Raw genomic sequence first — 681,677 nt, 5'->3', positions numbered from 1 at the left:
GCCAATACCAAGGTGTTCCATTTCAACGCCTTCAGATTCTTCGTTTAACTCAATGTTATCAGCAAAGAGTTTTACCACTGGGGAAGCGGCTTTTAAGTTGCCGTTTGAGTCTTTAGTGGTGTTTGATGTGCCATATAATCTATTAATTCTGTACTGGCTTTCTGGGTTCCCTTGTGACAACCCTGCTGTAATTATTACATTCCCTGATGAGTGTTGAACGCTCATATTCCAAAATGTATCTGATGCTTTGATTAGAAGATTTGGAGCATATTGATATGCATACTTCCCCGCATTGACAGATGAGTTGTTTCTCCATGTCTGTGTAGCTTGAGTCTTAATTTTAGACTCAATTTGAGTATCATTTAAAACCTCTGGTGCAATGATGCCACCCCAGCCATAATCACCAGCTAACATAACATCTGTGCCATTGAATTTCAGTGACTTATTACTCCCTAGTGTAAGTGATGTGCCTTCTTTCTGATTTGATAGTGATATGATATTTTGTGAAGAACCGAAACCAACATAACCTAAGTTTGTGTCATCTGAGTCTAGAAATTTGATAAATGCGCCAAATTGTGCACTTTCGCGTTTGAATTTGACAGGGTCACCGCGGCAAATAATTACGCCCCCCGTCTTATCAAACTTCCCATCTAGCAGCCTATCCCTTTCTTTCTCCGTTCTCAGTTGCATTTCAGTGCCATCAGGTAACACCACTTTAATCACACCGGATTCGGTCATGAGTCGGTTCAATATCATCATCAGTTGATAGCTTTCAGTAACCATCGCTGTTGCTTTGTTAACGCCGTCTGATACCGAACCAATCATCGTGATTGAAATAACGTATTTCACATCTGTTAGCGCCACTGGAACAGGAAAGCTTAACGTCATTTGTGTATCACTTTCCACCGAGCGAATAGCCGTCTTTATTAAATGAAGAGCAATGAGTTTGAGCACCTCATTGAATCCCTTCGATTCACTGTTGCAAACCGATTGTCTTGGCTGTGAGTTGCTCATAATTGCCATCCAGACTTAGCTGATTGAATATCGGCATGAACTCGCTCTAGGGAAGCTGCAAATGCTCTATCTGAATCAGCTATGGTCTGTTGTATTGATGTCATAGATGACTGCAATAGGCTAAATTTAGTTTCCAACCCTTTGATTCTACGCTGTTCGTCTGTTTCTGTTTTAGTTGTAGCCGTTAAAAATCCGCCTTCAGCGCCCTCCTTTGCTGCCTGTCGCATAGCACTATCTATTGCTATGCCTTTTATCTTTAAGCTCGGAATGGGTGCCGGTGTTATATAAGAGCTATCAATAAATACCTGACCATTTGTAATAAAGAACTTATCAGCGCTAAATCCAACACTTGCTGGCTGCTTCAGTCCCGTGCTAATCATCAGCCCTTCAATACGTTTTAATTGTGCTTCCAGCTTATCTAAGTCAGCGCTATCAACTGATATCTTTATAGATAGGGTGGCTATTTCTTTTTTATCTGACATGTCTGTCTCCATAAATGAAAAAGCCACCAGTGATTAGCTGATGGCTATGGATATTTTATTTAAGTATACTCACATCGCTTCACAATAAATTTCTTTACTTACTTTTTTCAAATCAATTAAGGGTATCAAAATGCAAAGAAAAATAATTGTTGCCGCACTCGTAGCGTTCGTTGCTCCAGTGATTGCAAATGCTTCATGCGACAGTGTTGTTGAAGAGATTACACAAAAGATTATTAATAATGGTGTGCCTGAAGAGGGTTTTACCATTACTGTCGTTTCCAATGAAGAAGCTGCATCACAGCAAGGTACTGTTGTTGGTAACTGTTCAAATGAAACACAGCAAATTATTTATACAAAAAAATAATTGCTGCTATGCAGAGGGCTTTATTCAAAGCCCTCTCACTTTTTATTCGAGTTGTAGAACGCCGTGTTCGATTGAATCTGAATAAGCCACTAGACCTTCATAAACAACATTATCACCATCAAAGGCTTTGCCCACTTCAATAGTGTAAGACAGTTACCCTTCCTCCCGCGCTAACTCATGAAGAGACTTGATTTGTTCTGGTATTAATACGATTTTGCTCATCAATAAATACTCCGATTTGGATTAAGCAATAAGTAGTGATAATATCCTGCCGCTGGTTAAGGATGACTGGTCCTACAACAATAATGATAAAGATGCATTTCCATTAGATATGCCCTTCTATAGAGGGGCTTTTTTTTATTTGCATACGCGTTTTTCAATATTCTTTTCCGTATTTCGTAACAATTTATACATAGATTATTTAACCTATGTTGGTACCATTCGCACACCCATTTGACATTTGGGTATTCATAAACAAAAAATTGGTTCTATTAATCGAATATTTCGCCCCGCGCCAACGAGGGGCTTTTTTTTATTCTTTCGGAATGCTTTTATCCAACTCTTCACGGAATTGAGATGGTTTATCGAAGTCTTGTGTTGCCATCTTATTTCTCCATTAAAAAACCCCGCAATTGCTAGGCTGACATATTTAGTTAAGATTTTTTACACTTATTCATCAGTCAATGTATTAATCTTAAAAATAGACATATATAACAATAAACCTACTAGGCAGTGTATATAGTTAGCCCATATTCCACTAGGCGGTGGTATGGGCTATTTTTTTTACCCTTTTCCCTTCAATTTTCCGTGCTGCTTTCCTACATAATAAAACCACCAATAACTAGTTGATAGCTATTAATATTTAACTTATGTACAACTAGTTGCAATTAACCAAGTAAAGAGTGCTAATTATGAATGAATATCACATGACAGGGATTGTAATTGAATTTATGTTAATCATGTGCACATACTATTGCTTCAAAGATATAAAAGAAGCATCCCCATCGGGAGCAGCATTTAGAACGCTAATTGGTGTCGTTCTTTTTCTTGCCTCAGCATATGGTGCAATGCTACTTTTTATTACTCTTATTATTTGACCTCAATAACTCATGTTGTTTTATTGTCTAAAATATCCACTTATAGAGATAAATCAGACCTTCAATTACTCCCCATCCAAGCGCTGTGCATACGAAACCAAGTAAAAGGAATGCTCCTGATCCAGGTAAGTTATTAAACATAATTACCACCTTGTTATTTACTATGCCTAGCCGCTTCAATCTCTCTAATGGCTTTTTTATCTAAATTACATTGCTCGATAACTGTTAGTAGCGACTCATTTATCAATAGAGAGTCACCCCAAGGAAATGTCTCAGGGATGTATTCAGGTAAACAATCATTGAGTAGATGAGCTGGAATGGACACTGATGGCGTTTGAACGTATTCTATTCGCGTGGTTGTGCAACTCGACAGTAGCATTACGAGGAGCATCAATAGCAGCACACTTATCATCCACAATAACGGTTTTGATAATGGTTTTAACCGTTTTAGAAGCCACTGCCGCCGCGTCACGTTCCCTAAGGTTATTTCGTGAGATTTCATTAAACGTTACCGAAAGTTCTAAAACGGTGGATAATATGAATTGACTTGTAGCCGCTTCATTTTCTAATCGCTCAATATCTTTTTTTACCAAAATATTGCTGTCATAAAGCGTTACAGCCCACCAGCTCACAGCAAACAGCGCTAAAAATAACCAGAATGAATTATCTATTTTCATAAATTCACCTGCTTACCTCGGTAGTGATCTAGGGCTTTTTGACATCGTTTTTCTAAACTTACCTTGTCAATACCGCAGGTATCATCTCTGAGTACATATACGCCAGTTGCCAAGTAGATAGGGAATCCGATAATGAAAGCGGATATGCATAAGCGAACTCGCCAAGGCATACGGCTTTTTCTACTTCTCGTCTTGTCATTAACCCTTTCCATTTGACGCCCCCAGCATATATCCAGCGTTTAAGTTCATTACATGCGCCAGCTTGGTCACCAGCGTTAAGCTTTTTAAGTAGCGTAGAACGTGAGAATGCCCCTGTTCCGACGTTATAAGTGAAAGAGTAAAGTGCAGCCCTTGTGTAATCAGGGATATTAACCTTAATTAAAGGGTTCACAGCCTTAGCGACAATTGCCAAGTCTTTTTCTAACAGCGCATAACACTCGGCTTTTGTATAGGTTTTTGTGGGGATAATGTCGGGGCCCGTGTGCCCATAACATACAGTAAGAACTCCCACTACATCACGGTAAGGCTTGGACTCATACCCTTCAAACTCTGCAATCATCGCAACAGTTAAGGTCACCAGCCCACCAGCTGCAGCGGCCATTTTTATTTTATTTGGTATTTTTGCCACTGTTAGCCTCTCTTAATTTGAATTCTTTCCGTTTGTAGTACCAATTCACTAAGAAGGTAGCGACAGTACAAATAATCCCGATGAGCACCGCCCATTGGTCTAAAGATAACGCCCCTGCCGCAGTGGTTATTACTCCTAATGCATAAGAAAAGGGGCTTGAGTATTTTTCGTGCATACGCATATCCACCCCCTGCGGAGTGTTCCGATGTTTAGTTAATAGAAAGCCACCAGTAATAGCAGCTAAATTTAGATTCATGAATTTAATCAGTATTTGAGATAAGTTAGAGGTTCAGCCCTATGTGACTTACCGAAGGGATGGCTGATTAACTTCGGAGTGAGGATTTTATGTCTAAATTTATTGTTAATGGCGTTTATGATTTATCTCATGCTTATGTAGTAGACCCAATTCCCAATGTTAAATATTTGGTAAATGTAAGCTTAAACGTCAATGGTATGAATGCAATGATTGGTATTGATGCTGTTTCTAACGATTTAAAAAATAAAACAATAGATGAAATTGGAAGATTAGCCTATCAGCAATTTTTAGCTAGCACGAGATGTGACTAATAGTCTTAGTTCGTTCATTGCCACTGCGTTGGTTTCTTGTATGTAGTTAACAGCTTGATTGGCACTTTCAAGCTGTTTTTCTAATGCTGTTACTCGTTCATCTAAACTACGATCCGCTTTTACCTTAGAAATACGGGTAATTCGTGCTTTTTTGATATTTCGACTCATAACTACCTCTCTTAAATAGAAAAAGGCCACGCAATGCGCAGCCCTTGATTGATTCTCACCTACTGAATTAATACCTTCTGTTATATGCCTTCTGGTCTATTATTGCTCTCTGGCTATCCTTAACACTGTTTAATGTGCTATCAGCATAAGGGTCATCTTTAGGTCTTTCCTTGCTAAAATCTTGCTCAGAAGATACGCACGCAGAAAGCATTACCGCAAAAACGATTATCAATAGCCTCATTTAATACCTCACATTAATATTTGTGTAAGATTTTAGACTAATTGAGGGCGGTAAGTTCAGTTCCCCAATTAAACATTATTGAAACGATAAGACAGTTATAGGTATTGTGGAGGGATGCACTAAGAGTATATGGTGTTCAGGTTCCCCAAGGCGTGTACGTTTCTATCCTGATAAGTACAGATACCCCATGCGAGTTAACCAATCAGCCTTGCCATTCTCCACAATGAAAATCCTACTTACTTTAAAATCACTATGCGCAAGATAGATGCCGATAAATAGAGTTTCCATTGTGTAAATCGAGTTGCTTTTGTATATTTACCTTAAGTAACGTTAGTGATATAAATTAATCTGCAAACATTTAGAGAGCTTTTTTTCTGGTTTTTCCCAATGGTATGTATACCGCCACCTCTTGCTGTAGGTGGTTTTTTTTACTTGCTGAGCGTGGGTGATATACAATAACTATTCCACAGTTTGTCAATTTGCGATTTATCAAAAACTTCCCCAACGCCATCTATCGCTGGTATTGATATATTAATTTCCCCATCAGGCTTTATATATACTTTAACCACAAAGCGCTTAAATTCAACTTCACTGACAAAGTCATAGTGTCGAGATACATAGCCACAAACATAGCCAACCTCTCCACCATTATGAGATATTTTATTGAAGTTGTATTCCACGTCTTTAAAAGACTCTAATTTAGGGCTGTTCAAGTATCCGAGTACTGTACGCTTGGTTCTTTCAACAACGCTTATTTCATCTTTATAGGAAAGGGAGAGGCCTAGCACAAAGCCAGCACCTAGTAAAAATAACGCAATAATAAAATTAAATATTTTACTCATAACAAAAACAGTCTCTTAAATAGAAAACCCGCCATTACTGGCGGGTCTACACCGTAATCCTAATTTACCTAGTATGGGACGCCACGATTAAGTGAAATACGGTGTATCTCCTATATCGGGATGATATTTATTCTTTTCAAGTACCCGCATTATATCCCAAAACCTACTTGAAATTTTATCATCAATATCTATATTTTACTTGCTGGTTGTATTTATGTTTAACAAACAAAGTGAGGCAATTAAATGAAGAAAACACTGTTTGCTACTGCAATTGCAATGTCTTTGATATCTGCATCAGCTTTCGCTGCAACAGATGCAAAACCTGTATCTAAATGGACGTGCGAAGATTTTTTAGCAATCGATGATGCATTTTATCCAACAGCAATTGGTGCTGCTGAGATTATCACCCAGAAAGGTAAGGTAGAAGACCCTACTTTAGATATTAGTGGTATCGAAACATCCACTCCGTTAATCGTTGAAGCTTGCGAAAAAGCTCCCAAAGAATCATTTATTCAAAAAGTCGAAGCCCATTTGAAAAAAATGTAATCTAAAGACCCCATCTGCTTAGGTGGGGTTTTCTTTTATTATGCATAACTACACATGTAACTCTGACCAATCGTAACAGCAAGTCTTATGTTTATTTCAGGCATAAAAAAACCCCATATTGCGAGGTTATAAACAATTTTGGCAATTTACCAAATTAGCCTTAAATATGGCTCATTTTGTTAACTTTTGCAAGTTTTACAGTTCATTTTTACTTTTCTGTTCTTGCCTTTTATTTCTCATTAAAAAAAGTGAGTTCTCATCCAGATTGCTACAAATATATAACATTTTGACCCAGTGGGAATGATAGGTTTTATTCCAGTTATATCGACTTACCCCAGCCAATTCAGCAAGTTTTGTTTGTGAGTAATTATCTGCCTCATATTGCTGTACTGACAACCAAATCAACGCCCTTAGTCGCCCCTTAACTTTACTACTTAAATTATACGCTGCTGCATATTCATTAAATTCACACCAGATGTATTTACAGATATTCACCTGATGTTCGAAGTTTAAGTCATTACCATATCTATACATAATCCATGATCGGTGCTCATCACTTAGTGCATTTATAGCTCTTCTCCATGAACTCATTTCAAATGTATGAGGATCAATCATTGGCCTTGGTGTTCTATTGCTTCTGGTTTCTAATGCATAAACGGGGTCTGTATCTCGGCAAACAAGACGGCCGTTTAATTCTAGGTTTCTTGCTCTAACTCTTGGTGTCGTTTTAGTATCAGTCAAACCAAACCCCTCAAATGCTTCTAGTTGCCCTTTCGTTGTACCAGCGCAACTATTTACTGCATCATAAGCTTTGATACTTAAATATTCTAAATCATGTGAATAAATAGCCATGTAATCCTCCACTGCGTTCCGCACAACGCATTAACCGAAAACACCCAGACCGATTGACCGATCTAGAAATCGAAATAACAAAATTAACTGGCTACCGTGCTCCCTTTCCCATCCGTTTGGATCCTTATGCAACTCACTGTGGTGAATACGACACAATGGAATAGTGAACAAGTCATGGGCTTTAGTGCCTGTTCCACCCTGACCATGGCCTATTAGATGATGTGCATCATGCGCGATAGAGTTACAGACACAACATGGCTGTGATTTTACCCACTGCAGGTATTTATCATTAGTCCAGCGCTGCAGCTTCGGCTTTAACATCAAGCTAGCTGGTGGCTCGGGATCTACAGTTAATTTTAATACCTGTTTTATTTCTTCAACATCATTAAACTCGTCGCTGAGGAATGATGAAGAAAGAGAGATAGGCCCTATTGATTTATCGCTTAGTGAATTCGGTACTGGGATAATGAGCATGCGACCATTAAAATTTGATAGCTCGCTCACTCCTGGTCTAAATATCACAGCACCAAGCTCAGGAACGGGAATTGGAGTTAATATCCATGATTTGCTCATTTCGATACCATTTCATTCCAAATTGTTATTGCTGATGGCTTATCATTTACTGCTGGGCCTTTCGCCCCACAGCCGTGGCAATAAACGTAAAACCAAGTGCGATATTCAAGCGTTTGTATATGCAAATCTTCACTACCGCATTTGCATTGATTGATTTCTGGCATTTTGTTTTTCACTGTCTAACCTCCGCCAGTAATGTATTGAATTTTAATATCAATGGGTTATGCGTTTTCATTAACTCTTTAACATCACACTTAACATGCCGATTTGTTTTTGCTCTATATCTCTTGCTTTTATTGTCTAGTTCGACTGTTTTCTCATATGCATCTTGCTGAAGCACATAAATACTAAAAGCTCCTTCTTTTCTTCCTGTTTTATTTATCGCTTTAGCTCTGAGCAAAAAATCTACCGTGATTTTTGTATGATTATTAGATGATGCATATATACTTCTGATTTTCTTGGTTGTTATTTCGTTACCTGCTTTGAATTCGCTCGCGATTCTTAGATACAAAGGAGTCATACCACCTCCCCTAAGATTGCTTTGCCTATCTCCATCAAACGATTTTTTGAGACGTGTGTCCCAATTGCCTTTGGCTCTACAAATGGACGCCAGATAAGAAGAATTGAGCCTTTACTATTGCCCTTTTTCTCTTTTCCAGTATTGGGATCAACAAAATTAATACGGCCATCGATAATAGTTCGAACTTCATCAACGCTTTTTAGCGCCAATGAGTACCAAGATGTTGATTTATCCGCTGGCAATAACATCACTATTGGTTGGTTTTGCTTTGTGCATTGTTCCGCAGCTTTAACGATCCACGGTTTTATCTTACTGTAAGGCGGGTTACACCATATGGCGCCACGACTTACCCAATCACTTTGTAATGCATTCTGTTCTATAGTTAAGAAATATGAGCACAAAGCATTTTGCTCACTTGCAGCAGCATCTAACCAAAAACCAAACTCAAGCGTTAAAGCTTCAAATAACCACTGAGGTGTTTGCCAGCAATCTTTATCTTCTGGAGCAGTATTACTTGAATAAACAGCCATTAGATAACGCCTCGCTGCTGGTGGGATTTAACATACTCGCGCATATGCTTATAACGCTGCTGAACTTGAAAATGGTCAGCATGATGGTTTAAGTGGCGAAACTTCCTGCAAGTCACTAAATCACAACGGGATTGATTCCATCTGTTACGAAGCTTGCAAATAGTGCGCCATTTACGTAGCTGTTTGAACATGGCAATCATGCCTAGAACGTCAACACAATAGATTGTTTTAGTTTCACTACGCATCATGCTGTCACCTCTTTCGCTGCTTGCTCTGCTGCTTGTTGCCAAATACCTGCCCCCATGCCTTGCGGCCTACAAAGTCCGTCATGCGACGAACGCCTGATTTCCCAGCCAGTTCACTTGCAATTTCCTCAATACGATTTTGAGGTTTTGAACGGGAACCAATAATTCTTGTGAATGCTTCATCACGCTCAACAGCATCGACCTTAACTTTTTGCTCACCAGCAAGGCGCAATGTGAGGTCATCCCACTGGTTGCGTAGTGTTCTTGGGCACTGAACGTTTTTCTTCCAGAAATCATCTTGAATAACGCGTTTGTAGAATTGGCAAATTTCTTTGTGGCTATGCCCGTCAACGCTGACCATCAAGCGAACTTCGTTAGCCCAATCAGTAAGATTTGGGGCTTTAGGTTCTTTCAGGCCAAGTTCTTTGAATACCTCGCACTTGCGCTCAAATAACCATTCCGCGCATTTGAGGTCATTGGCTGAGCCCCATTTTTGAAAGTTAGTGCTGTAAATCACCGCCTCTGGGTAACGATTTAAAAAATCAATTTTTGACTGGTCGCTGGATTCGCAAGAATTCTGCGACAAAGAGTTAGTTACTAATGGATCATGTTTTGAAGTTACTGACGGATCGCCCCCAGATTCTGGCGGGTCAAAACGATTATTTTTGCTTGATTCTGACGGGACAGATTTTGATGCAACAGATTTTGATGCGTCAGAATTTGACGTATCAGAAACTGGCGGTTGAGAAAGTGCGGCCATTGCCGCTGAAGCTAATTTATCAACGTTCAATTGATAGATATTACTTGCGTTACGATTACCTTTACGGCGCTTTTCGCTTGATAACCAACCGGCTTTTTCTAAGTTTTTAATAGCGGTACGTACAGTACTTTCACCCGCACCTATTTGACGAGCAATTGTCGGTACCGATGGCCAACAGACACCATCATCATTTGAAAAGTCGGCGAGACGGGCCATTATCGCAACAGAGGTTATTTTCAAACCTGCACTTGCGCAGCCATCCCATACATAACTTGATAGTTTTACGCTCATGCTGTTACCTACTTAACTTCTGTGTAATATTTTTTGAATTGTTCGAGGGGCTCAAAACAGGGGTGCTCATAGTCATCGAGCATGAAAACAACCCGTTGCCTTGGTTTGTCCCACTCAACAACATGGACAATACGGCCTCGCTTATCTCGGAAGTAACGATTAAGGTTTTTATGCTTTTCATTGCTCACTAACCTCTCTCCCACTGCGGAAATAGTATTTAGCCCAGCTATCTCTTAGGACTTTGCTATCTACCAATTGTTGTTCGGTCTGGTAGTTGCCCGACTCGTCAGCTGAGGTTATGATCTCTACATATTGAAACGGACCACATTTCGATACAGGCAAGCATCTAAATTGCTTTTTTGATTGAAATTGGTTTACACTGCTCATGCTAGTTACTCCACACAAGTTGTTATTAGCACCCGACGCCTCGGACCGCATATCTGGGGCGTCAACCTTTCTTATGTAATTTGATGAGCGCATTGATAGCTCCTCTAGTGCTTGCGATTGCCCTATCCAACATGGTCATAATTTGCTTTTCTTCATGCCTATCAACAACACCGTCTTCCAATGCCTTTCCAATGAATACAACTAACTCACCGCGAGTTGTTGATGCTCGAGTTTGTAATTTAAATAATTCTGGTTCGTCCAAATCCTCTGGGCTTATCTTTTCCACCAGCAATAAATTTCTTCTGTTTGCGTAATACCCAGCAAGAAATGAGGTATTAGATAAATCTTCCATTGCCTCAAGCTCTTCACGTTCAAAAAAACGACATCCGTTTTTCTCATACAAGTTGTTATTGAACGTTGTTTCTGTCATACCCAATGCACCCGCCATCGCTGAACGTCCACCGGGATACGCCTTACACATCTCTTTCACGACTTCTTTTAATGTTTGTTTGCACATATCTACAATTCCGTTGTTTTGTTGGTAGTTAACTCAGTTAGTTCGATTTGCTATTGTTTGCCTGTTCCAATTAGTTCATACAAATCTGGTCTTATTTCATGAGGTAAAACAGCATTTTTGGTGGCTTTCACAATTGACATAACCAACCTAGCGTCTACACCACCTCCATGAAGCCAGCGCCAAACTGTTGGTTGGCTAACGCCGCATAAGTCAGCTAGTTTTTTTTGCCCTCCAGCAATATCAATTGCTTTTTGAATTGCTTTGTTTTTCATTTTTTAACCCTTTTAGTATTGTCGTGAGATAAATAATAGCAATGAGTATTAAATTATACAATAGCAATGAGAATTTGATTTTTAATACGCATGACTATAAATTCGCATTCATGAAAACGACACTGTCTGAACGCCTTCAAAAGGCTATGAAATATAGGGGCAATATGACTCAGGGTGCTTTAGCTGAAGCATCAGGCGTTGCTCAACCTACGATCTGGCGTTTAGTTAATGGAAAAGCCAAAGGCTCTGTTAAATTAGTTGATATCGCTAATGCGCTTGGCGTGAATGTTGATTGGTTGGCGAACGGTATTGGGGAAATGGAAGGGCCTAATAACGAGCATAGATTTAGGTTAGACAAATCTCTTAACATTTCAGTTTGGGATGAGACTGGTGAGACTGACGATTTCGTTTTATCCCCTATGGGCAAGCCATTACCGTCTTATCGTGCATATGTTCTTAGTCGCAATACTGGGTGCGCCGAGGCACCTAACGGGAGCATTGCTATAGTAGACACTGAGATAACACCAGGAACGGGGGATCTGGTGATAGCGCAGGTCAACAATTCTATTTCTGTATATAAATTTTTAGATGGCGGCAGTCACGGCTTCCTGTCAGTTGATGATAATAGAGTGCCATTGATTGATTTATCCTCTGCACTATTTATCGGTGTAGTTGTCTTTCTTGTTCGTGATTTCAGGAGGTAGCTTGTTTTCTTTTTTTTACTAACAAGCACCTCTCTATACTCACCAACCCCATCTCTCACCAAAACTATCACCATCGTCTCATTCCTCTCGAATATAACATTGTAGCTTTTGGTTGTTTACTGTGTATTTATACAGTAAATTGTTTTATACTTTATATTCTCAAGTAAAATTTGCAAGAATTATTCCATATAAATTCTGATAGCCTTTCGTATTATTATAAAAATAAAAAAATAACCCTTTTAATTTCAATATAATACAATCCATCTTAAAATAAACAAAATATACTTATTGCTATATTTAATAGCCATTGCTATATTTATTCCATCAAGACAATGACTAGGTGGATATCATGCAAACCAATTCAAATGAACCAATCGTCACTTTTAGCGTTGCTATGTCGCAAGAAGATGCTGCAGCATGGATTATGGAAAAAGCCGCTGAACTTCAAAAGCTGGCGGCACTTAAAGCTAAGCAATCAGACTTGCAGCGCCAATTAGAAAAGCTCGATGAAGATATTTTCGATCAGTCTGAACGTTGCCAAGTCATTATTAGTGCTTAACTGAATTCAATTGTGTGGAGTTCTAGCTATGTCGAATAAAGCAGATAAAACAACAGGAAATATTATTGAGTTGAAAATCAATGGCGCCACGGTTTGTTATTTGAGAACGGATGGCTCGGTAGCTGCGGATTACTTGTCATTTATCGCAAAAACCACTGAAGTCTTAATGCTGGATAGAGACTCGCTAGAACTAGAGGCTAATGCGTTCGGGAAAACTATCCAACATGGTTACAGTGCTTTTTCGACTATTAAAGATCCCAAAGGTCTTGAATAAAGGAATCAACATGAATAGTTGAGCTACCTTTTGATGCTTCTAGAAAGTGATTTACAACATTGTCAGATAGTTTAGTGTTCCATTTTTCAAATGAATGTTTTGGAAAATACTCAACAAAAATACTTTGTACTGCATGCTCACCCCCTTTTACATCAGTGATCATGTTGCATTGGTAAAGGCATTTAGCAATTAGCGTAGATTTAAGCATTAAAAAATTCTCTTGGTTGTGTAGGGCTTCCAAGAATACCACAGCCGCCTGATGTGGATAAGTTAGTTCAGGCAATCTTATTAACTATGTGGAGTGCTTAGTATGGGAATACTTATTCTTACTCGAAAACCAACCGAAGTTGTGGTTATTGGTGATGATATTAAAGTTACAATTTTAGGAGTAAAGGGTAACCAAGTGCGGATTGGTATTGATGCCCCAAAAGATATTAGTGTCCATCGTGAAGAAATTTATAAACTAATTTTTGCTGATAATAATAAGTCCGAGTGATAGTTATTTATTGTATTTAAATTAAAACCAAATCAATAAATAAAAAAATACCGCCAATAAATTCAGCGGTAAATAATTAACACACAGGGATCAGCTCATTCTATAGGAATATAAGTAACTGTAGAATTACTTAAGCTTAGTCCAAAGATATAAATAAACAAGAAATTAGCAAAAAAAAAACCGACATATAATATGCCGGCAAATAATAGCAAGTATCGCGTGTTACTTAATAAGTATAGTCAAAAATTAAAAGTCTGTATGCGGCAGAATGTGGAGGTAATTATGCAAATGCTAACTTTGGAGGAATGGGCGAGCGAACGTTATAGAAGTCGCCCTCCTCGCCTGGGGACATTACAACGCTATGCTAGGAATGGCTTGTTCTATCCACCAGCACAAAAAGAAGGTGGTATTTGGCGTGTGAGAGAAGATGCCGACTTAGTCGGTAATTTGACATCACCGGTTATCAATAAGAGTGATAACCCAAAATTACAAAGGATTTTAAACGATGGCTGCCCAACCACGTAAAAATAACGTCAACATCCCTAATCTCTACCCACTATTTAGCAGAAAAGCTAACAAGGTTTATTGGCGTTATCGTCACCCTATAACTGGAAAATATCATGCCCTCGGTGACAATGAGGCTGAAGCTCGTGAAATTGCGATTGAAGCTAATAACCGGTTAGCTGAGCAACGCAGCCGACAAGTTATGGCGATCAGCGATAGAGTAGCAAGAATTAAAGGAAAAGAGATCACCGTAAATACTTGGCTGGATCGCTACTGGGTAATACAAGAAGAGCGCCTTGCTGACGGTGATATAAAACAAAATACATACAAACAAAAAAGAAAACCTGTAGACCTAATGCGCCACTCTCTCGCAATGAAGCCTTTACCCGCTGTTGATGCGAGAGATATCGCATCAATACTTGATGAGTATAAATCTAATGGCCAACATCGCATGGCTCAGGTTATTCGATCTGTATTAATCGATGTGTTCAAAGAGGCGCAGCATGCCGGTGAAGTCCCACCAGGATATAACCCTGCACTCGCAACTAAACAACCAAAAAGACGAATTACCCGCCAGCGCCTTAATTTAGAGGAGTGGCAAAAAATATTTGATATCGCGGATAAACAACATAAGTACTTAGGCAATGCAATGTTATTGGCAGTCATTACAGGGCAACGACTCGGCGATATTTCAGCAATGAAATTTAGTGATATTTGGGATGACCATTTGCATGTAACACAAGAAAAGACAGGAAGTAAACTGGCCATTCCACTAGCGTTAAGATCTGATGCATTAAACATGTCTTTACGTGATGTTGTTACTAGATGTCGTGACCGTGTTCTCAGTCCTTATCTGATCCACTATTTTAGAACAACCTCTCAAGCAAATAGAGGCGAACAAGTTACAGCAAATACAATAACAACAAATTTCAAGAAGGCACGAAATAAAACTGATATTGATTGGGGTGAAGGAACGCCAGCTTCATTTCATGAACAACGATCTTTATCAGAAAGACTCTATCGAGAACAAGGAATTAACACTAAAGATTTACTGGGTCATAAATCGCAAAAAATGACTGATAAATATAATGATGATCGGGGTAAAGATTGGGTAAAAGTAGTTATTTGATAGTCTATATTGGGATAGGTTTTGATAATTCGTTTTGATAACTTTTTGATAACCATTTCAAATGTGACAATAAAAAACGGGAACTATTAAGCTCCCGTTATTAATTACACAATATAATAAATTACATGTGTTTAATGATTGCGTCACCGAATTCGCTACATTTCAGTAATTTAGCGCCTTCTAATTGACGTTCGAAGTCATAGGTTACAGTCTTAGCTTCGATTGCGCCTTCCATACCTTTAACGATTAAGTCAGCCGCTTCAGTCCAGCCCATGTGGCGCAGCACCATAATTAGATAAAACAAGCAACATATTGATTTATATATACATACCCATAATAAAGCATATTGGTAAATCCATAATTATCTATTTATAAAATACTTAAAGATCAATGCATAACAAATAGTTTTGCAGAAAGGCTTTTAAGCTCAATCATGCCTTAGAAAGTATTGATATCAATTTAGATAAAGTTTCTATTTTTTTAGCCGCTGAAAAAATTACTTCTTCAGTAAAAATTTGCCTATATACTTTTTTATCAGTTAGGTTATCACCTAACATCTTTTGAACCTTATTTTTACACTCAGCGCTTTTATCGAATTTTTTCTGCTGTAAAATATCCAATAAAAGCCCTTCCAAGCATGGTGTTGAGCCTATAAGTAGTATCTTCCTACTTTCAGCCTCTCTAACTTTCTGCGCTGGCCATGTCAGATCGGTATCAAGCAAAACGGCAACCATATCGTACCCTGAGTTTTTTTTACATGACACCGCATGAGAAATAACATTAGATGGCCCTTTTCCTTTTGCAGTAGTTATTGAAATTTTATACCCCCCCTTAGAAAACAAAGAGACTAAATGACTCAAAAAAGCCTTTTCTGAAAACCCTTCTCCTACCAAAAGTAATGTTTTCTTTACTTTTCGAATACTTTTCTTTTGTGCCATTTGATGGGTCCCTACAAGCAAATATCAGGAACACCGCCTAATGCACCTGTTATATATTTATTATAAAGATTATCTTGACTTCTGAGACCCTGGATATCATCCATTCTCCATGCTGTACTTTCACAGCTATCCTTTTCCACCAAATAAACATTATGCTTTTTCAAATGTTTTAAAACTTCAGGTGTATGACAACTAAATATTAACTGAGCATTACTTGTATTAATTTGTTCGTTTTCAAACATACTCAAAATCTCAGAGACCATCAAAGGATGAAGATCGCTATCTAGCTCATCAATAACTGCTACTCCACCATTCTCTAAAGAAACTAATAAATTAAATAAATGAGTGTAGCATGCTTGGGTTCCAGCAGATTCCATTATAAATGGAAGCTTAAATTCCTTTCCGTTATTATTATGAATTCCTATTGGAACTGTTCTTTCATACTCTTCGCCGCTATCCGAATCTATAAATTTTTCTTTTTTTAATTTTATATCGCTTAGTCCAAAATCCATTTTTTTCATTATATCTACAGCCTTTTTAAACACCTCCTTTTCATTACTATAATTTTCCGTTATTGCCAATACATCACTATAACTAAATTGATGCTTACCATAGACGCTTAAATTAGAAGCGAAAGCTAATAATCCAACTAAAAAATTCGCCATTTCATTATCTTTTCTATGATAATAAGAGATAATTGAAGCGTTGGATGGCACTGTTTCAATTTCTTTAATTGTAAACATTTCATGCTCATCAAAGCTTAGCTTATTAACTTTAATCTTTTGCTCGCCATTTTGGTCAATACTTCTCGAAAATGCCGTTGAATATTGACGACTTTTTGAATGTTTATATTTTACTTCCTCATGCACCACTCTATCTCTTGTAAATTTACACAAATACTTTGTATAAAAAATTTGACTTTCTTCATTGAGATAAGTGAAGCAAACCTCTATTTCAGATGCTCCTTTCTTATTTAGTGCATGTGGAAATAGTGGGAGCTTCTCTTTAGGCTCCAAGTCTTTAAAAGAAAAGCGACTAAACCAATGTAAAAATGCTAGCGGCTTTAGCAAATTAGATTTGCCAGAACCGTTAGCGCCCATAACGGCAAGAACTTTCGTTACCTTTTCTCCATTAAAAACAACATCATAGTCTGTTTCAGATGAGTTCTTTTTAAGTCTTAAGTCGACTTCAACTTCATCTTTAAAGGAATAAAAATTTTTAAATCGGTACCATAGAAGCATATCTTATCTCACTTAAACATATTTTTGTCTAACTTCATTGAGTTTACTAAAGTTACTCAAGATGTCTATGTATTTATGACTTTAGTTACACAAATATTGCTCATATATATAAATAATCATGTAATTATTGATTGTTTATGCATGTTGGATGGCATGTTTACACGCACGTCAATCCAGTGACCATTCGGAATGTCGCAATAGTCGTAATCTTCACGCTCTTCGTTATTTTCTAGAAGAATCATACTTAATTGACATAAGTTAATATAAATCAATGAAATAAATGACGCCAATTTTAATTATATGATTACTATGCACACATGTATGTACACATTAATTATGACAACAAATGATTGTTCCTGAATGACTCCTTGCCAAAAATAAAAATACTGGCTATAAATACACTGTATATAAATACAGTTAATTACCCTACGAAGGAGTGTTTTATGGTTACTATCAAGATCCGCTTTAATAACAATAAAGAAGGTCAGTTACCTACAGGTACTTTTGAAGCATTAAGAAATGAGATTACCAAAAGATTAAGCGCCAAATATCCCGACATCAATATCGATATAAACTGGAGTACTCAAGATAATGTGTCTATTGACGGTCTTGGGAAGAATGAGAAGAAAACGTATAATGAGAAGAAAACGTATATTGAAGAAACATTGGAAGAGATATTTAACGATGGTGATTGGCTTCCTGAAACCCAAGAAGCCGAAGTAGAATATTTTGATAAGTGATCTAAGTGCGCCAACTACTCGATCTGGCGCATTAGTTTTTATTGCCTATCTATTTCTTCAGAGCCTACCCCATTTTCAATATAATCCCGACTAAAATTGATATAACCCTATCGGCTGCTCACATATCATGCACTTCTTGATTCGGAGGTTACATGAACAACAATCAGCTACTTTTGCTTGCATTAAATTGCATCAACAAAAATAGAGAGCCATCTCACACTGAGCTATCAAAAATTTACGTTTTTTATAGAACTGAGATAGATTACAAAGGTATTTCAATTGACGAGTTTATGCTTAATCAAAACTGGCAACTCATTGATGATAAAAGTATTCATAAAGTGATTGGCTTTATTGAAACGCATCTTCATCTGTCATTAAAAAAGGCTAAAGATAGAAAAAATGTCGAACAAAACTCTTGGTGAATTTATTAAGCATTTGCGCTTATCAAAAAATATATCAACCTCAGAAATAGCAAAGAATCTCACGATTTCCGAAGCTGAATATATAAAGTGTGAAGCTGGAGAAGTATCTATCTACGTAGATGATTTGAAGAGCATTGCTGATATGTTATCAGTTAAAGAATCCACTTTGATAGAAAAATACAATGATTAGGCCTCGTTTTGGCCTTCCTGCTCTACCCTTTCCGCCTCCTCTGCTGCACGTTTAGCTTCTTCTTGCGCTAATCGCTCTGCTTCTAGCTTAGCGACTCTCTCAGCTTCAGCTTGCTTTTGATTGTAGGTGGAGTTAGGTGGCATTTCGACACGCATGTCTATCCAGCGCGATTCAGGTACGTCACAAGGTTCGTAGTTTTGGAAGTAAACAGGCACGCCTTCTTCATCAAAGTGCTTAATGCGCTTATTCTGGAAACGTTCTGGCATATCTGCGTTCTGTTGGTGGAAAACAAAAACTTCAATATCACCATCAGGTCTCACCTCGTAATCAATGAGGACCATGTTTTTACCGTTATGGTCTTGAGGAATGACAAAGCCGTTATTGATACCCCATGCACCATCTGCATTAAAACCCACAACACCTTTAATGAGGTAATGGCCAATACCAAGATGCTCCATTTCAACGCCTTCAGATTCGTCGTTTAACTCAATGTCATCAGCGAAAAGTTTTACCACCGGGGAAGCGGCTTTTAAGTTGCCGTTTGAGTCTTTAGTTGTGTTTTTGTCTGAGTAAAAAATACATCTCTCTGGTTTTGAACCAGTACTGCCCTTTCGTATCATTTGAAGCCAGCTATTACTATAATTTGGCAACAGCAATACTTGTGAATTACTCCCTGCTGAATATTTTGCAATAATACTTGAGCCATAAAAATCAGTTATACCAAGCTCTGCCATACCTTCAATTGTGTGTGCAAGGCTATAGAACCCAACTTTATTTTTACTAAAATCACTAACACTTGGTAAAAAACCGCCATTTTCAGCACCGCCTAGCCCAAAATTACCAACTTGCATTGCTGTTCCCATGGACTTAGGAAACGAAGTGCTGTACTTAATTTTCCCATCGGGCCCACGTTCATATAGTTGAGCCATGACGGATTGTTCGTCAGGCTTAGCTTCTAAGTAAAGAGTTGAGCCATCATCTTTTTTCAGTCTTAAAGTAGGATAATTCATCCCTTTTTTATATACCGTTATTGACTCCATTTCCCCTGTAGTTTTATCAACCTTTCCATCTAGCTGCTTATCCATTTCTTTTGTGGTGCGTAACTGTTGAGTCGTTTGGTCTGGCAATGTCACAGTGATAATGCCCTGCTCGGTCATCCAGCGCGTTAATATGTCGCTGAACTGCACGTTCGCACCATTCATGGACACAATTTTATTCATCGCATCCGAAACAGAATGAACCATTGTTGTGAGGATGACGTACTTCGCCCCTGTTGCTGCAGTTGGTAATGGGAAATTTAATGTGAGTTCAGTATCTGATTGAATCGACTGAATACTGTTATTGTAAACAGTGTTATTAATTTGAATCTGTATTGCCTGCTCCGCTGAAACACGATTAATGTTATTGAGCCATTTAGTGCCGGTACCGACTAATTTAGTACTGTTTGCAGTTGTTGTGACTGTGCCTGTGTTGTACATAGGATTCTCCGAAATTTAGATACAAAAAAACCGCAATTAAGCGGTTTGTTTGTGATTAGGTGTTTTTATAAGCTAAAAATAATCATTGAAATCGATGCAATAGGAACTGGAATACACGACTTGGTTATACATATAGTTGGCGTAACTTGGGTAAAAATCGATGGTCCACATTCGGTTTGCAATTAGCTTGTTATTTTCAACTCTAAACCCTGATAAATAACAGTTAACGTTTACCCTTTCATTTTCTAACCATGTATTGGGCATATCCATGCTGAACATCGGTTTTTCAAATGAGCTTGTGGCGACATTCCCACTCATTTTGATGGTGTGCCCATTATTAAAGAATGGAATGTAATCTGAATTGAAAACCACTTTACCCTGTTTGTTCCAAATCGTTAATCCATCGGCGGGTTGTAGATTTAAACCGTACGAAAAAACGACGACATACACCCAACCCGCCCCCCAAGATATAATTCGGTTGTTAGGCCGGTCATAGCGAAGTACTTGGCTTGTGCTTTCTGGTCGCAGGAAAACTAATGCAGAACTACGATTCGGTATATCGTTCGGTAAGCTCCAGTACCCTCGATTGTTATTGACGTCGATATAAATCTTCTTACGATAAACACAATAAGCCACTTCATTTTCTTGGGTGATACTTCGAAAGTTATCAATTGCTGCAGACGCACCTGCATTCAAAAATAAACCATAAGTATCAGGTGGATTATCTTTTAGCGTGCCGTATAAGAAAAAATGCGACTCACCATCACTTCCCGGCAACCAACCATCAGGGCCACCGAACTCATCATAATAGCAGTGGAAAGTATCTCCTGAAGTCCAATAGCTACCGACTCTTACCATTTGTACCGAGCCATAGGCTAGAAAATGACAAAGTGCTGAGGGAATAATCACCACGTTATACCGAGAGAGCCCGGGCACATTAACGGACTTGTTTCTGTTGTCTTTTTGTGGATATCTGGGATGGGTGGTAATTTTAGTGATGAATGTGAGTGGGTAATTATCTTTTGTTAACTCAATGGGCTTACCTCCATCTTTAGGGTTGATAAATAAGCCTAACTCACTCATGGTTTCCTCCCAACTTTAACCGCCCATCGCCCTGATTGGTCATAAATCATCAGTCCCGTTGCATCTAAAATGACACGACCTGCATCACCACTCACTTTAAAATCACCATAAACTTCCAATTTATTAAACTCCGCGCTACCTGTTTCCGCATCAAGCCGATAACCAGCCTTTCCTTTTTCATAACGTTTAGACTTAATTTCTACACCGATCAATAGCTTTTCAATTGTGGCCTTGTTGATAAACACTTCATTGATAAACACCTGACCGTTTTCAACAAAAAATACGGGCTCTAACTTGCCACTTGTTGGATTGAAAATACCAAAGGTATCCGCGCTGAAACCAATTTGCGTGACGACTTTACCGTTTTTAACACTAGCCCCAACTAACATGGCTGCATCATAGGATTGGCCGTTGTACATAACTGCAGCTTTAAATGAAATAATAGAAGACGCATTTCCCTGGTGATCAACTTCTACTTTTGACATTTTTTCAATTGCTGCATAGGTTTCATCAAATTGAGCATCAAGACGCTCTATCGACTGTGCAAACGCATGATTGTTATCAGCAACAACTTTATCAATACGAGTGATTGACGCTTTAGCACGTAAGATTTCCGTACCCTGAACATTCTGCTGGGCTGTTAACTGCCCGATAGCTTCAACTTGTGAGCCCTCAGTGTTTGCCATCGTTTGTTCGATATGATTGATTGATGCCTCATTGTCTTCAAAACGTGCTTTTGACTGTTCTTTTGCCTCCGTTAATGCTTTATCAGTATTTGCAGTCGTTTCAGTTAACTTACCAATACTTGCTTGAGTCTCTTCGTGCTGACTCTGTTGCGTCTGTTTAATCTGAGTTGTCGTTTCATCTAATGTCGCAATAGACTCTGTGTGCTGAGTCACTACAGCATTGATGTTAGATAACTCTTCTTTGTTAGCATTGATATCTTTACCAAGCTCTGCACGCACTTGCTCTGTGCGCTCAGATTGGGCCTTATCTTTCTCAGCAATCGATTTGCGCACATCAACAAATTCAGCTTCAGATTGCTCATGCTGCGCTTTTACATTCTCAGCTAATTCCGCTGTCGCTTGCTCATTTGTTGCTGTTGCCGTTGCTAATCGAGTCACTTCTGCTTTCGTTTTCAATAGCTCTGAATTCGTTTCATTCACTTGTGCATTTGTTTGCATCAGTGCTTCAGAGAAAGAAAATTCAAGATTAGTGATAGTTTGATTGATATTCGTGATATAGCCGGTCATTTCACCGAACTGGGCTGTCGTCGATTGTTCAAACTTCGCTTGCGCTTGTTTTAAATCAGCTGTTGCCGTTTCGACTGTAGTGACACGGCCTTTGATGTTGCCGACTTCTTTGTTTGTTTCCCCTAGATCTGCTTTGACTTGACTGATTTGCTGTGCTGTCGCTTTCTCATAAGTCGCCTGTGCATCTTTAATATTCAGAATTTCAGATGCGTTGAAGTCAACTTTTGCTGTGATTTGCTCTTGCCAGCGAGCAGCAGCTTCTCTGTCAGTAACCTGCACTTGTTCGATGCGGAATATCTCAGCTCTGCGATCTGCAACTTCTTCTTTTAAGCTAAAGTGAACTTCAGTCGTAAACTTGGTGTTCATCATTACAGCTTCGTTAACAGCTTCTATCTCGTGATCAATACTGATAACTTTTTGCTTGAAGTCGTCATTGTCGATTTGTAAGTCTGATAGATTGTCTTTGTTGAAGTCGATTTGCTCCTGCAGTTTCTGACCAGCTTCGTTGCTGAGGAATTTATCACCGATAACTTCCAATATTTCATCAGCCCGATCTTCTGGCTTACCATTGGCTTCAACAAACTGCGACTTGCCTACGGGGTTCACGGTTCTGACATAAACGTAATATGTCTGACCAGCTTTAAGTTTCCTTCCTTGAATCACCCACATTGTGCCATTGCCAAGGTATTCAGCTAATAGCTCAACCTCATTGATATTAGCAATCTGCTTTTCAGAAAACCAAAACTCATACTGCAGGCGCAGCGCATTTTGTCCACCCACATGTGGGATAATACCCAAACTGAAAAAGCCCGGATCAATATCAATATAAGACGGCGGGGGCGGTGGGTTAATATCAAATGAGACTGAGGCTTGTTCGCCTTTTTGCCCATCTTTATTTTGCGGTGCGACAGAGAGCAAGTAATTCCCTTGCGGTAAATTACCAATGCGATAACGGTTTTCTTGGGTTTTCGCGGTACCAACAATTCGCCCCGCTTGAGTTAGTTTGAGGACAAAATCAACACCTCGAACCGCCGTTGCGGTTGTCCAGTTGGCTTCCACTTGCCAGTTGTCACTATCTGCACTGACTTCAACAGAAAGGTTTTCAACTGGAGGAATGTAGCCGCCCAATGGCGTATCGGGCAACGGTTCAAATTTCACCCCCTGGTCAACCATAGCCTCTTTTTCGGGAACGTGCTGAACTGCAATAACACCGTAGGTGCCATCGCCTTTATCAGAAATCGTAATCGCCCTAAATAAGCGACGAGCCAAATCAGGCTGGCTAATACCCCATACCGATTTTGTGGCGACACCTTTTGGTACCGATTCAACTTTAATTTGATTGTTGCCTAAGTATCCTGTCACTTTTACGCGTTCATAACGCCCAGTGGCATTCATTAACGAAATAAATGCGGTACCGGATTTAGGTTTTGTTACTTCTCTATCAAGCGTTAAAATCTTTTGAGTGGCATCGATGGCTATGAGTCTACCACCAATAGGATCCTCACCCCCCACCCAGTCGTTATCCATAATTTCGATAATATCACCAGGAGTATGCCGCAGCCCTTCCGCGCCTACTTCAAACTCAACAGTTTGGGTCTCTAATTTTTCTGTCAATAATATCCACAGACCATAACGCCGAGCTTGTCCACGGCTTGTGCAGCCAAATGCATCAACTCGAAGCACGTTAAGGCCAAACTGAGCAACCAATGCATCATCAGAGACTTGCTCAACACTGGTTTTCCAGCCGTTTTGCGGATCAATAAAACGTACTTCAATAACGGTATGACGGGCTTTTAATGGACTGAAGCTGTAGTGGAAACGACCATTAACCACATTTGCATTTGTGTAAGGCCAAACAACATCACTAGGACGATCTTGAACAAATGTCATTTGTAGCCCGTTCCACACAGGCATGATGCGCATTATTGAGCACAGGTCACTGAAGTAATCATAAGCTTTTCGAATATCAGTAATATAAGCATTGCAGGTGACTCGAGGCTCTTTATTGCCGAAGCCATCAGGCACCAGTTGATCACAATATTGACCAATAACGTAAAGCGCAAACTTATCAACCTCAGCTATTTTCAGTCTTTTACCTAACCCAAATCGCTTCGTTGTTAATAAGCTATACAATACCCACGCAGGATTATTGGTATACGCAGGCTTAAACGTTCCATCCCAAATGCCACTGTATACGCGAGTTTCAGGATTATAATTGTTCGGCACTTGAACAATCAGCCCCCGAACTAAATAGTTACGTGTAGGATATTGATTACCAAACTGTTCACTTTCAAACGTTAGACCCGCTACTGCTGATCCCGGATAGGTTTGATTAATATCGGTGATTTCGGTGTAACTTGACCAAATAGTATTATTTTGTAATTTATCGCTATTGCTATCTGGCGTTAGACGAACCATGCGAATGCTAAAAGGTGGTGGTGGTAACTTATCGATAATCACAGCCATTAGGTATGGGGAATTACTCCTTTTACCACGGATAGTGATATTTTTTTCAGTTACCCACGCTCCGTTACGCTGCACCTGCACTTGCAGCTCAACCGATGTGCCAACACGATCCCCATTATCCTTCACTTCAACCAATGCTTGGGTACCAAATGTTAACCGTAAGCGGTCAATATTTCGTGACGTTATTGTGCGAGTTACAGGTGTGCTTTTTTTGATTTCAATGCTGACAGGCGTTTCACTTGATGAAGATGAAAAACCTTCTAGTGCCGGTTGTTCTAACGTACCTGCCACCCACTGAGCGGTCATACCGTTTACATTGCTGTTACCTGAGGAGTCAATAACGGGAGTATTATTAAGATAAACCCCCTTTAAATCGCCAACCGGCCCCTCAATTGGACCTTCACTCACTAAATCAATAATTGATAATTTCTGCCGTGATGTTAAATCGTTTGGCGCCTCATAAGGAGTATGTTGTTTACCGCCGCCTTTACCCATGATTACGTCTCCCCACTACCACCATGTTTGCCCACATCAATATCTTTTGCATCACCGTCATCAATAATTTCAACCGCTTGTGAAATCACCCTTGAACCACACATAATCTCACCGTATGCAATTGGTACCGCCATACCCTGCGCGACTGCGTTTTCAAGGTTGCTAAAGTATGTATTTCCCTTTTCTTCTTCAGAACGCGATAAATTAGCTGGCTTAGGCATTGGCGTTAACATTTGCGCGACCCCACCAATCATCATTGCACCGCCTGCCAGCATCATCGACGCGCCAAAACTCCAGCCTGCAGGGTTCCACCACCCAATCGCCAAAACGGCTGCGCCGGCAATAAATTGAAAAGCTCCACCTGTTTTTGCACCCTCGATACGCGGAACGATGTGAATTACCGCATTTGCCATCAGAGGTTCATGGACACGCTGGTGTAATTCGCTGGGGTCAATATCGGAACCGCTAATGCGAATTTGGTACCAGCCATCACGGAATTGTTGTTTTAGATTGGGAATTTGAAGAAATAAGGCATGAAGCCCTTCAGCTGCGGTTTTAATATTTAAATCGAATCGACGGCCAAATCGTTGCAGATCCCCATAAAAGCGGATGGTTGCCAATCGCGGTAGCGCCAAATCGAGTGAGTCATTCGTTGCCATCTTTCGTTATAAACCTCTCGCTTGCTCAATTGATTAGGAACGTGATGCAAAATAGTTTGGTCGCCCAAGTAGATTGCGGCGTGATTCGCCCGAGAACTGGCATAGCAACACAAAATGATATCGCCGGGCTGAATGTCTCTTTTGACTTGCTTAAAGCCATTTTCCGCTAAGTTATCTAAATAAAGCTCCTTCCCTTGCCGCCACCAATTGTCTTCACGGTCAAAATCTGGCAATGAGCAACCGGCTAAATGGTAAGCGTCACGAAATAGGCCATAACAATCTGTAGAGCCATGAATAAACTCACGGCCTAATAACTTAGGTACGCACTCAAATTTGATAATTTTTTCATCGCAAACCAGCCACCAGGGGAGATTTGTTTTTAACTGGTGCGCTCTATCTGCTGTACTTAAATAGGGATTGCCACCGGGGTGACTATGAGCAATAGCGATGACTTCGCCGATCTGGCTAGCTTGAATATAGTCCTCGGCAGCAATTGAAAAATGATTTTCAGGATCGGTATGTTGGTTTTCACAAGGAATATAAATCTCGGTACCGTCTTGAATAATCACAAGGCCACACGATTCCTGTGGCGCCATGCGTTTTGCATGTTCCAAAATAGTTTGTTCTAACATGAGGATCCTTATTGACTGAGGCGAGACGAAGAGAGGAAGCAACCTATTCGATGTGTGTTATTTCTTAATTTACAATCAGATAAACGCTTACCACATTTATCTTTAGTTGGGTCTTGAGTTGGGTTGCCGAGCTCATCAGCAACCGGCCCTCCTTTATACCCGCACTCTTCAGACCGATAGCCAAAATTACATACATCCGAAAGAATGACTCGAGCTGGAAAAGTTGCACCATCTGTTTCCGTTGGGGCGGCAAGTTCCCATGTTGCAGTTTCAGCATTAAGACGGGTTAGTTGCTCAATCACCCATCGGCTAACTTGCTCTTGCGTTGGATCCGCATTGTCATTGCCACCAGCAAAATTCGCGGCATCGAGGAATTGTGCCGTTGTCTTACGACGAATAACAGTACCTCCTAATCCTGAGTTTAGGCGGCTAGCGATACCAAAAATTAGGCCAAACAAATTAGACAGTGAAATGGTTGGGCGTGTCGATGGGCCTTTGCCATTTAAATCAAAACCATCTCCCATGATAGGGTAAGGTTCATATTCTTGGCCTTGCCAAATAACCGGTCCTGATGATTCATTGGTACCGTTGTGGAATCGATACCGAATTCCACCTATATTTGTTAGGTCTATTTCATAGAGTATAATTTCTGCTTCTGCCTCAAGCTTAGTTGTCGCGATCAGTAATTCCGGTGGGATGTTATGCATTTATTTTGCCCATAAAAAAACCACCCGAGGGTGGTTTATAAAGTATCTAGCTATTACTCCGATTTGATTTCAGCCATGTTCTTATCATATTGACCTTGAATATAATCAAACATTTCTACGGAGTCGTCACATTCCTTTCCTTTTTCACTGTTAAGTTTACATCTGTAGTATGTCAGCGTGCTGATGCTAGTCATAGCACTTAGATTTTCTATTTGCCACTTACAGAATTTAGGATCTTTATGGTCAGAGCAAGCCTCTTTCACCATTTTAATAAAAAAATCCTTTCCTGATTCATTATCTGATGCAATTGCAATAAACGGCAATAACATTATTAGAAATACAAATCTATTCATTACCCAACAGCTCCTTTGTTATTTTTTTATAAATTAGCTCATGATTTTAACTCGTTAGATTGCAGTGTAATCACTAACTGTCAATGGTAGCTTATGAGTTATGATATTTAAAGAATGCAAATAAATCACAAAGTGATCATCTCAACTATCAGAGCACTTCTTCAAATTCGGCACTTATTGTTTTGCGGATATTGCCGCTGTCTGAAGACCATTTTTTACAAACCACTACAACTGCAGGCTTATTTTTAGTCGGTTGAAATAAAAATGATTTTACCCCTCCATGGCGCTTTAAAAAATCTAACGCCTGATTAGCCTTTTCTGGTGTGAGAGATAGGTTCACATTGAATTTTTCAAGCTGTGAGTTTAGCCCATCAGGTTTACGTTGTTCATACCCATCACCAAAACTAACAGTTCTGACTCGGGGAGAGGATTCTGTTCCCATCCCCGGTTTAATAGGCCAGTTAAATGCTTCCATTACCCCTCCATTATTCAGCCCTCAAAGGAGGGCTTTATGCTATGGTTACGCTGAAAATGAACCACCATCACGGCGCTGAGATCTCAAATAATCCTCAGCTCCTTTTTTACCCACTTCATAAACTGCTTTAAGTGCTTGAGGTCCAATCTCACCATTTGATCCGTCATTCTGAATGGTGACATGATTGGTTTGATAAAAATCACCAGAATTCGACTTAGCATTCCCAGCAATAACTCCTAGCTTCCCATCGATTCCCCTACGTAAAGGTAATATCGCCTCTGGTCCTGCTTCACCCATTAATCCAGCGCCCCGAGCAAACGGGAATAAAGTTGGCTGTGATACAATTTGTCCACTGTACGCACTAAGACCAGGAGAGTTGTATACGCCCCCTTTTGCGTTAGCAGTAACACCACCAAAGCCAAAGGCTTCAAATCCTTTAACAATACTCATTTTGATAGCAATTTCCGCTAGCATTTTCAAAATTGATTTAGTGAAGTCTTTAAAGTTGGCTTGTCCATCCACTAGCACGCTAGACAGTGTGGAACTAAATCCATTTAATGTCGCTGATGTAACGCTTTGAATTTGCGCATTAGCATCTAAGGCTGCATCCCGATAATCACCCCAAGCTGTTTTCATGCCAGCCATCCAATCTTGCTTTGCAGCATCTTCTTGGGCAAACGTGGATAGTTTTGCACCCTCAACTTTCCCCCACTGCGGAGTATTGCCATAGGTTGAGCGTAACTGCTCTATTTCGAGTGCCCGTTGAAGTTCTAAGGATGATTTACCTAGTGAATCAGCAATAGCTTTTTGTCGTGCTTCTTGCTGTTTGACGTATTTATCAGCCTGATCTTGCAATTTATTAAGATGTTCTTGTTTGGAAATTTGGTCGCCCAAATCAGCTAATTTCATCTTATTGGCTAAAATACTTTCTTTATTTTTTAATAAAGATTGTTCATCAAAGGATAATTTACGAGTTTTGCTTGCCTCCTCTAAAACATTAAATTTGGCTTGTTCTAGCTGTAAATTTTTACGCTGCTGACTAATAAAGTCAGTGGTCGAGGAGTGCTGTTCAAGCAGCTTTAACTGAGCCTGAAGAGAGGTAACTTCAGCTTGTGCTGATTCATCGTTACGCGTTCCCATATCAGGGCGAAATACCTTACCTTTCGGTGTATTCGGCACTTTTCGATCTGCATACTTTCGCTCAATGTCTGCCTTGTATTCCTGATATTTTTCCTCTCCCAACGCTTTTCTGTCAAACTCTAATTTTTCTAACTCTTTCTTCCTTTGGGTTTCTCTTGAAGAAAATTTGTTTGCATATTCATTTTGAATTTGGATCTTGCGCTTTTGGCTCTCTTCCTCTCTTCTTTCTGACAGCTTTCTTGCATTTTCCATGTCTTGCTGATATTTTTTTTCCTTCAGCTCAAGAAGCTCATATCTTAGATCATCAGCTGTTTGCCCTGTTTTGTTGAAGTGAAGACCTTTGGATACAGGATTTATTTGGAAATCAACAAGCTTTTCTTCATATTCCCTTATTTGTTGGTTAAGCGTTTTGGCTCTTCCTAAGTCAAGCATTGCATCCCATGCGCCTACAGCCATATCTTTAACGCCAGCCCAAGCAGATTCTAAGAAACCTAAGTTTTCAACAATTTGAGACGTTCTGTCTCTCATTGAATTAGCATAAGATTCCATGGCGATTTTAGCGGCATCAGATGTACGCCCTTGTTCCTCAAGCGTAGTTATTTGCTCAAGTTGCGTTGCCGTTAAAAAGTGGAGAGACTTATCCAATTCCATAACAGCTTGAACCGGCTGATCTTTGAGTCGCTGAAATTGCTTGATAGTTTCATCGATAGATTGGCCTGTGGCCTTTTCCATTTTTGCCGCAACGCCAGCAACCATGTCTACCTGTGAGCCAGTGAACGAACCCGAACCAACGACTTGTGCCAGCGCATCAGCCATTTTGTACTGCGTGATACCGTCACCCGAAAGTGACCTTGCTAATTCATTAAGTTGGCCTTTGGTTTTAGCGGCATAGTTGCCCGTTAAAATAAGCTGTTTATTGTACTCGCTGAGCTCTTTAGACCCTTGATAAGCAGCAACGCCAAATGCCGTTAATGCACCAGCACCACCAAACATGGCCACTTTCCATGGTGTGATTAAAGATGTGATCGCTTTCAGTGAATTACCAAACCCACCAAACGAGTCTTTAATTTGCCCTCCCTGCTGAACGGCTACTAACCACGGTGGCATGCCGGAAGCCAAAGAAGTGACAATATCGGTCATTTGCATTGGCAACTGTCGCATTGCTTGGCGATACTGGCCAGAGCTAATCGTTACACCTTTTAACGCTACGTTTTGTTTTTCAAGTTTGCGAATGTAAACATCAGCTGAACTTGAAACACCAAGCTGTGCTGCTTGAATACGTAACATTTCAGTGCGAGACAAGTTCTGTTGAGTCACTTGTTCTTTTAACTTGTTAATAAAACGCTGCTTGGCCTGCGTCTGCTCTTCTTCGGCTCTTGTGGTTGTTTTAATTATCCCACCGATTCGATTTTGAAGTGTCGCATACTCTTTACCAACCAGGAGCCCGTTTTGTAAGTCTCTGTTAAGACGCTGGCGTATTGCTTGGGCTTCTTCAAGTCCTTTATTGTACTTTTGCAATGCATCCATTTGCGCATCATACTGTGCAACAAGTCCAGTATTTGATTCGGGGCGCTTTCCTTTACGCATCTCTTCTTCAAAAATGCGCTTCACATCTATGTGATTCTTTTCAACGGCCCGTGCTTCTGCTTCAAGCTCTGAAATTTTTTGTTGATGCGCTGCTGCGGACGCATCACTAAATTGTTTGAGTTGGGATTGCCGCTTCCTCTGCCTTTCACTTTCCTTTGCTGCAATTCGGTCCAATGCATCTTGACGCATTTTCGCAAATCGCTGGTCATCACGCTCCTGCTTATTTAATTCACGCTCAACACGTCCAGCTTTCTCAAGGAATTCGGTTGTATTCGCGCCAATCTTAATCTCAAGATCCGCTATTTGGTTGCTCATATCGCACCCCTCCGACAATTCCCTCGCAGATTGTCTGCAGTGTTTCGTCTGACATTTCTGTATCACTCGCCTCTACATCGGTCAGTAACATAAAATCGGTTAACTCAGTATCACCACCAAACATGGTCTGAAATACGGTTTTCTGTAATGCAGCAAATTCGGTATCAATAAGCTGAGGCGTGAACGGTACTTTGCTGAAATGGTCGGTCCAATCGCTATACTCGGTTGCACTGATTTCATCTAGCATTCGTCGCCAGTCAGGTCGCCCAAATTCACGCGCCAGTCGCAAAGCAAACACACGTTCACGTGCGACTACTTTTCCAGTGATTCAGGCTCCTGCGCTTCTTGCCCTTCTTTTTCACTAGGGTCGCTGTCATTGCTCATGCCGCTTAGTTTAGAGGCGGTATCAAATGCGGCTTTTAAGGCTGAATCACCCCAGTTATCGAGTATTTCCTGATAGATGGTTTCAATGTCGCGATTTCTATCTGTGTTCCAAATCGAGCGAGAGACAATCCATGTAAGTTGCTCAACGCCATGTCGATTTGCTTTAGCTCCCAGCGCGTGACCTTTGAGGTTTTCAAGTTCACTCTCTTGATGGACTAATAATTCAAAATACTCAGCACGCTGCAGGGCAGTTAATTCAGAAAGAATGATAACTTCTTCACCAATTTTGATTTCTTTTTTCTTTAAAAACATATCGATACCTTTTCGTTAATAATAAAAAAGGCCGCTTAGCGACCTATTCAATATCAGTGTGTAATGAGATAGATTTAAGTGACTCAATGTCTGTATTACTTAAAGAAAACCATTCACCATGTTTCCTTTTGTCAGCATATTTCTTATGAAGCATACCTTCTGTTTCAGAACCCCCTTTTATCAGGCATTCTAGTACTAGGTCGTCAGGACCTGAGTTTTGCAGCGACTTAATTCTTTGCTTAACATTAGACGAGTAGCCAATTTTTGTGAGTTTTGTTTTTTTTGAGCTTAAGATATAAACAAAGCAATCTTCCGCTGCATGTTTTCTCTCTGACTCTCTGTCGAACATGCTTACAATTCCATTGTGTGCTAATAGCTTCAAAAACCAAACTGACTCAATCCCGTTACGCTTTAATAATTCACCTATAACGTCCAAGTCATTAAGCATGCCCATCATGCATTCGCTCATGTCGTACCCACACTCCTTGTATGTCGCGATCATTTTCTTTAATTTCTGCTCCAATAAATTATTCATGGTGCTTACCTTATTTAGTAATGAACCCTTGCCGAAATAGGAAACCAGCCCATCGAAGCGACACCAGCTATAACTGATCCCCTCAAAGGCTCATTACCTAAATTTTGGCTCGATGTTTAACATGTGAATGTGCTTTCGGTGCACAGGGTGAAATGCATATAAAAAAGCCACATTTCTGTGGCTATATAATTGATTTAAAAGTTTTATTACTCTTTTGGTTGAGGTGCCGCTTTACCCTCTGTCTTTGGGGGGATCTCTTCTGCCATGGTTGGGCGCCCCGTATTCTTAATCTTCACTGTTCGAGTCATGGTTTCTTTGATTGGAATAGATTTACCTAGGCCGCTAATCCAGCCCTTAAATAAATCCAGCGTACCATTTGGGTATCGGATTTTGTAAAAGCGCGGGAGGCCTTCATCAAACCATTTAACAAGGTCTTTTTGCCCTTCTTCGCCCGGCAACCATGCAAGAGTGACACTGGTTTCACCCGAGGATTTTTCGCCCTGAGTGGTGTTTTCCCAGTCGCCATTGGGGTCGTCTAGATAGCTATCGTCTTCACTTGCCGCCGTAATTTCGCCCGGCTCTAGTGATTTGATTCTGGCCAATCGAGTAAAACCCGTATCAAGATACGGATCCTTGGTAGGGTCATCTGTTCCGGTGTATACCCAGAGTGTCGTGCCAGCCCCTTTTGTGGGCTCCAGTGGATTTGGTACTTTTGCCATCTTAAAATTCCTTACATTTCATATTCAATTTGGTAAGTAATATCAACCGATGCCCATAGTGCCATTTCATCATCACGATCATAATCAAACCCTTTTGGCGTCATATCGGTTAATACGTCACCTAAATTGGTTATGTTTTTGATTGCTGGATACAGTTTTTCTTCTACCCATTTATCTAAATCAGAATCGGTTTTGGCCGCTTTTAGAAAAAGCTCGATATGAAGAATGGCAGTCCATTGGTTGCTATCAAGGTACTTTGGATCTGGATGAGGTTCAGTTAAATAAACAGCAACAACAGGCAGTTCATTTTCATCGAAGTTAACGGGTCGCCCGTCATAAGTTGATAATTTTGGGATGCTAGCCTTGAGGCCTTCAATCACTAGTTCGCGGATCTTGGTGTGCTTAATCACTACCCCCCCTTAAAATACAGCCGCAATTGGTTGTTTAAAGCGTCACGCATTTCTTTACTCATGTCCTCCTCGCGGACTTTAATGGCATGCTCTTCAAAGGCTTCCGTTAGCGGTTTAGAAACAGGTATTTTGACAACATCAATCGGGTAGCGACTTAAGCTTAGCCGTTGCATGACGTGCCATTTGCCATTTTTTAACTGTTGAATAAACGCGCCTTTAAAGGTGAATTTACCCACTTTCAAAACGCTACCATGCCGCCGCTCAATCCCTCGACTTCGGGATAATTGAACACGCGCAGTGCCAAGTACAATCGCAGGCAAGTTTCCCCTGTTTACTGTGATGCGCGCTTTAGGGTTAGCATGCTTTGCACTGGCTTTTTGCAGCTTCACTCGCTTGCGAATGATCTTCTGTTGAATTTTGACTTCTTTAGATGTTTGCTTAACGCTACGACTCACCGCTCGAGCGGCAATACGATTAATCGCCTGTGCCGTTGCAATAGGTGTGACTTTCTCAACAATAATGTTAAGGTTTCGAATGGCTTCATCCTTCCCCTTCATCGTCATTATCCTCTAGAAAAATCATCCACTTGCCATTAAATCGCTGATAGCGAGTGACCAGATAAGAGCAACCACCAGCAGCCACTTTGTCGTTTTTTCTAGGTTGATAACCCGCTGAAAAAATGACATAAGAAAGCCCATCCCCTGTGACGGGGCCGAATTCAGGTAGAAAGTGAGAATCCACCCCGATGTGGTCTATACCGTTAATAGATATAGGCTTTCCCATTCGTTTAGTGGTGAGTGCGTCCAGTCGATCTGTTAACCTCTCAAACGCACTCATAAATTAACCGCCTGCTGCCGCTGTCGCTGGGAAAATATTCAGTTTAACGGGAACCATTTCCGCACTCGCTTCAGCAGCTTCCCATGTGATACCCACAGGAACGCCACCTTTGTCAGCAACAACCCCTTTATCACCTGTCACCGCTTGACCTGCCGTTAATGCAACGCCCGCCTTTTTCTTTAGTAAAAAGACACCTTCAGCAAATCCATCACCAGTTTCCCCTGGTTCAATATTTGTTGCAGCGATACAAGCTAATGCACCCACCATGACCAAATCGCCACTGATAATAGCGGTTGCACCTGTATTTTTAATTTCAACAGTTAACCCTTGTTGTTGATAATTCTTAGCCATAACTTCTCCTTCTGGCCCCGAGGAGCCAGATTTTAGGTATAAAAAAAGCCCGTTAGGGCGAGGGTTTTAACCTGTAATAAGGTTATTTCGTATCAACACGAACCATGCCGCGATAATCTACTGGGGCAACCCCTGCATCGATACGAACTTTAGTGGTTACACCGTCAGAGCTGAATCCTTCTTCTTGGTCAATGTAAGGCGTATCAACACCATCAAGGTAAGCAACTTCAATGGTATCTGTACCTTGCGCCGAGGTCAGGAACCACGTTGGTTTATCTTTACTCGCGCCACGAGATAAACGAGATTCACGGATAACTTCAACAATATCTTTGACTGGGTTAATGATCCCCGCGTTGATATCCGCACCTTTAACGCTGCTAGAACCAATAACTTGTTTGGCAGAAGTTGCTAAGGCCGTTGGAACCAGCATAAATGCAGGTTCAATATTTAACTCACGCTCACCTTCTTTTTGCTCTTGCATTAACGCACAAGCAGCCGCAATCGTATCAACATCCATACCGCCACTGGTTAAGTTTGCGTGTTTTGTATCAAACATTTTAATGTTATCACCGCTGAAGATTGCGTTATCCATCAGGATAGCGTAAACCAAGTCACCAATGGTCGCTTTGGCTGCGCGGCCTAGTTTCATCGGGGTATCAGTGAGCATTGACATATCATCGTTAATGATAGCTTGGCGAGTAATGCTGAATAACTCACCGTAGGTTGCCAGTGCGATAGTTGCCTTTTTATCACCCGTAGTGACGTACTTATATTCTGCCCCTTCGCGAACTTCACGAATGGAGTTAAACCCGCCCATTCCAACACGGGTAGCCGGTTTAAAGTCGCCTAAGTGTCCTTTTTTCGTCCATTTTTCAAACGTTTCTGGCGCTTCATTCCAACCTTGCAAAATAGATTTATTTGCTACATCTAACAAAATATTACCGAAGTCAGATGTGCCATGAGTAAAGGCCATGCCAACCATTTGCATTGAGTTACGAGTCGCAATACCAACGCCACGATCCGTTAATGACATGCGAGCCAATTCACGTAATGTCATGCAGTTATAAGGGTTATCAGCATGTGCTTCATCATATCCTGCACGCGCCATTAATGATGCTCGGACGCTATCCCCGACAAGATTACCGTTATTCGCATAAATATGAGCACCGTAATTATTTTTATTTGTTGGTGTCGCCTCTTTGGCTACCAAATCTAAAATTTTGTCTTTTGCTTGCTCGACGGTGCAGTTGATATCTGTCAGGCACTCAACCATGATGCTGTCATGCTTACCGCCGAACATCGCAAACAAATCTTTAATCCCATTCATGCGCGTTTGCTCGGCTTGTCGTGCTTGCGCCTGAATGCTTGCCGTATCTGGCTGTTGCGTATTAGTTGGATTTTGTGATTGTGGTGCAGGCTCTGTCGCCGGTGCGTTTGATGCTGTTGTGTTTCGTGGGTTAGCTAAGCTATTTTTCAAGGTGTTTTGTAATGATTTCGGCATGGATTTAAATTCCTCAATGCGTTTAGATGAAAGGCTGGCCATCGCTTTGACTGGCTCAATAACAGAGTTAGCAAAACCGTGCTCCACGCACTCTTCTGCCGTTAACCATGTCTCTTCGCCGAGCATGGCTTCAATTTCTTCTTTGGTTTTTCTTGTTTTCTCCATGTAGGCAGGAATCAAAACGTTTTCGACTTTATCGAGCAGATCGGCATAATCGCGCATATCATTGGCATCACCCCACGATACGCCCCAAGGTTTATGGATCATCATCATGGCATTTTTTGGCATTTTGACTTCATCGCCCACCATGGCAATAACTGACGCCATTGAAGCTGCTAGCCCATCGATATAAACCGTAATGGTGGCATTGTGATTTTTGAGTTGGTTATAAATGGCGATACCCTCAAAAACTTCACCGCCGGGCGAATGAATATGGAGGTTGATATGGTTGATATTACCGAGGGAAATTAAATCTTCGGTAAATCGCCGGGCGCTTATCCCCCACATGCCAATTTCGTCATAAATATAAATGTCAGCTGAAGTTTCACTGGTCGCTTTCATTTGAAACCAGCTTTTCTCCGGTGCCGACATTAGCGGTTTACTCATCGTCGTGCTGTTTTTTGGTAGCATGAGATGTGTGTTTCTCGTCTGCATTGTCGTTACCTTTGTCGTTGGCGGGATCTGTGTCATAAACCAATCCAAGCCGTTCATTTTCATCAATTTCCGCTTTGCGGCGGCGTTTAACTTCTGCGGGGTTACCACCTCTAGCGCGAACCCAATCACTCTCTGTTGCCGCCCCTCCTCGAATTTGTGTTTTCCATGCCGCTGACTCTTTAAGTGGATCTATCCACGGCATAACAGGCCCGCTGTAAGTCGCGTTGTACAGTGAATCACGGTCAACATCAGCTGGAACCACAATGACGCCAGCAGCAATAGCCATCTGTAACCATTGTCGATAAACAGGTCGGCTAACTGAGCCGCAGAAGGTATCTTGCAAGATGTAATACCCTTCAAATGATTCCACCAGCTCTTGCCGCTGCGCGCTGTATGTCCCGTTATAATCCCGTGCAATACTGGAATAACTACCGCGACTTCCCGCTGCAACCGCTCTAAGTTGACCATTCCGAAAGTTTTCAAGGTTTGGATTAGGCCTATCAGACTTGATCATGCCAACATCTTCACCCGGTCGTAATTCATCAAAAATAATCCCGGGAACAATATCGATAGTGCGGTCCTCATATTCCCGCTCATCATCGTAAGTCCCTGCATCACCTTTCTTGATGTACATCCCTAGAGAGGCCGCGATACGTGCGGCCGTCAACTCTGCATCTTCGTAGTCTTTTAGAGCACTTAAACGCATTAAGATGCCGGAAAATAAACTATTACCACGCAACTGATGTAATCGACGCACATATTTCAAGTGCAGCATGTTTTCCGTCAGGATAGATTTAAGTTCCCCCATCTGCTGGCCTGCGGTTAACAAGTTTTTATAAACAAAGTAAGTTTGTGGGCGACCCCAATCATTTAATTGGATCCCCTGTCGGATATTTTTCCCGGTATCATCCAAGTGAATCGGAACAAAATCTGGCTCAAGTGCTTCAAGCCAGAATGGAATACCCGCTTGCTTATCAAGCCCTTTCTGATTTCCTCTGACTAATTGAGCAAAAACTTCACCATCACGGATCCATGTTCGAACCAAAAGACGCTCAAGCATTGGACGGGTAAATTGCCCTGTAACCTCTGGACGAATGGACCATTCAGACCATGCAGTTCTGATTTGCTTGGCGAGGTCATCATGGATCTGCCCTGTAAGTGATAGTGGCTGCGGCTCAACAATAATCCCTTTGCTACCAACAATGCGCTCTTCCATTTTGTCGAGAATACCAATCACAAGGTCGTGGTTATTATCTAGCCATCGCGCTTGCTCACGTAAGGATTTACCACCAACTTGTGTTAATTGGTTCGCATTTCGATTCTCTCGACGCGCCTTATGAAGCCGAGAGGGGTTTGCAGCTTCATAAGCATGAATGGCATAGCGTGACTTGGCTCGTTGACTCGCCCATGACGGTGAAAATACCGCAATCGCCTTCTCCAGCATATTCATGAGAGCCTCGCTAATTTATAACCAGATGACTTGCGATTAGCGGCGCTACTTTGTGAATATCGACGCTCCCAATATTCCCGCCCCTTGCAGATCTCGCTAAGATTTTCCATTGTCATTGACTGCCCATTAAATGTAATACTCTTCCCCTGCAGTATTTCCATTTCTGCTTTTAAATACGCATCTAGCATTTCTTTAATTTGCTCACGGGTCATACCCATCCCCCTGAAGTTGCAGACACAGGAGCCCATGCCGAGCTTGTGCTAGGTGTGGTTTCTTGTGTTTCTGTTTGAATTTGTGTTGATTTTTGAGGAGGTTGATTAGGCGCTGGACGAGATGGTTTAACATCACTGATATCCGGCAACCGAGCCCATTTAGGCGGGTTCTCCCATTTGATTTTTTCGTAACCAAGCAAAATTACCAACGCATGCGCATAGACCATTAAGTCAAATGCTTCGTTAGCCCCTTTACCCGGTTTACTCCATTTCCCGTTACTGTCGCGCTCTTCATACGTCAATTCATCGTAGAAAGAATCATCAAGCCAATCTGGGAAATGAATATAGTTAGGGCCAACAGTGTCTCGCCCAAGATGAGCAGAAATGCGATCCTTAAGCTCATTAGTTTGTAATAAATGAATAGGTACATCACCCCGCGCTTTTGCTCGGCGATCTGAACGGTTAGTGTTATCAGGGTAAGATTTAGTAATGAGCTTGCTTTTCGCTTTACCATCCCCCTTAAATAAATAAACTCGCCTCGCTAACCCCTCCTTCTTACATTGTCGCCAAAATTTATACGCATTATCAGTTACCCCTTCTTCCCCACCGGTATCTATTGCCATGCAATGGACGCCCATTTCAACGTTGTCATGATCGTGAATTGGGTAAGTTTTATCGAGCACATCCGTAATGAGAACATCCCAGTCCTCCGCGTAAGATGAAGGATTAATGGGCAGCGATTCACCATCTTCATTTGTTCTTAGTGAATGAGTGATATCAAATCGGTCAATTATCCAACGCTCACCTCTGGTGCCATAGCCTGTGACCTGAACGACAAAACGCCGCTTTTTACCGCCCTGAACGTCAATAGTTGCAACAAGAAAACGAACGCCATTAGGCACTGAACCATAGTCCCAATACTCTGCTCGGGCTTTAAGATCATCGCCGCTTCGCTGTTCTTGACTGATTTTTGGTAAATAAGGTTGTCCCCAGTCGGTATTAATAACGGACTTTAGTGTTTCCTCACTACCGGTTCGCTCGTATTCCTGCTCCGCATTAAGTAAGTTATAAACTAACTTTTCCCATGTTTGATAAGCTGCTGCGGGGCCTTCCATCCAAAATGAAGCAATGCGCGACTCTCTTGGCTCACCCGTTACAACACCATTTTGGTCAATAGACTGCCCCTCTCTAAGCCAAACCCCTTTATTGTTTAGTTCTCTTTTCTGCTCAGGTTCGATAATTCCCATGCAGTGTGGGCACTGTAATCGAGCGGCTTTGCTGCCCATTGTTGGGTCATCGCCCTCACTAAAACCCACCATGTTTTCTCGAATAGGCAAGAAATACTCCGAACAATGCGGGCATGGCCAATACCACCGACGACGATCACCCCTATTATAAAGTGACAAAATCCCCGTTGTAGGTGGGGCTTCATGAGGTGTATTTCGTCGCCATTTACTGTCTGTTATTTCTCGACCTGGGGAGCTTTCAACAAGTGTTTTCCCTGCAGACATAAATGTGGTTGTACGCTTTGCGGCTAGTGTGTAGGCATCGCCCTCACCGTCAATATCTTCGGGAAATCGGTCATAATCCGTTAATGCCACAAATCGATAATCCGAAGAGGACATGATATTGACGGATGGCCAACCAATTTTTAAGTAATTTCCTGCCCTAAATGTTTTGTCATGGACGTTATTATCATTACGGTGTGGACTTAGTCTTTTAGCCACTTCACGACTAGAGCGAAAGGTTCTGTCTAATCGTTTTTTAGAATGCTCTCGCGCTTTTTCTTCCGTCATTTGGATAAGAAGAAAATCCGCGGGGTCACACACAATGACATAAACAATCCAGCCATCAATTAACCCCAGTGATTTACCTGTACGAGCTGGACCAACAAATATCACCGAATCATAGCGGCGATCTGAAAGGCAGTTCATGGGTTCAATAATGTAGGGGGTTAATGAATCATCCCACGGTATTGATGAACCTTCACCCATGGGAACACGCATATATTTTTTTACAGCCTGAGCAATTGGCATTCTACGGGGCGCCTTCAATAAGGATGCAACATCCTTTCTTACCGTTGATGCTGAAGCGTAATTTACTGTCATTCGTCAAAATCCTCCGCATCCATCACGCGAGAAGCGAGAATATCCCGTAATTCATCAACAATGATTTGCACCTCTGTGAGCTGTTCTGCATTCCAGCCCTTATCTCGCTCTAATTTATCGGGCCATGTATCTAAAACTTGGGTTATTGCTTTAACTAATACCGCCATTTCCAAATGCACATCGGCAACAGGAACCAATTGTTTAAGTGTGGTTTCTAGTTTTATCCGTTCGTTTTCAGACTGGAACCAATCTTTCCTATCTTTGGGTGGCATTAATGATGGATCTTGCAGACTGTTCGTATTGGCATCAGGGTCAGCGCCGAAAAGTATCGGGCCAATATCTCGTAAAGCGTAAACGGGATTTCCCCGAACCATATTTGCTATCGGGGTGTTTGCATCGAGCAATCGCTTTTTAACTGTTCCGCGATTCAAGCCGAATGCTTCAGCAATCTTAGCCACGCTCCAGTTGTAGGCGTCCCCCAGATTGCTGATGTTGGACATTGACACCTCACTCTGTCAGGTGAAAACTGATATTTTTATTTATTATCAGATAGATATAACACATTGAGGTGACAACTCATTTTGAAAATTGTCACCTCAATATTGATATTTACAAACTAAATCAAAAGGTTAGCCCACCTGCTGCTGACAGCATGAAAAATTGAAAATGAGCCGTTTCCCGCGCGCGCGCCGCCTCGTGGTAAGGGTACCCCCTCGGGAGTACCTTTTGAATTTTCCATAAAATTAATTATTTTCATTGAGTTAAGGTTTCTTTGAGCACAAAAAAACCACCCTTAGGTGGTTAGTCAATTACTACATAAATCCATAAGCTGAATTTTAATTGTCATATCTTTATAAAGAACTATCAGAACATCTGTAAGATAATTAAAAATGGATAACTCGCGAGAGTTAATAAACCTTTTCTTTCAAATAAACAAGCACTGACTTAAGCGTAACCCTCTGATCAAAGTACCATTTTGTATAATTCTTTTCAATATCCTCTAAGATATTCATTTTCATATCTTTCAAATCACTATCTATTTTATTTGTATTAGAAATTAACTCTATTGGTTTTGATCTTAGCTCAGCTAACTCGCTAGCTGAAACTAACTCCAAACCACTTTTCTTTTTCAAATGCCTCAAATGCAATTCTATTATAGAGAGCTTTTCTGTTATTAAGTCATCCACAGTAGCTTCTGTAACTCCTCGCTCCCCTGTTTTTTCAATTAACGATTGGAAAAAATCATCAAAAAGTGAAGATAATTTATCTTTTAATTTGGAAATTTCAGCTCGATTAAAGGCTCTATTATTTATGTAGGAAGACACTCCCCACCCGAGAACTGCAATACAAGTCGATATAAGTGCTATAATGTATCTATCCATTGAATTCATTTGAATCACACCGATGCAGCAGCGTTTATACGCTCATCAATTAACAGGATAATGCTAGGCAAATCATTATGCTTATACGTTAGCTTTTCCTCTAGCTGTTTTTTTGTGAACCCTTCATACCTTATAAGACCACCAAAAGACTCATCAATAAATGAACGACCATATCTATTATAACCAGTCAAATCAACAATAACATGGTCAAACTCCCTCAACGCAGGAGCTAGCAGCTTTTTCCGGAAGCGCTCACCATTCCCATCGCCATCAATCTCATAACGACCATATGGTTTTTTGGAAAAATCATTTACGATTGTAATCGTTTTCTGGCTCATCATACTCAACCTTTATATTCCACTGGATAAGTGTACCTTCAATGCTAGAAGGTAAATCAAATACTTCTGCTTTGCCATCTTTAATAATGTATAAACCATTTCCACTGAATATCCATAATTTACCATGTTCATTCTTATTAACTAGCGCTTTTATGCTTTTACTACCTTGTCCATGCTTAGTTTCACCGGTGCCTGACACATCATCTACCATTGATACAGCTATCTTAATAGCATCAGAAACTTTACCTAGTGCTATTTTAAGCCTTAACCCATTTACATCAAGTTGATCTTTCTGTAGCTCAGTATGAATTTTTCTAACTAAATCAGGTTGTGATAGCACCAACGTATCCCAATACCAGCTTTTATCAATAACAGTCTCAGGAATACCTACCCCTTTATCATAAATAGCTAAATAAAGCTGATCCTTAGCTAAATCACACTTGACCCACCATTTTTTATTGCTGGGCTCAAGCTTTGGATAGGCGTGATATGATACATTATTAATTGTCTCATGAACCGCCCCTCCATAGATATTCTCAGTATCAGGAGACATCCTACGTTTATAGATTTTTTCTTGTATAAAATCAACGATATCATCTCTATACTGTCCGCCGACTCCAGAAACAACAGGCATATAATCACGATCAAAAAAAGGTTTCAACTCATTATTTCTGCATAAAGTTAAAAAACCTGAGTTTTTCAATATACGATTAACCTTATTTTCTCTTGATAATGAGTAGACTTTAAATGATATGCCCCTGTGAATAGCTTTCTCAACAGCAGCATACAAAATAAGCATTGCAGCAACTTTCAAATAACGCACTTTTGAAAAATCTAACGTTACTTTAGTCTTTATTTCACGATCAATATCATCAATTATCTCTATAATATTTTTAAAATTTTTTTTATCTTCAATCTCGTAAATAGAGAATTTTTCTGGAAATTGTATGTAGGCAGATTCTCTCTTGCTATTACCTTTTTTGTTAGGTCTATAGCGTGAGTACTCGAGTCCCTCTCTTTTTAGCTTAATCAGCCACCTTTTCTCTGCGATCCCCTGCTTAATAGCATTTTTATCTTTTTTCATGCTGTTAGTTCACTTGGCTATTAGTAAGTTAGAAATTCATAAACAATCTTTATCATATTATGCTGTATTATTAATCATTTAACCAACTGAATTTAAGCGATATTCAGCTCATCTGAATATTTAGAGTAAATAACTGTATTTTTATAAATAAATGCTCTTATTACTCTTTTGGTTAAAATATTCACTTACAAAGATAAATCAGGCCTTCAATCCCGCCTCCACCCGAGCACTGCTTACACAAATGTAAGGTAGATAGAATTCATCGAGCCAAGTAAATGATTAAACATAGTTGCCTCTGGTTATTTAGTATTTCTAACAGCTTCAATCTCTCTGATACCTTCTAGTTGCCCATTAGCCTGATCTAGCACTGATAACAAAGGGCCAATCCATAGCACCGCTTGGCAATAAGTTAAGGTGCTGGTGGTAGTGGTACTAATACTGGCTCGGTTAATGTTTTGGGGATCGGCGTACATTGACCGTAATTCGTAGGTGTACTTGAGCAACCCATCAGCAATAGGCTGAGGCACAGGCAAATCACAAGTAGGCTCTTTTTTAAGAATCGTTCTGTATTCAATTACTCTCTCCTGTGACTTAACTTCTGCCTGAATGCCATAGCGATAAGCCGTGGTTGCCATTTGATTAAACCGATTGAATTGAAGCGACTGAGTGGCAATGATTTTGCTTTTCTTAAAGTTGTCATCTTTCAACAGTGAATTACTCTCATACTCACTTACAGCCCACCAGCCTAGACCGACAATCATAAGAAATAACCAAGTGGAGCTATCTATTTTCATAAGTTCACCTGCTTACCTCGGTAATGATCTAGGGCTTTTTGACATCGCTTTTCTAAACTTACCTTGTCAGTACTGCAGGTATCGTCTCTGAGTGCATATACGCCAGTTGCCAAGTAGATGGGGAATCCGATAATGAAAGCGGATATGCATAGGCGAACTCGCCAAGGCATACGGCTTTTTCCACTTCCCGTCTTGTCATTAACCCTTTCCATTTTACGCCCCCAGCATATATCCAGCGTTTAAGTTCATTACATGCGCCAGCTTGGTCACCAGCATTAAGTTTTTTAAGTAGCGTAGAACGTGAGAAAGCACCGGTTCCGACGTTATAAGTAAATGAATAAAGTGCCGCTCTGGTGTAATCAGGAATGTTGACTTTAATTAGCGGATTTACCGCTTTAGCGACAATAGCCAAGTCCTTTTCTAACAGCGCTTCACACTCGGCTTTCGTATAAGTTTTTGTGGGAATAATGTCAGAGCCTGTGTGCCCATAACACACCGTGAGTACTCCAATGGGGTCAAGATAAGGGTTAGGGTCATACCCCTCAAACTCAGTAACCATTGCAACAGTTAATGTCATCAACCCACCAGCTGCAGCGGCCATTTTTATTTTATTTGGTATCTTTGGCATGAGCCGCCTCTTTGCGCTTATCTTCTTTTCGTTTGAAATATAAATTTGTCAAAAATGTCGCTACACCTAAAAGCAGGCTTCCCAACACCCCAATCGCTGCCCACTGCTCAGATGAGAAACCATCTAACAATTGTTTTAGCCAATAGAATGTTGAACCCGTAGAGGCAGCATAGGAGGCGCCAGTTGTTAATTTATCCATACGCATATACCACCCCCTACGGAGTGCCCGAAATTAGTTAATAGAAAGCCACCAGCAATAGCAGCTAGATTTAGATTAATGAATTTAATCAGTATTTGAGATAAGTTAGAGGTTCAGCCCTATGTGACTTACCGAAGGGATGGCTGATGAACTTCGGTGGAGAATATAAATGGCGCAAGCTGAATATTTAGCTATTCAACAAACAGTTTCTATATTGTTACATCTATTGCCTGATGATAAAAAACAATTAGCGTATGCTGTTATTGAGAGTATTGGAGCTCAAAATTATGAGTCTTACCTCTTGGAGGCAGATCCTGATTTATCTGTAGAAACTGCCAAAGAGTTTGCTAAAAAAATCACATCTACATACTCTCAGATTTTGGCAACTGCTCAGGGATTCGATGAAAACTATCGTTTAAGTGACGTCGAATAGCGATTTTAAATCCATTCAATGCGGCGTTCGAGGCCGCATTTTTCAGCGCATTAGGTATTTTATCTTTTACTTTGTCATCTTGAATAGTCATAACTACCTCTCTTAAATAGAAAAAGGCCACCCGATATGTGACCTTAAATGATTTTACCCTTCTTTGTTAGGAGCTTTTAATGATACTATTAGTTTAGCTAATTGCTCCATTCCATCATATGCTGCTGGTATATTTTTACTATCTGAGACTATGTTTGAAAAGATAATATTTTCAAACTGCTTAAGCGATTCTGGCGAATTTTTGTTTCTTTGAGCAAAATCGCTATAACCATTAATAAATGCACATAAATTTCGCCTTAATGAAATTTGTGTCAGCTCAGTTTTTATTGAATTGTAGCTAAGGTAAGAAACTCTAAAATAATATAATAAAATAAAAGTAACTGTAGCAGAACCAATATACCCGTATATATTGTAGGCGGGTATGGAAATCCACCCCATAACTCCTAGTGCTTTTACTATTGCAGGCAATAAAACTGCCCCCCCTAACCCAAGAGTCCATCTAAAAGCACTCTTAAGCTCAATGCTTTTAGAACGGAAAAAACTTTTATATCCCTTATCTAAAGATACAAAAATTGCCGAGTCATTATTTTCATTTATTCTTTTCTCTAGAGCGCCTAGTTCTACTATTTTTTCTTGTAACTGAGTTTCTAATCTATTAATGCCTTTGTCTGTTTCCTTTTCAATTTCAAGAAATTCACTTTTAACTTTCGAGTAAAGCTCGCTCTTAATATCATCATATGATTTAATTTTATTTGAAATATCATTTAGCTTAAGCGCATGCACCTCATTAACATAAATAAATTTATAGTAGTAGTAATTATTCATTCTTGATGATTCATTATTTAAACTATTTAACAAGATACTTGAATTAAAATAAAGCAAAATTTCTTCAAATCGATATTTTTCACTCCTACTCAATGGGTGAGTATTCGCCTCTATTATAAGTGCTATTAATTTAAAGTAATTATTAATTAAATCCTTCGTTTCAAACTTACCTATTATTCTTTCATTTGTGTATTTACATTCATTAACAATATATTCAATGGCTTCATCGATAAAGTCTGCAACACTCTTTACCTCATGAATAAATTCTTCAAATAACTCGGAAACTTTTTTAGTCTCATGTGAAACAACTGCTGACTCATTTTCAAATTTTATCAAAGAGTTGATTTTTTCTATATTAAATACACGTTTTATATAAGTAGCGTCATCTTCATGATTAAATGAATTTATTACTGAAGTTACTTTCTCTATCTCACCAATTTTATTTTCTTTTGTTTCTTTTGTTTCTTTACTATCCATTTTAAGCTCTCAGACTAACTATTATTTAAATAAAGACCTATTATGCAGTCTATTAATTAACAGACACACTCCGTTACTCCGCATTATCTTATAATAACATTTTAAATAATAGCATAGCATAAGAATTACATCAGCTTTGAAACGCTCCCCGCACAAATGACGAGGTTTCATTCTATAAGTTCGGTTACAACGTATTCACTCTTATCACAATAGCACCGAATTCGCGTAGCGCACTAATGTTTTTAAAGCAAATTAACGCCAATTTTACATTTCCATCCCATATTGAGCAATGTTCCATCACTTAAAGTGATTCCCATGGAAACATCACCTGTATTTCTATTTAATGCAATGCTGGAATCTATTGCAAACTCAGAAATTATTATTACGGCTCCATCATCAATAGTTTCACCTGTGTTACTAGTTGGGGGGCCACCTCTAATAACCCACCCGTCGATTTCAATTGATGAAAACCCCGTATATGGTGATATGGATTCGACTTTTCGTAACCACCCTGCAGACTGAGACCCAATAGGCTTGCTATCTATATGCATCAAATTACGGCTCAATAAAACACAGTCTAATTTTCTCTTTTCATCGTACTTAACTGTGTCAACCTCAGCTTTAGATACAGCACTAATAAATAATAAAGGGAAAAATAAGAATCCAATTAAAACTTTGTCCACGAAATATATACCAGTCTAAAAGAACATAAGGACTACTATGAAAAAGCCCCGCAATTGCGAGGCTTTAAATTCGTTTCCTGCCTTGCGTGTAAAGCTTCGCGCAGCATATACGAAAACTATAACTTTTTTGCTCAAAAAGTCAATAAATCATTTGTCATAATGATAGTTCCTGCCAAATTCATCACACATTCGTCGATAAAGCATGAATTCAGCAACCGATAGCCATGCATCAACTCTACGCCTACAAGTAGATAAAGATATGTGAGGGTGTCTATCATTCATTTCATTGGCGATGCAGAAGTTTGATTTTTTATAAACATACCGTTCCTTCAGCACATCCAACAAGCCAGCATCAGTTTTCATAACCTCACAAATGACCTTGTCCATTTTGCCGCCTTCAGCATCCGAACAGAACCACATGCTACTGAGTGTCTTTTTATCCTTAAACTCTTCCAAGAACATTAATAACGTTTCTTTGGATAGTCCTGATGTGCGCATTCTCTTCATTGCATCTTTTAAGGCTTTTTTGGTAATTGTTGGTTCTTCTAATAACAGGTTAAACATGCCTGCAGCATCTGGTACCTTGCTAAATGCCGCCCATCTTCCCCACATTTTTAAACGCCCACGGATCCACACGCTTTCCAGTGTACGTAATTTAAAATGCTCTTCACCTTTACCTGTTGTTAATGGATAAATCACTTAATACCTCTTTAGTAGGCCGCACCCTACGTTAACCGAAAACACCCAGACCGATAGACCGATCTAGAAATCGAAATAATAAAACTAACTGGCTTCCGTGCTCACGTTCCCAGCCATTTGGATCTTGATGTAATGCATCATGATGTACTCGACATAACGGGATAGTGAACAAATCATGGGCCTTAGTGCCCATTCCACCCTGTCCATGACCAATTAGATGATGTGCATCATGCGCGATAGAGTTACAGACACAACATGGCTGTGATTTAACCCACTGCAGGTATTTATCATTAGTCCAGCGCTGCAACTTCGGCTTTAACATCAAACTAGCTGGTGGCTCAGGATCTACGGTTAGTTTTAATACCTGCTTTATCTCTTCAACGTCATTAAACTCGTCGCTGAGGAATGATGAAAAAAGGGATATAGGCCCTATTGATTTATCGCTTAGTGAATTCGGTACTGGGATAATGAGCATGCGACCATTAAAATTTGATAGCTCGCTCACTCCTGGTCTAAATATCACCGAACCAAGCTCAGGGACGGGAATTGGAGTTAATATCCATGAGTTGCTCATTTCGATACCATCTCATTCCAAATTGCTACTGCTGATGGCTTATCATTTACTGCAGGGCCTTTCGCCCCACAGCTATGGCAATAAACGTAAAACCAAGTGCGATATTCAAGCGTTTGTATATGCAAATCTTCACTACCGCATTTGCATTGATTGATTTCTGGCATTTTGTTTTTCACGCTCTCACCCCCGCCAGCAATGCATTGAATTTCAGTACCAATGGATTGTGAGTTTTAGCCAATTCGCTTACATCACACTTCGTATAATGATATGTTCTCTTCCTAAACTTACTTGCCTCGATATCCTTCTTTATTGTTTTTTCATAGCTGTTATGCGCAATGATATAAATAATGTATTTCCCGTCTTTTCTTCCTGATTTCTTTACTGCACCACATCTGTATAAAAACTTAATTGTGTTGCTTGAGTGATTGTCTGTTGATGCGTAAACATCTTTTATAGTTTTTGTTGTGATTTCATGACCCACTTTAAAATCTTCAACAATACGAATGTGCAAAGGTTTCACGCTGCCACCCCCATTTTTTTAGCTAGCCACTGCGCTTGCTCTATAAATACCTTACCGCGTTGTTCTAATTCTTCTCTGCTGATGTAATCAAATGCTTTTCCATTCCATGTTTTATCGAATACAACAATTGCCCCGGCAAAAAATGCACCGGTTGGTTTCTGTTTTTCATCAGCGGGGATAAACCACTTCGGAACATCAAAACCAATACGCCCACGGATAAAACAGATGTGATCTGCATTTTCTGGCCACCACACCTCACTCGTTGCCACTTTCAATAAAAAGACATAACGGCCACCAAGTTCCCGCATCGCTGAAGCATGGGACACAATGTGACGAACGCCTGTTATTGCTTGCTTTCCATGATATGATCTACGTGAGTACGGAGGGTTACCAAAGGCAACACCGCCAATTTCTTTTAACTTCGCTGACCAATCTTGAGTGAGGGCGTTATCTTCAGCTGTATAGAAATGAGGAGCCTTACTATTTTCACCATCGGTAAATAGGTCTAGTGTGAAAGGTCCATAAATTGAATTAATGCCACATACGAGGTTTTCGGGTGATTGCCACTGATCGCCAATTTCATTTAATTTATGGGTAGGCTGTAACTTCAACGAATTGAGCTTTTTAACGTAATCACTTTGCGGAATGGCCTGCGCTACAGCATTGCAAATACGCTCACCAATCCAACGCATGACCGGCACAGCCATTGAATTACCTAGGGCGCGATAGCGGTGACCATCTGGACAATCCTCAATGGATTTATTATTGAAAGGTACTTTGGTGTGATTATCGGGAAAGCCCTGTAGGCGTTCGCATTCAATTGGGGTTAATCTGCGTACGATGTTGTTAATACTAACGCCATGACGATCTACTTTCGTTAATGTGTATGAGATATCGCTTTCGTTATAACCATTTCCATTACCGCCATTTTCAGGCTTGTGACCAATTGTATTTCCAGCTAATGCAATAGCCGGTTGCTGAGAGGCTTGTAAACAACCTACCGTTTCAGAACTAGCACCCAGTGTTGATGATGTTTTGCCGCCAGCTTGTGGATTAAAAACAATTAAATCAGTCGTGCTCTTATCGTCACGGCTTCTTAACGTTGACGCTGAATCATCTGGGGTATATTGACCAAATGACTGTAAACGGAACGTATCAACCACATGAAAATCGCCAGTGAATGCTTCTTGGTTGCCTAACCAGTGTTTAGCACCGCAATTTGCTAAGATTGTACCTGTTGTTTGATTACCGCTTGCAAGGCATTCTCCAGTATCGCTGGTAATTGCTTCTGCCTGCGTTCTGCTCGTCGCAATATCCCCTCGCATGCCTGCTTGCTCAAATAATATTTCTGGGACACTGATGTCTTTTCTAGCAGTTGCGACAACGAAGACACGACGACGGCGTTGGGGCACTCCGAAATATTGAGCGTCGAGGATCCGCCAGCTAATATTTCTTTGTGGTCCAGACACATAACCAGCGTTTGACCATTTTTCCCCTGTTGGCTTAAGTTCTTCACTTTCCCCGGCAAGTCCAGCAAGAAAGCATCCAAAGGCATTGTCTTTGCTGCTGAGGACGCCGGGGACATTTTCCCAGACGATGACTGACGGCTCTTTGCCGTCTTTTTCTCTGATTTCATCAATACAATCCGCTAATTCAACAAATGATAAAGTTAATTGCCCGCGTTCATCACTTAAACCACCACGTAAACCCGCTACGCTAAACGCTTGGCATGGAGTGCCACCCACTAGCACGTCAGGCGCAGTTACTTCACCTGCTTTCAATTTGTCGGTAATAGTGGTCATGTCGCCTAGGTTTTTAACGTCTGGCCAGTGGTGATTTAATACCGCGCAAGGGAATGGCTCTATCTCACTAAACCACTCAGGTTTCATTTTTAATGATTCCCACGCAACGCTTGCAGCTTCAATGCCAGAGCACACCGAACCGTATGTTAATTTCATTAGATAGTACCCCGCTGCTGGTGGGGTTTCACAAACATACGAATACGTTTATAACGTTGCTGAACATTGAAATGCTCTGATACAGAATTTAAGTGGTTGAATTTTCTGCATGCAACCAAACCACGGCGGGAATCGTTCCAACAGCCACGCAATTCACGAATAGTCCACCAGCGGCGCAGTTGATGAAGCATGGCCACTAAACCAAAAACGTTAGCCCCGTAAATTTCTTTAGACTCACTACGCATCATGCTGTCACCTCTCTCGCTGCTTGCTCTGCTGCTTGTTGCCAAATGCCTGCCCATGCCTTGCGGCCTACAAAGTCCGTCATGCGACGAACGCCTGATTTCCCAGCCAGTTCACTTGCAATTTCCTCAATACGATTTTGAGGTTTTGAACGGGAGCCAATGATTCTTGTGAATGCTTCATCACGCTCAACAGCATCGACCTTAACTTTTTGCTCACCAGCAAGGCGCAATGCGAGGTCATCCCACTGGTTGCGTAGTGTTCTTGGGCACTGAATGTTTTTCTTCCAGAAATCATCTTGAATAACGCGTTTGTAGAATTGGCAAATTTCTTTGTGGCTATGCCCGTCAACGCTGACCATCAAGCGAACTTCGTTAGCCCAATCAGTGAAGTTAGGCTCCTTAGGTGCTTTAAGCCCTAAGTCTTTGAACACCTCGCACTTGCGCTCAAACAACCATTCCGCGCATTTGAGGTCATTGGCTGAGCCCCATTTTTGAAAGTTAGTGCTGTAAATCACCGCCTCTGGGTAACGATTTAAAAAATCAATTTTTGACTGGTCGCTGGATTCGTTAGAATTCTGCGACGAAGAGTTAGTTACTGATGGATCATGTATTGAAGTTACTGACGGATCGCCCCCAGATTCTGGCAGGTCAAAACGATTATTTTTGCTTGATTCTGACGGGACAGATTTTGATACAACAGATTTTGATGCGTCAGAATTTGACGTATCAGAAACTGGCGGTTGAGAAAGTGCAGCCATTGCCGCTGAAGCTAATTTATCAACATTTAATTGATAGATATTGCTCGCATTGCGGTTACCTTTACGACGCTTTTCGCTTGATAACCAACCGGCTTTTTCTAAGTTTTTAATAGCGGTACGTACCGTGCTTTCACCCGCACCTATTTGCCGGGCAATTGTCGGTACCGATGGCCAACAAACACCATCATCATTTGAAAAATCAGCGAGACGGGCCATTATCGCAACAGAGGTTATTTTTAAACCTGCACTTGCGCAGCCATCCCATACATAACTTGATAGTTTTACGCTCATGCTGTTACCTATTCGACTTCTGTGTAATATTTTTTAAATTGTTCGAGGGGCTCAAAGCAAGGGTGCTCATAGTCATCGAGCATGAAAACAACCCGTTGCCTTGATTTGTCCCACTCAACAACATGGACAATACGGCCTCGCTTATCTCGGAAGTAACGATTAAGGTTTTTATGCTTTTCACTGCTCACTAACCTCTCTCCCACTGCGGAAATAGTATTTAGCCCAGCTATCTCTTAGGACTTTACTATCTACCAATTGTTGTTCGGTCTGGTAGTTGCCCGACTCGTCAGCTGAGGTTATGATCTCTACATATTGAAACGGACCACATTTCGATACAGGCAAGCATCTAAATTGCTTTTTTGATTGAAATTGGTTTACACTGCTCATGCTAGTTACTCCACACAAGTTGTTATTAGCACCCGACGCCTCGGACCGCATATCTGGGGCGTCAACCTTTCTTATGTAATTTGATGAGCGCATTGATTGCTCCTCTAGTGCTTGCGATTGCCCTATCCAACATTGTCATGATTTGCTTTTCTTCATGCCCATCAACAACGCCGTCTTCCAATGCTTTCCCAATGAATACAACTAACTCACCGCGAGTTGTTGATGCTCGAGTTTGTAATTTGAATAATTCTGGTTCGTCCAAATCCTCCGGGCTTATCTTTTCCACCAGCAATAAATTTCTTCTGTTTGCGTAATACCCTGCAAGAAATGAGGTATTAGATAAATCTTCCATCGCTTCAAGCTCTTCACGCTCAAAAAAACGACAGCCGTTCTTTTCATACAAATTGTTATTGAACGTGGTTTCTGTCATACCCAATGCGCCAGCCATCGCTGAACGTCCACCGGGATACGCCTTACACATCTCTTTCACGACTTCTTTTAATGTTTGTTTGCACATATCTACAATTCCGTTGTTTTGTTGGTAGTTAACTCAGTTAGTTGGATTTGGTACTTTATTGATAAAGTGCAGGGTCAAACCTCAATTCACCTTTCGTTCTGTAATCAGCCTCAATGGCGCGATTTTTCGGAATTAATTGATTGGGCCGTTTTTTCCACTGGTAAAAAGCTTCGGGGCTTATCCGAAAAAACTCAGCAATTTTATTAGTGGTTCCGAAGTATTTTTCGATCTGCTCTGTGGTCATAACACCTCCTGATTTCTAAGTTAAGTTAGATATTAATTGTTAATTTATATTTGGTCAATAAAAACTAAGATAACTTAGGTTTATATGAAATGGACTTAGGAATGAGTAAAACTGAAAACACCATCGGAAGCAGAATAAAGGCCTTGAGGGATATCACTAAAACCACCCAAAAAGAACTTGGGCGGTACTGTGGCGTATCTGATGTTACTGTCGGGTATTGGGAGAGAGACCTAAATGCACCACGGAGTGATGCTCTATTGAAATTAGCTAGGTATTTCAATACAACTGAAGCATATATATTGTATGGTATTCCATCTAAGCAAACATCTAACATAATCACGAGCGCACAAAAGGTGCCGATTTTATCTTATGTCCAAGCTGGCAACTTCACTGACTATGCGCCAAATCAGATTTACGATGATGATTTAGAGTTCATAGAGACAACCCTTAAAGTATCGCCTCTATCATTCGCATTGCGCGTCATTGGCGACTCCATGACAAATCCTTATGGCTTACCGTCAATCCCAGAAGGCTCAACAGTTATTGTTGATCCTAAAGCTGAAGTTGTTAGTGGTAAATTTGTTGTCGCTAGATTGCAAGGCTCTGATGAAGTTACCGTGAAACGTTATGTTGTTGATGGCCCCAATAAATTTTTAATGCCACTAAACCCACGATATGACAACATTCCAATCAATGGTAACTGTGAAATAGTTGGTCTCGTTCGTGGTGTTCAATACGAGCTATAACCTCCCTTCTTAATTTAAATCTAAATTTTCTTAGATTTTGCATTGACATAGATCCTAAGTTGAATTAGTTTATATCTAAGACAACTTAGGAGGCGTTCAATGCAAACCAATTCAAATGAACCAATCGTTACTTTTAGTGTGCCAATGTCGCAGGATGATGTGCGCGAGTGGATACTAGAAAAAGCCAAACAAATTAACAACCTGCAAAAATTGCGCAACGAGCGTGATGAGCTGCAATCTAAACTCGAAAAACTCGACGAAGAAATTGCAGAGTGCTTGGATATGTGTGCAGTTACTGTTAGTGCCTAACTGAATTCAATTGTGTGGAGTGCTTAGTATGGGAATGCTTATTTTAACCCGTAGAGTCAGTGAAGAAGTCATGATCGGCGATGATATTAAAATAAAAATCTTAGGGGTCAAAGGAAACCAAGTGCGGATTGGTGTTGCTGCCCCCGAAGATGTATCAGTACATCGTGAAGAAATTTATCAACGTGTTTTAGCTGAAAGAAATAATGCCAGTGCTAGTGATTGACCCTTGTAGTTTTTGGCGGTGCTGTACCGCCCTTTTTCATAATACATAAGGCCACTGATATTCAGTGTTCATACTAGGTAAATATATTCATTATTTGTCAGTGGTCTTATTTATTATTTAATTAAATTTTTATCTATATTTAGCCAACACCAAGGAATTTAATTCTCTTTATTAAGAGACGGAATCTTATTATCTAAATTTTGTGTGGAGTATTAATTATGTCTAATGAAAGAAACACTATTGCCGATAGCTTGGCAAATGATATCGCTAAACATTGTTCTGAATTTGAAAAATCACCTGAGTATGCAGAAATGATCCGCACTCATGTTAAAAGTCTTTATGAAAAAGCAATTAAAGATACTTTTAGCTGGGGAAATTTTCCTGACCGAGTTAGAAAAGCCCTTGAATCAGCACTTCCTGAAAATATTAGTGAAGTGGTCGACCTACCTAAATATAACTTATTAATGGCTAAAGAGCTTTCTAGCTAATGGGAAATGAATGGCGTCAGCGAGCAGACGGTTAACGGCATGAAAGATTTGGTGTTGAAATTTATCAAATCACATGAAATTCCAAAATACATCAAAGCATCTGACCTTTGGAAGGCATACGTAGATCAATATCAAGAAGAAGCGGCTCATGAGGGCTGGGGAAGACCATTGGTGGTTATTTCCGATGGAGAATATACATGGGAAAAAGGAGTTTTTCATATCGGCTTGGATAAAGAACCAGCTAGCGACTCTCCATACAGCCATAGAAGCAAAGAAAAATATTACCAGTGCGAAACCCACCTTAGCTTCCGTCAAGAAACTATTAGAGAAATGCGTGAAGACGTAACAGTTATGCATGATGGGTATCCAGTTTACAGTTTATATGCTGGCGAGCTTGAGTACTCAGACACCCTTGGTAAGAAAGTTGTTCAGTTCCGCTCTGAGTTTGAGCGCCTTGTTAGTGCGCTTCACTACGGCGGTAGCCTGTTAGTTTTAGATGAATCTGACGCAGATGAAATTTATTACAACAACGATTATTAATGGCGAGGGGGTTAATCATGTCCAATGAAATTAAATTTGATGCAGATATATTGCTCGAATCAGTTAACGCCCATGGTGCTGATGGCCATATTTACAATGACACAAAAAAGCGCTTCTTTAATGGTGCTCAAATACATACATCACCAGTAATCAATATTGATACCTATCTTGCTGATGGATATATCCAAACAGTTAACTCAGTTTACAGAATTATTGTGTGAGGCGCGTCATGACTAATAAATATAATTTCCCTGAATGTGGTTCAGTGGTTAACGCATGGGCTGATTTAGACGCAACACTAATATTTCAAATCAATAAAAATGGAAAATTAGTAAAGCGTAAAATTAAAAATGCACATCAATCAGATTGTCGCTGTGGCGTTGAATGTACTGAATGTGATTGGATTTTATATGCTGACAGTGATTATTCAGAATATCCTCATTTTGAAGAGTTAGCATCACAGGCTCTTGCTCATCAAGAGGAAATAGAAACCTTAAACATAAAATCTAAATATAGTGACTGACTCGCTGGGATGAATATGAGTGATAACCAGAAATACACAGCAATTAAAATACGCACACTTTGCACAGCCTGTAGCAATGATTGCGGTGAGCATTTAATTACTGTCGGTGACAATATTATTCTTTGTTTTACATGTATAGATAAAACTAAAGAAAAGATTGATTTGTATCGAAAGGAAATGGCTGAAAAGGAAATTCAACAGATGTATGAGGATATGATTAAATCTGATGACCCACCATACAGCGTATTACCAAATTCAAAAACTTATGCCGAACGCTTATATAAAGCTGGATATAGAAAGGTGGAGTGATGAATAAAATAAAACACCCTGTTATTCGCTACCACGGCGGCAAGTTTCGACTTGCCCCTTGGGTGATAGGCCACTTTCCAGATCATCGTTGTTATGTTGAGCCGTTTGGAGGTGCCGCCAGCGTTCTTATGCGTAAAGAGCGTAGTTATGCTGAGGTATACAATGATTTAGATAGTGAGGTAGTTAATTTATTCGCTGTATTACGCGATGCTGAACTGAATGAAAAACTTCAATTAGCTTGTAAATTGACACCCTATTCACGTGATGAATTCAAACTGGCCAGCGAACCCGCTACCGATCCAGTAGAAAAAGCCAGAAGAATGGTCGTTCGTGCCTGTATGGGATTTGGCTCTGCTTCTGGTCTTGGTGGTACATCGGGCTTTCGCTCAGATAGCAAAAGAAAATATGCCCTGTCCTCTCACTTATGGGCCAAATACCCTGAAAATCTTAGTGCTGTTTGCCAGCGCCTGCAGGGTGTGATTATTGAAAATAAAACAGCTGTGGAATTGATAAAGCAACACGATTCAAATGACACTCTGTTTTATTTAGATCCACCTTACGTTTCTGATACTCGAGTAAAAGGAAATCGATACTACAACTTTGAAATGACCAATGAACAACACCAGGAGCTAATTAATACAGTAAAACAAATTAACGGCAAAGTTTTAATTAGCGGTTACAACTCTGATTTATACAACAGTGAATTATCAACGTGGAGGAAAGTAACTAAAGACTCAAGAATATCTGCAGGTAGAGGTACTGGTATTCGAACTGAATGCCTATGGTTGAATTTTTAAATCTGTATGCGGCAGATGTGTGGAGGTATTTACTGTGACACGTACAAAAACATTGAAAACTTGGGCTCTGGAAGAATTTGAAGCGCCAGTGCCTAGTTATCAAACACTAATACGTTACGCAAAAAACGGCATGATATCACCCCAGCCATTTAAAGCTGGCCGTTGTTGGCGAGTCGACACAAATGCAAGATTTATTGGAATGAATAGCAAACCGACAATCAAGCAAAATGACGATCCGCGATTACTGAGGATATTAGAGGATGGCTCGTCCACGTAAATACAATATCAACATACCAGGATTATCTTGCTACATTGACGCCAGAACAAAGAAAGTGTACTGGCGTTATAAGCACCCTATTACTGGCAAGTTTCACGGACTAGGAACAGATGAAAGCGCAGCAAAAGCAATTGCGATTGAAGCAAACTCTCGACTAGCTGAAGCGAAAATGAACCAGTTAATTAAAGCCAAGGATGAAATTAGCAGAAAGCTAAAAAAAGGAATTACGGTCCATACATGGCTAGATCAGTTTTTAAAAATACAAAAAGAACGCATGGAATATGGCGAAATAAGGCTCAATACATATAAGCAAAAAATCGCGCCCGTTGAGGCTTTTCGGCAAGCATGTGGTAACCAAATTATTTCAGAAATAGATGTTAGAGACATTGCCTCTATCGTTGATGAATATAAAGAGCGCGGGCAAACAAGAATGGCCCAAGTTGTTAGAATGGTTTTGGTTGATGTCTTTAAAGAAGCGCAGCATGCTGGCGAAGTTCCACCAGGATACAACCCCGCGCAAGCAACAAAATTGCCGATGAACAGAATTAAGCGCCAGCGATTAGACTTTGATGAATGGCTTGTGATCTTTAATGAAGCTGAAAAAACGCAACGTTACTTGCAAAATGCAATGCTACTAGCGGTCATCACTGGCCAGCGTTTGGGTGATATTGCAAAAATGCGGTTTGATGATATTTGGGATGACCATTTACATGTTATTCAAGAAAAGACAGGCTCTAAAATTGCCATCCCCCTTTCATTGTATTGTGAAAAACTGGGGTATTCATTAAGTGATGTTATTGCTCGATGTCGAGATCTAATAGTTAGTCCTTATATACTTCATTATCACCACACGACATCACAAGCAAAGCGTGGCGGGCAAGTTTCAAGCAATGCAATCACAACATTATTTCAGCGAATTAGGGATCAGACTGATTTGAAGTGGGAAGATGGAACCCCGCCAAGCTTTCATGAGCAGCGTTCTTTATCCGAGAGATTATATAGAGAACAAGGCATCGATACTAAAACTTTATTGGGGCATAAGAGCCAAGCGATGACCGATAAATATCATGATGACAGAGGTAAGAATTGGCAGGTTTTAGCTATAAAATAACGCTTATTTTGTAGTCTATTTTGCAGAAGAGTTTTGCAGGAGTTTTGCAGAAGAAATTTTCTAGGCAAAATAAAACGGGAGTTTTTAGGCTCCCGTTATTAATTACACAATATAATAAATTACATGTGTTTAATGATTGCGTCACCGAATTCACTACATTTCAGTAATTTAGCGCCTTCTAATTGACGTTCGAAGTCATAGGTTACAGTCTTAGCTTCGATTGCGCCTTCCATACCTTTAACGATTAGGTCAGCCGCTTCAGTCCAGCCCATGTGGCGCAGCATCATCTCAGCAGAAAGGATAATAGAGCCTGGGTTAACTTTATCTTGGCCTGCATATTTTGGTGCAGTACCGTGAGTTGCTTCGAATAATGCGCACTCAGAACCAATATTTGCACCAGGAGCGATACCAATACCACCGACCTGCGCTGCTAATGCATCAGAAATGTAGTCACCATTTAGGTTCATACAAGCGATAACATCGTATTCTGCTGGGCGTAGCAGGATTTGTTGTAAGAAAGCATCTGCGATAACATCTTTAACGATAATATCTTTACCAGTTTTAGGGTTTTTAATTTTAACCCATGGGCCGCCATCTAATAATTCGCCGCCAAATTCCTCTTGTGCTAATTGGTATCCCCAATCTTTAAATGCACCTTCAGTGAATTTCATAATGTTACCTTTATGAACTAAAGTCACTGAATCACGGCCGTTATCAATAGCATATTCAATAGCAGCACGAACTAAACGTTTTGTGCCCTCTTCTGAACAAGGCTTAATACCAATACCACAGTCTTGTGGGAAACGGATTTTAGTCACACCCATTTCATCTTTCAGGAATTTAATAACTTTATCTGCTTCTGCACTACCCGCTTTCCACTCGATACCCGCATAGATATCTTCAGAGTTTTCACGGAAAATAACCATATCAGTCAGTTCAGGTTGTTTAACTGGGCTTGGAGTGCCTTTGTAGTAGCGAACAGGACGTAAACAGATATACAGGTCAAGTTGTTGACGCAATGCAACGTTCAGAGAACGAATACCACCACCAACAGGAGTTGTTAAAGGGCCTTTAATTGAAACACGGTAATCACGGATTAAATCGAGAGTTTCTTCTGGTAACCAAACATCTTTACCATAAATTTGTGTAGATTTTTCACCGGTGTAAACTTCCATCCAAGAAATTTTGCGCTCACCGTTGTAGGCTTTTTTCACTGCCGCATCAACCACTTTCAACATTGCTGGTGTGACATCGATACCAATGCCGTCACCTTCGATAAAAGGGATAATTGGGTTGTTCGGAACGTTTAGTTTGCCTTTTGCATCAATGGTAATTTTAGCGCCTTCTGCCGGAACTACTACTTTGCTTTCCATTAACCTCTCCTTTCACTTGCGTATTTTGCTTGTTAATTTTTTGTAAGAGACGTGTCAATACTACTTCAATCTGCGTCGAACGCCAATGATTACTCATCTAAGCTTCAATGCCGATCGCATTTAACGTACTGTTTTACCTTGTAAGTTAATCGAATATCTATTTATAAATACTGTTAAATCAATAAATTAATTTAAGCATTCCATTATTAGAAATAAATCAAACCGCGATGAAAAGTTGTCAATAACCCATTTGAGGGAACGACACAACTTTTGTTAAAATACTTCCCTCACAAAAAATAATATTAGCAAGTTAACTCAAATTAAAAATACGTTTTGCTCACACTATCACCATCCAAACAAATCCATATGTACTTATTTTTAAATGGAAAATTGTTTTTATTGATTTAAATGTTTTTAAAGTTGTTAATTAAATATTACATCGCCATGAAAAATACGTTCTAGGATCAAACCGTTAAATCTCCTACACTAGATGAAATAAGTCGCCGCAAATTAAAACCAATAAATTCTCATTGAATGACCATGAACAGACCGAACAAAAAATCAGTTCCGAAGAAAAATCGTTACTCGCCACCCTCGACTGCTTTAAAGCATAACGCTAAGCGTGTTTCGGTAAGACAGCAAATATCAACTAAAATCATTTTATTTAACAAACCCTTTGATGTTCTTCCTCAATTTACTGATGAACAAGGTCGCGACACACTAAAAAAATATATTCCAATCAACGATGTATACGCCGCAGGACGTCTTGATAGGGACAGTGAAGGGCTATTAATTTTAACCAATGATGGAAAACTACAGGCACGTTTAACTCAACCACAGAAAAAAACAGGGAAAATATACTATGCTCAGGTAGAAGGTATTCCCGATGAAGATGCACTACTAAAATTTCGGCAAGGGTTAATATTAAATGATGGTCCAACACTCCCTGCGGGAATCGAGTTAGTTGGCGAACCTGAATGGCTATGGCAAAGAACTCCGCCAATACGGGAACGCAAAAATATCCCGACTAGCTGGTTAAAAATTACATTATATGAAGGACGTAATCGGCAAGTCCGTCGTATGACGGCAAATATAGGTTTTCCAACGCTTAGGCTAATTCGTTATCAAATTGGTGAATTTAATTTGGGAAATCTTTCAGTTGGCGAATGGAAGGAGGTAACTGTTGTTTAAACCTAATGTGACTGTAGCAACTGTTGTGCATGCTCAAGGCAAATTTTTAGTCGTGGAAGAGTGGATAAATGATAAACCCACTTGGAATCAACCAGCTGGGCATTTAGAAGCTAATGAAACTATTTTGCAAGCCGCCGAACGTGAATTACTAGAAGAAACTGGAATCAAAGCCACACCAACACAATTAATTAAAATTCATCAATGGATTGCCCCAGATAAAACTCAGTTTATCCGTTTTTTATTTGCCGTAGAACTTGAATCCATTTGTGAGACACAGCCACAAGACAGTGATATTAGCAAATGCCATTGGCTGACTGCCCAAGAAATTCTAAATAGCAACTGCCTGCGTTCACCATTAGTGGCGGAAAGTTTGCGCTGTTTTCTCACAGGAAAGCATTATCCTCTCGATATTTTAACCGCTTACGGCGACCATTATCTTTAAGTACTTAACTTCTGCTTGGTGAATATTTCACCAAGCAATAATATTCCCTGCTAACTCTGGTGTAATGCGGGAACAACATGCTAAAGTATGGGGCTTGATTTTTCCGCAGTGAGATATTTCCATGTCAAATAATAGTACCATGTCAGATAACAGCCAAAAAAAAGTCATCGTCGGGATGTCCGGTGGTGTTGACTCCTCTGTATCCGCTTACTTGCTACAGCAACAAGGGTATCAGGTTGCTGGTCTGTTTATGAAGAACTGGGAAGAAGATGACGACACAGAATATTGTTCAGCTGCTACTGACCTTGCCGATGCACAAGCTGTGTGTGACAAACTGGGTATTGAACTTCATACCATTAATTTCGCTGCTGAATATTGGGACAATGTTTTCGAACATTTCTTAACTGAATACAAAGCAGGCCGCACACCGAACCCAGATATTCTCTGCAACAAAGAAATCAAGTTTAAAGCTTTCTTAGAATTTGCGGCTGAAGATTTAGGCGCAGATTACATTGCTACTGGTCACTATGTGCGCCGCCGTGATGTCAATGGTAAAAGCCAATTATTACGTGGTTTAGATAACAACAAAGACCAAAGCTATTTTTTATATACTCTGAGCCACGAACAAGTAGCTAAAAGCCTTTTCCCCGTTGGTGAACTCGAAAAACCTGAAGTACGCCGTATTGCGGAAGAAATTGGCTTAGTTACTGCAAAGAAAAAAGACTCCACGGGGATCTGTTTCATTGGTGAGCGTAAGTTTCGCGACTTTTTAGGCCGCTACTTACCCGCTCAGCCTGGCCCTATCGTCACTGTTGATGGCGAAACAATTGGTCAGCATGAAGGCTTGATGTACCACACCTTAGGTCAACGAAAAGGTCTCGGTATCGGTGGTACAAAAGAGGGTTCCGAAGAACCTTGGTATGTTGTCGATAAAGACGTCGAAAACAACATTCTTATCGTAGCTCAAGGCCATGAACACCCTCGTTTGATGTCTGTTGGGTTAATTGCTCAGCAATTACATTGGGTTGACCGGAAAACCATGACTGAGCCGCTACGTTGCGTAGTAAAAACACGTTATCGTCAAGCGGATATCCCTTGTACGATCACCCCATTAAGTGATGATCGCATTGAAGTGGCTTTTGACTACCCTGTCGCGGCTGTCACTCCAGGTCAATCCGCTGTATTTTATATCGATGAAGTTTGTCTCGGTGGCGGTATTATTGAAACCCGTATTCAGGAGTAAATGTGGCAAAAAACTATTATGACATTACGCTTGCTTTAGCGGGTATCTGCCAAGCAAGCGCGATGGTTCAAAAACTCGCACATGAAGGTGTTTGTCTTGAGAAAGACACTGAAACCATGGTCAATAGCCTCACCAATATGAATCCAAAATCCACTTTGGATGTATTTGGTAATGATGCCGAAAATTTAAAGACGGGCCTCAGTGCCATGTTAGGTATGCTGACTGGCGGTAACAGTGGTTTATCGGCTGAAATGACGCGATATATGTTAAGCATTATGACGCTTGAACGTCGCCTCAATAAAAACCAAGAAGCGATGAACCAGCTGGGCCAACGTATTGAGCAATTTGAACGCCAAGCGGGTTATTTTGAACCACTTTCTGAAGGCGTGTTTAACGCACTTGCGGGTATTTATGTAGATGTAGTCAGCCCAGCTGGACCGCGAATTCAGGTCACTGGTTCCCCTGATATCCTAAAAAACACACTCGTTCAAGCAAAAGTTAGAGCCACCTTGCTCGCTGGCATTCGTTGCGCAGTGCTTTGGCAACAAGTTGGTGGAAGTCGCATTCAACTCATGTTCTCTCGCAATCGTCTGGCTAATCAGGCGAAAGATATTTTGTCTCACCTTTAAATCTGGAGTTGCTACCAATGGAATTATCCTCACTGACCGCTGTATCCCCGATTGACGGCCGTTACGGTGATAAAGTCAGCACGTTACGCACTATTTTTAGTGAGTTTGGTTTACTGAAATTTCGCGTACAAGTTGAAGTTCGCTGGCTACAAAAACTGGCTGCAACCGCTCAAATCAAAGAAGTTCCTGCATTTGACGCTGACGCAATCGCTTACTTGGATGAAATTGTCGCGAACTTCTGTGAAAAAGACGCAATGCGTATCAAAGAAATTGAACGCACAACTAACCATGATGTGAAAGCTGTAGAATACTTTCTAAAAGAAAAGGTAGCGGACATCCCTGCTCTTCATGCAGTTTCTGAATTTATTCACTTTGCTTGTACTTCAGAAGATATCAATAACCTCTCTCACGCATTAATGCTGAAAACCGCTCGTGAAGAAGTCTTGCTGCCACAATGGCGTCAAATCATTGATAAAATCAAAACAATGGCTCATGAGTACCGCAATTTACCGTTACTTTCACGTACTCACGGTCAACCTGCAACCCCGTCCACCATTGGTAAAGAGTTTGCGAACGTTGCTTATCGTTTAGAGCGCCAATTCCGCCAGCTACAACAAGTTGAAATTCTAGGTAAAATCAATGGCGCAGTCGGTAACTATAATGCACATATGGTCGCTTATCCTGAAGTTAACTGGCACGAATTCAGCGAAACCTTTGTTACCTCTTTAGGCATTCAATGGAACCCATTCACTACGCAAATTGAACCTCATGACTATATTGCTGAGTTATTTGATTGCGTCGCTCGCTTTAACACTATCGTGTTAGACTTCGACCGTGATATTTGGGGCTACATCGCATTAAATCACTTCAAACAAAAAACAATCGCAGGTGAAATTGGTTCCTCTACCATGCCACACAAAGTCAACCCGATTGATTTCGAAAACTCTGAAGGTAATTTAGGCTTAGCCAATGCCGTCTTAGGTCATTTAGCTAGCAAACTCCCTGTTTCTCGCTGGCAGCGCGACTTAACTGACTCGACAGTATTACGTAATCTCGGTGTCGGCTTAGGTTATGCATTGATTGCTTATCAATCAACCATGAAAGGTTTGAACAAATTAGAAGTGAATGAGCAACATTTACTGGATGAATTAGACCAAAACTGGGAAGTATTGGCCGAGCCAATTCAAACAGTAATGCGCCGTTATGGTATTGAAAAGCCATATGAAAAGCTCAAAGAATTGACCCGTGGTAAACGTGTTACCGCTGAAGGTATGAAACAATTTATTGATAGTTTAGACCTGCCAGAGCACGAAAAAGCACGTTTGAAAGAAATGACGCCAGCTAACTACATTGGTTACGCTGTCACTTTTATCGACGAACTAAAATAGCTTTTATGTTTTCAAATTAGGCGGCTTATAAGTCGCCTTTTTTAATTATCATTTTGAATTCCCTGCTCTATCTATCATACTAAGCTATTCAAAGCTAAATATAGATAAATTATATTTCCGCTTCGTTTGATTTATATTTACTTAATCCCTTGTCGTTATTCAGAACTCTTTTTACCATAGCGTATCTAGTGCTACTATCTGATAAGTTGTAGCTATATCTTTTCAATATGAGGGTTTCCGATGCGTATTCTTATTGTCGAAGACAATGCGTTACTTCGTCACCATTTAACCGTCCAGCTTAAAGAGCTTGGCCATCAGGTTGATTCAGCTGAAGACGCAAAAGAAGCTGATTACTTTTTGCACGAAAGCTGTCCAGATATCGCAGTTGTCGATTTGGGCTTACCTGATGAAGACGGGCTTTCTATGATCAAACGCTGGCGTAGCGAGCACGTCAATATTCCACTATTAGTATTAACTGCTCGGGAAAGTTGGCAAGAAAAAGTACAAGCGCTAAACAGTGGTGCTGATGACTACGTGACTAAACCTTTCCAGTTAGAAGAACTGGTTGCCCGTATGCAAGCTTTGATGCGCAGAAATAGTGGTCTTGCTTCACAAGTACTCGAATTAGGCAATTTCGTGATTGACCTATCACGCAAAGAATTTACCGTTAATGGCGAAACCGTCAAATTAACCGCTTTTGAATACACTATCATTGAAACGCTACTACGCAACAATGGGAAAGTGGTTAGCAAAGACTCGTTAATGCGCCAGCTTTACCCAGATGCTGAGCTCAGAGAAAGTCATACCATTGATGTTTTAATGGGCCGTTTACGAAAAAAAATCCAACAATTTCATAGTGATGATGTAATTGTCACAGTGCGTGGTCAAGGCTACCGTTTTGATGTGAATGGCTAACATGAAGCTACGTAAATTTAAGTTCAAACCCCTTTCGCTACGAGCACGTTTTCTCTGTGCAACATCCGCGGTGATCTTGGCACTCACCTTATCCTACGGCATCGTCGCGATTTTGGGGTATTTGATTAGTTTCGATAAAACCACTTACACCCTATTACGTAGCCAAAGTAATTTAATTTATAGCCTAGCCCAATGGCAAAACCATAAAATTGACATTCGCGTCCCCCCAAATTTCACGTTAAACAACCCGACTTTGGTCATTATTTATGATGAACAAGGGCTCGTGTTATGGCGCCAACGTGATGTACCTAGCGTTGAACGGCTGATCCGTAATGACTGGCTTAAAAAAGAAGGCTTATATGAAATTGATACAGACATTCGCGAAACTCGCCAACTTCTAGATGACAACCCCGAATTCAATACAAAATTAGATGACATGGATAACGACGATGAACCGCTTACTCACTCCGTGTCCGTCAACCAATATGCAGCTAGTGAAAACCTGCCTCCGCTCACCATTGTCGTTGTTGATACACTACCACAAGACTTACAAAATACGGGTTTAGTTTGGGAGTGGTTCGGTTATGTGTTACTAGCTAACTTAATCTTAGTTATCCCACTATTATGGTTAGCGGCCTATTGGAGCCTACGGCCAATTAAATCATTAGTATCACAACTAAGTAGCTTAGAAAAAGGTGAACGAGATACACTGGATGAGAACCCTCCGTATGAGCTTCGTGGGCTAGTACGTAATCTTAATATTTTATTAACGAATGAACGTAAGCGTTACAGCAAATACCGCACGACACTTTCTGATTTAACACACAGTTTAAAGACGCCTTTAGCCGTTTTACAGTCAACACTGCGGCTTCTTCGTTCAGGTAAGCAAATGAATATTGAGCAGGCTGAACCCATCATGCTCGAACAAATTGGCCGTATATCTCAACAGGTGGGTTATTATTTGCACCGCGCATCAACGCAAGGTGATGAAAATATGATGCTGCGCGAAATTTCATCTGTTCCATCAATATTAGACAGCCTTGCGAGTGCCCTCCATAAAGTTTACCAACACAAAGGTGTTTCTATTACGGTTAATGTTTCTCCTGAAACAACTTGGCTGGGTCAACCAAATGACTTTATGGAAGTGATGGGTAATATCATGGAAAACGCGTGTAAATATTGCCTTGAATTCGTCGAAGTTAGTGCTATTGCCGGAACTGATAGCTTAACATTGGTTGTTGATGATGATGGCCCAGGCGTGCCCGAAAGCAAACGTAGTTTGATTTTCCTTCGTGGGCAACGTGCAGACACCCTTCGTCCAGGTCAAGGTTTAGGTTTGTCCATTGCAGTGGATATTATCGACCAATACGAGGGAGATATCACAATTAGTGACAGCCCGCTTGGTGGTGCTCGTTTATCCGTCACATTTAGGCAGCAATCTATGATTGAAGATAGTTAATCTGTGATATGCGTCCACTTGTCCCCTATTTTACAAACCATTTCCGGTATACTATTTATGAAGTGTTTTATAAATAGTAATTTAGGGTAATGTACTTGGTTCACTCTCAAGATAAACCTTTAATACCCGTTTCTCAGAAAGTTTATTTAACAGCATACCATTACACACATATAGGTCATTTTGCAGTATTGGAACCGGGTATATTGTAAATAAACTGATTAGCAATACTTAGCAGCTCCAAGGGACAATAAGATGGATTACAAACTAAATCTCGACTGGCAGAGTTTCCTCGACAGTCACTGGCAGAAGCGCCCACTGCTTATCAAAAAAGGGTTTGCAAATTTTATTGATCCTATCTCGCCTGATGAACTTGCAGGTTTGGCGATGGAAGATGAGGTTGATAGCCGTTTGGTTAGCCATAAAGAAGGGATTTGGCAGGTTGGTCACGGACCATTTGAAAGCTATGACCACCTTGGCGAAGAGAATTGGTCTATTTTAGTTCAAGCAGTTGACCACTGGCATCATCCAAGCTCTGCATTAATGAAACCATTTCGCGTCCTTTCGGACTGGCGGATGGACGACTTAATGATTTCCTACTCAGTCCCCGGCGGTGGTGTAGGTCCTCACCTAGACCAATACGATGTGTTTATTATTCAAGGTGAAGGCCGTCGTCATTGGCGAGTGGGTGAAAAAATCCCAATGAAACAACATTGCCCGCACCCTGACTTACTACAAGTTCAACCTTTTGACGCCATCATCGACGAAGAAATGGAACCCGGCGATATTTTATATATTCCACCTGGGTTTCCACATGAAGGTTACGCCATTGAGCCTTCATTAAATTACTCAGTTGGTTTCCGTGCCCCAAATACTCGTGAGCTGCTCAGTAGTTTTGCCGATCACCTAATTTCTAATGACTTAGGCAGTTATCGTTATAGCGATCCTGATTTATCATTCCGTGATAACCCTGCTGAGATCTTGCAAGGTGAACAAATTAAACTGCGCGAAATGATGGAATCACTGATTAATGACCCTGAGCTATTTCGTAAATGGCTAGGTGAGTTTATCTCACAATCACGTCATGAATTAGACATTGCTCCACCTGAACCACCTTATGAGCAAGAAGAAATTTATGATTTACTGAAAACTCAGCAAGAAACCTTATACAAATTAAATGGTCTCAGAGCATTGCGCGTTGGCGACCAATTTTTTGTTAATGGAGAATGCTTAGAAACCGAGTGTTATGAGGCTGCTGATAGCTTATGTCGTTATGATGCCGTTAATAGCCAAATTTTAGCTGATGCCATTGATGACGTTAATTTTATCGCACTGCTTACCGCACTCGTCAATAATGGTTATTGGTATTTTGATGATTAATCAATACCTTTAATATTAAATTTGTATTTTGTGTAAGGGCTCATTAATTATGGGCCTTTTATTAAAAATAATATTCTCAGTATAATATGACAAGGCTCTCCTCCCTATTGATGAAAACCGCTAATTGCCAATTACCCCCCCTTATTAATAACTAACTTATTTATTTTTTTATATATTTTATTTCCCAATTACATACTCATATTATGATCCTTACGTGCCCGTAAGCACGCAAAGATAAAGCACATTCTTTAATTCAACCCTAAACTGTTTTTACTTCACTATTATCATTCTCACGCAGCATTAATTATCCATTTTAAAGATGATAACAATATGAACTTAGAAACACTTTTAGCTTTATCATTGTTTTCCTTTGTAACATCCATAACGCCAGGTCCAAATAATATTATGTTACTTGCTTCAGGCATTAATTTTGGATTTAGCAAGACATTACCGCATTCATTTGGGGTATCAATTGGTTTTCTTATTATGCTGTTTGCTGTCGGGCTAGGAGTCGGGGCATTGATCCAATCATCCCCTATAACTTATTCAGTATTAAAATATTTTGGAATTATTTATTTGTTCTGGCTTGCATGGAAAACGACTATTAGCCATTCAGTTGCACAATCAAATAACCAGGAAATTAAGCCGCTAACTTTCTTAGAAGCAGCATTATTTCAATGGATAAACCCTAAAGCATGGATGATGGCTATTTCAGGAATGGCGATGTATACCAATATAAACGCCCCCTATTTATCAATGGTACAGGTTGCCGTTATATTTGCGGCCATCAACTGGCCATGTGTTGCTATTTGGGCGATGTTTGGCAGTAAATTAAGAGAAAAGCTAAAACAACCTAAGACATTAAAACGCTTTAATTTAGTCATGGGTGTTTTACTGGCGCTTAGTGGCGTTTCTGTATTATTTCAATAGCAAATTTACGCGTGCTTATTGTTATAAGCACGCTTGTTTATCATGAAATATCATGATTGCCTTGCGTGAATAGCCGTTAATTCCGCAATACGCATGATCACACTAACTGCCTGCTCCATACCCTCTTGTGTTATAAATTCATGTTTACTATGGAAGTTATAGCCACCTGTGAAAATATTTGGGCACGGTAAACCACGATGTGAAAGCTGCGCACCGTCAGTACCACCCCGGACGGGTTGGATAATTGGCTCAATACCACAATCAAGCATTGCTTGCTTTGCTAATTCAATAACATGTGGGTACTTCATGACCTCTTTATGCATATTATAATAGGTATCATCAAGTGTCAGTTCGATATAGCAGCTTGGATGTAACCCTTCCCCAACTTTTTCAGCAATTCGAATGATATTTTTCTTCCTAGCTTCAAAGCCCGCTAAGTCAAAATCACGAATAATATAATTCAATTCTGCCTTTTCTACTGTCCCTTTTAACGATGTTAAATGATAAAAGCCTTCATAACCTTCGGTGTTTTCAGGTGTTTCATCAGGTGGTAACATCGAATGAATACGGTTCGCTAGCCCTAATGCATTCACCATTACGCCTTTAGCTGTACCGGGATGCGTGTTATTGCCAACAATTTTAATAGAAACGTTAGCTGCATTAAAATTTTCATACTCTAACTCACCAACACCACCACCATCGACGGTATAGGCCCACAATGCATCAAATTGTTTAAAATCGATATGACGAGCCCCACGCCCTATCTCTTCATCAGGGGTAAATGCAAGACAGATTTTACCATGAGGAATGTTCTTACCCTTTAAACGTACTAGAGCTGTAATTATTTCTGCGATACCCGCTTTATCATCGGCACCGAGTAAGGTTTTGCCATCGGTCATGATGAGGGTTTTGCCAATCATTTCATGCAGCACTGGAAACATCACTGGGGATAGCACTTCATCACCTATACCTAACGCGATATCTCCCCCTCGATAATTTTCGAGTACTTGTGGACTCACATTTTTACCTGAAAAATCAGGTGCTGTGTCTAAATGTGAAATAAACCCAATAGTAGGAACATCCCAATCAACGTTTGACGGTAAATAAGCCATCACACAACCTTGATCGCTAAGCGTTATTTTTTCAAAACCTAATTCATTCAGCTCGTTAACTAATGCACGAGCAAACTTTAGCTGTCCTGCGCTGCTAGGCACTGTTTTGGCATTTAGTTTTGATTGTGTATCGAAAGCGGTATATTCAAAAAACCGCTCTAAGAGTTTGTCCATACCCTTCCCCCTAAAATATCAATGTCCATATTATGGGAAAGATCACAGATTCAATTATTGTTTCAAATCAGCTTTCCTGTTAATGCTCTCTATTTTTTGCAGGAAATCGTTAGTGAAATTTATTTTTTAGCGTAATTTTTGTAAGCTACCTATTACACTGGCAATCAATACCTATAATAAATAAGGGTAATAATCAAATTGTATTAATTAGTAGGTTATTATTTATTTGTTACCTAATTACCTCTCATTTGGTTAAATATCACTCATCCACTACACGAATCATCAATCATTAAATTGAAATAGTATGCTATATATGAAGTCTTATTATTTTATTTATTAGCTAATTAATAAACAAAACGAAATTTTACTCGTTAACAGGAAAATTCATGTCAAAAACATGTTTAATTTATGGTGTTAGTAAAGGCTTAGGTAAAGCATTGGTCGAAGGATTTCCTGAAAAAGCAGACCATATTTATGGAGTGTCTCGCTCAAAGCCTCCTTTTGAACACATTAACTTTACGTGGATCCCTGCTGATTTAAATGATATTCATAGCGCGAATGCCATTAAGCGGATTATTCAGGATCAACCTATTCATACCTTAATTTATAATGTGGGTATTTGGGAGAAACTGGCTTTTAGTGAAGAATACCAATTTGAATCGACTGATGACATTGAGCTGCTCAATATGATTCAAACCAATATCAGTGCTTGTTTATTAAATTTAAAAGCACTATTACCCAATTTACGTTTAGCGAAAAATAGCAAGATTATATTGATCGGTTCCACATGGGGCCTAGATAACCATAATGGCAAAGAAGTCGCCTTTTCCGCCACGAAATATGCCCTCAGAGGCATAGCACAGTCATTAAGAGAAACACTGCGTGAAGATAAAATAGCAATATCAGTCATAAACTTAGGTTATCTAGCAACTGAATACCCATTAACGGTTCCTGCCGACGAAGTCATTGAAAAAAGTAATGGACAGCTAATCCCATTACAAGATGTTGTCAATGCCGTACGCTTTATCACCAGTACGAGCAATGCAACCTGCGTCAAAGAGATTACGATGCCGGCCATGATGGATACAAATGTCTAACCTATAAGAGAAAACAATACGTTTCCCCTTATATTATTATGTATTGAAAGCTTATTGCGCTGTATTTTTAACCTGTAACTCTGTAATAAGCTTATTGATATATTCAACAACGACTTTGCTGGCTAAACCATAGTGTTTCTCATCAAACTCACTTTCCACTTGGCTAGGCTCTAAATTAAGTTCGACCGTATGTGCCCCATGTAATTTAGCCTCATGAACAAAACCTGCCGCAGGGTATACATGACCAGATGTCCCAATTGAAATAAAAATAGTCGCAGATTCAAGGGATTGATAAATATAATCCATTCCAATTGGCATTTCACCAAACCAAACAATGTGGGGTCTGAGCGGCTGAGGAAACTGGCAACAATGACAGCGGTCATCGGCAGATAAATCCCCTTTCCATTCCAATACTTGATTTGACCAGTTGCAGCGAACTTTTAATAGTTCACCATGCATATGGATAACTCGCTGACTTCCCGCTCTTTCATGCAAGTTGTCTATATTTTGCGTAATTAACAAAAAGCGGTCACCAAAAAGCTCTTCAAGCTGAGCAAGTGCATAGTGAGCGGCGTTAGGCTTAATATTTTCTTGCTGTAACTGCCGACGCCGTTCATTATAAAAACGTTGTACTAATTCAGGGTTACGTTCGAAACCTTCAGGTGTTGCCACATCTTCAACGCGATGCTCTTCCCATAATCCATCCGCAGAACGGAATGTTTGGATCCCAGATTCAGCTGAAATACCCGCTCCTGTTAAAACGACAATATTGACCTTTTTCATGTTATCCAATCTATTATCTATATAAAAAGACCGATTGCGAAGTCGCTGGCGGCGTATACATTTATTCTTGCGAGCTTTTTTTAACCTATAACGAAATCGCAACATCAAAGCTTCCTTTCATCCATATAACCAATAAATTTATATCATATTAAATATTAACTGCTTTTTACCATGTCATTATGACATGAATTTAGAAATGCTGATTGTGTGAAATTATTAAAATAATCAAGCTCCAAGTACTTATTTTATTGGCAGACTAACTATTTCCTTACCATAACTGATGACATTATCTAAATGTTAACATACTAAAACGCATCATCTTGCTGAATGCAAATAAAAATATCGAAGGTATCGATTTTGTCACTTTTTATTCATAAAAATGACATCTTTATTTCATAAATACGCCATAAAACTTCCACAATGATAAAACAATAAAAAAACCTTTCTTCTTCACTCGCGCTACCGCTAAAATATGCCTCGCAGATTTTACTGTGTTATTAACTCACCACTACAAGGGATTTCATGGAAAAGTTTTTTGAAAGAGCAATGTATGCTTCACGTTGGATTTTAGCGCCTATCTATTTTGGGCTTTCACTGACACTATTGGCTTTAACCATTAAGTTCTTTCAAGAGCTATACCATATTTTGCCAAATATCCTTTCAATTCCTGAAGCAGACTTAATTTTGACGCTATTATCATTGATTGATATGGCATTAGTCGGTGGTTTATTGGTGATGGTAATGTTTTCAGGTTATGAGAACTTTGTCTCCCAAATGGATATCCCTGACAGCAGTGAAAAACTAGGCTGGCTAGGTAAAATGGACGCATCATCATTAAAAAATAAAGTCGCGGCCTCCATTGTGGCAATTTCCTCTATTCACCTATTAAAAATCTTCATGGACTTAAAAAGCGTCTCAAATGACAAACTGATGTGGTATGTCATCATCCATTTAACCTTTGTATTATCTGCATTTGTGATGGGCTATCTAGATAAAATGACCAAGAAATAAACGGTAAAATTTACACTCAAAGTGCCTAATTTAAACATCTAGGCACTTATCTATTCACTAATTTCATCTTTATCTCCCTCGTCGATTTCTGCTTTGTGTTACCATCAATAGTCTAAAAGACTAGTACCAAGGAACTCTACATGAGCCAACATTTTGTCGGTAAATATGAAGCTGAAATTAAATTTCAATTATCGGATCCCGACACCTTCTTACACAAAATAAGAGCCGATTTAGCTGAGCCATTTACGGAAAATAATACAGAGACAGATTATTTCTATGAAAACCTACATTCACCACTGGCTGACAAGAACGTCAGTATGTGCGTACGTGAAATGGTGCCATCAGGCATAAAGTTGTGGATAGTCAAAGGCCCTGGAGCTTCTGAATGCAAAGCCATTAATATTGATGACTGCAACCATGTGCAAAACATGTTAACGACATTGGGATATCATTGCTACTTAACCACAACTAAAATAAGAAGCATTTATTTTCTGAATGATATCCACATCACAATTGATCACTTGAGTGGGATCGGCTGGTTTGCTGAGTTTGCCATTATGACTGATGAGCAGGACTTACTGGATAGTTTATATCAAACGTTGATGGCGACCGCCAAACAGTATGGTTTTACAGAAGCGATGGTAGAAACTCGTAGTTATAAACAAATGTTTTTAACAGCACAGTGATTATATAAAGAGCCAATAAATTTTTGGATTTATACCCTAAAAATCATTGGCTCTCTAACCCTAATAACTATTGCCCACTGAGAATACGTGCAGGGTCTAACTTACTCGCTCGGCGAGCAGGATACCAACTGGCTAGTAAGCTTAATACAATGGTTGTAATTAAAACATAAACCACATCCATGACATGCAATTCAGAAGGTAAAAAGTCAATAAAATAGACATCACCCGATAAAATTGGATGACCAACAATAGCCTCTATAACCTTAATCATTGGTGTTAAATTTAAAGATATGACGACCCCAAGTACAGCACCAATCAGAGAACCAACCAGCCCACCCAACAAACCATACCATAAGAAAATAGCACGAATCTGCCTATCTTTTGCCCCTAAGGTGCGCAATACCGCGATATCACTACTTTTATCTTTAACCGCCATAACAAGAGTAGAAACAATATTAAAACACGCAACGCCAATCACCAATATCATAGCTAAGTACATGATACTTCTAACCATTTGGATATCATTGTACATATAACCATAATCACCTATCCAACTTTTTACAATAACATGATGCATAGTTTTCAAGCCTGCATCATAAACGACTTGATCGGCAATAAATGGGTCTGTGGCTTTGATTTCAAATCCCGTCACACCATCACCATAGTCGAGATATTCTTGTGCATCAGCGAGAGGAACGAGTGCTAGCTGGTGATCAAGCAAGCCACTAAGCTTAAAAATACCCGTCACTTGTACACGAATACGCTTAGGCTGCTGAATCTTTAAGCTGGCATCGGTATTTGGGATCATGATTGTCACCCAATCCCCAACTTTCACATTTAATGCATCAGCCACACCTTGGCCTAAAATAATCGATTGTTTGCCCGCTTCAAAATGCTGCCAAGCATCATTAAGAATGAATTGTGGTAATGCACTGACTTGTGGCTGAGTTTCTCGTGAAACCCCCATCACTTGGATTGCTTTTAAATTTGCACCACGCTCAAGTAACCCTGTAAAGTTAATGTAAGGGCTAACGCCTTCAACCCCTGGCGTTTTCCGGATAACTTGTTCAGCAAAATCCAAATCCTTATAGGGTGGTTTAACAGCATAAATTTGCCCATGGGGAACAACAGATAACACACGGTTATTTAATTCGCGTTCAAAGCCATTCATCGCGCTCAAACCAATAATTAACACCGCAACCCCAAGAACAATACCCAACGTTGAAACTATCGAAACTAACGAAACCATCCCTGTTCGGCGGCGACCACGGCTGAAACGCAGCGCTGTGAGTAGTGAAAGAGGCAACTTAGACATTACCGCGCCCCCAAGGTAATATCCTGCTGCAAATGCCCATCACGCATTTCCAATTGGCGAGATAACCGGCGAGCCAGTGTCATATCATGGGTGACCACTAAAAATGCAGTCCGCTGTGTTCGGTTTAATTCCCCCAACAATTCAAAAATGGCATCTGCATTACGTAAATCAAGGTTACCTGTAGGCTCATCCGCTAAAACCAGTGCAGGCTCATTCACTAACGCCCTTGCAATAGCAACACGCTGGCGCTCCCCTCCTGATAATTCAGAAGGACGATGCCCCGCCCGATGCGCTAGTCCAACTGCTTCTAGCATTTCAGTGGCTTTCGAAAATGCAGTTTCTTTCGCAATACCACCAATTAATAAAGGCATCGCCACATTTTCAAGGGCGGTAAAATCCGGTAAAAGGTGATGAAATTGATAAATAAAACCTAAATCTTTATTACGAATAGCAGCTCGCTCATCTGAAGATAATTGATTAATATGCTGGCCACGAAAGATAACATTCCCTTCTGAAGGAGTATCTAACCCACCCAGTAAATGTAATAAGGTACTTTTACCCGAACCAGAACTTCCCACGATGGCCATCATTTCCCCCAGCCCCATGGAAAAACTGACATTTTTCAACACTTGCGTCGACAATGTCCCTTCCTGATATGTTTTACTTAAATTTTCACAGACCAGAAGTGGTTGTTTATTCATAACGTAACGCCTCAGCAGGTTGAACCGCTGCTGCACGCCAAGAAGGATAAAGCGTTGCCAGCAGAGAAATCAGCATTGCACTAAGTGCAATAATTAAAATACCAGAGTAATCAAGCACAATCGGTAAAGAGACACCTTTTGGTAATAAACCAATCAGCGGCATAATGACATTCAGTTGGCTAGAAAGTATCGTACCTAATATTGTGCCAATGAGTGAACCAATCACCCCCGCTCCAGCGCCTTGGATCATAAAAATCATTAAAATTCGCCAACGTTTGAGGCCAAGGGTTTTTAAAATAGCGACTTCACCTTGTTTTTCCATCACTAACAATGATAGTGAAGTAATAATGTTGAATGCCGCCACCGCAATAATTAAACTGAGCAATAAGCCCATCATATTTTTTTCCATGCGAACGGCTTGGAAAAACTCCCCTTTACGCTCTCGCCAATCTTTCCATACTAAGCCATTCGGCAACGCTTGCTGACTTAGAACATCAACCTTTAGGGGCTCATCCAAATATAAACGCCACCCAGTAATATGCCCTGTAGGATAACGTAACATGCGTGCGGCATCTTGTTGTGCTACGACAAGTTCACTTGTATCCGCTTCCCCATTTGTTTGGAAAATACCCGCCACAGTAAATAGGCGCTGGCTAGGAATGCGCCCCATTGGTGTTAGTTGACTCACCCCAGGTATAATTAAGCGAACTTCATCACCACGTTTTACCCCGAGCGTTTCTGCAAGTTTATTCCCCAGAAAAACATTATAACTGCCTTCTTTAAGGTCACTGCGTTGCCCAACAACCAGTTTATCCAATAACAGAGAAGGTTCTTCAGGTTCAATCCCTCCCATGACGCCAACGCCAACATTGGTTCGGCTTTGTAATACCACGTCAGATTGCACAATAGGTGCGATATGGCTGACACCGTTTAAATGTTGTAGACCAGTTATTGGATACTTTGCTGGGTCTATATTTCCAGAGGCAGATGTTAAAATTGCCTGCGGCATATAAGCAAGTATGCTATCTTGTAAAGATCGCTCGAACCCATTCATCACTGAAGTGACGGTTATCAATGCCGCCACCCCCAGTGTGATACCAATAGCAGATAAACTGGAAACGAAACGCCCAAATTTATCCGCAGCACGCCCACGTAAATAACGTAGGCCTATAAATAATGAGACAGATTGGTGCATGAAATCTATGATGCCCCTGTTGCCAAAGCGAAGTGTTCAGCGATAATAAAGGGTACGATTGATGAATGGAACCACTCGATGGTTTTTTTTCTGTTTTGAATGCCTTTTTGTCTGACTTTCAGACGAATTACGAGTTAAAACTGATTGTTTTGTTACGAATTTTGTAGTTTAACTATCCATTAATTAACTTAACTATTTTTCGTACAAAAATTGGCTATATTTGTGCTAACTCTTGTTTAACTGCTTACTAACCGCTGTGAGATACCGAAGATTTCTATGTTGTCAAAATTTCGTTATGAACTCCCTAGTCGTAGTGGCGATGTTCGCCATTTAGGTTGCCTTATCGGGGCGGCTGGTGCACTTGAATGTGGAGAAATAATACAACGTCATCAAGGGCCTGTTATCATCGTGACACGTGATATGCAAAATGCATTACGTTTAAGAGATGAAATTCAACAGTTTACAAAACACCCTATAGAGACACTTTCTGACTGGGAAACATTGCCATATGACAATTTCTCTCCCCATCAGGAAATTATTTCTCATCGTTTATCGACACTGTACCGCTTATCCAGTTTACAAAAAGGCGCGTTAATTCTTCCCGTCAATACACTGATGCAAAAAGTCTGTCCTGCTGACTTTTTAACCAGCCATGCCTTAGTGATGGCAAAAGGTGACAAACTTTCCCGAGATAACTTACGTAATGAACTCGATAACGCTGGTTATCGCCATGTAGAACAAGTTTTAGAACATGGTGAATATGCCACACGTGGCGCTTTACTCGATTTATATCCTATGGGAAGTTCATTGCCATTTCGTATTGATTTCTTCGATGATGAAATTGATAGCTTGCGAACTTTTGACGTTGACTCGCAAAGAACACTCGAAGAAGTAGAACAAATTAATTTACTGCCAGCTCATGAATTTCCGACCGATAAAGACGCTATTGAACGTTTTCGCAGCCAATGGCGCGAGCGCTTTGAAGTTCGCCGTGATCCAGAACATATTTACCAGCAGGTCAGTAAGAATACCTTACCAACAGGTATAGAGTATTGGCAGCCTTTATTCTTCGCGCAGCCACTGCCATCGTTATTTGAGTATTTACCACCATCAAGTTTAATTGTTTCGCAGAGCTTACAAGAAGCGGCTGAACGCTTTCAGGTTGATACTCAGCAGCGGTATGAAAGCCGTGGTGTCGACCCAATGCGCCCATTGCTCCCACCTTCAGAGCTATGGCTAACTGTTGAACAACTGAATCAATCGTTAAAAAAATGGCCTCGTATTCAATTATCACCCGAGTCTCTGCCCAAAAAAGCGGCAAATACCAATTTAGATTACCTGCCATTACCGGATATCAGCACACAGGGGCAAAGTAAAACACCGCTCGAAAAATTGCGGCAGTTTACTGAACAGTTTGATGGAACTATCGTCTTTTCTGTGGAAAGTGAAGGCCGGCGTGAAACTGTTACCGAGCTCTTAGCACGTTTAAAAATTCGGCCTGATATTATTCAAAGCTATACTCACCCTACTGACAGCCGATTTGCCATCACGATTGGGGCCGCTGAGCATGGCTTTATTCAATCCGATATCCATAGGGCATTAATTTGCGAAAGTGATTTACTTGGGGAGCGAATTGTTCGCCGCCGAACAGATAATCGCCGCACCATAAATACAGATACCCTCATTCGCAATTTAGCTGAATTGCGCCCTGGGCAACCCGTTGTTCATATTGAACACGGTGTAGGTCGTTACCAAGGTTTGATTACCTTAGAAGCGGGTGGTATTAAAGCTGAATATTTAATTTTAACCTATGCAGGCAATGATAAACTGTATGTTCCAGTTTCTTCACTCCATTTAATTAGCCGTTATGCGGGTGGCGCTGATGAAAACGCCCCATTGCATAAATTAGGTAGTGATAGCTGGGGGCGAGCCCGTCAAAAAGCCGCAGAAAAAGTGCGCGATGTTGCGGCTGAACTTCTTGATATCTATGCACAACGTGCAGCTAAAGCGGGCTTTGCTTTCAAGCATGATAAACAACAATACCAAGAATTTTGCCAAGGCTTTCCTTTCGAAACGACACCTGACCAAGAAGTCGCTATCAATGCCGTTCTCAGCGATATGTGCCAACCCTTAGCCATGGACCGATTGGTTTGTGGCGATGTAGGCTTTGGTAAAACCGAAGTGGCAATGCGAGCCGCATTCTTGGCGATTAATAATAACAAGCAAGTTGCCGTTTTAGTGCCCACGACACTACTTGCCCAACAGCATTACGATAATTTTAAAGATAGGTTTGCTAACTGGCCTGTCCGCATCGAAATGTTATCACGCTTTAAAACAGCGAAAGAGCAACAACAAATTATTGCACAAACTGCTGAAGGTAAAGTTGATATTCTAATTGGTACCCATAAGTTACTGCAAAGTGACTTAGTATGGAAAGATTTAGGCTTACTCGTCGTCGATGAAGAGCACCGCTTTGGTGTCCGCCATAAAGAACGCATCAAAGCTATGCGTGCAGACGTTGATATCCTAACACTGACAGCCACACCGATCCCTCGTACTCTTAACATGGCCATGAGTGGCATGCGTGATTTATCGATTATCGCCACACCACCAGCTCGCCGTTTGGCTGTGAAAACCTTTGTTCGCCAATATGATGACTTAGTTGTCCGTGAAGCAATTTTACGAGAAACTTTACGTGGCGGCCAAGTTTATTACCTTTACAATGATGTTGAAAATATTGAAAAGGCAAAGGCACGCCTTGAAGAGTTAGTTCCTGAGGCACGCTTTGTTGTTGGCCATGGTCAAATGCGCGAACGTGAATTAGAGCGCGTTATGACGGATTTCCACCATCAACGTTTTAATGTATTGATATGCACTACAATTATTGAAACGGGTATTGATATACCAACAGCGAATACTATTATTATTGAGCGTGCTGACCATTTCGGGTTAGCTCAACTCCATCAACTGCGTGGCCGAGTAGGACGTTCTCACCACCAAGCTTATGCATACTTGCTCACACCACATCCAAAAGCGATGACCACTGATGCTCATAAACGCCTTGAAGCCCTTTCTTCACTGGAGGATTTAGGTGCGGGGTTTGCTCTAGCAACTCACGATTTAGAAATTCGCGGTGCAGGTGAATTACTTGGTGAAGATCAAAGTGGCCAAATGACCACGATTGGTTTTACCCTCTATATGGAACTGCTAGAAAGTGCTGTTGATGCGCTAAAAGAGGGGCGCGAGCCTTCATTGGAAGATTTAACTAGCCAACAAACCGAAGTTGAATTACGCATGCCTGTTCTGCTGCCAGACGACTATATTCACGATGTGAACATTCGCTTATCTTTCTATAAACGAATAGCCAGTGCTAAAAATAGTCAGGAGCTCGATGAATTGCGTACAGAGCTAATCGACCGCTTTGGCAGCTTACCTGACGCAGGTAAATTCCTGTTAGCTAACGCAGCTATTCGATTACAAGCGCAATCCCTTGGTATTAAACGTATTGAAGCCCATGAAAAAGGTGGTTTTATTGAATTTGGTGATAAAAATAAAGTCGATCCAAGTTTCTTAATCAGCTTATTACAAAACCAGCCACAAACTTATCGGTTAGATGGCCCTGTTCGACTAAAATTTTTCCACGATTTAACAGAACGAGCCTCTCGACTAGAATTTATTAAGCAGTTACTTATCGGATTTGAAGAACACCAAATTATCTAGGTTTAAAGCTATAAAATGATAAAAGGCTACTTTCGTGTAGCCTTTTATCTCTATAATTTTTGTATAATTATTATTCCATAAAGCCAAATGTATTTTTGTTCGGTTGCAGTTCTAAGATTGTTGATGAGTTTCTGGTGATTGGCAATTCATTTTGTTGCAAACAATAAAATGGTAATAATTCTTTTATATCACTGCGCATGGTTTCACACACTGAATTAGATGATGTTAGCACTAAGCGCCCTTTGTCATCCAAAGGAATAAACATTGATGGTTCATAGGATGTTCTAACTTTCCCAATGCTTTTATCAATTTGGTAAACGACGTCATATCCAACAATAACTAATTCCATTTTTTGTGTGTTAACACAGGTTTGATTTTGCATATCAAACAGAGATGGAAAGCCTTTCCCTTGTAACGCTTCAATCATGAAAATCATTTTGCATTCGCTTTGTGCAGGATGAAACCGAGAAAGGGATTGTTGGTTAAACGTGCCTAAGACTCCTGTTACTGTACAATTTTGGTACTCAACAAGGCGATTAGCTTTGATCGGCTCGACAGATAACACTGTCGCCAATTTCGTTTCAGGTTCTTGGTTGAATAAAGTCACGAGCAATACAATAACGAATGCCACTACAGTTGCTAATAACAACTTAAATTTTAGCTTCATTGTATTAACCCTTATTAAAATATGCCGCATCTATTGTAACCACAATCTAAAATAATTCGATAATTACGTACTATTTGTATTGTTTTTTGGAATTATCTTAATTTATCATCAAAACAAGTATTTATTATAACTGTATTAGAAACCATAAGTTTCACCATTAGTGCAACTTCACATATCACCTCAATTGAATGCGTTATTTTATAATTAATAATCAATAAGATAGATGGAGTGATTTCCATGATAACTTTTCGTTATATAAATACATTTATACTTAAATTATTTTAAACTTAAGGTAAGCTAAATTATATTGACTCAATATATATTAATTTGTAGGTTTTAATTTCATTTAAATAGAATATATAAGTAATAGTGGCAATATAATCGATATTCAATCTCTTAAATTTGATCTAAATAGTTTTTCCAAGTAATATTTAACATAAATAAACCTTGACAGATTCAGTTAATATACTTTATTAGCATACCTATTTATCATTATAAAATACAAAAAAACATGCACCTGTTATATAAATACACAGGTGCATGGCGATCATCAAACCAAATTAAACCAGTAACTACTCGTAGATTAATGCAGTTTTAACTTTGGTCGAATAATTCTGTTAATACTGCCAACAAGCATCATTAGCCCTGTCTTAATGTAACCATGTAATGCAATTTGGTGCATACGATATAAAGAAATGTATACAAAACGCGCAATTCGCCCTTCTACCATCATATCCCCACGCATTAAATTCCCCATTAAGCTACCAACTGTACTAAATCGAGATAGTGAAACTAATGAGCCATGGTCTTTATATACATACTCTTTTAAAGGTTTGCCTTTCATTAAAGCAACAATATTGTCATAACAAAGGCTGGCCATTTGGTGGGCTGACTGTGCTCTTGGAGGAACAAAGCCCCCTTCTGGCTTAGCACAAGATGCGCAATCGCCAATAGCAAAAATCATATCATCACGAGACGTTTGCAATGTCGGCTTTACTACCAATTGGTTAATACGGTTTGTTTCTAATCCAGCGATATCTTTCATGAAATCAGGTGCTTTAATCCCCGCTGCCCAAACCATTAGGTCTGCATGAATTTTACCATCTTCTTTCGTATTCAAACCATCTGCATCAGCACTGGTTACCATAGTTTTCGTCAATACATTTACACCTAGCTTATTAAGTTCTTGGTGCGCAGCACTTGAAATTCGCGGAGGTAAAGCGGGTAGGATACGCTCGCCTGCTTCAACTAATGTGACATTCAGTGCATCTGTGTCTAACCCTTTAAAACCATAACTGGTTAATTGCTCAACCGCATTATAGAGTTCAGCAGATAACTCAACCCCCGTAGCTCCCCCCCCAACAATGGCAATATTAACGCTCTCTTCTGCGTTATCGCGTACTGAATAACGTAAAAATAGATTTAACATTTCATCGTGAAAACGGTGCGCTTGGTGTGGGTTATCTAGGAAAATACAATGTTCTTTAACACCCGGTGTACCAAAATCATTCGAAGTACTGCCTAATGCCATGACTAAAATATCGTACTCAAGCTCACGCAAAGGAACTAATAATTCACCATGCTTATCATAAAGTTCACCGAGAACGACTGTTTTATTTTCACGGTCAATATTCGTTAGTGAACCCAGTTGGAAATTGAACGCATTATGGCGAGCATGAGCCAGATAGCTTATCGCATCGACGCCATCATCTAAAGAACCTGTCGCAACTTCATGCAATAGCGGTTTCCATAAATGACTCGGGTTGCGGTCAACCAACGTAATTTGTGCACGTTTCTTACGGCCCAACTTACGGCCTAAACGTGTTGCCAGTTCTAATCCACCAGCACCGCCGCCTACAACGATGATTTTGGGTTGAGATAAGGTCATAAATCCCTCGAAACAAAATATATTAATGTTATTTAAGGCTTCTCATCTAGAAAAGCCTTATATAACAATAATTAGCCACAGCTCCTTCCATACCAACTAGAATATCATGAGTGGTCTATTGGTAATACCAAATATTGATTCACATCAATTTAGTTGATTATTATGACTACGATCACATTCGTCAAATCATTTTTTCCACCAAATGAATCGAGTCAGCTTTTTGGTATTTATATCAATCAATTGTTTAATTCCACAGATAGAATGGTGATAATGAGAATCATTATTCTATCATTTTTTATTTGTTGCGCATAATCAATTACCCTCTTCTCATTTTCAACATACCTCTAAATAAAGCACAAAAAAAACTCCAAGGATGATAAACACCCTCAGAGTTTTTCATGAAATATTAAATTTTATTATTTAATTTTCTTGATACGCACATCAGTTGGAACTGAAACTGGCGAGTTATCTTTAAAGTATTGCATTAATGCTTCGTTGTCTGGAAGGCTATAAACACGGTCTTTACCTTGATTAAAGGCAGAGAAACGGCTACCACCAGTTGCTAAGAATTCATTTGCAGCAACACGATAGCTTTTATTCATGTCTAAGGGCTTACCGTTTAATTTCATTGATTTTTGAATAACTTTGTCACCCACTGGGCGGCTGTCATCCCACTCGTAGTAAAAACCTTTAGAAACAGGCATAACTTGCGGACGAGCACGATCCCATTGTTGCTCAAGTGCTTGCTTGATTTGAGCACCTGTCAGTGACTGTGTGACAACCACATTAGAGAACGGTTGCACCGTGAAAATGTCACCATAAGTCAATTCCCCTGCTTTCATGTCAGCGCGAATACCGCCACTGTTCATAAATGCAATTTGTGCACCGCCTGCTTCTTTACTGGAGGCTGCATATAATTGACCATCTGCAATAATCTTACCTAAGGTAGAATCCCCTGCTGGTAATAATTTTTTATCCACATTAGCCGTCAAAGACCCCATCACTTGCTGTGAAATAGGTAAGGCAATTTTTTCGTATTTTTGTACGAAGGTGGTTAACTCAGGGTTTTTCTCATAACGGCTGGTTTCAACGGGGATATTTTTTGCATTGATGCTAACAATATCTTTCGTATTTCTATCAATCTCAATATTTAATTGAGACAATAAAGTCCCATTAGATTGAGCAGAAATTACTGTCATTCCATTGATTTCACAATTATATGCTTGGTGCGTATGGCCACTAACAACAAAGTCTACATTAGTATCTAACTGTTTAACGATATCAACAATTGGGCCTTTGATATTATCACAACGGTTAATATCTTTAACTTTAGTGTCAACTTGTTGTGTTGCGCCTTCATGGATCAAAACACCGATACTATTAATACCCTGTGCTTTTAATAACTTAACTTGGTTATTGATAGTTTCAACTTCATTTTTGAATTCTAACCCTGCCGTTCCACTTGGCGTTACGATAGCAGGTGTACCTTCTAACGTTAAACCAATAAATGCCATTGGAATGCCATCAAACTCTTTAATAAAGTAAGATGGGAACAGAGTTTCACCTGTTTCTTTAACAATAACGTTAGCTGCTAAGTAGTTAAAATCAGCACCCGCAAAGGAATCTTTACCCACGCAACCTGCGGTTGGGTGACAGCCACCGTTTTGTTTTCTCAGCAGCTCTTCTTTACCTTTATCAAACTCATGGTTACCAACTGCGCTGGTTTCCATACCAATCGCGCTTAGCGCTTCAATTGTGGGTTCGTCATAGAACATTGATGACAGTAATGGGCTAGCCCCTACTAAGTCACCAGCGCCAACCACGATAGTTTTATCGTTTTGTGCTCTTAATTGATTAACCAGTGTTGCAATTGACTCAATTCCGCCTAATTTACCATCACCCGGAGCTTGTAAAGCACCATGGAAATCATTAATACCTATGACTTGTACTTTTACAGTATCTGTATTTTTGGGAGCACAACCCGCCAAGAGTGCACCAGAGATAAGCAGTGTGAGTAATCCAATTTTATGTTTCATTTATCCTACCTTTTTTTAATCTTTTTCAATTATCGACTACATTTTAAAACGGTAAGTCGTTGTCATTGATCCAGATAACGAATGTGCACGACGTGAGTGCCCATCATATAATTTTGGCGTTGTGTAGTCGTTTTCTTGCTGGTGGTGCCAACCCAAACCACCACTTAATGACACGGATAGATTCTCAGTTGGTTTCCAATAGCTAAACAGACCAAATTGGCCTTGCTTTAATCTTTCACCTTCATATTTAAATTCTGAATAGTTGGTACGGGCACCAACAGACAGTTCTTTGCTGATACGATATTCAGCCGCCATTGCAATCATGGTTTCGCCATCACGTACGTAGTCGATATCTGCATAAGCTGGAGAGTTAAAACGGCCACGCGTGTTACCAATTGGGTTACGCGCAAATTGTCCGACACCGTTCGCTTTTTTCGCTTGGGTGTAAGTTAAGCCTGTGCTTAGCGTCCAAGGCGATTCAGGGATACGCCATTCTGCCGTTCCTGCATAGTGCCAAGCACGCTTGTCAAAATTACGCTTACCTTTTTGTTTATCGGTCTCAGTACGCTTACCGTCACTACCATATTCATGGTTATAGATCTGCGTACCTAAAGTGACATCTGAAGTTAGTTTATATTTCGCTTCTAAACCTTGCTGACGGAATAAATCATCGGCTTGACCATAGAAATAGTAAACTTTCAATAGTTTAGTATTGTAGTTAATTCCACCCGTGATGACATGATTAACATTGTGTCGAACGCCGTTAGCATCAGTAAAATACATGGCATCAATATTTGGGCTATCACGACGCATAACTTTTTTATCGAGATATAATAAATCCAAACTCCAATCACTGATCGCAGTATTCGTGTAGTAACCGCTATAGCTGTTCAATGATAAACGCTGTGAATTCGTGAAAATACCCGTATTTTTCAGTGTAAACCAACCTGCTTTGGCATTAAATTTCACTGGCTCAAGGTCTAGTTTCACTTTTGCATAACGTTGACCAATTTTGTTGTACCCTTTCGCATGGCCATCATCATTATATAAAATTGCACGGGAGGCGAAGTCTTTACTTGCGCCTAACTTGATACCACCATAATAGGAAGCGTCAAAACCAATGATGTCAGCGAAATAACCTGATTTGAAATCCGCTTGAAAGTTTTGACCCCAAGCATTCGCTACTTGTTTTCTATAACGGTTTTCGTCTTTATCAAAACGGTTTTCTGTTTTTAAGTATTTCCACATGTTACGGGTTGACAGCTCTAGCTCCGAATCCGCAATGAATGAATTTTCCTTGATAGAATCTTCCCAGTTACTGGCATTTGCCATTGCTACAGCTAAATAGCAAGGAGAAAGCATTAATAACGCAATATTTTTAACTTTCATTGGAATTAACCTAGTTAATGATTATTTGAATTAATTTTATGCTGTACCATGTTTCCATGAACAACAAAACACCATTTTTATTTTTAGCTTAATAAAATAATTTCACTTAAAGACAAACAGATACATCCATTTCAAACACATAAGTCATTTTTAAAAAAATTTAATACAGTATTCGTCTGCATTTGTGTTTACTTATTTCTATGAATAGAGGTATCCCTTATAGGGATTACATAAATATATTATTTAATCGATAATGACACACTACTCACATTGCGCGTTTATTTAACTTAAAATTCAAGCAATGACGCTACACTTACCCATTAAAAAATAATTACCACTCTATTACTTATCTATTTTTTATGACAAAAGATGCCCCTGAGAAATAATCATCTCAAACAAATTTGAATATTTAACTTAAAATACAACTTCTAAATTGCTGTTTTTTTTAATTGATTACTTATCACTCTAAATTGTCATAAATCTTTAATAATACGAATGCTATCGTAATTTTATGTCAATTAAAACGATCGCTGTCACAACACGTTACATCGGTTGCATTAAACTACCCACTAATAGTGATATTGATCACGTTTTATCTTAAGGGATTCTTAATGTGTAAATCTTTCATTTGGATAGGATTTAATAAGTAATTCATTTATATCTGGTTAAAACACAGATTTAAATGGATATTTGTAATCAGCTTGATACATATAAAGACTTATGAATAAAATATAACCTAATAAAATTTCACATATAAATGCATATTGCTGATAGGTGTATAACCAATCTATGAATGTTTTATTTAATTCCTCATAGAAGAAAGCATTATTCCCTAGCGTTCAATTTCAATTAAGTAACATTTGAGTAAATGATAAGCATGACTTAGTGATTCCCTCCCCCTTTAACTCATCTTATGTTTCATTAATTTAAAATTATCTTAACTTTTGAAGATAATCGATTTCATGATTAAAAGTATCATAATCATATTTAATAATTCCAACCAAATGAAAAAACAGACCATAATCCAAATTTCCAGTTATTTATTTTAAATAAACTCAAAATACAATTAACAATAAATATAATTATTAATATTTTTATTTCAATAAAAAATCATCTAATTATTTTTAATAGTGAAATAAGTATTGATTCATTTTATCTAAAGCAATTTCAAATAACATTGAGATTAACTGTGCAATTATTAATGAAGTTACGGGTAACTTTTACTGTGGGCAATAATTTTATTATTTTATTTATGCATAATCATGGACTTTATGATGTGTATTGATACAAAAAAGGCCAGTAAATAAAATACTGGCCCTTTAGATATCATTGAAATTATTAGCGATGTTCTTGCCAACGTGAATGCAAGTCAACCAGTTGACGATGACTTTCTTTCCAACGCCCAACGGCTTGTAATTCTGTTAAGCTATATTGTCGACCACTATGATATAGCTTAGAAGCTTGGCTATCATGTTGTTTTGGTAAATTATCTAAAATACTGACAGCACCTTCACGATTATTACAGACTAAAATCATGTCACACCCAGCATTCAATGAAGCCTGTGCTCTCTCGGGATAACTTCCCATAACCGCCGCACCTTCCATCGATAAATCATCAGAGAAGATAACCCCCTGAAACCCAAGTTGTTCTCTCAATACTGATTTTAACCAAAATGGCGATCCACTCGCCGGACGGTCATCAGCTTGAGTATAAATAACATGGGCAGGCATAACCGCATCGAGTAGCTCTCGTTGAATAAAATCTTTAAATATCAACATATCTTTACCACGGATCTTCTCTAAAGTGCGGTCATCGCGTGGTGTTTCTTTGTGTGAGTCAGCTTTCACAGCGCCATGACCAGGAAAGTGTTTTCCTGTTGTTTTCATTCCCGCACTGCGCATGCCTTTAATAAAACGCTCCGCCATAACCATGGCAATTTCAGGATCTTCGTGGAATGAGCGTTCGCCTATCGCAATACTTTGATGGCCAAGGTCCAGAACAGGTGCGAAACTAATATCAATATCCATGGCTATCATCTCTGATGCCATTAACCAGCCCGCCTCTTCAGCAAGCTTGGCGCCATCCATTTCACTATTGAGCGCGGCAAATGCCTGAGCAGAAGGCAATGCGGTGAAACCATCACGAAAACGCTGTACTCGACCACCTTCTTGGTCAACGGCTATCAATAACCGGTGTCTTGATGCGTCACGAATTTGGCGAACAAGCTCTCGTAATTGCGCTGCATCATGAAAGTTACGGGTAAATAATATTAAGCCGCCCACGGATGGGTGTGCTAATATTTCGCGCTCTTCATTGTCCAATTCATAACCCTGAACATCTAGCATTATAGGGCCCATAACATGCCTCACTTATTAAACAAATTATCTCAATTCGATACTGTTTTCTGATAGCTTTCAGCCATCAACCTAATAAACCAAAATATTGTCTTAAAGACTGTGAGTGTAACAAAAAGTCAGATGACTGGCTTTCATTCCACTGCACTTCATACCACATTAATGTCATATATTTTACCCAAGGTGCCCATGATTGACAGCTTTTCGCCAATTGCTGTTTGTCACGATAAGCACCGTGAATATCACAATATTGCGTTAAGAAAAAATCTCGCTGAATGTCAGTCAGACCATTAAATTGAAAATAGGTTTCTAAAGAAAAAGCGATATCTGTATTGGCTGCATATTCCCAATCCAATAGCATTAACTGCCCTGTTGATGTACGAACAATATTTTTTGCATGAATATCCATATGGGCAGGAGCCAGTTTCAGCGTTTTGGGAAATGCATCAGAGGTAAAATGACGATGTAATTTTTTCCAGCGAGGCGAAAACCTTTTTTTATCAATTAAATAGCCATAATGTGATATTTCATCGCGTAGTTGTAAATGATACCCCAGCAGTGGAGCGCGATGTAATTGTGTGACTATATTTGCAAGCTCGCACTGAAAACTAGGTAACAGAAAAGTATTATTATCAGGGTGTTGTCCTTCACACCACCCTAATAATAACCATTGCGCATTTCGGCCAATCACTTTAGGTGTAAATGAATAAGCGCGTAATTGCTGCAATATCCGCGCTTCTTTCTTTCGGTCAACATACAAAGCAGTTTGTGCATTTCCATCAGCGCGCGCGATAAGCTTTATTTCACTACCAGATAAGGAACATTGCAACAAAAAGCTTCCACCTGATAGCCCTGTTAGCGAAGATATTTTCCAATCATGGACAGAGATTGTTGGAAAACACAACGCTAACAGCCGAAAAAGCGACTGCGGGTTACTCAATATTGTGCTTTCCAGTCCAAATAATTTCACCTGTTTGCACTTCCATCAATTGCATTTCAAGGCTTCTTTCTTTGTTGGAGCCTGACATCACGCTGTAGATCACATACTCTGCTTGAACATAGCGGCCTAACCCTATCGCTTTGCTACGGGTTACTAAGCTGTCTTCTTGTGATAAACCGAGTGTTTTACGTGCAGAACTCACCACACTGGCAGGAACAACTTTAAAGCGATTCGTATTTTCAACCGCGGTTGTCATAACTGATGTCACAGCCTGCACAGGCAGTGAGCCATTCGTATTATTTTTCACTGAGTCAACTAACAATACTTTGCCACTTTCTACCCCATCCGCACTCACCATTTGATTAACTAAAGGCGTAATGGAAGCTGACCAATCTATAGTTTGTTGTTTTGGTGGAGTTGGCACAACATCAACGGGTGGCGGAGTCACTTCCGGTTGTTTTTCAGGCTCGACGGGCACTATCGGGGGTTGTGTACCTGGTTGTTGAGGTGGATATGAAGGGCAGCCAGCCAAAATTAATGTCGCGGCAGCAACCATTAAAATGCGTTTCATTATTATTCTCCGGCCTTTGGCGATAAAAATACATGAACACGTACATTTGTTGCACGTGGAGAGGAAGTCACGGCACGAACTTTCGCAACAGAATTCGCCGCAATTTGCTGATGCATAATATTTGAAGTGTCTACTTTTAACCCTTGCTTATCATACCAATATAAACGATAAGCAATATTGACCACTTCAGATTGCGAATTACTCATATTGATCGTGGCGATAGTTTGGTGATTTTCATTACCTATCACTGGGTTTTCGACAATGACCCCTTGTGCAAGTACTGCTGGCTCCATAATGATGCGCTGTTGCTCATTAAAAACCAGTCCTTGTGTCTTTTTAAATACGCAACCACTTAGCAACACGGTTACCAAAGCAAGTAATGCAATACGGTTCATCGTCGACCCCTATACCTTATTATTTCGCCAATAGAGGGCCTAATGGGCGACCACCCACTAGATGCATGTGGATATGAAACACTTCTTGGCCTGAATGTTCATTACAGTTCATGATTAAACGGTAACCATTCTCTGCAATACCTTCTTCTTTGGCAATTTTAGCCGCTACAGTAAACAAACGACCTAACGCTAGTTCGTCGTCCGCAGTAACATCATTCACAGTCGGAATTAATTTATTAGGGATGATAAGAATATGTGATGGTGCTTGTGGTGAAATGTCACGAAATGCCGTGACAAGTTCGTCTTGGTAAACCACATCTGCCGGGATCTCGCGACGGATAATTTTACTGAAAATCGTTTCTTCTGCCATTTCAATTTCCTTAGTCATTTAATCGTTCTTGTGAACTAATTTATACGTTATTTGTACCAACATTTAAATGAAACAAACGATTGAAGTTTTGCGTCGTAATTTCAGCAAGCTGCTCAACACTAACGCCCTTCAGCACGGCCATGTACTCAATAACATCCCGAACGTACGCAGGTTGGTTTTCCCTACCACGATGAGGAACTGGTGCCAAGTATGGCGAGTCGGTTTCGACTAAAATGCGATCTAAAGGAACAACTCGGGCGGCTTCTCTAATTTGTTCCGCATTGCGAAATGTGACGATCCCTGAAAATGAGATATACATGCCCAAATCGAGTAGTTCCACTGCCGTATCTTTATCTTCAGTAAAGCAGTGTAATACCCCGCCACAATCCATCACGTTTTCTTCGCGTAAAATAGATAACGTATCTTCTCGTGCCGCACGAGTATGTACAATAACCGGTTTATTCACTTCACGACCGATACGAATGTGCTGACGAAAAGACTCTTGTTGTAGTGCAGCATTTTCTTGCTGGTAATAGTAATCCAGCCCAGTTTCTCCTAGCGCAACGACTTCGTTTCCTGCCGCTAATTGTGCTAGTCGTGCAAAATCATATCCCTCGTCTAAATTAAGGGGATGAATACCACATGAAAAAGCGATATTGTCACGCAGGCCAATCATTTTCTTCATGCTTTCAAAACCGTGCAACGTCGTTGCAACCGCTAACATGAAGCGAACATCACGAGCCGAGGCCTTTGCGATAACATCATCGACATTCGTGTGTAACTTTTCATAATCTAAACAGTCGAGATGACAGTGTGAATCAACAACAAACATATTTAACTCTTTTTAAAATGTAGGGACAGCCAATGAAGCTTCCCATTGTAATAATTGATTTGTCAGAATCAGTTCCTGATTCAATGCAGGAACTGTCAGTAATTGATGACGGCAATATAACCACTTATCATACATATTTATTAACTGAGTACGATTCATAGCACCGGCTAATTGTAGGACTTGAGACTGCTGATCTTGGTTGATGCAAAAAGCCCCCGCACCTTGTTGAATTTTAATGGCATCCGCAAATAAGCTGAGTAGCCAATTTAAGGCATCAGGCACCTCATCGATATTCAAACTAGGCAGCAAACTCAACATATCACCCGTTTGCAATGCATGGCTTAAACTATGACATAGTGCATTACGTTTTTGCCAACGTTGTTCGTCCAATAAAGCTAGCGCAGAAACCGGTGCACCTTGGCATATTTTTAATGCCGTTATCGCATTTTCAGTAGCAATACCTGGTTTTTGCTTTTGCAGCCAATAGAGTGCTATTTGTAAATCGGGTGCAGGTAAGAAATGACTTAGACAACGGCTGCGAATAGTTGCAAGCAAATCCTCTTGTTTATCACTTCCTAATAAAAAATAAGTGTCTTTTGCTGGCTCTTCCAATGTTTTCAATAACGCATTAGCTGCCGCATCCGTCAATGCCTCAACTTGTGGAATATACACCACTTTATTACCACTTTGTTGGGCATGGCGACTCAAGGTTTCAATTAATTTCCTAACCGCATCGACACTAACAGTCGACTTTCCTTTCTCTACCTCAAGAATATGATAATCAGGATGATTGCCTGCAAGCATCAAACGGCAACTGTGGCATTGTCCACAGCTTTTTAGCCCGTCTCTTTCTTGGCAAATAAGCCAACGACTAATTCCATAGCATAGCGCTTGCGCACCATTTCCCGGCATTGAATGAAGCAGTAACGCGTGGTGGCCTCGACCGCTTTGGTACGCAGTAATGATTTGTCGGTAAGGTTCATTTAACCAAGGATACCAATTCATGGGATTAATACCTTATGTGGTTTATCAAGCACGCGCTAACCATTCGGTCAGCGTTTGGCGAATATCATGCTGTACTTGCTCAATGTTTTGGCTTGCATCAATAGTGAGTATCGTTTCATCACCCGCGGCCAACTCAAGATAACGGCGGCGTGTTCTTTCGAAAAATGCTAACGACTCTTTTTCAATTCTATCTAATTCACCTCTAGACCTTGCTCGCTGCAAACCTAATTCAGGTGGTAAATCAAGGTATAACGTTAATGAAGGTTTGAAATCCCCCAACACTAAGTCACGTAATGATTGCATCAAATGACGGTCAATTTCACGTCCACCACCCTGATACGCTTGGGAAGATAAATCATGACGGTCACCGACCACCCATTTGCCCGCCGCTAATGCAGGACGAATCACTGTTTCAACCAGTTGTACACGGGCAGCATAAAGCATGAGCAACTCAGCCTTATCAGTGACCTTATCACCCGCAATGCCTTGCTTTACTAGCTCGCGTAATTTTTCTGCCAGTGGGGTGCCCCCAGGCTCACGAGTGAATACAATATCTGTGATCCCGGCTTGGTTCAACGTATCGACAACCGTGTTGATTGCTGTCGTTTTACCAGCGCCTTCAAGACCTTCAATAACAATAAATTGGTTTTTCATTTTTATCAGTTTTGCTGTTCAAATTGGCGGTAAACTTTAACGGCACGATTGTGGTCGTTTAAATTACGACTAAAAGTATGCCCACCTTTACCATCTGCGACAAAGAATATGTAATCCGTTTTAGCTGGATGTGCTGCAGCTTTTAACGATGCAAGGCTTGGCATCGCAATCGGTGTGGGTGGCAAACCATCAATCTTATAAGTATTGTACGGAGTATAATTATCTAAATCACTACGATAAATTTTACCGCGATACTTGTCGCCTAACCCATAGATGACGGTTGGGTCGGTTTGCAAACGCATATTTTTCTTTAGGCGGTTAACAAACACGGAAGCAACTTGGGCCCTTTCACTATCAACACCGGTTTCTTTTTCAATAATCGAAGCCATAATAAGCATTTCATAGGCATTTTTATAGGGTAAATCCCTATCTCGCCCTTTCCACTCTTCATCAAGGCTGTTTTGCATACGTTTATAAGCACGTTTCAGGATTTCAGCATCTGTTGTTCCCGCTGTGTATAAATAGGTATCAGGATACAACCATCCTTCTAAAGTACCTTCCTCGTTAAACCCAATAAGCGCATGCAGTTCTGTCGGGGTTAAGTTGGTGGTTTTATGCTCTAAATAAGGCGCATCTCGTAAAATATTACCCCAATCACTCAAGCGATTACCTTCAATAAAACGGATTGAAAACTGTGCTTCTTTACCACTCACAATTAATTGTAGGAGCTGTTCAACGTTCATTCCCGGTTGCAGGCGGTAAGTTCCCGCTTTTAGCTGAGCCAGTTCAGGACGTAGCTTGAGCAACCATTGGAATTCATTCCCTTTTTCAAGAATTTTATCTTCAATAAGTAACCCTTCAAATGCAACACGCCCAGTTCCTGCAGGAACTGTGAAGATTTTTTCTTGTGTGATACTGATAGGCGTTTTGGTATAGTTCAATACCTGACGGTATTGCCAATAGACAGCGACTGCAACAATAGCAGCCAAGGTAACGGCGATGAGAATGATTTTTTGGGCTAATTTCATTTATTGACCATTTCAATGCGTGTGTTGGTAATAATTAATTCATTTATAAAAACTAAATTTTGCAACGCAAAAATAAATACTCAAACAACTCACGAGACGCAAATTGCAATGGCGGACACTGTTGACTCATTTGAATGCTTTGTACTGGTAAAACTGGCATCAACGTATTACAAATAATCACTTCATCACAATGAGTTAACACGTTAGCAAAGCGTTCGACCTGCTGAAGATGGTACTGGCTATCCTCTAGTAGTGATATGATCTTTTGTCTCATTAATCCATTTACCCCACTATGAGATAAAACTGGGGTGTATACTGCTTGCCCAACTCGCCAGAAAACATTCGCACTACAACATTCAACAATAATACCGTCGGTGTCTAGCACAATCGCTTCATCTGCATCAAGTTCATCAACCTCTTGTTTGATAAGAACTTGCTCCAGACGGTTGAGGTGTTTCATTCCTGCTAGTAATGGGTTACGAGCTAACGGAATTTGGCTGAGAACGAGGCGTGCCCCTTTACACTGTAGCTGAACATAATTATTTGGGAAGGGAGAAACACTGACTATCACCGTCGGCGAGGTAAAACCTTTCGCGCTATATCCTCTACCGCCTGCACCACGACTTAGGATAACTTTAATCACAAACTCATCTTGAGTTTGCTCTGCACAAATCTGCTTTAGATGGTCTACTAAGCTTTTCCAATCTGGCTGTGCAATTTTTAATCTTTGGCTATCATGCTGTAACCGGGCAATATGCTCATTTAACATTTTAGCTTGCTGATTAACGCCATGTATGGTCGTAAAACAGCCGTCCCCAAAAGAGACTGCGCGATCAGTAACACTTATTTGCTGGCAAAGTTGCCCATTAACCCAATATGACATTGATAATACTTATAATAAAAGCTGATAAATCAGACATTAATCAAGTGGGATTATCATAAACTAAAGCGAAGAACTGTGCAAAGAACTGGACAAAATAAAGCCCCAGCCACATTACGTGACTAGGGCTAATTAATAACGGTAATAGATTAATTATTCGCCGTGATAACGACGGAAAATTAATGAACCGTTGGTGCCACCAAAACCAAATGAATTACACAGAGCGAACTCCATGTTCTCAACTTTACGTGCTTCACCTGGAACAAAGTCCAGTTTGCACGCTTCATCTGGGTTATCCAGATTAATGGTTGGCGGTACAATTTGATCGCACAATGACAAAATGGTAAAAATTGACTCAATAGCACCCGCAGCACCCAGTAAGTGACCTGTCATTGATTTGGTTGAGCTAACTAATACCTCTGTGCCTTCACCAAATACATTAACAACCGCTTGTGCTTCTGCCAAATCACCGGCAGGAGTTGAAGTACCGTGAGCATTGATATACCCCACGTCACTGGCTTTAATGCCTGCATCTTTCAGTGCATTTTCCATCGCAAGTGCAGCACCCGCACCATTTTCAGGTGGTGATGTCATATGATAAGCATCACTGCTCATCCCAAACCCTGCAATTTCAGCATAAATTTTTGCACCGCGCGCTTTCGCATGTTCATATTCTTCAAGAATAATAATACCTGCGCCATCTCCCAGAACAAAACCATCACGGTCTTTATCCCATGGGCGACTTGCCGCTTGCGGGTCATCGTTGCGAGTCGATAATGCACGCGCTGCACCAAAACCGGCCACACCGAGTGGTGTAGTCGCTTTTTCAGCACCGCCTGCAACCATTACATCGGCGTCACCGTAAGCAATCATACGTGCTGCATGGCCAATATTATGCACACCTGATGTACAGGCTGTTGCAATTGAAATACTTGGGCCACGGAAACCGTACATAATGCTTAAATGACCAGCCACCATATTAATGATGGTCGATGGTACGAAGAATGGGCTTACCTTGCGAGGTCCACCGTGCAGTAATGACTCACAGTTGTCCTGAATTAAGCCTAACCCACCAATACCAGAACCAATCGCTGCACCAATTCGAGTAGCATTGGCTTCTGTTACTTCCAATCCAGCATCTTTAAAGGCTTGAAAGCCCGCGGCGATACCATATTGGATAAATGGGTCCATTTTCTTAGCATCTTTACGGGAGATGCCAAATTCTTCGTAATTGAAATCTTTTACTAAGCCAGCAAATTTAGTTGCGTGGTTAGTAGTATCAAAATGATCGATTAGGCTGATACCACTCTGTCCGTCACAAACAGCTTTCCATGATGACTCAACTGTGTTGCCGACAGGAGATAACATGCCCAGTCCGGTTACGACTACACGACGCTTAGACACGTATTTCCTCCAAGGAGGGAAAAGTTACAAAAGGAACATAGGCGATCGAGTGATCGCCTAGATAAGTTTTTCGTACAATTATTTAGATGCGTTCTCGACGTAGTCAATCGCAGCCTGTACTGTTGTGATCTTTTCAGCTTCTTCGTCAGGGATTTCGCAATCGAACTCTTCTTCCAGAGCCATAACCAGCTCAACTGTGTCAAGAGAATCAGCGCCCAAGTCATCAACAAATGAAGCTGTATTTACAACTTCTTCCTCTTTAACACCCAGTTGTTCAACGATGATTTTCTTAACGCGTTCTTCGATAGTGCTCATACTATTAAAATTCCTATCAAAACTCGCTTTCGCGATGGTTTTCGTAGTTTATGAAATACAGGAAAAGATACAACCCAATCCCGGCTGTTGGAACTATTATTTTGCATTATTTAGCGTTAGATAACACTAATAATGCAAATAGTTCCATCATTTCTTTAGATCATGTACATGCCACCATTGACATGCAATGTTTCACCTGTGATGTAAGCAGCTTCATCAGAAGCTAAAAACGCTACAGCACTGGCAATTTCTTGTGCATCACCCAGTCTATCCGCAGGAACCTGAGATAAAATGCCTGCACGCTGTTCATCTGTCAATGCTTTAGTCATATCAGTTTCGATAAAACCAGGTGCAACGACGTTGACAGTGATACCACGAGAAGCGACTTCACGAGCCAATGATTTACTAAAACCAATTAACCCTGCTTTCGCTGCTGCATAGTTAGTTTGCCCCGCATTTCCCATCACACCGACAACGGATGCAATTGAAATAATACGTCCACAACGTTTTTTCATCATGGCACGCAAAACGGATTTAGACAAACGGTAAACGGATGAAAGATTGGTGTCAATAATATCTTGCCATTCATCTTCTTTCATACGCATCAATAGGTTATCACGAGTGATACCTGCATTATTAATCAAAATATCAATTTCACCAAATTCTTCACGGATTTTGGTCAAAGTTTCTTCGATTGATGCTGCATCAGTCACGTTTAACGCTAAACCTTTACCTTTACCATCAAGATAAGCGGTAATGGCTTCTGCGCCTTTTTCGCTGGTTGCTGTTCCGATAACGGTAGCACCACGAGCAATTAATGTTAAAGCAATAGCTTTACCAATTCCACGACTCGCGCCTGTTACCAGTGCAATTTTTCCTTCAAAGCCCATGTCGTCCTCAGCTATTTTCTAAAGCAGTGCTTAATGATACAGGATCATTGACTGCGACGGCAGTTAAATTAGAGACAATTCGCTTGGTAAGACCAGTCAATACTTTTCCTGGGCCTACTTCAATAAGATGTTCAACACCTTGATCTGCCATTAATTCTACTGTTTCCGTCCAGCGTACTGGATTATACAGTTGACGGACTAAAGCATCACGAATATTTTGTGCCGATTTCTCAATTTTAACATCAACATTGTTAATAACTGGATAGTCTGGCTCACAAAAATCAATTTTTTCTAACGCTTCGGCTAATTTATCAGCAGCTGGCTTCATTAATGCACAATGAGACGGGACGCTAACAGATAATGGCAACGCACGTTTAGCCCCCGATTCTTTACATGCGATACCCGCACGTTCAACTGCTGCTTTTTCACCCGCAATCACGACTTGGCCCGGTGAGTTAAAATTAACCGGTGAAACAACTTGGCCTTGAGAAGCTTCTTGGCAAGCTTTTTCAATTGATTCGTTATCCAAACCAATAATGGCATACATCGCACCAGTGCCTTCAGGAACGGCTTCTTGCATGAGTTTTCCGCGCAATTCAACCAGTTTAATCGCTTGTTTAAAGTCGATAACACCCGCGCAAACTAAAGCAGAATATTCACCAAGGCTGTGACCCGCCATGATCGTAGGCATCGCGCCATTTTTGTCTTTCCAAACACGGAAAATAGCCACAGAAGCTGCCAATAAAGCAGGCTGTGTTTGCCATGTTTTGTTTAATTCTTCTTCTGGCCCATTTTGTACTAACGCCCAGAGATCGTAACCCAATGCTTCCGATGCTTCAGCGAATGTTTGCTCAACAAGCTGATTTTCTTCAGCCAATGCCGCTAACATCCCTAAAGACTGAGAACCCTGTCCGGGAAATACCATAGCAAATTGTGTCATGTCTATTTTCTCAGTTAATTAAAAACGAACCAATGCAGAGCCCCAAGTGAAACCGCCACCGAAGGCTTCTAAAAGCACAAATTGACCACGCTGAATACGACCATCACGCACCGCTTCATCCAACGCTGTAGGAACTGATGCTGCTGAAGTATTACCGTGACGGTCTAATGTGACAACGACTTTATCCATTGTCATATCTAATTTTTTCGCCGTCGCAGAGATAATTCTTAAATTTGCTTGATGTGGGACCAACCAATCAAGTTCTTCTTTGGCTATACCGCTTTGTGCCAGTGTCTCATCAACAATATGTGCTAATTCGCGCACTGCAACTTTAAAGACTTCATTACCTGTCATGGTCAAATAGGCAGGGTCTTCAGAGCAACGGCTACGATTAGGTAATGTGAGTAAATCCCCATAACGGCCATCGGCATGTAAATGCGTCGAAATAATACCCGGCTCTTCAGATTCGCCGATAACAACAGCCCCTGCCGCATCACCAAATAAAATAATCGTGCCACGATCTGCTGGGTCTAATGTTTTAGATAAAGCATCAGCACCAATAACTAATGCTTTTTTGGTCATACCTGTTTTGACGAATTGATCAGCAATACTAATCGCATAGGTAAAACCTGCACATGCTGCTGCGACATCGAATGCCGCACAATCTTGAATACCTAGCATCTGTTGAATTTGGCAAGCAGCGCTAGGAAAAGCGTGAGTTGCTGATGTGGTTGCAACGATAATCAAACCAATGTCAGTTGCATCGACTTGCGCCATGTCTAACGCATTTTTGGCAGCTTGAAAACCCATCACTGAGACACTTTCATCTTCGTTGGCAATTCTTCTTTCATGTATGCCAGTGCGTGTCACAATCCACTCATCAGAAGTATCAACCATTTTTTCCAGATCAGCATTGGTACGTACTTGTGCTGGTAAGTAGCTGCCTGTTCCTAAGATTTTACTGTACATAGCCATAGGTTATTGATCACTCCTGGGTAAAACAATATTTAGTCGCGCTGTTATTCTTTCTGGGACTTGTTTTTCAACAGCTTGTACTGCGCGGTCAATAGCCGCTTTGAAAGCGCCTTCATTCGCTGCACCATGACTCTTGATGACAATACCTTTTAATCCTAACAGAGTCGCACCGTTATACTGGTCGGGGTTCATGTCCCCAAAACGTTTCATTAAACGTTTTTTTAACCATTTTTTCGCCAGTTGCATAAACCAACTGCTTTTTTTATGTTGATCACCGGTCGATTTTATCAATGAAAGGATGACGCGTATTACGCCTTCCATGGTCTTCAATGAGACATTACCTGCGAAGCCGTCACACACTAACACATCGGTTTTACCTGTCAGTAATTCGTTACCTTCTACATAACCAATGTAATTAATTGATGATGTTTCTTTTAATACTGAGGCGGCTTCGCGGATATTATCCAGACCTTTACTCTCTTCTTCGCCAATATTCAGTAACGCGACTCTCGGTTTAGAAATGTTAACCACTTCTTCTGCCATCACGGAACCCATTACGGCAAATTGGACTAGCATATCACTACTACAGTTAACATTAGCGCCTAAATCTAGCACAACTGTTTGGCTTTTTTGCTGATTAGGTAAGATGGTCATTAGCGCTGGGCGCTCAATCCCCTCTATAGACTTTAGCATTAATTTTGCTAGCCCCATCAGCGCACCCGTATTCCCCGCACTCACGCACGCTTGTGCCTGCCCTGTCTTTACTAACTCTAAGGCCACTCGCATCGAGGTTCCTTTGCTTTGTCTTATCGCATTTGATGGTTTTGCATCGTTTGCGATAATACCGTCCGCAGGAATAATTTCGACACGCGAAATTTGCTCAGCACTTTGGTGTGCAAGCAAAGGTTGAATGGCTTCGGGTTGACCGACAAGCAGTAATTTGAGTGCTGGATTAGATGCCAGTGCCTGCAATGCAGCAGGCACCGTGACGCGGGGACCAACATCCCCGCCCATAGCATCTAACGCAATGGTTAGATTAGCCAAGGTAACAACAAATTACTTGTTGATAACCTTACGGCCACGGTAGTAACCATCTGCAGTCACATGGTGACGCAGGTGAGTTTCACCGGAAGTTTTATCTACAGAAACTAGGGTAGCAGTCAGTGCATCATGTGAACGACGCATACCGCGTTTTGAACGAGTTGGTTTATTCTGTTGTACGGCCATTGACCTTACTCCTTAAGTACTTTTCTTTAAACTGGCTAATACGGCAAATGGGTTTGGTTTTTCTGCCTCGGGAGGCAGTTCACCATACACCATGTCCGCTTCGGACACTTCACAGTGTTCAGAATCATGAACCGGAACAACTGGTAAGGATAGAATTATTTCATCTTCTATCATTCCCAGCAAATCTATTTCACCAAATTCATCAATTTGAATCGGTTCGTAGAGCTCCGGTAATGCTTCGGCCTTTTCGTCATTGACGACAGGACTAAAACAATACGATACGTAGGCATGATGCTTGAAATTTTTTCCGCAACGTTGGCATTGGAGGGTGAGATCCACATCGGATTTCCCTTCGATAACCGTGAGACGTTGTTTATCAATATTAAATGATAATTCGGTTTCTACATCACTGTCTACACTGACTACTGATTCTGCAAGACGTGCAACTTGCTCAGGTGTATAACTCCCGACATAGTCGAGGTTTTTCTGAGCTGCACGCTGCGCATCGATAGTCAGGGGTAATTTTACCTTTTGCATAAGGCGCGCATATTAACTTTGTAATGAGCTATAGTCAAAGAAAAAGGCGGGGTAAACTCGCCTTTTCACCAAAAAACCGTAGGTTTTACGTTTTATAGTTTAAAATGAGTTAACCCTTTTGGCTACGAGTTTCGAGAAAAATCATGAAATCGATTATTTTGGCGTCAACTTCAACCTACCGACAAGCCCTACTAAAAAAACTGGGATTACCTTTTTTAGCAGTGGCCCCCAATATTGATGAGTCCCCCATTTTGAATGAGTCGGCTCAGGCTTTAGTTATGCGTTTATCTCATGCAAAGGCTAACGCACTCTCAGCTCAATACTCTCAGCACTTGATTATTGGCTCTGATCAAGTTTGTGTTATTGATAATAAAATTATGGGGAAACCGCATAATTTTGAAAACGCTTTTCAGCAGCTTAAATCCGCGTCAGGTAATAAGGTCACTTTTTATACTGGACTATGCCTGCTTGATACTGAAACAGATAAATTTAATGTGCAGTGTGAATTGTTTCACGTTCATTTCAGGCAACTATCTGATGCAGAAATAACGAATTACCTACTTAAAGATGAACCTTATCAATGCGCAGGGAGCTTTAAATCAGAAGGACTAGGAATTAGTTTATTTGAGCGTTTAGAAGGGCGTGACCCCAATACGTTAGTTGGGCTTCCGCTTATTTTATTACTCGAAATGTTACGTCCACACCAAGTTAGCCCATTATTTGATAATTAATCCTTTATACTGGCAGGGAAAACCTGCCAGTTAATCAAATGACTTACTTTTCTGCTTTACGGCTACGTAATATTTTTAGGCAGTGATTCAATTGGTTATCTAAAGGGGCTTGCAAACGCATCTCTTCACCCGTTTTAGGGTGCGTAAATTTCAATGCACTCGCATGCAAAAATAAGCGATTTAAACCTGTCCCTGCCAGTTGGCTATCAAATTGCTTGTCACCGTACCGGTCATCAAATGCAATAGGATGCCCTGCATAAAGTGTATGAACACGTATTTGATGTGTCCGCCCCGTGACAGGGCTCGCTTTTACCAAAGTTGCATTATCAAACCGTTCTTCCACTTTAAAACGCGTCTCTGACGGTTTTCCTTCACTGCTCACTTTAACGACTCGCTCGCCACTTTGTAGAATGTTTTTAAGTAAAGGGGCTTGAATAACTTTCATGTGCGACTGCCAGTTGCCTCTTACGAGTGCTAAATAATCCTTTTGCATTTGTTTCAAACGCAATTGTTCGTGTAACGCTCGAAGTGCTGAGCGCTTTTTAGCCACCAATAAAATACCTGAGGTGTCTCTATCAAGACGATGAACTAACTCAAGGAAACGCGCTTCTGGACGTAACGCTCTTAAACCTTCAATAACACCAAAGCTTAAACCACTCCCACCATGAACAGCAGTTCCCGATGGTTTATTCAGCACTAAAAGAACGTCATCTTCAAATAAAATGCAATTCGCTAATGCAGCGACTTTATCCAGTTTCGCCGAAACCGGTGCGGTTTCACGCTCAGCAACCCTAACGGGAGGAACGCGCACTTGGTCCCCTTCGACTAATTTATATTCAGGCTTTATCCGCCCCTTGTTAACACGCACTTCCCCTTTGCGGATAATGCGATAAATCATACTCTTTGGCACACCTTTAAGTTTAGTGAGCAAAAAGTTATCGATACGTTGCCCAGCTTCGTCATCGCTGATGTCAATAAATTGAACTTGATTTTGTGTATTCATTCGGGAATGCGTTAACTCTAATTGATTAAAATATGCGCTTATTTGCTTTCCCTATCATACCGACTCCACAAAATTTTTTATGTTTTTTTTTAATTTGGTTATTTTCTGCATGATTTATCCTATTTCTAAATAAAATTTCCATATAACTTCCGTATCGACTTGCTATAATAGCTATGGCAATGGAATAATATGAAGTTGCTGAGATGTTTAAAAAACGAAAGTTAACGTTTTATAGGATTTCTTATTTGATGGCGTAACAATGCAGCAATGGCGTAAGACATTTAGCAACATCAAATAAATTAGCGAGCAACGAATTTTGGCTTATTGGGTTAGGAACTTCCGTTTTCTTTAATAACTTACGGCATCCTGATTAAGAACGCTGAATTTTTAATCTAAAAATCAGGTTCACCGAATACTGCGCGTCTCTATACGAACGACTGCCGCGAGGCAGACGGTTTTGTAAAAATCACGAGGCCATCGGTTTACAGTAGCTCTTTCTTTCGCTGCTCTTTATTTAAAAGAAAATAATGAGTAAGTAATAACATGAAAAGAATGCTAATAAACGCAACTCAACAGGAAGAGTTGCGTGTTGCCCTTGTTGACGGGCAACGTCTCTATGATTTGGATATTGAAAGTCCCGGTCATGAGCAAAAAAAGGCCAACATCTATAAAGGTAAAATCACTCGTATCGAACCTAGTCTTGAAGCTGCTTTTGTTGACTACGGCGCTGAAAGACACGGTTTCCTTCCTATCAAAGAAATCGCTCGTGAATATTTCCCAAGCAACTATCACTCTCAAGGCCGTCCTAACATCAAAGATGTGTTAAAAGAAGGCCAAGAAGTTATCGTTCAAGTGGATAAAGAAGAGCGTGGCAATAAAGGTGCGGCGCTAACCACCTTCATTAGCTTGGCAGGAAGTTACCTCGTTTTAATGCCAAATAACCCACGTGCGGGGGGCATTTCACGTCGTATCGAAGGCGAAGATCGAACTGAACTAAAAGAAGCACTGTCTTCTTTACAAATTCCAGACGGCATGGGCTTAATCGTTCGTACCGCAGGTGTGGGTAAATCTGCAGAATCGCTGCAACAAGATTTACTCTACCGTTTACGTCACTGGGAAGCGATCCAAAAAGCCGCTGAAAATCGCCCTGCACCGTTCTTGATTCACCAAGAAAGTAACGTTATTGTCCGCGCATTCCGCGATTATCTGCGCCCAGATATCGGCGAAATTTTGATTGACAACCCAAAAGTTGTCGAAATGGCACGCAACCATATCGAAGCTATCGGCCGTGGTGATTTTGCAAGCAAAATCAAACACTACAGTGGTGATGTTCCACTCTTTAGCCACTACCAAATTGAATCACAAATCGAATCTGCGTTCCAACGTGAAGTTCGCTTGCCATCAGGCGGTGCATTAGTAATTGATACCACTGAAGCATTGACCGCTATCGATATCAACTCTTCACGTTCAACACGTGGTGGCGATATCGAAGAAACTGCGTTCAACACTAACTTAGAAGCGGCTGATGAAATTGCACGCCAATTGCGTCTACGCGATCTGGGTGGTTTGATTGTTATCGACTTTATCGATATGACACCCGTTAGGCATCAACGTGAAGTTGAAAACCGCCTACGTGAAGCGGTACGTCAAGACCGTGCACGCATTCAAATTGCACGCATCTCACGCTTTGGGTTATTGGAGATGTCTCGTCAACGTTTGAGCCCTTCTTTAGGTGAGTCAAGCCACCATGTGTGTCCTCGCTGTTCAGGAACCGGAACCATTCGTGACAACGAATCACTTTCTCTGTCCGTTCTTCGTCTTATTGAAGAAGAAGCACTGAAAGAAAATACCCATGAAGTGCATGCCATTGTCCCCGTACAAATCGCCTCTTACCTGCTGAACGAAAAACGCAAAGCGGTCAGTGATATCGAACAACGTCAAAGCCATGTCCGTGTTGTTGTTGTTCCTAATGACCAAATGCAAACGCCTCACTTCCATGTGATCCGCATTCGTAAAGGTGAAGAAGTCAATACGTTAAGCTATAACTTAGCGCAATATCACGAAACAGAGACGTTAAATCAGATTGATGAAACGACATCTGAACGTAAAACACCTGAGCAACCTGCAATTTCTGCTTTTGCACTGCAAGAGCCTGTAGACATGTCTACAGTGAAACCAAAAGAAACTGTAACAAAAGCACCTGTTAAATCAGCGGCGGCTGAACCTGCATCCCCTAGTTTGTTCAGCAAAATTGCGGCATTCTTTAAAGGCCTGTTTGGCGAAGAAGAAAAAGTGGTTGAGAAACCAGCGCCGAAAAACCGCAATAATAATGATCGCCGCCGGAATAATGATCGTCGCAACAATAACCGTCGTAATAATAATCGTCGTGACCGCGATGATACTGACAATCGTGATAACCGTGATAATCGCGACAACCGTAATGATCGCAATAATCGTAATGCATCAACGGATGAAACGAATAATCGCAATAAAGGTCGCAACAATAAGAATACGAACACGCAAGACGAGCAAACAACTGACAATGCGAATCGTGATAATCAGCAACAACGTCGTGAACAACGCGCTGAACGTCGCCGTCGTCAAGATGAAAAACGTCAACAGCAAGTTGCTAAATCACAACAAGATGTTCAGCAAGACAATGTAGAGAATGCGGCTGAAAAGGAAGAAGAACAACGTCCTGTTACGCCACGTCGCCAACGTCGTCAATTGACACAAAAAATCCGTGTAACAGACAACGAACAAGTGGCTGAAGTGACTGAAGTCGCGGAGGCAATGCCTGTTGCTGCATTACCAGCACTCGTTGCCCCTACTACCCCAGTTGAAAGTGACGCACAAACTGACGACCTGCAAGAGTTAAACACTCAAGCAGAAGGCGAAGAAAAGCAAGACACCATCATTCCACGACGCTCACGTCGTTCACCACGTCACTTACGTGTCAGTGGGCAACGTCGCCGTCGTTATCGTGATGAACGCCATCTAACTAAATCACCAATGCCATTAATCGCTGCCGTTGCCTCACCTGAGCTGGCGTCTGGCAAAGTATTTATTCATTACCCAATTGCCCAGCCTCAACAAGAAAGCATGGCAATCATCACTAATGAAGAAATGCTTGAACAACAAAGTATTAATAATGCTCCTGTAGCAGAAACGACAAATGTTACCCCGTCACAAAGTAGCGTGGCCGTCACTCCTGTCGTGGCTGAGGAAGTTAAGCAAGAGTCGCATGACACTCCAGTGGAAACCGTTAATACTGAAGAAACATCTTTAGTTAACGAAGCAACCACTGTCGATCACATGGTTGAATCAGCACCAATTGCCATCGATGAAACTAACGGTACACAGGAAGTTGAAACCGTCGAAGTAATAAAAGAGACTGTAGAAATAGCGGCTGAGATTATTGAACCGCAAGTTGAAATAGCTCAAACAGAAACGGTTGAAAGCGTTACTATCGTAGACGAACAAACGGCGCCTGTTATTGTCAATGAAGAGGTTAATGACGTCGTTGAAGAAACGCAGCTTCCTCAAGTTACTATCACGGCTTCAACTGAAGTAGTCAGTGTCGAGGAAGTTATCGAACCTGTTGCCGTAGCTGAACCAGCAACGGTAGCAAGCAGCCCAGCGGTCAGCTTACATAAACGTCATGCTTATTCTCCAATGACAAAAGCACCAGCCCCTGCAGTTGCTGCTGCACCATTTGAGATAACAGAATTCCAGCGTGAAGCCTCTACCTTTGAAGGTAAAGGTGGCGCAGGTGGCCACGTTGCTTCAAACGTCGCAACCTCTGAAATGGCAAAACCTGCTGATTTCTAACAACTCGCTAGCTGTAAACATAAAAGCCTTGATAGGAAACTATCAGGGCTTTTTTATTACAATACATTTCATGAATAATAAATTTTTTAATTAAAAAAAACTCATCATCTCGCCAGTTTTTTACATTGAGCTCTCAACGAATTTGTGTTTGTATTGCTGTGTTTATACACAGTTATTTTATAAAGAAAAGGGAAATATATGTTAAAAGTCATTGCGGAAGATTTTATTCAAAGCGAAGCGATTGAGATTGTTATGCCGCTATACCGTGAATTGGTCGCTGCAACTAAACAAGAACCATTGTGTATCAGTTATGACCTTTACGTTGACCAAAAAGATCCTGGGCACTTTATTTTTATCGAGGAGTGGCCGAATCAAGAAGCGCTCGATATTCACTGTGCCAGCGAACATTTCAAACGCCTCGTTCCTCTAATCAACAGCTATAAGCGTTCGGACCCTATTATCAAACTGATGAATGGTGCTTTTGAATAAGCACATTAACTAAACGTGCCCCCAAGCATATAACTAGTACCCATACACAACACTACAGGCCGAATTCTGATATCGACAAAAAAACCTACATAATCCTCTAAATATTTCTGCCTGTCGCTAGGCGGCAAGCTAAACAAGACCCTAGGAGCATACACGAGTATGTGACTAGGGCGAGTGTGCGACGCCCGCAACACGACAGACTGAAATATGATGAATACATAATCCTCTAAATAGTTCGGCCTGTCGCTAGGCGGCGAGCTAAACAAGACCCTAGGAGCATACACGAGTATGTGACTAGGGCGAGTGTGCGATGCCAACAACGCGACAGGGCGAAATATGACGAGGATTTTTAGAACCAAGGAGCTTGGATCATAACCGCCCCATAAAACAATGCACGACCGGCCAACTCTCCGCTAAACATCGCCAACATTATCAATACAAGTAAGACGGCGGATGGTCGTTCCTTGTATACTTTTACCGCCATAATGCAAGGCAATATCATACTCATCACTACTTGCCACCATAGCAAGTAGCTCCCGCCTTGGCTTGCAGGTAATTGTAAGCGAATAATCTGTGCAATTAATACCAATGCAACGCCTATCAGCACGCCAACTTTAATGGTCGAGGGTAATAACTTGCCTTGCCCAATAACAAATAAGGCTACTAGACTAAAACCAAGGACAATTGCACTGCCTATAAACGCGATTTGGGTTGCCGGTGTATGCCATAATGGGTGAGCAACCATTTGATAATAGACTTGTGCTGTGACAAGTATAGCGGCTAATCCACCAATCCCACTGATCCAGCCTAATATCGTATTGCGCGTGTTTACTGTGGGTTGCAACCAGCAAGATAGAGCCCACAAAGTGATAACACCATTTAATAATACAAATGTCACAGCCTCGCGACTTAGCCATGAATGACTTAGCCCCAGAACGGAACGGTATGCTTCGAGAGGCACACCTAAATGCCCCATTGACATAGATGAACCAATAACTTCAATCAGCCATATCAATAGCACTGCGCGACGTAATACAGAGCCTGATAATAAGGAGCCCTGACAGGCTTTCATTTGGTAAATGGTTAATGCGAGAACAGCACCAATCCCCCATTGGCTCATCACTGTAAAAAATACTAGTGGGAGTTCCATATGTTTAATATCCATAATTAATCCTCCATCCCAATGATCACAATATTTGGATGACTGATTGTGTGATCGGGCATGTTGTAACGCTGTTCTAGTACCGCCCAGTTCGTCGTGTGCTTTTTACGTAGTTCAGTGATATCACCAAACTCAATGGCACCCGTAGGGCAAGACTCCACACACCTTGGCAGTAGGCCTTCATCTAACCGTTCCGCACACATATTACACTTGCTGGTTTTCCCTTCTGCTGGGTCAAAGACAGGAGCATGATATGGACAAGCCATAATACACATCTGGCAACCAATACATTTCTCATGATCTTGAACGACAATACCGTCCGCCCGTTTGGTATAGGTGTCTGCTGGGCAAACTTTTAAACACTGTGGGTCATCACAATGGTTACAAGACATCGTAATAAATGCTTGAGTATTCGGTGAATCATCATTGAATTCACGAACTCGACGCCACAAGACGCCCGGCGGGGTCACATTCTCAGATTTACAAGCCATTGAACAAGTGCGGCAACCATAGCAATCTTTTGTATTTATTAAGAAACCATATTGCTTGACCATGATTAAGCCTCCCTTCTTACATCAACTAACGTACTATTACAGCAGTGTCCCGTTCCCAAATGTTCAACTTGGTCATTCGTGACATGACTGCTGCTCCCCCCCTGTTGTTCCCACCAGCCGTTATCCAGTGAAATTACGCCTTTTTTAATATGCGTTGTCACGACAGCAATGGCTCGGTGTTCTCCTCGGTCATTAAAGGTGATTGCCCATTCCCCATTCTTAATACCTCTGGATTTAGCATCTTCAGGGTGAATCAAGACATTCGGCTGGTTTCGTTGTACTTCAAGGATCCATTCATTCATTCCATGACTTGAATGCACACTACGCGCTAACTTGCGCTGAACCGCCATCAAAGGATACTTTTTGGCTAATTCAGGTGAACCTTTAACAGACTCGGTCACTTGGTAGTAAGCGACGACAGGTGAAAAATTTTTCTTTTGCCAATCTTCAACAAATAAGTGTGCTTTTTTGGTTGATGTCCTAAACACACCATCTTTGAACGGTATCCAATCCCCTTCGACTGGGCGTACTGGCCCTTTTTCTAACATTTGGCGAGTGATACCAGAGCCGACTAAACAGGCATCAATATAGTGCTCTATTGGCTTATTAAATACGTCGCCAAACCCGAAACGTTCTGCTAATCGGGCGAAAATCCAATAGTCGGGTTTTGCTTCACCTGCTGGCTCAACCGCCTTTTCCATTAATTGGACATATTGGCTACGAACGCCCGCCATCAAACTGGTATCTTCAAAAATAGTGGTCACCGGTAAAACTAAATCAGCATATAAGGCTGTTGAGCTCATGAGGTTATCGGCTACCACAACAAATGGAACTTTCTTTAGTGCTTCGCGAACCTTGTTGGTATTCGGCAATTGGGTCATAACCCCCATCGTCATAATCCACCAGAAATTAATCGGATGTGGCTTTTCATTGACGATAAAATCGCCAACTTTCGCTACAGGAATGGGAGGAATGTTTTTCACATTCGGCGCCGGTGGCACTATTGGACTAAAATTAGCCATTTGCCGAGCTCCGCCAGCATCACAAACACCCGCCCCTCGTTTACCTATATTTCCAGTCAATAAGGCGAGATAGAACTGGCTTCCTGCGACATAAGCGCCATGTTCGGTTCGTTGTGCTCCTGACATGTTTTGCACAATCATTGAAGGAGTTATTGATGAGTAATCCCGAGCAAGACGTACAATAGTTTCCGTTGGAACATCCGTTTCTTCACTGACCCGGGCAATATCCCAACCTTTTGCTTGCTGGTAAATTTGTTCAAAAACAGTGGTGTAATTCAAATCCTCTGGAAGTTCATGTTGAAAAAGTGCCGGTTTAATGCCCGATGAATCATGACGAACTAATTGTCTGCTTAATGTGTCGAAAACTAAATAGCTGTCCTTATCATCTTTGTTTTGCCTGACTTGTTTTTGATTCGCATCGACCAAATAAACCGCGCCAGTATGAGCCCTCAAGAAATTTTCATCTATCCGGTTTTCTTCAATAATAATTTTAATCATACCTAAAGCAAGCGCGGTATCTGTCCCTGGAATAATAGGTATCCACTCGTCCGCTTTTGCAGCTGTTTCACTAAAACGCGGATCAATCACCACTAATCGAGCGCCATTTCTTCTCGCTTGGTTATAATTTTTAAAATAGGCTTGCATCGTAACAGCTGGGTTATTGCCCCAACACAGGATATAACGGCTATCCGCTATCGTATCGCGGGTATCTGCATACCTCAGGCCGAGCATCGGGATCATCGCAGCTGTTACAGCAGAGCAACAAAGTGAACCCGCTTGTTTCGTTGACCCGCCTAAATAATCAAAGAAAGCCTTCCCCATATCATTTTTAATCGAGTCCATATTTCCGGCATGAGTGGAAATAAACAACCCTTCATTACCATATTTATCAATGGTCTCTCTAATATTTTTTTCAATAAGATCCAGCGCCTCATCCCAACTTATCGGTTTGAATTCAGCTTTACCTTTTTCGCCTACTCGTAGTAACGGTGTTTTGATGCGTTGATCATGATAGACCCATTTAGTTCGGCTCATACCTCGCAAGCAACATTTGACATTAAACCCTTCCGTCGCCTGAATTTTCATCAGCTTACCTTGGTAGGTATATGCGGTTAGGTTGCAATGTAAACACTCCATTGCACAAGTTGACCGAAATGTTTTGTAGTCCGACAGTTTGAGTCGCACCTTCGGTAAGGGTTGATTGCTGTTTCCTTGTGCATAAGAACAGGGGGCGATACTCGCCAACCCTACAACGCCAAGCCCTTTGAGTAGAGTTCGGCGTTTCAAACGTAGTGAATTTATCGTTTTCATTATAGTAAACCTCGACATTGCCTTTATAAGTACACTATATATATACGCCATTCACTAAAGATGAACTTGAGTAGCATCAATAATTCTATCTATTTATAGGTAATAAGGTGCTACCGCTTTCGGATTATTCTTCTGCGTTATTGGTTCGTTAGCAGCGCAAGGCAACTCATGGTAAAATTTCAGGACTTGTTAAACTGAGGTTTATGTATGTCTACTCTGCAAGGTGTTAATTCTGTTGATATAGCCGTAAGCATTTTAAATTATATTGCTCAAAATGGGGGCATTGCTCGTGCAGCGGATATTTCAAAAGGTTGTGAGATATCAAAAAGCCGTCTACATAAATATTTGGTTTCACTGTGCCGTACACAAATGCTGTACCAAGATACTCAAACTAGCCGTTATGGTTTAGGCCGCAATTTAACCTTCTTAGCTAATTTTGTTAAACCTGAAGACTCATACATCGACGCCATTAACAATAATTTGATTCAATTTCGCGATGAACAAAACGTTTCAACAGGCATAGCCACGCGTCTAGGAAAGGCACTGTCTTTAGTGAAATATAATCGTAGCTTCAAAAATATTGAAATTGACTTTTTACCTAACACGCCATTGCCTGTCGTAAAAAGTGCTGCTGGGCTGATTTATTCTGCATTTGATAACCAATTTGGTTCGAATTCCTATTCGCAGGACGAAATTAATAAAGTTATCCAACAAGGCTATGCCATCCGTTACCAACCAACTGAAGGAATTCCCGGAGCGCAATCTATTGCTTGTCCTGTATTTAATGGCGAAGGCCAGCTTGTCGCAGCAGCAGTGACGATGGGATTTATTGCAGAAAATGAAATGGAAAGGTTAGCAACCGCATTAATCAAACAAGTTAATAGGTTAAATTTATAATCACTACGTGCGGTCGATGCTATCTATCAACTCAAGTCAAAAACAATAAAGCCGAGATGACCTCGGCTTTACGTGGTAATTATTTCACATCAATACGCGGTAATTCACCCATCTCTTTGAGCTTTTTCGATATTTCACGACGTTCTTTGGAGAGTTCAGCGTTCTTGATAATATAATCATCAACACGATCATCATAATCACTACGCATATTCGCAATAATTGCCTGAATATCTTCAATCGACATACCTGGTTTTATATATTCACTCAAGTTATCCAGCAGCAAAACACGCTTCTGGTTATCACGAATTTTTTTCTCATTGTCGGTTATTTCACGACGAATTTTATTTTTGCGACGAAACATACGCACAAATTCCAGAACATTTTGGAAAGACGGCTTGTTAGCGTTGTCCATGTTTAAAACCCTCTAGTCAATATTCAAAACGCATTATCTATTAACACAATACAATCTAATCCTATTGAGTTACAAGCCCGTTTCGCATATTTATCAAATTATTCCGCTGAAAATTGATTTCACTTTATACTTTAACGACCAAATTTTCGGAGTGATCTTGATTACATTTATTTGTTTGATCTTTTTCTCTGATTTCTTGATGACCTGCCCCATCACCTCTGAGACAAAATGCAGATAATATCGTCGTAATAATAACAAATATCCCCATGACCAGATAGGTATCAGCAAAACCAATTTTATCATACCCCCAACCCGCTAATGGCGATAAAATACTTGCAACGACAGAGCTCATGCAACTAAAGCCAACCAAATAAAGTGTCGATGACAAACGTTTATCGAAATGAAGACTGTTATATTTAAAAATCGCGACTAACAGAATCGGGAGCTCAACGGCATGCAGTAATTTCATTATCGATATCATAATCGCGCCATCAACTAGGCCTGAACCAATAATGCGTAGCGCCATGACAGAACTCGCAAACAGCAATCCATTTTTAGCACCAATTCGGTTGACGATAAATGGCGCTAAAAACATTCCTCCTGCCTCCAAGAAAACCTGCAATGAATTTAGATAACCGTACATCTCATTACCTAATTGCTCACTTTGAAACTGATGGGCAAAATACACCATAAATTGCTGGTCATACACACTGTATATACAGGTACCTAATACAAACAATATCAAAGCCCAAAAATGGGGCTGTACAAACAATTGCAAAGCATCTTTCACAGTGATGGCTGAAGGTTTACCATGTTCAAGGCTATTATAGGCATCTGCGTTTGCCGTTTTTAAATTCAATAAAATAACTAAAAATAATAAGCCTGAAACGGTTGCCATAATAAAATTGTAATCAGGGTTCAGGTTAATATTACGCCCAGCAAAAAACGTTGCAGTCGCCCAACCCAATGAGCCCCACATCCTCGCTTTTCCATATTCAAAATTACGTAATCGGCTAACTCGCTCTGTATAAGATTCAAGTACACCAATGCCCGCATGAAAAGTCATGCCAATAAACAAACCACCAATAACACTACCCAAAAACACATTCCATCTTAGCAACGTACCGAAAACCATAAAAAATGGCCCAGATGAAATCAGTAGAACTGCAATAAATAACAGTAAATTTTTTCGTAATCCTAATTTATCTTGCATAAACCCATAGAGTGGCTGTGCGCAAAGTGCCACAATCGAAATACAAGAGAAAATAAATCCTGTATCCGCCCCATCCAAGCCAACATATTTACGCAGCCAGATTGCGACGACAGAAAACGTTGATGACCACGTGAAAAAGAAAAAAAACAATAATGCACTCAAAGAGGCATAATACTTTCTTGAGCCACGATTCATATTTCATCACCTATCAAAAATTATCTTGATGAAATGTTAAGGTTAACATTAATTTCAAACCACAAAATAGCCTGTTAATTGTGATGTTAATCACTAATGTTAACGTTAACAATTGATATATGTGATATCAATCACGATATACTCTCGCAAATTAATGACGAATGTCTGCTGGGTAAAAGATTTCATCAAATCATCCAAGTTATGCGGCTCTCAATCTCACCCACTCAATATCAGATAGCCTTAGTTTAGCTTTTACGGTAGATAAGGTATCATTAATCAACAAGGTATAGTGAATAGCAATAAATTAACCACTATCAATCTACTATATAATCATCAAAATGGTGAAAACGTTGCAAGATAATAAAAAACAACCGACCTTTTTTATTCATGACTATGAAACCTTTGGTAAGCGCCCTGCTCTCGATAGGCCTGCGCAGTTTGCAGGCGTTCGCACTGACCTTGATTTTAATATCATTGAAGAACCCGAAGTTTTTTATTGTGCTCCGGCTGATGACTATTTACCGCAACCTGAAGCCGTCATGATCACTGGGATCACCCCGCAAGTCGCATTATCTCAAGGCATAAATGAAGCCGAGTTTGCTAAACGAATTCATGCGGCTTTTAGTGTCCCTAATACCTGTATTATGGGCTACAACAATATTCGTTTCGATGATGAAGTTACGCGTAATATTTTTTACCGAAATTTTTACGACCCATATGCATATAGTTGGCAACAAGGAAATTCGCGTTGGGATTTACTCGACACTTTGCGTGCCTGTTTTGCGCTTCGCCCTGAAGGTATTCAATGGCCAGAAAATGAAGATGGTTTACCGAGTATGCGTTTAGAACATTTGACCAAAGCAAATGGGGTTGCTCATGAAAATGCACATGATGCAATGTCTGACGTTTTAGCGACTATAAATATGGCAAAACTGTTGAAAGCCGCTCAACCGCGAATGTTCGATTACTTTTATCAGTTAAGAAATAAAAATAAAATAAGTCAACTTATTGATATTGTAGAAATAACACCATTAGTTCATGTCTCTGGTATGTTTGGCGCATTGCGCTCTTATGTCAGTTTAGTCGCTCCACTTGCTTGGCATCCCGATAACAAAAATGCCGTTATTATGTGCGATTTATCTGCCGATATCTCACCATTAATTGAGTTAGACGTTCAACAATTACGTACCCGATTATATACGCCTAAAGCTGAATTGGCGGGCGCTTCTCCCGTTCCTGTAAAATTAGTTCATATTAATAAATGCCCAATTTTAGCGCCAGAAAAGACACTGCGCCCAGAAGATGCACAGCGAACAGGTGTTGACCGTGACTTATGTATGCGCAATCTGGAAACCTTACGCAAGCACCCTGAAATTCGTAATAAACTAATTGAGTTATTTAGCGAGCCTCAAATATTTGCAGAGTCAGATGATGTCGATACACAAATTTATAATGGTTTTTTCAGTCCTTCTGACCGCTCAACGATGGATATTATTCGTGAAACTTCCCCACAGAACTTACCTGCATTGGAATTAAGTTTTGAAGATAAGCGCATGAAAGAACTTTTCTTTCGCTATAAAGCACGTAATTACCCTGCAACCTTATCTTATGATGAGCAGCAGCGCTGGTTACAGCACCGTAGAGACTACTTTAATGAAGAGCGTTTAACAGAATATATGCAACAAATACAGCTATTACTTGTAGAGCATCAACATGATGAAAAGCGTTGCCAGCAATTAAAAGCATTGATTAATTATGCGAGAGACCTCGCCAGCTAATTTAGTCATAAAAAAGCAGATATTGAAATGCTTACCAATACCTGCTTTTTTTCATTTATATGACACGTGCCTTAATGGTCATGAGAATGACCGCAACCACAATCCCCTTCCCAATTTTTTCGTTTAGTTGTTTTACCTAAACCGGGGTTCATTGTATTTGTTGGGTCAGATTGCTTATAGAACGATTTCAACTGTTCAGGGGCTTTATATAAATGACCTACGTTATGCTCTGCAGGATATTGAGCGCCTCGTTCATCTAACAAAGCTAACATTTTTTCTTTTAGCTCTTTCGGGTCTACGCCTTTTTTCAATACATAATCCTGATGCATAACATGGCACATAAAGTGGCCACAGTATAATTTATGCACCAATAACTTTTCAATTTCTGGTGGTAACGTTTCAAACCAATTTCTATCATTGCGGCGTAATGCGATATCAAGAGGTAAAACATCTTCCACATCTTTGTTGTGGACAGCATGATAACGAACCGCAGAACCCGCAGCAGCAAAACGATGTAAAAATGCTTTTGTTCCCTCCTCGGGTGTACATTCAAAATAGCCGCCATCTGCGCTTGAAAAATAAGATTTTAGCCAAACTTTAGCTTCATCAATGCCGTCTCCAGCCATTTTTAACATTAAGTGGTGTTCGTAACGATCACGGAACTCTTTCATACGAGGCGGCAAATGGGAGGGCCATAATTTACTGAGAGCCTGCATAGTACGGTCAATCAGATTTGATGGCAGGAATGGGACTTTATTTAATACCGCATCAATTCGCCCTTTAATGGTGAAAAACATTGGCATTTTGTCAGTGCCGAATTTATCAATCATTAAAAAGGTATCTTTGCCATAAACTTCTGCAATATCGAAGCAACCGCGATGCATATATTCACCTGCTACTGGCAGGTTTTTAAATTCACTCAAAATATAACGACGGATATCTTCCAAAACATCTGGATTATTAGAACCGATATAAAATACCTGTGTTTTTTTATCTGCAGGGAAAGTATCTAAGCGAACAGCAAATACGGCTAATTTTCCAGCGCACCCTGATGCTTCAAATAGACGGCGTTCATCAGCATTAAAGCGTGATGGTGTATCGGCATCGACATCACGAACGCGTTCTGCATATTCGTGATCAGAGGCTAATTTATCGCTAACTTGTACGTCTTCACTGCTATAACCGCGATTTTGCAGATTTGTCAGAATTTCTTCTGGGGTGTCCCCTAAATCGATACCAAGATGATTTACCAATTCTACTTTGCCATCATCATTGACTCGACCATAGAGAGCCAGCTCCGTATAAGCAGGACCTCGGCGTACTAGCGACCCACCAGAACTATTACAAATCCCCCCAACTACAGAAGCACCAATACACGAAGACCCAATCAAAGAGTGCGGTTCGCGCCCTAATGGTTTTAAGATTTTTTCCAGATCGTACAAAGTGCTTCCCGGCATCGCAACCACTTGGTTAAATTCTGGTAAAACTTGAATTTGGTTTAATTTCAATGTACTAATGATGACGATATCGCGATCATAATCATAACCGCTCGGTGTTGACCCTTCGGTTAACCCTGTATTCGCTGCTTGCATCAGGACAATTTTGTCCGCTTCAACACACGCCTTGAAAACATACCATTGTTCGAGCAATGTTGTTGGAAATACAACCGCGATTGCATCCCCCATACCAGAGCGAAAGCCTTTGCGATAACGTTCTGTTTTATGCGGCTCTGTTAAAATATTTTTTTTGCCAACAATATTCCTAAGCGTCAGTAATAACCGTTGATTCTCAGGTTTCTTTGCATCATTCATTTGTGTGCCTTATTAATCGAATTCGTAATTATCATAGTTATGCATTATGTGTTGTAACAACAATATCACATAATATTATGATGTTAATAGGCTACACGCTTTATCTTAAATAATTCTTAACGGGTAAAAAAATAGCGCCTCAAGGACGCTATTTGATCAATTCTAATTCTGAGTATATTCAAAATAGTTCGTGTTGTAGCAAGGCGCCGAGCAAAACGAGCATGGGGAGCATACATAAGTATGTGACCCATGTCGTTTTGAGAACGCAACGCAGCTACAGCGCGAAATATGAAGAATATAGTTAGATGTCGCTCATTTGCGGCATAGGACGCTTAAACATACGCGTTAAAATAGCCATATAAACTAAACCAACCGCAGTCCAGACTAAACCATATACCATTGAATCTTCTTCAATATTTAGCCATAACACACAGACTGTTAATGTCCCTATGACAGGCAAAATCAAATAGTTAATGATATTTTTAGCCCCAGTCATACGGCGTTCACGAATAAAGAATTGGCTGATAACCGAGATATTCACGAAGGTAAACGCGATTAGTGCACCAAAGTTAATTAATGCAGTCGCAAAATCCATTTCAAACCAGATAGCGCCTAGTGCTAAGAAACCAACCATTAATACGTTATATGCAGGAGTGCGCCACGTTGGGCTAACATAACCAAATACTTTTTCTGGGAATACCCCATCACGCCCCATTACATACATCAAACGCGCACTACCCGCATGAGCCGCCATACCTGACGCTAATACCGTAACACATGAGAACACCAGAATGATTGACTGGAAGAATGTTCCAGCAACAAAACGCATAATATCTGGTTGTGTTTCATTAATATTCTTAAAGCGTGATACATCAGGGAAGTATTGCTGTAAGAAGAAAGAAACGGTAATAAAGATAACCCCACCAATTAACGCAGTTAAGAAAATAGCACGCGGGATAACTTTACCTGCATTTGGCGTTTCTTCTGACAGTGAGCTTAATCCGTCGAAACCTAAGAATGAAAAACAAAGAATTGTCGCCCCAGCTATCAGCGGAATCACTTCGGTTTTTTCATTAGCAAATGGGTTAAAGGTCCAAATTTCTCCTGTACCTTCACCGTTAGTGACACCGTGGATAACAAGCCCAGTAAACACAGCCATGACACCAACTTGGATAATCGCAATCACGGTACTTAAGTTCGCTATTACGTTGATACCGCGTAAGTTTGCTGCCGTCATCAATATGACTAGACCCACAACAAAAATCGCTGGTTCAACATTAGGGAAAATATCTTGTAAATAAATTTTAGCCAATAAGATGTTGATCATTGGCATAAAAATATAGGACAGCAAGGATGTCCAACCCACCAAAAAGCCAATATGAGGGCTCATTGATTTTTGGGCATAAGTGTACGCTGAACCGGCTGATGGGAAACGCTTCACCAATTTACCGTAGCTCAGAGCAGTAAACAGTATCGCAGCAAGTGCAATAATGTATGAAGTTGGAACATGTCCACCGGTTTTATCTGACACCATTCCGAAGGTATCAAATATCGTCATTGGCTGGATATACGCAATACCGATCATCACTACTTGCACCAATGTTAAGGTTTTTGCAAGTTGTACGCGGTTATTCGCACCCGTTTGATTGTGACCGATGTCTAATGGAATTGGAGTATTATTTTGCACGTCTAAGCCCTCCCATAACTTTCGATTGCATACTACTTCGGCTTAATCGACAGTTACTGGGAAGACTTTGCATCTGCCTATAGGCAGAGAAAAACGAAGAAAGGGAGAAAGGCGTGTGAGCGAAGCCACCGAGAGCCCCGTAGTCATCGATACGGCAGCCGCCAGCGCCTGGCCCTGCTGCGAATGCGAAAAAGTAAGCCATAAAAGCATTCCTCAAATCGGTAGCGAAAAATGTTTGCTACACGTAAATATTAAAATTATCTCTCCGGCTCTATGTCCGGCCCCGCTAGAATGAACGTTCCTAAAAACAAAAAAACCGATGCTTCATTTGATTAAGCATCAGTTATTTTTTAGTTCGCGCATTTTGCACGCCATAACTCGAAATAGCAAGTTAAATTGTTAACAAATCACCCTATTTTCCATGAGAAATTTTGATTATTTCTGACTTTTTGCCATATCTGCTTATAACCTCTTTTTCTTATGATTTTTATCAGGTTTTAATCAACAAAAAAACCCTTTGGTAGAAGCCAAAGGGTTTGGATTAATCGAAATTATTTTTTCGATTAGAAGTTGTAGTTGATACCGATATTGTAGCGACGGCCTTCTAATTCAGCACCGTAAGTCGCATTATCGATTCGGCGATCTAATACGTTATATACGCCACCAACAATGTTCGCATTCTTGTTAAGCTGATAACTTGCACCTAAATCAAACAAAGCATAAGATGCTGTACCACTTGACATTTTTTGTCCGCGACCTTGGTATTCAGAGGTTTTTCCACGGAAATTCATACGTGTCCATGTTTCTAAATCTTCAGTTGTTTGCCATGTCAGTGTGGAGTTAGCCATATGTTTAGGCTGCTTATTTAATGGCTTACCTTTATTTACACCACTTTTCTGTTCAGTATCAGTATAGGTGTAGTTAGCTGCAAAACTTAAGTCATCCACAATACGCCAGTTGAAAGTTAGTTCAACACCGCGCATTCTTGCTTTATCAACGTTCGCTTTATCGCTAATGAAACGATACGGTTGGTTAGGTTTGTCACCTTCACCATCTTGAGCTACTGTACATGCTCTTACTGTGCTACTATTTTCTTCACAACGCCTAACTTCAGTAATTTTATCTTTAAAGTCAGTGTTATAGATAGTTATCCCCGCAGTAATATTATCTTGATTGTTCCAGATAACACCAATTTCTTCGGTCACACTTTTCTCTGGTTTTAAGTCAGGATTACCATAAATAACGGCATTACCTGCATTACCACCTGTTGCTTGTCCCCAGTTTGCAGACGATTCACGCAAGCTTGGTGCTTTGTAACCTGTAGTTACCCCACCTTTAATTGTCCATTGTTCATCAGCATGCCATACACCATACAAACGTGGCGTCCAGTGTGAACCGTAGTTTTCGTCTTTATCCATACGAATACCACCCGTTAACGCAAAGTCATTGGTCATTAACCATTCATCTTCTGCGAATAACGCCCAGCTATATCGTTCAAGCTGATTATACTGTTTAAATTTATTACCTTCGTCTTTCAATTTCTCTTTACGATATTGACCGCCAATACTTAAACTATGGTCACCCAGTAAAAAGACACTTTGATTACGGAAAACAAGGTCTTCTGCCGTCATTTTACGGCCTGGGTTTTTTGTCTCATCATATTGAACATAGGTATCTGTTGATGCAATATCATAAATACCCGTATGGGTTAATGCCATATGAGTCAACTCATATTTGCTAAAACCGCTACCGTCGCCTCTTTTGCTTGTATAACCTTCACGGTCATCACGGTGTTGGTTATCACGTTTAAATTCTGCGTCGAAGGTATTTTTGTCATCTGGGGTCAACGATACTGTTGCTCCACCACTCGCCATGATTTGGCGGTTAAAACCATTAATGATTTTATCTTCACCACGATGAGAATATTGCCCTTGTAGTTTTACACCCAATAACCCATCAATTAATGGCCCAGATGTATAGAAACTGCCTTGGCCTGTATTACCTGAATTTTTACGTTCTGTTAATGTTGTATCAGCACGTAAACTGGTCGTCCACTCTTGTTGTACGCGACGAGTGATAATATTAATTACCCCTCCCATCGCATCTGAACCATACAGCGATGACATTGGGCCACGTACCACTTCAATACGTTCAATAGCTGGTAATGGTGGTAACCAACCTTGTTCAATACCAGAGCCATCACTATTTGGGCGAGTTGTACGTGTGTCAACACGTTTACCATCGATTAAAATCATGGTGTATTTAGCATCCATACCACGGATGCTGATATCTGAGCTACTGCCGCCACCGGTCACTAAAACACCCGGTACATCTTTTAATGCGTCAGTCACATCACGGTAAGCTTTAGTTTCGAGTTGTTCGCGCGTCACAACAGAAATAGACGCAGGTGCATCTTCAATTTTCTGTTGGTAGCCTGATGCCGTTGTCACATAGATTTTATCATTACTATCATCAGCAAATGCAGGCGCCGCAGCAATAGCCGCAATAATGCTAATTGCCACTTTTCTTTTATTAAAAACAACCATTCCCAACTCTCCAAGAGATATTTTGTTTTATATATGAATTGATTTGCTCACATTGATTTCATTGAATCAAAAAATATTTTTTATTATTGGGGTATTTAAATACCCATAGGAAATTCATGGTAAAAACCATTATATAATTCAATTAAATTTCCTGTGGGTAATTACTATTAATTAAGATTTGATTTTTTTAATATTGCGCCCTCTATATTTTATTTAATGTGCTTGCCAAGTGCTGCAAGCACACTATTCTATTACTATATTAACTTGCTAATTTATCAACCAGCCCATCTATTAGGACTTGTGGCACACCTTGCGAACAACGTTCAATACGACCCCGCACGCCATAAACCTCAGCAAGGCTTTCGGGGGTAATAACCTCAGCGGGTTCGCCTTGAGCAATTAAATTACCTTGTTTCAACATTAATACATGCTCCGCATGTTTGAGCGCAATATTAATATCATGAACCACCACAACCGTGATTATATTTCGACGTTTCGTCTCTTTTGCGACTAAATCCATCACATGATATTGGTAATTTAAATCCAGCGCACTTAACGGTTCATCTAATAACAATAAGTTGGGTTGACGAATTAAAGATTGTGCCAAACCCACTAATTGTTTTTGACCACCTGAGAGTTGGTCTAAATAACTTAACGCCAAATGCTCAATACCTAATTGACGTAATAACCCCATTACTTCGTCTTTACTATTCTCATTGCTCAAACCGCCTGAAGCACGTTGAGCAACAATCACTGACTCTAAAACATACAGGTGCACACCAGCAGGTAATGTTTGCGGTAAATACACCACATTTTGTGCTCGCTGGGCAAAACTCTGTTGGGTTAAGTCTTGACCATCCAGTAATAACTGCCCTGTTGCCTTATTTAACCCCGCCAACGAACGCAATAATGTGGATTTGCCACTACCATTTGGCCCAAGTAATACCGTGATCTTGCCGCGAGGCAAGATATCCGTCGATAGGTTCTCAATTACGGGACGTTTAGGGTAACCTGCATTAAATTGGTTAATAATCAGGCCACTCATGATACGTTCCCTCTATGACGCAAAATAATACTTAGGAAGAACGGTACACCAACCAACGAGGTCACGATCCCAACAGGGATAATCACACCCGGAATAATATTCTTCGACGCTATTGAGGCCATGGATAAAATTAACGCCCCAATTAATGCACTTGCAGGCAGATAAAAACGGTGATCTTCACCAAAAATCAACCTTGCTATATGTGGCGCAACTAAACCAATAAAGGCAATAGGACCGACAAATGCCACTGCTAGCGCCGATAAAATACTAATGCGTAATAACGTTGTTAACCTTAAACGGCGCACATCAATACCGAAACTGATCGCCCTATCCTCACCCAATCTTAAAGCCGTTAGCTTCCATGAACTCATCATGGCAATTGGGAAAATAAGTGCGAAAACTAATGCCATCACCCCAAGTTTCACCCAAGTCGCTTTTGATAAACTGCCCATCGTCCAAAAGACTAAACCCTGCAAGGTATCTTCTGTTGCGATGAATTGCATCATGGAAACCAATGCATTAAAGGTGAACACAAGCGCAATACCAAACAGTACGACACCTGAAGTTGCTACACGCGTCCAACGAGTGACTGCGTCTAACATCAGTGCGGCTAACAGGGCAAAAATAAAGGCATTGGCTGATATCACCCATTGATCAGGCACGCCTGGAATTGCAATACCAGAAACAATCGCTAATGCGGCACCGAATGCTGCTGCATTAGATACCCCTAATGTAAATGGGCTCGCTAACGGGTTATTGAGGATTGTCTGCATCTCAGCACCCGCAAGCCCTAATGACATGCCAATCACCACGGCCATCAATGCGTAAGGCAAGCGAATGTCCCAGACAATGACACGCGTTCCTGCATCAACCGACTCTGGGGTCATCAACGTTTGCCATAAGCGCTCAAGAGATAACCCTGAAGGCCCCAAGGTAAAATCTATAACCAGTGATAATAAAATTGCCGCGATGATAACAACTATCCATGTCAATCGACGGCGTAACATAGTTTGATAATGCTGTTTTACATTATTGTCAGCCTGAATAGCCGCTTTTTCAGCCGTAATCATTGGCTCGCTCGTAATACTCATCAACTCTTACCCGTTTTCATTACTTTTCGCTGACCCAATATACACCGGTTGGTTCGATGGCGAGAAACTCTCGATGCAATTCTTCTAGTGTTTTTTGCGGTTCTAGATCGGCAAATTGTTCTGGGTAGAACCATTTGGCGAAAACTTGCGTCGCAATCACATTGTATGGAGAGTTATAGTAATTGTGCCAGATAGCATAATCTTGCTTATCTTTTACGGCTGATAACGAGCTAATCCCTTTACGTTCAGTAATTTTTTTCAGGCTTTCTTGTGCATCAGCTAATGTGCTTTGTGCGCCTAATTGAACGCCTGCATCTTTACTACCTGGCGCTTTTGCACCAGATGCAATGTAAATATTTGGGTCTGCAGCAATGATTTTCTCTAAGTTCATCGTACCAAGCGCGCCCGGCAAAACGTCTTTAGCGATATTTTTACCACCAGCTAAATCAATAAAGTTCCCCATATTTCCATCACCAGCGGTACCACAGCAATCTTCAAAAGCACCAGCGCGTAATTCAATAAAAACACTTGGTTTTTTATCTTCTGGTATTTTCGAAGTAATATCAGTGACTAATTTTTGGTTTCTTTCATAAAAATCGACATATTTATTTGCCGCCTGTTCGCGGTTCAATGCTTTACCAAGTAAACGCATGCTTGGTAAAGTGTTTTCCAGTGGTTTATCACGGAAATCCACAAATACGACAGGTACACCAGCTTTTTCGAGCTGGCTAACTAATTCACTATTTTTACCCGGCCCATGGCCTGACAAACCAAAAATCGCAATATCTGGATTTAGAGTTAATACTTTTTCTGAACTGACGCTATCTGCACTGGTATTACCAATTAATGGAATGTTATCAATTTCAGGAAATTTCGCTTTATAAACAGCATATGTTTGCGGGTCTAGTTTTCGAAGGTCACCTTGCCAACCTACAATTCGCTCAATGGGTTTATCACCTTCTAGCAGAGCTATTGCACTAAATAGGCGCCCTTCGCCTAATAAAATGCGATTAACATTATCAGGAACCTCAACGGTACGACCTGCAATATCAGTCACTGTTACAGCCCAAGCGCTCATACTGGCACTTGCTAATAACGCTAAACTTATTCCTTTTACTACCGACCTAGCTACAGACTTCTTGGCTACCGACGACATAGTATTAAGCTCCACTCTTAACCTCATTGACTTACTTTTTTTTATGCGGTAACAATAAAGCAAATAAGAATACTTATCAATACGATTATTAGTTTAATCATGGCTTTCATCAATAGAATTCTGTGACCATCATCGTAAACCTAAACATTCAGCCTATTTTACCGCCAAAATGCAGGTTTATTGCGCTATATATAAAAAAACAGCACCCTATTAAGAGTGCTGTTATTGATGATAGATATTTAAAAAAACTATTTATCTAAATTTTCGCGGTAACTTGGAAAGCTCATGTCTTTATAACGGATAAACGTCGTTTTCTTCGCTATCTTATAACCAAACCAAATTGCTAAAAATAACGGAATTCCAATATAAGTTGCGGTAACCCCTACCCAATCAATTTTATCTTCTAAAAAAGCTTGGTAGTTTTGACCCAACGTGATTGTTAAGCACAAAATAAAGGCAAAAATAGGACCGATTGGGAAAAAGCCTGAACGATAAGGTAAGTCATTAAGATCTCTCCCTTGTGCAATATAGCCCCTACGGAAACGATAATGGCTAATGGCAATACCTAACCAAGCAATAAACCCTGTCATCCCCGATGTATTTAACAACCACAAGTACACCGTTTGGTTGCCAAACATGGAACTTAGGAAACATAACCCTGCAACAACCGTCGTTGCTAACAATGCATAACGAGGTACGCCACCTTTAGATAAACGGGCGAAAATACGTGGAGCCTTACCTTCACGGGCTAAGGTATACAACATACGCGTTGATGCGTACATACCGGAGTTACCTGCCGATAATACCGCTGTTAAAATAACCGCATTCATTACTGCTGCCGCAGATAATAAGCCTGCATTTTCAAATACTAAAGTGAATGGGCTTACACTAATATCTTTGACATCATTACGCAGTAAGTTTGGATCAGTGTAAGGAATGATCAAACTAATAATTAAGATTGCAAAGATATAGAATAACAAGATACGCCAAAATACTTTGCGCACGGCTTTTGGAATATTTTTAGCGGGGTCTTTCGATTCACCCGCAGCAATACCGATTAATTCAGTTCCTTGGAATGAGAACCCAACTATCATTGCCACACCAATCATGGCTGAAAAACCACCAGCAAAAGGCGCATCACCAATTTCCCAATTATGCCACCCGGCATTTTCCGCACCGCTCATGATGCCAAAAATCATTAATACGCCGACAACAATAAAAATGATGACCGTGGTGACTTTTATTAATGAGAACCAGTATTCAGCCTCACCAAACCCTTTAACCGAGATGAAATTCAGTAAGAAAATAATGGCAAGGAAAATGGCGCTCCAAATCCAACCGGGGGTATCTGGGAACCAGTAAGTCATCACTAATTGAGCGGCAACTAAGTCAACCGCAATGGTCACAGCCCAGTTGTACCAGTAGTTCCACCCAAGCGCAAAGCCAAAGCCTTCATCGACATATTTTGCACCATAGGTTGCAAATGAACCTGAAACGGGCATATATGCGGCTAACTCACCTAAACTGGTCATCAAAAAATAGACCATTAAGCCAATGATAGCATAAGAAAGGAGTGCTCCACCGGGGCCTGCTTGTGCAACCGTTGCCCCAGAGGCAACAAATAAACCTGTACCGATGGACCCACCGATAGCAATCATCGCAAGATGGCGTGCCTTTAACTCACGGCGTAGTCTTTGTGGGCCGCCCTGCGAGATAGTATTGGTATGTTGTTCTGACATTTGTTCCCTGCATTTTATTATTCAGCTAATATCGCAGGGATTCTAGCAAAATAGACTGTGAGAACTAAGCAACTCTTCACTGTTATAAGATACCTTCATAATTCACACAAAATTATAAGTAAAATGCGTTATCTCAAAAAATTCAGTATACCCTCTTAATAAGAGGACGACGTCTTATTTTCTTTATCGTGTCAGTAGCGGCAAATGTGACTGTTCAAGGCACATAAAAAGTGCAGCCAACAACGCGATAGCCTATCACAAGTGCAACACATTCACTGCAATCCTCTATAGCTTTTAGCGTGTCGCTAGGCGGCAATTGAGACTATCCAAGGAGCATACATTAGTATGTGACTTGGGTCGTCGATTGCAGCCAACAACGCGACAGGTTAAAAGATGACGAGGATTTTTAATTACAGTAAGACAGAAGGTTAGTAATCGCATTCGAAAGATGCTTTTGGCGGTGATAAATCAAATATAGCGTTCTTTCTAAATGAAGTTCATCTATTTTTAGTTCAACTAGAGAGCCATTTTCTAATTGCTCTTCGATCACCCGACGAGATAAACAACTTATACCTATTCCATAACGAACTGCATGTTTGATAGCTTCTGAATTCCCTAGCTCCATTAAAATATGAAAGCCAGGAAGATGTGCAAATAATAATTGGTCGAGCACGTCCCGCGTACCTGAACCTCTTTCACGCAAAATCCAAGGCGCATCACGCAAATCTTTTAAAGAAACTTTTTTATTCGCCAATGGATTTTGGGGTGAAACAAAAATAACGAGTTCATCTTTTAACCATGCTTTTGAAATTAACTCAGGGCTATGACAAACGCCTTCGATTAACCCAACATCGGCTCTAAATTCCATGACTGCTTTAATAATTTCTTCTGTGTTACTGATAAAAAGCTCTAAAGGAATATCCGGGTGGTCATGACGGTAACCCGCTAAGACTTCTGGTAAAATATAATTACCAATCGTTGTACTTGCTGCAAGACGCACTGCGCCCATCTCTTTTTTAAATAATTGCTCGACTTCTAACCCTTGCTCTAATAACGCTAAAGCTTTGGGATATAGCAGCCTTCCGTGCTCATTCGTAACAAGTCGTTTACCCACACGGTCAAATAATTGAACGCCTAATTGACCTTCTAAATCCGTTAGCGACGCGCTGACAGCCGATTGTGAAAGTGCTAATAACTGAGATGCCTGCGTCGTGGAGCCACTTTTTAATACTTCCGTAAAAACCTCAAGTTGCCTAAGTGTAATTCGCATAAAGGTAAGCCCCAACGTGATTTTTAGTATTTGTAATAATAATGTTAATATTAACGATTTATTCGCAATATTCCAGAAGAAACTTATAATCTATTTTGGTGGTAGATTATATAAAGATAATCAATTTAAATTATTATTACTTTTGTTATATCCTTATTACTAAATCTTATAAGCGGTAATAAAGAGTATTATCATGAATAAAAGTGACACCAACACCCTTGAGCAGAATAGCCTAAACCCTATATTTAAACTCATACCAGGTATTATTCTAGCGGGTATTCTAACTGCTATTGCAATTTACCTCGGTGACCAACCCTGGTTTATGGATATTGGTTTAGGTGCATTAACTCTCGCAATATTATTAGGAATTATTGTCGGGAATACTTTTTACCCCGTAGCCAGTCAATCTTGTGATGCTGGCATTAAATTTGCCAAACACTATTTTTTACGTGCCGGGATTATTTTGTATGGCTTTCGCCTTACTTTTCAACAGATCACTGACGTAGGCGCTACTGGTGTAATTATTGATGCTTTAACATTAACATCGACATTTTTATTAGCGTATTGGCTAGGTAAAAAAGTGTTCGGTCTTGATGAAGAAACAACATTATTAATTGGCGCAGGTAGTAGTATCTGTGGTGCAGCCGCGGTCATGGCAACTGAGCCTGTCGTTAAAGCTTCTGCGAGTAAAGTCGCTGTTGCCGTTTCAACCGTTGTTATTTTTGGTACGATTTGTATTTTTGTTTACCCTTGGATTTACCAATTAAACGCACACTTTGGTTGGTTTCCGGCAACAGAAGAAACCTTTGGAATTTACATTGGTTCAACAGTACATGAAGTTGCACAGGTTGTTGCAGCAGGCCATACAATTGGTACAGATGCAGAAAATGCCTCTGTTATTGCCAAAATGATCCGTGTCATGATGCTTGCGCCATTTTTAATTATTTTATCTGCGTTTTTAAGCCGTAAAACGGCCGCTAACCAAACAACAAAGACCCAAAAAAGTAAAATTACTATTCCTTGGTTTGCTGTATTTTTTATTGTTGTCGCAGGTTTTAACTCACTCAATTTACTGCCTCAGGCATTAGTACAGCAAGTTATTGCTTTGGATACCATTTTACTTGCTATGGCAATGGTTGCTTTAGGGTTGACTACCCATGTTAGCGCTATTCGCCAAGCGGGCATTAAACCATTGCTAATGGCGTTGATACTGTTTGTTTGGTTGATAGTTGGCGGGCTATTAATTAACTTACTGATTCAAAACATTTTTTAATCTACATTTTCCTCGTTTTTAGCCACCTTAACTGGTGGCTTTTTTGTTGATTTCATTTATTCACTTATTAATGGCATACTCCAATAAAAAGGAGTCAAAAATGAAATATATTGGAGCACATGTCAGCGCCTCTGGTGGCGTTGACCAAGCCGTTATTCGTGCACATGAAATCAACGCAACCGCTTTTGCATTGTTCACAAAAAATCAGCGTCAGTGGAAAGCTGCGCCACTGAGCGAAGAAGTGATTAAAAAATTTAAAGATAACTGCAAAAAATATGGATACGGTAAACACCAGATCCTGCCCCATGACAGCTATTTAATCAATTTAGGTCATCCTGAATTTGAAGCTCTAGAAAAATCTCGGGTCGCTTTTATCGATGAAATGCAGCGCTGTGAGCAATTAGGTATTGATTTACTTAATTTCCACCCAGGTAGTCATTTAAACAAAATTGAAATTGACGACTGTTTAGCGCGGATTGCTGAATCTATTAATATCGCGCTTGCTGAAACCGAGGGAGTGACTGCTGTCATTGAAAATACGGCAGGGCAAGGTACTAACTTAGGTTTTGACTTTACACATCTCGCAAAAATTATTGATGGGGTAAAAGATAAAAGCCGTGTAGGTGTGTGTATCGATACTTGTCATGCTTTTGCCGCAGGTTATGACCTACGCACTGCCGAAGATTGTGATAAAACATTTGACCAGTTTGCAGAAATTGTCGGATTTGAATTTCTAAAAGGAATGCACCTTAATGATGCGAAAAGTGAATTTGCCAGCCGTGTCGACCGCCACCATAGTTTAGGTGAAGGGAATATTGGTTTTGCACCATTTACTTACATTATGCAAGATAACCGCTTCGATGGTATCCCTTTGATTTTAGAAACCGTAAACCCCGATATTTGGCCACAAGAAATTGCGTGGTTAAAAGCACAACAAAATAATTAGCGATTTAGCCTACTTTCTAATAACAAAAACCCCCGCATTTATCATATGGGGGTTTTATTTGAACTGAATGACCTATAACGATTTCATTTCAATTTTTGCCATCATATCCGCTAATTTATTTCTATTTTTTAAGCCGACATCTGGCTGGGAAACTGAGAGTGCAGAAATTGCAGTCGCCATACGTAAGGTATGCTCACTGGACTCACCATTGAGTAGCCCGTAAGCTAGCCCTGCCACCATCGAGTCACCAGCCCCAACCGTGCTTATCACTTCACAATGTGGTGGTTTAGCTAACCAAGAACCCGAAGCATTAACCCACAGAGCCCCTTCTTCCCCTAGCGATATGACAACATGGGAAATGCCTTTATCTCTTAATTCATGGGCTGCAGCTACGACATCTTGTAAGTCTGGTAGTTTTCGACCAACCCAACTTTCTAGCTCATGACGATTAGGTTTTACTAGCCATGGTGACGCTTTTAAACCCGCCTTTAAGGCTTCTCGACTGCTATCAAAAATAATACATGGGCATAATTGGCGAAGGCGAGTCATCCACCGAGTAAATTCTTCTGGATCAATACCACTTGGCAAACTTCCGCTAACCACAACCATATCAAAATGGCCAAGCCAATTGAGTGATTCTGTCGAGAAACGGTTCCAGTCTTCTTTGCTGACCTCAAAACCTGAAAAGTTGAAATCAGTCGATTCCCCATTGTTTTCCGTGAGTTTTACGTTAATTCGTGTCCGTCCTGGCACCATACTAAAGCGGTTAGCCATGCCATTTTCACTGAAAAAATGTTGGAATTCTTCTTGGTTATCCTTTCCCATAAAACCACTAACAGTGATATCAATACCTAAGTCACGGAGTACTTTTGCGACATTGACCCCTTTACCACCCGCATTGAGGCTAGCGGTTTTGACTAAATTGACTTCCCCCACTTCGATAGTAGAGCATAAGCCCACAAGGTCGTAAGCAGGATTTAATGTAATTGTAGCAACCCGGCGAGTCATAACCACTAATCTCCCTTATCATGATTATCGTGTCTTTAAATTTAAGTATAGTTATAACATTAAAGCATATTGTTTTCAGTGATATTTGTACTTTTTCCTGCTTGTTTTTCTACAAGATTATGTCAGGATCAGCGCGCTGAAAAATAAAATAATAAGGAGAATATATGTCTGAGCCTGCTTACGTCGTCGTTGGTGTCGGTGTGCTAATCACTAACAAGTATGGGCAAATTTTGATAGGTAAACGCAGTAGTAAACATGCGCCCTATTGGTCCATTTTCGGCGGACATGTCGACCCCGGTGAATCTTTTGAAACCTGTGCAATTCGCGAAATAAAAGAAGAGATAGGTATTGATATCCAAGCCCCCACTGTTTTTGGCATCAGCAATAATTTACAAACTCACCAACAAGAAGGTAAACACACCGTTTCTGTTTGCATGCATGTTGAATATGACGGTGATGTTGAGCCTCAAATTATGGAACCAGATAAATGTGAAAGCTTAATGTGGGTTTCACCAGACAAACTCCCAGAACCGCATTTTGAGGCTAGTCGCAACGCGGTTGACCTCTGGCTAACACAACGTTTCTATCGCCAAAACGCCTAATTAATCGTAAGCGTACAAACATTCTCGCGTTGTACGTTTATTATCCATCCCTTTCTAATTACTCATTTTTCCCTGTTTTATTCTATTTACTATATTTACAATACTTCATGCTTGCCGTATCATTTAGCTAGTACAGTGAAACAATATATTTAGGAGCCACCATGGCTATTGATGGAACAACACAACAAAAAAATCCTTCTATATTAGGAGGTGCTATGATCATTGCCGGTACCGCAGTGGGTGCTGGTATGTTTTCTATTCCTATGGTGACTTCTGGCGTATGGTTCACAGGCTCCGTCATACTGTTGATTTATACCTTTATTTGCATGTTACTTTCTGGGTTAATGATTTTAGAAGCCAATATGAATTACCCTGCGGGCGCTAGTTTCCATACGATGGTTAAAGATTTGTTGGGTTCGACATGGAATTCAATTAATAGTTTATCCGTCACCTTTGTGCTTTACATACTTACTTATGCCTATATTTCTGCGGGTAGCTCTATCATCGCAGCGAATTTGTCAGAAAAAATACAGATACCTCAAGCAGGTGCTGGCTTTATTTTTGCCTTCATAGTGGCTTTTTTTGTGTGGCTTTCTACGCGTGCTGTCGATAGGTTAAGCACTATTTTAATTGGTGGAATGGTAATCACCTTTATTATGTCAATCGGTGGAATGGTTTCAACTGCATCTCCAGCTATCTTATTTAACCAAACTGAACAAGGTGAAAGCCAGTATCTTCCATATGCCTTAGCCGCATTACCTTATTTATTAACTTCATTTGGTTATCACGGTAATGTGCCAGGATTAGTAAAATATTATAATAAAGATAGCCGCAGTGTTGTTAAGAGCCTCGTCTATGGCGCAACCATTACCGTGGTTATCTATATTTTGTGGCAGTATGCGATTCAAGGAAATATTCCAAGAACTTCATTTATTGAAATCAGAGAAAATGGTAATAATATTGATGCATTACTGACCCAAATGAATATTTCCACCCAAAGCAGTTTTATTTCTCAGTTTTTGAACCTGTTCTCCTATATGGCTTTAGCGAGTTCTTTCTTAGGTGTATCTTTAGGGCTATTTGATTTTATCGCTGATTTTTTCAAATTTGAAGATAACAAATTTGGCCGCCTTAAATCCATATTAGTCACCTTTTTACCACCAACAGTACTCGCTTTAATTTTTCCTAATGGGTTTATTTATGCGATTGGTTTTGCAGGGTTAGCAGCGACTATTTGGGCTGTTATTGTCCCTGCCCTGATGGCGAAAGCAAGTCGTAAACGCTACCCTAACAACAGTTATAAAGCACCAGGAGGGAGCTTTATCATTGGCTTCGTGATCCTCTTTGGATTAATTAATGCGGTCGCTCATTTATTATCGCTATCTGGTTTACTTCCTATCTATTAACCATTCGAGTATGAATATAACCTACGGGTTATATTCATACTGATATTTATCTAAAAATTTTTCACTGAAAATTGACTTCAGCATCTTGCCTAATTCCTTATCTGCGAGTAATTTTGTCGCACTCTTTTTGACAACCCTAAAGAAGGTTATTTATGGCCAAGGCCAACGAAATTAAACGTGGTTTAGCAATTAACTACAATGGCAAACTATTACTTGTAAAAGACATTGATATTCAAGCACCTAGCGCTCGTGGTGCAAGTACGCTATATAAAATGCGCTTTACTGATATCAAAACTGGCCAGAAAGTTGAAGAGCGTTTCAAAGGCGATGATATTTTAGAAACCATTTCGCTAACACGCCGTGGAGTGAGTTTTTCTTATATTGATGGTGATGAATATGTCTTCATGGACAATGAAGATTACACTCCTTACATTTTCAAAAAAGCGGATATTGAAGAAGAATTACTTTTTATTCCTGAAGAAGGGTTACCAGGAATGCAAGTATTAACAATGGATGGACAAGTTCTTGCATTAGAGCTACCACAAACGGTTGATATGGTGATTGTTGAAACAACACCTGCAATTAAAGGCGCATCAGCAAGCGCACGGACTAAACCCGCAACCATGGCTACAGGACTAACAGTCCAAGTCCCTGAATATTTAACCAGCGGAGAAAAAATTCGTATTCATATCGCCGAGCGTCGTTATATGGGCCGTTGTGACTAATTTTTGTTTTTAATTTGATAGAAACAATTTTTTATATGCCTATGAAGTTACTGTTCATAGGCATATGTCATTAAAATTAAACATTGCATACCCTTCTCATATTAGTTTGCTACATTCAATTCTTATTCAACTCAAGATTAATCGTATTTTATTGTATAAATACCTAAGGTTTTATCTTTATTAATCCAATTAAATTGTTGAGTACCTTTTTGATTCGGAAGCAACATTTCTTTATTTTTTAATTTACGAATATCTGCAGATGCAGTTTCCAATTTACCATTATCATTCCAGCATTTAGTTTCAACTTTATTAGCATTCGCTTCGACAACACAAGGTGATGCAACTATGGCACCAGTAAATCGAATAACGCCTGTACTACTGCGTTTCGTCTCACTATTTTCTGACGCAACGATTGAAAAACTTGTGCTTAATGCTGTTACTGCCAGAAAAGTCATGACCATTTTTTTTACTGAGCTATTCATAATGAAATCCCCTTTTAAAATTATGTTATCGTCACTTTCTGTAATTTATTTACAGTTAAAGTATTTAATTTGGCTGAATTGCCTGAGGACGACATACTAATTCCAAAGGGATATTAATAATTTCATTTATGGTCGTAGTTTTTTATTTTTTGTTTTAATTATTTATCAAAACAAAATAAAGGACTTACATCACACTTAATTAACCACACAAAATGCAACACTTTATAAATAATATCTATTAGCATTAGCCCTATAATTTATGAAAATCGTCGCAACGCCACTTAAGGCTCATCTATACATCAAAAACTTTAGAATCGTTAAAGATAGTGTTAATCATCATGCATAAGAATTTAAATAAAAAAATCGCATTACCCTCTATCAATTTGATCGCATCAGGCCGACAGCGTGCTTGTTATCAGCATCCTGAATATGATGACCTATGTGTAAAAGTTCATTTAAGTGGAAGAGATGATAAAGAAACATTAAGAGAGGTTCGCTATTATAAGCGTCTATATAAAAAAAACTTCACAATAAAAACAATTTCTCATTACTATGGAACCCAGCAAACTGATCGCGGATTAGGATATGTATTCCAATTAATCAAAGATAAAACTGGAAATGTTTCACATACTTTAGATTACTACCTAAAAAACAAACAACTTTTTTTAAAACATAAAAAAAATATGAAAATTGCTTATGAGCAATTTAAAAAGAATATTTATAAAGAGGCTATCGCCACGATGGCACTTAAGACTTACAACATTGTTTACCAATTAGGTTATAAACCTCACGGCCAATTTCTGATTATTGATAACCTTGGGTCATCTAACTTCATTCCCATGGATTATTTTTCAGCTAGAATTGCTCGTGCTACCCTCAATCGCCGGTTTAATGATTTCGAGCAACGGCTTTATCGTGACTACAATATCAAGATATAGCACATACACTGATGGTTCACCTACATTATTACCGTTTGGTGGTCGACATAAATTACCTCTCACTCGCCAGTATCTATTTCATAAAGAAAATCCGAACAACAAAACACCCTGATAAACATACAGTGAATTGACTTTCTTCATTATTCTTTGTTTGACTTTTATTCTAATCATCCTTTTTAAAGTCTACTAAGCTATTCGTTTTACTCACAAATAAGCCGTCATTAGATATAAATTTAAACTTCTTTACATTTCAAACTTAAAAAGCACATATTTATGTAATTACACTGAGATAATAACCAAGAAAATGTGATTTAGATCATATTTCATTGACTGCAATTACCCGTGTTATAAGTAAAGATCCTTCATTGTAGACAGTTATCACATAAACCAATGGCAAATAGGCACTTTTATCTAATGTTTTGTAAATTTCACCTCTATTAACTCGCCATTTTGCTTTTGTTTATGTATGCTCTTAAAGGTTTGATTTGGGATTATTGCGATACCAAATCTTTTATGTAAAAAATGTAAAGAATGTCTTAGTAAATTTAGTCGATATTGATATATATCCTATACTCAATAAGTCATTAAATATGACTAGTACATTCGAAATTTAGTAGTGCTGCGATAAACACTTTCTGCGAAAAACACAGTTTTGGCATCTATAATGCGTTTTTCACAGGGATAAGTTTAGTTTTTTGTGTCTTTTTACACAATAAAGTACTAAAAAATGGTAAGGGATATATATAAGAATGCTAACTCCTGAAAAACTTAAGCGCTATGCTTGGCGCATTGTTCCGGCAATTGCAATCGCCGTAACTCTCACAGCATGTACCAACCCAAAGTCTGCTAAAAACACACAATATACTGCCAAATCAGATGCACGTATGCTAAATGGTTCTGCTGGCGACTCCTTGACGATGGCATCTCAAGATGAATTCGAAGAATTAGTACAAAGTGTTGATACTAAATCTAAAATAATGGATCAATACGCAAGCTGGAAAGGCGTGGCTTATCGTCTTGGCGGTACAACAAAGAAAGGTGTTGATTGTTCAAGTTTCGTACAGCGCACATTCTTTGAACAATTTGGTGTTGAACTCCCTCGTACCACTTCTGAACAAGAATCCTCAGGCAAAAGCGTAAAACGTAATAACCTAAAAGTCGGTGATATTGTTTTATTTAAAACAGGCCGAACTATGAAGCATGTTGGTATCTATATTGGCGACCAAAAATTTGTTCATGCGTCAACCAGTAGTGGTGTTATCGTTTCTGAAATGACTAACTCCTACTGGAGCAAAAGATATTATGCCGGTAGACGTATTATTAATGGCTCATAAGTTTTTTTAACATTCTATATCCCCCTTCCAATAAAAAAGCTTCCATACAATGGAAGCTTTTTTATTGGAAATCTTTATTAACTAAATTTAGTATAGCTATTTGATTCTTTTTGATAAAAATAGCTTAAATACCAAACCCACCTCACGATAACGCTCATTCAAAAACAAGTTATAAAACATAGCTGAACTAAACTTGTAACTAAAATAATAATGAATCATCGAGCCAATATAACCAAGCAAATATACTCAAAACTAAGCACTATAAAAGCCAGAAGACAGTTCTGCAATCGCGACGCCAGAAGCTTTTAAGCGACACATAGCAGCTAGCTCATCATTAGCATGAATGAATAGGCAAATTTCTTTTTGCCACTCTAAGATTGCGTTAGCGATCTGCATATCTGACAATGATTCAGACAATTGCTGCATTGCAATACAATCTGTCGCACAGTCATGGCTAAGTAGCTTCAGCCCCACAAGCTTATCGCTATCGGCATCATTCATAGGCACGACTTCAACATCCGTACCTATTTTGCCTGATAACCAGCGGTAGCTTTGCGGTAGCCTGTGCACCACCGAAAGACCTAATTTTTCCACAAAGATATCCTATTGAAACATTTTAGTATTTTGCCAAGTACTGATACTTACATTCTTACTTGACCTAACACGGGCTTAAGCCAATCATTCATCGTTCAAACCGAACTTTTAGTCATCCAAAAAGTAACATGAATGTTAAATGTCGAACTTTAAATATAACATTAAAAAAACAAAATGTCGTTAAATTTTTGTGACACAAATCATTGCACATTCATTTTAGTAGTAAATATATTAAAATTTAAACTAATTTTGATCTCTAAGCTCAACATCTCACTCAAAACACTTAACTTTTTTTTACATTTATGAAATGAAAATAGTAAAAAACAGTTTGTTTTTGAAGTTAAACCAAATTTTTATTAATGAATAATGTTGCAATAAGCATTAATTCATAAAACATAAATTTAACAAATTTAGCTCGAATGATAATTGATTTAGATCATTTTTCATTAAGGATTTTAATACCTCTACATTACTACTCGCTTTTATCGAGCAATGTTACTTTATCTCTAATAGATAAAATGAATGATCTAGGGAAGTAACTAGAAAATATTCTATTTAAAGAAAGGGGAATTGTGTGTTCTCAGTTTCATCCATGAAACTTGAAAACATATGGTTTACTTTGCTTTTTTCGCTAATAGAACAAATAACATTGATAATGCTACACAAGCAACCATAGAACCAACCATTGGCCATGCGCTCTGAGCGGGTATGAGTGATAATAAAGTCCCAACGAGTGCGCCAATTGAAAACCTTATTGTTCCTGCCAATGAAGAGACGGTTCCGGCAATATGTGGATAATTATCCAAGATCACTGCCATTGCATTAGAAGTAATCATCGCTATGCCACTAACATAGATTGCAACACCGATAACCAATGTCCAAAAATCTAATGCAAATGCCGTTGTAACAAGCAACCACACGCCCATCACAAATTGGATAATGATGCCAAAGTAAAGCATTTTTTCTGCGCCAAAATGCCTTACATAGCGGCTATTTATTGTCGTCATAATAAACAGGAAGATAATGTTGATACCAAAATAGTAGCCAAAATTCTGTGGAGACACCCCATTCAAATCGATATAGACAAAAGCACCTGCATTTAAGAACGAAAACATCCCGGCAAAAGAGAATGAACTCGCTAATATGTAGAACAGAACCTGTCTTGCTCTAAATAAAGTCGCAAATTGCCTTAATGTTGTACCAATATGAAACTTTTGCCTTTTAGCAACGGGCAATGTTTCCCGCACAAAACAGCTCACTAAAATAACGGCAACAACCGCAGCAATGGCGATACTCCAGAAAATGGCATGCCATGAAAACCAACGCATTAGTTCTCCCCCTAAAATAGGGGCTAATAACGGTGCCACCGTCATCACTAATACAACAAAAGACATACTTCTTGAGAATTCATCACGAGTAAACATATCTCGCATAAGTGCGTTAATCACAACACTTGCAGCTGCAGCGGCAAAACCATGTAAAAAACGTAACCAAATCAGTGAATCAATCGATTCAGTGATAGCGCAAGCCGCTGAAGCGATGGCAAAAACGACAACTCCACCCAAAATAACAGGTTTACGCCCAATGCTATCAGCCATAGGACCATAAAATAATTGCCCTATAGCAAAACCAAAAATGTAGCTATTGAGCGTCATTTGAATGCGCCCTTCATCTACATTAAAATAATGCATCATCGTCGGAAAGCTTGGTAGGTACATGTCGATAGCCAATGGCATTAGCATCGATAATAAACCTAGAATTAATATCAGCCCCAAATAGGATGAACGCTGCTGTTGCACTCTTTAAACTCCTGCTGTTTTTTTACGTGGTACATTAATGCTGTTGATTTCTTCTTCCGTCAGTGGGCGGTATTCTCCTGGCTCAAGAGCATCATCGAGCCAAATTTCCCCAACACGTTCACGGTGTAACCCACAAACGTGGTTTCCTACCGCTGCAAACATACGTTTTACTTGATGATAACGCCCTTCGCTAATCGTCAGCCTGACATCTCTAGGGCTAATAATTTCCAGTTTCGCTGGTTTAGTTGGATGTTTTTCCCCATTGAGCATAACGCCCTGAGCAAACTTCTCAGCAACATCTTGAGCAATATCATCACTCAATTGAACTCGGTACGTTTTTTCACAATGATGCTTGGGTGAAGTAATGCGATGTGACCATTGGCCATCGTCCGTCAATAATACAAGGCCGGTTGTATCGATATCTAAACGCCCTGCTGAATGCAGTTTTTGTGCAAGAGGCTCATCAATAAAAAAAAGAATTGTTGGATGTGTTGGGTCATCTGTTGAGCAAATATAGCCTTGTGGTTTATGTAACATAAAATAACGCGGCCCAGTAACTTGTACGAGGACATTGCCATCATAAGCGACTTCATGGTCAATCGTAACTTGAAAAGCCCCTGATTTAACGATTTCATCATCAACCGTTACAAGCCCTGCGCGCAGTTCTCGCGCTACCAAACTTCGGCTTATCCCTAATTGCTGGGACAAAAATTTATCCAGTCGCATAGATTCTCTTAACTTGATGGAATGCCAGTGAAGCGTACAATAACGCTCAACTGTCAGAATATAGAGTGAAAGGTTGTTGTGATTGTTATCACATAATTCATTATAACAATAACCCTTGTGAAGTGATAGTTTCACCGAAACAACTCACATCTTTAGACAGAGTCATCGTTTTAAATTAAATTTAACGTCATTCACCTGATTTAATTACATAATGCTGAATAATATGCCTTTTGTTTTACGCCCATACCAACAAGAAGCTGTCGATGCGACGGTTGATTATTTCCGTAAACAGACTCACCCTGCCGTAATTGTCTTGCCAACTGGAGCAGGTAAAAGCTTAGTGATCGCTGAATTGGCGCGGCTTGCTCGTGGCCGAGTGCTGGTATTAGCACATGTAAAAGAATTAGTTGAGCAGAATCATGCTAAGTACCTCACATATGGCCTACAAGCCGATATATTTGCCGCAGGTCTAAATCGAAAAGAATCTCAAAGCAAAGTCGTGTTTGGTAGCGTGCAATCTGTTGCTCGAAACCTTAAAGCCTTTGATGCACATTTTTCGTTAGTGATTATTGATGAGTGTCACCGTATAAGTTTGAATGATAAAAGCCAATACCAACAAATCATCCAGGCTTTACAGTCCAATAACCCTTCATTACGTATTTTAGGATTAACCGCCACGCCCTACCGTCTCAACAGTGGTTGGATTTACCAATACCATTACCATGGTATGGTACGTGGCGATGAAAATTGTTTTTTCCGTGAGTGTATTTATGAACTACCTCTACATTATATGATTAAAAACAAATTCTTAGTACCACCTGAACGCTTAGATATGCCTGTTCTCCAATATGATTTTAGCCAAGTTTCACTGACATCATCAGGTATTTTTAATGAACAAGAGCTTAATCTGTCATTAAAAAAGCAGCAACGCATTACCCCTAAAATTATTGAGCAAGTTATTGAATATGCAGCACCATTACAAGGCTGTATGATTTTTGCAGCAACGGTTGAGCACGCAAAAGAAATTTTGGGCTATTTACCCCAAAACAGTGCGGCATTAGTGACAGCTGAAACCCCTGCCGCTGATAGGCAAGCAATTATTAACCAATTTAAAAACAAAGAATTACACTATCTCGTTAACGTTTCAGTATTAACAACTGGGTTTGATGCGCCTCATGTTGATGTGATTGCGATTTTACGACCCACAGAGTCAGTCAGCTTATACCAACAAATTGTTGGCCGAGGATTACGCCTATCCGAAGGAAAAACCCGCTGTTTAATCTTAGATTATGCCGGTAATCCACATGATTTGTTTCGGCCTGAAGTGGGTTCTAGTAGACCCAACTCAACCAGTGTTCCCGTGCAAGTTTTCTGTCCATTGTGCCAATTTGCGAATATTTTTTGGGGTAAATGTACCTCTGATGGGCAAATTATTGAACATTACGGCCGGCGCTGCCAAGGCTGGGAAGAGGATGAAAATAGGCAGAAAAAACAATGTGAATTTCGTTTTCGCTTCAAGCAATGTCCACATTGCGGTGCAGAAAATGATATTGCTGCTCGTCGCTGCCAAAAATGCCAAGAGGTGCTTACCGACCCTGACGATATGCTAAAAGCCGCATTAAAACTTAAAGATGCATTAATCATTCGTTGCGGTGGTATGCAATTCATTACTGGAAGTGATTCCAAAGGTGAATGGATTAAAATAAATTATTTTGATGAAGACGGAACTAGCGTTTCTGAACGTTTTCGCTTAGCGACGCCCGCACAAAAACGCGTATTCGAATATCGTTTTTTACGAGAGCATCAGCGTGCTCCGGGTGTTCCATTTAAATGGAATAGTGCAAATGATATATTATTGCAGCAATCTTTATTACGTTATCCTCAATTTATTGTTGCACGCAAAAAAGAGCGTTTTTGGGAAATTAGAGAGAAAATCTTCGATTATCAAGGGCGTTTTCGCGTTGCAGATTCTCTATCATAAAGCGAAAACGATCATAATGATTGCTGGATGATGAATTTTTCGTTAAAATGCCGCCCGCCTTCCGATATCTTGTTCGCTGAATGAAGTATCCATAGGCCAAATCTCGAACCTGCTGCTGGGTCGCCTGTAGCAGGAATTTATATTTTCTTTTTATAGAGAAATAGTAATGTTAACTATCAATGCAATTGAACGTAAAGAGCAGGGTAAGGGTGCGAGCCGCCGCCTGCGCAGAGATAACCAGCTTCCAGCTATCGTTTACGGTGGCAACCAAGAAGCTATCTCTGTAACTCTTAACCACGATGAAATCATCAACCAAGAAAGCAAAGCAGAATTTTACGAAGTTCTGAACCTGGTTATCGATGGTAAAGAAACAAAAGTAAAAGTTCAGGCTGTTCAACGTCACCCATTTAAGCCAAAAGTGACGCACATTGACTTCCTGCGCGCTTAATTAAAGCCCACAGCCGAGCTTTAGAATTTTCGGGACGCCGAGTAAATAACGCCGCAATTGCGGCGTTATTTATTTCTACCGATTCAACGCCACAGCCTATTTAGCCCCCCGGCGTTGTAACTGGTCACGCAAATTAGGTGGTGTACCGCGAATGGTCAACGTATCAGTGACAGGGTCCCAAAAGATACGCTCTCCCATAAGCATCGCATCAAAGCTAATCGTGATCCCTCCGCCACTCCCTGAGAACTTCGTTAATTGCTTCAACGTTCCTCTATCGGCAGGGAAACTTTCTTCGAGTTGATAATCATTTTGGCGAGCGAAATCATCGAAGCTTTGTTCTTCAACCATTGGCAGCTCTTTTGCCAGCGCCTGTAACTCAATTTCCTCTCCAGACTGTAATTGTTCTGTACAATAACTATGCACTTGCTGGCGATAAGCTTGACGTGTGTTTTTGTCCATTTGTGCATTATCACAAAAATCGTCAAGTGCCTGTACCAAGCCTTTATTCTGAACTTTTGCATTTAATCCCTCTGATGCAGCCAAAAAGTCCATAAAGAAATCAGATACTTTTCGCCCTACTCTACCTTTTAAGAAAGTTAAATAGCGTTTTGATTCAGGATTGGTCTCCCATTCCGTTAAATCAATACGAGCGACAATATCTGCATGAGGAATATCTAAATAATGTGTGGTGCCTAAATCCAATGATTCCGTGACAAACATGCTGTCACAACTATTGAGCACCGCAATTAATAAATATTCGACCGCGAGGTAACGGTATTGACAAAAGAGAACCACGCCCCCTTCAGCAAAAGGATATTTGGCTAATTCATCTTTCAAGCGAACGGTCATCGCACGGCTGAACCCTAAAAACTCTTCCTCGCCTTTACGCAATAACTTTAACGCATCGGCAAGTTCACTTTCTTCGTTAAATTCGCCAAATGCTTTACTTTTTGCACTATAGACGCGGTGTAACTCTGCCATCATGTCTTGTACGACACCATCTGCTGTCAATAAAGAATCCCGCAACATCACCTCTAGGGTTTGCTCATCTCTTTTAATTAACTGGTGTAAAGCTATCTGGTTAATTTCCAGACTCATTGTTGGCTCCTTCGTTATAGCGAAAATAATGTTGCGCGTATTCAAACATTGATATTATTCCTCTGCAACAGAAACCATCATTTGTTCTATTTTCAGCCTAATTACGCTGAACTAATACGCACTTTACGAATCTGAATTAGCATTATTATCACTTAAACAAAAATTTGTTGCGAAGAAAGAAGAAAAACCAGCTGTGATACGCTATGATATGTAGCTTTCATTAATTTAGGATGTCTCAATTTATGCCACAATCATCTCGCTATAGTGATGAAAAAGTTGAAGGTTTACTTTCTGACCTCGTGAGCGTGTTAGAAAAAAACCACACCCCTGTTGACCTTTCCCTCATGGTGTTAGGTAATATGGTAACGAATCTGCTGAATACGTCGGTTGCGCCTGCGCAACGTAAAATGATTGCAGAATCATTCGCAAATGCATTACTTTCTTCTGTTAAAGAAGATCAATCACACTAATTGATTAATGAAATAAACAGTATGGTCACCCACCTGCGCTACCGTGACAAAGTCTCTAACATGATTGGTTGGGGGCACTGGTTTGCACTATTCAATATACTGCTTAGCCTCGTGTTAAGTAGTAGCTATCTGTTTATTTTTGATTGGCCAGATACCCTAACTGGCCGAATTTATGCTTTCGTCAGTTGGATTGGTCACTTTAGTTTTGTGGTCTTTGCGACTTACTTACTAATTGTTTTTCCACTGACCTTTATTGTTATGTCTCAGCGGCTGCTGAGGGTACTTTGTGTTGCCCTTGCAACGGCTGGTACAACGCTATTAATTTTTGATATCCGTGTTTTTAGCCAATTTGGTTTGCATTTAACACCACAAGTTTGGGACTTGGTCATCAACCCAACTAAGGGTGAGATGGCTCGTGAATGGCAACTGATGTTTATCAGCATTCCGATTATCTTTCTTGTTGAAATGTTATTTGCGACTTGGAGTTGGCAAAAATTACGTAGTTTAAATCGCCAAACATTTGGCAAACCGCTTGCGGGTATTTTTATTGTGACCTTTATTATGTCACACCTGATGTATGCATGGGCCGATGCTAATTTTTATCGCCCTATCACCATGCAACGCTACAATTATCCATTGTCACAACCCATGACAGCCCGCAAGCTGCTTGATAGATATGGCCTGTTAGACTTAACTGAACATCAAAACCGCGTATTCCAGCAAGGTAGCCCAACAGCACTTAAATTAAACTACCCATTGAAACCTTTAAGTTATTATGACCAAGGCGCCGATTACAACTTATTATTGTTGGTCATTGATGATCTTGGAGACAAATCTCAACAAGATTCTATGGGTGCGTTAAACGAATTTAAAGAAATCAGTACACAGTTTACGAATCACTACACTGCCGGTCTACGTAACGATACCGCGCTATTTGGCTTATTCTATGGTATTTCATCAACTTATTTCGATAATATTCTCAATGGTCGCCATCCATCAGCGCTAATCGAAGCCTTACAGCATCAAGGATATCAGTTTGGTTTATTCTCAACAGATGGCTTTAATTCTCCATTATTCAGGCAAGCTATTTTAGCGGATTACTCATTACCTGCAAAAACTGCAGATAATGACAACTTAACAGTGACACAATGGAGTAACTGGCTAGATAGCCTTAAGAATGACTCTCCTTGGTTCTCTTTCCTCAATATTAAAGGAACACCTGGAAGCGCGAAAACCAATGAACAAATCAATCGCGTGATGTCTGTATTACAGCGTGATAATCGCTTGCAAAACACCATTGTTGTTGTGACCGCAAATTACAATAACCAAGGAAAAGCAGAAAACGAGTGGTTAGATGGCAAACGCTTCAATCGTAATAATATGCAAGTGCCACTATTCATTTATTGGCCAAACACACCAGCGCAGCAAATAGATAAGCTAACTAGTCATCAAGATGTCATGACAACATTGATGCAGCGTTTACTACATGTCAGTAATCCACCCGATGATTACAGCCAAGGTGAGGATTTATTTAGTGTTAAACGTACTTACCCATGGGTGATCACCGGTGATAACGACGATGTTGTCATTACCACAGATAATGCCACCCTCTACATGGATCAAAATGGTCAGTTTAATATCTATGATAAACAAGGTGCTATAGAACGAAATGAAAAACCTGACTTGGCTGAGTTGTTGAAGATCTTTACTGAGTTAAAACGCTTTAATGAAAATTAGTGTTTAAATATCAACCAGTCGCATCTTCAGTCTATTGCTTTTAGAAGTAAAATGAGTAGTATTAATCAAAGTTCGGCATGTAGCGCAGCTTGGTAGCGCACCGTCATGGGGTGTCGGGGGTCGTAGGTTCAAATCCTATCATGCCGACCAAAATTCCCTAAGAAAACCAACCTATTACGGTTGGTTTTTTTGTATGTGTGATTTTAAAAAGGTAAAATGGCGGTAAAACTGGTGTAAAACCCCGACATGGTTATACTAGCTTTAACCAACTGCTTATACAGTCCAAAATACTCTCAATTCAATTGATAGATAGGTATACATGCCTATTTAAGCGCTACTTATTCATATTAATCTTTTACCTAAACCAATCCTATGCTGTAATATTTTCAAATTAAGACATTTAGCATTGATAAACAACTGATTGATAATGAAAACTAACTTTAGAGCCACAACACTAATTGATATAAATGCTATATTTTCCATAGATACCATTGCGACGACAGAACGCTATGAAGACATTACCCAATGGCTCGAACAAGAAATATGTTATGTACTGGAAGCCAACAACGAAATATTGGCGTATGGTGTTCTACATTATTATTTCTATTCCCATGCTTTTATAGAGTTATTAATGGTAAATAAAAACCATCGTCGGCAAGGCCTTGGACTCACCTTAATTAATAAACTAAAAATGCAGAGTAAAACCCCAAAAATTTTTACATCTACAAACCAATCGAATACAGCCACTCAACAACTCTTAATAAAAGCTGGCTTTATTCCTAGTGGATACATTGAAAATTTAGATGATAATGATCCCGAACTTATCTATTGCTATATATCTGATTAAAACCATCTAAATGGTGAACTATAATAGCGCTTTATTCATCACAACCGTTTGCAAGGTGTGATTAAATTGCTGATACACCTCTTGAGCTATCACTTCTGGATAGCTTAATACCCTAAGCTCATGCGGCTTATTTTCTGGGTAATAACTTGGATGTGCGTGAGCGTATTCAGTTTGTTGAAAACCGCAATGTTGATAAAAAGACCAACGTTTTTGGCTAACTTCATCAATAATGGGGTCTATTTCTAGAATCACTTTACCAACATCATGACAAAACAGTTTTAATACCTTTTGCCCATAACCTTGCCCTCTTAATATGGGGGAAATAGCAAGATGCTCAATGTAATAATAATCTTCGATTTTCCAACAACCAATGAAACCAATAAAAGTGTCATTCTCTTTGAAATTGAGCAAATAATAATCGCTATGATTTAATATTGCCTCTCTTCCTTGGTAGCTTCTTTGTTCATATAATGGAAAAGCTGTGTCATACAACTGGTTAATCATTGCTATCGCTTCGCTATCTTCACTTGAAACTCTTAAAGCATGTAACATTTAATCAAAACTCACCTTATAAAAAATATTTTCTAGCATACCTATTTTAAATTTTCTGACAATTATTTATCGTGCACTCATAATATTAACCTGTTGTTTTATCTTGCTATTATTTTTTCACTCCATTCGCTGATAAAAATATTTGTAGCTCTATATTGACTTTTTTACCTAATAGTTCTAAAAATACTGTATATTAATACAGTCTTTGCTAGAGGCTATCATGTTACGTATCGAAGTATTATTTGATAAGAACGCTCCACAAAAACCGAGTTCAATTGTTTTGCAAGCACTTGAAACTGAGATTTTACGCAAACTTCAAAACCAATATCCAGATATGATAACGCGGGTTGGGTTTAGCTCACAACAACGCGTTAACATCTCTGGAACTAAAATAACGGAAGATAAAATTCGTATTGAAGAGATACTGGAAGAAATATGGATGGATGATGGTTGGATCCCAGAAGAAACAACGGTGGATTAACCTAATACTTAAAGGAATGTTTACCCATTGTGTAACATTCCTTTTTCTTTTACTAAAAGTCGTAATTAAACCCAGCCTCATCAACAAAAACACTTCTACTTGCAGGAGAATAAAAGCAAGACAATACGTTGATTATTAAAGAAACTACTTATTTAATAATTTCTCATATCTAAATTTTACTCGTTGTTAATTAATAGATTTTATGCCTAAGAAAAGCTTTAATTTCTTTCACTGGATTTAATTTTTTATTTCCTTCACGAGTTATTCTAACTTGTGAAATACAGCTATCAACATTCACGCAAGTAGAAACTTCATTTAGCGTTAGAGTTGATAAGCTTACTGAGGGTGAATTATTGAAATCTTTCCCCATAAAGATTAAAGCAAATACGATTGCTACTATAAATAATGGCACCTCATAAAATACTTGTTTCATTATCAATGCTCTTATTGTTTGAGTGATGAAATGATAATAAACAATCTATTTCTTTGTACCTTAAAAATGAGTTAAACCAACCTTAAGATATGCTTAAATCTGATTCAAACTTGAACTATGCATATTGTCTGACACTCACTGCCTGCTTATACTTGTTCATAGAGGTGATAATATGAATATCCTATTAGTCGAAGATGATCTTCAGTTGGGAAAGGCACTATGTCGAGGGCTGGAATTGGCAGGCTTTAGTCCTTGTTGGGTAAGGCTACTTGCAGACGCAAAATTACAACTTGCATCCCGTAATTTTGACTTAATGCTCTTAGATTTAGGCTTGCCTGATGGCGATGGCCATGAAGAGCTCATTACTTGGCGTAATATGGGGGAAACTATCCCAATAATTATTCTTACAGCAAGAAACCAAATGGATAACCTAGTCTCTAGTTTAGACTCAGGTGCAGATGATTTTTTAACGAAGCCATTCGCTATGCCTGAGCTTATTTCTCGAGTAAAAGCAGTTAGCCGCCGTATGGCTGGTTTTTCATCTGAAATATGGCAACTAGGTAACCTGCAATTAAATCCTCTTAATCACCAAGTGACCCTTAATGAACAATTGCTATTGCTCTCCGGGAAAGAATATTTATTACTCTATGAATTAATAAGAAATGCGGATAATGTTGTCAGAAAAACAGATTTAGAGCAGCGTCTATTCGGGTTAGACGATGTGGAAAGTAACTCTTTAGAGGTTCATATTCATAATTTACGCCGAAAAATAGGTAAAGAGCGTATAATTACTATCCGTGGTATTGGTTATTTATTAAAAAAAGAAGCACCACTAAGTGAAAGTTAAATCATTTTTTATTTATACATTCGGACTACAAATTAGTTCAGTTATTTTTCTTTGGCTGTTATTAGTTGGTTGGCTACAATTTTTTTATTGGCCTTCAATTCATGATGAATTAAATGAACAACAGAACGTCATCACTCAAGGGTTTGCTAAAACACTTGATGTGGTTGCTGATAAGCCAGAATATTTCAATAAAATTGCTGATAATCTACAAGAACTTTATTCTACGGCGATGGAAAGTGGCGACGATATTAGTTATCGACCGTTTATGATTGTTAGAGATAAAGAAGGAAATGTCTATTATCGAAACAGTGACAAGCTACACGTTCCATCGCTGAAATCCGTTTCTGAGCTCGCTGTATTACATAAAGACTGGCACTTTACGTCTGCATGGAATGACAAAAATACCTTTGAAGTTGTGATTGCCGAATCTTATAGTGACCGTAAATCTTTATTAGGTAGCCCAGCCGAAGGCACCGCCATCCCCCTCGCTTTTATTTTGGCTATTATGCTGTTAGCGATTTTAATTACTGCTTACTTTAGCCTACGGCCTTTAAGGCAATCTGCAAAACTAATTTCTAGCCGCCAGCCGGGTAATTTAACGCCAATAGAAACGAAAGAACAATATAAAGAAATTAGACCTATCATTGCGGCAATCAATAACCTTATGTCTCGTGTTGATGCTGCAAATCAACGCGAAAAGCGTTTCATGGCAGATGCCGCACATGAATTACGAACACCGATTGCAGCTGTCATAGCTCAATTACATTTATTAATGCAAATTGATAATCCCAAAGAAAAAGAAGAAATTATTAATGATATGCAAGAGACTTTAAATCGAGCAGCTTCTCTATCACATCAATTAATTGACTTAGCACGCTTAGAAACTGAAGATTTTTTATTAAATAAAGAGCAAATTGATCTTCCTGTATTAATCAGTCACTTAATATCCTCACATATACCTTACGCCATTAACAAAGACATTGATGTCGAACTACAAAGCCCAAAATCTTTTTATATCCTCACTGATAAACTTGCACTGAGTAATATTTTTACCAATTTGATAGAAAACGCGATTAAATACTGCCCAGAAAAAGGGAAAATAAAAGTTATTTTAAAAGACCTGACTCCATTTGGTGGAACTATTTCCGTTCAAGATAATGGCCGAGGAATTCCAGAAGAAAGCCGTCAACTTATATTTTCTCGTTTTTATCGAGTACCTGGAACAATGGAAACCGGAAGCGGTTTAGGTTTATCTATCGCCCAAAATTTAGCCCATAAAATCGGTGCTGTAATTAGAGTTACTGATGGATTAGACAATCGAGGCATTGGTTTTATTATTGACTTACCCTAAATCTAATTATGTTATTGAGTTAACAGCATTCACTATTTTTTCTAGCTAGAATACACCTTTTATAAGTTATTATACGTACACTTAAAAGAGGCAATAATGTCCAAGGCATTAGTTATTATTGATCTCATTGAAGAGATAATTGGTAAAAATGGCTTATCTAATTCAAGCTATCAACAGACTTGCTCTCGCAAAATTGTTGAAAAAGCCAATCAAGCAGCACAATATGCAAGAAGTCATCATATCCCAGTTATTTGGGTTAAAGTTGGGTTTTCAGACAATTACCACGATGTTCCTGCTGGCTCCCCAATGTTTCAGCAAGCCAAAAGCCTTGGTGCCTTAAAATTAAGTGGTAATGGGTGTAATTGGGCTCATGACCTTGAAGTGGCATTTCGTGACCCTGTTATGATTAAAAAAGGGGTTTCTGCATTTGCAGGAAACCATTTCCATAAATGGCTTACCGAAAATGGCATTACAGAATTGTTTATTGGCGGAGTTAGTACCGTAAAAGCCATTGAAAGTACGGCTCGGCAGGCTCATGACTTAGGGTATTATGTCACTGTACTTGAAGATTTATGTGCCGCTCCAACGCCAGAACTCCACCAGCAAAGTATTCAGGCATTGGATGGAATGGTAACGGTTTCTTCCGTTAAAGAATTTATGCAATTAAAATAACACTTAGGTATCTGATGAGATTATTTTAATTTTTGCAAGTATATCTCCCGTAGCCGGGTAGCAAGTTTCCCCGGCTTACCTTCCCCAATTAATTGGTTATTCACCATAATAACTGACCAAACTAATGTCGTTGCAGAAGTAATAAAAACTTCTTTTGCTTCTAACATTTCATCAATGCTAAATGACTTTTCAACAATGTCTATTTCTTGCTCCCGAGCAAGCTGTAAAATTGCTTGGCGAGTAATACCTGGCAATATCTTATTACTTAGTCCTCGTGTTTGTATTTGGTTCTGAGGGTTAATAATAAAACAATTACTGGAACTTCCTTCCGTAACATAGCCATTTTTAACAAAAATAGCGTCATCTGCACCTTGTTGCTTAGCGTATTCTTTCGCCATAGAAGCCGCTAATAAGGCGACTGTTTTAATATCACAACGTTGCCAACGAATATCATCGACAGTGATGACTTTTATTCCATATTTAGACTTTTCATTTTCAACAATCTTCGTCTTTTGTGTAAATAAGACCAATGTTGGCTTCGTTTTATTATCAGGATATAAAAAATTGCGTTGTTTTGCATTACCACGAGTCAATTGTAAATATACAAGCCCTTCCTCTATATTATTTTGTAGAACTAATTGAAGATGAATTTGCTTTAATTCTGCTAAATCGTAAGGTAATGATAGCTGTAATTCAGCACAAGAACGCTGCAAACGAGCCATATGATGTTCAAAGTCAACTAGCTTACCGTTAATTACTGCTGTCACTTCATATACTGCATCAGCAAATAAAAAACCACGGTCAAAAACAGATACTGATGCTTCTTCTGCAGGTAAAAACTGGCCATTCACATAAGCAATCATGCGCTGTATTCCTTTATCAATCAAATCATTACCTAACCTCTAATTAACCATACACCATATTATAAAAATTACCTTTCAATTCTTCACATTTTTGTAGTCATTTATAGATTTTCATCCGTCTTATCGGAGTATCTTTCAACCAAAAAGAATTCCAGCAAAGAGATTAAAATATAGTTTAATATTTAAAATTATTTTTAATATTAACTTGACATTAACATGCTAATTGCTAAAATGTTCTCACGTGATCTGGATCACATTTTAATTTGGGGTTACCGATGAACAGCATCAAAGAATTTATCAGCAGTGTGCAAGAAGTTATTGAATTACTCTCTAAACGTTTTATGTAAGCAAGTTAATCATTTTTCAGTCAATCAAACCTTTTAGTTACCTAATCATTAGCGTTAATTGCATTTATTTTGCACAACGACCTTGCAATCAAGGTCGTTTTTTTTATTCAAAAACATTTTCAATAATTTCAGCTACAACCATTGTCCCTATCGCAACTAAAATAAGATCCTGACCACTTACTTTCCATTCATAGCCGACATAAACAGGTAATTGTGCCAAAAATGGTGAAGGTAACGTTTTTTTTGCAATACCTGGAGGAAGCGGTTTTCCCCTACTCACTTGCTTTGCAATACCTGGCGGCAAGCCTCGATATCCCGTCAAACCATATTCAATAGCCAAAGGCCTTACATGACCAAAACTCACATTAAAACTCACATTCGAACCCCGTTGTTTATCGTAATACTTGTTCGATTTGGCATGTTTTAGCTGTTGATTGCCATTCTCTTTATTTGGTTTATCTTTGTTCTGATTTCCTTTATTTCCATGAATTTTTTGATTCCCCTTACCATTTTCTTGACCTTGATTGCCATTAGAAGATGAATTTGCAAATAATGGCGTACAAGCAATAACAGGCAATAAGATATACTGCAAAAGAACTGAACAAATCGGTTTTTTAAATATGTTCATAATAAATTCCTGCAAAGTTAATATAATATTAGGAGTATTTTTAAGAACATTATGCTTAGTTATAGAGACTCACAATCAGAAAATACTTATCACACGTAATGTTATGTAAATGTTACTTAACCCATCAAATTAACGAATGTCCTCCTTTATAATAACCTTTATTATCATTAGTATTGCTTTCATATACTAAGCAATACTTAGAACTAACAATAAGAATTAGGACGGAGTTTAATATTGTTCGCCATGAATTTTCATTACTAATATGATAAGGTCGTTTGACTATCTAATATTTTTATAAGTAATCGTTCCTAACCCCTAAAGAAGGAGAAACCATGCAGCAGCAACTGCTAGACTGGGTACGTCAGTTCAACCAAGATTACGCTAACCTTGCCTCTTTACTGATAGTGCTCGGTTTAATTCTGATCGTCGCCTGCGTATTACATTTAATTCTACATAAAATATTACTTCCACAACTCGAAAAGCGCGGGCAAAAAAGTGCAGGAACTTGGGTTCATTTAATCACTCAACATAATCTTTTTAATCGCTTTGCTTTTGTTATTCAAGGTGTTGTTGTCAATATCCAAGCAACGCTATGGTTGCATTCAGGTTCGACAGCACAAGCCGTTCTAAAGGTCGGTTCACAAGCATGGTGCCTATTATTTGGCTTACTCACCCTCTATTCTGTTCTTGATATTATACTCGGTGTGCTCCAGCGTGCCGCCAAAACTGCGCATTTACCGCTTAGAGGAATATTCCAAAGCCTTAAGCTGATTGCCACAATTTTAATTGGCATCATGATAATTGCGCTATTAATTGGTAAATCCCCACTAATTATTCTCAGCGGTCTTGGCGCAATGACCGCCGTCATGATGTTAGTTTTTAAAGACCCCATTATGGGCTTAGTTGCAGGAATTCAACTTTCAGCCAATAACATGGTTAATATTGGTGATTGGTTAGAAATGCCTAAATACGGCGCTGATGGCGCTGTTGTAGATATTGGTTTAACCACAGTAAAAGTGCGTAACTGGGATAACACAGTTACAACCATTCCTACTTATGCCCTTATTTCTGATTCCTTCAAAAATTGGAAAGGAATGACAGAATCAGGTGGCCGCAGAATTAAGCGTAGTGTCCGCTTAGATGCCAGCAGTGTACATTTTTTAACACCTGAAGAAATAGAGCAATGCATTAAAGCAAATTTACTTGAACCCTATATCGAACAAAAAATATCGGAGATTCAAGTCTTTAATTCTAGTCTACCTGATGATAAAGCGGTTCCTTTAAATCAACGCCGTTTGACGAATATAGGGACTTTCCGAGCTTATATTGAAGCTTATTTAAAATCACACCCTAATATTCACAAAAATATGACGATCATGGTCAGGCAGCTAGAATCTGACACAAATGGTATCCCAATCGAAATATATGCATTTACCAATACAACTGTATGGGTGGAATATGAAAGAATACAGTCAGACATTTTTGACCATATTTTTTCCATCCTTCCGCAATTTAATCTGATGGTACATCAATCACCTACCGGAAATGATGTTAGAATGATAGGCAATTCCCCAGAAAAATAATTAATACTAAGTGATTAGTTAAATTTTCTTATTCATCTACATCTAAAGTGGTATTTAAAAGAGGGATATATCCCTCTTTTTCCTTAGTTCTTGCCCATCGCTATATAAAAATCAATATTTCGATAGTTAATAAAAATAAAACTAATTTATGTTCTGATGAATAAAAAACCCTTATAAATTAAATAAATACATTCACCTTATCAGGGATAACATTGATGTAAGTCATGTAACTCAACAGAAACTTTTTTTAACATATAAAACAAGAAAGTAATGTTGTTATTTACATATAGGCAATGTCAATGCATAAAAATAAAATAAATACTCAATTTGGAGAACTGAGCAGGAGGGAGTTTATACAAACCTCTGCAACCGTTGCGGGTGTCGCTGCTGTTGCTGGCTCAATCACTCTTCCTTTTGCTGTTCAAGCAAAAACACCAGCAATCATGCCTGACGAAGTCAGTGAAAAAATTAGCTATAGCGCATGCTTAGTAAACTGTGGTAGCCGTTGTCCGTTAAAAGTTCATGTGAAAGATGGTGTTATCAGCCGTATTTCCAATGAAACGATGTATGACGACTCAACATTAGGTGAACACCAAATCCGTCCATGCTTACGTGGTCGTTCAGTGCGTTGGAAAACCTACAACCCAGATCGTTTAAAATACCCAATGGTTCGCGTTGGTAAACGTGGTGAAGGTAAATTTAAAAAGATTTCATGGGATGAGGCGACAACCATTATCGCCGAAAAACTGAAGTATACCATTGATAAATATGGAAGTGATGCCATTTATTACCAATATGGCTCGGGTTCAACAGGCGCAAACTTACACGGCCGTGCCGCTTGTAAACGTTTATTAAGCTTAACCGGTGGTTTCTTGGGTGATTATGGCACATATTCATATGCTCAATTAATGGAAATCACGCCTTACGTATATGGTAGCGTAGAAGAATCCTATTTATCTGAAATCCAAAATTCTGACTTAGTTGTCATGTTTGGCCACAACCTTGCTGAAACACGTATGTCTGGTGGCGGTCAATTTTACGAAACTCTCAATGCGTTAGATAAAAGCAAAGCAAAAGTTATTATCATTGACCCGCGCCGCACCGATAGCGTCACAACCCTTGGTGCAGAATGGATCCCAATTTATCCAGGTACTGATGCAGCATTAGTTGCGGCTCTCGGCTATGTCATGATCGAAGAACAGCTGACTGATGAAGAATTTCTGAAAAATTATTGTGTCGGCTGGGATGAATCGACCTTACCTGCTTCTGCACCGCGCAATGCATCATATAAAGATTATATTTTAGGAAATGGCCCTGATGGTATCGCTAAAACACCGGAGTGGGCAAGCAAATTAACGGGTATCTCAGTCGCACGTATTAAGCAACTTGCACGTGAAATCGGCAATGCAAATAGAGCATGGATCTCACAAGGCTGGGGCTTACAACGCACAGAAAATGGCGAGCAAGCTTGTCGCTCCATTATGATGTTACCTCTGATGTCCGGCAACATTGGTCGTGCTGGAACAAATACTGGGCTGTGGGGGAATAGCTATGCTTACCCTGTTGCAGGTTTTGCTTTACCTAACCCAGTAAAAGCCTTGATTCCGACTTATATGTGGTCAGAAGCGATTGTTCGCGGGAAAGAATTAACTGCAGAAAATGGTGGCATTAAAGGTGTTGATAAACTAAACAACGACATCAAGTTTATGTGGTGTTACTCCAGTAATGTCATTGGTAACCAACATGGCGATTTAAATAAAACGCATGAAATACTGGCGGATGAATCAAAATGTGAATTTATTTTAGTATGGGATAACCATGATACCCCATCCGCAAAATATGCAGATTTATTATTACCGGATGTCACAACGGTTGAAACCAACGATTTAATCAATAACTCCTATGCAAGTGGTGCGTATCACTATTTAGTTCGCCTACAAAATGCGATTGAGCCACTGTGGGAAAACCGCCCTAACTATGATGTTTTAGCCGAAATTGCTGAAAAAATGGGTGTAAAAGAGCAATTTACCGAAGGCCGTACCTACGCTGAATGGATTGAGTTCTGTTATAACAAAACACGTGAAAAAATGCCTCATTTACCTGAGTTCAGCGAAACCGACGGAGCGGGTATTATCGATCGTAAGTTCCTGAACAGCTCAGAAAATATTGCATTGAAGAAATTCCGTGATGACCCAATCAATAACCCATTAAAGACGCCGTCAGGTAAAGTGGAAATCTATTCAGAACAACTGGCTGAGCGTGTCAAAAATTGGGAGTTACCCGAAGGCCAGCGTATTCCTGCAATTCCTGAGTATTGCGTCAATAAAGAAGGCGTTGAAGCCCAAGCAAGCCAGCAAAAGCATCCGCTATTAATGACGGGCTTTCATGATAAAGGCCATGTGCATTCATCATATTACAATGTTGCGATGCTCCGTGAAGCCATTCCACATCAGTTTTGGCTCAACCCAATCGATGCTCAGCAACGCGGCTTGAACAATGGTGATATGGCGGAAATATTTAATGACCGTGGGCGTATTCAAATTAAAGTGAAAGTAACAGAGCGTGTATTACCTGGTGTTATCGCCGTTCCACAAGGTGCATGGCGTACTCTCAATGATGATGGGCTAGATGTCGGTGGTTGTATCAATACACTAACCTCACATGTCCCTTCGCCATTGGCTAAAGGTACCCCACAACATACTAACCTTGTTGAAGTTAAACGCGCTTAAGGAGTTGAATGATGAAACAATATGGCTTTTACTTTGACTCCACAAAATGCACTGGCTGTAAAACGTGTCAAGTCAGTTGTAAGGATGAAAAAGATTTAGATTTAGGTCCAAAATTCCGTCGCGTCTACGAATTTGGCGGCGGTAGTTGGCAAAAGCAAGATGGTATCTGGCAACAAAACGTCTTTAATTACTATCTTTCTATTTCATGTAACCATTGCTCAAACCCGACTTGTGTCGCGGGTTGCCCAACTGGTGCAATGCATAAACGTGAAGAAGATGGGTTAGTCGTGGTTGACCAATCCATTTGTGTTGGTTGTCGTTATTGTGAGTTGCGCTGCCCGTATGGCGCACCACAATTTGATGAGAAGAAAAAACTGATGAGTAAATGCGACGGCTGTTATGAGCGTGTCGCAAAAGGGATGAAACCTGTTTGCGTTGAATCTTGCCCGCAGCGTGCTTTAGATTTTGATGATATTAATGTTCTTCGTGAATTACACGGCACGGAGTGTGGTATTGCGCCAATGCCAGACCCAAGCCTGACGAACCCGAATATTGTTATCAAACCACATAAAGATGCGAAGCCATTTGGCGATAAAAGTGGCGAATTAAAAAACCCTGCGGAGGTATAAGATGCATGAATTACCACTCGTTTTTTTCACCGTCTTAGGACAGTCAGCTGCTGGGCTTTTCTTACTCGCTTATATCAGCCGTAGAATGGGTTCTATTGACGATAAACAGTTAAAAACTGCCAATATCGTGGCCTTTATTATTATGATAATAGGCTTAGGTATCGGTGGATTACACGTTGGCCAACCACTACGCTTCTTTAATATGCTGCTGGGTGTAGGCCGTTCACCAATGAGTAATGAAGCGTTCTTGAGTGGCGTATTTGTTGGATGCGCTGCTGCAACGTTGTTTTTTACTTTGTTTTTCAAACATACGTTATTACGTGAACTGGCTAATATTGCCGCGGTAGTGTCAGGACTTGCATTTGTTTGGTCAATACCTCAGGTATACAACATCGCCACTATTGCTAACTGGAATACCGGTTACACCACACTACAAATGTGGATGACGATGTTAGTCGGAGGCGGTGCACTCGCCATTGCAATCGGTGCTCGTGGCCTAGGTATTGCTTCATTCTTAATAGGTACTTTCGCTATTTTTGCTAGCCGTGCTGGTTACCAAGCTTTCTTAACCGAAACTGGTCCAGCTCTTAGCAACGAACAAACTGGCTTCTGGGGTTTCCAAGTCGTTGTCTTAGCCATTGCTTTAGCCGCATTCGTTGGTATGGCGTTAAAGCACCGCGCACCAAAAGCGACATTAGCGACTTGTGCTGCTGCAGTATTATTAGCTGAACTTGCTGGCCGCATCGCATTCTATAACTTGTGGCAAATAACCATGTAAGACGTTGTTATTACTATGTTATAGTGTTTCATAAAAGAACCCCACTTGGGGTTCTTTGTTTAGAAATCCAACACCATCCTGCATCAATATAACTGCAGGAAATCAGATAATGATGTCAGCCTTTAGCACGAAATAAGACGGATAAAATAATATGATTGACACGACAATGATCCGCATCCTTGGTGCGTTTTTCTACTACCCTCCGCAATCGGACACTTTACGCAATGTCTACCCTGTCTTGGGTGAAATACCACAATTACATTCTTGGGAAAACCCAGAGCAAATTCAGGCTATTTGTACTTTGTTGTCACAAATACAACCTGATGATATTGCGTATGATTATTCAATTTTATTCGAAGGACAAGGTAGTATGCCCGCTCCGCCTTGGGGCTCAGTGTATTTAGAACATGATAATACGGTTATGGGAGAGTCAACAACGGCTTATCGCGACTTCTTGCAAACGAAAGGTCTAGTCACTGATACAGGGCTACGAGAACCAGAAGACCAATTTGGCTTAATGATGATGGCCGTTTCTGCTTTAGCGGAACAAGAGGACGACAGCGCCATTATTACTTTATTTGAGCAATATTTATTGCCTTGGGCATATCGCTATTTAAAGTTAGTGCAGCAAAGCAAAACAGAGACTGCTTTTTACCCTACCCTTGCACAACTCACTGAAATTTACCTTAAATCACTACAATTGGAATTAGCGTTATCTCCAGTCAATACTGAATTATTCCGCTAAATAAAATACTAAACCAAATGAGCTTATTAAACAAAACATGGGCTCATTTGGTTGCAACCTAAAAAGAAGAGTTTGGCTCTTGTAAAAATGAAATTTCTTCTTGTGTTGATGCACGGCCTAAAATTTCATTACGGTGCGGATAACGGCCAAATTTATCAATAATCGCTTTATGTCGCATTTCAAAATCTAATGTGCCGTCGTCACCCAGCATGCGAAATAGCTCAACTGCCTGTAAATGAATAAAACTCGATTCAGAGTGCATAAATGGCATTAGAACAAACTTGCGCTGTGATAATGTCAGGAGATTATAATCATGTTGCTTAATCGCCTCTTGCGCTAATGCTAAAGCCATTGCGTCTTGAGCAAAAGACCTTGGCGTATCACGCCATAAATTACGAGAAAACTGGTCTAGAACAATAATTTCCGCTAAGCGCCCACGAATAGATGCCCGCCAATAAGCTAATTCTCCCTTAGCTGCACGTTCGCAAATATGCGCAAACCGTTGTGCTATCGTCAAATCAAATTTAGCGCTTTTTTCAAACCATTGTTTTGGTGTCGATTCCTCAAACCAAAATGAAAGCACTTCTTCCATGGCATTCATGATTTATTCCTATCTATTTTCTTATTAGTGGTTGTCATAATCCTAGTTAAAAAGAGCCTTAATTGACAGGCTTGAGCTCTAATATCGGTTAATTGCAGATAATTATTTTGTTTTTTGCGATCTAACACAAAAAAACACTCATTATCAACAAGGTAATTTTAACAATATTCCGCGTTATTTATTATTAAATCATTTATTTTCTATTTATAATAATTCGCAACTTTTTAATTTATAAAGATTTGCTTTTTAGTGTGCATGAGAGAATTCATCATGCCTAAATACATACATTTGGTTAACTCAATGTTAGAATTTAACCTATAATGCGTATGTGAATTAGATAGTTACTTACAGTCATTACTTTCAGCGGTTCATATTGGTTCTTATTAAGGAAGGCAATGTAAATGGCAGGACATATGGTACTCATTGGTTGGGCGTTATGGGTTAGCCCTTGTGGCACAGATTCATGTGATGCGTTACCGGTGACTGAAACTATTTTTACACAAGAACAATGTATTAGCCGAAAAAATTACCTAGAATCTAAGCGACCGAACCTCTATTTTCTCTGTGGTGAGGTCTATCGTGATAGCAATGAAATGACCGCTGAAGAGAAACATACCATACCCGCACCGCATCTCCCTCTCAGAACATTGCCAGAACGGCTTTCCCGTTAGTTTGAGCTAACTCCTTTAGCTCAAACTAAACAGGCACCAAATTAAATAATTTCAGCTATTGGGCTCTCTGCTTCAACAAAATCCCCTTTAATAGCCCCGTGTTTCAATGTTCCGGCTCGGTGTGCAACAATTTGCACTTCCATTTTCATTGCTTCCATTACACCGATTACATCCCCTTTTGAAACATTATTTCCCTGAGGGATCAGCCAATTAAACAATATCCCAGAGATGGGGGCATTGACCGCATCAGGATTGTGGACCTTCTGAGGCGCAGAATGCGCTGCTACGGAGTTATTACCTGAAAAACGAGAAAACAATTGAGTGGGTAAACCTAACTCGCAACGCTTTCCATCGATTTCAATGAAAGTACGTGTTATCTCAGGGTCCGATAATGGAATTTGCCGTTTTGCCGGTGGAATTTCCACATTAAATTCGGTCTCTATCCAACGCGTATGTACACTAAAATTATCACAAAAATCAGTTTGTTCCATTACTGCACGGTGGAATGGTAAAACTGATGCAACACCTTCAATAGTAAATTCAGCCAATGCACGGCGTGCACGCGAAATAGCTTGCTCTCGAGTACGACCCACTACAATTAATTTCGCCATTAACGAATCAAAGGTGCCCGGTATTGTTGTTCCAGCCATTACGCCACTGTCAACACGCACTCCAGGCCCCGATGGTGCATCAAAAACGGTAATGGTGCCAGGGGTCGGTAAAAACCCGTTTCCAGCATCTTCAGCATTAATACGAAATTCAAAAGCATGCCCTCGTGGGATCGGCATCTCCTTAATACTTAAAGGTAAGCCTTCTGCAATTCGTAACTGCTCAATCACCAAGTCAATACCTGCGGTTTCCTCTGTGACTGGGTGCTCAACTTGTAAGCGCGTATTCACTTCTAGAAATGACAGCGTTCCATCTTGGCTTAACAAAAATTCAACGGTTCCTGCTCCAACATAACCTGCTTTACGGCAAATATCGGTAGAGGCTTGAATAATTTGTTGTTGTTGACTTTCGGATAAAAAAGGTGCTGGCGACTCTTCAACCAGTTTCTGATTACGACGCTGCAGTGAACAGTCACGGGTTCCCACCACCAGCACGTTGCCATGCGTATCCGCAATAACTTGTGCTTCAATGTGCCGAGGGTTATGCAAAAACTGTTCAATAAAGCATTCACCACGACCAAATGCCGCGGTCGCTTCACGTACAGCCGAATGATAAAGCTCTTCAACTTCATGGAGTTGCCAAGCGACTTTGAGCCCTCTACCTCCACCACCAAACGCAGCCTTAATGGCAATAGGCAAACCATGTTGATGGGCAAATTCGAGGACTTCTTGTGCGCTATTCACCGGGTCTTTTGTGCCAACCACTAGCGGTGCGCCGACCTGTATTGCAATATGACGAGCCTGAACCTTATCGCCTAATATATCAATACTGTTTGCGCTAGGCCCAATCCAGATTAACCCTGCGGCTTCAACTGCACGCGCAAACTCAGCCCGTTCAGATAAAAAACCATATCCTGGATGCACCATCGTCGCACCTGATTGCTGAGCGAGACTAATCAGCTTTTCAATATTCAAATAACTCTCTGTGGGGGAATTTCCTCCAAGCCCGTAGGCTTCATCCGCCATTTTGACGTGGAGTGCATCAATATCGCTATCCGCATAAACGGCAACAGACTGAAAACCATAATCACGACATGCACGGATAATACGAACTGCGATTTCGCCTCGATTAGCAATCAATACTTTATGGTTTTTGTTATTATTCATGTTCATAAGCACAATGGCTCCCTTACAATGCTTTAAATTCACCGAGTGGATTAAAACGTATTTTGGCATTCACCGGGATTTGTCCTGCTAAATCCAAATGGTATTCACATACCGCGCCAATAACGGGATAACCGCCAGTTAAAGGGTGGTCGTTGAGAAACAAAACGGGCTGGCCATTTGCTGGCACTTGAATAGCCCCAATGCAAGTCCCTTCACTCGGTAGCTCCTGTAATTGTTCGCGTTCTAACGGTTTTTCACTCAATAAGCGCAGACCTATACGGTTTGATGACGCAGTGACTTGCCATAATTGATTCGTTAGTTGCTCAACGGCTTGTTTTGTAAACCAATCCGTTCGAGGTCCCAATACCACATCCAAAACCACTATGTCGCTTTCAGCGGGATAATCAAAAATAGGTGTTTCATACAATGAAACGGCTAATGAAGACGAATTGGTGTTAACCGTTAATGTTTGGCCTGCTGTAATTGGGGCTGGACCAACTTGCGCTAACGTATCAAACGAACAACTCGATAAAATAGGTTCTATGTTAAAACCACCCCGCACAGCAAAATAGCTACGTACACCTTTGTTCGGCCGGCTTAGTTTAATGGTGTCGCCTTTTGCTAAATGAATTGGTTGATAAGTATTAACTTGATATTGTTCGTGTTCTGCCGTGATAACGTCAATAACACAAGGCGCTCCAGTCACTGCAACAATAAGGTCTTTGTGTACCTGAGCCTTAAACCCACCTTGTGTTATCTCTAAAGCGGGTGAGTCTGATTCATTCCCCACAATACGGTTTGCACTACGCAATGCCGATTTATCCATACTGCCTGATTCTGAAATACCTAATGCCGATTGGCCAATACGCCCTAAATCTTGAAATAAAACCTGTAACCCCGTCGTTAAAACGGTTAAATCAGCAGTGGTACTCTCAGGTTTAGTTTCACTTTCTACTTTAGTTGGCAAGCTATAGCTAATCTGACTTTTCGTTGCATCAACAAAGTTGACCCGCGTTCCTGCCTGAACTAACGCAGGTTCAGGTCGATTGATATCCCACATTAATAGCTCAGTCACACCAATCAACTGCCATCCGCCAGGGCTAGCTTGTGGATAGACACTGCTAAACTCTCCCGCTAATGCAACAGAACCCGCAGGAATGCGCACCCTTGGTGATTGACGCCTTGGAACATTCAAATTAGCGCCTTTCGAAACCATGTAACCAAAACCTGGGGCAAAACCGCTAAATGCAACCTGAAATTCATTTTCTGTATGACGACGTATAACTTCAGCGGTGGATATACCTAAATGCAATGCAACATCGGATAAATCCTCCCCATTATAATGAACAGGGATAGTGACCAATTTGCTGGCCTTGCCGACGACACTTGACACATCCCTAAGCGAAATCTTTTCAACCAAATCATTTACATCAATCTTGATCGGGTTATAGCGAATTAAAATCGTCCTTGCTGCTGGCGTAATTTCGTCAATCCCATAAATTGGCATTTCTGTTAATGAATCAGTCAATGCCATTGTTTGTTCAAGACTTTCTAACTCCACCATAAAGGCACTTAAATTGACGGGTAAAAATCTCAATTGGCACCTCTATATATGATATGCGGCATCGGGTACATCCGTAATAAACATGTAACCAGGTGCATGGCTTAATGCGAAAGGAACCCCTGATTTCATCACTGCCGCTTGAGGCGTTACGCCGCAAGCCCAAAAAACGGGGATTTCCCCCTCTTCGATACGAACCGCATCACCGAAGTCAGGTTGCATAATGTCAACAATACCTAATTGTTCTGGTGCACCAATATGAACAGGCGTGCCATGCACTGCAGGAAACCTGCCAGTAATACTCACAGCATCCGCTACTCGATTTGCAGGTATTGGTCGCATTGAAACCACTAGCTCCCCTTGTAAACGCCCAGCTGGGCGACAAAGGTGATTAGTTTTATACATCGGAACATTGGATTTATCGGTGATATGCCGTACATCAATACCGGCTTCAATCATTGGTGTTTCGAAAGTAAAACTGCAACCAATTAAAAAAGTCACTAAATCAGGATATTGTTGGTAAATCGATGTCGCATCCGTAATTTCAGCGGTTAACTGACCATTTTCCCACACACGGTAACGTGGAATATCAGTACGTAAATCAGCACCTTCAGCTAAAACAGTTTGCCAACTCCCTGCTTCGCATACGTCCAAAACAGGGCAGCTCTTTGGATTACGCTGAGCATATAATAAAAAATCAAATGCCCAATCGCGTGGCAATGCAATCATGTTGGCTTGAGTCATGCCCGGAGCAAGGCCAGCTGTTGGTTTGTCATATCCTTCGCGGATAGCAAGGCGTGCAAGACGAGCGGCTTCAATGGCCTGCTGTGATGCCTTCATTAGCGGTGTCATTCGCGGTCTCCTTTATGAGCAAAACCATAAATTTCAATACCTTGTTTCTCTAGAATAGCGCGTACCTGTTTTGCCATTTCAAGAGCGCCAGGACTATCGCCATGAACACAAATTGACCCCGCGTCAACCGGTGTAAATTTTCCATCAATTGACATCACACCGTCCTCCATGACCAATTGCAACATGCGGTCTGCGACTATCTGTGGGTCATGTAATACAGAGCCGGCTAATTTTCGAGATACTAATGTACCATCGCTGTTATAAGCTCTATCAGCAAAAGCTTCTGCGACGACATTTAAGCCACATTCTCTCGCCCACTCAATTAATGGCGATCCTGCTAATGCGACTAATATCAGCTGCTTATCAATGGCTAATATCGCATCAATCACCGCCATAGCTTGACGTTTATCATGAGCAATCGTGTTATACAATGCTCCATGGGGTTTAACATATAAAACTTGTGTTCCTGCTGCGGTTGCTAACCCTTGTAATGCACCAATTTGATAAATCACGTCCGCAGTTAATTCATTTGATGCAATATCCATATTACGTCGACCAAATCCCACTAAGTCGGGATAACCAACATGAGCACCAACAGCAACACCATTTTCCTTCGCTGCTTTAAGGGTTTTTAATATCCCTTCTGGCGAACCCGCATGAAAACCGCAGGCAATATTGGCACTACTAACAACAGGAAGAATGGCGGTATCGTTCCCCATTTCCCATTGCCCAAAACTCTCCCCAAGGTCGCTATTTAAATCAATTTGCTTTCTCATGGCTTCTCCTTGAGTTATTTCAGATAATTAAAGATTGCACCGACAGACATTGCGCCCATATACCAAGTGAGTGCACACGTCACAACACCAGACCATAATAGCCAACGTGGATAATGGTAACCTGACATTAAATCTGAGCGTTTCCAGCCGATATAAACAAATAAAGTTAAACCAATAGGTAAAATTAGCCCATTGAAACCACCGGCAAAAACCAATAATGCCGCAGGGGCTGTTCCCATAAATAAATAGACAATCAGAGAGACTGCAATAAATATGATAGTTGCGACATTACGTTGCCTTTCTGTGATAGAAGACTTAAATGCCGTTAAGAAGCTCATTGAGGTATACGCTGCACCAATCACACTGGTAAGTGCTGCAGCCCATAGAATTAAACCGAAGATACGTAAACCAAAATTACCCGCAGCTGCCTGAAATGCTTGCGATGCTGGGTTAGCCGCATGTCCAGAAATATCAATAGTCACACCACTTGCAACTACACCTAAGATAGCCAAAAATAAAATGTAACGCATCAACCCAACAACTAAGATACCTTTTGTCGCAGCGCTAGAAACAACTTTAATGTTTTCAATACCTACTGCGCCTTTATCCAATAAGCGATGAGCGCCTGCATAACAGATATACCCCCCAACAGTGCCCCCAACAATGGTGGTTATCATGGCAAAATCAACCGTGTCCGGTAGTACGCTTTGGCGTAATGCCTCACCAACAGGCGGATTTGATGCAATAGCGACAAATAACGTTAAGCCAATCATCACTACACCTAATCCAATAATTAACCTATCAATAAATGTGCTGGCCTTACGGGAAGAAAAAATATAAATGGCTAATAGTGCGCTAATCAAACCACCCCATTTCGGGTCTAAGCCAACTAAGGCATTAAGCCCTAACCCTGCACCTGCAATATTGCCAATATTAAAAATTAGCCCGCCAAAAATAACTAATATAGCAAGTAAATAACCACTCCCAGGAATTGTGGCATTCGCAATTTCGGATGAGTGCATTTTAGTCAGGGTAACAACTCGCCATATGTTCTGCTGAACAATGAAGTCAATCACAATAGACGCTAATATCCCGAAGGCAAAAGCGGCTCCTAATGTCACGGTAAAAGTAGCCGTTTGTGTGATAAACCCAGGCCCAATGGCAGACGTTGCCATTAAAAAAATTGCGCTTATCAGTGATGAACGGCGGCTTTTCACATATTCAGCCGTAGTTGGTGCACTTTCTTGAGCGGCCATGTGCATACTCCTCTAATAGTTATTGTTTTAATTATTGATGTAGTTGTTGATGTCACAATCACTAAGGCAATTATCGTGCCATTGTTCTACTTGTTACCTATATTGTTAATTCATTTTTAATGAATTGTTGAACAATTAGTATTAAATGATGAATAAACAATCAATAAAAATCGTAATTGCTCGTTTAAAAATCAAGACGAGATCACTTTTTTAACAATTTTCACTGCACATGCATATTGCTTATCGACTAGTTCGCACCAAGTTGGTGCGATAAATTTATAATTTCACTATTTTTGTGCAAATACATGAAATGGGATGATGAGTAAAAAAGAAAGGAAACTTGCTGCCATAACTTGAATATGTGAATATAACGAATTATTACCCCTGAGACTAAAATTAGCCTTTATTATGAAAAAACAATCTGTTGCACAAACTTTATCTGTCACTATTGCAGAAGTTATACGTTATAAGATAACAGTTGGGGAGATCACGCCGGGTCAGCGCTTATCTGAAGCAACATTAAGTGAAGAACTCGATATCTCTCGCAACACATTGCGAGAAGTATTTCGCGTACTTACGCAGGAAGGTTTGTTAACTTATGCTCCAAATAAGGGTGTATTTGTCTCAGTCCCTGATATGGCCGCCATTATCGATATCTACCAAGTTCGCCGGCTTATTGAGTGTGATGCGTTAACTCATGCATATGCCTTGCATCCATCAGTTCATAAAATGAAAGAGGCTGTTCAAAAAGCTCGTGAACATGAAAAGACCGAGAACTGGGTCGGTGTAGGTACTGCAAATATGAAATTTCATACTGCCATTGTCGAGTTATCCGACAGCGAGCGTTTAATTAAATTATACCGTAATGTGTCAGCTGAATTACGACTGGCCTTTGGTCACCTCAATGACCCTAAAATTTTGTATGCTCCCTATATTGATAAAAACCACTCTATTCTTAACTTATTAGATTCTGGCCAAAATTTAGATGCGGCTAATATGTTGCGTAATTACTTAGACCTTTCTGAACGCACATTACTCGCTGCACTTAAACGGAAACAATCTGCTCTTTGAATTATTTAAAGTTTAATTTGTCTATTATTAAATTTCTCTATTCTTCACTAATTTCATTACATAAATTTTAGTGATAAATCATTTATCGCAATAACTTTTATATTTTAATAATGCTTCATTATCTAGCCATAATTTTATTAGATTAAATTCTATTTTTTGTTAACTAATTAAATAGAATGATTTAAACATAAAATCACATTCAGAAACCTTTCCAATGAAAATAATACTTTTAGTGGCTATTTTTCACTCTATTTAGTTTTATCGGCGAAAAACAAGCACTACAACAAACCATTTCATTAACAAATTTAAAACATTTACTCCATTTACTTTAAATATTAATTTACCTTCAAAACTCACCTAAAATTCACATTCATATATAATATTTAACATAAAACGTTATTATCATATAATAATTTAACAAAACAAACAAATTGATATAAATTACACATTGGAATTACTCAAATTTATCGAGTTAATAGTTGTAGTTTTCTCGAATATTCGATATAAAATTTATGATAATAAAAAGACATACATAAGAATTATTAATATAAAATGAGATTTCATTATGACATTAAACCAAGTGACTAAAAAAAAACCGTTTAAATTTGGCCTAGGATGGCAAATATTGGTTGCTCTTATTTTGGGCGTTATTGCTGGTGCGCTTTTACATGATAATACAGAGTACAAAGATTGGTTGATTTTAAATATTCTATCCCCGGCTGGTAAAATATTTATTCAGTTAATCAAGATGATTGTTGTTCCTATTGTAATATCAACCCTAATTGTTGGAATAGCAGGCGTTGGTAATACCAAGCAACTAGGCTCTCTCGGTTTTAAAACTATTCTTTATTTTGAAATTATTACTACAATTGCCATTATCGTCGGTATCTCTTTTGCCAATATATTCCAACCAGGTGTTGGTATTGACATGTCGCAATTAACTCAAGTCGATATTTCACAATATGAAAAAACTACCCAAGAAGTTGAAAGCCACCCTTCCGGGATCATTAATACGATCCTCACTTTAGTTCCAAGTAATATTTTTGCAGCGATGGCGAGTGGTGATATGCTCCCCGTCATCTTTTTTGCTGTATTATTTGGCTTAGGGCTTTCTTCTTTACCATTAGAGAAAAAACAACCATTACTCAATGTATTACAGACTTTCTCTGAAACAATGTTCCGCGTAACAAATATGATTATGATGTATGCTCCAATCGGGGTTTTCGCATTAATATCCGTTACCGTTGCTAACTTTGGTTTCTCATCATTAGTTCCTTTATTGAAACTGGTTATACTCGTCCACTGTGCAATTATATTTTTTGCGGTTGTTGTATTAGGATTAGTTGCCCGTTATTGTCGAATTAATATTTTCACTTTGATGAAAATATTAAAAGATGAATTGTTACTCGCTTATTCGACGGCCAGCTCTGAAACCGTACTTCCTCGTATTATGGATAAAATGGAAAAATACGGAGCGCCTAAGTCTGTAACAAGCTTTGTTATTCCAATTGGTTATTCATTTAACTTAGATGGCTCGACACTATACCAAAGTATTGCCGCTATTTTTATAGCCCAACTTTATGGTATAGAACTCTCCATTGGGCAAGAACTTATCTTAGTATTTACTCTTATGATCACTTCTAAAGGTATTGCTGGTGTCCCAGGTGTTTCATTTGTTGTTCTTCTTGCCACGCTAGGAAGTGTAGGGATTCCATTAGAAGGGTTAGCATTCATCGCAGGTGTTGACAGAATTCTAGATATGGCACGTACGGCACTTAATGTGGTAGGTAATGCCCTAGCCGCTCTGGTTATTGCCAAATGGGAACATAATTATGACGATAAAAAAGCTCGAGAATATGAAAATAGTTTTTAGTTTATTCTAAAGTAACTCTATAATAGAATTGCCTTCGATTAATATCGTTATTGAAGGTAGTTCTATTTTTACGCAATAAATGATCAGTTATTTGTTAAATATTTTTAAATTAGATATTTTTACTTATTAAGCGTAATATATTTCACATTTTTGTAATATTTTATATACAAACTGGTATTTTATAATTAGCGTTACTACACAGAATAAAACTTTTTAATTAACTACTCTTTTTGTTAGCCAAAGCAGGAAACAATGAATCAAATAAGAAGATTTCTTTTGTTTTTAAAGGTACTCCAACACCTAATGGTAATTTTTATATTTTCATTATCATACTTTATGCTACACAGCTGGTTCTAACAAAAAAATCCGTACTAAACAAGACTATAACTTATGATTAAAACGAGATAAAAGGTTTATTTATCTCGTTTTATATTATGAGTCTAAAAAAACTATAATACAAAAAGGGTTATCAGTAAAAAGCCAACTAATTCCTTTTAATCACGATTGCCTTTACTGCTATAGATAAATATAAAGCTAACTATAAAGTGACACTTCCCCTTCCGGCCTAGTTTTAAACCGTCGATGAGCCCAAAGATATTGTTCTGGCGCTTTCATAATTTCCATCTCTAAAACCGAGTTAATTGCTGTTGCATCCTGTAATGCATTACAACTTGGGTACTTAGGTATTTCTTTTCCCAGTATCAAATCATAATTAGCACCACTCTTATTTCTCAATAATGTTACTGTGAGTGTTGGTGATTTAGATAATTGAGCAAGTATTGATGTTCCCTTTGAGGTGGAACTATTTTTAACAGAAAAAAATGGCGCAAATATCGTCCCTTTTCGTCCAAAATCTTGGTCGGGTGCAAACCATATGGACTTACCATTTTTTAACTCTTGAACCATAAATTTCAAATTTTTACGGTCAATCATTCCTTTACCTGAACGGCACCGTCCCTTTGTTTGAATATATTCCATCGCTTTATTATTATGCGGCCGATACATTGCATTAACAGGGAAACAAAGGCCCATAATCCGACCACCTAACTCAAGTGACATAAAATGAACCCCAACAATTATTACACCTTTGTTTTTCGCAATCGCATCTAAATAATTAGACATTCCTTTTACTTGAAAGAGCTTTTTAACTCTTTTATCGCTCCAAAACCAGGCAATTCCAGTTTCAAATAATGCGATCCCCAAAGATTTTAGGTTATCATTTACCAGAATATCTATTTCATTTTTATTTTTGTCCGGAAAACACAACTCTAAGTTTCGTTTAATTATTGATACTCTTCTTTTAATAAAATACCGCGAATTGATACCTAAAAAAGCACCTAACGATATCTGCCATTTATAAGGTAATTGAACCAATAAAAATAAGATAAAAACCCCCATCCATGTTACTAAGTACTTCGGATGGACCAATTTCAGTGAAAATGGGTTTTTGGCGTACATTATATCTCCCAATACTTCGCCTTTGCAGAATGCACGCTATTTTAGACAATATTTAGTCTTTTAAATTCAACATGATTACTACAACAAAATGGGTTTTCACCCACAACTAGCTGAATATCCTTAAAATTCATCTTCTACTTAAGTAGATAACGGTCGGATAACCTTTTCAAAACTATTAAGCAATATTTGATTTTTAGTATGCCAATTAATCAGCAGCTCTGCCGGATTCCTTTTTCCTCTTCAGAACGATACGCCGATTAAACTAAAAACGTAATCACTTAAACAGTAGTGAACTGACAAAATTATCACATATATGGGTTAATTAATCTCATTATTAATATGCATTTTTGTCATTTTACGGATTATTTTGCTTATATTTGTCAATTTAGTCGCTATTTTTAGCAACTTGATGCCATCAACCATAGACTACTATGAGAAAAAATAAGATCAGTAAATTCGCCTAAGATTGTAGCCACTTATAGAGTGGATAGCTCCTCCTATTATAGGAATACCCTAACCACCCTTCACTATTCTCATCACCAGTTCTGTCGTTAACCCGAATATCCATCTGAGATTTTAATTTCATCTCAGCCATATCTACTCTCTCATTGTTTTAAAATCATTTGAGTGGTGATGTTCTTGATGTACTTATCAGCAACTAGAAGGGGTAAAATGACATGAATTACAAACAAGAAAAAACCCGTTATCTGGTTGAGAGATAACGGGTTCTTATTTGGTGCCGGCTACCGGAGTCGAACTGGTGACCTACTGATTACAAGTCAGTAAGTTAATCATTAACCATATGATTTAAAAGCATTTCACCATTCGCAAACGTGCCATGCTTGCAATCTTTGACATTCAATGTCGGATCCTTTCCTTTTTATGTGTCACAAATATGGCACGCACATCAAATCCCCTCTCATTTTTGTGTCACAATTTCGGCACAGCTCGTCACAACAACTCTCGCATCTATACAATGCTAGCTCTGACGATAACTCTAGACTCAATAGCCTTGGCGTCTGGTGTGTAACTACCGCCAGATAGGCTCCAAAAACGAATTAAGGCTTTTCTCGTTGAGGGTTCATAGCTGACAACTCTAGGCTCATAATGAGTGTTGGGAGTGAAAACATTATGCGCTGTAATTAGTGGGAGAATTCCATTGTGTGTTGATTCTACTCTTGATAGTAATAATACATTATCAAACTCAATCTCTAATCCTTGAGTTGTCAAATTCATTGATGCTATACCAGAGTTTGCAAATGAATTGTTTAACTCGACAGTCCCGTTATTCAGTGTTATGTATCCGTACGCAACATCACGCAAAGAACCAACCGATGATTTTTCAATATCAACTTTACACCACAGAACATCTGCATCAGCAGTGTCAGCGCCTGTGCACCCAATCTTAATAAAGATGTATTTCCCTGCGTTAGAATCTAGCTTTACAGTATGAGCAATAGATATCTCATGAAGTCCGTGTCTGCTTGTTCTTTGCTGATTGAAGTCAGATGCTCCCCAGTACATTTCGCTCGTAATAATAGATAAAGAACCGGAGTTTACATTAACCAGCGCAGAAACAGTGATAGTATCTCCGGCTGACACTTGCACGCATTTATAGATGTACGCTGTGCTTGTTGTGTCATTGTCGGTGATTTTTACTGACCCATCTGTGTTTTTATTCACAGCGCCAGTGCCTGTAGTCAATACATCCCATTTATTTGGAAGTGGCGATATTGCTAAGTTCATTATTTATTCTCCCAACCGCGGTCTGAAATTATATTTCTTACTCCTGCTTCGAGTGCTTTTTTGATATCTAGCTCCATGTCCCTCGACGTGTAGCAGATAACATCACCACCAAGCGCTCTGATTAGCTTAACGGTTTCTTTATATTGTGGGGTTATCCCGTTTGTGTTTGTCTGAATAATTACATTTTCGAAGTCCTTGTATATCCACACCACATCCGATGGAGTGTTTAAGTTTGCGAATGAATAACTGATTACAATCTGCTTGCTTACTTCACGAATAAGTAAAGCTTCTTTTAGTGTAGTGACTTGAACGTGTGCAAACGACTCACATCCTGCATCAACAATCATTTGCACGCCAGTGAGAAAATCTTCCACCTCCTTCCCTGTTCGCTTGTATTTAAGTTCAACCGTAAAGTTAACGCCATTCTCAGCAGCCCATTTCAAGAACTCAGAGAAACGAGGTATGCGCACTGAGTTTTCAAATCGAGTGCCAATCAGTCTTTTTAGTTTCAAACTATCCATATAGCTTGAGGTTAAATCACGTACATACCCTGTTCCGTTTGTTAAATCCGATACGAACGCATCGTGAAATACATACCAAACTCCATCAGCTGACATACACCCATCAAGTTCAACTCCGTGTGCTCCGTTCTCGATTGCTTGACTAAATGCATACATAGTATTTTCAGCTACGCCTCGCTGACCACCACGGTGAGCCCATATACGTAATTCATCAGGGGTTTCAACTGGACTAAGGCGTATTGCAATATTACCGTTTGCAAGCTCTAAATCTCCAAATTCAGTAGGGTATGATGTTATTTTATAACCTTTGGTTTCAGGTCTTACCCCAGCAGTAGAAACTATTCGATATTCAGCGCCTCCCCCATCTCCTTTAAATCTCAGACCTAACGTTTTAACTAAAACCCCGGAATCAATTGGCTCTGTGATTAAATGATTCACGGTATCAAAATACAAAGGGATTCTTTCTACTGTACTATTCAGCACATTTACTAATGGCCTTAGTGCAGCATCACCAACACTAACCCAAGCACCTTTACCTATACCGCCTGTAGATTCAGGGGTCGAACCAGCTAGAACTTGCTTAGGCAAATCACCATCCCAGCGGTAATATTCACCTGTAGTTTCATCACGAAGAATTTGATTACGTTGAGTTAATTCATTATTCGGTAAATCAGCGCCTTGTTGGAAGCTATCGATAGTAATATAACCAGCCGCGACAATAGCTGTATTCATATCGACTTTAAATTTCTCGACCAACTCTTTGAATAACCACTCCATACCCGCAGCTGTTAAATGGCAATTACCAAAGCGGTCAATGTACTTATGTTCTAATGATGTGGCCCATATATCTAATAATCCTGAGTTAAAGAAAAGGTTTTTGATATCACTACTTGGAACTGGCTCTTGTGTTGGCTTTACATTTTGTCTCATGCTTATTTTTTCCAATAAAAAAGCCAGCTCTAATGGCTGGCTTGTTGGTTAATGATTGCTGTTATGCGTTATAGTCGGCTTTTGCGTCGAAATATTCGGTTGCAGTTATTGTGTAGCGTTCGCCACCAAGTGGGCGCTTATCTGTAATGACCCACTTGATGTTTTCGAGTTCAACTGATGCTGCTATCACATATCTAGAAGGGGATTGTTTCTGATATCCATCGTATAGATTGAGTTCTATATCTTCTGGTACACTTGCAATAAAGCCGAACTCGGTATCATTCCGAGGCTCCGCTTTAAACTTCTGCGTTGTGTAGCCCATAGAATCAGTGAGATACACCCACATTTCATCATCAAATTTAATCTTTTCACTGGTTGTGAACACCTCTCCTTTTCGTTCCGTGATATATCCTGCTTGCTGGTTTGAATCGTAAGTATCCGCTATCAGTACCATGTCTGATGGGTACACATTCCCACCATCTGCAAGGGTTGTCAGGCTGATACTTGTTCGCTGATGAATAAGTCGGTTAGCTTCTAACAGCACCCTATCCATTGCTTGGTAACGATTTCGGCAACCTTGCAAAACAATCTTATTCGGCGTGCGTGATAGCCCTTCCGTAATTCCGTTTTCATCAACTCGAAAACGGATATAGTCTTTCTTATTGCGAACAGGTTCGACATATTCCAACTCAATCCCGTCATAACCACTTGGCATCGACATGTCATACGATATCTTCATGTCGTTACCTGTGATGTTTGAACGGTTAAAAGTAGTCATCGGGAATTCACTGGACTGTTCACGCGAGAATGTGAGGACTGCATTGTCGAAATAAGCTGTCACTCGTGCAGCATTACAGATAGTTTCGATGCGTTGTCCAAGAGAAATATCCTCGTCATCAAATGTGTAATCAAAGTATCCTAGGCGTTCATCAGGCAAGCTATCGTAAATTCGATACAGCCCGTCAATGTCGATATTCTTCTCGCTTTCACCTGCGGTAATTAGCCAAGCGTGCAGCACTGCATCTGCAAAGCTTCGTGATGGCCTGAGCGTATAATCAACTTGCTTTGATACTCGGTCATACGAAATAACCATACGCGTGGCCAATAAGTTATATTTACGCTCTCTGGCTCCTGTGGGTGCTTCAGTGGCTCTCACAGACACATTAACTATTGTGTCATTCTCAAAAACGACATTCTCACGCACTCTGACAATATGAGCGTTTTCGATTTTCATGATACTCTGGTCGCTGCTGTTATTGCGTCGAGTTAGCTGCACAGCGTAACGTCCACGGCCTGAATTAAGCGGCACCTTGTCTGTTTTGTAATAAACTCGCGCGCCGTTGTTGGCGCTTAGCGCAGTATTGAAGCTTTGACGAGTGCCAACTATTTCCTCGTTATCCGTGTTTATCTTCCAGATTTCAACAGTTGCATTGCAATTATCACCCCCACCAAGTTGTGCCTGTAAGTGAATCCACATCTGGTCGCCGTCAACAGGCGAAAAGAACGGGCCCACTGTTAAAAACTGATTGTCATACAGAATGAATTTTGTCGTATTCACTACTGCATTCGGTGGAAGTTGAGCTAAATCAGTACCACTTAGGTTAGTAAAGAAGAATTCGTAATATTCAACTGGGTTAATCAATGAACCGTCATCACTCTCTTTTGCATCAACTAACTGAGCGTCTATTTTTACATCTTTAGTTACCGAACCCTGTGGCGTGTCGTAACTTACATTCACTGTCATTGAAATAGAGCGAGGCTTTGTCAGCTCGTAGAAGTATTCAAACTCATCTTGCTTAACGATTTTTATCGCCGCTTCACCACCTTTTATCTCGCCAGAAACGACCTCGTTTGCTGTTGCTGTTTGCTGCGGGATATCCTTACTTTCGTTGGGGCCCGGCAATTCTTGTCCGTCGATATCGGGGAACTCGAAACCTTCGTTAATCAGCGGGATAACTTCTTTTGGCCTATATATCTTGTAGCTAGCCCCTGCCATTGCTGTAAAATCAGACTCAGCAAATCGGATACTTTCAGTTTTATATTCTCCAATGCCGATGTTTAGCCACTCGGTAACCGTTTTGAGGTTGTTGTTGTACTCAAACATTGACTGCTGAATGAGGTCAGGAAATGCCCTTACTTGACCGTGTATCTCTGGTCTTGCCTGATATGCCCTTGCAACGTTTGTTTGCCCTGTGAGTCGGTTATTCGGGCTGTCTTTAACATTCGACTCCGCAGCAGAAAATGACGGCGTTTTTGGCGCGAGAAACGAGAATACTTTTGTAACCAAATTAAAAACTGGATTCAGAATATCGCCAATGACACTTTTTGGTTGGTCGAACACTTGAATAAAGTGAGTCGGTGTTATCTCAAAATCTAACTCGTCATCTTCTTGCAGCTCACGCCCGTTAACGAGAATGACAATGTCACTATGCAACTGCTGATGCACTAGGAAATCGCTATAAAAAAAAGAGCCGACTTTTAAATCGACTCTTTCTTTCGGTATTCCAGCCACTCGCTGAATTTCAACTATCGGCATATTTCATAAACTCCAATTTCGTGAATTTCTTCTCAAGCACAATGAGCCTGTCCATTCTTACGGCACCATTCTCGCCGCGACTATGAAATGCATTGCCATCGATGATTAAGCCAATGTGGGATGGCTGAGAGCCGCGATAGCCAATGAATATCCCGTCACCTACTGGATGCTCAGTGTGCTGCCAAAACTCGACCTCATTCTCATAGCAAGTTACAAAGTCATGGTCCGATTCGTAGCCAGCATCATGATGAATTTCTGTACCTAGTACGTACCTAAAATATAAGACCACCAATCCCCAGCAATCACACGCTTCAAACGTACACGCACGATTCTTCCACGGCTTGCCTATCATCTTGTTTATGAATTCATTTCTCGTCATTAAACAGTCTCCAAGCCTGTGAACTCTTCCATCGTGTATATTCTGCCAACGTTCTTATTCAGCGGGTTATTCATTGACAGCGTGACAGTGACCGATTCGGCATCAAGTGAGCAGTCTTTCACGTACAGCGACCATTCGCTTATCGAGTTATCTTTGTCGGCTGAATCAAACAATCTAAACGTTGCGATAATTGGCTTCATTCGAGTGTTTGACCGCCATAACTTGAGCTGCTGCTTAAAGTCCTGCGCTACTCGACTGAACTTAACCGAAGCATCGATAATCGGCGTTTTGCTCTGCTGGCTTTCAGCGAGTTCAAAGTTACACGGCTGATACTCAACACCGCCCAATACTTTAGGCTCTATCTGCAAGCTGACTAAATGAATGTTTCCGAATGAATCATGGGAGAACTGGATGGTTTCGTAGAATGTACGCATCGGTCGTTGCGCTCTGTACTCTCTTAACTTCATTTATCCCCCTTACATCTCGGTAGGCGTTCGGTGACGACGATATCGAGCAGGCCCCATTCTTCAGGCAATAACTCGACAATCAAGTCTCCGAACTCATCATCTGTATTGTTCAGTTTTCGGCAAATAATGCTTCCTGTCCATGTCACCACGCCAGCAACTATCGAGGTCTGCACTGGCATTTGAACGAAGTGAACTATTTGCTCTTGCAGTCCACTGCCGCCCAAATCAATCTCCATGCGAAACCAACGCTTACCGTTATCAAGATAGTTAGGGCTTCGCAACCATTGAGCAAAGCGCCTTTCCTGCTCTCGCCTCAATACCCACCGCACACTCCAAACGGTTTTTAAATCATCCGTCAAAGGTTGGAAGATAGGAGCGCCAACCTGTGGCTGGTCAGTCCTAAATCCCGTGTCGATGGTCATGTTTTTGTCTGCCCTAATCGGCAATGGCATACCGCGAGGGTAATCAATAATTTCGTCCATCGTTACCTCTATCCGAGTCTGGTTGTTGCTGTGGTATTTTGAATTATCGAGCGATGCATAGGCCCCTTCTCATGCATGTCAGTTAGAAACGCTTGGACGGTCAATGTGTCGCCATTTTGCGTTGCTTCGGCTTCAAATCGGTGATTACCTGATGAATGGTCGTTAAATATAATATTCAAATTGATATTTTTGTTACCGCCCGCCTTATCCGCAGGAATAACCTTCCCTGACTTATTAGGAATGAAAGCCTGTTTTCCGTCGTAAGTCTGGAATATCTCAGATTCACCCGATTCATTAATACGGTAAGTATTGCCGCCTGATACGTTACCGCCGTAGCGACGACCGCCGTAATTAACACCTCTTACAGCATTAACCAGTTGGGAGCCTGCCGCCATTGCTTGCGCTATTGCTGGGATATTTGCAGGCCAAGGCATTGCAAGAGCATTACCGATTGCCGTTTGAAGGTTTAACGATGCTTGAGCAATTGCAAACGCTTTACTAACAGCAAACAACGCTTTATACGCTGCATTTGACTCGCCTACCGCATCACCGAACGCTCCAGCAAGTGAACTCGCAAACTCAGACGTGGAACCAAGAAGACCAGCCATATTGTTTTTGTATTCATCTTGCTCTTGCTTGAGTATTCTTTCGCGATCATATGTTGCTTGCTGCATGATTGCGGTTTTAGCATCCTCATACAGTTGAGCGTTTTCAGTATCAATAAGCCGATACTTTTCTAAAGCTTCTAACTTTTGCTGTTCCTGTAGGTTTATCTGAGCGAGTGGGTCTTCTGCTGTATCGGTGTAAGGATTTTCAGCAACCTTGGCAGCGGCTATCTCTTGATTGGCGTACTTTCTTCCCTGTTCAGCTTGAGCTAGGTTTCTTACCGCTTCCTCCATCTTCCAGATAGCTTCTGCTTTTTTCTCCGCTAATGCTATTTGTTCTGGAGTAGCCTTTGCGCCTAGTGACTGTACTGCATCGTATTTAGCCATTTGCAAGGAGTTTTCTTCGTAACCCTGACTTAGTCTGGCAAGCCTTTCCTGTAAGCGTTGAAGTGAATCACCTGCTTCATCTGTGGTTTTTGCAGATGATTTCGCGCTGCTAGTTCTTTCCCTTTCAGCTTGAGTTAAGTCATAATTAGCTGTTGCCTCAGCAATCAATAATTTCCTTTGTTTTGGGTTACTGGTGACTTTATCGGCTTCCATTTCAGCTTTTCTGATTGCACGTAAGCGCCCATCTTTTATCCTAAGCAGCTCATTTTGTTCTTGTAAATTCAAAATGGCTTTTTTCCCGTCATCAGTTTCGGGGTTGTCACGCATTTCGCTGTTCAGTCTAGCTTTCTCATCAGCAGCAGCTTTTATTTTTTTCTGCAACGCGCCAATCGCCGCCCCCATTTTACCAGCAACGCCAGATGCACTATTCATGGCATCATATAGGTCTTTATTTCTATCTGTTAGCTCTTGGGTTGCATCTGATACATATTTAGTAGTTCTAGCTAGCTTATTTTGAGCCTCTTCTAATTCCTTAGTTTTGATAGCTATATCACGCTGAATTTTTTCTAGGTTTTTTGACCTATTTTGATATTCGGCTGTATTTCTCGCTGTATAACTGTAGTTATCTTGTAGTATTTCCAGCTCATCTTTAAGGCTTTGTATTGACACTTTTTGAGCATCAATGGACTTACTTGCCTCGGCAATATTACCCATCAAGGCAACATCAGACATATCTTTCATCTTATTTTTCAATTCTTCGATTGAATCAGCGAAAGCTAATGCCTCTTGTTTGGCTTCTTGACTTTTTTGATAGAAGTAAAATACTGCACTAGCGGCTAGAATTGCCGCACCTGCTGGCCCACCTATTAAGCCTAAAGCTGATTTAGCAGCCATTGACGCGGCAGCCATTTTCCCTTGTGCTGCTGCGTTTGCATATGTTGCCGCAGTATTCTTAATGATATTTTGTGTGGCTAAATACATTGCTCCAGCAAATCTACCCCCCATAATTGCGGCTACAGAAATTAAGACACCAGAAACTACATTCATATTTTCACTAATGGTGATAATTGCTGAGTTAAATACTGAAATTCCAGTTTGAACAGTGGTTGATTCACCAAAGAATTTTGTAAGGTTGTTGCCCGCAGTTTGAATTGATTGAGACATCGTTGCTGTTGTATTGGCAAATTCTTTACCAATGGAGTTGCCTTGTGAAAGTAACCCATTAACAACAACATCGGTTGTTAACTTTCCTTGCGCAGCCATAGCCCTAAGCTCTCCAATCCCAACCCCAAGAGAATCAGCTAAAGCGACCATTAATCGGCTACCTTGCTCAGCAACAGAGTTAAATTCTTCGCCGCGAAGAACGCCAGATGCAATACCTTGTGATAGCTGGATTATGGCGTTTTCAGCCTCTTGCGCTGTGGCTCCAGAAACAACAAACCCTTGGTTTATAATTGTTGTTAGCTTGATTAAATCAGCCGCTGACGTGTTGTATTCTCTTGTACCCCTTTCTAACCTTGCATACAAAGTAGCGGTACCATTCAAACTAGATCTTGTTTTTTGCGATATATCAAAAACTCGCTCCGTTACATCTGCAAGCTTTTCATTTTGTCGTATAGAGTTAGCTAATTTATTACTTAAATCAGTCCAAGCGTCTGCGTAATTGGCAACCGTACTAGCCGATAGCACAGAGCTAACCGCGATTGCAGCCTTTGAGAATGATAGTATTGACTTTTCTGTCGTATTAACCGACTTTGTTGTTTTGTTAAATCCTCTATCTAGTTCATCTAAGCTCTTTTCCGCCTTCTTATTTGAGACCAATAAGGCATCAGTATCGGCCTTGATTATGATTTCAATGTTACCTGCATTAATTGTCATAGCGACCTCTTTAAAAAAAGAAAGCCCATACAAATGTATGAGCCTTTAGCTAAAATAAAAAACCCCGCCATTTGGCAGGGTTATGGATTTGTTAATTTAAATTAATTTGCTTTCTCTACGTCATCAACAAATCTTTTTAACGCATAGTAAGCCTTGCTATCTTTTCCATTTGATACAATCACATCACTTATTTGCCCTTTTGATGTGTATACTCTTAACCTTGCATCAGATGCAGCAGTTATTGCCTTAATTAGACTAAAATCAACCAAAAAAGCTTGACTTGATTTTCGAACTGACGGAGAAAATGAATCAAAGTCAGAGTAGCCATCTTTTTTTGCTATCTTAAACTCTTTTCCATCAATCTTAATTTCAGCCGCGTTAATGGTTGTTATTTCATTAAATACACTAACGTACAAAATGGCTTTATCTTTATTTTTTGAATTCCATTGAGCGCCAAGACCGGTGCAGACGAATGATTGACAGTCATTACCATGCTCTTCAATCGATATCACAGTATTTCCATCATAGCTATCTTTACTTATGTTAGTTCCTAACCCTGTTTTATTAGAGCACCCACTTAATACTAGCAGCGCGGCAACAATAAATACCTTTTTCATGCATCCTCACATTAATTTAATAAACCAGATTTAGTTTCGATAGCTGAATCAGATAACATATACTTATCAACAACACCATCTTTGAATATTACTATCAATTGCTTAATCTGAGAATCAGCCCCACCATCAAACAATCCGTAAAATGGAATAAGGGTTGTCCCTTTAATTTGTGTATTTGCTAACGTATAAATCCACTGCTCACCAGTTTCACTGCTAAATGTCGTCGCACTTGGTTTGCCAAAAATTAGCTTTACCTCTTCTTTAGTTGTTTTACCTTTCACCAGCTTTGAATTAATGCTTTCTTGCGTCTCATTTTTTATTGAATGATTACCTGATGATGCGCACCCAGCCATTAACGATACCGCCAAGCCAACCAACCCAGCTAAAAATAACTTTTTCATCCCTTGCCTCAATATTAGATTAATTTGCCTTATATTAGCTTAGCGGGAGTGCAAATTGAAGCAAACAAAAAACCTGCCGAAGCAGGTTTATCGTCAACCAAAATATTCTCCAAATAAAGTGTTTTCTGGTTTGTCATCAAAGAGTCTTAGCACTGTACCTTTCTTTAACTCGTCTTTATCATTGCCGCTCAAAATATCGTCTTTCTTACTTGATGTTATCTCATCATAGATATCTTTATTAAGATTTACAAAATACTGAAGCCCATTTTCTTCGCACATTTCAAGAGATATTTTGAACATTGTTTTTATCTGTCGAATATCTATTCCAGAAAATAGAGCACTATCATGGGCAAGAAAACCCAGTAAATTCATGTTTAATTGATATAGCAATATGTCATAACAGAATATTTTAACTTCACCTACACCTTGAGATGAATCTTTCTGAATATGTATAGCTATATCGTAAAGGTACTTTGCGACCCCTTCATTTTTAGTTATTCGGATTGACCCGCCTTGGTGTGTGTAGAACCGTCTAACTAATGCTCTAAATTTAGATTGAATATTATCAAGATGCTCTTGTTTTGCCTCAATGTATTCCATTGCATCAACACTGATTTCAGCTCTCTGCTTTTCTAAGATGGCCTTGTTTTTTCTAACTTTAGCTAACGTCTGCTGATGACTTGATATTTCTGCAATCTCTGACTCTAAAGCCCTAACTCTATCGATGATAGAATTATATTCATCTAGAGCCCCCATAGAGCTGAGACCGCTGAGTAAGCTGTCTCTTTTGTTTTCTAGTCTATACAGAGTATCTTTTAACAAAATATTCTCTAAATTTATTTCATTTATGCTTTTCTCTATCCTCTCCCTTCTGCTCTCCTGAATTTTTATATGGAATTCTGTGGCATCTTCTAACCGTTTCTGTACCTTGTCAGAGAAATGAAATTTAGCTTCATTAAAAATTTGCTCAACCTTTTTAAAATCCACTTTTACGACATCCTTGGAAGAGCTTAGTATCCTTCTTTTGTTTCTCAGTTCGCGTAATTGAGAAAATACTTTATCTCTGATCTTGTTAATTTCATCAGTTAGCTCATCAGCTTGTAATTTTAATGCGTCGTAATTACTTGCTATGATGAAGTTATCTTTATCTTGTAATAACTGTTCTAACTTATCCTTTAAATCCAATAACTCTGACTCATCTTCTAGTACATTAGCTTTCTCCAGAGAGTTACTGGTTTTTGTTAAATCATCTATTTTGCTAGCTGTCTTTTTATAAGCGTTAGGAAGAGATAGATCTATACCCAACAAGTAAAGGTTAACCATTCTTTGATAAAAATCGTTAATTGGCTGCCCTTGTTGCATTAAGGTGCCATTATAGTAGTTTCTTTCTGGCAAAAATCTTCTAGCAAAACAATTAAAAACTTGTTTAAAAGTTACAGTCCCATTCAGGTTAATAAAGACCTTTTCAGAAAGATATTTACCAAATGTTTCTGATTTACCTATTTTTACCCCATTAAGATAATACACTTCATCTTCAAAATTTAATTTGATAGTGTACTCTGTGGAGCCAACAAGCATGTCTAGATAAAAATCACCATAACCTGATAAAAATGACTTTAGTTTGATGTCACTGGTATTTTTTTTGTCTAGTTTTCCACCAAGCATTAAATGCACTAAATTTAATGAACTACTTTTACCTATGCCATTGGAGCTATCTGTAGATGACTTGCTGGCTTGTAGGCCTACAACAATATTCATACCACTCTTAAAGGTGATAGTTTTAAATCTAGGATTACTTGAATATAATTTTAAAAGCTTCACCATCGAACTCCAATTGGCCAATTATAAATAAAAAATCTAGACAAAGCTGTAACTTATCAGCCTTTATAGGTTCAGGGTAAGTGTCATTAACGATATCGAGGATTTCATCAAAGCCAACGCATTCATTGCACTTTATCGCATCTAATACATATGCTGAAATGCAATACAACGAGCTAACTGGAGCGATTACTTTTGTCGGTAATATCACTATTTAATTCCTATATCGCACTCTTCAAAAAAGTAAGAGACAATAACCCAAGCCATTGATGTTTCCTGATAACTAGCTTTGAATGTTTCATTTTCTATCCTATGGCATAAGTCCCCTAATACCTTGGAGTAATCTATTCTATATTTTTCTACTGTTAGGCTGTGTAACTCACTAATACTTTTCTTTGCCACATCCCTATGCCTTGCACCACAAGATAACAAGCTATTTTTCAGAGCCTCTGCATAGAAACAATTAACTACCAAGTCCCTTATCTCCGTTAATGCCTCATCGTCTATATTTTCATAAATTGGCAGTGATGCTTCGCTGCCATTATGTAACTCGCACGACACCTTAAGGTTCAAATTGTTTAGCTTTATTTTTTCATCCAGCTCTTTATTGTTAAAATCCACACTATAGTCACGATCTTTTGATCTATTATTCTTTGCTAATAATTCAAACACTATCTGCAGCGATATTATATCTGTATACTTATCATTTAGTTGCTTAAAAAAACGATTGAAAATCTCAATCAGACGCAAATCAGATAATGACTTAATATCATTAACAAGGTCAGTAAAGTCCTTTAAATGATCTCTTATGTCCGTAATGCCATTATTTTTACTGTATTCTTCTATAGTTTTTCTCTTTAAATTTTTTGGTTTATTAAGTAAATAGAATACATCGAAGGTATATCCAGAATATTTTTCACATCCTTCTGAAAATAACTTTAATGTATTATCTATCTTTTCTTTGCTTGTAGTTGTCGTGACTTGAATTACGTGTTTTGATTTTTCATCAATTAGGTCAATATACTCTTGGTTTGAACCTGCAGCATTGGCATTTTTAAAGTTTTTTCCTTCATAAAGAAAATTAAAAACATCACAGTAATAGTCTTCGGCGTGAATATTGAGAGCATATACATTCATAGATTGATTTAATTCAATTTCACACATCATAATAGCTATTGTATGTGTTATTTTTCCTACCAATTCAACACGTTCATTAAGCGTCATGATTTACCCTCGTACATCTTCTTGACGGTTTCCATGAATAGCTCTTTGAACTTATCTGATTCTAAGTTGGCTAGCTCATCTATGTTCTTCGGTTTTCTTTCTTCGTCTACAGCTTCCTGTAGAATCATTATTATTTCCGAGTTCATAGAGCGTCCATTTTTTAGTGCTCTCTTTTGAATTTTTTCTTTTAAATCATCAGGTATTCTAACGCCCATTGGCGTTAAGCCTCTCATGCCTTTCATTATAGCCACCCTCTGCAACATTTAGCATCACAGTGTAGCTAAAATAATATTGACGAAATACTTTTAAATTGATAGCTTTATAGCTACACTTTAGCTACACAAAGGACAAAAAAATGAGGATGAGAGAAGTTTCCCCATTGGGGTTAAGAATAGACCCCGAAATCAAAGAAATATTGAAGCTTATTGCAAAAAAAGAAGGAAGGTCTCTGAATTCAGAGATGGTTCAGAGATTAAAGCGAACGCTCATACAAGATGGTTTATTGAGTGCTTAAAACAGCGAAGCCCCGACTGCGCGAACAGTCGAGGCTTCTAATTTAGTCCGAAACTTGTAGGAAACGAACTATGAATACTATATCAACAATTAATGTCCCTTTCCACGGCGATAACCTTTATCTGGTTAATTATGAAGGTCAGCCATTCGTAGCTATGCGACCATTCATTGAAGGAATGGGGTTAGATTGGGCCTCTCAATATACTAAGATAAAACAAAGATTTAAAACCTGTGTTGTGAATATCACAATGCAGCTTCCATGCGATAACCAACGCCGTAGTGTAGTTTGCTTAGCCCTTAAAAAATTAACAGGCTGGCTTCATACGATAAACATAAACAAAGTAAAATCTGAAATCAGAGAGAAAGTTGCTGCATACCAAGATAGAAGCGACGACGTACTCTATGAGTATTGGACTACTGGCGAAGTTAAGGCTAAAGCGAATGCTCGTCAATCAACAGCAAAAGAACTTACTCCGCTACGTCAAACAGCCGAGCGTTTAATTGCTACTGGTGTCGGTAATATTTATCCTGATATCTGGAAGTATGTTCACAAAGAGTTCGGCGTTGAGCATATCAACGAGCTACTACCTGAGCAGATACCGCAAGCCATTTCATTTCTTGATGCGCTTGAAGGTGAGTACATACCTAAACAGCAGTTACCACAGGTTGGACTTGAAAGCCTTGCAATGCCAATGTCATTCTTTGATGGGTTCGATTGGCTGTTTGACCTTGAGGGTGTTGATAAAGCAGAATCACTATCTGAATTCTATAGATACCCTCAAAAGATGCTTAAGAATATGGCTGAATACCCGAACCCACTAATTGAAATGCTGACTAAACTTAGAAGCACGGGCGTAAATATAGATGCAGCCTATTTTTGGTTAAAAGCTCTACAACATCATTACGAAGTTAATACTAGCAGTTTAAATCGAAAAGAAAGGCAGCTCTCAGACATTTTGCTAAGCAATACTTCTGTGGCTCACAATATTATCAAGTCAATCATAGATGAATGGCGAAACACACTAGCGCCAGCAATTAAAAAGTTAAATCCTAACTTAGAATCTGAAGTATCCAAGCAGTTATCTGAACTCAACGGCGTTGTTTATTGCAATTTATTAACCCTTAAAGGAAAGCCAGAGGCTAAACTCTTAGCCTAATCCACCCCAGCCCAAGGATGGGCTATCAATTCTCGCGAATCGCTATAATTAAACAATATCAAATACCTACTGTTGAATAAAACGGCGCACTACCTCTTTCAAACATAGCAAATGCGCTAAGACCAGCAATACCACGGTTAACAATCAACTTAGCTAAGTCATCATTTAACTCGCTAATAACGTAAGCATCATTTGCCTCTACCTGAAAAACCACACAGTTATATCCGTGTTCCTGACTGCATTCAATGTGCCGATTAAAAGCCAATATACCTTTATCTCGCATTACATCAGCAGCGCAATCAGAAAGTATCTCTACAACTCCATGGCTTATTTTATCTCTAGGCCAAGATAGCATGGCGGGATGACGCTCATAAATATCTGATGACGGAACAGGCTTCACAGTTGGATTAAAGCTCATTTTACCTTCTTCAAATGGCTTGAATGTTTCTTTCATAACCTACCTAGCATTATCACGCATAATAATTTTATCAGCCCAATCCATAGCTTCTTCATACCGCTTATTGGATGGGATTTTATCTTTCTCGCTACGGGGAAATTTAGCTTCCATTGCAGCTCGGAAACCTGTCATTGTCATTCCCCACGCTTCCTGTTCGCTGATACCCAAATGGGCTACCGCAAGGTAGACATAAACACGCGGGTCGAACTCGTTTGTGAATTTTCCTTGTGGCTCTTCGTCTTCATCAGGCTTTTGGTCGCCCATGATACCGTGTCGCATTAGGTGACGGGCTAGCTTAATAATATCCTCAAGCTCAATATACCCCGCTCGATAACTTAACCACCCCTTTCCATTGATACTAAGTGAGCCGATTAGATTGCTGATATTTTCGTTACAGCACACCTCCATCACTTCCTTGCATGCCATAGCCATTCTTGCAAAGCAGACTGGCTCCACTTGCTTAGCGATATCAGGATTGTTTATTTTTGGGAATTTACCGCCATGAATTGTAACGAAAACATCAGTCAATCTTGTTAGTGAGTCCTTCGCTAGTCTGGACATCGCAGAAAATGAAGGTGTAAAACAATACGATTTGCCATCTACTACTGCTGTAAATTGCCCTACATCAGTTAATACTTGCATGAGACCTCAATAGAGGGGCTTACGCCCCTTAGATTAAGAAATGGTGACTGTTGCTTGACTAGAAGTAACACTACCCGCAGAAGTTGAAGTAATGACGCAAGTATATTCCCCTGCATCACCCGCAACCGTTGCCTGCTTGGTGAATGTCGCAGCAGTACCGCCAGATACATTACTGTTACCTTTCTTCCATTGGTAAGTTAGCGCTGAGCCATCGGTGGATTTAGCCTCCACTGATAAAGTTAGCGTTTGGCCTACAGTTAAAGTCTGGTCTACTGGCTGTTTGGTGATTACGATTTCTTCTGGAATGTCACGGATATCGACACCACCTGCGCTATTGGCTTCTAAAGACCATGTAGCAACGTCATCATGAGGATTTTCATCGCTCCACGTAGGAACTAAGAAGCAGCCTTCTGTTATATCTATAGGGCTGACTATTTTAAACCAAACATAAGGTTGTCCAGATGTTTCAACTGGGTTGTATTGATGTCGCTTTAATTCACGCTGACCATAGATGGCCTCTTTTCTAGAGACACCATCACCAGAGAATGTGACATTTTTATATGTAACCAAGCTCTCTTGTGTGTTTTGCGGTGACTGGTCGGCAGTAGCATCTACTGTTTCCCATTCGCTAGATGTTGATTTGCCTCTCATCATACCTAAGCGTTTGTAATCACTAGGTGATGGCTTGTTCTCAGGGCATGCAATTGCATAATATACAACTACGTCGCGCCCTGTGAATGCACCTGATTCACATCCTGCCATGTTTATTTACTCCGTTATCGTGAGATTATTGTGTTGAAATTGATTTCGAAAAAGATGCGGTTTTCACTCATATGGTCTGAGATACCGCCGATTGGACGCATTGAAATAATGCAACCTGTTTGGTAGTCATCAAGCATGGCGCTTCGAATCCTTGAGGCCAAATCATCAACCTCATCAATATTCGTATCACCAATCGCTGAAATAAGAAGTATTCTATAGCTATCGCGAGTAACGGCTTCTTCTGAATTAGCGCCGCCCATCCGTTGAATAACCATAAATCTATCTATCTGGCTGCCTTCTGTCTCCTTCCAGAACCGCTTTTGTAACTTATATCCTGTGCTGAAATTATGCGAAACAAGCCAATCTCCAATCGCATCATATATTTCACTTGAGGTCATATTTTGTAACCTCGTCTAATAACTTCCTGTATTTCCTGCGCTCCATCTACTTCAAAACCTTTGCGTAAGAAATCAGGCTCTGCGTTAGGGTCCCAATAATTACCACTGCCATCCGGTCTAGGTTTGCCTTTCAGCGTTCCTTTTGCCGCGTTGACTGCTGCTGCATAGTTTGCCGAATAGCCCACTCTAGCCTCATAGCCATCAGATAGTTTATGAAGCTGTCGATACTGGCTATTAATTAGTGTCGATGATTTTATAGGGGTAAGTAAGGCGGCATACTTAGCGCCAGTTATAGCAACTTCTGTTAATACTCTGGCGGTACGATTATTAGCTATATCTTGCAACTCTAGACTAATGTTAGACTTAACTCGCCTGATACCTTTGACTTTTACACCCATATCACGTCCTTATCTCATAATCTGGCTCTTCACCGAAAAAGCTCATATCATCTTCTTTAACTGTGATGATAATGTCAGCTCCTGCGACTCTCGGGTCAGATTGAGAAGTGGTATCGCCTTTGGCAATGTAAAAGCCGCGCTCTGGCCTTTGAACATCTACACCGTTACGCTTTAACTCAGTGTAAAAAACGTTATTGGTAACAAACTCCTTTCCCAAATCGTCTTTCACAACTTCATTGCTAGATTGCCATGTGCAGTCGATAAGATAAGGCGTGCCATAGGTGATTGTGTCATCCCATTTACCACCGCCACGAATGACAGGGTAAATTGTTGCTAGTGCGGTATATGACCAGTTAGCAGTTGCGCTCATCGACCACCTCCACACATACACCCACCTTTCGCAATCCACAATCCAGCATGAGCTGTTTGAGTCGGGTCAGAAGGGATTAGCCCATTAGCGCATCCGTACTTATCTAAGCCACGTAGAAGCGATGTAGCTGCTTTCCATCTATCACCAAATGATTGATACCGAAATGACCGTGACGCACCGTTGGGGGCTGATTGTGAGCTGATATACTTATCACCCTGACCAAGTGCCATGAGTGCAAGCAAATACATCTGAATCAATAGCGCTGTTGCCGCTGGGTAATGCTTATCAAGGCATTCCTGAATACTACCGACCTGCTCAATCAATGCGTCGAGAATAAAATCAGGTAACTCTATTCCCTGCCCCGTCAGGTATTCTTTGGCTTGCTCTTTTGTGATCATGATTACCTCACAAAGCAAAGCCCCCTTTCGAGGGCATAAAAAAACCGCTTTCGCGGCTATTCTTCTGGAAGCAGAGCAATTAGCTCATCGACCTTGGCTTTCTCGTCAAACTCAATGCCTAACTCGGTGAGCTTTTCGATTACCTCTTTCTTGGTTGGCTTTTTAGTCTGCTCAACTGATGGTGTTAATGCCGCAGCGGCTTCATCTGACAGCAAGCGCACATTTGGTTTTAACACTGGATGCAATTCTTCAAACTCAACTACCTGCCCCTTAATAACTCCATGCCAAGGGATAATAACTTCATACTTAGCCATTTTATCTCCTTAGCTCAGTTTCGCGCCGTAAACTACACCAGATTTACCTTCACCATCACGAGTGATTTGCAGACCTGCCGCGCTCATGATTTGGAAGTTGTAGTTGTCCTGTGGTATAAAGCGAGGCTTAGGAACAACACCTGTTGCCATGCCAACTAATGGAGTTACTACATCTTTGCGGCGCTGATACGCGATGAACTCAGTACCTTTAAGCGCATAAGTCGGGCGAATTTCTTTCACGCCAGCATATGGCAACAAGGTATCGATAATGCGACCATTTACCACACTGTTAGCTGCACCAGCACCAACAGAAACAACCACAGGCTTGATTAAGTTACCCCATGCTTCATAACTTACCCACATAACATCGTAAGCATCTACTTTGTTATTGTATGCTGTCTGACCAAACGCACCATTGAAACCGAAGAATGCTAGCAGTGCCGGTAAATCAGCTGTGGTTAAATCGATATCTGCACCTGAAGTGCCTAAATCAATCTTCGCTGTGTTGCGGTGGTTCTTCATGCCTTGGCCTTTGTAACCATCAACGCTGATTTTGTCGTCACCATTCAGGAAGTAATTAACAATTTTCTTGTTGAATTGGCGCATCTTCGCGGTTTGAGAATCCAACACTAAGTCAATCCCCACTGTGCTTAAACCTGCCGCATGACGCCAGTTAACGCCATAACCAGCAGTAAACACTGGAATTGGGTCACCGTCTGAGCCATATTCAGTATGGTCGTGTGAATATGGTGCTTGACCATCGATACTGATCGATACATCGTCAGCAATATCACCAACCACATTGTACAACTTGGCAGTTTTACCAATCGGCAACACAGTTTGCAGGACCATTAAATCATTAACGATTTCCATTCCTGTTTCTTGGTCGCGGAGTTGGATAATGTTACGGTCAATCTCAGCCCAAAATTCACGAGTGAAGCCGCCAACTTGGTTTGCCGCTAACGTTTCACCGTCCATCACGTTCTGATACTGGTTAATCATCAGATTGTGTTGCGTGTTGTAAATATTACGTGTCGCCCACAATCCTTCCCACTGACGTTGCAGTCGGCTATTTGTTGCTAAAGTTTCAGCAGTATAAAACATAGTTTTTCCTTTTAATTATGCAGCGGCAACAGTGCCAACACGGAAGCGAACTCGAATGAAATCCGCGCTAGACAGAGTTACTTCATCTTGGCTGTAGCCAATAACCGAGTCGGTATCAGCAGTTGCCAAAGCACCTTGACCATCCACACCAAATTTAATCGGCGAGTCTTTTTTGTAAGTGCCAGCAGGAACCAACAAAGCGAGCTCTCGACCTTCTTCCACATACTCACCGACAGCAGAGTCGCCAGCAGGAATAGCATCACGAATTGTCAGGCCTTGGTGATACGCAGGATTGGTGATGTAGATACGACCTGTTAATGCTGTAGCTTGTGCAAACTCATCATTTGCATCAATAACCACGAAAGTACCGGGCAACACATTAGCCTTTGCTGCGCGAGTTTCTGTGATTGATTTGCCGTCAAGATTTACACGGCGGTAACGACTAGTAGCCATTATTGAGCTCCTTTAAAGTATTCCGCTGGGTTTGGTGCGCCAACTTGCTCCTGCTGTGCGCCTGAGTTGCCAGCTAATGATGCTGCTTCACCGAGTTGCTTATGCATATCGATTAACGCTTGGCCTTGCAGTGAATTTGCAACCACTTCGCCATATTTAGCCGCTACTTCTTTGCGCATTTCTGTTTCTTCAGCGCGTTGGTTAGCGGTTAAGCTTTCAGATAATTGTGATTGGTTCGTTTTAATTTCACTTAGCGTTTCTTTGATTGGGTTAATTACGCTCTCATTGTTTGCGGCAATCGCGTTGCCAATGATAGTGCTTAGTTGGTCTAAATCTTCTTTAGTTAAAGGCATGTCGCCCTCCGTGCTATTGTTGATTGCAGGGCTTGCCTGCGGTTTACTGAATACCGATTTAAGTTTATTTGTTACCACTTTCACCCACGACTCTTGGCGCTCTACTTCTTCGCCTTGAATGTCAAATGTGATAACGCCATCTTCGTTAGTGTAGGAATGTAATTTAGCCGTGCCGTTATCTACCATGATGACTGCGTGTGTATCAGTGAAATCAGATACCCATACATATTCGTCACCAGTAGCAAACTGCTTGCGAGCCGCCATTGTTAACTTGTGCTCTTTCTCGCGATAAGTTTCGCCAGTAAGCGCACCATTGTTGATTTTCATCTCAGTTGCTTGGTCAGCGTTGACCATCATCCCAACGCCTTGAGTCGGTGTTGCTGCGCCAGACTCATGAAGTAATATTGCGTCATGGTCCATGCTGTGGATTTTTGCAATCCAGTTATAGCCTTGTGCTTTCTGCTCTTCGTTGGCTTCAAGTTGCTCCAAGAAAACAGCCACACTGGTATGAATTGGCTCTGAGCTTTCGCCGCTTTCCAGCGCTTCCACTCTTGCCAACACTTCGCGACCACCTTCAGATTCTTTTGCCTTGTTTACATCAATCCACTTTTCGACATAAATCCGATTGCCAACTTTCGCAACATTACGATTCCATGCGCCTATATGCCCCTGATTGATACCCTCAGCGGATAATGCTGATACGAACTCACCATTTACCGTTGGGTGACCAAGTGGCGCTAGAGTGCCTTCTAGACCTCTGTAGTGAGCATTGATTTCTGTGCTTGGATATAAGCCACCATTCATGATGACGTTAGCTGGTAGTGTGTAGCTTGGTATGATGATGTGCTCACGTCCGTTATAGGTTTCACGCCTGATTGATGCGCTGTTAACCTTGGTCGTGACGTTTACTTGAATCGGCATCGTTATTCCTCCGCCCATTGGTAACCACGTTCTTTCATGGCTTCTTTTTCCTCTTTCAGTTTATTGAGTAACGTATCGTTATACGGTCTGCCTTCTTTATCGGTCAGAATCGTCACCGTCGAGCACTTGCAGTTGATTGAATTACCATCTACAGCCCACCAATCGCGTTGCTCGTCAGTGGTAAATATTTTGCCGTGACGTGATGCATGATTAGGTCGAGTTGTTGGGCTCAGTGCTGATATGTGGACCTGTCGAGTCTCAAGGTTGAGAACTTCGCTAGCTTCGTCAGCTTCATCCATTCTAGCTCTACGCAATGCTGTGGTAATTTCCGTTCTAGCTACTCGATTAGCGCGACGAATTTCGATACCTGATTGCTCATTCAGATTTCTAGCTACCTCACGAGGATTTAGCCCTCTCGCTATGCCATCGGTAAGAATGCGCGCCATATCTGCTTTGACTTGTGCTGATAGTCCTTTCATTTCCTCAAACACACGAGCGCGAACTAACGCCATCCGAAGTTGATAGGGCTCACTGAGCAATATCGTTGCTACGCTTTGCTGTGTTGCTGCGTATGCTGTCGATTGCTGAGCTAAGTTTGCATATTCCTGCGCTGTTCCTCGCTCATATGCTGTGCTGACGTACTCATTGAAAAAGAAGTTATTGAATTCACCACCCTGCAATAACACCTCATCGACCATGAGCTCGCCGTCTCTCAAGATGATTGAAAGATAGTTAGGGTCTAGGTCGAATTGGTATTTTTTATTAACTACAGGTTCGGATGGTATTCTATTGAGTAGCTGTATGTAGCCTTGTGATACTTTTTTAATGCGCTTGGCAAAGGCTTTCATTGCTCCGCGCTCTAATTTATCAACCGCTGTCGGATCTGCTTTCGTTCCTGACCTTATCGCGGTTCGTATCTTCTGGATTTTCATCGAATTCACCTAACGGGTCATCACTGTCGTTTTCATGCCCTGCCGCCGTCCTGATTTCCTCAACAGTAAATACAGGTTCGCCAGTTGCTAGTGATGTCTGATTAATACGGCTCATCTTCTCAGCACTATCGAGTTTTTCAGTAGCTGATTGCTCGTTCAGGTCATCCCAAATAACCGTTTTCTCAGCAATAGGCTCTAGAACCTTGATTCGTGTTAAGTGGTCAATAAAGTCTTCCACCTCGAATGAAAGCTCGCTCTCCCTACGTGACTGACAACGTGAATTAAAATACTTTTGGTCTTCGGTGCTGGCTCTTTCTCCTGTTTGCATGCCGACGAGTATTTTCGATGGGATATCCATTGCTGCGGCGGCAGTTTGAAGATTGACGTTATATGTAGGCGTTGGGTCTGATACAGCAGTAACTAACGGGTTAACGTTAGCTCCCTGAGTGATCATAACTGCGTCATTGCCTATGTTGATTTCCCTAGCAACATCGTTATAAATCTCCTGCAACTCTGACATTTCAACGCCGTAGGCTCTTGCTAAATCATCAAGCTTGGCCTCTTTGTCAAAGTTCACTGACAGCTGTCTGGCTGCATTTTTTAGGAATGACTCACCAGAACCGCCTTCGACTTTTTCAAGGCTCACAAATGCGTTGTAGGCTGGCTCAAGGAAGCCAATCGCATCAATGGAGTAGTCACCTAGAATGAACACGCGGTCAGGATGAATATTGATGTTTCTAGTGCCGCCATTGGGTAGTGACTCGGTGTATTGCCACATCTTCGGCTGACCGTAGTCAGGCGAGTTAATATCAGTAACCCACTCAGTAGGTTTGATAGCACTAGCCCATGCAGGAGTGACCTTTCTCAAAAGTTTGGAGGCTTTAACCGGTTCGTGCCATTTACCATTGTCATTGATGTGAAGGATTAGGCCAGAATAGCGACCTACAAGACGGCGCTGATCTGCCTCTTTAAACTCTTTCCATATGCGTTTGTTAATTGCTTTTTTGAAAGACTTTTCCCACGCCGTTTCATCTTTCGACTCATCGGCACTATCTCCTTCAATGACTTGCGGAGATGTTTTCCAGCACGTGCCACTTAATTTAGTTACCCCGCCGTATGCAATCCCACCACGGCGAAATAGTTTGTATAAATCATCAAAGGTTAAATCTTGTTTGAATCCGTATTCGCACCAAGCAGATGATCGCTTAGCGTCAAGCCCCATGGTTGGATTGACCAAAGCCATACGGGCACGAGCTATCGCATCATTCACTAAGTGATTGACGGCTAGTTTCATGTTTTCTTGCATTATCGCCTCAGTAATCTTTTTGGAACCAATAGGCCTGCGTTAGATTTTTGTGTGATATACCCATCAAGCCCATATCTAACAGCATCCCAACAGTGGTTATTAGCATCCAAAATCACAGGCAATACTTCACCAGTGATCCGGTCTGTTTTATATGAGTAGAGACGGGCTTCCTTTGCTGTTTCTTTACAGCGAGGATGAATGATGATTTGTTTGAATCCGCGTAAATGCGTAATACCATCCTCAACACTACCCTGCCACTTTTTAGCGGCTGAGATATTGAATCCCTGCCGCTTTAAATAGCTGATAGTTTCAGGTCGTGCGGAATCAGCTTTAATAGGCCACTTACGCGCCTCTGGTATTTTGTCGTAAAACTCTGGCATGTGGTCAAGTTCAACGCCTACGCCATAAGCCTCATATTCGATATACAAACAGTCATTTAGAATGAATTGTCGCAATAATGTGTTAGGGTCTTTAGCGAAACCGAAGTCAGCACCGAAAAGCAACCTATCTGCTTTCTGCCACAGGTCATCAGGGAATGATTGAACGACATATTTATTGGCTAATACTTGCTTATCGGAGTTTTCAAGATAAGCGCCTTCCCATATCCACGCATAAGTAGCTTCATCTAGTCTGGCTCGGTCATTCAGCCGCTCATCTTCCAATACTGACGGGAACCACGGGTTATCATCGTAGTTCATCTCGACAACGACAGCGTTATCAGGTGGGTTCTTCCTAAAGCGTTTATCTGTTGCGCTACCGTCTCGCTCAGGGTTCCATGTCACCCATATTTCAGAGCCAGCCTCACGAACCGTAGGAGCAAGTTTTGTCCATGCTATTTCTGATACTGATTCAGCCTCATCGACCCATGCGATTAATATTCTTGCCTTAGATTTGATGCTATCTAAGTTATGCCGTAACCCTGCGAACACATAGCTAACTGAGCGGCACTTAGTGCGAATGTATTTCTCACCTAGTTCGTAGAAGTCATTTAACCAAGGCACAGACCTAATCGCCTGTTTAACTTCCTCCATTGATGATTCTTCAAGGGAGTTCATGTACTCTCGAGCGCAAAGTATTACTCCCGATTGACCATTCATCGCAGCCATGTAACCACGAATAGCCGTCATTAACGCGAATGTTCTCGTCTTTGCTGAACCGCGCCCACCATGTGAGCAGCGATAGCGATAGTTACCTTCGAATGCTGGAATTAATTTAGGCGGTATTTCAATCCTCGCTACCGTCATTGTTACCTCCGGCAACCAGAACTATTTTTGTTGGCTGTGGCGTCATTGACCCATCAGACGACTTAACATCAATATCTTGACTAATTTTATCGCCATACTTTTTAGGGCTCATTCTTGCCAAAGCCCACTTTCTCGTATCAATTCTTAACTTAGCCTTGGCTACTGCCGCCGACTCCTCGGCAACATCATCAGCAATATCAAATAGCTCCTCAAAAACAGCGTCAGCCCTAGACTCCATTGCTTTCGCGTACTGTTCACGAAAGTCTGGATTTTCCCGTAACCAGCGCATGACTTTTGTAGTATTTGGCATGCCTTTTCGTTTACATACCGAGCGCAAACTTTCACCATCGGCGATAAGAGCACATATATCGTCCGCCACCTCTGGTAAATAATCAGAAGGGCGACCCATTTTTGTTTTAGTCGCCATTAATTAACCTCAATCAGAACAATTAACTGGTTATGTTTATATACCATCGGCAACCAGTGATACCTTTGCCGTCATAAACTTATATAAAGCTCTATTAACGCCACTCAGTGAATGACGTTTGTAGAATTTTATAAATCAGTTATTCTGCTACTTCATCGTTGAATAACGTTTTCTTTGTTTCCTGCACTCGCTGATAGACGGAATCAACCTTAGTTAGCATGTCTACGCTTCCATTATCAAAGTTGCCGTTGTTGCTATTCCACAGTTGGACAAATAGCTCATATTCAAGTTGATCGTCGTTGATGAGCTTAATTGCCTTTGCGGTTGCTGCGGTGTTATTGCCTGTTAGCTTAAGTAAGCCTAAGCGGATTTTCTCTTTTGCTGTTAGTTCAGTAGTCATAAATTGCCTTTCTTTAGGTAATAAAAAACCACCCGAAGGTGGCTTGGTTTGGTGCTTAACTTATTATCTGTAAGTAGTTAGTGGGTAGTTGCATTCCATGCTCTTTGGCTAGTCGCTCCAACCTTTCGATAATTGCCCTCTTCCCTTCGTCGCTAGCATTTTTGTAATTGGCCTTTGCTGACTCTAGTATTGCATTCACCGTTGCAGAGGAACCTATCCCACCATTAAATTCAGCTTTATTTAGTATTTCATGTAAATCGTTTTTGAATCCTGACATTTCAATTCACCTTATATAGTTAGCCATGAATGATATTACTACATCTTAGTTGCAATTCATTATTGATAGCTTTCCATGATTGAGACCATATCAGGATCCATTTGAGCAACAATATTAGCTCTAGTGTCAGATAGAGATTTCTTACGACCTCCGACACCCCAGCGATTCATCTTGCGAGCACAGTGACTTATTTCTTGTTTTTCAGTTGCAATAAGCAAGTCCAAGCGATTTAGCATTGTCATATTAGATATCCCGTTAAGTGTTGCCTCACGGAATGTTTCATATACGCTAATTTCAAATTCAGGCTTAATCCATGCAGCATAGCGGATGGCTAAAAGCTCTGCCGCCCATACCCCTTGCTCATTACCACCCTTTATAACTTTAAGTGACTGATTTTCTTTCAAAGGACTTTTTTGTCCTCTGGAATCAAGAGCGGATACAAAGCGTTTTACAGAAGCACTTCGAATAAACTTACTTGGTTTTTGCGATTCGTTAGCCTCGCCCTTTAGCACTGCCGCTGAATGCAAATCATTTAGACTGTAGCGACCAGCGCTATCAACTCGAACTGATACGCCATTAACGATTACTTTTGGATAATTCATACGTATTACCTACATTTGAAATGAACCCTCGTTCACATAGAAAATCAGCCCGTCGAAGCTCGCCAGCTATAACTGACTTCCTCGAAGGCTCATATCAAAGTGATTGGATTCGACGTTTTAGAATTGCTCTGTGAATGAGCGGTGAAATGCGTAGAGGTCGCAGCCTAGCGATACTATGCTAGGCCACTTCTAGTCTGTTCCTAGCAGCCAAGATATTTGGATCACCTCTTTACTGGTTTAACAAATTATCTAACCTTGTCGGGGTTATGCATTAAAAAGCCCCCTAATTGGAGGCTCGTTGTTTCTCAATTTCCCGTATTGCTTTCTTGTCCAAGTTGCACTTTGCTATTGAGTTCATCGCATCAACCAACAGTTGAGGCATATCACCCCAATCAACATTCTCAGGGATATCAGGTTGAGGACAATCAGCGGTTAGGTGTGCTGGTATCGGTACTGGCTGAACGGGAATCAATACCTCTTTTGTAGTTCCGCAGCTCACTAACAACATCATCGGGCACAGCAGTATTAGCGCACTCATTGTCTTTGAGTACTGTTTTGATAACAGTCTTAACTGTGACATGTTCTGAGTCCTCTAATTGCTTTGCTTTGATGTTGGCTTGTGAAATTCGGTCAAATATAGAAAGCGTCCGGTAGGCATTAAATATAATGAGGTTACTCTCTATAATCTTTTGGTCTTTCTGGTCGCTTAGCTCTTTTTCGTGAGCTAATGCAGATAGAATCCAGAGGGAAAAAAATAGAAACGCAGCAAGCCAACCAGTTATTGGGCTAGTTATCCATTTCATGCCGGAATCTCAACATGCGGGCAATCAATGAACTTAGTTTCAATTGGTAGTGATGGGTCATTCTTCCAGTTGATACCGAAGCGCAATTTAACGCCTAACTCATCAGCGGCTTGCTTAACCGCTTTCAATAGTGGCTTAAATTCATCAATCTGCCACTTAGTATTCACAGGGATGATATCTACTGCATGACCTGTTAAGTGACGACTGTGCATTGTTTGTGATTTCTTTTCTGCAACCAGTTGCTTTTGTCGCTCTTGAGTTCGCAAGCCTTCAATAACAATGAAATCGACAGGGGTTATTTCCAGCGTGCGACGAATGACTTTCACTAAGTCAGGATTGACGTCTTTAAGGTTATTTTCGCTTCGCTGACTGAATTTGAAGTTGCTCATTCTTCACCTTTTTAAATACCTGCATGATGTTTCCTTTAGCTGCAAAAACCAAAACGCAGATGAACACATCACCGAGTAAGTTAGATAAGCTCGCATCGAAATCATTAGGCTTTATTAGTTGGTAGCTTTGCCATATACAAAGCCAGATAAGCACCATGCCGATAAATGAATCTCTATGACGAGCGTAATTACATAGAAACACACGAATGGCCATGAGAATTAACACGACGACATTCGTATAGTTGATAATCTCTTGATAACTCATTTTTTGCCCCTCCACTTTTCAGTTAAGGTGCTCATCAATACGGAGAAATTATTCTCAATGAGTCTTGGTAGCCATCTAATGGCCTTTGTTAGTGTCTCACTACTTGCGATAATGAGAAGCAATGAAATGAATAACGCTGAAACCAGAATGGCTGTTAATGTTTTACCTATCTCATAACCCGTCTCAGCTACAATTATTCGCTCTACTGATTCAGAGATAAGAACACCAGTTAAAAACGATAAGATAAATAACAGAACCTTTTTCTTGTTGTTATCTTTTGATGCTATGACCGCAACAGTTGCACCAATAATCGCACCTGTAATTACTCCGTAGTCAAAGCTTCCTGTCATTAATCCGATTGCACCACCGCCTGCCGCGCCGACGATAGCACCAGCTGCGGTACTTGGCATATATAACACCTGTGTTTTTAGTTAATAGATAGCCGCGCACAATCTCTATGCGTCAATTAAGTGTGTGTGATTAGAATTCTGTGGCGGCGTATTTGGAGCATCTGGTCGGAATCGAACCGACATATTTTGGTTGGAAGCCAAATGTGTTTACCAAATCACTACAGATGCAAATAATGAAGCTCCCCTCGGGACTCGAACCCAAACCGTCCATCTGTAGATAGCCGTTCTGCCGTGTTGAAACTAAAGGAGCGTAAAACAAAAAAGGCCGCACTAGGCGACCTCTTGAAATTTGACTTAAGAAATTTACGTACGATAACGTTTTCAAATAGTTACGTTATGCTACCCTCATTGATGAGGGAAACAAATTAAACGTTACCGCAAAATTTAAAAATTGAGGTAAGAGTCAACCCCCTCGAATTAGGGGGAATTAAAGTTTGAGATACCCATTACCAAAAAGCAGGGCAGCATTGAATTTTCGGCTTCGCTCCACCTGCTCTTCTTCTGACAACTTGTCACGCTCAGTATAAGGCGGCGCTTTGGCTGCGTCTGCTCTGGTTGGATATTTAGAATCCGTCGAATTCATCATACATATAAACCTCTATAACGCGAAAAGCCCCACCGAAGTGAGGCTCTATTTTCTTCGACCTCTCAGCCGATGCGGTTGGAGTTCCAGTCCAAATAGACGAAGTGACCAACTAGGCGGGATCGATAACAAGTGCCGCCTCTTTTACCTTGTTACCTGCTCTTTGCCTTTCACGACCGAGCATACACTAAATATACAGATTCATAACTTAATTTCAAGTGATTTCTGAAATATTTTTCATTTCAACTCCATACTGTGAGCGCTCTATCGCTATTTCATCCTGCATCACCATATATAGCTTCGCATTAAATAAACTAATACACCAACGCACACGGTCGATGCATTGTTTGATAGTCAGCCAAGGTGCTATTTGTTCCTGCATATAATTTGCGAGAGTTTGCAGAGTATTTCTGCCAAGATAGTAATCAGTAGCGACAACATAAATAGGATTGGACTTGTCGAACGCTTTCAATATTGCTTTCTCAACAAAATCAGCTTCATCTACATCGTTGGCGCGCTGAAACATGTCGCTGAGAGATTGTTTGGGAAATAATATTGCTCTGGCTTTTTCTTCAAGTTCCTGTCCTGTGTAGCCTTCTTTGCTTAATTGGTCGAATACCTTAGTGAAGCGTTCGATGTTTTCACCAGACCATCCTGTCATAAATCGCCATATACCATCACCACCGCCGCCATAGCCAAGATAATCACCGCCTTTCATTTCATCAGCCCATATAGATATGATCGCCCTTGTCCATCTTTCTTGGGGTGGGGTTAATCGTCTTGCTTTGCCTAAATATGACTTCCTTGGCGATTTTGCCAGTTGAAGATAAACATCAGGGTTACGCTCTCTCATCTTACCTCCGGCAATACTGTGTGATACCTATCTGAATGAGTGGTGTACGCTACGTGCTGCCGACCTTTGGTTGCTCTGCTATGCGGTACAACTTTTAAGATATTTCCTTCACTCTGGATAACGGCATAATGAAACCCGTGATCTGAATGCCAGCCTCTGGCCTTTTGTATTGCGTCACATAGGTTAAGTGTTAGCATCGTCTATCTCCCATATTGTGATATCCAGTGAGCCGCCCTTAACTCTCTCGCCACGCTTAATGCGAAAATCATCTATCTGTTCGTCGTCGTACCAAAAATTGGCGTGAGTAAGCGAATCGAAAACAGCTTTAGGCAAGTTATCGAGGTCTCTTTTTCGTTTATCTGGGGGATTTGCAGTGATGATTATTTTGATGCGGGAAGTGGTTTTGATATCTAGGTTTTGCTGCTCTATGTAATCTGTTACTTGTTTTCGGTAGCTTGTGCCTTTAGGTGATATGTAGTGCCTGCCTCTACAGTGTCGCCAGTAGGTATTGTTACTGGGTGGCCACGGTAATTTAAGGTGATATTCATTCATGCCTTAATCTTCCCCTCACTTTGCAATATAGCCTGAGTTCGAATAACTCCCTCTAGATGACATTGTTTTGCGTATTCAGCGTCCGTGATTCGCGTCCTGCGGTCTATTTCGTCATGACACCCACTACACGCCCAAGCTATAAATAAATCGCTAGACTTGCATCCTGTGCCACATAAACCAGCCATTCGATAATGAGCACCTACCACAGTTTCAGAATTTCCGTTACACACTCCTGGTATTCTGACTTGGCACTCTCTGCCCTTTGCTTCTTTGCGTAAGTTAGCCATACATAAACCCCATCGCTAAAGTGACAATCGAAAAAAATAGAATGACGTGTCTGGTTCGTATCTTGGATGGCTTATCTAGCCCTAAATATCGTTTTACCCATTCAGGGTTTTCTTTAAGTGCTTTGCGTAATGATTCCTTGCTCACTTTCTCGCCCTCCGCTTCTTAGCTGCTCGGTTTATCTTTGCGTGACCTGTAATGCGCTTAGTTGATGTGGGGTAGCTGTACCAACTCCGACTATGGTTGATAGACCATAAGGCGTTCTGTGATGCTAGTGATGCCATAGCGATTGCCATTTTTGATATGATATTCATCTCTCTTGCTGCTCCTTGTCGATTTCCTGTTGGCATATTTCTTGCGCCCTATCACCCGCGATAAGTTCTTTTGCTTTTGCAAATAGGTGCTTGTGCTTTGGAAGTGAGGATGTGTCATACCAAACACAGGCAACCAAATATCGACTGCTGATATACGCTATTTTCTGAATATGATTCATCTCTCTATCCTTAAAAGAATGTCAGCAACCGATTCTCAGTGATTTCATTGCATCCTCTGAAAATGTGTTTTATTGCTGCGTTAATCATGGCCTTGTAACAGCGTTCGAATTCATCTGGTTCCATGTTTGCAAATGACAGGCTCTTAGCCTCTGTACGCACATCACCGTTTAGCCTTACCGTTTGCTCATAAAATCCTGCAAGTATCGTCAAATCCTTCCTGAAGCGGTTAAATTGGCTATACTCGTCCATACAGTCGAGCCCTGCTTTATTTGCGCACCAGTGGTCGAAACAGAATTTGAAGAATACGAACATCTTTCGATGGAAAGCGGGGTTTCTTGTGAGCTTGGCGCTGAAGGTGTACATCTCGCCATTTTTGAATTTTGTTAAACGTGGTAGGTCGTGTTCGAATGCTGGTGCAAATATGCCATTGGCGCATTTGACCATTTCTATTTCCAAGTTAACCTCCTATTTTTTCCTGTCGAACTTCCTCATTTTCAATAATGTAACTCCGATTAATTTTATTCCTGTGTCATATCTATCAAACATGAAGTTTGCTAATTTCATGTTCAATATCAGCAAGTTTCTAATCATTGATAGCAGAAATAGTACGGGCAAGAGGATAAATACAACGACTGTAGCTATAGGGTTTCCCTTGTAACTCTCAATGAATTCTGCGAGTGGGCTTCTTTTCTTATCACTCACTGTTAGCTCTCCTGTTCCATCTATTATTTATTTAGGCCTTCCCAAGTCCATACCCATCCAAGTAAAATGTCGTGTCTTATCAGGCCTTTCATTTCGAGTGACTTTAATGTTCTAAGTGAGACATCTGGTTTTTTATTTCCCTTGCGAACTTCGCTTAATGCTATTTTCTGCTTTGTTGTTAGTCTCATCATTCACCCTCTTGCATTGGTGGGAGTGGGATGCTGTCTACATACATCCAGTGAGTTACGTTGAACTTTGATACCCATGCATCTTCATCAGCAAGCTGAAAAAACCTGTATGACTCCGCACAATCAACAATATCCAAGTAGTAAGTAAATTTTCTCAGCTTCCCGCTAGCAATAATTAGTAACGGCTTGCCTAGCTCGGGCATTTTGTCGGAACACTTAACCCAATTAGTTCCCTGCATTAGATGCCTCCCTCTGGCGAATTTTTTCTTGCAACGCTTTAAACTTCATCGTGTTAGCCAAATTCTCGATTTCCATTAATCGCAAATATGCTTTGCCGCGTGGTCTGTGCTTATCGGCTGCTAGCTCATGCTTAAAAAATATTGCATCTGTTCTTTGCCTGAAGTATTTAACGTTCGCATGGATGTATCGACCCGCTATAAATCTACCTTGGCGAAGGTACGCTTTGTTCAGCTCTGTTAACGTTGTTCCTTTCATCAATCAAACCTCCATATTTCCATTCGGTTGTAAAGTTCTCTGGAGTAAACTTCGTTATATGCTTTGCCTCTCGGCAAACATTTTTTTAGCTTTCTCTCTAAATGTTTTAGATTTGGGTTGCTCAATGGCTGCTTACTGCCTTCAAGTAAGTCATAGGCAATACCGCAATTATCTAAATCATTAAGCTCATAATCCTTGTGAAATAGAATGCCTTTCATCACTCAACACCTCGCTTAATTAATCGCTTTAAACTGGTAAAAATCATCGGCTGTTATTGCTGGAACCATGCAATTACCGAAAAGAATTTTTCCCTCTAGTGACTTGATAAATCTGAAATCCTTATACTCAGGTTTAGGCTGAATATTCACATCCATATCACTAGGAAATTCGTCATACTTTCCTAGCAAGTAGCACATAGCATCAGTCCATTCGTGCTTGTCTTTGTCAGTAAACATGTATTCTTGAAGAATTGCGTATCCGCTCATCTAGAAGTCCTTATGATTTGGTGTGTTACACGTCCGCGCCTTGGAATCGGCGTTGTTGAGGTTTGCTACTTTGTAGGCAGGCGTTAGCGGCTTCCATCTGGTCCACATCCATAAAGTGACCATTTTTGAATCTCTGGTATACGGTCCCTGTTTTCCCGAATCGGTTTTTGGTCACGATAATTTCAGCATATGGGGCCGCTGATGAGTTCTCGTTATAAACCGCATCACGGTAAAGCATGATGATAGAGTCGGCATCCTGCTCAATGCTGCCTGAGTCGCGCAAATCCCCATTAACAGGTCGTTTGTTTGGTCGCCTCTCAACATCGCGTGAAAGTTGGCTGAGTGAGATAACTGGGGTTAGTAACTCTTTAGCCATTCCCTTGAGATTTGATGAGATATAACCAATCGCCAAGTCGTTACGCTCTGCTTTCGGTTTCTCTATCAGGCCCAAGTAATCGACCAGAATTAATGCCAGTGATGGATATTGTTGTTTGTGGCGTTTTGCTATGGCCCTGATTTGGTCCACGTCGAGTTTACTTGCATCGACAACCCATACATCCAAATCTTGGACCCTACCGATACCATTTGAAACTCTGGCCCATCCTTCATCATCCATTTTTGCAGGGTTTCTCAGTGATGAAACTGATAGGCCCGATGCCCCAGCAATTTGACGCTCCATGATTTGGCGTGAACTCATTTCCATTGAGAAAATCAGAACGCCCTTCTTATGGCCCGTTTTTTTATCGACTTGTGAAGCTACTCCCTCAGTTACCCGTAATGCAAACTCGGTTTTACCCGTTGCAGGACGGGCCGCAACGATAACGAGATCCACTGCGTTGATACCGCCAGTAATTTCATCGAGTTCAGGAATTCCAGTTTTCAGCGTGTCTGACTCATCTCCATTAGTTAGGCGTTGCTCTAACACCTCTGTAAAATCGGCTATCAGGTCCTTGGTGTGTACTGGTTTAATTTCATCGTTAGCGGCCCGTAGTTCGTTGGCCTTTTTGATGAGTTGGTCCATTGCTTCGGCGGCTGCGTCAATCGTTCCTGATTCGATAATGTGACGGTGTTGGTCCATCAAGCTAATCATTTCACGTCGATTGTGATTATCGGTCACCATCGTAGCGTAGCCTTTCAAGTTTGCTGCGCTAGGGCAGTTCTTTGCGGCTTCCATGATGTCAGCGAAATGCTTATCACCCATTGCCTCGGCAACCATCATTAAATCAATCATGCCGCGAGTTTTGGCTTGTTTCTGAATAACTTTGTAGGTTTCTCGGTAGAAATGAGATCCGAATGCTTCTGGTTTTAAAGTGGCGAGTACATCTGATGCGTTGAGTGTTAGTCCGTCTTTCAGCAAGCCACCAATCACGCTTGCTTCGATTTGGTTATTGACCATTGTTATCTCCCTGTCAGTTTCGGGCTTCCCTCACGGACTGCCGTTAGTGTTGCCTCTCGCATTAAATAATCGATGTCTGCGGTCCATCCTGAGTCGCTATCACCAAAATAAAACGGCTTAGCCAGTCTAACGAATGCCTTGACGTATGAGCGCCATCCATCAACGTTCTGAGTTGCCAGTTTAGGGATTATTTTCTTCAGGCCACGTTTACGCTTTTCAGTCACGTCGATAGCGTGAGGCAATCTGTCTCCCACCACTTCGTTGTAGGCGTTTAAATATTCCTGATAGTTGATTCTGACTGGTGAACGCTTTTTAGGTTTATCAGCGCTCTCACCATTCCCCTCTTGAGGGGTAAGGGGAGTATTTATATCTTGTTCTTTAACTTCTAATTCTAATAACTTCTTATTCTGTTTCACCTCGTTTATCACGAAGTTTGTCACCTTATCACCACTTGAAGCGTTGGTATCACTAGGTTTGATTGTCACCTCTTTAGTTACCTGCTTTGTCACCTCAAAATTAGCCTGATATTGACTATAATTTGTAATGGTAATTACTGTCCCGTGGCGGGTTCCAGAGCGAGAAATCATGCCTTCACTTTCAAAAAAATCTAGCATATCACGGACCTGTTTTTCCGTTTTCTCTTTCCCTTTGGGATCCTTTAACTTTCTAGCTAATACACCCGCCTTTGTGACTAACTGGCCCTCGCGAAGATCCCAAGAAATACCACTAAATTCGACTCTCTTCGGCTTGTGTCTGGCTTGGCCTAATAACCTAATCCAAAGGGATAACTTCGCTGTATCTTCTGCCCAGCTTGCATTTAGTAGACTTCTGAATATCGCAACATGACCCAGTTTAGAGTTATCCATGCGCGAACTCCCAGTATGGTTCTTGTTGCCAAAATCAGCGTATGCAACGTTACTCATGCCGTTTCCCTCCAGTGACTTCCTGACGATGCTCAAGCCGTAATTTTGCATCTTCCAATGCTGACCTGAGTGCCTTAGCTCCCTGCTCAGTGACCGAGCGATTAGCCCGATCACGCATGACGTTTTTATGCACAGCGCTGTAATTAAATTTGTTTTTCATGTATAATTACTCCTGCTTACGAAAATTAAATTAGCTCCATCTGAGCCTCATCGGTTGCCGCCTTTGAGGTTTTTCTTTTTAGCTTCCCGTTATACTCAAGCACTTTGATAATCTGCTCTGCATAGTCACCTTCAATCACTACGCTTCTAGACTTCTCAGGCATTGATACAGCTTCAGTAGGTAAGCCATAACGAGCTATAGCCTTACAAGCCAAGCTGAATATGCGACTCTTCTCTCTACTAGCTGAACTCGGGTGAATACCCATTGCTTTAGCGAACCCGTCATTTCCATCTTTAAACATCATTTGAAAGAAATAGGTTTCGAGTGTTTCTGGTTTACATGTGATTTTGATATTTTTTGCTGTGTCCATTTGTTAAATTCCTTTTGACGTAGTTAGTCCGTTGCTCACGATCCTGTGAGTTAAGTTTGCACACGATGCATGTGCGGATTGATTATTAAAGAGCGAGTGAATTACTTTTTACTGCTAGGGAATGGTTTAATTTCAATTGCCTGAACACCATTCTCTGTTGATGTTAATAAAATATTTCTACCCTCTCTTAGGGCTTTGCTAATTGCGGTCTGATGAACCCCAATTAAAGATGCTGCTTTTTCCTGACTGTTTTCTTTTACAAACTCAGATAAGGGAATTCTTTCCATGGTTAATCTCCTTTCTATTCCACAACGCAATAATACTGAAAGTATTAATAAAGGTCAATACATATGGTATTAACACTTTTAATAGCATTGGTATTAGAATTGACGCTATGAGTTCTAAAAATAAATTGACGACAGAACAGCTTGCCGATGCTAATCGACTAAAAGCTTTGTATGAGTCCAAGAAAAAAACACTAGGCATTACTCAACAGCAAATTGCTGATATGTTGGATATTAGCCAGGGTGGTGTTGGTCATTATCTGAATGGAAGAAACCCACTTAATGTTCAGATTGCCTCTGTTTTCTCTAATATACTTCAAGTCCCTATCAGTGACTTTAGTCCGGTTTTAGCTAAAGAAGCAGAGATGATCACAAATGCGCTATCGCCTAACGTGTCAAACCCTAGACCATATAGACCTGCACCTAAATACCCTGTAATTAGCTGGGTGCAAGCTGGGTCATGGAACGAAGCATGTGAGCCTTACACGTTAGATCAGATTGATGAGTGGTATGAATCAGAAGTGCACGTGCAAGGCGCTGCGTTTTGGCTGAGAGTTGAAGGTGACTCAATGACGGCATCATCAGGACAAAGTGTGCCAGAGGGATCGCTAGTATTGGTTGATACAGGTAGAGAGCCAATAAATAATAGTTTGGTAATAGCGAAACTGACTGATTCAAACGAAGCCACATTCAAAAAACTGGTTATTGATGGCGGTCAGAAATTCTTAAAAGGCTTAAATCCAGCGTGGCCTATAACGCCAATCAATGGCAATTGTAAGATCATCGGAGTGGCTGTTCAGATGATGATGAAGTTAGTTTAGTGACCTGACGAAACGTTTTAAATGAAGAAACTGCTAGAGCTGATATCCAACGCTAACATAATGATACTGCTAGTTATTATTGCTGTTCTGGATATCATTCTATTGTTACTGATTGCTTTTGATGCCTGACGACACGTTTTAGGGTGTGGGAAAAATAACATTTCCCATTTTGGGAAAAACCATATAAGATTGAATAAAGGCTTGAGTTAGGTGCTATGAGAATAATAGGAAAAGAAAAGATCATTGCCTTTTACACAAAGCATAATCAAGCTAGGGCTCCTTTAGAATCATGGCATGATGAAGCTGTAAGATCTAAATGGAAAACCTCGCATGATATTAAAACCAAGTACTCATCTGCAAGTTTTTTAGCCAAAAACCGTGTTGTTTTCAATATAAAAGGCAATGATTTTAGGCTCGTAGTTCAAATTATCTACGCAAATGATATGGTAATAATTGAAAAAGTTGGAACTCATGCAGAATATGATAAATGGGGGCTAAAATGAATGAATTTACACCTCGACTAATAAAGAATGATGATGATCTTCAGTTATTTATGATGAGGATTATTGATCTTGCGGAGAGCAACCCAGTAGAGGGCACGAAAGAATTCGATGAGCTTGAATTGCTTGGTATTCTTATAGAGCACTATGAAAACAAGAACTACCCCATTTCAAAACCAGATCCTATTGATGCAATAAAATTCAGAATGGAGCAGCAAGGATTAACAAATAAAGATATGACGCAATTCATAGGTTCTTTATCTAAAGTATCTGAAGTGTTAAATAGAAAAAGACCACTAAGCTTATCGATGATAAGGCGTCTACATGATGGTCTTGGCATACCTGCTGATATACTAATTCAGGACATAAATGACGTTGAATGGCTTGAAATAGATGCAAAGTTAACATCTGAAAAATTTAATTGCTCTATTAATTCTGAAACCTATAGCCAATATATCAATGGAAACTCATTATCTCTAATGAAAAAACTCGGCACATCGATAAAAAAACATGTAACGGATTACATTTCTGACGTACGCCATGAAAAATTAAAATTCAATGAAAGTGATAAACTTGTGATACAAAATTATCGTCAGGCTAGCGTGCCAGAATTAAAAGAAGATGAATCTACCAGTTATAACTACTGCCTTATTGGATAAGAACATGAAGATAAAACTTACTAATAAGAGAGTGCACAAACTCTCTATAGAACCTATCGAGAAAGAAAAAAAAACGAAGAAAGATAAAAAAGAAAATCTACAACAAGAATTTTCTTTCGAAGACCAGCTTTTTATAAATAAAAATGACAATAAAAAGGTAAGAATCAGATACATAGTTAACCTAATCGTTGAAAATATTTTTTCTTTGTACTTAGAATATGATTTTGACTTTGATACAGATACTGAAGTGGATAATACCTTTAAGGATTCGCCAGAATTAAAAACTTCGATTCCTAGTTACACATATCCTTATATTAAATCTTTTATAGAAACAGTGGTTGCTAGTTGCGACTATCCAAAAATACAAATACCCACGATTAATTTTTATGATCTAGATGATGATGTTAAAGTAGAAGGTTGATTTTCATTTAACACTCTAGCCCATAAGCCCTCCCCGCGAGGGCTTTTTTGTGCCCGCAATTCCCCGTAAGTGTGATTTTCCTCGCAAGATAAATAATTTTTGAAAATAAATTCCGTTTAAATTCAATCAAGTAATACTTTTGGTATTTATTTTAATATCATTAGTATTGACCGTGATTAATACCTTTAGTATTATTAATTTCATCAAAGGCAAGCAGCATGAAATATACGCCGAGTTCTTTAACAATTTGGATATCACACCTGATGCTGAGCAGAGAGATCTGCGTAACTCAGTTCCCTGACAATCCCCAGCCTTCAAGGGGGCATGGCATTCTCTGGCAAGCGGCGGACAGTGTCGGGTGTGAGCTAACTTTGGGATTGGTGGTTACTGGTGATACCAGTTAGTAAATGGAGAGGCGGTCATGATGTCAGTGGCAGCAAGCTAAAAGTCTCTAGCGAAAATATCCATTCAGCTGAAAGCAGCGAGCGGGACAATAATCACCCGCCACCAATCACCAAAGTTAACTCGGAGGAAATATGAACTCTAAGAAACGACAGGAAAGACGACGCAAGGCATGGATTGCTGAGCGTAGAAATAATCCACACACGGCATATAACGGCACGGACTGCCCGATAGCAAACTTGGTACTGGAACTCAAATCAGCACCAGACACACGCAAACAACAACGGCTACGCAAGCCGATTATGAGTGATGGAAGCATCACAGCAAGGGGATAGATATGGAAGACGATATCGAAGAATTCGACGAGCATCCAGACGATGACATGAGTCAATATCAGGATTATCCGTATGAATACGACTATTGACACTAGCAAATGGTGTAGCCAGTTCAAAAAATGCAAAGGCTGCAAACTTGATGCTGAGTGCATGGTTAAACCAGAGGAAATGGCTCTAGTGAAGGAAAACGGAGTAATTATTGATAAATGGGCAATACGCACTACCAAAATGATAGCAAGAGAGCTTGAGAATCAGAAAAGCATGCACAGTTAACTAATTACAGTCCATTAGGGTGGGCTGTGGTGAGATAGCTCTTTTGACAGCACGACAATAAACCAAAGGCGATAAATCGGTCTCGCCATAGATGTAAGTACCGTTTGAATCGGAGGATTTATGTAGTGATTAAATTTAACGTATCTGAATAAATTAAAGTGATCGGTGCCATGGTCTGTGAGACCCGCAGCCTAGAGCGATATCTAGGCAACTAACCAGAGTTCATCACTTAGTGGGCTGTGGTGAGTAACTAGGGGGGAATATGAACTCCAAACAAAGATGGAATTTAAAACGACGTGAAGCATGGATCTCCGAGCGTAGAAATAATCCACACACGGCATATAACGGCACGGACTGCCCGATAGCAAACTTGGTACTGGAACTCAAATCAGCACCAGACACACGCAAGCAACCACGGCTTCGCAAGCCGATTATGAGTGATGGAAGCATCACAGCAAGGGGATGAATATGTCAACTTTCGAGTTACTTTCTAAAAACTGCAAGAAGAGGCAGTTGGAGTACATGGAGCTAGCTAAGAGATATAGAGAATACAAAAAAATTCGCAACGATTTAGTGAAAATAGCATTAATGATGCGCCGCCACGCTCGTGAATGGGCAGCTATGAGTTAACTAATTACAGTCCATCGTGGTGGGCTGTGGTGAGTTGATTAATAGATAGGAGATAGAGATATGACTCGTTTAACAAATAGCTTGAAAGAAGTTATCACGCAAAACGCATTAGAGAAATCAGGCGTTATCCAGCAACAAAAAGAGTTAGACCTAGAATATAACAAATTAGCTTTAGAAGTGCGTATTGAAGCGCTTGGTGGCAAGGAAAAAGCCGACAAAGCAGAATCTCTCCACCAAGAGCTAGTGAAAAAGTCAGATGAACTCAATCAGCTTACTGATGGTTGTGTTTATATCTACAATGATACTGATTACAAAATATTTCCATCATTTGGCGGCATGAGAAAAAGGCTTAACTACGGAATCAATACCAGCACTCAACTCCTGACTCCAGATGAATCAAAATGCAGATTTGCCGCTGACCATCTGCTAAGTATTAAATTTTTAGAACTGGAAGAAAAGAAATCCAAGTTAGATAAAAAATACTGCGAAGTTAAAGTGAATGTTAGCACCGCATTAAAATCATGCACCACCGTAAAACGTCTATTAGCCATCTGGCCTGAAGCTAAAGAGTTATTACCGAAAGATGTTGAAAAAGCATCGGTTCAATTACCCGCACTTAAAGTTGAAAAGCTAAATGAAATTATCGGATTGCCAACTGAAAAAGCAGCTTAACTAGCATCGTGTTTAGTTAATAACGGAGGGAGTATGACAGATAAGTATTTGTGCTTTTCTTGCGATAAGGAATTAAGTGATTCAAGTAAAGCGTTCGTTTTTGATGTTGATTATAGCGAAAACCCGTGCGCTGAAAATTCGGAACATTGTAGTGAAGAATGCTTTTATCGTTCAACTGGCAGGGCTAGTGAGTATCGCAAGATTCTAGAAAGAAGAGAGTTACGAGATAATTTCGCAATGGCAGCTATGCAGGGAGACTGGTCAGCTCAGGATGGCGAAGTTGGATATTATGTAGACAATATCCCTGATGATGGTTTAATTAAGAGAGCTGAACTTTACTACCGCATGGCAGATGCAATGTTAAAGGCTAGGGGGTGATATGGAGTTTAAGCATAGTCCAGCACCGTGGATGGCTACAAAAAGAGAGTTTTTCATAGAGTTATATGATGACAACGGAAGTTATGTTGGATTGACTAACTCTACAGCCAACGCCCGCCTAATCTCGGCAGCACCAGAGTTATTAGAGACTTTGATTGAGGTTGTTGAAATGCAATCAAAAAACTACGGAAACGGCATGGTTACTCACATGCAGTTAGCTAATCTAGCTAAAAAAGCAAAAATTGTAATAGAAAAAGCCCTCGGTCAGCAGTAACCCACCACTTAATCATTCATATCGCTATTAATAGTGAGGAATACGCACATAAGGAATTAATTATGAGTAACTTCGGATATTGCGAAGGAGACACCTGTTTGCGTAATAGGTGCCAAGGAACCATAGAACGACATCCAGTGAATAATTGCTCTTGTCATTTAAGTGCGCCTTGCAACGCATGTACAGCACCTAGCGGATACTGCGATGAGTGCGGATGGGAAGAATCAGAAGATGAAATCATTAATGACTATGTTGTCAGTACAGACAAAGTTACTGGAGCTTATCGCTCATGGGAGCCTAGAAAATTAGACCCGACAAAATTGGATTACTACAGCAAGCCACACTCAAGCTGCTCAATGATTAAAGAAGGTGTTTATCCAGAGGGAATGGATAAAGAAGAAGTTAGGAAAGAAGTCATTGGCACGTTTGGCGGTAGGTTTGAGCACTTTGGTAATGGAAAATTTAAATTTATAGCCTACACGGATTAACGCACATAAGGAACATAGGAAATGGCAAATGAATTAGTCGTAATTGAGAAATCAAAGGCGCTTGATGTTTTCAAGTCATCAAATAGCGTCGAAGATATTATTAGCAAAATTGAGAGCGATGTTAACTCATTTGTTAATGATGTTAATACTGACAAGGGTCGAAAAGAAATCAAGTCTCTTGCGTACAGGGTTGCACAGTCGAAAACTTATCTCGATGGACTTGGCAAAGACTTAGTCGCAGAGCTGAAGGAAATCCCTAAGCTTATAGATGCCAACCGAAAGACAGTACGTGACCGACTTGACGCTCTACGCGATAAAGTTCGTCAGCCACTTACTGAGTGGGAGACTTAGCAAGATAGAATAAAAGCAGAACAGCAAATGTTAGCGTGGCACGAAGAAGCGCTAGAAATGAATGCCGCATTCGATAAAGCACTTGCTGAGCGTATCGAGTCAGACCATGAAATCGCCCTGCTCATGAATGAGAAATTCGACCGTGATATAGCAGAGGCTAAAGCCGAAGCTGAACGCCAGCGCATTGCTCACGAAGAAGAGTTGAAGCGACAAGCAGCAGAGCAAGCAAGATTAGAAGCCGAACGAAAAGCGAAGCAAGAAATCGAAGCAGCAGCACAGCGCGAACGCGAAGCAAAAGAAGCCGCCGAACGCGCAGAGCGTGAAAAGCAGGAAGCTATTCAACGTGCCGAGCGCGATAAACAAGCCGCTATAGAAGCTGAGCGTAAGAAAGCGCAAGAAGCTGAACAAGCGCGATTAGCAGAAGAAGAACGTAAGCGTCAGGAAGATGCTAAACGCCAGGAAGATAAAGAACATCGCCGTGTATTTAATCAAGAGGCATTGAAAGCCTTAGTCAGTAACGGATTTGATGAAAAATTAGCGACTGAATTTATTAAGCTAGTTGCAAGTAACCAAATCCCCCACATGACAATGAATTACTAATACCCACCGCACCAACACCAGAACACTTTCAATAACAATCGCTATCGCAAGATACGTGAGGATTTCGCTCATCCAGAGGTAAGCATGAATATTGATAAATACAAACTTTGTTTAGCTCAACAGCAAGCTGGAATTGCACGTTATCTCAAGGATGAGAACGGATGGAGCGAAGCAAACGAAACATTAAAAACAGCATACGGAGTACAGCATGAACGCAAAGCAGAAACACGCAAAACAGCAGATATTCACCCTACTTCGCGAATCTGAAATGACTGAGAAGCAAATCGAATTGTTATTTGCTGATTGGAAATTTAAACAGCAATGCGAAAAGACAAATCGCATTTTACATCAAGTTAATACTCGTGGAACGTATGCATTCACGTAAGGACGCAGCATGAGAATTTCAGAGTATGAAAACTTCGTCACCATTCCAGACCGTGAGCACATAGCAAATCAGGATGATGAGCTAACTAATGAAATGGCTCAGCGGTTTTATGATGCGGTCATGGATGAAACTCCGCATCTAATACAAAAACTTAATGAATCTGAACTTAATGGCATTTGGAATGGATTATTTAAAGCCGCTAAGTCTGAAAACTTACTGAGATAATCAAAGGGAAAAATATGAGTAACTCACTAGTTTCAATGGCTGGCTCACTTGCCAAAAAGTTAGAGTTGGCTATTGATGAGAAAGACCTAATTCAAACATTGAAATCCACGGCATTTAAAGCCGAAGCAACAGACCAGCAGTTTCTATCACTTCTCATCGTCGCCAATCAATACAACTTAAACCCTTGGACTAAAGAAATTTACGCATTCCCAGACAGAACGGGAATAGTTCCAGTTGTTGGTGTTGATGGTTGGTCACGCATTATTAATGAGAATAAAAATTTCGATGGCATGGAGTTCGTTATGGATGGCGACTCATGCACCTGTAAAATTTATCGAAAAGATAGAAACCACCCTACTTCGGTTACTGAGTATATGGATGAGTGTAATAGAAACACTCAGCCTTGGAAGTCACACCCAAAACGGATGTTACGGCATAAGGCAATGATTCAATGTGCTCGATTAGCTTTTGGTTTTGCAGGTATTTATGACCAAGACGAAGCCGAGAGAATCACCGAAAACACGCCAACTGGCGTTATTAACGGGCAAGAAAGCCACGAAAAAAGAGCTGAACTAATCGCTAAGTGCGAAGCGGCAGCAGCCAAAGGAATGGACGCATTTAAACAATTATGGATGGAGTTATCAGGGGATGAGCGAACCATTATCGGATCCGCTGAAAAGGAACGAATTAAAAACTCTATAGCCATCGATGCTGAATTTACCGAGGTGACAAGTGGAGCAGAGAACTGACGAATGGTATGCGGCAAGACTAGGATGTGTTACCGCCAGTAACCTATCAAAAGTAATGGCAAAAGGAAGCGGAGTAACTCGTAGAAATTATATGGCTCAACTAATTTGCGAAACGCTAACAGGACAAAAGGAAGAGTCCTTTAAATCAGCAAGTATGGAGCGTGGAAACGAGCTTGAGGCAGTTGCAAGGGAAATGTATTGCCTCAATGAGTTCGACGCCACAGTGACAGAAACAGGCTTTGTTCCCCACCCATCTATCGAAGGATTCGGAGCTAGCCCTGATGGGTTGGTAGATGAAGATGGACTTATTGAAATCAAATGCCCAAACACTGCAACTCACCTAGAAACGCTTAGGACAGGAAAGCCTAAGACTGAATATTTATTACAAATGCACGGGCAAATGATGTGCACGGGACGCAAATGGTGTGACTTTGTCAGCTACGACAATCGCCTTCCAGTAAACCTCGCCTATTTCAAAACACGGATTGTTTTTAATGACGAGCTAGCACAAGAAATCGAACAAGAAGTTCGTAAATTCTTAAATGAACTCAAGGAAGAAATAGAAAAGTTAACTAAATATGCGGAGGCTTCTTAATGGCTAGTCGCGGAGTGAATAAGGTAATTCTCATTGGTCATTTAGGCCAAGACCCTGAAATTCGGCACATGCCAAATGGGGGCGCAGTAGCAAATCTTACACTAGCCACATCGGAATCGTGGCGTGATAAGCAATCAGGAGAAATGCGCGAAAAAGCCGAATGGCATCGAGTGTGCATCTTCGGCAAGTTAGCTGAAGTTGCAGGTGAATACCTGAAAAAAGGCTCACAAGTCTATATCGAAGGTTCTTTGCAAACTCGTAAATGGCAAGACCAAAGCGGTCAAGACCGATACACAACAGAAGTGGTCGTAAATATCGGCGGCTCTATGCAAATGCTAGGTGGTAACGGTGGTAATCAGGCAGGAAGCCAGCAACCAGCGCGACAACCTCAGCAGTCACAGCAACAAGCGCAGCAGAATGAGCCGCCTATGGATTGGGATGACAATATTCCCTTCGCTCCTATCGGGCTGCCCTACCCACGCCACGCTATTTATGTGATTTAACCAAAGGATATATTTGCAAGGATGCAAACAGGAGATAGATATGACTATTGAGCGGAAGATACAAAAAATTGAATTGGCTACGCAGATAGGCCAACTGAAAGAAGAAAACGCGAAATTGAAACAAGCGATTATCAGCATCTACACCAATACGGAAGAAATAACGCTCAATGGTGAAGATGGTTATTACGCAGTTAAGCAAAGTGTTATTGATGATGTTATTGATTTAACAGAAGATTAATTTAACTCGCAGGGATGCAATGAATAAAAAATGCCGCCACGGCGCGGACGGCAAGGGATTGTCTAGATATGTTTATAGTTTCTCTGTGTAAGCAATTTAAGAATAGTTAAGCCATGGAATTTAGCAAGGAAGCTAGATAAAAAAATGCCGACACAGGGAGTTCGGCGAAAGTTGCACAGCTTGTTATTAATCTTTCGGGGTTAAGTGTAGAAGGTAAATAAGTGTTTGCCATGAAACGTTTTAATCCTAGCGATTAAATGGATGCAATGAAGAGGAATGAATAATGGCAATAATTCAGTTTTACATAGCTGACAGCAAAGATGAAGACCCATCAGAAATTACCAACAACCTCCGTTATGAATTACCAGATGACCATAATTTCAGTGCTGATGATGACCTCGATTCATGCATTGAAGAGTGCGCAGGATATTATCACCATGACTGTGATGGATGGGAGAGCAGATTTCCATGCTTATTTATGCTCTGGATTGACGATGAATACCTAGGGATATTTGAGGTTGAGCGTGAATTTGAGCCAGTATTTTCAGCTAAAAAGGTGGAGTGATGGATAAATCAAGGCAGCAATTTGAAGCGGAAATAAAGTCACTTAGCGACCCGTCAGAATTTGAATTAAAACTTAAACGTGCAAATAACGGATCAAATTACGCTGACCGTGAAATTGATTTAATGTGGATTAGCTGGCAAGCATCACGCGAGAGTTTAATTAATAGCTTACCAGAAAGCATTAATTGCCCTACAGCACCAGAATTAATATGGCTACAAGTTGACCCCGAACCAGAGGAGGAAAATAAACCTGTATATCCAGTTAATTTATATAGCGGCGATGTAACTTGGAGCGCTGACAGAGAATTTCCAACTGACACGTTATATATTCGTGCTGATTTAATTAAAAAATAAATAACCATGCAAATAATCGGATATGTATTACTCATGCTAATACAGGGTTCTGCTGTGCCTGTATCTGAGCAAATATACACACAGCAAGAATGCGAGAGCCGTGCCATGCAAATAATGCAGGTGCGGGATGTTGAAATTAAATGCGGAGAAATATGGAATGAAAATTAAATTATTAAATGATGGCGGTTATCAAGTGTTAAGCGATATTCAATTCCCAGTTAATGTTGAGGCTGAACAGCTTAATGGGTCAACTAGGGTTTACGTAAAAGCAAATGCTCTGGGGATTAAAAGTAAAAATGAATTCATATTTATTGCTGGTGAGTATGAGGTAATCAATGAATAAATACACCGGACTATCTGACTTCGAGATTAATAAAAAGGTATTCATCCTTAACTGCAAAGATGACTGTATTCAGTATAAAGATATCAAGCAGCGAACTGGAAGTTTAAAGTTATTTAAGCGCCAACTAAAAGCCAGTATTAAATATGATAATGAAGAAACATGGGAAGAAACAGAATGGATTGATTTCTTTGGTCACGATATGGCAATGAGCCTAGTAGAGACGAATAAAATTGCCATTAGATATGTAGATGAAATTTGGCAATGTGGCTCTGGTTGGAATGTAGCTGAAGATAAAAAACTAACTCGTGCGATATGCCTAGCATATTTATTAATGAAGGATGCGGAGAATGAAGGCTGATTATGGAGGTAGCCACACACCAAAGGAATTGCGTGATAGATGGCAAACTCCCCTACCTTTATTCACAGCATTGGACGCTGAATTCGGCTTCTATTTAGATGCAGCCGCCGATAAAAATAACCACCTTTGTTCTCATTACCTTACCGAAAAAGACGACTCGCTAAATTGCGATTGGGAAAGTTACGGAGCTATATTCTGCAATCCCCCTTACAGCGAAATTCAGCCTTGGATTAATAAAGCCGCTGAGCAATGTAAAAAGCAATTGCAACCTGTCGTAATGTTAATTCCGTCGGATACTTCAGTCGGTTGGTTTAATTCTGCACTGGAAACAGTTGATGAAGTGAGATTAATTACAGGAGGAAGAATATCTTTTATTAACGCTGGAACAAATAAGCCAGTTAACGGAAATAATAAAGGCTCAATGCTTTTAATATGGCGACCGTATATTAAACCACGACCGATAATTAGCACTGTCGATAGAGACGAATTAATGAATATCGGCAATCGAATATTAAATGAATGGAAAATAGTATAGGTGAATTATGAAATTAATAATTCGCGGCGAAGTCACGCCAACAGAAAGGATTGCTATTAATGCGGCTTTGGAAGCCCACAAAAAGAATCACAATCGAACAGGAATAATCGTTAATCACAAAATAAAGATAGGAAAGAATATCTACCCTGTCGAAATTCAAAACTGTCAAAAGTCTTATATGGTAACAATGAGAAATAAAAGGCAGAGAATATGACACCACAAGAGCATGAAAACGGATTACGAGCAGTTGCAAGGAAATGCCACAAAGAACTGAAGAATTACGACAAAATAACCAACGAAATATCAACCAAAACTCTACTCAAACACCTTCCAGAATTCACTAAATATTTACCATCCGATAAGAAACAAAAGTACACACCTAACATGTGGCTCAATCACTATGTTATGACGATAGATAAGGAGATTAACAGTGGATCTTAATGACGAGGTATTCGATGTAAAAAAAGCCGCTGATTTCCTTTGTAAGTCAGAAAGAACGATTTACGCATTGCTTAAGTCAGGACGAATTAGAGCAGCTAGAAGTAACGGAAAGAGCGGAAACTGGGAAATTCTAAAATCTTCATGCCTTGAATATGTACACAATAACCATCAAAATCAGCAAGCGAATGGTGACAATGCTGATAAATCTACGGAGGGATTTAAAGGATGTCCATCAAACAAAGGAACGGAATTTGGCACTGTGATTTCGTTTCGCCAAACGGCAAGCGCATTAGACGTAGCCTTGAAACGTCAGACAAGCGTCAAGCGCAAGAGTTGCATGACCAACTAAAAGCAGAGGCATGGAGGGTGGAAAAGCTAGGCGACTACCCTTCTGTAACTTTTGATGATGCATGCTTACGGTGGTTACAAGAGAAAGAACACAAGAAATCAATTGATGATGACAAAACAAAAATTGAATATTTCTTGAAGTTCTTTTCAGGAAAGCAACTATCGTCAATTACTGAAAACGATATCTTGAATTCAACATCAGGGATGATTAATAGGAAGCACAAGGAAGTTTGGGATATAAAAACAGCAGCTGCAAAGAGGAACGGAACTAAGATAGAGAAGTATCAACCAAAGGCAGCCTCGCAAGCAACAAAGGCAAGATACTTGGCATTTCTTAGGTCGCTATTTAAAGCCGCAGTTGAAGAATGGAAATGGATAGGAAAGTCACCAACAATAAAGATTAGGCAGAAAAGTGAAATTAGAGTTCGCTGGCTTACAAAGGAAGAAGCGGCAACACTAATTAAATGTATGCCTGAAATATTTAAACCGGTTGTTATCTTCGCATTGGCTACTGGGTTAAGGCGTTCAAATATACTAAATCTTGAATGGTCGCAAGTCGACCTTCAAAGAAAAGTAGCTTGGATCCACCCTGAAGATGCAAAAGGAGGAAAAGCGATAGGTGTTGCCCTAAATAATACCGCCTGCAAGGTATTGAAAGACCAAATAGGTAAACACCAGCGCTTTGTATTTGTTCATACTGAAGCATGGCATAGGTCAGATGGAACGCCAACAGCTAAAGTTAGAAAAATGAGAGTTGATGATAATACGGCTTGGAAAACAGGATTGCGCAGAGCCGGTATAGAAAACTTTCGATTTCATGACTTGAGGCATACTTGGGCTAGTTGGCTTGTTCAGTCCGGAGTTCCATTATCTGCACTTCAAGAAATGGGAGGATGGGAATCAATAGAAATGGTGAGAAGGTATGCTCATTTAGCGCCAAATCATCTAACTGAACATGCTATGAAGATCGACGAGCTAATGTCACACGATGACACAAATATGGCACAACCACTACTTAGAGCATTGTAATTATGCACACAAATAAAAAGAAAAAACCCGCTACATCTATGAAATGTAACGGGTTCTTATTTGGTGCCGGCTACCGGAGTCGAACTGGTGACCTACTGATTACAAGTCAGTTGCTCTACCAACTGAGCTAAGCCGGCGAATATGGCGGAGAGATAGAGATTCGAACTCTAGGATGGTTTCCCATCGGCGGTTTTCAAGACCGCTGCCTTCGACCGCTCGGCCATCTCTCCATGGGGCGCGATTATGGAGGAATCCCTGCAACTTGTCTACCCCTGAAAGTAAAAAAATTGATTTTTTTACTTCGTTTGGCTAATCTTCACTCAATCACTCTCTCTTTCCCAAGAAAAATGGTAGTATCTGTGCAAAATCGGTGTCTATCCTTTCTCTAGGCGTATGATTTTTAATCTAATAATATTTTAGCCGACGGGACGACTTGCTACAGTATGTACAAACAATCATTATTAAAGCCAAACACTCTTTTTCGTATTTTCGCAGCATTTATTCTGTTGCTAATAGTAATGCTTTTTTTATCGCTATTTAACTACTATCAAGCATTAGTTCAAAGCCGTCAGACTAGTTTGAACAGTATGGCGAGTCGGTTAGCCTATCAAATCGAAGATTATCGTTATCAAGCGAGCCATATCTACAAAATTGCCAATGAAAAGACATCAGTACCTCCCGCCGATAATCTCACTGTGACAGGAATGCGCCATGATATTTTTTGGTTAAGTAGCGCCAACCAATCAATCGATGCAATTGTATTTGGTAATAATAAGCAAAGTAGTAATGTTTTAGCCTCTAAGCTTGCAAATTATATGGAGATTGTCTGGGGTGCCCGTAATGAATATAACTCGATGTATTATCTCAATGGTTTAGACAATACACTAGTCTTAGTAACCACCCATTCAATTCTTAAACCTGAGCTACGATTTAAAGAAAGTTATCTCACCTTAACGGCAGAAGAAAAGCGCGCTGATATGTTGACACAATCAACATTGTTAGATCGACGGGAAATAATTTCAAATATTCAAAAATACTCCCCTGATGACCTTTATTACTATACTTATCGGCTGATGTTTAATTCTCCAGGGCAGTTAACGAGTGTCATATCTTTTGATATTTCGATCAATTCACTGATCCCCCCAAATTTAAATGGGGATTTTTTTACGATAAATACACGCCCTGCAAGCACAGGAAGCAATGAGTCTCATACAACTTGGGTTGGAACTAACCTCATCTTCTCCCACCCTATTGACGGTACCAGTTATCAACTTTATTACCATATTTCATTAAAAAGCATTATTTTTAATGTCATTAGCTATAACTTATGGCTAATGACTGGCATGCTTATCATGATCTTTTTTGCTTTGCTGATTATGCTCTTTATCCGTAAACGCCTGATTTCTCCCAATACAAATATGCTGCAAGAACTGAATTTTAATGAAGCACTGACTAGCGATATTATCAGTCATATTTCGTACGGCATTTTAGTTTACGACTTTAACACTAACAAAAAAATTCTGAGCAATGATATTGCTAATCAACTATTACCTTCCATGGATCTGGTTCACATTAAAGAAATGGCCATGGAAAATCATGATGTTATTCAAGTTTCTATCGAAAATATTGTCTATGAAGTTGTTCTTGTCGATAACATATCAAAATCCAATACAGTTCTCTTCATTATTACGGATAAAGATAAAGAAGCATTAACCCAAAAACGCCAAGAATTAGCGAATCGCGAATACAAAAAAAATATTTATATGCGTAAAGCTGTATTTGAGAATATGTGTAGTGAAATATTGCCTTCACTAATTAAAGTTGATAATCAATTAACCAAACTATCCGAAATTGCCAATATAAATAATCGTGCATTTATTTTAGAAATTGAAAATCAGCTTTTTCATATTAATCGCTGGTTTAAAAATATTAACTTATTAAATCAACTTGAGTCTCAAACTGACCCCGTAAAAACAGAGAACGTTTCTATCAGTAACCTTGTGAGTCAATTTTTAAAACAAAACTTATCGCAGTGTAATAACAAAGGGTTAGCGCTTTATTTTCATAATAATCTCAATCCAGATTCGCTTATCGTGGCTAATCTGGATTATTTAAAGCAATTAATACAGCTAATTTGGGATTATTCTATTGCAACAACCTCTTTTGGAAAAATTTCATTCACGTTATCTTATAATGCTAGTAAAAATATCATCTTACTGAATATTAGAGACAGTGGGACTGGCGTAAGTAATCAAGAACTGAGTAATTTGCAAAGTCCTTTTACTGGACAGATTTTAAATTCCTCTAACTTTACACGTTCAGGTATAACATTTTATTTATGCAAACTACTGGTAAAAAAAATGAATGGTGCTTTTTCTATTCGTTCTAGTGATGCAATCGGCACTCATTATGAAATTACGCTACCTGCAGCTAAAGAGTTACTAGTTAAAGACTACCCGGCTTTATTGGAAGATGTTTGTATACGCTTAAACATACATAATGCAGATATTTCACGGATTGTTAGGAATATATTAACTAATTATGGAGCAGAATATTTGGACTTAAGTGAGAGTTCCCCTCATACCAACTGGGATCTCTTGATAACTGATAATAATGAGGAATATTTTGAAAATATTGTTAAAGTAAATGGTACTCTTTCAGGAATAAACCAATTACAACCTCATTACATCGAAGCTAACTATAATTTTGCTGATGAATTAATTGATGCCATCTCATTACTGATCGAAAACACGGATCATGAACATGAGCATTCTAATAATCTGATTTTTCACAATGTTGATGACCAAACGGTTTCACGAACCTCGAATGAATCAATAGAAGATGCAATTGCAAGTTATCAATTAATACTAGCAAATAGTGGATATCGAGATTTGTTTATCACAACAGTACCGATAGATATTAATAAACTGTATAATAGTGAAAGTGTTGAGGATTTGACCGAATTGAAAAACACTGCACATCGTTTAAAAGGAGTTTTTGCTATGCTCGAATTTACTTTTCTTCATAAGCTTTGTGAAGATTTGGAGCGTTACATAGCAGATGAAAACGGATTGGAAATAAAAAATTGCATTAGCATGCTGGATAATTCAGTCAAAAAACTAATGCCAGAAGGTAACCAATAATATGAATAACCTAAATGTCATTGTTGCCGATGATCACCCTATCGTTCTTTTCGGCATCAGAAAATCACTTGAACAAATTGAATGGGTGAATATCGTAGGGGAATTTGAGGACTCAACCTCTTTGATTAATAACTTAGCACGCTTAAATGCAGACGTGCTAGTTACTGATTTATCAATGCCAGGTGATAAATATGGCGATGGTATTACTTTAATCAAATACATCAAACGGCATTATCCTGATCTATCAATCATTGTTCTCACAATGAACAATAACCCAGCCATTCTTAGCGCAATATTAGAGCTGGATATTGAAGGGATTGTGTTAAAACAAGGCGCACCAGCTGATTTACCTAAAGCTTTAGCCGCTTTACAGAAAGGCAAAAAATTCACGCCAGAAAGTGTGAGTAAGCTACTGGAAAAAGTCAATGCAAGTGGCTACGGCGATAAACGCTTATCACCAAAAGAAAGTGAAGTACTACGTTTATTTGCTGAAGGCTTTTTAGTCACTGAAATTGCGAAAAAACTTAACCGTAGCATAAAAACGATCAGTAGCCAAAAAAAATCAGCCATGCTGAAATTAGGCGTTGAAAATGATATTGCGCTGCTAAATTACCTTTCTTCTGTAAGTATTGATAACTCGCCTTCAGAGTGAGTTTCATTTCAATGATAAGACTACACCAATAAAAACCCAGTTATGGGTTTTTATTTTTGCATTCATCTTTAAGTATATTTAACAGTAGCGCGTCAGGGTCTCTCGTAAAATTGCAATTGTTGTTGGTTTTGACAAACAATCATTCATTCCTGCATTAATACAGCGTTGCTTTTCTTCTGCCATTGCATTAGCAGTTAATGCGATAACGGGTAAGCTAAACTCTAAGCGCCGCAGTTCTTTTGCCAGCTGATAACCATCCATATTTGGCATATTTACATCCGTTAAAACAATATCAACGTGATGATTATTTAGATATTTTAGTGCATCTAATCCATCTATTGCAGTGCCTGTAGTAAAACCGATAGACGCTAATTGTTCACTCAATAATGCTCGGTTAATTGGGTGGTCATCGACAATTAACACATGGTATTCACCAAACGAATTATCAGCAACCAATGGTTGATTTGCTATATTATTTTTCTGCGATTGCTCAATCGTTTTCATGATGACTTTATCAATTAAAACAGGCAACTTATCTAATTGATATGTATTATAAATCCATTGGTGTGATTTTATTTCGTGAAGTTCACCGGCATAAAAACTTGATAACTGGATATGATCTTCACAGGTTATACCTCCGGTATACTCATAATCGGTTATTAGCAGGTCATAATTTTGTGTTTTATCAATCGAGTGATGACCCACAACCGTAAATTGCTCATGACTTAACAAGCGTAAAAGAAAATTCATTAAAAATTCATTTCGGCACGAGATAGCAATACGATAATGTGCACGATATTCTGGAATGTTTTTCTTAATATATTCTTGACCATATAAAGGAATACGAATAGTAAATGAGCTACCAAGCCCAATTTGGGAATTGACCTCAATATCACCATCCATGAGGTTAATCAGTTTTTCACAAATCGCTAATCCTAACCCTGTTCCTTTATGACCGATATTATTTTGGTCATGAACTTGAAAAAATGGGTCAAACAACTGCATGACCACTGCATGGGTCATTCCAATTCCTGAATCACGTATTTCAATCTTTAAATAATTCTCATCTTTCCAAACATACAGCAATACAAAGCCTGATTCTGTAAATTTAATACTGTTATTAACAATATTAGAAACCACTTGTTGTAAACGCACAGAATCGTTCAAAATGAGATCAGGAATGTTAGGTTCAATATAAGAATATAATGATATTTTTTTCTTAGACACTAATGGCAAGTAGTTCGCTAATACGAACTCAAAAACTTCACGACAATTAAACAGTTTGCTTTCTATTTTCAACTGCTTAGATTCAATTTTTGAAAAGTCCAAAATATCACTAATAATCTGTAATAAAAGCGACGATGAGTTATCCATAGTGGAAACCAAACGTGTCGCTTTCTCAGATAACTCATAACGTTGTAGCAATTCTATGTTACCAATAATGCCATATAACGGTGTTCTTAATTCATGGCTTACTGTCGCTAAGAACATCGACTTAGCATGGTTCGCTTGTTCCGCTGCATCGGCTACATCTTGCAACGATTTTTCCATTTGAACACGAATACTGATGTCCACTAATACACAAATAGCGACATCTTCATTCTGATAACGAGAGTTTACAAAGCTAATTTGTAAATGTGTGCCATTGGTTGTCACCACATCAATATAATTGCTCGTTTTTTGGCGAATGATTGTTAATATTCGCTGTTTATCATCTTCATTTAATAGCCGGAAATAGTCATGAGCTAATTCATTACTAAGGATATTACCTCCATCGGTTAATCTTAAAATGATGATACCGACAGGTGCTGATGCCACTATTTTGTGATTGAATTGTTCATGCTCTTCAAGCCGTATCGCGGTGTTCTCTGCAGGTTCTAGCATTTTCCTTTCAAGTAACCAAATTAAAAAGAAAATTAGCCCACCCGTAAAAATATTAAGGACAATACCGTAAAAAATAGTATTTTCTAAACTAGTTAATATTTCAGACGTCGCAATGGAGAAAATGACCGTAATTTGAGAGGGCAGTAAGCGTTTTTTGAAGATTAATTTTGAATAATCTGAGTTAAAACCAAAGAATGAAGGCTCTGAAATATTGAGTAACGCTGAGCTCTTAGGGTTGATATCGATAGGAGAATATAAAACAGGCTGGTTATAGTCGTTAATTATTAGTATTTCGATAGCTTTATTTCGGCGTATATTGAATTGATTCAAGTTAATTGAACGTTCTAACCCAATAAACGCAGGCAGCATGTTATCGTGCTTGATTGCCTGAATTAAGTAAACTTGCCCATAATCTGGCTGTGCACCATGCATAATTGTAAATAAATTGCGCTCTTTTCCTTGTAACCTCAAGCCTTGGTAAGTCCGCACACTTTCATAGCTGACTTTTTTGAGTATTTCGATATCAGATATTGTTGAGCGGATCGGATAATCCACCATACAATAACTTCTTGAACCAACTAAAAAGACATGGTTTAAAGCTTGAGGTGCAGCAATACTCTCTTTCCAAAAGTAATTCAGTTGTTCAAAAGCCTGCAAGTAATTCTCTGCTCTATCCCTAAAATAATCACAATCCGTATTCGGCGTTAATTTATAGAAAGAGTAATTAGATGCGTTCGGTAATTCGAGAAATTTACTTGGAAGATTCTTTACTTCTGTCGATTCTTGTAGCTTTACTCGATATAGCTCAGTCATTGACTGGATAGAATTAAGTGTCGCTCCGGTTTGTTGAATATAGGCTTGCAGGTTTTCATAACCCGAATAGAACTGTTGACGAATGTCCGATTTGTATTCATTAAATTGCGAATAAAGGAAGAATAAAGTAATAAAAACGCCCATACCCCACAACATCAAGCCGAGGATACGAAATAAATCCCGAGAAAGTCTAAGTGATGTTTTAAACGAGGGTAAATATCTCAAGCGCTTTCCTGTATATTCGATACTATGACCGCTAATTATACTCGATTACATGATAAAAAAGCGACTAACATGAAAAGTATTAAAATTAAGACATTAAGGTTAGAAACTAAAACGGGCAGCTAATTACGCTACCCGTTCATTAAATTAAACGCGATGATTACTCTTGATCGTCGATATTTGCATCATCAACACCATTTTCTTCAGTGTTTTCATTTGCAATCTCATCATCATTGTTTTCATCGTCATCTGTTTCAGCAACGCGCTGCAAACCAACAACTTTTTCATCTTCAGCGGTTCTAATCAAGGTAACACCTTGAGTATTACGGCCAACGACGCTCACTTCAGACACCCGTGTACGAACTAATGTGCCGGCATCCGTGATCATCATGATTTGGTCTGTTTCATCAACCTGAATCGCGCCAACTACATTCCCGTTTCGCTCACTCACTTTAATGGAGATAACACCTTGAGTTGCACGAGATTTAGTTGGGTATTCAGCTTCTTCAGTACGTTTACCGTAACCATTTTCTGTCACAGTTAAGATATGCCCTTCTCCACGTGGAATAATCAAAGAAACGACTTTGTCGTTATCCATTAATTTAATACCACGTACACCTGTTGCGGTACGTCCCATAGGACGAACGGCATCTTCAGCGAAGCGCACAACTTTACCCTGAGCTGAAAACAGCATGACTTCGTTTGAACCATCTGTTAAATCAACACCAATCAGTTCATCACCGTCATTCAAGTTCACCGCAATAATACCGGCACTTCTTGGGCGACTAAACTCTTGTAAAGGCGTTTTCTTCACAGTACCACTCGCCGTTGCCATGAAGACGTTGTAACCCTCTTCATATTCACGTACAGGTAAGATGGCCGTAATACGCTCATCTTGTTCTAGTGGTAATAAGTTAACAATTGGGCGACCACGAGCGCCACGGCTCGCTTCTGGTAATTGGTAAACTTTCATCCAATATAACCGACCACGGCTTGAGAAACACAAGATGGTATCATGTGTATTGGCGACCAATAATCGTTCAATGAAGTCTTCGTCTTTAGTTCTTGCCGCAGACTTACCTTTACCACCACGGCGCTGTGCTTCGTAATCAGACAGAGGCTGATATTTCACATAACCTTGATGAGATAATGTCACCACTACATCTTCTTGGTTGATCAAATCTTCAATATTGATGTCTGCGGTATTTTCTGTAATTTCTGTACGACGAGGGTCGTTGTAGGTATCACGAATAATTTCTAACTCTTCGCGAATCACTTCCATCAAACGTTCAGGGCTGCGTAAAATAAACAGTAAAGCTTCAATTTGCACTAGAAGTTCACGGTACTCTTCCAGTAATTTTTCGTGCTCAAGGCCCGTTAATTTTTGGAGGCGTAAGTCCAAAATAGCTTGGGCTTGTTGTTCAGTCAGGAAATATTGCCCTTCATGCACACCAAACTGAGGCTCTAACCACTCAGGACGAGCGGCGTCATCACCCGCGCGTTCTAGCATCGCAGCAACATTACCCAGATCCCAAGAGCGTGCAATTAGCCCTGCTTTTGCTTCGGCAGGCGTTGGTGCTTTACGGATCAGTTCAATAATTGGGTCAATATTAGCCAGAGCGATTGCTAGTGCTTCAAGGATATGAGCACGGTCACGCGCTTTGCGTAATTCAAAAATCGTACGACGAGTGACAACTTCACGACGGTGACGCACAAAAGCAGCAATGATATCTTTTAAATTCAGTATTTTGGGTTGCCCTTGATGTAGAGCTACCATATTGATACCAAAAGAAACTTGCAATTGGGTCAATGAATATAAGTTGTTTAGTACAACTTCACCCACCGCATCGCGTTTAACTTCAATAACAATGCGCATACCGTCTTTATCCGACTCGTCACGCAGTGCACTGATACCCTCAACGCGTTTGTCTTTAACTAATTCTGCAATTTTTTCAATCAAGCGAGCTTTATTCACTTGATAAGGGATTTCGCTGACAATAATGGTTTCACGACCATTTTTCTCATCGACTTCCACTTCAGCGCTTGCACGGATATAGACCTTACCACGCCCTGTACGATATGCATCAATAATCCCACGACGGCCGTTGATAATCGCCGCTGTAGGGAAGTCAGGCCCTGGAATGTGTTCCATTAAGCCTTCAATACTGATGTCTTCATCTTCTATATAGGCAAGACAACCATTAATCACTTCCCCTAAATTGTGAGGTGGAATATTGGTTGCCATCCCAACAGCAATACCTGACGACCCATTAACCAAAAGGTTGGGGATTTTCGTCGGCATAACTTCAGGAATTTGCTCTGTTCCATCATAGTTTGGAACAAAATCAACGGTTTCTTTTTCAAGGTCAGCCAGTAGCTCATGGGCAATTTTCGCCATACGGATTTCCGTATAACGCATTGCCGCTGCGGAGTCTCCGTCAACTGAACCGAAGTTTCCCTGACCATCAACCAGCATGTAACGCATTGAGAAAGGCTGTGCTAGACGAACGATTGTCTCGTAAACAGCGATATCACCATGTGGATGGTATTTACCGATGACGTCCCCAACAATACGGGCAGATTTTTTATAGGGTTTATTCCAATCATTTCCCAATACATTCATCGCAAACAGTACTCTGCGGTGTACTGGCTTCAGTCCATCTCGAACATCTGGAAGTGCACGGCCGACAATAACGGACATTGCATAATCCAAATACGAACTTTTAAGCTCTTCTTCGATATTAACTGGTGTGATTTCTCTGGCAATCTCGCTCATGGAACCACTGTCCCTCATAACTTCGGATTCAAAGAGTAGAACTATACCACAATTCGCCAATTTAATAAAAATAAGAGACGGGTATTTGTCTTCCAAGCTATGTATAATAGCAGAAAATTAAGTTTATGTGTCCGAAACTTGAGGGTTTATCAATTAATAACTGCAATAATTGCATTGTTGTTTATATTTTAGCCATCAATTCTTATCGGACCGCTATCTCCCCCTACTGAACATAGTTTAAATATAATTATCGTTAATAGGCTTTAGGGAATAGGTTAAAAATAGGAGCTTCTTTGTATGAATGACACCCAAACCCCAACGTACCTTAACGTCGATAAGCAAGAGATCGAGAAATTTGAGTCCATCGCTTCGCGTTGGTGGGACTTAGAAGGTGAATTTGCCCCACTACACCGCATCAACCCTTTACGTTTAGGTTATATTATGCAGCGTGTAGACGGTGTTTTCGGTAAAAAAATTCTTGATGTTGGTTGTGGCGGTGGCATTTTATCCGAAAGTATGGCGCGTGAAGGTGCAGAAGTCACCGGCCTTGATATGGGGGCTGAACCCTTAATGGTCGCACGCTTACATTCTCTTGAGTCAGGTATTCCGGTTGAATATGTCCAAGAAACCGTCGAACAGCACGCAGACAAGCACCCTCAAGCCTATGATGTTGTCACATGTATGGAGATGCTTGAACATGTTCCGGACCCTCAGTCTGTCGTTAGAGCTTGCGCTAAATTAGTGAAACCGGGTGGACACGTGATTTTTTCAACCATTAACCGTAACAAAAAAGCATGGTTAATGGCTGTTGTCGCAGCTGAATATATTATGAAAATCGTGCCTAAAGGGACTCATGATGCCAACAAATTTATTCGCCCTTCTGAGTTAATTGGCTGGATTGACGGAACACCACTGAAAGATAAACATATCATAGGGTTACACTTCAACCCATTAACGGATAAATTCTGGCTAGGGCCAAATGTTGATGTAAATTATATGCTGCATACTGTGAGCGAATAGTCATTTAGTCGTGAAAAGAATAAATCACAAGCAGTACGTTTAAGAAAGCAGCAAACGATCGCAGTTTACAAAATTTATTTTAGTCCTCATGTCGGAAGCATTTTTTTTATTAATGCCTTTTACCATGCAGCTTACCGACATGATCTGTTTTCTTATCCAACCAGTTATCCACAAGATCCCTCTAATTTGTTCACTTGATAAAATCACATATTAACATTATCTTGTTATGGTATTCTAAACAAACTACTACATATAGTGGTACAAGCAAACATAACACTACTAGCCTCATGGCATTACACCATGAGCTTTTTTATGTTTTTTTAACCCATTTGTAGTTCAACCAAGGTGTACTTGCTCATGAACCAGAGTCTGTTAGTCACAAAGCGTGATGGACATAAAGAACGCATTGATCTCGACAAAATCCACAAGGTAATAACCTGGGCCGCGGAAGGCCTAAGTAACGTATCCGTTTCTCAAGTGGAGTTACGTTCACAGATTCAGTTTTATGATGGGATCAGAACTTCTGACATTCACGAAACGATGATCAAAGCAGCAGCAGATTTAATTACGGGTGATACACCTGATTACCAATACTTAGCTGCACGTCTTGCTATTTTTAACTTACGCAAGAAAGCCTATGGCCAGTTTGAACCGCCTGCATTATATAAGCATGTTAAACACCTCGTCGAAATGGGGAAATATGACAAGCATTTGCTGGAAGACTACTCTGAAGCAGAGTTCGAGCAAATGGATAGCTTTATAGACCATTGGCGTGATATGAATTTTTCCTATGCTGCGGTAAAACAGCTTGAAGGAAAATATTTAGTTCAAAACCGTGTTACCGGTGAAATTTATGAAAGCGCACAGTTTTTATACATTTTAGTTGCTGCTTGCCTGTTTTCACATTACCCAAAAGAGACGCGTCTCGATTATATTCGCCGTTTCTATGACGCCGTTTCAACATTCAAAATTTCATTACCTACGCCAATTATGGCGGGGGTACGTACTCCTACACGTCAATTCAGCTCTTGTGTACTGATTGAGTGTGGTGACAGCTTAGATTCCATCAATGCCACTTCAAGCGCAATTGTGAAATATGTCTCACAGCGTGCAGGTATTGGGGTAAATGCAGGCCGCATTCGTGCATTAGGCAGCCCAATTCGTGGTGGTGAAGCGTTCCACACTGGTTGTATTCCGTTCTATAAACACTTCCAAACTGCGGTGAAATCTTGTTCGCAAGGTGGCGTTCGTGGTGGTGCTGCAACCTTGTTCTACCCTATTTGGCACCTTGAAGTTGAAAGTTTATTGGTACTGAAAAATAATCGTGGGGTTGAAGGTAACCGTGTTCGCCATATGGATTACGGTGTGCAACTCAACAAGTTAATGTATGAGCGTTTGATTAAAAACCAAGATATTACATTATTCAGTCCATCAGACGTTCCAGGTCTTTATGATGCATTTTTCGCTGATCAAGACGAATTTGAACGTTTATATGTGAAATACGAACAAGATGAAAATATTCGCAAATCCAGTGTTAAAGCGGTTGAGCTATTTTCATTAATGATGCAAGAACGTGCGTCTACTGGCCGAATCTATATTCAAAACGTTGACCACTGTAATACACATAGCCCATTTGACCCACAGGTTGCCCCTGTTCGTCAGTCAAACTTATGTTTAGAAATTGCACTGCCAACTAAGCCATTAAATAACATTAATGACGAGAACGGTGAAATTGCGCTGTGTACATTATCGGCATTTAACTTAGGGGCGATTGATAGCCTAGATGAATTAGAAGAGCTGGCAATATTAGCTGTTCGTGCTCTTGATGCACTGCTTGACTACCAAGATTACCCAATCATTGCGGCGAAGCAAGGCTCAATGGGGCGTCGTACACTCGGTATTGGGGTGATTAACTACGCTTATTATCTCGCGAAGCACGGTGTTCGTTATTCTGACGGTAGTGCGAACAACTTAACGCACAAAACATTCGAAGCCATTCAGTATTATCTATTAAAAGCCTCGAATGAGTTAGCAAAAGAGCAAGGTGCTTGCCCATGGTTCAATGAAACAACTTATGCACAAGGCGTTTTACCTATCGATACCTATAAAAAAGAGCTCGATAAGTTAACTAATGAACCATTGCATTACGATTGGGAAGCTTTACGCCAAGATATTAAACAACATGGTCTGCGTAACTCGACTCTGTCTGCATTGATGCCTTCAGAGACATCATCACAGATTTCTAACGCAACCAATGGTATTGAACCACCACGTGGTTATATCAGTATTAAAGCCTCTAAAGATGGTATTTTGCGTCAAGTAGTGCCAGATTACGAAAATCTGAAAGGCGCATACGAGCTACTATGGCAAATGCCTTCAAACAGTGGCTATTTACAACTCGTTGGTATCATGCAGAAATTTATCGACCAGTCGATTTCTGCTAACACAAACTATGACCCGACTCGTTTTGAGAGCGGCAAAGTACCAATGAACCAATTGCTAAAAGATTTATTGCTCGCCTATAAGTTTGGTGTGAAAACACTTTACTACCACAACACCCGCGATGGGGCGGAAGATGTTCAGGGCGATCTGGAAGAAGTTGTTGAGTCAGCGGATTCCGATTGCGAAGGCGGCGCGTGTAAAATTTAATAGGAATTGTTATGTCACATACATATACAACATTTTCACAGAAAAAAAATGACCAAATGCTGGAGCCGATGTTTTTCGGCCAACCAGTTAACGTGGCACGCTATGATCAGCAAAAGTACCCTATTTTTGAAAAGCTGATTGAAAAACAATTGTCGTTTTTCTGGCGCCCTGAAGAAGTTGACGTATCTCGCGACCGTATTGACTATAACGCGTTGCCAGACCACGAAAAACATATTTTTATCAGTAATCTGAAATACCAAACGCTGCTGGACTCTATTCAGGGCCGCAGCCCTAATGTGGCATTATTGCCGCTGATTTCGATTCCTGAACTGGAAACTTGGGTTGAAACGTGGGCGTTTTCTGAAACTATCCACTCACGTTCATATACACACATTATTCGTAATATTGTAAATGACCCAGCCATTATTTTTGACGATATCGTTGAAAATGAAGAAATTTTAAAACGTGCTAAAGATATTTCTGGTTTTTACGATGACCTGATCGAAATGACCAATTACTATCATATGTTTGGTGAAGGCACGCATACTTGTAACGGCAAACAAGTCACTGTTTCTCTACGTCAATTGAAGAAACAGCTGTATCTGTGCCTAATGAGCGTCAATGCGCTCGAAGCCATCCGTTTCTATGTTAGCTTTGCCTGTTCATTTGCGTTTGCTGAACGCGAACTGATGGAAGGAAATGCTAAAATCATCAAGCTAATCGCACGTGATGAAGCGCTGCACTTAACTGGAACACAACACATGTTGAACCTGTTGCGCTCAGGGCAAGATGACCCAGAAATGGCCGAAATCGCGGCAGAGTGCGAACAAGAGTGTTATGACCTGTTCGTTCAAGCAGCAGAGCAAGAAAAAGAGTGGGCTGACTATTTATTCAGCGAAGGCTCTATGATTGGTTTAAATAAAGATATTTTATGCCAATATGTTGAATATATTACTAACATTCGCATGCAAGCTGTTGGCCTGAAATTGCCATTTGAAGCACGTTCAAACCCAATTCCATGGATCAACGCATGGTTGGTGTCTGATAACGTACAAGTTGCGCCTCAAGAGGTTGAAGTGAGTTCTTATTTAGTCGGCCAAATTGACTCTCAAGTCGATACCGACGATTTGAGCGACTTCGAACTGTAAGTATGGCAAGCCATAAAATCACCCTGCGGTTAACGCAGGGTGTTCAAGTCCCCTACCATACCGAAGTTCACTCCTGTTTGCTGGAAGCCTTAGAAGACAGCCGTATTCCTGTAGAATATCAATGTCGTGAAGGTTACTGCGGTTCGTGCCGAGTGACATTATTGCATGGTAAAGTGGGTTATAAACAAAAACCCATCGCATTTGTACAAGATGGCGAGATCCTTCCCTGCTGCTGCCATCCGCTATCGGATATTGAAATCGGTTAATCTAAAATAGGTGATTGCACAGCGGTTTATCCGTTACCTGTGCAATCACTTTTTATTCACTTACTTTATTGATTATAAATAACCATACAAACCTGCAAATACCCAGCCAAACACACAAGACACACCCACCCCAATTAACCCCGGTAGAATGAAACTGTGGTTGATAACAAATTTACCAATACGCGTTGTTCCAGAACGGTCAAATTGAATTGCCGCAAGATCACTTGGATAAGTCGGTAAAATGTAGTAACCATAACACGCAGGCGCAGAAGCGATAATATAGGCAGGGTCAACACCAATACCTAATGCAATTGGCACAACAGCGGCTAGTGCAGCGGCTTGAGAGTTAACAAACTTAGAAACTAATAACAAGATGACAGCATAAGCCCAAGGGAAATCTTTCACTAAAGAACCTAACGTTCCTTTAATTTCATCCATGTGTGCGCCGAACATGGTTTCCGCCATCCAAGCGATACCATACACCGCCACGATAGCAATCATCCCTGAACGGAATACTTCATTCTTTGAAATTTGCCCAGGATTGGTCTTACAGATAATGATAATTAGCGCACCCGCTAATAACATAAACATCTGGATGACTAAAACCATAGATAACGGCTTACCATTAACTAACGGCCTTAGTTCAGAGAATGCGCCAAGTAGTGCAACAACTGCGATAGAGGCTAAAAAAATCCACATCGCGACCCAGTTAATTTTCGGTAACTTTGTATTTAGCAGTGTCACACTGTCACCATAAACATAATCATGGTTTTCAGGGACTGAGATAAACTCTTGGAATACAGGGTCTTTATCGAGATCTTTACCTCTAAACCAACTGAAAATACCAATAGCTAAAATACCAATTAACGTTGATGGGATAGTAATTGCTAATAAATCCAAAAATTCGAGTGACTTACCATTGATTGTCACACCATTTAGCATTGCTACTAGTGAAACAACCGCGACTGAAACCGGACTGGCGATAATCCCCATTTGCGCGCCAATACTACTCGCGGCCATCGGTCTTTCTGGACGGATATTATTTTTAATCGCCGCATCGTAGATGATAGGTAAAATCGTATATACCACATGCCCTGTACCACACAAAATGGTTAAGATACATGTCACAAAAGGTGCCACAATAGAAATGTACTTAGGGTTTTTCCGCAGTAGTCGTTCTGCAATTTGCAGCATGACATCTAAACCGCCTGATGCTTGTAACGTCGCTGATGCGGCAACAACAGCAATGATAACAAGCATAACATCAACAGGCGGTTTTCCAGGCGGTAAACCAAAACCAAAAACTAAGATAACTAGGCCAACACCACCTAATAGCCCGAGTGCCATTCCCCCTTTTTTTGCTCCATAGAATAAGCAAACAAGGATAATGGCGAGTTGAATCATAAAGTCCATAGTTCCATCCTTTATATATATGTTTGCATATATTATCGGGATGATTTTCAAGCATTAATTTGATTTATGATAACTTCAAAATCAATTTAGTTTTATTTTTTATGCTTTTATTTTGACCTCATCACATAATTTACATTAAGTAACTGACATACTGTACAGTTAGCTGTCATTTTAATAAAAATCAACTAATTACCACACCTTTTTTAACAAATCACCCCATTTAAATTTACCTTTAGTCACTATAAATCATCATTTTTTCTTCACTTAATTAACCCTGATTATTGTCTTTAGTTTCGCTATCTACTTGATTATCAGTGTAAACTTATAATTACACCAGCTGTAATTTACATTTGACAGCGAACTTTCGATCGCATAATCTGCATCACTTGTTAATTATTGAAATTCAATCAGAGGAACTTGTGAAGAATCGTACGCTTGGCAGTGTGTTAATCGTTGCAGGGACAACAATAGGTGCAGGGATGTTGGCAATGCCACTTGCCGCTGCAGGAGTCGGTTTCACAGGCATCGTTTGCTTGCTTGTTGGATTATGGATGTTAATGAGTTATACCTCATTACTATTAGTCGAAGTGTATCAGCATAACCCTGCAAATATGGGCCTAGGCTCCGTCGCTAAAAAATATCTGGGTCCTGTTGGCCAAATAGTGACTGGGCTCAGTATGCTGCTATTAATGTACGCATTAACAACCGCTTACATAGGTGGTGCAGGCGTATTAATTTCAGATAGCCTGTCTTCTTGGTGGGGAATTAACATTTCAACCAACACTGCCATTATCGCATTTACTATTATTGGTGGTGCAGTCGTGTGCATTGGCACACATTCAGTCGATTTTATTAACCGTATTTTATTTACAGCAAAAACGATTTTTTTGGTCATCATGCTCGTTGTGATGATGCCACATGCTGAAGCGGTAAACTTAAGCACTATGCCGATTGAAAAAGGCCTTGTTTTGGCCGCAGTGCCCGTTATTTTTACCTCTTTTGGTTTCCATGGTAGCGTACCGAGTTTAGTTAACTATATGAATGGAGATGTACGTAAATTACGTATGATTTTCATTACCGGAAGCGCAATTCCTTTAGTAGCTTATATTCTATGGCAAATCGCTACGTTAGGTTCTATTCCATCACACACCTTTATCGGGATCCTAGCGCAGGAGTCTGGCCTTAATGGGTTACTCACCGCAATTCGCGATGTTGTTGCTACACCTCGAGTCAATATTGCCGTCAGCCTATTTATGGATTTAGCGTTAGCCACGTCTTTCTTAGGTGTTGCATTGGGCTTATTTGATTACCTCGCAGATTTGTTCAAGCGTAGCAACCATTTTATCGGTCGTGCACAAACAGGCTTGCTTACCTTTGTTCCGCCATTATTGGCCGCCCTATTCTTTAGTAGTTTCGTACAAGCATTAACTTATGCCGCTGTCGCGCTCTCAGTCTTAGCACTGATTATTCCTGCACTGTTAACCCTACGTGTACGTAAATTAGAAACTCAAGGTGGGTATCAAGTTAAAGGCGGTACACCTATTTTAGCCTTAGTGTTGGCATGTGGTGTGGCAGTAATCGCTATCCAATTTTCGATTGTTGCCGGATTTTTACCAAACGTTGGCTAAACTATTCGCTTATTAATAATATTCTAAAGATATAAAAAAACCGCCAAACGTAGTATTTGGCGGTTTTTTCGAGATTCAAACGGTTAAATCTAATAAATGATAAATTTAACAATCTTAGAATGAAAGGCCAGCCCCTACATACCAGCCATCGGCAACTTTATCGCTACTATTGCCATGAGTCCCTTTCATTTCAATCAAGCGATAACCTGCATCAATAGATAAAGGTTTAAATACGGTATAACGTGCACCCGCTTTCGCTTCGACATAAGACTTGCTACCTGAGGTCAATGACTCAGGAGCACCATAGGCTTCACCATAAATATTTAATGAAGGCATAGCCTGCCAATTTAACCCACCACCAACCGCTAATGCAGCACCACTACTATTGTGATCCGGTGATAAATATAACCCTTTACCCCCGACAAATGCAGAGAAAGGCCCAACAGGTAAACCAAATGTGGCACCAATACTACCCGTTTGCCCATCATGGTCACTACGAACCCAAGAACCATTAAATGCTAACCCTGCATTTTGGTTACCTAACCCTGCAGACAGCTCAGTAAAATGTTCACCCGCTTGTGCACTGACTGAAACTGCATGGGCAGTACCTACGAACAATGGTGACATCGCTGCTGCTAATAATAATAGTTTGCGCATTATTTTATCCTCTTGATATTATTACCTATGGATACTACGCGAATTTCACCCTATTTTCAGCCATTCTTACCTAGATTTACGCTATAGCCTTTATAAAAGCCGACTTTATTCATTACAAAATTTCACAAATCAAAAATTTTAGTGCGAAAAAGTGCGATGAATACCGTTTTTTTCACGGGTAATCACAGTAATTGGTTATATTAATTAGATAATCAATTCCATAATAACTATACTGAATTACAAGTTTATTGTAGTCCTGTTTTTTATTTTTTACAAAATATTAACTTATTAGTTAGGTTTGTGTAGTCCATTAATCCAAACAAAGGAGCATTGTGATGAAAAAGAAAGGCCTTACTACCGCCTCAGGCGCCCCGGTCGCCAATAATAATAATGTGATGACAGCAGGTAAACGTGGCCCAATGTTATTACAGGATGTTTGGTTTTTAGAGAAACTTGCCCATTTTGACCGTGAAGTGATCCCTGAAAGACGCATGCACGCAAAAGGTTCTGGCGCTTTTGGTACGTTTACTGTAACTCATGATATTAGCCGCTATACTCGCGCAAAAATTTTCTCTGAAATAGGGAAAAAAACTGAAATGTTTGCTCGCTTCTCTACCGTTGCAGGTGAGCGCGGGGCTGCCGACGCAGAACGTGATATTCGTGGTTTCGCATTAAAATTTTATACTGAAGAAGGCAACTGGGATATGGTGGGTAACAACACCCCTGTGTTCTATTTCCGCGACCCATTAAAATTCCCTGATTTAAACCACGTAGTTAAGCGCGACCCTCGCTCTAACCTGCGTACAATGGAACATAAATGGGCCTTTTTCTCTCAGTTACCAGAATCTTTACACCAGTTAACCATTGATGCTAGTGACCGTGGTATACCACAAAGTTACCGTCATATGCACGGGTTTGGTAGCCACACTTATAGTTTCATCAACAGTAATAATGAACGCTTCTGGGTTAAATTCCATTTCCGTTGCCAACAAGGTATTCAGAATCTGTCTGATGAACAAGCAGAGCAATTAGTCGGTAAAGATAGAGAAAGTTCACAACGCGATCTGTTTGAATCCATTGAGAAAGGGGATTTCCCACGCTGGAATTTGCAAGTGCAAATTATGCCAGAGAAAGAAGCCTCTCAAGTTCCTTATAACCCATTTGACTTAACCAAAGTTTGGCCGCACAAAGATTATCCATTAATTGATGTCGGTTATTTTGAACTTAATCGTAACCCAGACAACTACTTTGCTGACGTAGAACAAGCGGCGTTTAGCCCAGCTAACGTGGTTCCGGGTATCGGTTTCTCACCTGATAGAATGTTACAAGGCCGTTTATTCTCCTATGGAGATGCCCATCGTTATCGCCTTGGGGTTAACCACCACCAAATCCCAGTGAACGCCCCACGTTGCCCATTCCATAATTACCACCGTGATGGCGCAATGCGCGTTGACGGTAATAGCGGCAACCATGTGACCTATGAGCCAAATGAAGCCGGCTTATTCCAAGAGCAACCTGACTTTAGCGAACCGCCATTATCTATTGAAGGTGCCGCTGACCATTGGGATCACCGCGAAGACCAAGATTACTTCAGCCAACCACGTGCATTATATGAGTTATTAGATGATGCCGAGCACCAACGTATGTTTAAACGTATTGCGGGCGAACTGATTGACGCGACAGAAGCCACTCAAGTGCGCCAAATCGAGTTATTTAAACAAGTTCACCCAGAATACGGTGCTGGTGTTGAAAAAGCATTAAAAGCACTAAAATAGTGTAATTTATTAAGTGGTGGGGATAACCCCACCACTATTTCACCCTATTCCTGCATTCTAGCTAACAACCACTTTTTCACTTGTTGTCTCGACACTTTTATTCCCCCAGCTTTCAATTCAGGGTCTAAATAATAAAAGGCCATAGGATATTGGTATGGTGCGAGTTTATCTTTTAGCCAATCCGCCAGCTGATGTAAACCTACGGACTCATTTGCTTCAATAACCGCGACAGGGCGTTGCCCAAATTGCACATCATCAATGGGGATAATAAAACTTTGGCTGATATCAGGGTATGAATTGATGACTGACTCGATATCTTCTGGTTGAACACATTCCCCACCACTGATAAATAAATTATCTAAACGACCAAGGATCTGATACTCGCCATCAATAAATGCTCCTTTATCGTTGGTTTTAAACCAGTTATCTAGGCAATTTAAAGGGTGAATTTGCCCATCAAACCAATAACCAAGCGCTTGGCTGTCTGATTGGATTTGAATTTCACCACCCACAAGACGAATTTGCTTACCTTTTAAGGGTAAACCAACGCCTTTCTTGCCATCTGCCCGTTTAGCACAAACTGTAGAAGCCATTTCTGTCATCCCATAGCCACTCCAACACGCAATTCCATGTTGTTGTGCCAAGTCCGTGAGTGTTGAAGGGATACTGGCTCCGCCCAATAAAACAGCTTTCAACGCGATATTCGCCATTGAGTTATCATTCAATAAACGCCATAGCTGGGTCGGCACCAAAGAGGCATGAGTCACCCCATGTAATGCCTGGGCTAAAGGGATATTTTTTACCGCAAGTGCGCCGCCTTGCAAAAGCCAACGCCAAACAATACCCTGACCAGATACATGGAATAACGGCAGCGAGAGTAACCAACAATCATCTTGCTGGTAATTCATCATATTAACAACACCGGCAGCGCTATTGAGGTGAGCTGCAACACTGTGAACGGCGGCTTTAGGTAGACCTGTCGACCCCGATGTTAAAATCAGAGTAGCAGGCTGCTGAATAGCCTCTTGAAAAACAACCGGAGCAACCTTTTCATCACCAATAAAATGATAATAGAGTTGATAATCTAAATGGCGATAATTAGCTAATAAATTTGATTCATCAGTAAAATCAATGGCTGCGCTAACATTAAGATGAGGCAGTAATTCTGCTAATAACCGTTCTGGGAGGCGGGGATTTAACGGTAAGACACGAGCGCCACACGCAATAAGTGCCAGTTGACTCAATAATAATTCAACTGAATTTTTCCCACGCAAAACGATACACTGCCCTTGTGTTACACCTTGCATTAAAAAGTAAGTTTTAAGGTCAGTAACTTGTTGGCTTACACTTTCCCAAGTCATACTTTGGGACTCAGTTACAAGGGCGATCGCATTGGGACGAAGATTGGCCCAGTGTTGCCAAGGCCAATCTTTAAAGTTATCTAGTTCTGCCATACAAGCGTTAAATCATCTAACTGCTGGAGCGGAATATCACATTGAGGCCAAGGCCGTATCAATTGAGATTGAATAAGTGATACCGTATCTAAGCCTGGAATGGTATTTGGCGTTAGCCAATGTGCTACACGAGCAAGTTGCGTTAAACCAAAGCTACTTTCAATGGATGAACTGATCACGGCTTGTAATCCTAAGCGATGCGCTTCTTCTACTAAGTAGCGGCAATAAGATAAGCTGCCTGTCAGTGTTGGTTTAATTACAATCGCAGAAACGCCTTCCTGCGCCTCAACCATAAAGCCTTCTTCTCGTACACTTTCATCCCAAGCGATACTAATGCCGGTATCCGCTGCAAATTGCAGTGACTCTTCACGGGTTTTGCACGGCTCTTCTAAGAATGCGATACGGTCACGGTAGTCTGGGTTAACATATTTAGCAAAACCGTCAGCTTTTGTTCGAGTCCAACTGCGATTCGCATCCAAGCGCAGTTTCAGTTCTGGAACGGCCTCTAGTAATAAGTTAACCACCATGCCATCACGCACAGCTTCATATAGCCCAACTTTTACCTTTGCAACCTTTTCGCCTTCCATTGCATCAAGGCTCAAAATGAGGTCATCTGGGTCACCACTGCACAGTGGTGCTTTGCGATAGTCAGCCTCTTTTGGTAGCTCCCCTGTTAACTCCGCTAGAGCACAGCTACAGCCAAAAGCAACAGAGGGTAGTAGACTATTAGAAATTTTGCCTTCTTTCACCCATTCATTCATTCGCTTAATAGTTTCGGCGGTTGCTTCTTCTAATGTTTCACGACTGAATTCAGGTAGAGGCGAAATTTCTCCCCAACCTTCATTATCCCCATCTTGTAAACACACTAAAAGCCCATCACGAGTTTTTAGTCGCTGATAACGAAGGATAACGCCTGCCTCCATTGGCAGGCTGAACGAATAAATACGGGCTTTACGCATTATGGATTACGCTTATATTTAGAGAAGTCTGGAGCACGTTTTTCATTAAAGGCATTACGACCTTCTTGCCCTTCATCTGTCATATAGAACAGCATAGTGGCATTACCGGCTAATTCTTGCAGGCCAGCCTGACCATCACAATCCGCATTTAATGCCGCTTTTAAGCAACGTAATGCCATTGGGCTATTTTCTAGCATTTCACGGCACCAACGCACGGTTTCTTTTTCAAGATCTGCGTATGGGACAACTGTGTTAACCAAGCCCATATCTAATGCTTCTTGTGCATTGTATTGGCGGCATAAAAACCAGATTTCACGCGCCTTTTTCTGTCCAACGATACGCGCCATATAGGATGCGCCCCAGCCGCCATCAAATGAACCGACTTTTGGCCCAGTTTGACCAAATATTGCGTTATCCGCAGCAATAGTCAGGTCACACATCATATGTAACACATGGCCACCACCAATTGAGAAACCTGCGACCATCGCAACCACAGGTTTTGGGCAAGTCCGAATTTGGCGTTGAAAATCTAATACGTTAAGGTGATGCGTACCGCTTTCATCACGGTACCCGCCGTAGTCACCACGGATTTTTTGGTCGCCGCCTGCACAGAAAGCTTTTTCGCCCTCACCCGTTAGAATGATAGTACCAATGTGGTCATCATAACGTGCATCTGACAGTGCTTGGATCATTTCTTTCACGGTTTGTGGACGAAAAGCATTACGCACTTCTGGACGGTTAATCGTAATTTTAGCAATTCCTTCAGGAGATTTATGATAGCGAATATCTTCAAACCCTGTAGAGCAATCTTGCCATTCAATTGGTGCGTATAATTTTTCTTCGCTTGGATAAATCATTATCAGATTCCTTTAACCACAGTGTGATAAAAAATGGTGTAGTGCAGTTGCAAAGCCCATGGGGTTTTCCCGATGTGCATTATGCCCTGCATTTTCAATCAGCGTTAACGGCAAAACATATTGTTGCGAAACGCTTCGAAACTTTTGATCCTTTTCGCCACAAAAATAACGATAAGGACAGATTAATTGATGCAATTTGTCCGCCAAAAAAGGTTGCTTTGCTAATGATGTGTTTTCTAGCATAGCAGCAATGCTGTGCGGGTTATTTTGTCCACGTAACTGAATTAACTGTTGGCGCTGAGTGGCCGACAAATCAGCAAATACAGTTTGTTGATACCAGTCATCTAACACTTTTTCAATGGGTTCTGAACGAAAACGTTGCGCCCATGCCTCATCATTAGCAGCTCGAGCAACACGTTCTTGTTCATTGGCTAACCCCACATTCCCGCCTTCAATTACTAAACCTAATAGCCCGTTAGGCTGATAGTGACAGGCAAAATGCATTGCGAGCCGAGCACCGAGTGAATAGCCAACCAAGTAGTATTCATTAATTTGATGATACTGTAAAAGCTCGCTGAGTTGTTGATCAAAATGTGAAAAACTCTGGCATGGCTCTGAATGAGAACCGCCATGACCTGGCAAATCCACAGCTAATGATGGAAAAGTCCGTGTTTGATCAATCACGGGTGACCAGTCATCCGCACTGCCTAACAAACCATGCAACCAAATGATCCAAGGAGCCGATGAGGTAGAATGATGTCGATGAGCGGATAACATTACAATTCCACAACTTCATTAAGCAGCTGTTTTAAAGTACGCGCGCCTTCATCGCTTGCCACCTGTAATTCCACCAGCAATGTTCCTTGCTGACTATGCCAAAATTGTTGAACAGTATTTTTTAGTGTTCCCCAATCTGTCGGCGCACAATATTGTAAGCCAAACATTTTCGCAGCAGGCTCGAAACTGACATTTTGCGGCATACAGTAATAATTTTGCCTTGCTTCGTCTGGTGTGGGGAGCATAGAGAAAATTTGCCCGCCATTGTTATTCACGATGATTAGGACTGTCGGTGCTGAAGGTTCTCGCAACAGCGCCAAACTATTCAAATCGTATAAGGCAGAAATATCCCCAACAATAGCTAATGTTGGACGAGCTGTTGCTCGTTGCACTCCCGCCATGGTAGAAATCAGACCATCAATACCACTTGCGCCGCGGTTGCTATATACCGGATAGCCTAATGGAAGTTGTGCGAGTGCATCCACCAAACGAACAATTAAGCTATTTCCAACAAATAGTTGACCTCGTGGTGAGAGTAGTTCTGGCAATTGAAATGCAACCGCCGCTTCGGAAAACTGGTCATGTAACTGTTGGTGTACATGGTGTTGGGCTTTTTGCGCTAACGTCTGCAGAGATTCACACCACAAACTTCTCGGCTGTGCAGGATGGTTGTCCAGCCAACCTTTAATTGAACAGGTTAACTTTCTTCCCCTATGATTAGCTGGGTCTAGCCGTTGAGGTATCGAGTCGATAATCCAATACTCTTGCGGTTCACAATTGGCTTGCCATTGTAATAGCCGTTTTCCTGTTAAGCTTGAACCAAACTGGACAACTAATTCTGCATGTTTTAAAACCTGTTGAGCATCGGGATGCTGAAGCCATAAATCTGCGCAAGGGTATGGCTGCCCTGTTTGAGATAACACATCACCTATAACTGGCCATCCGAGTTCTTGAGCCCATTTAGCAACGAGCTCCCCTTCACTCGCACTCATTCTACCGGCAAGCACAACGCCTTTTTTTTGCCGCCAAAAATACCAATCTGCCACTAGAGCGACAGAATGAGTTAACGGTTCAGTGAGCCACGGGTGGCTCGAATTCCACCATTCCCCAAGGGTTTTCTGCCATTCATGTTCCCCATCCATATCACCATATAGTGGCTCAGCAAATGGGCAGTTGATATGAAATGCACCATGGCGTAACTGGTTCATGCCATTATCAATAGCGGTTACCAACCATTTAGCTGAAATATCTTGTGTCGGCCTTGGCAACATTAATGATTGAGCAGGATGAGATGCAAAAATATGCGTCTGCCGAATAGCCTGATTAGCACCGCAATCAATCAATTCAGGGGGCCTATCTGCGGTGAGAAAAATAACTTTTTCTCCAGTTAGTCCAGCTTCTATCAATGATGGATAAAGGTTTGCAACCGCAGTCCCTGACGTCACAATGACACCTACTGGCTCATTGCTGGCTTTTGCCAATCCAAGTGCCAGATGACCCAAACCACGCTCATCGAAATGGGTGTGACAATGTAATTTGGCGTTATTGATGGCAGCCAGAGTCAAAGGCGTCGAACGAGAGCCTGGCGCAATACAGATATGTTTCATTCCGTGGCGAGATAGTGCTTCAATAATCACTTCAGCCCAACGGAGATTAAAAGCAGAATTCGACATAATATGCTCAGCAAATTATTAGTTATCAACTAGTTTAGACTGGCTGAAATAAATTTCTTGATCTCAGAACAATTTTTGGTGAACTAATTGAAATAAAAGAAAATAACCATTTTAACTTTATGGTTTTTCGTTATTTCCAAACAAAGATTTAAGCCCCGCCGCTTTATTTTCAATTTCTATCCACTCTTGCTCTGGGTCTGAGCCACTGACAATGCCCGCACCTGAATATAATGAGACATGCGCACCTTCTATTTGTGCACAACGTAGAGATACCGCAAATTCACTTTTATTTAAGCTAATAAACCCGCCAGTTCCTGCATACCAGCCACGAGAAAAGGGTTCATTACTTGCTAAAAATTGCCGTGCAACTTTGCGAGGTAAACCACATACGGCAGCGGTAGGTTGAAGACGTTGTAAGCAATCGCTATCAGAAGGATTGATTAATGTCGCAACAATAGAGCGATAAAGGTGTTGGATTTTTCTCAAGCGGATCACTTTTGCTGATGATACGTCAACTCCCGTCACTGCACCTTGTAATTGTTGGCAAATATCATCCACAACGACTAAATTTTCGTGTTGGTTCTTTTTATCTTCCATCAACCACTTAGCATACTCCGCAGCGACGGCGTCATCAGGGTCATTAGCGACAGTTCCCGCTAAGGCCTCAGAATTCAGTTGTTCATTTTGCCGTAAATATAAACGTTCCGGAGTCGAAGAGATGAACCCTGACTGTGCGTTGAAGGCCATCATAAAATGGTAACAATGATGATTCACCTGCTGGCTTTGGGCTAAAAACTCAGCAACCGCAATGGGTTTAGACAGGGTGAGTTTTGTTTCCCTTGCCATCACCACTTTTTCCATCTTCCCTGACTTCATGTCATCAATAGCGCAATTTAATAAACGACACCATTCATCATGCGTAGGAATATGTTCTTGTGCAGTAATATTGGCATTCAATGTCAATCTCACATGAGAAGCCGGCTTCAATTGCTGTAAAAGATGAATAGCATTCAAGCGGTCTTCTTCCCCCTCAATATTGACGCTAACACTAATTGTCGAACGTAATCGATGAATTTCAATGCGGGGCAAAAAACAAAAAGTTGCTTGGCGTTTTATCTCTTCAGGAATGCCCGTTCCAACCGCATTCCAGCCATTAAGCCCCCATAGGCGCATCTCTGGCATATCAGGATACTGGGATAAAAAAACTTGTGCCGTATCTATCGAATCAAAGGATTTCACCATACCAAGAGCACTGCATTCCTCGGCGCCAGTGCGTTGATACCAATAAAATTGAGGATAACTTTGCTGTGCCGACAGCCATGAAAGACCAGGAAAAGAGGTTTGTGCATCTAATTGCCAAACTAAACGAGTAAACTCTTGATTTTTTAGTGTCAATGTAGACAAATGGTCCAAAATTTCAGTTATCAATTGATCAATTTTTTTATAGTTCACTTTAGATTCCCACTGCTACATCACACAAATTCACTACGGTTATTATATAGCGCAATACAATTTTTTAATACATTGATGACTAACAGTAAATGCTATACCGCCCATTCAGCACTAAAAGTAGATTACCTGCAATTAAGAGATTGCTTTTAGTACTTCGCTATAATTATTTTTTATGGCTCAAATGACGATAGCCAAGAGCAGCTGTGTCAAAATAAACCTGTTATCACTCACTAATAGTGACCTTCAGGCTGTTGATAGTATAGCTTATTATGTATATTACATAGCACTCCATTCATTTAATTAATAGAAAATGTGATTTTATCCCCTTTAATCTTTGCTTCTTTCTCGAAACTGCATCATTTTTACCCAATGAAAATTTCATTTTGAAACATAGTGATATGTCAGCTTTAAACCCATGTTCCATTGCAAGCCTTTTTAATTCAAAACAAAAAAATTATCGTATATTTTAATTAATATCATATTCTTATTAGTTATTTTATTTAGCACCACTATAGATAATTTTCAAATAAAAATAATAGAGAATAATATTTAAAACACATATTAAATTATTCAAAATGCTATTTTTAGCTCTGATTTTCATTTTTTAATATAAAACTTTCAGTCAATTTCTAGTAGGTTAACAAATATGAACTTTATATTTTTATTTGCAATAAATAGGTAATTTAACCATACAACAGTACTAAGAAAAATAAGCATTCAATCTTTAACTTAATCAATGTGGAATTTAAAATGAATACAAAAGATAATTACGATAGAATTATTGAAAAAGAACATATAGGCCATACAACCTTAGCTTTATTAACTAATCAAGACACACTTTCAGCCCGTGAAGTCGGTATTTTCACATTAGATGATTTAATTAGCATACATCGCCACGTTTACTTTTCTCTTTCTTTGCCTTGGAAAAAAAATGATATTCTAAAATGGTTTGGTATTACCTCATCAACAACCTTGCCAATCGATACAAATGAACTAATTGGTACCATTATCAATATTCGTGAACATGCCAATAGCTGGGATAACGTTGAACAACATGTTAAAGAACAATCTGTCAATCTATCTCTAGTTAGCCGAAACATTATACAAACAGGTGGGCAAATTATTGAATATATAAACCATATGCCTATTTTGAAAAAAGTGTCTGAGAGTTTGAATGATATTAGTGAACATGAACTAGATGAAATATATTATCAAAATGATGACCAGCAAATAGCTACCGAGCTAACTAATATCTTACAATTAATTAGGGATGATATTAAAGACCAATCTATTAAGACAAGTAATATTAAAAATATCATTTCTGATTTCCGCGTACATATTACAGGTGGTTATTTATCTAATTATCAACATGTTGAATCATTGCTATTCAATGTTAAAGGGTTATATAAACAACTTGATCCCACTAATAATGAAACAACCGATTCCTATTTACAAGAATCACTTAAAATGAAAAAACAAGAACTCCAGCAATTAGAACTCGAGTATTCACACTTTGTGAAACTCAGTTTTACGGGTTTAGTTGGTGGTGTCATCGGCCTCATTATCACTGGAGGGATTTTTGGCTCAAAGGCTGAAAAAATTCGGGCAAAAAAGAATGAAACATTAACAGAAATACAATCAATTAGTGACCAAATCAACAAAGAAAAATTTGCCCAAAAAGTTATTTTTGATATTCAAATCAATCTCCATAAAATTGATAGTTTATTTAAAGATGCCCGGTTAGCCGTTGACCACTTAGATTATATGTGGCTAGTCCTCCTAACCGAAATAACTCAATCAATCGAGGTTTTCAAAAAAATCAATAACGCTGAAAAACTTATTCAGTTCATTACTCATTTTAAACGTGCTATTACATCTTGGTATACCATTCAAGAATACTCGACACATTTAATAAAGTTATTTGATGAAATTCAACCAAATAACACTCCCCCTCAATAAAAGGTACTAATATGCAAGATAAGCTTGATTTACCCATACTCCCCCCTATTGATATTTATCAATTGAGGCATATGTCAAACGAAATTTCCGCATTTAATAAAAACATAATACATTATGATTTTATTATCCATGGAAAAATACAAAAAATAGCCAGTAAATCTTTTAATATCAATGAAATAATCAGAAACTCAATACCGAAACTTAAAATAAAATTAAATTAAATTTTAAAAAGCGAATTAAATAATGAAAATATCAACATACCTGATGAAATCTTAGTTAAAAGCTTCATTGAAGATTTAATTGATTTCAAGTTAGAATTAGAAAGAATAATTACCAAATTCAGTTATACCACTGATTCTTTATCACTCATTCATTTAGAAGAAAGCAATCAGCACAAACTACATCAATATACTGAGCAGAAAGAACTTCTAGTCACATCCAAAAATAGCAAAACTCTAAAAATAGATGAAATCAATCAACAGCACTCCGTTATCATCGCAGCAGAAGATATTATATTAAAATCTAAAATTACCGATTTCTTAAAGAAACATTTGTTAAATGACGAATTAATTGACTCAATTGATATGCCAACAAATAAAAAACAAATATTAAAATCAGCCGTTGCCTTTATTAAAAATTTATTATCAATCATTGATGATGGTTTGGAATTTGCGCAACTTGTCGAGGTCAGATTAGATTTAGGCAATCAAATTTTAGAATTAAAAGAAGAAGTTAACCATATTGATAAAACAATATTTAAGCTTTCTCAGCTCATGCTATTAGCTGACCAAATAACCACTATAGATTCGCATAAATTGTCAATTATTACTCAGATAAGCTTAATTAAAGATTATTGGTTGCAATGGTGTCATTTTATTAATGAAAAATCGTCTGAAAAAATGTTGAATATTCAAAAAATTAACTTAGCAAGTCAGGTACTCATGTCTTTCTTAGACGATATGGAATATCAATATCAACGCCAGTTACCCGATTAAAAAAAACCGGCTACTTAGAAGTAACCGGTTTATTAGCAATAGGAAATTTTGGCCTATTAGTTAATCACAGCAAGCGCTGTTGATGTCATATCAATAAGTGGTTGTGGCCATACACCAAAGACGATAACAGCAATGGCGCAAATAACAGCAACAACAGTTCCTAACGTTGCTTTTTCAGGGCCTGTATAACGTTCTGCATGTTCTGCATCACGACTATATAGGCTAGCCATAAAGCTTAGGTAGTAATATAAACCAATAGCACTACCTACCACTACAGCCCCCGTTAGCCACCATAACTCTGCATTCACTGCGGATGCAATCACATAGAATTTACCAATAAACCCTAATGTAATTGGAATACCAGCTAATGAAAGCATCATTACCGTCATTACCGTTGCAAGAATTGGCTTATGCCAAAATAGCCCGCGGAATGCACTAAAGTCATCCTGATCATCACCACGGTAAGGGCTTGAAACGATACTCACAACACCAAATGCCCCTAAACTCGCAAACAAGTAACCCACTAAGTAGATTGCGATAGTGACTTGTGACGCAACAGGGTCGATACGTAACGCAACAAGAGCGACCAGTAAATAACCCATATGTGAGATAGATGAGTAACCCAGTAAGCGTTTTGCACTTTTTTGTGTGATAGCCAGTAAGTTACCAAACAGGATAGATGCAATAGCAATCACAGAAATCACAATCGCTAACGTATTGCTATTGGCGATTGGTGCTTCCAGAAAAATACGCACTAATACTGCGAAGATAGCGATTTTACTACCGGTTGCTAAGAAGGCTGACACTGGTGCTGGCGCACCTTGGTAAACGTCTGGTGTCCACAGTTGGAATGGAAACAGTGACAGTTTAAAGCCAAAACCTACAATCAGCATACCGAAACCAATCATCACCAATGGTGCGTGAATTTGGCTATCGGAAAGGCTTTGACCAACAGCAGCAAAGCTTAAACTACCCGATTCTGCATACAGTAACGCAATCCCGAATAACAGGAATGAAGACGCGGCTGCAGATAACAGCATGTACTTGATCCCGGCTTCTAATGTGCGACTGCGCTCAAAGGTATAGGCAACTAGACCAAACAGAGGCAATGAAATCAGCTCAATACCGATAAACATTGATGCCATATGGTTTGACATAGATAACAGCACACCGCCCGCTACTGCGATAGCAACAAGTAAATGGAACTCATCTCTATTATCACCAAAACCTTCTAACCAGTGGTAAGCAAAGATAGACGTTCCAATACCTGCAATCAGGACTAATGCGCTATAGAACAGTGCAAAGCCATCAACACGAATAAGCGAAGTCACATCCATTAGGTAGCCATCGGCTACCCAAATGAGTGAAAGCAACGCAATAATAAAGCCTGATACTGTCAGCGCGGCACTAGTCAGGTGATCGCGTCGCCACGCAATGGACAGCATCACAACCACCGCCGTCAACCCGACGATCATCAGTGGTAGTATTGCGATCAGTTCTTGAGGAGTTATTGTCATGGCGAATTACAGCCCTAATGTTGTAAGTGAAGCAGAATACAGGTTATGCAATGTTTCCATCGAACCAATTGAGGTATCTAAAATTGGTTGTGGGTAGAAACCGATAATAACCAGTAAAGCAGCCAGAGCCAGCAGCACACCAAATTCACGTGCCGTTAACCCTTTCATTTCTTTTTCAGACTTAGGTGTACCGTAGTAGGTCTGTTGCATCATCCACAGTGAATAGATAGACGCAAACACCACACCAAAGACCATAATGCAGGTCACTAACGCGAATTGGCTGAAGCTACCGAACAGGATCATGAATTCACCAATGAAGTTACCTGTACCTGGCATTCCTAACGTTGCCGCAGCAAAGAACAGGGACATTCCTGGTAACCATTTAATGCGTTTCCATAATCCACCCATCATGCGCATATCACGAGTTTGTGTACGTTCATACAGTTGACCACTGATGATAATCAGTGCCGCACCGGACAAACCGTTGGTGATCATTTGAATCACCGCACCTTGGTAAGCCAAGGTTGAACCCGCGTAAATAGCGACTGTCACAAACCCCATGTGGGATAAGCTACTGTACGCCGCCAGACGTTTGATATCCGTTTGTTTGAACGCTAACCATGCCCCGTAGAAAATACTGATCACACCCAGTGTCATCGCTATTGGAGTGAACTGGATAGACGCTTCTGGGAACAGAGGTAAGGTAAAGCGTAACAGACCGTATGCTGCGGTTTTTAGCATGATACCGGAGATATCCACTGAACCCGCTGTTGGCGATTGCTCTTGGGTATCTGCCATCCAACCATGGAAAGGGACCAGTGGCATTTTAACGGCAAAGGCGATAAAGAAGCCTAACATCAACATAAACGCGACATTGCTAGAGAGTTCTGCACCTAGCAGTTGGTTATAGTCGAATGTTAATACACCTGAAGTATTGTAGTTCGCCAACGCTAGGCCAATGATGGACACTAGCATGATCAAACCACTTGCTTGCGTGTAGATGAAGAACTTAGTCGCGGCTTTGATATGTTGTCTGTTTTCTGACCCTTTGTGTCCCCAATTGGCAATTAGGAAATACATTGGGATCAGCATCATCTCCCAGAAGAAGAAGAATAAGAACAGGTCAACCGCGGTAAAAATCCCCATCACACCTGTGATAATCCACAACAGGTTAAAGTGATACGCACCTTGGTTTTTCTGGTTTTCACTCCAAGAGCTCAGAATTGAGAAGCCCCCCATGATAGCCGTTAACACGACCATCAGCAGTGATAAACCGTCAATTGCTAAATGAAAGTCAATTCCCAGTGACGGGATCCACGGCATAAAGAAAACAGATTGCCATTGTGGAATACCTTGTGGATTGACAAGGGAGTAGCTCCCTTGTAACCACAATTGTACGGAAAGTATCAATGTTATTCCCATCGTTGCCAGTGCAATCCAACGCGGTGCGCGATGACTGAACCGGTCAGCCTGCCAGCTTAGCAGGCCTCCGATGAAGGGAATGAGTATTAGCCAGGGTAATAGCATGGCGCAATGTGTCCCTTAATTAAACCAAAAGCAGCAGAGCAAGAATCAGCACTGCACCCAGCCCCAACGAGGCAACATACCAACGAATTTGGCCGTTTTCACTCACTGCAAGCCCTTTATTTGCCCAACGTGAAAGATGTGCAGGGATATTCATCAGAGAGTTAATCGGATCGCTTTCTAGTAGCCATGCTATACCTTTAAATGGCTTAACAAAGACTACATCGTACAGCCAATCGAATCCCCACGCTTGGTACCACCATGCGCTGAAGAAACGACCCACTGCAGTTTTCGCGATAGCATCGACTATTGAACGTCTGAACAGATAGAGGAATACCGCAATTAATAGACCTGCGATAGCAAACCCGCCAGAAATCGCTTCGAGTAAGACTTTACCGTCTTCACTGCCTGCGGCTTCGGCTGGGAAAACCCCTTCGAGTGGTTGGTGGATTAATGCACCAACAAACGTTGCAAGAATAGCCAAAATGCCCAGTGGTAATGTGTGAGTGATGCCTTTAACCTTGTGCGCTTTGATTTTCGCTTCACCGTGGAACACGATGAAAATCATACGGAAGGTATAAATTGCGGTCATTAATGCACCGAGGATACCTGCCCACAACAACACAGTTTGTCCATCAAGCTGTGCACCCCACAAAATTGCATCTTTACTGTAGAAACCTGCGGTAAACAGTGGCAATGCTGCCAGCGCGCTTCCGCCGATTAACATCACAGCGTAGATGAATGGAATTTGCTTACGCAGCCCACCCATTTTGAAGATATTTTGTTCGTGGTGGCATGCCAAAATGACTGAACCTGCTGACAGGAACAACAACGCTTTAAAGAAAGCATGTGTCATCAGGTGGAAAATGGCTGCATCCCATGCTTGTACACCTAGTGCCAAGAACATATAACCGATTTGGCTCATCGTGGAGTATGCAAGCACACGTTTGATATCGGTTTGCACCAGTGCAGCAAACCCAGCCAGTACTAATGTCACAGCCCCCACAACGCCGACTAAATGTAATACTTCAGGTGCTAACAGGAACAGAACATGGGTACGAGCAATTAAGTACACACCCGCGGTTACCATGGTTGCGGCGTGGATCAGTGCAGAAACTGGCGTTGGACCCGCCATCGCATCTGCCAACCACGTTTGCAATGGTAACTGTGCTGATTTACCGACTGCACCACCTAATAACATCAAGGTTGCCCAGTTGATCGCACTTGAACCTTCCGCAAATTTTTGAGGTGCTAACACCGCCATTTCGCTGAAATTCAGTGTGCCAAGCTCATTCCACAGAATAAACATACCAATTGCGAGGAACACATCACCGATACGCGTTACAAAGAACGCTTTCATCGCCGCTTTGCCGTTTTCTGGATTGGTATAATAGAAACCAATCAACAGGTAACTGCACAGCCCTACCCCTTCCCAACCGAGATACATCAGCATCATGTTGTCAGCGAGGACTAAAACCACCATGCTTGCGATAAACAAGTTAGTGTAAGCGAAGAAACGTGAGTAACCTTCCTCGCCACGCATATACCAAGATGCATATACGTGGATAAGGAAGCCCACACCCGTTACCACACCTAACATGGTCAATGACAGGCCATCTAACATTAGAGTGAATGGGATATTAAAGGTACCGACAGACATCCAAGTCCAAAGTGGCTGGATGAATACGCTACCTGCGTCTTGAGCTAAAAATTCATTGCCAGCATAGAATGCGACGACGGCCGCTAAGCCAACCGACCCCGCACCAATAATGGCCGAAACGTTTTCTGACCAGCGTCCACGAGAGAAGGCTAACAGCACCGACCCCAGTAAAGGCAACAGAATAGTTAAATAGAGTAGGTTCATCCGCGCATCTCACTGACTTTATCAATATTCAGGTTCTGACGATGACGATGGAGTTGCAGTAACAACGCCAATCCAATACTCGCCTCCGCTGCAGCCAATGCGATTGCCAAAATATACATAATTTGGCCGTCTGGCTGCCCCCAAAAACTCCCTGCAACCACAAATGCCAGTGCAGTTGAGTTAATCATGATTTCCAGTCCGATCAGCATGAAAAGCAGATTACGGCGAATAACAAGGCAACTGAGCCCCATCACAAATAAAATCGCCGCTAAAATCAGACCGTGTTCTAGAGGTATCATTTTTGTTCCTCCGCCTTCTCGATGCTGACAAGGTCAGCACCGTTTTCTTTACGGTCACGTCCAACGTGGAATGCTACCACTAAACCTGCGAGTAATAACAAAGATGCCAATTCGACAGCCAGAACATACGGCCCAAATAGGCTAATTCCCACTTCTTTCGCCCCAATGATGGTTCCCTCAATGCCTTCTTGATAAGACAACGAGGTAATGCCGTAAACTAAGATAGCCAATAAAACCGCGGATAACACCGCAGGGCCAATCCAGTTTTTCGGCGTCAACCAAGCGCGCTCTTGTTCTTGAACAGAACGCCCTAAGTTGAGCATCATCACGACGAACACGAACAGGACCATAATGGCACCTGCATATACGATGATTTCCAACGCCCCAGCAAAATACGCGCCGAGGGAGAAAAACACCATTGACAGAGCCAGCAGAGAAACAACCAGATACAACAGTGCATGCACCGGATTTGTATTCGTTATCACCCTTAAAGTTGCTAAAATGGCAACTAGACCGGCGATATAAAATGTAAATTCCATGAATATCGCTCCTTATGGCAACAGGTCTTTGACGTTAATCGGTTTCGCTTCGTTATCCGCTTCACCTTTGTCTTTACCTGCAATCGCCATACCCGATTTACGGTAAAAGTTATAATCAGGATATTTACCCGGACCTGAAATCAACAGGTCATTTTTCTCGTAAACCAGATCCTGACGTCTCCAATCGGCCATTTCAAAATCAGGTGTTAATTGGATTGCCGTGGTTGGGCAAGCCTCTTCACACAGACCACAGAAAATACAGCGCGAAAAGTTAACGCGGAAAAATTCAGGGTACCAGCGGCCGTCTTCATGTTCAGCTTTTTGCAGTGAGATACATCCCACAGGGCAAGCAACCGCACATAAGTTACACGCAACACAACGCTCTTCACCGTCAGGGTCGCGTGTTAACACGATACGCCCACGATAACGGGGTGGCAGATAAACCGGCTCTTCTGGATACATTTGCGTTTCGCGTTTATCGAACGCATGCAGGCCGACCATCCAAATACTACGTACTTGGGTGGCGAAACCGACCAATAACTCTTTCAATGTCATGGTTCAATCACCCCTTACTGAGCGTTGTATAAAATCACTGCTGCAGTACCCAGCAGATTAAGCAGTGTCAACGGCAGACAAATTTTCCAACCGAAAGACATCACTTGGTCATAACGTGGACGCGGTAAAGAGGCACGGATCAAGATAAACATCATCATGAAGAAGCCAGTTTTGATAGCAAACCACAAGAATGACGGCAGGAATGGACCATGCCAGCCACCAAAGAACAGCGTCACAATCAGTGCAGAAACCGTTACGATACCGATATACTCACCGACGAAGAACAAACCAAACTTCATACCTGAGTATTCAACGTGGTAACCATCCGCAATCTCTTGTTCTGCTTCCGGTTGGTCAAACGGATGACGGTGACATACCGCAACGCCCGCTATCGCAAAAGTCACAAAACCAAAGAACTGCGGAATAATATTCCACATGCCTTCTTGGGAGTTCACAATATCAATCAGGTTGAATGAACCTGCTTGTGCAACCACACCCATTAAAGAAAGGCCTAAGAACACTTCGTAACTCACGGTTTGTGCTGACGCACGCATCGCACCTAATAATGAGTATTTGTTGTTACTTGACCAACCTGCGAATAACACCGCATAGACAGCGAGACCCGCCATCATCAGGAAGAATAAAATCCCGATATTGAGGTCTGCAACATGCCAAGTCGGGCTAACAGGGACGATGGCAAATGCTAAGAACAGTGAACAAAACGCAATCACTGGTGCAAGCGTAAAGATTTTCTTGTCAGCAAACTGCGGGATCCAGTCTTCTTTAAACAGCATTTTGAACATATCTGCGATTAACTGGCCCATCCCAAACGGACCCACGCGGTTAGGGCCATAACGGTTCTGGAACAGACCGAGAATACGGCGCTCTCCCAGACTCATGTATGCCCCACAAGTCACAACAACCAATAATATGACGACAGATTTAAGGATGGAAATTAACACTTCCATCACTTCAGGAGAAATCCAATCCATCATGCTCCCCTCCGCAGATTATTGACTGACACGCCAGCCATTGAAGGTGCGATACCTGGCATTCCTAACGGTAAGCCAATTTGACCTGTAGACAGGTGATTACTTAGGCGGACAGTCAAGTTAAACACTTGACCTGCATGGCTAAACTCCGCTTTAGTTCCTGCTGACAGGCCGAGTGACGCAGCATCTTGCGTGTTCAGCATGATATAAGGCTCAGGCATACGCTCTTGAATTACTTCTGAACGCTGTGACATTTCATCACTGCCGAACAGGTGGTAATAAGGTGCGACAACCCACTGAGCTTCATTGGCTTGATAAGCCGCTGGAATTTCAGTGAAGTAAGCCAATTTGCTCTGTGTTGAATTGAACAAACGGATACCCGGGTCACCAAATAACAGGTGCCCCCCCACTTCGGCTTGGAATTTGTTCCAGGCTTGTGGTGAGTTCCAACCCGGCGCCCATGCAAATGGAATTTGCTGGCGTGGCGCGGTTGGGCTGTTGTTCCCTTCCATTGAGAAAGCAAATGGAGAGTCAATATCTTGCGGTTGACGAGGTTCATGAACAGATTGATTTGCTAGCATCGCTGTACGACCACTGTAACGATGTGGTTCACGCGCCAGTTTTTGACCACGAATACGGAAAGACGCTTTTGGTGCAGCATCTACCATACCCGAGAATTGTGGCATTGCGGCAACACAATCTGCGATAACGTGATCAAGTTGCGACCAATCCGCATCACGCTCTTGCGCTTCAGTTTGCAGTGAATGCATCCAGCGCCAGCTTTCGTTCATCACGATAGCTTTGTCGTAATAAGTTGGGTCAAAGACTTGGAAGAAACGCTGCGCACGACCTTCTTGGTTAATCAACGTACCGTCTGCTTCAGCAAAGCTTGCTGCTGGCAGAACCAATGTTGCTTTATCCATGATGTCGGTTTGCTGATGATCTGCAACAATCAAGTGGCTCAATTTCGCTAATGCGCTATTGACGGCATCCACGCTGCTGTGACGGTACAGGTCATTTTCGATAACGATAGCCACATCCGCTTCGTTCGCTTCAATGCGAGCTAAAGCGCTGTCTAATGGCTGTGCGTTCATCATTGCCAGACCGAAGCTATTGGCATGAGATGCTAAGTAAGATAACCCAACATTCGCGCCTTTGGCTTTTAACGCAAATGCCACGTTAGCGGCCGCTTGGATCATTGCCTCGCTGGCACTATGGCTACCACTAATAATTAATGGTTTTTTCGCACCAGCTAATGCCTGAGCAATGGTTTCAACTTTGGCTTTTAAGTCTGCGGGTAAATCATTCACCGCAGGGGCTTCGCCGTTAATCATATTGGCGATAGCAAAACCGAAACGTGCTTGGTCAGCTACTGGTGCACGATAATTAAAGGCAGCCACATCGTCTAAACGCGTATCATCAACGTTGGTAATAAACAGCGGATATTTTGCATGTTGACCAATATTCATGATTGCGGCGATTTGCCAGTCAGCGACTTTTTGCGCTGCGGCCATTTCACGTGCTTTACCTTTCACCGCTTGGCGAACAGATAACGCCATACGTGCACCTGTCTGAGTTAAATCTTCACCCAGTACCAGTACCGCATCATAGCCTTCTACTTCACGCAATGTTGGCGTATAGATACCGCCGTTTTGCAGGATGTTTTGCATCAGCGCTAAGCGGCGTTGCTCTCCCGCAGAAATACCTGAATAGAAGTTATCTGCTCCGACTAATGCGCGCAATGCATAGTTGCTTTCAACGCTCGCGCGTGGAGAGCCGATACCAATCACTTTTTTCGCTTGATTGATAATTTGCGCACCACTTTGCATTGCTTCGATAGCCGAAATGACTTGTTTGACGCCATTTTTATTGAGTACCGCTTGACGAGGACGATCTTTACGGTTGACATATCCGTAACCAAAACGACCACGGTCGCACAGGAAATAGTGGTTTACCGAACCGTTATAACGGTTTTCGATACGACGGATTTCACCATAACGCTCACCCGGACTCGTGTTACAACCGATACTGCACTGTTGGCAGATACCGGGTGCAAACTGCATATCCCACTTACGGTTATAGCGCTCTGAATGTGTTTTATCAGTGAATACCCCAGTAGGACAAACTTCAACTAAGTTACCGGAGAACTCACTTTCCAGTGTACCGTCTTCAGTACGACCGAAATACACATAGTTATGTGCACCATACACACCCAAGTCTGTGCCATCTGCGTAATCTTTGTAGTAACGAACACAACGATAACACGCGATACAACGGTTCATTTCATGACTAATAAATGGACCGAGATCTTGGTTAATGTGAGTACGTTTCGTAAAACGATATTTACGCATGTTATGACCGGTCATCACCGTCATATCTTGTAGGTGACAGTTTCCCCCTTCCTCACAGACTGGACAGTCATGAGGATGGTTGGTCATCAGCCATTCCACAACACTTTCACGGAATTGTTTGGCTTCTTCATCATCAATAGAGATGTAAGTCCCTTCCGTTGCGGGTGTCATACAAGACATTACTAGGCGACCGCGTGTGTCATCTGCGTTCTGATACTGCTTAACCGCACACTGGCGGCAAGCGCCAACGCTTCCCAGCGCCGGATGCCAGCAAAAATAAGGAATATCTAGCCCTAGAGAAAGACAGGCTTGTAACAGGTTTTCAGACCCGTTTACGTCATATTCTTTGCCGTCTACATATATTGTAGCCATAGTCAGCATGCTTCCCAAAGGCCCGCATAAAGCAGGCGTTAATCAAAAATACGTTCTTCGTGAAAAATCTATTTAGCGGTTGCTCAATCGCTAAACAATTACCAGCGCTGCTTCAGCAGGTTGGGTTGGATACCCGCAATCTGCACAATGTTACGCAGATCTTTTTGCGAGATACCCGCTTCGAATTCATCACGGAAATATTTGATGGCACTTTGTAGCGGTTCGACCGCACCCGGTGCGTGAGCGCAGAAAGTTTTACCCGGCCCTAAGAAACGGCACAGCTGCTCTAGGGTTTCAATATCCCCCGGTTGCCCTTCGCCTTTTTCCAGCGCTTGTAAAATTTTCACACTCCATGGCAGACCATCGCGGCACGGCGTACACCAACCACAGGATTCACGGGCAAAGAAGGTTTCTAAGTTACGCACTAAAGAAACCATGTTGATTTCATGATCAACCGCCATCGCTAATGCAGTACCAAGACGGCTACCTGCTTTAGCAATATTTTCGAAATCCATCGGTAAGTCGAGGTGGTCGTTGGTCAGGAAATCTGTCCCTGCCCCACCTGGCTGCCATGCTTTTAATTTCAGTCCATCACGCATACCACCTGCGTAATCTTCCAACACTTCACGTGCCGTGGTACCAAATGGCAATTCCCATAAACCCGGATTTTTCACGCGGCCAGAGAAGCCCATCAATTTCGTGCCCGCGTCTTTACTCTTACCTGCGCTTAAATCGATATACCATTGGTCGCCGTGCTCTAAAATTGCTGGCACGTTACAAATAGTTTCGACGTTATTGACACAAGTTGGTTTACCCCAAGCACCTGATGTTGCAGGGAATGGTGGCTTAGAACGTGGGTTAGCGCGACGGCCTTCTAAGGAGTTAATCAGTGCAGTTTCTTCACCGCAGATATAACGCCCAGCGCCGGTGTGAACAAATAGTTCGAAATCAAAACCTGAACCGAGGATATTTTTGCCTAACAGGCCCGCCGCTTTGGCTTCTTCGATGGCACGGCGCAGATTTTGCGCAGCTTCAACATACTCGCCCCGTAAGAAGATATAACCACGATAAGCTTTAAGTGCATAAGCGCCTGTGATCATCCCTTCAACTAACAAGTGAGGGAGTTGCTCCATCAATAAACGGTCTTTATAGGTGCCCGGTTCCATTTCATCCGCATTACATAAGAAGTAACGCAGTTTCATGTTTTCGTCTTTTGGCATCAGGCTCCATTTCAGACCCGTTGAGAAACCCGCACCGCCGCGCCCTTTCAGGCCAGCGTCTTTTACAAGATTCACAACTTCATCGGGAGCCATGCCTTTGAGCGCACGCTCAAGACCTTTGTATCCGTTCTTACTGCGATACTCATCTAACCAAACAGGCTGATTGTCATCACGCAAACGCCATGTTAGAGGATGAGTTTCAGCAGTACGGATCACTGGATTAACAGAATTTGTCATGGATACTGCTCCAGTAATTTTTGAATATTTTCAGGCTGCACGTAGCTGTGAGTGTCCTCATCGATCATCATCGTAGGACCTTTGTCACAGTTACCCAAGCAACAGGTTGGCAGCAACGTAAAGCGACCATCGGCTGTTGTTTGGCCCGGGCGAATATTCAGCTGTTTAATGATTTCAGCTTCTAAGCCCTGATAACCTGTAATATGGCAAACAACACTGTCGCAATAGCGAATAATGTGGCGACCCACTGGCTGGCGGAAGATTTGGCTATAGAATGTCGCCACACCTTCAACATCACTGGCTGGGATGCCTAAGACGTCAGCGATAGCATGGATCGCACCATCTTCAACCCAACCGCGGTTTTTTTGCACAATTTTCAGTGCTTCAATTGAGGCAGCACGTGCATCTTCGTAATGGTGTTTCTCACCTTCAATCTCTTCACGCTCTTTCTCTGTTAAGACAAAGCCATGATTGACTTGCGGTTCAAACACATTCACGACATTGAGCTCATTGTGCTTCTCATTTTCGTTATGTTCATTATGCATGGTTAGCGATCCACATCCGACATTACAAAATCGATACTACCCAGATAGACGATTAAGTCTGAAACTAAACTACCTCTGATCACCGCAGGAATTTGCTGTAAGTGCTCATAGCTCGGGGTACGAATACGCGTACGGTAGCTCATGGTGCTACCATCACTGGTTAAGTAGTAGCTGTTGATACCCTTCGTAGCTTCAACCATCTGGAATGACTCATTTGCTGGCATCACCGGCCCCCAAGACACTTGCAAGAAGTGGTTGATCAAGGTTTCGATGTGCTGCAACGTGCGTTCTTTTGGTGGCGGAGTTGTCAGTGGATGGTCAGCTTTGAATGGGCCTTCTGGCATATTCTTATAGCATTGCTCAAGAATACGGATACTCTGACGCATCTCTTCCACTTTGATCATCACGCGGTCATAACAGTCACCGTTATGAGCGATAGGAATATCAAACTCGAAGTTTTCATAGCCTGAATATGGACGCCATTTACGTACGTCAAAATCAACGCCTGTTGCACGTAATCCAGCTCCTGTCACACCCCATGCCAACGCCTCTTCTTTTGAGTACATTGCAGTACCGATAGAGCGACCTTTTAAGATGGAGTTTTTCAGTGCAGAAGTCACATAAGACTCTAAACGTTTTGGCAACCAGTCTAATAATTCGCGAAGCAGTTTTTCCCAACCACGCGGTAAGTCGTGCGCAACACCACCGATACGGAACCATGCGGGGTGCATACGGAAACCGGTAATTGCTTCAATGACGTTGTAGACTTTTTGACGGTCGGTAAACGCAAAGAAGACAGGGGTCATCGCACCAACGTCTTGGATATAGGTACTGATATACAGTAAGTGGCTGTTGATACGGAATAACTCAGACAACATGACACGAATGGTTTTCACGCGATCCGGCACTTCAATGCCAGCCAGTTTTTCAACGGCCAACACATATGGCATTTCATTCACACAACCGCCGAGGTACTCGATACGGTCAGTGTAAGGAATGTAGCTATGCCACGACTGGCGTTCACCCATTTTTTCAGCGCCACGGTGGTGGTAGCCGATATCGGGCACACAGTCGATAATTTCTTCACCATCCAATTGCAGCACGATACGGAACGCACCGTGTGAGGATGGGTGGTTTGGCCCCAAGTTCAGGAACATGAAATCTTCGTTTTCATTTCCACGTGCCATGCCCCACTCTTCTGGTTTGAAAGTCAAAGCTTCCATTTCCAGATCTTGTTTCTGCTTAGTCAGCACAAAAGGGTCAAACTCAGTCGCACGCGCAGGATAATCCTTACGCAGCGGATGACCTTCCCAGCTTGGAGACATTAAAAGGCGGCGTAAATTTGGGTGACCTTGGAAGGTGATACCGAACATATCCCACACTTCACGTTCATGCCAATTCGCATTCGGGAACAGTGAAACGATCGAAGGCACGTTTAAGTCTTTCTCATTAAGAGCGACTTTTAACATGATATCGCGGTTACGATCGATAGAGATGAAGTGGTAGAAAACACTAAAGTCTGCTTCTGGCAGACCTTGACGGTGAATTCGTTGACGCTCATCTACCCCATGTAAGTCAAATAACATGACATACGGTTTTGGTAATTTCTTTAGGAAATCGACCACTTCCAGTAACTGTTCACGACGCACCCAAACCACTGGCATGCCAGTACGAGTTGCTTGAACAGAAAAGGCATCCGGCCCAAATTGATTGCGCAGTTCCAGAAGCACAGGGTCGTTTAAATGATCCTGTGTCTGCCATCCTGGCTGGGTACTACTCGCTTGCGCTATCTGATCTGTCATCATTCTTCACCATAACGCTTGATCAGGTTTATTATTTCGCAACAACATTGCTCTGTTACGCTGTATGGCTTTAAGCCTTAAATTTCGTCTGGTGTACGCAGGTTAGTCACTGCAATACGTTCACCGTGCTTTCTTTCTCTTTCTGATTGCATATTGGCACGGTAAACCCCTTGGTCTCCAACAACCCAAGACAGCGGTCGACGCTCTTTACCGATAGATTCTTGCAACAGAAGCAGAGCCTGCATATAGGCTTCTGGACGCGGTGGGCAACCTGGAATATACACATCCACAGGAATAAATTTATCGACGCCTTGTACAACAGAATAAATGTCATACATGCCACCAGAGTTGGCACATGAACCCATGGAGATTACCCATTTTGGTTCAAGCATTTGGTCATACAGACGTTGAATAACAGGCGCCATTTTAGTGAAACAGGTACCTGCTACTACCATGAAATCGGCTTGACGAGGTGAAGCACGCAGTACTTCTGCACCAAAGCGGGCGACGTCATGAACAGCCGTGAACGAAGTCACCATTTCTACATAGCAACATGAAAGACCAAAGTTATATGGCCAGAGAGAGTTTTTGCGCCCCCAGTTAACCACATCGTGAAGTGCATGAGAAAGTTTCCCCATGTAAACACTGTTTTCAACTTGCTGCTCCAGTGGATCAGTGACGATTTCCTGGGTTTGCAGTGGGTAACGGTCGTTCTCACCGTTCGGATCTATGCGGGTGAGCGTATAATCCATTGTATAATGCCTCGCTTTTTACTGCGGATGACGATTGCTGATTTTAATAACTTCACTAGGATGCTTAACTTTTCCGCGGGAACGGACTGGAGTCCAATCCAATGCTCCTACGCGAACGAGATAAAACAGTCCCGCCAACAATACCAAAATAAAGATCGCGGCTTCGATGAAACCTACCCAACCGGCTTCGCGGATGGCAACTGACCATGCAAATAAGAACATGGCTTCAACATCGAAGATAACGAAAAACATGGCGACTAAGTAAAACTTAGCAGACATGCGGAGACGTGCACTACCGACCGAGTCGATACCGGACTCATAAGGAACATGTTTTGTTCTGGCTTTGGCGCGGCTACCTAAAAAGTGACCTGCGACCAACATGAAAGCACAAAGACCGATAGTGCCGATAAGGAATATCGCAAACGCCCAGTTATGGGCTAACGCTAGGATTGATGTAGACATACTCGTTGCTTACTCATTACTTATGGTGTGTTAACTGCTCTTTTTTACATCACGGCAGAGTTGCACCACAATTGCCCAGTTAATCGAGAAGAAAGACCAAAATTGATCACAAACTAAAATATCCCCAAACTTAAATCAGTCTGTTGACTGCGTTTGGTTTGTCCTCTCTCATTACAATTTATTTTACTTAAATTAAGTAAAATAACCCGTATTTGTTACAAAAACTTCACACTTTGAAAACAACAGAACAACAAAAAGTAACCATAATCTGCTAAAACGTGTCAGTGTAATGATACTCAAGTAAACACGCAAACTAGTTTAACTGATTATTCGTTTTTACTACACCATTATCTCAGGAAAAACCTGTCTTAACAGATGAAAAATTGCGCTTTTTATTTGATCTAACGCACACTTTTATTGAAAAAGTACTCAATTTGTTTACATAGCATTCAATTTCACTTTAAGTCTTTGTAACTCTTTTTAACGCATAACTTCAAGTAACTAACTGACATTCAAGCGCTATTTTATCTCTTCAATAAAAAAACATTGTTAATAACATAACAAACTGTTAACTAAACAATGAAATTCAGGTTATGCCAGCTACATCACAATTATTTCATGGTCTTTCACATTTAACCATACTTATTAAGTGGTTAATTGCTTTTTTTATGAGCGGATATTGATAAAAAATCGATAAATTTGAATTTGATAACCGATTAAAAATATCACTGAGCATTATTTAAACATGTATAAAAACCAATTTCTCGATACCGATCCCCAATATTGAAAAAAGAGTTCCATACTTTGAAATAATCGTTTCAGTCATCCATATCAATTCACATTATCTGTTATCTAACCGCTCAATTAGTCTGTACGTTAGCCATTTAATTGAGATAACCACCTCAACCGCTGCTCACGTCTTATTTAGACTGCGATTAACATGTTGATTTTATTTGTACATAGCCAATAACGCATTGATCACAAACAAGTGATCCCGTAATAGATTGGCAAAAATGACATAAAAAAACGGTAATCCCAAACGTATTGGGATTACCGTCATTACAATAAATTAATTAAGTATTGGCGTTAAGATAACCAGATGAATCGATTAACTTAATTACCTTCCTCGCTGCTATCCATCAACTCACTTGCTGAGGCTGCAACATAAGGGATTTTTTTGTTTTCAATCGCACTGAATACTGTCAGAACAAAATCTTTTTGCTCGTCTGCATTCTTATACAACCAATACTGAATATCTGGTAAGCGTGGTAGCCCATCTGATTCATTCAAAATACGTAAATCTGCATTTTGCATTTCCATTGGTCTAGCGGTTACCCCAACCTCTGCATTGACTGCCGCACGAACAGCAGGTAAAGAAGCTGCTTCATACGCAACATGCCATGACAAACCTGCATCATCAAGAGCACTAGTACAAAGTTTACGATATGGATTGGTTTCATCCATAACAACTAATGGAACTGGCTCATTGGGACGCAATTGAAAATCAGGTGCACTGTGCCACAAAACAGGCACTGTTCTTAACGCTGTTTTAGGGTGGTGACTAATTCTTGCTGTTGTTAAAGCAAGGTCTATCTCATGATTATCAAGCATTGACTCAATAAATTGTGCTCGTTTAATGCGCACTTCTACGGCAATTCTTGGATAAACAGACGCGATACGATTAAGTAAGAAAGGTAATAAGATATCGACGGTGTCATCGGATGCGCCAATACGCAATTCACCATCAGCGTCATTATAAGTTAATGACGCTGTAGCATCATCATTGGCGCGAAGTATTTGCCTTGCGTAGCCAAGTAATTGTAATCCGTGCGCGGTGAGCAGTTTATTTCGCCCATGGCGAGCGAAAAGCTCACGGCCGACTAATTGCTCTAAACGTTGCATTTGCTGGCTCACAGCAGATTGTGTTCGACAAACGGCTGCAGCTGCGGCTGCAAATGTGTTAAGATCTGCGACAGCGACGAAAGTACGTAGCAAATCAAGATCTAGGTTCATGATGGGACGATTGGAATTTATCATCGTTCATTCTCTTATATAATTTTATGTTACCTGGTGTTTCTGCTCTCCTCCATGAGAATCAGCGAGTTTATAGCGACTACTAAGACTACTAAGTGAGTGCATTTCTAATCCATAGATCTGCAATGACTTCTCATTATTTTACTTTTTTGCATCCAGCTCATTAATCGCTAACGATAGAGCAGGGTACAAATAGCATACTTCCAAAAATCAAATAATTTTAATAAAAGTGGGATGATTTCCTAAAAAACACGCTAAAACGCGCTTGATAGGTTACGCTTAAATAGTAACATATTTAATGTAATCACAATTATTTTAATGTAAGCACATTATAAAATTCGTTTCACTATTTTTATATAGTCAAAAATATCAAATGGTTATAATTTTAATCAGCACTTTTGGTTAAAGAAAGCAGCTTGAAACAATCAATATTACTAACAAAATCGCCCTGATTATTATAAAAAAAGGCTATTACAGCAAAAAAAATCATGTCTGATTTAATGATTCAATGCTTAATATTACATTTTGATACAATTTTCTTTTTTTCCGCTATTTTTATGCTTTTTTACTTTTTATACTCCAAAACATCAAAGAATGTCGATATTATAATTCAACCAGTTCAATATTATAAGAATATACAGCTAGCCTAAAATAAATAATAAGATACCAAACATTACATTTAAGCGTAAACCAACCTTTTACACCAAAAATAACCTTGCATCTTCAAAAGCTTCTGAGGGAGGAGTACAGTAAAGGAATAACGTCGGCCCGACCAATGCAACCCTTAGGGTAATGAGAGAACTATGAATAATCTAACTAAATCCAGTAAGCTCGATAATGTTTGCTATGACATTCGTGGGCCCGTATTAAAAGAAGCGAAGCGCCTAGAAGAAGAAGGCAACAAAGTCCTCAAACTCAATATTGGTAATCCGGCCCCGTTTGGTTTTGAAGCTCCAGATGAAATCCTTGTGGATGTCTTGCGTAATCTGCCAAGTTCTCAAGGTTATTGCGACTCAAAAGGCTTGTATTCTGCCCGTAAAGCGATTGTGCAGCATTACCAAGCTCGTGGCATTCATGAAATGACAGTAGAAGATGTCTACATTGGTAATGGTGTTTCCGAATTAATCGTACAAGCCATGCAAGCACTGCTTAATAATGGTGATGAAATGTTAGTACCAGCGCCTGATTATCCATTATGGACTGCTGCAGTTTCCCTTTCGGGAGGAAAAGCAGTTCATTATATGTGTGATGAACAGCAAGGTTGGATGCCTGATATTGAAGATATTCGCAAAAAAATCACACCAAGAACACGTGGTATTGTGGTCATTAACCCCAATAACCCAACGGGTGCGGTCTACAGCAAAGACCTATTAATGGAAATTGTCGAATTGGCTCGCCAGCACAATCTTATTATTTATGCTGATGAGATTTACGATAAAATTCTTTATGATGATGCAGTGCACCACTCTATTGCCGCCCTCGCCCCTGATTTATTAACCATTACATTTAATGGATTATCTAAAACGTATCGCGTCGCTGGCTTCCGCCAAGGTTGGATGGTATTAAACGGCCCGAAAAAACATGCGAAAAGCTATATTGAAGGTTTAGAAATGCTAGCCTCTATGCGCCTATGCGCAAACGTGCCGATGCAGCATGCCATTCAAACTGCACTGGGTGGCTACCAAAGTATTAGTGAATTCATTCAACCAGGCGGCCGTTTATATGAGCAACGTAATCGTGCATGGGAATTGATCAACCAAATACCCGGCGTTTCATGTGTAAAACCACAAGGTGCCCTGTATATGTTCCCGAAAATAGATATTAAACGATTTAATATCTATGATGACCAAAAAATGATTTTAGACCTGTTACTACAAGAAAAAGTGTTGTTAGTTCAAGGTACCGCATTTAACTGGCCTGAACCTGACCATTTCCGCATCGTTACGCTACCTTATGCGGATGACCTTGAAATGGCGATTAATAAATTCGGCCGCTTCCTTGAAGGCTATCGCCAATAAAAATTTATTCAAAATAATAAAAAGCCTCCTAATTCCGGAGGCTTTTTTTATTCTAAATTTAGCCATCATTAATAGACTGTATTATTTTGATAATCAAAGAATAGAAATAAAATAAATTGCCACAAGGAAAAAGCCCAATAATATAAATGGAAAATATTTCATATTGCCTCTTTATTTCCGGATTGAACATCCATTATATTTTTTTGATTACATAATTCAACACAATTAAAATAGCAGTCAAGTTATAATCTAAAATTGATTATATTATTATGATTATCTTAATATGCAAAATAGATATTAGAACATAATTACTAGAGAGTAACTTATTAAAAAACAATAAAATTATATCGCTGCTACATTATTTCCGTTATAATTTTTTTCGTTTGCAGACACTAAAGAAGAGGACTTATGAGCTACTTTTTCGCCCATCTTGCTAGAATGAAGTTAATCCACCGCTGGCCGTTAATGCGTAATGTCCGAACAGAGAATGTCTCTGAACATAGTCTCCAAGTAGCTATGGTTGCCCATGCGCTCGCTATCATTAAAAACCGTAAGTTCGCAGGGAACGTCAACGCAGAAAAAATTGCTTTGTATGCGATGTACCATGATGCTAGTGAAGTGATTACAGGGGATTTACCAACCCCAATTAAGTATCACAACCAGCAAATTGCTCATGAATACAAAAAAATAGAAAAATTTGCTCAGCAAAAACTACTCGATATGCTCCCAGAAGAACTACAAGCGGATTTTAAAGCGCTACTAATTGAAGATATACAATCAGAAGAAGAGCATTTTATTGTTAAACAAGCCGATACACTGTGTGCCTACTTAAAATGTTTAGAAGAACTGTCCGCGGGCAATAGTGAATTTAAATTAGCCAAAAGACGGTTAGAAAAAATGCTTGCGGAAAGAAATAGTCCAGAAATGGAGTATTTTATGAAAACGTTTGTGCCAAGTTTTACCCTATCATTAGATGAAATTAGTAATTAATTTAAAATAAGGAATGAGCGTATCGTTCCTTATTTTAACACTCGATAACTTTATATTTTGATGTAATTATTCAGTTTTTTATGCCGAACTGATACCCGTCGAACAATCTGAAGATGAAGAAAAATGTGCGTATAGTTTTCTAGACTCACCATTAATTCCTAATATAACTCCACCACCATCCCCAGATGTTATATTACAACTAACATCATGTTTACATTCATAAACCTCACGTTCGTAAGTCCAAAATTTAATATGCCAAATATCAGACCCTACACCTATATAGTATTTGAACCCAAAACAATTTTCTAAAATACCTTTATTCGGTACATGTTCAATATGTTACTGATCTTTCGTATTCATCCAAAGAACAGACGCGAGATGTGTTAGAATCATATTTTTATATCTTTTCCCCAAAAATTCTCAAATGTTGCATAACCATAATAATACCTTTTTTGTATATTTTTGACTTGAACCATAAATTCACCTCTTAATAATTGAATTAATATTATGTATTTTGATTCGAAATTAATGGTAAGTTAAAATACAGGAGAGTAAATTATAATTAATATCGTTTAATTGATAAATAAAAGAGGAATGGTTAATTAAAAATATCAATTAACCATTAATGTAATTTCTTAGAATGGAAATAAAATAGGCACAACTGCAATACTAATAAACATCACAATAATAGTGAATGGCACACCCACTTTCAAAAAGTCCGAAAATTTATAACCTCCAGGCCCTAAAACTAAGGTATTAACTGGTGATGAAACGGGGGTCATAAAGGCTGCGGATGCGGCAATGCCAACAATCATCGCAAAAGGCAACGGTGAGACATCCATTTGGCGAGCCGCAGCAATGGCAATCGGAGCCATTAGCACTGCAGTTGCGGTATTGGAAATAAATAACCCAATCGTGGCACACAGAATAAACAGGCACAATAGCATCACATGTGGCCCTAACCCACCAGCAACTTTCATTAACGCATCAACGGCAAGGGCAATCCCTCCCGTTTCTTGCAGTGCTAGTGCAAAAGGCATCATCCCAACAATTAATATAATACTCGGCCAGTGAATTGACTTATAGGCACTTTCCATATCAATACAGCGAAATTTCCCCATTAACAAGCAGGCAATAAGTGCTGCAATAAAGTTAGGAATTTCATTGGTCACCATCATTGCGACCATTAATGCCAAACAAAATAAGGCATGAGGAGCCTGAGATGCAGCAGGTGCCACCGCCTCTACTTCAGCAGCCAGATTCAATACAATGAAGTTCCGTGGCTTAGTCGATAAAATGCGAATTAATTTCCAATCCCCAATGACTAATAAAATATCACCCAATCGAAGCGGTTCATCTACCAACTTGCCGTCCAACGCTTTGCCATCTCGACGAATACCAACCACATTCAAGCCATAACGAGTACGAAATTTAATGTCTCTTAAAGATTTACCCAAGAGTTCAGAATCTGGATTCATCGATACTTCAGCCATTCCCACATCACGTGATTGGTCTGAAAAATAATCTCCCCGTAAAATCATCGGTTCAAGGAGTTGTTCGCTACAAAATTGACGTAAATCGTCATCACTCACCGAAATATCGACTAATAAGACATCTCGCTCGCGTAACTCTGTTCCCCCAGTTGCACTCACCATCACTCGACGAAATTTACGCCAACGCTCAATCCCTACCACGTTGGCCTCATAACGGGAACGCAAGTGCAGTTCGTCAAGTGTATGGCCAATGAGTGGTGACCCCTTGCGGATAGCAAGACGGCGAGCTCTACCTGTCAATTTATAATCACGAATTAAGTCACGGAAAGTGCGTCGATAGCGCTCAGGGAGTTTGTCTGGTTCGTTACTGCCTAGCCAACGCCTTGTCAGCCACATGTAGGCAATACCTGCGAATAAAATTAAAATACCAATCGGGGTAATAGAGAAAAATTGGAAGCCTTTGATCCCTTCACGTACCAATTCACTGTTCACCACCATATTAGGTGGCGTGGCCACTAGTGTCATCATCCCACTGATAAGCCCCGCGAAGCCTAGTGGCATCATTAACCGACTAGGCGATGTTTTCATGCGTGATGCGACACTTAAAACGACGGGAATAAAAATAGCCACCACGCCAGTGGAGCTCATAAAAGCGCCTAACCCAGCGACGGTAAGCATTAGGAAAACCAGCATTTTGCTTTCGCTGCTTCCTGCAACGCGAACAAGCCAGTCTCCCATTTGGTAAGCGATGCCTGTGCGAACAAGCCCATCACCAATAACAAATAATGCTGCAATTAGCAGAACGTTAGGATCTGCAAAACCTGCGGTAGCTTGCTCTAATGTTAAGGTATCACTCAACACAAACGCGACAATGACAAGCAATGCGACCACATCCATGCGAATCTTATTTGTGGTAAACAGAACTATCGCAATTAATAGGAGGGTTAAGACCCACAGCAATTCTCCGTTCAAAATATCCCCTTTCGACGAAAAAAAACATTGCTAAGAATTTTATTCAGTTAAGCATGTTTTACGGAGAATTTCTTTGATTAAATCACCATTAAGTCAAATTAGACACGAAAAGTTCATAATCACCATTATTGTCAGGCCGCATAACAGAAATTTGAGCCAATGAACTTACAATTACTTGAATTTCATCACGACGTGGCATGCCTTCTGGTGCATGGACTGCGACCACTTGGCAACCTGCCGTTAATGCAGAATGGATACCTGCCTGCGCATCTTCAAAGGCAATACAGGATTTTGCAGGAAGCGAAAGTGCTTGGGCTCCAAGCAAGAACGGTTCTGGGTCCGGCTTTCCTTTCGTAACTTTTTCAAATGTCACCCAATGTTTAGGTTCTGGTAAACCCGCCGCTTGCTGGCGTCCATGGGCAATCGGTACGGTGCCAGAAGTGACAATTGCCCACGGTGCCCCAATTTCATTTAAACGTGACAGCAAGGCAATCGCGCCAGGCAGGGCAACCACGCCCTCCACATCTTCGCTTTCCATTTTTTCTAACCAGCGAAAATACCCCATAATTTCTTCATCACTCGCCTCGGGTAAAAAGTGACGCAAACTGGTTAACGCGGGTTTTCCATGAATAAAATTAATGACTTCGGCTGAGTCTACACCAATTCGTTCGCCAAACTTACACCAACAGCGCTCAACCACAGCCAAGGAATCTGCCAATGTGCCATCTAAATCAAATAGAAACCCTTTTGCCTTTAATTTCACGTCTACCCCTTTATTTGCTATTCACGTAATAATTGAATCGATTCTGGCCCACTAGTTAACGCTAAACAGACGCCAATGCGCAACCTCAATAACAAAAATAATCAAGATTTGCGTTAATAACTTAGATTTGAATGCACTTGAGAGTTAAAACAGGAAAGGAATGTTGATTTGAAATTGGGATTTTTTAAAACTTTATTTACTTTTTATACTCTATTTGCTCTAAATAATTCGCGTTGTCGCTAAGCGACTAGAGAGGATATCTCGGGGAGCATACAAAAGTATGTGACCCGAGTAGCCGAACGCAGCCAACAACGAGACAAGGTGAAGTATGACGAGCAAACTTGCTCTAAATTATTCGCGTTGTCGCTAGGCGACTAGAGAGGATATCTCGGGGAGCATACAAAAGTATGTGACCCGAGTAGCCGAACGCAGTCAACAACGCGACAGCGCGAAGAATGACGAGCATTAGGCGTTTAAGATCTGGGAAATCTCCACCGCTGATAAATGATACTGACGCGGGCACGCATGCCAAATCGCTAACATACGATTGTATTTTTCCCACATCGGTGTTTGCGAATTAAAGCCATGCGTTCCACTGTCGAAGTGGGTATAACGCCCTTCTGTGTTAACCATAAAGCGAACGTAGCTCAAATAACGTGCTTCTGTTGCAGCATCAAAACCTAAAAATTGCACGCGTCGGCCATCAATGTCTTCCTTGTTAGCCATGTTACTGTAGGAGACTTGCAGTGCATGGTACATTTCCATGATATCAATAACAGTACGGCAGGTGTCTTCACTTAAATGACCGAAGTCTCTGTCTAACTCACGCATTTGTAAACCAAAGCCACGTTCAATAATGGTTTGTAGGCGGCGATAACGTTCTGCATTATCGGGGTCAAGCATGGTCATCATTTTATATTGATTAGATAAGATCAAGCGTTGTGCGTTAGTCATTTCCATCATGGTTCTCCCACTAAAAAGTATGGCTTATCTTCGCATTCAACACCAATCATAGACAGTGAAAACATCGCTTTTATTGATCTAAACATGCTTTTTGCATTACTTATTGTTAAATCTACCTTTTAGTGGAAATCATCCCTTAGATATCTTCCATAAAAGAGCGGTCTAACTGGTTAAATGCACGTTTTAGCAAGTCAGCTAACGCCATATAATCGGGTTGGTGCTCAACCGGCGCCATAGCGATCCCCGCCTCTGTAAACTTATCACGGATCTCATAAAACCAGCTCAATAAGCTAGATGGCAGAGGCGTCGAAGCACGCTTTCCTAACCACCATAGACCTTGCATTGGCAAACTACAGGCAAAAAGTGCCGTAGCAATGGCGGGTCCCAATTGCCCACCTAACGCGATTTGCCATGCTAATGTGAAAATTGCAATCGGTGGCATAAAACGAATACCAAAGCGGACAGCTTTGTTGATGCGAATTTCGGGGAAGATTGGCGACAGTTTTTTTTCCATAGGAAAGGTCTTCAGATAGCGGTTACCTAATCTAAAGCGTTTAAAAAAACCGGGCGGTGTACTTTGTAATGTACTCATGAAACGTTTCCTATCGACTTCTTAAAAACTGAGGCAATAATTTATAGATTGCGCCATAGTAAAATGATAGCACATTTAAGATAACGAAATTATTTCATTACATTTACCTTAAGTTAAGTCACTTTACTAAATATCAGCTATTCTAATAGCAATGTAACCCTGTGCTATAACACCACTTTATACGTCACTTATGATTTTAATCAATCAAAGTCCCTATTTTTAAAAAAAACGTATAAAATATAAAATATTTTTAGTAGAATCTGCCACATTTAGAATTGCTGTTGCATTTGTTACTTTGTAGCTTTATCCATTTTCGAAACTGAAGATAGACAACAGTTATATATATTGGGGTTTTTGGTCGTTATTTCAACACTAGGTGCGAAGGTTTACTTTTATATACCTTGGCAAAAAAGATAGCGCCTGTTTTATCAAACCCCTAGAGGTCTCACGATCTTTAACTTTTTCGCCTTTAACATGATATCAATCATGATGTTTCAGGTCATAAATACGCTAGGCTCTAGCAGTATATTTTTAATCTGAGTCTTTTCATGTTGTTTAAAAGGCTTCACAACAACAATTAACGATAGGTATTTCCATGTCAAGTAAGCTGGTACTGGTTCTAAACTGCGGTAGCTCCTCACTGAAATTCGCCATCATCGACCCAACTAATGGCGATGAATTTTTATCTGGATTAGCTGAGTGCTTTAACCTCCCGGAAGCCCGTATTAAGTGGAAAATGGATGGTGCTAAGAAAGAAGCGCCTTTAGGTGCTGGTGCAGCGCATAGCGAAGCATTGGATTTCATTGTTAACACTATTCTTGCTGAAAAACCTGAGCTATCAGAGCAAATCACCTCCATTGGTCACCGTATTGTTCATGGTGGTGAGAAGTTTACCTCCTCTGTATTAATTACAGACGAAGTGATCGAAGGCATTGAAGCGGCTATTCCATTCGCGCCATTGCATAACCCTGCTCATCTCATCGGTATTGAAGAAGCAAGAAAATCCTTCCCGCATCTGGTCAACAAAAATGTCGCTGTCTTTGATACCGCATTCCATCAGACCATGCCTCAGGAAGCTTATCTGTATGCACTGCCATACGAATTATATTCAGAGCATAGTATCCGTCGCTATGGTGCGCATGGTACAAGCCATTACTATGTTTCCCGTGAAGCTGCGAAAAAGCTTAACAAACCTGTTGATGAGCTCAATGTTATCACTTGCCACTTAGGCAACGGTGGTTCTGTTACTGCCATTGTTAACGGTAAATGTGTTGATACTTCAATGGGCTTAACGCCATTAGAAGGCCTGGTAATGGGAACACGTAGCGGTGATATCGACCCTGCAATTATTTTCCATTTACATGATTCTTTAGGTATGAGCGTTGATCAAATCAACAAAATGCTAACCAAAGAATCGGGGTTATTAGGCTTAACTGGTGTAACAAGCGACTGCCGTTATGTTGAAGATAACTACGGCGCTAAAGAAGACGCAACTCGCGCAATGGATGTTTTCTGCCATCGTTTAGCGAAATACGTTGGTGCATATAGTGCACTGATGGAAGGCCGTCTTGATGCTATCATCTTCACCGGTGGTATTGGTGAAAACTCAGCACAAGTTCGTGAAATCACCTTGAAGAAACTGGCTATCCTTGGTTTCGAATATGACCACGAACGTAACTTAGCGGCACGCTTCGGTAAAGAAGGTTTAATCACTACCGATAATAGCCGTCCAGCGCTGGTTATCGCAACCAATGAAGAGTTGGTTATCGCCCAAGATACTGCGCGCTTAACCGCATAAGTAACTTCTACCGCCAGCAACTTGCTGGCGGTATCGTTTTGTCATTAGAGTAACCGAAAGAAAGAGGTTCCCGTGTCCCGTACAATTATGTTAATACCTACTGGCACCAGCGTTGGCTTAACTAGCGTTAGCCTAGGTGTCGTTCGCTCAATGGAACAAAAAGGTGTTCAATTAAGCGTTTTCAAACCTATCGCACAGCCACGCGTCTCTGGCAATAAAGACCAAACCACTGAAGTCCTGCGTTCTCATTCAAGTATTACCACCATTGTTGAACCACTGACAATGGAATACGTTGAATCGCTACTGACCTCTTCTAAAAAAGATGTGTTAATGGAAGAAATCGTAGCTCGCTATCATGACCACACAAAAAATGCGGAAGTAATTTTAATTGAAGGTTTAGTGCCAACGCGTAAACACTCATTTGCTCAATCATTAAACTATGAAATTGCCAAAACATTAGGTGCAGAAATTGTTTTCGTCACTGCACCAGGCAACAGCTCTATCCCACAAATGCAAGAGCGTTTAGAGTTAGTACGTAACGAATTTGGTGGCCAACGTAATAAAAATATTATTGGTGTGATCATCAACAAGGTGAATGCACCCGTTGATGAACAAGGTCGTACTCGCCCTGACCTATCTGAAATTTTTGACGATTCAACTAAGGCGACTGTAGCTAACCTTGATACTAAGCAACTTTCCGCGCTGAATCTGCCTGTACTGGCATCGATTCCATGGAACTTCGATTTAATTGCCACCCGTGCAATTGACATGGCAAAACACTTAGGTGCAGAGATTGTTAATGAAGGCGAAATCAAAACTCGTCGCGTTAAATCTGTGACTTTCTGCGCACGTAGCATCCCGCACATGCTTGAACACTTCCGTCCAGGCTCATTATTAGTGACCTCAGCGGATCGTCCTGATGTATTAGTTTCTGCATCACTGGCGGCAATGAACGGAGTTGAAATCGGTGCAGTTCTACTAACTGGTGGCTATAACATCGATGCGCCTATTCGCCAACTTTGTGAACAAGCCTTCGAAACTGGCTTGCCTGTTTTCATGGTGAAAAGCAATACATGGCAAACATCGCTGAATTTACAAAGCTTTAGCTTAGAAGTTCCAGCGGATGACCATGAGCGTATTGAAAAAATTCAAAACTATGTCGCTCGTCATATTAGTAGCGACTGGATTGAATCATTGGTTGCAGACTCTGAACGCCCTAACCGCTTATCACCTCCTGCATTCCGTTATCAGTTAACAGAGTTAGCTCGTAAAGCGGGCAAGCGTATTGTTCTTCCTGAAGGCGATGAACCACGCACAGTTAAAGCTGCATCTATCTGTGCAGAGCGCGGCATTGCAACTTGCGTACTGTTAGGTAACCCAGAAGATATTCGTCGTGTTGCTTCCGCACAAGGTATTGAACTCGGTACCGGCATTGAAATTGTTGACCCAGTTAAAGTACGCGAAGAATACGTTGCTCGCCTTGTTGAATTACGTAAGAGCAAAGGAATGACAGAGGTTGTTGCTCGTGAGCAGTTAGAAGATAACGTCGTATTAGGGACATTAATGCTGGAAAAAGGCGAAGTTGATGGCCTAGTTTCTGGTGCTGTTCATACGACAGCAAATACCATCCGTCCACCGCTGCAATTAATTAAAACAGCGCCGGGCAGCTCATTAGTTTCTTCCGTCTTCTTTATGCTATTACCTGAACAAGTATTTGTTTATGGTGACTGTGCTATCAATCCAGACCCAACTGCAGAGCAATTATCAGAAATCGCTATCCAATCTGCTGATTCTGCAAAAGCATTCGGTATTGACCCACGCGTTGCGATGATTTCTTACTCTACAGGTGATTCAGGTGCTGGTAGTGATGTTGAGAAAGTGCGTGAAGCAACCCGTTTAGCGCAAGAAAAACGCCCAGATCTGATGATTGATGGCCCATTACAGTACGATGCCGCGGTAATGGCTGATGTGGCTAAATCCAAAGCGCCTAATTCGCCAGTTGCAGGTAAAGCGACCGTATTTATCTTCCCAGACTTAAATACTGGTAACACCACGTATAAAGCCGTACAACGTTCTGCTGACCTTGTCTCCATCGGTCCAATGTTGCAAGGTATGCGTAAACCAGTCAATGACTTGTCTCGTGGTGCGTTAGTTGATGACATCGTTTATACCGTTGCGTTAACCGCTATCCAAGCAGTACAAAACGAAAACGCTTAACTAAAATTTCATTTATCTTTTATAAGTAAAAAATGCCAACCAGTTCAAACTGATTGGCATTTTTTTTATGATGATAAAGACTGAATTACCACTTAAAAATATTATCCTATTTGTCGAAGGTGCAAGTCATAGATGTACTCATTCACCTTTGCCTGCTCAAGATAAACTACCTGTATTTGCAATGGAAGTTCAATACCCGGGTCGATAGTATGTCCACTCGTATTACCTAAAATAACATTTCCACCCACTTCTTCCTTCGTCAACCAGTTTTTTTGGCTTTCATACCAGTTTTCAGAAACTTTAGCGCCAGCTGGTAATTGGAATGTGAGTTGCCATTTATTAACGCGTGTATTTTGTGATTTTAATGTCAACATGTAGCTGTAAAGATAACCACCTTCCCCAGCCCAACTAGCTTGATACTGTTGTAAAACTTCTAATTCTCTTTCTGCTGTCACCGTAATCGCAGAAATTGCATTATTATTACCTTCATTTTCATAGCCTTTCGGTAGTGTCAGGCTACAGGCTAATTGCGTATCACCTACTGTCGTTAAGCTTGCATTTAATGGAATATTAACAACCTTTGAACTATTTCGGTCTATATCAACCGTTGAGCCAAATTCACCCACTATAACAAGAGAGCTATTCCCTGAATTCGCATTTATAATCGCACTACGAACCAATGTATCACTGTTATTCGTGATCTTAAGTGGGACTGACTTTGACTCTCCGGTTAATAACGTAACTTGTGTATCTATCGTTAAATTTAATTCAACCCTAGCTTTTACCTCGACTTTTACATCATAAGTATTACTTCCCTGATTAATAACACCAATCGGAGTGTGGATCCGAACACTTAATAGTGTTTCACCCGTATTCTTCCCTTCAAGAGATACAGGGATTGTGGTGATCATATTTGAGTGAAGATCAATTAATTCAGGGTATGAAATGACATTGGCTACATCACTATTTTTTGTGGTTATCTCTAATGTGACACCATAAACAGCAACATTGCCTTTATTAACTATATCAATTTCAATATTATTAACTTTACCTAATGTACTTTGGAGAGGGCTTTCAGAAGATATTTCTAAAGTAACTAACTCAACGGGGGCAGCAACAACAGAACGTGTTAGATCATTCCAACCTAAACCAACCAGTGACGCGATTGAAGACAATGCAGGGACTCGTAATATTTCACCATCAAGATTAAGACCTGCGACAAGCGTAGCTGCTTTAGACATATTGTTGACAACACAGGAAACGCCATCATGATGCCCCACATCAAATCCATATGATTCAAGTTCCTTCTGATCAAGTTGAATATCTGGAGATATTAAAAGAATATCGCCAATTTCTGAATTGTTATAATCAATATTTGTATAGAGTGCTAATTTATTAGGTGGGCATTTATCTTTTCCTTTCTGATTTTTCAATAATTCAACTGACTCATTTTTTTTCATAATAAGAATCCTTCATATCAAATAATATTTAAGCGTGTAAAAACTTAAGAAATCCACCTTTTAAAACAGTAAGAAATTAGCCTAAAGGAAGATTCATATAAGTAGCTTAAATTACTATAAGGTTAAATTTATTGCTGACAAGATAAATAAGATAATAATATTCATCAATTGATTGTTAATTATTAAATGAATTTAAATTCAAACTAATCAAATAAAAAAATACACCCTGCGATATAATCACAAGGTGCAATATTAATAAAAAATTAAAATATCACTTGTTACTTTGTTTTGCTAAATAATGAAATTATTACCGCCACAATAATATTCAGAATAAATGCAGCAATACCGATATTCATGAAACTTAAACTTTCCCCTAACCAAGGGAACAATTGCGCTAAAGAAATTTTCTCGATATAGGTTACCGCGAGAAATAAAACCCCCGCGGAAATCCCACAAATAGCGCCCGCAGGGGTCATTGGATTTTTCTGTTTAAAACTCATCAACAAAGCTGGGAAAAACTGCGCAACAATATTGACCCCGAGTAACATAATAGCCACCAAGGTATCGTTACTGTGGAAAATAAAATACAAGCTGACTAACGCAACGACAGGCACCATAAAGCGTGCATAAACACCAGACTGGCGTTTTTCTTCACTCACCCCCATCGCTTTTTGTACAACTCCCGCTAACATATTAGAGGTGGTTAGTAGCAACATTGAACCAGGGACGAGTGCCGTTAACATTCCAGCAGCACCAATAAAACCGACCACAATAGGTGAGAAGGTGCTTTTAGATATCTCAAACAACGATAAATCCACAGCTGAACCTTCAAGATGCGGAATTTGTAATATAGACGCATAACCCACAAAAAATGCAAATAACATAATTAAGCTATAGGCAGGAATTAAAATACTATTGCGTTTTAAGGATTTTTCATCTTTAGCCGTAAATACCGCAGCCATATAATGTGGCCAACAGAAATAGGCAACCACAGATAAGAATATTGTGGAAATATACCAAGGGATATTTAGACCCGTTTCGGAGAATGTTAAAAAGCTTGGCATCGCCGTATCTATCGCTTTAAACATCTCCCCAAAGCTACCGTAATAATGAAGTGGGATATAAATACCAATAAATACGACCACAATTAAAATCATTAAATCTTTCAGTGCTGATGTCCAAGCTGACCCATGAATACCGGAGATCATCACAAACAACGTCACTGCAATAATTCCAATCCATATGGCAATATCTGCAGGAATTGCGCCATAAGACGCTTGTGAAACAATAATGCCTAATCCTTTAAGCTGCAAAACAAATAAAGGCACCATCGCAGCAATAGAAATCAAGCTAATTAATAACCCTAACCCCGGGCTTTGGTATTTCTTGGTAAATAACTCAGAAATCGTTCTGACATCATTATCTTTTGCAAAGCGCCATACTCTTGGGTGTACCCAGTATAAAAAGATCCCCATAAAAGCATTGACCGCTAAGGTATATAAAATTGCAGGTCCTTTACCGTAAGCCCAGCCGCTTCCACCAAGAAAAGTAAACGTGGTATATATTTCCCCTGCACTTAGAAGGAAAACTAGCAATGCACCATAGCTGCGCCCACCGACAGACCACCCTTCGTGATCCATCGTTTTGCCCTTTTTAGCACGGATAGCAAGATAAATGCTAAATAGGAAAAAAATTGTAATAATAATTAATGCGGAACTCATGATGTTTCCTTCGTATTTTTATTATCTAATACATTGATTAATAACATAACTAAGGCTGTAACAATCACCCATGAGACAATCCAGAACATTAAAAATGGCAAGCCCATAACAAAAGGCTCTACTTGATTGGCATAATAGATACCTATGGTTAATGCGAGGATTGGAAAAATAACTAAATAATGATACCACTTCATATACCACCCCTTATTCCACTGGCCCGAAAGAAATTAATTCACGAGGCAAATGACTTAACATTTCTACTCCGTCTTCAGTAATAAGCAGCATATCTTCAATCATAATGCCACCAACACCAATCCCGTAATACGGCGTTTCTAAACTCATCACCATCCCAGCTCTAAATATTTCTGTCGTCGCAGCGCTCACAAAAGGAGCTTCTTCTAACCCAACGAACACCCCATCACCATGGCCTAGGTGCCCACGATTATAATGAGGCAAACCTGAAGAACGAATGAGAGCCATTGTTTCATTAAAAACATCACTTAATGCAACGCCAGGTGCAACTCGGCTTAACATATATTGATGACCTTTTAAGATAGTTTGATAAATATCAGCGACTTTTTCATTCGGTTGACCAACCACAAATGTCCTTGCAATATCTGCACCGTAACCAGCCACATCAACACCACAATCAAATTTAATTAAGTCACCTTCTTTTGCTGGTTGATCATCTGGGATCATTTTGGGTGAAAAATTACTGCCCACTGAAATTAAATTGAAGCGACTATAGTTCGTTTCAGGGAATTCCATCACTTTAGCTTTAAAAGCAGCGGTTAATTCCGCTGAAGTACAGCCAACCCTGATTAATTTACTCGCAGCAGCGATACCGGCTTCTGTAATTTGTGCGGATTTTCTGAGATGAGCAATTTCCCACGCACTTTTAATCATGCGTAATTCATTAAATAACGGCGAAGAATCAACCAAATTTAAACCAGGAATAACCTTATCCAACCATACCTTACCGGTATGTGTAATTTGGTTTAATTCAATCGCAACCGGTTTTCCATAAACCCCCGCTTCAGACAACGCTTCTTTGAGTAAATTGAAAATTGTTTCTATTGGGCTATTAATTGGCCTTGGTTTTACCACTTTGCCATTTTCCGGGTTGTAAGGGTCGTCTACATCCACCCAAATTGGAAATGTTTTAATCTTTGCATTAGGCATTTGAAGTGACAAGTTTGCTGCTTCAAATTCATTCATAATAACCAATGATTCTATGGAAGGATCGCGAAAAATAACCGCAATCGCAGAGCCTGTTTGCCTGAAAGTATACATAAAGAAGCTCGCAAAACCGGTTAGGTGATAGAAGTTATCACCCACGGTTGCGATTAATGCTTCAATTCCTTCACGCTCCATAATCTCGCGAGCTTTATTGGTTACGTTCTCAAGGTGTTGTTGTTTCAAAAAAGTATTCTGTTTATCAATTGTCATTTTTATTCTCTCGAAGCGTTATATATACATCAAGCAGTGCATCATATCGCAAACGATAAATGTTAAGTTCTGTCACATTATATCTAGTGTGGAAATGAATACATCGTTTAGCATGCAAGTTGGTTATAACTAATCGTTATATATTAGCCAGAAATTAACTTTGCTAGAGATTTGATTTTGGGAGAAAAAAATTAAAGGGCTAAATAAAACAGCCCTTTAATAATTTAAATCTGATCGGTTATGAATTTTCAGCACAAGTGATGGTTTTTTCTAACTCATTATTGCGAGTTAACCATAAGGAAAGTGCTTTGAGTGAATCTGGCGTAAATTCATCACAGCGCGCGCTGATCTCTTTAGGGGTCAACCAACTGACTTCAACAACTTCAGATTCTTGTAAAGCAAATGGACCATGACTCACACAGCTAAACAACCCACCCCATACACGACAATGCGCATCTTCAAAATAAAAATGGCCATGTTCCGCAAAAGGAACGCCTGCAATACCCAGCTCTTCTTCAGCTTCGCGCTTTGCAGAATCAAGGATGTTTTCCCCTTTTGTCACGACTCCACCTGCTGTTGCGTCGAGGAAACCGGGGTGAAAATCTTTAATATCAGTGCGTCGTTGAACCAATATTTTGCCCATTCCGTCATGAACAACAATGTAAGTTGCACGGTGGCGTAGGTTTTCTGCCCGCATTTGGCTACGTGTTGCCTGAGCAATCACCGTATTGTCTTCATCAACAATATCGACCCATTCAACGACTTCGGTTGGTTGTTCCATCCTGTAAACCTTTTATTTTTAAGCTAAAAATGCTTATATCATTAGACTGATTATTATTGTATGCCAGACAATACCAATCCGCATTGATCCGCACCTATGGAGATGATCCTAGCTGAATTTGTGATTAGTTGCCATCATAAAAAGCACTTCTTTATTGCAATGATAATGAAGCCAGGTTTCTTTATGATACTCCAAGCAAATCATACAAATTGTATTCACAAATGCTATAGTTAAATCATAATGCTGTAGTTTGTTACTGATCTCAGGGATATCCCCTAAATAGTTCAAATTGCAGCTAGGCGCTAAGAGATGGCATCTTTAGGAGCATACACAAGTATGTGACTAAGGTGATAGAACGCAAGCAACAACGCTGCGGTTTGAAATATGACGGGGATGGCGATGAAAATACTCATAACAGGCGGCACCGGGCTAATCGGAACACCACTTATCCAAAAACTGATTTCTCTTGGGCATCAGGTTACTGTGTTAAGCCGTTCTCCGCAAAAAGTTTATAGCCATTTTTGTAAGGCTGTTGAGTGCTGGACGTCTCTTAATGAGCAAACTCACCTGAATGACTTTGATGCTGTTATTAATCTTGCTGGCGAACCGATCGCTGATAAGCGCTGGACCGAAGAACAAAAAAAGTTATTGTGTGATAGTCGTTGGAAATTGACACAAAAGCTAAGCGAATTAATCCTCGCCAGTGAAACGCCACCACAGGTATTTTTATCGGGTTCTGCTGTTGGTTATTATGGTAACCAAGGCCAGTCAGTCGTAACTGAAGACGAACAACCCCACGATGAATTTACTCACCAACTCACACAGCATTGGGAAGCATTAGCCGTTAATGCACAATCGGAAAAAACTCGCGTTTGTTTACTACGCACTGGCCTAGTGCTATCGGCGAATGGCGGTTTACTGGCTAAAATTCTCCCCATTTTCAAAATGGGAGCGGGAGGTCCAATAGGTGACGGAAAACAATACATGCCATGGATACATATCAACGATATGGTTCGGGCAATTTGTTTTCTATTGAATAGCCCTACTCTTTCTGGGCCCTTTAATATGACCTCACCTTATCCAGTCCATAACGACTTATTTTCTGCCACGTTAGGTGATGTTCTCAATCGCCCTTCATTTGTGCGAACACCCGCTTTTGTGATTAAGGCCATCATGGGGGAATCTGCAGCGTTGGTATTGGGTGGTCAACAGGCAATTCCCAAAAGGTTGGAAGAAGCAGGATTCCAGTTTGAACATATAGAATTAAAAGAAGCACTTACTGACTTGCTTATTCCACATACAGATGAATAAGGGTTATTTCACCCCTTGCCAGCGGTGAAATAGATCTTGTTCCAGTTCGATATCAAACTGATCAAGGATGCGATTCACCGTTTGGTCTACAATATCTTGGATTGTTTCAGGTTGGTGATAAAACGCTGGCATCGGAGGCATGATCACGGCTCCCATCTCTGCCGCTTGTACCATTAAACGCAAATGGCCAACATGCAAAGGCGTTTCACGCACACCCAGCACTAGCTTTTTGCCTTCTTTGAGGACCACATCGGCAGCTCTTGTGACTAATGTATCCGTGTAGCTATGAACAATGCCAGACAGTGTCTTCATGGTGCAGGGCATGATCACCATTCCAGCAGTGCGAAACGAACCTGAAGAAATTGCAGCGGCGATATCGCGACTATCATAGTTATGGTCAGCTAACTGCTGAACCTCTTTTACACTGTAGTCAGTTTCTAATGCTAATGTTTGGCGGGCAGCTGCACTCATCACCAAATGGGTTTCTACCTCTTTGACAGGCTTCAACACTTCAAGCAAACGGACGCCATAAATAGCCCCACTCGCCCCTGTTAACCCAATGATCAGTTTTTTCATTTCGCTGCCCTATTCACGATAACTCAGCGCATTATATACAATATTCACTAAAATTGCAGATACCAACAATGCTGCAATCCTACCTATAACGAAAATTTAAGCCATCAGCCACAATCCCAATTATACACGACTCGACTAAAATCTCTTTTCTTCAGGTCATCGGGGTGAATAAAGAAATTACCCACTCCCATATCTCCCCACATAATCCCTATTTCATAATCGGTATTTATTTGGAGAAGTAATTCATATTGTTGAATATCTTTTTCGTATTCTCTTGGGTCCGTTTGAGTGAAGAACGGATAACCGCCTATGCAATGTGCCCCTGATTCAAAAGTATCACTGTAAGGCTCAACCCATTCGTCGTAAAAGTCTTCACCGTCAAATTGGTCCTCATAATCATAGAGGTTATCAACCCCTAATATTTTCTGACCAAATTGGAAATCATCGATGCTGATGAACTGTTCCGCAGGCGTATATTCAATACTGTATTGGTGATCTATAGGGGTATAGTAATCATCGGAATGAGCCGCAATCACGGCAGAAAAATCTTGAGTTAATTGGCTGGCATCTTCAATAATATCTTCCCAATAAATAATGCGGAAATCTTCCTGTTTTTGCCTTTGTTCAAAGTCAGCTCCATATAAGTCATCACCACCAATAAAAAACTGTAAAATACCCTTTTCAGGGTAATTTTCTAATTTAGGCATTTGTGCAAAGTTAATTTGGGCAAGTAACTTGAGCGGCGTTCCTGCGCTATTCGTCGGATACTTTTCATTTATTGGCAAATACGGCATTCCCCCGACACGACTATCCCATAAAATATAGTCTTCAACTGGGGTTAACGTCATTTCAACAAGGGATTTTTTAGTGGATTTGATTTTATCTACAAAAGGTTTAATCACATCAGGAAGGGAGTTGAAATCAGCCATATATCGCTCCAAATAGGCAGTTAATGTCCCTCTAGCTTACTCGATTTTTACGTATTTTAAATCAGATATAACTGTAACTTAGGCCTTCATTTGACGTCATAGTTTTCTTGATATTTTAGGCTACAGATTAAAGATGGGAAAAATCAGAATCACTGTGGATTTTCTATATAGTTAGGGTTACAGCTAGGCGGCTAGCAAAGAGACCCTAGGAGCGTAGAAAACTACGTGACTAGGGCGAATTTGTGAAGCCAACAACGCTGTAGCCCAAACTATGACGAAAATTGACGAAAATTTAGCCTTCGTTATAAATCTCTAGGTCTTCAACCTCACTCTGATCCTTCAATTTTAACTCATCGTCTTTTCGTAAGTTTTCTAGGTAGTCTAAATAACTTTGGTCGATATCTTTGGTCACATATATGCCATCAAATACGGAGCACTCAAATTCGGTGATTTCAGGGTTTTCTTCACGGACGGCAGCGACTAAATCGGTTAAATCTTGGAAAATTAGCCCGTCTGCACCGATAAGTTTGCGAATTTCATCCACTTCGCGACCGTGTGCTATTAACTCATTTGCATTTGGCATATCAATGCCATATACGTTCGGAAAACGCACTTCCGGTGCCGCTGAAGCAAAGTAAACATTTTTTGCTCCCGCTTCCCGCGCGAGTTCAACGATTTGCTCAGATGTTGTGCCGCGAACAATGGAGTCATCAATGAGTAAAACGTTTTTATCACGAAACTCTGCACGGTTCGCATTGAGCTTACGACGGACTGATTTGCGACGCTCTTGTTGACCCGGCATGATAAACGTACGACCAACATAACGATTTTTCACAAAACCTTGGCGGTAAGGTTTATCCAGAATATGTGCGATTTCTAGTGCGATATCACACGATGTTTCTGGAATAGGAATTACCACATCGATGTTTAAATCTTCCCATTCTCGAGCAATTTTGGCGCCCAATTTTTGCCCCATGCGTAATCTTGCGTTATACACAGACACTTTATCAATAAAGGAGTCTTGGCGAGCAAAATATACATATTCAAAGATACATGGGGTCAATTGCGGGTTATCAGAACATTGGCGTGTAAATAATTGCCCTTTTTCTGTCACATAGACCGCTTCACCTGGAGCAACATCGCGTAAAAATTCGAACCCTAAAGTATCAAGCGCAACACTTTCTGAAGCGACCATATATTCATGCTCACCGCTTTCAGTAATGCGGCGCCCTAGTACTAATGGGCGAATACCATGAGGGTCACGGAAAGCTAACATTCCATGACCGATAATTAGTGCCACACAAGCATATGCGCCACGTAGTTTTTTGTGCATGGCTGACACCGCACTGAAAACATTGTCTGGCTCAAGAGGGAAATGATCAAACCTATCAAGCTCATGCGCTAATACGTTCAGTAATATCTCAGAATCAGAAGTAGTATTCACATGGCGACGCGCTGTTTCAAATAAACTCCGAGTGAGCTCATGAGCGTTTGTCAGATTACCATTATGTGCAAGTGTAATACCAAAAGGTGAGTTTACGTAGAAAGGCTGCGCCTCAGAAGCGCTCGAGCTACCGGCTGTTGGATAACGGACATGCCCTAACCCCATGCAGCCTTGTAATCTCAACATATGACGTGTTTCAAACACATCTTTAACAAGACCATTTGCTTTGCGTAAACGAATGTTGTTTTTGCCATCAATCGTGGCAATACCTGCTGCATCTTGCCCACGATGCTGAAGCACCGTGAGAGCATCATAAATTGATTGGTTTACCGGTGTAACACCGGCGATACCGACAATACCGCACATTTAGTCTTTCCTCATCAGCCAGACGGAGAAATGTTCTCCGGTAGGAAACTTGACGCATTTTGCAGGTAGTCAAAAAACCACCTGATTATATGACTGAACTGCGGAATAAGTTCCGAACGCTGCCAATCCTCACTTTGAGGTAATGGTGTAAATGTGTCGAGAAAAAACAGTAATGCCGAAACTATTAACACACCACGCAGCGCACCGAAGCAGATCCCCAGAACTCGATCTGTACCTGATAACCCGGTTTTTTGTACTAACGAGCTAATCACATAGTTCACCACCGCGCCAACAATTAATGTGGCAATAAACAGTGCAGCGATAGCAATGCCATTTCTAACCAGCACATCCTCAAAACGAGTAAAGTAGCCCGCTAAGTAAGGATAAAACGTACTCGCAACAAAAAAAGCACAGCCCCATGTAACCAGAGAGAGCGCCTCTCGTACAAAACCACGGATCAAGCTAACTAGTGCCGAGAAGCCAATAATGGCGATAATTGTGTAATCTATCCAGACCATATTTCATTCCAAAATTCGCACTCACGACATCAGCGAAGTGCATTCTAACAGAAAACGAAAACGTTTGCGTAACCATTTTTCTATCAAATTTAAAAAAATAGCGGCGAAAATAAAAAATCATAATCGCCGCAGTAAGTTACTAAATCCCCTTACCTTTTAGGGATTATTTAAATTCTATTTTAAGGTTTATAGCTTTGGATTATCCCTTTCGTCCCCGTAATCTTATTCAGTTCTGGTAAAGCTGCTTCTAGCCTCTGCCTTGAAGCCTCAGGCCCAACGTAGATCCGTGTAAGTTTATTATTCACTGGTTTGGCAGGAACCGTATAAACTTGGTAACCGGACAACCTTAGTTTAGCGACAATCTCTTCAACTTTACTTGCATTGTTCAATGCAATCACTTGCACAACAAACGCTTTGCCCTGTGGTTGAGGCTTAGGTTCTGGCTTAGGCTCGGGTTTTGGTTGTGGTTTCGGCTCAACTTTAGGTTCAGGCTTAGGCTCCGGCTTGACGGGTTCAACTACGCTCGGCGCAGGAGTTGTCGTCGATGGCTGAGTTTCAACCTGCTCATTCTGTTGCTGCGTAATGGCTTCTGACAACATGGCTTCAGAAGCACCTTCTGAAGAAGCGGTGGTAGTCGTACTCACAATAGGCGCTATTGCTTCAATATCTTCTTCATCACCCGGTTTAGGGATAATAGGAATGGCCGCAAATTCATTTTCATTGTATTTCTTATCGCCATCAAGCAGAGCAGGAAGCACAATAACTCCCACTGCAACAAGCACAATGGCGCCAGCAAGTCGATTCTGAAATTTACTAGCCACCGGCACTATCCTTCTTGATTTTCCAATAACATCATGACGTGAGCAACGGTATGAAATGACCCGCACACCACAATCACATCTTGCTCGTTTGCATCGATGCAAGCTTGCTGCCACGCTTTTTCTACGCTGTCAAACTGGTTAGCTGTCGGTAAATGTTGACTCAGTTGAGCCACATCAGCCCCCCTAAACTCAGTTAATGGCGCAAGGTACCAATTGGTGACTTGTTGTGATAAACACTCAAGCGTACCTTTGATGTCTTTATCACCTAGCATCCCGACAACCGCACGAATATGACGACCTTTAGTTTCAGGCAAGGCAGCCAATTTACTAACTAAGTACCCTGCTGCATGAGGGTTATGCGCCACATCCAAGATCATCAACGGTTTTTCACCGACAATTTGGAAGCGCCCCGGTAATTGAGCTGATTTCAAACCTTGATGAATAGTGGACTCAGTCACTTTTTGGGCAAAATCAGCATCAATTTCCAATAAGCAACTCACCACACCTAGCGCTGTTGCTGCGTTCGCTAAAGGCACATTCGGTAACGGTAAATTATGCCATTCACGCTGTGAACTTTGCCATGACCAACTATTTGCTTGCTCACTGTATTGCCAATCCGTCCCACGACGAAATAGCTTCGTACCTAAATGCTCAGCCACTTGACTGATTGAAGCTGGCATATCCGGCTCACCAACCACACCATAATGGCCAGCACGGAAGATACCAGCTTTTTCATAACCAATATGTTCACGGTCTGAACCAAGCCAATCAGTGTGATCAAGTGCGATACTGGTGATTGCGGCTATATCTGCATCAACGACATTTGTCGCGTCTAACCGCCCACCTAAACCGACTTCTAAAATCACAATATCGAGTTTAGCTTGTTTAAATAGCTGTAACGCCGCCAAAGTGCCATATTCAAAATAGGTGAGAGAAATATCTGCTCGCTGAGCTTCAATTATGGCAAATGCCTCGCAGAAATCAGACTCGGGAAGTTCTTGGCCTTGAATACGAACGCGTTCGGTATAACGGATAAGATGCGGTGAACTGTATACCCCAACTTTTAACCCAGACGCCATAAATATGGACTCTAGTGTATGACAAGTTGTCCCTTTCCCGTTGGTTCCCGTCACAGTGATAACTTTGGGAGCAGGCTGCGTTAGGTTCATTTTCCTAGCAACTTGACCGACTCGCTCCAACCCCATATCAATATTTTGGCTATGTAAGTCGGTAAGATAAGAAAGCCAAGCCTCCAATGGAGACTTGGCATTAGGAATGATTAGATTACTCATCATCTTTTTTATGCTTTTCAGAATCCTTTTTTGGCTCTTGGGCATCAAGTTCATCAACGGCATCGATGTCGATTTCAACCGTTTCCGCTACGATGATTGGTGTCTCATTAAAGCTTGGTTTATTGGTTAACATCGCCAATATTTCAGCTAAACGGTCACGCATCTCAGGGCGGCGAACTATCATGTCAATCGCGCCTTTCTCAAGTAAGAATTCACTGCGTTGGAAGCCTTGCGGTAATTTTTCGCGAACAGTTTGCTCGATAACACGTGGCCCTGCGAAACCAATTAACGCTTTCGGCTCTGCCACGTTAATATCACCTAACATTGCTAAACTTGCAGACACCCCACCCATGGTTGGGTCAGTTAATACTGAAATGTAAGGTAAGCCACGCTCTTGCAATTTTGCTAATGCGGCACTGGTTTTAGCCATCTGCATTAATGATAACAGTGCTTCTTGCATACGCGCACCGCCACTTGAAGAGAAACATACCAACGGGCAGTTATCTTCCAAAGCTTGTTCGACAGCACGGACAAAACGTGCACCGACAACTGAAGCCATTGAACCGCCCATAAAGGCGAATTCAAACGCTGCAGCCACTACTGGCATGCCTTTCAACGTGCCTTTCATCACGACGATCGCGTCTTTTTCACCCGTTTCTTTTTGTGCTGCAACAATACGATCTTTATATTTTTTTGAATCTTTGAACTTCAGAATATCTTTAGGCTCAAGTTCGCTGCCTAATTCTGTTGTTGAGTTTTCATCAAGGAAGGTTTCTAAGCGCTGACGGGCGTGAATTCGCATATGGTGGTCACATTTTGGACACACGGATAAATTACGCTCTAATTCAGCACCATATAATACTTGCCCGCAGCTATCGCATTTAGTCCAAACTCCCTCTGGGATGTTGGCTTTGTGTGATTGGGTCAAGTTACCTTTCTTTAAAATTTTTTCAATCCAGCTCATTAATGGACCTTTTTGTCTGATTCACTCTGGTTATCACCAGTATGTAATTTTTTGCCATTAAACCACAATGATATCTCACTGTGGATAAAAACTTGTTAAACCATCTAGTGGTTATCGATTTTTTGCGCTGCCGCACGCTTTTCTTTCGCAGCTATTCGGCGATGACGAATAATTTCAACAACGCCCGGCAAAATTGAAACAAAGATAATCGCGACTATCAGTAATTTCAAATTCTTTTGTACGAACGGTAATTCACCAAAGAAATAACCCGCATAAGTGAATAATAATACCCAAATAAACGCGCCCGTCACATTATAAAAAGCAAAGTGACGATAAGACATTTTACCCATTCCTGCAACGAATGGTGCAAAAGTTCTGACGATCGGCACGAAGCGCGCCAGTATAATCGCTTTACCGCCATGTTTTTCATAAAAAGCATGGGTTTTATCTAAATAAACGCGACGAAAAATCTTCGAGTCCGGATTTTTGAATAATTTTTCACCAAAAATACGCCCAATGGTGTAGTTTACCGCATCACCAATAATCGCCGCCGTAATCATCAACGCGACCATTAAATGAACATTCAGGTCATTGCTGTCTAATGACGAAATCGCGCCAGCAACGAATAATAACGAATCTCCCGGTAAAAATGGTGTGACCACTAACCCTGTTTCACAAAATAGGATCAGAAACAGGATACCATAGACCCACGTACCATAATCTCTGACCAGTTCAGCAAGGTGCACATCGATGTGTAAAATAAAGTCGATAATAAAAGTGATAAATTCCATATAATCCTCATCAATAATAGCATCCATGCTATTTGCAATAATTATGATATAAATAAAAATTCGCTTTACATCAGTTCATCTGCCAGAAAAAGCGGCCCCATCACATTCTGAGGTAGCTCAAACTTCTCTGGGTAATCGACACTCACCAAATACAACCCTTCAGCTCTCGCAGTTGCAGCTGCCTTTGTACGGTCTTTTAATTCAAGAAGATGTGCCATCCAATCAATGCTTTGGTTGCCACAACCAATCTCCAACAGACTTCCGACAATATTTCTCACCATATGGTGAACAAATGCATTGGCTTTGATGTCTACCACCACATAATTACCGTGGCGGCTGACATTCACATGCATCACATTACGCCATGGCGACTTCGACTGACACTGGACTGCTCTGAATGAGGTAAAATCACGTTCACCCAATAGTGCCTGTGCCGCTTCATGCATTCTTTTTTCATCGAGTGGGTAATGAAAGTGCGTTACACCACTCGATAAAATCGCTGGCCGATAACGATGATTAAAAATCACGTAACGATATCGACGCGCTGTTGCACTAAAACGTGCATGAAACTCTTCAGCCACCGGTTTACACCAGCGAACAGCGATATCCGCGGGTAAATGGGTATTCGCCCCCATGGTCCAAGCCGCTTCTTTACGAATGGCAGAGGTTTCGAAATGCACCACTTGCCCCGTAGCATGGACACCAGCATCAGTACGCCCTGCACAAAACACGCTAATTGGCTCCGCGGCAATTTTTGACAAAGCGTCCTCTAAACAGCCTTGAACACTTTTAACTTCTTGCTGACGTTGCCAACCGAAATAACGACTGCCGTTGTATTCAATACCTAATGCGATTCGATACAACTGTGTAGACTCAGACATTAGTAAAACAGCTCCTGAGCCAGTTTTTCTGCTGTTTCTACCGCCATCAATGCGCCACCGAAACGCACGTTATCAGCCACTGACCAAAATTGTAAAATTTCGGGTATACCGTAGTCATTACGTACACAACCAATGCTTAATTGGTCATGACCTGACGCTTCAGTCACTTGGGTAGGATAATCACCCTCTTCTGAGACCTGAATATCTTCAAAACGTTCAAGTTCTTCGTTAGCTTCTTCTGCGCTCATTGGGCGCAACGTTTCTAAATGAACGACTTGCGCATTCCCATAAAAAACAGGGGATTGAATAAAGCTAACGGCCACTGGTAAGCCATCATCTTGCAGTACCTTACGCACTTGCTCAACCAAGCGACGTTCATGAACGACACTGCCTTCCATGTCAGCCAATAATGGCAACATATTAAAGGCTAATTGCTTACTAAAACGGCCTTCTTCCGCAGGGATACCATTTAATAAACGTGCGCTTTGCCCTGCTAGCTCATCGACAGCGGCTTTACCATAACTGGAAACCGACAACATATTGGTTAAAGTAATACGCCCTAACCCTGCCGCGTCCACCAGCGGTTTGATTGCCGTTAATAATTGGCTCACTGAGCTGTCAGCCAATGAAATAATATTACGGTTGCGATAATCAGCGAGTACTTGCGGATTCACATTTGGGACAATCAGTGGCACATCCGGTTCTTGAGCAAATACGCCGCTAGTATCAATGACAATACACCCTTCCTGCGCCGCTAATTCAGCGTATTGTAGGCTTACACCTTCATTAGCTGCAAAAAAGGCAATTTGTGCCTGTGACCAATCAAAATCAGTCACATTTTCAACTTGAATACTTTTACCATTAAAACGTACGCTCTCCCCTGCACTACGCTCACTGGCCAGTAAATACAGTTCGCCGACTGGGAATTCTCTTTCTTGTAACAGTGAAATAATAGCTTCACCTACAGCACCGGTTGCGCCTAATACTGCAATATTCCAACCTTCAGTCATGGCTATTCCTCTAAAAAATAAAAAATTAAATAGCCCCAATTGGCGCTATTTAACAGGTGATCATTTTAACTCATTTATTTTGTGCTAACTAAACTTGCCTTAAAACCAAGTGCATTGAGTTTTGATGCCGTTTGTTCATTATCACAAATCACTTCAAGGGATGACCATTCACGACGTTCTTGATAATTTTTGCGCAGTTTATCAAATTCGCCTGTTACCCCTGCAACCGCTCTTAATGCTGCATCATCTCGGCGCACATCATACACGAGATGCACTAACCTTTTGAGCTGGTTTTGCGTTAATTTACCATTGAAAGTCAATTGATTGATATCAGGCTTAGGCAGTAAGGATGAAAGGGAAATTTGTGACGATTTGCCGAGAAACTGGCAGTAAGCTTCATAAACTTGCGTCGTTCCTCGTGCTTTACCTTCTAGCGTATAACCCGCAATATGCGGAGTACCGATATCCACTAATGCTAAAAGTGCGGTGTCTAAATCTGGTTCTGGCTCCCACACATCTAAGATAACGCTCAGTTTTTTTCCGCGATTAAGTACAGATAATAATGCTTTATTATCAACTACTTCACCTCGACTTGCGTTAATTAAAATGGTGCCATCTCGTAATTTTGCTAAACCCGTTTCATCCATTAAATGGAAAGTTTGATATTCCCCAGACATATTCAGCGGAGTATGGAAGGTTATCACGTCAGCTTGCTTGAGCACATCTTCAAAAGAAACAAATAGCTCGTCGTCCCCTTTGGCTGCACGCGGTGGGTCACAGAGTAATGTTTTGACTCCCCAAGCCGATAACCTAGCCGCTAAACGCCCTCCGACATTACCAACACCAATAATTCCTACTGTTTTATCACGCAAATCAAAGTTGTCGCGTTCCGCTAGCAGTAATAGTGAGGAAAAGACATATTCAACGACCGCTATCGCATTACAACCCGGTGCTGATGAAAAACCAATATTTGCGGTTGATAACCACTCGGTATCAATGTGGTCAAAACCGGCTGTCGCAGTTCCAACAAATTTAACCGGTGTATTACCGAGCAGTGATTCATTAACCTTAGTGATAGAACGTACCATTAATGCATCTGCATCAATTAATTCTTGTTCTGGTATAGGACGCCCCGGTACCGCTTTCACTTCACCAAGCTCACTAAATAAAGTTTGAGCATATGGCATATTCTCATCGACTAAAATTTTCACGCTGTTATCCCAATCAATCACTTGTTTGTTGTGTGTCGTTATATAGATAAGTGGAGCAATATTTTGCCACGGTTTAAGCCAGATGCCTATGAGAGGTTACCTTCTACTGTAAATTCTTTCGCTCGAAAGCGATCTGGTGTGACACCTGATATTTGTTGGAACATCGCAATAAAGGCGGATGCCGAGCTATATCCGACATCCAATGCAACTTCATGTACACTTTTTCCTTTTTCTAGCCCGGCAACGGCATGTAGGTAGCGTAAACGTTGACGCCATTCACTAAACGACATTCCTAACTCTTGCTGGCAACGCCTTGATAACGTGCGTTCCGATGTATAATAGCGTTTTGCCCATTGTGCTAACGTCGTGTTATCTGCTGGGTCACCTTGTAACTCTAATAAGATGGGAGCAAGAAATTTATCTTTTGAAACAGGCAAATAGGTGTCTTGGCAGGGAGACAATGGAAATTGATCAATAAGCACATGAGCCAAACGCAAGTCTTGCTCTGTTTCGGGCTGAACAATACCGCGTTGATACATGTCCGTCATAATTGATTGAAATATCGGGCTAAGCTTAATCACACACGGCCGTTGAGCCAGCACTTGGTTGTATTCATGAGCAAAATCTATAATTCGAAATTTGACACTTTCTTTATTAAAGCTAGCATGGGGAATATTCGCAGGGATCCAAATGCAAAATTCTGGCGGTGCTAAATAATGTTGACCAGCCACCTCCATTTCCATGATGCCACACACTACATACAGCATTTGACCAAAAGGATGCGAATGGGATTTATACTCAGTGAGGGCGGCAGTTTGCTCATGCCGAAAAGCAACCAATTCAGGCTCTGCGATATTACATTCGCTGATTTGCCAAATGTCTGATTTTAAATTTTCCATGGTACCTGTCTGAAAAGCGTTATCGATTGTCTGGTTATCAGTATATATAAAAAATCGGACAGATGTATACTAGCGCCCATTCAATATGGGAGAGTGTTTTAATGAAAAATCTTCTTTTTCCGCTGATTGCGGTTTTATTATGGTCAATTAATGCCATTGTAAACAAAGCGGCATCAACCGCTATTGACCCTGCGGCAATCTCTTTTTACCGTTGGGCGCTGGCCTTGCTTGTCATGACGCCTTTTGTATTACGTTCTGTGCTTCGAAATTTTAAAATGGTCAGGAAGCATTGGTGGCAACTTGCCATTTTGGGCGCTTTAGGGATGATGCTTTACCAAAGTTTAGCTTATTATGCCGCACACAGCGTGAGCGCTACTTTTATGGGAATTATGAACTCCATGATCCCATTATTAACAGTGATTATTAGTATCTTTGTACTACGCGTTATTCCTACCGTGGGGATTGTGCTAGGTTCAATTCTTTCATTATGTGGGTTAGTGTGGTTAGTGAGCCAAGGAAGCCCAAGCGCATTATTCTCACAAGGCTTAGGCCAAGGGGAAGCCATGATGTTAGTTGCGTCTGCAGCATATGCCCTGTACGGTGTGCTTACTAAGCGTTGGTCAATCCAGTTATCCAGTTGGGACTCACTCTACGTTCAAGTTTTCTTTGGCGTTATCATGCTATTCCCTAATTTCTTATTAGCTGAAGATGTCTCGCTGAACAGCCAAAATATCGGTTTAGTGGTATTTGCTGGTATTGCCGCCTCCATTATGGCTCCTGCATTATGGATCCAAGGAGTTATGCGCCTTGGGGCGAATACAACCTCCATTTTTATGAACCTAGCCCCCGTTTTCACCGCTATTATCGCTATTTTTGCCTTAGGTGAAGAACTCAAAAGTTACCATTTAATCGGTGGTGGCGTGGTTTTACTCGGGGTAATGTTAGCGCAACAATTACGCACGCCACTGACAGAATTATTCCGCCGTGAAAAAAAGGTGGTTCAAGAAGATTCTTGCCAGTAGAATAGAATTACAAAAGCAATAAATGCAATGTCGTCACTCATATGCCCCACTTTGTGGGGCTATGTTTGAAATCCTCTTCATTCTTTCGTTTATTTTCCTTTAATATTTCTCATTATTAATACTTTGTGACATTTTAAAATCACTCAATTCACCTTTAGTTCGCCCATCATTGGTATCATTTATCGGATTACCGTTTTTCAGATGAAGGATAATCCGATTGAATCTTCTGGAATTCCAATTAGACTTAAGCAAAATCAAATACCCCTTTAGGAGTATTAACTCCACTCAATAAGCCGTTATAGCGCGATAAATCTAAATGGATCGTGGCAAGTAACCACTATGATAAGGAATGACAATGGCTAAGCCGTTTAAAGTTGGGTTGTTCGTATTGATAATAATTGCTGTAGCCATTGGCATTTATTTCGTCAATGCCACCAACTCATCTTCTCCCTCACAATTAGGCTATGATTTATATCAACAAGGTGAATCTCAAGCTGCGTTTGAACAATTCCAAAAAACTGCAGAGAAAGACTCACAATCTGCTTTTGCCTTAGCGATGATGTATAAAGACGGTATTGGCACGAAAGCCGATGATGTGGCAGCTCAAAACTGGCTAATTAAAGCGGCGGAATCTAACAATAAAAATGCGTTATATAACCTTGGTTTTTTCCGTTATAAACACCTAATAGAAGACACTTCCACTGATGAAAACGGTTTAACCTCTTTAACTAAAGCCGCTGATCTCGGTGTAAAAGAAGCACAAGAAATGGTTGGAGGTATTTATCTAGCTGATAAATATGAAGAGGTTCCGCAAAATATCGAACTCTCTCGCCAATATTTTACGTTGGCCTCTGACCAAGGCTCAAGATTGGCCAAATTTGCCTTGGATTATATCGCTCATGACATTGAGAATGACAGTAAAAAAGCCGTTGAAATATTAACACCGCTTGTCAGCAACGACTTTCCTTTACCCGCGATGTTACTCGCATCAATTTATGAAGATGGCGGTAACGGCGTACCACCGAACCCATTGCTAGCCAAAAAGTACGAACGCCTCTCTTTTTCCTCCGCACTAGAATACATTTCTGACGCAAGTGAATTAGAACCTGGGGCTTTATCATTGTATGGTTCACAAACAGAAGAAGAAAAACAAAAAGTCATCACTAATTTAGAAGAGCGTGCTAGCCGTGGTGACGAGAACGCTATCTATGTTCTGTACCAAAAATATATGACTGGCGATGGCGTGCGGAGAAATAAAAACCGTGCGATGGCTTATATCCGGCCGCTTGTTGAGGCCAAACAACCTAAAGCCTTGTATTTAAATTACCAAGCCGACAAAGATCGTATTCAGGATTTAACTGATGCCGCCGAAGGCCAATATCCTCCCGCAATGTATCAGGCTTATAAAGTCTATTCAGGCAGTACATTTAGCGACGTTAAGCGTGATGACGCTTTAGCTGAAAAATATCTCACCGCTGCAGCAGACCTTGGTGATTTAGACGCGCTCGTTACCATCAACCAACGAGCGATTTCCAGTTACGAGTTTCCAACCCAAAAACTCAGTAATATTGTCGCTAAATACACACCTATCTTAGTGGAAAAATACCCGAACTCCGCAGAAGCGTTAGTGGTAGCCAGTGATGTTTATAGTGTTAAAGGTAGTCCGTTGTTTTCACCAGAGAAAGCCTTCGCGGCTTTAGAAAAAGCAAATCGCATAGACCCCACTTATGATGCTCAAATGCAATTAGCACGTTATTATATTATTGCATTTGGTACTAAGCAGGATGTGCAAAAAGCGGCTAAGTTACTCATCGACAACCTTAATGCAAACGGTTATCCATCAACCGCTGAGCGCCTATTAGTTCAATTATATTATCGTTATGATATTAAAGCACTTATCGATGAAAAAACAGTTATCGATATCCTCAAAGAGGATGTAATTAAACGCGAAAATTATTCCTTAGCTTATTTATATGCTGATTATCTACTCAAAGAAGATGCAGAAAAAAATAGCGAACAAGCTTTTGATTTGTATGAAAAATCAATTAAACGTAATTTTAACAGCCAAGTTAATTATGCCGCTGCATTATTAAAATACCGACCAACAGAAACCAATAAAATCGCTAATTTGGTTGTCAATGTACTCCATTCGCCTCAAGCACAAGCTGAATTACGCCCACATGAGCTACAAATCGCTCAAGATGTTTTGTTAAAAACTGGTTTAAATCGCGCTGATACAAAAGCAATATTGGTAAAAATGGCGTTATATGATAACCATGCTGAGGCACAAAAATTAATTGAACCACTCATTAATCATGATACCGATATCACCTATTTATATGGGATCAATAAACTGACTCAATTAACTCAAGTTGACACGTTAAGTGATGCTGAAATAAAACCAATATACGATTATATTTTAAAGGCGGCAGAATTAGGCAGTGCATCCGCTTATTTATATATCGCACAAAACCTTGATAGCGTCACTTATCACAATGATAAGGCGTATTATAAATCTCGCTTCCAACAAATTACTGGACTGACTCAAAAAGATTTAATTCCTCAATATAAAAAATGTGCGGCACTTAAAAACAACCGCTGCTTATATGAGTTAGGGGAAATTTACCAAAAAGGTAACTACGGGGAAGATGCTAATTATGATACCGCCCTTTTCTATTACAACCAGATTTCTGATCCTGATTATAGCTTTTTAAAATCGCGTAAACGAGAAATTGAAAAATCCAAAGCCTCGTTTGCCAATATTCAAGTAAAAGCGAAGCAAAATGACCCTGACGCATTACGCACACTGGCCAATGCATATAAATATGGTAATTATGGACAGAAAGTCGATCAGAAAAAATGGCTTGAATATTTAGAGAAAAGTGCAAAATTCAATCAAGAAAGCGCACTTGAAGAGCTCATTGATTATTACCAACAAGATCAATATCTTGATGCCAATAAAGCGAAAATATTAGGTTATTACGACCAATTAGCCGCCCTTGGCAGCAAAGACTATACCCGTAAACTGGCACATCAATATTTAAAAGGTAGCCAGCTTGTTGAGCCTAATCGACAAAAAGCACGTGAGTATTACCTTAAATCAGGTAGTTGGGGCAATGAATTCATCAAGTACATGGATGATTATGAAATTGGCATGAAAACGCTCAATAATAGTCCTTCAGCAAAATACAAAGTAGGTCGAGCTTATTTCTATGGCCAAGGTGTCAAGGAAGATCGTTTTGAAGCGGCTAAATACCTAAAACAAGCGAGTGATGAAGGTAATGACTACGCCATCGCTCTCTATAGTGAGATGCGCTATATGGGCGTGCTAAATGACGAAAAAAACGCTTGGTTAATGGCACCTGATTGGGATGAAGCCATCATTTATTTACGCAAACATTCTAATCCAAAACGGGTTGATGATTATATTGAAGTTTATGAAACCCTGGTTGTTCCTGCCAAAAAAGGCGATACGGCCGCTTATATTAAACTTGGGGATTGGTATAGTTCACGCGGTAGAGATCTTGCGGCGCAAGATTGGTATAAGAAAAGTATCAAGGCTGGCAATTTAGCCGCTTATCAACCGCTTGATTCCGTGACTGAAGATAGCCAAGCAAAACGTCAAAATTATACTGATGGCACAGCGAAAGGTGACCTATTTTCTAAAGTTCAATTAGCCCAAACTTATTTATATGATAGCGAAATTGTTTCTGGCTCTCCTGAATATGATTTAGCCATTCAATATCTACAAGAAGGTATGAAATCAACCGATGAGAAGCTTTCTAATAATGCCTTCAATGCACTGGTGGATTTGTATCGAGATGGGATTAAAGATGAAAAAAGGAAGCTCAACCGCCCCAAAGATGAACAAAAATATTTAGCGTTGCTACTCAGTGAAAAAAACAATCGAACCGGAGCACTGGTGAACTTGTATCACTATTATGTCAATAGTGATAACACTCAAGCCTTAACTTATTTACAACAGGCTTATGATAAAGGCGATTTAGCCGCAACCAAAAAGCTCTATCAAATCTATTACCCCGGTAAATATTGTAGCAATAGCGATAATGTAGATATGGATAAAGCAAGCCGATATTTGAAGGAGTGGATTGAAAAAAGCAATTTCCAGAAAAATACCGACAAACACTATATTCATTACCCAGAAAGTCTTTCTGAAGAGATGGGAACCACCTATTTAAAAGGTGATTGTAATGTTGATAACAATATCGACAAAGCCATCGAATGGTATAAAATTTCGTTATATTACCACCCAACATATGCACTTGACGCAATTTATGAAGCATATGTAGAAAAAGGTGATGCCAAACAAGCCTATTACTACGCATTGCAACTTGATAAAAAACCAAGTTCTATTGAGCTAATGGATAAACTTTCAGCTCAAGATAAACAAGAGATTGAAAAACAAGTTGCCGATGAAAAAGCCTACGAGAAATATGGCCGTTTTGCCGAGCAAATTGAAAAGCAGCGAGTCGAAGCTGAGGCAGGAGACAAAATGTCAGCCTTTGCATTAGGTATCGCCTACGCACGTGGAGAACGTGTCCCCGAAGATACACAAAAGATGATCTACTACTATGAATTAGCAGGAAAAAATGGCTACCCTCGCGCCTATAATATTTTAGGCAATCTTTACCGTAAAGATAATAAACGTGGCATTGAAAAAGACTTCCCGAAAGCGCTTTATTATTTTGATTTAGGTGCGCAACAAAATGACAGTAATACTGCACATTTAGCTGGGGATATGCTCTATTTTGGCCAAGATATGCCAAAAGATTATGTCCGCGCAGCGAAATATTACGATATGACAGACCTTGAACAAGGTAACCACCACGCTATGGCAAAATATAAGCTTGCTTATATGTACTATAATGGCTGGGTAGGTAACAAAACCAAAGAAGATATCCAAAAAGCCCATGACTACCTTGAACTGGGTGCTAAGTACCAAGATAAGGATTCCATGAAAGCTCTCAAAGAGTGGGATTTCAATCTAATTAATAAATAATTGAATTATGAAGGCGCTAATTTCCTTTAGCGCCTTAACCTATCTACAATTATCATTTTTATAACCAGACAAAAACATTTCATAGCACCCATCTATAATATAATTTAAAAAATTATTGGCTAATAATTTAAATTATATTAATCGTATTTTCATATAAAATAAAAATTAGTCCCTCTCCTTTTGTTAGATTATATTAAACCTGTTTACATGCAGGTCTAATAATCATTAACATGGAGTGTTTACTATGAATGCAAACCAAATATCAACTTTAAACAAAAAAGAAAAACCACAAGGTAACATAAACAACCACAATATATCTCAGGAAACTAATCATTCTGCAACCCTATCAATTTTTGAAAAACCATTCAATGACGCATCTCTTTTAGAAAAGATGGTCAAAGATTCCCATGAAAACTTAAAAGAAAACAATAATATTTATATTAAACTACTAAATAAAATTGGCAAACTACAAACTCACGTGAAATATACAAGCGTAGAATGGTTTAATTTACAATATATAGAAACTGAAGTTAGAAGCCTATTAATAAAACAAATGGATAAATTAGATATACTAAATAAATTAAATAATGAATATAAGAAAAGCCCCCAAAACAATACAACTAAAGATTCTTCGATAGGTGATAAAGAACTCATTTTAGAATTAACCAGCCAATTAAAAAAAAATTATCTCAATTTAATGCTACAGAGGTATCGGATTTAGATTTTGCAAGGTTATTAGAGCTAAATGTTCAGGTACGCAACACATTTACTTCAAAAGAACAAAAAACACCTCAAGAAATCGATGACCTTTTAAAATCTATAAATATAGAAGTCAATAATTTTAATAGCGTTTCAGATGATATCGATGTTTTATTCAAAGAATACTTAAAAAAAACAGTCGATATTCAAGATAAAAGATTATCTATTATAGATAAAACGTACCAACTTGAATTAAAAGCAAAACAATTAGCTATAACCCACAGGGATACAACAAATAAAATCAAAGAATTACTAGAAAGCCTAAATAATGAGAACTCTAATTATCATAAAGATGAAAACACTATTAATAAAATAAGTAAATATATTTCAGAACTAAATATTGATAACGCAGAAATTCAATATTTGATTTTAAATATGAAAAAAATAAAAAAACACAAAAACTTAAATCATACCATTGAACACTTTGAAAATTATAAAGAATTCGACAGGAATGCTTTTATCGAAAGCCAATCAAATAATAATAAGTTTAGTTTGCTTACTGAGTCATTAAAATCGTTTGATAGATTTAAAATGAACATTGAATTAACAATAAAAAATCAAATATTAACTTCCGAACTAATACCTCCATTTATTTATGTTGATAAAGACAGACATCATGAAAACATCGAAAATAAATTAGACGAATTATTTAACCTAATTTACCAACGAATTCAAATTGAATTAAAAAATGAAGCGGGTCTATATAAAAATAAACAGATATTCTTATACGAAATAGATAAATCAGAAAACGACATGTCTATCATAAAGGATAATTTATCTAATTATCTCGCTGAAAATACAATACTGAAAAACCCAAAAAAAATCCGTAAAGACATTGAATATTTAATATCTCAGCATTATGATTTACTAATAAAAACAAAGGTTTCCCTGAGACTCATTAATTTAGAATTAAATAATAATTTATATTTATCTTCTCAATCTTCTAGTCCGATGCCTTTCATTATTAATTTTAATGAAGAAGACGTTAATATAGCAATAGAATATGAAAATCTAAATATGAAAGCAGATACTTATATTTCGCAGATTCATAATTTTGTTCCATTAAAATCAGTTTCCTCTGAAACCAGTGAGAGAAATTATTACCAAACGATTAGCGATAAAATAAATGCATTACGAAATACTACTGCTTTAATTGAATCCCTTAATGAAAAGATTGACTTGAAACAAAACCCAGATATGTCAATAGACATTGATAAACGAAATACACTAATAATTCAACAAAAAGATGAAGAAATAAATCTAACAGAATTTATTTATCAGAATTTGGACTATAGCGATAGAAAGTGGTCCCATAGAGACACACTTTCTTTGGTTAAGGAAATATACCAAACTGACTCAAAAATAAGAGAAAAAAAATTACTTATGGAACAAAAAGGAAAAATACACCTACTGGGCATACATAACGGACTTACAAATACTAACGATTATTATAATCTAGCAGATACATTAGTCCGATTCATAGCCGGATTCTCACAACAAATGATAAGCAGTAATTTTAATCCGGAGACTTCAAATAACACACTACCACAGGTGTTAGTACCAATACGAAACTAAGTGCATCAAGTTTTATTATTCTTAAACTTTGTCACTAATGGAACGCCCTAATTAGGGCGTTCTTTTCAGTGTGGCGCTTGGCTTGCTTTAAATGCAATTTTAACCAACAATCCATTAAGTAACTCACTTTTTAATAACTGTGGTTCAGAACCATGATAACTGGCAATATCTTTCACTAAAGCGAGACCTAGTCCTGCACCTTCCTTTCCTAACGCGTTATTTAATCGAGTAAAAGCTTCCATAGAACGGCTAATTTTAGCGTCTGGGATCCCAGGGCCTGAATCTTCGACCTCCAAAACCCAATGAAGATGGTCATCACTGCTGACCACCCGAACGGTGACCACCCCATTTGCAGGGGTATATTTAATAGCATTATCAATTAAATTTGCACACATCTCTGCTAATAAAATAGGTTCACCTTTAATCCATGCTGTTTCCGCGCCTTCATAACCTAAGTCAATATTTTGGCTTTCTGCTTGGGGTAACCGAGTAAAACAAGCCTGGTGAACAATATCCACTAAGTTTATAGCACGATACTGTGTAATGGCTTCTTTCTCATGGGCTTTTAAACGTGATAACTGCAAAAGCCTATCCGTCAAATTGATCGTGTTATCAAGAGTTTTATCGATAGCTTGTAAACTCTGTTGCCGTTGGGTTTCATCCTGACTATTAATCGCAACAGAAACCTGTGTTTTGAGGACAGTTAGTGGCGTTTTAAGTTGGTGAGAGGCATCCGCACTAAACCGTTCTTGCCGTCGAACCATCCGCTTTAGGCGGGAAATATAGCGGTTTAATGCATCAATTAATGGTGATAAATCAGACCACGGCAGCAAATCAGGCAAAGGGGTTAAATCATTAGCGGAACGGCTTAACATTAAATGGGACAATTTTTTTAGCGGTGCCAATAACTTACTAAGTAAAATATAGGCAAGTACCAAAGTTAAAAACACCACAGTACCTTGGCTCATCAGGGCAGAAATTAATAATTGATTAGCAAGATCTTGTCGCGAATAAACTGTTTCCGCCACACGGATTTCAACCATCCCAGTGATACCGCCTTCATTAATCGGTTGATAAAATGCAGCAATACGGATAGGCAAGCCTTTGTACTGCGCATCATAAAAATAAACTAGCGCAGTATAATGCTGTGAGCGCATCCAATACGGGGGAATCGGCGGTAAGTCATCATAACCAGAAATAGTTTCACCACCGGGAGAAATAACTTGATAAAAAATTCGGTCATTATTATTTAGCTCGAAGCTATCAAGCACCACATAAGGCACACTGACTGAGAGGTGCCCATCGACAACTTGCAAGCGCTCCGCGACGGTTCGAGCTGAAGCTAATAATGTGCGGTCATAGGCTAAGTTTGCGGCATTTTTTGCACTGTAGTAGTGCGTATAAACCGAAAAACTCCCCAATAAAATGAGGGGGATACCGAAAAAGAGCAGCAACTGATGAAAGAGAGAGCGTGGATGAGAGACTAATTTCATACACTACACTGCTCTAATCGGTATCCCAATCCGCGTAAGGTATTGATATTAACATCCGAACCAGCAAGTTTTTTTCTAACACGGTGAACATATAACTCAATACTTTGTAAATTGGCTTCATCTGACAACGAAAACACCTGCTCAAATAATTGCATTTTAGAAACAGGGCGCCCTCGTCGATGAAATAAGGTGTTTAACACCGCATATTCTCTTGGCGTCAAGCCAAGTGGTTCTTGTCCTAATAAGAAATAACCGTCCTCATGGTAACTAAGCAAACCAAACTGTTGTGATTCATTCACTTGCCCTTGACTACGTCGCAATAAAGCGCGAAGACGTGCTTCTAATTCCGCAATATCAAAAGGTTTAGTCAGGTAGTCATCAGCCCCTGCATTTAGCCCTTGAACTCGATCGGCCACGTCTGAATTCGCCGTTAATAACAAGACTGGGGTTTCTTGATGACGTTTGCGCATTTGCGCTAATACCTCAAGCCCACTCATTCTCGGAAGTGATACATCTAACACGACTAATTCATAGTGCTCAGTTTGTAATAGCTGGTCTGCTATCGCGCCATCACTAGCAACATCAACTGCAAACCCAGATGACGACAAAGCCTTCTGTAACCATAATGACAATTCGTCATGATCTTCAACCAATAAAATTCTCATTCCGCATACTCATTATAATTATTTATCAGTATACGTTGGCATTCCATTGAATGAATGGAAAGCAAATGTGCGCATATTTACTGTGTTCATCACAACTATTGTTAATAAACACTATTAACGTGATTAATTTAACATTAAGTTAACATAACAAAAAAGCAAAAATACAAAACAATCTGATATATATCACATAAAAATAATAATATTTGTTAATGAAAGGTAAATGAAAGCTTCGTCGGTCAATGATGCCATACCAACAAAACAAGAAGTAAACAATATATACCTCTAATTATTGTCTTAGTAAGGAAAAAAGAATGAAAAAATTCACACTGAAGGCCTTAGCAACAGCAATATTTTTAGTTGGCATCAACCAAGCAAATGCCCTACCTGAGCGCACCGAATGTATTGCTCCCGCCAAACCCGGCGGTGGTTTTGATTTAACCTGTAAATTAGTCCAAGTTTCCCTATTAGAAACCAAAGAAATCGAAAAACCAATGCGAGTGACCTACATGCCTGGCGGTATTGGCGCGGTCGCTTATAACGCCATAGTCGCTCAACGCCCTGCTGAACCCGGCACCATTGTTGCTTTCTCCGGCGGTTCTTTACTCAATCTTGCTCAAGGTAAGTTTGGTCGCTATAACGAAAACGATGTGCGTTGGCTGGCTAGTGTAGGAAGCGATTACGGTATGATTGCCGTGCGTGCAGATTCACCTTATAAGACTCTGAAAGATTTAATGGATACCTTCAAAAAGGATCCGAACAGCATCGTCTTTGGTGCTGGAGGGTCGATTGGTAGCCAAGATTGGATGAAAACGGCCTTGTTAGCCAAAGCCATTGATATTGACCCTCGCAAAATGCGTTACGTAGCTTTTGAAGGGGGCGGTGAAACCTTAACGGCACTACTGGGCAACCATATTCAAGTCCTTTCAGGGGATATCAGCGAAATGACGCCATATATCAATGAAGGTAAAATTCGTATCCTTGCTGTCTACTCAGACAAACGCCTTGAAGATGGTTTATCTGACATCCCAACAGCCAAAGAACAAGGCTATGACATTGTCTGGCCAATCATCCGCGGCTTCTATATGGGCCCCAAAGTGTCTGATGCCGATTATAACCAATGGGTTGAAGCCTTCCAAAAACTGCAACAAACCGACGAATTCAAAAAACAACGCGAACTCCGCGGCTTATTTGAATACAACTTAACCGGGCAAGAACTCGATAGTTATGTCAAAAAAGAAATCGAGCAATACCGTGAACAAGCCCGTGCCTTCGGTTTAGCCAAATAATGGGGTGAACGATGAGCCAACGCATATTTGCCATAGTTTGGCTAATACTGTGTGCTATCGGAATTTATATTGGTTGGGGGATCCAGAGTGAGTTTAGTTATGAACCACTGGGCCCCCGCCCTTTTCCGGTTGTCATACTCTCTTTAATGGCGCTTTGTGCCCTTGCCTTATTATTTGGCAAGCAAGAAGCCGTTGAGTGGCCAAAACCCTATGTATTACGTCGTTTAGTTTTATTAGTCGTTGCACTTGTTATCTATGCATGGGCTTTTGAATGGTTGGGGTTCCCGATTGCCACCAGTTTGCTCACCATTAGTATTGCCCTGCTATTTGGCGCAACACCTATCGCCGCGGTTATTTCCGGCCCCGTCTTAGGTATCTTTCTATTCTATGCCTTTGATAAATGGCTAGATGTAACCTTACCTATTGGTAGCTTGCTTAATTAAGGAACGAAATCATGGAAACTTGGATGTACCTATCACAAGGTTTTGAGGTTGCTCTTGTTCCTCAAAATATCTTGATCGCCTTAATTGGCTGTTTTATCGGTACTATCGTTGGGATGCTTCCCGGCCTCGGCCCAATTAATGGTGTCGCTATTTTGCTACCGCTGGCCTTTGCACTTAAATTACCGGCCGAGTCTGCATTAATCTTACTCGCCACGGTTTATTTAGGTTGTGAATATGGTGGACGTATCTCATCCATATTACTCAATGTCCCTGGTGATGCCGCTGCAATCATGACCACGCTAGATGGTTACCCAATGGCAAAACAAGGTAAAGGTGGTGTTGCACTGTCAATTTCTGCAGTGAGTTCATTCCTTGGCTCAACGATTGCGATTGTGGGTATTATTTTATTTGCTCCTTTATTAGCGCAATGGTCTTTGGCTTTCGGGCCTGCTGAGTATTTCGCTTTGATGGTTTTTGCTATTGCCTGTTTGGGCAGTATGATGAGCCAAAACCCAATCAAATCACTATTGGCGGCATTAATTGGCTTATCACTTGCTACTGTGGGCGTAGATGCCAACTCTGGGGAATATCGTTTTACCTTTGATAGCGTACATTTATCGGATGGCGTGCAATTTATCGTCGTGGTTATTGGTTTGTTCTCTGTTAGCGAAATTTTATTGATGCTCGAAGGCACGGCAACAGGACAAGGGCTGATCCGTAAAACAGGCAGAATGCTGTTTAATCGCAAAGAGGCCAAAGCGTGTGCTGGCCCTGCTTTACGCTCCTCTTTTATTGGGTTCTTTGTTGGCGTCTTACCAGGTGCCGGCGCCACCATTGCCAGTGCCATAACCTATATGACTGAAAAGAAAATCAGTGGCGAAAAAGGCGATTTTGGTAATGGCGATGTTCGCGGTGTCGCTGCACCAGAAGCAGCCAATAATGCCTCTGCCTGTGGCTCATTTATCCCAATGTTAACCCTTGGCGTTCCGGGGTCGGGGACAACTGCAGTAATGATGGGGGCGCTAACGCTCTATAATATCACCCCAGGCCCAGGTATGTTTACTGAGCAACCTGATATTGTGTGGGGGTTAATTGCGGCTTTATTAATTGCTAACGTAGTTCTGCTCATCATGAATATTCCATTAATTGGCTTATTCACGCGTATGCTAACGGTTCCGCTGTGGTTTTTAGTCCCTGCTATTGCTTGCATTTCTGCTGTCGGGGTATATGCCGTTCACAGTACGACATTTGATTTGTTACTCATGATGGGGCTTGGCGTATTTGGGTTTATTCTACGAAAAATGAACTTCCCATTGTCGCCATTAATCTTAGGGTTTGTATTAGGTGAAATGCTAGAACAAAACTTACGCCGTTCATTATCCATCAGTAATGGAAATTTCGATATTCTTTGGAGCAGTACGATTTCTCAAAGTTTATTAACACTGGCGGTATTAGTGCTAATTCTTCCACCTATTGTAAAACGCATTCGTAAACGTAAACATTCCACTATTTCATAATTCACGGTTGTTCATACGATATCTGTTGTTCATACAACCTCTGTAACACTTTGCCCCAGTGTGATTTTGGGGCATTTTTTATTAATAAATAGGGAGCTTTATATAACTTAATAAAACTACTGATTTATCATGAGCTCCTGCGCCATAATAGACATGTTTTGATTGCAAACTAGTGGTTGTGTTCGTTCTCTTTTGGTCATAACTATGCAGTGGAAATATTTTTTCAGTATTATGTATTTTACTAATCATCCCACTAAATTTACTGCGGATATAACGAGATAATGCCTTGCCTAAAATTTTAAAATCCTGCATCCAAATAGCCGCATGAAACCTTGTTACACTCATATAATTTCCTCTATTCAACTAAAAATTGAGCTAATATCATGTCACTGTTTTGGATAAAAAAATTTAATAAAATGATGTATATTCACTCAGTCATTAATAAATCATTGATTAAGATAATGACGATATATTGAATAGCGTCAATCAATTATTTTAGTCATCTCATTTATTAAAACATAAAACACAATGTTCGATAGATTACTTTTCGCCCTTTTTAATATCCAGCCGAAACCGTTAGCGTATACGCGTACCATTGATGTCTATGGCGACCGTTACACCATTCATAGCCAAAAACCCGTAACTATCACGGAAAAAGACAGCGGTTATATCCAAATAAAAGCGCTGGGTAAAATGCATATTTTTTGTGGTAAAATGCTGCATATCAGCGTAAAGAAAAATACCACTTTGGTGACTATTGGTTGGTCGAAAGGCAAAAGTCAAATATTTGAAGTGCGTAAAAATGTGAAAGAAACTGCATATCGAGTGAATTCAAATAATTCGAGTTCAAGCTACAAGCCCCCTTATTATGACAGCGCATCCAGTGATGATAACCACCGCTCAAGTAGCCATTATTGTTCTAATGATAACTCAAGTTCTGATTGTTCATCATCCGATTCAGGGGGAGGTGATGGCGGAGGTAGTGATTAAACAAAAAAACGAGAACCGAAGTTCTCGTTTATTCAATTAGTTAATCTGATACAAATTATGCTTTGTATTTGCTCATCACTAATGTGGCGTTAGTTCCACCGAAACCGAAACTGTTAGACATGACTGTTTCCAGCGCTTGCTCCGTTGGTTTAGTCACGATATTCAGGCCCGCTGCTTTCTCATCTAGATTTTCGACGTTAATGCTTGGTGCAATAAAGCCGTGTTCTAACATCAGCAAGCTGTAAATTGCTTCGTGGACACCCGCAGCACCTAATGAGTGACCGCTCATCGCTTTCGTTGCAGAAATTGCAGGAGAGTTAGCACCAAACACTTCCTGGATAGCTTCTAACTCTTTGGTGTCACCCACTGGCGTTGATGTACCGTGTGTATTGATATAATCAATTTTATCGACACCTTGCATTGCCATTTGCATACAGCGCACAGCACCTTCTCCTGATGGCGCAACCATGTCTGCACCGTCAGATGTAGCACCATAGCCAACGATTTCAGCATAGATATGCGCACCACGTGCTAACGCATGCTCTAACTCTTCAACGACGACGATACCGCCACCACCTGCGATAACGAAACCATCACGGTCTTTATCGTAAGTTCTTGATGCTTTGTCTGGCGTTTCATTATACTTTGTGGACAATGCGCCCATCGCATCAAACTCACAGGTCATTTCCCAGCTCAGTTCTTCACCACCACCCGCAAAAACCACATCCTGTTTGCCTAATTGGATCAATTCAACGGCATGGCCGATGCAGTGCGCTGATGTTGAACAAGCAGAACTAATTGAGTAGTTTACGCCTTTGATTTTAAACGGTGTTGCTAAACAAGCAGAAATACCCGATGCCATTGCACGAGTCACCATATATGGGCCTACACCACGTAAACCTTTAGCACGCATACCGTCAGAACCCGCAACTTGATTACGTGGAGAACCACCACCGGAACCAACAACGATACCTGTACGTAAATTTGAAACTTGTTCTTCTGTTAAACCTGAATCCGCAACCGCTTGTTCCATTGATAAATAAGCATAGGCGGAGCAATCACTCATAAAACGGAAAATTTTACGGTCGATTAAGTCTTTCGGGTCTAAATTTTTGACATTACCCCAGACATGGCTACGTAGCCCTGCCTCTTTGAATTCTTCTGAGAAAGTGATCCCGGAACGACCTTCCTTCAAAGAAGCCAGTACTTCTTCCTGGTTATTACCAAGGCTGGAAACAATACCTAGACCAGTGATGACTGCACGCTTCATTCGTTACCTCATGACTATAATTATATGATTGCGGGATTACAGGTTGTCACTTTAGCTTACACTTGTACGCTGAACAAGTCCGATCAGGGTAAATATTTGTATTTTTTTCTTTGTGACGGGAATGAGTCTTTTTTATGACGGTAGCCTTACACCGATATCAGCGGTAAAATTTAGGAATTATATAAACAATGTAGGCTTATCGTGAAAAAGAACGCTGTACAAACCGCACGCCTAAGTTGGAATGACGAAGGCACTCCTATGTCTGAACAGTTTGCAGATATCTATTTTTCTAACCAAAATGGCTTAGAAGAAGCTCGCCATGTTTTTTTGCAAGGAAATCATTTTCCTGACCGCTTTGCGACGCACCCTCTTGCAACCTGTGTGATTGCCGAAACAGGGTTTGGTACGGGTTTGAATTTTTTAGCATTGTGGCAATCTTTTAAGCAGTTTAAAACCGAAAACCCAAACGCAACATTACAGCAATTACATTTCATCAGTTTCGAAAAATACCCTTTAACAAAAACAGATTTAATCGCTGCACATCGCTGCTGGCCTGAACTTGCTAGTTTATCGCAAATCCTTTGTGAAAGTTGGCCACAAGCCTTACCGGGTAATCAGCGGATCATTTTAGAAAATGGCCATATCATATTAGATTTATGGTTTGGCGATGTTAATGAGCAAATATCTTTACTAAAAAGCAATTTAAACAATAAGATAGATGCTTGGTTTTTAGATGGTTTCGCACCCTCAAAAAATCCCGAAATGTGGAGTGAACAGCTGTTCACTAACATGGCAACATTAGCTCGCCTTAATGGGACTTTTGCGACATTTACCGTGGCAGGTGCGGTCAAGAGAGGCCTGCAACAAGCTGGTTTCACCCTTAAAAAAGTCAAAGGCTTTGGTAACAAGCGAGAAATGTTAACCGGAGTATTAGCTGAAAAAGAAATTAATATCCCAACCCCTTGGTTCGCAAGACGAAAAGCAGACAACCCAACGGATGTTGCTATCATTGGCGGTGGGCTCGCCAGTTTAACGGCAGCCTACGCACTTCATAAGCGCGGTGCTAAAGTCACCTTATACTGCCAAGATGCCCAAGTTGCACAAAATGCTTCAGGCAATCGCCAAGGGGCTATTTATCCCTTACTCACAGGCAATAACGATCCACTTGAGCGCTTTTTTGTCAGCGCTTTCCCTTTTGCTTCTCGCTTTTACCATCAATTGGCGAAACAGGGGATCGTATTTGAGGGGCAATGGTGCGGTGTCAGCCAATTAGCGTATAACGACAAAGTAGCTCGTAAAATAGCGGGAATGTTAGAAACTGAGTGGCCTGACGATTTTGCTATTGGTAAGAATCGTCTACAACTGAGTGATATTTGCGGTGTTGATGTCAACCATGATGGCATTCATTATGCGTCTGGAGGATGGCTTTGCCCTGCCCAATTTTGTGAGAGTTTGCAGCAATATTTGCAGCAGAAAGGCGTTACCTTCTGTTTTGAACATAATGTGGTGGAATTAAAACAAACTGAACAAGATTGGCAATTATTGATTGAAACAGCGCCGCAAAACGAGCTAACACGTGTTCACTCAACTGTCATTATTGCCAATGGGCACAAACTGCGCCAATTTGCTCAAACCATCAATTTACCTATCTCACCTGTGCGTGGGCAAGTGAGCCACATTCCTACCAATCACACCCTACAACAACTGAAAAATGTTCTGTGCTTTGAAGGGTATTTAACCCCTGCCGATACCTCTGGTACACAACATTGCTTAGGCGCTAGCTACCAACGTGAGCGACTTGATTTAGATTATAGTGAGGAAGAGCAACAAGGAAACCGCCAAAAACTGATTGATAACCTACCTGATGTAACTTGGCCTAGGGATATCGACATCTCGCAACAACATTCACGCCAAGGTATTCGTTGTGTTATTCGCGACCACTTTCCCTTATTAGGCAATGTGCCTGATTTTGAACAACATCTGGCGCATTACCATGATTTACCCAGCAAAATTGCCAAAGAGCAGCCTATTGCACTAGCGCCTGTGCACCCAAATTTATTTATTTTTGGGGCATTAGGGTCAAGAGGGTTATCCACTGCCCCCCTTTGTGCGGAATTGCTGGCTGCTCAAATTTTTGGACAAATACTCCCGCTCGACGATGAAACCCTTGCAGAATTGAACCCAAACCGTTTTTGGGTAAGGAAATTATTATTAGGTCGCCCTATTAAACTCCCTTATTAATACCTTATGTTAATGAGATAGCCATTGCACAACGGTCTTCAGCGGCAAACCCCGCCTCGACTTCAGACTGTAAAATAGCCTGTAACTCGGTGGTTAACTCATTAATTGCAAGAATTTTAAAACCTAAGCGTTGGTAATAAGGTGCATTCCAAGGCACATCACGGCAAGTGGTCAATGTCACTACCGTGATATTCCGTGCCAAAGCGGCATCAAGAACCTGCTTAATCAGCTTTTTACCCAAACCCTGCCCTTGCCATTGCTGGCAGACAGAAACCTCACAAATATGTAGGCTAGTATGATGATCTTCAGCATTGATAAAACCAATTGGTTCATCGCAATCATTCACCGCAACCCATTCTAATTGCTCGGAAATAAAATCGAGGTGGTCTTGCTCTGTTTGCCCATCACCTTCGGCAAGCCATTGATATTTTTCGATACTCGTGAATGTCTGCCCTGCAGAAATTTCTACGGCAGGAAGATGTTTGGCATCGAAGGGGGTTGCTAAACGAATATTCGCCATAATTTTTACTCACAACAAAATTTAGCTAACAAAAAAGCGGGTTTCCCCGCTTTCAATGTATAACATTACAAATTAAATTGCGTTATTTAATAAGTTTTTCCACATATCTAATACCAGTACTTGGTCTGGTGGTGTCAATTCGCCAGCTTTGATGGCATTTTGAATACTGACTTCGACACGTTGATATAATGCTTCAGAGCTGGTTTCGTTTTCTTCTTCCAGCTCAGCCACAGCAAGGGTTAAGTGACCACGCAAATAGCCGCCAGCGAAGAGTTCATCATCACTCGCGTGCTCAACCATATCATCAATCTTCGTTAGTATGCGTGTTTCTAAATCCGCAAGCATGCTTAATCCTTACTTAAATGTGTTCATTAGGCAAAAATATCTTCCGGATAAGGAAAAGCTTCTGCACAAAGAGGTGGCGTATTGTAAAACAATTGTAACGCATTAATAAAGCGTAATGGGCGTTCAGGGATACCATTTTCTAAATAAAGCATCACTTGCGCATGAACTTTGCGCATAAACGCAATGCGGTCAGGCTCAAAATCCCCTTCTAAGTTGTCACAACTGACATTAAATGGAATGCCAACAGCAACACAAAACAGCCAATCTAGCGCTTGAGGTTTAATCTCTACCACTTCAAACTCACACTGTGTTTTTTCATCTCGACCGTCTGGGCAATACCAATAGCCGTAATCGACTTGCTGGCGCCTTGCTTCCCCTGCGATACACCAATGTGTGATTTCATGCAGCGCACTGGTGAAAAAACCGTGTGCAAATACGATACGGTGATAAGGCACAGCCTCATCAGCAGGTAAATAAATGGGTTCATCATCCCCTTTTACCAGCCTGGTGTTATATGTCACACCAAAACATTCATCAAAGATATTGATTAGATCCTGATAATTATGTGTACTCATGAATAATTTAAATCATCTTAAAATAATGAGAGAAACCAAGCTTTAATCACGTCACCATGGCTATCATGGAGTAACTTAATACTCATCAGTAACGAAATCACCACGATCATTGGCCTGATCAGTTTTTGTCCTTTGGTTAAGACCAAACGCGCACCTAAACGAGCGCCAACCATTTGGCCGATTAGCATAACAAAACCTAAGGCCCAAAGAACATGACCCCCGATAATAAAGAATACTAAAGAGCCAAAATTAGAGGCAAAATTAAGTAACTTCGCGTGGGCGGTGGCTTTAGCAAGATTATAGCCGAGCAGCAGAACATAGCCTAACGCCAAAAATGAACCGGTTCCGGGGCCAAATGCACCATCATAAAAACCCAGTGTCATCCCAATTGCCACCCCGAAAAATGGCATGCTGATACGTTGTTGGCGGTCTTGCACACCGATTGATGGCGTTAATAAAAAGTATAAACCGACACAAATCACCAAGATAGGCAACAGTTGTTTTAAGAACGCGGTATCAATCATTTGAATGACAATCGCACCCAACATGGCACCAATCATGGTCATAATGAACGGAAACAATTGTTCTCGTAAATCTATGGCTTTGCGCCTGACAAAATAGAGTGTTGAAGAAAACGAACCGCCAACAGCTTGCAATTTATTGGTTGCTAACGCTTCAACTGGTGTGATTCCCACGGATAACAGAGCTGGGATCGTTAATAGCCCACCACCACCCGCGATGGAGTCAATAAACCCTGCAAATAGCGCAACAAAGAAGAGTAAAGCGTAAACTTCAGGAGCAACGGCTGTTAGCCAATCCATTTTACTATCCAAAGAGAAGAAATATCATGATGTTGATGTGAATATATCGCCAAACAGCTTTGGTAATATCACAACCTAGATGAGGTATTTTTAGGAGGCTTCATCCGAACCTTCATCATCAACAAAGCGACCTACTAGGCCGCTTTGTTGTCACTACATAAAACACAGTAAAACCGATTATTCAAACGGTTTCATTGCTGGCGTTACATCCGAGCACTGACCACGATGACGTAAATAGTGGTCCATTAGAACAATCGCCATCATTGCTTCTGCTATCGGCACTGCACGAATTCCCACACAAGGGTCATGACGCCCTTTGGTGATCATTTCAACTTCTTCGCCATCACGGTTGAGTGTTTTACCTGAAACGGTAATACTGGATGTCGGTTTTAACGCAATATGCGCAATAATAGGCTGGCTACTGCTAATACCGCCTAAGATACCGCCTGCATGGTTTGATGTGAAACCATTACGGGTAATTTCATCACGGTTTTCACTGCCTTTGAGCGCAATAACACCGAAGCCATCACCAATTTCCACACCTTTCACTGCGTTAATACTCATCAACGCGTGAGCGAGATCGGCATCTAAACGGTCAAATACCGGCTCACCTAAGCCCGCAGGCACATGCTCTGCAATAACGGTAATTTTAGCGCCAATCGAATCACCTTCTTTCTTTAAACCGCGCAATAACTCATCAAGAGCCTCTAATTTGCTAGGATCTGGACAAAAGAATGGATTTTCTTCGACAATTGACCAGTCTTTAATTTCACATGCGACTGATCCCATTTGTGTTAAGCATCCATGAATTTGCACGCCAAGCTTTTCTTGTAAATACTTTTTCGCAATCGCACCTGCTGCAACACGCATTGCCGTTTCACGTGCTGATGAGCGACCACCACCACGATAATCACGCTGACCATACTTTTGTTCATATGTGTAATCTGCATGGCCGGGCCTAAACACGTCTTTGATTGCACCATAATCTTGCGAACGTTGGTCAGTGTTTTCAATGAGTAAGCCAATGCTAGTTCCGGTTGTCACACCATTAAAGACACCCGATAAAATCTTCACTTGATCAGGTTCACGGCGCGCAGTCGTATAACGTGATGTTCCCGGGCGACGACGGTCTAAATCTTTTTGTAAATCGGCTTCTGTCAATGCTAAACCTGGGGGAACCCCATCGACGATGCAACCTAATGCAACGCCATGTGATTCACCAAACGTGGTCACACGAAACAGTTGCCCAATTGAATTTCCTGCCATCGGAGTTTCCTATTCTAAGCCATTCTTGTTTTATCAAGAATTTTGGTTGTTAATTATTATATCGTTGTGTCGTTATTATTGATTACATGATCTTAGAACATCACGCAACTGTTGATTAATCGATATAAAGCTCAAAATGTGCGTGATGCTCAACAAGTTGTTCACGAGTTAACATAAACACACCATCACCGCCGTATTCAAAGTCCAGCCAAATAAATGGAATTTCAGGATATTGTTCAATCAGATGAACCATGCTGTTACCCACTTCACACACTAACACCCCTTCTTCCGTCAGAAAACGCGGTGCATTCGCTAAAATACGACGCACCAGTTTCAAACCATCACTTCCGGCAGCAAGTGCTAATTCAGGTTCGACACGAAACTCTTCTGGTAAATCGTCCATATCTTCCGCATCAACATACGGTGGATTTGTCACGATCAGGTCATATTTGACCTCTGGCATATCACGGAATAAGTCAGAGCGAATCGGTATCACCCGGTGATCTAAACCATGATTAGCAATATTTTGCTCAGCAACGCTTAGCACATCACTTGAAATATCAACCGCATCGACTTCTGCATCAGGGAATTCATAAGCACAAGCAATCGCAATACAACCACTTCCGGTACATAAATCAAGAATAGTTTGAGGTTCATCCGCCACTAAGCCAACAAAGTGATTATTGATTAATTCACCAATTGGCGAGCGAGGGATAAGCACTCGTTCATCAACATAAAATTCATGGCCACAGAACCATGAGCGATTAGTCAGATATGCAACCGGAATACGATCATTAATACGTCGCAAGACACGCTCAATAATGCGGTGGCGTTCTGTTGGCGTTAAGCGGGATGTTAATAGCTCATCGGGCAGGTCTAGAGGCAAGTAAAGTGTTGGTAACACCAATTGTAGCGCCTCATCCCATGGGTTATCTGTACCGTGACCATAGTACACATTGGCAGCATTAAAGCGGCTCATTGTCCAACGTAAAATATCTTGAATGGTATGAAGTTCTGCAACGGCTTCATCAACGAAAATCTTTTCCAAGAAGGGGTTCTCCAGCCTGTATTTTGAAAGGGAATATATGAATAGCTAAAGTTTGCCACGAAGTGAAAGACAAATCAGCAGATTAATGTAATAAAATTTGCTGAGGAAATCTGGTTATCGCGCTTATTGAAGCATCTTTGGTCGTAAAAACGCCCTTTATTTTAGCTAAAGGGCGTGAAGAAAAATAACCAGTTCAGTAAAGAAGTCACGATACTAACTTTCGTTTTGCAGTACCACTTCCGCCTCTTTCGCTGGCTTTTTTACCCAAAGTGCATAGGCGATAGTCAGCAATACTAACCAAACAACGCCGACATATAATGCAATTCGTGTCGATTCAAAATATCCCAAAACACCAAAAACAAATACCATAAATGCGATGGCTAAAATAGGAGCAACTGGCCACATAGGTACAGGAAATTTTAATTGGCTAATTTCTTCTGGCGACATTTTTTTGCGCATTGCAAACTGCGACAGTAAGATCATCAACCATACCCAAATCGTTGCAAACGTCGCAATTGACGCAATCACCACAAACACATCATCAGGGATGACATAGTTCAATACCACACCCACCAGCAATACCGCGACCATCACTAATACCGTCATCCAAGGCACACCATTTTTTGTCAGCTTAGTAAAGGCTTTCGGTGCTTGTCCTTCATGTGCCATGCCATACATCATACGCCCAGCACCAAAGATATCGCTGTTAATTGCCGAAATTGCCGCAGTGATCACCACAATATTTAAGATATTCGCTGCAGATTGAATACCTAAGCTATCGAAAATTTGCACAAACGGGCTACCTTGCTGCCCAATTTGGTTCCATGGGTAAATGCACATCAAGACAAATAAAGTCAGGACATAAAACAGTAAGATACGAATTGGCACGGCATTAATCGCTCTTGGAATCGTGGTTTCAGGGTTTTTCGCTTCACTCGCTGTAATGCCAATAACTTCAATTCCCCCGAACGCAAACATCACCACGGCAAAGGACGCAATCACCCCACCAATACCATTTGGCATAAACCCATCGTGAATAAATAAGTTTGATACCCCAACCGCATGATCAGCCGCTTGGCCAAAACCAAACATCATAATAGCGGCACCACCAACAATCATCGCAATAATCGCGATAACTTTAATGATTGACAGCCAAAATTCCATTTCGCCGAAAGTTTTCACATGGCATAAGTTTATTGCACCAATAAAGAAAATAATGCTCAATACCCAGATCCACTGCGCAACCTCAGGAAACCACAGTTTCATATACACACCAAATGCTGTCACGTCCGCCAAGCAAACAATGAGCATTTCAAAAACATAAGTCCAACCCGCAAAAAAACCGGCTCTAGCCCCTAAATAATGGCTAGCGTACTGTGAGAACGATCCCGCAAGTGGCCGGTGGACGGCCATTTCACCCAGTGCTCTCATGACCATAAATACAGCGGCACCGCCGATAATATAAGCGAGTAATACCGCAGGCCCAGCGGTTTCTATTGCTTTAGCTGAACCATAAAATAAACCTGTACCAATCGCAGAACCTAAAGCCATAAATCGAATGTGACGCGCAGAAAGCCCTCGCGCAAGTTGTGATGTGCTTTGCATGATTTATCCTTCGTATTATTTTATTGTCGTGCAGATAAATACTTCAGGTGGCCAGTACATTGCCGACCACCTTTTATTTGCTTGATAAACTAGTTAGGGAAAACAGCGCCAGCCTTGAACAGCGCAGACAGTTTATATTGGTTAATTAAATTAATTGCCGCTTCAATATCAGGGGCAAAATAACGGTCTTTATCATAGTAAGCCACTTGGTCACGCAGTGTTTTACGTGCCTTCTCCAAGGTTTCACTCGACTTCAAACCTTCACGGAAATCCATTCCCTGACACGCTGAAAGCCATTCAATAGCTAAAATACCCGTGACATTTTTTGCCATTTCCCATAAACGACGACCCGCCGCAGGCGCCATCGATACGTGGTCTTCTTGGTTGGCTGATGTCGGCAGGCTATCAACACTCGAAGGGTGGGCTAATGCTTTGTTTTCACTCGCTAATGCAGCCGCAGTGACTTGAGCTATCATAAATCCTGAGTTAACCCCTCCGTTATTCACTAAGAAAGGTGGCAACTGTGACATATGGGTATCCATCAGTAATGCAATGCGACGTTCGGATAACGCACCGATTTCTGCTAATGCCAGCGCAATATTATCGGCTGCCATAGCAACAGGTTCTGCATGGAAGTTACCGCCTGAAATAATATCGCCATTATCGGTAAAGACTAACGGGTTATCCGACACAGCATTCGATTCAATTAATATCACTTCAGCAGCTTGGCGAATTTGGGTTAAACAAGCGCCCATCACTTGCGGCTGACAACGTAATGAATAGGGGTCTTGCACTTTCACACAGTTTTCATGGGACTTCGCCAATTCACTGGTCGGTGATAAAACATCACGGAACATCGCCGCAACATCAATTTGCCCTTTTTGTCCTCGAACTTCTTGAACTCGAGCATCGAAGGGTTTGCGAGAGCCCAGTGTGGCTTCAACACTCAGCGCACCACAAACAATGCCAGATAGCAGCAATTTTTCTGCCTCAAATAACCCTTTCAACGCGAAAGCCGTCGATGTTTGCGTGCCGTTTAATAAGGCTAAACCTTCTTTGGCTTCCAATTTTAGAGGTGCTAACCCCGCTTTTTCTAACGCTTTTTTCGCTGAAATCCATTTGCCTTCATAACGCGCCTTTCCTTCGCCTAACAGAATTAAACTCATATGAGCCAATGGTGCTAAGTCGCCAGAAGCCCCCACTGACCCCTTCGCAGGAATAAATGGATAAACTTGCGCATTCACTAATGCGATCAAGGCATTAATAACTTCAAGGCGGATCCCTGAAAAACCACGAGCTAAGCTATTAATTTTGAGTACCATGATTAAGCGCACGAGGTCATCATCTAACGGTTCACCCACACCAGCAGCGTGAGACATCACAATAGATCGTTGTAATGATTGCAAATCTTTAGTCGCAATACGCGTATTAGCAAGTAAACCAAAGCCGGTATTGATACCATAAGCGGTTCTATCTTCTTCAATAATTTTATTGACCGTCGCAACACTTTTCTCGATAGCACCGTGAGCGCGTTTATCTAATGCCACTGTTACCGATTGTTGGAAAACAATACGCAGGTCTTCGAGTGTCATTTTTCCTGGGTGAATAGTTAACTTAGTCATTAATGGCACTCCTTAACGTGTTTTAATCATCGGTAAATTAAGATTTTTTTCCTGCGCACATGCGATAGCTATGTCATAGCCTGCATCGGCATGGCGCATGACACCAGTTGCAGGGTCATTGTGCAGTACTCGGGCAATGCGCTCTGCTGCTTCATCCGTTCCATCACACACAATTACCACTCCAGAATGCTGAGAGAAGCCCATACCTACGCCACCACCGTGATGTAAAGATACCCACGTCGCCCCACTGGCTGTGTTTAATAACGCATTGAGTAATGGCCAGTCTGAAACTGCATCAGAACCATCTTTCATTGATTCCGTTTCACGATTTGGGCTGGCCACTGAACCTGAATCTAGGTGATCACGGCCGATAACAATCGGCGCTGAAACCTCACCGCTTCTTACCATCTCATTGAATGCCAAACCTAATTTAGCGCGATCCCCAAGGCCAACCCAGCAAATACGCGCTGGCAACCCTTGGAAACTAATACGTTCACGAGCCATATCCAACCAGCGATGCAAGTGCTTATCATCCGGCAGCAGCTCTTTCACTTTCGCATCTGTTTTATAGATATCTTCAGGATCTCCTGATAACGCAACCCAGCGGAATGGACCAACACCGCGACAAAATAGCGGGCGGATATAAGCAGGTACAAAACCGGGGAAATCAAACGCATTTTCTACGCCCATTTCCAGTGCCATTTGGCGGATATTGTTTCCATAATCAAAGGTGGGAATGCCTTGCTGTTTAAATGCCAGCATCGCTTTAACATGTTCAGCCATAGATTTTTTTGCAGCCAATGCAGTGGCTTGCGGGTCTTGAACACTGCGTTCACGGTACTCTTCCCAGCTGATACCAATGGGTAAGTAACCATTCAAAGGGTCATGAGCACTTGTCTGATCGGTCACCATATCCGGTTTCACCCCACGTTTGACAAGCTCAGGAAGAATTTCAGCGGCATTGGCGCATAGTGCAATAGAAATGGCTTTTCCTTCCGATGTGTATTTTTTCAGACGCGCTAACGCATCATCAAGGTCAGTCGCTTGTTCATCCACATAGTGAGTTCTTAAACGGAAATCGATACGGCTTTGTTGGCACTCAATGTTCAATGAGCAGGCCCCCGCCAGTGTGGCAGCAAGAGGTTGGGCTCCCCCCATTCCACCAAGCCCTGCAGTTAAGACCCAACGCCCAGTTAAATCACCGTTAAAGTGCTGGCGAGCGGCTTCCACAAAGGTCTCATACGTCCCTTGAACAATGCCTTGGCTGCCGATATAGATCCAGCTACCTGCGGTCATTTGCCCATACATGGCAAGGCCTTTCGCATCTAATTCATTGAAATGCTCCCAGTTTGCCCAATGTGGTACCAGATTTGAATTGGCGATTAAAACACGTGGCGCATTTTCATGGGTTTTGAAAACACCGACAGGCTTACCTGACTGAACCAGTAGTGTTTCATCGCTCTCGAGCTGCTTCAGGGACTCGACAATTTGGTCATAGCATTGCCAATTACGTGCTGCACGCCCAATACCGCCATATACCACTAATTCATGAGGGTTTTCTGCAACATCTGGGTCAAGGTTATTCATTAACATGCGTAATGGGGCTTCTGTCAGCCAACTTTTGGCATTTAATGTATTCCCTCTCGGTGCCCTAATTTCGATATTTCGATATTTATTATTCAATGCTGTCACTTGTATACCCTCTTTTATCTGTCCATTAGCTACCTTTCTTGTTCCTATAGATATAGTTGTATATACATGTACGATCAATTAATCTTTTAACATAAAGATTAAAAAAATATGATATAAAAATATTTTTAATCAAATAAAACAATGAAATAAATAAATCACCTGATATTTTGCTGTATTTTCTTTATTCTAAATCTGCATGCTAGATCACATTTGATTTACAATAAATTCACACAAAATAGGTAAAGAAGGCATGCACTCGAGATGATAAGCGGAAAATATGCTTTATATCGTTCCGCCCATACTTTGACGTGGTGAAAAAAACTTATGACGTGAAACTGCCTTTCAGCTTATATCGATGACCCGGGAACAATAATTTTGTACTTGTCACCGTAAAGGACTGAGACCAAGTACGTCTTGTAATTAACAAGCAAGATGCACCTGTATTAATTTGCAATAACCTCGCGGAACGTTCATCTGCCTCCACGGCCTCCACAATATGCTCCCCTTGTGTTAAAGGAGCAACTTGAGACAAATAATCATGTGGTGTAATCGATAAAAAATTTTGCTGTAAGTAATCCGGAGCCGCTAACGCATTGACATATCTGTCTTCAATTTGAACAGGAACATCATTCTCTAAATGGACAATAATCGAATGAAACACCATGGTATCTGGGCTGATATTTAACTCATTTGCGAGCGCAGGTGACGCTTGAATTTCTTCGAGCTTAATTATCCTACAGCTGTATTTGTGGTTTCTTGCCAGTATTTCCGCTTCAATACTGTGTATTTCAAATAGTGCAGATTGCCCTTTTGGCTCAGCCACAAAGGTTCCCACACCTTGCAAGCGAACCAATAACCCTTCAGCGGTTAATTCACGTAGTGCCCGGTTAGCCGTCATTCGACTACATTGAAACTGTGTCACGAGCTCAGACTCGGATGGAATACGGTCATTTGCTTGCCATTCTGCGGTGTGGATCTTTTCAATTATTGATTGTTTTACTTGCAAATATAGCGGGAGCGGTGCCCCTTGTTTATCCTTTTTATCGGCTGTCACAGTCATTTCCAATTTAATGATTAAAATCTTAAGTATTAATATGCTATTCGTTGAATAGCATACAACACGACCTTAGTGCTATCGGACATTTTTTATCCTGACAGTCGCGAATAAAAACATCATGCTTAATTATTAAGCATTAACATAATTAAACGATGCAATTTTAATAAAAACAAACAAAAAACAGCAAACTTTTAGGGTCAAAAGCGGCAAACAACCTCATTCACCGCTATTCATTATTGTTATAGTTAAAACAGCGACTCACCCATTTCACCCATTACGATGGGTAATTTTGCCTTCATGTACTCTGATGAACAGTGGGTTACTCCCTTGTTCATAAATCATTTCTACGGGCTCTTGCGCATTCCACACAACAAAATCCGCAATAAAGCCCGCTTTCAATTGTCCATGGCTATTTTCACGGCCTAACGCTTTAGCCGCGTTACGTGTCACCCCAGCCCATATCTCTTCAGGTGTCAGTTTAAATAATACGGCCGCCATATTCATAATAATACGCAATGAGGCAAAAGGACTGGTTCCTGGGTTAAAATCTGTTGAAACCGCCATAGGAACGTCATGTTCCCGTAACAGCTCAATTGGTGGTAGTTTGGTTTCCCGTAAAAAATAAAATGCCCCCGGTAATAAGACGGCTACGGTTCCGCTCGCTTTAAGTGCTTTAATCCCTTCTAGGTCCAAATATTCAATATGGTCAACCGACAAACCTTTGTAGCGGGCAACCAGTTCGCTCCCACCTAAGTTTGATAACTGCTCCACATGCCCTTTTACTGGGATCCCTAATTTCTGAGCCGCTGAAAATAACTTTTCACTTTGAGCGAGGGAAAACCCCACACTTTCACAGAAGACATCTACTGCCTCAAACAAGCCTTTTTCCCATAATTCAGGCATGATTTTTTGGCAAATCAAATCAATATATTCATCAGGTTTATCTTTATATTCAGCGGGGACGGTGTGAGCAGAAAGCAATGTTGAACTGACTGAAATAGGATATTGTGCAGATAACTGCTTTGCGACTAATAATTGTTTCTCTTCATTTTCATAGTCGAGCCCATAGCCTGATTTCATTTCAATACTTGTGACACCTTCTTGAATTAATGCTTCGAGCCTTGGCTTTGCCCGCTCAAATAATTCGTTCTCGCTCATTTTGCGGGTTTCACGTACAGTCGAATTAATTCCGCCACCTTGCGCACTAATAGTTTCATAAGAAACCCCATTCATTCGCTGTTCCCATTCAGAAGCTCGGTCACCGCCAAAAACTAAATGTGTATGGCAATCGATTAATCCAGGGGTTATTAATTTACCTTCAACATCAATAAGTTCGCAGTCATTCAATTCAATATTTTGAGTAGGAACAATTGCAACTATTTTATTATCACGAACAACTAAATCATGGTGATTAATCAGTCCATAAGGAGCTGATAGTACTGGGTCCATAGTGGCAATACGGCCATTACGCCAAACGACATCCCGAGAGTGTGTTTTGAATACCATCGTTTTTCCTATTGTTGTTGAATTCAGTTTTATTCATTGCATTAATAAATCGTATAGATATGTATATACAATTAGACTAGCAAGTCCCCTTTTGTCAATGCTTACCTGTAAAAAGGTTATAAATATGTTACTTCGCACGAACAATCTACGATTATGACCATTCATCAAAAATGAGTTACACTACCAACCAGAAAAATTAATCACAAAAACATATTAGTAAAATTATGAAGAAAAAATTTGGTCTAGAAGATGAAGATATTCGTCTTTTCAAAGAAGCCATTAATGGAGCAAAAAAAATCCGTCAGGACCAAGTCCTGCACGCACCTGTCCGCGCCAAAGTGACACAACCATCTAATAAAAAAGTCATACAGGAACAGGTTGACGCCTCCTTTTATTTTTCAGATGAATTTCAACCTCAACTTGAAAATGAAGGCCCAACGCGTTATTTAAGGCCCGATGCTAACCCTTATGAATTAAAAAAACTTCGCCGCGGTGATTACGCTCCGGAGTTGTTTTTAGATTTACATGGCTTAACACAAATGGAAGCAAAGCAAGAAATTGGCGCGCTCATTGCGGCCTGTAAGCGAGAAAATGTCTATTGCGCCTGCATTATGCACGGCCATGGTAAACATGTTTTAAAGCAGCAAACACCACTTTGGCTTGCCCAACATCCTGATATTATTGCTTTTCACCAAGCACCTAAAGAATGGGGCGGTAATGCAGCCTTATTGCTGCTTATAGAAACTGCTGAGAGCGCTCGCCGCTAAGCGCTCATCTTGTTCTGTATTATTTAGCAAATAGCAATTGAGATGGGCTCAACATCCATTCAAACTGACTTTTTTGATGAGCCACATCAATGTCAACACATGCCACTGTTGATGTCGTGAACATCGGTGGTTCTTTATGTGGGCACAACTCCGACACTAAATAGCCAACCAGTGGCAAATGAGATACAACCAATATCGCATTTGCGCCTAGCACAGCAATATCCCGAATATGGTCAGCCACAAATGCGGCATTCCCTCCTGGCGTTAATTGCCCTAAAACTTCTGACTTTGCTGGCAAATCAAGGTGCTGGCTCACAACTTGCCGAGTTTGTTCTGCTCTTAAATAGGGGCTCACTAACACCGAATCAATTTTAATACCTTGATTCTGTAGCCATTGAGCCATCAATACTGAGTCGTCTTTTCCCTTTTGTGTCAATGGGCGCTCAGCATCGCTAGGCGCGTGTATCGCTGCATCACCGTGACGCATAATATAAACTTGCATAATCCACCATCTGAGTAACCTACCTGATTAAGGAGGTTATTCTTTTGTTGTTAAGCTAATTGTTGTAAAAGTAACCATCAGTTGGGGTGAAATGTGATTCTGCATGAAATGATCAACAAAGAAAATGATTTGAGTAAATTTTTGTGTATGTTTTTTTAGCAGTCCATGTCGCATGTTAAATTTTAGTATTTATTATCAATTAGTTAAATTTAATATAATGATTTATTCTAATCATACGAGCTTTACGTAAAAGAGCCTGATAACCAAAAATATGTTTGGTATCAGGCATTGATTGGTTTTATTAAAAAAGCAACAAACAGCTAATAGGCTAGCTTACCGCGCCATTATTGTTCATTACTTGGTTTTATTACATCAACCCCACCTTCTACATTGGTAGAAAAAAAGGTTCGATTATTCTCTGCCATGTCACATAGCAATTCACAAGGCTGGAATTTATCACCATATTTCACGGCGAGGTTATTCAGAGTTTCCACCGTTTTTGCAATCCCTAGGCTATCCATATACCTAAACGGACCACCAAAGAAGGGCGGGAAACCGATACCAAATACCGCTCCCACATCCCCATCACGAGCATTTCTAATGATGTTTTCATCAAGGCAGCGGGCAGCTTCGTTAAGCATCATCATGACACAGCGCTGTGCAATATCCGCTTTAGTCAGTTTATTGTTGGGAACCATTTCAATTAGTGAATAAATGGTTTTATCAACTTGACGTTTACTGGCTTTTTTCCAAAACCACAACTTATTGGTGTGATGACCATATTCATAAAAACCTTTGCCGTTTTTCTTACCTTTACGGTCATCTTTAACCACTTTGTCGAGGATATCAGGCGCCTTAAAACGCTCACCAAAACGTTCAACTAAAATCGGTAAAATTTTTGTTCCTACATCAATGCCCACTTCATCCAACAAATTAAATGGCCCAACAGGGAAGCCAAATTCAACTAAAGCACGATCAATGTGTTCTATTGATTCACCTTCAACAAGGCATTGCGCTGCTTCACATAAGAATGGCGCTAAAATGCGATTTACATAGAAACCTGCATCATCCCCCACAACAATCGCTGTTTTACCTTGGCGTTTTGCTAAAGCAACCACTGTCGCAATTGTAGTTTCATCTGTTTGTTGATGAGGGATCACTTCAACTAAAGGCATTTTATCGACGGGACTAAAATAGTGTAAGCCAATCACTTTTTCGGGATGAATTGCTTTCTGTGCAATTTGGTGAATAGGTAAAGATGATGTATTAGAAGCAAAAATAACTTGCTGTTTCGACATCTTCTCAACTTCAGCAACCATTTTTTGTTTCAGTGCTAAATCTTCAAATACCGCTTCAATCACGATGTCCGCATTTTCAAGCCCTTGATAATTTAATGTGCCTGATACCTTAGCCATAACAGCTGCACGTTCTCGGGCTAATAACCGCCGCTTGATAACTCGCTGGGTCAGTAGATCCCAGCTATAGCGCAAGGCCTGTGTGACGCCTTTGTCTGAAATATCTTTTATGCGGACGGGTAATTTACCTTGAAAAGCGGTGACATAAGCAATTCCACCGCCCATCAACCCGCCACCAAGCACACCAACTTGATTAATCTTCAATGGCGTTGCTTGTGCCCCTGTGTCATTTTTTAATGCGGTAACCGCAAAAAATAAATTACGTAATGCAGTAGACTCTGGTGTCATCACGAGCTCACCGAAAGCTTTCGCTTCTTCCGCATAGCCTGCTTGCAAACCTTTATTCATACCTGTTTTTACGACATGAATAATTTTTTCTGGGGCTGGATAATGGCCTTTAGTTTTGCTGAGTGTTTTTTGTTTGGCACTCTCAAACACTTTATTACGTAGTAATTTGCTGCTTAATAAACGCTGTTGCCAATGGATAGCTGGACGCTGAACGCCCCCTTTTTTCACCATTTTCACCGCAACGTCGAGTAAAATAGGCTCTGGAACCACATCATCAACCAACCCTATTTTCAGCGCCTGTTTAGCTTTTAGCTGGCGGCCTGTCAGCATTAAATCCAATGCATGCGGAATACCAATCAACCGAGGTAAACGCTGAGTTCCCCCGGAGCCAGGTAATAGCCCCAATTGTACTTCAGGCAAGCCTAATTTCGTTTTATCATCATTGGAGCAAACCCGCGCATGACATGCCAAAGCAAGCTCTAGCCCACCCCCTAAACACGCACCATGTATCGCAGCAATAATAGGCAATGGGTAGTTATCGATTTTATCAAACAGTACATGACCTGCTTTTGACAATTCACTGGCTTGGGACTTATTTTCACAGCCTGCTATCATGCTAATGTCAGCGCCTGCAATAAAATTGTCTTTTTTTCCTGAGGTAATAACTAGCCCTTTCAAACCAGAGGTAGACTGCGCTTGTTGTAAAATCGCCAGAAATTGTTCCGCAAACTCCGCTTTTAGTGTATTTACTTTTTCATTGGGGACATCAATGAAGATAACCCCCACATTCTCGTCATAAATTTCTAAGCTAAAGGCCTGTTGTGTTTTTTCTCTTGTAACTTCTATAGCAGAATTTTGAGCCATTATTCCACCTCTAAAATCATTGCTGCACCTAAACCACCCGCAGCACAAGCTGTTGTTAACCCAAACCCACCACCGCGTCTACGTAACTCATTTAAAGTTTGTGTCACCATTCGTGCGCCTGTAGCCGCAAATGGGTGCCCATAAGCAATAGAACCGCCTAAGACATTAAATTTGTCCATATCCACTTCGCCAATGGCGTGATCCATTCCCAGTTTCTCTTGTGCGAATTTACGGCTACCAAACATGTGTAAATTAGCAAGTGTTTGCGCAGCAAAGGCCTCATGCATGTCAATCAGGGATAGATCTTGCAACGATAACCCTGCACGTTTTAAAGCGAGTGGAGTAGCATAAGAAGGCCCTAATAGCATATCTTCCCATACGTCTATTGCGGAAAACGCATAACTTCGAATATAGCCAAGCGGTGTATAACCCAGTGATTTCGCTCGAGACTCTGTCATCATCAATACCGCAGCGGCGCCATCCGTCAACGGCGTGCTGTTTGCTGCAGTAACGCTACCGTGCTTGCGGTCAAATGCGGGTTTTAATTTCGCATAAGAAGACAAAACTGAGTTTGTACGCACATTGTTATCTTGGGAAAATGCTTGCTTAAAGGGAGGCATATAGGCAGTCATAACTTCATCATTTAAAGCGCCATTTTCCCAAGCTTTTGCCGCTAACATATGCGAACGATGAGCGAGTTCATCTTGCTGGGCTCGGCTGATCTGATAACTTTTCGCCATTTGCTCCGCGGTATCCCCCATGCGTAGCCCCGTAGAGTATTCCGCAACACCCGGTGCGACAGGCGCTAAATCCTTCAAGCGTAATTTCGTTAACAGTGATAATTTTTGCCCAACAGACTTTGCTTTACTTAAAGCTAACAATGTCTCTGCCAATTTTTTTGATACGCCAATAGGAAGCACAGAAGATGAATCCGCCCCGCCAGCAATACCGATAGAAATATCACCTACCATCATGCTTTGTGCAACATTAACAATTGCTTGAAAACTAGTTGCACACGCTCGAGATACACTATAAGCATCCGTCGAAACGCTCATACCTGTTCCGAGAACAATTTCCCTCGCAATATTAGGCGCTTCTGGCATTTGTACCACTTGCCCAAATACCAGTTGCTCAATGAGGTTTTTGTCTAAATCACTACGGGCTAATAACTCAGCAACTACCGCTTTACCTAAATCGACTGCTGGAATTCCTGCATATGCCGTAGATTGCTTTGCAAAAGGCAAGCGTAGACCACTGACAATGGCGATCCTTTCATTTGTTTTATCTGTATTTTCACCATGGTGGAGATGTTGATTCATGGTCGCTCCTGCTAAAGCAAAAATGAAAATTATAGTTAACTCACTCACTAACCGGATAAAGAGGTCTGACCTGTAATGATTGTTAACATAAAATTCACAATTATCAATGGGTATTAATAAAAAATGCGAGCAGGTACGCAACTTAGAGTAAAAATGCAACAAATTGCAGTAAGGGAAAACGAGGGGGATGAAGGAAGCCTTTTATCACTGAGTGTTAATCAGACCACCGTTTTAGCGATAAAAGGCAAATCAGAGCAAATTCAAACGTTTGATTAACGAAGGCCTAACTGAAAAATTAAGCTTTCTGCTTCACAGCTAAAACTAAATTCAGCCGTCAGCTCAACACCACCCTCTACAGGCTTAATAGAATGGGTTATGACACAAGGATCAGACTCAACAGATTTTGCTTTTTCTGTGAGTGTTTTCAGCATGGTTTCAGCTTCACCTTGTGTAGCGAAAACATGCTGATACGACGCAGTACAGTCTTTATTATCCAATACTGTTCCCACATCTACACAGCAGCAGGCTGCGGTTTCATCCGCGCTACAACGGTTAATCGCATCAGTCATTTTACTCTCCAAATAAACAAACTGTTAAGTCGCTATCATAACGCTGAAAAAGTGCTAAAAACTAGTGTGTATCAAAATATATCGCTAATAATTAAACATAAGTTTGATCTTACCCCGTATTCGCATACTTATTGTTCTCAATTTATCCGCTCATGTTGCCATTTTGTTAAATATGTCGCATTTTTGAAAACAATATCACAATAATAGCAAAACAAGCTTGCAACATATCAGGTGGTCAGACCTATACTCTAGTAACTGGTCTGATTTGTCATAACGGCAAGGGACCCTACAATTCTGCGCTTCTTGCGATAGAAGTCGCTTTATTCAAAATAAAACATAAGAGGGTTTTGGTCATGAGCCAGAAAAACCTGTTCTCTAGATCAGCTTTAGCAATAGCAGTGGCAATTGTATCATCCAACGCAGGCGCGGCTGGTTTTTTGCTTAATGAATATTCTACATCCGCACTGGGACGCGCGTTTTCGGGAGCTGGTGCGATGGGCGACAACGCAAGTGAGGGAAGTCGAAACCCTGCAGCCATGATGTTGTTTGATCGCCCTTCTCTTTCTATTGGTGCCGTTTATATTGACCCAAGTGTTGATATTAAAGGCAAAGGCGGTTCACTTCTCGGTAGCAATACCACCGCAAATGACATTGCGCCAAGTGCTGTTGTACCCAATGCACACTTTATATTCCCAGTTAATGACAAATGGGCAGTCGGTACGTCAATGACCACCAACTTTGGTTTAGCCACTGATTTTAATAAAAATTATGCAGCAGGCCCTATAGGCGGTAAGACAGACTTAAAAACAGTTAATCTAAACTTAAGTGGAGCATACCGTGTAAATAATAATTTTAGTTTTGGCTTGGGCGTGAATGCCGTGTATGCCGATGCTGAAATTACCCGTCATGCGGGAGATCTAGGTACTTTAGCGCCTAAATTAGGTTTACCTCAATTCCCAGCTAGCACTACCATGGCCAAATTAACAGGCGATGACTGGGGTTATGGTTGGAATGCGGGTATTTTATATGAAATCAATGATGATAACCGTTTAAGCCTAAGTTACCGTTCAAAAGTTAAAGTTAAGTTTGAAGATGGCAAATATTCCAATGACATACCAAAAGCAATAACTCAATTAAATGGTACAGGTGGTGAAAAAATCAAAGGTAAGTTAGACCTTAATTTACCTGATATCTGGGAATTCTCTGGCTACCATAAAGTTGCACCTAAGTGGGCTCTACACTACAGCGTTGCCTATACTGGCTGGAGTGAATTTAAAGAATTAACCGCCTACAGAAAAAGTGACGGTGAGCAGTTATTCCATAAACCTGAACACTTTAAAGATGCATGGCGTTTAGCACTGGGTACCACTTATTTCTATGATGAAAACTGGACATTCCGTACAGGTATTGCCTACGACCAAACACCTGTACGCTCTGATTACCGTTCAATTTCTATACCTGACCAAGATCGTTACTGGTTAAGTGCTGGTACCACTTATGCATTCAATGAAAATGCTTCTGTTGATGTCGGTATCTCCTACATGCACGGTAAGAAAGTTGATATCAAGGAACGGTTAAGTGAAGATGTTCCTGAAAGTGTTCTTCCTGCATATCATTTCAAATCTGAAGGTTCTGCTTGGTTATATGGTGTGAACTTCAACTATACATTCTAATTAATTGAATTTTCAGTATCAGGGAGTTCCCTCCCTGATACTATTTTCAACTTCAACTATCTCATCCCACTAATTTTCAAAACTTAACATAAATTTTCTTGACCCTAACCCACATCATATGTAAATTAAATGTTAAGCATATAATTCACTTTACCATTTCTTTATAAAATAGATACAACCTCATTTTTGAGATAATTTGCTTTATATTTCATTAGATTATCATTCATTCTCTGAATGTTCTTATTTGCAACTACAACCCAATAGCATAATTTATACTGATGACACCCACTAATATATGGCTTTTCATCAAACTGTATTAATCACGCTATATTCTATTATTGGCTACGGCCGTGAAGGCATGTAAAAGAGGCAACAATGACGAAAACTTAGGAGGTTTTATGGGAACACTATTTACTGTAGGTTTTATTGGTGTATTAGGGGTAATCGCCCTTATTGACACTATCTCCCAACGAGGAAAAAGAGACAATGATTAGCTTTCTATTTATCACTCTCTAGTATTGTTCTAATACAAGAGAGTGATAAACCTTCCAAAACAATTCAATTTACTAATCTATCGAATCAAGCTGGTCTTCAATCGCTGCTGCATTTGGGTTTTCTGTTGCTTTTAACGCACCACCACTTGATAAGAAGTCATTACGTTGGAAATAGGCTTCTCGCATCATTAAGTACGGATCTGAAGAGTTTTTCAGCAATCCATCTGAATCTAACAACCTTGCACGAGTTTCAATTCCTTCCAGTGCCCACTTACCTGCTGACATCCAGAATGTGAGATAGCTTAACATTGGATATAAATCATCAACTAAATCACCACCTTGTTCCCTTGGTGTTGCACTACCATATCCCGGTAGCACCACATAGGGACCATAGCCCACATCGTAATAACCCAAGGTATTACCAAAGCGTTTGGGTTCTTCTTTAACTAGCTGAGGATTGGCCATTGATGCAACATCAATCAAGCCTCCCATACCAAAGACGGTATTAAGGAAAAAGCGGTTAAAATGTTTGAAACCTTGAGTCACTTCACCACGCAAAAAACTATTTAACATACTTGCAGGTTCTTCAAGGTTAACGAAAAAATTGGTTAATCCATTTCGGGCAGGCATCGGGACATAATCATTCCAAGCAACCGCTACAGGCCTCAAGACATAAGGGTCAAGGACGTTATAGTTGAAATTAAACATTGCTCGGTTGAACCCCTCTAAAGGGTCTGAACGCTCATGTGTTTCTGGGTCAATGCTACTAGCACAACCTGCAATCAGCACCCCTGCCAGAAAAACACCCGTCATGCGAAACTTCATAACATTTCTCCATTCCCTGCACCGTCCTACTACGGTACTTTCCACTGTAATAAATATTTTGCTTATAGTAAGGCTAAAAAAAGAATTATGTTAATCCTTTTGAGTTATTTGATTATCTTAAAGACTAATTATAAGCCATTTAATCATATTCTTATTATAAGAAAATTGAACAATTAGTACAAAACAGAAATACTCCCTCACTCAATTTTAAAAATGACACCCCCCCTACTTTCGAATAAAAAACAGTCAAAAAAACATTTATGGCAGATAAATTCGATTATTTGCCCGTAACAACTTGATTCAATTAGGTCTGAACAGTAAAATGCCCTCGCTGTCGTAATTTTGACACCAAAAGTCCCCTTAGTTAAATGGATATAACGAGCCCCTCCTAAGGGCTAGTTGCAGGTTCGATTCCTGCAGGGGACACCATGCCGAAGTCTACCTGGCTCAATAAAAATCCTTTCTAATCAATTAAATCTCTTTATATCCTTCTTTTAAAGCTTTCCGCAAGCTTGATGTATTTACCTTTTCATCCTCACACCAAAATAGCTTTTTAGATTGATGACAACCCAATTTTTGCGTTTGTATTCAAATGGCCGTGGCTGTTTTGCAATATCCCTTTTTTACTGCGGTCGTAATAATGCCCGATGTCACACATTTCTTTCAAAGACCATTAAAAACGATGATTTTTCATAGGGTTCATCAATTCCTTTTCATAAAGTAATTTCCTATTTCAAAATCAGGGTCCCTACACAATAAACGAGTAAATATTCTTATGAATCACCCTGTAACAACTTGAAATAAAGTGTTACAAAAAGGTTTGGTTGACACAGAAAAATCATAACAATAAGAAAATAAAGTCATTAGATGTTGATATTATTGGTTTTTTAAATTACAAAACTAAGATAACTCAAAAAAATACATTAATTTGCACTCACACTTATTGATAAGAAAAGTTGATTTATTCATTTGGTGAAGATATAAATAAAATAACTACATAAGTTAAATATATCAAATTCAATTGTAACCATTTAACAATAACCAAGAAATATACCTGTTAAAATTCAAGGAAATTCACTCATGTCAGATAGCTTTCAAAATGAAGTCCCTAAAGCGCGGGTTAATATTAAATTAGATCTGCACACGGGGGGGGCTCAGAAAAAAGTCGAGTTACCCCTGAAGCTGTTAGCGGTTGGTGATTATAGTCATGGGCAAGATGATCGTGCGCTATCTGAACGTGAAAAAGTAAATATCAATAAAAATAACTTTGACAGCGTCCTCAATGAATTCTCACCGTCAGTCAATCTAACGGTTAAAAACACCTTAGCAGGGGATGGAAGTGAAGAAAGTATCGCATTAACGTTTAAAAACATGGCGGACTTTGAACCCGAGCAAGTGGCTCGTCAAATCCCACAACTGCGCGCAATGTTAGCCATGCGTAATCTGTTACGCGACCTAAAATCTAATCTCCTCGATAACGCCACATTTCGCCGTGAATTGGAAAATATCCTTAAGGATCCAACACTCAGTGATGAACTGCGCGAAGAGCTAGCCCAACTTGCACCGAAGAAAGATTAATTTGGATTACTAAAGGATTATGCTGATGTCTGTAAAAACTGAATCAACCCAAGGTGCAACGACTGTACTTGATGATGCATCTAATCATGGTGTTTATGCTTCTTTATTTGAAAAAATTAATTTAACCCCTGTTGCTACAATCAGTGATATTAATGAATTCCAAGATAATGCTGCACTAGCGGATGCAACTGCGGATGAACGGGTCACGGTTGCTGTTCAAGTCTTTTTAGACCGTTTAAAATCATCCGGTCAAAAAGTGGAACGTTTAGACCGCAACTTACTTGATCATCATATTGCTGAACTTGATAAGCAAATTAGTCAACAACTTGACGAAGTGATGCACCATCAAGACTTCCAAAAAGTTGAATCTACTTGGCGTGGTTTAAAATTCCTCGTTGATCGCACTGACTTTCGTCAAAACGTCAAAATTGAGCTACTGGATATCGCCAAAGATGACCTACGCCAAGATTTCGAAGATAGCCCGGAAATTATCCAAAGTGGCCTTTACCACCATACCTACATTGCGGAATATGACACTCCAGGTGGTGAGCCTATTGCAGCGATGATTTCTAACTATGAATTTGATCGCAGCCCTCAAGATATCGCCTTATTACGTAGTATCTCTAAAGTCTCCGCATCTGCCCATATGCCATTTATTGGCTCTGTTGGGCCAAAATTCTTTGGCAAAGAAACCATGGAAGAAGTGGCTGCAATCAAAGATATTGGTAACTACTTTGACCGTGCTGAATACATCAAATGGAAAGCCTTCCGTGACTCGGATGATGCCCGTTATATTGGTTTAACCATGCCGCGTGTATTGGGTCGCCTACCTTATGGTCCAGATACTGTACCTGTTCGTAGCTTCAATTACGTCGAAGAAGTAAAAGGGCCAGATCACGAGAAATATTTGTGGACGAATGCCACATTTGCCTTTGCTGCTAATATGGTAAAAAGCTTTATCAATAATGGCTGGTGTGTGCAAATTCGTGGCCCGCAAGCAGGTGGCGCAGTGAAAGATTTACCTATTCATTTATTTGATTTAGGAACAGGTAGTCAGGTCAAAATCCCATCTGAGGTGATGATCCCAGAAACCCGCGAGTTTGAGTTTGCGAATCTTGGTTTTATCCCGCTGTCTTACTACAAAAACCGTGATTATTCCTGTTTCTTTTCTGCCAACTCAGCCCAGAAACCAGCACTGTATGACACCGCCGATGCGACAGCAAACAGCCGAATCAACGCCCGCTTACCGTACATTTTCTTACTGTCTCGTATCGCCCATTACTTGAAGCTTATTCAACGCGAAAACATTGGTACCACCAAAGATAGACGCCTCCTTGAATTAGAACTCAACAACTGGGTGCGTGGTTTAGTGACTGAAATGACCGATCCGGGGGATGATTTACAAGCCTCTCACCCTTTACGCGATGCAAAAGTGGTTGTCGAAGATATTGAAGATAACCCTGGCTTCTTCCGCGTGAAACTGTATGCCGTCCCACACTTCCAAGTCGAAGGTATGGATGTTGATTTATCGTTAGTTTCACAAATGCCTAAAGCCAAAGCCTAACGGTTCATAAAGGTCATTCAGGATGAAAATCTACCGTCCCCTATGGACAGACGGGGCCTTTTTGGCCCCTCAACAATTTCAACAACAAGCCCGTTGGGACAGCCATGTCGCTGAAGTCGTTGCTCAAATGGGCATTGCCTCAACGTGGGGGGTGATTAGCGCGGAATTTGATGCCAGTGCTTTAACCTTATCTCGCGTTAGCGCACAAAAAATGGTTGTGCGTTTCCATGATGGCACACTTATTGATACCACTCTAGCTGATGCGCTTCCTCCGGTGTTATCCCTTGCAGACTACGCAGACCGCCAGTCGTTAGACATCGTTTTAGCATTACCTTTAATGCTAGCAAATGGTGGCAACTTAGCCTCTGAAGCGGGTACCGATCGCCCTCGTCGATTTAGTCAAGAGTGGGTTAAAGTTCAAGATCTGCTCGGACATGAGGAAACGGATATTGCAGTATTGCGTCATGTGGCAACGCTACGTTTTGCCCATGATGAGAATGAAGCCTATATGACCTGTCCGGTTGCACGGCTTATCCGCAACGCTCAAGGGATGTGGGAATTCGACAACCGTTTTATTCCCCCCTTGCTTGCTTGTCAGGGTAGCCTTGAATTACGTTCATTACTCTCGGAGTTTATGCATAGATTAGTAGCTAAACGCCGCCGTTTAATGGCGCTACGTCGCGAAAGTAATGAAAAAATGGCCGACTTTGTGGTTGCTGATGTCTCATTATTTTGGCTATTGAATTCACTAAACAGCGCTGAACCCGTACTCAATGAACTCGGGTCTGCATTACATCGTCATCCTGAATTACTCTACCGAGAACTTGCTCGTTTAGCAGGGAGCTTATTAACCTTCTCTTTAGAACATAAATTGGAAGATATACCACTATACAAACATGAGCAGCCTGAGCAGGTTTTTCCACCGCTTTTTTCTTTATTAAATACGCTACTTGAAGCCAGCTTACCTTCGCGTGTTATCAGTATTGAATTATTAAAAGAAGGTCCATTCTGGAAAGGTCAACTCCATGACGGTCGATTACGTGAAGAAGCCGATTTTTACTTATCGGTTCGCTCATCATTACCGGCTCACTTATTAATCGCTCAATTTCCACTCCTTTGCAAAGCGGGTAGTAGTGATGATGTGGCTGACGTCGTTAATGTGGCACTCAATGGTATTCCATTGAAACCGCTCAGTCATGTCCCAACGGCGGTTCCTCTTCGCTTAGAAAATCAATATTTTGCGCTAGATATTGAAACACCTGCGGGTCAAGCCATGCTCTCTTCTGGGCAGTGTGCGTTCTATGTTCCAAGCACGTTAGGTGACATTCAATTAGAGCTGTTTGCGGTACTTCGCTCATGAACAATACAACATCGCACCATACTATCGACATGATCTTCGCTCAAACTTGGCTGATGGTTTGCCAATTACATCAAGGCACTGCCATCACTCAAGGGGATAGTTTTTATCGTCGTGTTTGCCAACTCATTGATGAAACACGCCAAAAATTACTCGAACATGGCTACCCTGAATCCGCCATTGAACATATGCAATATGCCCAATGTGCGCTAATTGATGAAAGCGTGATGAATCGCCAGCACCAAGATGATGGGTACAACACTTGGATCCAATCTCCTTTGCAGGCCCGCTACTTCAATACATTAGAAGCGGGAGACAAACTTTGGGATCGCCTACGCAGCATTTTAAACGAAACCGCCCCGAATCCTGACGTTTTGCTCTGTTTTCATCGTGTGCTTACCCTCGGGTTTGTCGGTAAGTTTCGTCAAAAAGAAGCGCCAGAACGTGAGCGGATCGTCGCTCAACTCAATGTTCAACTTCCGGACTATCTGGTCACTTCAGAATTACCTCTCGTCGTAAAACCTAAATTACGGTTTAGCCGTCGCAGACTTTACTGGTTTGGTTGGATAGGCGGCATTCTCATACTCGTCGCCATGTGGTGGGGGTTCAGTGCTTCGCTAGAACATTTACTACAACAGTGGATGACACAAGGATAGGCATGCAAAATCCAATCAAACCGTGTCTGACGCTTTTTGCTACGGGACTTTTCTTGTGGCTACTTTGGGGGTTTTGGTCTCTAGGGCAAAGTGTCTCCATTTTTGTTTCCGTCTTCGTCTTAGTACTGACGGGTGGAATGTTGTTTTGGCAATATAAACAACGACGCCAAGTATTATCCACTGAACATGATTATACAGGTGCATTTCCGGCTGATAATTATCAGGGGCCTGTCATTTTAGTTTGTGGTCAATCTCAAGCGCTATTTCTGGATGCCCAATTACACAGAGAAACAAATCAAGGTTGGTATATTCGTGTATCCGCGCCCACTGAGCTCGTTAAATTGATTGCCGCATTGGTGGAATATGCCCCATCGCTATCTGGGCACTTATCCTTACTATACGTTGTATTACCCGAGCAACTGACCCAACAAGAAACTCTAACACAAGCGCTACTCAATTGGCGTCGAGCTATTGGGGAAGGTCGTCAAAAAATCGGTGCTAAATTGCCATTTTGGGTAACGGTATACCTTTCTAAACCTCATTACGCTGATACCGCTATGCATGTTGATGATGAACATACCCCTTGGATGACGTTACTCAGCCACCAAACTGAATTTCAGGTGGAGCAAGAAGGTACAATGTCAGTCCCTTACTCTGTGTGGCTACCCACGCATATCGGTCAGTCAGAACAAAGCCTGCAATTTTCTCTATGGCTAGATACCTTACAAAGCTGGCTAAACCAAGTTTTAGTTCCTCAATTCATACTACCTCAAGCTGGAGCACCGAAACAAATCCCTTCAGCATGGGCTATTCAGTGGATTGATATCACTAGCCAACCAAACAATTTATGGCAGCAATTTATTCAAGAAAAAACCATGCTGCCTCTATATTCATCAATTCAAACTACTGATTTGCTACCTTTGCCCGATGTCATGTTGCGTCGCTTACACCATGATATTAGCTTAAGCCGTACAGAAAGAACCCTCGGCGCTATCGGAATTATTTTTGGTGTTTTTTTAATAGGCACATTAATCGGAAGTTACTACCATAATCAGCAACTCATTCGTCATATTGGTGAAGATATTGCGCGTTTTTCGCAACTATCAGATACACCACTTGCACCAAAACAGACTGCTTACCAGCAACTGCAAGATGATGCAGCTCAATTAGCGCGCTGGGAACGCGAAGGAGTCCCAACCTCTCATTCTTTAGCGTTATATCAGGGAGCGAGAATATTACCCTACTTGCACACACTATTAAGTGGTTGGGCGCCCCCACCGCCTCCTGCGCCTATCATTGTTCAAAATGCCCCCGAAATAGTCAGCCTTGACAGCTTATCGCTATTCGATGTGGGACAATCGTCGCTAAAAGCAGGTGCCACCAAGGTTTTGGTCGACGCCTTACTCAATATTAAAGCGAAACCCGGTTGGTTGATTGTCGTCTCAGGCTATACCGATAACACCGGAAACCCAGCACTCAACCAAACACTATCCCTGAAACGCGCCGAATCGGTCAGAGATTGGATGATAAAGACCAGTGATATCAGTCCAGCCTGTTTTGCCGTTCGAGGAGATGGCCAGAATAACCCTGTTGCCGATAATCAAACCGCTGAAGGCCGAGCGAAGAATCGGCGCGTTGAAATACGACTCATCCCTCAGGCAGATGCTTGCCAAGAGACAGATAATCAAACCGTGTCACCGATGGACGATGACACACATTCGACCCGAAAGGAGAAGTAACAATGGCTATTCCTGTTTATTTATGGCTAAAAGATGACGGCGGCGCAGATATCAAGGGCTCTGTTAATGTACAAGACCGTGAAGGCAGTATTGAAGTGGTCGCACAAGACCATAACCTGTACATCCCAACCGATAACAATACCGGTAAGTTAACGGGTACACGTATTCATACCCCGTTTATTTTCGTGAAAGAAATTGATGCATCAAGCCCTTATTTGTACAAAGCGGTAACGACTGGCCAAACCTTGAAAGAAGCCGAATTCAAATGGTACCGCATTGATGATGCAGGACAAGAAGTCGAATATTTCAATACCAAGCTCGAAAACGTCAAAGTGGTCAAAGTCGCGCCAAAAATGCACGACATTAAAGACCCTAATAAAGAGAAGCACAACCATCTCGAAGAGATTGAGCTGCGCTATGAAAAAATCACTTGGACATACAAAGACGGCAACATCATTCATTCCGACTCGTGGAATGAGCGTGCTACCGCTTAATTAAGACAAGCAGGCGTTTCGGCGTCTGCTTTTTTGTACGTATTCGTACGCCGATGACACACAACACACAATTTATCTTGATACCTAATGAACCTCGGTTAACGGTTAGGGGCGGTAGCGTTCCTTGCTGTCTCTAACCATTTTCCCCCCAATACAAGAGAGAGAATATGGACAATTCATCCGTGATGCTATTACGTCGCCTAAACCCTTACTGTGCCAGCGCATTAGAAGCGGCAGCTTCACTCTGCCAGACACGAGCGCATGCGGAAATTACCATTGAACATTGGTTGCTCAAATTATTGGAAATAGGGGAAAGCGATATCACGGTGTTAGCTCGCCGCTATGAATGGGATATGTCCACACTTTGGCAAAGCTTATTGACTAAAATCGATAGCTTACCACGCTCTATCCATAGCCGCCCCTCCCTCTCAAAATCACTCCTAAACTTAATTCAAAACGCTTGGGTGATAGCCTCATTGGATGAAGATATCGAGCACATTCGCAGCGTCCATATTCTTGCGGCGATTGTGAAGCAACCCTCTTTAGTTCCGAACGACGCCCTTTGGCCATTAATGACCTTAAGCATCACACAATTACAACGCTTAAGACCGATGCTTGATGCGCAATCCGATGAGCGCCCTGAAGTGCAGCAACTTGCGGTACATAATCAATCTTTACCGGCAGAAGCGCCACTTGAAACGCAATCAACAAACGAAACTCCAGCACCGAATGTCATCGGTAACACACTGAACGATGCCTTACTGGCAGTGCTGAATAAATTTACGGTGGATGTCACCGATAAAGCGCGCGAAGGCGCGATTGACCCTGTCTTTGGACGTGATGACGAAATACGTCAAATGGTGGATATTCTCTCTCGCCGTCGCAAAAACAACCCCATTCTCGTGGGCGAACCGGGGGTGGGTAAAACCGCCTTGGTAGAAGGTTTAGCTCTACGCATCGTTGAAGGCAACGTTCCTGTCAGCCTGCAAACCACATCATTGCGCACATTAGATTTAGGGCTACTGCAAGCGGGAGCTGGCGTAAAAGGCGAATTTGAACAGCGCTTAAAAAACGTGATTGAAGCCGTACAACAATCCCCAACACCAATTTTACTATTTATCGATGAAGCCCATACCATTATTGGCGCAGGCAACCAAGCCGGTGGCGCAGATGCCGCTAACTTACTCAAACCCGCCCTTGCCCGTGGTGAATTACGCACGATTGCCGCAACCACTTGGTCTGAATATAAGCAATATTTCGAGCGTGACGCCGCTTTAGAACGCCGCTTCCAAGTGGTCAAAGTCGATGAACCTGATGATGAAAAAGCCTGTTTAATGCTGCGGGGGCTAAAACCTCGCTATGCAAAATATCACGGTGTTCACATTACCGATGATGCGGTCAAAGCCGCTGTCACCTTATCTCGCCGTTACTTAACAGGTCGCCAACTCCCCGATAAAGCTGTGGATTTACTTGATACCGCCAGCGCTCGTATCCGGATGAGCCTCGATACACTCCCTGAAGAACTGACACGTTTAAAAGCCAAGCGCACTGCATTAGAACTTGAACAGCAAGCGATCCTTGATGATTTGGTGATTGGCAACACCACCAACCAACCCCTCCTGAGCGAATTAGTCACTCAAGATGCGCAAATCGCCATACAGCTGACTGAATTAGAACAGCGTTTTGAGCAAGAAAAAAATCTTATCAGTGAGCTCTTAGTACAGCGCCGTCAATCCCAAGATGTCAGCGATATCCAATCACAGTTAGAACTTATTCAGCAAAATGAACCGCTAATCACTCCGGATGTGGATGTCAGAACGGTGGCCACTGTCATCGCTGATTGGACAGGCGTGCCCTTATCCAGCCTATTAAAAGATGAACAAACCGAGCTACTTGAGTTAGAAGAGTCGCTAGGTAAACGCGTAGTCGGTCAAGAAAGCCCATTATTGGCGCTTGGACAACGACTGCGTGCAGCTCGCACAGGTCTCGCCTCAGAAAATGGTCCGCAAGGGGTATTTTTACTGGTTGGCCCAAGTGGTGTAGGGAAAACCGAAACTGCCTTAGCCTTGGCAGATGTCCTATTTGGTGGCGAAAAATCCTTAATTACCATCAACATGTCTGAGTATCAAGAAGCCCATACCGTCAGCCAATTAAAAGGCTCGCCTCCAGGTTATGTGGGTTACGGTCAAGGCGGGATTTTAACGGAAGCTGTTCGCAAGCGTCCTTATAGCGTCGTATTACTCGATGAAGTGGAAAAAGCCCACCGTGATGTACTTAACCTGTTTTATCAAGTATTTGACCGTGGTTTCATGCGCGATGGCGAAGGCCGTGAAATTGATTTTCGCAATACCGTGATCTTAATGACAGCCAACTTGGGCAGTGACTTGATCATGCAACAACTCGAAGAATTCCCTGAGTCGACCGACGGCGAGTTACAAGAACTGCTGCGCCCAACCTTGCGTGACCACTTCCAACCTGCATTACTTGCCCGCTTCCAAACCCTAATTTATCGCCCATTAGGCCCTGTGGCACTGCGCCAAATTGTTGAAATGAAACTGGGTAGCGTCATTAAGCGTCTCTACACCCACTACAAGCTTGAGGGTATTATCGAAGAAGCGCTGTATGACACCCTCGTGAGCGCCTGTTTATTACCTGACACCGGCGCCCGTAATATAGACAGCCTACTTAACCAACAAATTTTGCCAGTACTTAGCCAACAATTACTCATGCGCCAAGCCAACCACCAGCAAGCACAAAGCCTGACGTTAGGGTATAGCGAAGAAGACGGGATCACCCTGAGTTTCAGTGATATTGAGGATATAAATCCATGAGCCTACTCGATACAGCCAAAAACCTCCTTCAAGGTCAAAACCGCTATCGCCTTGAAGTGCAAGGCTGCTCAGACCTACTGGACGTTGAACATTTTACCGGGCGTGAAGCCGCTAGCGAACCCTATCGCTACCAGATTACGTTTACCTGTTCCGCTCAAGATCTTTCTGCTCAACAATTACTGCGTCGTAATGCTAGCCTGACCTTTTCGGCACCGATGAATAACTTAATGGGACTCGCCACTCAGCCGAGCGTTGCCAAGCGCGTTCATGGCGTGGTGACGGATTTCCGTCGTCTCTCTGGCTCTGCAGATGAAGCCCGCTACCAGTTAGTTATCGAGCCTTTTTTTGCGCTACTGCGCCATCAAATTCGTAGCCACCGTTTCTTTATCAACCAATCTGTGCCGCAAGTAGTTGAACAAATTTTACGCGAACACAATTTCAAAGGCTGGGAATTCGAATTTCATCTCGAAAAAGCCTACCCCAAACGCGAACAAATCAACCAAATTAACGAAAGCGACCGCCAATTTATTGAGCGCTTACTCAGTGAAGTGGGGATTTTTTATCGCTTTGGTTTACAAGATGATACCCAAACCGAGGTGCTCCACTTTACTGACAGCCAACGTGGCTATGTGTATGACAAAACGCTGCCATTAAATAGCCCATCTGGGCTGAGCGATAACCATGTCGACAGTGTTTGGGGATTATCTTTACGTCATCAAGTAGTTGAAAGCACTGTTTTTGCCAAAGACTATAACCACCGACTGGCGGAAGATACGTTAATCTCCGCCGTCGCAGACATGACTCGCGGTGATGGGGAAAAAATCAATTACGGCGATGTTTATCACTATAAAGGCCGCCACCTCACCCGTGGAGATAAAATTCGCCCTGAAACTGAAACCGCTAACTTCTGGGCAAGACTCGATCACGAGCGCTTTTTAGCGAGACAAACCTTGCTACGCGGGCAAAGTAGCGCGGCAGACCTGACGCCATTATTGGTATTAAATATTCAAGATAACCCACTCATTTCGACCTTACCGGCCGTCTTTAAATCACCGATTTTAATTACGCGATTACGCTTTACCGCCAGCCGAGATAAAGCGCTGACCGTCCGTTTCGACGCCGTGCCTTATACGGAATCACTGTGCTGGCGTCCTGCACTCAAACCGCGCCCTGTCATTGCCGGAACATTAATGGCACGCGTCACCAGCGCAAAAGACCACGATATTTATGCCCACCAAAATGAACATGGGTTTTATTGGGTCAAATTCGATGCAGACCGTGATGATAAAACCAAGGGTTATGAAAGTATGCCCGTACGTTTGGCGAAACCCTACGCTGGCGATACGTATGGGATGCATTTCCCGCTAATTCAAGGGACTGAAGTCGCTATCGCCTTCCATGAGGGTGACCCAGACCGCCCTTACATCGCTCATGCACTCCATGACTCCCGCCACCCCGACCACGTGACCGATAAAAATAACACCCGCAATGTGATCCGCACGCCTGCGAATAACAAACTGCGCATGGAGGATAAGCGCGGGCAAGAGCATATTAAGCTCAGCACCGAGTATGGTGGAAAAACCCAGTTAAACTTGGGGCATTTGGTGAACGCCGAGCGCGAACAACGCGGCGACGGTTTTGAGCTACGTACAGATAGCTGGGGTGCAATTCGTGCAGGTAAAGGGTTGTTTATTACCACCGATAAGCAGGATAAAGCTGGTGGTGATGTGTTGGCGATGGAATCAACAATTACACAGTTGAGTAATGCATTAGAACTTGCACAGTCCATTATGAACTTAGCTAGGCATTCAAATGTTGAAACATCTGATCATGAACGGCATACAAGCCAAATAGACAATAATTTTAATCAACTCTCTCAAGCTTCATTAGTAGCATCATCTCCAGATGGAATCGCTTTAAGTTCTATGGGATATATGCAGCAAAGCTCAAGCAATGACTTCGTAATTACATCTTCAGAAAATGCATCAATGACTGCATTTAGGCGACTAACATTAGCCGCTAAAAAAGGAATTTCAATATTTACACATGAATTAGGGGCAAAATTAACAGCTGCTTTTGGAAAAATCGAGATAGAAGCTCAAGATGATGAAATTGCCTTGACCGCTCAAAAAGGGATCAGTATCACCAGTAATGAGGATGAAATAACGCTTACTGCCAACAAAAAGGTCACCGTGCAATGTAATGGCTCATCTATCATATTGGAAAACGGTAAAATAACGTTTGTTACCTCTGGGGACATTGATTTCAAATCTGCTAACGTCAATATGCTATCACCTGAAAACATAGCTATTCCTTTCGAAGGATTTACGCTTTGCGAAGCCAAAACACTCAGTGATACATTTAATAACGAAGCTATAGTTAAAATGGACTAAATATGGACGTTACAAAACACTTTCAGGATGCGTATCCAATCCACTTTCATTCCCACGTGATTATTGACAGAGTCATTTATCCCAACCTACCCATAACATGGAATGCAAGCCCGATTATTACAGAAATGATAGCGCCTCAGGCCCATTTATATCCTTTTCTTGTTGATTTACGCCATCTAGATTCTGAACAAATACCAATACTCCAAAAAATGATAATTGATTCAAAAAAAAATGGAGGAATAATTTTAATCAAAAGTCATTACGACCATAATACGCTCATCTATCTCCTTGCTAATGCTTTAATCTATGCACCCAAAACAGGTGGAAATTATTTATTGCGCTATTATGACCATAATGTTATGTTGCAATTAATAAGAATAATTCCGCACAATCATTTCTTTAATAAAATAAAATCTCTCGGTATCGATTTTTTTACATTCCATAGTCGGTTCGGTCATATAACTTATCTTCCTGAACTTGTAGAAACAACATTTAATGATAATAAGAATAATACGTTAGCCCTCCTTTCAAATATCGGAATAATAAATAAGGCCATTAAAAAATTAAATAATGACATGGACATAGCTACATGTTTAAAAGTTAGCCAACGACTTGATGATAAAATTACTATTGCCCATCATGAGTTTTACCTAACAGATGCTAATGACATCATGTCTTTTATTACACAATGCATACTCGTTCATGATTTTTATTACCAATCACCTCAGATAATTAATCTTTTAAAAGAAACGAGTCAATATCCTGGTTACTTTCATGAAAGCCTTTCATTATTGAGCATCGACGATTGGAATAACATCCTCGCGTATTGTGAAAACACATTATAATTAAGGAATATTATGTCTTGTAATTTTTGCGAAAGAAGAGGCGTAGCAATCCTCCCAGTCCGTTCTGCAATCACCCTTGATAACTCAGGAGCTCCAGCATTACCGCCTGAATTTACCACCAGTGTTAGTGAACGCGGTAAAATAAAATATACATCTCGTCTTCTTCGAGAAGGTTATTTACATATTTACGATGAAAAAAGACAAACATGGACTGATTATATTGTCACTGACGATGCCTATTATTGGAAAGTGACGGACGATGCCCCCTCAATCATTCCTAAATTAGGTCAAAAACCCTGTGCAACTAAGTTAGATGAAGTCGCTCGAGCTTCCTTTATATCCTTACCTTTAGCCATAAATCCGAATGATAATGGTCGTTTTTGGCTTAGTTGGTCACAATACGCATGGACTGATGCTATTCGTGAAATGCACCACCAAATAGAATTTCGTGAAAAACACATGCAATGTTTTGACCTAAAATTATGGCTATTAGATAAAAAAGCAGATCAAACTGTTCCATTGACTCAACTTCGTCAAACTGTTGCTGAATATTGTGACGCAAAAATCCCAGCATCTTCTTTTGATTTTTATTCCTCTCCTTGGTTAACAAAAACAAAATCAGATGGTGATTTTTTATTAAATACCGCCACTAACTTGGCCTCTATCCCATTAAACCCCGATCCATCTCGTGCAGCAATTATTCATCTTCAAGATCCCATTGCCATTTCGGAAGATCTATCACAATTAATTCTACAGTCACACGATAACTTTCTTACTGTTTGTAGAAAAAATTCCAAATTAAGTGATTTTGATAGAAAACTTACTGCTTTTTCAAATATCTCTTTAGCTGAATATAATGTTAAGGAAAATAACAAGCTTCAGCAATTTTTAGCCGCGGAAGAACTCGAAAATAAAGCCTATTTTGGTGATGGTGAAACCTTTATATGGCCAAGTATTGCGGAAAAAAATGCAAAAAAAATTCGAGATTATACAAATGAAAATTACGAATCATGGGCTGATAATGAATGGGAACGCTATTTGGCACATGCGAATGAAAATAATATTGATGAATTCAAAAATGATTACAATACACAAAAAAATGAGTACAAATCTAATTACGAAATCCCTTTGTTCGATATGTACCTTGCGATGCTAAAACACTCTCTTTTTATAAATTATTTTATTTATAATTTTGATGCGAATAATAAAACAAGTGGAGAAAATTATACAAATACCTTGAGTTCTTGTTTAATTGGCAGTCAGGTCAGTGCTGAATGTGCAGATTATATTGAAACACAATTAAACGGTGATTTTCTTGACAAAAAAAATATTTTTATGCGAGCCTATATCTTTAATCAAAATGATGCAGCTCAATTTTATAAAGAACATATCCCTCAATCTACCGATAATTTACAATTACATTCATTGCCATGGGGAAATTTATTATCCTTCCACAGCCAATTTTTACAAGATCTCACCCAAAAGACTCACTTTAATGATAAAATTAACACATTGAATTATGTATTAGCGGGTCCCATTATCCGAGTGTTAAAAAGTGCATCTCTTTATAAGACATCAAGACTTCCTGTACTACTTGCTATTAATGAGAATAGCCCATTAATAAGCATGTCAGAGAAAGGTGCACGAAAAACAGTATCCAAAATGCTGACAGAAGCTATCGTTCGAGAAACTTTTAATGCTCAGAAAATGAGTCCTGTGGAAAAACTCGAGGCTAAAAACATTTTTCGTAATGCCATTGAAAATCAAATCAATCAAAAAGGCATTGCAGATACGGTGCTCAAAGAAATGGGAATAAAGAGTGCCCAAGGGGGAGATTTAACAGGGGATGGTATTCTACGTAGCAATGTATTATTAACCGAAAATATGCACCCCGAATTTAAAGGAAAAACACCTCAAGAAATCGTAAAAATAGCCCAACGTATTACTAGCGACATATCAACCTCTGAACAAGCTCATAACCTTTACCTAAAACAAAAGCTCTCCGTTACCGCAAGCACGGGAAATATTGCATCGATTCTTTTTCAACTTGCAGGAATTGCCTGCATGATAGAACAAGAAAGTGCTTGGTATGGTGGCGTTAAAACGCGAGCTGGGCAACGGCTAATCGCCAGTTGGATTGGAGTAACTGGCGCAATATTAGAGTTTTCATTTGCGACGCTCAATTCAGCGTGGGCCAAAGGGGCATTAACAGAAGTTCGCTGGTTTAGAATACTTTCGAGAGTAGCTCAAGGTGTATCTGTAGTAGGTATTGCGATACTTGCTTATTTAGATTATTTAGATTATGAAAAAGAAGAAGAAAAAGGTAATATTTTGTTGTCAAATTTATATTATTTTTCTAGTTTTCTAGGCCTTTTACTAATCATTTGTATTTTAGGTCGAATTCCCATTGTAGGCGTTATCATATCGATTATATTTATCATCGTTGCATTTGCTATCGAGAATTACAAACCAAATGATTTAATGTTATGGATTAACAAATGCATGTATTTCGGAAAAAATAATGAAGGATTATTTTCATTAGCTAAAGATGAAGATGAAGCTTTTGCCAAACTATGGGAACAATAATTCAGGACATTAAACCTATCATGAAAAAAATTAAAGAAATATTAGTTCGCTTTCCGATTAATCGTTTTTTAGACAGTGATGACTTGGCAAACCATTTACGTCAAGGTCAGCATATTGAACACATTACACAACAGGATTTAACAAATGACTTATCGCTCATCAAATTAAACTCCACTTTTTTAGAAGTGACTGATGTTCACTATAAAGATAGGGGATTTGTTTCTTTTGTTGTTTTGATTTATCTTGCCTTAGCGACTTATTTCACCGTTAATGCTATTTTTTTTCCTCTGAATTTAGATTGGTTTAAGATTTCAATTTCTGTTCCATTCATATTAATTGCGCTTTATGTACTCAAAATTGAATGGTTTATTTATACACACTACCCTATCCGTTTTAATCGTAAAAAACAGCTTGTTCACCTTTTTCGCACTAATGGCGCGGTGCAAACTATCCCGTGGCAAGATATCTATTTTACCCTGCGACAAGAAAAACCCAATGGTCTCAGCCCTAAAATGTGGTACCTGTGTGGTCACATCCTCGATGATGAAAAGTTACGGGTGGTTGATACATTTACCGTCAGTATGTGCTCACTCTATAAAGAGGAAGTGCTGCGCTTTTGGGAGTTTGTTCGCCGTTATATGGAAGATAAGAAAGGAGTGAAAGAGGTCGCTGAGATTTCTCATTGGTTTTTACCCATCAACGAGCAAAAAGAGTCGTTAGGGCTTGGTTTTCGCATGCTCAATATGCGAGTAGGCCGTATTGGGTCGATTCTGCTCTTTCCTCTGCATATATTGCAAGCCCCTGCCCGCTGGCTTTCATTTCAAACCAGTAAAATTCCTCAGTGGACACCAGAGGTCGAAGCCGATTGTCAGATTGAAGATAATGACCCATATCAGTTTGATTGCCACAGTGTTGATATGAGATGGCAGTGGCGACACCTGCTTTTTTGGCGCTACGCAGAAAGTACTGCGGTCGCAAAAAATCGATGGAAACGGTAAGGCAATCCTAATTAACATCTACATGTAACCAAGAGAAAATATTTATGAAAGGAATCATTCGACTCGGTGATAGAACGTCATCTGATGGTCGCGTTTTATCCGCTTCAAGTAGAATACAAATGCACGGCAAGGGTGTGGCGCGAGTTGGAGATACAGCTTCATGTCCCAAACACGGCACTAATCAGATCGCCGAAGGAAGTGACAAAATCAATGACCAAGGGCAAGCAATTGCTTTTCATGGACATAGACTTTCATGCGGATGTTTATTGATTACTTCTTTACCAAATATTTCAATTGGATAAAACATGATACAGCCAGATGCAACCCTTCCTCCATTAATGTCAATTCCAAATAAGTTCAATTTATTTCATACTATCATTATTTCTTTATCTATCGGATTAATTGTATGCATTACTTTATTCTGTTTTTCTACTTTTGAAAGCAACCATAGATTAGTTTATATTTTTTTTATCTCTTTTATTACCTCTTCCATTACTTTTTTATCGATTTATTTAACATACATTCAAAGGATTAATTATATTAATCAATGGAACTTAGAACGTGATAGACTTATAAAAGAAAAAACAAAACTAAAAAGAAGAACAATTAATAGTAATTTGATTTTCACAATGACAGCTCTAGGAAATCAGGGAAATAGTCTTTTTGCGTTAACTGATAAAAATCTTTTAAAACAAACAGAAAAAGAAGACAAATCCATAATAAAAAACGCTAACATCCCCATATTAACGTCAAAAAATAGCACAGAAAGATTCACTGGAATTCTTGACCATTTTTTATTAAGTAATACCGAGTCAATATCAAAGATAGCGTCAAATAAACAAACTAGATTTGTGATTTTAGATAATATCAACGAATTATCAAAAGAATATTTAATTGAAAAAATAAATAAAATCTCAAGTAAAAACATCTCAAATCAAATTCAATTTTTACCTCCAAATAAATTAAGTACCTTTATGAATGAACAAGCCAACCTCCTAGCTCATCCCCCTATATTTTTATTAGGAATGCAAATTAATACAGAAACAAGCTACTACTCAGAAGCTGTTGTCTTACTTGAGTTGTTATCTAACTCAGAAAATCATGGCGCTAACATTCACCAATCTCCCGAAAATATCCTAGATTACTGTATAGAGAACGTTTTATCTTTCGGTGGAAATATACCTTATGCAATAGAGAACATTTGGCATAGCAATATAGATGAGTTTGAACTTAGCCAAATATTAGAAAAATTAAGCACTCTAGGTATATCACCTCAACCAAAACTGATTAATGCTAATGCCGTATTCGGTGAAACCAGTGAGTTATCAGAATTACTGTTAATCAGCCTAGCATTAGAGCAAACTCAAAAAAGCGACTTGCCACAATTAATTCTAAATACAGAAAATATGCATAAAGCCAGAATCATTTCCAATAAAAATCATTAATTAGCAATTTAAAATATAGAGACCTTTAAAATGTTATTTTACATAACCATTATCCTTGCACTTGTGTCTTTATTATTCACTTGGTTTTGGAGCGGAAGTTACGCTATAGAACCAAGCCACAAGGCCAATGCGTCCTTATATATTATTTCATTATCCATGTTATTTATTGGGCTAGTTAAATTAATTAAAAAAATTAGAAATAAAATCATCAAGTTTAGGATAAAAAAAGATACTTATGACTTAAATGAGGGACAACTCGGAGAAAACCTATCCGGAAAATATCAAACAGAGTTACTATCTTTACCTATAAAACAAACCCTAAAATCCCAATACGGCAATTTCTGGCATTCCAAAGTCTCCATACAGCTCCTCCTTGGCTCCCACTCCGCCGTCGAAAAACTCGCTCCTAGCCTGACCCAAGAAATCTGGCAAGAGTGTGATGGCACCTTGCTTATCTACGGTGGCGATATCGGCAGTTCCATAGACTCAGAACGACTAGAAACCCTCAAACACCTACGCCGACGTCGTCCGCTCGATGGCGTGATTTGGGTGACAGAAAACAGCATTTCTTCCCAGCTTTTAGACAACAGCGTCACTTTCACTAACCTCAATACCGCAACAGCCCATAACGCAGGGCGTGCAATCCAAAACCTCTTCCAAGCATTAGGTTGGCGTGCGCCAGTTTGGGTATGGAGTGTCAGTGACCAACAATCCCTCAGTGCTGTTGAAACGCCCTCTATCCTCTGCATGACAGAGCAAAATATGCCAGCTGAGGCACTATCGCCTAGCTTGTTAAGCCTGATCCCTGCACTTGTGATCAACGGAACCCAAGCATTACTTCGCGAACAGAAACACACCTATCTACTCGCCTTAGCCCAATTTCTACAAAACGGGGGCAGCCAGCAGCTTGCGACCGCATTAGCGCCACTCAATACCCAATTACGTACGCTGCCTTTTTCCGGCATCGCATTTAGCCCTTCTATCAATCCGTTAAATCAGCAACGTTTACCCAATAGTTGGCACCCTGATACTCGCTGGACAAGCTGGTTGAATGTGCAATCTGAACTGGCATCCGGTTTACAGCCTGCCTCTTTAGGCTTTGACAAAAAACGTCTCGTTCAATACGGCGCGGCCACCGCCATGACCTTGTGGGGCGCAGGCATGATTGTCTCTTATTTCGCCAATCGCCAGCTTATCGAAGAGAGCTACCAAAGTGCGAGCGTCGCCGCTAACAGCCAATTACCGGAAACTGAACGCCTCAAAGCTCAGTATGATTTTCAGCAAACTCTTGGGCTGTTAACTCATCGGGAACAGAACTCAGTGCCTTTTTGGCTGCATTTTGGCTTGAATAGCAATGAGCCGCTATTAGCGCATTTATGGCCGTTGTATCAGCAGACGGTACTCCCTCCTCTGCGAGATAATATCCGTCAACAACTTGAGCAACGATTGCAAGCCTATACACAATTATCGCCAAATAGTGATGAGCGTCGCCAAGCGACACAACGTGCATATCAAGATTTAAAAACTTATCTCATGATGAGTACGCCTGAACGCATGGATCCGGCGTTTTTTACTGATAGCGTGCTCACGACCCTCCCCGTCCCACAAGGAATGAACGAAGGTGAATGGCAAACCCTCGGCAAAGAATTACTTATGTTCTATGCCCAGCAGCTACCGAAGCACCCAGAATGGCAATTAACTGCCAACAATAACCTGATTAATCAAAGCCGCACCTTACTCATTCAACAGATCGGCCAACGAAGCGAAAGTGCCTCGTTATACCAAAAAGTGCTTTTGCAAGCACAGAATCAATTTCCGGATATGACTCTCAATGACATGACAAACGATACCGATGTTAGCTTTTTATTGACCACCGATGAGTTTGTACCGGGAATTTTTACTCGCAAAGCATGGGAAGAGTCCATTGAGCCAGCAATCAAAAAAACGGTCGAATCGCGACGCAATGAAATTGACTGGGTATTGAGCGACAACCAGCATGAACTTAGCCAAGATATTTCGCCTGATGTGCTTAAGCAGCAGCTCACTGAACGCTATTTTGCTGACTTTTCTAATAGCTGGTTAAACTTCCTCAATAGCCTGCAATGGCGCCAGACTGAAAGTTTGTCTGATACTATTGACCAGTTATCCTTGATGAGCGATGTGCGCCAGTCACCCGTCATTGCGTTGATGAATACCGTGGCTTACCAAGGGAAAACCGGACGCCAGCAAGAAAAGCTCGCCGATTCTTTTATGAATTCCGCGAAAGACCTGCTCAACAAAGAACAAAAACCGGTGATTAACCAAAAAGCCGATTTTACGGGGCCATTGGAAGAGACGTTTGGTCCTATCCTAAACTTTGTTGATCCTCAAGCCACCTCACAAACCGGTGATAACCTGAGTTTACAAGCGTATTTAACCCGTATTACTCGTGTGCGATTAAAACTTCAACAAGTGGTAAATGCCCCCGACCCACAAGCCATGTCCCAAGCCTTCGCACAAAGTATTCTAGAAGGTAAAAGTGTCGATTTTGCCGAAACGCGGGATATGGGGAGCTTGATTGCCGCCAGTTTTGGGCAAGAGTGGCAAAGCTTTGGGGATGCACTGTTAGTGGAGCCGATGACCCAAGCGTGGCAGCAATTGCTCACACCAACTGCCCAAGGCATTAATAGCGAATGGCAAAATGCGATTGTCAATGAATGGAACAACGCCTTTGGCGGTCGCTATCCCTTGAAAGATACGCAAAGCGATATTTCTTTGCCTCTGATGGCACAATATCTTCGCCCTGATAGTGGACGTATTCAGCGTTTCTTAGAAACACGTTTGCAAGGTGTCTTACGCAAAGAAGGTAACCATTGGGTACCCAATAGCACGAATGCTCAAGGTTTACGCTTTAACCCTGAGTTTATTCAGGCTATGAATACCTTGAGTGAGCTAGGCGATGTGGCCTTCGCCGATGGAGAGGCTCGCCTGTACTTCGAGATGCGTCCGGGAACCAGTAAACAGGTGATGCAGACCGTACTGGTGATCGATAAGCAAAATCTTACCTACGATAACCAGTTCCCGCAATGGCAACGGTTTGTATGGCCTGCCGATACCATCGCGTCAGGCGCCTCATTGTCTTGGATGACGACCTCCACCGGTACCCGACTCTATGGCGATCATCCTGGTGTCTGGGGGTTAATCCGTTTACTCGAGATAGCCAATGTCGCGCCTTATGCAGGAAGCACCAGTAGCTATACCGTGTCATGGACCACGCCAGCTGGCAATACACTCAATTACCAACTGCGTACTGAAATGGGCCAAGGCCCACTGGCGCTATTAAAACTACGTAACTTTGTGCTACCTGAAAAAATCTTCTTGGATAATTAGATCATCGTTGATAGTTATTTTCGATTTGATGTTTTTCGTATATTAAAAACGCTCTCTAACGTTGCTCACTAAATAAAAATGCGTCTTGGTTGAAACATTTTATTTATTATGGTGCAAAAAATGAACGATGACCGCTCAAAAACTGATATAAAACTTCAGGATAGATATTTGTAGGATCTTAAAATCATTTTGATGATATCTAGTGGGCAGTATTGAACATTAAACTCATCCGTTTGACACAATAGATCTTATCAGTACCAAAGAATCGGACATCGCAAAACAAAACATCAAAGGAACATACGTCATGTCAGAGAAAAAGACTCCTGAAATCGGCGAATGCCAACACGTTTCATATTATCACCCTCAATGGGATGAAAAAGGAAAATGTCATTGGAAAGGGGTTGAACTTCAACACGAATCCCTTAATGCGGAAGCCAAATGCGTGGTTCCTCCAACCAAAATTATTCCAGTCATTTTTTTACCCGGGGTGATGGGCAGTAATTTAAAGTCATCCGGTGGTAAATTTGAAAAAGATGAAATGATTTGGCGTGGAGATAACGATATACAAGTTTATCTTGACTGGGCTAGATTAAATGGAAAACAACGTAGAGCATTATTAAATCCCGACGAAACAATTGTTGATAATGGTGGTGTCATTAATTCGAAGGTGTATTCGTTAATTACGGATGATGGTCTGGGGGATTGTGGAACATTACTTCAACCGAGAAAAGAGCGGGGTTGGGGCGAAATTCTCAATTTTAGCTATGGGAATACATTGAGCGTGCTTCAAGGCGCGTTGTTAGATGATTGGCAAAAAGCCGCCAGACGGCGTGCTGATGGTAAAGCGGGTATCAGCGATAACCCGAAAGAGAATGGTATTGTCCGCCAGTTATGCAATACCGTGTTAGGCACTGAAGATAAAAATGAAGATTGCTTAACCGAAAAAGAAGCCAGTCATTTTTTGAGCTTTCTCTATCCTTTGCATGTATTTGGGTATAACTGGTTGGAAGATAATGCCATTTCTGCCGCTAAATTGGTTGAGTATATTGATAAAACCCTCCGATATTACCAAAGTCAAGATGGACACGGACATGGTCTCGCGATTGAAAAAGTGATTTTAGTTACGCATTCCATGGGAGGATTAGTGGCTCGTTATGCCATGAATCCGCCAGACGATGCCGAATTTAAAGGGTGTCAGGATAAGGTGTTAGGCGTTGTTCATGGCGTCATTCCGGATTTGGGGTCACCCGCCGCCTATCGACGAATGAAAGTGGGTGGAAAACAAGAAGGATTGGCGGGTATTGTCATGGGGAAATCCGCCGAAGAATTGATGCCGGTATTAGCCCGTGCCCCTGCGCCTTTACAGTTATTGCCTGCGCCAAACTATACCAGTAATGCCCATGGGATGGCGTGGTTTAGTGTTGAAAAAGGGAATGCTGATGGCAGTGATTTAGTCTTACCCCAAAAAGGCGATCCGTTTGGTGAGATTTACCTGAATAAAACCTTATGGTGGCGGTTATATGAGTCCGATATCATCGATAAAGCAGGGGGGGTTAGCCAAAATAACTGGAAAGAGTATTTCGACCTTATGAAAGATAAGGTTAAATCTTTTATTTCATCGTTAAATGTCGCTGGTTATCATCCCAATACCTATGCATTTTATGGGCACACAAGGCCGTCGGATGGCTCAGTGAAATGGCATATCACGTCAATCACGTACCCGAAAGATATGCATGACGGCGATAAAAAAATTCCCAATAACTACCGTGAAGTGCCTTTGCCGTTTAACCGCTCCCGTCTTTATGAATTAAAATCCTCAAAATCTGCGGGAGATGGTACGGTTCCTGCGGAGTCCTTTAAGACAATCCAACATCAAAATGGGCAGTCCATTAAAAGTGTGTTAGCAACGGATGTCGACCATCAAGGCGCTTATGAAGTCAAAAATCTCGAGGATATTCATCAACGCCCTGCACTGCAATTTACCCTGCGAGCCATCGCTAAAATGGTCCAAGAGGTACCCGCATGTTAATGAAGACCTCGTTGCGCTCAATCTGCTTTTCTTTAGGCCTAGTGCTTTTTACGCCAACGTTGTATGCAAATCCCATTGTTAAAAAGGACGCTGTTATGGTTGAACCGTTATTTTCAAAAACAAAACCGCAATGTGCGGGTATTTATGTGGTGGATGTTCCTGAGTCTTTTAATAATGGTACGCATAAAGCCACGTATGATGACTTTGATATCGAAAGTCAATTTATTTACCCGCCCGCATTCAAACAACGTATTGCATTGCGTGAAGAAGCGCTTAGGAATCAAAAAACCAGTCAGAAAAATGCCCCTGCGTTGAAAGAAGTCATTCAGCTTCCCGACAATCAAGGGGTGATATTTGATAAAAATAAATCAGGATCGCAAGATTCTTATCGAACGTTAGAAGCTCATGTGTATCTCAATCATATTGCTTTTATTATTACTATAAATATTAGAGATTTGTCTGCCGCTAGATACGCGGATGAAAGAAAGTCTTATTTAGAAGCTGGTTTTACTGAAATCGAATTAAATGATAAACCCACTAAATTAGCAGCAATGCGCTCGTTGATTTCGCGATTAAGTGGGCGATTAGATCATGAAATTCCAGTCGATAAAGGCTGGTGTATTCCTAATGGCTTTATTGCTGATGATAGAGGTCAACATAAAATAGAGGTCGAATTTAGTTATGAAAACGACGATTTACTCTTTGGAATAAATACTAACAATACGATGATTGACAATAGTGACACTCTTTTTGGTCGAAGTGATGCAATTAATGACGCATTGAAAGCGTCAAGCATGAAAACCTTAAAAAAATATGCGTCTATGGCAAATGGTATTCCATTTGAAGCATGGCTTTTTGATGGCACTCAAAATTATGAACAGAAAACGCGACAGGTTTATGACTTCATACTCTATGCTAATGAATCTGTTGCCTCAACATCCAAGCTATTAGCAACAATAGCATTAAATAGCAAACGTAAACAAACTCGCTATAGCGAATCTGAAATGGTCGATATTTGGGACAGAATTGTCGGCTCTCTGCGTTATAAGCCTAATTCATTTTAGTGTTTTCCAAAGTGACAGTGATTATGTTGTTATCGCTTAAATTTCACCTAAAATTGTTTACTTTAGCCCCCGCCGCTTAAGTACTAAAAGCACATAGGGTCTAATAAATGTGTCAAAAGATTACCTAAGTTTTTTCAACGCCAGATGGCAATACACTCAATTACCAACTGCGCACTGAAATGGGCCAAGGCCCACTGGCGCTATTAAAACTACGTAACTTTGTGCTACCTGAAAAAATCTTCTTGGATTAGCCTCGATAGGACATCACCTATGCCTTTATTAACTGCCTTACGCACAGCCTGTTTTACCGGAAATCCGCTTGTCGCTAATCAATTAGTGGAACAACAAGTCGTGTTATGGGAACGCTGGTTATTGCCAATCACAGCTGAAAATCCGGTTGGGGAAGACCCTGGCTATGACGATGACTTCGAACGCATGAAAGAAGAAGTCAACAAGTTATCAGGCTCAGATACACAATTAATCTGTACACTTGCCGAAAATCTCTTAACTCATGTCTGTAAAGACGCACGCGTGATCACTTACTACGTTTGGGCACGCTTGCATCAAGAAGGTGAAACGGGCCTAGCCGATGGATTAGGATTACTGGCAGGGTTACTCCACCGTTACCATGATGACTTGCTACCAAATCGCCCAAATAGCCGAAAGTCGGCCATTGAATGGTTGGCGGGTCAACGGGTTATCGACAGTTTATCCCTTTATCCTGAAGTGGATAGTAACGAATTCGCACGTATCGTGGCGTTACTTAGTTCGATTGTGGATGAATTTAGTACATGGGATGAAGCAAACCGTCCTAATCTTGCACCACTACTACGCGCATTAGAAAATCGACTTGCACAATCTGGTGGTGCGAATAGTGTTGTTCCACAAAATATTAAATCAACAGAAAATATCTCAACGAAACAGACATCATCGGGTATCAGCGCTATCACGCCTATTCAGTCTGGTCGAGAATTACTTGATCAAGCCAAAGTACTCGCCAATTATCTGCGTAATCAACCGAACGGCTGGCTGTCGGGTCACCGGCTGATGAAATCTGTCCGTTGGGATACCCTGCACCAATCGCCACCACAAAATCAGCAAGGTTGTACTCGATTAGCCCCACCACGCTCAGATGCCAAAGCGCAGCTAAAACGTTTATATCTGCAACAAAATTGGCTCGAACTCACCGAGCAAGCTGATCGATTGTTTGCAGAAGGAGTTAACCATTTTTGGTTAGATGTGCAGTGGTATTTGCATCAGGCATTGAGTAAATCCCCTGCGCCGTGGGACGGCTGGGCAGAGGTGATTGCTTCTGATTTAAAGCAGTTCTTACTTCGCTTGCCGGGTTTAGAAAATCTCGCTTGGGAAGATGGCACACCTTTCGCTGATGAAGTCACATTAGCGTGGATCAAACAGCATATTCTAGAAGAGAATATTCAGTCTCTCCATCACATGCCTATTCGTGGCACAAGTGACGATGATAACGACTCAATATTTTCGTTAGAACAAGAAGCGTTAACTCAAGCTGACACTGAAGGCGTTGAAGCCGCATTAGCCTGGTTAATGTCACGTCCGAATATCCAAACACCCCGTCAAAAATGGTTGCTGCAATTAGTGATGGCAAGAGTGGCCGAACAATTTGCTCGTTATGATTTGGCACTGAATTTACTTCGTGAATTAGACCACAGTGCTGAGCAGATGCGTCTCGCTGATTGGGAACCACACTCGTTATTTGAAGTTAAAGCCCGCCAATTGCAACTGTTGCGAGGGAAAACGCAGCGTAATACGCCTGACAAAGCTGAACTGCATCATCAGATGTCTGAGTTACTGGCTCAACTAACACGATTAGATCCTGTGCGAGCCTTAGTACTCTACCCCTAAATTAATCAATGAGAACCACACAAATGGATGATTTAACCCTTCGCTATTATGATGCGGAGATGCGATATCTGCGTGAAGCAGCTAAAGAATTCGCTCAAGCTCACCCCGATCGTGCGGCGTTATTAGATTTAGACAAAGTGGGCATTCCTGACCCTTTTGTTGAACGACTTTTTGAAGGTTTTGCCTTCTCCATGGGGCAATTGCGCCAAAAAATTGATGATGATTTACCTGAGTTAACAGAAGGGTTAGTTAGCCTACTTTGGCCTCATTATCTACAAACCATTCCATCGCTTTCTGTCGTTGAACTCGCGCCAGATATTCACGATATGAAACTCTCATCGGTGATCCCTGCTAACTTTGAAGTGCTTTCGCGCCCGATTGGTCCCAAAAAGACCGTCTGCCGCTATCGCACAACGCGAGACTTAACGCTCAATCCCATTGTGCTATCAACCGTTAATTTAACCACAGAGCCTGATGGCCGTTCCGTAATTCGTTTGCAGTTCGATTGTGCGAAGCTCGCTGACTGGAAACAAACCGCACTTAATGCACTCTCCTTTTATCTCTCTGGTGACGTTCCAACGACCTATGCACTCCATTTAGCGCTGACTAAGCAAGTTGCAGCCACCTATATTCGCCTGCCATCGTCCCCTGATCGTATTCGTTTACCCCTTTGGTTTTCCCCGGGGGGCTTTGCTGAAGAAGACCAACTGTGGCCTAAAAGTGATAGCACTTTCAGCGGCTACCAGCTATTACTGGAGTATTTTTCTTTCCGTGAAAAATTTTTTTTCGTCAACTTAAACGGGCTCGGTGAAATTCAATTACCTGAAGGATTGAGTCATTTTGAACTCGAAATTGTGCTTGATACGCTATGGGATAGCGACATTCCATTAAGTACGGATAACCTAAAACTGCACAGCGTTCCGGTGATCAACTTATTCAATATTGAAGCTGACCCACTCACCGTTAACGGGTTAGAAAGTGAATATTTACTGCGTCCCCGTCGCCTACAAGATGGGCACACCGAAATTTATGCTGTCGATACGGTTCATGGCACAAGACGAGATGAACACATTCATTATGTTCCATTCAGCAGTTTCCGCCACAGAGGCGGCATGTTGCGCCGCAATGCGCCAGAACACTACTACCACACTCGTGTTAAGCGCGGTGTCAGTGGGTTACATGATACATGGCTGATTTTAGGGGGAGAACGCGAACAACCGACCGCTACCCTTGAAAGTGAAACCTTATCTTTACAATTAACCGGCACTAACGGACAACTTCCACGCAAAGCGCTGCAAAGTACATTGCTCGACAGAACCGAAGAAACGCTACAAACCCAATTGCAGGTTCGTAATTTATGTAAGCCAACCCTGCCGTGCTATCCCCCTGCAGAAGATCGGTTCCATTGGCGTGTCCTCAGTCACCTTGGCGCTAGCTTCCTCAATATGATGGATAACGTAGAAGTATTACGTGGCACATTGGCACTCTATGACTGGCGAGATGATGATCTAAACAGCCGCAAACTCGATGCCATGATCCACGTTGAACAGCACCTTATTGAGCGCTTCGAAAAAGGCTTTTTACAGCGTGGTATTGCCATCGATATCACCCTTGATAGCAACGGATTTAACGGTGAAGGTGATATTCATCTCTTTGGTGAAATGCTCAATCGCTTTTTCGCGCTTTATACCGACGTGCATCTATTTAACCAATTAACTCTCCATATTGTACCAAAAGGAAATAGCCTCACATGGACAGAGAATCATCCTCAGTAAATCCGCTTTTTGATGCACTAGGGGAGCGTCTACCACTGGTTAACTTCTATCGGTTTTGCCAACTGCTAGAACAGAGTAATAAACAGCGCCCGCCACTCGGTAGCACCCAAGACCCGAAAACAGATGTTATCCGGTTTCGTCCCCATCGTGGGATGGGTTTTCCTGTCACCGAAATTAAAGGCATCGACATTGAAGACCGCTACCGAGATAGCAACACACCCAGTATTCGAACGACATTTTTAGGGTTATATGGTGTCACTTCCCCGCTACCGACAACCTACCTTGATGACATTGCACAACGACGTGAGGGAACCGAGTCTCTTACCGATTTTTTAGATATTTTTAACCACCGACTGACGACGCAGTTTTATCGTATTTGGCGAAAATACTCTTACCCTGCAACATTTTTAGCGGGAGGTGAAGACGAAACTTCCCAGTATTTATATGGGTTAATTGGCTTAGGTATACCTGGCACGGCGCAACATATACAAGCTCCGTTATCCCGCTTTCTCGCATTACTGGGTACGCTACGTTTTCCAACTCGTACCGCCGAAGGGGTTATATCATTAGTTAAATTACTCGCGCCTGATACCCAAGTTAACATCAAGCCTCATGACCCAAGACGCATTGAGCAAACCACTCAAACAGGGTTATCCTGCAGAACACCGATGACCTTAACCAACAAGCCTGTTTTAGGTCAGTATTCTACCGATATAAACAGCCAAATTTTGATTACCTTACAGACAGATAACTTTAATGAAGCCCGCAATTGGTTGCCTGACGGACAACTGTATCAAGATTTAATGGCGCTGTTGCATGTTTACCTAGGGTCAAGAGTCAATGCCCGTCTTTGTCTCAAATTACCCAGAAAGTTGCTCCCTAACGCAACGTTAAGCACGCAATCTCGCCAAGGTGTTCAACTGGGACGTACCGCCGCGATGGGCACATTGGCGCCTAATGCCCCTCACCGAGAACACATTATTACCTTAAATTTGGGGCGCTATCAGCGGTTATCGGCAACATCACACTCTACGCCGCCCTCACATTATGCTAATTATCGATTCTAATTCTGGGACTCACCTATGAAACAACTCCCTTTATTGTCATTTTGCGGCAAGACATTGGTGCTTCTGACAGCATTAAACCTCACTGGATGCGGACTGACTCAAATGGTCAGCGATGGCACTCGCAGTGCAGCAAACGCGATATTTTATAAGCAAGTGAAAGTCGTCCATCTTGATTTCGTGGCACGCGAAGCACTCAATACTGACGATACTGGCGCTTCGCTATCAACGATTATCCGTGTTTATCAACTAAAAAACTTTGAAAGCTTTGTTGAAAGCGACTATGCCACCCTTTTCGCTAAAGATAGCCAAGTACTCAAATCCTCATTAGTCACACAAAAAGACCTGCGAATTCGCCCTGGCGAATCAATTTCCCTTGATATGCCCCTTGAGGACGGTGCTGAATTTGTTGCCGTTGCCGTGATGTTCCATCACCCTGACCTTATCACCGACGACTGGCGCGTGGTGATCCCCAAAAAGCGGTTATTACCCGATGACCCACGCTTACTCACCCTAGCGGATAACACCATGACCTTGAAACCACTTGGAGAAAAATAGCATGTCCCAGCCTTCATTATATGAAATGTTGACGGGGTATTTTGCGGGAGGATTAGATATTGATGCTATCCCAGAACATGACCAAGTGATGGTGTCCGTGATGGACAATATTCGCCGCATTCTCAACGCCAGAGCGGGTAGCATCGAACATCTTCCCGACTACGGACTCCCCGATATGAGTAAAATGATCCAAGGTCTCCCCGGTACCGCTCACAATATGATGACCATTTTATCAGCAACGTTACTCAAGTATGAGCCCCGTATCAAATCACTCTCTTTAGTGTTATTACCGCAAAATAGCTTTGGGGCACTCCATTACGCCCTTGAGGTTGAATTACATGAGCAAGGGTTAATCCGTTATGGCACTGAGTTTATGCCGGATGGACGCATTCTCGTCCACCATCTGAAAAAACAATTCGATACGATTTAACCGACGATAGCGTGAGAAGACTATGACCCCAGATTTAAACACATTACGCCTTGGTGGCGACCCTCGCACCCTGACTGATTTCTCTGCCCTTAAAGACGAGTTAAACAAACGCTTCCACCCTGCCCGCCCTGATGTTGACTGGGCTCGAGCTCATGGGCTATGTTTGTCCTTATTCAACCAAAATGGCGCTGATTTACAAACTTGCGCATGGTTTACCCTGATCCGCCAGCATCAAAATGGCATTGCGGGATTAAACGAAGGCTTATCTTTACTCCAACATTTACTGAGCCGCCACTGGCAAGGATTATGGCCACAACAGACCCATGCCCGGGTTGAGATCCTCGCAACGCTGAGCCAACAACTCATGACAGGGTTACGCGCCCATGCACCTGTTTATGCAGACCTGCCAGCACTGTATCAAACTGAAGCGACGCTCAACCAAATTGGACAGTTGCTGCAAACATTAGAGCTCAAACACCTCACTCAGCTGGAACGACTGCAAAACTTGCTCACCACTCAAGCCAAGCAGCTCGAAAATACCGATGTTCCCGATAGTGGTTTTATTCCACCAACGCCGCTGCAATTGCCGAAAACCTCACCATCATCATTTCATGCCCGTGCCGCAGCAACGCCAATTTCCATCAAGGCCAATGCCACTATCAGTACACCGACACCGACCAAGCCTTCTTACCGCAAAGGCATTTGTGTGGGTCTGGCTTTCGGTATTGTGCTCACAGGCGCGCTGTGTGCAGGAACTTTGTATGTGTTACACCCGCAAATCAATAACCACGTTTTAGCGCAAGCGCTACCCCAGTTACCTGACTTTACGCCGAATATTGCCTCAATTCTTGAGCAACAATTACAACCTAATGCCGCGCAACCGAATAGTTTTTCTCCTGAAAAACTCAAGTTAATCAATAACTACCTCGTAGAATTAGAGTCCGTCTCCCCAATTTGGTCTCAACAGTATGGATTAAGCATGGTGAGTTACCTCACGAAGCAATATGGTGAACGGCAAGAAGTCAGAGCGTTAAACGATAAATGGCAGCAAAATATGCAAATCAATGCGTCATCTCGCGATAAACTCCAACAGTGGTCTGAAGGAATGTCAGAGTTAAATAATCTCAGTACGCGCTTAGACAATCTCGATGGTAAACCTCGCAGCTATATCACTGGGTCTGAATTAAAAACGATTATTTTTAATGCACGTCAACATTTTAATCAAGGGTTGCCACTCGAAGAAGAACTACGCCAACTAGAACAATTACAAGCGCAAGGCACTGTACCTGAATCAGAATATCAACGTATTGATACTCACTTTAAACAACTATTGAACCGATATGCATTGATTCAGCAAAATAAATAATTCACTATCACTCGATAAATTGCTCATCGATATTGCCATCATTCTCGCCTTATTTTTCATAAATAAATGTATTTGAGTATAAGTGGGAATATCAAATCAATCATCGGCATGCTCAATTTGAAGAAAATACAATGAGTCAGGATGAACAAGGCGAAAATATCCAGCACCATTTTGTCAATTTGATGTGAAAAAACGGGTTTCTTGGGAATGTACGACTGAACATCAATCACGGAACGCCAAAGCCCACCTTTATGTCCCTGCAACCAAAGTGGTTCCTGTTATTTTTTTACCTAGCATTATGGGGTCTAACTTAAAACATAAAGATACGGGCGATTCTGTCTGACGACAACCGTTCTACTGAGATGAATGGCGATAAGCGCAAATATACGTTACTCAAATCTAGCAATAAATGGAAAAGTACGCCATCAATGGATTATGAGGGCGGGCACGATGACGGTACAGTGCCTAAATATTCTATAAATTTAGATAGAAAAGAAATGTTTAAAGAAATTTTAGAATTCATTATTAAGACAAATATAACAAATGATTGAAATCTGGAATAGGATTTTACAACCCTTTAATGTTCGTCAAAATGCTTATTAATCGGTTAATTAACACAGTGCTAACTTACTTTCTGCTATTACGCTATGTATACTAGTTATCATCGATGAATGAATCAAAAATGAGTTACCTTCTATTTATTAGTGCATTATTCTCATTCATTATATTAAATTGTGCATATGCAACTAAAACCATTGGTTGCTATTATTTACACTATTCCGAGAAAAAATCAAATAATGATGTTAATACACTTATTAATCTAAAATTTAAATTTAACAATGAGGCTAAGTTAACTATTTCATCCTGGCAAGAATTATATTCTTGCCAGGGGAATTATACATTAAAAGAAATAGCCACAGGATTTAATGCATCTATTATTGATGAACAGGATTGTAAAATCCCCCCGCCTCAATTCGTTATAAGCAAAAATGCTAATAGATATTTAATTAAAAATGAGTCACTTTTAATTAATGATCCCTCCTCCTACCAACTGATTGAGTGCCATTCTGAGTGATTGAAATGACTTGGCCGCTTGAATGTTATTTTATTTTTTATACGAGAATTGATTAATTATTTTTACTTCCAAGAAGGTCTAGTAATTTCTAGTGGAATCTAAGTACTCATGTATATAGTATTTTTTATGGGCAAATTTATTTAGCCGATACCAGAAGAAAAGAGATGAAGCAAAAACAGCCTTTAGAGAGCATAAACCAACTGATAGATGTACAAATAAAGTTATTACTAAAATTATTTATACTGTAAGAGCCGGACAGGCCACTGAACCCTATTTATTCTAAATGTTTTTTTATCGTACCAATACATTGTTTGGAATTATCTATAATGATGACTTTAGAAGAAAATAAAGGATTTTGTGCAAAGAAATCATCAAGCTGCTTATCAAATTGCTTTGCAAAGCGTAGTAACTCAACTGTATTGAAAAATGTCTCTTTGGGCCCTATCGTTGTAAATTTAGATGCAAGGTATCGTTTTACGATTCTAAAGGCACATATATGGTAAGGTACATTTAAGCGAATAATTAACGTACAGTCATGAAAAAAGGGAGTTAAACGCCTATCGTAAGCGCCTTCAATAATCCATTCTTTTTTAGATGTTATCTCTAAGACTAATCCGTTAATAATAGGTTGAGGATTTTTGATATATTCTGCCTGAGTTTTATTCCAATAAATTTCATCATAGCCATATACAGGCGTATTAAATTCATCGGCTAGCTTGGCAGATAATGTTGTTTTTCCTGCCCCGAACGTCCCTATAATACAAATTTTCATATTTTACCTTCATTTATTAATAATCAAACTGCGAATGATAGATTTACATAATAACCATGCCGATGAACCAAAAATTAAAAATATTATTCATAACAATACATTGCAAATTATTTCAGCATAAATATCAATGTATTAAAAACAATGTAGATCACGCTAATTTTAATTTACATTGCTGAATTATTGATAAAACAATATACTTATACCCCTTATGACTAGTATTATAGCTAAGTACCAGATAATTATAAGTGACACTATTCATATCCCCACAATAAAACCGTCGATAGGATATATACATGATAAATCAAAGCCCCACATGCAATGACACACCGGATGGCTATATCAATGCACAAGATGCAGGTATATTACCAAATACAGATAAAGATTTAAGTCAGGCGATATTAAGTTTACTTAAAGAAAGTAACACCTCTCATAAAGGTATTTATTTCCCTGCCGGTACTTACTTATTTGCTAGCGATGTATTATTAACATCTTATAATTCCTTATTGGGTTCGATAGAAGGCACAATTTTTCGTTGTTTAAATCCCAAAGGACAATCGGTTATGTTCGGTGATAGTACCTACAGAACAAAAGTGTCAAATATAAACATAGAGAACATAATCTTTGACAATATTCGAATACATTTTTATGGACACAAATCTGCAATTCGTATTAGCCATAATGTATTTATTAACACAATAACCGAATACAGCACAGCGCAACTGACCTGTTCTAGTCATTTCTATACAATAAATGGTAATGTTTTTATGCGTGGGCGTAACTATGCAGGAGTTGGTCTTAGTACTTATGGTAATAGTTCCGGTTTATTAATTGAACAAAATTTTTTAGGTTCGGTCGATGAGATTAACTTAGCAACACCATGGCTTGATAAAAAAACACAGATACTGCTCACCACACTTTTAAGTTTAAGAGATAAAAAATTAATATCTTTTGATGATGCCCAAGGTGAATTTGTTTCCGGTTGGTATTCGACGAGTAATCTCAAAAAAGGGATATTTCGTAAAAACTTTATTTCAGGTAGTGACCAAATCTTTCTCTACAATCCTAAAACAGATAAAGATGATATACAACGTGATCATGGTATTTATATTAAACAGTATGAACAAGTTGAAGTTATTCAAAATTATTTCTCTGGCTGGCCAAAAGATGATAAGCCATCCGGTCAATTAAAGTTTCGTAATGCAAAAGGACTCGTATTTGCTGGTAACTATCTTAATCACATTTCTTTTAATGCACGCCCCTATGACAATGTCGATGACAAATGGCTAATTATGCAAGACACCTTCATTTTTAATAATTATTTATCTGACGCTTTAATTAGCTATTGGCAAAATTTTGTAGATACTGAAGATAAATCTATTAATATTAAAAATTATCTAGTTTTCTCTAATCGCTTTATCAATAGGACTAAGAGCAAACCATTAGTTACTTCACCAGAAAAATCATTCTCATCTAATCAGTTCTTTTGTTCAGAGAATATTTTCGTTGAAACAAACGAGTTAGTACCGACAAGTGGTGTCATTGCTGAAATAACAATTGATAAATTAAAGGCTCGCCTACCTGATTATGCAGCACAATATTTATCGACTAAACCGATCATGCCATAATTTATAGGTATTTTTTATATATCACGTTTAGTTAAATAATGTCGTTGCATGCCTGTCTCCGGGAAGTCAGGTAATGACATTTGTTTCACATATCCTAATTTTTCATAAAATGGTAAGGCTTGAAAACTAAATGTGTCAACTAAGCTATGAATACAACCTAATTTTATTGCTTCCCGTTCAGCGGTATACATCAATTCACGCCCTAATCCATCATTTCTGGCACTTTCACTAACCCATAAATAATCAATACATAACCAATTTGCCTTAACTGAGGCAAGTAAACCACCAAGCATCACACCATCATCATTTTTAAAATAAATTCCTAATGAACCAAATCGGTCGGCATTTAAAAACTGAGTATTAAAACTACGCAACCCTGCAAGTAACTCTTCTTTATCTTCGGTGGTTATTTCATGTGCAATAATAATATTCATTCGATACTCTGCTGATTCTCGGCTAATAACGTATTATTTCAAACATATTTACCTTGGTAAGTAAACAGTAAAATAGAGATAATAGAATAACCTATTTTAAAATACATCCGTTTCGATAATTTGGGTAATTAAGGCTGTTACAGACAATATCAATGAAGATTTGATCATTTGCTGAAAACGGTGTTTTTGCAATTCAATTAATTGATTATCAATAAGATCTTCCGGCTGATTAAATCTCATCATTTCTGGTAATGGTTCCATACAATGAAGCATTTTAATACTGCCTAAAATTTCATCATCCGTAAAATTTATATTTATTTTTTCTGCAGATAATGACTCATTCAAAGCAAGAAATAATTCTATATCTTCATAGGTTTCACGAGAAATAGCCCCTAACGCAAATAAGAGTTTCAAACGAACCGATAACTCCCCTAATGGGCCATTTCCAGTTAAAAGAGGCTCAACTGCATATTTTACTGCATAGTCATCCTTTCTGAAAACTTTTAACATTAATTTATCAATAGCTTGTGAAATTAAAATAACGACATCTTGAACAAATAAGTGCACCTCTGGTCGTTGATTCAACCGCTCAAGAATTTGATTTTCAATGTTTTGTTTATTTTCCATATTAGCTTCTTTTATCACTTTATGGCTATATTACTTGCTTTCACATAGTAGGTAGCCATAAAGTGATTGAACCTCAATAATTAACCCATTATCCGTAATATTACTTTTTACTCAACATCATTAACTGGTATTGAGTACAAATTTTATCAATTACCTCTGGATATTGCTCTATTCCACAAAGTTGAATGACCGTTTGGGTAAGTCCTTTGTCTGCAATTAACTTTGCCATTTCATTTGCTTGGGGATCAGTTTCACACCTAAAATGCAATGCAGCTGCAATACCTATGATCAGATTTTCATGTGATAATTGATATTCAAATGTACCTAATAACGGCTTAATTAGGCGATCATTTGAACTTAATTTTCGCATAGGTTGTCGTCCTACTCGGCTAACATCATCTTTTAAATATGGGTTCGCAAAGCGGCTCAGTATTTTATCTATGTATTGATTATGTATTTTCGAATCAAAGCCATAACGTTGAATTAATACTTGCCCGCTTTCTTTCATTGCCGATTTAACAATAGTGTGGATCCCCAAATCGCCAATCGCTTCACTAATTGTTTGGTATCCATATAATTGTCCCAGATAAGCTGTTATTGCATGGCCTGTATTTAACGTAAATAGCTTACGTTCGACAAATGCCATTAGATTATCCGTTAATTCCATTCCTTCGATAATAGGAATATCACCAACAAATTGTGTCTGATCAACAATCCACTCACTAAAGGATTCGACGGTAACATCAAGCGGGTCATCATTCGCTGCCTCCATCGGAGGAACAATACGGTCAACTGCGGAGTCTACAAAACCAATATGCTGCTCAACCCATTGATGTAACTCTTCAGGCAATTGAGCCAATACATGTTGCTTTAATTGGCTAGTTCCTCTCACCATATTTTCACATGCAATAATATTGAGTGGCTGGTTATTTCCCAACGATTTTCTATGAATAATGCCTTTAGCTATCGTTGAGGCAATTTTTTCAAGCACTTGAGGCCCGACTGCTGTTGTAAGCATATCTGCCGTTGCAATAAACTCTATCGTTTTAGGATCATTACTATTAACAGCGTGAATGTGTTGGACTTTCTCAATACGATTTTCCTGACCAACAACATGAACATTATAAGATTGTTGATGTGCTAGTTGGTCAATTAATGGCTGATTGACATCCGTAAAAGTGACTTGTGAATTTGCGTCTGCTAATAATTTACCAATAAAACCGCGGCCTATATTTCCTGCACCAAAATGAATGACTTTCATTATTATTCTCCTTATGCTGCACTTTGAGACGCTAAAATTTCGAGTACTTCCTGAACATCTTGGGTTTCACATAAACGCTCAATGACCCCATCTTCATCTAAAGCGGAAGTAATTCGTGTAATAACTTCAATATGCTCATTATTTTGTGCTGCAATACCAATCACTAAGCGAGCAATTTCATCGGGTTCTTCACCAAATTGTACGCCTTTAGGATATTGGCAAATAACAATGCCAGTTTTTAATACGCGGTCTTTGGCTTCTATTGTTCCGTGAGGTACCGCAATAGACTCTCCAAGATATGTTGGTGTTAGTTTTTCACGAGCTAGCATAGCCTCTATATATTCAGGCTCAACATACCCGCCTTCAACTAGCTTCTGCCCTACAAAGCGGATAGCTTGGGTTTTATTTTCTGCCGCCAGATTTAAATGAATGTGCTTCGCACTTAAAGTAAACAAAGCCTCTTCATGTTCGGTTATGTCATATGACTCATCATTAGCCGCAACAATAGTTTGTTTAATTAAATGCCCATCATTAGCTGCCTTAGGATTTTTTTTAGCTATTAAATTCGTGACTAAATCATTATACGTTTGACTATCTAAGAAGTTTGTTAAAGAAATATGGATTGCATTTGGCGCAAATGATTTCGCTCTTTGCGTTAAATCCCTATGAGTGATAACAATATCAACATTTTCTGGTAAATCGTTGATTGCCATATTAGTGACGGTGATGTCTAGCAAGCCAGCATCACGTACTTTTTTGGCTAATACCCCCGCTCCCATTGCACTTGAGCCCATGCCTGCATCGCAAGCGACAATAATGTTGTGCACTTGAGCTAAATTGATAGAAGCATCTTTATTGATTGAATTTACTGATGATGACTTTGATTGCGTTTTCATATTACGCATTTTTTTCGTCGCACTCTCGAGTTCATCATCATCACCAATTCGTGTTCGTTTTAATAAAAGAGCTGAAACGATGAAAGAAACAACTGTAGCACTTGCGACCGATAAAATAACGCCGATAAGTGATGATTTAGGCGTCATCAGTAGAACTGCAAATATTGAGCCCGGGGATGCAGGAGAGACTAACCCAGCATGAAAAAGGTTCATCACAAATACCCCTGTCATTCCACCCAGAATAACAGCAAGAATTAACCGAGGATTCATTAAGACGTAAGGAAAATAAATTTCATGGATGCCACCAAAAAAGTGAATAATTGCGGCTCCTGGCGCAGACTGCTTAGCATTACCTTTGCCAAAAAACATATACGCGAGTAAAACACCTAAACCGGGTCCAGGGTTGGCTTCAATTAAGAAAAAGATGGATGCACCTGTTTCTGATGCTTGCTGAATACCTAGTGGTGAAAAAATACCGTGATTGATAGCATTATTAAGAAATAAGATTTTGGCAGGTTCAACAAAAATAGACGTGAGTGGAAGTAAATTATTCTCCACCATCACATTTACACCGGCTGCTAATATCTTGGATAGCCCTGCAACAAGAGGCCCAATCGCTAAATAAGCCAAAATGGCTAATAACATACCGATAATGCCAGATGAAAAATTATTCACTAACATTTCAAAACCCGTTTTAATTTTGCCTTCTATCCACAAATCAAAACGTTTTATTGCATATCCGCCTAATGGGCCAGCAATCATTGCCCCCATAAACATTGGCATGTCGGCCCCAACAATTACACCCATTGTTGTTATTGCGCCAACTATTCCACCCCGCTCTCCACCGACTAAACGGCCACCGGTATAACCGATTAATAGTGGTAGTAAATAGGTGATCATAGGGCCTACAAGTTGAGCTAATGTCTCATTAGGCCACCAGCCAGTTGGGATAAATAACGCAGTAATTAATCCCCAAGCGATAAAAGCACCGATATTAGGCATAACCATATTACTGAGGAAACGCCCAAAATTCTGTACCTTTAATTTGATATTTGATGTTACCATGACAGAACCCCGTGGTACGAGAATGATAAAGTAGTAACGTTATCGCCAAATAACGTCCGTGATTTTTTCAACACTTTCACTCTAGCATGAGCTTTATCAGATTCGCACCACGTGGGCCTTTATGTGATCAAAGTCACCATTACCCCCCTGTCCACCCTATATTTATATTGATGAAGCTCACAAAAAGCTCGTGTCACTAAATTACATTGATCTTTTTTTGTACTAAAAAATCATTTTTTGTGACTTAAATCACAAATTAAAAAACGTTATTTATCTTTAAATAGTGACTTTTGTCACAATTAATTTTCAGTTTCTCTTTTTTAATCCTATGAGCTGCTATCAAATTCTCAACTGACCAAATACTTTTTTAATTTTGTAATAAAATTACCAAATGTATTTTCTTTGTTTTTCTTTTTATGCTGCAACAAATCAGATTATCGTTTCTTATGGTCAATGCTTGTTATCGCTATTTGTAAACTTCATTCTTAATTACATTATTGTTATCTTTTAGCGACAATCTTAAATGGAGCTAACTGCAACATGTTATTATCAATACATTATTTAGCCTTGCTTCGCTGAGTGTTCATCGATAAATTACCTCTAATTTTCTTAATTAAAATGTGAATATCATGACGTTAACCGTTATTGTTTTTCTTTTAGTTTATATTGCAATGGGCTTTGGTAAGCTACCTGGCTTCAAAGTTGATAGAACGGGCGCTGCGGTTATTGGTGCCCTCGCTATGATGGCTATCGGCAGTATTACACCGCCTCATGCGTGGAATGCTATCGATTACCGAACGATTGGTATGTTATTTGGGCTTATGGTCGTTTCTGCTTCTTTTGTTGTGTCTGGTTTTTATAGTTGGACCGCAAACCGAGTGGCAATGCTAAAAGTTTCTCCCCCTACATTACTCGCGGTTTTAATTCTTGTCGGTGGCTTTCTTTCTGCATTTCTCACTAACGATGTTGTTGTTGTCGCCATGACACCATTATTAGTATCAATTAGTTTATCTCGCGGTTTAAACCCAATTCCATTTTTACTTGGTTTTTGTTTCGCGGCAAATAATGGCGCGGCCGGCTCATTAATTGGTAGCCCACAAAATATGATCGCAGCCCAAGGGCTCGATATCTCGTTTGTAGGCTTATTACAGGCATCAGCAATACCAGCCCTACTTTCTTTACCATTAACATGGTTGGTACTCGTTTGGTTATATCGTAATCGTTGGTATTTGGCTAAAGAAAATACGCTAGCAGCTTCCCCACAAAAAACCCAAGAAACATTAAATGTATGGGAGACAGCAAAAGCTGGTGTTATTACTTTCGCAGTCATCATTGCCTTTATTGTGACTGATATTCCTAAAGAACTTATAGCATTGACTGCTGCTGGGTTTTTATTATTAAACCGGTCCATTGCCTCGAGTGATATGCTTAAACTCGTCGACGGTAATCTTCTATTACTCATCATGGGGTTATTTGTTGTTAACGCTGCTTTTGCCGCCACAGGCCTTCCTCAGCAATTATTAACGGATTTACGAAGCTACGGTGTGGATCTCAATAATCCATTAGCCCTATTTTTAGTGACCGGTGTTCTAAGCACTATCGTTGGAAATAATCCCTCAGTTATGTTACTCGTCCCATTCTTAACACCTGATGGTAATGCCGATTCATTAGGCGCAGCTCTTGTATTGGGTTCAGGCTTTTCAAGTAATTTACTGGTCTTCGGTAGCCTTGCTGGAATTATTGTCGTTGAACAATCAGCGGCATATGGTGTAAAAATCTCTTTCGGTGAATTTTCTAAATCTGGAGGAGTTGTCGCGCTATTGTGTATGCTATTAGCCGCTGCATGGATTATAATTGCTTTATAGCCGTTTTAACCAATCTGCTATTACATTAGCAGATTGGTTATAATTATATTTCCTATGGAAGTATTGCAAAAGAACGCACAGGAAAACCACTGGCATTATTTGGTTTAGCGACAATATTAAAAATCACGGCACCACGTGTGGGCACTTGGTCTAAATTAGCGAGTAATTCAACTTGGTATGTATCTTGCTCTAATACATAATACTCACCGAGTAATGCATTATTTTTTCGAAAATCTTTTGCTGCATCAGTATCAAATGTTTCATGTCCAATAGCTTTTATTCCACGTTCTTCAAATAAAAATTTAAGAGCGTCCATTCCCCAACCCGGTATTTGGTTATTGCCCTCATCATCTTTATTATCCATAAGCTCTTGTGATGGCCAACGTTTACTCCAATCGGTACGTAATGCAACAAAACTCCCGGATTCAATTTGGCCATTTTGTGCTTCAAAATTGAGAATATCATTACGAGAAAATGCAAAATTTGGATCTTCTTTTGCTCTTTCTGATTGGTCTATAACAATCAATGGCAAAACAAGTTCCTTTAATTCGAGTTCATGTAAATAACGCATTCCTTCGACAAAATGACAAGGAGCATCAATATGAGTGCCATATTGGCCTGGAAATGTAAATTGCTGTGCAAAAAAACCCTCTGGATAACCAAATAATGTTTTAAACTCAGCAGAATCAAACATAAAAAAATGCGGTGAATCTTTATCGAAGCTATGTGTCAAATCAACCCATCTTTTAGATTTTATTACATTAAATGCATCAATTAATTCGTTACTCATACTTTCCCCTGTCAGTTTTATTTTTTACATAAACTTATCTATATTCTATTTTTATAATTCAGCTCTTAATCTATTAAATAACGAAAAAACATCAGATTGTCTACAAATTCAACACGAATATTTTTCACATTAAATCAGTAAGATATTTAGTTTATATAGAAAAAACCACTAATTAATAAAAATTAGTGGTTAACGTAATACTAATAATAAAAAAACAGACTAGGGTTTTATTTAGGATATTTGTTCCAGCTTTCAGGTTCAATAAAACCATCGTAAATACGCTGCGAACGAATATAATCTGCATATTCTTTAGACTCAAAAGCTTCTTTCAAATCTTTTGCCCACTGAGCATCTAGGTCTTTTTGCATGACAGTCACAATAACACGATGCTCTAGCGGTGAATTTTCTACGACCAAGCCATCAGCAATGCGCTGACCTGCACTTGCAACATAGTTGCCATTCACAACGACAAAATCGACATCATCTAATAATCGTAACCCTTGTGCTGCATCAGTTTCTCGGATATCTAAGTTATATTTATCAGGCGAAATATCATTAACACTAAAGCTTAATGTACTCACATTTGGCTTAATTTTAATCCAACCTAACTGTTCCAGAATTCTAGCACCACGTTCTGCATTAACAGGGTCATTAGATAGCGCGACGATCATACCATCTTTCACATCATCCAGTGTTTTATGTTTATTTGACCGCAGACTTTGTGGCGCACTCGGTGAATCTGTCAATGCCACCATGTTAATATTATTCTTTTTGTTATAAGCCTCCATATAGGCGCGGCTTTGATTAACAGAAGCATCGATTGAACCTTCTTCAAAAGCAGGATTAATTTGCCTATTCTGCGAAAATTGGCGCAAATTAACCGTATAACCTTTTTTCTCTAAAATCGGGACGATACCTTTATCCACTTGGTCAATATAATTACCAACACCAAAACCTATCGTAATTTGTTTTTTATTCGGATTATCTTTTTCACTATTATCACCACAACCTGCCAACGCAACTAAAGCCGTAGTAATTAAAGACAAGCCTATTATTTTTTGTTTTAACATATGTAACAACCCTGTAAAGATATTTTGGGCAGTATAATCATAATTAGAGAGCACGACTTAGACTATATCGTTATAACTTAATACAAAAGTAATATAAGGGCTTAGTTTAATTTCTTTTGGTTATAAGCATATAACAAATAGATCGTTCGATTAGTGATGTGATTGATATGTAATGAAGGAGATAAAAAACGTTTAAAAAAAGTGAGTTACTTTATGACTATTTCCAATAATGATGTAATTAATTATTTAACTAACTTAACACCAGATTCCAGTCTAACTAAGATTCGCCATGAACGTAATGTGGCGACTGAAAATACTCAAGCCGTATTTGAAGCCATTTTTTCAGCGCCCTCGACACGGCTAACAAGTGATGTGAAATATTATTTTGCCCATGAAGTTGCAAAAATTACAGGAAGTCCCCGCCTTGCTGAATTTTATTTGCAATTAATAAACTCAATTCCTGATGAACCGCTTAGCAAACCACTTGCCACAGCAAAAGAATATCTGCAAGTTTTAACACAGTCACCGAAAGACACTCATTACCAATTGATTGCCGAATTAACTAACCAAGGTTGGCAAGAAAGTGACATTATTTTACTTGCTCAATTAATAACTTATGTCACTTATCAAGCTCGGCTAATCGAAGGGATTCTGTTACTGACGGATAGTAGTAATCTTACAAATAGTGCACCTAAAGTTGTTGCAGGTAAGTGGAACCACCAACCTTTAACCCGCAAAGGAAATTCATCCCCAACCGCTTTTACACAAGATAATTTAGGATGGGAAGCTTGGATTTCAGCAAGAGATGCGAAGACATTATCCGCTGAAGAAGCCCAAGTTATGAAAAAATTTGGTCAATTAAACTCTGAATATTTTTTACTACTTGCCCATCAAAGCAAAATTTTAGAATTACGAACTTTAATTGACCGTGGCGTATTTTATACCTCTGAAGGGCTACCTCGCTGGGAACGTGAATTTGCAGCAGCTGTAACTAGTAAAGTTAATGGTTGCATATACTGTGCTTCTGTTCACGCAAGAAAAGCCAGTCAATATGCAAAAGAGCGACGCGCTGATGTTGATAAACTATTAGCAACGGCGACAGGTTCAGTACTTGCAGAAGGTTTTGATGACAGACTACTAGCCATCACAGATTTGGTTGCTTCCTTGTCTGCAACCCCCATCCAAGCCACATCATCACAAATTAAAGAGTTACAAACGCTAGGCTTGTCTGAACTTGAATTACTCGATTTAGTTCAATCAACAGCCTTCTTTTCATGGGCGAACCGCTTAATGTTATCACTAGGAGAACCCTTTGAAATAGCCGAGGGCAAGGAGTAATTCAATGGAACTGATTATGGGTTTAGAGGCATTAGAAGCGCAAATAAAACAAGATTTGCAATATTTAAATTTACCAATAACGTCTTGGTCATTATCAAAAAACTGTCCTGAAAACCAAGTTATTGATGTCGCTATCATTGGCGCGGGCATGTCAGGGATTACAGCAGCTTTCGCTCTGAAATTACGCGGAATTAACGCCATTGTTTTCGATCAGGCCGCTTCTGGCAAAGAAGGCCCATGGCAAAGCCCTGCACTAATGGAAACATTACGTTCACCAAAACATGTGGTTGGCCCTGCACTTGCATCTCCCTCATTAACTTTCCAAGCTTGGTTTAAAGCCCAATTTGGTATTCAAAAATGGGATGAACTTGATAAAATTCCACGTTTGCAATGGGGTGAATACCTGCAATGGTATAAAACCATGACTGAACCCCATGTGCTTAATCAATACCATCTCGTTGATGTACAACTTAATGATAACTACCGTGAATTAATTTTTAATACCCCTGAAGGAACAGTCAGTTATCAAGCACAACATGTTATTTTAGCAACGGGTATGGAGTCTTTTAGTGAGGCCAATATCCCTAGCTTTATGAATGATATTCCAACAGCCTATTGGGAACACTCCTACGCAGGCACTGACTATCGCCGTTTTAAAGGCTTAGATATTGGTGTTGTAGGTTATAGTGCAGGAGCGATGGATAGCTCAGCAACGGCATTAGAAAATGGCGCTAATTCGGTTGAAATTTTGATCCGAGCTAACGATATGCCTCGTGTAAACCGAGGAAAAGTTGCTGGAAGTGCAGGTTTTACCAATGCATATACCTATTTTACCGATGCTCAAAAGTGGCATTACACGGATTATGTTGCTAAAGCTAAAACACCAGCCCCTCACGGAAGTACCTTGAGAGTCTCTCGCCATGAAAATGCTTATTTCAATTTCAATACTCAAGTTAAATTTATTGAAGTAAAAAACAAAAAGTTGCACGTCACGACCACAACAGGCAAATTCATATTAGATTATTTAATCTTGGCAACTGGCTATCGAATTAATTGGGCTAAGGACAGAGCTTTTCATCAATTATCTCCGCTAGTCAAAACATGGGGGGATGCATACACACCATCTTTCCATGAGGAAAATGCAGAGTTAGCTTCACACCCTTATTTAGGTAATCACTTTGAATTTCAAGCTAAAAGCAACTCAGACACATTAAAAATCAATCAGTTATATTGTTTTAATTTAAGCGCATCACTCAGCATGGGGCCCGTTATAGGGTTAATCCCCGGAACGAATATTGGAGCTGAACGATTGGCTGACCATATTGCCGCTCAATTGTATCTGAACCATCAAGAACAACATCTTGAGCAAGTCAAAAATAGCCAAGAAGCTGAATTATTAGGTGATGAGTGGCTCCCCGCTGCACCACCTTCAGAACGTATGCAATTAACTGATAATGTAGAGTAAATTATGATTACCTTTCAAAATATTCAAAAAGTCTATGAAAAAGATGGGCAGTCTTTAGTTGCATTGCAAGATATTAATTTGCATATCAATAAAGGGGATATCTTTGGATTTATTGGTTATAGCGGAGCTGGTAAAAGCTCACTTATCCGCCTAGTGAATCAATTAGAAAAACCAACCAGTGGTGCTGTTATCATTAATGGCCAAAATATTGCTGAGCATACCCCAGCAGAAACTCGTTCACATAAAAAAAGCATCGGTATGATTTTCCAGCATTTTAATTTACTGGAAACGAAAACTGTCGCACAAAATATTGCGATGCCCTTAGTACTCTCAGGTATCGATAAACAGGAAATCACTCAGCGAGTTGATAGCATTCTTGAATATGTCGAACTTAGCGATAAAAAAAACCAATACCCAGGGCAGTTATCTGGTGGACAAAAACAACGAGTTGGTATTGCTCGCGCTTTGATCAATAACCCACAAATTTTATTATGTGACGAGGCCACCTCAGCACTTGACCCACAAACGACTCGCTCAATTTTGCAATTATTAAAAAAGATCAACCAAGAGCAACATATTACTATCTTACTCGTGACTCACGAAATGGAAGTTATTGAACAAATCTGTAACCGTGTTGCTGTTATGGAATCAGGTAAAATTGTCGAAGAAGGAACCGTACTTGATATTTTTGCCAACCCGCGCCAAGACACAACCAGAAAGTTTGTAGGAACCGTGTTAAACGAAGAAATTCCAGAGCGCGTTCTACATAACTTAGAACATCAACAAGATGTTTATCGTCTTGAATTTTTAGGAACTTCCGCTCAACAACCTGTTGTTAATGAGTTAATACTGAAAGAAATTGTCAAAATAAATATTTTATTTGCCAACATGAAAGAAATCAGTGGTGTCGTGCTAGGTAGCATGTTTGTCCAATTTATTGGTGATAAAGAAAAAATGGATGAGGCGGTTTCTTTTCTTCGTCAACGTGGGGTTGCTGTCAATAAGGGGGCAATATGACACAATTATTCGAAACCGCTTTAACAACTAAACAGTTTTTATTAGCGATGTCAGAAACCTTTACGATGGTCAGCGTTGCACTCGTATTAGGCTCTATATTTGGGATTCTGTTAGGTATCGTACTTGTTGTAACGAGGCCAGACGGTATTTGGGAAAATAAATGTATTTATCGTATAGTGAACCCTATTATTAATATTATTCGCTCATTGCCTTTTATCATATTATTAGTTGCAATGATCCCCCTAACACGCTTTATGGTTGGAACCTCAATAGGAACAACTGCAGCAATTGTACCATTAGTTATTTTTATTGCTCCTTATACTGCACGTTTAGTTGAAAACTCATTACTCAGCGTACATTCAGGTATTATTGAAGCGGCTGATTCTATGGGAGCAACAAATTGGCAAATTGTTTGGCACTTTATTTTACCTGAGGCGAAGTCATCATTAATCCTAAGTTTAACCGCTGCCAGTATTACTTTAGTTGGTGCAACCGCCATGGCAGGCGCCGTTGGTGGTGGTGGTGTGGGTGACTTAGCTCTAAACTATGGTTACCAGCGTTTTGATAATGTCGCAATGGCTATCACCGTTGTTACATTGGTAATTATCGTTCAAGGCATGCAATTTATTGGCGACTATTTAGCTAAAAAAGCTCGCTATCATTAGTGTAATGGTGAAGGTCGAAAATTTTTTCGGCCTTCTTTATTTTGACCTTACTTTATAAATGCCTATTCCCTCCCTTCAATACTTCTCTCCCCACGCCATAATTATCTTTGATTAAAAAAATATAATAAGCCCACCTCGATGCTTACTTATTCAAATTTATCGTTTTTTTACGTGCTTTAACTCACTTTAATGACAAAAAATGCGATAAATAATCAAATTATTTAAATTTATTTATATTATAATCATGTAGATATACTTTTTAATGGATATTATCGGCTTTTCGCTAAAATAATCTATTCTCAGTGTATATTTAGTTATCTTGCTATTTTGACATTTTTTGCTTTCTACGCGCGCTTTACGATGCATCGTCAGCGTTTTATTCACTTACAGATTAAACTGATTATGCCAACTATTGAACAACTCATTTTATTGATTTCTATACTCATTCTTTTGGGTATTTTCTCTAGCAAATTGTCAGCTAGACTTGGTTTACCCATGCTAGTCATGTTTTTATTTATTGGCATGTTAGCCGGTGAAGATGGGATAGGTAAGATTACGTTTGATAACGTTAATGTTTCGTATGCCGTTGGTTCTCTTGCTCTTGCTTTAATTTTATTTGATGGAGGTCTGCAAACATCCGTAAAGTCAATTCGTTTAGTTTGGAAACCGTCTTTTACACTAGCAACACTTGGCGTTCTTGTAACTGCTGGTGTAACTGGGCTCGCCGCAGCTTATATTCTCGGTGTCCCTCTGCTTGAAGGGCTACTACTTGGCGCTATCGTCGGTTCTACCGATGCCGCTGCCGTCTTTTCCTTACTGCGCAACGCTGGGATCTATTTAAACGAGCGTCTGCAATCTACTTTAGAAATAGAAAGTGCAACCAATGATCCTACTGCCATATTCTTAACGGTTGGTTTATTACAACTCTTAATGAATCCACAAGCTTCAGGTAGTGAATTAATTTTGCTATTTTTTAGCCAGATGGGAATAGGGACAGTTGTTGGCTTGAGTGTTGGCTGGGTTTCAGTCAAAATTATCAATAAGATTAAGCTACTAGCAACTGGATTATATCCTGTCCTTGTCGCTGCATGTGGACTACTTTCTTTCGGGCTCGCCAGTAACTTAGAAGGCAGTGGTTTCTTATCTATTTTTGTTACCGGTGTGGTAATTGGTAATCATCGGTTTGTTTTTCAACGTAATACATTTTTATTCCATGATGGATTAGCATGGCTAAGCCAAATTATCATGTTCGTTATGTTAGGGTTACTTGTCAACCCAAGTTCTCTTATTGAAGTCTGGCTTGAAGGCTTAGTTATCGCCCTTGTCTTAACTTTTATTGCGAGGCCATTGGCTGTAATACCTGTCCTAAAATTATTTGGTTTTCCAAAACCTGAAATAACATTGATTTCCTGGGTAGGTTTACGTGGCTCAGTGCCTATTATTCTCGCTATTTTCCCGTTTATCTACGGGCTACCTAATGCCCATCTGATTTTTGACGTGGTTTTCTTTGTGGTATTAATCTCAGCAACTTTACAAGGCTCAACCTTGCCTTATGTAGCACGTAAATTGAATTTAATGCAGCCACCTCCATTGATCCCTGCAGCCACTTTAGATATTACCGCAGTAGACCAAATAGATGCTGATTTAGTGGAATATACTTTAGGGGAGGATTGCTCTGCGGTAGGTCGTCGGTTATCACAATTAGCATTACCAGACCAAACTGTCATTGCAATGATTACGAGAGAAAAAAGTGTTTTACCACCAAGGGGGTCAACTATTCTTCACGCTGATGACCATTTATTCGTTGTTCTTAAACCTGAAAACCGTATTTTCCTTGAACGTCTTTTTTCAGAAAAAAATATCTCTGAGCACATACCTATTGAACTACCCGATACAGGGTTAAGTCTAAAAGGAACGACGCGATTAAATGAGATCCAATCCTCTTATGGTATTCAAATTGATAACGGCGATGAAAGGACGCTTAACCAATTTATTTATGCTTCTATATCGAGTCCTTTACAAGATACCGTCATAAAACTAGAACAACTGCAATTAAGAATTGGAGAAATGATCGAAACACGTATCGTCACAGTAATATTAGAGCCAATTCAAGAACAAGAAAGTTAACTAGGCATAAGCACGCCAGAAAAACTACCCCCATACCGAGTGAAATATTAAGTAATTGTTAGTTTAAGGATATAAAAATAAAAGCCCTTTCGGGCTTTTATTTGTTCTATTATGAAACATAAGCTAAAAATAGCTATTGTCTTATTTAAATCATACACAGCAGATACATTTAATTTACGTTCCCAATTGAAATAATTAAGAACGAAAGTTAATTACGTTTCATTCTGAGACAATATGGATATTTGGTTATACAAGGGTATATGCAGAGCTTTCAAACCCTTTATCACCAGTGCTCTCATCTACTTGAGTATCATCTTGTAGGACTTCACTAAAAAACTCACCCATGTTAACGTCTAAAACTTTTAACACTCGAACAAGGCAATCTATATCAATACGATTAACACCGCGCTCGTAACGAAATAGCTGCTGTTCACTTATATCTATCTCTTTAGCTAACTGAAAAACAGTAAAGCCTTGAGCTCTTCTAAGGGCTTTTATTTTTTGTCCAACTGCACAAGCGACAGGATATTTCGTGTTCATAAACATTCTCGCTTCAATTTATATTAAGGAAATAAAAATTAGCAGATAATTATCTACATATTTTATTTTTATATTTATGTGTATAACATTTGATAATGCTATAGTCGATTCAGCATATATCGGAAAGAATGATATACTACCATTATAATTAGTTTCAACTAGTCCTAAATTGACATTGCAACTATGTAACAAAGTATTTCACTCTATACACTTCATGTTTAAAATCAAAATAGTGCTGTAATATCACCTAGTTACGCACAAAATGAGTAATACCTCATGCTTATATTCCATAAGACACCCACCTTTCTTTGGAATATTTATCTAAAAAAGACCCATATAGCCGATGTATAATCTAAAAACAAAGGAAATAAACAGAATTATTTAACACTGTAACAATATTAATGTTATTGATACAATTTAAGTTGGAGAAATGTGATAAACCCAGTTTAGATGGTACTTTTATGTAAAAAATAGTAAAAACAATCAATTTTATCTCTAAAACTCTCTGATTCGACAAAATATCAGTACGCTAAAAAGCCAGTTAACCTGTTACAATTAGCGAAATAGTAAATTTTTAAAGTAGCAAGAATAAAATTTATAATATTCAAGTACCAAACATAACAAAACCATAACGTTAAGAAAGCTTATTATTCATTTTACTAGATGAGCATCACAAAATTATGAAAAATGACTTTCATCGACAATCTAATTTGGTTCTTACTAGTTTCTATTTTTTACAGTACGCAGATTGCTATAATATTTCAAAAACAAACACGATCTCAGAGTTTATAACCAAGATGTAGTATCTCACATTTACGATATAATAAAAATAGTTTATAAAAAATTGATATGTACTTTCTCTATTCCACAAAATAGCAATTAGACATTCATTTATACAATTTTATTTTGTCATTTATGCCTAATTAAATCATTATAGTCTATCGCTTACTCCTTTATTATCTATTAGTAGTAAAATATATTCTGCTAATGCCATATAGAAATATAGGTGTAAGAACGAAATGATCATTGCAAAGCGCATCCTGAATTATTCTACATATCAGGCAAGCAGTATAATTGCTAATTACTTTAATCCTTATTGAGTCCTTTAAGAAATAAAACTGCCATAATATGTGTGTATTCGCTAGATTTAGTCTGCAATAACACCATGTCTTAATGGTGGGTCGTACAGGATTTTCCCTACGGGCTGAACCTGCAACCAGCTTGTCGAGGTATAGCTTGGCAACTTGAGTATTTACTTGATTGGGAATTAACTTAGAAATGGCTGAGATGGTGGGTCGTGCAGGATTTAAATCCTTCGGATTTTCCCTACGGGCTGAACCTACAACCAGCTTGTCGAGGTATAGCTTGGCAACTTGAGTATTTACTTGATTGGGAATTAACTTAGAAATGGCTGAGATGGTGGGTCGTGCAGGATTCGAACCTGCGACCAATTGATTAAAAGTCAACTGCTCTACCGACTGAGCTAACGACCCATCTTGGAAATTCTGATTTTTTTACTGCTTAGATGGTGGGTCGTGCAGGATTCGAACCTGCGACCAATTGATTAAAAGTCAACTGCTCTACCGACTGAGCTAACGACCCATCTAAATTGTATTTTAATGCAAGTATCTAATGAAGTGGTGGGCGATAGCGGGCTCGAACCACTGACCCCCTCCTTGTAAGGGAGGTGCTCTACCAACTGAGCTAATCGCCCACTTCATGACTTATATTACATTATAATAAATAATTGGTGGGCGATAGCGGGCTCGAACCACTGACCCCCTCCTTGTAAGGGAGGTGCTCTACCAACTGAGCTAATCGCCCAATTATTTATTGTCATCGTCAACGGTGGTGGGCGATAGCGGGCTCGAACCACTGACCCCCTCCTTGTAAGGGAGGTGCTCTACCAACTGAGCTAATCGCCCCGTCGTCGATGGAGGTGCATTATAGGGATACTGAGTTCTGAGTCAACGCTTTTTCAATAGATTTTTATCGTTCGTTGCAAAAATAATCAAGATGTTTCAATATTCACCAGAAAAGCTGCCTTTTTAATCAATTACCTATCATTTTCTCTTTGTTCTTTTAAGAAAAAAACAGAAATTATTTTTAAAGCGCATTTATTTATGTCAAATTTGTCGAAACTGCGTAATTTCTTATCTTCTATTCTGATAACTTGATTGAGGAATCATTGTAGGATGATAGAATAGATACACATTTTAGCAATGCTTAGACATTTCGCTGTTTAGAACATCAAACTTGCTACCCAGTTAACTGTGCTTGTTTTTAGTCTTTTACAGTAAATAGATAAGCGCTTCAAAAACATGTTTTGCAATTAAGGCAATCTCGATGAGTAAAATCAAAACCCGTTTTGCGCCAAGTCCAACTGGCTATTTACACGTTGGTGGTGCACGTACCGCTCTGTATTCCTGGTTATTTAGTCGCCACAATCAGGGCGAATTTGTCCTGCGTATTGAAGATACTGACTTAGAACGTTCAACTCAGGAAGCTATCGACGCCATTATGGACGGTATGAACTGGTTGAATTTAAATTGGGATGAAGGCCCTTATTATCAAACTAAACGTTTTGACCGTTATAATGATGTCATTGATCAAATGTTAGATGCGGGTACCGCTTATCGTTGTTATTGTTCAAAAGAGCGTCTAGAAGCGTTACGTGAAGAACAAATGGCAAATAACGAAAAGCCTCGGTACGATGGTTGCTGCCGTGATCATGCTCACAACCATACGCCAGATGAGCCACACGTTGTTCGTTTTCGTAATCCACAAGAAGGTTCCGTTATTTTTGACGACAAAATTCGTGGGCCAATTGAGTTTAGTAATCAAGAACTGGATGACTTAATCATTCGCCGTACTGATGGTTCCCCGACATATAATTTCTGCGTCGTAATTGATGACTGGGATATGGAAATCACTCATGTTATTCGTGGTGAAGACCATATTAATAACACACCTCGCCAGATCAATATTCTAAAAGCATTAGGGGCACCAGTGCCTGTGTATGCCCACGTGTCAATGATCCTAGGTGATGATGGTAAAAAACTGTCAAAACGCCATGGTGCAGTTAGCGTTATGCAGTACCGTGATGACGGTTATTTGCCGCAAGCGCTTCTTAATTATCTTGTGCGTTTAGGTTGGTCTCATGGTGACCAAGAAATTTTCACCGTTGAAGAAATGAAAGAGTATTTCAGCCTTGATGCTATCAGTAAATCAGCAAGTGCGTTTAACACTGAAAAACTGCAATGGTTAAACCACCACTATATCAATACATTACCAGCAGAAGAAGTTGCAACCTATCTTGCATGGCATATTGAACAACAAAACATTGATACCAGCACAGGGCCTCAATTAGTTGATCTAATCAAATTACTGGGTGAACGCTGCAAGACATTGAAAGAAATGGCGGAATCCTGCCACTATTTCTACCAAGATTTTGAAGAGTTTGATGCTGATGCCGCGAAAAAACACTTACGACCTGTTGCACGTCAACCGTTAGAAGTCGTAAAAGATAAGTTAGCTGCGATCACTGATTGGACGGCTGAAAATGTTCATCAAGCCATCGAAGCTACTGCAGCTGAATTAGAAGTGGGTATGGGTAAAGTGGGAATGCCTTTACGTGTTGCTGTAACAGGTGCCGGCCAATCTCCAGGCCTTGATGTGACCGTTCACGCTATCGGCCAAGCCCGTTCAATCGCTCGTATTGAAAAAGCACTTTCATTTATTAGTGAGCGCGAATCAAGCGCACAATAATAACGACTAAAATTAAATAACCTCATGCGTCTTATCACGTATGAGGTTATTATTTATATATTACCTGGGTTCATATAAAATCTTAATTAGACGTATGGGTGATGATTAATTTATGGTAAATACTTCTATCACACAATTACGGTCATTAAATGAAAAAATTCATTATCAATCTCACAATCATATTACCTATATTAATATTTTCAAAAATGAGTTTTTCCTCTATTCTCTCAGAAAAGAAAGTACTCATTGATAATAGTAAAAACCAACAAATTAGAATAGCTGAAAACAGAAACAATATTCCTATTATAGAGGTAAACCCAAGCGATAAAAACCAAGTTTCCCATAATTATTATCAAGAATTTCATGTTAATAAAAAGGGATTGAAAATCAATAACCACCCTATTTATCCAGCAAAATTAATTATTAGCGAGGTCACTTCCAATAACAAAAGTTATATTAACGGTAATATTAATATTAACACCGAGAAAACCCATCACCTTATCGTCAACCCCAATGGGATCAACTGTAATCGCTGTAGCTTTGATAATTTAACCACTTTAACAGCCTTTTCAGTCCAACATATTAATAATCAAGGAGAATATAAACCCAATACAGTTCAAAAAGGAACAATCAACATCAGTAAATTAAAAAATAATTATAATGACTTGAATTTGATAGCCAATAAAATTAGGTTTAATAAAGAAAATCACTCTGAAGGAAGTATTAAAATTTATAATGGTGATGTTAAAATCACAAAAGATGAAATAATTATTCCAGATATCTTTCCTGAGGCAATACCACAACAGCGGAAAAGAAAAAATATTCTGATAAGGCCAGCTGCAACGGTAAATACACCTTATCTATTCATTCATAGCGAAAATGAATTTAATATAGTAAATAATGGAATTATTAATACTAAACGCGCAGAGATCTCAACTCTAGGTGAGTTTCAAGGAAAGGTGTTTTCCGCCATTAATATCACACGGCCAGATGATAAAAAAACCTCATCAATAAGCATGAATAACATATCATTAAAAAATACGCTCCTTCTCGTTGATAGCAGTAGCTTATTGCTTATGGCTCCAAATCTAACTAATGATGATATCCAATATAATAATACGCTGCTCTTGAGAAACGGTGCAAAAATTAACATCGGCCAAGGGTTTGGCTTTAATAAATAAAAGTTACCCGCTGATTACTTCAATCATTTGAATTAGCTAGAATTTGCTTTATATTTAATCAATCGGTTTGGAAATGCTATTATTTGATTGACACTCTCTCTAGCCTTGAATATCATCCCTGCGTCCAAAAGATTTTGTTTGGGGCTATAGCTCAGCTGGGAGAGCGCTTGCATGGCATGCAAGAGGTCAGCGGTTCGATCCCGCTTAGCTCCACCATCTAATTCCCTGTTAGATGGCACAATACAAAACATTTCGATTGGGGCTATAGCTCAGCTGGGAGAGCGCTTGCATGGCATGCAAGAGGTCAGCGGTTCGATCCCGCTTAGCTCCACCATTAACTTTCTACACTTTCAGTCTGTTTAGCTTCCGATTTAATCCAATTTAAAAATGCTAAAACTTCTGGTTTTTCAATAGATTCCGGTAACATCACTAAATAATACGCGAACCTCGCTGGCCATGGCTTATCAATCACTTGCACTAGCCGCCCTTCTTCGATTTCCTGTATCGCATACTCTTTTGGGACTAAGGCTAAACCTTGCCCTGCAATCGCAGCACGGATCAATAAATAATCATCATCAAATGCACTTCCCCGTTTTGCTCTTTCGCTATTTTCCACGCCATGAGCCGCTAGCCAAAGTGACCAGTCCATACGGTCATTATCTTGTAATAATGGGTAATTCAGGCAGTCTTGCGGGGTTTCAATCGCGCTATTAATCGGAAAATCAGGACTCATCACCGGTAATAAAACAGGTGTAATTAACCGCTCACTCACTAAATTTGGGTAATGCCCTAAACCATGGCGAATAGCTATATCAACCCGCTGCTGATGCAAATTAACTAATGCTGAAGAAGCTTCAATATGCACCTCAATTTCAGGATGTGACTGCGTGAACCTCCCTAAACGGGGTACTAGCCAAGAGGCGGCAAATGAAGGAACGGTACTAATGTTAATCGTTTTTTCTTTACGAATATTTTCTAGCACATACATTGAACCTTCGATTTGTTCGAATGCCTGCAACAACGCAGGGTAAACACACTGCCCTGCATGTGTTAATTCCATGCTGTGGTGACTGCGCACAAACAATGGCATTCCAATCCGTTCTTCTAATAAACGAATTTGCTGGCTAACCGCACCTGATGTCACACCAAGAAAGTGTGCGGCGCGCTTAATACTTTTATGTTTCGCCACTTCGGTGAAAGCTCGTAAAGCAAGTAATGGGAGAACCGGATTCATAGTTTAGTTTTTCTAAATTTAAGTTGAGTTAATATGGTTTTATTTTCTTCAGTAGAAAACCAATAATCAAGGCATCAATTCAATCTTAACGATATAGAAAAGCGAATACAACTATGCTTGAACTTTATACTGATAGCTCGCCAAATGGATTTAAAATAACAATAGCATTAGAGGAACTAAACCTTCCATACCACCTTAATCATATACAAATTTCTCGTGGTAACCACCAGCAACCCACTTTTTTACAGTTAAATCCTCATGGACGTATTCCTGTTATTTATGATCCACAAACAGAGATTACTCTCTTTGAATCAGCCGCAATTTTATTATATCTTGCTGAAAAAACAGGCCAACTTCTTCCCGCTATCCCTAAACAAAAGTGGGAAGCCATTAAATGGCTACAATTCCATTCTGCCAGTTTAGGGCCGATTATAGGTCAATGGGTAAACTTCGCTATTTTCGATAAATCACCAAAGCCAGAGATTGTGGAACGCTATTTTAATATGACCCACAAGGCACTCACGGTATTAGACAAACAACTCGAAAATGCACCTTATCTTGCAGGCTCTGATTACTCCATCGCAGATATCGCTAATTTCGGCTGGTTACACATTGCTCAGGTTATTGCGTTCGATTTTAGCCAACACACACATTTAACGAAATGGTATGACCGAGTTGCCTTGAGACCCGCTGTCATGAAAGGGATCACTCTACCCGCCCCTGCTACAGAAGCCTAATATTGGACAATGACATGAATACATCCCCATTTTTCCCTAAACAAAAAGCACAGCCATCATCGTCCTTCGCATCTCATGTAGGCTATAATCGTATGTTTTCTCCTAACAAACTTACTGTCGGAATTTTCCTGCCCTTACGTTTTTATCAAGGAGATACCCAGATATTAAAAGGGCAAATAAACTTAATCGAACATATTGATGAATATAATTTTGCTGCAGTTTGGGTGCGAGATATTCCCTTATTCGACCCATTGTTTGGTGATGCAGGTCAGTTATTTGATCCTCTGACCTATTTGTCCTTTATTGCTGCCAGAACAAAAAATGTTGCATTGGTTACAGGAAGCTCGATTTTTTCATTACGACACCCAATTGATTTAGCCAAAGCGGCCACCACAATTGACCAACTTTCAGGTAACCGGCTAGTAATGGGTATTGCCTCAGGAGATAGAGCTATTGAGTTTCCTGCCTATGGTATTAATTATGAGCAACGTGCAAAAAGATTTGCACAGGCTGTTGATTACTTTAGGCAGTTAATGGCTGATGGGTTACTGAATATTCAATCCCCACTAGGTGAGTTCAATCGAGCCCAGCTACTCCCGAAACCAATCACTGGGCAAATACCATTAATCGTCACTGGAGGCTCTGGCCAATCTAAACAGTGGATTGCTGATTATTCCGATGGTTGGTTATCCTATCCTGAAGCTACCAGTCATCCAGAAGGCGCTCTTCGTTTAGCTGAGAAAATTGCGTCCTGGCGTGCCCTCATCCCTGAACATGACTTTAGGCCACATATGACAAATGAATGGATTGACCTTGTCGATGATCCTGATTTCCCGCGCACTCCTTTACGAGGAGGATTCACTCTACGAACAGGCCGTAACGGTTTGATTCAACTACTCGAAGAATGGCAAGCTGCGGGAGTTAACCATGCCGCGATTGGAATTCAATACTCTGAGCGACCAGCTTTAGAGGTACTACAAGAAATGGCTGAAGAGGTTTTACCACATTTCCCTAGCCACCAAGGGATGCAAAGCAGGCTCGTAGACTGGTAGTAATTTTGGCGTCTTCCCTCATTTTGTGGCTGACGCCAAACCTTGATTATTTTGCATCACTGCGCAGTATAACCACCATCAATAGGAATAAACGCCCCTGTTATAAAGCTACTCTCTTCTGATAACAAGAAAGCGACAGCATTAGCAATTTCTTGCCGAGTAGCCATTCTACCCATTGGATGAGTTGAAGCCATCCATTGCTTCGTTTCCTGTGGTAATACGCTAATATTCGGTGTTTCTACATAGCCGGGGCCAACCGCATTGATACGAATACCTTTTTGAGCGTTTTCTAAGGCTGCTGAACGCGTTAACCCCAGTACCGCATGCTTTGCTGCGGTGTAAGGTGCTATGCCCGCTATCCCTGTTACCCCATTGCAAGCTGATAAATTCACGATAGCTCCCCCACCACTGCGCAAAATCGCAGGAATACTGTACTTTAAACCATGAAATGTTCCTGTTATATCGGTCTCGATCACCTCATGCCAAGCCTCTAAAGGATAATCTTCAATATTGACGCCATGAGGCCCAGTGATCCCTGCATTATTCACCAAGTAGTGCAATGCACCGTATTGTTGCTCAATTTTTTCAACTGTTGTTTTAAAGTCTTGTGCATTTGCGACATTCATTTTTATGGCATAGACACGTTGTCCTGTTGGGTCTATTTCTTTAGCGGCTTGTTGTAAAGCTGCCTCATTACGCCCCGTAATTACCGCTATTGCGCCAAGTGAATACAGCTTTAGTGCAATAGTGAAACCGACACCTGTCGATGCCCCTGTTATAAGCGCAACTCGCTGATTAAATTTACCCATAGCTCACCTCAATTATAATTAACTTTAGTTAACTATAATTAATTAACTAAAGTTAATCAACTGGTCGTCTTATTATTAAAATCAATATATACTCAACAGATTGAATATTACGGGATCGTCATAATGCCAAATTCTCTTGAAGATGCGCTTTCTCTACTGCAATGTACGCTAGTTGCACGCAGAGTTAGCTTTACCCCTGAACAAATAACTTGGGGCCAATATGATGTGCTAGAGATATTGAGATTAAAAGGAGACTTAACACCAAGCCAGTTAAGCCAAGCACTTGGCCTTTCTCGCCAAAATTTATCGAAGTTTCTTCGAGTTCTGAAATATTATGAATTTGTCGAGCAATATCAATCTGAAGAAGATAGACGGGAACTGATCACCCATTTAACCGACAAAGGGCATCATTTTTTGCAGCGTGCAGCCACAGGACGTGCTGAAAACGCGGCTAAGGTCAAAGCAGCATTAACCCCCCAAGAGCAAAAGTTATTTATTACTTTAAGCCAGAAGATTACTCACGCACTGGGGCACAATTAACCTCGCTTTAAAGGCTTTACTAGCCCTTCTAAGCCTTCTATTTTTAACCCTAGGGTCATCTCCATTAACTGCCCTAAACGTCCAGCAGGAAACTCTCCTTTCTTATAGAACCATAATAAATATTCTTCAGGTAAATCAATTAATACGCAGCCTTTATATTTACCAAATGGCATATAGGTATTGGCGATATCAATGAGATCTTGTTTTTCCATTATAAGTTCTCTTTTGTGTCAAAGCATAAAAAAACGGCGCTCATTTGAACGCCGTTTCTTAATTTAGCATGTTTTAGTGGATTACAAAACTAACCCGACAACGGCTGCAGATAAGAAGCTAACTAGGGTTGAACCGTACAGTAATTTCAAACCGAAGCGAGCCACGGTATTACCTTGTTTCTCATCTAAGCCTTTAATCGCACCCGCAATAATACCGATGGATGAGAAGTTAGCGAAAGAAACTAAGAATACAGATAAGATACCAACAGAGCGCTCAGATAACCCACCAGCAATCGCTTGTAAGCCGTCCATCGCAACGAATTCATTCGTCACCATTTTCACTGCCATAATTCCGCCAACCTGTAAGGCTTCATCGGCAGGAATACCGAGCATCCACGCAAACGGATAGAACACGTAACCTAACATGGTTTGGAAGTCGATACCGAATACGGCTGAGAAAATACCGTTAATCATCGCAATGAGGGCAATAAAACCAATTAACATTGCTGAAACGATAATTGCTACTTTAAACCCTGCAAGAATATATTCACCTAACATTTCAAAGAAGCTTTGCCCTTCATGCAGGTTGCTCATTTGAATATCTTCTTCACCTTCCGGTGGATACGGGTTAATCAGTGAGAGTACAACGAAAGTACCAAACATATTCAGAACCAATGCAGCGACCACGAAACGTGGCTCTAACATGGTCATGTATGCCCCAACGATAGACATAGATACCGTTGACATGGCTGTTGCGGCCATGGTGTACATTCTGCGGTCTGACATCCGGTTCAATTGGTCTTTATACGCAATAAAGTTTTCTGACTGACCCAATAACAATGAGCTGACTGCGTTAAATGACTCCAATTTCCCCATACCATTCACTTTCGATAGCACGGTACCGATGATACGGATCACGATAGGAAGAATTTTGACGTGCTGTAAGATCCCGATCAACGCAGAAATAAAGATGATTGGGCATAATACTTGTAAGAAGAAGAACGCTAAGTTGCCTTCAATCATACCGCCAAAAATAAATTTGGTCCCTTCTGCTGCATAGCCTAGCAAGTGGGTAAATACCCCTGCCACACCAAGAACAAATGATTCGCCAATATTCGATTTTAAGAACAGATAAGCTAATGCAATTTGAATAACCAGTAGTTGAACAACATAGCGAGGGCGGATCCCTCTACGGTTACTACTGGCTAAAATAGCAAGAGCAGCTATTACTACTAAAGATAAAACGAAATGCAGGATCGAGGTCATATGCGACTCCAACAAATTTAAGAATCAGTCTATGTGCATATTCTATGTAATAGACAACATTTAAATGAGACGGAGGTCACATTAATATGAAAGCTTACTAGGTGTATTTTGCAAAAAGAAGAAGGGGATCACGTTTCAACTATAACAAATCCTAGTATTCGCTTTTTTTGCACAGAAATTTTACTGAGAATTTAAGTTAAGACTTACAACAACCTGCGTACAAAATTGTTGCCTACAGAGATTGTAGGCAACTAAGCCAAATTGAATATAGTTCACTATTGAATATTCAGCAAACGAATCAATTCATTTTCATCTATAACACGTATGCCAAGTTCATTTGCTTTCGCTAATTTAGAACCTGCAGCCTCACCAGCAATCACCAAATCTGTTTTTTTAGAGACGCTTCCTGAAACCTTTGCACCTAAAGCGACTAATTTGTCTTTGGCTTCATCACGCGTCAAGATACTCATTGACCCTGTTAGCACTACCGTTTTACCTGCAAATGGGCTATCAATTTCTGCACTGTTGACGACTTTTACTTCAGGCCAATGAATATTTGCCTTAGTCAGTAAATCTTCAATCACCGCTTGGTTATGAGGTTCGCGGAAAAAATTGACCACATGCTTCGCGACCACATGACCAATATCTTGAACCGTTTTTAGTGACTCTTCATCTGCCGCCATCACGGCTTCAAGTGTGGTGTAATGCGCGGCTAAGTTTGCCGCCGTTGCTTCACCAACTTCACGAATTCCAAGGGAATAAATAAAACGAGCTAACGTCGTTTGTTTAGACTTATTGAGTGCATCAACCAGATTTTGTGCCGATTTCGGCCCCATTCTATCCAAGCCTGTTAAGATACCCGCACTTAATTGATATAAATCTGCCGGCGTTTTGACATACTCTTTTTCAACTAATTGGTCGATAATTTTATCGCCCATGCCATCGACGTCCATTGCTCTGCGTGAGACAAAATGTTTCAGTGCTTCTTTGCGTTGTGCCCCACAAATAAGCCCACCTGTACAGCGCGCTACCGCTTCGCCTTCGATTCGTTCGATATCAGAGCCACATACTGGGCAATGAGTTGGAAAAACAATTTCCCGGCTATCTGCAGGGCGGTTATCAACCACAACACTGACGATTTGCGGAATAACATCTCCGGCTCGACGAATAATAACCGTGTCACCAATATGCACACCAAGGCGTTCGATTTCATCGGCATTGTGTAAAGTCGCATTGCTGACAACGACGCCTGCAACTTGCACGGGCTCTAAACGCGCGACAGGCGTGATAGCCCCGGTACGCCCGACTTGAAATTCAACATCTTTTAATAATGTCACTTGTTCTTGCGCTGGAAATTTAAATGCGGTCGCCCAGCGAGGTGCTCGAGAAACAAACCCTAACTCTTCTTGAATCGCAATCGAGTTAACCTTAATAACCACACCATCGATATCAAAGCCAAGGTCAGGTCGAACTTGCTCAATTTCATGGTAAAAATCCAATACTGCCTGATGACCAACACGTAATTGAACATAATCACTAACCGGTAAACCCCATGCCTTGAATTGCATTAAACGGTCATAATGTGTATCCGGTAAAGAGCCTCCTTCCACAAGCCCCACACCATAACAATAAAAAGTAAGCGGCCTTTTGGCGGTAATACGTGGGTCTAATTGGCGTAAAGAACCTGCTGCTGCATTACGTGGGTTTGCAAAGACTTTGCCATCCGTTTTGCGTGCTTGCTCATTAAGCGCTTCAAAGCCTTTTTGGGGCATAAAAACTTCCCCACGGATCTCAACGCGATCAGGAATATTGCTTCCCGTTAAACGCAATGGGATAGCACGAATGGTTCGAACATTCGCAGTAATATTTTCGCCTACGGTTCCATCGCCCCGAGTCGCGGCCTGTACTAGCTCACCGTTTTCATACAGCAAACTGACCGCTAACCCATCTAACTTGAGCTCACAACAAAAAGTCAGTTCTTGATGATTTTTCAAGCGATCCCTGACTCGCTTATCAAACGCAAGATAGCTTTCTTCATCAAAAACGTTATCTAGCGACAACATAGGAATTTCATGGCGTACGGTATCAAACGCAGCTAATGGTGCAGCACCAACACGTTGAGTCGGTGAATCACTGGTGACAAGTTCAGGATGCTGCGCCTCTATCTCTTTTAGACGTTGCATTAACTTGTCATATTCCACGTCTGGAATTTCAGGCGCATCTAATACATGGTACTGATATTCATGATGACGTAACTGCTTTTTTAATTCGTCTATTTCTTGTTTGGTAGTCATGATTCACTCATACAGATAAAAAACCCCCAATTAATGGGGGTTTTGTTCAATGTTTACTTAACTTAGTGTGTTTCTAATTCGTGCATGATACACCTCTATTTTTTGAGGTGTCAGCATTTTGCGTTCGTCATCAAGAACAACTCCTCCCGCATCTGATGCGATACGTTGAGCCGCTTGCAACATCAGTTTGAAATTTTGCCCTGCATCACCGTAAGACGGTACCATCATAAACATGGAAACCCCTGGGGTGGTAAAGTCCGCCATTGTCTCAGGGTCAAATGAGCCCGGCTTTACCATGTTAGCTAAGCTAAACAGCACAGGCCCTGTACCAGACGGATTCACATGACGGTGGAATATTTTCATTTCCCCAAATTGGAAACCGGCTTGTAAAATACTCTGCAGTAACAATTCACCTTGAAGTTCTTGTCCTTGAAGAGCGGCTACGTGAAGTACCAGGACTGTCTCCTTGCTACTTGTTGTAGCAGAATTTTCCTGCGGCTCAGCTTTCTTCTCAATATGCTGCGTCTCTTGTTCATAGGTACTCGGCTGAGGCTCTTCGCTCAATTTAGTTGAATCAATATGCGGCTCAGCGGCAGTACCAATGACTGGCTGAGTACGAACTTCTGGCTCAATAGCCACTTCCTCACTCATATTAATGGTGAGTTGCTCAGGTACATGAACAGGTTCAGTACGTTGGTGCATCGTAGGCTCATTATGAACTGGCGATTTAGCCTCTGGCTCCATATTCATAATAATGTCAGGTTCAACCGATGCCTGTGGCTGTATATTAGGTTCAACTGGAGACTCATTTTTTACCGGATATACAGGCTCAGTCGCAGCGGGGTGAACAGGCGCTTGCTGAGTAGGTTGATTTTCAGTAAATAATGCGGAATCATCATATTCTGATGAATTCTCTTGCATATCGTTTTTTCTACGTTTTACGGGTCTATCGCGAAATAACTTTGAGCGCTCTTTACGGCTGGTCCATAAACCATGCAGTAATAAAGCGACAATCGCTATCGCACCTACGACCACTAATATCAGACGCAAATCCTGCATCGCTGCTATCTCTAGTTGATGAATGATAATGCCAATACGGCGGAAACTACCCTAAGATTATTTCTCAATTGCTCTAAGTGCAACCCCCAGAACGATTTTCTTACAAGAAAGAGAATATTCCGCTTTCATTTGCTGCTTTTTTAAGCGAATAATGGCTAGTCAGCCTAATTTCATATCTATATGATACATGGTCAACCGAAAAGGAGAGAACAAGAAGTATGACCCAATCGACATTTTCGACACAAAAAGACCATTCCGGTTTTTATTATTTTACACAAGGGTGGAGATTAATCACTCGTCCCGGTATTAAACGTTTTGTTATTTTGCCCCTATTAGCCAATATTTTATTCTTAGGCGGCGCATTTTGGTGGTTATATACCAAGCTTGGTGGCTGGATAAACCAAGTGATGAGTTACGTTCCTGACTGGCTACAATGGCTCGACTATGTTATTTGGCCAATCGCCGTTATCTCAATACTGCTCGTATTTACCTATTTCTTTAGTACGGTTGCTAATATTATCGCGGCGCCTTTTAACGGTTGGCTATCAGAGAAACTCGAAGCTGAGCTAACGGGTAAACCATCGCCAGATACGGGTGTGGCTGAGTTATTAAAAGATGTTCCTCGTATGATAAAACGCGAGTTTGTCCGAATCGGTTACTACTTGCCTCGCGCTATTGGGTTATTAATCCTATTTTTCATACCTGGTATTGGCCAAACTGTCGCTCCGGTACTGTGGTTTTTATTTGGTGCTTGGATGATGTCAATTCAATATTGCGATTATCCGTTTGATAACCATCGTGTTGGTTTCAGTGAAATGAAGCAAGCGCTTGCCAAAGAACGAATGAGAAATGTTCAATTTGGTGGTGTCGTTAGCCTGTTAATGATGGTGCCTTTTGTCAACTTAGTGATCATGCCTGTTGCTGTCTGTGGTGCAACATTGATGTGGGTTGACCGGTATCGTGAGCGTTACGCACGTTACTAATTTTATCAATTATTGTATACCAATTATTGCGCAGGCTTATCGCCTGCGCCTTTCTCTTATCGAATACTTCACTTCTTTTCAGCGAAATTTCTTAGAACAATTGGATCTAAAATAGCATTACGTTATAAGCTTATACTCAAATCATATTTGCATTAATTTGTTCTTAACGTATGTTGAATCCATCTCATTATTTTTTTATTAATACCGATTACATTACCGGCTAACCGATTTTAAGGATATCCCATGAGCAAAATTTATGATGATAACTCGTTGACCATTGGCCACACCCCTCTTGTCCGTTTAAAGCATTTTGGTAATGGCAATATTTTAGCAAAAGTGGAATCTCGCAACCCAAGCTTCAGTGTTAAGTGCCGTATTGGTGCGAACATGATTTGGGATGCAGAAAAAAAAGGTATCCTCAACAAAGACAAAGAATTAGTTGAGCCAACCAGTGGTAATACGGGTATCGCTTTAGCCTATGTGGCTGCGGCAAGAGGTTATAAATTGACGTTAACCATGCCTGAAACTATGAGCATTGAACGCCGTAAACTGCTCAAAGCATTGGGTGCCAACCTCGTTTTAACCGAGGGTGCAAAAGGCATGAAAGGTGCGATAGCTAAAGCTGAAGAGATAGTGAATAGTAACCCTAAAAAATACCTATTACTTCAACAGTTTAATAACCCAGCAAACCCTGAAATTCATGAAAAAACCACAGGGCCTGAAATTTGGGAAGATACCGATGGCAATGTAGATGTTGTAGTCGCAGGTGTCGGTACGGGTGGGACAATTACCGGTATTGCAAAGTATCTGAAAAATACCAAAGGTAAAGATGTGACTATCGTCGCTGTTGAACCCGAAACATCTCCTGTCATTACCCAAGCTTTGGCGGGCGAAGAAATTAAGCCGGGTCCTCACAAAATACAAGGGATCGGCGCTGGGTTTATTCCAGGTAACTTAGATTTAAAATTGCTTGATAAAGTCATTCAAATCAGTGATGACGAAGCGATTAAAACCGCACGCGAACTGATGGAAAAAGAAGGTATTCTCGCAGGGATTTCATCAGGTGCAGCAATTGCTGCTGCCACTAAGATTGCCGCTGACCCTGCTTATAAAGGTAAAAATATTGTCGTTATTTTACCTTCTTCAGGTGAGCGTTATCTGTCAACTGTCCTGTTTGCTGACATTTCCGCTGAATAACATAATTTCGTTACAATATCGTTAAAAAAGCACCTAAATGGTGCTTTTTTTGTGGCATGGATCAAACTTTAGCACGGATGGAGATGATTTCTAATTCGGGGTTTAGTATTAAACATAGTAATTATTTTGCACCTCGAAATTAATCACTTTTTAGCCAACCTCTAGGCCAAGTAAAATAATTTGCCAACGAGAAAAAGTCACGAGTTCGCAAGAAAAGCAGAAAAAGGGTTGATACCGCACAAAGTAGGAAACCTTTTTTCAAGTTAATAATCTAACTTATACGCAAACCTAGTCTATTTCATCTACAATTGGCTGGGTAATTAAAAAAACGAAAGTTATTGAGGAAATACTATGTTTCAGCAAGAAGTTACTATTACGGCACCAAATGGTCTACATACTCGTCCTGCAGCTCAATTCGTAAAAGAAGCAAAAGCATTCTCTTCCGATATTTCTTTAATCTCTGGTGGTAAATCCGCTAGTGCGAAAAGTTTGTTTAAATTACAAACCTTAGGCCTAACACAAGGCACAGTAGTGACAATTTCAGCTGAAGGCGAAGATGAAAAAGAAGCCGTTGAGCATTTAGTTAAACTGATGGGCGAATTAGAATAATTTCGCACGAATATAGCGTTTACTGATTTCATTCAATGTCCCTGAGTGATCTCATTCGGGGACATTTGTATAATCAGCTATATTTATTGTCGTCTCTGCAACATCAGAACTCCCAGCACTAGCAGCAGTAAGGTAATATTATGATTTCAGGAATTTTAGTATCCCCGGGTTTTGCTTTTGGTCAGGCTTTAATCCTCAAAGAAGATCCTATCGTTGTTAGCACAAAGAAAATCGCTGACGATCAAGTTGATAAAGAAATCGCTCGTTTTATTGAGGGTCGTAACAAATCAGCCGAACAACTCAATTTGATTAAAGAGAAAGCCGAAAAAAATCTTGGAGCCGAAAAAGCTGAGATTTTTGAAGGTCATATCATGCTGCTGGAAGATGAAGAGCTGGAACAAGAAATTGTCTCTTTAATCAAAGGTGATAAAAAAACTGCTGATGCAGCCGCATATTCCGTTATTGAAGACCAAGCCCAAGCACTTGAATCTCTTGACGATGAATACCTTAAAGAGCGTGCCGCTGACGTACGCGATATTGGTAAACGTTTATTAAAAAACATCTTAAATATTCCTATCGTTGATTTAAGTGCAATCAGCGAAGAAGTTATTTTAGTCGCTGCGGATTTAACCCCTTCAGAAACCGCCCAGCTGAATTTAGATAAAGTATTAGGGTTTATTACTGATTTAGGTGGCCGTACATCGCATACCTCAATTATGGCGCGTTCCCTTGAGTTACCTGCCATTGTCGGTACGAGCGATGCCACCAGTAAAATTAAAAATGGCGATTTCATTGTGTTAGATGGTGTCAACAACACTATCCACTTGAACCCATCTGAAACCGAAATTGACAAACTGAAAGCCTTCCGTGATGAATATCTTCAAGAAAAAGAAGAGCTCGCAAAATTAAAAGATTTGCCAGCTATCACCCTTGATGGTCATCAAGTTGAAGTTTGTGCCAACATTGGTACCGTGCGTGATGTTGCCGGAGCAGAACGCAATGGCGCAGAAGGCGTTGGCCTCTATCGTACTGAATTTTTATTCATGGATAGAGACTCTCTTCCTACTGAAGAAGAACAATTCCAGGCATATAAAGCAGTTGCAGAAGCGATGGGCAGCCAAGCCGTTATTGTCCGCACTATGGATATCGGCGGTGATAAAGACCTGCCATACATGAATTTACCGAAAGAAGAGAACCCATTCCTCGGCTGGCGTGCAATTCGTATTTGTCTTGATCGCAAAGAAATCTTACACTCACAATTAAGAGCTATTTTAAGAGCCTCTAAATTTGGTAAACTGCGTATTATGTTCCCAATGGTCATTTCCGTTGAAGAAGTTCGTGAACTAAAAGCAGAGCTAGAAATGCTGAAAGCTCAGTTACGTGAAGAAGGTAAGGCTTTTGACGAGTCAATTGAAGTCGGTGTGATGGTTGAAACGCCAGCAGCTGCTGTTATTGCTCGCCATTTGGCAAAAGAAGTTGATTTCTTTAGTATTGGGACGAACGATCTCACTCAATACACTTTAGCGGTCGACCGTGGTAATGAACTGATTTCTCATCTTTACAACCCGATGTCACCTGCTGTCCTAAACTTAATTAAGCAAGTGATCGATGCATCACACGCTGAAGGTAAATGGACTGGGATGTGTGGGGAGTTAGCTGGAGATGAGCGTGCAACCTTATTGCTACTTGGCATGGGGCTGGATGAATTTAGTATGAGCGCAATTTCAATTCCACGTATCAAAAAGCTAATTCGCAATGCGAGCTTTACTGATACTCAAGCTTTGGCTGAACAAGCACTTGCTCAACCAACAGCGGATGAATTGATGAAACTTGTAGATACCTTTATCCAAGAAAAAACGTTATGCTAAGAACAGCACATTAGTTCGGTCCCATATAAAACGATTAGGAGAAGGTCCATGGGTCTGTTTGACAAACTGAAATCACTCGTTTCGGAAGACAAAAGTAGCAGTGGCAGTATTGAGATTATCGCGCCTTTATCGGGTGAAATAGTCAATATTGAAGATGTTCCAGACGTTGTGTTCGCAGAAAAAATTGTAGGTGACGGTATTGCGATTAAACCCGCAGGTAACAAAATCGTTGCCCCTGTAGACGGTACAATTGGTAAAATCTTTGAAACTAACCATGCGTTTTCTATTGAATCAGATGATGGCATAGAACTATTTGTTCACTTCGGTATTGATACTGTTGAGCTTAAAGGTGAGGGTTTTAAACGCATCGCCGAAGAAGGTCAAGCAGTGAAAAAAGGTGATTTAATCATTGAGTTTGATTTAGCACTATTAGAAGAGAAAGCAAAATCGGTTCTAACTCCGGTTGTCATTTCTAATATGGACGAAATCAAAGAGCTAAACAAACTGACGGGCTCAGTGACAGTGGGTGAAACTGTCGTCATGCGTATTAAGAAATAACTCAACTACCCATATTTAGTTTAAACCATCAGGCTTGCCTGATGGTTTTTCATTGATGGGGTACTTTATTGCACGCCAGTGGCAATTAAATTATCTCACTCATTAAATACACCTGTTGATAAATATCGGTCTCCTCGGTCGCAAATGACTGCCACAATCACCGCTCCTGGGTTAGCTTGAGCCACTTTTAAAGCACCGGCAACCGCTCCACCTGAGCTCACACCACAAAAGATACCTTCAACCTTCGCTAAGGCTCTCATGGTTTCTTCGGCTTCTTGCTGGTTGATGTCCAGTACGCTATCAACTAATGAGCTATCGAAGATGCCGGGCAAGTAACCCGGTGACCAGCGCCTAATACCCGGAATTTGGCTTTTTTCAGCAGGTTGTAAGCCAACAATGTGCACGTCCGCTGACTGGGATTTTAAATAGCGGCTAACCCCTGTAATGGTCCCCGTGGTTCCCATACTCGACACAAAATGGGTAATTGCGCCGTGAGTTTGCTGCCAAATTTCAGGACCCGTTGTTTTAAAATGGGCTAATGGGTTATCAGGGTTATTAAATTGGTCTAAAACTTTCCCCTCTCCTCGCTGCTCCATTTCTTTAGCAAGATCCCGTGCACCTTCCATACCGACAGCCGTACTTACTAAGATAAGTTCTGCACCATAAGCTTGCATAGAGGCTTGTCGCTCTTTACTCATGTTATCTGGCATGAGTAATTTTAATTTGTAGCCTTTTACTGCGGCTATCATCGCGAGGGCGATACCGGTATTACCGCTAGTCGCTTCAATTAGCGTATCGCCTGGCTTAATTTCACCCCGTAATTGCGCTTCATTAATCATTGAAAATGCCGCACGATCTTTCACTGAACCCGCGGGGTTATTGCCTTCAAGTTTTACCCAAATTTCAGCTTCAATCCCTTGTGTTAAACGCTGAAGTTTTACTAATGGGGTATTACCGATAAACTGTTCCAGAGCCGACACTTTACCATCCTTATAATTTTTATATATAAATAAGAAAGAATAGAGATAAGATATTACCCCAATATTGAAATGTAAAAATTGAAATCTCTTCACATTAATATTAGAAAAATAGATTATCTTAATTACCATTTCTGATATAGCTAATTGATATATTATATTACAATAAGTTTATAGAATTGCCAGTTATATTTCCCATAAAAATACAATAATTAATTATTTGATATCAAATGGTTATGCGAAAATTAAACATAGAGAGATTAGACTTAATATTTTTAATATAAAGTCTAATCATCGGGAATATACCTAGAAAGTAATAGAGAAGGTAACACCAATAATATATTTATTAGTGTTATAAATTATTGAATTTTATATTCATGCACTTTCAGCGAGTTGTGGAAAAATTAACGGCTGATCACCTTGATAAATCTTTGCCTGCTGGCTACCTAAAAAGTAACGTTCACCTCGAGTGGGTATTGTTTTCTCAGACTGCCAAATCACTGACAACGGCTCTTTCCCCCAACCTAACGGTTGAACGGTTAATTGCCAAAAATGCCCTCTTGGCCCCGATTCCGTGACCCTTACAGGTAAACGGTGCTGCTCATCCACTTCAGCTTGTAATGAGATATCCCAAGGACGTAAAAATACGTCGACTTCTCCTTGTTGAACACTAGTGTGGTTCAGTGGAAAGTCATAGCCACCGATATTTAATGTTGAACCTTTGATATGGGCAGAGATTTGGTTGACTTCCCCCATAAATTCAAGGACAAATCGTGTTTCTGGGCGCTGCCATATATCACTCGGTGTGCCAACTTGCTCGATATGACCTTGGCTCATCACTACCACCCTATCTGCAACTTCCATGGCTTCTTCTTGGTCATGAGTCACAAAAACACTGGTAAATTTTAATTCATCATGTAATTGACGTAACCAACGGCGTAATTCAATACGTACTTGTGCGTCGAGCGCGCCAAAAGGTTCATCCAATAATAAAATTTGTGGATCAACGGCTAAAGCTCTTGCTAATGCCACTCGCTGTTTTTGCCCCCCTGAAAGTTGTGCAGGGTAACGTGAAGCTAAATGACCGAGTTGAACCATTTCTAGCAATTTTGTTACTTTATCTTTAATAGCCTGAGCGGATGGGCGCTGTTTTCTTGGTAAGACAGTTAAACCAAAGGCTACATTATCAAACACTGTCATGTGGCGAAATAGTGCATAGTGTTGAAATACAAAGCCAACATGCCTATCTTTAGCATGGATTTTACTGACATCGTGACCATGAAAACGTAATAGCCCCTGACTTTGTTGCTCAAGCCCTGCAATAATCCGCAATAAGGTTGTTTTTCCTGAACCGGAAGGCCCTAATAGGGCAACCATTTCACCCGATGCAATATCCAGTGAAATATCGTTAAGTACTTGGGTTTTACCAAATAATTTACCGATTTTTTCAATTTCAATACTCATGATTAATGGACTCCTGATTCAGATTGCTGGCGACTCAAATGCCACTGCAATGCACTTTTAAGAATTAAGGTGATAATTGCCATTAGTGCGAGGATCCCTGCGGCCGTAAATGCGCCCACCGTATTATAATCCTGATGCAATAATTCAACTTGCAATGGTAAGGTGTATGTTTCACCGCGAATAGCCCCTGAGACCACCGAAACCGCACCAAATTCACCGATCGCGCGGGCGTTAGTTAGAACAACCCCATACAACAATGCCCAGCGGATATTAGGTAATGTCACACGCCAAAACATCTTCCATCCTGAGGCCCCAAGTAAAACCGCCGCTTCATCTTCTTGGCTACCCTGACTTAACATTAGCGGGACTAACTCACGTACCACAAATGGGCAAGTGACAAAAATAGTCACCAATGCCATACCGGGCCATGAAAACATCAGTTGGATGTCAAAACCTTCAAGCCATCCACCAAACCAACTGTTTGAGCCATAAAAAAGTAAGTACAGCAAACCTGCAACAACAGGTGAAACCGCAAACGGAATATCAACTAGGGTTAGTAATAATTGGCGACCAGGAAACTGAAATCGCGTCACTAACCACGCCATCATGGTACCAAAGACTAAATTTACCGGAACCGTAATTAAAGCAATTAATACTGTTAAACCAATGGCATGTAGCATATCAGAGTCTGCCAAATTCAGTAAAACAGCATCTAACCCTTTTTGAAAAGCTGTAATAAATATCCAAACAATTGGAATAACTAATAGTAAAAGTGAAAACAATAAACCTATCGCTATTAATAGCCATTTCCCCCAGTTTATTTGGGTACGGCTAGCAGTATGAATGGGGGTAATTTGCGCCATTACTTACCTCCTAACCGTTTACCGAAGCGGCTTTGTACTAAATTGACACTAAATAACAGTAACAATGAAACCGCTAAAATAACTGAGGCGACAGCACTGGCGGCCGGATAATCAAATTGTTGTAATTGACTAAAAATCATTAATGAAACAACCTCGGTTTGCCACGCAATATTACCCGCAATAAATATAATGGCGCCAAACTCACCTAAACTACGCGTAAAGGATAAAACCGTTCCGGCTAATAAGGCTGGTGAAAGCTCCGGTAATACCACTCTACGAAAAGTTTGCCAACGGCTTGCACCTAGAGTCTGAGCAGCTTCTTCGTACTCAGGGCCGAGCTCTTCCAACACTGGTTGAACCGTACGCACAACAAACGGAATACTGGTGAATGCCATTGCAACCGCAATTCCCAGCCAAGTATTAACAACTTTAATATCAAACTGGTGCAGATATTGCCCATACCACCCTGAGGTTGCAAATAAGGTTGCTAATGTTAGCCCCGCCACAGCGGTAGGTAATGCAAAGGGTAAATCCACTAAACCATCTAAAAACAAACGCCCAGGAAAGCGATAACGCGTTAAAATCCAAGCTAATAGCATGCCAAATACCGCATTAAACAGACTTGCGACTAACGCTGACAGTAACGTCACTTTATACGCAGCAACCACTTGCGGGTAACTTATGACGGCCCAGTATTGCTGCCATGTCATTTCTGATAATTGAATCACCAATGCACTCATGGGTAATAGCAAAATCAAACACGTATAGAACAGACTGCTACCTAGCGTTAGCCCAAAACCCGGCAAAAAGCGCTTTCCTGAACGATTCATTAACGGCGCCCTTCTGCCATTAATTTGTCAAATTCCCCACCAGTGACGAAATGAACATCCATCACTTTTGGCCAGCTCTCAAATTGAGATTCAACCGTAAACAGCTGAGTTTCAGGAAATTTATCCTTATTCGCATTCATTACCGCTTTATCATTCACCCGATAATTATACTGAGTGATGATTTCTTGCGCCTGTGGGCTATAGAGATAATTTAAGTAAGCTTTAGCGACGTCTTCAGTCCCATTTTTTTGTACATTTTTGTCGACCCAAGCGACAGGGAATTCTGCTAAAATATCCACTGGTGGCACAATAACTTCATAGTCTGATTCACCATACTGAGAGCGAATATTATTCACTTCAGATTCAAAGCTAATCAGGACGTCACCAAGCTCTCGCTCAATAAATGACGTTGTTGCACCACGCCCTCCGGTATCAAATACCTCGACATTTTTCAAAAACTGTTTCATTTGCTCACGGGTTTTCGCTTTATCACCTTTATTTTCTTGATTAAAAGCCCCCCATGCAGCAAGGTAGGTATAACGACCATTTCCTGAAGTCTTTGGATTTGGGAAGATTAATTTGACATCTTCGCGGACCAAATCATCCCACGTTTTAATTCCTTTCGGGTTTCCTTTACGAACTAAAAACGCCATTGTTGAATAATACGGTGAGCTATTATTTGGCAAGCGAGCTTGCCAGTCTGCTGGGATCAAATTGCCTTTATCATGCAAAATTTGCACATCGGTGACTTGGTTGTAGGTCACCACATCTGCTTTTAACCCTTGTAAAATCGCTAAGGCTTGCTTTGATGAGCCTGCGTGTGATTGTTTAATCGTTAGTTTGTCGTCAGGGTGAGCCTCATTCCACTGTTTTTCAAATGATGGGTTCAACGCCACAAATAGTTCACGTGCAATATCATAAGAACTGTTAAGCAGTTCAGCTGCAATTAGTGGCGAGCTGCCGAGTAATGAGACTGTTGCCAAACTTGCGAGTGCCGTTTTTTTCAAAAATGATTTTTTCATTCCACACCTGTTCGTAACTAAACCCAAATGGCTGACATTGGAACCACTGTATATGTTTTGGTTATAACTGTGTAGCTATCAATCACCTTTTTATATATCAAATTAGAATAACAAAGAAATGAACGTCATAAGCAGGAAAATTAACTGATTTTTTAATTAGTTAGTGATATGAATATTACTCAATGGAGGAGCATTCTATAAGTTAAATCATTACTAGGTAGTAAGTAGGCATTAATGATAACGGGCTAATAATAATAGAATAAATACAAATCATTATGTTTAAATTGCTAAGTATAAACAGTTACTCTAAATAATTTGTGTTACAGCTAGGCGGCAAGGAAGATTAGCCCTAGGAGCATACTAGAGTATGTGACTAAGGCAATCTAACCTACCTAACAGCACTGTAACGCAAAGTATGACGAGTAAACTTATAAAGACAGCAATGACTCTATTGATGGAGCATAGTAATAACTGCCCGATACCGCTTTCGTCATTCGCAACAAATCATCGTATTTGCCGTCTTTTTCACCAAACATACTTAATAATTGCTGTTCGATATTGTGTAATCTTGCACAATAAGCCACAAAGAATAAGCCGTGCTTACCGCTTGCTGTTCCATATGGCAAGCTGTGACGCATAACTTCAAGCTCTTCACCTTCTTCTTCAATAACCACACGGGAAACATGAGAGGTAACATTACGGGCATCTTCGTCCAGCTCAATACTGTCTTTTTTCGTCCGACCAATCATTTTTTCTTGTTCATGTTCCGAAAAACGATCCCATTTTCTTAAATCGTGTTCATAGCGTTGGACTAAAACATAGCTTCCGCCTTTATCTTCACCGTCTTCGATTAATGTGACCTCCGCAATTTCTTCCCCTTGCGGATTTTCGGTTCCATCAATAAAACCACTTAAATCTCTATCATCTACCCAACGGAAGCCATGGATTTCTTCAACCACAGAGATAGATTTACCAAATGCTTTTAAAGCCGCCTGTGCTAATGAAAAGTTAATATCGTGGCGCAGTGATTGAATATGAATAAACATATCCCGTTGAGTGGCAGGAGCGAGTCCTTTACCTAGCGTGCGAAATGGTTTCAATTCAGGGGCACTATTTGTCTTACCGAGCTGTTTCCAGATGTCAGAGCCAAACGCGATAACCGCGCCGAGGCGGTCATCTGGGTATTGGGCTTGTAATTTAGTTAAAGCCTCGACAAAGCTTTTACATCCAGCCTTAACTTCATCCAGAGATCCCTCTTGCACTTGCGCTTCAATAAAAATACCAAAACGGCTATGTTCTTTCAAAATACCACTTTGAGAATGAGACATACGGTAAACCTCGTAAAATGAATATGTTATATAACCTATTTCTTATATAAAACGATATTAATATCCTATCTTATCGCCATGATGTTCACCTTGTTTTAACGCAAGGGAATATAGGTTTCAGGTCTATTATAAGAAAGAAAATTTAAGAAAGGGGAAATTTCTTTGAAAACAACGAAAAAGAAGTATTAGTGGGAAGATATCGCCAGTCTGAATAGGCCCGGCGATATCATTAATGAAATAAAACTATTTATGCCAAATAATTTGCGAGATTTGCCATGTTTTTAGGTCATCATCTGGAGGCATTAAATCTTCTGGCCCTTGCCATTTACCAGTAAAACGGTAAACCACTTTACTTGATTGTGGTGAATTACATTCAATAGTCGGAACGTCATTGACTCGTTCACCTAAGCCGCAAATACCGAAGGCTTTTTGGTAAATTTCGCTAAATTCAGTACCAATTTCAGGCCCCCATTCGGTGACGATATTTGGATCACTCACCGTAATACGTGAGACATAACCGTGCTCAGGGCCCACTATTTCTAATTTTACTTCATTGTCATCCATACCTTGGAAAACTGTGACCACATCCCCACTTTCCATTTGCATACCGCTGCGTAGTGTATAACGGTCACTAAGTTGTTTCTTAATGATATCCGCTTGCATTGGTGTAAAACTGGTCACTTGGCCAAGCCCTGAGCTAGAAACTACCAACGGGCCACTAAACCAAGTTGATGGCGAAAAAACCTTCACACCCGCACACCCTGATAACAAGGCTGCTCCACAGAGTAGAGAAACCTTCAACAACGGCGATAATCCATTATTACTGTTCAACTTTGCATGTTGGGACATATCATCCTCTTTTATGAGTCGCATAATGCATATTGTGACAATCTATTTACTAAAACATTCCCATAGAAAGTTAAATAAATAGTCAATTAACTTAAAAATCCGTTTCGTGCGTTAATTTTTTCGAATAAATCAAACGTTCAGGTTGTTCTTCTTCATACAACATTTTTTCAAACATACAAATAGCCGCATCAGACTCTTCACTCACTAATAACTCTATTCTTCCGCAGCCTCTGGCTATCAGTTTTTTTTCTAGTCGACTCACTAATGCATTAGCAATACCACGACCGCGATATTCAGGGTGAACAGCAAGATAAACAGCTGTGCCACGAATGCCATCGTAGCCCCCCATAATAGTACCGACAATTTCACCGGCAACTTCAGCCACTAAAAATAAGTCGGCCCCACACTGTAATTTGCGTTCAATATCGAGTTCAGGATCACCTGAAAATTCATTGAGAACACAACGCTCCCATAAGGTCAGGACGTCTTCATAATCACTTTGCCGAAAGACTCGTATTTCCATCTCATTTGCCTACTTAAGCTAATCTTTCTGCCATTATCTCTGCTTTTGCAACACAATCAATATTCAATATGCCTTTCTTCGAGTAAAAGGGTATACTTTAACCATTATTTTTTTGCTATGGTTCTATTATAAAACAATGAATTACCCAGATATTGATCGCGTAAAAGCCTATTTGCAGAACTTGCAAGAGACTATTTGCCAAAAAATTACTGAGCTAGATGGTAAGCAAACTTTTCTAGAACAAACATGGGAACGAACTGAAGGTGGTGGCGGTCGTAGCCGAGTACTAACGAAAGGCGCATTATTTGAACAAGCTGGGGTTAACTTCTCACATATTAAAGGAGAAAAGTTGCCAGCATCAGCCTCTGCACATCGGCCCGAGCTTGCTGGCCGTAGCTACCAAGCAATGGGCGTCTCTCTTGTTATTCACCCTCTGAATCCTTACATTCCAACTACCCATGCTAATGTTCGTTTCTTTATCGCTGAAAAAGAAGGTTGTGAGCCCGTTTGGTGGTTTGGTGGCGGTTTTGATTTAACCCCTTTCTATGGTTTTCATGAAGATGTTATCCACTGGCATACCGTTGCTCGTGATCTATGTCGCCCTTATGGGACTGATGTATATCCTAAATATAAAAATTGGTGCGATGAATACTTTTTCCTGAAACATAGAAATGAACCTCGAGGTGTTGGTGGGCTATTTTATGATGACCTTAACCAAGGTGGTTTTGAGTCTTGTTTTAGCTTCACTCAAGCGGTGGGTAATGGTTTTTTAGATGCCTATGTCCCGATTGTTGAAAAACGCCGAGCTCATTCATGGGGTGAAAGAGAACGTCAATTCCAATTATATCGTCGTGGTCGCTACGTAGAATTTAATTTAGTATGGGATAGAGGTACATTATTTGGCTTACAAAGCGGAGGCCGCACAGAGTCAATTTTAATGTCAATGCCACCGCTTGTTCGCTGGGAATACGACTATCATCCAGAACCTAATAGCCCAGAAGCTGCCCTCTATACTGAATTTTTAGTCTTAAATAAAGAGTGGGTTTCGCCATAATTGATAACACTGGTTTATAAATTAAGGTAGAAAAATAACCGTTCTACCTTTCTAACATAAAATAATAATTATTGATTATAAATCTTAAATATCAAGTAGTTACAAATCAATTACGACAGATTATGATTCCATTTCACCCAACTGAATGGAGTTGTAATATGAATCAAATTTTAGGCCGTTCATTATTATCACCTTGTTTATTAGCAAGTTTAGTCACTAAATCAGGCCACACAGACTTAAAATCAACGCTCACGCATATCAATGATATTATGAGCCGAACCTATTCACATGAAGATGCATTACTCCACCGCAATAATCTTTCAGCTTGCCCTATAGATATGATAGGAAAGCGCTATAATCGCTTTATTCGCGATGCTCAACGCCCTGTCCCACATAAAAACCACTGGCATTCCGACCTGCCAATTTGTGAACGTTCAGGACTTTCACCTGATAGCCATATGCCACATGATGACTACGCGGTGATTATGCGCGAAGAAGATACTCATGCGCCATCAGAACCAGCGGGGCAAGTATTTAATTCAATTGGCATTATCCGTACCTTTTTTAAGGAAAAATTAAATATTGACCAAATTTTTGGCTGTTCTGCTGATATTAATGCGGTTATCCATTATGGAACAAACTACGCTAATGCATTTTGGAATTCTCAAGCTATTTTCTTTGGTGACGGGGATGGAATCGTTTTTGGCCCATTCTATAATGACATCGATATAATCGCTCACGAACTGGCTCACGGCTTTATTAGTTCAAAAGCTGATTTTAGATATACTTACCAATCTGGTGCGCTCAATGAGTCTGTCGCAGATGTACTTGGGATTATGGTGAAACAATATTTAAATAATGAAACAGCCGATACTTCTAATTGGCTACTAGGCGAAAATTTATTTATTGACCAAATAAATGCGCCGGCACTACGTTCTATGATAAACCCAGGGGATGCTTATTATCTTTCTGACGATGTTAGAGACCCGCAAGTTGGTCATATGTCTCAATATCAGGATTTACCTATTTTTATTGACAATGGCGGCGTACATATTAATTCAGGTATCCCAAATAGAGCCTTTTACCTATTAGCTAAGAGTCTTGGAGGTTATACATGGGACATCGCCGGTAAAATTTGGCTTGAAGCCGTGTCTGACAATAATGTGACAAAGAGAGCCAACTTCATCGAATTTGCTAATGCAACGATCCGTGCTGCTAAGAAATTATTTGATGATAATATCGCGCAAAAAACACAGCAAAGCTGGTTAGATGTTGGACTAGTTTTAAAACTGCAATAATTTATATAAACAGTTTTAAACTAATTTAAGATTAATTTTTCTGTAAAACATAAAGGCCGATAATAAAGAGCTCAAAACAACTCTTTTATTCAGCCTTATTAATCAAACCTGCACGTTAACGTTTTTTCTTTTTTCTACCTGGTTGTGTAAACTTTTTGCGTGTCGGGTTTTCTGGTTTTACTTTGGGTTTACTTGGCGAAGTCTGCTTTGTATTACTTTTGTTAGCAGAAGCTGACTTCTGTGGCTTCTTTACTTTTACGTCTGATTCAGATTTTTCCATCATATCAAATAATTCAATCAGTTCATCATCAGTTAAATCACGCCACTCCCCGACAGGAATGCCTGTTAACTTAACATTCATGATGCGAACACGTTCAAGCTTGGTGACCTCAAAGCCAAAATGCTCACACATACGACGAATTTGACGGTTTAGTCCTTGTACAAGTGTAATTCTAAAAACAAAAGGAGCCTCTTTCTTAACCTTACATTTTTTCGTCATTGTTCCAAGAATGGGTACTCCAGCCCCCATTCCACGAATAAAGTCATCCGTTACGGGTTTATTGACCGTGACTAAATACTCTTTTTCATGAGAATTGCCTGCCCGTAAAATTTTATTCACCAAATCCCCATGGTTGGTGAGAAAAATTAACCCTTGAGAGTCTTTATCTAAGCGGCCAATCGGGAAAATTCGGGTACTATGATTAACATAATCAACAATATTATCTTTTTCACCACTCTCTGTCGTACTAACAATACCGACAGGCTTATTGAGTGCGATTAATACTAAATCTTCTTCATTACGCGGCTCTATTAATTGCCCATTAACTTTTACCACGTCACCAGCAAAAACTTGGTCGCCAATTCCTGCACGCTTACCATTAATAAATACATTACCTTGTTCAATATAACGGTCAGCTTCACGCCTTGAGCAAATACCACTTTCACTAATATATTTGTTTAAACGTGTAGAAGAACGAGTGTCCATAATTTTCCTCAATCTTTGATTCTTACCCTTACGTTCATCATGATATATGCTAGTAACGTAAGGGCGATATTCATTCTTAAAGTATTATCCAGATAATATTAAAAAGCCGTAACATAATGACTTTGTTACGGCTTTTATGCGTTCAATAGGGCTAATTAAGCTTTCATCAGCGCCTTATTGACTAGCGTTTTTTCAAATGCTGCATTAAACGCTTACGCTTACGCAACTGGGTTGGCGTTAACTTATTTTTCTTATCTGCATAAGGGTTTTCTCCCTCTTTAAACAGAATTCGAATTGGCGTTCCCATCACTTGCAATGAACGGCGGAAGTAATTCATCAAATAACGCTTATAGCTATCTGGTAAATCAGAAACTTGGTTACCGTGGATCACCACAATTGGTGGATTGTGTCCCCCAGCATGGGCATACTTCATTTTAACACGACGACCACGAATAAGCGGTGGTTGGTGCTCATCTTCTGCCATCTTCATGATACGAGTTAATAATGCAGTACCTACTCGACGAGTTGCAGACTCATAAGCTTCTTGCACTGATTCAAATAAATTACCCACTCCACTACCATGCAGTGCAGAAATAAAGTGAATACGCGCGAAATCAACAAAACCAAGACGCAGTTCAAGCATGTCTTTTACGTGCTCGCGGTCTTCTGGCTTCATACCATCCCATTTATTGACTGCAATCACCAATGAGCGCCCCGCATTGAGGATAAAGCCAAGTAAAGATAAATCTTGGTCTGAAATACCTTCGCGTGCATCGATAACTAAGAGTACGACGTTCGCGTCTTCAATCGCTTGCAATGTTTTGATAACAGAGAATTTTTCCACTGTTTCTGTAACTTTTCCACGCTTACGCACACCGGCGGTATCGATTAAAATATACTCACGCTCATCGCGTTCCATTGGGATGTAAATGCTGTCACGTGTGGTTCCTGGCATATCAAACACCACAACACGTTCTTCACCTAAAATACGGTTGGTTAATGTCGATTTACCGACATTCGGACGGCCAACGATGGCTAATTTAATCGGTAATGTTGTTGGGTCAAAGTCATCTTCTTCGTCTTCATCAAGCTCACCTTGAGCTTCTAACTCAGCCCAATATGCCGCATTTTCTTCTTCCTCGGTCAACTCAACTTCTTCCTCGTCTTCTTCCACAAAAGGTTTCAACGACTGTTCAATTAACTGAGTAACACCGCGACCATGTGATGCCGCGATCGGATGAATTTCGCCTAGGCCAAGCGAGTAAAAATCTCCGATTGCCGTAGTTACATCAATTCCATCGGTTTTGTTCGCGACTAAATAGGTTTTTTTCTTGCGACTACGAAGGTGTTTGGCAATGCCTTCATCAGCGGGCATTAACCCGGCTCTTGCATCAACCATAAACAGAACAATGTCTGCCTCTTCAATTGCTTGCAAGGACTGTGCGGCCATGTGCGTCTCTACGCCTTCCTCAGTCCCATCGATACCACCCGTGTCTATAATAATGAACTCATGCCCTTCAACTTCAGCACGACCATATTTACGATCACGAGTCAGACCGGGAAAGTCCGCTACTAATGCGTCACGGGTACGGGTTAAACGGTTAAATAACGTGGATTTTCCTACGTTTGGACGCCCTACCAGCGCTACGACGGGTATCATTTTTAGATGCCTCACAACTTTTATTAACTAAAGGAATTCTGAGGCTTTAACTCAGAAAACAAAAAACGAAACGGCTCCTATCTTCAGGAACCGTTGATTTTATCGATAAATTGGCGGTTTGTCAGAAAATTAACGTGTTAAGAGGTAAACTGTTCCGTTTTTTGTCTGAACCATTAGCTTATCACTTGCAACCACTGGACGACTGTGAATACCGGAGCTGTTTAATTTGTTTTGTGCTACAAACCCGCCCGTACTCATATCTAACCAATGCAGATAACCTTCTTTATCACCGACCACAAGATAGCCATTATACATTTCTGGCGCAGATAGCCCGCGGTTTAGCAGTTCTTCCTGTGTCCACAGCGTTACACCATCGCTTTTACGAACAGATAACACGCGATCATTTTGGTCGACAAGATACAGGTTTTCACCTGACATCACCATGTCATTGATTGAGCCAAGCTCGCGTTTCCACAGAATTTGACCTGAACGCATATCCAGTGCGGCTAAAGTACCATTATAAGCAATCGCATACACTTTACCGTCATCAATAATTGGTGTCATATCGACATCATTTAAACGGCCGATTTCTGTCGAACTTGTCACTTGAGAAATACGTTGTTGCCAAATTAACTGACCTTGAGACAATAGCACCGCACTGACACGGCCGTTATCCCCACCGACAATCGCAGCACCAAAAGCAACCGCAGGAGCAGATTCACCACGTAATGACAACGATGGTGTATCCATGTTAACGGTCCACTTGATTTCACCACTATTGACATCTAAAGCTTGTAGTTGACCATTACTGGTGTGAATAATAACAAAGTCGTTACTCACAACAGGTTTAGAAAGGGCTTCGCCTGCAACTTCGACATCCCAAGCAACTTGGCCATCTTCTTTGTTCAGAGCAATAACGGTTCCGCGCTCAGTACCCACAAAAATTTTATCACCATCAACGGTTAAACCACCTGATAGCAATGCCGATAAGTTAGCAGAAAGAAAACCCGTGCGTTTAGATAAATCGACTGACCACAGTTCTTTGCCACTATCGAGTTCAAAGGCTTTAACTAAACCTTTGCGGTCTGCTGCATAAACGGCTGAACCATCCCAAACAGGTGATAATTCAGAATAAAATTGTTCAACACCATTTCCAACCGATTTATCCCAAACAATTGATGGGGTGAATTGATTTTCAACCTGTGGAAGTGGCGCCATGATAATAGAATCAGTTTCGCTGGAACAACCGGCAAGTAAAGCTGAAGCGACTAGGCCAACTAAAAGTGTTTTGCGCAACTGCATGTTTGTCGTTTCCTTTCTTCTTATGAATTAGATACGTTGTTCAACTTCAGAGTCAAAATACCTCTAATAGATTGAGAGCCTTCACTTTCTAACCCCTGAGCATAAGCGGCTTTTGCACCAGCTTTATCGCCCTTATGGAGTAAAGCATCGCCACGGACATCCTGTGCCGTTGCTTGCCATGATTTACTTTTAATATTTGCAACTGACGCTATCGCGCCATCAGCATTACCTTGGGCTAATTGCACTCGCGCTAAACGCAAGTTAATTAAATCTTGCATATCCACGGTTTTTGCCTTGGCTAGTGCATTGGTCAATGCAGTTTGTGCATTAGCTAAATCGCCTTTATCCACCGCGATTTGTGCAAGCTCTAAGCCCATCATCGCACTGTATACATCGTCGGTTTCAGCCGCGAATTTTTGCGCTGCAACAATGCCTTGCTCTGAGCCTGAACGTAATTGGCTATTTACTGCTTCAAACTTTTGAGCGCTTTCCTGCAGTACATTCGTTTTATGAGACTGCCAGTAGTTCCAACCAAATACACCACCAACACCAATTACGAGGCCAACAACTAATGCCACGCCATTATTCGCAAAAAAGCGTTTAATCGCATCGACTTGATCATTTTCGTTTGTATAGACTTCCACTTGTCTCTCCTTAACCTAATAACTCGGCGATGCGTGACGCCATAAGTTGCTGCGAAATAGTTTCTTGTACGCCTGTGCGTAAATCTTTCAATGTGACTTGGCTATTTTTAATTTCATCTTCCCCCAAGATCAGTGCAATTTTAGCGCCTTGTTTGTCCGCTCTTGCTAACTGTTTCTTGAAGTTACCACCACCGTGGTTAGTCATTAACCGTAGTGTTGGTAGTGCATCACGTACTTTTTCGGCTACTAATATCGCTGCTTGTTGGCTATCTTCGCCAAAAGAAGCAAGATAAACATCAGCAACTGAAGCATCCGCTGTAAATTCTGGGTTCACTTCTTGGACTAACAACACCATCCGTTCCATACCCATGGCAAAACCAACCGCAGGTGTTGCACGACCGCCTAATTGTTCAACTAAGCCGTCATATCGACCGCCCGCGCAAACTGTGCCTTGTGAGCCCAGTGCCGTTGTTACCCATTCAAAAACGGTGCGGTTGTAGTAGTCAAGACCACGAACTAAGCGTTGATTAACGCGGTATTTAACCCCTGCTGCTTCTAATAACTTACATAAGCCATCAAAGTGCTCACGTGATTCGACATCAAGGTAATCAAACAGTTCAGGTGCATCATTCAATAAAGCCTGAATTTCTTGATTTTTAGAATCCAAAACACGTAGAGGATTTGTATACATGCGACGCTTACAATCTTCATCCAGCTTGTCTTTATGCTGTTCTAAGAAAGCAACTAAAGCCTCACGGTAATTGGCACGCGCTTCTAATGAGCCAATCGAGTTCAGCTCTAAAGTCACATGCTCACTAATGCCTAACGCTTTCCACCAACGTGCCGTCATTAAGATGACTTCAGCATCGATATCAGGACCCGCAAGACCAAAAACTTCAGCCCCTAACTGGTGAAATTGACGATAACGTCCTTTTTGTGGGCGCTCATAACGGAACATAGGTCCTAAATACCACAAACGCTGTTCCTGATTGTACAGCAAACCATGCTCAATACCGGCACGGACACAACCTGCGGTATTTTCAGGGCGTAATGTCAGACTTTCATCGTTACGGTCATTGAAAGTGTACATTTCTTTTTCAACGACATCCGTCACTTCACCAATCGCTCTGCGAAATAGCGGGGTCTGCTCTACAATCGGGGTACGAATTTCACTAAAACCATAACCCTGTAAAATATTTTTCAATGTTGCTTCGATTTTCTGCCATACACGCGTGTCAGCTGGTAAGTAATCATTCATACCGCGAATGGCTTGGATATTTTTTCCCACTTTATTTCTCTATTTTCAGAATTACATAAGTTTGATTATAAGAGCGAAATATCATCTGGTTCAATCAACAAACACCAATTACTGATACTAATCGGGATTTATCTGTCAATTTGTACGGTGAGCGACCGATTTTAGAAAAAAATGCGGATGATTGATAGAGTGTTTGTTCTAAACATGCCAAACGACTCAGTGAGCCGCTTAGCAGTAGAATACACAAAATTAGTCTTTTAAGTTGACTTCAATCCGCTTGCTTTCATCCATCATTGCCGCTTTGGCTCGAATTTTAGCCTCTAACTGGTCGATAATGTTGTCATTATCAAAACGCTCTTTTTGTCGTTTACCGTCTTCATAAAAACCGCTCTTGGTTTTTGCCCCTGCAACGCCTAGCGTAGAAACTTCCGCTTCACCAGGGCCATTAACCACACAGCCAATAATCGATACATCCATTGGTGTAATGATATCTTCTAAACGCTGTTCTAATTCATTCACGGTACCAATCACATCAAACTCTTGCCGTGAACAAGTTGGGCAAGCAATAAAATTAATACCACGTGAACGAATTCGCAGTGATTTTAAGATATCAAAACCCACTTTAACTTCTTCAACAGGGTCAGCAGCTAAAGAAATACGCAAGGTGTCACCGATACCTTCAGACAATAGCATTCCTAAGCCAATTGCAGATTTTACTGAACCTGCACGGGCACCACCGGCTTCGGTAATCCCTAAATGCAGTGGTTGATCGATTTTATTCGCTAATAAACGGTAAGAGCCGACAGCAAGAAATACATCTGATGCTTTTACACTAACCTTAAACTGATCAAAATTAAGCCTATCTAGGATGTCCACATGACGCATTGCCGACTCAACCAATGCTTCAGGTGTTGGCTCGCCGTACTTCTCTTGAATATCTTTTTCAAGGGAGCCACCATTAACCCCAATACGAATTGGAATATTGTAGTGGCGTGCGCAATCAACAACTTGGCGAATTCGTTCTTCGCTACCAATATTACCTGGGTTAATACGCAAGCAATCAACGCCGTATTCTGCCACTTTTAATGCAATACGATAGTCAAAATGGATATCCGCCACCAATGGAACGCTAACTTGCTGTTTAATCAATTTAAATGCTTCAGCGGCATCCATGGTAGGAACAGAAACACGCACAATATCAACACCCACACGCTCAAGGGATTTTATTTGGCGAACTGTGGCTTCGACATCAGTTGTACGGGTATTAGTCATTGACTGGACAGCGATAGGAGCGCCATCGCCTACGGGTACGCTACCTACATTAATACGGGTGGATTTACGTCTTTTTATCGGTGATTCATTATGCATTTTGGTTTAATTCTCCGAACGTCCATGTGCTCTTTGTTACCGTGGTACTCTTTATTACCGTGATATTCTTTGTTACCGCGATATAGTTTTAACGATTATTTTTATACGCTCAACTATACACAAGAAAGCAAACTATAGCCTATCAAAAAAGATGTTTTCGGATATAGTTTGCTTCTTTTTACCTGTCTGTTTTTAGGCTTCAGGTAACTTCAATTTTGCTGGACGTTTCGCTTTAATGAAGCGGCTTAAATCAACAGTATTGCCTTGAAACTGTACAGTGACATTCGCTGGCGCACCAATATTCAGGCGATAAGGTTGCGGCCCATCAAGTTCCAACTTATCACCATTATTTTTGGTGCCACTAAATAAGATTTTATTATTCGCATCACGAATTTCTAACCAGCACTGGCCAGTAAAATTCAATACTAGGGCTTGACTGCTTGCAGCAACAGGTTCAGCCGTTTCTGTATTTTGTGTTCTGTCTAATGCAACTGAAGATTGCGGTGCATTAGGTAATGGAATTGTTTTGACAGGCTCGGTAATAGGGTCAGTCGCTAATACGGGCTCTTGAGTTTGTAATTCAAGAGTATTTTCCGGTACAACAGGCGCCGTGTCAGTTGAGACGACCTCTGTTGATGTCAGTAATTCAACCGGTGTGGTGTTATTATCTTGCTGGGACAAAATCAAATCATTTTGATTTGCCATTGAAACTAGCTCATTTTTTTGAGCGTTATGATCCTGCCACCACCATATGCCAACCATTGCGATAAGAACAATCACAATCAACCAAGTCAGCTTCATTAACCAACCTTCGCGCTTTTTGCGTTTTTTCCCCAAAGAATAACTTTGCATAGGAGAAACTTTGGCTAACGTAACGGTTTCTTCCGTTTTCATATACGTTTTTAATTCGCTTTCGGGTATACCTACCATACGAGCGTAAAGACGAATATAGCCTCGTAAAAATGTTGGTTCCACGCCAGCGGGAGCAATATCTTGTTCTATCTCTTTTACCGTACTGATTTTAAGGCACAATCGTTCTGCAACAACATCTTGGGTTAGCCCCATGCGCTCACGTGCTTGCGTCAATAATTGTCCTACTGTGGTCGTAGCTTGTTCGGTATTATTTTCGATAGTCATTTGCTGGCAACACTATTTCCAAGTTTAAAAGATATAAAGCAAACATTGAGCAGCTTTATTCGTCAATAATTTATCATCATGTTGAAACAACAATTAAATTTTTCTTATTGCTTCAACTATTGTAGGTGAACAAAGGCGTTTTGCCTAACTCTAAAACGCCCTAAATCATCACCTAATTCACTGATTCAAGCCTATTTATAAATCAGACTGTTTTTACCTTGATAGGTTCCCCTGCTAAGCGTTTTTTCAACGTTCGTTTTGTTCTGTCGATCACGTCGCCAGCAAGTTGCCCACAGGCAGCATCAATATCATCACCGCGTGTTTTGCGCACTATCGTGGTAAAACCATATCCCATCAATACTTTACAAAAACGGTCAATACGACTATTCGAACTTCTACCGTATGGCGCCCCTGGGAACGGGTTCCATGGAATTAAGTTAATCTTACTCGGTGTATTTTTTAAACATTCCGCTAATTGATGTGCTTGCTCAACACTGTCGTTCACGTGATCTAACATCACATACTCAACAGTTACTCGCCCTGCATTAGCATTCGATTTCGTTAAATAACGATTCACACTGTTGAGGAAGGTTTCAATATTGTATTTTTTATTAATTGGAACGATATCGTCACGGATATCATCTGTTGGCGCATGCAATGAAATCGCTAACGCAACATCAATCATATCCCCTAGCTTATCCAGTGCAGGCACAACACCTGAAGTGGAAATCGTGACACGGCGCTTAGATAGACCAAAGCCGAAGTCATCTAACATAATTTCCATCGCAGGGACGACATTATTCAAATTCAGCAATGGTTCGCCCATTCCCATCATCACAACGTTGGTAATTGGACGACGTCCACTGGATTTCAGTGAACCAATAATTTTGGCAGCTCGCCAAACCTGACCAATAATTTCTGAAACACGTAAGTTACGGTTGAAGCCTTGTTGCGCCGTAGAGCAGAATTTACATTCCAATGCGCAACCCACTTGTGAAGAAACGCACAATGTTGCACGGTCTGCTTCTGGGATATACACCGTTTCAACCAGTTGGTCACCCACTTTGATTGCCCACTTAATGGTGCCATCTGATGAACGCTGTTCATCAGCGACTTCTGGTGCACGGATTTCCGCGACTTCTTTCAGTTTTGCTCTAAGGACTTTATTAATATCGGTCATTTGGTCAAAATCATCATAGCAATAATGATAAATCCATTTCATGACCTGATCCGCGCGGAACGGTTTTTCACCCATTTGAGCAAAGAACTCGCGCATTTGCTTGCGGTTTAAATCAAGTAAATTGGTTTTTTGGTTCGTTTTTTCTGGTGTGACAGAAATAGCGGAAGAAGTTGCACATTGTGCATCTGTCGTCATATCAGACATGGTGTATTGCCTCGTTGTTACACTTTCGGCAGTGCTAGTAGTGAGTATAGCACGACGTAATTTTTGCGGTCTTAAAAATATAATCGCCCCGCTAATCATAGCAGGGCGTCGCATTGTACAAACTTTATAACAATAATGCTAATGCATTAGTTAAAGAAGTCTTAGCGTGGGCAGATTTCATCAGCAGTGAAGAAATACGCGATTTCACGTGCAGCAGATTCTTCAGAGTCTGAACCGTGAGTTGCGTTTTCAGTGAAACTGTCTGCGTAGTCTGCACGTAAAGTACCCGCTAATGCGTTATCTGGGTTAGTTGCGCCCATCAGGTCACGGTGACGTTGGATTGCGTTTTCACCTTCTAACACTTGCAGCATGATAGGGCCTGAAGTCATGAATTCAACCAGACCTTCAAAAAAAGGACGGCCTTTGTGTTCAGCGTAGAAGCCTTCAGCTTGCTCACGAGTCAAATGCATCATTTTAGCAGCGATGATTGTGAAACCCGCGCTTTCAAAACGGTTGTAGATTGCACCAATAACGTTTTTCTTCACAGCGTTTGGTTTAATAATAGAAAATGTACGTTGAACAGTCATAAATAACCTCTTAGCGATTCATTAGGCCTTTATTCTTTATTCTTCCCTGTAACTTAGGATGCAAGAACTTAAAATAGGCATGTTGTAGTTTTTTATATTATTTCTAATTCTATTGTTAGGCCTTTAGACTTCAAAAGCAACCATATCTAGGAAAAAGAAAAATAAGGCGATGATTATAGGGGCTCTGATTACAATTTCCTACAGTCACAACAACATTTTGTTAAACTTTTTATAGCAAAAAACACTATTTTTTCGGGTAAGTCACGTTTTTCATCTATTACTTCACTCTAAAGCTCATTGCCGTCACTTGGCCGCTTAAATCTAATACCGAAATTTGGTAGTTCCCACTTTTATCGAGTGTCAGCAAAATAGAACCGTTTTGCTCGGTTGTATTCACTTGTTCTCCGTTTAAAAACCACCATTTCTGCCCTTGCCCACCCTGCGTGACTAAACGTAAATCTAAGCTGGTTTTCCCGGGTAGACGCTGTAAAACCTCCCCATCACGGATACCAGAAATCAATAATGGCGGCATTTCTAGCTTCATCGGTGGACACGCTAAATCCGCTTTGGGTAAACGGTTCTCACGTTTTTCACTTGATGGCAACCAAGATTCGACGGTAATAGGCCATAAATGTACTTCTTTTTCTTGGGCATTTGGGCAATCTGCCGCGACTTGAAGCCCTTTGTCATTTACCCAGATTTTTTGTCTTAATCCTAATAGTGACTCTTGATCTCGCGCCATTAAAGTAGGCGGAATGGTATTATCCAAGATCCAACTAAGACGCCTTTGGCGGCAGTTATTATCGTCTTTCAGTAATGAAGTTCCTCCCGGCCAGCAGATCACCGCTTGGCTCACACTGGCAGGTTTTACATCTTTTGGTAGTGGTTCGTGGGATTGATAGATTTTGCTCAGTAACATGCCATTAATTTGGTTCATAATCGGAATGGCGGTTGCAAAGCCTAGTTGTCCCGCAACGGGTGTCGCATCAGGCCGCCCAACCCAAACGCCGATGGTATAACGTGGATTAACACCAATCGCCCACGCATCGCGATAACCATAACTGGTTCCCGTTTTCCATGCCAAATTGAGTTGCCCTGATAAATTAGCCTCAGGAACAGGGCGTGCTTCCCCCCCCATAATACGGCGTACTATCCATGCAGCTCCCGGTGACATCAACACTCTATCGCGAATTTCATCGGCTGGTTTAAAACGTAACGGTGACACATTACCTTTTCGCGCAAATGCGCTATAGGCAGAAACTAAATCTTCCATCCGTGTGGCTGTGCCGCCTAAAATCAGCGACAAGTTTGGTTCACTACCTAACGGAAAACGCAGCTCAGTCCCAACATTGCGCAGTTGAGCCGTAAATCGTTTGCTGCCATACACATCTAACAACTGAACCACCGGTAAATTCAATGAACGAACGAGCGCATCGCTAACACTCACTGGCCCATTAAAACCACTGTCAAAGTTCCCCGGACGATAATCATTAAAGCGCCGTGGAACATCTTGTAATAACGATTCCGCATGGATGAGCCCGTCATCCATAGCTAATGCGTATAAGAATGGTTTTAACGTTGAGCCTGGAGAGCGCCAAGCACTAATCATGTCCACATGACCAAAACGGCTATCATCCTGAAAATCAATTGAGCCAATATACGCTTTCACTGCCATATCTGTATGATCAACCACCAAAATTCCCAATGATGTTTGTTTTGGTAGTTGGTTTTTCCAATTCATGGCCATGTCTTCCAGTTGCCTTTGCAAACTGGCATCGATAGTGGTTTCAATGATGGACTGTTGCGTATCTTTGGTCACCCGCCTTGCAAGCAAAGGGGCTGAATGCGGATTCTTTCGCGGTGCTAACCAAATTTGTTCTTGTTTAATATCGGCAACTTTTTCAGAGCTCCAGACTTGGTATTCTTCTAACCTATCCAATACTTTATCACGGGCGGCTTGTGCCCTTTGTGGATAACGGTCTGGCCTTAAACGGCTAGGGGCTTGAGGTAGAACAGCAAAGAGAGCCGCTTCACTCGCCGTCAATTTTGCCGGTGACTTATTCAAATATACCCAGCTAGCTGCGCCAATACCTTCAATGGTTCCGCCATACGGAGCACGGTTTAAATACATTTCTAAAATTTCATCTTTCGAATAGTGATATTCGAGTTGAGCCGTACGCCAAAGCTGTTTCAGCTTACCGCCCAATGTTCTTTCGTGGGGGTCAATTAACCGTGCAACTTGCATCGAAATGGTACTTCCGCCCGACACAATACGCCCTGAACTCACAAACTGCCCCGCTGCCCTAACTAACGAAAACGGGTTTACCCCCGGGTGACGGTAAAAATGGCGGTCTTCATACGTTAATAACGCTTCGATAAAATCAGGAGAAACCTCTTCGACTGTAACAGGAAAGCGCCAAATTCCTTCTTTGTCTGCAAAGCGCCACAATGGTGTACCATCCGCTGCAACCACGGTCCGTGCCATTTCAATTTGCTTAATCGGCAACGGCCAAATTTTATCAGCAGCTAAAAAAGCCAGTGGCAAAATAATGACCAACAGAACCAGTGTGATGCCTGTGCGACGTAACCATTTTTTCATTGATGGGAGTACCGAAAATAAATTAAAAAAGCCCTTATATCTGAGTATCAATATAAGGGCTTTAGAAGGTGATTAGCGAACGATTTCTAATTGGCCATCCGAGTAGCCAGTCGCACGCCAGTCAGGGACATACATTGATTCAACTTGTGGTACCGGAATACTATACACACCCGGCGTCACCGCTCGCGCTAAGTAGACTAAGGTCGTTGGGCGGTATTGCTGAACTTCAACCGCAGCCACAAAACGGTCATCACGGTATTCCATATGGCGTATTTGCGATTGCTGCATGTCATCAATTAATTCTTGCAGGTTCGGCGCGGACTCACTCAAATTAGCGCTACTGTTAGCTAAATTTTGGTTTTCCAGTTCTAAGCCTGCGGGCAGCAAGTCAACCACTAACGCATCTGGCACACTTTGGGATGCTTGAACTTCCAGTTTAACCACCACCATTTCACCGCTTCTTAATCTATCTAACGAAATGCGATTGCCTTTCATATCATAGTAGCTACGAGTGATACCTAATACATTCGAGCTTGGTTTTGGTGAATGTTGCGGATAACCCACCACATTTAAGCGTGTATACAGAGTATTCGTTCCGCTGTTTTCGATGCTATAACCTGTCTCCAATTGATCTTTACTCAGGAATTCACTTACAGGTTTATCTGAGACCGTTGGGGGTTCTTGGCCATTAATCGTAGCTTTCCACGGTGCTTCACTTTCATTTAAGTAGAAACGACCTGCTAAATATAACGCATTGCTCTCTTGTGTTGAGAAATAACGTTGAGAAGTCAAATTATTAGATAAAGTTTGAAGTTTTTGGTCACGGGATTTTGGCATTAAATTATATTCATTTAATAGCGCAACAATCATCGCATCATCACGGATCACCGAACCGTAATCCCCAACATAGCTGTAGCGGTTACGTTGTTTTTTCAGTCCGTCAATCACTGCACTCTCACCACGTGATTTATCACCCATCAAGTTCAATGCAACTCCAAGCTGAACCAGAGGTAAGCCACTTGCTGCAGAGTTTCTTTGGTTATAAAGTTGACGTAATGCGCCTAACGGTGCTTTTTGCTGTGATGCTAACACTAAACCTGCATAGGCCTGAGTAGCAAAACGAGCGCCCTCTTGGTTTTCCGTATACGGGTAGTTGATTTGACTACCATCCTGTAAATAGCTCAGTAGACGCGTATTGGCGTTACTTATCGCCTCTTGCGGGACAGTAAAGCCACGTTGATTGGCTTTATTCAAGAAATCCGCCGCATACGCAGTTAACCAATACTCTTCGCGACCGTTCCTATCCCATAATGAAAAACCGCCATCATTACGTTGCATACTTAACAAATGTGGAATACCAATTTCAATCGCTTTATGGCGGTCCGCATCTGTTTGCGTTTTAATCCCTAACTTATTCAGTTCGGCTTGGGTTGAGAACAATGAAGGGTATAAACCACTGATAGTTTGCTCTAAACAACCGTATGGATAAGCAAATAACTCTCGAATATAACGTGAGATATCTAATGGCGGACGGCTGGTTAACAGAACTTGCCCTTCAATGGTATCCGGTTGCAGGCCTGCAATTTGGTTAGTTGGCAGTGCCCATGAAGTACCTGGCTCAATGGAAGTGGCAAAAGAAACCGTTTCTGCTGGCTGTGCCGGACGAACACCCACTTTCCAACTATTGCTGTAGTCTTTATTCGCTTCGCCTTGAATTTTCACGCCATTAATGGTCATCGAAACTTCGCCTTCACCGAAGCCGTAGTCTGCTCTGACAGGTAAATTAATGGTGGTGCGTTTGCCTTTTGGTAACTCCAACTCACGGCTGCTGACCCCATCAAGTTTCACCATTCCTGATGCCTTGAAATTAACAGTCACATTTTGTGTGTTATCCGTCATATTGGTCAAATCAAGCGCAAAGTAAGACTTATCACCGCCCGCCATAAAGCGAGGCATCGACATTTGTGTCACTAATGGTGCCGCGACAATCACTTTGCTATCCGCATGGCCGAACTCTTTTTCATTCCATGCTTGGGCCATCACACGTAATTCCCCGTTAAAATCAGGGATAGCAAGGCTAATTTCACCCTCACCGTCTTTATTTAATGTGACAGGTTTGGCTTGCTCCGCAATGATTTGCACTTCAGTGAGTGGCTTCATACCACCACGCTCTAATGCCGCATCCTCGCTGTCACCACCAAAGCGTAAGTTAGCAATCTTACCTTGTCCTTCAATTAAGTGACCATAAACGTCATACTGATCAACGCCATAGCGCTTGCGGCCAAAAAAGGCGTCATACGGGTCTGGGGTTTTGAAATCCGTGATATTTAATACACCAGTATCAACTGCAGATAACAGCACATTCACTTTTTCAGGTAACGGTTTGCCATCTTGCGCTGTCGCTTTAATTTTTACCGTTAAGTCTTGATTAGGGCGCATTTTGTCTGGCGTCGTTAAGGCCAACGCAATCTTACGGTTTTCATCTGCAATTGGTAAATGCAACACACCCACCGCACGTTTCACCGTGGCTTCTTTAGAGTCATCACCTGGACGAACAACGACGGCAGAAACGTATAAGTCATGACGAGCCCACTCTTTATTGACTGGGATTTCAACGTCTAAGCCCTTTTCTGGTACATCAATTTCTTCCCACCACAGTGGGCCATTACTCGACTCGAGCAATATATAGCCTTTACCGGCTTTAGGGGATTCAATGCGAACTTTGGCTTTTTCACCTGGTAAATACGCAGGCTTATTCAGGCTGAGTTTCACTTGGTCAGGACGAACTGAACCGCTTCCCCCTGTGTTATCTTGCCATGAATACCCCGCCCAGAACTGGACGCTGGAAACGAGCTGATTCTCTGGGTTTAATACCTCTAAACGGAATGCCCCCCAATCCACAGGGAAGGAGACTTTCGCTGTACCGTCTTTCGCGATGGCAATATTTTCATTTGCCATAACGAGGTCTTTTTGGTCATAATTTGAAGACCAACCAGCACTTTCAGACCAACTCCAGTAATAATCACGGCGTTCATACACTAAACGCACGGTTAAGTTTTCTGCTGCCAGTTTATTACCCGCCGCATCCGCCATGACTAATTCAAATTCTGCGAGTGAATTTTCATCCACATTGTGGCGTTTGACATAACGATCTGTGCGGTAATCGTAAATTTCTTTTTTGGCAAATAATGGACGAATACCGACCAGTTTTTCCGCAGGCCAAATGGCTTGCTCAGCACGACGCGTCACTGGACGTCCGCCAGCTTCGAGTAAACTTGCTTGTAAAACTGCCGAAATTGGTGAACGTGTTGAGCTCCAATTACTGTTTGGAATTGAAATGACGGTTTCACCGTTGCTGTCCAGCGTCAAGTCAAACTCATCTAATTTACGAGGTAAGCCCTCTTCATTGACAGCGCCAAATTCAAAACCGGGTAATTTTGCTACCGCTTCACGATCTGCTTTTAAAACAATTTGGCCTTGCAGTTGGTTGTCTGCTGCAGGTGCTCCGTATAAATAACGGCCTTGAATATCAAAATCAACCGACTGGTCTGTTAAACGAGGAACATCACTGCCAACAATTTCCAGCGCCATGCGTTCTGGCATGAAATCTTCAACATTGAATTTGTAATAGCGTTGTGGTGAACCGTCACCTAAATCAAAACGTAACGACCAACCGCCCGTTTCTGCATTTTTAGGAATTTCAAATTGGTATTGATATAACCCATTTTGGTTTTCTTCCGGCTGCCACACGAAACTACGAACCACTTGCCCATCTGTTTTTAATACATCAACTTTAACCGGCTGAGTTTTAACTGGGTTACCATCGCCATCACGCAGTAAGCCATTCACCAGCAGCAGTTCACCCGGGCGATATAAATCACGCGGCCCAAAGGTGAAAAATTGTTTTGCATAGCCTTCTGGCCCTGAAATATCAAATTCAGACAGGTCAAGTGCCGGCTGCGTGAGATCAATCATACTGGTTTGCCCTTCATGGGTTGCCAGTAATAATTTTCCACCCGCTAATTTATCTAATTGAGCGTGACCATCACCATCTGTGGTGCCTTTTGTCACTAACTGACCTTTTTCATCCAAAATACGTAGCTCAACGCCTTTAATGGCAGAGCCTTTCGCTAAGGATTGCGTGAAAATATCGACTCGGTCTTGGTAACTGTGTAGTGACACGCCAATATCACTTAATGTGAAGACGGTTGCAGGGAATTGATAGCTATAGCTGCCTGCTTTTTGCATGATGGCCAAATATACGCCATCTTGCTGTAATTCTTTGACATCTTTCAACGGCAGTAAAATAGTTTGGCGAGTATTTTTATCTGGATTTAAATCAAAACGGCCGGTATAAGCCAGCTCCACTTTGTCGAGAAACTCTTCTGAATACCAATACTCATAATTACTACGATACTGCCACTGCGCTAAAAATTGTGGCAGCTGCTTTTCATCCACACGGAAGAAATTAACATCAACCTTATCAACATTCAGCGCAATCACAGGTAAACCCTGTGCGACCTTACTCGGTAATAAAGAGCCTTTACTTGCAAAACCAACTGTTGGGATGATTTGCGCCGTGGTGAGTTTTTTCTCAAAACTTTCGGTCGTTGTACGCTCATTAACCGCTTTAATACCCGGGTTAATGGTGAGGTTTAATTCTTTAGACGGTGGAAGGTGACGAAAACGTAATTCCATTTGGTTATCAGACAGTTCCCAAGCGCCATCTAACTTACCGGTTTTAACATCAATGAGGTTTATGTACTGGCCAAAATCTTGGTTTGCTTGTAATGGAACGGAGAATGTCACCACCATGGCACTCGCACCATCAAGCTGCAATTCAGACGCATCCAAAATGGTGAGATCTTTCCCTGCATATTTTTTTACCATTTCTTCAGTGGAAAGTTTCGGTGCTGCTTTTTTCTGCTCTGCAACTGGCGCTGTTTTAGTTTGATTTTCTGGCGCTGTCGTGGAAACATTTGGCTCATTTTTGGTTGCTTCTTCTGTATTATCACAACCGGCCAATGCCACGACAGATGCCAACGCAAGTGCTAAATAACGCTTTTTGGTTTTTAGACCCGCCAATGAAGCCCAACTAGATTGTTGTTTCATTACCGCCCGCCCTTTAATTAGTTAAAATTTATTCTGTTTTTTTAAGGTTTTAACAGGAGGTTAAAACCCACTATATACTTGGAAATGGCTAAAAACACACACAGATAAATACTGCTGATATTGTTTCAATTATCAATATAATTTAACAGAATGTGATTAGAACACCTATCAGACAAAACGGAAAAAATGATGGGCGAGAAAAACAGTGAAATGAAATAATATTTTTTAAATAGTAAGCAGAATATATATTTAATAAATGAGCAATATGCCTTTTATGAGTGAGAAAAACATTTTTCTCACTCTATACATGGAACTATTAGGTGTTTTTTACTGGGATTGTGTCTCGTAAGAAGCTACCAAGGCGACGCTGATAAAAAGGCTGAATATGTTGAGTAATAAAGTGGCTGACACCTTGCTCATTCTCATTTACCACACAAAAATCAATAGATTCGTCATCGGCTAAAAACTCACAAGCAAGTGTCCCCGCCTCATGAATAATGGAATCAATATTTTCTGCCCCTGCAGTAAACTCTAACGCTATCATTAATATTGGCGTTTCTTCAGCGTTATCACTCTCTACTGCGGAGACCATAAAACCGCGTCTCACGACTTTGTGTTGTTTAAAAAATTCGCTAAGCGCATCAACAATAGCCTGCGGCTGTTCTTCTAACACACTTAATTTAAGTGATGAGCCTTTCGGTACGGTTAACTCAGTAAATTGGATCTCAGTTTCTTGGGTGGAACTGTTATTATTCGATTGCTGCGACATTGCCAATCCCCTGCTATTAAAAAGAAGAGCTTATTATACTCGCAAATACATCAAGATAAAAAATAGGCACGAAAAGTTACCTTCCCGTGCCTGTTATTAATCAAACATTCACTACTTTGATTTACTGATTAATAAGTTTGCTAATGTTCTTACACCTGTACCCGTTGCGCCTTCTGCCCATAAGCTAACTGCAGATTTACGGTAAATCGCGGAGCAGTCGATATGTACCCAATTTTGACGATAATTTTCGACAAAATGCGATAAAAATGCCGCAGCAGTGCTTGCGCCTGCTGTGTGCGATGGTGCCGCGATGTTGTTCAAATCCGCAAAGCCAGACGGTAATTGTTGGCGATGGAACTCTGCCAAAGGTAAACGCCAGAACAGTTCAAACTCAGCGTCTGAAGCGCTCATCAAGTCAGCAACTAATTTATCATCGAAGCTCAACACTGAATGGTAGTCATTGCCCACGGCGGTTTTCGCCGCACCCGTCAAGGTTGCAGCATCAATGATCAGCGTTGGTTTTTCTTTGCTCGCATCAATCAGGCCATCAGCTAACACAAGGCGGCCTTCAGCATCCGTATTCATAATTTCAACGGATTTACCATTACGGTAACGAATAATATCACCCAATTTGAATGCATTACCGCTAACCATATTGTCAGCAATACACAGGAACATTTTGACGCGTTTTTGTAAGCCACGAGAAATCGCCAATGCCAATGAACCCGCTAAGGTTGCAGCACCGCCCATATCCGCTTTCATTGAATTCATGGAAGACGATGGTTTGATGCTATAACCACCTGAATCGAAAGTAATACCTTTGCCGACTAACGCAGCAAAAACAGGGGCATTTGGGTTGGCACCTGGGTTGTAATCTAACGCTAAAAAGACAGGTGGGCGACTTGAACCACGACCGACCGTATGAATACCGGTATACCCCTGTTCTAATAAGTCATCGCCTTTAATAATGCGGTAGCTAATGTCTTGTGCGCCCACAGTGCAGAGTAAATCAATGGCGCGTTGTGCGAGTTGTTCTGGGCCTAACTCTTCTGCAGGTGCGTTAATGACATCACGTACCCAATCAATGGTACGAATACGGTTTTCTAATTCTTTGCGGTCTGCTTCAGGCAATACTGGCCATTCAATCGTTCTCGCCCCTTTTGGCGCACGAAAACCTTGCCAAAATGCCCAGCTTTTTTCTAAATCCCATCCTTCGCCAGCCAAAGCAACATTGCGGATCCCTTGACCATCTAATTTACGGCCAGCGCTTTGTACTGCACATAATTTACCTGCATGTTTCAGGTGGATTGTCATCCCTTTATCACTAGAGCTTAACAATGCGCCTTCACCCCAACAAGGTGCAGCAGGCTCACAAGAAATCATTACTGGCATAATTTGTTTTGTCATCGTTTTTCTCACTTTGTCTATTTTTGCAGACAGTAAAAACCCATTGATTCTGTCGGCAGATAGCATTACCTTAACTGATAAATACCAATAGGGATATCATTATAGTGCTGATATAAAATAAAAAACCGAGCACTATTTCTGACAGTCACTCGGTTTTTAGGGTAAAACTCTACTTATTCGAACTCATCCAGCCAAACTAACAAAATGGCTTCTAGGATTTTCTCATTCGATTTTTGCGGGTCATCATCAAATTCTTCTAAATCGCAAATCCACTGGTGCATATCAGTAAAGCGCACCGTTTTAGGATCAACATCAGGAAATGCGTCGTACAGTGCTTCACCGATTTCGCGGCTATTTGACCATTTTAAACTCATGTTCTCTCACCAATTTGATTATTAAATGATTTTTACCATTGATGCTCTACGTTACAACGCCAAACATGCCGAGCATTTCAATTTTTTAAATAATTCACATTGTAGCTAGGCGGCGATTGAGCTAATCCCTAGGAGCATACAAAAGTATGTGATTCGAGTTAGCGAAAGAAGCCAACAACGCTACAGTATGAAGTATGACGAGCGTTTCTATTTTTTAAATAATTCACGTTGTAGCTAGGCGGCAAGTTGAGCTAATCCCTAGGAGCATACAAAAGTATGTGACTAGGGTTAGCGAAAGAAGCCAACAACGCTACAGCGTGAAGTATGACAAAAATCAGTGTTCGCGGGCGTGATTGATAGTATAACGAGGGATCTCTACCACTAAATCCTCATCCGTCACCAATGCTTGACAACTTAGACGGCTTTCAGGCTCTAACCCCCATGCTTTATCTAACATGTCATCTTCGAGTTCACTGCTTTCTTCCAGTGAATCGAAACCTTCACGAACAATACAATGACAGGTTGTACAAGCACAGGATTTTTCACAGGCGTGCTCAAGCTCAATACCGCTGCGTAGTGCAACATTTAAAATAGATTCGCCTTCTTGTGCTTCAACTACTGCACCGTCTGGACATAAATCACTATGAGGTAAAAAAACTATTTTAGGCATAATTATATCTCATCCACAGAATGGCCTGACAACGCTTGGCGAATGGAGGTATCCATGCGACGCGCTGCAAACTCCTGCGATTGCTTATCCAGTTGTTTAATGGCATTTTCAATTACGATTGGGTCTGTACCCTCAACCGCTTTAATTAACTCATTGACTGCATTATCAATTTCTGACTCTTCTTCTGGCGTCAGTAAATTGCCATCTTGGGCTAATGCGCTCGTTAAACTTTCAAGCACTCTTGCAGCTTCAACTTTTTGCTCCGCTAAGCGGCGCGCATTTAAATCATCTTGCGCGTTAGTCATTGAATCTTTAATCATGTTTGAAATTTCGTTATCCGTTAACCCATACGATGGCTTAACTTGAATCGATGCTTCTACACCTGTCGATTTTTCCATGGCGCTAACACTCAACAGCCCATCGGCATCGACTTGAAAAGTCACACGAATATGTGCCCCACCTGCGGCCATCGCTGGAATATCACGCAAGGTAAAGCGAGCTAATGAACGGCAATCTGCCACCATTTCGCGTTCACCTTGTACGACATGAACGCTCATCGCCGTTTGACCATCCTTAAAGGTGGTAAACTCTTGGGCTCGAGCAACAGGGATGGTGGTGTTACGCGGGATCACTTTTTCGACTAATCCACCCATCGTTTCCAAACCAAGAGAGAGTGGGATCACATCTAACAACAGCATCTCGCTATCAGGCTTGTTTCCGACTAAAATATCCGCTTGAATTGCAGCGCCAATGGCGACAACTTTATCTGGGTCGATGGATGTCAGTGGTGATTTACCAAAAAACTCCCCGACTTTTTGACGTACTAGTGGCACACGAGTCGAACCACCGACCATCACGACATTCAGAACATCTTCAGCCTCAACACCCGCATCTTTTAACGCACGGCGACAAGCCATCAGAGTGCGCTTTACGTAATTGTCAATTAACGTTTCAAACTGCTCACGACGAATTTCCCCTTGCCAGTTGGCAAGCTGAATAGTCACTGTTTCTGCATCACTAAGCGCAACTTTGGTTTCTGTCGCCACATTTAATAACTGACGATTTAAATGATGATCACCTTGTAATGAAACCCCTGCCTGCTCAGCAATCCACTGAGCCAATACTTGGTCAAAGTCATCACCACCAAGCGCGGTATCGCCGCCCGTTGCTAACACTTCAAAAACACCACGGCTCAGGCGTAAAATGGACACATCAAAAGTGCCACCACCGAGGTCATAAACAGCAATCACACCTTCTTGCCCAGAGTCTAATCCATAGGCAATCGCAGCCGCAGTCGGTTCATTCAGCAAACGCAATACATGTAAGCCTGCAAGGCGCGCTGCATCTTTGGTCCCTTGGCGTTGTGCATCATCAAAATAAGCCGGTACTGTGATCACTACGCCATCCATTTCCCCACCTAAGGTTTCTTCAGCACGTTTTGCTAGTGTTCTTAGAATGTCAGAAGAAACTTGGATTGGGTCAACTTGGCCAGCCACGGTTTGAATAAACGGCAAACCATTTTCACTGGCAGTCAATTGATAAGGTAAGTCAGGGTAGCGTTTTTGAATATCGGCTAATGAACGCCCCATCATGCGTTTCACTGAAATAATGGTATTGACCGGGTCTTGCTCGGCAAGTTGTTTCGCTTCCCATCCCACTAATTTGCTTTCGGGTTGATAATTAACAATCGATGGTAATAAAAAGCGCCCTTGGCTATCAGGCAAAGCTGCAGCTTCACCACTGCGCACTGTCGCAATCAAAGAGTGGGTGGTACCTAAATCAATGCCTGCAGCCAATTTGCGTTGATGCGGAGCTGCTGTCATACCGGGTTCGCTGATTTGTAGTAACGCCATAATCGTTTTCTCTTAAAATTCATCTAGTAATCGTTCTTCGAGTTGCTCTGCTTGCTGCTGAAGCTTGTCGAGAAAACGTAGTTTACGTACGGTATCAGCGGCTTTTTCCCACTGCATGGCATCTAGCTCTGTCACCATCAGTGCACTTCGTGCTTGCTGCATTTGTTTGACGCTCTGCATAAATTTAGCCAATAGATCAAGTGCGTCATCACTGTTCTCAATATTGTCTAACTCTTCGCGTAGCTCAAGTTGCTCCATCAAAAATGCCGTATCATGCATGGTATGTTGTTCGTTATTAATATCAAAACCATGCAATGAAAGCATATATTCCGCGCGTTTTAGCGGATGACGGAGGGCTTGATAAGCAGCATTAATGGTTGCTGCTTTTTGTAGTGCTTGCATTTTCTCCTGTTCAGAACAGGTTGCAAAACGGTCAGGATGGTATTGACGCTGTAAGTCTTGAAAACGTAACGTCAGTTGTTCGCTATCGATGGCATAGATGGGAGTCAACCCAAAAAGAGTAAAATAATCCATAAGTGCTCAGTTTCTCGAACCGGTTACCAATACCACTAATAAAATATAATTAGTAAGATTGGCTAAAAATTAGGCTTAATAAAACGCATTATACGTGAAAACTTTCACCGCATCCGCATTCACTATTGACGTTAGGGTTATTAAATTTAAACCCTTCGTTTAAGCCTTCTTTCACGAAATCCAGCTCAGTACCATCAAGATAAACAATGCTCTTGCCATCGATGATGACTTTTACACCTTTATCTTCAAAAACTGTGTCTTCTTCATTGATTGTATCAGCAAATTCAAGAACATAAGCCATTCCTGAACAACCTGAAGTTCTTACACCTAAACGCAAGCCTTCGCCTTTCCCACGATTTTGTAGAAAGGATTGAATACGCTGCGCAGCACTTTCTGTAAGAGAAATAGACATTGCAAACCTCACTTTAGAAACAAACAAGGCAGATGCTACTCATGAGTCGCATCCGCCTTCAAATTATTTTATACCCACCCTATTTCTAAACTAAGAAACTCAGCGATGTTTAGCCTAGACGCCGTGGGTATTGTTCCAGTTATAGGACGATAACTTGTTGTTATTTATTAATATGGGTTGCCCTATAGACTGATTAAAAACTTATTTGCTTTGGCGTTTGCTTTTGTAATCAGCAATAGCAGCTTTAATTGCATCTTCAGCCAGAATTGAACAGTGAATTTTCACTGGTGGTAATTCTAACTCTTCGGCAATCGCTGTATTTTTGATTGACTCCGCTTCGTCCAAACTTTTGCCTTTCATCCATTCAGTCACGAGTGAACTTGATGCAATTGCTGAACCACAGCCATAAGTTTTAAAGCGTGCATCTTCAATAATGCCGTCATCATTTACTTTAATCTGTAATTTCATGACGTCACCACAGGCAGGTGCGCCTACCATACCGCTACCTACGCTTGGGTCGCTGTTATCAAACGAACCAACGTTGCGTGGGTTTTCATAATGATCGATAACTTTTTCACTGTAAGCCATTTTTAAACTCCTGAAACCGTCTGATTAATGGTGAGACCATTCGATGCTGTTAAGATCTACGCCGTCTTTGAACATTTCCCATAAAGGAGACAGCTCGCGTAAGTGGCCAATTGCGCCATGAATCATTTTGATTGCATAGTCAATTTCTTCTTCTGTCGTGAAACGACCTAAAGAGAAACGGATTGAGCTATGTGCCAGCTCATCATTCATCCCTAAAGCGCGCAGTACATAAGAAGGTTCTAGGCTTGCAGAAGTACATGCAGAACCTGAAGATACAGCCAAATCTTTTAATGACATCATCAGTGATTCACCTTCAACATAGTTGAAGCTGACGTTCAGAATGTGCGGCGCACCGTGTTCTAAATCACCATTGAGGTAAACTTCTTCGATATCTTTAATGCCATTCCACAAACGTAACCGTAAACCGCGTAAGCGTTCAGATTCCGCCGCCATTTCTTCTTTGGCAATACGGTAAGCTTCGCCCATACCCACGATTTGGTGTACAGGTAATGTCCCAGAACGCATACCGCGCTCATGACCACCGCCATGTTGCTGCGCTTCAAGGCGAATACGCGGTTTGCGGCGCACATATAACGCACCGATACCCATTGGCCCGTAAAGTTTGTGAGCAGAGAATGACATTAAATCCACTTTTAGCGCACTAAGGTCGATAGGTAATTTACCTACGCTTTGTGTTGCATCAACGTGGAAAATAATTCCTTTGCTACGGCATAATTCACCGATAGCTGCGATATCCTGCACAACCCCAATTTCGTTATTAACATGCATAATAGAAATTAAAATCGTGTCTTCACGGATAGCGTCTTGTAGGTCTTGCATAGCAATTAAACCATTGCTTTGTGGTGACAGATAAGTCACTTCAAAACCTTCACGCTCTAATTGGCGGCAAGTATCTAAAACGGCTTTGTGTTCCGTTTTACAGGTAATAATGTGGTTGCCTTTCTTTTTATAGAAATTAGCAGCGCCTTTAATCGCTAAGTTATCAGACTCAGTTGCGCCTGAGGTAAATACAATTTCACGTGGGTCAGCACCCACTAATTCGGCGATTTGATTGCGAGCAATATCCACCGCTTCTTCAGCTTGCCAGCCGAAACGATGAGAACGGGACGCTGGGTTACCAAAGTTCCCATCCATTGTTAAACATTGCATCATTTTTTCAGCCACACGCGGGTCAACCGGTGTTGTTGCTGAATAATCAAGATAAATTGGTAATTTCATTGCTCACTTACTCCAAAGGACAAGCTAACTTGCCTTTAATTTTTAAAGGTACAAATGGCGGAAATTAGCTCTTCGTCTAATAACTCACCAAAATGTACCGACTGCAATTTTTTTAATATTTTTAAGCACGTACATTGATAATCGATTCAGGTGTAATCCCATTTGGCATGGTCTTACGCTGTTCGTTATCTTGTCTATCAGCAACAACCATGACTTCTTGGTTTTTAACCAGTTCATCAAGGCTAATGCTGCTAAGGAAACTTGTAATTCTATCGCTTAAATCGCGCCATAATGCGTGAGTTAAGCAGCGATCACCATTTTGGCAACCTTCTTTATTACCCTGACAACGGGTGGCGTCAACAGATTCATCTACCGCAGCGATTACTTCAGCAACAAATATTTGGTCTGCGTCTCTACCAAGCAAATAACCGCCACCTGGACCGCGCACACTCGAAACTAACTCGTTTTTACGTAAACGAGAGAAAAGTTGCTCAAGATAAGAGAGGGAAATTCCCTGACGTTCAGAAATGTCAGCTAAAGGCACTGGACCTGACTGAGAGTGTAATGCGACATCTAACATCGCAGTTACTGCGTAACGCCCTTTGGAAGTGAGTCTCATAACATATTACTCCATGGTAAATTATGGTCAGATTGTGACATTCCTGAGTAATTTAGTCAACTATTTACCTGACTAATTTACTCAAGTATTATTCACCTGATTTTACCACGGATTTAACCTCACTTTTTCGCCCATTTTTCCATTGATGTTAAGATACCCCGCAGGATATGTAACTCTTGGGTTTCGATATGCGCTCGAGTGAATAAACGGCGTAATTTATTCATAATTAAGCCAGGGTGCGCTTTACGAATAAAACCTGATTCATTCAACACGCTCTCAAGATGGACATAAAAACGTTCAACATCTTCTGACGGTGGGTATTCTACCTCATCATCAGCGGAAATTACCGTATTTTTTTCATCCATTGAAAGATACGCCATGCGTATTTCATAACTCACCAATTGCACTGCCATCGCTAAATTCAAAGAACCGTATTCTGGGTTTGTGGGGATATATAAATGATATTGGCATTTTTGAAGTTCTTCGTTGGTTAAGCCCACTCGCTCACGGCCAAATACGATAGCAACAGGTGATTCTTTGGATTGCTCAACAGATTTAATGCCGCATTCACGTGGTTCAACCATTGGCCAAGATAAGGTGCGAGAACGTGCACTGGTACCGATCACTAACTTACAGCCTTCTAAAGCTTCATCGAGAGTTTTAACTATTGTCGCATTACCAATAACATCACTTGCCCCGGCAGAAAGCGCAATAGAGTGTGAATCAGGTTCAACGAGAGGATTAACGAGGTACAGATTAGAAAGCCCCATGGTTTTCATGGCACGAGCTGTTGAGCCCATATTACCAGTGTGTGAGGTTTCAACAAGAACAATACGGATGTTATCTAACATGATTTATACGTTTAATGAAAAAATTATTGCAATAGCTTAACACAAAATTGCTTATTGTGACGAACATCTATATACTTCGGCACTCAAGTTTTTCGTTCTTTAACATTCCAGTGGAAAAAGCCCATGCATCCGATGCTTAACATCGCCATACGTGCAGCACGTAAGGCCGGTAATCACATAGCTAAAAACTATGAAATGCCTAGCAATATTAAAGTCACTCAGAAAGGCACTAACGATTTCGTTACTAACGTTGACCAAGAATCTGAGCAACTGATTATTGAAATCATCCGCAAATCATATCCTGACCACACTATTATCACTGAAGAAAGTGGTGAATTAATTGGTAAAGATGATGATATTCAATGGGTAATCGATCCACTGGATGGCACTACCAACTTCACAAAACGTCTCCCCCATTTTTCTGTTTCTATCGCTGTGCGCGTTAAAGGCCGTACAGAAGTTGCTGTTGTTTATGACCCAATGCGTAATGAATTATTTAGCGCAGTACGTGGGCAAGGCGCTCAGCTTAACGGTTATCGTATTCGCATCGACGAAAAACGTGACCTTGATGGCGCTATCGTTGCGACAGGCTTCCCTTTCAAACAAAAACAACATGCACCTGTCTATATGAACATCATGACTGCGATGTTTAACAAATGTGCTGATTTGCGTCGTACCGGCTCCGCAGCATTAGATTTATGCTATGTGGCTTCTAGCCGTGTTGATGCTTTTTTTGAAATTGGTTTAAAACCGTGGGATTTCATGGGCGGTGAGCTGATCATGCGTGAAGCTGGCGGCATCATAACTGACTTTGTTGGCGGTCATAATTATTTAGCCTCAGGTAACTTAGTTGCTGGTAGCCCACGTGTTGTTAGAGACATACTGTCCGTCATGAAAGATGAGTTATCAGAAGCATTAAAGCGCTAACACATCCTTTCTAGAGACGAACTAAAAACAAAACCCACTTTTATTGTGGGTTTTTTTGTTGTTATTTAAAGATAAATTGTTATTTAAAATAAAATAACACCTTTAATTAATTCACGATTATTAATAACATCACTTTCATAAATATCACCAATGGTATTAAAATCAAATTGATGCGTTAGCATCATACCACTAGATAACTTACCTTCTGCCATTAACCTTGCAACTTTATTGAAATCTTCAGGAGTGGCATTTCGGCTTCCCATCATTGTTGTCTCTTTCTTATGAAAATCTGGATCTGGAAACGATAAATTACCTTTAAATAGCCCAACAAATACAATTAAGCCACCATGACGAATTAAATTCACCGCGGTGTTCATTGCGTGTTGATTCCCCGTTGCATCAATAACTTTCTCAGCAAGCATACCTGAAAAATGGTGTTCAATACTTGATAAGTAGTTTTCATCGGCTGGGTCACACGTTTTTAAGCCTAATACTTTTTCAACATGTTGACGACGTGCCTCGCTGGTATCAGCCACTAATACGTTAGCACCATCCGCTTTAGCAATAGCAGCAACACCTAGCCCTATAGGCCCTGCCCCTACAACTAAAACAGTATCTTGAGGTTTAACCTGCGCACGCCTGACGGCATGAGCACTGATTGAAAATGGTTCGATTAAGGCGCCATCAATATCTGTAACTGTATCTTCAATCGCTAATACATTTTTCTCTGGCACATTTAAATATTCACAAAAACCACCATCTTCGTGAACACCAATAACTGAAATTTTTTCGCAGCAATTTGTTTTTCCTTCCTTACAAGCACCACATTCATAGCAGGCAACATAAGGCATTACAGCAACACGCTGACCGACTTTCCATTGTGTAACGTCAGGTGCAACATCACAAATAGTTCCAGAGATTTCATGTCCTAATACTCGTGGATATTGAAAAAAGGGCTGATTTCCTCCCCAAGCGTGGATATCCGTTCCACATATTCCAACCGCATGTATTTTTATTTTTACATGCCCAACTTGCACTGTAGGTTCAACGACTTGTTGATAGACAAATTTTTTAGGTTCCTGACAAATCAATTGTTTCATATTTTCCTCCGTCAATTAATCTGTCTTTTTTAATTTAAAAAACATAGACTAGATACTTAACAACCGAATTTTGTGATTAAATGTTTTTAAATCGGTTTTAAATCGGTCTTTAAAGAATAAAAATCAGATTAAGGAGTGTTTAAATGGTGAGGAGTAAAAATATACGCTATGGGTCAATTAATGAATTTTTAGACGCTATACATAAAAATTTATTAACATCCCCCTTTCCCTCACAATCTTCTTTAGCTGAGATGTTTAATATCAGTCGAACCACAGTGAGACATACCCTCGAATATTTATTAGAAAAGAAAATCATTGAAAAACAAGGGAGTGAATATCATGTTATTCGCTATCCCAATAAAACTGATTTCTTTCCTGTTGAATCAAGTCTTCCTGATCAACAAATCGTCTTATTCGAAAAAGCGTTTTATCAAATGATTAAACGCAAAGAATTGATGCCTGGGGATACTTTTACTGAATTACAACTAGCAAAAAAAAGCCATGTAAGTTCTAGTATTGTTCGGGAGTTCTTAGTGGAGTTTTCTCGTTATGGGTTAATTAAAAACACCCACCGGGGGAACTGGCACATGATGAAATTTTCGCGTGAATATGCAGAAAAGCTTTTTGAGTTCAGGGAATTGCTAGAAACCAATGCTCTGACTCATTTTTTAAATTTACCACCAGATGACCACCGTTGGATTTTAGCGAAAGAGCTATTACTCAAACATAGGACACTACGGGAAACCGTTACTATCAATTACCGCGACTTTTCCCAACTAGATTATGAACTACATAGTCTTATTTTATCAGGTGCCAATAACCCGTTTTTTAATCAGTCTCTTGAAATCATCACTGTGATATTTCACTTTCAATATCAATGGGATGAGTCAGATTTAAAAGAAAGAAATGTACTGGCAATTGAAGAACATATGACCATTTTAAGTGCTTTGATTAGCCGTAATGATATTGTGGCGATGAATGAACTTCGACATCATTTAGATACCGCTAAAAGAACTATGATTAACTCCATACAGCAAACTTATGAATAAATAACATTAAGTTACAAGGCCAATGAATGGTCAACGATGACTTATTCTTTGGCTCGATAATATATACATCAAATAAAACCTGAATTTTTTAGTAAAAAAACAACTTAATTATAAAATTACTATTAATCAAAATTATAACAAATAAAAATATTACTATTTTTCATGCAATTAAAATACCAACTAACTAAATAGATTGAATTCATTTATAATTCCATCTGTTTTTAACTGATAAAAAACAGATTAAAAACATCAAAAAGCCATTCATTCCACAAAATTGGTGCAATTAATAGTCCATAGAAAAAAATACTTCTAGTCTGAATCAACACCGGATGATTAATACACATAATAACTAGAGGAATGGTCATGGATTACTTAAATAGACAGTCAATGGCTAATAAGCAATACCCAGAGAGAATTTTGCAATTCGGAGAAGGTAATTTTTTACGTGCTTTTATCGACTGGATGGTTGACCAACTGAATGAAAAGACAGATTTCAATAGTGGCATTACGCTTGTCAGGCCAATTGACTCATCACATCCCTCAATTAATCAGCAAAATGGACTTTATACTGCCATCACCAGGGGAATTAATGAACAAAAACAAAGCGTTTCGAATATAAGAATTATTAATTCGGTTAACCGTGAAATACTGATTTATTCTGAATATGATAAGTTTCTAAAATGTGCAGAAAATCCCGAATTACAATGGATCTTCTCTAACACGACGGAAGCAGGGATCGTATATAAGCACGATGTACGCTTAGAAGATGCACCAGCAAGTAGTTTCCCTGCGAAACTTACTCAGTTTTTATTTCACCGCTTTCAACATTTTAATGGTGATAATAGCAAAGGGTTGTTCATCATCCCCTGTGAGTTAATTGACTATAATGGCGATAAGTTACAAGAGTTTGTGAATCAACATGCGCAAGACTGGCAACTCCCCGCAGATTTTATTGCTTGGCTAAATAGCAGTAATACGTTTTGTTCTACGTTAGTCGATAGGATCGTTACTGGCTACCCGAAAAATGAAATTGAGAAACTGGAAAAAGAATTAGGTTATAAAGACGATTTTCTCGTCACTGCTGAATATTTCTATTTATTTGTCATTCAAGGGCCAAAAATACTAGAGCAGAAGCTAAAACTGAATGAATTACCATTAAATATCAAAGTAGTCGATGACATAAAGCCCTACAAAGAGCGTAAAGTTGCAATCTTAAATGGTGCGCACACCGCGATGGTTCCTGTTGCTTACTTGGCAGGGATCAGAACTGTCCGTGATGTCACTAGCAACCCAATCTTTTTAGCTTTCATTAAAGATTTAATTGATAATGAAGTTATTCCTGTTTTATCTCAAAGCCCTTCGGAGCTCGCGGCTTTTGCCTCCGCAGTTATTGACCGCTTTAATAACCCATATATAGAACATGAATTAATTTCAATATCTCTAAACTCGTTAACTAAATTTAAAACTCGCCTATTACCTCAATTAATCTCTTATGTTAAGCAATACAATAAAATTCCTTATTGCATTTCATTTTCACTTGCTGCACTTATTGTTTTCTATCGAGGAAAACAGGCTGAACAACTCATTCCTTTAAATGATGATGATTATTTACTTGAACGCTTTAAAGCTTGGCATGAACTCTATGACTCAAATGTAAAACAACTTACTGAAAATGTGCTAGCAATGTCTGATTTATGGGGATTAAACCTCAACGAAATACCACAATTACAAGATGATGTGAGCCAAAAAATTACTGAAATTCTGAGTAGCGGTACAGAATCAATGCTACGCAGAAAATACATTGGTTAGAAAAAGAAAATAAATACTTAAAACAATAAATCCCCCTACAGGAGATACCTTTATGAAACTGAGCACATTAAACGGAAAAAAACTTCTTAGCTTAACACTCAGCACAATGCTATTAATGGGCAGCATGACAAATGCCGCATTTGCAGATGCTAAATATAAGTTAAAAGTCGCTTATGAAAATAACCCTGGAGAGCCTTTTGATTTAGCTATTCACGAATGGGCAAAAAAATTCAATGAAAAAACTAATGGTGAAGGTGAATTAATTCCTTATCCAAGCTCACAATTAGGCTCCAAAAAAGATGTCATCGAACAAATGAAGTTAGGTAGCCCACTAATTACCTTAGCAGATGGTGCCTTCTTTTCTGATTATGTACCTGATTACGGCATTATGTTTGGGCCGTATTTAGGACTATCTTATAAAGATATTTTTAAATTAAATGCCTCACCTTGGTATGGTTCCTTAGAACAACAGTTAGATAAAAAAGGCCTTCACGTGGTTTCTAAAGATTGGTTATATGGTTCACGCCATATCTTAGCCAATAAAATGATCCAAACCCCAGATGACCTAAAAGGCTTAAAAATTCGCGTCCCCAATAATAAAATTCAAATTAAAGGTTTAGAGGCAATGGGTGCCACACCAACACCATTACCTTTAGCAGAAGTTTATACTGCACTTAATCTTAAAATTATTGATGGCGCAGAAAACCCAATTCCTGTGCTATATGGGCAAAAACACCATGAAGCGGCCAAATTCTTGATTTTAACGGGTCATGTAGAGAACGTAACCAACCTAGTCATGGGCAGCAAAACCTACGCTAAATTACCTGAAAATATTCAGCAGGCTTTAGTTGAATCAGGAAATGAAGCTGGGCAATTCCTAACAGATTTAGTCTTACAACAAGAAAAAGAAATCATTGAGAAAATGAAAAATGAAGGTGTTACTGTTGTTGAAGTAGACAGAGCGCTCTTCAAAGAAAAATCTAAGCCTTTCTATAATGAATTCCCTGAATGGTCTGCGAATTTATATCAACAAACTCAAGATATTATTAATAAGTAACCCTATTACTTGGCGGTTAATACCGCCAATATTTTTACAATACAAATGGTTAACTATTATTCTCGCAAGGATCTTTTATGTTTAAATTTCTGGGGAAATTAAGTGATATAGTGGCTTCTCTTGCTGTTGCCGCTATTGTCATTATTACCATTCTTGCTGTATTCATGCGTTGGCTTCTTAATGACCCTTTAATGTGGAGTGAGGAAGTTTTAATCATTTGCTACATTTGGTTGGTGATGATTGGCGCAGCATCTGCGGCAGGCAAAAGAATGCATGTCAGTATTGATGCAATTACCTCTTTATTTCCTGAAAAAGTACAATTAGCTATTGCGGTCGTTACTCATATTATGGCCATTATTGCTTTATCAATTTTTGGTTATCTTGGATATGAACTCTCTATTATTGCAGAAGACAAAATAACACCAATTATTGGTGTCTCTTATTATTATATCGACCTTTCTGTACCCATTGGCGCATCCATCATGGTGTTATTTTCTATCCAACATTTACTGGAAGACATGAGTAAATTACTAAAAGGAGATAAACCATGTCAGTAATTATCGCCTGTATCGTATTAATATTCTGCTTTTTAATTAATGTTCCCATTTTTTTAAGTGTACTGATTGCATTACTCACCTACTTTTTCTCTGCGGGTGACATTTCTCCCCTCATTGCGGTACAACGCATTATTGGGGCTGGGGAAAATGTGACGTTACTTGCTATCCCTTTCTTCATTTTGTTAGGTAACCTTTTGAATTACACTGGTATTACTAGACGAATGTTGAAATTTACTGGTACTCTGTCTGGCCACTATCCAGGAGGACTAGCCCAATCTAACGTATTATTAAGTACAATGATGGGCGGACTTTCTGCATCTAACCTCGCTGACTGTGCAATGCTATCTAAAATGTTAGTGCCAGAAATGACAAAATTAGGTTATGGAAAAAGCTTCTCTGCCGCTGTCACTGCCGCAGGATCATTAATAACACCTATAATTCCACCGGGTATTGCATTAATCATCTATGGATTTGTCGCTGACGTCTCTATTGGTAAGATGTTTATGGCTGCAATCATTCCTGGATTAATGTGCTGCGTTGCTTTAATGGTTGCAATTTATCTGATTGCAAAAAAACGTGGATATAAGCCTGCTAGAGATAAAGCACCTACATTTGCTGAAGTTTACCAAACAGGTAAAGGAGCGATGTCTGCTTTCCTATTAGTTCTCGTTATTATTGGTGGAATTCGCTTTGGTATTTTTACACCAACAGAAGCTGGTGCTATTGCTGTACTTTACGTTATTGTAATTGGTACCTTCTTTTATCGTGAAATGAAGTTAAAAGACATTGCTGCCTCATTTTTAGAAACCGCCCGTTCAACAGCAAGTATCATGCTCATTATTATGACTTGTTCCGCATTAGCATGGGTATTGACGAACGAGCAAGTGGCGCAAGATGTTGCCAGAATGATGACCAATTTTTCTGATAACCCGTATGTCTTCTTAATGATTGTCAATGCGGTGTTGTTAATCCTAGGTATGTTTATTGAAGGAAATGCCGCAATTATTGTCCTTGTTCCATTATTAATGCCTACAGTAAAGCTATTAGGGATTGATCCTATCCATTTTGGCATTGTCATGATCCTTAATTTGGCCATCGGCTGCTTAACACCGCCAATGGGAACCGTCATGTTTGTAGCCACATCGATTACTGGTGTCCGTATTTCTGATTTTATTCGTGAAGTTATGCCCTTGTTCTTTGCATTAATTATCGTTTTACTCTTAGTCACCTTTATGCCTGTATTTACTACTTTCCTACCAAGCTTATAAGATATCTTTCAATGGCAAATCATTTTCTATGATTTGCCATTTTATTATCAATTTATTTTTTATAAATTAAATTTTATTTAATTCCATGAGTTAATATTACTTCTATTTATGATTAAGTTAATTGACCTTTGCCATTGTCATAATAACACTTACAACGAGAAGTATTCCAATAGACAAACCACTAACCACCAATAAACACACTTATTACGCGTTATTTTGAAACAATCAAAAAAATAATATTACATTAAATTCATATATATAAAAAACACACCAATCTCATTATTTGTTTTTTTAATTTTGAATTTGAAAAAAATGCACTTTATATCTAGCATAAAACAATACAGCTAATTTACATTCAGCTGTTAATCAAAGTTATATAACTTTATTTTATTTTTGACCTTATGGGGTTAATTATGTCTAGATATATACTACCTCTGTCTTTACTTTCTTTATCTTTTATATCAGGTTCAGCACTTGCAATAACGAATAGTGCTGGGGGAATTATTTCAATTTCTGGAGCAATAAGCGATACAACTTGTACCATTAATGGCGGAAATAGTGCCGATATGACTGTTGTTCTTGATCCAATAACCGTAACAGATGCAGGGACAACTGCCGCCACGGTTATTTCTAAAAATCAAAAACAATTTTCTTTAACTTTCTCTGATTGCGCACCCGCAAGCGTCCCTGTAAGTAATCTGAAATTACACTTCTATTCGTCAAGTAATATTTCTCCTTCCGGTTTGTATTTAGTGAATACTTCCGTGAATGAAAATGATGCTTCCGTTGCCAAAAACGTCGGATTTAGTTTATCTAAAACCAGTACTCCAACCACCGCAATTCCACTCAATGTGGCTTTTGATACTAACCTTACAGGAGCTGATACTGGTGGTGCGACAGGAGCTACCCTCAATTTAATTGCCAGTTATTATAAAACTAATGCAACTGCCGCCAAAGTCGGTCTTTTGCAATCAAACGTAATATATACAGTTTCCTATTTATAATTATGACTTAGCCAGGCTTTTATTAGCCTGGCTTTAAATGGATGCTATTATGAAAATTCTAGTTTTATTACTCACTATTTTATTTTCGAGCGCAACACTTTCTAATGTTATTATTACTGGCACTCGAATTATATATCCTGCTGACGCTGATAGTATTGCTGTACAATTAACCAATAACAGTAAAACATCGTCTCTTGTTCAGTCATGGATTGATAACGGTGATGAAAATTCCACGCCTGAGAATTCTGAAGCGCCTTTTTATTTATCCCCTCCTATTGTTAAAATTGAAGGTTTACAAGGTCAGCAACTAAAAATTAAAAAAATACCCGGAAAACTTCCTGAAAATGTTGAAAGCGTATTTTTCTTAAATGTTTTAGATATTCCTAAAACGCCAGAGTCTGCTAAAGGCAAAAATGCAATTCAGCTAGCCACACGTTCACGAATTAAAATTTTTTATCGTCCTATTGGGCTAACTGAATCTCCCGATGAGGTTATTAATAATGCAAGCTATCAGATTAAAAATAATAAAATATTAGTTAAAAATAATTCACAATACCATTTAACTATTGCAGCTATCGCACCATCTGACGATAAAAATAACTCATTAACTGATTCTGCGATGATTGCCCCTATGTCTGAAAAAGAATTACCTATTAAAGGAATAATGAAAAACCACGATCTTATTTTAATGTATGTGGATGACTATGGTGTTTTCAAATCTAAAAATATTAAACTTTAATAGAAGAAATCATCGTGAAAAAAGAAAATTATCTCTATCTCCTAATCTTAATAGGACTACAAAGTTATCAAAAGAACTCAATAGCGGACGAGTTTGAGACTTCCCTATTGGTAGGTAAATCTGCACAAGGAGATATTTCACGATTCTATACTGATAATAACATTCCATCAGGTAAACAATTAGCCGACCTTTATGTCAATAATAATTGGAAAGGTCAGTTTGAAATTGATATCAATAATGATGGTAAACTGATCAGCCTTGCTGCTGATGATGTGCAAAAATTAAATCTGAATTTGTCTTCTGAGGTAATTGAACAAACCAAACAACAGCCATTTATTCCTATAGATGATTTAGTACCCAATATAAAGTATAAATTTAATATCAACGACCTGCGGCTCGATATTATCGTCCCTCAAGTCGCTCTGAAACAAATCGAAGCTAACTATGTTGACCCCAGCCTCTGGAATTATGGCGAGCCTGCAATTATTTTTTCTTATAATACAAATTATTATAGTTACAAAGAGAAAAAAAACTCAAAAACCAGCAGTGACAATTTTTATGCGACCTTAAATTCAGGCATTAATTTGGGCGCCTGGCAATTTAGAGATGAGTCCAGCTATCGACATAGCTCTCATGGTAGCCAAAAATGGAAAAACAATACCCGTTATATTTATCGCCCCCTTAGTGCAATCAAATCCGGGTTGAAATTAGGTGATTTTTATACACCTGCAGCCCTATTTAATAGTATTCGAGTTCGAGGCATTGCATTGGCAACAGAAGCCAGTATGTTGCCAAATTCAAGTCAAAATTTTGTCCCCATTATACGCGGTGTCGCTCAAACAAATGCATTAGTCAGCGTATACCAAAATAACAATCTGGTTTATCAAGAAAACGTTCCCCCTGGTGAGTTCGCATTTAATGACCTTCAGCCTAGTGCTGGTGGTGGTGACTTATTCGTCGTTGTCCAAGAAGCTGATGGAAGGCAAGAAACCTTTACTGTACCCTATTCTGCTGTACCTGATATGCTCAAACAAGGCGTTTACAATTACAGCCTCATTGCTGGGCAAACAAAAATCGACAATACCCATTATCAACCCAAATTTACTCAAGGTGAGTTTCACTATGGTTTAAATAATTTAGTGACACTTTATGCAGGAATGTTATTTAGCGAAAAATACTATTCCGGCGTTATTGGGAGTGGTTGGAATTTTAGTTTTGGGGCCATTTCAGCTGATATTACGCAAGCAAATACTAAATTAGATTCAGGCGATCATAGTGGTCAAAGCTATCGCTTGACTTATAACAAATATATTAACGCAACGTCGACCAATTTAACCTTGGCGTCATATCGTTATTCGACTAGTGGCTACTATAGTTTTATTGATGCCATTTATTCCCAAGACAATTATCGCGCTTGGAAAGTTTATCAAGACCAGCTATCAGAAAAACTCGGCAATAATATTCCACCTGAACTTTCACTCACTAATTATGACGCCTTACGCGGTTCACGTGCTAAAAACACATTTACATTGAATTTAAACCAACAATTAGCAGATGGTTATGGTTCGGTATTCATCTCGGGGACACATCGTGATTATTGGAATACAAACGGTAATAGCCGTGAATATCAAGCTGGTTATGCCAACAACTATAACGATATTTCCTATAGTGTGTCTGTTTCACGTGTTCGTAATTACGACAGCGAAGAAGAAACACGTATTTATGCCAACTTTAGTGTTCCTTTTTCTTTATTTGAAAAACGCGCCAATATTAGCATGGGAAGTTATTTCACTGACTCTCGTTACCAACAAACTACGCTAAGTGTCAGTGGTATTGCAGGTAAAAATGACCAAGTCAATTATACGTTAACTGCAACGAACCAAAACGGTGGGAATAACTTAGTTGGTGGCAACGTCAGCTATCAGCTTCCCTCTAGCACGCTTTCAGGATCTTACACAGAGGCCAATAATTACCGCCAAACTGGTTTAGGCGCCAAAGGAACTCTGGTTGCTATCCCTGGACATATTGTTTTTTCAGGGGAAGCAGGACAAACCTATACCATCATTGATGCTCCAATGGCCAGTAACATGATGGTCAACGCTGATAAAACTACCTTAACCAACCAACAAGGTGTCGTTTTAGTTGCTAATTCCACACCGTATAGAACCAATACCTATACCTTGACGGATACAGAAAAAACCGCAGGTGCAGAGGTGCTCGGTAATATGGCCAATGTGAGTCCATATCAAGGAGCGGTGAATTACATCAAACTCGAAACCGATACACGACAAACTTATCTCATCCGAGGCGTGCTTGCTAATGGCGATAGCTTACCTTTTGGTACAGAAATCACAGATGCTAAACAGCAAAGTGTTGGTTATGTCGGTCAATCTGGCGTGATGTATATCAAAAGTGAGCAATTACCGATGGCATTGCACATAAAGCTTAAAGGGAAAAAGACATGTGTTATTGAGCCACTACTCAATACGATGGATAAGAATAAAAACCTCTGTCGATAAAGGAAAACATGATGAAAAAAATCACTTTAGCACTGATGCTTTCCAGTATATTGGCTTATAGCCAGTATTCCTCAGCACATTGTAGACAAACATCTACAGTGACGGCTCCCGCTCTTGCTTTTGATTTATCGACAGAACTTACCAGTACATCGACTCAAGTTAGTAAAAATAGCAGAACCATCTACCCTGGAACTTTTACCTGTACTGCAAGAGGATTGCTTTTTCCTAACTCTATCGGTATTGCATCCCCCTTCCAAGGCAGAACAGCCACTATTGGTTTTAATGGTGGAAAGCAGTTTGTCTCAATTACAGTCACTGCATTAGAAAAAGATAGAGTTGTCGGCCTTACGGAAGGTATACATCAAGGTAGTGAGCTCGATACAAATTTTACCGTTCAATTTAATTTGCTCACAGCCAAACCCGGAACCAACTATGTCGAAGTATCAGGAAGTACCGCCACAGTTACCCCTATTGTACTCGCCTCTGATGCATCCAGCTTGGGAATTCTACAGTGGTTATTAGATATTGTAGTCAAATTAGTCACTTTTCTGTTAACGCTACAATGGCCAACCAGTGCCGATGACATCTACTTACAACCAATGACCTTAACTTATAATCCCATTCTCACCACCTGTAATTTTGTTAACCAAGGTTTAGTCGTTGCGCTACCCCCAGTAAGTATCAATGCGGTGAAAACTGTAACCAGAGCAGGCTACACGCCATTCACGCTTAACTTTACCTGCCAAGACTTTTTAGCAGGCGGTAATGCTTCTCGTGATGTATCTATTTTTTTATCCAGTAGTAATTTACTCTCAAATGATAAAACAACCTTGAATAATACCATTAGCCAAGGTGCTAAAGGCGTTGGTTTCCGATTAGTTAGCGCAAGCAATCTCAATACACCGTTAGTACTTTCGGATAGCGTAGCAGCTAAAAATGGCGCGACAAATATTTTTACTGTCCTTAAAGGAAATCTGATTTCCCCTTCTTTTTCAGTAAACTTAGGTGCTTATTACCATGCATACAACCCAAGTAGTGTCACTCAAGGACAAGTCTCAAGTACTGCAACCGTGGTGATGTCATACAATTAGAAAGGAAAATATTATGGACGGAATAATTAAAATCACAGGGTTTGCTACGTTACTATTTTTTAGCGTCCAAGCATGTGCGAGCCTTGTTTTACAAGGAACACGAATTATTTTTCCTAGCGATAAAAAGGCCGTCGGGATTCAACTGACTAATTACAGTGAACAAGCCACATTGACTCAAAGTTGGGTGGATGAAGGTAACCTCGATTCAACACCAGAAACGACGAACGCGCCATTTATTGTGACCCCCCCCGTTACTAAAATCGCGGCAAATGACGGAGCTCAATTACAAATACGCTTTATTGGCGACAAACTCCCTACGAATAAAGAGTCTGTATTTTATTTAAATGTATTAGACATTGCGCCAAAGCCAAAACAAATAAATAGTGCAAATATGCTGCAGTTCGCCATTCAAACACGGATTAAAGTTTTTTATCGACCAATTGCGCTTATAAATAAACCAGATGATTTAATCAATAACATTAAATTCCATTTAGCTAAAGATGGCATTATCGTCAACAACCCAACCCCTTATTTTTTAAGTATTGCCAATATCTATCTAGCTAATAATGAAAGCCGTTCTATTACAAAAAGTTCGATGGTTGCGCCATTTTCATCACAAATCTTCCCTTCAACCGCCGTCATTAATCACGGAGAAAATATAACAATGATTTATATTGACGATACAGGGAAACAAATTCAGTACCAAACCAAGCTATAAAAATAGGTTTAGCCCCTTTTATAGCTTGGTTGATAAATACTAGGATTGAGCTACAACTTTAGGGCGGATAAACACGGCAGGAATAGCAAGAAGCGCCATTAAATAGAAAACTATACCATGATGAGCAGGCACTCGCTCATAAATATACCCCACAATAATAGTCAGGACGGCTAACCCACCACCGGTTGCGAGGGCAGAGTAAACACCTTGTAATGGGATAATTTCATTTTCTTTTCTTGCGCTGATAAAGCGCATTGCCGCTAGATGACAAATCGTAAAAGTCCCACTGTGAAGAATTTGCACTACAATTAACACAGGTAATGCAGTAAACGCCCCCATCAGCCCCCAGCGGATAATTCCACAAAATGCGGATAACAGCAGTAAATTACGCGCACTCCAACGCCGGAACAAACGGTGACTTAACATAAATACAATGACTTCAGCAACCACCCCCAGCGACCATAAATTACCGATCACTAAATCTGAATAACCCGCCTCTTTCCAAAATAGGGAAGCAAAACCATAATAAGCTGCATGGGCCCCTTGTAATAAGGTCACACAAATTAAAAACCTAACGACGTTTTTATCAGCAATCAACTGTTTAAAAGTGACTTTATTGCCACCTTCAATTTTCGCCGCTCCCATTGGCATAATTGCCGGTTTCATCATTGCGCCTAGTAATAATGCTAAACAGCTTACTATCAACGCTACCATGATGGCTTTATTACCCCAAACACCTGCTAAATACCCCATCAATGAGGAGCCAATAATAAAAGCTATCGACCCCCAGACGCGAATTTTGCCATAGTCAAAGGTAAATTGTTTTTGCCATGTTCCTGCCAGTGAATCTCCTAACGGAACCATTGGCGCAAAAAATAAGTTAAAGCCTATCATTACAAATAGCAGCCATGCCCAATGAGAACCCAAAGCAAAACCAACAGAGAAAATGAGTGAAAGCCCTGCAAGTAAACGTAGTGCCGTAATCAGTTTCGAGGGCTCTTTAACTAAAGGAGTAATGAACATCGCGCCAAGGAAACGGGCTGCTAACCCTACCCCTAACAAAACACCAATCATTTCTGCATCAATTCCCTCACCTTGTAGCCAAACTGACCAAAATGGTAAGAAAATACTGTAGGCAAAAAAGTAGGTAAAATAATCAATGGCTAGCCAACGCGTTGATGGAATGACCATCATCCCTCCGTTTTTTCAATGCAAAAAACCCGCTCATACATGCATGTAGAAGCGGGTTTTAATCACGAATTGTCGTTTAAATTATGCGTAAACTGGGTATTTCTTGCAAATTGCTAATACTTTTTGTTTTACGCTCTCAATGGTCGCTTCGTCATTGAGGTTGTCTAGGATATCACACATCCAGCCCGCTAGCTCACTCGCTTCTGCTTCTTTAAAGCCGCGGCGTGTAATTGCAGGAGAACCGATACGTACACCAGACGTTACGAATGGGCTCTTAGGATCGTTAGGTACACTGTTTTTGTTAACTGTGATATTCGCACGGCCCAGTGCAGCATCTGCATCTTTACCTGTGATATCTTTGTCTACTAAATCCACTAAGAACAAATGGTTTTCCGTTCCACCAGATACGACTTTATAGCCACGTTTTTGGAAAACGTCGACCATTGCTTTGGCATTTTTAGCCACTTGTTGTTGGTAAACTTTGAATTCTGGTTCCATCGCTTCTTTCAATGCAACCGCTTTACCTGCAATCACATGCATTAAAGGGCCACCTTGAGAACCTGGGAATACGGCTGAGTTGATTTTTTTGTATAACTCTTCGTCACCACCTTTAGCTAAAATTAATCCACCACGTGGGCCTGCTAAAGTTTTATGTGTTGTTGTCGTCACAACATGTGCGTGAGGCACTGGGTTTGGATAAACACCAGCAGCAATCAAACCTGCTACGTGAGCCATATCCACGAACAAATAAGCACCAATGCCATCTGCGATTTCACGCATTTTTGCCCAATCAACCACACCTGAATACGCAGAAAAACCACCGATAATCATTTTTGGTTTATGTTTTTCAGCTTGCGCTTTGATATCATCGTAGTCAATTTTACCGCTTTCATCGATGCCATAAGGCACGATGTTGTACAGTTTACCTGAGAAGTTAACTGGTGAGCCGTGAGTTAAGTGACCACCATGTGCCAGATTCATCCCCAGAACAGTATCACCTGGCTGTAATAACGCCATGTAAACAGCAGCGTTAGCTTGTGAACCTGAGTGTGGTTGCACGTTCGCATAGTCAGCACCAAATAGTTCTTTCGCACGGTCAATCGCTAATTGTTCTACCACATCAACATACTCACAACCGCCATAGTAGCGTTTGCCTGGGTAGCCTTCTGCATATTTATTGGTTAGCTGAGAACCTTGAGCCTGCATGACTCGTGGACTGGTATAGTTTTCAGAAGCAATTAATTCAATGTGTTCTTCTTGACGTTGTACTTCTTGCTCCATTGCTTCCCATAATTTTGGATCGTAGTCAGCAATATTCATTTCACGCTTTAACATTCGCTTCTCCTGCCTCAGCAATTCAATAGGTTGAAAATCGATTCATCGCAATGACACACAGTGTAAACTCTTTTTCTCTCTTGAGATAGCCCTAAAGAAAAAATATACGCAAACGATTGCATTAATTTTTTTCACTTCATTTGCTTCTGAAGGCTCCACTATAAAATAGCTTAAATTTTAATTTTTAACGTAGAAACATCCAGATTTGCTAGCCCCTTCTCATTGTGTGCTTAATTCCGACATATTTTCCCAGTTTGAGTCTTTACATAAAACCTTAAATATTATAAGTTGTATTTAAAATACATGTTTATAAATAAACTTTATGTCTCTCAAAAAAGAGTGATTTATTGGGATGAAATATACTTATCCCAATGATGCAAAAGGATATGTTTGTACAAAACTAAAAACTGACGCCTTACGATCACTACGATGAGAACATGAAAATAATTCAGGAGCACCTGTATGCTAGATAGCCAAACCATCGCCATTGTTAAATCCACCATTCCTGCCATTGCTGAAACAGGGCCAAAACTAACCGCACATTTTTATGATCGGATGTTTAAACAACACCCTGAACTAAAAGATATTTTTAACATGACTCACCAAATGAATGGCGACCAACGTGAAGCTCTATTCAACGCTATTTGTGCTTATGCGGTAAATATTGAAACCCCTGAAGCACTGATTTCAGCGGTTGAAAAAATTGCCCAAAAACACGTTAGTTTAAATATCAAACCTGAGCATTACCCTATTGTTGGGGAAAATTTACTGGCGGCTATCGATGAACTACTTAGCCCAGGCCAAGAAGTACTTGATGCTTGGGGAAGAGCTTACGGGGTCTTAGCTGATATCTTTATTGGTCGTGAAGCAGTAATTTACCAAGAGAATGCAGATAAAATTGGGGGCTGGGAAGGTTTACGTGAATTTAAATTGAAACAAAAACAGCCCCAAAGTGATGTGATCACCAGTTTTGAATTCGTACCTGTCGATGGGAAACCTGTCGCGGATTACCGCCCAGGCCAATATATCACTATTTATGTCAACAACCAGGGATTTGAAAACCAAGAAATCCGCCAATACTCACTGACGACTGCGCCTAATGGCCGTAGCTACCGTATTGCAGTAAAACGTGAAGAACAAGGCTCAGTTTCTAATTTCTTACATCAACAATTAAATGAAGGTGACCATGTACTACTCGCCCCACCCTGTGGTGATTTCTTCATTGATGTTGATGGCCAGACACCTGTTACCTTGATCTCTGCAGGCGTTGGTTTAACCCCAATGCTGAGTATGTTAAATCATCTAACAGAACAAGGTCACAATGCTCAAGTTAATTGGTTCCATGCCGCTGAAAATGGTGCTGTTCATGCCTTTAGGCACGAAATTCAACAACTATTAGCAAAACAACAAACCAGCCAATCTGCGATTTGGTTTAATCAACCAAGAGAGGAAGATCGTCTCGGGTTTGATTACCAATATGAAGGTTTAATGAATTTAGAATTGGTACGTGAATGGATTGAGCAACCGAACATGCAATTCTATTTCTGTGGCCCTGTTGGTTTTATGCAGCACGTAGGCAAACAGCTAATTGCAATGGGTGTCGATGCCGATGCTATTCACTATGAATGTTTTGGACCACATAAAGTATTACCCCTCAATTAATGGATAAAAAATGCTCTTCTGTTTAGAAGAGCATTCTCTGAAACATATTAACTGAAGAAAATGGTTTAAATGGTTAAGTGTTTGCCATTTTTCTAAATTTAGCGGTAACGGACTCGCATAATAAATACGCAATTCTAATCCCATTCCTGTGTATTTTCCGTTACCGCTTTTTCACATAACGTAATTTATTAAATCGCTTCTTCATCTTGCTCACCAGTCCGAATACGGATCACTCGAGCTACATCATAAACAAAGATCTTCCCATCGCCAATTTTGCCCGTTTGGGCCGTTTGCATAATGGTTTCGACACAGTTTTCAACAATGTCATCAGGGACAACAATTTCAATTTTAACCTTAGGTAAAAAATCAACCATATACTCTGCACCACGGTAAAGCTCAGTATGCCCTTTTTGACGTCCAAAGCCTTTCACTTCAGTTACCGTCATTCCGGTAATACCCACTTCAGCCAATGCTTCACGAACATCATCAAGTTTGAATGGCTTTATAATTGCATCAATTTTTTTCATAAATAATTCCTGTTATGACCAGTTTTTACGGCCAAAACCTGAGGTGATCGGATAGCGGCGATCTTTACCGAAATTACGCATCGTAATACGTGGCCCAACAGGAGCCTGACGGCGTTTATATTCATTAATATCAACAAGACGTACAACTTTTCGTACCACGTCTTTATCAAAACCAAGTTTGATTAAATCATTAACTGACAAGTCTTTTTCCACGTAGCCTTCCAATAATGTATCTAACACATCATAAGGCGGCAAGCTGTCTTGATCTAATTGCCCTGGAGCAAGTTCTGCTGACGGTGGCCTATCAATCACACGTTGAGGAATTGCTGGAGATAATGTATTACGATATTTAGCTAACTCAAAAACAAGGGTTTTAGGCACATCTTTTAACACATCAAAACCACCTGCCATATCGCCATATAATGTTGAATAACCAACAGCAGATTCACTTTTATTACTGGTAGTCAACACTAAGCGACGACGTTTATTTGACATTGCCATTAAAATAACCGCTCGGCAACGTGCTTGTAAATTTTCCTCAGTGGTATCAACCGCGGTTCCTTCAAACATCGGCGTTAACTGAGCCATAAAGGCATCAAACATCGGTTCGATGGATACGATATCGAATTCAACCCCAAGCAAATCAGCTTGCTCTTTAGCGTCGTGAATACTCATTTCAGAAGTATAGCGGAATGGCATCATGACAGCTTGCACATGCTCTTTCCCTATAGCATCAACCGCAATAGCCACCGTTAGCCCTGAGTCAATACCGCCTGATAGCCCTAAAATTGCACCATTAAAACCATTTTTATTTATGTAGTCACGAGTTGACATAACTAAAGCTTGGTATACCTGAGCAACTGGGTCATTCTCAATAAATACGCTACCTTCGCTCACCAATGCAAGTTCATCAAATTGAACTGTGATAACTTGCTCTTTAAATTCTGCCAATTTAAAGATTTGTTTACCTTTATTTGCAATGACTTTTGAGCCACCATCAAACACCAATTCATCTTGCCCACCCACTTGGTTGAGATACACAATTGGCATATGAGTGCGTTTGCAATGTTCGACTAATAAGTCGGTTCGAATATGTTCTTTATGAATATCATAAGGAGATGCATTGATGGTTAATAATATTTCAGCACCCGCCCCTTTGACTGCATCTACTGGCTCGTCATACCAAATATCTTCACAAATTAATAAACCGAGCTGATAACCTTTAAATTCAACAACACAGGATTTTTCATCTGCAGTGAAATAACGGGGTTCATCAAACACACCATAATTTGGCAACTCTTGTTTAAAATAGCGAGCGTGCAATTTGCCTTGATAGAAAAAGGACAGCGCATTATAGATATCATCCCCTTCATACCATGGGTGACCAACAATAATCGCCGTTTCTTGGCTGGCTTTTTGCAAACGGTCGAGTTGTACTAAACAGCGGTCCTCGAAATCAGCTCGGAAAATTAAATCTTCTGGTGGATACCCTGTCAAAGACAGCTCTGAAAACATGACAATATCTGTGTTTGGTGCTTGTTCACTCACAACTTGCAGCATGCGATCGCAGTTGCCTTCGATGTCACCGACTAACCAATTAAGTTGTGCTAGTGAAATATTAAGCTTACGGCTCATAAGGTATTTTTTCTCCCGGAGCGTGAATATGAATTGCCTTATTCCACATAATGTAATCGATAACAACCATGTGGTAAATAATACTTATTTATTCTTTAAAATCATTAGCTTCTAAATCATGACGGCCAAGTAATTTATAAAATTCTGTACGGTTTCGTCCTGCCATTCGGGCAGCTTGGGTAACATTTCCTTTCGTCATTTGTAATAACTTACGTAGATAATTCAATTCGAACTGATTGCGAGCTTCAACAAATGTTGGTAGCGCCGTATTTTCACCTTGAAGTGCTTGGCTAACCAGTGCTTCGCTTATAACAGGAGACGTCGTTAATGCAACACACTGTTCAATCACATTCACTAATTGACGGACATTGCCCGGCCAGCTCGCTGTTATTAAGCATTTCATTGCATCACTGGAAAAACTACGTACGAAAGGTTTATGACGTGATGCAGCTTCACGCAATAGATGATTAGCTAATAATGGAATATCTTCTGAACGTTCATTTAACGCAGGAATACGTAAGTTGACCACATTTAAACGATAGTAAAGATCCTCACGAAACTCATTTTTTTCCATTGCTTTTGGTAGGTTACGGTGAGTTGCAGACAGAATACGTACATCAATATCTAAATCACGGTTGCTACCTAAAGGACGAACTTTGCGCTCTTGCAATACCCGCAGTAATTTAACCTGCAATGGCATTGGCATATCACCAATTTCATCTAAAAATAACGTCCCACCACTGGCTGCAAAGAATAACCCTTCGCGATTACTAACTGCGCCAGTAAAGGCGCCTTTTGCATGCCCAAATAGTTCAGACTCTAATAATTGTTCAGGTAGTGCACCACAGTTAATGGCAATAAACGGCTTACGCGCCCTAGGGCTAGCTTTATGAATCGCCTGCGCTAAAACCTCTTTACCTGTACCACTTTGCCCGTTAATCAATACGCTAACATCAGATTGTGCCACCATATGCGCTTGTTCTAACAGGCGTATCATTAAGGGGCTACGTGTGACAATACCAGAGCTCCACTCTTCATCACTTATGGGTGTTGAAGAGAGCGCGAGTGCTTCATCAATCGCTTTATATAATGCGTCTTTGTCGACTGGCTTAGTTAAAAAACTAAATACGCCTCGTTGTGTTGCCGCGACGGCATCAGGAATCGAGCCATGAGCTGTTAATATAATGACAGGCATGTTTGGATGGGCTTTTTGTATCTCATCGAAAAGCGCCATGCCATCCATTTCATCCATACGTAAATCACTGATCACTAAATCTAATTTTTCTTTTTGTAAGATTTTTAGCGCTTCAGGGCCGCTCTCTGCGGTAGTGACTTTAAAGCCTTCACTACTCAAACGCATACCTAACAGTTTCAGAAGACTTGGGTCATCGTCAACTAGTAACAAATTTGCTGACTTACGATTCGTCATTTTTGTTCATTCTCCGATGAATTTTGCTCTACTGGAGAAGATGCGCTGCTATCAGGCTTTGGCTCTTCAGAGGAAATAGGTTTATCTCCTTCAACCCCATTTTCTACCTCTTTTTCGGTTTCGTTCGTGCTTTTCTTACGAGAAGAAAGCTGACGTTCAATATCCGTTAAGTTTTCAAGCTTACGGGAGGTCGTATTCAGTTCGAAAGCCAATTTAGCATTATCTTCTTTCAAGCGGTCGAGCTTTGTATCCATTTCTTGTTGTAGGCGCTTATAACGAGCCCCCGCATCTGACAAGTTGATAATTTGCACCTGTTGCTCACGCCATAATTGCAATAATGGCCGTACTGCTGTTGGAAAATTCAAACTATACGTATTAATGCTATCCAGCATTTTGCGACGTTCAGCAATAGACGGATCTGCAGAATTCAACAAAATGTTCTGTTGAAATGCACTCGACCAGTTTGTTACCTCGATTTTACCTGCTTCCTCACGTGCTTGACTGGTTTCAGTACGATCGGCACAATCCATCATTCGCAACCAAAATAGCGCGTTTTCCCGTGCAGTAGGTTGGTCATTGTTCCAGATCGTTTCACATGATGTATACCGATAGTCCGTAACTTTTACCTCAGGCACAACGACTTGCGCTAGAGTTTCGAGCGGTGACTGGCCATTTTTAGCGACACATCCACTTAAGATTAGGGAAAATAAGACCGCCCCAAAATTGAGCCCTGTACGTCTCATCACATAAGGTACTCTTCGATTATTTTTACTTAACGATGCGTTACGGTAAAGTACCGCCCAAACACCTGTAGACCGATTTACCATTATTCATTCTCTGCGGTTAGAGGCAGTTCAATTCTAAAACAGACATCTGCTGATTTAGTGGGAACAAGAGAAAGCTCACCCCCCATTTGTTTAATACAATCTTGCGCAATACTTAGCCCTAGCCCACTTCCTTTAACAGCACCTTTTCTTTGTAATGAGCCTTGATAAAAAGGTTCAAAAATCATGCTTTGCTCAGATTCAGGAATTGGCGTACCCGTATTCGCAACTTCAATTAGCAATTTATTGCCTGTTTGTCGACTAGAGATCCAAATATTACCTGATTCGCCGCCATAGTGCACCGCATTGGAATAGATATTATCAATAACTCGCCCAAGAAGTGAGGGTTCAGCTAAACAGCTATCCACTTTTAAACGCACTTCTGTTTTGATGTTTTTAGCCCGTGCGGGTAAGTTATGTGCTTTGACGATATCTTCAATGAGCTTTTGTAAATCAACAATCTGTGCTTCTGGTGGGTCATCTACAAGCTTACGATTATAGTCAAGTAATTGCTCAATAAGTTGCTGAAGATGCTTACTACTGTGATCCAAAATTTCTACAACTTCTTTTTGAGACACCGTTAATGGTCCAGCTACCTCATCAGCAAGTAACTCCGTTCCTTCACGCATACTCGCAAGAGGTGTTTTTAATTCATGTGAAATATGGCGAAGAAATTCATGACGCTGTGATTCAAGCCATGCTAATCGCTCACTTAACCAAATAATACGCTGCGCAATTGTCCGTAATTCCCTAGGGCCTTTAAAGCGCTCAATATTATTGGCTATCGTGCGTCCAGTTCCAAGACGGTTAATCATTCGTTCGATAGCTTTAACTGGGCCAATAATCATCCTTGTGAATAATGCAACTAGTAAAGCGCTTAATAAGAATAAAATTAAGCTCTGCCAGCCAAATAATTGACCTTTATTCGCAATTGCTTTTTGTAACTGTTCTCCACGGCTAAAAATCACATCACGAGTTTCTTGCACTAATGAGGCATTTTCGGCAGAAAACTGTTCTAAAGCTCGTGTAATTTTTTCTGTCGGCTCATTGTTTTCACAAGCGACCGTTTTAAGTGCATCCAAAGTGTTAGTCAATGCGGAGGTGTCTGACGAAGTGGGTAAGATTGTTTTCTGACGCTCGAACATTTGCTGATAATCTGCAAACTGTTTCTGATATTGCGTTTGCAAGGTGGGATCTTGTAACACACAATATTGACGATAGCTCCGTTCCATTTCTAAGGCGAGACTACTCATCACTTCACTACGCCGTGCGTCAAGCAACGTGGTTTTATTGATATTGGCAGCTTGGTTACTAAGTTGCTCCAGACTTTGATATGCCTGGTAAGCGAGTACTAATAAAGGAAGTAGTACAAGCCAAAATGCCATCACAACGAGTTGGCGCAAGGAGCGCGGGAAAAAACGCCATTTACTCAATACATTCATCTCATACCCATTCAACGTATTGCAATGGTAGCAGAACTCTTTGTCATGCGAAAAGCACAATCCAAATTATGTGTCCCATAGCGTTAAAATCAGACTAAGTGTAACAACTAAAAGCAATGAACGTGCCAATTTAATTGGTAAAAAATGATAATTTTCAGATAGGTATGTTCATCGCTCCGGATGTTCCTTTTTCGCATAAACGAAAGCATAAAAGAATCGATAGGTCTTATTAAATGAATTCTTTCGTCTTTTCTTTAGTTTTTGCTTTAAAAATAAAACACTCAGCTATGCCCTAAATAATTCGGATTGCAGCTAGGCGCCAAGTGAAGATATCTCTATAAGTATGTGATTCGGGTAGACGAGAGCAGCCAACAACGCTGTGGTACAAAGTATGACGGGCATTATGGTGGGCATAAAATAGGAAGGCGGGATAAAGGACTTACCTTTACCCCGCCAGCGATAACAACTACTCTGATTCTGATGGTTACTGCTTTTATATAATTATGCCTTTACATTAAAGATAATTATATAGGTGGTGCCTCACTCCACGTGTCGCCCTGTGTTTGATAAGGCCCGAAGGCGAATATCTGTGCTGTTGGACGGTAGGCACCTTACTTTGGCGTCATTCTTGGTTTATGTGGTATGTACCCAACTAATTTTGGACCTACATAAGAAGTTGAATGAGCAACTGAATATTATTATGCACATGCCGTGCCAACTTTTCAATTTATTTTTTAACACATTAAAAAATAAGAAAATTTATTTTTTACCGTCTATTCAGTGATTCTGGATACACTGAAACGGTTTATCTCTTTCTCAATATTGTCGCTAATTTAAGACACCCTAAACATCAAATTTATAAATCTATATTTATCAATAAGATAAATGTCTCCTTTTGGCGACACCCCAAAGTGGCGTCTGTCGCTATTTTTATACACCTTGTTTTTTGGTCATTTATTATTCAATATGAATAAGTTTGCGTGAAAATTTTACCCCAATAAAAAAATTGCTCGTCATTATGGATGAACAGCAGAATTTTACATTCTGCTGGTAGCTAATCTTTCTCGATATTGATATAAGATTTCCCAATATCCTACTCATCAAATTGATAAAAAATATGATAAAAATCGCTTTAGTTGATGACCACGTGGTTGTGCGTTCTGGTTTCGCTCAACTTTTAACACTGGAACCCGATATTTCTGTTGTTGGGCAATATGCGAATGCCCAAGAAGCTTGGCCTAATTTGCTTAATTTGGATATCGATGTCGCTATCATGGATATATCGATGCCAGATGAAAACGGTTTACAGCTTTTATCACGTTTACGTCAAAAAAAGCCTGATTTTCGCACCATTATATTGAGCATTTATGATACCCCAGCCTTTGTGCAAAGTGCTTTAGATGCGGGAGCCAGCGCGTATTTAACTAAACGTTGTGGCCCTGAAGAGTTAGTGCAAGCTGTTCGCTCTGTCCACCAAGGCGGCTGCTACTTATGTTCCGATGCTATGCGAGCACTACGCCACTCACCTCAACAACAGCAAAGCCTACATGAATTGACACCTCGGGAACGGGAAGTATTTGATTTATTAGTTGCTGGCTTGAGTGTAAAAGTGATCGCAGAGCAACTTGAATTAAGCCATAAAACCGTGCACGTTCACCGCGCAAATATATTAGGCAAATTGCAATGCGAAAATACCATCGACCTTGTTCACTACGCGCTAGAACATAATCTAATTTCACGGTAATTTAGGCATGAATAAAAGCTTACGGTTAATGCTGCAATCCATCTTCTTATTTTTTACTTATTCGCTGTTATGGATTGGGTTGTGGATCATCGGCTTTTATTTAAGTCAAAACAGTTTTCAGGCAACTTTATTTCTGCCGCAAGGCTTACGCCTAGCATTGATGCTTATCCTTTGGCGACGCTACTGGCCAACACTGCTACTTAGCGAAGGGATATTAAATTTTTGGTTATCATCAGAGCAACTTCTCTTCCAACCTATTTTACTGTTATCACCGTTATTAAGTCTCGGTGTTGCTTTTGTTATTCAAAATATCTGGTGGCGTTATACGTTATATTGGCAGCGGTTATTATTATTACTCGCAGGCGTTGCGGCAAATAGTGTATTACATGCTTTATTATTCAGTGGGTTATCATCTTATTCCATTAGCCAATTATTCCTAACAACATTCACCGGAGGGATACTGCTTTCTCCTTTTGTTTACCTTATTTATGAATATCTACACGAACAGCACTACCAAATGCTCCTTGATTATGGGACGCCAGATAAGCAATTACGAACCTCTTTAATTGTTTGGTGTTTTCTATTTTGTGTCGTTGGGCTCAGCGCCCAAGTATTTTTTGCTCCCGAAATTGAACGGTTAATTGTCTTACTGGTGTTTATTCCTAACGTTTTTATGGCTTATCGTTATGGCTGGCAAGGTGGCGTACTTTCTGCATTATTAGGTAGTTTAATCATTACTTTTGCCCGGCAATTTCACGGTGCATTTGCTGATTTAGAAGAATTAGAAATGTTTCTCAGCACTCAAGCCTTAATTGGTATTGGCCTTGGGATAGCAATTAGCCGACAAAAACAGCTGGCGAGTAACCTACAACGTTATCGCCAACGCTTAGAAGAAGAACTAAAAACACGGCGCGACTTAATGTTGCAGCTCGTGCATACCGAAGAAGATATCAAAAAAGCGATTGCCCGTGAGCTGCATGATGAAATTGGGCAAAATATCACCGCGATTCAAATTCAGTCGATGTTAGTGAAAAAAACAGCAACAGATGACATCAGCCACCAAGCAGCAAGTCAAATAAATGAATTAGCGCAACAAATTCATCAATCTACGCGGCAATTATTGCGCCAGTTGCGCCCTCCTGTGTTAGATGAAATGTCGCTTGAAAATGCACTAACACACTTAATTGCTGAATTTTCTTTTCCACAGAATAATATTCAATGCCACTTTCATTATGGCTTACAAACAACACCGATCAATGAAACAGTGTTGTTTACGCTTTATCGCCTCGTCCAAGAGTTACTTAACAATATCAGTAAACATGCAAAAGCCACACAAATCCACATATCTCTTAAGCAAATAGGTGACTCGATCCAGCTTGTTGTTAATGATAATGGCGTCGGCATTCCATTTAGCAAACGCACTAGTGGCTTTGGGTTGCGCGGTATTGAGGAGCGAGTTCGAGCCTTAGGTGGTGATTGGACATTAACAACCCAAAACGGAACACAAATAAGTGTTAACTTGCCCACATTTTAAGATAAAACATCGCAAAACTAGGAATAATTCCTAGCCCTCTAATACCTTCTCTCATCCTTTTTGTTAAAAACTTGATTACATTTTCCTTAACAAGAGAAACCGCCCTATGACAGGTAAAGACACGTTGAGTCTGGATAACACGTATCGTTTTTGGCGTCGCCGCTTAATGCTATCAATGATTATTGGTTATGCCACTTTTTACCTCACACGAAAGAGTTTTAACTTCGTGATGCCTGTTATGCAAAACGAACTGTTTCTCGATAAAAGTGACATAGGTTGGATAGCGACGTCGTTTTATTTGACTTACGGAATCTCCAAGTTTCTTTCAGGGATTTTCCACGATATTACAGGATACCGTTGGTTTATGGGGGTTGGCTTAGTGATGACGGGGTTACTCAACATCATTTTTGCCTATTGCTTATCATTTCCAGCGTTATTAATTGTTTGGACATTAAATGGCTTTTTCCAAGGTTGGGGTTGGCCGCCTTGTGCACGCATTCTAACGCACTGGTATTCACGCAATGAACGCGGGTTTTGGTGGGGATTATGGAATATCTCCATCAACCTTGGGGGAATGTTACTGCCCTTGCTTACCGCATTATTGGCGACCCAATACAGTTGGCAAATGGCCTTAATTGTCCCTGGTGTTATTGGTGTCATTATTGGGCTGTGGTTGTGTCGTCAATTACGTGGCACACCGCAAGAAGAGCAGCTTCCAAGCGTTGGGCAGTGGCGACACGATGTTTTGGAGTTACGCCAAGAACGCTTATCGCCGCCAATGCCAATGCTAGTGATATTAAAAGATGCCATCATTTTTAACCGTATGATTTGGTTACTGGGCTTCTCCTATATTTTGGTTTATCTCATTCGCATGGCGATAAATGATTGGGGAAATCTATGGTTAACAGAGAAACATGGCACCAATTTACTCAGTGCGAATGCAACATTATCGTTATTTGAGCTGGGCGGATTATTAGGGGCACTCTGCTCTGGTTGGGGCTCTGATATTCTGTTTCGTGGCCAACGAGCGCCTATGATCCTGCTGTTTTCATTGGGTCTTTGTGTCTCAGTAAGTGCCTTATGGTTAACGCCAATTCATCACTATGCTTTATTGGCTGCATGCTTCTTTGCGATTGGATTTTTTGTTTTTGGACCACAAATGTTAATCGGTCTAGCTGCAACAGAATATTGTCATAAAAAAGCAGCTGGAGCGGTAACAGGTTATCTCGGTTTGTACGCCTATTTAGGGGCGGCGATTGCCGGGTGGCCACTCTCTCAAGTCATTGCACATTATGGTTGGTCAGGCATGTTTTCCTTACTTGCCAGTGCCGCGGCTTTGATGGGATTACTGCTAATGCCTCTATTGATTGCCAATGTCAGCAAACGAGAGCATTTGGCGGGCACTGTTTCACCCTCTGATAATAAAACCTGAATAAAGGACTGACAATGAAACTGAAAACTCTCTCTACGCTTGTTGCTGCAGGCTTATCCCTTGCAGCTATTACTACCACTGCAAATGCTGCGGGCCGTTTAGTTGTTTACTGTAGCGCCACTAACGCCATGTGTGAAACTGAAACACAAGCTTTTGCTAAGAAATATGATGTCAAAACCACCTTTGTACGTAATGGTTCTGGCAGTACGTTAGCCAAAATCGAAGCTGAAAAACGAAACCCACAAGCTGACGTGTGGTACGGCGGTACATTAGACCCACATTCACAAGCAGGGGAAATGGATTTACTTGAACCATACAAATCGCCAAATCTGGCTGAAATCATGCCACAATTCCAAGACCCTGCAAAACGTAAAGGTAATTACTCTTCCGCAGTTTACATCGGTATTTTAGGGTTTGGCGTTAACAAAGACCGCCTAAAAGAGAAAGGGTTACCTATCCCAACTTGCTGGAAAGATTTAACCAAACCTGAATATAAAGGCGAAATTCAAATTGCAGACCCACAAAGTTCAGGAACTGCTTATACCGCATTAGCCACTTTCGACCAATTATGGGGTAATGAGCAAGCCTTTGATTACCTGAAAAAATTAAACTCAAATATCTCTCAATATACTAAGTCAGGTATTGCCCCAGCACGTAACGCCGCTCGCGGTGAGTCCGCCATTGGTATTGGCTTTTTACATGATTATTCATTAGAAGTGGAAAATGGCGCGCCATTAGAGCTTATCGCACCATGCGAAGGTACTGGCTATGAAATTGGCGGGATCAGTATCCTGAAAAATGCACGCAATATGGATAACGCGAAACTGTTTGTTGATTTCGTCTTATCGAAAGAAGCCCAAGAGTTAAGTTGGAAAGAAGGAAAATCTTACCAAATCTTAACCAATACGACAGCTGAGTCATCTCCTATTTCTTTAAAACTCAATGAGTTAAACCTAATTAATTACGATATGGACAAATACGGTGATGCTGATGTCCGTAAGAACCTTATCAATAAATGGGTAACAGAAGTCAAAATGAGCAAATAGCTATCTCGTGCGGTGGCCATCCACCGCACTGAGCTCTTACTAAACTAAAATAAAAATTAAATTTAATTAAGCTCTGAATAATTTGAGTTGTCGCCAGCGCCGCATGACGTTATCCCTAAACGCATACAAAAGTATGTGACTGGGGTAATGGAGTGAAGCCAACACTGTGACAGCGCAATATATGACGAGCTTAGGGGGAACTATGTCTCAAACCCTAACCTTATCGACCTCAACCAAAAAAGATAGCATATTTTTTTGGCTGCTGATTGCTTGGCTAGGTTTCGCGTTGCTGCCTTCTTGGAACTTAGACTATGGCGTACTTGACTCAACACAAGACGAAATCATAGCGGCTTACGGTTGGAGCAACCTAAACATTAGCTGGCTCTGGTATTTATTGCCTTCTATTTTATTTATTCGCCCGTTAACACCAGCGGATCGTTACCATAAAACCCGCCATTATTTCGATATTGGCGTGGCGGTTGTCACCGCAGCCGTGGTGATCTTAACCTCCTATTTTGAAGGAAAAGGGTTAGGTTACTCAACTATTGTACTATTTATCGCCTTGGGTATGGTGATGACACTGGCGTTAACTCGACTTGAGTGGCTCGGTGGAGACCAATTCGTTATTGGCTCGCTGATCACCGTTGTGGCCTTAATAGCCCTATTCATTGTGTTCCCAAGTGTCGCTATTTTCATTCCGATGTTTACTGATGGAAATGGGGACTTTGCACCATTCGCCTTTGTGGCAATTTTGACGCAATCGCATATTGTCCAAGTTATTATTAACTCAGTATTTTTATCATTGGCCGTAGGTGCTGGTTGTACTTTCTTTGGTTTGATTTTAGCCATTTATACTTCACGCATCGCCAAACGCTCCGCTATTATTGGTCGCGTGTTTTCTATTTTACCTATCGTCACACCCCCCTTCGTTGTCGGTCTAGGGGTCACGTTGATGATGGGGCGCTCAGGCTATATTACTGAGTTTCTTGCCGCCTATATGGGCCTTGAAAATACCAACTGGTTATATGGCTTCACCGGTATTTGGTTGGCTCAAGTCCTCGCATTTACCCCTATGTCATTCATGATTTTAGACGGTGCAATTAAAACCATTCACCCATCTTTAGAAGAAGCGTCTTATACTTTACGTGCCAACCGTTACCAAACTTTCTTTAATGTATTTATGCCATTATTGAAACCTGCTTTGGCAAACGCATTTTTAATCGTTATCGTACAATCGCTGGCTGACTTTAGTAACCCATTGGTTCTAGGCGGTAACTTCGACGTACTCGCGACGCAAATTTACTTCTATATCACCGGCTCCCAATTAGATTATCAAGCTGCCAGTACCTTAGGTGCGTCATTATTAGTGTTCTCACTATTAGTGTTCTGCGTACAGTATATGTGGATAGGTAAACGCTCCTATGTCACCGTATCAGGAAAATCTTACCGTGGTGATGTTCAGCCTTTACCAACGTCATTAATTGCCACTGTGACCACTTTCTTAGCGATTTGGGTTGCATTTAACGTATTGTTATACGGCAGTATTTTCTACGGTAGCTTTACCGTTAACTGGGGTGTTGATTACACCTTAACTTTCGATAACTTTATAAAATTATTCGGTCAAGGAATGAGCGATGGTGCGTGGCCATCATTGTTGGATACCCTTCTGTACGCCGGTATTGCCGCCCCCATCACCGCGATCCTCGGTTTATTAATTGCCTATATTGTGGTTCGCCAAGAGTTCCGCGGTAAAAAGACCATCGAATTTACCACGATGCTGTGCTTTGCCGTACCGGGAACAGTTGCGGGCGTGTCATACATCTTAGCCTTTAACGATTCCCCATTTTATTTAACGGGAACTGCCGCTATCGTCATTATATCAATGACCATGCGTAACGTTCCTGTCGGGATCCGTGCAGGTATTGCAGGCTTAGGGCAAATTGATAAATCGTTGGATGAAGCCTCTCTCAGCTTACGGGCGGGTTCAATGCGTACCATCTTCTTTATCTTACTGCCATTGTTGCGCCCAGCCATTTTATCAGCGCTGATCTATAGCTTTGTCCGTGCGATCACCACGGTCAGTGCGATTGTATTCTTGGTTACTCCTGATACTCGCGTCGCTACAGCCTATATTTTGAACCGTGTAGAAGACGGTGAATATGGCGTTGCTATTGCCTATGGCTCAATCCTGATTGTCGTAATGTTGGCAATTATTTTCTTATTTGACTATTTGATTGGCGAAGCCCGTGTTTCACGTTCCAAAGCCAAAAATGCAGAGTAATCACGGAGTAACTGACATGACACAACATAATTTTGTTGAACTAAAAAATGTGACTAAACGCTTTGGCAACAATACCGTCATCGATGATTTAAGTCTTTCTATTCCGCAAGGTAGCATGGTGACCCTACTCGGCCCATCCGGTTGCGGTAAAACTACCGTATTACGCCTAGTGGCGGGGTTAGAAAAACCCACTGAAGGCCGCATGTTTATTGATGGCGAAGATGTGACAGACCGTTCAATTCAACAGCGTGATATTTGTATGGTTTTCCAATCCTACGCCCTATTCCCACATATGTCGTTAGGGGATAATGTCGGTTATGGCTTAAAAATGTTAGGATTACCCAAAGCGGAAATTAAAAAACGAGTTGAAGAAGCATTAGAGTTAGTGGATTTGGCCGGTTTTTCTGACCGTTTTGTTGACCAAATTTCTGGAGGTCAGCAGCAGCGTGTAGCCTTAGCTCGTGCATTGATACTCAAGCCTAAAGTGCTATTATTTGATGAGCCATTAAGTAACTTGGATGCAAATTTGCGTCGTAGCATGCGTGAAAAAATTCGTGAGTTACAGCAACAGTTCAATATCACCTCTTTATATGTCACCCATGACCAAAGCGAGGCTTTTGCGGTTTCGGATATGGTTCTAGTGATGAATAAAGGGAAAATCATGCAGTTAGGTTCACCGCAAGAGCTATACCGCCAGCCAGCGTCAAAATTTATGGCGAGCTTTATGGGGGATGCAAATATTTTCCCTGCAACTCTTAGCGCTGACTCGGTGGATATTTTCAATTATCGTTTACCGCGTCCAGAGCAGTTTGTTACAGATAAAACTGCGGTGACTGTGGGGGTTCGTCCTGAAGCCATCACACTGAGTTTGCAAGGCGAAGATAGCCAATGCTGCACAGTTACTCACGTTGCTTATATGGGACCTCAATACGAGGTCACTGTTGATTGGCACGGTCAATCTATGTTACTGCAAATTAATGCGACGCAGTTGCAACCCACTATTGGGGAAAAACTTTATTTGCAGATCCACCCATACGGCATGTTTATCTTAACCGAAAAAGAATAATTTCTAATTCAATCACTTAAACCGTCACTTCATGGTGACGGTTTTTTTCGTTATTAAGTCCAATTAAAAAAGCAGAAAAGTTTCCCCTTCTGCTTTTCTTAACAAACCAATTAATTATAAAAATGCTTTATATGGTAATTCAGGTTCATTTTTGAAAATATCACTAAAGCCACGGAAATGTTGATAATGCATGCGGTCTTTATCTGTTGGATAAGTATATCTCCCACCCACTTGCCAGAAGAACGGGGCAAATTTATATTGCAAACGCTCTTTTTTCATATTCCACAACACTTCTATTTCACGCGGGTCATTTTGGAAGTTTGCCCAAATATCATGGTGGAATGGAATAACCCGCTCACAATCTAATGATTCTGCTGCACGTAAAATATCCGATGACGTCATTTTATCCGTCACACCACGTGGGTTTTCGCCAAAAGAAAGCAGTGCGACATCAATATTGTAACGGTTACCATGCGCCGCATAATAGTTTGAATAATGTGAATCGCCGGAATGATAAATAGAGCCGCCAGTTGTTTCTATCAAGTAGTTCACCGCACGAGAATCCATGCCATCTAAAATTTGCTTATCAGTGGAAGAAACACCCTGTGGCAATGTCACCAATGCTGTGCGGTCAAATGAATCTAACACACGGATTTTCATATCCCCTACTTCCAGTACATCGCCAACTTTGGCGACTACACAACGCTCTACTGGTACGCCCCACTTAATCCATAAATCTACACAGGCTTGAGGACCAATAAATTTAACGTGGTCGCCGCAATTTTGCATTACCGCCGCCGCCACATTCACATCAATATGGTCAGCATGGTCATGAGACGCTAAAATCGCATCAACATTTTTAATGGCAAACGGGTCTAAAGGGAAAATCGCAGTGCGTAAGTTTGGTTGTAGCGCTTCAACTCCCCCCATGCGCATCATTTGGTGTTGCTTATTCATCAATGGATTTTTTTGTGTTTTTTTCCCTGTTCCACACCAAAAATCGATACAAACATTGGTATTTCCCTCACTTTTTAACCAAATCCCTGTGCATCCTAGCCACCACATTGAAAAGGTATTAGGTTCAACAACCGTTTTTTCAATTTCTTCATTTAGCCACGTTCCCCACTCAGGAAATGTACTTAAAATCCAAGATTCACGTGTGATTTCATTAACTTTGCTCATAGTCATAATACCTTTTTCAAGAATTTTAGATGTAGGGAGCCTGATGCCTTAATCGAGAAATTAAGGCATGAAGGCTGAATTGGTTTAAATGTTAAAAATTAGGTATACGACGGAATTAAACCAGTATCACTCGCGTGCCCTGTGCGGCAATCGCTTTGATAACCTCAGAGTTGGCATTTCTTCCAGTAATAAGAACATCTATCTTATTAGCTGGGCAAAATAACATTCCGGTTCGATGACCCACTTTGGAACTGTCTACAACAACAACTAATTTATCAATTTGGTCAAGCATTTGCTGCTCTGCAACCGCAGTCAGCATGTCAGCTTTATATAATCCAGCTTCCGTTAACCCTTTACCTGAAGTAAACATCCAGTTACCTGCATAGCCCATTAACGTGTTCAAAGCCGGATTCAAAAAAATGTTTTGTGCTTTGTTATACTGCCCACCGATTAGAATGACGTCATCATGGTCTTGATCAATCAAATAGCTCGCTAATGGAAAATAATTAGTCACAATTTGTACGTTTTTCCCGCATAATTGCTGCCCTAACATAAACGCGGTAGAACCACAGTTAATGACAGCGCTTTCCCCAGGAAGACAAAGCGCTGCCGCTTTAATTGCGATTTCAGATTTTTCTTCATAGTGCTCAGTACTGTTAATGTTTAACGGTGTCCACTTACGTTTTTTATTTTCAATACGTTCAGCACCATTACGGATTTTTCGCAATTTACCTTGCTCATCTAACTTTGAAATATCACGACGAGCTGTTGCAGGAGACACACTAAATTGTTCGGTAATATGAGAAACATTGATCACTCGATGTGTTTCCAATAACGACAATATTTCATTGTGTCTTTGCACTTCATTCATAATCATCGCCTTATTAGTTAATAATCACCTTGATGATGGACTATGATTCAAAATGATTATTGGTGATTGGTTTTGATTCTATTTATCTCACTTACTATTGTCAACCTTTGCTCAGGTAAAAAAACAACATTTGATAAATATAAATTTACTCTATTGATATATAAGATAATTTTAAATTTTACGTGATCAGGTCGCCATTTATTTATTTTTTTGCTGGTAAAAAAACGCACAAATGAGAACAATCAAAAAAGAGCAATTCATGATTACATATGATCACATTTGATTTTTGCGAGACTGATTAGTCGCTTTAAATGATTATATCGCAATAACACCAGATACGATCAATATGATTAATCTCTGACCCAGATAAATTACAAATACAATTTGATTAGAGGTAAAAATATGGATTTTTTATACGACGCTTTCTATATTTTTTACAGCCAAGTAATGACAAAAGCGCCTCTATTATTAGGCTTAGTCACATTTATCGGTTATTGGCTATTAAAGCGCGATGGCACGACAATCCTCAAAGGGACAATCAAAACGATTGTTGGTTTTATGCTAGTTGGCGTGGGTGCCAGTACCTTAGTGTCCAGTTTTAAACCCGTCATCGAAAAAATGTCTGAATACCATGGACTTACAGGGTCAGTTATTGACCCATATACATCAATGATGGCCACCATGGAAGCGATGGGAGATAACTATTCATGGGTGGGCTATACCGTGTTGTTAGCTCTCGCAATTAATATTCTTTTAGTCCTTTTCCGCCGCGTCACCGGTATTCGTACCATTATGCTGACAGGGCATATTATGTTTCAACAAGCAGGCTTGATCGCTGTTTTCTATTTTGTACTCGGGACGAGCATGTGGGAAACCATTATTTATTCTGCGGTATTAATGGCACTGTATTGGGGTATTTCCTCCAATATTATGTTTAAACCGACGCAAGAAGTGACGGGAGGTGCTGGGTTCTCAATAGGTCATCAGCAACAATTTGCTTCATGGATAGCAACCAAAGTTGCTCCGAAACTGGGCGATAAAAAAGACAGCGTAGATAATTTAAAACTGCCCAAATGGTTGCATATATTCCATGACAGCATTTCCGCCACCGCCATTGTGATGACCTTATTCTTTGGCGTTATTCTGATTTCTTTTGGCATTCCCAACCTACAAACCATGGCAGGTACCACTCACTGGACTATTTATATCATTGAAACGGGTTTAAAATTTGCCGTTGCCATCCAAATCATTGTTACCGGTGTACGCATGTTTGTCGCTGAATTATCTGAAGCTTTCAAAGGTATTTCAGAGCGCGTGATCCCCAATGCTGTTCTTGCGATTGACTGCGCCGCTATCTATGCATTCTCCCCTAATGCCATGGTATTTGGTTTTATGTGGGGTGCTATCGGGCAATTTGTTGCGGTACTCGGTATGTTGGCATTCAACTCCCCCATTATGATCATTCCAGGCTTTATCCCTATGTTCTTCTCGAACGCCACTATCGGTATTTTTGCCAACCATTTTGGGGGTTGGAAAGCCGTCATGAAAGTGTGTTTCGTGATGGGTATCATTGAAGTATTGGGTTCAGCTTGGGCAATCAGCTTAATTAATAGCCAAGGTACGGACTTTAGTGGTTGGATGGGTATGGCCGACTGGGCCCTCGCCTTCCCTGTCATTATGCAAGGTTTGTCCTTCTCTAAAATGTTCTTCTTTGTCGTTGTCGCCCTCTCCCTTGTCTATATGTATTTTGCTGCAAAGAAACTTCGCGCCGAAGAAGATGCACAAAACCCAATCGAAACTGAAATGGAAACCAATGAAGAAGTCGAAGCTGCATCTATTGAACATAATGGTACTAAGCCTGTACGTATCTTAGCGGTTTGCGGCAATGGACAAGGCTCGTCCATGATGATGAAAATGAAAATTGGCCAGTACCTCGAAAAGAAAGGCATTCCTCATGTGATGGATTCTTGTGCAGTCTCCGATTATAAATCGAAATTACCAGCAACTGATATTATCGTTTCCTCTAAACACCTTAGTGCAGAAATGGATCCGGGTGATGGTAAATTCATTCTTGGCGTACAAAATATGCTCAACCCCAACTCATTTGGTGATGAACTACTCGATATCATACATACCAATTTTATAGGGAATAAATAGCATCACTCATGGGTATAGATATCGCTCATAACGGTATCTATTCACTTAATGTATAAAAATAGGAAGGCAATGATGGGATTTAAACAATCATTAATCGACAATAATTCGATACAGCTACAAGCATCCGCTGATAACTGGCGTGATGCCATTAAGATAGGCACAGACTTGCTCATCGCTTCAGGTGCGATAAAACCTAGCTATCATAAAGCAATTATCAACAGTATTGAAAAACTTGGGCCTTATATTTGTATCGCACCTAATTTAGCGCTTCCTCACGCAAGGCCTGAAGACGGGGTACTAAAAACCGCTTTTGCTTTAGTCACACTGGAAAAACCGATTGTTTTTGATGGCGAAGATGAGCCTGTTGACGTACTTATCACCTTGGCAGGCAGTTCATCCGATGAACATATGGAAGGTCTGATGGAAGTCACTCGTGTTCTCGATGATGAAGACAGTGAAACCGGCGTTGATCTTGAAAAACTACGCCGTTGCCGCACGATTGATGATGTTTATCAGGTTATTGATCAAGCATTATGCTAATTTAATGAAAATAAAAGAAAATCATTAATTAGCGATAGAGGTAATCAACTATGTATAACGTATTAGCGCTTGATTTGGATGGAACGGCTTTAACTCAAGAACATACGATCCACCCTGCAGTCAAACAAGCCATTCAACAAGCAGCAAAACAATGCCACGTCATGATAGTCACTGGTCGCCACCATACTGCTGCCCGCCCCTACTATGATGAACTCGGGCTAACTACGCCGATTATTTGTTGCAATGGTACTTATATCTATGATTACCAAAATGAAAAAGTTATCACGCACAATGCCCTTACCAAAGAGAATGCACTGACATTCATCGAATTAGCACAGAACGATAAACTGAAAATGGTGATGTACATCACCGATGCCATGGTGTATTCAAAAATCGACCCTATCGATTACATGAGTACAATGGAACAGTGGGCTAACGACTCAACCATGGCTCATCCACCGAAAATTTATCGCATTGATTCATTTGAAGAACAAGTCCAGCAGGCTGACTATATTTGGAAGTTCGTCGTCGAAGGTGAACCGTCTACGTTAGAACGTTTCTTAAATTCCCCTTGGATTAAACAAACTTTTAATGCCGAAAAATCATGGTCAAACCGTTTCGACTTTGCCGCAAAAGGCAATAACAAAGGAACGCGTTTAGCAGAATATCTTAACTCTCAGGGTTATAACTCAAACCAAGTTATCGCTGTTGGTGATAACCACAACGATATCTCCATGATTGAGCTAGCGGGCCTAGGCGTAGCAATGAAAAATGTCGATGACACGGTGAAATCCCATGCGAATGCTATCTGTGCTACAGATAATAACGGTGATGGCCTTGCGCGTCTAATCCATGAAAATATTTTAGGACAATCACAATGACAAAGCCTTTGATCCAAATTGCATTAGACCAAACCAACTTACCTGCCGCACTCGAAGTGGCTGAAAATGTACACACTTTCGTTGATATTATTGAGGTGGGTACAATTTTAGCGTTCGCTGATGGCATGAATGCGGTCTCTACTTTACGTCAAAAATACCCTAATCACATTCTGGTTTGCGATATGAAAACCACCGATGGGGGAGCCATTTTATCGAGAATGGCATTTGAAGCAGGAGCAGATTGGATCACAGTCTCAGCCGCGGCGCATATTGCCACTATTGCTGCCTGCAAAAAAGTTGCCGATGAGTTTAATCGTGAGATCCAAATTGAAATTTATGGTAATTGGACTTTTGAAGATGCCAAAAATTGGGTCGATTTAGGTATTTCCCAAGCGATTTACCACCGCTCCCGCGATGCTGAACTCGCCGGTATTGGCTGGACCAATGAAGATATCGAAAAAATGCGAAAACTGTCTGATTTAGGGCTAGAACTGTCCATTACTGGCGGTATCGTGCCGGAGGATATCCATTTATTTAACGGTATCAAGGCCAAAGCCTTTATTGCTGGCCGTGCATTAGTGGGCGATAAGGGTAAAAAAACGGCAGAAGCATTACGTGAGCAAATCAACCGTTTTTGGAAATAGTAATTAGGAATAATTCTGATTCAAAAACCAACCTTTCCGTTTAAAACTAGCTCGATTAAAATTCAGGCCAGCAAAATAGCTGGCCTTTTCAACAATCTATCGAGCTTGTGATTTATTAACCTAATTGCTTACGTGCATTACGGAAAATCTGCATCCATGGGCTGTCCTCTCCCCAATTTTCAGGGTGCCATGAGTTGCTTACCGTACGGAAAACACGCTCAGGATGCGGCATCATAATCGTTGCACGGCCGTCTTTCGATGTCACCGAAGTAATTCCATTAACTGACCCGTTCGGGTTAGCTGGATATTGCTCTGTCACTTGGCCATAGTTATTCACGAAACGCATCGCCACCAGCCCGTTATCTTCTAATTGCTGTAAATGTGCCGCTGCACGTGTTTCCACTTGCCCTTCACCATGAGAAACAGCAATAGGCATACGAGAGCCTGCCATATCTTGCAGTAATAACGATGGGCTATTCGCAATTTCTACTAAACTAAAGCGCGCTTCAAAACGTTCTGAACGGTTACGTACAAAGCGAGGCCAGAATTCCGCACCAGGGATCAGCTCATGTAAGTTCGACATCATCTGGCAACCATTACACACCCCAAGAGATAAGGTATCTGGGCGGTTAAAGAACGTAGCAAATTCATCACGAACTTTATTATTGAATAAAATAGATTTTGCCCAACCTTCACCCGCACCTAATACGTCCCCATAAGAGAAACCACCACAAGCCACCAATGTTTGGAATTGTTCCAAAGACAAGTTACCTGCAAGTAAATCACTCATGTGCACATCAACCGCATCAAAACCAGCACGGTCAAAAGCGGCGGCCATTTCCACATGCGAGTTCACGCCTTGTTCGCGTAAAACAGCCACTTTAGGGCGCACGCCTGACAAAATAAACGGCGCTGCGATGTCTTCTTCAATGTCATACGTCAGTTTCACATTCAAACCAGGGTCCTGGTTATCCTGTTTCATCGCATGCTCTTCGTCTGCACACACTTCGTTATCACGCAAGCGTTGCATTTGCCAAGTAGTTTCAGCCCACCATTGACGCAATAAACTACGAGATTCACGATATACAACCGTATCTCGGCTATTAATAATCACGACATCATCATGTATTGCAGAACCTAAATAATGAACGCAACCTGCCAGCCCTGCTTGCTCAAAACATTCTGCTACATATGCTCTATCGGCTTCATTAATTTGAATGACTGCTCCTAGCTCTTCGTTAAATAACGCCGCAAGCGTGTCTTCATCAAAAGAGCTGATATCAACATTAATACCGCAATGACCCGCAAAAGCCATTTCTACTAAAGTGACGAATAAACCACCATCTGAGCGGTCATGGTAGGCTAGAAGTTTTTGCTCTGATAACAACTTCTGAATTGTATTAAAGAAGCCAAGTAATACTTCAGGACTGCGTACATCAGGGGCTTTATTACCTAACTGACGATATACCTGTGCGAGCGCAGAGCCGCCCAGCGCATTATTGCCTTGCCCAAGGTCAATTAATAACAAGGCATTATCATTAGTTACTTTTAATTCAGGTGTCACTGTCAAGCGAACATCTTCAACACGACCAAATGCACTAATCACCAAAGAAAGTGGCGAGGTCATTTCGCGTTCTTCGCCATCTTGCTGCCAACGCGTTTTCATTGACATGGAGTCTTTACCAACTGGGATAGTTAAACCTAACGCAGGGCACAGTTCTTCTCCTACCGCTTTAACCGCTTCATATAGACCTGCATCTTCACCAGGGTGCCCAGCTGCTGCCATCCAGTTAGCCGACAATTTAACGCGTTTTAAATCTTGCACATAAGAACATGCGATATTAGTTAATGCTTCCCCAACTGCCATTCGTGCTGATGCAGCAAAGTCTACCAATGCTACTGGTGTTCTTTCACCTATTGACATGGATTCCCCATAGTAGCTATCTAAGCTAGCGGTGGTTACCGCGCAGTCAGCAACAGGAATTTGCCATGGGCCAACCATCTGATCACGTGCCACCATACCCGTCACTGTGCGGTCACCAATGGTGATTAAGAATGTTTTTTCAGCTACTGCAGGCAAATGTAGAACACGCTTCACCGCTTCATTTAAATTAATCGCTGTTCTATCTAATGAATCGGGCTCTGCCTTTAATGTTGTTACATCACGCAGCATTTTTGGTGTTTTACCCAGTAAAACATCCAAAGGCATATCTATAGGTTGGTTAGAAAAGTGTTCATCATTCAGTGTTAAATGTCGCTCTTCAGTCGCCTCCCCAATCACGGCAAATGGCGCACGTTCACGTTCACAAATCGCCGTAAAGACAGAAAGCTGCTCAGGTGAAACTGCCATCACATAGCGCTCTTGAGACTCATTACACCAAACTTCTAGCGGGCTCATGCCCGGTTCATCATTAAGAATTTTACGTAACTCAAAACGTCCACCGCGGCCACCATCACTCACCAGCTCAGGCATGGCATTCGATAAACCACCTGCGCCCACATCGTGGATAAATAAGATAGGGTTATCATCACCAAGCTGCCAGCAACGGTCGATAACTTCTTGGCAACGGCGTTCCATTTCGGCGTTATCACGTTGTACCGAAGCAAAATCGAGATCTGCGTCTGATTGGCCTGATGCCATTGATGATGCAGCCCCGCCACCTAACCCAATGTTCATTGAAGGGCCACCGAGTACAATCAGTTTTGCACCAACCGTAATATCGCCTTTTTGTACGTGATCTGCACGGATGTTTCCGATACCACCCGCTAACATAATAGGCTTATGGTAACCACGTAATTCTTCACCATTGTGGCTGTTAACTTTTTCTTCATACGTTCTGAAATAACCTAATAGCGCAGGACGACCAAATTCATTATTGAATGCCGCCCCACCTAATGGCCCTTCCATCATAATATCCAAAGCCGTCACAATGCGCTCTGGTTTACCAAAATCTTCTTCCCAAGGCTGTTCAAAACCGGGAATGCGTAAGTTAGAAACAGAAAAACCGACTAAACCAGCTTTTGGCTTCGCGCCGCGCCCTGTTGCGCCTTCATCACGAATTTCACCGCCAGAGCCTGTTGCTGCTCCCGGCCATGGTGAAATCGCTGTTGGGTGGTTATGAGTTTCCACCTTCATTAAGATATGAGCATCTTCTTGGTGGTAGCGGTATGTACGTCCTTCAGGTTCAGGAAAAAAGCGGCCAACAGACGAACCTTCCATAACGGCGGCATTATCTTTATAAGCAGATAAAACATGGTCAGGTGTTTTTTCAAACGTATTTTTAATCATTTTAAACAGTGATTTAGACTGTTTTTCACCATCAATTACCCAGTCTGCATTAAAGATTTTATGGCGGCAATGTTCTGAGTTTGCTTGCGCAAACATATAGAGCTCAACATCCGTTGGATTACGTTTTAACCCAGTAAATGCCTCTAACAGGTAATCAATTTCGTCATCGGCTAACGCGAGCCCCATTTCCCTGTTAGCTGTTTCCAATGCAAGGCGGCCACCTGTAATCACATCAATGGATTTCATTGGTGCCGGCTGTTGCTGCACAAACAGTGCGCTCGCTTGTTCAAAAGAAGAGAAAATGCTTTCCATCATGCGATCATGCAAAATGGCGATCACTTCATGCCACTGTTCTTGGGTCAATGCATCACCTTGAACATAATAAGCAATCCCGCGTTCGATACGCTTTACTTGGCGAAGACCACAGTTATGTGCAATATCGGTGGCTTTTGAAGACCACGGAGAGATAGTTCCCGGACGAGGAGTGACTAAAATAAGCTTACCGAATGGCTCGTGCTCAGCCAGAGAAGGACCATACTTTAACAAACTGCTCAGTTTGCCTTGCTCACTATCACTCAACGGCGCTGATAATTCAGCAAAGTGCATATACTCAGCATAGATATCCGTGACAGGAAGCTGTTTTTCTGCAAACAGCGCCAAAAGGCGGGTAATACGAAATGCTGATAGAGCAGGTGAACCACGCAAAATTTCCATCGTCTTAATTTCTCTCTTTTAAACGCCAGCCCTGAACATGAAAGCAGGGAAACCGGAACACATTATAGAGCAATGTTCATCAATACGAAACCGTTTGCGTGATTAAAAATAAAGCGATTAGTTAAATATTATTCTGTGCTAAATACGATAATATAGGTTGCACCGTTCCTAAATGTTGAGCAAAATAGCCGACTACTGGAATTATAACCATTACTTAGCCATACTCTTTTATGGACATACAGCACCAGCCAATGCACGAGAAACTATTATTTGAATAACTTAAAAGTTAACTATTTAATTATCGTGGTCATCGCGCTACTAGCAACTATGGTCATCGGTTTTAACGTCCGCTGGCCCAATACGCAGAATTCACAAATTAATAAAATTATTTCTCAAGGTGAATTACGTATTAGTGCCGTTAGCTCGCCACTTATCTATATTGATGAGCAGAAACAGCTGCGTGGGTTCGACTACGAGCTGGCTCAAGGCTTTGCCTCATACTTAGGCGTTAAACTCAAGATAACCATCCGCCCAACATTCGAGCAAATATTTGATGACCTTGAAAATGGCGATGCCGATATCGCGGTTGCGGGTTTACTGTATAACAAAGACCGTTTAGCCAAAACAAAAACTGGTCCAAGTTATCTTAATGTCACTCAACAACTTGTCTATCGCAAAGGAACAAATCGCCCCAAAAACTTCAATGAAATAACGGGTAAATTATTGGTAACAGCGGGTACGGCGCATGCAAGTACCTTGAAGGAACTCGCCAAGGAATACCCAAACCTAAAGTGGGAAGAAACCTCAAAATACAATACCAATCAAATCCTTGAAATGGTTGCCGATGGTGAGGTTGACTACACATTAGAAGACTCTATTGCCGTTGCACTACAGCAACGTATTCACCCGCAATTAGCGGTTGCTTTTGATTTATTGGATGATCATGCTGTTACTTGGTATATGCGTCGTAGTAAAGAAAACAGTTTAGATGCTGCGTTGCTTGATTTCTTCAACATCAGCCATGAAAGCGAATTACTTGCACGTCTTAATGAAAAATATTTCAGCCATGTAGAGTCTTTCGATTATTTCGACACAATGGCATTTATTAAAGCCATTGATAATAAACTCCCCGAGTATCAACCTCTATTTGAAAAATATGCTCAGGTAATTGACTGGAAATTATTAGCGGCTATTGCATGGCAAGAGTCCCATTGGGATCCTTTAGCGACCTCACCTACGGGGGTACGCGGGCTAATGATGCTAACAAAGCCAACCGCAACAACAATGGGTATTGCGGATAGGTTAGACCCGGAAGAAAGCATAAAGGGCGGCGCCGCTTATATTGCTTATATTATGGAGCGTTTACCTGAAACCATCGAAGAGGATGACCGTATCTGGTTTGCCCTTTCCGCCTATAATATGGGGTATGGGCATATGCAGGATGTCCGTAAATTAACTGAAATGTTAGGCGGAGACCCTAACCGGTGGTTAGATGTAAAAGCCCGTTTACCTTTATTGACGCAGAAAAAATATTACTCACAACTCACTTATGGTTATGCACGTGGCCACGAAGCTTATCGTTACGTTGAGAATATTCGTCGTTATCATCAAAGTTTAGTGGGTTACTTACAAAGCCAAGAAAGAAAACAGCATGCTCTTGATATTGCCCAGAAGTCACTTATTTATTTGATTTCTCCTGAGAACCATAGCACTACTGAATCTCAAGCTATGCAAAATCAGTCCCCTATTTCTGAAAAAGTTAGTATGACGAATTTAGGGAAAATGAGTTCTGCGGCGCGGCCATCTAAAACTCTTGATGAAAAAAGGCTGCCATTAGGAAAATATTTACTTTCATTACACCCATCACAAAATACCGATGAGACCGATAATGAAACACCTATCTCGCCACCAGAAGCACCTGAAAACTCGCTATAAATCATGCTGAAATAAAATAAGTGCGCTAAATTTTACTGTGTTAGCGCTTTTGTTCTTTTTTTTGCGCTCTACGCAATTTAAAAAAAGCACTCAGCATTGAAGAACATTGCTCTTCTAGAACACCACCAGTCACATCCACATAATGGTTTAGCCCGGCTTGCCCCATAATATCTAGGTAGGAACCACAAGCGCCAGTTTTAAAATCCTTAGCACCATAAACGACACGATTAATACGGCTGTGGATCATTGCGCCTGCACACATAATGCAAGGCTCTAACGTTACATATAATGTGGTATCCAATAACCGATAATTTGACAGCACTTGCCCTGCTTGTTGCAGAGCCATAATTTCAGCATGTGCTGTTGGATTATGGTCAATAATCGAACGATTCCAGCCTGAAGCAATTAAACGATTGTCTTTAACTAAGACCGCACCAACAGGAATTTCGCCAAGATCTTGTGCTTTTAGCGCAAGTTCAATAGCTTGTTGCATCCAATACTCATCAATTTCAATTTGCGTCACTCTTACCTCTGGTCAATGCGTTTTACACGCGATTATCCTCAAATGTTAGAATGACCGCAATTAAAATGCTTTTGTCTCTGTAATAGCAACCTCATTTTAATTGCTAAAAATCGCTAATTTAGCTGCAAACCCCATAAAGAAAGCGCCTACCGTACAATTTCCAAGCTTTGCAAGGAGTTGCTTTTCACGCAAAAAACGCGCAATCAAATAGCCACTAAAAATCAATAAGCTCAGGTATAAAAAACTCACTAATTCTAAAATCGTCGCAAGTACAAGGTAAGGTACCCATGCATGTGAGTAATTAAAGTCAACAAATTGTATAAAGAAAGAAATATAAAATAAAATTGCTTTCGGGTTTGTTAAGCTCAGCACTAGAGCGCGAGTAAAGTGTTTTTCTGTTTTAATTGGGATAGCATCAATACCGTTTGGCTGCGATTTTTTATACATAAATGTGCTATATAAAATCTTACCGCCTAAATATAGTAGATAAGCCGCACCTAAATAGCGAACTATCATAAATAATGTCGGGGATGCTTTAATCACTGAAGCGACACCGATAAATGACAGGAAAATTAATATTGCATCTCCAGTAAATACACCTAGAGCAGCCCGATAACCAAACCGAGTACCACTCGATGTACTTGTTTTTAATACATATAATGAGTTAGGTCCTGGTACAATAATGATTAAAACTAACCCTGCCAAATAAGTCCAGAAGTTAAGAACGCCAAGATTTTCGAACATATTTTTGACCCTTTATCTTTTTTATTATTTTTATCATAACTTTCACTCTTTGTGAATATTTATTCAATTAATTAGATATATGAAATGAACTGATAATAAAGATTATTTTAAATCAAACTTATTTATGATTACTAGGCTTATTCATTATTAACAACGGAAGGAATAAATATATGCTTATTATTAGAACCTTAGTATAAAATGGAGCATTCGAAGATTTCTATCCAACAAAGATGACCTTTAGTGCAGCTAAACGTAATTATTTTTTAGGGCACTCAAAAGATAAAACTTACGTTGTATACTCTATGGCAGATAATGGTAAAGTTGCCCCGAATGCTCCAGTACAAAAAGGAAAACTGAAATCCTACCTTAGTAACATTCAAGCATTCTATAATTCAGTAAAAAATAAACAATATTTATGTGGTTATAATTTAAATGAAAAAATTGTCGAATTGTACCAAATAGATGATAAAGCGGGTATACAGCCGATCAATGTTGATAACTTCAACGTTAGAGATACCATTCAATCAGCAACACTTTATATCGCTAATGGTCTTATTCATATATATAGCCAAGCAGAAAAAATAAAAACTAGAAAATCCATAGCTATTCAATAGAGGAATAATAACACCGAATTATACTTCAGTTAAAATTCAAAATACATAAGGGTCAAGTATAAGGCCATTATTGATAATAATTAAACATACTCCCCATAAAATTCTAAAAAAATCCCTTTATCATTGATTAACAAATAAATAAATAAATAAATAAATAAATAAATAAATAAATAAATAAATAAATAAATAAATAATATTTTAACATTAAAATTTTTTAATTAAAAACAACTTCCTTTTCAATTTTTTTAAATCATGCATTTCCTATTAAAATATAATTCATTTTTAGCTAATACTAAATCCATAACCAAACAGCAATAAAAAACACTAATAAAACCAAATAATTCATTTACATTCCATTAACCAAACCATTTGATTTGAATATTCCTATTTTTCAGAAGAAAGTAGCCATTCTGCATAACAATGAACTTAAAAAAATTACATTTAAATAATATGAAAAATAAGTATTGTAATTTAGTATTACTTTTTCAAGCTTTTCAATGTAAAATGGTTGCACAAAAACACAAGAATTGAATAGAAGTAACGAATAGGTGCAAGGTATAAGTTACTATTTTTTAACTTAGTCGAGTATAAGTCACTGATATGTCTTTATTAATTACAAAACGCTGTATCAATTGTGATATGTGTGAACCTGAATGCCCAAATGATGCAATTTTTATGGGTGACGAAATTTATGAGATTGACTCAAACCTATGCACTGAATGTGTAGGGCACTACGATAAGCCTACCTGCCAATCAGTATGTCCCATAAACAATACTATCATTATTGATCCCAATCATATCGAAAGCCAAGATCAGCTATGGGATAAATTTGTTATGATCCACCACGCAGACAAAATTTAAACCTCTATGATTACTTTAAGAATTCATCATTATAAAAAAAATAAACATAATAATATTTAGTAGTAGCTTACTTCCTATGATGAATTCTTATCAGTTTAAGCTTATATAAGTTTTCGCTTATACAATTTATTACCAAAGATTAATAAACATTATATTCTGATAATATTTATTACTATTACAATAAATATTTTCTGATACATTAACCCCTCGCATTTACCAATTTTCAAAGAGGGACATTATGACCAAATCAAGTGAAAGCGTTCAAAAAAGTAAATTTAATAATTATTACAGCACAAGTTTAGTTTATACTGTAAAAGACTATAATTACTTTATTGGTATAGCTAAGAACAAGTCTTTTGTTATTTATGAAATAACAAAAGATGGAAAAATAGATCTTAAAAATTTTGTACAAGATGGAGTGTTAGATACTTTCCATGATGACCTCCAAGTTGTTTATGAACCAAATCAAAACAAACAATTCCTTATATGTACAAACACCACTGAGTCTAAATTAGATATATTTACTATTTATGCAAATGGTTCTATAAAACTATTTGACTCCCTTGACTATAAAAGAAACTCTAAACAAGGAACAGCAATTTATGCTGAAAATGGATTTTTCTTCTTTTATGAACAATCTCAGCGAACTTTAGAGTGGGAAATTAGAAAATTTGTAAGAGAATAATATAATTTCACCATGGAAAATAGTTTTTAATTAAACTAATTACAAAGCGATGTATTATTAGCCAGTCAATTCTTTATTAACTGATTGAATGGCCATTTTATTTCATAGCGTTAACCATATATATTTAACTTAAAATAAGTATTGTATTCTATTTTCAGATAATATATCTTTTACTTTAATAGGTTATTTATTGGCTAATCAAACAAGCAATAAATAACCTATATTTTTCTACTACTTAGAAAGACTTTAATTCTTCATAATACTTTCAATTATCACAGTAGCTACCGCATAATGCCGCTCATCGGTAATCGAAACATGAAAGTGTGTTGCATGTATGCAGTTAGCCAACGTTAATGCCTCATCACTTAAGCTCAATAAGGGTTTCCCAAGCTTGTCATTAGTGACTTCAAATTGATTAAACGCTAGACCATTGCGAATTCCCGTACCTAGTGCTTTTGCTGCAGCTTCTTTAACTGCAAAGCGTTTTGCTAAAAAGCGAGCTGGCTTTGATTGTTGTTGGTACTGGACTAACTCAGCCTCCGTTAAAATGCGTTTAGCAAGGCTGTCACCTGTACGTTCAATCATAGACTCAATACGAGCAATTTCCACAATATCTGTACCTAACCCTACAATTGCCATTATTTACGCGCTTCCAACAGAATTTTTTTCATATCAGCAACGGCTTGAGCTAACCCACTGAACAATGCTCGGCCAATAATTGCATGACCAATATTAAGCTCATAAATTTCAGGTAACTGAGCAATACGTTGAACGTTATGATAGGTTAAGCCATGACCTGCATTGACTTTAATTCCTTTACTCGCCGCATATATAACGCCATCATGAATACGGCGAAACTCAAGTTCTTGCTCCTGTTCTGTTTTAGCATCTGCATAGGCTCCTGTATGGATTTCAATAAACGGAGCACCACACTCTTGCGCAGCATCAATTTGTGCGTGGTCTGCATCAATAAACAATGAAACTAAAATACCCGCTTCTGTGAGGCGTTTAACAGCATCTGCAACTTTCTGTTTTTGCCCTGCGACATCTAAACCGCCTTCCGTGGTCACTTCCTCCCGTTTTTCAGGTACTAAACAGCAGAATGCAGGCTTAATACGACAAGCAATCTCTACCATTTCGTCCGTTACCGCCATTTCAAGATTCATTCGAGTTTGAATGGTTTCATTTAGCAATGTGACATCTCTATCTGTAATATGACGGCGGTCTTCACGTAAATGAATGGTGATACCATCAGCTCCCGCTTGTTCAGCAACGAACGCAGCTTGTACAGGATCTGGATATTGAGTTCCTCTTGCATTTCTAACCGTTGCAATATGGTCGATATTTACGCCTAACAAAAGCTCTGCCATTTTTTATTCCTCATTAGTAAACGCTAATAAACTTATCTGCCTACTATCCTACTGTAATTTCCTGTGCTGAGGGAATAAATCTCTCATCATTCGAAGTAAATTCCAATATACATACCCTATTTCAGTCGTTGTATTTAATTTTTGCGAAGCGCTTCGTAAGATTTTATATCGACAAAAAAATATATTGTTTGATAAAGCCAGTTCAGCTAAAAAGATACATGAGAAAGGGATATATAGAGGTATTAGGGGTATTAGCGGTATAACAAACTAGGTAAAAATAAAATTAAAAACAATTTCAACTCTGTTTGTTCTGCACAACTGGCGAATAAGTAAACTGGCGAAATAACTCTCGGCTTTTTAAAGGTTTTCCACCTAAATAAGGCTTTAAAGCAAGTCGAGTAAAACGTTTTGCTGCTTTAAGCGTATCTGCATCAGGAAATTCGCGACTTGCCAGTGCTTTAAGTTGTTTACCCGTAAAACTAAGCTGGTCAACAACCAAACTACCAATAAATCCTTTTTCTTCTCTATACCGGTAAGTCATTGTGTCAGAAACGGGCTCCCCGCTACCAGCACAATGTAAAAAATCAACACCATAACCAAGGTAAGAAAGCAAGGCTAGCTCAAAGCGACGCAAGGCAAATTCAGGAGTGTGCTCACTCGCAGCAAGAATTTGTAAACAGGAGAGATAATCAAAAAATAGTGCAGAATATGGTGTACCAAATTCTAATACACGCGCGGTTAATTCATTAAGATATAAACCGCTATATAGAACGGTTCCTGTTAAAGGGAGGGCTAAAGAAACCGGGTCTGCACTAATTAAGGTTTTGATTTCACCTTTGCCTCCCCAGCGGATTAGCAAAGGTGTGAAGGGCTGTAAGCAGCCCCTTAATGGTGAGCGATTACGGCGAGCGCCTTTTGCAAGTAAACGTATTTTTCCTTCGCCTTCAGTAAAAAAATCGAGTAATAAACTCGTCTCACTGTAAGGCCTTGAATGGAGTACAAACGCACGCTGCCAACCACTCACTTTGCCACCTACTATTTTAGGTCGTCAACATAACCCAGGCTACGTAATGCTCTTTCGTCATCAGCCCAGCCTGATTTAACTTTAACCCAAAGCTCAAGGTGCACCTTGTTATCAAACATTCTTTCCATATCGATACGCGCTTCGGTACCGATGGTTTTCAGTTTGCTACCTTTGTTACCAATAACCATTTTCTTTTGGCCTTCACGCTCAACAAGAATCAAGCCATTGATATGGTAAATACCCGCTTCTGTTACCTTAAATTGTTCAATTTCAACCGTCACCGAATATGGTAGTTCATCACCTAAGAAACGCATGAGCTTTTCACGGATAATCTCAGATGCCATAAAACGCTGAGAACGGTCAGTAATGTAATCTTCCGGAAAATGGTGTACTGCTTCAGGGATATGCTGTTTAACAATTTTAGCAATTGTATCCACACCAGTACCTTTTTCAGCACTAATCGGAACAACATCTAAAAAATTCATTTTCTGACTGATCATACTAATATGAGGCAATAGTATCGTTTTATCAGTCACATTATCAATTTTGTTAATTGCTAATATAACAGGGCAACGTAAGCTAGATAATTTAGTCAATACCATTTCATCATCAGCGGTCCAATTAGTCCCTTCAACGACAAAAATAACTAACTCAACATCACCAATTGAACTGGATGCAGCCCGGTTCATTAAACGGTTAATTGCACGTTTTTCTTCAATATGAAGTCCTGGGGTATCAACATAAATAATTTGGTAATTATCTTCTGTATGGATCCCCATAATACGATGGCGAGTCGTCTGTGGCTTTCTCGAAGTAATCGAAACTTTTTGCCCCAGTAATTGATTCAATAATGTCGATTTACCGACATTTGGCCGTCCAACTATGGCAACAAAACCACAGTGGGATTGTAATTCACTCATTCAAGCTCCAAAATTTTCAATGCTTGCTCTGCTGCTGCTTGCTCTGCTTTACGACGGCTTGAGCCAACACCATTAATCGGTTGGTCAATACCACTAACTTGGCAGTGGATCGTAAATTCTTGATCGTGAGCTTCACCTTTAACCTGAACAACCAAATAATTAGGTAGTGGCAAATGGCGCCCTTGCAGATATTCTTGTAACCTTGTTTTCGGGTCTTTTTGCTTATCACCCGGACTGATCTCAACCAGTCTACTTTGATACCAATCTAAAATAATTCTTTCGATCGTTTGGATATCACTATCTAAAAAAATACCACCGATCAGTGCTTCAACAGTATCAGCAAGGATAGATTCGCGACGAAAACCACCGCTTTTTAATTCCCCCGGCCCTAAACGTAAACACTCACCGAGTTCAAATTCACGTGCGATTTCTGCTAATGTATTTCCGCGTACAAGCGTTGCTCGCATACGACTCATATCACCCTCGTCCACTTTTGGAAAACGGTGGTATAAGTCATTTGCAATCACAAAACTCAAAATTGAGTCACCTAAAAACTCTAGACGCTCATTATGTTTGCTACTTGCACTTCTATGTGTCAATGCTTGGATTAATAACTCGTTCTGTTTGAATTGATAACCAAGCTTACGCTGTAATTTTTCTAATAAAGAGGGGTTCATGTGCGCCCAACCATTTTTTATTTGATAAAAAAGCACACGCAACAGACCTGTAAAATTCACCATTTTACAAAACTGTTGCGTTTGCACTGACTCCTTATGCTTCCATATATTTTACAGCTCAGTGGAACTAATTATAAAAATTCATTAGTTACAATAAGTTAAAATAGGAGAGTTAATAATTGGGGAGCCAATAATATTAATTAATCTATATTGTACACTGGGTAAAACAATAATGCTTCGGTTAATGCGGATTTTCAAATGAAAACCCGCATTTCCAACATTTGGCTAGACCCACTATTCAAATTATAGTGGACCAATTCGGCTAAAGCGAATACCTGTCGGCCATTCATTTTCTTGTTTATCAAGACTTAACCAAATAAATACTGCACGACCGACTAAATTTTCTTCTGGTACAAAGCCCCACATACGACTGTCAGAGCTATTATCTCTGTTGTCACCCATCATAAAGTAGTGCTTTTCAGGAACAATCCATTCGTTCTTCGGCATACCTGGTTGCAGATATTTAGCTTCAGTAATTGCTTGACGAATAATTAAAATTTGATGCTCAACCGTATCCAATTTTTCACTACGCTCATACTGGCGTAACGCATTCCTTGGTAGAGGTTGGTCTAATGGAATTTCATAATTCCCCTTTTGGTTATCAACAACAGAACCGATATCAAGGAACATGGTCCATTCACTCGGCGCCAGAGGACCATAAACAATAGGTAAGGTCTCTGTACATTTGTTATCTGCACAATTCGGGTAAATTGTTAATTCCTTTGCATCTGGGTTATAAATAATTTTATCACCCGGCATTCCAATAACTCGTTTTACAAAATCAACATTAGGATCTCTTGGGTATTTAAAAACTGCGATATCGCCACGTTTCGGTTTACCCGTTTCGATTAACGTCGTTTGTGTAATTGGGTCTTTTAAACCATAAGCAAATTTCTCAACCAACATAAAATCACCAACTAACAACGTTGGCATCATTGACCCTGAAGGTATTTGAAATGGCTCATAAATAAATGAACGCACAATCAGTACAATCGCCAACACAGGGAAAATAGACGACCCTGTTTCAAGCCACGATGGGCGGCGGACAGCATTTGCCACATCCGCTTCACTCACGGCGCCATTCGTTGCATCCTGTAACTGCTTGAGTTTTGCTTTACGCGCAGGTGCAAATTTAAACTTGTCTAAACACCATATAATCCCTGTGATTAATGTTGCCAGTGTTAGGATCAAGGCAAAGGTGTTAGCCATTGAGGCTCCTTGTAAACTTAGTCTTTACCAACATGCAATATAGCAAGGAACGCTTCTTGTGGTAGCTCAACGTTACCAACTTGCTTCATACGTTTCTTACCATCCTTTTGCTTCTGCAACAGTTTTTTCTTACGGCTAACGTCACCACCATAACACTTGGCAAGTACGTTTTTACGCAATTGTTTAACTGTAGAACGAGCAATAATATGGTTACCAATCGCTGCTTGAATCGCAATATCGAACTGCTGACGCGGGATTAGCTCTTTCATTTTTTCGACCAGTTCACGACCGCGATATTGAGAATTCGCACGGTGTGTGATCAAGGCCAAAGCATCAACACGTTCATTATTAATAAGAACATCGACACGCACCATATCTGATGCTTGGAAGCGTTTAAATGCATAATCTAAAGATGCATAGCCGCGAGACGTTGATTTTAAGCGATCGAAGAAATCCAATACTACTTCTGCCATTGGGATTTCATAAGTCAGCGATACTTGATTACCATGATAGACCATATTGGTCTGAACGCCACGTTTCTCAATACAAAGTGTAATAACGTTACCCAAATATTCTTTAGGCATCAGCATGTGACACTCTGCGATTGGTTCACGTAATTCTTCAATATTGTTCAATGCCGGTAGCTTAGATGGGCTATCGACATACACGATATCACCGTTAGTTTGCTGCACTTCATACACGACAGTCGGTGCAGTGGTAATCAAATCAAGATCATATTCACGTTCTAAACGTTCTTGAATGATTTCCATATGCAATAAACCAAGGAAACCACAACGGAAGCCGAAGCCTAACGCAGTCGAAGTTTCTGGTTCATAAAATAAAGATGCGTCATTTAGACTTAATTTACCTAATGCATCACGGAATGATTCATAGTCATCAGAACTGACGGGGAATAAGCCTGCATATACCTGTGGTTTAACTTTTTTAAACCCTGGTAACGCTTTATCTGCCGGGTTGCGAGCCCCAGTTAATGTATCCCCAACTGGGGCGCCAGTGATATCTTTAATCGCACAAACTAACCAGCCCACTTCACCGCAACTTAATACATCGCGGTCGATTTGCTTCGGTGTGAAAATCCCAAGGCGGTCTGCGTTATACACTTGCCCTGTGCTCATAACTTTAATTTTATCGCCTTTTCTCAATGTTCCGCTCTTAATACGGATCAAAGAAACCACGCCTAAATAGTTATCAAACCAAGAGTCAATAATCAGTGCTTGTAACGGAGCATCTGCATCACCAACAGGTGGTGGAATCTCTTTAACAAGACGTTCAATCACATCTTGAACACCAATACCGGTTTTTGCAGAGCAGCGAACTGCATCATGTGCGTCAAGGCCGACAATATCTTCGATTTCATCGGCAACACGTTCAGGATCAGCAGCTGGTAAATCAATTTTATTTAAGACCGGAACAACTTCTAAGTCCATCTCGATAGCGGTATAGCAATTTGCCAAAGTTTGAGCTTCAACACCTTGCCCTGCATCAACCACCAGCAAAGCCCCCTCACAGGCAGCTAATGAACGAGACACTTCATAAGAGAAGTCAACATGACCTGGTGTGTCAATGAAGTTTAATTGGTAAGTTTCACCATCTGAAGCTTTGTAATCAAGCGTTACGCTCTGTGCTTTAATAGTGATCCCACGCTCACGCTCTAAGTCCATCGAGTCTAAAACTTGTGCCGCCATTTCGCGGTCAGTTAAGCCACCACAAATTTGAATGATGCGGTCTGACAAGGTCGACTTGCCATGGTCGATATGTGCAATGATGGAAAAATTTCTTATGTTATTGATTTTCAAGGTAATATCTTCTTTTAAATTGCCTTACAAAATCAGCTTTGTGCAAATATTGCAACAAAACTAAAATGCTATGATTATCACAAGATTGTTAATTAGCTGCATTTTACATATAAGAACCCGCTAACACAAAGATTCAATGTAAAACAACTGTAAACCTGCATCAGGTTAATAGATTAGTTGTCGTGATTCATCATTAATACAACTCACACCAACCACTTCTATAGCCATAGTCAATCTATTGTAATTTCTAACTCAAAACAGACAAAATTGGTTAATAACTTTGTTCGCCATAATACTATTTGTTTGCTAATTAACTCTAATCCACAAAAAAGGGAAACATAAGTTTCCCCTTTCTATTGATAATATCAAATTAACCTTCTAACTCAATATATTGAAATTTAGCAATTAATTTGTACTGAAAGCTCACTCGGAGGTAGCCCTATCTGTAAAACAACAGGTTGAAAAGCTTCATCATCACGCCAATTTGAGGCTAGTCTACGCGCAATATAAAAGCCAATAATACCACCAATTATACCTGAAATCGCTATCCAAAACTGCTCAAAATCAAACGCCTGAGCTAAACCTGCAAAAATAAACAACCCCAAAATAGGCGTTAAGTAAACTAATAGCGCTGAACGGATCAAGCTTCCCTCCGGGATGCCCACTTCAATTTTTTGCCCTTCAACTAGCGGTTGTTCAATCGCAATTTCTAATTCATGTTCCGTATTTGGCCCTATTTTGCTTAAAGCATAAGAACCACAGGTTTTACGAGCACCACAACTACCACAGCCGGACGAAGAACCATAGCGCAATAAAGCTCTACCGTTTTGCCAACGGACTACTGTTGCCCACTCTTTTACCATAATTTACTCCCGAAACTGAATACTACCTGCTACCACTTGCGCTGTTGCTAACGGTAATTCACCAATGATAGTGATAACATTTTGCTTTTGCGTCATTGTGTAAATAGTACGACGCCCATTTTGAAGCGGTTGATCAAGTAACGGGCCTTTAGTCGATTTTGTCACGTTTACAGAAAAGGTAAATAAACCATCACTAAACATTGCGGTTTCTACTACGTCGTCTTCAGCTAATTTTCGCGAAGAACGAGATATTTCTTCAAAACCAGGAGGTAACATGCCAACTTGCCATTTAAAAGAAGGATTTCCATTTTTAGGGGAAATCAATAATGGTGGCATATTTACCTTACTTAATGCGAGTAATGAGTCTTTCACTGTTTGGCTATCTAGCACCGTCGAGATCACACGAAATTGTTCTAATGTTTGGCTATTATTATCAAGAAGGTCGATACGTAATGGCAATTTCGTTTCTTCATCGATTAATACTACATAGTTAAACCGAGAGTTGTCTTTCGATATTATGCGAATCACTAACGCAGGCCTATCACCAATATGGGTACGTCCCGCATCAATAAAATTATAATAAGGTTTAATTTGCTGATAATTGGCAAAAACTACTGATGGCAAATTATCAACTATATATTTGCCATTTAAGCTAAATGCATCAAAACCTGGTTCAAAATAACTAATACTATTACCTTTTTGAACAATTTCACGACGCGATGAGTCCATTTGGATCATTTGTGAAACAGGCTCACCATTAATGATTGCATGGCGATAACGTACAGGCGTTATTGATTGCGGACTAAATGTCATATAAGACATTTCGTAAGAAAGGTTCTGGGCAGCATTCCCCATTTCTTTAAAAAGAACATCGGCATCTATTTCAGATGCCGAAGCTTGATTAGAAATAATCAGGCTGCCCGTCAGGCAGATGACGGATAACCATTTATTCATTATTGCAATTTAACTCCTGCTGAAGACGCAGGTTGTGCAGACTCTTGATATTGCTGGTTGAGCATCGAGCGTCTTTCAATTTCATACTGTTGTAGCATCGCATTAATGCGTTGATTTTGTTGTTCAACTTGTTGAAGTTGCTGCTCATTACCAAATAATTGGTTATCTGAGATATTCAAGCTAACTGGTGCCCCGCTGCCGACAGGAATGGTATTGAACATTGGCTCATCAACCGGTGAGTCAACCGCATTACTTTGGTTGTATTGTTGAACGCCAACAATTACAGCCAAAGACACACAGGCTGCAACACCAATTTGAGTTAACTGGCTCGCCCAAGGACGAATTTTGCCCCAGAATGGGAAAGCCCCCCAAGTCGCAGGCTCTGGCTGCGATTCGACAACTACCTGAGGATTAATACGCACAGCTTCATTCTCTAATGCTGCCGCAACTTTACTTGCAATATCAAAATGCATGACTTCACTAGTATCGTTACGTAGAGTATCACGAATAAGATGATAGCTCTCCCAACGTTGTTTTAACGTTGAATCACGTGAAATAGCGCTGACCAGTTCTAAGTCTAGTACTTCGCCATCCATCATTGCGGAAAGTTTCTCTCTTTGCATGCCCAATTACCTTCAGTTAATTGCATCACAATTATGTTTAATTGACTGATTTAACATACTAATACTGTTGAATCAGTGGCTGAACTTTATTATCAATCGCTTCCCTTGCCCTAAAAATACGAGAACGTACGGTGCCGACTGGGCAATCCATTATTTCTGCGATTTCTTCATAGCTCAAACCATCTAACTCGCGGAGCGTAATTGCCATTCTAAGATCTTCAGGCAGCGATTCGATGGTCCGGAAAACAACTTTCTTTAATTCATCAGACAACATTAAGTTCTCTGGGTTCGAAATTTCTTTTAAGGCACTCGCGGTTTCAAAGTTTTCTGCATCACTCGCTTCCAAGTCCGACGCGGGTGGGCGCCTATCTTGGGCAACTAAATAATTTTTAGCTGTATTTACCGCAATCCGATAAAGCCAAGTATAAAATGCGCTGTCACCACGAAACGAACCAATGGCGCGATAAGCTTTTATAAATGACTCCTGCGCAACGTCAGGCACATCTGCTTGCGGTACATAGCGAGATACTAAGCTCGCGACTTTATGCTGATATTTTATCACCAATAAGTTGAAAGCTTGTTGATCGCCTTTTTGTACCTTTTCAACCAAAATCTGGTCGGTCAATTGCTCGCTCATTCCAGGAAGTATCTCCCGAATTCAGGCCGATAATATGTTAACTTGATCATGTTCTCCCTTCCTAAAGCAAGCACTACTTTGAGTAGTAGAACTCGTTGAAGTTCAATTTAATCTAAAAAAATAGTCAAAAATTTACAAAACTGATGAAAAAATTACTTGGTTGATCTTAAAGATCCTTATTAAAACAACTAACTACAAGATCCAGAAGACAGCATACAGATTTTAGGCACGAATGCGATAGCTATCACACTAAAACCATTTGAATACGTAAATAGCGCTAGGTCAATATACTGTACCTTAACAGCCATCCACTCATAGCAATAGGACACTCGATAGGCTAACATAAAAAACTCAATACATACTATTATATACATGCAAACACTTATGAACGAATCCACACAGCATTACACTGATATTTTAATCATTGGGAGTGGTGTCGCAGGACTTTCAGCTGCCTTGCGGCTCGCCCCCTTTCATCAAGTGACCATTCTTAGTAAAAGCAGCCTTAGCGAAGGAGCATCTTATTACGCACAAGGCGGTATTGCTGCAGTTTTTGATGACACTGACAGCATCGAATCTCATGTAGAAGATACACTAATTGCTGGTGCAGGTATCTGCCAGAAAGAAGCTGTTGAGTTTATTGCCTCCAATGCAAAACAATGCGTTCAATGGCTTATCGACCAAGGTGTTTTATTCGATACAGAGATTACCGAGAACGGCGAAACACAGTATCATTTGACCCGTGAAGGCGGCCATAGCCATCGACGAATTCTCCATCATGCTGATGCGACAGGAAAAGAAGTTGAAACCACGTTAGTCGACCTCGCTTTTGCTCACCCAAACATTCATATTAAAGAACGCTATAATGCCGTCGACCTAATCCTTTCTAGCACAGCTGAATCACCGCGAATTTTAGGTGCTTACGTTTGGAACCGCCAAAAAGAACAAGTTGAAACTATTCGAGCGAAAACGATTGTTCTGGCTACGGGTGGAGCGGCTAAAGTTTATCAATATACCACTAATCCAGATATTTCTTCTGGTGATGGCATTGCAATGGCATGGCGAGCTGGCTGTCGTGTTGCTAACCTTGAGTTTAATCAATTTCACCCAACTTGTTTATTTCATCCACAAGCACGTAATTTTTTATTAACTGAGGCATTACGTGGTGAGGGAGCTTACCTCAAGCGCCCTGATGGTAGCCGGTTTATGCCAGATCACGACGATCGTGGTGAACTTGCCCCTCGCGATGTTGTTGCACGTGCTATTGACCATGAAATGAAACGCCTTGGTGCTGATTGCATGTATTTGGACATTAGCCATAAGCCTAGCGATTTCGTTAAAAACCATTTCCCGACTATTTATGCGAAATTGATGACTTTAGGGTTAGACCTCACTCAAGAGCCCATCCCTATCGTCCCAGCGGCCCATTACACATGCGGTGGTGTAATTGTCGATGAAACGGGTATGACTGATATCACGAATCTCTATGCAATTGGCGAAGTGAGCTACACCGGCTTACATGGTGCAAACCGTATGGCATCCAATTCGCTATTAGAATGCTTGGTATACGGCTGGGCGGCGGCTGAAAACATTAATAAAACGATCAAACAGATCGATGATATTCCCTATTTATCTGAGTGGGATGAAAGCCGAGTACATAACTCAGATGAACAGGTGGTTATTCAACATAATTGGCATGAATTACGTCTATTTATGTGGGACTACATGGGGATCGTCAGAACGACTAAACGCCTTGAACGTGCATTACGCCGCATCCATTTACTTCAACAAGAGATTCACGATTATTACGCCAACTTTCGTATCTCAAATAATTTATTGGAACTACGAAACCTAGTTCAAGTTGCTGAATTAATGGTTCGTTGTGCATTAGAACGCAAAGAAAGCCGGGGATTACATTACACCTTAGATTACCCAGAACCACTTCCTAATTCAGGCCCCACTATTTTACAACCTGAATAACGTGAGCTAGGGCCGGCCTTAAGTGCCGGCTTTAGTATTTCACATAAAATGGCTGAATTAGTTTACGAAATTCATCAGTATACTCACCCTTTTCATCTTTGAGTGCCAGCGATGTCACTTGTGTTTGTGTCTCTTGCAGTTGAATGCCCAATAGCATGCGATGGTAGGCTGTTGTAGGTTTATCACTAACATTAACGCGAAAAGCAGTAAACCAGCCTGAATTCTCAGCCATCTTCTGCATTTTTTCACCGACCTCATAGGGCAGCACTAAACAAAATAGTCCATGAGATAGAAGACAGGATTTTGCACTTTCTAGTAATACATCATGAGTTAATGTCGCGGTATATCGCGCTTGATCTCGTTTTTCATCCCGACACGCAACCGCAGGTTCGAAATACGGTGGGTTGCTCACAATCAAATCATACTGAACTGAATGCAACTGGCTGTAGCTGACAATATCTTGGTTGATAACATGCAAACGCTCAGCCCATGGCGATTCAGTAAAGTTTCCCTGCGCTTGCACTGCGGCATCACTATCTAATTCGACCGCATCAACACGTAACTTTGTATTTCTTTGCGCTAACATCAAGGCTATTAACCCACTACCACTTCCAATGTCTAATACAGATTGAACACCGTCCACGGGAGCCCAAGCCCCCAATAGCACGCCATCCGTCCCCACTTTCATCGCACATCGGTCATGAGCCACAAAAAACTGTTTAAACGTAAAACCGCCTTTACGGTAATTCTTTTTTTGCTTACACATGCAAACACTCTAATTGGCTAATACTTGTTCGAATATTCTCATTCTAAGCAAATAAAAGTCATAATTTAACCTATTTGCTACAATATAATTCTCATATTATGGGAATTATATTTGAGACGAAAAAAATTTACTGATAAGTTCGAAAAAAAGGAGATGCTATGAACAGTATAAATAGAACCTTAGACATCTTGTCTTACATCACAACTTGCGCATCTCCAGTGACGCCACAGTCTATCTCATCAGCGTTAGAGATCCCGTTATCAACCGTCTATCGTTTACTAACAATTCTCATAGATTGGGAATTTGTATCTCACGCAAAACAATATGGCACATACTGTGTCGGCTCGCAGAGTATCAAAAATCAAGAAAAATACTATCACCACAGTTTATTGATGAGCGCATCTAAACAAGAACTGCAAACTTTAGCGAAAAAAACCCAAGAAACGGTGGCGATTATTACCTCAAATTTACGAGAGACCATTTGTGTCGACATGATTGAGAGTGAACAAGCGCTACGCTGTTCTTTTATTATTGGGCGAGGCAATACTATAGTTAAGGGAGCAAGTGCGAAAACCTTGTTAGCTTTTCGTCATGAACTCTATCAAAACCAAGTACTTGAAGCTCATACAAAGCAGTTAACCACTGAACAACAAAAAATAAAGCTACAACAAGATTTACAACAGATACGCAAGCAAGGTTACGGCATGTCTGTGAGTGAAATCGATGAAGGCGTACTGGGGGTATCTGCACCGATTTTCAAAGGAAATGATGTGTTAGCTGTCGTTTCAGTTATGGCACCTGAATTCCGCTCTACACATCGCGTGGATGAATTTATCACGCACACCTGCCAAACAGCGCATAACATCACTAAATTAATTAACTTGGAGTAACTATGACACAACCTTTCCAATGGCAAGGGCGCACAGATGGTGAAACACAAGAGCATTTGCGCATCCATCAAGTCATTAATAAACACACACCTGCTGAATTTGCATTAATTGGTTTTGCTTCTGATGAGGGCGTTAGGCGCAATAAAGGCCGCCAAGGCGCTAAAGCAGGCCCAGATGCAATTCGCTATCAACTGGCTGGGTTACCTATTCATCAACCGCTTGCAATTAAAGATGTCGGTACAATTAGCTGTGATGATGGCAATCTGGAAGCCGCACAACGTCGTTTATCCGACCAGCTTATCGCACTGCTCGCTAAAAACCAAAAGCCGATTGTACTTGGCGGTGGCCATGAAGTCGCATTTGCAAGCTTCCAAGGCCTGTTTGACTATGTTGAACATTATCAAGCAGGTAAAACGATCGGTATTATTAACTTTGATGCGCATTTTGACTTACGCGAAGCCCCTTTCGCGACTTCTGGTACCCCATTTTTACAATCTGCCATGTTGTGTCAGCAGCACCAACGCCCTTTTCAATATTTATGTTTAGGCATCGCAGACCACGGCAATACTAAAGTATTGTTCGATACCGCTAATTCATTAGGTTGCCAATATATCCGTGATAAAGAACTTGCTTATTCTAAGCTTCCTCAAGCAATTGAAAAAATTAAAAAATTTATTAGCGGCGTAGACTATTTATATGTCACCGTTGATTTAGATGTGTTTTCTGCTGCCATTGCGCCGGGCGTTAGCGCACCAGCACCGAAAGGTATTTCCACTGAAGTTTTTGATGAACTGTTTGCCATTATCAAAAGTAGCCAAAAAATGGCTGTTTTTGATATCGCAGAATGCAACCCTGAATTTGATATTGACAACCATACCGCCAAACTCGCGGCTTATTTGATTTACCAATATTTATTCTAATAAAACAACACAACAATTCGACTGATAAATACACTGTTTCTCACGCTGTTAAGATAATTAATTTTCAAACACCACAATAAAAATAGCTTTGAAGTTGATTATCAAACTAGCCGTAGCACGATAACTTAATGGTTTTTAACTATTGAATTTCGCGTTACAGCTAGGCGGCAAGTGACGTTATCCCTAGAAGCATACAAAAGTATGTGACTAGGGTAACGGAGCGCGGCCAACAACGCTGTAGCGCAATATCTTAATGGTTTTTAACTATTGAATTTCGCGTTATAGCTAGGCGGCAAGTGACGTTATCCCTAGGAGCATACAAAAGTATGTGACTAGGGTAACGAAGCGCGGCCAACAACGCTGTAGCGTGAAAGACAACAGTTAAAAAGGGAAAAATATGATTCTACACCTCGACACACTCTCCACCCTCTTCCTAACGGTGATCTGCCTACTCATGGGGATCCACTTAAAAAAACGTATCGAATGGCTACAGCGCTTTTGTATTCCTTCTCCCGTCATTGGCGGTTTTCTGGTTAGTTTGATTATTTGGGGGCTCAAATCATTTAACCTTGCTGAAATCAATTTTGATACCAGTTTACAAACCTTTTTAATGGTCGCTTTCTTTACTACCATTGGTATTGATGGCAGCTTCCGCATCTTAAAAAGTGGTGGCCGGTTACTCTTTATCTACCTGTTTATTTGCTGGTTTGTCGTTATTTTCCAAGACACTTTTGGTGCAGGCCTTGCGCATTTACTCGGTGTTGATCCCGTTATCGGTATCATGGCTGGTGGTGTTTCTCTTACTGGAGGCCATGGCGGTGCGGCAGCCTTCGGGGGCATGGCTGAGGGCCTTGGCGTGCAATCCGCAACGGTTGCAGCCATTGCTGCGGCAACTTTTGGCCTAATTACAGGGAGCTTACTCGGTGGCCCTATTGCAACATTCTTAATTAAGAAATTTAACGTGCAGATTAAAGCTGATGAAAACGTTGAGCGAGTTCAGGTTCCTGAAACTATCGCAGGGAAAATTGAATCTATCGATGCTCACGCTTTTTTAAAAATGCTAGCTCTCGTTCTAGGGATTATGGTTATCGGTCAATTCGCTTCAGCGCAGTTTACCAAAGCAACTGGCTTTTCATTACCCAGCTATGTCGGGGCGATGATTATTGCAATAGTTATCCGTAATATTAATGACCAAGTCGAATTGTTCCGTATTAACCAAAAGTCGGTTGACCTTATCTCTGAAGTTTCACTTGGCCTATTTTTGACTATGGCTATGATGTCATTGAAAATATGGGAGTTAAAAGCCGTTGCTTTGCCATTATTCACCATCCTATTAGCACAAGTTATTATTTTAATTTTGTTAGTTGTCTTTGTCATTTTCCGCTTATTAGGCAAAAACTACGATGCTGCGGTAATGTGTGCTGGCTTAATGGGGCATGGTTTAGGTGCGACGCCAAACGCAATGGCAAATATGTCCTCGGTTTGTGAACGTTACAAACAAGTTTCGATGAAAGCTTTCATGATTGTGCCACTCAGTGGTGCAGTACTCATTGACTTAGTGGGTATCCCTTATCATACATGGTTAATTAATATGCTTAGCTAAGTATACTGAAGGAGGAGCTCTCTCCTCCTTCAACTATTTACCTTCTATATATTTCACTCATATCCATAGATATATCACTCCCTGTCCGTAGTGAAAACAGTTACACTTGAGCAAAGCTGATTTTTTCAGGTGAACAATTTTGCTAACCTGTTTATAATCAGCGCCCCAAATAGAGGTATATCATGACTGCATCCACTTTTACTGAACTTGAACTTGATGAAAGCCTAATTAATGCGCTTTCAGACAAAGGCTATCAACGTCCGACCGCGATTCAAGCGGCAGCAATTCCTGCTGCAATGGATGGCCGCGATGTATTAGGTTCAGCCCCGACAGGAACAGGTAAAACCGCCGCGTTTTTACTGCCTGCGATCCAACATTTACTTGATTTCCCGAGAAAGAAATCAGGGCCGCCTCGCGTTCTAGTTGTCACGCCAACTCGCGAACTAGCCATGCAGGTTGCTGACCAAGCAAAAGAATTATGCGCCCATAATCATCTAGATATCGCTACCATCACTGGTGGTGTTGCTTATATGAACCACGCTGAAGTTTTCAGCGAAAATCAAGATATTGTCGTCGCAACAACAGGCCGACTACTCCAGTATATTAAGGAAGAAAACTTTGACTGCCGCGCAGTTGAGATTTTGATCCTTGATGAAGCTGACCGCATGCTCGACATGGGCTTTGCCAATGACATAGAAACAATTGCAGGCGAAACACGCTGGCGCAAGCAAACTATGCTGTTTTCTGCCACTCTTGAAGGCGAAGCTATTCGTGACTTTGCTGAGCGTTTATTAGAAGATCCAATTGAAATTGATGCCGACCCTTCACGTCGTGAACGTAAAAAAATTCAGCAATTTCATTACCGTGCTGACACACTAGAGCATAAAACAGCCTTACTGTGCCATTTGTTAAAACAAGATGAAGTCACCAAAGCCATCGTCTTCGTACGTAAGCGTGAGCGTTTACGTGAATTAGTCCAATGGTTACGCGAAACGGGTATCGAACCTTGTTATCTTGAAGGGGAAATGCCACAAGCTAAGCGTAATGAAGCTGTACGCCGCCTCGTTGATGGCCAAGTTAAAGTACTGGTTGCAACAGATGTAGCTTCTCGTGGCTTAGATATCGAAAACGTTAGCCATGTTTTTAACTTTGACTTGCCTAGAACTGCAGATGTCTACTTACACCGTATTGGCCGTACTGGCCGAGCTGGCCGTAAAGGCACGGCAATTTCTTTAGTCGAAGCGCATGACTTTCCATTATTTGGTAAAATAACTCGTTATATTGAAGAGCCTATCAAGATTCGCGTTGTTGATTCTTTACGTCCAACAACTAAAGCTCCTTCAGAAGCGATGTTAAATAAACCAAAACCATCAAAGAAAGTACTTGCTAAGCGTAAAGAAAAGAAAAAAGAAGAACAAGCTAAGAAAAAAGAAAAAGTACGCCATCGCGACAAGAAAAATATTGGAAAACGTCGTACTCCTGTTAGCCCTTCTATATCAACCGCTAACGATAAAAGCTAATGACTAAAAACGGGTTTAGGCCCGTTTTTTATTTAGCCCATCATTTGTAAAACTTTCTCTCGCATTTGTTTTCCTTCATGAGTCAGCAGATCAGGCTTAATAATATGGTTACCAAGTATATCCTTACAATCTAGGCCTTTATTATTCTTAATACGCCAATCAGCTCCATTTTCCAATAATAGTGTAGCAACATCGAGTGCATGGCTATTTAAAGCATCATGTAAAGGCGTATTTCCTAAACTATCCTTAATGTTTACTGTTAATCCATTTTTCAATAAAAGCTGCGATTGTATAAGACGGCCATTTTGCGCAGCTAAATGTAAAATACTTTTTTGCCCTTTTGATTGAAGCATTTTAATTGTTTGACCATATCGAGATTCAATTAAAGCTTTAATAAATTGCCCATTGGCAGTTCTGACTGACTGTTGTGCCAATACATTAATATCACAAGGTTTATGATCTAATGATAAGAGTGCTGAAAATTCAGTTATATTTCCTTTTTTGATTGCACTTTCACAACATTCTTGCCAACTTATCCCCTGTTTTTCTTCTTTAATAGGAAAAATTTCTAGTGGTATTTCTTGTACCTTATTATATTCACCTGTGATTGCATTCCAGTTATTCCATGGTTTATATTTGCACATAACCTTAATAATTTTAAGCATTGAATGAGCTATAAAACTTCTTGTTATTAAACGGGTCGGTAACCAATCTTTCCAAGAGTTATGTTCGCTATAAGCCATTTTAATACAATTTCCCAAAGCAGAAGGGATCGGTAAAGAGTTTTGCAATCTATCGAGCCAGTCATATTGTACCGTGTAATAACGTATCAACCCTTCTTGTGCAATTTTTTCAGCAACGTGATAATCAATCCCAATATTATTAATCGTGTTTTTTGCCAATCCTGCAGGACTGAATACAATACAAGGTGATTGACTCGCTAACGCCGCAATTGAAGCCAATCCCCCACCTAATGAATGCCCCGTACAAATCGTATTTCCATTTACTGCATTGAATAAAATATTCATCAAACCAACAGCTTGAAAATATTGAGACTCATAAAAACCAAGTCCTTGACGGATATTACTATAAAAATCGATAATATCGTTAGTACCTGCAAAACAAAGGACATATAAGCCATTGAATCGACAAATATTAGCTTGAAATCCCGTTTGCTCGTCATTTAATAATTCCGCATTAATTCCGAGATCATAAATATCTTTATTACTTAATTTTTCAATACCCTGTATATTCCGCCAATTTTTATGATAAGCGCCTTGTGCTAGTAGAGCTAATATATAATCTTTTGATTGTGCCTGAGTGCCTAAAAAATCTTTTCTTAATACATCTTTAGGCCATAACTCTGTTATACATGATTTAATATCTTGATGTTGGTGCCGTAGATAAATATTTAAATTTTCTCTAACAAAAATATACTCATCTTTTTTTGATAGTATTTGTTGTGTAGATAATGACATGATTTCTCCCTAACAAGTGTATTTGTTGGAAGAATATTGAAATACAAATAACCAAGGTGGGAAATAATCAACTTTATTAGTAACAAATAAAAAGCCATTGATAACAATGGCTTTAGAATTTAATATATATTACTAGATGTAATTATGTCTAATATTTATTACAGACTTTCAGTGAAAGTACGGGTAATAACATCACGTTGTTGTTCAGGCGTTAATGAATTAAAACGCACGGCATAACCAGAAACACGAATTGTTAATTGCGGATATTTTTCTGGATTTTTAACTGCATCTTCTAATGTTTCACGGCTTAATACGTTAACATTTAAGTGCTGACCGCCTTCAACACGTACGGTAGGTTTCATTTCTAAAGGAACTTCGCGATACTCAAAAGCACCTAATTCATCTTTAGCAACAATTTGCCCTTCGTTGTAATCGGCTTTCGCACAAACACAACGAGCTTCATTTTTTTCATCATCCAGTAACCAAAACGAATTCAACAATGCTGCATTATCAGTTTTAGTAATTTGAATACCTGTAATCATGTCGACCTCCACGTTCGAGCTAGATTGCATTCGATTTGTGTAATAAATCGAAGCTACATTAACCATCAATCTTATGAAAACTTGTAATTGGATATTTGGTCTAACCAATGTATATAGTTATTTTATACCAGCTAGATCCCCTATTTTCTTTGATATTTATCAATTATTCCACTTAGCAACTAATTCAATCACCCCAACTTTATGATTTAAATCAAAATTAACAATTTATTTTTTTAACTATTTGTATAAATTTTCAATTTTTTTTAAAATTAATAGTCAATATCAGGGCTTTATCTCTCTCTCATGAACCAGTAAGCTTATAGCTATCAACTGGTTCATATAATTGTTCCTTCCTAAATTCATTGTTATGGAATATTTCATGTCAAACTCCATTACGTGGCACGATGTTATTGGCCCTGAAAAATCAAAACCCTATTTCAAAGAGACACTCGCTTATGTAGCAGAACAGCGCAAAAATGGTAAAATTATCTACCCTGCTCAAGACGACGTTTTTAATGCATTTAGGTATACCGAACTTGCCGATATTAAAGTCGTTATCCTAGGACAAGACCCTTATCATGGCCCAGGACAAGCCCACGGCCTCTCTTTTTCCGTACTCCCTGGTATTAAGCCACCACCGTCATTAGTGAATATGTATAAAGAATTAGAAAAGGATATCGCTGGCTTTCAAAGACCTAATCATGGGTATTTGCTCAGTTGGGCTCAACAGGGTGTTTTACTCCTTAACACCGTTCTCACCGTAGAACAAGGCAATGCTCACTCCCATGCCCATTTAGGTTGGGAAACCTTCACGGACAAAGTTATTGAAGCAATCAATGAAAATACACAAGGCGTTATTTTTCTACTGTGGGGTTCCCATGCACAGAAAAAAGGTAGAATAATTGATACAAAGCGCCACCATGTACTCAAGGCTCCTCACCCTTCCCCACTTTCTGCTCATAGAGGATTTTTCGGTTGTGGCCATTTCTCACAAACTAATACTATTTTAGAACAACAAGGTAAAACACCTATTGATTGGAACCCTGTAATAGATGAGCCAAATCTGCAACCATAGATGATTTTTTGGCACTAAGTCATAAAAAAGGGAAATCAATTGATAGATTTCCCTTTAGTAATATTCTCTTGGGGGCATTTGCCTCCATTTAAATAACGATGCTCTTTATTTAGAGACAATCACCATTGCAGGTCTTAGTAAACGGTTGTTTAATGTATACCCTTTCTGCATAACTTCAATCACATGATTAGCTTGGTGATCTGGTGACTCAATCATCGTTATCGCTTGATGAACGTCAGGGTTAAATGGCACATTGATATCACTGACAGGCTCGATCCCAAACTTAGCCACTGCATCTAAAAAAGTTTTTAGCGTTAAATTTAGCCCTTCTAACATCGCTTTAGACTCTTCACTTTCGTGATCTGCTGCATCTATCGCACGTTCTAAGTTATCAATCACTGGTAGTAATTCATTTGAGAATTTTTCCAGTGCGAACTTATGTGCTTTTTCGATATCTTGCTCAGTTCTGCGGCGAATATTTTCAATTTCTGCGTGTGCACGCAACATCGCTTCACGTTCAGTTTTTTGTGAGGCTTCTAACTGTTGTTCAAGCTCAGCAATACGCGTGGCTAACGCTTGTTCGTCTGCTTGTAATTCATCAGCTTGTTGAACGCTGGCTTCTTGCTCAGCTTGCACTTTTTGTGATTCATTTTGTTCAAAAGCTTGCTCATCATGCATGTTTTGGTCTTTACTACTCATGAATATCTCCGCGTATTTAGCATTAATCCCATATATGAGAGTATTATGGGGATCTAATACAGGGATTCAAGGGAAGTCATACAATCAGAGGCCAAAAAAGTATGCGAAAGGACAATAATACACCACTACTACATTTTAAAACGATAGGCATTGTCGGGCACCCTAGGCACCCTGAAGCATTGGCAACTCATGAATTAATATACCATTGGTTAATTTCAAAAAACTATCAGGCCATTATCGATAAACAAGTTGCTAAAGATTTAAAATTAGTCAATGCCAACACTGGAACATTAACTGAAATAGGCCAACAGGCTGATTTAGTTGTTGTTGTTGGGGGAGATGGCAATATGCTCGGCGCTGCTCGTATATTATCTCGGTATAATAATAAAGTTATTGGTGTAAATCGTGGTAATCTCGGTTTTCTTACCGATTTAGACCCGGATAATGCATTACAACAACTTTCACGTGTTCTTGAAGGTGAATACCGCGAAGAAAGGCGTTTTTTACTAGAAGCACAAGTCATTAAAGCTAACCAAAAAGCACGTAAAAGCACCGCAATTAATGAAATTGTTCTACACCCTGGTAAAGTTGCTCATATGATCGAGTTCGAGGTCTATATTGATGAAAAATTTGCCTTTTCTCAACGTTCTGATGGTTTAATCATTGCCACACCAACAGGTTCTACAGCTTATTCACTTTCCGCTGGAGGCCCTATTTTAACCCCGAATTTGGATGCTATTGTATTGGTTCCAATGTTTCCACATACCTTATCCTCTAGACCTCTGGTGATTAGCAGTGACAGCAGTATTCGGCTGAAGTTTTTACGAACAAATATTGATTATGAAGTCAGCTGTGATAGCCAAATCATGCTCCCTATTCAGGACGGTGAAGAAGTCATTGTCAAACGTAGTAATAAAAATCTTAATTTGGTTCATCCACAAGATTATAATTATTTCAACACGTTAAGTTCAAAATTAGGATGGGCTAAAAAAACTTTTTAATTTTTTCAATCTGCCTCTTTACTGTATAAAAAAACAGTCATACACTGTATTAAAACACAGGTGTGTATTTTTACAGGAGAGCGCTGATGCTTACCCAACTAACAATCAATAATTTTGCAATCGTACGTGAATTAGAAATTGATTTCCGTAATGGCATGACAACCATAACCGGTGAAACAGGTGCGGGTAAGTCCATTGCTATTGATGCACTTGGCCTGTGTTTAGGCAATCGGGGTGAAGCCAATATGGTGCGCCCCGGTGCACAACGTGCCGACCTCTGTGCTCGCTTTTCCTTAATGGATGCTCAACTGGCTGCCAATTGGCTTACTGAGCACCAACTCGATAACCAAAATGAATGCCTATTACGCCGCACTATCTCTCCTGATGGCCGTTCACGTGGTTTCATTAATGGCGTTTCAGTTCCTTTATCGCAACTTAGAGAGTTAGGAACATTACTGATCCAAATCCATGGTCAGCACGCACACCAACTCTTACTAGATAGCGCCCATCAAAAATCCCTGCTTGATGCCTATTCAAACCAGCAAGAGCTAATTGCTCAAATGAAAAAAGCATGGCAAACATGGCACGATTCCTGCCAACAATTAGCTGTATTTCAAAAACAAATGCAAGAACGTGAATCTCGACAACAGTTGCTAGAATATCATCTAAAAGAACTGAACGAATTCCTCCCTGTTCAAGGGGAATTTGAAGAGATAGACCAAGAATATAAACAACTCGCTAATCATGGGCAATTTTTAGCTATTGGCCAAACAACAACGCAAATACTATCTGAAAATGATGATTCGAATGTTATTAGCTTATTAAATATGGCAAAAAATGAATTATCTGATCTAGTCGCTCTCAACCCTAAATTTTCAGAGCTACTTGATATGCTTGAAGAAGCATCGATACAAGTCAGCGAAGTCAGTGATGAAATAAAGCATTATTGTGACCAATATGAGCTTGACCCTAATCGCTTGTTTGAACTAGAAAAACGCATTTCTAAACAAATTAACTTAGCGCGTAAACACCATGTCACTCCCGAAGCTTTACCCGAATTATTTCAGCAATTACTGAGCGAACAAGAACTAATAGCCAGCCAAAATGAAGACTCTGAAACGTTAAATGCGCAAGTACAAGTAAATCATCATATTGCTCTCGAATGTGCGGAACGTTTACACCATGTACGTTTACATTATGCTCAAGAATTAAGTACATTAATTACCAATAGCATGCACCAACTTTCAATGCCTCATGGTCTGTTTACTATTGATGTAAAATTTACTCCAGATCAACTACAAATTGATGGTGCCTGTAAAGTAGAGTTCAATGTGACGACTAACCCAGGGCAGCCACACCAAGCACTTGCGAAAGTGGCATCGGGCGGTGAGTTATCACGTATAGCACTAGCAATCCAAGTGATTACAGCTAAAAAAATGGATACGCCCGCATTAATATTTGATGAAGTCGATGTCGGTATTAGTGGACCAACAGCAGCAATTGTAGGGAAGTTACTACGTGAATTAGGTGAATCAACGCAAGTTATGTGCGTTACACATTTACCCCAAGTGGCAGGGTGCGGTCATCACCACTTTTATGTCAGTAAAGAGACAAATGGTGTAGAAACAGAAACTCGTATGCAATTATTGGATAAAAAATCTAGATTACAAGAGCTTGCGCGTCTTCTTGCTGGATCTGCGGTAACAAAAAATACGCTAGCCAATGCAAAAGAGTTGCTTGCAGCATAATTTTTGACAACTTTTTTACGCTCATGTGGTCTTAGAGTCGATAAGGAAGGTTTTAAATTGTATCAATGTCGATTATCATTGATGTTCTGACTCCAAAAGGAATGAGATATCCATGCGTTATAAATTGTTAACTGCTGCCGCGCTATCACTCGCATTAATGTCTACGGGCTGTTCAATGATGGAACGTCTTGTCTATCACCCAGACATTAACCAAGGTAATTACCTCACAGCGAAAGATGTCGCTAAGATCCAAAAAGGAATGACACAGCAACAGGTTGCTTATACTTTGGGCACCCCAATGTTATCTGACCCGTTTGGTACTCAGACTTGGTATTATGTTTTCCGCCAAGAACTTGGGCATGACCCAGTTCAGCAAGAAACTTTGACTCTTATCTTTGATCGTAATGGTATTCTTACTGACATCAAAAATGAGAAAAATCTTGCCGCGCAGGAATCAATGGAAGCTGCTGAAACAAAAGCATCAGAAACTAAAACAGCTGACTAACCATAAACACTAAGAACCACCTAGTGTGACAATAACAACCTGTTTTCTGAAGGACTTATTCAGGCAGGTTGTTATTATGAGTATCTTTATTAAAAATTTATTAAAAGCATTTTGCACAAATAAATTTAAAGACAAAAACCGAGCTTTTGCTCGGTTCGCTACATAAAATTAATTTACTTATTTTTAACTTCTTTAGATTTTTCAGCTCTTTTACGCCGTAACTCTTTTGGGTCTGCAATCAAAGGTCGATAAATCTCAACTCGATCCCCATCTTGCACTAAATCTGTCAATTTAGCAGGGCGACTATAAATACCAATCTTATTTTTTTTAAGATCAATATCATCCCTAAGGGCAAGGATACCAGAAGCAAGTATCGCTTCTTCTATTGTCGTCCCCTCTTTCACTTTGACTGATAGCAAAAATTGCTTTTCAGGAAGCGCATATGTCACTTCAATATTCAGCTCAGACACTGTATACATCCTTTGCTCTTAAAGTGAAAGCTTGAACCATATTATTTGCTAGTTCCTTGAAAACTTTGCCAAACGCAAGCTCTATCAATTTATTTGTAAACTCAAAATCAAGATGAAACTCGATTTTACAAGCGTCTGCACTTAAAGGAATAAATTTCCAACCACCAGCTAATTTACTAAATGGCCCTTCAACAAGTTGCATGTGTATGCATTTATTATCCTCTAGCACATTTTTTGTGACAAAAGTTTTGCTAATACCTGCTTTTGACACTTCAACAGAAGCGGTCATTTCTTCAGAGCTATGACTAATAATTCGGCTACCTACACACCCCGGCAAAAAGCTTGGATATGAAATAACGTCATTAACGAGTTTATACATTTGTTCTGCGCTAAAAGGGACCAACGCAGAGCGACTAATCTGTGGCATATCAATTCCTATCCCCAAAAACTGAGCGTATAATACCATCTTTGATTGGTTAAACAAAAAACAAAACCCACATAGGGCAAGATTTGCACAATCAAAAAAATATCAGCTTAGAAAGATTTCTTTCAACTCAGCTTACAGTATAATGATTGCACTATGACAAAGAAAAAACCATATAAACCCGGTTCAGCAACAATTGCTATGAACAAGCGTGCTCGCCACGAATATTCTATCGAAGAGGAGTTCGAGGCGGGTCTATCCCTACAAGGTTGGGAAGTTAAATCACTCCGTGCAGGCAAAGCCAACATTGGAGATAGCTACGTTCTATTACGGGACGGTGAAGCTTATTTATTCGGTGCAAACTTCACACCACTGACTGTTGCATCATCGCATGTTGTATGCGACCCAACGCGTAGCCGTAAATTACTTTTAAATCAACGCGAATTAGATACACTCTACGGTAAAGTTAATCGTGAAGGTTATACCGTTATTGCACTTTCTCTCTACTGGAAAAATGCATGGTGTAAAGTTAAAATTGGTGTTGCCAGAGGTAAAAAATCTCACGACAAACGTTCTGATATTAAAGAACGTGAATGGCAACTCGATAAAGCACGTATAATGAAACATTCTAACCGCTAACCTCTAGCTTTATAGAGTATTTTTCTGTTATACTGAGCTCAACAACTTGGGGCTGATTCTGGATTCGACGGGATTTGCGAAACCCAAGGTGCATGCCGAGGGGCGGTTGGCCTCGTAAAAAGCCGCAAAAAAATAGTCGCAAACGACGAAAACTACGCTTTAGCAGCTTAATAACCTGCTTAGAGCCCTCTCTACCTAGCCTCCGCTCTTAGGACGGGGATCAAGAGAGGTCAAACCCAAAAGAGATCGCGTGGATGCCTTGCCTGGGGTTGAAGCGTTAAATTTAATCAGGATAGTTTGTTAGTGGCGTGTCTGTCCGCAGCTGGCAAATGAATTTAAAGACTAGACTAAGCATGTAGTACCGAGGATGTAGAAATTTCGGACGCGGGTTCAACTCCCGCCAGCTCCACCAAATTTTAACTGTCAGTGATGTGACAACAACTTTAAAAACAGTAAGTTAGCAAAGTTGAGCAGACAGTAACATTACCCAGAATGGACTTCGAAATGCACGTGAAATGCACGCGCACCAGAAGAATAAAAAAGCTCACTCCGGTGGGCTTTTTTACTATCTACTTACTGATGAGATGCTGATGAAATACTTTTCTGAATATAACACTCTAGAAAATAGAGCACTTCAAATTTGGCAGATCCTGATAGGGTTTGCATATAATAGAAAAATTACAACATATGGTGAGATTGCTGAGATTCTTCATTACGAAGGCGCTGGTGTTTTAGATCGCCAGCTAGGACATATTCTGCATTTCTGTGCTCAAAACAAACTACCCCCTCTAACAGTTTTAGTTGTCAATGCTGAAACAGGATTACCTGGAGGCGGTTTTGAAACACAAGGTGACTTGCATTGTGATAGAGAATTAGTTTTTCACTATGATTGGTTTAACCTTATTCCACCAACACCATCTCAATTTGCTGAATCTTGGGAAATAGCAAAGTCTAATAACTTTAAAATAAACTACTAAGCTTTGTCATGAAAAGCCAACCTACTCGAGTTGGCTTTACCCCTAGAATTTGATGATAGTAAGGTCTTTGTTCTGCAACTCAATACCGCGGTTTAATTTTAGTTAAGACTATGGTTTTTGGGCCAATCAATAACTGGAACTAATGAAGTATCAATATCAGCAACTTTGATGCTGTAAATTTCCCATTCTGTCAGTAAATCTTTTTCGTCATCTGTTGCGATGCCTAAACGTACTTTGCGCTCTAAAATAGTGATGATTTTCTCAGCCTCATCAGCAAGTAATTGTTTCTTAACTTCTGCCTCTGCAATAAGCTGTTCTTTTGAGGTTGGTGGATTGAAATACGCATTAATCTCTTTATCTGTCATTTTTTTCAAAATATTCAAATGCTCTCTGATATCAAAGAAAACAGGCAAAATTACATCATATTCATCTTTCAGAGGTTGATACTCTGACTCAATCAGCTCAAATACTGTCAGCAATTCTTTGAATTTTTCATTTTTAGCATCAAAAATTTGAGTTTTCTTTTCAATTTCAATGATGCATTCATTCGCTTTATCTTCATCGTCAGTGACAGAGTTGGTGATAGCAGTATCTAATTGCACTTTCGCTTCATTAAGTTCTTGCATCGCAAGTTGTAGATTATTCCCAGCTTCGACGAATAAAGGCTCTTTTTCTTGAATTGTTACTTCTAATTCTGAAAGACGAGCTACTTTTGATAATTGTTCATCATCGTATGCAAATACAGAATCTGTGTTTTTATCTCTGTAATAATTCATTTTCATACTAATGGCGTTTTGTGCCGCAGCCCCTGTTAACATTTGCCCGATAATCAATGAGCGCTGCGTTGCAGTTGCGCTATTGGCCATTGAGTTGTCAAATTCGACATAAAACAACGGTGCACGGAGATTGTTTGGAACACGAGAAAATGAAACTGTCATACTTTTTTCTCCTTGGATTGCGGTTTGACAAGCTCAACATCACCGTCATTAAGCCGTGCACGCCAATAAACATTATTTGGTACTTCTTGCCCATTTTCAGGCAAAGAGGAGCCTTTGACCGGGCAGCGCACGCTGCGGCCATTAATTGGTTTTACAAACATAGAAACTCCTGATTAGGTCAGGTCAATATTGATGTGATGTTGAGGTGTGCCGTCCGGCTGCTGAACATTGATGTCGATACCCGTTAGCGGCTCAGCATCAATGGGGTAAAATTCTTCGGGACCTTGGTAATATTCGATATCTAAATCCATCAATAACTGTGCAAGATGGCCTTCACCACCTGCACTGATATCGATTTGAGAACGAATTTCAAGAAACTGCTGGGTTTGTCGGGTTAGTTCATAACTATTGATGACGGCACGTTCAATTTCTTCTCGCAGGGCTTCTAAGGCAAGTTCGGCTTTCATTGCGCCATCAAGATCATCACCATCAAACTCTTCAAGTCTCCCCGTCACACGTACTGTCGTCACTGTATTAAATTGAGGTGCATTACGACCTAGTGATTTTTTGTGGTCAAAGGGTGTTTGAACAATAATGCACGGGTAATCCGCATTCACTGTTGACCAATCCATCGGAGAGTAAACACGGTTTTCTGCAGCTGTTTTCCCTTTTAAAGAATTAAGAACTAATTCACGGATCTGTGCTGCATTCATGATGCCACCACCTTATTTAAGATCAGATGTGTTCCACCATGACTGTCAGGATGGACATCCCCAACAACGAATAATGTGCTCACACTATAGATAAATACCTTGTCACCTTTTACTGGGGCAGCTTTGAAAATAGCATCGCGCACACCTAAAATCGGGCGAGTGGTGTTAATTCCACTCTCCCCATCGAGGGATTCATAGTTTTGGGCATATGCTCTATCAAATATTCCCTCAATATCATAATGTTCCCCTGTTTTCGGTCGCCAATTCACCTTTTCAGAAAAAACATTATGAAGTGGATTTAATAGATGCTTATCCCAATCAATCACCACTGATGGTTACCGTTCCAACTGGATTAGCTTTCGCCAGTTTTTCTCGCACCAAAGCCAGTGACATCACAACGCAGAGCTCCACCAGCCGCTCTGCATCGCTATCTTCCAACTCAATTTGCTGATTTTCAGTATATAAAATACCGTTATGTTGTACTGAATGACCTTTTACGACGACATAAATGCCATCTGGCTCTGGCTCTGGCTCTGGCTCTGGCTCTGGCTCTGGCTCTGGCTCTGGCTCTGGCTCTGGCTCTGGCTCTGGCTCTGGCTCTGGCTCTGGCTCTACAGGGTTTTTATCATCATTATCCTCTGCTTTCGGTGGAATTTGTTGAGTATTTGCATCAACTTGTAACTCAGGGGGTAATCCCCCCAAGTCATCAGTTTTTTCCTGCTGATCTTGGGGTTTCTTCGCCATAACGCCTCCGTTAGACAACCGTTGCACACAATGCCGCGTTCACTCGGCTAGGAATAACCAGCGGTGAAGATTGCATCATTAAGAAACGCTGAGCTGGGTCATGCTGAAGCCATGATTTTGGTGCGTAGGCCATCGGACCATAATTAAATGCGGGGTCAATAATGGCACCAAATGAGCGAGTACCCATTAAATCCGCCCCAGACATAATCACAGAGCCATCAGGGATCATCGGTTTTTCAATGTTGTCAACCGGGTCAATATACCAATCGTTGTATAACCACAGATCATAGTTACCCCAACGACCTTTATATACCGCGCCTTTTTGAACTTCTGTGCCAGCATTAATTTGGTTACCGAATGGGCTTAACGCTGGGAAATTAATCGCAGTGTCTTTAATCGTCGTATCTAAACGAAATGCTTTCCATGATTTAGTCGTAAAAACGATATCAGTTGCGGTAGCCCCTGAATTTTTTAAAATACGTTGTCCCCAATCTTCAATATCATCAGAGGGCTGAGTGTTAGTTTTTCCTGCATCGACTTTCACTGGCCATTTATCCGCGCCACTTAATGTGACGGTCAATTCAGATGCTCGACCAAAGTTAACTAACTTAGTATCGTAACCTTCACCCGCCACCGTGACCGTACCCGAAACTAATGCGCTAGATGCCATCCACTCTAATCGACGGTTGATCATGTCGATTTGGTCAGCCATTTCGAACTGAAGGTTTAACATTTCGCGCTCTGATGCAGATAGCTGTCCACCAATACGTTCGCCAATTTGACGACGAATAGGTTTTCGCAAATCAGGAGCACGCTTGTCTTTAATGTAGGCAGGTTTAAAGCTATTGGTTTGGAACTTACGAGACTCAACTAATTTGCCCTCCACTAGAGGAGAAACAAAAGGGGCCATACGACGTAAGCCCACATCCACATCAATAGAGACTTCTTCAGTGTCAGACTCAACCACATTGGGAAAGAATTTATCTAACAACCAGTTTTGGCTCGTCATTAGATTTGGCACGACTTGAACTAAAATATTCGTATCGAAAATATTCATACTTTTTCTCATTTAAAAGACGTCAAAAATCCTACTATTGCTAGTATTCAACGTCTAAGTGAATTAATGGGGAATTAAGCTTGTACGCTATCGCGGAGGAAAATAGAGAATTGGCGCATTTCGTCAGCAAGTTCAGGCACGGTCCAAGTTGCATCATAATTGGTTTTATGGTGATTAAACTCACCCATGAGAAACACACCCGTGGACGCTGCTTCGCTTGTTGTATCAATATCATTGACCAAAATAGCGCAAGGTTTTTCGCTACCGTCTGTTGCATCTTTTTTGCAGATAACATATTCGCGGGAGTCTTTAATTTTACCCAAAATAGTGCCTCGCACTAGAATACCCGCTTTGGCGATAACCACAGTATCAGTGACAACTTGCAATGGACCTGAAATTAACTGATCAGGGTTAAACATTGCTTGTCGCATACCCGGTTGGAATGGGTTTTGTGAAATCTGATCCATTATTTGCCCCCTTTGTTGCTGTTATACAGGTTGGTCATTTTGTTAACGAGAGATGCAGCTGAGCCTTTCGGGGCAACTTCTGCATCTTGCCCTAAACGTACTTGCTCTTCTTCACGCATACGGGCATCAAGAGAACGGCGATTACTTTGCGGTGCTGGAGCTCCGCCCATTGCTTTCAGTGTGCTGATTGCTTCAGATGATGACATACGAGTATTAAATGCCAAATGAGCAGCCATATCTGGACGTGCCGCAGCAGCTTTACTGCCAAAAATACGAGCGCAACGTTTACGTTCAGCTCGACGGCCTTTTTTCACGTCTTTGTTGTCTTCATCATCTTCAGCGTCTTCATCGTCGCCTTCTGCATTTTCATCATCTTCTGCATCAGGGTCTTCACCATCATCTTCCGCTTTCTTGCTTTTTGCCTTTTTCGCTTTACGACCTTCTTTTTCGTCATCATGATCTTCAGATTCAGGATCATCGTTTTCAGCATTTTCTTCATCATCGTCATCTTCCGCACGACGACCTTTTGCTTTGCGTGTTTTTTCATCATCTTCGGAAGCTTTCGCTTTATTACCCATAAGATGAGCAAACGGATTGAACTTAGACATATTATTTAACTCCAGAAACTTTCATTAGTTCGTGAAATGCGACATCAGGACTGGCGACCACATCAGCAAGCCCCATTTGTACGCCCTCATCAGCCAGAAAACAGGCTGCTTGTGTATTGCGGATTATCTTTTCAGAAAGCCCGCGATTACGGGAAACAGTGCTCACAAACAGACGCCCCATTTCATCAACATCGTGCTGGATAGCCGCTTTCGCTTCATCACTAAGCGCTATATACGGGTTACTTTCCGCTTTGCGATCACCATAAGTAATAATGGAAACCTTTAATCCATCCTCTTTTATGCGTTGCGACCAATCACAATGAATAACAATCACCCCAACTGAACCGACGCCACCTGTGCGCGGCACATAAATTTTGTCAGCTGCACTAGCAATGGCATAAGCGGCTGAATACGCATTTTCAGAGAGAATGGCATAAATCGGTTTTTTACCTCGTAATTCATAAATCAAATCAACAAGATCAAAACACCCAGCAACCTCTCCACCAGGAGAGTCAATATCGAGGCAAATACCTTTGACTTCTGGGTCGTGAATGACTGACAAAAATACTTGTCGTATGCCGTCATAACCAGTCATGCCGCTGTAAGGCCGTAATGAACCTAGCTTTTGTACTAGCGTTCCTTGAATGGATATCAGTGCGATCCCTTCTAAAATGTCATATCCTGCATCTGCCTTTTTCTTACGCGAAAAACGGTCATCATCGTAATAATCATCTTCCATCATCGTGCTACGAATTTGCGTAATGCCAAACCGCTCCATGACAGCACTTATCACGACTTCAGCTTTTTGTGGATGTATGGCCAGAGGGGTATTAAATAGCTTTTGCGCTAAGTGCGGTAAATTCACTTGGCCTCCGTATTGTTAGTTTGTTGAGGGATTGGCTCAGCCCATTCCGGTAATGGAATGCCACGTTCAGCAAAAGCGCTAATTTCACGCGCACGCTGATCAAGCATTTCTTCCCAGTCCTCACCTGCGTTTTCTGCGGCTTCCATTTCAAGTGTGGATAAACCAGCGTTCATACCCAGAATTGAACCTTTCTTCTCAGAAACAGGATCTATCCATCCACGACCCGGCCCCATCCAACGAGCACGACAATACGCCGCTTTCGCCTCAAGGAAATCAGGTGCGTTATTTGGTAGTGGCAAGTCTTCCGTATCATGAATCTCTTCAACAAATGCAGAAGCAATAGGCTGTGAGAACCCGATAGAAAAATCATCACGACGACGAGTTAGGGTTTTCCATGCTTCAAGCATCGCAGCTCGAGCAGATGAATAGTTCACATCTGACCAATCTTGTGTCACTTGCTGAGTTGATAGCCCTGTCGCTGCGGCAATATTTCGCAATACTGCACTTTCAAAACCATCAAAATTACTGGTTGGGCGAGCTGCGGATAAGGTGACGATTTTTTCATTAGGAAATAGATGAGGAATTCGAGCACCATTTTGTAAGTTTAGGCGCTTATCTTCATAATATTCTGCACGCTGCGTTTGATAAGCGCTGAGCTCTTCGCCATCACCAAAACCAGTATCACCCAATGCTGATGACACCATTTGTGCATCATAGGGGCTTTCGATATAAGCACCGAAAATCGCATTCAAAATTGCGGCTTCTAACTCTGATTCATCGTACTTAATCAGCATTTTAAGACGCTGAACAATAGGAGCTAAAATCCCAACGCCACGATGTTGAGCCCCCCGTTCGTGGTCAAAATCATGAACAACATTAGGTCTGCCCCATGCGGTTTAACGGATCATCTTTCACCCGCAGCCATTCTTTCACCAGATTCGGCCAAGACGCATTCGGGAACAGGCTGTATGCTGCCCAGATATGAAATCCGGCGTGACCAGTAAACTGCTTTTCAGCGCGCCATTCACCACGCTCAATCATCATGTACTTATCCTTATCATGAATGACACAGCCATTGTGTCTGCAAGCGTAATACGTGGTGAGAGGGAGCCCGTTGCCATCTTTATCTTTGTCCCACTTCATACCATAAGATGTTTTTTCATCACCCCATTCGAGGATCTGAAACTCACCGCAGTGCGGACACGGTACCCAGTAATGTCGCTGGTCACTCTCGTTATAGGCTTTCTCTATACGACTGACATTCTTCACCGTCGGCGTTGAACCAAGACCAATCTTTCGGTTCCAGAATGTTTCTGAACGTTTAATACCTAATGCAATTTGATCTCCCTCTGAACCAGCGCCGCCAGCTGGGAAACCGTCCACCTCATCAAATAAAACAATTCTTCGAGTGATACGACGAAACCCGGCAGGTGAGTTGGCACCGACCAGAGTTAGGCTTGATCCATTGGTAAATTGTTTTTTGAGGATGGTTTGGTTGCTATTTTTAGCCTTGGTGTCACCTGTTATGGCTTTCAGTACAGGGGTATCACGCAGCATGGGCGAGATTTCATCTTTACTGTAATCCTCAGCATCACTCTCGCGTGGCTGAACAACAAGGATTGGCGCGGGGTCATGAGATAGATAGTATCCAATCACATGGTCAAGAATTTTGGTATACCCAACACGGGCTGATTTCATCACGGACACCTGAGTTACCGACGGGTCGGTAAAGGCATCCATCATGCCGTCCTGATATTTAAAGGATCGGAAACGGCCGGTCTGTGCAGCGTTCTCTTTCGACAACACCGCGTATTTGTTCGCCCATTCGCTCAGCGATAAGGCTTCCGGAGGTCTGACGACAGCGCGTTTCTGACTCAGTGCACGGGTGAATTGCTGCCATGCATTATCCCCCCTGCTCACTGTGGTCAAGGCTCAACTCCTCCATCGCCTCATGAATAATGTCCTGCAACGCGGCCACAAACTCTGTATCAGAAGACGTGAGTGCTAGTGACCTCAGGCGGGGGCCGTGTTCAGGGGCTATCGCAATCAGGCGTGTGCGCATGGCGTGGTATTCCTCTCCCACCTTGTCGACCATGTCTTGCCACGGCAAAACTAAGCCTGATTTTTCTTCGTATTCCAACTTAGCGAGTTCAGCAAAGTAATGCTCTTTGATCGCGCGCGACTCTTCTAAATCACGAACATCAACATCACCGGAAACGAGCCCAGCTAAAACAGACTCAGCTTGTTGCTGAAAAGCTGATTTTTCTTCCGCTACTTTTTTTTCAGTGACTTCTTTAGTTTTTCTTGTCGCATTTTTAGTGCGAGGATCTTTACTATCTCGATACTTTTTTAAATTTTTATCACTTGCCTCAACATCAATTTCGTCTCCGGACATCACGATGTATTGTCCACTCTTCATCCAGCGCGAGATCGTCTTACGATTCACGCCAGTATGCTTGGCATAATCAGAAATATTCATCGTGGGCATGGGACATTTTCCGTTCGAGATGGGACATTGGGACATATGGGACATTGCGTGGGACATGTCCCACATTTTATGGGACACAAACCACAATGATTTTTAACGTAACATTTTGAAAGTAAAATAAAAATTTTCATTACACGTCATGGGACATGGGACACAAATTCAAAATTTTGTAGCTAGACGCAGAACGCGGCGCGCAATGCCCGTGAAATAGAAAAGTGCTATGAAGGACCCAAAAAATATTTATGTTATATACTTTGCCTTCCATCATATTAATCAAGGAATTAATACATGAGTAACAACAAGCATATAGACGACCGCACTATTGACCTAGAAACATTACTGAGACAATTGGCTGGGTATCCCAAAGACACCCGAGTTTCATTTGGCGGTCTCGATTTTTATCACATTAAAAAGCGTGGCGATAAGCTAATACAAATTGAATTTAACCAATCCGTTTATCGGACAGATAAAGATGTTTTGGTGGTTGAAGACCATTCAGAATAGAAGCAGCATAAACATTAGCTTTATCATAACTAACGGGAACGTAGCTCTCATCTACTTTTCCGTTAACAATTCGACTAAAAACAACATTATTGCTCTCCATCTGCATTAGCCATGTAACTGAATATTTATCCGTACTTAATAACTGAGCTATTGAGTCATCTAGTTTTTCAGGCATGCCCATATTTTCCTCTTCTTTTTTATCAAAAAACTCTAATACACCGAATACAACAGTTGCGGCATTTACTATTACTAGAACAGCTATGAACCCCACAATTCCTATCACCCCTCCAGATGCTGAATTTTGCATAAATTCCCTAACAATAAGTGCAATACTCCCTGCACCTAATATTAAAAATAAAATAGTGTAAAACCAGAAGATGGCAATATCCCACCATCTAGTTTTCACATTGTTCCTTTTCCTTTCATTTTTTGTTCTATACATAGCGAAGCATGCAATAAATGAAAATACAGCTAAAGTGAGAAAATTAACAGATTCCTTTAGTGCATCAATAAGTTGTTGTTCCATAATATCCATCCAATATTTAAAATATAGATTTTATATTATGATTAAATCATTGCATTATTTCATATAACTTATGTACATAACTTCCTATCTTAACTAGCAGTTCGCATCGCCTCTTCAAGCGCTCGGCTTATTTCCTGTGGTAATAAAGCCTGTGCCATTCGTTGTGCCCTATCTTGATATCCAAGTACAGGTTGAACAGGTAAAGCATCACCGAATCGAATTAGTAATTTAGGCGCTGGTTGTTTTTGCCTATCTCGACGAGTGCCATTATGTGAGCGTTTTAATCGTTTTTTACCCTTACGACCTTTCTTAGCTTTTTTACGCTGAAATGCGCCATTGACATCATTCAACTCACCAATGAAAGTATTCTCTTTAGCTTTTAGGCTGCTTAACTTATTTCTTGGTAAGTTACCGTATTTATTCAGCTTAATGTTCTTAGGGTTAAGCAGTGCAGAGCCACTAAGTTTATGAACTCCACCAGCTTCAAATGGTGTTAAGTACTCAGCAGCGATATTCATCACAAACACTTTAGCCCGTAGATCACTTTTACGTGCTCCGCGACTTTTAATACTCTTAACAGTAAAAGGTGTTGGGCTTTCTAAATTACGTTGTAATGCAACCTTTTGTGCATTTTCTATTTTACGAGCTGTGCTAGTCAGTGCTTGTGCTGTCGCAAAAGGAATTTGCTTGCGGATGGTACGGAGTTGGTTTGTTAAATCCTTTAAATTTGCCATAATCACTAACTCACTTACCTTTACAATAGCGGACATAGATTAATGAATGAGTTATTAGAAAAACGCAGTAGTAAGAATGCTGGTGATGCCGGTGAGTATTACGTAGCTTATATGCTTTCTAGGCTTGGTATAAGTGCAGCTCTAACCACTAGCGGAACAAGTGCCGTTGATATTATTGCCACCATTGATGGTACAAAAAGTATCAGTATCCAAGTTAAAGCTTCGTGGGCGAGAAGCCAACCGAGACAATGGATGGTTGGAACTAAAAAGCCTAATGTATCTAAATCTTTTTTTTATATTTTTTGCAATCTATCTGAAGATATAAATCGTATTTATGAACCAGAATTATTTATAGTACCCAGCTTAATAGTTTTAGAAAATGCGACATGGCAACATAAGGCTCCATTATTTAAAATTACAAAGGAGCATGAAAATGAGTATAAAAATAGATCGGATCTTATTACCGCATCTTTAACATAAAGATAATCTTGCCTTATTTAACTTTCACTCTAACAACCCACACTAGGTGAGTTAGCCTTGCATTAGTGAATCAATATATTCAAATAAAAATAAAGCATCTAATTTATTGATTTTATTAAAATATGATTTTTTATTTAATTTAAATTTTTCATTCTCATTAGTAGCCGGCCACTCTTTGCACCAACCATTCACTGCTCTATTTTTTTCAAACCATATAGCATCATAACCATATTGTTTTGCAACTCTGTTTGTCTCTTTAGTTGTGCCGCCTTTTGTTCTGGTAGCTGTAACTATAAAATCACACTGATTTTCAATTAATTTCATGCATTCATTCTTTACAGCTTCAGGATAGTCACCCATCGTTGTGATTCCCACCCTAAATCCATTTTTTCCAAAAATAGCTACTTTGTCATTTTCAGAATAATGGCTTTGCCTTGTATCAATTTCAGAATAAGTTTTATCATTAGTTAATATGTCAATCAGCAAAAGAAGTGTTTCGCTCTTGCCGCGCCGCCCAGCGCCAAAAACACCAAGAATTATTTTATTTAAAGCCATCAATTGTTACCTCCGCTTATTATTGACACTAACTATATACGCGGTGAAGACCTTGAAATCAATGCAACCGCTTAATCATAATCAAATTTTTAGCGTAGGCGACTAGGAACTGTTGCCGTAGCGTCCCCCAATCCGGTTTAGCCATAATGTATTCCTCATAACAAATTAAAAAACTCACCGTAGTGAGCTTTGTGATTTGCAATAAAATCCCGTTCTAAGCGAGGTGTTATCTAAACAAAAAATATAGGACCGGTATCAATAGTACAACAGAGCATCAGGGATGAATGACGAGGGTGTAGAAAGTGTCTGGGGGTTATCACTACGTCATCAAGTGGTTGAGCGCAGTGTCACCACCAAAGATTATAATCACCGCCAAGCGATGCAAACCTTGCAATCCATTGAAACGGATATGACTCGAGGTGAGGGAGAGGACATCCACTACGGTGATGTCTATCATTATAAACCTCGTCATCTTGAGCGCGGTGAGAAGTACCAACCAGAAACGGAAACCGCTCACTTTTGGTCACGCCTTGACCATGAGCGTTTTCTGGCTCGTCAAACTCAGCTGCACGGTAAAAGTAATTCACCGATGCTAACGCCATTATTGGTGCTCAAAATTACCGATAACCAACTGCCTTCAACATTACCGTCTGACTTTCAATCTGAAATACTGATTACTCGATTGCGATTTTCAGGTAGCCGCAGCAGTGCCTTAGTCGTGCAATTTGAAGCAACGTCGTACACCGAAGCTCTGTGCTGGCGTCCGACCTTGAAGCCTCGCCCTGTGATTGCAGGGACATTGATGGCACGCGTCACCAGTGCTAAACCTCACGATATCTACGCCCACCAGAATGAGCATGGTTTTTATTGGGTTAAATTCGATGCGGATCGTGATGAAAAATCGACGGGGTATGAAAGTATGCCTGTGCGGCTAGCGAAACCGTACGCGGGCGATACCTACGGGATGCACTTTCCGTTAATCCAAGGGACAGAAGTTGCCATTGCCTTCCATGAGGGTGACCCAGACCGACCGTACATTGCCCATGCCTTGCATGACTCGCATCGTCCCGACCACATCACCGACAAAAATAATACCCGCAATGTCATTCGTACTCCGGCAAATAATAAGCTACGCATGGAAGACAAACGCGGGGAAGAACACATCAAATTCAGCACCGAATACGGGGGGAAATCGCAACTCAATTTAGGGCATCTGGTTAATCAAGGGCGTGAAAAGCGCGGTGATGGCTTTGAGCTGCGAACCGACAGCTGGGGCGCTATTCGAGCAGGAAAAGGGCTGTTTATCAGCACAGATTTACGCACGAAAGCCTCGTCTGAACAACTGGATATGCGCGAAGCCAAGCAACAGCTTGATGATGCGCTGAATTTAGTCAGTTCGCTACGCGAAGCGGCAGAGGTGGCAAAAGCCGAACTAGCAGATTTAAAAGCGCAACAAACGTTACTGACTCAATCTATTGATAAATTGCAGCAAGCGGCGTTATTACTCAGCGCCCCTGCAGGTATTGCTCTCACCTCCCCCAAAACCGTACAGGCTAACAGTGGCGAAAATATCACCCTGACCGCCCATAAACAGGCGGATATTTCAGTCGGTAAAAAAATCACCTTAGCCGCAGGTCAAGCCATCAGTTTATTTGCTCACACCTTAGGAATTAAAGCCTTTGCAGCAAAAGGTAAAGTGGAAATTCAAGCACAAAGCGATGAAATGCACTTAACCTCACTCAAGGACATGACCGTCACCAGTACAGGTGGTAAAACCGTGGTTGCGGCTAAAGACGAATTATTACTGACCTGTGGAGGCGCCTATATTCGCTTAAAAGGTGGGCAGATTGAGTACGGCAGCCCCAGCAACCAAACCGTCAAAGCAACTAACTGGGTGGTTGAAGGACCTGCCTCCATGGATGTGACCCATCCGCAATTCCCACAATCGATGCCAAAACAGACCTTGCGCGCTTTCAACTGAGTTCATCACCACAGAGTCCGATGAAGGCACGCGCTTTTGAGCCGTATGAGCTGTATGCCAATGGAGCACTGATTTTAAAAGGTATGAGTGATGCGCAAGGTAATGTCCAAATTGACCATGATATTCCCACAGATAGCTATCAACTATACCTACTCAGTGGCGATCGTTATGACATTACAGTGCCACCACCTGCTGAAGATGATGACAGTAACGAGCCTACAGTCAATATTGGATTTAGACCAAGCGCACCTAGCCAAGAGCGTGAAAATGCACGTATTGGCGATGCTTGGAGTCAAAACCTTTCAGAGTTTTTAACCGCATTCAAAAAGGATAAGTAATATGTCTGCAGGTAATTGGAGCCAATTCCCGCTCGGGGTTCAACTCCCAACATCAGCAACGCCACCGATGATTGATATACCAGTATCAAGTTGCATGGTGGCACATATGACGCCAAGCTGGATACCTGAACGCACGAAATACCCCATGAGTTTATTTACCTATGCACCATTAATTAATGGACAACAAACCTTTGCCGCCGTTGCGGAAGCCATTCGAAAATCGAAAAAAAGTATTGATATTATTACATGGGGCTTTCAACCCTCTATGTATTTTGAACGTAGTTCGAATGCCCGAGAAGGTCAATATCCGATGATTGGCGAGTTGTTAGAGCAAAAGGCCAATGAAGGTGTGCAAGTGCGTGTACTTGTGTGGTTTGATCATGTGGGAAAACATTTTGAGAAAAGCTTTCCCGGTTGGGGGAAACAAGTGATATCGCCATCCCAACTCAATGATTTTCTTGTCTTTGGTGCAAAGCTCGATTATCAAACCCAAAAACAATATCAGTTTGATATCGCTTGGAACCGTAAGGTTCATATGGGCCTTGTCAAAAACTTGTCAGTACGGACTCGTGATATTGCAATGAGTATACCTAATTCGCGATTAAAAGATGTTACGGCGCGAACCAATCATCAATTTTCGAGTCAAGAAACTGAGCTAAGTGCTCGCTGGGCTGCTTTAGCGGCTGGTTCAACGCATCATCAAAAAGCGGTTTTAATCGATTATGAAGAGCCTGAAAATGCGATTGGTTTTGTGATGGGGCACAATATGCACTCGGAATATTGGGATCAAGATGCACATGCCATCACTCGTCATAAGGAAGAGTCATGGCTTGGTCGCGATGGCGTAACGGCGTGGCAGGATACCTCAAACTGTGTGTATGGTGAGCTACTGTATGATTTAAATGATAACTTTGTTTCAGCGTGGAAAAAAACAGACGGGTTCTTCGCCAGTAAAGGTGACGATGTAGATCAGCTTGCACAGAGAGAAGGCCGTTCACGATGTGACTATATCCCGACACCTGAGCATATCAAAAAACTCAACGCCCATTACACCTTTTTAGCGAATAATCCTTTAGTTCCTACGGGCGGGAAAATTTGCCGTACCCAGCCACAACACGATGAATACGATATACTAAAAGCCTATGATCATGGTGTTAAACATGCCCGTAACTACATCTATTTTGAGAACCAATATTTTCGTTTGTCATCTATCGCGACCAATTTACGGGATATGGTTGAAGAACGAAACCGACGTTTTTTACAAGCTGCCGAAACTGACAGCAAATTACAAGGCATTAAACCGCCTCCGTTCTATCTTTTTGTTGTCACTAATTCAACGGAAAAACCCTCTGTAGGGAGTTCGAATGAGGTAGGCGGCTATCAAACTTATAAGATGCTAGAACAACTTGGTCGTCGAGATTTAATGAAAGAGCACGTTTACGATCAATCGTACAAACCTAAATCGGGTTATTGGGGGGTCTATATCCCAGATGAAAACATCAAAAGCCCTGATGATATCCAACCCGAAAAAATAGAGGGACTAGAGACAATGATCTGTACCCTTGTTTCTCCTGATTCGGATAGATGGCAGCAAGTGTATGTCCACAGTAAATTAACCTTAGTCGATGATACTTTTTTAATCCAAGGCTCTGCTAATATTAATTTACGTAGTATGGCATTTGACAGTGAAATAGCCGTGATATTGCAAGATACCGATGATTTTCCAATTGTAAGACCGTTAAGAGAAAAGTTATGGGGATTACACAAAAGAACAGGGGGTGTTTCAAGTGATCTGACGAGCGAATTTGAATCATGGAATGATCTTATAACCAAAAATAAATTAAATAAAAAAAACGAAAAAAAGCCAAAAGGCTCAATAATTTCTTTTGAAGATAAAACTATCAGCCTAAAAAATGCGGATTAATGGATGAGTGTAGAGATAAAAATCACTTTATTATTGGGATTTATTTTGCTAATGGGCTGTAAGCCTATTGATAAAAAGGACGTTACTGTGACTCAAAAAAACGAACCCGATTTAACCTTTATCTGTGTGTATGAAAAAGACACGCTACCGCCCGTTGATCCAGAAGCCGATATTTGGTTTAAACAAGCCCGTGAACTTGAAAAAGTGAATAAATATCAACGCGATTATGCCAAGATTGGTGAGCTCTACCGTAAAGCCGCAGAGCGAAACCATCCTAAAGCCATGCTGAACTTAAGTAACTTAATCAGTTATGGCAAAATCCCCCCAATTGGAGGGAAAGGCCCTGCTCAGGAGGTATGGAACATTATCCGAAAAATGGCTAAATTAAACATCAGCTATGGTTATTACCAAATGGGGCATTATCTGGACACTGGTTATGGTGTAGCCGCAGACAGAACAAAAGCATTAGCTTATTTTAGGCAGGCTGCCGATTTAGGCAGCCCAGAAGGACAATATGTTATTGGTGATATTTTCCTTTCAAAAAGATTGGACAATATGCAAATTAATCCAGCGTATCATCCTGAAATAGGTAAAAAAATGCTAGACTGTGCCGCTAAACAAGGGAATGGAGAAGCCGCATATCAATTAGCTACATATTACCAAGACGTAGACAATAACTTAAGTACAGCTTTGAGCTATTATCAGATAGCGGTAAAAAATGGATCTAGAACCTCAGCATCGACTTTTATGGAGGCATTTAAGCCGGATATAAAAGAAAGTTCTATTTACTATCTACCAATAACCCCAGATCTTAATCGTTCAGTTCGTTATGAAGCTATTGTAAGTGAAATTAGAAATAACCCCGAGGCACGCTTTCCCGATATCGATAAAATCGTTCCACTTCCCCCTGCCGAACTCCCTGAATGGGATGGCACGTTTGAATATAAAAAACAGGCAGAGGGGCAATAACCAAGATGAATCTCTCCTTTTTATCTCATCATCAATCCGTTGCTCGCGGCATATTTAAATGCGGTGCATTGATTTGTAGCATGTTGATGCTGAGTGCTTGCAACCCAATGGATAAAAATGAAGAGCCGCCAATTCAAAAAACCGAACCCGATTTAACCTTCACCTGCGTGTATGAAAAAGACACATTACCACCCGTTGATCCGGAAGCGGATATTTGGTTTAAACAAGCCCGTGAGCTTGAAAAAGTGAATAAACATCAACGAGATTATACCAAAATTGGTGATCTCTACCGCAAAGCCGCGGAGCGTAATCACCCCAAAGCCATGCTTAACTTAAGCAATTTAATCAGTTATGGCAAAGTGCCACCAATAGCAGGAAAAGGTCCCGCACAAGAGGTGTGGGATATTATTCAAAAAATGGCTAAATTGAATATCAGCTATGGTTATTACCAAATGGGGCACTACCTCGATACAGGCTATGGAGTCGTCGCTGATCGTACTAAAGCTTTAGCATATTTTCGTCAAGCTGCGGATTTGGGTAGCCCCGAGGCTCAAAATGCCATTGGAAATATTTTTATCTCGAAGCGTTTATCAGACAGAGATAACCCAGCTTATCGCCCTGAAATTGGAAAAAAAATGCTTGAATGTGCAAGCAAGCAAGGAAATGGAGAAGCTGCGTATAATTTAGCGTTTTACTTACATACAGTTGACAGAGATTTCAATGGAGCTTTAAAAAACTATCAGATATCCATTCAAAATGGATACTGGATGGGAGCATCTATATTAAGCCAGTCATTTGATCCTAGCACAACTCAAAAAGATTATTATTATCTTGGTGTTAAACCTGATGCCGCTCGCTCAGCCCGTTATGAAGCAATTGTCAAAGAAATGGATGCTTCTGACGAAACCGCCTCATTCCCCGATATTGATAAAATCGTTCCGCTACCACCTGCTGAATTACCAGAATGGGATGGCACGTTTGAATATAAAAAACAACAGGATAACCAATAAAAGGATCTTAACATGCGCGCACTTGTTCGATTAGGTGACAAAACTACTCATGGCGGCGAAGTGATCTCCGCTTCTGGTTCGGTGATGTACGGTAAGCCCATTGCCTTAGTGGGAGATAAAGTCAGTTGTCCTAAAAAAGGACATGGTGTCAATGTCATTTTACCCGGCTCAACGCGCATTTTAATATCCGGTCGCCAAGCGGCATTAAATGGCTTTCAAACCGAATGTGGTTGTACATTGATTGCGAGCTTATCATCGTCGGGTGAGCAATCATGATAAGCTGGAAAATTCCGTCTTTAGATCACCCACCTAAGCCTAAATTACCTCGCTTGATGCTTTGGTTGTTTTTGGCTGTGATTATTGGTGCTATCGGATTTGGCATAGGTGCTTATTTATCTTCAATTGGGGTATTGTCTAGTGAAGTCAGTAACAACCAAATAATCGCTTTATTTGTTGTTCTTCCCGTGATTGCTATTTTGTTTATTCGTCTATTGGTTTATTCGATAGTGTCATATGACCATCGGCAGTTTACTGATATGCTCGATGATGCACGCCAAGAATGGCGCTATTGGGCAGGAAGGTATTTAGGCATTTTAGCGCATACACGATTGACACAATTTGATGAAGAAAAACAAACAAATGTTGTTTTGTCTTCACTGCCGCCGAATAAAGACAATATATTGCAATTAAGCGCCTTCAAATCACTTTCTTTATGGGAGAAACAGGAAATGGCGGTGCAAAAGTTACTTGCCCCCATTGCTGAATATTACCATCAACATGCTCTTACTCAGCCAATTACCCTATATTGGCAAGCTGAAGATAATGAGGCTAATTGGCAGGCTCTCATTCAGCAGGAAGCCACGCGCTTATCATTAGAGCTTGAATCTGTTGAAACATTGCCATACAAATCACTCAGCGAATGGCTGTTAGCACTGTATGAAAATCCCTTTGAACCTAAGTTATACGCTATTTTAGCTTTTCAGTTAGACTCAATGGCAAGTGAAGAAGCCGCGAGTCTATTACTTGCCCCTCAAGGGTTCTACGAGCGTTTAAGAGTGCCAATCAAAGCGAAGCTCCTGCGTCCAATATCTACGGATAAAGGATCTTTCCCTGATGCATTGAAAACACAATGTGAATTTCAATTACCGGGTCACCAATTAAATTCAGTGTGGCATAGCGGGATCACAGATAAAAACAAGAGCCAATGTATTGAAAGCTATGTACAGCAAGATATTCATTGTCTCTTAAACCAGTTTTATGATGTCGATAACTTTTTCGGTAAGGGTGGGGTTGCTCGGCATAGTACCATCTTGTCCTTGGTCAGCGATAATCCCGAAAACCAACTAATAGTCAGCCAAGAACACGATAACTTATTGTTACAACAAATAATATGTTAATAAGCTAATAAGAGGTGATTGTTATGAGTGATAAAATTCGTCATGCCATTGAGTACTGGGCTAGCCGCCCGACATGGTTTAGTTCCCATCCCATGGATGTCAAAGAGCTTAGACAAGCTATCAGGAACCTAAAAAAAAATATCACCGCCTCCGACTTTACTAGAAATAAAAGAAGCGATTCATTTTTATGTCGATGATGCACCGACTCTATTAGGCACCCCCTCAGATTTATCACAAGCAGTCCATGAATTTGCTGTCAAGATCTACAATAAGCTTTAAAGGTATAATTCTATTTTCGACATAATTAACTATGCTGTTCCACCTCGTCACCATATTGGTTCTAGCATTCTACTAGAACCTGCTAACATAAATCATTATCACCACAGTAAAAAAAATCTCAGATATATATTATCCCCTTGAATAGCTATCATTTTCTTTTATTTCAAGGAGTAACATGCATCAGCTCTCTCACTTTAAAACCCTTCAATCGACTCTACCGGCTTCATGAGCAATAACGCTCAATAGATAACTCATCTACTCTAGCGCCACCTAGATTTGCCCAAAATGCTATTGTTGAAAGTACATCTTTTTCGCTTGTTGCGACAAAAAGAGTTATGAAAGATGTTTGGTTCCATAAACCACTTGCTTTATAAACCGATTTTTTCATTTTCACCCCAACTAACTACATCTAATAACCTTATGAATAAACGGCCTTATCTCCGCTATAAAATATGTAGTTATATGATGGGAACGATTTTATTTTTTCCAAGTGTGTACGTTTCATACTTTCATCACCTCACACCAATGATTTAATTTATCTCTAAAAAATTCCCGATGTGCTTCAGGTACTTTTTCAATTTCAACCTGTACTCGCTCTCTGTAGATTTTTCGATTTTTCAGTTGCCTAATTAGACTGTTAGCGAATAAATCAAGCTGCTCCAGTTCGCGATATTCTTCTGGCCATAAAGCAGAATTCTGGGGAAGTCCATTAGGTAAATATTTACCTGACATAAACTTGTTTTAAAGTAGCGAGGGATACAACCTCTGTTATTAGAAGATGAAATACTCATTTCATGAAGAATGCGGTAATCCAAGTAACATCTATATCATTTTGTTGAAATAAATTGAACATATCAATCAAATAACTCCCCTTTACTAATAACCACTACCTGCAATAATCCCATCTCGATATAATACACTAAGGAAACTATAACATGACTAAATTACACTTATTATTAGTAATTGCTGTATTTGGAAGTGCAGCTGGAAATGCCTTAGCCTCTACGAATGATGAGGGCTATTATGGTGCTGCAAGGCTCTCGAAGGTATGGCAAAAAGCAGATAATATGGATACCAGTAGTAGACCTGGTATTGGTCAATTTGTCTCGGGTGATGATAAAGATGATTTTTATAATGGCTCTTTAGCTGCTGGCTATCAATTTGGTAATGGTTGGCGTACAGAAGCAGAATATACTTTCAATAAAAAGGCAGAATATACAAGTGGATCAACCACTTTTCCGACCAGCTTGAATCACCATAAAACAGAGTCCCAACGATTAATGCTAAATGCTTACCGTGATTATGAAATTTATCAGGGAGTTTCTATTTATGGAACCGTTGGTGTTGGTATCGCAAAAGTAAAATCGTCTGGATGGCAAGGAAATGTTTCACGTCAATACGCAAGTAACACTGATACAAACTTGGTATATTCTCTCGGTGGCGGCGTCAGCTATGAACCTATTAATAAACTCAATTTTGACTTAGGCTACCGTTATGTGGATCTAGGTAAAATCGAAAGTGGCATGAACCGATTTGCTAATGCTCGAGGCTTACAAGACGAGCAAATGAAAGCACACCTTAAATCTCAAGAAGTTGTATTTGGTGTCAGATACTTATTTTAGTATTTTTATAGTGTTATCTCATTGGTATTGTCTCAAAAATAGCTAACTCTTGTTAGCTATTTTTAATTGTGGTGGACACGCTCAATTTTTGCCATTATTGCTCGGCTACTGCTTTATATAACGTAGGTATCCTTCACGAATAGCTGTCTATGAAAACAACAAGCCGTGTTTTTCTTTTTAAGAAATTCAGATTAGGTGCGCTATTGGCTTTTTCTAGACGCGTAATGTTCATTGAAGTACCTACAGCGCCGAACTCAGAATAAAATAAAAAGTGTCTAAAAATACAGGAAAAAATATAATAATAGCTATACCTCAAGATATCATTTTGATATTTTTTGAAAAGAGAAATGATGTAGACCTTTTCGCATTAAGATAAGGCCAAACATAACTTTATGATGCATAACCTGAAATAAACTATGAAAACATCTTTACTATCAAATAAGACCACGTTAATCGTAATAATAGGATGGCTATTACTTTATTACGTAACAGGTGAAATCTCCGAAATACTGACACCAGAGAACTCAGATATTTCTGTTGTTTGGTTTCCTGCGGGGGTCGCAACAACCGCTTTTTTATGTATGCACAAACGCCAATGGCTACCATTACTGATTGGCTTCATTGTATTAAACTTAATTCTGAATGGCTTTGATAGTGAGCAAATCACCCTTTCACTTATATACGCCGCTCTGGCAGTACTTTCTTGTATTGCTATTGCTTGGATTGTCCGTAGGTATGCTCAACGAGGAGATGATCTGCAACTAATATTGTTATGGCTATCGGCAACAATAATTGTCAGTTTTGCAGATGCAGTTCTATTTTCTATCAGTTTGTATTGGCTTGATAATACATCACTTAATGATATTTTTTGGGATGGTTTTATTGCTGATATTACTGGCAACATCTTTGCCACAACAGTGATTATGGGGCTAATTAATACCCATTTCAAAAGGGTGGTGCCTTCTTTCAAAATTAATATAGTTTGGGGAAGTATTGTTTTTATTCTTCTTATTATTAGCACTATATTAATATTCAATGATACTGCGATACAGATATACCATTCCTATTTTCATCATCATCGTAATACTGCTAAATTATCGCTACTCTGTATCCCTATTTTGCTTGCTGTTACCCTGTCTATGCTGTGGGGAAACAGAGGGGGATCAATAGCACTATTAATACTTGCCACTATTACAATCTATTACACTCGTAATCAGCATGGGCCTTTTTATCTTCATGGCCTATTTCGCCATGAGTCACTGTGGTTAATACAGGGATATTTGACCGTCATATCATTATTAATGGTTTTTTTACGAGTTGTCGCTCGAAGTACTCATAGAATTGATGACACACAAGGAGCTTATAAACCGCAGCACCTAGTATATCAACTTAATCTAGATAATGGTGCTATAGAATGGGGAAATACAGATTGTTCATATCCGAAGGCTGATTTAACAACCCTTTCCGATCTAAGGCAAATTATGGAATCTATTCATCCTGACGACCGAGAAAAACTCGCTCGACATTGGGAGCAAGAGCAAGCTCATACCACTCTTCCAATAATAACCTTTTGTCTGAAAGATAAAGAAGGTCGTTGGTGGAATATAGAAGATCGTGGAAGTGTTATTTTTAGTCATAACAAGCCAGTAATGATTGTTGGGAATTGGTTTATTTTGGGTGAAGTATCCTAAAATTGATGTAATAACAAAGGATAAGTGATGCTACAAATTGCATTATTACTTTTCGGTGCCGAATTTATCAGAGGAAAAGCACATTACCTCTGGGGGATTGGGCTCCTTTGGTGTTTTATTGGTATATTTATTTTCATTGATGGTGTTGATGGTATTCTTTTTTTTCCAATACATTTGTTTGGTATTCTATTGTTACTTGAAAGTCTGATCACATTAAGTGTCGCTTCAAGCGGAATTGGAACACAAAAAACGATACTTTTCTTTAAAGGTGGTCTATTTTTGTTCTGTGCATTGGTTATCTTGATTAATCAAACATATAGCAATGTATTATTGTCAGCAATGTTCGGTTTTGTTTTTTTTATTACCGGATTATTTGTTGTTGCATCAGCTTGGATCGTACGTTTTCCTGGATGGCAATTAATCCTATTATGGGGCGTAATTGAAATGCTGTTTGCCTTTTTTCTGTTTACCCATCACCAAGCAACAATTTCTTTTTTTATCGGTTTTTTGATGATAGGAAGTGGATTTGGATGCCTGAAGTTAGCATTTCGAGCCCGTCATATCCAACGAGGAACATCCATATTTGAACTGATGCGTCCTTTACCTGTGTCGTTTAAGAAAAAAGGGGCAATGCGACCCATAACAGAGACCCCACAATCTTCCACTATAAGTAGAGAAACTGAACAAGATACTATTTTGACTGTTCATATCTGGACCCCCGAAGGCTCCGCAAACCAACGCCCTGTACCACGGCCAATTATTAATCGTTATATTGCGGCTGTTGATTCTGAAGGAGTAATCTCGACGGGGCATGCATCTCTAGAACTCTACCCGCACCTCTATATCAGCTTATACCCTGAAGAAGATATTGATCGTTCTCCATCAGAGTTTTTCAGGCTACTAAAAGCAACCGCTGATAATAATGTTCCGGGGCGTTTCTTGCCTAATTATCAAACTGAAGCATCCGAATGGTGTGAATCTGACAGACAGATTGTTTTCAATGTTTATAACTATGCTTCTTTATTGAGTTTTTGGGAAAAATATCGCCAATACCCTATTTATAACCTAACATACCAAAACTGCTCCAGCAGTGTTGCATATGGTTTGGAGGCTGCATTAGATGGTGTTTTGTCTATGCAAAAGAGAAGTGATTTTATCGGGATTTTAAATGTACTTTGCATGCCAGAGTTATGGATTGCGGCTCAAATTCGTCGGCGTGCACTGATGATGGCATGGACCCCTGGATTAATTATGGATTATGCACGTGCTTTGCGGGCTATTGTACACCCAGTTCCAGTCCCTTGGTATAAACGCTTACTTAGGCGTTGAGTTTCATAGCCATTAGACATTTTTATCTCAAACATAGTTTAAAATTGTCATTTTGGAATGTTTGCTAAATAAGTTAAAGAGGTTTTTATGCTGAAAGTGTACGCAATCTTAATGGTGTCTATCATAGCTGAAACAACCGCGACAACCATGATGAAGGCGTCTGATGGGTTTACTAAGTTGGTACCCAGTATTATTGTCGTTATTGGTTATGCCATTTCTTTTTATGGATTATCCCAAGTTGTAAAAAGTATGAATATTGGTATCGCCTATGCGATATGGGCTGGAGCGGGAATATTTCTTGTTTCAGCATTATCATTTTTTGTTTATAAACAGAAACTTGATTTTCCAGCATTAATTGGTCTAGCATGCATTGCGCTGGGAATTGTTATTATCCAGCTGTTCTCTAAATCAATTACTCATTGAGTGTCGAAATTATTCAACAAGAATGGATTAAATAACGACATTAAGTTGCACACGTAACAAGATACATACCGACATTGAAACATTTTTTGTTACACCACGCTGGTGGTGTAACATCACTAGGAGAGGTATCCTCTCCTTTTAACTGATTCTATCAAGCAGTATAGCTTTCCGGTTCACTCCCCCTCGTCGCTTTTGCTTATCCGTATTACAAAGAAAAAATCATTATTACAGCCTCTGTGCCGAAATATATTTCATAAAGGTTATAGATTATACCAACTCATTAACCTCAGACCATCCATCGCAGAGATTATGATGAGCAACGATATTGCGTAAAATCAATCCATTGACCGCAGCTATCATGGCTACGTTTTGCGGCATCAATAAATGCCATCCCCTGTAGGCCAGTTTCAATACCTGGTAATAACGGTGATGCACCGCTTCCCTCGCGTAAACGAGTTGCCGCCTCACGATAAACCTGAGCAAAACCCTCTAAATATCCTTCGGGATGCCCGGCTTGAACCCTTGACATCGCACGGTTTTCCTCCCATTGAGACATTGATCCCCGTGTCACACAATACATTGGCGAATCAAACGGTTTTAACCATAACTGGTTAGGATTTTCTTGGGAAAATGAAAGACTCCCTTGGCTGCCATATATGCGTAGTCGCAGCCCGTTTTCTTCACCACAGGCCACTTGGCTCGCCCATAGACGCCCTTTTGCTCCGTTGTGATAACGCATTTGCACACGCACATCATCATCTAGCACTCTTTCAGGGATCATTGATGTGAGTTCAGCACGAATGGACTCTGGTAACATCCCTGTGACGAATGAAGCTAACTGCCACGCATGAGTACCGATATCGCCGATACAGCCCGCCCCCGCTTTTTTTGGATCGGTACGCCAATTCGCCTGCTTGTTTTCAGTTTCCTCTAATCGTGTTGCTAGCCATTGCTGCAAATACTCCACTTCAATATAACGAATTTCGCCTAGTTCCCCTGCTAATATCCGGCTGCGCGCTTCGCGAATTAGCGGATAAGCACTGTAATTATGCGTGAGAATCAGTTGCCTACCCGTTTCTCTCACAACATCGGCAAGCTGCAAAGCTTCTGAGTATGATGTACACAATGGCTTATCACAGATCACGTCGATACCTGAGCGCAAAAATTCAACGGCAATAGGGGCATGCAAGTGATTAGGCGTGACAATCGCAACCACATCAATGCCATTACCACGTGCCGCCTCGCTTTGCGCCATTTGCTGATAGCTAGCGTAGCATCGTTCAGGCGCAAGGTGCAGCCGTTGCCCTGTACGTTGACAATTTTGCTCGTTCGAAGAAAATGCGCCTGCGACTAACTCAAACTCATCATCCATACGAGCCGCTAATCGATGCACTGCACCAATAAATGCACCTTCCCCACCTCCAACCATTCCCAGCTTTAGTCTCATCGCCTTATCCTTTATTTATCACTCACGATCCCAAGTAACGCTCTGATTTGTTGAAGATTAGTATCTACCGCTGCAAAATCATCAAAGGCATGATCAACCGCTGGAATAATATGATTGGCGATAAAATCAGCTCCCTCTTTCGCCCCGACATCTGGAGATTTAAGGCAACACTCCCATTCCATTGTGGCGATACCGGAAAAACCGTACTGGGTTAATTTGCTGAAAATAGAGACAAAATCAATCTGGCCATCCCCTAACGAACGAAAACGCCCTGCGCGCTCAACCCATGATTGATAGCCACCATAGACACCGCTACGGCCATTTGGTGAATATTCCGCATCTTTGACATGAAATGCGCGAATGCGTTGGTGATAGCAATCAATAAACGCGAGATAATCCATTTGCTGGAGCAATAAATGGCTTGGGTCGTAGAGAATATGGCAACGCGGGTGGTTATCGACAAGGCCGAGAAAACGCTCAAATGTCACGCCATCGTGTAAGTCTTCCCCTGGATGCAACTCGTAACACACATCAACGCCACACTCGTCAAACACATTCAGAATAGGCAACCAACGCAGCGCAAGTTCAGCAAATGCTTCATCAAACAGTTGTGCATTGTGAGGGGGCCAAGGGTAAAAATAAGGCCACGCCAGCGCGCCTGAGAAAGTCACGTGCGTAGTTAGCTTTAGGTGCTGCGAGGCTTTTGCCGCTTTGATGAGTTGCTCTACCGCCCACTGCTGGCGCTTTTGAGGATTACCTCTAACACTCGCTGGGGCAAAACCATCAAAAACCGTGTCATACGCTGGATGTACCGCAATTAATTGGCCTTGTATATGGGTCGATAACTCACTGATCTGAATACCATATTGCTGTAACATGGCAACCAGCTCATCGCAATAAGTTTGGCTTGTGGCGGCCAAATCTAAATCAAAGATATGTGGGTCGATCGTTGGCACTTGGATATGGGTAAAACCTAGGCTTGATGCCCATTCAGCGAGGCCTTCTAATGAGTTAAAAGGGGCTTTTTCGCCAATAAATTGTGCCAAAAAGATACCGGGGCCTTGGATTGTTTTCATGACTCACTCCCTAAAATCACGGTGCGCTGTGTACGCACAGCTTCATCCGCAGCAAGAACAATTCGCAAGCTATTGAGTGCGTCTTGTAAATGCTGTTCTAATGAAAATTGTTCCGTAATCGCTTGAACAAAATAACGTTGTTCACTTAGGCATAGCGCCAAATGGCCTGGCTCGTCTTGGCAGTCAACCCAACGGTCGGGATGCTTAAAGGCATTGTTTTTATCAAGCTCTGCATAGTGAATACGTAAAGAGTCAGTGCGCGTGTGCCCATCGACATTATCACTATTTCCCTCTCCATGGCGAGCCATTATCGAAACCGCACCTCGAGGGCCTATGACATCTTTGATAAAATACGCCGTTTCGCTGATCATTGGCCCCCAAGCCGCCTCATACCAACCCACTGAGCCATCATCAAAACGAACCTGTAATTGACCATAGTTATACATGTTGTCTGGTAATTCATCGGTCAATCTTGCGCCAATAGCGCTGACACTCACTGGTTGAGCTTGTGTCATTTGGCACATCACATCTAAATAATGAACGCCGCAGTCAGCTATCGGTGATAGTGATTGCATCAAGTTACGGTGTACATTCCACATCTGACCATGGCTTTGTTGATTCAAATTCATTCTCATCACTAATGGCTTACCCAGCTCATGAGCTAGATGAATGAATTGTTGCCACGATGGGTGATGACGCAAAATATAACCGACCACCACTTGTCGATGGGCTTGTTTAGCCGCAGCAATGACACGCTTAGCCCCTTCAACCGTAGTGGCTAATGGCTTTTCAATAAACACATGACAGCCTGCCTTGAGTGCTAGCAATGCATAAGCTTCATGAGTATCAGGGTATGTCGTTAAGCAAACCGCATCTGGTTGCGTTGCTTTTAATGCCTGTTCGTAATTATCAAACGTGGCATATTCACCACCTAAATGTTCATTGAGAATGTCTTTTGAATGACCACGAGCCACCAGCCCGCAGATATCAACCCCTTCCATTCGGTGGTAAGCCTCTGCATGAGAGGCTCCCATATTGCCGCAACCAACGACTAAGACGCGTAAATTAGCCATCTTATTTCCCCTCCACTGGCTTTTCTTTATAGTTGAACGCGAAGAAGAACAATGCGGCAATCAGTAACGCACCTATCGCTGGGTACCACCAGAAACTTTGCCATTGTGGCAGAGCCGCTGCGCCTTCCGTTGTAACAATGCTATTGAACAGCATGCCACTGATTTGTGAACCAATTAACATCCCCACGCCATAGGTAAACAAAACCAACAAGCTCTGCGCCTGCCCTTTTACTTTCTCGCCAGCAACTTTGTCTGTATAGATAAAACCAATAACAAAGAAGAAGTCATAGCACATACCATGTAAGAAAATGCCGATATAAATCATCCAGCGCAGTTCTTCAGCGATCCCTAAGGCAAACATGACATAACGTAAGCACCAAGACAGCATCCCAATGAGTAACATCACTTTAATGCCAAGACGCGCAAAGAAGAAGGGTATCAATAACATAAAGAACAGTTCTGACATCTGCCCTAAAGACATCACGCCACCAACGTTAGTAAACCCTGTCGCTGCAACAAATGGCGCCGCATAGGCATAGTAAGCCGCCAATGGGATGGAGATCAGCATTGCACAAATGATGAAAACTAAGAAATGACGTTGCTTAAGCATGGCAAACGCATCCGCACATAACAAGTCGCGCATTGCTACAGGCTTACCCCGTTCTGGTGCTGGCGTGTGTGGTAATGTAAAGCTGTAAATCGCTAATACCAACGAAGCCGCTGCCGCCAAGGTAAAAATTTCTGTACTATCTGATAACCCTGTTGAACCGACAATCAACCCCGCGACAATCCAACCAAATGTACCGAATGCACGCACAACTGGGAACGCTTTCTCACTGTTCGGTAAACTATAAAAGGCAACGTTGTTACTAAGAGCAATAGTTGGCATATAGCAAAGCATATAACCAAAGATTATCCATAATAGACCGCTATGACCCCCCGTAAAGTAACTTGGGATCATCCATAATAAAGCAGCACCGATGAGATGCAGCACGCCAAGCACTTTTTGTGATGCAAAGAAACGGTCAACCACCATCCCTAGTACAAAAGGAGATAAAATAGAGGCGATGGGTCCTGTCGAATAAGCATCACCAATAATTGCTGATAAGCCATATTTCCCCATGACAACCCCTAGCGTGACATACCATGCCCCCCACACAAAAAATTGAAGGAACATCATTAACGCCAATCGCGGTACTACCCATACATGGGCAGTATTTTTACCGCCTTGAGCAAGACTATTTGTACCCATAAGACCCCCAATAATTTCTATTTTTTATTAGCCACTTTCAGGTAAAAAGGACGGCATAACCACGCCGCTTGGTTTCTGCGCATAACCTTTGGCTTGCGCAAGATGCAGTTCACAAATTCGACCGCCCCATCGCAATAGCGCTTGGCATAGTGCGCTTCGCTCTGTGGGAACTAAAACTACTGGCGTCGCACCACGATGATGTTTGTCTAACATCCAACCGAGTAAATCCAGCGCTACCTCATCACGATAGCTGCAGCCGGGTCCTAGCATCCTCGATGCGGGGTGTGCGATAGAGGCAAGATAACCTTCGATGCGCTGGTTATGCTCCCAGACTGCAATTCGCCATAACCCGCTGGTGTCATTCAAAAAATATTCAATATCCCGCTGACGACTAATACCCAATAAATCCGCTTCCAATTGTAAAATAGCCGGTAAGTCTTCGGTTCGAGCATCTCGCACAATTCCTTCGGTCAAACGAGGGAGATTTACGCCTTGCTCTGGTACTGAAATCGCCATATCTTGGTAAATTGCATAAGGTGTAAAACCGCCGCGGCGATAAAGAGAATAAGAGTCTAAATTCAGGGCACTTGAAATTAAGCGAATGGGGATATTTCCTGCTAATTCATCTGCTTTGGACAATAATTTCTTTGCAATACCCTGTCCAAATGCATTGGGATGGACATTCATAATCCCAAGACCCAAATGGGTTTCTCGTGGGTGAAAAAAACACGAGCCAAGAATATTAAGTTGTGAATCACGGGCTACCCAGTGGTAGTCGGGATCAAGTTGTTGGTATACATCAACAAATAAATGGCACTCTTCAGGCGCAGACTGAAATATTTCGCCTAAACCATGTTGCTGGTACCAGACATTCGTTGAGTGATAAATCAAATGCGCGACTTCACTCCGATCAGTGTATTTCGCAAGCTGTAGTTGTATATCCATTCATTACCTCTCATGTTTTATTGTTTATAAAATGAGGCTTTTCACTAAATGGCAGCTAAACTCAAAAATGAAATCGATTACATTTTTACTGAAATCGATTTCATTTATAAAATATAGCCAAATTGTTTCTTTCAGCAACTAGCTGAATGGTTCAATAATGACCTAAAAGATAAATTTGCAATCTGCATCACAAGTTGCTTGTATCAATCGTACTTTTCATCACGATGTTGCATACTGTGGATGGCAATAGACAAAAGGAAAAGTGAACAATGTCGATAGAAAAAGTGGCGAAAATCGCAGGAGTCTCTGCCGCAACGGTTTCACGGGTATTGAATGATCAACATATTGTCAAACCGGCAACTCGCGATAAAGTTCTCGCCGCCATCGCTCAGTGTAATTATCAGCCTAATTTATTAGCGCGCCAACTACGCACCTCACGTAGTCGCATGCTATTAGTGTTGGTGTCTAATATAACTAACCCCTTTTGTTCACTGGTTGTACGAGGTATTGAAGAAGAAGCGGAACGCCACGGCTATCATATTTTGTTATGTAATTCTGAATCCAATCCAACGCGTGAATCCGCTTATCTGAGTTTACTCAGAGGTAAAGTTGTTGATGGCGTCATCACTATGGACGCAGTGAGTTGTTTGCCGGGACTTACTGATATGATTGGGGATTTTCCGTGGGTGCAGTGTGGTGAGGGGGATCCTGAATTTCGTGCGTCTTCGGTTACTATTGATAATTTACAAGCCGCTAGCGCTGGCGTTTATCATTTAGCAGCGAAAAATCGCCAACGCATTGCTTTAATTAACAGTGATATGCGTTACCTCTATTCGCAGCAACGGGAACAAGGGTATCGAAAGGCCCTCGCTGAACTTGGCTTTGAGTATTGTAAAATCGAATATGTAGAAGAATTAGATTACACCGCGGGGGCGAAGGCCATGGAAAAGTTACTGCAAAATGCGCCCAAACCCGATGCCGTATTCGCGATTTCTGATGTCATTGCAGGCGGTGCAATGAGTGTTTTGCATCAGCAAGGTTGGCATATTCCGAATGATATTGCCGTGTTAGGGTTTGATGGTGTGCCCTTCGGTCAAGTAACTACGCCGCCATTAAGTACTATTGTACAGCCGATGCATCAATTTGGCATCCGTAGCGTTCAACTGCTTCTCAATAAAATTAAGCACCCGAAACTCGATGACAGCCATGAAATCCTCGAATGGCAATTAATTGAGCGTGGCTCAACTTAACTCACCTTTTTATTTCCATTCTGGAGCTGTGATATTGAAATAATACGGATAAGATAAATACTACTATTTTCTTTTCGTATTTATATTTTTTTATGGCCATAGCGATATGACCTGACTTATCAATATTAGTTAGGTCTCCTTGAATAGCGATTTGGCTAGCCATATTTATACCATAAATTATGACTTGATTTTATTCATCGCCATCAGCAATAAAAAATACCCACCACCTAAAATAGCGACAAATATTCCAGCAGCTATCTGTGTTGGATAAATAATAATTTGTCCTAGCCAATCTGCCCAAACCATTAATATACTGCCGATCAACCCACTAATAATAAGTTGTTGTTTCGCCTTTTTAGCGCCAACTAAAAAAGCCATATGGGGTGCAACTAAACCAAGAAATGCAATAGGGCCAACAGTAGAAGTGACAAAAGCACACAATAATGCAACTAAGATTAATAGCAATATAGTCGCTAATTGTGAATTTAGTCCTCTTCCCTGTGCAAATGACCGACTAATTGATAATAAAACTAGCCAACGATTTAACGTGATCGCTAATATAGCTAACACAACAATACTGATTGAAAAAATAATGGCCTGTTGCCCTTCCACACGATAAGTTGACCCTGAAAGCCATAATAATATCCGATAGCTACTCAATGTACCTTGAGCTAAAAAGAACTGAACAAAAGCTTCTAACGTTGCCGTTAGGCAGATCCCTGTCAAAATTAAGCTTGCTGGTGCGTATTGATGTCGTTTACCTAGGTACAACAATAGCCCTAATACAATCAGGCTCCCGATTAAAGCAATACCCCAAAATGAGGTTTGAATAGCAGTGCCTAATAGTAAACTAAATAGAACAAGTGCCGCTGTAGCACCTGAAGAAACCCCTAAAATATCTGGGCTGGCCAACGGGTTATAAATAATTCTTTGTAATAAAACGCCTGCAATACTCAATGCTAAGCCAGAGAATATAGCCGCTAATAAACGAGGCCATTTAATATCCCATTGAAAACTTGATGGCAGTTGCCAATAATATTGTTCACCATTCGTTTGTAAGCAAAGTGAAAATACAACTCCACTTGCTAACAATAAAATAAGAATACATACCGTGGTTTTGGAAAGTATTATTTTTGTTGGTAATAACCCTATCGATAATTGATCTTGGGCTGTCATTGCTCGGCGGCTAAACCAGATCAATAAAGGAGCGCCAATAGCAGCAGTCATTACCCCCGTAGGAACCACAATATTAAGGTAGTTTGTTAGTGCGATAGCCCCGCTGTCTGCAAGAAGCAATAAAATCGCGCCTACAACTGCACTGTTTAATAGCTCTTGCCTTGTACTCATATTCGCCATTCGCCGTACTATATTTGGGGCTAATAAACCAATAAAACTAATAACCCCTACAGTTGAAATAGTCGCCGCCACTAACCAAGATGCTAAAACAATAAAAAGTAAGAAAGTAGGTAAAACGGATAAGCCACGAGCTTTAGCCCCCTCATGACCTAATTTCAATAATGTCAAAATACGAGGTGCAAAACAGATAATAATAATGATAGGGAACAATAAAGGTAATAAACCAACCACTTTTTGCCAGCCATCTTGCGCTAGATTTCCTGCTCCCCACATAAAAATGTTTTGTGCAAATTGAGAATTTAATGTAATTAATGCGGTCGCTATAGCACCAAACAAAATATTGATGACCATTCCCGAAACAACCAACGGAATGCCTGTCATATTGCGAATACCTGCAATTAATATTACCAACCCAAATGCAAGTAATGCTCCCACCATCGCAGCTAGCGTTTGATATAACCCAATCTCATTACTAAACCAAATATTGACTACCACTAATGCTAACCAAGCACCGGATGATGAACCTAATGTTAGTGGTGAAGTAAGATTATTTTGTGTTAATTGCTGCATCAAACTGCCCAATAAACCAAAAGTCGCGCCCACTAATAATGCCATAGCAAGGCGTGGTAATTGGCCATATAAATAAAAATAATCAGCAAATGTATCGGCTGAAGCTGGATGGATAACTAAAAATAATTGCTGACTGAGTGTAACCCCAGGTTCGAGCTGAAGGTTAATCAGCGCGAACACCATTAATACAAAAAATAGTATTGAGTACTGTTTAGTTGTCATTATGAGGAGCAACCTGTAATAAGCTTTCTGTTAATGCTTCCGCCATTAATTGCAAGGAAAAGACACCACCATAATTCCAAACGGGACGAACACTATTTATCCGCCCTTGTTTAACAAAAGGCATAGACTGCCATAAAATGGAGTCATTCAGTTTTTTTTCTTCTACAAATGGTTTGATGTATAACACGTACCCATCATTTATAAACTGCAATGAATTTATTCGTCTCTGCTCTATTCCCCAAGGACGTGCGGGGACTAAAATAGCGGGCTTTAATGCAAGCTGTTCAAGAACATAATTGAGTGTTGAATTCTCAGTATAAAGAAAAATAGTGCTTAAACTTGAAAACCGGATAACAGCAACACTTGGTTTCGTTGTAAAAGCACGTTCAAGTTGTGATCTTAATTCAGCAAAACGTTTATCCATTTTCATTAGATATTCATCAGCAAAAGAGGTCTTGTCAAATAAGCGAGCCAACGTTTTAAAATGCGCAATGGCTACAAGCCCTGAGTCATCTTGGCGTGCAAAATTTGATAAATAAACGACTGGCGCTATTTTTTCCAATAAAGGCAGTAAATCTTCTTGCGCGCTACTTGCAATAATAACATCAGGTTTCAATGCGGCAATTTGCTCTAAATTAGGCTCAGCCCGGGTTCCTACCTCTTTGACTGAAGAAGGAACAACAGGGTCAACAACCCATTGCTGGTAACTCTCTAATTCCGTGGCCCCAACAGGTGTAATTTCAAGCGTTAATAGCTGTTCCAGCAAATCCCAATCTAAAACCACAACGCGCTGAGGCGGCGAATTGAACTCGACAATACCACGACTGTCCGTAACAGAATAAGCCCGTGTATAAAATGAGCATAATAATGTACTTGTTAATAAAATAAGGCCAAGCAAATTGATTCTTAAGCGCATACGATAGCAACCCTATGATGTTCTGACTCGGGAAAACTAGGGTGTGGTATTAATTTAATCGGAGTATCGTAGAGTGACGATAGCCTTGCTTCATCATGGAGAAGAACGCTTTTTCCCTCAAATTCTATTTTTCCTTTTTTTAATGCCACGATGTGTGTTGCATACCGTAAAGAAAGGTTGAGGTCATGAAGGATCACAATCACACCAATCCCATGAACTTTATTAAGCTCACTCAATAAATTCATTAACTGGTATTGATGGTGAATATCTAATGCAGAAGTCGGTTCATCCAGTATTAAAACTGGTGATTGTTGAGCAAGTAACATGGCAACCCATGCGCGCTGGCGCTCTCCACCAGACAAGTTGTCTGCTAAGTTCGCGGAAAACCCCTCAACCCCAGCTTTCTCCATCGCTTGTTGGATAATAATTTCATCGTCAGCTTGCCAGCGACCAAGTGCACCTCGCCACGGAAAACGCCCTAACCGCACAAGTTCTTTCACAGACAGCCCCGCTGAGGCTGGCAGTTTTTGTGGTAAATATGCGATTTTTTGCGCTAATTCTTTCGTTTTATATTGAGAAAGACTCGTGCCATTTAAATCAATTTGCCCGCTATCCGGTGCCATCTGCCCAGAAAGGAGATTAACCAGTGTAGATTTTCCTGAACCATTATGACCAAGAACTACTGTGAGTTCTGTTGTCGGTATATTTAGCGAATCTATAGATAAAATAGAACGATGATCACGAACGATATTAATATTTGCTAATCGAAACATAGAAAGGACTCAAGGCATGCCAACATTATTAGCATGCCTTTTTTAAAATTACCAAGTGTACTTTGTTTGTAACACAAATGAGCGCGATTGGCCGTAATAGCACCAGGTATCACAGGATGAAACATACTCTTTATTGAGGATGTTATTCATATTGAACTGGAACTGCCAATTGTTCGATAATTGATATATCGCGGCCATATCCCAGAGCGTCGCACTAGGAACAGAAAGGTTGCTGCTTGCTGGGTTATCCTTTGATTGACCATAATAGCGAATACCAGTTCCGAGTTTTAACGACTGGTTACTCACGATTGGAATTTCGTAGTCAGTCCAGACAGTCGCCATATGTTTGGGGATCATACCAGCCTGTTTACGTCCCTTACCACCTGTTTGATCTGTTTTCGCATTGGTATAAGTGTATGTCGCTTTAATATCCCAATTATCAGTAACACTTGCAAATAGTTCTGTTTCTATACCTTGTGAAGTGACTTTACCTGTTTGTGTTGCAACAGGGTGTTCAGGAGTTGTGACTAACGCATTTTTTTGTTCGATATCGAACCAAGCAATATTCCAATAACCATCCATAAAATAAGGTGTATATTTGATACCTGCTTCAAATTGCTCACCTTTAAGTGGTTTATATAGTTTTTGGGTTGTTGGGTCGATTGTCGATTGAACTTCAAAAGATTGAGAGTAATTTAAATAAGGTGAAATGCCATTGTCAGCAATATACATTAAACCCGCATTTAAACTCATCTGCCCATCATTTCTAGACTCATCTTCTGCTTTTTTATGTGCTTTATTTTCAGTTTTTACCCAATCATAACGTGCACCAACGACCCCAATCCATTTGCTATCAAGCTTTGTTTGGTATTGTGAATAAATACTAGCTTGTGTTTTATCAATAGTGCGATGAATGTTATTTGATGGGTCAAGTGGGGTATAGTGCCCATAAACTGGCTTCCAAGGGTTAATTTTACCAAAAGCATAATTATCCTGTTCATCGCCTTTGGTTTGATGATATTGGAATTCAATACCCGCAAGTAAGGTATTTTCAAACCGCTCACTATCCCATTCACCGACGATATTGTTATCAAAACTAAAACTTTGGTTTTTACCATCGCGAAAAACAATACCTTGCCCCAATTCCTGCACGGTAGGGTCTGCATTAAAGAAAGCATAAACACTTCTGAGTGTTAGGTCGTTGTAACCATAATTTACACGCTGCGCAAAACGCCACTCATCATTAAATTGATGTTCTAATAAATAACCCACTGAGAACTGAGTCCGCTTGTATTTATCGTAATCAGGCTCACCTAAATTGGTTGATGGCTTAATTTTACCGTAATTAGAGTGAATTAATGTTCCCGCCGCTGGGAAAAAAGGATTCGTGGGCGTACCATCATCGTGCAGATACGTTCCCATTAACGTAAGTACAGTCTGATCAGACAAGTCAAATGCCGCACTTGGCGCCAGATAAATACGTTTATTATCCGTGCCTTTGAGTTCCCCATCCGATTTTTTCATCGTTCCCACTAAACGGTAGCGGGCACCTGCATCGGCTGATGCTGTAGAAAGATCAAAGCCTAGCGCTTGATGATCGTTATTACCCGCTTCTAAAAATATTTCATTTTTAGCATTAATAGATGGCTTTTTCGTTACTAAGTTAACAGCGCCTCCAGGAGTGGATTCGCCAAAGAGAACGGCTGATGACCCCTTCACGACTTCAATACTTTCCAACCCATAAGGCTCAAGCAACCAAGTATAGTAGCCATCTCGATATAACCGGCTATTATCTAAATAGGTTGCGGCATCAAAACCACGAACTTTGAACCAATCAGTATCATTATCAGCCCCGTAAGGCTGTGCAACAACCCCCGAAGTATAACGAAGTGCTTCATCAATTTTTTGCGGAGCATGTATAGTCAAATCTTGTTCCGTAATAATCGAAACAGATTTTGGCGTTTCTTGCAGCGCAGTATTCACTTTGAGTGCTTGTGCACTGACAACGAAAGAGTCTTGTTTGTCGCTATTTTGTTCATTTGCCATGGATTGGTTTTGAACAGCCAGCGCTAACAAGGTGAAAATGGCAACCTGATGTAAACGAAATAAACCTAAATTTTTCACAAAATAGTTCCAATGATAATAATAATAAGTCTCAGTATTATTCCTAAAAATAAGTCAAATTAAAATCAATTTGGCATATTTACTTATAACAAATAGTTATTAAAAAAATCAATTTAGATACAATTAACCATACATAAAGAAGGGAGATTATTCAGCGAGAATAACGAAAATGATTTCGATACTAATGTTAGGTCATTATTTAAGTTAATAAATGCAAAAAATAAGGCGGGAGTGTTCCTTCCCGCCTAGTGCTATCATTTACTTATCAGGTTGTTAGAAATATTGCACTACCAGAACAGCGCATATAGCACACATAAGATAACCATAATTGCGTAGGATGCGATATTGAAACCTGTCGACGTTTTAAAGGTCTCGGACGTTAAAATAATCGCCCCCTCACAGTCATCTTCTTTTGCCGTTGTCAGGCTAATTAAACCAATCACGACTGCAGTAAAGAAGAAGGTGTACATCATTTGGTCAAGGAATGGCATACCTAACGGCATCAGTTTTAAGAATAGCGCAAACGGAATTGAGAGCAGCACACCGATAATCGCACCTTTTGCATTGGTTTTCTTCCAAAATAAGCCTAGTAAGAATACCGCTAAAATACCAGGGCTAACTAACCCCGTATACTCTTGAATATATTGAAAAGCTTGCCCAATGTTACCTAATAATGGTGCGATAAAACATGCCACAATTAACGCAACAACTGCACTAATCCGGCCGACATTCACTAGCTTATGATCCGCGGTTGATGGAGCAATGTATTCTTTGTAGATATCCATGGTGAAAATAGTTGCCACTGAGTTCAACATGGAAGCTAAAGAAGAAACGATAGCTGCAGCTAATGCCGCAAATACGACCCCTTTAGCGCCGACAGGTAAGAATTGAGTTAACCATGGGTAGGCTTTGTCCGCTTGGGCCAGTGTAGGCATATGCTCTTGTGCCATTGTTCCTAATCCCGCCAGTAATGCAGGGTCAGAAACAATCACAAATGCAGCAATACCCGGTACAACAACAAGGATTGGGACAATCAGTTTGAGAAATGCCGCAAAAACCAAGCCTTTTTGCGCTTCATTAATTGATTTGGCCGCTAATGCACGTTGAATAATATATTGGTTGAAGCCCCAGTAATATAAATTGGCAACCCATAGTCCGCCAATTAATACGGCAATACCGGGTAAATTGCTAAATTGCGGGTTGTCTTGGCTTAAAATCATTTCAAAATGTGCAGGCGCTTCACTTGCCATACGGCTCATACCCGCGAATAAACCCGCATCACCACCAATATAGCTCACCGCCATTATTGTGGTTAAAAAACCGCCTAAAATTAAAAAGAAAACTTGTACGACATCCGTCCACGCAACCGCAGATAGCCCGCCATAAAGAGAGTAAATCACTGCAAATAATGCTAAACCAAAAATAGCATAATGCATTGGAATGCCTAGGATTGTCTGTAATGCTAACGACCCTAAATAGAGAACTGAAGTTAAATTAACAAAGATAAATAATGCTAACCAGAATACGGCTAAAATCGTTTTTAACGTTTTATTAAAGCGTTTTTCAACAAATTCTGGAATGGTAAAAATACCTTTATCAATAAATACGGGCATAAAGTATTTTGCGACAATAATCAGAGTTAGTGCTGCCATCCATTCATAGGATGCGATGGCCAAACCAATTGAAAAGCCAGAGCCGGACATACCAATAAACTGCTCTGCAGAGATATTTGCCGCAATCAGTGAAGAACCTATCGCCCACCAAGGTAATGTTTTTCCTGCCAGAAAATAGTCTTTTGTACCTTTTTTTTGTCCTTTTTTATCTCGAGAAACCCAAAGACCCACACTAATAATGATAAGCACATACAGAATGAATATTCCGTAATCTAATGTGCTTAACCCAACCCCTTCAGTTTGCATAATCAAATTCCTTCGCCAAATGATCACGAAGCCAGTGTAAACGTTACCACAAAATATCACCGTTAAATGAATCACATATTTTCACAATATCCTCAACAACGTTAACTTAGTGAGTTAAATAACAGATTTTAATGCAAGTTTTTAGAAAAGAACGAAGACGAATTACTCGAAAGTAATCTATTTTTTGATGATTCCGTGAAGCTCATCAAATATTAATGAGAACGTTTACACGAAATGCGGTAATTTTATGCCTATAAAATCACTAGGCGTGCAAAGGCCTAACTGAATTACGTTGAACCAGTGTCGGTGAGTAAATCAAACTTTCAACTGTCGTTTTTTCCCCTCTTGCTAAGGAAAGTGCTAACTGAGTGGCTTTTTCTGCCATCATTTGAATGGGATAACGAATCGTTGTTAAGCGTGGATGGATATAGCGGGCAATCAATACATCATCAAAACCAATAACCGAAACTTGTTCTGGCGAGTGAATTTCATTTTCATCTAATACCGCGATGGCCCCCGCAGCCATAAAATCGTTGTAGCCCACGACCGCAGTGATCTCAAGTGATTTTATCAGCAAGTTAGTCATCGCTTGCTCGCCACCTTCCCCATAAGGAGCACCATATTCAACATAGCTATCAGGCAGTTGAATACCATTATTTTTCAATGCGTCTCGATAGCCCTGCAAACGTTGTATCGCATCCTCAATTTGGTGATTTGAAGAGATGTACGCAATTTTAGTGTGTCCATGACGAATGAGGTGTTCCGTCGCTAAGTAGGCACCTTTGTAGTTATTTAATGAAATACAGCGGGTTGCAATCTCATCAATATGGCGGTTGATCAGTACCATACTCGGGACTTCGTTCGCATATTGGAGTAGTTCTGCATCATCAAGGGCTTTAGAGTGAATGACCAAAGCATCACAGCGGTTGTTAATCAACAGCTCAATAGATTGGCGCTCTTCCTTTGCATTATGATAACCGTTACAAATCAAGATATGTTTACCATTTTTATGAGCTACCGCATCAACAGCTTTAACCATAACACCGAAAAATGGGTCTGACACATCGTTAACGAGCACCCCAATTGTATTTGAGCTTTGGTTCACTAACGCGCGAGCCGCCGCATTTGGGCGGTACCCTAGCTTATTCATTGCCTTTTTTACTGATGCAATAGAAGCTTGGCTTGCCTTAGGTGATTGATTAATCACCCGTGAAACAGTTGCAACAGAAACACCCGCTTCTTTTGCCACATCTTTGATTGTCGCCATCGTGCACCTCTACAATTAGGATGGCTTATTAAACAATGAGCTAGAATTAAAAACAATGGCATAGCGCATATTAAAATTATTTAGCTAAGACTCATCTATGCATAATATAGAAAAATAAAACACCGCATTTCAGCGGTGTTAATCAACAGTAGGCCTAAAAAATAAATTGATAACACGTTTCACTACAATATATTTGATTAGGCTGTGAAATCGGGCTGTATCGCTCCCCCCATTCAGGGTGGTTAACTGCATCAGGTGGAAATTGCGTTTCAAATGCAACACCAGAAAAAGGCGTATACGATTTTGTTTTACCCGCAACTGAAATCAAATAATTCCCTGTATAAAGCTGCATGGTGGGCATCGTTGTAGAAATATTCATTTTTACGTCCCTCTCGGGAGCACACAGCGATGCCACCGTTTGCCGTCCATCAATACGAGCTGTATCGAGAATAAATGTGTGGTCATATCCCCCGGCAGAAACTTGGTCGTTATCTTGGAGAAAATCGCGGCCAATGAGCTTGCTTTGGCGAAAATCAAAATTACCACCAGTCACATTACGCCACTCCCCACTGGGGATCCCTGCTTTATCTGTCGGTAAATAACAATCACTGTAAATCGTAAGAGCGTGATCTAGAGCTGTTTTATCACTACCTTCACCTGCCAAATTAAAATAAGCATGATTGGTTAGGTTCACAGGGCAGCTCTTTGTAGTTTGGTGTTTATAGCGGATAATCACTTGGTTTTCATCCGTTAATTCATAACTCACCTCAACGTTCAATTCCCCAGGAAAACCTTGGTCACCATCTGGCGAAATAAGTGAAAAAATAACCTGTTGAGCACTAGGCTGTGAAACTGCCCAAACTCGATAGCTAAAATTATCTTTCCCACCATGTAAGCAATTCACCCCTTGGTTGGCTGATACTAAATAATTTTCACCATGAATAGAAAAGCGTGCATTCGTGATTCGGTTAGCCACGCGCCCCACTGTCGCCCCCAAATACACGTCTTGTTCCTTCTGTTTATCCATATTTGGCGAACCTAGGACAACGTCTCGTTTCCCACTCGCTAGTGGTAAAATACAACTTAACCAACTTGCCCCTAAACTTGTCAGGGTAATTTCCATATCATTTTTGTTGGTTAACACGACGACTTTGGGTGAACCTAATGTCTGATTTTTTTCTTGAGTAAACATCATGTTATTTCAACTTCTCAATGTGTTGATTTGCTTTTAACGCACCACACTCGCACCTGAGCTAGGTTGGCATACATAAATATCGGCTTGTAAACCTGTCGCTTTCTGGTATTGCGCTTCTACCGCGTCAATCACTGGTTGAACACATTGCTGCTGCATCACTGCAACCACACAGCCACCAAAGCCCCCTCCAGTCATACGTACCCCGCCTTGAACACCTAAAACGGACTTAACGATATCCACTAAAGTATCAATTTCTTTAACTGTGATTTCAAAATCATCACGCATGGAAATATGTGACTGCGCCATTAATTCGCTTAGTTGCAATAAATCATTTTGCGTTAATGCTTTTGCTGCCGCCAAAGTACGCTCGTTCTCACTGATCACATGTTTGGCTCGCTTAGCAACGACAGGAGATAATTGGTGTTGCTGCTGCAAAAAATCATCAAATGTGACATCGCGCAACGCTTTCACTCCAAACAAATTGGCGGCTTCTTCACATTGTTGGCGGCGTGTATTGTATTCACTCCCAACTAAGCCTCGTTGCTTATTTGAATTGATTATCATCACAACCAAATCATCAGGTATGGAAATAGGAAATAGCGCCAAGCTACGGCAATCAATAAGTAAAGCATGGCCTGCATCACCACAAGCTGAAATCAGTTGGTCCATAATACCGCAGTTACAACCAACAAATTGGTTTTCAGCTTGTTGGCCATTCAGCGCGATATCTTGTTGACTAATATCTAATTGATACAAGGCTTTAAGTGTTTGTCCAATCACAACTTCTAGTGAAGCTGAAGAGCTTAAGCCCGCTCCTTGCGGAACGTTTCCACTGACTGCAATATCGCAACCATTAAACGAAAACCCTCTTTGTAAGAGAAACTTCACTACGCCGCGTATATAGTTCGCCCACATTTTTTCAGGCAAAAATGTAATATCGCCATCCAAACTGAATTCATCACACTCATTATGGTAATCAGCCGCAACGACTCGAATGATGCGATCATCACGTTTTGCTGCTGCAGTCATCGTTTGGTAGTCAATCGCACAAGGCAAAACAAAACCATCATTGTAGTCTGTATGTTCACCGATAAGATTCACTCGCCCTGGCGCTTGAACATATATTTCAGGTTGATAACCAAAGGTTTTTTCAAACGATGTGGCAACAGTTTGCTTTAACGTTTCCATTTTTTATTATCCTTAATACGTCATTTGCTTAACCCAGCACACAGCCAAGTTAATTACAATTTGATAAATTATTTAGCGGTTTAATTTTGTTTATAATGGCAGTCACTCACCTCACGTAAACGTTGCGCGGCTTGTTCTGGCGTGATGTCTCTCTGGGTTTCCGCTAACATTTCATACCCCACCATGAACTTTTTCACTGTCGCTGAACGCAGTAATGGTGGATAAAATAAAGCATGTAATTGCCAATGTTCGATACTTTGGCTTTCATTCATAAAAGGCGCAAAGTGCCATCCCATTGAATAAGGGAAAGAGCAATGAAATAGGTTATCGTAGCGACTTGTGAGTTTTTTTAGCGCTATAGCAAGGTCTGCGCGAATGACTTCATTCATTTCATCCATGCGGCGAATATGTTGTTTTGGTAGTAACAGCGTCTCAAATGGCCAAGCCGCCCAATAAGGGACAAGTGCAATCCACTCTTGAGTTTCAACAACAATCCGTGAGCCATCTTGTTGTTCTGCTTTAATATAATCAATTAATAAATTACGGTCATGACGTTGATAATATTGCGCGAGAAAGTGGTCCTTACGTGCAATTTCATTGGGTAAAAAATCACTAGCCCAAATTTGTCCATGAGGATGAGGTTGAGAGCACCCCATTATTTCCCCTTTATTTTCAAAAACTTGAACCCAAGTATAGTGTTCACTTAATTCGGCGATTTGTTGCTGCCATGTTTCGATAACGCCTTCAAGTTCAGGCACAGACAGCTCTGGCAGTGTTTTACTGTGATCAGGAGAGAAACAGATCACTCGGCTAACACCACTCACCGATTGTGATTGAAACAACTCAGATTGATTATCAGGTTGGGCACAGGGTTGTGCTAATAATGCACCATGGTCATTTTGGAATACATAAGTCCCTTGGTAGTTAGGATTGACCTCCCCTGAAACCCTTGTATTACCTGGGCAAAGAAAGCAGTGTGCATCATACTGAGGTAAATCTTCTATTGATGACTTTTCATCTTTACCGCTCCACGGGCGTTTTGCTCGATGGGGAGACACTAACACCCATTGGCCCGTTAATGGGTTATAGCGACGATGGGGGCAATCCGAAGGGTTAAATGGCATTGTATTCATCTTATCTGTCTCCTCAATTTCATCACCATTGGGGATATTTGATTGCTATCCGCAGCCATCCACAGCCCTATCATCAATCGTTGATCCTGTTGCATTTATCTTCTCCCTCAATACTGCTTAAGCATAACTTCACCTTCAAACCTGTCGTTACCACGAATTATAGCAACGAGTTTCAATAGGATTCTGTGATCCATCTCGATTAGTGTAATCGTTTACACAAAAATATAAAGCTGTCCATTTTGAGTAAAATAATAATATTTGGCTGCAAGTTAAGTAAAAAGCCGCCCCTTAGATGGACGGCGATGCAAGTAATCGAGTTTATTAACACAAATTCAGAGGTAGGTTTGCAAGCAATCAAGCCGACTATTGTAGACTTGGTTTAGTATAACGCTATAGAAGAATCAACCTTCCACGCTGACCTCTTTCTTCGTCATTACCATTACAATAATTAGCAGTAAAATTAAGAAAATGGATAGGCCTAATAGTAAGGAATAGAAACCATTCCATTGGTATTTTTCAATAACGATTGATAATGAATATCCTGCGATTGATGCCCCAATATAAGCGAATAGACTGACAAACCCTGTTAAAGCCCCAGCGGCATTTTTATGTGAAATAAAAATCAGCATAACTAATAAAAATGAACGACTCAGTGTTATATCAGCTGCTTAGATGAAATAACATGAACCCCTTTAGAGGGAGCCACAGCGGCCTCAAATAATGCTTTCGCAATATTTGTTGCGGGGCTAACTTGGCAACTAGCTGGCAGTATAGGTGATAGAAAAGAAATAATACGGATCACAACGACTTCACCCAAACGCGCTGTTTGGCGGTCACCACTAATCACATTCGGCCGAACCAAAGTTAAAGAATCAAAACCCAGTGACATTAAATCTTGTTCGAGCTGCCCTTTTACTCGGCTATAAAAAAAAGGTGACTTCGCATTTGCCCCCAAAGCAGAAGTCAACACAAATGTCGGGCAGTGCCATTTTTTGGCCAGCTCTGCACAAGTTAAAGGATAAGTGTAGTCTACTTGACGAAATGCCGCTTTCGACCCTGCTGCTTTGAGAGTTGAACCCAGTGCACAAATCACCGCATCGACTTCCCATAATGCAGCCTCATCAGGCAGATGATTAAAATCTACAATAGGTGCTTGTAATTTCTCATGTTCTGCTAATGCATGTCGTGTTGGTGCTATCACCTGAGTCACACGAGAGTCTGCAAGAGCCAAGGATAAAACATGACTTCCCACAAGCCCTGTCGCGCCTAACAGTAATATTTTCATTTTATTCACCCATGCAATGAATGGAGAAATTCAATTATAGCCTTGTCAGTGGGCTTCCACTAGATTCATGCTGTTTTTTCGTACTAACTTAGTTGTTTGTGGCTCTTTTGTTGTTTGATTGTGAAAATTGCTTGATATTAGCAATCATTCTAAAGATAATCATTATCAATATCATTTCGATTATCAACAAACTTAGTATGGTAAATAATATGACAGCCCCAGTTGCAGAAAATACCGTCGAAACGGCAAAACAAACCGTTAAAACTGACGTGATAGAAAGCCAACAATTATTGGGCCCTGCCGGTAAGGTCTCAATTCAACATAATGGCGAACTTTATCAATTGAGACAAACGCGTACAGGTAAGTTGATCTTAACTAAGTAAAACCGTACCCAAAGTAAGTCGCATCAAAACTTAATTCGCAAGCCACCTAGGTCAATTATCCAGGCAGCCAGCTTAATCTAAACATAGGAAAAGGTTTCTTATGGAGTTTAAACTGACGTCTGTATTCCACATTTGTACCGCTAAATATCGAATTAGCAAGGATAGCCACTCGATACTTTACTATCGCACAGCGGTCGCTTTCATGTGCAAAACCCTAAATAGTCCTGCTGAACACAAACCAGTAGTCTGCTATTACCTCAGCTTTATACTTTCATTATGTGTTTACTCCTCTTGCTATGTTCAGACACTGCTTACATGCAATTTTTCCTGTGTCATACCGAATTCAGGTCCTCCAGACCAACGCATCATCATCAACTAATACGAATTCATTCTGCTTAATACAGATAAAAACTATATGGAGTATCACAATTATGTCCCCTGTTTTGCGAATGTCAGTCCTGACCAGCGCCATTTTAGGCGTAATAGCAAGTGCTCAAGCACAAACAACAGAGCCAACACCAAAAAAAAATCATCATGATGTGATGACCGTCTATGCCACAGGGAGCGAGCGTGACAGCTTCGAAACCCCGATGATGGTTACCGTGATTAAAAACGATTCACCTGAAACAAAAACGGCCAGCACGGTCAATGATATTTTACGCAAAGTACCAGGGATTGGCGTCACCGGCACCAGCCGAGTGAATGGGCAAGATATTTATATGCGCGGGTTTGATCGACGCGGCATTTTGACTTTAGTTGATGGTATTCGCCAAGGGACAGATACAGGCCATGTCAATGGCACGTTTATCGACCCTGCCTTGATTAAGCAAGTTGAAATCATCCGTGGCCCTTCAGCCTTGCTTTATGGCAGTGGTGCTATGGGCGGTGTGATTGCTTGGGAAACAGTTGATGCCAAAGATTTGTTGCGTGAAGGCCAAGACCACGGTTTCCGTGTCTTTACCGAAGCCGCTACAGGCGATCATAGCTTCGGTTTCGGTGGTACCGCATTTGGCCGTAGTGATAACCTTGATGGGCTATTCAGTTTTGTGACTAAAGAAACCGGTAATGTCCGCATGAGTAATGGCGATGACATGAAAAACAAAGAAACCATCGGTAACCTGCTCGCGAAAGGTACATGGCAAATTGATGATGCACAAAAGCTTTCTGGCCAAGTGCGTTATTATAATAACGATGCCAATGAGCCGAAAAATCCGCAAGAAATTAATGCGGGGAGTGACAATCTAAAAGTTAACCGCACCACCCGCCAACGTGATGCGCAGATGACTTATCAAATCAAACCGGGCTCACAGGAATGGTTAAATTTTAAAGTCACGCCTTATTACTCCGATGTTAATATCACAGCAAAAGGCCAAGGAACCCCCTATGAAGGCCGTACACAAAAAACTTATGGCATAAAAGCAGATAACCGCTCTAACTTTTATAACTTGCCATTAGCGTCACATAACCTGACTTACGGCAGTGAAGCTTATAAGCAAAAACAAACCCCTTATGCAAATACCACCCAATTCCCCGATGCGGACATCACCTTTGCATCTGGATTTTTACAAGATGAAATTAGCCTAAAAGATTTGCCTGTTTCCTTTATTGTCGGTACGCGCTATGACCACTATAAAGCCACATCCGATGGCAATGAAGATGTGAAAAAAGGCAAATGGTCATCTAAAGGGGCCGTTAGCATCACACCAACAGAGTGGTCGATGCTATTTGCGTCATATTCAGAAGCCTTCCGAGCCCCTTCTATGATGGAAATGTATAACGACGAGGTCCACTTCCAAATGGGGCCAATCGTTAATCGATGGAAACCAAACCCTAATCTGAAACCTGAATCAACCCGTACGGCAGAATATGGTTTTGGTCTGCGTTTCGATGACTTATTGATGGAAAGGGATAACCTGCAATTTAAAGCCAGCTATTTTGATACCAAAGCGAAAGATTACATCAACACATATGTGAATGTTGATAGATATGTTCTGCAAAATAACTACACCACATCAATCAATACTAAACGTGCAAAAATTTGGGGATGGGATGCCTCGATGGATTATAAAACCGACTATTTCAATTGGAGTTTGGCTTATAACCATACTGAAGGAAAAGATGAATCTAATGGAAAATCAATAACATCAATTAAACCTGATTCTGTCACCAGTAATTTGGCTGTGCCTATCGCAGACAGCGGTTTTTCAGTGGGCTGGTTAGGCGAGTTTACGCGCCATACCGACTTCAATAAAGCCTCTAAAGCTGAACAACAAGCCGGCTATGCCGTGCATGACTTCTACGTCAGCTACCAAGGTGAAGGACAACTCAAAGGGTTAGAAACCAGTGTCGTGTTAGGCAATGCTTTTGATAAAGAATACTACTCATCACAAGGCATTCCTCAAGATGGACGTAATGCCAAGCTGCTTGTCAGCTTCCAATGGTAATTCACACAATATTAAGGAGATAAACGTGAATTCAGCACTTTACGAGCGTTACCAACAAGCAAAAACAGAGAACAAAGCCAAATACGCTCGCGATCTCGCCGCCTATTTAAATGTATCTGAAGCTCAGCTCCTGCATAGTCGTGTTGGTCACGACAAAGCTGTTCGTTTAAACGTCGATGCCCCCACTTTGTTGACAGAATTAGCCACTGTTGGAAAAGTGAAAGCGATTACACGCAACGAATATGTGGTTCATGAGCAAGTTGGTCGCTATGACAATGCGACATTTAGCCCACATGGCGGCTTAATTTTAAACCCTCGAGCCCTTGATTTACGAATGTTTTTCAGCCATTGGGACGCTATCTTTGCTTTGACAGAAGATAGCAAACACGGTGAGCGCCATAGTATCCAATTCTTTGATAAACAAGGTGATGCGCTACATAAAGTTTACACCACCGATGAAACGGATATGGCGGCATGGCAAGCACTGATTGAAAAATATGCTACCCAAGATAACCCGGAACTCATCCATGAAGCAGCAGCGCCATTTACCAGCCAGCCCGTTAGTGAAGAGCTAAAACAACAGCTAGAACAAGAATGGCGCAACATGACAGATGTTCACCAATTTTTTGTTCTCCTGAAGAAAAATAACCTCAGCCGCCAGCAAGTTTTCGCCGCAGTCAGTGATGATTTGGCTTGGAAAGTGCCTAATGATTCCTTCAATCAGCTGATTAACACTGCGTTCAAAGATCAAAACGAAATTATGATTTTTGTGGGCAACCGCGGATGTGTGCAAATTTTCACTGGTGAAATCAAAAAAATCATGCCATACCAAAGTGAAGGTTCGGACTTAAAGTGGCTAAATATTTTCAATCCTGATTTCACCTTGCACATGATTGAAAATGGTATCGCCGAATGCTGGGTTACACGTAAGCCAACGCAAGATGGCCATGTGACAAGCCTTGAAGTCTTCGATAACCAAGGAAATCAAATCGCACAAATGTATGGGCAGCGTACGGAAGGGACTCCAGAGCAAGAGCAATGGCGCCAACAAGTCACCGCATTACCCCGCATTTAAACCTAGGTAACTTATTATGAAACAATGGCTTCTAATCTTATCAACGCTGTTTATCTCTGTTAGTTCTTATGCAGCAGAACGTATCGTCACCTTAGGTGGTGATGTGACTGAAATTGTGTATGCACTCGGAGCACAAGAACAGCTCGTTGCCCGTGATAGCACCAGTCTTCATCCAGAGCAAGCGACCAAGCTCCCTGACGTGGGCTATATGCGTATGCTTAATGCGGAAGGCGTGTTGTCAATGCGTCCGACTTTAGTACTTGCGAGTGAGTTAGCTAAACCCTCAATGGCTCTCTCGCAAATCGAAAAAAGTGGCGTAAAAATTATTAAGGTAACAGGGAAACCCAGTTTAGAAGCCATTCCAGAAAAAATTACCACTATCGCTAATGTGGTCGGTAAAACAGAGCAAGGAAAACAATTGGTTAATCAATTTAACCAACAACTTAGCCAAGTAAATACGGCACCTATAGATAAAAAAGTCCTGTTCATTATGAGCCATGGCGGCGTTCTACCATTGGCAGCAGGAAAGCACACTGCAGCAGATAGCGTGATTAACGCAGTCGGTGCAAAAAATGCCATGAGCAGCTTCGACAGTTACCGTCCTTTATCCCAAGAGGGTTTGCTATCAAGCCAGCCTGATTTAATCATTTTTACTCAGGAAGGGGTTAAATCATTAGGCGGAATAGAAAAAGTGTGGAACTTACAAGGAATGTCAATGACCCCCGCAGGAAAAAATAAAGCGCTTTTGGTTGTTGATGATGTCGGTATGCTCACCTTCAGTTTAGGTACGCCTAAAGTCATGCAACAACTACGTGAGGCATTAGAAAAATCCCAATGAGTCGCTTTAAAAACCCATTTTTGGTGATTATCATTTTATTGTTAGCACTTGGTGGTTTAGTTCTCATCGCGTCGAATGCAGGCGCCATGAACTTTTCATTAAAAGCACTGTGGCAGGCTTCTGCCACAGACTCGGATTGGCAGATATGGCTGAATATTCGCCTTCCTCGTGTGTTAATTGCCATCTTAGTTGGTCTTGCCTTGGCGGTGTCTGGTGCCATTATGCAAGGGTTATTTCGTAATCCACTTGCCGACCCTAGCTTACTCGGTATCAGTAGTGGTGCGGCTTTATCCGTTGCCGCATTTATCGTTTTCTCTGTTTCATTACCAACTGTGATGCAAGGTTATGGCCATGTTGCTGCTGCTTTTATTGGTAGCCTAACCGTTTCTTTTATTATTTTTAGCTTAAATCGTTCATCAAATGGCAACCTCGCAAAATTACTTCTCGCGGGCATCGCAATCAATGCACTGTGCATGTCATTCATCGGTGTTCTTAGTTATATCAGTAATGATCAACAGCTAAGGACATTTAGTTTATGGATGATGGGCACACTCGGTAATGTTGACTGGACGTCACTGACCATTGCCGCTTCAGTTATTCTTCCTATTTGTGTTATCTGCCTAATGCAGGGAAATAAGCTCAACATTCTGCAATTAGGGGATGAAGATGCACATTACCTTGGGCTTAATGTTGAACGCACCAAATTTATTTTATTATTCCTCAGCGCCATGTTAGTCGGTTGTGCTGTTGCAATGAGTGGGGTTATTGGTTTTGTGGGTCTCGTTGTTCCGCACCTTATTCGTATGACACTCGGCCCTGACCATCGCTGGCTCATTCCTGGTTCAGCTATCGTAGGGGCGGGGTTATTACTGATTGCTGATACGGTAGCGAGAACTGCGGTTGCGCCTGCTGAAATTCCTGTTGGCTTGCTGACAGGCTTGATTGGTGGCCCCTACTTCTTATGGCTCATTTTGCGACAGCCTGCAGGGAGAATCTAAATATGCAAACCAAACCGTTCTTATTAGAAGCACAAAATTTATCTTATAAAATCAGTGAAAAGACACTGATAGATAATGTGAGTTTATCTATTGAGCAAGGGGAATTTGTCGCGATCATTGGGCCAAATGGCGCAGGGAAATCCAGCCTATTAAAATTACTAACAGGTTATAACACCCCAACCCATGGCACGTGTTTTATTGAAGGCCGAGCGATGAGTGACTGGGATCATAACGAATTAGCGCAAAAACGTGCCGTCATGAAGCAACATAGCCACTTACAATTTGCTTTTACTGTTGAAGATGTTGTTGCTATGGGAAGAACCCCCTACGGTTCTGAATATAAAAATACCGCTATTGATGAGGCGTTAACACAAACCAGTTGCCAATCACTACGGCAGCGGGATTACCGCCGACTTTCAGGGGGGGAGCAACAACGCGTTCAATTAGCACGAGTATTAGCACAATTATGGCAACCGACAGCTCAACCCGCTTGCTTATTTCTTGATGAACCCACTTCAGCACTTGATTTATATCACCAACAGCATAGCTTACGGTTACTGCATCAACTGACGCGTCAACGACCATTAGGTGTTTGCTGTGTATTGCATGACCTTAACTTAACCGCTCTGTATGCAGATAAAGTGTTATTAATTCATGATGGAAAGCTTGTTGCTCAAGGTTCCCCTATTGAAGTTTTAACAACTGAAAATTTAACTCAATGGTATCAAGCTGACCTAGGTGTTACTCAACACCCAGAAAATAACACGCCTCATGTTTATTTGCGCCATTAACTAATATCTAAAAAGTACTTTATTCAACTCACTTTAAGGGTAAAGTACTTTAATATTCTTATCTTAATAAAGAATTATTAAACCATACCGATTTTAATATGTTATCAATAACTTTTAATGGTGTTAGTCTTTACATCAATAGTATTTACTCTCTTGATGCACTTCAGTTAATAAAATAGTTATTAGCCCAAAAAAGTGTAAAATCTATATAATCCGTTAATAAACCCGTAAATTTCAAAAATAAATCTCAAGTAATTTCACTTAGAATACCTAAGCATCGCGCAGGTATTTCAAAGGGTTTACATGGAAAACAATATTATTGAAACATTAATTGAGTTAACGCATCGTGGAAATGATGATGTTAAAATTGCAGCTATTTCTGCCTTAGGAGATTATAAAGTAACCGTTGAACAACAAAATGCAATCAACCGCTTACTTGAACTCTGTAAAGACCCAAATAAAGATGTCGCAGTGTCTGCAATAAAAGCGCTAAGTAAACTCTCCGACCATTTTTAATATACAAACAATATCTTTTTATCAATACTCTTCTTGAAATTAAAACTTATTAATTAAACTTATTTAACTTTCTCGATCTCTCTAGTCACTAAATATGAATAGGTAATAATGTCTACTACCTATTCATACGCTAGCTCAGCCACACTACACTCAAATTAGTTGTGTTTTTTGATATCAATAAATACCTCCTTATAGTAGCATTTTAAACATTGAAATTACCCTCTTAAAAAATAAATGAGTTTTAATTCATTTATTAATACCTATTAGCAGGATAATGAATGGATAACAAAGTCATAAATACATTACTTGATTTAACAAAAAGAAAAAATGATGATGTAAAAATAGCCGCTATATCCGCTTTAGGCGATTGTAAAATACAGCTGAAACAACATATTACGATTAACCGCCTACTTGAATTATGTAATGACCCAAATAAAGATGTCGCAATCAGCGCAATTAAAGCAATTAGCAAGCTCTCCAATGAGGTGGTCGAATAGTGACTTGAGCATTATTACGATAAAATAATGGAAATAGTAAAGTGAAACCAATTAGTGGTCTCACTTTATGATATTTAGTTATTATCGCTTAAATATCGTGCATGAAATGCAATATGTTCACCAATGAAACTACTAATAAAGTAGTAACTGTGATCATACCCATCACGCAGATTCAAACAATATTCAAATTGTTTTTTATCACAAATATCCGCAAATAACTCTGGTTTCAGTTGCTCTTGGTAAAAAGGATCCGCAGTACCGACATCCACTAAAATAGGTGGAATAGCCTCAGCCTTTTCGAGCAATTCAACGGTGTCATATTGAGACCAACTAACCGTATCTTCCCCCAAATAAGCCATAAACGCTTTTTGCCCCCAAGGAACCTGAGTTGGAGCAACAATCGGAGAAAATGCAGATAAACTACAATATCGACCTGTATTACGTAGGCCAATCATTAAAGCGCCGTGCCCACCCATAGAATGGCCAAAAATAGCGCGTTTTTCAGATACAGGTAAATGTGTTTCGATTAAATCAGGTAGCTCAGACACAATATAATCATACATTTTGTAATGATTACGCCACGGAGCTTGCTGCGCATTAACATAAAAACCTGCACCTTGCCCTAAATCATAGGCCTCGTCATCAGCGACTTCAGTACCGCGAGGGCTGGTATCCGGTGCAATAAGAATTACGCCATATTTTGCCGCAAATTGTTGGGCTCCCGCCTTAGTGATAAAATTTTGCTCATTACAGGTTAACCCTGATAACCAATAAATCACCGGGCAGGCGACTGTTTTCGCTTGTGGTGGTAGATAGGCTGCGAACTTCATTTCACAGCCGAGCACAGTGGATTGATGTTGATAAACATCCTGCCAGCCCCCAAAACACGCATGGCGTTCAATTCTCTCCATCAAAGACTCCTTAATCATAGTGAATAACGGTACGGATTGATTTACCTTCATGCATTAAATCGAATGCGTCATTAATACTGTCTAATGGCAATGTGTGCGTCACAAAGGGAGACAGTTCAATATCCCCCTTCATGGCATCTTCAACCATTTTTGGCAATTGGCTACGGCCTTTCACTCCACCAAATGCCGTACCGCGCCATGAACGCCCTGTCACTAATTGGAATGGACGAGTTGAAATCTCTTGCCCTGCTCCTGCGACACCAATGATAATCGATTGGCCCCATCCGCGATGTGCACTTTCAAGTGCGGCACGCATGACATTCACATTACCAATACATTCAAAGGTATGGTCAACACCCCACTGGGTTTTCTCAATCAGAACCTGTTGAATCGGCTTATCAAAATCATTAGGGTTCAAACACTCTGTCGCACCAAATTGACGTGCTAATTCAAACTTAGAGGGGTTAGTATCGATAGCAATAATACGACCAGCCTTTGCTTGCCTTGCCCCTTGAATAACTGCCAGACCAATACCACCGAGCCCAAAAACAGCAACTGAGTCACCTTCTTGCACTTTAGCTGTATTATGTACCGCGCCAATACCGGTTGTCACACCACAACCTAATAAACAAACTTCTTCATGGTTAGCTTGAGGGTTAATTTTTGCCAAAGAGACTTCGGCAACAACGGTATATTCACTGAATGTTGAACAGCCCATGTAATGATAAACTGGCTGGCCATTATAAGAAAAACGTGTTGTTCCATCTGGCATCACACCTTTACCTTGTGTTTCTCTGACAGAGACGCATAAGTTTGTTTTACCTGATTCGCAAAAAACACATTTCCCACATTCTGCCGTATAAAGTGGAATGACATGGTCACCCACACTAACACTGGTAACACCTTCACCGACTTCGACAACAACACCTGCGCCTTCATGCCCTAATACCACAGGAAACAAACCTTCTGGGTCATCTCCTGACAATGTAAAAGCGTCAGTATGACAAACACCTGTATGGCTAATTTTAACTAACACTTCCCCAGCTTTTGGTGGCATGACATCAATTTCGACAATTTTTAATGGCTCACCTGGGCCAAATGCGACTGCTGCACGTGATTTCATCGTTATTCCTTCTTTATTTACCGCAAATAGGTACGAATTAATGAGATAGCATCGTCTACTGAGTCTTTTTGCAACTGTGTTGTCGCAGACTCTTGAAGCCCTTCTCGTAAATGACTTTCTAATACCCCTGCCATCAAACCATTAACTGCACCGCGAATAGCAGCAATTTGTTGTAAAATGGCAGCACATTCAACTTCATCCTCCAAGGCCGACTCCAAGGCAAACAATTGCCCTTTCAGCTTTCTAACCCGAGTAAGGACTGCTTTTTTTTCCTTTGGGGAATGTGGCATATTTAAGCCTCTTTAATATACATAGGGGGAGTATAGTATCTATAGGATTATCTGTACAGAATTGCTTATTTTTATGACCCCAAAATACAAAATAATATTAGGTATAAAGGTTAAACAGTAAAACGTGAATATCACGTTCTACTGTCTTCAATAAGAAATAGATTAACGCTACAACAAGTTAAAGTATTTATCTGGCTGATACTGAGGGGGAAGTGGTTGAATATCTAACATATCCAATGCATTACGTTCAATACTATTACAAATAGCATTAAGCGGTAAATCATTTGCAGCAATCCCAAAAGAATCTTCGAGTTCTTCTGCTAATGCATCCCACGCTAGGAAGGTATAAGAAATAAAAACAGAAACAAATGGCGTCATAAAATGTAGGTCTACGACTAATGCAAAAGGAAGTAACGAACAAAATAGATAGACTGTTCGCTGTAAAATTAACGTATACGCAAACGGGATCGGCGTATTCGAAATACGTTCACAGCCACCAAGTACGTCCGATAATGCATTAATATCTTTATTAATGGCTTGAAAGAGTACATCGCTGATGACTTTTTTATCACGTAATTCCCCCACCTTTAGGCCAATCTGCAACAATATTCGGCTAGTGGGAAACGGACTTCGGATAACCTCATCAAAAATATTTCGAGGTAATAACCGGTACAAGTCAATGATTGGACTGGTTTTTCTTAGTTCGTGTTTAAGGCTCCAACCAAAAGCAATCAACAGATTCGCAAACTCCTTTTGAGCTAATTGGTCATTAGGTAATAACCCTTTAATATTCCTTAAAATATTTCTTTGATTAATTAATAACGAAGCCCAAAGCGTTCGCGCCTCAATCAAACGGCTGTAACAGGCATTATTACGAAAACCGAGGAAGATTGCGATGGCAATCCCCAGTAAGCTAAAAGGAGCAATCGTTAAGTGTATACCTAATCGTTCGTACCATTGAAAACTGAGTACTGCTACGATAGATATCATTATATTTAGAGAAAGCCGAAATGTTATTTTTGACAGTACAGAACCATGCCAGTCGAATAACCGAAAAAACCAGTGCTGATGAGGACGAATAACCATAAGAAGACATATTGAATTAAGAAAACGACATTAACTTATTATTTCATTGATTAATTCAATGCGCTATAGCCAAACAACAATTAAAGTGAATATCACAATAATTATGACAAGCAGCAATAGCGCTAAATTCATCCAACACGGTTTTCGTTTATAAGTAATATTTGATTTTAATATTACTTATTAAGCTAGTTTTTTGCGGCTTTTAAACGCTCAATTTCATCTTGTAACGCTTCTATCTGCTGCTCTAAATGATCCGTTTCAGTAAAACTATATCGATGATTTAATTTAGTTGGGCCTGTGGCTCCGGAATAATGGTCGTAGCAGTTATTTTGTACATTTGAAATAGCACGCTCTAACCCCATGACTCTATTTCGATTACCGTGCATTTTGGCATATTTTAGCTGTTTTTCTAATTGATAGATTTTTTTATCACAACCATAATATTTATAACCGGCTTGAGCGGATACTGGAATAATCAGTGTTGATAAAATTATTAACAGTATTTTTTTCATGTCACATTCCTAATTCAAAAAATAATTTACCTGTGGCTATTTCATCATTTTGGCACATTATTAATATAGGCAAGCTCCTAATTTAGCTTAGGCCAAACAAATATAACGAGTAATTAAAATAAACCCACCTAAAATGATAACAATCATTTATTATTAATGATGAGTATTAAGTTAAAATGTTTTTTTTACATGATTTATTACAGACAGACACATTTTTCCCTGATACTTTAATATTAAAGGATTATTCTACAAGGATGTAGCTAGTTTCCGTACCTCAGTAGGTAAGCAATACGTATTATTACCAAATGCTTCATAAAACAACATATCAATTTAATTAATCCATATCTCGTATTTAATCTCTTATCCGCATTAATATTAATTTCTACTATTTTCATCAAAAAAACGCATTTAAATTTTCGAGATTTAATTTTTCCATGATATCTGATTCAGAATAAGCCTAAACTCCCACCTCCTTGCATATTTGTTTACGACGGTTTACTGAGTAAAGATATACTCTTTGAATATAAAGAAGATAACCTCAAATGAGAATCACATGCATCACACCGAATTCGAACTCAAGTTCGCCAATGCTAACGAACAACAATTTCATACCGCATTAAAACAAGCAAGTCAGGAATATCTGCAAACTAAGCACGATCACGTGTATGCCAGCCTAGCTGACCTTGCTGCAATTGGCGTCTTGTTTATTGTTGCTATTCTGAGTTATCTTCCAATTCTCATTACAATATCTACCACAGTTTACATATTGTCCTATTTTGTATTTGTCTTACTCATCATGCTATTAAATGTGATTGGCCAACATGACGCCTGCCATAATACCTTATTTAAATCCGGCTGGAAAAATCGGTTATTTGGGCGTTTAGTTACATTACCCTTAGGATTAGAACCGGAATTTTGGCGCACACGCCACGTTCATTATCACCACCATTATGCCAATATCGAACATTATGATTTAGACACTGAAGAAAATGGCATATTCCGCCAAACACCCTTTCAGCGTTGGCGGCCTTTTATGAAATATCAACATATTTATTGGCCTTTCGTCGCATCATTGTCACTCACATGGATAACTCTGGTGTTTGATTGGTCTGATCGAACGGGGAAAACACACTTAAAAACACAGAAAGTTTTAGAAGGTAAACTAGGTTGGGGGTTATTTTTAGGTAGCAAGATAGGACACTTAATATTGATGCTTGGTATCCCAGTAATAGTGGCTCACCATCATGGGATCAGCTTAACTGCAATATTTATCACGTACTTGTTGAGCCAAATGGTTGCTTCCATTTTTGTAATTTATTTATTATTAGGAACACATTGGGCAGAGACACAGTTTTTTACTGCACCTGAGGATAAACAAATCACGCATGGCTGGTACCACCATAATTTTGTCACGGCTTGTGACTGGCTACCAACCCCCCATTTTTTATGGCGCTTAACTGGGGGATTAAATTACCACCTTACACATCATCTTTTCCCTCATTGGCACCATCGCCATTACCCTGCTCTAGCACACATCTTAGCCAAATTGGCCCAACAGTACGATATGCCATACCGTTGTATTGATTACAAACAACTCGTTGCAGCTCAAATACGATTTTTAAAACAAATGGGACAACCGCCACTGCAATAACAATTTTAGTAATTTAAAAAATAACAACTTTCTAAAATGCCATCTCTAAATCCATTTGTTTAGAGGTCATTATCTAAATAAACCCTTAAGGTCTATCTTTCTTGCCTATGTTACACTTTAAATAGGCAATACCCTTATTATTAATGACGAATAATTAAAACGATTGATTTAATTATTGATATAAAAGCAGACAGATACCCGGCTATTATTAACAAAATGACCTTTATTTATCTTTTGTTTACTATTTATTTATTAAGAAATTATTAAATTGACCGTTACATTTATTGATGTTTTATTTAAGTTATAAAAAATATAATCAAATAAAAATTAGATTTCATTTACACACTACAATTTTAGAATGGTTGGTGCTCGCATGAAAAAAGCAGAGTATTTTATAAAAAAATTACGTACACTCATTATGAGTGACAAAACATATCTCACTAATAAATTTACTAAAAAACTCAATTACCGCCCTGACTTTAAAGCCCCAAAAAGCTTTAATGAGAAAGTGAATTTTAGAATGTTGCGAGATAAAAACCCATTATATTCACAATTTGCAGATAAACTTACGGTAAGGGAATATATCTCACGTACAATAGGAAATGAATATTTAGTTCCTATCATTGATACTTATAAAAATGTCGATGAAATTGATATAAGCAAACTGCCAGAGCGTTTTGTTTTAAAATGTAATCACGACAGTGGCAGTAGTATTATTTGTCGAAACAAAGCACAATTTAATTGGCTAAAAGCTAAAAACAAATTGGATTTTCATTTAACTAAAAATCTTTACTATATTACTCGAGAGCGTCATTATAAAACTATTCCCGCACAAATTATGTGTGAAGAATATATTGATTTATTCGCTAATAAAAACCGGAAGTTAGTACCAGAAACATGCCGGGTTCATTGTTTTTCCGGTAAGCCTGTCTATGCAGAAATTGACTATACCGACGAATTTGGTAATGAATTTATTAATATTTATGATATCAACTGGCAGTTACAACCCGTGACTTTTGGTTATCCAAACATGCTAGAACCCGTATCTGAACCGCCATTATTCAAAGAGATGTTACGGTTAGCAGAAATACTCGTCACTCCTTTTGATTATTGCCGAGCTGATTTTTTGATGTCTGATGAAAATACGTTGTATTTCAGCGAACTCACTTTCGCTCCAAATGCAGGTAGAACAAAAATATCACCGCTGTCATGGGATTTCAAATTAGGGGAGCTTTGGGAACAACGTATTGTACGTAACACTAGGCATTCCCCCATTGAAGCACAACTGGCACCTTCAACCGTGAATAAAAAGAAATAATTAGAATACAAAAAAGCTCTGCAATAATTCACAGAGCTTTTTATTTATTGGTTTTATTTATTGATAAAATTAATTTGCTAACACACTGGCTTTGCGACGTAAGCTGGCAATTAACATATAAATTGCAGTTACTAACAGCACAATAAAGAAAAAATTCACTAAACCATTATGTTGGCCTAAAAATGTCCCAGCGGCGATAGGTCCCATTGCTGAACCGATACTGTAACTAAACAACATCACCTGAGTTGCTGCCACAATGTAGGAGGAATCTAGGCTATCACACGCTAATGTTATCGCTACCGGGTATAAGGCAAAAGTTGACATACCGAGTAACGCTAAAGCAACGATCATCACCAAATAATCACTCGAAATATAAATAACACCCATCGCAAAAACACCTAATAATGAAACCATTGCAAGCAACAAGGTTTTACTCATTAAGATAGATAATTTACTAACAACTGGCTGTATTAACATCCCACCAAGAATAATTGAGGCCATCAACACACCGACTTGGTCAGTGGTGAATTGGTCTTTTTTCAATGATAACGGCATTAGCCCATAAATAGTTCCCATAGTAATACCAGAAACCATACAGCCAATAATTGCAGGTTTACTTAAACGAGCAATTTTTTTCAATGAGAGTTTCTGATGAGAACCACTTTCTGGCTGACCTTGGCGCACTAATAACGGTGGCATTACCGCTAATAATAATAACCCTAATACCACCATAAATGGATAAGCACCATGGGTTCCAATAACACCAATAGCAAGCTGGCCAAGTGTTGTTCCGCCATACAATGACGTCATATAAAAACTTAAACGTTTAGCACGCTCTTTCGGATTATCGCCAATCAATAACCAAGACTCGACAACCACAAAAATACCCGCCACCGCAACCCCTGCAATTAAGCGGTTCGGCAACCAAGCTTCAATGGTTGGCGTCCATGGCAGTACGATAACTGTCGCGGCAAGCATCAATAAAAAACCAATAAACGCAAGACGATGGCCTATTTTGGCAATAATAGGTTCAATTAACATTGAGCCAATTAATAAACCAATATAATACGCGCTCGCTAACCAGCCGGCATATTGCGTATCAATACCAAAGCTTCCCATAGATAATGGGATTAAGCTCATTAAATAACCCGATGCAATAGCAAAAATCGTTAACCCTGCAACAGGAACGAATGCATTGTCGCGTTTGCGCATGATAGTAGTGGACTGATTCACGCCCCACTCTCCAACTAACAAAATAAATAATATGCGCTGCAACTACATCGTAGAATACGACAACATTGTGTTCCCAAGAAAGAACACATTTCGGCGATTAGTGCAGTAGTAAAAAAACAAAGATAAGACTAATTTGAGCGCAATATAGAACGTTCAATCACGAAGTTAAAATGAGAAAATCTAATGGTGACTAACAAAATAATTTATGTGAGAAAAATCACGTTTTTTTTGTAGGTAAACCCTGTTCAAAAATGGCAAGAAAAAGAAACTAATTACCTAAATAACAGTTAGTTATAAAAACAACATGCAAAACCACCTCTGTTACTTTTAGATACAACTTAAACTAAATATAAGGAACCTAAAAAGTGCTTAATCACAAAAAAAATTATTTATTGTTTTCTCCTGCTGCATAAGCTGATTGATAAAGCAAATTTGCCTTGCTCAATTTACTAAAACAATTTATTTCACTTTTTTGTTTGTTATTCCCTTATTTTTTCTTTTTATTTAAAAATTAATAGAGGTTCATTAAAATTTAGTGAAAACACTATAAATCGAATTAGAGGAATGCATAAAAATACTAATTCTTACTCTTCCTTAGTGCAATACGAGAATTCGGTCTGGAGGAATGGGAGGAAAGTCGGCGCCATAACGTAGTCCTACTAATTCCTAAATACTCGGCCACCGCTTTACGATCCCCATTAAATCTTGCCATTACGTCTTCTAATGGTTCATGTGATTTATCTTTTATTACGACGTCCTTGTGTTCGCTACCCTGCCTTTCTGGAGATAAACTTATTAACATTTGTGTTGTGATCGCTTTTTCTGGGTAAGCACTGCAATACAGCGCGACTCGCTCCATTAAGTTTCTGAGTTCTCGAACATTGCCGGGCCATGAATACTCAAGAAAAAATTCTTTACATACAATTAGTTGCTGTACACGAAAGGAAGGTAAAGGCAATCTTAATCCTGCAAAGGCTAATTTAAGCAGCCGCTCCGCTAATACAAAAATATCATCGCCACGTTCATTGAGCGCTGGTACTCGCATTCTTAGTACCCCGAGCCGATAAAATAGATCAGCTCGAAAGCGCCCTTCTTTTACCCAACCGTCTAAATCACAGTGGGTTGCACAAATGACCCGAACATTGACTTGTAACGGTTTATACCCACCAACTCGCACTACCGAACGCTCTTCGAGCACTCGTAATAACTTTGTTTGTAATGCAATAGGCATTTCACCAATTTCATCTAAAAACAGTGTTCCCCCATTCGCCAGTTCAAATAAGCCTGCTCGGCCACCGCGGCGAGCCCCCGTAAAGGCACCTTCTTCATAGCCAAATAATTCGGCTTCTAATAATGTTTCAGGTATCGCCCCGCAGTTCACAGCCACAAAAGGCATTTGTTGTTTGCTGCGCTTATGTTGATTGAATAAGGTGTATTCGTGATGAATAGCTTGTGCCACCATCTCTTTCCCTGTTCCACTCGCACCTTGAACCAATACTGTTGCATCAGAGCGTGCATACAACATAATGGTTTGCCTAACACGTTCCATCTGTAATGATGAACCAATCAGGTCATTAATGGTATAGCGAACTTTTGCAGGGTTAGGGGGGAGATATTTGTCTTGCGAATGGTTTTCACGCCTCGACATCAGGCTTAATTCGATAGCATCTGAAAATGCTTGCCGTATGGTTTGTGTGGAATAAACAAAAACCCCTGTCATCCCCATTTCATCTGCTAAGTCCATGATTAACCCAGCGCCCACCACAACGGAGATCCCCAAAGCTTTCAGTGCCTTAAGCTGAGCTCTCGCATCCTCTGCGGTAACATAGCTACGCTGTTCAATTTGCAAACCAAAACGCTGCTGAAATTCATCTAATGATGAAAATGGCTTTTTATAATTGATGATCCCAATTTTATCGCTAATTTCTCGTGCTTTGGCTAATGCTTGCATAACATCAAACCCGCTGGTTTTCACGATAATAACCGGTACTGAAACATGGCTTTTTAAATAAGCACCATTTGAACCCGCACTAATAATGGCGTCACAATGCCCTTCCTGTAATCGTTGACGAACGGCCTCTACCGCCTGTTCAAAACCAAGATTAAGTGGTGTGATTTCCGCTTGTTCACTAAATTCTGGGCTGATATCTCGAAACAGTGTAAATAACCGGGACACTGAAACCGTCCAAATAATCGGTTTATCCATCATCGCCATACCTTCTCATCGTGTTTCATTTCCGTTTCACTTAACAATATATTGTTTCATTGAAACATTCCAACTGATTATTTTAACTTTGTTTTTTCTATCACAAACCAGAAAAATCAATATCCAATTGATTTTTAATAAATTTATATTCCCACACCTCTTAATTCAAGGTTGGCACGCCAATTGCTATATGACTATTGTTACCCTAATCTCATTACAACTGATTAACATTTTATGAGGCCGCTATGTCATCATTTAGTGCAGGACACAAATTTCGCGAGGCTATCAAGCAAGAGTCGCCATTGCAGCTTGTTGGAACGATCAATGCCAACCACGCACTCCTTGCAAAACAAGCTGGCTATAAAGCTATTTATTTATCTGGGGGTGGCGTAGCCGCAGGATCATTAGGTATGCCTGACTTAGGTATTTCAACGTTAGATGATGTTTTAATTGATATTCGACGCATTACCGACGTCTGTGACTTACCACTAATGGTTGACGCCGATATTGGCTTTGGCCCTTCCGCTTTTAACGTTGCCCGTACCGTGAAATCCTTTTGTAAAGCAGGTGCAGCAGGGTTACATATTGAAGACCAAGTGGGTGCCAAACGTTGTGGCCACCGCCCTAATAAAGAAATTGTTTCGACACAAGAAATGGTCGACCGCATCAAAGCAGCTGTTGATGCACGAACCGATGACAGTTTTGTGATTATGGCTCGAACTGATGCATTAGCGGTAGAAGGCATTGATGCCGCACTGGAACGTGCACAAGCTTACTTAGACGCAGGCGCGGACATGCTTTTCCCAGAAGCTATTACAGAACTCTCTATGTATCAAAAATTTACAAATAACACCTCTGCTCCCGTACTGGCCAATTTAACTGAATTTGGCCAAACCCCACTGTTTACTCTTGATGAATTACGCAGTGTTGGCATTGCCATCGCACTATATCCACTTTCTGCATTTCGCGCCATGAACAAAGCGGCTGAACAGGTTTATACAACATTACGTAAAGAAGGCACGCAAAAAAGTGTCATTCCGCTAATGCAAACTCGAGAAGAGCTGTATCAGAGTATTCATTATTACGATTATGAGCAAAAACTGGATGCATTATTTTCACAGAAAAAATCTTAATTTTTAATTACTTATTATTACCGAAAGTTGCATTACCTCAGTCCCCTACAAGGAATAAATGATGAATGAACAACTTAACCACACTGAAACTCCTCAATTTAAACCTAAAAAATCAGTTGCACTTTCTGGTGTAGCAGCCGGAAACACGGCCCTTTGTACCGTTGGGCGTAATGGTAATGACCTGCATTATCGCGGGTTTGATATTCACGACTTGGCAACACAATGTGAATTTGAAGAAATCGCACATTTGCTCATCCATGAAAGGCTCCCTACGGCAACTGAACTCGTTGCATACAAAGAAAAACTGCAATCCCTTCGAGGGTTACCGGCAAGCGTTAAACAGACGTTAGAATCAATACCCGCTAACGCACACCCGATGGATGTCATGCGCACAGGCGTATCAATGATGGGCTGTGTTTTACCAGAAAAAGAATCGCACCCTTTTTCTGGTGCTAGAGATATCGCTGATCGCTTATTAGCGTCATTAGGGTCGATATTGTTGTACTGGTACCACTTTAGCCACCATGGACGGCGTATTGAAACCCAAACAGATGATGATTCGATTGGTGCGCATTTCTTACACCTATTACACGGTAAAAAACCTCCTGCTCAATGGGAAAAATTCATGCATATTACGGCAATTTTATATGCGGAACATGAATTTAACGCATCCACATTTGCAGCAAGGGTTATTGCTGGGACAGGTACGGATTTTTACTCAGCGATGACAGGGGCAATTGCCGCGCTGCGTGGTCCAAAACATGGCGGCGCAAATGAAGTTTCTTTAGAAATTCAGCAACGTTATGCCTCGATGGACGAAGCGGAACACGATATTACCGCACGCATTAAAAATAGTGAGGTTATCATTGGTTTTGGCCATCCAGTTTATACCCTCGCAGACCCTCGTCATCCCATTATCAAATCTGTTGCTTTACAGTTATCAGAGCAAAGTTTAAACCGGCATCTTTATACCGTTGCGGATCGCATTGAGTCCGTGATGAAACGTGAGAAAAACATGTTTCCCAACTTAGATTGGTTTTCGGCTGTGGCTTATCACCTGATGGGCATCCCCACCGCTATGTTTACCCCGTTATTTGTTATGGCGCGTACCGCTGGCTGGTCAGCCCATATTATTGAACAACGACAAGATAATAAAATTATTCGTCCTTCAGCCAACTACATTGGGCCTGAAAATCAATTATTTACTCCTATAGAACAGCGTTAAAAGGTAACCTAATGACAACACAAACCGTGCGTTCGCAACAAATTGAATTTGATAAAGTGATCAGCGATATTGTTGATTATGTAATGGATTACCCGATTATTTCTGACCTCGCCTATGATACAGCTTATCATTGCCTGCTCGACACGCTGGGTTGCGGTATGGAATCCCTTGAATACCCCGCATGTAAAAAATTATTAGGACCTATTGTGCCAGGAACAATTGTGCCAAATGGAGCAAAAATCCCAGGCACACAATTTCAATTAGATCCTGTGCAAGGCGCTTTTAATCTTGGTACCATGTGCCGCTGGCTCGATTTTAATGACACTTGGCTTGCTGCCGAATGGGGCCATCCATCAGATAACCTTGGCGGTATTTTGGCGACGGCTGACTGGCTTTCACGTGAAAACATTGCTAAAGGCAAAGCGCCACTAGTCATTAGAGATGTTTTGACTGCATTAATTAAAGCGCATGAAATTCAAGGTTGTATTGCGTTAGAAAACGCCTTTAACCAAGTTGGCCTTGATCATGTCATTTTAGTTAAAGTAGCCTCAACTGCGGTTGTTGCACATTTATTAGGGCTGGAAAGAGATCAAATTCTCAATGCCGTTTCCCAAGCATGGATTGATGGGCACAGCTTACGTACCTACCGCCATAGCCCCAATACAGGGTCCCGTAAATCATGGGCAGCCGGTGATGCCACATCCCGTGCAGTTCGGTTGGCTTTAATGGCTCAAAAAGGAGAAATGGGCTACCCAACGGCGTTAACCGCAAAAACATGGGGCTTCTACGATGTTTTATTTAATGGACAACCACTGCGTTTTCAACGCCCTTATGGCTCATATGTCATGGAAAATGTGTTGTTTAAGATTTCTTTCCCTGCTGAGTTTCATTCCCAAACAGCGGTAGAAGCAGCTTTACAACTCTATCAAACCCTTGAGAAATTAGGGAAATCGGCACAAGATATTGAGTCTATTGCCATTCGTACCCATGAGGCTTGTATTCGTATTATTGATAAAAAAGGCCCATTAAATAACCCGGCAGATAGAGATCATTGCATCCAATATATGGTTGCTATCCCATTAATTTTTGGTCGTTTAACCGCAGCTGATTATGAAGACAATATTGCCAAAGATGCGCGTATTGATGCATTACGTGCAAAAATGTATTGCACCGAAGATGCACAGTTTACTCGAGATTATCATGATCCTGAAAAACGTTCGATTAGCAACGGGTTAACCATCACATTGAAAGATGGGCAAGTGCTTGATGAAGTTGTTATCGAATACCCAGTTGGTCACAAACGCCGCCGCAAAGAGGGTATGCCATTGTTATTGAATAAATTTAGAATTAATTTAGCAAGGCAATTCCCAGAAGCCCAACAAATTCGAATTCTAAAAGCCTCTCTCGATAAACCCATGCTAGAAAAAATGCCCGTCAATGAATATCTGGATTTGTTTGTTATTTAAGTCTAAATAATTATTAACCAGTAATTCAATTCAGCGCCTTAATATAGAGGCGCTGAATATTCACCAGCTAGATTAGAAAATAAATTGGTAACGAGTTTGGCTTCGATACACTTGTTGAGAAAGAGCAATCGAGCTGTATCGCGTGCCCCACTCCGAATGATTAATGCCGTCTGTTGGAAACTGAGTAGCCATCACTACCCCTGAATAAGGGACATACGTTCGGGTTTTCCCTGACGTTGCAAACAGATTATTTCCACTGTACACATGTAATGCAGGCTGTGTAGTGGCGATATTGAGGCACACATCACCACTTGGTGCGCTGAGGATTGCGACTGTCTGCTCACCATCAGTTAATGCGTTGTTTAATATAAACGTATGGTCATAGCCCCCAACACGACGCTGCACATCATCTTGTAAAAAATCCCGGCCAATTCGCTTACTTTGGCGAAAATCAAAATTTGTTTCTGCAACATTATGCCATTCCCCCGTTGGAATACCGTCCATATCTGTTGGCAAATATTGGTCTGCATCAATATATAAATCATGCTCTAAAGCCGTTCTAACCGAATCCTCTCCTGCTAAGTTAAAATAGATGTGATTCGCAAGGTTAACAGGGCAAGCATCGGTAGCTTGGTAGTTATGATGGATAACCACTTGATTATCTTCTGTAAGTTCATAACTCACTTCAACGTCTAACTGGCTCGGAAAACCTTGTTCGCCAGCAGGAGACGCCAAAGAAAAAATAGCTTTCTGTGGAGTTGGTTGAAAAATACCCCATATACGGTGACTAAAATTATGTTTTCCACCATGAAGGCAATGTACTCCTTGGTTACCCGTTACCTGATAATGTTGCTTATTTAGCGTAAATTGAGAGTTATTTATACGGTTAGCTACTCGCCCGACTATCGAACCAAGATATACCCCTTGCTCCATCTGTTTCGCCATATTGGGTGAACCCAAAACAACATCTCGCTTTCCTGTTGTTAACGGAAGTATACAGCTAAGCCAACTAGCTCCTAAGCTACTGAGAATAACCTTCATACCATTTTGATTCGTAAGGGCAATTACTTTTGGAGCGCGAAATGTCTGACATTGTTCTTGAGTTAACCGCATTTTTTCCTCAATCATTCAATAATCACTATAGAGTTCAAATTTGTAGAGTTTGCTACATGTTCCCTATACTTTGAACAAATACTATATTGTGCCATTATGAAACAACGTATTAATTTTCGCCTTGTTATCAACTGGATGCAATAATTAATAAGTCATTTTTATATAATAGCTTGCAATAAAAAACCGAGCCACTTTAAAGCTCGGTTCTTATCGAAAAATAAAATAAACGTATGATTAATGCTTAACATCTTTATCATAAGGGTCAAGGTGAGTCATAACATCTAAAATTAATGGGTTTTCCATCAACTTGTTACGTACATTTACCGCAATCTCATGGCCAACAGTAATACTCATATTTCCATCAAGTTCTAGATGCACATCTACTAATAAAAAATCACCCGACTTACGTGTTTTTAAATCATGATATCCCGATAACTCACTTATATTATCTAAAACAGAACGAATTTCCTGCAAAGTTTCCTCATTCGCGCCTTTATCCATTAAGTCTTGCATCGATTGATTCGTAAATTTGAACCCCATGCGAAAAACAAAAGTCCCGACAATGAGGGCAGCAATCGGGTCAAAAATACGTAAACCGCATAAACTCCCAATAATACCGATGGCAACAACTAATGAAGAAGCGGCATCAGAGCGTGCATGCCAAGCATTTGCAACTAACATACTCGAATTCACTTTGTTAGCAACATGAAGCATATATCTAAATAAACCTTCTTTTGCCACTAAAGCGATCAGTGCAGCGACCAAAGCTATGGTATGTACTTCAGGAATTAAATCTGGGTTGAGTAACTTTTCAATAGCAGACCAAACCATCCCCACACCAACAATTAATAAAATTATTCCTAATATTAATGAGGCACCATTTTCATAACGAAAATGGCCATAGGGGTGATCTTCATCAGGTTTTTTATGGCTTTTTTTATTCGCGATTAATACGACAAAATCAGCAATTAAATCAGACAAGGTATGGATACCATCAGCAACTAGCCCTGAAGAATGTGAAATAACACCAATAATTATCTGCCAAATGGATAAGAGTGTATTAACAACGACACTGATGAGTGTACTTTTCTTCGCTGCATTAAATTTTATTTGCTGTAGCTCGAGCTCACTTTTTTTCTTGGGCGAGGCATTATTCATATTCATATGATGTATTCTTTAATGAAAAACAAAATAATTATCATTCAAATAAACCTTTTAAATCAATTGGTTAATGATATTTAAAATCAATAATCGCATAGTTCCTGTTAAAAGTCTCACTAATAATTGTAAACAAAGGGTGACTCAACAATAATTATCCTTTATTTTCAAATAATTAATTATATTTACCTTAACTCTAAGCGATAAATGCGCACGTTATAGCATTTATTACTTTCCATTTAACTTATGATATATTGAAGATAAGCCTTTGTAATTAATTTCAAATAACACGAAAATGAGGTCGCTATGTATAAAAAAATCCTAGTTCCTATTGATTTGTTAGAAGATGAGTTGAACCAAGAGATCATCAAACACGTTGAGGCACTAGCGCAACTAAGCTCAGCCGAAATTCATTTTCTATCCGTTATTCCAAGTCTTGAATTATTTTTTGGTATTGAAATTGCCGCCTTACCAGAAAGCAATAAAGATTCTGCAGAACGCTCAGTTCTCGCAATGCGTGCATTAGAAGAGGTCATTAAAGATATCAAAGTTGCTGATGAACGTATTAACTGCAAAGTTGGTATTGGTTCCGCCAAAGACGAAATTTTGGATTATGCGCAAGAAATTGGTGCCGACCTAATAGTTGTTGGCTCTCATCACCCAAGCACTTCAACCTACCTATTAGGCTCCACAGCATCCGCTATTGTGCGCCATGCGAAAACATCTGTATTTGTTATTCGCTAAATTAATTGCTATAAAAAATGCCGCTAAATGCGGCATTTTCTTGAATATTTATTTATTAACTGAATCAATTAATTTATCGTCTGTAGACCAGATGCGATATTTCACTTGCATATCTTTTGGAGCGTAAACCACAATTGGTAGCTTGCTGTTATAACGCACAAATGCATCATCACCTAACTGAGTTGTCACAAAACGGTCTTTTGCCGGCTCAGAACATCCCATCATGGTAGACGCAGGGCCTTTTACTTCGTCGAGTTTATAATAATCATAACCCCAACCTTCTAATGTCTTTTTGTCTAGGTCACCCATAAACCATTGGCGGTTACAATCTGCTTTGATCGTTTTTCCAATAACTAACTCAACCATAAAGTCATTTTCATTTTGTTGCTTGGTTAATTCAATTACATGACGAGTCATACCCGATTCAGCTTTTGGATATGGCGCGATCTTTTCCAAATCTTCCGTTGCTACTGCACAAGATGAAATTAGTGCCGCTGCCATTACAGATAAAATCGCTTTTTTCATTATTTATTCCTATTTAAGAACATAAAACTAATTTTTAAAACCAGACTTTTATACATATTAAGTCATTTACGTCGTAATTATCACTATAGATGATTCTTAATTACAAAAATAGAGATAACTCAGGTAAAGCAATGTAATACGACTTAATTCTAGTAGAAAGATCATAAAACTAATAAAAATTATGTAAATTACAAGCTATTTGGATGTACAAAATGTACGCAATGTTTATACTGAATCTGAGGCTTAATACATTCTGAGGAGGTAGTATGTTATCAGCAGATCAAGATTTAGTTTCAAAATTAATCTCTACACATCCCCGTTTTCAGACTCTTTATGAAAAACACCATCAACTCGACAAAGAAATCAGTAAATTAGAAGGTCCTTCTGGAGCTGGTTACAATGAGCATGTCGCTAAGCTAAAAAAAGAAAAATTACATCTTAAAGATGAAATGCAAAAGATAATGCTCTCGAGTCAATAGCTTATCACGATAATAATATCTGGTATTTTTCTCACATAACGAAAATCACAAACTTAGCTAACATTCTAAAAATGACGATATTATATTGATTCATTTAGTCTTAGCTAAGTGGTTTTTCACACTAATATAAGAGGGTAATTTTTTACCCTCTTTTTATTGCGTCGAAAATTCACCATTTAATTGAGCTCTATCAATAAAAACACGAATAAATCATCATTAGCTAACCATTCGCCTCTTAAAATTGTATATTAAATATATGTTTTAATTCTCTAAGGACTTTCTATGGTTGGCAAACGCATTCATCGTGAAATTAAAACGATTGAAAAAATGATAAAAATCTATGAAAAAGCCTACCCTGCGCCACTAGAATCTCCTGATTTTTATCAAAAATTATTTTCCTATGCCGTTAATAGGCTAGAAAAATGCCGGTATGGGGAAGAAAAACCAGCATGTAAACAATGTCCAATCCATTGTTACCAACCCAAAATGCGGGAACAAATGAAGCTAGTTATGCGCTGGGCTGGCCCTAAAATGTTAATCCATCACCCAATACTCGCTATACGCCATTTAATTGATGATCGTAAACCTGTTCCTGATTTACCTACCAAAGTAAATAAACGCACAGCTCGGAAGCAAGAACCTCGATAAGCGTAACCATAACTCAAACTAACCCTCTACTTAAGCAAAATACAGTATAAGGAGAAGTAATAAAATACGGGTATATTAAACAATAATAAGCGAGAAAAGTAATAACAAGAAAAAACTATTTATCAAAACATATATTTAAAATACCTATCAGAGCCATCATTCAAACCTATCTACTAAAAAATGAGACTCAAGTCACATCTTAACAGCAATTACCCTCATATTAATAAATAATATCAATCGATACGATTATAAAAAAAATAAATTAAGTTAGCAATCAATTATTACATTAATGAAATTAATCAATAATAATTTTAACGAATTCTAATATCACCATTAGCATAGCTAAAATTCATATTACTATACTAAAAATGATAAGTGAGCAGAAAGTAGAAAAAAAACACATTTTATGTGTAATAAACAATAATATATTAACAACCGACTAATTTTATTAATTTAGAATTTTAATCTAAACTAATTAAAATTATAGGAATAAACAGAAAAAATACCATTTTAAAACCAATAAATACCGAGCTATTTGCAGAAAAAGATCGGAAAATATATATTTGGAAACATTTATTTATATTTGGAATTACAATGTGACACAAAATTAATCGATTTATATAATTTCAAACATACTAATAACATCCATGCTTTATATCACCAGGTGGAAATTGTTGAACATTTAATTTTGAAGTTATATTTAAATACAATTAATGAAGGTATCGTCATGCAAGTAGTAAATTCACCAAATCAATACGTAATTAAACAAATAAAAGTTAATAGTAACGCAGCTCATCACATTATCGATTTAGAAACCAAAGGGCTTTTAATCGTAGAGCAAGGCTCGGTATTACTAGAAACCCCATCTAACTCTCAACGTTTAAATGAAGGTGATATCTTATATCACAAACAAGGCGCTTACTCATTGCAGCTCGCTGAAACAACAAATTGTGATTTACTTTGGATTTCTTTAGATGATAAGTTTTTACGTAACTTCATCTCCAATCATGGTGCTGAGTTAAGTGGAATAGACCGCGGTGAAGGCTTACCATGTGATGTAATTAAATTTAATTCTTCTCCTCTCATTAACGAAATTAAAGCAAGCTTAAATGCATTTATCAATAATGAATACCCTGATGTTATCTTCTCACTCAGAGTAAGCGAGTTATTATTATTACTGAGCTACAGTGAACAAGGTGCTTTATTGTTATCTAATTTTAGACAGCTGAGTAGTCGCCAAGTAGAGCGTTTGCAATTATTTATGGAAAATAATTATCTTAAGGAGTGGAGATTAAGTGAGTTTGCACGTACTTTTGGCATGGGGTTAACAACCTTTAAAGAGCTGTTCAATACCGTTTATGCTACATCACCACGTTCTTGGATTAGTGAAAAACGTATTATGTATGCACACCAGTTATTAATTAACACAACAATGAGTATTGTTGAAGTTTCAATGGAAGCTGGTTTTTCAAGTCAATCTTACTTCACTCAAACTTATCGAAAAAGATTTGGATACACTCCGAGTCGGTCAAGAATAGCAGCTTAACCGCTCAGTAATATTCAAACTCATGCCCTGTCAGTTATAGAAATATAATCTGGCAGAACGGCAAGCAGCTCTCCCCCTTTTAAGTATTCACCTAAACTTCTTATACTTCTTATACTCCCTTTTAAATTAATACATCACAAAAAAGGTAATTTGCCTTTTCAGTGACAAATTACCTTTAAGATAAACTTAGACAAAAATTATATTATTTTGCTTTAATTATTTTCAAATCAATAATTGACATGGAGTTTGGTGGTACTTCACCAGGTATACCTTCAACACCATACCCTCCTTCAGGCTTAATATATACCTTAACCATGCCCCCTTCCCCTGCTCGTTCTACAAAGGAATTTAATGGAGCTGGTAACTGGCTATAAGGCAATGTGACAGGGTTTTGATCGGTGTACAATACTGTAACCTTACCATCCGTCAATTGTTCCCTCATAATAAAAGTTACATCTTTATTTTTGACGTCTTTTATCGGTGAGCCTGCTTGCATGATCTTATAGTAAGTGTTGTTATCGAGCTTACTGTATTTTTGAGCAGTAATTTGTTCAATAATCTTTTGGTTTTTCTTCGCATTTTCTGCAGCGATCGCTTTTAAATCTTTACTAGGCGGAACTCGTCCAGCCAAACCTGTATTCGTTTTTGATCCACTTCTCGCTTTTAATGCATCATTTTCATCTTGTAGTTGAGTTATCAATCGGTTCAAGTCCACAATTTGTAATTTTAAAGTTTCATCACTCGAAATGGATTTACGCGAATCTAACTCTGTTTGTAATTTTTTCAATTTCTCTTGTGCTAATGCTAATTCTTTCTGAGAAGTCGTTTTTAAATCACCAAAAAGCTTATTTGTGTCTGCCAGTTTTTGCTCAACCTCAGACTGTTTCTTTGTTTTAGCCGCTATATCACTTTCAAGTTTGTTAATTTTGTCTTCTTGAGACTTAGTCTGCTTAACAAATTGCTGATTTTGCTGCTCAAGTTTTCTCTTCTCATTTTCTTGGGCAGTAAGAGCATCATTAATTGATTTTTTCTCAGATTCTAACTTAGCTAAAGCTGATTCTTTCTGTTTCAATAGGGCAATCTGTTTATTTAAGTTTATTGTTAGCTCTTTAACTTGCTTGTCACTTGCTTGCCCTATTAGCGCTGTTTGTTTTTCAACATCTTTTTGTAACTTCAACAGGTCTGCGTTGGCTTGCTTCAGTTGAGCCTGAGCTGCAGCGTAATCTTGCTCTTGTTGACGAAGTTTCCCCTGCAAGTCTGCCTGCTGTTTTTCACTGTTCGCGAACTGTTTTGACAACGCATTTTGTGCGGCTTGCTGCTCGGCTAGCTGTTTTTTCGCCGCGGCCAGTTCGGCTTCTAACGCCACTTTCTCAGCCGCTTTCGCGGTTTGCTCCGCTAATGACTCCTGAATTTTATCTGCTTGTTGCGCTTTTTGCTGGAGCTCTGCGACCAACTGCTGGTTTTTCTCGGCTAACGCTTTCGCATCCGCTTGCTGTTTGGCTAAGGCGTCACGGGTGGTTTGGCTTTCGGTTTCCGCTCTCTTCAACCCGTCTTCTTTTTGCTTCAGCAACGCCAGTTGTTTGTTTAAATCCGCCGTCAGCGCTTTAACTTGCTGATCGCTGGCTTGGCTCATCAACGCGGTTTGTTTTTCCACATCCGCTTGGAGTTTTTGTAAGTCCGCCTTCGCTTGCTTCAGCTGCGCTTGTGCGGTGGCATAACTCTGCTCTTGCTGGCTAAGTTTTGCCAGCAAGTCCGCCTGCTGTTTTTCACTGTTCGCAAACTGTTTTGACAACGCATTTTGCGCGGCTTGGTGCTCGGCTAGCTGTTTTTTCGCCGCGGCCAGTTCGGCTTCTAACGCCACTTTCTCAGCCGCTTTCGCGGTTTGCTCCGCTAATGACGCCTGAATTCTATCTGCTTGTTGCGCTTTTTGCTGGAGCTCTGCGACCAACTGCTGGTTTTTCTCGGCTAACGCTTTCGCATCCGCTTGCTGTTTGGCTAAGGCGTCACGGGTGGTTTGGCTTTCGGTTTCCGCTTTCTTCAACCCGTCTTCTTTTTGCTTCAGCAACGCCAGTTGTTTGTTTAAATCCGCCGTCAGCGCTTTAACTTGCTGATCGCTGGCTTGGCTCATCAACGCGGTTTGTTTTTCCACATCCGCTTGGAGTTTTTGTAAGTCCGCCTTCGCTTGCTTCAGCTGCGCTTGTGCGGTGGCATAACTCTGCTCTTGCTGGCTGAGTTTTGCCTGCAAGTCTTCCTGTTGTTTTTCACTTTGAGCCAACTGTTTTGCTAACGTATTCTGCGTGCTTTGATATGAATTAAGCTGCTCCTGAGCCGCTTTTAATGCATTTTCTAATGCAACTTTTTGTTCTGCTTGTTCAGTTTTTTCTGCCAGGGAAGCTTGAATTTTTTCTGCTAATTGTTCTTTTTCAACCAACTGGGCTTGTAATTGCTGGTTTTGAGACTCGAGTGATTTACTTTTTTCTTGCTGAGCAACTAAAGAAGATTGAACGCCATCTTTTTCACTTTTAGCCGTTGCTAGTTCATTTTCTTTTTGTTTTAACAACTCTTTTTGCTGTAAAAGCTCAGCTGTCACTGATTTTATCTGTTCATCAGTGTTACCAACAAGTTGTAGTTGATTTTTAGCCTCTGACTCTAATTTTGCAATATCAGCTGTCAGTTGCTCAATTTTCAAATTCGCTGAGGCAAATTGCTGTTCTTTTTCTGCTAATTGCTGTTTAAGTTGGGCTTGTTCAACAACACTTTCATTTAATTGCTTTTCAAGCTGAGCAATGGTTTCTTGAGTTTGTTGATTTTCTTGGCTCAATTGCTCAAGGCTATTTTGCTTTTGCTCAATTGTTTTTTGTGCATCCGCCAATTTAGCCTTTAATGTGTCAACTAAAGACTGGTCATCTGATGAATCTACAATCGCCTGTAATTGAGCTATTTGCTCTTTATTCTTCAGAACCTCATCATTTAATTTATCAATCTCAAATTGCTTTTCGGTAATTGTATGCGTTAATTGCGCAATACTCTTATTATGATTAATGAGTTCAGAAACAAGTTGTTCATCATTGAGTAAATGATTATAGGCAATAAGTTGGCCTACTCCTTGAGCAATACCAAACTTATATAAATGAGTTAATTGCTGACGTTCAATTAATTGCGCTAACTGCTCAAGATAAGCAGAGGCATTAATACCAGTTGGCTTAGCAAATTTAGACGCATATAAGCCGAGAGGGTCAAGAACTAATTGATACTTTGCGAAATCTTTTGCTAGATAAGCAGGATCCCATTGATTGCTTTGAAAAAAATAAGGGTAAGACGACAATAAAATAGGGGCTACGCCATTTTCTGTCGTCACCGCACACACCTCAGGAAACGTCGTTTTTTCTGGCTCAGTAGGATCTGCTTTCACTACATCTGTTTTCTTTGTTGATGTAGCCGCAGATTTATTCTTCCCTGTTGCTTTGCCTTTAGTTCCTTTATTAGCTTTAGCTGCCGCAGATTTTTGTTTCTCTTTTGGCGCAGGAACAGTAGATAGCGAAGAAAAGATATCATAACCTTGGTTTTGTGTATTAACTGGCAATTGCTGCTTTTGTTCTTGCACTTTGCCTTCTTTTTCCATTTGAAGGTAAGTATCAAAATCATCAATTACATTGTTAAAGCGCTCTGCTTTTGGAGCATGACTAAAAAAAGTCGTAACAAGTGCCAGTGACACACAAAGCCTAAGGTTTATTCTCATAATCCACTAATTTTCTTCAATGTTGATTCGGTAGACAATACTGAGTTATAACGAACTTTTGCGCACAACACTTTAGTTTTGGATTCGATCGCCATTTGTAATAATTCAATTGTGTCTGGGCTAGCAGTACTTTCAACTTGTCGATATAGACGGTTGATTTCGCTAACTTCTTTAAATGAACCTACTAAGCGATTGTAATCTTTAGGTGAGAGTGTTTTGAGCGCGTTTAATTCTTTAACACACGTATTTAAATGGGCAAATGATTGCTGATCAGCACCATTTTCACCATAGCTTGTTGATGCTATTGGTGTACGACTAATGGCACTATTTAAAACTTTTTGAGATTCAGGGTATGTGTTATCAGTCTGGCCTGAATTCGTATCCGCAGTTGGTTGTGTTACTGGCTGAGCGGTACTTGCATTGACTGTCTGTTTACTTGGGGTATTCGGTGTTGCTGTATTGTATGTGTCTGAGCCAAATGTACAACCTGAAAGAAGAGCTGTACCTGCTATAAGCAAAGATGCAACATGAAATTTATTTTTTAAAAACATATGGTTACCTTACCAGCACTTTTCTTCGCTATTATAATGATGTCCAAAAAACCTAGTGTAAGCTAAAAATTAGCTATTTTCTATAAGTCCGAACGTAGAAATAGAGTCATCTCATAAATTTATGATTAACTTAACTTTAGTTTTAAAATTATTTTATTGCTATATTTTCATTAATTTTATGAGCTAATTCTCACTAGTCGTCCAATAAAGGAGTAAATTAACACCTTTTTCGGAATTTTTTATTATTTTATGTCAGATAACGATTAGGTTACTTGGTAAACCTTACTAGCAATTCAATACCTTTCAAGTAAACTCTTATTTTAGTTCTGTCATCTGAAACAATTGTTAACAAATAAAATGCTAGCTAACAAAAAATCTTATTTCATTTATCAAGCTGCTGACACATTTAAGCCTATGACATGAAAATAATCGCCATCACACCAAATATGGGTAACCTGCTTAATTCAATTCTACAGGTTAACAGTAATTAAAAATTATAAATAGAATCAATTTTTTATCAAAAAACGTATTTATAGACATTCAACTACGTAATAAAGCATAGCAGTTATCTGTCAGAATTACTTATATTAAATTGATACGATTCGTAACTCAAATTTATTTTTAATTAAAACATAGTGATTACATAGTCATAATCACTAAAAAAAAACTTTTCAGTGATTTCATTTTACGTTACTCATTTAACGTCTAGTAAATGGTGTTTTATTTTTTAACTAAAATGACCACTTGAATAAAACATGTGAAGAGTAATATTGATAGCTTATAAATATATGCCCGGAATTAACCGGGCATAATGCATTTAAGCTTTGCTAGGACGTAAAGCAGGGAATAAAATAACATCACGAATAGTATGGCTATTAGTGAATAACATCACCATACGGTCAATACCAATACCTAAACCGGCCGTTGGCGGTAAACCATGTTCTAATGCAGTAACATAGTCTTCATCATAGAACATTGCCTCATCATCACCTTCGTCTTTTTGACGAACTTGCTCAGCAAAACGCTCAGCTTGGTCTTCTGCATCATTTAATTCCGAGAAGCCGTTACCAATTTCACGGCCACCAATGAAGAATTCAAAACGGTCAGTAATGAATGGGTTGTCATCGTTACGGCGTGCTAATGGTGAAACTTCAGCTGGATACTCAGTAATAAATGTTGGCTGAATCAAGTGGCTTTCTGCAACTTCTTCAAAAATTTCACACTGAATACGGCCTAAGCCCCAGCTCTTTTCAATCTTAATACCGATAGACTGAGCAATCGCCACCGCTTTATCCATATCATCCAAATCAGCAACATTGGTTTCTGGGCGATATTTGCAAATCGCTTCTTTCATGGTGAGTTTGGCAAAAGGTTTACCAAAATCAAACTCTTGCTCGCCATACTGAACTACGGTATTACCTAATACTTTTTGTGTCAGTGTACGGAATAAATCTTCTGTCAACGCGATTAAGTCACGGTAATCCGCATAAGCCATATAGAGTTCCATCATAGTGAACTCTGGGTTATGACGTGGAGATAGCCCTTCATTACGGAAGTTACGGTTAATTTCAAATACTCGTTCAAAACCACCCACAACTAAGCGCTTGAGGTATAATTCAGGCGCAATACGCAAATACATATCGATATCTAATGCATTATGGTGAGTCACAAATGGACGTGCAGAAGCACCACCTGGAATGACTTGCATCATCGGTGTTTCCACTTCCATAAAACCGTAGCTAACCATAAAGTTACGTACTTCAGCGAGGATCTTCGAGCGAACAATAAAAGTATGACGAGATTCATCATTCGCAATTAAATCAAGGTAGCGCTGACGGTAACGTGTTTCTTGGTCTGATAGACCGTGGAATTTGTCAGGTAATGGACGCAATGCTTTGGTTAATAAACGAACTTCATGACAATGAACAGTTAACTCGCCAGTTTTGGTTTTAAACAAACGGCCTTTAGCACCTAAGATATCGCCTAAGTCCCATTTTTTAAACTGTTCGTTATAGATGCCTTCTGCCAAGTCATCACGCGATACATAAATTTGAATGCGTCCGCCAACGTCCTGTAGCGTGGCAAATGACGCTTTACCCATGATACGACGCGTCATCATACGGCCAGCAATCGATACTTCGATATTTAAGTCTTCAAGCTCTTCGGATGTTTTATCATCATATTGAGCATGAATTTTGTCGGAAATATCTTCACGACGAAAATCATTTGGAAATGGAATACCCTTTTCACGCAGTGCCGCTAATTTTTCTTTACGGGCTTTAAGTTCGTTATTCAAATCAGGTGCTTGTTCAACACCTTGTTGTTCCTGAGACATTTTTCCCTCACAGGCCAGCTTTTAAACTAGCTTCAATGAATTTATCCAAATCACCATCCAGTACGGCTTGCGTGTTACGCGTTTCCACACCAGTACGTAAATCTTTAATTCTTGCATCATCAAGGACATAAGAACGAATCTGGCTTCCCCAGCCAATATCAGACTTGTTCTCTTCCATCGCTTGCTTATCTGCATTTTTCTTTTGCATTTCCAGTTCGTATAGCTTCGCTTTTAACTGGCGCATAGCTTGGTCTTTATTTTTATGCTGCGAACGGTCATTCTGGCATTGCGTCACAATATTGGTTGGAATATGTGTGATACGTACCGCTGATTCCGTTTTGTTTACGTGCTGCCCACCAGCACCAGATGCACGGTACACATCGATACGCAAATCTGCTGGATTGATTTCGATATCAATATCATCATCAACTTCAGGATAAATAAACGCAGAACTAAAAGAAGTATGGCGACGCCCACCCGAGTCAAACGGGCTCTTACGAACCAAACGGTGAACACCCGTTTCCGTTCTTAACCATCCGTAGGCATAGTCACCAATAATTTTGACCGTTGCCGATTTTAGCCCGGCAACATCACCATCAGACTCTTCGATAATTTCGGTTTTAAAGCCCTTTGACTCGGCCCAACGCAAGTACATGCGTAATAACATACTTGCCCAATCTTGAGCCTCAGTACCGCCAGAACCCGCTTGTAAGTCAATGTAGCAGTCTGCGCTATCGTATTCGCCTGAGAACATACGACGAAATTCAAGTTGCTCTAACTTGCCTTGTAATTGCTCTAATTCAGCTTCTGCTTCATTGAATGTGTCTTCATCATCAGCTTCAACCGCTAGCTCTAATAAACCTTCAACATCTTCAAGGCCTTGCATCATCTGGTCAATCGTTTCAACAATTGCCTCAAGCGATGAGCGTTCTTTACCAAGGGCTTGTGCTCTCTCGGGTTCATTCCAGACATCTGGCTGTTCAAGCTCAGCGTTGACTTCTTCTAAGCGTTCTTTCTTGGCATCATAGTCAAAGATACCCCCTCAGAACCACTGTCCGTTCAGACAGGTCCTGAATCTTACTTTTTACTGGGTTTATTTCAAACGTCATTTTTCAATATCTTATGGTTAGTCAAAAATAATTTTTTATTCACAAACCGCTTAGTATAGCGGAATTTATCTCATGTTTATAGCGCCATCAAACGCTATTTACTGGTTATTCTTCTGGTTTATTACCAGCTTAATCCGGCCAAATATGCTCAATCATTAATTGTACGTTTCTTTGGCCACGATATTCGTTTACGTCTAATTTAAAGGCTATTTTAGCTTTTTTGATACTGTTGTCTGGCCACCTACGGACATCAATATTAAACATGATTGCATCTAACATTGGCCCACCATTCACAGGCTCTAGCATCAGTTTCAGATGACGTTCACCAACAAGCCTTTGCTGCAATAATTGAAACTCGCCATCAAAAATAGGTTCTGGAAATGCTTGCCCCCACGGGCCACTTTCTCGAATAAGTTCAGCCGTTTCTAAACAAAACTCATGGCGAGAAAGTTCACCATCACTCCAGATCACCCCAGCTAATTGCTCAGGTTGAACTAATTCACCCATCAATAATTCGAAATGATGTTTAAAGGCGTCAAATTGATCAACATGTAAAGTTAAACCTGCAGCCATTGCATGCCCACCAAATTTTTGCATGATACCGGGTTGTAACGTATTTAATCGTTCTAGTACATCCCGCATATGAACACCTTGAATAGAGCGGCCAGAACCTTTTAATAAACCATCACCAGCAGGGGCAAATGCGATAACCGGACGATGATATTGTTCTTTGATCCTTGAAGCGAGTATACCGACAACACCTTGATGCCATTCAGGATGATATATGGCTAAGCCATTCGGTAACTGGTTTTCACCGTATTCGAATTGATTAAAAAGCACGAGTGCTTCTTGTTGCATACCCGCTTCAATCTCACGACGAGTTTGATTTAACCCATCTAACTCATTCGCCAGTTCCCTTGCATATGCCATATCGTCTGTCAGTAATAATTCAATACTCACTGACATATCATCTAATCGACCTGCCGCGTTTAATCTAGGACCAAGAGCAAAACCAAAATCATTTGCCACTAACCTAGATAAATCGCGGTTGGAAACCTCAACGAGGGCTTTAATTCCCGCGCAACAACGCCCTGCTCTAACACGATTTAGCCCTTGGTGAACTAAAATACGGTTATTGGTATCAAGAGGCACCACATCGGCAACGGTTCCCAATGCAACCAAATCAAGGTATTCGGCTAAATTAGGCTCTGCAAGCCCTTGTTTCGCAAACCATCCTTGCTGACGTAAATACGCACGTAAGGCTGACATTAAATAAAATGTGACACCTACCCCCGCTAATGATTTAGATGCAAAGCAACATTCATTTAAGTTCGGGTTGATTATCGCATCCGCAGCAGGCAACGTTTCCCCCGGCAGATGGTGGTCGGTAATAATTACATTCATTCCATAATGATTAGTGGCACCAACCCCTTCATGAGATGAAATGCCATTATCAACCGTTATAATGAGATTTGTTCCACGTTTACGGGCTTCTTCAACAACCAATGGCGTTAAACCATAGCCATTTTCAAAACGGTTCGGAACGATATAGTTGATATTTCTATATCCCATTGATTTTAAAGCTCGAATAGCTAATGCCGTACTTGTTGCTCCGTCGGCATCAAAATCACCAACAATAGTAATAGCTTCATGCTCAATTAGTGCGCGATAAAGTAGTGGTAATGCCTTATCAACACCCGATAATGACCGATAATCCAATAAATTAGCCGCTTTACGCTCTAACTGAGTTATGTCCGTGATGCCTCGGTGTTGGTAAATCCGTTGTAAAAGTTCAGGCAAGCCAGGAAGTTGAGCCGCAGAGCTTTGTTGCTGTCTTTGTTGTAAGAGCGTTTCTACATTCACAATAATTAACTATTTTTGGTTGAGTAATTGAACAAGGGCATCCGGTTTCATATAACCAGGTAGCATTTGCCCATCAGGTAGGATGATTGCTGGGGTTCCCGTCACTTTGAATAAATTACCCACACTCATATGCTTACTTAGGTCAATTTTGCAGTCATCAATGATCGCAACGTCCTCACCTTTAAACGCTTGAGTTAATGCCTTTTGTTGTAGGCCATTACACCAGATAGACGCCATTTTTTTCCCTACGTCACTATCTGCGCCTTGGCGTGGATAAGCCAGATAACGCACTGTGACACCTTGGCGGTTTAATTCATCAACAGACTCATGTAATTTCTTACAATAACCACAGCTAATATCGGTAAAAACGGTCACAACATACTTTTCTTGGGGAGCTTTAAAGATAATCATTTCATCTTTTAGCGCCTCTACTTTTTTCAATAACGGCTGGTTACTGATATTAACCGGGTTTTTACCGCTCATATCATAAATTGGCCCTTGCAATAAATACTTGCCGTCATCTGTGATGTATACAACGCCAGTTGATGTTTCAACCACATTCAGCCCAACAATGGGTGAAGGTTTAATCACCTCAACAACCATATTGTATTTTTCCAATGTATCACGGATAACTTTTTCTTCCGTTGCCCCATAGACTGTGGAAGTAAACGACGCAATACATGCGGCAGCCAATAATAACAATTTGCGTTTCATAGATAGTCCTTTAATCATGCATCACCCCCTTGGATGATGCTGCTCATGCAATACTCGTAACCGCTCAGTCGCAACATGAGTATAAATTTGTGTGGTTGATAGATCGCTATGACCTAACAACATTTGTACCACGCGTAAATCGGCCCCATGGTTGAGTAAATGGGTGGCAAAAGCGTGTCTTAGAACATGCGGTGAGAGTAGCTCACTGTCAATATGAGCAAGTACGGCATAATATTTTATTCGGTGCCAAAACGTTTGCCGAGTCATTTTCGTGCCACGTTTACTTGGGAATAGAATATCGCTCGTTTTGCCATTTAATAAATCAGGGCGACCTTCATCAATGTATTTCTCTAGCCAATATATTGCCTCTTCCCCCAAGGGAATCAATCTTTCTTTATCGCCTTTACCGACAACACGAATAACTCCCTGCCGCAAACTTATATCTGAGAACGTTAAACCGATTAATTCAGATACACGCAAACCACAGGCATATAACACTTCTAACATGGCTTTATCACGTAGCTCTAAAGCATCTTCGGTAGCAGGGGCGTTTAATAAATCTTCAACTTGTTTTTCACTTAAATCTTTGGGTAAACGCTGCGGAATTTTGGGTGCAGCAATGACCGCGGAGGGGTCATCCAGGCGAATTTTTTCCCGATACAAATATTGAAATAACCGACGCATCGCACTTAATAAACGTGCTGAACTGGTTGCTTTATATCCACAATCAATGCGTTCAGCAAAAAAAGATTGTAAGTCAATGGATTGAACATTTTCTAAATGCAACTGGTGAGCATCAAGCCATTTATCTAATAATTGAAGATCATTACGATAAGAAGCTAATGTATTTTCAGCAAGATCTTGTTCAAGCCAGATTGTATCAAGAAATTGTTCAATTAATGGATTAAGTTGTTTTGTTTCCACGACAGATCTACTTCCTTTCGATAATACCACACGATTCTATTATGCCTGAATGTGCCGGCTTCTGTTACAATACATCTCTTGTGATGAAAACCATAGCTGGACATAGTAATAATATATATGAAAATAGGTCTTTTTTACGGTTCTAGTACCTGTTATACCGAAATGGTTGCAGAAAAAATACGTGATATTCTCGGCGATGATTTCGTCACACTGCATAACGTTAACGATACACCGCCGGCAGAAATGGAACAGTATGATGTTCTTATTTTGGGAATACCTACGTGGGATTTTGGTGAAATACAAGAAGATTGGCTTGAAATTTGGGAAGCGCTTCCCAATCTTAACCTCGCAAATAAAATCATTGCGATGTATGGTCTTGGTGACCAAATAGATTATGGCGAGTGGTTTCTTGATGCCCTTGGCATGCTCTACCATCAACTAAAACCAACTGGTGCTAAATTCGTTGGCTTCTGGCCGACCGAAGGCTATACCTTTGATAGCCCTAAACCACTCAATGAAACCGGTGATATGTTTGTGGGGCTTGCATTAGATGAAGTTCACCAGTTTGAACAGACCGATGAACGCATCGCACAATGGTGTGTACAGATTTTTCAGGAAATTGAAGCTCTATTATAATACAAACTGATGTTTGCTTGCTCATCGATAACCCAAAGTGAGCGGCACCTAGCGGTATTTAGGCCACCAATTCGGTTGATCTTGGTAGCCTAGATATCAGGGTATTGCAGCAATAACTGGTTTAAATTACGCCAATTTTCCTCCGAAAGTGCGTCTTTAGCTACCCATAAATGGATCTTTTGCGGTTTGCCTTGTAACGCTTCTAATGTCAGCAATATACCGTAACGAGTAAGCCAAGGTGCTTTCAGTATTCGCCACTCGTTTTTCTTCCACTGAAGCTTATTGCCATTAACCAGTACAGCAACCCCTTTTATTTTACTGATATTTTTCTGACTCTTTGCCCAACTCGCAACGACAACCACTAGTAGCGGCAGCCATATCATTGAGTTACCAGGAGACCATGGAGTCAGAAGCAAAAACATCCCAATGACCCCATGAACACAGGTTGAGAACAATTGAGTTTTCCATGAAATGGAGAGATTAGATTTCCACAGGACCACGATTTTTATTTTTTTCCTGAATCAGTTTAATCATACGAAAAAGTTCGTCATCATCTGGGCGGCCATGATTCATTAACCAGTTGAATAAGTCAGGGTCCGCACATTCTAATAATCGAACAAATACCTGCTTATCTTGGGTTGTCAGGTTATCATATTCATACTCAAAAAACGGCATGATTGAAATATCTAATTCACGCATACCACGGCGGCATGCCCAATGAATTCGCGCTTTATTCTCAATATCCATTTTACTACGGCCTTTTTTGCAGTTAACTGATTAGATTGATTATTTTCCATACTCTAACAGATTATCCGCCAAGAAAACATGTTATAGACTACATAGTTGTAATTTTAGTAGTAAAATACCGTTTTTCTACAAACAGCTGATGAAAAACTATTAGATAATACAGGTTCATCATAATAACTACTTGCAATGTTATCTAGCTATTTTACCATTAGGCACCCTTATCTATCAAAGAACAATAGGTGAAATCATGACTAACCACATTGATAGTACACAGCAATTTCCTCTCGGATCTCAGTCTTTACCACTCGTTTTGATTTCACTGGAAAACTGGGAACTTATTCACCTTCACGGCGCCGACGCAGAAAAATACCTGCAAGGTCAAGTGACCGCGGATATTGCCACACTCACACAATCACACGCATTAACAGCACACTGTGATCCCAAAGGTAAGATGTGGAGTGACCTCCGCTTATTCCATCACTTAGATGGCTATTCCTATCTATTAAGAACTAGCGTTGCCGATTCACAACTCGCTGAACTGAAAAAATATGCTGTTTTCTCGAAAGTCACTTTTGAAAAGAAACCGGACCTAAAATTAATCGGGGTCGCAGGTAAAGGCGCTAGAGAAGCGCTGGCAACACTCTTTACTACATTACCAGACGACCAAAACCAAGTGGTTACTGACGGCGCTTCTACCATATTGCATTTTGCATTACCCACAGAGCGTTTTCTGGTGATCACAAGCGAAGAAACGGCACAAAAAATGGCTCAAACCTTGAGTGCTATTCAGGTCAATGATGAACAATGGCTAGCCCTTGATATCGAAGCTGGGTTTGCAGTTATCGATCAACAAAACAGTGCTCAACATTTACCTCAAGCAACCAATTTACAAGCCCTACCTCATGGTATTAGCTTTAAAAAAGGCTGTTATACCGGTCAAGAAATGGTTGCCCGTGCAAAATTCCGCGGTGCAAATAAACGTGCGATGTATACCTTAAAAGGCACAGGCACTACCATTCCTGCTATTGGTGAAGGTGTGGAATGGCAGCTTGGTGATAAATGGCGCCGTACAGGAACCGTGCTAGCGGCAATTCGCTTAGGTAGTGGCGAAATCTATGTACAAGTCATTATGAATAACGATATGGAAGCCGATAGCGTTTTCCGCGTTATGGGTGATGAGCAAAGTCATCTAACTATCGCACCATTACCTTATTCATTAGAAGAGAATTAATTGGAGTTTTTATGTCATCTGCATTAGGTAGCAAGCCCGTAGAGGTGGTTAATTTTGGGGCTTTTACCGAAGTCGTCCAATTTTTGATGGAATTAGATAAACTCAAAAGTGTTTATCGTAAAAATAAGTTATTGAACCGTGAACGCCAAGAAAATACAGCAGAACACAGTTGGCAATTTGCGGTTGCAGCCATGAGTTTTGCACCCTATGTACAAGGCGTTAATATCGAACATGCGATAAAACTTGCCCTTGTGCATGACATTGTTGAAATTGACGCAGGTGATGTATTGGTATTTGATAATGCCGCTCGTGATGCTATTCATGAAGAAGAAGTTAAAGCGGCTAAGCGTATTTTTAACTTACTGCCTAGCCCGCAAAATGAAACATTGCTAGCTTTATGGAATGAATATGATGCATTAGAAACCCCGGAATCTGTGTATGCGAATGCCATTGACCGAGCAATGCCAATGCTGATGAACCTGCACAATCAAGGGCAAAGCTGGGTCGAAAACCACATTCGTCTGGAACAAGTTCTCAGTAAATGTGATTATATTCAACAGATCCTACCTGAATTTTATCAACAACTTAAATTACAATTGGAGCTAGCTCAGCAAAAAGGCTGGTTGCTGTAATTGTCGCCCAAAGCGGCTGAAAAGCCGCTTCATTTAACGTTTTACACTCATCTAATCTAATATCTATTGCCCATAGTAAGATATACCTTTCACTAATTCATTATTTTAATTTAAATAATAAACCACTTTATATTTTTTAATAATTATTAATCTCGACTTATATAGAAATACCAATATTAATAACTTGCTAATTATTAATATCACTCCTATCTTTATCATTGAACATTTGCCTGTGAGGTTTAAAATGCAAAAATTCAATGAATATTCAAATCCTTACCTTTTACTACTAGATGTCCATTCACCCGCTATAGTTCAATTCAATAAATCAACTCGTCAAACAATCCCAATTATCGAAGAACTCGGTGGAACCCCTGACGGCATTGCTATTGACCCTGCTAATCGATTAATTTATTGGAGCAATATGGGGGATGATTATGAAGCTGACGATGGCTCCATCAATGTGATGAATTTTGATGGCACTGGCAGAAAAATGCTATTAGGCAATGGAAAAATAAGAACGCCAAAACAATTACATCTTGATATAGTGAATCAACGATTATATTGGTGTGACCGTGAAGGAGGTATGGTTTCATCGTGTAATATCGATGGTTCTAATTTATTCGTCCATGTAGCAAGACCCCGAGATAAACACAATAAAGTAGATATCTTAGACCAATGTGTTGGCATTACTGTTGATGTCGCAAATAATTGGCTCTACTGGACTCAAAAAGGAACCCCTAAAGGTAATTTAGGTCGTATCTTTAGGGTGCCATTAACGCCTAAAACCCAACAATCAGCCAATCAACGAAACGATATTCAATTGCTCCTTCAAGACCTACCCGAACCTATTGATTTATTGCTTGATGAAGAGACCCATATTTTATATTGGACAGATAGAGGCGCTGAGCCCGATGGTAATAGCTTAAATTGTGCCAATATTACTGCTGATGGATTAAGCCATTACAAGGTAATAAGCCGTGGTTTTAAAGAAGCAATTGGGCTGACATATGATAAACCAGCAAAACTGATGTATGTCGCCGACCTTAATGGAGGGGTTTACCAAGTCGTTATGGAAACAGGTGAAGTGGAAAAGCTATACCAAGGTAAAAATTATACGGGGATTTCACAATATTTAGGTTAGAAATATCCATAAATAAAGGCTTGATTTCAGTAAACTATCGAAATCAAGCCTAAAACATATTTAATTCACACTATTTAATGAAAGGTGTGATTTATTCCTACATATAATCTTCAATCGGTACGCACGAACAGTGTAGGTGACGGTCCCCATACACATCATCAAGGCGTTTTACCGCAGGCCAATATTTATTCGCTTTCGTTTGTTCAGTAGGGAATACGGCAAGCTCACGGCTATAACTATGAGGCCACTCCCCTGCTAACTCTGTTTGCACATGAGGCGAATTCACTAATGGGTTATCTTCTAACGTCCATTGGCCTTTCACTACTTGGTCAATTTCATCACGGATAGCTAACATAGCATCAATGAACCGATCAATTTCCGTAATACTTTCAGACTCTGTCGGCTCAATCATTAATGTTCCCGCCACAGGGAAAGACATGGTTGGTGCATGGAAACCATAATCAATCAAACGCTTAGCAATATCCAGTTCACTGATACCCGTGTCTTTTTTAATCGGACGTAAATCGACAATACACTCATGAGCCACATAGCCTTCTTGCCCTGTATATAAAATGTCATAACGACCAGAAAGACGCTTAGCAATATAGTTAGCATTTAAAATGGCAACTTGGCTGGCTTTGCGTAAGCCATAAGAGCCCATCATACGAATATACATCCAGCTAATTGGCAAAATTGATGCACTACCAAATGGGGCGGCTGATACCGCACCTTGGTCAGTTAACATTTCTTGCTCAACCACAGAGTGCCCCGGTACGAACGGTGCTAAGTGCTTTTTCACACCAATAGGCCCCATACCTGGGCCACCACCGCCATGAGGAATACAGAATGTTTTATGTAAATTTAGGTGAGAAACATCCGCACCAATAAAGCCTGGAGTTGTTAACCCAACCTGAGCATTCATATTTGCGCCATCAAGGTATACTTGGCCGCCATATTGGTGAATAATTTCACACACTTCACGAATACTTTCTTCATATACCCCGTGGGTTGATGGGTAAGTTACCATCACACAAGAAAGAGCTTCGCTATGTTGCTGGGCTTTTTCACGTAAATCAGTTAAGTCGATATTACCTTCATCATCACAACGCACTACCACCACTTCCATACCTGCCATATGCGCAGAAGCTGGATTAGTACCGTGAGCAGAAGCTGGGATCAAACAAATATTTCTCTCCCCTTCATTGCGACTTTCATGGTAACGACGAATAGCTAATAAACCTGCATATTCACCTTGAGCCCCTGAGTTAGGTTGCATACAAACCGCATCATAACCGGTCAATTGTACTAACCAATGAGAAAGCTGTTCTATCATTTGATGATAACCTTGCGCCTGCTCAGGTGGACAAAACGGATGTAGCTCGCCAAATTCAGGCCAGGTAATTGGGATCATTTCCGCAGCCGCATTAAGCTTCATGGTACAAGAACCGAGTGGGATCATAGCTTGGTTTAATGCTAAATCTTTGCGCTCTAAGCTATGCATGTAGCGCATCATTTCGGTTTCACTGTGGTAACGATGAAAGTTGGGATGAACTAAAATTTCATCATCACGTCTCATCGTGTTTGGAATTGCTTGTTCTGTCGCGGAAACTGACTGATCTAGTTTTTCAAAATCCAGCTTAGTTTCGACACCGGTGATCACTGCAAACAATTCATTTAAATCTTGACGGGTCGTGATTTCACTAAAAGTCACACCGACTGCACCACGAATGTCAGTGCGTAAATTCACTTTGGCTTTTTCAGCACGCGCTAGCACTGCTGTTTTGTCTGCGACTTCAATGCAAAGTGTATCAAACCAAGTTTTATGGCGTGATACGAAACCTGCATCTGCTAATGCCTTGGCAAAAATAGAGCTAAAGCGATGAATGCGCTCTGCAATTATTTTCAGCCCTTTTGGTCCATGATAAACCGCATACATGGCTGCAATATTGGCTAACAGCACTTGGGATGTACAAATATTCGAGTTCGCTTTTTCACGGCGAATATGCTGCTCACGGGTTTGCATCGCCATACGTAGTGCAGTATTACCTGCCGCATCACGAGACACACCGATAATACGTCCCGGCATTGCCCGTTTAAATTCGTCACGACACGCAAAAAATGCCGCATGAGGTCCACCATAACCCATGGGAACACCAAAACGTTGCGCAGAACCGAAGACAATATCCGCCCCTTGCTTACCCGGTGCGGTCAGTAATACTAGTGCCATCATATCTGCAGCAACACAGCTGACAATTTTACGCTCTTTTAGCTGAGCAAAGAGCGCGCTGTAGTCATGGACATTACCTGTCGAGCCAACCTGCTGAAGTAACACACCAAAAACACCTTCGTGTTCCAATGCTTTCTCTGCGCTATCCACAATCACTTCAAAACCAAAAGTACCCGCACGCGTGCGAACGACATCTAGCGTTTGCGGATGAACATCATCTGCTACAAAAAAGCGTTCTGCATCTTTCAGTTTGCTGATCCGTTTTGCCATTGCCATAGCTTCAGCCGCAGCAGTGGCTTCATCTAATAACGACGCAGAGGCAAGGTCTAAACCAGTAAGGTCGATAGTTACCTGTTGAAAATTCAATAATGATTCTAAACGACCTTGTGACACCTCCGGTTGGTATGGCGTATAAGCGGTATACCAACCCGGGTTTTCTAATAAATTACGCAAAATAACCGGCGGAAGCACTGCAGGCGCATACCCCATACCAATGTAGCTTTTGTAGCGCTTATTGAGTGACGCTATCGCTTTTAATTCAGCTAAGGCTTCTTGCTCAGTTGCTCCCCCACCCACTCTTGGTGGCTCTGCAAGCAAAATGGCTTTAGGGACAATTTTGTCCATCAAAGTATCTAATGACGTTGCACCCACGGTGTCTAACATGGTTTTTAATTGTTGTTCTGATGAACCAATGTGGCGCGAAATGAATTCTGAACGGTTTTCTAATTGACTCAGTGACATCGACATATCTGTGTTCCCATCCTTTGTCTGCTATGCATAAGTTGTAGGGCGATTATTACGGAACTTGCGAGATAACGCTTAAAATCAATGATATTGCTGCTTGTTTCTTGTTTCTTACTAATTATATTTTATCAATCCTCTAAATAGCTCATCTCATGGCTATCACTAAAAAGTGTTTATTCTAAATAGGTTGCGTTGTGGCTAGGCGGCAAACGTAGACAATCTTGGGGGACATACACAAGTATGTGACCCGAGTTGTTGAGTGCATCCACCCATAAAACAAGCGTATTAATAAATCCTATAAATAGTTCATCTTGTGGCTAGGCGGCAAACGAATAAGACCCTAGGAGCATACATCAGTATGTGACTAGGGCGAATGAGCGAAGCCAACGCCGCCACAAGAAGAAATATGACTAGGATTTTATTCTTCGGCTTCGATCATAGAGGTATAACCCGCCGCATCAATTAAATCCGCCAGCTCTGCGGTATCGGATGCTTTAATACGGAAAATCCAGCCTTCTTGGTATGGCTGTTCGTTCACAAGTTCTGGCGCATCATTCAGTTCGCCATTAACCGCCACAATTTCGCCACTCAGAGGAGCGTAAATATCGGATGCCGCTTTAACTGACTCGACGACTGCAACGTCATCACCTGCACTTACTGCAGTACCTACTTCGGGTAAATCAACAAACACCATGTCACCTAACGTTTCTTGCGCATGTTCGGTGATACCAACCGTAAACTCACCATTACCTTCATCGCGCAGCCACTCATGTTCACGGGTGTACATTAATTCTTTAGGTGTATTGCTCATCATTAGCCTCTCAATTTTTAAATTTATTAATTAGATTCGCCCAAATTACACTAAGCATTTTCCTTCACGGACAAAGCCCGGTTTAACGACGTCAACTGGCATCTCTCTTTGTCTGATTTCAACAATTGCTTTGCCTTGAATTCCGTTCGGGACACGCGCTAACGCAATACTAAAGCCAAGGGTTGGCGAGAAAGAGCCACTGGTTATCACCCCTTCTTGTAGTTTCCCAAGTTCATCAGTAAAGCGGACAACTTGCCCCGCACGCAGTATACCTTTTTCACGCATCACAATACCGACAAGTTTTTCAGTACCTTGTTCGCGTAATTTTTCCAATGCTTCACGGCCAATAAATTGGCGATCTTCAGGTTTCCAAGCGATCGTCCAGCCCATATTCGCGGCAAGGGGAGAAATGCTTTCATCCATATCTTGCCCATATAGGTTCATACCGGCTTCAAGGCGTAAGGTATCACGTGCCCCTAAGCCCGCAGGGTGAACTCCAGACTTAAGCAGTTTATGCCAAAATTCAACGACCTGCTCTTTAGGCAGGGCAATTTCATAACCTTTTTCACCAGTATACCCAGTGGTTGCGATGAACAAATCCCCTGCTTGAACACCATAAAATGGTTTCATTCCTTCAATAGCACTGTTTTGTTCCGCACTGAGTAATGAATGAACTTTTTCTGGCGCTTGTGGCCCTTGAACAGCCAATAGTGCTAAATCATCGCGAACACGAATTTCAACAGCATAGCCTTTAGCATGCTGCTCAATCCAAGCGAGGTCTTTATCACGTGTTGCTGAGTTGACGACGAGACGATAAAAGTCATCAGCGAGGTAATACACAATCAGGTCATCAATAACACCACCAGAAGCATTCAGCATACCTGTATATAAGGCTTTACCTTGCTCTGTAAGTTTATTGATATCGTTGGCGAGAAGATAACGCAGAAAATCACGACAGCCTTCGCCGTGTAAATCAACAATAGTCATATGGGAAACATCAAACATCCCTGCTTCGGTTCTGACAAAATTATGTTCATTGATCTGTGAACCATAATGCAACGGCATCATCCAACCATGAAAATCGACCATTTTTGCACCGCAGGCTATATGTTCATCATATAGTGTTGTTTGCTTTACCATGAATACCCTCTTTACATTATTAATATGACAGGGTGATTGCGTGGTGAAAATTACCCATCTGCAACAAAATCACGTGATAATTTTAATCCGACGCAAACGATAATTTTTTAAAAACCTACCACTGTTTGCGGTTCTATTCTATAAAAAAAAATAGGGCTACCATTCCTCTGTATTACTGATTGCGCTCTGATTTTGCCAGCGATTTTTGTTAAATAATTGAGAATGATCACTCAAAACCCTTACATTTAGAGTCTAATGGTGCAAAATATCACCAAAACTAGAATTTGAATGATGCCTTGATAAATAAAACCCACCATAGCAATATAAATAAAACTAATGCGAAAAATGAATATAATTAGTTTTTTTCAGTCATAGTTAAAAATAGCTGCGTGTTTTTAGGTATTCATACACACTAAATTGAGTCACTAAAAAGAAATAAAGAATATGGTTTGTTTTATCGAAAAATGATATTTGATAATAAAAAAATCAGCATAATTACTCATGAGATAACGTAAATAGTGTGAATATCAAAAGGATTAATATGCCAATTACCAATGAATACTCAAATTTTAATACAATAAATTTCAAGAACATCCGATATATGGAATCTGAGATCCCGAAAGAACATCTGCAATCTCATCAAGACTCATTTGTGACAGCGCTTAACGCAAATCACTTACCAACAGAAATACAAGAAAAGCCTTTATTTTTATTAATTAATAAATTAAAAAACTCAGATTCCATTAAAGGATCAAAAGAGTTAATTCAACAAATTAAATCAAAAGCAAAGGAATTAGCTGACGATATTCAAGACATGCGGGACACTTACTTTACTGTAGAGAATGAGGGTACCGATGAGGTTTATGGCCGACTGGTAGATGGGTACACCGATGTGGACCGTGATAAATACATCCGGGCACTGGTTCACTACAAAAATGCAGATAATCAATTGAACTTGCTAGATCTCCCACATAAATTATCAATTAAGGAAATACTAGCGCCTCATCATAGTGTGCAAGTATACGGTGATTGGGAAGCGCTTAATAAACTGCAAAATAAAGGCTCAGTAAGCTTACCTAACTTAACCTATAATCGCTGTGACACCCAGTTCGGTTAACTTAGTTAGGGCAAATGTACTGAAAGGGCAAGCAATATCCTTGTTCATCACTAAGCTAAGGGCTCATTATAGCCCTTAGATAATTAAACATACATGGCTCAATCGTTTGATTCTACTTGTTGGAGCTGTTCCAGCCACTTAGGCATATCAAACAGCCCCATCGCATGGTTCAATAATTGAGGTTTAACCCCCGGTAAGCTATCCGCTAATACTAACCCAATATCACGCAGCAACTTCTTCGCAGGGTTATTACCATCGAATAATTCACGGAAGCCTTGCATACCAGCTAACATCAACGCTGCACTGTGCTTACGGCTACGCTCATAGTCACGCAAGTATAAATATTGACCAAAGTCTTTGCCTTCACGGTGCAAACGTTTAATTTCACCAATCAGCATAGCGACATCCATAAAACCAAGGTTAACCCCTTGGCCCGCTAATGGATGGATGGTATGAGCCGCATCCCCTAACAACGCTAAACGTTGCGCCGCAAATTGCCTTGCATAGCGTCCAGTTAATGGAATAGTTAATCGATCACTTTCCACTTGGCAAAGACCAAGACGAATATCAAATGCAACTGCCAATTCTTTATTAAAATCAGTAGGTTCTAAAGACTGGCGCCTTGCTGCTTCGGTGGCTGGCTGAGACCAGACAATCGAGCAAAGATGCGGGTCACTTAATGGTAAAAACGCCAAAATACCTTTACCATCAAAAGCTTGGCGAGCAACACCTTCGTGAGGTTTTTCAGTTCGGACCGTAGCAACTAACGCGGTATGTTCATAATCCCAAAAGGTTAATGGGATATCCGCATGACTACGCAACCACGAGTTTGCCCCGTCAGCCCCCACAATTAACCGTGCTGTTAACATGTTTTCATCATCTAACGTAATAAAAACATCATTTTCTCCCCACACTACTTTTTTAATCGTTGCGGGTGCTAATAATGTCACATCGCGAAGCTGCGACGCCTTTTGCCATAGTGCATCACGTACGACATTATTTTCAACAATATGCCCTAAATGCGTTAAGTTGCGCTCTTGAGCGGTAAAAGTAATACGCCCAAAACTATCGTTATCCCAAACTTCCATGCCATTATATGCAGAAGCTCGCATTCCTTTAATCGTTGACCAAACACCTAAATAGGACAGTAACTTTTCACTTGCCGCATTAATAGCTGATACCCTTAATGCGTGCGGTTCTGCTGCACTAAATGGTACCTTAGGTGGATGATTCTCAATTACTGCAACACGTAGCCCACTCCCCTCAAGCCCACAAGCGAGTGCTAACCCAACCATACCACCACCGGCGATAACCACATCAAATGATTGCATATTCTTTATTCCTCTTTATTTCGTGGTTATTGGTGTGCAACCCAACCCAATGTTTGGCGAGCCAAAACATCACGAGCTGGCGGTAACATTTCCATTGCCATTAAACCTAAGTTACGCCCAACAATAAGCGGTAAACAGCGATTCGCAAATAAACGAACCAAACCGTCGGTTATCGTAACCGTTTTGTCTCTATCTAACGCCCGAGCTTGCTGGTATTGGCTTAGGAGTGAATAACGTCCAATATCTTGCCCCTTCGCGTCTGCATTTACCACCATGTGAGCCAATTGCATCACATCACGGATACCTAAATTAAAACCTTGCCCCGCAATAGGATGCAAAGTCTGAGCGGCATTTCCAACTAACACAACTCGATGACTGACTGGGTTAAGTGCTTTACGCAATACCAGTGGATAGCAATGGCGCTTACCTGCCATGACGATTTCACCTAACCGCCAGCCAAACGCTTGCTGTAATTTATCCATAAATGTCGCATCATCCCAAGCCCTGATGGTGTCTGCTTGCTCTTGTTGATGACACCAAACCAATGAACTACGGCCTTGTGACATCGGCAATAGTGCTAATGGGCCAAATTCAGTAAAACGTTCAAAAGCTTGGCCCTGCGGGTCAATGGCGGTTTTCACATTCGCGATAATAGCCACTTGCCCATAGTCATCCTGTTGCCATTGCATATGGCAGGCTTTACCTATCGCGGAATGGCTACCATCAGCAGCAATCAGTAATTCCCCGGTTACCTTATCGCCATTATCCAAGGTGACCGTAACGATATCTTGTTCACGATGAACATTTTCTACTTTTGCAGGGCAATAAAGGGTAACTCCAGGGGCTTTACGTAACAACGAAAACAGGCGGGCGCCAGCTTCGTGCAATTCAATGACATTGCCTAGAGCGTCGATATGATAATCATCGGCAGCAATGTTTACAAAACCAGCATGGCCTCTATCAGACACATGAACGTGATTAATGGGGGTCACACAATCTGCTAAAGCAGGCCAGACACCTATTTTTGCTAACGATTGGCAAGTACCGTGGGCTAACGCAATCGCACGTGCGTCGAACCCGGGATGTTTACCATCTGGCAAAGCTGCCTCGATTAATGAAACCGATAATTTTCCTTGGCTAAGGGATGATATCGCCAGTGCTAATGTTGCACCCGCCATACCGCCCCCCACGATGATCACATTCATGCGTTGTTTATTACCTTTCTATGATGACTGACATCTACCCTAAATTGTGCGTTGCTGCTGCCATTAGGGCTTCAATTTCATCAGGGTCTTTCACGACTAAGTCTGTTAAGTTTTCATTTCCGTTTTCGGTGATCACAATATCATCTTCGATACGTACACCAATTCCGCGATATTGCGGTGGCACATCGGCATCTGGAGCAATATACAAACCAGGCTCGACAGTTAATACCATTCCAACTTCAAGCACACGATCCCGGTCTGTACCGTAAAAACCTACGTCATGTACATCTAACCCTAACCAATGACTTAAACCATGCATAAAGAATGGCTGATATGCTTTGTTTTCGATCAATTGATCCACATCGCCTTGTAAAATTCCAAGTGCAACGAGGCCTTCAGTTTTGATACGAACAATTTCACGAGTCACCTCATGGATGCTGGTTCCCGGACGATATAGCTCTAACGCGGTATTTAATGCTTTGAGGACGATATCGTAAATTTCACGTTGTGCTTGGCTAAATTTACCATTAACTGGGAAAGTACGTGTGATATCCCCTGCATAACCTTCAAACTCTGCACCCGCATCAATTAAGACTAATTCGCCATCCTTCATTAGGCTCTCATTTTCGGTGTAATGCAAAATACAGGCATTTTCACCACTGCCCACAATAGAGTTGTACGAAGGAAAACGTGCACCATGGCGAGTAAATTCGTGCTCTAACTCACCACAAAGTTGATATTCATACATATTAGGTCGGCAAGTTTCCATGGCTCTGACGTGTGCTAGAGCAGAAATTCGCCCAGCCATACGCAGGGTGTTAATTTCTTCTTCCGACTTAAATAAGCGCATTTCATGGACAATCGGCCGCCAATCTACCAATGTTTGTGGTGCTCGTAAGTTACGACGGCTGCCTTTACGTAAAATATCTAAGGCATCAAATAGCAATTTATCGGCATAGGCAAACTCACCCTGAGCATGATAAACCACGTCGAGGCCATTTAATAATTGATAAAGCTGCTCTTCTATTTCATTGAAAGGTAACGCTTTATCAATACCTAACTTCTCAGGAGCAGCATCTTGCCCAAGGCGGCGACCAAACCAAATCTCAGCAGTTAAATCACGAACACGGTTAAAAAGAACAGTATGGCTATGTTTTTCATCGCTCTTAATCAGGACTAATACAGCTTCAGGCTCACTAAACCCCGTCAAATAAAGGAAATCACTGTGTTGACGATACGGGTATTCGCAATCCGCATTACGCTGCGCAGGAGGCGCTGAAAAAATAATTGCTGCACTGCCTGATTGCATTTGAGCCAATAATGCATTGCGACGAGAAATAAATTCCTGTTTATTCATACCGTTTTTGCCTTATCATCAGAATAATTAGATTGCTGAATATATTGCTTGTGTTTAACCAATCACATACAACATACACTGGCGAAATGACTTAAAACTGGATACATCCCGTTTTCAAGCACTTAATTTTATCAGTAATAAATTATTCATCGACAAAGTTAAGTGGCTTTGAAAACGCACATTAATAGAAATTAATGAAGAACGGGCTTATCATTTTCCACTGCCGTTGGGCCTTTAGTTGGCTCAATCAATGCAATGTAACATAATTGTACCGCCACCCTGACATACTCAATCACTTCTTCTAGCGCTTGCTCAAGTTCTTCTTGGTCTTCGTCTTCATCATAACCAAGCATACCAATATTGCGTAAATCGGTGATAACTTCGCTTATCTCTTTTTTATCAGCCAATTTCGGTTGTGTAACTCCAAGTCCTAATAAAAAGTGATTAACCCAACCAGCCAGTGCATCAGCATGGTCAAAAACAGAAGCGTCTTCGTCAGGGAATAGCATGGCAAATGCAAACTCGCTGTCATCAAGTGCTTCAAATGTGGTATCAAAAAGTTCTCGCAGTGGCTGTGCAACAGTTTGAGGGAAAGCTAAACCATCGTTAGCAAGGTCATGGACTAACGTTTGCCAGCTATGGTCACGGCCCCCACCACAGATCAACCCGGTTATTAGACCATGGATTTCCGCAGCAGTAAGTGCGATTGAGTGCTGTTGCAGGAGTTTGTCCAGTGATTCATAGTTTGGTAAAGATTTTTGTATAGACATCTGAATTCGTCATGTTAGCTTATGATTCGTGATATGCTACCATCAAGGATAGCCGCTAGACCAGTATGCTTTTGTCTTATCTATTAATTGCGCCAAATATGATGTATTTACGGCGAGTATTATTCAGTATGGAGGTATCATGTCCGCACAACCTGTCGACATCCAGATTTTCGGGCGCTCAATGCGAGTCAACTGCCCATCAGAACAAAAAGAAGCCCTTCTTGAGTCGGCTAAAGAATTAGAACAACGCTTGCAAAATCTGAAAGATAGAAGCGGTGTCACCAATATGGAACAGCTTATTTTTATCGTAGCATTGAACGTCTGTCACGAATTAGCACAAGAAAAGACAAAAACGCGTGATTATGCTTATAATATGGAAGAGAAAATAAAAATGTTGCAGCACACAATCGAACAAGCGTTGCACGATCAGGTGAAAATTACTGAGAGGCAGGTATTGCCCCTAGAGTAAATCTGCTTATTAATCAGACACTAGTAGAAAAAAATATACAAAATTAAGGTTGCATTTTAAATCTAGTTTCGTACAATGAAATCACTGAGTAACGATAAGTTCTCAAACCAAATTTCTCTGAGATGCGCGTGAGTGGGCGAGTCCCCTGAGCCGATATTTCAACTAAATAGAATGTGGTTATGGCGCTGGTGAGCATGCCTGATTCGCTCAGGAAGCCTAAAGGTTGCTAAACTGCGTTCACCTTGAACCAAGGGTTCAAGGGTTACAGCCTACAACGGCATCTTGGAGACCCTCAATTAAGTTTCTGCTTATTTTTCATTTGTTTTCTACATAACCGTTCATCTTACGATATACTCTAAGTAATATAATTACTGGATTAACTGTTTTTATCGTATTTATAACAGGTTATCACATGCAAGATTCTCTCTCGACACAACGCCAGCTGGTACGTCAAACTATCCGTCAGGCACGCCGCCAACTAAGCCTTGAACAACAACAAAGTGCCGCTGAGCAAGTCATGCATAACGCATTACACCACCCGAAAATTGTACAAGCCAATAATATTGCTCTGTTTCTTTCTTTTGATGGGGAAATTAACACAAAGCCGCTTATTCATGCACTTTGGGCTCAAGGTAAGCAAGTGTACCTTCCTGTTTTACATCCTTTTAGTCGTCACCATTTGCTGTTTCTTCACTATCGTCCAGATAGCCAACTTGTTAAAAACCGATTTCATATTGATGAGCCACCACTTGATGTCAGAGATGTGCTACCACTCGAAAAACTGGATATCATGCTTATCCCATTAGTGGCATTTGATACTCAAGGGCAACGGTTAGGTATGGGAGGTGGGTTCTATGATAGAACTCTAGCAAATTGGCAACAAACCGGTTTTTATCCAATTGGCCTTGCCCATAATTGCCAGCAAGTCGAAAAGCTCCCTATCGCACACTGGGATATTCCCTTACCCGAAATTATTACGCCGCAAAAAATATGGCGCTGGTCATAAATACCCGCGCCATTATTTCACTCAATTTTTAGCGTAGTTTAGAATAATAAACGCGCACGAATGGTGCCTGGCAAGTCTTTTAATTTCTGAAGCGCTTCATCTGTTTGGTTTGGCGTTTGCATTAATACGTCAATAACCACATAACCTACATTACCTGATGTACGTAAATACTGGCCGACAACGTTAATATTATTTTCCGTGAATACTTGGTTAATACTATTCAGAATACCTGGACGGTTTTCATGAATATGCAAGAAACGGTTTGTATCTTCAGTATGCACTGGCAGAGAAACTTCAGGGAAATTAACCGCAGATAAGGTTGAACCATTATCTGAGTATTTCGCCAACTTACTTGCCACTTCTAGTCCAATATTTTCTTGAGCTTCTTCTGTAGACCCCCCAATGTGCGGCGTTAAAATCACATTGTCGAACTTAATCAATTCAGAGATAAATGGGTCATTAGGGTCATTATTTGCAGCAGGCTCGCTTGGGAAGACATCCACCGCTGCACCGGATAAATGCTTGCTTTCTAACGCTTCAGCCAGTGAAGGAATATCAACCACCGTTCCGCGTGATGCGTTAATGAAAATAGAGCCGGGTTTCATACGGTCAAATTGTTCTTTAGCAAACATATTTTTCGTACTTGGTGTTTCAGGTACATGTAAGCTCACAACATCGCTCATATTCAGCAGTTCAGTTAAAGAACGAACTTGTGTTGCGTTACCTAAAGGTAGTTTGTTTTCAATATCATAAAAGAAAACATTCATACCGATACCTTCAGCTAAGATCCCTAACTGAGTACCAATGTGACCATATCCAACAATACCAAGGCGCTTACCACGCGCTTCAAAACAGCCTTTAGCTTGTTTTTCCCAAATACCGCGGTGTGCTTGCATATTGGCTTCAGGAATGCGACGCAGTAAAAGTAATAACTGGCCTAATACCATTTCTGCAACAGAACGTGTATTCGAAAATGGTGCGTTAAAAACAGGAATACCGCGCTTTGCAGCGGCATCTAAATCAACTTGATTGGTGCCGATACAAAAGCAACCTACTGCAACGAGTTTTTCTGCTGCAGCGAAAATTTCTTCAGTAAGATGAGTACGGGAACGGATACCTACAAAACGTGCATCTTTAATCGCTTCTTTTAATTCTTCGTCGGATAACGCACTTTTGTGATATTCAATATTGGTGTAGCCCGCGGCTTTTAAGTTATCAACCGCACTTTGGTGCACACCTTCTAGCAGTAAAAATTTAATTTTGTCTTTTTGCAAAGATACCTTAACCATTTCCCTACCCTATCGTGAACGTACTTAAGATTTATAACAGATGAACATATGTGTTTGCCTAACATAGCTCAAGAGAGATGACATCTATCTACCTTGAGCTATGAGCGTATACCAACATAGCAAAAAATAGCGCAGTAGCAATACAACCGTTTGCTTAATGGGTACTAAAAAGCGCGAAGAAAAAGAAGTTAAATGGTAGAAAATCAGGGGCGGTAACACAAAATAAGGATTTTTCCTGCACAATGCCTATTTGTGTGAGATATATCACCAAAATAGCTCGATATAAAAAAAATAAAATAAATTTCAAATTGATGATATTTATAAAACTGGTTAATTAATTTAGCGTTTATCAGCTCATAAACTAATTGCAAAATATTAGTAAAACAAAAAAGCCAGTGAGTATAATGCCACTGGCTTATTAGAATAATTGAATACGATAGAGATTATAACTTGATGGTTTTAACGCCTTCGTTTGCAGTTCCCATCAAAACGACGTCTGCGCCACGATTCGCGAACAACCCAACAGTCACGACACCCGCAATTCCGTTAATGGTATTTTCGAGTGCCACAGGGTCAACGATATTTAAATTATGGACATCTAAAATGACATTGCCGTTATCTGTAATTACATTTTGACGGTACTCTGGTGTACCACCCAGTTTAACCAATTCACGTGCCACATAGCTACGTGCCATTGGGATCACTTCAACAGGCAGTGGGAATTTACCCAACACATCAACTAGCTTAGATTGGTCAACGATACAGACAAAGGTTTTTGCAATTGCAGAAACAATTTTTTCACGTGTTAATGCGGCACCACCTCCTTTGATCATATTCATGTGGTGGTCAACCTCATCAGCACCATCAACATAAACATCTAATGAATCTACTTCATTACAATCAAATACCGTAATACCCAATGATTTTAATTTTTGAGTTGATGCTTCTGAACTTGATACTGCGCCTTCTATTTGACCTTTCATTGTTGCTAATGCATCAATGAAGTGTGAAGCCGTTGAACCCGTTCCAACACCAACGATAGTGCCCGGTTTTACGTAATCAAGTGCTGCCCAACCTACCGCTTTTTTTAATTCGTCCTGAGTCATGCTCATGCCTTTTAAGATTTAATTGAGTCGTGATTAAGGTTATTAATAACTAGTATATACCGGACACCCAATAAGTTGCAGCCTTGTTCGTTGTATTTGTGTCATGGTTATTGGGATTTACGCCACAACAATAATATTTTTAAGTGTTGCGTGTAAAAATATGGCATAGTGCTTGGTAGAATAACAACAAGGAGATCTTTTTGATGAAGCGCCCTGACTATCGCGCATTACAAGCACTGGATGCCGTTATCCGTGAACGCGGCTTTGAGCGCGCAGCTCAAAAGCTCTGCATCACGCAATCTGCTGTTTCACAACGCATAAAGCAGTTAGAAAATCTGTTTGGGCAGCCATTACTTGTGCGTACCGTTCCGCCACACCCAACTGAACAAGGGCAAAAATTACTAGCACTGCTTCATCAAGTCGAATTATTAGAAGAGCAATGGTTAGGTGATGAAAATAGTGGCTCCACCCCGTTGTTACTTTCACTTGCCGTCAACGCCGACAGCTTGGCAACTTGGTTTCTTCCAGCCCTAAACCCTGTATTAGGCAATAGCCCTATTCGGTTAAATATTCAGGTTGAAGATGAAACACGAACCCAAGAACGTTTAAGACGCGGTGAAGTGGTAGGCGCTATCAGTATTCAACCTCAAGCCTTACCTGGTTGCTTAGTCGATAAACTTGGCGCACTGGACTATATTTTTGTCGCATCACCCGGCTTTGCGGCAAAATATTTTCCCGATGGCGTTACTCGCTCTTCGTTATTAAAAGCACCTGCGGTTGCTTTCGACCATTTAGATGATATGCACCAAGCCTTTGTTCAACAAAACTTTGGCTTGTCGCCGGGTAGTGTCCCATGCCATATCGTGAACTCCTCGGAGGCCTTTGTGCAGTTAGCGAAACAAGGTTCGACCTGCTGTATGATCCCACATTTGCAGATAGCCAGTGAATTGGCGAATGGTGAATTGGTTGATTTAACTCCAGGGTTATGCCAACGACGCATGCTTTACTGGCACCGCTTCGCACCTGAAAGCCGCACAATGAAAAATGTGACTGACGCCCTATTAAAAACTGGGCGCCAGATGTTAAAACAAGAAGATGAACCAACAGCAAAAAGCTAGCGTTTTAATTCAAATACCACATCGACTTGGTCATTAAAATCAATACTCTGTTGTTCATAGGTTTCATCAATCTTGAGGTCTTGAGCAACAGAGGCTTTCATTGCCCCGCCGTAATTTCTTGCAGCGATTGGATATGGCACCGCCGCTGGCGCATTATAGTTAATGCTATACACTGGGCCTAACTGAACATTAAAGCCTTTCGCTAAGATATTGGCTTGTTCCGTCGCATTTTTAATCGCTTGAGACCGTGCTTCATCACGATACTGCTGCGGGTTAGCCACACCAAACTGTACTGAATTTATTTCATTGAGACCCGCAGCTAAAGCGCCGTCTAACAAGACATTAAGTTGGTCTAATTTCTTCACTTTCACTTCAACAGAACGTGTTGCCGTGTAGCCTTCGATAGTTGATTTTTGTTTCACACTGCTATAATCATATTTAGGCTGAGTTCGGACATTTGCTGCGTTAATATCTTGTTTTTCAATACCATTTTTCTTAAGAAACTCAAAATACTCTGCAACTCGCTTATCGACCCCAGCTTTTGCCGCTGCCGCATCTTTTGCAGTAACTTCCACCAAAATATTCAGCGTCGCCATGTCTGGAGCCGCCTTCACGATTGCGTTACCCGAAGTAGTAATGTGTGGACCATTCGGTAACGGGTCAGCCAATGATATGGTCGGAACCGTAGCACCTGCTACCATCGCAGCTAAAACTAAAGATTTTAATTTCACAGAACCTCCCAAGACAATTATTTATCGCTAAAAAAGGGATAATTAGTAATAAACTATCCCTGAGCTCAATTTAACAGTAACACATGGAACAAAAAGTACAGTCAGAATAATGAGAAATTGAACGTTATTGCTTGTCTGTTGAAGATATATTGTTATTGAGAAAGAAAACCGAGCCCTTTAAGCCCCTGTATAGCGAGTTGAAATGCAATAAACCACATCACGCTACCGACAAAAACATTAATAATGCGCTGTGAACGCGGTTTATTTAACACGGGTGAAAACCAAGCAGCAAGTATTGCTAACGCAAAAAACCACACAAAGGAAGCTGTTAAAGCACCCGCCGTAAACCAAGGTCTCAGCTGGCTTTCTAATTGGCCTCCCACACTGCCCAAGACAACGAAGGTGTCTAAATAAACATGAGGGTTCAACCAAGTGACAGCAAACAATGTGACAATCACTTTCCATCTCGTGATAGCTCGGTTTTCCGTTTGAAGTATTACCTCATCAGGGCTAAAGGCAGTACGAAACGCACCATAGCCATACCACATAAGAAATGCTACACCAGCCCATGTAATCAACTGCATTAATATTTCAGACTGGCTTAATAAAGCACTCCCACCAAAAACACCCGCGACAATTAAAGCGGTATCACTTAATGCACATAATAATGCGCTCATTAAATGAAACTGCTTTCGGCTGCCTTGCTGCAAGACAAAAGCATTCTGTGGACCTAAAGGTAATATCATTGCGGCACCTAACAGTGCACCCTGTAAATAGATTGAAAACATGCATTAATTCCGGTTTTTTATTCAATTAATATGCATGAATATTAATGAGAAAAAATCATTAGTGGAAATGATTAAGTCTAATAGGTCATAAGCATCACTTATAACTAAAAACAATTCAGTAAGAAGAATAGAGGTGTGAGAAATGAAAAGAGCCCATCAAAGACAGGCTCTTATTTTTAATGATACTGCTAAATATTACTCTGCAGGATCTTGTTTGATAGACGTATTTTGTTTATGAACATGAACATCCATTTGTGGGAATGGAATGCCAATATTATGTTTATCCAATGCTCGCTTAAACTCCTCAAGCAAATCCCAATACACCGGCCATGCATCACCATTGGTGGTCCAAAAACGTACTAAATAATTTAATGAGGATGGCGCCATATCATGTAAACGGATAGTCACGCCTTTAGCATGCTGAATACGGCTATCCGCAGCGACGATATCCCCTAAAACTTTTTTCACCACATCAATATCAGAATCGTAAGCAACACCAACAATAATATCTTGGCGGCGATTAGGCTCACGACTGGTATTAATAATGTTATCGGCAATTATCTTTCCATTAGGAATAACAATAATACGGTCATCTGCCGTTCTTAGCGTCGTTGAAAATATTTGTACATTTTGCACTGTGCCTTCAACTGCACCAATCGAGACATATTCTCCCGCTTTTAGTGGTCTAAATACCACCAGCAAAACACCTGCTGCAAAGTTACCCAGTGAGTTCTGTAACGCTAAGCCAACCGCTAAACCGGCCGCACCCATTACCGCAATCACAGAGGCAGTTTGTACGCCAATTTTCCCTAATACAGCAATTAAGGTGAACGCAACAATGGTATAGCGTGCAATCGCCGATAAAAAGTCACTGACTGTTGAATCAATGCCCTTCATGGTCATCACGCGATGTAAACCACGTCCGACCCATTTTGCAATCATCATCCCGACAATCAAGATAACGATAGCAGACACGATATTCACAACATACTGAACTAACAGATCTTGGTTTGCCACAAACCAATTCGTTGCATCATTCAACGCGCCTGTAACATCATCAGTATTCATATATATGCCCTTTAGGATCCAATTATCAATATTAATCCCAGCCAATTAATCTTTAACAAAGCGTTTAATGGCTGGCCGCACACTGCAAATAATAGCGGTGATTTATTGAAACACAAAACAAATCACTAAATAAAATTATTTTATCTATTTTCTACAACAAAAATACGATAATCTTTTAACATTAATAAGAAGTCATCAATACCGCAAAATGCAACACTTTCATTATCATAATAACTCATTCCTTCTTCCAACCCTTCTGTTTCAAATGATAGTTGGTTGGCACGGATCATCACTTCTTCATCATCAAGCAATAATGTATATTCGTGACCAATAAGCTCCCATTGTTTTTCACTACCTTTAATTTTTTCATAATTTTCTTCAATAGCATCTAACAGACTAAGGTTATTTTTAACCTCTTCATTAAGCCAATATCCAATAGCCTCATGATCCATCGAGAATTTAGCGGAGATAGCTCCGGTGATATCTTGGAAAAATTGGTAGTCCATATGCAGTCCCTCACTCTTGCGTTATTGAACCTAGTATAACGCGAGTCAAACCGCTTTGTTGAGAGGTATTACCACCAGAAAAAATAAAACGGAGTAAAGCATCGGTTTCAGCACATAAATCATATGATTCATTTACTATTAAATAGGCAAATAACTAAAATAGTCATAGTTCAAGCATAGGAGCCATAATGATCAATCGCTTAGACCATATAGTGCTAACCACAACCAACCTTGATGCCTGCATTGACTTCTACCAACGCGTATTAAAAATGGAAGTTGTTACCTTTGGTGAACAGCGCCACGCGCTAAGTTTCGGGCAACAAAAAATCAATATTCACCAATATGGAAAAGAATTCGAACCCAAAGCGCACTTGCCTGTGCCAGGCTCACTCGATTTATGCTTTATTAGTGATATACCGCTGTGTGACGTACAAAAACAGATTGAACAACAAGGTGTAAAAATTATCGAAGGACCAGTAAATCGTACTGGGGCAACTGGGGCGATCAGATCAATTTACATACGTGATATCGATTTAAATTTAATCGAAATTTCTGAATATATTTAACTAACTTATTAAGTTGAAGCAAAAAAGGCTCCTAAATCAGGAGCCTTCATGACTAATATTACCTGATTACACAGCTGTTTGGAAAATCACGCCATCCGCTTTTTCGGTATATTGTGATAATTGGTCAAAGTTCAAATAACGGTAGGTATCCGCTGCTGTTTCATCGACCTTATCCATAAATTGCAGATATTCTGCCGGCGTTGGTAAACGACCTAATAAGGAAGCGACCGCAGCCAGTTCTGCTGATGCGAGGTAAACATTCGCACCTGTCCCTAAACGGTTCGGGAAGTTACGTGTCGAAGTGGAAACAACCGTTGCACCATCTGCCACACGTGCTTGGTTACCCATACACAGAGAACAACCTGGGACTTCAATGCGTGCACCACTCTTGCCAAAGACGCTGTAATAACCTTCTTCGGTTAACTGTGCTGCGTCCATCTTAGTTGGAGGCGCAACCCATAAACGTGTTGGTAATTGGCCTTTGTGGGAATCCAATAACTTACCTGCTGCACGGAAGTGACCGATGTTTGTCATACAAGAACCGATGAAAACTTCATCAATTTTCTCGTTTTGAACATCAGATAATAAACGTGCGTCATCTGGGTCATTTGGTGCACACAGAATTGGCTCTTTGATATCATTGAGGTCAATTTCAATCACTGCTGCGTATTCCGCATCTGCATCACCTTCTAGCAGTTGTGGGTCCGCTAACCAGCTTTCCATTCCTTTGATACGGCGTTCGATAGTACGACGATCGCCATAACCTTCCGCTATCATCCATTTTAATAGAACGATATTCGATTGCAGGTATTCGATAATTGGCGCTTTATCCAATTTGATAGTACAACCCGCCGCTGAACGCTCAGCTGATGCATCTGCTAATTCAAACGCTTGTTCAACTTTCAGCTCAGGTAAGCCTTCAATTTCTAAGATACGGCCAGAGAAAATGTTTTTCTTACCTTTTTTCTCTACGGTCAGAAGGCCGTCTTTAATTGCATACAATGGAATTGCATGAACGAGGTCACGTAAAGTGATACCCGGCTGCATTTCACCTTTAAAGCGAACCAATACTGACTCAGGCATATCCAGTGGCATCACCCCTGTTGCCGCAGCAAATGCGACTAAACCTGAACCCGCTGGGAACGAAATACCAATTGGAAAACGCGTATGAGAGTCACCACCTGTACCTACAGTATCTGGCAGTAACATACGGTTTAACCATGAGTGGATAATACCATCGCCTGGACGCAGAGAAACACCGCCACGGTTCATGATGAAATCAGGTAAGGTGTGGTGTGTTGTCACATCAACAGGTTTAGGATACGCTGCGGTATGGCAGAATGACTGCATGACTAAATCTGCAGAGAACCCTAAGCAAGCCAAGTCTTTGAGTTCATCGCGGGTCATTGGGCCAGTTGTATCTTGTGAACCTACAGAGGTCATTTTCGGCTCACAATATTCGCCAGGGCGAATACCTGGACGACCGCAAGCACGACCAACCATTTTTTGAGCTAATGAGAAACCACGATTGCTTTGTGCAACGGATTTCGCGTGACGGAATACATCTGTCGCTTCTAAGCCCAGAGATTCACGTGCTTTGCTGGTTAAACCACGGCCGATAATCAGTGGAATACGACCACCTGCACGAACTTCGTCAATCAGCACATCTGTTTTTAATTCAAATGTTTCTAGCAGTTCACCCGTTTCGTGGTTACGAACTTCACCTTTAAATGGATAGATGTCTATCACATCACCCATATTCAGTTTAGAAACGTCCACTTCAATCGGTAATGCCCCCGCATCTTCCATTGTATTAAAGAAGATTGGTGCAATTTTGCCGCCTAATACCACCCCACCGCCACGTTTATTTGGTACAAATGGGATATCGTCACCCATAAACCACAGCACGGAGTTAGTCGCTGATTTACGAGAAGAACCGGTACCGACGACATCACCCACGTAAGCTAATGGGAAGCCTTTTTTATTCAGCGCATCGATTTGCTTGATTGGGCCAACATTGCCCGCATCGTCTGGTTCAATACCATCGCGTGCGTTTTTCAGCATCGCTAATGCGTGTAATGGGATATCTGGACGTGACCATGCATCAGGAGCTGGCGATAAGTCATCTGTGTTAGTTTCACCAGTCACTTTGAACACAGTAACTGTCATTTTTTCTGCTAGCGCAGGGCGCTCTTTGAACCACTCGGCATTTGCCCATGATTCAATAACTTGTTTCGCGTGAACATTTCCCGCTTTCGCTTTTTCTTCTACGTCGTAGAAGTTATCAAACATCAGTAAGGTGTGGGAAAGTGCTTTAGCGGCGATTGGTGCTAGTTTTTCGTCATCCAACGCTTCAATCAGTGCGTGGATGTTATATCCGCCCTGCATGGTACCTAACAGTTCAATGGCTTTTTCAGGGGAGATAAGAGGGGAGGAAGTTTCGCCTTTAGCTATCGCGGCTAAAAATCCAGCTTTTACGTACGCTGCTTCGTCAACACCAGGGGGGACGCGGTTGGTCAGCAGATCTAACAGGAAATCTTCTTCACCTTTGGGTGGGTTTTTGAGTAACTCTACCAGTGCAGCTACTTGTGACGCATCTAATGGCTTAGGGACAATCCCTTGAGCGGCACGCTCGGCTACGTGCTTACGGTATTCTTCTAGCACGACGTTCTCCTCGCTTCTTTGTTATTTATATACCCGGCTGTCTGCACCATACTGACAAAATTATCATCCGGTGCCAGGTCAGAGGAATTTGCTCGCATAATCTCAATGGCGGTAAAATTATGCCCAGCTTCGGGCGATCAGCATAGCAGAATTTAAACGTAATGTTAATTCATTCACAAGAAAGCAACATTTAACTACTAACTTTACGCCTTAACACTTCATTACTGGTTATTTTTCAGCTTAAGATACTATTAATCATCGTAAAACGCCGAAAAAACCATACTTTTTATAATGCATTTTAAAATTTAAAGCACCCTAATTAGTGCCTTTTTTCATCAGCTATCACAAATTATATTTTTTATCGCAATTTTATTTATATTACTAATTGATAAGGTAAATCATTGCGATTGGTTTTAATTTTTTTAAATATTTTAATTGGTTTTATTGTCCTTTTAGGCCAATTAAATTACCAAATGGATCTTCCAGTTGGCACATTCGATTGTTACTATCTATTAACATTGGCCCGCGGTACAGTTTTGCCCCTAGTTGAGTAAAATGCTCAAAAGCCAAATCAAAATTATCGACTTGCCAGTACAATACTGTCCTTTTTTACCTTCACTGACTTTTTTATCCGCTTGCACCACTTCTATCGTGAAGTCTCCGACATGCAGTAAGGTGAAATCAAAATCAGGCAGATATTGTGCCTTTGCTTGTGGAAAAGCTTGCTGATACCAAGCCAAACCCGCTTGAACATCAGGTACATGAATTAAAATTGCAGTGGGTTTTAGCTCCATCATGCTCTCTTATTGATATGTATTATTTTGTTTTAGCTACACGAATGATTGAAAGTTAGTAGATGTAGATAAGGTGTAAACAATAGCCAAACCAGCATTTGCCTACACCATTAGCATCATCAAGTCAGATCATATTGCGTGTTTTTCTGATAAATAACGAAGAATGGCAGATGAACAGCCCTTGTAAATACACAAAAATTATTTATAGGTGCCCAACCGCGATCCCCCCAGCCCACTGCTCACCTCAAGCTGTAAGTAACTGAGCGAGCCCGGATTTAAAATAGGTAGTCGCTATATCCTTACATGCCAAGCTGAGCAACTGTTCATCCAGCTAGCTGAGGATGAGTAAAACCGTTAACAGAGATCCCAGCACTTGCTGGGATCTTTTAACTTTTAAAAATCAGACCACTCTGCGTAGCTAATATCATCTTCGGTTAATTCAGTGAATCCGTCTTGACTTAGCATTTTATTAAAATAAAGGATCGTGTCTTCTAGTGCCTTCTCAATAGTATCTCCATACCCAATAGCACATTCGGGAGAACCATCAAATTTTCTTTTTATTGCCAAGTCAGTCATTCCAGTAAAATTTCCGGATTGACTTTCATAAATTTTCACTTTCATTTTTGAATAAGGCAAAATAGGGATCATTGTAATTGTGAATTCAGCAACTGTTTTCTCTATACGGCCCACATTTTTAATGTTTAAATCATGCCACATAACGTATTCCTCTCTATTATTGTTTTCCAAACGATATTATCTTTCCTTCGATTGTTTTATCTAAATATTTCCCGTTCTTATAATAACGAGTTACGTTGTCTGTAGCCCCTCTTATCTTAGAGGCTTTAGCGCCTTTTAAACTTCTTGAAAACTCTTCAGCTTTTCGTTGATATTGTTCAATATCACTTGCACCAACTTCTTTTCCATGCTTTTCATAATGTTTCTGTAACGATTCTTCAGGTGAATTAAAACTACCTTTATTAACTGCATCTATACGTTATTATTAATAAAGATTCGGTCATTTAAAATTAAACACGTATTACTTATAGAACAATTAATATTGATTTTAATAAATAACAGAAAAGAGCCATGTGACTGATTGTTTATATTCAAAAAAACAAAAAAAGCCAATGTGTTTCCACATTGGCTTCAATTCGCTTTGGCGATAAGCAGCATACTAGAGATACTGTTTATCTGTGCGATTAAAGAAAATTATTTTTTCTTTTTCGCTTTTGCGTTTGGTAAATCAGTAATGCTACCTTCGTAAATTTCAGCAGCCATACCGATTGATTCGTACAGTGTTGGGTGAGCATGGATAGTCAATGCTAAATCTTCAGCATCACAGCCCATTTCAATTGCTAGGCCGATTTCACCCAGTAATTCACCACCGTTCACACCGACAACCGCACCACCGATAACACGGTTAGATTGCTTGTCGAAAATCAGTTTAGTCATACCTTCAGAGCAGTCAGATGCGATTGCACGGCCTGATGCTGCCCATGGGAAAGTCGCAACTTCATAGCTGATGTTTTGTTCTTTCGCTTCTTTCTCAGTTAAACCAACCCAAGCAACTTCTGGTTCAGTATAAGCGATAGATGGGATAACTTTCGGGTCAAAGTAATGTTTCAGACCAGAGATAACCTCTGCAGCAACGTGACCTTCGTGAACACCTTTGTGAGCCAACATTGGTTGACCAACGATATCACCGATAGCGAAAATGTGCGGAACGTTAGTACGCATTTGTTTATCGACATGGATAAAGCCACGATCATCAACTTCAACACCTGCTTTGCCTGCATCTAAGTTTTTACCGTTAGGAACGCGGCCAATTGCCACTAATACAGCATCATAACGCTGTGGTTCTGCGGAAGCTTTTTTACCTTCCATAGAAACGTAGATACCGTCTTCTTTCGCTTCAACAGCTGTGACTTTAGTTTCTAACAGTAGGTTGAATTTTTTACTGATTTGTTTGGTGAATACTTTAACCACATCTTTGTCAGCCGCTGGGATGACTTGGTCAAACATTTCAACCACATCGATTTGAGAACCCAGTGCATGATACACAGTTCCCATTTCTAAACCGATGATACCTCCACCCATAACCAGTAGACGCTCAGGAACTTCTTTCAGTTCTAATGCATCGGTTGAATCCCAAATACGTGGGTCTTCATGTGGAATGAATGGTAATTGAATTGGACGGGAACCCGCAGCAATGATTGCGTTATCGAAATTGATAGTCGTGCTACCGTTTTCGCCTTCAACAACCAGTGTATTAGCACCAGTAAATTTACCTAAGCCGTTAACCACATTAACTTTACGGCCTTTAGCCATACCAGCCAGACCACCCGTCAGCTGATTAATTACTTTTTCTTTCCATAAGCGAACTTTGGAAATGTCAGTTTTTGGTTCACCAAAAACGATACCGTGTTCTGCTAAAGCTTTTGCTTCTTCGATCACTTTTGCAACATGAAGTAAAGCTTTAGAAGGGATACAACCAACGTTTAAGCAAACACCACCAAGGGTTGAATAACGTTCTACTAAAACAGTTTCTAAACCTAAGTCAGCGCAACGGAAAGCCGCAGAATAGCCTGCAGGGCCTGCACCAAGCACAACGACTTGGGCTTTAATTTCAGTACTCATCATGACCTCTTTTTGTTTTGTCCAGCGGTACTGCTGAATAAACGATCTTCCACTGGAAAAGTACACACCGAGAGCAGTTTACAGAATTGTTAACACCCTGAAAAGGCTCATTTCGTGATGTAACTCCCAACCTTTCGTAGCAGCAGCAAAAAACTCTGCCTCAGCCTAAATAAAACAGACCGGCTCATTCGCCGGTCTTATTATTTACATCACTAAACGGCGAATATCGCTCATTAATTGCCCTACCAGGGTGATGAAGCGCGCTCCATCAGCTCCATCGATGACACGGTGGTCAAAGGACAGTGACATTGGCAGGATCAGGCGAGGAACAAACTCGCTACCATTCCAAACAGGTTTCATTGAAGAACGTGACAGCCCCATAATAGCAACTTCAGGTGCGTTCACGATTGGTGCAAAACCGGTAGTTCCGATACCACCAAGGCTTGAAATCGTGAAGCAGCCACCTTGCATATCAGACGCAGTCAGTTTACCTGCACGCGCTTTCTTAGAAACTTCCATCAGTTCGCGAGATAACTCTAAAATACCTTTTTTGTTAACGTCTTTGAAGACAGGAACAACGAGGCCATTTGGAGTATCAACTGCAATACCGATGTTGATATATTTTTTCAGGAACAGACGTTGCGCATCTTCAGAAATGGAGCTATTGAAGCGTGGCATTTCTTCCAGAGCACGAGCAACCGCTTTCATGACAAAAACTAATGGAGTGATTTTCACATCCAGTTTTTTCTTCTCAGCTTCTTTGTTTTGTTGCTTACGGAACTCTTCAACTTCAGTGGTATCCACTTCTTCCATCAGCGTAACATGTGGGATCATTACCCAGTTACGGCTTAAGTTAGCGCCAGAAATCTTTTGGATACGACCCAGTTCAACCTCTTCGACTTCACCGAATTTGCTGTAATCCACTTTCGGCCATGGCAGCATACCTGGTAAACCGCCACCTGCAGCTGCTGGCGCTTCCGCACGTTTTACTGCATCTTTCACGTAAGCTTGAACGTCTTCACGCAGGATACGGCCCTTACGGCCTGTACCTTTCACTTTCGCTAAGTTAACACCAAATTCACGCGCTAAGCGGCGAATGACTGGAGTTGCATGGATGTATGCATCGTTTTCAACAAATTCAGTTTTGTTGTCAGTTGCTTTCGCTGGCGCTGCTTGTGCAGGAGCTGCCGCTGGAGCCGGAGCAGACGGTTGGGCAGCTGGAGCCGCTGCTGGTGCTGGTGCTGCACCTGCTACTTCAAAGGTCATGATCAGCGAGCCAGTTTTCACTTTATCGCCAGTCGCAATCTTGATTTCTTTAACTGTTCCCGCAAATGGTGCTGGGACTTCCATTGAAGCTTTGTCGCCTTCAACCGTAATGATTGATTGCTCAGCGGAAACAGTATCACCCACTTTGACCATCACTTCGGTAACTTCAACTTCATCGCCACCGATATCTGGAACGTTAACATCTTTAATTGCTGAAGCGGTTGTAGCCGCTGGTGCCGCTGCTTGTGCAACTGGAGCCGCAGCAGGTGCCGCGCCTGCAACTTCAAATACCATGATCAGCGAGCCAGTTTTCACTTTATCGCCAGTCGCAATTTTGATTTCTTTAACCGTTCCAGCAAATGGCGCAGGAACTTCCATTGAGGCTTTATCACCTTCAACAGTAATTAAAGATTGCTCAGCTTCGACTTTGTCACCGACTTTAACCATGATTTCAGTAACTTCAACTTCATCGCCACCGATATCTGGTACAGCGACATCTTTAGATGCTGCTGCGCTTGGTGCTGCCGCTGGAGCCGCTGGGGCTTCTGCAGGAGCAGGCGCTGCTGCACCCGCCTCCGCTTCGAATACCATGATTAATTTGCCTGTTGTCACTTTATCGCCAACAGCAATTTTAATTTCTTTTACCACACCCGCTTGTGGCGATGGGACTTCCATAGAAGCCTTATCACCTTCAACGGTAATAAGCGATTGCTCAGCTTCTACTTTGTCGCCAACTTTAACCATCACTTCGGTGACTTCAACTTCATCAGCACCGATATCAGGCACTTGGATTTCAATAGACATTGATTTTTACCTCTTATGCCAAACGTGGGTTAACTTTATCTGGGTTGATGTTGTATTTTTTAATCGCTTCTTCAACGACTTTTACATCAATCTCACCACGTTTAGCTAATTCACCTAACGCTGCAACGATCACATAGGATGTATCCACTTCAAAGTGGTGACGCAGGTTTTCACGACTGTCTGAACGACCGAAACCATCTGTACCCAGAACACGATAATCACTTGCAGGAACATATGTACGAACTTGTTCTGCGAACAGTTTCATGTAGTCAGTTGATGCAACTGCTGGTGCATCATTCATCACTTGTGCAATGTATGGAACACGTGGTGCTTCAGATGGATGCAGCATGTTCCAACGCTCACAGTCTTGGCCATCACGAGCCAGTTCAGTGAAAGAAGTCACGCTATAGACATCAGAACCAATTCCATATTCTGCAGACAGAATGTCAGCGGCTTCACGCACGTGGCGCATCATAGAACCTGAACCTAACAGCTGAACTTTACCTTTGCTACCTTCAACAGAAGCCAGTTTATAGATACCTTTACGGATACCTTCTTCTGCACCTTCTGGCATTGCTGGCATGTGATAGTTTTCATTCAGCGTTGTGATGTAGTAGTAAACGTTTTCTTGTTTCTCACCGTACATACGCTCTAAACCGTTTTGCATGATCACCGCAACTTCGTAAGCGAAAGCTGGGTCATAAGAAATACAGTTAGGAATAGTCAGTGATTGAATATGGCTATGGCCATCTTCATGCTGTAGGCCTTCACCATTCAGTGTTGTACGGCCTGAAGTACCACCGATTAAGAAACCGCGTGCTTGTTGGTCACCCGCTGCCCACATCAAGTCACCAATGCGTTGGAAACCAAACATTGAGTAGTAGATATAGAATGGGATCATTGGCAGGTTGTTAGTGCTGTATGATGTCGCAGCCGCTAACCAAGAAGAACCCGCACCCAGCTCATTGATACCTTCTTGCAGGATTTGACCTTTCGAGTCTTCTTTATAGTAAGCAACTTGCTCACGGTCTTGCGGAGTATATTGCTGACCTTTAGGACTATAGATACCGATTTGACGGAACAGACCTTCCATACCAAATGTACGCGCTTCATCCGCGATGATTGGTACTAAACGCTCTTTGATCGATTGGTTTTTCAACATGACGTTCAGCGCACGAACGAACGCGATAGTTGTTGAAATTTCTTTAGATTGTTCTTCCAATAATTGGCTGAAATCTGCCAGTGCAGGGATATCTAGTTTTTCGTCAAAGGTTGAGCGACGAGCGGGTAAATAACCACCTAACGCTTGACGGCGCTCATGCAGATATTTGTACTCTTCGGAATCTTTTTCAAACGTAATGTATGGCAGTTTTTCAATTTGCTCATCAGCGACTGGTACATTGAATTGATCACGGAAATGACGAACGCCATCCATGTTCATTTTCTTCACTTGGTGAGCAATATTTTTACCTTCTGCTGTTTCACCCATACCATAACCTTTAATGGTTTGCGCTAAAATAACAGTTGGTTTGCCTTTAGTTTCTTGTGCTTTTTTGAATGCAGCATATACTTTCTTCGGATCGTGACCACCACGGTTCAGAGCCCAAATTTCATCATCAGTCATATCTTTAACTAATGCTGCAGTTTCTGGGTAACGATTAAAGAAATGCTCACGTACGTATGCACCGTCACGTGATTTAAAGGTTTGGTAGTCGCCATCTAAGGTTTCGTTCATTAATTGAACAAGTTTACCGCTCGTGTCTTTACGCAGTAATTCATCCCAACGGTCGCCCCACATAACTTTGATAACTTGCCAGCCAGCACCATTAAAGATACCTTCTAGTTCATTAACAATTTTACCGTTACCTGTAACTGGGCCATCTAAACGTTGCAGGTTACAGTTGATAACAAATACTAAGTTATCTAATTTATCGCGAGTGGCGATAGTAATTGCACCTTTAGACTCTGGCTCATCCATCTCACCATCACCAAGGAATGCATATACGCGCTGAGCTGATGTATCTTTCAGTCCGCGATTATCAAGGTATTTCAGGAATTTAGCTTGATAGATAGCATTAATTGGACCCAGACCCATTGATACGGTCGGGAACTGCCAGAAGTCAGGCATTAATTTAGGGTGTGGATAAGAAGACAGACCATTTCCACCAATTTCTTGACGGAAGTTATTCATTTGCTCTTCAGTTAAACGGCCTTCCAAGAACGCACGTGCGTAAATTCCTGGAGAAATGTGGCCTTGGAAGAAGACTAAGTCCCCGCCGTCATTGTTATTGTGCGCGCGGAAGAAGTGGTTAAAGCACACTTCATACAACGTTGCTGATGACTGGAAAGAAGCCATGTGGCCACCCAGCTCTAAGTCTTTTTTGGAAGCGCGTAAAACAGTCATTACAGCGTTCCAACGAATTGCAGAGCGAATACGGCGCTCTAAATCCATGTTACCAGGGTATGCCGGCTCATCTTCAACAGCTATTGTGTTGATGTAATCAGAATGACCAGATGCACCAGCGGCAATATTAACACCGCCTTTACGTGCTTCGCTTAATACCTGTTCGATAATAAACTGAGCACGATCAACACCTTCTTCACGGATGACCGATTCAATCGCCTGTAGCCAGTCGCGAGTTTCAATCGGATCCACGTCATTTTTTAACATATCTGACATGGTGTATTCCTTATCTGTTATCTATTTTATATGTTTATGTGGAGCCTATCTTCCTGCTATTTTTCAGTTGCCGTAAAACAGCGGGAAGATAGGCCCTGATGTAGTTGCCGCTTTAACTCTCAATTAGAGTATTCACAATAATATAGACGCAGCAGTCAGGATCTATATTATTAATTCAAATCAGGATGTTGCTGTAACCGACGTAAAGAACGTTCTCTGCGAGTTTGCTCTCGGCTAATATCCAACAGTAAATCTTCGATAAAGGCTAAGTGACGATGAGAAGCTTCACGTGCCTTTTCGGGCTCTCTTGCCATTATAGCGTCAAAAATCTGTGCTCGATGTTCACTAACTGCTTTATACATTTCTTTACGGGTATATAAGAACTCAAAATTCTGACGAATGTTTTGTTCTAACATCGGGATCATACAGCGCAATAGGTGCAGCAAAACGACATTATGAGCGGCTTCAGTTACAATTAATTGATATTGTAATACCGCATCTGACTCTGCTTCTAATCCACCATTTTCTTGCGCTGTCTTAATTAATTCATAGCTTTGGCGAATCCGCTCAAGATCCTCATCGGTACCACGAAGTGCCGCATAATATGCAGCGATACCTTCAAGAGCATGACGAGTTTCAAGAAGATCGAATTGAGATTCAGGATTGCCTTCAAGTAGCTGAGCTAAAGGGTCACTAAAGCTTTGCCACATTTTCTTTTGCACGAATGTTCCGCCACCTTGGCGGCGAGATAAAAGGCCTTTCGCCTCTAATGTTTGAATTGCTTCACGCACTGATGGTCGAGATACGTCAAACTGTTTTGCAAGTTCGCGCTCAGGAGGCAGCTTTTCGCCAGGGCGTAGTGTCCCTTCGAAAATAAGATGTTCGAGACGCTGCTCTATTACATCTGATAACTTTGGTTGGCGAATTTTACCGTAAGTCATAATCTGCCATATTTATGAGTGAGTAATTATTGATTACGTATTACCCAGTGTTAATTGGTAATACCAATTTATTTATGGGTTAATAAAGTAACAAAGTATTCACTATCTGTCCATAAAGACCTTGCGCTAAATCATAAAATCCTGCAAATCTTAACAATTTTTTTTAAAATTTAGCATGAATTGATAACTAAATATGCAATTTGACATGACATATTTTAACATTAAAACCGATTTATTATGCTAATAAATGAAAACTGAATCGTTAAACCAACCAATAGACTGAATTTAAATTCATTAATAATAATTAATTAACCATATTATTCTATTGGCCGTACTTTTTACTCATCAAAACCATAATGATGTTAATAAATCGTTAAATTCACAACCGATTTTAAACTTAACTTAAATTCGCTTGGTTAAATTACACTCAAACCGATTCCTTATCATCTTAGAATAAAGTTGATGTAGAAAATAAAATAGCGTTGTAATGTTTCAATTGATAGGTGGATAAAAGAAATGCACAATGGGTCAATTGACTAGGGGCTACAAAATATTTTGTTGTAACCCCATAAAGATTTAAATCAACACTTAGATACTGTTAATCAACGAATGATCTAGATTCCTAAAGCCTACTTAACGTAAATAGCCACTCAAGATGAAACTACATCAACAATACTATAACTTAGGATCTCAGCTGATGCAGCTTCGTGTATTAACCAAATTACTTACTGATTTTTATCAATAAAACGCATAGACAAATCCATGGCTTTAATATGTTTGGTTAGCGCACCAACAGAAATAAAGTCAACCCCTGTTTCTGCGAACTCTTTTATCGTATCTAATGTGACATCGCCAGAAACTTCAAGTGCAGCTTTACCTGCCGTTAACACCACAGCTTCTTTCATCATGACTGGAGTAAAGTTATCTAACATGATGATATCCGCTTGCGCTTTTAAGGCTCGTAATAACTCATCTAAACTTTCAACTTCAATTTCTATAGGAACATCTGGATGCGCGCTACGCGCTAATTCAACAGCTCGTTCGACTGAACCAGCTGATATAATATGGTTTTCTTTTATTAAATAAGCATCGGATAAACCTAAGCGATGGTTAAACCCTCCCCCCATCAACACTGCATATTTTAAAGCCGTCCTTAAGCCCGGGATAGTTTTACGTGTATCAAGTAACTTCGCCCTTGTACCAGTGATTTGTTTTACATATTCAGCAGTTATACTTGAAACAGAAGAAAGCGTTTGAATGAAATTCAAAGAGGTGCGCTCACCTGTTAATAGAATTTGGGATGGGCCCTGCATCTCACAGAGAACTTGGTTAGGAGTAACAGTTTCACCGTCTTGAACTTTCCAATCAATTTTGACTTGCCCGCCAAGTTGAAGAAAGACCTCATCTAACCATTGCTTCCCACAAAAAACGCCATGTTCACGGGTAATAATTCGAGCACTCGCTTGCGCATCTATATTTAACAGCTGGCCAGTGATATCTTTTTTATAATCAATAGACTGACCTAAATCTTCTTTCAAAGCCACACTGACCATAAAAGGAATATCAATTTGTAACCGCTCAAAAAGCATTTCACGTCTTTGCTGTTCATCATATCGCCGTATCGTCATTTTTAACTCCAAAATGTGCACTCGCTTTGTTTCATCTATGCTAATCTTTTCGTTTGCAGATAACGAGTGTTAACAAAAAAGAAAAGAGAATACTATGGATAACGATATGAAAATACACAATGGTTGGCTAAATAATGTGACTCATATCCCTTCCCCACATTATGATGAGCGCCCCGTGAATACCATACCTTCTCTACTAGTCATTCATAATATCAGCCTTCCACCTGGCCAATTTGGTGGCCCTTATATAAATCAATTATTTACAGGGACTTTAAACCCTAATGAACACCCATTTTTTAATGAAATCAAACATCTTCGCGTTTCAGCTCATTGCCTAATACGCCGTGACGGTACAATCATTCAATATGTCCCCTTTCATTTACGAGCTTGGCATGCAGGGCAGTCTTCCTACCAAGGCCAAGAAAAATGTAACGATTTTTCTATTGGTATTGAACTAGAAGGCACTGATTTCGAACCATTTACCGAAGTACAATATCAATCCCTTACTTATTTAACTAATTTACTTATAATTGAGTATCCACTAATTAAAAATAATATTACCGGCCACAGTAATATTGCCCCTGGTCGCAAAACAGATCCTGGCCCATTTTTTGATTGGGTATATTATAAGAATAAATTAAATAATAATTGAGTTATTGCTCCGGGTAATATCTATCTTGATCTTACCCGTAATACAAAACAGGTAAATTTATCTTCACTCAATTTATTAAAAAACTCCACCTTCTATTTTATCTTTATTATTTATTGCGAAGCTGCTCGAAGAAAAATGCAACCTTACCTATTTTCCAATAAATATTTACAAAATGCTTCGCACTGCTTTTTTTAACCTCTAACTTTAACTAAAAAATCTAATTATGATAAAACCTCACTTAACAACGGAGGTTTTTATTTATGAATCAACAAGGATTTTCACTTATTGAAATTATGGTAGTAATTGCAATTATATCAATTCTAAGTGCTATTGCGATCCCTGGCTATCAAAGCTATATGCAAAAAGCAGCAATTACCGATGTACTCCAGACCGTTATTCCTTATAAGAACAGCATAGAAATATGCAGTTTTAATCGAGGGAGTTTATCGCAATGCAATGGAGGTAGTGATGATATTCCTACAAATATAACAGGGAAATACATTAATAAGATAGACGTTAAATCTGGAGTTATTACGTTCTCTACTGGTAAATCATTATCAGACTTAAAAGTCACATTAACACCAACCCTTCCAACCTTAGATAAACCCTTCAACTGGGCAGTTGTTTGCGAAAATAAAACTAATGCTAACTTAAAATCACTATGTGAAAAAACATTTATCTTTTAATTGGGAATATTTATGAATATATCTAATAATGACCAATTTATTTATAAAGAACTTAAGAGCTTATGTGATAAAAATTACATTATAATCATAGATTATAATCAAAAAAGGTTATCTATCGCCGCTGCTAAAAAACCGGATGATAACTTAATAGCCACATTAAAATTTATTGCTAGCGTCCCTGTCTGTTATGATATTTGGCCAAAAGAAAAAATAGACCATTATTTTAATAACACAGTACATGAAATAAAAGAGGAGGAAACAAATTATCATCCTCAAGAAACCGAACTATTAAACACATCATCCCCTGCAATTAATTTTGTTGAGGAATTATTAAAAACAGCAGTTCATAAACGCTCATCTGATATACACCTTGAACCAACCAAACAAGGGTTAAAAATTAGATTACGTGTAGATGGGAAGCTATATTTTATTCCCTCTCCTCCTTATGAAATTAATAGCGAAATTATTGCTCGTATAAAAATACTAGCAAAAATGAATATAGCGGAAAAAAGGCTTCCACAAGATGGTCAAATGAGTTGGTATTTTGACGGGCAAAATTATAGTATTCGTCTTTCTAGCATTCCGACCATTCATGGTGAAAAGTTAGTCTTACGTATTTTGAATACGCAATTAAAATATTCTTTAGAGCACATAGGGATGTGCTCTTCCCTTCTTGAACGGTTAAAAGAATATTTAAATCGGCCACAAGGATTAATTTTAGTCACAGGGCCAACAGGAAGTGGTAAAACAGTAACACTTTATAGTTATCTAGAATATTTAAATCAATCCTCAAGAAATATAACAACCATTGAGGACCCTATTGAAATCCCCCTACAAGGGATCAACCAAACCCAAGTTAATGAAAAATACAAACTTAATTTTTCTTTTATTTTGAGGGCGCTTCTACGGCAAGACCCTGATGTCATTATGATTGGTGAAATCCGTGATGAAGAAACCGCTAAGATTGCGACCCGAGCGGCTCAAACTGGTCATCTAGTTTTGTCAACACTGCACACAAATTGTACAATTAGTGCTATAGAGCGAATGAATCAATTGGGGATAGAAAATAGTCAACTTAAATCTTGCTTAAAAATGGTTATTGCACAGAGGCTAGTACGAAAACTTTGTCCTCACTGCAAAGAAACAATACCTAAAAAAACTGAATTGCATAATAACCATATAATCAATGAATGGTCTTCAAAAGGCTGTGAGCTTTGTTTTTCTGGTTTTATGGGAAGAATTGCAATTTATGAATATATAGATCAAAGCAATATCTATGAAATCTTTAAAAATAATACATTAGAAAATCCAAATAATTTTGTTAGCCTTTTTGATGCAGGTATAGAATGCGTTGAAATGGGTGAAACCACACTTCAAGAAATCTATTCTATTATCGGAAATGGAGTAAATTAACATGTTTATTTATTCATATATTGCCATTGATTTTAAAAACCAATTAAAACACAGTACACTAATAGCAAAAAGTAAAAAACATGCTTTTATTAACATAACTGAAAGAAATTTAATTCCTATACAAATAAAATTAAAAACACTATTTACATTAGATAAAAAAAACATTAATTATCGAATTCATTTTTTTCATCAATTATCTTTATTATCATCATCAGGTATTAACCTCATACAATGTTTAAAAATATTGCATACCAACTGTCCCTTTCCATTTTGGACTGATATTATCGAAAATTCAATAATCCATATTGAAAAAGGAGAGAAATTTTCACAATATTTAAAAAAACATCCCACCATTTTTAATGACACAGTAATCAGTATTATTACCGTTGCCGAGAAAACAGGGCAGTACGAGGAAAGCTTTAGTACAATCAATTCAATTTTAGAGCATAACAATAAAGTATCTTTACTCATCAGTAAATCGACACGATACCCAATAATTCTATCATCTTTTTCTATAGTTTTATTAGCCATTATGATGATCTATGTTGTTCCTCAATTTGAAAGTATCTATCAAAATGTTAGACACGAACTACCACTCATTACAAAAACTATAACTTTCATATCAAGTTTCCTAAGGGAATATTTACCCTACTTACTTAGTCTTATTCTATTTTTATTACCTTTCATATTTAAATTTAAGGAAAAGGCACTGAACTTAATAAAAAAAACAATAATGCATTTACCCATATTAAAAAAATCATTACAACTTCATAATTTAAGTTTATATTTTTTAACGATGCATTCAACTATTAATGTAGGGTTATCATTATCTGAATGTTTAAAGTGTACTATTCAAACCATTAATAATAATCAATATAAAAAAGACTGCAAACACGTACATATGTCGGTACATAAAGGAGAATTACTCTCCTATGCTATGAGGCAAACTAAGTTTTTTCCTGATTTAGCTGTACAGCTAATGTCTATTGCTGAAGAATCTGGGAAAATACACTATTTTTCCAATTATTTATTCAAATATTATTCAGAGCAATATATTTTCATTACCGAAAAAAACCTAAAAAATCTTGAACCTATTTTACTCGTTTTAATTGCTATACTCGTGGGTATCGTCATGCTAGCAATGTATCTACCTATATTTAATTTAGGTAATGTTATAACTGAGTTATAAATAATTTCAGATAGATATAGATATTATGTTTCCCCTTTAATATATAATATATCGATTTATTTTTTAATCTATTCACAGTAATATTACTTTGGATGAAGACAAATGATTTATTTCAGTGTAATCTGTTTTTTTTCAACGAGTAAATGAATAATCATATGCCTTATATAGTTGCTTTAACAGGTGGTATTGGAAGTGGTAAAACAACTGTTGCAAACGAGTTTGCAAAACTTGGAGTTCCCCTAGTTGATGCGGATGTGATTGCACGACAAGTTGTTGAGCCTAACAGCCCAGCTCTAAAAAGCATTACTCGCCACTTCGGTAAGGATGTCATTCTTCCTAACGGAGCTCTAAATAGGCAGCGCTTAAGAGAAATTATTTTTTCCAAACCTGATGAAAAAAAATGGCTGAATGCTCTACTTCATCCATTGATCCAACAAGAAACACAAAAACAATTTCAACAAATAAATTACCCTTATCTATTATGGGTAGTCCCTTTATTGATTGAAAATAATATTCATCATTTGGCAGATAGGGTATTAGTTGTTGATGTTACTGTTGAAGAGCAAATTCAACGTACTCTAAAAAGAGATAAGACCAGTTTAGAACAAGTTACTAATATACTTAATGCACAAGTTAGCCGTGAAAAACGACTTGATTATGCCAATGATATAATAACAAACCATTCTCATGATAGGGATCTCTCAACCAAGGTAGCCGCGTTACATAACCAGTACTTAACACTAGCAAAAATAAAAAAATAGGAATTAAAATGGGCGAGTTAATTGCAACAAATTTTATTACTTATGAATACCCAATGAATGAAAAAATTCGTTCGTGGTTGCGCCTTGAAACACTTTTATCTCAAATTTATGAGCTAAGTAATATTACTTCCTACTCTACTGGTATTGCCTTTTTTCGTTCTGTTTCAGAATTAATTGAAATTCTTGATAGAGGCGAAGTACGTTCTGAGCTCATGAAAGAGCTCGAAAAACAACGAATTCAGCTAGCTAGTTGGGCTGAAGCCCCTAATGCCGATAACCAATTAATTTCTACATTACTTGAACAATTATCTGATACAACCGCCAAATTGATGTCAGCCTCACGTTTTGGCCACCATTTACGAACAGATAAAATTATCAGTATGGTACGCCAACGACTAAGCATCCCAGGAGGCTGCTGTAGCTTTGATCTCCCCACTTTACAGCTTTGGTTAAATATCCCGCAAATTGAAAGAAATAAAACCATCAATGGATGGCTGCAAAGCCTTGACCCACTTAATAATGCATTAAAACTAGTCCTTACATTAATTCGTCAAAGTGGTAATTTCGAAACAAAAGAATCTCATAATGGTTTTTATCAAGATAATGTCGAGGGTAAAGAGTTACTACGTATCAAATTATCAATTGAGCACCTTATTTACCCACAAATTTCAGGCCATAAAACAAGATTTGCATTGCGCTTTCTACATATCGACAGTGAGAATGGTATACTTCCAGATGTAATTAGTTTTGAGTTATCCTGTTGCTAGCTAGAGATATATATTTATGAGCGAAATCATTGAAGTAAACTGCCCAACATGCAAAAAGATAGTTGTTTGGAATGAAAATAGCCCTTTCCGGCCATTTTGCAGTAAGCGTTGTCAACTTATTGACCTTGGTGAGTGGGCTAGTGAGGAAAAAAGAATTGCGAGTCAAGGGGATATCTCTGACAGCGATGACTGGAGTGAACAGCCAGATAAATAAGACGTTAAGTCGCGACACAGTAAATTAAGTGGAAAATATATCATTGTGTATTTTCCACTTAATATCAATATCAGTTATTAAGCTGATTCACTTCTCTGCGTTAATAAATCGACAATAATACGGTTTGCCGGTGGGAACTCATCAGCAATAAGGTCATGTTGACAAACCCAACGCGAATCTTGCCCTTCTTTACCGTACGGTTCATTTTCCCACGCAGTAACGATAAAAAAATAAAGCGTAATGAAACGGTCATCAAACTCATGATCAACGCGATGAAATAACTCGCTCTTAGTCACTACAATTCCGACTTCTTCTTCAAGCTCACGAATTAATGCCGCTTCAGGTGATTCATTAATCTCAAGTTTTCCACCTGGAAATTCCCAAAAGCCAGCCATATGCGTGCCTTCAGGCCGTTTAGTAATAAAAATTTGTTGCTGGGAATTACGAATAATTCCAGCCGCGATATGCAAATGTTTTTTTTCCATAATTTTTTCGTCAAAAAGGCGGGTTACCCCGCCTTTTTTATATTAATGAGTTAATAATAAATTAATTTAAGCGACCGTGACATTGCTTATATTTTTTACCTGAGCCGCAAGGACAAGGATCATTACGACCAATTTTGTGACCTTGAGTTGCTATTTTAGCCTCGGTTTCAGTCATTAAAGATTCAGCACCCGCTTCATGGCTTAATTGTTGCCTTTTCGCTAAACGCTCAGCTTCTTCACGACGCTGTTGCTCTAATGCTTCAACCTCTTCAGGTAAACGAACTTGTACCTTAGATAAGGTGCTAATCACTTCATATTTCAATGCTTCAAGCATGTTAGCAAACATACTGAAAGATTCGCGCTTGTACTCTTGTTTAGGATCTTTTTGCGCATAGCCACGCAAATGAATGCCTTGGCGTAAGTAATCCATTGACGCTAAGTGCTCTTTCCATAATGTGTCTAATGTTTGCAACATGACACCTTTTTCGAAATTACGCATCGCTTCTGCGCCAACAATTTCTTCTTTACGATCATAAACTTCAATCGCTTTTGCCATAATACGTTCACGTAATGTTTCTTCGTGTAACTCTGGCTCTTTATCTAACCACTCTTTGATTGGTAAGTCGAGGTCAAAATCATTGACTAAACGTTGGTGTAACCCTTCGATATCCCACATTTCTTCAAGTGATTGAGGTGGAATATAGGCATCCATTGTAGTGGTTAATACGTCTTGGCGGATGCTATCAACCGTTTCTTTAATGTCGCCGCCATCCAGTAATTCATTACGTTGAGTATAAATTGCACGACGTTGGTCACTTGCAACATCATCATATTCAAGTAGTTGTTTACGGATATCAAAGTTACGGCTTTCAACTTTACGTTGTGCATTAGCAATAGCTTTGGTCACCCATGGGTGCTCAATAGCTTCACCTGGCTTCATACCTAACTTTTTCATCATTCCTGTAACGCGGTCTGAGGCAAAAATACGCATCAGCGCATCTTCCATTGATAGGTAAAAACGAGATGAACCCGCATCCCCTTGACGCCCTGCACGACCACGTAACTGGTTATCGATACGACGTGACTCATGACGCTCAGTACCAATAATATGTAAACCACCTGAGGCTAAAACAGCATCATGGCGAACTTTCCAGTTTGCTTTGATTTCGTCAATTTGCTCTTGAGTTGGTTCTTCTAATGCAGCAACTTCAGTTTGCCAGCTGCCGCCTAACATAATGTCAGTACCACGACCGGCCATGTTAGTTGCGATCGTTACTGCACCTGCTTGACCTGCATTTGCGATGATATCCGCTTCCATTGCATGGAATTTTGCATTCAGTACGTTGTGAGCAATTTTAGCTTTTTTCAATGCATTAGAAATTAATTCAGATTTTTCGATAGAAATCGTACCAACAAGAACAGGTTGCCCATTGGCGGTTCTCTCACGAATATCTTCAATAATTGCCGCAAACTTATCCGCTTCGTTCATATAAACGAGGTCAGGTAAATCTTTACGAACCATTGGACGGTTAGTTGGGATAACAATTGTATCAAGTTTATAAATTGAGCTAAACTCAAATGCTTCGGTATCCGCAGTCCCCGTCATACCTGCAAGTTTTTCATATAAACGGAAATAGTTCTGGAAAGTAATTGAAGCCAAGGTTTGGTTTTCATTTTGAATTTCAACCCCTTCTTTTGCTTCAACCGCTTGGTGTAAGCCATCAGACCAACGGCGCCCTTCCATTGTACGGCCCGTATGTTCGTCAACAATGACAATTTGGCCGTCTTTTACAATATAATCAACGTCTAAGGTAAACAATGCGTGAGCACGTAAGCCTGCCATTACATGGTGCATTAACATGATGTTAGAAGGTGAATATAAAGATTCTCCTTCATCCATTAAGCCTTCTTTTGCTAGAAGTTCTTCGATTAATACTAGCCCACGTTCTGTTATGGTTACTTGACGCGATTTTTCATCAACCGAAAAATGGCCTTCCCCTTGGAAAGTATCTGAATCTTCTTTCTCTTGACGTTGCAAATATGGAATAAGTTTATCTACTTTTTGGTACAGTTCAGAGCTGTCTTCCGCAGGACCTGAGATAATCAGCGGTGTACGTGCTTCATCGATAAGAATTGAGTCGACCTCATCCACCAAAGCATAATGCAATTTACGCTGAACACGCTCTTCAGGGCTAAATGCCATGTTGTCACGTAAGTAGTCAAAGCCAAATTCATTGTTAGTACCATAAGTAATATCTGCCGCATACGCTTCACGTTTTGCAGGTGGAGCCATACCTGGCAAGTTGATACCCACAGTTAAACCTAAGAATTCAAATAATGGACGGTTATTTTCAGCATCACGCTTGGCTAAGTAGTCATTCACCGTAACTACGTGAACCCCTTTGCCACTTAATGCGTTGATATAAGCTGGTAGTGTTGCCGTTAATGTTTTACCTTCCCCCGTACGCATTTCTGCGATACAGCGTTCATTCAGTACCATTCCACCGATAAGCTGTACATCAAAGTGACGCATACCAAATACACGTTTACTTGCTTCGCGAACAGTTGCAAATGCCTCAGGGATGATGCTTTCTAAACTTTCGCCCTTCGTTAAACGCTCACGAAACTCTACCGTTTTTGCTTTTAATTCATCATCAGATAACTTTTCGAAATCGGGTTCAAGACGATTAATTTTTTCAACTTCTTTACGTAAACGGCGCAAGGTACGGTCATTACGACTACCAAAAACTTTGGTCAAAATCTTTGTTAACATATTTTAATCTCTAATAATCAATTAATTGTTTTAAATTTTATGGCGCAAGACAGCACAGCACTAAGCTGGCTTGCTATGGGTAAAGATTAAGCTGTTAACGGGCCGGCACGAATGCCGTGGACTTGAGCAATCCAAATTGCAGGTTGGTAGGCAATAATATGGGGATAGTTATAATGACTAAATTGGATAACACTTTCATCCCACTGAAGTGAACGCTGTGCTAACATGGCATACAGCGTATCTAGCATCAACTGTGGGACAATAAGCTTTTCAGTCTCTTCTGCTGCCGTGTTTACATCATCGTCTTCCGTTGCCGAAAAAGCAAAAGTAAGCTGCCGAATGACATTCCTTACCGCATGTTGCTGCCAGTAATTAACTGAATAGGATGACGATGATGATGAAGAGCGCTGAGAATTCTGTTGAGAAAATAAATTGTCAAAGGCATTAACAGCTTGGCTCTGGCGATTAACGGGGGAAGAGTTAACCTGTGTGTGTTGAGATTCTGATAACGCATTTAAAATTGTAGGCAAGCCGACACCCGTGGCAACCACACCTAATAGCAGGTGGGACCAAAAGTATTTTCTTCCGAGTTGTCGCCAAAAATTTAAAATGCCCATCAAACTCTTATATAATGAATAAGTGACAAAATTATTATTTGTAATTCGTTGTTTCATTCTCAGCCGGAGCTAAAAATGAGAGATAGTCATCCACAAGCACTTTTTGATGTTCTTGAAGGATCATTGGCAACATCATCGAACACTTTACAAACTATTCAACGTAATGCAAAAGCGATTATCAAACTGAATCGTGCTGTAAAAGGGTTACTGCCGGCTGAAATCAAACCTATGTGCCGTGTTGCAAACTACCGTAATAGTATTATGGTCATTGAAGTGGCAAATGCCAGTTGGATGACCCGACTTAATTACGAAAAACTCAATCTTCTTTCTGCATTAAGAACGTCCATTCTACCATCTTTATCTTCTATCGACATCAGAATCAATCCCGATCTTATGCGAAAATCGAGGCAAAATAGCTCAGTAACTAAGCAAACGGCCTCAATGAGTCAAAAAATGAACGAACGCCAGATAAGCACACAAACCGCACAAGCACTTTTGAAATTAGCAGAGAATAGCCCGAAGGGATTAAAAGAAAGATTTGAGCGGCTGGCTGCACTAGCCGGAGAGAGTACTAGTGCAACCAACAGAAAGGGCTAACTTCGATTAGCTTTCGAAGATAGCTGCATAATCACGTCTTATGCAAACACCGCTGAAGGTGCTTTGAATGCGACAGGCAATTGAGCTTCGTCTTCAAATGTGACGAGATCCCAAGCTGATTCTTTCGCTAAAACTGCTTGTAACAGCTTGTTATTCAGTGCGTGGCCTGATTTAAACGCGGTGAAAGCGCCAATAATGTTATGTCCACACATGAATAAATCACCAATTGCATCCAACATTTTGTGACGAACGAATTCATCTTCAAAACGTAAACCATCTTCGTTAAGAACTTTATAGTCATCAACAACGATGGCGCAGTCAAAACTACCGCCTAAGCACAAGCCTTTTGATTGCAGATATTCAATATCACGCATAAAGCCAAAAGTACGCGCACGGCTAATTTGATTTACAAATGATTCCGCTGAGAAATCAAGTGAGTAGCGTTGTGTGCTACTATCAATCGCTGGGTGCTGAAAATCAATTGTGAAATCAAGGCTAAACCCATTATAAGGTCGCATTTCAGCCCATTTATCACCATCTTCAACACGTACTGTTTCTTTTATACGTAAAAATTTCTTAGCACAATTTAATTCTTCAATACCGCCATCAAGCAGTAAGAATACAAATGGTGCGGCACTGCCATCCATAATAGGGATTTCAGGCGCATTGACTTCAATAACAATGTTATCGATACCTAACCCTGCTAAGGCAGCATTCAAATGCTCAACAGTCGAAATACGCACGTTATCTTCGTTAACTAAGCAAGTACATAACATGGTGTCACGAACTGATTTCGCATCTGCCGGAAAATCAACCGGTGGATTAAGGTCAGTACGACGGTAGATGACCCCGGTATTGGCCGGCGCTGGACGTAATGTAAGCGTAACTTTCTTGCCGGTATGTAAACCAACACCAGTCGCTGTAATAATACGTTTTAGTGTCCGTTGTTTGATCATCGTATTTTTCTCGCAATGTTATAAGTCCTACTGATCATCATACAAGATAATCAGTAGGAAATTTTAGCACAAAAAGCGGAGAAACCAATATAAATAAAATTAATCGGCCTGCTTACGCAAGAACGCAGGAATATCAAGATAATCTGGTTCTTTATTTGTTTGCGTATTTTGGTCATTGACCGCTTTAGCCGCTGGCTTCTCTTCTGTTAATGAAGACATGCTATTTTGCATTTGCTGATAGCGCTGTTCCATTGACGCCTGCTGAGACATCTTGTTGCTAACTAGAGTAATTTCTGGACGTTTGTCCATACCAATACCTGTAGCAACAACAGTGACACGCAGTTCTTCGTGCATTTCTGGGTCAAGAGATGTACCGATTACCACAGTTGCATTATCAGATGCGAAGGCACGGATAGTGTTACCCACCGTTTCAAACTCATCCAAGCGCAGGTCGAAACCAGCTGTAATGTTAACCAACACACCACGAGCGCCAGACAGGTCAATATCTTCCAATAATGGGCTAGAAATGGCCATTTCAGCGGCTTCTTCTGCACGGTCTTCACCGCGAGCTACACCTGACCCCATCATCGCGTAGCCCATTTCTGACATCACAGTACGCACGTCAGCAAAGTCTACGTTCATTAAACCTGGGCGAGTAATCAGTTCAGCGATACCTTGTACTGCACCTTTTAGTACGTCATTTGCCGCACCGAAAGCATCCAGTAATGAGATACCACGACCAAGTACTTTTAATAATTTATCATTTGGGATAGTGATCAATGAGTCAACATGTTTTGACAACTCAGTGATACCCGCTTCTGCGAATGCCATGCGCTTTTTACCTTCGAAATTGAAAGGCTTAGTCACAACAGCAACTGTCAGAATACCCAATTCTTTGGCAACTTCGGCAACAACCGGAGCTGCACCAGTCCCTGTACCGCCGCCCATACCCGCTGCGATAAAGACCATATCTGCGCCATCTAAAGCATTACGCAGCGCCTCACGGTCTTCTTCAGCGGCATTACGGCCGACTTCAGGGTTTGCACCCGCACCCAGACCTTTGGTAATACCTGTACCGATCTGGATAGTTTGTCCAACTGCGGTTTTACGCAGCGCCTGTGCGTCTGTATTGACAGCGAAGAACTCAACGCCTTCAATACGTTCACGCACCATGTGTTCAACGGCGTTGCCGCCGCCGCCGCCAACGCCGATGACTTTAATCACCGCATCGTTGGTTAGCTCCATTGGTTCAAACATAATGTCTCTCCGTTTTGTGCTTACTACTTTTGAAGCTAATAATATGCTTCTTTATCAAAATTAAAATTCTTTTCTCAGCCAACTGGTTATTTTACTAAACCACCCGCTAACTGATGCACGTTTTTCTACTTCGGTATCATCACCTAAATGGCTTTCTTTACCGTAATGCAGAAGCCCTACCGCTGTTGAATAATATGGCTCCTGCGCGTAATCCGTTAATCCTGTGATGTTGAGCGGTGTACCAATACGCACTTGCGTATGGAACACTTTTTGAGCGCACTCGACTAAACCATCGATCTGCGCAGCTCCACCAGTCAACACGATACCAGCTGCCAAATGGTGTTTGACACCTTGTTGACGTAACTGTTCCTGTAAATTTAAAATTTCTTCATTTACTAAATTTAACAGCTCAGTATACCTTGGCTCGATCACTTCTGCTAAGGTTTGACGCTGTAAACTTCTTGGTGGTCGCCCACCAACACTTGGTACTTCAACGGTTTCATCTTTACTGACGATAGAACCGACTGCACAACCATGGCGCACTTTAATGGCTTCTGCATCACTGGGTGGTGTTCCAAACGCATATGCGATGTCACTTGTCACCACATTGCCTGCATATGGAATCACTTTCGTATGGCGTAAAGCCCCACCAGTATAAACCGCCATGTCCATTGTGCCGCCACCGATATCGACGACACATACACCTAATTCACGCTCATCTTCCGTTAAAACGCTATAACTTGCAGCGAGACCGGCAAAAATAAGCTGATCAACTTTTAACCCACAACGTTCAACGGCTTTGACGATATTCTTCGCCATATCGTTATGGCAGGTGATCAAATGAACTTTTGCTTGCATACGTACACCCGATAGACCAACTGGGTTTTTAATCCCTTCTTGGTAATCTATTGCAAATTCCTGTGGTATTACGTGCAAAATTCTGTGTTCATCACGTACACGTACCGATTTTGCTGTATGCACAACACTGTCAACATCTTCTTGCGTCACTTCTTCTTCTGAAACTGGCACCATACCAATCTCATTTTGACAACTGACGTGCTTACCTGATAGCGCAAGGTAAACCGATGAAATTTGGCAGTCAGCCATTAATTCGGCCTGATCAATGGCTCTTTGTACACATTTTACCACTGATTCAAGGTCGTTTACGCCACCTTTGTCCATTCCACGAGATGGACAACTTCCCACCCCAATAATATTAACCATACCATCGGGCAGAATTTCGCCAACAAGGGCTGATACCTTGGAAGTTCCAATTTCAAGGCCTACCACTAATTTTCTGTCCGTTGCTTTAATCATTTTTTCTGCCTAATTTTTGTTATTAGTCATCGTCTTTATTGTAACTCCGGTGGAGCATCGACCAATAGTGGCGCCCAGCCCACCGCAGCACCACTGGAATAACGTAAGTCAACATAGTCAACGCGTTTATCCGTTGTTTGCTGCAAAAGCGGATACAGTTCAAGGAACCGATTTAACCGCTCTGACACATCTTTCTTACCTAATTCGATTCTAACATCGTTGTCTAAAATAATTTGCCAGGCATTTCTGGCTGTCATCGATAATGATTTTAGCTTTAGGTTATGTGCTGCTAACGTGTTCTTAAAAACTGCAAATTCTTTAAGGACATCTTTTTGGCTACCTTGTGGCCCATACAGCAACACATAATCCCCTTTACCATTTTCGCTAACTGGCAAGTTAAATACTCTGCCTTGTTCATCTACCATGTTTTGGTCATTCCACCTAGCGAATGGGCGGTATTCAACAATGTGAATTTTCAATTCATCTGGCCATTGTTTACGCACCGTCACTTGGCGTACCCATGGCATCATGCTTATTTGGTTCTGGATAGCGTTGACATCAACGGTCATAAATGTCCCCGGCTGCCCTAAAGCTAAAATGGCCTTTCTGACATCATCATTTGTGGTGTAATGGCGCTCCCCCGTTAACACCAATTTAGACATCGGCAACCTGTCAGCATCTTTCATCCAAGTCATCACCATCCAACCACTCCAGAGGATAGTGCCAAGCACAAATAGGAAGAAAAATAACCCACCTAAAAATGCACCATTACTCGGTCCTGAACGTGGATCCTCGTCATTATTCTGATTATGATGCCTAACGTTTAGTGCTGCTTGTGACATATCAACGAGCCAATTTTAAAATTTGTACAACTAACTGTGAAAAACTCATACCAGCCTGTCGAGCTGCCATCGGTACTAGACTATGGCTTGTCATACCCGGTGATGTATTAACTTCCAGCAGATAAAATTGACCATCATTATCTTGCATTACATCAACTCGTCCCCAGCCTTCGCAGCCAACGGCTTGGTAAGCTTTCAGTGCTAATTCTGCGAGCTCAGATTCGAGCTGTTCACCTAAACCACTTGGGCAAAAATATTGAGTTTCATCAGATAAATATTTTGCTTCGTAGTCATAAAAAATACCCGGTGGTTGAATACGAATTGACGGTAACGTGTTATCTCCCAACACAGCAACCGTGAACTCTGGGCCACTCAGCCATTTTTCAATTAACAACGTTTCATCAAATTGAAACGCGAGGTCCAAAGCAGCCGGCAATGACTCTAGGCTATCAACTTTACTCATGCCAACACTAGAACCTTCTAGACTAGGTTTCACAATCAGAGGTAGCCCTAACAATTGCACTTTAGCGACAATTTGCTCATGAGATGCCTGCTTATACTGCTGCTGTGTTAAGTAAACATATGGCGATACACTTAACCCTGCACCTTGCCATAATTGTTTTGTTCTCAGCTTATCCATACTCAGCGCTGAAGCCATAACACCACTACCGGTATAAGGGAGGTTTAGTGTTTCTAACAACCCTTGTAATGTACCGTCTTCACCACCTCGGCCATGTAACGCAATAAAAACTTTATTAAAACCTGCATCTTTCAAGGTTTCTACAGGGAAATCTTGGGGGTCAATAGGATGAGCATCAACACCTGCTTGGCGTAACCCCGCCAGCACAGCATTTCCTGACTGAAGTGAAACTTCACGTTCAGCAGATGAGCCTCCTAATAGAACCGCAACTTTCTCTGTCATTTTTATTCCTCAACCATCGGTGGCTGTAATTTTGCTTCAGCTAGGTTTTTAGCTATTTTACCAATATTTCCTGCGCCTTGAACTAAAATTAAATCATTTTCATCAAGAGTTTGAGCTAATATATGCGGAATTTGTTCAGTATCGGCAACATAAATAGGATCAATCTGACCACGACCACGAATTGTTCTGCACAATGAGCGGCTATCTGCACCCGGTACATGCTTTTCACCCGCTGAATAGACATCTAGCATTAGCAGTACATCTACCTGCCCTAAAACATTCACAAAATCATCGTATAAGTCACGAGTACGGGTATAACGATGTGGTTGGAATACCATAACAATGCGTTTATCTGGCCAACCCGCTCTCGCGGCTTTAATCGTTGCATCCACTTCTGTTGGGTGGTGGCCATAGTCATCGACTAGCATCACTTCACCCTCTTTGCCATTTACATTACGCAGAGGGAAATTCCCTAAGAAATCAAAGCGGCGCCCCGTACCTTGAAACTCAACTAGTGCAGATAAAATATGTAAATCGTCAATACCTTCTTCTGTGGCAACAGCTACTGCGGCTGTCGCATTGAGCGCATTGTGACGTCCCGGTGCATTTAGAACCACAGTCAGCTCTGGCATATTTTCACGAGCAATGGTGAAAAAGCCTTGATTTCCTTTTTGCTCATATTGCGTAATACGCACATCAGCATCTTCACTAAAGCCATAAGTAGTAATGTAGCGACCAATTTTAGGTAGCAACGAACGAATGACAGGATCATCAATACACATTACTGCACGCCCGTAGAACGGCAGATTATGCAAGAAATTAATAAATGTATTCGTTAAATTATCGAAGTCGCCTTGGTAAGTATCCATATGGTCAGCTTCGATATTTGTCACGACCGCAACTAACGGTTGCAAATGTAAAAACGATGCATCGCTTTCATCGGCTTCTGCAATCAAGTAACGGCTACTACCTAAACGTGCGTGTGTTCCTGCTGATTTAACTAACCCCCCATTCACAAATGTGGGGTCAAGACCTGCTTGTGCATAAATCCCAGAAATCATTGCTGTAGTGGTCGTTTTCCCGTGGGTACCTGCAACGGCAATACCATGACGGTAACGCATTAATTCAGCCAACATTTCCGCACGACGAATAACAGGAATACGCAATTCTTTGGCGGCTTGAATTTCAGGGTTCTCACTCGAGATAGCCGTTGATACGACAACAACACTCGCGTCTTCAACGTTCTCTGGGCGGTGATTAAAGTAAATCGTTGCCCCTAATGCGGTTAATTGTTGAGTCACTGCATTCGGTGCTAAATCTGAACCACTAATTTCATAGCCTTCATTTGCCAACACTTCAGCGATACCACCCATGCCAGCACCGCCGATGCCGACAAAATGGATGTGCCTAACTCTTCTCATTTCTGGCACTGATGTTCTTAATTTCGCTAATTGTTGTGTATTCACTATATTTCTTCGCTTCTAATTAATTCGATATCAATTATGGCTAATATTATTTAGCCACTTCGCAAATCACGGTAGCAACTCGCTCAGTTGCGTCTGTAATTGCACAGCTATGCGCTTTTTCGGCCATTGAGAGTAATTCGTTTCTATCCCATTGTTCTAATAAGCTCGCCACAGCATCTGCGGTAAATTGTGATTGTTCTAAAATTTTAGCCGCTCCCGCTTTTTCTAGCGGTAATGCATTCCAATATTGTTGACGATCTTTATGTTGAAAAGGCACAAAAATAGCCGGTAAACCTGCGGCTGCAATTTCACTCACTGTTAATGCACCTGACCGACAGACAACAATATCTGCCCATGCGTAAGCTTGCGCCATATCATCAATAAATTCAGTAACTTTATACTCGGAATTGACTGAAACTTGCATATGTTCATTATACAATGCTTCTGTCGATTCCTTACTGCCTTTTCCCGCTTGATGCCAGATATTTAACTGTTTGCCTACTTTTTCAGCAACTCGCGGCATCACTTGATTTAGAATTCGAGCCCCTTGGCTGCCACCAACAACTAATACACGTATAGCACCTTCACGACCAGCTAAACGAACCTGTGGCGCAGGTAGTGCTAAAACATCTTCACGTACTGGATTACCGACAACTGGTGCGTTAGGAAATGCCCCCGGAAAGGCTTGTAATACTCTTTTTGCGATTCGAGATAACCATTTGTTCGTTAAACCCGCGATACCATTTTGCTCATGAAGTACAACAGGAACACCGCATTGCCATGCTGCAATACCGCCGGGCCCCGAAACATAGCCCCCCATACCTAATACAGCATCGGGTTGATAACGCTTAATAATTGTTTTGGCTTGGCGAATCGCTTTATAAATACGCCATGGCGACCCCAGTTGCGCTGCGATACCTTTGCCCCTGAGACCCGAAATTTGAATGAATTCAATATCGATACCATGTTTCGGCACTAATGTAGCTTCCATTCGGTCAGCCGTACCTAACCAACGGATCTCCCAGCCTTGAGCCTGCAAATAATGAGCCACGGCTAACCCCGGAAAAACATGCCCTCCGGTTCCACCTGCCATGACGAGTAATTTCTTTGCCTGACTCATTTAGTGCTCCTTACAAACGCCTGCGCTTTTTCAAGGCGTGTTTCAAAATCAATTCTCAGTAATATCGCAATGGCAGCAGCCATCACCAGTAAACTCGAACCACCATAACTAATTAGCGGTAGTGTTAAACCTTTTGTCGGTAACATACCTGATGCGGCGCCAACGTTAACTAACGCTTGGAAGGTAAACCAAATACCAATAGAACAAGCCAAATAACCACCGAATAATTGGTTTGACATCAATGCACGACGGCCGATCATCATTGCTCTAAATGCCAACATAAAGACCATCAGCAGAACCAATACAACGCCAAAGTACCCGAGCTCCTCAGCTAAAACCGAGAAAATAAAGTCTGTGTGTGCTTCTGGCAAATATTCTAATTTTTGTACTGAATTTCCAAGCCCTTGCCCAAATACTTCACCACGACCAAAGGCCATTAAAGATTGAGTTAGCTGATAACCACTTCCAAACGGGTCATCCCATGGATTCAAAAATGACGTGACTCGACGTAAGCGGTACGGCTCGAACCAAATCAAAGCCAATACCCCCACCGCACAAGCGGCAATACCAATAATAAAGGGGGCTAACCTTGCTCCTGCTAAAAACAACAACCCGAGAGTGGTAACCACTAAGACGATAACTGTCCCTAAGTCAGGCTGTAATAAAAGCAAAGACGCCATAACAATCAAAATACACATCGGTTTGATAAAGCCAAGAAAACGGGTTCTGACTTCATCAGATTTACGCACTAAATAACTGGATACGTAGCAAAACAACGTAAATTTCGAAATTTCTGCCGGCTGAATTTTTACCAAACCGATGTCTATCCAGCGTGATGCCCCGTTAACGGAACTTCCTGCAACCAACACCACGACTAGCATGCCAAGAGAAGCCATCAACAATATGAAGTTGTACTTCTCCCAAACCGCCATCGGAATACGCATAACACCTAGAGCTAAAATAAATGCGATAACGATATACACCACATCACGCTTAGCAAAATAAAACGGGTCTTCGGTTAAGCGCTGGCCAACTGGCATGGACGCAGAGGTGACCATAATAAAGCCAACCGCGGCTAAACCGAATGCCAACCACACCAATGTACGGTCGTAAAGCGTTGAGCCTGAAATCACGCCATTTTTTTCACCAATGACCCAATTTTTTAAACGCATCGCACCCGGTATCGTCATTAACCTAGCTCCTGGGCTAATTGAGCAAAGACAGTTCCACGCTGCTCAAAACTTTTAAACTGATCCAAACTGGCGCACGCTGGGGATAACAGCACCATGTCCCCCGCTTTTAGTTGAGGCGCAATTTGGCGTAAGCTTTGTTCCATCGTCTCAGTCAAAACTGATTTTTCAGGTGCCATATCCGCTAACTCTTTGCCATCACGGCCAAAGCAATATAAACGGTAGTTATCCGCAGCAATATATTGTTTTAATGGTGAAAAATCAGCTGACTTGCCATCACCACCTAATAATAAGTAGATATTGCCGTCCACATGTAACCCATTTAACGCCGCTTCAGTACTTCCAACATTGGTGGCTTTCGAGTCATTAATCCAGCGAACACCGTTATTGAATAACACTAATTCGAAACGATGCGCTAACCCCGCATAGTCTTTCAATACTTGAAGGCAAGCTGGGCGAGGAATACTCACCGCATCTGCCAGTGCTAGCGCGGCCAACGCATTGAGGTAATTGTGTTGGCCAGTTAAGTGCATCTCATTGACAGCGAGCAGCTCTTTTCCTTGAGCCACTAACACCCGTTTTTGGGTATCAAAGAAATAATCACCACTATTTAAGCCAAAGCTAATACATTCTTCCAAGGTATGATTGACAGGTAAGGTCAGTGCATCTTGTACGTTAACAATGCAGTTTTTAGCATCGTTATAAATTTTTAATTTAGCTTCACGATACTGCGCTAGACCTAATGGGTATCTATCCATATGATCTTCACTAATATTTAAGACTGTCGCGGCGGTCGCTTCTAAACTTGAAGTGGTTTCTAATTGGAAGCTGGAAAGTTCTAAAACGTATAGACGATGCCCTGCATTGAGTAATGAAAGCGCTGGCGTACCAATATTGCCACCAACACCAACTGAAATACCCGCAGCTTTAGCCATTTCACCAACCAATGACGTGACGGTACTTTTACCATTTGAACCTGTAATGGCGACAATCGGTGCATCGGCTTCACGACAAAACAATTCGATATCACCCACAATTTCGATGCCGTTTTCTGCCGCTTCCTGCAACTGAGGTGTTGCCAACGCAATCCCTGGACTCGCGACAATTAAATCGGCTGCCTGTAACCAGCTATTATTCAAGCTGCCACTATGGCATTCCACGTTCGCAGGGAGTTTATCTACCCCCGGAGGCACTGCACGGGTATCCATAACACGAGGCACAACGCCGCGCGCAAGGAAAAAATGAACGCAAGATAGGCCAGTGATCCCCAGCCCAATAATAACGACGTTCTTACCCTGATAATCGACCATCTTAACGCACCTTCAAGGTTGCCAGCCCAATGAGGACTAACATTAATGAGATAATCCAGAAGCGCACGATAACGCGAGGTTCTGGCCAACCCTTCAATTCATAATGGTGATGAATTGGTGCCATGCGGAAAATACGTTGCCCGCGCAATTTAAATGAACCGACTTGTAAAATAACGGATAATGTCTCAACCACAAACACACCACCCATAATCACTAATAAAAACTCTTGGCGCAGTAATACAGCGATAGTTCCTAGTGCACCACCAAGAGCCAATGAGCCAACATCACCCATAAATACTTGGGCTGGATATGTGTTAAACCATAAGAAGCCTAACCCTGCCCCCACAATGGCAGTACAGACAATCACTAATTCACCTGCATGTGGTAAAAATGGAATATGTAAGTAACTGGCAAAATTAACATTACCTGTTGCCCATGCCACTAATGCAAAACCTGCAGCGACAAATACCGTTGGCATGATAGCCAAGCCATCCAAACCATCTGTTAGGTTTACTGCGTTACTGGTTCCTACAATCACAAAGTAAGTCAGCAAAATATACAGCATGCCCAGTTGTGGCATCACATCTTTAAAAAATGGCACCACTAGCTGCGTTGCTGGGGTGTCTTTACCAATCGCGTACATGGAAAAGGCAACAATTAACGCAATCACGGATTGCCAAAAATATTTCCAACGTGCTATTAGACCACGAGTGTCTTTACGTACCACTTTACGGTAGTCATCAACAAAACCGACAATGCCATAACCAACTAACACAAGTAATACACACCAAACATAAGGGTTGTCTAAGCGAGCCCATAACAAAGTTGAAACGGTGATTGAAAATAAAATCAATAACCCGCCCATAGTTGGGGTTCCGCGCTTACTAAAGTGAGACTCAGGGCCTTCATTACGAACGACTTGGCCTATTTGCATTTTTTGTAAATAAGCAATTAAATGCGGCCCCATCCACAAAGCAATGGCAAGTGCCGTCAGCAAACCGACAATGGCCCTGAACGTCAAATAAGAAAAGACGTTCAGAACAGAAAACTTGTGGACCAACATTTCGGCAAGCCAGACTAACATTCGAAGCACTCCTTCAATGCATTCACAACATCTTCCATCGCGGAACTGCGTGAACCTTTAACTAAAATAGAAACAACGTCCTTCTGCTGTGCTAGCGGAATTAGTCGGGTTAATAAATCGGATTTCACTGTGAAATGCTCACCACATTCACTAAATTGGCTGATCAACTCACTTAATTGACCAACACTGAATACTTTGTCTAAGCCTGCTTGTTTAGCGGCGACACCAACACGCTGATGGCAATCTTCTGCATAATCGCCCAGTTCACCCATGTCCCCCACCACTAAGATGCGGTAACCTGGCATTTTTTCGAGAACATGGATTGCTGCGATCATCGAACCATCATTTGCGTTATAAGTGTCGTCTAAAACCACCTTGTGCTCCGCTAAGCGCACAGGGTATAACCGCCCCGGTACCGACTTCGTTTTCGCTAAGCCATTTTTAATATTGTCGAGGCTAGCACCGACTGAAATGGCTAATGCACTCGCCGCTAACACATTAGCGATGTTATGCAGCCCTGGTAATGGCAAGGTGATATCAACACTACCAACGGGAGTGTGTAACACAAAATCCGTTGTCAGCTGGTTCACTTGGATATCAGAAGGATAGAAATCCACTTTTGCTTGTGGCGTTAGTGAGTAATACCAAACGGTTTGACGTGGCTGAAACTGCCACTTTTCACTGTAGCTATCAAGGTTAACAATTGCAGTTCCTTCTTCTGGAATACCTTGATAAATTTCACCTTTCGCTTTAGCAACCCCTTCCGGTGAACCAAAACCCGCTAAGTGTGCAGCAAATAAATTGTTAACTAATGCGGCTTCTGGTTTGACAACATTGGTTGTGTAGGCAATTTCATTTGGATGATTAGCGCCCATTTCTATCACTGCAAAATCATCATCATGGGTTAAACGAAATAGGGTCAAAGGTACACCTATATCGTTGTTTAAATTACCTGCAGTATATAAGGTTTTACCGCGCTCAGATAAAATGGACGCAGTCATTTCTTTGACCGATGTTTTGCCTGAAGACCCCGTTAAGCCAACGACCCGGGCTCTACTCTGCTGACGAACCCATGCAGCCAGTTGGCCCATCGCGATACGCGTGTCTTTCACGATAATTTGTGGGCAATTCACTTCTAGTTTGCGCTCAACGAGTAACGCCTTAGCGCCCGCCATAACGACTTGCTGCACAAAATTATGGGCGTCGAAGCGTTCACCTTTTAACGCAATGAATAGGCAATTTTCAGCAATTTTACGGCTATCAGTACTAACCGCGCTAACCATTGCATTGGTGTCTGGAGCTGATTCAATCTGCCCTTGGGTAATTTGTGCCAATTGAGCGAGTGTTAAAGGGATCATGCGATTACCCCCAACAAACGAGCTACCGTTAGACGGTCTGAGTAATCTAACTTGCGCTGACCAATAATTTGATAATCTTCGTGCCCCTTACCTGCAATCACAATCACATCATCAGGAGATGCCTGCAAAATAGTGTTTGTCACGGCTTCTGGACGACCCGGTATGGCCAAAGCACGGCTGGAATCTAATAAGCCCGCCATAATATCATTAATAATATCGATAGGGTCTTCACTGCGCGGGTTGTCGTCTGTGATCACGATTTTATCTGCATACTCTTCTGCAGCAGCCCCCATTAGTGGACGCTTGCCTTTGTCACGGTCACCACCGCAACCAAATACACACCATAATTGACCTTTGCAATGTAAGCGTGCTGCCGCTAAAGCTTTTTCTAAGGCATCAGGAGTATGCGCATAATCAACGACGACTGTCGGTTTATTCGGTGCACTGAATACTTCCATACGCCCACATACTGGTGATAATGAAGAGGTAGTAGCCAGCAGTTTATCTAACGGATAATCCATCATTAGTAAAGTTGCCATTGCCACTAATAAATTGCTGACATTAAATGCACCCATTAATGGGCTTTCAAAGCGCCCATTTCCCCATGAGGAATCAAAATGGATGCTGGCACCTTTATCGTGATATTCAACCTCAGTGGCTTTTAACCATGGGCCTTGCCAGTCATTTGGAATGCGGTTTTCCATGGTCACTGCGCACGCCTGTGGTAAACGTTGTAGCCATTTCAAGCCAATAGCATCATCCGCATTAATGATTTGCGATTTTGTATTATGCGTGGAAAACAACAGCCATTTTGCGGCTTCATAGCTTTCCATATCGCCATGATAATCAAGGTGATCACGACTTAAATTGGTAAACACCGCGGCATCAAACTGTAAGGCAGCAACTCGGCCTTGCACTAAGCCATGGGAAGACACTTCCATCGCTGTTAATGTCGCTTTTTGGTTCAATAATTGGGTCAATTCAAGTTGGATATCTACCGCAGAGCCGGTAGTATTTTCGCTTGGCGACACATGGCCTAATAGGCCATTACCCACTGTTCCCATTACAGCGCTAGTTTCCCCTAGCCCTTGAGCCCACTGAGCAATTAATTGTGTCGTCGTTGTTTTACCGTTTGTACCCGTCACACCAACGAGTTTCATATTAGCTGATGGCTGCTGATAAAACTCCCCCGCAAGGGCTGATAAACGATTATTCAGGTCATTTAAATAAATGACAGGGACGCCATGAACGAAACGAATTTCACCTTCAACAGCTTCACCTTCCGCTTCCGCTATCACAGCAGAAACCCCTTGAGCAATTGCTTGAGGAATATAGTGTCGCCCATCTGATTGATGGCCTTTTATTGCAATAAACAGATCGCCCGCGGCAGCCTTTCGACTGTCTAGCGTCATCTCACGCAGTGAGATTGGAGTTGTGCTCACACCAAAGGGTGAGAGTAGATCACAAAGATTACGATCTGCCACTTTTAACCTCTTTTTGACTATTTACAATTTCATTTTGTTCATTTGGTTGCAATGCATCGGGCTCAACGTTCATCAACCGTAGAACCCCTCCCATGATTGAACCAAATATCGGTGCAGATACCGCACCACCGTAGTATTTACCTGCACTAGGCTCATTGATGAGCACTACTAACGCATAGCGTGGGTTACTCGCAGGAGCCACACCCGCGGCGTAAGCTAAATATTTTTCAACGTAACGCCCTTCAGGACCCACTTTCTTCGCAGTCCCTGTTTTAATAGCAATGCGATAGCCTTTAATTGCTGCTCGTGCTCCCCCGCCCCCGGGTAAAGCCACACTTTCCATCATATGAACCACTGTTCGCATGATCGGCTCAGGAAAAACACGTGTTCCTGATACAGGAGGGTCAACCTTCGTGATAGATAATGGCCGATAAATACCAAAACTACCGATAGTTGCGTAGGCTCGCGCTAACTGTAACGGTGTTACCATTTGCCCGTAGCCAAAAGAAAAGGTGGCCCTTTCTAAATCAGACCACCGTGTTTTTTTACTTGGAAAGATGCCACTACTTTCCCCGACTAACCCCAGATTAGTCGGCTTGCCAAACCCAAAGCGGCTATACACATCCACCAGCTCAGTGGCAGGCATCGCTAACGCAAGTTTTGAAACACCTACGTTACTCGACTTCTGTAAAATCCCAGTAATTGTTAGTTCAGCATACCGTGCTACGTCTTTGATCTCATGACCACTAATACGATATGGATAAGTATTAATTACGGAGTTTTCTTTAATAATTTTGTTGTGTAGCGCACTCATTACCACCATGGGTTTCACTGTTGAGCCCGGCTCGAAAATATCGGTGATAGCACGGTTACGCATCGCATCCATTGATGTACCCGTTAAATTATTTGGGTTATAGGATGGACTATTTGCCATTGCTAAAATTTCACCGGTATGAACATCCACTAAAATTGCTACGCCTGATTCAGCTTTATTTTCCTGTACACCACGTGTTAATTCACGGTAAACAATGGATTGAATGCGTTCATCAATACTTAATGTCAGATTATGCGCAGCTTGGCTGTCAACAGAGGAAATCGTTTCAATCACTCGCCCATTACGGTCTTTGCGAACTGTACGTTCACCTGGTGCACCTTTTAACCAACGGTCAAAGCTTTTCTCGACACCTTCAATGCCTTCGCCATCAATATTTGTTACCCCCAATAAGTGAGCGGTAACTGGGCCTGATGGATAATAACGACGAGACTCTTTGCGTAAGTAAATACCAGGTATTTTTAGTTTTTTAACGTAATCGCCAATAGATGGGTTAACTTGACGCGCTAAATACACAAAACGGCCTCTTGGATTGGCCGATATTTTGCTGGTAATTTGTTCTAATGGGATCTCAAGGGCATCCGCTAATGCTTTCCAGTGCTCGTCATTGCTGATCCCCCCTTTTTCGAACACTTCTTTGGGGTCAGCCCAAATTGCATTAACTGGCACACTCACCGCCAGTTGCCGCCCTTCTCGGTCGCTGATCATGCCTCGGGAAGTTGCGACTTCTTGCACTCGTAAAGAGCGCATATCGCCTTCTTTCACCAGTTTCTCTGGTGCGATAATTTGCAGATAAGCCACCCGCGTCAGCAACCCTGCTAACGCCAAGACAATGCATCCGCACAGCAAAATAAAGCGCCAGCGGACAAAGCTGGTACTTTCTTCTTGTTTCTTATTTTTCGCTGTTTTTGGTGCTTTCATTAGGAACCTTTTTATTGCTTAGAAACAATAATTTTTTCTTGTGATGGTTCAACTTGTACCATCTGTAATTTTTCAACCGACAAACGTTCTATTCGGCTATGGCTCGCAAGGGCGTTTTCTTCAAGGATCAAATTGCGCCATTCGATATCTAATAAGTCTTTTTCTTCATACAATTTATCTTTAGCTGCCGTTAACAAACGCGTTTCATGTGCGGTAGTCACAACAAAAACGGCACTGATTATAATTGCAGCCAATAAAATCAAAGGAACGATGCCATAACGAAATAAATCACGCCCAATGACGCGAGCTAGGCTGTGCCTTTCTGGAACCATTATTCCGCCGCCTTTTCAGCAAACCGCAACACAGAACTCCGTGCGCGAGGATTTTCGTCAATTTCGTTTTCCGAAGGTTTCATCTTACCTAGGTCACGTAACTGCGCTGCGCCTAACTCTTTAATCTGCGCTTCAGTCAGTGGAATACCGGCTGGCACTGATGGTCCTTTACTATTTTTGCGAATAAACCGTTTTACTAATCTATCTTCCAAAGAATGGAAGCTGATAACCGATAAGCGCCCTTGTGGTGCTAAAACGTTCATAGCGCCTTCTAACGCTTTTTCAATCTCTTCCAATTCGCTATTAATATAAATACGAATCGCTTGGAAGCTACGTGTTGCAGGGTGTTTATGTCGGTCTTTCATCGGACTGACTTTGGCAATTAACTCTGCAAGATGCCGTGTACGTGTTAATGGCTCTTCCTCTGGGTTATGGTTACGTTCAACAATCGCTCTCGCAATTCGTTTCGCAAAACGCTCTTCTCCAAAGGTTTTCAATACCCAAGCAATGTCATCCGCTTCTGCGTCCATCAACCATTGCTGTGCGGATTGCCCTTTGGTTGGGTCCATTCGCATATCTAACGGCCCGTCACGCATAAAGGAAAAACCACGCTCTGGGTCATCTAACTGCGGTGAAGAAACCCCTAAGTCAAGTAATACGCCATCAATTTTCCCTGTTAACCCTTCTTCTTCCACATACTCTGCAATCGCAGAAAATGGGCCATGCTTAATCATAAAACGCGGGTCATCGATAGCCTGTGCCGCTTTTATGGCTTCTGGATCACGGTCAATGGCGATTAACCTTCCTTGTGCGCCAAGCTGGCTTAATATCAACCTTGAATGGCCACCACGACCAAAGGTGCCATCGATATAGATACCGTTAGGTTTAATGTTTAAACCGTTCACGGCTTCATCCAGTAATACTGTTACGTGTTTAAATTGCTGTTGCGTCATTATTAAAGTGACAAATCCTGTAAGCGGGCTGAAAGTGGTTCATTGGTAAGGCGCTCAGCGGCAATATCATCTTCCACTTGCTGATACCAAGTCTGTTCATCCCAAAGTTCAAATTTATTAATCTGGCCAACCAACATGACCTCTTTGGTTAGCCCTGCGTGTTGACGCAATGTACTGGCTAACAAAAGACGCCCCGCGTTGTCCATTTGGCATTCACTTGCATGACCTAATAACAGCCGTTGCACGCGTCGTTCTGCTGGGTTCATCGTCGATAGCCGAGAAAGTTTTTCCTCGATAATCTCCCATTCAGGTAAGGTATAAAGCAACAGGCATGGCTGGTGAAGGTCAATGGTACAAACCATTTGCCCTTTCGATTCCTCGTTCAGCATTCCTCGATAACGAGTTGGCACGGTTAGACGCCCTTTGCTGTCGAGATTAACCAGTGTTGCCCCACGAAACATACCCGATTAAACCCCTTTTATTTTCCACCCACCCACTTTACCCCACAATTCACCACATATAAAGTTTACGAATGGTATGAAAACGTTGTCAAGCCAGTAACATCCGGCTTTAGCTTTATTTACAGAACAATTCAGAAAAAATAAGGGGAGGTAAAATCTAACTTGGAAATAAAATGGGAAATAACAAGTTGATATGATTAACATATTTTATTAAGTATCACCTAAATAAGCGCTAACATAATAGTTTGCTGTAAAATCATACAAATTAATGGAAATTCAACTTATGTCTCATTTTTAATCAGTGTATCTTGTACCGGTTATTTACTTCTGTTGAGTCCTCAAATAGTCATTAATTTTTAAATAGGCCCAAAACGTGCTGCCAATAAAATAAAATCATTACATATCAATAGAATAAATAACTGTTTTAATAAACAGTAATTTAATTCAAAATATTTATCGCACAAATCAGTAATACAACCATAATAAATTTATATTAATTTATTTATCCGATTTAGCTTTCATTTTAAAATCCGCAACAAACCAATTAAGATAAATCCTAAAGTTAAATATTTACCTAATTTTTGCCTATAAAAAAAAAGCCCCTACAAGATAGGGGCCGTTATATTACTCATTATTGTGACCAACATCACTCATTATCGTGTAAATATTCACTGTTCGATTAAAGTTAAGTCTATTTTATTACTGCTTACGACCTAAACTTCCACGGCGACATAAATCACGACGAATACGTGTAATACCAGGTTCTGGTTTTTGCTTTTCATCAAGGCTGGCAAGCACCAATTCTAAGATGCGTTCAGCGATGTCTCTATGGCGCTGTGCCAAAGAAAGCACTGGGCATTCAAGGAAGTCTAATAATTCATTATCACCAAATGTGGCAATAACCATATGCTCAGGTAAACGACCACTGCGCTTCAATGCGACATCTAGCACGCCTTGTAGTAAGGAGAATGATGTTGTAAATAGTGCGTCTGGCATCTTGTTGCCACTATCAAGCCAATGAGCAAAAACCTCTGCGGCTGAATCGCGTTCATAGCTATTTGCATACAGGTAATCAATCTTGCGCGGGTCTTCATGCCATGCTTTACGGAAACCTTGCTCGCGCAGGTAACTGACTGATAATTCAGGTAACGCCCCCAAATACAATACCGATTCAGCTTTAAATTTGCGTAATTCTGCTGAAATCATGAAAGCATCTTCTTGGTCATCACCAACAACACTAATAAAGTGTTCTTTTTCAAGGGCTCTATCCAGTGCGATAATCGGTAAAGAACGATTCGCCCAACGCTGATAGAACGGGTGTTCTGGCGGTAATGCTGTCGAAACAATTATGGCATCAACTTGTCGTTGTAAAAGGTGTTCAACACAACGAATTTCATTGTCGGGTTGGTCTTCTGAGCATGCTATCAACAATTGATAACCACGCTGACGCGCCTGCCTTTCAAGGTAATTTGCTATACGGGTATAGCTCGTATTTTCCAAGTCAGGGATCACTAACCCTATAGAACGGGTACGCCCTGCTCGTAGCCCCGCAGCAACTGCATTTGGATGGTAATTGTGCTCTCTGACGACTGCCATCACTTTTTCTACAGTTTTATCGCTGACTCGATACTGCTTGGCCTTGCCGTTGATCACATAACTAGCCGTTGTGCGGGAAACACCCGCTAGACGGGCTATCTCATCCAGTTTCACGTTAACCTCTTTACAATTTTGGGAATAGCCCCGAGTCATTCGGGGCCTTAAACGCGATTATTCTACCTTCGGAAGATAAATTTTTCATCGCATAATTTTATCACCGCGCGAAACACCGACGATCCCTGAGCGTACAACTTCAACAATTTCAGCAACACCACGCACTGATTCGATGAAAGCGTCCAGTTTTTCGCTTGTCCCCGCTAGCTGAACGGTATAAAGCGTTGGGGTGACATCAACAATTTGTCCACGGAAAATATCTGCACAGCGCTTCACTTCATCACGCCCATATCCAGAGGCTTGTAGCTTCACTAACATGATTTCACGTTCGATATGTGCTGACGCTGTCAGCTCACTGACGCGCAACACATCAACTAGTTTATGCAATTGTTTCTCAATTTGCTCCAGAACCTTTGCATCCCCTTTAGTTTGGATAGTCATACGTGACAGGGTTGGGTCATCTGTTGGTGCAACGGTCAAACTTTCAATATTATAACCACGTTGAGAGAACAGACCTATGACACGGGACAAAGCACCTGATTCATTTTCTAATAAAACGGATAAAATACGACGCATGATCAGGTCCTCTCTGTTTTGCTCAACCACATTTCATCCATTGCACCACCACGGATCTGCATTGGATAAACGTGCTCAGTTTCATCAATATTGACGTCAACGAAAACTAATCGCTGATTTTCATTCACTTCAACAAGGGCTTGTTTTAGTTTTTCTTCTAGCTCATCAGGTGTTGCTATCGAAATACCAACGTGGCCATACGCTTGTGCTAACTTGATGAAATCAGGCAATGATTGCATGTAAGATTGTGAGTGACGGCCTTGATAAATCATATCCTGCCACTGTTTTACCATGCCTAAGAAACCATTATTTAAGTTGAGCACTAAAACCGGTAAGCCATATTGCAGAGCGGTTGAAAGCTCTTGAATGTTCATCTGGATGCTACCATCCCCTGTCACACAGACAACGGTCGATTTTGGATGCGCTAATTTCACCCCTAGAGCAGCAGGTAAACCAAAGCCCATCGTGCCGAGTCCTCCTGAGTTTATCCAATGGCGAGGTTTATCAAAGGGATAATACAATGCGGCGAACATTTGGTGCTGCCCAACGTCAGACGTTACATACGCTTCACCTTTCGTTAAACGATAAATCATTTCAATGGCTTGCTGTGGTTTAACTTTTGTTTGGCTTGTTTCGTAACGTAAACACTGTTTGCTGCGCCATTGCTCTATTTCTTTCCACCACGCAGTGAGTGCTTGGTTGTCTTGTTTGGCTGAAGCTTGGTCTAACTGACCTAACATTTGTTTTAATGTGAGTTTTGCATCGCCAACAATTGGGATATCGGCATTGACCGTTTTTGAGATAGACGTTGGGTCAACATCAATTTGAATGACGGTCGCATTTGGGCAATATTTTTCTAAATTGTTCGTTGTTCTATCATCAAAACGAACACCAACGGCAAAAATCACATCCGAGTTATGCATCACCTTGTTGGCTTCATAGGTTCCATGCATCCCAAGCATTCCCACGGATTGCTTGTGCGTTTCTGGGAAAGCCCCTAATCCCATTAAGGTTGATACCACCGGTAATTGCAGTTTTTCTGCCAACTCTATAAGTTCAGCAGAGCAATTCGCGTTAATCGCCCCTCCGCCAATATAGAAAACTGGTTTTTTGGCTGAAACCAATTTAGTTAATGCTTTTTTGATTTGGCCTTTGTGTCCTTGTAATGTAGGGTTATAAGACCGCAAAGAAACGTTCTCTGGATAACGGTAAGCAAACTTCAAAGCTGGGTTAACGGTGTCCTTAGGAAAATCAATCACCACAGGCCCTGGACGGCCACTTGCTGCAATATAAAACGCTTTCTTGATGGTTTCAGGAATTTCTTCTGCGCTTTTAATTAAAAAACTGTGCTTGACTATTGGCCTTGAAATTCCAACCATATCGCATTCTTGAAACGCATCGTTACCAATTAGCGAGCTTGCAACCTGCCCTGATAACACCACCATTGGTACGGAGTCCATATAAGCCGTCGCAATACCGGTAATCGCATTTGTTGCCCCAGGACCAGATGTCACTAAAACAACCCCAACATCCCCTGTTGAGCGTGCATAACCATCTGCCATATGAACGGCGGCTTGTTCATGGCGCACTAAAATATGTTCTACCCCACCAACTGTATGAAGTGCATCATAAATATCTAATACCGCACCGCCTGGATAACCAAACACGTGCTTTACTCCTTGGTCAATCAACGACTTGACGACCATTTCCGCTCCCGACAACATCTCCATGAGTTTGCCCCCAGACATTATTTGCAAGTGAAGAGGTATGAACTACCTCTTTATTTTTATCATTAAAATTGTGAAATTCGTGCTATTAACATATCGCTCTGGCTGAAACGAAGCAAACACCATTTCAGTGCAAGGATCACGAAACTTTCACATCATCTTGAACATGGGTATTTGATAGATAAATTGACTGCGTATAAAAATAATGGGAGAAAGAATGACTGCTATGAATGGAAAAACAGTGCAACTTTAATTAGTTGGAACCATTCTGATTTTAATATTAAGTGATAATCTGAATAAATAAATATGAATAGAACAAAAACAAGACCTGACCTACCCATAATACAGGTAAGTCAGATAATTAGATGGTAAATTATTCTTTGTACATCGATTCAATTTCTAATTGATAGCGCTCAGAAATAATTTTACGGCGCAGTTTCAACGTCGGCGTTAATTCACCTTTTTCCATTGAAAATGTGGTAGGTAGTAATATAAAACGCTTAACTTGGTGGAAATTATCGATATTTTTTTGCAAATCTTTTAAACGGCTCTCAAATAAGGCCACAATATTTGAGTCTTTTAAGAGTTCTAAACGATCTCGATATTTCAGGTTTATTGAATGGGCATATTCTTCTAAGCTGTCATAACAAGGCACGATCAGCGCTGAAACAAACTTGCGTGCATCCGCAATAACTGCAATGTGTTCAATAAACTTGTCTTGCCCTAATACCCCTTCAATCATCTGTGGTGCAATATATTTTCCGTTAGACGTTTTCATTAAATCTTTTAGCCTATCCGTAATATATAAATTGCCTTGTTCGTCAATCTTTCCTGCATCACCCGTTTTTAGCCAGCCATCTGCTGTAAACGTATCCAAGGTTTCAATTGGTCGATTGAAATAGCCTTTCATGACCACTGGCCCTTTTACTTGTATTTCATCGTCTTTACCAATACGCACTGAAACAGAAGATAGTGGTGTACCTATCGAACCTAATGGGTATTTACCTTCTTCCCAGCAAGATACCGTGGCACAGGTTTCTGACATACCATAGCCATATTTAATATTTACCCCTGCTGAAAGGAAAAATGCAATCACATCGTCATCAAGACGGGCGCCAGCTGCTGGCATGAAACGAATTCGACCGCCTAACCCTTCGCGAATTCTACTGAGAACCAGTTTATCAACCATCGGAAAAATAGCGCGGTTAACTAAAGAGGGTTTGTGGCCTTTTGCTAAGGCTTTCACACGGCGCTTGCCAAGAGATATTGCACAGCGAAATAGCGCCCTACGGATGAGAGGTGCTTTGGCCACTTTACTGTGTATTGCTGAATAAACTTTTTCATAAAAACGGGGAACCGCACACATCACAGTCGGTTTTACTTCCGTTAATGCTTCCCGAACTTGATTGGTGTCTGTTAAATAAACGTTTAACGCCCCAACGTGCATAACGTAAAAGCTCCACGCACGTTCAAAAACATGTGAAAGTGGTAAAAAACTTAAAGAAACATCATCAGCAGTTAGTTGTAATCGTTCGTCATGGAGATACAGTTGGGCAGCCATGTTGTAGTAATCCAACATAACGCCTTTGGGCTCCCCTGTAGTGCCTGATGTATAAATGATGGTAAATAAATCACCGAGATTATGTGCAGCGATGCGCTCATCAAGTTCCGTTTGGTATGCGGTTTGTGCTTGCGCCATAAATGTGGATAAATGCAGGGTGTCGATTGAAATATCAGCCAACTCAACATTGTCGTTCATCACGATAATCGTCGTTAATTGAGGACAAAGAGCTGGCAATTGGCATGCAACTTGATATTGCATATCGTCCCCAACAAACAACACTTTAATATTGGCATCATTAATAATATACGCCGCTTGCTCAACATTGCTAGTTGCATAAAGTGGCACTGTGACAGCCCTAATTTGTAACGCGGCAAAGTCAACCAATGACCAATTCATGCTGTTATGGGCAAATAACCCAATATTTTCTTGTGTGATAACGTTTAATGCTAAGAGACGACGAGAAATCGCTGATGTGTGATCGCCTACCTCGCCCCAAGTTAATGAGCTCTGTTGCCCGTCATCCCATTGACTGAAAGCTATCCGGTTCGCCGATTCGTGCGCAGTAACCCTGCTACGTAAGCGATTAACCAAGTGGTATGGATATAGATTTTCAGTAATCAAAGTGTATTCCCTATAGGTCATTATCGATATAAGTTACTCGGTACATTCACAAGCACTTAACTATTCTTATTATTTCAGCTTACAAGTGTTAGCTGAATATTCGCAGTGTATCGACTAAAGAGATGCGTGAAAAGCATTTATATGTAAATTTTGTGCAAATGTTATGTCTGCTACAAAACTCATCATAACGCTCACGATAATGAGTTAATTACCTTGTTGGCGTATCTATCTTTGTTATAAGCACGTCTATAGAAATATAGAGGTTATTGGCTTTAAGGGGCAATTTCATTTGTTATTGCCCCTTAACAATAAGCGTTATTTATTACTCACAATGTCTGAGCTCGCCAACAACCTCTAACAATTTTTAAATAGGAGTACTATGCAGCAACAGCCTGTTCAGAGAGTTCCTCAATCAACTGATTAAATTGAGATTTCATCCATTGATGGCCTTTATCCCTAACCGTTGATTCATGCCAAGTTAAATAGCAAGGCAGTGTATCTCGAAGCCAAGGCAACGTTAATGTCCGTAATTTTAGTTGTCCAAAGTAATGACTCACTAGCCATTTTGGCACAATAGCGACGAGATCAGTTTGAGCAACAAGACTCAGGACACTATTTAAGTCAGTACCTTGATAGCTAATCGTATGCGATAACTCAGTATTATTATAATAAGGTTTACTAAATGATCCCATGTTATCCATTGACATAATAGCATGACGTTCATTATTTAATTCAATTTCAGAAATTGAATTACCAATACGTGGGTGATGACTAGCCACCACTAATACCAATTCATCATCAAATAAAACCTGATGTTGAAATTCTGTCTTTTCTAATTGATTATAGCCAAGGAAAAAATCCATTTCTTGGTATTTTAATTGATGAGCAATTTTATTATCCATAAAAGAATGAATGACTATATTAATATTAGGCGAAACTACCTTAAATTTTTCGACAATAATAGCAGCTAGACGAATATCTAACGGTGAACAAATAGATAAATTAAATACTCGATCACTAGTTTGTGGATTGAAACCTGCACTAGGTAATTCATTATGAACTAATTGTAATGCTTGCCTAATAGGCCCGAACAGTTGCTTAGCACGAGATGTCGGCTGAATACCACGCCCATACCGGACAAACAACTCATCATTAAACATTGATTTTAAACGTGAAACTGCGTTACTCACCGCAGGTTGAGACATCCCTAGAACTTGCGCTGCTTTTGTTACGTTTTGCATCTGCATAACCACGTCAAAAACCGTTAATAGGTTGAGATCAACATTACGTAAATGAATATCGCTACTGTCTTTTTTAGCTGTTGAAATTGTATCAAAATCAGTCATTTTTTACTCCACTAATATATTTATCATTTTTCATTAACGAAAAGAGTCATTCATCTTAAAAAACCGACGAATATATAAATTCATTAAATATTATTCTTAAAACAACTTATAGATAATAAGTCATTTCGCTTTCCCTGCATTTATTAAAACGACGTTTATATTACTTTACCTATTAATTAAACTTGCAGTATAAATATCATTATAAAACGTAAATATTCATCAAAATAATGAATGATAACCACTTATTAGCATTGCAATCACTCACCGTAAAAATAATAAAGCAATTTTTGCAAGAAATCATAATAAATCGTATGTAGAATCAATAAATATTCTCATTATCAGATTATTTTTTAAATACTCATTTATTAGATAATTAACTTAATTAAAAAGTATTGGCGAAGATGATTCATTCCCTACCTTGAGTCTCACCTTACATCAAAAAATAAAAATTGCATAAAAATCAATAACTTTAATCATGAAAGCATTTGAATGAGCATAGCAAAAGAATTTTACCCTTATAACAACGCAAAAATCCAGACAAAACAGAAGGGATACACAAAAAAAACAGCAACAACCACCAGCCAGAAGCCATAATTCATGATTGGTAAAAATATGCTAAAAATCTATTATTGACATTAACTTTAAGATAACGTATCAATAAATACAGTTTGATTAAGATACTCAAGAGAGACAGTTAAAAATGACATTTTCTATTCGCCTACTAAGCCTACTACTACTCGCATTAAATTTGCGCGGTATGCTTATGGACGAAAAATAGAAACAAACTGTCCACAAACATTAAAAACCCGCGCAACCCGCGGGTTTTTTTATGCCTGCGGCTTTGGAAGAACATAACTCTCAGCAAAAAACAAAATTCGATATGAGGAATACAATATGAGCAACCAAGTCATTATCTTCGATACCACCTTACGCGACGGTGAGCAGGCATTACAGGCAAGTTTGTCAGTCAAAGAAAAATTACAAATTGCCTTCGCATTAGAGCGTTTAGGAGTTGATATCATTGAAGCGGGTTTCCCAGTCTCTTCACCGGGTGACTTCGAATCCGTACAAACCATCGCGAGAGAAATCAAAAACAGCCGAATTTGTGCATTAGCGCGTTGTATTGAAAATGACATTGATGTTGCAGCTGAGTCATTAAAGGTTGCCGAAGCCTTTCGTATCCATATTTTCTTAGCTACCTCCAATTTACATATGGAGAAGAAATTAAATAAATCCTTTGATGGCGTAATGGATATGGCAATTAATTCCATTAAGCGCGCAAGACGCTATACCGATGACGTTGAATTCTCCTGTGAAGATGCGGGCCGTACTGACCCTGATAATTTATGTCGTATCGTAGAAACGGCTATTAATGCA

The 681,677-nt window shown here is 40.5% G+C and carries 656 protein-coding genes, 12 tRNA genes, 2 other RNA genes and 4 pseudogenes (1 of these 674 cut by a window edge); 254 read left to right on the top strand and 420 right to left on the bottom strand.

The window, feature by feature from the left end; translation table 11 throughout:
• Positions 1–1,014 (bottom strand): phage tail fiber protein (locus ACU696_RS11685; RefSeq protein ID WP_442958960.1); only part of this gene is annotated, 1,014 nt, incomplete at its 3' end.
• A complete protein-coding gene (locus tag ACU696_RS11680) occupies positions 1,011–1,496 on the bottom strand; it encodes a hypothetical protein (RefSeq protein WP_209101631.1) in 486 nt (161 codons plus the stop codon). The genes ACU696_RS11680 and ACU696_RS11685, both read right to left, overlap by 4 nt.
• Before the next feature lie 130 nt (positions 1,497–1,626).
• On the opposite strand from ACU696_RS11680, the gene ACU696_RS11675 reads away from it, so the two are divergent.
• Positions 1,627–1,860, top strand: a complete 234-nt coding sequence (locus ACU696_RS11675; RefSeq protein ID WP_109913318.1) for a DUF1161 domain-containing protein — start codon at positions 1,627–1,629, stop codon at positions 1,858–1,860.
• A gap of 1,251 nt (positions 1,861–3,111) precedes the next feature.
• On the opposite strand, the gene lysC (ACU696_RS11670) is transcribed toward ACU696_RS11675, so the two are convergent.
• Genes lysC (ACU696_RS11670) through ACU696_RS11655 form a run of 4 tightly spaced genes read right to left on the bottom strand, consistent with a single transcriptional unit; the run spans position 3,112 to position 4,443 of the window.
• Entirely contained in the window at positions 3,112–3,336 is a 225-nt protein-coding gene (gene lysC, locus ACU696_RS11670) for an Rz1-like lysis system protein LysC (RefSeq protein WP_421667212.1), read from the bottom strand.
• Positions 3,254–3,634 (bottom strand): hypothetical protein, encoded by a 381-nt coding sequence (locus ACU696_RS11665; protein ID WP_117162338.1) that lies wholly within the window; start codon positions 3,632–3,634, stop codon positions 3,254–3,256. The genes lysC (ACU696_RS11670) and ACU696_RS11665 overlap by 83 nt, the downstream gene beginning before the upstream one ends.
• Before the next feature lie 58 nt (positions 3,635–3,692).
• On the bottom strand, positions 3,693–4,262 hold the full coding sequence (locus ACU696_RS11660; protein WP_117162339.1) for a lysozyme: 570 nt from the start codon (positions 4,260–4,262) through the stop codon (positions 3,693–3,695).
• Positions 4,243–4,443: a phage holin family protein gene (locus ACU696_RS11655; RefSeq protein ID WP_109913315.1), complete on the bottom strand. Its 201-nt coding sequence runs from the start codon at positions 4,441–4,443 to the stop codon at positions 4,243–4,245. Before ACU696_RS11655 ends, ACU696_RS11660 begins: the two co-directional genes overlap by 20 nt.
• Before the next feature lie 164 nt (positions 4,444–4,607).
• On the opposite strand from ACU696_RS11655, the gene ACU696_RS11650 reads away from it, so the two are divergent.
• A complete protein-coding gene (locus ACU696_RS11650; RefSeq protein WP_109913314.1) occupies positions 4,608–4,829 on the top strand; it encodes a hypothetical protein in 222 nt (73 codons plus the stop codon).
• On the opposite strand, the gene ACU696_RS11645 is transcribed toward ACU696_RS11650, so the two are convergent.
• Positions 4,806–4,997 carry a hypothetical protein gene (locus tag ACU696_RS11645; protein ID WP_117162340.1) on the bottom strand — a complete coding sequence of 64 codons (192 nt, stop codon included), beginning with the start codon at positions 4,995–4,997 and terminating at the stop codon, positions 4,806–4,808. The genes ACU696_RS11650 and ACU696_RS11645 overlap by 24 nt on opposite strands.
• 669 nt (positions 4,998–5,666) lie before the next feature.
• On the bottom strand, positions 5,667–6,080 hold the full coding sequence (locus ACU696_RS11640; RefSeq protein ID WP_198641066.1) for a hypothetical protein: 414 nt from the start codon (positions 6,078–6,080) through the stop codon (positions 5,667–5,669).
• Between the two features lie 243 nt (positions 6,081–6,323).
• Here ACU696_RS11640 and hdeA point away from each other — a divergent pair, with 243 nt between their 5' ends.
• Complete coding sequence (gene hdeA, locus ACU696_RS11635) at positions 6,324–6,626, top strand: acid-activated periplasmic chaperone HdeA (protein ID WP_006662224.1); 303 nt, start codon at positions 6,324–6,326, stop codon at positions 6,624–6,626.
• A 195-nt stretch (positions 6,627–6,821) separates the two neighbouring features.
• Here hdeA and ACU696_RS11630 read toward each other — a convergent pair whose 3' ends face one another.
• From ACU696_RS11630 to ACU696_RS11585, 10 genes are all read right to left on the bottom strand, one after another.
• Entirely contained in the window at positions 6,822–7,478 is a 657-nt protein-coding gene (locus tag ACU696_RS11630) for a bacteriophage antitermination protein Q (RefSeq protein WP_209102732.1), read from the bottom strand.
• A 30-nt stretch (positions 7,479–7,508) separates the two neighbouring features.
• Positions 7,509–8,051, bottom strand: a complete 543-nt coding sequence (locus tag ACU696_RS11625) for a DUF968 domain-containing protein (RefSeq protein ID WP_209102735.1) — start codon at positions 8,049–8,051, stop codon at positions 7,509–7,511.
• Positions 8,048–8,227 (bottom strand): hypothetical protein, encoded by a 180-nt coding sequence (locus ACU696_RS11620; RefSeq protein ID WP_209102737.1) that lies wholly within the window; start codon positions 8,225–8,227, stop codon positions 8,048–8,050. The genes ACU696_RS11625 and ACU696_RS11620 overlap by 4 nt, the downstream gene beginning before the upstream one ends.
• Complete coding sequence (locus ACU696_RS11615) at positions 8,224–8,571, bottom strand: hypothetical protein (protein ID WP_209102740.1); 348 nt, start codon at positions 8,569–8,571, stop codon at positions 8,224–8,226. The genes ACU696_RS11620 and ACU696_RS11615 overlap by 4 nt, the downstream gene beginning before the upstream one ends.
• Entirely contained in the window at positions 8,568–9,101 is a 534-nt protein-coding gene (locus ACU696_RS11610) for a phage N-6-adenine-methyltransferase (protein WP_209102742.1), read from the bottom strand. The genes ACU696_RS11615 and ACU696_RS11610 overlap by 4 nt, the downstream gene beginning before the upstream one ends.
• Entirely contained in the window at positions 9,101–9,349 is a 249-nt protein-coding gene (locus tag ACU696_RS11605) for a hypothetical protein (RefSeq protein ID WP_228367627.1), read from the bottom strand. Before ACU696_RS11605 ends, ACU696_RS11610 begins: the two co-directional genes overlap by 1 nt.
• Before the next feature lie 4 nt (positions 9,350–9,353).
• Positions 9,354–10,397, bottom strand: a complete 1,044-nt coding sequence (locus ACU696_RS11600; RefSeq protein WP_447343108.1) for a helix-turn-helix domain-containing protein — start codon at positions 10,395–10,397, stop codon at positions 9,354–9,356.
• Positions 10,398–10,405: 8 nt separating this feature from the next.
• Positions 10,406–10,585 carry a DUF4222 domain-containing protein gene (locus ACU696_RS11595; protein ID WP_071548505.1) on the bottom strand — a complete coding sequence of 60 codons (180 nt, stop codon included), beginning with the start codon at positions 10,583–10,585 and terminating at the stop codon, positions 10,406–10,408.
• A 260-nt stretch (positions 10,586–10,845) separates the two neighbouring features.
• Positions 10,846–11,301: a YmfL family putative regulatory protein gene (locus tag ACU696_RS11590; RefSeq protein WP_109913327.1), complete on the bottom strand. Its 456-nt coding sequence runs from the start codon at positions 11,299–11,301 to the stop codon at positions 10,846–10,848.
• A 50-nt stretch (positions 11,302–11,351) separates the two neighbouring features.
• Entirely contained in the window at positions 11,352–11,573 is a 222-nt protein-coding gene (locus ACU696_RS11585; RefSeq protein ID WP_209102745.1) for a helix-turn-helix domain-containing protein, read from the bottom strand.
• A gap of 41 nt (positions 11,574–11,614) precedes the next feature.
• Between ACU696_RS11585 and ACU696_RS11580 the strand changes: the two genes are divergently transcribed.
• From ACU696_RS11580 to ACU696_RS11555, 6 genes are all read left to right on the top strand, one after another.
• The gene (locus ACU696_RS11580; RefSeq protein WP_209102747.1) at positions 11,615–12,277 is read left to right on the top strand and encodes a helix-turn-helix domain-containing protein; all 663 of its coding nucleotides are present in this window, start codon (positions 11,615–11,617) and stop codon (positions 12,275–12,277) included.
• 349 nt (positions 12,278–12,626) lie between these two features.
• Positions 12,627–12,836, top strand: a complete 210-nt coding sequence (locus ACU696_RS11575; RefSeq protein WP_209102749.1) for a hypothetical protein — start codon at positions 12,627–12,629, stop codon at positions 12,834–12,836.
• A 28-nt stretch (positions 12,837–12,864) separates the two neighbouring features.
• Positions 12,865–13,110: a hypothetical protein gene (locus ACU696_RS11570; protein ID WP_109913322.1), complete on the top strand. Its 246-nt coding sequence runs from the start codon at positions 12,865–12,867 to the stop codon at positions 13,108–13,110.
• Positions 13,111–13,426: 316 nt separating this feature from the next.
• Complete coding sequence (gene csrA / locus ACU696_RS11565; protein WP_004911707.1) at positions 13,427–13,606, top strand: carbon storage regulator CsrA; 180 nt, start codon at positions 13,427–13,429, stop codon at positions 13,604–13,606.
• 282 nt (positions 13,607–13,888) lie between these two features.
• Positions 13,889–14,131 (top strand): excisionase, encoded by a 243-nt coding sequence (locus tag ACU696_RS11560; protein WP_004911710.1) that lies wholly within the window; start codon positions 13,889–13,891, stop codon positions 14,129–14,131.
• Positions 14,112–15,239: a site-specific integrase gene (locus ACU696_RS11555; protein WP_209102750.1), complete on the top strand. Its 1,128-nt coding sequence runs from the start codon at positions 14,112–14,114 to the stop codon at positions 15,237–15,239. The genes ACU696_RS11560 and ACU696_RS11555 overlap by 20 nt, the downstream gene beginning before the upstream one ends.
• A gap of 121 nt (positions 15,240–15,360) precedes the next feature.
• On the opposite strand, the gene ACU696_RS11550 is transcribed toward ACU696_RS11555, so the two are convergent.
• The 4 genes from ACU696_RS11550 to ACU696_RS11535 form a co-directional block, all read right to left on the bottom strand.
• Positions 15,361–15,594: an isocitrate/isopropylmalate family dehydrogenase gene (locus ACU696_RS11550; protein WP_272675766.1), complete on the bottom strand. Its 234-nt coding sequence runs from the start codon at positions 15,592–15,594 to the stop codon at positions 15,361–15,363.
• A gap of 76 nt (positions 15,595–15,670) precedes the next feature.
• Positions 15,671–16,177 carry an RloB domain-containing protein gene (locus ACU696_RS11545; protein WP_238564544.1) on the bottom strand — a complete coding sequence of 169 codons (507 nt, stop codon included), beginning with the start codon at positions 16,175–16,177 and terminating at the stop codon, positions 15,671–15,673.
• A gap of 11 nt (positions 16,178–16,188) precedes the next feature.
• Positions 16,189–17,418 (bottom strand): AAA family ATPase, encoded by a 1,230-nt coding sequence (locus ACU696_RS11540; protein WP_238564545.1) that lies wholly within the window; start codon positions 17,416–17,418, stop codon positions 16,189–16,191.
• 116 nt (positions 17,419–17,534) lie between these two features.
• Complete coding sequence (locus ACU696_RS11535; protein ID WP_442959816.1) at positions 17,535–17,660, bottom strand: phage tail fiber protein; 126 nt, start codon at positions 17,658–17,660, stop codon at positions 17,535–17,537.
• Between the two features lie 201 nt (positions 17,661–17,861).
• On the opposite strand from ACU696_RS11535, the gene ACU696_RS11530 reads away from it, so the two are divergent.
• The 3 genes from ACU696_RS11530 to ACU696_RS11520 all read left to right on the top strand — a co-directional run bounded on the left by ACU696_RS11530 (position 17,862) and on the right by ACU696_RS11520 (position 18,770).
• A complete protein-coding gene (locus tag ACU696_RS11530; protein WP_238564546.1) occupies positions 17,862–18,158 on the top strand; it encodes a DinI-like family protein in 297 nt (98 codons plus the stop codon).
• Between the two features lie 152 nt (positions 18,159–18,310).
• Positions 18,311–18,580 (top strand): hypothetical protein, encoded by a 270-nt coding sequence (locus ACU696_RS11525; protein ID WP_238564547.1) that lies wholly within the window; start codon positions 18,311–18,313, stop codon positions 18,578–18,580.
• The gene (locus ACU696_RS11520) at positions 18,558–18,770 is read left to right on the top strand and encodes a helix-turn-helix domain-containing protein (protein WP_238564548.1); all 213 of its coding nucleotides are present in this window, start codon (positions 18,558–18,560) and stop codon (positions 18,768–18,770) included. The genes ACU696_RS11525 and ACU696_RS11520 overlap by 23 nt, the downstream gene beginning before the upstream one ends.
• Here ACU696_RS11520 and ACU696_RS11515 read toward each other — a convergent pair.
• The 28 genes from ACU696_RS11515 to ACU696_RS11380 form a co-directional block, all read right to left on the bottom strand.
• Entirely contained in the window at positions 18,767–20,248 is a 1,482-nt protein-coding gene (locus tag ACU696_RS11515) for a phage tail fiber protein (protein ID WP_238564549.1), read from the bottom strand. The two genes, ACU696_RS11520 and ACU696_RS11515, sit on opposite strands and share 4 nt — an antisense overlap.
• A 72-nt stretch (positions 20,249–20,320) precedes the next feature.
• Positions 20,321–21,331 carry a DUF6453 family protein gene (locus ACU696_RS11510; protein WP_110591855.1) on the bottom strand — a complete coding sequence of 337 codons (1,011 nt, stop codon included), beginning with the start codon at positions 21,329–21,331 and terminating at the stop codon, positions 20,321–20,323.
• Positions 21,328–25,545: a TipJ family phage tail tip protein gene (gpJ, locus tag ACU696_RS11505; protein WP_238564550.1), complete on the bottom strand. Its 4,218-nt coding sequence runs from the start codon at positions 25,543–25,545 to the stop codon at positions 21,328–21,330. The genes ACU696_RS11510 and gpJ overlap by 4 nt, the downstream gene beginning before the upstream one ends.
• Before the next feature lie 2 nt (positions 25,546–25,547).
• Entirely contained in the window at positions 25,548–26,204 is a 657-nt protein-coding gene (locus ACU696_RS11500; RefSeq protein WP_238564551.1) for a tail assembly protein, read from the bottom strand.
• Positions 26,108–26,842: a C40 family peptidase gene (locus tag ACU696_RS11495; protein WP_420801594.1), complete on the bottom strand. Its 735-nt coding sequence runs from the start codon at positions 26,840–26,842 to the stop codon at positions 26,108–26,110. The genes ACU696_RS11500 and ACU696_RS11495 overlap by 97 nt, the downstream gene beginning before the upstream one ends.
• Before the next feature lie 2 nt (positions 26,843–26,844).
• Positions 26,845–27,543, bottom strand: coding sequence for a phage minor tail protein L (locus tag ACU696_RS11490; protein ID WP_238564553.1), 699 nt, complete (start codon positions 27,541–27,543; stop codon positions 26,845–26,847).
• A gap of 53 nt (positions 27,544–27,596) precedes the next feature.
• Positions 27,597–27,896 carry a hypothetical protein gene (locus tag ACU696_RS11485; RefSeq protein WP_102140757.1) on the bottom strand — a complete coding sequence of 100 codons (300 nt, stop codon included), beginning with the start codon at positions 27,894–27,896 and terminating at the stop codon, positions 27,597–27,599.
• Between the two features lie 148 nt (positions 27,897–28,044).
• Positions 28,045–28,371, bottom strand: coding sequence for a phage tail protein (locus tag ACU696_RS11480; protein ID WP_238564554.1), 327 nt, complete (start codon positions 28,369–28,371; stop codon positions 28,045–28,047).
• Positions 28,372–28,416: 45 nt separating this feature from the next.
• Positions 28,417–31,413: a phage tail tape measure protein gene (locus tag ACU696_RS11475; protein ID WP_238564555.1), complete on the bottom strand. Its 2,997-nt coding sequence runs from the start codon at positions 31,411–31,413 to the stop codon at positions 28,417–28,419.
• A complete protein-coding gene (locus ACU696_RS11470) occupies positions 31,388–31,711 on the bottom strand; it encodes a phage tail assembly protein T (protein ID WP_238564556.1) in 324 nt (107 codons plus the stop codon). Before ACU696_RS11470 ends, ACU696_RS11475 begins: the two co-directional genes overlap by 26 nt.
• 14 nt (positions 31,712–31,725) lie before the next feature.
• The gene (locus ACU696_RS11465) at positions 31,726–32,109 is read right to left on the bottom strand and encodes a phage minor tail protein domain-containing protein (RefSeq protein WP_172767088.1); all 384 of its coding nucleotides are present in this window, start codon (positions 32,107–32,109) and stop codon (positions 31,726–31,728) included.
• 43 nt (positions 32,110–32,152) lie between these two features.
• Complete coding sequence (locus ACU696_RS11460; RefSeq protein ID WP_172767087.1) at positions 32,153–32,644, bottom strand: GIY-YIG nuclease family protein; 492 nt, start codon at positions 32,642–32,644, stop codon at positions 32,153–32,155.
• Between the two features lie 206 nt (positions 32,645–32,850).
• Entirely contained in the window at positions 32,851–33,363 is a 513-nt protein-coding gene (locus ACU696_RS11455; protein WP_198634823.1) for a phage tail tube protein, read from the bottom strand.
• 11 nt (positions 33,364–33,374) lie between these two features.
• Positions 33,375–33,773, bottom strand: coding sequence for a phage tail terminator protein (gene gpU / locus ACU696_RS11450; RefSeq protein WP_198634822.1), 399 nt, complete (start codon positions 33,771–33,773; stop codon positions 33,375–33,377).
• Positions 33,773–34,336: a phage tail protein gene (locus ACU696_RS11445; RefSeq protein WP_198634821.1), complete on the bottom strand. Its 564-nt coding sequence runs from the start codon at positions 34,334–34,336 to the stop codon at positions 33,773–33,775. The genes gpU and ACU696_RS11445 overlap by 1 nt, the downstream gene beginning before the upstream one ends.
• A complete protein-coding gene (locus ACU696_RS11440; RefSeq protein ID WP_238564608.1) occupies positions 34,314–34,610 on the bottom strand; it encodes an ATP-binding protein in 297 nt (98 codons plus the stop codon). The genes ACU696_RS11445 and ACU696_RS11440 overlap by 23 nt, the downstream gene beginning before the upstream one ends.
• A gap of 3 nt (positions 34,611–34,613) precedes the next feature.
• Positions 34,614–34,961, bottom strand: a complete 348-nt coding sequence (locus tag ACU696_RS11435; RefSeq protein ID WP_198634819.1) for a DUF2190 family protein — start codon at positions 34,959–34,961, stop codon at positions 34,614–34,616.
• 82 nt (positions 34,962–35,043) lie between these two features.
• The gene (locus tag ACU696_RS11430) at positions 35,044–37,092 is read right to left on the bottom strand and encodes a ClpP-like prohead protease/major capsid protein fusion protein (RefSeq protein ID WP_336298591.1); all 2,049 of its coding nucleotides are present in this window, start codon (positions 37,090–37,092) and stop codon (positions 35,044–35,046) included.
• Complete coding sequence (locus ACU696_RS11425) at positions 37,061–38,566, bottom strand: phage portal protein (RefSeq protein WP_238564607.1); 1,506 nt, start codon at positions 38,564–38,566, stop codon at positions 37,061–37,063. The genes ACU696_RS11430 and ACU696_RS11425 overlap by 32 nt, the downstream gene beginning before the upstream one ends.
• Positions 38,563–38,778, bottom strand: coding sequence for a hypothetical protein (locus ACU696_RS11420; RefSeq protein WP_238564606.1), 216 nt, complete (start codon positions 38,776–38,778; stop codon positions 38,563–38,565). Before ACU696_RS11420 ends, ACU696_RS11425 begins: the two co-directional genes overlap by 4 nt.
• A complete protein-coding gene (locus ACU696_RS11415; protein ID WP_096863826.1) occupies positions 38,775–40,886 on the bottom strand; it encodes a phage terminase large subunit family protein in 2,112 nt (703 codons plus the stop codon). The genes ACU696_RS11420 and ACU696_RS11415 overlap by 4 nt, the downstream gene beginning before the upstream one ends.
• Complete coding sequence (locus ACU696_RS11410) at positions 40,883–41,386, bottom strand: DUF1441 family protein (RefSeq protein WP_102140851.1); 504 nt, start codon at positions 41,384–41,386, stop codon at positions 40,883–40,885. Before ACU696_RS11410 ends, ACU696_RS11415 begins: the two co-directional genes overlap by 4 nt.
• Positions 41,387–41,794: 408 nt before the next feature.
• Positions 41,795–42,277, bottom strand: a complete 483-nt coding sequence (locus tag ACU696_RS11405; protein ID WP_238564605.1) for a hypothetical protein — start codon at positions 42,275–42,277, stop codon at positions 41,795–41,797.
• Between the two features lie 5 nt (positions 42,278–42,282).
• On the bottom strand, positions 42,283–42,606 hold the full coding sequence (locus tag ACU696_RS11400) for an STAS-like domain-containing protein (RefSeq protein WP_238564604.1): 324 nt from the start codon (positions 42,604–42,606) through the stop codon (positions 42,283–42,285).
• The gene (locus ACU696_RS11395; protein WP_238564603.1) at positions 42,575–43,690 is read right to left on the bottom strand and encodes an ATP-binding protein; all 1,116 of its coding nucleotides are present in this window, start codon (positions 43,688–43,690) and stop codon (positions 42,575–42,577) included. Before ACU696_RS11395 ends, ACU696_RS11400 begins: the two co-directional genes overlap by 32 nt.
• A 299-nt stretch (positions 43,691–43,989) precedes the next feature.
• Positions 43,990–44,451 carry a hypothetical protein gene (locus tag ACU696_RS11390; protein WP_447343107.1) on the bottom strand — a complete coding sequence of 154 codons (462 nt, stop codon included), beginning with the start codon at positions 44,449–44,451 and terminating at the stop codon, positions 43,990–43,992.
• A gap of 91 nt (positions 44,452–44,542) precedes the next feature.
• Positions 44,543–45,112 (bottom strand): lysozyme, encoded by a 570-nt coding sequence (locus ACU696_RS11385; protein WP_272675545.1) that lies wholly within the window; start codon positions 45,110–45,112, stop codon positions 44,543–44,545.
• Positions 45,093–45,317 (bottom strand): class II holin family protein, encoded by a 225-nt coding sequence (locus ACU696_RS11380; RefSeq protein ID WP_004911666.1) that lies wholly within the window; start codon positions 45,315–45,317, stop codon positions 45,093–45,095. Before ACU696_RS11380 ends, ACU696_RS11385 begins: the two co-directional genes overlap by 20 nt.
• A gap of 163 nt (positions 45,318–45,480) precedes the next feature.
• On the opposite strand from ACU696_RS11380, the gene ACU696_RS11375 reads away from it, so the two are divergent.
• Entirely contained in the window at positions 45,481–45,744 is a 264-nt protein-coding gene (locus ACU696_RS11375) for a hypothetical protein (protein ID WP_238564525.1), read from the top strand.
• A gap of 144 nt (positions 45,745–45,888) precedes the next feature.
• Here ACU696_RS11375 and ACU696_RS11370 read toward each other — a convergent pair whose 3' ends face one another.
• The 12 genes and pseudogenes from ACU696_RS11370 to ACU696_RS11315 form a co-directional block, all read right to left on the bottom strand.
• Positions 45,889–47,097: a hypothetical protein gene (locus ACU696_RS11370; protein ID WP_238564526.1), complete on the bottom strand. Its 1,209-nt coding sequence runs from the start codon at positions 47,095–47,097 to the stop codon at positions 45,889–45,891.
• 242 nt (positions 47,098–47,339) lie between these two features.
• Positions 47,340–47,780, bottom strand: coding sequence for a hypothetical protein (locus tag ACU696_RS11365; RefSeq protein ID WP_238564527.1), 441 nt, complete (start codon positions 47,778–47,780; stop codon positions 47,340–47,342).
• Between the two features lie 147 nt (positions 47,781–47,927).
• Positions 47,928–48,479 carry a DUF1133 family protein gene (locus ACU696_RS11360; RefSeq protein ID WP_238564528.1) on the bottom strand — a complete coding sequence of 184 codons (552 nt, stop codon included), beginning with the start codon at positions 48,477–48,479 and terminating at the stop codon, positions 47,928–47,930.
• 31 nt (positions 48,480–48,510) lie between these two features.
• Positions 48,511–48,861 (bottom strand): annotated as a pseudogene (locus ACU696_RS11355) (DUF968 domain-containing protein); the annotation flags it as partial.
• 188 nt (positions 48,862–49,049) lie between these two features.
• Positions 49,050–49,229 (bottom strand): hypothetical protein, encoded by a 180-nt coding sequence (locus tag ACU696_RS11350; protein WP_238564529.1) that lies wholly within the window; start codon positions 49,227–49,229, stop codon positions 49,050–49,052.
• Positions 49,226–49,573 (bottom strand): hypothetical protein, encoded by a 348-nt coding sequence (locus tag ACU696_RS11345; RefSeq protein ID WP_238564530.1) that lies wholly within the window; start codon positions 49,571–49,573, stop codon positions 49,226–49,228. The genes ACU696_RS11350 and ACU696_RS11345 overlap by 4 nt, the downstream gene beginning before the upstream one ends.
• Positions 49,570–51,531, bottom strand: coding sequence for a phage N-6-adenine-methyltransferase (locus ACU696_RS11340; RefSeq protein ID WP_447343106.1), 1,962 nt, complete (start codon positions 51,529–51,531; stop codon positions 49,570–49,572). The genes ACU696_RS11345 and ACU696_RS11340 overlap by 4 nt, the downstream gene beginning before the upstream one ends.
• Entirely contained in the window at positions 51,531–51,779 is a 249-nt protein-coding gene (locus ACU696_RS11335) for a hypothetical protein (RefSeq protein WP_238564532.1), read from the bottom strand. Before ACU696_RS11335 ends, ACU696_RS11340 begins: the two co-directional genes overlap by 1 nt.
• Positions 51,776–52,825, bottom strand: coding sequence for a helix-turn-helix domain-containing protein (locus ACU696_RS11330; RefSeq protein WP_272675548.1), 1,050 nt, complete (start codon positions 52,823–52,825; stop codon positions 51,776–51,778). Before ACU696_RS11330 ends, ACU696_RS11335 begins: the two co-directional genes overlap by 4 nt.
• Positions 52,826–52,833: 8 nt before the next feature.
• Positions 52,834–53,013, bottom strand: a complete 180-nt coding sequence (locus ACU696_RS11325; RefSeq protein ID WP_238564534.1) for a DUF4222 domain-containing protein — start codon at positions 53,011–53,013, stop codon at positions 52,834–52,836.
• A 260-nt stretch (positions 53,014–53,273) separates the two neighbouring features.
• Positions 53,274–53,729 carry a YmfL family putative regulatory protein gene (locus ACU696_RS11320; protein ID WP_238564535.1) on the bottom strand — a complete coding sequence of 152 codons (456 nt, stop codon included), beginning with the start codon at positions 53,727–53,729 and terminating at the stop codon, positions 53,274–53,276.
• Positions 53,730–53,784: 55 nt separating this feature from the next.
• Positions 53,785–53,973: a Cro/CI family transcriptional regulator gene (locus ACU696_RS11315; protein ID WP_109913337.1), complete on the bottom strand. Its 189-nt coding sequence runs from the start codon at positions 53,971–53,973 to the stop codon at positions 53,785–53,787.
• 101 nt (positions 53,974–54,074) lie between these two features.
• Between ACU696_RS11315 and ACU696_RS11310 the strand changes: the two genes are divergently transcribed.
• The 11 genes from ACU696_RS11310 to ACU696_RS11260 all read left to right on the top strand — a co-directional run bounded on the left by ACU696_RS11310 (position 54,075) and on the right by ACU696_RS11260 (position 59,296).
• Positions 54,075–54,719, top strand: coding sequence for a LexA family protein (locus ACU696_RS11310; protein WP_238564536.1), 645 nt, complete (start codon positions 54,075–54,077; stop codon positions 54,717–54,719).
• A gap of 99 nt (positions 54,720–54,818) precedes the next feature.
• Positions 54,819–55,028 carry a hypothetical protein gene (locus ACU696_RS11305; protein WP_206277905.1) on the top strand — a complete coding sequence of 70 codons (210 nt, stop codon included), beginning with the start codon at positions 54,819–54,821 and terminating at the stop codon, positions 55,026–55,028.
• A gap of 34 nt (positions 55,029–55,062) precedes the next feature.
• On the top strand, positions 55,063–55,251 hold the full coding sequence (csrA, locus tag ACU696_RS11300) for a carbon storage regulator CsrA (protein WP_238564539.1): 189 nt from the start codon (positions 55,063–55,065) through the stop codon (positions 55,249–55,251).
• Between the two features lie 218 nt (positions 55,252–55,469).
• A complete protein-coding gene (locus tag ACU696_RS11295) occupies positions 55,470–55,739 on the top strand; it encodes a hypothetical protein (RefSeq protein ID WP_272675550.1) in 270 nt (89 codons plus the stop codon).
• Positions 55,740–55,745: 6 nt separating this feature from the next.
• Positions 55,746–56,279, top strand: coding sequence for a hypothetical protein (locus ACU696_RS11290; RefSeq protein WP_238564522.1), 534 nt, complete (start codon positions 55,746–55,748; stop codon positions 56,277–56,279).
• Between the two features lie 17 nt (positions 56,280–56,296).
• Positions 56,297–56,500 carry a hypothetical protein gene (locus ACU696_RS11285; protein ID WP_238564521.1) on the top strand — a complete coding sequence of 68 codons (204 nt, stop codon included), beginning with the start codon at positions 56,297–56,299 and terminating at the stop codon, positions 56,498–56,500.
• Positions 56,501–56,508: 8 nt separating this feature from the next.
• Positions 56,509–56,802 (top strand): hypothetical protein, encoded by a 294-nt coding sequence (locus ACU696_RS11280; RefSeq protein ID WP_238564520.1) that lies wholly within the window; start codon positions 56,509–56,511, stop codon positions 56,800–56,802.
• A 15-nt stretch (positions 56,803–56,817) separates the two neighbouring features.
• Complete coding sequence (locus ACU696_RS11275; RefSeq protein WP_238564519.1) at positions 56,818–57,111, top strand: hypothetical protein; 294 nt, start codon at positions 56,818–56,820, stop codon at positions 57,109–57,111.
• The gene (locus ACU696_RS11270; RefSeq protein WP_238564518.1) at positions 57,111–57,908 is read left to right on the top strand and encodes a DNA adenine methylase; all 798 of its coding nucleotides are present in this window, start codon (positions 57,111–57,113) and stop codon (positions 57,906–57,908) included. The genes ACU696_RS11275 and ACU696_RS11270 overlap by 1 nt, the downstream gene beginning before the upstream one ends.
• Before the next feature lie 19 nt (positions 57,909–57,927).
• The gene (locus tag ACU696_RS11265) at positions 57,928–58,185 is read left to right on the top strand and encodes an excisionase (RefSeq protein WP_338020008.1); all 258 of its coding nucleotides are present in this window, start codon (positions 57,928–57,930) and stop codon (positions 58,183–58,185) included.
• Positions 58,169–59,296 carry a phage integrase Arm DNA-binding domain-containing protein gene (locus ACU696_RS11260; RefSeq protein WP_238564516.1) on the top strand — a complete coding sequence of 376 codons (1,128 nt, stop codon included), beginning with the start codon at positions 58,169–58,171 and terminating at the stop codon, positions 59,294–59,296. Before ACU696_RS11265 ends, ACU696_RS11260 begins: the two co-directional genes overlap by 17 nt.
• 119 nt (positions 59,297–59,415) lie before the next feature.
• On the opposite strand, the gene icd is transcribed toward ACU696_RS11260, so the two are convergent.
• Positions 59,416–60,669: an NADP-dependent isocitrate dehydrogenase gene (gene icd, locus ACU696_RS11255; protein WP_004911741.1), complete on the bottom strand. Its 1,254-nt coding sequence runs from the start codon at positions 60,667–60,669 to the stop codon at positions 59,416–59,418.
• A 534-nt stretch (positions 60,670–61,203) separates the two neighbouring features.
• On the opposite strand from icd, the gene rluE reads away from it, so the two are divergent.
• The 9 genes from rluE (at position 61,204) to ACU696_RS11210 (ending at position 70,243) form a co-directional block, all read left to right on the top strand.
• Entirely contained in the window at positions 61,204–61,860 is a 657-nt protein-coding gene (gene rluE, locus ACU696_RS11250; RefSeq protein ID WP_004911743.1) for a 23S rRNA pseudouridine(2457) synthase RluE, read from the top strand.
• Positions 61,853–62,302, top strand: a complete 450-nt coding sequence (locus ACU696_RS11245; RefSeq protein ID WP_117162357.1) for an NUDIX hydrolase — start codon at positions 61,853–61,855, stop codon at positions 62,300–62,302. The genes rluE and ACU696_RS11245 overlap by 8 nt, the downstream gene beginning before the upstream one ends.
• Positions 62,303–62,441: 139 nt before the next feature.
• On the top strand, positions 62,442–63,545 hold the full coding sequence (gene mnmA, locus ACU696_RS11240; RefSeq protein WP_004911747.1) for a tRNA 2-thiouridine(34) synthase MnmA: 1,104 nt from the start codon (positions 62,442–62,444) through the stop codon (positions 63,543–63,545).
• Positions 63,546–63,547: 2 nt separating this feature from the next.
• A complete protein-coding gene (gene hflD, locus ACU696_RS11235) occupies positions 63,548–64,174 on the top strand; it encodes a high frequency lysogenization protein HflD (protein ID WP_004911750.1) in 627 nt (208 codons plus the stop codon).
• A 17-nt stretch (positions 64,175–64,191) separates the two neighbouring features.
• Positions 64,192–65,562 carry an adenylosuccinate lyase gene (gene purB / locus ACU696_RS11230; protein ID WP_004911751.1) on the top strand — a complete coding sequence of 457 codons (1,371 nt, stop codon included), beginning with the start codon at positions 64,192–64,194 and terminating at the stop codon, positions 65,560–65,562.
• A gap of 240 nt (positions 65,563–65,802) precedes the next feature.
• Positions 65,803–66,477, top strand: coding sequence for a two-component system response regulator PhoP (gene phoP / locus ACU696_RS11225; protein WP_004911754.1), 675 nt, complete (start codon positions 65,803–65,805; stop codon positions 66,475–66,477).
• A gap of 1 nt (position 66,478) precedes the next feature.
• Positions 66,479–67,936: a two-component system sensor histidine kinase PhoQ gene (gene phoQ, locus ACU696_RS11220; protein ID WP_181937042.1), complete on the top strand. Its 1,458-nt coding sequence runs from the start codon at positions 66,479–66,481 to the stop codon at positions 67,934–67,936.
• Between the two features lie 252 nt (positions 67,937–68,188).
• Positions 68,189–69,313, top strand: coding sequence for a ribosomal protein uL16 3-hydroxylase (locus ACU696_RS11215; protein WP_004911758.1), 1,125 nt, complete (start codon positions 68,189–68,191; stop codon positions 69,311–69,313).
• A gap of 330 nt (positions 69,314–69,643) precedes the next feature.
• Complete coding sequence (locus ACU696_RS11210) at positions 69,644–70,243, top strand: LysE family translocator (protein WP_109911610.1); 600 nt, start codon at positions 69,644–69,646, stop codon at positions 70,241–70,243.
• Positions 70,244–70,293: 50 nt separating this feature from the next.
• On the opposite strand, the gene pepT is transcribed toward ACU696_RS11210, so the two are convergent.
• Positions 70,294–71,529, bottom strand: a complete 1,236-nt coding sequence (pepT, locus tag ACU696_RS11205) for a peptidase T (protein ID WP_004911762.1) — start codon at positions 71,527–71,529, stop codon at positions 70,294–70,296.
• A gap of 386 nt (positions 71,530–71,915) precedes the next feature.
• On the opposite strand from pepT, the gene ACU696_RS11200 reads away from it, so the two are divergent.
• Positions 71,916–72,626, top strand: a complete 711-nt coding sequence (locus ACU696_RS11200; protein ID WP_196719454.1) for an SDR family NAD(P)-dependent oxidoreductase — start codon at positions 71,916–71,918, stop codon at positions 72,624–72,626.
• A 51-nt stretch (positions 72,627–72,677) separates the two neighbouring features.
• On the opposite strand, the gene cobB is transcribed toward ACU696_RS11200, so the two are convergent.
• Entirely contained in the window at positions 72,678–73,511 is an 834-nt protein-coding gene (gene cobB, locus ACU696_RS11195; protein ID WP_042851854.1) for a Sir2 family NAD+-dependent deacetylase, read from the bottom strand.
• A gap of 420 nt (positions 73,512–73,931) precedes the next feature.
• Between cobB and ACU696_RS11190 the strand changes: the two genes are divergently transcribed.
• Both ACU696_RS11190 and ACU696_RS11185 read left to right on the top strand, forming a co-directional pair.
• Positions 73,932–74,420, top strand: coding sequence for a TIGR00645 family protein (locus tag ACU696_RS11190; RefSeq protein ID WP_004911769.1), 489 nt, complete (start codon positions 73,932–73,934; stop codon positions 74,418–74,420).
• A gap of 140 nt (positions 74,421–74,560) precedes the next feature.
• Entirely contained in the window at positions 74,561–75,106 is a 546-nt protein-coding gene (locus ACU696_RS11185) for a class IV adenylate cyclase (RefSeq protein ID WP_004911771.1), read from the top strand.
• Between the two features lie 67 nt (positions 75,107–75,173).
• Here the strand turns inward: ACU696_RS11185 and lolE are convergent, their stop codons facing one another.
• From lolE to lolC, 3 genes are read right to left on the bottom strand one after another with little or no spacing between them, the layout of a single operon-like run.
• Positions 75,174–76,421 carry a lipoprotein-releasing ABC transporter permease subunit LolE gene (lolE, locus tag ACU696_RS11180; RefSeq protein WP_209102164.1) on the bottom strand — a complete coding sequence of 416 codons (1,248 nt, stop codon included), beginning with the start codon at positions 76,419–76,421 and terminating at the stop codon, positions 75,174–75,176.
• A complete protein-coding gene (lolD, locus tag ACU696_RS11175) occupies positions 76,421–77,122 on the bottom strand; it encodes a lipoprotein-releasing ABC transporter ATP-binding protein LolD (protein ID WP_004911778.1) in 702 nt (233 codons plus the stop codon). Before lolD ends, lolE begins: the two co-directional genes overlap by 1 nt.
• Positions 77,115–78,317, bottom strand: coding sequence for a lipoprotein-releasing ABC transporter permease subunit LolC (gene lolC / locus ACU696_RS11170; protein WP_004911780.1), 1,203 nt, complete (start codon positions 78,315–78,317; stop codon positions 77,115–77,117). Before lolC ends, lolD begins: the two co-directional genes overlap by 8 nt.
• Positions 78,318–78,593: 276 nt before the next feature.
• On the opposite strand from lolC, the gene mfd reads away from it, so the two are divergent.
• Positions 78,594–82,037 (top strand): transcription-repair coupling factor, encoded by a 3,444-nt coding sequence (gene mfd / locus ACU696_RS11165; protein WP_209102162.1) that lies wholly within the window; start codon positions 78,594–78,596, stop codon positions 82,035–82,037.
• A gap of 70 nt (positions 82,038–82,107) precedes the next feature.
• On the opposite strand, the gene umoD is transcribed toward mfd, so the two are convergent.
• From umoD to yceD, 22 genes are all read right to left on the bottom strand, one after another.
• Positions 82,108–82,704 (bottom strand): UmoD family flagellar biogenesis regulator, encoded by a 597-nt coding sequence (gene umoD / locus ACU696_RS11160; protein ID WP_004911784.1) that lies wholly within the window; start codon positions 82,702–82,704, stop codon positions 82,108–82,110.
• A 583-nt stretch (positions 82,705–83,287) separates the two neighbouring features.
• Complete coding sequence (locus tag ACU696_RS11155) at positions 83,288–84,592, bottom strand: NAD(P)/FAD-dependent oxidoreductase (RefSeq protein WP_004911786.1); 1,305 nt, start codon at positions 84,590–84,592, stop codon at positions 83,288–83,290.
• 416 nt (positions 84,593–85,008) lie between these two features.
• Positions 85,009–86,628, bottom strand: coding sequence for a bifunctional metallophosphatase/5'-nucleotidase (locus ACU696_RS11150; protein WP_110731989.1), 1,620 nt, complete (start codon positions 86,626–86,628; stop codon positions 85,009–85,011).
• Between the two features lie 36 nt (positions 86,629–86,664).
• Positions 86,665–88,017: an OprD family outer membrane porin gene (locus ACU696_RS11145; RefSeq protein WP_209102160.1), complete on the bottom strand. Its 1,353-nt coding sequence runs from the start codon at positions 88,015–88,017 to the stop codon at positions 86,665–86,667.
• Positions 88,018–89,355: 1,338 nt separating this feature from the next.
• Positions 89,356–90,375 (bottom strand): beta-N-acetylhexosaminidase, encoded by a 1,020-nt coding sequence (gene nagZ / locus ACU696_RS11140; protein ID WP_198634789.1) that lies wholly within the window; start codon positions 90,373–90,375, stop codon positions 89,356–89,358.
• Between the two features lie 64 nt (positions 90,376–90,439).
• Positions 90,440–91,342: a phosphotransferase gene (locus tag ACU696_RS11135; protein WP_226537901.1), complete on the bottom strand. Its 903-nt coding sequence runs from the start codon at positions 91,340–91,342 to the stop codon at positions 90,440–90,442.
• Positions 91,305–91,883 (bottom strand): penicillin-binding protein activator LpoB, encoded by a 579-nt coding sequence (lpoB, locus tag ACU696_RS11130; RefSeq protein ID WP_004911798.1) that lies wholly within the window; start codon positions 91,881–91,883, stop codon positions 91,305–91,307. The genes ACU696_RS11135 and lpoB overlap by 38 nt, the downstream gene beginning before the upstream one ends.
• Before the next feature lie 2 nt (positions 91,884–91,885).
• A complete protein-coding gene (locus ACU696_RS11125; RefSeq protein ID WP_004911800.1) occupies positions 91,886–92,278 on the bottom strand; it encodes a YcfL family protein in 393 nt (130 codons plus the stop codon).
• A gap of 19 nt (positions 92,279–92,297) precedes the next feature.
• Complete coding sequence (gene hinT / locus ACU696_RS11120) at positions 92,298–92,648, bottom strand: purine nucleoside phosphoramidase (RefSeq protein ID WP_004911802.1); 351 nt, start codon at positions 92,646–92,648, stop codon at positions 92,298–92,300.
• A gap of 40 nt (positions 92,649–92,688) precedes the next feature.
• Complete coding sequence (locus tag ACU696_RS11115) at positions 92,689–93,480, bottom strand: metal-dependent hydrolase (RefSeq protein ID WP_109911601.1); 792 nt, start codon at positions 93,478–93,480, stop codon at positions 92,689–92,691.
• 12 nt (positions 93,481–93,492) lie between these two features.
• Entirely contained in the window at positions 93,493–94,485 is a 993-nt protein-coding gene (gene holB / locus ACU696_RS11110; protein WP_004911812.1) for a DNA polymerase III subunit delta', read from the bottom strand.
• A gap of 24 nt (positions 94,486–94,509) precedes the next feature.
• Positions 94,510–95,139: a dTMP kinase gene (gene tmk / locus ACU696_RS11105; protein ID WP_209102158.1), complete on the bottom strand. Its 630-nt coding sequence runs from the start codon at positions 95,137–95,139 to the stop codon at positions 94,510–94,512.
• 5 nt (positions 95,140–95,144) lie between these two features.
• The gene (mltG, locus tag ACU696_RS11100; RefSeq protein ID WP_209102156.1) at positions 95,145–96,167 is read right to left on the bottom strand and encodes an endolytic transglycosylase MltG; all 1,023 of its coding nucleotides are present in this window, start codon (positions 96,165–96,167) and stop codon (positions 95,145–95,147) included.
• 52 nt (positions 96,168–96,219) lie between these two features.
• On the bottom strand, positions 96,220–97,050 hold the full coding sequence (pabC, locus tag ACU696_RS11095) for an aminodeoxychorismate lyase (RefSeq protein WP_004911820.1): 831 nt from the start codon (positions 97,048–97,050) through the stop codon (positions 96,220–96,222).
• Between the two features lie 150 nt (positions 97,051–97,200).
• A complete protein-coding gene (fabF, locus tag ACU696_RS11090) occupies positions 97,201–98,451 on the bottom strand; it encodes a beta-ketoacyl-ACP synthase II (protein WP_004911823.1) in 1,251 nt (416 codons plus the stop codon).
• A gap of 78 nt (positions 98,452–98,529) precedes the next feature.
• Positions 98,530–98,766 carry an acyl carrier protein gene (acpP, locus tag ACU696_RS11085; protein ID WP_004253236.1) on the bottom strand — a complete coding sequence of 79 codons (237 nt, stop codon included), beginning with the start codon at positions 98,764–98,766 and terminating at the stop codon, positions 98,530–98,532.
• 155 nt (positions 98,767–98,921) lie between these two features.
• Positions 98,922–99,656, bottom strand: a complete 735-nt coding sequence (gene fabG / locus ACU696_RS11080) for a 3-oxoacyl-ACP reductase FabG (protein ID WP_109911597.1) — start codon at positions 99,654–99,656, stop codon at positions 98,922–98,924.
• 7 nt (positions 99,657–99,663) lie between these two features.
• A complete protein-coding gene (gene fabD / locus ACU696_RS11075) occupies positions 99,664–100,596 on the bottom strand; it encodes an ACP S-malonyltransferase (RefSeq protein WP_209102154.1) in 933 nt (310 codons plus the stop codon).
• An 18-nt stretch (positions 100,597–100,614) separates the two neighbouring features.
• A complete protein-coding gene (locus ACU696_RS11070; RefSeq protein WP_209102203.1) occupies positions 100,615–101,565 on the bottom strand; it encodes a beta-ketoacyl-ACP synthase III in 951 nt (316 codons plus the stop codon).
• 9 nt (positions 101,566–101,574) lie between these two features.
• Positions 101,575–102,615 (bottom strand): phosphate acyltransferase PlsX, encoded by a 1,041-nt coding sequence (gene plsX / locus ACU696_RS11065; RefSeq protein WP_004911832.1) that lies wholly within the window; start codon positions 102,613–102,615, stop codon positions 101,575–101,577.
• A 12-nt stretch (positions 102,616–102,627) separates the two neighbouring features.
• Positions 102,628–102,798, bottom strand: coding sequence for a 50S ribosomal protein L32 (gene rpmF, locus ACU696_RS11060; protein ID WP_004253223.1), 171 nt, complete (start codon positions 102,796–102,798; stop codon positions 102,628–102,630).
• Between the two features lie 12 nt (positions 102,799–102,810).
• Positions 102,811–103,335, bottom strand: a complete 525-nt coding sequence (gene yceD, locus ACU696_RS11055; RefSeq protein WP_004911841.1) for a 23S rRNA accumulation protein YceD — start codon at positions 103,333–103,335, stop codon at positions 102,811–102,813.
• Positions 103,336–103,478: 143 nt separating this feature from the next.
• Between yceD and ACU696_RS11050 the strand changes: the two genes are divergently transcribed.
• Positions 103,479–104,066 (top strand): Maf family protein, encoded by a 588-nt coding sequence (locus ACU696_RS11050; RefSeq protein WP_164528739.1) that lies wholly within the window; start codon positions 103,479–103,481, stop codon positions 104,064–104,066.
• A 43-nt stretch (positions 104,067–104,109) separates the two neighbouring features.
• Here ACU696_RS11050 and rluC read toward each other — a convergent pair whose 3' ends face one another.
• The gene (gene rluC, locus ACU696_RS11045) at positions 104,110–105,069 is read right to left on the bottom strand and encodes a 23S rRNA pseudouridine(955/2504/2580) synthase RluC (protein ID WP_109911596.1); all 960 of its coding nucleotides are present in this window, start codon (positions 105,067–105,069) and stop codon (positions 104,110–104,112) included.
• 543 nt (positions 105,070–105,612) lie between these two features.
• On the opposite strand from rluC, the gene rne reads away from it, so the two are divergent.
• Both rne and ACU696_RS11035 read left to right on the top strand, forming a co-directional pair.
• The gene (gene rne / locus ACU696_RS11040) at positions 105,613–108,900 is read left to right on the top strand and encodes a ribonuclease E (protein WP_209102151.1); all 3,288 of its coding nucleotides are present in this window, start codon (positions 105,613–105,615) and stop codon (positions 108,898–108,900) included.
• Positions 108,901–109,098: 198 nt separating this feature from the next.
• Complete coding sequence (locus ACU696_RS11035) at positions 109,099–109,389, top strand: putative quinol monooxygenase (RefSeq protein ID WP_004253191.1); 291 nt, start codon at positions 109,099–109,101, stop codon at positions 109,387–109,389.
• Between the two features lie 349 nt (positions 109,390–109,738).
• Here ACU696_RS11035 and ACU696_RS11030 read toward each other — a convergent pair whose 3' ends face one another.
• From ACU696_RS11030 to ACU696_RS11020, 3 genes are read right to left on the bottom strand one after another with little or no spacing between them, the layout of a single operon-like run.
• Entirely contained in the window at positions 109,739–110,554 is an 816-nt protein-coding gene (locus ACU696_RS11030; RefSeq protein ID WP_117162365.1) for a dimethyl sulfoxide reductase anchor subunit family protein, read from the bottom strand.
• A gap of 2 nt (positions 110,555–110,556) precedes the next feature.
• Positions 110,557–111,105, bottom strand: coding sequence for a 4Fe-4S dicluster domain-containing protein (locus ACU696_RS11025; RefSeq protein WP_004911860.1), 549 nt, complete (start codon positions 111,103–111,105; stop codon positions 110,557–110,559).
• Between the two features lie 2 nt (positions 111,106–111,107).
• Positions 111,108–113,438: a molybdopterin-containing oxidoreductase family protein gene (locus ACU696_RS11020; RefSeq protein WP_004911861.1), complete on the bottom strand. Its 2,331-nt coding sequence runs from the start codon at positions 113,436–113,438 to the stop codon at positions 111,108–111,110.
• 207 nt (positions 113,439–113,645) lie between these two features.
• Here ACU696_RS11020 and ACU696_RS11015 point away from each other — a divergent pair, with 207 nt between their 5' ends.
• The gene (locus ACU696_RS11015) at positions 113,646–114,335 is read left to right on the top strand and encodes a helix-turn-helix domain-containing protein (protein WP_004911864.1); all 690 of its coding nucleotides are present in this window, start codon (positions 113,646–113,648) and stop codon (positions 114,333–114,335) included.
• 79 nt (positions 114,336–114,414) lie between these two features.
• Here the strand turns inward: ACU696_RS11015 and tmaR are convergent, their stop codons facing one another.
• Together tmaR and ACU696_RS11005 are read right to left on the bottom strand one after the other, a co-directional pair.
• A complete protein-coding gene (tmaR, locus tag ACU696_RS11010; protein WP_004253179.1) occupies positions 114,415–114,747 on the bottom strand; it encodes a PTS system regulator TmaR in 333 nt (110 codons plus the stop codon).
• Between the two features lie 124 nt (positions 114,748–114,871).
• The gene (locus ACU696_RS11005; protein ID WP_004911868.1) at positions 114,872–116,155 is read right to left on the bottom strand and encodes an MFS transporter; all 1,284 of its coding nucleotides are present in this window, start codon (positions 116,153–116,155) and stop codon (positions 114,872–114,874) included.
• A 350-nt stretch (positions 116,156–116,505) separates the two neighbouring features.
• On the opposite strand from ACU696_RS11005, the gene sbcB reads away from it, so the two are divergent.
• On the top strand, positions 116,506–117,933 hold the full coding sequence (gene sbcB, locus ACU696_RS11000) for an exodeoxyribonuclease I (RefSeq protein ID WP_109911592.1): 1,428 nt from the start codon (positions 116,506–116,508) through the stop codon (positions 117,931–117,933).
• Between the two features lie 71 nt (positions 117,934–118,004).
• On the opposite strand, the gene dld is transcribed toward sbcB, so the two are convergent.
• The 9 genes from dld to yieE all read right to left on the bottom strand — a co-directional run bounded on the left by dld (position 118,005) and on the right by yieE (position 130,278).
• Positions 118,005–119,744, bottom strand: coding sequence for a D-lactate dehydrogenase (dld, locus tag ACU696_RS10995; protein WP_196719445.1), 1,740 nt, complete (start codon positions 119,742–119,744; stop codon positions 118,005–118,007).
• 301 nt (positions 119,745–120,045) lie between these two features.
• Positions 120,046–121,431: an APC family permease gene (locus ACU696_RS10990; RefSeq protein WP_164528736.1), complete on the bottom strand. Its 1,386-nt coding sequence runs from the start codon at positions 121,429–121,431 to the stop codon at positions 120,046–120,048.
• Positions 121,421–121,633: a hypothetical protein gene (locus tag ACU696_RS10985; RefSeq protein WP_004253162.1), complete on the bottom strand. Its 213-nt coding sequence runs from the start codon at positions 121,631–121,633 to the stop codon at positions 121,421–121,423. Before ACU696_RS10985 ends, ACU696_RS10990 begins: the two co-directional genes overlap by 11 nt.
• Before the next feature lie 361 nt (positions 121,634–121,994).
• On the bottom strand, positions 121,995–123,977 hold the full coding sequence (locus ACU696_RS10980) for a ligand-gated channel protein (RefSeq protein WP_109911589.1): 1,983 nt from the start codon (positions 123,975–123,977) through the stop codon (positions 121,995–121,997).
• A gap of 259 nt (positions 123,978–124,236) precedes the next feature.
• A complete protein-coding gene (locus tag ACU696_RS10975; protein WP_094960415.1) occupies positions 124,237–125,025 on the bottom strand; it encodes an ABC transporter ATP-binding protein in 789 nt (262 codons plus the stop codon).
• Entirely contained in the window at positions 125,019–126,113 is a 1,095-nt protein-coding gene (locus ACU696_RS10970; protein ID WP_164528735.1) for a FecCD family ABC transporter permease, read from the bottom strand. The genes ACU696_RS10975 and ACU696_RS10970 overlap by 7 nt, the downstream gene beginning before the upstream one ends.
• Positions 126,114–126,132: 19 nt before the next feature.
• Positions 126,133–127,296: an ABC transporter substrate-binding protein gene (locus tag ACU696_RS10965; RefSeq protein ID WP_419181515.1), complete on the bottom strand. Its 1,164-nt coding sequence runs from the start codon at positions 127,294–127,296 to the stop codon at positions 126,133–126,135.
• Between the two features lie 221 nt (positions 127,297–127,517).
• Positions 127,518–129,008, bottom strand: coding sequence for an amino acid permease (locus ACU696_RS10960; RefSeq protein WP_109911585.1), 1,491 nt, complete (start codon positions 129,006–129,008; stop codon positions 127,518–127,520).
• A gap of 406 nt (positions 129,009–129,414) precedes the next feature.
• Positions 129,415–130,278: a DNA-binding transcriptional regulator YeiE gene (yieE, locus tag ACU696_RS10955; RefSeq protein WP_004911888.1), complete on the bottom strand. Its 864-nt coding sequence runs from the start codon at positions 130,276–130,278 to the stop codon at positions 129,415–129,417.
• Between the two features lie 193 nt (positions 130,279–130,471).
• Here yieE and ACU696_RS10950 point away from each other — a divergent pair, with 193 nt between their 5' ends.
• Together ACU696_RS10950 and nfo are read left to right on the top strand one after the other, a co-directional pair.
• Positions 130,472–131,551, top strand: coding sequence for a YeiH family protein (locus ACU696_RS10950; RefSeq protein WP_109911584.1), 1,080 nt, complete (start codon positions 130,472–130,474; stop codon positions 131,549–131,551).
• 100 nt (positions 131,552–131,651) lie between these two features.
• Entirely contained in the window at positions 131,652–132,497 is an 846-nt protein-coding gene (gene nfo, locus ACU696_RS10945) for a deoxyribonuclease IV (RefSeq protein WP_123381707.1), read from the top strand.
• A 72-nt stretch (positions 132,498–132,569) separates the two neighbouring features.
• On the opposite strand, the gene fruK is transcribed toward nfo, so the two are convergent.
• Positions 132,570–133,505 (bottom strand): 1-phosphofructokinase, encoded by a 936-nt coding sequence (gene fruK, locus ACU696_RS10940; protein ID WP_004253135.1) that lies wholly within the window; start codon positions 133,503–133,505, stop codon positions 132,570–132,572.
• 164 nt (positions 133,506–133,669) lie between these two features.
• Between fruK and ACU696_RS10935 the strand changes: the two genes are divergently transcribed.
• The 3 genes from ACU696_RS10935 to yeiP all read left to right on the top strand — a co-directional run bounded on the left by ACU696_RS10935 (position 133,670) and on the right by yeiP (position 136,238).
• Complete coding sequence (locus ACU696_RS10935) at positions 133,670–134,107, top strand: nucleotide triphosphate diphosphatase NUDT15 (protein WP_004911901.1); 438 nt, start codon at positions 133,670–133,672, stop codon at positions 134,105–134,107.
• Positions 134,108–134,268: 161 nt separating this feature from the next.
• The gene (gene mtr / locus ACU696_RS10930) at positions 134,269–135,513 is read left to right on the top strand and encodes a tryptophan permease (protein WP_109911582.1); all 1,245 of its coding nucleotides are present in this window, start codon (positions 134,269–134,271) and stop codon (positions 135,511–135,513) included.
• Between the two features lie 152 nt (positions 135,514–135,665).
• The gene (gene yeiP / locus ACU696_RS10925) at positions 135,666–136,238 is read left to right on the top strand and encodes an elongation factor P-like protein YeiP (protein WP_004911909.1); all 573 of its coding nucleotides are present in this window, start codon (positions 135,666–135,668) and stop codon (positions 136,236–136,238) included.
• A 137-nt stretch (positions 136,239–136,375) separates the two neighbouring features.
• Here yeiP and ACU696_RS10920 read toward each other — a convergent pair whose 3' ends face one another.
• A complete protein-coding gene (locus ACU696_RS10920) occupies positions 136,376–136,720 on the bottom strand; it encodes a hypothetical protein (protein ID WP_004911913.1) in 345 nt (114 codons plus the stop codon).
• 338 nt (positions 136,721–137,058) lie between these two features.
• On the opposite strand from ACU696_RS10920, the gene ACU696_RS10915 reads away from it, so the two are divergent.
• Together ACU696_RS10915 and mepS are read left to right on the top strand one after the other, a co-directional pair.
• The gene (locus ACU696_RS10915) at positions 137,059–137,658 is read left to right on the top strand and encodes a YrbL family protein (RefSeq protein WP_109911631.1); all 600 of its coding nucleotides are present in this window, start codon (positions 137,059–137,061) and stop codon (positions 137,656–137,658) included.
• Between the two features lie 749 nt (positions 137,659–138,407).
• Complete coding sequence (gene mepS, locus ACU696_RS10910; protein WP_004911920.1) at positions 138,408–138,992, top strand: bifunctional murein DD-endopeptidase/murein LD-carboxypeptidase; 585 nt, start codon at positions 138,408–138,410, stop codon at positions 138,990–138,992.
• Positions 138,993–139,244: 252 nt separating this feature from the next.
• Here mepS and ACU696_RS10905 read toward each other — a convergent pair whose 3' ends face one another.
• The 3 genes from ACU696_RS10905 to rsuA form a co-directional block, all read right to left on the bottom strand.
• Entirely contained in the window at positions 139,245–139,586 is a 342-nt protein-coding gene (locus tag ACU696_RS10905) for a hypothetical protein (RefSeq protein ID WP_004260080.1), read from the bottom strand.
• Between the two features lie 614 nt (positions 139,587–140,200).
• Positions 140,201–141,385, bottom strand: a complete 1,185-nt coding sequence (locus tag ACU696_RS10900; protein ID WP_109911581.1) for a Bcr/CflA family multidrug efflux MFS transporter — start codon at positions 141,383–141,385, stop codon at positions 140,201–140,203.
• Between the two features lie 3 nt (positions 141,386–141,388).
• Positions 141,389–142,111 carry a 16S rRNA pseudouridine(516) synthase RsuA gene (gene rsuA, locus ACU696_RS10895; RefSeq protein WP_109911580.1) on the bottom strand — a complete coding sequence of 241 codons (723 nt, stop codon included), beginning with the start codon at positions 142,109–142,111 and terminating at the stop codon, positions 141,389–141,391.
• A 223-nt stretch (positions 142,112–142,334) separates the two neighbouring features.
• On the opposite strand from rsuA, the gene ACU696_RS10890 reads away from it, so the two are divergent.
• Both ACU696_RS10890 and rplY read left to right on the top strand, forming a co-directional pair.
• A complete protein-coding gene (locus ACU696_RS10890; RefSeq protein WP_110731997.1) occupies positions 142,335–144,092 on the top strand; it encodes a DEAD/DEAH box helicase in 1,758 nt (585 codons plus the stop codon).
• A 166-nt stretch (positions 144,093–144,258) separates the two neighbouring features.
• On the top strand, positions 144,259–144,540 hold the full coding sequence (rplY, locus tag ACU696_RS10885; RefSeq protein WP_004260060.1) for a 50S ribosomal protein L25: 282 nt from the start codon (positions 144,259–144,261) through the stop codon (positions 144,538–144,540).
• Positions 144,541–144,636: 96 nt separating this feature from the next.
• On the opposite strand, the gene yejK is transcribed toward rplY, so the two are convergent.
• Positions 144,637–145,638, bottom strand: a complete 1,002-nt coding sequence (yejK, locus tag ACU696_RS10880; protein ID WP_004911936.1) for a nucleoid-associated protein YejK — start codon at positions 145,636–145,638, stop codon at positions 144,637–144,639.
• A 242-nt stretch (positions 145,639–145,880) separates the two neighbouring features.
• Between yejK and ACU696_RS10875 the strand changes: the two genes are divergently transcribed.
• The 4 genes from ACU696_RS10875 to ACU696_RS10860 all read left to right on the top strand — a co-directional run bounded on the left by ACU696_RS10875 (position 145,881) and on the right by ACU696_RS10860 (position 148,692).
• Positions 145,881–146,108: a YejL family protein gene (locus ACU696_RS10875; RefSeq protein ID WP_004911940.1), complete on the top strand. Its 228-nt coding sequence runs from the start codon at positions 145,881–145,883 to the stop codon at positions 146,106–146,108.
• A 21-nt stretch (positions 146,109–146,129) separates the two neighbouring features.
• Positions 146,130–147,845 carry an LPS biosynthesis-modulating metalloenzyme YejM gene (gene yejM, locus ACU696_RS10870; RefSeq protein WP_109911578.1) on the top strand — a complete coding sequence of 572 codons (1,716 nt, stop codon included), beginning with the start codon at positions 146,130–146,132 and terminating at the stop codon, positions 147,843–147,845.
• A 73-nt stretch (positions 147,846–147,918) separates the two neighbouring features.
• Positions 147,919–147,995 (top strand) — tRNA-Pro (locus ACU696_RS10865).
• A gap of 277 nt (positions 147,996–148,272) precedes the next feature.
• On the top strand, positions 148,273–148,692 hold the full coding sequence (locus tag ACU696_RS10860; RefSeq protein ID WP_447343105.1) for a GNAT family N-acetyltransferase: 420 nt from the start codon (positions 148,273–148,275) through the stop codon (positions 148,690–148,692).
• Positions 148,693–148,710: 18 nt separating this feature from the next.
• Here the strand turns inward: ACU696_RS10860 and ACU696_RS10855 are convergent, their stop codons facing one another.
• Complete coding sequence (locus ACU696_RS10855; protein ID WP_109911576.1) at positions 148,711–149,244, bottom strand: GNAT family N-acetyltransferase; 534 nt, start codon at positions 149,242–149,244, stop codon at positions 148,711–148,713.
• Positions 149,245–149,464: 220 nt separating this feature from the next.
• Here ACU696_RS10855 and ACU696_RS10850 point away from each other — a divergent pair, with 220 nt between their 5' ends.
• Positions 149,465–149,725, top strand: coding sequence for a DinI-like family protein (locus tag ACU696_RS10850; protein WP_004912115.1), 261 nt, complete (start codon positions 149,465–149,467; stop codon positions 149,723–149,725).
• 190 nt (positions 149,726–149,915) lie between these two features.
• On the opposite strand, the gene ACU696_RS10845 is transcribed toward ACU696_RS10850, so the two are convergent.
• Positions 149,916–150,158: a hypothetical protein gene (locus ACU696_RS10845; protein WP_004912116.1), complete on the bottom strand. Its 243-nt coding sequence runs from the start codon at positions 150,156–150,158 to the stop codon at positions 149,916–149,918.
• A 172-nt stretch (positions 150,159–150,330) separates the two neighbouring features.
• Here ACU696_RS10845 and ACU696_RS10840 point away from each other — a divergent pair, with 172 nt between their 5' ends.
• From ACU696_RS10840 to ACU696_RS10830, 3 genes are all read left to right on the top strand, one after another.
• Positions 150,331–151,005 carry a response regulator gene (locus tag ACU696_RS10840; RefSeq protein ID WP_004912118.1) on the top strand — a complete coding sequence of 225 codons (675 nt, stop codon included), beginning with the start codon at positions 150,331–150,333 and terminating at the stop codon, positions 151,003–151,005.
• Positions 150,995–152,356, top strand: a complete 1,362-nt coding sequence (locus ACU696_RS10835) for a sensor histidine kinase (RefSeq protein ID WP_109911574.1) — start codon at positions 150,995–150,997, stop codon at positions 152,354–152,356. Before ACU696_RS10840 ends, ACU696_RS10835 begins: the two co-directional genes overlap by 11 nt.
• A gap of 96 nt (positions 152,357–152,452) precedes the next feature.
• The gene (locus ACU696_RS10830) at positions 152,453–153,028 is read left to right on the top strand and encodes a cysteine hydrolase family protein (RefSeq protein WP_004912122.1); all 576 of its coding nucleotides are present in this window, start codon (positions 152,453–152,455) and stop codon (positions 153,026–153,028) included.
• A 20-nt stretch (positions 153,029–153,048) separates the two neighbouring features.
• On the opposite strand, the gene ACU696_RS10825 is transcribed toward ACU696_RS10830, so the two are convergent.
• A complete protein-coding gene (locus ACU696_RS10825; protein WP_110731998.1) occupies positions 153,049–153,891 on the bottom strand; it encodes a D-amino-acid transaminase in 843 nt (280 codons plus the stop codon).
• 450 nt (positions 153,892–154,341) lie between these two features.
• Positions 154,342–154,866, bottom strand: coding sequence for an anti-virulence regulator CigR family protein (locus ACU696_RS10820; RefSeq protein WP_117162375.1), 525 nt, complete (start codon positions 154,864–154,866; stop codon positions 154,342–154,344).
• Between the two features lie 332 nt (positions 154,867–155,198).
• Here ACU696_RS10820 and ACU696_RS10815 point away from each other — a divergent pair, with 332 nt between their 5' ends.
• The 5 genes from ACU696_RS10815 to ACU696_RS10795 all read left to right on the top strand — a co-directional run bounded on the left by ACU696_RS10815 (position 155,199) and on the right by ACU696_RS10795 (position 161,330).
• Positions 155,199–156,449 carry a mechanosensitive ion channel family protein gene (locus ACU696_RS10815; protein WP_004912130.1) on the top strand — a complete coding sequence of 417 codons (1,251 nt, stop codon included), beginning with the start codon at positions 155,199–155,201 and terminating at the stop codon, positions 156,447–156,449.
• A gap of 299 nt (positions 156,450–156,748) precedes the next feature.
• Positions 156,749–159,178, top strand: a complete 2,430-nt coding sequence (locus ACU696_RS10810; RefSeq protein ID WP_004912136.1) for a DMSO/selenate family reductase complex A subunit — start codon at positions 156,749–156,751, stop codon at positions 159,176–159,178.
• A gap of 11 nt (positions 159,179–159,189) precedes the next feature.
• Entirely contained in the window at positions 159,190–159,807 is a 618-nt protein-coding gene (locus tag ACU696_RS10805; protein WP_110731999.1) for a DMSO/selenate family reductase complex B subunit, read from the top strand.
• Between the two features lies 1 nt (position 159,808).
• Positions 159,809–160,585: a dimethyl sulfoxide reductase anchor subunit family protein gene (locus tag ACU696_RS10800; protein ID WP_004912143.1), complete on the top strand. Its 777-nt coding sequence runs from the start codon at positions 159,809–159,811 to the stop codon at positions 160,583–160,585.
• Positions 160,586–160,736: 151 nt separating this feature from the next.
• Positions 160,737–161,330, top strand: a complete 594-nt coding sequence (locus ACU696_RS10795) for a TorD/DmsD family molecular chaperone (protein ID WP_004912146.1) — start codon at positions 160,737–160,739, stop codon at positions 161,328–161,330.
• A gap of 58 nt (positions 161,331–161,388) precedes the next feature.
• Here the strand turns inward: ACU696_RS10795 and ACU696_RS10790 are convergent, their stop codons facing one another.
• On the bottom strand, positions 161,389–161,931 hold the full coding sequence (locus tag ACU696_RS10790; RefSeq protein ID WP_164528677.1) for a DUF924 family protein: 543 nt from the start codon (positions 161,929–161,931) through the stop codon (positions 161,389–161,391).
• A gap of 401 nt (positions 161,932–162,332) precedes the next feature.
• Between ACU696_RS10790 and ACU696_RS10785 the strand changes: the two genes are divergently transcribed.
• Positions 162,333–162,602 (top strand): hypothetical protein, encoded by a 270-nt coding sequence (locus ACU696_RS10785; protein ID WP_004912150.1) that lies wholly within the window; start codon positions 162,333–162,335, stop codon positions 162,600–162,602.
• A 41-nt stretch (positions 162,603–162,643) separates the two neighbouring features.
• On the opposite strand, the gene ACU696_RS10780 is transcribed toward ACU696_RS10785, so the two are convergent.
• The 5 genes from ACU696_RS10780 to ACU696_RS10760 are packed head-to-tail and all read right to left on the bottom strand — an operon-like array spanning position 162,644 to position 168,822.
• Positions 162,644–164,383 carry an acetyl/propionyl/methylcrotonyl-CoA carboxylase subunit alpha gene (locus ACU696_RS10780; protein WP_209102147.1) on the bottom strand — a complete coding sequence of 580 codons (1,740 nt, stop codon included), beginning with the start codon at positions 164,381–164,383 and terminating at the stop codon, positions 162,644–162,646.
• A gap of 16 nt (positions 164,384–164,399) precedes the next feature.
• Entirely contained in the window at positions 164,400–165,974 is a 1,575-nt protein-coding gene (locus tag ACU696_RS10775; RefSeq protein ID WP_164528676.1) for a 5-oxoprolinase subunit B/C family protein, read from the bottom strand.
• Positions 165,975–165,983: 9 nt separating this feature from the next.
• On the bottom strand, positions 165,984–166,790 hold the full coding sequence (locus tag ACU696_RS10770) for a putative hydro-lyase (protein ID WP_004912159.1): 807 nt from the start codon (positions 166,788–166,790) through the stop codon (positions 165,984–165,986).
• The gene (locus ACU696_RS10765; protein WP_109911569.1) at positions 166,787–167,566 is read right to left on the bottom strand and encodes a LamB/YcsF family protein; all 780 of its coding nucleotides are present in this window, start codon (positions 167,564–167,566) and stop codon (positions 166,787–166,789) included. The genes ACU696_RS10770 and ACU696_RS10765 overlap by 4 nt, the downstream gene beginning before the upstream one ends.
• A 14-nt stretch (positions 167,567–167,580) precedes the next feature.
• Positions 167,581–168,822, bottom strand: a complete 1,242-nt coding sequence (locus ACU696_RS10760) for an NRAMP family divalent metal transporter (protein ID WP_004912166.1) — start codon at positions 168,820–168,822, stop codon at positions 167,581–167,583.
• Between the two features lie 408 nt (positions 168,823–169,230).
• Between ACU696_RS10760 and ACU696_RS10755 the strand changes: the two genes are divergently transcribed.
• Positions 169,231–169,893 carry a GntR family transcriptional regulator gene (locus ACU696_RS10755; RefSeq protein WP_196718739.1) on the top strand — a complete coding sequence of 221 codons (663 nt, stop codon included), beginning with the start codon at positions 169,231–169,233 and terminating at the stop codon, positions 169,891–169,893.
• A 565-nt stretch (positions 169,894–170,458) separates the two neighbouring features.
• A complete protein-coding gene (gltP, locus tag ACU696_RS10750) occupies positions 170,459–171,766 on the top strand; it encodes a glutamate/aspartate:proton symporter GltP (protein WP_109911568.1) in 1,308 nt (435 codons plus the stop codon).
• Positions 171,767–172,300: 534 nt separating this feature from the next.
• Here gltP and lpxL read toward each other — a convergent pair.
• The 14 genes from lpxL to ACU696_RS10680 form a co-directional block, all read right to left on the bottom strand.
• Positions 172,301–173,224 (bottom strand): LpxL/LpxP family Kdo(2)-lipid IV(A) lauroyl/palmitoleoyl acyltransferase, encoded by a 924-nt coding sequence (gene lpxL, locus ACU696_RS10745; RefSeq protein WP_109911567.1) that lies wholly within the window; start codon positions 173,222–173,224, stop codon positions 172,301–172,303.
• Between the two features lie 969 nt (positions 173,225–174,193).
• The gene (locus tag ACU696_RS10740; RefSeq protein ID WP_447343104.1) at positions 174,194–174,970 is read right to left on the bottom strand and encodes a hypothetical protein; all 777 of its coding nucleotides are present in this window, start codon (positions 174,968–174,970) and stop codon (positions 174,194–174,196) included.
• The gene (locus ACU696_RS10735) at positions 174,970–176,421 is read right to left on the bottom strand and encodes a glycerophosphodiester phosphodiesterase family protein (protein ID WP_447343103.1); all 1,452 of its coding nucleotides are present in this window, start codon (positions 176,419–176,421) and stop codon (positions 174,970–174,972) included. Before ACU696_RS10735 ends, ACU696_RS10740 begins: the two co-directional genes overlap by 1 nt.
• Positions 176,422–176,482: 61 nt before the next feature.
• The gene (locus ACU696_RS10730) at positions 176,483–178,957 is read right to left on the bottom strand and encodes a host specificity factor TipJ family phage tail protein (protein WP_447343102.1); all 2,475 of its coding nucleotides are present in this window, start codon (positions 178,955–178,957) and stop codon (positions 176,483–176,485) included.
• On the bottom strand, positions 178,944–179,336 hold the full coding sequence (locus tag ACU696_RS10725; protein WP_447343101.1) for an NlpC/P60 family protein: 393 nt from the start codon (positions 179,334–179,336) through the stop codon (positions 178,944–178,946). The genes ACU696_RS10730 and ACU696_RS10725 overlap by 14 nt, the downstream gene beginning before the upstream one ends.
• A complete protein-coding gene (locus ACU696_RS10720; RefSeq protein WP_447343100.1) occupies positions 179,336–179,803 on the bottom strand; it encodes a DUF1833 family protein in 468 nt (155 codons plus the stop codon). The genes ACU696_RS10725 and ACU696_RS10720 overlap by 1 nt, the downstream gene beginning before the upstream one ends.
• Positions 179,800–180,285 carry a hypothetical protein gene (locus ACU696_RS10715; protein WP_349495883.1) on the bottom strand — a complete coding sequence of 162 codons (486 nt, stop codon included), beginning with the start codon at positions 180,283–180,285 and terminating at the stop codon, positions 179,800–179,802. Before ACU696_RS10715 ends, ACU696_RS10720 begins: the two co-directional genes overlap by 4 nt.
• Before the next feature lie 8 nt (positions 180,286–180,293).
• Positions 180,294–183,155 carry a tape measure protein gene (locus ACU696_RS10710; protein WP_447343099.1) on the bottom strand — a complete coding sequence of 954 codons (2,862 nt, stop codon included), beginning with the start codon at positions 183,153–183,155 and terminating at the stop codon, positions 180,294–180,296.
• 101 nt (positions 183,156–183,256) lie between these two features.
• Complete coding sequence (locus ACU696_RS10705; protein ID WP_447343098.1) at positions 183,257–183,772, bottom strand: hypothetical protein; 516 nt, start codon at positions 183,770–183,772, stop codon at positions 183,257–183,259.
• 11 nt (positions 183,773–183,783) lie between these two features.
• Positions 183,784–184,173: a hypothetical protein gene (locus ACU696_RS10700; protein ID WP_447343097.1), complete on the bottom strand. Its 390-nt coding sequence runs from the start codon at positions 184,171–184,173 to the stop codon at positions 183,784–183,786.
• 93 nt (positions 184,174–184,266) lie between these two features.
• Positions 184,267–185,997: a DUF2326 domain-containing protein gene (locus tag ACU696_RS10695; RefSeq protein WP_247603982.1), complete on the bottom strand. Its 1,731-nt coding sequence runs from the start codon at positions 185,995–185,997 to the stop codon at positions 184,267–184,269.
• Positions 185,966–186,202: an ABC-three component system middle component 6 gene (locus ACU696_RS10690; protein WP_307862973.1), complete on the bottom strand. Its 237-nt coding sequence runs from the start codon at positions 186,200–186,202 to the stop codon at positions 185,966–185,968. Before ACU696_RS10690 ends, ACU696_RS10695 begins: the two co-directional genes overlap by 32 nt.
• Complete coding sequence (locus ACU696_RS10685; RefSeq protein ID WP_210815456.1) at positions 186,202–187,215, bottom strand: SMEK domain-containing protein; 1,014 nt, start codon at positions 187,213–187,215, stop codon at positions 186,202–186,204. The genes ACU696_RS10690 and ACU696_RS10685 overlap by 1 nt, the downstream gene beginning before the upstream one ends.
• Positions 187,212–187,457 (bottom strand): Arc family DNA-binding protein, encoded by a 246-nt coding sequence (locus tag ACU696_RS10680; RefSeq protein ID WP_047256773.1) that lies wholly within the window; start codon positions 187,455–187,457, stop codon positions 187,212–187,214. The genes ACU696_RS10685 and ACU696_RS10680 overlap by 4 nt, the downstream gene beginning before the upstream one ends.
• Before the next feature lie 113 nt (positions 187,458–187,570).
• Here ACU696_RS10680 and ACU696_RS10675 point away from each other — a divergent pair, with 113 nt between their 5' ends.
• Together ACU696_RS10675 and ACU696_RS10670 are read left to right on the top strand one after the other, a co-directional pair.
• A complete protein-coding gene (locus ACU696_RS10675) occupies positions 187,571–187,729 on the top strand; it encodes an Arc family DNA-binding protein (RefSeq protein WP_081335999.1) in 159 nt (52 codons plus the stop codon).
• Positions 187,730–187,799: 70 nt separating this feature from the next.
• A complete protein-coding gene (locus ACU696_RS10670; RefSeq protein WP_210815455.1) occupies positions 187,800–188,885 on the top strand; it encodes a phage antirepressor N-terminal domain-containing protein in 1,086 nt (361 codons plus the stop codon).
• A gap of 58 nt (positions 188,886–188,943) precedes the next feature.
• Here the strand turns inward: ACU696_RS10670 and ACU696_RS10665 are convergent, their stop codons facing one another.
• From ACU696_RS10665 to ACU696_RS10460, 42 genes are all read right to left on the bottom strand, one after another.
• A complete protein-coding gene (locus ACU696_RS10665; protein WP_447343096.1) occupies positions 188,944–189,339 on the bottom strand; it encodes a hypothetical protein in 396 nt (131 codons plus the stop codon).
• A gap of 3 nt (positions 189,340–189,342) precedes the next feature.
• Positions 189,343–189,984 (bottom strand): DUF6246 family protein, encoded by a 642-nt coding sequence (locus tag ACU696_RS10660; protein ID WP_447343095.1) that lies wholly within the window; start codon positions 189,982–189,984, stop codon positions 189,343–189,345.
• 33 nt (positions 189,985–190,017) lie between these two features.
• A complete protein-coding gene (locus ACU696_RS10655) occupies positions 190,018–190,746 on the bottom strand; it encodes an immunoglobulin domain-containing protein (RefSeq protein ID WP_140180763.1) in 729 nt (242 codons plus the stop codon).
• A 14-nt stretch (positions 190,747–190,760) separates the two neighbouring features.
• Entirely contained in the window at positions 190,761–191,144 is a 384-nt protein-coding gene (locus tag ACU696_RS10650; protein ID WP_209102108.1) for a phage tail termination protein, read from the bottom strand.
• Positions 191,141–191,542 (bottom strand): hypothetical protein, encoded by a 402-nt coding sequence (locus ACU696_RS10645; protein WP_209102107.1) that lies wholly within the window; start codon positions 191,540–191,542, stop codon positions 191,141–191,143. The genes ACU696_RS10650 and ACU696_RS10645 overlap by 4 nt, the downstream gene beginning before the upstream one ends.
• Position 191,543: 1 nt before the next feature.
• Positions 191,544–191,912, bottom strand: a complete 369-nt coding sequence (locus tag ACU696_RS10640) for a hypothetical protein (protein WP_209102106.1) — start codon at positions 191,910–191,912, stop codon at positions 191,544–191,546.
• Positions 191,909–192,310: a DUF7370 family protein gene (locus tag ACU696_RS10635; RefSeq protein ID WP_141173681.1), complete on the bottom strand. Its 402-nt coding sequence runs from the start codon at positions 192,308–192,310 to the stop codon at positions 191,909–191,911. The genes ACU696_RS10640 and ACU696_RS10635 overlap by 4 nt, the downstream gene beginning before the upstream one ends.
• 56 nt (positions 192,311–192,366) lie before the next feature.
• On the bottom strand, positions 192,367–192,624 hold the full coding sequence (locus ACU696_RS10630; protein WP_209102105.1) for a hypothetical protein: 258 nt from the start codon (positions 192,622–192,624) through the stop codon (positions 192,367–192,369).
• A gap of 9 nt (positions 192,625–192,633) precedes the next feature.
• On the bottom strand, positions 192,634–193,728 hold the full coding sequence (locus ACU696_RS10625) for a major capsid protein (RefSeq protein WP_209102102.1): 1,095 nt from the start codon (positions 193,726–193,728) through the stop codon (positions 192,634–192,636).
• A 15-nt stretch (positions 193,729–193,743) separates the two neighbouring features.
• Positions 193,744–194,181, bottom strand: coding sequence for a gp53 minor capsid family protein (locus ACU696_RS10620; protein ID WP_209102099.1), 438 nt, complete (start codon positions 194,179–194,181; stop codon positions 193,744–193,746).
• On the bottom strand, positions 194,181–195,455 hold the full coding sequence (locus tag ACU696_RS10615; RefSeq protein WP_209102097.1) for a hypothetical protein: 1,275 nt from the start codon (positions 195,453–195,455) through the stop codon (positions 194,181–194,183). Before ACU696_RS10615 ends, ACU696_RS10620 begins: the two co-directional genes overlap by 1 nt.
• A gap of 2 nt (positions 195,456–195,457) precedes the next feature.
• Complete coding sequence (locus ACU696_RS10610; protein ID WP_209102096.1) at positions 195,458–196,387, bottom strand: phage minor head protein; 930 nt, start codon at positions 196,385–196,387, stop codon at positions 195,458–195,460.
• The gene (locus tag ACU696_RS10605) at positions 196,323–197,693 is read right to left on the bottom strand and encodes an anti-CBASS protein Acb1 family protein (protein ID WP_209102094.1); all 1,371 of its coding nucleotides are present in this window, start codon (positions 197,691–197,693) and stop codon (positions 196,323–196,325) included. The genes ACU696_RS10610 and ACU696_RS10605 overlap by 65 nt, the downstream gene beginning before the upstream one ends.
• Entirely contained in the window at positions 197,693–198,937 is a 1,245-nt protein-coding gene (locus ACU696_RS10600; protein ID WP_209102092.1) for a PBSX family phage terminase large subunit, read from the bottom strand. Before ACU696_RS10600 ends, ACU696_RS10605 begins: the two co-directional genes overlap by 1 nt.
• Positions 198,918–199,364, bottom strand: a complete 447-nt coding sequence (locus tag ACU696_RS10595; protein ID WP_196718618.1) for a terminase small subunit-like protein — start codon at positions 199,362–199,364, stop codon at positions 198,918–198,920. Before ACU696_RS10595 ends, ACU696_RS10600 begins: the two co-directional genes overlap by 20 nt.
• A gap of 139 nt (positions 199,365–199,503) precedes the next feature.
• Positions 199,504–199,764, bottom strand: a complete 261-nt coding sequence (locus tag ACU696_RS10590; RefSeq protein ID WP_447343094.1) for a DUF2560 family protein — start codon at positions 199,762–199,764, stop codon at positions 199,504–199,506.
• A gap of 55 nt (positions 199,765–199,819) precedes the next feature.
• Positions 199,820–200,041, bottom strand: a complete 222-nt coding sequence (locus ACU696_RS10585; RefSeq protein ID WP_447343093.1) for a hypothetical protein — start codon at positions 200,039–200,041, stop codon at positions 199,820–199,822.
• 59 nt (positions 200,042–200,100) lie between these two features.
• Entirely contained in the window at positions 200,101–200,643 is a 543-nt protein-coding gene (locus ACU696_RS10580; protein ID WP_447343092.1) for a KilA-N domain-containing protein, read from the bottom strand.
• Between the two features lie 283 nt (positions 200,644–200,926).
• Entirely contained in the window at positions 200,927–201,151 is a 225-nt protein-coding gene (gene lysC / locus ACU696_RS10575; RefSeq protein WP_447343229.1) for an Rz1-like lysis system protein LysC, read from the bottom strand.
• Positions 201,069–201,446, bottom strand: coding sequence for a hypothetical protein (locus ACU696_RS10570; RefSeq protein ID WP_447343091.1), 378 nt, complete (start codon positions 201,444–201,446; stop codon positions 201,069–201,071). The genes lysC (ACU696_RS10575) and ACU696_RS10570 overlap by 83 nt, the downstream gene beginning before the upstream one ends.
• Positions 201,443–201,835 (bottom strand): M15 family metallopeptidase, encoded by a 393-nt coding sequence (locus ACU696_RS10565; protein ID WP_206277348.1) that lies wholly within the window; start codon positions 201,833–201,835, stop codon positions 201,443–201,445. The genes ACU696_RS10570 and ACU696_RS10565 overlap by 4 nt, the downstream gene beginning before the upstream one ends.
• A complete protein-coding gene (locus tag ACU696_RS10560; protein WP_447343090.1) occupies positions 201,798–202,100 on the bottom strand; it encodes a hypothetical protein in 303 nt (100 codons plus the stop codon). Before ACU696_RS10560 ends, ACU696_RS10565 begins: the two co-directional genes overlap by 38 nt.
• On the bottom strand, positions 202,097–202,510 hold the full coding sequence (locus ACU696_RS10555) for a putative holin (RefSeq protein WP_071548375.1): 414 nt from the start codon (positions 202,508–202,510) through the stop codon (positions 202,097–202,099). Before ACU696_RS10555 ends, ACU696_RS10560 begins: the two co-directional genes overlap by 4 nt.
• A 93-nt stretch (positions 202,511–202,603) precedes the next feature.
• Positions 202,604–202,678, bottom strand: a tRNA-Gly gene (locus ACU696_RS10550).
• Between the two features lie 259 nt (positions 202,679–202,937).
• Positions 202,938–203,096: a hypothetical protein gene (locus ACU696_RS10545; protein WP_447343089.1), complete on the bottom strand. Its 159-nt coding sequence runs from the start codon at positions 203,094–203,096 to the stop codon at positions 202,938–202,940.
• A gap of 211 nt (positions 203,097–203,307) precedes the next feature.
• The gene (locus tag ACU696_RS10540) at positions 203,308–203,946 is read right to left on the bottom strand and encodes a hypothetical protein (RefSeq protein ID WP_196718622.1); all 639 of its coding nucleotides are present in this window, start codon (positions 203,944–203,946) and stop codon (positions 203,308–203,310) included.
• Positions 203,947–204,129: 183 nt separating this feature from the next.
• Positions 204,130–204,498: a RusA family crossover junction endodeoxyribonuclease gene (locus ACU696_RS10535; protein WP_196718623.1), complete on the bottom strand. Its 369-nt coding sequence runs from the start codon at positions 204,496–204,498 to the stop codon at positions 204,130–204,132.
• Positions 204,495–204,785, bottom strand: coding sequence for a DUF1364 domain-containing protein (locus ACU696_RS10530; protein WP_196718624.1), 291 nt, complete (start codon positions 204,783–204,785; stop codon positions 204,495–204,497). Before ACU696_RS10530 ends, ACU696_RS10535 begins: the two co-directional genes overlap by 4 nt.
• Positions 204,778–204,930 (bottom strand): hypothetical protein, encoded by a 153-nt coding sequence (locus tag ACU696_RS10525; protein WP_272680699.1) that lies wholly within the window; start codon positions 204,928–204,930, stop codon positions 204,778–204,780. Before ACU696_RS10525 ends, ACU696_RS10530 begins: the two co-directional genes overlap by 8 nt.
• A gap of 163 nt (positions 204,931–205,093) precedes the next feature.
• Complete coding sequence (locus tag ACU696_RS10520) at positions 205,094–205,276, bottom strand: hypothetical protein (protein WP_164561119.1); 183 nt, start codon at positions 205,274–205,276, stop codon at positions 205,094–205,096.
• Between the two features lie 10 nt (positions 205,277–205,286).
• Entirely contained in the window at positions 205,287–205,733 is a 447-nt protein-coding gene (locus ACU696_RS10515) for a DUF1367 family protein (RefSeq protein ID WP_228367125.1), read from the bottom strand.
• A gap of 9 nt (positions 205,734–205,742) precedes the next feature.
• Complete coding sequence (locus tag ACU696_RS10510) at positions 205,743–205,979, bottom strand: hypothetical protein (protein WP_272662733.1); 237 nt, start codon at positions 205,977–205,979, stop codon at positions 205,743–205,745.
• A gap of 23 nt (positions 205,980–206,002) precedes the next feature.
• On the bottom strand, positions 206,003–206,170 hold the full coding sequence (locus tag ACU696_RS10505) for a hypothetical protein (RefSeq protein WP_272662731.1): 168 nt from the start codon (positions 206,168–206,170) through the stop codon (positions 206,003–206,005).
• On the bottom strand, positions 206,167–206,406 hold the full coding sequence (locus ACU696_RS10500; protein ID WP_272662729.1) for a DUF551 domain-containing protein: 240 nt from the start codon (positions 206,404–206,406) through the stop codon (positions 206,167–206,169). Before ACU696_RS10500 ends, ACU696_RS10505 begins: the two co-directional genes overlap by 4 nt.
• Positions 206,393–206,662 (bottom strand): hypothetical protein, encoded by a 270-nt coding sequence (locus ACU696_RS10495; protein WP_272659250.1) that lies wholly within the window; start codon positions 206,660–206,662, stop codon positions 206,393–206,395. The genes ACU696_RS10500 and ACU696_RS10495 overlap by 14 nt, the downstream gene beginning before the upstream one ends.
• On the bottom strand, positions 206,662–206,880 hold the full coding sequence (locus tag ACU696_RS10490) for a hypothetical protein (protein WP_447343088.1): 219 nt from the start codon (positions 206,878–206,880) through the stop codon (positions 206,662–206,664). Before ACU696_RS10490 ends, ACU696_RS10495 begins: the two co-directional genes overlap by 1 nt.
• A gap of 15 nt (positions 206,881–206,895) precedes the next feature.
• Positions 206,896–207,147, bottom strand: a complete 252-nt coding sequence (locus tag ACU696_RS10485) for a hypothetical protein (RefSeq protein WP_180312443.1) — start codon at positions 207,145–207,147, stop codon at positions 206,896–206,898.
• A gap of 25 nt (positions 207,148–207,172) precedes the next feature.
• Positions 207,173–208,543 (bottom strand): replicative DNA helicase, encoded by a 1,371-nt coding sequence (locus tag ACU696_RS10480; protein ID WP_447343087.1) that lies wholly within the window; start codon positions 208,541–208,543, stop codon positions 207,173–207,175.
• Positions 208,544–208,545: 2 nt separating this feature from the next.
• A complete protein-coding gene (locus ACU696_RS10475; RefSeq protein ID WP_283026867.1) occupies positions 208,546–209,466 on the bottom strand; it encodes a replication protein in 921 nt (306 codons plus the stop codon).
• Positions 209,459–209,626: a hypothetical protein gene (locus ACU696_RS10470; protein WP_447343086.1), complete on the bottom strand. Its 168-nt coding sequence runs from the start codon at positions 209,624–209,626 to the stop codon at positions 209,459–209,461. The genes ACU696_RS10475 and ACU696_RS10470 overlap by 8 nt, the downstream gene beginning before the upstream one ends.
• A gap of 25 nt (positions 209,627–209,651) precedes the next feature.
• Positions 209,652–209,996, bottom strand: coding sequence for a hypothetical protein (locus ACU696_RS10465; protein WP_369111359.1), 345 nt, complete (start codon positions 209,994–209,996; stop codon positions 209,652–209,654).
• 101 nt (positions 209,997–210,097) lie between these two features.
• Positions 210,098–210,283 carry a Cro/CI family transcriptional regulator gene (locus tag ACU696_RS10460; protein WP_036960722.1) on the bottom strand — a complete coding sequence of 62 codons (186 nt, stop codon included), beginning with the start codon at positions 210,281–210,283 and terminating at the stop codon, positions 210,098–210,100.
• Between the two features lie 107 nt (positions 210,284–210,390).
• Here ACU696_RS10460 and ACU696_RS10455 point away from each other — a divergent pair, with 107 nt between their 5' ends.
• The 26 genes and pseudogenes from ACU696_RS10455 to ACU696_RS10330 all read left to right on the top strand — a co-directional run bounded on the left by ACU696_RS10455 (position 210,391) and on the right by ACU696_RS10330 (position 223,751).
• Entirely contained in the window at positions 210,391–211,101 is a 711-nt protein-coding gene (locus ACU696_RS10455; RefSeq protein WP_154600359.1) for a LexA family protein, read from the top strand.
• A 215-nt stretch (positions 211,102–211,316) separates the two neighbouring features.
• The gene (locus ACU696_RS10450) at positions 211,317–211,604 is read left to right on the top strand and encodes a type II toxin-antitoxin system HigB family toxin (protein WP_447343085.1); all 288 of its coding nucleotides are present in this window, start codon (positions 211,317–211,319) and stop codon (positions 211,602–211,604) included.
• The gene (locus tag ACU696_RS10445) at positions 211,601–212,260 is read left to right on the top strand and encodes a helix-turn-helix domain-containing protein (protein ID WP_447343084.1); all 660 of its coding nucleotides are present in this window, start codon (positions 211,601–211,603) and stop codon (positions 212,258–212,260) included. The genes ACU696_RS10450 and ACU696_RS10445 overlap by 4 nt, the downstream gene beginning before the upstream one ends.
• Positions 212,261–212,264: 4 nt before the next feature.
• Positions 212,265–212,681, top strand: a complete 417-nt coding sequence (locus ACU696_RS10440) for a hypothetical protein (protein ID WP_447343083.1) — start codon at positions 212,265–212,267, stop codon at positions 212,679–212,681.
• 809 nt (positions 212,682–213,490) lie between these two features.
• A complete protein-coding gene (locus ACU696_RS10435; RefSeq protein ID WP_447343082.1) occupies positions 213,491–213,691 on the top strand; it encodes an antirestriction Ral family protein in 201 nt (66 codons plus the stop codon).
• A 468-nt stretch (positions 213,692–214,159) separates the two neighbouring features.
• Complete coding sequence (locus tag ACU696_RS10430) at positions 214,160–214,321, top strand: hypothetical protein (protein ID WP_447343081.1); 162 nt, start codon at positions 214,160–214,162, stop codon at positions 214,319–214,321.
• Between the two features lie 60 nt (positions 214,322–214,381).
• Positions 214,382–214,993: an Nmad5 family putative nucleotide modification protein gene (locus ACU696_RS10425; protein WP_447343080.1), complete on the top strand. Its 612-nt coding sequence runs from the start codon at positions 214,382–214,384 to the stop codon at positions 214,991–214,993.
• Between the two features lie 33 nt (positions 214,994–215,026).
• Positions 215,027–215,371: a hypothetical protein gene (locus ACU696_RS10420; RefSeq protein WP_447343079.1), complete on the top strand. Its 345-nt coding sequence runs from the start codon at positions 215,027–215,029 to the stop codon at positions 215,369–215,371.
• Between the two features lies 1 nt (position 215,372).
• Positions 215,373–215,645: a hypothetical protein gene (locus ACU696_RS10415; RefSeq protein WP_447343078.1), complete on the top strand. Its 273-nt coding sequence runs from the start codon at positions 215,373–215,375 to the stop codon at positions 215,643–215,645.
• 62 nt (positions 215,646–215,707) lie between these two features.
• Positions 215,708–216,133, top strand: a complete 426-nt coding sequence (locus ACU696_RS10410; RefSeq protein ID WP_447343077.1) for a hypothetical protein — start codon at positions 215,708–215,710, stop codon at positions 216,131–216,133.
• Positions 216,134–216,154: 21 nt separating this feature from the next.
• A pseudogene (locus ACU696_RS10405) lies at positions 216,155–217,084 on the top strand (cell envelope biogenesis protein TolA).
• Positions 217,085–217,168: 84 nt separating this feature from the next.
• Complete coding sequence (locus tag ACU696_RS10400) at positions 217,169–217,351, top strand: hypothetical protein (RefSeq protein WP_131679861.1); 183 nt, start codon at positions 217,169–217,171, stop codon at positions 217,349–217,351.
• Positions 217,352–217,478: 127 nt separating this feature from the next.
• Positions 217,479–217,694, top strand: coding sequence for a hypothetical protein (locus tag ACU696_RS10395; protein WP_447343076.1), 216 nt, complete (start codon positions 217,479–217,481; stop codon positions 217,692–217,694).
• Positions 217,695–217,708: 14 nt separating this feature from the next.
• Positions 217,709–218,443, top strand: a complete 735-nt coding sequence (gene bet / locus ACU696_RS10390; protein ID WP_108478611.1) for a phage recombination protein Bet — start codon at positions 217,709–217,711, stop codon at positions 218,441–218,443.
• The gene (locus tag ACU696_RS10385) at positions 218,427–219,038 is read left to right on the top strand and encodes a lambda exonuclease family protein (protein ID WP_447343075.1); all 612 of its coding nucleotides are present in this window, start codon (positions 218,427–218,429) and stop codon (positions 219,036–219,038) included. The genes bet and ACU696_RS10385 overlap by 17 nt, the downstream gene beginning before the upstream one ends.
• The gene (locus ACU696_RS10380) at positions 219,038–219,541 is read left to right on the top strand and encodes a single-stranded DNA-binding protein (RefSeq protein WP_447343074.1); all 504 of its coding nucleotides are present in this window, start codon (positions 219,038–219,040) and stop codon (positions 219,539–219,541) included. The genes ACU696_RS10385 and ACU696_RS10380 overlap by 1 nt, the downstream gene beginning before the upstream one ends.
• Before the next feature lie 40 nt (positions 219,542–219,581).
• A complete protein-coding gene (locus tag ACU696_RS10375) occupies positions 219,582–219,779 on the top strand; it encodes a hypothetical protein (RefSeq protein WP_042116188.1) in 198 nt (65 codons plus the stop codon).
• Between the two features lie 283 nt (positions 219,780–220,062).
• Complete coding sequence (locus ACU696_RS10370) at positions 220,063–220,344, top strand: hypothetical protein (protein WP_248467900.1); 282 nt, start codon at positions 220,063–220,065, stop codon at positions 220,342–220,344.
• Positions 220,344–220,697, top strand: coding sequence for a hypothetical protein (locus ACU696_RS10365; protein WP_447343073.1), 354 nt, complete (start codon positions 220,344–220,346; stop codon positions 220,695–220,697). Before ACU696_RS10370 ends, ACU696_RS10365 begins: the two co-directional genes overlap by 1 nt.
• A 127-nt stretch (positions 220,698–220,824) precedes the next feature.
• Positions 220,825–221,040, top strand: coding sequence for a hypothetical protein (locus ACU696_RS10360; RefSeq protein ID WP_447343234.1), 216 nt, complete (start codon positions 220,825–220,827; stop codon positions 221,038–221,040).
• The gene (locus ACU696_RS10355; RefSeq protein ID WP_447343072.1) at positions 221,033–221,398 is read left to right on the top strand and encodes a hypothetical protein; all 366 of its coding nucleotides are present in this window, start codon (positions 221,033–221,035) and stop codon (positions 221,396–221,398) included. The genes ACU696_RS10360 and ACU696_RS10355 overlap by 8 nt, the downstream gene beginning before the upstream one ends.
• On the top strand, positions 221,388–221,933 hold the full coding sequence (locus tag ACU696_RS10350) for a phage N-6-adenine-methyltransferase (protein ID WP_447343071.1): 546 nt from the start codon (positions 221,388–221,390) through the stop codon (positions 221,931–221,933). The genes ACU696_RS10355 and ACU696_RS10350 overlap by 11 nt, the downstream gene beginning before the upstream one ends.
• 7 nt (positions 221,934–221,940) lie before the next feature.
• Positions 221,941–222,147: a DUF4060 family protein gene (locus tag ACU696_RS10345; protein WP_210848370.1), complete on the top strand. Its 207-nt coding sequence runs from the start codon at positions 221,941–221,943 to the stop codon at positions 222,145–222,147.
• The gene (locus ACU696_RS10340) at positions 222,144–222,374 is read left to right on the top strand and encodes a hypothetical protein (RefSeq protein WP_447343070.1); all 231 of its coding nucleotides are present in this window, start codon (positions 222,144–222,146) and stop codon (positions 222,372–222,374) included. Before ACU696_RS10345 ends, ACU696_RS10340 begins: the two co-directional genes overlap by 4 nt.
• Positions 222,364–222,723, top strand: coding sequence for a helix-turn-helix domain-containing protein (locus ACU696_RS10335; protein WP_369500359.1), 360 nt, complete (start codon positions 222,364–222,366; stop codon positions 222,721–222,723). The genes ACU696_RS10340 and ACU696_RS10335 overlap by 11 nt, the downstream gene beginning before the upstream one ends.
• Positions 222,606–223,751, top strand: a complete 1,146-nt coding sequence (locus ACU696_RS10330) for a tyrosine-type recombinase/integrase (protein ID WP_447343228.1) — start codon at positions 222,606–222,608, stop codon at positions 223,749–223,751. The genes ACU696_RS10335 and ACU696_RS10330 overlap by 118 nt, the downstream gene beginning before the upstream one ends.
• A 61-nt stretch (positions 223,752–223,812) precedes the next feature.
• On the opposite strand, the gene ACU696_RS10325 is transcribed toward ACU696_RS10330, so the two are convergent.
• Positions 223,813–223,888, bottom strand: a tRNA-Thr gene (locus ACU696_RS10325).
• 5 nt (positions 223,889–223,893) lie between these two features.
• A tRNA-Ser gene (locus ACU696_RS10320) sits at positions 223,894–223,981 on the bottom strand.
• 213 nt (positions 223,982–224,194) lie between these two features.
• Between ACU696_RS10320 and rcsD the strand changes: the two genes are divergently transcribed.
• Positions 224,195–226,894 (top strand): phosphotransferase RcsD, encoded by a 2,700-nt coding sequence (rcsD, locus tag ACU696_RS10315; RefSeq protein WP_196719439.1) that lies wholly within the window; start codon positions 224,195–224,197, stop codon positions 226,892–226,894.
• A 1-nt stretch (position 226,895) separates the two neighbouring features.
• The gene (gene rcsB / locus ACU696_RS10310; protein ID WP_004259923.1) at positions 226,896–227,546 is read left to right on the top strand and encodes a response regulator transcription factor RcsB; all 651 of its coding nucleotides are present in this window, start codon (positions 226,896–226,898) and stop codon (positions 227,544–227,546) included.
• Between the two features lie 78 nt (positions 227,547–227,624).
• Here rcsB and rcsC read toward each other — a convergent pair whose 3' ends face one another.
• Together rcsC and gyrA are read right to left on the bottom strand one after the other, a co-directional pair.
• The gene (gene rcsC / locus ACU696_RS10305) at positions 227,625–230,411 is read right to left on the bottom strand and encodes a two-component system sensor histidine kinase RcsC (RefSeq protein WP_238562683.1); all 2,787 of its coding nucleotides are present in this window, start codon (positions 230,409–230,411) and stop codon (positions 227,625–227,627) included.
• Positions 230,412–230,625: 214 nt separating this feature from the next.
• Complete coding sequence (gene gyrA, locus ACU696_RS10300; protein ID WP_109911564.1) at positions 230,626–233,241, bottom strand: DNA topoisomerase (ATP-hydrolyzing) subunit A; 2,616 nt, start codon at positions 233,239–233,241, stop codon at positions 230,626–230,628.
• A gap of 297 nt (positions 233,242–233,538) precedes the next feature.
• On the opposite strand from gyrA, the gene ubiG reads away from it, so the two are divergent.
• From ubiG to yfaE, 4 genes are all read left to right on the top strand, one after another.
• A complete protein-coding gene (gene ubiG, locus ACU696_RS10295) occupies positions 233,539–234,261 on the top strand; it encodes a bifunctional 2-polyprenyl-6-hydroxyphenol methylase/3-demethylubiquinol 3-O-methyltransferase UbiG (protein ID WP_004912192.1) in 723 nt (240 codons plus the stop codon).
• Between the two features lie 357 nt (positions 234,262–234,618).
• Entirely contained in the window at positions 234,619–236,910 is a 2,292-nt protein-coding gene (gene nrdA, locus ACU696_RS10290) for a class 1a ribonucleoside-diphosphate reductase subunit alpha (protein WP_004912194.1), read from the top strand.
• Positions 236,911–236,921: 11 nt separating this feature from the next.
• On the top strand, positions 236,922–238,058 hold the full coding sequence (gene nrdB / locus ACU696_RS10285; RefSeq protein ID WP_004912195.1) for a class Ia ribonucleoside-diphosphate reductase subunit beta: 1,137 nt from the start codon (positions 236,922–236,924) through the stop codon (positions 238,056–238,058).
• A 2-nt stretch (positions 238,059–238,060) separates the two neighbouring features.
• Positions 238,061–238,324 carry a class I ribonucleotide reductase maintenance protein YfaE gene (yfaE, locus tag ACU696_RS10280; protein WP_109911563.1) on the top strand — a complete coding sequence of 88 codons (264 nt, stop codon included), beginning with the start codon at positions 238,061–238,063 and terminating at the stop codon, positions 238,322–238,324.
• 72 nt (positions 238,325–238,396) lie between these two features.
• Here the strand turns inward: yfaE and ACU696_RS10275 are convergent, their stop codons facing one another.
• On the bottom strand, positions 238,397–239,737 hold the full coding sequence (locus tag ACU696_RS10275) for an anaerobic C4-dicarboxylate transporter (RefSeq protein ID WP_109911562.1): 1,341 nt from the start codon (positions 239,735–239,737) through the stop codon (positions 238,397–238,399).
• 479 nt (positions 239,738–240,216) lie between these two features.
• On the opposite strand from ACU696_RS10275, the gene tyrP reads away from it, so the two are divergent.
• Positions 240,217–241,365 (top strand): tyrosine transporter TyrP, encoded by a 1,149-nt coding sequence (tyrP, locus tag ACU696_RS10270; protein WP_231136507.1) that lies wholly within the window; start codon positions 240,217–240,219, stop codon positions 241,363–241,365.
• Positions 241,366–241,479: 114 nt separating this feature from the next.
• On the opposite strand, the gene ACU696_RS10265 is transcribed toward tyrP, so the two are convergent.
• The gene (locus ACU696_RS10265; RefSeq protein WP_209102145.1) at positions 241,480–242,022 is read right to left on the bottom strand and encodes a YfaZ family outer membrane protein; all 543 of its coding nucleotides are present in this window, start codon (positions 242,020–242,022) and stop codon (positions 241,480–241,482) included.
• Between the two features lie 335 nt (positions 242,023–242,357).
• Here ACU696_RS10265 and ACU696_RS10260 point away from each other — a divergent pair, with 335 nt between their 5' ends.
• Positions 242,358–243,797 carry a catalase gene (locus ACU696_RS10260; RefSeq protein ID WP_162598830.1) on the top strand — a complete coding sequence of 480 codons (1,440 nt, stop codon included), beginning with the start codon at positions 242,358–242,360 and terminating at the stop codon, positions 243,795–243,797.
• 44 nt (positions 243,798–243,841) lie between these two features.
• On the opposite strand, the gene menE is transcribed toward ACU696_RS10260, so the two are convergent.
• The 6 genes from menE to ACU696_RS10230 form a co-directional block, all read right to left on the bottom strand.
• Positions 243,842–245,251 (bottom strand): o-succinylbenzoate--CoA ligase, encoded by a 1,410-nt coding sequence (menE, locus tag ACU696_RS10255; RefSeq protein ID WP_196718733.1) that lies wholly within the window; start codon positions 245,249–245,251, stop codon positions 243,842–243,844.
• Complete coding sequence (gene menC, locus ACU696_RS10250) at positions 245,239–246,210, bottom strand: o-succinylbenzoate synthase (RefSeq protein ID WP_004912210.1); 972 nt, start codon at positions 246,208–246,210, stop codon at positions 245,239–245,241. Before menC ends, menE begins: the two co-directional genes overlap by 13 nt.
• Positions 246,210–247,067, bottom strand: a complete 858-nt coding sequence (menB, locus tag ACU696_RS10245; protein ID WP_004912212.1) for a 1,4-dihydroxy-2-naphthoyl-CoA synthase — start codon at positions 247,065–247,067, stop codon at positions 246,210–246,212. Before menB ends, menC begins: the two co-directional genes overlap by 1 nt.
• 12 nt (positions 247,068–247,079) lie before the next feature.
• Positions 247,080–247,844, bottom strand: a complete 765-nt coding sequence (gene menH / locus ACU696_RS10240; protein ID WP_123382590.1) for a 2-succinyl-6-hydroxy-2,4-cyclohexadiene-1-carboxylate synthase — start codon at positions 247,842–247,844, stop codon at positions 247,080–247,082.
• The gene (menD, locus tag ACU696_RS10235; RefSeq protein WP_109911558.1) at positions 247,844–249,517 is read right to left on the bottom strand and encodes a 2-succinyl-5-enolpyruvyl-6-hydroxy-3-cyclohexene-1-carboxylic-acid synthase; all 1,674 of its coding nucleotides are present in this window, start codon (positions 249,515–249,517) and stop codon (positions 247,844–247,846) included. The genes menH and menD overlap by 1 nt, the downstream gene beginning before the upstream one ends.
• Before the next feature lie 117 nt (positions 249,518–249,634).
• Positions 249,635–250,969: an isochorismate synthase gene (locus ACU696_RS10230; protein ID WP_123382589.1), complete on the bottom strand. Its 1,335-nt coding sequence runs from the start codon at positions 250,967–250,969 to the stop codon at positions 249,635–249,637.
• 750 nt (positions 250,970–251,719) lie between these two features.
• On the opposite strand from ACU696_RS10230, the gene ACU696_RS10225 reads away from it, so the two are divergent.
• Both ACU696_RS10225 and ACU696_RS10220 read left to right on the top strand, forming a co-directional pair.
• Positions 251,720–252,928, top strand: a complete 1,209-nt coding sequence (locus ACU696_RS10225) for an alpha-xenorhabdolysin family binary toxin subunit A (protein ID WP_117162384.1) — start codon at positions 251,720–251,722, stop codon at positions 252,926–252,928.
• Positions 252,929–253,149: 221 nt separating this feature from the next.
• Entirely contained in the window at positions 253,150–253,923 is a 774-nt protein-coding gene (locus tag ACU696_RS10220) for an alpha-xenorhabdolysin family binary toxin subunit B (RefSeq protein WP_447343227.1), read from the top strand.
• Positions 253,924–253,979: 56 nt separating this feature from the next.
• Here the strand turns inward: ACU696_RS10220 and nuoN are convergent, their stop codons facing one another.
• The 14 genes from nuoN to ACU696_RS10150 all read right to left on the bottom strand — a co-directional run bounded on the left by nuoN (position 253,980) and on the right by ACU696_RS10150 (position 270,991).
• A complete protein-coding gene (nuoN, locus tag ACU696_RS10215) occupies positions 253,980–255,440 on the bottom strand; it encodes an NADH-quinone oxidoreductase subunit NuoN (protein WP_004912223.1) in 1,461 nt (486 codons plus the stop codon).
• Positions 255,441–255,446: 6 nt separating this feature from the next.
• On the bottom strand, positions 255,447–256,967 hold the full coding sequence (nuoM, locus tag ACU696_RS10210; protein WP_004912225.1) for an NADH-quinone oxidoreductase subunit M: 1,521 nt from the start codon (positions 256,965–256,967) through the stop codon (positions 255,447–255,449).
• A 19-nt stretch (positions 256,968–256,986) separates the two neighbouring features.
• Positions 256,987–258,828: an NADH-quinone oxidoreductase subunit L gene (nuoL, locus tag ACU696_RS10205; RefSeq protein WP_123382587.1), complete on the bottom strand. Its 1,842-nt coding sequence runs from the start codon at positions 258,826–258,828 to the stop codon at positions 256,987–256,989.
• Positions 258,825–259,127, bottom strand: a complete 303-nt coding sequence (gene nuoK, locus ACU696_RS10200; protein ID WP_004912233.1) for an NADH-quinone oxidoreductase subunit NuoK — start codon at positions 259,125–259,127, stop codon at positions 258,825–258,827. The genes nuoL and nuoK overlap by 4 nt, the downstream gene beginning before the upstream one ends.
• Positions 259,124–259,666, bottom strand: coding sequence for an NADH-quinone oxidoreductase subunit J (gene nuoJ / locus ACU696_RS10195; RefSeq protein ID WP_004912236.1), 543 nt, complete (start codon positions 259,664–259,666; stop codon positions 259,124–259,126). Before nuoJ ends, nuoK begins: the two co-directional genes overlap by 4 nt.
• A 12-nt stretch (positions 259,667–259,678) precedes the next feature.
• Positions 259,679–260,221, bottom strand: coding sequence for an NADH-quinone oxidoreductase subunit NuoI (gene nuoI / locus ACU696_RS10190; RefSeq protein ID WP_004259834.1), 543 nt, complete (start codon positions 260,219–260,221; stop codon positions 259,679–259,681).
• Between the two features lie 14 nt (positions 260,222–260,235).
• A complete protein-coding gene (nuoH, locus tag ACU696_RS10185) occupies positions 260,236–261,213 on the bottom strand; it encodes an NADH-quinone oxidoreductase subunit NuoH (protein ID WP_004912244.1) in 978 nt (325 codons plus the stop codon).
• On the bottom strand, positions 261,213–263,945 hold the full coding sequence (gene nuoG, locus ACU696_RS10180; protein WP_164528668.1) for an NADH-quinone oxidoreductase subunit NuoG: 2,733 nt from the start codon (positions 263,943–263,945) through the stop codon (positions 261,213–261,215). The genes nuoH and nuoG overlap by 1 nt, the downstream gene beginning before the upstream one ends.
• Before the next feature lie 89 nt (positions 263,946–264,034).
• The gene (nuoF, locus tag ACU696_RS10175) at positions 264,035–265,393 is read right to left on the bottom strand and encodes an NADH-quinone oxidoreductase subunit NuoF (RefSeq protein WP_004259820.1); all 1,359 of its coding nucleotides are present in this window, start codon (positions 265,391–265,393) and stop codon (positions 264,035–264,037) included.
• Positions 265,390–265,938 carry an NADH-quinone oxidoreductase subunit NuoE gene (gene nuoE / locus ACU696_RS10170; RefSeq protein WP_004912250.1) on the bottom strand — a complete coding sequence of 183 codons (549 nt, stop codon included), beginning with the start codon at positions 265,936–265,938 and terminating at the stop codon, positions 265,390–265,392. The genes nuoF and nuoE overlap by 4 nt, the downstream gene beginning before the upstream one ends.
• A 2-nt stretch (positions 265,939–265,940) precedes the next feature.
• Complete coding sequence (gene nuoC / locus ACU696_RS10165; RefSeq protein ID WP_375372756.1) at positions 265,941–267,743, bottom strand: NADH-quinone oxidoreductase subunit C/D; 1,803 nt, start codon at positions 267,741–267,743, stop codon at positions 265,941–265,943.
• A 74-nt stretch (positions 267,744–267,817) separates the two neighbouring features.
• Positions 267,818–268,492, bottom strand: coding sequence for a NuoB/complex I 20 kDa subunit family protein (locus ACU696_RS10160; RefSeq protein WP_004912254.1), 675 nt, complete (start codon positions 268,490–268,492; stop codon positions 267,818–267,820).
• Between the two features lie 18 nt (positions 268,493–268,510).
• On the bottom strand, positions 268,511–268,954 hold the full coding sequence (locus ACU696_RS10155; protein ID WP_004259806.1) for an NADH-quinone oxidoreductase subunit A: 444 nt from the start codon (positions 268,952–268,954) through the stop codon (positions 268,511–268,513).
• Positions 268,955–270,067: 1,113 nt separating this feature from the next.
• Positions 270,068–270,991 carry a LysR family transcriptional regulator gene (locus ACU696_RS10150; RefSeq protein WP_004912258.1) on the bottom strand — a complete coding sequence of 308 codons (924 nt, stop codon included), beginning with the start codon at positions 270,989–270,991 and terminating at the stop codon, positions 270,068–270,070.
• An 800-nt stretch (positions 270,992–271,791) separates the two neighbouring features.
• Here ACU696_RS10150 and ACU696_RS10145 point away from each other — a divergent pair.
• Together ACU696_RS10145 and yfbR are read left to right on the top strand one after the other, a co-directional pair.
• The gene (locus ACU696_RS10145; RefSeq protein WP_004259802.1) at positions 271,792–273,006 is read left to right on the top strand and encodes a pyridoxal phosphate-dependent aminotransferase; all 1,215 of its coding nucleotides are present in this window, start codon (positions 271,792–271,794) and stop codon (positions 273,004–273,006) included.
• Between the two features lie 408 nt (positions 273,007–273,414).
• Positions 273,415–273,996, top strand: coding sequence for a 5'-deoxynucleotidase (gene yfbR, locus ACU696_RS10140; protein WP_109911551.1), 582 nt, complete (start codon positions 273,415–273,417; stop codon positions 273,994–273,996).
• 635 nt (positions 273,997–274,631) lie between these two features.
• Here the strand turns inward: yfbR and ACU696_RS10135 are convergent.
• The 4 genes from ACU696_RS10135 to yfbV form a co-directional block, all read right to left on the bottom strand.
• Entirely contained in the window at positions 274,632–276,461 is a 1,830-nt protein-coding gene (locus ACU696_RS10135) for an SLC13 family permease (protein WP_117162387.1), read from the bottom strand.
• Positions 276,462–276,549: 88 nt separating this feature from the next.
• Positions 276,550–277,224 carry a sugar phosphatase gene (locus ACU696_RS10130; RefSeq protein WP_209102143.1) on the bottom strand — a complete coding sequence of 225 codons (675 nt, stop codon included), beginning with the start codon at positions 277,222–277,224 and terminating at the stop codon, positions 276,550–276,552.
• Between the two features lie 465 nt (positions 277,225–277,689).
• Positions 277,690–278,184: a YfbU family protein gene (locus ACU696_RS10125; RefSeq protein WP_004912269.1), complete on the bottom strand. Its 495-nt coding sequence runs from the start codon at positions 278,182–278,184 to the stop codon at positions 277,690–277,692.
• A gap of 139 nt (positions 278,185–278,323) precedes the next feature.
• Positions 278,324–278,779, bottom strand: a complete 456-nt coding sequence (yfbV, locus tag ACU696_RS10120; protein WP_004912272.1) for a terminus macrodomain insulation protein YfbV — start codon at positions 278,777–278,779, stop codon at positions 278,324–278,326.
• Positions 278,780–279,374: 595 nt separating this feature from the next.
• Between yfbV and ackA the strand changes: the two genes are divergently transcribed.
• Positions 279,375–280,577, top strand: a complete 1,203-nt coding sequence (gene ackA, locus ACU696_RS10115) for an acetate kinase (RefSeq protein ID WP_004912276.1) — start codon at positions 279,375–279,377, stop codon at positions 280,575–280,577.
• 87 nt (positions 280,578–280,664) lie between these two features.
• The gene (pta, locus tag ACU696_RS10110; protein WP_181937056.1) at positions 280,665–282,794 is read left to right on the top strand and encodes a phosphate acetyltransferase; all 2,130 of its coding nucleotides are present in this window, start codon (positions 280,665–280,667) and stop codon (positions 282,792–282,794) included.
• A gap of 101 nt (positions 282,795–282,895) precedes the next feature.
• Here the strand turns inward: pta and ACU696_RS10105 are convergent, their stop codons facing one another.
• From ACU696_RS10105 to yfcD, 5 genes are all read right to left on the bottom strand, one after another.
• Entirely contained in the window at positions 282,896–284,254 is a 1,359-nt protein-coding gene (locus ACU696_RS10105) for a hypothetical protein (RefSeq protein ID WP_109911548.1), read from the bottom strand.
• 278 nt (positions 284,255–284,532) lie between these two features.
• The gene (locus ACU696_RS10100) at positions 284,533–285,975 is read right to left on the bottom strand and encodes a sodium:solute symporter family protein (RefSeq protein ID WP_109911547.1); all 1,443 of its coding nucleotides are present in this window, start codon (positions 285,973–285,975) and stop codon (positions 284,533–284,535) included.
• Positions 285,972–286,169 (bottom strand): DUF3311 domain-containing protein, encoded by a 198-nt coding sequence (locus ACU696_RS10095; protein WP_164528666.1) that lies wholly within the window; start codon positions 286,167–286,169, stop codon positions 285,972–285,974. The genes ACU696_RS10100 and ACU696_RS10095 overlap by 4 nt, the downstream gene beginning before the upstream one ends.
• A 10-nt stretch (positions 286,170–286,179) precedes the next feature.
• Positions 286,180–287,424, bottom strand: a complete 1,245-nt coding sequence (locus ACU696_RS10090; protein ID WP_109911546.1) for a M24 family metallopeptidase — start codon at positions 287,422–287,424, stop codon at positions 286,180–286,182.
• Between the two features lie 238 nt (positions 287,425–287,662).
• Positions 287,663–288,205, bottom strand: a complete 543-nt coding sequence (gene yfcD / locus ACU696_RS10085) for an NUDIX hydrolase YfcD (RefSeq protein ID WP_004912292.1) — start codon at positions 288,203–288,205, stop codon at positions 287,663–287,665.
• A gap of 399 nt (positions 288,206–288,604) precedes the next feature.
• On the opposite strand from yfcD, the gene ACU696_RS10080 reads away from it, so the two are divergent.
• Positions 288,605–289,516, top strand: coding sequence for a TIGR01777 family oxidoreductase (locus ACU696_RS10080; RefSeq protein ID WP_196723700.1), 912 nt, complete (start codon positions 288,605–288,607; stop codon positions 289,514–289,516).
• A 3-nt stretch (positions 289,517–289,519) separates the two neighbouring features.
• Here ACU696_RS10080 and ACU696_RS10075 read toward each other — a convergent pair whose 3' ends face one another.
• The 12 genes from ACU696_RS10075 to ACU696_RS10020 form a co-directional block, all read right to left on the bottom strand.
• Positions 289,520–290,092: a UbiX family flavin prenyltransferase gene (locus tag ACU696_RS10075; RefSeq protein ID WP_004912293.1), complete on the bottom strand. Its 573-nt coding sequence runs from the start codon at positions 290,090–290,092 to the stop codon at positions 289,520–289,522.
• A 104-nt stretch (positions 290,093–290,196) separates the two neighbouring features.
• Positions 290,197–291,021 carry a YwqG family protein gene (locus ACU696_RS10070; protein WP_004912295.1) on the bottom strand — a complete coding sequence of 275 codons (825 nt, stop codon included), beginning with the start codon at positions 291,019–291,021 and terminating at the stop codon, positions 290,197–290,199.
• A gap of 292 nt (positions 291,022–291,313) precedes the next feature.
• Entirely contained in the window at positions 291,314–292,831 is a 1,518-nt protein-coding gene (gene purF, locus ACU696_RS10065) for an amidophosphoribosyltransferase (RefSeq protein ID WP_004912298.1), read from the bottom strand.
• A gap of 14 nt (positions 292,832–292,845) precedes the next feature.
• Entirely contained in the window at positions 292,846–293,349 is a 504-nt protein-coding gene (gene cvpA / locus ACU696_RS10060) for a colicin V production protein (RefSeq protein ID WP_004912301.1), read from the bottom strand.
• A gap of 179 nt (positions 293,350–293,528) precedes the next feature.
• Positions 293,529–294,170: a cell division protein DedD gene (gene dedD / locus ACU696_RS10055; RefSeq protein ID WP_117162391.1), complete on the bottom strand. Its 642-nt coding sequence runs from the start codon at positions 294,168–294,170 to the stop codon at positions 293,529–293,531.
• Between the two features lie 5 nt (positions 294,171–294,175).
• On the bottom strand, positions 294,176–295,465 hold the full coding sequence (gene folC, locus ACU696_RS10050; RefSeq protein ID WP_196719433.1) for a bifunctional tetrahydrofolate synthase/dihydrofolate synthase: 1,290 nt from the start codon (positions 295,463–295,465) through the stop codon (positions 294,176–294,178).
• Complete coding sequence (gene accD, locus ACU696_RS10045) at positions 295,455–296,426, bottom strand: acetyl-CoA carboxylase, carboxyltransferase subunit beta (protein ID WP_004912308.1); 972 nt, start codon at positions 296,424–296,426, stop codon at positions 295,455–295,457. Before accD ends, folC begins: the two co-directional genes overlap by 11 nt.
• A 104-nt stretch (positions 296,427–296,530) precedes the next feature.
• Positions 296,531–297,217 carry a DedA family protein gene (locus ACU696_RS10040; protein ID WP_042851864.1) on the bottom strand — a complete coding sequence of 229 codons (687 nt, stop codon included), beginning with the start codon at positions 297,215–297,217 and terminating at the stop codon, positions 296,531–296,533.
• A gap of 65 nt (positions 297,218–297,282) precedes the next feature.
• Positions 297,283–298,098 (bottom strand): tRNA pseudouridine(38-40) synthase TruA, encoded by an 816-nt coding sequence (truA, locus tag ACU696_RS10035; RefSeq protein WP_109911543.1) that lies wholly within the window; start codon positions 298,096–298,098, stop codon positions 297,283–297,285.
• Positions 298,098–299,108: an aspartate-semialdehyde dehydrogenase gene (locus ACU696_RS10030; RefSeq protein ID WP_004912316.1), complete on the bottom strand. Its 1,011-nt coding sequence runs from the start codon at positions 299,106–299,108 to the stop codon at positions 298,098–298,100. The genes truA and ACU696_RS10030 overlap by 1 nt, the downstream gene beginning before the upstream one ends.
• Positions 299,109–299,182: 74 nt before the next feature.
• The gene (gene pdxB, locus ACU696_RS10025; protein ID WP_198634777.1) at positions 299,183–300,319 is read right to left on the bottom strand and encodes a 4-phosphoerythronate dehydrogenase PdxB; all 1,137 of its coding nucleotides are present in this window, start codon (positions 300,317–300,319) and stop codon (positions 299,183–299,185) included.
• A gap of 86 nt (positions 300,320–300,405) precedes the next feature.
• On the bottom strand, positions 300,406–301,218 hold the full coding sequence (locus ACU696_RS10020; RefSeq protein WP_004912323.1) for a helix-turn-helix transcriptional regulator: 813 nt from the start codon (positions 301,216–301,218) through the stop codon (positions 300,406–300,408).
• 101 nt (positions 301,219–301,319) lie between these two features.
• Here ACU696_RS10020 and ACU696_RS10015 point away from each other — a divergent pair, with 101 nt between their 5' ends.
• The 4 genes from ACU696_RS10015 (at position 301,320) to ACU696_RS10000 (ending at position 309,594) form a co-directional block, all read left to right on the top strand.
• Complete coding sequence (locus tag ACU696_RS10015) at positions 301,320–302,240, top strand: DMT family transporter (protein ID WP_109911541.1); 921 nt, start codon at positions 301,320–301,322, stop codon at positions 302,238–302,240.
• A 355-nt stretch (positions 302,241–302,595) separates the two neighbouring features.
• On the top strand, positions 302,596–307,260 hold the full coding sequence (locus tag ACU696_RS10010; RefSeq protein WP_447343069.1) for a tetratricopeptide repeat protein: 4,665 nt from the start codon (positions 302,596–302,598) through the stop codon (positions 307,258–307,260).
• 244 nt (positions 307,261–307,504) lie between these two features.
• Positions 307,505–307,981, top strand: coding sequence for a hypothetical protein (locus ACU696_RS10005; protein ID WP_209102140.1), 477 nt, complete (start codon positions 307,505–307,507; stop codon positions 307,979–307,981).
• Positions 307,982–308,394: 413 nt separating this feature from the next.
• The gene (locus tag ACU696_RS10000; protein WP_209102139.1) at positions 308,395–309,594 is read left to right on the top strand and encodes a hypothetical protein; all 1,200 of its coding nucleotides are present in this window, start codon (positions 308,395–308,397) and stop codon (positions 309,592–309,594) included.
• Positions 309,595–309,659: 65 nt separating this feature from the next.
• Here ACU696_RS10000 and ACU696_RS09995 read toward each other — a convergent pair whose 3' ends face one another.
• Both ACU696_RS09995 and tctD read right to left on the bottom strand, forming a co-directional pair.
• Positions 309,660–311,087 (bottom strand): sensor histidine kinase, encoded by a 1,428-nt coding sequence (locus tag ACU696_RS09995; protein ID WP_109911539.1) that lies wholly within the window; start codon positions 311,085–311,087, stop codon positions 309,660–309,662.
• On the bottom strand, positions 311,084–311,752 hold the full coding sequence (gene tctD, locus ACU696_RS09990) for a transcriptional regulator TctD (protein ID WP_109911538.1): 669 nt from the start codon (positions 311,750–311,752) through the stop codon (positions 311,084–311,086). The genes ACU696_RS09995 and tctD overlap by 4 nt, the downstream gene beginning before the upstream one ends.
• 311 nt (positions 311,753–312,063) lie before the next feature.
• Here tctD and ACU696_RS09985 point away from each other — a divergent pair, with 311 nt between their 5' ends.
• From ACU696_RS09985 to ACU696_RS09975, 3 genes are read left to right on the top strand one after another with little or no spacing between them, the layout of a single operon-like run.
• Positions 312,064–313,038, top strand: coding sequence for a Bug family tripartite tricarboxylate transporter substrate binding protein (locus ACU696_RS09985; RefSeq protein ID WP_004912350.1), 975 nt, complete (start codon positions 312,064–312,066; stop codon positions 313,036–313,038).
• 11 nt (positions 313,039–313,049) lie between these two features.
• A complete protein-coding gene (locus tag ACU696_RS09980) occupies positions 313,050–313,481 on the top strand; it encodes a tripartite tricarboxylate transporter TctB family protein (RefSeq protein ID WP_109911536.1) in 432 nt (143 codons plus the stop codon).
• Positions 313,482–313,492: 11 nt separating this feature from the next.
• Positions 313,493–314,998, top strand: coding sequence for a tripartite tricarboxylate transporter permease (locus ACU696_RS09975; RefSeq protein WP_004912355.1), 1,506 nt, complete (start codon positions 313,493–313,495; stop codon positions 314,996–314,998).
• Between the two features lie 81 nt (positions 314,999–315,079).
• Here ACU696_RS09975 and ACU696_RS09970 read toward each other — a convergent pair whose 3' ends face one another.
• Complete coding sequence (locus tag ACU696_RS09970; protein WP_109911535.1) at positions 315,080–315,343, bottom strand: hypothetical protein; 264 nt, start codon at positions 315,341–315,343, stop codon at positions 315,080–315,082.
• Between the two features lie 183 nt (positions 315,344–315,526).
• Here ACU696_RS09970 and ACU696_RS09965 point away from each other — a divergent pair, with 183 nt between their 5' ends.
• Positions 315,527–315,988 carry a hypothetical protein gene (locus ACU696_RS09965; protein WP_109911534.1) on the top strand — a complete coding sequence of 154 codons (462 nt, stop codon included), beginning with the start codon at positions 315,527–315,529 and terminating at the stop codon, positions 315,986–315,988.
• Between the two features lie 55 nt (positions 315,989–316,043).
• Here ACU696_RS09965 and fabB read toward each other — a convergent pair whose 3' ends face one another.
• Complete coding sequence (gene fabB, locus ACU696_RS09960) at positions 316,044–317,258, bottom strand: beta-ketoacyl-ACP synthase I (RefSeq protein WP_109911533.1); 1,215 nt, start codon at positions 317,256–317,258, stop codon at positions 316,044–316,046.
• Positions 317,259–317,459: 201 nt separating this feature from the next.
• Here fabB and mnmC point away from each other — a divergent pair, with 201 nt between their 5' ends.
• On the top strand, positions 317,460–319,499 hold the full coding sequence (gene mnmC, locus ACU696_RS09955) for a bifunctional tRNA (5-methylaminomethyl-2-thiouridine)(34)-methyltransferase MnmD/FAD-dependent 5-carboxymethylaminomethyl-2-thiouridine(34) oxidoreductase MnmC (RefSeq protein ID WP_209102138.1): 2,040 nt from the start codon (positions 317,460–317,462) through the stop codon (positions 319,497–319,499).
• A 4-nt stretch (positions 319,500–319,503) separates the two neighbouring features.
• Here mnmC and ACU696_RS09950 read toward each other — a convergent pair whose 3' ends face one another.
• The 11 genes from ACU696_RS09950 to hutI all read right to left on the bottom strand — a co-directional run bounded on the left by ACU696_RS09950 (position 319,504) and on the right by hutI (position 331,556).
• A complete protein-coding gene (locus ACU696_RS09950; protein ID WP_109911531.1) occupies positions 319,504–320,019 on the bottom strand; it encodes a GNAT family N-acetyltransferase in 516 nt (171 codons plus the stop codon).
• A 72-nt stretch (positions 320,020–320,091) separates the two neighbouring features.
• Complete coding sequence (locus ACU696_RS09945; protein ID WP_004257217.1) at positions 320,092–320,364, bottom strand: YfcL family protein; 273 nt, start codon at positions 320,362–320,364, stop codon at positions 320,092–320,094.
• Between the two features lie 26 nt (positions 320,365–320,390).
• Positions 320,391–320,939 carry an elongation factor P hydroxylase gene (locus ACU696_RS09940; RefSeq protein WP_209102137.1) on the bottom strand — a complete coding sequence of 183 codons (549 nt, stop codon included), beginning with the start codon at positions 320,937–320,939 and terminating at the stop codon, positions 320,391–320,393.
• A 17-nt stretch (positions 320,940–320,956) separates the two neighbouring features.
• Positions 320,957–321,760 carry a TSUP family transporter gene (locus ACU696_RS09935; protein WP_004912371.1) on the bottom strand — a complete coding sequence of 268 codons (804 nt, stop codon included), beginning with the start codon at positions 321,758–321,760 and terminating at the stop codon, positions 320,957–320,959.
• 177 nt (positions 321,761–321,937) lie between these two features.
• Positions 321,938–323,026, bottom strand: a complete 1,089-nt coding sequence (gene aroC / locus ACU696_RS09930) for a chorismate synthase (RefSeq protein ID WP_004912373.1) — start codon at positions 323,024–323,026, stop codon at positions 321,938–321,940.
• 115 nt (positions 323,027–323,141) lie between these two features.
• A complete protein-coding gene (gene prmB, locus ACU696_RS09925; RefSeq protein ID WP_004912375.1) occupies positions 323,142–324,074 on the bottom strand; it encodes a 50S ribosomal protein L3 N(5)-glutamine methyltransferase in 933 nt (310 codons plus the stop codon).
• Positions 324,075–324,287: 213 nt separating this feature from the next.
• On the bottom strand, positions 324,288–325,679 hold the full coding sequence (locus tag ACU696_RS09920) for an amino acid permease (RefSeq protein ID WP_004912378.1): 1,392 nt from the start codon (positions 325,677–325,679) through the stop codon (positions 324,288–324,290).
• An 89-nt stretch (positions 325,680–325,768) separates the two neighbouring features.
• Positions 325,769–327,301: a histidine ammonia-lyase gene (gene hutH / locus ACU696_RS09915; protein ID WP_109911528.1), complete on the bottom strand. Its 1,533-nt coding sequence runs from the start codon at positions 327,299–327,301 to the stop codon at positions 325,769–325,771.
• Positions 327,302–327,313: 12 nt separating this feature from the next.
• A complete protein-coding gene (gene hutU, locus ACU696_RS09910; protein WP_447343068.1) occupies positions 327,314–328,993 on the bottom strand; it encodes a urocanate hydratase in 1,680 nt (559 codons plus the stop codon).
• 322 nt (positions 328,994–329,315) lie between these two features.
• The gene (hutC, locus tag ACU696_RS09905; RefSeq protein ID WP_042851623.1) at positions 329,316–330,053 is read right to left on the bottom strand and encodes a histidine utilization repressor; all 738 of its coding nucleotides are present in this window, start codon (positions 330,051–330,053) and stop codon (positions 329,316–329,318) included.
• 264 nt (positions 330,054–330,317) lie between these two features.
• Positions 330,318–331,556: an imidazolonepropionase gene (gene hutI, locus ACU696_RS09900; RefSeq protein ID WP_117162401.1), complete on the bottom strand. Its 1,239-nt coding sequence runs from the start codon at positions 331,554–331,556 to the stop codon at positions 330,318–330,320.
• 224 nt (positions 331,557–331,780) lie between these two features.
• On the opposite strand from hutI, the gene smrB reads away from it, so the two are divergent.
• On the top strand, positions 331,781–332,323 hold the full coding sequence (gene smrB / locus ACU696_RS09895; RefSeq protein WP_004912393.1) for an endonuclease SmrB: 543 nt from the start codon (positions 331,781–331,783) through the stop codon (positions 332,321–332,323).
• Between the two features lie 19 nt (positions 332,324–332,342).
• Here the strand turns inward: smrB and sixA are convergent, their stop codons facing one another.
• From sixA to fadI, 3 genes are all read right to left on the bottom strand, one after another.
• Positions 332,343–332,825, bottom strand: coding sequence for a phosphohistidine phosphatase SixA (sixA, locus tag ACU696_RS09890; protein WP_109911525.1), 483 nt, complete (start codon positions 332,823–332,825; stop codon positions 332,343–332,345).
• A gap of 344 nt (positions 332,826–333,169) precedes the next feature.
• Positions 333,170–335,392, bottom strand: a complete 2,223-nt coding sequence (fadJ, locus tag ACU696_RS09885) for a fatty acid oxidation complex subunit alpha FadJ (protein WP_209102136.1) — start codon at positions 335,390–335,392, stop codon at positions 333,170–333,172.
• The gene (fadI, locus tag ACU696_RS09880; protein WP_164528657.1) at positions 335,392–336,711 is read right to left on the bottom strand and encodes an acetyl-CoA C-acyltransferase FadI; all 1,320 of its coding nucleotides are present in this window, start codon (positions 336,709–336,711) and stop codon (positions 335,392–335,394) included. Before fadI ends, fadJ begins: the two co-directional genes overlap by 1 nt.
• Before the next feature lie 123 nt (positions 336,712–336,834).
• Here fadI and ACU696_RS09875 point away from each other — a divergent pair, with 123 nt between their 5' ends.
• A complete protein-coding gene (locus ACU696_RS09875) occupies positions 336,835–336,987 on the top strand; it encodes a hypothetical protein (protein ID WP_162598829.1) in 153 nt (50 codons plus the stop codon).
• On the opposite strand, the gene ACU696_RS09870 is transcribed toward ACU696_RS09875, so the two are convergent.
• Positions 336,984–337,280 (bottom strand): YfcZ/YiiS family protein, encoded by a 297-nt coding sequence (locus tag ACU696_RS09870; protein ID WP_004912408.1) that lies wholly within the window; start codon positions 337,278–337,280, stop codon positions 336,984–336,986. The genes ACU696_RS09875 and ACU696_RS09870 overlap by 4 nt on opposite strands.
• A gap of 353 nt (positions 337,281–337,633) precedes the next feature.
• Between ACU696_RS09870 and fadL the strand changes: the two genes are divergently transcribed.
• Positions 337,634–338,953 (top strand): long-chain fatty acid transporter FadL, encoded by a 1,320-nt coding sequence (fadL, locus tag ACU696_RS09865; protein WP_164528656.1) that lies wholly within the window; start codon positions 337,634–337,636, stop codon positions 338,951–338,953.
• A 566-nt stretch (positions 338,954–339,519) separates the two neighbouring features.
• On the opposite strand, the gene mlaA is transcribed toward fadL, so the two are convergent.
• The gene (gene mlaA, locus ACU696_RS09860) at positions 339,520–340,272 is read right to left on the bottom strand and encodes a phospholipid-binding lipoprotein MlaA (RefSeq protein ID WP_004912414.1); all 753 of its coding nucleotides are present in this window, start codon (positions 340,270–340,272) and stop codon (positions 339,520–339,522) included.
• 354 nt (positions 340,273–340,626) lie between these two features.
• Here mlaA and ACU696_RS09855 point away from each other — a divergent pair.
• The 24 genes from ACU696_RS09855 (at position 340,627) to ACU696_RS09740 (ending at position 373,369) form a co-directional block, all read left to right on the top strand.
• A tRNA-Arg gene (locus ACU696_RS09855) sits at positions 340,627–340,701 on the top strand.
• A 651-nt stretch (positions 340,702–341,352) separates the two neighbouring features.
• Positions 341,353–341,850: a type VI secretion system contractile sheath small subunit gene (gene tssB, locus ACU696_RS09850; protein WP_110732011.1), complete on the top strand. Its 498-nt coding sequence runs from the start codon at positions 341,353–341,355 to the stop codon at positions 341,848–341,850.
• A 19-nt stretch (positions 341,851–341,869) separates the two neighbouring features.
• On the top strand, positions 341,870–343,414 hold the full coding sequence (gene tssC / locus ACU696_RS09845) for a type VI secretion system contractile sheath large subunit (RefSeq protein WP_109911521.1): 1,545 nt from the start codon (positions 341,870–341,872) through the stop codon (positions 343,412–343,414).
• 22 nt (positions 343,415–343,436) lie between these two features.
• A complete protein-coding gene (gene tssK, locus ACU696_RS09840) occupies positions 343,437–344,774 on the top strand; it encodes a type VI secretion system baseplate subunit TssK (RefSeq protein ID WP_196718712.1) in 1,338 nt (445 codons plus the stop codon).
• Positions 344,771–345,427 carry a type VI secretion system protein TssL, short form gene (gene tssL, locus ACU696_RS09835; protein WP_164528648.1) on the top strand — a complete coding sequence of 219 codons (657 nt, stop codon included), beginning with the start codon at positions 344,771–344,773 and terminating at the stop codon, positions 345,425–345,427. Before tssK ends, tssL begins: the two co-directional genes overlap by 4 nt.
• 2 nt (positions 345,428–345,429) lie before the next feature.
• Entirely contained in the window at positions 345,430–347,166 is a 1,737-nt protein-coding gene (locus ACU696_RS09830) for an OmpA family protein (RefSeq protein WP_117162403.1), read from the top strand.
• A gap of 2 nt (positions 347,167–347,168) precedes the next feature.
• Positions 347,169–347,660 (top strand): Hcp family type VI secretion system effector, encoded by a 492-nt coding sequence (locus ACU696_RS09825; protein ID WP_004912469.1) that lies wholly within the window; start codon positions 347,169–347,171, stop codon positions 347,658–347,660.
• Positions 347,661–347,827: 167 nt separating this feature from the next.
• Positions 347,828–350,491, top strand: a complete 2,664-nt coding sequence (gene tssH, locus ACU696_RS09820) for a type VI secretion system ATPase TssH (RefSeq protein WP_209102052.1) — start codon at positions 347,828–347,830, stop codon at positions 350,489–350,491.
• A complete protein-coding gene (locus ACU696_RS09815; RefSeq protein WP_164528645.1) occupies positions 350,488–352,884 on the top strand; it encodes a type VI secretion system Vgr family protein in 2,397 nt (798 codons plus the stop codon). The genes tssH and ACU696_RS09815 overlap by 4 nt, the downstream gene beginning before the upstream one ends.
• A gap of 2 nt (positions 352,885–352,886) precedes the next feature.
• Positions 352,887–353,729, top strand: a complete 843-nt coding sequence (locus ACU696_RS09810) for a hypothetical protein (RefSeq protein ID WP_209102050.1) — start codon at positions 352,887–352,889, stop codon at positions 353,727–353,729.
• A gap of 12 nt (positions 353,730–353,741) precedes the next feature.
• Positions 353,742–356,315: a T6SS effector BTH_I2691 family protein gene (locus tag ACU696_RS09805; protein WP_209102048.1), complete on the top strand. Its 2,574-nt coding sequence runs from the start codon at positions 353,742–353,744 to the stop codon at positions 356,313–356,315.
• 20 nt (positions 356,316–356,335) lie between these two features.
• Positions 356,336–357,313: a DUF6708 domain-containing protein gene (locus ACU696_RS09800; protein WP_209102046.1), complete on the top strand. Its 978-nt coding sequence runs from the start codon at positions 356,336–356,338 to the stop codon at positions 357,311–357,313.
• A 44-nt stretch (positions 357,314–357,357) separates the two neighbouring features.
• Positions 357,358–357,615: a PAAR domain-containing protein gene (locus ACU696_RS09795; protein ID WP_164528641.1), complete on the top strand. Its 258-nt coding sequence runs from the start codon at positions 357,358–357,360 to the stop codon at positions 357,613–357,615.
• Positions 357,616–357,618: 3 nt separating this feature from the next.
• Positions 357,619–358,758 carry a hypothetical protein gene (locus tag ACU696_RS09790; protein WP_196723689.1) on the top strand — a complete coding sequence of 380 codons (1,140 nt, stop codon included), beginning with the start codon at positions 357,619–357,621 and terminating at the stop codon, positions 358,756–358,758.
• 30 nt (positions 358,759–358,788) lie between these two features.
• Complete coding sequence (locus ACU696_RS09785; protein WP_209102044.1) at positions 358,789–362,127, top strand: ImcF-related family protein; 3,339 nt, start codon at positions 358,789–358,791, stop codon at positions 362,125–362,127.
• 304 nt (positions 362,128–362,431) lie between these two features.
• A complete protein-coding gene (locus ACU696_RS09780; protein ID WP_181937045.1) occupies positions 362,432–364,156 on the top strand; it encodes a lipase family alpha/beta hydrolase in 1,725 nt (574 codons plus the stop codon).
• Positions 364,150–365,220, top strand: coding sequence for a T6SS immunity protein Tli4 family protein (locus ACU696_RS09775; RefSeq protein WP_447343067.1), 1,071 nt, complete (start codon positions 364,150–364,152; stop codon positions 365,218–365,220). Before ACU696_RS09780 ends, ACU696_RS09775 begins: the two co-directional genes overlap by 7 nt.
• Before the next feature lie 270 nt (positions 365,221–365,490).
• Positions 365,491–367,101: a type VI secretion system protein TssA gene (gene tssA / locus ACU696_RS09770; RefSeq protein ID WP_198634766.1), complete on the top strand. Its 1,611-nt coding sequence runs from the start codon at positions 365,491–365,493 to the stop codon at positions 367,099–367,101.
• A gap of 23 nt (positions 367,102–367,124) precedes the next feature.
• On the top strand, positions 367,125–368,876 hold the full coding sequence (gene tssF / locus ACU696_RS09765) for a type VI secretion system baseplate subunit TssF (RefSeq protein ID WP_110732018.1): 1,752 nt from the start codon (positions 367,125–367,127) through the stop codon (positions 368,874–368,876).
• Positions 368,852–369,943, top strand: coding sequence for a type VI secretion system baseplate subunit TssG (gene tssG / locus ACU696_RS09760; RefSeq protein ID WP_198634765.1), 1,092 nt, complete (start codon positions 368,852–368,854; stop codon positions 369,941–369,943). The genes tssF and tssG overlap by 25 nt, the downstream gene beginning before the upstream one ends.
• A 15-nt stretch (positions 369,944–369,958) precedes the next feature.
• The gene (tssJ, locus tag ACU696_RS09755) at positions 369,959–370,498 is read left to right on the top strand and encodes a type VI secretion system lipoprotein TssJ (RefSeq protein ID WP_004912506.1); all 540 of its coding nucleotides are present in this window, start codon (positions 369,959–369,961) and stop codon (positions 370,496–370,498) included.
• Position 370,499: 1 nt separating this feature from the next.
• A complete protein-coding gene (tssE, locus tag ACU696_RS09750) occupies positions 370,500–370,928 on the top strand; it encodes a type VI secretion system baseplate subunit TssE (RefSeq protein WP_004912512.1) in 429 nt (142 codons plus the stop codon).
• Positions 370,929–370,950: 22 nt separating this feature from the next.
• Positions 370,951–372,294: a VasL domain-containing protein gene (locus ACU696_RS09745; RefSeq protein WP_209102040.1), complete on the top strand. Its 1,344-nt coding sequence runs from the start codon at positions 370,951–370,953 to the stop codon at positions 372,292–372,294.
• A gap of 667 nt (positions 372,295–372,961) precedes the next feature.
• Positions 372,962–373,369, top strand: coding sequence for a hypothetical protein (locus ACU696_RS09740; protein ID WP_004912519.1), 408 nt, complete (start codon positions 372,962–372,964; stop codon positions 373,367–373,369).
• 274 nt (positions 373,370–373,643) lie between these two features.
• Here ACU696_RS09740 and ACU696_RS09735 read toward each other — a convergent pair whose 3' ends face one another.
• Positions 373,644–374,141 (bottom strand): AAA family ATPase, encoded by a 498-nt coding sequence (locus ACU696_RS09735; protein WP_447343066.1) that lies wholly within the window; start codon positions 374,139–374,141, stop codon positions 373,644–373,646.
• A 293-nt stretch (positions 374,142–374,434) separates the two neighbouring features.
• Between ACU696_RS09735 and ACU696_RS09730 the strand changes: the two genes are divergently transcribed.
• On the top strand, positions 374,435–375,766 hold the full coding sequence (locus ACU696_RS09730) for a glycosyl hydrolase family 28-related protein (RefSeq protein ID WP_109911506.1): 1,332 nt from the start codon (positions 374,435–374,437) through the stop codon (positions 375,764–375,766).
• A gap of 14 nt (positions 375,767–375,780) precedes the next feature.
• Here ACU696_RS09730 and ACU696_RS09725 read toward each other — a convergent pair whose 3' ends face one another.
• The 4 genes from ACU696_RS09725 to ACU696_RS09710 form a co-directional block, all read right to left on the bottom strand.
• A complete protein-coding gene (locus tag ACU696_RS09725) occupies positions 375,781–376,200 on the bottom strand; it encodes a GNAT family N-acetyltransferase (RefSeq protein WP_109911505.1) in 420 nt (139 codons plus the stop codon).
• Positions 376,201–376,296: 96 nt separating this feature from the next.
• Entirely contained in the window at positions 376,297–376,827 is a 531-nt protein-coding gene (locus ACU696_RS09720) for an MltR family transcriptional regulator (RefSeq protein ID WP_004912528.1), read from the bottom strand.
• 100 nt (positions 376,828–376,927) lie between these two features.
• Positions 376,928–378,088, bottom strand: a complete 1,161-nt coding sequence (locus ACU696_RS09715) for a mannitol-1-phosphate 5-dehydrogenase (protein WP_123382566.1) — start codon at positions 378,086–378,088, stop codon at positions 376,928–376,930.
• 11 nt (positions 378,089–378,099) lie between these two features.
• Complete coding sequence (locus ACU696_RS09710; protein ID WP_109911503.1) at positions 378,100–380,049, bottom strand: PTS mannitol transporter subunit IICBA; 1,950 nt, start codon at positions 380,047–380,049, stop codon at positions 378,100–378,102.
• Positions 380,050–380,678: 629 nt separating this feature from the next.
• On the opposite strand from ACU696_RS09710, the gene ACU696_RS09705 reads away from it, so the two are divergent.
• Complete coding sequence (locus ACU696_RS09705; protein ID WP_004912534.1) at positions 380,679–381,914, top strand: ArsB/NhaD family transporter; 1,236 nt, start codon at positions 380,679–380,681, stop codon at positions 381,912–381,914.
• Between the two features lie 52 nt (positions 381,915–381,966).
• Here ACU696_RS09705 and ACU696_RS09700 read toward each other — a convergent pair whose 3' ends face one another.
• Complete coding sequence (locus tag ACU696_RS09700; protein WP_109911502.1) at positions 381,967–382,704, bottom strand: cyclase family protein; 738 nt, start codon at positions 382,702–382,704, stop codon at positions 381,967–381,969.
• 227 nt (positions 382,705–382,931) lie between these two features.
• Positions 382,932–383,774, bottom strand: coding sequence for a MetQ/NlpA family ABC transporter substrate-binding protein (locus ACU696_RS09695; protein WP_004912542.1), 843 nt, complete (start codon positions 383,772–383,774; stop codon positions 382,932–382,934).
• A 213-nt stretch (positions 383,775–383,987) separates the two neighbouring features.
• Between ACU696_RS09695 and ACU696_RS09690 the strand changes: the two genes are divergently transcribed.
• From ACU696_RS09690 to ACU696_RS09670, 5 genes are all read left to right on the top strand, one after another.
• Positions 383,988–385,112 (top strand): CMD domain-containing protein, encoded by a 1,125-nt coding sequence (locus ACU696_RS09690; RefSeq protein WP_004912546.1) that lies wholly within the window; start codon positions 383,988–383,990, stop codon positions 385,110–385,112.
• Between the two features lie 4 nt (positions 385,113–385,116).
• On the top strand, positions 385,117–386,577 hold the full coding sequence (locus tag ACU696_RS09685; RefSeq protein WP_209102035.1) for an NAD(P)-binding domain-containing protein: 1,461 nt from the start codon (positions 385,117–385,119) through the stop codon (positions 386,575–386,577).
• 3 nt (positions 386,578–386,580) lie between these two features.
• Positions 386,581–387,594 (top strand): methionine ABC transporter ATP-binding protein, encoded by a 1,014-nt coding sequence (locus tag ACU696_RS09680; protein WP_109911499.1) that lies wholly within the window; start codon positions 386,581–386,583, stop codon positions 387,592–387,594.
• Positions 387,591–388,259, top strand: coding sequence for a methionine ABC transporter permease (locus tag ACU696_RS09675; protein ID WP_004264861.1), 669 nt, complete (start codon positions 387,591–387,593; stop codon positions 388,257–388,259). The genes ACU696_RS09680 and ACU696_RS09675 overlap by 4 nt, the downstream gene beginning before the upstream one ends.
• A 360-nt stretch (positions 388,260–388,619) precedes the next feature.
• Positions 388,620–390,386, top strand: a complete 1,767-nt coding sequence (locus ACU696_RS09670; RefSeq protein WP_226537920.1) for a potassium/proton antiporter — start codon at positions 388,620–388,622, stop codon at positions 390,384–390,386.
• Between the two features lie 246 nt (positions 390,387–390,632).
• Here the strand turns inward: ACU696_RS09670 and ACU696_RS09665 are convergent, their stop codons facing one another.
• The 6 genes from ACU696_RS09665 to ACU696_RS09640 all read right to left on the bottom strand — a co-directional run bounded on the left by ACU696_RS09665 (position 390,633) and on the right by ACU696_RS09640 (position 392,851).
• Positions 390,633–390,926 (bottom strand): helix-turn-helix domain-containing protein, encoded by a 294-nt coding sequence (locus ACU696_RS09665; RefSeq protein ID WP_004912555.1) that lies wholly within the window; start codon positions 390,924–390,926, stop codon positions 390,633–390,635.
• Positions 390,927–392,343: 1,417 nt separating this feature from the next.
• Positions 392,344–392,419: transfer RNA gene (locus tag ACU696_RS09660), tRNA-Lys, on the bottom strand.
• Positions 392,420–392,452: 33 nt separating this feature from the next.
• Positions 392,453–392,528, bottom strand: a tRNA-Lys gene (locus ACU696_RS09655).
• Positions 392,529–392,564: 36 nt separating this feature from the next.
• A tRNA-Val gene (locus ACU696_RS09650) sits at positions 392,565–392,640 on the bottom strand.
• Positions 392,641–392,674: 34 nt separating this feature from the next.
• Positions 392,675–392,750 (bottom strand) — tRNA-Val (locus ACU696_RS09645).
• 25 nt (positions 392,751–392,775) lie between these two features.
• Positions 392,776–392,851 (bottom strand) — tRNA-Val (locus ACU696_RS09640).
• A gap of 421 nt (positions 392,852–393,272) precedes the next feature.
• Here ACU696_RS09640 and gltX point away from each other — a divergent pair.
• The 4 genes from gltX (at position 393,273) to ACU696_RS09620 (ending at position 396,209) form a co-directional block, all read left to right on the top strand.
• On the top strand, positions 393,273–394,694 hold the full coding sequence (gene gltX, locus ACU696_RS09635; RefSeq protein WP_004912558.1) for a glutamate--tRNA ligase: 1,422 nt from the start codon (positions 393,273–393,275) through the stop codon (positions 394,692–394,694).
• A 149-nt stretch (positions 394,695–394,843) separates the two neighbouring features.
• Positions 394,844–395,875 carry a two-partner secretion domain-containing protein gene (locus ACU696_RS09630; RefSeq protein WP_209102020.1) on the top strand — a complete coding sequence of 344 codons (1,032 nt, stop codon included), beginning with the start codon at positions 394,844–394,846 and terminating at the stop codon, positions 395,873–395,875.
• Between the two features lie 140 nt (positions 395,876–396,015).
• Positions 396,016–396,091, top strand: a tRNA-Ala gene (locus tag ACU696_RS09625).
• Positions 396,092–396,133: 42 nt separating this feature from the next.
• Positions 396,134–396,209, top strand: a tRNA-Ala gene (locus ACU696_RS09620).
• Here the strand turns inward: ACU696_RS09620 and gcvA are convergent.
• The gene (gcvA, locus tag ACU696_RS09615) at positions 396,210–397,109 is read right to left on the bottom strand and encodes a transcriptional regulator GcvA (RefSeq protein WP_109911497.1); all 900 of its coding nucleotides are present in this window, start codon (positions 397,107–397,109) and stop codon (positions 396,210–396,212) included.
• 113 nt (positions 397,110–397,222) lie between these two features.
• Between gcvA and ACU696_RS09610 the strand changes: the two genes are divergently transcribed.
• Together ACU696_RS09610 and ACU696_RS09605 are read left to right on the top strand one after the other, a co-directional pair.
• Positions 397,223–397,846, top strand: a complete 624-nt coding sequence (locus ACU696_RS09610; RefSeq protein ID WP_123382562.1) for a glutathione S-transferase family protein — start codon at positions 397,223–397,225, stop codon at positions 397,844–397,846.
• A 14-nt stretch (positions 397,847–397,860) separates the two neighbouring features.
• Positions 397,861–398,898 carry an LLM class oxidoreductase gene (locus tag ACU696_RS09605; RefSeq protein WP_196718972.1) on the top strand — a complete coding sequence of 346 codons (1,038 nt, stop codon included), beginning with the start codon at positions 397,861–397,863 and terminating at the stop codon, positions 398,896–398,898.
• 56 nt (positions 398,899–398,954) lie between these two features.
• On the opposite strand, the gene ACU696_RS09600 is transcribed toward ACU696_RS09605, so the two are convergent.
• Positions 398,955–399,707: an SDR family NAD(P)-dependent oxidoreductase gene (locus ACU696_RS09600; protein ID WP_209102018.1), complete on the bottom strand. Its 753-nt coding sequence runs from the start codon at positions 399,705–399,707 to the stop codon at positions 398,955–398,957.
• A gap of 123 nt (positions 399,708–399,830) precedes the next feature.
• On the opposite strand from ACU696_RS09600, the gene ACU696_RS09595 reads away from it, so the two are divergent.
• Positions 399,831–400,247: a MarR family winged helix-turn-helix transcriptional regulator gene (locus ACU696_RS09595; RefSeq protein WP_109911494.1), complete on the top strand. Its 417-nt coding sequence runs from the start codon at positions 399,831–399,833 to the stop codon at positions 400,245–400,247.
• Here ACU696_RS09595 and ACU696_RS09590 read toward each other — a convergent pair.
• From ACU696_RS09590 to zipA, 4 genes are all read right to left on the bottom strand, one after another.
• A complete protein-coding gene (locus ACU696_RS09590) occupies positions 400,244–400,459 on the bottom strand; it encodes a DUF3820 family protein (protein WP_109911493.1) in 216 nt (71 codons plus the stop codon). The two genes, ACU696_RS09595 and ACU696_RS09590, sit on opposite strands and share 4 nt — an antisense overlap.
• 81 nt (positions 400,460–400,540) lie before the next feature.
• Entirely contained in the window at positions 400,541–401,725 is a 1,185-nt protein-coding gene (locus tag ACU696_RS09585; protein ID WP_004264869.1) for a NupC/NupG family nucleoside CNT transporter, read from the bottom strand.
• Between the two features lie 275 nt (positions 401,726–402,000).
• A complete protein-coding gene (ligA, locus tag ACU696_RS09580; RefSeq protein WP_209102016.1) occupies positions 402,001–404,019 on the bottom strand; it encodes an NAD-dependent DNA ligase LigA in 2,019 nt (672 codons plus the stop codon).
• A gap of 57 nt (positions 404,020–404,076) precedes the next feature.
• Positions 404,077–405,078: a cell division protein ZipA gene (gene zipA, locus ACU696_RS09575; protein WP_109911491.1), complete on the bottom strand. Its 1,002-nt coding sequence runs from the start codon at positions 405,076–405,078 to the stop codon at positions 404,077–404,079.
• Positions 405,079–405,296: 218 nt separating this feature from the next.
• Here zipA and cysZ point away from each other — a divergent pair, with 218 nt between their 5' ends.
• The 5 genes from cysZ (at position 405,297) to crr (ending at position 410,293) form a co-directional block, all read left to right on the top strand.
• Positions 405,297–406,061 carry a sulfate transporter CysZ gene (gene cysZ, locus ACU696_RS09570; protein WP_109911490.1) on the top strand — a complete coding sequence of 255 codons (765 nt, stop codon included), beginning with the start codon at positions 405,297–405,299 and terminating at the stop codon, positions 406,059–406,061.
• A 243-nt stretch (positions 406,062–406,304) separates the two neighbouring features.
• Positions 406,305–407,258: a cysteine synthase A gene (cysK, locus tag ACU696_RS09565; protein WP_004912592.1), complete on the top strand. Its 954-nt coding sequence runs from the start codon at positions 406,305–406,307 to the stop codon at positions 407,256–407,258.
• A 351-nt stretch (positions 407,259–407,609) separates the two neighbouring features.
• Positions 407,610–407,867, top strand: a complete 258-nt coding sequence (gene ptsH, locus ACU696_RS09560; RefSeq protein WP_004264876.1) for a phosphocarrier protein Hpr — start codon at positions 407,610–407,612, stop codon at positions 407,865–407,867.
• Between the two features lie 140 nt (positions 407,868–408,007).
• On the top strand, positions 408,008–409,735 hold the full coding sequence (gene ptsI, locus ACU696_RS09555; RefSeq protein WP_004912596.1) for a phosphoenolpyruvate-protein phosphotransferase PtsI: 1,728 nt from the start codon (positions 408,008–408,010) through the stop codon (positions 409,733–409,735).
• A gap of 48 nt (positions 409,736–409,783) precedes the next feature.
• A complete protein-coding gene (crr, locus tag ACU696_RS09550) occupies positions 409,784–410,293 on the top strand; it encodes a PTS glucose transporter subunit IIA (protein ID WP_004912598.1) in 510 nt (169 codons plus the stop codon).
• Positions 410,294–410,388: 95 nt separating this feature from the next.
• On the opposite strand, the gene cysM is transcribed toward crr, so the two are convergent.
• From cysM to ACU696_RS09510, 8 genes are all read right to left on the bottom strand, one after another.
• On the bottom strand, positions 410,389–411,273 hold the full coding sequence (gene cysM / locus ACU696_RS09545; protein ID WP_117162421.1) for a cysteine synthase CysM: 885 nt from the start codon (positions 411,271–411,273) through the stop codon (positions 410,389–410,391).
• 372 nt (positions 411,274–411,645) lie between these two features.
• Positions 411,646–412,734: a sulfate/thiosulfate ABC transporter ATP-binding protein CysA gene (gene cysA / locus ACU696_RS09540; RefSeq protein WP_447343065.1), complete on the bottom strand. Its 1,089-nt coding sequence runs from the start codon at positions 412,732–412,734 to the stop codon at positions 411,646–411,648.
• Positions 412,735–412,736: 2 nt separating this feature from the next.
• Positions 412,737–413,597 carry a sulfate/thiosulfate ABC transporter permease CysW gene (cysW, locus tag ACU696_RS09535; protein ID WP_109911487.1) on the bottom strand — a complete coding sequence of 287 codons (861 nt, stop codon included), beginning with the start codon at positions 413,595–413,597 and terminating at the stop codon, positions 412,737–412,739.
• Entirely contained in the window at positions 413,597–414,427 is an 831-nt protein-coding gene (gene cysT / locus ACU696_RS09530) for a sulfate/thiosulfate ABC transporter permease CysT (protein ID WP_004912608.1), read from the bottom strand. Before cysT ends, cysW begins: the two co-directional genes overlap by 1 nt.
• On the bottom strand, positions 414,427–415,449 hold the full coding sequence (locus ACU696_RS09525; protein WP_109911486.1) for a sulfate ABC transporter substrate-binding protein: 1,023 nt from the start codon (positions 415,447–415,449) through the stop codon (positions 414,427–414,429). The genes cysT and ACU696_RS09525 overlap by 1 nt, the downstream gene beginning before the upstream one ends.
• A gap of 428 nt (positions 415,450–415,877) precedes the next feature.
• A complete protein-coding gene (locus ACU696_RS09520; protein WP_209102013.1) occupies positions 415,878–416,777 on the bottom strand; it encodes a Dyp-type peroxidase in 900 nt (299 codons plus the stop codon).
• Between the two features lie 243 nt (positions 416,778–417,020).
• The gene (locus tag ACU696_RS09515) at positions 417,021–417,626 is read right to left on the bottom strand and encodes an RpoE-regulated lipoprotein (RefSeq protein ID WP_110732026.1); all 606 of its coding nucleotides are present in this window, start codon (positions 417,624–417,626) and stop codon (positions 417,021–417,023) included.
• Between the two features lie 91 nt (positions 417,627–417,717).
• A complete protein-coding gene (locus tag ACU696_RS09510; protein WP_209102012.1) occupies positions 417,718–418,149 on the bottom strand; it encodes a GNAT family acetyltransferase in 432 nt (143 codons plus the stop codon).
• Between the two features lie 136 nt (positions 418,150–418,285).
• Between ACU696_RS09510 and hemF the strand changes: the two genes are divergently transcribed.
• Together hemF and ACU696_RS09500 are read left to right on the top strand one after the other, a co-directional pair.
• A complete protein-coding gene (hemF, locus tag ACU696_RS09505; RefSeq protein WP_004912622.1) occupies positions 418,286–419,203 on the top strand; it encodes an oxygen-dependent coproporphyrinogen oxidase in 918 nt (305 codons plus the stop codon).
• A gap of 158 nt (positions 419,204–419,361) precedes the next feature.
• Positions 419,362–420,501 (top strand): M4 family metallopeptidase, encoded by a 1,140-nt coding sequence (locus tag ACU696_RS09500; protein ID WP_184957485.1) that lies wholly within the window; start codon positions 419,362–419,364, stop codon positions 420,499–420,501.
• A 115-nt stretch (positions 420,502–420,616) separates the two neighbouring features.
• On the opposite strand, the gene rluF is transcribed toward ACU696_RS09500, so the two are convergent.
• The 22 genes from rluF to trmJ form a co-directional block, all read right to left on the bottom strand.
• Positions 420,617–421,486 (bottom strand): 23S rRNA pseudouridine(2604) synthase RluF, encoded by an 870-nt coding sequence (gene rluF, locus ACU696_RS09495; protein ID WP_109911482.1) that lies wholly within the window; start codon positions 421,484–421,486, stop codon positions 420,617–420,619.
• A 181-nt stretch (positions 421,487–421,667) separates the two neighbouring features.
• A complete protein-coding gene (gene der / locus ACU696_RS09490; protein ID WP_004912629.1) occupies positions 421,668–423,146 on the bottom strand; it encodes a ribosome biogenesis GTPase Der in 1,479 nt (492 codons plus the stop codon).
• Positions 423,147–423,275: 129 nt separating this feature from the next.
• On the bottom strand, positions 423,276–424,448 hold the full coding sequence (bamB, locus tag ACU696_RS09485) for an outer membrane protein assembly factor BamB (RefSeq protein ID WP_004912633.1): 1,173 nt from the start codon (positions 424,446–424,448) through the stop codon (positions 423,276–423,278).
• A 20-nt stretch (positions 424,449–424,468) separates the two neighbouring features.
• Positions 424,469–425,092, bottom strand: a complete 624-nt coding sequence (locus tag ACU696_RS09480; protein WP_004912636.1) for a YfgM family protein — start codon at positions 425,090–425,092, stop codon at positions 424,469–424,471.
• 10 nt (positions 425,093–425,102) lie between these two features.
• Positions 425,103–426,380, bottom strand: a complete 1,278-nt coding sequence (gene hisS, locus ACU696_RS09475) for a histidine--tRNA ligase (RefSeq protein ID WP_109911481.1) — start codon at positions 426,378–426,380, stop codon at positions 425,103–425,105.
• A gap of 219 nt (positions 426,381–426,599) precedes the next feature.
• A complete protein-coding gene (gene ispG / locus ACU696_RS09470) occupies positions 426,600–427,718 on the bottom strand; it encodes a flavodoxin-dependent (E)-4-hydroxy-3-methylbut-2-enyl-diphosphate synthase (protein WP_004264895.1) in 1,119 nt (372 codons plus the stop codon).
• Positions 427,719–427,910: 192 nt separating this feature from the next.
• Positions 427,911–428,855 carry a cytoskeleton protein RodZ gene (gene rodZ / locus ACU696_RS09465; protein WP_004912642.1) on the bottom strand — a complete coding sequence of 315 codons (945 nt, stop codon included), beginning with the start codon at positions 428,853–428,855 and terminating at the stop codon, positions 427,911–427,913.
• Positions 428,856–429,057: 202 nt separating this feature from the next.
• Entirely contained in the window at positions 429,058–430,239 is a 1,182-nt protein-coding gene (locus tag ACU696_RS09460; RefSeq protein ID WP_004912645.1) for a bifunctional tRNA (adenosine(37)-C2)-methyltransferase TrmG/ribosomal RNA large subunit methyltransferase RlmN, read from the bottom strand.
• 161 nt (positions 430,240–430,400) lie between these two features.
• Positions 430,401–430,826, bottom strand: coding sequence for a nucleoside-diphosphate kinase (gene ndk, locus ACU696_RS09455; RefSeq protein ID WP_004264899.1), 426 nt, complete (start codon positions 430,824–430,826; stop codon positions 430,401–430,403).
• A 277-nt stretch (positions 430,827–431,103) separates the two neighbouring features.
• Complete coding sequence (gene pbpC / locus ACU696_RS09450) at positions 431,104–433,425, bottom strand: peptidoglycan glycosyltransferase PbpC (protein WP_164528624.1); 2,322 nt, start codon at positions 433,423–433,425, stop codon at positions 431,104–431,106.
• 72 nt (positions 433,426–433,497) lie between these two features.
• Positions 433,498–438,537: an alpha-2-macroglobulin family protein gene (locus ACU696_RS09445; RefSeq protein ID WP_209102011.1), complete on the bottom strand. Its 5,040-nt coding sequence runs from the start codon at positions 438,535–438,537 to the stop codon at positions 433,498–433,500.
• A gap of 316 nt (positions 438,538–438,853) precedes the next feature.
• Positions 438,854–439,306: an enhanced serine sensitivity protein SseB C-terminal domain-containing protein gene (locus ACU696_RS09440; RefSeq protein ID WP_004912652.1), complete on the bottom strand. Its 453-nt coding sequence runs from the start codon at positions 439,304–439,306 to the stop codon at positions 438,854–438,856.
• A 111-nt stretch (positions 439,307–439,417) separates the two neighbouring features.
• Positions 439,418–440,713: an aminopeptidase PepB gene (gene pepB / locus ACU696_RS09435; protein WP_209102010.1), complete on the bottom strand. Its 1,296-nt coding sequence runs from the start codon at positions 440,711–440,713 to the stop codon at positions 439,418–439,420.
• 173 nt (positions 440,714–440,886) lie between these two features.
• On the bottom strand, positions 440,887–441,087 hold the full coding sequence (gene iscX / locus ACU696_RS09430; RefSeq protein ID WP_004912658.1) for a Fe-S cluster assembly protein IscX: 201 nt from the start codon (positions 441,085–441,087) through the stop codon (positions 440,887–440,889).
• 334 nt (positions 441,088–441,421) lie between these two features.
• Positions 441,422–441,757 carry an ISC system 2Fe-2S type ferredoxin gene (fdx, locus tag ACU696_RS09425; RefSeq protein WP_004912660.1) on the bottom strand — a complete coding sequence of 112 codons (336 nt, stop codon included), beginning with the start codon at positions 441,755–441,757 and terminating at the stop codon, positions 441,422–441,424.
• Positions 441,758–441,759: 2 nt separating this feature from the next.
• On the bottom strand, positions 441,760–443,610 hold the full coding sequence (gene hscA / locus ACU696_RS09420; RefSeq protein WP_209102009.1) for a Fe-S protein assembly chaperone HscA: 1,851 nt from the start codon (positions 443,608–443,610) through the stop codon (positions 441,760–441,762).
• A 12-nt stretch (positions 443,611–443,622) separates the two neighbouring features.
• A complete protein-coding gene (gene hscB / locus ACU696_RS09415; RefSeq protein WP_004912668.1) occupies positions 443,623–444,144 on the bottom strand; it encodes a co-chaperone HscB in 522 nt (173 codons plus the stop codon).
• A gap of 88 nt (positions 444,145–444,232) precedes the next feature.
• Positions 444,233–444,556: an iron-sulfur cluster assembly protein IscA gene (gene iscA, locus ACU696_RS09410; RefSeq protein ID WP_004912669.1), complete on the bottom strand. Its 324-nt coding sequence runs from the start codon at positions 444,554–444,556 to the stop codon at positions 444,233–444,235.
• Positions 444,557–444,757: 201 nt separating this feature from the next.
• Entirely contained in the window at positions 444,758–445,144 is a 387-nt protein-coding gene (gene iscU, locus ACU696_RS09405; RefSeq protein ID WP_004264914.1) for a Fe-S cluster assembly scaffold IscU, read from the bottom strand.
• Positions 445,145–445,168: 24 nt separating this feature from the next.
• Positions 445,169–446,383 carry an IscS subfamily cysteine desulfurase gene (locus ACU696_RS09400; protein ID WP_004912674.1) on the bottom strand — a complete coding sequence of 405 codons (1,215 nt, stop codon included), beginning with the start codon at positions 446,381–446,383 and terminating at the stop codon, positions 445,169–445,171.
• Between the two features lie 121 nt (positions 446,384–446,504).
• Positions 446,505–447,002: a Fe-S cluster assembly transcriptional regulator IscR gene (gene iscR, locus ACU696_RS09395; protein WP_004264917.1), complete on the bottom strand. Its 498-nt coding sequence runs from the start codon at positions 447,000–447,002 to the stop codon at positions 446,505–446,507.
• A 119-nt stretch (positions 447,003–447,121) separates the two neighbouring features.
• Complete coding sequence (gene trmJ / locus ACU696_RS09390) at positions 447,122–447,853, bottom strand: tRNA (cytosine(32)/uridine(32)-2'-O)-methyltransferase TrmJ (protein ID WP_004912680.1); 732 nt, start codon at positions 447,851–447,853, stop codon at positions 447,122–447,124.
• Positions 447,854–447,976: 123 nt separating this feature from the next.
• Here trmJ and suhB point away from each other — a divergent pair, with 123 nt between their 5' ends.
• Entirely contained in the window at positions 447,977–448,780 is an 804-nt protein-coding gene (suhB, locus tag ACU696_RS09385) for an inositol-1-monophosphatase (RefSeq protein ID WP_109911478.1), read from the top strand.
• 83 nt (positions 448,781–448,863) lie between these two features.
• On the opposite strand, the gene ACU696_RS09380 is transcribed toward suhB, so the two are convergent.
• On the bottom strand, positions 448,864–449,880 hold the full coding sequence (locus ACU696_RS09380) for a zinc-binding alcohol dehydrogenase family protein (RefSeq protein ID WP_123382555.1): 1,017 nt from the start codon (positions 449,878–449,880) through the stop codon (positions 448,864–448,866).
• Between the two features lie 143 nt (positions 449,881–450,023).
• On the opposite strand from ACU696_RS09380, the gene ACU696_RS09375 reads away from it, so the two are divergent.
• The 10 genes from ACU696_RS09375 to ACU696_RS09330 all read left to right on the top strand — a co-directional run bounded on the left by ACU696_RS09375 (position 450,024) and on the right by ACU696_RS09330 (position 461,691).
• Entirely contained in the window at positions 450,024–450,929 is a 906-nt protein-coding gene (locus ACU696_RS09375; RefSeq protein ID WP_196723837.1) for a GntR family transcriptional regulator, read from the top strand.
• Between the two features lie 363 nt (positions 450,930–451,292).
• Positions 451,293–452,738: a tagaturonate reductase gene (locus ACU696_RS09370; protein WP_196723839.1), complete on the top strand. Its 1,446-nt coding sequence runs from the start codon at positions 451,293–451,295 to the stop codon at positions 452,736–452,738.
• 52 nt (positions 452,739–452,790) lie between these two features.
• Positions 452,791–453,795: a C4-dicarboxylate TRAP transporter substrate-binding protein gene (locus ACU696_RS09365; protein WP_004912689.1), complete on the top strand. Its 1,005-nt coding sequence runs from the start codon at positions 452,791–452,793 to the stop codon at positions 453,793–453,795.
• Between the two features lie 77 nt (positions 453,796–453,872).
• Complete coding sequence (locus ACU696_RS09360) at positions 453,873–454,352, top strand: TRAP transporter small permease (RefSeq protein ID WP_004912692.1); 480 nt, start codon at positions 453,873–453,875, stop codon at positions 454,350–454,352.
• The gene (locus ACU696_RS09355; RefSeq protein ID WP_109911474.1) at positions 454,343–455,620 is read left to right on the top strand and encodes a TRAP transporter large permease; all 1,278 of its coding nucleotides are present in this window, start codon (positions 454,343–454,345) and stop codon (positions 455,618–455,620) included. The genes ACU696_RS09360 and ACU696_RS09355 overlap by 10 nt, the downstream gene beginning before the upstream one ends.
• 413 nt (positions 455,621–456,033) lie before the next feature.
• On the top strand, positions 456,034–456,624 hold the full coding sequence (locus ACU696_RS09350; protein ID WP_109911473.1) for a fimbrial protein: 591 nt from the start codon (positions 456,034–456,036) through the stop codon (positions 456,622–456,624).
• Between the two features lie 49 nt (positions 456,625–456,673).
• Positions 456,674–457,363, top strand: coding sequence for a fimbrial biogenesis chaperone (locus ACU696_RS09345; RefSeq protein WP_109911472.1), 690 nt, complete (start codon positions 456,674–456,676; stop codon positions 457,361–457,363).
• A 14-nt stretch (positions 457,364–457,377) separates the two neighbouring features.
• On the top strand, positions 457,378–459,882 hold the full coding sequence (locus tag ACU696_RS09340) for a fimbria/pilus outer membrane usher protein (protein WP_109911471.1): 2,505 nt from the start codon (positions 457,378–457,380) through the stop codon (positions 459,880–459,882).
• Between the two features lie 11 nt (positions 459,883–459,893).
• Positions 459,894–460,973: a fimbrial protein gene (locus ACU696_RS09335; protein ID WP_336298655.1), complete on the top strand. Its 1,080-nt coding sequence runs from the start codon at positions 459,894–459,896 to the stop codon at positions 460,971–460,973.
• Positions 460,974–460,986: 13 nt separating this feature from the next.
• Complete coding sequence (locus tag ACU696_RS09330; protein WP_117162430.1) at positions 460,987–461,691, top strand: fimbrial biogenesis chaperone; 705 nt, start codon at positions 460,987–460,989, stop codon at positions 461,689–461,691.
• Positions 461,692–461,730: 39 nt separating this feature from the next.
• On the opposite strand, the gene ACU696_RS09325 is transcribed toward ACU696_RS09330, so the two are convergent.
• Positions 461,731–462,882: a 3-phenylpropionate MFS transporter gene (locus ACU696_RS09325; RefSeq protein WP_196723845.1), complete on the bottom strand. Its 1,152-nt coding sequence runs from the start codon at positions 462,880–462,882 to the stop codon at positions 461,731–461,733.
• 81 nt (positions 462,883–462,963) lie between these two features.
• Positions 462,964–464,217, bottom strand: coding sequence for a serine hydroxymethyltransferase (glyA, locus tag ACU696_RS09320; RefSeq protein ID WP_004912718.1), 1,254 nt, complete (start codon positions 464,215–464,217; stop codon positions 462,964–462,966).
• A 462-nt stretch (positions 464,218–464,679) separates the two neighbouring features.
• Here glyA and hmpA point away from each other — a divergent pair, with 462 nt between their 5' ends.
• Positions 464,680–465,879 (top strand): NO-inducible flavohemoprotein, encoded by a 1,200-nt coding sequence (hmpA, locus tag ACU696_RS09315; RefSeq protein WP_004912719.1) that lies wholly within the window; start codon positions 464,680–464,682, stop codon positions 465,877–465,879.
• A gap of 188 nt (positions 465,880–466,067) precedes the next feature.
• Here the strand turns inward: hmpA and glnB are convergent, their stop codons facing one another.
• The 5 genes from glnB to ACU696_RS09290 form a co-directional block, all read right to left on the bottom strand.
• A complete protein-coding gene (glnB, locus tag ACU696_RS09310; RefSeq protein ID WP_004912721.1) occupies positions 466,068–466,406 on the bottom strand; it encodes a nitrogen regulatory protein P-II in 339 nt (112 codons plus the stop codon).
• A gap of 12 nt (positions 466,407–466,418) precedes the next feature.
• The gene (locus ACU696_RS09305) at positions 466,419–468,041 is read right to left on the bottom strand and encodes an NAD+ synthase (RefSeq protein ID WP_117162431.1); all 1,623 of its coding nucleotides are present in this window, start codon (positions 468,039–468,041) and stop codon (positions 466,419–466,421) included.
• 88 nt (positions 468,042–468,129) lie between these two features.
• On the bottom strand, positions 468,130–469,470 hold the full coding sequence (gene glrR, locus ACU696_RS09300) for a two-component system response regulator GlrR (RefSeq protein WP_004912726.1): 1,341 nt from the start codon (positions 469,468–469,470) through the stop codon (positions 468,130–468,132).
• Positions 469,467–470,297 (bottom strand): two-component system QseEF-associated lipoprotein QseG, encoded by an 831-nt coding sequence (gene qseG, locus ACU696_RS09295; protein WP_109911468.1) that lies wholly within the window; start codon positions 470,295–470,297, stop codon positions 469,467–469,469. The genes glrR and qseG overlap by 4 nt, the downstream gene beginning before the upstream one ends.
• Positions 470,297–471,736 carry a sensor histidine kinase gene (locus ACU696_RS09290; RefSeq protein WP_004912732.1) on the bottom strand — a complete coding sequence of 480 codons (1,440 nt, stop codon included), beginning with the start codon at positions 471,734–471,736 and terminating at the stop codon, positions 470,297–470,299. Before ACU696_RS09290 ends, qseG begins: the two co-directional genes overlap by 1 nt.
• Positions 471,737–472,853: 1,117 nt before the next feature.
• Here ACU696_RS09290 and ACU696_RS09285 point away from each other — a divergent pair.
• The 6 genes from ACU696_RS09285 to fbpC all read left to right on the top strand — a co-directional run bounded on the left by ACU696_RS09285 (position 472,854) and on the right by fbpC (position 480,839).
• Positions 472,854–473,480 carry a response regulator transcription factor gene (locus tag ACU696_RS09285; RefSeq protein WP_109911466.1) on the top strand — a complete coding sequence of 209 codons (627 nt, stop codon included), beginning with the start codon at positions 472,854–472,856 and terminating at the stop codon, positions 473,478–473,480.
• Positions 473,481–473,487: 7 nt separating this feature from the next.
• Positions 473,488–475,014 carry an MASE1 domain-containing sensor histidine kinase gene (locus ACU696_RS09280; RefSeq protein WP_447343064.1) on the top strand — a complete coding sequence of 509 codons (1,527 nt, stop codon included), beginning with the start codon at positions 473,488–473,490 and terminating at the stop codon, positions 475,012–475,014.
• A 79-nt stretch (positions 475,015–475,093) separates the two neighbouring features.
• Positions 475,094–476,446: an MFS transporter family glucose-6-phosphate receptor UhpC gene (gene uhpC / locus ACU696_RS09275; protein WP_226537939.1), complete on the top strand. Its 1,353-nt coding sequence runs from the start codon at positions 475,094–475,096 to the stop codon at positions 476,444–476,446.
• A gap of 14 nt (positions 476,447–476,460) precedes the next feature.
• Entirely contained in the window at positions 476,461–477,492 is a 1,032-nt protein-coding gene (locus ACU696_RS09270) for an ABC transporter substrate-binding protein (RefSeq protein ID WP_004912741.1), read from the top strand.
• 202 nt (positions 477,493–477,694) lie between these two features.
• Positions 477,695–479,773 carry an ABC transporter permease gene (locus tag ACU696_RS09265; RefSeq protein ID WP_209102005.1) on the top strand — a complete coding sequence of 693 codons (2,079 nt, stop codon included), beginning with the start codon at positions 477,695–477,697 and terminating at the stop codon, positions 479,771–479,773.
• Positions 479,774–479,789: 16 nt separating this feature from the next.
• Positions 479,790–480,839 (top strand): ferric ABC transporter ATP-binding protein, encoded by a 1,050-nt coding sequence (fbpC, locus tag ACU696_RS09260; protein WP_123382552.1) that lies wholly within the window; start codon positions 479,790–479,792, stop codon positions 480,837–480,839.
• Positions 480,840–480,953: 114 nt separating this feature from the next.
• On the opposite strand, the gene ulaG is transcribed toward fbpC, so the two are convergent.
• A complete protein-coding gene (gene ulaG, locus ACU696_RS09255) occupies positions 480,954–482,021 on the bottom strand; it encodes an L-ascorbate 6-phosphate lactonase (protein ID WP_004912748.1) in 1,068 nt (355 codons plus the stop codon).
• Positions 482,022–482,136: 115 nt separating this feature from the next.
• Positions 482,137–482,892 carry an HTH-type transcriptional regulator UlaR gene (ulaR, locus tag ACU696_RS09250; protein WP_004912750.1) on the bottom strand — a complete coding sequence of 252 codons (756 nt, stop codon included), beginning with the start codon at positions 482,890–482,892 and terminating at the stop codon, positions 482,137–482,139.
• Positions 482,893–483,294: 402 nt separating this feature from the next.
• Here ulaR and ACU696_RS09245 point away from each other — a divergent pair, with 402 nt between their 5' ends.
• The 4 genes from ACU696_RS09245 (at position 483,295) to ACU696_RS09230 (ending at position 487,114) form a co-directional block, all read left to right on the top strand.
• Positions 483,295–485,049 (top strand): PTS ascorbate-specific subunit IIBC, encoded by a 1,755-nt coding sequence (locus tag ACU696_RS09245; RefSeq protein WP_109911459.1) that lies wholly within the window; start codon positions 483,295–483,297, stop codon positions 485,047–485,049.
• 72 nt (positions 485,050–485,121) lie between these two features.
• On the top strand, positions 485,122–485,589 hold the full coding sequence (locus ACU696_RS09240; RefSeq protein WP_109911458.1) for a PTS sugar transporter subunit IIA: 468 nt from the start codon (positions 485,122–485,124) through the stop codon (positions 485,587–485,589).
• A 50-nt stretch (positions 485,590–485,639) separates the two neighbouring features.
• On the top strand, positions 485,640–486,470 hold the full coding sequence (locus tag ACU696_RS09235) for a Cof-type HAD-IIB family hydrolase (RefSeq protein WP_447343063.1): 831 nt from the start codon (positions 485,640–485,642) through the stop codon (positions 486,468–486,470).
• Positions 486,467–487,114, top strand: coding sequence for a 3-keto-L-gulonate-6-phosphate decarboxylase UlaD (locus tag ACU696_RS09230; RefSeq protein ID WP_164528615.1), 648 nt, complete (start codon positions 486,467–486,469; stop codon positions 487,112–487,114). The genes ACU696_RS09235 and ACU696_RS09230 overlap by 4 nt, the downstream gene beginning before the upstream one ends.
• A gap of 115 nt (positions 487,115–487,229) precedes the next feature.
• On the opposite strand, the gene purL is transcribed toward ACU696_RS09230, so the two are convergent.
• The gene (purL, locus tag ACU696_RS09225; protein WP_209101998.1) at positions 487,230–491,117 is read right to left on the bottom strand and encodes a phosphoribosylformylglycinamidine synthase; all 3,888 of its coding nucleotides are present in this window, start codon (positions 491,115–491,117) and stop codon (positions 487,230–487,232) included.
• Positions 491,118–491,387: 270 nt separating this feature from the next.
• Between purL and mltF the strand changes: the two genes are divergently transcribed.
• Complete coding sequence (mltF, locus tag ACU696_RS09220) at positions 491,388–493,052, top strand: membrane-bound lytic murein transglycosylase MltF (protein WP_109911453.1); 1,665 nt, start codon at positions 491,388–491,390, stop codon at positions 493,050–493,052.
• Between the two features lie 40 nt (positions 493,053–493,092).
• Here the strand turns inward: mltF and tadA are convergent, their stop codons facing one another.
• The gene (tadA, locus tag ACU696_RS09215; RefSeq protein WP_109911452.1) at positions 493,093–493,575 is read right to left on the bottom strand and encodes a tRNA adenosine(34) deaminase TadA; all 483 of its coding nucleotides are present in this window, start codon (positions 493,573–493,575) and stop codon (positions 493,093–493,095) included.
• A gap of 96 nt (positions 493,576–493,671) precedes the next feature.
• On the bottom strand, positions 493,672–494,319 hold the full coding sequence (leuE, locus tag ACU696_RS09210) for a leucine efflux protein LeuE (RefSeq protein WP_004912773.1): 648 nt from the start codon (positions 494,317–494,319) through the stop codon (positions 493,672–493,674).
• Between the two features lie 302 nt (positions 494,320–494,621).
• Between leuE and ACU696_RS09205 the strand changes: the two genes are divergently transcribed.
• The 3 genes from ACU696_RS09205 to ACU696_RS09195 all read left to right on the top strand — a co-directional run bounded on the left by ACU696_RS09205 (position 494,622) and on the right by ACU696_RS09195 (position 496,479).
• Positions 494,622–494,933, top strand: a complete 312-nt coding sequence (locus ACU696_RS09205; protein WP_231136862.1) for a hypothetical protein — start codon at positions 494,622–494,624, stop codon at positions 494,931–494,933.
• 600 nt (positions 494,934–495,533) lie between these two features.
• Positions 495,534–495,794: a YfhL family 4Fe-4S dicluster ferredoxin gene (locus tag ACU696_RS09200; protein WP_004912777.1), complete on the top strand. Its 261-nt coding sequence runs from the start codon at positions 495,534–495,536 to the stop codon at positions 495,792–495,794.
• 238 nt (positions 495,795–496,032) lie between these two features.
• Positions 496,033–496,479, top strand: a complete 447-nt coding sequence (locus tag ACU696_RS09195; protein WP_004912779.1) for a hypothetical protein — start codon at positions 496,033–496,035, stop codon at positions 496,477–496,479.
• A 246-nt stretch (positions 496,480–496,725) separates the two neighbouring features.
• Here the strand turns inward: ACU696_RS09195 and acpS are convergent, their stop codons facing one another.
• From acpS to rpoE, 11 genes are all read right to left on the bottom strand, one after another.
• On the bottom strand, positions 496,726–497,118 hold the full coding sequence (gene acpS / locus ACU696_RS09190; protein ID WP_123382549.1) for a holo-ACP synthase: 393 nt from the start codon (positions 497,116–497,118) through the stop codon (positions 496,726–496,728).
• Positions 497,118–497,849, bottom strand: a complete 732-nt coding sequence (pdxJ, locus tag ACU696_RS09185; protein WP_004912787.1) for a pyridoxine 5'-phosphate synthase — start codon at positions 497,847–497,849, stop codon at positions 497,118–497,120. The genes acpS and pdxJ overlap by 1 nt, the downstream gene beginning before the upstream one ends.
• A gap of 295 nt (positions 497,850–498,144) precedes the next feature.
• A complete protein-coding gene (recO, locus tag ACU696_RS09180) occupies positions 498,145–498,873 on the bottom strand; it encodes a DNA repair protein RecO (protein WP_004912788.1) in 729 nt (242 codons plus the stop codon).
• Positions 498,874–498,884: 11 nt separating this feature from the next.
• On the bottom strand, positions 498,885–499,793 hold the full coding sequence (era, locus tag ACU696_RS09175) for a GTPase Era (RefSeq protein ID WP_004912791.1): 909 nt from the start codon (positions 499,791–499,793) through the stop codon (positions 498,885–498,887).
• On the bottom strand, positions 499,790–500,470 hold the full coding sequence (rnc, locus tag ACU696_RS09170) for a ribonuclease III (RefSeq protein WP_004912793.1): 681 nt from the start codon (positions 500,468–500,470) through the stop codon (positions 499,790–499,792). Before rnc ends, era begins: the two co-directional genes overlap by 4 nt.
• Positions 500,471–500,773: 303 nt before the next feature.
• Positions 500,774–501,739, bottom strand: a complete 966-nt coding sequence (gene lepB, locus ACU696_RS09165) for a signal peptidase I (RefSeq protein ID WP_004912796.1) — start codon at positions 501,737–501,739, stop codon at positions 500,774–500,776.
• A 17-nt stretch (positions 501,740–501,756) separates the two neighbouring features.
• On the bottom strand, positions 501,757–503,550 hold the full coding sequence (gene lepA, locus ACU696_RS09160; RefSeq protein ID WP_042851876.1) for a translation elongation factor 4: 1,794 nt from the start codon (positions 503,548–503,550) through the stop codon (positions 501,757–501,759).
• A 404-nt stretch (positions 503,551–503,954) separates the two neighbouring features.
• On the bottom strand, positions 503,955–504,419 hold the full coding sequence (gene rseC, locus ACU696_RS09155) for a SoxR-reducing system protein RseC (protein WP_109911448.1): 465 nt from the start codon (positions 504,417–504,419) through the stop codon (positions 503,955–503,957).
• A gap of 3 nt (positions 504,420–504,422) precedes the next feature.
• Entirely contained in the window at positions 504,423–505,373 is a 951-nt protein-coding gene (rseB, locus tag ACU696_RS09150; RefSeq protein ID WP_004912804.1) for a sigma-E factor regulatory protein RseB, read from the bottom strand.
• Positions 505,373–505,996 carry an anti-sigma-E factor RseA gene (rseA, locus tag ACU696_RS09145; protein ID WP_004912807.1) on the bottom strand — a complete coding sequence of 208 codons (624 nt, stop codon included), beginning with the start codon at positions 505,994–505,996 and terminating at the stop codon, positions 505,373–505,375. Before rseA ends, rseB begins: the two co-directional genes overlap by 1 nt.
• Positions 505,997–506,054: 58 nt before the next feature.
• Positions 506,055–506,633, bottom strand: a complete 579-nt coding sequence (rpoE, locus tag ACU696_RS09140) for an RNA polymerase sigma factor RpoE (RefSeq protein WP_004912810.1) — start codon at positions 506,631–506,633, stop codon at positions 506,055–506,057.
• 384 nt (positions 506,634–507,017) lie between these two features.
• On the opposite strand from rpoE, the gene nadB reads away from it, so the two are divergent.
• Positions 507,018–508,613, top strand: a complete 1,596-nt coding sequence (nadB, locus tag ACU696_RS09135) for an L-aspartate oxidase (protein ID WP_162598828.1) — start codon at positions 507,018–507,020, stop codon at positions 508,611–508,613.
• A gap of 31 nt (positions 508,614–508,644) precedes the next feature.
• Here nadB and trmN read toward each other — a convergent pair whose 3' ends face one another.
• Positions 508,645–509,379 (bottom strand): tRNA(1)(Val) (adenine(37)-N(6))-methyltransferase TrmN, encoded by a 735-nt coding sequence (gene trmN, locus ACU696_RS09130; RefSeq protein WP_196719396.1) that lies wholly within the window; start codon positions 509,377–509,379, stop codon positions 508,645–508,647.
• A 158-nt stretch (positions 509,380–509,537) separates the two neighbouring features.
• On the opposite strand from trmN, the gene ACU696_RS09125 reads away from it, so the two are divergent.
• The 4 genes from ACU696_RS09125 to srmB all read left to right on the top strand — a co-directional run bounded on the left by ACU696_RS09125 (position 509,538) and on the right by srmB (position 514,312).
• On the top strand, positions 509,538–510,269 hold the full coding sequence (locus ACU696_RS09125) for an IclR family transcriptional regulator (protein WP_196723853.1): 732 nt from the start codon (positions 509,538–509,540) through the stop codon (positions 510,267–510,269).
• Positions 510,270–510,271: 2 nt separating this feature from the next.
• The gene (gene hutG / locus ACU696_RS09120; RefSeq protein ID WP_164528608.1) at positions 510,272–511,189 is read left to right on the top strand and encodes a formimidoylglutamase; all 918 of its coding nucleotides are present in this window, start codon (positions 510,272–510,274) and stop codon (positions 511,187–511,189) included.
• A 397-nt stretch (positions 511,190–511,586) separates the two neighbouring features.
• Entirely contained in the window at positions 511,587–512,792 is a 1,206-nt protein-coding gene (gene gltS, locus ACU696_RS09115) for a sodium/glutamate symporter (protein ID WP_042851630.1), read from the top strand.
• Positions 512,793–512,974: 182 nt separating this feature from the next.
• Complete coding sequence (srmB, locus tag ACU696_RS09110; protein ID WP_196723768.1) at positions 512,975–514,312, top strand: ATP-dependent RNA helicase SrmB; 1,338 nt, start codon at positions 512,975–512,977, stop codon at positions 514,310–514,312.
• A gap of 32 nt (positions 514,313–514,344) precedes the next feature.
• Here srmB and ACU696_RS09105 read toward each other — a convergent pair whose 3' ends face one another.
• Complete coding sequence (locus tag ACU696_RS09105) at positions 514,345–515,790, bottom strand: ankyrin repeat domain-containing protein (protein WP_109911443.1); 1,446 nt, start codon at positions 515,788–515,790, stop codon at positions 514,345–514,347.
• A gap of 158 nt (positions 515,791–515,948) precedes the next feature.
• Complete coding sequence (gene grcA, locus ACU696_RS09100) at positions 515,949–516,332, bottom strand: autonomous glycyl radical cofactor GrcA (protein ID WP_004912835.1); 384 nt, start codon at positions 516,330–516,332, stop codon at positions 515,949–515,951.
• A 379-nt stretch (positions 516,333–516,711) separates the two neighbouring features.
• Here grcA and ung point away from each other — a divergent pair, with 379 nt between their 5' ends.
• A complete protein-coding gene (gene ung, locus ACU696_RS09095) occupies positions 516,712–517,407 on the top strand; it encodes a uracil-DNA glycosylase (protein WP_196723770.1) in 696 nt (231 codons plus the stop codon).
• A gap of 105 nt (positions 517,408–517,512) precedes the next feature.
• Here the strand turns inward: ung and grpE are convergent, their stop codons facing one another.
• Positions 517,513–518,106 carry a nucleotide exchange factor GrpE gene (gene grpE, locus ACU696_RS09090; protein ID WP_004912841.1) on the bottom strand — a complete coding sequence of 198 codons (594 nt, stop codon included), beginning with the start codon at positions 518,104–518,106 and terminating at the stop codon, positions 517,513–517,515.
• 101 nt (positions 518,107–518,207) lie between these two features.
• Between grpE and nadK the strand changes: the two genes are divergently transcribed.
• The 3 genes from nadK to bamE all read left to right on the top strand — a co-directional run bounded on the left by nadK (position 518,208) and on the right by bamE (position 521,360).
• The gene (gene nadK, locus ACU696_RS09085; protein ID WP_110732043.1) at positions 518,208–519,107 is read left to right on the top strand and encodes an NAD(+) kinase; all 900 of its coding nucleotides are present in this window, start codon (positions 518,208–518,210) and stop codon (positions 519,105–519,107) included.
• Between the two features lie 86 nt (positions 519,108–519,193).
• Positions 519,194–520,855 carry a DNA repair protein RecN gene (recN, locus tag ACU696_RS09080; RefSeq protein ID WP_004912847.1) on the top strand — a complete coding sequence of 554 codons (1,662 nt, stop codon included), beginning with the start codon at positions 519,194–519,196 and terminating at the stop codon, positions 520,853–520,855.
• A gap of 112 nt (positions 520,856–520,967) precedes the next feature.
• Positions 520,968–521,360, top strand: a complete 393-nt coding sequence (gene bamE, locus ACU696_RS09075; RefSeq protein WP_004265001.1) for an outer membrane protein assembly factor BamE — start codon at positions 520,968–520,970, stop codon at positions 521,358–521,360.
• Between the two features lie 173 nt (positions 521,361–521,533).
• Here the strand turns inward: bamE and ACU696_RS09070 are convergent, their stop codons facing one another.
• Together ACU696_RS09070 and ACU696_RS09065 are read right to left on the bottom strand one after the other, a co-directional pair.
• On the bottom strand, positions 521,534–521,839 hold the full coding sequence (locus tag ACU696_RS09070) for an RnfH family protein (RefSeq protein WP_181937050.1): 306 nt from the start codon (positions 521,837–521,839) through the stop codon (positions 521,534–521,536).
• Positions 521,823–522,257 (bottom strand): type II toxin-antitoxin system RatA family toxin, encoded by a 435-nt coding sequence (locus ACU696_RS09065; RefSeq protein WP_004912851.1) that lies wholly within the window; start codon positions 522,255–522,257, stop codon positions 521,823–521,825. Before ACU696_RS09065 ends, ACU696_RS09070 begins: the two co-directional genes overlap by 17 nt.
• Positions 522,258–522,410: 153 nt before the next feature.
• On the opposite strand from ACU696_RS09065, the gene smpB reads away from it, so the two are divergent.
• The 3 genes from smpB to ACU696_RS09050 all read left to right on the top strand — a co-directional run bounded on the left by smpB (position 522,411) and on the right by ACU696_RS09050 (position 523,870).
• Positions 522,411–522,893 carry an SsrA-binding protein SmpB gene (gene smpB / locus ACU696_RS09060; RefSeq protein ID WP_004265004.1) on the top strand — a complete coding sequence of 161 codons (483 nt, stop codon included), beginning with the start codon at positions 522,411–522,413 and terminating at the stop codon, positions 522,891–522,893.
• A 48-nt stretch (positions 522,894–522,941) separates the two neighbouring features.
• Positions 522,942–523,305, top strand: a transfer-messenger RNA (tmRNA) gene (gene ssrA / locus ACU696_RS09055).
• A 178-nt stretch (positions 523,306–523,483) separates the two neighbouring features.
• Entirely contained in the window at positions 523,484–523,870 is a 387-nt protein-coding gene (locus ACU696_RS09050; RefSeq protein WP_198634758.1) for a hypothetical protein, read from the top strand.
• A 98-nt stretch (positions 523,871–523,968) separates the two neighbouring features.
• On the opposite strand, the gene ACU696_RS09045 is transcribed toward ACU696_RS09050, so the two are convergent.
• The 12 genes and pseudogenes from ACU696_RS09045 to ACU696_RS08990 form a co-directional block, all read right to left on the bottom strand.
• Complete coding sequence (locus ACU696_RS09045) at positions 523,969–524,235, bottom strand: tail fiber assembly protein (RefSeq protein WP_245211129.1); 267 nt, start codon at positions 524,233–524,235, stop codon at positions 523,969–523,971.
• Positions 524,236–524,804: 569 nt separating this feature from the next.
• Positions 524,805–524,969, bottom strand: coding sequence for a DUF2635 domain-containing protein (locus ACU696_RS09040; RefSeq protein ID WP_096864646.1), 165 nt, complete (start codon positions 524,967–524,969; stop codon positions 524,805–524,807).
• Between the two features lie 12 nt (positions 524,970–524,981).
• Positions 524,982–525,521 (bottom strand): ATP-binding protein, encoded by a 540-nt coding sequence (locus ACU696_RS09035; protein WP_209101992.1) that lies wholly within the window; start codon positions 525,519–525,521, stop codon positions 524,982–524,984.
• Complete coding sequence (locus tag ACU696_RS09030; RefSeq protein ID WP_209101990.1) at positions 525,518–525,850, bottom strand: head-tail joining protein; 333 nt, start codon at positions 525,848–525,850, stop codon at positions 525,518–525,520. Before ACU696_RS09030 ends, ACU696_RS09035 begins: the two co-directional genes overlap by 4 nt.
• A complete protein-coding gene (locus ACU696_RS09025; protein WP_272688142.1) occupies positions 525,840–526,265 on the bottom strand; it encodes a hypothetical protein in 426 nt (141 codons plus the stop codon). Before ACU696_RS09025 ends, ACU696_RS09030 begins: the two co-directional genes overlap by 11 nt.
• Before the next feature lie 10 nt (positions 526,266–526,275).
• Positions 526,276–527,322, bottom strand: coding sequence for a major capsid protein (locus ACU696_RS09020; protein ID WP_209101989.1), 1,047 nt, complete (start codon positions 527,320–527,322; stop codon positions 526,276–526,278).
• Positions 527,323–527,396: 74 nt separating this feature from the next.
• On the bottom strand, positions 527,397–527,789 hold the full coding sequence (locus ACU696_RS09015) for a head decoration protein (RefSeq protein ID WP_272659173.1): 393 nt from the start codon (positions 527,787–527,789) through the stop codon (positions 527,397–527,399).
• Positions 527,789–528,397, bottom strand: a complete 609-nt coding sequence (locus ACU696_RS09010) for a hypothetical protein (protein ID WP_123381738.1) — start codon at positions 528,395–528,397, stop codon at positions 527,789–527,791. Before ACU696_RS09010 ends, ACU696_RS09015 begins: the two co-directional genes overlap by 1 nt.
• 1 nt (position 528,398) lies before the next feature.
• A complete protein-coding gene (locus ACU696_RS09005; RefSeq protein ID WP_209101984.1) occupies positions 528,399–529,262 on the bottom strand; it encodes a S49 family peptidase in 864 nt (287 codons plus the stop codon).
• Positions 529,259–530,158: pseudogene (locus tag ACU696_RS09000) on the bottom strand (phage portal protein); the annotation flags it as partial. The pseudogene ACU696_RS09000 and the gene ACU696_RS09005, both read right to left, overlap by 4 nt.
• Positions 530,139–531,068 (bottom strand): phage terminase large subunit family protein, encoded by a 930-nt coding sequence (locus ACU696_RS08995; RefSeq protein WP_421667214.1) that lies wholly within the window; start codon positions 531,066–531,068, stop codon positions 530,139–530,141. The gene ACU696_RS08995 and the pseudogene ACU696_RS09000, both read right to left, overlap by 20 nt.
• A gap of 97 nt (positions 531,069–531,165) precedes the next feature.
• Positions 531,166–531,750 carry an RNA polymerase subunit sigma-70 gene (locus tag ACU696_RS08990; protein ID WP_245211305.1) on the bottom strand — a complete coding sequence of 195 codons (585 nt, stop codon included), beginning with the start codon at positions 531,748–531,750 and terminating at the stop codon, positions 531,166–531,168.
• Between the two features lie 288 nt (positions 531,751–532,038).
• Here ACU696_RS08990 and ACU696_RS08985 point away from each other — a divergent pair, with 288 nt between their 5' ends.
• Positions 532,039–532,254: a hypothetical protein gene (locus ACU696_RS08985; RefSeq protein ID WP_209101980.1), complete on the top strand. Its 216-nt coding sequence runs from the start codon at positions 532,039–532,041 to the stop codon at positions 532,252–532,254.
• On the opposite strand, the gene ACU696_RS08980 is transcribed toward ACU696_RS08985, so the two are convergent.
• A complete protein-coding gene (locus tag ACU696_RS08980) occupies positions 532,193–532,780 on the bottom strand; it encodes a hypothetical protein (protein WP_209101978.1) in 588 nt (195 codons plus the stop codon). The genes ACU696_RS08985 and ACU696_RS08980 overlap by 62 nt on opposite strands.
• An 89-nt stretch (positions 532,781–532,869) precedes the next feature.
• Entirely contained in the window at positions 532,870–533,514 is a 645-nt protein-coding gene (locus ACU696_RS08975) for a hypothetical protein (RefSeq protein ID WP_209101975.1), read from the bottom strand.
• Between the two features lie 42 nt (positions 533,515–533,556).
• Here ACU696_RS08975 and ACU696_RS08970 point away from each other — a divergent pair, with 42 nt between their 5' ends.
• Positions 533,557–533,994 carry a hypothetical protein gene (locus tag ACU696_RS08970; RefSeq protein ID WP_447343062.1) on the top strand — a complete coding sequence of 146 codons (438 nt, stop codon included), beginning with the start codon at positions 533,557–533,559 and terminating at the stop codon, positions 533,992–533,994.
• 51 nt (positions 533,995–534,045) lie between these two features.
• Here ACU696_RS08970 and ACU696_RS08965 read toward each other — a convergent pair whose 3' ends face one another.
• Positions 534,046–534,549 (bottom strand): hypothetical protein, encoded by a 504-nt coding sequence (locus ACU696_RS08965; RefSeq protein WP_123381745.1) that lies wholly within the window; start codon positions 534,547–534,549, stop codon positions 534,046–534,048.
• A 265-nt stretch (positions 534,550–534,814) separates the two neighbouring features.
• Between ACU696_RS08965 and ACU696_RS08960 the strand changes: the two are divergent.
• The 6 genes and pseudogenes from ACU696_RS08960 to ACU696_RS08935 all read left to right on the top strand — a co-directional run.
• Positions 534,815–536,868: pseudogene (locus ACU696_RS08960) on the top strand (DUF2345 domain-containing protein); the annotation flags it as partial.
• 1 nt (position 536,869) lies between these two features.
• Positions 536,870–538,792: a phospholipase D-like domain-containing protein gene (locus tag ACU696_RS08955; RefSeq protein ID WP_209101972.1), complete on the top strand. Its 1,923-nt coding sequence runs from the start codon at positions 536,870–536,872 to the stop codon at positions 538,790–538,792.
• Positions 538,793–538,795: 3 nt separating this feature from the next.
• Positions 538,796–539,761, top strand: coding sequence for an SEL1-like repeat protein (locus ACU696_RS08950; RefSeq protein WP_109913294.1), 966 nt, complete (start codon positions 538,796–538,798; stop codon positions 539,759–539,761).
• A 5-nt stretch (positions 539,762–539,766) separates the two neighbouring features.
• Positions 539,767–540,771 (top strand): SEL1-like repeat protein, encoded by a 1,005-nt coding sequence (locus ACU696_RS08945; RefSeq protein ID WP_245211124.1) that lies wholly within the window; start codon positions 539,767–539,769, stop codon positions 540,769–540,771.
• A 12-nt stretch (positions 540,772–540,783) separates the two neighbouring features.
• The gene (locus ACU696_RS08940; protein WP_123381773.1) at positions 540,784–541,047 is read left to right on the top strand and encodes a PAAR domain-containing protein; all 264 of its coding nucleotides are present in this window, start codon (positions 540,784–540,786) and stop codon (positions 541,045–541,047) included.
• The gene (locus ACU696_RS08935) at positions 541,044–542,168 is read left to right on the top strand and encodes a hypothetical protein (RefSeq protein WP_209101970.1); all 1,125 of its coding nucleotides are present in this window, start codon (positions 541,044–541,046) and stop codon (positions 542,166–542,168) included. Before ACU696_RS08940 ends, ACU696_RS08935 begins: the two co-directional genes overlap by 4 nt.
• Before the next feature lie 502 nt (positions 542,169–542,670).
• On the opposite strand, the gene ACU696_RS08930 is transcribed toward ACU696_RS08935, so the two are convergent.
• A complete protein-coding gene (locus ACU696_RS08930) occupies positions 542,671–542,835 on the bottom strand; it encodes a hypothetical protein (protein ID WP_164528577.1) in 165 nt (54 codons plus the stop codon).
• Between the two features lie 113 nt (positions 542,836–542,948).
• The gene (locus ACU696_RS08925; RefSeq protein WP_109913150.1) at positions 542,949–543,179 is read right to left on the bottom strand and encodes a hypothetical protein; all 231 of its coding nucleotides are present in this window, start codon (positions 543,177–543,179) and stop codon (positions 542,949–542,951) included.
• A 203-nt stretch (positions 543,180–543,382) separates the two neighbouring features.
• Here ACU696_RS08925 and ACU696_RS08920 point away from each other — a divergent pair, with 203 nt between their 5' ends.
• From ACU696_RS08920 to ACU696_RS08905, 4 genes are all read left to right on the top strand, one after another.
• Positions 543,383–544,069, top strand: a complete 687-nt coding sequence (locus tag ACU696_RS08920) for an outer membrane protein (protein ID WP_004912887.1) — start codon at positions 543,383–543,385, stop codon at positions 544,067–544,069.
• Positions 544,070–544,485: 416 nt separating this feature from the next.
• Positions 544,486–545,760 (top strand): MASE1 domain-containing protein, encoded by a 1,275-nt coding sequence (locus tag ACU696_RS08915; RefSeq protein ID WP_109913149.1) that lies wholly within the window; start codon positions 544,486–544,488, stop codon positions 545,758–545,760.
• A gap of 27 nt (positions 545,761–545,787) precedes the next feature.
• Positions 545,788–547,089, top strand: coding sequence for an HdeD family acid-resistance protein (locus ACU696_RS08910; protein WP_004912893.1), 1,302 nt, complete (start codon positions 545,788–545,790; stop codon positions 547,087–547,089).
• A 90-nt stretch (positions 547,090–547,179) separates the two neighbouring features.
• Positions 547,180–547,512 carry a DMT family transporter gene (locus ACU696_RS08905; RefSeq protein WP_371021498.1) on the top strand — a complete coding sequence of 111 codons (333 nt, stop codon included), beginning with the start codon at positions 547,180–547,182 and terminating at the stop codon, positions 547,510–547,512.
• A gap of 307 nt (positions 547,513–547,819) precedes the next feature.
• Here the strand turns inward: ACU696_RS08905 and ACU696_RS08900 are convergent, their stop codons facing one another.
• From ACU696_RS08900 to ACU696_RS08880, 5 genes are read right to left on the bottom strand one after another with little or no spacing between them, the layout of a single operon-like run.
• Positions 547,820–548,959: a Gfo/Idh/MocA family protein gene (locus ACU696_RS08900; RefSeq protein ID WP_209101967.1), complete on the bottom strand. Its 1,140-nt coding sequence runs from the start codon at positions 548,957–548,959 to the stop codon at positions 547,820–547,822.
• Between the two features lie 11 nt (positions 548,960–548,970).
• The gene (locus ACU696_RS08895; RefSeq protein WP_109913146.1) at positions 548,971–550,035 is read right to left on the bottom strand and encodes a sugar phosphate isomerase/epimerase family protein; all 1,065 of its coding nucleotides are present in this window, start codon (positions 550,033–550,035) and stop codon (positions 548,971–548,973) included.
• Complete coding sequence (locus ACU696_RS08890) at positions 550,032–551,108, bottom strand: Gfo/Idh/MocA family protein (protein ID WP_196723814.1); 1,077 nt, start codon at positions 551,106–551,108, stop codon at positions 550,032–550,034. The genes ACU696_RS08895 and ACU696_RS08890 overlap by 4 nt, the downstream gene beginning before the upstream one ends.
• 1 nt (position 551,109) lies before the next feature.
• Positions 551,110–552,360, bottom strand: a complete 1,251-nt coding sequence (locus ACU696_RS08885; RefSeq protein WP_004912906.1) for an MFS transporter — start codon at positions 552,358–552,360, stop codon at positions 551,110–551,112.
• Between the two features lie 27 nt (positions 552,361–552,387).
• The gene (locus ACU696_RS08880) at positions 552,388–553,305 is read right to left on the bottom strand and encodes a GNAT family N-acetyltransferase (RefSeq protein ID WP_110732086.1); all 918 of its coding nucleotides are present in this window, start codon (positions 553,303–553,305) and stop codon (positions 552,388–552,390) included.
• A 269-nt stretch (positions 553,306–553,574) separates the two neighbouring features.
• Between ACU696_RS08880 and ACU696_RS08875 the strand changes: the two genes are divergently transcribed.
• Positions 553,575–554,555, top strand: a complete 981-nt coding sequence (locus ACU696_RS08875) for a LacI family DNA-binding transcriptional regulator (RefSeq protein WP_004912912.1) — start codon at positions 553,575–553,577, stop codon at positions 554,553–554,555.
• Between the two features lie 177 nt (positions 554,556–554,732).
• On the opposite strand, the gene fhuB is transcribed toward ACU696_RS08875, so the two are convergent.
• The 11 genes from fhuB to ACU696_RS08820 form a co-directional block, all read right to left on the bottom strand.
• The gene (gene fhuB / locus ACU696_RS08870; protein WP_196719346.1) at positions 554,733–556,703 is read right to left on the bottom strand and encodes a Fe(3+)-hydroxamate ABC transporter permease FhuB; all 1,971 of its coding nucleotides are present in this window, start codon (positions 556,701–556,703) and stop codon (positions 554,733–554,735) included.
• Positions 556,693–557,619 carry an ABC transporter substrate-binding protein gene (locus tag ACU696_RS08865; RefSeq protein ID WP_123381777.1) on the bottom strand — a complete coding sequence of 309 codons (927 nt, stop codon included), beginning with the start codon at positions 557,617–557,619 and terminating at the stop codon, positions 556,693–556,695. Before ACU696_RS08865 ends, fhuB begins: the two co-directional genes overlap by 11 nt.
• Positions 557,610–558,392: an ABC transporter ATP-binding protein gene (locus tag ACU696_RS08860; RefSeq protein ID WP_004261670.1), complete on the bottom strand. Its 783-nt coding sequence runs from the start codon at positions 558,390–558,392 to the stop codon at positions 557,610–557,612. Before ACU696_RS08860 ends, ACU696_RS08865 begins: the two co-directional genes overlap by 10 nt.
• A 48-nt stretch (positions 558,393–558,440) precedes the next feature.
• Entirely contained in the window at positions 558,441–560,516 is a 2,076-nt protein-coding gene (locus ACU696_RS08855) for a TonB-dependent siderophore receptor (protein WP_109913141.1), read from the bottom strand.
• A 287-nt stretch (positions 560,517–560,803) separates the two neighbouring features.
• Positions 560,804–562,435: a sodium/sugar symporter gene (locus ACU696_RS08850; RefSeq protein WP_036958441.1), complete on the bottom strand. Its 1,632-nt coding sequence runs from the start codon at positions 562,433–562,435 to the stop codon at positions 560,804–560,806.
• A 262-nt stretch (positions 562,436–562,697) separates the two neighbouring features.
• Positions 562,698–563,702, bottom strand: coding sequence for a substrate-binding domain-containing protein (locus tag ACU696_RS08845; protein ID WP_004912929.1), 1,005 nt, complete (start codon positions 563,700–563,702; stop codon positions 562,698–562,700).
• Between the two features lie 154 nt (positions 563,703–563,856).
• Complete coding sequence (gene galM, locus ACU696_RS08840; protein ID WP_109913139.1) at positions 563,857–564,897, bottom strand: galactose-1-epimerase; 1,041 nt, start codon at positions 564,895–564,897, stop codon at positions 563,857–563,859.
• 33 nt (positions 564,898–564,930) lie between these two features.
• Positions 564,931–566,085, bottom strand: a complete 1,155-nt coding sequence (gene galK / locus ACU696_RS08835) for a galactokinase (protein ID WP_117162495.1) — start codon at positions 566,083–566,085, stop codon at positions 564,931–564,933.
• Positions 566,086–566,165: 80 nt separating this feature from the next.
• The gene (locus tag ACU696_RS08830; protein WP_004912933.1) at positions 566,166–567,218 is read right to left on the bottom strand and encodes a UDP-glucose--hexose-1-phosphate uridylyltransferase; all 1,053 of its coding nucleotides are present in this window, start codon (positions 567,216–567,218) and stop codon (positions 566,166–566,168) included.
• A 401-nt stretch (positions 567,219–567,619) separates the two neighbouring features.
• Positions 567,620–567,847: a hypothetical protein gene (locus tag ACU696_RS08825; RefSeq protein ID WP_004912936.1), complete on the bottom strand. Its 228-nt coding sequence runs from the start codon at positions 567,845–567,847 to the stop codon at positions 567,620–567,622.
• 26 nt (positions 567,848–567,873) lie between these two features.
• Positions 567,874–568,503, bottom strand: a complete 630-nt coding sequence (locus tag ACU696_RS08820) for an NAD(P)H-binding protein (RefSeq protein ID WP_209101964.1) — start codon at positions 568,501–568,503, stop codon at positions 567,874–567,876.
• Positions 568,504–568,712: 209 nt separating this feature from the next.
• Here ACU696_RS08820 and hemP point away from each other — a divergent pair, with 209 nt between their 5' ends.
• The 8 genes from hemP (at position 568,713) to ACU696_RS08780 (ending at position 576,045) form a co-directional block, all read left to right on the top strand.
• A complete protein-coding gene (hemP, locus tag ACU696_RS08815) occupies positions 568,713–568,886 on the top strand; it encodes a hemin uptake protein HemP (RefSeq protein ID WP_004912942.1) in 174 nt (57 codons plus the stop codon).
• 431 nt (positions 568,887–569,317) lie between these two features.
• Positions 569,318–571,330 carry a TonB-dependent hemoglobin/transferrin/lactoferrin family receptor gene (locus tag ACU696_RS08810; protein WP_117162497.1) on the top strand — a complete coding sequence of 671 codons (2,013 nt, stop codon included), beginning with the start codon at positions 569,318–569,320 and terminating at the stop codon, positions 571,328–571,330.
• A gap of 25 nt (positions 571,331–571,355) precedes the next feature.
• Positions 571,356–572,405: a hemin-degrading factor gene (locus tag ACU696_RS08805; protein ID WP_004912947.1), complete on the top strand. Its 1,050-nt coding sequence runs from the start codon at positions 571,356–571,358 to the stop codon at positions 572,403–572,405.
• Positions 572,406–572,421: 16 nt separating this feature from the next.
• Positions 572,422–573,243 (top strand): heme/hemin ABC transporter substrate-binding protein, encoded by an 822-nt coding sequence (locus ACU696_RS08800; protein WP_004912949.1) that lies wholly within the window; start codon positions 572,422–572,424, stop codon positions 573,241–573,243.
• On the top strand, positions 573,240–574,241 hold the full coding sequence (locus ACU696_RS08795; RefSeq protein WP_117162498.1) for a FecCD family ABC transporter permease: 1,002 nt from the start codon (positions 573,240–573,242) through the stop codon (positions 574,239–574,241). The genes ACU696_RS08800 and ACU696_RS08795 overlap by 4 nt, the downstream gene beginning before the upstream one ends.
• Positions 574,242–574,243: 2 nt before the next feature.
• Positions 574,244–575,032, top strand: a complete 789-nt coding sequence (locus tag ACU696_RS08790; protein WP_245211125.1) for a heme ABC transporter ATP-binding protein — start codon at positions 574,244–574,246, stop codon at positions 575,030–575,032.
• A 303-nt stretch (positions 575,033–575,335) separates the two neighbouring features.
• Positions 575,336–575,548 (top strand): HEAT repeat domain-containing protein, encoded by a 213-nt coding sequence (locus ACU696_RS08785; protein ID WP_004912957.1) that lies wholly within the window; start codon positions 575,336–575,338, stop codon positions 575,546–575,548.
• Positions 575,549–575,826: 278 nt separating this feature from the next.
• Positions 575,827–576,045 (top strand): HEAT repeat domain-containing protein, encoded by a 219-nt coding sequence (locus tag ACU696_RS08780; protein WP_004912961.1) that lies wholly within the window; start codon positions 575,827–575,829, stop codon positions 576,043–576,045.
• A gap of 74 nt (positions 576,046–576,119) precedes the next feature.
• On the opposite strand, the gene fghA is transcribed toward ACU696_RS08780, so the two are convergent.
• The 5 genes from fghA to ACU696_RS08755 form a co-directional block, all read right to left on the bottom strand.
• A complete protein-coding gene (fghA, locus tag ACU696_RS08775) occupies positions 576,120–576,956 on the bottom strand; it encodes an S-formylglutathione hydrolase (RefSeq protein WP_209101959.1) in 837 nt (278 codons plus the stop codon).
• A 10-nt stretch (positions 576,957–576,966) separates the two neighbouring features.
• Positions 576,967–578,079, bottom strand: a complete 1,113-nt coding sequence (locus ACU696_RS08770; RefSeq protein ID WP_004912967.1) for an S-(hydroxymethyl)glutathione dehydrogenase/class III alcohol dehydrogenase — start codon at positions 578,077–578,079, stop codon at positions 576,967–576,969.
• 17 nt (positions 578,080–578,096) lie between these two features.
• Positions 578,097–578,369 (bottom strand): formaldehyde-responsive transcriptional repressor FrmR, encoded by a 273-nt coding sequence (gene frmR / locus ACU696_RS08765; protein ID WP_109913133.1) that lies wholly within the window; start codon positions 578,367–578,369, stop codon positions 578,097–578,099.
• Between the two features lie 168 nt (positions 578,370–578,537).
• A complete protein-coding gene (locus tag ACU696_RS08760; protein ID WP_209101956.1) occupies positions 578,538–579,455 on the bottom strand; it encodes a bestrophin family protein in 918 nt (305 codons plus the stop codon).
• Positions 579,456–579,640: 185 nt separating this feature from the next.
• Positions 579,641–579,967, bottom strand: a complete 327-nt coding sequence (locus ACU696_RS08755; RefSeq protein WP_109913132.1) for a DUF1090 family protein — start codon at positions 579,965–579,967, stop codon at positions 579,641–579,643.
• Between the two features lie 553 nt (positions 579,968–580,520).
• On the opposite strand from ACU696_RS08755, the gene ACU696_RS08750 reads away from it, so the two are divergent.
• On the top strand, positions 580,521–581,618 hold the full coding sequence (locus tag ACU696_RS08750; RefSeq protein WP_209101954.1) for a fatty acid desaturase family protein: 1,098 nt from the start codon (positions 580,521–580,523) through the stop codon (positions 581,616–581,618).
• A 373-nt stretch (positions 581,619–581,991) separates the two neighbouring features.
• Positions 581,992–582,936, top strand: a complete 945-nt coding sequence (locus ACU696_RS08745) for an ATP-grasp fold amidoligase family protein (protein ID WP_109913350.1) — start codon at positions 581,992–581,994, stop codon at positions 582,934–582,936.
• 69 nt (positions 582,937–583,005) lie between these two features.
• Here the strand turns inward: ACU696_RS08745 and ACU696_RS08740 are convergent, their stop codons facing one another.
• Both ACU696_RS08740 and prpR read right to left on the bottom strand, forming a co-directional pair.
• The gene (locus ACU696_RS08740; RefSeq protein WP_004912983.1) at positions 583,006–584,148 is read right to left on the bottom strand and encodes an MFS transporter; all 1,143 of its coding nucleotides are present in this window, start codon (positions 584,146–584,148) and stop codon (positions 583,006–583,008) included.
• Positions 584,149–584,746: 598 nt separating this feature from the next.
• Positions 584,747–586,375, bottom strand: a complete 1,629-nt coding sequence (gene prpR, locus ACU696_RS08735) for a propionate catabolism operon regulatory protein PrpR (RefSeq protein WP_209102024.1) — start codon at positions 586,373–586,375, stop codon at positions 584,747–584,749.
• Between the two features lie 245 nt (positions 586,376–586,620).
• On the opposite strand from prpR, the gene prpB reads away from it, so the two are divergent.
• The 3 genes from prpB (at position 586,621) to ACU696_RS08720 (ending at position 590,199) form a co-directional block, all read left to right on the top strand.
• Complete coding sequence (gene prpB / locus ACU696_RS08730) at positions 586,621–587,508, top strand: methylisocitrate lyase (RefSeq protein WP_115166899.1); 888 nt, start codon at positions 586,621–586,623, stop codon at positions 587,506–587,508.
• Between the two features lie 61 nt (positions 587,509–587,569).
• On the top strand, positions 587,570–588,733 hold the full coding sequence (prpC, locus tag ACU696_RS08725; protein ID WP_004912990.1) for a bifunctional 2-methylcitrate synthase/citrate synthase: 1,164 nt from the start codon (positions 587,570–587,572) through the stop codon (positions 588,731–588,733).
• 11 nt (positions 588,734–588,744) lie between these two features.
• A complete protein-coding gene (locus ACU696_RS08720; RefSeq protein WP_004912992.1) occupies positions 588,745–590,199 on the top strand; it encodes a bifunctional 2-methylcitrate dehydratase/aconitate hydratase in 1,455 nt (484 codons plus the stop codon).
• 72 nt (positions 590,200–590,271) lie between these two features.
• Here ACU696_RS08720 and ACU696_RS08715 read toward each other — a convergent pair whose 3' ends face one another.
• Positions 590,272–591,312, bottom strand: a complete 1,041-nt coding sequence (locus ACU696_RS08715; protein ID WP_209101950.1) for a galactose-1-epimerase — start codon at positions 591,310–591,312, stop codon at positions 590,272–590,274.
• Positions 591,313–591,546: 234 nt separating this feature from the next.
• Complete coding sequence (locus ACU696_RS08710) at positions 591,547–592,476, bottom strand: cation diffusion facilitator family transporter (RefSeq protein WP_004912996.1); 930 nt, start codon at positions 592,474–592,476, stop codon at positions 591,547–591,549.
• Between the two features lie 300 nt (positions 592,477–592,776).
• On the opposite strand from ACU696_RS08710, the gene ACU696_RS08705 reads away from it, so the two are divergent.
• Positions 592,777–593,214: a universal stress protein gene (locus ACU696_RS08705; RefSeq protein ID WP_004912997.1), complete on the top strand. Its 438-nt coding sequence runs from the start codon at positions 592,777–592,779 to the stop codon at positions 593,212–593,214.
• A 48-nt stretch (positions 593,215–593,262) separates the two neighbouring features.
• Here ACU696_RS08705 and eco read toward each other — a convergent pair whose 3' ends face one another.
• Positions 593,263–593,739, bottom strand: a complete 477-nt coding sequence (eco, locus tag ACU696_RS08700) for a serine protease inhibitor ecotin (RefSeq protein ID WP_004913002.1) — start codon at positions 593,737–593,739, stop codon at positions 593,263–593,265.
• A gap of 266 nt (positions 593,740–594,005) precedes the next feature.
• On the opposite strand from eco, the gene ACU696_RS08695 reads away from it, so the two are divergent.
• The 3 genes from ACU696_RS08695 to ACU696_RS08685 all read left to right on the top strand — a co-directional run bounded on the left by ACU696_RS08695 (position 594,006) and on the right by ACU696_RS08685 (position 596,412).
• The gene (locus tag ACU696_RS08695; protein ID WP_004261774.1) at positions 594,006–594,218 is read left to right on the top strand and encodes a DUF465 domain-containing protein; all 213 of its coding nucleotides are present in this window, start codon (positions 594,006–594,008) and stop codon (positions 594,216–594,218) included.
• Positions 594,219–594,500: 282 nt separating this feature from the next.
• Complete coding sequence (locus ACU696_RS08690) at positions 594,501–594,866, top strand: nitrous oxide-stimulated promoter family protein (protein ID WP_004913005.1); 366 nt, start codon at positions 594,501–594,503, stop codon at positions 594,864–594,866.
• 727 nt (positions 594,867–595,593) lie between these two features.
• Entirely contained in the window at positions 595,594–596,412 is an 819-nt protein-coding gene (locus ACU696_RS08685) for a helix-turn-helix transcriptional regulator (protein WP_115168261.1), read from the top strand.
• 202 nt (positions 596,413–596,614) lie between these two features.
• On the opposite strand, the gene ACU696_RS08680 is transcribed toward ACU696_RS08685, so the two are convergent.
• The 7 genes from ACU696_RS08680 to xerD form a co-directional block, all read right to left on the bottom strand.
• Positions 596,615–600,127 (bottom strand): hypothetical protein, encoded by a 3,513-nt coding sequence (locus ACU696_RS08680; RefSeq protein ID WP_447343061.1) that lies wholly within the window; start codon positions 600,125–600,127, stop codon positions 596,615–596,617.
• Between the two features lie 20 nt (positions 600,128–600,147).
• Entirely contained in the window at positions 600,148–600,702 is a 555-nt protein-coding gene (locus ACU696_RS08675; protein WP_109912911.1) for a hypothetical protein, read from the bottom strand.
• Positions 600,703–601,519: 817 nt separating this feature from the next.
• Positions 601,520–603,037, bottom strand: a complete 1,518-nt coding sequence (gene lysS, locus ACU696_RS08670; RefSeq protein WP_115166895.1) for a lysine--tRNA ligase — start codon at positions 603,035–603,037, stop codon at positions 601,520–601,522.
• A 7-nt stretch (positions 603,038–603,044) separates the two neighbouring features.
• Positions 603,045–604,146, bottom strand: a protein-coding gene (prfB, locus tag ACU696_RS08665) for a peptide chain release factor 2 (RefSeq protein WP_109912913.1) whose coding sequence is annotated in 2 segments (ribosomal slippage) — positions 603,045–604,067 and positions 604,069–604,146 — 1,101 coding nt in all. Because the reading frame shifts where the segments join, the coding sequence is not laid out codon by codon here.
• A gap of 129 nt (positions 604,147–604,275) precedes the next feature.
• A complete protein-coding gene (gene recJ, locus ACU696_RS08660; protein WP_209101948.1) occupies positions 604,276–606,009 on the bottom strand; it encodes a single-stranded-DNA-specific exonuclease RecJ in 1,734 nt (577 codons plus the stop codon).
• A gap of 9 nt (positions 606,010–606,018) precedes the next feature.
• Positions 606,019–606,723, bottom strand: coding sequence for a bifunctional protein-disulfide isomerase/oxidoreductase DsbC (gene dsbC, locus ACU696_RS08655; protein WP_109912946.1), 705 nt, complete (start codon positions 606,721–606,723; stop codon positions 606,019–606,021).
• Positions 606,724–606,744: 21 nt separating this feature from the next.
• Positions 606,745–607,647 carry a site-specific tyrosine recombinase XerD gene (gene xerD / locus ACU696_RS08650; RefSeq protein ID WP_109912915.1) on the bottom strand — a complete coding sequence of 301 codons (903 nt, stop codon included), beginning with the start codon at positions 607,645–607,647 and terminating at the stop codon, positions 606,745–606,747.
• Between the two features lie 117 nt (positions 607,648–607,764).
• Here xerD and fldB point away from each other — a divergent pair, with 117 nt between their 5' ends.
• On the top strand, positions 607,765–608,283 hold the full coding sequence (gene fldB, locus ACU696_RS08645; RefSeq protein ID WP_004913034.1) for a flavodoxin FldB: 519 nt from the start codon (positions 607,765–607,767) through the stop codon (positions 608,281–608,283).
• An 89-nt stretch (positions 608,284–608,372) separates the two neighbouring features.
• On the opposite strand, the gene ACU696_RS08640 is transcribed toward fldB, so the two are convergent.
• The gene (locus ACU696_RS08640; protein WP_042851636.1) at positions 608,373–608,783 is read right to left on the bottom strand and encodes a protein YgfX; all 411 of its coding nucleotides are present in this window, start codon (positions 608,781–608,783) and stop codon (positions 608,373–608,375) included.
• Positions 608,764–609,030: an FAD assembly factor SdhE gene (sdhE, locus tag ACU696_RS08635; protein WP_004913039.1), complete on the bottom strand. Its 267-nt coding sequence runs from the start codon at positions 609,028–609,030 to the stop codon at positions 608,764–608,766. Before sdhE ends, ACU696_RS08640 begins: the two co-directional genes overlap by 20 nt.
• Positions 609,031–609,277: 247 nt before the next feature.
• On the opposite strand from sdhE, the gene ygfZ reads away from it, so the two are divergent.
• The 3 genes from ygfZ (at position 609,278) to ACU696_RS08620 (ending at position 612,034) form a co-directional block, all read left to right on the top strand.
• Positions 609,278–610,261 (top strand): tRNA-modifying protein YgfZ, encoded by a 984-nt coding sequence (ygfZ, locus tag ACU696_RS08630; protein ID WP_004913041.1) that lies wholly within the window; start codon positions 609,278–609,280, stop codon positions 610,259–610,261.
• 11 nt (positions 610,262–610,272) lie between these two features.
• Complete coding sequence (locus ACU696_RS08625; protein WP_109912916.1) at positions 610,273–610,893, top strand: HD domain-containing protein; 621 nt, start codon at positions 610,273–610,275, stop codon at positions 610,891–610,893.
• A gap of 244 nt (positions 610,894–611,137) precedes the next feature.
• Positions 611,138–612,034: a YncE family protein gene (locus tag ACU696_RS08620; protein WP_209101946.1), complete on the top strand. Its 897-nt coding sequence runs from the start codon at positions 611,138–611,140 to the stop codon at positions 612,032–612,034.
• Positions 612,035–612,131: 97 nt separating this feature from the next.
• Here ACU696_RS08620 and gcvP read toward each other — a convergent pair whose 3' ends face one another.
• From gcvP to gcvT, 3 genes are all read right to left on the bottom strand, one after another.
• The gene (gene gcvP / locus ACU696_RS08615; protein ID WP_117162809.1) at positions 612,132–615,008 is read right to left on the bottom strand and encodes an aminomethyl-transferring glycine dehydrogenase; all 2,877 of its coding nucleotides are present in this window, start codon (positions 615,006–615,008) and stop codon (positions 612,132–612,134) included.
• Between the two features lie 415 nt (positions 615,009–615,423).
• Positions 615,424–615,816 carry a glycine cleavage system protein GcvH gene (gene gcvH / locus ACU696_RS08610; protein WP_123382449.1) on the bottom strand — a complete coding sequence of 131 codons (393 nt, stop codon included), beginning with the start codon at positions 615,814–615,816 and terminating at the stop codon, positions 615,424–615,426.
• Between the two features lie 45 nt (positions 615,817–615,861).
• The gene (gcvT, locus tag ACU696_RS08605) at positions 615,862–616,956 is read right to left on the bottom strand and encodes a glycine cleavage system aminomethyltransferase GcvT (protein WP_164528561.1); all 1,095 of its coding nucleotides are present in this window, start codon (positions 616,954–616,956) and stop codon (positions 615,862–615,864) included.
• Positions 616,957–617,497: 541 nt separating this feature from the next.
• Between gcvT and ACU696_RS08600 the strand changes: the two genes are divergently transcribed.
• Entirely contained in the window at positions 617,498–618,073 is a 576-nt protein-coding gene (locus ACU696_RS08600; protein ID WP_196723716.1) for an NleF caspase inhibitor, read from the top strand.
• A 98-nt stretch (positions 618,074–618,171) separates the two neighbouring features.
• On the opposite strand, the gene ubiI is transcribed toward ACU696_RS08600, so the two are convergent.
• The 4 genes from ubiI to ACU696_RS08580 form a co-directional block, all read right to left on the bottom strand.
• Positions 618,172–619,404: an FAD-dependent 2-octaprenylphenol hydroxylase gene (gene ubiI, locus ACU696_RS08595; protein ID WP_109912921.1), complete on the bottom strand. Its 1,233-nt coding sequence runs from the start codon at positions 619,402–619,404 to the stop codon at positions 618,172–618,174.
• Positions 619,405–619,430: 26 nt separating this feature from the next.
• A complete protein-coding gene (gene ubiH / locus ACU696_RS08590) occupies positions 619,431–620,609 on the bottom strand; it encodes a 2-octaprenyl-6-methoxyphenyl hydroxylase (protein ID WP_109912922.1) in 1,179 nt (392 codons plus the stop codon).
• Between the two features lie 34 nt (positions 620,610–620,643).
• Positions 620,644–621,966: a Xaa-Pro aminopeptidase gene (gene pepP, locus ACU696_RS08585; protein ID WP_109912923.1), complete on the bottom strand. Its 1,323-nt coding sequence runs from the start codon at positions 621,964–621,966 to the stop codon at positions 620,644–620,646.
• Between the two features lie 191 nt (positions 621,967–622,157).
• A complete protein-coding gene (locus tag ACU696_RS08580; RefSeq protein WP_004913063.1) occupies positions 622,158–622,736 on the bottom strand; it encodes a YecA/YgfB family protein in 579 nt (192 codons plus the stop codon).
• Positions 622,737–622,875: 139 nt separating this feature from the next.
• Here ACU696_RS08580 and zapA point away from each other — a divergent pair, with 139 nt between their 5' ends.
• From zapA to ACU696_RS08565, 3 genes are all read left to right on the top strand, one after another.
• Positions 622,876–623,205, top strand: coding sequence for a cell division protein ZapA (gene zapA, locus ACU696_RS08575; RefSeq protein WP_004913067.1), 330 nt, complete (start codon positions 622,876–622,878; stop codon positions 623,203–623,205).
• 111 nt (positions 623,206–623,316) lie between these two features.
• Positions 623,317–623,498, top strand: a non-coding RNA gene (ssrS, locus tag ACU696_RS08570) — 6S RNA.
• A 119-nt stretch (positions 623,499–623,617) separates the two neighbouring features.
• Positions 623,618–624,211 carry a 5-formyltetrahydrofolate cyclo-ligase gene (locus ACU696_RS08565; RefSeq protein WP_004913070.1) on the top strand — a complete coding sequence of 198 codons (594 nt, stop codon included), beginning with the start codon at positions 623,618–623,620 and terminating at the stop codon, positions 624,209–624,211.
• 38 nt (positions 624,212–624,249) lie between these two features.
• On the opposite strand, the gene serA is transcribed toward ACU696_RS08565, so the two are convergent.
• Together serA and rpiA are read right to left on the bottom strand one after the other, a co-directional pair.
• Positions 624,250–625,500, bottom strand: a complete 1,251-nt coding sequence (serA, locus tag ACU696_RS08560; RefSeq protein ID WP_004913072.1) for a phosphoglycerate dehydrogenase — start codon at positions 625,498–625,500, stop codon at positions 624,250–624,252.
• Between the two features lie 443 nt (positions 625,501–625,943).
• On the bottom strand, positions 625,944–626,606 hold the full coding sequence (gene rpiA, locus ACU696_RS08555) for a ribose-5-phosphate isomerase RpiA (protein WP_102137421.1): 663 nt from the start codon (positions 626,604–626,606) through the stop codon (positions 625,944–625,946).
• Between the two features lie 203 nt (positions 626,607–626,809).
• On the opposite strand from rpiA, the gene ACU696_RS08550 reads away from it, so the two are divergent.
• Complete coding sequence (locus tag ACU696_RS08550) at positions 626,810–627,724, top strand: LysR family transcriptional regulator ArgP (RefSeq protein WP_164528559.1); 915 nt, start codon at positions 626,810–626,812, stop codon at positions 627,722–627,724.
• On the opposite strand, the gene ACU696_RS08545 is transcribed toward ACU696_RS08550, so the two are convergent.
• The 4 genes from ACU696_RS08545 to ACU696_RS08530 form a co-directional block, all read right to left on the bottom strand.
• Positions 627,721–628,455, bottom strand: a complete 735-nt coding sequence (locus ACU696_RS08545; RefSeq protein ID WP_004913082.1) for an oxidative stress defense protein — start codon at positions 628,453–628,455, stop codon at positions 627,721–627,723. The two genes, ACU696_RS08550 and ACU696_RS08545, sit on opposite strands and share 4 nt — an antisense overlap.
• Before the next feature lie 152 nt (positions 628,456–628,607).
• On the bottom strand, positions 628,608–629,243 hold the full coding sequence (gene argO, locus ACU696_RS08540; RefSeq protein WP_209101942.1) for an arginine exporter ArgO: 636 nt from the start codon (positions 629,241–629,243) through the stop codon (positions 628,608–628,610).
• A 195-nt stretch (positions 629,244–629,438) separates the two neighbouring features.
• The gene (gene mscS, locus ACU696_RS08535; RefSeq protein WP_004913087.1) at positions 629,439–630,311 is read right to left on the bottom strand and encodes a small-conductance mechanosensitive channel MscS; all 873 of its coding nucleotides are present in this window, start codon (positions 630,309–630,311) and stop codon (positions 629,439–629,441) included.
• 140 nt (positions 630,312–630,451) lie between these two features.
• Positions 630,452–630,817 (bottom strand): UPF0231 family protein, encoded by a 366-nt coding sequence (locus ACU696_RS08530; RefSeq protein ID WP_447343060.1) that lies wholly within the window; start codon positions 630,815–630,817, stop codon positions 630,452–630,454.
• A 188-nt stretch (positions 630,818–631,005) separates the two neighbouring features.
• On the opposite strand from ACU696_RS08530, the gene ACU696_RS08525 reads away from it, so the two are divergent.
• Positions 631,006–631,383: a VOC family protein gene (locus ACU696_RS08525; RefSeq protein ID WP_109912927.1), complete on the top strand. Its 378-nt coding sequence runs from the start codon at positions 631,006–631,008 to the stop codon at positions 631,381–631,383.
• Between the two features lie 66 nt (positions 631,384–631,449).
• Here ACU696_RS08525 and acnB read toward each other — a convergent pair whose 3' ends face one another.
• The 8 genes from acnB to nadC all read right to left on the bottom strand — a co-directional run bounded on the left by acnB (position 631,450) and on the right by nadC (position 644,797).
• Entirely contained in the window at positions 631,450–634,047 is a 2,598-nt protein-coding gene (gene acnB / locus ACU696_RS08520) for a bifunctional aconitate hydratase 2/2-methylisocitrate dehydratase (RefSeq protein ID WP_123382314.1), read from the bottom strand.
• A 542-nt stretch (positions 634,048–634,589) separates the two neighbouring features.
• Entirely contained in the window at positions 634,590–634,844 is a 255-nt protein-coding gene (locus tag ACU696_RS08515) for a hypothetical protein (RefSeq protein WP_245211127.1), read from the bottom strand.
• A 390-nt stretch (positions 634,845–635,234) separates the two neighbouring features.
• Entirely contained in the window at positions 635,235–635,558 is a 324-nt protein-coding gene (locus ACU696_RS08510) for a hypothetical protein (RefSeq protein ID WP_042851637.1), read from the bottom strand.
• A gap of 492 nt (positions 635,559–636,050) precedes the next feature.
• Entirely contained in the window at positions 636,051–637,478 is a 1,428-nt protein-coding gene (lpdA, locus tag ACU696_RS08505; protein ID WP_004913111.1) for a dihydrolipoyl dehydrogenase, read from the bottom strand.
• 204 nt (positions 637,479–637,682) lie between these two features.
• Positions 637,683–639,548: a pyruvate dehydrogenase complex dihydrolipoyllysine-residue acetyltransferase gene (gene aceF, locus ACU696_RS08500; protein ID WP_004913116.1), complete on the bottom strand. Its 1,866-nt coding sequence runs from the start codon at positions 639,546–639,548 to the stop codon at positions 637,683–637,685.
• A gap of 13 nt (positions 639,549–639,561) precedes the next feature.
• Positions 639,562–642,228: a pyruvate dehydrogenase (acetyl-transferring), homodimeric type gene (aceE, locus tag ACU696_RS08495; protein ID WP_004913119.1), complete on the bottom strand. Its 2,667-nt coding sequence runs from the start codon at positions 642,226–642,228 to the stop codon at positions 639,562–639,564.
• Positions 642,229–642,398: 170 nt separating this feature from the next.
• Positions 642,399–643,169, bottom strand: coding sequence for a pyruvate dehydrogenase complex transcriptional repressor PdhR (pdhR, locus tag ACU696_RS08490; RefSeq protein WP_117162804.1), 771 nt, complete (start codon positions 643,167–643,169; stop codon positions 642,399–642,401).
• A gap of 725 nt (positions 643,170–643,894) precedes the next feature.
• Positions 643,895–644,797: a carboxylating nicotinate-nucleotide diphosphorylase gene (nadC, locus tag ACU696_RS08485; protein ID WP_109912933.1), complete on the bottom strand. Its 903-nt coding sequence runs from the start codon at positions 644,795–644,797 to the stop codon at positions 643,895–643,897.
• A 106-nt stretch (positions 644,798–644,903) separates the two neighbouring features.
• Here nadC and ampD point away from each other — a divergent pair, with 106 nt between their 5' ends.
• From ampD to yacG, 7 genes are all read left to right on the top strand, one after another.
• The gene (ampD, locus tag ACU696_RS08480) at positions 644,904–645,449 is read left to right on the top strand and encodes a 1,6-anhydro-N-acetylmuramyl-L-alanine amidase AmpD (RefSeq protein ID WP_004913125.1); all 546 of its coding nucleotides are present in this window, start codon (positions 644,904–644,906) and stop codon (positions 645,447–645,449) included.
• Positions 645,450–645,709: 260 nt separating this feature from the next.
• Entirely contained in the window at positions 645,710–646,135 is a 426-nt protein-coding gene (gene ppdD / locus ACU696_RS08475) for a prepilin peptidase-dependent pilin (RefSeq protein WP_004913128.1), read from the top strand.
• Positions 646,136–646,147: 12 nt separating this feature from the next.
• Complete coding sequence (locus tag ACU696_RS08470) at positions 646,148–647,548, top strand: ATPase, T2SS/T4P/T4SS family (protein WP_109912935.1); 1,401 nt, start codon at positions 646,148–646,150, stop codon at positions 647,546–647,548.
• A gap of 1 nt (position 647,549) precedes the next feature.
• Positions 647,550–648,737 (top strand): type II secretion system F family protein, encoded by a 1,188-nt coding sequence (locus ACU696_RS08465; RefSeq protein ID WP_110732101.1) that lies wholly within the window; start codon positions 647,550–647,552, stop codon positions 648,735–648,737.
• 155 nt (positions 648,738–648,892) lie between these two features.
• Entirely contained in the window at positions 648,893–649,498 is a 606-nt protein-coding gene (coaE, locus tag ACU696_RS08460; RefSeq protein WP_004913145.1) for a dephospho-CoA kinase, read from the top strand.
• A gap of 8 nt (positions 649,499–649,506) precedes the next feature.
• Complete coding sequence (zapD, locus tag ACU696_RS08455; protein WP_109912936.1) at positions 649,507–650,265, top strand: cell division protein ZapD; 759 nt, start codon at positions 649,507–649,509, stop codon at positions 650,263–650,265.
• Between the two features lie 16 nt (positions 650,266–650,281).
• The gene (gene yacG / locus ACU696_RS08450) at positions 650,282–650,479 is read left to right on the top strand and encodes a DNA gyrase inhibitor YacG (RefSeq protein WP_004262008.1); all 198 of its coding nucleotides are present in this window, start codon (positions 650,282–650,284) and stop codon (positions 650,477–650,479) included.
• 77 nt (positions 650,480–650,556) lie between these two features.
• Here the strand turns inward: yacG and mutT are convergent, their stop codons facing one another.
• The 3 genes from mutT to secM form a co-directional block, all read right to left on the bottom strand.
• On the bottom strand, positions 650,557–650,964 hold the full coding sequence (mutT, locus tag ACU696_RS08445) for an 8-oxo-dGTP diphosphatase MutT (protein WP_109912937.1): 408 nt from the start codon (positions 650,962–650,964) through the stop codon (positions 650,557–650,559).
• Positions 650,965–651,025: 61 nt separating this feature from the next.
• Positions 651,026–653,737 carry a preprotein translocase subunit SecA gene (gene secA, locus ACU696_RS08440; protein WP_109912938.1) on the bottom strand — a complete coding sequence of 904 codons (2,712 nt, stop codon included), beginning with the start codon at positions 653,735–653,737 and terminating at the stop codon, positions 651,026–651,028.
• Between the two features lie 86 nt (positions 653,738–653,823).
• A complete protein-coding gene (secM, locus tag ACU696_RS08435; protein WP_004913160.1) occupies positions 653,824–654,354 on the bottom strand; it encodes a secA translation cis-regulator SecM in 531 nt (176 codons plus the stop codon).
• A 75-nt stretch (positions 654,355–654,429) separates the two neighbouring features.
• Here secM and ACU696_RS08430 point away from each other — a divergent pair, with 75 nt between their 5' ends.
• Complete coding sequence (locus tag ACU696_RS08430) at positions 654,430–654,951, top strand: DUF721 domain-containing protein (protein ID WP_109912939.1); 522 nt, start codon at positions 654,430–654,432, stop codon at positions 654,949–654,951.
• Between the two features lie 38 nt (positions 654,952–654,989).
• Here ACU696_RS08430 and lpxC read toward each other — a convergent pair whose 3' ends face one another.
• The 21 genes from lpxC to leuO form a co-directional block, all read right to left on the bottom strand.
• The gene (lpxC, locus tag ACU696_RS08425) at positions 654,990–655,907 is read right to left on the bottom strand and encodes a UDP-3-O-acyl-N-acetylglucosamine deacetylase (protein WP_004913165.1); all 918 of its coding nucleotides are present in this window, start codon (positions 655,905–655,907) and stop codon (positions 654,990–654,992) included.
• Between the two features lie 99 nt (positions 655,908–656,006).
• Positions 656,007–657,164: a cell division protein FtsZ gene (gene ftsZ, locus ACU696_RS08420; RefSeq protein ID WP_004262022.1), complete on the bottom strand. Its 1,158-nt coding sequence runs from the start codon at positions 657,162–657,164 to the stop codon at positions 656,007–656,009.
• 60 nt (positions 657,165–657,224) lie between these two features.
• On the bottom strand, positions 657,225–658,481 hold the full coding sequence (ftsA, locus tag ACU696_RS08415; protein WP_004262024.1) for a cell division protein FtsA: 1,257 nt from the start codon (positions 658,479–658,481) through the stop codon (positions 657,225–657,227).
• Positions 658,482–658,516: 35 nt separating this feature from the next.
• Entirely contained in the window at positions 658,517–659,323 is an 807-nt protein-coding gene (gene ftsQ, locus ACU696_RS08410) for a cell division protein FtsQ (RefSeq protein WP_004913170.1), read from the bottom strand.
• A 1-nt stretch (position 659,324) separates the two neighbouring features.
• Positions 659,325–660,245 (bottom strand): D-alanine--D-alanine ligase, encoded by a 921-nt coding sequence (locus tag ACU696_RS08405; RefSeq protein WP_004913172.1) that lies wholly within the window; start codon positions 660,243–660,245, stop codon positions 659,325–659,327.
• Positions 660,246–660,247: 2 nt separating this feature from the next.
• Entirely contained in the window at positions 660,248–661,711 is a 1,464-nt protein-coding gene (gene murC, locus ACU696_RS08400; protein ID WP_004913175.1) for a UDP-N-acetylmuramate--L-alanine ligase, read from the bottom strand.
• A gap of 46 nt (positions 661,712–661,757) precedes the next feature.
• Positions 661,758–662,831 carry an undecaprenyldiphospho-muramoylpentapeptide beta-N-acetylglucosaminyltransferase gene (gene murG / locus ACU696_RS08395; protein ID WP_109912941.1) on the bottom strand — a complete coding sequence of 358 codons (1,074 nt, stop codon included), beginning with the start codon at positions 662,829–662,831 and terminating at the stop codon, positions 661,758–661,760.
• The gene (ftsW, locus tag ACU696_RS08390) at positions 662,828–664,021 is read right to left on the bottom strand and encodes a cell division protein FtsW (RefSeq protein WP_109912942.1); all 1,194 of its coding nucleotides are present in this window, start codon (positions 664,019–664,021) and stop codon (positions 662,828–662,830) included. The genes murG and ftsW overlap by 4 nt, the downstream gene beginning before the upstream one ends.
• A complete protein-coding gene (gene murD / locus ACU696_RS08385) occupies positions 664,021–665,331 on the bottom strand; it encodes a UDP-N-acetylmuramoyl-L-alanine--D-glutamate ligase (RefSeq protein WP_004913186.1) in 1,311 nt (436 codons plus the stop codon). Before murD ends, ftsW begins: the two co-directional genes overlap by 1 nt.
• Before the next feature lies 1 nt (position 665,332).
• On the bottom strand, positions 665,333–666,415 hold the full coding sequence (mraY, locus tag ACU696_RS08380) for a phospho-N-acetylmuramoyl-pentapeptide-transferase (RefSeq protein WP_004262035.1): 1,083 nt from the start codon (positions 666,413–666,415) through the stop codon (positions 665,333–665,335).
• Positions 666,409–667,773 carry a UDP-N-acetylmuramoyl-tripeptide--D-alanyl-D-alanine ligase gene (murF, locus tag ACU696_RS08375; RefSeq protein WP_209101938.1) on the bottom strand — a complete coding sequence of 455 codons (1,365 nt, stop codon included), beginning with the start codon at positions 667,771–667,773 and terminating at the stop codon, positions 666,409–666,411. The genes mraY and murF overlap by 7 nt, the downstream gene beginning before the upstream one ends.
• Positions 667,770–669,257, bottom strand: a complete 1,488-nt coding sequence (murE, locus tag ACU696_RS08370) for a UDP-N-acetylmuramoyl-L-alanyl-D-glutamate--2,6-diaminopimelate ligase (RefSeq protein WP_004913192.1) — start codon at positions 669,255–669,257, stop codon at positions 667,770–667,772. The genes murF and murE overlap by 4 nt, the downstream gene beginning before the upstream one ends.
• Positions 669,244–671,010: a peptidoglycan glycosyltransferase FtsI gene (ftsI, locus tag ACU696_RS08365; protein WP_004913194.1), complete on the bottom strand. Its 1,767-nt coding sequence runs from the start codon at positions 671,008–671,010 to the stop codon at positions 669,244–669,246. The genes murE and ftsI overlap by 14 nt, the downstream gene beginning before the upstream one ends.
• An 11-nt stretch (positions 671,011–671,021) precedes the next feature.
• Positions 671,022–671,342 carry a cell division protein FtsL gene (gene ftsL / locus ACU696_RS08360; protein ID WP_004913196.1) on the bottom strand — a complete coding sequence of 107 codons (321 nt, stop codon included), beginning with the start codon at positions 671,340–671,342 and terminating at the stop codon, positions 671,022–671,024.
• Positions 671,342–672,295: a 16S rRNA (cytosine(1402)-N(4))-methyltransferase RsmH gene (gene rsmH / locus ACU696_RS08355; RefSeq protein WP_004913197.1), complete on the bottom strand. Its 954-nt coding sequence runs from the start codon at positions 672,293–672,295 to the stop codon at positions 671,342–671,344. Before rsmH ends, ftsL begins: the two co-directional genes overlap by 1 nt.
• 2 nt (positions 672,296–672,297) lie before the next feature.
• Positions 672,298–672,756: a division/cell wall cluster transcriptional repressor MraZ gene (gene mraZ, locus ACU696_RS08350; RefSeq protein WP_004262043.1), complete on the bottom strand. Its 459-nt coding sequence runs from the start codon at positions 672,754–672,756 to the stop codon at positions 672,298–672,300.
• 699 nt (positions 672,757–673,455) lie between these two features.
• Positions 673,456–674,466, bottom strand: coding sequence for a catabolite repressor/activator (gene cra / locus ACU696_RS08345; RefSeq protein ID WP_004913203.1), 1,011 nt, complete (start codon positions 674,464–674,466; stop codon positions 673,456–673,458).
• Positions 674,467–674,550: 84 nt separating this feature from the next.
• Complete coding sequence (gene ilvN, locus ACU696_RS08340; protein WP_004262045.1) at positions 674,551–675,042, bottom strand: acetolactate synthase small subunit; 492 nt, start codon at positions 675,040–675,042, stop codon at positions 674,551–674,553.
• Positions 675,043–675,044: 2 nt separating this feature from the next.
• On the bottom strand, positions 675,045–676,772 hold the full coding sequence (gene ilvI, locus ACU696_RS08335; RefSeq protein ID WP_004913206.1) for an acetolactate synthase 3 large subunit: 1,728 nt from the start codon (positions 676,770–676,772) through the stop codon (positions 675,045–675,047).
• A 370-nt stretch (positions 676,773–677,142) separates the two neighbouring features.
• Positions 677,143–678,975, bottom strand: coding sequence for an AMP-dependent synthetase/ligase (locus ACU696_RS08330; protein ID WP_209101935.1), 1,833 nt, complete (start codon positions 678,973–678,975; stop codon positions 677,143–677,145).
• A gap of 356 nt (positions 678,976–679,331) precedes the next feature.
• Positions 679,332–680,300, bottom strand: a complete 969-nt coding sequence (leuO, locus tag ACU696_RS08325) for a transcriptional regulator LeuO (protein ID WP_004913213.1) — start codon at positions 680,298–680,300, stop codon at positions 679,332–679,334.
• 894 nt (positions 680,301–681,194) lie between these two features.
• Here leuO and leuA point away from each other — a divergent pair.
• Positions 681,195–681,677, top strand: the 5' end (the start) of a protein-coding gene (gene leuA, locus ACU696_RS08320) for a 2-isopropylmalate synthase (protein ID WP_004262054.1). The gene runs 1,095 nt beyond the window's last position; only the first 483 of its 1,578 coding nucleotides appear in the window; its start codon is at positions 681,195–681,197; its stop codon lies off the right edge, out of view.

The organism is Providencia sp. PROV_01 (assembly GCF_053098325.1).
This window is presented reverse-complemented; position numbering and strand designations above follow the sequence as displayed.

Bases quoted from the DNA above. Each gene is read 5' to 3' on its own strand.
- ACU696_RS11680 (WP_209101631.1), bottom strand. From the start codon at position 1,496: ATGTCAGATAAAAAAGAAATAGCCACCCTATCTATAAAGATATCAGTT.
- ACU696_RS11675 (WP_109913318.1), top strand. From the start codon at position 1,627: ATGCAAAGAAAAATAATTGTTGCCGCACTCGTAGCGTTCGTTGCTCCA.
- lysC (WP_421667212.1), bottom strand. From the start codon at position 3,336: ATGCTACTGTCGAGTTGCACAACCACGCGAATAGAATACGTTCAAACG.
- ACU696_RS11665 (WP_117162338.1), bottom strand. From the start codon at position 3,634: ATGAAAATAGATAATTCATTCTGGTTATTTTTAGCGCTGTTTGCTGTG.
- ACU696_RS11655 (WP_109913315.1), bottom strand. From the start codon at position 4,443: ATGCGTATGCACGAAAAATACTCAAGCCCCTTTTCTTATGCATTAGGA.
- ACU696_RS11650 (WP_109913314.1), top strand. From the start codon at position 4,608: ATGTCTAAATTTATTGTTAATGGCGTTTATGATTTATCTCATGCTTAT.
- ACU696_RS11645 (WP_117162340.1), bottom strand. From the start codon at position 4,997: ATGAGTCGAAATATCAAAAAAGCACGAATTACCCGTATTTCTAAGGTA.
- ACU696_RS11640 (WP_198641066.1), bottom strand. From the start codon at position 6,080: ATGAGTAAAATATTTAATTTTATTATTGCGTTATTTTTACTAGGTGCT.
- hdeA (WP_006662224.1), top strand. From the start codon at position 6,324: ATGAAGAAAACACTGTTTGCTACTGCAATTGCAATGTCTTTGATATCT.
- ACU696_RS11630 (WP_209102732.1), bottom strand. From the start codon at position 7,478: ATGGCTATTTATTCACATGATTTAGAATATTTAAGTATCAAAGCTTAT.
- ACU696_RS11625 (WP_209102735.1), bottom strand. From the start codon at position 8,051: ATGAGCAAATCATGGATATTAACTCCAATTCCCGTTCCTGAGCTTGGT.
- ACU696_RS11615 (WP_209102740.1), bottom strand. From the start codon at position 8,571: ATGACTCCTTTGTATCTAAGAATCGCGAGCGAATTCAAAGCAGGTAAC.
- ACU696_RS11610 (WP_209102742.1), bottom strand. From the start codon at position 9,101: ATGGCTGTTTATTCAAGTAATACTGCTCCAGAAGATAAAGATTGCTGG.
- ACU696_RS11605 (WP_228367627.1), bottom strand. From the start codon at position 9,349: ATGATGCGTAGTGAAACTAAAACAATCTATTGTGTTGACGTTCTAGGC.
- ACU696_RS11600 (WP_447343108.1), bottom strand. From the start codon at position 10,397: ATGAGCGTAAAACTATCAAGTTATGTATGGGATGGCTGCGCAAGTGCA.
- ACU696_RS11590 (WP_109913327.1), bottom strand. From the start codon at position 11,301: ATGTGCAAACAAACATTAAAAGAAGTCGTGAAAGAGATGTGTAAGGCG.
- ACU696_RS11585 (WP_209102745.1), bottom strand. From the start codon at position 11,573: ATGAAAAACAAAGCAATTCAAAAAGCAATTGATATTGCTGGAGGGCAA.
- ACU696_RS11580 (WP_209102747.1), top strand. From the start codon at position 11,615: ATGAGTATTAAATTATACAATAGCAATGAGAATTTGATTTTTAATACG.
- ACU696_RS11575 (WP_209102749.1), top strand. From the start codon at position 12,627: ATGCAAACCAATTCAAATGAACCAATCGTCACTTTTAGCGTTGCTATG.
- ACU696_RS11570 (WP_109913322.1), top strand. From the start codon at position 12,865: ATGTCGAATAAAGCAGATAAAACAACAGGAAATATTATTGAGTTGAAA.
- ACU696_RS11560 (WP_004911710.1), top strand. From the start codon at position 13,889: ATGCAAATGCTAACTTTGGAGGAATGGGCGAGCGAACGTTATAGAAGT.
- ACU696_RS11555 (WP_209102750.1), top strand. From the start codon at position 14,112: ATGGCTGCCCAACCACGTAAAAATAACGTCAACATCCCTAATCTCTAC.
- ACU696_RS11545 (WP_238564544.1), bottom strand. From the start codon at position 16,177: ATGGCACAAAAGAAAAGTATTCGAAAAGTAAAGAAAACATTACTTTTG.
- ACU696_RS11540 (WP_238564545.1), bottom strand. From the start codon at position 17,418: ATGCTTCTATGGTACCGATTTAAAAATTTTTATTCCTTTAAAGATGAA.
- ACU696_RS11535 (WP_442959816.1), bottom strand. From the start codon at position 17,660: ATGATTCTTCTAGAAAATAACGAAGAGCGTGAAGATTACGACTATTGC.
- ACU696_RS11530 (WP_238564546.1), top strand. From the start codon at position 17,862: ATGGTTACTATCAAGATCCGCTTTAATAACAATAAAGAAGGTCAGTTA.
- ACU696_RS11525 (WP_238564547.1), top strand. From the start codon at position 18,311: ATGAACAACAATCAGCTACTTTTGCTTGCATTAAATTGCATCAACAAA.
- ACU696_RS11520 (WP_238564548.1), top strand. From the start codon at position 18,558: ATGTCGAACAAAACTCTTGGTGAATTTATTAAGCATTTGCGCTTATCA.
- ACU696_RS11515 (WP_238564549.1), bottom strand. From the start codon at position 20,248: ATGTACAACACAGGCACAGTCACAACAACTGCAAACAGTACTAAATTA.
- ACU696_RS11510 (WP_110591855.1), bottom strand. From the start codon at position 21,331: ATGAGTGAGTTAGGCTTATTTATCAACCCTAAAGATGGAGGTAAGCCC.
- gpJ (WP_238564550.1), bottom strand. From the start codon at position 25,545: ATGGGTAAAGGCGGCGGTAAACAACATACTCCTTATGAGGCGCCAAAC.
- ACU696_RS11500 (WP_238564551.1), bottom strand. From the start codon at position 26,204: ATGGCAACGAATGACTCACTCGATTTGGCGCTACCGCGATTGGCAACC.
- ACU696_RS11490 (WP_238564553.1), bottom strand. From the start codon at position 27,543: ATGCATAACATCCCACCGGAATTACTGATCGCGACAACTAAGCTTGAG.
- ACU696_RS11485 (WP_102140757.1), bottom strand. From the start codon at position 27,896: ATGAATAGATTTGTATTTCTAATAATGTTATTGCCGTTTATTGCAATT.
- ACU696_RS11480 (WP_238564554.1), bottom strand. From the start codon at position 28,371: ATGGAAGCATTTAACTGGCCTATTAAACCGGGGATGGGAACAGAATCC.
- ACU696_RS11475 (WP_238564555.1), bottom strand. From the start codon at position 31,413: ATGAGCAACCAAATAGCGGATCTTGAGATTAAGATTGGCGCGAATACA.
- ACU696_RS11465 (WP_172767088.1), bottom strand. From the start codon at position 32,109: ATGTTTTTAAAGAAAAAAGAAATCAAAATTGGTGAAGAAGTTATCATT.
- ACU696_RS11460 (WP_172767087.1), bottom strand. From the start codon at position 32,644: ATGAATAATTTATTGGAGCAGAAATTAAAGAAAATGATCGCGACATAC.
- ACU696_RS11455 (WP_198634823.1), bottom strand. From the start codon at position 33,363: ATGGCAAAAGTACCAAATCCACTGGAGCCCACAAAAGGGGCTGGCACG.
- ACU696_RS11445 (WP_198634821.1), bottom strand. From the start codon at position 34,336: ATGACGATGAAGGGGAAGGATGAAGCCATTCGAAACCTTAACATTATT.
- ACU696_RS11440 (WP_238564608.1), bottom strand. From the start codon at position 34,610: ATGAGTGCGTTTGAGAGGTTAACAGATCGACTGGACGCACTCACCACT.
- ACU696_RS11435 (WP_198634819.1), bottom strand. From the start codon at position 34,961: ATGGCTAAGAATTATCAACAACAAGGGTTAACTGTTGAAATTAAAAAT.
- ACU696_RS11430 (WP_336298591.1), bottom strand. From the start codon at position 37,092: ATGCTACCAAAAAACAGCACGACGATGAGTAAACCGCTAATGTCGGCA.
- ACU696_RS11425 (WP_238564607.1), bottom strand. From the start codon at position 38,566: ATGAATATGCTGGAGAAGGCGATTGCGGTATTTTCACCGTCATGGGCG.
- ACU696_RS11420 (WP_238564606.1), bottom strand. From the start codon at position 38,778: ATGACCCGTGAGCAAATTAAAGAAATGCTAGATGCGTATTTAAAAGCA.
- ACU696_RS11415 (WP_096863826.1), bottom strand. From the start codon at position 40,886: ATGACAGTAAATTACGCTTCAGCATCAACGGTAAGAAAGGATGTTGCA.
- ACU696_RS11410 (WP_102140851.1), bottom strand. From the start codon at position 41,386: ATGTCCAACATCAGCAATCTGGGGGACGCCTACAACTGGAGCGTGGCT.
- ACU696_RS11405 (WP_238564605.1), bottom strand. From the start codon at position 42,277: ATGAATTCAATGGATAGATACATTATAGCACTTATATCGACTTGTATT.
- ACU696_RS11400 (WP_238564604.1), bottom strand. From the start codon at position 42,606: ATGAGCCAGAAAACGATTACAATCGTAAATGATTTTTCCAAAAAACCA.
- ACU696_RS11395 (WP_238564603.1), bottom strand. From the start codon at position 43,690: ATGAAAAAAGATAAAAATGCTATTAAGCAGGGGATCGCAGAGAAAAGG.
- ACU696_RS11390 (WP_447343107.1), bottom strand. From the start codon at position 44,451: ATGATTGTCGGTCTAGGCTGGTGGGCTGTAAGTGAGTATGAGAGTAAT.
- ACU696_RS11385 (WP_272675545.1), bottom strand. From the start codon at position 45,112: ATGCCAAAGATACCAAATAAAATAAAAATGGCCGCTGCAGCTGGTGGG.
- ACU696_RS11380 (WP_004911666.1), bottom strand. From the start codon at position 45,317: ATGCGTATGGATAAATTAACAACTGGCGCCTCCTATGCTGCCTCTACG.
- ACU696_RS11375 (WP_238564525.1), top strand. From the start codon at position 45,481: ATGGCGCAAGCTGAATATTTAGCTATTCAACAAACAGTTTCTATATTG.
- ACU696_RS11370 (WP_238564526.1), bottom strand. From the start codon at position 47,097: ATGGATAGTAAAGAAACAAAAGAAACAAAAGAAAATAAAATTGGTGAG.
- ACU696_RS11340 (WP_447343106.1), bottom strand. From the start codon at position 51,531: ATGAAATTAACATACGGTTCGGTGTGCTCTGGCATTGAAGCTGCAAGC.
- ACU696_RS11335 (WP_238564532.1), bottom strand. From the start codon at position 51,779: ATGATGCGTAGTGAGTCTAAAGAAATTTACGGGGCTAACGTTTTTGGT.
- ACU696_RS11330 (WP_272675548.1), bottom strand. From the start codon at position 52,825: ATGAGCGTAAAACTATCAAGTTATGTATGGGATGGCTGCGCAAGTGCA.
- ACU696_RS11320 (WP_238564535.1), bottom strand. From the start codon at position 53,729: ATGTGCAAACAAACATTAAAAGAAGTCGTGAAAGAGATGTGTAAGGCG.
- ACU696_RS11315 (WP_109913337.1), bottom strand. From the start codon at position 53,973: ATGACCACAGAGCAGATCGAAAAATACTTCGGAACCACTAATAAAATT.
- ACU696_RS11310 (WP_238564536.1), top strand. From the start codon at position 54,075: ATGAGTAAAACTGAAAACACCATCGGAAGCAGAATAAAGGCCTTGAGG.
- ACU696_RS11305 (WP_206277905.1), top strand. From the start codon at position 54,819: ATGCAAACCAATTCAAATGAACCAATCGTTACTTTTAGTGTGCCAATG.
- csrA (WP_238564539.1), top strand. From the start codon at position 55,063: ATGCTTATTTTAACCCGTAGAGTCAGTGAAGAAGTCATGATCGGCGAT.
- ACU696_RS11295 (WP_272675550.1), top strand. From the start codon at position 55,470: ATGTCTAATGAAAGAAACACTATTGCCGATAGCTTGGCAAATGATATC.
- ACU696_RS11290 (WP_238564522.1), top strand. From the start codon at position 55,746: ATGAATGGCGTCAGCGAGCAGACGGTTAACGGCATGAAAGATTTGGTG.
- ACU696_RS11285 (WP_238564521.1), top strand. From the start codon at position 56,297: ATGTCCAATGAAATTAAATTTGATGCAGATATATTGCTCGAATCAGTT.
- ACU696_RS11280 (WP_238564520.1), top strand. From the start codon at position 56,509: ATGACTAATAAATATAATTTCCCTGAATGTGGTTCAGTGGTTAACGCA.
- ACU696_RS11275 (WP_238564519.1), top strand. From the start codon at position 56,818: ATGAGTGATAACCAGAAATACACAGCAATTAAAATACGCACACTTTGC.
- ACU696_RS11270 (WP_238564518.1), top strand. From the start codon at position 57,111: ATGAATAAAATAAAACACCCTGTTATTCGCTACCACGGCGGCAAGTTT.
- ACU696_RS11260 (WP_238564516.1), top strand. From the start codon at position 58,169: ATGGCTCGTCCACGTAAATACAATATCAACATACCAGGATTATCTTGC.
- icd (WP_004911741.1), bottom strand. From the start codon at position 60,669: ATGGAAAGCAAAGTAGTAGTTCCGGCAGAAGGCGCTAAAATTACCATT.
- rluE (WP_004911743.1), top strand. From the start codon at position 61,204: ATGACCATGAACAGACCGAACAAAAAATCAGTTCCGAAGAAAAATCGT.
- mnmA (WP_004911747.1), top strand. From the start codon at position 62,442: ATGTCAGATAACAGCCAAAAAAAAGTCATCGTCGGGATGTCCGGTGGT.
- purB (WP_004911751.1), top strand. From the start codon at position 64,192: ATGGAATTATCCTCACTGACCGCTGTATCCCCGATTGACGGCCGTTAC.
- phoP (WP_004911754.1), top strand. From the start codon at position 65,803: ATGCGTATTCTTATTGTCGAAGACAATGCGTTACTTCGTCACCATTTA.
- phoQ (WP_181937042.1), top strand. From the start codon at position 66,479: ATGAAGCTACGTAAATTTAAGTTCAAACCCCTTTCGCTACGAGCACGT.
- ACU696_RS11215 (WP_004911758.1), top strand. From the start codon at position 68,189: ATGGATTACAAACTAAATCTCGACTGGCAGAGTTTCCTCGACAGTCAC.
- ACU696_RS11210 (WP_109911610.1), top strand. From the start codon at position 69,644: ATGAACTTAGAAACACTTTTAGCTTTATCATTGTTTTCCTTTGTAACA.
- pepT (WP_004911762.1), bottom strand. From the start codon at position 71,529: ATGGACAAACTCTTAGAGCGGTTTTTTGAATATACCGCTTTCGATACA.
- ACU696_RS11200 (WP_196719454.1), top strand. From the start codon at position 71,916: ATGTCAAAAACATGTTTAATTTATGGTGTTAGTAAAGGCTTAGGTAAA.
- ACU696_RS11190 (WP_004911769.1), top strand. From the start codon at position 73,932: ATGGAAAAGTTTTTTGAAAGAGCAATGTATGCTTCACGTTGGATTTTA.
- ACU696_RS11185 (WP_004911771.1), top strand. From the start codon at position 74,561: ATGAGCCAACATTTTGTCGGTAAATATGAAGCTGAAATTAAATTTCAA.
- lolE (WP_209102164.1), bottom strand. From the start codon at position 76,421: ATGTCTAAGTTGCCTCTTTCACTACTCACAGCGCTGCGTTTCAGCCGT.
- lolD (WP_004911778.1), bottom strand. From the start codon at position 77,122: ATGAATAAACAACCACTTCTGGTCTGTGAAAATTTAAGTAAAACATAT.
- lolC (WP_004911780.1), bottom strand. From the start codon at position 78,317: ATGCACCAATCTGTCTCATTATTTATAGGCCTACGTTATTTACGTGGG.
- mfd (WP_209102162.1), top strand. From the start codon at position 78,594: ATGTTGTCAAAATTTCGTTATGAACTCCCTAGTCGTAGTGGCGATGTT.
- umoD (WP_004911784.1), bottom strand. From the start codon at position 82,704: ATGAAGCTAAAATTTAAGTTGTTATTAGCAACTGTAGTGGCATTCGTT.
- ACU696_RS11155 (WP_004911786.1), bottom strand. From the start codon at position 84,592: ATGACCTTATCTCAACCCAAAATCATCGTTGTAGGCGGCGGTGCTGGT.
- ACU696_RS11150 (WP_110731989.1), bottom strand. From the start codon at position 86,628: ATGAAACATAAAATTGGATTACTCACACTGCTTATCTCTGGTGCACTC.
- ACU696_RS11145 (WP_209102160.1), bottom strand. From the start codon at position 88,017: ATGAAAGTTAAAAATATTGCGTTATTAATGCTTTCTCCTTGCTATTTA.
- nagZ (WP_198634789.1), bottom strand. From the start codon at position 90,375: ATGGGCCCTATAATGCTAGATGTTCAGGGTTATGAATTGGACAATGAA.
- lpoB (WP_004911798.1), bottom strand. From the start codon at position 91,883: ATGAAACGCATTTTAATGGTTGCTGCCGCGACATTAATTTTGGCTGGC.
- ACU696_RS11125 (WP_004911800.1), bottom strand. From the start codon at position 92,278: ATGAACCGTATTGCATTACTTGCTTTGGTAACCGTGTTGCTAAGTGGT.
- hinT (WP_004911802.1), bottom strand. From the start codon at position 92,648: ATGGCAGAAGAAACGATTTTCAGTAAAATTATCCGTCGCGAGATCCCG.
- ACU696_RS11115 (WP_109911601.1), bottom strand. From the start codon at position 93,480: ATGTTTGTTGTTGATTCACACTGTCATCTCGACTGTTTAGATTATGAA.
- holB (WP_004911812.1), bottom strand. From the start codon at position 94,485: ATGAATTGGTATCCTTGGTTAAATGAACCTTACCGACAAATCATTACT.
- tmk (WP_209102158.1), bottom strand. From the start codon at position 95,139: ATGAAAAACCAATTTATTGTTATTGAAGGTCTTGAAGGCGCTGGTAAA.
- mltG (WP_209102156.1), bottom strand. From the start codon at position 96,167: ATGAAATTAGCCCAAAAAATCATTCTCATCGCCGTTACCTTGGCTGCT.
- pabC (WP_004911820.1), bottom strand. From the start codon at position 97,050: ATGTCATATTGGGTTAATGGGCAACTTTGCCAGCAAATAAGTGTTACT.
- acpP (WP_004253236.1), bottom strand. From the start codon at position 98,766: ATGAGCACTATCGAAGAACGCGTTAAGAAAATCATCGTTGAACAACTG.
- fabG (WP_109911597.1), bottom strand. From the start codon at position 99,656: ATGGGCTTTGAAGGAAAAATTGCACTGGTAACAGGCGCGAGTCGTGGA.
- fabD (WP_209102154.1), bottom strand. From the start codon at position 100,596: ATGACACAATTTGCTATGGTATTTCCCGGACAGGGTTCTCAGTCTTTA.
- ACU696_RS11070 (WP_209102203.1), bottom strand. From the start codon at position 101,565: ATGTACAGTAAAATCTTAGGAACAGGCAGCTACTTACCAGCACAAGTA.
- rpmF (WP_004253223.1), bottom strand. From the start codon at position 102,798: ATGGCCGTACAACAGAATAAACCAACTCGTTCAAAACGCGGTATGCGT.
- yceD (WP_004911841.1), bottom strand. From the start codon at position 103,335: ATGCAAAAGGTAAAATTACCCCTGACTATCGATGCGCAGCGTGCAGCT.
- ACU696_RS11050 (WP_164528739.1), top strand. From the start codon at position 103,479: ATGAAATCGATTATTTTGGCGTCAACTTCAACCTACCGACAAGCCCTA.
- rluC (WP_109911596.1), bottom strand. From the start codon at position 105,069: ATGAATACACAAAATCAAGTTCAATTTATTGACATCAGCGATGACGAA.
- rne (WP_209102151.1), top strand. From the start codon at position 105,613: ATGAAAAGAATGCTAATAAACGCAACTCAACAGGAAGAGTTGCGTGTT.
- ACU696_RS11035 (WP_004253191.1), top strand. From the start codon at position 109,099: ATGTTAAAAGTCATTGCGGAAGATTTTATTCAAAGCGAAGCGATTGAG.
- ACU696_RS11030 (WP_117162365.1), bottom strand. From the start codon at position 110,554: ATGGATATTAAACATATGGAACTCCCACTAGTATTTTTTACAGTGATG.
- ACU696_RS11025 (WP_004911860.1), bottom strand. From the start codon at position 111,105: ATGGTCAAGCAATATGGTTTCTTAATAAATACAAAAGATTGCTATGGT.
- ACU696_RS11020 (WP_004911861.1), bottom strand. From the start codon at position 113,438: ATGAAAACGATAAATTCACTACGTTTGAAACGCCGAACTCTACTCAAA.
- ACU696_RS11015 (WP_004911864.1), top strand. From the start codon at position 113,646: ATGTCTACTCTGCAAGGTGTTAATTCTGTTGATATAGCCGTAAGCATT.
- tmaR (WP_004253179.1), bottom strand. From the start codon at position 114,747: ATGGACAACGCTAACAAGCCGTCTTTCCAAAATGTTCTGGAATTTGTG.
- ACU696_RS11005 (WP_004911868.1), bottom strand. From the start codon at position 116,155: ATGAATCGTGGCTCAAGAAAGTATTATGCCTCTTTGAGTGCATTATTG.
- dld (WP_196719445.1), bottom strand. From the start codon at position 119,744: ATGAATGATGCAAAGAAACCTGAGAATCAACGGTTATTACTGACGCTT.
- ACU696_RS10985 (WP_004253162.1), bottom strand. From the start codon at position 121,633: ATGGCTTACTTTTTCGCATTCGCAGCAGGGCCAGGCGCTGGCGGCTGC.
- ACU696_RS10980 (WP_109911589.1), bottom strand. From the start codon at position 123,977: ATGGTTGTTTTTAATAAAAGAAAAGTGGCAATTAGCATTATTGCGGCT.
- ACU696_RS10970 (WP_164528735.1), bottom strand. From the start codon at position 126,113: ATGAGTATTACGAGCGAGCCAATGATTACGGCTGAAAAAGCGGCTATT.
- ACU696_RS10965 (WP_419181515.1), bottom strand. From the start codon at position 127,296: ATGAGGTTAAGAGTGGAGCTTAATACTATGTCGTCGGTAGCCAAGAAG.
- ACU696_RS10960 (WP_109911585.1), bottom strand. From the start codon at position 129,008: ATGTCAGAACAACATACCAATACTATCTCGCAGGGCGGCCCACAAAGA.
- yieE (WP_004911888.1), bottom strand. From the start codon at position 130,278: ATGCGAATTACACTTAGGCAACTTGAGGTTTTTACGGAAGTATTAAAA.
- ACU696_RS10950 (WP_109911584.1), top strand. From the start codon at position 130,472: ATGAATAAAAGTGACACCAACACCCTTGAGCAGAATAGCCTAAACCCT.
- nfo (WP_123381707.1), top strand. From the start codon at position 131,652: ATGAAATATATTGGAGCACATGTCAGCGCCTCTGGTGGCGTTGACCAA.
- fruK (WP_004253135.1), bottom strand. From the start codon at position 133,505: ATGACTCGCCGGGTTGCTACAATTACATTAAATCCTGCTTACGACCTT.
- ACU696_RS10935 (WP_004911901.1), top strand. From the start codon at position 133,670: ATGTCTGAGCCTGCTTACGTCGTCGTTGGTGTCGGTGTGCTAATCACT.
- mtr (WP_109911582.1), top strand. From the start codon at position 134,269: ATGGCTATTGATGGAACAACACAACAAAAAAATCCTTCTATATTAGGA.
- yeiP (WP_004911909.1), top strand. From the start codon at position 135,666: ATGGCCAAGGCCAACGAAATTAAACGTGGTTTAGCAATTAACTACAAT.
- ACU696_RS10920 (WP_004911913.1), bottom strand. From the start codon at position 136,720: ATGAATAGCTCAGTAAAAAAAATGGTCATGACTTTTCTGGCAGTAACA.
- ACU696_RS10915 (WP_109911631.1), top strand. From the start codon at position 137,059: ATGCATAAGAATTTAAATAAAAAAATCGCATTACCCTCTATCAATTTG.
- mepS (WP_004911920.1), top strand. From the start codon at position 138,408: ATGCTAACTCCTGAAAAACTTAAGCGCTATGCTTGGCGCATTGTTCCG.
- rsuA (WP_109911580.1), bottom strand. From the start codon at position 142,111: ATGCGACTGGATAAATTTTTGTCCCAGCAATTAGGGATAAGCCGAAGT.
- ACU696_RS10890 (WP_110731997.1), top strand. From the start codon at position 142,335: ATGCCTTTTGTTTTACGCCCATACCAACAAGAAGCTGTCGATGCGACG.
- rplY (WP_004260060.1), top strand. From the start codon at position 144,259: ATGTTAACTATCAATGCAATTGAACGTAAAGAGCAGGGTAAGGGTGCG.
- yejK (WP_004911936.1), bottom strand. From the start codon at position 145,638: ATGAGTCTGGAAATTAACCAGATAGCTTTACACCAGTTAATTAAAAGA.
- ACU696_RS10875 (WP_004911940.1), top strand. From the start codon at position 145,881: ATGCCACAATCATCTCGCTATAGTGATGAAAAAGTTGAAGGTTTACTT.
- yejM (WP_109911578.1), top strand. From the start codon at position 146,130: ATGGTCACCCACCTGCGCTACCGTGACAAAGTCTCTAACATGATTGGT.
- ACU696_RS10860 (WP_447343105.1), top strand. From the start codon at position 148,273: ATGAAAACTAACTTTAGAGCCACAACACTAATTGATATAAATGCTATA.
- ACU696_RS10855 (WP_109911576.1), bottom strand. From the start codon at position 149,244: ATGTTACATGCTTTAAGAGTTTCAAGTGAAGATAGCGAAGCGATAGCA.
- ACU696_RS10850 (WP_004912115.1), top strand. From the start codon at position 149,465: ATGTTACGTATCGAAGTATTATTTGATAAGAACGCTCCACAAAAACCG.
- ACU696_RS10845 (WP_004912116.1), bottom strand. From the start codon at position 150,158: ATGAAACAAGTATTTTATGAGGTGCCATTATTTATAGTAGCAATCGTA.
- ACU696_RS10840 (WP_004912118.1), top strand. From the start codon at position 150,331: ATGAATATCCTATTAGTCGAAGATGATCTTCAGTTGGGAAAGGCACTA.
- ACU696_RS10830 (WP_004912122.1), top strand. From the start codon at position 152,453: ATGTCCAAGGCATTAGTTATTATTGATCTCATTGAAGAGATAATTGGT.
- ACU696_RS10825 (WP_110731998.1), bottom strand. From the start codon at position 153,891: ATGATTGCTTATGTGAATGGCCAGTTTTTACCTGCAGAAGAAGCATCA.
- ACU696_RS10820 (WP_117162375.1), bottom strand. From the start codon at position 154,866: ATGAACATATTTAAAAAACCGATTTGTTCAGTTCTTTTGCAGTATATC.
- ACU696_RS10815 (WP_004912130.1), top strand. From the start codon at position 155,199: ATGCAGCAGCAACTGCTAGACTGGGTACGTCAGTTCAACCAAGATTAC.
- ACU696_RS10810 (WP_004912136.1), top strand. From the start codon at position 156,749: ATGCATAAAAATAAAATAAATACTCAATTTGGAGAACTGAGCAGGAGG.
- ACU696_RS10805 (WP_110731999.1), top strand. From the start codon at position 159,190: ATGAAACAATATGGCTTTTACTTTGACTCCACAAAATGCACTGGCTGT.
- ACU696_RS10800 (WP_004912143.1), top strand. From the start codon at position 159,809: ATGCATGAATTACCACTCGTTTTTTTCACCGTCTTAGGACAGTCAGCT.
- ACU696_RS10795 (WP_004912146.1), top strand. From the start codon at position 160,737: ATGATTGACACGACAATGATCCGCATCCTTGGTGCGTTTTTCTACTAC.
- ACU696_RS10790 (WP_164528677.1), bottom strand. From the start codon at position 161,931: ATGAATGCCATGGAAGAAGTGCTTTCATTTTGGTTTGAGGAATCGACA.
- ACU696_RS10785 (WP_004912150.1), top strand. From the start codon at position 162,333: ATGGCAGGACATATGGTACTCATTGGTTGGGCGTTATGGGTTAGCCCT.
- ACU696_RS10780 (WP_209102147.1), bottom strand. From the start codon at position 164,383: ATGAACATGAATAATAACAAAAACCATAAAGTATTGATTGCTAATCGA.
- ACU696_RS10770 (WP_004912159.1), bottom strand. From the start codon at position 166,790: ATGACACCGCTAATGAAGGCATCACAGCAGGCCATTGAAGCCGCTCGT.
- ACU696_RS10765 (WP_109911569.1), bottom strand. From the start codon at position 167,566: ATGAGAAAGCAAATTGATTTAAATAGCGACCTTGGGGAGAGTTTTGGG.
- ACU696_RS10760 (WP_004912166.1), bottom strand. From the start codon at position 168,822: ATGGCCGCTCAAGAAAGTGCACCAACTACGGCTGAATATGTGAAAAGC.
- ACU696_RS10755 (WP_196718739.1), top strand. From the start codon at position 169,231: ATGAAAAAACAATCTGTTGCACAAACTTTATCTGTCACTATTGCAGAA.
- gltP (WP_109911568.1), top strand. From the start codon at position 170,459: ATGACATTAAACCAAGTGACTAAAAAAAAACCGTTTAAATTTGGCCTA.
- lpxL (WP_109911567.1), bottom strand. From the start codon at position 173,224: ATGTACGCCAAAAACCCATTTTCACTGAAATTGGTCCATCCGAAGTAC.
- ACU696_RS10740 (WP_447343104.1), bottom strand. From the start codon at position 174,970: ATGAACTTAGCAATATCGCCACTTCCAAATAAATGGGATGTATTGACT.
- ACU696_RS10735 (WP_447343103.1), bottom strand. From the start codon at position 176,421: ATGAGACAAAATGTAAAGCCAACACAAGAGCCAGTTCCAAGTAGTGAT.
- ACU696_RS10730 (WP_447343102.1), bottom strand. From the start codon at position 178,957: ATGCCGATAGTTGAAATTCAGCGAGTGGCTGGAATACCGAAAGAAAGA.
- ACU696_RS10725 (WP_447343101.1), bottom strand. From the start codon at position 179,336: ATGACGAGAAATGAATTCATAAACAAGATGATAGGCAAGCCGTGGAAG.
- ACU696_RS10720 (WP_447343100.1), bottom strand. From the start codon at position 179,803: ATGAAGTTAAGAGAGTACAGAGCGCAACGACCGATGCGTACATTCTAC.
- ACU696_RS10715 (WP_349495883.1), bottom strand. From the start codon at position 180,285: ATGGACGAAATTATTGATTACCCTCGCGGTATGCCATTGCCGATTAGG.
- ACU696_RS10710 (WP_447343099.1), bottom strand. From the start codon at position 183,155: ATGACAATTAATGCAGGTAACATTGAAATCATAATCAAGGCCGATACT.
- ACU696_RS10705 (WP_447343098.1), bottom strand. From the start codon at position 183,772: ATGAAAAAGGTATTTATTGTTGCCGCGCTGCTAGTATTAAGTGGGTGC.
- ACU696_RS10700 (WP_447343097.1), bottom strand. From the start codon at position 184,173: ATGAAAAAGTTATTTTTAGCTGGGTTGGTTGGCTTGGCGGTATCGTTA.
- ACU696_RS10695 (WP_247603982.1), bottom strand. From the start codon at position 185,997: ATGGTGAAGCTTTTAAAATTATATTCAAGTAATCCTAGATTTAAAACT.
- ACU696_RS10685 (WP_210815456.1), bottom strand. From the start codon at position 187,215: ATGACGCTTAATGAACGTGTTGAATTGGTAGGAAAAATAACACATACA.
- ACU696_RS10680 (WP_047256773.1), bottom strand. From the start codon at position 187,457: ATGAAAGGCATGAGAGGCTTAACGCCAATGGGCGTTAGAATACCTGAT.
- ACU696_RS10675 (WP_081335999.1), top strand. From the start codon at position 187,571: ATGAGGATGAGAGAAGTTTCCCCATTGGGGTTAAGAATAGACCCCGAA.
- ACU696_RS10670 (WP_210815455.1), top strand. From the start codon at position 187,800: ATGAATACTATATCAACAATTAATGTCCCTTTCCACGGCGATAACCTT.
- ACU696_RS10665 (WP_447343096.1), bottom strand. From the start codon at position 189,339: ATGAAAGAAACATTCAAGCCATTTGAAGAAGGTAAAATGAGCTTTAAT.
- ACU696_RS10660 (WP_447343095.1), bottom strand. From the start codon at position 189,984: ATGCAAGTATTAACTGATGTAGGGCAATTTACAGCAGTAGTAGATGGC.
- ACU696_RS10655 (WP_140180763.1), bottom strand. From the start codon at position 190,746: ATGGCAGGATGTGAATCAGGTGCATTCACAGGGCGCGACGTAGTTGTA.
- ACU696_RS10650 (WP_209102108.1), bottom strand. From the start codon at position 191,144: ATGACCTCAAGTGAAATATATGATGCGATTGGAGATTGGCTTGTTTCG.
- ACU696_RS10645 (WP_209102107.1), bottom strand. From the start codon at position 191,542: ATGGGTGTAAAAGTCAAAGGTATCAGGCGAGTTAAGTCTAACATTAGT.
- ACU696_RS10640 (WP_209102106.1), bottom strand. From the start codon at position 191,912: ATGAGCGCAACTGCTAACTGGTCATATACCGCACTAGCAACAATTTAC.
- ACU696_RS10635 (WP_141173681.1), bottom strand. From the start codon at position 192,310: ATGATCACAAAAGAGCAAGCCAAAGAATACCTGACGGGGCAGGGAATA.
- ACU696_RS10630 (WP_209102105.1), bottom strand. From the start codon at position 192,624: ATGGCTAAGTATGAAGTTATTATCCCTTGGCATGGAGTTATTAAGGGG.
- ACU696_RS10625 (WP_209102102.1), bottom strand. From the start codon at position 193,728: ATGTTTTATACTGCTGAAACTTTAGCAACAAATAGCCGACTGCAACGT.
- ACU696_RS10620 (WP_209102099.1), bottom strand. From the start codon at position 194,181: ATGGCTACTAGTCGTTACCGCCGTGTAAATCTTGACGGCAAATCAATC.
- ACU696_RS10615 (WP_209102097.1), bottom strand. From the start codon at position 195,455: ATGCCGATTCAAGTAAACGTCACGACCAAGGTTAACAGCGCATCAATC.
- ACU696_RS10610 (WP_209102096.1), bottom strand. From the start codon at position 196,387: ATGAAAATCCAGAAGATACGAACCGCGATAAGGTCAGGAACGAAAGCA.
- ACU696_RS10605 (WP_209102094.1), bottom strand. From the start codon at position 197,693: ATGCAAGAAAACATGAAACTAGCCGTCAATCACTTAGTGAATGATGCG.
- ACU696_RS10600 (WP_209102092.1), bottom strand. From the start codon at position 198,937: ATGACGGTAGCGAGGATTGAAATACCGCCTAAATTAATTCCAGCATTC.
- ACU696_RS10595 (WP_196718618.1), bottom strand. From the start codon at position 199,364: ATGGCGACTAAAACAAAAATGGGTCGCCCTTCTGATTATTTACCAGAG.
- ACU696_RS10590 (WP_447343094.1), bottom strand. From the start codon at position 199,764: ATGACTACTGAACTAACAGCAAAAGAGAAAATCCGCTTAGGCTTACTT.
- ACU696_RS10585 (WP_447343093.1), bottom strand. From the start codon at position 200,041: ATGTCAGGATTCAAAAACGATTTACATGAAATACTAAATAAAGCTGAA.
- ACU696_RS10580 (WP_447343092.1), bottom strand. From the start codon at position 200,643: ATGAATTATCCAAAAGTAATCGTTAATGGCGTATCAGTTCGAGTTGAT.
- lysC (WP_447343229.1), bottom strand. From the start codon at position 201,151: ATGTTGTTAGTGAGCTGCGGAACTACAAAAGAGGTATTGATTCCCGTT.
- ACU696_RS10570 (WP_447343091.1), bottom strand. From the start codon at position 201,446: ATGAAATGGATAACTAGCCCAATAACTGGTTGGCTTGCTGCGTTTCTA.
- ACU696_RS10565 (WP_206277348.1), bottom strand. From the start codon at position 201,835: ATGAGCAACTTCAAATTCAGTCAGCGAAGCGAAAATAACCTTAAAGAC.
- ACU696_RS10560 (WP_447343090.1), bottom strand. From the start codon at position 202,100: ATGAGTTATCAAGAGATTATCAACTATACGAATGTCGTCGTGTTAATT.
- ACU696_RS10555 (WP_071548375.1), bottom strand. From the start codon at position 202,510: ATGCCAAGTACCGCAGCTGGTGCTATCGTCGGCGCGGCAGGCGGTGGT.
- ACU696_RS10545 (WP_447343089.1), bottom strand. From the start codon at position 203,096: ATGATGAATTCGACGGATTCTAAATATCCAACCAGAGCAGACGCAGCC.
- ACU696_RS10540 (WP_196718622.1), bottom strand. From the start codon at position 203,946: ATGAGAGAGCGTAACCCTGATGTTTATCTTCAACTGGCAAAATCGCCA.
- ACU696_RS10535 (WP_196718623.1), bottom strand. From the start codon at position 204,498: ATGAATGAATATCACCTTAAATTACCGTGGCCACCCAGTAACAATACC.
- ACU696_RS10530 (WP_196718624.1), bottom strand. From the start codon at position 204,785: ATGGCTAACTTACGCAAAGAAGCAAAGGGCAGAGAGTGCCAAGTCAGA.
- ACU696_RS10520 (WP_164561119.1), bottom strand. From the start codon at position 205,276: ATGAATCATATTCAGAAAATAGCGTATATCAGCAGTCGATATTTGGTT.
- ACU696_RS10505 (WP_272662731.1), bottom strand. From the start codon at position 206,170: ATGATGAGACTAACAACAAAGCAGAAAATAGCATTAAGCGAAGTTCGC.
- ACU696_RS10500 (WP_272662729.1), bottom strand. From the start codon at position 206,406: ATGCAGGGAACTAATTGGGTTAAGTGTTCCGACAAAATGCCCGAGCTA.
- ACU696_RS10495 (WP_272659250.1), bottom strand. From the start codon at position 206,662: ATGAAAGGAACAACGTTAACAGAGCTGAACAAAGCGTACCTTCGCCAA.
- ACU696_RS10490 (WP_447343088.1), bottom strand. From the start codon at position 206,880: ATGAAAGGCATTCTATTTCACAAGGATTATGAGCTTAATGATTTAGAT.
- ACU696_RS10485 (WP_180312443.1), bottom strand. From the start codon at position 207,147: ATGAGCGGATACGCAATTCTTCAAGAATACATGTTTACTGACAAAGAC.
- ACU696_RS10480 (WP_447343087.1), bottom strand. From the start codon at position 208,543: ATGGTCAATAACCAAATCGAAGCAAGCGTGATTGGTGGCTTGCTGAAA.
- ACU696_RS10475 (WP_283026867.1), bottom strand. From the start codon at position 209,466: ATGAGTAACGTTGCATACGCTGATTTTGGCAACAAGAACCATACTGGG.
- ACU696_RS10470 (WP_447343086.1), bottom strand. From the start codon at position 209,626: ATGAAAAACAAATTTAATTACAGCGCTGTGCATAAAAACGTCATGCGT.
- ACU696_RS10465 (WP_369111359.1), bottom strand. From the start codon at position 209,996: ATGGACACAGCAAAAAATATCAAAATCACATGTAAACCAGAAACACTC.
- ACU696_RS10460 (WP_036960722.1), bottom strand. From the start codon at position 210,283: ATGGAAAGAATTCCCTTATCTGAGTTTGTAAAAGAAAACAGTCAGGAA.
- ACU696_RS10455 (WP_154600359.1), top strand. From the start codon at position 210,391: ATGAGTTCTAAAAATAAATTGACGACAGAACAGCTTGCCGATGCTAAT.
- ACU696_RS10450 (WP_447343085.1), top strand. From the start codon at position 211,317: ATGAGAATAATAGGAAAAGAAAAGATCATTGCCTTTTACACAAAGCAT.
- ACU696_RS10445 (WP_447343084.1), top strand. From the start codon at position 211,601: ATGAATGAATTTACACCTCGACTAATAAAGAATGATGATGATCTTCAG.
- ACU696_RS10440 (WP_447343083.1), top strand. From the start codon at position 212,265: ATGAAGATAAAACTTACTAATAAGAGAGTGCACAAACTCTCTATAGAA.
- ACU696_RS10435 (WP_447343082.1), top strand. From the start codon at position 213,491: ATGAATACGACTATTGACACTAGCAAATGGTGTAGCCAGTTCAAAAAA.
- ACU696_RS10430 (WP_447343081.1), top strand. From the start codon at position 214,160: ATGTCAACTTTCGAGTTACTTTCTAAAAACTGCAAGAAGAGGCAGTTG.
- ACU696_RS10425 (WP_447343080.1), top strand. From the start codon at position 214,382: ATGACTCGTTTAACAAATAGCTTGAAAGAAGTTATCACGCAAAACGCA.
- ACU696_RS10420 (WP_447343079.1), top strand. From the start codon at position 215,027: ATGACAGATAAGTATTTGTGCTTTTCTTGCGATAAGGAATTAAGTGAT.
- ACU696_RS10415 (WP_447343078.1), top strand. From the start codon at position 215,373: ATGGAGTTTAAGCATAGTCCAGCACCGTGGATGGCTACAAAAAGAGAG.
- ACU696_RS10410 (WP_447343077.1), top strand. From the start codon at position 215,708: ATGAGTAACTTCGGATATTGCGAAGGAGACACCTGTTTGCGTAATAGG.
- ACU696_RS10400 (WP_131679861.1), top strand. From the start codon at position 217,169: ATGAATATTGATAAATACAAACTTTGTTTAGCTCAACAGCAAGCTGGA.
- ACU696_RS10395 (WP_447343076.1), top strand. From the start codon at position 217,479: ATGAGAATTTCAGAGTATGAAAACTTCGTCACCATTCCAGACCGTGAG.
- bet (WP_108478611.1), top strand. From the start codon at position 217,709: ATGAGTAACTCACTAGTTTCAATGGCTGGCTCACTTGCCAAAAAGTTA.
- ACU696_RS10380 (WP_447343074.1), top strand. From the start codon at position 219,038: ATGGCTAGTCGCGGAGTGAATAAGGTAATTCTCATTGGTCATTTAGGC.
- ACU696_RS10375 (WP_042116188.1), top strand. From the start codon at position 219,582: ATGACTATTGAGCGGAAGATACAAAAAATTGAATTGGCTACGCAGATA.
- ACU696_RS10370 (WP_248467900.1), top strand. From the start codon at position 220,063: ATGGCAATAATTCAGTTTTACATAGCTGACAGCAAAGATGAAGACCCA.
- ACU696_RS10365 (WP_447343073.1), top strand. From the start codon at position 220,344: ATGGATAAATCAAGGCAGCAATTTGAAGCGGAAATAAAGTCACTTAGC.
- ACU696_RS10360 (WP_447343234.1), top strand. From the start codon at position 220,825: ATGTTGAAATTAAATGCGGAGAAATATGGAATGAAAATTAAATTATTA.
- ACU696_RS10355 (WP_447343072.1), top strand. From the start codon at position 221,033: ATGAATAAATACACCGGACTATCTGACTTCGAGATTAATAAAAAGGTA.
- ACU696_RS10350 (WP_447343071.1), top strand. From the start codon at position 221,388: ATGAAGGCTGATTATGGAGGTAGCCACACACCAAAGGAATTGCGTGAT.
- ACU696_RS10345 (WP_210848370.1), top strand. From the start codon at position 221,941: ATGAAATTAATAATTCGCGGCGAAGTCACGCCAACAGAAAGGATTGCT.
- ACU696_RS10340 (WP_447343070.1), top strand. From the start codon at position 222,144: ATGACACCACAAGAGCATGAAAACGGATTACGAGCAGTTGCAAGGAAA.
- rcsD (WP_196719439.1), top strand. From the start codon at position 224,195: ATGTACAAACAATCATTATTAAAGCCAAACACTCTTTTTCGTATTTTC.
- rcsB (WP_004259923.1), top strand. From the start codon at position 226,896: ATGAATAACCTAAATGTCATTGTTGCCGATGATCACCCTATCGTTCTT.
- gyrA (WP_109911564.1), bottom strand. From the start codon at position 233,241: ATGAGCGAGATTGCCAGAGAAATCACACCAGTTAATATCGAAGAAGAG.
- ubiG (WP_004912192.1), top strand. From the start codon at position 233,539: ATGAATGACACCCAAACCCCAACGTACCTTAACGTCGATAAGCAAGAG.
- nrdA (WP_004912194.1), top strand. From the start codon at position 234,619: ATGAACCAGAGTCTGTTAGTCACAAAGCGTGATGGACATAAAGAACGC.
- nrdB (WP_004912195.1), top strand. From the start codon at position 236,922: ATGTCACATACATATACAACATTTTCACAGAAAAAAAATGACCAAATG.
- yfaE (WP_109911563.1), top strand. From the start codon at position 238,061: ATGGCAAGCCATAAAATCACCCTGCGGTTAACGCAGGGTGTTCAAGTC.
- ACU696_RS10275 (WP_109911562.1), bottom strand. From the start codon at position 239,737: ATGGACTTTATGATTCAACTCGCCATTATCCTTGTTTGCTTATTCTAT.
- tyrP (WP_231136507.1), top strand. From the start codon at position 240,217: ATGTTGGCAATGCCACTTGCCGCTGCAGGAGTCGGTTTCACAGGCATC.
- ACU696_RS10265 (WP_209102145.1), bottom strand. From the start codon at position 242,022: ATGCGCAAACTATTATTATTAGCAGCAGCGATGTCACCATTGTTCGTA.
- ACU696_RS10260 (WP_162598830.1), top strand. From the start codon at position 242,358: ATGAAAAAGAAAGGCCTTACTACCGCCTCAGGCGCCCCGGTCGCCAAT.
- menE (WP_196718733.1), bottom strand. From the start codon at position 245,251: ATGGCAGAACTAGATAACTTTAAAGATTGGCCTTGGCAACACTGGGCC.
- menC (WP_004912210.1), bottom strand. From the start codon at position 246,210: ATGCGTAAAGCCCGTATTTATTCGTTCAGCCTGCCAATGGAGGCAGGC.
- menB (WP_004912212.1), bottom strand. From the start codon at position 247,067: ATGATTTATCCAAGCGAAGAAAAATTATACGCACCAATTGAATGGCAA.
- menH (WP_123382590.1), bottom strand. From the start codon at position 247,844: ATGTTATCCGCTCATCGACATCATTCTACCTCATCGGCTCCTTGGATC.
- menD (WP_109911558.1), bottom strand. From the start codon at position 249,517: ATGTCGAATTCTGCTTTTAATCTCCGTTGGGCTGAAGTGATTATTGAA.
- ACU696_RS10225 (WP_117162384.1), top strand. From the start codon at position 251,720: ATGAATACAAAAGATAATTACGATAGAATTATTGAAAAAGAACATATA.
- nuoN (WP_004912223.1), bottom strand. From the start codon at position 255,440: ATGACAATAACTCCTCAAGAACTGATCGCAATACTACCACTGATGATC.
- nuoM (WP_004912225.1), bottom strand. From the start codon at position 256,967: ATGCTATTACCCTGGCTAATACTCATTCCCTTCATCGGAGGCCTGCTA.
- nuoL (WP_123382587.1), bottom strand. From the start codon at position 258,828: ATGAACCTACTCTATTTAACTATTCTGTTGCCTTTACTGGGGTCGGTG.
- nuoK (WP_004912233.1), bottom strand. From the start codon at position 259,127: ATGATACCTCTAGAACACGGTCTGATTTTAGCGGCGATTTTATTTGTG.
- nuoJ (WP_004912236.1), bottom strand. From the start codon at position 259,666: ATGGAATTTACATTTTATATCGCCGGTCTAGTTGCCATTTTAGCAACT.
- nuoI (WP_004259834.1), bottom strand. From the start codon at position 260,221: ATGACATTGAAAGAGTTATTGGTCGGTTTCGCCACCCAAGTACGTAGT.
- nuoH (WP_004912244.1), bottom strand. From the start codon at position 261,213: ATGGATTGGATTTCTCCTGAAGTGATGGAAGTGTTAATTTCCATCCTT.
- nuoG (WP_164528668.1), bottom strand. From the start codon at position 263,945: ATGCTGACTATGGCTACAATATATGTAGACGGCAAAGAATATGACGTA.
- nuoF (WP_004259820.1), bottom strand. From the start codon at position 265,393: ATGACAAATTCTGTTAATCCAGTGATCCGTACTGCTGAAACTCATCCT.
- nuoE (WP_004912250.1), bottom strand. From the start codon at position 265,938: ATGCATAATGAACATAACGAAAATGAGAAGCACAATGAGCTCAATGTC.
- nuoC (WP_375372756.1), bottom strand. From the start codon at position 267,743: ATGATGACAGATCAGATAGCGCAAGCGAGTAGTACCCAGCCAGGATGG.
- ACU696_RS10160 (WP_004912254.1), bottom strand. From the start codon at position 268,492: ATGGATTATACGCTCACCCGCATAGATCCGAACGGTGAGAACGACCGT.
- ACU696_RS10155 (WP_004259806.1), bottom strand. From the start codon at position 268,954: ATGTCTACATCAATCCTAGCGTTAGCCCATAACTGGGCGTTTGCGATA.
- ACU696_RS10150 (WP_004912258.1), bottom strand. From the start codon at position 270,991: ATGATAAATTCCAATCGTCCCATCATGAACCTAGATCTTGATTTGCTA.
- ACU696_RS10145 (WP_004259802.1), top strand. From the start codon at position 271,792: ATGAATAATCTAACTAAATCCAGTAAGCTCGATAATGTTTGCTATGAC.
- yfbR (WP_109911551.1), top strand. From the start codon at position 273,415: ATGAGCTACTTTTTCGCCCATCTTGCTAGAATGAAGTTAATCCACCGC.
- ACU696_RS10125 (WP_004912269.1), bottom strand. From the start codon at position 278,184: ATGGAAATGACTAACGCACAACGCTTGATCTTATCTAATCAATATAAA.
- yfbV (WP_004912272.1), bottom strand. From the start codon at position 278,779: ATGAGTACATTACAAAGTACACCGCCCGGTTTTTTTAAACGCTTTAGA.
- ackA (WP_004912276.1), top strand. From the start codon at position 279,375: ATGTCAAGTAAGCTGGTACTGGTTCTAAACTGCGGTAGCTCCTCACTG.
- pta (WP_181937056.1), top strand. From the start codon at position 280,665: ATGTTAATACCTACTGGCACCAGCGTTGGCTTAACTAGCGTTAGCCTA.
- ACU696_RS10105 (WP_109911548.1), bottom strand. From the start codon at position 284,254: ATGAAAAAAAATGAGTCAGTTGAATTATTGAAAAATCAGAAAGGAAAA.
- ACU696_RS10100 (WP_109911547.1), bottom strand. From the start codon at position 285,975: ATGAGTTCCGCATTAATTATTATTACAATTTTTTTCCTATTTAGCATT.
- ACU696_RS10095 (WP_164528666.1), bottom strand. From the start codon at position 286,169: ATGAAGTGGTATCATTATTTAGTTATTTTTCCAATCCTCGCATTAACC.
- ACU696_RS10090 (WP_109911546.1), bottom strand. From the start codon at position 287,424: ATGACAATTGATAAACAGAATACTTTTTTGAAACAACAACACCTTGAG.
- yfcD (WP_004912292.1), bottom strand. From the start codon at position 288,205: ATGGAACAACCAACCGAAGTCGTTGAATGGGTCGATATTGTTGATGAA.
- ACU696_RS10080 (WP_196723700.1), top strand. From the start codon at position 288,605: ATGAAAATACTCATAACAGGCGGCACCGGGCTAATCGGAACACCACTT.
- ACU696_RS10075 (WP_004912293.1), bottom strand. From the start codon at position 290,092: ATGAAAAAACTGATCATTGGGTTAACAGGGGCGAGTGGGGCTATTTAT.
- ACU696_RS10070 (WP_004912295.1), bottom strand. From the start codon at position 291,021: ATGGCTGATTTCAACTCCCTTCCTGATGTGATTAAACCTTTTGTAGAT.
- purF (WP_004912298.1), bottom strand. From the start codon at position 292,831: ATGTGCGGTATTGTCGGTATCGCCGGTGTTACACCGGTAAACCAATCA.
- cvpA (WP_004912301.1), bottom strand. From the start codon at position 293,349: ATGGTCTGGATAGATTACACAATTATCGCCATTATTGGCTTCTCGGCA.
- folC (WP_196719433.1), bottom strand. From the start codon at position 295,465: ATGATGAGTAATCTAATCATTCCTAATGCCAAGTCTCCATTGGAGGCT.
- accD (WP_004912308.1), bottom strand. From the start codon at position 296,426: ATGAGCTGGATTGAAAAAATTTTAAAGAAAGGTAACTTGACCCAATCA.
- ACU696_RS10040 (WP_042851864.1), bottom strand. From the start codon at position 297,217: ATGGAATTTATCACTTTTATTATCGACTTTATTTTACACATCGATGTG.
- truA (WP_109911543.1), bottom strand. From the start codon at position 298,098: ATGTCTGAGTCTACACAGTTGTATCGAATCGCATTAGGTATTGAATAC.
- ACU696_RS10030 (WP_004912316.1), bottom strand. From the start codon at position 299,108: ATGACTGAAGGTTGGAATATTGCAGTATTAGGCGCAACCGGTGCTGTA.
- ACU696_RS10020 (WP_004912323.1), bottom strand. From the start codon at position 301,218: ATGGAAAATTTAAAATCAGACATTTGGCAAATCAGCGAATGTAATATC.
- ACU696_RS10015 (WP_109911541.1), top strand. From the start codon at position 301,320: ATGAAAAATCTTCTTTTTCCGCTGATTGCGGTTTTATTATGGTCAATT.
- ACU696_RS10010 (WP_447343069.1), top strand. From the start codon at position 302,596: ATGGCTAAGCCGTTTAAAGTTGGGTTGTTCGTATTGATAATAATTGCT.
- ACU696_RS10005 (WP_209102140.1), top strand. From the start codon at position 307,505: ATGAATGCAAACCAAATATCAACTTTAAACAAAAAAGAAAAACCACAA.
- ACU696_RS10000 (WP_209102139.1), top strand. From the start codon at position 308,395: ATGAAAAAAATAAAAAAACACAAAAACTTAAATCATACCATTGAACAC.
- ACU696_RS09995 (WP_109911539.1), bottom strand. From the start codon at position 311,087: ATGAAATTAGTCTCTCATCCACGCTCTCTCTTTCATCAGTTGCTGCTC.
- tctD (WP_109911538.1), bottom strand. From the start codon at position 311,752: ATGAGAATTTTATTGGTTGAAGATCATGACGAATTGTCATTATGGTTA.
- ACU696_RS09985 (WP_004912350.1), top strand. From the start codon at position 312,064: ATGAAAAAATTCACACTGAAGGCCTTAGCAACAGCAATATTTTTAGTT.
- ACU696_RS09980 (WP_109911536.1), top strand. From the start codon at position 313,050: ATGAGCCAACGCATATTTGCCATAGTTTGGCTAATACTGTGTGCTATC.
- ACU696_RS09975 (WP_004912355.1), top strand. From the start codon at position 313,493: ATGGAAACTTGGATGTACCTATCACAAGGTTTTGAGGTTGCTCTTGTT.
- ACU696_RS09970 (WP_109911535.1), bottom strand. From the start codon at position 315,343: ATGAGTGTAACAAGGTTTCATGCGGCTATTTGGATGCAGGATTTTAAA.
- ACU696_RS09965 (WP_109911534.1), top strand. From the start codon at position 315,527: ATGTTCGATAGATTACTTTTCGCCCTTTTTAATATCCAGCCGAAACCG.
- fabB (WP_109911533.1), bottom strand. From the start codon at position 317,258: ATGAAGCGTGCAGTCATCACTGGTCTAGGTATTGTTTCCAGCCTTGGT.
- ACU696_RS09950 (WP_109911531.1), bottom strand. From the start codon at position 320,019: ATGGCGAATATTCGTTTAGCAACCCCCTTCGATGCCAAACATCTTCCT.
- ACU696_RS09945 (WP_004257217.1), bottom strand. From the start codon at position 320,364: ATGCTTGCGGATTTAGAAACACGCATACTAACGAAGATTGATGATATG.
- ACU696_RS09940 (WP_209102137.1), bottom strand. From the start codon at position 320,939: ATGAGTACACATAATTATCAGGATCTAATCAATATCTTTGATGAATGT.
- ACU696_RS09935 (WP_004912371.1), bottom strand. From the start codon at position 321,760: ATGGATTGGCTAACAGCCGTTGCTCCTGAAGTTTACGCTTTACTCTTC.
- aroC (WP_004912373.1), bottom strand. From the start codon at position 323,026: ATGGCAGGAAATTCAATTGGGCAACTGTTTCGTGTGACCACGTTTGGT.
- ACU696_RS09920 (WP_004912378.1), bottom strand. From the start codon at position 325,679: ATGCAAAGCACATCACAACTTGCGCGAGGGCTTTCTGCGCGTCACATT.
- hutH (WP_109911528.1), bottom strand. From the start codon at position 327,301: ATGACTAAGTTAACTATTCACCCAGGAAAAATGACACTCGAAGACCTG.
- hutC (WP_042851623.1), bottom strand. From the start codon at position 330,053: ATGACTGTGACAGCCGATAAAAAGGATAAACAAGGGGCACCGCTCCCG.
- hutI (WP_117162401.1), bottom strand. From the start codon at position 331,556: ATGGTATTCAAAACACACTCTCGGGATGTCGTTTGGCGTAATGGCCGT.
- smrB (WP_004912393.1), top strand. From the start codon at position 331,781: ATGAAGAAAAAATTTGGTCTAGAAGATGAAGATATTCGTCTTTTCAAA.
- sixA (WP_109911525.1), bottom strand. From the start codon at position 332,825: ATGCAAGTTTATATTATGCGTCACGGTGATGCAGCGATACACGCGCCT.
- fadJ (WP_209102136.1), bottom strand. From the start codon at position 335,392: ATGGCTCAAAATTCTGCTATAGAAGTTACAAGAGAAAAAACACAACAG.
- fadI (WP_164528657.1), bottom strand. From the start codon at position 336,711: ATGAATCAACATCTCCACCATGGTGAAAATACAGATAAAACAAATGAA.
- ACU696_RS09875 (WP_162598829.1), top strand. From the start codon at position 336,835: ATGCGAGCAGGTACGCAACTTAGAGTAAAAATGCAACAAATTGCAGTA.
- ACU696_RS09870 (WP_004912408.1), bottom strand. From the start codon at position 337,280: ATGACTGATGCGATTAACCGTTGTAGCGCGGATGAAACCGCAGCCTGC.
- fadL (WP_164528656.1), top strand. From the start codon at position 337,634: ATGAGCCAGAAAAACCTGTTCTCTAGATCAGCTTTAGCAATAGCAGTG.
- mlaA (WP_004912414.1), bottom strand. From the start codon at position 340,272: ATGAAGTTTCGCATGACGGGTGTTTTTCTGGCAGGGGTGCTGATTGCA.
- tssB (WP_110732011.1), top strand. From the start codon at position 341,353: ATGTCAGATAGCTTTCAAAATGAAGTCCCTAAAGCGCGGGTTAATATT.
- tssC (WP_109911521.1), top strand. From the start codon at position 341,870: ATGCTGATGTCTGTAAAAACTGAATCAACCCAAGGTGCAACGACTGTA.
- tssK (WP_196718712.1), top strand. From the start codon at position 343,437: ATGAAAATCTACCGTCCCCTATGGACAGACGGGGCCTTTTTGGCCCCT.
- tssL (WP_164528648.1), top strand. From the start codon at position 344,771: ATGAACAATACAACATCGCACCATACTATCGACATGATCTTCGCTCAA.
- ACU696_RS09830 (WP_117162403.1), top strand. From the start codon at position 345,430: ATGCAAAATCCAATCAAACCGTGTCTGACGCTTTTTGCTACGGGACTT.
- ACU696_RS09825 (WP_004912469.1), top strand. From the start codon at position 347,169: ATGGCTATTCCTGTTTATTTATGGCTAAAAGATGACGGCGGCGCAGAT.
- tssH (WP_209102052.1), top strand. From the start codon at position 347,828: ATGGACAATTCATCCGTGATGCTATTACGTCGCCTAAACCCTTACTGT.
- ACU696_RS09815 (WP_164528645.1), top strand. From the start codon at position 350,488: ATGAGCCTACTCGATACAGCCAAAAACCTCCTTCAAGGTCAAAACCGC.
- ACU696_RS09810 (WP_209102050.1), top strand. From the start codon at position 352,887: ATGGACGTTACAAAACACTTTCAGGATGCGTATCCAATCCACTTTCAT.
- ACU696_RS09805 (WP_209102048.1), top strand. From the start codon at position 353,742: ATGTCTTGTAATTTTTGCGAAAGAAGAGGCGTAGCAATCCTCCCAGTC.
- ACU696_RS09800 (WP_209102046.1), top strand. From the start codon at position 356,336: ATGAAAAAAATTAAAGAAATATTAGTTCGCTTTCCGATTAATCGTTTT.
- ACU696_RS09795 (WP_164528641.1), top strand. From the start codon at position 357,358: ATGAAAGGAATCATTCGACTCGGTGATAGAACGTCATCTGATGGTCGC.
- ACU696_RS09790 (WP_196723689.1), top strand. From the start codon at position 357,619: ATGATACAGCCAGATGCAACCCTTCCTCCATTAATGTCAATTCCAAAT.
- ACU696_RS09785 (WP_209102044.1), top strand. From the start codon at position 358,789: ATGTTATTTTACATAACCATTATCCTTGCACTTGTGTCTTTATTATTC.
- ACU696_RS09780 (WP_181937045.1), top strand. From the start codon at position 362,432: ATGTCAGAGAAAAAGACTCCTGAAATCGGCGAATGCCAACACGTTTCA.
- ACU696_RS09775 (WP_447343067.1), top strand. From the start codon at position 364,150: ATGTTAATGAAGACCTCGTTGCGCTCAATCTGCTTTTCTTTAGGCCTA.
- tssA (WP_198634766.1), top strand. From the start codon at position 365,491: ATGCCTTTATTAACTGCCTTACGCACAGCCTGTTTTACCGGAAATCCG.
- tssF (WP_110732018.1), top strand. From the start codon at position 367,125: ATGGATGATTTAACCCTTCGCTATTATGATGCGGAGATGCGATATCTG.
- tssG (WP_198634765.1), top strand. From the start codon at position 368,852: ATGGACAGAGAATCATCCTCAGTAAATCCGCTTTTTGATGCACTAGGG.
- tssJ (WP_004912506.1), top strand. From the start codon at position 369,959: ATGAAACAACTCCCTTTATTGTCATTTTGCGGCAAGACATTGGTGCTT.
- tssE (WP_004912512.1), top strand. From the start codon at position 370,500: ATGTCCCAGCCTTCATTATATGAAATGTTGACGGGGTATTTTGCGGGA.
- ACU696_RS09745 (WP_209102040.1), top strand. From the start codon at position 370,951: ATGACCCCAGATTTAAACACATTACGCCTTGGTGGCGACCCTCGCACC.
- ACU696_RS09740 (WP_004912519.1), top strand. From the start codon at position 372,962: ATGAATGAATCAAAAATGAGTTACCTTCTATTTATTAGTGCATTATTC.
- ACU696_RS09735 (WP_447343066.1), bottom strand. From the start codon at position 374,141: ATGAAAATTTGTATTATAGGGACGTTCGGGGCAGGAAAAACAACATTA.
- ACU696_RS09730 (WP_109911506.1), top strand. From the start codon at position 374,435: ATGATAAATCAAAGCCCCACATGCAATGACACACCGGATGGCTATATC.
- ACU696_RS09725 (WP_109911505.1), bottom strand. From the start codon at position 376,200: ATGAATATTATTATTGCACATGAAATAACCACCGAAGATAAAGAAGAG.
- ACU696_RS09720 (WP_004912528.1), bottom strand. From the start codon at position 376,827: ATGGAAAATAAACAAAACATTGAAAATCAAATTCTTGAGCGGTTGAAT.
- ACU696_RS09715 (WP_123382566.1), bottom strand. From the start codon at position 378,088: ATGAAAGTCATTCATTTTGGTGCAGGAAATATAGGCCGCGGTTTTATT.
- ACU696_RS09710 (WP_109911503.1), bottom strand. From the start codon at position 380,049: ATGGTAACATCAAATATCAAATTAAAGGTACAGAATTTTGGGCGTTTC.
- ACU696_RS09705 (WP_004912534.1), top strand. From the start codon at position 380,679: ATGACGTTAACCGTTATTGTTTTTCTTTTAGTTTATATTGCAATGGGC.
- ACU696_RS09700 (WP_109911502.1), bottom strand. From the start codon at position 382,704: ATGAGTAACGAATTAATTGATGCATTTAATGTAATAAAATCTAAAAGA.
- ACU696_RS09695 (WP_004912542.1), bottom strand. From the start codon at position 383,774: ATGTTAAAACAAAAAATAATAGGCTTGTCTTTAATTACTACGGCTTTA.
- ACU696_RS09690 (WP_004912546.1), top strand. From the start codon at position 383,988: ATGACTATTTCCAATAATGATGTAATTAATTATTTAACTAACTTAACA.
- ACU696_RS09685 (WP_209102035.1), top strand. From the start codon at position 385,117: ATGGAACTGATTATGGGTTTAGAGGCATTAGAAGCGCAAATAAAACAA.
- ACU696_RS09680 (WP_109911499.1), top strand. From the start codon at position 386,581: ATGATTACCTTTCAAAATATTCAAAAAGTCTATGAAAAAGATGGGCAG.
- ACU696_RS09675 (WP_004264861.1), top strand. From the start codon at position 387,591: ATGACACAATTATTCGAAACCGCTTTAACAACTAAACAGTTTTTATTA.
- ACU696_RS09670 (WP_226537920.1), top strand. From the start codon at position 388,620: ATGCATCGTCAGCGTTTTATTCACTTACAGATTAAACTGATTATGCCA.
- ACU696_RS09665 (WP_004912555.1), bottom strand. From the start codon at position 390,926: ATGAACACGAAATATCCTGTCGCTTGTGCAGTTGGACAAAAAATAAAA.
- gltX (WP_004912558.1), top strand. From the start codon at position 393,273: ATGAGTAAAATCAAAACCCGTTTTGCGCCAAGTCCAACTGGCTATTTA.
- ACU696_RS09630 (WP_209102020.1), top strand. From the start codon at position 394,844: ATGAAAAAATTCATTATCAATCTCACAATCATATTACCTATATTAATA.
- gcvA (WP_109911497.1), bottom strand. From the start codon at position 397,109: ATGAATCCGGTTCTCCCATTACTTGCTTTACGAGCTTTCACCGAAGTG.
- ACU696_RS09610 (WP_123382562.1), top strand. From the start codon at position 397,223: ATGCTTGAACTTTATACTGATAGCTCGCCAAATGGATTTAAAATAACA.
- ACU696_RS09605 (WP_196718972.1), top strand. From the start codon at position 397,861: ATGAATACATCCCCATTTTTCCCTAAACAAAAAGCACAGCCATCATCG.
- ACU696_RS09600 (WP_209102018.1), bottom strand. From the start codon at position 399,707: ATGGGTAAATTTAATCAGCGAGTTGCGCTTATAACAGGGGCATCGACA.
- ACU696_RS09595 (WP_109911494.1), top strand. From the start codon at position 399,831: ATGCCAAATTCTCTTGAAGATGCGCTTTCTCTACTGCAATGTACGCTA.
- ACU696_RS09590 (WP_109911493.1), bottom strand. From the start codon at position 400,459: ATGGAAAAACAAGATCTCATTGATATCGCCAATACCTATATGCCATTT.
- ACU696_RS09585 (WP_004264869.1), bottom strand. From the start codon at position 401,725: ATGACCTCGATCCTGCATTTCGTTTTATCTTTAGTAGTAATAGCTGCT.
- ligA (WP_209102016.1), bottom strand. From the start codon at position 404,019: ATGACTACCAAACAAGAAATAGACGAATTAAAAAAGCAGTTACGTCAT.
- zipA (WP_109911491.1), bottom strand. From the start codon at position 405,078: ATGCAGGATTTGCGTCTGATATTAGTGGTCGTAGGTGCGATAGCGATT.
- cysZ (WP_109911490.1), top strand. From the start codon at position 405,297: ATGACCCAATCGACATTTTCGACACAAAAAGACCATTCCGGTTTTTAT.
- cysK (WP_004912592.1), top strand. From the start codon at position 406,305: ATGAGCAAAATTTATGATGATAACTCGTTGACCATTGGCCACACCCCT.
- ptsH (WP_004264876.1), top strand. From the start codon at position 407,610: ATGTTTCAGCAAGAAGTTACTATTACGGCACCAAATGGTCTACATACT.
- ptsI (WP_004912596.1), top strand. From the start codon at position 408,008: ATGATTTCAGGAATTTTAGTATCCCCGGGTTTTGCTTTTGGTCAGGCT.
- crr (WP_004912598.1), top strand. From the start codon at position 409,784: ATGGGTCTGTTTGACAAACTGAAATCACTCGTTTCGGAAGACAAAAGT.
- cysA (WP_447343065.1), bottom strand. From the start codon at position 412,734: ATGAGTATTGAAATTGAAAAAATCGGTAAATTATTTGGTAAAACCCAA.
- cysW (WP_109911487.1), bottom strand. From the start codon at position 413,597: ATGGCGCAAATTACCCCCATTCATACTGCTAGCCGTACCCAAATAAAC.
- cysT (WP_004912608.1), bottom strand. From the start codon at position 414,427: ATGAATCGTTCAGGAAAGCGCTTTTTGCCGGGTTTTGGGCTAACGCTA.
- ACU696_RS09525 (WP_109911486.1), bottom strand. From the start codon at position 415,449: ATGAAAAAATCATTTTTGAAAAAAACGGCACTCGCAAGTTTGGCAACA.
- ACU696_RS09520 (WP_209102013.1), bottom strand. From the start codon at position 416,777: ATGTCTCATTCTCAAAGTGGTATTTTGAAAGAACATAGCCGTTTTGGT.
- ACU696_RS09515 (WP_110732026.1), bottom strand. From the start codon at position 417,626: ATGTCCCAACATGCAAAGTTGAACAGTAATAATGGATTATCGCCGTTG.
- ACU696_RS09510 (WP_209102012.1), bottom strand. From the start codon at position 418,149: ATGGAAATACGAGTCTTTCGGCAAAGTGATTATGAAGACGTCCTGACC.
- hemF (WP_004912622.1), top strand. From the start codon at position 418,286: ATGAATTACCCAGATATTGATCGCGTAAAAGCCTATTTGCAGAACTTG.
- ACU696_RS09500 (WP_184957485.1), top strand. From the start codon at position 419,362: ATGAATCAAATTTTAGGCCGTTCATTATTATCACCTTGTTTATTAGCA.
- rluF (WP_109911482.1), bottom strand. From the start codon at position 421,486: ATGGACACTCGTTCTTCTACACGTTTAAACAAATATATTAGTGAAAGT.
- der (WP_004912629.1), bottom strand. From the start codon at position 423,146: ATGATACCCGTCGTAGCGCTGGTAGGGCGTCCAAACGTAGGAAAATCC.
- bamB (WP_004912633.1), bottom strand. From the start codon at position 424,448: ATGCAGTTGCGCAAAACACTTTTAGTTGGCCTAGTCGCTTCAGCTTTA.
- ispG (WP_004264895.1), bottom strand. From the start codon at position 427,718: ATGCATAATGAATCACCGATAAAAAGACGTAAATCCACCCGTATTAAT.
- rodZ (WP_004912642.1), bottom strand. From the start codon at position 428,855: ATGACTATCGAAAATAATACCGAACAAGCTACGACCACAGTAGGACAA.
- ACU696_RS09460 (WP_004912645.1), bottom strand. From the start codon at position 430,239: ATGTCTGATATGACGACAGATGCACAATGTGCAACTTCTTCCGCTATT.
- ndk (WP_004264899.1), bottom strand. From the start codon at position 430,826: ATGACTGTTCAACGTACATTTTCTATTATTAAACCAAACGCTGTGAAG.
- pbpC (WP_164528624.1), bottom strand. From the start codon at position 433,425: ATGAAAAAATGGTTACGTCGCACAGGCATCACACTGGTTCTGTTGGTC.
- ACU696_RS09445 (WP_209102011.1), bottom strand. From the start codon at position 438,537: ATGAAACAACAATCTAGTTGGGCTTCATTGGCGGGTCTAAAAACCAAA.
- ACU696_RS09440 (WP_004912652.1), bottom strand. From the start codon at position 439,306: ATGTCGCAGCAATCGAATAATAACAGTTCCACCCAAGAAACTGAGATC.
- pepB (WP_209102010.1), bottom strand. From the start codon at position 440,713: ATGACAAAACAAATTATGCCAGTAATGATTTCTTGTGAGCCTGCTGCA.
- iscX (WP_004912658.1), bottom strand. From the start codon at position 441,087: ATGAGTTTAAAATGGTCAAATAGCCGCGAAATCGGTGAAGCACTGTAC.
- fdx (WP_004912660.1), bottom strand. From the start codon at position 441,757: ATGCCTAAAATAGTTTTTTTACCTCATAGTGATTTATGTCCAGACGGT.
- hscA (WP_209102009.1), bottom strand. From the start codon at position 443,610: ATGGCGTTACTACAAATCAGCGAACCCGGTATGACAGCAGCTCCGCAT.
- hscB (WP_004912668.1), bottom strand. From the start codon at position 444,144: ATGGATTATTTTACTCTTTTTGGGTTGACTCCCATCTATGCCATCGAT.
- iscA (WP_004912669.1), bottom strand. From the start codon at position 444,556: ATGTCTATTTCTCTTACAGAAAGTGCTGCGCAGCGTATTCAATCCTTT.
- iscU (WP_004264914.1), bottom strand. From the start codon at position 445,144: ATGGCTTACAGTGAAAAAGTTATCGATCATTATGAAAACCCACGCAAC.
- ACU696_RS09400 (WP_004912674.1), bottom strand. From the start codon at position 446,383: ATGAAATTACCAATTTATCTTGATTATTCAGCAACAACACCGGTTGAC.
- iscR (WP_004264917.1), bottom strand. From the start codon at position 447,002: ATGAGACTCACTTCCAAAGGGCGTTACGCAGTAACTGCGATGTTAGAT.
- trmJ (WP_004912680.1), bottom strand. From the start codon at position 447,853: ATGTTAGATAACATCCGTATTGTTCTTGTTGAAACCTCACACACTGGT.
- suhB (WP_109911478.1), top strand. From the start codon at position 447,977: ATGCATCCGATGCTTAACATCGCCATACGTGCAGCACGTAAGGCCGGT.
- ACU696_RS09380 (WP_123382555.1), bottom strand. From the start codon at position 449,880: ATGAAACAATTGATTTGTCAGGAACCTAAAAAATTTGTCTATCAACAA.
- ACU696_RS09375 (WP_196723837.1), top strand. From the start codon at position 450,024: ATGGTGAGGAGTAAAAATATACGCTATGGGTCAATTAATGAATTTTTA.
- ACU696_RS09370 (WP_196723839.1), top strand. From the start codon at position 451,293: ATGGATTACTTAAATAGACAGTCAATGGCTAATAAGCAATACCCAGAG.
- ACU696_RS09365 (WP_004912689.1), top strand. From the start codon at position 452,791: ATGAAACTGAGCACATTAAACGGAAAAAAACTTCTTAGCTTAACACTC.
- ACU696_RS09360 (WP_004912692.1), top strand. From the start codon at position 453,873: ATGTTTAAATTTCTGGGGAAATTAAGTGATATAGTGGCTTCTCTTGCT.
- ACU696_RS09355 (WP_109911474.1), top strand. From the start codon at position 454,343: ATGTCAGTAATTATCGCCTGTATCGTATTAATATTCTGCTTTTTAATT.
- ACU696_RS09350 (WP_109911473.1), top strand. From the start codon at position 456,034: ATGTCTAGATATATACTACCTCTGTCTTTACTTTCTTTATCTTTTATA.
- ACU696_RS09345 (WP_109911472.1), top strand. From the start codon at position 456,674: ATGAAAATTCTAGTTTTATTACTCACTATTTTATTTTCGAGCGCAACA.
- ACU696_RS09335 (WP_336298655.1), top strand. From the start codon at position 459,894: ATGAAAAAAATCACTTTAGCACTGATGCTTTCCAGTATATTGGCTTAT.
- ACU696_RS09330 (WP_117162430.1), top strand. From the start codon at position 460,987: ATGGACGGAATAATTAAAATCACAGGGTTTGCTACGTTACTATTTTTT.
- ACU696_RS09325 (WP_196723845.1), bottom strand. From the start codon at position 462,882: ATGGTCATTCCATCAACGCGTTGGCTAGCCATTGATTATTTTACCTAC.
- glyA (WP_004912718.1), bottom strand. From the start codon at position 464,217: ATGTTAAAGCGTGAAATGAATATTGCTGACTACGATCCAAAATTATGG.
- hmpA (WP_004912719.1), top strand. From the start codon at position 464,680: ATGCTAGATAGCCAAACCATCGCCATTGTTAAATCCACCATTCCTGCC.
- glnB (WP_004912721.1), bottom strand. From the start codon at position 466,406: ATGAAAAAAATTGATGCAATTATAAAGCCATTCAAACTTGATGATGTT.
- ACU696_RS09305 (WP_117162431.1), bottom strand. From the start codon at position 468,041: ATGAGCCGTAAGCTTAATATTTCACTAGCACAACTTAATTGGTTAGTC.
- glrR (WP_004912726.1), bottom strand. From the start codon at position 469,470: ATGACGAATCGTAAGTCAGCAAATTTGTTACTAGTTGACGATGACCCA.
- qseG (WP_109911468.1), bottom strand. From the start codon at position 470,297: ATGGTAAATCGGTCTACAGGTGTTTGGGCGGTACTTTACCGTAACGCA.
- ACU696_RS09290 (WP_004912732.1), bottom strand. From the start codon at position 471,736: ATGAATGTATTGAGTAAATGGCGTTTTTTCCCGCGCTCCTTGCGCCAA.
- ACU696_RS09285 (WP_109911466.1), top strand. From the start codon at position 472,854: ATGATAAAAATCGCTTTAGTTGATGACCACGTGGTTGTGCGTTCTGGT.
- ACU696_RS09280 (WP_447343064.1), top strand. From the start codon at position 473,488: ATGAATAAAAGCTTACGGTTAATGCTGCAATCCATCTTCTTATTTTTT.
- ACU696_RS09270 (WP_004912741.1), top strand. From the start codon at position 476,461: ATGAAACTGAAAACTCTCTCTACGCTTGTTGCTGCAGGCTTATCCCTT.
- ACU696_RS09265 (WP_209102005.1), top strand. From the start codon at position 477,695: ATGTCTCAAACCCTAACCTTATCGACCTCAACCAAAAAAGATAGCATA.
- fbpC (WP_123382552.1), top strand. From the start codon at position 479,790: ATGACACAACATAATTTTGTTGAACTAAAAAATGTGACTAAACGCTTT.
- ulaG (WP_004912748.1), bottom strand. From the start codon at position 482,021: ATGAGCAAAGTTAATGAAATCACACGTGAATCTTGGATTTTAAGTACA.
- ulaR (WP_004912750.1), bottom strand. From the start codon at position 482,892: ATGAATGAAGTGCAAAGACACAATGAAATATTGTCGTTATTGGAAACA.
- ACU696_RS09245 (WP_109911459.1), top strand. From the start codon at position 483,295: ATGGATTTTTTATACGACGCTTTCTATATTTTTTACAGCCAAGTAATG.
- ACU696_RS09240 (WP_109911458.1), top strand. From the start codon at position 485,122: ATGGGATTTAAACAATCATTAATCGACAATAATTCGATACAGCTACAA.
- ACU696_RS09235 (WP_447343063.1), top strand. From the start codon at position 485,640: ATGTATAACGTATTAGCGCTTGATTTGGATGGAACGGCTTTAACTCAA.
- ACU696_RS09230 (WP_164528615.1), top strand. From the start codon at position 486,467: ATGACAAAGCCTTTGATCCAAATTGCATTAGACCAAACCAACTTACCT.
- purL (WP_209101998.1), bottom strand. From the start codon at position 491,117: ATGGAAATTTTGCGTGGTTCACCTGCTCTATCAGCATTTCGTATTACC.
- leuE (WP_004912773.1), bottom strand. From the start codon at position 494,319: ATGTTCGAAAATCTTGGCGTTCTTAACTTCTGGACTTATTTGGCAGGG.
- ACU696_RS09205 (WP_231136862.1), top strand. From the start codon at position 494,622: ATGGCAGATAATGGTAAAGTTGCCCCGAATGCTCCAGTACAAAAAGGA.
- ACU696_RS09200 (WP_004912777.1), top strand. From the start codon at position 495,534: ATGTCTTTATTAATTACAAAACGCTGTATCAATTGTGATATGTGTGAA.
- ACU696_RS09195 (WP_004912779.1), top strand. From the start codon at position 496,033: ATGACCAAATCAAGTGAAAGCGTTCAAAAAAGTAAATTTAATAATTAT.
- acpS (WP_123382549.1), bottom strand. From the start codon at position 497,118: ATGGCAATTGTAGGGTTAGGTACAGATATTGTGGAAATTGCTCGTATT.
- pdxJ (WP_004912787.1), bottom strand. From the start codon at position 497,849: ATGGCAGAGCTTTTGTTAGGCGTAAATATCGACCATATTGCAACGGTT.
- era (WP_004912791.1), bottom strand. From the start codon at position 499,793: ATGAGTGAATTACAATCCCACTGTGGTTTTGTTGCCATAGTTGGACGG.
- rnc (WP_004912793.1), bottom strand. From the start codon at position 500,470: ATGAACCCCTCTTTATTAGAAAAATTACAGCGTAAGCTTGGTTATCAA.
- lepB (WP_004912796.1), bottom strand. From the start codon at position 501,739: ATGGCTAACACCTTTGCCTTGATCCTAACACTGGCAACATTAATCACA.
- rseC (WP_109911448.1), bottom strand. From the start codon at position 504,419: ATGGTAAAAGAGTGGGCAACAGTAGTCCGTTGGCAAAACGGTAGAGCT.
- rseB (WP_004912804.1), bottom strand. From the start codon at position 505,373: ATGAATAAATGGTTATCCGTCATCTGCCTGACGGGCAGCCTGATTATT.
- rseA (WP_004912807.1), bottom strand. From the start codon at position 505,996: ATGCAAAGAGAGAAACTTTCCGCAATGATGGATGGCGAAGTACTAGAC.
- rpoE (WP_004912810.1), bottom strand. From the start codon at position 506,633: ATGAGCGAGCAATTGACCGACCAGATTTTGGTTGAAAAGGTACAAAAA.
- nadB (WP_162598828.1), top strand. From the start codon at position 507,018: ATGAACGAATCCACACAGCATTACACTGATATTTTAATCATTGGGAGT.
- trmN (WP_196719396.1), bottom strand. From the start codon at position 509,379: ATGTGTAAGCAAAAAAAGAATTACCGTAAAGGCGGTTTTACGTTTAAA.
- ACU696_RS09125 (WP_196723853.1), top strand. From the start codon at position 509,538: ATGAACAGTATAAATAGAACCTTAGACATCTTGTCTTACATCACAACT.
- hutG (WP_164528608.1), top strand. From the start codon at position 510,272: ATGACACAACCTTTCCAATGGCAAGGGCGCACAGATGGTGAAACACAA.
- gltS (WP_042851630.1), top strand. From the start codon at position 511,587: ATGATTCTACACCTCGACACACTCTCCACCCTCTTCCTAACGGTGATC.
- srmB (WP_196723768.1), top strand. From the start codon at position 512,975: ATGACTGCATCCACTTTTACTGAACTTGAACTTGATGAAAGCCTAATT.
- ACU696_RS09105 (WP_109911443.1), bottom strand. From the start codon at position 515,790: ATGTCATTATCTACACAACAAATACTATCAAAAAAAGATGAGTATATT.
- grcA (WP_004912835.1), bottom strand. From the start codon at position 516,332: ATGATTACAGGTATTCAAATTACTAAAACTGATAATGCAGCATTGTTG.
- ung (WP_196723770.1), top strand. From the start codon at position 516,712: ATGTCAAACTCCATTACGTGGCACGATGTTATTGGCCCTGAAAAATCA.
- grpE (WP_004912841.1), bottom strand. From the start codon at position 518,106: ATGAGTAGTAAAGACCAAAACATGCATGATGAGCAAGCTTTTGAACAA.
- nadK (WP_110732043.1), top strand. From the start codon at position 518,208: ATGCGAAAGGACAATAATACACCACTACTACATTTTAAAACGATAGGC.
- recN (WP_004912847.1), top strand. From the start codon at position 519,194: ATGCTTACCCAACTAACAATCAATAATTTTGCAATCGTACGTGAATTA.
- bamE (WP_004265001.1), top strand. From the start codon at position 520,968: ATGCGTTATAAATTGTTAACTGCTGCCGCGCTATCACTCGCATTAATG.
- ACU696_RS09070 (WP_181937050.1), bottom strand. From the start codon at position 521,839: ATGTATACAGTGTCTGAGCTGAATATTGAAGTGACATATGCGCTTCCT.
- ACU696_RS09065 (WP_004912851.1), bottom strand. From the start codon at position 522,257: ATGCCACAGATTAGTCGCTCTGCGTTGGTCCCTTTTAGCGCAGAACAA.
- smpB (WP_004265004.1), top strand. From the start codon at position 522,411: ATGACAAAGAAAAAACCATATAAACCCGGTTCAGCAACAATTGCTATG.
- ACU696_RS09050 (WP_198634758.1), top strand. From the start codon at position 523,484: ATGAAATACTTTTCTGAATATAACACTCTAGAAAATAGAGCACTTCAA.
- ACU696_RS09045 (WP_245211129.1), bottom strand. From the start codon at position 524,235: ATGACAGATAAAGAGATTAATGCGTATTTCAATCCACCAACCTCAAAA.
- ACU696_RS09040 (WP_096864646.1), bottom strand. From the start codon at position 524,969: ATGTTTGTAAAACCAATTAATGGCCGCAGCGTGCGCTGCCCGGTCAAA.
- ACU696_RS09035 (WP_209101992.1), bottom strand. From the start codon at position 525,521: ATGAATGCAGCACAGATCCGTGAATTAGTTCTTAATTCTTTAAAAGGG.
- ACU696_RS09025 (WP_272688142.1), bottom strand. From the start codon at position 526,265: ATGGCGAAGAAACCCCAAGATCAGCAGGAAAAAACTGATGACTTGGGG.
- ACU696_RS09020 (WP_209101989.1), bottom strand. From the start codon at position 527,322: ATGAATATTTTCGATACGAATATTTTAGTTCAAGTCGTGCCAAATCTA.
- ACU696_RS09015 (WP_272659173.1), bottom strand. From the start codon at position 527,789: ATGGATCAGATTTCACAAAACCCATTCCAACCGGGTATGCGACAAGCA.
- ACU696_RS09010 (WP_123381738.1), bottom strand. From the start codon at position 528,397: ATGTCTAAGTTCAATCCGTTTGCTCATCTTATGGGTAATAAAGCGAAA.
- ACU696_RS08990 (WP_245211305.1), bottom strand. From the start codon at position 531,750: ATGCCCACGATGAATATTTCTGATTATGCCAAGCATACTGGCGTGAAT.
- ACU696_RS08985 (WP_209101980.1), top strand. From the start codon at position 532,039: ATGAGTAACAACAAGCATATAGACGACCGCACTATTGACCTAGAAACA.
- ACU696_RS08980 (WP_209101978.1), bottom strand. From the start codon at position 532,780: ATGGAACAACAACTTATTGATGCACTAAAGGAATCTGTTAATTTTCTC.
- ACU696_RS08975 (WP_209101975.1), bottom strand. From the start codon at position 533,514: ATGGCAAATTTAAAGGATTTAACAAACCAACTCCGTACCATCCGCAAG.
- ACU696_RS08970 (WP_447343062.1), top strand. From the start codon at position 533,557: ATGAATGAGTTATTAGAAAAACGCAGTAGTAAGAATGCTGGTGATGCC.
- ACU696_RS08965 (WP_123381745.1), bottom strand. From the start codon at position 534,549: ATGGCTTTAAATAAAATAATTCTTGGTGTTTTTGGCGCTGGGCGGCGC.
- ACU696_RS08955 (WP_209101972.1), top strand. From the start codon at position 536,870: ATGTCTGCAGGTAATTGGAGCCAATTCCCGCTCGGGGTTCAACTCCCA.
- ACU696_RS08950 (WP_109913294.1), top strand. From the start codon at position 538,796: ATGAGTGTAGAGATAAAAATCACTTTATTATTGGGATTTATTTTGCTA.
- ACU696_RS08945 (WP_245211124.1), top strand. From the start codon at position 539,767: ATGAATCTCTCCTTTTTATCTCATCATCAATCCGTTGCTCGCGGCATA.
- ACU696_RS08940 (WP_123381773.1), top strand. From the start codon at position 540,784: ATGCGCGCACTTGTTCGATTAGGTGACAAAACTACTCATGGCGGCGAA.
- ACU696_RS08935 (WP_209101970.1), top strand. From the start codon at position 541,044: ATGATAAGCTGGAAAATTCCGTCTTTAGATCACCCACCTAAGCCTAAA.
- ACU696_RS08930 (WP_164528577.1), bottom strand. From the start codon at position 542,835: ATGAAAAAATCGGTTTATAAAGCAAGTGGTTTATGGAACCAAACATCT.
- ACU696_RS08925 (WP_109913150.1), bottom strand. From the start codon at position 543,179: ATGTCAGGTAAATATTTACCTAATGGACTTCCCCAGAATTCTGCTTTA.
- ACU696_RS08920 (WP_004912887.1), top strand. From the start codon at position 543,383: ATGACTAAATTACACTTATTATTAGTAATTGCTGTATTTGGAAGTGCA.
- ACU696_RS08915 (WP_109913149.1), top strand. From the start codon at position 544,486: ATGAAAACATCTTTACTATCAAATAAGACCACGTTAATCGTAATAATA.
- ACU696_RS08910 (WP_004912893.1), top strand. From the start codon at position 545,788: ATGCTACAAATTGCATTATTACTTTTCGGTGCCGAATTTATCAGAGGA.
- ACU696_RS08900 (WP_209101967.1), bottom strand. From the start codon at position 548,959: ATGAGACTAAAGCTGGGAATGGTTGGAGGTGGGGAAGGTGCATTTATT.
- ACU696_RS08895 (WP_109913146.1), bottom strand. From the start codon at position 550,035: ATGAAAACAATCCAAGGCCCCGGTATCTTTTTGGCACAATTTATTGGC.
- ACU696_RS08890 (WP_196723814.1), bottom strand. From the start codon at position 551,108: ATGGCTAATTTACGCGTCTTAGTCGTTGGTTGCGGCAATATGGGAGCC.
- ACU696_RS08885 (WP_004912906.1), bottom strand. From the start codon at position 552,360: ATGGGTACAAATAGTCTTGCTCAAGGCGGTAAAAATACTGCCCATGTA.
- ACU696_RS08880 (WP_110732086.1), bottom strand. From the start codon at position 553,305: ATGGATATACAACTACAGCTTGCGAAATACACTGATCGGAGTGAAGTC.
- ACU696_RS08875 (WP_004912912.1), top strand. From the start codon at position 553,575: ATGTCGATAGAAAAAGTGGCGAAAATCGCAGGAGTCTCTGCCGCAACG.
- fhuB (WP_196719346.1), bottom strand. From the start codon at position 556,703: ATGACAACTAAACAGTACTCAATACTATTTTTTGTATTAATGGTGTTC.
- ACU696_RS08865 (WP_123381777.1), bottom strand. From the start codon at position 557,619: ATGCGCTTAAGAATCAATTTGCTTGGCCTTATTTTATTAACAAGTACA.
- ACU696_RS08860 (WP_004261670.1), bottom strand. From the start codon at position 558,392: ATGTTTCGATTAGCAAATATTAATATCGTTCGTGATCATCGTTCTATT.
- ACU696_RS08850 (WP_036958441.1), bottom strand. From the start codon at position 562,435: ATGCAAACTGAAGGGGTTGGGTTAAGCACATTAGATTACGGAATATTC.
- ACU696_RS08845 (WP_004912929.1), bottom strand. From the start codon at position 563,702: ATGGCGACAATCAAAGATGTGGCAAAAGAAGCGGGTGTTTCTGTTGCA.
- galM (WP_109913139.1), bottom strand. From the start codon at position 564,897: ATGATGTTTACTCAAGAAAAAAATCAGACATTAGGTTCACCCAAAGTC.
- galK (WP_117162495.1), bottom strand. From the start codon at position 566,085: ATGGAAACGTTAAAGCAAACTGTTGCCACATCGTTTGAAAAAACCTTT.
- ACU696_RS08830 (WP_004912933.1), bottom strand. From the start codon at position 567,218: ATGAATACAATGCCATTTAACCCTTCGGATTGCCCCCATCGTCGCTAT.
- ACU696_RS08825 (WP_004912936.1), bottom strand. From the start codon at position 567,847: ATGCTGATTTTTATTTCACATAAAAATGCCGCTGGGGCTTTAACAGGG.
- ACU696_RS08820 (WP_209101964.1), bottom strand. From the start codon at position 568,503: ATGAAAATATTACTGTTAGGCGCGACAGGGCTTGTGGGAAGTCATGTT.
- hemP (WP_004912942.1), top strand. From the start codon at position 568,713: ATGACAGCCCCAGTTGCAGAAAATACCGTCGAAACGGCAAAACAAACC.
- ACU696_RS08810 (WP_117162497.1), top strand. From the start codon at position 569,318: ATGTCCCCTGTTTTGCGAATGTCAGTCCTGACCAGCGCCATTTTAGGC.
- ACU696_RS08800 (WP_004912949.1), top strand. From the start codon at position 572,422: ATGAAACAATGGCTTCTAATCTTATCAACGCTGTTTATCTCTGTTAGT.
- ACU696_RS08795 (WP_117162498.1), top strand. From the start codon at position 573,240: ATGAGTCGCTTTAAAAACCCATTTTTGGTGATTATCATTTTATTGTTA.
- ACU696_RS08790 (WP_245211125.1), top strand. From the start codon at position 574,244: ATGCAAACCAAACCGTTCTTATTAGAAGCACAAAATTTATCTTATAAA.
- ACU696_RS08785 (WP_004912957.1), top strand. From the start codon at position 575,336: ATGGAAAACAATATTATTGAAACATTAATTGAGTTAACGCATCGTGGA.
- ACU696_RS08780 (WP_004912961.1), top strand. From the start codon at position 575,827: ATGGATAACAAAGTCATAAATACATTACTTGATTTAACAAAAAGAAAA.
- fghA (WP_209101959.1), bottom strand. From the start codon at position 576,956: ATGGAGAGAATTGAACGCCATGCGTGTTTTGGGGGCTGGCAGGATGTT.
- ACU696_RS08770 (WP_004912967.1), bottom strand. From the start codon at position 578,079: ATGAAATCACGTGCAGCAGTCGCATTTGGCCCAGGTGAGCCATTAAAA.
- frmR (WP_109913133.1), bottom strand. From the start codon at position 578,369: ATGCCACATTCCCCAAAGGAAAAAAAAGCAGTCCTTACTCGGGTTAGA.
- ACU696_RS08760 (WP_209101956.1), bottom strand. From the start codon at position 579,455: ATGGTTATTCGTCCTCATCAGCACTGGTTTTTTCGGTTATTCGACTGG.
- ACU696_RS08755 (WP_109913132.1), bottom strand. From the start codon at position 579,967: ATGAAAAAAATACTGTTAATAATTTTATCAACACTGATTATTCCAGTA.
- ACU696_RS08750 (WP_209101954.1), top strand. From the start codon at position 580,521: ATGCATCACACCGAATTCGAACTCAAGTTCGCCAATGCTAACGAACAA.
- ACU696_RS08745 (WP_109913350.1), top strand. From the start codon at position 581,992: ATGAAAAAAGCAGAGTATTTTATAAAAAAATTACGTACACTCATTATG.
- ACU696_RS08740 (WP_004912983.1), bottom strand. From the start codon at position 584,148: ATGCGCAAACGCGACAATGCATTCGTTCCTGTTGCAGGGTTAACGATT.
- prpR (WP_209102024.1), bottom strand. From the start codon at position 586,375: ATGGATAAACCGATTATTTGGACGGTTTCAGTGTCCCGGTTATTTACA.
- prpB (WP_115166899.1), top strand. From the start codon at position 586,621: ATGTCATCATTTAGTGCAGGACACAAATTTCGCGAGGCTATCAAGCAA.
- prpC (WP_004912990.1), top strand. From the start codon at position 587,570: ATGAATGAACAACTTAACCACACTGAAACTCCTCAATTTAAACCTAAA.
- ACU696_RS08720 (WP_004912992.1), top strand. From the start codon at position 588,745: ATGACAACACAAACCGTGCGTTCGCAACAAATTGAATTTGATAAAGTG.
- ACU696_RS08715 (WP_209101950.1), bottom strand. From the start codon at position 591,312: ATGCGGTTAACTCAAGAACAATGTCAGACATTTCGCGCTCCAAAAGTA.
- ACU696_RS08710 (WP_004912996.1), bottom strand. From the start codon at position 592,476: ATGAATATGAATAATGCCTCGCCCAAGAAAAAAAGTGAGCTCGAGCTA.
- ACU696_RS08705 (WP_004912997.1), top strand. From the start codon at position 592,777: ATGTATAAAAAAATCCTAGTTCCTATTGATTTGTTAGAAGATGAGTTG.
- eco (WP_004913002.1), bottom strand. From the start codon at position 593,739: ATGAAAAAAGCGATTTTATCTGTAATGGCAGCGGCACTAATTTCATCT.
- ACU696_RS08695 (WP_004261774.1), top strand. From the start codon at position 594,006: ATGTTATCAGCAGATCAAGATTTAGTTTCAAAATTAATCTCTACACAT.
- ACU696_RS08690 (WP_004913005.1), top strand. From the start codon at position 594,501: ATGGTTGGCAAACGCATTCATCGTGAAATTAAAACGATTGAAAAAATG.
- ACU696_RS08685 (WP_115168261.1), top strand. From the start codon at position 595,594: ATGCAAGTAGTAAATTCACCAAATCAATACGTAATTAAACAAATAAAA.
- ACU696_RS08675 (WP_109912911.1), bottom strand. From the start codon at position 600,702: ATGTTTTTAAAAAATAAATTTCATGTTGCATCTTTGCTTATAGCAGGT.
- lysS (WP_115166895.1), bottom strand. From the start codon at position 603,037: ATGTCTCAGGAACAACAAGGTGTTGAACAAGCACCTGATTTGAATAAC.
- dsbC (WP_109912946.1), bottom strand. From the start codon at position 606,723: ATGAAACGCAAATTGTTATTATTGGCTGCCGCATGTATTGCGTCGTTT.
- fldB (WP_004913034.1), top strand. From the start codon at position 607,765: ATGAAAATAGGTCTTTTTTACGGTTCTAGTACCTGTTATACCGAAATG.
- sdhE (WP_004913039.1), bottom strand. From the start codon at position 609,030: ATGGATATTGAGAATAAAGCGCGAATTCATTGGGCATGCCGCCGTGGT.
- ygfZ (WP_004913041.1), top strand. From the start codon at position 609,278: ATGACTAACCACATTGATAGTACACAGCAATTTCCTCTCGGATCTCAG.
- ACU696_RS08625 (WP_109912916.1), top strand. From the start codon at position 610,273: ATGTCATCTGCATTAGGTAGCAAGCCCGTAGAGGTGGTTAATTTTGGG.
- ACU696_RS08620 (WP_209101946.1), top strand. From the start codon at position 611,138: ATGCAAAAATTCAATGAATATTCAAATCCTTACCTTTTACTACTAGAT.
- gcvP (WP_117162809.1), bottom strand. From the start codon at position 615,008: ATGTCGATGTCACTGAGTCAATTAGAAAACCGTTCAGAATTCATTTCG.
- gcvH (WP_123382449.1), bottom strand. From the start codon at position 615,816: ATGAGCAATACACCTAAAGAATTAATGTACACCCGTGAACATGAGTGG.
- gcvT (WP_164528561.1), bottom strand. From the start codon at position 616,956: ATGGTAAAGCAAACAACACTATATGATGAACATATAGCCTGCGGTGCA.
- ACU696_RS08600 (WP_196723716.1), top strand. From the start codon at position 617,498: ATGCCAATTACCAATGAATACTCAAATTTTAATACAATAAATTTCAAG.
- ubiI (WP_109912921.1), bottom strand. From the start codon at position 619,404: ATGCAATCATTTGATGTGGTTATCGCCGGTGGTGGTATGGTTGGGTTA.
- ubiH (WP_109912922.1), bottom strand. From the start codon at position 620,609: ATGAATGTGATCATCGTGGGGGGCGGTATGGCGGGTGCAACATTAGCA.
- pepP (WP_109912923.1), bottom strand. From the start codon at position 621,966: ATGAATAAACAGGAATTTATTTCTCGTCGCAATGCATTATTGGCTCAA.
- ACU696_RS08580 (WP_004913063.1), bottom strand. From the start codon at position 622,736: ATGTCTATACAAAAATCTTTACCAAACTATGAATCACTGGACAAACTC.
- zapA (WP_004913067.1), top strand. From the start codon at position 622,876: ATGTCCGCACAACCTGTCGACATCCAGATTTTCGGGCGCTCAATGCGA.
- ACU696_RS08565 (WP_004913070.1), top strand. From the start codon at position 623,618: ATGCAAGATTCTCTCTCGACACAACGCCAGCTGGTACGTCAAACTATC.
- serA (WP_004913072.1), bottom strand. From the start codon at position 625,500: ATGGTTAAGGTATCTTTGCAAAAAGACAAAATTAAATTTTTACTGCTA.
- rpiA (WP_102137421.1), bottom strand. From the start codon at position 626,606: ATGACTCAGGACGAATTAAAAAAAGCGGTAGGTTGGGCAGCACTTGAT.
- ACU696_RS08550 (WP_164528559.1), top strand. From the start codon at position 626,810: ATGAAGCGCCCTGACTATCGCGCATTACAAGCACTGGATGCCGTTATC.
- argO (WP_209101942.1), bottom strand. From the start codon at position 629,243: ATGTTTTCAATCTATTTACAGGGTGCACTGTTAGGTGCCGCAATGATA.
- mscS (WP_004913087.1), bottom strand. From the start codon at position 630,311: ATGAATACTGATGATGTTACAGGCGCGTTGAATGATGCAACGAATTGG.
- ACU696_RS08530 (WP_447343060.1), bottom strand. From the start codon at position 630,817: ATGGACTACCAATTTTTCCAAGATATCACCGGAGCTATCTCCGCTAAA.
- ACU696_RS08525 (WP_109912927.1), top strand. From the start codon at position 631,006: ATGATCAATCGCTTAGACCATATAGTGCTAACCACAACCAACCTTGAT.
- ACU696_RS08515 (WP_245211127.1), bottom strand. From the start codon at position 634,844: ATGATGGAGCTAAAACCCACTGCAATTTTAATTCATGTACCTGATGTT.
- ACU696_RS08510 (WP_042851637.1), bottom strand. From the start codon at position 635,558: ATGTGGCATGATTTAAACATTAAAAATGTGGGCCGTATAGAGAAAACA.
- lpdA (WP_004913111.1), bottom strand. From the start codon at position 637,478: ATGAGTACTGAAATTAAAGCCCAAGTCGTTGTGCTTGGTGCAGGCCCT.
- aceF (WP_004913116.1), bottom strand. From the start codon at position 639,548: ATGTCTATTGAAATCCAAGTGCCTGATATCGGTGCTGATGAAGTTGAA.
- aceE (WP_004913119.1), bottom strand. From the start codon at position 642,228: ATGTCAGATATGTTAAAAAATGACGTGGATCCGATTGAAACTCGCGAC.
- pdhR (WP_117162804.1), bottom strand. From the start codon at position 643,169: ATGACTTACGGTAAAATTCGCCAACCAAAGTTATCAGATGTAATAGAG.
- nadC (WP_109912933.1), bottom strand. From the start codon at position 644,797: ATGACGATACGGCGATATGATGAACAGCAAAGACGTGAAATGCTTTTT.
- ampD (WP_004913125.1), top strand. From the start codon at position 644,904: ATGAAAATACACAATGGTTGGCTAAATAATGTGACTCATATCCCTTCC.
- ppdD (WP_004913128.1), top strand. From the start codon at position 645,710: ATGAATCAACAAGGATTTTCACTTATTGAAATTATGGTAGTAATTGCA.
- ACU696_RS08470 (WP_109912935.1), top strand. From the start codon at position 646,148: ATGAATATATCTAATAATGACCAATTTATTTATAAAGAACTTAAGAGC.
- ACU696_RS08465 (WP_110732101.1), top strand. From the start codon at position 647,550: ATGTTTATTTATTCATATATTGCCATTGATTTTAAAAACCAATTAAAA.
- coaE (WP_004913145.1), top strand. From the start codon at position 648,893: ATGCCTTATATAGTTGCTTTAACAGGTGGTATTGGAAGTGGTAAAACA.
- zapD (WP_109912936.1), top strand. From the start codon at position 649,507: ATGGGCGAGTTAATTGCAACAAATTTTATTACTTATGAATACCCAATG.
- yacG (WP_004262008.1), top strand. From the start codon at position 650,282: ATGAGCGAAATCATTGAAGTAAACTGCCCAACATGCAAAAAGATAGTT.
- mutT (WP_109912937.1), bottom strand. From the start codon at position 650,964: ATGGAAAAAAAACATTTGCATATCGCGGCTGGAATTATTCGTAATTCC.
- secA (WP_109912938.1), bottom strand. From the start codon at position 653,737: ATGTTAACAAAGATTTTGACCAAAGTTTTTGGTAGTCGTAATGACCGT.
- secM (WP_004913160.1), bottom strand. From the start codon at position 654,354: ATGGGCATTTTAAATTTTTGGCGACAACTCGGAAGAAAATACTTTTGG.
- ACU696_RS08430 (WP_109912939.1), top strand. From the start codon at position 654,430: ATGAGAGATAGTCATCCACAAGCACTTTTTGATGTTCTTGAAGGATCA.
- lpxC (WP_004913165.1), bottom strand. From the start codon at position 655,907: ATGATCAAACAACGGACACTAAAACGTATTATTACAGCGACTGGTGTT.
- ftsZ (WP_004262022.1), bottom strand. From the start codon at position 657,164: ATGTTTGAACCAATGGAGCTAACCAACGATGCGGTGATTAAAGTCATC.
- ftsA (WP_004262024.1), bottom strand. From the start codon at position 658,481: ATGATTAAAGCAACGGACAGAAAATTAGTGGTAGGCCTTGAAATTGGA.
- ftsQ (WP_004913170.1), bottom strand. From the start codon at position 659,323: ATGTCACAAGCAGCACTAAACGTTAGGCATCATAATCAGAATAATGAC.
- ACU696_RS08405 (WP_004913172.1), bottom strand. From the start codon at position 660,245: ATGACAGAGAAAGTTGCGGTTCTATTAGGAGGCTCATCTGCTGAACGT.
- murG (WP_109912941.1), bottom strand. From the start codon at position 662,831: ATGAGTCAGGCAAAGAAATTACTCGTCATGGCAGGTGGAACCGGAGGG.
- ftsW (WP_109912942.1), bottom strand. From the start codon at position 664,021: ATGACGATACCGGGTGCGATGCGTTTAAAAAATTGGGTCATTGGTGAA.
- murD (WP_004913186.1), bottom strand. From the start codon at position 665,331: ATGGTCGATTATCAGGGTAAGAACGTCGTTATTATTGGGCTGGGGATC.
- mraY (WP_004262035.1), bottom strand. From the start codon at position 666,415: ATGTTAGTCTGGCTTGCCGAAATGTTGGTCCACAAGTTTTCTGTTCTG.
- murF (WP_209101938.1), bottom strand. From the start codon at position 667,773: ATGATCCCTTTAACACTCGCTCAATTGGCACAAATTACCCAAGGGCAG.
- ftsI (WP_004913194.1), bottom strand. From the start codon at position 671,010: ATGAAAGCACCAAAAACAGCGAAAAATAAGAAACAAGAAGAAAGTACC.
- ftsL (WP_004913196.1), bottom strand. From the start codon at position 671,342: ATGGTTCCAGAAAGGCACAGCCTAGCTCGCGTCATTGGGCGTGATTTA.
- rsmH (WP_004913197.1), bottom strand. From the start codon at position 672,295: ATGACGCAACAGCAATTTAAACACGTAACAGTATTACTGGATGAAGCC.
- mraZ (WP_004262043.1), bottom strand. From the start codon at position 672,756: ATGTTTCGTGGGGCAACACTGGTTAATCTCGACAGCAAAGGGCGTCTA.
- ilvN (WP_004262045.1), bottom strand. From the start codon at position 675,042: ATGCGTCGTATTTTATCCGTTTTATTAGAAAATGAATCAGGTGCTTTG.
- ilvI (WP_004913206.1), bottom strand. From the start codon at position 676,772: ATGGAGATGTTGTCGGGAGCGGAAATGGTCGTCAAGTCGTTGATTGAC.
- ACU696_RS08330 (WP_209101935.1), bottom strand. From the start codon at position 678,975: ATGACCTATAGGGAATACACTTTGATTACTGAAAATCTATATCCATAC.
- leuO (WP_004913213.1), bottom strand. From the start codon at position 680,300: ATGACTGATTTTGATACAATTTCAACAGCTAAAAAAGACAGTAGCGAT.